Raw genomic sequence first — 922,746 nt, 5'->3', positions numbered from 1 at the left:
TCGCGGTGATGAGCGCCAACATCTTCCAGTACGGCGTCGGCGTCGCCGAGGACCGCGACCAGCCGTGGAACCCGTACACCCGGACCCTGCCGGCCGGGCCGGGACCCCGACTGGCCGGACGGATCCTGGCCGGGCTGGTGCTGACGTACCTGTCGATGCTGCCCGTCGTGGTCATCGCGGCGGTCGCCACGGCCGCCCGGATCACCCCGGTCGGGCTGCTGCTCGGCGCGGCCACCGTGGCCGTGGTGTCGGTGCCGTTCACCCTGCTGGGGCTCGCCATCGGCTACTCGCTGCCGAGCAAGGCGGCGATCGTCGTCGCGCAGGTCATCTTCTTTCCGCTCGCCTTCGGTGGCGGCCTGCTCTCCGCGCCCGGCGACGCGCCCGGCTTCATCCAGGTGGTCGCTCCCTTCCTGCCCACCCGGGGCGCGGTCGAACTGATGTGGGCGGCGGTCGGCGACTGGCGGCCGGACCCGCTCGCCCTGGCCATGCTCGGGGTCTGGATCGTGCTGCTCGCCACGGTCTCCCGCTGGGCGTACCGGCGGGACGAGGGTCGCCGGTTCAGTTGACCTATACGCCGGTTCGGCCCGGTGGCCGCCGCCCGGTGCCACCATGCCGGCAGGGCGTCCACCCGTACGCCCCCAGCCGAGAGGGGCCGACGTGCGCACTGTCGCCGCAGGTACGCCCTGCTGGACCGACCTGGCGACCCCCGATCTGGACGCCGCCCGACGGTTCTATCCGGAGCTGTTCGGCTGGACCGGCCGGATCGCGCCCGAACCCGAGACGACCGGCTACACCACCTTCCGCAAGGACGGCCGGGCGGTGGCGGGCGCCGGCCCACCGGCCGACCCGGAACAGACTCCGGTCTGGTCGACGTACGTGGCGACCGACGACGCCGACCTGGTCGCCACCCGGGTCGGGGCGGCCGGCGGTCAGGTGCTGGTCGCCCCGTTCGACGTCCTCGACGCCTGCAGGATGGCGGTCTTCGCCGACCCGGCCGGTGCGGTGTTCAGCGTCTGGCAACCGATGCGGACGCCCGGGGCGGAACTGCTCGACGCCCCCGGGGCGATGTGCTGGAACGAGCTGGTCAGCCCCGACCCGGAGGGCGCGAAGGTCTTCTACGAACTGGTCTTCGGCTGGCACCCGGAGGAGCAGCCCGCAGGCGGACCCGGCTACACCGGCTGGCGGTGCGGGGCGCGGATCGTGGCCGGGATGCGCCCGACGCCCGACGCCGCGCGGCAGGCGTACTGGTCGGTGTTCTTCGCGGTTGCCGACGTCGATGCCGCCGCCGCCCGCGCCACCACCCTCGGCGGCACCATCCTCACCCCGCCCCGGGACACCCTGCTCGGCCGCCGGAGCACCCTGCGCGACCCCGGGGGTGCCCGGTTCTCCCTGCTCCGCCCCACCACCGACCCCACCTGACGACGGTGACGCCGCGGGTCAGGAACGCGGCGGGCCGGGGCGGCTGGGTACCACCAGCGGGCCGTGGTCGCCGGGGACGACCCGGACCCGGGCCCGGTAGTGCCGGGACAGCAACTCCTCGGTGAGCACCTGGTCGGGCGGGCCCGCCGCGACGACCCGGCCGTCGGCGAGCAGCACCATCCGGTCGGCGTACTCGCCGGCGACGGAGAGGTCGTGCATGGTGGCGAGCACGGTGAGGCCGTGCGTGCGGCGGAGCTGGTCGATAAGCTCCAGCACCTCCTGCTGGTGGCCGATGTCCAGCGCGCTGGTCGGCTCGTCGAGCAACAGCAGGGTGGCGCCCTGGGCGAGGGCACGGGCCAGGAACACCCGCTGCCGCTCCCCGCCGGAGAGGGTGGCCAGTTCCCGCCCGTGGAAACCGGTCAGGTCCAGCCGGTCGAGGACGTCGTGCACGGCGGCCAGGTCGGTCGCCGACTCCCGGCCCAGCGGCGCGATGTACGGGGTCCGCCCCAGCAGGACGTAGTCGAACACCGACATGCCCGCCGGCACCACCGGGGACTGCGCCACCGTCGCCACCACCCGGGCCCGCTCCCGGCGACGCAGCGCGCCGGACGGCGTACCGAAGAGGGAGACCGCGCCCGGGGCGGGCAGCAGGCCGCCGACGGCGCGCAGCAGGGTCGACTTGCCGGCGCCGTTCGGCCCGATCACGGTGACCCACTCACCGCTGGCGACCGTCAGGTCGACGCCGGCCAGGATCACCGCCCCACCGAGCCGCACGTGCAGCCCCCGCACCTCCACCGCCGGCACACTCACGGGGCTGCCTCTGTTCGCGACTGCGGGGCTCGCAAAACCGGCTCACTCCTCACGCTCACGGGGCTGCCTCTGTTCGCGACTGCGGGGCTCGCAAAACCGGCTCACTCCTCACGCTCACGGGGCTGCCTCTGTTCGCGACTGCGGGGCTCGCAAAACCGGCTCACTCCTCACGCTCACGGGAACACCCGGCGGGCGGTGCGTAGGACCAGGACGAAGAACGGGCCGCCGAGCAGGGCGGTGACCACGCCGATCGGGATCTCGGCGGGGGCGGCGGCGGTCCGGGCGACCACGTCGGTCAGCGCCAGGAACGCCGCGCCGAAGAGCAGCGACAGCGGCAGGATGATCCGGTGGCTCGACCCGGCCAGCAGCCGTACGGTGTGCGGCACGATGATCCCGACGAAGCCGATCAGCCCCGAGGCGGAGACGGCGGCGGCGGTGCCCAGCGAGGCGGCGGCGATCAGCAGGTAGCGGGAGCGTTGCGGGTGCAGGCCGAGGCTGCCCGCCTCGTCGTCGCCGACCGAGAGCACGTCGAGTTCCCGCCGGTGCAGCAGCACCACCACGGTGGTCAGCACGAAGTACGGCAGGATCAGCCGCACGTCACCCCAGCCGGCGGTGCCCAGCCGGCCGAGCAGCCAGGAGTAGACCTGCTGGATACTGTCGGAGTGCCGTTGCAGCAGGTACGTCTGCCCGGCGGCGAGGAACGCGGACACCGCGACCCCGGCCAGGATCAGGGTGGCCGGGGAGCGGTCCCGCCCGCCGGCCGCCCCGAGCAGGTACGTCAGGGCGACCGCACCGAGTGAGCCGACGAACGCGGCGAGCGGGATGGTGACCGGCATCCCGGTCAGCGCGCCACCCGCCCCGATGCCGCCCAGCGTGATCACCGCGGTCACCGCGAACCCGGCGCCGGCCGCCACCCCCAGCAGGTACGGGTCGGCCAACGGGTTGCGGAACACCCCCTGGTAGCAGCCCCCGGCCAGGGCGAGCAGGCCGCCGACGAGCAGACCGAGCACCACCCGGGGCAGCCGCAGTTCGGTGACGATGGCGATCTCGCGTTCGGTGAGCCCGCTGTCGAGGCGTACCCCGGGCAGCAGGTTGAGCAGTTCGGCGGCGACGCTGCCGGGCGGCAGGCTGACCGGCCCGAGGGACACCCCGGCGACCAGGGCCACCAGCACGGCGAGCACCCCGGCGGCGAGCCAGCGCTTGCGCAGGCCGGCCGGCCGGGGCGTACCGGTGACGCGGGCCGGCCGGGACGCGTCACGCGTCCCGGCCGGTGCGGGTGTGGACCGCACGGTCACCTGACCGTCACGCCGGCACCTTGGCGGTGGCGTCGACGATCGACCGGAGCAGGTCGACCACGCGCGGCCCCCAGCGCGAGGCGACGTCGTCGTCGAGCGCGACGACCTGGTTGTTCTTGACGGCGGTGACGCCGGCCCAGCCGCTGCGGGCCTTGACCGTGTCGGCGCTCTGCTGGCAGCACTTGACGTCGGCGAGGAAGACGAAGTCGGGGTTCGCCTTGACGATGACCTCCTGGGAGAGCTGCGGGTATCCGCCGTTCTTGCCGTCGGCGTCGGAGGCGTCGGCGATGTTCTCCAGGCCGGCCAGCGCGTAGATCGAGCCGATGAAGGTCTTGCTGGTCGCGCTGTACAGCTCCGGCCCCAACTCGTGGTAGTAGGTCAGCTTCGTCGGCCGCTGCGGCAGGTCCTTGGTGAGCTTGCCGATCTCGTCCTTCATCCGGGCGGTGACGTCGGCCGCCTCGGTCGGGTGGCCGGTGAGCGTGCCCAGGTCGGCGAGCTGCCGGTAGGTGTCGTCGAGGGTGGTCGCGGCCGGGGTGAGCAGCACCGGGACCTTCAGCGCGGTGAGCTGGGCGATGATCTTGTTGGTGTCGTTGGCGAGGACCACCAGGTCGGGGTTCTTGCCGGCGATCGCCTCGGCGTTGGGCTGGAAGCCGGACAGCTCGCTCTTGGGCGCGTCGGCCGGGTAGTTCGACTGGTCGTCGACGGCGGTGACCTGCGGACCCGCGCCGATGGCGAAGAGCATCTCGGTCGCCGTGGGCGACAACGAGACGATCTTCTCGGGCCGCTTGTCCACGGTGAGGTTGCCCACCGTGGCCGGGAAGGCCGCCGCACCGGAGCTGCTGCCGCCGGCGGCGGGGGCGTCGGAGGAGGTCTTCTCGGCGCACGCGCCGAGGGCGAGGGCGACCACCGCGAGGGTCGCGGCGAACAACCGTGGGGTACGTCGGGACATCTGGCCTCCTGTCGGTCGAGGAGCGTGGTGCTTCGCCGACAGGGAGCGCGGTGCGTGCCCGTCCGCGAGGCGCCCTTCCTCGAGAGCGCGTGTCGCGACCGACCGCAGGCGACCTGGCTCGTCCCCACACGCGACGACGCCGGCCACGTCGGGCCGGGCGTCGCGGCGGCTCCGGCGCGGGGCGGGGAGCCTCGGTGGGTCATCACAGTTGCGGGACAGCGCCGGTTTCGCACCGGCTTCGCTGCGGTCGATCGGGTGCCACGGTAGCGCACGACCAGCGAAGATCGTCCGGACGGGAGGGGTGGGTGGGGCCCCGTCGGGGGCTTACGGGACCCCACCCGGGAATCACGTCCGGCAACTCAGCAGTACGTGCTCTGCTTGTTGATCACCCGGTAGGGGCAGTCGGCGAACTCGGACAGGAGCAGCACCGCCTCCTTGTTGCGGGAGGTCTGCGCGGGGATCACCTCGTCGGGCGGGTAGAAGCCGCCGCCGGCCCCGGACGACCCGGGGTACATCTCGAAGGTGTACGCCCAGATCTTGTGGGTCGCCCACATCCAGTCGAGGCTGTCGCCGTCGGTGATGTAGAGGTCGCTGGACTGCTCGGGGGTGTACCCGTTGGTGGCCGCCATCCGCTGCCCGAGGGTCGCGAAGGTGTTGTACTGGTCGGCGGTCATCCCGCTGGGGGTGTTCGCCGTGGTGTAGCCGAACGGCCAGAGCACCAGTTGCGAGTAGGTGTGCCAGTCGATGTTGGCCTTGATCTGCTGCACCCCGCCGACGACCCGGCTGTTGACGAAGTCCCGCAGCGCCTTGGTCTCCGGCGCGGAGAAGGCGGACGGCCCCCGGTAGGTGCTCGACGACGGCGTGCCGGACGAGCCTCCGCAGCAGCCCCAGTTGTAGCCCCAGTTGCGGTTCAGGTCGGTGCCGACCGCCGCCGCGCCGCTGTTGGGCTGCCGGTTCTTGCGCCAGGACCGGTAGGAGCCGGTGGCGATGTCGTACTCGCTGCCGTCCGGGTTGACCGTGGGGACGATCCAGATCTCCCGGGAGTTGACGATGTTGGTGATCCGCGAGTCGGTGCCGTAGCTGTCGGTGAACAGGTTGAGCAGGTAGATCGCCATCTCGACGGTCAGGTGCTCGCGGGCGTGCTGCTGGGAGTTGAACAGGATCTCCGGTTCGGCCTCGTCGGTGCCGACGTTGTCCGAGATCTTCACCGCCATCAGGTCGCGGCCCTCGTACGACCGGCCGATGCTGATCTTGCGGGCGATCGCCGGGTGGTCGGCGACCACCTGGTTGACCACGGTGGTCAGCTCGGCGTAGTCGTGGTAATTCGAGTCGGCCGGCGGGAAGGCGTAGGCGCGGGCACCCTCGGCGGGGGCCGGCTCGACCTCCAGTTCCAGCCGGAAGCCGAGCCGGGTGATGGCGGCGGCCTCGGACCGGTTGGCCGAGACGTACAGCACGCCGTGCTCGGCGGAGTCGATGGCCGCACCGGTGCGGGCGACCGCGTTGCGGTCGGCGAGGGTACGCGGACCGAGCACGCGGTAGCTGACGGCGGCGGGCTCGGGCTCCGGGGCCGGGCGGGCGGAGACCGGCCCGGTGGCGACGGCGGTGAGGCCGAGGCCGGCGACGACGGCCAGCGCCAGGCGACGCCGGAAGGGGGAGGTGCGGAAGGCCATGGACGTCCTCCTCGGGGTACGGGGTATCCCGTTGTGCGCCCACTCCACCAGCAGTCACATGGTCATATCAATATCCGTGACTATCTCCCACCATCCCGACCGGATCGTCATGTCGGCAATGGTTTTCCTGACGGAACCCCCTGGCGAAACTTCCTGCCAGGCGGGACAGTGAACGGCAACGATTCCCCACCCTGCGGAGTTGCCATGTCCAGCAGAGCCCTGCGCACGGTCGCCCTGGTCGGCGTCGCCACCCTCACCCTGCTCGCCAGCACCGCACCCGTCCGGGCCGGCGGCCCGTCATCCACCGGGGCGCACCCACCCGCCGGGGACCGTCCGCCCGCCGGTGGACACGACGAGCAGATCACCTTCCAGGAGTGGTCCCGGTACCCCGACTGGCGGGCCGGCACCCACCGGGGCACGTACGCCGTACCCGGCCACCGCGCCGGCCTCACCATCGGCCGACCCGCCGGCACCACCGAGTTCACCGACGAACACACCGGCGCCACCCGCACCTGGGAATACGCCACCTGGACCTCGCCGCCCACCCCGATCGGCTTCGACGCCACCGAACTGGTCGCCTCCTGGAACGCCGACACCCCCGCCGGCACCTGGCTCCAGATCGAACTCCAGGGCACCTACTCCACAGGCGACCACACCCCGTGGTACGTCATGGCCCGCTGGGCCTCCGGCGACCGGGACATCGCCCGGGCCACCCTGGACGGTCAGGGCGACGCCTGGTCCAGCGTGTGGACCGACACGTTCGCCATCGACGACGCCGACGCCGGGGTGCTGCTGCGGTCGTACCAACTCCGGTTGACCCTCTACCAGGCACCCGGCCAGGCCGCCGCGCCCCGGGTCCGGATGCTCGGCGCGATGAGTTCCCACGTGCCGGACCGGTTCACCGTCGCGCCGAGCCGGGGCCGCATCGCCTGGGGCACCGAACTGCCGGTGCCGGCCCGTTCCCAGATGATCCACCGGGGCAGCTACCCCGAATGGGGCGGCGGCGGCCAGGTCTGGTGCAGCCCGACGTCCACCACGATGGTGCTGGAGTACTACGGCAGGCTCCCGTCGGCGGCCGACCTGTCCTGGATCGACCCCGGCCACCCCGACCCGCAGGTCGTCCAGGCCGCCCGGATGACCTGGGACAACGAGTACGAGGGCACGGGCAACTGGCCGTTCAACACCGCGTACGCCGCCAGCTTCCCCGGCATCGAGGCCCGGGTGACCCGGTTGCACTCCCTCGACGAGGCGGAACGCTTCGTCCGCGCCGGCATCCCCGTGGTCACCTCGCAGTCCTTCCTCGACACCGAGCTGGACGGGTCGAACTACGGCACCTCCGGCCACCTGTTCGTGATCGTCGGCTTCACCGCCGACGGCGACGTGATCGTCAACGACCCGGCGTCCGCGTCCAACGCCGAGGTACGCAACGTCTACCGACGCGACCAGTTCGAGCAGATCTGGCTGCGGACCAAGCGGCACCGGGCCGACGGCACCGTGGCCGGTGGGTCGGGCGGCATCGCCTACCTGATCAAGCCGACCGACCGCCCCTGGCCGGTCGTCCCCGGCTCCACCAACTGGTGACCCCCATCCACCCCGGCCGAGATCCCCTCGGCCGGGGTGGGCACGGCCGGCCGATCGACTCCCGTGGCCGAGAGATCCACTCAGGTGAGCCGAAACAGCGGTATCACCGGGCGGTGATACCGCTACTTCGCTGCTCTGGAGTGGATCTCAGGTCGACCGGCGGGGGTCAGGGGCGGGGGTCACCCTCGGCGGGATGGTCGTCGCCGGCCAGGGCGGAGCGCAGCCGCTCCTTCTCCGCCCGGCGTCGCTCGGCGGCGGCGGCCACCTCCTCGGCCATCTCGTCCCGCCAGCCCCGCAGCAGGAAGAACGACGCGGCGGCCGAGAAGATCAACGCCACCATCAGCTTGAGGAACAGGTTCATCCCCACCGGCCACAGTGCCACCACGACCAGCAGGAACAGCCCGATCCGGGCCAGCGTGTACTTGACCGCCGCGCTCACCGGCCCACCTCGGCCCGCGACTGCGGGGCTCGCACAACCCGCTCACTCCTCGCGCTCACCAGACCACCCCAGCTCGCGACTGCGGGGCTCGCACAAACCACTCACTCCTCGCGCTCACCAGACCACCCCAGCTCGCGACTGCGGGGCTCGCACAACCCGCTCACTCCTCGCGCTCACGTCTTTCCCCACTCCCTGCCTCTGCGTCGGGGTTCCGACACCGGTGGCTCAACCCGTGCGTCGGGCCAGCCAGTGCACGCCCTGGAACCAGAGCACCGCGTACCCGGCGGTGAACGCGAGCGCGGCCAGCCCGCCGGTGAACAGTGGCGCGAGCCCCGAGGCCAGGCCCGCCACCAGCAGCCCGGCAAGCACCGCGACCACTGCGGCGGACAACGCCGCGACCATCCGGGCCGCGCCGAAGTCCCAGGCCCGGAAGTCGTCCCAGAACAGCCAGGCCGGCAGGATCACCGCGAGCCAGCCGCTGGTACGGCCGAAGTCACCCGCGCCGGCCACGGCGAACGCCCAGTCGAAGAGCACCAGCGCCAGCACGCCGATCACCCAACCGGCCAGGCTCACCCCGAGCAGGTCGCCCAGGGTCAGGATGCGTCCTTCGGCGTCCCGGCGGGGAAACCCGCTGTGCTGTTGCGCGGTCGGCTGCTGTCCGGTCATGGTGTGACGAGCATACGGCCGGGTCAGGCCCAGACCTGCTGCGGCTCGGCACGCCGCTGCGCCAGCGACGGCGCCCGGTCGTACTCGCGGACCACGTTGTAGCGGGTGTCCCGCTCCACCGGCTGGAAACCGGCGTCCCAGATCAGGTGCAGCAGGTCGTCGCGGTGCATGGTGTTCGGGGTGCCGTACGAGTCGGCGTCGTGAGTGATCTTGTATTCGACGACGGAGCCGTCCAGGTCGTCCACGCCGAAGTTGAGCGAGAGCTGGGCCACCGACAGGCCGTGCATCACCCAGAAGTTCTTCAGGTGCGGGACGTTGTCGAACAGCAGCCGGGAGACCGCGAACGTCTTGAGCGACTCGGCCGGCGACGCCATCGTGGTCCGCGCCTGGATCCGGTTGCGGATCTTGCCGTCCGCCGAGTCGACGAAGTCGTGCTGGTAGCGCAGCGGGATGAAGACCGCGAACCCGCCGGTCTGGTCCTGCAACTCGCGCAGCCGCAGCACGTGGTCGACCCGGTGCCGGGGCTCCTCGATGTGGCCGTAGAGCATCGTCGCCGGGGTCTTCATGCCCTTGGCGTGGGCCAGCGCGTGGATCCGCGACCAGTCCTCCCAGTGACAGTTGTGGTCGACGATGTGCTGGCGGACCTCCCAGTCGAAGATCTCCGCACCGCCACCGGTCAACGACTCCAGGCCGGCGTCCATCAGCTCGTCGAGGATCTCGTCGGCGGACAGGCCGCTGATCTTCTCGAACCACTGCACCTCGGTCGCGGTGAAGCACTTGAGCTTGACGTTGGGCAGCGCCGCCTTCAGCTCGCGCAGCACCTTGGGGTAGTAGCGCCAGGGCAGGGTGGGGTGCAGGCCGTTGACGATGTGCAACTCGGTGAGCTGCTCGTCCTCCATCTCCTTGGCCTTGCGGACCGCCTCCTCGATACGCATCGTGTAGGCGTCCTTCTCGCCCGGCTTGCGCTGGAACGAGCAGTACGCACACGAGGCGGAACAGACGTTCGTCAGGTTGAGGTGCCGGTTGACGTTGAACATCACCCGTTCGCCGTTCAACTCCGTACGCCGGTGGTGGGCCAGCCGGCCCAGCCAGGTCAGGTCGTCGCTCTCATAGAGGGCGATCCCGTCCGAGCGGGTCAGTCGCTCCCCCGCGTACACCTTCTCTTCGAGCTCACGCTTGAGTCCGGCGTCCATCGAAAGCCACGTCCCTTCCACCTGCGGTCCCGATCGAGCCTACGTCGGACAACCGACAGGTCGGCAGGACGGGCACCGCCAGCGACCCACCTCGACCGTACTCCCAGGGTTCTCCAAGCTGCCACCGCATCGACATCGTTGTCCCGGTGCGGTAAGACAGGATGGGACGCGGCGCACACCTGCGGCGTTCCGGGTCGCCGCGCCCCACCTCACGCGGTGACACCATCACGCGGCATCAGGGAGCGGAATGGTCGACAGCGGGCACAGGCGACGGCAGCGACGACGCGTTCCGGTGATCTCCCCGGTGCTGCGTCCGGCGCTCTGGTCGGCCCTGCTCGGCGCGGTCGCCGCGATGGCCCTGGCCACCCCGGTCTACGCCGACCCGGCACTGCCCAACACCGTCCCGGACACCGGTTCCCGGCCGGTGGCGGCCGGCGGGCTGCGGCTGCCCGGCGCGGCGGCCCCCGGCTACCCGACCGCCGGCCAGCCGGGCAGCCCGACCGCGCTGCCCGTCGGCGGCCTGCCGACCAACCCGCTGCTGTCCCAGATCGACACCCTGACCGCGCAGAACGGCCAGCTCGCCGACCAGCTCCTCCAGCTCGAAAAGCAGCGCGACGACGCCCGCGTCCAGCTCACCGGCGTGCAGGGCGAGCTGACCCGGGCCCGGGGCGCGCTGACCGTGGCCGAGCAGCGGGCCAACGCCGTCGCCGCGAACGCCTTCAAGGCCGCCGCCGCCCTGCCGCCCGGCGAGTTCGCCCGCGACCTGCACGGGCTGAGCGTCCTGCAACGGGTCTCCCGGGGCGAGCAGGCCGACGGCGAGACCACGGCGGCGGCCGGTGAACTCTCCCGGGCCCGTACGGCCGAGCAGGTCGCCGCCCAGGCGGTCACCGCCGCCACCGACCGGGTCCGGCGGGCCGAGGAACAGTTCGCCGCGGTGCAGAAGGCGCTGCGCGACAACGACGCCAAGATCGCCAAGCTGCGGGCCGACAACCAGGCCCAGCTCATCGCCCTGGAGAAGCAGCAGGAGGCCGCCGAGCAGAAGCTCGGGTCGGCGTACGTCGAGGGGCAGAGCAGCAGCGGGCTGAACGCCAGCCCGCAGGCGCTCGCCGCCGTGCGGTACGCGCTGGCGCAGCTCGGCGACCCGTACCTCTGGGCGGCCGAGGGCCCGGACCGTTTCGACTGCTCCGGTCTGATGTGGGCGGCCTACCGGTCGGCCGGGTACTACGACCTGCCCCGGGTCGCCCGCGACCAGTACTACGCCACCCGCGGCCGGACGGTCTCGCAGAGCGCCCTGCTCCCCGGCGACCTGCTCTTCTTCGCCTCGGGCAGCAGCTGGACGACCATCCACCACGTCGCGATGTACATCGGCAACGGGCGGATGGTGCAGGCGCCGCGCAGCGGGGACGTGGTCAAGATCTCCCAGGTGCGGTGGTCCGGCCTCTACGCCTCCACCCGCGTCGTCGGTGCGGTGACCAGCCCCGGTGCCCCGGTCACCCAGCCTCCGCCGACCCCGAAGCCCACCACGGCCTCGCCGAAGCCCACCACCCCCACCCCGAAGCCCACCACGGCGTCGCCGAAGCCCACCACGCCCACGCCCCGGCCGACCGGAGGGTCGACCACCGCGCCGACGAAGCCGCCGTCCACCCCGCGGCCGTCGGCCACCTCCGCGACGCCGACCCCCACGCCGACCAGGACCGCCGACCCGACGCCGAGCCTCACCGGTTCCGGCACCCCGAGCCCGCAGGACAGCGGCGCCGTGGAGAGCAGCCGGTCGGCGTCCGCCCCGGCGTCGGCGGGTGCCTCGGCGAGCACCGGGAACTGACCGGCCGGCACCGTCCCGTCGGCACTCCGGCTGTGCCGACGGGACGAGATGTGGCACGGTGACACGAGGCACATCCGGTCACCGTTCGCGGGACGCGGGTGCGAGGGTGCGCGGAGGGCGATCATGGGCGAGCAAGAGGTTCCGGTGGGGCACGTCGACCAGGGACCGGTGCCCGACCCGGCCGGACCCGCTGCTCGCGCCGACGACGCCGGGCGGGCCACCCCGGAACCCGGCGACGTCCCGCCCCGCCCCGCCCGGGTCACCAGCACCCCCGTCCGGCCCGGCCCGCCCGTCGACGGCACGGCCCGCGCCACGGCCAGCGTACGTACCGTGACCGCCCCGCCCGAGGGTGGCGACCTGCCGGCGGGGCCGGTGGCCGCGACCACCTACCGGGCCGGCGCCCCGGCCGCTGCCGACCCGGCCTCCCGAACACCCGAGCCGGACGGCTCCGCCGCCGGCGGCCCGACCCCGGGCGGCCCGGTCACCGTCCCGACCTCCCGGGCTTCCGACCCGGACGACCCCGCCGGCGGCAGCCCGGCTGCCCCGGCGACCGTTCCCGGGCAGCGCGACGGCTCGGACGCCGGCCCGGCACGGGCCAGCGTCTCCGTCCCCGGGCTCAGCCGGGTCTCCGCCGCCGAGGCGGTGGGCGCGGCGGCCGACGCGGGCACCCGGCCCGGGGACGCGGCTCCCGGGGTGTACCGGTCGATGCCTGTCAACCCGGAGCCACCCGAGCCCGCGCAGCCCCCGGAGCCGGCCCAGCCTCCCACCCCGCCGACGCCGGAGCCCGCTCCCGAACCGTCGCCGGCCCCCACGCCCGAGCCGGCCCCGGGCCCGACGCCTGGCACTCCCGAGCCGCCGGCCCCCGGCCCGTTCCCCGCACCGGTCCCGCCGCTGCCCGGTCCACCGCCGGGTCCCGGCCCGGTTCCCCCCGGCCCGGTTCCCCCCGTGCCGGGGCCGCCGCTGCCGCCCCCGGGTCCGGCGGTGCCCCCGCCCCCACCGCCGCCCGGACCGATGCCGGCACCCCCGTTCCCCCCGCCGCCGGCCATGTCGGGCACCCCGACGACCTTCCGGGCCAGCGCCTCCGTCACCGCGCCCGCGACCGGCGGCACCGTCGCCCCGCCCACCTCGGCACCCCCGGTCGGCAGCCTCCCGACCACGGCACCTCCGGCTTCCGCACCCCCGGCCCCCACCTCCCCCGTCTTCAGGCCATCCGCCTCCGCGCCTCCGGCACCGACGCCCTCCGCCTTCACCCCACCCACCTCCGCACCCCCGGCACCCTCCGCCCTCACCCCGTCGACCTCCGCGCCTCCCGCCCCGGCGGGTACCGGCGGCACGGATGCCGTCGGCGCAGGCGCAGGCAGCGCGGCAGCCGGCAGTGCGCGAGCAGCCGGTACGGCCGTGCCGACGTTCCGGGCCCCGGTCGTGCCCGACCCGGCGGGTGACGGCGCGACCGCGGCGTTGCCGTCCCCGGCGCTGCCCGCCTGGCCGGCGTCCGGGTCCGCGCCGCGCCGCACGGCCGCAGACGCCAACCGCCCCGCCTCCGGTACGCCCTACCGGGGCGGCCCGGACCTGGCCAGCGTCGGCTACGGCGGCACCGACGGCCCGGGGCACGCCACGGTCGCCTTCCCGGCCGCGAACCCGGTGGAGAACTCCGGCTCGCTGACCGGGCACATCCTGGCCCAGGGCTGGTCCGACACGCCGGCACCACGGTCCAGGACCACCCGGGTGGTGATCGTGCTCGCCGCCTCGCTGGGGTTGCTGGTGGCGATCAGCGTGCTGGTCGTCCTGCTCGCCAACGACGTGATGGACGGGCTGGTCGGCGGCATGCTGTCCCAGTGAGGCCGGCCTCACGGCGATGCCCGTGGGGGGTGACCGCCGGGCGGGTGGGGGATGCCCGGAACGGGTGAGTCCGCCCACTACCGGCTCGGGGCCCACTGGCGACGTCACCGGATCGCCGTACACTTGTCGGGATCACTGACCCGGCACGCGTGGCGTGCCCCTGGGCGATCTTGCGGGCGATTCGGCGGCGTACCCATGCTGCGGCGGGCCATCGCGAAGATGCGCCCCGCTCGAAAGGCATTTCTTGACCACCTCCGTTGACCCCGGCACCAGTCCGTCCGCCCACGACCTCCCGACCGACGACGTCGCCCCGGCCGCCCCCGTCGGCTTCGCCGACCTGGGCCTGCCCCGGCAGCTCGTCGACGCTCTCGCCCGGCAGGGCATCACCACCCCGTTCGAGATCCAGCGGGCCACCCTGCCCGACGCCCTCGCCGGCCGGGACGTCCTCGGCCGGGGCCAGACCGGCTCCGGCAAGACCCTCGCCTTCGGCCTGCCGATCGTCGCCCGGCTGGCCGAGCTCAACCGGGCCCGGCCGCTGCACCCGCGCGCCCTGGTCCTCGTCCCCACCCGCGAGCTGGCGATGCAGGTCAACGACGCGCTGCTGCCGCTGGGCAAGGCCGTCGGGATCTTCCTCAAGACCGCCGTCGGCGGCGTGCCGTACGACAGGCAGATCGACGCGCTGCGGCGGGGCGTCGAGATCGTCGTGGCCACCCCGGGCCGGCTCGGCGACCTGATCAGCCGGGGCGTCTGCGTCCTGGACGACGTCGAGGTGACAGTCCTCGACGAGGCCGACCAGATGGCCGACATGGGGTTCCTCCCCGAGGTCACCGAGTTGCTCGCCAAGACCCCGGCGGGTGCCCAGCGGCTGCTGTTCTCGGCCACCCTGGACGGTGACGTCGACGCACTTGTCAAGCGGTTCATGACCGACCCGGTGACGCACTCGACCGCACCGTCGACCGCCTCGGTGTCCACGATGGACCACCACCTGCTGCTGATCCCGCCGCACGACAAGTTCGCCGTGGCGGCGTCGATCGCGGCCCGGTCCGGCCGGACGATGCTCTTCGCCCGTACCCAGCTCGGTGTCGACCGGCTGGTGGAACAGCTCGGCGCGGTGGGCGTACGGGCCGGTGGGCTGCACGGCGGCAAGACCCAGCGGATGCGTACCAAGACCCTCGCCGAGTTCCGTGAGGGACGGATGGACGTGCTGGTCGCCACCGACGTGGCGGCCCGGGGCATCCACGTCGACGGGGTGTCCCTGGTGCTGCACATCGACCCGCCGAAGGACCCGAAGGACTACCTGCACCGGGCGGGCCGTACCGCGCGGGCCGGCGAGTCGGGCGCGGTGGCCACGTTGGTGCTGCCCAAGCAGCGGCGGACCACGCTGGCGATGCTGGAGAAGGCGGGCGTGGAGCCGGCCGAGACCCGGGTACGCGCCGGCGACGCGGTGCTCGCCGAGCTGACCGGTGCCCGCGAGCCCAGCGGTGTGCCGGTGCGCGAGGAGCCCGAGCCGCGTCGGCACGGCGACCGCCCGCGCCGCTTCGGCGACCGGGACGCCCGGGGCTACGGCGACCGGGGTCACGGCGGCGGCCGGGACGGCCGCAGCGGCTACGGCGGGGAACGACCGCGCAGCGGCTACGGCGCGGAGCGACCGGCCCGGGAGCGGAGCTACGGCGACCAGGGCGGCGACCGGCCGACCGGGGACCGCCGCTACGGCGACCGCCCGTTCGGCGACCGCGCCGCCCGGGACGACCGTCCCACCGGCGACCGGGGCTACGCCGACCGGACCGGGGGCGGCGACCGGGGCTACCGCGACCGCCCCACCGCCGGCTACGGCGACCGGACCACCGGCGGCCACGGCGAGCGGACCGGCGGCGGGCAGGGCTTCGGCGACCGGACCGGCGGGGGTCACCGCGACCGGCCGAGCGGCGAGCGCGGCTACGGCGACCGCCCCCGGGCCGACCGGAGCTACGGCGACCGGCGCTTCGGCGACCGCGGCGAGCCGCGCTTCGGCGACCGGGACGCCCGGGGCGAGCAGCGGTCCGGTGAGCGCCGGTTCGGCGGCGGCGACCCGCGTGGCACCGACCGCCGGGGCGGGTTCCGCACCGAGGGGCGGGTCCGTGACGACCGGCCGCGTGACGACCGGCGGGGCTTCGGCGGCCGGCCGCCGGCACGTACCCACTGATCGGCTTTTCCGACGCCGCCCCGGAGCACCGCTCCGGGGCGGCGTTCACGCATGCGCTGCCGTCGACGCCCTGCTGGCGTAACGTCCGGACCATGCCGAGGTCACTTTTCTGGAGCCGGACCGACACCGCCGGGGCCGAGCACGCCGTCCTCGACGACAGGGCCGGATTCGCCGCGCACGGCACCCAACTGGCCGTCGATCCGATCCCCTACACCTGCCGCTACCGGCTGGTGACCGGCGCGGACGGGGCCACCGCCTCGCTCGCTGTGGAGGTGGAGGGGGCCGGCTGGTCGCGGAGCGTACGGCTGGAACGTGGCGCGGACGGGTGGCAGGTCCGGACGGGTGAGCAGGGTGACCTGGACGCGGCGCTGCGAGTGGCCGGACAGCCACCGGCCGGGCTGCCCGGCATCGAGGAGACCGACCGGCTGCACGCGGCGCTCGACGTCGACCTGGGCGGCTCGGCCCTGTTCAACAGCCTGCCGATCCGTCGGCTGGGGCTGGCGGGGGCCGCGTCCAGCACCGAGCACCGGATCACCGTGGCGTGGGTGCTGGTGCCCAGCCTGGAGGTGGTGGCCGGCGAGCAGGTCTACACCGCGCTCGGTCCGGGTCGGGTGGGTTTCACCAGCGACACCTTCCGCACCGAGCTGGAGGTGGACGGTGAGGGGCTGGTCCGGCACTACCCCGGGCTGGCCGACCGGGCCGACCTGGGCTGACGGTGGAGCGGGACGGGCACGGCGCGCCGGGTGTCAGCCCGGCCAGCTCCCGGTGCTGAGGAACCGGTCGATGGTGGCCAGGTGCGGGGCGAGGTCGAGGCCCTGCGCGGCCACCCAGTCGTCGTCGTAGTAGGTGTCGGCGTACCGGTCCCCGGCGTCGCAGATCAGCGTCACCACCGAGCCGGGCCGCCCCTGGGCGAGCAGTTCCGCGATCAGCCCGAACGCGCCCCACAGGTTGGTGCCGGTGGAGCCGCCGACCCGCCGGCCGAGCACCGCCGAGCCGGCCCGCATGGCGGCCAGCGACGCGGCGTCGGGCACCTGGGTCATCCGGTCGACCACCGAGGGGAGGAAGGACGCCTCGACGGTGGGTCGGCCGATCCCCTCGATCCGGGAGCCCCGGCCGGTGCGTACCGACCAGTCGGCGGCCTGCCACGCCGGGTAGAACGCCGAGTTCTCCGGGTCGACCACGCAGAGTTTGGTGGGCAGCCGCTGGTAGCGGGCGTACCGGCCGATGGTGGCGCTGGTGCCGCCGGTGCCGGCGCCGACCACGATCCAGGCCGGTACGGGGTGCCGTTCCAGGGAGAGCTGGGCGTAGATCGACTCGGCGATGTTGTTGTTGCCCCGCCAGTCGGTGGCCCGTTCGGCGTAGGTGAACTGGTCCATGAAGTGTCCGCCGCTGTCCTCGGCGAGCCAGCGCGCCTCGACCACGACCTTGGCCGGGTCGTCGACCAGGTGGCAGCGCCCGCCGTGGAACTCGATCTGGGCGATCTTCTCGGGTGAGGTGGAGGCGGGCATCACGGCGACGAACGGCAGCCCGAGCATCCGGGCGAAGTACGCCTCGGAGACCGCGGTCGAGCCGGAGGACGCCTCGATCACCGTGGTCGCCGGCCCGATCCAGCCGTTGCAGAGCCCGTAGAGGAACAGCGAGCGGGCCAGCCGGTGCTTGAGCGAGCCGGTGGGGTGCACCGACTCGTCCTTGAGGTAGAGGTCGATCCCCCACTGCCGGGGCAGCGGGAACGGCAGCAGGTGGGTGTCGGCGGACCGGTTGGCGTCGGCCTCCACGGCGGCGATCGCCTCGGTCACCCACACCCGGCTGGCCTCGTCGCACCGGTCGAGATGAGTCACGTCGGCAACGGTACAAGCGAGGTCGGCTCGGGTTCGGGCCGACCCGGCGTCGTTGCCGACGCCGCCCGCACCAGCCCTCCCCGGTCGGCCGGTCAGGAGGCCGACGGCTCGATCGGCTGGGGCCGGTTCTCCCACTTGGTCGACAGGGCGATGCCGGTACGGGTGGAGGCCACCCCGGGGGTACGGCTCAGCCGCACGATCAGCTGTTCCAGCTCGGCGATGGTGCCCACCCGCGCCTTGAGCAGGAAGGATTCGACTCCGGCCATGAAGTAGCAGGATTCGATCTCGGGCATCTGCCGGAACGTCTCCAGCACGTCGTCGGTGTCCCCGCCGGAGTCCTCGACGATGCCGATGAGCGCGGTCACGCCGAGGCCGATCGCCTCCGGCTCGACCTCGGCCCGGTAGGCCCGGATGACGCCGCTGGACTCCAGCTTGCCGACCCGTTCGTGCACGGCCGGCGCGGAGAGGCCGACCTGCCGGGCCAGCTCGGCGTACGACAGGCGGGCGTTACCCCGCAGTAGTTCGACGAGGCTCCGGTCGATCGCGTCCACGGAGGGTGAGCCTATCCGTTGGGGCGTAACGTCCGGCGACCGGCATCCGTTGGATCTGACAGCAGGTGACAGTTCGCAGACCGACGGTCAAGGGAGTCCCGCGCCGGTACCATTTACTAACTTCCCACTCCGTGCGTTTTTCGCGTTTGGCGGACAGGCCAGTTCGCTGGTGCTGTAATTGCCATACGTCCCTCATGACGGCTCTGGGCTCGCACCGGCCGGGGGCAGTGTGTTCAGCCGAGGGCTTCGTCGACGCGAGGAGGGGGCTGTGGACACTGGAGATCGCCTGCTGACACCGGGTGAGGTCGCCGCACTGTTTCGGGTGGACCCGAAGACCGTGACGCGGTGGGCGGCGGCCGGCCGGATAGGCAGCATCCGGACTCCAGGCGGGCATCGCCGGTTTCGGGAATCCGAGGTGCGGGCCCTGCTGGAAGGGGAGGGCATGTTGGACGAGGCGGACGACATGGGCAAGCCACGCAACGTGGGCCCAGCCGCCTCGACCGGGCCGGGTCCGGCCAATGCCGGGATGTACTGAATGGTGCGAGACGGACGCGCGGGCCGGCCGACGAGGCCGGCCCGTCGCCCATTGGACGGCCTTCGGCGGCGCGACCTGTCCGCCGCCCGGGTCCTGCGCCAGGGCCGGTCGGCAGCGACCCGGGTGGGCTGACCATCGACCCGACCGCCGGTCGGCTGTCGTCGGGGCGGGTCAGCGGTCGGCGGCCAGCTCGCCCGACCAGCGGCGGAACAGAGTGTGCGGCACGCCCAGGGCGTCCAGCACCTTGCCGGCGACGAAGTCGACCAACTGCTGGGCGGTGGCCGACGCCCCCGCGCCGTAGAAGCCGGGGCTGGCCGGCAGCACCACCGCGCCGGCGTCGTGCAGCGCGATCAGGTGTTCCAGGTGGCTGCGGGTCACCGGGGTCTCCCGGGGCACCAGCACCACCGGGCGTCGTTCCTTGAGGTTGACCTCGGCGGCGCGTTGCAGCAGGTCCTTCGACAGGCCGATGGCGATGCCGGCGCAGGCCGCCGTGCTGGCCGGCACGACCGCCATGCCGCGTACCCGGTAGGAGCCGCTGCTCGGGCCGGCGGCGATGTCGCCGGCCGGCCAGTGCCGCACGTCGTCGCCGGTGAGGTCCCGGCCCAGCCAGCCGCCGAGGTCCTCGGCCCAGTGGCCGTCCCGGAACGGCCTGCCGGTCTCGTCCAGGACGGTCAGCCGCGCGGCCCGGGACACGATCAGGTCCACCGGCTGCCCGGCGTCGAGCAGGCCCCGGACGACGGCCGCCGCGTAGGGGGTGCCGGACGCCCCGGAAACCCCCACCACCCATGGTTCGCGCATACGCCCAGCCTGCCTGGTGTACGCCGACCGCCGACGCCCACCCCCGCAATCGCCCCCGTCGGCACGGTGCGGGACCGGCCGGTCGACCCACCGTCGCCGTACCGGTGGTCCGGGCCTCCGGCGGCAGGCCCGGACGGCACGTCGACGCCGGACCTGCGATGCTGCGCACGGATGATCCACACGGCACGGGGGAGACATCGGTGATGGTCGACGAGATCCTCTGGTCGTTACGGGCGGCGTGCCCGATCCCGCCCCGGCTCTCCCCGTACGCCGACGGGGTGCAGGAGTGGCTGCTGGAGCTGCTGCCCCGGCTGGGTCTGCCGTTGGGCGCCGAGGCGCTGCACCGGCTCGACCGGGCCGGCTTCGCCAGGTACGCGGGCCGCCTCTACCCGGACGCCAGCGAGCCGGACCTGCGTACCGTGTCGGCCCTGTTCACCTGGTTCTTCCTGGTCGACGACGCCTGCGACGGGCCGGACCGGCTGCCCTCGGAGCAGATCCGGGCGCTGCGCCGTGGGACGCTGACCCTGCTGCACGACGGGCCCCGACGGCGGCACCCGGGATTCGGGGGGCCGCTGCGCCGGCTGCTGGTCGAGGCGTGGCGGGTGCCCCGCCGCCGGATGCCGGCGCGCTGGCGGCTGCGGTTCGCCGACGCCGTCGCCGACCATCTGGACGGCAACTGGCGGGAGGCGGTGGCGAAGGAGAGCGGCCGGACGCCCGGCGTGGCCGAGTACGTGGCGCTGCGCCGGGCCACCTCGGCGGCGTACGTGTCGTACCCGCTGATCGAGTTCGTCGGGGGCCGGGCGCTGCCGGACGCGGTCTACCACCATCCGCTGCTGCGCCGGATCGGTGAACTCGGCAACGACCTGCTCTCCTGGTACAACGATCTCGCCTCGATGGAACGGGACCGGACCACCTCGGGCGGGCACAACCTGGTGCTGGCGCTCGCCGACGAGCGGGACGTGCCGGTGGAACGGGCCGCCGAGCTGGTCGCCGACCGCTGGCGGGACACGATGACCCGGTTCCAGGTGCAGTGCGCGGCCGTCCCGTCGTTCGGCCCGGCGCTGGACGACTCCGTCACCGCCCACCTCGACGGCATCGCGAACGCCGTCCGGGGCACCATCGACTGGACCCTGGAAAGCGCCCGCTACCCCGTCCACCCCCACCCCTGACCCCCACACCCTCCCCTCGCCCCGGGCCGTCCCGCCTCGGTGGGCGGCGGCGAGGCAGGAGCGGCACGGGCAGCCCGGATCAGGCGCGGAGGTCGAGGCGGATCACCAGGTCGAGCAGGGCGAAGACGAACAGGGCGATGCCGACGAAACCGTTGGCGGTGAAGAACGCCCGGTTGACCCGACTCAGGTCGGTCGGGGTGACCACCACGTGCTGGTAGCCGAACGCGACCGCGGTGAGGGCCAGCCCGATCCACCAGGGCCAGCCGAAGCCGACCAGCGCACCGAACCAGATGAACAGCGCAAACGTCACCACGTGCGCCACGGTGGAGGCGTGCAGGGCGAAGCGCCTGCCGTGGCGGGCGGGGACGCTGCGTACCCCGATCCGCCGGTCGACCTCGTCGTCCTGGCAGGCGTAGATCAGGTCGAAGCCGCCGATCCACAGGCCGACGGCCGCGCCGAGCAGCCAGGCCGGCCCCGAGCCGGCGAAGGTGCCGGTGACGGCGAGCCAGGCGCCGACGGGGCCGACGGCCTGGGCGATCGCCAGGATGGCGTGCGGCCAGTCGGTGAACCGCTTGCCGTAGGGGTAGACGACCAGCGGGATGACGGCGAGCGGGGCGAGCACCAGGCAGAGCGGGTTGAGCAGGGCGGCGGCGGCGAGGAAGACCACCAGGGCGACGGCCGCGCCGGTCCAGGCCGTCCGCACGCTCACCGCCCCGGTGACCAGTTCCCGCCCGGCGGTACGCGGGTTCCGGGCGTCGATCCGCCGGTCGAGGATGCGGTTGGCGGCCATGGCGAACGTCCGCGCGCCGACCATCGCCACGGTGATCAGCAGCAGGTCGAGCCAGCGCACCCGGCCGCCGTTGACCTGCATCGCGGTCAGCGCCGACAGGTACGCGAACGGCAGCGCGAAGACGGAGTGCTCGATCGCGACGAGCTTGAGGAAGGACGTGACCCGGCCGGGGCGGGCGGCGGGGGCGACGGCGGTGGCCATCAGAGCCCGTACTCCTTCCAGCGCTTGTCGACCAGCGAGGTGACCTCCGGCGACATGGTCATCTCCTCCGGCCAGCCCCGGGTGTAGCCCTCGGCGGGCAGCTTGCGGGTGGCGTCGACGCCGGCCTTGCCGCCCCAGAACTGCTGGTAGGACGAGTGGTCGAGGTGGTCCACGGGGCCTTCGGTGAGCAGCAGGTCGCGGGCGTAGTCGACGTTGCCGAAGGCCCGGAACGCGACCTCGTTGTAGTCGTGCACGTCGCAGTCGGAGTCGACGATCACGATCAGCTTGGTCAGCGACATCAGGTGCGCGCCCCAGATGGCGTTCATGACCTTCTGCGCGTGCTTCGGGTAGCGCTTGCGGATCGAAACGATCGCGCAGTTGTGGAACACCCCGGCGGCCGGCAGGTCGTAGTCGACGATGTCCGGGATCAGCAGCTTGAGCAGCGGCTGGAAGATCCGCTCGGTGGCCTTGCCGAGGCCGTGGTCCTCCTGTGGCGGCTTGGAAGTGACGATCGAGTGGTAGACCGGGTTGCGCTGCATGGTCATGGTCTCGATGTGCAGCACCGGGAACGGTTCGACCGGGGTGTAGAAGCCGGTGTGGTCGCCGAACGGCCCCTCGGGCAGCCGCTCGCCGGGTTCCAGGTAGCCCTCCAGCACGATCTGCGCGTGCGCCGGGACCTGCAACGGGACGGTGAGGCAGTCGACCATCTCGACCCGTTCACCGCGCAGGAACCCGGCGAACAGGTATTCGTCGATGTCGCCGGGGAGCGGCGCGGAGGCGGCGTAGCTGACCACCGGGTCGCAGCCGATGGCGATGGCGACCGGCAGCCGCTGGCCGAGCCGTTCGGCGACCGCGTGGTGGGCGGTGGAGTCCTTGTGGATCTGCCAGTGCATGCCGAGCGTGTTGCGGGAGTGCTGCTGGAGCCGGTAGAGCCCGAGGTTGCGCTTGCCCGTCTCCGGGTGCTTGGTGTGGGTCAGCCCGTAGTTGTGGAAGATCCCACCGTCGCCGGGCCAGACCTGGAGGCCGGGCAACCGGTCGAGGTCCACGTCGTCGCCGGAGTAGACCACCTCCTGGCAGGGGGCGGTCTTCACCTTGCGCGGCGGCACCGACTTGAGCTGCATGACCTTGCCCAGGCCCTCGCGGATGCCGGACCAGCCGACCGGCAGCTCCGGCTTGACCAGCGCGCCGATCCGGTCGCCGATCTCGTCAAGCGATTCGACGCCGAGCGCCATCGCCATCCGCTTCTCGGTGCCGAACAGGTTGATCGCCACCGGCATCTCACCCCTGGTGGGCCGCTCGAACAGCAGTGCCGGCCCGCCGGCCCGGACCGTCCGGGTGACCACCTCGCTGATCTCCAGCGTGGGGTCCACCGGGACGGTCACCCGCCGCAGCTCGCCCGCGCGCTCCAGCGCCGCGAGGAAGTCCTTGAGATCGGTGTACGGGAAGCCACGAGCCGCCATACGGCCAGTCTCCCGCACCACCGGCGGCACCGCCCACGCCGGGTGGGGCCGGGCGGTGTGCGCCTGCCCACCCGGGCCGGCACGCCTCCCCGCGCGGGCGGGCGCGTCTCCCCGGCCGGCGGCTGCTCGTTGGACGGGTGACGGCCGGTCGGGCCGCGACCTCGGGGCGGGAAGAACTGTAGTTTCTGGTCAGGCGATGCCGCAGAACCAGAGTTCTGGTCCACCTTCGTGCCGCTGGAAGGCTGTCCGTCCTCGTCGGCTGCCGGCAGGTCAGGCCACCGGCTCCCAGGCGTACGCGGCGAGGGGCGGGTCGAGCGGGGCGCGGGTGAGCCGGTTGGCGAGGGTCGAGATGGTGTACGTCCCGACCCCGAGCACCACGTCCAGGGCGTGCCGGGGCCGGTAGCCGGCGTCGAGGAAGGCGGTCAGCTCGTCGTCCGGCACGTCACCGGTGTGGTCGAGGACGGCGAGGGTGAACCGGCGCAGCGCCGCCAGCCGGGGTTCGGGCAGCTCGGTGCCGTCGCGCAGCGTGGCGGTCAGGTCAGCAGCGGCACCCAGCCGGTGCAGGGTGGCGGTGTGCATCGCCACGCAGAGGTGGCACCGGTTGCGGGCGGCGACGGTCAGCACCACCACCTCCCGTTCGACAGGCGCGAGGTCGGTGGCCTCGAAGGTCGCGGAGGCGGTCAGGAACCCCTTGAGCAGTTCGGGGGATTCGGCCATCAGCCCGACCGCGCCGGGCAGGTGGCCGAGCTTCCGCCGTACGCCGGCCATGGCCGGCCGGGCGGCGTCGGGCGCGGTGTCGAGGGTGTGCGTGGTGAAGCCGGATCGGGACATGGCGGTACCCCTCACGTACGATAGTCAACGTGGTTGTCCAAACAGTAAACCAGGTTGTCGAACATGTCGACGGGTGACCCCGAGCGCCCCGGTTTCGTGCTGCCCCTGCTGCTGCTCGCCGGCTTCCGCAGCCTGGTCGACGAGCTGCACGCCGAGTTGGCCCGACAGGGGCACCCCGAGCTGCGGCCGGCACACGGCTTCGTGCTCCAGGCGGTAGGCGTCGCCGGCACCACCGCGTCCGACCTGGGTCAACGCCTCGGCGTCTCGAAGCAGGCCGCCGGCAAGACCGTCGACCGGCTGGTGACCCTCGGCTACCTGGAACGCGCCGACGACCCGGCCGACGCCCGCCGCAAGCTGATCCGGATGACGGCGAAGGGCGTCGACGGGCTGCGCCGCTCGGCGACGGTCTTCGACGCGCTACGGGAGCAGTGGGTGGCCCGGCTCGGCGCGGAGCGGGTGGCCGCCCTGGAGGACGACCTCCGCACGGTGACCCCGCCGGATTCCTTCCGCCTCGACGTCCCCGGCTGGTTCGGTAGCTGAAACGCCCTTCGGGCACACCTGCCCGGCGACCGACGCGGACGTCAGGAACGCGCCCGGAGTCACCGGTGGGCCGGCCTGTGCGACGGGAGTACCCGCCGGTCGGCGGACGGTCAGTGGCGGCGGGTCTGCGCGACGAAGGCCCGCCAGGCGGCCGGGGCGAAGGTCAGCACCCCGCCGTCGCGGTCCTTGGAGTCCCGGACGTGCACCCGACCGGGCAGGTTGTCGGCGACCTCGACGCACGAGCCGGAGTCGTTGCCACTGCGGGTGGACTTGCGCCACCGGGCGTCGGTCAGATCCATGGCCTCACGATCTCCTCAAGTAGGTCGATCGACTGCTGCCGGGGCAGCGCCTCGCTGCGCAGAGTTTCCCATTTGCCCAGCAGGGTCGCCACCCCGTCGATGTCGTCCACCACCGTGCCGCCGGTCTGCGTGTCGAGAAAGCCCACCCAGTCGCCGTCGGCCGAGCGGCCCAGGATGAACGGGCCGGCAACACCGGGATGCAGGCCGACGGTGGCCGGCATGACGTGCACGTTGACGTGCGGCCGGCGGGCGCACTCGATCAGGTGCCGGAGCTGACCGGCCATCACCTCGGCGCAGCCCTCGGCGAACCGGCGGAGCGCGGTCTCGTCGATCACGGCGGTGAGCTGCGGCGGATGCTCCCGGTCGAGGATCTCCTGCCGGGCGAGTCGGGCCGCCACCAACTCCTCGACCCGCTCCGCGGTGTGTCCGAGGTCCAGCCGGAACACCGCCCGGGCGTAGTCGGCGGTCTGCAACAGGCCCGGCACCACCGACACCGCGAAGCAGCGCAACTGGGTCGCCGTCCGCTCGGCCTCCAGCCACGGGCGGAACCACACCGGCTCACCGTCGCGCCGCCCCAGCTCGCGCAGCGCGACGAAGAGGCCGCCGCTGTCGAGGACGTCGTCGGCGCGCTTCAGGTAGGCGTGGTTCGGCACGACCTGCCCCAACTCCACCGCCGACACGGTCGACGGGGAGTAGTGCACCCGGCGGCCGAACTCCTCCTGGGTCAGGCCGGCGGTCGCCCGCGACCGGCGCAACTGGGCCCGGATCAGCTCCGCCGTCGACACCTGCTCGCTCATCCGGCACTCCTATCGGGACGGCGACCGTCCACCCGGCAGCGGACGGAATCACCGTGTCGCAGAGTAGTCATCAGGAAGCGCCCTGTCAGACCCCGCCGCTCCACAGTCCCGCCGATGTTCCCCCGCTCCGCTCCAGCACCGCTCCCGGATCCACGGCATCCAGGGGAGGTCCGGCGACGCCCCCTCACCAATTCCGGGCTCTGCAATTCGTATAACTACACTTCCAAGAACTGTAGTTATACGTTCCGCAGGCCGTGGGGCGTCGACACAGCCCGCTTCTCCGGCGGAGGATGGGCGCAGGGACGACGCGTACACGGTGGGTGATCCCGACGGCCTCTCGCCGCTCCAGCGGGAGATTCGCGACGCGGTGGCCCGGGAGCTGCACGCCCAGCTCGCCCTGCGGGCCGAGCGCCTCGACCTGGCCGACGTGCCGAAGGTCGCCTACCAGGTGACCCTGGGCGTCGACCGGGTGCTCACCGGCCGGCTCACTCCACCCCGGCGTACGAGTGTAGGCCGGTGAAGAAGAAGTTCACGCCGAACAGGTTCATCAGCACGGTCAGGAAGCCGAGCACAGCGATCCAGGTCGCCACGTTGCGCCGGACGCTGGGCGTGGCGCGGGCGTGCAGGTAGCCGGCGTAGACCACCCAGGAGATGAACGCCCAGGTCTCCTTCGGGTCCCAACCCCAGGCCCGGCCCCAGGCCGCCTCGGCCCAGATCGCGCCCGCGATCACCGCGAACGTGAAGATCGGGAACGAGAAGGCGTGCAGCGCGAAGGTCAGCCGCTCCAGGTCGGCCGCCCCGGGCAGCCGCCGGGCCAGCGTGTACGGGAAGCTGCGCCGCCCCTGCTCGTAGCCGTTGCGCAGCAGGAACGACACCGCCGGCACCACGCCCAGCAGGAAGATGCCGGAGGAGAAGACGATCGTCGACACGTGGATGATGAACCAGTACGACTGGAGCGCCGGCATCAGCGGCACCACCGGGACGTACAGCTTCAGCTCGGCGAAGGCCAGCAGCAGCACCATGACCAGGGTGAGGAACAGCCCGAGCCGGCGCAGTGACGGACGCTTCCAGAGCACCGCGAGCCAGGCGGCGGTCCCGATCCAGGTGACCGTCAGCACGAACTCGTACATGTTGCCCCAGGGCATCCGGTCGGCGGCGATGCCCCGGGTGACCAGCGCGCCGAGGTGCAGCGCGGCGGCGAGCACGGTCAGCCCGGCGGCGATCCGCCCGGCCAGCCTGGCCCGCCCCGCCGACCGGCTCGGTCGGCTCGACGGCGACGTGCCTGCGGGGAGCGTGGTCGCGGCGTCGGCCACCGGCCCGTCGACCTTGTCGACACCCGCGCCACCGACGCCCGCGCCGACCAGTTCCCGCGCCGGGGTGACCCGGGCGGCGACGGCGCGGACGTTGCCCAGGGCGTACTCGACGGCGTGGCTGATCATCGCGACCAGGTACACCAGGATCGCGAACGTCACCAACTGGTCGGAGACTGCGGACATCACTCGACTCCCTCTCGCGCCCGCCGGTCGGGCCGCCCGTCGTCGCGTACCGCAGCGACGAGAGACGCGAACTCCTCGGCGAACCCTGGATGCTCGGTGCGCGGCAGCCCACCGGCCGACACCAAACTACTACCGCCCGTCGGAGATCCACTGTCGGGGGGCGTCACCCGGAACCAGACCCGCCGACGGCGGCCGAACAGCGAACCCATCAGCCCGACCAGCAGCACCACGCAGGCGCCCAACATCAGCTCCTCGCCCGGGTCGTGCCGGACGGAGAGGGTGACGTACCGCTTGGTGCCGAGGAACTCCAGCTTGCTGCCGTCGTCCAGGGTCCACGTCTCGCCCGGGGCCAGCTTCCTGTCGCCTACCTGCTTGAGCTTGCCGTTGGTCACCTGCCGCTGGTCGAGTTGGTAGACCGAGCCGGGGATGCCGGCGTCCAACCCCAGGTTGCCCCGGTAGGCGGCCAGCACCACGGCCGGGTTGCGTTCCTCGGGGAACCGCGACGACACGAACGGCGCGGTGTCCGGGGCGGTCGGCAGGTAGAGCCCCTCGAAGGCGACCTGCTGGTCGGCGTCCCGGCGGCCGGTCGCCGGGTCGACGTTGGCGTCGGGGAAGGCGGCCACCCCCTCGCTGGTGAGGTTGGCGTCACCGCTGGTCAGGAACGGCACCGTGCTGGTCTGGCTGCGGCCGTACCGGTCGGTGTACCTCAGGATCGGGGCGTAGCCGTGGCCCAGCAGGTAGACGTTCGCCGAGCCGAGCCGCAGCGGCGAGTTGACCGAGAAGGTGGCGGTCCGCCGGTCCGAGCCGTCCGGCCGGTCGACTGTCACCGTGGCGCGGTAGCTCTCCGGCTGCCCGGACGGCAGGAACCGGGCGTCGAAGTTGTCCAGGGTGAGGCAGAACGGCGGCAGGTCGGCGCTGTCGACGCGCGGGCCCAGCTTCGCCTCGGCGTACTGCTGGCGGGTGTTGCAGAAGGCCTCGTCGGCGACGAGCAGGCGGTTGCCGTGCCAGCCGTACCACGAGCCGAGCGCGACGCCGATCAGCACGGCGACCAGCGAGGTGTGGAACAGCAGGTTGCCCGTCTCCTTGAGGTAGCCCTTCTCGGCGGAGACCTCGTTGCCGCGTACCTGCACCCGCCACCGGCGGCGACGCAGCACGGCGGCGATGGCCTGCGGGTCGGCGGCCCCCGGCGTCTCCAGCACGGTGTGCTGCGGCAGCCGGTCCATCCGCTTGGGCGCGGCCGGCGGCCGGGCCCGCAACGCGCGCACGTGGTCGCGCATCCGGGGCAGGATGCAGCCCACCAGCGAGGTGAACAGCAGCAGGTAGATGGCGGAGAACCAGACCGAGCCGAACACCTCGAACGCGCCGATCCGGTCGAGCTGCGGGGCCAGCTCGGGGTGCTCGACGAAGTACCTGTCGACGTTCTCCGGGTTGACCCCGCGCTGCGGCAGCACCGAACCGGGGATGGCCGCGACCGCGAGCAGGAACAGCAGGATCAACGCGGTACGCATGCTGGTGAGTTGCCGCCACGAGTTGCGCAGCAGGGCCAGCAGCGGGTTCGGCCGGCGGCGGGGTGCCTCGGTGGGCGGGCTGGCCGGCCGGTCCTCGACGGTCGTCATCAGATGCTCACCTCGCCGGGGCCCACGGTCGTCTGCAACCAGATCACGAAGTTCTGCCAGCCGCCGGTGACCAGCGCCAGGCCGATCAGGATCAGCAGCACCCCGCCGATCCGGGTCACCCACCTGCTGTTGCGCCGGACCGCGCGGAACACCCCGAGCAGCCGGTGGAAGCCCAACCCGAAGACCACGAACGGCAACCCCAGCCCCAGGCAGTACGCCACCGCCAGCACCACCGCCCGGTCGGTCTGCCCACCGGTGGCGGCCATCCCCAGCACCGCACCCAGCGTCGGGCCGGTGCACGGCATCCAGCTCAGCGCGAACACCGCGCCGAGCACCGGCGCACCGAGCAGCCCGGCGGCGGGCAGCCGCCGGATGCGCAGCTCCCGCTGCATGCCGGGGAGGACCCCCAGGTAGCTCAGCCCGAGCAGGACGATCAGCGCGCCGATGACGACCTGGAAGGTGCGCTCGTAGTCGAAGAAGATCCGGCCGAACCCGGCGAAGAGGATCGCGGTGGCGGTGAAGACGACGGTGAACCCGGCGATGAACAGCAGCGTCCCGGCCAGCACCCGGCCCTTGACCGCCGCCACCGGCCGGGCCTCCGCCCGGGTCGCCACCGCCACCGTTCCGTCGGAGCTGCCGGGTGCCGACCCGGCGTCGCCCGCCCCGGGGTCCGCGCCGGCCGGGGTGGTCGGTCGGGCGCGGCCCTCCAGGTCGGTGCCGGCCAGCCCGGTCACGTACGACAGGTAGCCGGGCATCAGCGGCAGCACGCACGGGGACAGGAAGCTGACCAGCCCGGCGAGCGCCGCCGCGCCGATGGCCAGCAGCAGCGGGCCGGACTGGGCGAGTTCGCGGAACGTCTCGCCCATCAGCGGGAACCGGTCGACGCCGGCTCTTCGGCGGCGATCCGCTCGACGATCGGGCGCAGCCCGTCGGTGGTGACGGCGGCCCGGATCACGGTGGCGATCCGGCCCTGCCGGTCCAGCACGACGGTGGCCGGGATGGTGTTCGGCGGGATGTCCAGGGCCAGCGCCAGCCGGCTGGCCGGGTCGAACAGGCTCGGGTACGTGACCCGGCCCTCCTCGAAGGCGATCGCCTTGTCCCGGCTGTCCTGCACGTTGATGCCGAGGAAGGTCACCCCGGATGCCCTGGTTGCCTGGTAGGTGGCCTCCAGGTCGTCGGCCTCGGCGCGGCAGGGCGCGCACCAGGAACCCCAGAAGTTGACCACCACCACCTGGCCGCGGGCCTGGGAGACGTCGTACCGGCCGCCGGTGAGCAGGTCACCGGCGATCGTCGGGGCGGCGGAGCGTTGGTCGGGGGCGCACTCGACGATGCCGCCGTTGTTGGCGCAGCGGCTCTCCTCGGTGCCGGAGGAGCAGCCGACCAGCGCCGCCCCGGCGGTGACGGCGGCGAGCAGGACGGCCAGCGGCCTCCGGAAACGCATCTCAGGCCCCCTTGGCCGTCCGGGCTGTCGCAGACATGGCGATCAGGTGGGCGGCCGGCTCGGAGTACCCGATCCCGACCACCTTCGCCCCGTCGAAGTGGAAGGAGGTGAGGCTGGCCAGCCCGCACTGCCGGCGGCGCGGGTCGTGCCAGAGCCGCTTACGTTCGACGTAGCGGCGCAGCGTCCAGATGGGGAGCTGGTGGGAGACGATGACCGCCTCCCGCCCCTCGGCGGCCACCCGGGCAGCGTGCAGCCCGGCGAACATCCGCTCGGCGATGGCCCGGTACGCCTCACCCCAGCTCGGGGTCACCGGGTCGCGCAGCACCCACCAGTTGCGCGGGTCGCGGAACGAGCCGTCGCCGGGCGAGACCTTCTTGCCCTCGAACCAGTTGGCGCTCTCGATCAGCCGCTCGTCCACCCCGACCGGGAGCCCGAACTGGCCGGCGATCGGTTCGGCGGTCTGCTGGGCGCGTTCCAGCGGGCTGGCCACCACGTGCACGATCTCCCGCTCGGCGACCGCCTGGGCGGCGGCCTTGGCCATCTGCACGCCCAGTTCCGACAGCCGGAAGCCGGGCAGCCGGCCGTAGAGGATCTGGTCCGGGTTGTGCACCTCGCCGTGCCGCAGCACGTGGACGACGGTCCTGCTCACTGCATCCCCCTCGTTCGCGACTGCGGGGCTCGCAAACCCGGCTCACTCCTCGCGCTCACTGGTTCTACCCCCCGCTGCCCGCCGCTGCCGCTGCCGTCGCCGCGCCGGGCAGGGCGGCGGCGATGTGCTCCAGGGCGGCGTCGTCGAGCGCCGCCGACACGAACCACGACTCGAACGCGCTCGGCGGCAGGTAGACGCCGGCGGCGAGCATCGCGTGGAAGAACGCCTTGAACGCGGGTACCTGCTGGGTGCGGGCGCTGTCGTAGTCGACCACGTCGGCGTCGGTGAAGAAGATCGAGAACATGCTGCCCGCGTACGACAGGCGGTGCGGGACCCCGGCGGCGGCCAGCGCGTCGGCGGCGAGCTTGCCCACGACGGCGGCCGTGTCGTCGAGCCGGCGGTAGAGGGCGTCGTCGGCGAGCCGCAGGGTGGCCAGGCCGGCGGCGCAGGCCAGCGGGTTACCGGAGAGGGTGCCGGCCTGGTAGACCGGACCGGCCGGGGCGAGCCGGGCCATGATCTCCGCGCGCCCGCCGAAGGCCGCGGCCGGCAGCCCGCCCCCCATCACCTTCCCGTACGTCCACAGGTCGGCGTCGGACGGGTCGAGGCCGTGCCAGCCGGAGCGGGAGACCCGGAACCCGGTCATCACCTCGTCGACGATGAGCAGCGCGCCGTGCGCGTGGGCGATCGCGGCGAGCCGGGAGTTGAAGCCGTCGCGGGGGGCGACCACGCCCATGTTGCCGGCGGCAGCCTCGGTGATGACCGCCGCGATGTGCGGCCCCTGCGCCGCGAACGCCGCCTCGACGGCGGCGAGGTCGTTGTAGGGCAGCACGATGGTGTCGCCGGCCGCCGCGCCGGTGACCCCGGGAGAGTCGGGCAGGCCGAGGGTGGCGACGCCGGAGCCGGCGGCGGCGAGCAGCCCGTCGGAGTGGCCGTGGTAGCAGCCGGCGAACTTGATGATCTTGGAGCGGCCGGTGAAGCCCCGGGCCAGCCGGATCGCCGACATGGTCGCCTCGGTGCCCGAGTTGACCAGCCGGACCTGCTCGACCGGGGTGCGGTCGACGATCTCGGCGGCCAGCTCCACCTCGCCCGGGGTGGGGGTGCCGAAGCTGGTGCCGAGGGTGGCGGCCTCCCGCACCGCCTCGACCACCTCGGGGTGGGCGTGGCCCAGGATCAACGGCCCCCAGGAGCAGACCAGGTCGACGTAGCGTCGCCCGTCGGCGTCGTACAGCCAGGGACCCTCCCCCCGGACCATGAAGCGCGGGGTGCCGCCGACGGCACGGAACGCGCGCACGGGGGAGTTGACCCCGCCCGGCACGATGGCGCGGGCGCGGTCGAACAGGGCCTCGGAGGCCGGCGCGTCGGCGGGGTAACGGCCGGTGCCGGCGGAAAAGGTATCGGTCACGATGCGGCCCATTGTGTCAGCGCCGGCCGGGGAATCCGCAGCCACCCCGGGGCCGGGTTACCCGGCTCACCTCAGCCGACGGAGTGGGCGGAGCTGCCGCCCGCGCGGTGGTCGGCACGGCGGAACGTCTCACCGGGCCGGGTTGGCGGGATCGCGATAGGCTGACGGCGTGGATCGTGCCGAGCTGTCCATCACGGTACACCGGACGGGCGACGAAGTGGTGCTGCGCCTGGCCGGTGAGATCGACATGCTCACCGCCGCCCAGCTGTCGACCGTCGTGAACGAGGTGCTCGCCGATCCTCCGCCGCGCATCGTGCTCGACCTGGCCGGGGTGACCTTCTGCGACTCGCAGGGGCTGGGCACGCTGGTGGTGCTCAGTCGCAAGGCCAGCCACTCCCAGTGCCTGCTGATGCTGAGCAACGTGGGCGACTTCCTGCTCCGCGTCCTCGACATCACCGGCCTCCGCTCCGCCCTGATGATCCGTAACGAGACCCCCTCCGGCTGACCGGTCAGCCGACCGGGGTGTCGCGGCGGCGGAAGGCGGCGACGCCGGCCGCGCAGAACACCCCGGCCAGCGCGGTCAGGGCCAGCAGCGGGGTGACGCTCCAGCCCGCCCGCAACACCTGCGGCGTGTGCGTGAACGGCGACAGGTCCAGCAGCCACTGGCTCAGCTCCAGCACCGCGCCGAGCTGACCGAGCAGCACCGCCAGCGCGAGCACCGCCCAGGCCGTCGCGGCGAACCGGGGCAGCAGCCCGTACAGCAGCGCCGCCAGGCCGGCCAGCACCCAGGCCGCCGGCACCTGCGCCAGACCGGCACCGAGCATCCGGGGCAGCTCACCCGGCACGTCACCCACGCTGAGCCCGTAGGTCAGGCCGGCCGCCAGGCCGGTCAGCGCCAGCGCCAGCACCGGCCCGAGCAGGGCGAACACCAGGTGCGAGGCGAGCCAGGCCGACCGGTGCACCCCGGCGGCCAGCACCGGCTCGACCCGCCCGGCGGCCTCCTCCGACCGCATCCGCAACGCCGCCTGGACGCCGTAGCCGGCGCCGGCCAGCCCGGCCACCCCCAGCGACGCCCCCAGGTACGCCTCGGCCAGCCCCGACGCGCCACCCAGCCGGGCCATCACCTGCTCCAGCGCGGCGTTGCCGGCGACCGACCGGCCGGCCGACTCGGCGGCACCGCCGACGACCAGCCCGAGCAGGCCGAAGCCCACCGACCAGCCCAGCAGTTGCCCCCGGTGCAGCCGCCAGGCCAGCCCGAACGGCCCGGACAGCGCCCGCCCGGCCCGCGCCGGGCCCGGCCGCGACGGCAGCACGCCGGCACCGAGATCCCGCCGCACCGACACCGGGTACGTCACCACGGCCAGCAGCACGGTCAGCGCGACCGGCAGCCCCGGCACCCACCAGCGCTCCCCCGCGTAGGCGCGGATGCGCGGGGCCCAGCCCAGCGGGGAGAGCCAGCTCGGCCACCCGTGGCCGGAGGTGTCCCCGAGCAGCCGCAGCGCGAACGCCACCCCGAGCACCCCGACGGCGATCCCACGTGCCCCGGCGGCGGTCTGGGTGAGCTGGGCGGCCAATGCGCCCACCGTGGCGAAGACCACCCCCACCAGCGCCGCCGACAGCCCGTACGCCAGCGAGCCGGCCACCGGCAGCCCGGTGGCGGCCAGCCCGGCGGCGGTGAGCAGGCCGAGCAGCAGGCTGGCCGCGTACGTCACCAGCAGCGCGGCGGTGAGCCCGGCGTGCCGGCCGAGGACTGTCGCGCCGAGTAGTTCCCGCCGGCCGGCCTCCTCCTCGGTGCGGGTGTGTCTGATGACGGTGAGCAGGGCGGCCAGTCCGACGATCACCTGGAGGAAGCCGCCCCGCTGGGCGGTCAACGCGCCGACGCTGTCGCCGTAGACCGGGCCGAGCAGGGCCACCACCGACGGGCTGCGGGCGGTGCCGTCGGCGTACGCGGCCCGCTCGGCGGTGGTGGGGAACAGCGCGAGGAAGCTGCCCGCGTACGACGCCGGCAGGACGGCCAGCAGCAGCACCCAGAGCGGCAGGACGATCCGGTCCCGGCGCAGGATCAGCCGGGCCAGGTGACCGGTGCCGGTGAGGGTGCTCATCGCCGTACCCCCGTCTGCTGGTCGGCGGCCGGTGCGGCGGCGGGGGGCGTCTCGTAGTGGCGCAGGAACAGCTCCTCCAGCGTCGGCGGCTGACTGACCAGGCTGCGCACGCCGATCTCGGTGAGCCGGCGCAGTGCGGTGTCCAGCGCGACGGTGTCGACGGCGAACCGGACCCGCCCGCCGTCGACCCGCAGGTCGTGCACGCCGGGCAGGTCGGCCAGGCCGTCGACCGGGCCGGCCAGTTCGGCGTCGATCGCCGTGCGGTGCAGGTGGCGCAGCTCGGCCAGGGTGACGGTCTCGACGTCACGGCCGTTGCGGATGATCGTCACCCGGTCGCAGAGCGCCTCCACCTCGGCGAGGATGTGGCTGGACAGCAGCACGGTACGACCGTCACGCCGGGCCCTGTCGATCCAGTGCTGGAACACCTCCTCCATCAGCGGGTCCAGCCCGGAGGTGGGCTCGTCGAGGATGAGCAGTTCGACGTCGGAGGCGAGCGCGGCGACCAGGCCGACCTTCTGCCGGTTGCCCTTGGAGTAGGTGCGCCCCTTCTTACGGGGGTCCAGCTCGAACGACTCCAGCAGCTCGGCGCGGCGCTTCGGGTCGAGCCCGCCGCGCATCCGCCCGAGCAGGTCGATCACCTCGCCGCCGGAGAGCTGCGGCCAGAGGGTGACGTCACCGGGCACGTACGCCAGGCGGCGGTGCAGCGTGACGGCGTCGCGCCACGGGTCGCCGTCGAGCAGTCGGACAGCCCCCGCGTCCGCCCGCAGCAGCCCGAGCAGCACCCGGATGGCTGTCGACTTGCCGGCGCCGTTCGGGCCGAGGAAGCCGTGCACCTCGCCGGAGCGCACGGTCAGGTCGAGCCCGTCGAGGGCCCGGGTGCGGCCGAAGGTCTTCACCAGGCCGGTCACCGCTATCGGGGTTTCCACAATTCGGAAGCTACACTCGTTTCACGAAGTTGTGAAGCATGTGTCCGGTACGGCACCATCGCCTACACCGCCCCGACCCGAGGAGCACCGAGCCGATGCCTGACGACCGTCGACCCGGCCACGACGACGAGGTCCACCTCTTCGTCGAACGGATGGCGATGGCCTTCGCGGACGTCGGCTTCCCCCGGATGGCCGCCCGGGTCCTGTTCTCCGTGATGAGCGCCGACGGGCCGCTGACCGCCGCCGAGATCGGCGAGCGGCTGGGGGTCAGCGCGGCGGCCGTCTCGGGCGCGGTGCGCTACCTGACCCAGTTCGGGATGCTGGTCCGCGAGCCGGTCCCGCGCTCCCGCCGGGACCACTACCGGCTGCCGGACAACCCCTGGTACGAGGGGACCATCACCAAGACCGGCCTCTACAAGAACTTCATCGACATCGCCGACGCGGGCGTCGACGCGCTGGGCGGCACCGCCACCCCGGGCGGCGAGCGGGTCAGCGAGATGCGGGACTTCTTCTGCTTCGTCCAGGAGGAACTCGACTCGCTCGGCGAACGCTGGCGGGCCCGCCGGGTCGCCACCGGCCACGCCGAGCCCCCCGCCGCCTGACCGTCAGGGGGTGTTGCTGCCCCAGCGGGCCTGCTCCAGGACGTCCAGGGCGCACTGCCGGGCCTCCGGGTCGTCCTCGACCCGCAACAGGGCGCTCGCCTCGTCGACCGCGTCGGTGAGCACCCGCCACTGGGCGTCGCGCTCACGCACCACGTCGGACTGCGCCGCCAACTGCCGGGTCTTCACCCACAGCTCCACGAAGACCGACACCTTGGCCCGCAGCACCCACGGGTCGAACGGCTTGGTGAGGTAGTCCACCGCCCCGACCGCGTAGCCGCGCAACGCCAACTGGGCGTCCCGGTCGGCGGCGGTGAGGAAGATGATCGGCACGTGCCGGGTCCGCTCCCGGCGCTTGATGTGACTGGCCGTCTCGAAACCGTCCATGTCAGGCATCTGGGCGTCCAGCAGGATGACCGCGAAGTCGTCCACCAGCAGTTGCTTCAGCGCCGCCTCACCGCTCTCCACGGCCACCGACTGGACCGGGAGCCCCTGGAGGATCGCCTCCAGGGCCATCAGGTTCTCCCGACGGTCGTCGACCAGCAGCGCCTTGGCCGTCTGCGTCACGAATTCTCCCTATCTCGGCGGCCACTGATCCAGGACGCCATCCGCTCGATCAGCCCGTCCAGGTCCACCGGCTTGGTGATGTAGTCACTACCCCCGGCCGCCAGCGCCGACTCCCGGTCACCGGGCATCGCCTTCGCGGTGAGGAAGACGATAGGCAGGTCGGCGAAGCGGTGGTTGCGGCGGATCTGCCGGGTCGTTTCGTAACCGTCCTGGTCGGGCATCATGGCGTCCATCAGTACGATGTCCACCTCCGGATGCTCGGCCAGCACGCGGACACCGTCCGCGCCGTTGTCCGAGTACAGCACGGTCATCCCGTGCAGTTCCAACGCGCTGGTCAACGCGAACACGTTGCGTACGTCGTCGTCGACGATGAGCACGGTCGCGCCGTCCAACTGCCGGGTGGCCGGGGCCTCGGGCGTGGCCAGCAGCTCCATCGGCGGCATCAGCAGCGACGACGGCAGGCCCGCCCGCTCCGGCGACGGCGACTGCGGGGCCACCACCGCGTCCGGCGCCAGCACGTCCGGTACGAAGAGGGTGAACGTCGAACCCTGCCCCGGGGCGGAGGTCACCGTGATCGTGCCGCCGATCAGCCGCGCCAGGTCCCGGCTGATCGACAGGCCCAGCCCGGTGCCGCCGTACCGCCGGCTGGTGGTGCCGTCGGCCTGCTGGAACGCCTCGAAGATGATGCTCAGCTTGTCGTCGGAGATGCCGATGCCGGTGTCGATCACGGTGAAGGCGATCACCTGCCGGGCGTTGGTCAGCGCCGGCACGTCGAAGACCGCGTTCTCCGCCGCCGGGGCGATCCGCAGGGTGACCGCGCCGTTGTCGGTGAACTTCACCGCGTTGGAGAGCATGTTGCGCAGGATCTGCTGCAACCGTTGGGCGTCGGTCACCAGGGCCGGCGGTAGTTCCTTGGCCACCCGCACCTGGAAATCGAGGTTCTTCTCCTCCGCCTGCGGGGCGAACGCCTGCTCCACGTAGTTGCGGATCTCGGCGAACCGGATCTCCGTCGGCTCGACGTCCATCCGACCGGCCTCGATCTTGGACAGGTCCAGGATGTCGTCGATCAGGCGCAGCAGGTCCGAGCCGGAGCCGTGGATCGTCCGGGCGAACTCGATCTGCTTCGGGGTGAGGTTGCGCTCCGAGTTCTCCACCAGCAGCCGGGCCAGCAGCAGCAGCGAGTTCAGCGGCGTCCGCAGTTCGTGGCTCATGTTCGCCAGGAACTCCGACTTGTACGCCGACGCCCGGGTGAGCTGCTGGGCCTTCTCCTCCAGCCCAAGCCGGGCCAGCTCGATCTCCCGGTTCTTGGTCTCGATGTTGCCCTTCTGCTCGCTCAGCAGCTTCGCCTTGTCCTCCAGCTCGGCGTTGGTGCGCTGCAACTCCGCCGACTGGTCCTGCAACTCCAGCGCCAGCCGCTGCGACTGGGCCAGCAGTTCCTCCGTACGCCGGTTGGCCTGGATGGTGTTGACCGCGATGCCGATGGTGAGCACCAGCCGCTCCAGGAACGCCAGGTGCAGCTCCGAGAAGCGGGCCACGCTGGCGAACTCGATCACCCCGAGCAGTTCGCCCTCGAACAGGATCGGCAGCACCACCAGGTCGGACGGGAGCGTGTCGGCCAGCCCGGAACGCAGGGTGATCCGGCCGTCGGGCAGCGCGTTGAGCCGGATCGTCCGGCGGGAGAGCGCGGCCTGACCGACGAGCCCCTCACCGGGCCCGAAGGTCACGTCGTGCCCCCGCGCCACATAGCCGTACGACGAGGTCAGCCGCAGCCGCATCACCCCATCGGAGGTGTCCGCCAGGAAGAACGCGCCGAGCTGCGCGTCGACCAGCGGGGTCACCTCCATCATGATCATGCGGCAGACCTCGCCCAGGTCCCGCTGACCCTGGAGCAGGCCACCGATGCGGGCCAGGTTGGAGTCCAACCAGCCCTGCTCGGCGTTCTTCTTGGTCGTCTCCCGCAGGGTGACGATCATCTGGTTGATGTTGTCCTTCAGTTCGGCGACCTCGCCCTGCGCCTTGACCGCGATCCGCTGGGTCAGGTCGCCCCGGGTCACCGACGTGGAGACCTGGGAGATCGCGCGGAGCTGGGTGGTCAGGGTCGAGGCGAGCTGGTTGACGTTCTCGGTGAGGTCCCGCCAGGTGCCCGAGACACCCTTCACCTGCGCCTGACCACCGAGCTTGCCCTCGATGCCGACCTCGCGGCCCACCCGGGTCACCTCGTCGGCAAACGAGCTGAGCTGGTCCACCATCGTGTTCACGGTGTTCTTCAGCTCCAGGATCTCGCCCTGCGCGTCGACCGTGATCTTCTGGCCGAGGTCGCCCTTGGCCACCGCCGTGGTCACCGAGGCGATGTTGCGCACCTGGGAGGTCAGGTTCGACGCCATCGAGTTCACGTTGTCGGTCAGGTCCCGCCAGGTGCCGGAGACGCCCTTCACCTGCGCCTGACCGCCCAGCTTGCCCTCCGTGCCCACCTCACGGGCCACCCGGGTCACCTCGTCCGCGAACGAACTGAGCTGGTCCACCATCGTGTTGACCGTGTTCTTCAGCTCCAGGATCTCGCCCTGCGCGTCCACGGTGATCTTCTGCGACAGGTCACCCTTCGCCACCGCCGTGGAGACCTGCGCGATGTTGCGGACCTGGCTGGTCAGGTTCGACGCCATCGAGTTCACGTTGTCGGTCAGGTCGCGCCAGGTGCCGGCGACCCCGCGTACCTGGGCCTGCCCGCCGAGCTTGCCCTCCGTGCCCACCTCGCGCGCCACCCGGGTCACCTCGTCGGCGAACGACGAGAGCTGGTCCACCATCGTGTTGACCGTGGACTTCAGCTCCAGGATCTCGCCCCGGGCGTCGACGGTGATCTTCTGGCTGAGATCGCCCTTCGCCACCGCCGTGGTCACCGAGGCGATGTTGCGGACCTGGGAGGTCAGATTCGACGCCATCGAGTTCACGTTGTCGGTGAGATCCCGCCAGGTGCCGGAGACACCTTTGACCTGCGCCTGACCGCCGAGCTTGCCCTCCGTGCCCACCTCACGGGCCACCCGGGTCACCTCGTCGGCGAACGAACTGAGCTGGTCGACCATCGTGTTCACGGTGTTCTTCAGCTCCAGGATCTCGCCCTGCGCGTCGACCGTGATCTTCTGCGACAGGTCACCCTTCGCCACCGCCGTGGAGACCTGGGAGATGTTGCGGACCTGGCTGGTCAGGTTGCCGGCGAGCTGGTTGACGTTCTCCGTCAGGTCCCGCCAGGTGCCCGAGACGCCGCGTACCTGGGCCTGGCCGCCGAGCTTGCCCTCGATGCCGACCTCGCGGGCCACCCGGGTCACCTCGTCGGCGAACGACGAGAGCTGGTCCACCATCGTGTTCACGGTGTCCTTCAGCTCCAGGATCTCACCCTGCGCCGCCACGGTGATCTTCTGGCTCAGGTCACCCCGGGCCACCGCCGTCGAGACCTGCGCGATGTTACGCACCTGACTGGTCAGGTTCGACGCCATCGAGTTGACGCTGTCGGTGAGGTCCTTCCAGGTGCCCGCGACGTTCGGCACGTCGGCCTGCCCACCGAGCTTTCCCTCGGTGCCCACCTCGCGCGCCACCCGGGTCACCTGCTCGGCGAACAGGCGCAACGTGTCGGTCAGCGAGTTCATCGTGTCGGCCAGCTCGGCGACCTCGCCCCGCGCCCCGACCGTGATCTTCTGCGACAGGTCGCCCCGGGCCACCGCCGTCGCCACCTGCGAGATCGACCGCACCTGGCCGGTCAGGTTCGACGCCATGGTGTTCACCGAGTCGGTGAGGTCCTTCCAGGTGCCGGCGACGCCCCGCACGTCCGCCTGACCACCCAACTTGCCCTCGGTGCCCACCTCACGGGCCACCCGGGTCACCTCGTTGGAGAACGACGAGAGCTGCCCGACCATCGTGTTGACCGTCCGGCCGATCCGCAGGTACTCACCGCGCAGCGGGCGACCGTCGATCTCCAACGCCATGTGCTGGGAGAGGTCGCCGTCGGCCACCGCCATGATCACCCGGGCGATCTCGGTGGTCGGCCGGCCCAGGTCGTCGATGAGCGAGTTGACCGCCCGCTGCCCCTCCGCCCAGGAGCCGTCCAGGCCCTCCTCGTCCAGGCGTTCGGTCAGCCTGCCGTCCCGGCCCACCACCCGGCTGATCCGGCGCAGGTCCAGGTGCTGCCGCTCCTGGAGCGACACCACCTCGTTGAAGGCGTCCGCCACCTCACCGGCCGCGCCCGCACGCCGGGGCAGCCGCACCTTGAGGTCGCCCCGGCCGACCCGCCGCAGCGCCTCCGCCAGCTCACCGAGGAGCGCGTCATGCTCGGAAGCGGACCCGTCCGCCGTCACCGACTGTTTCGCGGTCATCATTCCTCGCTCGACTCGGAGGGCTCCCGGCGTGCCGACACGCCGACTTCCCCTCATTGTGCCCGGGTCGCCGCCGGACCCCCGGATACGACGTGCCCAGCGACGACGCGGGCCGCCGCCCCGCCGCGCACGATGCGGTCCCTGACGCCGCCCGCCGACCCCGCCCCGCACCGCCACCTGACGGGTCCCGCCGACCCGCTGGCGGAGGGTGACCGCCACCGACGGATCGGTGCGGCGGGTGTGACGGTACGTGGTACGGCTTGGCACCCGGCCGGTGGCGGTAGAGGATACGGGGGTGTCAGCGGAGCCGGGGGCCGGGACAGACGCGGGACGGGACGAGCACGTCCGGCGCGTCCGGCTGCCCGCCGACAACCGCACCCCGGCCGCCGCCCGCGCCGTGGTCCGCTCCGTGCTCGCCGAAGCCGACCTCGACGAACTGCTCAACGAGGCGCTGCTGCTGACCACCGAACTCTCCACCAACGCCGTCGAACACGCCCGCACCGAACTGGACATCGAGGTCGTCGCCGACCAGATCGGCCTCACCGTCACCGTCTCCGACTTCGCCGCCGGGCCGGTCGACGAGCTGGTCGTCGGCATCCGCAACGACACCGACCAGATCGGCGAGGTCTCCGCGCGGGGGCGGGGACTGCTCCTGGTCGACCACTTCGCCAGCCGCTGGGGCACCACCTACCTGCCCACGGGCAAGGGGGTGTGGTTCCGGCTCGACCGGCACGGCGACCACGGCGACGCGCCGCGCTCCCCGTACCCGCCACCCGGGCAGGCCGACAGCGAACCGGCGACCACCGCGCCGAGCGCCGCCGCGATGAGCGAACTCACCCAGACCAGCCCCGACCCGTACGCCGACGAACCGCTCACCGAGTTCGCCACCGACCTGCTCACCCGGGTCGCCGAGATGGTGGGCGCGGCCGGCGGGGTGATCAGGCTGGACCGGGGCGAGGGGGAGGGCCCGCAGGTACTGGCCCGGTACGGCCGGCAGCCCCGCCCCGGCAACGAACTGTTGCAGGTGCCGCTGGCCGTGCACCGGCCGTACGTCGGGGAACTGGAGCTGGACGCGGCACCGTCGGCGTACGCCAGGCCGTTGGCCGTCCTCGCCGCCGAACGGCTCGCCCTGCACCTGGAGAACGACAGGCTGCGCCGGGCCGACGTCCGCCGCTCGGCCTGGCTGACCTTCCTCGCCGAGGCCAGCGAGCTGCTCGCCCAGTCGCTCGACGTCGACCTGACCATGGCGCTGATCCCGCAGCTGGTGGTGCCCCGGCTCGGCCAGTGGTGCGCGGTGCACACCACCGACGAGTGGGGTCGGCTCAGGCTGGCCGCGTCCAGCCACGCCGACGAGTCCGTCCTGCCCCAACTGCACAAGGTGCTGGAGGAGTCCGGGCCGGACTCGGTCCAGGCCCGGCTGCGGGAGGCGTCGCGGACCGGGTCGCAGGTGCCGCTCGGCGGGCCGATGGAGGGCTTCGCCGTGCCGCTGGTCGCCCGCAGCCAGCGCCTCGGCACCCTGGCCGTGGGGCGGCACCAACGGCACCGGCACGACCCGGACGAGGTCGCGGTGTTGGAGGACGTCGCTCGGCGGGCCGGCCTCGCCATCGAGAACGCCCGCATCCACGCCGAACGGCGTCGGGTGGCGCAGACCCTCCAGCAGTCGTTGCTGCCACCCGTGCTCCCGGTCGTCGAGCGCATCGGTTTCGCCGCCGAGTACGTCCCGACCGGCGACGAGGCCGAGGTCGGCGGCGACTTCTACGACGTGGTGCCGCTGCCGGACGGGCGCTGGCTGGTGGTGGTCGGCGACGTGTCCGGCAAGGGCGTACAGGCGGCGGCGGTGACCGGACTGGTCCGGGACGTGATCCGGGTGCTGGTCGGGGACGGCAAGCCGCTGCCCGAGGCGTTGGCCCGGCTCAACGACACGCTTGTCGAGCGGGGTGGCGGGCGGTACTGCACGCTGGCCCTGGCGGCGGTCGGGCCGGGTGACGGCGACCGGCTCGACGTCTCGCTGCACCTGGCCGGGCACGACCGGCCGGTGCTGCTGCACGGGGCCGGTGGGGCCAACTTCGTCGGCATCGGGGGCACGGCGCTCGGTCTGCTCGACTCGATCACCTCCCCGGCGGCGGAGATCGTGCTCGCGCCGGGCGACGCGCTGATCTTCTATACCGACGGGGTGACCGAGCGGCGGCGCGGCCGGGAACTCTTCGGCACCGAGCGGCTCCGGGAGGCCGCCGCCCCGCTGGCCGGCTACTCCGCCGACGTGGTCGCGGCCCGGTTGCGGTCCACCGCGATCAACTTCTCGGTCGAGTCGCCCCGCGACGACATCGCCATCCTGGTGCTGCGCAACGACGCCCTCTGAGCGCCGGGCGCGCCGCTGGCGGTCAGAGGCCACCGGGGAGGCGGCCGGGGGCGAGCCGGCGGTGCGGGTCGAGGTGTTCCTTCGCCTCGCGCAGCCGGGGGATCACCGCCGCCTCACCCCACACGTCGACCTCACGACGCACCGCCGGGGGCGCGGCGACCACCACGCACCGGCCCCGGCGGGTGAGGAGCACCCCACGGACGGCGGCGAGGATGCCGGCCACCCGGTCGACCGGGAGCGACCCGGGCAGCGCGGCGTGCACCACGCCCAGCCCGGCGGAACCGCGCACCGACAGCGGGGTGCCGGCGGCGTCGCGCAGCGCGTAGACGGCGGCGTGCAGATCGGCGGCCGGGGCCTCGACCCGGAGTGCGGTGTCGCCCGGTGCGAACGGGTAACGCCGCCACCAGGCCGGGGCGTCCGGGGCGAGGCTGGCCGTGGCACCGAGCAGGGCCAGCAGGCGGTCGGCCCGCTCGGCCACCTCGGACCGGCCGCCCTCCAGCAGGACGGCCAGCTCACCGGCGCTGCCCCGGGGAGGCGGCGGGGTGGCCCGGCGGCCGGCCATCGCGGGATGGTTGGCGCGGGCCGACGCCTCGGCGGCCGACATCGGGCGACCGCCCGGCCCCGACGGCGCCCCCGACGTCGGGGCGGCGGCCGGACGTGGCGGCGACCCGGCGGCCGGCAGGTCCAGCTCGACGGCCGCCGGATCGAGGCCGGCCGCGAGCACCGCCCGGACCAGGTCGTGCACCTCCAACGGGCTCCACACCGGCCGGGTCACCCAGACCCGGCCCGGCGGCAGGGCGTAGGCGCGCAGCGTCGCCGAGACGAGCACGCCCAGCCCGCCCTGCGAGCCGCAGAGCAGCCGGCCCAGGTCGAGGCCGACCGGTGGGGCCGCGCCGGACAGCTCGGCCGCGCTGCGCCCGGCGCTGACCAGCTCACCGTCGGCGTCCAGCCAGCGCAGGCCGACGAGCTGCTCGCCGGCGGTGCCGTGCCGGTGCCGCAGCGGGCCGGACTCGTCGGCGGCGAGCACCCCGCCGAGGGTGGCCCCGGGTGACGGCGGGTCGAGGGCCAGCCGGCGGCCGGAGCGTTCCAGGGTGGCCTGCACGGCCCGCAGCGGGGTGCCGGCACCGACCTCGACGACCGGGGAGGCCGCCGGCCGGTGGCCGACCCCGGCGAGCCGGCCGGTGTCGAGCATGATGTCGACCCGGGCCGGCGCCGCACCCCAGTCGATCTTCGTGCCGGCGCCCCGGGGGACCACCGACAGATCGTGCCGGGCGGCGAGCCGCAGCACCTCGGCCGCTGCCCGGGGCCCGCCGGGGACGGCCACCCACCGGGCGATCCGGCCGGCGACCTCGTCGGCCGCGCCCGCGAACCGGGCGAAGGAGGGACCGCAGATCCCGGCCAGCCGCCGGGTGATCTCCGTTGCACCGATCGAACCCGCTGGCGTCGACATGGCAGTCATCGTACACATGTTCTAAAGCGGCGCGTGGTGGTTCGACCGCGCGGCGGAGCGCGACGGGCCGGTAACGTGACGCCGTGACCACCGAGACCACCCCGCCCGTCGCCCGACAGGTCCACGCGGAGCGCACCCACCACGGCGACACCGTCGTCGACGAGTACGCCTGGCTGGCCGCCAAGGACGACCCGGCGACCATCGCCCACCTCACCGCCGAGAACACCTACACGGAGCAGCGCACCGCGCACCTGGAAGCGTTGCGCGGCACGCTGTTCGCCGAGACCCGGCAGCGCACCCAGGAGACCGACCTGTCGGTGCCCACCCGCAAGGGCGGCCACTGGTACTACACCCGCACCGTCGAGGGCCAGCAGTACGGCGTGCACTGCCGCCGCCCCGTCCGCGACGGCGAGACCGACCCGCCGGTCAGCGCGGACGGCGCCCCGCTCGACGGCGAGGAGGTGCTGCTCGACGGCAACCAGCTCGCCGAAGGGCACGACTTCTTCTCCCTCGGCGCGTTCGACGTCAGCCCCGACGGGCGCTGGCTGGCCTACTCGACCGACCATTCCGGCGACGAGCGCTTCACCCTGCGGATCAAGGACCTGAGTACCGGCGAGCTGCTCGGCGACGAGGTACCCGACACCTTCTACGGCACCGCCTGGTCGGCCGACGCCAGCGTGCTGTTCTACATCACCGTCGACGAGGCGTGGCGGCCCAACCGGGTGTGGCGGCACACCGTCGGCACCCCGTCGGGTGAGGACGTGGTGGTGCACGTCGAGGAGGACGAGCGGTTCTGGGTGGGCGTCGAGCTGACCCGCTCCGAGCGGTTCGTGCTGATCGACAGCACCAGCAAGGTCACCAGCGAGGTACGGGTGATCCCGGCCGACAACCCGACAGGTGAGCCGGCGGTGATCGCCCCCCGCCGGCAGGGCGTCGAATACAGCGTCGAGCACCACGGGCACCGCTTCCTGATCCTGCACAACGACGGCGCGGAGGACTTCGCGCTGGCGTACACCTCGGCGGACGCGCCAGGCGACTGGGTGCCGCTGATCCCACACAGCCCCGGCACCCGGCTGGAGTCGGTCGACGCGTTCGCCGACCACCTGGTCGTCTCGCTGCGCAGCAACGGCCTGACCGGGCTGCGGGTGCTCCCCGTCGGCGGCGGCGACGCCCACGACATCGAGTTCCCCGAGCCGATCCACAGTGTCGGCCTGGACGCCAACCCGGAATACCGCACCCGGCAGCTCCGCTTCCGCTACACCTCGCTGGTCACCCCCGACTCGGTCTACGACTACGACCTGGTCACCCGGAAGCTGACGCTGCGCCGCCGCAAGCCGGTGCTCCCCGGGCCGGACGGCCGCGCGTACGACCCGGACGACTACGAGCAGCACCGCGAGTGGGCGCTCGCCGACGACGGCACCCGGGTGCCGATCTCGCTGGTCTGTCGCCGGGACACCCCGCGCGACGGCTCCGCCCCCGCCGTGATCTACGGGTACGGCTCGTACGAGGCCAGCATGGACCCGTGGTTCTCGATCGCCCGGCTCAGCCTGCTCGACCGGGGTGTGGTGTTCGCCGTGGCGCACATCCGGGGCGGCGGTGAACTGGGCCGCCGCTGGTACGACGAGGGCAAGCTGCTGGCCAAGAAAAACACCTTCACCGACTTCGTCGCCTGCGCCCGGCACCTGGTGAAGTCCGGGTGGACGGCGGCCGACCGGCTGGTCGCCCGGGGCGCCTCGGCCGGTGGCCTGCTGATGGGCGCGGTGGCCAACCTCGCCCCCGACGCGTTCACCGGGATCGTCGCGCAGGTGCCCTTCGTTGACGCGCTCACCTCGATCCTCGACCCGTCGCTGCCGTTGACGGTCACCGAGTGGGAGGAGTGGGGCAACCCGCTCGCTGACCCGGAGGTGTACGCCTACATGAAGTCGTACACCCCGTACGAGAACGTCGCGCCCGTCGACTATCCCGCGATCCTGGCGGTGACCAGCCTCAACGACACCCGGGTGCTCTACCACGAGCCGGCCAAGTGGATCGCCCGGCTGCGGGCGGTGGCCCCGCAGGGCGACTACCTGCTCAAGACCGAGATGGGTGCCGGCCACGGCGGCCCCAGTGGCCGGTACGACGCCTGGCGCGAGGAGGCGTTCATCAACGCCTGGATCCTCGACCGGCTGAGCCGGGCCTGACCACCGTCGTCGCGCACCGGCTGGCCACGGTCAGCCGGTGCGGATCTCCTCGCCGCCCCGTGCCGGCGAGGAGCAGGGGCAGGGCGGCGCTCTCCCCCTCGGCGACGTCGCGGCTGACGCCACCCAGGGCCGGAGCCGGACCGGCGGTGGGGTCAGCACGCCCAGGCCGGGTCCCGGCCGGTACGACCGAGCAACCGGTCCAGCTCCGTCCCGTCCGCGTCGACCGGCACCTCCGGCCCGAACGCCCCCATCTGCCGGCCCGTCGGCCCCATCTCGTCCATGAACCGGTGCAGCGCCCCGACGATCTCCGGCGTCGGCTCGTACGGCTGGCCGGTGGCCCGCGCCAGGTCCCATCCGTGCACCACCAGGTCCACCACCCCCATCAGGCCGATCGTCGACCGGGGCAGCCCCATCGCCGGCGCGACGCCCGCCTCGCTGGCCGGGTCCTCCCAGGCGGCGACGAGCCGGTCGGCCTCGACGGCGAACCGGTCCCGCCAGCCCGGCCCGGCCACGTGGTCGGTCCTGACCGACCAGTCCGTCTCCTGCCCGGCGGCGAGGCGCTGGAAGTTCACCGCCACGTCGTACACGTGGTTGATCAGGCCCCCGACGGTGTAGTCCGCGCACGGGGTGGGCAGGTCGAGCTGGTCGTCGCCGGTCGCCCGGACCAACGCCACGGTCCGCGGGACGGCGACGCCCAGCAGCTCACTAGTCTTCGTTGCCATACGGCCAGCGTATGAAGGTGGTCTTGAACGAATGCGACAGCCACGCGGGGATCACCGGGGCATCCTCGATCCGGCCCGGCTCCGCCGGGAGCTGCGGTTCCGGCGGCACCTGCCGGACCCCGCGCTGCGCCCCTGGGTGGAGCACTACTGGCTGGTCGACTGGGCGCTGACCACGCCGTTCACGCAGCGGGTGGTGCCGCACCCGGCGGTCAACGTGGTGTTCCGCCGCGACACCGCCGGTCCGGAGACCGCCGAGGTGGCCGGGGTCGGCCGGACCCTGTTCACCGTCACCCTGGCCGGCACCGGGACGGTCAGCGGCATCCAGTTCCGCCCCGGCGGCTTCCGCCCCTTCTGGCGTCGCCCGGTCGCCGGCCTCACCGACCGGCACGTCCCGCTCGGCACCGACCCGGCCGCCGCCGGGTCCGCCCCGGCGTCACCCCGCTGCGACGGTACGGACGACGAGCGTCGTCGCGCGCTGGACGCGTTCCTGCTCGGCTTCGCGCCGCAGCCCGACCCGGCAACGACCGAGGCGATCGCTCTGGCCGAGGCGATCCGCACCGACCGCAGCGTGCTGCGGGTCGACGACCTCGCCCGCCGGTACGGCCTGTCCGTGCGACGGTTGCAGCGGCTCTTCCTGGACCACGTCGGTGTCGGGCCCAAGTGGGTGATCCGCCGGTACCGCCTCCTGGAGGCGATCGAACAGGCCGCCGCCGGGGTGCCCGACTGGGCCACCCTGGCCGCCGACCTCGGCTACAGCGACCAGGCCCATCTGGCCCGCGACTTCGCCGCCGTCACCGGCCGCACCCCCACCGGCTACGCCCGCTCCCTGCGCTGACTCCCGCCCACCCCTGGCACCCGGACGGCGGCCCGAGGAGTGCGGAGGGTCGGCGGTGCCAGTCGAAGGCAGTTGGCAGAGATCCGGGGGTGACCTTGGTGCACGAGGACACCCTCAGCGGCGGCGGACCGCCACCACCGCGACGTCGTCGTGGATCTCCGGCGGGGCCAGCTCGACCAGCAGCCGCTGGCAGAAGCCGTCCAGGTCGTCGTCGACCACCGTCGCGCAGGCCGCCAGCGCGGCCAGGCCGTCGTCGATGGTGGTGTCCCGCCGCTCGATCAGCCCGTCGGTGTAGAGCACCAGGGTCGCCCCGGCCGGCAGGGTGAACTCCAGGTCCTCGGGGCGCTCCGCGCGTACCCCGAGCAGCGGGGCCGACTGCTGGACGAACTCCACCCGGCCGTCGGCCGTCACCAACGCCGGCAGGTGCCCGGCGCTGGCCAGCCTGATCCGGCCCGTCGACGGGTGCAGCAGCAGGATGCACAGGGTCGCCAGCTCGTTGCGCAGCAGCGTGCGCATCAGCACGTTGAGCCGGTCCACGATCACCCCCGGCTGGTGCCCCTCCACCGCGTACGCCCGCATCGCGTGCCGCAGCTCGGCCATCACCGTCGCCGCGTGCAGCGAGTGGCCCGCGACGTCGCCGATCGCCACCAGCAGGTGCCCGTCGAGCATCACCAGCTCGTAGAAGTCCCCGCCCACCTCGGTCTGCGCGCTGGCCGGCTCGTACCGCACCGCCAGGTCGAGGCCGGCCACCTCGGGCAGCCGCCGGGGCAGCAGGCTCCGCTGGAGGGTGACCGCGATCCGGTGCTCCTCGTCGTAGGAGCGCTGCGCCTCCACCGCCGAGGCGACCGCTTGGGCGAGCTGCACCAGCACCGGCGTCCGCGCGGTCTGGGTGGCGGTGGGTACCACCACGTACACCGGGGCACGGTCCTCCCGCAGCTTGGCGGCGGCCACGGTCACCGTGTCGTCGGCCGGCCACCGCACCAGCCCCCATCCGTCGGGGACGTCCACCCGGACGGTCGCGCCGGTCGGCACCCCGGTGTCGTCGACCACCCACGGCACGATCTCCGCCACCGCACCCGGACCGGCGGCGACCCCGGCCAGGCAGTCCCCGTCGAAGGTCTCCGCGACCACCGCCGCCGGACTGCGGAAGATCTGCGCCGCACCCGCCGCCGCCTCCTGCAACAGGCGGGCGAAGGTCGACGCGGCGTGCACCGCCACGGTGGTGTCGGCCAGCCCGGTGAGCCGCTCGGCGAGCAGTTCCGCCCGCTGACGCGCCTGGTAGTAGCGCAGCACCGCGTGCGCGGTGGCGACCAGTTCCTCCGGCTCGATCGGCTCGGCCAGGTACGCGTCCGCGCCCCGGGTCAACCCCTGGGCGCGGTCCACCACGTCGACCGCGTGCGCGGACACGTGGATCACCGGGATCGCCGGATGGTCCGCCTTGATCCGCTCGCAGACCTCGAAACCGCTCAGATCCGGCAGCCGGACGTCGAGGACCACCAGGTCGATCGGGTCCACCCCGACCCGGGCCAGCGCCTCGGTGCCGTTCTCCGCCTCCCGCACGGTGAAACCCGCCCGGGTCAGCCAGCTCACCAGCAGGTAGCGCTTGGTGGGACTGTCGTCGACCACCAGGATCGTCGCCGGGGCGCTGGCCACCTCACACTCCCGCCACGGGCAGGTCCACCGTGAAGCTGCTGCCCCGGCCCGGCTCGCTGGCCAGCTCCAGGGCGCCACCGAGCAGCGTCACCAACCGCCGCGCGTACGGCAGGCCGAGGCCGGTGCCGCTGCGCCGGCTGGTCCCGGGCATCTGGTAGAACTCCTCGAAGACCCGTTCGTGCAGCTCGGCGGGGATGCCCGGCCCGGTGTCCGAGACGCAGACGCGGACCCGGTCGCCGATACGTTCGGCGCGCATCCGCACCTCGCCCCGGTCGGTGAACTTCACCGCGTTGTGCAGCAGGTTGCGCAGCACCTGGGCCAGCAGCACCTCGTCCGAACGGAGTTCGGTGCCCGGGGGCGGCTCCTCCACCACCAACTCCACCTCGGAACGCAGGGTGAGTGCACGCATGGTCCCGCGCAGCTGCCCGAAGACCGCCCGCAGGTCGACCTGCGCCCACTCCGGCTCGATCCGGCCCGCCTCCGCCTTGGCCAGGTCGAGCAGGTCGTTGACCAGGGAGAGCAGGTCGGCGGCCGAGGACCGGATCAGCTCGACCTGCTGGGCCTGCTCGACGGTGAGCGGGTCCGACGCCGAGTCGGTCAGCAACCGCCCCAGCCCGATGATCGCGGTCACCGGGGCCCGCAGCTCGTGGCTGACGTTGGCCAGGAACCGGCTCTTCGACTCGCTCGCCGCACGCAGCTGGGCCGACTTCTCGTCCAGCTCGGCGTAGAGCGCCACCACACCCCGGTTGGTCTCCTCCAGCTCCTCGGAGAGCTGGGTGTAGAGCGCCATCACGCCCCGGTTGGTCTCCTCCAGCTCGGCGTTCAGCACGGCCAGCTCGTCGCGCTGGTGGCGTACCTCGTCGAGGGCGGCGATGAGCTGCCCGTTCTGGGTGGCCAACTCGTCCAGGGCGCTGGCCGGCGCGCTGGCACCCAGTTCGGCGCGCAGCTCCGCCAGGCGCTGCGGAGTCAGCGCCGCAGCGCCTGGCGGGACACGTCGGGACATCCTCACGACGGTATCTCCCTGAACGTCCGCCAGCCCCAGGGTCTCCACCAACCGTGCCACCGCGCCGGACTGCGGCTCGTACCGGTTGCCGGGCAACGGGCGCAGCGGGGCGAGGTCGACGCTGAGCAGCCGCCGGCCGTCCGGCTCCGGCAGGTAGGAGAACGTGACGTCCGCGCCGTCCACCGCACGCAGCAGGTCCCGGGCCACCTCGCTGAGGGCGGTGGCGAACCGGACCTGGTCCTGGTGCTCCAGCCCGATCGCGGCGGCGACCTCCCGGCCCCGCTGGCGTACGCCGAAGATGTCCTGTTCCACCCGGAGCGCCATCCGTAGCAGGGGTTCGCGGGCGGTCACGACGGCGTTCTCGCGACCAACACGCAGGCGTCGTCCCGGCGCACCCCGGCGTCACGCAGCAGGGTCGCCGCGACGACGACCGGCGCCCGCCCGACCAGCCCCGGATAGTCCTCGGCGCGCCACCTGTCCACCACGCCGTCGCTCTGCATCACCAGCGTCGCGCCGGGCGGGAACGGGTAGTCGTACTCGCGTACCGTCGGGCGCTGGTGACCGGCGATGCCGGGCAGCGAGACCAGCCCCCGCCGGGTGCCGTCGGGGGCCAGCACCGTCCCGGTGATGTTGCCCAGGCCGGCGTAGCGCAGCAGACCCGCCGCCGGGTCCAGCTCCGCCACCGCCAACGCGGCCCCCCGGGTGTGCGACATCGCCCGGTGCAGGTGCGTCACCACGACGGCGGGCGGACCGTCCGGCGCGGCCCGGAAGGCGGCCACGGCCGCCTCGGCGGCGACGTTGGCCAGCGGCCCGTGCCCCAGGCCGTCGCAGACGAGCACCTGGTGCCGACCGTCCCCGGTACGCACCGCGTGGCTGTCGCCGCTGACCTGCTCGCCGGTGATCGGCCGGGTCAGCCCCGCCGCCCAGGCCGGGGTGACCCGGACCTCCCTCGCCCACACCTGCACCGCGAACACGGTGCCACGGCCCGGCCGGGACCAGGCGTCGTACCAGCTGGCCTGCCGGGTGATGGCACCCAGTCCGATGCCCAGGGTGCCGGTGGTGGAGTGGCCGTCGCGGGAGGAGACGGTCAGGTCGGCCATGCCGGGGCCGGAGTCGACCGCGACCAGTTCCACGCCGGCGGCGTCGGCGGTGCGCACCGGCCGCAGCAGCAGGACGCCCTCCTGGGCGTGCTTGACCAGGTTGCTGGTCAGCTCGGCGGCGACGATGGCCAGTTCGGCGAGCCGGTTGTCGCCGAGGCCGAGCTGCCCGCCGAGGCGTTCCGCCGCGCGGCGCACCGTGCTGGCGGCGCCGCCGCTCTCCACCCGGTACCAGTGGCCCGCGTCCGGGACCACCTCGTGGTTCATCGGGACCACTTGGTCACGGTGATCCGGGTGCCCGAGCCGGGGGCGGTCTGGATGTCGAAGTCGTCGACCAGCCGGCGGGAGCCGCTCAGACCGAGACCGAGACCGCCGCCGGTGGTGTAACCGTCGGTGAGGGCGAGGTCCAGGTCGGCGATGCCCGGCCCGGAGTCGGCGAAGACGATCCGCACCCCGCGCCGCCGGCCGTCCTCGACGACGCTCACCTCGGCGGTGCCGCCACCACCGTAGATGAGGGTGTTGCGGGCCAGCTCACTCGCGGCGGTGACCAGTTTCGTCTGGTCGACGAGGGAGAGCTTCGCCGCCACCGCCACGGTACGCACCAGCTGGCGGACCCGGACGACGTCCTCGTCGCTGCCGATCGCCTGGGTCTTCGGGCCCAGGTCGACTCCAGCGGTCATGGCGATGTCGCCGCCGTTCCGGACTCGACGTCCTCGGGGTCGTCGTACCCGGGGTCGTCGTCACGGGTCGCCGCGATCAGCTCCATGCCCCGTTCCACGTTCAGCGCGGTACGGATGCCGTTGAGCGACAGGCCCAGCTCGACGAGGGTGATGGCGACCGCGGGACGCATCCCGACGACCACCGTCTCGGCGTCGAGCACCCTGGAGATCGAGGCGATGGTGGAGAGCATCCGGCCGACGAACGAGTCGACGATGTCCAGCGCGGTGATGTCGATGATGACGCCGTGGCAGCCGGTCGCCACGATCCGCTCGGCCAGGTCCTCCTGGAGGGTGACCGCCGTCTGGTCGGACATGTCGATCTGGATGGAGACCAGCAGGATGTCGCCGATCTTCAGGATCGGCACCCGTTCCATCACACCTCCCGGCGTGGGTGCCGGCGGGACGTCTCGACGCCGGTGAGCCGCAGCACGTGCCGCAGGGCGTCGGCCAGGCTCGCCTTGGTGGCGATGTCGCCGAACTCGATGCCGAGGGCGACGATGGTCTGTGCGATCTGCGGGCGGATACCGGAGATGATGCAGTCGGCGCCCATCAGCCGGGCGGCCACCACCGTCTTGAGGATGTGCTGGGCGACCTGGGTGTCGACCGCCGGCACGCCGGTGATGTCGATGATCGCGTACGGCGAGCCGGTGTCGACCAGGGTCTGGAGCAGCCGTTCCATCACCACCTGGGCGCGCGCCGAGTCGAGGGTGCCGACCAGCGGCACGGCGACCACGCCGTCCCAGATCTTCACCACCGGGGTGGAGAGTTCGAGCAACTGCTCGGCCTGGTCGGCGATCAGCCCCTCGCGGGTCTGCACGTAGGTCTCGAAGGTGAGCAGTCCCATCCGGTCGACCAGCCCGGTGAAGTCCAGGACGTCCCGCAGCGACAGCTCGACGCCGTCGGTCTCGGCCAGCTCGACCAGGACGTCCTTGAGGGCGTAGATGCTGATCGCGGTCTCGGTGGCGGTGAAGCTCTGCCGGGCCCGGCTACGGGACAGGTCGGCGAGCACCGCCCGCAGCTCGCCCGCCGCGGGCGTCTGGAGGTCGGCCAGGCCCGCGCCACCCGCGTTGATCATGCTAGCGTGCAGTTCCTGCACCTGTAGGCGCAGCTCGGCCTGGCTCAGCCGACCGCGCAGCGAGGCGGCGACGAGTTCGGTCCACCGTTGCACGACCCGCTCACCGTGCCCACTCAGCAGCCCGACGAGCCGGTCGCCCCCGTCTGCGGTCAACGCCATGGTTACCTCCTGTGAGCTGGGCCGGCCGGACTCTATCACCGGTGGCAGACCCGGTAGTTGCCGCGCGGCAAAGGAATGATCGCTCCCACCGGAACCGCTCCCGTTCTGCGTGTCCCCCCGTTCGTGGGATACCGTTCCACCGATAACAGGAGGTCTGAATGTCCCTGACGGTGCACACGGAACAGCGCGGCGACGTGGTCGTCGTGTCGGTCGCGGGCGAACTCGACATGGCGACCGCACCGCAGCTGCAGGACCAGATCACCGACCTGCTCGACAAGGGTCGCAGCCGGCTGGTGTTCGACCTGGCCGAGGTGTCGTTCTGCGACTCGACCGGGTTGTCGGTCTTCGTCCGGGCCAAGAACAGCTGCGACGAGGCCGGCGGCGTGGTCCGGCTGGCCGCCCCGCAGCGCGGCGTGCTGCGCATCCTTGAGGTCAGTGGCCTCGTCGAGGTGCTGCACACCTATCCGACGGTCGAGCAGGCCGTCGCGGGTGACCCCACCCCCGCGTCGTCCTGACCTGTCTGCTCAGCGCTCGTCCTCGATGAACCGGGGACGGGCGATCACCATGCCCGCGGCCGTCTGCACCGCCAGCGCGGCGAGCAGGAAGCCCATCGGCGCGGCCCATCCGCCAGTCGCCTCGTAGAGCACCCCGACGAGCAGCGGGCCGAGCGCGGCGATCACGTATCCGGTGCTCTGTGCGAAGGCGGACAGCGCCACCGTGCCGTCGGCCGTCCGGGCCCGCAGGCCGATGGTGGTCAGGATCAGCGGGAACGCGCCCTGACCGAAGGCGAGCAGCAGCACCCAGAGCAGCGCCCCGCCCCGTGGCGCGAACGCCAGCCCCAGGTAGGCCGCCGCGGAGAACGCGGTCAGCCCGAACACCAACGGGCGCAGCGTGCGGAGCCGCCCGGCCAGCGTCGGCATCAGCAGGGCCACCGGCACCCCGAGCGCGGTGACCCCGGCGAGCAGCAGTCCGGCGTTCTCCGGCCGGAAGCCGGCGTCCCGGAAGAGCTGGGCCAGCCAGCCCATCACGGCGTACCCGCTAAGCGACTGCGCGCCGAAGTAGACCGCCATCGCCCAGCCGAGCCGGGTGCGGGCCGGCCGGACCCGGGTGCGGGCGGCCGGGACCGCCGTCGGGGTCGCGGCGCGTCGGGCGGCGCGGGCCCGCAGCGCCAGCGGCACCCACGGGAGTACGGCCACCGCCGCCAACAGCGCCCACACCCCGAGCCCGGCCCGCCAGGAGCCGAAGGCGTGCGCCACCGGCACGGCGGAGGCGGCGGCCACCGTCGTCCCCGTGGTCAGCGCCATCGTGTACGCCCCGGTGACCAGCCCGGTACGGTGCGGGAAGTGCTGCTTGACCAGCATCGGCAGCAGGATGTTCGCCACCGCGATGCCGGCCAGGGCGAGCGCGCTGGTGAGCACGAAGACCGTCGCCGAGCCGGTGACCACCCGGAGCACCTGACCGACGGTGAGCGCGAGCATCGCCACCACCAGCACCCGGGCGGCCGGCCAGCGCCGGATCAGCCACGGGGTGAGCGCGCCGAGGCCGGCGAAGGCGATGGTGGGCAGGGTGGTGACGAACCCGGCCATCGCGCCGGAGAGACCGAGTCCGGTGCGTACCTCGTCGAGCAGCGCACCGAGGCTGGTCACCGCGGCCCGCAGGTTGAGCGCGACCAGCAGCATCCCGGCCAGCACCAGCGCGCCACCGGTGACCGGCGACGGGGCGCGGTGGGCCGGCCGGTGGACGCTCGGTTCGGGTGACGCCTCGACGGCGGGAGCGGTTGGCGGGGTCATGACCTCGAACCTACAATCATGGGATGAATTTTGGCAGCTGGTGTAACGGGTGACACCGTCAGTCGATTCCCCGCCCGTGCCCCCGCGCGGTCAGCGGGTGCAGCAGACCATCGAGCAGCTCCGGGGGCGGATCCTCGGCGGCGAGTGGCCGGTGGGCGGGCGCATCCCCACCGAGCCGCAGCTGGTGACGGCGCTCGGGGTGGGGCGCAACACCGTCCGGGAGGCCGTCCGGGCGCTCGTGCACGCCGGGGTGCTGGAGTGCCGGCAGGGCTCCGGGACGTACGTGGTCTCGACCGACGAGCTGGCCCCGGTGGTGGCCCGCCGGCTCACCGACGACCGGATGGCCGAGGTGGTCGAGGTCCGCCGGGCGTTCGAGGTCGAGGCGGCCCGGTTGGCCGCGCTGCGGCGTACCCCGGAGGACCTGGTGGCGCTCGACGGCGCGCTCGCCGCCCGGGAGGCCGCCTGGCGGTCGGGTGGGGTCGCCGCGTTCGTAGAGGCGGACGTCGCGCTGCACACGGCGGTGGTCGCCGCCGCGCACAACGCCATGCTGGCCGAGCTGTACGCCTCGGTCGGCGCGGCGCTGCGCAGCACCGTCGCGCACGCCACCGGTGACACCCTGCAACCGCAGCGGTACGTCGACCACAGCCGGCTGGTGACGGCGATCCGGGACGGCGATCCCGGGCGGGCGGCGATCGAGGCCGGCGCTTTCCTGGAGTCCCCGTCCGGGGCATAGGTTGTCCCCGACGGAGAATCGGACGGCACAGGAGTACGGATGCTCAAGGGCTTCAAAGACTTCATCATGCGCGGCAACGTCGTCGACCTGGCGGTCGGTGTCGTCATCGGCGCCGCGTTCACGGGCGTGGTCACCCAGCTGACCAAGTCGTTCCTCGAACCACTGGTCCGGGTCGTCATCGTGCTGATCACCGGCAGCAAGAACGGCATCAGCGGCTCGACCCCCACATTCCGGGACATCCCGTTCGACTGGATCGCCTTCGTCAACGCGGCGATCACCTTCGCGCTGACGGCGGCGGCGCTGTACTTCCTCGTCGTCTACCCGATGAACCGGCTCGCTGAGCGGCGCAAGCGGGGCGAGGAGCCGCCGCCCGCCGCGCCGAGCGAGGAGGTCAAGCTGCTCACCGAGATCCGGGACGCGCTGCTCGCCGGCGGGCACGCCACCCCGGGGCAGCGTGGCGCGCTGGACGACGTGCTCGGCCGGCGTCCGGAGCCGCCCGCCCCGCGCTGACCCGACCGGCGCACACCGGCCCCTGCGGAGTTCCCGCAGGGGCCGCATCCTGTCGTACACATGTTCGATAGAGTCCCGCCATGGAACAGCGTAGGCACTGGTGGAACGGCAAATGGGGACGACTGGCGCGGCGGGACGTCTTCCTCCGCGTCGACGCCGACCGGTGGCATGTCGAGCAGCGGGCCGGCGGCGCGGAGGGCGTCTCCCAGTTCTACGAGCACGGCAGCGCCGACGAGGCCGAGGAGACCGTCCGGGCCCTGCTGGAGGGGACGGACGCCTGGCGCGAGCTGTCCCCGCGCCCACCCAGCGCCTGGGGCCCGGCGGTTTAGCGGTGGGTGGGGCAGGGAACCGCCCGGGGATGGAGCAGCAGGGCATGGCAGAGCAGGCGGTCATCTCCCGGATCACCACCGGCATGCGGGTGGTCGACACGGCCGGGGTCGAGATCGGCACCGTCGACCTCGTCCAGCGGGGCGATCCCAACGCGGTGACCGTGCAGGCGGCGACCGCCGACCCGGGCGGCAGCCTGGACGAGCTGATCGAGTCGGTGGCCGTCGAGGAACCGGACGTCCCGGCCGACCTCGCCGCCCGCCTGCTGCGCACCGGCTACCTCAAGGTCTCCACCGAACTGGCCCGCACCGGCGCGGTGTACGTGCTGGCCGACCAGATCGCCACGGTCACCGACGACCGGGTACGCCTGCACGTCCCCGTGGGTGACCTGCCCCCGGAGGAGTGACCCACCCACACCTCCCACCCGCCGGCAGCGCGGAACAGCCGGCGGCACCGGACCGCCGCCCGGTCGCGCCGCGTCCCGCCATCCCGGTGGCGGGAGCAGCCGTGGGGCGGGCGTGGGGCGGTCGGACCGGTCGACCAGTCCGTCAGCCGGCAGGGACGGGCCTGCGGCGACGGAAGAGCAGCAGCATCAGCCAGCCGGCGAGCAGTCCCCAGAACGCCCCGCCCACGCCGAGCAGGCTCACCCCCGACGCGGTGACCACGAAGGTGACCACGGCGGCCTCCCGGCTCCGGGGGTCGGGAACGACCGACGGCGCGGTGGCGGCGGACGCCGGTGCCGGCAGGACGGCGGTCGCGGGAACCGGCGGGGCGGGGACCGGCGGGGCCGGGGCCGCGGGGTCCGGGACGACACCCCTGGAGACAGGAGCAGGGGCCGGGAGGGCGGCGGTCGCGCCTGCGGTCGGTGCGGAGGGTGTGGCGGGGGCGGATGTGGTCAGGGCTGCGGAGAGGGCGCCGGCCAACACGCCGAGCAGCGCGAGCCCGGCGACCGCTTCGATGAGCACCGGCGGGGAGAGCAGCACCAGCGTGGTCGCCGCCCCCGCGCCGAGCCCGAGCAGCGCCAGGCCGATGCCGGCGGTCACCGAGGCGATCCAGCGCCGCTCCGGGTCGGGGTGGGCGTCGGGGCCGGCGGCGAGGGCGGCGGTGATCGCGGCGAGGTTGACCGCGTGGCCGCCGGTGGTGGCACCGAGCGCAGTGGCCAGCCCGGTGGCGCGCAGCGCCGGGGCCAGTGGCGGCCGGTAGCCGAAGCCGCGCAGCACCGCCGCGCCGGGCACGTTCTGCGCGGCCATGGTGACCAGGAACAGGGGCAGCGCCAGGCCGACCACGGCGGGCAGGGTGAACGCCGGCACGGTGGGCGACACCACCGGCCGCAGGTCGCCGGGGGTGATCCCCACGCCGGTCGTGGTCAGGGCGATCGTCACCACCGCCACCACCAGCGCGGCCGGGACCGCCCACCGGGGGGCGAACCGGTGCAGCACCAGCCAGGTCACGATCACCGGGGCGGCCAGGGCCGGCACCTCGACCAGCGCGCGTACCGGGGCGGTGCACAGCGGCAGCAGCACCCCGGCCAGCATCGCGGCCGCCACCGGGGCGGGGATCGCGGCCACCGCCCGGCCCAGGGCGGGGAAGAGGCCGGCGGTGACGATGAGCAGCCCGCACAGCGCGAACGCGCCCACGGCGGCGGGCCACCCGCCGGGGACCGGCCCGGTGGCGACAAGCAACGCCGCGCCCGGCGTGGACCAGGCGATCGAGATCGGCATCCGGTGCCGCAGGCCGAGCCAGGTCGCGCAGATCCCGGCGGCGACGCTCACCGTGAGCAGCCCCGAGGCGGCCTGCGCCTCGCTGGCGCCGACCGCCCGCAGCCCGGCGAGCACGACGGTGAACGAGCTGGCGAAGCCGACCACGGCGGTCACCACGCCGGCCAGCACCGGTTGCGCCCGATCCCCCACCACACTCCCCCTCACGCCCGGCCGCCCATCGTTCCGTTTACGGAACGGCGACGTGTAGCACCATAGCCGGATGACCCCGCCACGCCCAGGCCGCCGGCCCGCGCTCGACGCCGACGCCGGGGCGGTCGGCCACCGGCTGCGCGCGCTACGGATCGAACGCGGGGTCTCCCTCTCCACGCTGGCCCGCACCGCAGGGGTCGGGAAGGCCACCCTCTCGGCGCTGGAGAACGGCACCCGCAACCCCACCCTGGAGACCCTCTACGCGATCACCGCCCAGCTCGGCGTACCGCTGGCGGCCGTGCTCGCCGGGCCCGCCGCCACCCCGACCGTGCGGGGCGCCACGGTCGTCGCCACCCTGCTGGAGTCGTTCACCGACACCGACGCCAGTTACGAGCTGTACCGGCTGCGGGTCCGCCCCGGCGGGGAACAGGTCTCCCCCGCCCACCAGCCCGGGGTCACCGAACACGTCACGGTCTTCGCCGGGGTGCTCCGCGCCGGCCCGGTCGACGCCCCGCTGACCGCCGCCGCCGGTGGCCACCTGCGCTGGACCTCCGACGTGCCGCACGGCTACGCCGCCCTCGGCGACGAGGAGGTCGCCGCCAGCCTGCTGCTGCGCTACCCCCGCCCCTGACCCGCGCCGGACACCCGGTGCTGCACCGCCCAGAGCGCCGCCTCGGTACGCGACGCCGAGCCGGTCTTACGCAGCAGGTTCGACACGTGCACGGTCACCGTCCGCACCGAGATGCCCAGGGCCCGCGCGGCCTGCTTGTTGGACATCCCGGCGACCAGGCAGCCCAGCACCTCGACCTCCCGGCCGGTCAGCTCGGCCTCGGGCGGGGCGGCGGCCCGGGGCGCCGGCGTCCGCAGGTGCTCCGGCAACGGTTCCCGGACCAGCGCGTCCGGTCCCCGGCCCGCGTGCACCGCCAGCAGTTCGGTGAGCGCGTACGGGTTGCCGCCGGTGCGCTGCCAGACGGTGGCGCAGACCCGCGCCGGGGGCGGGCTGTCGGCGTACACCTGGGTGAGGATCTCGGCCACCTCGGCGACGCCGAGCGGACCGAGGTGCTGGCGCACCGCGCCGCGTACCCCGCAGAGGCGGGCCAGGACGCGGCGGGTGAGGTCCGGTGCGACCGCGTCGGCCGGCGGCCGGCTCGCCACCACCAGCAGCGCCGGCAACTGCGGCGCGGTCGCCAGCTCGACGACCAGGTTGAGGCTGGCCGGGTCGAGATCGTGCAGGTCCTCCACCACCAGCACGGCCGGGCCGGCACCCACCAGCGACCGGACGGTGCGCACGGCGAGCCGGAGCAGCGTGCCGGGGGCGTACCGCTCGCGCGGCGCGGCCGGATGCTGGGCCAGCCAGGCGAGCGCGTCGGACGGCAGGTCGAGCGCGCCGACGTCACGGACGCTGAGCACCGCCGCCAGCCAGTCGTAGGGGGCCGGATCGTGCACCCGCGCCGCCCCGGCGAGGATCGCCGCCGGACGGGGGGAGAGACCCTCGACGGCCGCCGCGACCAGCCGGCTCTTGCCCACCCCGGCGGCTCCGGTGATGACCGTGACGGCGGGTGCCGACCGGCCCGTCCCGGCCACGGTGGACCACGCCCGGTCGAGCTCGGCGAGCTCTCCGACGCGACCCACCATGGACACCGGGATCATTTCTCCCACCCTACGTACTAGTGCGTAGAGACGGAGGGAGGGTGTATCCGGCAAGCTTGTCCCATGACGCTGATCCTCCGCTCGGCTATCCTCAACGACGTCGGCCTGGTCCGCACCAACAACGAGGACTCAGCCCTCGCCGGTGAACGCCTGGTCGCGGTGGCGGACGGCATGGGTGGGCTCCCCGCCGGCGAGGTGGCCAGCGAGATCGTCATCCGCATCCTGGACGAGCTGGTCCCGCCCACCGGCACCGACGAGGCCGCCGAGGCGTTGCGGGCCGTGGTCTCCACCGCCAACCGGCGCATCCGGGCGGCGATCTCCGCCGATCCGGCCCGCGAGGGCATGGGGACGACGCTGACCGCCGCCCTGCTCGCCGGGGACACCCTGGTCCTCGCGCAGGTCGGCGACTCCCGGTGCTACCTGCTGCGCGACGGGGAACTGACCCAGCTCACCCGGGACGACACCTTCGTCCAGGCGCTGGTCGACCAGGGGGCGCTCTCCCCCGACCAGGCCCGCCACCACCCGCAGCGGTCCCTGGTCACCCGGGCGGTGCAGGGGGCGGACGCGCCCCCGGCGATCGGAGTGCTGACCGTGTTCGCCGGGGACCGGGTGCTGCTGTGCAGCGACGGGCTCTCCGACTACGTGGCCGACGAGGCGATCCACGGGGCGCTCGTCACCTACCAGGACCGCCGGCACTGCGGTGAGCAGCTGGTGAAGCTGGCCCACCAGGCCGGCGCGCCGGACAACGTCACAGTGGTGGTCTCCGACGTGACCGAGGGCTGAACCCGGGTCAACCGGGTTGCGGCCGGCCGTCGGCCGGGTTGGGATGGACGGATGCTCATCCGTCGCCTGGCCGCCGAGGAACGACTGACCACCAGCTTCCCGCTCCAGGCGTACGCCTTCGAGGCGACCCCGCTGAGCCGGGAGCGGGTCGACGCGTTCCACCGCTACCTGCCGTACAACAAGGGCAACCGGACGCTTGTCGTCGAGGAGGGCGGCGAGGCGCGGGCCACCGCCAGCGCGGTGCCGATGCGGCAGAACCTGCGCGGCGCGGTGCTCCCGATGGCCGGGGTCGCCGGGGTCGCCACCCACCCGCTGGCCCGCCGGCAGGGGTACGTCCGCGCCCTGCTCTGCCAGCTCCTCGACGAGATGCGCGACGGCGGGCACCCGGTGACCGCGCTGTACCCGTTCCGGGCCGGCTTCTACGAGCGGTTCGGCTACGTGGGGCTGCCCCGGTCGCGTACCGTCCGGTTCTCCCCGGCCGACCTGGCCCCGCTGCTGCGTGCAGCCCTGCCCGGCACGGTGGGCTGGGAACGGATCGGCGTCGGTTATCCGCGCTACCGCTCGTTCACCGAGCGGTGCCTGCGGGAACGGCACGGTTTCGCGATCTTCCCCGACTTCCGGGACGTGGGGCTGCGGGACCGGGACGACAGGTGGCTGATCACCGCGACCATCGACGGCAGCGTGGTCGGTGCGCTCACCTACCGGATCGACGACCACGGTGGCGAACTGGTCGGCGACGACCTGCTCGCCACCGACCCGTACGCCCGCGCCCTGCTGTTGCAGTTCCTCGCCCGGCACGTCGACCAGGTGGAGCGGATCAGCCTCCGGGTCCCCGCCGACGACCTGCCCGAGCTGTGGCTGACCGACCTGGCCGTGCACGTCGAGGCCCGGGTGTCCCGGCCCGGCTCGCCGGCGCCGATGGCCCGCCTGCTCAGCGTGGACGCCCTCGCCGGGCTGCCCGCCGGGCGGGGTCGGGTGCGGGTGGACCTGGTCGACGACCGGTGGCTCGCCGGCACCCACCTGCTCGACGGCGTCGACGGCCGGTTGGCGTTGGCCCCCGGCGGCCGGTCGGCGGTGACCGCCGGCGGCCCGGTGCCGACGGCGACGCTCACCGCCGCCGGGTTGTCCGCGCTGGCGTACGGGGTGCTCGACCCGGCCGAGGTGCACATCCGGGGGCTGGGTGAGGTCGGCCCGGAGGCGGCGGACGAGTTGCGTCGGCTCTTTCCCCGCGCACTGCCCTACCTGTTCGCCGACTTCTGACCGGCCGGCCCCCGGCGGGGCTGCCGGGTCTGGTTGACGCGGTGCGGGGGCGGGTACGGTCCCCGGAATGCCGCAGTGGTTGCAAGCCGGGGCGTGGGGCCTGTTGGCCGGTTCCGCTCTCCTGGTCGGGGCGGCCGTCGGGTTCTTCCTGCCGGTGCCCCGCAAGGTCGTCGCGTCGATCATGGCGTTCGGTGCGGGGGTCCTGCTCTCCGCCGTCTCGTTCGAGTTGATCGCCGAGGCGCACGAGCAGGGTGGACTGCTGCCGACCGCGATCGGGGCGGCGGGCGGGGCGTTGGCGTACACGGGGGCCAACCTGCTCCTCGCCCGACGGGGTGCCCGGCACCGGAAACGCTCCGGCGAGGAACAACCCTCCGAGCGGGAGCAGCCCGGTTCGGGCTCGGCGATCGCGGTGGGCGCGCTGCTCGACGGCGTACCCGAGTCGGTGGTGATCGGCGCGAGCCTGCTGGCCGGCGGCCCGGTCAGCCTCGTCACCGTGGTCGCGGTCTTCCTCAGCAACGTGCCGGAGGGCCTGTCGAGCGCCGCCGGCATGCGCCGGGCCGGCCGTTCCCGCCGGTACGTCTTCGGACTCTGGACGGCGATCGCCCTGGTCAGCGGGGTCGCCGCGCTGCTCGGCAACACCCTGCTGGGTGGTGCGCCGCCGGAGTTGCTGGCGACCATCACCGCGCTGGCCGCCGGGGCGATCCTCGCGATGATCACCGACACCATGGTCCCGGAGGCGTTCGAGGACGCCCACCTGCTGGTCGGCCTGATCACCGTCCTGGGCTTCCTGACCGCCTTCGCCCTCTCCCACGCCTGACGACCGGCCGCCGGTGGCGGAGAAGGTCAGTAGGGGTCGCCCTGGCCGGGGACGCGGCCCCGGAGCAGGCCGGCGGGCCGGCCGGGCAGGTCGGCGACGCCGGACAGGGGCGGGCCGGCGGTGTGCGCGCCGTCGGCCATCCCGGCGAAGAGTTCCCTCAGCGCGGTGACCGCGTCGACCCGTGGCCGCCAGCCGAGTTCGGTCTCGGCGCGGGCGCTGGACATCAGCGGCGCGGCGAGCCCCAGCTCGACCCAGCCCGCGTCCACCGGTTGCAGCCGGCACCGCCAGGTCAGCGCGGCGGCGGCGCGCAGCACCGGGGCGGCAACCGGCACCGTCCAGCCCTTGAAGTGCCGGGCCACCAGCTCCGGGGTCAGCACCGGGTCCGCGGCGACGTTGAACGCGCCGCGCGCCTCACCGAGGACCGCCCGGGCGTACGCGTCGGCGACGTCGTCGGCGTGCACCGCCTGCATCCGCAGCCGCCGGTTGGCCGGTACGAGCGGAATCCGCCCGTGCCGCAGCAGTCGTACCGGGGCCAGTGGCCCGAGGAAGTACCTGGTGATCTCGGTGCCGGCGTCCCGCTGGAAGATCAGTCCGGGGCGCAGCCGGACCACCCGCAGCCGCGGATGGGCGGCCTCGACGGTGTCCAGCATGGCTTCCACCTCGGCCTTGTCCCGGCTGTACGAGGAGCCGGGCACCCCGGTCGCCGGCCACCGTTCGCTGACCGGGTGGTCCTTCGGGCCGGGCGCGTAGGTGCCGACCGACGAGGCGTACACCAGGGCGGGCACCCCGGCCCGCACGGTGGCCCCGGTCACCGCGCGGCTGCCGCCGACGTTGGTCCGGTACAGGGTGCGCCGGTCGTGGCTGGGCTGGATCTGCCAGGCCAGGTGCACCACGGCGTCGGCCCCCGCGAAGACCGTGGTGAGCTGGTCGACCGCGTCCGGCGCGCCGATGTCGCAGGAGTGCCACCGCACCCCGGCGTAGGGCGCGCCGGCGTCGGGGTCGGGCAGCCGGCGGGCGACGCCGACCAGGTCGAGTCCCGGTTCCCGACCCAGCCGGCGCAGCACCGCCGTGCCCACGTTGCCGGTGGCCCCCACGATCACGATCCGCATGCCGGGTGCGGTACCCGCTGGGCCGTCCGCCAACCCCGCGCGGGGGCGGATCGTGGGTCAGCCGCCGGCCGGGGTACGGGCCGGGCCGTTGTCGACCAGCCGGAACGTGCTGCGCAGCGGCGCGTCGCCCAACTCTTCGAGGATCAGGCCCCGGCTGGGCGAGAACTGGAGGAACGCCGAGTCGTTGCTGATCGCGTACGCGCCCCCGCCCTTGCCGACGATGCTGAACAGCTGCGTCGGCTTGCGCGGGTCGCAGGCCGTCCCCTCGACGGTGAGCGGTTTGCCGTCGCCGGGGTTGAGCACCTGCCAGCAGGCCGGGTCGTCGTTGGCGGGGTGACCGTCGCGCCGGCCGTACGCCTTGATCAGGTACTTGCCGTCGCCGGCCGGTGTCGGTACGAACAGTTGGCGTCCGCTGTCGTCGTCGACCTCGACGAGCGCGCCGCCGTCCAGGGCCACCCCGGATTCGGTCGCCTGCACCCGGACGATGGTGACCTCCCGCCTGCCGGACAGCACCCCGCCGGCACCGGCCGTGGCCGACGGCTTCCCGGCGGTCCGGGACGGGCTCGCCGGGGGCGTGGTCGGGTCGGGTGCCGTCGTGGCGGTGGGCGTCACCGGGCCCGACGGCGTGGCCGTGGCCGACCCGGCGTCGGTGGGCGTCCCGTCACCGTCCCCGCACGCCATCAGCGCTCCGGAGCACGCCAGCACCGCGACCCCGGTGCCCCACCTCAACTTCGACATCCCCTGCTCCTCCACCGCCGACCCCGCACGCGTGTACGGAGTGTCCGCTGCGCTCCACCCGGACGGTGGACGCGCCACAGCATCGAACTGGACGCCGGTGACCCCCCGGCGGTTTCCCCGTACCCCGGGGAAACCGGAGTCAATCCGCGCCGCCGGGCGTCGGGGCCGGCGGCGGTCGGGCCGTGTCGGGAGCGGCCCGGTCGGCCGCGTCCACAGTGACCCGCATCACGTCAATGTCGTGATTTCCATCGACCGTGGCCCCTGCCGAATGGCTGACCAGTGCGAATAGCGCGACCGTCCACTGTCGTCGAATCGTGGTCGGGTGCGGGTCCGGATAGACGGTAGGGTTGGCACACATCGGCGTCGACCAGTGGCGTAGGACCGCTGCTGTCTATGGCTTGACCAGGATTGGATACGACGACTTTGGCGCACAAACAGGCCGACCGCGAAGAACCGCGCCGCGCCTCAGACGATCAGGCCGCACCGACGACACCGGGTCGCCGCGCCGGTCGACCGCAGTCGATCAAACGACGCGTGATCAGGCTGGTGCTCATTCCCAGCGTCGTCGCCCTGGTGGTCTGGCTCGTCGCCTCCGGCTATCTCATCTTCCAGGGTTTCTACAACCGCCAGGTAGCGAACAGCGTCCGGCAGGTGTCGATCCCGGCGGTGTCCGCGTTGTCGTCGATCCAGCAGGAACGGCGGCTGAGCGTCAGCTACCTCACCCAGCCGTCGCGGGATCTGAGCCGGCTCATCGAGCAGCGGCAACAGACCGACCAGCGGGTGGCCGCCCTGCGTCCCGCCGCCAGCTCCGCGCTGGCCGGCGCCCCGGACTCGATCGTGACCCGGTGGGGGACGCTGGCCGGCCTGCTCGACGAATTGCCGAGCGTGCGGAGCACCATCGATTCCCGGTCGGCCAACGGGACGGGTGTCTACGATTTCTACAACCGCCTGCTCGACGCCGCGACCGACCTCTTCGACACCCAGGCGAGAATCGTCCCCGACGTCACCGCAGCCCAGGGCGGCATCGCGGCGACCGAGGCTTTCCGCGCCAGTGACCTGATGTCCCGGGCCGGTTCCACCATTGACGGCGCTTTCGGTGCCCGCACCCTCGGCCCGCAGGACCATCTCGACTTCACCAACCTGGTCGGGGCCTATCACGCCGGCCTCACCAACGTGGCCCCGCACCTCGAACCGGAGGCCCGGGAACGCTTTGCCGCAATCACCGCGAGCGACTCCTGGAAAGAACTCGTCGCGGCGGAAAACGCCCTGGTCAGCAATGGACCGTGGCGTTCCGGCACACCGCGTGCCCTGTCGTTCAACCGGGCCCGGTGGGAGGTCCTCACCCGGCAGGTGTCCGACGACCTGATCAACCTGACGGTGGTGCAGGCCGACACGGTCTCGGCGCGCACCCTGCGCACCGGCAACACCCAGCTGCTCACCGCCTCGCTGGGCAGTCTGGTCGCCCTGCTCGTCGTCATCGCCGCGATCATCTGGGCGATCCGGCAGTCGCAGATCCTGGTGGACCGGGCGCTGTCGGTCCGCCTCGCCCAGCTCGGCCGGGACGCCGAGGCGGTGGTTGACCAGCAGTTGCCGGCGATGATGGACAGGCTGCGCCGGCGGGAGCGGGTCGACCTCGCCACCGAGCTGCCCCTCCCGGACTACGGCAGCGACGAGATCGGCCGGGTGGCCGAGGTGATCAACCGGTCGTTGCAGGCGGCGGCGGGTGCCGCGGTCGACGAGGCGAAGACCCGGGCGGCGGGTATCGCGATGCTGATGGGTGTGGCACGCCGCCCGCAACGCCCCCTGCAACGCGGCCTGAAGGTCATCGAGGACCTCCAGAACCGGATCGGCGACGAGAAGCTGCTGGCGGAACTGTTCGACATCAACCACCAGCTCACCCAGACCCGCCGCTTCCTGGAGAACCTCGTCATCCTGGCCGGCGGCCAGATCGGCCGCCGCTTCCAGAACCCGGTGCCGGTACGCCGGGTGCTGCTGGCGGCCTTCGCGGAGGCCCAGCAGTACCAGCGCATCACCCTGCGCAGCGCGCCGGACGTGGCGATCGCCGGCCCGGCGGTGGCCGGCACCGTCCACCTGATCGCCGAGTTGCTGGACAACGCGCTGGCGTTCTCGCCGCCCGAGACCACGGTCTGGGTGACCTGCATCGAGGTCAAGCGCGGCATCGCGGTGGAGATCGAGGACGCCGGCGTGGGGATGCGGGCGGACGCGTTGGAGCGGGCGAACGAACTGCTCGCCACCGCGCCCACCCCGGACGTGACGGCACTGAAGGACGGCGCGCAGGTCGGCCTGCACGTGGTTGCGGAGCTGGCCAAGCGGGACGGCGTCCAGGTGAGCCTGCGTGCGTCGGCGTACGGCGGGCTGCTGGCGATCGTGCTGCTGCCCGACCGGGTGATCGTCACCGAGCCGTACGCCGCCGAACTGGACCGTACCGACCCCGGTGTCCTTCCGCTCGGCACCGTCGCCACGGCGATGTCGCGCCCCGGCGTCGGCGCGGTGCTGCCTGTCGGTGGCGGGCGGCGAGAGCTGCACCCCGCCGCCGGGGCCCGGCCCACCGCCGTGGCGACCACGGCAGCGGGCGGTGCCGTGCAGGCGCCGGCCGATTCCACCGGGGAGCGACGCTCCGACCGCATCGGGGGCATCATGACCGAGGTTCCGGCGCAGCGTGGCGCGGTCCGCGGCGGTTCGTCCGGCCCGCAGGTCGCCGACCGGCCGCCCCTGCCGCACCGGCGTCCGCAGCAGCACCTCGCTCCCGAGTTGCGCGACGACGGTCTGCCCGGGCAGAAGCCCGAGGCGACGCCGGCTCCCGCCCGGTCACCCGAGGAGGCCCGGGACCGGTTCAGCAGGTACCAGAAGGCCTGGGCCGCCGGCCGGGCGGCGAAAAACGGGGACTCCGCCAGCAGAGACGACCAAGGCAGGAACGTATGACCCACTCGGCATCGCAGAACGATCTGACCTGGATCCTCGACGATCTGGTGGAGGTCCCTGACGTGGTCTATGCGGTTGTCCTGTCCACCGACGGGCTGATCGTGCAGAAATCCACGTCGCTCCCGCAGGACGCCGGGGAGCTGTTGGCCGCCGGCGCGTCGTCCCTGCACAGCATCGCCGCGGGCATGGGTCGCCGGTTCGACAGCGGCCCGGTCCAACAGGTCATCATCGAGTACGAGGGACGGACGCTGTTCGTCGCCGCCGCCGGCCAGAACGCGCGGCTGGCGGTGCTCTGCGAACAGTCCGTCGACATGGGCACCGTCGCGTACGAGATGAGCCGCCTGGTGACCCGCATCGGCGACTACCTCGGCTCCGAGGCCCGTCTCGACGGAGCGTTGCTCGCCGACCGGCCCGGGTCGAAACCATGAGCCACGACGTGTGGGACGGCGACGACGAGGCGGAGGCCGGCCGGCTGGTGCCGTTGTACATCCTCGTCAACGGGCGGACGAGCCCCCGCAACACCAGCCTCGACCTGGCCACCCAGGTCATCGCCCTGCCGGCCGACCAGACCCGGCTGGAGCTGGAGTACCGGGAGATCCTCCACCAGTGCACGGGGTGGATCTCCATCGCCGAGATCGGCGCCTACCTGCACCGGCCGCTCGCCATCACCAAGGTGATGGTCGACATGCTCCACGAGCAGGGGTTTCTGGACATCGGCTCGCCGGCGCAGGAGAAGATCGCCGACCGGTGGCTGCTGGAAACGGTTCTCGCCGGCCTCCAGCGGATATAGAAGAGGGACTGATAGACGTGGATCGGAAATCGGTGAAGGTCGTCGTGGCGGGCGGCTTCGGCACCGGCAAGACCACCCTGGTCGGGTCGGTCAGCGAGATTCCGCCACTGGTCACCGAGGAGGTCCTCACCCAGGCCAGCATCGGGGTGGACGACATCACCGGCGTGGAGGACAAGTCCAGCACGACCGTCGCCCTGGACTTCGGGCGGATCACCATCAGCAACGACGTCGTGCTCTACCTGTTCGGCACCCCGGGACAGGACCGGTTCTGGTTCATCTGGGACGAGTTGGCCCAGGGCGCGGTGGGGGCGATCGTGCTGGTCGACACCCGCCGGCTCGGCACCAGTTTCCCGGCCGTCGACTACTTTGAGCGTCGGGGCATCCCGTTCGTCGCCGCCGTCAACCGCTTCTTCGGTGAGTGCCCCTACACCGAGGAGGAGATCCGCGCCGCGCTGGAACTGGACGAGACAGTGCCGCTGCTGTGGTGCGACGCCCGGGACCGGGCCTCCAGCAAGCAGGCGCTGATCGAGCTGGTGCGGCACGCCCTGTCCCGGCTGCCCGCCACCGCCTGAGCGACGCGGCGGGTCCCGCCCCGCCGGGTGCCGGCCGGCTCCGGCCGTAGCTGACCGGAGCCGGGCGTACCCGGTTCAGTAGGTGCCGCCGCCCGGCGTCGGGAGCTGCGCCAACCGCACCTTGAAGTGACGGAGCAGGGGCGGCGACGAGACCACCCGGTAGCCGGGGACCCGTCCGGGTTCCTTGGCGATGTCGGCGAGCACGGCGGCCACGTACTCGAAGTGGGTGTCGGTGTAGACGCGGCGCGGGATGGCCAGGCGCACCAGTTCGAAGGGGGCCGGCGTGACCAGCCGGTGCCGGTCGTCCATCCCGCCGAGATAGAGCGAACCCAGCTCGGCGCAGCGGATGCCCCCGTCGAGGTAGAGCTGACAGCCGAGGGCGTGCCCGGGGAACTCCGCCGGGGACAGGTGGGGCAGCAGCCGGCCGGCGTTGAGGTAGAGGGCGTGGATGCCGGCGGGCTGCACGGTGTCCACCCCGGCCTCGTTGACCAGCCGGGCCAGTCGGGCGGTGGAGGCGGCCCGCGCCCGCAGGTAGGCGGGGTCGACCACCTCGCGCAGCCCCTGGGCGAGCCGTTCGAGGTCGTGGCCGGCCAGCCCGCCGTAGGTGGAGAACCCTTCGGTGGCGATCAGGTTGTCCTCGCACCTGGCGAACAGGTCGTCGTCGCGCAACCCGATGAGCCCGCCGATGGCCGACAGGCCGTCCTTCTTGAGGCTCACCACGCAGCCGTCGGCGAGCCCGAAGGCGTGGGTGGCGATCTGCCGGGGCGTCCAGTCCCGGTAGCCGGGCTCGCGCTGCCCGACCAGCCAGGCGTTCTCGGCGAACCGCGCCGCGTCCAGGAAGAACGGCACCCCGTGCGCGCGGCACAGGTCGCGGACGGCGGTCAGGTTGGCCATCGACACCGGTTGCCCGCCGAGGCCGTTGTTGGTGATCGTGATGAGGACCAGCCCGACCCGGTCCCGTTCCGGCCCGGTGAGCGTGGCGGCCAACGCGTCGAGGTCGATGTCGCCCTTGAACGGGTCCGCGCTGTCGAGGTCGAACGCGGCCGGGCAGGGCAGGTCCCGGGCCTCCGCACCGGCCAGCGTGACGTTGGCGCGGGTGGTGTCGAAGTGGGTGTTGCTGAGGCAGAGCTGGCCGGGTGCGAGCAGGCTGGTGAACAGCACCCGCTCGCCGGCCCGCCCCTGGTGCACGGGGAGCAGGTGCGGGTAGCCGGTGAGGTCGCGTACCTCGTCGCGGAACCGGAACCAGGAGCGCGCCCCGGCGTAGGACTCGTCGCCGAGCGCGGCGGCGGCCTCCTGCGCGGCCGAGGTGGCCCCGGTGCCGGAGTCCGACAGCAGGTCGATGGTGATCTGGTCGGCGCGCAGCTCGAACGGGTTGTATCCGGCGTCCGCGAGGGCCTCCCGCCGCTCCTGCGGGTCGAGGAAGGGGATCGGTTCGACCACCTTGATCCGGTACGGGGGCAACATCTCGTAGGCGTCGACGGCCACTACTCGCTCCTCGATGGACGGTCAGGGGTGTCCCGCGCCGGCCCGGCCGGTCGGGGTCGCCAGGGCCGTGCGGTCGACGGTCACCGGGCGGCGTGCCGGCGGGGTCACCTGGTATGCCTCGGCGGACAGGTAGACGGTGACCCCCGGTCGGGGGGCGCCCAGCCGCAACGACAGGTGCGGGATCAGCCCGACGCCGTCGCGCAGCGGCCGCCGGGCCACCGCGGCGAGCGCCAGGTCCAGCACCGTGTGGCCGAAGCCGTAGCGGTCCAGCACCGCCACCGCCCGGTCGTACGCTTCCTGGTCGTCGTCGACGTAGCCCCGGATCGGCACGTAGAGGCTGTAGCCGACAGGTCGGTCCGCCCCCTCGACGAGGGTGTAGCTGCCCACCAGCGGGAGACCGGTGAACCGGGTCCGGCCGCCACCGGCCAGCGTGGCGAACTCGGCGAGCCGGGTGGCGTCCACGCCGTCGGCCACCCCGGCCGCCCGGACGACGTCGGGCACCCCGGCGTCGTGGTGGGTCAGGTAGATCTTGACCCGGGCCTGGGCGTCGTCGTGCAGGTCGAGGGCGAAGAACGTCAGCCGGTCCCGGTGGCCCAGTTCCCCCGGCCGGATGCCGTGGTCGAGCATCGCCCGGAAGGACCGGCCCAGGCCGAGCCGGTGCAGCGCCTCGGAGATCAGGCCCGGTGCCAGGTCGACCCCCCGCAGCTCCGGGTTGAGGTAGACCTTGAACTCGGGTCGCCGGCCGCTGCGGAACACCAGTGAGCACCAGAGCGCGAAGGCACCCTGCGGGTCGTCGGTGGTGAACAGGTCGCGTACCGAATCCAGCCGGGACGTGGACAGGCCGGCACGGTGCGCCTGGGTGTCGAGGAACCGCTGGGTGGCGGCCATGTTGGTCGACCGGCCCGGTGGCGCACCCAGGGTCTCGCCGAGAATCCGTACGGTCGGCGGTTCGGTGGCGCTGAAGGCGATGGAGAACTCCACCGGAGTGTGGTCGTCCGCGACATTGGACGGCCAGCGCGGCGGGGCCGACAACGGCTGTGCGCCGGCTGGCCCGAGCAGGCTTTCCAGCAGTTCCGACGGCTCTGCCGCACCGATTCCGCCGACCTCGCACAAACGTCGTAGCTGGTCGCCCAGACGATCGGAAAGGGACACCTCGTCCATCGATTCTCTCTCCCGATCAGGCTGACGACCAAAAGAGACCTTAGGAAGCATTTCACGACAAGGTCAAGATTGATCACAACTTGCAATGACACAATGGGGCGATACCGGCAAATCACCTCGGACAATTACCCAGAGTCGCGTACAGGATACGTCACATGGAGTTCACGATGCCCGGGGGTGCCCGGGCGGTCGACTGCGCGGCGAGCCACCGGGCGCAGTTCCGGGATCTCATCCCGCCGCGCCGGGAACCAGCCGACGCGCTCCGGCAGGCCCGCCGACGGCGCGGCGCGCCGACGTCACGGGCCCGCCGGGGCCGGTCACTCGTGGATGACCTCCTGCTGCAGCACGCCGAGGTAGCCGTGGGCGGCGATCCGCTGGGCGCGGTCGGTGTAGAAGTCGGGGTCGTCCGGCAGCACGGTGGCCAACCCGTCGACGTAGCGGTTGAACATGCAGAACGCGGCCGCGATCAGGACGGTGTCGTGGATCTCCACGTCGGTGGCGCCCTCGGCCCGGGCAGCGGCCACCAGGTCCCCGGTGACCTCGCGGCCACCGCGCTGCACCGCGCCGGCCACGTCCAACAGCGCCCGTATCTTGGCCGACACCGGCGCGCTGTCGACGTCGTCGTGCACCTGCTCGACCAGGGGCATTCCCTCGGGGAGTTGCGCCGCCGCGTACGCCGCGTGGGCGGCGTAGCAGTACCGGCACTCGTTGAGACCCGACACATAGGCAGCGATGAGTTCCCTTTCGCCCCGGGTCAACGTGCCCGGGCCACACAGCAGTGCCTCGACCAGCCCGTTCAGTGGCAACGCCGTCTCCGGCCGGAAGCGGAACAGGCCGCGGATTCCGGGTTCACTCGTATTGAGCGTGATGTGTGGCATACGAACTCCTTCGCCGACGCGTGGAAAGCCCGGACCTCCGGGGACCCGGGCCGGCGTCAGATTGGGCCACCACCGTGGTCACCGTCAATGTTCCGCGCATTCTTCCTGGTCGGACGGCCGATTCCGGGAGCGCCGCGACCGGGGGTGACGGATGCGCCGGGGAGTTCGTCGCCGGCCCCGGCGGGTTCCACCGTTGCGACGGGTGTCACGCGGGGGTCACCGGACGCCGGCCGGGTGGGCCCGGGTCACTGCGGGGTCCGGGTGGTGAGCTGCCCGGACGGGGCACGCTAACCTCTGCCGACATGTCAGCATTCGGCAACTCGCCAAACGTCCTGTTCGCGACGACCGTGACGGCGACCCGGCAGCTGTCGCCCGGGTTCGTCCGGGTGACGCTGGGCGACGAGCGGCTGCGGGAGATGGCCCCGTACCAGCTCGACCAGCGCATCAAGATCATGCTGCCGGTCGACGGCGGCTACCCGGCCGAGTTGCGGGCGGGGCTGCCCGAGCAGACGTGGCGACGCGAGTGGCGGTCCATTCCCCCCGGTGAGCGTCCGAGGCTGCGCAGCTACACCGCGTACCGGACCCGGCCGGCCGCGGGTGAACTCGACCTGGACTTCTACCTGCACCAGCCGCACGGCCCGGCGAGCGGGTGGGCGGCGGCGGCCCGGCCGGGTGACCGGCTGCTCCTGTCGGGCCCGCACGTGGGGGCCGGCCAGCCCGGGTACGGCGTGCAGTGGGAGCCGGGGCCGGCGACGCGGGTGCTGATCGCGGCGGACGAGACGGCGTACCCGGCGGTGCGCGGCATCCTGTCCGGCCTCGGTCCGGGGGTGCGGGCGACGGTCCTGCTGGAGGCCGGCGTCGCGGCGGACGCCGGCACCCTCGACGACGTGACCGCCGGTCACCGGGTCGAGGTGCGGCTGCGGGGCGACGCCCGGGGCGGGACGACGCTGACCGCTCTGGTGGCCGACTGGCTGGGCGGCAACGGCCGGGCGGCGGCCACGGCGGGGACGGACTTCTACACCTGGGCAGCTACGGAGAGTAGCAAAATTGCCCTGTTGCGCCGTCTCTTCACCGAGGCGAACATCGATCCGCAGCAGGTGCACACCCAGGGCTACTGGCACGACCGGCCAGCCCGCGAAGAGATCGATGATTAGGTAATGCTAACCTAAACATCGCCGTGAGTCATCACTGTCAGTAGCCAGACGGGAACCTGCACCATGCGCACGCCGACCCCTCGAACAATCCGCCGACGTCTCCTCGCCCTCACCGTCGCCTCGGCGGCGGTGCTCGCGGTGGCCGCCTGCGGCTCCGACGACTCCGACCCGGCGGGCAGCGTCGGCGACACCAGAACCGTCGAGCACGCACGTGGCAAGACCGCCGTGCCGAACAAGCCGACCCGGGTCGTCGTCCTCGAACCGGTCCAGCTCGACACCGCCATCGCCCTGGAGGTCACCCCGGTCGGCGCGGCCGTGCTCAACGAGGCCGCCGGCGTGCCCAAGTACCTCGGCGACAAGGCCGCCGGCATCACCACCGTCGGCACCGTCCAGGAACCCAACGTGCAGAAGATCGCGGCCCTCAAGCCCGACCTGATCATCGGCACCGAGTCCCGCCACTCCGCCCTCTACGACCAGCTCACCGACGTCGCCCCGACCGTGTTCATGGCGTCCCAGGCCGACCCGTGGCAGGACAACGTCAGGTTCACCGCGACCACGCTCGGCGGCGCGGACTCCGCCGACAAGCTCCTCGCCGGCTTCCAGCAGCGGTGCGCGGACATCGCCAAGAAGTTCGGCACCGCCGGAAAGACCGCGCAGCTCATCCGCCCCCGCGACGGCGTCCTCACCCTCTACGGACCCACCTCGTTCGCCGGCAGCGCCCTGGAGTGCGTCGGCTTCAAGACCCCCGAGCGCGACTGGGAGAACTCGATCTCGGTCGACGTCTCCCCCGAACGGGTGCTGGAGGCCAAGGCCGACCACGTCTTCGTCACCACCGTCGACGTCAACGACCGCAGCACCATCCCCGCCTCGGTCACCGCCAACGCCGCCGCCTTCCCCCGCCTGCACCTCGTCGACCAGTCGTTCTGGATCACCGGCGTCGGCACGGTCGGCGGGCAGGCCGTCCTCGACGACATCGAACGCATCCTCACCGCGTCGAGTTGACCGCCACCACACCCGCCCGCGCGGTACGGCCGACCACCGGCCGTACCGCGCGTCGCCGTACCACCCGACGGTGGCTGGTCGGCGCGGTCGTCGTACTCCTGGGGTCGCTGGTGTTGTCGGTCTTCGTGGGCGCGAACCCGGTGCCCCCGGCGGACGTCTGGGCGGCGCTGCGGGGCGCGGGCAGCGACACCGCGCAGTACGTCGTCTGGGGGCAACGCCTGCCCCGCACCCTCGCCGGGTTGCTGGTCGGAGCCGGCCTCGGCGTCGCGGGCGCGCTGATGCAGGCGTTCACCCGCAACGCGCTCGCCGAACCGGGCATCCTCGGCGTCAACGCCGGCGCCGCCGCGTTCGTCGCCGCCGGCATCGCCTTCTTCGGGATCACCTCGCCGGCCGGCTACATGTGGCTCGCCCTGCTCGGCGCGCTCCTGGTCGCCGTCGCCGTGTACGCCGTCGGCGGTGCCGCCGACCTGCGGGCCACCCCGACCCGACTGCTGGTGACCGGGGTGGCGACCGGTGCCGTGCTCGCCGGCGTGACCACCGGGATCACCCTCACCCACCCCGACACCTTCGACCGGATGCGCGGCTGGAACGCCGGCAGCCTGCTCGAACGCGACACCGCAGTGGTGCTGCCGGTGCTGCCGCTGATCGTGGCCGGGCTGCTCGCCGCGCTGGTCGCGGCCCGCAGCCTCAACGCGCTCGCGCTCGGCCCCGACCTGGCCGCCGCCCAGGGCGTCAGCCTGGCCCGGACCCGGCTGCTCGTGCTCGGCGCGGTGACCCTGCTCGCCGGTGGGGCGAGCGCCATCGCCGGCCCCATCTCGTTCGTCGGGCTCGTGGTGCCGCACCTGGTGCGCTGGGGAGTCGGCACCGACCAGCGCCGCATCCTCGCCGGGTCGCTGCTGGCCGGCGGGATGCTGGTGCTGCTGGCCGACGTGCTCGGCCGGATCGCCGTCCTGCCGAGCGAGATGCCCGTCGGCATCGTCACCGCGTTCGTCGGCGCGCCCGTGCTGATCGCGCTGGCCCGACGGCGACGGGCGACCGCGCTGTGAACCGGCCGGTCCGCCGCACCGCCGGAGGTCGCCGGCTGCTGCTCGGCACCGACCACCGGCACGTGGCCGTCGGCGTACGCGAAGCCGCCGTCTGCGCCGCCGCCGCGCTCGTCGTCGCGGTGCTGGCGGTCGTCGGCCTCTGGCTGGGTGACTTCCCGCTCCGCCTCGACGAGGTGCTCGGCGTGCTCGGCGGCCGGATCGACGGGCTGACCCGCACCGTCGTGCTGGAGTGGCGGCTGCCCCGCATCGCCGCCGCCGTCGCCTTCGGCGCGGCCCTCGGCGTCGCCGGGGCGATCTTCCAGACCATCACCCGCAACCCGCTGGCCAGCCCGGACATCATCGGCCTGGCGAACGGCTCGTTCACCGGCATGCTGATCGCCCTGCTGCTGCTCGGCGGCGGCTGGCACCTGCTGATGCTCGGCTCGCTCGCCGGTGGCCTGCTCGCCGCGCTGGCGATCTACCTGCTCGCCTACCGGGACGGGCTCTCCGGGTTCCGGTTCATCGTCGTCGGGGTCGGCGTCTCCTCGATGCTCGCCGCCACCAACACCTGGCTGCTGCTCCGCGCCGACCTGGAGACGGCCCTGTTCGCCGCCGCCTGGGGGGCCGGCTCGCTCAACGCGGCCACCGCCGAGGTGGTCTGGCCGGCCGTCGCGATCATCCTGGTGCTGCTGGCGGTCACCCCGCTGTGGGCGGCGGCCCTGGCCCAGCTCGAACTGGGCGACGACGTCGCCGCCGCCAGCGGAGTCGCGGTCGACCGGAGCCGCGCCATCCTCGTGGTCATCGCGGTCGCCCTGGTCAGCGCGGTCACCACCGTCGCCGGCCCGATCTCCTTCGTCGCCCTGGCCGCCCCGCAGATCGCCCGCCGGCTCGTCCGGGCACCCGGCGTGCCGCTCGCCGCCACCGCCGGGGTGGGGGCGCTGCTGCTGCTCGGCGCCGACCTGATCGCCCAGCACGTGATCCCGCTGACCGTGCCGGTGGGGGTGGTCACTGTCACCCTCGGCGGCGCGTACCTGCTCTGGCTGCTCGTCCACGAGATCAGGAGGACCCGATGGTCGACCAGCTGACCGCGCGGCTGCGGGCCGAGCACGTCACCCTCCGGTACGACCAGCGGACCGTCAGCGCCGACCTGTCGTTCGCCGTGCCCGACGGCTCGTTCACCGTGCTCATCGGGCCCAACGCGTGCGGCAAGTCGACGCTCCTGCGGGCCCTCGCCGGGCTGCTCCGCCCCGCCGAGGGCCGGGTCACGCTCGACGGATCGGACCTGGTCACCCTGCCGGCCAAGGAACGCGCCCGGCGGATCGCGCTCCTGCCGCAGACCATGACCGCGCCCGAGGGGATCACCGTCCGCGAACTGGTCGGCCGGGGCCGCTACGCCCACCAGCGGGTGCTACGCCGCTTCTCCCACGCCGACGAGGAGGCCGTCGAGTCGGCGCTCGACTCCACCGGCACCGCCGACCTGGCCGACCGGCGGGTCGACGAACTCTCCGGCGGGCAACGCCAGCGGGCCTGGATCGCCATGGTGCTCGCCCAGGAGACGCCCCTCGTCCTGCTCGACGAGCCCACCACCTACCTGGACGTGGCACACCAGATCGACGTGCTCAACGTGCTGCACCGCCTGGTCACCCGGGGACGCACCGTGGTGGCCGTACTGCACGACCTCAACCACGCCGCCCGGTACGCCACCCACCTGGTGGCGATGCGCGACGGCCGGATCGTGGCCGAGGGGCACCCGGCGTCGACCGTCGGTGCCGGGCTCGTCGCCGAGGTGTTCGGGATGCCGAACCAGGTCGTCCCCGACCCGGTCACCGGAGCACCCATGGTCGTACCGGCCGACACCCGGGAACCGGCCGCCGGGTGAGGTGGGCGACCGCAGCCCGGGCGGGGCAATGATGGCGTGAGATTAGCGCATTGAACATCAATCAAATAATCACTCGCGGCATCGGCCTCACGCTCCTGCGGCATGAGTACCAGAAAGGACAGGTCCGCAGCGTGGGCACCCTCGGCGACACGGCGCATGCGGGCTTGGCCGATGCCCTTGCGCCGACGTCTGATTCCGCGGCCACCCAACACGGCGGGCCCTCAGGGTCACAGCCGGGCTGTTCAGCTTCCAGGATGTCTTCCAGCGCGGCCAGGTCGCCGAAGGTCGGCTGTCGCACCTCGATCACCCGGCCACCGTGACGAACCTCCGCAACGTGGTCACTCACCCGGATCAGCTCGCGAGGAATGCCGTCCGGACGACGCGTGATGCGATGCGGGAGCGGCGGTGTCCGGGCTACGTGCGCTTGCGGATCTCCTCGGCGGCCTGCGGTACGACCTTGAACAGGTCGCCCACCACGCCGTAGTCGGCCAGCTCGAAGATCGGTGCCTCGCCGTCCTTGTTCACGGCGACGATCGTCTTCGAGGTCTGCATGCCGGCCCGGTGCTGGATCGCCCCGGAGATGCCCAACGCCACGTAGAGCTGCGGGGAGACGGTCTTGCCGGTCTGCCCGACCTGGAACTGGTGCGGGTAGTAGCCGGAGTCGACCGCCGCCCGGGACGCCCCGACGGCACCGCCGAGCAGGTCGGCCAGCTCCTCGACCAACTTGAAGTTGTCGGCGTTGCCGACCCCGCGCCCGCCGGAGACGACGATGCCGGCCTCGGTCAGCTCCGGGCGGGAGCCCTTCTGCTCGGCGACCCGCTCGACGACCTTCGCCAGCCTGTCGGTGTCGGTGACCGACACGGTGAGCTGCTCGACGGTCGGGGTGGCCGCCGCCGGGGCCGGGGTGACCGAGTTCGGCCGGACGGTGACCAGCGGCAGCCCCTTGGTGACCTTGGACTTGACGATGGTGGAGCCGGCGAAGGCGACCTGGGTGGCGGTGCCGTCGGCGTCGAGACCGACCACGTCGGTCAGGATGCCGTTGTCCAGCTTGACGGCCAGCCGGGCGGCGATCTCCTTGCCCTCCTGGGCCGAGGCGAGCAGGACGGCGGCCGGCTGCACCCGGTTGACCAGTTCGGCGAGCACGGTCGCCTTGGGGGCCACCAGGTAGCCGTCGATCTCCTCGCTCTCGGCGGCGTAGATCTTCTCCGCGCCGTACTCGCCGAGCTTGGCGGCGAGCGCCTCGGCGGCACCGGGGCCGCCGAGCACCACGGCGCTCGGGGTGCCCAGCTCACGGGCGAGGGTGAGCATTTCCAGGGTGACCTTCTTGACGCCGAATTCCCTGGTGGCTTCGACGACGACGAGTACCTCAGCCATGTTCGGACCCCTCACACGAACTTCTCGGTGGCGAGGAACTCGACCAGCTGGACGCCGCCGGAGCCCTCATCGGTGATCTTGGCGCCGCCGGAGCGCGGGGGACGCCTGGTGTGCTCGACGACGGCGCTGGTGGCGCCCTCGAAGCCCACCTCGGTGGGTGCGACGCCCAGGTCGGCCAGGGACAGCGTCTTCACCGGCTTCTTCTTGGCGGCCATGATGCCCTTGAAGGAGGGGTAGCGCGGCTCGTTGATGGTGTCCCAGACGGAGACCACGGCCGGCGTCGCGGCGGTGACCACCTCGTAGCCCTCCTCGGTCTGCCGCTCCACGGTCAGCGTGCCGCCGTCGACGGTGAGCTTGCGCGCGCCGGTCAGCGCGGCGACCCCCAACCGCTCGGCGAGCATGTGCGGCATGACCTGGACCCGGCCGTCGGTCGACTCGGCGCCGCAGAGCACCAGGTCGGCATTGAGCTGCCCGAGGGCGGCGGCGAGCACCTTCGAGGTGGCCACGGCGCAGGATCCGTGCAGGGCGTCGTCGAGGACGTGCACGGCGGCGTCCGGGCCCATCGACAGCGCCTTGCGGATCGACTCGGTGGCCCGGTCCGGTCCCATGGTCAGGACGGTGACCTCGCCGCCGTGCGCCTCCTTGATCTTCAGCGCCTCCTCGATGGCGTACTCGTCCATCTCGTTGATCACGTTGTTCGCCGAACCGCGGTCGACGGTGTTGTCGTCAGCACGCAGGTTGCGGTCCGCGCCCGAATCAGGCACCTGCTTGACGAGTACGACGATGTTCATCGCGATTCGAACCTCCGCTTGGACGACGAGTGAATGCCGTTTCCGGTCTGTCCCTGCCTGGCGGTGACCGGGACGGTGCTGATGCCGTCTTCGGCGGGCGCCGGTGCGGCGCCGGTGGGCAGGGCGCGGGCGGGGACCTGCGTGCCGCGTGCGGCAAGCGCCGGTGAGGTCGCCGCACCTCGGCCGAAGGCACCTCCGGTCACGAGGGCGGCAGTGTTGTCGGTGTGCATCGTTCTCCTCGGTGGATGGAGTGCCTGCCGGCCTCGCCTCCGGTCAGGAACGGCCGAGGAACCCGGTGATGAGGTCGACGGCCCCGCTTCCGGCGACGAGGCGGGCGATCGTGTCGGCTTCGTCCCGAGAGACGCGCTCGGGCGGCTCGCCCCAGCCGGCACGCAGCAGCCGTTTGGTCTCGCCGTAGGCGATGGTCGGGCCGGCGGCGAGCTTTTCGGCGATCGCTGCCGCTCGCGGCGTCGCCGCTTCGTCGTCGGCGACTTCGGCGATCAGTCCCCAGTCACGTGCCTGCTCGGCACCGAGCGGACGTGGAGTGAGCGCCAACTGCAGTGCGCGCTGTTGCCCGATCGCCCGGGGCAGCAGGACGGACACGCCGCAGTCCGGGGTCAGCCCCACCCTCGGATAGGCGAAGACGAACTTCGTCGAACGGGCGGCCACCACGAGGTCCGCGCTGAGGACGACGCCGAGGCCCGCGCCAGCCACCGCCCCGTGCACGGCGGCGACGACCGGCCTGGGGAGCGTGGACAGGTGTCGCAGGGCCCGGTCGAGCACCAGCGCCAACTCCCGCACGTACGCGGCCGGTTCCTCGGCGGCTGCCATCGCCGCGAGGTCGCCGCCCGCACAGAAGCGTTGGCCGGCCCCGGTGAGCAGGACGGCCCGCACGTCGTCGTCGGTACCGGCGCTGGTCACCGCCGCTTCCAGTGCGTACGCGGTCGGCAGGTCGACGGCGTTGGACACGTCCGGACGGTTGAGGGTGATGCGGGCGAGGCCGCCCGCGACGGCGTATCGGACGCTGTCGGTCACGGATTCTTCCTTCCTCAGCGGTGGTGGAGGAGGGGCGGCCGGCCTCCCCGCCCGGGCGCAGTCAGGGGTGCCTGCTCAGGGTCCCGTGGGCGGTCTCCCGGCCGGTGCGGTCACGGACCCGGGTGGTGACCGTGCCGCCTGCCGCGAACGCGCGGGCGATCAGGCCCTGGTCGTCGAAGAGCGGAGCGACGAGCCGGTAGTCGAAGGTCAGCACCGGCGCGTCGGCCAGGCCGGCGGCTCGGGCCGCCTCGGCCATCGCGAGCGCCTGGAGCGGCCCATGGGTGACCAGGCCCGGGTAGCCCTCGACCAGGGTGGCGTACTCCCGGTCGTAGTGGATCCGGTGGCCGTTGTAGGTGAGGGCGGAGTAGCGGAACAGCAGCACCGGCGTGACGTCGATCGTCCGCTCGTCGGCACCTGCGGGCACGACGACCGGTTCCGGCTCCGCCGACGCGGTGGGTGCCGGTGACAGGTCGCGGTAGACGATGTCCTGCCGCTCGTCGACGGTCAGCCGGCCGGCCTGCGTGACCCGGTGCCGCACCGTGACGAAGGTGAGGCGGCCGGTGCGGCCGTCCTTGTCGGTGATGGACTCCACGACGCTCTCGCGGACGGCCTCCTCCCCCACCCTCAGGGGCGCGAGCCGGGTCACCGAGCCGCCGGCCCACATTCGGCGTCGGCCGGACCCGGGCGGTGCCGGAATCGTGCCGCGCACCGGGTGCCCGTCCGCGCCGAGGTCGGCGGTGGCCGGCCGGTCCAGCAGATAGAGCCAGTGCCAGAGCAGCGGGATGCCCTCCCCGGCAAGATCCGGCACGGTGACGCCGAGCAGCGCCCCGAGGGCCTCGGCCGGGCCGGGCTGGATCACCTCGCGGCGGCGGACGACTGCGGTGGTGGTCATGCGCTCGCCTCCTCGCGTGCGGTGGGCGGGCCGAACTCCGCCCGGATCGCCTGGTTGTGCTCTCCCAGCGCGGGCACCGCGCCCATGCGGGGTTCGTGTCCCTCGGCGGTGACGGGAGGCAGGAGCGCGCGGACGTCGCCGGCCGGTGTCGGCACGACGCGCCAACGGTTCCTGGCGGCGAGTTGCGGGTGGGTGAAGAACTCGGCGGGTGTGCGCATCCGGGCGCAGGCGATGCCCGCGCCGTCCAGGATGTCGACGAGTTCGTCGGCCGGGTGCGCCGCGAACGCGGCTTCGAGGATGGCGGTGATCGCGTCGTCGTTGGCCACCCGCTCGGGGTTGTGCGCGAAGCGCGGGTCAGTCGCCAGCCCGGGAGCGCCGAGGACGCGGACGCACAGCGCCCCCCACTCGCGGTCGCTCTGCACGCTGAGGTAGACGAGGGCACCGTCACCGGCACGGTAGGGGCCATAGGGTGCGATCGACGCGTGCCGGGCGCCAGTGCGTCGGGGTTCGTGGCCTCCGTACACCGAGTAGTACACCGGCTGGGTCATCCACTCCCCCAAAGCGTCGATCATGGCGACGGTCAGGGTGGCGCCGATCCGGGTCCGCTGCCGCTCGTAGAGGGCGGTCAGGATGCCGCTGTAGGCGTACATGCCGGTGGCGATGTCGGCGACCGAGATGCCGACCTTGGCCGGCTCGTCCTGGGTGCCGGTCGTGCCCAGCAGGCCTGCCTCGCACTGCATCAGCAGGTCGTACGCCTTCTTGCCGGCGTAGGGGCCGGCCTGCCCGTATCCGGAGATGGAGCAGTGGATCAGGTCGGGGCGGCCGGCGCGCAGCGTGGCGGCGTCGAGGCCCAGACGCTCGACCGCGCCGGGAGCGAGGTTCTGGATGACGACGTCGGCCTGCTCGACGATGCCACCCAGCACGGCCCGGTCGCCGCTGTCCTTGATGTCGAGTTCGACGGACTCCTTGCCCCGGTTGAGCCACACGAAGTAGCTGGCCTGGCCGTGGACCGTTCGGTCGTAGTCGCGGGCGAAGTCGCCCACCCGTGGGCGTTCGACCTTGATGACGCGGGCGCCGAGATCGGCGAGCTGGCGGGTGGCGAAGGGCGCGGCCACGGCCTGCTCGAGGGCGACCACGGTGATGCCGTCCAGCGGGTTCACGCGATCCCTCCCAGGGGCCGCTCGGTCTGGGCGAGGAGGCGGCGCGCGCGGAGCAGCACGGGCCGGTCGACCATGCGTCCGTCCACCCGGAACGCCCCGGCCCGCTCCGGTGGGAGCGCGTCGGCGCTGGCGACGACCCGGGTCGCCCATGCCACCTCGTCGGCGGTGGGCGCGAAGCCGTGATGGACGGCCGCGATCTGGGCCGGATGGATGCAGAGCTTGCCCCCGAACCCGAGGGCCCGGGCCCGGGCGGCGTCGCGGGTGACGGCGTCGGTGTCGGTCACGGCTGCGGAGACGCCGTCGATCAGCAGGGCCGCACCACCCGCTCGGGTGGCGAGGACCAGGGTGTGCCGGGCAAAGTCGAGCGCCGTGTCGTCGGTGACGCCGACGTCGAGGGCGTAGTCGAGCGCACCGAACGCCAGCGCCGCCACCGCGGGGTGCGCCGCGATCCCGGACGCGTCCCGCAGGCCGCCGGCGGTCTCCACGAGCGCGACGAGGGGCAGCGATCCGTGCGTCCGGTCGGCGGCGACGGCCACCGCGCGGGTGTCGGCCTTCGGCAGCACGAGGCCGAGCAGCCCGGGGCCTGCGTCTTTGAGGGCGGCGACGTCGCAGTCCCACCATCGGGTGGCGACGCCGTTCGTCCGGACCCAGGCGTGCCCGCCGCGCCGTAGCCACTCGACCACGTCGTCTCTGGCGCGGTCCTTGACACCCGCGTCGACGGCGTCCTCCAGGTCGAGGATGACCTGGTCGGCACCGCTGGCGGTCGCCTTGGCGAAGCGCTCGGCGCGGCTTCCGGGGACGAACAGCCAACTGCGGGCCCGGGCGCTGTCGGCATCCACCGTCACGTCGTCACCCGGTGCCGCTTGACCAACTCGCGGGCGATCACGTTACGCTGGATCTCGTTGGTTCCCTCTCCGACGATCATGAGTGGCGCGTCGCGGAAGTAGCGCTCCATGTCGAACTCGGTGGAGTAGCCGTATCCGCCGTGGATCCGGATCCCGTCGAGGGCGATCTTCATCGCCGTCTCCGAGGCGAAGAGCTTCGCCATCCCGGCCTCCATGTCGGCGCGCTGCCCGGCGTCGTAACGACGGGCGGCGTACCGGACGAGCTGACGGGCGGCGGTGAGCTGGGTGGCCATGTCGGCGAGGTAGTTGCCGATGGACTGGTGTTCCCAGATCTCCCTTCCGAAGCTCGTGCGCTCCTGCGCATAGCGCAGGGAGTCCTCCAGGGCGGCCCGGCCGACGCCGAGAGCGCGGGCGGCCACCTGGATGCGGCCGATCTCGAGGCCCCGCATCATCTGGGCGAAGCCTCGGCCCTCGTCCTTGCCGAGCAGCGCCGTCTGCGGCGCGCGGAAGTCTGAGAAGGAGAGTTCGCAGCTCTCCACGCCCTTGTAGCCGAGCTTGGGCAGATCACGGGAGACCTCGAAGCCCGGTCCCTTCTCGACCAGGAGGATGCTGATGCCGCGGTGCGCCGGCCGGGCATCCGGGTCGGTGCGGCACAGGAGCGCCACCAGCTGGGACCGTCGGGCGTTGGTGATCCAGGTCTTGGTCCCGTTGACGACGTAGTCGTCGCCGTCCCTGCGGGCGGTGGTCCGCAGGGCCTGGAGGTCGGAGCCACCCCCTGGCTCGGTGAGTGCCATGGTTGCCCGGATCTCGCCGGTCGCCATCATCGGCAGGTAGCGGTCCTTCTGCTCCTGGGTGCCGTGGTGGAGCAGAAGCTTGGCGACGACCGTGTGGCCGCCCATGGCGCCCGCGAGGCTCATCCAGCCGCGGGCGAGTTCCTCGGTCACCGCGGCGTAGCAGGAGGCCGAGACGGCGGCGTCGCCCCACGGTTCCGGGATGACGAGGCCGTAGATTCCCATCCGCTTCATCTGGTCGATCAGGTCGGCCGGGTACGTGTTGCTGTGGTCGAGTTCCCGGGCGACCGGCCTGACCTCGGCGTCGACCCAGTCCCGAACCAGTTCGACGATGGCCGCCTCGTCAGCGCTCAGCTCGTCGAGGATGTCGTTCACGACGCTGGCTTCCTTTCGACGTGGTCTTCTCGCCGGCACCGGCGGGGAAGTCGCCGTCGGACGGCCCGGTCGGTGGGGTACGGCGGGCGGGCATGTGGGTGCTGCCGGCACCCGCAACCCATCATGTATCGCTATCTGGAGTGTTGGCGAATAGCATCTTGTGATGGGTCGATCGGCGGCCGGCATGGGAGGCCACAACGGCATGGACATCAAGCAGCTGACGTCGCTGGTGACGGTGAGCGAGGTCGGGAGCGTCACGAAGGCCGCCCGGCTGCTGCACCTCGTGCAGCCGGCCGTCACCCGGCACATCCGCAGCCTGGAGGAGGAGCTGGGAGTGCCGCTGTTCGAACGCACCCGCAACGGGATGGTGCCGACGGCTGAGGGCACGATCCTCGTGGAGCGGGCTCGACGGGCGTTGCACGAGCTGGAACGAGCCCGGGCGGAGGTCACCCCGGCGTCGGGTCAGGTCACCGGCGTGGTGCGGGTCGGCATCCTGGAGAGCGTCGTCGACGTGCTCGCCACCCCCCTCGTCGCGGCCGTCGCCGAGCGACATCCCGGCATCGAGCTGCGGCTGCTGACGGCGTACTCGGGTCACCTGCAGCAGTGGCTCGACGCGGGCGACGTGGACCTCTCCCTGCTCTACAACCTCGCCCCGACGCCGGCCCTCGCCGTCCTGCCTCTCGTCGAGGAGACGTTGTGGGCGGCTGCCCCACCCGGGGCGGGCCTCTCTCCCGACGAGCCGCTGCGGTGGGCGGAGCTCTGGCAACGGCCACTGGCGCTTCCGGTGCCCGGCCACGGCCTGCGCGCCATCATCGACCGGGCGCGGGCCGAGAGCGCCGCAGAGCCGGAGATCACGGTCGAGGTGAACTCCATGCGGATGCAGAAGCTGATGGTGCTCTCCGGGCAGGGCTGGACGGTACTGCCCGCCGCGGGCGTCGCCGACGACGTGGCCGACGGCACCTTGAGCGGCGCCCCGCTCACCGACCCGACCATCACCCGGTCAATCGTCCTCGGGCTGCCCCGCACGGCGCAGGTCCCCCGTCCCGTCAACGCCGTCGCCGCCCAGGTCGTCAGGGTGGTACGCCGGCAGGTGCGGTCGGGTCGATGGCCTGCTGCCCAACTGGCGGGCGACGACACCGCGACGGAGTGGGCAGGCACCCCCGGCACGCCCGCCGTCAGGCCGTGACCGCGCCGCGACCCCACCGGTCGGGGTGCGGCTGTTGCAACGACGCCTCGACGACGACGGACCCGAAGTCCTCGGCCGTCCACGTTCCGCAGGGCCGGCCACCCGACGCCGCCCGCTGCGGATGGCTCCAGATGCCCAGTTCCTCGCCATCGAAGGAGATCACCTGGCCGCGGACGTGCTCGGCGGCCTCGGAGGCCAGCCAGGGCAGGATGGGGGCGACGTGGTTCGGGTCCGGAAACTCCAGGGCGTACGACGGGCCGTCCCCGGCGAGGACGGAGGTCATGTCGGTGCGGGCCACGGGGCACAGCACGTTGCAGCGGATGCCGTAGCGCGTGAGTTCCAGGTCGAGGACCCGGTTCAGCCCCACGATGCCGGCCTTGGCCGCCGCGTAGTTGGCCTGGCCGAACATCCCGAACAGTCCGGAGCCGGAGCCGATCGACACGATCGAGCCGCCGCCGCCCGTCCGCATCTCACGCGCCACGCGCGTCGAGCAACCCCACGTTCCCCGCAGGTGCACCGCCACGACCGCGTCGAAATCCTCGGGTGCCATCTTCAGCACCGACCGGTCACGGAGGATGCCCGCATTGTTGACCAGCAGGTCGACCGAGCCCAGCGAGCGGCACGCGTCGACGAGTGCGTCCCACGTGGGCTCCTCGGCCACCGAGCCCAGCACGGCCGTGGCGGTTCCGCCGTCCCGGGTGATCGCGGTGACGACCTCGTCGACCGCGGCCGGGTCGGTGCCGTTGACGACGACGGCCATGCCCTGCCGGGCCAGGTGACAGGCGAAGGCCCTACCCAGTCCCCGCGACGAGCCGGTCACGATGCCGCACCGACCGTCGAGGCGGGAGGTGGCGCTCACGCGGGGGCACCGTTCGGCTGCACGACGAGCCGGCCCCGCACCGAGCCCGCCCGCAGGCGGGCGAAGCCCTCGCCGATGTCGTCGAAGTCGATGATCTCCGTGGTTGGCGCGAAGTCGCCGGCCGCGAGGTGCCGTACGACGCTCTCGAAGTCCTCGGTGTGGTCCGAGCCCAGCGCGCCGATCAGCCGCTTACGGCCGAGGATGAGCGAGAACGCGTCGATCGTCAGGTCGCGGCTCTCCAGGCCGATGACGACGACCCGCCCGCCGGGCTGCACGACGTCGAGCGCGGTGCGGGTGGTCTTCCCACCGACGAAGTCGACCACGAGGGACGGGCGGACATCGGCGAGGTCCTCGACCGAGCCGAAGCAGGACACCGCCCCGTTGCCCACACCCGCGTCACGCCGGTCGGCGTCGAGGTCGACGCCGTGCGCCTCGGCGCCCGCCAGGACCGCGGCACGCAGACCACTCATGCCCAGCGCGCCCAGACCGACGATGCCGACGACCTCGCCGGAGCGGACCTCGCCAGCCCGGGTCACCGCCACATAGGCGGACAGGATGGAGTCGGTCGCGACCGCGGCGGCGGCGAACGAGACGTGGTCAGGGATCGCGACCAGCTCGGTGGCGGGTACCGAGCAGAACTGGGCGAAGCCGCCGTCGATGTGGAGGCCGGGCGAGGTGCCGGGCTCACGTCGCCCGCCCACCGCCACCCGGTCGCCGACGGCGACGGAGGTGACACCCGCGCCGACCCGCACCACGGTGCCGGCGATCTCGTGGCCGAGCACCCGCGGACGGCGGATCGTGTAGTCCTTGCCGAACCGCGTCGTGAACTGGACACCGTCCATCAGGTGGAGGTCCGTGTGGCACAGTCCGGCGGCACCCACCTCGACCATGGCCCACCCCGCCGGGACCGCCGGGTCGGGAACCTCCTCGATCACCAGGTCCGATCGGCCCTCGACCAGTCGTGCCGCTCTCATCCCCGACCCCGCCCTCTCGCTCCGGTTGCCACGCCCGACGGCACCGTTGTACTTTGTTCAACAGGTCGTTGTACTTAGTTCAATGATGATCGTAGCCCATGGGCCGGCCCCTGCGGCAGCACGAAGAAAGGGGCCTGTCCATGGGTGTCGTCGTCGATCGCTCCCGGTGCAACGGACTCGGCGTCTGCGAGGCGTTCGCCCCCGACGTCTTCGAGGTCGACGGGGCCGGCGAAGTCGTGCTCCTGACCGAGAAGCTCACCGACGACCAGGCCGACCGCGTGGACCAGGCGATCGCCGCCTGCCCGACCGAGGCGCTCTCACGTGTCTGAGCACCGCCGGCAGGGCGGTCGGCCACGCGGGGGCGGCCCGCTCCTGGGGCTGCGGGTGGTGGAGATCGCCGCGATGGGCCCGGTGCCCTTCTCGGCGATGGTGCTGGCGGATCTTGGCGCCGACGTCCTTCGGGTCGACCGCGTCACGCCGGCCAGCACCACCCTCGATCGCGACCCCCGGCACGACCTCCTCAACCGCAGCCGCTCCAGTGTCGCGCTCGACCTGAAGCATCCCGAGGCCGTCGCGACGCTGCTCGACCTGGTCGAGACGGCCGACGTCGTGCTGGAGGGATTCCGTCCCGGCGTTGCCGAACGCCTCGGCTTCGGGCCGGACGTCTGTCTCGGCCGCAACCCACGCCTCGTCTACGGCCGGATGACCGGTTGGGGTCAGGAGGGACCGCTCGCCGCGGAGGCGGGACACGACATCAACTACCTGGCCGTGTCCGGGCTGCTCTCCGTCCTCGGCCGCGCGGGAACGCCCGCGACTCCGCCGGCCAACCTGCTCGGCGACTTCGGCGGCGGCGGCATGCTGCTCCTCGTCGGCGTGCTCAGCGCCGTGTTGTCCGCGCGCTCCACGGGCCACGGGCAGGTCGTCGACGCCGCCATGGTCGACGGCGCCGCCCTGCTCGGCACCTTCGTGCGCGGGTTCATGGCGGACGGCTCCTGGACCGAGGCGCGCGGCACCAACGTGTTGGACACCGGAGCGCCCTTCTACGACGTGTTTGTCGCGGCCGACGGTGGCGAGGTCGCCATCGGCGCGCTGGAGGGGCCGTTCTACGCCTCGCTGCTCGAGGTCCTCGGGATCGATCCCGCCCCGCTGCCGCCGCAGCGGGACCGCGCCGGCTGGACGCACCTGCGCAAGCTGATCGCCGAGCGGATCGCCACGGCACCCCGGGACCACTGGGTCGAGCGGGCCGCCGGCCGGGACGCCTGCCTGTCGCCGGTGCTCGGGATGCGTGAGGCTCCGGAGCACCCGCACCACCTGGCCCGCGGCACGTTCGTCGACGTCAACGGCGTCACACACCCCGCGCCCGCCCCACGCTTCTCGGGGACACCGACGTCCGCGCCCACCGGGCCGACCCCGCCGGGCAGCCACACGTACGCCGGACTGACCCGGTGGGGCGTGCCCGACGAGCGCGTACGCGAGCTCATCGACCTCGGCGCGGCGAGGGACGTCGCGACGACCCGCACGAAGGAATGACGATGGACTTCGACCTCAGCCCCGACCAACTCGACCTGCATGCCCGTGCCACCGAGGCGGGCGCCGAGTTCCGCGAGCACGCCCGAAGGTGGGATGCGGACAACGTCGCGCCCTACCGCGAGATCACGCAGCGCATGGGCGAGCTCGGCTTCTTCGGCCTGACCATGCCCAAGCAGTATGGCGGCCAGGGCGGCACCGCCCTGGACTACCTGATCGCGACGGCAGCGATCTTCCGTGCCGCGCAGACCTGGCAGCCGTGTGAGCCGCTGTTCTGCACCACGGGCCCCGGTCCCGCGATGATCCTCCTCGCCGACAGCGAGGACCTGAAGAACAAGTACGTGCCCGCGATCGTCCAGGGCGAGCTGGGCTGCGCCATAGCGCTGACGGAGCCCAGGCACGGATCCGACCTGAACCACCTCGAGACGACGGCCGTGATCGACGGCGACGAGATCATCCTCAACGGGGACAAGAGCTTCGTCACCGGGGCCGTGGACAACGAGCTCTACGCGGTCTTCGCACGCTTCGAGGGCACTCCTGGCCACCGCGGCATCGGGGCCGTGGTCGTCGAGGGCGACGCCGAGGGAGTCACCCTGGAGCGGGGCCCCTCGTTCGTCGGCCTGCGCGGCCTGGCGCACGGCAACGTGACCCTGCGCAATGCGCGCGTGCCCCTCGTCAACCTCATCCAGGGCCCCGGCTCCTTCGCGCGCCTGATGACGGCGTTCAACCTTGAGCGGCTGCACAACGCCAGCTTCACCCTCGGTATGGCCGAGGCCGCGTTCGACGAGGTCACCGCCTACGTCAGGAAGCGAGAGGTGTTCGGCCGCCCCGTCATGGAGTTCCAGTCGACGTACCACACCCTCGCGGAGATGTGGACGATCATCGAGGCGCACCGCCTGCTGTGCTACCGCGCCGCCGCGACCGCCGTCGACGGCACGTTCCCACAGGCCCTGCCCGTCACGATCGCCAAGCTGTTCGGCGGGACCCGCCTGCCAGACCTCACGCTCAAGGCCCTGGAACTGCACGGTGGCAACGGCGTCGACCTCGACTACCCGATCCAGCGCATCCACCGCGACGCGATCAGCGCGATCGTGGCCGGCGGCGCCCCGGCGGTGCTGCGCAACAGCATCGCCAGCCAACTGTTCCCCGACATGCGGTTCCGTCAGGAGCGCGGCGCGTAGTCGCGTCGTTCACCGTCCATGGAAGACGACCTCCGTCTTGTCCTGGAACGCGCGGACGGCTTCCTTGACGTCCTGGGTGCCGACCGCGACCGTCTGGGCGTTGGCCTCGGCGGCGAGCGCCTGGGCATAGGACGAGTCGAAGGACGCGTTCAGCAGCGCCTTCGACAGGCCGAGCGCGATGGTGGGGCCGGCCGCCAGGCGCTCGCTGAGTTCGAGCGCCCGCTCCTCGGCGGCGCCCTCCCCGCTCACCTCGCCGACGAGGCCCAGCCGAAGTGCCTCGTCGGCGGAGACGAAGTCGCCCAGCATGACGAGCCGCTTGGCGTGCGCCAGGCCCACCAGCCGGGGCAGCAGCCACGAGCCGCCGCCGTCGACGACGAGCCCGCGGCGCGAGAAGATCTCGCAGAACCGGGCGCGGGGGTCGGCGACCACCAGGTCGCAGCCCAACGCGAGGTTCATCCCGATGCCGACGCACACTCCCGAGACGGCCGCGACGGTCGGTTTGGGCAGGTGGTGCCACTGGGCCACCACACTGTTCCAGTAGCGCATCCTCGTCGTGTGGTGGGCGTCGCCGCTGTCGCGCAGGTCGGCGCCGGACGAGAAGTCACCGCCGGCCCCGCACAGCAGCACGGCACGCACGGAGTCGTCCGAGGCGAGCTGCTCCGCGGCCTCCTTCAGCCCGGCCCACATCGCCTGGTCTATCGCGTTCTTGGTCGCTGGTCGGTTGAGCCGGACACGGGCCACCGCGCCGAGCCTGGCCACGTCTACACGAGTCATGGCAGCCACCCTAGGCACGCGATCCCCCGCGTGTAAACTAAGTTCAACGAAGGGATGCGCACATGGGCGACGCATACATCCTCGACGGGGTCCGCACCCCTCGCGGCCGGGGCAAGGCGACCGGATCGCTGCACGGCATCCATCCGCAGCACCTCCTCGCGCAGGTCCTCGACACCCTCGTCGAGCGCGGCCTGGACCCGCACGTCGTCGACGAGGTCGTCGTCGGCAACAGCAGCAACCAGGGTGACCACGGCCACAGCATCGGCCGCCTCGCGGTCCTGGCGGCCAACTGGCCCTACACGACCCCCGGCTACACGCTCAACCGCTACTGCGGCTCCGCCCTGCAGGCGGTGGCCGTCGCCTCGATGGGTGTGCGCTCCGGCGAGCAGGATCTGGTGGTGGCGGGCGGCGTCGAGTCGATGTCGCGGTGGCCGGCGCCAGCGGGCTCGGGCGCGATCGACGGCGCCAACCCGGCGCTGCACGACAAGTACCCACTGGTGCCGCAGGGCATCTCCGCCGACCTGATCGCGACGCAGCGCGGCTACACCCGCGAGCAGCTGGACGGGTGGGCCGTGATGAGCCAGCAGCGTGCCGCCACCGCCCTGCGCGAGGACCGCTTCGCCCGCTCCATCGTGCCGGTCCGCGACGACAGCGGGGCAATCGTCCTGAGGGCCGACGAGTTCGTCCGCGAGGGCACCACGCGGGAGGGCCTGGCCGCCCTCCGCCCCTCGTTCGAAGCGCTGGGTGCGCGCGTGCCACCCGGGCGTACGACCTCCTTCGACGAGGCCGCCCTGTCGGCCTACCCCGAGGTCGGGGCGGTCCGGCACCTGCACCACGCCGGCAACTCCTCAGGGGTGGTCGACGGCGCTGCGGCACTGGTCGTCGCCGGCGAGGACCACGTCCGCGACAACGGCCTGACGCCACGCGCCCGCATCGTGTCGTCCGCGACAGTCGGCTGCGACCCGGTCATCATGCTGTCGGCCCCCGCCCCCGCCGCGCGGAAGGCGCTCCGCAAGGCCGGCATGTCCATCAAGGACATCGACCTGTGGGAGATCAACGAGGCGTTCGCCGCCGTGGCCCTGGAGACCAGCGAACTGCTCGGCCTCGACCCCGGTGTGGTGAACGTAAACGGCGGGGCGATCGCCCTGGGCCACCCGATCGGCGCGACGGGTGTCATGCTGGTTCAGACCGTATTGGACGAGCTCGAGCGGACCGACCGCACCACCGGCCTCGTGACGATGTGCACGGGTGGCGGAATGGCGGTCGCGACCGTGATCGAGCGGGTCTGACGCCGCTTCACCGAGGACAGACGATGATGCTCGACGACCTGCAGGACCTCGACGAGGCGAAGCCGCCGCTGGCTCCCGGCCCGATGTCCCGCGAGCGGGTCATCCGCGCCGCGCTGGCGATCGTCGATCGCGACGGCCTGGGAGCACTCAACATCCGGCACCTGGCATCGACTCTCCAGGTCACCGGGGGCCTGCTCTACCACTATGTCGACAGCAAGGCCGACATCCTGGAGGCGGTCGCGATGCTGGTCCTCCAGGAGGTACGGGTGCCTCCGCCGAACGGCGACTGGCGCGCCTGGGCGATCGAACTGACCCGATCGTTCCGCGGGGCCTTCGTCCGGCACCCCAACGTGCTGCCCCTGATGATGGACGGCCTGCCCCGGCGGCTGAGCATCGGTCTGTACGCCCAGTCGGCCCAGGTGTTGGCCGACGGCGGGGTTCCCCGCGAGCTGATCTCGACCGTCATGGAGGGGCTCGAGGCGATCGCCATCGGCCACGCCATGTACAGCACCGCCAGCCTGCGCGGCGCGATCCCCAACTTCGGCGACGCCGAGGAGAACTACAGCGCCCTACACTCGGCGCTGTCGGCGGTCACGATGAGCGCCGAGGAACGGTTCCACGCCTGCATCATCGCGCTGCTCGACGGCTTCGTACCGCCTGACCGCAACCCGTCCGGAGACGAAGATCGATGACCGCCACCCTCCTGCTCGATCCCACCACCATCGGCCCGGCCCTGACCGCCGGCTCGTGCCTGTGGCAACGGGTGGAGGTCGGCGGCGGCACGCCGGAACGCCCCGGCGAGGTCGTGTTGGCCGTCGACGACCGGGAGCCCGGCACATACGAGGTCCACGTTGAGGCGAGCCTCGCCCCCGATCCTGCCGACCAGCCGACGTGGCTCACACTGATGGCCTCGTCGGCGCTCGCCGAGGCCGTCCGCGGCGACACCGGCGTGGCGGTGTGGTCGGTCTGGCCCGACCGCCTGATCGCCCCCGACGGCCAGTGCATCGCGACCGTCTCGGCTACCGCCACCCCGACGCTGACCCGGGTGGCCTTCGACATCGTGCTCGCCTCCGACGGGCGACCCTTCACCGGCGCGCCCGCCTCGCTGGAGCAGTACGCGGCGCAGCGCCCCGCTGCCGCGTCTCTCGTGATCGAAACGCTTCGCGGCTTCGAGCGGCTCTACCGGCGCTGGTCGGACTTCGCACGCCGCCCCGGCCCCAGCGGGCTCGTGGCGGACTACGGTTCGGTCTGCGGGTCGATCAGGGTCGACGTCGAGGCCGAGCTGCACGACGGCACGATGCTGCTCGGCACGGCCGAGGGCGTCGACCTGGACGGGCGGCTCGTGGTGCGCCACGAGGGCAGCCTGACGGCGCTCGACCCGGGCGACGTCGTCGGCGTACGCCCCCTCGCCGTCCTGCCGTCATGACACCGCGCCGCACCTGACACCGCACGGCACGCCCCCCGGTCGCCACCGCCACGCGACCGGGGCCGACTCGGCACATCAGCGAAGCGCGGCGGTCCGCTTCTCCCGCCGGTCGGCGGCGAGTCGCAGGACGTCGTCCCACCCGGCCCCGGCAGCGACGAGCGTCCGGTACTTCATCGTCTCCGCGGGCATGCCGACCGACAGCAGGCCCACCAGCGCGTCGCCGCGACGGTACCCGGCGACCCAGCGCCCGTCCTCGACGCAGCCGTCGACCACCTCGGCATCCGCGCCGACGGAGGTGCCGAGCATCTGGATGCGGGTCGTGTGCCAGTCGGACCAGAAGTAGGCGACGGGCCGGTACGTTTCCGGAGGGCCACCGGCGGCGCGGCGCCCGGCCAGCTGACCCTGCTCGGCTGCGGCGGTCCAGTTCTCCAGCCGCAGCGAGTGGCCCGACGCCGCGTCCTGCCAGCGCGCCACGTCGCCGGCCACGAACACGCCCGAGACGCTGGATTCCAGCGAGGCGTCGCACACGATGCCGTTGTCGACGGCGATCCCCGAGCCCTCGAGCCACCCGGTCGTCGGGGCAGCGCCGACGCCGACGACCACCCTGTCGACGCGCAGGGTGTCCCCCGACGACAACTCCACGAGCAGCCCGCCGTCGCCCGGGCCGACCGAGACGACCGCGACCCCCAGCCGCACGTCCACACCCGCCCGGGTGTGCAGGTCGACGCAGGCGATCCCCATCTCCGCGCCGAACGCCCGCTCCAGCGGGCTGCTCGCCACCTCGACCATCACCACTTCGCATCCACGCTTGACGGCGGCCGAGGCGACCTCGGAGCCGATGAAGCCGGCCCCGACGACGAGGATGCGTCGCGCGGTGCGCAACGCCTCCTTGAGGGCGACCGCGTCGTCCCAGGTGCGCAGGTGGTGCACGCCTGGACCGTCCCCGACGGTGGGCAACCGCCGCACGTGGGCGCCAGTCGACAGGACCGCCCGCGTGAACGGCAACTCTCGGCCGTCGGCCAGCGCGATCGACCGGGCCGCCCCATCGACGCCCACGGCCCGCACGCCCAGCAGCAGCTCGACCCCGAGTTCGGTGACCAGATGCGCGCGGCTGCGGAATGGCACGGGCTGGCCGCCCGGTGCGTCGTCGGCGAGAAACGCCTTCGACAACGGCGGCCGGTCGTAGGGCAGGTGCTCCTCGGCGCCGACCAGTGTGATCGCGCCGCCGAACCCGGCCCTGCGGGCGCTCTCGATCGCCCGCAGGCCCGCCAGCGACGCCCCGACGACGACCAGCCGTTCAGGCATGCGACGGACCTCCCGTGCCCCGGGACCGGATCGGGCCGGACGCGAAGGCACGCGTCGCCACGACACCGGTGCTGGAGTCGACCACCTCGATGATCAGCACCGCCCGTCGTCCGGAGACGATGCGATCGACGACCGTCGCCTCGGCCGGCCCCTGTGTCACGCTTCGCATGAATCGCATGTTCAGGTCCTCCACCAGGTCGAGCTCGCGCCCCGCGAGTTCCTCGACCAGCACGCCGGTCATCGCTCCGTGCAGGAATCCGTAGAAGTTGGCGGTCTCCGGCGTGAGCGTGATCTGGACGGCTACCCGGCCGTCCGCCCGCTCCACATGGCACAGCCCGAAGGCATCGCTCGGGGTCGACGCGGTGGTCGGCGTCGCCGCGAAATCGACGCCGTGCCCGATCTCCAGCGAGCGGTAGACCGGCTCGACGGACGGCGCCAGGTGGACGTGGTTGACGCTCCCCGCAGCGACGAAGCCCTGGGTCGGGTCAAGATCGGACGGGTTTCCCCGCCGCCCGCCCGACGCCGGCCCGCCCGACGCCGTCGCGTGGACCCGTGCCAGCAGCAGGCGCCGGCCGTGCATGGCGACCTCCCCGACGACTGCGGCACCGTCCCGGCAGGCGACGTCGGCCCGGTGCAGGTCGATGTCGGCCGTGAGCGTCCAGCGCGGCGCGGCCGCGTATCCGGTCGACACTCCGGCCGCGACGTCGGCGGCCGCCACCAGCGCGGACAGCCGCAGGCGGCCCCGGTCGTCGACCGTCAGGCCCGTGCCCGGCACGTCGACCCGCACCGCGAGCGCCTCGGTACGGGTCAGCCGAAGGCCGTACCGCCCGGCGACCGGGTCCGCGACCGTCGTCATGCGCGTGGCTCCAGCGCCGCGACGAGACCGGGCAACCGCTCGTCCAACGTCTCCACAGAGATGGGTGCGTCCACTGCGGCGATGCCTTCGGTGCGGAAGAACGTCTGAACGGGGCGCACGGCCCGGCCGGAGGCGAACACGACGCTGCCGTTGAGCGGGCAGGTCGCCGACGCGAGCCAGGCGACGTAGGTCGACACATGGGCGGGGTGCCAGGGGTCGAAGTCCGCCGGGTCTTCGGGTGCCCTCATCAGCACTCTGAGCGCCGGGACGCTCTCGGTCATCGCCGTCCGCGCCGCCGGAACCAGCACGTTGGCCCGCACGCCGTAGCGTTCGAGTTCGAGCGCGGTCGTCAGGGTCAGACCGATGATGCCGGCCTTCGCCGCCGCGTAGTTCGCCTGGCCGACGTTGCCGAACAGGCCGGACGTCGACGACGTGTTGACCACCGACGCGGCGACCTCGTCGCCGCGCTTGGAGCGCTCACGCCAGTGCACGCCGGCATGGTGCGAGAGTGCCGCATGCCCCTTCAGGTGCACCCGCATCACGTCGTCCCACTCCGCCTCGTCCATCGCGACGAGCAGTGCGTCGCGCAGGACACCCGCGTTGTTCACCACCACGTCGACGCGGCCGAACGACTGCAACGTCGACTCGATCAGCCCTCCGGCCGCCTGCCAGTCCGACACGTCCGCGTGGACGGCGACCGCAGTGCCGCCGGCTGCGGCGATCTCGTCCGCCACCGCGGCGGCGAGGTCTGGCCGGCCATCGCCCGGGGCAAGGTCGTTGACCACGACCCGCGCGCCCTCGGCGGCGAGCCGGAGGGCGTGCTCACGGCCGAGACCGGCACCGGCCCCGGTGATGATCGCGACGCGGCCGTCGAGTCGTCCGGTCACCGGCGCGGTCGGGGTGGTCATGAGGCTCCTTCGGCGGCAGGCCGCCGGGCGGCGGTCGAGATCTGCGAGTAGGACAGGGATCGTTCGAGTGCGACGGTGCGGGGCAGGTCGAGGCTCTCCCACACGGCGCGGACGGCACCCTGCACAGCCGTGGGATCACGCTCGGCGAGCACGCGGGCGAGTTCTGCGGCGCGGGCGTCGAGCCGGCCGCCGTCGACCACCTCGTTGACCAGCCCCAACTGGTAGGCACGCTGCGCGTCGAGGCGGCGGTCGTTGCCGAGGAGGGTCAGCTCGAGCACGGCGCCCACGCCGATGCGCCGGCTCAGCCCGATGGGGCCCGGGGCGGCGGTCATGCCGTAGGTCACGTGGGGGTCGAAGAACGTCGCCTCCGGTGCGGCGAGCACCAGGTCGGCCTCGTTCAGCCAGTAGAACGCGCCCCCTGCGGCCATGCCCCGCACAGCGCAGATCAACGGCTTCCAGACGCGTTGACCCCACTTGGGGCTCAGGGTCCGGCCCGGGTCTTCGTGCGACCACACGTCGTCTGGCCAACTCCACTGGGCCCGCACGTCCATGCCCGTGCAGAAGGCACGGTCGCCGGCCGCGCGCAGCACGACGACCCGCACCCGGGGGTCGGTGCGCACCCAGGCCCAGATGTCCGCGAACTCGGCGACCATCGTGGGGTCGAACGCGTTCATCCGCTCTGGGCGGTTGAGCGTCAGGGTCGCGACTGCGCCGTCGAGGTCGACGGCGACGGTCGTGGTTGTCGGGACGGGGCTCATCGGCTCGCCCCCAGGCCGAGCGAGCGGCTGATGATGACCTTCATGACCTCGCTGGAGCCGCCGTAGATGCGCGTCACCCGGGCGTCGGCATACATGGCGGCGATGTCGTACTCGGTCATGTAGCCGTAGCCGCCGTGCACCTGGAGGCACTTGTCGACGGTGCGGGCCTGCACCTCGGTGGCGACAAGCTTGATCTTGGCGGCGTCCTCCGGGCTCAGTGTGCCCTCGTCGAGTTCGACGACCGCGTTGTCGAGCGCCTGCTGCGCGGTCTCGATCTCGGCCGCCACCTCGGCGAGCACGAACCGGGTGTTCTGCAGGCTGGCGAGGGACGTCCCGAACAGTTGTCGGTCACGCGCGTACTCGATCGTCCGTCGCAGGGCGGCCTGGCTCATCGCGATCGCGCCGACCGCGATGCTGATGCGCTCCTGCGGCAGGTTCGACGTCAGGTACTCGAAGCCACGGCCCTCCTCCCCGAGGAGGTTGCCCCCAGGCACCACGACGTCGTCGAACGACAGTTCCGCGGTGTCGGAGTACTTCAGGCCGAGCTTGCCGACCGGATTGCCGCGGGTGAATCCCGGCATGCCGTCCTCGACGACCAGCAGGGACAGTCCGGCGCGCCGGTCGCCCCCGCTGCCGGTGCGGGCCACGACCACGACCAGGTCGGCGTTCGTGCCGTTGGTGATGAAGGTCTTGGCACCCGAGAGCACGAAGTCACCGTCGGCGTTGCGGGCCGCCCTGGTGGCGATGCCGGCGAGATCCGAACCGGTGTCGGCCTCCGACATCGCGATCGCGCCGACCGTCGTGCCGGCCACCATCGCCGGGACCCACCGCGCCCGCTGCTCCGGGGTGCCGTACTTGAGCAGGTACGGCAACACCACCTCGGCGTGCACGCGCAGGCCGACGAGTGAGACGTTCGCCGCGGCGGCGGCCTCACTCAACACCACGTTGAAGGTGTACGTGCCGGCGTCGCTCCCGCCGTACTCCTCCGGTACGCGCAGGCCCAGCAGCCCGAGCTCGCCGGCCCGTTCGAAGAATCCACGGTCGACCCGGCCCTCGCTGGTCCACGTGTCCAGGTTCTCGCGTTCACGCCGGAAGAACGCGTCCGCCGTGCCGCGGAAATCCTCGTGGTCCCGGCCAAAGATGCGACGTCGCATGGGGAGAACTCCGCTCAGTTGATGGACCGCTCGCGGTCACGCCAGTACGGCGCCCTCAGCAGGTGCTTCTGGAACTTGCCGCTCGGGTTGCGTTCGAGGAAGGAGCGCAGCTCGACCGCGGTGGGGCACTTGAAGTGCGCGATGCGTTCGCGGCAGTACGCGATCAGCTCGTCGGGGGTCGGCTCGGTGCCGGCCTCGGGGACGACCAGGGCGAGCGGCGTCTCCCCCCACCGCTCGGAGGGCACACCGATGACGGCCACCTCGCGCACGGCCGGATGGGTCGCGAGCACGCGCTCGACCTCGGCCGGATACACGTTCTCACCGCCGGAAATGATCATGTCTTTGACACGGTCGCGCAGGTAGACGTAGCCCTCCGCGTCGCGGTACCCGGCGTCGCCGGTGCGGAACCAGCCGTCCCCGGCGAACGCCTCACCCGAGCCGGGGCGAGGGCGCCAGTAGCCGACCGTGACGTTGCTCGACCGCACCCAGATCTCGCCGACGGCATCGCCGACGAGGTCCTCACCTGTCGCCGGGTCGACGATGCGCAGCTCGACGCCCAGGGCGGGACGCCCCGCCGACCTCAGCAGGTCCGCACGCCCCGACCGGTGATCGTCGTCGCTGAGCAACGCGAAGGTCCCGGTTGTCTCCGTCATGCCGTAGCCCTGCCACACCTCGCACGACGTCGTGGCGATCAGCTGGTGGAGCACCGGCTCCGGCATGGGAGCCGAGCCGTACAGGACGAGCTCGACGCTCGACAGGTCCGTCGAGGCGTAGCGAGGACGACGCATCAGCTCGGCGATCGACACCGGGGTCAGCAGGATGTGGGTGACCCGGCGGACCTCGATCAGGTCCAGCACCTCGTCAAGGTCGACGTCGGGCATCACGACCAGCGTCGCGCCGACGCTCAGGCCCGCCATCGACCAGCCCATCCCGCCGATGTGGAACAGCGGCATCGCGACGAGGATCACCGCGTCCGGGTGGAACGCGTAGTACCGGTGGGCTATCTCGACGTATCCCCAGTTGTTGCGGTTTGACAGCAGGACGCCCTTGGGCAGCCCCGTGCTGCCGGAGGTGTAGAAGTGGAAGGCGATGTCCTGTTCGGTTCCCTCGAACCCGGGGTCGGCTGCCGGGTGCCGGTCGCGCCACTGGGAGTAGGGCTCGGCGTCCGCCTGCGACGCGTCGCCGCCGGTGCATACCACCTTCCGCCCCGCCAACAGCGACGGCGCGCGAGCGACGACGGCGTCGATCACGAACGCGTCGGCGGCCACGAAGGTCGCCGTGGCGTCGTCGACGATCTCCTCGAGCTCGGCCGGCGACAGGCGCCAGCTCAGGTCGATGCAGATCGCGCCGAGCTTGAGGGCACCGAGCAGCAGCTCGAAGTGCTCGATGCTGTTCTTGCCGATCACCACCGCGCGGTCGCGCGCGCCCAGACCGGCGGCCTTGAGGCCCGCCGCGACCCGGCTCGACCGCTCGTCGAGCTCGGCGTAGGTGAGCTCGACGCCCTGGCACACGAGGGCCGCGTGGTCGGGTCGCGCCTTCGCCTGCTGGCGGACCATCTGCGCCGGGCAGAGCACGTCCGCCGGCGCGGCCAGCCGTCTTCTCGTCATCGGATCACCTCGTGTCGTGTCTCGTTCGGGTGCGGCGCCGGGAGGTCGGCCAGGTCGGCCACGAGGTCGAGATGGGCCTCGGCGGAACCGAATGCCTGCATGTTCGCCCGCGCACGCTTGAGAAACAGGTGTGCCGGGTGCTCCCAGCTGAAGCCCAGCCCACCGTGCGCTTGGACGCAGGTCTCGGCGGCGAGCACCGCGGCGTCGTCGGTGACGATCGAGGCGACCGCCAGGGCGAGTGCGACGTCGTCGTCGCGGGCGACGGCGTCCACGGCGTTGCGGGCTGCGGCCCGGGCCTGAGTCACGGCCACCCACGCGTCCGCGAGGCGGTGCTTGACCGCCTGGAAGCTGCCGACCGCGCGGCCGAACTGCATGCGGGCCCGGGCGTGCTCGACCGCGAGTTCGAGCGCGCGCTCGGCGATTCCGACCTGCTCGCAGGCCAGGGCAGCGGTGGCCAGGTGGGTGCCCGCCGTCAGGGCGACGCGGGCGGCGTCACCCCGGGCGACCACCTCCCCCGGCACGCCGTCGAGGTCGATACGGCTGAGGTCACGCGTCAGGTCGAACCCGGCCACGCGGGCACGCGCCGCCGCAGCCGCGTCGCAGAGGACCAGCACCGGCCCGTCGTCGGAGACGGCGGGCAGGAGCAGGGTCGTGGCGTGGGTGGCGTCGAGCACGAGGTCCACCGCGCCGTCGAGGTGCTCGCCCGACCAGCGGACCTGCTCCGGGAACGGGTCGAACCAGGCCCGGTGCACGGGCACTGCGACGGCCGTCGGGGTCGACCGGGTGAACCGCTCGACGAGCGCGGGCGAGCCAAGCCGCGCGACGACGCCCGCGGCCAGGGCGGCATGCCCGAGGAACGGCACCGGCGCGAGGTGGTGGCCGATCTCCTCCATCACGACGCCCAGCTCGTGCGCGCCAGCGCCAGCGCCGCCGATCTCTTCCGGCAGCACCAGCAGTGACAGGCCCATCTCCTCGTCGAGCGCCTTCCAGGTGGATCCGTCGTGTGGCACCTCGTGTTCCATGGCGACGAGCTGCGCCGGTAGGTCCTCGCGGTCGGCGAGCAGGCGGCGCACGGCCGAGCGGAGCTCCGCCTCGACGTCGGTGTAGGTCAGCCGCACGTCGCTCATCGGGGCAGGTCCTCGAACGCCACCTCGCGGTCCACGGCGGGTTCCCTCGGCAGCCCGAGGATCCGTTCACCGATCACGTTCTTCAACACCTCGGAGGTACCTCCCTCGATCGAGTTGGCCCGAGAGCGCAGGTAGTTCCAGCGGGGATCCTTGCCGTGGAACGCGAATTCGGACGGCTGCGTCATGGTGTAGTCGGGGAAGCGCAGGGCGTCGGGGCCGAGGATGTCGAGCGCCAGGCCGCTGAGCGACTGGTTGACCACGGCGAACGCCAGCTTGCTCGCCGACCCTTCCGGGCCCGGTGCCCCGACCGCCATGAGCTGTCCCAGCCGCTCGCTGGCGAGCCGCGCCGCCTCGGCCGCGACCCAACCGTGCAGCAGGCGTCGGTGGAGCCCGGGGGTACGGCGGTGGGCCTGGTCGCGCCACAGCTGGGCGACCAGGCCGATCATGCCGCCCTCGCGCGGCTGGGGTCGGGCGCCGATGGCGACGCGCTCGTTGCCCAGGCTGGTCTGCGCGACGCGCCAGCCGTCGTCGACCGGACCGATCCGCAGGCTGTCATGCAGGAACACGCCGTCGAGGAACACCTCGTTGAACTCCGCCTCGCCGGTGATCTGGCGCAGCGGCTCGACCGTGACGCCGTCGGCGTGCATGTCGCACACGAAGAAGGTCATCCCGCGGTGCTTGGGCAGGTGGGGTGACGTACGGGCAAGCAGGATGGCCCAGCGGGCGCGGTGCGCGAGCGACGTCCAGACCTTGTGCCCGGTCACCCGCCAGCCGTCGCCGTCACGCACCGCCCTGGTGCGCACCGCCGCGAGGTCGGAGCCGGCGTCGGGTTCGCTGAAGAGTTGGCACCAGACCTCCTCGCCGGTCCACAACGGTCGAAGGTAGCGGTCGTGCTGCGCGTCGTCGCCGCGGGCCATGATCGTCGCGGCGGCCATCCCGTGCCCGATCGGGTTGCGGGCGTACCCGTCGGGCGCGCCGGCCTGCTCGAGCAGGCGGTTGACCTCCGCCTGCGCGGCGCGGTCCCACCCTCGACCGCCGCGCCCCTGCGGGAAGTGCACCCATGCCAGGCCCTGGTCGAACTGCGCTCCGAGGAACTCCACGGGGTCGTACGGGCCGGATCCGCACTCGCGCAACAGGTCCGCGACGGCGGCGCGGACGACGCCGAGATCGATCATGCCGTCCCCCTCGGGGCGTGCACGGCCTCCATCGCCGCGCGGATCGCGGCGGGGTCGGGCGGCCCGTGGTAAACGGCCCGCCCGAGCTCGAGCACGGTCGCGGAGGTCACGATGTCCGCCACAAGCTCCACGTCCTGTTCGATCAGCAGCACCGCCAGTCCCTCCTCACGGCCCAGCCGGGTGACGACCCCGAGCACCTCGGCGACGATCGAGGGCGCGAGCCCGGCCGTCGGCTCGTCGAGCAGGATCGCGCTCGGTCCACTCATCAGGGCCTGGGCGATCGCCAGCATCTGCTGCTGCCCGCCGCTGAGGCCACCGGCGTGCTCGTGCCTGCGGTCGGCCAGCACGGGAAAGCGTTCGTACATGGTCTTCACCCGGCCGGCCAGTGCCTTACGGCCCAGGCGGGTGGAGAAGCCGCCGAGGAGCAGATTCTCCTCGATCGACCGCTGCCGGAAGATCCGCTTGCCCTCCTGGACGACCGCCAGGCCCCGGGCCGCCCGCTTGAACGGGGGCAGTGCGGTGATGTCGTCCCCGCGCCACGTCACGGTGCCGGCCTGGACCGTCGCCAGGCCCGCGAGCGCACGGAAGATCGTCGACTTACCCGCGCCGTTGCGGCCGAGCAGGCCCGTCACTTCTCCCCTGCGGATCTCGATGTTGGCGTCCCAGATTGCGAGGATGTCGCCGTAGCCGGCGCGGAGACCCTCGGCGGCGAGCACCACCTCCCGGTCGCTCATGACGCTGCCCCTTCGACGGCCACCCGGTCCTGGTCCGCATGGCGCGAACCCGCCAGGTAGGTGTGCTGGACGAACGGATGCGAGGCGACCTCCTCGGCCGCGCCGTCGACCACGACCTGTCCCTGTGCCAGGACCACGACGTGGTCGGCGACGCGTCGCACGAGCGCGAAGTTGTGCTCCACCAGCACCACCGTCGCGCCGGCCGCCGCCAGCCGGGCCAGCAGGTGTTCGAGTGCGATCAGCTCGTGCTCGTCGAGCCCCGAGGCCACCTCGTCGAGCAGGATCACCTTCGGGTTGCTGGCCAGGGCTCGCGCCAGTTCGAGGAGGCGTCTCGTCCCGAGCGGGATGTCGGCCGCCTGCCGGGTCGCGATGCCGGTCAGCCCGAGCGCATCGAGGGCCGCGCGGGCCGTCTCCACCTCGTGCCGTCGGGAGGCGTGGTGCCGGGGCAGCCGCAGCATCGTCTCCGGCATCGTGAGCGGGCGCTGGGCGAACACCGCGGTCTGGACCGCCTGCTCGACCGTGAGGCCCTCGGGCACCAGCGGAGTCTGGAAGGTCCGCGCCACGCCCTGCCGTGCGACACCGTGCGGCGGAAGGCCCAGGATCTGCTCGCCGCCGAGCCGCACCGATCCCGAGTCGGCCGGGACGAAGCCGCTGATCACGTTGAACAGTGTCGTCTTGCCTGAGCCGTTCGCCCCGATCAGCGCCGTGATCTCGCCCGGTCGCGCCACGAACCCGGCGTCGACCAGCGCCTGGTTGCCCCCGAACGCCTTGGCGACGTTCTCGACCTCCAACAGCGCACCGCGGACGGCCGGCGTCGGCGCGTCGCCGGGCGCCACCAGGTGGCCCGCCAGCACACCGGGCTCTGCCTGGAATCGCGAGCGTAGCGTCCGCAGCGCGCCGACGATGCCGTTTGAGAACAGCAGGCCACCGACGATCAAGAACACGCCGAAGGCGATGTAGGCGTAGTCGGCGAACCAGGTCAGCTGGTTCGGACCGATCTGGATCAGCGCGGCGCCGAGCACTGCGCCGACGACCGTCCTGGGGCCGCCCAGGATCGAGGCGGCGAGCACCGTGATGGTCAGGTGCAGGCTGAATGCGGTGGGGGCGACGAAGCCGTCGAGGAAGGCGAACAGCGTGCCGGCGACGCCCGCAGGGATCGCGGCCACCAGCAACGCGCGGAACTTCAGCGAGTACGGCGACATGCCGAGCGACGAGGCGAGGATCTTGCTCTTTCGCAGGACGAGGAACGACGCGCCGAACCGCGACGACACCAGGTGCCCGACCAGGACGAGCCAGGCGACGGTGACCATCACGGCCACGAGATAGAACTGCTCGGGGGTCAGCTCGACCCCGGCCAGGGTCGGCAGCGGGATCGCCACCAGGCCCTCGAACCCGCCGAGCTGCTCCTTGAAGAGCCCGGCGATGTCGGGCACGAGCAGGACGAGGAAGAACATCGACACCGCCAGCGCCCAGCCACCGAGGCGCACGGTCACGGCCGACGCGACGACCGCGACGAGCATGGAGGCGACGGACGCGAGCGGCAACGCGATCAGCAACTCGGGGGTCACGTTGAGGGCCAGCCACCCCGAGACGTACGCGCCGACGGCGTAGTAGGCGACCTGACCGAGCGCCAGCTCACCGCTGTACCCGAAGCTCAGGTTCAGGCTCGAGACGAGCAGGGCGAGGATCCCGATCAGGATGATCTCGCGTGACCACGCCGCGTCGATCAGACCGATCGACGGTCCGGCAAGCAGGAGCGCGACGCCGACGGCCCAGGGTGCGACGGCACGCAGCCGGATCAGCGCGTTCGACATCAGACGACCCTTCCTGCTCGCTGGCCGAACAGGCCCTGCGGGCGCACGGCGAGCACCACCAGGAACAGCACGAACACGGTCAGCGTCTGGATCTCCGAGGACCACAGGTACGAGGACAGCGCCTCGATGACCCCGACGGTCAGACCGGCGATGGCGGCACCGAGATAGCTGCCGACTCCGCCGAGGGCGAGCACCGCGAAGCCCTTGACGGCGAGCAGCGCGCCGAACTCGGGGGCGGCGAACGTCTTGGGGCCCATGACGAACCCGAGGACGATGGCCAGCGCCCCGGCGACCGCGAACGACAGCAGCGACAGCTTGCGCACGTCGATGCCCAGCAGCATCGCCGCCTCCCGGTCCTCGGACTGGGCGAGGCTCGCAAGGCCGATCCGCGAGCGGCGACTCCATGTGCCGAACGCGCCCGCGAGGCCGATCGCGGTGACAAGCAGGAGCAACTCGGCGCCGGTGATCGAGGTCGACCCGATCGGGATCTCTCCTGCGACCATGGCCGGCACCTTGCGCACGTCGGCTCCCCAGATCAGCAGGATCGCGCCCGTCACGACGGTGGCGAACCCGACCGTCGTGATGAGCTCCGTGTGGGACCCCCCGTGCTTGATCGGGCGAATGGCCAACCGCTCCTCCAGCAGGCCCAGTGCCGCGCCGCCCACGACTCCCGCGAGCAGCAGAACGATCAGCGGCAGGCCGGACTCACTGCCGGCCCAGGCGAGGAACGAGCCTAGGACGAGCATGTAGCCGAACGCGAAGTTCAGCACCCCGCCGGACAGGTAGGTGATGTTGTAACCGACAGCTACCAGCAGGTAGACGGCCCCGACCACGAGGCCGGAGATGAGCGTGATCAGCACGGGAGATCTCCTCCGGACGTCTCGGTCAGGACTTGAACTGGCCGTCGACGGTCTCGGACACCGGAATCACCGCGAAGTCGTCCACCGTCATCTTGGCGTTGAAGTGGTCTTCGGCGGAGAAGCCGCAGTCCTTGAAGGTCACCCACTGCGGATCGGCCGGCGTCTCGAGGTTCTCGAACGCCTCGGCGAGCTTCTCGGTGTCGGTCGACCCGGCCTGCTTCGCCGCGAGCGCGGTCAGGATCACCTGGTCGTACGTGAGGCCGTACACGGTGATGGTCTGATCGACCGCGCCCACCTTCTTGACCGCGTCGATGAACGTCCTGCGCGCCGGGGTCTGCTCCGACTCCGGCTTGTACTCCTGGAGGTCGTAGGCGAGCAGCTCGGCGTTGTCGAGGGCCTTGGCGTCGGCCAGGATGGTGACGTCGGAGGCGCTGATCGAGTAGCCCATGATAGTCGGCACCGAGGTCGCACCCGTCTTGATCCGCGCGGCGAGTGCCTGCGGCACCGCCGAGCCCGACGCGTCGAGGTAGATCAGGTCGGCGCCGGTGTTCTTCGCCTTGAGCATCGGAGCGGTCAGGTCCACGTCGGTCGGCTTGAACCGGACCTCCTGGTAGTCGATGCCGGCCTCTTTGAGCGCCGCCGCCAGGAACGGCGACTGGCCGTCACCGAACGCGTCCCCGGGCAGGACCGCCGTGACCTTCTTGGCGCCCTTCGCCTTGATCGAGCTGACGGCCTGCTGGAGCACGATCGCCGGCTTGGCCACGGTCGAGAAGACGTACGGGTACTCCTTCGGCTTGTTCAGGCCCGGGTTGGAGCCGATCGTCATCATCAGCACCTTGTTGCGCGTACTCAGCGGCGCCGCGGGAAGTGCCTCGTTGCTGGAGACACCTATCGAGAGCATGTCCACGTCGCCCTTGGTGATCTCGCTCTGCACCAGGCTGGCGACCTTGGCGCCGTCGCTCTGGTTGTCGACGATCTTGATCTCGACCTGACGGCCGTTGATGCCACCGTTGGCGTTCACAACGTCCGCGCCCGCTTCGAGGCCGGCGATGCCGGCCTTCGCCGTGTTCTGCAGCAGGCCGGTCTTGCCGACCACGTAGACGATGGTGAACGGGTCGTCGGAGCCCTTCGCCGCACCAGGGTCGTTCCCGCCACACGCAGCGACGAGGCTGACCACGGCGGCCAGTGCGATGCCCGCGCGCAAGCACGAGAGTCCAGCAGTCATTACCACTCCAAGTTGCTGTAGGTGATGGTGAACCGGTGGGGGCGGCACGCCAGGTGCGCGCCACCGAGCGAGGACCAGTGCTGCCCTACCGTCCGGCCGAAATCCGGACAGGCTTGGGGTCGCGGGCGGCGAAGCGCTCCTCCTCCCCCGCGAGCAGGGCTTCGACGACCTCGTGGTGGTGGATGAGGGCGGGCTCGTTACGCCCGAACCGGAACACGGGCGGGTTGCCCGCGTCGACCGCGAACTGGGCCTGGTCGGCCATCGCCATGTCCTCGGTCTCGATGGTGTTGATCAGGGTCTCGGCCTGCCGGGCCCAGTGGCGCTCGGCCCTCTCGGTCGTCGGCAGCTCCGGTGCGTACAGCGACAGCTCCGCGCGGCACCGCGTCGGGCCCTCTGGCAGGATCCGATACATCTCGACGTGGTCGATCATGTGGATGAGGACCGTGTTCGGCGCGATGTGGTAGTTCAACGCCGCGTGCCTCATCAGCTCCCACTCCTCGCGGGGCTGGGCTTTGAGCTCGTCGATCGTGGCGCGCACGCCGGTCATCAGGCCGTGCAGACCGAGGTCGTCGAAGGTGGAGCAGTCCGAGCGGAACAGGTGCGCGATGGTCTTCGCATGCAGGAACTGCACGTGGTACATCTCGCAGAAGCTGTCGAACATGATCTTCCAGTTCACGTCACGCGTGGTCGAGCGGGTCGTGATCAACTGGTAGTTCTCGTAGCCGAACGACTCGAAGTCGTCGACGAGGGAGCCGCCGAGCCAGGCTCGGGCGTCGAACTCGGGCTGCTCGCGGCCGGCGAACGACACGAAGACCAGGCCGGCGGCCTCGTCGCACGGCACTGCCGGCAGACCCACCTCGTCGATGTCGAGGCCCCTGAAGCCGTCGAGGTGCGTCGGACGGATCAGCGAACCGTCGAGGCGGTAGGACCAGGCGTGGTAGGGGCACGAGAAGGCGCGCTTGCCCTTGCCCCTACCCTGTGCGACGCATGCGCCACGGTGCTGGCAGGTGTTGCGGAACGCCCGGACCTTCCCGTCCTCACCCCGTGCGACGAGCAGCGGGACGCCCATCATGTCGAGCGTGACGAAGTCACCCGGTTCGGCGACGTCGCCCGAGAGGCACACGAGCAGCGGCGTGCGCCGGAAGATCCGGTCGAGCTCCTCCTGGTAGCGTTCGGGCGATTTATAGGCGTCGGTCGGACTGAAGTACATGTCCGGGTACATATCGGTGGTATTGCCGCCGACCCGGTGGCCCACGATGCGGTCCAGAATCTCCAGCTGACGTTCGCGGCGCATGGCGCTTCTCCTCAGGTTCCGGACGCGTGGCGAGCAGGTCAACCTGCCGTTAAACGTTGTTCACCGGTGTGTTGACAGTCACGTTACATAGCGACTAAACATTGTTCAACAGCCTTTTCGACCTGGGTGCAGCCCCGCAAGGTGGCAAGTTCCACCTCCAGGGCCACCGGCACGCCGACGCCGGCACACCCCGGTCGAACACCAACCTGCCGAGGGGACCAGCCATGCCACCGACCACCACGCCTGTACGCCCCCAAGCGCTGATCGCTGGCGGCTCCGGCGGACTCGGCGGCGCCATCGGACGCTGCCTGGCGCGCGACGGATGGCGGGTCGTCCTCGGGTACCGCAGCGGCGCCGGCCGCGCCCAGAAGGTGGCGGACGAACTGGTCGACGCCGGGCACGAAGCCTCGACGGTGCATCTGGACCTGTCGCAGGAGGCATCCGTCCGGGCCGCCGTCGCGGGCCTGGACGGCACGCTCGACGGCGTCGTGTACGCCGCCGGCCCGTCGATCCCGCTCGGCCACATCTCCCGGCAGAGCGTCGAGCGGTTCGGCTCCACGGTGACGGCCGACGTCGTCGGGTGCTACACCCTCGTCCACCACGCGATCCCTCGCCTGCGCGAGGCGCGGGGCCGGATCGTCGCGGTCAGCACCCTGGCCGTACGTCGGTACGTCAACAGGGACATCCTGTCCGCGGCGCCGAAGGCGGCCGTCGAGACCGTGATCCGGGGCGTCGCGTCCGAGGAGGGCCGCTTCGGCATCCGCGCGAACTGTGTCGCCGCCGGCCTCATCGAGGGCGAGGGGATGTGGAAGGAGTTGATCGAGCGTGGCGACTACAACGAGGCCATGCTCGAGGCGGCCCGCAACGAGCTGCCGATGCGGCGCTTCGGCACGCCCGACGACATCGGCAACGCGGCGGCCTTCCTGATGTCCGACGCCGCCGGCTGGATCACGGCACAGACCCTCGTCGTGGACGGCGGGTACACCGCATGAACGCCACCACGCCCCTACTGGTCGAGGACACCGACGGCGTCCGCCGCCTGATGTTCAACCGTCCCGAGGTCCACAACGCGCAGGACGTCGCGATGCTCGAGATGCTCGACGAGGAGCTGAACCGCATCCCGCGCGACCGTTCGGTACGCGCCGTGGTCCTCGCCGGGGCGGGCCGCAGTTTCTGCGCCGGGCACGACCTGACCCAGATGCACGTCGACGAGGAGTACGGCCGTAACGCCTCGACGGTCGAGGGCCGCTTCGAGCAAGAGATGCGCCTCTTCGTCGAGCCGGTCCGCAAGTTCCGCGAGCTGCCGGTGCCCACCGTGTGCCGCGTTCAGGGCCACTGCCTCGCAGCCGGCCTGATGTTCGCCGGCTCAGCCGACTTCGTGCTCGCCGACCGCACGGCGCGCTTCGGGTCGCCGATCGTGACCGCGATCGCCGTCAACGACGCAGAGGTCGCGAGCTTTGCGCTGCGCGTGGGCGAGAGCTGGGCCAAGCGGGTGTTCTGGCTCGACGAGCGGCTCGACGCCGAGCAGGCGCACGACGCCGGACTGGTGACCTGGGTACTCGACGACGCCGCGGACCTGGACCGTGCGGTCGCCGACCTCACGCGCAAGCTCGTCGCCGCTCCCCGGGAAACGCTCGCGCTGTCGAAGCAGACGCTGCGGTTCATGGCCGACCTGCGCGGTGAGCGCGACGTCAACCGCTTCCACTTCATGGCCCACCAACTCAGCCACTGGACCAAGGAGTCGCAGGACGTCCTCGCCGCGCGGATGGAGCGCCTGGCCGCCGGCCGGTCCGCGATCCCGGACAGCCAGCGTCGGGGCGATTGACCCTCCGCACCGACCGCCGACCGGGCCCGGAGCGGCCGGCACGCCCGCCCGGGCGCTGGTCATCCTCGACTCTCGAAGATCCTGCTGATCGTCCTGGCCACGCAGGCGGGCTTGTCCGAGCCCTCCACCTCGACTACCGCGTTCCACGAGATCTGCGCGCCGTCGTCGGCGATCCACGCGAACGACGCGAGCGAGGCGCGGACCCGGACGCGCGAGTCGACACGCACCGGGGCGGGGAAGCGCACCTTGTCGAGCCCGTAGTTCACCCCCATGCGGGTGGTCTCCACCCGGTACACGTCGCGCAGCAGCACCGACAGCAACGACAGCGTGAGGAAGCCGTGCGCGATCGTCGTGCCGTACGGCCCGTCCTTGGCTCGCCCGGGATCGACGTGGATCCACTGGACGTCGCCCGTGGCGCCGGCGAACTCGTCGATCATCGACTGGGTAACCACCCGCCACTGACCGGGTTCCAGGTCGACGTCGACGGCCTCGGAGAGCTCGGCGAGATCAGCGAACACGCGCACGGCGGCACCTTCCACCAGGATTGGACTTTGTTCAACACATGCTAGTGTGCTGCGCCAGAAATTCGCCTGCAATTTCCGGCGCAGGACACTAGCCCACCTGGCTCCGGTTTCCGGCCGCGGTCACCGTCCCTCCCAGACCGGCGGACGCTTCTCGGCGAAGGCAGTCGCCCCCTCGGCCGCGTCCCGACTGGCCACGACGATGTCGGTGGCCCCGTCGTTGACCACCCACACCTCGCGCCGGGACCAGTCCGGGTCCCAGTCCGAGCCACCAGCGGCCACCTGGTGCATCACCCGCTTGGTGTGCTGCACCGACAGTGGCGCGTTCGCGGCGATGCGCTCGGCCAGCGCCATCGCCTCCCCGAGCGCCGCACCGGACCCAGCAACCACGTTGACCAGGCCCCAATCGGCCGCCTCGCGGGCGTCGACGGGATCGCCGGTCAGCGCCATCTGCAGGGCGCGCTTGAACGGAACCTGCCGCTGGAGCCGCACCACGCCGCCCGCACCGGCAATCAGACCCCGCTTCACCTCGGGCAGGCCGAGCCGGGCGTCCACGGCGGCGACCACCAGGTCACAGGCCAGGACGATCTCGGTGCCGCCGCCCATGGCGAACCCGTTGACGGCCGCGATCAGTGGCTTGTCTATCCAGTGCCGCACGAGCCCGGCGAAACCCCACTCCGGGTGCTCCGGCGCGGCGATCGAACGCCCGGCCGCCAACTCCTTCAGGTCGGCCCCGGCGCAGAAGGCCCGGCCGCTGCCGGTCACCACCACCGCCCGCACCCCGGAGTCGGCCGCCGCCACCTCCAGCGCCTCCCCGACGGCGGCAGACAGCGCCGCGTTGACGGCGTTCAGGACCTGCGGCCGGTTCAGGCGGATGACGGCGACGTGACCGGTTCGTTCGTACAGGGCAGCCGGCTCGACACCGCCGGGCGTCGTCTCGATCGTGGTCGTCAACGGGTCTCCAGCAGGTCGCAGGCGATGATCTGCCTCAGGTTCGGGACGACGACCGGGCCTGCCGACACGACGAGTCAGGCGTTCGCATAACGGCGCACCCCGTCGATGTCAGCCCGGATCAAGCGCCCCTGCGCCATCAGCAACTCCAGGTGTGCCGCAGTCTCGCGGACGGCAAGCATCCCGTTGAACGGGTCGAGATCCCCCAGCTCGCGCTCGCGCCTGGTCCACCGCAGCAGCGATGCGACCTCGTACGCCGACTGCGCGCCCCGCGCGACGGCGGCCTCCGCCTCGTCCAGCCGTCCGCCGTGGTGTGCGACGAGCTCGTCGACGCGCGCGTGCACACTCGGGGTCACCGGGCCGTGCGCCGGAAGCAACCACGCGTCCGGCCGCTGTCTCACCAGCGCCAGTGACCCGAGGAAGTCGCCGAGCGGGTTCGCGGAGAGCACGGGCTCGAAGCCGATCGACGGGGTGATGGTGGGCAGCACGTGGTCGCCGGCGAACAGCAGGCGCGACGCGGTGTCGTGGAAGACGACATGGCCGCGTGTGTGGCCCGGCGTTTCGACGACGTGCAGGGTGCGCCCACCGCTTGTGACCTCGCTTCCGCCATGCAACCAGTCGTCGGGCAGCTCCCAGTCCGCGCTCGGTACGCGGTCCCCGGCGACCCTCGCCAGGGCATCGGCGAGGGCCTCCGCGCCGAGTAGCCGCAGCTGGTCGAGCTGCTCGGCCAGCGGGTCGCGATCCGCGGCCTTGATGGTTTCGAGGTTCCGACGCTCGCCAGCGCCGAGGCTCACCCGCATGCCGAACTCGCGGCGCAGGTGCACGGCCTGCGTGTAGTGGTCCCGGTGAACATGCGTCACGAGAAACCGGCGAACATCCCCGACCGAGAGGTCCAACGACTCCAGGGCATCGGCGAGGGCGACACGCGCCTCGGCGATCGCCCACCCCGAGTCGACGAGGGTCGCGCCACCATCGTGGCGGAGGACGTACACGTTGACCGCTCGCAGCCCGTCGTCGGGCAGCGGCAGCGGCACGCGCTGGACCCCGGGGGCAACCTCGAAGGCACCAGGCGCCGTCCAGTCGTCGAGACCGCCGTCATCCGAGGTCATGGCCTACGACCATAGTCCCGGCGCACGCCAGTTCGGACAGCGGCGACCGGTGGCCTCCGTCACGAGGCTCCGGCGCGGTGCGTCGTACGACGCGCCGACGTCAGGCAACGGCCCGGTGACGGGGCAAGAATCCATACCTGACGCAGCACCTCGACAGCAGCGAGTCGAACCACCCGTTGGAGTGTCCGGCTCGTAGCGGCCCGCAGCAGGGCGATGCCGTCAGCGCCGACCTGTTCCTGACCGCTTGGACGAGCCGGGCGCAAGGGGATCCCTAGGCCTACTGCCACTCCTGGCTGGGGTGCTCGGCGGGTGCTCGTATACTCCGGCCCCAAATCCGACAATACCCCCGTAAGGGTCGTGGACAAGAAGTGACGTTTGGCTATTTTCCCAGTTCAGATGGTGGGCCGCCTGGGACTCGAACCCAGACCCTAAGGATTAAAAATAGCCAGAAGCAGGTGAACTCATCTGGTCTCGCCAAAGGGCCAAGTTTGTGTCTTGTGGTCCAGATTCCTGCTGTGCTGTCCGGCCGTGGTCGCGCCGTTCCGCGCCAAGTGCACGCGGCAATCCGTGGTGAAAGACGGGTGGTCAAGGTCGAAGTCCAGGATTCGCGCCGTGAATCCGTCCGCGTCGGGAACATGCGAGCACCCGTGGAGCACCCCCCGGTCCACCGGTGGGAGTTCTGATGGTCGCGCGGCGCCCGACGCGCCTACAACCGGCTGCTACGTGGCATGCGTTGCCGAGAGAACGCGGCTTTGCCATCCTCATCGGACGCTGGAGGCGCGGCGCCACACGACCGTCAGCCCACGACGAATCGGCGACATCATCGCCGCCGCGCTACACCTGACCCACTTTGAGTACAGATAACTACGCAAATTTGCTGAGATCACTTCACTTCATGGAGAGGTGAGTGAGGGCGATGAGGTAGTCGGGGTGAACCGGTTGATGCCGGTGTGGCGGGTGTCGGTGCTGCCGCAGAGGTCGAAGCCGCTGCCGGTGCTGAAGGTGCCGGTACCGAAGGGGCGACCGAAGTGCCGGTGATCGGCCGCCTTTGGCCCTCTCTGCGCCGAACGAGGTCACCCGGGGCCGGCTCGACCAATCCGCTCCAGGACGGCAACGTCGGTCTTCGCACATCTCGCGCTACTGAGGTTGAGAAGTGAATCGCCACTACTGGCACGAGCACGAAAAGCGTCCGGTAATGCGGTGGAGCAATCTGATGGCGTGGTATCGGGGTGGCCGACCGGGTGGCCGCCACCCCGATACCGTCATAGGTCATTAGGCTGTCAAGTACGGCTCAAAGTAACGCGCCTTCCCCCTGCGGGCGAAGATGGACATGCCTTGGCGGGTGTGCACCTTTACAATTCGATCGGGCAGTTCCACGCGGGCCACCGCCCGCACTGGCGACGCACCTCTCAGGTAGACGGTCTCTGAAACTCTGCCGGCGATGATGGCATCTACCACCTCTCGACAGGAAGAGATCATCTCGTCGCAGTCATCGTCGACAATATCGAGGACAGACATTTCGCCGAAAGCGATTGTCATCTCGTCCTCGTCTTGAAAGAACGCGGCGAAACTGCAAGCTTGTTTATTGCTTGGAGCGACCTCAACCCTCCTTCCAATGCCGCTTCCCGTGGTCGTCACGCGAGTCTCGTCATCGACTCGAGTTCGGACATGATCGGCCAACTCGTCTAGATACTTTAAAAAGTTCATCCAATTCAACCTCAGAATAGATCCCAGTGGAAGCGTGGCGGTATGCGGTGCCACCATTTTTTCGGCTTGTTGTAACCGCCATGAATGGAGAACATGTTGCGTTGTTTTTTGTTATTCCAGCTCCACCCCACGCGGATTATCTTTGACCTGTTGAAGATCCCCTGATAGCCGTGTACGGACTTTCTGCCGAATAGGTACTTGTTGGCTCGATAAAGGGTTCGTGTGCCTAGACCCAGTTGCCATCTGGTGAACTTCGAGTGGAGGCGCTTGGCACCATCGATTGCGCGTTGCAGCCATCTCTTTACCGGCCTTTTCCAGCCGTAGTCGCTGCTACAGCCGCATTCTGCCCGCTTTCCGTCAAGGTCGGAGCAGTTGACCGGGTCTGCTCCGCAGTATTCGTAGGGGTTGGCGCTCCCACCGTAGACAGGGTCGACCTGCAGGAAGCGGCCGGTGGCGGTGTTGTAGAGGCGGACGCCCATCAGGAGCATGCCTGACGGAGTGTCGGCGGCACGTTGCTTGGCACCGAGCCAGCCGTACCGCTGCTTGCCGATGTCGTCGCTGTTGCGTGGAGTACCGTACTCGGTGGTTTCACTGGTACGGGATAGGCCTTCGTCGCCGGCGTGGAGGGCGGCGACCAAGTCGCCGTGCAGGCTTGTAATCTGCCAATCCACCTGGCCGCTGTCGCTGTCATAGATGCCCGCTGTGGCCGATAGCCCTGACAACGGTCGGGTGAACCGGCCCGGCGTCCCTTGTGTCCACGACGGGCTGTCATCGTCGCCGTCGTAGTGGTGTACGGACTCGACCATCGTGCCGCTGGCGTTGTCGGTCCAGGATCGGACCCGCTCACCGGCGACGTCGAGGGTGTAGTCGGTCGTGCGGCTGGCCTGGGTGATGGTGTCGACCAGGTCGGTGGAGTGGTAGGTGACCGTGACGTTGCCGTCGGTCGGGTTGGCTGTGTCGACTGCCGGTACGGTCTTCGTCCGGCCCAAGGTGTCGTAGACGTACCCGGCCGTGTTCACTCGATCGGCTGTGTCGTAGGTTCAGGTGCGCGACGATGCCGTCGTGGTGGTCTGGCAGGAGCCGTCTCCGGCTGGTGCGTATTCGGCCAGGCTTGTCCGGTTGGATGAGGTGCTGAACCCGTACGACCTGGTCGTGCACTGACTGCCGACGATGTCGTTGATCGATGTGAGTCGACCCGTTTGGTCGTAGGTGTAGCTCTGCTCCGACAGACTCGACGTCCGCTGCCGCCATTGGCCATGCGCCGACTCGGTCACCGACTCGGTGTAGAGGGTGCAGTCCGCCGCCGCGCAGCCCGGCTTGACGTAGGTCAGGCCAACCTGCGTACCGGTCTCGTCGGTTTCCGTCGCGACCTGTACCCCGTTCGGCCACGACTCCGAAGCCAGGTCGCCGTCGGCGTCGTAGCTGCCGGAGAACGTCCCGCCCTGCGAGTCGGCGACCGAGGTCAGCAGGCCACGCCGAACCAACCCTGGCACCCCGAAGCCGTCACCTGGCGATTCGAATGCCTCGTCCGCGACGCCGCACTACCCCCGATCCGACTGCACGACCTGCGACACTGCGCCGCCACCTTCCTCAAAGCCGCCGGCGCCGACCCCAAGGACGTCCAAGAATTGCTCGGCCACTCCTCCATCACCATCACCGGCGACACCTACACCACCGTCATCGCCGAACCCGACGTCGAACGCGCCAAAGCCGAAGCCGCCGCCCAACTCGTACCCCGCCGACGCCGACCAGCCGCGTAACCACCAACACCCAGCGGGGACGTCACCACCAGGCTGACGTCCCCGTCCGAGGCCGCTCCCGTCACCGATTCCCGCGAGATCCGGCGCGGTCTCCTGTTAGCCACTTCCTGAGTCGGCCACCCGCAGCGCCGCTGAGGCGCCTTCCGCTTCGGGCACGCCAACCACGGTCCCCAGTCCCGGAGCTGGGATGAGATACAGGTCAGGATCGCCAGCGGGGCGTGTTCGGAGTCCCCACCGTGAGGGACCGAACATCCGCCTCTGGCGGTCGGGTGCCATCTCCGGCCGGTGCGGACCATCCAGTCGTGGACTGGATGGTCCGCACCGCACTCGTCAGGAGGGCACCGAGCCAGCGAACCCTGCCGTGACGATGGGCTGCGTGCTCGTCGCCCTGCCATTCCCGGGGCGGGTGCTCGGCAGATGCTCGCGGGAAAAGCCTCAAATCCGACAATATTCGCACGGAAGAGCGATCGAATGAAACGATGGAGGTCTATTTTCCCAGTTCAGATGGTGGGCCGCCAGGGACTCGAACCCTGAACCTAAGGATTAAAAGTCCTCAGCTCTGCCATTGAGCTAACGGCCCGCTGCGCCACAGATTACCCGAACTCCTCCGTCGAGTCGGGTTCGCCTGAGGCTCGCCCTTCGAGGCGGTGTGGCTGACCGTGCTGGTGACCGCAGATCGTCCGGCCCACATGGTGCGGCTACCAACACCGGCTGCTCGTGCTCGGCCGGGCGGGACATGCCCGAGTTCGCCGAGCAAGCGGCGGCTGTTGTGCCAGTCGATGTACTCGACGGTGGCCGTCTCCGGGTCGTCGAGCCCGCGCCATGGACCTCGGTTGCGGACGAGTTGGGCCCTGTACAGGGAGTTGAACAACTCGGCCATAGCCTGTCGCACGAGTCATCCCTGGGCCCGACCGAGGTGACAGTGACTGTCTGGGCGATTCGTTGCCCGGGCAGGGGTACGACGCCCCGGCTCGGAAGCTACGGGGCCGGATATAGGTGAGGCTGACCGCTGCACGTTCGGTAGCCTGCTATCCGTGGCCAGTTCCGATCTCCGCGTCCGCTTCGCACCCTCCCCGACGGGCATGTTCCACGTGGGCAATGCCCGGTCCGTCCTGTTCAACTGGGTGCTGGCTCGACAGTCGGGCGGGACGATGGTGCTGCGGATCGAGGACACAGACGCGGCGCGGAACCGCCCGGAGTGGGTCCAGGGCATCCTCGACGCGATGGAGTGGCTCGGCATCGGCCCGAGTGAGTACGAGGGTCCGCTGTTCCAGTCCGACTACGCCCCGCAGCACCGCGAGGCCATCGACCGGCTCCTCACCGCTGGGCTTGCCTACTACTGCGACTGCGCCCGGGATCAGGTCATTGCGCGGACGGGCAGCGAGCACAAGGGCTACGACGGCTTCTGCCGGGACCGTGGCCTGGCCGCCGGGAACGGTCGCGCTTTGCGCTTCCGTACGCCGGACGACGGCTCGACCGTGATCGTCGACCTGGTACGCGGCAAGCCGACCTTCGACAACAAGTTGATCGAGGACTTCGTAATCGCCCGTGGCGACGGGTCGCCGGTGTTCCTGCTGGCGAACGTGGTCGACGACATGGTCATGGGCATCACCCACGTGATTCGGGCGGAGGAACACCTGCCGAATGCGCCGAAGCAGCAACTGCTGTGGGAGGCGCTGGGCGCTGAGCCCCCGGTGTGGGTGCACGCGCCGATTCTGGTCAACGAGAAGCGGCAGAAGTTGTCCAAGCGTCGGGACCGGGTGGCCCTGGAGGACTTCCGCGCCGAGGGGTACCTCGCCGGGGCGATGCGGAACTACCTGATGCTGCTCGGGTGGGCGCCGTCCGGTGACCGCGAGATCCTGCCCTGGGACGACATCGTGGCGGAGTTCCGGCTGGAGGATGTCAACCCTTCTCCGGCGTTCTTCGACGTGAAGAAGCTCCGGGCCTTCAATGGGGACTACATCCGGGCACTGTCGGTGGAGGCGTTCATCGAGGCGTGTCAGCCCTGGTTGAGCGCCGAGGCCACGCCGTGGCGGCCGGAGGCGTACGACGCGAAGGCGTTCGCTGCGGTCGCCGAACTGGCGCAGACCCGGATCGGGGTGCTCTCCGAGATCGTGCCGATGGTCGACTTCCTGTTCCTCGACGAGCCGGTCACCGACGAGGCTGCGTGGGCTAAGGCCATGAAGGCCGAGGCCCCGGCTCTGCTAGCCGCCGTGGTCGAGGCGTACGAGACGTGCGAGTGGCAGGCCGAGGTGCTGAAGTCGACGCTGGAGGCGATCGGCGCCGAGCGAGGGCTCAAGCTTGGTAAGGCGCAGGCACCGGTACGGGTTGCGGTGACCGGCCGCACCGTCGGGCTGCCGCTGTTCGAGTCGATCGAGATCCTCGGACGTGAGCGAACTCTGGCTCGCCTGCGAGCCGCCCTCGACCGCCTGAGCTGACCCCTTCGTGACCGGCGGATCGATCCGCCGGTCAACCTCGTCGTCGATCGATCCGCTCCCCCGGGCACTGCCCCCGGCAGATCTGTCTCCCGCATGAGGCGGATCGGAGCGAGATTGACGTGCCTCCATGGGCCTTGAAAAGCTGTTGGCCGACCGGCTGGCGCAAGCGTTCTCGGCCGTGGCCGGCGGGCCGGTCGTGCGGCGGTCGCAGCGCGCCGACTACCAGTCCGACGCCGCCCTGGCCCTGGCGCGTCGGCTTGGCCGCCCGCCCCGGGACATCGCCACCGAGGTCCTCAGCCGGGTGGAGCTGGCGGACCTCTGCGCGGCCTTGGAGAGGTCCGGCCCGGGGTTCGCCTCGGCGTGACCCGGCTGCTCTGCCTGGTGGGCCTTCCGCATCATCAGCACGTCGAGATGGTGTATGCGGTAGCCCGGCAGGCCGGCTGAACCCGCCCGCGCGGGCCGAGCACATCGGCTTCGGCTCAATCCTCGGCTCGGACGGCAGGATGCTACGCAGCCGGGCAGGTGGCTCGATCAAGCTCGTCGGACTGCTCGACGAGGCCGTGGCCAGGGCCGCCGAACTGGCCCGGCAGAAGAACCCCGGCCTGTCCGAGACGGCCGTCGCCGAGGTCGCCCGCGCGGTCGGCATCGGTGCCATCAAGTTCGCCGACCTGTCCACCGACCGGATCAAGGACTACGTCTCCGACTGGCAGCGGATGCTCTCCCTCGACGGCAACACGGCCCCGTACCTCCAGTACGCCCACGCCCGGCTCCGGTCCATCTTCCGCCGCGCCGGCATCGAGCAGCTCACTGCGGCATCGATCTCGATCACGCATCCCGTCGAGCACGCCCTCGCCCTCGAACTGGTCAACTTCGGCACCGTCGTCACCAGTGTGGAGCAGACCCTGGAGTTCCACCGACTTGCCGGATACCTCTGCACACCTCGCCGCCACCTTCAGCGGCTTCTACGAGCACTGCCCGGTCCTGCGCGCCGCCGACGAGGTACGCGACAGCCGGCTGGCTCTGTGCGACCTCACCGCCCGGGTCCTGCACCGAGGCCTGTACCTGCTGGGCATCGCCACCCCGGACCGCATGTAGCCGATCGCCCCCTCGGCCACGTGTGCTCGCCGGACGGCAGGTCTACTTCCGGGCCAACTCCGCACCGAGTGGGACTGTAAAACGAACGGTGTAACTCCTGATCAAGGAGCAGCACCTGATGATGGATGTCGTGATCACCGAGGTCGATACTGGCCAGGTGGGGAAGCGTGGGCCGGCGGGGCCGGTGGGAGACGGGGTCGACGATCAGTTCGTCGCTCAGGTGGTGGAGCAGGCCCGGGCGGCGGGTCTGCAGCTCACCGGCGAGGGCGGGCTGCTGCAGCAGCTGACCAAGCGGGTCCTGGAGGCCGCTCTGGACGGTGAGATCACTGACCACCTGGGCTACGAGAAGGGCGACCCGGCCGGGAACAACGGTCAGAATTCCCGCAACGGGGTGCGGGGCAAGACGGTGCTGACCGAGGTCGGCCCGGTGTAGATCGCGGTGCCCCGTGACCGCGACGGCAGCTTCGAGCCGCCGATCGTGCGCAAGCGTCAACGCCGGCTCTCTGGGGTCGAGGACATGGTGATCTCGTTGTCGGCCAAGGGATTGACCACCGGGGAGATTCAGGCCCACCTGTCCGAGGTGTATGGCGCGGACGTGTCCCGGCAGACGATCTCCACGATCACCGACAGGGTCGTCGACGGGATGACCGAGTGGCAGAACCGGCCCCTGGACTCGGTCTACCCGGTGATCTTCCTCGACGCGGTGCACGTGAAGATCCGCGACGGGAAGGTCGCGAACAGGCCGATCTATGTGGCCCTGGCCGTCACGGTCGACGGCAACCGGGACATCCTCGGGCTGTGGGCCGGTGACGGCGGTGAGGGCGCGAAGTTCTGGCTCGGCGTGCTGACCGAGCTGAAGAACCGGGGTGTCGCGGACGCGTGCATGGTGGTCTGCGACGGACTCAAGGGCTTGCCGGACGCGATCGGGCAGACCTGGCCCGAAGCGGTCGTGCAGACCTGCGTCATCCACCTGCTGCGGGCGTCGTTCCGCTACGCCGGCCGGCAGCACTGGGACGCCATCGCCAAGGCGTTGAAGCCTGTCTACACGGCGTCGACCGAGGCCGCCGCCCGAGAACGCTTCGCCGAGTTCACGCAGGCGTGGGGCACGAAGTATCCGGCCATCATCCGACTGTGGGAACAGGCGTGGGCCGAGTTCGTCCCGTTCCTGGCCTTCGACGCCGAGATCCGCACCGTCATCTGCTCCACCAACGCCATCGAGTCCGTCAACGCCCGGATCCGCCGAGCCGTCCGAGCCCGCGGCCACTTCCCGAACGAGGGCGCCGCACTCAAGTGCGTCTACCTCGCGGTGATGAGCCTGGACCCGACTGGGCAGGGCCGCCGACGATGGACCATGCGCTGGAAACCCGCCCTGAACGCCTTCGAGATGGCCTTCGAAGGACGCCTGACCGCAAACCGCAAGTAACCCTCAACAACCCGAGTTACACCGTTCGTTTGACAGACCCCCACCGGACCGTCCCCACGCACCCACTGCCGCTGCGCCTGCACATCAGCCAACCCAGCGTCAGCACGGGCTAGAACGGCACGAACATCCCCCGGCGATCCACCCAGCTCGCCCCTCAACCCCCGAAACCAGGTAATCGCTTCGTCGGTGCGCTGCACCGCCCGCTCGAAATCCGCCGACACCACCTCGGACCCCGGCAACAGCACACCCACCGCCGCCGCCCGCTCCGCCTGCAACCGCTGCGTCACCTCGGCAGCCGATGCCCCCACCGCGAACATGTCCCCGGCACGTTCAGCAGCCGTCGCCGCCCCCACCGACGACCACAAGCCGAACCCCGCCGACACCACCGCGGCCAACACCGTCGGCAGCACAATCAACGCGGCCTTCCACCGCACCGACAGATCCGCCAACCGACGCCCAAGCCTCAACCGCGAGACCTTCACCGCATCGCCATCGGGCGCCCTCACATCGTCCCCCGCTCGCGGATTAACGCCTCAGGGTGGCGGAGCGATATCGGCCCTACTGCCGTTCCCAGTACTCGCTTGTAGCTGGGCCTACTGGCCCGATCTTGCTGGCCGGTCAATACAAGACCAGGTGTGAAGACCATGGGCGCCACAAGCAGGACCAGCAGCAGTGACGCAAGCCCTCGGGCAACAGACACAACAGCCCTCTCTACCTTTCGATCGAAAACCGGCGGCAGTGGTTCTGGGCGCAGGTGGCTGACCTCGAACGCGCCGGGCGCGATTCTGGTCGTCACGTGGCTTGACCTTCTCCTAAATCGACGATCGCTCTGTCCACGCAGTGTGTCCAGCCCCACCGTGATGGGTCACCGTGAACCCCTCGGTGACAGGATCGAGACGCGATAGGGCGAGACATCCATCCGGACGCATTCGTTGGGAAACGGATTTCAGTGCTCGTATGCAAGCCCCATCAGGCCACGCGGAATGCTTAGTCCTTCTGCTACCCGTTCGAGCACCTCGTAAGAAGTCACGCGCTGTCGGCCTCGGATCACTGCACGGACCTGGTTCTCGGTCGTGCCGGTGGCCGCGGCAATCGCCGACTGACTCCAGCCACGCGATTTGAGAAAGCGGAACACCGCACCGATATCGCGTTGACGCAGCAACTCTGTGAGCAACAGCCCCTCGAACTGATCGTTGAGCCACCAGGACGGGTCAGCGTGAGTAGGTGCCCGCCAACCTGCGCATCTCACGGGCATCGCCTTGATTGCAGCGATGCTGCCCGACAATGCGTTCGTGGTCATCCTGGTCCCCCAAACGTAAGGCGGTACCGGCGGGCGCGGCGACGCCCTGCGCGACCCCCGATCAACGAGGTGCGGAGCCCGGCACCGGACTGCCTCGTATCTGATCGCTCTTCGTGGGGATGTGGATACCGCCCGCCAGGGACTTTCGCGGACGTCTTGGTGGTGATATAAAGGCCCCCATGCGTCCCTCCGCCATGGCTGAAGCCTGATGCCCAACGAGCGGCTCCGAGGTGCTCTGACTGCTAAAGGGCTGACCACACAGCGATGCGCAGAAGTCATCGGAGTAGACCCGAAGACGGTGGAGCGTTGGATCACGCGGGACCGCGTCCCACACCGCGCTCACCGCATCGCAACCGCCGACCTACTCGGCGTTGATGAGACTTATCTGTGGCCCTCGGTTGCGGACGACCTCAGAGTCGTATCTGCGGGCCGGGCCGAGATGGTCGAGTTCTACCCGTCCCGCTCCGCAGTTCCGCTCGAGCTATGGCGTTCGTTGATTCAGCAGGCACGTGAGTCAGTTGACATACTTGTTTACGCCGGCTTGTTCCTTCCGGAACTCCACGACATCACCCGACTCGGTGATCGAGCACGCCAGGGCTGCCGCATACGAGCGCTTCTTGCCGACCCAAACGGTGCCGGAGTACGTCGCCGGGGAGAAGAAGAGGGATTTGGAATCGGGCTCGCCCATCGCGTGCTGCTTAGCCTGCGCTACTACGAGCCGATCCTGGCCATTCCAGGCGTAGAACTACGCCTGCACGATACGACCTTATACGCATCCATCTTCCGGGCTGATGAGACGATGCTGGTCAACACACACGTGTATGGCTCGACTGCCGCTCACAACCCAGTTATCTACCTACGGCGCGTTCCAGGTGGCCGCGTTGTTGACCACTACATCACCAGCTTCGACCGAGTCTGGAACCAGGCGAAACCCACAACAAACATTGATGCGGTAATAGCCGCCTTCGACGGGAGATAGAAAAATGCCGCGTCGTGATTACTTCAACGACCCCACTGCCCCAAAGGCGAACAGCGTCGTGCCCTCGGTCGTCGCAGCGGTACGGAACCAACGCGGCGAGCTCTTGATGATCCACCGCACCGACAACAACTTGTGGGCCCTTCCGGGAGGTGGGCACGATGTCGGTGAGTCAATCTCTGACACTGTGGTGCGCGAGGTCCGGGAGGAGACCGGCATCGAGGTAGAATTGTCGAGCCTCGTCGGCATCTACACCAACCCGCGCCACGTTATGGCCTACGACGATGGCGAGGTACGCCAGCAGTTCTCGATCTGCTTCACGGCCAGGCCGGTCGGCGGGCAACTGACCACCTCGACCGAATCACGTGACGTCCGATGGGTAGATCCGGCCGATCTCGACCAACTCGACATCCACCCGTCGATGCGCCTTCGCATCGACCACGCTCTCCTTGAGCAGGCTAATCCATACATCGGCTGAAATCGGAGGACACTTCACCACCGCAAGACGCCCCGATAGACCCCGGCGAGCGGGTGGGAGTAACACAGCTGAGCGGCTACCGTTTGGGGAGTGTCTCACCTCATCGCCCGCGCTCAACAGCTCGCCGCTAATCTGCTCGACTCTCCAACACTTGCTCAGCGCTGGGCCCATGTACGGGGCGTGGGGCAACGGGCAGTCGAGCTGACGGCCACGGTTGAGCCAGCCCAACGCGATCTGTTAGTGGCCGCGTCGTGGCTGCACGATATCGGCTACGCCGCCAGCCTGGCGGACACCGGCCTCCACTCCCTGGACGGCGCGCGATACCTGCAGCAACACGGTTTCCCTCCCGAGCTTGTGGGGCTGGTCGCCCATCACACCTGCGCCCGCTTCGAAGCGGCCGAGCGCGGCTTGTCAGATGATCTTGCCACCTTCCCGCTCGACGACGGGCCGCTGATGGACGCGCTTGTCACCGCCGACCTCACGGTCGGACCACAGGGACAGCGGCTCAACGCCGACGAGCGCGTCGCGGAGATCCTGCGCCGCTACCCTCCCCAGAGCCCGGTCCATCGGGCGATCAGTTGTGCTGCGCCCCTTCTCCTCGCGCACGTGCACCGGACTCTGGACAGACTCGACCACGCCGCCCTTGAGGGTGGTTGAGCGCCTGAACGGTGAATCGGCTTGGATGGAGATGCCTCCCGTGCTCTCTTGAGGAGCGACGGGAACGCTTTGCCAGCCAGGAGCACTCCGTTGTGATCCGACAACCAGTCAGAGGATCTGCCACTGACGGGGCTCTTGGCCCTCGTGGCGAAGTCCGCCGATCCTGCGGTGCACCTCGGCTGCGGCTTCGGTGCCAGCCCGGGCCTTTCGGGCGTCGGTTGCGATCATCTGTAGTTCGCGTAGCTCGCACAAGTCGTCGAAGCCCCGCCAGGAGGTGGGTCCCAGCCGTACGCTGCGGCGAAGCTGGCAAGAGCCGCAGAGCCCTGAAAGTTGAAGCGGCGGCAGTGAACGGCGACGGTGGCTAGATCCTCTCCCGTGGCCCAAGGGCGACTCCGTCCCAGTCGGCAAGCACCGGAGTTCTGTCGAAGCGGCGAAGGGCGTTACGGGTCTGGGGGTCGGATTGAATCAGGCTCGCGCCGAGGGGGAACTCCATCACAGACCATCGCTTCGTCAGCGACCCAAGGCGCTTCAGCAGCAGCTCCCGGTCCTCAGTACTGAGGATCGCCGACTTGATCACCGATGCGTGGACGTTGTCGATCGGCTGGAGCCTCGGCAGGATGACCGGCGGGGCTGGAAGGGCGTGTAGTTCCCGGAGGAGGGTGCGGAGCTCAATGGCTGTGACCGGTTCATCCTGCACTGGATCCAGTCGCTCCCAAACTGTGACGGCGTGCCCGTTCACCAGTAGTGGCTGTGGCAGACGAGGGCTGAGGAACACGGTGGGGAACTGACGCGCAGACAACCATTGGACCACGGCCACCACGACGCGCGTACAATCCAGACCGAACTCCTCTGGAGCGGTCTTGACCACCAAGTTGTCAACGGCGCACACAGCGTTCGTGTGATGACGCAGCAGGCAGGCGTCTGCCCCGGAGATCCTCAAGCGACGACACACCTCGGCGAGAACCGGACGAGTTAGCGCTTCGACGAATATGCGGCTCCCTAGTGCCGTGGCCACGAATGTTCGCGGTGTTGGGTGACACGCCGTCTGGCCTGTCGGCTGGGCGGGGTCGTGGCGGTCAGGCTGTGGCGGTGGCAGAACCCGTTCGCGTTCGGCGGCTCAGTGACCAGGAGGGTCAGCAGCTGCTGAGGATCACTCGTAGAGGTACCGGCTCGCCGATCCGCCTTCGGCGGGCGATGGTCGTGCTCGCCTCGGCCGGCGGGAACACGGTGCAGGCGATCGCCCGTCTCGTGCAGGCCGACGAGGACACGATCCGGCAGGTCATCCACCGGTTCAACGAGATGGGGATGGCCAGCCTGGACCCTCAGTGGGCGGGTGGCCGTCCCCGCCAGATCAGTCCCGATGACGAGGCGTTCATCGTCGAGACGGCCAACACCCGCCCCGAGAAGCTGGGGCGGCCCTTCACCCGGTGGAGTGTCCGCAAACTCGCCGAGCACCTGGGCTCGCATGCCGTTCGGCGGGTCCGGGTGGGGCGGGAGAGGTTGCGGCAGATCCTGCACCGGCATCGGATCACGTTCCAGCGGACGAAGACGTGGAAGGAGTCCACCGACCCCGACCGGGACGTCAAGCTCGCCCGGATCGAGCAGGTGAGCAGCCACTTCCCGCAGCGGGTGTTTGCCTTCGACGAGTTCGGGCCCCTGGTCATCCGCCCGCAGGCCGGCACCGGCTGGGCGCCCGCGGGCCATCCGCACCGGCTACCGGCGAACTACCACAAGCTGCACGGCGTGCGGCAGTTCCACGGCTGCTACTCCGTCGGTGACGACCAACTCTGGGGCGTCGTGCGGCGTCGCAAGAGCGCCGCGAACAGCCTCGCCGCCTTGAAGTCGATCCGCGCCGCCCGCCCGGACGGGGCACCGATCTACGTGATCCTGGACAACCTGTCCGCGCACAAAGGCCGCAAGATCCGCAGATGGGCGGCCCGGAACAAGGTCGAGCTCTGCTTCACCCCGACCTACGCCTCCTGGGCCAACCCGATCGAGGCCCAGTTCGGACCGCTACGCACCTTCGTCATCGCCGGCTCGAACCACCCGAACCACCCGACGCTGACCCGGAAACTGCACGCCTACCTGCGCTGGCGCAACGCCAACGCCCGCCACCCCGACGTCCTGGCCGCCCAACGCCGCGAACGCGCCCGCGTCCGCAGCGAACGCCAACGACGCTGGGGCCAACCCACCACCCGCGCAGCCTGACCCCAACACCGTCAACGTTCGTGGTCACGGCACTAGGGGTCGAGCGCAGGGGTCTCGCCAGCCAGCGCACGGTCCCCCTCCCTGCAGGACCGAACATAGTCGGTCAGCACGACTGCCTCGCTGCCGCGATGCCTCGCCGGGATGGCCGAGACAACCTCGCAGGCCCTGGTCAGAACGATCTCCGTACGGTGCGTCTCTGGCAGGCTCGTGACGGCCTCAAGGGCCGAGACCACCGCCTCTACCGCTCGCCGGTCGTGGACCATACACATCGATCGATCCAACGCGATGAGTGCCGGATCAATGGACACCGGCGATGATGACCCGTACAGCCGAAAGGCCTTTTCCTGGACCCGATATGCCTCCTTCGTGTCTCCCAGCCACGTGCTCGCCCCGGAGAGGTAGAACAGCATTCGCTTCGCCAGAAATCGGAAAGCAACATCAGTATCGCGGTCGCCTACCTGGTCGAAGATCTCTCTTGCCCGGCCGATGGCAGCACGCGACCCCTCGGTCGCACCAAGGCGTGCCAGGGCACGTGCGCGTCCAGCTGCGGCAAGCGCGCTCGACGATGTCGGCGTCTCGGCCAACGCCAACGCTGCCTCCGCCAGAGAGACGGTCTGCTGTGGGTCGCCGAAGTAGTAGGGCAGCATTGCCGATTGCGCCCGGACCAGCACCCGCGGCTGAGGCTCCGCACTGTCATCTGCGGCGCATGCGGCCGTCCGACACCACCGGTGAGCCTCCCCGGCCTCCCCGAGTCGCATAAGCGCGTCGGCACACATGGTTGCCAACAGAGCTGCAGTTCCAGAGAGCCTCGCCTGAATACCCACAGGTTTTCTGCGTCGCGACAGAATTTGAATCTCGGTGCATTCGGTCACTAGTTGCGCCAGCATTTCACTCGGGGAAGCCGAGGGGTAGATCCGCATACACCTACTAGTGGACTCCTCGATCATTTCTAGTTGTCGCGGTGCCACACCCGACGACGCCAGCGCTTCTCCAACTCGTCGCGGATACGCGCGGTAAAGCCGGCGTCGATGCCACTTTCTTCACCGGCTGCTGGAAAGCCGAGCCAACGACTCGGCTTTCCAGCGGTCCTGCCGACGGCCGAGTACATCTGCTCTGCACCGATGCCTGGCTCGTCCCGCTGACCTGCGTCAACATCCTGCTGTTGCCCCAGTCCCAGAAGGATGCGAGGAGTCCACAGGCCTACCGCGATCCGTTCGAGCACCTCGTAGGCCGCCACTTTGCGCACACCCTTAGCGATTTCGGCTGCCCTGTTCGGGGAAACTCCGACAAGCGCGGCTATGCCGCCGTAGGGGATTCCGCAGGCATGAAGGAAACGGAAGATTACGGCAACGTCGCGGCGCTGAAGGTACTCGCGGATCGATCGCCCCTCCCAGACTCCAGAGGTCCACCACGAGGGATCTACCGGGGCACTCGCGGGCACCTACTTCCGCCTAGACGAGAGACATCAACCAGGATCCCTGACATTGACGCCATGACGATTGGCCCATAGCTGGACACCTTTGCCGACGCCATCGAGGAAATGATCCGCGCCGGATTGCCTGGCTTCAACCCCACCGCGCCCCCCACCATGACCCCCCACCGCGGCGTCGACAAACGTTCACGCCTGCCTGCAGGCTGGAGCAGTCCCAAGCCCCGTAACTCCGGTTTTCGTAGCCCAGTTCGTCGACCACTTCGGATTCCGAAACGCCCGGTGACAAGTCCTAGACTCAAGGCCGCTTGCCAGGCGACCAGATGTCCGATCGCCATGGGGGCGCGCGCGACCATGTGTCGCAGTGCCGGCGCTGCTAGGCGCGTCCGGTTCCCACGACTGATGAGGGGTGTTACCGGTGCCTGAGAAGGTCACTAAAGAGAAGGTCCTGTGCTACATCGTTCGTGACGGGAAGTTGCTGGTCTTCCGGCACACCGACTACAGCTACGAGGAAGTCGGCATCCAGGTCCCGGCTGGCAGCATCCGCGCAGGCGAGACGCCGGAAGCGGCCGCGCTGCGCGAGGCTCGGGAGGAGACCGGCCTTAGGGACTTCAAGCTCGTGCGGAAGCTCGGCGAGACCGAGTACGACATCAGCCCATACCGGTTCGAACTCCAGCGCCGTCACGTCTTTCACCTGGAGCTAACCGAGTCGGCACCGGAGCGATGGATGAGCCAGGAGGACCACGACGGGGAGCAGGAGCCCACGCACTTCGAGTGCTTCTGGATTCCGCTCGAGGCCGCCCACATCCTCCAGTCCGGCCAGGGTGCCCTGTTGGGACGCCTGTACGACTGATCCCCGTCCGGTCACGGCCACCCCGGGAGGCAGCCGATGCGCCACACCACTGAACAGCACGACCCGATGGTCCGCCTGTACCGCGGCCTTGATGCCGAGGACACCGGCAGCGCCGTTTCGGTGATCTTGAAGTTACGGGGTGAGACTTGCGATATCGACTGCCTGTACTGCTACGAGAAACGTAAGGAGGCCCCGGGAGGAGCTCGGATCGACGCCAGCCAGGTACGTCGGCTCACCGAGCTCTTCTCGGGGCGTCCGCTCGCCGTCGAGCTGCATGGCGGCGAGCCACTGACCGCCGGGCGCGACCACGTCGCCGAGGTGCTGCGTGAACTGGCCGCCCAGCCCAGTGTGGTGCGGGTCTCGATGCAGACCAACGGCGTACTCCTCGATGAGCAGTGGCTGGACCTGATTGACGCCTTGTACCCGAACCTCCAGATCGGCATCTCCCTTGATGGGGACGCGACAGGCAATACCTGGCGGGTCGGTTACGACGGTCAGCCGGTTTACCCGCGCGTGGCCACCGCCCTGCGGCTGCTAGCCGTTCGCAGCCGGACGGTGGGCGTGATCGCTGCGGTCACCCCGGCCGTTCTCAATCGCGCCGAGGCCGTCCTGGACCACCTCGCCGGCTTCGAGGCAGTCAACGCCATCAGCTTCGTGCCCTGCTTCGATGCATCCGTTCAAGACCCCACCGCCGCCCCTGGGCGGCGGCTTCCCGAGAGCCGACTCCTTCAGCTCGCGGCCGTGCGCGGCCCGAAAGGACCCGCGTGGGCGACCACCCCGGACCAGTACGCCGAGTTCGTGCTCGCCGCCGCCGCTCGCTGGATCGGTGCCGGATACTTCGCCCGCCTGAAACTAGAACCGGCTGTATCCACCATCCGGCGGCTACGCGGGCTAGACACCGGCTTCTGCCACTTCTCCAGTCTCAAGTGCGACCACGTCTTCACGCTCTACCCAGACGGACGACTCGGCAGCTGTGACGAGCTGCCCTGGCCGCAGGCCAAGCTAACCCTCTTGAACCAGGTTCCCGGGCAGAACGCGGTCGTCGCAGCCCAGCGGCGGTTGCCGCTGCTGAATCAGGGCAAGGCCCTGATGGAGCGGTGCACCACCTGCGCATACCAGTCCGCCTGCGGCGGCGGCTGTGTCGCAACCCGCTGGCGCCAGGACCAGGCAGGGGAGCAGGACGCCTACTGCGACTACCGGATACGGATGATTGACGGCATTGCGGCACTCCTCGCCCAGCCCGCCCATCCGGCGGGCGCCTGGTGCCGCAGGGTGAGCTGGTGCCCTCGCACGCCGAACAGTATGCCCGACATCGCCGCCTTCCTGGCACGCTGGGACCGCCCCAATGCGCCCCGTCGACCTGCGCGGCTACACACCAGCGCGCACGGCAACATCAACACGGTCGGCCTGCCCGGGGTGCACGAGGCCGACGACCTGGACCCGGCCGACCCCCAGTGGCGGGAGGCAATCGAGCCCGGGGTCCGCGCCCTTGTCGATGCCGTCACTCGGGACTGGCACCTGGTCACTTACGACAGCTGTCAGGGACACCCCTACCCCGGTCTCGATCTGCCACCCGCCGAGCGCCGGGTTGGCATCCTCCCCCGCAACCGGACCGAATACGCGCACGCTGCTGCCGCCCTGTGCCGCGCGATCACTGCGGCGGAGACCGACCTGCCCGCCCCAGTCCAGGTGACCGTCGGGCGAGCAGAGTTGACCTGCGAGGCCACCGGACGCAGGAGCCCTGTGCTCGACCTAGCCCTGCGGCCGGCCGATGGGCACGGCTGGCCGGCGTACTTCGACGCCGTAGACGCGGCCACCCGCGCCGTCGTCGACATGCTGCGCGGCGAGCGACCCACCGAAGCCGGCTGCTGCTGCCCGACACCACAGGCCACACCTCCGACGAGCGAGGATGTGTGGGCGTGAATCGGGTCACGCACGTGCTGACGATCAACCAGCTTCTGGGGCGGATCGTCTACTTCCACGCCATGTTCATCGAGCCCGCGCTCGAGCCCAGCACGGCGCGCGGACCGGATCGAGTGTGCTGCAACCATGGCCCAGCCTCGGACCGCAGCACCGTGGGCGAGTTGTTGCCAGACTCCCCCTGGCTGGCCCTCGTCGAGGTCGCCGCCACCCTCCCGGCCCATCATCAGCCGTGCCTGCAGGCCGATAGCGCGTGCTGTGCCACCTGCCGTGTTACGGCCACAGCCGCTGCAATCGCGGCTGGATGGGCGCAGACCGAGTGTCGCAGCTACCAGCGGACTGAGCCCGACGAAACGCTCCTGCACTCCTGCAGACTCGCGGCGGCAGCCCGGCTGGGACGGGCCTTCGCCACCCAGCACGCTGCTTCGTGCCCGGTACTGGACCGGCTGACCGTGCCTGAGCCGCTGCCCGGCAAAGAGGAACTGCCGCTGACCAGCGAGTTGCTGACCCTCTGGGCCAACCCGACCGCCAACACCCACCACCCAGTGGCCAGCTGGCTCAATCACTGCACGGGCTTGGACGACGTCCGCCAAGTGCTCGAGACGAGGAGGACCGACTCGTGATCCACATCGCCGAGACCGTCGCGGTCGGCAGCATCGAAAAGTTCCTCCACGCTGAGGAGCGGGACCGGCTTGCCGCCATCATGAACGGCTTCCTCACTGATGAAGCACGGATCCGCTTCGGCGCGCAGCGGGCCACCTCCATCCATGAGATCCCCGGCCACTCCAACGAGCAGGCTATGGCCATCTACGAACCAGCCGGACGGATCGAGGTCCCAAGGATCCCAGACCAAGCCGAGAACCTGCTTCAACGGGCCTTCGACCGCGCCCGCCCCGCGCTGTCCCGCGTCATGCCGTCGATCACCGCCTGCCGGCCGTGGACCTATGTCGAGTACGGCTGCGGCCAGCACATCACCGGCCACCTCGACGGTATCGCCCCTGACCCGCTCGCCTGGCCGCGGCAGATCGCCGGCATCAGCGTGGTGATCTCCGAGGCGGAGGCCGGCGGGGCGTTCTACGTCGAAAGCACCTCCAGCGACCGCCTGTGGAATGACCGCCTACAGCACGACGCCCAGGAGCATGGCTACGCGAATGGCATGTGGCTGGCCAACGACGGAGCGGACCACTCCGCTGACTGGTATACAGCCATGCCCCGCACCCGGTGGAGCGTGACGCCCGCCCCGGGCACTGCCCTGCTCTACGGCTCCCAACTCACCCACGGCACCGATCCGGTCACCCGTGGTCACGTCGCAAAGTTCATCAGCTGGCTGATCGCCGAGAGGGATTAGGGGCGAGGCATGCTGCTGGCCTTGGAGGGAATCGCCGGAGCCGGAAAGAGCACGCTGCGCGACCGGCTCCTGGCGACCGCCGCCTGCGAGGACATCCGCCTCGGGCACATCGGCCAGTTCGCCTGGCTGTCGTTGGAGGCCACCCGAACCATCATCGGCCTACGGGCCGGGCACCCAGCCGCCAGCGGTAAGCGGGCGGTGGCCGCAGTCCGCCGCGACCTCGAACTCCATTCCCGCCACAATCTCCTCCCCGCCCTATCCCTGGGCCCTGTCGTCGCTGACCGGCTTACATTGTCGACCGCCTGCCTACTCGCCTTGCTGCACGACCGTCCTGTCGCCCAATACGTCCAGCAGCTCGCCGAGGTAACGGTCGCGCGCGCGGACCTGACCGTCCTACTCACCACCGATCCTGAGCTGTGCCGTGCCCGGCTAGCAAGGCGGCCCACGACGCGCCGCTTCGGGGAGGACCCGTCGACCGCTGCCCGGCTCGCCGACCTTCACGAGCAGGCCGCCACCGCGTGGATCGAGACGACCGGCCTGCCCCTGTTGCGCTACCCGTGCGCCACTGATCTCGACCTCGACCTGCTAGTCGCCGCCTGCCTGGACCGGCTGCGTGAAACGGCCCCGGATCCGGCACGAACATGAGGGACCGGCCCATGTACCTGCACCCGATGCACCCCGCCGCCTGGGTCCTTGACAAGCTCCGTGACTCCGGCTGGAACCTCCACGACCTCCTCTGCTTCACCCGCGCCAGCACCTTGGTACTCGTCAGCCGCAACGGGACGCCCCCGGTTGTTCTCAAGGCTGGCTTCGGCAGCAACCACGTCCTAGCCGAACTCGACGAGGCAACCCGCAGAGCCGCCTACGGCTTCTACTGGTATGCAGAGATGAGCGAGGCCGAACGTGCCCTGACTCGCGAGGACTTCCGCCACGAGATCACCGTCACTCGCGCCGCTCGAGGCGCCGAGCACGTCGTGCCGCTGCTGGAAGAGGGCAGCACCGACCGATTCGACTGGTACACCATGCCCCACTGCAACGGCGGCAACTTTAGGCCCCACCTCACCACCGCCCTCCACCGACACCAGGTGACAGTCGGACTGAGGATCCTGGCTGACGTTGCCGAGGGCCTGCACACCCTGCACGAGCGTGGGATCGTGCACCGCGATGTCTACCAGGAGAACATCCTCATCCACGACGGCCACGGACTAATCACCGACCTCGGGGCCGCGCGCCGCACCGACACCCCGCGTGGCCCCATCGCCCGGAGCCCGGAGGTGCACTGGCCCCCGGAGTACGCCACCTCCTACGACCGCGCCACCCCAGCTGCTGACACCTTCAGCCTCGCGGTCCTGGCCTACCGCTACCTGTGCGTTGACATCCCCCGCCACGGTCCTTCCCGGCTGGACACCGCACCCGCCAGTCTTCGCCCAATCATCACAGCAGCGCTCGCCCCGGTGCCTGAAGACCGGCCCTTCATGAGAGAGCTGCGCGAAGCCCTGCACCAGGCGGCGGACTCCGCCGCCATGCCAGCTCAGCGCAGCAGCTAACCCATCATCGGCCGGAAGGAGACCCGGTGCCCACCGCCCGCTCGCCGCCGCACCACCAATCTCCAGAAGATGCACGGTCCACCACTCAGCCTCGGAAGGACGAAGACACACATGGACAACGACCGGATCAGCGACTTCCTCACCGCCGTGGACGACCTGCGCGGCGACGACGAGACCGTACGCAGCACCCGCCACACCTCCAGCGTCTCCGCCGAAGGCTGGCCGACCACCGAGGTTCCGGCGGACACCACGGCACCCGCAAGCACCGACGCCTGAACGACGCTTGCCTCACTGACGGCAGGCCGTAGGTGAGCACCTCCTGGGGCTGGCCCGTTACGGGCCAGCCCCAGGCCCGGCCCAGCCTCGTCGAAAGGAAAGGACTCCACTTTCATGGACGCGCCGGCCATCGTCTTCTCGTTCGCCCCCATCCAGGACTACCAACGCGACCGCATCCGCCGGATCCGCGCCGTCCCCAATCCCACTGCCCCGCACACGGTCAGCACCTCCGACTCCCTGGGAACGGATGCCACCGACTACTGCATAGCCCACCACTTTCTCGAAGGTGCTGAGGCCGCTGCCCGTGCCCGCGAGATAGACACCTTCAACTGGTACGACACCAACCCGAATGTGAATGCCTCGGCACTGTCGACACCCACTGCCGTCGGTCCCCGATTAATCCTGGCACCTGACCCAGACCGTCTGCCCCGCTCGACGATCTCCGAGACCCCCTACTACGTGCTAGGGCCGGACACCATCGCTGCCCCGCCGGAGCTGCGGGAACTTGCCACCGCCGCATACGTCACCGGCGTGCAGAACGGCTTCGCCAGTCTTCTCGCCGACCACGCAGTCGTTGTCTGCCTGCTGCGCCACAAGCAGCTCGGCGACACCCTCGACAGCTGGACCATCACCCGACTACCTGGCACCGTCTACTGCGACCACGTCAGGGAACCCGTCGTGCTGGCCCGCGACCTGATCCACGAAGCGGGCCACAACTGGCTCAACGACGCCTTGAACGCCACCGCCTGCACAATCAGCGACGATGTGACGTTCTACTCACCCTGGAAGAAGACGAACCGACCCGCCTTCGGCTTCCTGCACGCCTGCTTCGCCTTCCCTCTCACCATGATTTACACCGCCCGCGTTCTACCCGAGACCAGCGGCGAGCTACACAGGTTCCTGGCTACCTACCTAGACCAGCAGCGAGAACTACTCGCCCCTACCGCCGCTGACCACGCCCGCGCGCTCGCCCTGATCACCGCACCCGAACTGCGGGATCGCATGCACGTCATCCACCGCGAGGCCCTCAGCCTGTGAACCCCACCAACATCCCGACCGGATCCGACACGGCGGGCCTCGCAGACCGGCTAGGTGAGCCCGGCGTCACCCTGTATGTCCGCCACGTCGACGGCCCGCCGGTGCAAGCAGAGACCGGAGCGGCCAACCTCGAACTCGCCACGCCCGTCGGGAAAGACACCACCTTCAACGTCGGCTCCGTCGCCAAACAGATCACCGCATACCTATGCATCCGCGCCGCCCGCGACCGCCTCCTAACCCTGGACCGGCCGGTTGGCGACATCCTGCCCCGCTTCCACATCCCCGACGTCACCGTCGGAGACCTCATCCAGCACAGGGGAGGCATCCGAGACGCTGAATCGCTTCTCTCCCTGGCCGGCTTCCGCGAACTCGACCACTACACCGCCAGCGACCTGCTCCAACTCGCCTACCGTCAGCAGCGACGGGCCGTCGAGCCGGGCCGCTTCCTATACAGCAACACCGGCTACCTCCTCCTCGCAGAAGTCCTCACACACGCATACAGTGCCGGACTCCGCCAGATCGCCGACCAGCAGGTCTTCGCCCCGCTCGGCATGACCTCGGCCCGGTTCAAGAACGACCCACGCGAGGTGATCCCCGGTGCCGCCGCCAGCTACCAGGCCGTCGCCGATGGATGGCAGCACCAACAACGCCCAGCCACCCTGCCCGGCCCCGGCTCCCTGTGGTGCACGGCCGCAGACCTGGACCGCTGGCTCGCCCATCTTCGGCACGAGTGGCACTCCTCGGCCAACGATGCGCTTCCGTTCGAGCGGGACCTCGGCTACTGGCCCAGCGACCAACCGCCGTTCACGTACGGCGCCGGGCTGTACGCCGATCCTCGCCCAAGCCGTACCGCTGTCTTCCACTACGGCCATGAACAGGGATTCTCCGCCGCTACCTACCTCACCGTCTCTGGACTCCGCGTCATCTGTCTGTCCAACCACGCGGGAATAGCCGCAGACCATGTGGCAGCCACGGCCCTCGCCAACATCACCGACGGCATCAACACCGAACCTGGTGAACTCCTCTCACATGCCATAACTTGGAGGCCCTCGTTCAACAGCACCTCGCTCAGCAGAGTCGACACCGACGCGCCCCACACCGAGCTCGGCATCTATGTCTGCGATGAGGTGCCCGGTGCCGTACGCCTGACCCGCGGCGCGGACTCGCTGTGCCTGTGGCGTCGGGGGACCCTCGACCGTCTCACCCGTATCGACTCCGCCACCTACGCCGCGAACGGCTACACGCTCACACTTCCCACCGCTTCGACGGATGTCAGGGCTCCCACGCCCGACGGCTTCATCCTCGACCTCGATCGTGCACCACGGCTGCAGTACCGACGACGGCCTGACTGATCGGCTCCTCTGCCCGCGACGCCGACCCAACGCCAGCAAGCCCGTGACGCCGCGCCACCGTCCCCACGACGGTTCGAGGCACGTCGACATCCTGCGCAGCCGAAGATACCCGCGCCGAGGCCACGGGCCCGGGCTCGAATCGGAAGCGCTTCTGCCCACTGCCAGGCCAGCTTCCAGTAACAGCCCCGCCCAAACCCGCCTGGACCCAACAACACGCACCACGCCACCACCGACAGTTCCGACACGCGCCGACACCAACCCCCGCCGAAACAGACGAGCACCAACGGAGCACCACGGTCCCATCAGGCGGGAGAAGTGGGCGCGAAAATGGGAAAGAAGAAGGCCGTGACCCCTGTTTCCGCTGGTCACGGCCTTGATCGTGAAGTGCGCCCGAAGGGACTCGAACCCCTAACCTTCTGATCCGTAGGAGGAAGGGGTGTCGACCTTCTGCGCCAGATACAAAGTCTCATAACGCGTGCTGTTTTGCAAGCCCCCGTCCAGACGGAGGGCTTTTTGTTTCGGCTGGTCCGCGCGCTGCAGGCGACGGGCAGGGTGGTGGGCTCGCCGCGGCTGGGCTCACCGTGCTGATTTCGACCCGCCCGTGCTCGACCGGTGCCGAACATCCGAGCACCATCGGAGCACCATGCGGGCCGCGATATCCCTCGGATCCGAGCGCCGAGGGTTCTGGCGATGTCGATAGTTAGGTAGCACGCACGCTCCCCCATGTCGGACCGAGGCGGGACCGCTGGTGCCACCCACAGACCTTGGCGCGGCGATCCGCGCTTCGACGACAGCGGGAGCGGGCGGCCGAGTGCGGCGATGTTAGTCGTCCTCAAGGTCGGCGAACCGTTGCTCGGCCGCTGCCTCCGCCATGGCGGCGTCGTCGAAGTCCGGTAGCGCCCGTTCCGGCATGTGCAGGTCGGCGTCCGGGTCGATGCCCTCTGAGCTGCCGATCAGGTCCAGGAGGAATTCCTCGGCGCCGCGCAAGAGCACGGGGTCCTCCGTCCAGAAGCCGAACTCGAGGCTGCGTCGTGACGACGCCGTGAAGTTCGCTGACCCGATCCAGAGTCGCTTCGGGGTGAAGGCGGTGACGTCGGCCGGTCCGAAGTCGTCCTCGTCGTGTTCCCACAGGCGGCCGAGTAGCGCCAGCTTGGCGTGCAGGATCGGTGGCATGGGCCCGTTGGCGCCCACGCCCTTGCGGAAGCCGATCGTCCGCACGGTCGGGATCATCTCGTCGCCGGGCGGCAGCGACCACCCGGGTCCGATCACGGGAGGCTCACCGTCGACCAGGGAGGTCAGTTGCTGCAGCGGGGGGAGATAGCACACAGGGAGACCGGGCGTACGGGCGTTGAGGTCGGCCAGGCGGCGAAGCTTGTGGGGCAGATCCGGCGGCTGCACCTTCTTGTCCCGGTCCTGCTTGCTGACCACCACGCAGGCAGCCTGCAGCGTGGCGAGTTCGTCGAGGAGTTCCGGATCGTCCATCCACATCGCGCAGCCGAGCAACGTCGCCCCAGGGCCATGGTGTTGGTCCCACCGCTGCTGCCGGTGCTCTCGGAAGTCGCGGATTCCCTGTATCAGGCCAGCCAGCACGTCCCGACCGAAGAATGCCTGATTTCCGGCCGGGCCGACGTCGAGCGCACGGTCGTACCACTGCTTGAATTCCGGCTGCGCTTCCTCGTCCCCCATGACGGCAGGCTAGAACCTTCGCGCCTGCGGCTCGACCGCCGGGTCAGGAGGCGTTGGCGGCGGTCTTCCGTGGCGTCGGTCAGCGGATCTTCTTCATCGCTCGCTTGCGAGGCGGGGTCAGCAGGTCGGCGATCGTGGCGATGGCGGACGGCACGAGGCGGTAGTAGGCCCAGACGCCGCGCTTGTCACGCTCGAGCAGGCCGGCCTCGGTGAGGATCCGCAGGTGGTGGCTGACGGTCGGCTGGGAGAGTCCGAGGGGCGCGGTGAGGTCACTGACCGACGCCTCTCCCTGCGGGGCCGACTGGATCAGGCTGAGCAGTCGCAGCCGGGCCGGGTCGGCGAACGCCTTGAGCACGCCCGCGAGCCGCTCGGCATCGGCACGCTCGATCGGCTCGCCGGCGAGGGGCGAGATGGCGGGCGTCTCGGTCTTCACAGTTCCCACGCCTTGCATCGTTGCAGCAAGAACCGTCGATCCGCTGGTGAACGAGGGCAGGATCACCGTAAGTTCGCGTGGGAGGCCAGCGCTCCGCTCTGTCTCGGCGTGATGATCTACGGATCAGCGAGCCGATCGGCGGTGCCCGATCCGCGACACGCGCATCACGTGTCCGCGCGACAGCGGGTCGTGGCACGAGAATTCCTCTATGACCGTCGAGCCGACCGAGTTGCCGACCCGCGCTGACACTCACCAAGTTGAGCGTGAGGGCGTGCTTGAGGTCGATGTTATGGTCACAAAACGCTTAAGGTGGATTTTTCGGGAGCAGTCGATCGCGGATTACGGTATCGATGGGCACCTGGAAGTCGTGTCCGACGACGACCATGTGACCGGCAAGCTCATCGGTGCCCAAATCAAGAGCGGTCCGTCATGGTTCTCCAAGAAGGCGCCGGGCGGGTGGACGTTCAACGAGAGCAACCTCAAGCACTACAACTACTGGCTCGGTCACAGCCTGCCCGTCATCGTGGTCCTACACGATCCTGCAACCGAGAAGCTGTACTGGCAGGTCGTTGACCACTCCACCGCGAGAGTCACCCGTGACGGGTCCGGTAAAGGGTTCAACATCATCGTGCCGGCGGCCAACGTGCTGGACGTTACTGCGAAGCCGGTGCTCGAGGACGTCGCCCGCAGGTTGGGGCCAGCGGCGCTAGCCGTGTACGACCAGTCGCTGCAGGTGTTGCCTTGGTCGACGGCGCGGGTGTTGCAGGCGGTGGAGGCCGACGATCGGACGGGGGCCGCCCGGCTCGCGCAGGTTCTGGCGGAGGGACGCGCGCAGCCGCGCTTCACTGCTCGGCAGGTGCTGGCGGCGACACCGAGTTGGCTGGTCGGTAGCAAGGTGAGTGCCGAGTTGTGGGCGGCGACCGCCGCGTACGCCAACGCGCACGGCGAGCACGACGTCGCCGTCGAGGCGTTCGGCATGGCGGTGAGCGCTGGTGGCCCCCAGGCGCCCCGACGGCGCGCGCTCGGAGGGCTTGCGTTGATCAGTGCCGGGCGGCGGGATGAGGCGCGGGTGTGGTTGGAAGAGGCAAAGGCGGATGGAGCCATCCTGCTCGCCGACGTTGGCCTAGCCGCTCTCACCATTCCCGCTGACGAGGCGCAGCAGGTCGAGCTTCCCCCATCGCTTCTCGAGGCGTCAGAGGCCGAGATCGATGCCGAGCCCACCGTGCTGAACGCGCTGGCGGAACAGCGGCTTCGCGCCGGTGACGTCGACGGCGCCGTCGACTTCGTTCGACGCGCCGTTGACAGACCCGACGGGTGTGATCCAGCAATGCGGCTGCGGCTGGCGGAGATGCTGCGACGCCGTATTCAGGAGCACTCGGGCTTCGGTGGTCCCGACAGCAGGGAGGCACGCCAGCACGCCCGGATGGCGTTGGATCAGTTCCGCCGATGGGCTGGCCCGAGCGAGAGCGCGCTCGGGGAACTCCTCGACCTGGAGCTTCTGGATGGCGATGTCGCCATGGTGGTTGAGCTGGCTCTACCGCCCACTGCGGGGGGAGCTGCATCCGACCGCGAGGCTGTAGCGCCCGAAGTCGCACGCCGTGGCGCAACAGCTGCTCTGATATCCGGTAAGGCGGATGCGCTGGCGGTGTTTCGGCAGACCCTGCAGGGTGACCCGTATTTGGCGCAGCTGGATGCGCAGAGCCTCGAGGTCCAGGGTGGCGATCTAGCGCAGAGGCGGCAGGCATGGACGAATGCGCTACGTGCCGCCGATAACGACCGAAGTCGCGCCTCGTGTGTGATGCGCCTGGCTGACCTTGGCGTCTGGCCAATCGCGGAGGCCGACGACCTCCGTGCCCGCTCGATAACCCCTGAGTGGACGTACCACCTGAACGAAGCCGTGGCCCTTGCCGCGACAGGAGACCTTGCCCGGGCGTTGCCAGTTGTGCGGGCCATGGCGCAGGACCGCGTTGCCGCCGCGGTTCGGCTGGTCATGCTGCTCCAGTCGCATCAAGGCGGGACCGTAGCCGCGCAGGAGTGGCGACAGCAGTACGACCGCTGGCAGGACATCGCCCTCGTCGAGGTCCTGCCCGAGGCCGCGTGGGACACGGCCGATGACGGCACACCATCCCTGGTTACCGACCTTCTTGCCGACCCCCGACTTTCAGGCGAGGCCCGTGCCCGGCTCCGTCGCCGCCTTGTCCACCATCTCCGCGAGTGCCGCAGCTGGGACCGGGTGATTCGCGTATGCCGAGCTGGACTGCAGGAACGCCACGACGACTACCTCGCCTGGAGCCTGGTTCAGGCACTGCAGACCACGCGCGACGTTCCGGCCGCGCGAGCCGCGCTCACCCAATACTGCCCGGGTCCAGCCACCGAGCAACAGGCGCGGCTCTGGGCGCAATTGCACCTTGGCGTCGACCTCACCGACCAAGAGGCCAACACTGCAACAGATCTCGCCGAGCGGTTCCTCGACGTACCGGCTCTAGCCGAGGGCCTCACCGCACTGCTGCTGCGCGAGCAGGGCCGCCGCCGCCGAGAGGGCGCCCCCGAGTGGCCGCAGCCCTTGCAACAGCGCATCGAAAACGTGTCCGCAACCGTGCATGCCGGCGCGGATCCCGAGGTGGTCGCAGAGAATGTCGTGGCCGAGCGACTCGGACAGATCGGCTACGAGCGGCTAGAAGTCCTCCGCCGCCAGGTCCAGCAGGGCCATGAACCCCTCGCCACTTTGGCGTCGCTGGCGCGTAACCCGTACGGCAAGATGCTGCTGTTGCGCACCGCCGGCATGACAGTCGCCACCGACCCCGAACCGGCCATCGTCGCTGCCGGTGTAGCAGCGGCCCGTGAAGCCCTGACGAAGGGCGAGATCGTGATAGACCAGTCGGCGTTGTACGTGCAGCAAGTCCTCGGACGCGAAGGCGAGCTGTTGAGGACTCGCTTCGCACGGCTGCACACGCCGGGCAGCGCCGCCGACGATGCCATCCGCACCCGCGACAGCGTCTGGGCCACCACCGCCACCGACCTCACCTTCGGAATCCACAACGGACAACTACGCCGCGAAGCGATCCCCGATGACCGCCGAGCGACCCTGCGCGCCTACGCCGTGGATCTTGAACAGATCACTACCCGCCTGACGCTCCATGACGTCGAACCCAGCCGCGGGCCAGCCCTTGATTCCGTCGACCTCGCCCATCAGCTCGGTATCGCCCTGTACGCCGACGACGTCGCCCTGCGCCAAACCGCGCGCGCCCAAAGCGTTCCCACCTTCGGCACCACCGACCTGATAACCGCAGCTGGAATATCGACGGACCAGGCGATCCAGATGATCCGTCAACTCGGGGCCGAAAACGTTGTCGATCTTCCGTTAGACGCTCACGACCTAGCGCTGCTGGAACCTGACGGGGCGTGGCGCGGCGCGGGGCTGCTCAACATCAGCCGCAGCCAGTGGTGGAAACGCCTCAACACTCAGCGTATCCACGTGTGGCGTTCCGTGGTACTGGCGGCCATCCAGGTATCCGGGGAAAACCTAATCCTCGTCACCAAATACGCACTACAAGGCGCCCTTCAGGACTGCCCGGACGGGCAACGCACGCAGCGATACCAGCAGGTCGTCGTTGCCGCACTGGACGCTCTTCACGAGAGCAACATTCCCGCACCTCACGACTACCTCGGTCATCTCAAAGCAGCAACAATCGACGGAGTCGCCCCCGCACCACGCGTCACCTTCCACGCCCTCATGGAGGCCCTACGCGAACGCGGAGTCGACAACCCGCCCGCCGAGGCCGCTGCTATGCTTCCGAAAATCGCCAACGACGCGACAACCTGGATGTAGCTCATCGGCCCGTCGATGCCGGGCCCACAAAGTGGCCGGTTGATGTTCTCCCCACCCACGCGGGGGTGATCCGCCGGATCGGTCGCAGGACACCGGGGGGCACGAACACTCCCACGTGCGTGGGGAGGACTCACCGGCCTCCCAGAACCCGGACCCGGACCCGGTGAGCGGAACACCCCCACGTGCGTGGGGAGGACGCCTTCAGGGTCTGCCGCAGCGCCGGGGTCATCGGAACACCCCCACGTGCGTGGGGAGGGCTCCGCGATGCGATCTCGGAGACGGGCCGCCGCCGGAACACCCCCACGTGCGTGGGGAGGACCGGAGATCACTGGTCTTGACGTTGCGGTACACCGGAACACCCCCACGTGCGTGGGGAGGACACCCTCGGCACCGTGGCCACCCAGGGCGTCGGCGGAACACCCCCACGTGCGTGGGGAGGACGCTTCGCGACCTGCGGTTTTACCAGCCTTCTGGCCAGATTCTGTCGGGGGTTGTGGTGTCGGGCTGTTGGGGTTCGAGGGGGCTCATGGCTACGAGGGTGAGGCCGTCGAAGTCGATGGGTCGTCGTCGGCGTTGTCCTGCGGTGCGCAGGGTGAAGCCTTGTTCGGTGTTGTCGGGGTGGATGAGGACGGCGGCGCCGTCGCCGACGACGGCGCTTGCGGCGTTCCAGAGTTCGTCGCGGACTTTGGCTGAGAGGGTGCCGACGAACGTGCCGGGGGTGACTTCGATCATCCAGCGGCTGAGTGCGCCTCGTAGGTGGTCGGGTACGGCGGTGGTGGTGAGGACGACCATTGAGGCCATGGTTCAGTCCCAGGTGTCTGAGCTGTAGTTGACGCCGGAGGGCATGGTGCCGGTGTCGGGGTCCCAGAGGGAGGTGATCTCGGCTGCGGGTTGGCGTTGCCGGGGTGCGCTGTCGGGGTCGAGTAGGTGTTGGATGTCGGTGACGATGGTGGGCATGAGTTTCAGTAGGCGGAACTCTTCGCGGAGTTTGCGTCGGACGTCGCGTTCGGGTTGTGCGGAGGTGCTCATGGAGAAGGCGAGTGGCGCGGTGACTTTCGCTTTGTAGAGGTCGGCGACGTCGTAGACGAAGGCGTGTTGGGTGCCGGTGTGGACGAAGCCGAGCGCTGGTGAGCAGCCGAGGGCCAGGATCACGGCGTGGACCACTCCGTAGAGGCAGGCGCTGGCTGATGATAGTGCCAGGTTGACGGGGTCTTGGGTGTCCCAGGCGTCGGGGTCGTAGTTGCGGCGGAATTTGCCGGTTCGGTATTTCTGCGCGAGGAGTCGGTAGAGGGTTTTCATCCGCTGGCCTTCCATGCCGCGGAGTTGCGCGAGGGTGGTGCCGTCGGGGACGGGTTCTCCGAAGCGGCGTTCGTACATGTGGGTGGCGACTTGGAGGCGTTTGTCGTCGTCGGCCCAGCAGCGGACCTGTTTTTCCAGCCAGGTGGTGGTGAGGGAGGTGGGGGTGATGCCGGCGTAGCAGCGTACGGCGCCGGAGCCGACGCAGACGATGGTGGTGCCGTGTCGGGCGAGGGTGGACATGGCGCGGTGGGTGATGGAGGTGCCGGGGCCGAGGAGGAGGCAGCTGATGGCGGCGGCGGGGAGGTAGACGCGTTCGGTGCCTTTGGGGGTGTCGACGTGGGCGAGGACTCCGGTGTCGTCTTGGACGATGCGGACGATGTCGGCGTAGAGGAAGCTGAGCGAGTCCGCCACGCGGGGGAGCATGGCCAGGGTGGGGGCGGCGAGTCGCCGTCGCGCGGTGGAGGTCATCGGGTGGGGGCGAGGCTGAGTAGGCCGCAGCCGAAGGATCGTCCGCGGCCGATCCCGGAGAGGATGGCGGTGCGTGCCTGGTCCGGGTCGGTGATCACCGCTTGGCCGTCGAAGCGGGTGATGGCGTGGCGCACGGGGGTGGCCCGTCCGACTGCGGCGGGTTGTGGCTCGGCGTGCAGGTTGTGGAGGTGCAGGCCGCTGGCTTCGGCTTTGCGTTGCCACCATTGTTCGGCCTGCGGGCCGGAGAGTGCGACGACTTTGCCGGCGTTGTCGCCTTTCCAGGCGCGTTTGGAGGCGTTGGCGGCGATGCGGTAGTGCACGGTCATCCCGCTGGTCAGTGCGGTGAGGAGGGGGGTGATGTCGCGGGTCTGGACGGTGCCGTAGCCGTCGGGTAGCCGGCTGGGGTCGGGGGGCATGGTGGTTTGGATCAGCAGTGCCGGGCCGGTGGTGGTGTGGTCGAGTCGGAACAGCGCGCCTGCCTGGTGGCGTGGTTGTTCGCCCAGGTCGTCGGGGAGCAGTGACATCACCCGGCGGTGCACGGCGGTGATGTCGCGTAGGTCGTGTCGTGCCGCGGGGTGTCGGAGGTCGGGTGCGATCCGGGTCAGCCAGGCGGTCACGTTCCGGCTCCTTGCAGGTACTTGTCGAGGGCGTCCAGGTAGGGGATTCCGGTGCCGGCGCACAGGTCGGCCGGCAGGGTGCGGGTGGTGACGTGGATCTGGCGGGTGAGGTAGCGCCGCCGGTTCGGGTGCAGGTCCACGGGTACGTCGTTGAGGGTCATCCGCTGTGCGGCACCGTCCTCGCCGGGTGCCTCGGTCACGAAGTCGACCGTGACTGTGGCGTGGTCGCCGGCGGGGCGACGCCGGTGCAGCGGGAGATGGTCCAGGTGATCGACCGCGTCGTTGGTCGGACCGGTCAGCACGAAGGGGTGCTCGACGGGGCAGGATCGGCGTCCGAGGTAGGGGGCCCAGACGGGTGTCGTCAGTGCCTCGTGTGCTCGTTCGATGAGGTCGTCGGGTCCGGTGATGGCCACGGTGAACACCGCGTCCGCCAGGTAGAACCGGCGCGAGACGATCGTCGCGGCGCCGGATGGGCGTCGTTTGCCCTCGGCGGTCGGCACGGTCCGGTCGGCGGGGAGGCCACCTCCGACGGTGTGGAAGTCGGACATGAGCGTGCCGGGCCGGTCGACGCGGACCGTCAAGCCCATCGCGGCGAGGTCGTGGAGGGACTCGCCGCGGCGTCGTCCCAGGGCCGCGGCGATAAGGCCGATCATCGCCGATCGGGTCGGAACCGTGGCGGTGTCCCGGACGCTGAAGGTGCTGTGGTCCCCCCAGGACTGCATCGGCCCGGCCAGCCGCAGCAACAGACCGGTCACCGCGTCCTCACGTGGTCGACGGCTGCGGCGATCAGGCTGTCGAAGCTCTGGCACGCGTCACCAAGTTGCTCCAGGCCCTTGTCGTCGATCGTGGCATGCCCGTGAAAGATGAGTCCCCGGTCGCCGATGAGCCGGTGGATCCGGCCGGCGTAGTCGGCAAGCCGCTGCCGCGAGGGTTCGGCGTAGCCGCTGTCCAAGGGTGCGCGGACCGGGGTTTCGAAGGCGCTGGCCAGGGAGACCGGCCGGTCGGCGCGGACCGTGACGTAGGCCAGGTCGGGGACGGTGAAGGGTGCGGTGGAGTTCTTCTTGGCCTGCGGCATGGCGGTGATGAACGCCGACAGGAACGCGGTGGTGAGCTCGACCGCGGTGGCGGGGTCGCCAAGGTTGTTGCTCAGGTCGTCGAGGTTGACGCTGGCGTACCGGTAGAACGTACCGGTGCTGAACTCGGCGCTGTTCATGTGTCCGCTGCCGGTCTGGTCGGCGTCGGCCTTGAGGTCGTCGACGGCGGTGAAGAAGTCGACCTGCGGGTCGGTGGCGTGGGTGGTGAAGGCGTGGGCGACCTGGACCGCGCCGTCGACGTTGGTGCCGGGCAACTCGGCCAGCATCCGCCCGAACAGGTTGATCACGTCGTTGCGTCGCCCCATCACCTCGCGTACGCCGTCGGCCGGCAGCGGCGCCTCGCCCTTCTTCAGCTTGACGGTCCCCGACTGCAGACCGACGAGCCGTTCACGCTGCTGCACGCAGAGGTCGGCCAACTCGTCGAAGGCCCGCTCGGGAAGGTAGAACAGCACCTGCGCCTCGCCGGTTGCCTTGTCGACCTTGAAACCGTCGGCTTTGACCGCGATCGTGGCGAGGGTGGCCATGACCTGCGCCGCCGCGTAGGTCGCCAGCTCGGGTTCCCATCCCCGGTAGGTCAGGCGGCCCTGGATGGCCTGGGGAAGCCGTCGGGTGCGCTTGGCCGTGTCGCCGGTAGAGGTTTCGACCTCCTGCCGTACGGCGCGTTTCCAGCACTGGCTGGACACCCGGGTACGGTCGGCGTAACCGAAACGTACCGACTTGGGTGAGCCCAGGTCGTCGCGGTTGAGGTTGGCGTACGGGATCGTCTGCAGCAGGTGGATCTCGACGTAACGGGCGGTCATGCGGATTCCTCCAGGTTCTGGTGGTGCTTCTCGGCACGGCGGTCGGCGTCGTGCAGGATGCGGTAGTACGACTGGAGCCACTGTTTGGCGACCCGGTCACGGCGGTACCGCCACTGGCAGAGATCGTCGAGGAGTTGTCCCCAGCTCACCGGAACCTCGACGGCGCCCAGATGCCGCACGACCCCGGCAAGCTGCTGGTACACGCCCGGGTAGCCCTGCCGGACCAGCAGGTGGAGCCGCTTCTCGGCGGTGGCCCGGTTCATCGCCCGGCGGCCCTTGCCCGGCCGGCACACCGCCCAAGCCAGCGACGCCCCCAGGTTGGGCCGGCTGGCCGCCTCACCGTCGACGCCCGGCCCGGCCGCTTGCTCAACCGCCGCTTCCTCAGGCGCCTCGTCGCTCGTGTCAGTCTCGGGCCGGTCACGGGTCGCCGCCGCGATCATCGCCGCCACGGCGTAGTAGGCGTACTCGCGATCCCTGGACACCTCTGCCGGGATCAGTGGCGCCACGACGGCATGCATCGTGTGCGCCTGCTCAGGAGAACGCCGCAGGCCGCGACGCAGAGCCGCCCGCCGGCCGCGATCACGCCGACACTGCTCGGCGACCCGCCCGACGAACCAGTCGGAATGTCTCTGGGCGATGTCCGCAGACGTCACGGGGTAGATCCTTTCTTCGCCAGGGTGGGAGCGGACAGCAACCGGTGCGCCGTCTGCACGGCCCGCACCATCCGAGGCGGGCTGGCCTCCCCGTCCGCGGCGTAGTCGATAGCCTCATGCCCGAGCCGAGCGAAGGCCCGGACACCCTCGGTAAACCGGCCCTCACGGACGCACTCCCAGAACACCGCCTCCGCCCGCGCCCAGTAGTACGCCTCACCCACCCGCGCCCACGGACCGTCCCGGTCCTTGACGTTGGCCACGTCCCGCCACGCCTGCCGCAACGCCGTACCCATCCGCCGACCGGTCTTCTCGGCCGACCGGGTCAGCAGGGCCACCCCGTCCGCCGTCACCGGATCGCGTTCCCGCAGCCAGCCCAGCACCGGTGGGGTCACCGCGGTGAACCACTGCCGGTCCTTGGCCTGCCTGTCCTGGTCGAACCCGTACGCCCGCACCCGACCCCCCAACTCAAGGTCGACCGCAGCGATCATGATGTCCGGACGGTGGGTCGTGACCTCCGTGTTACCGCCCAACAGGGCGTCGACGTCGCGCCACAGCGCGCGGGAACCGTCGGCCGGAAGCTGGTACCAGCCGCCCTCCTTGTTCTGCCGGCGCACCACGTACGGGTCGACCTGCTCCGGGCTGGGAAGCCGCCACGCCCACGTGACGTAGGCGTCGGTCACGGCCTCACCCGTCGCGTCGGGAACCAGCAACACCGCATGCCGGGACCGGCCGGTCAAAGCACCACACGGCCACGACGCCGACCACGGCACACCCAGCGGATCCGGCAGCTCATCCCGCTCCCAGGGACACAGATCAGGTCCCTCGTCCTGCCCCGACATCCGCGGCGGAACGCCCACGACCAGCGACTCGAACAGGTTCTCCCCCAGCGGGTGGTACGACATGGCACCCCGCAACGGGCCGGCATTGCTGTTGGCGAACTTCTGCCCGCCCACCTCACGGCTGATACACCGACCCGACGCCCCGTAATACAACTGCGCAATCAGGTACCAGGCCGCTTCACCAGCCGCCACAGCCACCGCACCAGCATCCGTGTGATGACCGAACCACACCTGCGTGTTACCGGCCGGCCGGTCGAACACCAGCTTGTTCACCCCCGACGACTTGGGACACTCCCCCGCCAACCGAGGATCCTGCATCCACGGACGGACAGGATCAAACAAGTCGAACCGCCCCCGGCACCTGGCGAAATAAGCGTCCACATCAGACGCGACGAACGCCCCACGATCCAGCACCTGCTCCTGACGCTGCCGCCACCGTGCCCCGCCCACAGCATCCAGCCCAGTCACCCGGGCAGTAATCGCATACAAGATCCGCCACAACCCCGACGCCGCCGGCGGCACCGGCAGAACCACATCATCGAACTCCGCCGCCCGCACGAACAACTCCCGGAGCCCAACCAGTCCAGGCTCGCCGCCCGCTACTACTGGTATCCATGGTCGATCAACAAGATCGAACGACTTGGTCATCACGTGTTATCGCTTTCAGCTCGCAGGCCAACTGAGGTTGCCGAACTCACGTTCTGATGCGAAGCCCTCTGTCGGTTGCATGACATACAGTCGCTATGGGTCTCACCGTGGGGGTGCTCCCGTCGTCGGCCGAGCCTTGGTCTCATGACGATCAACCTCCTCACTCCTGTGAGGTGGGGTTGCTGGCGGCCGTGACCGCCAGCAACCCCGCTCGTCCATTACTGGACGCCGCCGAGCCAGGCCAGAACCACGTGGACCACGATCACCACGATCGCCAACACGGACGCCGCCGGTAGCCGCACAGAGATGTCGAGTCCTGCTCCACAGTCATTCATGAACTCTCCAAAGGTCGTAGGTCGAGCCTTCAAGCTTGCAGGGGAGCGTACATGTGGATTCCGGAGCACAATGGAGGCAGCAGCAGCGGCGCTTCCTAGGCGGCGTAGCTGAGGTGCCGAAACACCGATGATCTGTGATGCACTCCATAGGCGATCTGATCCAGGCGGGAGACAGATCCACTAACCAGCGCCAGTCATGTTCCAGTTGAGACGATCAGGCCGACCTCGCGGTCGAGACGGGCCGTCTTACGGCCCCAGGCCGCAGATCCTGGGCCGGTCGCCTCTATCGGCAGGCACAGCAGCCTTAGTTCCTTGAGCCAACTATTGTCGCCCCAGCTCACCGGCAAGGGCCTTGGCGGGTGGTATCCCGCCAACAGATCCGCGCGTACCGGAATCGTCTCTTGCAGGATCGCCCGCACCTCGCTCTGCCGGAACCGGCCGCCGGGCCCAGAGCCATGCTGCGGCAGCGGCGTGATCTGGTGCGGGTCCAACCACTGCTGGCCGTCGGCGTCGAGGTAACAGCACAGGACACGGTCGGAGTCCGCTCCTAAGCGCGTGGTCGCCTGCCACTCCGGGGTGTCGTTGTGGCTCAACACCGCCAGGTCGGCAACCTCCGCCGGGTCAGGGATGACGCCAAGCTCGGCCGCTCCCCGCACCGCCATCCCTTCAGCGCGATACTCGTCGTATTCCGCACTCAGGACCGGGTCGTCACTGATCAAACCCGGCACGTACACCGCCTCCACGTGCTCCTGCACAGACTCCGGCACGGCGATGCTGTCGATACCCGCCAAGCGAAGGTGCGTTGCCCGCAGCAGATAGCGGGCGTACACGTCCCCCCACGTTGACGGGCGCACGTGCTCGTCTCCGGATGGGCCGCCTCTCGGGTCGAGGACCACCACCCGCGGCCGCTCAGCCCACGACGGCCTCGTCCGGCGGTGCCGCTGGCACCGGCCCGCGCGCTGCAACAGCTGCGCCATCGGCGCAAGGTCCGTCACCAGCAGGTCCACATCAAGATCCAGTGACTGCTCGATGACTTGGGTTGCGACCACGATCAGCGGAACCGACCGGTCACCGTCCCTGCCCAGCCGGTCAGTGATCGCGGCGGTGATCTCCTCCCGTCGACGCGCCGGGAACCGGGAATGCAGTAACAGCACGTCCACCCCGGCCGGCGCCCAACCACGCACGAGGCGATAGGTCTGTTGGGCGTCCTTGACCGTATTGCACACCACCGCGGCGCAGCCACCACCGCGCACCAGCGGCACCAACACCTGCCGCACAACGGCCCGACGATCGATCGGGTCGACTTCCGGTCCCGACAGGTGACGGACCGGACGCACGTCGAGCTGAAACCGCATCCTCCTGCCCGCCACGACCCGCTCGCGCGCCGCCGGTGAGATCGTGACCGCACCCATGTCCGTGGCCGGCACGAACATCCAGCCCGGATACGGCACCGACACCCGGGTCGGCTCCGTCCCAGCACCCTCCTGATAGGCCCGCACGAGAGCCGACGCCTGCGACGACGGCAGCGTCGCCGACAGCAGCACCACCGGACATCCGTACCGGCCCAGCCAGCTCATCAGCCGGCTCAACAGAGCGGTCATGTACTCGTCGTAGGCGTGTGCCTCATCGACGATGAACACCTTCCCGGACAGGCCGAGCAACCGCAACGCGTTGTGCCTCGTGGTCAAGGCCGCCAGCAGCGCCTGGTCGACCGTGCCCACCGCCATCGGCGCCAACAGCCCGCGCTTTCGGCCCCGCAACCAATCCGGCGCCACCACATCCCGGGCATGGGTATCCGACAACACGCCGATCTGCTCACTGACCCCGGCCACCGCCCGCGCTTCATACTCGGCGTTCAGCCACGACATGCTGTGCAACAACGTCACCGGAGCCGGCCCGTCGGCGAGCTTGACAGCGAATTTCCGGACCCGGCGATACATCTCGTCGGAAGTCGCCATCGTCGGCAAAGCGAAGAAAAACCCACTCGCCCCACACACCTCGGCCAACCTTCGAGCCGTCACCAGCCCCGCTTCGGTCTTCCCATCCCCCGTCGCCGCCGTCACCACCAACAACCCCGGACCATCCATCACCGGCAACAATTCGTCGATAAGCGACCGTTGCAGTGCGTTCGGAGAATGCGGAAACAGATCCTCGAAACCCGCCGCCCGGTATGACGGCGCCACCAACCCCGCCTCGTCGACCAGAGCCGTAGCCGGTTCCGCCAAAGCCGACAGGTGCACCGCGGCAGACTCCACCGTCATCGACCGCGGCACACGCCCCACCCGTCCACGCAGGAAGTGCTCCTGGCTGGCCAACCAGTCCGCCAAGATCACCAACCCCGTGATCAGGACACACGCCGCAGCATCCACCACCGCAGGTGGCCGTGGTGAGCCCACCGCGCCATAGACCACCCTCACCAGGGCTTCGCGCTGCCTGGCCCATGCTTCCCCGCCCAATTGCAGACGACCGCCGTGAGTGCCGCTGCTCTGCTGGAACCGTCCATGGTGGCCACCGGCGACCTGCGCCACCCGATACGCCACACGGCTACTGGCCCGCCGACCCAACTGCGGGTACCCGAGAGCGCCGAGAAGCTCCGGCAGTGCCAACTGGCCAGCGATGTCATGCCTCAACGAGCAGTCGTCAGACACATCCTCATACCAGCCATCACCGCGAAGCGCGGCGAACGCGCGGTCGTCCTGCTTCTGGAAACTGGGACTCGCCTTACCGACGTCATGCAAACCGGCCCAGAACATGATCAACGACCGGGCATTCCCCTCATCGACGGCCAGCCCCTCCGTGATGATCCTGCGCTGGTTCGGAGCCAGGTACCGACTCCACAACACACCAGCAACCGCAGCCGCATCAACCAAGTGCCACAACAGCGGATACGGCACCGGAAGACCCCTAGACTTCCCCCAAAGCCGCGCATCGACCCGCACCCGATCGACACTCACCTCGATGCCCCCAACCCACCCACGATCACAACGGCAACCGCATGCAACCACAGCCATACGACACAACCCGCCAACCCACCAAAAACTGCAACCGGTCTCCATAAACCCGCAGGTCGCGAAGGGTCCTCCCCACGCACGTGGGGGTGTTCCGTCCTGTGGGGCAACAACACCGCCGGCTCCGCCGTCCTCCCCACGCACGTGGGGGTGTTCCGCTGAACGAGGCGCTGGACAAGCTGTCGCCGTCGTCCTCCCCACGCACGTGGGGGTGTTCCGACTGAGGCGGAGCTGGACAAGCAGCGGGATCTGTCCTCCCCACGCACGTGGGGGTGTTCCGGGCACGCCGACCGCTCCCGACCTGGGCACGCCGTCCTCCCCACGCACGTGGGGGTGTTCCGCCGGCCGGCCGGTGCTGGTTGTACGACTGGCGGTCCTCCCCACGCACGTGGGGGTGTTCCGTCGACGACGGGCCAGGTGCGGCCGGCGAACTGGTCCTCCCCACGCACGTGGGGGTGTTCCGCTCCAGCGGCGTGCGCCGGTGCGGCCGACGAGGTCCTCCCCACGCACGTGGGGGTGTTCCGGTGTCCCTCCGCCGGCTCGCCGCCCTCCACCCGTCCTCCCCACGCACGTGGGGGTGTTCCGCCGATACCGACACGCGACGAGAAGATGATCGAGTCCTCCCTACGCACGTGGGGGTGTTCCGGACAAGGACGGCAACGTCCTGACCGCGTGGGAGTCCTCCCCACGCACGTGGGGGTGTTCCGCAGGTGGTGGCCGCGCGGAAGGCCGCCGAGGCGTCCTCCCCACGCACGTGGGGGTGTTCCGCTGGTCAACGCCATCGAGGCCAGCCCCGACCTGTCCTCCCCACGCACGTGGGGGTGTTCCGTGCTCGGCGGGGGTCACTGGCCCTCACCAGCCGTCCTCCCCACGCACGTGGGGGTGTTCCCCGGTGCAGCTGTCGCGCTTGCGGCAGGTGGCCGTCCTCCCCACGCACGTGGGGGTGTTCCGCGGGAGCGGTGCCGGGGCTGCGACTCGGCGGAGTCCTCCCCACGCACGTGGGGGTGTTCCGCCGGCCCTCATCAACTGGGCCGCCGAGGCCACGTCCTCCCCACGCACGTGGGGGTGTTCCGTACGCCCAGGACCCGGCCGCCGAGCAGGCGGAGTCCTCCCCACGCACGTGGGGGTGTTCCGCCGCAGCCGAAGCTGCGTGACGTGCGGCGGCCGTCCTCCCCACGCACGTGGGGGTGTTCCGCGTCGCCAGATGTCGGGGCCGGTGGTGATGGGGTCCTCCCCACGCACGTGGGGGTGTTCGGCGAAGGGCCTCAACGCCCGGCAGGGCCTGATGTCCTCCCCACGCACGTGGGGGTGTTCCGGGCGACGACTCGGTGGGCTCGACCCCGGCGAAGTCCTCCCCACGCACGTGGGGGTGTTCCGCTGATCGAGAACCGCGCCTCCGGAACTACCTAGTCCTCCCCACGCACGTGGGGGTGTTCCGCAGCCAATGATCAGTGTCGGCCACCGGGACCGGTCCTCCCCACGCACGTGGGGGTGTTCCGGCCGCTGTCGATGTGTACGAGCGTCGCAGGGGGTCCTCCCCACGCACGTGGGGGTGTTCCGATCAGGGTGATCCCGTTCGGCGCGAAGACCGGGTCCTCCCCACGCACGTGGGGGTGTTCCGTCGATGTAGTGGAGAACCGTGTCGGAGGTGCCGTCCTCCCCACGCACGTGGGGGTGTTCCGGTATGCGTTCAGGGCCGCCACGACCACCTCGGGTCCTCCCCACGCACGTGGGGGTGTTCCCCGTATTCGGCCACGCGGGGACTCTCGTACCGCGTCCTCCCCACGCACGTGGGGGTGTTCCGTTGTACGACGACGGCGGGTGGCTGCTCGTGGGTCCTCCCCACGCACGTGGGAGTGTCCCGGCCTACCGCTGGCCTGAATGGTGACTGTCGGACAGCGCGCCGACAGCCCATTGTTCATCCCGGTGCAAGCCAAGATTCGCCTCACCCAAACTGCTGGCTGGTCGATCACGGACTTGCTCGGACACGGTGCTGTTATCGGCCACCTCGGCAGAGGCGGCTCGTTAGTTCTGCAGGTCTGGCGGCGCGGGGTCGCTTGTGCTATCCCGGGCGGCCTTCTCGACTTGTAGGAACTCGTGGATGACTCGTGCGAGGCTTTTCCTCGTCCTAGGGGTGAGTTCGTCGAAGGATCTGGCCATGACTCGCGCCTGCCGGCTGGTCGTTTCGTGTTCGTCGTCGCCGAGGAGGTAGCCGGCGGGCACGTTGAAGAACTCGGCGAGGGCGCGCAGGGTCGTGGCTTTGGGGTTGATGCGGGCGGATCGCAGGAGGTTACGAATGCCTTCTGTGGTGATCTTGTGCCCTCGGGCGGTCAGCGCGCGGGAGACTTCGGCTTCGGTGTAGGGCGGTCGGTCTTCGTCGCGGGCTTCGAACAGCTCGCGGAGACGCGTTTGGATCAGTCGTGAGGTGATCTCTTCTGACGTCTCAGCAGGCGTTTCACTCACCAGACCCCCCAACCATGCTTCACGCTTGACGAACTGTGGTTGACGATGGCGAAGGTCCGTGCTTAGCTCTCCACATCGCTTCATCAACTGCGGTTCGTCTTCATCGAACTTAAGTTGGAGGCAGCGTAGCGGATCGGGACGCCAGACGCGACAGACGCCCCGATGCGTGGGCGACGACTGTCAGAGGGGGACACGTCGTCGCCGTGGACGCCCCGTGTCCTCCACCCGCCAGGCTGGGCGGGAACCCCGTCTGAGCTGGCTGGTGTCACGAGACGCCGCCGCTGCTTCGCCTCCCACGAAGGAGGCGAAGGGTGGGGACCGGAGGGCCGGAGCGCCAGCTCGCCATGCCGTCCTTCCTCCCCGTGAGGGCGCGCTTGGTGGGCGCGACCCGGCAGGCGAGGTGGGGGCCTCCCTGCCGGGTCCCCTCTCGGGGAACACGTCGTGGCGTTCCGAGTTCGGTCGACGACGGCAGTGCCCTGTCTGGTCGAACGCCGCGTCCCGGCCGGCCAGAGGGCGTAGACGAGGAGCCGACACAGATGAAGCGACGTTGGGCGGACCGGATCGGCGATGGCCAGGGGGCGCTCGGTGTGTCAACGCCAGGCTCGCGTCCCGCCGGCAGCGGATGCGCCGCAACCCATCACTGCGAGGAGTGGGGTCACATGTATGCAGATCAGTCTCGTCGGGTCCGCGGGACGGCACCGGGACAGCCGATTCCCTCCGACCGGTGTGGTGAGCGTGGCCAGGATCGTGATCGGCAGACCGTGCGCCGCCCTCGTCGGGGCAGGTGGTCGCGGTGAGCGCGACGACACGCCGCAGAGCGAGGCAGGTGTACCGAGTGCCGGTGCGGGGCCGGGTCGCCCGGCCGGCGGGGCTCGATCCGGTAACGGAGCTGTGTCGTACCGCCGACGCCGTGCGCGCACACCTGGAGCGTGTGGTGCTGCGCCAGGCGGGGATGACCTGGACGACGTATGACGTGCTGCTGCTCGTGTGTGCCCGTCGTGTGATCGAGCCTCCGCACATCGCGTCGTTGGCGGGAGTCGCGCGGTCCACGTTGACCAGCGTTCTCGCCGCGTTGACCGATCAGGGTCTGGTGTTGCGGGAGTTGCACGAGCATGACCAGCGGCGGGTGGTGGTGCGCCCAACGGCGGCGGGGGCCGTGCTCGCGGACAGGATGCGGCGGCAGATCGAGGCTCGGCTGGCGCAGATGTTCACCGCCGCGGGGATGCCCCGGCACGACGACTTCGCCGCCGCCCTTGCCGCCCTGGCCAGCCTGGCTAACGCCAGAGACGGTGTGGGCGTGGAGGCGATGCGGTGAGCGGCGGGATCGGCACCGCGCGGGGCGTGGTCCTGAGCGTCGGCGCCGTCCTCGGCCCGGGGGTCCTGGTGTTGCCGGCGATCGCGGTGCGTGTCGCGGGGCCCGCGTCGTTGGTGGCGTGGGCGGCGCTGCTGTGCGTGTCCGCGCTGATCGCGACGTCCTTCGCGGCCCTCGGCGCCCGCTACCCCGACGCCGGTGGCGTGGCCGCGTTCACCCGGCGTGCTTTCGGTGCCCGGGCCGCCGCCGTGGTCGGTTGCTGGCTGTATACCGCGGTGCCGGCAGGGGTGGTCGCCGGCAGCATCGCGGGTGCCCGCTACACGACCGCCGCGCTCGGTGCGCCTTCGGCGGTGACGGGCGTGACTGCTGCGGTGCTGCTCGGTGTCGTGTACGCGGCGAACCTCGTGGGGCTGCGCCTGTCGGCGCGGCTGCAACTCGGGCTGACCGGTGTGCTGATCGCGATACTGGTCGCGGTGCTGACCGTGGCCGGCCCGCACGTGGACCCGCACCGGATCACCCCCTTCGCGCCGCACGGCGTCGCCGGCGTCGGCAGCGCCGTCGCGGTGCTGTTCGTGGCGATCTGCGGCTGGGAGGCCACCGCGAACCTGTCCGCCGAGTTCACCCACCCCACCCAGGTACGGCGGGCCGCGATCGCGAGCCTGACCATCGTCGCCGTGCTCTACACCGGGCTGGCCGTGTGCACGGTCGGGGTCCTGGGCGACGACGCGGGCGACACCACGGTGCCCCTGATGCGTCTGCTCGCCCCCGCCGACCACACGTGGGCGGCGACGATCATCGCCGCGGCGGCGGTGCTGTTCACCGTGGCGGCCAGCATCACCTTCGTCGCCGCCAGCGCCCGCGCCGGCATGTCACTGGCCCACCACCACATCCTCCCCACCATCCTCGCCGTGACCGGCCACGACGCAGAGCCCCGACGCCACGTCCTGGTCCAGGCCACCGCCGCCACGGCCATCGCCGGGGCCGCCGCTGCCGCGCCGCACACCATCACGGTCGAGACACTCATGCGGGTCTTCGCCGCGATGCTCGCCTGCGTCACCCTGGCCGGACTCGCCGCAGCGGCACGCCTTCTCCCCCGACCCCGTCAGCGCGCCGGCGCCGCGGTGGCAGCACTCGCCGTCACCGTCGTCGCCACCCTCAGCACAGCGTTTCTCCTAGCCCCCGCCGTGGTTGCCGTCGTTGTGCTCGCTCGACGCCGCCCTGCCCCGCCGACCACGGACCCACCTTCTTCGGCAGGGAACGGCGCACGGCCCGACATCCGCGACGGCACGCACGTCGACCCGGTGACAGCGCTAGGCGGGATCCGATGACCGGCCGTCCGCCAACCGTGACCACGACCCGCCCCGCCCCGGTGGCCGCCCCCGGCTGGCGGCTAGGTGCCCTGTACGGGCCGGCCGTCTACGGGATCAGCGCCGCCGCCGTGGCGCTGCCCGACGCCACCCGGCACCTACACGCCAGCACGGCAGCCCTGGCCTGGACCCTGACCGCCTACGCCACAGGTGTAGGCGTCGGCGCGGTCACCGCCGGCCGCCTCATCGACAGGACAGGCAGCCGCCCGGTCCTTGTCATCGCCGCGATCTTCCTGACCTGCGGCGCCGCTACGTGCGCCGCCGCCCCCACCCTCGCCACCATGGTAACCGGCCGCATCCTGCTGGCCGTCGGCTCGGGGGCAATCATCGCCACCGCCCTCACCCACACCACGCAACTACCCGCCACCAGCCGTCCCACCGCAATGGCAGCCTTCGGCGCCTGCCTCGCCGGTTTCTCCGCCACCGCCCCGCTCGCCGGCGCGGTGGCGGCACACTGGTCATGGCGCGCCCCACTGACCCTCCCCGCGCTGTCGCTGGCCGCGATCCCCCTCTGCTGGCCCCTCACCACCCACACGCCACGACGGGCACCGGTCGACTGGCCCACCACCGGCCTACTCGCCACCGCCGCCACAGGACTGCTCCTGACCATGCAGACCACCACCCGCCAGACAGACCCACGAACAATCATGATCACCGTGGGCGCGACGGGAGCCGCTATCGCGGTCCTGGCACTGCGCCAACGCACACACCCCGGCGCGCTGCTGCCCCGCACAATCCTGTCCGCGCGATGGTTCTGGCGTGCCGCGATCACCAGCGCCGGCATGTACGCGGGCCTGTTCGCCGCCGTCTACGCCGCACCCCACCTACTCAGCCGCCACGGCCACACCACCATGGACATCGGGCTGCTCCTCCTACCAGCCGCCGCCACCGGCGCCACCCTGGCCTGGACAGCCGCCCGCGCCACCCGACACCGACCGCCCAACGGTGTGCTGACAACGGCGGGCCTGCTCCTGGCCGCGGCGCTCTGCTACGCCGCATGGGACGCGGGGACCTGGCCGGTCATCGCCACCAGCACGATCGCCTTCACCGCAGCGGCCGTGACCCAGACCCTGCTCACCGCCCAGACAGCGGCGCACACCCCGGCCGAGAACCGCAGCGGCGCGATCGGCATGCTCACCCTGGCCATGTTCCTCGGCGGAGGTTGTGGCACTGCCCTGTGCGCCGCGCTGTGGCAGACCACCACACCGAGCACAGCCATGGCAGCTGTCGCCGCGTTCCCGATGGCCGGCGCCGCCGCGGCCTGGTCGCGCAGACGACACCACGGGCAGCTTCAATGATCACCTTCTCCGTGGCCGAGGTGAGCCACGTTCAGGATGATGGCACCCGCCTATAAGGGGAGATCGTTGGGGGCAAGGGGCGAGCCCCTCACGGATGGCAAGGACACCAGATGTCTGAGCGGCGGCCGGGCGCATAGGCATCCCCACCTGCGGTTGGGCTTCACGCAGCGCACGCCGCACCAGATCCACGCTCGTGTCGACTTCCGTGATCAGGCCCGCAGCCTGATCGAGGCTGTTAGACGGTGGCCCGCATCACTCACAACCTTCACGGGAGCCACGAAACGTGCGCTCGGCGCGTTACCCGCGACTGCGGTTGCCGGTCGGGCAGCCTGCTCACGCGCGGCGAAGCGTGCGAAGGCACAGCTTTCCCGGTGGTGGTCAGTGATGGACAGGCCGGCGGTGTTGAAGCTGTGCAGTACCGCCGCGTGCAGGGTGAGTAGGGCTCTGTCGGCGCGGAGCTGGTCGTGGTCGGGTAGACCGAGGCCGTCGATGACGGCCGGTAGTTGGTGGTAGCGGTCGTGGTCGGCGAGGTCGCGGGCGATCTCGCCGACCATCGAGGTGCCATTGAAGGGTGCGGGGAACCGTAGGCCGCCGAGGTGCAGGCTCATGTTGCTGATGGCCGGCACGGCGGGCCAGCGCAGTGCGAGGTCCGCCAGCCACGGGTGACGGGGATGGTGGATCGGCACCTGGCGGATGCGTCGGTGGTCGGGGTGCAGCAGGTGGAGTCGTCGGTCGGCGGTGGCGACGATCCAGGGCAGGAGGTCGAAGGCGCCGCGGTGCGGGGGACCGTCCCAGCCGAGGCGGCGGGCCAGCGCGGTCAGGGTCAGGTTCGCGGGGTCGCCGATGACGCCGCCGTCCGTGTGCCAGGCCGCGTAGCGGGCCAATTGCGGGCTGATGATGCGCAGCGGAGCCGCAGCGATGGCGGTGGCGGGAGCCAGGACGGTGAGCACCGATCGGACGCGTCCGTTGTTGGTGGCCTCGTCGAGGTGGGCCGTGAGTTCTTGTAGCAGTGTGGGCAGGGTGGTGGTGTGGCGGCGGTCGCGGACGATGAGGCTCGACCAGCGTGCCCGGCCGAGGCAGCGGCCGGCGTTGCGCCAGGCGACCCGCGCGCCGTAGGTCAGCTCGTCGGAGGTGGGTTGCCAGGTTCCGGTGGCGGCGATCTCGGCGCTGAGGTGTCGCCATCGTGCGGTAAACCCGGGTGTGCCTGACTCGTCGTGCCACTGGCGTAGAAACTGGCGCGCGTGTAGGTGCATCTCCTCACGGGCGTCGGTGTTGTGGGACGCGTGTGCTGTGGTCATCGGAGGTCGGCCGTGGCGTAGTGAGGGTCGTGGTCGCCGAAGATGGTGGTGTCGCGGCTGCGCAGCAGGTACGGGGTGCCGGGCGTGCCACCGGTTCCGGCGCGTTCGGTGCCGAGCATCCGTACCGCGAGGCGGTAGTGGGTGCGTCGCCACTGGAGCATCGCTGTGGTGAATGCGCGCATGCCGTCGCGCAGGGCGGGGTGCTCGGTGAGGGTGTTCCGGCCGGCGCGGATGGCGGTCAATGCGTCGTCGAGGCTGATCTGCCCGTCGCGGATGCGGGCTTGCACATCAGGCACGGACAGGTATGCCGCCGAGTGCAGGCGTGGTGGGTCGGGTGTGCGGCACAGCGACTCGACCAGTTTGAAGGCATGGGACTGGATGGCGCTGGCGCCGTCGGTGTAGACCCGGAAGCGGTGGAATGCCTGTGGCTGCATGGTGGCCAGCATCGACCACAGGGGCGTGGTCTCCTGCAGCAATGACGCGGCGGCGGTGAGCTGGAGGCCGGCCAGGGGTAGGCGGTTCTCGCCGACGGCGGTGACGGCGCGGGTGAGGTCGACGGCGAGTAGGCCGAGGGTCACCTCGAACGCTTGCAGGGTGCGCAGGAACAGCCATTCGTCGTGGATGGTCGACACCGGCAGCAGGGTGATGCGCAGCGTCAGCCGCTCTGCCGGGGTGCGGTCGATGCCGGTCATGGTGACCAGCCGGCGGGCCAGCGCCAGCGGGTCGTCGACGTCGCGCAGGGGGAAGCTGAGTCGGTGCAGGGCGGGACTCGCGGCGCGCATCGCGTGCCGCAGGCGTTTGCCCACCACCGGTGGGGTCGGGCGTAGGTGACTCATCGGTGTGCTGGCGCTGTCGAGGGCCCGTAGTTCGAAGGCCGCCAGATCGGCCAGCAGCAGCACGTGGAGGCGGTCACGGCGGGCCAGGAGCCGCTGTGCGGTGTCGGTGCCGGTGTCGGGGTCCGGGATCGGCAGTAGGCACAGGCCCAGATAGGTGCGGTAGTCGAAGCGGTGGTCGACCTTGTCGAGCGCAACGGTCAGGAAGTCGGTCAGCTGCTGCTGGGGACCGCGCACGTTCGGCAGCCGCTCCCGAGCGTGTTGCAGCAGCGTCATCCAGTCCCGCGGCAAGAGTTGCTTGCCGTACTGCTGGTAGGCGTCGACGACCCGGTCGTAGGGGAAGCGGCGAGCGGCGGGCGTGCGATGGCCCAACCAGTCCTGCAACGGCGCGGGGTTCATCAGATCCCTCCTGGGGTGGGTTGGTGGCGCCGATAGGCGGCGATGGCCTCGCACACGGCGTCGATGTCCTCGTCGGTGCTATAGACGTGCACGGCCAGGCGCAACACGCCGGCGCGGGGCGCGGTGATGACACCGCGGTCGCCAAGCCAGGACGCCAGTGCCTCGGCCTGGGGATCGACCAGCGCGAGGTGCGCGCCTTGCGCCTCGGGTGGGGTCGCGATCCGCACGACCTCACCGAGCTCGTTCAGGCGCCGGGCGGCGGTGGCGATCAGCCGCTGAGTGTGGCGGCGCACCTGTTCCAGGTCGAGGTCGCCGACCAGGGACAGTCCGGCGACTGCGGCGTACACGGCGGCGGCGCACGGGGTGCCTGTCTCGTAGCGGCGGGCGTGTGACGGCGAGTCCAGAACGGTGGCGTTCAGGGCGTGCGGGTTGGCGCGGCCGAGCCAGCCGGTGAGGGCCGGCATCGGCCCATCCGGGTGCCTGACGTAGAGGAACGCTAACCCCGGCAGCCCCAGCAGGTACTTGCCGGTACCGGCGACGAGGTAGTCGCAGCGCAGTGTGTCGACGTTCAGCGGCATCACGCCCGCAGCCTGATAGGCGTCGACGAACACCTGCGCGCCGACGTCGTGGGCGGCCCTGGCGATGCGCGGCACGTCGAGACAGATCGCGTCGCGGTAGGTCACGGCCGGCACCGACACCAGTCCCGTGCGTGCGGTGATGTGTGGCAGGTAGTCGCTGGTGCGGACAACGCCGCCCGGCGGGCTGGTCCACCGCATCCGCACCGCAGGCTGGTTCAACCAGGTGTGCGCGATGCCCGGGAACTCCGCGGGCGTGGCCACCACGTCTCGGCGTCGCCGCCATCGCCGCCTCGACACCGCCTGGTGTGCGGCGATGCTGGCGTTGGGCAGGACCGCGACCTGGTCGACGTGGGCGCCGATGAGCCGCGCGAACATCCCGCGGGCCCGCTGCACCTGCTGTTCGCACGCCTGCCAGAAGCCGGGCCGGGACAGGTCCTCCATCATCCAGGACAGTGCCTGCTCCACATCCGAGCTGCGGGGAGCGATGCTGCAGACCGCGAGGTGCGTCTGCGCCACCGACGTGACCAGTCGCTGCCGCACCGCAGGCAGGCACGGCACGGGATCGTGCAGGACCGACGCGCTCATCGCCGCCCCTCACTGGGGCATATACCGGAGGAGCCCGTCCGTGTCGCCGCCGTCCGCGCCTCCCACAGAGTCGGGAACCTGCGGTGGCTGATCAACGTCGGCAGGCTGTCGACCGGGGTGCCCCCCGTGCCCCGGACCCCGTGACCGATGACGCGGGTGGCGACGCTGTAGTGCTCGACGCGCCACAACGCGATCCGCTCGTCAAGCTCGATTAACGCCTCGGCGAGCCGGTACAGCGGATCCGACGGCTGACCACGGTAAACGTCGACGACTGTGATCCGGAGGGAGGACAGCAGCCGGCTGTAGGCGATATCCAACTCCGTGGTCGCCGCACGTAGTAGCCGCCAGCCAGGTGACTCGAATCCCGACCCGTTGCCCAACGTCCTGCGGATGACCGCGAAGTGCGCCGGTGGCAACGACCGCAGGATGCGTAGATGCTCGGTGATCAGCCGCAGCGCCTCCGCGGCTCGGTCGATCAGCAACTCTGCCTCTGCGGGCTGCCCCGCCTCCAGGTGCGCCAGCGCGCGGGACAGGTGTGAACGGGTCAGCTTCAGCCATAACTCCGTGCTCTGGTGTGCGATCTGGAAGAGCAACTCGTCTGGGTGGACCCACTGCGCCGGCTCCTTCTGCAGACGCAACAGTTCATCAGTGCGCATGTACCGGGCGTAGTCGGTGGCACCGGAGCCCGGTAGCACCGCGGGGAGTGCGGACGGGACCATGACGAACCTCCAGGCAGGGATAGATTCGGAAAAAGGGGGGCGCCAGGCGCGTGGGTAGGTCGGGTGCTCGGCCCGTTGGTCTGCTGCGGCTGGCGGTGCCTGTCGTACCTGACTCGGCCTGTCCCAGGACTCTCGCTGTCGGCAAGGATGGTCATCAGCGCCGCGTCGGTGCCTGCCGGCCGTTGCCACGGTGGCAGAGCAGCGGATGGGCCGTCCAGGGGCCCTGCGTGGGAGGGCTTGCCCGGCCGGCACGTGTCCTGACGCCGACAGGCCATCAAGCCCGGCAGCGGCAAGGGTGCCGGCGCTCGGACGCCACGAAAGGCCCACATCAATCATCGGACGCACCTACTTAGCCGCGGTCGTCAGCCCGCCAGCGGGATATGCGGCAGGCCTAGTTCGGTCGAGTCGACTCATGGCAACGTGGCCAGGTTCGACGTCCCAATTCAGCACGGCCGGGTCCCGCGTGTCGATGAATGTTGCCGGCGCCGGCAACATTCCCCCAGGTGGTTATCCCCGGCCAGGTGCCGCGACGTGCGCTCTGGGCAGGCACTATTCCTGTCAGCCGGACGGACTCGGCCGCTCATGGCCGCATGGACACGAACGTCGGCGCGCGATACCCCTTAGACAGGCTCGCCGGTCAATCAGCAGGGTCCAGTTGCTCGATGAACGGACGATGGCTATTGCCGTCAGTGGATGGGTGTGTCCGCCGGGTTGAAGTGACCCCTATTGGCCGGACACCTCGATGTGTGTCAGGGACTCTCGGTGGATCTTCTCGTAGGTGTCGGGGCTGACGTTACCCAGACGGCTGTGTCGGCGGCGAGGGTTGTAGAAGCCTTAATGGCAACCGAGGACGCCCGTACCAGCCGATGGCCGTCGAGTCGGGGAATCGAGAGCGGCGCCTCGTTGAGGATCGTGGCCGCTGCTGACGCCTGTAGAAGTGGCGGGGCGTTGACCCTGGGTATCGAGAGGGGCGCGTGGCGGTCACGGCGATCGACGGGGATGATCGTTTCGTGGTTCGCCGGCGGGCTGAGCCTTGGTCAGTCGCAGGCCTGGAGCCTTGCGCGAGTTCGGGCGCCGCCGGTGGCGAGGCGAACGGCTCGTGAGATGTCGTGCGGCAAGCACTGTCCATTAGGGCGTCGCGCCTCGCTGTGGTCCATGACAGGGAGGAGCAACGGTGGTAGCGGTGGCGTGTGGCATCGACTGGGCCCAGGATCACCATGATGTAGCTGTCGTCGGCGAGACGGGCGTCGTGGTGGCATCGGTCAGGATCAACGACGATGCTGCCGGCCTCAGTCAGGTCCTTGCGCTGCTGGCCGAGCATGATCCGACCGGCGGGAAACTGCCTGTAGCGATCGAGACGAGTCAGGGACTGCTGGTGGCTGGTCTCCGGGCCGCGGGTCGACAGGTGTTCGCGATCAATCCTTTGGCGGTGTCGCGGTATCGGGACCGGTATCGGGCCTCGCGCGGCAAGTCGGACGCGTTCGACGCGATGGTGCTGGCGAACATCCTGCGCACCGATGCGACCGCGCATCGGCCACTGCCCGCCGACAGTGAGTTGCTGCAGTCGCTGCGGGTTCTGACCCGGGCGCAGCAGGACGCCGCCTGGGACCAGGTCACGCTCACCAACCGGATCCGGACGCTGCTGCGGATGTTCTTCCCCGCCGCCCTGGCGGCGTTCGAGCGCGGCGGACGGCACCGGCTCGACTCGCCGGCCGCCCGGGTGATCCTCGCCGCAGCGCCGACGCCCGCGGCCGCGGCGGCGCTGGCTTCCACCGAGCTCGCGGCGTTGCTGCGCTGCGCTGGCCGCCAACGCGGCATCGCCGCCGAGGCGGACAAGCTGCACGGCATCCTCCGCGGCGAGCAGATGCGTCAACCAGCAGCCGTCGAGCAGGCCATGGGCCTGCATCTTCAAGGACTGGTGCGGCAACTCGACGCGGTCTGCCAGACGTTGCAGCAGCTGGAGCAGCGCATCGACGAGGTGTTCACCGCCCACCCCGACGCGAAGATCGTCACCAGCATCCCCGGTCTCGGCGTGCAGCTCGGCGCTCGGCTGTTGGCCGAGATCGGCGACGACCGCGGCCGCTTCGCCGACGCCCGCGCGTTACGTGCTTTCGCCGGTGCCGCGCCGGTGACCCGTTCCTCGGGCAAGAGCAGTTTCGTGCACGCTCGCCGCGCCAAGAATGACCGAATCGCCGCTACCGGATACGTGTGGGCGCTGGCCGCGGTCCGGCATGACTCCCAGTGGAACACCCGCTACCGATCCCGCCGTGCCGCCGGCGACAGGCACGTCGCCGCCCTGCGTCGGCTGTTCCACCTCATGCTCGGCAAGCTGCACCACTGCCTACGACACAACACCCTCTACGACTCCGGCAAGGCTTTCGCCGAACCCGCAACCTCAACTGCTTGACAGCCACCGTTGGTGAGATGTCTCGATGTAGGAGAAGACCTCCATCTCCAGTTCGTGACGGCTGGGCCAGGCGCGGGTGTAGACCAGTTCGGTTTTGAGGGTGGCGAAGAACGTCTCGGCCATGGCGTTGTCGTAGCAGTCGGCGACCGAGCCCATCGAGGCCAGGACGCCGCAGGAACGCAGGGTCCGGCCGAACTCGAACGACGTGTACTGGGTCCCGCGGTCTGAGTGGTGGATGACCTGGTCACGGGCAGGTCGGCGGTGTTGGATGGCCATGCCGACGGCGTCGAGGATCAACTCGGTGCGTAAGTGGTCGGCCATAGCCCAGCCGACGACGCGGCGGGAGTAGGCGTCGACCACGACGGCGAGGTAGAGGAAGCCTTCCCAGGTGCGCAGGTAGGAGATGTCGGCGACCCACAACCGGTTCGGGGCGGTGGCGGTGAACTGCCGCTGGACAAGGTCCGGTGCGGTCGCGGTCGACGCCGCTTTCCGGCGGGGCTTGCCGCGCCTCCGACGGTGGGCGCCTTCGATCCCGGCCAGGCGCATCAGCCTGGCCACCGCCTTGCGGTTCCACCGGTGCCCGCGCTCGTTCAGCTCGGCGGTGAGCCGGCGGGCGCCATAGACGCCGCGGTGTTCTGACCACGCCTGCCGGGTGACCTCGACACGTGCCAGGTCGTGGCGTTCCCGCTCAGCGGCGCGTTGCCGGCCGGCGCGCAGCCAGTCGTAGAAGGCGCTGTGGCCGACGCCAAGGAGCCGGCAGAGCAGACGGACCGGGTAGGTGGTCTTCTCCGCGTCGATGAACCGGTACACGTCGGTCCGGTTCACCGCTCCGTCTCGCGTGCGAAGAAGACCGCGGCTTTTTTCAAGATTTCCTTCTCCAACTCCAGCTGCGCGACCTGCCGCCGCAACCGGATCAGTTCGGCCCGCTCGTCAGCGGCCAGGTCGCTGGGCCGACCGCCGTCGCGTTCCTGCCGCATCCGGTCGACCCAGTTCCGCAGCGTCTCGTGGTTGACGCCCAACTCCCGGCCCACGTCCCGGATCGTGCGACCGGAGTCGAGCACCAAGGCCGCGGCCTGGCGTCGGAACTCCTCGGGGTACTTGCTCTGTCGAACCACAGCGGTTTCCTCCTCCTCGGCAGGATGCCAAGTCAAGAGGTGTCCAGCCTCAAGGGGTCACTTCAGGTCGACACGCGCGCATGTCCCAGGAACCCGTGACGCTCGGCTGCCCGTTCGAGCTGGCGGCAGCCGTGTTGCGCGAGTGGTGGGCTGTGATGGTCAGCGGCGGAACGCCACAGCGCCGCGCATCGGTGAGGGGATCGACGCGGCGACGTAAGGATCGGGTTCGCTGAGTTCGGGTCGCCAACGGTCGAGCGGCACGAGGCCAGGCTCGATCATTTCGAAGTCGCTGAACAGAGCGGTGATCTGCTCGTCGGTGCGGAACCGTATGTCCGTGGCGGCTTGCGTGCGGTAGACGTCGGCTGCCTGTTGCACGGTGGACTCGCCCCAGCGGTCGGGCACGTCGACGCCCACGTGGCTGATGACCATGGCGCTGCCCGGCACCAGCACATCCCGGATGGGCGCGATCACGGCGTCGATCTGCTCGTCGGGGATCAGTTGCAGCACGGAGCAGTAGAGAACCACGACCGGCTCGTCGAGATCGATGATCGACGCGAGGTCGCTGTCGGCGAGGACGCCGAGGATGGCGTCCGGGCGGGTGAAGTCGCCTTCGATCGCCCGGCAGCGCAGGTTGCCGTGGAGGATCTGGTTCGACGCCACCACCGCGACGGGGTCGATGTCGACGTAGAGGACGCGGATCTCGGGATTGACGGCTTGGGCGATTTCGTGGACGTTGCCCTGGGTGGGGATGCCGGAGCCGAGGTCGAGGAACTGTCGCATGCCTGCCTGGGCGAGCGTGTGGACGGCGCGGCGCAGGAACAGCCGGTTGGACAGGGCGATGTTGGCCGCGTCGGGCACCTTGCTCAGAACGTCTCGCGCCGCGCGCCGGTCGGCCTCGAAGTTCTGCTTGCCGCCGAGGAGGTAGTCGTACATGCGCGCGACGGTGGCTCGGGGACGTGGGGCATCGGGCGTGTTCGCCCGCTGGTTGGTCACCGCTTCTCCCACCCGGCCGTTGACGATCGTCTTTGTCAGCAGCCTAACCGACTGCCGTCAACGGTGGCGGCCCCGCACAGTACACAGGCGTGTACACAGCGATAGATGCGGCTACACTCTGACCTTCGAATCAGCGCTGATCACGATGCCGGGAGGTCAGGATGCTGCTGGCTCGAGCGCGCCTTCGGCGACGCTTGGCGAGAGCGGGCCTGCCTTCTCCGTGCGCGCCCTATACCGTCGACGCCTGGTGCACCGCGATTGGTGTGGCCCGGGGCCGGGACCTCGTGGTCGGCGATGTCGATCTGGAACCTGGCCACCCCTCCGGCCTGCTCATCACGGACCGACCGCAGCGTGACTTCATCCTGGTCGATCGCTCGCTGCCTGCGGTGACCCGGACCCAGACCGTGCTGCACGAGGTCGCGCACCTCGTCCTCGACCACCCCGGCGACATCCAGCATGATCATGTCGATCGGGCCGTCGAGGCTGAGGCGGAACTTGCTGCGGACCTCCTTTATCAGCGGCTCACCAAGGCCGCGGCGCATGGTGATGCGGACGACGACACACGGAACGAGCGCCCGCGGTGGCTGTCCGGCGAGAGGACGAGTTGGTGGGCCGATCGGCGCTCAGACTGGCACCTGCTGCACCTGTGGATGGCGCTGCGCGACGGCATGCCGGATCTCGTCATCGTCACCACCAGTACCGCCACCCCTGTCCCCACCGAGATCCGCGGTAGTCGGCAGCGGCACCGCACCGTCGTCGAGATACATGAGGCATTGCGCGCGTTGCGCCCTTGGTGCAGCCCGCAGGTCCACGCCAGTGCGACGTCGCGCGCACGCCGTCACCGTCTCGACGCCGCTGCGACGGCCGCGGTGGCCGAGGCAGCCACGGTCGCCGTGGCCCTGCGGCACCGACAGGCCGCCATCGCGCCGCCCGCCATCAGCCCGCAGCTGCCGCCGCCACCTCACGACCGTCATGATGTGGGCGCTGAGGCGCGGCACCTCGCCCGCGTGGAACGGGCGATGCGCGACTCGCCCCTCGTCGCCGCGGAAATCGCCAGGTGGGCGCCGGTGGGCCCGGCTGCCCTGGTCAGGCCCCGCGCGACCTCCATGATCGGTGACATCCCCGTGGTGCCGCTTGCGGTGGACCTGCCGCCTGCTCGATCAGCCCGACCGGTGTAACCGCCGCTGATCAGGTATCACTGCGACGGGGTGCGGAACCAACCGCTCGGCGTACGCGCGGATCTGGCTGGGGAACATCTCGCCCCCGAACAACTCGCCGCTTCCGTAGGCGCATCCCAGAGCGGCCAGTTCGTGGCGCTGGTCCTGGGTTCTGATGCCCGCGGCGACGGCGACGAGATCGAGGTCCGCCGCGAGGTCTACCGCCGCGCGGATGACCGTCCCCGCCGGACGCCACCGGTCGTCGAGCGAGAAGGCCGGGTGCAGGCGCAGGAAGCTCCAGTCGGCGGCGTTGAGGGCCGCGAGATCGGTGTGCCTGCTGCCGTAGTTGTCCAGGAGAAGGCGCACACCCATCCTGGTCACATGCGCAGCGGCGCTCTGGTCTCCCTCATCGCCGACGCCGCCGTTGAAGGAGTCGTGGCCTGCTTCCGTCGGTGGCCGGGTGAGCGCCAGTACCAGGCGCGATCCCGGCAGCCTGTGGGCGTCTAACAGTTCTCGCACCGTCGCGGCGAGCTGCGTCGTCACGGCAGCAGCGGGCACCGGCACGACCAGTGCCGCCTCGGGCAGCACGTCGCGCCAGGAGGTCGCCGCCGCCATGGAACGCGTCAGCACCTGTGACGCCAACTCCCCGAGGCTGTGGACATCGTCGATGTGCTGGTAGACGTAATCGTCCGCGGCGAGCAGATCGTTGCGCGAGTACAGCCAGCGTGGCACCGTTTGCACCATCGTGATCGTTCCGTTGGTCAGGTGCACCACAGGTTCGTAGGAGATCGACATCCGCGCCTGCGTCAGCTCGCGGGCCAACGACCACTGCCCTACCGTGCCTGACTCGTAGGACACGAGCCTGTCCTCGCTTCGACGCAACGCCCGCCACAGCACCCGCTCGGCCGCATCCAGCATCTCCGGTCCCGGTGCACCCGACGCCATACCGGCACTGGCACGCAGCTCGACACGGCGGCCACCGACGTCAAGGCCGTGGCGGAGCATCGCCACGGCCCTGCAGGCCCGCTGATACGCCAGTTCACTGGTCACCTCGCGCAGCACAAGGGCGAAGGTGGCGTCACCGACGCGGGCCGCGACAGCCGAGGGGTCCGCCGACAGGTGACGCAGTCGGTCCGCTATCTGCGCGAGAACCACCCTCGTCCAGTCCTGCCCCATCGTGTCGGCCAGGAAGTGCAGATTCTCCACATTTATCGCCAGGACGTGGCACGGTTCGTCGGGTAGCGCGGCGCACCACTGCGACAGCCCGAGCCGATTCGGCAGGCCCGTGTCCTTGTCATGGGTAGCCTCACGTGCGAGCAGACCATAGGCGTGCGCAAGGTCCACACTCGATGACAGCGTCGCGACGAACGCCCGCAGCGTCGCGCGTTCACGCACCGACGCCGTCTGGTCAGAGCCAGCCAGCCGCAGACGGACTTCGCCGCGCACACCTGTCATGTGGTCGCCGAAACCCTGCGTCAGCACCACCGGCGATTCAGCGCCAGCAGGGGCGTTGTCCACGGATCCGTCATACGCCACCAGCGCCACGTCTCCCCGCAGCACCGCACGGACCAGGCGCCGATCATGGGAGATCTCGATATCGGCGGACTGCGCGCCGAACAACTCCACCGCACCAGCAGCGGCGGTGTGCAGCACCTCATCGAGGTTCCTGGCGGACAGGGCGTCACTCAATGCGGTCAAGCGCTCCCAGACGCGTCGCTCCTCGCGGATCCGGAGCCGATGGCTTACCGCGAAGTACAGCGCCATCATCGTCGAGGGCAGCGCGATGAGGACGCGAGGCTCGATCAAGAGCGCGACGGCGATGGCCACCGCGGCAAGCACTTCACCGACGGCGACAACCAGTCGTGTCCGCCAGAGGAAACGCAGCGTCATCGCGATCGGCTGCCCGGTCGACCACGTCACCGCCGCGACCGTCACCAACTCTTCGAACAGCAGAGCCACGACCGCTGTGGCGAGGAACGCGACGATCACCCACGCAGGCTCAAGTTCCCTCCCGCCCGAGCCGGCGAGCGCTGGGCGGAAGCCGGCCCCGTACATCATCATCGCCGCCACTGAGGCGGTGACGACATCCACACTCGTGTTATGGACGAGCTTGTGCCGGCTCATCCTGAGCGCCGGCTGTCGAGCGGCACGGCCGAGCGAGACTCCAATGGCGGTGCAGATCACCACCCAATGCGCCGGCAGCACCGCGACGCACACGATGCACGCCGTCGGGATGAGGGTGATCCTGATCGGCATCCGGGACGGCAGGGGCATGGGCAACACCGCGCCCACCGCCATCAACGCCGCGCCCACCACCGCGTAGACCCAGGGCGCGGCCGGCGCCGGCGTGCCCATCTGAGCCACCGCCCAGACCAGACATGCCAGCGCCGTAACCGCTATGGCCCCTGTCAGCAGACCCAGCGCCTGCCTTCCGCGCCGGATCGACATCGATCATGCCTCCGTGGGCTCACATCGCAAGGTCAACGATGTTCCACGTTAGCCGGTTGGGCCAGTTCTCAGTTCCACTCGACGCCTTTGCGCATGGCCTAACCTCCTTTGATGTGACGACATTTCGAAGCTATTACTGCGCATCATCCGTAATCAACATCAAAGAGTCTTTTTGGTCATCCACAGTGGAACACGGCAACTGGTTGTAACAGTCTGTTCGCCACCTGCCCTGCGACTTCACCCTCAGTATTGATGTGGCTCGTCATAAAAGCAGCACCCGCCGGACGGGCACTGACGGCGGCCTGCACGGTCGAGCATCCCTGATGCGTTGACATCCACTGGTCGCGTCGCAGTGGCGCCGCGATCACGACGATCCCGCGGCGAGCGGCCGGTGTGCAGCACGCCGACGTATGGCCGGCCGCTCGCCTTGGCGAGGTGTGCCACCGCCGTGCGCAGGGGTCGTCTGCTCCGGGCGCACCATGTCGTCTGCTGCCATCGCCCGGGCTGTCATGCCTGCGCCGGGGGTAGGGACATCTCCCGGTTTCGCCGGGTTGATCGGGCAGGTCTTGTGGTTCTGCCACAGATGGTCGAGGTGCTCGACCATGCGGTTGGTGGCGGGATGGCCGGGGTGCGCGCGACGGTGGTGGGTGATGGTGTCGGCCAGAAGCGTGCGGGCGGCGTCGTGGTGGCCGAGGTCGTCCAGGACGAGGGCGGTGGTGGCTTGCACGGCAAGGGTGGGATGGGCGTCGGGGCCGGCGGTGGCAGCCAGGTGGTCGCCGAGTTGCCGGTATAGGCGGTACGCGCGTTGGCGGTGGCCTGCTCTGTGGTGGGCGGTGGCAAGGGTGTGTGCGGCGGCCAGGGTGGTCGGGGCGGTGGGGCCGTGGAGGTGGGTGAGGCTGCGGTGGGCGAAGTCGGCCCAGCGGATCGCCGCCGCGCTGTGGAGGAGAGTGGCGAGCAGGTGGGCGGCTTCGGCATGGAGCGTGCTGGTGGACGTGGTGGCGGGATCGACGGCGGCGAGGATGCTCTGCACGATGTGGCGGGCGCGGGTGGGGTCGGCGTCGGCGAGCTGATGGGCGAGGTGGAGAACCTCGGCCAGGGCGTGTCGGGGTCCGTTGGCCGTGATACGCCAGGTGACGTGTAGGTCGGTGGGGCGGGCGCCGACGGCGATCCGGGCGATGAACCGGTGGGCATGAGCGGCGGCGGTGCTTGCGCGCTTGGGGTGGGTGGGGGTGGGCACGAGGTGCGCGGCGTGTCGGAGCACCACTTGGCCGACGCTGTGCGCGACAGCCGTCGCGCTCAGCGGAGTCCGGGGGCACGGTGGTGGGCAGTCGTAGATGAGCCCGGCGTGGGTGAAGACCGGGGTCATGGGCAGCTGGCAGAACCGGCAGTGGAGCAGACCGTCGGGCAACACGACCGCGTCATTCGCGACGCCCATGTGCGTGCTCGGCGCGGTGGGTGCTGCTGCGGTCGCATGGGCGCGGGTTTTGGTCACCCAGTTTTGGAGTAGTCGACGGTCGAGGTGGAGTTCTCGGGCGACGGTGCTGATCGGGCCGCGTCGTCCCGCCGCGCGGGCAGCCTCGACCTGGCGTACTGCGTCGGCGATGACGTCGGAGGTGTATTTGCGGGGCTTGGCCACGGAAGGTTGGTCCTCGACAGGCTGGGGATCGGGGGCGATGAGATGTTGGCCCGCCAGAGCAATCGTCGGGGCGGTCGGAGGGGTTCCGGAGCCTCAGATGTCGATCTCGGCGGTGACGGGGTCACGGTCCGAGGTGTGCGGCGGCCCGTCGGGGATGCGAGGAGTCGCCGGCGGCTGAGGATCGGCGTGGCGCCTGTTACCTCTCACCGCGGGGAGGTGTTGCTCTGCGTCGGCCGGAGGGTGGGCTGTTGGCAGCCAACTGTCGGTGTGTGGGTGTTCGGGGTGCGGCGGCTGTCGACGTAGAGCCGGTAGGTGGCTGCCTCGGCGACGATCAGCGTCGGGTAGTCGGGTCCCAGGCGCGGGTCCTGGGGCGGGATGGGGCCGGTGATGACGCTGCGGGCGGCGAGCAGGACGCCGCTGTGTGCGTCGATGGTGAGGATGTCGCGTCGCGGCACACCGGAGCGGTCGGTGTAGGGGAGGATGAGGTCGGTGCCGGGCCGCTGGATGCGGTCGGTGACGCCGGCTTGCGCCAGGAGGCCGGGCTGCTGCGCGAGGAGCTGCAGGACCGCGGCCCGGACCGGACGGGTGAGCGCGTGGCGTTCGTAGAGCATGGCGACGCCGCCGACGATGTCCTGCGGACGGTTTTCCCCAGGGCCGCCCGCGATGAGCAGGTGGGTGCGCAGGGCGTCGGGTTGTCTCGGTGGGGGTTGGTCGAACCGGTTCCCGGTCCGGCCAGCCCAGCTGCCGCTTTCGTCGTCGTCGGGGGTGCAGCCGTGGGTTTCGAGGTGCACGCTGACCAGCCGGCCCTTGGCGGCATCGTCGGTGCGCCACAGGTGGTCGACGCGGATCCGTTCGGGCCACCCGGTGGGGCCGGGCGGACCGATGAGGTCCCGGTGCCAGGTGCGGCGCTCGACGTACTGGTAACCGCCACGGGTGGTGTCGGCGGGTGCGTCGGTGAGGGTGGCGGCCAGGCGGGTCAGGACCGGTCCGGCTGGCACCGGCGGCGCGCTACTCGCAGACGCCGTCGGCGGCGGTGGGCCGGGGTTCTCGTCGGCGGACGGTCCGGCGCAGGCTGCGAGGAGAAGCGACGTGGCGAGCAGCGTCGCGCCGGTGCGGGTTCGGATCATCGTCGCCGGCGGTGAGCTGGGGCAGTTGGTGTCGCGGGTGAGGAACCGGACCGCAGTAGCGGTGGGGATGAGGGGCATGGGTTGTCCAAGGGTCGTGGCACGTGTGGGCGGGAAGGAGGGATGAGGTGGTCGTGGAGCAGCGTCAGGGGGAGGCCTGACCTTCGTTTGGTGTCGTGGTGGCAGGCAGCAGCCACTGGGTCGATCAGGTGGGGAGGCTCAGGATGGTGGGGTGGGTTCGGGTTTCTGGGCGTGCACGGTGGTGAACTGGTAGCTGGAGACGACGACGTAGGGGTCGGCCATCAGTTCGGTGAACCGGGCGAGGTCTTCGACGGTGAGGCCGGTGTCGGTGAGGTGGTCGTGGAGTTGGTGGGTGTTGTTGGCGTAGAGGGCGCAGCCCGGTCCGCCGCCGGTCCAGGTTTCGGTGTGGCTGCGGGCGTGGACGTGGTTCATGCCGGCGGCGAGCAGTAGCGCGGGGGTGGTTTCGCCCCAGTGCAGGTCGACGCCGTGGTCGGCGAGGGTGTCGAGGACGCCGTGTATGACGCGGGTGATGAGGCTTGCGTCGGGTTCGGTGGGGGCACGGTGGACGATGATGCGGGAGTAGATGATCTCTCCGAGGACGAGCCATCCGCCGGGGCGCAGCAGGTCGATCGCCTGTCGGAGCAGGTCCATCCGGTTCGGCAGGTGTTCGAGTAGGCAGCGGGCGTGGATGACGTGATAGCCGTCGGGGGTGGTGGGGATGGGCTGGGTGCGTAGGTCGCGCTGGTAGACGTCGATGCTGCTGGTGGGGTTGAGGAGTTGGGTGTCGAGGTCGACGGCGGTGACGTTGCCGTCGGGTCCGACGAGGCCGGCGAGGTGGCGGGTGATGGAGCCGGCGCCGGCGCCGATGTCGAGGGCCCGCATACCGGCTTTCACCCCGACCCGGGCGAGTTCTCGGATGGTGTGGGGGTCGAGGACGTCCTGGAGGGGGTGGAGCTGGTGGGGGCTGTTGCGGAACTGGTAGTGCTGGCCGGTGGTGGTCATCGTGGGCTCGCTTTCACAAGTGGGCAGGGTTGTGGGGTGGGGGCGGTCCACCGGTTGCGGGGGCGTGGTGTCTGCGCGGCTGGGCTGGCCGGTGGCTCAGTCGTGGTGGTGGGTGCCTCCCACCAGCGGCGGTCGGTGCGGGTGCGGGTGGCTACTTCGGGTGGGCGGGGGTGAGGGTGAGGGTGGTCGTCCACCAGCAGGTCGACCTGCCGGCGGGTCACCGAGCTGTCCGGCGTTCAGCGTGTGGACGCGGTCGGTGACGGCGGTCGCGGGGTGGGCTTGTGGGAGTGCGACGAGCACGGTGACGCCCCGGTCGGGTAGGTCCCGGAGTACGGCGGTGACCTGGCCGGCGGTGTGGGGGAGAGTCCTTCGGTGGGTTCGTCGGCCAGCAGCAGCCGTGGGTTGGTGCGGAGGGCGCGGGCGATGGTGAGCATCTGTTGTTCGCCACCGGAGAGTTGGTGGCCGTGGTGCCGCCGTCGGGCTGCCAGTGGTGGGAACAGGTCGAGCAGCTCCTCCACCCCGAAGCCGGCACTGTTGACCGGGCGGGTGATGGTGAGGTGGTCGAGGACGGTCAGTGACGGCCATAGCCGTCGGCCCTGTGGGGCGAGCGCGATGCCGGCGCGGGCCATGTGGTGGGGGCGGATGCCGGTGATGTCCCGCCCGTGGAGGACGACCCGGCCGCTGGTCGGGCGGAGGTGGCCGGCGAGGGTGTGCAGCAGGGTGGTTTTCCCTGCGCCGTTGGGGCCGACGATCGTGTAGACGCCGGGGGTGGGCAGGTGGAACGACACCGATCGGACGACCGGGGTGTCCGGGTGGTGGCCGGCGGTCAGGTCACGGACGTGCAGCATGGCCGGCCTGCGCGCTGTCGAGGTGGAGGGCGCGCAGGGTGGGGTCGGCGCGGATGTGGTGGGCGGGTCCGTCGAGGTGTCGGCGGCCGTGGTGCAGCACGGTGATCCAGTTGGCGAGGGCGGCGACGAGGTCCATGTGGTGTTCGACGAGGATCACCGCCATCCATCCGGGCAGGGTGCCGAGGATGTCGAGGAGTCGGGTGAGGTCGGTGTCGGTGAGTCCGGCGGCGGGCTCGTCGAGCAGAAGCACCCGGGGTTGTCCGGCCAGGGTGACCGCGAGGTCGAGCATCCGGCGGTGCCCGTGCGACAGGGTGGTGGCCGGATCGTCGGCCCGGCTGGCGAGGCCGACCAGTTCGAGGAGTTCCAGAGGAGTCCGTTCCGGGTGGTGGCGGTGGTGCCAGCCGCCCATGCGTACGCAGTCGTGGGCGGTCAGGTCGGGGTAGACGGTGGGGTGTTGGAAGGTGCGGCCGATGCCGGCGCGGGCTCGCCAGGCGCTGCCTCGGCGGGTGATGGTGTGCCCCTGGTAGGTGATGGTGCCGGTCTGTGCCCGGGTGCTGCCGGCGAGGAGGTTGAGCAGGGTGGATTTGCCGGCGCCGTTGGGGCCGATGACCGCGTGCCGGTCGCCTGGTGCGATGGCGAAGGAGTCGAGGTCGAGGACGGTCAGCTGTTGGTGGGCGTGGCGCAGGCCGGTGGCGACCAGGCCTGCACCGTGGGCGCGGTCGATGTCGGCGGGGTCCCGCAGGGAGGGAAGGTGGTCGACGGCGTCGACGTGTTGAGTGGTCACGGGGACCTCCGGGAAGCAGATGGCAGCGGTGCGGGTCTCTCGGCCTCCTGGACCCGCCGCACCCCCTTGTGAAGACGGGCGGGGACGGCGGTCAGGCCACCGGGGAGCAGGTAGACCGCGGCGACGAACAGGGCGCCGAGGAGGAGCGGGGCGTGGCCGGGCCAGTCGGCGGCGGCCACGTCTCGCACGCCGAGGACGAGCACTGCGGCGATGGCGGCTCCGGGTGGGGAGTGTGTGCCGCCGATGACGGCGGCGAGCAGGGCCAGGGCGGCGGTGTCGAAGCCGATGTCGGCGGGGGTGATCCACTGGTGGGTGTGGATGAGCAGTGCCCCGGCGGTTCCGGCGATGGCTCCCGCGCCGGTGTGCACGAGCCACAGGTAGGTGGTGACGGGGTGGCCGCTGGCGGCGGCGCGGGTTTCGTTGCCGCGTACGGCGGTGAGGAGCAGGTGGTGTCGGTGCAGTAGCAGCATCGTGGCGGCGGTAGTGGCGACGGTGACGGCGGTGGCGTAGAGCAGCACGGGTCGGTCGGCGGTCAATGCTGGTGTGCTGGGTAGCAGGTGTGGGGCGGGGATGCCGGCGAGGCCGTCGGTGCCGCCGCTGAGTGTGCGCCACTGGGTGGCGGTGATTGTGGTCAGTTCCGCCACGGCGAGGCTGAGCATCAACACCACGGTGCCCCGGTGCCGGACCAGCAGCATGCCGAGTAGTCCGGCGGTGGCCGCGCCGGCCAGTGCGGCGGCGGTGAGGTGCACGGGGGCGAGGGTGTGGCCGGCCAGGGCGAGGCGGGCGGTGGTGTAGGCGCCGGCGGCGTAGGGGGCGACCTGCCCGAGGGTGGGCAGCCCGGCCGCGCCGGTGACGGTGGCGACGCTGACCGCGAGCAGTGCCAGGGGCAGCATCCGGGCGACGGTGGCAGGCCAGTAGCCGTCCGACGCCGCCGCCAGCACGGTGAGGGGGAGCAGCCAGGGCACCCATCGCCGTAGGTCGTCCCAGCTGTGGGGGAGCGGGAGGCGGGCGGTCATCCGGGCATCCCGGGCAGGGTCCGGCGGCGGGTGAGCAGGAGCAGGGCCATCGCGCCGAGCAGCAGGTACGGGGCGAGGGCGGGGATGGTGATCACGCCGATGGTCTGGACCAGGCCGACGCCGATCGCGGCGACCACCGCGCCGGGCACCGATCCGAGGCCACCGCAGACGACGATGACCAACGACAGCAGCAGCGTTGTCGGCGCGGTCCCGGGTCCGACCCCGAGGATCGGCGTGCACAGCGCCCCGGCGAGGCCGGCGAGCGCCCCGGATGCGACCAGGACCACGACATTGACGACGCGGGGGTCGACACCGATACCGGCCACCATGTGGCGGTCGTCGACGGTGGCGCGGATGAGCCGCCCGGCGCGGGTGCGGTGCAGCACTCCGTACCCGATGGCGGCGATAGCCACGGCGGCGGTGAGGGCCGCGAGCCGGTCGGCAGGGTAGGGGTGGCCGGCGATGGTCAGGGTGGTGTCCAGGGCGGCGGGTAGCCGGGGGCGTCGGATGTCCGCGCCGAAGACGGTGGTGAGCAGGTCTGCGCCGATGAGGGCGATACCGAAGGTGAGCAGCGCCTGGTCGAGGTGGCCTCGTCCGGCGAGGGCTGCGGTCAGAGCGGCGAGCACACCACCGCCGACGGCGCCGACTACCGATGCCGCCAGGATCGCCCAGATCAGACTCGGCCAGCTGCCCGTGCTGGTGGTGGCGGCGACGTAGCCGCCGGCGGCGATGAGGGTGCCGTGGGCGAGGTTGAGTACGCCGCCTGCGCCGAAGGCGAGGGTCAGTCCGGCGGCGGCGATGGCCAGGAGCAGCCCGTAGGCGATGCCGTCGAGGCCGGGGATCAGGTAGGTGCCCATGCGAACCACTCCCCTCAGGTGGCGGGCAGAGTGGTGAGGTCCTGTACGAGCACGTTGGACAGCACCGGGCCGTCGGCGCGGACCTCGCGCAGGTACCAGCGCTGCACCGGTCGGTGTTCGGTTGGTTCGAACTGCCAGTCCCCGCGCGGGCTGGTGACCCGCCCGACCTTCCCGATCGCCTCGTTGAGTTTCGGGCCGGTCACGTTCCCGGCGACTGCGGCGAGGGCGCGGTCGAGGACGGCGGCGGCGTCGTAGGAGGCCATCGCGAAGGTGGTCGGTGGGCTGGAGTTCCCGGCGGCGGACCAGGCGGCGATGAACGCCTGGTTGGCGGCGTTGGACAGGGTGGGGCTGTAGTTGAGGACGTTGCGGATGCCGGTGGCGGCCGGGCCCTGGGCGGTGAGGACTGATCCTTCGGTGAGGAACCCGGCGGCGTAGAGCGGCACGTCCTTGAGGTCGGACTGGGCGTACTGCTTGACGAAGGCCACCGCCGCCGCCCCGGCGTAGAAGGTGTAGACGGCTTCCGGGTTCGTTGCGGCGGCCTTGTTGAGGTAGGGCAGGAAGTTCTCCGTGGCCGGGAACGGCGTGAACAGCGCCTTCCCGTCGGGGTTCGCGAGCTTCCCACCGAGGCGGGTGAACGTGTCGGTGAAACCGCGCAGCTCGTCCCAGCCCCCCTGGTAATCGGGGCCGATCGCATACACCGCACCGTCACCGACCTGGGATCTGACGTGCTCGGCGATGGCGATGCCCGGCTCGTCGGAGTTGTAGGAGGTGTGCCACGTGTAGGTCAGATCCCGGGGCTTGCCGCCCTCCGAGGTGAACGCCGGGCGGGCGTTCGCGCCGAGCAGGGGGATCTTCCGGGCGGTGGTGAGAACCTGCACCTTGTCGACGGTCGCCCCGCCGACGAGGCCGGTCAGGGCGACCACCCGATCGCGTTCGAGGAGTTTCTGCGCGGCCGGGACGGCGGTGGCCGGGCCGTCACCCTCGTCACCCACCACCAGGTCGACCTTCCGGCCACCGAGCCGACCACCGTGGGAGTCGAGGTAGAGGCGGAAACCGGCCTGCATGTCCTGCCCGACGGTGGCGTACGTGCCGGACAGCGACACCAGCAGTCCGATGCGCACGGCGTCCGGGTCGGCAGGGGTGCTGGCACAGGCGGCGGCGGTCAGCAGAGCGGCGGTGGCGGTCGCCGAGGCGAGTCCGCGTCGCAGCCGGCTACGGAGACGGGTCATCGTGGTGCTCCTTCAAGGGGCTGGGCGGGCCGGGTGCGGGTGAGGACGTGTTCGATGAGGGTGATGAGCAGCCGGCGGACGCTGTCGCGGTCCCGGGCGTCGATGTCGACGATCGGCACGTCCGGCCCGAGGGTCAGCGCCTCGCGGATGGCCGAGAGCGGGTAGGTGTCGGCGTCGGTGAAGTCGTTGACGGCCACCACGAACGGCAGCCGGGCATGTTCGACGTAGTCGAGGTGCCGGAAAGAGTCGGCCAGCCGCCGGGTGTCGACCAGCACCACCGACCCGGCCGCACCCCGGACGATGGCGTCCCACATGAACCAGAACCGTTCCTGGCCCGGGGTGCCGTAGACGTAGACGGTCACCCCGTTGACGTCGAGGCGGCCGAAGTCCATCGCCACCGTCGTGGTGGTCTTGCCCGGGGTGTGGGAGACGTCCTCGGCGGCGGCTGCCGACATGCGAACCTCGGTGGTGACCGGGACGATGTCGGACACCGCGCCGACCAGCGTCGTCTTACCCACCCCGAACGGCCCGGTCAACACGATCTTCACCCCCGCCAGCCTCGACACCGGTGTGGGCGGGCGTGTGACGGTCGGTGTGAGCGTCATCTGCGTCCCGCCCCGACCAGGGCCGCGCTGAACCCCGGCGTCAGGTGGTCACCAACCTGATCGGCGAACCGGTGCAACTCCTCGGTCACAAACGCCAGGTCCGCCTCGCCGGACACCAGAGTCAGCAACGACGCCCCGCCGCTGAGCGCGGTCAACAGCAGGTAACCACCATCCAGGTCGACGATCGTGCCCTGCACCCCGCCCGCCCCGAAGTCCCGCGCCGCCCCGTTGAGCAGGCTGCGCAACCCCGCCGCCACCGCCGCGAGCCGCTCGGCGGCAGCACGGTTGAGACCATCGGTACGGGCCAGCAACAACCCGTCGACGGACACCGCCACCGCCTGACTGACCCCCGACACCCGGGAAAGATTGTTCGACAGCAAATAGTTCAGATCACTCATCACTGACCTTCCTTCGACTGGGAAACTCGGCGGCCCAGGCCGCGCTGATACGCCCGCGCCGTGCCCACCAACCCACCAGGACCACGTCCCGGCGGCCCGACAGACACCGGCGGCGGGGCGAACGCGACGCTCGGCCGCCGCTTCGGCAGACCGTTCACGGTCATCGCGACACCACCGGTAGGCACAGGCCCGGCGGGAGGAAGATGAACGGTGGCGCCCTCGACAAACCACGGCGACACAGGCGACTGCCGGACCGCCCCCTCACAGACCAGAGTCGACTGCCCCTCCAGCGGCAGGCGAGGCGCCGGAATCAACGGCAACGCCTGCGTCGGAACGTCCACGCCATGACCACCCGGACGGCGGACCCGCAACACCGGCACCCCGACATGCCCCACCGGCGACACCGCCTCAGGCGCATGCAGCGCCGACTCCGGGGCACCGCCCGCCGCACCACGACCCCCGAACAGCCCCGCCGACACCACCGGCGGCGGTGGTGCGGCGATCAAAACCGCGCTGACAGGGATCTCCACCACCGCGACCGTTCCCTGCGGTTGACCCGCCACCAGCCGCACCCGCAGCCCGTGTACGGCGGCCAGCATCGCCACCGTCGCCACACCCTGCCGGCGGATGTGCTCCACGGCGATCATCGGAGCCGGCGCGGCCAGCTCCGCGTTCAACCGCACCATCAGATCGGGCGTGATGCCCGCACCAGTGTCGATGACCTGCACGACCACCTGGTCACCGAGCAGATGCCCACTGATGACCGTCTCGCCGGGGCTGTAACGGGTGGCATTGTCCAGCAGCGACGCCAACAGGTGCACCAGATCGTCGATCAACGCCGGCGGCACCCACACCCGCCCGTCAACCGACCCCACCACCACCCGCCGGTACTCCCGAATCCGGCTCAACGCCGCCTGCGCCACCGTCACCAACGCCACCGGCTCCGCACGCACCGAGCCGAGGGCACGACCCGACAACACCAGCAGACTCTGCGTCGCGTGCAGCAACTGCGCCGCCAAGTTGTCCACCGCGAACAACGTCGCCAACGTCCCCTCGTCGACCTCGTCGCGTTCCGCCCGGTCCAACTCCCGCATCAACAGGTGCGCCATCCCCTGACACCGCCGCCCCACCGCCTCCACCGCACCCGCCGCCACCAACCGCTGCCGCGCCAGATCAGCAGCCGTCTCGTACACGGTCAGGGCCAGGGCGTCGAACGCGGCGGTGACCTCGTCAATCTCGTCACGGCTACGACCGGTCGGAGCGAGCGCGGGCGGAGCCGCCGGCATCGCCGACCGGTCACCCGGATCGGTGGCGGAGACCCGCCGCACCAGGTCGGGCAGATCCCGCGACGCCACCCGGGTCACCGCGTCACGGACCCGCCGCAACCGCCGCGCCAACGCCCGCCCCTGCCACACCGTCAACACCCCCGCCACGACCACCAACGCCAGCGCCGCACCGGTCAGCACCGCCGTCGTCGCCCACTGCGCGGCCCGCCGCCGGGCCACCCCGGCGGCGATGTCGGCATCCACCCGGGTCTGCACACCGTGCAACCGATCGCGCCGCTCCCCGGTGGCCCGCACCCAGTCGGCAGCGTCGACCCGCAACCGCGACCCCACCCGCGCCCGGGAAACCTCGTCATCGAACCGCTGGGCGGCGAGTACCCCCGACCCGGTCAACGCCTGGTCCAACCACGACCGCCACCGACCCGACGATCCGTCGGCCACCGTCAGCAACGATTCCTCATAGCCGGCACGGGCGGCGGCAAGCTCCCGCTGCGCCGCCTGCGTCACCACCACGCCATTGCCGGCCAGGACCGTGGTCTGCTGGACACCCGCGTACCCCGAAGCCCGCGACAACGCCGCCGCCACCCGCAACTGCTCGGCGATCTCCGCGTCCGCGCCACCGACCTGCCCCACGGCCTCCCGTACGGCCAACCCCTGCGAGACCGCCACCCGGTAACGCACCAGCATCGTCGTCAACGACACCGACCGGCCCCGCACCTGATCCCGCAACGCCGGCAACTGCCCGAGCTGCCCATCGAAGGCCGCGAACAACCGCCCCGCCTCAACATCCCCGGCACCGAACCGGCCACGCCGCAGCCGGTAGCCGGCGACCACCCGATCCGTACGGGCCACCTGCGCCAACAGCGGGTCGACGCTGGCGGACGAACCCGTCAGGAACTGCGCCGCAACCAGGCGCTCCCGGCTCAACTCGTCGACCACCTCACCCGAAACGGCCGACACCGCCACCAGCGCCTGAAGCCGATCAGCACCACGGGCCTGCTGACCAGTCGACACCACTCCCCACGCTGCGAACAGCACGGTCGCGGTCAGCGGAAGTGCCAGCAGAAACGTGAGCCTTCGAGCAACGGGCACAGCAGACCTCTACACGTATTGGAGTTCGTTTGAGATGTTCGGGCTTGGCAACGCCGGACCCAGCCCCTCCTGACCGACGTACGCACTGCGAGCGCTCTTCCCGGCTGCGACGCCAACCGAAAATTGATCAGTGCGATCGAGCTTGGAATCACCTCGACGATGGCAAACCGAGCCGGTGGCAGGAACCCGTGTGGCGGGTCAGTTCGGCACGGGTAGCTCCGGTAGCCAGGAGTGACTAGCGCGACTAGTCAGCTTGCCTACCGGCTCACCAAGAGTCGCCGGATTTCAGCTATGGTGATTCCAATGTCTTGTCGCTGATGGGGTTGGTGTGAACGTAGATCGCCTTTCGCAGACGGTGCGGCCCGATCCAACGTGGTGGAACGAGCCGGCGATGCGCGATGCGCTCGCGCATCGAAACATTGGGCAGATCTTCACGCTCTTGAACCGGCGTCACGGCATGACGCAGCGACGTATTGCGGAGCTGGCTGGATTCGCCGCGTCGGAGGTCTACGAAATCACGCACGGCCGTCAAGTCATGGCCTATGACGTCCTTACGCGTATCGCGGAAGGACTCGGTATTCCTCGCGGGTTGATGGGCCTAGGGTACGAGCCAGCCGGGCATCGGGATCATCCTCCCGAGCCGGAGCCGCTCTGGGAGCCCGTGCAGCGTCAGCAGTTCATCGCCGCCTTGGCCGGCTTCGCTGTAGGCGGCACGCCTGATGTGCAGGGATGGCTGCCTCAGCCTGGGGAGTGGCTGGGTGCTGTGCCTGCCACGGTGAACCCGGAGACCATAGCCACCGTTCGTGAGATAACTCAGCGCCATCGACAGCTGGATGCCATGTACGGCGGCGGTTCATGCCGCGACTCCGCCTTAGGCTACCTGGTTTGGGCGCGCTGCCTGATCCGTGATGGGTGCTGCCCGGAGGAACTCTCGGCTGCCATTCATGCGGAGCTGGCGAGCCTGCATAACCTGGTCGGATGGATGTCTCACGATTTAGGTGAGCATATGGAAGCGCGTCGTCACCTTGCTCAGGGTCTTGTTTACGCGCAGAAAGCCGGCAGTATGACCTTGATGGCGGATTCCTACTACCGGCTCGGTCGCGTTAGCATCCATCAAAGAAATCCCGCCGAGGCTTTGCATCTATTTCAGCTGGGGCAGATCGTGGCGGTGAACTCGAATTCACTGGCTTCAGTCGCTATTCTGCATGCGAATATCGCGTGGGCTCATGCATTGATGGGGAATGCGGCAGCGATGCGCGACTCGCTTGCGCGGGCCCGAGACGAAATCGACAGATCGGACGACATGCAGGTGCCTCAGTGGGCGAGGTTCTTTTTCCAGCCAGCTGATCTGGATGGCATGTCGGGAGTCGTTCACTCCGCGTTGGCTCGCCACTCGAAGTATCGGAGGGAACATGCCGTCCTCGCCGTGAGCCACGCTGGTCGCGCACTAGAGCGGCGGACCGAGTCTTCGCGCAGCGGAGCGTTCGACCACGTCACGATGGCGCTGGGATACGCGCTTCTCGGTGAGGGGGCCAAGGTGGCACTGCATACCGAGGCGGTCCTGAGCGCAGCCCAACACGTACGTTCCCGTCGCTTACTGGACCGGCTACGCGACGTCGCGGACATCATCGAGCCACAGCGGAACAAAGAGTTGGCGGCGGTGGTGGCAGCCATTCGGGAGCTCGTAGCAACTTGACCTAACCTGGCAGGTATGTCGACCGACCTGACTGCTGAGGCCGCAGAGGAGATCCGACGAGGGCTCGGTGCGATCCGCCGGCAAACCGGGCTGAACTCGGGCGAGGCCCAGCTCATGCGATACACGATCAACGCGGTCTACAAGCTCGACAACCGGGTGCTCCGGCTCTCCCGAGGGGGCGCTGCTCAGGAACGAGCCGAGAAAGTAGTCCGTGGTGTGGCGTTACTCAGGCAGCATGAGGTACCAGTGGTCGACCTGGACGAGACGTTCGACCAGCCGGTGATCGCCGACCAGTGGGTGGCCACGATCTGGCACTACCTCCCCCACGCGGAAGGCCGCCCAGAGCCGGTTGAACTGGCCGCACCGCTCGCACGTCTGCACGCCATCGCCGACAGTCCGTCGTACCTGCCACAGTGGGCAACCATCACGACGGCTCGTCGCCGACTAGGCGGTCTCAGCGCGCTTCCAGCCGACGATCTGCTGTTCACCGAGCGGTGGGTGTCCCGTGAAGTGGGGATGTCTCTCGATAGCCTCGTGGCGCTTCTCCTAGACCAGTGCGACGACTTGGAGGGGCAAATCGCGGCTGCTACGTGGCAGCTGCCTACGGGCCTCATACACGGGGACGCCCACGTGGGGAACCTGCTGGCCGGCCGACTTTGCGACTTCGACTCCCTCGCCGTCGGCCCCCGAGAGTGGGATTTGGTGCCGCTGGTTCACAGTTTCGTTCGTTTCGGCGAATCCAACGAGCCGTACAAGCAGTTCGCGGCAGCCTACGGTTTCGATCTGACAAGTTCGTCCTCCTGGCCACTCCTTCGAGAGGTACGCGAGCTGCAACTTGTGACGAGCGTGTTGGACAAGCTCCCAGGTAGGCCCGAGGTGGCACACACGTTGGGACATCGACTGCGCACCTATCTAGCTGGCGATCGATCGGCAATCTGGCAACGCTATCGATGACACATGAGGAAGGCATATCGGTGCTTCGACCGGCATGGAGATGGTCGCGCCGTACCGCCGGTCAAGTGGGGAAGCGCATCACGATATCCGGCCGGACATAGATCAACTGCACCGTAATGTTGACCCTGGCTGACAGTCGGTTCATGCGGTCGGTCATGCTTCGCTGGCGGAGGCCGCAGCTTGTGCACAGAGGATGATAGCCAAGTCGGCAGGCCGAGCCGTTGAGTAGTGGGCGCTGTGTCAGGCCCGGCGGCTCTGCTGTTCGATGTTGCGTAGTTCGTCGGTGATGAACTGGTAGAGACTCCCGGGGGCTCTGCAGACGAGGACTGGGATGGAGGGCATTCGGTTTCGGCTGTGGCTGTACATCCCAAGGACAGCGGTCTCGTCGAGTCGGTAGAAGGAGTACAACCGGTCGCCTGGTCGGTAGAGGATCTCGAGTTCGGCTCCGGCTGGTTGGCGCAGGAGCTCGTAGTCGTGACGCGTGGCCTCGATTCGTCTCCTCAGCTCACCGACGGTGATGGCGAACCGGTCAGCGAGCATGGCGATGGCTACGTCATCGTCTGGATCAGGTAGGAACACTCGGATTCGGCTGCCGGGGCGGGATGCGAGGTCGTGAAGGTGGCGGGCGTGGAGGTTTCGCCAGGTCTGCCCGTAGGCCACGAAGATGTCGAGTTGGCGGACTCCGGCGAAGAGCTCTTCCCATTCGAGCTCGTTGAGGTAATTGCTGCCGACTCGCACCAGCCCTGCATCTCGGATGTCGGCTGCGAGCGTGGCGTGGATGTCATGCCGAGAGTGGGACTCGCGTTCGGCCTCGGCTCGCAGGTGGGCGATGTCCTCCCTGGCGGCTGCCCGTAGCGCTGCGGCGTCGCGCTCGGCGGCGTTGCGGATTGCGAGTGCTTCGTCGAGGACTCGCTGTGTGGCTTCTGTCATCGGGTGCGACTGCGGTGGGGTCGCTTGTCGGGGTGCGGTTCTCTGTTCAGCGAGTCGGTACCAGGCGGCTAGCCACCGTCGGTCCTTCTGTGGGTCGACGCCGCAGGCGCGCAAGTACGTGAGGAGAACTTGTTTGCGCGGTAGCCGTCGGCCGGCGAAGACGTCGGCCATCGTGCTACGCGGCAGCGGTGTGCCATGGCGGCTTCCCCACTGCTCAAGATCACGGTAGGAGATCTCTGCCTGAGCACGCAGCCGGTTGAGACAGAGGGCGAGTTCAGCAAGCGAACCGACGATGGTCGGATCGATATCCGAGTCGCCGTTCGCAGGCGAGGGTTGGGGGCGTCCGGTGATGTCCGGAAGTGTACCGCTGAGTGGCAACGTCGCATGATTGTCAGCATGGGCCTGAGCAGCGATTCTATGAGGGCGCGTCGTCGGAAGTGTCCGACGGGCTTGCCGGACAGCGGCTCGGTCGTTTCCCATGTGACTCAGTGGCGTGCGGCATCTCCAGCCCCGGGATCTGGGCCAACATTGGTCGGACGGCATCGTCGTCTCAAGGCGTAACAGGCGAGCATGTTCGGGGATAGATGAGGGTCGACCAACACACGGCCTATGTAGTCGGTACGGCAGTCGGGAGGCACGATGAACAGGATGCCGGGTGAGCCGCTGCCGCAGCGCACGCTCGGACGCACGGGCATCAAGGTGTCCGCGTTGGGCGCGGGCTGTTGGCCGTTGGGCGGTCCGGACGAGAACCTGGGCATGCCGATGGGCTGGTCTGAGATCGACGACAGCACTGCCCTCGCTGCTCTTGAGCGGGCCTTCCAGCGCGGGGTGACATTGTTCGACACGGCTGACGTGTACGGTCACGGCCGTTCGGAACGACGCCTCGCTGGCCTGGTCGCACAGGTTCCTCGCGGTGACGTCGTTCTGACGTCGAAAGTCGGTTACTTCGCCGGCACAGCGGCACACGGGTACGACCCGCGCCACATGCGTCGTCAATTGGAACAAAGCCTGCAAAACCTCGGCGTGGACTTCCTGGACATCTATTTCCTACATCACCAGGACTTCGGGCCGGACGATCGCTATCTGGAAGGTGCGGTCCTGGCCATGCGTGGCTTCCAAGCCGAAGGCTTGGTGCGGGCGATCGGTATGCGCGGGCCGCATCGCTTCGCCTTGGATCGGCTTACGACGACGCCACGTCTGCGCGGTGACAAGATCGCGCGGTTCCGCGGATTGTTCGACGTCGTGAACCCGGAGGTGCTCGCGGTACGGGACAACCTGCTGACCCCGGCCGACCGCTCCGCCGGAATCTTCGCCCTCGCCGATGCTCATGACTGCGGAGTCCTGGTCAACAAACCGTTAGGTCAGGGCCTGCTGACAGGCAACTACCGGCCCGGCAACGAGCGTCTCTTCGGCTGGGGTGATCATCGCAGCCGCAAACGCTGGTTCGGGCCGGAAGCGGCGGCGGTCATATCCGCAGGAGTAGATGAGCTTCGCGAGGTGGCGGGCGCCACCACGGCGGATCTGATCCGGATCGCGTTGTGGTCTTGCCTGAGCCGCTCCACCCACGCCGCGGTCCTTGTCGGTTTTACCAGCGCCGACCAGGCCGACATGAACTTCGGGTGTCTTGGTGAACCGCCAGACGCCGTTACCATCACGGCCGCACGAGCGATCATGTCGCGGGTCCAGACCATGCTTGACGCCCGTGGCGAGGTCTTCGCCGACGAGCTCCCACAAACGGAGACGGCACGATGATCGTCCGTGAGATCCCGCCAGAGACGTCACCTGACGCCGCCCTGGCCATGAAACGGGCTGCGCTACGGGTGCTGACCTGGAACGTCCAGCACGCCAGCGCGGCCCGAGGTCTGCGGCAGGCCGCCTGGCTTGCCGCGCAGCCCGACGCAGACGTCATCGCCTTGACCGAGGTGGCGGGCGGCGCATCGGGGGACAGCTTGGCGCAATCGCTCGCAGCCCACGGCTATCGCGTGCATCTCCCCGTGTCCGGGGGGCGCGACTACCGGGTGCTGCTCGCCACTCGCGTCGGCGAGCTCCAGGTGATGCCCCTGAATGTGACGCACCTGCCGCATCGCGCTGCGGGCGCGGTCATCAGCCATCCGGCGGGGTGGCGGTTGGGTCTGGTGGGGCTGTATGTCCCGTCGCGGGGGCCACGTGCACGTCGCAACCTTGACAAGCGGGCCTTTCAGGACGCCACCTCCGCACTACTGTCCCGCCTGCCGACCGTCTTCTCGGACGACCTCCCCGTGGTCGTCGCTGGTGACCTCAACGTGGTGGAACCCGGGCACCAACCGCATCATTCGGTTTTCGGCAAGTGGGAGTACGACTTCTACCGCAGCTTCGCCACGGCGGGCTATACGGACCTGTACCGCATGCACCACCCCGAGCGCGCCGAGCACTCCTGGTTCGGACGCTCCGGAGCGGGCTACCGCTTCGACCACCTCTTCTGCACGACAGACCAACCCTTGACCGCCTCCGGCTGCCGCTACATACACCACGCGCGCAGTGACGGCCTGTCCGACCACTCTGCTCTCTCCGCTGACCTCATCTGGGTGGCACCGACCACCTGACAGCGCGCACGGAACCCGGAGGTACCGCCACGTCGGTCCCGCCGCGTCTCCGCATGCCCTGCGATCTCCACAAAGAGAGATAGCAAGGCAACTCGATGTGATATTCGCTCTTCACCGAGGGGGTGACCGCGATGCTCACCAGCGCCAACATGACCGCCCACCGCAGACTTCAACAGACGATCGCCCACACGACCGGCCTCGACCTGGCCGCCGAAGCCCTCACTCAGCTGAACCACCTGCCCATGACGGACGTGACCGCCGTGACCACGGCGCTCATGCCGCTGCTGCCGGGCAGGTTCGCAGTGACCGGCACTCTCGAACGCCGCCTACTGATCGCCGAGCACTCGACCGGCGGCGGCTGGACCGTCGCGGATCTGTCCGGAGAGCCACACGCCACCCGTCGCTGGCCAGCGTGGACGGACGACCGCATCACCATCCATCACCCGCAGCAGTGGCTGTCGTCCGCCACCTTGACCGACGATGCCATCATCCGGCTGCTTCGGCCGCGGATGCTGCTGGTCGCGTTGTATCACCCCGAGTGGTTTCCGCTGCCCCGGTTTCCGCTGGCAATCTCCGACCTCGCCCGTGCTGCCCGCGCCACCCTGCTGGGGCAGATCCGTCTGATGGACATGCAGCTCGGCGTCACCCTGCCCGATGTCCGAGCCACCGTCGATCTCTGGCAGCCCGACATCGTCGGCGTCTCCGCAACGTTCGGTCAACACGACCTGATGGTCAACCTGATCGACCACCTGAGCGCCCTGCCCACGCCACCACTGGTCGTGGCCGGCGGAAGCTTGACCGCCCGCAATGAGGGATTGCTGCTCGACCGCTACCCGAATCTGCTCGTGGCCCGCGGCGCCGGGGAACCGACCATCGCCGATGTCCTTTCCCACTATCACGGCGACCTGCGCCTGCCGGAGATTCGCGGCATCGGCTATCGCGGCGCCCCCCGCGGCGGTGGCTTGGCGATCGCACGGCAACGGACCATGGGAGTTACCAACCGGGCGCAGACGGACTTCCTGCCCGAACTGGACCTCCTCGACGCAACCTTGGACCACCGTGGCGTCGCCCAACTGGAGGCATCCCGCGGTTGCACCAACTTCTGCTCGTTTTGTCCTCGCGGGCACAAAGGAACATGGGCGGGTGGCAACACGGATCGACTCGACTGGATCATAAAGGAAATGGGTGAGGTGTTCGACCGCCACCCCGAGGTCTCCCGCACTTTGTACCTGGTCGACGAGGAGGCTATCGGCGCCGGCCCGGATGCTGCCGGCCGCGTGAAAACCCTTGCCGAGACCATCCACGCGGCCGGGTTTCACTGGGAGTCCTCCTGCCGAGTCGACCAGGTCGTCGATCCCACCCGCGACCGGACCTGGCATGTCGAACGGGCCGACATGTGGCGACACCTGGTCGCCCACGGCCTACGCCGAATGCTGTTCGGCGTCGAATCGGGGGTGACCTCGATCCTGGAGCGGTTCAACAAGGAAACCACCGGTGAGCAGAACGCCCTGGCCATCCGCACACTGTCGGCGCTGGGCGTGCCCACCCGGTTCACGTACATCACCTTCGACCAACTGATGAACGCCAGCGAACTCACCGAGACGCACCGGTTCCAGGCCCGCACGGATCTGCTGCTACAGCCGTTGCCACAGCTGAGCGTCGCCGACATCATCGACGGGGTACGCGACGATGCCTTCGTCGCCGAGCACAGCACGGGCCGACCCTTCTATACCGCGATCTCATATATGCTGGTATCGATGGAGTGCCTGACCGGTGCCGCCTACACCCGCAGGGTGCAGACGGTCGGCCTGGCCGGTGCGGCTCGGCCCTCGCTCGGGCGCATCGACGCCCGGTTCGCCGACTGGCGCATCGGGGTCTGCTCCCGTAACGCGCAGCTATGGATCGACCGGCACTTCGCGCTCGACTACACCCTCAAGAGTCTCGAGAAGATCCTCGACGGCGGCCCACGCCACCACGTGCGGCACGCCCGCGTCATCATGAAGGACGCTGCCTTCACCCTGCTGACAGCCATGCTCACCCTCATCGACACCACCAGCGTCAACGGCGTCGCCGAGGACTTCGAACATCGGCTGCGCAACGTCATGGACGAGCAACTAGCTGCCCTTGACACCCCTATGTCCAGCACGGTCGAAGCTCTGATTCCGCAGCTACCAGCCGACTCCGCCGCCGTCCTACAACACGAGCTGCACCGCTGGCAGCACACCGAAGGCTGGCGGCTGATCAATGCGGCCGAAGCGTGCGGCGCATGAGCAAGCGAGCCGAAGCCGACCGGAATGTGGAGGGGCGCATGCAGGGACGGTTCATCGCACTGGAGGGCCCGGACGGGGTCGGCAAGTCAACCCTGGCCGCGCGGCTCGGCCACCTCACCTACCCCGCAGCAGTTGCCCGCCTCGGTGCTGATGGGGCCGAACGGGAGTTGGTGTTCGTCAGTCGGCGACAGATCTCGGCTACCTCTACGTACGCCGCCGACCTCATGAGGCAACTGTCGACCGTGCTCTGGCACAGCGGAGACGCCCCCGACCTGCCCGACGCGTTCTGGGTCGGCGTACAGGCAGCCTGGTTCACCGCCCACGCCACCACCGTCGTGCAGCCGCTGCTCACGGCCGGCTACGACGTCATCGTCGACGGGTGGACCTACAAGTTCTTCTCCAAGCTTCTGCTGCAGGGCTACACCGACACCGACCTGCAGACCATCTTCCGCCGCGTCCGCATGCCCGATGCGGTGGTGCTGCTGACCGCCGACATCGGCGCGCTCTACGACCGCCGGCAGGCTCGCTTCCGACCCGCCGAGCTCGGTATGCACGCCGGTTACACCGCTCTCAGCCGCGACACCTTCATCGACTACCAGCAGCAGGGTCTCGACAACCTGCTCACCTACGCCGCCCGCCACGGCTGGTGCACCGTCGCACTCGATCCGGGATCGAGCATCGAAGCCTGCGTCAGCACCCTCGCTCCAGTTATCAGCGAGATTCGCGCTGCAACGCGTGGATCAGCGACACGCCGACCCTGACCCGCAGGAGGCCCACACCATGTCTATGCTCGCCGCCCACGGCGGACACCCTACGATCGACCTGCCCGGCCCGCACTACCGGTGGCCCACCATCGACGCCGACCTTGAGCACGCCATCATCGAGCAGACCCGACGCTCGTTGTCCGAGCGCGACGGCCGCGGTGTGATCGGTGACTTCGAGCAGGCGTTCGCCGCGTTCGTCGGGGCACCGCATGCGGTGTCGTTCGCCAGTGGCACCGCCGCGATCCACGCCATGAGCCGCGTCGCCGGTTTGTGCCCCGGCGACGCCGTCATCGCACCCGCATACACCTTCCTCGCGACCGCTACACCGTTCGCATTCGAAGGCGTCGAGGTGCGTTTCGCCGACGCCGACGAATACGGCAACGTCACCGCTGACTCCCTCGCCGTGCAACTGCGACCAAACGTCCGCGCCGTCATCGTCACCCACATATGGGGCAACCCCTGCGACATGACCGCGATCGCTGCGTTCTGCCGTGACCATGACTTGTTGCTGCTGGAGGACTGCTCCCACGCCCACTTCGGGTCCTGGGCCGGGCTCCACGTCGGCAGCCTCGCCGACATGGCTGTCTACTCGACCAACCAGAAGGCCATCACCACCGGTGAGGGCGGCATGCTCACCATGCGCGATCGCCGGTACCGCGACCTCGCCCTGTTGTTCGGCCACTACAACAAGCGCTGCCAATCCGAGATCGGCCCGAAGGCCGACTACTACCCGTTCGCGTACACCGGCATGGGCCTCAAACACCGCATGCATCCCCTCGCCGCCGCTATCGGAGTTCATCAGCTCAAGCGCGCCGACGACATCGAACAGCGCCGCCGGGAGATCCTCGATCGCGTCACCGCCAGTCTCGCCGCCAACCCCGTCATCACCACGGCCCTGGTGCCCCACCAGCTCGGCCGACATGGCCTATACGTGATCGGCCTACGGTTCAGTCCGGACAACGCCACGGTGACCCGCGACAAGTTCGTCAAGCTCTGCCTCGCCGAAGGAGCAACAGAGGTGGACGTGCCCGGCTCTACCCGCGACATCAGCGCCGAGCCCCTGTTCGGCCGACCCGACCCGCACGCGCCCTATCAACACGTCACAGTGACTCCGCCGAATCTGCCCGGTGTGCGGCAGTTCCAGGACACCTTCATCAAGATCCCCATCTGGGGGTACCCCGGTGACAACGAGTTCGTCGACGGCTATATCGCAGCGCTGAACAAGGTCAGCGCGGCGGTCGCGGCATGACGCCATGACCGCCTTCCCGCCAGCCGCGAGCCGGTCAGACCGCTTCCCGGTGCGACGCGACCTCGATGGCGACTTCGCCCTCACCGATCTCTGCCGCCTCGACGCCGCCGTTGCGTCACCCACAAAGCCGCACCGGTGGCTTGCCACCGCCGCTTACGAGCATCAGATATGGCGCCTCGACCTGCCCACCGACGACCGCCTGCTCAGCTGGGCGAAACCGGTGGCTGACCCGGCCGCCGACAGCGAGCCGGGCGAATCCGATCTGGCGCTACTGCACGCCTTCGAAATATGCGGACTCTGGCATCCACCCGTCTCGGACAACCTCACCGGCCTGAGCGCACCGCGGGCATGCGCGTGGCTCGCGATCGCCAACCGGTGGATCCTCCTGTCGCACACCTCCGGAGACCTGCGACTGCTCAACACCGCCTGCAAACTCATCGGCGCAGTCTGGACCCGGTGGCCTACACCAGCGGATGACGCATGGCCGTCCATCGCCGGCCCACTCGCCCACACCGCGCGCCTGCTCAACGACGCCACGCACTCCCTCACCGAACGACTGAGAAGGTACCAACCGCTAACGTCCGCAGCAGTGTCCGCGTCCTCGTTCCGGCCGGCATCAACAGCGTCGGAAAGACCTGCCATCCTGGTCCTCGCCGGTGCCGGATCCGCCGGAGCACAGCAGTTTCTCGCTGACCTGCCACAGCCGTCACCGGTCACCGCAGTCTGCTGGTACGCCGCCCCTGACAGCGCCATCCCCGAGGGCTCCGCCTACGCCAGCGCCTGGTACCCACCCGAGGCACCGACCGCCGCGCCGGCAAGACGATCCCAGCCCCACCTGCCCGAGTCACGGCAGCACCTGGCACGGAACTGGGACGACGTCACCGGCATCGTCAACCATCACCGCGCAGACCTGCTTGTGCTGATCGGCATGCCGATCGTGCCCAAGCAGGTCCTACGCCAGGCCCGTCTCGGTGTGATCAACGCGCACAACGGAGCTCTCCCGCAGTACCGCGGCATGGACGCCGTCGGCTGGGCCGTGCTCAACAACGACCCCATCGTCTGCACTGTTCACAAAGCTGTAGCCGCCGTCGACCAAGGCAACATCCTCGCCACCACGACCGTCACGTACCGGCCTCCCGCGGGTCTTCGCAGCCGCGTCAAAGCTGCTCAAATGGACCTGCTGCGGGCCGTGACGCTGCACACGGCCGCGACCGGGCGACTTCCGGAGGGACGTCCGCAAGGACCGGGCCGCCAATACTACCGGCTCCACCCACACCTCAAGCGTGTCCTCGACACCCGAGCCGACAATCTCCTCACAAGGACGTGACCCATGACCGCTGCCATGCTCCCGCACCCCACCTTCCACACCATGACCACGATCGACTGGGGCGACACCGGCTCCATCCTTCACACTGCGGGGAAGATCTTCGACGCGATCACCGACGAGCCCGGCCTACTCGCCGCTCTGCTCGACAACCTCAGCACCGATGCCCACCTCAGACCCATGTGTGAGGGCTACGACTTCATGGACAAACTCGTCCTCTACGACAGCCCAGACCACCAGGTCCGCCTTCGGCTGCACTTGTACCGCCACGGCTACTTCGACCGGCCCCACAACCACCGGTGGCCGTTCGCCAGCCGGATTCTGCGGGGCAGTTACCTGCACCGCCTCTACGGCCGCGACGACCAGTTCACCGAAGACACTGACCCCGCGGAGCTGACACCCATCCTGGAACGCGTCGAACACCCCGGCTCGACCTACGCCCTGCAACACACCAGCGTCCACACCGTCCAGGCCGAAGCCGACAGCATCTCCCTGCTGCTTCGCGGCCCAGCCGCCAAGGAACGCTTCCTCATCCTCGACAAGGCAGCAGGACCGTTCTGGGTGTACGGAGCCGCCCAGGAGACCACGGCAACCCGGAACAGCAAGATCATGAGACCGGACCAACTCAATCAGACGATCGTGCGAGTCCGGGAGCTTGCCACCACCAACACCGCCCCTACGGAGGGAAGATGAGCGATGACATCATGCAGGGCCTGCTATTCGCCGGCTTCGGGGACCAACCCACCGTCGACGACCGTGTAGCCGACACCGAGCTGCGCCTGTGCACCCTGAACATCAACAGCCCAAGCCCGGCCCGAGCCCAACGCCTCGTCGATTGGCTCACCGCCACCAGAAGTAACGTCCTCGTACTCACCGAGGTCCAACCCGGACCGGCCTGCAACCTGATCCGCACCACCCTCGACGCCCACGGCTATCTCCTCCACACCACACCCGGCTGGCGCGACCAGCGCTTCCACACCGTCGTCGCAGCCAAGGGCTTCCGACTCGACGCCCTCCAGCCGCCCGGATTCGACCCACGGATCGCCGCCGTCGACCTCACCTCGGCCGGCGGAACCATCCGACTGGTCGGCGTATACGCCCCCACCAATGGCATGACCCCGGACAGCAGCCAACGTCGCCACGCCTTTCAACAGCAATTCACCGCATACGTGGCGGACATACTCCACCCAAGACTGTGCATCACGGGAGATCTCAACGTCGTCGAGCCAGGCCACCGGCCACACCTACCCAGCTTCGAAGACCATGACTACGCCTTCTACCGGGGCTTGCTCGACCTTGGCCTATCGGACGCCTACCGCAGATGTCATCCCGACGGTGCGGATCACAGCTGGGTCAGCCCACGATTCGGCTCTCAGCGACTCGACCACGCCCTCATCTCAGATAGCAGCATCCTGTCCTCGTGCGCCTACGATCACGCACCGCGCCTGCAGGAACTCACCGACCATTCCTCCCTGCAGTTGACCGCAGCCCTCGCCAGCTAGTCACGCGCCCCGCCATCGCTCCGCGCCGGCCACCGCGTGTGCGGCCACCGGAGCCGTCGTCCAATCGGAATGAAGTCGGCACACCCCAACCGTTAGGCACACCTGTCAACCACGGGTGCCTCTGGATCGCCTCCGTTCTGACTATCCACCGCCATCGGGTCAACGCAAGCTTGCCGGTGACGGCATCAGCACGCCGAGGTACTCGTCACCAGCGCCGCGCTCAACTTAGCCACAAAACGTGCCATATGCGGATCAAAATGGGAGGCCGACCAGTCAACGGGCTCGTCAAGACCAAACCACCCCGTCCCACGGAACTCGCCAGGGTCTGGCGTCATCACCTCAGCCCGATCACCATGCACCACAAACCAGAGAGTCACATCCGTGTGACTGTGCATCCCCCGCGTCTGCGTCATCGAAAGAAAGAAGGGAGACTCACCCAGCCGTTCGTGAAACCGGACGTCGATGCCCAGTTCCTCCTGCGCCTCACGCACGACAGTCGTCCGCGGGTCCTCGCCGTCATCGACATGCCCACCTGGCAGCAACCAGCAACCAGCCTTAAGATGATCAACCAACATGAGAGCCCTGCTCGCCTCATCCAACAAGGCGAAATACACCGCCAGGTGCTGCGGAGGCGTCATAGGTGGCACAGTGCGAAACAACGGCGAACCAGACCGTATCCAACGCAGGATTTCTGCTTGATCCTGGCGCTCGCGCGCATCGAACGGCGACACCCGCGACGTGAGATCCTCGATAACCAGTCGTGGCCCATCGGTGAGCGACATCGAACCTCCAAACACAAAGGCAGACAATCGACGGCCCCAGCCACCGACGACACCCGTCGATCAAACTGAGACCGTGGCGACGCTACAGTGCCCGCAGCCACTGGGCGAGCGCCCCCGCCAACGTGTCACCCAGACATGCAGAACGCCACGATGGTGCGGGCTGCGCCCAGGGACGGCGCAGTTCGGCGGTCAGGGCGCAGTTACACACAGCTGGACCTCGGTCGACGAAGTCGCGGGCTCCGCCTCAGCTACGACCACGTAGCGGTCAAGCGGTGGCTCACCGGCGGCTCCTGCCAGCAGCCCCACCTCGTCGCACAAGTTCTCAGCCACACCTGGGGTGTGCCCATCCCGGTCACGGTGATCTGGCCTCAGCTCCGAGAAGGCCGTCCACCCCTACCGCCACACTTCGCGCCGTGCGTCGCGCCTCGTACGCTGGACGAACTGGTCGCCTACATCGGGAGCGACATGCTGACCAGGCGCACACTCCTCAACGACGCCATCGACGTCGCCGTCGGCACCGCACTGACCGGACCGCCGCTGCGCTGGCTCAACGCACCCGGCACCGGCCTCACCGCCCGCACCACACCGGCCACGAACCGTCTCACCATGGCCACGGTCACCGGCATCGAAACCGCCACCGCCCACTTCGGTGCCCAAGACGCGGCCATCGGCGGAGGACTCAGCCGAGAAGCCGCCGTCGGCCAACTCAAATACGCCGTGGACCTACTCCGCGACGCCTCCTACACCGACGCCGTCGGCAACCGCATGCTCGCCGCCGTCGCTGAACTCGCCGGCATGGTTGGCTGGATGAGCCACGACGTCAACATGAACGGCCCCGCTCAAAGGTACTTCACCCTCGGCCTCCAAGCCGCCCGCGAATCCACCCACCCTCGCGCTCTACTGCTCCAAGTCAATTTGCTCGCCGACATGGCCCGCCAGATGCACACCCTTCGACACCCCGACACCGGTCTACGCCTGGTCGACGCCGCCCTCGACCTCCTCCCCCGCGGCCACCATCCGACCGCGACCGCCATGCTCTGGAACCTCAAAGCCCGCATGCTCGCCCCACTCGGCACCACCGCTGTTCCCGAGATCCAGCACGCCACCGCGTTGGCCGTCGACCTCCTCGCCCACGCCGACGACGCCCCACTGGCCTACATCGACGCCGCAGAACTAGCCGGCAACGCCGCCCTCGCCTGGCAGGACGCCGCAATACACACCCCAGCCCTAGCCCGACACGCCGAGAAGCAAGCCCTGTTCGCCCTCGCGCACCGCACCGGTGGATACAGCCGATCCACCGTGTTCCACCAGGTAAGTCTCACCGCCGCTCGCTTCACCCTCGCCGAAGCAGACCAAGCCGCCACCGACGGACACACCGCCCTCGACCTCGCTGCGGAGGTGCCCACCTCCACCCGCGTCCTCGACCGGCTCCACACACTCCTCGACCACTCCGCCCCCTACGCCAACCGGCCAGCCGTAGCCACCTTCCGCGACCGGCTCACCCTCACCCTGCGCGCGACAGGAAGCTGAGCCACCTTCAGCCCACTCCGAACCACCGGGCCCGCGCATCGCCACACCGCAGCGACGCCAGCCGCCTTCCCGCCTCCACCGCATGGGGCGGCGACACCGGCGCCCGCCGAATATGCGCAGCCACCGACCGTAACTCGTACATGTCCCGCAACACCTGCCAACCACTACCCCCGGTCGGATCACTGCCATACGCGGACAGCAACTCGGCCAACAACTCCACGGATCCACCGAAACGTTGCTCTACCGCCATCGGCACGAGATCCCACTCACGCGGAGCGACGGCCACCCCATCCCAATCCGCCAGCACAGGCCCCACCCCTGCAACCCGCAGAACATTCGTTAACTGCGCGTCACCATGCACCAGGCCAGCAGGACCCAACCCGAACTCCGCCCCCGCCACCGCCTCCTCCAACTCGGACGCCCGACCAGACAACCACCGCCGGTCAGACTCCCTGAGCCACGAACTGGCCTCCACCGCCCCCATCAACCGGTCAAGCGGACGAAACGCCGGCAACTCCACCGGCGGCCTCGGCAAGTCGTGTAGCCGACGAAGAAGCCACCCCAACTCGGAAGGACTAATCGGCGGAGCGGGCTCGACGGCAGCCTCCCACCAGAACGTCACCGCGTACCGAAATCCCTCCGCATCATTGACCACCACCGGCTGCCCTAAACCGGCCACAGGGACCACAGCCGGATACCCAGAGGCAAGAAGCCACCCGCCGATCGACACCGCACGCGACGCGCGGCCTACCGCATCGGCACCCGAACCTACCCGCACGATCATCCGGTGCTGGGGTAACCGGAAGACGGCGTTGCTATGCAACCGCACCGGCTCCAAACCGTCACCGGAGAGACCTACCCGAAGGCACGCCTCTCGGGCCAGCAACCGGCTCGCCTGCCACACTTCCCCATCGCCTCCCTCACCATCAGCAGGCTACGGTGCGGTCACCGTCTGCCCGTTGAAAGCCAGTGCCTACAAGTACTTCCGGCCAGGCTCACGCCGCGACTCGAATATGGACAACACTGGACCCCAGGCCAGGGGACTGCGGGTCGCGATCGAATGCGGCGGCTGCCGTGGTGGTGGTCCTGTGGTCCGCACGCTTGGGAGGCACCCGGCAGGAGGGGCAGACAAAGCCCAGTTCACCGACGCGTAGCAGGATACTCCACCATCAGGAGTGGCAGGAGCGCTTCGCGCGGCGCAGCACATCTGGCTTGATCCGGGCGTTTTCCACAGCCTGCCAAGTTTTCCACAGGGAAGCTGTGAGTCGTTGCGGTGCCGGTCGGCGCCAGGCAGTCTCGACCTGTCGGCGCGACCGCCCCGGGCTGCTGGCCACGGCCGCGAGCAGGTGGAGCGAGCACGGTCCGCAGGTCACTGACAACCGAACGGCCCCGACCATCAGGATCGGGGCCGTTAGGTGTATTGGCAGTCATCCGCCCGCCGTTTTCCTCCATTCCGGCGCCGGCACTGGTGGAACCGGCATCGCCCCGCCGCCTCGCCGGGAGTGGGCCGATCTCGGCGTTGTCTCACATTCGACACACTCCCGCCTGCGCTGGGCAACCTCTCTTAGAGCTCCTAACTCTTTGAGCGTTGGAGTCTGCGCCAGCAGATGATGGCGCAGACAAGGGTGAGGAACGCTTCGTGGATGTCGTCGCGGATCTCCCAGCGGATGCGGAGGCGGCGGAACCAGTGCAGCAGGGCGATGGTCTGCTCGACGACCCACCGTCGGGCGCCGAGTCCGGAGCCGTGGCCGATGCCGCGTCGGGCGATGACCGGGGTAATCCCCCTGGCCCGCAGGTCCCGGCGGTAGCAGTCGTAGTCGTAGCCCCGGTCGGCGTAGAGCCGCTGTGGTCGTTGCCGTGGTCTGCCTCGGGTGCCCTTGATCCGGGGGACCTTGTCGACCAGGGGCAGCAGTTGGGTGACGTCATGGCGGTTGCCGCCGGTCAGCGCCGTGGCGAGGGGGATGCCGCCCGCGTCGGTGATGACGTGGTGTTTCGAGCCTGGCTTGCGGCGGTCGACCGGGCTCGGACCGGTTTTGGGCCGCCCTTGAGCGCCCGGATGTGGGAGCCGTCGATCACCGCCCGCGACATGTCCAACTGCCCGGCGGCCCGCAGCTTGCCCAGCAGCACCTCATGCAGTCGTTGCCAGACGCCAGCGTCGTTCCAGTCCCGCAGCCTGCGCCAGCAGGTCATTCCTGACCCGAAGCCGAGCTCTTGGGGCAGGCACTCCCAGGGGATCGCGGTGTAGAGCACGAACAGGATCCCGCACAACACCTTGCGGTCATCCAGCGGCTTACGGCCCGGGAACCGCTGCCGGCGTGGTGGTCGGGGTGGCAGCAACGGTGCGATCTCGGCCCAGAGTTCGTCCGAGACGATCCACGGCGGCTGCTCACCCCTCCTCACGTTCAGGCAGAACGATCCTTACGTCCCGAGGACACGCCCAACATCATTTCGTTAGGAGCTCTTAGGCGGCGTTGCGGGGGATGAGGTCGGCGGCGGCGTCGGCGTTGCCGCGTTCGAGGTCGAGAATGATGCTGGTGTAGGTGTCGGAGGTGAGTCCGAGGGTGGAGTGTCCCAGGGTTTCCTGGACTTCTTTCATGTCGGCGCCGCCGTGGCGGAGGTAGCTGGCGGCGCAGTGGCGGAGGTCGTGGAGGCGTACGGGTGGTAGTCCGGATGTGGCGATGAGGTGGTCGAAGCGGTCACTGATGGTTTGGGGGTGCCATGGTTGGCCGTCGGGTCGGACGAAGAACAGGCCGGTGTCGGGCCATTGGTCGCCGTTGACGGTCTGCCACCGTCGGCGCATCTTGATGTAGTCGCGCAGGGCGGAGGTGGTTTTCGGGCCGAGGGGGATGGTGCGGTCACCGGCGTCGCTCTTGACGGGGCGGGTGATGGGTGTATAGCCGACGGTGGTGATCTGTTCGACGATGGTGAGGTGGCGGGAGTCGAGGTCGACGTCGTGGTCGCGTAGTCCGCATGCCTCTCCGCGTCGCAGGCCGCGGTGCAGGATGAGTAGGTACATGGCGTAGAGGACGATGTCGTGGCGTTGGGTGTGGTCGAGGAACCGACCGGCTTGCGTGGGCGTCCAGACCATGACGGGGCTGGGGCGCTTGCCGGTGGCCTGCCAGTGCTCGACCGCCTTGGCGGTCCACACTCGTGCCTTGGGTCGCTTCGCGGTGGGTAGCTCGACTCCGAGGGCGGGGTTGGCGGGGATGAGCTTGGCGCGGACGACGGCGTCGTTGAGGGCCTTGCGGAGGGTGGCGTAGAGCCGTTGGGTGCTGGACGCCTCCATGGGCCGGACGCCCTTGACAGTGGCACGTACGGCGGGGTCGGTGCTGGCGCGGGCGGCGCGGATGGCGTCCTGCTGATTGCCGATGGCCGTGAACATGGCCTCGATGTGGCCGGTACGCAGGCTCTGGAGGGGAATCTTCCCGAGGTGGGGGATCAGGTAGAGGCGAATGTGGTCGGAGTAGCCGCGGATGGTCTTTTCCGCGAGTCCTCGTCGTCCTTGCAGCCAGGTGGTGAGGTAGTCGCCGGTGGTGGTGGGGACCGCGGCGGGCACACCGGCGCGGATGCGGGCGGCGAGGGTGTCGCGGTCGGGTAGTGGCGTGCCGGGCCGGCAGGCGTGCAGTAGGTCCGCGACTTCGACGGCGAGGTCCTGGTCGCCGTCGGCGAGGTCGAGCAGCGTACGGGCGTGACGCAGTTCGGCGCTGGCGGTGTCACGGTTGTCGAAGCCGGAGCGGCGAAGTTGGCGGCGTGCCTGCGTGGGCCGTGCGGGCAGTTCGAGTTGGTAGCCCCACATGCCGTGGGTGGGGTGCCAGCCGCCGCCGGGCCGCCGTAGTTTCGGGCACCGGCTGCCGAGTCGTTTGCCGCTGTCGGGGTCGGTGCAGGTGCAGCGTTTGGTGAGTGCCCCTTCGGGGTTGCGAACGCGGGTCACGATTCCTTCTTCCTGGTGTCGCCGTTGTGCGGCGGTTCGATGCTGCTGATCCCGTCCTGGTGATCGACGCTTCGCATGCCGCCCGGGGTCAAGTCGCCGGGTGTGCCCTGCAGGCCGAGGGTGGTGAGGATTCCGGCGACGGGCACCTTGTAACGGGCACCGACGCGGAGGACGGGCGCGGGGAAGGCGTCGGTGCGGGCGAGTTCGTAGGACAGGGCGCGCCCCAGGCCGAAGATGCGGCCGGCGGTGGGGAGGTCGGTGATCGCGCCGAGTGCGCGGATGCGCTGTTCGCTCCATACCTCGCCCTGGCCATCAACAGTGCGTGGGGTGTCGCTGTTGGTGGCGTCGGTGCTGGTCACGAGAGAGCTCCTTGACGTCGAGCGGAACAGATGATCGGGGTACGTGGATGTGGATCGGTGGGAGATCGCGTGTGGCTGTGCCTGTGGAGGCGCGGGGTTCCGCAGGGGCTTCAGGTCAGCAGGCACCGTGGCCAGGCCACAGGTGTGGTGCCGCGCTCTGCGCCGGAGCTGGCGGGACGGTTGGCCCGCGCGGCGGGCGAGGTGCTGGGGTGGGGTGGGGTGCGGTTGCTGTCGCCAGGACGTGGTTGATCATCTCGGTCCAGCCGACGCCGAGTGGACTGGGGTCGTCGTCGAAACGGAAGACGACGTACGGCACGTCGGGTGCCGGGCCGAGTACGGTGATGAACACGCAGCTGGCCGCTGGTCGTCGCGTTGCGGTGGGAGGGGCTTCTATGACGAGGCTCCACCGGTCGCCGTGGAGCACGACCGCGACGGGTTCGCCGCGCAGGTTCCGGCCGACACGCACTGCGGCAGGTGGCGGTGCGTCGACGATTTGTGTCGCCTCGTTGGCGATTGTCGTTGATGCGGGAACCTCGTCCATCGGCGCGTCCAGGATCAGTTCTTTGATGAGGCAGGGGCGGCCTGTCCGAGCGGCGTCGGTCAGCTCGGCCGCGAGCTGGTCTGCTGCCCGCCGTCGATGTCGTTGGGCAGCCGTGGTGGACGGAAGGTCGATCATGGCCGGCCGCACGATGACCACCGGGAAGGTCGGGTTGTTCTGCCGGCGCGGTCGGGGGGATGCACGCCGCGCCGATGCTCCGGTGGCCGCCGACGTGTGGTCTGGGTGGTGGGTGGACATCACTTCTCCTTGAACATGCGGTGTGGAATGTCGGGCCGCGGGGCGCGGGCACCGACGCAGGCCGCCGCCGGTGTGCGTAGGCGGTCGCGAACGCGGACCGGTGGGCGCGGTCGTCCCGTTGGGGTAGCCATCGCCGCTCGGGGGTGTCGCCCGAGATAGCGGCCAGGGCGGAAGCAGCCGTTGTCGGCGCACCGCGAGAGCGCGGTGGTGTACTGGCCGAGGGTGGGTGCCCGCCGCAGGTCGCAGGACACCCACCCTCGAACCGCACGGGGTGTCGAACGGGTCAGTGCGGTGGCTGCCAGCGGAGCCGGGCGATGTGGTCGACGCCATGGTCGGCGCGGGGTCGGGTGGCTCGGGACCAGCCGGGCGTGGGCGGCCGGGAAGCGACGATGCGCCATCCGGCCGCGCGCAGGCTGGCACCGGACTCACCGTGCTGGGTGTAGGTGATCAGCCGTCGGTATCCGAGCGCTTTCGCGGCCCTCCAAGCAGCGGCATAGAGCATGCTGCAGCTGTTCGGGACCGAGTCAGCGACGGCGACCCGGGTGACTTCGAGGGTGTGGCCGTCATCGAGCATCCGCGCGACTGGTCTACCGACCACCGCCACCCCGACCAACTCTTGTTCCCGGGCGATGCCGAGGGAGAACTTGTGACCCTGGGGTGGGCGGTGGTGGCGGTGCCAGTCGGCGATGAACTGGCCCGCCTGGGCGAAGGTGACCGGCACGAGGCGAAGGCTCACGTCGTCTCCCGCGGCAGGTGTGGACGCAGCCGGGCGATGGCCTCCTGATGGAACCGGTCGGCGATGTCGATGCCGAGGAAGCGCCTGCCGAGTTGCACCGCGGCCAGGCCGGTGGTGCCGGCGCCGGAGAACGGATCGAGGACCACGCCACCGGGTGGGCAGCCGGCGGCAATAGCCCGCAAAGGCAGATCGATGGGAAACGGAGCCACGTGAGAGCCGCGGTAGGGGCGGGTGGCGATGCGCCACACATCTCCAGGGTTGCGGCCTCGGGGGTGCGCGGCGGTGTGGGCGTGCCCGAGCGGCTTGAGGTTGCCGGCCGCAGGGCGCGGCTCGGTCACGTTGACGGCGGTGTACTTGTGTCCGTAGGCAGTGGCACCCCGGCGGCGTGCGGTCGCGCCGATGCCGCCCGTGGAGCCCTTGTGGGCGCCACCGATGACCCGGCTGCCGTCGGCGGCGTCGGGGTGGGCCAGAGGAACCCGGATCGGGTCCAGGTCGAAGTAGTAGGCGCGTGACGCCGTGAGAAGGAACAGCAGTTCGTAGGTGGTGGACAGGCGGTCACGGACGGACTCGGGCATCGGGTTGGTCTTCGACCAGACGATCGCGTTGCGCAGCCACCAGCCCGCGGCCTGCAGAGCGAACGCGACCCGCCAGGGCACACCCAAGAGGTTCTTCGGCGCGAAGGTGTCCTGCACGCGGGGGCGGACCGGCCGCAGCCCTCCGGGTTGTGGCCGGCCACCCTGGGGCGCACCGCCGGAGGCGCTGCTGTAGCTGTCACCGAGATTGAGCCAACAGGTGCCTCTGGGGGTGAGCACCCGCCGCACTTGCGCGAACACGTCGACCAGCCGATTGATGTACTCGTCCAGGGTGGGTTCGAGTCCGTACTGCGGATCGGACCACTGGGCCGGGCATCTCCGGCAGGTTGTGGCGTCGACTCGATGGCGCACGGTGTGGACGCAGTCCGGGTCGCCGCCGCTCCAGCGGCCGGTGCCGTAGTCCCGCAGGCCCCAGAATGGGGGTGAGGTGACGACGCAGTCAACGGATGCCTCGGGCATGGCCGTCAGCACTCGTTGGACGTCGCCGAGGTACAGGGTGACGGGCCCTTCCTGGTGGTACTGGTAGTCGGTCAGGCCCACGTCTCGGTCGTCTGCGGTCATGACGTCACCTGCCAGCGGTGCGGGCACAGCAGCAGCCGCAACGCGGTGGCTGCCTGTTGCGGGACGACGCCGTTGCCGAGGACCCGCAGCGCGGCGGTGCGCGGCAGTGCGAGGGTCGGGTCGGTGACCCAGTGCTGGTCGAGTCCCATGAGCCATTCCACGAACGGCGGCGCCAGGACCGGTTTCCGATGCTGCCCGGGTTGGGTCGGCTCCGGCGCGGGTCGGCCGAGTAGCAGTTCCCAGCGTGCTACCGCTTCGGCGTAGACGCCCCACCGGTCGGCGTCGGGCTGACCGAGTCCGGCGACGGTGGTGCGCAGGTCCGGACCGCCGTCGCCGTGCCGGCCAGGTCCCCGCGCGTCGGAGGCGCGCGGAGTGGGCAAGGTCCGGGCCGGCACCCGCACCGCCGCCGACGGCAGGGTGAGGTCCCCGTGTGAGCCGCGTTGTCCTGGGCAGCCCTTGGTGCCGTCGGTTGCCTTCGGGGTGGGCAGCAGCACCTGCGACAGCGGTGGCCCCCACCCGGTGCCGGCGCGCCGGCCGGGGGTGCCGGTGTCGCTGGCGCGTGGGGTGGGCAGCAGCGGCGGAGTCGTCGGTATCCCGCCCCGCTGCGGCCGGTAGCCGCGGACCGCCGATTCCAGGGTCGGTCGCCAGGTATCACGGTTGGTACCGCTCATGTAGCCGGTGCCGCCTCCCGCGGTGGGTGTGGGCAGCAACTGCCCGGCGATACCGGCGAGGCTGGGCCGGCGGGCCGCCCCGGCCGTGAGGGACTTGTTCGACCCGTATGTCACCGCGGTCGGTGTCGGCAGCAGGTGGTGGCGGGTGCCGGTCGGCTCGACCAGGTCCGGCAGCCCGTACTGGTGGCCGGGGCCTTTGCCGTCACGGGCGCACGGTGTCGGCAACGTCCGCACCCCCTGCCAGTCCATCGGTGGGAGTGGCCAGCAGGAACAGTCGGTCGCGGCGGTGAGCGGCACCGACATCGGATGCGCGTAGGCACGTCCAGCTCGTGTCGTACCCGATCGCGGCCAGGTCGGCTTCGACGACGTCGAATCCTCGGCGCAGGAGCGCGGCAACGTTCTCCACGAAGACCAGCGGCGGTCGAAGCGCGCGAACGGCGTCGGCGACGGCGCTCCACAGGCTGGAGTGCTCTCCGGTGATGCCGACGCGTTTGCCGGCGTTGCTGATGTCCTGGCAGGGGAATCCGGCGGTGAGGATGTCGATGGGCGTGACCTGGGTCCAGTCGACGGTGCGGATGTCGCCGAGGTTCGGGATGCCGGGCCAATGGTGGGCGAGGACGGTGTTGGCGTGGCGGTCGGTTTCGGCGTACCAGGCGAGCCGGCCGCCGAGCACCAGCTCGACGGCCAGGTCGAGGCCTCCGTAGCCGGTGCACAGGGATCCGATCCGGGGTGGAAGGTGCTGCTCAATGGCGGGCCTCCCGTCCCGGCGTCGCTGCCGCGTCGCCGGCTTCACCGGCGGGTGGGTCGGTGTGCGGGCAGGTCCACGGCCCGCAGCCGGGCGCGTCCGTTCCCGCCTCGGCTCTCGGGCGGAGCGTGACCTGCTCGAGTGGGACGCGTTGGCGGTGGAGGAAGAACTGGCCCCGTAGCGGTTGGCCGGCGGCGTTGGCCCGCGCCGAGCCGTGCCGGATCGCCGCGTCGAACGCGACGGCGTCTTCCCATCCGGCGGGGTCGTCGCGGCGCAGCCGCGCCCATTCGGCGTCGGTGCGGTACGGGCACCCGACACAGGCGCTGCGCGGGGTGTCCGCGAGGCCGTGGTCGGAGAGGTAGCTCAGGCACTCCTCGCGCCTCCATCCGAGGTCGAGCAGCGGATAGATGTTGCGCATATAGGCGACGTCGGCGTCGCGGGCACGCCCGATCTCGTCGAGGCTGATGCCGATGGCCATCTGCGCCACCAGGCCAGCGGGAACCCGGGCCGGGTACGGGCACCCGAGCCGGCGCCGCACCTCCGCCTTGATGGGTTTGATCTTGTATTCGCCCGTGCACTGGCGGCGGGCCATCCCGCGTTCCCCGTGAGGGCCGAGGGTGAACAGCGGCATGCTGGCGAAGCGGTGCGCGGGGTCAAGGGCGTCGCGGCGGATATCGCCTGCCGCGACCCGCGTGATCGGGATCCCCGCCGCGCCGGCTATCCGCTCCAGCCGTTGAAGGTGGGCGTAGACGGGGCCGGGTTCCCACCCGGTGTCGGCGAAGATCGCCGCCGTGAAGGTGGGGATCTCACCGCACGCGGCAAGCAGCAGGACAGTGGAGCTCTGCACACCGACGCCGAGGCTCAAGTAGCGATGGACGGAGGGGTTCACGCGACCACCCCGCCCTCGGGTGGGCTTCGGAACGCCGAACCCAGGTGGTCGCCGAGTACGACATCGCTTGAGTTGGTCGGCGTGTGTCTGGTGGTGGAGGTCCTTGAGCTGGTGGGTCTCGCGATGCGGATCAATGGTTGTGTTCTGAGCCCTTCTCGGGAATCTTGAAGTTGCTTCGGATCGTCTGGAGTGGCTTCGGCGTGCTTGAACGTGAGGTTCTTGAGTTGGGGTTGGCGGTCGTCCGGGATCTGCGTGACCGGCGTGCGCCGGCGTCGGCCGAGGAGATCGAGCGGTTCGAGGTGGATGTCCTGGCCGGGTTCGTGCTGGCGCGGGCCTCGGCCGGGTTGACCGACGGCACGGTGCGCGGCGATGTCAGCCAGCTGGAGCAGATTCGGGATTGGTTCGGCCGGCCGCTGTGGGAGATGGAACCGGCGGACGCGGACGCCTACTTCGGTCGCGTGCTGCGGGGTGCGCCGTCGGGGACGAGGCTGGCCCGTTCGCAAGCGCTGCGCACCTACTTCGCGTTCCTTGAGTTGCGCTTCCAGGCGGAGCTGCACGCGCTGACCGGCCGGGTCGTGGCGTGTCCGATCGACGAGATGAACCGGCCGCGCGGGCGGAAGGACGCCAAGCTCCGGATCCCGCCCAGCGTCGAGGAAATCGACACGTTGTTCACGGGCTGGGCGGCAGAGTTGACGACATGCCGCAAGTTCGCGCCGACGGCCCGCAACTACACGGCGGCGAGGTTGATGGCCGACGTCGGGCTGCGGGTCAACGAGGCCCGCAGCCTGGACCTGGACGACATCAAGTGGGACCTCGGCCCGTTCGGCAAGCTCCACGTCCGCCACGGCAAAGGCGCCAAGGGCTCCGGTCCCCGCGAACGCATGGTGCCGCTGATCAACCACGCCGGCCGCACCCTCGCCTGGTTCGTCGAGGACGTGTGGGCGCACTTCGGCGGCGACTACCGGACGCCCGGCACACCTCTGTTCTGCTCGGAACGCCTCGGCGCCGGTCGGGTCAGTTACGACGTTCTGCGCGCCGGGCTCGCCGCGGCGGTCGCCGCGCACCTGCCGGCCTGGACGGACAAGCTCACCCCGCACGTGCTGCGGCACTACTGCGCGTCGCAGATGTATCTCAACGGGGTGGACCTGATCGCGATCCAGGAGATGCTCGGGCACTCCTGGGTCGCCACGACGATGAAGTACGTCCACGTGCACCGCACCCGCATCGAGCAGGCATGGCTCGATGGGCAGCGACGCGCCGCCCGACGACTGGAAGGACTGGGCTGAATGCGGTGGAACATGCGCCTGGTCGCGGCTCAACGCGGCATCTGGAAGGCCTCCGAGCTGCAGCAGCTGTTCGCCGAGCACGGCCTGGTCATCTCCGCCGGGAAGATGTCCGGGCTGTGGTCCGGCCAGCCCGTGACGGTCAAACTGGCTGACCTCGACGTGATCTGCGTGGCGCTGGACTGCCAGGTCGGTGACCTGCTGATCGCCGAGCCCGACACCGTGTCCCGGGCCACCCCGGAGGCTGCGAAGCCCGCCGCCGATGCCACGGCACCCGTTCCGATCAGCCGGGTGGTTCCCCGCCGCCGCGACGGCCGGTCGCTGCCGCCGCGCTGACCGGTGGCTGCCCGCGACCATGACGGCACAGTCGTGCCGCGCACCGTCACCAGCTGCGCGGACTGCTTCGCCTGGGGCCTGACCTACGCCCAGGGCATCTGCCTGCCCTGCTACAACTTCGCCGCCCCGCACAAGGGCTACCCGACCGGCGAGTGCGGGGCCTGCGCCCGGCTGCAGCGACTGAAGCAGGGCTACTGCCGCCTGTGCTGGTGCCAGGCCCGCGACGAGCGGGCGCGGCTGGCCAGCGACGCCCGCTCCGCCGTCATGCTCTCCCCCTACCTTGCAGGCATCCGCTGGCAGCAACTGTTCTTGAGCCTCAGCGACCGCCGGCAGCCACCACCACGCACGGCACCACGCCGCTACGGCGCCAAAGGCCGGCCGCCCAAGCAGCCACCACCACACGCGGGCCGCCCCCGCAGCGCCTGGTTGCAGGAGCCGCTGCTGCCGCCCGGACCACGCCACTACCGTGCTGCGGTGGACCTGCGCGCCGGGCCGCCACCGGACAACCCCTGGCTGGCCTGGGGCCTGCATCTGGCCCACACCACGGCCGAGGCACGCGGATGGGAACCCACCGCGCAGCGCGCGATGCAGCGGGTCTTGGTGCTGCTGCTCACCGGGCACCGCGAACCTGACCGCATCCGCGTCAGCGACTTCGCGCCCGTCGCCGCCCGGCAATACATCAACCTCGACCACGTCATCGAGATCCTCACGGCCATGGACATCGTCGACGATGACCGGCCTGCCAGCCTGGAGGGCTGGATGGCCGCCAGACTCGCCGGACTGCCCGGACCGTGGCGTCGAGACCTGAGCAGTTGGGCGCGCACGCTGCGCGACGGCAGCCCACGAAGCCGGCCCCGCAACTACGGCACCGTCCGCGCCTACACCGCTGCCGTGATCGACGCTGCCGCCGGCTGGCCGCAGCGCGAGCACCTGCGCGAGGTCACCCGCGAGGACGTCCAGACCTACCTCGCCACGCTGCACGGCCGCCGCCGGGAAACAGCGACGACCGCCCTGCGTGGCCTGTTCCGATGGGCCAAGACGAACAAGCTGGTCTTCCGCAACCCCACCCGCGGCCTGCGAGGCCCGACCGTGCCGGACCCGATCTGGCCGCTGCTGGCACCGGATGACATCAGCGCCAGCGTCACCGCCGCCACGACCCCGCAGGCGCGGCTCTGCGTCGTGCTGGCCGCCGTCCACGCCGCCAGACCAGGGAAGATCCGCGCTCTGCACCTCAACGACGTCGACCTCGCTGGCCGGCGGATCACCATCGCCGGCAACACCCGACCACTGGACAACCTCACCGCCCAGGCGCTGCTCGACTGGCTGACCTACCGACGCGAACGCTGGCCCCACACCGCCAACCCGCACCTGCTCGTCAGCACCGCCAGCGCCCTGGGCCTCGCCCCGGTCAGCGCCACCTGGATCCTGAACCTGCGCGGCCTGCCCGGCACCCTCGAACGACTGCGCATCGACCGGCAACTCGAGGAAGCCGTCACCACCGGCGCCGACCCGCTGCACCTCGCCGCCGTCTTCGGGCTCAGCGAAGGCACCGCCATCCGCTGGGCCACCAACGCCCGAGACCTCATCGGCGACCCTCACTCGGACCGCCTCCCCGAGTTGCCCTGAACCCCGGTGTCCGCATGACATGATGTCCCCTCCGGACACCCGGATTCGCCCTGCGAACACTTGGGTTCAGCCGAACTCGCGGACTTTGGCGGGCGGCGGAAGATCAGCACGTCTTCGTGCGTGATCAGGTGCAGCGGGGTGCCGACCGCGCGGGCTCTACGCACAGCCTGGAGCTGGAAGAACGACGGGCGGGCGACGAGATGCCCGTCACGCACCGCCGCGAGCAGCGCGACGCACCGCTCGGTGGGCGTCAGGCCGGCGCGAACGCCGGCGGCGATGACCGCCGAGGGCAGGTCGACCAGTTGCCCGTGCTTGCGCCACGGCCGGGCGGTGACCACGACCGTGCCGCCGGGTCGCAGCAGCACGGCGCATCCGGCCAGGATCTGCGCGAACCCGTCGGCGAGGCCGGTGAGGTCGCGGTAGGCGAGGTTGCCCCGGTCGTATCCGTCGTTGTAGGCGTTGTCGAACTTCGCCACCCGGTGCTCGCCCGGCCGCACCAGGCCGTGCACGGTCGGTCCGTACGGCGGTGAGGTGACCACCAACGCGACCTGCCCGGCAAGGGCGGCAGGCAGAAGCGCGGACAGGCGGGTGGCGTCGCCACGGACGACCGACGCACGGCCGGTGGCGCCCTGGTGGTGGGCGTGGGTGATGTTGGCGTCGGCGATGTTGGACCAGCGCGGCTCGTACTCCACACCGATCGCGTCGCGTCCGGCGTGAATGGCCTCGACGAGGGTGGTGCCGATCCCGCACATCGGGTCCAGGACGAGATCCCCGGGCCGGGTGTAGGCGTGTACCGCGTGCGCGGCGATCGCCGGGAGCATCCGGGCCGGGTGCTTGACCGACTCCGGCACGTACCGGCCTCGCCGCTGCACCGGACCGGTGCGCTGCGCGGTCGCCCACACCGACAAGCCCTCCGGCGGCGCGGCGTGACGCTGACCGTCGTGCTCCGCCACGGCGTCACCGTTCGGCTGGTGCGGGTCGCGGGGGTGATCAGCCACGGCGCTCACCGCCGTCGCGGCGCCGCTCGCCCTGCGCGGGTGAGAACACGAGCAGGTCCGCATGAACCCGCAGGTGCGCCACCCACCGCGGGTGGGTGAGGGTGAGCAGTTCCTCGTCGGAGGCGTAGTAGGCGAACCGGTCCTCGTCGGTGTCGGCGGCGACGGCGACGATGTGCTGCAGGTAGCCCAGCCCGGCCTGCGCGGCAGCGGTGGCGACGGGGCTGAAGTCCTCCGGGCTGCCAGCCGTCTCGGGGACGGTGACGACGAGGACGAGGCAGCCGCCGGGGCGCAGCAGCCGCGCGCAGACGGTCAGCAGCCACGCCAGACGGATCCGGTTGACAGTGTCGTCGGGATCCAGCGGCCAGCTGGCCACGACCAGGCTCGTCGCCTCCCCGAGAGAGGTCCGGCCCGGCTCGGTGGGATCGGCGGGTGGGGCGTCGGTGAGGTCGTCGCCGAACCACGCGCCGATGTCGGGCACCGGATCGCCGTCCTCGGCGAGGGCGGCGGGGTCGGGGCGTGTGCGCGGGGTGGCCGGTCCCACGATCAGGCTGGACGCCTCGGTGAACCAGCCCGGGTGGTGGCGGCGTCCGCCGGCCGCGCAGACGTCGGTGAGAGCGTGGTCGGTGGTGAGGTCGACGACGGCCTCGCCAGGGTGGGTGTAGGCGGCCACGAGCCGGTAGGCCAGACGGGAGCCGATGCTTCGGCCGGCATCACGCGGATCGTGGGCGGTGCGCCACACGGTGACCGGCACCGGTGGGTCACCGGCGACCAGATCGATCAGGGTCGGGTCGACCACGGGCGGGCCGAGCGGGTGGGCAGGGACGTTGTGGTGCTGCGGCGTGTCGCTCATTGGGTGTCGGCTCCGCGCCGCGCATGCAGTGCGCTGACACTCTTAAATCCGCGTTTGTGTGCTCTGGCGAACGCCTGCCTGACTCACAGAGCCTCACAGCCGCTCACAGCGCCCGTCCGACTGGGCGACCCTGTCGCCATTGACAGGACAAGGAGCGCAGAACCCTGGCCCGGAACACCGGACACGCGGCACCCCAGGGCAGGATGAACGGATCTGCCACCGCCTTCTTGGCGGACTGGTCCGCGCTGCTCCAAGACCGCCGGCAGCGGCAGCGCGACCGCCATGAACACCGGCCACGCGGCCACCGGATTGCCCTCGTGTCATCCGCGAACGTCGGTAGCTTCGGTCGTCGTGTCCATGCCGCGTACGCGCCGATGTCATGACACAGCCCGTGACCGCCACCGACCGACCGCAGCGCGCAGCGACCGCGGACAGCGTGGCCGCACGACGTTGACGCCACCACCTGCGGCCCGTGACCGCGCTCGACGCTGTCACCGCCGCGTGGACGCCATGCAGTGCGGCCACAGCGGTCACCGATATCGAACCCCGCTGCCCAACGGCCCACCCGGGACAGAATGTCAACGAGGGCGGCCCATGCCACCGCGTCACGGCACGGCTGGTGCCATGTCATGAGCGCCCCCGGACCAGGCGCTGCGGTGACACGATCATCGCGACCAGCAGGAACGCCGGCAGGCCCGAATGCATCGATATGGATCGTTGACATGGTCATCGTGGCACGATGACGCCCGGTTGCGGTGACACCGTCCGTCGATGGCATGGCTGCCGTGACCGCCGGCCATGCCGTCATGTCCGCGAGCATCGGCGGGCATCGTTGACATGGTCACCATGTCAACGGTGTCCGCCGGTCTCAGTGACAAATCCTTCGATGCCGCCTCGGCATCACAGCCGGGCGGCTGCCCCGTCGTCACCGGTGTCTCCCTTGCGGGCCGGCGAGCGATGCTGCTCCGGCCCCGCGCCGCCGGCCGGGCGTCCGGCAACCTGCCGACGAGGGCTGTTACGCCGCCGTAGGATCTCGCCAGTTGCCCGCTGTGAGCGACGGTGAGTCGTGGCTGCCAGCGGATGCGAGTTCCTGTGAGTCGTGGTGAGCGGCCCGATGAACTGCCGGCACCGACCGCGCGGCTGCCGTCCGTAGGCCGTCCGTGACGGGTGGATCACTAGTGCCGTGACCACGAACGTTGACGGTGTTGGGGTCAGGCTGCGCGGGTGGTGGGTTGGCCCCAGCGTCGTTGGCGTTCGCTGCGGACGCGGGCGCGTTCGCGGCGTTGGGCGGCCAGGACGTCGGGGTGGCGGGCGTTGGCGTTGCGCCAGCGCAGGTAGGCGTGCAGTTTCCGGGTCAGCGTCGGGTGGTTCGGGTGGTTCGAGCCGGCGATGACGAAGGTGCGTAGCGGTCCGAACTGGGCCTCGATCGGGTTGGCCCAGGAGGCGTAGGTCGGGGTGAAGCAGAGCTCGACCTTGTTCCGGGCCGCCCATCTGCGGATCTTGCGGCCTTTGTGCGCGGACAGGTTGTCCAGGATCACGTAGATCGGTGCCCCGTCCGGGCGGGCGGCGCGGATCGACTTCAAGGCGGCGAGGCTGTTCGCGGCGCTCTTGCGACGCCGCACGACGCCCCAGAGTTGGTCGTCACCGACGGAGTAGCAGCCGTGGAACTGCCGCACGCCGTGCAGCTTGTGGTAGTTCGCCGGTAGCCGGTGCGGATGGCCCGCGGGCGCCCAGCCGGTGCCGGCCTGCGGGCGGATGACCAGGGGCCCGAACTCGTCGAAGGCAAACACCCGCTGCGGGAAGTGGCTGCTCACCTGCTCGATCCGGGCGAGCTTGACGTCCCGGTCGGGGTCGGTGGACTCCTTCCACGTCTTCGTCCGCTGGAACGTGATCCGATGCCGGTGCAGGATCTGCCGCAACCTCTCCCGCCCCACCCGGACCCGCCGAACGGCATGCGAGCCCAGGTGCTCGGCGAGTTTGCGGACACTCCACCGGGTGAAGGGCCGCCCCAGCTTCTCGGGGCGGGTGTTGGCCGTCTCGACGATGAACGCCTCGTCATCGGGACTGATCTGGCGGGGACGGCCACCCGCCCACTGAGGGTCCAGGCTGGCCATCCCCATCTCGTTGAACCGGTGGATGACCTGCCGGATCGTGTCCTCGTCGGCCTGCACGAGACGGGCGATCGCCTGCACCGTGTTCCCGCCGGCCGAGGCGAGCACGACCATCGCCCGCCGAAGGCGGATCGGCGAGCCGGTACCTCTACGAGTGATCCTCAGCAGCTGCTGACCCTCCTGGTCACTGAGCCGCCGAACGCGAACGGGTTCTGCCACCGCCACAGCCTGACCGCCACGACCCCGCCCAGCCGACAGGCCAGACGGCGTGTCACCCAACACCGCGAACATTCGTGGCCACGGCACTAGCCGCTCGCCACTCACAGTCCTGCTCAGCGGCCCCGTGGCGACGGTCCGACAGACAGGGATCGGGTGCGACCACGCCGGCCGCCCTGTCGGGCCGGTGGCGGCGCAGTTTCCGGCCTGACCTGCGCGGTGAGCGGTGGTGAGCGGGCCATGGCGTAATCGGTGCCCCGCTGTCAGCAGACGCGACAGCGACTACCGAAGGAGTGGCAGTCATGAACGCGACCCCCACCCAGTGGCCGGACTCGCCGTTGGATGCCGCGGAGCTGGCCTTCACGGCGCTGACCAGCGGCCCCGATCCCCTGTCGATCGACTGCGACGTGCTCGGCCCCGACCTCGACCTCCCGAAGGGTGCGCTGCCGCTGACGGCGGCGCGGGACTGGCTGCTGGAGCACCCACGCGCCTTCGCGGCACGCGACGCGGTGTGGGCGGAGTTGGTCCGCCGTGCCCGCCTGGACGGCCCACAGTGGGTCATCGCCGCGGTCGGCATGGCCCTGCCGGCGCTGCGCCGCTACACCCGTCAGCTGACCACCTGCTACGGCGGTGATCCCGACGACCTTGAGGCGGAGATCCTGACGGGTTTTCTCGTCGCGTTGCGCGACCATGTGGACCTCGCCCGACCCGCCCCGTACGCGGCGTTATGCCGCGCCGGATGGCGCGCCGGGTTCAAGCTGCGCCAGCAGGCGTCGGAGTTCACCACGGTCGACGACGTCGAGCACGTCGCCGGTCCCCGCACACCGCGCATGCCCTACGGGCATCCGGACGTGCTGGTCCACCGCGCCGTGCAGCTCGGGATCCTCGACGCCGAGGACGAACACCCCTTCATCGAGGTGCGGCTCGGCCGCAAGTCAGTCGAAGGGGTCGCCGCTGGCATGGGCATCACGGCCGCCGCGCTGCGGATGCGGCTGGGCCGCATCGACACCCGCATCGCCGAAGCCCTCGCCACCGGTCTACTCACCGGGGTGGCGTCCCCGCAGGCAGCGCAGGCCCTCGCCGCGCAGGCCGGCCGTCGTGGCAGCCTCCGCGCCGCCAGCCTCCACCGCACCCAACAGAGCGACATGCGGGCAGCCGCCTGACATCACCCGTGGCACCACCATCGCGGCGCCCGCACCGGCCTTGCCGGTGCGGGCGCCGCAGCCGTGCCGCACGCCTCGCCTGCCGGCCCTGACCGGGCCGGCACTGCGGCGAAACCTCACCGGGCGGCAGCGCCGCAGGCCGGTCCAAGGGACCGGGAGGTCGCTGCGTCGGTCACCGTGGCGACCGGATCACGTCGATAGGAGAGACCACCCGCCGGGATCACTTACCGGTCAGAGGCCAGATGGGCCGAACGCTGTGAGCTTCTGTGAGGCGCTGTGAGTGGGGCAGGCGTTCGCCAGAGCACACAAACGCGGGTTTAAGAGTGCGAGACCTCCACGCCCGCCGCCCGGCGGGGGTGAGCGGTTCCGCCCGCCGCCGGAGGGCTGGGCCCTGATCGGGCCGCCTGACGCATCGGACGTCTCCGGGTGCCGCGCAGTTTGGTGCGCTGACACCTCATCGAACACACCGCTACCCGACAAGGGAGGACGTGCTCCTCCCGGGGACGGCGGTGCGTCGTGGCGCCGTGCGTGCCCGCCCTCCGGCGGCGGTCCACCCACCCGGACCACCGACAACCGCCCCGCCACCCGGGGCCGGAGGTGAACCTCTCATGTTCCGTATCCCGGCACGTGCCCGTGCCCTCACCCGCTCTCGAACCACCCGCCAGGTCGGCCGCCTCGCCGCAGTGACCGGCCAGGTGCTGCTCCTGTCCGTGCCCGCCGCCGCGTACGCCGACGCCGGAACACCCGCGCTGGCGGTGAACTCCCTGCCGGTCGTCATCGCCAACCTGCGGCTCTGGCTGATCGGCATCCTCGCCGCAGTCGCCACCCTGTTCCTCGTTCTGGCAGGCGTGTACTGGGCCACCGCCGGCGGCAACCCGGCGCAGGTCGACAGGGCCAAGGGCGCGCTACGCAACGCGCTGATCGGTTACGGCCTGGCCGTCCTCGCCCCGGTGCTGCTGGAAATCGTCCAGGGCATTGTCGGAGGCTGATCATGAGCTACGTGCTCGGCCAGATCCTCGACTGGCTCACCATCGCGATCCTGGCGACCCTGGACGCGCTGATCGGGGTGATCAGCAGCGCCCTGCTGATCACCCCGGACGTGACCGCCCTGCCGCAGGTGCAGGCGCTGACCGGCCGTTCGGTGTTCGTCGTGGACACCGTGTTCGTCCTGGCGTTCGTCGCCGTCGGCGTGCTCACCATGACCTCCGGCGGCGACGAACGCTCCCGGTACACCGTCAAGGATCTGCTCCCGCGCCTGATCGTGGCCATCGTCGCCGCGCATTTCTCCCAACTGTGGTGTGGCATGCTCATCGATCTCGCGAACGCTCTCACCACGGCGCTCACCACCGGCGACGGTGACCACGCCGGGGCGCTGCGCGCGATCAAGACCCACATCCTCGCGGGGCAGGACAAGATCGCCGCCCTGCTGTTCGTGATCTGCGTGGCGATCATCGCGGTGCTCCTGGCCGGAACCGCATTCAGCGTGATCGTCCGTTTCGCCGTCGTGCTGGTCCTGACCGCCGCCGCGCCGCTGGCCCTGGCCTGTCACGCGCTGCCGCAGACCGACCCGGTCGCACGCCTGTGGTGGCGCTCGTACGCCGGCGTCCTGGCGGTGCCGGTGGTGCAGGGCTTCACCCTCTACGCCGGGCAGTGGATGCTCACCGACCCGGCGCATCTGCTGCCCGTGTTCGGCCTGCCGGTCGATCCCGGCGGGGTGCTGAACCTGTTCGTCGTCATGGTCATGCTCTGGACCACCCTGCGGGTGCCGCACCTGATGCGCCGCTACGTCAGCGCCGGTGGCAGCGGCGGCGGGTCCACCATGCTCGGCGCGGCCGTGCGGGTGATCGTCGTGCAGCAGGCCACCCGCGCGATACCCGGCCTCGACAGCGCCATGAGGGTGGTGCGCCGATGAGCCTCCCCACCGACCGCGAGACGCATCGGGCACGGATGCCGGCCGACGTCGACGCCCCCGACAAGGTCGCCTACGGGCTGACCTTCCGTCAGCTCGCGATCCTGGCCGTCGTGGCTCTGGCCTTCTACGGCGCCTGGCGGGGCCTGCACACGGTGGTGCCGGGGCCGGTGCTCGTCGGCGCCGCCGTCATCGTCGGCGGCCTCAGCTTCGGTATCGCCGTCGGGCGCCGCGACGGCCTCCCGCTGGACGTGTGGCTGCTCGCCGCCATCCGGCACTCGCGTGCGCCCCGGGCGTTGTCGACCACCGACACGGCCTCGGCGACACCGGACTGGGTGCGTGCGCCGAAGAACAGGGTGATGGTGCCGGCGCCGCTGGCCCTGCCCGCTGACGCGATCGACGACGGCGGGGAGATCCGCCTCGGCGCAACGCGGGCGGCGATGGTCGCCGCGACCAGCGTCAACCTGGCGCTGCGCACCGCCGACGAGCAGGCAGCCCTGGTCGACACCTTCGGCCGCTGGCTGAACAGCCTGTCCACGCCGACGCAGATCGTCGTGTCGGCGCAGCCGGTCGACCTGCGCTCCGCCGCCCGCTCCCTGTCGCAGGCCGTGGACGGCCTCGCGCACCCGGCTCTCGCTGACGCGGCGGGCGACCATGCCCGGTTCCTCGACGACCTCGCCACCCGCCGGGATCCGCTGCGCCGGCAGGTCCTCATCGTCACCCGCACCAACAACGGTGAGCGTGGTGACCACGCGGCGCGGCGCCGCGCCGACGACACCGTGCGGACGCTGTCCGGCCTAGGGGTCACCACTCGCGCCCTGAACGGGGCGGCGGTCACCGCGGCGATCGCCGCCGCCGCCGACCCCTACCGGCCCTCGCGTCCCGGCGGCCTCGCCGCCCCCGACGCCGTCATCACCGGCCCAGACAGCCCACCCCGACAGGAGAAGGGACCCCGATGAGAATCCGTACCCGAACCCGCGCCGACAGCAGCGCCCGCCAGCGGTCGTCGCTGACGGGCGCCGTCGCTCCCGCCTCGGTGGAGGTGACCCCGAGGATGCTGCGCGTCGGCGACGGCTACGCCGCGACCCTCGTGGTCACCGGTTACCCCGCCGAGGTCGGTCACGCCTGGCTGGAACCCCTGCTGTCCTGGCCAGGTCGCCTCGACCTGGCCCTGCACATCGACCCGCTGCCCGCCCCGGTCGCCGCGTCGCGGCTGCGCAACCAGCGTGCCCGTTTCGAGTCCAGCCGCCGCGCCGACGCCACCGCCGGCAAGCTCGCCGACCCGTACGTCGAAGCGGCGGCCGACGACGCCGCTGACCTCGCCCAGCGCCTCGCCCGTGGGCAGGCAAAACTGTTCCGCGTCGGCCTGTACCTGACCGTGCACGCCCGCACCGAGGACGAACTGTTGCAGGCGTGCGCGCAGGTGAAGGCCGCCGCCGCGTCCACCCTGATCGAGGTGCAACCCGCCACCTGGCGCCATCTCGCCGGCTGGACCACCACCCTGCCCTTGTGCGTCGACAGCCTGCAGATGCGCCGCACCATGGACACCCAGGCCCTCGCCGCCGCGTTCCCCCTCGCCTCGGCCGACCTGCCCGCCCCGCTGCCCGGCGACCCGCCCGCCGAAGGCGGCGTGCTCTACGGCGTCAACCCGGACTCCCAGGGCATCGTGTGGTGGGACCGCTGGGCGCAGGAGAACCACAACAGCGTGGTGCTGGCCCGCTCCGGCGCCGGCAAGTCCTACTTCGTCAAGCTGGAGATCCTGCGCAACCTCTATCAGCAGGTGCAGGTCGCCGTCATTGACCCCGAAGACGAGTACCTGCGCCTCGCCGACGCCGTCGGCGGCACCGTCGTGCGTCTCGGCGCGCCCGGCGTGAAGGTCAACCCCTTGGACCTGCCCACCGGAGACCGCCGTCCCGATGTGCTGACCCGCCGGGGGCTGTTCCTGCACACCCTCATCGCCGTGCTGCTCGGTGAGCAGCCCCCACCGGCCGAACGCGCCGCCCTGGACCGGGCGATCCTGACCGTCTACCGCCAGGCCGGGATCTCCGCCGACCCGGCAACCCATCACCGGCCCGCGCCGCTGCTGCGCGACCTCGCCTCCTGCCTGGACAGCGACAGCGACCCCGCGGCGGGGCAACTCGCCGCCCGCCTCGCCCCCTGGGTGCACGGCTCGTTCTCCCAACTGTTCGACGGCCCGTCCACCACCCGCCTCGACGGGCACCTGGTCGTATGGTCGCTGCGGCAACTCCCCGACGAGCTACGCACCGTCGGCACCCTCCTGGCCCTCGACGCGATCTGGCGCCGAGTCGACGCCCCCGGCGCGGCAGCGACCCGGCGGCTGGTCGTGGTGGACGAGGCGTGGCTGCTCATGCGCGACGGCGAAGGCGCCCGTTTCCTGTTCCGCATGTCCAAGGCCGCCCGCAAACGCCACGCCGGCCTAGCCGTGATCACCCAGGACGTCTCCGATGTCCTGGGCACCGACCTCGGGCAGGCCGTGGTCGCCAACGCCGCCACCCAGGTGCTGCTCAAGCAGGCCCCGCAAGCCATCGACGCCGTCGGCGACTCCTTCGGCCTCACCGCCGGCGAACGGCGGCTCCTGCTTGCCGCCCGCGTCGGCACCGGCCTACTCATCGCCGGCGCCAACCGGACGAGTTTCGAGGCGATCGCCTCCGACGCCGAGCATCACCTCGCCACCACCCGTCCGCAGGACCTGGCCGCGCTCGACAGCGAGGAGGACCTGTGAACCCGGGGACCGCCATCCTGCCCACCGCGGTGGCGCACGGCGGCGCGCCCACGCCAGCACCGAGCATCCCCGGCATCCCACCGCCTGACGGCGGGACACGGTGGGTGCTCGACGCCGCCGGATGGGCGGCAGCACGGCCGTGGCTGCTCGCCGTCGCCGCGGCCGCGCTGATCACCTACGTCGCCGGCCGGAACCTCCTCGCCGGATGGCGGCACCGCCGCCACGCCGACGGCGCCCGCCTGATCACCGTCGCACCGCCACCGGAGGTGGACCCGGCCAGCAGCGCCGCGCTGTGGGCCAACCTCGCCGGCACCCTCACCCCCTCCCGGCGCCGGCGGCTGCTCTACGGCAGCCCGCACGTCGCCTGGCAATACACCTGGACCGGACGACGGCTGCTCATCTCCGTATGGGTGCCCGGCACTGTCCCACCCGGCGCCGTCGAAGCCGCCGTGCGGGCCGCGTGGCCCGGCGCCGCCTGCACCACCGACGACAACCCCGGCCCGCCCATCCCCGCCCACACCACAGCGGTGGGAGGCCACCTGCTGCCCGTGGCCGCCGAGTGGCTGCCGCTGCACACCGACCACGACACCGACCCACTGCGCGCCCTGATGTCGGCCGGATCGGGCCTGCGTGCCGACGAGCACGCCTGCGTGCAGATCCTCGCCCGCCCCGCCACCACCCGCCGCGCCTCCCGCGCCCGCCGCGCCGCCCGACGGCTCCGCGACGGCAAAACCGCCCTGCCGGTCATCAACCCGGCCGCACCGCTGCTGTGGCTCGTCGAGGCGTTCCTCCCCCGCCGCCCCACCAGCACCGCCCGGGCGGCGCCGGCCGCACGCCGTGACCCCAGCGTCGAACGCGACGTGCGGGCCATCCTCGACAAGACCTCCCACCCGCTGTGGGAGACCGCCGTGCGCTACGCCGTGGCCAAGAACACCGGCCGTACCACCACCGACCAGCGTCCCCGGCTGCGCGGCGTCGCCGACACCATCGCCTCAGCGTTCGCCGTCTACTCCGCGCGCAACCGGCTCACCCACCGCGCCCGCATGCCGCATCCCACCGCAGTGTTGGCCCAGCGGCGTCTCGGCGCCGGGTTCCTCACCTCCCTCCCCGAGTTGGCCGGGCTCGCCGCGCTACCGCAGGACCTGGCGGTGCCCGGCCTGGACCGGGCCCGCGCCAAGTCCATGCCCGCCCCGGTCGCCGTCACCGGCGGCGGACGCGGCGAGAAAGTCCTCGGCGACGCGCAGATCGGCGGGCACACCGTCGCCCTGTCCGTGCCCGACGCGAGGTATCACATGCACGTGATCGGATCCACCGGCTCGGGAAAGACGACCATGTTGGTGAGCATGGCCGTCGACGACATCATCGCCGGCCGGGGCACCGTCGTCATCGACCCGCACGGCGACCTGGTCCTGGACATCCTCGACCGGCTGCCCACCAGCGTGGCCGACCGGGTCGTGCTGTTCGACCCCGACCAACCCAACCCGCCCACGATCAACCCCCTCGAAGGCGACGACCACGACCTCGTCGTCGACAACCTCGTGTCGATCTTCGGCAACATCTTCGCCAAAGCGTGGGGGCCCCGCATGGACGACGTCATGCGCGTGGCGTGCCTGACCCTGCTGCGCCACGCCAACGTCACCCTGCAGCACATCCCACCGCTGCTCAACTCCGCCCAGTTCAGAAGCGCGATGACCGTCGACCTCGACGACCCGGCCGGACTGCACGGCTTCTGGCAGTGGTACGACGAACTCAACCCGGGCCTACGCTCCCAGGTCATCGGACCGGTCCTGGCCCGCCTGCGCTCATTCCTGCTACGCGACTTCGTCAAACGGACCATGCAGTACCCCAAGTCGAGCTTCGACATGGGTGAGGTCCTCGACGGTGGGGCCCTGCTCGTACGGATCCCCAAGGGGCAACTCGGGGAGGACACCAGCAAACTGCTCGGCTCGCTGATCCTGGCGCAGGTCTGGCAGGCCGCCACCGCCCGCGCCCGCCTCGCCCCCGACAAACGCCGCGACGCCACCCTGATCATCGACGAGGCCCAGAACTTCCTCACCCTCGCCAACAGCCTCGACACAATGCTCGCCGAAGCCCGCAAGTACCGGCTGTCCCTGGTCTTGTCCCACCAGGACCTCGCCCAGTTCCCGAAAGACCTCCTCGCCGCGGCGTCGGCGAACGCCCGCAACAAGGTGTACTTCTCCTGCGCCCCCGAAGACGCCCGGGTCCTCGCCCGGCACACCCTTCCCGAACTCGACGAACACGACCTTACCCACCTCGACGCCTACACCACCGCGACCCGCCTGGTCGCCGACGGACGACAGACACCCGCGTTCACCATGCGCACCCGAGCACCGAAACCCGTAATCGGGGAAGCCACCGCCATCCGGCAGAACGCCATGAAGGCCGAGCCCCAGGACAAGAGCGCCATCGATGCCCTCGTCGAGAAGTACTCCCAACCGAAGAAGAAGGAGGGCAACACCAAGACCGAGGCAGGCACCGACAGCAACAACGACCGCCGCTTGGATCGGGCACGCCGCCCCGCTCCTGAGTCTCCGACGAGGTGACGGGCGGGAACGGCCTGCGGCACGTCACCTCATCGGTCCCTCGACCCGCCACCGCCCTCGACCCTCCCGACACCGGCCGACAGCGGCCCGGTAAGGGGTGTCGGCGTATAAGTCCGGGCGCAACCGTAGGTACGGCGGCACGTGACACCGCGACCGTCTCGATCTACACACGGCGACCATTCTTCGACGCGGCGGCGATCCGAGTCGGTGACATCGCGTGACGGATAGTGCTGAGCCCATCATCCCTCGACGTGCGGATCTGCCGAGTTGAGTGCGCCTCGCCGGCACTTGGCGCAGGTTCCGAACTTGAACCCTCTGATCGGTACCGATTCCCAGGTGCTCCATCTCGGTCGCTGCAACGTCACGTCCCTGGGGTTTCCGTCACCGCTTTCCGGCCGCGCCAGTTTCCATGACCAGGGCCCGTTCCTCGTGTGGGGCATCGCAGGCAGTCAAGTTGAAGATGCTGTTCCCGCTGGCCACAAAGATTCGGCCGTCGAGCGTGGTGACGGCGTTGACCACGTCGACAACGTCGACCACGAACGGCTCGCCATCTGAAACGGCGGTTACCTGCACTGTGGCATCCCTTCCGCCGGTCACGACGACGAGGCCATCGTCCTCGTACGTTGTGGCCACGGTGGTCACGTCATCGCGGTGATCCGGCAGCTCGTCTAGAACGATTCCGGTGATCGGGTCAATGAGGGATACCGAGCCGTTGCATCCGGCGGTCGCGACGACGGGGCGTCCCTTGAGGGTGGCGGTGGCGGTTGCCCACAGCGGTCCCGTGATGTCTGTGAGGTCGCTAATTTTTTCGCCCGTGATGGGGTCGAAAACGCGGCATGCGTTGTCGTTGCTCACTACAACCACGAAGTCGGGGCACTCGGCGCGCCCTAGGGCGAGATGTCTCACTGAGACAGGGATCTTCGTGATTTGTTGGCCGCTGCGTGCGTCGAGTACTCGTACGCTGTCGTCGTTGGCACCGACGGCGAGGATGACACGGCCGCCGGCCGTGCCGATGCCGAGAGCTGTCACGCACCGCCATGTGGCATCGCTCCAGTCGTGCAGTAGTTCGTGCGTGGCCGCGTCGAAGACCTGAAGGTTGCCGCCGTAGCCCCCACAGACGAGGATGTCTCGGTCGGCGACCTGGCCGAGCGTGATGTTCCTGTGCGATTTGATATTCGTGAGCGCTGGGCCGGTCGGTTCGCCTGTCTCCGCGTCATAGATCCGCACGCCGCTTTGGTCGTTGGACACCACCACGGACCGGCCCTGGATAAGGCCAGCCACTACTTCCTCCACCTTGCCGCCGTGGCTCGTCAGATCGTTTGCGGCGGTGAGGGCCTCGGCGCTGATGTCGTGTACGCGCACCATCGCATCGAGGCTGCCAGAGACGACGACGTTCCGGCCTCCCACGACGCCTACGGCAAGGCTTGTGACCATGTCTGTGTGCCCTAGAAGCGCACCGGCGAATTCGCCGGTGCGAGCGTCCAGCATCGCTATGTCTCCGTCGGTGTCCGCAGCCAGGATGATGACCTGGCTGTCGAGAGCGGCGACGGCTGTGGTCATCGAAGATACGGGAAGCTGGTGCACCAGTTCACCAGTAGCCGCGTCAGACACCACGGCCGCGCCCATCCCGCTGGCAAGAATGAAATCGCGGCCGTCGATATGAAAGAACGAGATCGCATCTAGGCCCTCCTCCGTCGGCCCAGGAAGTTGCCGGATAAGGGTGCCGCTGCGCAGATCGAGCAGCGCGACGCCGTCGCCGCCGATGCAGGCGATCATTCGGCCTCCCGCGACTCGACCGACGGCAACACCTTGGACGCGCAGGCCGGCCTCCGTAGCGTGATACACACGCTGTCCCGAGCGGGCGTCGTGCAGGAACAGGCCGTCGTTCGCGGCGATGACGACAACCTCCCGGTTGTCGGTGCGTGTAAGCCCGACCGCGTTCACACAACTGCCGATGTCGATAACGGTCGAGCCTCCCGTCAGCGACCGGTGGATGCGGACGAGGCCATCCGCACCGCCAGTGGCGATGACGCCATCCACCGTCTGCGGGGCTACCGCGATGCCGTGCACCCCGCCCGGATGGCTGGGCAGTTGCGCCAAAAGGGTGGCGCTGGCCGCGTCATGGACCTGAATGATGCCGTCGCCGTCGCCGCTCACGACCACCACGCGACCGTCGAAATGGCCGACGGCGACCCGTACGGCCTCCCCGGTATGGCCAACCAAGACCTGATGCGGCGTGCCGAGGCAGTGCGCCCAGCCGATGCGGTACACGTCGAGGTTGTTCACGGACGCGAGACCCGCTTGGAGATCCGAGAAGCCGAGATGAGCTGCACTAAGCGCGAGCAGACGCGCGCGGCGTTTCGGTTCACAGGACGCCGCGTCGGTGGCCTGACGTAGAACGGTGACGGCGGACGTTACCGCTGCGGCTGGGTTGGGCGGGAGCAGCGGGAGAAGGCGGGTGAGGTCGGCGGCGGCCAAGAAGTAGGGGTCGTTCAGGAGGAGATCCAGTTGGCCGGCGGCCCAAGCGTGTTCTGCGGCGTGGGCACGGCTGTAGGCATCGGCACTCAGCCAACCGTCAGTGGGACTAGGTATCAGAGTGGCGAGTAGGGCTCGCTCGTCCTCGCGCCGGTCCCCGAGTTGCGGCAGGAGTTCGTCGGCAAGTGCCTGGTGGAACACGCGTGTCGTGAGTCGGCCGTCTCCCTCGGGCCGACTCTGGAGGAGGTAAGCCGAGCCCGGTGACCTGCGAAGGGAATCGATTTCGGTCCGACTGATGCCGGTATACCCGAGCACGTCGGCAAACCGTACCCAGCGGTGATCGTCCACACCGGTACCGCGAGCATAAGCCAGGGCGCGTAGCAGTACCTCGGTCAGCACTTGTCGATCTTCCGGCAAGGTGTCCAGGTACTTCGTTAAGGCCTCACCGATCGTGGAGGGAATCGTGCGGGGATCAAACTCTCGATGCGCGGGGTCGACCGTCGTGGCGCGGTCGCCGAGTGCAGCCGCGGCGAGCGCCGCGACGAGGTAGTTGCGTGCCGCGCGGGCCGCGATGGCGGCCGCGAGGCGTTCAGTCAGCGCCGGGTCAGCGCGGTACACCGCCCTCACACCTCCAGGGAGATCCGTAGTGAGGACACTCGCGGCGAAGGCCCTCAACCCGGCGAGGTCGAAGTAAGCGTCCGTGTCAAGATCGATCAGATTGCCACAATCCGGCGCGTCGACGCCGAGGCAGCGCAACAGCGAACCGACTCCGAACCGATCGTCGCGGGCCAGCGCGCGCGTCGCGACCATAACGCGAATGCGCTGTATCCGTGCCAGGGTAACCAGCAGTGCCGCGATGCTCCGCCGCTCAGCGCTACTGGCCGCCTCGTCGAGGGCGTCGACCGCAATGATCAACAGTGGCCCGTCGGTACCGGCCAGTGCACGTAGCAGCTGCCCTTCGTCATGCACCGCCGGAAGTCCGGCGAGCGAGCCGATGGCAGTAAGCACCTCGGTTCGGGTGATGCCGTGGCCGTGTATCGCAACGCCGCTGCTCGCATGCTCGGCCTCCAGGTCGAGGACGACGCGGGCAAGCAAGGCGGATTTGCCGGCACCTGGATCTCCGGTGACGACCAGTGGCTTTCCCTGTGACTGCGCGGCGGTCAGGAATCCGCGGGCGTGCCTGACGGCTAGACCGCGGCCGTGGAACAGGTCAGCGATGGCGATACCGCTGTGTTGTCCTCGTGACCGGCGGAGAAAGTGGTCACGAGCCTCCACACCAGCCATGATCCAACCGGCCGGTCTGTGGCGGGCGATTCCCTGCACCCCCGCTGAGCGATGCAGTTCCTCGTGCTTCTCCAACCACGGGCCATGATGCTCCGGCGGCAAGCCACATCCGATGAGAAAACCGATCAAAGACCTCCGCATAGGCGTCCGCTCGCCTTTCAGCAGGTTCCGCACGGTATTAGGGGCGATGCCTTCGCGGGCGGATCGGGTGGCTCGGCGGCTTCGTTTGGCAACCTCGAGCTGAGAATAGCCACAGGACTCCATCAGCTCGCGAAGACAATCGCCAAACTCCTGCGGCGTTCCCGCCCGTTCGGGGCCCTGCGGAGGCAAGACCCCCTCATCGCGACTCCCACTCACATTCACACCCTCCGGTCACCCGATTTCCGCGATTTGCTGCGTACAGGATATAGACCAGGGCGATCTTCCCGCCTCAAGGCATCAGCCCAGCACGCCGCGCAGTGTGCGCAATGCCCTTCCAGTTGCGCCGTTGCGCGGGCAGCGTTGCAGATGCCGGCGGAAAGCACCGCCAGGCAATGACCCGCAGACATTGGGAGCCATCGCATGGACACGCCTTCGGTTCGTGGTCTCTGGATCGCATACGTGCTTCTGCTGAGTATGATCATCGGTCTCGTCGGCGGAGCGCTCGCATACCTTGGCGGCGACAACCCCGCCAAGGCGATCATCGCCGGAGGTGCATCCTTCGCCGCGACCGTAGGGTTGGCCATTCTCACGTTGACCTTCCTCGCCGGGACGCGAGGTTCGGTGCCGGTTCGGTCTCCTCAGGTCAACGCTGCCAAATCCGGAAAGCGCGCTCGCCCCGCTCGGTGAGCATACGGCCGCATAGGCCATCAGCCCGGAACGGCTACAGTATGAGGTGCTACGACGCCGCATCCTCATCTGCCGCGATCCGCATGCTTACCGGGATCATCGTGCGTCGAGCCTGCCCGGGCGTACGGAGCCGGACAGGAGGACGAAGTTCAGCCGATGATGGCGGCGAGAGTGGGGTTCGCAGCTCGCGTCGTGGTCGACGGCTGCGGCGAGCAGTCTGGCGGTTACTGAAGAAGCTGGACTGCAGTTTCACCTGCCAAGTCGTCGGGAGCCGGGTCGCCGACCCCTACCCGCAGACCCAGAACTGCGGCGTCGGGTCGGCTGATCAGCCGGTCCGTCGACGGCACCAGGGCTGGAGAACAACACCAAAGGCGCTGCAGGACGGGAAGACTCCGGTGGCGGCCATTGCGACGCCGCGATCTGGGCCCCGGTGACCGGCAGGGTGGGCGAGACCTGGTCGAGCAAGCGCTGCGCCACGGTGGCGTCGATCTCGACGTCCGCGCTGATGCGCACATCGGCCGCGATCGCCAGATCCACGACGTCGTCGCTGGTGAACGCATCAGCTCCAAGAGTACTCAGCCGTCGCGCGAACTCCTGGACATTGATCATCTGCAGCCTCATCGTCGGATGGTTAATCATCCACCGTAACCCCCGCTCCGGTCGGCGGATCCTGCGCCCGCCGTGCGGGCTACTGGGGCCGACAGTCGGCTCCGACAACTGGCAACCGCTGCGCGGAAGTCCGCGACTGTTCGTTGAGCTGATCGCGCGCCTGCAGGGCCGCCACGCTCAATGTTACCCATGCTGTCCCCCGACGCCCCGAGATGCTGCGATCCGGGCGCCGGCCCGACTCTCCTGGTAACTCGGCATAAGCAGCGGTACGAAGGTCACTACGGCCGTAGCCCACCCGGCAGACAATCCGTCCTACGTACGTCTGGCGTACCTGGCTCTGCACTGGAACCCGTACGCCGACAAGGGGCTTCGTTACCACCTTCGCCCGGGTCTTCGCCGCGCCTTCACACCTCGTCGCGCCGTCGGTGGCCATCTCGCCGACCAGACGCTCCATTCATGCAGCACACCGCCGGTGACCAGCCCTGGTCACCGGCGGTGACAGTTCCAGACTCCCTCCTTCCAGGGGGGAGTCTTCCTTCCTGCTCCCCTGAGGAGATCCCCGTGTCCAGCGACCCCGACCCTCGTCCTTCCGAACCCCGACCCCGCCGACTCACCAAGGAAGAACGACTGGCGCGCCTGCGGCTGCTGACCCTCCGCGACCACACGCTGCTCACCTGGCTCGCCGAGCACTACCTGCTCTCCGCCCACCAGATCGCCGCCGCGCTCTTCCCCTCCAAACGCTCCGCGCTGCTGCGTCTGGCCACGCTGCACCGCTACGAGGCGGTGCACCGCTTCGGTGACACGCGAACCGGCACCGGCCAGTACCTCTACACCCTCGGCCCTCTCGGCCTCGACCTGCACCCCCGGGCCTACAGCGACCCTTTGCGACCCGACGCCCCCACGCCCCGCACCAGTGTCGAGCGCGCCCAACGCATCATCGGCAGCACGCGACTGAACCACCTGCTCGGCACCAATCAGCTCTTCATCGACCTGCACGCCTACACCCACGTCGATCCCGGCGCGTATCTGATCCGCTGGTGGTCCGAGCAGCACGCCACCGCCGCCTACGCCCTCGCCGGGATCCGGCCTGACGGCCACGGCATCTGGCGCGCCGCCGGCCGCACCACAGGGTTCTTCCTCGAACACGACAACGGCACCGAACCCCTGCGCACCGTGCTGGGCAAGCTCCGCGCCTACGAACGCCTCGCCGAGTTCGGGCCCCGCTACCCCGTCCTGCTGCGCCTACCCAACCGACGCCGCGAGACCAACCTCCTCGACGCCCTCGCCGGCGTACCCACCGCCATGCCCGTGGCCACCGGCCTGCACCACGAGCACCCCGCCGGACCTGCCTGGACCCTCACCTCCGACCCCGGCTCGCGCCGCTGGCTGCACGAGCTGCCCAGCGACCACGGTCCCGACACCGCCACCAACCCGAACCGCTACCGCGACCCCGACGACGACTAACCGCCCGCCGGCTCGCTCACAGCCACTCACACCGCAGGTCAACCACCATCCGGCAGCCGGCCACGCGGGAGCGGCACGGCCGTCGACCGAGCGGGTGTGAGCGGGCCCGCCACTCACAGCAACCCACAACCATCCCCCAGCGGACCCGCCCGCAGCCGGCGATGATCTCTCACACCGCAGGTCAACCCGCCTACACCGTAGCTGCGGCGATCCGCTGGCGCTGTGAGTTCCCAGGGCTACCGTTTCGGCACTACCCCAACCCACATATCGCTCCACCCCGGTTCGGTCCCGCCTCAGGGATCCTCGCCGCACCCACTCGGTGCGCCCCGCCCACCCGCTCACGCCGGTCGGCAGCACACCGCGCGGCGACCCCTGCCAGGTCGCACCAACCACCGCACCACGCACCGACCTGACCCACGCACCCGACGGGTCCGGCCAACCCCGCGCGTCCCGCGCACCCGCCCTGTCGATCACCCGACCCACGCACCCGGTGGGCCGGACCGCCGTCGTGCCCGCGCACACGGCCCCAACCCCCTCAGGAGGATCCATGTCCAACAATGGCACCCCGCTGACCCGTCACGGCAGCCGCCTGCGCCACCGCATCGCTCAAACCGAGCCGCCGAAGAAGGCCAGCCCGCGTCCCGTGGTCGTACCTCAGGCAGTCATCCGCCAGATGATCGTCTGCGTCTCCGACGAACTGGCCTCGGTCGTTCACCGCACCCGCAGCCTGGACCGCCACCTCGGCGTCTCCGGCACCGCCTGCCGCCGGATCTGGGCATCGCCGTCCCTGCGGCCGTGGCAGCGCCGTCAGCTCATCGACTGGCACAAGGCCAAGACCGGCCCGCAGAGCTGCGCTGGCGGACCCGTGCGTCTGCTCGACCTCACCGGTATGGAAAACGCCGCCCACATGGGCGCCGTCCTGCGCCACCAGCAGTGGTCCCACGTCGTCGCCGGCACCCGCCCGGCCACCCCATGGGCGGTGTTCCTGCAGCGGCACCTCAACGACCCGTCGGACTACCCGATGGGCGCCGCGACCGTCGAGTTCCACCGGCAGCCGCGCGTGCAGGCCATGCGCATGCACAACACCGCCGCGCACGGCGCGGGCCACCTCGACCCGATGGACCTGGAGGTCTTCCAGGCCGGCGCCAGCGCCTACGCCAACTACCACGCCCTGTGGGCGTCGTGCACCGATGCCCTGCTCACCGAGGGCGGCCACCGGCTGCACCCGGCCAGCGCGTTCTTCGCCGACCGGATCACCTACCTGCAGCAGGCGCATCACCACCTGCAGTCGCTCGACCAGCACCAACGGCTGTTCGCCATCGACCTGCGAACGCCATAGCCGCCCGCGACACAGCAGCCACAAGCCCTGCACGACCAAGAGGCCAACCAGTCACCTGCCCGACCGCACGACAGGACCGGACGGGTCAGTGCACCCCGCCACGCACCCCGAGGCACGTGTGCTGCCCGTTCGGGACCACCCACGCCCTCACCATCCTCACCGGAAGGAGCATCATGTCCCGCTTCCTGCACTTCGACCTCGGTGCCGTCGCCGCCCACGCGCGACACGCCGTCCTCGCCGACCGGAACCTGCCCACCCTGCAGGGTGCCAGCGGTCACCGGTCCGCCGAACCGGCGCTGCAGCTGTTCCGCCACGGCGGATTCGTCTGGCTCGGCAGCAACGGGGTCGACCGCCACCAGAACCCGGCACCCCAGCTGGCACGAGCGCACCACACCCTGACCTTCCCCGCCGTTCGACTGCCCTGCCTGAGCGACCCGCAAAGTCTGCCGCTGCTCGACAGCGAGGGACCCCAGCTGATGGACCTCATCACGCAAGGACTCCTTGACGGCGCACACCTGGTCATGGTCGACCCGAGCACGCTCACCGTCGGCGTCGGCCGCCTGCGCCAGCGCCGCGACTGCCGCTGAACCACCAGCCGACCGGACGGCGCGCCTGACCCCTGACACCGAGGGACACCAGGCGCGCCGCCCGGCGACCCCCGCGCCCTCGAAACGCGGACCACTCATCCCCTACCTGACCACGCTGGGAGGACACCCATGAAGCCCGACCGTCGCGCCGTCCTCGTCCGTGCCGCGCTGAACGCCATCGAAGCCGCCGCCGAAGCACGAGGATGGGACGCCTATCCCGCCCTTCTCGGCCTGTTCGACAGCACCACCCACACCGAAACGGTGGGCAGCCTCGACGTCGAGGAACTGCCCATCGACAGGGAGGTGTGGCGACTACACACGAGCCCCGGCGTCGGCGTGACACTGCCGTACCGGATCGGCCTGCAGGCCATCACCGACACCCTGACCACCGTCAAGGCTCCACAACTACAGGCCTGGGTCCGCGCCCAGATCGGCCCTGTGGTCGCCGTGGCGTTCCTCGGGGAGGGACTCGACACCAGTGACGCCGGCCGCCAAGCCGTCACCCACGGCCTGCCCCGCGATGGTGTTCCCGTCCGGGCGCTGACCGCCTACGACATCGACGGCCGCTTCTACCAGATGCTGCGCGTGCGCGGCGCGGACACCACCACGACCACCATCCTGGACGACCCGAGCGCCAGGATTCAGGCCACTGCCATCGCGGCGAGCCTGCGACGCCTCCTCGCCGCAGCCCGCGTCTGACGACAGCCCCGCCAGGCGACACCACGGGCTGAGCCAGTCGCGTTGCCGCCCTGCCTGCCCCACCCGCCAACCAACGACAACCCGAGACAGGCGCGTCGCCCCACGTGCGGTTCTACCACGGACACTTCTCGACATCCGGCCCGGAATCGGCTCACCACCACCGCGTCGACGCAGGACATATCGCCTCCCGCCCGGCCACACCACGCCTGGTGGCTCGCGTGAACTGCCTGACGCAAGTTGTCGCTGCGGCCGGGCGCCCCGGGCTCGGGGCGCTCGCCGCCACCCGGCCTGAGACAGGCCGCCCTGTTCCTCTTCCACGACCAGCACGGCATCGACGCCGACGAACGCCCGTCACCCGCCGTTTGGTCAGTCCCACCCAAGCCATCGGCGACCAATCCAGGGTCGCCGACATCACCCTGCCCGAAGGGACGCACACACCATGATCCAACTCCCGATCTGCCCTGTCTGCCGCGGACTGGTGGTAGACCAACCCGCCGAGAACTGGACCAGCGCCTACCGCAGCGGCGGCGCCTCCTGGTGGCACCTCGCGAACAACCGGCCCATCTGCCCAGACGCGAACGGCAACCCCTCCCCGGTGGTCTTCGTCGAGGACCGGCTGCCGATCGACGCCGCAACCAGCGCCTGGATCGACACGATGACCGCCCTGTTCGCGATCGACGGCCCCTCCACCCCCGCCCGGCTGGGCAGCGCCATCGCCGCCGCCGAATACCTCCACCAGTGGCTGCGCACAGCCAGCGGACCCTTCAGCGCGCTGCTGACCCTGCACACCACCGCCGACGTCGCCGCCCTGCTCGGATACCTGCACCGCACCAACCGGCTCCTCGCCCGCGTGCACGCACAGACAGGTTCCTACCTGCTCGACCAGGCCCGACGAACCCAGTTCACCGGCCCCGACGACGACAGCGACGAAGGCATCGACGCCGCCGACGATATCCACGTGTGGCTGCGCCACGCCGCCGACTCGTCCGCCCGGTCGGCGCAGGCGACCGGCATCGCCTGGTCCCACATCCGCACACTCGCCACCCTGACCGGAGCAACGGCCGCCACACGAATCAGCGAGCAACCAACCGGTGGGAACAGCGCGACCGGCGGAAGCGGGACCGTCCCGTTCCTGCGCGGCGTCGTCCGACGGCTCCGGCGGTGGACATCACCCGCCCCGACCACAGACCGCGGGCCGACAGGCCCGGCCGTTGCGCAGGAGCCACACCAACTGTCTCCCGATCATCTGGGTGAGCTGGTCGGATCGGCGTTCGGCGACGAGGCCGGCTTCAGCCCGGAGCTGACCCGCACCGCCGCGCGGATCCTCGGAACCACCGCCAGCTACCTGGCCGACTGCCTCGGCCCGGCCCGATCCGCCGCCATCCCCACCCCGCACGACCTCGCCGATCTCACCACCTCCCTGACCTACCTCACCCACACCCTCATGGGCGGGCTGCGGCACCTCGCCGACAGCCCACGCGGCAGCGAGAGCGACGGCCTCGACGACGCTGACGCCACCGCGATCCGGGCATCACTCACCGACGCCGTCGTTGCCCTGCGCTTCGCCGCGAGCCACCTCACCACCGTCTCCCACACCGCCACCGTCCCCGAACAGCAGGACGAGGAGCAGCAGTGACCAGCGCCAGCACCCCCACCAGCGATGGCGACACGACCCCACAGAACCTGACGGTCGTGGACCGAAGCTTCGGCGAACGCGGCGGAGGCTACGACCTCACCGAGATCCGCCGCACCGGCGGCGGCCACCGACTGCGGGTCCGGATCCACCGCGACCCCTACCCGCGGCAGAGCCACGCCCTCGTCGAGGTCCTCACCCCCGCCATGACCTGGACCGTACTCGCGGACGAACCTATCTCGGCCTGGTACCCCGCCACGCCGTACCACAGCACCACCCCGACACCGCTGGAGAAACTCGCCGAGCGGCTCTTCCGACGGGCCGCCGCGATCCTCCACGCCGAGTAGGGCAACCCCTCAACGGGAGCACCAGCTTCAGCAGCGGCGCTCCCGCAGTGACCAGGGGCGCGAAGCGCGCACCTTGGTCAGTTCTCGACATCCCACAGCACGTCAGCTCCGACCGATGCCTGGCCGAACACGCGCACATCGCGCCCCGGCACGGCCGTATGGCCGTGCCCGGGGCCTTGTCTGAAAGGCCCGCCGTGGCTCCCCATCCCCTTCACCCGAGGAGGTTCCCTCACCATGTCCAGCCGCTTGTGGTTCCGTGTTGAAGACGTCCTGCCCCTGGCCGAACACGCCCTCGCCTGTCCCACCCACCGCCTCACCCGCGCGCAACTCATGGCCGGTGAGCACAACACCCCCGCCCTGGCCCTGCGCCGCCTCGGGGCGGACGGTCAGCTACGGTCCAACGGCCAACCAGTCTGGTTCACCCACGACGGCGACGAACAGGTCGCCCACGGCCGGTCGTGGCGATGCCTCGACGCGACCACCGCACCGGCAGAGGACCTGTACCTGCCGCTGCGGCACGCCGGCCCGGACGGGCAGCGGCTCATCGACGTCCTCCGCGCCGCCCGTACCGTGGAACGCCACTGGCTGGCCATCACCACCGACATCTGGCCCGGCTGCACGATCGACACCAGTCACATCGAGGTGTCCGACCACCGCGCGGACATCAACCCGCCCGACGCGCGGTGGCGCCCGAGCATGGTCACCGCCCCGCGCCTCCGCGGCCGGTACTACCCCGCGCTGGTCTCCGACAGCCACGTCATCGGTGAGGACGGCCACCTGATCTGCCGGCTGCACCCACGCACGATGCGACACCTGGCCGCAGATCTCAGCGGGCCCTGGCGGGCGGGAACCATGCCGGGCGAGCACCCGTTGGTGCGCTTCGACGGCGTCACCGCCGTGCTGCTCGAGGAAACCGACACCGGCGACGGAGTCCGCCTCGACGTCGACCACCGCTGCGACCCCGACCGTGACGGCTACTACAGCATCGGCGTCGACCGGTGGCTCTGGCACACCTCAGACACCATCGCCGTGCCCCTACCCGACCGGCTCCGACTGCGCCTACTCAGCCTCCTGAACCTCCACCGTCGGCGATCGTCCGCCTCGCCGCACCAGGTCCGCTGAGTCGGGTCCGCCTCGGATGGCATGCGACGACGAATCCGACCGGCCTTGGCAGGGCGGCCCGCAACGCGGGCAGGCCGACGCCGCAGGCACTCCCGTCTACAGCAACACGCTCGCGCAACGAGAGCACGCAGGTACGTGGACCGCCAGCTCGATGGATACCACCCACCTACCGCTGGTGACCGCCAGCTATCGCTGCCGGTCACACGCCCAGGCCGGGCTCTGATCCCGGAGTCCGGCCATCGCACTTGATCGACGCCGCGATCGAAGCGTGGATCAGTGCTGACCTCACACCACGGAAGGGAATCGCCCATGACCGACGCACCGGAGCCCGTAGTGGCCCACGCGATGTTCAAGGTCCTCGCCGCGCTCGCGGAACTCGGCGAGGACACCGCCGCCGCCGTGGCGGACAAGGCCGGGCTCGGCTACTCCACCGCCACCGCGAAGTTACGCGCCTGGGAGAAGACCGGGCAGACCGAACGCCTCCACACCGACAGCAAACGCGCCGTCTGGCGGCTGACCGACGCCGGCCACGCCACCGTCGGCACCACCGCCCGAGAGCCGACGCCGGCGGGCGCTCCCGACACGCCGCCCGCCCAACCAGCAGAGCCCTCCGACCGCGACGGTGACCTCCCCGAGGTCGCTGACGCCACCGCGGTACCGGAGCCGGAGCCCGCACCTCAAGGTGACACGTCCGCCGACGACGGTGCCCGTGCCGAGGTCGCTCACACCGTGCCCGCACCGAAGGCACAGGCGACACCGCAGGGCGAAGCGTCCGACGCCGACACATGCGATGAGGCGACTGCCGAACCCGAACCACCCGCGTCCACCGGCGGCCCCACGCCCGACACCGACGCCGATCCGTCCACCGCGCGCCCTCGACGGGCGAAGGGGTCACTACGCGGGGCGCTGCTCGACGTCCTCGAAGCCCATCCCGACCAGGCATTCAAGACCAGCGAGCTGTGCAAGCTCATCGACGCGGCAAACGCCGGCACCGGTGCGAAGAAGGCCAGTGCCGGCGCGGTCGCCAACGCCGCCGACACGCTCGTCATCGCCGGCAAGGCCATCCGGACCAACGACAAGCACGCCACCTTCCAACTCGCCCCCGCCACCCCGTAACCACACAACGGCCCGAGGTAGCCCGAGGGCGGGCGTGAAAGTTGACCGCTGACCGCCCGCCCCCGGTGCTCCTTGCTGCAGAAGGAGCGTCTTCCATGATGCAACATCTCGCCACCGCCCTCGGCGGTGTGCTCGCCGGTTTCGCCCTCGCCGTACCCCTGCTGTGGCAGCAGCAGCGAACCCTCACCAAGGTCCGCTGGGCGGCGACCCACGACGACATCACCGGCCTGCCGAACCGGCGGCTGTTCCTCGACCGGCTACGCGCCGCGCTCGCCGGGAACACTCCAGTGGGGGTCGTGCTGCTGGACCTCAACCACTTCAAGACCGTCAACGACACCGTCGGCCACGAGGCCGGCAACGACCTGCTCGATCTGGTCGGCCGCCGCCTAACCGACCTGCCCGGACCGGTACTCGCGGCCCGGCTCTCCGGCGACGAGTTCGCACTGCTCGTCACCGGAGATCGCGACACCACCGCTGGTGCGGCCGACGCTGCGTGGCGGGTGATCGCCACCCACCCGTTCCGCGTCGTCAACGGTGAGCTGCACGTGACGGCCTCCGTCGGCTACACCCACACCCACACCCACCGCCCCAGCATCGGCACCCGCCAGTTGCTCAGCCAGGCCGACAGCGCCATGTACGAGGCCAAGGTCACCACAGGTCACGTCCGCGAGTACCTGCCCCACCGCACCGCGACCGTACGCAGCCGCGACCGGCAGCGCCCCTGACCGCCTCCCGTCCGAGCCTCGACCGACGAAGGGACCCCGCCGCCGCCATGGCCGCGGGGTCCCTTCGCGCGTGTCCACCCGAGATGGGAGACCGCCGTGTTGTCCACCAACGCTGTCAACACCCTCGCCGCCTGCCTCATCGAGGCCGACGCCGACGCCGAGCAGTTTGGCTGGGGCCAAACCCCGACCGTGCTGCTCGTCCACGACTGGCCCCTCAACCCAGCGGCCCCACGGCAGCGCAGAATGCGCAGCCTGGAGTTTCCCCTGCACCCCGAGGACCTCCTCCGCGACCCCGCCGGCCTGCCCGCGCTGCTGCACCACCTCGCCGACAGCCTGCGCCTCCCGGCCACACCCGCGCCCTACCAGAAGATCCTCCAGACGATGCTCGCCCGGGCGCGCATGACGGCCGCAGACGTACGGCTGCTGGCCTGGGCCGTCTGCTACGACGACATCCACGTCCGCGACGGTCAACCCCAACGAGTCCGCCGGGTCGACGCCGTCGACATCGACGCACGCGTCTACCAACTCACCCACGTACTCGGCGAGGACCACCCCTTCGTCGTCATCGACGAGACCCCCGATCCGGTCGACACCCCCGCCACCCAGCCCGGACTGGCGGCGCTGCTCACCGCCACCGTCGGCCCCGCCTGGACCGGCGACGGCGGCACGTCCTGACCCGCGCGACCAGTGCAAGCCGGTGCTCAGCAGCGGCCCGGCCGATGAGATCACCGTCTCCGAGCCGTGCCCAAAGCCGGCAACGAGCACACCTATGCCTGCGGCTCAACCGCCGAAACAGCGGCCAGGCGGCCGACACGTCACAGCAGCCGCCTCGCCGCGTCCGGTCGAGCGCCACGCCAATTCTTCGTTGAAGGAGTACTGCCTCGTGAGCACCCACTGCTACATCGGCGCTATCACCCCCGAGAACCCGCAACGCGTACAGGCCAGGGTCGTGCTCAACGACGGCCGCCCGGCCGCCGTCCTGCCAGCCCTCGCCACGATCTGGGCCAGGCACGCCCACCGCAACACGCAGGCGCTGATCACCACGATCCTCGCCCACGACTGGGAGCAACTCGACCCGGACGTCACCGTCTCCCCACTGGCCAGGCAACAGCGGATGCCCGGCGTGGGGATCCTCAACAGCACCACCGCGCCGGAGCCGGTGACCGTGTTCCCGCTGTGCCACGCCCAGCACCTCGACGCCCCGTGGATCTACCTCATGCACCCTGACATCGACACCGTCACCGTGCACACCACCGACGGCACCCGCGTCGCCACCTACCCCCTGCGCTGGTGTCTGCCCGCCACCGGCACGCCGGACAACCAGTCGCGGCCTGCGCCCCTGCGGAGTGCCCGATGAGCGGCAGGGCGCTCGGCGGCGTCGCCGCCGCCGTGACCGCGCTGCTGGTGCTATGCGCCGGCGGCCTCGGCGCGCTGCTCACTACAGGCGGCGGCGCAACGGCCGCCGGCTGCTACACCGCGCTCGGCCCGGACGGGCAGCCGCTGCTGCCCACCCCCACCATCTCCCCACCCGCAGCCGCCGGTCCCGGTGGGTGGACCCGGGAGCAGACCACGAACGCCGCCGTGATCGTCGCCGTCGGCGCCGAACGCGACGTGCCGCCCCGCGGGTGGGTCATCGCCCTCGCCACCGCCATGCAGGAATCCACCCTGCGTAACCTGCCCGGCGGCGACCGCGACTCCGTCGGCCTGTTCCAACAGCGCCCCTCCCAAGGCTGGGGCACACCCGCCCAACTGCAGGACCCCCGGTACGCGGCCGGGAGGTTCTACACCGCCCTGCTGGCGGTGGACGGGTGGCAGGCGATGACGTTGACCGATGCCGCGCAGGCGGTGCAACGCTCCGCCTTCCCCGGCGCCTACGCCAAATGGGAAGACGACGCAATCGCCCTAGTCCGCGTCCTGACCGGCGGCACCCCCGCCGGCCCCATCGACGTCAACCTGGAACAGGCCATGAGCAACCCGCTGTGCCTGTTCGACGGCGGCGACGGCCGACCCGGCGCCGACCAGGTTCCCCTCCCCGCCGGATACACCCTGCCCCCGGGCACCCCACCGCAGGTCGCCGCCGCTATCGGGTGGGCCCTGCAACAGCTCGGCACCCCCTACACCTTCGGCGGGGACTGCACCGCACCCCACTCCGGCGACCCCCACCGCCAATGCGACTGCTCCTCGCTGATGCAACAGGCCTACCAGGCCGCCGGCATCAGCATCCCCCGCACCACCAGCGACCAGGTCCACGCCGGCACCGCGGTCACCAACCCGCAGGACCTACGCCCGGGGGACCTGCTGTTCATACCCGGCAGCCGCGGCAGTGCAAGCCGTCCCGGCCACGTCGGCATGTACCTCGGCCAAGGACTCCTCGTCCAAGCCCCACACACCGGCGACGTCGTCAAGATCAGCCGACTCGCCGCGTGGCTACCCGACCTCGCCGCCGCCCGCCGCATCATCCCCACCCCCATCTGACCCGACGCGACCTCATGGCCGCCCGACGGGTGGCCCACCTGAACGGACCCATCGATGCGCTTCACAGCCCCCAACGCCGAGCAACTCGTCGACCTCCTGAAGGAGATCATCCGTCGTCACGGCGACAACCCGGCCGTGCGCGACCGGGTACTGATCGACATCGGCGGTGAACGTGTCCCCATCGACTTCGTCGAGTTGTGGGACCTCACCGAGGAGTGCGAGCGCCGTGACTGCCGCTGCGCCTACGGCCAGGAGAACCCGCCCAAGGACGCCCCCGAGCAAGGCGTCCACTTCGCCGTCGTCATCGGCGGCGACTTCCCCTGATCGAGGTCAAGGCGCCCCGGCCAGACCTCACCGCCGCTACGAGGACCATCAAGCGACGCTGATCGATCGGCCTACCCACCGCTGCCCTCGACGGTCGTCCCCGCGTACGACGACCGCCGTCAACCGATGCACAGGATTCTGAGGAGGAGAAGGCACATGAGTACACCCACGTTGATCGGTGTCGCCGCGTTACGCGGCAGGTACACCGCCCGTCGTCTCCAGTTCGGAGAGGCTCCGGAGACCCTGGTGCCGGTGCTGCGCCGGATCTGGACCGACACGTTCGGCCGTGACACCGACGCCATGGGCGTCGCGCTACTGGCCCACGACTGGTGGGCCCTCGCCGTCAACCCCAAGCGTCGGCGGTGGGACCGGCTGCCGCCCGTACCGGGACTGGGCTACCCGACCGAGTACGGCGCGGTCCGGCAGGGCTCGCTCCGCGAGGACCTCGACGGGGTCGTCGAGTGGATGTACCTGCTGCACCTCGACCAGCGGCGGCTGGTGGTGTACGAGGCGACGGTCCACGGCCGCTGGCTGCGGCACAGCGCCCACCACCTCGACCCTGTCGAGGAACTGTTCGTCACCGAACCCACCGACGACGGCGGCCCGGGGATGACGGTGTGCACCGTCTGCGGCGCGGTCGACGAGATCGACCACGTCGAGGTGCCGTCCATGGCCGGCTACGGCTACGACACCGTCACCAGCTGCACCCGCTGCGGCTCCTCGGTCGCCACCGACCCGATGTTCGGCGAACACCTCGTCCGCAAGCCCTGGCCGCCCCGGCCCCCGACGGGTGGCACGACAGGCGGCACCCCCTGAGCCCGCCGGCCTCGCCACCGTCCGCGCCCACCCGCCGCACCGCCAACAGCAGAAAGGGAAGGCTCATGATCACACGGACGCAGGAGGAGATCCTGCATCGCATCAACCAGTACGCCGGTGCCGATAAGGACCTGTTCGGCTTCCGCCGCGACCTGCTCACCGAAGCCCTCGACGTCGACCACGCCCGCCCGTTCCTCCAGCCTGACATCACTGGGGAGCAGTGGAACCGCCACCGGTGGGACGGGCACGCCGACCCCGAGGCATACGGCCGCCAATACCTGTTGCTCGCCGTGAACAAGATCCTCCACCACCGCAGTGGATCTGCGGGACGCGCGGTCGGCAAGCTCACCGAACTGGCCTGGCTGCTCGGCCATGACGACGTGGTGACCGCCATGAACAGCGCCCCCTACCCGATGTACGGGGCGCCGAAGATCGCCGTCTTCGCCGAAAGGCTTGGCTGGCCTCTACACAGCCAGGCTGAGGACCCGGACTGGCGCGACGCCTTCACCCGCATGGCCGCAGGCCAACCCTGCAACGCCGACGGCTGCTGGTGGGGATGCGAGGACTGATCCCGCCACGACCACCCAAGCCCTGGTTCCCCACCGGCCGCGACCCCAATCCGGGTCGCGGCCGGCTCACGTTCCCCTTTCTCGCGGAAGGACCACCCCGCATGACGTGTCAGCCCCCGTCGAACGAGCCCGAGCCCGCCGCCTACCTCCTGCGACTACCGCCGCGCCCGCCTGCTCCGCCCGTGAACCTGGATGCCTACGTCCACAACCCGGGCAGCCCGGTCCTCGACCGGGCCGCGGCCCGGACCCACCTGGCCGGCCAGGGCTATGTCGGCAGCGCCATCGCCGTCGGCGACCTCGTCCAAACAGCCGACGGCACGACCCGGCAGCGGGTCACCGCCGTCGACCACCACACCGGCCGGATCACCATCACCGGCGACGGGCCCCGCACGCTGGCAGGGGTCGACGTCGAGGTCGTCAGCCATGCTGAGCATCCGCCGGTGCCCGACGACCTCCTCGAAGGCATGACCTTGGAGCAGGCGCGGAAGCGCATCACCGAGATCGCCTCCGACTACGGCAGGTATCCCCAGTACACGGAGTCCTACTTCGCCGGGTGGGTGTTCGGCCGCGTCGTGGCCGACATCCACTGGCATGACGATCCTGCGGCGCCGGTGGACTTCCCCGCCGGGCAGCGGGTGCTGGTGCGTCCCGACAACCGTTCCGTGTACGGCGCTGCCTCCCCGCACACCCTGACCGCCTTCTGCACCCGCGGTACCCGGCCCGGCATAGCCACCGCGGTGCTGCCACACCAGATCCGCCTCGAACGCTGACGCGGGTGGCATGAGGCCGACCGCACGCCTCAACGACGTCGCAGGCGCGCAACGACATCCGTACGCCTGACCCTGACGACGCCAGCGCCATCGACCCCACTTCTCACCCTCGACGGAACTACTGCGGAGGACAATCACGATGACGAGCTTCACCAGCAACCACCCCGAAGACGGCGACCGCCCGATCCCGGACCCCGCCTGGCAGCGGGTCCTGGCCGCTCTGCGCGGCGCGGGCGGCGCGGCCGGCCGCGCCGCCGCCGAGTGGTGGACGCAGGACACCATCGGTGGTCGGGCCCACGGCGACGTTGCGCAGACCGCCCGAGCTGTCTTGGCGGCCATCGAGGCCGCCGACGGGCGGGACATCGACGGGCTGCCGTTCGCCGACCGCGACGACGTCGCCGGTCGAACCCGATACGCCGAACACGCCCCACCCGACGCCCCCGCCTACACCGACCTGACCGGCCGACAATGCGATCAGGCGCGTCAGGCATGGTGCGACGGCTTCGACCAGGCCGTCGAGGTCGAAGCCGCCCGACAGTGCCGGATGGTCCTGCACCCCGACGGCGACGACCGGAACCTGAGCCACGTCTACCCCGACGCGGTGCGCCTGGGAGGCCCGGGTGTCTTCGCCGGGGACTGGGCGTACACACCCAACGCCGCCGGGCAGATGCGGATCCCGGTCGGCTTCGTCGGCACCCTGATCGACCGGTGGAACGGGTGGGCGGTGTTCCGCTGCACCCGACAGGTTGCCGAGGCGATCGTCGCCGACCAGCAGGCCCACCGCGACCAACTCCGCCAGAACCTTCTCGACGACGGCGTCACCGCCACCGACGCCGACCGGCAGGTCGACGGGTCCCTGGGCCGGATGCGCTTCGACGGCGACGTCATCGTCGTCAACGACAGCCGCGTCCAAGACGACCCCGACGCGATCGACCACATCAGCCCCGACGCCGACGGCCAGTACGTGGTGATGGGCTGGAACTGGACCTGGCTGCCCGTGCATCCCTACGACTGCGACCGCCTCGCCGGCACCATCGCCGACCCGCCTCAGACCACCGGCTCCGCCACCACCCCGCAAGGAGGATCACCCGATGTCTGACGGCCACGACGAGCGAGCGGTCCAGCCGGAAGGGATCGTCCCGGGCCCCACCGCCACGCCGACCCGACGCGCACCGGGCCCGCCCGACTGGTCGGCTTACCGGCGGCGCTATTCCGGGCAGCCGTGGCGAGCGGCAGACCGGCTGACCCCAAACGACTGGGCGGTGGCGGTGGTCGATGCCCACGCCTGAGTACCTGCCACCACGGGGTGGCACGGCCGTGTTCTCCGGACCGTGGCTGCGCTACCAGTCCGCTGCAGGCGTCGAGCGCTACCTCCAGGGCTACGTCGGGGTGGTGCTGGGCTGGTGGAACGGCGCCGTCGAGTTCAGCGTTGACGCCGCGGCCCTCCGCGCCCTCACCGCCTCGTTCGATGGGATGGCCGAGTACGTGGGCGGGGACTGGCGCAGCGTCGACTACGAGCACGGCGTACTGACCGTCGCCCGTCCGCTGTCCCTCGGCGGCGGCGTGCACCGGGCCGAGGCCGTCGACGGCCGCTACCGGATCGGTTGGGGCCTGCCCTGGCTGGCCGTCGACCCGCGCCGCTGCGACAGCGTCGCCGGCAGCACCTGAACCCGACCTCCGAGCCTCGCGGGGGCTCACCTCGTCCGCGCCTGGCCCGTCACCATCGGAGTCACCCACGGCGTGACTCGTCGCATCCCTGCCCGCACCTGGAAGGAGGAAGCATGCTCAACCCTGATACCCGAAGGCGCGCTAACCCGCGCGCTCGTGAACGTCGAGGCGCTGCACGAGCGTCATGGGTGGGACCGCCCGCCGACGCTGATCGGCGTGTTCGATCGGCCGCTGTCATCCCAGCCGCATGACGTCCACGTCGACGCCGGTCCATTCGATCCGGACGTCTGGTACGCCCCGGCCCTCGCCCGTGGCGACCAGAGCCTGGCACCAGGCGTGATCCTGAACAGCCAGGCTGACCTCGCCGGCACCGCGCCCGGGCAGGAGACGCTGCGCTCGTGGCTACACCGCGACGGGCGACGCTGTATCGGCCTTGCCCTGGTCTTCGAAGCATGGGCCCCCGCGGTCCGGCCGGGATACCGCCACGGCGACCTCGCCAAGGCACCATCCCCGGCGCGGATCGAGACGCGCGTGGTCGCCGCCGTTGACCTCGACGGTCAGCTCCACCGGATCACACGGGTCCGCGGCACCCGGCATGCCGCCGTCGACCAGCCGTCGCCGCCACCAGCGAGCAGGGCCGGCAGCCGCATCACGGCCGGCCTCGATCGGCTGATGGATCTCGCCCGCACCCTCTGACAACCCCCACCACCTGCTGATCCCACCACGGGATGGCAGATGGCCTGCCTTCCACCGGGATCGGCGCGGCTCACGGCCCGCCGGTCCTGACCTGAATGCCCGTCTCCCCAGCGCGCGGACAGTCATCACCCGCGCACCCGGCAGACGGGTGCGCGGGCTCCAACCGTTTCGAACGGAGGAACCCGTATGGATCCCACTACCGGAGCTGCCTCTTCGGCCTCGCCGGCCGGTAACCGGCGACCGGGCTACCTGTATCACAAGGTCGCCGCGTATCTGGCCGCTCACCCCGACCAGGTCATCGGCGTCGGCGAGCTCACCAAGGCCCTGGACGCCCCCTCCACCGGGGCGGTGTTCGGAGCGCTGAAGAAGATGGCCGCCGCCGGTTACGCCACCCACCTGACCGGACCGCACCGGTACCAGATAACCCAGGCCGGCATCGACGCCGCCGGGACGATGCCGGCGCCCGCCCCGCGCACACCCCGTCAAGGGTCGCGCGGGATGGGTCGACGGCAGCCGATCAGCCGGCCCAACGGCGAGTTGTACTTCCCGCGCAAGCTGGCGGGAGCCAGCGACGTGGACGTGCTGCAACGGCTGCGGGACAAGCGCATCCCGGTGCTGCTCTACGGCCCGCCCGGAACCGGCAAGACGGCCCTGATCGAGGCCGCCTACCCCGACCTGCTCACCGTCGCGGGCACCGGCGACACCGTGGTCGAGGACTTCCTCGGCAACTTCATCCCGCTGCCCGACGGCGGGTTCGAGTTCGTCTACGGCCCCCTCGTGACCGCGATGCGGCAGGGGCGGGCGCTGCTCGTCGACGACGCCACCCTCATCCCACCGAAGGTCCTCGCTGTGCTCTACCCGGCAATGGACGGCCGGCGCGTGATCACCATCCCCGGCTACCGCAACGAACGCGTCGACGCCGCCGACGGGTTCTACGTCATCGCCGGACACAACCCCGGCGTGCACGGCGCGATCCTCACCGAAGCCCTCGCCTCCCGCTTCGACGTGCACATCGAGGTCACCACCGACTGGGACCTCGCCCGCCACCTCGGCGTGCCCCTACCCGCCGTCGAGACCGCGATCCTTCTCAACAGTGATCTCGCCGCCGGGCGGATCAGCTGGGCGCCGCAGTTACGCGAATTGCTCGGCTTCACCCGCGTCAGCAAAACCCTCGGGCCCGCCGCCGCGGTGGCGAACCTCGCCGGCCGCGCTCCCGCGGAGGACCGCGAGCACGTCCTCGCCGCCCTGCGGCAGCGGTTCGGGGCGGACATCACCCCGCTGACCCTCGGCAAGCAGCGCTGACCCCATCACCATGCAGAAAGGCCAACCCCTCATGCCTCATCCCTCCACCCACCGCGGCACAGCGGCGGGCACCGCACCGATCAGCGACCCGGACTGGGTGACATGGAGCGACGCCTGGACCCGGCATCTGCCCATCCTGACCGGCCGCCACGACCTGACCGTCCATGTCGCCCCCGGCGCGGGCGGCGGAGCCCCGGCATGCTTCCTCCCGATGGCCCGCCGGGTCGAGGTGGACGCCACCCACATCGGCACGCCCGACGTCGCCGACCCGCACAAGGCCGGCCACAAGAAGCTCGTGCCCACCGCCTACGGGCTGCTGGTCCACGAAGCCGCCCATGCCACCCACAGCCTGTGGGACACCCCGCCGGGCACCCCGCCGGTCGTCGCCGACGTCGCCGCCGTGCTCGAGGAATCCCGCGCCGAGAACCGCCAACGCGGCAGACGCCGCGGCGACCGCCGGTGGCTGCGTCACACCGTCACCACCCTGCTGCACCCCGGCGACGCCCCCGTCGATGACGCCTGGCACGCCGCCCACCTCGCCGGCCTCCTCCTGGCCCGCGTCGACGCCCGCATCATCACCGCCAAGGACATCAGAGGCGTCCGGGCCGCCATCACCGCCGTCCTCGGCCGCGCCACCCTGCGACGGCTGCGCGACATCTGGCGGCAAGCACACACCGTCGACGACACCGACGCCGCCGCGATGATCGACCTGGCGTGGCAGTGGTGCCGCATCCTCGGCATCGACCCCCACCGCCAGCCGGAACCCCCACGGCCGGACCCCGGCCAGTTCGCCGGCATGCTCGCCCAAGCCCTCGCCGACTACCTCGCCCACGACCTCGGACTCACCCCCACCGAGTACGCCGACCAGCAGATCCAGTCCCGGCACGGCGCGCCGACGTCCTGGACCCGCCGCGACCCCACCAACGCCGAACGCGCCGCCGCCCACCTTCTCGCCGCCCGCCTGCGGCGGGCCCGTACCCGCGTACCCGAACCCGACACCCGCCCCAGCCCTACACCACCCGGACGGCTGCGCACCCGCCACGCCATCACCGCGAAGGCGCAGATCGCCGCCGGTAGCCTGCCCACCGCCACACCCTGGCAACGCCGCGCCCAGACACCGCCGCCCAAGCCGCACCTACACCTGGCCGTGCTCGTCGACACGTCCGGCTCGATGCGCTCCTACGCGGCGCCGATGTCCTCCACCGGATGGATCCTCGCCCACGCCGCCCGCACCAACCAGGCCACCACCACCATGATCGGCTTCGGTAGCCGCGCCACCATCCTCGTGCCACCCCGCCAACAACCGACCAAGGTCCTGGAGATGTCGGCGCTCGGCGGCACCACCGCGTTCGGCGACGCGGTCAAAGCCGCCGACCAACTGCAGCGCCTGCGTCAACCCGGCAAGGTGCGGATGCTCGCCGTCGTCTCCGACGGCGACCTACCCGACATCGAAGCGGCGCAGCGGCTGATCACCACCCTGCACCGGTCCGGATGCGCCGTGCTGTGGCTGCGTCCCGCCGGCCTGGCCGGGCATACCTTCACCGACACCGCCACGCTGCTGGTCGATGACCCGATCCAGGCGGTCGACGCCATCGCCGACGCCGCCGTCACCGCGCTCGAACAGGCGTAACCCCCGCGCCTCACGCCTGCGGGTGGCCACCAGGGATCCACACCGCGCTGCCCGACCTGACAGGCGGATCCACCCGCTGCCACCGCATCACGCATCTCGGTCACGGCCTGTGCACCTCGACAGCACCGCAGGCCGTGCCCGAAGACCTTCCTGCCTGTTACGGACGCTGCCGATGACCACATCACCAGACGGTGCGGCGGCACTGCGCGGGCCTCGACAGGCCGCCCGGTGTCGCGGCCCGCCCCGGCGTCTCGCGCACCTTGAGCGCCTGGGGAGTCCCCGGTTCCACCTCGACCATGATCGGAGAAACATGCTCACCCCTATGCAACAAGCCATCGTGCAATGCCTGCACGGCATGGACCAGCACGCCCACCGCACCTACCCGTGGCCCGGTCCGACGCTGCTGGCTGTGCTGCGGGAGGCCCCTGTCCCGGGGCACCCCGACCCGAGCGCCCGCTACGTCAGCGTGGTGCCCGCGCCGACACCGGCCGGGGCGCACCCCGACGACGGCGTCGAGGTGCTACGCCACGCCAGCGCCGAGCTGCACGACCCGGTCGTGCAGGCCAGGATCGTCACGGCCACCGGCCCGGTCCGCATCCTGGCCTGGGTGTTCATGCACGCCGCCGACACCTACGCCGTGGACCCGCCCCAAGTGGTCCGCTACATCGACGCCGTGGACGCCGACGGCACCGCCTACGTCCTGACCCGATTCCAGGACCAGCCCGGTGTCGTCGCCGTCGACCCGGCGCCGGAGCCCACCACGAGCGACGTGCTCGACCTGCTGCGGTCGCTGGCGCAGCTGCTGCGACCAGGCACCTGACCTGCCCGGCAGCCGCGACGCCAGCCGCAATCCGCGCAGGCCCCCGGTGAGCCTGTCCACCACATCTGTCCCCGTCACGCCTGCCACCGCACGCGCTGACCAGCGCCCACCGCAGACGTGACCTGACCTCCATCGCACCACCACGGCCGTTGCCCGGCCACACGCGCGACCCAGCGCACCCGCCCGGGCACGGCCGTACGGCCGTGCCCGGGCTTCCGTCGATCGGAAGGAAACCCCTGATGACACAGCCGCACCACCCCCCGGCCAGCACGCTGCGAGCCGTTCCCGCCTCCTCGGCCGCGACGCTGCCACGACCACGCATCGCGGTGGTCGGTGGCTCCCTCACCGGCGCCGTCACCGCGCTGCTCCTGCTGCGCGCCGGCTTCGACCAGGTCACCGTCTACGAAGCCGCACCCGCGGCGGCGCCGCGTGGCGGTGGCTTGATCGGCCTGGAACACCCCGCCCTCGACATCCTCGACCGCCTCGACATCGGCCAGGACGAGTTCGTGGCGTACCCCTCCGAGACCATCCTGGAGGTCACCGTCCGCGACCGGCAACCTATCCACACCGCCCGGCGGCGGTATCCGGGACGCAACACCACCTGGTCCCTGCTGCACCACACGCTCACCCGCCGGCTGCCCGACGGCGTCCTTCAGGCCGGGCGGCGCGTCACCGGCCTCGCCGAGCGTGGCGGGCGCCCGCAGCTGGTGTTCGCCGACGACTCCCGCACGCCAGCGGACCTGGTGGTGTTCGCCGACGGCCGAGCCTCCACCGGCCGCCGCCTGCTCGACCCCGGGCGGCGGCTGCGCTACGCCGGCTACGTCGCCCACCGCGGACACACCCCCACCGGCCACAACCCGCTGCGGGACTTCCTGCGCCTGGAACCCGGCCCCGGATGCCAGTACAACGCCGCGCCGGTCCCCGACGGACTGGACTGGACCCTGTACCTCACCTGCAGCCCCACCGACTACACCCACCGCTTCGGCGCCCCACCGCAGCGACGCACGTTCGCCCTGCCACACCACGTCAGCCCGGCCGCACGCGCGCACGTCGACACCCAGGCCGCCCTTCTCCTACCCACCCCGCACGCCGCGACCGTGCACGCCACCACCACCCGGATGGCGGCGCCGGTGATGGACATCGACCCACCCACACGCATGGCCTGGCCCGTCGGCGGCGGATGGGCGGTGCTGCTCGGCGACGCCCTGGCCCCCGTCCGGCCCCACACCGCCAGAGGCGCCAACAACGGCATCGAACAGGCCGCCGCCCTCACCACCGCCCTCACCCAACACCACCGGTGGGGCGCCGACCTCCCCACCGCCCTGCACGGCTGGCAACGCCGCCAGCTACCCGACGCCGTCGCCGCCGTGCGGCAAGGACCGCGCCTCGGCGCCCACCTCGGCAACCCCCGGCCCTGACCACCCGAACCGACACCGACAGGAGAACCCTCCGATGGCACTGCGCCTGCACTTCCACCTCGCCACGACACTGCGGCTGGCCGAACACGCCGTCGCCGCCGACGAACACGTCGCGAGCTTCACCGAACACCAGAACCACACCCACTGCCCAGGGGCATTGGAGTGGGTCCACGACGACGGCGTCTACCTGATGTCCAACGGCCTACCCCGCCTGCGGACCCAGTCCGGCGCGAACCTGACCGTCCACGCCGAAGGCTGGAACCCCCGCGTCGACGGCCACCGCAGCGACCCCGACCTGGGCGGCGACGACTTCGTCGAACACCTGCACCTCACCGAGCAACCCCACCCGCTCATCAACGTCCTCCGCGCCGCCCACGCCGCCGGTCTCGGCTGGCTGGAACTGACCGTCAGCAAGGACACCTTCGAGGTGCGGGTAACCCACACCCGCCGCACCTGATCTCTCCCCTCCGTGTGCCCCTGCCGACGACGGCCGGCAGGGGCACACGGCTATGCACCGACTCGACCGGCCCATCGGTCGGTCCCCCTATCTCGACATCGCTGATCCGCGGCCGATCCCGGTCGCGGATCTCGCCATTTCCGGAGGAACAACGTGTCCGACCTCAACAACGCCGCCGGTGCCGCCGCAGACCCGTCCACGAGCGGAACCGCAGCGGATACCGACAGCTTGGCCTACCCCATCTCGCCGGAGTACGTGAAGTCGTGGACGCCCGTGCGGGCGATCTCCGAGCTGATCGCCAACGCCCTCGACGAAGACCCCCACGCGACGGTCAGCTGGGCCGACGGCGTCCTGACCATCGCCGACGACGGTCCCGGCATCCCCGAGGAGGGCCTCATCCTCGGCGTCTCCACCAAGACCGAGAAGCAGATCGGCCAGTTCGGCGAGGGCAAGAAACTCGCCTGCCTCGTACTGGCCCGCAGCCCCCAGATCGGCAGGGTGCGGTGCGAGACCGTCGGCTACGGCTTCACCCCCACCGTCGAGCGCCGCACGCTGCTCGGCGGCCTGATCCCCTCCCGCTCCCCGCAGGGAAGCGAGGTCCTCGTCTACCAACTCCACCCCAACACCCGCACCGGCGGCACCGTGTTCACCATCGAATGCCCCCACGACATGGCGCAGGAGGCCATCGGACGCTTCCGTGCCCTGGCCGAGCCCGGCTACCAGCCGCCCGCAGCACCCGGAGTGTGCGTACGCGACGGCGAGCCGGGACGGGTGTGGATCGGCGGGGTGCTGGTCACCCGCATGCCGGGCTTCCTCGCCTCCTACGACCTGTCCCTGGGCCACAAGGCGCTACAGAACCGGGACCGCACCGTCGTGGAGGCCAGCGCCCTACGCACCGCGGTCCGCTACATCCTCGCCGGCAGCGACGACCCGCAGATCATCACCTTGTTCGCCCGGCACGTGCTCGGCGGCGGAAAGCTGAGAGAACAGGAACAGTTCTTCACCGAGGTACGGCTGCCCCGCCCCCGCGCCGCGTGGCGTTCCTGGGGCCGCGCCCACCTACCCGAGCAGGCGTACTACACGGCACCCGGCGGTGAAGAGGCGGCCCTGGATCTGAAGGACAACGGCCACATTGAGCTGGCCACCACCGGCCTGGCAGGTCACCAGCAGGCTGCCGTGATGGGTTTACTCGGTGTGGAGATGGCCAGGGCCCGCCAGCAGCGCCACTACGCCCGTAACCGCAACCGCACCAGTTGGGTCACGTCGAAGGCGTTGACCGAAGCCGAACGCGAGGTGCTGCGCCAGGGCTGCGAGCTGGTGCGCCGCGCGATCGGCCCGTTCGCCCTGGACCGCGTGAAGGTGTACGACCACAGCGACGAGTCACCGTGCGCCGAAGGCTTCTACCAGCCGCTGACCGGAGACGTGGCCATCCACCGCGACGCGCTCACCGACGCGCACCGCACCCGTTTAGTGCTGCTCCACGAGGCCGCGCACCGCATCGGGCACCGCGGCGGCGGCCACTGGACACCCGTCGCCGACTACCACGACCGCAGCCGCGGCTTCGAACACATCCTCAGCGACTTCGCCGCCCGCCTGCTCGGCCAGCTCGCCGACGGCAACGGCCTACCACACCTCGACACCGAACCCGTCGCCATGGACGGCCAACGCCACACCTCGAAGGCCAACGCATCAGGCAGGCGGGGCCCCCACTGGCGGGCAGACGACCCGAGCGTGCCCGCCGTCCGCCGCGAACTGGCCCACCTGCTCCTCGACCAACTCCCACACGCCCTCACCGCCGGCGGCTTCCGCGACGCGAAAGACCTCGTCGCCTCCACCGCGGTCTACCCCGGCTACTGGCGTTTGCTCACCAACCCCCGCCCCGTCGGCTACCGGCCCGTGCGAGGCGACCAGGCCGGCGACTACGACAATGTCGCCCTGCTCGCCGAGGCCGCCGGCCTGCGTGCCCCCGTGGTCTGGCTGGGCTACCACCTCTGCGAAGGTCCCATCCGCGGGCGCCGACGCGGAACCTGGGGCCGTCCCGGACCGTGGACCGCCAAGACCCGCGCCGCCATCGAACGCGCCTGCGCTGACCTGACCGCACTCGGCGGCCCCTATGCCGAGCAGGTACCCGCGCTCAAGGCCCTCGCTGACGGCATCACCGCCGCCCCGCTCGACAACGACACCTGGCACCAGCCCGCCCGGACCCTCTTGGCCGCGGAACGCCGCCGCCTCAACCTCACCTAACCCGACCCCGAACCGGACACGCGCCCTCCGGTCACACCCTCGAAAAGGGTCGCCACCGCCCGCATGGCGGGCGGTGGCACCTCGGTCGGCGACACACCAGACACGGCGTCACCGTGCCGCCTGCCCGCACCAATGCGCCGACGCGGGCAGGCGGCACCCGCCACGGAGGCGACGACTTGATCAAAGCCGAAAGTCGAGCGTCACTGCACCTGGCCCGCCACCAACCGCGGCAAACCCGACCGCGTCCACCCGGGCGCCGGCCACGGACGGTGGCGGCCACCCCACCACTCCTCAACACCGAAAGAGAGGCCCCTGATGGCCCGTCACCGCCACGCGATCCCCCACACGGTCACCGACGTCCTGCTCTGGCTCCTCGCCACCGACGTCGCCGCCGCCCACCAACCCCACCCCCACAACCCCGACCGATGCACCAACCTGCGCTGCACCAACCAGGCATACCCCTGCCTTCCCGCACGTGACGCCCACCGCGCCCAACAGGCCGCCACCGCCACCCGCCCCCGCGCCCGCGTCACCTCCGCCCTCACCGGCTGGTTCCGGCCCTCCCGCGCCCTGCCCAACGCCGCCTGACCCGTCCCCACCCGAAGCGACACCGACGAGAGGAGCGGCCGTGAGCTTCCACTACGAGTCCACCGTCGCCGGCTACGCCCGCGCGGCAGTCGACCTGCGCACCCGCATGATCGAATACACCCGCACCCCCCTCGCGAGAACCTTCGTGGAGTCATTCCTGGACGACCGCGACAGCGGCGGCCCCGAGTTGAGTGCGGCTGTCACCAACGTCTTCACCCGCGTCGTCCATCAGCCGTGGCAGGACGGCGAATCCTACGTCCTCGCCCCCGCGATGACCGCGATCATCGCCGCCGCCGCACAAGCCCTCGACCTGTCCGGCGACATCATCGGCAACGACGTCGCACCCAGCGACGCCGGCGTGCTGTTCCTGCCCGAGCCCATCTACGAACGGCGCACAGACGGACGTGTCACATCCCTCGGCGCGATCGCCTGGGCGAAGTTCCACAACACCGAAAGCGGTCGCACCGGATGGTGGATCACTGGATGGGCCGACCTGAACGACCCTCTCGACCCCTCCGCCGTCCAGCGCCGCCGACTCCTCGCCCAGCGGCCCGACCTCGCCGCCGAAATCGGGCCGTACATGCTGCATACGTTCTCCGAGATACCCATCGGAATCCCTGTCTCGGAAATCCACGAAATGCCACAGGTGGAAGATCGAGACTGGGAGACGGCCCCGGACGGCCGCTACTGCCTTGATCAGCCGTCGATGCGGATGAAGGCCGCCACGGCGGTGCTGTACGCCTTCTGGCGCATCCAAGAGCAGCCCCTGGCCATTGTCGCGCGACCACCACTCGACCGGCCCGCCCGTCGCCGCGCGCAGCGGTCCGGCCTCCGCCACGACACCCGTGTCGTCATGCTCCGCCGCACCAAACCCGTCTCCGAGCCGATCAGCGAGGCGAAGTGGCGCTACCGGGTGCGGTTCGTCGTGCGCGGCCACTGGCGGCGCCTCACCAACGCCAACGGACAGCCCTACCGCATCTGGATCCACGCCCACATCAAAGGCCCTGACGGAGCACCGATGCTCCTCGGCGAAACCGTCTCCGTCCTTGCCCGATAAGGAGGTGCCATGGCCCTTCACGAGCCAGCCCTCACCGGCTCCGCCCACGAAGCCGGCGAGGTGCGCGTCCCCATGACCGCGTCACACGATCCAGGCACCGCTGACCCCACCGACTGGCAGAGACCGCCCCTCACGCGAGCCGCTGCCGGGCTGCCCGACCCAGCGGGGTGGCAACGCGCGGCGATTTCCTCCGCCGTCGCCGCCCTACACGCCGGTGGCCGCGGTCAGATCCACGCCGCCTGCGGCACCGGCAAGACCATCGCCGCCGCGCACATCGCCACCGCGCTGTGCTCGCCCGGCGGTCTCGTGGTCGTAGCGTGCCCATCGGTCACGCTGGTCAGTCAAACCCTGGCCGTGCTCGCACCGGTGGCCTCGACCGTCCTGACGGTCTGCAGCGACGACAGTGCCGCCGACGCCGCCGTGCACACCGCAGACCTGCCAGCCACCGTCACCACCGACCCCAGCGCGATCGCCAGCTGGCTACGAACCAGCGGCAACGGGGGAATGCGGCTGGTGGTCACGACGCACCGCTCCGCCAGCCTGCTCGGCGACGCCCTCACCACCGCCAGGGTCCTCGCCGAGGTTCTGGTCGTCGACGAAGCCCACCACAGCGCCGGCCGAGACGACAAGCACATCGCCTGCCTACACGACGACACGAGCTTCCCCGCCCGCCGGCGGCTCTACCTCACCGCCACCCCACGCGGCAACGACATCGACGACCAGCACACGCTGTCGATGACCGACCCGGCCGTGTTCGGCCCAGTCCTACACCGCTACACCTTCGCCCAGGCCATCGCCGACGGATGGCTCGACGACTACCGGATCGCCGTTATCGGGGTGACCCGCGCCGAGATCCTCCCCCTCGTGCGCCACCTGACCGGGACCCGCAGCGGCGGCGCTGAGGACGGGCCGCTACGCACCGCGATGCTCATCGCCGCCTGCGCCCGCGCCGCCGTAGCATTCGACCTGCGCCGCACCATCGTCTACGCCCCCCGCATCGTCGACTCCCGCGCGCTGACCTCCGCCTTCGGCGGGACACTCGCCGCGCTGCCCGAGCATGCACGGCCCGACACACCGGTGACATGCCACCACGTCGACGGCCAGCACACCGCCACTCAGCGCGCCGCGATCCTCACCGACCTCGCCCACCCACCGCACGACGGATGGACCGTGATCTCGAACGTCCGCTGCCTCGGTGAGGGCATCGACGTACCCGCGGTCGACTCGGTCGTGTTCACCCACCCCAAGGGGTCCACAACCGAGATCATCCAAGCCGTTGGTCGGGCACTGCGCCGCAACCCGACCGGCTCCGGAATCGCCACGATCCTGGTGCCCGTCCTCGTCAGCGCCGACACCAGCGCCAACGCCCAAGCCGTCACCGACGGCTACCACACCATCTGGCAGGTTGTCCGCGCCTTACGCGCCCACGACGAAACCCTCGCCGCAACCCTCGACGAACAACGCCAGTACCCGTCGGCAGCGCGGGTCCTGCCCCAGCAGATCGTGGTGCGCCTACCCGACGACTACGACGTTGAGCAGTACCTGCGGCACCTCACCGTCCGGCTCGTCACCGCCACTACCTCACCCTGGTGGGAGGGCTACGGCGCCGCCGTGCGCTATCACGGCGCCCACAAGCACCTCCACGTCCCGATCGACCACATCACCGACGACGGCTACCCCCTCGGCCAGTGGATCCATCTCCAACGCAAGACCTGCCGCGCCGGACACCTCGATCCGCAGCGGATGCAGGCCCTCGACACCCTCGGCATGCTCTGGGATCCCAGGGCAACCCGCTGGGAGAAGGGCGCTATCCACGCCGGCACCTACCGCGCCCGCCACGGACACCTCCGCGTCCCCGTCGAGTTTCACACCGACGACGGCTACCCCCTCGGCGCGTGGATCCGCATGCAACGCCGCGCCCACCACGCCGGCACCCTCGACGCCGCACGCGAGGAAGCCCTACAACGCCTCGGCATCGAGTGGGACCCCTACCAGGCGATGTGGGACCGCGGCATCAGCCACGCCGCCGCATACCATGCCCAACACGGCCACCTGCGCGTTCCCGCCGATCACACCTGCCCCGACGGATACCGCCTCGGCCAATTCGTCATCGCGCAACGCATGCTCCGCAAACGCGGCACCCTCAGCGCAGAGCGGATCGCCCACCTCGACACCCTCGACATGATGTGGGACAGACGCGAACAGGCCTTCGCCGACGGGCTGGCACACGCCCGCGCTTACCACCACGCCCACGGCAGCTTGCGCGTCACGACCTCAACCCGCAGCCCCGACGGCTACCGCCTCGGCGCCTGGCTGAAAGTGCAACGCGCCAAACTGCGCAACCGAACAATGCCGGCCGACAACCTCCAGGCACTCGACGCCATCACCACCACCTGGCGCTGACGACACCCCGCACCCGACACCGCCAGCAGCACACCAAAAGCACCACCCCGGACGGGGCCGCTGGCCGATCACCGGCTCAACCTCAACGCGGCCGAACCGACACCACCCAGCACAGCCCTGCGCCGCCGCGCTCGTCACGCACATACCGCCTCAAGACTCGCGCGGCGCCCGCGTAGGCACACCCAGACTCGAGGGAGAACCAGTGCACGACAATGGATACCCCTTCGACATCAACAATCGCGCCTACCAGCGCTTTCCCATCCTCGCCAGCGAACACTTCGAGACCATCAACTGGCACGACGCCGACACCGGACTACCCACCATGATCACCTTGGTCGACATCGGCAGCCGCGACGCGTTCAGCCTCGCACTGCTCGACACCGCCGAGGACCATCGACACCACGCCCTGCTCGCCGTCACCACCACCGACGCCCTGGCCCTGCATGGGCCGATCCCCGGCCGGGCCGCCGCCGCCGACTACGCACCCCACCTGGCCATGCACGACGTCGACATCGCCGCCACCACACCAATCTCTCTCCACAACCCCGACGACCCGCACATCGGCGACGACGAGTGGATTTCCGTACCAAGCATCACCCACGCCGCCCGCACCACCATGCTCGACAGCGGCAGCGTCGCGCTAGCTTTCTTGGACCGTGACCGCGCCACCATCGCCGTCGTCGGGCCCTTTCCCACCATCGACGCCGCCGACGCCTGGCGGCCTGCCGCCGCCGGGCGACCGTCGGCCGACCGGCTCCTGCTCGCTGTCCACGCGCCGGTCATGAGGCATTGAACGCACTTCTTTCTGGAAGCGGTCAAGTTCGCCACCAACTCCTCGACCTGCGCCACGGCCGCACCCTGTGGATGCTCGCCGTCGTCTCCGACGGTCACCTCGACGACATCACCGCCGGACAACAGCTCGTCACCACCCTGCACCGCGCCGACTGCGCCGTGGCTGCGGGAGTTGGCCGACCACGCCCAGCCGGTGTGGTGTGCACCAGCTGGAACCACTTCCAGCCGAGTGGATCGCGCCCCAGCCGGGCCTCCCGCCCACCTGGCCCCATGTCCCCGTCCTCGCGGGGCGGGTTCGGCTTCGGCCACCAGCGCAAACCTCGTCCCGTCAACGCCTGGGCCGCACGGCGGCCCCTGGCCGTCCTCGACGACAAGTTCGGCGGCAAGACCCCACCACCGCCGAGCAGCGCACCGCCGACGGCACGCCCACCCTGCTCCGCCCGGTCGACCCGCGCCACGGGCTGCGCCGCGCCGACATCGACACGGTCCTGACTTGGCTAAGCCAGCTCCGAAACAAGCCGCCTCAGCACCGGAAACGCCCGTCCACCCACCCCGTGGGCCACATCCACGGACGCGGGCACACGCCGCATATCGACAGGGAGTCAACGATGGACAGTCCGACCTGCCCCCCAGACGAACCAGAGGCCGACCAGTCGGCGGCCCTCACCGTTGGTGACCCGCACCTACACAGGACCCGCCTGCTCGCCCGCGAATGTGCCACCTGCATCTTCAAACCCGGCAATCCGATGCACCTCGAGCCGGGCCGGCTGAAGGAGATGGTGACCGAGGCCTGCGGTCACGCCGGCTACATCGTCTGCCACTCCACCCTGCCGAACGCCGGCAGCCCGATCCCACCCGCGGTCTGCCGCGGCTTCGCCGACCGCTACCGCACCTGGCAACTGCAGGTCATGCAACAACTCTGGGGCTTCGTCGAAATCGAACCACCCGAGCCCGACTCCACCCGTACCCACGAATGATCCGGAGAAGACACATGCCGAGCATCGACGACTTCCTCCGACGCCAGGGACCCATGGCTGGCCGTCACGCACGTTCTGCCCACCGAGGACAACCTCGACACGTACACCGTCGGGCTCACCGCCCACAACCATCGAGAACAGAGTCCACTGGGTCTGCGACGTCGCCGACGATGAGGATCACCCGTGGCCCGGTTGACGGTAGTGCAAGGGGTGTGTCTTTCTGGTGGGCGCGGCCTGTTGGCCGTTCGAGCGGATTCCCGTCCCGGCTGGTCGCAGGCCGGGCTGGCTCACCGCGCCCGTGCTTCGAATCTCCATCGAGGCCGATTCGGCAACGCTATTTGGCAGTCGGCCCCGGTCCGTCGTATCTCACCCCACCGAGGGTCGTTCCATCGAAGCTCGCGGTACCGCTGAACGTCGCCCTGTCGAACTTGGCGTCGCCGCTGAACGCCGCCCCGACGAAACTGGCGTCGCCGCTGAACGTCGCCTCGGCGAACCAGGCGTCGCCCCTGAACGTCGCCTCGCCGAACCCGGCGAAGCCGCTGAACGTCGCCTCGCCGAACCCGGCGTCGCCGCTGAACGTCGCCGTGTGGAACCAGGCTGGGCCGCTGAAGGTCATTCTGACGAACCCGGCGTAGCCGTCGAACGTCGCCCTGTCGAACACGGCGAGGCCGTCGAACGTGGCCCTGTCGAACCCGGCGTAGCCGTTGAACGTCGCCGTGTCGAACTCGGCGCGGCCGTTGAACGCCGCGTCGATGAACTGGGCGTAGCCGTTGAACGTCGCCGTGTGGAACCCGGCGGCGCCGTCGAACGTCACCATGTCGAACATGGCATGGCCGCTGAACGTTACCCCGCTGAACGTGGCGTCGCCGCTGAATCTCGCCCCCAAGAACCAGGCGTCGCCACTGAATCTCGCCCCGGCGAACTCGGCGTCGCCGTCGAACGTCGCCAGGGCAAATCGGGTGTCGCCGGTGAAGTGCGTTTTGGTGAAGGTGGTGTTGTGGAGGTAGCAGCGGTTGAGGTCAAGGTCGATGAGGACAGCTTCGGTGAGGTCGAGCGTCACCTTCGGCCCCCAGTACAAGGGGTGGGGGTCTCCTTCTGGGGTTGTAGGCCGTAGATGGCGGGCGAGGATGCGTTGGGCGGCGAGGCGGACCTGCCGTTCTTCTCGAAGTTCCACGGCCGGCTTGTCGCTGTCACCGGTGATGGCCGTCGGTGCGGTTGGATCGGGGTCGCCTGCGGGTGGTGGGGTGGTGGGCGTGGGGATGGGTAGGTCGTCGGGTGGGGTGTAGGGCATGCGTAGGTAGGCGCAGATCACCTCCACGATGCTCTGCCGGTGGATCGGGTTGTCCTGGGCGAGGCGTTCCAGGGCGTACAGGCCGGCGAGGCGGACCGGGGCCTTGTCGGAGCCGAGTTGGTCGGCGGCCTTGACGTACAGCTCGGTGACGCGTTTCTCGCCGGCGTCGTACTCGGTGGCCTGCTGGGTGCGCTCGGCCAGCTGCTGCCGGCGGAAGGCCAGCAGCAGCGCGAACGCGGCGGTCACCGCCGCGCCGATGGTCAAGGCGGCGCGGATGGACTCGATCCGTACCTTCGCCCGCTCCACCTGATCGCCCACGGTCGGCACCGAACCCTGCAACCAGGTGACCGCGGCCCAGGTGACCACTCCGACCAGGACCACCCCAACCGGGATCACCCACGACCGCAGAGGCCGCACCTGCCGATCCGGCGGCGTCGGCGCGGCAGACACCTCATGCTTCGCCCCGTCCCGCTGCCACAGCAGCACCCCCGCGACCAGCGCCACCAGGCCCACCGCGACCGGCACCAGCACCGGCCCACCGGACGCCATGACAGCCCACCACGGCCGGGGAACCAACACCACCGCGACCGACAGCAGAACCAACCCGCCGACCGATATCAAGGCGACACTCAATCGTCTCGTCGTCACACTGAGGAATCGTGCCCGCACACGACAACCCCGTGTCGTGCCCGTCGACGGGCGCCGAGCGCGGCTGGTGTGGCGCACACGCGGAGCGACCGGCCGCGCGCTCTGTCGAACTGGCACGAGCGGCCCCGGCACACTGCCGGGGGTCGCTTCGGAACACGTACAGAGACTCTGGACCAACTCGCCCTGGCGCATTCCGCAGTAAACAGGGTCTTTTGCCGTTGGTGGGTGAGCGGCTGCGCTTGGACTGTTATTGCAGTGATCGCCAGGCCGTAGCCGGGGTCAGCGTCGGCGCTGGCGGACGGGGCGGCCATTGACGCGGGTGGTGTGGGTTGGTGTTCTTGGCTGCCAGTGGCGTCGCACGGTCCGTTCTGACCTGCCGATCCGTACCGCGATCTCGGCTGGTTGCAGTTGGGGATCGTGACGTCGCCAGTAGGCCACTGCGGCGGCGGTGTCGGTGGCGGCGACGGGTGCTTCGAGGTCCGCTTCGGTGTGCGGGCGCCGATGGTTTTCTGTTTCCGTGGCGGGTCGTGTGGTTTCGTTCACCGCGTCGGTCGAGTGGGTGGCGGCAGAGCCGCTTGGATCCTGCCGGTGTGCCACCGGCGGCCGAATCCCGTCTTCGTCTGTTCCCTGGTCGACGCTCAACGACCAGGGCGAGCCGGTGGCGTGCGCCACTGCAACGGGGCCAGCGCTTGCTGGGGATAGCGCGGTCCCGGGCCCGGCGGTGATCGGGAGTGGGTGTGAGGAGGCGTCGCTCACCGGTTCCTCTGCCGTGATGGCAGGCGGCACGGCGGCTTGGGCGGCTGCTGCCGGTGTTGAGGGCTCGGGCGCCTCCGTGGCGCGGATGTGGGCGCTGATCTCGACGAGGCTGACGCTGGCGACGATGACGAGACCGTCGACGGAGAGGGGTAGGAGGTAGGCGGCGCCGAAGCCGTTTTCGCCGTAGCGGGCGGCGACGCCGGCGAGGTGCCAGTAGGACACCCAGGCGGCGATGCCGGCGATGAGGGTGGCGGCGGTGACGCGGATGGCGCCGAGGTGCCAGCGGTAGTGGGGGACGCGGGAGATCAGTTCGACGGTGAGGAGCAGCGCCAGGGGTGGCCAGGCGGCGATGATCTGGCTGATCGGGTTCGGTCGGGCGTGGAGGACGTTCGCGGCGACCGAAGCGGCGACGCCGAGGGTGAGGGTGGCGCGTACCGCCCATCGCAGTGTGCGTAGCCGCCTGTCCTCGCGGTCGGCGTCGGGTGCTGCGGTGGGGTCGCTGGCCGGTGGGGCGGTGTGGTTCATGCCGGTCGGCCGTCGGAGGGACGACGGCGATGCCCGGGCTGGATGCCGTCGATGAGGCAGTGGACGAGGTCGAGGGTGTCGTCGGAGGGTTCTGCGTCGATCTCGCTGAGACGGTGGGTGAGTGTGCTGCGCAGCGCACGAATGGCGTCGGGGTCCCCGAGCGCGGCGTGGGCGCGCATGGCCTGCTGATACAGCTGCTCGTTGTAGGGGTGGTGAGGCAGGGCCGTGGCGCAGATGGTGGCCTGTTCTGCGGGGTTTCCTTCGTGTGCCTCGATGAGCGCGGTGGCGGCGTCGAGGGCTTGGCGTTGCGCGGCGTGCCGGTAGGCGTCGAGCCATTCGTAGTCGCACCCCTCGGCCAGGGGCCGGTAGTTGTCCACGGCGTGGCGTAGAGCCTGGAGGCGGTCGGGGTGGGTGCCGCCGGTGGTGCGCAGGGCGGCGCGTAGCCGCCACAGGTCGATGTCGAAGCGGTCGGGGTTGAGGCGGTAGCGGCGGTGCGGGTTGGTGAGGTAGCTACCGGGCCCGGTGTGGTGGCGCAGCACCGCGCGTAGGTCGGAGACGTAGGTGTGCAGGCGGTGCAGGGCCTTGCTGCTGGGCGCTTCGGGCAGCAGATCCTCGAGGATCGCCTCGATCGAGGCATCGCCGTCGTTGGCGGCGAGGTAGACGAGCAACTCCAGCGACTTGGCGCGCAGTGTGCGTGGGTGGCTGGCGTTGACGATGGCCGGCGGGCCGAGCACCGTCACCTCGACCCGGTCAGGTCGTGGGCCTGCGGCTCGGCTGTCATCAGCGGCCGTACCCTCGGTCGTCTGGCGGGGCGACCGAAGCGGGCTGTCGGAGAGGGCCGCTGGGCTGCTGCCGGCGGAGCCGGCGACGCTGAGCGACGTGTCGTCGGTCTCGGGTGGGAGCGGCGGCGGGATGCGCGCGGAGGCTGCGGGTTGCGCCTGCGAATCGCGATCATCGTCGGCTGATCCCGGCTCGGATCCGCTGGTCTGACTCTTATCGATACGTTTGGGTTCGGGGAACGATGGTGGGTCGCCGGGCGAATCGGGTTGGGGTGGTGGTGCTGGCTCGACCGGCGCGGGCACGGGGGGTTGACCGGTGTGGGACTCGGCGAGGGTGGCGAGCAGGTCGACGGTTTCGGTGGGGTCGAGGACGGCGAGACGACCGATGTCGGCGGGGTGGGGTCCGTGGCGGGCGTCGCTGGCGGCACGGGTGACGGTGCCGTCGGCGGCGACGGAGGCGGTGTCGCCGTCGGGCCAGACGCCGAGGAGCACGCCGTGGATGTCCAGGCGTTGCCCTTGGGCGAGGAGCGCGGCGACGCGGGCGCGTTCGTGGCGGCCGGTGGCATCGGCGAGCAGCATGATCGGTGCGAGGGGTTGTTCGTGGGGGTCAGCGGCGCGGAGGGCGGCGACGGTGTCGACCTCGTGTTCGTAGACCAGTCGGCTGCGGCGCAGGGTTTGTTGTTCGAGGGTTGCCAGGGCGTCGTCGAAATCGGCGGTGACGGTCAGGCGCGGGGTGCGGGGGAGGTTGACGGCGGCGGCGCCGAGCAGGGTCGCAGCGGTGCTGGCCGGGATGACCACGTGGGGGCGGGCGTCGGGGTGTTCCTCGCCGCTGGTGGCGAGGGCGGCGGTGAGGAAGCCGCGGGCGGCGGCGTCCGCGCCGGGCCCGGTCAGGCCCAGACCCGCCGGCGGCCATACCGCCGACAGTGGGTGGGCCAGAGCTGGCGCCACCGGCGCGGCGTCGTGCGTTGCTGCCTCGACGGCGCCGCTGGCCGGTGAGGTGCGGGGCAGGGCGGAAACGTCGTGCTCACGGCGCGGCGGAGGCTCGTTGCCGCCGCCTTGGCCCTCACGGGTGTCGGCGTCGGAGTGGAGGGGGTGAATCGCAGCGGCGTCGGGGCGCAAGCCGCGTCGGATCCGCCGCACCACGGCGGGCATCGGCGCCGCGGCCGGGTCGTCGGTGGGATGAGGTTGCAGGGGTGTGCGGGGGCGGTAGCGGCGTTGCCGGTGCGCCCAGATCATGGCGACTGCGGCGATGATCGCTGCGGCCAGTCCGGCATCGACCCAACTGCCGCTGGGTAGGGACACTCCGTGGCCCGTTCGAGCGGGGCGGCTGTCATGGGTGGCGGCAGGGTTGGCCTCCGGCTTCTGGCGGGAAGCTGGTGAACTGGTGGCGGGAGCGGGGTCGGTGGTCGTCGTCGGTGCGGGGGGCGGCAGGTCGGCGGGTGTCGGTGCTGGCGCGGGTGGGCGCGTCGATGGTGGTGGGGTCGTTCGGTGGGGACGCTGGCCGGCGGGTGGGGTGGCGTCGGCGGGCAGGTCGAGCGTCCAGCCGGGGTGGATCATGTTCGGGTCACGCAGGGTGCCGCCGACCTTCGGGAAGTGGGTGCCGCGGTTGAGGGCGAAGATCTCGGGCCAGCGGTCGGCGTCGCCGAGCCACTGCTCGGCGATCTTCGACAGGGTGTCGCCGCGGGCGACGGTGTGCCTGTACTGGCGGCCGTCGGCGACCAGCGTCACCGTGGTGTTTGCGAGTGGATGTGCTACGGCGACGGCCACCGGCGCCGTTCGCGTCCTGTCTGCCGCTGTGCCGGCCTCCTGCTGGTGGGCGACGACGGAGGGCACGGCGGTGGCTGTGCCAGCCGGGTACGCCTGGACGGCGGGAGTTGCGGTGGCGGCTTGCCCGGCGGTCGCCAGCACCCCGCCGGTGATCATGGTGACGAGAAGTGTTGCCAGACCACGGGCGGGGGTCAGCGCGCGGGGTTGGGGCAGGCGCCGACCGGTGAGGGCTGCGGCGGCTTCGGCGAGCACTGACCACACGAACGAGACCCACGCAGCCCAGAGCAGAGCGGCGAGGCCCGCGATGATCATGTCGTCGGTCAGAGGGCTGGTCAGCGTGGTGAGCACGGTGTCCCAGGTGGGCGGCCGGTCGGGCAGCGGCGATGCGGTGAAGCGCAGCAGCGCGTAGGGCGGGCCGGCAAGCAACACCGCTGAGACGATGGCGGCGGCGGCCCGGCGGGCGGCGGTGGTCAGCGTCGCGATCACGATGACGCCTCCTGCGTTCGATGGGGCGGGCGCGCCTACTCGGGAGCGGTGACGCCGGTTGCGGGTGTGGCCGTCGCGGTGGCGGTCACGGGAATGGCGGTGACGCCGATCAGGTGCAGTAGCTGCGTGCGGTGCGTGGTGGTGACCGTGACGGTGACCTGGTCGGTGGTGGCGGACACGGTGCCGAGCTGCCCGGCGTGGGCGAGGAAGGCCCGGGCGGCGGCGCTGGCGGCGGCCGGGTCGAGTCGCGCCGCGCCGGTCACGCGGTGCGCGGCCAGGTCGATCCGTCCGGCTCCGGCGCGGGCGGCGGCCTGCGCGGTGTCATAGGCGGACACCTTGGCGGCCATGGCGGTGCCCAGATCGAACACCAGACCGGCGAGAACGAGCACGATCAGCGTTGCGACCACGGTCCACGGGGTGATCTGCCCCCAGTCCTCACGTCTCGCGTCCCCGCGTGTCCAGCTGGCGCGACGGGCGGTCACGGCCGTGCCCCGTACAGGTCGAGGGGCTGGTGGGAGGTCGCGGAGACGGTCACCGCGCCGGGCAGCCCGAGCCCGGAGAGGTCTTCCAGTCGGATGCCGCAGGCCACGGTGGCGCTGACCTGGCCGCCGGGGGTGAACGTGCCAGGGTCGATGGTGACGGTGGAGGGCTGACAGGTGATCCCGCGGCCGGCGAGCGCGGCCGAGGCCGCCTCGACGCCAGCGTGCCGGGCTTCGGTGGACGTGTCGGCCAGGGACGCTTGTCGGGCTGCCGCGGCAGAGGCGGAGTGGACGTCGACCGAGGCCGAGACCAGACGCAGACAGGCCACGATGGCGAGCACGGCCAGCACCATCAGCGGGAGGTAGCCGAGGGTCATCTCCACGCTCACCGAGCCATGGTCGGCCCTCCGGCCGGCACGGTGCCGCGCTCTCGCGCGGGCTCTGCTGGGCAGTGGTTGGCGCATGGTCGGGCAGCTCCTTGTCCGTGGGAAGAGTGCGGGCTAGTCGGTGTCTGGTCGGAACCTCTCGACGGGAGCGCTGACCCGGGTGTCGACCGGCAGTCGCAGGCCGGGGATGACGGCGGGGGCGCGGCCGGCGACTGCGACCGTGGCGGTGTCGGCGCTGCGGTCCACGGACACCCGGGAGTCGGTGACGACGCGGTCGGCGACCTGGTCGAGCACGGCGGTGGCATCGGCGTGTCCGGCGGCGGCGGTGCCGCCGTTGATGCGGGTGGTCTGCAGGGCGTGGTTGGCGGCGTGTTGCACGCCGAGCTGCGCGAGGGCCCACAACGCCAGTTGCACGCCCAGCAGGACGAGCAGGAACAGCAGCGGCGCGTAGAGCACCACCTCGGTGGTCACCGAGCCGCGGTCCGTGCTCTGCCGACGTCTGCCGCTGCGCTTTGCGGGGTCCAGGTTCACAGGCTGATGCCATCGATCTTGGAGAGGATCTTGGAGCGGAAGATGCCGTAGACGGCGAGGACGAGGGTGACCAGCAGGGCGATCCACATGACCTTCTCGGTGGTCTCGCTGCCCCGGTCGCCGGAGTCGCGCAGCCGGCGGATCCGGTCGGTCACGGTCAGGTGTATCAGGGTCAGCAGGGCGAGCAGTCTGCTCAGCCACATGGCCGGGCCTCCTTAGAACGTGTCGACGGTGCTGACGGCGGGGTAGAGCAGGAACAGCAGGTAGGCGGCGGCGAGCAGCATGACCGGCATGGACATGCGTTCGGTGGCGGCGTTCGCGCGGGCTTCCAGGGCGGCGGCCTGGTGGGCGCGTAGGGTGGCTGCGCGGATGGTCAGGGAGTCACGGATGCGGGCTCCCTCGGTGCCGGCGAGGCTCATCGTGGCGGCCAGCTCCTGCAGCTCGACCACGCCGGTGTCCTCGCCGAGCTGGTCGAGGGCCTGCCAGGGCGGCATCCGCAGCAGCCGGGCGGTGTCCACCGCGCGGCGCAGCCGTTGGGCTGCCCAGCCGTGGCTGTCGGTGCAGGCGTCGTCGAGGGCTTGTTCGAGACCGGCGCCGCCGGCGAGGGAGATCACGACGAGGTCGAGGACGGCGGACAGGGTGTAGCGCAGCTCGTCGCGGCGCCGGCCGGCCTCGGCGCGCACGGTGGACTCGGCCAGCCACCACCCGCCGGCGGCGCCGGCTAGGGACGTCCAGACGGGCGTGCCGGTGGCGAAGGTGACCCCGCCGGCGGCGAGGGCTGCCATCGCGGCCGGCGGCAGGATCAGCCCCGCGAGCACGGCGAGCGTCTGGTCGGCCAGGTGCAGCGCGACCGGCCGCTCGAGCACGGCCAGGTCGGCGCGCATCCGTCGTCGGGGCAGGCCCAGTGCGCGCAGCGGCGCGGCCATCAGCCGGACCCGCGTCGCCGTCGGCTGCTCGGGTGCCGCGGGCGCACGGCGCAACGCGTCGAGGGCCTGGCCGAGACCAGGGCGCGCCGGCACGAGACCGGAGGCGGTCAGGAGCAGGCCAAGCCCGGTGAGGAGTCCGCACGCGAGCACGATCATCCCGCCCGCCCCTCACCTACTGCCAGCCCGCCGGGGTTGGCGAGGACTCGGGGTGGTTCGGGCAGGCGGGAGGCGCGGACCAGCCACCAGAATCCCGCGGCGAACACCGCGCCCACGACGAGGAGCACCATCTGCCCGGTGACACTCTGGTAGGGGGTGAGGAACCCGGAATTGAGCAGGATCAGCCCCGCGACCATCGCCACCGCGGTGCCGGTGATCACCCGTGCGGCGGTGCGCGTCGCGGCCCGCTTCGTCGCCACCCGCATCCTGATCACGGCCAACTCCCGTGCGGTGACGGCGAGGCTGGTCAGGCATTGCGACAGCTGCCCGCCGTGGTAGCCGGCGGCCTGCGTCAACGCCCGCACCACGAGGTCGGCGGTCGGATCGGCGAGGTCGACGGCGAACACCCGCAGCGCGGCAGGCAGGCGGGCGCCGCCGCGCACCGCGGTGTCCAATGCCTGCACCTGGGCGCGGATCGGGTGTGGGGTGACCGGGGCGGTGGCGGTGATGGCCTGCTCCAGCCCGGCGGCCGAGGACAGGGTGTCACGCAGCAGCTCGGCCCAGGTGGCGATCGCTTCGATACGGGCCACGGCCCGGGTGTGCTCGCGGTCGGGACCGAGGACGCGGGGCAGCGCCCAGACAGCGGCGGCGGCCAACAGGACTGCCACGGGCCAGCGGGTCACCGCTCCGGCGGCGACGCCCGCCGCGACCGTGGCCAGCATCCGGTGGCGGTCGACGCTCCTCCGCCGGCCTGTCCGTCGGCTGCTTCGACTGCCCGGCGGGCGTGGGCGTAGCCCGTCGGCGATCAGGGTGAGGCCGGCTGCGCAGGCCAGGCCGAGCAGGATCGGCAGCGGATTCATGTCACCACCGGTCCTGGTCGAGGAGGTCAGGTGGGAGGCCGGCGGCGATGAGGTCGTCGAGGGTGTCGGCGCGCAGCGGCGCGGCCGGCACGGCGCGGCGGTCGGGGCCGGGACGGTATATCTCGTTGGAGGGCACCTGTGTGCCGTCGGTCTCCAGGACCTGCCGGACCGAGGACAGGACGCGGGTGCCGTCGGTGGCGACGTCGAGGTGCAGCACGAAGTCGACGGCCTGACCGATGAGCACGTTCGCCGCGTCGAACGTCAACCTCTCGGGGGCCTGCATGACATACATCGCCAGCCGGGTCAGGGCCTGTTTGCTGGAGGAGGCGTGCACGGTGCACATGGAACCGTCGTTGCCCTGCGACATCGCCAGGAGCATCGGCACGGCTTCGGCGCCGCGGGATTCCCCGACGATGACCCGGTCCGGGCGCATCCGCAGCCCCCACGTGACCATCGTGGCCATGTCGATGCCGCCGACGCCCTCAAGGTTCGGCTCGCGTTGCTGCAGCGCCGTGGTGTTCGGGTGCGCGTCGATGTTCTCGTCCAGGCCGAGTTCGAAGGCGTCCTCGACGGTGACGATCCGCTCGGACGGGCTGATCGCGGCGGCGGCGGCGCGGAGCAGGGTGGTCTTCCCTGCCCCGGTTCCGCCGCAGATCACCAGGTTCTTACGGGCCCGCACCATCGCCGCGACCAGCTCCCGCAACCCGGGCGTCAGCTCACCACGGTCGACGAGGTCATCGAGGGTGACCTGGTGCAGCACGTTACGGCGGATCGACACGCTGGGCCGCTTGGACACGGCCATCACCGCGAACAGTCGCTGCCCATCGGGCAGGCGCAGCGACAGGCCCGGCGACCCGCGGTCGAAACGCCGCTCCTCCTGGCCGCTGCGCGCCGCGGCCGTGCGCACCAAGTCAACCAGTTCCTCGTCGGTGGTCGCGACCGGCGGGACCCGCCGGCTGCGCCCGTCGGTGGTGCGGACCCACACGTTGTCGCAGCCGTTGACGAAGATGTCCTCCACCTGCGGGTCGTCGAGCAGCGGCTGCAGGCCACCCAGGCCGAGGAAGCTGTCGCGCAACGCCCGCGCCAGCGCCGCCTCGGTCTGCCGCGACAAGGGAGTGCGGCCCGCCGTGATGATCTCCCCGGCGTAGGTGAGCAACTCCTCGGCGATGTACTCGGCGATGACCGCACGGCGTCGCGTGTCAGAAAGCTGGGCGCCGTGCGCGGCGAGGCGGTCACTGACACGGCCACGCAGCAGCGCCATCAGCTCCGGCGCCACCACCACGGCGGCAGGCGCGGTCACCGGACGACCTCCAACGCCGCGCGTGACGCGGTCGACGGCGAGGAGAGCGGCGCGAGAGTGGCGGCGAGGCCGCGCAGGGCCTGCGCCAGACGGGTGCGCGTCCACGCCGGTCCGGTCAGCCGGCCGGTCAACACGGCCGCGCCCCACCGGTCCACGGGTAGGTGTGCCCACACCGGGACACCGAGCCGACCGCTGACCTCCCGCGGCTCGTAGTCGCACTTCCCCGACACCGCCACCCCGAGGTGCGGGGTGCTGATGGTCCCGCGTAGGGCCGCCAGCCGGGTGTCGACGTGGTCGAGATGCTCGGTGTCCCCGGCGGTCACGACCACCAGCGCGTCCGCCCGCCGCGCCAGGCCGTGGGCGGGGCTGCCGGGGTAGAGGCGACCGGCGTCGAGGATCACCACCGGCGCCAGCCCGGGCACCACCTCCGGCCGCGCGGCCAGGACGGACACCGCCTGCGCGCAGGTCTCGGCCGCGCCGGGCCCCAAGACCGCGTGCACGCCCAGCGGCAACGGCTGCACGAACCGCGCCGGCTCACCCGACGGTTGGCCGTGGCGCGCCGCAGCGGCCAACGCCGCCAGCCCGGGCTCCTGAGGCAGGCCGAAGCGTGCCCCCAACACCCCGCCGCACGGGTCGGCCTCCACCACCAAACCCGGCCTGTGCGGCCAGAGCGCGGCCACTCCCAACGCGGCGGTCGATACGCCCGGAGCACCGGACACCGACGCGAGCATCACCAACATGTCCGTCAACCTCCCTCTATTGGCGTGGCCCGAGCTGCACCAGCGCCACGTCCCCGGGCGTCGAGGCGACCGCCTGCGCCTGCAGTTCGTCCAGCAGCAACGTCACGATCTGACCGCCCTGCTCCGCATCGCTCGTCGCGACGACGCTGGCCTCCGCCCGACGTGCCTCCACTGTCTGGGCCGTGGGTGGGCTTGTGGCCGCCTGGCCGGTGTCCGGGGTGCGCGCGACGAGGATCACCACCCGCGCCCCGGCGGCGAGTCCGGCGGGGGCACGGCCGGCCTTGACCACGACCGCGATCACCGCCTGCCCCGCTGGAGGCCACGCCGGTGGTCCCACCTGCGCCGACACCAGCAAGCTCCCGACGCCCAGGGGCACCGCCGCCGCGCGCCCCACGACCTCGTCGCGTCGGTCCGCGGCGAGCAGGTCCAGGCCCGACGGGTTCGCCACCCGCACCACCCGCACATCCGTGTCGGCGATGACCACCCCGGCGGGCACCGGCCGCGCCACGGCCAGGAACTGCTCCCCGGCATGCCGACGAAGATCAACCTGCCAGAACGTCAGCACCGTCGCGACAACCAGCAGCAGCCCGGCGGCCACCCGCCGCCCACTGCGCCGCCCCACCCACGACGGCGCCGCGGTCGTCGCCGGCTGGGGGCGGGCGGCCGTGACGCTCACCGGGCATCCCCGACGATCGCCTGGGACTGCGCGACCCGCACCATCCTGGTCGCCGTCGTCGTCAACGGCGCCAACGTGCCCCCGCCATCCGGCCCCGACCAGGCCACCGACCACGTCACGGTCGCCCGCAGGGCGAACGCGGCACCGGGCGCGGCGGCAGACGACCTGGTGAAGGTGTGCCCACACGTCGATACCGCCCGCGGATCCGTGCCGGGCGTCCACGGCCTGCCGGGACCCACGCAGATCACGTCCGAGGTGCCGTCAGAGAACGACCACCGCACACTCACCGGCGTCGCCGTCGCGGTCACCACGACACCCGGCACCGACGCCGACGCCGACCGGGTGCCCCAGGTCACCGGGTCCACCCACAACCACACCGGCACCCGCACCAACACGAACGGCATCCCCGCAGGGTTCGTGCGGATCCCGGGGGCAGGCAGTCGCAATCGCGACCGCGCGGCCAACGCCAACGCGCCCACATCCACCCCGGGCGGCTGATCCAGCCACTGCGGCGTGCCCTGCGAGCCGATGCCGTCGCTGCTGCAGGTCCGCGCGTACCAGCCACCCGGTGGCCCCTTACCCGCAGGCGGCGGCCGGTCGCCACCCACAGGGGCCCAGTAGCAACTGCTGGCCCCGGGCGCGCCCTCGCCGCCCGAACCGGCCTCGCCGGACCCACCAGACGCGCCTCCCACGCTGCCCGGAACCTCAACGGCGAGGTCACAGCCCGGCGTCGACGGCTTCTGGGCGCAGTCGACGTGGCCGATCCCGTCATCGGCGCGGGCGACGCTCGCCATCGCCGTGGCGGCGACGGCGATGAGCAGCACCAGCAGGCCGCGCAGCGTGTGCCTCAGCATGTGCCCACCGCCTGAGCGGCGACGGTGGAGACCTTCCAGACGTCGCCGACGCGGATGACCGTCGCCCGCACGGCGCGGTTGCCGCCGGGGGTGTCGTCGGTCAGTGCCCCGGACGACGCTTTGTACGTGAGGAAGTCGGTGGTGTTCAGGCAGTCCAGGACAAAGATCGTTCCCGGGGCTGGCGAGGGCCCGGCGGTGACCCGCGGCGACGACTGGTACTGGCCCTTGATGACCTCACCGTCCTCACGCAGCTTCGCAAGGCCCGACGTCAACAGCGACAACGCCGCGCCGGTGGCGAAACGCGCCAGGTCAGGCTCCTGCGGATTCGCCGTGAGACCGGCCTTCGCATACGCCTGCCACATCCCCCGGTACGCGGTGACGGCCGCTTCCTCACGGCCAACAGTCGAGGTCCCGTTGGATTGCGGTGGTACCGCAGGCGTCGCCGGCGACGACTTCCTGTCGTCCCCGCTGCTGCTGCAGGCACCGATCAACACCGTGAGGCATAGACCGATCGGGATCGCGGTAAGGCGCAGCCGATGGGTCGGTCGACCGACACGGTGGTGCTTTCCGATGCTGCGTGTCGTCATGGTGATCCCGTCTCTCTCGCGACGGCGGAACGGAGGTCTCGCCGTCGTCAATGTCGTCTCGCTGGCGAACCGCCTACCTCGGGCTCGCTCACCCGATCCGACGGCCTGCCCCGTGGTGCGGGCCGGGGGTGCCCACTCGCCTCTGGATCGGCGGCGAGCCGCCACAACCATGGCTGAACTACGGATGGCGGATCATCAACCACAGTTGAAACGCTCATGGGCGAGCTAAGCACAAAGCTCCAGAGTGCGTCAACCCCAGTTCGGATCTGACGAACTATGGTTGCCTCATGGATGGGTTACACCAAGCCCCCACCTCCCACCCGGCGCCGCTGCGCAACACGTTCGACGGCCGGCGCGCCACCACAGCACGACGACGGCCACGGCAGGCCAAACAGACCTCGCCGCCACGAGCGCCCGCCAGGGCAGGCAACCCCACGCGACGGCCCGGCACGCAGGTCCGGCGATGACCTCGCTCATGTGGTGCAGCGCGCTATGCGGAGCGCTGGCCGGAGCAGCGATGCCATACGCCAGCGCCAGGGCCGTGGCCAAGCTGCGCCCTCAGCCCCGCGCCAGCCGAACACCTCCCCCGACCAGCGGGACGCGGGCGCGGCGGTGGTGGCAGTGGGTGGCGCCGGCCTGCGGCGGGGGCACCGTCGCGTCAGTCGGTGTCGCACTCCTGGTGGGCGACCACCCCGGTGGGTCGCTGCTGGTCGCCGGGTGGCTCGTGGTGCTGTACACGGGCGCACTGCTGTCCATCGTCGACGTCGTCACGCGCAGGCTGCCGACACCTGCTATCGGCATGGCCGCGTTCGCGCTGGGAACGACCCTCGTCGGACACGCGATCGCCACCGGCCAGGGACAGACGTTGACCCGGGCCGGGTTGGCAGCCGGCGCGGCGGGAGGCGCCTACCTGCTTATCGCCGTGACCGGCTGCAGCATGATGGGTCTCGGCGACATCCGGATGATGGCACTACTCGGCGGAGCGCTGGGCGCCCTCGGCTGGCCGGCGGTGCTCTACGGGATCCTGCTGCCCTATCTACTGGCCGCACCCGAAGCTGTCATCCGCCTCGCGCTGCGGCGAAAGCCCAACCTCGCCTTCGGACCGTACCTCCTGGCCGGAGCCCTCCTGTCGGTAGCCCTTGTCAACCATTGATTGAAGCCCGACCCCGGAGGGCACCACGCGCCAGTCGCAGCTCGCGCGGCATCCGCGGCCTGCTTGCCTCGCAGCAGCGCGGGTAACCGACCACTGACGTGCTGGAGAAGCAACCCGAACAGACCTGTCACAGCCACGGCGCAAAGCAAGCAGAGGGCACGGGAGTGTGTCGATTTTCGTGTTTGGGCCTGTGGTGTGATCGAGGTTGTTAGATGACGATCCGGTCGCCGTAGGCGAGGATCAGGGCGTTGAGGGCCTTGGCCCAACCGTAGACCCGGCCGGTGATACTCCCGCCGCCCTTACGTTTCTGCTGGACGACGAGGTAGAGGACCTTCATCGCGGCCTGCTCGGTCGGGAAGTGCCCCCGCCTGCGGGCGGCTTGGCGGAACCGGGCGTTCAGGCTCTCGATGATGTTGGTGGTGTAGAGGACCTTGCGGACCTCGTGGTCGTAGTCGAGGAACGGCACGAACTGCGGCCACGAGGTCCGCCACAACCGGATCACCGCCGGGTACTGGTCACCGAACTCGGCGGCGAAGGCCTCGAACCGGGCCTCCGCAGCCGCGACGGTCGGAGCCGTGTAGATCTCCCGCAACGCGGGAGTGATCTTCTGCCAGTCCTTGCGGTTCGTGTAACGCAGACTGGCCCGCACGAGGTGCACGACGCACTGCTGGTGCACCGCGAGGGGCCAGACCTGCTCGATCGCGTCGGTCATGCCCTTGAGGCCGTCAGAGCAGACCATGAACACGTCCTCGACACCGCGGTTGCGCAGCTCGGTGAGGTAGCCGGCCCACTGCTTGGCGCCCTCACCGCCGGTCCCGGCCCACATGCCGAGCACGTCGCGTTCCCCGTCGAGGCTGATCCCGACCACGACGTAGACGGGCCGGTTCGCGACCTGCCCCTGGCGGATCTTCATCACCAGGGCGTCGATGAACACCACCGGATAGATCCGATCGAGGGGCCGTTGCCGCCAGGCTTCCATTTCCTCCACGACGCTGTCGGTGACCCGGCTGATCAACTCCCGGGACACGTCGGCGTCATACACGTCCGCCAGATGCGCGGAGATCTCCCCGGTCGTCAGGCCCTTGGCATACAGCGACAGGATCGCCTCGTTGAACCCATCAAGGCGGCGGGCATGCTTGGGCACGATCCGGGGCGTGAACGACCCGGCCCGATCCCGCGGGACGTGGATCCGCACCGGCCCGACCTCGGCCTGCACCGTCTTCGCCCCATGCCCGTTACGCACATTGGCCCGCCGACCCGACTCCTCGTCGACACCGGCCTCCTCTAGATGGGCATCCAGTTCGGCGTCGAGTGCTGACTCCAGGACGGTGCGGGTGATCCCCGCGAGAAGCCCACCCGGCCCGACCAACGACACTCCGTCGGCCTTGGCCCGCTCTACCAGCTGCTGCGCGAACTCCACCTCCGCCGCCGTCGGCTGCGGAAGCTGAACCGCCTTCTTCTTGTCTGCCATGACGCGGTCCTTCCCGGACAGGATCAACGTCCTGTCCAACGGACCACACCCAGGTCAAACACGGAAATCTACGCAGTCCCGAGGGCACCCGGTCCTCAGGCCAGGGGCTGTAAGTCGGGGCGGTGCCGCGTCGAGGCATGGCGGGCGCGAACGTAAACGACGGCGGGTTTACCGTCGGCGGGTAGTCGGCGGTCCACGTCGAAGAGGGTAGTGGCTTCGACGAGGTCGGTGAGTTTGGTGTACCCGTAGGTACGGGAGTCGAAGTCGGGGCGGCGTTTGGTGAGGAGGTGCCCGACGCTGGCCAGGTGTGCCCAGCCGTCGTCGCCGGAGGAGGCTTCGATCGTGTCCCGGAGCAGCCTCACGAGGGCCGTGTCGTTACTGGGATCGGTGATGGGTGTGCGCGGCTTGACGGCGACCGCTTGATGCGATGTGGGAGGGTCGAGCTTGAGGTTCTCGGTGTAGATGAACTTGTCGCAGGCGGCGACGAACGATTGGGGCGTCTTGTGCTCGCCGAAGCCGTAGACGGTAAGCCCGGATTCGCGGATCCGTGAGGCCAGGCGTGTGAAGTCGCTGTCGCTGGAGACGATGCAGAATCCGTCGAAGCGCCCGGTGTAGAGGAGGTCCATCGCGTCGATGATGAGGGCGGCGTCGGTGGCGTTCTTGCCAGAGGTGTAGGCGAACTGCTGGATTGGTTGGATGGACTGCGCGAGAAGGTGTTCCTTCCATCCGCGAAGGCTGGTGCCGGTCCAGTCCCCGTAGGCGCGTTTGGCATGGGCCGTTCCGTACTTCGCGATCTCGGCCAGCAGCGGGGTGACGGCTGCGGGCTGAGCGTTGTCGGCATCAATGAGAACCGCTAAGCGGGCGATTCTCTGTTCGGTATTGTCCATGCTTTCACCTGCTGGTCGAGGTTGAGGTCGCGGCAGATTGGTCCGGCGCGTGGGTGGCGCCGATCGGCAGGAGGAAGGTCGCGGTAGTCAGTGCCGAGGCGCCGAACCGGAAGTACGCAAAGAGGACCGCGTGCAGCCAGGCGGCTGGTCCGTTCAGGCGTAGCGGCTCGGTGTCGGCGAAGAGGAGCACCACCCCGACGGGGTCGAGGTGGCATTCCATGACGGCGGTGTGGTCGATCGACAGTCAGCGTTCGAAGGAGTAGCACCAGGTTCGGGGGGAGTGAGCACAACCCGGTTGAGCTCGTGGTCGCGCCACTGTGGGCTGCGAGGCGTGCGGCCCGGGATCGGGCGTTGCTGTTGCCGACGGAGTTGGCGAGCAAGGCAAAGGTGATGAAGGCCGGGGATCGAGAAGTTAACGCGCAGGTCGGCTGGTAGGTGACCGTCGTGTCGTAGTGCAGCCGGGCGTCCGGGTAAACCGGTTCGTCGGTAAGAAACCCCGGGCAGGCACGGCACCCGGCTGTCCGCCCTGAGCGAAGAAGTAGAGGGTACGACGCGCGGCGTCACGACCGTCCGTCCACGAGGTGTCGGCGGCCGGGGATCGTAGTAGCCGACCGAGGCCAGCCGGTGGTGCAGGTGCCCGGGGACCATGGGGCAGCGACGCCGACGACGGTCATCGTGCACCAGCGACGGTGGCCGAAGCCGCGTCGGCGGCGCGCCCCCGAACCAGTGCCCGCATCAATACGTTGACGAGGTTAACGGCGGTGTTTACCCCGTCGCACGCACGCAGCGTGCTACCACTCGGGTGCGGCTGGTGCGACCACACCCTTGAACGGACGGGCTGGGCCTGTGTTGGCGGGGCCGGTAGTGGTGGGCTCATTCGTCGTCTTGGTCGATGTCGGGGTCGAACTGGGTGAGCCATTCCACGTCGCCGTTCGCCTCGGTGGCGACCAGCCCGGCGACGAGCCAGATCAGGGCGGGAAGGAACGCGTCGCCGAGCCGGTCGAGGGCCTCGTTGACGGTCAGGTTTGGGGCCAGTGGGCTGCCGAGAAGGCCCGCGAGTTGGAATGCCTGATCGGCGGGTTCGTCATCAAGGTTCTGGCGGATCCACCCCAGCGCGGGGCCGGCGAGGTCAGTGGTCGCGGTTGCCTTCGCGCTGGTCAACCAGGTCATCAGAACAGCGGTCAGGGTGGTCGCGGCGAGACCGGCGGCGTCGGGGTCGTCTGCGTGGTCGAGGGCTTCCCCGAGCCGCCAGGCGGGTTCCTCCATACCGCTGGTGATCGTCTCGTCGATCAGGTCCCGCAGCCCGTCAGCGGAGAGCTCGACCGTCGACGCAAGGTCGATATCCTCGATGTCGCCCCGGTGGCGGGTCACGGCGTCGGCGTAGGCCTGCACCTCGGCGGCGCTGAACAGGTGCTGGTTCTCCTCCGTGACGAGGTAGCCGACCTCCCGCCAGGCATGGATCGGCGCCGGGTCCACGCCCGAGTCCTCGGCGGCCTTCAGCATGTGCTCCACGGCGTCATCGAAGTTCCGCTGATTCAACGGGGTCGGCTCGTCAGCGTCCGGGTCGAAGAACACCGGATCCTTCGGCCCCGGCTCGCGGCCGAACTTCTCCCGGAACGCCGCGAACTGCGCCTGGAACCCCTCACGCAACTCCGTACCCGCCTCGGACCCCGCGTCCCACGTCAACGTGGCAACGCCGTCCGCGCCGACGGTGCGCTGCACGAACCGGGGGTCCCCCATCCGGTCCAGGACCAGTCGGGCGTGCTCTTCGTGGAACTCTTCCTGCCGAGCCACGTCTTGCCGCTGCTGCAGGCGTGCCCGCTGCTGAGCGGCGCGACGCTGACGAGGTGTGCGCTTCTTCGGCATAACCCGCTCCTCCCGCCACCCCTTCGACAGGCGACCCGGGCATTATCCCTATGAGACAGGCCGCCCCGACTCCGCGACACAAGCCCATGCGGACACGCCTGCCTCAACCTGGGCTCGGCAAACAGATCCGGCCCGGAACCGCTTTCCGGCTTGCCCCTGCACCGCCGGCTATCGTGCGGATGGAGGGCCACCACAGGAGGACGCGTGCGTCGGATGACCAAGTTCAAGGAAGCGGTCGGGCGGCTGCGCGAGGAAGGCCGCCATCGCGGCCTGGACATCTCGGCGGTCACCGCGCAGGACATCCTCGCCGACCTCGTCACCACCACCGCCGCGACCCTCGGCATCCGCGAGGAGACCTACGTACGGTCCCACCTTCCAAACGTCGACCTCGCCGACCTCGTGACCCACCTCAACAGGCGGACGACGCGCAGAAACGCGAAGTGGCCGCCGCCTCCCCCGCGGTCATCAAGCTGGAGGACACCGGCCGGCTCATCGCGTCGCTCGCCCAAGCGGTGCGATGCGTCAGCCTCAACCACGACCGGCTAACAACAGGACGCCGCGACAAGTGGGAGGCCGTCGGCGTCCTCGACGACGCCAGCAACTGCCTGACCCTGCTCGGCGAAGCCGTGACCAACAGCCACACCACCGCACAGAGCACCGCCGTGCTCTGGAGCGACGAAAGCGTCGTGTACGCACGACGCGCTCTCACCCAGACCATCACCAACCTCCGCGACGGTGGCTGGACCTTCGCCCACGGCCCGCAACTCGACGCCGACGTCGCCACCCGCATGAACGCCGACCTCAAGCTCCTCCCGCCGGAGTGAACACGCCGCACAGCCCGCCGGCTTCGAGCGATGCGGCGACCGAGATCTCTCGCGCCGCGTGCGGCGATACCCGGTCTCCGCACCCAACCATCCGGTCCACCAGGCGCTTGCCCGCATGCCTAGTGCCGACGAGCCGTTTGCTTGGTGACGGCGCTGGACGGCCAGTTCAGGGGAACACCCGACGGGGTTGATCCGGATCGCACAGGCACCAGCGTCGGGCCGCCCAGGGGTTGTCCTGCATTGATGACCAGGTCTACCGTGACGGCATCGTGGGGCAGGGCCGCTCCCCCCCGTGGCCGCCCTGCCCCACGTGAACCACCCGGGGAGCGCCAGGCACCAGCAACGTCTCGAAGACGCACATGCAGGCCGCACCCCACTCACCCGTTTAGCACATTCGTTCGAAGTTCGCGGTATCGTCCTGGGGTGACCGCTTCTGACGTGCCACCCGATCCGGTGTCGTTGACTGACCGGCAGCGGCAGATCCTCGACGTGATCCGTGGCTGGGTTCAGCGGCATGGCTACCCGCCGACGGTGCGGGAGATCGGGGCGGCCGTCGGGCTCGGCTCCCCCTCGTCGGTGGCGCACCACCTGAAGACCCTCACCCGCCACGGCCTGATCCGACGGGCTCCAGGCTGGCCGCGAGCGGTCGACGCCCGGCCCCTGCCCGGCGACGATGACCCGCCGGTGAAGTCGGAAGCCCCGCGCGGAGCCGCCGCGCCTCTACTGGGAGCCATCGCCGCAGGAACCCCGATCCTCGCCGAGGAACACGTCGAGGAGGTGCTGTCCCTGCCCGCCGAGCTGGTCGGCCGGGGCACGCTGTTCGCGCTGCGGGTACGAGGCGACTCCATGACCGAAGCCGCCATCGGCGACGGCGACATCATCGTGGTGCGCCAACAGGCAGTCGCCGACAACGGCGACATCGTCGCCGCCCTGCTCGACGGGGAAGCCACCGTCAAGCAGTACCGCACCCGCGACGGACACATCGAACTCGTCCCTCACAACCCCCACTACCCGGTACTACCCGGCGACCACGCGACAATCCTCGGCAAGGTCGTCTGCGTCCTACACCGCCCATGATCTCCACGATCACTGCCACGTTCGTCACCCGGCAGGACCATTCCTGCCCTAGCGGCTACCGCAGTGCGATGACCGGTTCCACGCGTTTCACGAGCGCCTCACGGCGCACCAGGGCGTTGATGTGCACCCGGCTACGTCCGGATGGGGAGGACGCCGCCGCCAGGTTCTATCTCGTCAACGGCAGGTGGTTCTTCGATTCGGAGTCGTTCAGGTCAGGCGATGGATTGACCTGAATGATCGACTCCGATGCCGCTGTTCATCCCCCAGGTAGTCGTCGAGCGGTGCGGCGACGAACAGAGAAGATGAAATCGCCTCTGGCTTTATAGGGTCACCTGCGGGGTGCCGCCCTCTCGTCGGCGTGTCCCGCATGGAAGTTCCATATTCGGTGCGAGCGGTGTATATGCTGTGCAACATTGGGTCTGCCATGTGCATGGTGCGACTGTCGGCATCTCGTCAGGAACATGATCGCCACCCATGCCTGCCGTCGACACTCTGGCAGATCAGGCAAGGGTTGCTTACACTCTATACGTGCGAATCAGGGTCGATGTTTGGTCAAGGGTTTCCAGCGGCGCAGCCGACTCTCCGACGGAAATCACAGGATCACCGTTTGCCGGAACATGTTCGGAGGTGGAGTCGTGTCGGAACTCATCTGGAAGAAGAGTAGCCGGAGCATGGCCGGTGACAACAATTGTGTCGAGGTGTCACCCAGCACAGAGTGCACCGCCGTCCGAGACTCGAAGAATCCAGCAGCGGGGCACTTGAGATTCACCGGGTCAGCCTGGGGCTCTTTTGTGTCGGCCATCAAAAGCGGCGTCTTCGACGGCCGCGACTAACGACGGCCCCCGGCGTCACACGGGCCCAAGGACGGTGGTGTTTGTGACGATCTAGGGGGTCCGTGGGTGGAGTGCCCTCACGGCGGCGACAGCCGCTCAAGGTCAGCGTCGATCCTGTCGATCAGTCGCCCCGTCTCATCCTCCGACGCCGCGATGGCCTCCAGGTAGGTGAAGTCCTTCCGGTACCTGCTTATCGCTTCCGTGTCGTCCTTAGTGACCAGGCTGGTCTGGCTACTTTCCAGAAGGAGCATGTCGTCGTCTTCGGCATCGGGGAATTCCAGATGGACGAATGACCCTCGCAGTCCGGGATGGGTGCCGCTGTCAAGAAGGACAGCTCTGATGTGCACGTGGTCGAGCGCCGAGATCTTCTTCAGACGGCGAAGCTGCCGCCGCATCGCGTCAGCACCTCCAGCTGGCCGCCTCAACGCGGACTCGTCGATGATGAAGAACATCTCGGGCGAGTTCGGCCGGTCAAAAATCTCCTGACGTTTCATGCGAACCTCGACCTGACGATCTACCGTCTGTGCCGGCAGATCCCCTCCCCCGACACCCTCAATAACGGCGCGTGCGTATTCTCTGGTCTGCAGCAATCCGGGAAGGACCTGAGGTTCGGCCTGGCGAATCACCGCTGCAGAGCCTTCGAACCCCAAATAGGTGAGGAAATCGGGATTCAACACGTCCCGATACGGCCCCCACTGTTGCCGGCGCCCCTCCTTCGCCATCTTCACCAAGGAGTTTATCGTCTCAGGATCGGAGACGTCGTACTCGCCGAGAAGCGCCTTGAGATCGGTCGCGGAAAGCCCGACCTGCCCGGTCTCGATACGTATCAGCTTGGACGGCGACCACCCGACACGCTCCGCCACCTCCTTCTGTGTCAGCCGCTTGAGCGTGCGGAGTCGACGTAGCTCAGCCCGTAGCCGTCGCCGCTGCACCGCCGGATCAATACCAGCCGCCATTGTCAGGAACCTCCCAAATGTCGGTTTCAGGAACGATCAGTGGAGTGGTGACAGCCACAAAGTTTCGATGTCGTGTTCGGCGGCGAGCAACTGGGCTCTGGCGTGCTCTGGTACGACCAGAACCAGCTCACCGAGGAGACACCCTGGCACCCCGACCGGTACGAGGACGATCCCCGTCCCGGCCACCGGGCCCCGGACGGCTACGTCGACCCGTGGGGCGACACGCTCTACGACCGGATCGGCAACGCCTTCGGACTGTTGGTGTTCGGCGGTGGCCGGGAGGTGGAGCGGGCGTTCGTGGCGGAGGCCGGCGGCCGAGGACTGCCGTTCACCGTCGTGCACCTGACCGACGAGCCGGCCCGCCGCCTCTACGGCGCCGATCACGTTCTCGTCCGGCCCGACCAGCACGTGGCCTGGCGAGGCGGGCAGCTTCCCCCGGCCGGTGCCGGCGCGGTCCTCGACCGCGTCCTCGGCCACGCCGCACCGACCACTACCGTCGCAACGAAGGGCGTCCCTCATGTCCACGCAGTACGCTGACCATTCCGCCCCGAGTGGGCTACGCACCCGGGGCACGGTTGTCGTGGTACCCGGCCGGGGCGAGGTGCCGGCGAGCTACGGCCGGTTCGGTGCACGACTGGCCGCCGACGCGTACCGGGTACGCGTTCTGCCGCCACCCGAGATCGACCGCGACGACGTGTCAGGCGCCCTCGACCGGCTCGCCGGGTCGTTGACCGAGGCGGTAGCCGGGATCGCGGACATGGTCCGGCCGCTGGTGCTGGTGGGTGCCGACATCGGGGCCGCCGCGCTCGGTGCGCTGGTGGCCCGGCCGGACCCGACGAAGGCCGCCTGGTGGCCACAGGCAGTCGTACTCGCCGCACCACCCGGCTACGAGGCGCGGCAGCTCGGCGGCTGGGACGACGAGTTGGACGCCCGCACCCACTGCCCGGTGCATCGGGGGGTGCTCACCGACGATCCGACGGTCCAGCCCGGCTCGCTGGCCGCGAGCGTGCCCGCCGAACTGCTGGACGCGGCGTACGGCAACACGAGTGACCTGCCGCACCTGCTGTTGGTCGGTGACACTGACCCGCTGGCCGGTCAGGCCGAACTGGCCCGCCTGGCCAAGTCCCTGCCGTCGGCACGGCTGTCGATCGTTCGCGGCGCCCACCACGACGTCCTCAACGACCTCCAGCATCGGGCCGTGGCGGCGGAGATCGTGTCGTTTCTGGAGGCGGTCCGGGGGGCGCCGCCCCTGGTGCCGGTCGTCGCGGTGGAGGCGAGCAGCTGGTGACCATGACCATGCCGTTGAACCCGGAGACCTTCCGTGCCCTGCTCCGCCAGCAGGCCGCCACCGTCGCGGTGGTGACCGCACCCGGCGCGCCTCCGGTCGGGTTCACCGCGACGTCGTTCACGTCGGTGTCGCTGCGGCCGTTACTGGTCTCGTTCTGCCTGAACCGCAGCTCGTCCAGTTGGCCGACCATGGCGCAGGCGGAACACGTCGGGGTGCATCTGCTGGGCGAGGGTCAGCACGAGGCCGCCCGTACCTTCGCCACCAGCGGCATCGACCGGTTCGCGGCGCACGCCGACTGGCGGCCCGGACCATACGAGGTGCCGCTGCTGAATTCACCGATCGCCTCGCTGGTCGGGCGGGTGGCCGAGCGGATCCCGGCCGGCGACCACGTGATCGTGCTCGTCGAGGCGCTGCGGGGGCAGCACACCGGCGACAGTGCGCCCCTGCTCTACCACAAGGGTCAGTACGCGGCAGTACGCCCGTCGCCATAACCGGGGCACCGCAGCAGCAGCGCAGGCACCCCCTCGTCCGGGCGTCACCGGCGGGCGTTGCGGCTTCCGCCGATCAGACCATCAGACTGCTCGCTCAACAACTCGCCACACCCGAAGAGGCGGCACTCCCCAAGCAGCAGCCGGCACGCAACCCGGCGCCGAGTTCGACAAGAAGATCGCCAGCTACAAGAAAGCCCTCGACGAAGGGGCCAGCCCAGCCGTCGTGACCGCATGGATCGCCGAGGCCGAACAGCAGCGGCACCAAGCGCTCGCAGCGCACCCACCAGCGGCCAGAACCCAGGCCGTCGAGGCGATGACCGTTGACGACATCGCCTCGCTGGTCGCCGAATTGGGCGACATCGCCGGAGCCCTCGCCGAGGCTGAGCCTGAGCACAAGCCCGACCTGTACCGGCTCCTCCGGCTCAAGCTGACCTACAACCACCAAACACCAACGGTGCGCGCCATAGCGGATCTTGGCGCACACCGTTGGAATTTGGTTCGTGTCCGAGGGGGATCGATACCGTGAGGTTCCCCCGGTCCGCTGGAGGGTCTGGCTCAGACTATTGGCAATATGGCATGGTATGTCTGATTAGTGGCTATATTACACCCTGTGCGGCTGCTTCACCTCGTTCCGGTACGCCTGAGCGGCGGCCCGCCGCAGGAGAGCAGTCCGGGTCAGACCACCACTGCGCCGTGTCGCCGACACAGCGAGTTAGCGTCGTACAGGAGGACAAGTTGGGGGAAGAAGCAGGGAGCATCAGCGGCGAGTCGGCCAGCCGAACGAACCGCCGCAAGCTCAAAGCGATCCTCGCCGGAGGGCTCGCCCTCGGCGTCGGAGCAACGATCACTCTCGCCGCGTGGAACGACTCGGAGTACGCCACGGGCACCTTCAGCGCAGGCAGTTTCGGCATCGAGGGGAGCACCGACGGCACCACCTACGGGGAGCATTCCACGACAGGCTCGGCGGCGGCCCTGGCCTTCAGCACCGGCTTCGATGACATCAGCCCCGGTGATGTTGTGGCGGCGCCGTTCGCCGTTCGACTGACTGCAGCCACTACGTACGACGCCACGGTCACGGTGGCGTCGGCCACCCCCGCACCGCCAGCCTTCGTCGGTCTCACCTACGGAATCGCGACCGTTCCCACATTCGCCGACTGCGATGCGACACCCACGACCCCGACGTGGATCGTGAACCAAGGTACCCCGCTCGACTCGGTCGCCGGCGCAGCGTCGTTCAACCTGGCTGAGGGCACACCACCCACAGCACCCGGCGCGCCTGCCTTCCTGTGTTTCGTCGTCACGGCGGGACCGTCTCTGGTGCAGGGCACGTCCGTCGTGCAGACGTGGCAGCTGTTGGCGGAGTCCGTCTAGGGCGATGTCCGTGGTCACCCACCGGACTGCGGCCGGTTCGCCGCGGCTGCGAAGGGTCCGTGCCGTACTCGCCGGCGCGCTCGTCCTCGGCTTCGGGACGACGTCCACACTCGCGTCGTGGACCGACGGCGAGTACGGCACAGGGTCGTTCGCCGCCAGCGTTTTCGGCACAGAATCGCAGACCTCGTCGAGCAGTTGGGCCAGTCACACTCCGGCTGCGAACGCCGCGATGTTGGTCTTCAACGCCACGGCGATGCCCCCCGCAGTCTCGTACTACACATGGATCGACATCCGGACGACATCGACGTCGACCACCGGTGGGACCGTCGCCTTGAGCAATTCGTCGAACAACTCGGGCCTGCTCCTGTCAGTCTTGGAGTATCGCGTGGTGCGGACCGCTACCACCGGCACCACCTGCGCCGCCGCTGCCTTCAGTGGATCCCCGATCTGGATCGTCGGCCCCAGCTACACGAGTATCACCTCGGTGCCCTCGCCTGCGGTCTCCTCTCCCATAACGGCTCCGGGCGGTGCGACACCGCAGTTGCGCTTCTGCTTCGAGACGCGGATCCAGTCCGGCGCCAGCAACACCTACCAGGGCACGACCGGCTCCGTCACCTGGCGGTTCACTTCCACGTCTACGTAAGGATCCCCGCAGATGGTGGGACGATTCCCTCAGCAGCACAGCGTCCTTGTCCGGGTCGCCGATCTGGCGCTGACCCTGCTCGCCCTCGGCGGGGCGGTGTGCGTCGTTCTTGTTTCGCTGGCTCTGGTCTTCGACATCTCCCTTGTCCTGTTCAAGACCGGATCGATGGAGCCGACCATTCCTACCGGATCGCTGGCGGTGGTACGGGAGATTCCTGCCTCTGAGGTCGCCGTGGGAGATGTCGTAACTGTCGATCGTACCCCGTTGCCCCCACTCACCCACCGCGTGGTTGGCATTGCCGACGGTGGAGGATCTGTCCGTCTGCTCACCCTGCGTGGGGACGCGAACGAGTCCAACGATCCTGTACCGCACGCGGTGACACACGTGCGGCTTGTCGAGTGGTCGGTGCCCAAACTCGGGTACGCGGTGCGCACCATGTCGAACATCTACGTGACAAGCATGATCGCGATTGGCGTCGCCCTGATCGTCACCTGGGCGTTCTGGCCACGGGACACCGCCCCGCGAACGCTGCGCAAGCGCCCCTGGCTTCGACGTAGGCCATCGGCGGCGACCGGGCCAGATCCTGGGCGCCGCCCCCCGTCGAACGGCGCGTCATCGGACATCGGCTCACGTGCAAGACGTTCACTCATCGCTGTAGCGGTGCTCTCGGGCCTCACCGCCGCAGTACTGGTGCCCCCCGACCAGGCGCGCGCAGAACCGACCGAGAAGGTCATCCGTAGCAGGATTCTCACCCTGATCTCTATCGGCGACCAGGACCGCATGACCCACATGGTGCCGAACGATCCGGTGCCCTGGCAGGTCGGCGTCGTGGCGCAGGCACGGCAGCCCGGCACGGTGACAATCTCCCTGGCAGCATTGGGCGCACTCGCCCTCAATCCCAACGGACTCCAGATCATGGTCGCGGTGTGCGCCGTGCGTTGGGTAAGAAAGGCCTGCCCCACCGGCCAGCAGGAGCAGGTTCTTCCCCGGGAATCCGCCGCCGCGCTGACCGCACACCCCGTAACCATCAGTTCGATGCGTGCCAATCAGCAACGCTGGGTGCTCATCACCGCGAGTCTACTCACCAACACTGTGGTCGCGGGGACGGCCGACCTCGTCGTCACGGCCATCGGCTTCGGCGACCAGGCATCGGCAGGCGGTAGCGTCGGCCCTCTTCCCCGCACCGGTACCGAGCTGCGGACACCGATTATCGCCGGCGCCGGTGCGTTCATCGCCGGTCTGCTGATCATGCGTTCCACCCGCAGACGTCGACTTCGGGTGCGACAGCCGTGAAGCCGCGACTGTTGTCCGCCCGACGATTGGTGGGGGCAACCCGACTCATGTTGCGTCGCTGGACCATCAGCACAGTGGCCATCATGCTCGCCGGGACGGGCAGTGTGGTCGCACCACCACAGGCGGCGATGGCATCCTGGACCGGCACCGAGTACGGCACTGATACCTTCCGGGCCGGGACAGTCAATCCCCCGATCAACCTGCGATGCACCGCCGGCCTATTGTCGCCGCCGACCTTCACCTGGGACCTACCCGTCGGCGGCCTGACTCGCAGCGCCTTCACATGGTCCCTCTCGGGTGCCTTTTCCGGAGGCGGAACTCTCGCCGCCAACGCCACCACGGTCACTATCCCCGGTCCGTTGCTCGCCATCGGCACAGGCACTCTCCACCTGTCTGCTACCGGCCCCGGTGGCTGGACATCCTCCCAAGTCACCGGCTCGGTCGGCATGCTCACCGCAGTGCTCTACTTCTGCAGCGTCCCTTAGGGGCGCGCCGGAGCCGCGCACTTTGCATAGATTCAAAGAGCCCAGGGGTTCGCCACAGGTCGGGGTGAGGCATTTGGTGAGTTTGTCGATTACGGTAAGGATCGGGCCTTCTTGGCTGGTTCCACGAGGGACCAATGCTCTTGGGTTCGGGCTGGTGATCCACGGTGAGCTCAATTGCGATCTGGCCGCGTTGACGTGCCGTTCATTGGGTCTGTCCTTGCTAGTCGTCGACACCGACCGGGCGACCCTATCTGCTGGTCTGGTCAGGATCCTGTCCGTGACGCCGTCATGGCGCGCCGCGTGATTCACCCCAGAGGTGGTGCCGGGTGAACACGTCTCGGACCCGCCGCTGTCCCCAGGTCGGCCGTACGACGGAGAACGTCTGCCGCCGACCCGCAGGAACGTCCTGCAGAAGGCGTTGACGCGGTCATCGGTGCAAGCGCCCACACCACCGCTGCGGTCTTCACCGTCAGGTCGGTCATGCTTGCTCCTACCACGGGGGGTCGATATGTTCGCGCCAGTCAGGATGTCGGTTGGGCTGGGGTTGCGGGCGTCGGTTGGGTCCCGCACCGCTCTGGGGCGTGCGGGTGAGGCCCAGACCAACCGGCCGGCTGAATTGGCGCCGATACCGGGACCGTCGTGGCATTTGCGTGCGGGTGGCTCGCAGGTTGGCACCTCGACGGACGGTTCGTGGAGTTCGTGATGTCTGTTCGTTCGAATGGCCTGCTGCGTGCTGCCGACACACCACGCCGCGCCACGCTCCTCGAACTCTTCTTCGACGTCGTCTTCGTTGTCGCGCTTGCCCTGCTATCCGATAGCCTCGTGGCCGATCTGTCATGGAAGGGGGTCATCGAGACGGTCATCGTACTCATGGCCGTCTGGTGGGTGTGGGTCATCACTGCCCTCGTTACGGACCTTTACAACCCAAACAGTTGGGTCATTCAGGTGGTAACCGCAGGCGTCATGTTCGGTGCACTCATGATGGCCGCTGCGCTGCCGGCCGCATTCGCCGACAGGGCGCCCATATTCGCCGGGGCCTACGTGGCTAGCCACCTGGGTCGCGGGCTATTGTTCTACCTTACCCTCCACGACTCGAAGGCTCGCCGTCGTGCCCTACGAATTTGGATGTGGTTTTGGATCTCTGCCGTCGTCTGGGTTCTTGGCGCCTTCGTCAGCGCCGAACAGCGTCTGCCCCTCTGGGGGGTGGCGGTGGCTATCGACTATATCGCTTTTGCGTTCGGCTACCCGATCCCGCGTCGACCGCGTATCGGGGTGAGCCATTTCAGCCCTGTCGCCGAACACATGGCTGAGCGATACCATCAATTCTTTATCATCACCCTCGGTGACATCATCTTGGTCGCCGGCATGACCTACAGCGAACGCGCAGTCACCGCCGAGCGAACCATAGCAATCGCCGTGGCGTTCGCCAGTGCTGTCGTCATGTTTCGCATTTACGTGCATCGGGCCGCCGTACAACTGACCGAAGCTATCGAGAAAGCCGAAGAGCCTGGCCTTTTCGCACGATCCGCACCATACACTCACTTGCTTATGATTGGCGGGGTTGTCGCCGCCGCTGCCAGCGCGAGAATAATCATCGCGGAGCCGGCCGGCGCGGTCGACCCAGCCTGGCTCGTTGTCATACTCGGCGGCCCTGCCACCTTTCTTCTCGGTCGAACCCGATTCGAGTACGAGGTGTTCGGTCGAGTCGGTTGGCCCCTACTCGCCGGCATATCGATCCTCGGCGCACTTTCCCCCCTGGCGCTCATGCTCACCCCACTGCTCGCTGCGGTTAGCTCGAATCTGGTGCTCGTGGCCATCATTGCCTTCGACGCAATGCTGCGAGGAAGGCGCAATCCCGTTCCAGCGCAACCGCCACTCTGAAGGCTTCCCAGCCGCCGCGACGCCTGATGGATGCCCTCAGCGCTCCCAGCTGTGCCTTTGCCGGCTGTCTGCCCAACAGGCGACTGCATCGTGTCCGTAGCGGCCTCTCCCCCTTCCCGGGATGATGTCGCCGTATCCGCCCCACGGTGCTACGTGATGCGCAAGCCTGATTAGCAGGGGGTCGATGGTGGGGGGCGTGGTGCTGGCGGCGGACCGCAGACTGGTCGGGCTGCTGCTGTTCACTGCGGTGTCCCCGACGATCGAGGCCGTTGTCCTAGTGGCGTCAGGTTTCGTCGCGGCACGGGGGCTGGCGCCCCAGACGACGGCGGTGTGGCCGTACGACACCTACCATGACCTGCGGTGGCTGTACGTCTACCACGATTCCTGGCCGTCGTTCCTGTGCTGGCTCAGCCTGCTGGTGGTCGCTCGAGGCCTGTTCCATACGGTGCTGGTGATGCTGGCGTGGCCGGGTGAGGTGCCGCGCCCGCAGGTGCGGTGGTTGCTGCGACGCAACCTCGGACTCGCCGCGCTGGTCGCGATCTTCGTGGCGCCGTGGGCGTTGATCTCGGTGGCGGCGTCGGTGGTGGCGCTGTCCTGGGTGTTGCTGGCCTCGCTGGTGCCGGTGTTCCTGCTGGCGCCGTTCCTGGGACGCGCCGCCGTAGTGGCCCCGTGGTGGAGGGGGCTGCCGTCGATGTCGCTGGTCAGCTGGTCGCTGCTCAACTTCGTGGTGCTGACCATCTCCGGGGCCCTCTGTTGGAGCCTCCGGCATTGGTGGCCAGTGCCGGTGGCCGCGATGGCGGGAGCGATCAACGGCCTGCTGTGGAACCGGGCGATCCGCTCGGCCCTGATCGATCCGTCCACACGGTGGGCGAGAGTGCCGGCGACGCCCGTTGCGGCGCTTCTCGCCCTCGCGGTGCCGCTGCTCCTCCCGCCATTGGCGGACGCTGTACCGGGCAAGAACCTGCGGACCGAGGCTGTGGTGCTCAATCGCCCGCTACCTCCCCACGTGCGGCAGGCGGTAATCGTCCTCGCAGGTTACGCCTCCTCGTACCGGGGTGAGCAGCCTCCCGATGAGCGGGTCGAACGATTCTCCTACCGAGGGCTGGGACCCGACGGTATTCCCCTGCCCTATCGGCCGCGTGACACCACGATCTCGGTGGCGGACAGCGTGCGGCTGCTGGACGAACAGGTGCGCAGGCTGCACCGGCGCACCGGTCGATCGGTCGCCCTGATCGGGGAGAGCGAGGGGGCCATGGTTGCCCGCACCTACCTCGAGCAGGGCGCGCACCCGTCCGTCGACACATTGGCGATGTTCAGCCCACTGATCAACGCGGGGCGCGCCTACTATCCACCGCCGAACCAGGATCGGGGATGGGGCGTGGTCACTGGCTGGCAGCTACGGTTCGTTTTCAACGCGATGCGCCTGATCGGCGGCCCGAGCACCGGTCCCGACGAGCCGTTCATCCGTTCCCTGGTCGACGACGCGCCGTTCTACCGCAACCAGCTCATGTGTCCGGTGCCGGGCATCCGGATGCTGGCCTTCATTCCCACCACCACGGCTGCTGAGGCGCCGCCCGGCGAGTACAGCCGCATCCCCGTCTTCGAGATGCCCGGCGTGCACGGGGGCCTACTCGACCGCGATCTGGTACAGAGCCGACTGGTGGCCTTCCTATCCGGGGAACCGATCCACCAGCGACGCGAGGAGTACCCGTTCCTGCAACGCCTCGGCGCTGCCTGGCAGGCCCCGCCGCTGGCCATCGCCGCCAACCCGGCCTGGTCCGACTCCCGGCAGCCAGACCCCGCGTTTACCGGGAAAGTCTGTCAACCCAGAGACCCGTAGAGATGATCTTGAGGATCACCTTTCGTTGGGGTCCTGACCAACTGACTGTCGTTTGCAGCACCAACCGCTGGCATCTGCCAGCGAAACCGAGTTCGGTCTTGTGTAGAGAGTTGGATGCCTCGGCTATCGCGTCGTACGAGCCGCCCTTGGACCCGACTGACTCGACGTTTCCTTCACCTTCGCGCCAGTGTGAACGATTGGCGCCCCGGCCCTGGCAGGGCAGCATATCCCACTCAAGCCAGCGTAGCCCCATCCCACCCGGCTCAACCCTGACCGGAAACACCTTATTTTTCACACCCCGGGATGGTGTCTGGTTCGCATTAAGCTATACATCGACGGACATGACTTCCGTCGACTCGGTGTCACGCCACCGAACGCCTACTGCATGACCGAATGGCGCCCATACCCGTCCGACCTGTCCGACGCCCGATGGGCCCTGATCGCGCCCCACCTGACCGCGTGGAGACAGGCCCGCACCGACGCCGGCGTCAGCGGCCCGCACCCCCACCCACGACCTCCGCGACATCGTCAACGCCAGCCTCTATGTCAACCGCACCGGCATCGCCTGGCGCTACCTACCCCACGACTTCCCACCCCACCCGACGGTCTACGGCCACCTCGCCGCCTGGAGCAAAGAAGGCATCCTCACCGAGCTGAACTATCAATTCACCGGCATCGTCCGCGACCACCACGGCCGCACGATCACACCAGCCGCATCCATCATGGATAGCCAGAGCGTGAGGACCTCCACCGACGTCGCACTGTCCACCCAGGGCGCCGACGCGGGAAACAAGGTCGTCGGCCGCAAGCGCGGCATCATCACCGACACCCTCGGCCTGCTCCTCGCCGTCATCGTCACCGCCGCCAGCGCCAACACCATCGGCATCAACCTGCTCGACCAGGCCACCGCCATCTACCCCACCCTGGCCAAGACCTGGGCCGACGCCGGCTCCAAAAGCCGCGCCATCGAACACGGCGCCCACCTCGGCGTCGACGTCGAGATCGTCACAAGGACCCACAGGTCAAAGGCTTCAGCGTGGTCAAGCGCAGATGGGTCGTCGAACGCACCATCGGCTGGCTCATGCACCACCGCCGCCTCGTCCTCGACCACGAAACCCGACCCGACAACTCCGCCAGCATGATCACCGTCGCCATGATCGACAACCTCGCCAAACGTCTCACCACCGAAACCACTCCAACATGGAGAGAACCCCTAGAACCACAACATGCATAAATCACGTGAATCAGACGTTCTCTCAGGCAACAGCATCCGTCTCGGCAATCGGACTGCCCGGGGTAAAGGTTCAACGGCTTCCCCCGGCAGATCTGCCTCCCGCACGAGGCGGATCGGAGCGAGATTGGCGCGCCTCCATGGATCTTGAAGACATGTTGGCCGACCGACTGGCGTGAGCGTCCTCGGCCGTGGCCGGCGGGCCGGTCGACCCGATCGTGCGGCGGTCGCATCACGCCGACCACCAGTCCGACGCCGCCCTGGCCCTGGCGCGTCGGCTTGCCCGCCCCGGGACATCGCCACCGAGGTCCTCACCCTGGTGGAGCTGGCGGACCTCTGCGCCGGCCGTGAAGAGGTCTGGCCCGGGGTTCACCTCGGCGCGACCCGGCTGCTCTACGTGGTGGGCCTGCGAGCGACCACGTGCTCTCCGGACGGCCGGTTTACTCCCGAGCCAACTCCAACTCCGCGCTGAATCGTCCTTCCGGTAGACAGGTGCGGGACCGGGTGCCGAGTGGCGGTGCGAGGCGGCCGAAGTTGGTGCCGACGATCTCGTCGCTGAGCCGGAAGACCTCGGGTGCCCATGGTCCGACCCGGCCACCGCCTGGGAGTCGGGCGGTGGCGAGGGTCGTGGTCAGCAGCCAATCTCGTGGGGACGGGGTGATGACGAGGCTTCCGTCTGCGTCGTTGCTTGCGGCGGGTACCAGTCGGTCGCCAACCCAGCGAACGCACGCCTTCCGAGGACCCGTCTCGTCTGCAGACGTGGCCGTACTCGAGCCGCATCAGGCGGGCACCTTCAAGCTGTCTACGACGTTGCGGCTCGTCGATGAGGTTCCCCGGCAGAGCCGTTACCCCGCCTGCCCGCCGCGCCCCATCCAGCCGGGACCGGTCGACCACCAGCGACCCGATCCGAATTATCCTAGTATTAGGCGTTTTGCACCCTTTCGTCCTCTGACACACGTATGTTTGATCGGGGGAGGAGGGACTGTTACTGCCGAAAGGATGCGACATGTACGGGGTTCCGACGAAGGGGCCTTCCGTCAGTGGTGGCCTGGCCACGACGGGTGCGGCGCTTCACTCCTGGATCCTGGTTGGGATCGGCCTGGTGGTCCTCGGCGTGTCACTGTGGCTGGCCTCCTATGCAGGCCGGGCCCGATGAGCCGCGCCGCCTTGCTGGGATGGGCGCGGGCGCTACTCGGAGCGGTCTGCGGGGTCGCCCTCGGTCTCGTCCTGTTCCGTCGCTGGCACGACGTGGCCGTGGTCGAGGCCTGGCTCAACGCGCACCTCGTCTCAGCCGTCGGACTGGCGGACACCACCTCGGTCGGCGCAGCCGTCACCTTCCCGCTCCACAGGCAGTGGGTCGGCTTCCTGGTCTCCACCGGCTGCTCAGTGTCGATGCTGCTCATCCCGCCGTGTTTCCTAGCGAGTCTTCTCGTCGGATTCCGGCGGCTCACCCTGTCCCGAGCCGCGATCACCGTCGGATTGGCGGTGACCATGTTGACCGCCGTCAACCAAATCCGACTCGCCGCTGTCGTGGCCGCCATGCGGATGTGGGGGTTCGAGGTGGGCTACCAACGCGCTCACGTGCTGATCGGTTCCGCCATCAGCACCCTCGGGCTGATCGCGGTGGCGATCATCTTTCTACTCTTCGTCGGCCGTAGCCGCCGACCGGGAAGGCGGGGTCGTGTTCGCTGAGATCCCGTCACTGGCAATCCTGAACACCGTCGCATTCCTATTGTGCGTCTACTTCTGCGCCTACGTCCTGAGCATCCTCGTGCTGCACCTGCGCGCGGTGCGGGCCGGCGGCGGCGATTACCGTCAGCTTTCCTGGCACATCATCGTGCCCTGCCGTAACGAGGCGACCGTCATTGCCGCGACCCTGCGTCGGCTCCTACACGACATGCCGGACGTCACCGTCTGGTGCGTCGATGACGACTCCGACGACGGCACCGGCAAGGTTCTGCGCTCCTTTGCCGCCGACTCCAGGGTACGGGTGGTCACGCGACGGCGGCCCGAAGCTGTACAGGGCAAGGGCGCGGCCCTCAACGCCGCGTGGCGGGCCATTAGAGATCACCTGCCTGCCGACGCTGACGCTGAGCGGACCATCGTCGGGGTCCTCGACGCCGACAGTCAGCTGGATCCGCGCTGCCGCTCCGCCCTTGCCGGCCCCCGCTACTTCGGTTCGCCATCTGTCGCCGCCGTTCAGATCGAGGTCCGGATGGTCCAGTGCAGCCGACCGACGCCGGAACTCAATCGGTGGGGGCGTCTGCTCATCCGGCTGCAGGACATGGAGTTCCGCGCCCCGATCGCCGCAATGCAAGCCCTGCGCCGGCACACCCGCAGCGTCGCCATGGGCGGCAACGGACAGTTCACCAGACTCTCGTTGCTCAACGCCCTCGGCACCGAGCACGGCACCCCCTGGCACGGTGCGTTGCTGGAGGACTTCGAACTCGGCCTGCATATCCTGCTGCACGGCGGCGGAACCGAGTACTGCGCCGAAAGCTGGGTGACCCAGGAGGCCCTCACCAAGGTCAGGCCATTGATCCGACAGCGCACCCGATGGGCGCAGGGGTCAATGCAATGCGTCCGGTACCTGAACTCGGTGCTGAACTCCCGACAGATCGGCAATCCGGCCATCATGGAAATCACCCACTTCCTCGCCGCACCCTGGTGCCAACTCGTCGGAACCCCCATCTATCTCGGCTGCGCCGGCGTGCTCGGCTGGTACATCAGCCGCACCGAGGGAGGCATCGCCGCCTGGTGGACCTCAGGGGGCTGGGGCCTGATCCCGTTGGTGGTGCTGTTCGGCGTCAGCCCATTTGCCGTCTGGGGGCTGGTCTACCGCAACCGTTGCGAACCGCACCTATCACTCTCGGCCGCCCTCGGCCTCGGCATCGCCCACTGGGTCTACAGCTACCTGCAGTCGATAGCCGTCTGGATCGCGTTCGGCCGGATGCTCACCGCCCGCTCCGACTGGCACAAGACCGCCCGAGCAGCCGATCCACCACCCACACCCGTCCGACCCGACCCGACCTCCGTGGCAACCGGCCCACACCACCCACGCCCGCAACGGCTCACCCCCACTGGCGTGCCAGCGATCCGCACCAGCATAGGCGGCGCCCAACCACCCCTTCAGGACACCCCGAGGACCATCCCTCATCTTATCAACAGCAACAGAGAGTGAGCAGTCTCATGCGCAAACTAGGACCGGGGTTTACCCGGACCGCCACCGTACTGACGGGCGGGCTGGCGATGGTCGTCCTGGCAGCCTCACCGGCGTTGGCCGACACCTCACAAGCGACGGCCAGCGCCCTCCAGATCAGCCTCCTCGGCGGTGGACTCGCCAGTTCCGGGACGGCGACCGCCACCAACGACGGAACGACCGAGTCCATCTCCGGAAATACCAACCCACCGCTGTCGGTGCTGGGCAGTCAGACGGTCATCACCGCCGGCGTGCTGGGCCAGGACGTCCGAGCGCTCAACGACGGCACCTCAGCGGCCTGCGCGGGTGTGCTCGGCAGCGGCGGCAGCATCAACGTCGGCAGCGGCGGGTCCTGCACCGCGACACCCGGCGCAGGGGCCACCCTGACCCTGGGGGTCAACGGCCTGGCCACCATTACCCTGGTCGCCGATGCGCTCTACGCCCAGTGCTCGGCGACGAGCAGCCCATCGGCAACCGGCAGCGCCAGTCTGGCCAACGCCCGCATCGTATCGACGACGCTCGGTGTTCCGACGACCCTGCTCACTCTGCCGGCCAACCCGGCACCCAACACCGGGCTGAGCATCCCGGGCCTGCTGAGCCTCGTCCTCAACAGCCAGACCAGCTCCACCACCGGACAGCTGTCCGTCACCGCACTGGATCTCAGCGCCCTCGGCGGCACTCTCGCCGGCGTCACCATCGGCTCGGCGAGCTGCGGCCCGAACGCGATCGCCCCGCCCGTCCCGGTCATCCCCCTCGCCGGCACGCCGATCGCCGTTGGCCTTGGCGCGGTGGCCGCCGGTGCCGGCGGCATTCTGATGCACCGGCGTCGCCGCGCCGTCACGCGGAGCTGAAGGATGGGTCGTGGCAGGGTGGACGTTCCCGAGATCATGGTCCTGGCGGGCACCCGCCCCGAGGGCATCAAGATCGCTCCTTTGGTCCGCCTGCTCTGCCACGACCCCCGCGTCGCCGCCCGGGTCGTCGACACCGGGCAGCAGCCTGGCCGGGTCGCCGAGGCACTGGCACCGTTCGGGCTACGACCCGACGACATCCTGACGGTACGGCGGCGGACCGGCCGACTCGCCGAACTCGCTGCCGAGCTGACTGCCGCCGTCGACGGTGCCCTCGACCGTCACCGACCAAACGCGGTGCTGGTGCACGGCGACACCACCACCGCCCTCATCGGCGCGCAGGTGGCGTTCTGGAGTCGAATTCCCGTCGTGCACCTGGAGGCTGGCCTACGCAGCCACGACCCCGGCCACCCGTTCCCCGAGGAGGTCAACCGGGTCACGGTGGCCCGGTGCGCCGACCTGCATCTAGCGCCAACGCCGACCGCACGCCGCAACCTGCTCGCCGAGGGCATACCCGAACACCAGGTGGTGGTCACTGGCAACACCGTTGTGGACGCCCTGCACACCTTGCTGCGCCAGGGCATCGCCCGAGCACCATCCTGGGTGGACCCTCAGCGCCAGCTGGCAGTGGCAACCGTGCATCGCCGGGAGAACTGGGGCCGCGGCGTCGCCGACATCCTCAATGCTCTCGCACGGGTCGCCACCACTCACCCTGACCTCGACCTCGCCCTGGTGAACCACCCGAACCCGCAGCTGGCGCAGCAGGTTCAAGCAGGGCTCGGCGACGTCCGGAACGCCCGCCTGATACCGCCTCTGCCGTATCCGGAGATGATCGGCCTGCTGCACGCCGCCGATCTGGTCATCACCGACTCCGGAGGCTTGCAGGAGGAAGCCGCCAGCCTCGGTGTGCCGGTGGTGGTGACCCGAGAGACCACCGAACGACCAGAGATCCTGCACCACGGACTCGGTGAGCTCGTCGGCACCTGCCCCGACCGGATCGTCGAAGCCGCCACCAGAAACCTGACCGGATCGACAGGCAGGCCAGCGGACTCGCCCTTCGGCGACGGCCGGGCAGCTGAGCGCTGTTTGCAGGCCATTGTGCGGCTCCTGGGCCTACCGGGCGGCGATACCGCCGCCGCTACCCTCACTCACCCCAGCCTGAGTGGCGACCGACCCCGCAACTTGAGATACCCCGCTTTCATGGAGCCTCTTGACGACAGCGGATGCTTCTATAGATTTCCCACACAGATGACCTTCCGCGAGTAGCTATCGACGGTCAGGGCCTCGCAATTCGGGCTACACCCGTCGGTGACCCACCCCACCCCGATCATCCCCGCACGGTAGGTTCACCTTGTGCTTCCGATGACCTTGCAGGAGATCGCGGCCGTTGTCGGCGGAGCCGTCCACGACGCCCCGCATCGATGACGGTGACGGCCCGGAGGTGTTCGACAGCCGGCGCGTGGAGCCCGGCGGGATGTACGTGGCATTGCCCGGTGAACGCGTCGACGGGCACGACTACGCCCCCCAGGCGATCGAGCCTGGTGCGGCGGGAGTGCTGGCGTCACGGCCGGTCGGGGTACCGGCGGTGGTCGTCGAGGACGTTCCGGCCGCGTACGGGCGGCTGGCCCGCGCCGTGGTGGACCGGTTGCCGCAGACCACGGTGATCGGGGTGACCGGATCGGTGGGCAAGACCTCGACCAAGGACATCCTTGCCCAGATCCTCCCCACCTGGGGCGAGACGGTGGCCAACCGGGCGTCGAACAACAACGAGCTGGGATTGCCGTACATGCTCACCCGCGCCACCTCCGACAGCCGTTATCCCGTGTTGGAGATGGGAGCGCGCGGCATCGGGCACGTGGCCTGACCCGTATCGCCCCACCCACGGTCAGCGTCGTGACCGCATCGGGCACGCGCACCTTGGCGACTTCGGGTCCGTAGAGAACATCGCCCAGGCCAAGGGCGAGATCGTGGAAGCCCTGCCCGACGCCCACGACGGCGGGTTGGCGGTGCTCAACGCCGACGACGCGTTGGTGGCCGCCATGGCGAGCCGCACCAGTGCCCGCGTGCTGACCTACGGCATCGACAACCCGGCCGACGTGCGTGCCGAGAACCTGACCACGGACGAACTGGGCCGGGTCGGCTTCCGGCTGACCTATGACGGCCAGGCCGCCGAGGTGCGGTTGCGTCTCTACGGGCTGCACCAGGCATCCAACGCCCTGGCCGCCGCCACCGTCGCGCTCGGGCTCGGCCACCCCATCGAGGCGGTAGCCGACGCGGTATCGCACGCCGAGGCGGTGTCGCCGGGCCGGATGCAGGTCACCACCCGGGACGACGGCGTGACGATCATCAACATTGCCTCCAATAAGCCCTCTTCATCCTGCGTAGTGGTTGGCTTCGACGTGGTGCAGAACGAGGATGGCCTGCACGATCGTGGTCGCTCGTCGTGGGCAGCAGCGCAGCCTGTTGAGGATCGTCCAGGTCTTGAGGGTGGCGATCGCGCGTTCGCCGCGGGCGCGGATTGTCGCGTGGGCGCGGTTGACGGTCTTCTGCCGGCGTGACAGCTTCGGCCGGAAGCGGCGTCGCTTGAACGCGTGCGCACGCCGCCGCGAGCACCCTGGTAGCCCTTATCGGCGAAGGTCATCACGTTCGCGCTGCTCAGCGCGTCGATTATACCGTGGGTTCGGGCTGCGGTCACGTCATGGACCGAACCGGGCCGCGCCGGCGAAGCCCAGACGAGGCGGCCAGCGGCATCGGCGATGACCTGCACGTCCACGCCATGGTGCTTGTGTTTCCCGGAGTAGTACGGCTTCTGGTCGGCGACCCGGTCGATCGGGATCAGGGTGCCGTCCAGGATCGCGTACGCCAGTCGGCGGATCCGGTGCATGGCGGTGGCCAGGTTATCGGCGGCCGTCGCGAGCAGGGCTATCGCTTCCTGGACATACCGCCGTGCGGTGCTCACGCCGACGGCGAACCCGGCAGCGAGGCGGGTGTAGATGTCACCGTTGCGCAGGTGAGCCAGGGCGAGCAGTGCCTGCCGCCCCGCGTCGAGGCGCCACCTGGATCGGCGCTGGTGGCGGAGGCTTCGGATGCGATCGGCCAGGTGGTTCAAGGTCCGGCTGGACAACGAGATCGTGGACGGGTAAGACAGCACAGGCGAGGCTCCCGGTCGGGGCATCGGGTTTTGGTCGATTTGCTGTCTTACCTGGAGCCTCGCCCTCATCGATCGGCGGCCCAGAGCTACCAGCCTGACCTGCAAGATCAGGTTGGAAAGGGCTCAATCTAGTCTGCTGCGTGGAGTACCTCCGTAAGAGTTGCGGCGATGGCGGACCGGTATGCCGCCATCGCCTGCCGGCACTGGGGCAGATCCGGCATGATGCAGTTCAGGCTTACTCCGGACGAGTTTCGATAAAACCACATATTTCCAGTGTTGGTGTGTGAGGCGTTCGGGATTGTCGACGGCCGCCAGATGTGATACTGCTCGGAACTCGGCATTCTTCGATAGTCGATGAATGAAAAAAAGTTGACAGGGTATGGCCAAGTTCTCAAGTGGTAATGCTGCGGTGCCAGCAATTCCCAGGCTTTGACGAATGGCACGTCCACACTCTTGATTAAGGATCTGAAGCTCTCTTGTGCGGCGTGGAGGACTTCCGGAAATGAAAGGTCGCTCGACACTGAAAATGCAATGGGCAGGGTGTTGACAAACCACCCGAATGATTCATGCCACTGCGGATCTCTCCGCTCGCTGACGGGGATGAATCCGTAGTACGAAGTTGCTCCGGAGACTTTCCGCAGCGCGACCCCCACTGCGGCCAGCAGGCCCAGGAATAGCTTTCCATTGTGGCGGAAGCACAGGTTTTCGAACGCCTTTGAATCCTCATCGTCGAGGAGTTGGACTGTCGCACTGTAAGCCGGATACATACGACCACTCTCAATGCCGAGGTCGAGTGGGATCTGTGGAAACAGGCTTCCGGATTCTGCAACAAAAGATCGCCAGTACTCTAGTTCCGGACCATCCGATGCGATCCCGGAGTACTTTACCCGTTGAGCTTGAGCGAAGTCGAGGTAGCTGCCCACGACCTTGAAGGGAAGTTGACGCCCGGCCGTGGCGTCTGCATACGCGCTCTGTATTTGATTGACGGCAACCGCCAGGGATACTCCGTCGCAAACAATGTGGTCAAACGCCAGGAAGACTGTTGAGTGATCGGCGCTGACCACCGCGCCCATGCGGAACAGCGGCCACGACAGTGTGCTGATTTCTTGGTCGAAAACTGCCTTCAAATGGTTAAGGGCGGCATCGCTCGTTGGCATCTCTCCGCTGTCTACATAGTGAAGATTGACGTCGCCAGGGGGCATAACATCACACCGCAGCGCGCCGGCGAGGTGTTCAAAACCACACCTCAAGACTTCATGTTGCTCCACGAAGTGTCGAAGAGCGCTCTCGAGCGCATGCAGATCGACGCGACCAGGGATCTTAAAGGTGATCGCGATCCAGTAATCCTCAGAAGCGTGCTCCCGCCGCGCGGAAAGCGCCGCCGAAAAGTGCTTTTCCTGGTTGAACGAGGCGGCTTTCTCGCCAAGGTGGGCCGGGTCCAGATTCTCGGGAGCGCAAAGCTGCCACTCGTAAATGTGGCCGGGTGCTACCTCGAGGTCCGAAAACGGGATCTGTTGCATATGAGTCCGTCCCTCCTGAACGTTAGGCTTACGGTCGCAGCCGAAATGCCATGCGGTTCGCAACCCAGGGGTGCATTTTCGTGTGCAACCACAAGGGATTATATTCTCTCGGTGGCCATGTCCTGGGTGGCTGAGCGAAACGTCCAGCTTGGCGGAATTTGCAGGCGAAGCGCGGGATTCCCTCTGATGGATATGACCATGAGTGCCGCCTCACTGTTCGGCACTGGCACGTGTAGAACTGAAGGAGGATCATTGTCGATATCTAGCGGGAAGGTGCGTGTAAATGATATTGCTCCTGGCGGCATTCGGATCACGTGGCGATGTTGATCCTTTCGTTGCACTCGGCTGCGCGTTGGTCAATGCGGGCCACCAAGTGCGGCTGTCGACCCAGCGCGAGTTCTGCGACCTTGGCCGTGACGCGGGTCTGGACATGAGGCCGATCGACATGGACTCCAGCCGTCACCTACTCGATCTACCGGCGGCTCGCGCAGCCCTGCGTCGAAACTACGATCCTGTGGCGATTGCGCGACTGATGTCAGCGATGACGCCCCAGTTTGAGCGCATCTATCGGGGCATGCTCTCCGCTGCACGGGGTGCGGAGGCAATACTCTGTCACCCGATGGTGTTCCCCGCACTCGACGTCGCCGGTTGCCTGGGGATACCCGTTGTGGAGGTGCATCACGTGCCCGCAGTCCGAACGCGCGTGTTCCCCTCCGCTGCGGGGCACCGGATCGGTCATACGCTGGGACCTTTAGGCAACCGGCTTTCATATGCTGCTGACGAGTGGGTTGCCTGGAGGTTGACCGGGCGCATCATGAACCGGCTCGGGACAAGAATTCTTGATCGTCCACCGCTGTCCACCCGGCAGGCGCTGAACCTGCGACACCGACGGGTCGGAGTGATTGTCGGGGTGAGTCCGAAGGTGCTGCCTCGGCCGGACGACTGGCCGGCGGAGGTGATCATGACGGGCTATCTGCAAGGTCCTGTTCGAACCCGCGTCACGCTTGATCACGGCACGTCTAGCTTCCTCGCTGCCGGTCCTCCGCCGATACTTGTCACGCTTGGCTCGACGCCGGCTCTTGAACCGCACCGGGTCAGTCAACTTCTGGTTGCCGCCGCGCGTCGTGCCGGGCTACGGATCGTCCTGCAACGGGGCGTCGCCGGACTCACTCATAACTTCGACCCACGGTGGGTGCATCTGGTTGAAGACCTCGATTATCACGAGATCCTCGGGCGGGTCGTAGCGGTGGTGCATCACGGTGGGGCTGGAACCCTCGCGCAGGTCCTGGCCCATGGTAAACCCTCGGTCGTTCTGCCAAGCTTCGCCGATCAGTTCTTCTGGGCGCACCGCGTGCCGGCCCTTGGGGTCGGGCCCCGGCCGCTGCCTCTAAAACGGCTCACTGAGTCCGGCCTGGCTCAACGGCTCGTTGAGGTCACCACCAATCCTGAGTACGACAGCCGCGCCAAGATCATCGCGGCGGGCATGGACGCAGAGGATGGTCCAAACACTGCGGCCACTGCGGTCAACGATCTTCTCACCTAAGCTGCGGTCCGCCGACCGGCAGGTGTCGCGGTCGACCCGTTGCGGTGTCGCGTTATCGAGACCCGTTACCGGTCCTCGCGGGGTAAGTCCGACGCGTGGGACGCGATGGTGCTGGCCAACATCCTGCGTACCAACGTCGAGGCGCACCGGCCGTTGCCGCAGGACAGCGAGTTGCTGAAGTCGCTGCGGGTACTGACCCGGGCGCAGCAGGACGCAGCGTGGGACCAAATCACGATTTCCAACCGGATCCGGACGGTGGCTACAGGTCTTCTTTGCTGCCGCGCCTTGAGGCGTTCGAGCGCGGTAGGCGGCATATCGGCTGGACTCGCCTACCGCCCGGATCGTCCTGGCCGCTGCGCCGACACCTGCCGCCGCAGCGGCGCTGACCGCAGACGATCTGGCGTCGATGCTGCGCGCGGCTGGCCGGCAGCGTGGCATCACCGCTGAGGCCGACAAGCTGCACCACCTGCTCGGCAGCGAGCAGATGCGCCAGCCCGCAGCCGTAGAGGACGCGATGGGCCTGCAACTGCAGGGCTTGGTCTGGCAGCTCGACGGGGTCTGCCAGGCGCTGGCACAGCTGGAACACCGCATCGACAACGTGTTCACCGCGCACTCCGACGCGAAGATCATGACGAGTGAGCCCGGCCTCGGAGTGCACTGGGTGCCCGCCTGCTGGCCGAGATCGGCGACGACTGGAACAGATTCGCCGACGCCCGCGCACTACGGGCCTTCGCGGGCCCTGCGCCGGTGACCCGGGCAGCAGGCAAAAGCACCCGCAACGGCAGCCGGACCAAGACCGTGCTCACCGACGTCGGCCCGGTCGAGGTCCGGGTTCCACGCGACGCCGCCGGGGGGGTGAGCCGCAGATCGTGCGCAAGCGCCAGCAGTGTCTGACCGGGGTCGACGACATGGTGCTGTCGCTGTCGGCCAAGGGCTGCACCCATGGGGAGATCGCCGCGCACCTAGCCGAGGTGTCGAAGCAGACCATCTCCACCATCACCGACAAGGTCATGGACGGAGTGGCGGAGTGGCGGAGTGGCCCCCTCGACAGGGGAATCCCATTGTATTCATCGACGCCATCAACGTCAAGATCCGCGATGGTCAGGTCGCGAACCGGCCGATCTACGTCGTCATGGCGGTCACGGTCGACAGGCATTGCGACATCCTCGGGATCTGGGCTGGGGACGGCGGTGAGGGCGCGAAGCACTGGCTACAGGATCGTCTCTGCCGCTGTCGTGCCTGGGACGGTGACGGTCTGCTCGTCGAGGGCGGTCATGATCTGCTCGACGAGCCGGTCGCCCATGCGGGGTGCGTGGACGGTGGCGATCGAGGTCAGTTTGCGGCGGCCGGCCTTGCGTGGCCCGGCCGGGCCGCCGCAGCGCGACAGCAACTGCAGGACCGCCTTGTGGTGGACTTTCGGGCCGAGGACGCGTTCCAGGGTGGGGTGGATCTGGGTGAGCAGGCCCCGGATGCGGTTGGAGATGCGGGTGGCTTCGCCGGCGAGGTCGTCGTCGAAGCCGACGAGGACTTCCAGCTCGGCCAGAGCCTCGTCGCTGACGTCGACCCGGCGCAGCGTGTGCGGCAGGGTGCGGGCCGCGTCAGCGATGACGTAGGCATCCCGGGCGTCGGTCTTCGCCGAACCGGGGTGCAGGTCAGCGATGCGACGCATCGCCAGTCCGGGCAGGTAGGCCACTTGATGACCACATGCGCGAGCCACCGCGACCGGCAGGGCACCGATCGAGGCGGGCTGGTCGACCACGACCAAGACCGTGCCATGGCGGGCCAGCTTGTCGAACAGTTGCCGCAGCCGGGCTTCGGTGTTCGGCAACGGCGCGTCGTGCAGCCGCTTGCCGTCCGGCGCCAACCCAACCGCGTGGTGACCTTCCTTACCGACGTCCAAGCCGAGGTAGACGCCGTATCCGTCGTGCACCGCACCCGCCTCCACGCATCGCTTCGTGGCCTCGGCCGCAGTCATGGCGTCGGACTGCCGGCAGCCACGTTACGAAGAGACCTACCCCGAACACGGGGTGGCCGTGTCCCTATCAGCGGTCCGCCGACGCCACCCGACCCGGCGACAACACCCCTCGGATCATGCGTTCGACAGGGGCAGGAAGTCATATCGGGCCGGGCGACCGAGGGTCCCCGGCTGGGGACGATCAAAAAGGTAACGGGGTAAGAGAAATGGAAATGTTTCAGCGCTTGTTGCGAGCGAGATTTTCGTTTGGCTCCATACTTGCAACTCAGCAGTACCCAGTGCCTGTTGAGTTAATCTGGCATCGATCGGCTCAGGAGCGGAAAGGGGGTGACATGGGTACGGGGCTATTTCGCTGCTCGGTGGCGACCGTTAAGGATCCCACTGCAAAGGGGGGCGGCGGACACTTAGCGTCAGTGATGTTACGTCGGCCAGCTCCGGACGACGTGCCCACCAAGGCACCCGACGTCATGCACGTGATGGGCGGGGTCCGCGTGCCTCCCGACCTGCCAGGTCCCGCACGTCGTCGGTGCCACCTGCCGGTGTTCGGTGACCTCGCCGAGATGATTGGGGAGGAGAGGATCTGATGGGATGGTCAATGGACGTCAATATTGGAGCCATGGTGCTCTGGCAACGGATAGCGCTACCGCTGCTCGGTATCTGCGCTGGTCTAGCTGCTGCACAGGCGGTGACCTCGACCCTGCCCACCCGCTACGAGGCACAGTCGTCCATTCTGCTGATGGCAACACCGTCGAAAGACGACCGTTCCGCAGAGCGGAGTCTCGAACTGGCACAAGACCTCGCTCCGACAGTGGCGAAGCTGGTCAGCTCCCGGGCGGTGGCCGCCGAAGCAGCCACGGCAATGTCGATGCCGGAGCAATCGGTCGCCCGAAACGTTTGGGGCGTCTACGAACCGGGTTCGCAGATCATTACGATCCGAGCCAGCGCTCCTTCCGCCCAGCGGGCAGCCGAGTTGGCCGACGCGGCCAGCCAAGCGGTGAGTAAGCAACTCACTCGTCTCAAACTGGGCAGGGACACCCCGGTGACCAGCCGAGTGGTCGACCCCGCCAGCCCAGCCACGGCGGCCTCGTTTCCGAACCCGCTGCTCAACAGTGCGCTGGGGGCGACGATCGGTCTGCTCGCCGGCTGGTGTGCATTGATGCTGCGGGGTCGCTTCGACGACCGCGTACGTGAAGTCGGGCAGTTGGAATCGCGGCTGATGCTGCCGGTCGTTGGAGTCCTGCCACCGCTGCCGCAACGGTTCGCCCGTCACCATGCCCCTGCCCTGTTCGCCCGCCGAGAGGTCGCCGAGCAGACCCAAGCCACCGTCGCGGCATTGAGCATCCTGACCGCGTCGATAGGGCGTCAGCGGCTGCTGGTCGCTGGCGTGCGTAACGACGACAACGCGGCGTTGCTGACCGCGCTGCTCGGGCTAGGGGTGGCTGCCGAACGTCGAAGGATCACCGTGATTGATGGCACGGTCCGTGATCCGGTGCTCTCTGGGCACTTTCCGGCCGCGTCGTTTACCTGGCAACAGGTCGCCGACGAGCAGCTTACCCCGTCGGTGCTGACCGGGCACCCGACGCTGACCGTACTGCCAACGGAGCCGCAGGACTGCCTGACCCCGCAGCGGATCCGGGAACTCGGCGACCTGCTGAACGCACTCGACGAGACCGAGGAAGCGGTGCTTGTGCATGCGCCGCCTGTATCGGCCAGCAGCGACACCGCAGTGCTAGCCCGGCACGTTGACGGGGTGTTGCTGGTGGTCGTGGCCGGCCGCACCCGGTTGACCGAGGCAGTCCGCGCCGCACGGTTGCTGCGTCGGTTGAATCTACCGTTGGTGGGGGTAATCGCGGTCGGTGCCGCCGACCATACCGGTCACCGGGCGGCGCGGGCAACGACGGGCATCGGCGCATTGCCGCCCGCCACCCGCGCCGAGACAGGGCCTTTGCCCGGCACCCTCACCACCGCTGTTGGTGAGGGGCATCGGCCGGCCGCCAGCCGCTATACCGCGCTACGCGTCAAGCGCAGCACCGAGCCAGCCCTTGAGCAGACGACCGAGGACGCAGCGGTCGCTGGCCGAATGCCCATGGTTGAGTGCATAGTTCCCGAACAAGTGGCCATAGACGAGCCGACCCCGGACCGCGTGGGAGTCGAGACCAGCCCTGAGCCGTCGGCCCTGCCGAACCGACGTAGTTCGGCGGGCATAGAGGATCTGTGGGGCGACACACGCTAAAGGAGGGACTGTAAAACGAACGGTGTAACTCCTGATCAAGGAGCAGCACCTGATGATGGATGTCGTGATCACCGAGGTCGATACTGGCCAGGTGGGGAAGCGTGGGCCGGCGGGGCCGGTGGGAGACGGGGTCGACGATCAGTTCGTCGCTCAGGTGGTGGAGCAGGCCCGGGCGGCGGGTCTGCAGCTCACCGGCGAGGGCGGGCTGCTGCAGCAGCTGACCAAGCGGGTCCTGGAGGCCGCTCTGGACGGTGAGATCACTGACCACCTGGGCTACGAGAAGGGCGACCCGGCCGGGAACAACGGTCAGAATTCCCGCAACGGGGTGCGGGGCAAGACGGTGCTGACCGAGGTCGGCCCGGTGTAGATCGCGGTGCCCCGTGACCGCGACGGCAGCTTCGAGCCGCAGATCGTGCGCAAGCGTCAACGCCGGCTCTCTGGGGTCGAGGACATGGTGATCTCGTTGTCGGCCAAGGGATTGACCACCGGGGAGATTCAGGCCCACCTGTCCGAGGTGTATGGCGCGGACGTGTCCCGGCAGACGATCTCCACGATCACCGACAGGGTCGTCGACGGGATGACCGAGTGGCAGAACCGGCCCCTGGACTCGGTCTACCCGGTGATCTTCCTCGACGCGGTGCACGTGAAGATCCGCGACGGGAAGGTCGCGAACAGGCCGATCTATGTGGCCCTGGCCGTCACGGTCGACGGCAACCGGGACATCCTCGGGCTGTGGGCCGGCGGGCGGCGGTGAGGGCGCGAAGTTCTGGCTCGGCGTGCTGACCGAGCTGAAGAACCGGGGTGTCGCGGACGCGTGCATGGTGGTCTGCGACGGACGCAAGGGCTTGCCGGACGCGATCGGGCAGACCTGGCCCGAAGCGGTCGTGCAGACCTGCGTCATCCACCTGCTGCGGGCGTCGTTCCGCTACGCCGGCCGGCAGCACTGGGACGCCATCGCCAAGGCGTTGAAGCCTGTCTACACGGCGTCGACCGAGGCCGCCGCCCGAGAACGCTTCGCCGAGTTCACGCAGGCGTGGGGCACGAAGTATCCGGCCATCATCCGACTGTGGGAACAGGCGTGGGCCGAGTTCGTCCCGTTCCTGGCCTTCGACGCCGAGATCCGCACCGTCATCTGCTCCACCAACGCCATCGAGTCCGTCAACGCCCGGATCCGCCGAGCCGTCCGAGCCCGCGGCCACTTCCCGAACGAGGGCGCCGCACTCAAGTGCGTCTACCTCGCGGTGATGAGCCTGGACCCGACTGGGCAGGGCCGCCGACGATGGACCATGCGCTGGAAACCCGCCCTGAACGCCTTCGAGATGGCCTTCGAAGGACGCCTGACCGCAAACCGCAAGTAACCCTCAACAACCCGAGTTACACCGTTCGTTTGACAGACCCTCGAGGTCGGCGGGGATCAGTTCCATCGGAAGGTGCCACCGATCATCGTGCGCAGCACCGGGATGTCCGCGATCTGGTCGGGGGCGACGGTGGTGAGGTCGTCGCCGAGGACGGTCAGGTCGGCGAGTTTGCCGATGGTGAGGGAGCCGGTGCGGTGGTCCTGACGGGATGCGTACGCGGAGCCGAGGGTGTAGGCGCGCAGCGCCTGCCGGACTGTGATCTCCTCCTCGGGTGTGAAGGATGCTCCCGATGCGGTGCGGCGGGTGACCATCGACTGGATGCCGAGCAGCGGTGCGCCGGTGACCACGGGACGGTCGGAACTGCCGGGCAGGACCATGCCCGCGTCGAGTAGCGACCGCAGCCGGTAGGCCCAGGGCACCCGGTCGGTGCCGAGCGCGGTGCGCATTCCGTCGCCAATCTCGGTCACGAACCGCGCCTGCGGTACCGGTACCATGCCGAGCGCGGTAGCGCGGTGGACCTGGTCTGGTCGGACCACTCCGAAGTGTTCGATCCGGTGGCGTGTGTCCGGGCGGGGAGCCGGCGTTGCGCCTCGCTGTAGATGTCCAGGGCAAGGTCGATGGCCGCGTCGCCGATGGCGTGGGCGGCGACCTGCCAGCCGCTGGTGTGTGCGGCCGGGATTGTCGCGCGCAGTCGAGCCGGGTCCTGCTGCAGGTATCCGGCCTGGCCGGGTCGGTCGGCGTAGGGTCGGGTCAGGGCTGCGGTGCGTCCGATCAGGGAGCCGTCGAGGAAGATCTTCATCGGGCCCAGGCGGAGAAAGCCGTCTCCGAAGCCGGTGCGGATGCCGAGGTCCAGGCCGAAAGTGATGTCGTCGTGCGGGTGGCCGGCGAGTGGGTGAAGCGCGTCGGCGGTGACCATGAGCTCGGTCCGTACGTGTAGTCGGTTCTGCTCTCGGGCGTTCAGGTAGGCGGCCAACTCGATGGGGCTCTTGCCGATCCAGCCGCCGCCGATACCGGCCTCGACCATGCTGGTGATGCCCTCGCGCAGGTACTGCCGGCCGGCCCGGTCGATGGCGGCGGTCAACGCCTCGACCGGGTAGGGCAGGACCAGTTCGTGGGCCAGGTTCTGCGCCTGTTTCCTGAAGCAGGCCGGTGGGGCGGCCGGCATGGTCGGTGACGACGCTTCCGCCGGGCACGTCTCGTGGTCGCTCGTGCAGGTCGAGGTGGTGCAGTACCCGGGAGTTGACCACGCACATGTGTCCGGACACGTGCTTGAGGAGCACGTGATGATCGGGGGCCACGGCGTCCAGGTCGTCGCGGTGTGGATGCCGGCCGAGGATGTTCTCGTCGTAGCCGCTGCCGATCAGCCAGCTGCCGACGGGTGCCTGAGCGGCTCGTTCGGCGATGGTGGCGAGCAGTGCCGGCAGGCTGGATACGCGCAGGTCGATTTCGTCGAGAGCAAGTCCGTACCAGGCCATGTGGTTGTGTGCGTCGTGAAAGCCGGGCACTACGGTGGCCCCGTCGAGGTCGATCACCTGCCGGGCGGGAATCACGTCGAGGGCGACAATCCGGTCGCCACTGATCGCCACCGCGCGAGCGCCGACGCCGTCGACGGTGATGACGCGGGCGTTGGTCAGCAGAAGATCCGCGGTGCTCATCGCGGCACGTCGCGGTCGAGCTGGTCTTTCGCGACCCGCTCGGAGGGGGTGCGGGGCAGGTCGTCACGGAACGTCCAGTAGCGCGGCACCTTGAACGCCGCCAACCGCTGCGCGCACCAGTCGTGGAGTTCCTCGGCTGTCGTGGCACCCACGACGTAGGCCCTGACCTCCTCGCCGCGCAGGTCGTCGGGCACACCCACCACTGCGGCGAGGCGCACCCGAGGATGCTCCATCAGCACGTGCTCCACCTCGGCGGCGGCGATGTTCTCACCACTACGGCGGATCATGTCCTTGATCCGGCCGACGTGGTATACCCGGCCCTCAGCGTCGAGGCGGGCCAGGTCACCGGTGGGCAGCCAGCCGTCCCGCCAGGGCGGTGGGTGGCCGAGGTAGCCGTCGAACATGCCGGGACCGCGCAGCAGCAACTCCCCGTCGGCGGAGATCATGACCTTCCGGTAGGCTGCCGGCCGCCCCAGGCAGCCCGTTCCGCGTAGCTCGTCGTGCTCCTGCGGACCCACGCGGATGTCGGCGCCGGTCTCGGTCATGCCGAATGCCTCGCACCACTTCACGCCCCAGCGCTGTTCCAACTCCGCATGCCGGTGGGCGGGGATGGCCGAGCACTGCACCACGCGTACCCGGTGGTCGTGGTCGTGCGGGTCCGGGGGCATGGCCAGCAGCAGTGCGGGCATCGTGCCCAGGCAGTAGAAGTAGGTCGCCCGGTAGCGACGGACGTCCGACCAGAAGCGGCTCGGGTGGAAGCCGCTGAGGACCACCAGCTCGGCGCCGGCCAACAGCGCGGTCACCACGTTCCATTGGGGGTCGACGGGACCGCTACGAGCGGTTATGGCAGGCCGCCATCACCGATGGTGTGACCGACGGCGTCTTCCAACTCCGGGCGCCGGACGTGGCGCGGCGGGCGCTGCTGGAGATGTGTAGTGGCGTCGCGCGGTGGTATCGCCCGGACGGGCCGTTGTCGGTGGAGCAGATGGCCGCCCGCTACACCGAGTTGGCGCTCAACCTGCTCGGTGTGTCCGGGCCGGTGCCCGACCTCGACCCCGCCATCGCCCGCGACGCGCACCGCATGGTCGCCGAGTTGTGGCCGGAGCGCACCGGGTAGCGGACCACCGGCGCGCGCAGACGGCGGCAACCCGCTATCTGCGGTCCACCGCGTAGGGGATGACGGTGCGTCGGTTCTCGTCGATGAGTAGTCCGCCGGCGGCGGGCGGACGCGCGCGTTGGGCGCAGTCGCGGCGTTCGCAGATGCGGCAGCCGAGGCCGATGGGGGTGGCGGTGCGGGGGTCGTCGAGGGCGATGCCGTCGCTGTAGACGAGCCGGTGGGCGTGGCGTAGTTCGCAGCCGAGAGCGACGGCGAAGGTGCTGCGCGGGCTGTGGTGTCCGCGCCCGCCGTGGGTGACGGTGCGGGCGATCCAGAAGTAGCGTTTACCGTCGGGCATCTCGGCGACCTGGGTGAGGATCCGTCCGGGGGCGGCGAACGCCTCGTAGATGATCCACAGGGGGCAGGTGCCGCCGAAGCGGGAGAAGTGGAAGTCGGTCGCGGACTGTCGTTTCGAGATGTTCCCGGCGCGGTCGACGCGCAGGAAGGCGAACGGCACTCCGCGACAGGTCGGTCGTTGCAGGGTGCTGAGCCGGTGGCAGACGGTTTCGAAGCTGACGCCGTACTGGCCGGCGAGCAGCTCGACGTCGTAGCGCAACTGTTCGGCCTGGCGGTGGAAGTCGGTGTAGGGCATCAGCAGCGCGCCCGCGTAGTAGTTGCCGAGGCCGATGCGGGCCAGCGCGGTCGCCGGCGGCGAGGTGAGGCCGGCCGCCAGCTCGCTGATCCGGTCGCCGTGTTCGAGGAATGCCAGCTGCGTGGCCATCTGGAAGGCGCATTGGCCGTCGGTGTGGTTGGCGGCCAGGTGGAGCACGCGACTGTCGGGGTCGTACCGGCGTGACTCGGCGGTGGGAGCCGTGACGACCACCCCGACGCCGTGGTGGTCGCGCAGGTGTCGGCTGAGCGCCTCGGTTGCCCGGGCGGGCGTCAGCCGTAGTCGGCCGGCGAGTTGCTCGGCGGCGGTGTCCAGCGGGTCGAAGTGGTTGTAGTGCTCGTAGAAGAAGTCGCGTACGGCGTCGTGCGGCTCACCGAGCATCGGCGGGTTGCCGGTGGGTCCGGCGAGGGCGGCGACCCGTCCGGCGGCGTCCTGGTAGCGCTGGTGCAGGGCGACCAGGGCGCGGGCGGCGGCCGGGTAGTCGCGGACGAGTTCGACGACCTCGACCGGGTCGACGCTCACGCCGCTCGCCTCGTCGGCAAGGGCGGTGCGCACGTCGGCGCCGAGTCGCTCCGCGTCGGTGTCGGCGAAGTGTTCCGGATCGACGCTGAGCACCTTGGCCAGGCGCAACAGGATGGGCGCGGTGAGCGTGCGTTGGCTATTCTCGATCTGGTTCAGGTAGCTGGTGGAGATGTCCAGACGGCGGGCGAGTTCGGCCTGGGTGAGGCCACGCTCGCGGCGGAGCCGGCGCAGTTTGGCGTGCGCGTAGAGCTTCTTGTCCGCCGTCACTCGTCGCCTCCTCGCGGCGCCCCCGAGCTGCGAATATAACACTTGCAAAATTCGCAAACGTTGCCGTTTTGCTGCTGCCCTGGTGGAAAGTACGCATCTTCCGGGCCTCGACGCAGGACCTGTCGGCCGGTGAGCCTGACAGGGTGACCATCGAGCCTGAGGAGACCCTGTTGATCGAGCATGTCGTACGCGTATCGCCCAGTGCGGAACGGCTGCCCCGCGACCGGCAACTGGCCTGGGCGCTGGCCGAGGTGGCCACCGCGCGCGCTCCGCTGGACGCCGACGCGGCGGCGATGGTCGCCAACCGGGTGATCGACAACGCCGCGGTGGCGATGGCCTCTCTGTCCCGGCGCCCGGTCGCGGTGGCCCGGGCACAGTCCCGACCACACCTGACGACCCCGGGGGCATCGGTCTACGGCGCCGACCCGACGCTGCGGGTGTCGCCCGAGTGGGCGGCCTGGGCCAACGGCACCGCCGTGCGGGAGTTGGACTTCCACGACACCTACCTGGCGGCGGACTACTCCCACCCGGGGGACAACATCCCGCCGTTGCTCGCCGTCGCCCAGCACGTCGGTGCCGGCGGCGCGGACCTGCTGCGCGGCCTGCTGGTCGCCTACGAGGTGCACGTGGCCCTAGTAACCGGGATCTGTCTGCACAAGCACAAGATCGACCATGTGGCGCATCTGAGCGCGGCGACGGCCTGCGGGCTGGGCGCGCTGCTGCGTCTGCCCACCGAGGTGGTCTACCAGGCCATCGGTCAGGCGGTACACACCACCACCGCCACCCGCCAGTCCCGCAAGGGCGAAATCTCCTCGTGGAAGGCGTACGCCCCCGCGTTCGCCGGCAAGGCCGCGATCGAGGCGGTCGACCGCGCGATGCGCGGCGAGGACGCCCCGGCACCCATCTACGAGGGTGAGGACGGATTCATCGCCTGGCTGCTCGACGGCCCGGACGCCACCTACACCATGCCTCTACCGGCACCCGGGGATCCGCTGCGCGGCATCCTGCGCACCTACACCAAGGAACACTCCGCCGAGTACCAGGCCCAGGCGCTCATCGACCTCGCCCGCGCGATGCGCGACAAGCTGCCCGGCATCGACACCGCCGCCGGGGTGGACCGGATCGAATCGATCGTCCTACACACCAGCCACCACACCCACCACGTGATCGGCTCGGGAGCCAACGACCCGCAGAAGTACGACCCGACCGCGAGCCGGGAGACCCTCGACCACTCCATTCCCTACATCTTGGCCGTGGCGCTGCAGGACGGGGCCTGGCACCACGTCGACTCGTACGACCCGCAGCGGGCCGGCCGCCCCGACACCGTCGCCCTCTGGAACAAGATCACCACCGTCGAGGAGCCGGAGTGGACCCGCCGCTACCACAGCCCGGACCCGACGCAGAAGGCCTTCGGCGGACGCCTGGAGATCACCCTCACCGACGGCACCATGCTGGCGGACTCCCTCGCCCTGGCCGACGCCCACCCCGACGGCGCACGTCCCTTCGACCGCCCGGCGTATGTCCGCAAGTTCACCACCCTCGCCGAGGGCGTGGTCCCCGCCGACGCCCAGCGGGAGTTCCTCGACGCCGCCGCCCGGCTCGCCGACCTCACCGGTGCAGAACTGCCGGCGTTGTTCCCCACGGTCGACCACGCGGCGATCGCGCACGCCGACGCCGCCCTACCGGGAGGAATCTTCCGATGAGCTACCTGTACGCGCGCACCAGCGCCACCGCCAAACGCGCGGCGCTGCGCGCCGGCCTGGCCAGCGGCGAGCTGCTGCGGCTGCCGGGCGCCTTCAACCCGTTGACCGCCCGGATCGTGCAGCAGACCGGATTCGAGGGGGTGTACGTCTCCGGCGGGGCGTTGTCGGCCGCCGCCGGTCTGCCCGACATCGGCCTGACCACACTGACCGAGGTCGCCGGCTGGGCCGGGGACATCGCCGCCAGCACCGACCTGCCGGCGCTTGTCGACGCCGACACCGGCTTCGGCGAGCCGCTGAACGCAGCCCGCACCGTGCAACGGTTGGAGGACGCAGGACTGGCCGGTTGCCACCTGGAAGACCAGGTCAACCCGAAACGCTGCGGACACCTGGACGGCAAGACACTGATCGCGCCACCGGACATGGTGCGTCGCCTGCGGGCAGCCGTGGCCGCGCGCCGCGACCCCGATTTCCTGATCATGGCCCGCACCGACGCGCGTGCGGTCGAGGGCCTGGACGGTGCGATCGCCCGAGCGAAGGCGTACGTCGACGCCGGAGCGGACGCGATCTTCCCGGAGGCACTGGCCGACGAGGCGGAGTTCGCCGCCTTCCGGGCCGCCGTCGACGTGCCGCTGCTGGCCAACATGACCGAGTTCGGCAAGGGCCCGAGCCTCACCGTCGACCAACTCCGCGACCTCGGCTACAACCTCGTCATCTATCCGGTCACCACGCTGCGACTGGCGATGGGAGCGGTCGAGTCCGGTCTGCGTCGACTCGCCGCCGACGGCACCGCCACCGGGCTGCTCGACACGATGATGACCCGTTCCCGGCTCTACGAGGTCATCGACTACGACCAGTACAGCCGCTTCGACGCCGATGTCGCCGGTTTCACCCTGCCACCCGACGCCTGACCACCACGCGGGCGCGGCGCGTCCCGACATCCTGGAGGAACGACACTGATGAGCACCGACATCCGCCGTGGCCTGACCGGCGTGGTGGTCGACACCACCGCCATCTCCACCGTGATCAGCGAGACCAACTCGCTGACCTACGGCGGCTACGCCGTGCAGGACCTCGCCGCCTCACGAAGTTGGGAGGAGGTCGTCCACCTGCTGTGGCACGGCGACCTGCCCCACGCGACCCAACTCGCCGACTTCCGTGCCGCCGAAGCCGCCCAGCGGTCCCTGGACCGCACCGGGCAGGAACTGCTACGCAAGCTTCCCGAGACCTGCCATCCGATGGATGTGCTGCGTACCGCGGTGTCCTACCTCGGTGCCCAGGACCCGACTGAGGACCTCGCCGACCGCGTGGCCAACCAGGCCAAGGCGCTGTCACTGTTCGCGAAGCTGCCCACCGTCGTCGCCCTGGACCTGCGTCGTCGTCGGGGCCGGGACCCGATCCCACCGGACCCGACGCTCGGCTACGCCGAGAACTTCTTCCACATGTGCTTCGGCGAGGTACCGTCCGCCGACGTGGTCCGCGCCTTCGAGACCACGATGATCCTGTACGCCGAGCACAGCTTCAATGCCTCCACCTTCGCCGCCCGGGTGATCACCTCGACGCTGTCGGACCTGTACAGCGCCGTCACCGGGGCGATCGGCGCGCTCAAGGGCCCGCTGCACGGCGGCGCCAATGAAGCGGTCATGCACATGCTCGTCGCGATCGACGACCCGGACCGGGTGGAGTCCTGGCTGGACGACGCCCTCGCCACCAAACAGAAGATCATGGGATTCGGGCACCGGGTCTACAAGAACGGCGACTCCCGAGTACCGATCATGCAGAACGCTCTGGACAACCTGATCGCCACCCACGCCGACGACCACATCCGCCGGCTCGCCGAGGTGTACACCAGGCTCCAGCGGTCCATGTTCCAGCGCAAGGCGATCCACCCCAACCTCGACTACCCCTCCGCGCTGGCGTACCACGTGATGGGTTTCGACACCCCGACCTTCACACCGATCTTCGTAATGAGCCGCATCACCGGCTGGACCGCGCACATCGTCGAACAGCTCACCGCCAACGTGCTCATCCGCCCGCTGAGCGCCTACACCGGCCCACAACAGCGCCCCGTACCGGCCTGACCTGCACCACAACCACCCAAAAACCCCGACGCCCGCCGTCCCGCCAGGACCAGACCGCCCGTTTTCCACCAGGAGACGCCATGGAACAGCTCACCCACTTCATCGCCGGCGGCCGCGTCGCCGGCAGCACCGGCCGATTCTGCGATGTCTACGACCCTAGCACCGGACAGGTCACCCGGCAGGTGCCGATGGCCTCGGCAGAAGGGGGCCACGCGGCAATCGCCGACGCGGCGGCCGCACAACCGGGCTGGGCCGCCACGAACCCGCAGCGCCGCGCCCGAATCCTGATTCGATGGCTGGCCGGCCCTCATCCACCGGCAGGCCGGTGAACTCGCCACGCTGCTCTCCGCCGAACACGGCAAGACCGTCGCCGACGCACACGGCGACATCCAGCGAGGCACGGAGGTAGTCCCTCGATCCTGGACACGGGGTTTAGGCGGCCAGGGTCAGCGTAGCTGGCCCTGGCCGGGTGTTCTTTTCGTAGGCTTTTCGCCTCGGACCTCGACCCGACCCGGCGACGGTCGTGACGCTCGTCGACGAGCTGAAAGATCGTTTCGGGGGCGGGCCCGTCCTCCGGGTCATCGGCGTCGCCGTGGGGGTGTGGGTGCTCAGGCTGAACGCTAGTCGGCTCGTCGTGCTGTGCCTGGTGGGTGTGCCAGGCGGTTTCGTACTCGTCTGGGGATCGCTAGTACGGCAGCCGCCGTTCGAGATCATGGCTGAAGTTCGAGGTTGAGGCGCCGGGTGTAGTGGGCTCGGCGGGCTCGGGCTTGATGGTGGCGCCGCCACTGTGACCAGCGCAGACGGTGGGCGAGGTTGCTGAGCGGGCGGATGACGCAGGCGTTGATCAGTCGTCGGATCTCGTTGACGGTGAGCTTGATCAGTCCGGTGTCGGCCGGGTCGTGGTCGGCGGCGTCGGCGGCGCAGATGGCCAGGACGGCGAGGGCGGCCAGGGCGAGGGTGGTGAATCGGTGCCAGGAGTCCCAGCGGCGGACCTGGTGCTGGTCGAGGCCGATCTGGCCCTTGGCGGCCTGGAAGCTCTCCTCGATCGTCCAGCGGATGCCGGCGACTCGCACGAGTTGGGCCAGGGTGGCTGGTTGTGGGGTCCAGCAGCGGTAGAAGGCCAGTTCGTCGGTGGTGGTGTTGCGGCGGATCAGGAGGCTGTGGTGGCCGCTGTCGTCGGGGTCGGCGTCGGTGCAGACGTCGTCGAGCCACGCCCATGCGTAGAAGCGTGGCCCTTTGGACCCGGCTCCCGCGCTGCGGCGCTGCCACGCCGAGGCCGGTAGCTCGGCGGCGACCCGGTCAGCCCGAACCCGGGTCTTGCCGCTGTCGAGGGGGATCAGGTGGCTGCGGGACACGGCCAGGACATAGCCCAGGCGGTGTCCGCGCAGGTGGGCGCGGAAGACGCTGCTGTTGCCGTAGGCCTCGTCCGCAGCCGCCCACCCGGCAGGGACGCCGGCGTCGAGGGCCGCGGTGATCATCTCCGCGGCCAGTCAGGCTTGGTGGCGAACTCGATCGTGTCGGGGACTCCGGCGGCCTGGCAGCGGACCCGGTCATCAGTCCAGGACACCGGCAGGTAGACCTTGCGGTCGATCAGCGTGTGCCCGCGCCGGCTGGCATAGCCGCAGAACACTCCGACCTGTGCGTTCTCGATCCTGCCGGCGGTGCCGGTGTACTGGCGTTGCACCCCGACCGTGTGCGTGCCCTTCTTCAGGTCGCCGGTCTCGTCGACGACCAGGACCGCGTCCGGGTCACCCAAACGAACCACGACCACCGCCCGCACGTCGTCGCGGACCGCGTCGGCGTCCCACACCGCCCGATACAACAACCGCTGCATCGCATCAGGCCGGGCATGCCCGGCCTGCTCCGCCAACTGCCAACACGTCTTGACCTCGACATCCGAGAGCAGCCCCGACACGAACGCCACCGCCGCCCGACGCGGCTCGACCCGCCCGAACCGCCCCGCGAACGCATCACACACCCCGGTCAGGACCTCCCGCCACCGGGCAGGGTCTACGCTGTGGCACGCGGCCACCGCCAGATCTGAAGTTATGTCCACAGCAGACAGACGATCACGCGGTGGCCGCACCTCGTCCACCCGGCCCCACCAACGACATCTCAAACGGCGGCTGCCGTACTAGCCGAGGTCTTCTTGGATGCGGCGGGTGTTGCACCGGCCGACGTCAAAGGTGAAGATCGCGTTTCCCGCTTCGTCGGGGGTTTCGCCAGGAGTTGCGGTAGACAAGTTCGATCTTCGACGTCGACCAGAGGTTCTCCATCAGGGCGTTGTCGTATCAGCCGTCGGAGAGGCGCTGGTTGAAACGCGCCGCGGCACGGTGGGCGGCCTGGGCGAAGTCGGAACCGGACGAAGCGTAGAGAATGGCACGGGACGAGTTCGCGATGAGCCCGAACGAGTCCTGCGCCTTGCCCACCCGTAGGCACTCGTCGACATCCCCGCCCTGCGCGCCCAGACCCAGCAGCAGAATGGGCAGGTCGCCGACGGCATGCCTGATCCGGGCGAGCTTGGCCGGCTCGGTGGCACCAGCGGTCACCGCGCAGTTGCCGAGACGGTTCCAGTTGCCTGCCACCCGACGGCACACGTACTCGTACAGCGGGATACCTTCGGAGCCGACGGGCAGGTCCTGGAACTCCCCGACCCCGACGCAGGAGTTCGCCCCCATCACAATGACCCCTTTGTTCCGGCGCCGCAGGAACGGCTCCAAGGACTCACGGCCCATGTACGGATGCACGGTCACCACGTCGGCACCCCAGGTGTCGAAGACAGCCTCGGCGTAGTAGACATTCGTGTTGTCGATGTCCCCCCGCTTGGCGTCGACGATGACGACGCGGTCCGGGTGTGCCTGCTTGATGTAGGTGATCGTGCACTCCAGCGCCTGGATCCCGGGTACACCCATCCGCTCGAAGAACGCGCTGTTGAGCTTGAACGCCGCGGCGAACTCCGCCGTCGCGTCGGCGATCTCGCGGCAAAAGACCGTTACCCGTTCCGCGTCATCACTGGCCAAGCCCGCCGGCAACCTCGACAGATCCGGGTCCAAGCCGACACACACCAGCCGCCCCTGCGACCACTGGCGCCGCATCAGCTCATAGATTCCACCGTCGGTAGCCACGCGTCGCACTCTAACGACCTTGTGCTGACGGGATCGGCGTGGCGGTGACGTGCCGGGTATTGAACATCGCTCGTCAGCCCTACTACCGGTGGCGTGCCCGCCGTGTCACCGACGCCGAGCTGGTGGCGGCGTATCGGGCGGACGCGTTGTTCGACGCCCATCGCGACGATCCAGAGTTCGGCTACCGGTTCCGGTTGGCCGCACCGCCAAGAACGAGTCGATCTCGACGCGGTTCGGTAAGCCGCCCTGAGCACCGATCGCGCGAGTCGACAGTGCGGCAGCGGTCACGGCGACATTCGTCGCATCGATCAGGTCGGCCCCCTCGATCAGCGCCGAGGTCAGCGCCGCACAGAAGCAGTCACCGGCCCCGGTCGTGTCGACCACCGGCACCACCGGAGCCGGCACCAGCTCATACCGCTGCCCGTCCCGGACTAACGCCCCGGCGGCGCCGAGAGTCACCACCACCCGTGGCACCGGCAGGGCAGCCAGGGCCGCCCGTACTCCGACGAGGTCGTCCAACTCGTCGTCCCGAGCGCCGGTGAGCTGGGCCAACTCGACCCGGTTCGGCACCAGCACGTCCACCAGTTCGAGCAGCCCGACGTCGACCACACCGGCGGGAGCCGGGTTGAGCACCCTCAACTGACCGGAGTCGGCGGTGGAGAGCGCCGCCCGGATCGCGTCGACCGGCACCTCGCACTGCACGAGCACCGCCGCCGTTTCCGGGTCGATCGGCCCCACATCCGCTGCCGTCAGTCGACGGTTGGCGCCCTCGATGACGACGATCGAGTTCTCGCCCTTTCGGTCCAGCAGGATCAACGCCTCGCCGGTGCCGACGCCCTCGCCGAGGCGGCGCACCCCTGACGTTTCCACCCCGAGCCGGCGCAGGTTGTCGATCAGTAAGCTGCCGGCGGCATCGGAGCCGACGGCGGCGCGCAGAGACACCCGGCGTCCCAGCACGGCCAGTGCCACGGCCTGATTGGCGCCCTTGCCACCGGCGCCGATCCGAGGATCGGCGGCGAGCACCGTCTCCCCGGGGCGGGGCAGCCGGTCGAGCCGGACCACCCGATCGACATTGGCGCTGCCGACCACCACCACCTCGGCAGGTTTCGCCTCTTCCGACTCGGTCGTCACTGAACCGGCCGTCGCCGCGACCACGGAGCCGCCCAGCGCCGAGCCTGCTGGAGCCGATCGCGGAGAAGCCGAGTCAGTCACGGGCAGCCAGCCACGAGATGAGTCGGACCCACAACTGCGGGTAATCCGACCAGGCCAGGAAGGGCGGTGGCGCCCAGTGCGGTGCCAGGTCGGAGGTGAAGACGCCGGTCCGCCCCGCACCCACCTGCCGGACAGCGATCAGCGGGTCGGCGCCGACCTCGACCAGGACCTTCCCTTCCGGACGTTGCCGGGTGCGGTTGTAGCCGAGTAGACCGGGCCACTGCTGCTGCCCGTCCGGCAGCGCGGGATGAACGCCGAGGACCCGGGGCGGGATCCCCTCGGGTGCCTCCACCCGGTCGTCGGTGGTCAGCAGTTCCACCGGAAGGATGTCGGCCAGCGGGCTCTGCCCGTACCTTGCCTTGCCCTCGATGCCGGCGAAGGAGAGGTATCCGCCGACCATCAGCAGGGCGCCACCCGTCTCGACGTAATCGCGGAGGGCCGTGAGGCGGTTGGGTTCACTGGCCGAGTTACTGAACACGTTCGGCGTCAGCAGGAAGGTGTTCGCCCCCACGTCGCTGATCACGACACAGTCGTACTGCCGAAGGCCGTCGGCGGTGGTCGGCATCCTCTCGGCGATACGGTGCGCCGGAACGTGGTCGACCTCCCAGCCCTGAGCCAGCAGCGCCGCCTTGAACTCGTGGCCGCCCTCCTGGTACTCGCTGTTGGTGAAGCTGTCGAAACCCTTCTGGTGGATCAGGTGGATGAACCACGACTCGCCGAGTAGCAAAATCTTCACGGACCAGACTCCTATTCGATTGTCCCGCTCGGGAAATGCTCGCGGAACTGCCAGTCATGTTCGGGGATGATGAGATCAGCCTCGTGCCGGAGGCGGGCATAGCCGCGCATGAGTTCCGGTAGGTTCCAGAACGAGCCCATCGGCCAGTTCAGCTCAAGATTGCGGTAGTTGTACATGACGTCGCTGGTCAGGCAGACGGTGCCGCGGGCGGTCTCGACCATGACCACCATGCAGCCGGGGGTGTGTCCACCGATCTTGACGAGCCGGACCCCGTCGGCGATGTCGACGTCACCGTCGATCACCTCCAGACGGTCGCGAATATCAGTGATCTTGTATGAGTAATCGGGGTAGTAGAACATGCAGAACGAGGGTGGTGCGACGGCCTGCGGCAGTTCGTCGCGTTGCACGATGAACTTCGCCCTCGGGAAGAGCTCGTTGTTGCCGACGTGGTCGAAGTGCAGGTGGGTCAGCACCACCACGTCCACGTCGGCCGGGCGGACTCCGTGCCGGGCAAGCCCGGCGACCAGGTCCTGGTCCTCGCTCCGGGAAGCAACGAAGTCCACCCCGTAGCGGCTCTGCATCGCCGAGACCTCATCGATGGCGCCCAGTCCGGTGTCGATCAGGATGGTCTGGCCAGCCCCCTCGATCAGCCAGGCCGGCACCGGCACCATCACCCCCTCGGTGAGCTCACCGTTGCGCCGCCGGATGTCGTTGCGGAAGCCGAACGGCAGGACCTTCGACCGGTCCAGGTCCGGATGGGCGCCGCTGTTGAGCAGGCTGACCGAGAGTGAACTCTCCAGTTCACCGGTGACGATCTGGTGGATTCGCATCATCGTCGTACCCTCTCCTCACCGCCATCGGGACTAGAAGCCGGTCTCGTCCGCGCCGTACTTCTCGACGTACTTGTTCCAGGTCTGTTCCACCAGGAAGTGCTTGCCGGCGTCGACCGGCGCCGGGATGGATTTGTTGGCGGTCAGGTAGCTGTTGTCGCCGTCCCAGGTCTTCTTCCAGTAGGAGATCCCGCTCGGGTCGAGAATCAGTTGCTTCGTCGCCTGGGCGTTGGGCGCGTACAGCTCGAACTTCTGCCAGAAGTCCTGGAAGCCCTGCACGGTCAGGTTGGCGCCGGTGTCCCGGTTGAGCCGTTCGGTGATGGTCTTGCCGCAGTCGGCGGTGTTGGCGTCGCAGTACCGCACAATCCGGTGGAACACCTTGACCAGCTTGAGCAACGCCTCCTCGTTCTCTCCGGCGAACTCGGTGGTGGTGACCAGTCCGTTGATCGGCGGTGGGGCCAGATCGGGGCCGGAGGCGAGCACCGGCATTCCCTCCGCGGTGGCTCGGACCCGCTGCGGAATGCCGCCGAGGTACGCGTCACCGGTGCCGCTGAGGAAGGCGGCGAGACCTTGGTCCGGGTCGAGGTCGACCAGCTTGACGTCGGACTGCTTCAACCCAACCGACTCCAGTGCGGCGACCACCTGCTTGCCCATGTCGGTGGACATGGTGGTGACGATGGTCCGCCCCTTGAGCTGTTTGAAGGTCTCGGCCCGGGCGGCCTCCTCGGGGAGGCCAGTGGCGACGAACTCCTCGAGGGTCTTCAGCCCGGAGCCCTTCTTGCCCATCAGCGCGGAGCCCTCGGTGAACGGGTTCCAGGCATACCAGTAGACGACGTTGTCGGCCTTGTTGGCGACCGAGACCACGCCGGTGGTGTTGTTGATGGCCGCGTCGATGCCGTTGGAGGCGACCGCCGGCATGATGGCGTCCCAGGCGAGCGACTTCAGCTCGACGTTGAGCCCTTCGGCCTTGAACCACCCCTTCTCCTCGGCGATGATCGGAAGCATGGTGTCCTGGAACGGCGAGATGCCGAGCCGGATGGTCGTCGTACCGTCGGCGGCCTTACCGGATTCGGTCTCGGCGTTGCAGGCGGTCAGGGCGAGTGCGGTGACGACAAGGCCGACGGCGAGCTTTCTGGTTGACATGGTCGTGCTCCTTAGCTACCTCAGGAAGAGCTTTCGGACCAGCGTGTGATGCGTGAGCTGACGAATTTGATGAGCCGGTCGACGGCCACCGCCTCGATGGCGATGACGATGGTGCCGATCAGCACCACGGGGGTGTTCAGCGTCCGACTGGCCTGCATGATCAGCCGGCCGATGCCCTGTTCGGCACCGAGGAACTCTGCCGCCACCACCACCGCGAAGGCGAGCGCGCTGCCGATCCGCAACCCGGAGACGATTTCGGGAACGATGGCGGGCAGAATCACGGTCCGGTAGACCTGCCCCTCGCGGGCACCCAACGAGCGGGCCGCGCGACCGTAGACCGGGCTGACGTTGTTTGCCGACACGATCGTGTTGACCACCATGACCATGAAGCAGGCCAGGGAGCCCAGGAAGAGCTTGCCGCTGTCCCCGATACCGAACCAGAGGATGACGAACGGGATCAGGGCCACCGGTGGAACCGGTCGCAGTGCCTCGATCACCGGGGTGAGGGTGTGAAAGAGAATCCGGGAACGGACCATCAACAGACCGATCAGAATCCCCGCAGCCGAGCCGATTGACCAGGAGAAGAGCACCCGGAGCAGGGTGGCCCCGGCGTCCGGCAGCATGCTCCGCCAGACCTGTCGCAGGGCGCTGAGCACCTCGGTCGGGGCCGGGAAGTAGAGCGGCCTGATCGTGCCGGTCAGGTCGGTGAGCAGCCACCAGACGGTGAGCAGCCCCACGACGACACCACCGCCGAGCCCGAGCCCGATCACCCGAGACCGGTCCCCTGCCACGCGGGGGCGGACGAGCTGTCCCTCAGTCGCGGTCACCGGACACCTCCCGCAGGCTCCGCGAGATCTGGATCCGCATGTCCTGGAATTCCTTGCTGCCCCGTAGATCGAGGTCACCGCGCCGTTCGAAGGGCACCGTGATGTCCTGGTGCACCCGCGCCGGACGCGGTGTCATGACGATCACCCGGTCGCCCACGAAGAGCGCCTCCTCGATGTCGTGGGTGACGAAGACGATGGTCTTCGGCTCCGCCAGGTTGACGTGGTGCAACGCGAGCCACATCGCCTCGCGGGTGAAGATGTCCAGTGCGCCGAACGGCTCGTCCAGCAGCAGCACCTCGGGGCCGGAGGCGTAGGCGCGGGCGATGTCGACCCGCTTGCGCATGCCGCCAGAGAGTTCCTTCGGGTATGCATCCGCGAAGTCGGCGAGGCCGACCAGGTCGAGATAACGGTCGACCCGCTCCTTCCGAGCGGTCCGGTCGACACCGCGCAGCCGCAGCCCGTACTCGACGTTGCGGCGCACGGTCAGCCATGGAAAGACCGCGTCTGACTGGAAGACCACCGCTCGCGAGCTGTCCGGCCTGGTGACCGGACTGCCGTCAACCAGCACTCGACCGGCACTCGGCTGCAGGAACCCGGCGATGAGGTTGAGCAGGGTGGTCTTGCCGCAGCCGCTCGGCCCGACGACGCAGACGACCTGGTTGCCCTCGATCCGCAGGGTGGTCCTGGACAGCGCCAGCACGTCGGCCCGCCGGGCCTGGAACTCTTTGCTGACATCCTCGACGTCAATGACCGCCATCGTTGTCGCCTCCATCCACGGGTGTCGGGTGCAGCAGCGGCCCGGTGGTGCCCCGCAGAGTCAGGGACACCGGCAGGATGTGCCGGCTGGATCGGGTTTCGCCGTTTGTCGGAGCGAGCACCCCTAGCAGAGCCGAGGCAGCCAGCGCACCCATGCCGACCGCGTCCTGGCGAACCGTGGTCAAGCCGGGGGTAACGTGGCGTGCCGCGTAGATGTCGTCGAAGCCGACCACGGAACAGGCCGTCGGTATCTGCAGGCCCGCCTCCCGTAGCGCCCGTAGTGCACCGAGGGCGACCATGTCGTTGAGAGCGAAAACGGCGGTCACCTCACCGATCCGGATCCGGGGTACGAGGTGGCTGGCTGCCAGGTAGCCGGCCTCCTCCTCGAACGGGCCCTCAATCACCTCCGGCGTGCGACCGACCAGCTCGCCCCAGGTATGGACGAAGCCGTCCACCCGGTGCTTGCTGCTGGCCAGTTGGAGGTTGGCACCGACCACGACGGCCCGCTGGTGCCCCAGTCCGGCCAGGTGTCGCGCGGCGAGCGCTCCGCCGGCCCGGTTGTCGGAGACGACGGTGGTCAGGGCCAGCCCGTCCAGTTCCTCGTCGACCGCGACGACCGGTACGCCGGCAAACAGCTCGGCGAGCCGGGAGGTGGGTGCGGGCGCACCGGCGGCGTAGACCACCCCGTCGATGGCCCGCGACTTCAGCGTCTCCAGGTAGAAGATCTCCCGCTCGGAGGTCCAGCCGGTGTTGCCGAGCAAAACATTAAAGCCGCGCTCGATCGAGGCCTGCTCGACACCCTTGGCCAGGTCAGCGAAGAAACTGTTGCCGATGTCGGGCACCAGCAGCCCGATAGTGCGGGTAGTGCCCCGCGCCAGGTTCTGGGCGGTACGACTCGGCACGTAGCCCAGATCCTGCATGGCCTCCCGGACCAGGGACTGGACGCGCTGACTGACCGGCCGGTTGCCGCTCAGAACGTGGGACACGGTCGCTCGGCTGACTCCGGCCCGAGCGGCCACGTCACTGATGGAGACAGACATTCTCACCTCCGCGCAAACCGGTTTGACAAACCGGTTTGCGTCACGCTAATCATGAGAGACGCGCACGTCAAGGGCATGTTGTGAAAATTCTCGGCCGCTGCCGGGGGGTTCGCGGGACTGCGGGGTTTTCGGCTCTGGCGCACTTTCGGTGGTAGCAGAGAGTAGCGATCTCAACGGCTGGGTGGCGGCGCTGTTTAAAGTGGTGTAACCAGGGCAAACACGTCAGCGTGTCGGGGTCGCGCGCTCCGGCGAAGACCCCGAGACATGAGCGTCATCGGTCCGCGCGTGCATCTGCGGGGCCGCTACAGAATGTCACCACCGAAAGTGAGCCAGAGCCTCACATTATGGTGGTGACGGTGCGTGCCGGTTAGAGCTCCTAACGAAATGATGTTGGGCGTGTCCTCGGGACGTGAGGATCGTTCTGCCTGAACGTGAGGAGGGGTGAGCAGCCGCCGTGGATCGTCTCGGACGAACTCTGGGCCGAGATCGCACCGTTGCTGCCACCCCGACAGGGCTTCGGCGAATGTCAGGGCTCGGACGCCTGACTCCATCTCGACCTCGACCGTGCAAACGGCTGCAGTCCCAACGACGGCCTGACTGATCGACTCCCTGCCAGCTACGTCGACCCAACGCCAGCAAGCCCGTGACGCCGTGCCACCGTCCCCACGACTGCACAAGGCACGTCGACATCCTGTGCAGCCGAAATACCCTGCCAGGCCACGGGCCGGGCTCGAATCGGAAGCGCGTCTGCCCACTACCAGGCGAGCTTCCAGTAACAGCCCCGCGCCCGCCTGGACCCACCAACACGCACCACGCCGCCGCCGACAGTTCCGACACGCGCCGGCACCAACCCCCGCCGAAACAGACGAGCACCAACGGAGCACCGCGGTCCCATCAGGCGGGAAAGGTAGGCGCGAAAATGGGAAAGAAGAAGGCCGTGACCTCTGTTTTCGCAGGTCACGGCCTTGATCTTTTGTGCGCCCGAAGGGACTCGAACCCCTAACCTTCTGATCCGTAGTCAGATGCTCTATCCATTGAGCTACGGGCGCCCGGTGCTCGACCAGTCTACACAACCGGTTTTGCGCGGAGACTCCGGGATTCGAACCCGGGAGGGGCTTTAAGACCCCAACCGCATTAGCAGTGCGGCGCCATAGACCAGACTAGGCGAAGTCTCCTCGGTGACCCTGCGGACCACCGCGGACGAGGATACAGGTCCGCCCCCACCCGGGGCAAAGCGACTATCCCGACGGGCGCCAACCCCTGGTGGGGGCCGCGCCGGGGCACCGCCGCACCACTCGGCGCGGCGTATTCCCACGTGTGCGAGGTCACGTTCGCGGCTACGCTCCTTTTCCATGCAGGAGCAGCCGCCGAGCGACCCGCCCCGCCGCCCCGCCAGCGACCGGGCGCGTCGCCGCTCGCCGGAGGCGACCTTCACGCCGCCGCCCGCGCCGCCCCGGCAGCAGCAGCCCTCCGATGACGACGCGACGCCTAGGCCGAAGCGGGCCCGCCCGACGAAGGCGGCACCGGCCGTGCTGTTCCAACCTCCTGCCGCCGAGTCGCCCGTACCACCGCCGGCGGCTCCCGCCCGACCGCGCCGCGCGGGCGGGGGCCGACCGGCGGCGGAGCCGACCGGAACGGCGGACGACCCGCCGACCGCACCGACGCCGCCCGGCACACCCGACGCACCGACAGCCGTTGCGACCCCCGCGACGCCCGTCGCAGAAGCGCCCGACGCCGCCCCCGCGACGCCAGCCGCCACCAGCGCACCGGCACGCTCCACAGCCTCTCGGACGCCGGCCGCGCGACGCACCCCCCGCAAACGGGCGGCGGGCGTGGCCGCCGGCAGCCCCACCGACCCACCCCACGGACCACCACCTTCGGACCAGGCAGCCGGCCCCGCCAGCCCCACCGCGAACACACCACCCGAAACAGCCCCACCGTCGGCAACAGCCACTCCACCGGAAACGACCACACCGCCGACAGCAGTCCCACCGGCGGAGCCGGGCGCAGCAACGACGCAGTCGGACACAGCAACAGAACCGGGCCCACCGCCACGGAAGCGGGCCACGCGAAAGACGACGACGGCGGACCCAGCCCCGACCACCGGCCGGCCCGCGCCCCGCACGAGGGCGACCCCACCGAAGAAAGCTCCACCGGTACCCACCCCCGAACCGACCACCGTTGCGGAGCCCACCCCGACCGCGCGGCGGCGACCGACCACCAGGCAGCGTCCACCCGCCGGGCCGGACCCCGTCGGCACCCCGACCACGGCCACCAGCGCACCCGCCGTAACGGTGACGGCGAACCCGGACGGCGCGGCAGCGGGACGGCTGGAGCTGGCGGTGATCCGGACCCGGCTGCTGGCCCATCCGGGGTTCGCGCCGGAGTTGCTGGCCCTGGCGGCCGTCGAGGGGATCGGACCGCAGGCCCGGGAGTGGGCGCGCGGGCTGCGCGAGGCGTACCCGGATGCCGGTCCGGACGGGCTGGCCCGGCTGGCCACCCGGCGGTTCGTCAGGTGGGCCGGGGTGGGTGGGGCCACGGCGGCGGTGGCCGGGCTGTTCGCGCCGCTGGCCGAGCTGGTGGCGGTGCTCTGGACGCAGTCGGCGCTGGTGCTGCACGTGGCGGCGGCGTACGGCCGGGACCCGGCCGACCCGGAGCGGGCGGTGGAGTTGCTGGTGCTGACCCGGGTGCACCCGGACGCGGAGAGTGCCCGTGCCGCGCTGGACGCGGCGCGGGCGGCGGACGGGCCCGGCGACGGGCCGTGGCCGCGTGCGGCGGAGGCCGCGTGGCGGCTGGCGTCGCCGTTGGCCGCGCAGGCCGGCGGCTGGGCCGCGCTCCGGCTGGCGGCCCGGCTGCTGCCGGGGGCCGCGGTGCTGGCGACGGCGGCGGGTGACGCGGCGGCGACCGATCTGCTGGCCGCCCGGGCGGTGGCCAGCTACCGGCCCGCCCGGACCGGCGGCTAGGCCGCCCGAAGAGTGGCGGCGGCCGGCGACGCGGCGGGGACGGCGGTGGTCAGAGCCAGTCGAACCAGTCCCTGGGCAGCAGCGAGTACCCGACGAAGGCGACCACGTCGAGCAGGGTGTGCGCCACGATCAGCGGCATCACCCGCCTGGTGCGCAGGTAGAACAGGCTGAACACGACGCCCATCACGGCGTTGCCGACGAACGCGCCGAAGCCCTGGTAGAGGTGGTAGGAGCCGCGCAGCAGCGCGCTGGTCGCGATGACCGCGCCGAGCCGCCACTGGAGCTGGCGCAGTCGGGTGACCAGGTAGCCGACCACGATCACCTCCTCCAGCACGGCGTTCTGCACGGCGGCGAGGACCAGCACCGGCACCGCCCACCACAGCGGCGGCAGGCCGGCGGGGACCAGGGTGGCGTTGACGCCGAGCTGCGCCGCCGCCCAGAACAGGGCCAGGCCCGGCAGGCCGATCAGCGCGGCCAGCCCGGCGCCCCGGGCCAGGTCGGACCCGGGCCGTCGCAGGTCCACCCCGAGGGTCCGCGCCGGGTCGCCGGGGTCGCGCGCCAGCAGGTGTACGGCGAGCAGCACCGGCAGCAGCGCGAAGGCGATGCCGAGCAGCTGGTACGTCAGGTCGAGCCAGGGGCGGGCGGACCGTGAGGTGTTGAGCGCGGCGGTCTGTTGGGACAGCGGCCCGTCGGCGGTCAGTTTCGCGGCCAGCGACACCACGGCGTAGACGGCCGACTGCCCGAGTGACAGGCCGAGGACCAGCAGGGTCTCGGTGCCGAGGACCCGCCGGGACTCCGGGCGGGTGTGCTGCTCAACGGTCACCGCACCACTCTGCCCGACGGGGTGGCCCGATCGCACCGGCCGGTGGGCCCAGATGAGCCGGTCGCACATTCTGTGCGACCGGTGCATACGCTCCGTGGACATTCTATCGGGGCCCGATCCGCCGTCAGGAGGAGGACCGCCCCCGTGGACAACTTCGCTCGGCTGCTGAAGGAGAGTTGGACCCTGGTCGAGGAGGACCGGGACCGGCTGAGCGGTCGCTTCTACGCCCGGCTGTTCCTGCTCGATCCGGAGCTGCGTCGGCTGTTCCCGGCGGAGATGACCGGCCAGGGCGACCGGATCCTGGACGCGATCGTCACCGCCACCCAGGTGATGGACGATCCGGAGAGCTTCGACGAGTACCTGCGCTCGCTGGGGCGGGACCACCGCAAGTACCACGTCGACGCCGCGCACTACGCGACGATGGGGGTGGCGCTGCTCGACGCGCTGCGTACCACCGCCGGTGACGGCTGGAACCTGGAGTACGACCAGGCGTGGCGGGACGCGTACGCGGCGATCACGGCGACGATGCTGGCCGGGGCGGAGTCGGACGAGAACCCGCCGTACTGGCACGCGGAGGTGCTCACCCACGAGCGGTACGGCAGCGACACCGCCGTGCTGACCGTCCGCGCCCTGCAGCACCCGCTGGTCTGGAAGGCCGGCCAGTACGTCAGCGTCGAGGTGCCCAGGCACCTGCCCCGGGTGTGGCGCACGTACTCGGTGGCGAACGCCCCGAACGACGACAACGTGCTGGAGTTCCACGTCCGTACGCCGGTCGGCGCGGGCTGGGTCTCGGGGGCGCTGGTGCGCCGGACCAAACCGGGTGACCTGCTGCGGGTGGCCGCGCCGATGGGGTCGATGACGGTGGACCGGGACTCCGGGCGGGACATCCTCTGCGTGGCCGGCGGGGTGGGCCTGGCGCCGGTGAAGGCGATGGTGGAGGAGTTGGCGGGCTGGAACCGGGCCCGCTGGGTGCACGTCTTCTACGGGGCCCGGCACGCCGACGAGCTGTACGGCCTGGCCGGGCTGGAGGAGCTGGTCGCCGCCCATCCCTGGTTGTCGGTGACCCCGTCGTGCAGCGACGACCCGGATTTCGCCGGCGAGCGTGGGGACGTCCCCGACGTGGTGGCCCGGTACGGCCCGTGGACGTCGCACGACTGTTACGTCTCCGGTTCCGCCGCGATGGTGCGGGCGACGTTGCGGGCGCTCGCCGAGGACGACGTCCCGCCGCAGCACATCAGGTACGACACGTTCGGCAACCTGTAGAGCTTTACTCCCCCCGAACCGGGGCGCGTGCCCCCGCCCCCTGGGGCACGCGCCCCGGTCCCCTCCGTGCCCACCCGGACCGGCGTCCGGGGCGGGGGTTCAGACGTTGCTCTCGCGGTACTCCTCGACGGGGACCAGCGGCACGCCGGGGGCCATCCGGTCGGTCCAGGCCCGGCCGTCGAGATGGTCGATCTCGTGGGCCACCAAGCGGGCCATCCCGTACGCGAACGAGGTGATCATCCGGCTGCCGTCGGCGCGGGCGTGTTCGACCTCGATGCGCAGCGGCCGGGCCACCAGGCCACGGTGCTCGGCGGCGGCGAGGCAGCCTTCGTACTGTTCGACGGTTTCCGGGCTCTCCCCGACGATCCGGGGGTTGACCAGGACGACCGGCGGGGCGGACCGGTCGGCGGGGCGGACCACGGCGACGGCGACGTCCAGGCCGAGCTGCGGCGCGGCGAGACCCGTGCCGGCGCTGAACGGGTGCATCTCCTCGGCCCGGGTCAGCAGGTCGGTGAGCCGGTCGGCCACCTCGCGGGCGGCGGCGGCCTCCCGGGGCAGGTGCAGGGGGCGGGCGGGTCGGCCGGGCGGGGTGGCGTCGGGTGGCAGCACGCCGAGGGCGCGCATCCGGTCGGCCGGGCGCGTCGGCTCGGGGGGCGTCTCGACGGCTTCCTGCCGGAACCGCCACTGGAGGCGGAAGCGGGTGTTGAGCGGCGGGTCGTCGGTGGACCAGTCGAAGACCACCCGGTCACCCCGGTCGTGGCGGCGTACGGGGGTGCGCAGCGGCCCCTCGTCGGCGGAGAGGGAGGTCTCCACCCCCCACACCCGGGGGTCGAGGGCCGCCGGGAGGTCCAGTCGTACGGCGAGGTGCCGGGTGGGCAGGCGGACGGCCCGCTGGAACCAGGGGCCCCACTTGACCCGGCCGACCCGGTAGGCGTACTCGACCTCGGCGCGTTCGCCTGGGTGCAGCGGGAACCGCCCCTCGGCGTTCTCGAAGAGCAGCCAGATCTCCTTGTACGCGTCCCGGTCGTGGCGGACCCGCCAGTGCATCGGTTCGCGGGCGCCGTCGTCGTGGTGGACGGCCCGGAAGCACAGCTCGGCGAAGGTGAGCGGGTGTTCGCGGTGGTGCCGGTTGGAGCGTCCGGGGTCGTCGGGCCACCTGTCGACGGCGACCCGGACGAGGTACCGGGTGACCGGTTCGGTGCCGGCGTTGTGCAGCCGACGGCGGATCACGCACCGGTAGGTGCCGTCGACCAGGGTGAGGGTGGCGGTCTCCCGTTCGACGACGAGTCCGGTGCCCGGGGGGAGCCACCGGCCCGGGGGTGCGGGCTCGCGGGGGCCGGGGGTGGCCCGGGTCTGGCGGAGCTGGTCGTACTCGCGGAACCGCTGCCAGATGACGCCGCCGGCGTCGAGGACGGCCTCGGCACGGCGGGCGAAGTCCTCGGTGGGCCGGTGTCGCCGCCCCTCGACGTGGCTCACGTACGACGGGTCGAAGCCCATCATCGTGGCGAGCTGTTTCTTGGTCAGCCCTCGCCCCGTCCGGTGCCGGGCGAGTTCCGCCGCGAACGAATCGGCGGCCCGCTCCAGGGGAGAGGTCGTCATCAGCTTCCTCACGCAGCGCAGCCGGGATGACAAGTCTTCACGTTCTTTCCGCCACCCTGTACCGAACTGGCACGTTGTCGACATATGCCTTGACATCGCCCGCGTTTCCCCCGCGTTCGGCCGGGTAGGAGCCGAACCGGGCCGATCCGCACCGACGGGACGGACATGGTGACCCCGGCCTCCCGATCCGCCTCCGGAGAGACTTCCCCCGGAGCCCCAGGCATGGTTAGGCTAGCCTTAGCTTCGCGGACGAAGTTTCACGGACGACCCCTCCGGCACCGGAGTGGCCGAGGAGACCGCCACCAGCCGTGGCGGGCCGAGCGGGACGGGAGGGGGTCCGGATGACGGCGGTGCTGCCCGGTCAGGATCTCGCCGGCCGACTCGCCCCGGTCACCGCCACCCTGCGCGCCATGTTCGGCACCGACGCGCTGCCCGGCCTCGCGCCCGGCCTGGTGGTCACCGACGACATCGGCTGGAGCCCGGCCACCACCCTCGTCGACGGCACCCGGATGCCCGATTTCCTGCGCGCCGCCGCCCGCCGCTGGGGCGGCACCCCGCACGCCTGCGCCGCGCTGGCCTGGAAGTCCTACAGCTACTGGACGGCGCTGCCGGTGGTGCTCGGCTGGGCCTCGGCCCGCCGGGTGCCGCTGCTCGACCCGGCCGACGTGCTGATCCACTTCGAGGACCACCGGCAACTGCTCACCATGGGCCTGCGCCGCTCGACGAGCGTCGCGGTGCTGCCCGGTGACCCGCTCGCCCTCACCGGCCAGCCCGGCGTCCGGGTCGCCGCCGACGAGGCCGAGCTGCTCGGTCTCCTGCGCGCCTCGCTGCTCGACGCCCACCTCGCCCCGATGGTCACCGCGATCCAGGCGGAGGTACGGGTGGGTGCGCGTACCCTGCTCGGCTCGGTGGCCTCGGGGATCGCGCACGGTGTCCTGCGCGCGGCGGACGCCCTGCCCGGCCCGTCGGTGACCACCATCGACACCCTGCTCGGCACCCTCGGCCTGGCCGACCTGGTCGAGCTGGTGCCCGGCCGGGGCGGCGAGCCGTCCGTGCAGCGGCGCACCTGCTGCCTGGCGTTCACCCTGCCCAGCCCGAAGGTCTGCCAGGGCTGCTGCGTCCGCACGGCCTGACCCGGCGGCCCGGTGGGCTCACCCGGTGAGCGGCCGGACGTCCCACCGCCACACCCCGCCGGTCCGGACGGGGGTGATGCCGGTCAGCGCGGTCATCGCCTGACGCAACGCGTCGGCGTGCCGGTGCGGGCCGAGGATCACCACACCGGCCCGCCAGTAGCGCAGGTCGGTCACGGCGGCCCGCCGGTCGGCGGCGGTGATCGCCGGGATGGTGCCGGTGCGCGCGATCCCGCCGAAGAAGTTGCTGGTCCGGCGGTAGGGGGCGGTGAACAGGGCGGCGTCCGGTTCGGGCGACCACGGCCGGGTGTCGGGGGCCAGGAAGTAGCCTCGGGCCAGCGGCATCTCCAGCCCGGTCCGGGCCGACCAGCGCAGCGGGTCGGCGTAGGTGTTGTCGGGCAACGGCAGGGTCACCACGCTGCGCCCTCCCGCCACGTACGGCCGCCAGCCGCCGGCGGTGACGAACTGCGGCACCGGGTCGAGCCGGGTCGCCGGCAGCGGGGTCGGCAGCAGCGGCACCAGGGCCATCAGCAGGACGGTCACCGTGGCGAAACGGATCTGCCGGCGGGCGGCCGGATGCCGGCGGACGAGGTCGCGGGCCCGCTGGGTGCCGAGAGCCAGCAGCACCCCGACGATCGGGGTGATCGCCAGCGACCAGCGGGTGGGCACCACGGAGTGCAGCAGCGGCAGTTCCTCCAGCAGCGCCCAGGGGGCGGGGACGCCGGTGTTGCGCCCGTTGAGCTGCACCTCCCGACCCAGGGACAGGACGGCGAAGAGCAGACCGAGGACGGCCAGGCCGACCACCAGGGCGCTGCGCCGCAGCCACCAGACCAGGGCGACCGTGAGCACCGCCAGCGGCCAACCGAAGAAGGCGTTCTCCTCGGTGGGGTTGCGGGCCAGCGGGTCGGCGGAGCGGGCGTCCCCGGCCAGCGACTCCCGCGACCAGCCGACGAACGCGCCGAGGTCGGTGCGGTAGCCCCGGATCAGCCGGGACAGCCCGTGGTAGGAGCCCGGCCCGAACAGCTGCACGTACAGCGGGTAGGCGAGCAGCACGACGGACAGCAGCGCGGCCACGCCGAGCCCGGCGAGGAACGGTCGGGTCGCCGCGCGCAGCGGCGGTCGGCCGATGGCGAGGGCGCCGGTCACCACGGCCAGGCCGATCGCCGTCATCAGCAGGATCTCCAGGTTGAGGAAGGCCTGCCAGACGATCAGCAGACCGAGCAGGAGTCCGTTGCGCAGCCACCGGCCCGGCTCGGCCAGCCGCAGGGTGCGCCAGATGATCAGCGGGACGACGAACTGGGAGACGATGTTCGGGTGGGCGTTGGCGTGCGACACCATCGCGGGGGCGTACGCGCAGAAGGCCGCGCCGAGCCAGGCCGGCCCCCGGGAGCGGGTGACCACCCGGGAGAGGAAGAAGTACCAGGCGGTGCCGGTGGCCGCCATTCCCAGGGTGAGAAAGACAAGAAATGACCAGTGCGGCCCGAAGAGGACAGTGACCGGGGTCATCGGGATTGAGACGGATAATACCGAGGTATTCGCCATCAGGTTGACGCCGTCGGGCACGTTCATCCGGTCCGAAGCGAACGGATAGCTCCATTCCGTGACCACGCGTGCGCCGTGCGCCATCATCCATTCGAACTGCGCCTGGTCCGACCGGTTGTCGCGCACCCCGGCCGCCGGGTCACGCCAGAACCGGGCGGTCACCCAGAACGCCAGCAGGAGGTAGCCGACCACGGCCAGCGCGTCCCACCGCCACCCGGCGGCTGACGGACCGGCCGGCGCCGACGGCCCGGCACGCGGTGAACGGCCTGCCGGGAGCACCCGCCGCAAGCGCCGCCGGAGGACCCGTCGGGCCGGCGTCGAGCGGGCGTCCCCGACGTCGGATCGACCGGTCCCGCGCTCCGATTCGGGAGTAGTCATAACGATTCAGAGCGTAGTTGGCCTATGGCGGTCACGTGACATGTTTCGGGTACTGCCGTACTATGTGCCGGGTTCGCCGACCGCCGATCACGTGCCCTCCCCCGACCACATTTCGGCCCTCACAGTGCCCTGTTTCCTCCGCCCCTGACGCGGATGATTCACTCTGTCGGTCCAGGCGCGGGTCAGTCATATCGTGAGGAATCGACGCATGGCAGAAATCCTTGGGGACCAGCGCGTCCAGGCAGAGGTGCTGGAGGGCCTGGCCACCGCGGTCAACCACCGTCGGTGGTTCGTCGAACTGGCGGTGCCCCACCTCGGTGACGACCCGATCGAGATCGGCAGCGGCCTGGGCGACTACGCCCTGGAGTGGGCCCGGCACGTGCCCCGGTTCACCGCCACCGAGGCCGACCCGGACCGGCTGATCCTGCTCAAGGAGCGGCTGGTCGACGAGCCGACCATCGAGGTCCGCGAGATGCTGCTGCCACACCCGGGCGGCGGCGACTACAGCGCGGCCGTCTCGTACAACGTGCTGGAACACATCGAGGACCACGTGGGCGCGCTGCGCAGCATGCGCGACCTCGTCCGGCCCGGCGGCGCGGTGATCATCATCGTGCCGGCGTTCCAGTTCGCGATGGGCCCCGCCGACATCGCCACCGGCCACGTGCGCCGCTACACCAAGAAGACCCTCGGCGACGCGATGACCGCGGCCGGGCTGCGGGTCGAGACGATGCACTACGCCAACGCCCTCGGCCTGCTCGGCTACTTCATGGCCACCAAGGTCTTCCGACTGATGCCGAAGGAGGGCCCGATGGTCAAGGTGTACGACACCCTCGTCCTGCCCGCCACCAAGGCCGCCGAGCAGCTCGTCCGGCCGCCGTTCGGCCAGTCCGTCTTCGCCGTCGCCCGGGTGCCCGGCTGATCGGACCGCGCGCCCGCCGGTCCCGCGTGCACGGGACCGGCGGGCCACCTGTCACTCCTTGATCTGGTACGTCGGCCGGATGACCGCCCGCGCCAGGGTGTGGAACGCCAGGTTGAAACCGACGTACGCGGGGCTGGCGTCCGGCCCGACGCCGAGCGTGTCGACGTCGACCGCGTGCACCGCGAAGACGTACCGGTGCGGGCGGTCACCAGGCGGCGGGGCCGCGCCACCGTAGCCGGTGTCGCCGTAGTCGTTGCGGACGCTGAACGCGCCGCCCAGGTCCGCCTCCCGTACGCCGGTCGGCAGGCTGGTCGTCGAGGCGGGCACGTCGACCAGCACCCAGTGCCAGAAGCCGCTGCCGGTCGGGGCGTCCGGGTCGAAGCAGGTCACCACGAAACTCTTCGTCCCGGCCGGGAAGCCCGACCAGGACAGGTGCGGGGAGACGTTCTCGCCACCGGTGCTGCCGTGCGCGTACCGGGCGTCCATCGGCTCGCCGTTGTGCACGTCGTCGCTGGTCAGGTCGAACGACGAGACGGTAGGCAGCAGTTCGTACGGGTCCGGGGCGATCGGTCGTTCCAGGGTCATCGGGAAGGTCCTTCCGGTGTACGCGATGTTCTCCGCCCTTCTTACCCCGCCGGACCCGGACGACGAACCGGAAGCACCGCGCACCGTCGGGCCGCCAGAATGAGGGGACACGGCGGACGACCGGGAGGGCACATGCAGGACACCGAACGTGAGGCGGAACTGTTGGAGGCGGAGCGCCGCCTCCAGGCCGCCCAGCGGGCCGGCGACGTGGCCGCGCTCGACGCCCTGCTCGACGACCGTCTGATCGCCGTCGGGCCGGACGGTCGTACCTTCGGCAAGTCCGACGACCTGGCCGCCCACCGCAGCGGCACCTCGGTGCTCGACGAGCTGGTGGAGGAGGAACTGGAGCTGGTCGTGGCCGGTACGACCGGGGTGACGTTCTTCCGGGGGCGGGTCAGCGGCACCCTCGCGGGCGAGCCGTTCGCGGCGCGGTTGCGCTACACCCGGACCTGGGCCTACGACGACGGGTACGGCTGGCGCATCCTCGCCGCCCACCTCAGCCCCGCCCCCTGACCAGTTTTCCGGGCTGCCTGCCGGACGCCACAGGGTAGCTCGCCTGCCTGATCATCAAGCGCATCGAGTCGGGAGCGCTGCGGCCGCTCAAGCCGCTACCGGGCGAGCTTCGGCTACAGCAGGAAACATGGGTGGCGCGCGGCACGGTCCGCGCGGCGATCACCCTGCTATGGGAGCGCGGGCTTCATGGCCATCCCCCACGCGGCCCTGAGTCGCCGAGCACCGTACGAAGGCACAGGCACCGGCCAGAGCCGAACACGCCAAATGTAACCCGACAAGCTTGAAATGTAACTCACCCGCAGTTACATTTCGCGCCAAGACCGAGGACCTGGCCGACCTGGTGAAGACGCTGCGCGCATCGGGCGGAGACACGACCAATGTCGAGGTGAAGGCCGCCGCAGGCGGACTTCCTGCATCGCTGACCTCCTCGTTGAGCGCCTTGGCCAACCTTCCCGGTGGTGGGACGATCATCCTGGGCCTGGACGAACGTACCGGCTTCCGCCCGGTGCCACTCGCTGATCCACAGATCCTCAAGCAGGGCCTCGCCACGAAGGCACGCGCGCACACGCCCCCGGTGCGCCTGTCCGTCGATGATGGCGTCGTCGACGGGAAACCGGTGATCGTCGCCCGGGTCCACGAATGTGACCCCTCGGCTAAACCGTGTCGAGTCACCGCCACGGGTACCGCCTATCTTCGCGGCTACGACGGCGACTTTCCGCTGTCCGACCTGGAGACGCAAGGCTTCCTCACCGCTCGGCGACCACCACTGTTCGATCGCCAGCCCGTTGACGGTGCCAGCTTCGATGACCTCGATCCGGACCTGGTCGCCTCCTACCTGGCGACGGTACGAGAGCGGGACGCCACCGGGCTGGGACGCTTCACCGACGACGCCGAGTTGTTGCGTCGGGCTGGAGTCACCGTGAGCGGAGGTCGCCCCACCACGGCCGGCCTGCTCGCCCTCGGTGTCCATCCGCAGCAGTTCTTTCCCCGCTACGTCATTCAGGCTTCCGCCGAACCCCTGCCCCATGACCCACCCGGAGCGCGGGCCCGCAACCAGATCACGATCACCGGGCCCATTCCCCGCATGCTCGACACCGCCCTGGACTGGGCCCGCCGGACGTTCGACACGGTCATCGTCGCCAGCCCCGATGGCAGTGTCACTGATCGACCCACCTACCCCCTGGTCGCGTTTCGCGAGATCATCGCCAACGCTCTCATCCACCGCGACCTCGACCACTGGTCACAGGCCTTCGCCATCGAGGTACGGCTACGCCGCGACCGTCTCGTCATCACCAACCCGGGTGGCCTGTACGGCATCACTGTCGATCGCCTCGGCCACGACGCCGTCACATCCGCCCGCAACGGGCTCCTCGTGGCCATCTGCCAACACGTCCGGTCGGCCGCCACCGGCGGCCGGGTCATCGAGGCCCTCGCCAGCGGCATCCCCACGATTGCTCACGAGCTGTCAGACCATGCCCTGCCACCGGCGAAGTACATCGACTCCAATATCAGATTCAGCGTGCTGCTCCGTGGCCCCGCAGTCAACTCCACGAGCCCGGCCCTCAACGCCACCGAGCTACGCGTCTATGACGCGCTCGGACCCGCACCGAGGACCGTTGCCCAACTGGAGGCAATCCTCGACCTGACCGGGCCCAACATTCGCAAGGCCCTCCGAAGCCTGCGCAACCGTGGTCTCGTGCACCAGGACGGCGGCAGAGGCCGTACCACCACGTATCGGCACAGTCTCACTCCACGCGGCTGATACCCATGCCACCGTGGCTGCGGTTGCTTGCAGGCAACGCCCCTGCCGGCGTCCGCACTGGTCAGGGGGCGTCGCTGCGGCTCTGGAAGCGGAGGGTGTGGGATTCGAACCCACGAAGACATCGCTGCCTTACCGGTTTTCAAGACCAGCGCCATCGGCCACTAGGCGAACCCTCCCGAACCGCCACCCGGGGGTACGCGGCCCGTGCCTAGTCTGCCACGAACCGCGTCCGGACGAGCCGCCCCATCGCCGTCGGGCGCGGTTCGGCGTACCGGAAAGGGGTCCTTGATCCCTGGCATGACCAGCGTGACCTCACCCGGACGGTCCACTGTGGCCGAAATTCCGGCCGTCGTGGGCGAGCGGTGGACCGCCCGGGGCGACGGCCGGTGGATATTGCCGGCCGGACCTGCCCGCATGGCGCTTGTCGTCGGGTGGGCGTGGTTCGCGGCCCGGATCGGGTAAGACTGGGCCATGCACGCGATCACGATCCCGGAACCCGGTGGACCCGACGCGCTCGTCTGGGCGGAGGTGCCCGACCCGGAGCCCGGTGCGGGTGAGGTGGTCGTCGAGGTGACCGCCAGCGCGGTGAACCGGGCCGACCTGCTCCAGCGGCAGGGGCAGTATCCGCCGCCGCCGGGCGTGCCGGCGTACCCCGGGCTGGAGTGTTCGGGGGTGGTCGGCGCGCTCGGCGCGGGGGTGACCGGGTGGGCGGTGGGTCAGCCGGTGTGCGCGCTGCTGGCCGGCGGCGGGTACGCCGAGCGGGTGGCCGTGCCGGCCGGGCAGTTGCTGCCGGTGCCGGCCGGTGTCGACCCGGTCGACGCCGCCGCGCTGCCCGAGGTGGCCTGTACGGTCTGGTCGAACCTGGTCCGGGTGGCCTACCTGGGCCGGGGGGAGACGCTGCTGGTGCACGGCGGTGGCAGCGGGATCGGCACGTTCGCGGTGCAGTTCGGCGCGGCGCTGGGCGCGACTGTGGTGGCGACCGCCCGGTCGGCCAAGCACGACAGGTTGCGGGAGCTGGGTGCCACGCACACCGTCGACTACCGCGAGCAGGATTTCGTGGCGGAGGTCCGGCGGGTCACCGACGGGCGGGGTGCGGACGTGATCCTCGACATCATGGGCGCGTCCTACCTGGGCCGGAACGTGGCGGCGCTGGCCGACGGCGGCCGGCTGGTGGTGATCGGCATGCAGGGCGGCCGGAAGGCCGAGCTGGACCTGGGGGCGCTGCTGGCGAAGCGGGCCTCGGTGGCGGCGACCGCGCTGCGGTCGCGCCCGCTGGCCGACAAGGCGGACATCGTCCGGGGCGTGCGGGAGCAGGTGTGGCCGCTGGTGGAGGCGGGCGACATCCGGCCGATCGTGGACCGGCGGCTGCCGATGCGTGACGCGGCGCAGGCGCACCGGCTGGTCGAGTCGAGCGACCACGTGGGCAAGGTGCTGCTCACCACCGGGTGACGATCGGCCGGGCCACACCGGGCGCGGGCACTCAGGGCGGCGGCGGGCCGTCCCGGCGGGGCAGCACCAGGCGGGCGCCGGGGCCCTCGCCGGCCAGCGTGTCGCCCGGGTTGTAGAGGGTGCAGCGCTGCAACGACAGGCAGCCGCAGCCGATGCAGCCGTCGAGGTCGTCGCGGAGCTTGCCGAGCAGCTTGATCCGCTCGTCGAGCCGTTCCCGCCAGGTGCGGGAGAGGGCGGCCCAGTCGTCGGGGCTGGGGGCACGGGACGAGGGCAGCGAGTCCAGCGCGGCACGGATCTCGTCCAGCGAGATGCCTACCTGCTGGGAGATCCGGATGAACGCCACCCGGCGCAGTTCGGTGCGGGCGTAGCGGCGCTGGTTGCCGCCGGTGCGTTCGGCGTGGATCAGCCCGAGGCGTTCGTAGTAGCGCAGCGCCGACTGGGCCACCCCGCTGCGCGCGGAGAGCTGGCCGATGGTGAGTGACTCGTGCATCACTGCCCTTGAGTTGAAGTTAACTTCAAGTAGCACGCTAGGCACATGACCACACCGACCGCAACCCGCCCGGCGGGCCGCGTCCTGCCCGCCCCCGTCGTCGGGCCGCTGGAACGTATCCGCGCCGGCGGCACCTACGACGCCAACGTGTACTCCACCGTCGACGTGCACTGGGTGCTCTACGACCGGGTCCTGCGGGTCACCCCGGCCACCGTCGACGACCCGGACCGGGACCGTTTCCTGCTCTCCAAGGGGCACGCCGTGGCGGGCTACTACGCCGTACTCGCCGCCAAGGGGTTCATCCCCGTCGACTGGCTCGACGACGCGGGCGGGCCGGACAGCCGCCTCGGCGGCCACCCCGACCGCACCCTCGTCCCCGGGGTCGAGATCGGCTCCGGCTCGCTCGGCCACGGACTCGGGCTGGGCGTCGGCACCGCGCTCGGCCTGCGCGCCCAGGGCCGCACCACCCCCCGGGTGTACGTCCTGCTCGGCGACGCCGAACTCGACGAGGGCTCCAACCACGAGGCGATCGCCTACGCCGGCGCGACCGGCCTGGCCGGGCTCACCGCGATCGTCGTCGACAACGCGTCGGCCAGTCACGGCTGGCCCGGCGGGGTGGCCAGCCGGTTCACCGTCAACGGCTGGACCGCCGCCACCGTCGACGGGCACGACCACGACGCCCTGCACGCCGCCCTCACCGGCCACGACGGCCACCGCCCCCACGTCGTCGTCGCGGTCGACACCCCGCCCGGCGACGCGACGACCCCGGGGAGCCGGTCATGACCATGCGGGACGCCTTCGTCGCCAGCGCCACCGGGTTCCTCGACGACCCCCGGACCACGATCGTGCTGGCCGACATCTCCGCCGACGCCTTCACCGAGGCGGGCCGCCGGTATCCGGACCGGGTGGTCAACGTGGGCATCCGGGAACAGTTGATGATCGGGGTGGCCGGTGGGCTCGCCCTGACCGGGCAGCGCCCGATCGTGCACAGCTACGCCCCGTTCCTCGTCGAGCGGGCGTACGAGCAGATCAAGCTGGACCTCGACCACCAGGGGGTCGGCGCGGTGCTGGTCAGCATCGGCGCGTCGTACGACCGGGCGAAGGCCGGACGGACCCACCTCGCCCCGGCCGACGTCGCCCTGATCGACACCCTCGACGGCTGGACCGTGCACGTGCCCGGCCACCCCGACGAGGTGCCCGACCTGCTCCGCGACGCGGTCTGCGGGCAGCACTCGACCTACCTGCGGCTGTCGCTGCGCAGCAACACGCGGGCGTACCCGAAGGCGGGTGGGTTGCAGGTGGTACGCGACGCCGGGCCGGACGCGGCGCTGCTGGTGGCGGTCGGTCCGGTGCTCGACGCCGCGCTCGCGGCGGTGGCCGGCCTGCCGGTGACGGTGGCCTACACGCACCGACCCCGGCCGTTCGACGTGACCGGGCTGCGGGCGCTTGCCGGAACCGAGGTGGTCGTGGTGGAGCCCTACCTGGCCGGCACCTCGACGCGGGTGGTGACCGAGGCGCTGGCCGACCGGCCGCACCGGGTGCTCGGCCTCGGCGTGGGTCGGGCGGAACTACGGCGCTACGGCACCGCCAAGGACCACGACCGGTGGCACGGCCTCGACCCGGCCGGGCTGCGCCGGGCGGTCGGCGGTTTCCTGACCCCGACGGGGTGACCGCGGGCGAACCGGGAGGGGCGGGTCAGCGGGGCGTGCGGTCGGGACGGCGACGGGTCCGCTCCCGGCCGAGGATGAAGATCGCCTCGACCCCGTCCCTCCAGGTGATCTTCTTGCCCTCCTCGCGCCCACGCGCCCGGTAGCTGATCGGCACCTCGTACGGGCGGATGCGCCGGCGCAGCAGCTTGCCGGTCACCTCCGCCTCCATCCCAAAACCCCGGGACCGGATGCCCAACGACCGGTACAGCTCGACAGGCATCAGCTTGAAACAGGTCTCCAGGTCGCCGATGTAGGAGTTGAACAGCACGTTCGCCGCCATCGTGACGCCCTTGTTGCCCATCACGTACCAGAAGCTGTAGGCGCTGTGGCTGCCGAAGGTGCGGTTGCCGTAGACCACCGTGGCCCGTCCGTCGAGCACCGGGGCGAGCAGCCGGGGGATGTCCTGCGGGTCGTACTCCAGGTCGGCGTCGAGGATGACCATGTACTCACCCTCGGCGCTGTCCACAGCCGTCTTGATCGCCGCGCCCTTGCCCGCGTTGCGGGGGTGGGTGATCACCCGCAGCCGCGAGTCGTCCGCCCGGCCGAGGATCTCCCCGGTGCCGTCCCGGCTGCCGTCGTCCACCACGACCAGCTCGATCTCGCAGGGATAATCGACAGCCAATGCCTGCTTGAGGGCATCCGCGATGCGTTCTTCCTCGTTGTAGACCGGCATGAGGATCGAGAGCTTCACGGGAATCTCCACGGTGGCGACAGTGAGTCGGGCATAGCCTAGCCTGGCAGGTCAGCCGCGCGAGGGTCGCCACCGCGGCGGCGGACGCCCGTCATCGGCGGCCACCGGACCGGCCGGTACCCGGTCATTGCGGGGAATGGTGTTTACTTCCGCCCATGTCGGCAGCCGGCTGGATGCTCGTGGCGGCCCCCGTCGCCGCGCTCGTGCTACTCACCGCCCTCCTGCGTCCCCGGGCCGCCGGGGTGGTCGCCCCGCACCGCCTCGGCGTGGTCCGGGCCGCCCTGCTGACAGGCGTCTTCGCCGTGCTGACCGTGGAGGTGCTGGGTGCCCTCGACGCGCTCACCCTGCCCGCCTTCGCCCTGGCCTGGCTGCTCTTCGTCGCCGGGGTCGCGGTGGCGGCCGGGCGGCGACGCGACACCGCCGAGCCCCGGGCCGCCACCGCGGGCAACCGGCGGGCGGTGCTGGTCGGCGCGACCGTGGGCGGCCCGACCGTCGGCGCGGCGTCCGGCCCGCAGCCGCCGGCCGACGCCCCGGCACCCCCGGCCACCGTCCGGGGCGGCGTCGCGGCGCTGCTGACCGGCTGGGCGGACCGGCTGACCCACGCCCGGCGTACGGCGACCCGGGGCGAACGGCTGCTCGCCGGCACGGTGCTCGCCGTGGTGCTGATCGAGCTGGTGGTGGCGCTGCTGGCCGAGCCGAACAACTTCGACTCGCAGACCTACCACCTGCCGAAGGTGGAGCACTGGGTGGCCCAGGGCAGCCTGGAGTTCTGGCCCACCGCCATCCACCGGCAGGTGACCATCCCGCCCGGGGCCGAATACCTGCTGCTGCACCTGCGCCTGTTCACCGGCGGGGACGCCCTGCACAACCTGGTGCAGTGGGCCGCCGGGATCGGTTGCCTGCTCGCGGCCACCCGGATCACCGCCCAGCTCGGCGGGGGCCGGCGGGCCCAGCTCGTCACCGCGTTCCTGCTCGCCACCACGCCGATGGTGGCCCTCCAGGCGACCAGCACCCAGACCGACCTGGTCGCCGCCGCCTGGGCCGCCTGCGCGGCCACCCTGGTGCTGGACGGGCTGCGCCGCCGGGCCGGCCTGACCGACGCGCTGGCGCTCGGCGCGGCCACCGGCCTGACCGCGCTGACCAAGACCAGCGGGCTGATCGCCGTCGGGCCGCTGCTGCTGCTCTGGGGCCTGGCGCAGCTCCGCCTGGCCCGCCGCCCCGCCGCGGGCGTCCCCGACCGGGCCGCACCGACCGGGGCCCGGCAGGTGGCCCGGACGGTGGGCGGCTCACTGCTGGTGCTGCTGGTCGCGGCGACGGTGGTGGGGCCGTTCCTGACCCGGGAGACCGCCGAGTTCGGTCACCCGCTGGGGCCGCCCCGGCTGCGGGAGTCCATCCCGATGGAACGGCACGACCCGGCCGCCGTGCTGGTCAACGCGCTGCGGATCGGACACACGGCGTTCGACACCCCGCTCGCACCGCTGCGCGCCGGCACCGCCTCGGCCATCATGGACGGCTCCCAGGCGGTCGGCGTCGACCCGCAGGACCGGGCCATCACGTTCGGCCGTGAGGTCTTCCCGGTGCCCGCCTGGTATCCCGACGAGGACCGGGTGGCCTTCCCGTTGGCCGGGGCGCTGGCGCTGGTCGGGGCGGTCGTCGCGCTGGCCCGGCCCCGCCGGGTCGTCCCCGTCCGGTCGGGGGCGCTGCGGGCGTACGCGGGGGTGGTGGTGGGCGCGGTGGTCCTGCACACCGCGATGATCAAGTGGCAGCCGTGGGGGAACCGGCTGCTGCTGTACGCGCTGGTGCTGGCCGTACCCCTGGCGGGGCTCTGGGTCGACGCGGTGCTGCGGCGGCGGGCCGGGGCGGGCCGCCGGTCGGTGGCCGCCGGGCTGGTGGTGACCGTGCTGGCCACCTCCGCGCTGGCCGGCGTGCTGGCCCTGTCCTATGGCTTCCCCCGCCGGCTGGTCGGCGCGGGTTCGGTCTTCACCACCGGCGAGTGGGACACCCGGTTCCTGCGCCGGCCGCAGTGGGCCGACGAGTTCCGCTGGGCCGCCTCGGCGGTACGCGCCAGCGACGCCCGGCGGATCGGCCTGGTGCAGCAGAACGACAACTGGGAGTACCCCTGGTGGTTGCTGCTGCGCGACGACGACGGCCGGCCGCCCGAGCTGGTGGCGTTGCAGTCGGTGCTGCCGGACCGGCCGCCGGCCGACCCCACCTCGGTCGACGCGATCGTCTGCACCGGCCCCCGTACGGAGTGCGCCCGGCTCGTCCCGGCGGGCTGGACGATCGAGTACCGCGACCACGTCGGCTACGCGCTGCCACCCAGCCGCTGAGCCACGGGGAACACCCGTCGGGGGCCGGCGTGGTCCACGCCGGCCCCGACCGGTCCCCCACGGGTCACTTCTGCTTGATCGGCACCACGATCAGCCGGGCGACACTGGCGTCCCCGTCCTTGGCCCCGGCCACGTTGACCTTGCTGCCCACCGTGACGTCGCTGGCCTTGACGGTGGTCCGCCGCTCGACCACCCGGAGCTGGTCGCCCAGCTTCCAGGTCAGGGTGAAGCCGTCGGTGGACTTCACCGTCGCCGAGTCCCCGTCGATCGCGGTCACCTCGCCGCGCTGCACGACGACGGTCTTCGTGCCGTCCTTGGTCTGCACCACCGCCTCGCCGTGCAGGCCGTTGCGGCCCAGCAGCACCCGGGCCTGCCGGCGCTGCCGCAGTTCCTTCGCCCGCTCGCCACGCTTGCCCTTGGCCCCGGCCTGCGGGGACGGGGTGGTCGACGCGGCGGGCGCGGCGAGCAGGTCCAACTCGACCGGGTCGAGGCCCAGCGCGGCCAGCGCCTGCCCCTCGACGCCCAGCGCGGCGGCCACGTCGACGGCGGCGGCCTTCGTGCCGTCCTGCGCGACCTGGGCCGTACCGCAGCCGGCGACGCCGAACGTGAGCGCCGCGAGCAGCGAGGTGGCGGCGACGGCGATTCCCCGATGTGCCATGACTGTCCTCTCGTCCGTGATGCCACCAGCCTCACGGAACGGGATGGGCGCGGGGTCAGACCGAGGTTCGGGTCAGGTAAGGACGGGCGGGCAGCCGGACGGTGAACGCCGCGCCCCCCTCGGCGGCGTGCCCGGCGACGATCTCCCCGCCGAGCCGGCGGACCAGCCCGGCGGCCAACGCCAGCCCCAACCCGCTGCCCACCTTGCGGACCCCCCGGTACCGCTGGTGCAGCGCCCCCCGCTCGAAGGCCACCGCCAGGTCGTCGTCGGTGAAGCCGGGTCCGCCGTCGCGGACCTCGACCAGCCCACCGGCGGTCGGCCCGGCACCGGCCGGTCGGACCGCAAGCACCACAGGCGCCCCCGGCGGTACGACCCGCAGCGCGTTCTCCAGCAGCCCGTCCACCACCTGCCTGATCCGCCCCGGATCGGTGTACGCGGGCACCGCCGTGCCCGGCGTCTCCAGCCGAAACGGCACCCCGACCGCCGCACACCGCTCCGACCAGGTGCGTTCGGCGTCGGCGGCCAGCCGGGTGAGGTCCACCGGCACCGGTTCCAGCGGGAAGTCCACCGCCTCCAGCCGGGCCAGCGCCAACAGGTCGGCGACCAGCCGATCGAGGTGCTGCGCCTCGGCGAGCATGGTCCGGCCCGTCGCGGTGGCCTCGTCCGCGCCGATCACCCCGTCGGCGAGCGCCTCCGCCCACCCCCGGATCGCGGTCAACGGGGTCCGCAGCTCGTGCGAGACGGAGAGCAGGAACTCCCGTTGCCGGCCCTCGCTGGTGGCCAGCGCGGCGGCCAACCCGTTCAACGCGTACGCCAGATCGGCGACCTCGTCGGGCGGCTCGACGGGCACCCGGACGGCCCGGTCACCGGCGCGCAGCCGGGCGGCGGCGGTGGCGGCCTGCCGGATCGGCCGGGCCAGCCGACGGGCGAGCAGCAGCCCGGCCGCCGCACCGGCGGTGAGCCCGGCCAGCAGCGGCAGCCACAGCGCGCGCAGCACCTGCCGCCACGGTCCCTGCGGGGTGCCCCGGGTCAGCACCACCCCCTCCCCGCCGGGCAGCGCCCGCCCCTCGACGAGGGTCCGTTGGCCGTTGACGAACCGGCGACCGGAGACGTCCCGGCCGGCGGAGATCCGGTTCACCACCTGCCGGGGCAGGCCGGGGCGGTCGGCCAGCCCACCCTGGACGACGTACACCTCGATCTGCTGGTCCTTGAGCTGTCGGATCAGCCGGTCGCCTGCCGCGTCGCGCTGGCGGCTGGGCCGGACCCGGAGCACGTCGGCGGCGAGCCGGGCCTGCGCGGCCAGCGCCTCCTGGTCGCGGCGTTCCACCCCGCGTACCGCCAGGGGGACCGCGACCAGGGCGGTGACCAGCACCGACACCAACGCCACCGCGCAGGTGACCAGCACCGCGCGGGACGTCAGCGTGTGCAGGGACCGGCGGCGCGGGGCGGTGCCCCGCCGGGGAGCGGTCGACGGGGCGGGGGGTTCAGTCATCGGCGGCGTACCCGACGCCCCGGTGGGTGCGGATCACGCTGGCCGCGCCGAGCTTCGCCCGGACCTGGGCGACGTGCACGTCGACGGTACGGGTGCCGGCGTGTGCCGCGTACCCCCAGACCCCGGCCAGCAGTTCCTCCCGGGTGAAGACCCGGCCGGGGCGGGCCATCAGGTGGGCGAGCAGGTCGAACTCGGTCGAGGTGAGCTGGACGGGGGTGCCGGCGGCGAGCACCGTCCGCCGGGCCGGGTCGAGGGTGACCGGGCCGACGGTGCGGGGCCGGTCCGCGCCGTCGGGGGCGCCGACGGTCCGCCGCAGCACCGCCCGGACCCGGGCCACCAGTTCGCGGGGGCTGAACGGTTTGGTCACGTAGTCGTCGGCGCCCAACTCCAGGCCGACGATCCGGTCGACCTCGTCGTCGCGGGCGGTGAGGAAGATGACCGGGGTCCAGTCGCCGGACTCGCGCAGCCGCCGGCAGATCTCGGTGCCGGCCAGGCCCGGCAGGGTGATGTCGAGGACGCAGGCCACCGGGCGCAGCCGGCGAGCGGCGGCCAGCCCGGCCGTGCCGTCCCGTTCCAGGTGTACGCCGAACCCGTCCCGGCCCAGGTAGAGGCGGACCAGGTCGGCGATGGCCGGCTCGTCCTCCACGACGAGGACGAGCCCACGTGGTGCGGTGGCGTCGACGGTCACCGGCCCATGATGACCGTCCCGGGGTCGGACGGAACGGACGGCCGTGTTCGGGTCGGGTAAGAACCCGGTCAGCGGGTCGGCAGCGGGCGCAGCAGCGGGGTCGGCGCGACGGGCGGGGCGTCACCGATGGTGGCGACGACCCGTTCCTCGGGCCTGCGCAGCCGGGTCCGGAACGCGTGGTGCAGCAGCGTGTCGAGCTGCCACACCTGCTTCGGGTGCTGGGTACGGATGACGAACCGCTCCCGTACCCCGTCGATCGCGGTGGCGGCCAGCTCCACGGCCTGCGCGCGCGGGTCGGGGCTCCAGGTGACGTTGCTCAGCTCCCGCAGCTCGGTGTTCAGGTGCAGGCGCAGCCGGTGCAGCACCCGGGTCTGCCGGGTCACCACCAGCCGGCGGTGGGTGAGCAGGAGGAGGTAGTCACCGTCGACCGGGCGGTCGGGGCGGGCGCACCGGGCGACCAGGATGGTGGCGTCCCCCGACCCGACGCACTGGCGGAAGACCGGCATGTGCCGGCTCACCGTCTGGACCGCCAGCCCGGTCTCGGCGGCGGCCGGGAGGAAGGTGCGCGAGAAGACGTCCATACCTGGCCAACGAGCCGCGACCAGGGGTGATGTGGCTCACTGTCGACTTTTGGAACTTCCACTCCTCCGGGTCGCACCAGCGGTGCGTCTTTTCCGCACCGGCTGCTTCTCCCGGGGCGCGGGACGTCAGACGGGCATCGGCGCGAACAGTTCGCCGAGCCAGCCCGGCACCGCGTCGGCGTACTCGGTGCGACCCGGGTCGGTGGTGGCCAGCGCCCGCCGCCAGGACAGCGCCCGGCTCACCGTGGTCACCCGTACGGCGAGCCCGGCGGCCTCCCGCAGGGCCGTCCGGTCGTGCCGGTCGGTCCACGCCTCCAGGTAGGCGTCCCGCAGGCGCAGCAGCACCGGGTCGCCCTCGGGCAGCGAATAGGTGTGCGCCACCGAGCGCAGGGTCACCAGCAGGGTGCCGAACGGGTGCGCCACGGACGCGTCGCCCCAGTCGAAGAAGCGGTAGCCGTCGGCGGCGAACACGTTCCCGTCGTGCAGGTCGTCGTGCTGCACGCTGGCCGGGATGCCGGTGTCGGCGAGCCGCCCGCAGTCCTCGGCGAAGCGCGGCTGGTACGCCCGCAGCCGCTCGTAGGTCGCCGCGTCCAGCCCACCGTCGTCGCTCCCGCCGCCGTCGGCCCCGGCGGCCGGGTGGGTATCGCCGTCGCCGTCGACAGCCGGGCGGACATCGGTGCCGCCGTCGGCCCCGGCGGCCGGGTGGGTGTCGGGGCCGTCGCGGCGAGGGTCGAGGAGCAGGGCGGCGCGGTCGTCGAGCAGGTCGGCGAGCAGGGCCGGCAGGGCCGCCGGCCGCTGGTCGGGCACGCCCAGCGCGACGAGGTCGTCGGCCCGGGGCGTCACCGTCCGTTGGAGATCGGCGTAGGCGACCAGCACGTCGGCCCACCGGCCCGGGTCGGGTTCGGCCAGGTCACGCAGGGACGGGCCACCGTGGGGCAGCAACGACCAGCCCCGCCCGGTGTCCACGGCCACCGGGTCGAGCACCAGGCCGGGGGCAGCTCGGGGCAACTCGGCCAGCAGCACCGCCTCGTACGCCGTGCCGGGGTTGTTCGCCTTGAACCAGTACGGCCCGGCGTCGGTGGGCACCTGCCAGACCAGCGACCAGGGGCGCTGCCGGGCCTCGACCGGGCCGGTGACCCGCCGGCCGTGCCGGTCGAGGTGCCCGGTGACCCAGTCCAGCGCGGTGGCCCGCCACTGCGGGTCGGCCCAGCCGGGGGCCAAGGAGACGATCGTCACGCCGCGCAGATTAGGCCACCTGCCCGCCCCGACACCCACCATTTTCCGGCCGGGCGGGATCGCAATGGGGCCGATGTGGCGGCATCAAGACCACCCGGACACCGCATCATCGGCCCCGTTGCGGGGATCTCGGGCGGGGCTCGCGGACGGGCGGCGTCAGAGGAGTTCGAGGATGGTGGCGTTGGCCATGCCGCCGCCCTCGCACATGGTCTGCAGGCCGTACCGGAGGTCGTTGTCCCGCATGTGCTGGAGCATCGTCGTCATGATCCGGGCACCGGACGCGCCGAGCGGGTGCCCCAGCGCGATCGCCCCGCCGCGCGGGTTCAACCGCTCCGGGTCGGCCTCGGTCTCGGCGAGCCAGGCCAGCGGCACCGGGGCGAACGCCTCGTTCACCTCGTACACGCCGATCTCCTCGATGCCCAGGCCGGCGCGGCGCAGCGCCTTCGCGGTGGCCGGGATGGGGGCGGTGAGCATGGCGACCGGGTCGTCGGCGGCGACCACCGCGGTGTGCACCCGGGCCAGCGGTCGCAGGCCGTGCCGGCTGGCCCACTCGCTGGTGGTGACGGCGAGCGCGGCGGCTCCGTCGGAGATCTGCGACGCGGACCCGGCGGTCACCACCCCGTCGGCGCGGAACGGGGTCTTCAGCTCGCCGAGCGCGGCGAGGGAGGTGTCCCGGCGGATGCCCTCGTCGGCGGTGAACGAGCGGCCGTCGCTGCGCGGCACCGGGGCCAGCTCGGGGTCGAACGCCCCGGCGGCCTGCGCGACGGCGGCCTTCTCGTGGCTGGCCAGCGCGAACTCGTCGAGCTGAGCGCGGGAGAAGCGCCAGCGGGCGGCGATCAGCTCGGCACCGACCCCCTGGTTGAACGGGAGCGGCTGGTCGTCGGCGAAGCCCTCGACGCCCCGGTAGCGGGCCCGGATGCGGTCGCTGAACGGCATGCCGTCGCCGACGCTGGACCCCATCGGCACCCGGGTCATCGACTCGACGCCACCGGCCACCACCAGGTCGGCCTGACCGGAGACGACCGTCGCGGCGGCGAAGTGCAGGGCCTGCTGGCTGGAACCGCACTGCCGGTCGAGGGTGGTGCCGGGCACCGACTCGGGCCAGCCGGCGGCGAGCACGGCGTTGCGGGCGACGTTCCAGGACTGCTCGCCGACCTGGGACACGCAGCCCCAGACCACGTCGTCGACCTGGCCGGGATCGATGCCGGTGCGGTCGGCGAGGGCGCGCAGCACGTGCGCCGACAGGTCGACCGGGTGCACCTCGGCCAGGCCGCCCTTGCGTCGCCCGACCGGGGTACGCACCGCACCGACGATGACTGCGTCACTCATGACTACTCCCCGGTAACTTAGGCTGTGTCGATACTACGTCGCCGACCGCCGGTCCGCCCCCCGCGTCGCCGGGGTCGGCCCGCCGCGGCTGGCATGCTGGGACGGTGCATCCACCAACGTCTCCGGCCCGTCAGTGGCGGGTCCCACCGGTGGTCCCGGCGGTGAAGCTGGCCGGCGCGGTCGGGCTGGTCGCCCTCGGACTGCTGCTCGCCGACGGCGACCCGGTCCGGCTGACGCTGGCCGTCGCCGCCGCCGCAGGTCTGGCCACCTGGGCGGTACGCGACCTGCTCGCCCCGGTCCGCCTCGCGGTCGACGCCGTCGGGATCACCGTCGTCCGGGGGTACGCCGGGCGGCGGCACCTGCCATGGGAGGCGGTGGAGGCGGTCACCGTGGACCGGCGGACCCGGTTCGGGCTGACCGGCGAGACCCTGGAGATCGACGCGGGCGAGACCCTGCACCTGCTCGGCCGCTCCGACCTGGGCGCACCCCCGGCGGAGGTGGCCGAGGCGGTCCGGGCCGCCCGCCCCTGAGGCACCGCCGACGTGCTCGACCCCGACGGGGCCGGGACAGCGGTATCCGGCAGGACCCGCTCAGCCGAGCAGCATCACCGTACGGACGATCACCAGGCCGAGCAGCGCGAGCAGGATGACCCCCGCACCGGCGGCCTGGAACACCGAGCGCCGCATCCGGGGGGCGTACGCCAGCACGAGCGCCATCAGCGCCCCGACGATCAGCCCGCCGACGTGGCCCGGGATGGAGATGCCCGGCACGGTGAACGTGAAGATCAGGTTGATCACCAGGATCGGCAGGATCGCCGAGGTGTCCCGGCCGAGCCGGCGCATCAGCACGAAGACCGCCGCGAACAGCCCGAAGACCGCCGTCGAGGCACCTGCCGACGCGGTGTTGGGGCTGCTGAACAGGTAGGCCGCGACGTTGCCGCCGAGCCCGGCCATCAGGTAGAGGCCGAGGAAGCGCAGCGGTCCGAGCAGCGCCTCCAACTCCCGCCCCAGCACCCAGAGCGCCCACATGTTGAGCAGCAGGTGCACCACGCCGTAGTGCAGGAACATCGCGGTGACCAGCCGGTACCACTCGCCGGAGGCGACCCCGTGCGCCTCGCCGAACGGCACGTACGAGGCGTAGCTGAGCACCGAGCCCCACTGGGTCAGTGGGGTGCCGCCGCCGAGCAGGCCGCCGAAGCCTGAGCCGCCGATCAGCGAGTCGCCGCCCCGGTCGCTGAGCACCGAGACGATCATCACCAGCACGTTCAGCGCGATCAGGGTGCGGGTGACCAGACCGCGACGGCCGGCGGCACCGCCACCGAAGGCGGTACGCGCCGGCCGTACGCTGCGGCGTCCCTCGTTCACGCACTCCGGGCACTGGTGGCCGACGGGAGCGTCCCGCATGCAGTCCGGACAGATCGGCCGGTCGCAGCGGGAGCACCTGAGGTACGTCTCCCGGTCGGAGTGGCGGTAGCAGACCGGTGTGGTCGGCACCGACCCACCGGTGGCGTCGCCGACCGGCCCGGAGCGTTCAGTCATGCGTGCAAAGGTACCTCGCAGCCGCGGTCAGGCCCCGGTGCGCTCGATCTCGACCCGCTCGATCACCACGTCCTGCAACGGCCTGTCGCTCGGGCCGGTGGGGGTGTTGGCGATCGAGTCCACCACCTTCGCCGACTGCTCGTCGGCCACCTGGCCGAAGATGGTGTGCCGGTTGTTCAGGTGCGGGGTCGCCCCGACGGTGATGAAGAACTGCGAGCCGTTGGTGCCCGGCCCGGCGTTCGCCATCGCCAGCAGGTACGGTCGGTCGAAGCGCAGCTCCGGGTGGAACTCGTCGGCGAACGTGTAACCCGGGCCACCCCGACCGGTGCCGGTCGGGTCACCCATCTGGATCATGAAGCCGCTGATCACCCGGTGCGAGATGGTGCCGTCGTAGTACGGCCCGTTGCCCGGCTGACCGGTGCGGGGGTCGGTGTATTCCTTGTTGCCCTCGGCCAGGTCGACGAAGTTACGAACCGTCTTCGGAGCGTGATTGCCGAAGAGTTCCAGCCGGATCGGGCCAGCGTTGGTGTGCAAGGTGGCGTAGACAGCCTCGGCCACGGGTACTCCTCACTCGTTGGTCAGTTCCATGCGGATCCTCCCATGTGCCCCATCTGGCAGTGCGGAGGCATCCGTTGGTGGAGGATGACGAAGGACAACTCCCAGGAGGTGGGACCGTGTTTGGAATCGGGCGGCGCAAGACCCAGGGGCAGCTGGCAAAGGTGGAGCTGCACCAGGGCATCGGTCACCTGAGGCAGGCCGCCACGCACGCGGCGAAGGGTGCCGGCGCCACCGTCGGCCCGCGGGTCCGGTCGGCCCGCAGTGCCGTCGCACCGACCGCGGTCGCGGTGCGGGACCGGGCTTCCAGCGGCCTGGCGACGACGGCCGCGGCGCTCGCCCCGGTGGCCCTGGCGGTGCGCCACGCCCAGGCCGAGGCCGCCGGCAAGGCGGTGGCCGGCAAGAAGGCCGCCGCCGCCAAGCAGGCCAAGGTGACCAAGAAGATCAAGGCGAAGAGCCCGAAGGCCCGGAAGCGGAAGCGGACCTCGCGCGGCATGATGGCCGGCCTGCTGGTCGCCGGCACGGTCGCCGGGGTGGCCGGCGCGATGGCCCTGCGTCGCCGCCGCGAGCAGCAGGAGTGGGCCGAGTACGACCCGACCCGCAGCATCGGCACCGCCCCCGTCCCGCAGCCCGCCGGGGCCTCCACCGCTTCGGCCGCCGCCGGCCGCGACGACGTCGACATCCTGGTGGTGGAGACCCCGTCGGCGGACGGCACCACGGCCACCGGTTCGGCCACCCCGCCCACCGGCGTCGGCAGTTCCGCCGTGGCGGCCGGCAGCCCGGCCGGCAAGCCGGTGATCCACCCGAACGACAAGGTCCCCTCGGTCGCCGAGGGCGCCACCGACGTCTCCGGCCGACCGGCCGACGACCTCGGCAAGGCGCTCGACGCCGGGAAGACCGCGTCCAGCACCCGGCGCTGATCCCCCGCACATCGACGGCGGCGCGGCGACGACCCCACAGGTCGTCCCGCGCCGCAGCCGGCTTCCGGCCCCGGGCGGGTTCCGGCCCGCCCGGCATGCCGGTGGCGTGCCCGCCCCGGGCTGCGACCCCCACGACAACGTAAGGATTTTTCAGGGTTCTCCCCGACCGTTACGGGCCCACCCGGCGGGCGTCCGGCTCCTACAGTGCTCGTATGCCGCCGACCACCGACCCGGAGCGCTCGGCTCCGGAGCCGAGCGGCGCTCCCTCGACGGGGCGCCGGGACCAGTCCGCCGAGCGCCCGGCCGGGCGTGACCGGGCGCTGTCCCGGCGGCGGGTGCTCTCCGGCACCGCCGCCGCCCTGGCCGGCGCCGGGGCGGTACTGACCGGCGAGTTCGGGTACGCGGAGGCGACCGCCGACAGCAAGCTGCCCGTCTACGGCGGGTACGCCGCCACCGTGCACGCCGACCGGCGCACCCCGCCCCGGTCGCCCCGGGTCGACGTGGTGTGGAGCGTGGACACCACCCGCCGGCTGATCGCGCTCACCTTCGACGACGGGCCCGCGCCGAACTGGACCCCCCGGGTGCTGTCGATCCTCGCGCAGACCGACACCCCGGCCACGTTCTTCATGGTCGGCCGCCGCGCCCGCGAGTACGGCCGGCTGGTGGCGCACCGGCTCGACGGTCACGAGATCGGCAACCACACGTGGGCCCACCAGGACCTCGCGAAGATGACGTACGAGCAGGCGTGCACCGCGATCAGTCGGGCGCACAACGAGCTGACCCGGCTCTGCGGCCGGGAGCCCACCCTGCTCCGCCCGCCGTACGGGCACCTCGCCGGCAGCACCCTGCTCGCCGCCAACGACCTCGGCTACCAGGTGGTCCTGTGGAACCGGCAGATGCTCGAATCCCGGTTCACCCAGAATCCGGACGGCCTGGTCGACTACGTCGTCGACTCCTGTGAGCCGGGCACCATCCTGCTCGCCCACGACACCGGGCCGGCGGACCGGCTGGTCGCGATCCGGGGGCTGGCCGCGATGATCACCGGGCTGCGGCGGCGGGGCTTCGAGTTCTGCACCGTCTCCGAGCTGATGGCGGCGGCCACCCCGGCCACCGCCCCGGCCCACTGACCTGGCGTCGGTCAGAGCCAGCCGTTGCGGCGGAACCACCTGTAAAGCGCCAGCGAGATGGCGAGCATCAACGCGAGCACCCCCGGGTAGCCGTACGTCCACTTCAGCTCGGGCATGTTCTCGAAGTTCATGCCGTAGACGCCGGCGAACGCGGTCCACACCGCCGCGATGGCCGCCCACGCGGCGATCTTGCGCATGTCGTTGTTCTGGTCGACGGTGACCTGCGCCAGCCGGGCCTGGAGGATCGAGTTGAGCAGGTCGTCGTAGGAGTTGACCTGCTCGACGGTGCGGCTGAGGTGGTCCTGCACGTCGCGGAAGTAACGCCGTACCTCCTGCGGCACCTCGCGGTTGACCTGCGCGGTAAGCGTCAGCAGCGGCCGTTGCAGCGGGATCACCGCCCGCTTGAACTCCACCAGTTCCCGCTTCATCTGGTAGATCCGCTGGATGCGGCCGCTGCTCTGCCTGTCGAAGACGTCGGCCTCCAGCACGTCGAGGTCGTCCTCCAACTGGTCGGCCACCTCCAGGTAGAGGTCCACCACCCGGTCGGTGATCGCGTACGCCACCGCCCACGGCCCGTGGCGTAGCAGGTCCCGCTTGGCCTCCAGGTCGGCCCGGACGGGCGACAGCCGGCAGGCGTCCCCGTGCCGGACGCTGATCAGGAAGTTCGGCCCGATGAACAGCATCACCTGGCCGGTCTCCACCACCTCGGAGGTCTCGGTCAGCTCGGTGTGCTCGCAGTAGCGGGCGGTCCGCAGCACGAGGAAGCTGACCTCGCCGAAGCGCTCCAGCTTGGGCCGCTGCTGGGCCTTCACCGCGTCCTCGACGGCCAGTTCGTGCAGGCCGTACGTCTCGGCGATGGCGGTCATCTCGGCCAGTTCCGGTTCGTGCAGCCCGAGCCAGACGAACCCGTCGCGCTCGTCGCGGGCGGCGGCCAGTGCCTCGGCGTACTGCCACTGGCCGGGGCGGCGTTCGCCGTCGACGTAGAGGCCGCAGTCGACCACCCCGCTGCGTCCCGGGCCGGTGGGCGCGGGGGTACGGGGGGAGCCGTCGGCGTTGAGGATGCGGGACATCGCGCGCACCGGGGACACCCAGGCGCGGGGGTTCAGCACCCGACCGCCGTGGAGTGTCGCCGACCGCTCCCGTGCCGCCCGGTCCGTCATGGCGTTCCCCCTCCCGGGTGTCCTGCTGCGGCTTGCAGGCTACGCCGCCGCCGGGATTACGGCTGTGGGCGCCGGGCGGGTCGGGCCGCTTTCAGGGGGGTGAGGGGGCGACCCGACCCACCCGGCACCGCTGGGGGCGGGGGTAATGCTGCCGCGTCGCCCACCCGTCCGGCGGGAACGACCGGGTCACCGGCCGAACGTGAGTGACGCTCGCAGCATTGTGGTTCGCCGGGCCGGCCGAGGGGAGCCCTCGACCGGCCGACGTCGTACTTTTGTCGGAAACCCGACAGATATTTCAGCTGCGGACGGCCGCCACCGCGTCCGCGAGCCGGCGCACACCCTCGTCGATCCGGTCCGCGGTCACCGCGGAGAAGGCCAGCCGCAACGCGTGCCGCCCACCGTCGACCATGAAGTCGCTGCCCTTGACCACTGCGACACCCCGCTCGGCGGCGGCCGGCGCCAACCGGTCCACGTCCACGTCGTCGGGGAACTCCACCCAGAGGAAGTAGCCGCCGTCCGGCTCGACGAAGGTCACCTCGGGCAGGTGCCGGCGCAGCGACTCGGCCAGCACCCCGGCCCGCTCGCCCAGTGCCGAGGACACCGTGGCGATCGACCGCTGGATGTCACCCGAGACGCAGAACTGGTGCACGATCGCCTGCGACACCATGCCCGGCGAGATGTAGAGGCTGGTCGCCGTCTTGGCGATGTCCGCGATCAGGCTCGCCGGCCCGACCAGGTAACCGACCCGGACCCCGGGGCAGACGGTCTTGGTGAAGCTCGACGCGTGCACCACCACACCCCGGGTGTCCATCGACAGCATCGACGGCAGCGGCTCGCCCCGGAACCGGATGTCGGCGTACGGGTCGTCCTCGAAGATGGTGAAGCCGTACTCGGCGGCGAGGTCGAGCAGCTCACGGCGCTTGTCCAGGGAGAGGGTCACCCCGGCCGGGTTCTGGTAGTTCGGGATCACGTGGGCCAGCCGGGGGCGTACCCCGGACTCCAGCAGCTTGCGCAGCTCGGCGGTGTCCAGGCCGTCCGGCTCGATGCCCACGCCGTGGATCTCGCCGCCCATCCGCTGGAGGTTGAGCAGCGTCCGGTCGTACGTCGGACGCTCCACCACCACGGCGTCCCCGCGCCGGACCAGGTGGTCGAAGAGGAACGCGTCGGCCTGGAGCGAGCCGTTGGTGACCAGCACCTGATCCGCCTCGACGCCGTGCTTCTCGGCGATCCACTTCCGCAGGGGGGGGTAACCCACGGAGGTGCCGTAGGCGGTGACCCCGGCGGGGTCGGCGTCGAAGGCACGGACGGCGGCGGCCTTGAGCCCCTCGACATCCACGATGTCCAGCGAGGGCGCGCCACGGGCGAACGAGATCAGCTGCTCGGCGGTCATGCGCACGAGCCTAGGGCCTGGCCGGGCCGCTCCGGCCGGCATACACGCCAAGTTCAACATGCGGGCACGCCGCACGGGGCGGTAAGGGTCGAACCGGTCGACTCCGGTGCAGGTCGGGCCGGGACCGGGCATCGGCGCGGCCGGCCCGCGCTCGCTACTGTCGAAGCGTGCCCACCGAGCCCCTCCGCAGCGCCGGCGCGTTGATCACGGATGATGGCGTCGAGCTGGCACCGCACCGCTTCGCCGGGCTGGTCGCCCCGGCGGTCGAGCGGGCGTTCGTGGCCGGGATGCTCGCCGGCCGCGACGGCGGCGGCGCCGAACTGAGCCAACGGTACGGCGGGCCCGCCGCCACCGGCTTCCTGGTGGAGTTCCGCACCCGGCTCGCCGCGCCGGGCGGCACCGTCGACCGGGCCGGCTTCGCCGCCGTCAACCGCTACCGCGACCCGGCAACCTGCCAACGGGCGCTGGACAAGCAGGTCGCCCACGGCACGATCGCCCGCCGGCCGGACGGCGGCATCACCGCCACCGAACGCGGCGTCGACTTCCTCACCGAGCTGTACCAGGTGCACGCCGAGGTGACCGAGGAACTGTGGGCCGGGCACGACGACCGGGTGCGCCGGCTCGTCGAGGCGTACGGGCGGGTGGTGGCGTACGCGGTGCTGCTGGCCGGCGAGCCGGACGCCGGGCCGGGGCCCGCGTTCGCGGCGGTGGCCCCGCCGTACGAGCCGGACGGCACCCCGCCGGGCGTGCTGCTGCTCAACCGGATCGGCGCGCTGCGGTACCACCGGGCCGACGCGTACGCGCAGGCGTGGACCGCCGCCGGGCACACCGCCGGCAGCGTCGGCGAGCTGCCGGACGGGCCGGAACGGCGGGCCATCGAGCTGGAGACCGACCGTCGGGCGGCCGGCCCGTACGCCACGCTGACCGCCGACGAGCGGCTGTGCGTGCTCGCCGACCTGGCCGCCCTGCCCGGCTGAACCCCCGGTCGGCCCGGGTGAACTCCCGGTTGACGGCGGCCGGCCGGTCACCCGGGGCTATCCTCCACGGTGACCTGGAGTCGTACGAGGGAGGCCCCGCATGATCGGGATGGTGCTCGCGGCCGGTGCGGGACGCCGGCTGCGCCCGTACACCGACACCCTGCCCAAGGCGTTGGTGCCGGTGGACGGTGAGACCACCATCCTGGACATCGCGCTGCGCAATCTGGCCCAGGTGGGGCTCACCGAGATCGTGATCGTGGTCGGCTACGCCGCCGACGCGGTCGTGCAGCGGCAGGCGGCCCTTCAGGAGAGGTACGGCGTCACCCTCACCCTGGTGCACAACGACAGGGCCGAGGAGTGGAACAACGCCTACTCGCTGTGGCTGGCCCGGGAGCACTTCGCCCGGGGCGTGCTGCTGGTCAACGGCGACACCGTGCACCCGGTGAGCGTGGAGAAGACCCTGCTCGCCGAGCGCGGGCCGGGCATCCTGCTCGCCGTCGACACCCTCAAGACGCTGGCCGAGGAGGAGATGAAGACCACCTTCGACGCCGCCGGCCAGCTCACCCGGATCACCAAACTGATGGACCCGGGCGAGGCGTACGGCGAGTACATCGGCGCGACGCTCATCGAACCGCAGGTGGCCGGGGCGCTCGCCGACGCGCTGGAGGCGACCTGGCGGCGGGACCCGAACCTCTACTACGAGGACGGCTACCAGGAGTTCGCCGACCGGGGTGGCGAGGTGCGGGCCGCGCCGATCGGGGACGTCTCCTGGGTCGAGGTCGACAACCACGACGACCTGACCCGGGCGCGGGAGATCGCGTGCCGCTACTAGCCCGTACCATCCTGACCCCGCTGCACATCGACGTGCGGCGCGGTGCGGTCGCCGACCTCGCCACGATCCTCGCCGACGGGCGGATCTCCGCCGGGGGCGACGTGGCGGTGGTGGTCGGCCCCGGTCAGGGCGGGCAGATCGCCGACCTGCTGCGGCCGTCGCTGCGCTCGGCGGACGTGTTCACCGTGGCCGGCGGCACCCTCGACGCCGCCGACGAGCTGGGCGGCAAGCTCCGCGAACGTTCGTACGACGCGGTGGTCGGCATCGGCGGCGGCAAGACCATCGACGTGGCGAAGTACGCCGCCACCCGGCGCGGCCTGCCGATGGTGACCATGGCGACCAGCCTCGCCAACGACGGCATCGCCTCCCCGGTCGCCAGCCTGATCACCGGCGGCCTCAAGGGCTCCTACGGGGTGCACATCCCGATCGCGGTGATCGTCGACCTCGACTTCGTGGCCGCCGGCCCGGACCAGCACAACCGGGCCGGCATCGGCGACGTGGTCAGCAACATCAGCGCCCTGGCCGACTGGGAACTGGCCCGCCAGGTACGCGGCGAGCCCGTCGACGGGCTCGCCGCGTCGCTGGCCCGGATGGGCGCGGAGGCGGTGCTCGCGCACACCGGCGACATGACCGACGACGCGTTCGTCACGGTGCTGGCCGAGGCGCTGATCTCCAGCGGCCTGGCGATGGCGGTCTGCGGCAGCAGCCGACCCGCCAGCGGCGGCTGCCACGAGATCATGCACGCCGTCGACGCCCTCTTCCCCGGCACCTCGTCGCACGGCGAACTGGCCGGCCTCGGCGCGCTGTTCTGCACGTTCCTGCGCGGCGACGAGCGGCGCTTCGCCGAGATGGCGGCCTGCCTGGGCCGGCACCGGCTGCCCCGGCACCCGGCCGACGTGGGCCTCACCGACGACCAGTTCGTCGAGGCGGTGCAGTTCGCCCCGGCCACCCGGCCCGACCGGTACACCATCCTGGAGCACCTGGCCATGTCGGTTACCGAGACGCGGGAGCGGCTGGCAGACTACGCCGGTGCACTCCGCGACCACTGTGGCTGAACCCCGTCCCACCGTTGCCGACTTCCACCGGGTCAACCGGGGCGGCGGCCTGTTCAGCGAGTCGGTCAGCCAGTGGCTGGGTGCCGTCTTCGCCCTGGTCGCGCAGCGCCTCGGGCTGCGCCCGACCGCGCTGACCATCACCAACCTGGTGCTCGGCCTGGCCGCCTCGGTGACCGTGGTGGCGCTCGCCGAGCGGGTCGCCGCCGGCACCGTCCCGGCCTGGCTGGTCGGGCTGGTCGCGCTGGTCGGCTGGCAGGTGGCGTACGCCCTGGACTGCGCCGACGGGCAGCTCGCCCGGGTGACCGGTCAGGGCAGCGCGGCCGGTGCCCGGGTCGACGTGCTCTGCGACGTGGCCGCCCAGATCGCCCTGGTCGCCGCCCTGTCCGCCACCGCCGTGGCGCAGCGCCCCTCCACGCCGACCTGGCTGGTGGCGACCTTCGCCGGCACCTGGATGGTCAACCTGGTGACCTCGGTGATGCAGTCCGGCCCGAACGCCGCCAGCATGGTCACCTCGACGTCCCTGCCGGTACGCCTGGTCAAGCTGGTCCGCGACTACGGGGCGGTGATCTTCGTGGCGGGGTTGGTGCTGATGCTCGTGCCGGCGCTGGTGTTCTGGGTGATCGTGGCGTTCACGGTGGTCAACGGCGGGTTCCTGCTGGCCAGCATCGCCTTCTCGGCCCGCGCCTCGCTCTAGCGGCCGGCACTCGCGCGGGCCGCGTTCGGCCCGACCCAGGTTGATCGACTCCCTTGGGGCGAAGTTGGGGTATCAAGCGCGCCCGACACCGCTACATCGCCCCCACGGAGTCAGGCTGGTTCCAAGCAGCCGCTGTAGGTGACTGAGCATCAGAGTCTCGGCGTCCCAGAGCGGAAACCACCGGTGAGGCGTGCCCGCGCACGTTCCTGAGTGGGTGTGCGCGGGCCACCGCCGTCGACGGTACGACGCCGATCGTCATGGGGACCAAGCCGACACGGCGCGCGACAGCACGCCCCTGTCGGCTTGTGATCCACGCATCGCCGAAAAGGGCGAACGCGTTGGCCCTTTGCTGCATAGACAGGGCGGCCACGAAACGCAGGAGGCAGATTTGAAGCAGGTGATCAATACGGAAGGCCACGTCCATGACACCCCGGCTACAGCGGAGCGTACCGACTCCGAGGTCATCAAGGAGTCGATGCTGGACCCCAACCACTTCGGTGTGCTATACGAGCGACATGCCAGGGTGTTGCACGGCTATGCCTATCGAAGGCTCGGACGGGAGGCCGCGGAGGATGTCGTCGCGGAGACCTTCCTGAAGGCGTTCCGCGCCAGACAGACGTACGACCTCAGACACAGCGATACTCGGCCGTGGTTCTTTGCCATAGCGATCAACGAGATCGCCCGCCACCACCGCGTGGAGAAGGCCAGGTATCGCACTCTCCTCCGCTCGATCCATCAGGATCAGGAGTATACGGAGAGTATTGCCAATCAGGTGGCTGATGCGGTATCAGCTCGGACGCTACGGAAGCCGCTGATCGAGGCGCTCACGAAGCTTTCTCGCCGTGACCGGGACGTCCTACTCATGATCGCGTGGGCCGGTCTGACATACGAGGAAGTGGCCAGGGCGCTTCAGGTACCGCCCGGCACAGTTCGATCGCGGCTGCATCGCGCCCGTCAGAAGATCCGCAAGTATCTGCCCGACGACATCGCCCTGGAGTTGACGTGAAGGATCTAGACCTGATCAAGCAGTTGGGAGAGGACCTCGCCCCAGGCCAGGGTGAGCCACTTGCTCCATTTTCCCCAGCCACCCTCTGCGCCCCACCTCGTCGGCGACCGCTGAAGATATGGCACGTCGGAGTCGCAGCGCTTGCGGTAGCAGGAGTTACTGCGGCGATGGCAAGCGTATGGCCGAGTCCGCCAGGAACATCGCCTGGCCAGACGGCAGCCGACGGGGCCGCTACCATCCTCGACAAGGCCGCCGCCGTCAGCAGCCAATCCACTCTTCTTCCCCTCCAGGACAGCGAGTACATCTTTACCGAGACGGTCAGCAGTTACCCAAGCCAAGTTGAGCAGCCTGACGGCTCCTTCATGGTCGTCAGAAATAGCCCGGTCGTGACCCAGATCTGGCTCCCGGTGAACCCAGCGAAGAGCGGCCAGCAACGACAGCGCCCCGAAGAAGTCGACAGCGAGTGGGGCCTTGGCTTCCGGTCGCCCCATGTCCGGAGGCGCAAAAGCCGGCCGTACCAGGAGGTGCATCAGCGCCCTGCACAAGGGGCGTCTTACCAGTCGATTTCCCTACTGACCCCGCTGCGGTGCTGGCATGGCTCACGGGGGACCGCCGAGCTGGTTCACCTAGTCCGGAGCCCTCGATTCCCAACCCGATCAGCGGGCATGACGGCTTGGCGTTCGAAACGGCAAGGTCGCTTCTCATGACAGGGACCTACCTACAGCCAGAACAGCGCAGTGCAATCTTCAAGGCGCTGGCAAAGCTTCCGGGAGTCGGCACGATAAACGACGTCCAGGATGGTTCAGGTCGGCGAGGAATCGGTATCTCTGCAGGTGGTTTCGAAGCGCTGGTATTCGACTCCACCCCACAGAGGCCGGCAAAGTCCCAGCCTGAACGGCCATCGCCGAGGCGGGCCGCGCACTCCGATGCCGAACGGCGCCCACCTTGATCGACTCCGTTGGGACGGAGTTGGGGTATCGACCTCGCCGGGATACCGCCACTTCAGCGCACGGGTTCTAGGCTTCCCCGATCCCGGGCGGCGGAGGTTCGGTGCCCAGCAGTCGATCGACAACCCTCACCGAGGCGGAAAGCAGCGCGCCTCCGGCCTCCGAGACGGAGCCGGGGCGTGTCACTGCCGCCGTCGGTACGAGAGGCGGCGTCAGTTGCTCCTGAGGGAGTCGACGAAGGTGCGCCAGCCCTGGGTGTCGAAGGCCAGGGTGGGGCCTGACTTGTCCTTGCTGTCCCGGACGGCCACCCCGTTGCCGAGGTCGGCCACCTCGACGCACGCGCCGCCGTTGCCGTCGCTGCGGGTGGACTTGCGCCATACCGCGCCGGTGAGGTCCGGGTCCGACATGTCAGCCTCTACTTCATCTCGCCAGCGATCCGCAGGATCAGCTTGCGGGACTCCGTTGGCCCAAGGCCGCAGCCCGGAGTCGGTCCCACAGCCGCTTGTAGGCCCGGAGCGCCTCGGGGCTGTCGAGGTGATCTGCGTCCGTGAACGTCTCCAGGTAGACGACGTGACCTGACCATGACCGCGCCGCACCTGTCGCTGGCGCCCACCGCCCACAACCGGCCGGGCACCGTCGCCCACCACGCTCAGCCCCGGGTCGTCCTCGCGGGCGGACAGCAGGGGCACACACGGCCCACGGAGCTGGTTCGGCCAGAGTCGTCATACCCGGCAGGCATAAATATGACTGCTGGGCATATCACTTCGCGCAGACATGTCGGCCGCCCCGCGACACTCCCGGCCACCAAGAGATCTTGGGGGGAAAGGGCCTCCAGAGGGGCCACTTTCCGCCAAGATCTCGCGGAGGTCCGCCGTTGACGCACAGCGGCGGGGTCAGTGGGCGCGGGTGAGGGAGGTGTAGATGGCGAGGTGGCGCTTGAGGACCACATCCGGGTGGAAGGTCTGCTCGTACCGCAGCCGGGCCGGGGCGGACAGCAGCGCGGCACCGGCCCGCGCGACCGGGAGCGCGGCGGCCAGCACGGCCGGGTCCGGTGGGACCACCCAGCCGGCGGTGCCGCCGAGCAGGCCGGCCGGGACCGCCGGCGGACCGGCCGGCGGCGGGGCGTGGCCGGCGACCGCCGAGGCGACGGCGGCCGGGCCGGTGCCGGCGGGCTCGTGCGGGACGTCCGCACCGACCAGGTACGGGATGCCACCGAGCGCGGTGCCGAGCACCGGCCGCCCACTGGCCAACGCCTCGATGATCACCGTGGGCAGCACGTCGTGCCACATCGAGGCGGCGATCACCACGGCGCTGGCCTCGACGGCGGCGCGTACCCCGGCCCGGTCGAGTTGGCCCAGGTAGACGACGTCGGCGCGCTCGGCGGCGGCGGCCTCGACCAGCGGACGCAGCTCGCCGTCACCGGCCACCCGCAGCGTGCCGAGGCTGCCCACCGGGTGCCGCCGCCAGGCGTCCAACAGCAGGTCGAGGCCCTTCTCCGGGGTGAGCCGGGCCAGATAGAGGAAGCCGTCGCCGAGCGGGGTGGGGGCACCCGGGTCGGGCACCGCGTTCGGCTTGACCACGATCCGCTCGGCCGGGATGCCGTAGTCGGTCAGATGGTCGGCGATGGCCGAGGTGAGCGCGATGAACCGGTCCACCGAACGCCAGGTGCCCCGGTGCACGGCCAGGGTGGCCGCCATCAGTGCGCTCTGCGCCCGCGAGTCCCGGTAGCAGCGGTGCACGATCGACGGCACCGCCAGCGCCCGACCCCTGCAGTCCTGGCAGATGACGCCGTCGCGGAAGTAGATCCCCGACGAGCAGACCTGCCGGTAGTTGTGCACCGTCTGCACCACCGGCACACCGTGCTTGTGCGCGGTCCGCACCACCCAGGGCGAGAGCAGGGGGTACGGGTTGTGCAGGTGCAGCACGTCCGGCCGGTGCTCGGTGAGCAGCCGGGACAGGTCCTGCTGGGCGCGCGGAGCGTAGATCGGTGAGATCGGCAACAGCGCCTTGGCCGACTTCGGCATCGACGGGATCTCGTCCGAGCTTCGGATGAACGGCAGCACCTCGACCCCGGCGGCGGTGAGCTGCCCGATCTCCGAGTCGACCATGGTGTTCTCACCCGACGGCTGGGCTTCCCGGTACCGGTTGTGCGCCACCACGATTCTCACAGAGCTTGCCTTTCGATCGCGACTGTGCCGGTTTCTGCTCGCGACTGCGGGGCTCGCAAGCTCACTCCTCGCACTCACGGCAGGGACTCGCAAGCTCATTCCTCGCGCTCACGGGAACGAAGGCTACCGTGAGAGGGTGCCCGAACTACCGGAGGTGGAAGCGCTCGCGGGCTACCTACGTGAGCGTGCCGTGGGGCGTCACGTCGACCGGGTCGAGGTCGCCGCGATCAGCGCCCTGAAGACGTACGACCCGGCGCCCACGGCGGTGTCGGGCCGGGCGGTGGCCGACGCCCGGCGGCACGGCAAGTTCCTCGACGTGATCTTCGACGGTGACCTGCACCTGGTGGTGCACCTGGCCCGCGCCGGCTGGCTGCACTACCGGGAGGCGTTCCCGTCGACCACCCCGCTGCGCCCCGGCAAGGGCCCGATCGCCCTGCGGGTACGCCTCGACGACGGCTCCGGGTTCGACCTCACCGAGGCGGGCACCCAGAAGAAGCTCGCCGCCTACCTGGTGACCGACCCGGCGCAGGTCCCCGGGGTCGCCAAGCTCGGGCCGGACGCGCTCGACGCCGACCTGGCCACCTTCACCGAGCGGCTGCGCAGCCGACGGGGGCAGGTCAAGGGGGTGCTGACCGATCAGGCGGTGCTCGCCGGGGTCGGCAACGCATACTCCGACGAGATCCTGCACGCGGCGAAGCTCTCCCCGTTCGCGATCACCGACCGGCTCACCGACGACCAGCTCGCCACCCTGCACGCCGCCACCCGGACGGTGCTGGGCGACGCGGTACGCCGCTCGGCCGGGCACCGGGCCGCGGAGCTGAAGGGCGAGAAGCGTTCCGGCCTGAAGGTGCACGCCCGCACCGGGTTGCCCTGCCCGGTCTGTGGCGACACCGTCCGCGAGGTCTCGTTCGCCGACTCCAGCCTCCAGTACTGCCCGACCTGCCAGACCGGGGGCAAACCGCTCGCTGACCGTCGGTTGTCCCGCCTCGTACGGTGAGTCACACCGCGCCATTGTTACGGAGAGGTATCGTCCCTGGCGCGTGGAACGTCCCCGTCCGCGCTCTACCCCCGCGGCCGTCCATCGGTATAGTGGCTCGGTCCCCGGCTTCGAAAACTGACGTGAAGTCGGCCGGTTCTCCATCGGCAACGCCAGACGCAAAGCCCCTCGGCTCCGCGTTTGACCCGCTGCCGGCGTGGGAGACTGGAACGGTGGGCGACCCGGGCCCCTCACGGCGAGTGAGCGGCGCGTGTCATGCGGGAGGACATGGGTTGAGGTGACGACAAGCCTCCAGCGCCCGGTAACCAACACAGGCCGGAGCAAACTCGTGCGGCACGTCGACAGCTTCGAGATCCAGCCGCCGACACCGCCGTCACACAACGGGGTGCCCCGGTCGGCATGGGCCCGCGCCCGACGCCGCGTGTCCCGCTGGCACCGTCCGTACACAGCGGCGCTCCTGCTGCTCGACTTTGCCGCCGTGGTGCTGGCCGACTGGATCGCCCAGGAGGCGTTCGGCCAGGCACGGGCGGGCTTCTACAACGCACAGGCGGACCCGACCTGGTTCTACACCGTGGTCTTCCTGCTGGTTCCGCTCGGCTGGGTGGTGGCTCTCTGGGGCAACCGCGCCTACGACCGGCGATACCTCGGTCTCGGCCCGGAGGAGTACAAGCGGGTCATCCGGGGTGGCGTCGCGGTCGCCGCGACCGTCTCCTTCGTCGCCTTCGCCACCAAGACGGACCTGTCCCGTTACACGGTGGGTTTCGCCCTGCTCGGGGCGTTGGTCCTGGTCCTGCTGGGCCGGATCAGCGCCCGGTTCGTGCTGCACCGGGTGCGGAGTCGCGCCGGGCACGCCGGGCACCGGATGGTGCTGGTGGGCACGCTGCCGGAGTGCCTGGAGGTCTACGTCGCGGTCACCCGCAACCCGGCCGCCGGCCTGGTGCCGGTGGCCATCCACATCACCGACGGGTACGCCGCCGCCCGGGGCATCCAGACCCCCGTCCCGGTGTACGCCGGCCGGGACGTGCTGGCCCTGGTCCGGGAGGTCGGCGGGGACACCATCGCGGTCTGCGGCTCGGCCAGCGCCGAGCCGGGTGAGCTGCGCCGGCTGGCCTGGCAACTGGAGGGCTCCGGCGTCGACCTGGTGGTCGCCCCGCAGCTCACCGACATCGCCGGCCCCCGGGTGCACATCCGCCCGATCGAGGGCCTGCCGCTGCTGCACGTGGAGGAGCCGACCCTGTCCGGGCCGGCGCTGCTGGCCAAGAACCTGATGGACCGGGTCGCCGCCGGGCTGGGCCTGCTGCTGCTCGTCCCGGTCTTCCTCGCCGTCGGGCTGGCCATCCGGCTCTCCGACCCCGGGCCGGTCTTCTTCCGCCAGCCCCGGGTGGGCCACGAGGGGCGGACCTTCCGGGTGTGGAAGTTCCGCACCATGTACGTCAACGCCGAGGAGCGGCTGGCCGGCCTGGTCGACCAGAACGAGACCGACGGCATGCTGTTCAAGATGAAGCAGGACCCCCGGGTGTTCCCGGTGGGCCGCTTCCTGCGCGCCTCCTCGCTGGACGAGCTGCCCCAGTTGATCAACGTGCTCTGGGGGGAGATGTCGCTGGTGGGGCCGCGTCCGCTGCCCGCCGACGACGGCGACTTCCTCGGTGACGTACGCCGGCGGCTGCTGGTCCGTCCGGGGATGACCGGCCTGTGGCAGGTGTCCGGCCGCTCCGACCTGTCCTGGGACGAGGCGGTCCGGCTCGACCTCTACTACGTCGACAACTGGTCGCTGGCGTACGACCTGAGCATCCTGTGGCGCACGGTCGGTGTGGTGCTGGCCCGCAAGGGCGCGTACTGAACCCCTTGGCGTGGCGGGCCGGACAGGCCAGGATCGCGGGGTGGGTGGCAACCTCTCCGCCGTGGCCGGCGTCGTCTCGCTGGTGACCGCGCTCGCCGCCGCGCTCTGGGCGGCGCTGCGGCTGCGCGGTCGACGGGGCATCGCCACCGCCACCCAACGGGCCACCTACGAGGTGCTGCACACCGCCGGGCTGGCCGCCGAGCCGCTGCGCACCGGCCTGCACCCGGCGGGCGCGGCGAAGGCCGTACGCCATCTGCGGGCCCTCGTGGGGGCGGCCGGGCTGGCGTTGACGGACGCCGACACGCTGCTCGCCCTCGACGGGCGCGGCGGGCACCACGGCGGGCAACTGCTCGCGGCGGCCCGGCGGGTGGCCGAAACCGGCCGGTCGACGGTGCTGGGCGAGTCGGAGTTGCACTGCGACCGGGTGGACTGCCTGGTCCGGGGGGCGGTGGTGGCGCCCCTGTCGGCCGACGGCCGGGTGGTCGGGGCGCTGGTCGCGGTGGCCGACGGGCCACCCGCACCCGGTCTGGTGCAGGCCACCCTGGAGACCGCGCACTGGGCCGGCAACCAGCTCTCGCTGGCCGAGCTGGACTCGTCCCGGGAGCGGCTGGCCCGCGCCGAGATCCGGGCGTTGCGGGCGCAGATCAGCCCGCACTTCATCTACAACGCGCTGACCGCGATCGGGTCGTTCGTGCGCACCGACCCGGAGCGGGCCCGGGAGCTGATCCTGGAGTTCGCCGAGTTCACCAGGTACTCGTTCCGGGCGCACGGGGAGTTCACCACCCTCGCCGAGGAGTTGCGTTCCATCGATCGCTACCTGACCATCGAACGGGCCCGGTTCGGTGACCGGTTGCAGGTGCGGTTGCAGATCGCCCCGGAGGTGCTGCCGGTGACCCTGCCGTTCCTGTGCCTGCAACCGTTGGTGGAGAACGCGGTGCGACACGGGTTGTCGCGCAAGCCCGGTACCGGCATGGTGAGCATCGAGGCCCGGGACGCGGGTGCCGAGTGTCACATCACTGTGGAGGACGACGGAGTGGGGATGGACCCGGCCACGCTGACCGCGGGGATCGCCGAACTGACCCGGGCCGGCAGCGACCCGACCGACGACCCGGGCCAGCACGTCGGCCTCTCCAACGTCGACGAGCGGCTCCGCTCGGTCTTCGGCGACGGGTTCGGCCTGGTCGTCGAGACGGGCCCCGGCTCGGGCACGAAGGTGAGCCTGCGGATTCCGAAGTTCCACCCGGGCGTACGGGCCGGCGCGTGAGCGAGCGGGCCGGCGCGGTGAACGCCTCCGGATTCCTGCGCGTGCTGGCCGTCGACGACGAGCCACCGGCGCTCGACGAGTTGGCGTACCACCTGCGCGCCGATCCCCGGGTGGCCCGGCTGCACACAGCGGGTGACGCCACCGAGGCGCTGCGGGTGCTGCGGGACACCGACGTAGACGTGGTCTTCCTGGACATCCGGATGCCCGGCCTGGACGGGATGGAACTGGCCCGGGTGCTGCGCCGGTTCGCCCGGCCCCCCGCGATCGTCTTCGTCACCGCGTACGACGACGGCGCGGTCGACGCGTTCGACCTGGGGGCCACCGACTACGTCCGCAAGCCGGTACGCGCCGAACGGCTGGCCGAGTCCCTGCGCCGGGTGATGGGCTCCCGGGTGGTGCCGTCGCACCCGGCGGCGCTGGCCCGTGCCGAGGAGGACCCGACGATCCCGGTGGAGTTGGCCGGGACGACCCGGATGCTGCCCCGCTCGGCGGTGCGCTGGGTGGAGGCGCAGGGCGACTACGCCCGGCTGCACACCGCCGACGGATCGCACCTGGTCCGGGTGTCGCTGGCCACCCTCGCCGAACGTTGGGCGGACGCGGGTTTCGTCCGCATCCACCGGTCGTACCTGGTGCAGTTGCGGCTGATCGCGGAGCTGCGCCTGGTCAACTCGGGGTACGTGGTGCTGATCGACGCCGCCGAGTTGCCGGTGAGCCGCCGGCACACCCGGGAGCTGAAGGACAAACTGGTCCGCGCCGCCAAACAGGACTGGAACCGCTGAGCCGGGTGCGGCCATGTCCGCCGCCGTGCCGCCCGCCGGCGGCTGATCGTCGCAATGTCGGCGACGTTGCGGTGACGGAGTGCCCGGATGCCACAACATCGGCCCCCTGGCGCGGGAACGACGGAAGGGCGCCCCGGCCTCGGCCGGGGCGCCCTTCCGTCGTGACGGGTCAGCGCGGGGAAGGGGCGCCCACACCGGAGTCGATCACCTTGAGCCTGCTGCCGGGAGACGTGGCCCGGCCCGTGGGCAGGGCGGCCGTGCCCGGGTAGACCCAGAGCGTGCCGACCACGTCGGCGACCACGTGGGTGTTACCCGAGTGGTTGTAGACGTTGAAGCCCTGGGTCGGGCCGAGGATGCCCAGCACCGCGTTGGAGACGGTCTGCCCGGCGGCCGGGTTGAGGTTGCTCGCCGTGGGCCGGGTCATCGCCGAGTCGGCCGGCCACACCGTGAGCACGGTGTTGCTGGTCGGGGTGACCGCGGTGACGTTCATCGCGAGCACCTGCGTGCTGGGGGTCAGCATGCCCGCCGGTGCGGTGACCTTGCCGACCGAGGCCGGCCCGAGGACGCTCGGCAGGCCCTGGCCGATCCGGCTGTCCGCGATCCGGGTCGGCGACATCGGGGTGAACCGCAGGCCGTCCGGGACGGTGCCGTCGTCGATCACGCCCACCACGTCCACCACCAGGTGGGTGGTCTGTGAGGTGTAGATCGCGAACTGCGGTGCCCGCCGGCCGCCGCACTCGGTGCACTCGACGGTCTCCACGATGGCGAGGTTCGGCACCACCTTGCCCGCCGGGTAGTTGACCGTGGACGCGGTGGGCACGTCCCCCTGCCCGGTCCACGCCGTCAGGTAGCCGGCCTTGCGGGGCGAGACGGCGGTGATGTTGACGACCAGCGCCTTGACGTGGGTGTTGAGGTCGCCGAAGCTGAGCCAACTCCGCATGTAGTAGGTGGCGGGCAGGGGAGCGCCGTCCTCCCGGGTGTCGTAGAGGCGGTACGGCTTGATCCACTGGTACTGGCCGCCCTGCCCCCGGCTGGAGAGCGAGTTGTTCCCGGCCCAGACGCCCGCCACGTCGACCACGACGTCCGTCGACCCGGCGTGGTTGTAGACCGACACCTTGCCGCCGGAGCCCACCTTGACGGTGACGCTGTTCGAGCCGAGCCACGACTTCGCAAAGTTGATCGAGGACGCGGTCGGCCGGCTCTCACCGGCGGGGTAGAGGGTCAGGAAGCTGCCCGCCGTCGGGCCGACGACCGTCACATTCAGCACGACGGAGCCGACACCGCTGCTCGGCACCCCACCTCGGCCGGTGACCTGGAGGTCGACCTTCTTACCCGGCCCGATCTTGGCCTTGGGCGCGCCCAACCCGGAACGGGTGTCCATCAGCCGCTTCGGTGCCAACGGGTAGTAGCTGCCGGTGACGCCCCGGAAACCCTCCACGGCCAACTGCACCCGGCGGGTACCGGAGGCGCTGTCGTCGGCGAGCAGCAGGCTCGCCTGCTGCACCCCCTCCTTGGTCGGGTTGGCCGCGACCGAGACCGTGCAGGTCTGCCCCGGGGTCAGCGTCCGGCCGGTGCAGTCCGAGCCGAGCAGCGCGAACGCCTCAGGCGTCGGGCCGCCGAGGCTGGCCGTTCCGAAGGTGACCGAGGCGCTGCCGACGGACCGGAAGGTCACCGTCTTGGCCGCGCTGGGCACCGCGATCTCCTGGTAGTCGAAGCTGACCGGGTTGGGCTCGCCGTGCGCGACCGCGTAGTCCACTGACGAGTTCCAGCGCAGCTCGCCGCTGACCGTACCGGTGTAGTAGGTGCTGTCCCGGCAGCTGTACTCGTAGGCGGCGGCGAAGGCGTCGACCCGGCCGGTGTCGCTGTCCCGGTCGGCCTGCCGGACCTTGATCCAGCCGGTGACGTGGCCGCAGCCGCGCCCGTCGGAGGCCAGGTCCATGGCGGCGGTGCCGCCGTCGCCCTGCCAGGTCGCCTGGTAGGTCTGGCCGGCAGTCCACTGCTCGCCGGCCGGCGGCTGGATGTTGAGCCGCACGTAGGAGCCGGCCCGGTTGGTTTCGACCGCCAGCCGGTCGTTGCTCTGCGCGACGACGGAGACGGTGGAGTTGTCGCGGTCGAAGACGTCGGACCGGTAGATCGGATAGCCGCCGGTCTGGTCGCCGACGTCGACGGTGAGGACCGTGTACGGCGCGGTGGGCGCGGCCAGCGCCATCCCCGGCAGTACGGCCAGCGCACAGGCCCCGGCAATGCTCATGCCGAGTAGAGCGCGAAAAATGCGCATGCATTACCCCGTGAAGAAGGAAGAGTGATTGTGGACCACACACTATGGGTGGTGATCACGAGCGGCAAGGCCATATCGATGGAATGCCAAGAAAGGGCATTGCACCCTTACCGGATCGACGACCGGCACGTGAGCCGGTTCATCCACGGCGGCACGGGCCCGGCGCTCACGGAAAGGCGAGAGCGCCCCGACCGCATGGTCGGGGCGCTCTGCGGTGACGACTGGCGGTCAGCCGTCGTGGCGGCTGTCGGTCAGCGCCGGCTCGCGGCCGGAACCGCGCTCGGCTTGGCCTTGCCGCCCTTCAGCGAGGTGGCCGACTTGGTCGTGGACGCCGGCGGGTAGTAGAACGTGCCCACCACGTCGGCGACCAGGTGCGTGCTGCCGGACAGGTTGTTGACGTTGAACGCGTAGTTCGGGCCGATGACACCCAGCACGCCGTTGGAGACGACCTGGCCCGCGTACGGGTTCAGGTTGCTGGTGGCGGGCTTGCCGACGCTGTCGAAGTCCGCCGGCCAGGTGGTGATGACCGTGTTGTTGGTCGGGGTGACGGCGGTGACGTTCATCGCCAGCACCTCGGTGTCGGGCGTGACCAGCTCGGCCGGGGTGGTGACCTTGCGGGTGCCGTTGGCCGGGATGGCCCCGGAGATGCCCAGGTTGGAGCGGCTGTCGACGATCCGGGTCGGGCTCAGCGGGGAGAACCGCATGCCGTACGGAGACTCGCCGTCGTCCACCACGCCGACCAGGTCGACCAGGACGTGCGCCGCCTGCGAGGTGTAGATGCTGAACTTCGGCGCACCCACGGTGCACCACCCGTTCAGCTCGGTGCCGGTGCAGGGGGTGGTCTGCACGAAGGTCAGGTTCGGCACGTTCTTGCCGGCGAGGTAGTTCACCGTCGACGCGGCCGGCCGGGCGCCCTTGCCGGACCACGCGGTGAGGAAGCCGGACTTGGCCGGCGACACCGCGGTGACGTTGAAGACGAACGACTTGACGTGCGGGTTGTAGTCGGCGCCGAAGTTGAGCGAGTATTCCAGCACCTGGCCGGCCGGGGGCTTGCCCTCCGGGTCCTCGCGGCTGTCCCACATGCGCTCCGGCAGGTACCACTCGTACTGGCCGCCGGCGCGGTTGGTGAGGCTGTTGTCGCCCGCGTAGAAGCCGACCACGTCGACGATCACGTCGGTCGAGCCGCTGTTGTTGTAGACCGAGACCTTGCCACCGGAGCCGAGCTTCACGGTGACGTTGTTGGAGCCCAGCCAGCCCTTGGCGAAGTTCACCGAGGAGGCGGTGGGGCGGGACTCGCCAGTCGGGTAGGCGGTGAGGAAGCTGGCGGCGCTGGGACCGGTGACGGTCACGTTCAGCACGACCGCGCCGACGCCGCTGGCCGGTACGCCACCACGGCCGGCGACCTGGAGGTCGACCTTCTTGCCGGCGCCGATCTTGCCGACCGGGGCGCCGGTGCCGTTGCGGGTGTCCAGCAGGCGGGCCGGGGAGACCGGGTAGTAGGCGCCGGTCACGTCGTCGAGGGCCGCCGACTTCTGCAGCGGCGCGGAGGCGGGAGCCGCGGAGGCCGTACCCGGCACCACGGCGAGTGCACATGCTCCGGCGAGACCGACGCCGAGGAGAGTGCGAATTTTGCGCATAGAAACCCCGTGTTCGAAGAGAAAGGGATTGGCTGCCCCAGCGTAGGGGCCTGGGTCAATGCCGGCAAGGCCGGTACAGATGATCTCCGGGTGACGTTCCGGTGAGGACGAATCAGACGTAACGCCATGGTGGTCATCAGGTCCCCCACCGTCGTCCACAGGCCGGCCGCCTTGTCCACAGGTTGTCCACACCCCCGGTGGACGACACTTGACATTCGGGTGGGGCGGACGAGACTGCCCGGGTGACCGCCGACCACGACCCCGAACCGCCACCGGTGGACCCGGGGCCGCCGGCCGTCCGGTCGACCGGGCGGGTACGGATCGTGCTTGCCGGCGTCTCCCGCCGGGACACCCGGGCCGCCCACACCCGCACCGAGCTGACCCAGCAGACCCGGGTCGGTGAGGCGCTGGTCCGGGGCCTGGTCCGGGCGCAGCTCACCCTCGCCCTGCGGCTGAGCCTGCTGGTGCTCATCGGGTTGGGCGGGCTGCCCTGGCTGTTCGCCGTCGCGCCCCCGGTCGGCCGGGTCACCGTGCTCGGCGTCAACCTGCCCTGGCTGCTGCTCGGGGTGGTCTCGTTCCCCTTCCTCATCGCCGTCGGCTGGGCGTACGTGTGGCTCGCCGAACGCAACGAACAGGACTTCGTCGACCTCGTCCAGCGACCGGAACGCTGAGATGGGCAACGGGTACGTCGTACCGGCGATCGTCGTGGTCACCCTGATCACCGTCGGCATCGGTTTCTACGGCCTGCGCCTGGCCCGGACCACCTCCGACTTCCTGGTGGCGTCCCGGACGGTCAGTCCGAGCTGGAACGCCGCCGCCATCGGCGGGGAGTACCTGTCGGCGGCGAGCTTCCTCGGCATCGCCGGGCTGATCCTCAAGTACGGCGTCGACGTGCTCTGGTACCCGGTCGGTTTCGCCGCGGGCTACCTGGCTCTGCTGCTCTTCGTCGCCGCGCCGCTGCGCCGCTCCGGGGCGTTCACCCTGCCCGACTTCTGCGAACTGCGGCTCGGCTCCCGCCGGCTGCGCACCCTGGCCACCGTCTTCGTCATCTTCATCGGCTGGCTCTACCTGGTGCCGCAGTTGCAGGGCGCCGGGCTGACCCTGGCCACGGTGGCCGGCTCGCCCTACCCGGTGGGGGCGTTGCTGGTCGCCGTGGTGGTCACCGCCAACGTGGCGTTGGGCGGCATGCGGGCGATCACCTTCGTGCAGGCGTTCCAGTACTGGCTGAAGTTGACGGCGCTCGCCGTACCCGCGATCTTCCTGGCCCTCCAGTGGCAGGCCGACGCCCGCCCGGCGGTGACCCCGCCCGACGGACCGGCGTTCCGCACCGCCACCACCGTCGTGGTCGAGCACCGCGCGGCCCTCACCTTCCCCGACGGCACCATCCGTGAGGTACGCCCCGGCGACGAGCTGAGCTTCGCCGCCGGTGACCCGGTGCCCGAGGTGTCCGGGGTCGCCACCGGGGCCGCCGACTGGCTGCTGCCCAGCGCCGCCGGGGACGACGACCGGGGCCTGTTCGCCACCTACTCGCTGATCCTGGCGACCTTCCTCGGCACCATGGGACTGCCGCACGTACTGGTGCGCTTCTACACCAACCCCGACGGCGCGGCGGCCCGACGGACCACCCTGGTGGTGCTGGCCATGGTCGGCGTCTTCTATCTGCTGCCCACGCTGTACGGCGTACTCGGCCGGATCTACACCCCGCAACTGCTGGTCAGCGGGCAGACCGACGCGGTGGTGGTGCTGCTGCCCGAGGCGGTGCTCGGCGACGGCGTCACCGGGCGGCTGCTCTCCGCCCTGGTCGCCGCCGGGGCGTTCGCCGCCTTCCTGTCCACCTCGTCCGGGCTGCTCACCAGCGTCGCCGGGGTGATCTCCACCGACGTGCTGGGGCACGGCTCGGTACGCGGCTTCCGGCTGGCCACGGTGATCGCCGGCGGGGTGCCGGCGGTGCTCGCCCTGAACGTCTCCGGGCTGGACGTCTCCCAGGTGGTCGGGCTGGCCTTCGCGGTCGCCGCGTCCAGCTTCTGCCCGCTGCTGGTGCTCGGCATCTGGTGGCGCGGCCTGACCGATCTCGGCGCGGCGGCGGGGGTGCTGGTCGGCGGCGGCGCGGCGATCGGCGCGGTGCTGGTCACCGTGCTCGGGCCGCCACTGACCGGCTGGCCGGCGACCCTCACCACGCAGCCCGCCGCCTGGACGGTGCCGCTCGCCTTCACCGTGATGATCGCCGTGTCGGTGGCGACCCGCCGCCGCACCCCGGTCGACGTCGGGGCCACCATGCTCCGCCTGCACGCCCCCGAGTCGCTCCGTTCCTGACGGTTCGTCCCGATCGGCAGCGTCGCGCTCCACGTCCTCCCCGAACCACCCGGCACGGCCGTCCACCTGCGGGATGATCCGGGATCGTCCCCTGGCGGGAGCGGCCTCTCGCCCGGTCCGGATACGGTCGAGGCATGACTGGTGAACACCCTGCGCTGGCACTCCGTGGCCTGGCCAAGCAGTTCGACGGCAAGGTGGCGGTCGCCGGGGTGGACCTGGCCGTCCCCGCCGGCTCGTTCTACGGCCTGCTCGGCCCCAACGGCGCCGGCAAGACCACCACCCTGTCGATGGCCGTCGGCCTGCTGCGACCCGACCACGGCAACGCGTGGGTGCTCGGGCACGACGTCTGGGGCGACCCGGTCGAGGCGAAACGGCTGCTCGGCGTCATGCCCGACGGCGTGCGGCTGTTCGACAGGCTCAGCGGCGCGGAACTGCTGGCGTACCACGGCCTGCTGCGCGGCATGGACCCGACGGTCGTCGACCAGCGGGCGGCGGAGCTGCTCGACGTGCTGGCCCTCACCGACGCCGGCCGGACCCTGGTGGTCGACTACTCCGCCGGCATGAAGAAGAAGATCGGCCTGGCCTGTGCGCTGCTGCACGGCCCCCGGCTGCTGGTGCTCGACGAGCCGTTCGAGGCGGTCGACCCGGTGTCGGCGGCGCTGATCCGCGACATCCTGCACCGGTACGTGGTCGGCGGCGGGACCGTCGTCTTCTCCAGCCACGTGATGGAGGTCGTCGAGCGGCTCTGCTCGCACGTGGCGATCCTCGCCGAGGGCACCATCAAGCGGGTCGGCACCCTCGCCGAGGTACGCGGCGACCGGTCCCTGGAGGACGTCTTCGTCGAGGTCGTCGGCGGCCGGACGGCGACGGGTGAGGAGCTGGCGTGGCTGTCCCGGTGACCGTGGCCGTGCCCGCTGCGCGGGTCCGCGCGGTCTCCCCGCGCCACTTCGTCCGGCTCAAACTGCGGGTGATGGGCAACAACTTCCGGGGCCAGAGCTGGCGGGTCGCGCTGTTCGTGGTGGGGGTGCTGGTCGGCCTCTGGTTCGCGGCCGGCGGTTTCCTGATGTTCGCCGCCCCCGGCTTCGCCGACGAACCCCGCTACGCGGTGATGGCGGCGGCCTTCGGCGGCGGGGTGCTGGTGCTCGGCTGGCTGCTGCTGCCGCTCGTCTTCTTCGGCGTCGACGAGACCCTCGACCCGGCCCGGTTCGCCCTGCTGCCGCTGTCCCGCCGCACCCTGGTCACCGGGCTGTTCGCGGCGGCTCTGGTCAGCGTCCCGGTGTTCGCGGTGCTGGTCGCGGTCACCGGGCTGGTGGTCAGCGCCGCGCTGCTCGGCGGTGCGGTCGCCGGTGTCGTCGCCGCCGTCGGCGTGGTCGCCGGGGTACTGCTCTGCGTCGCCGCCAGCCGCGCGGTGACCAGCGCGTTCGCCACCATGCTGCGGTCCCGCCGGGTGCGCGACCTGGCCGCCGTGCTGCTCGCCGTCGTCGCCGCGCTGCTCGGCCCGTTGCAGCTCGTGGTGCTGGCCGCGGTCCGCACCGCCGACTGGGACCGGCTGGTCGGGGTGGCCCGGATCGTCGGCTGGACCCCGTTCGGCGCACCCTGGACGATCGGCCTCGACGTGGCCGAGGGTCGGGCCTGGGCCGTGCCGGTCAAGCTGCTGATCACCGCCGTCACCATCGGGGCGCTGCTGCTCTGGTGGTCCCGGTCGCTGGAGTCGGCGATGGTCGGCGCGGCGAGCGCCGCCCCGGCCAAGGCCCGCCAGGCACCGACCGGCGGCGCGGTCGCCCAGCTCTTTCCCCGGGCGGTCGGCTGGGCCCGTCGGGACCGGTTCGGCGCGCTGGTGGCCCGCGAGTGCCGCTACTGGTGGCGGGACGCCCGACGGCGAGCCAACCTGATCACCATCGCGGTGGTCGGGATCTTCGTACCGGTGATGGTCAACCTCGGTGGCGCGGGGTTCGCCGTCGGCGAGGAGGGCTTCGAGGCCACCGGAGACCCGTCGCCGGTGCTGCTCAGCATCTCGATGCTCTTCGTCGGCGTGCTCGCCTCGGTGACCCTGGCCAACCAGTTCGGCTTCGACGGCAGCGCCTACGCGGCCAACGTCGTGGCCGGGGTGCCGGGTCGGCTGGAGCTGCGCGCCCGAATGACCGCCTTCTCCGTGTACGTGGTGCCGATGCTCGGGGTCGTCTCCCTGATCATCAGCGGGGTGCTCGGCCGGCCGGAGTGGTTCGGGGTGGCGGCGGGCGCGCTGCTCGCCTCGTACGGGGTGGGGTTGGCGATCAACGGGTTCATCTCGGTGCTCGGGGCGTACTCGCTGCCCGAGACGAGCAACCCGTTCGCGATGAACACCGGTTCGGGGATCGCCAAGAGCATGCTCACCCTGCTGTCCATGGTCGGCTCGGCGGCTGCCGCCGTACCGATGGTGGTGGCCGCCGGGCTGCTCGGCGACGTGTGGCTCTGGCTGGCCCTGCCGGTCGGCGCGGCGTACGGGGTGGGGGCGGCGCTGCTCGGGGCGTACCTGGCCGGGGACGTGCTGGACCGCCGGATGCCGGAGCTGCTGTCGACCGTGACCCCCCGCCGCTGATGCCCGTCGTCGAGGCGGTGACCACCGTCGCGGTCCCGCCGGAGGTGGCGTTCGCGGTGTCGCAGACCGTCGCGCCGGTGCGCTACCGGTGGGACCCGTTCGTCCGCGAGCAGCACTTCGTCGACGGGGCCACCCGCCCCGGCAAGGGGGTGCGTACCTTCACCCGGTCCCGGCACGGCCTGGTGATGATCAGCGAGTACGTCTCCTTCGCCCCGCCGACGAACGTCGGGATGAAGATGGTGCGCGGCCCGTGGTTCTTCGAGATGTTCGCCGGTGGCTGGCGGTTCGCCCCCGCACCCGAGCCGGGCCACACGGTCGCCACCTGGCGGTACAGCTTCCGCTGCCGGCCGGCGTTCCTGCGGCCGGTCGCCGACCGGGTCGGCGTCTGGCTGCTCACCCGCGACATCCGTCGCCGGATCGCCGGTTACGCGGCCGGCTGCGCCGACCCGGAGGTGCTGGCCGCCGCCCGCGCCACCCTGTCCGGCGGCCCTACCGCCACGGGTACGACCTGACGTCGCGCCGCCGTCACGGGCCGCAGCGGTCCTTGCCGTCGTAGACGATCAGGGAAGCTCGGTCGGTTCCCGTCCCGACCGGGCAACGCGGGACGGGACGGGGGCCACAATGTTTCACGTGAATCCAAACCCCGGTGCCGAGATCCACCACACCGACCCGTTCGCGGTGCCGACCGGGCAACGCTCGCCGGCCCGTCGGCTGCGGGGGCGGCTCGCCGCGCCGGTGACGCTCTGGACCGCTCCCGGCCCGGCCGGGCTGACCGTGTCGTCCACCCTGGTCGCCGAGGGGGAGCCGGACCGGCTGCTCGGCCTGATCGACCCCGAGGCCGACCTGTGGACGGCGATCGAGGACGCCGGCCGGTTCGCGGTGGCCCCCCTCGGGCCGTCCCACCGGCAGCTCGCCGACCGGTTCGCCGGGCTTTTCCCCTCGCCGGGCGGCCTGTTCGCCACGGGCACGTGGACCGACACGCCCTACGGGCCGGTGCCCGCCGACGCCGGGAGCTGGGCCGGCTGCCGCCTGGACACCGCCCGGGAGTACGGCTGGGCCCTCCTCGTCGAGGCGACCATCGAGACGGTCGAGATCGCCACCGACACCCCGCCCCTCCTGCACCACCGGGGCCGCTACCACCAGCTTCCCTGACCGGAGCCGCCCGAGCGGACCGGGATGGGTGTCGCCAAGTCGCCGATACAGCGGTGTCGTGGGCAGACGGATACCGCAATTCGGGCCACAAGTGCCGATCATCGGCGGGGGCCGGCCCGGTGAGCGGGTGACGTGGGTCACTGGGCGCAGGTGGGGGACCGTTCGGCGCAGGGGACTGCCGGGATCGATCTGCACCTTTTCTCGCAGGCAGACCGCTCTCTACGGTGCGCGAAACTCCCGATGCCTGTGAAGGTGGTGATCCACAGATGTCCACGGACACACCCACGCCCGCCCCGGCCGACTCGGCGGCGGAGCGTTATCTGGCCGTACAACGGTCGGACGAGTTCGTCGGGTTGCGCCGCGCGCTGCGCAGCTTCGTCTTCCCGATGACCGTCGCTTTCTTCCTGTGGTACGCGCTCTACGTGATCCTCTCCGCCTACGCGCGGGACTTCATGGGCACGAAGCTCTTCGGCAGCAACATCAACGTGGCGCTGATCTTCGGTCTGCTCCAGTTCGTCTCCACGTTCCTCATCGCCTGGCTCTACTCCCGGTACGCCGACCGGAAGCTCGACCCGACCGCCGACCGCATCCGCGCCGAGATCGGGGAGGTGAACCGTGAACACGGTCCTCGCGGTTGAGGCGGGCGGCGGCACCGCCCGCAACCTGACCATCACCCTGTTCCTGGTCTTCGTGGCGGTGACGCTGGCGATCACGATCTGGGCCAGCCGGCAGACCAAGACGGCCACCGACTTCTACGCCGGCGGCCGGTCCTTCTCGGGGTTCCAGAACGGCATGGCGATCGGCGGCGACTACATGTCGGCCGCGTCGTTCCTCGGCATCGCCGGCATCATCGCGCTGTACGGCTACGACGGCTTCCTCTACTCCATCGGCTTCCTGGTCGCCTGGCTGGTGGCGCTGCTGCTGGTGGCGGAACTGCTGCGCAACTCGGGCCGCTACACGATGGCCGACGTGCTGGCGTTCCGGATGCGTCAGCGGCCGGTGCGTACCGCGGCGGCGGTCTCCACCATCACCGTGTCGATCTTCTACCTGCTGGCCCAGATGGTCGGCGCGGGCGCCCTGGTCGCGCTGCTGCTGGGGATCAAGCCGGGCACGACGTTCCTGGGCATGGACGCCGACACCGCCAAGGTGGCCACCATCATCATGGTCGGCGCCCTGATGATCATCTACGTGACCGTGGGTGGCATGAAGGGCACCACGTACGTCCAGATCGTCAAGGCGTTCCTGCTGATGACCGGCGCGCTGGTGATGACCGTGCTGGTGCTGGCGAAGTACAACTTCAACCTGTCGGCGCTGCTCGGTGACGCCGCCGCCACGTCGGGCAAGGGCAACGCGTTCCTCGAACCCGGGCTCCGGTACGGCGTCGAGGTGGCAGGCAACTCGACCCAGACCTTCTACAACAAGATGGACCTGCTGTCGCTGGGCATCGCCCTGGTGCTCGGCACCGCCGGCCTGCCGCACATCCTGATCCGCTTCTACACGGTGCCGACCGCCAAGGCGGCCCGCAAGAGCGTGCTCTGGGCGATCGGCATCATCGGCACCTTCTACCTGTTGACGCTCGCCCTGGGCTTCGGTGCGGCGGCGCTGGTCGGCGGCAAGGAGATCGTCGCTCAGGACAAGGCCGGCAACACCGCCGCGCCGCAGCTCGCCGAGGAACTGGGCAGGTCCTTCCTCGGCGGCGACCTGGGCGGGGCGACCCTGTTGGCGATCATCGCGGCGGTCGCGTTCGCCACCATCCTGGCGGTGGTCGCCGGCCTGACCCTGGCCTCGTCGTCCAGCCTGGCGCACGACTTCTACGCCAACGTCATCAAGAAGGGGCAGACCTCAGAACGCCAGGAGGTCCGGGTGGCCCGGATCTCGGCCCTGGTCATCGGCGCGGTCTCGATCGCCCTGTCGATCTACGCGCAGAGCCTCAACGTGGCCTTCCTGGTGGCGTTGGCGTTCGCGGTGGCCGCCTCGGGCAACCTGCCGGCGATCCTCTACAGCCTGTTCTGGAAGCGGTTCAACACCTCGGGCGCGGTCTGGGCGATCTACGGCGGCCTGGTCTCGGCCGTGTTCCTGGTGTTCTTCTCGCCTGTCGTCTCCGGCGCACCCACCTCGATGTTCCCGGACCACGACTGGCAGTGGTTCCCGCTGTCCAACCCGGGCCTGCTGTCCATCCCGTTCGGGTTCCTCTGCGGCTGGATCGGCACGGTGATCTCCAAGGAGCACGACGAGGACAAGTACGCCGAGTTGGAGGTGCGTGCCCTCACCGGCGCGGGCGCGCACTGAGCGACCGGCACCACGGGCCCCCGACGCGACCGCTCGCGTCGGGGGCCCACCTCGTCGTCACCCCCGGCGAAACGCCCACCGGGGCGGGGACGGGCAGGGTACGGGGCACCCCGGGGCCTCGGGTCGACCGGACCCCGGGCAGCGGGGAGAAGTAGGCTGGCCGCCATGAAGGTTGCCCAGCGGTTCGGAAACGGTCACCGCGTCCTGGTCACCGGCGGCGCCGGGTTCGTGCCGTCGCACCTGGCGGACGCCCTGATCGAGCGCGGGTGCACTGTGGTCGCGCTGGACAACTTCGTCACCGGTTCCAAGGACAACGTCGCGCACCTGGCCGAGCACCCCCGGTTCACCCTGGTCGAGGCGGACATCTCCGACGGCCTGCCCACCCACCACCCGGCCCTGGCGCAGCGGTTCGACGCGATCATGCACATGGCGTCGCCGGCCAGCCCGACCGACTTCGAGAAGCTGCCGGTGGAGATCCTCCGGGTCGGTTCGGTGGGCACCCTGCACCTGCTCGACCGTGCGGTCGCCGACGACGCCCGGTTCCTGATGGCCTCCACCTCCGAGGCGTACGGGGACCCGAAGGAACACCCGCAGCGGGAGACGTACTGGGGCAACGTCAACCCGATCGGGGTGCGCAGCGTCTACGACGAGGCGAAGCGCTTCTCCGAGGCGGCCACCATGGGCTACCACCGCAGCCGGGGGCTGGACGCGGCGATCGTCCGGATCTTCAACACGTACGGCCCACGGATGCGCCCGGACGACGGCCGGGCGATCCCCACCTTCATCTCCCAGGCGTTGCGCGGCGAGCCGATCACCGTGCACGGCACGGGTGACCAGACCCGGTCGATCTGTTACGTCGACGACCTGGTGCGCGGCATCCTGCTACTGCTCGACTCGACGCAGACCGGCCCGATCAACTGCGGCACCGAACACGAGATGTCGATGCGGCAACTCGCCGAGACGATCGTGTCACTCTCCGGCAGCACGTCACAGGTGACCTACGTCACCCGCAGCGCGGACGACCCGGAGATGCGCCGTCCCGACCTGACCCTCGCCCGGGACCTGCTGGGATACCAGCCGGAGGTCTCGCCCGAGGAGGGCCTGCGACGCACCATCGACCATTTCCGCGACCGGCTAGGGTAGCTCCCCCGCGCCACGCGGGACGGCCGGCGGGCTTCACAGTCAGCGAACGCTCGACCCACCTACGTACGCTGAAACGCATGTCAGCGACCTCGTCAGCCGGCGCCTCGCTCCCTTACCTGCACCGCAGCGCGGGCCGGGCCTCGGTGCCCGGCGCCGACCGGGACGCCACCGGGCGCTCCGGGCAGTCCGACGCGCAGTGGTACCCGTCGTACCAGGAGAGCCAGCCCCGGTCGGGCGGACCGGGCGGCCCCGGCACACCCTCGGGGCCGGGCGGGCCGGGGAACCACGGCCGGCGCGGGCCGCGCCCGCGCTGGGGGCGGATCGCCCTGGTGGCCGGCGTGTCGGTGCTGGTCCTGGCGCTGCTCGGCGGGGTCGGGGCGTGGTTCTACACCCGCAACCTCAACGACGACCTGGCCCGCACCGACCCGTTCTCGGAGATCACCGGCGGCCGTCCGGCGAAGGCGGTCGACGGGGCACTCAACATCCTGCTGGTCGGCTCGGACTCGCGGGACCCGGACGCGCCCGTCGACAAGCAGGGCGAGTGGCGGGCGGACACGCTGATCGTCATGCACATCCCGGCCGACCACAAGTCGGCCTACCTGGTCTCCATCCCGCGTGACCTGTACGTGCCGATCCCGGAGGTCGGCGGCGCGGAGTGCACCTCCGAACGGCGCGCAAAGATCAACGCGGCGTTCGCCTTCGGTGGCCTGCCGCTGGCGGTACGCACCGTGGAGTGCTTCACCGACGTCCGGATCGACCACGTGATGGCGATCGACTTCGGCGGCTTCAAGGAGGTCACCGACGCGGTCGGCGGGGTCGACCTGAAGGTGGACCAGAGCATCACCTCGATCCACAAGCCGTACCGGAAGTTCACCAAGGGCACCATGCACATGGACGGGGCCACCGCGCTGGACTGGATCCGGCAGCGCAAGCAGTTCCCCCAGGGTGACTTCGCCCGGATGCGCCACCAGCAGGAGTTCCTGCGGGCGCTGATGGACAAGGCGGCCAGCACGGGCACGCTGACCAACCCCAAGAAGCTCAACGACTTCCTCCGCTCGGTGACCGCGGCGGTGACCGTGGACCAGGAGTTCTCCCTCGGCGACATGGCCATCCAGTTCCGCAACCTGCGCGGGGAGAACCTCACGTTCCTGACCAGCCCGAACCTCGGCAGCGACACGATCAACGGCGAGTCGGTGGTGGTGTCCGACCGGGAGAAGGCGCTCGCGATGTACAAGGCGATGTCGGCCGACACGATGGCGGACTGGGTGGCGGCCGACAAGAAGGCGGCCGCCGGCAACGGCAACTGAGGCGTCGCCCGGGGCGGGGGCGGGCCGGCGCGGTCCGCCCCCGTGTGTCGGGCAGATTTCGACGGACGTCATCAGAGGTCGTTTCCGGAACGCTTGATCATCGGACGCCAACAGCCGTCCGGTCGCATCGATTCGCCCGAACGGATGAATCATGGGGCTAAAGGTCAGGTTGTCTGGGATTTGTGCGTGTGACGACCTCGCCTTGCCGGGAAGCGGTACGTAAAGTGGTCCCGCCCCCCGATCACGCGAGCTGGAGCACGCATGCCGGTTCAGACCAGCCCCCGCCCATCGTCGCTGAGCGCCGACCCCTACCGGGCGTCGGCCGCCGTCCCGTCACCGGGCGGTCGCGGCGGTCGGCCCTCCGCCACGGCCCGCAAGCGCGCCCGGCGCAAGGACCCGCTCTGGGCGCGGCTGACCGTGGTCTTCGGCGCGGTGCTGATGCTGACCAGCGGTGTGGCGATCGTCGGCAGCAAGGCGCTGATCAGTCAGGCCACCGGCAACATCGCCCAGCGCAACCTGCTCGGCGGGGCGGGCAAGACCGAGGCCGAGGGCGGCGCCAACCTCGACGGCCCGATCGACATGCTGCTGCTCGGCGTGGACGCCCGGGAGCGCTGGGCCGCCGACGACGTCCGCTCGGACAGCATCATCGTGCTGCACATCCCGGCCAGCCACGACCAGGCGTACCTGATCTCGATCCCCCGGGACACCGAGGCGCAGATCCCCCCGTTCAAGAAGAGCGGGTTCAAGGGCGGCACCGACAAGATCAACGCGGCGTTCCAGGCCGGCGCGCGCAACGGCGGCGGCTGGGAGGGCGGCGCCCAGCTGATGGCCCAGACCATCAAGAACATGACCGGGGTCAGCTTCGACGGAGCCGCGATCATCAACTTCGGTGGCTTCAAGAACGTCATCGACACCCTCGGCACGGTGCGCATCTGCGTCAGTCACGAGGTGAAGTCGCACCACATGATGATGGTCGACGGCAAGCAGATGTGGAACGCGGACGCCAAGAAGACCGGCCGGCCGATGACCCCGGTGGTCTACAAGAAGGGCTGCCGGGAGATGAACGGCCTCCAGGCGCTCGACTACTCGCGGCAGCGCTACGGCCTGCCGAACAGCGACTACGACCGGCAGCAGAACCAGCAGCAACTGATCAAGGCGATGGCCCGTAAGGCCACCGACAAGGGCATGCTGACCAACCCGGTCAAGGTCAACCAGCTGATCAAGGCGGCCGGCAAGGCGTTCATCCTGGACACCGGGGGCGTGCCGGTGGCCGACCTGGTCTTCACCATGCGCGGGGTGACCGCCAACGAGTTGACCATGCTGCGGACCAACGGCGGCACGTTCAACGGCAACGCCAACAACCGTGAGGCGCTCAGCCAGCAGACGCTGGACATGTTCCAGGCGATCAAGGAAGACCGGCTGGGCGAGTTCGTGTACGCCAACCCGAGCGTGCTGTCCACCCGTAAGTGACCGGCCGGTAGTCGCGGCGAACCGGCCCGGAAGCCGGTCGACCCGCCGTAGCCTGACGTGAGAGATATTCACGTTGCGGCCACGGGGAGGGCGTCACGGCCAGGTCAGCGCGATCCGACCGGGGGCGGGGCACACCGCCTCCCGGCCGGCGCGGGGCACGCTGGCCACGGGCCCTGCTCGGCGTCGGCCTCGCCCTGGTGCTGCTCGCCGGGCTCGCCGTGGTCGGGGTACGGCTGCTCGCCCACCGCTACGACCGCACGGTCAGCAAGGAACAACTGCTCGCCCCCGACGCCCGGCAGGCCCGCACCGAACTGGACACCGGGCTGAACTACCTGATCGTCGGCTCCGACCGACGCCCCGGCGCAGCCGGGCCGGACCAGCGGTCGGACACCATCCTGATCGTGCACGTACCGCCCGGCCTGCGGCAGGCGTACCTGATTTCCGTCCCCCGGGACCTGCTGGTCGCCATCCCCCCCGACGGCGTCGGCTACGGCGGGGGCCAGGACAAGATCAACGCGGCGTACGAGCACGGCGGCGGTGGCGAGGGCGGCACCCGTTTGCTCTCGGCAACCCTGACCCGGCTCACCGGCATCCGCTTCGACGGGGCGGCCCTCATCGACTTCGCCGGCTTCCGACGCGTCATCGACCTGCTCGGCGGCATCCGGATGTGCGTCGACACCGAGGTCCGCTCGATCCACACCGGCGTCGTCTTCCCCGTCGGCTGCCAGCAGATGGACGGCGCACGGGCGCTGGACTACGCCCGGCAGCGCTACGACCTGCCCAACGGCGACTACGACCGGCAGCGGCACCAGCAGCAGATGCTGCGGGCGATGATGGACCGCGCCGGCGAGACGCACCTGCGTACCGACCCGGTGCAACTCGACCGGGTGCTGCGGGCCGTCGGCAGCGCGCTCACCGTCGACACCAACGGCGTACCCCTGGACGAACTGCTGTTCGCCCTGCGGTCGCTGCCCGCCGACGCGCTGCACGGGGTGCAGCTCCCGTCCTACCCGCAGACCATCGACGGCGTCTCGTACGTGGTGCTCGACAACGGCGGCGGCGGACTCTTCGACGCCGTCCGCACCGACCGGCTGCCCGACTGGTCCCGGGCCAACCCGCGCTGGGTCAACCGGCTCTGACCGTTCCCACCGCGCCCACCCGCCGACAGGTCGCCACGCCGAGCGCCGACGTGCCGCCGACGGCACCGAGGATCTAGGCTTTCGACCGTGTTCGGATCCCAGGTTCCCAGTGTCCCCGTGACCGCGATCGACGACGACACCTACCTGCTCGACGTCCGCGAGGACGACGAGTGGACGGCGGGCCACGCGCCCGGCGCGCACCACGTACCGATGATGGAGTTGCCGGCCCGGCTCGCCGAGGTGCCCACCGACCGCGACGTCGCGGTGATCTGCCGCTCCGGCGGACGCTCCGCCCAGGTCGTCGGCTACCTGCTCGGCAACGGCTGGGAGCAGGTACGCAACGCCGACGGCGGGATGCGGCAGTGGGCGGCCGTGGGCAGGCCGGTCGTCACCGGGGACGGGCAGCCCGGCCAGGTCATCTGAGCAGCTGAGGATGGCTGAGCCACTGGTCTTCGCGCACCGGGGCGCGTCGGCCGACCTGCCCGAGCACACCCTGGCGGCCTACCTGCGGGCCCTCGACGAGGGCGCCGACGGGTTGGAGTGCGACGTCCGGCTGACCCGCGACGGGCACCTGGTCTGCGTACACGACAGGCGGTTGAACCGGACCAGCAACGGTCACGGCCTGGTCAGCGCCCGTACCCTGGCCGAGTTGGAGACCCTGGACTTCGGCTCCTGGCATCCCGGCTGCGCGCCGGCCGACGGCGACGCGACGCCTGACGACACCCGTACCCGGCTGCTCACCCTGGACCGGCTGCTGACCGCCGTCCGCGACGCCGGCCGGCCGGTCCGGCTGCTGGTGGAGACCAAACACCCGTCCCGCTACCGGGGGGACGTCGAGCGCCGGCTGGTGACCCTGCTGCGTCGGCACGGGCTGGCCGAACCGGGCCCGGACGACCCGGTCCAGGTCACCGTGATGTCGTTCTCCCCGCTGGCGGTACGCCGGGTCCGCGAACTGGCCCCGACGCTGCCGACCGTGCTGCTGCTGGAGGTGCTGCCGCGCTGGCTGCGGCTCGGCCGGCTGCCGTTCGGGGCGCGGATCGCCGGGCCGGGCATCGGCCTGGTCCGGGCCCGCCCGGAGCTGGTGCCCGCGCTGCGCGCCGCCGGCCACCCGGTGTACGTCTGGACGGTCAACGAGCCAACCGACCTGGAGCTGGTCCTCGACGCGGGGGTGGACGGGGTGATCACCGACCGGCCCGCGCACACCCTGGCCCGGCTGGGCCGGTGACACCCGGCTCACACCGGTCCCCGGCCGACGCGGGGTGGTCGGGTCGGCACCGGCTGCCGGAGCCGGGTGACCTGCGGGGGGTGCCCGAACCGCCTCGTACGGGGCAGACTCGGGGCATGCCGGAGCGCCCCGATCTCGCCACCCTCATCACCGACCACGGCGCGGTGATCGAAATGATCAACTCAGGTGAGGCCGGCCTGCCGGTGCTCACCTCGCTGCTCCGGGCGGCCCGCCCCACGCTCGGCGCGGACTGCGTGGCCTTCGTCGAGTTCGCCCCGACCGGCGGCCGGGTGATCGCCGCCAGCGGCTGCGCCGAGTGGACCATCGGCCGCCCGCTGCCCGCCTCCGACCCGGCCACCGTCTGCCTGCTCACCGGGCCCCGGGTCCGGCAGGCCCGGCTGGACCGGCTGGACGGTCCGCTCGCCGCGGAACTGGTCGACGACGGCCTGCGCCGCATGATCGTCGCCCGCGCCGAACTCAACGGGCTCACCGTCGGCACCCTGCACGCCCTCTACACCGACGACGACGAGACCGAGGACCGCGTGCAGCACGCCACCCTCGGTTACCTCGCCTCCTGCGTCGCCCACATGTACGGCGACCAGAGCGGGCTGCCGGTGCACGGCGACGGCCCGGTCGTCGCGGCCCTCGCCGACGGCCTGGCCGTGGTCGACCGGGACGGTCGGGTCCGGCTGTGGAACCCGGCCGCCACCGAGGTCACCGGGCGCAGCGCCGGTGACGCGATGAACCGGCCACTGCCGTTCCCGCTCCCCCCGGCCGGCCAGGTGCTCGACCACCAACTCCCGGACGGGCGGTGGCTGCGGATCACCACGGGCGAGCTGGTCGGGCCGGGCACGCTACGGGTGATCACCTTCCGCGACATCACCGACCAGCGACGCCGGGAGTCCGACCGCGACCTCTTCGTCGCGGTCACCAGCCACGAGCTGCGCACCCCGGTCACCGTCATCAAGGGGTACGCAGACACCCTCACCGACCACTGGGAGTCGCTGACCGACCACGACCGGCGGCAGGCCGCCCGGGTGATCGGGCAACGGGCCAACGAACTGGCCCGGCTGGTCGACCGGCTGCTCACCTCGGCCACCGACGGACGCTCCGACGGCGAGCCGGCCGTCCCGTTCGACCTCGGTGAGGCGCTGCGGGCGGCGGTCCTGGACCTCCCCGGCGACCTGCGCCGTCGCCTGTTCCTGCACGCGCCGGCCGACCTGCCCAAGGCCCTCGGGGACCGGCACAGCATGACCACCGTGCTGACCGAACTGTGCACCAACGCGGGCAAGTGGGCACCTGCGGACTCCCCGATCGAGGTGTTCGCGTCGGCCGACGGGCAGACCGTGTCGTTCCGGGTGACCGACCGGGGGGTGGGCATCCGGCCGGAACACGTCGAACGCGCCTTCGACCGGTTCTGGCAGGGCGAGTCCGGCGACCGGCGGGCCTATCCGGGCGCCGGACTCGGCCTCTATCTCGTCCGCCGGATCGTTGAACAGCAGAATGGGTGGGTATCCCTACGTCCACGCGACGGTGGCGGTACCGTCGCAGAGGTGCGGCTCCCCCGCGGGTGAGCCGTCCTCGGTGGGCCGGACGAGCCACCGCACCAGCGGGCCACGGGCCAAGAGGGAGCCGGAGTGTCGACGGGACGAGTCGAGCGTTCGTGGTGTGTGGTGGTCCCCCACCACGCCACCGGCGCGCGGCTGGCCCGGCACCGGCTCGCCGACGAACTGGCCGACCTGGTGCCCCCGCCGCTCCTCGCCGACCTGGTGGCCGTCCTGGCCGAACTGGTCGGCAACGCGATCCGGCACGCCGACCCGCTGCCCGGCGGGGTGGTCCGGGTCGCCTGGCGGCTGCGCCCGACCCGGACCGGGCCAGGCGTCTCCGTCCGGGTGACCGACGGCGGCGCCGGGGCCGGCCCCCGGATGCGGGCCGCCGGCACGGACGCCGTCGACGGCCGGGGCCTGCACATCGTCGCCGGGCTGGCCAGCCGCTGGGGGGTCGACCGGGACGGCCTGGGGCAGAGCGTCTGGGCCGAGTTCGACCCCGCCGGCTGCCGGCCGGACCTGGTCGCCGCCGGCTGACCGAGGCGGGTCCTTCCCCCACCGCCGCCCGTCGGGCTCTAGGCTGTCTCGCCGTGAGCAAGCGTCGAAAGAACCAGCGCGCCGAGGCCGCTCCCCGCCGGGAGAAGATCAGGGACGTCTTCGTCCCCCGTCCGTTCGAGGGGCTGGCGGACGAGCCGGAGTGGATCGCCCTGCGCGAACTCGTACCGGCCGCCTCGGCACCGCTGCGGCTCACCCCGGACCTGGTCGAGGAGCACGGCGACCGCCCGGTCACCCTGGCGACCGTGCTGCCGATGGCCGCCCCGGCGATGACCAAGCCGGACGGTCGGGTGTTCATCGGTCTCCAACGGCACCAGCAGTCCGGCGACGTCTCCCGGGACCTGGCCGAGGCGTTGCTGTGCGCGCTGCGTACCGAGCCGGGCGGGGCGGTGACGGTGCCGCCGCTGCCGGGCCCCGGCCCCCGCCTCCAGGACGTCCTGGTCGACGGCCCGCTGGAGATCACGATGCACGACGGCTTCGAGTTCTGGCTCGACCCGGGCGCGGCCGACGACCCGACCGTGCAGGCGTCCCTGGAGCGGGCGAACGCGGCGATCTACCCGACCGTGAAGCTGGCCGCCGCACGGGCCGCCTACTGGTGCCAGGTGCCGGAGAAGGCGCACGTGCGCTGGGTGCTCGGCGACGACGAGGACGCCGCGCTGGACGCCCTCTCCCGGCTCTCCGCCGCCGGTGCGCTCACCCTCGGCGAGGGCACGAAGTTCGCCGGCATGTTCCGGGCGCACGGCCGGCTGGCACCCGTGTGGGACCTGCCGGAGGACGTCCCGGCCGCCGCGTGGGAGGAGCCGGTGGCCGCGTTCACCAAGCGGTACGCCGACGCGCTGGCCGAGAAGGAGCCGTTGGACGCCGCCGGCCGCCGGGCCCGTCAGGGCCTGCTCGGCCGCCAGCTCACCCTCCGTTAGGCGGCCGGCCGGCTCGGCCCGGGTGGGGCGGTTCAGCCGGCCTGCCGGCGCAGCGGCTCGCGGACCAGCGGGCAGGACATGCAGCGGGGGCCGCCCCGGCCGGAGCCCAGCTCCGAACCGGCGATCGGGATGACCTCGATGCCGGCGCGCTCCAGCTGGGCGTTGGTCTCCACGTTGCGTTCGTAGCCGACGCAGAGCCGGGGGGCCAGGGCGAGGGTGTTGTTGCCGTCGTCCCACTGCTCGCGTTCGGCGGTCACCGGGTCCAGGCCGGTGTCGATGACCCGGAGCTGGTCGAGGTCCATCGCGTCGGCCGCCGCGCGCAGGAACGGCGCGGGGCCGTCCACCCGGGGCTCGCCGTCCGGCCCGGCGATCACCGTGTACGCGGACAGCGTGCTGGCCACGTTGGGATACATCAGCACCGCGTCGACGTCGACCATGGTGCACACGGTGTCGAGGTGCATGGTGGCCCGTTCCTGGGCGATCGGCACCACCAGCATGGTGTGCGCCAGGCCGGCGGCGAAGACCTGTCGGGCCAGCCGTTCGGCGCCGGCCGGGGTGGTCCGCTCGCCCACCCCGACGGCGAGCACGCCGGGGGCGAGCAGCAGCACGTCACCGCCTTCGAGGTGTTCCAGGCCGGGGTGGTAGACGGTCCTGGTGCCGACGAAGCGGGGGTGGTGCCGGTAGATCGCGTCGGTCAGCGTGGTCTCCCGGCGGCGGGCCGGCATGGCGAGGCTGGTGACCCCGACCCGGTCGCCGATCCACAGTGACGAGTCCCGGGTGAAGAGCAGGTTGGGCAGCGGGTCGATGACGAACTCGTGCCGGTCCATCATCGTCCAGACCAGACCGCCGGGGCGTTCGGCGCTGATCCGTACCTCCTCGTGGGCGAGGCCGGCGATGAGCACGTCGGCGAGCGCGGCGGGGTCGAGGTAGGCGAGGTGGTCGGCGACCCGGCGGCGCAGGGTGTCGCCCAGCCGGGGCGACGCGAGCACCTGCTCGGTGAGTTCGGCGCGGGCCTCGGTGACGGCGAGCGTCTCGGCGAGCAGGGTGGCGAGGTAGAGCACCTCCACGCCCCGTCCGCGCAGCTCGGCGGCGAAGGCGTCGTGCTCCTCCTGGGCCCGGCCGACCCATGGGATAGCGTCGAAGAGCAACGAGTCGTTGTTGCGGGGGGTGAGGCGGGCCAGTTCCGGACCCGGTCGGTGCAACAGCACCGTGCCGAGTCGACCGACCTCGCTGTCCACGTAGTGGGTCACCCCCGCAGCGTAGGGCAGTGATGAACGATCTTCAGCGGAAGAACTGCGGATGAATATGGCATTCATCCGCACTCATTCCGGCGTTCCAACTTGCCGTACCCCCACAGTGGCGACGTAGGGTAGTGAGAACATAACTTTCGAGGGACCTTTTGCCGGAGGTCGCGATGACTGTCTTTCCCGCTCGTCGAGCCGTACCCACCCGGGCACTGCCGCCCGTGACGGCGCCGCACCCCCGTTCCGACGGGTCCGCGGCTCTCGACCCGGCCCGTCCGACCCCACTGGAGTGGGCACGTCGACGCCGGGCCGAGCGGGGCGCCCGCCGGCTGGAGGCCGCCGGTGCGCGGGCGCTCGGTCAGCTCGACCACCTCGGCCCCGCCTGGCACGTCATCGAGTGGCCCCGCACCGACGTCTCCGACGTCCTGCGCGACCACGGTCAGGACGAACGCGCCGGGTTCCTCGCCATCGGCCCCAGCGGTCTCTTCGCGGTCAGCATCGCCGACCACGGCCGGGCCCGGGTGCTGGTCGCCGGGGACGTGGTGCAGATCAACGGCAAGCGCCCGCCGTACGTGGCCGAGGCCCGGCGGGACGCCAAGCGGGCCAGCAAGGCGCTCACCCAGGCGGTCGGGCTGCCGATCCCGGTGACGCCGGTGCTGACCTTCGTCGGCTCCGGCGTCATCAGCGTCTACGGCCTGCCGAAGGACTGCATGATGGCGACCCACCGGGAGCTCGACCGGCTCCTCGTCGCCGGAGGCAACCGGATCAGCCCGGCCACCGCCGAGAAGCTGTCCCGCGTCGCCCAGGCCCCGCAGACCTGGCACAACGGCACGTACCGTCCCACCGGCGACTACCGGTGGTACGACGAGGGCCGAACGGCCGCTGACAAGCCGGCGGGTCGCCGGTAACGTCACCGGCGACGCCCCGCGGTACCGGTCCCCCCGACATGCCGGTCCGCGCCGTCGCCGGCCGCCCACCAGGGCACTTGATCCCTCCACCGGCGGCCGGTGGCTCCCGCGCGGTCGGCGACCGTCACGAAGACCGGCTAGCGTGGACAGACCGTCGGTGTACCTAGGAGGCGCGGTGGCCCACGTCGAACTCTCGCTCCCGGACGTGTTCGTGCCGGCGGCGCGGACGCCGACAGGGCCGGGGTGCGACAACGTCGGGAAGTGGTCGGCGAGCGTCTCGCACGCCGAGGAGCCCTGCCTGCTGATCGACGCCGGCACCCTCGTGGTGGCCATCTCCGCCGCCGGCTGCGAACTGCTCTGCCTCGGCGCCCCCGAGGACGTGGTCGGCCTGCCGCTGCTCGAAGGGGGCCTGCGGCTGCTCGACTTCACCGCCGCCCGGCACGAGCTGCCCGAGCAGGAGACCGACAAGATCCCCCCGCTGCTCGCCCTGCACTCCGGTCGACTCGCCCGGGGCCTGCTGCGGGTGCAGCCGGCCGGCGACGCCAGCACCTACGCCACCGTCGACGCCGTCTCCACCCCGATGCTCACCGGCGGCTCGGTCGCCGGTTCACTCACCTTCTTCTCCCCGATCTGACCGGCACCGACCCGCGCCGACGCCGCCCGACGTCGGGCGGCATCGGCCTTCACCGGGCGGGCGGTTTTTCCTACGATGGGCTCACCCACCGGCCACACGACCGGCCCCCCACGGTCCGTGACGGCCGGCCCCCGTCGCGACGCCCCCGCGCCCGAATCCCCCGAGGACCGGCCCGTGCCGCCTGACCCCGCCCACCGCCCCCCGAACCGGCGGCCGGTCGCCGCCCGGCTCGCCGTGGCCCTGCTCGCCGTGTCGCCGTTCACCGGCTGCGCCGCCCCGCCCGACCGCGAGCTGCCGGCCCCGGTCGAGCCGCCCACACCGGCGGTGACCCTGCCGCCGTCGACGTCGCCCCCCGTCCTGCCGCTGACCCCCACCCTGCCGCCGACGTCGACGCTGCCGACCCCCACCGTCGCGGCGGTCGCGACGGCCTGCGCCGGCCGCCCCTCGGCCGACCGGGTGATCGGGTTGCTCCGCGGGGACGTGCTGCCCCGCGACGTGCCGGTGCGGGCCGTCGACGGGCCGCTGTGCGCCGACGGCTGGCAGTACACCGTCCTGTCGGTCAGCGGGCACGAGGAGCTCCAGGCGGTCAGCCGGGGCGAGCCGGACGCGCTGCGGCTGGTCACCGCCGGTACGGACGTCTGCTCGATCGAGGTGAAGGCCGTCGCGCCGCCCGCCATCCGGACGTTGGCCTGCGACACCGGGACCGGGCTGCCACCGGGTGCGTAGGCTGGGCGGCATGCCCGGAACACCGCCGACCCGCTACGTCTACCTGGGCCCCGAGGGCACCTTCGCCGAGCAGGCGTTGCGTACCGTCCCGGCCGCCGAGCACGGCAGTCGTACACCCGCCCGCAGCGTCGGCGAGGCGCTGGAGAGCGTACGGGCCGGTGAGGCGGACGCGGCGCTGGTGCCGATGGAGAACTCGATAGGCGGCGCGGTCGGGGTGACCCTGGACGAGTTGGCCGAGGGGGACCCGCTGGTGATCACCCGGGAGGTGATCCTGCCTGTGGAGTTCGTGCTCGGCGCGCGCCCCGGCACCGACCTCGCCGGGGTACGCAGCGTGGCCGCCCACCCGCAGGCGTCCACCCAGTGCCGCAACTGGCTGCGCGCGCACCTGCCCGACGCCACGGTGATCGACGTGCTGTCCAACGGCGCGGCGGCGGCCGGCGCGGCCACCGGCGAGTACGACGCGGCGATCTGCGCCCCGATCGGGGCCACCCGGCACCGGCTGACCCTGCTCGCCGACAAGATCGCCGACCATCCGGACGCGGTGACCCGGTTCGCACTGCTCTCCCGCCCCGGCCCGCCCCCACCGCCCACCGGCGACGATGTCACCTCGCTGGCCGTCTACATCGCCCACGACCGGGTGGGCGCGCTGCTGTCGGTGCTGATGGAGCTGGCCGTGCGGGGGGTCAACCTGACCCGGATCGAGTCCCGCCCCACCGGCGAGGCGCTGGGCCGGTACGTCTTCTTCCTCGACTGCACCGGTCACGTCGCCGACGCCCGACTCGGGGAGGCGTTGCAGGGGCTGCGGCGGGTCTGCGCCAAGGTGCGTTTCCTCGGGTCGTACCCCCGGCACCGGTGGGCCGACGCGGCAGGTGACCGGCCGGTCCCCGCGCCGGCCGGGCTCTCGGACACCGACTACACCGACGCGGCGGCCTGGCTGGCCCGGCTGCGTTCCGGCGAGTTGAGCTGAGCCCACGCACCCGTAGCACCGGTCGGCAGGAGTCCCCCGACGGCAACAGGCACGAACGGGGGCGGTCCCGGCCGGGACCGCCCCCGCGTCGCTGAGTCAGCTGAGCAGACCGCCGAGCAGGCCCTGTTGCTGCTGCTGGCCGCCGCTGCCCTGGACCGGCGGCTCCTCCGACGGCTGGACCACGACGAAGCCCTGGCCGGCGAAGCTCATGGTGAACGCCTCACCGGTGGTGCGGCCGAGCAGGGTGCCCAGGCCGAGCTGTTCGGCCCGGTGGTAGCCGGTCTGGAGGTTGGCCGACCAGCACACCGCCGCCTGCGGGTCGACGTAGGTGGGCGCGTCGACGTTGAGCACGACCGGGGTGCCCTTGGTGGTGATGGCGATCCGGCCGTAGCCGCTGAACACGCAGTTGAACAGGCCCGACGAGGCCATCCCCGCGCCGCCGACCATCTTGATGTCGTACGACAGGGTGGAGTCGAAGGCCAGCACGCTGGACCCGTTGATCGACAGCGCGTCGCCCGGCTCCAGGTCGATGATGTGCACGTCCTTGGACAGCTCGGCCAGGAAGACGTCGCCGTGGCCGGAGAGCTTCATCAGCGGCACGCCCTCGCCGGTGAGCCGCTGCTTGATGAACTTGCCGATGCCGCCCGAGCCCAACGCCTGGAACTGCACCTGCCCCTGGTAGGCGACCATCGACCCGACCCGGGCCATCGCCTCACCGTTGAGTTCGATCTTCAACATCTTGGAGTTCTGCAGCCGCATGCCGGGCTGGGCGGACTCCTTCTCCAGGTTCTCCGCGGAGAACAGCGCGCTGCGCATTGGGTCTTCCTCCTGATTAGGGGTGTGCTCGACCCACGGTAGGCAGCCCCCGCAACCCGCCGCATCGGCCGAGCGGCGCGCCGGCCCGGCTCCGCGCACGGAACCGGTCAGGTGTACGCAGACGACCGGCCGCACGAGGCGGGTGGCGGGCTCAGCCCCAGCCCAACGCGTGCAGCCGCTCGTCGTCGATGCCGAAGTGGTGGGCGATCTCGTGCACCACGGTCACCGCCACCTCGTCGACCACGTCGTCCTCGGTGGCGCAGATCCGCAGGATCGGCCGGCGGTAGATGAAGATCCGGTCGGGCAGCACACCCGAGTAGTTCCAGCCGCGTTCGGTCAGCGCATGCCCCTCGTAGAGGCCGAGCAGGTCCTCCCCGGGCGGTGGGTCGTCCTCGACCAGGATGACCACGTTGCTCATCAGCCGGAGCAACTCCTCGGGCACCTCGTCGAGGGCCTCGCCGACCAGCTCCTCGAAGCGTTCACGGCTCATCTCCACGGGCACCTCACCCATTGTGCCCGACCGGCCGGCCGGCCACCGGTCCCGCCGGAGCGCCGCCCGTACCCCGTCCGTCGTCCGACCCGCCCGGGCCGGACGACGGACGGGACGGATCAGGCGAGGCGTGCGGTGAGGCTGATCTGCGCGCCGGGGGAGAGCAGCCGGGAGATCGGGCAGCCCTCCTTGGCGGCCTCGGCCAGCTTGGTGAACTGGGCCTCGTCCAGGCCCGGGGCCTGACCGACGGTCTCCAGGTCGATCCGGGTGACGGTCATCCCCGCGTCGGTCTTGTCGAAGTGCACCTTCGCGGTGGTCTCCACGGAGGTGCCGGACAACCCGGCGTCGGCGAGCTGCTTGGAGAGCGCCATCGAGAAGCAGCCCGCGTGGGCGGCACCGATCAGCTCCTCCGGATTGGTCCCCTCGCCCTCCTCGAAACGCGACTTGAAGGAGTAGTTCCCCTCCAGGCCACCCTTGCCGGTGCGGACGGTCCCGGCGCCCTCGGTGAGGTTGCCCTGCCAACGTGCGGATGCGGTACGGATAGGCATACCTGAACGCTAGTCGAAAGCCCCGCCCGCGGCGACCGACCCGGCGAGGCCGCCGGCAGGGGCCGGCGTACGCCGCTTCGGGGCCCCGGCGCTGCCGGCCCACGGCGGGTCGGCGTGGGATGATGCGGGTCAGGCCCGCGACGCGGAAGGTGGCCGATGTCCCAGGATCTCCCCATCCCGAGACAGGACGACCGCTCGGACGACACCTCGGTGCTGGAGTGGGGTGCCCCCGAACGACCGGCGGGCGGCCGGTTGGGGCACTGGCCCGCCGCGCTGCGCCGGGACCGACGGCTGCCCCCGGTGCTGGCCCTGCTCGGCGCGGTCGCCGCCACGGCGTCGATGGCCGGGGAGTGGTTGGTGATGACGGTGCCCAACGGTGGCCCGGAGGGCAGCGGCACCATCCGGGTGCCCGGCGGCGTGGCCGAGGTGGGCGGCTTCGGGATCGCGTACCTGGTGGGGCTCCTGCTGCTCAGCGTCGCGGTGGCGCTGAGCCTGCGCGGGCGGCCGGCGATCCGGCACGACGCCCGGGTGGCCGGGCTGGCCGTGGCGGGCGCCCTGGTGATCCTGCTCACCGTCACCGCCTTCTCGTTGGACGACTCGGGCCAGCGGGCGCTGTTCTACTCCCCGGAGGACGGGTTCCGGGTCGACTACGGCCGCGGCCTGGTGATGGGCTTCGTCGCCGTCGCGCTGGTCGGGGCGGCGCTGCTCAGCACCGTCGCGCAGCCGGACGGCCCGCCGGTCGACGCCGCCGGGCCGCAGGTCGACCCGGGCGGGGACGGCGACCGGCCGGCCGCGCCCGTCGGCCTGACCGTCACCCCGACGGTCCCGTTCGCCCGCCGCGAACCCCACCCCTGAGCCCCGCCGGGGCGGACGCCGGACCGCCGCGCGGCGGTCACCGGGCGTTGCCTGCTGATTCGCCCGGAAGCCGTGGTTGCGACCCGGACGGCGAGGTACGGTTGCTGCCCGCCGTCACACCGGGTCGGACGACCGGTACGGACGGCGGCGGGCAAGGAGGAACGATGACCCGCCCGGGACTGCCCAAACTCATCGCCACCGACCTCGACGGCACCCTCGTGCGCAGCGACGACACCGTGTCGGCGTACACCCACGGGGTGCTCGACCGGGTGCGGGCCGCCGGTATCCCGGTGGTCGGCGCCACCGGCCGTGGCCCCCGGTTGAAGGAACTCACCCGCAACGACATCCGGGCCGCCGACTTCCTGGTGATGGCCGGCGGTGGCTGCGTGGTCGACCAGAGCGACCCGACCGGCCCGGTGGTGCTGCGCGACGAGCGCCTCTCCGCCGAGGTGCTTGCCGGCCTGCTGACCGACCTGGAGGCCGCCGTCGGCCCGCTGACCGTCATGGTCGAGGGCTCCGACGAGCACGACGCGCCGCTCTGGGGCGACTACCACCCGTCGTGGCCCTACCCCGAGCTGTTCGAGGCGCGCACCCGGGCGGAATGTCTCGCCCTCGACGTGATCAAGGCGTTCGTCCGGACCGCCGACCACGACGTGGACGAGTTGCTGGCCACCGCCCGCCGGATCGTCCCGCCGCAGGTCGCCACCCTCACCCAGGCCGGTCTCGGTTTCGTCGAGATCACCCCGGCCGGGGTGGACAAGGCCAGCGGCCTGACCGTGGTCGCCGAGCGGCTCGGCGTCGACCCGGCCGACGTGCTGGTCTTCGGGGACATGCCCAACGACCTGCCGATGTTCGCCTGGGCCGGCTGGTCCCGGGTGGCGGTGTCCAACGCGCACCCGCTGGTGCGGGCCGCCGCCGACGAGGTGACCCTGCGCAACGACGACGACGGGGTCGCGGTCTACCTGGACCGGCTACTCTCCCGGTGATGGCAGAGACACCACGGCTGGTCGCCACCGACATCGACGGCACCCTGCTCGGCGACGAGCGCCGGCTCAGCGCCCGTACCGCGGCGGTGCTGGAGCGGATCGCCGCGGCGGGCACCCCCGTCGTGCTGGTCACCGGCCGCCCGATCCGCTGGCTCCAACTGGTGTACGACCAGCTCGCAGCCCCGCTGCCGGCGGTCTGCGCGAACGGCGCGGTGGTGTACGACCCGGACACCGACCAGGTACTGCGGGCCGACCCGCTGGCCCCGGAACTGCTCGCCGAGGTGGCCCGCCGGCTGCGGGCGGCGGTGCCGGAGGTCAGTTTCGCGGTGGAGATCGTGGACAGCCGGGAGATGCGGCACGAGGCGCACTACCCGCTGCGCTGGGACGCCGACCACGAGGCCATCCGGGCGGTCGAGTCGCCTGAGGAGTTGGCCTCGGTGCCGGCGGTGAAGCTGCTGGCCCGCGCCGGCACCCAGGACCCGGACGCCTTCGTGCAGGTGGTGGCGGGGGCCCTGGCGGGGCTGGCCGAGGCGACACACTCGTCGTACAGCGGGCTGGTGGAGATCTCCGCCGCCGGGGTGACCAAGGCCGCCGGGCTGGCCTGGTACGCGGCCCGGGTCGGGGTGACGCAGGCCGACGTGCTCGCCTTCGGTGACATGCCCAACGACGTGCCGATGCTCACCTGGGCGGGGCGGGCGGTGGCGGTGGCCAACGCACACCCCGCCGTGCTGGAGATCGCCGACGAGGTGACCGGGGCGAACACCGCCGACGGGGTGGCGGCGTACCTGGAGAAGGTCTTCGGGGTGGGCTGAGGTCAGAGGTACTGGCCGGTGTTGTGGCCCTCGCCACCGGGCTGGCCCATGCCGGGCATGCCGGGGATCATCCCGCCGGGGCCGCTGGGCAGGGCGGGGCGGCCACCGGAGCGCATCTGCTCCAGCTGCATCCGGGCAGCCATCTGCTGAGCCACCAGGGTGGCCTGGATGCCGTGGAAGAGCCCTTCCAGCCAGCCGACGAGCTGGGCGTGGGCGATCCGCAGCTCGCCCTCGCTGGGCGCCTGGTCCTCGGCGAACGGCAGCGAGAGCCGTTCCAGCTCCTCGCGCAGCTCGGGGGCGAGGCCCTCCTTCAGCTCGACGATCGACCGCTGGTGGATCTCCCGCATCCGGTGCCGGCTGGCGTCGTCGAGCGGGGCGGCCTTGACCTCCTCCAGCAGCTGCTTGATCATGCTGCCGATCCGCATCACCTTGGCCGGCTGCTCGACCAGGCGGGTCGGGTCCTCGCCGGTCTCGTCGGTCTGCACGGTGCCGACCGGGCGTCCGTCCGGGCCGACCACGACCACGGTGCCCGACTGCCCGTCGGGGCGGCCCGGCTCGTCAGCTTGTCCAGTGGGGTGCGTTTCGGTCATGGCCCCATCTTTACCCACCCGCTCCCGTCGCACCCACCCGGACCTCCACCAGCCGCGCTACCGTCGCCGGCATGTCCCACGACCCCCGGGCGGTGCTCAGCCGGCCCGCCCCGCCGCCGGACCTGACCGTCGCCTACGGCGACCAGCCGGAGCAGCTGGTCGACCTGCGCCGGCCGGCCGGTGGTGGTCCGGTCCGGCCGCTGGTGGCGGTGGTGCACGGGGGCTTCTGGCGGGCCGGGTACGACCGCACCCACACCGGCCCGCTCGCCGCCGCCCTGGCTAAGGCGGGCTGGCCGGTGGCGCAGCTGGAGTACCGGCGTACCGGCCAGCCGGGCGGCGGCTGGCCGAACACGCTCGCCGACGTCCGGGCCGGGGTGGCGGCGCTGCCCGGGGTGGCGGCCCGCGCCCTGCCGGGGCTGGTCGCGCCGGGGCCACCGCTGCTGCTGGGGCACTCGGCGGGCGGGCAGCTCGCGCTGCACGTGGCGGCGCACGCCCCGCAGGACGTGGCAGGGGTGCTGGCGCTGGCGCCGGTCGCCGACCTCGCGGAGGCGTACCGGCTGGGGTTGGATTCGGGGGCGGTGGCCGCGCTGCTCGGCGGCGGCCCGGCCGAACACCCGCAGCGGTACGCGGTGGCCGACCCCTGCCGGTCGGTGCCACGGCGGACACGGACGGTCATTCTGCACGGGGGCAGGGACCGCCAGGTGCCGGCCGCTCTGAGCAGGTCATATGCTGCCACCGCACGGGCCGCCGGCGCCCCGGTCACCCTCATTGAGCTGCCGGAATGCGAGCACTTCGGGTTGATCGACCCGCTCTCGGCGGCCTGGCCGCAGGTAAGGGCTGCGTTGCAGTCGCTGCTTGAAGATCAAGATCCATTGACGCAGGGTCTCCCACCAGGTAGAACGCCGGAGGGGCGGTGACGCCCGGCAATGCTCCCGGAAGGATTTCGGTGTCGCAGATGAACCGCAGGCGGGCCCTTCAACTGCTGGCCGCGCTCGGCACGACCGGACTCGCCGCCGCCTGCGGCACGGACGACACCGAGACACCGGCCCCGGGCAAGCCGATCAAGATCGGGCTGATCCGGCCGGAGAACGGCGACGGCAAGGCGATCGGCATCGACATCGAGAACGGCTTCCAGCTCTTCCTGGCGATGAACGGGCAGCAGCTCGGCGGCCACCCGGTGACGGTGGTGACGGTCGACGAGGGCGACAACGCCAAGAGCGGCCAGGCCGCCGTCGACAACCTGCTCACCCAGAACGTGCTCGCCATGAGCGGCGTGGTCAACTCGACAGTGATGTCCGGCATCCGGGACGCGGTGGAGAAGGCCCGGGTGCCGCTGATCGGATCCAACGCCTCCCCGCCCAGCCTCCAGAGCGTCGTCTACATCTGGCGGACGTCGTACGTGCTGGACGAGCCCGGCCGGGCACTGGGGTCGTACCTGCGGCGAACACTGCCCACCGGAAGCCGGCTCGCCATCGTCGCCCCCGAGGGCACCGCCAGCCAGGACGTGATCAACGGCTTCCGGGACGGCTTCGGCACCGACGATCCCCGGATCATCGGCGACCCGATCCTCACCACCGCCAACCCCACCCCGGGCGAGAGCGAGTTCGGCGCGCAGATCAGCGAGGCGCTCAGCCGCCAGCCGGACGGGATCTTCTGCTTCTACTCCGGCACCGCAGGTGAGCAGTTCATCAGGCAACTGCGCCGCAGCCGCTGGTTCGGTGACATCTACGCGCCAGGCTTCCTGACCGAGGGCAGCATCCTCACCGACCTGCGTTCGACCCTGGTCAACGCGGACGAGAGCCTCAAGGCCGGCACCATCCAGACCGCGCTGAACTACTCGGCCGACCTGAACAACAACGCCAACCGGATCTTCGCCTCGGCCTACCGGAAGACCTACAACGTCTCGCCCACCACCTACGCGATGGCCTCGTACGACGCCGCGCAGGTGCTCGACAAGGCGATCCGGCTGGCCGGTGCCGAGCCGACCGCGCAGCAGGTCAACCTGGCGCTGGGCAAGATCGGTCAGATCGACAGCCCGCGCGGCCCGTGGCAGTTCAACCAGCCGCGCACCCCGCAGCAGAAGTGGTACCTGCGCAAGGTGCAGTTCGACGGCCGGCTGCTCTCCAACGTCCTGATCAACGAGATCGCCACCCTCGGCTGAGCCGTACGGCACCCGGCCGGCCCCGGCGGGGCCGGCCCTTCGTGGTGCCGACGGTCAGGGGCGCAGCTCGGCGATGCAGCACTTGACGCTGCCGCCGCCCTTCTTCAGCTCGGCCAGGTCCACCGGCACCGGGGTGTAGCCGGCGGCCTTGAGCTTGCCGGCCAGCCGGGTCGCGTCGCTGTTGAGCACCACGTTCGCCCCGTCGCTGACCAGGTTCAGGCCGAAGGCCAGCGCGTCCTCGTCGTCGGCGAGCACCGCGTCGGGGAAGAGTTGGGCGAGCACCCGCTGGCTGGCCGCCGAGAACGCCCCCGGGAAGTACGCGACGTTGCCGTCGTCGATCGAGGCGAGCGCCACGTCCAGGTGGTAGAAACGCGGGTCGACCAGGCGCAGCGACACCACCGGCCGCCCCAGCGCCTCCTGCGCCTCGGCGTGCGCCGGCAGCTCGGTGCGGAACCCGTGCCCGGCGAGGATCAGCCCACCGTGCGCCTCGGGCAGGTAGGCGAAGTCGCCCTCACCCTCGTTGGTCTCGCTCGGCGCGATGAAGTGCCAGCCGTGCTTCTGGTAGAACTCCCGGTGCGCGGCGGCCTCGGCGGCCCGCTGCTCGTGCTTGAACTGCGCGCCGTAGACCGTCCCGTCCACCACGAAGGCGCCGTTGGCCGCGAAGACCATGTCCGGCAGCCCCGGCTGCGGGGTGAGCACGTGCACGTCGTGACCGAGGCCCACCAGCGCGTCCCGCAGCCGGTCCCACTGATCGACCGCCAGTGCCACGTCGACGCCGGCGGTGAGGTCCATCCACGGGTTGATGGCGTACTCGACCGCGAAGTGCTCCGGGGCACACATGAGATATGTCCGCTTTCGCGGCACGCGCTGCTGGTTCACGGTCACCAAGGGTAGGTAGCGTAGAACTTTGGTAACAGCCAGAACCGTTGCTTCCCCGAGGCGGAACGTTGCAGATAGACGCGGTCGACCAGCGAATCATTGCGTTGCTCGTGGCGGACGCCCGAACGTCGTACGCGGACATCGGCACCCGGGTGTCACTCTCCGCTCCGGCGGTCAAGCGACGGGTGGACCGGCTGCGGGCCAGCGGGGTGATCCGGGGCTTCACCGCCGTGGTCGACCCGGCCGCCGTCGGCTGGACCACCGAGGCGTTCGTCGAGCTGTTCTGCGCCGGCCGGACCACACCCACCCAGCTCGGGGTGGCCGCCCGCCGGCACCCCGAGGTGGTCGGCGCGTACACCGTGTCCGGCGAGGCCGACGCGCTCGTGCACCTGCGCGCCGCCGACATCTCCCACCTGGAGGAGGCGCTCGAACGCCTGCGGGCGGAGTCGTTCGTCACCTCCACCCGGAGCACCATCGTGCTGTCCCGGCTGGTCGAGTCGCCAGGCGTCGGCCCGTCCACCCCCTGACACCCGGTCGGGGGCGGCGGGCCGGTGCTCCCGGCGCGGCGGGCTGTCAGAGGTACATGCCGGTGCGGTGCCCGCTGTCGCCCCGGCTCGGCTTGTCGCCCTCACCGAAGAACCGCTTGCCGCCGAACTCGCCGTGCAACCGGTCGTCGAGTTCGTCGGCGAGCCCGGTCATCACCTGCACGGCCAGCATCAGGTGGGTGGCCTGGAAGTTGCGCCCGAAGACCGGGATGGACGCCCACACCGTGTCGTCGGCGCAGTACAACCGGCCGATCGGCATCCGGTTGGTCAGCTCGGAGAGCTTCACGTACAACCGTTCCGTCGGCTCGACCTCGGTCAGCACCGGCGAGAAGACGTCGACCAGGGGTGGATTGTCCCGCACCCGGACGAAGACCATCGCCGACCCGGCCCGGATGTTGATGTCCCCGTCGGAGTCGATCTGGAGATGCTCGGACGTCGACTTGAGCATCGTCGACACCACCGTCCGGACCCGTTCGGGCAGGTCCAGCACCTCCTGTTCGCCGCTCTGGGCGTTCGCCGCGGCGGCCAGCGCCTCGTCCAGGTCGGCCTCGACGTCCCGGTCGGGGCCGAACTCGCTGCGCGCGGTGCCGAGCGCCTCGATCGGCAACGGCTCCCCCTCGGCGTCCTGGCTGAGATAGACCAGGAAGGCCGGGTGCGGTGCGCCGTACACGTCGCGCAGGGTGCGGGAGAGCAGCCCGGCCAGCTTGCTGGCGTCCCCGGTCGACCCGTCCAGGCCGAAGTGCTCGCCGGAGCCCGCCACCACGCCGGGCGGCGACCAGCCGAGCGCGATCATGTCGGCCACCGCGGCGCGGTCCAGCCGGAAGCCCTGCGGCAGGGTGGCGTTGCCGACCGCCCGCGCGGAGAGCCGGCCCTGCTCACCCACGGCCACGCTGGTCGAGTAGACGGCGTCACCGGTGCCGGAGGCGGTCGGGTCCAGGGTCACTTCGAGCTGCGCCCCGGCGGGCAGCTCACGCAGCCGTTCGGCGAGCGCCCGGGCGAACTCCCGCCACGCCTCGGTGACCTTGGCCCGCAGGTCGGCCGTGCTCGGCTCGTCCAGCAGGACCGACTCGTGGTGGTCGTGGTGCGCCGGCGAGGTGCCGGGCTGGTCACCGGTCGGCTTCGAGGGGTGGTCCGCCGTCATGATCGCCTCCGTCCGTCAAGGTCACCCTACCCAGGCGGGCCGGAGAACGAATCCACCGCGACCGGCATCGGACAGCCCCGCCCGTCGCCGTCGCCCTTCCCCCGCCCGGGCACGGCGTACCGGATCGTGCGCCGGTGTCCGCCCTCAGGAGGCGGGGCGCTCGCCGCCCAGTTCCACGGGCCACTGGGCGGCCAGCCCGGTGAGCCGGGCCGCCGCCAATGCCGGGTCCGCGCCACGGCCGACCGCCACCCCCAGCAGGTACGCGGTGACCGGCGCACCCGGCCGCAGCACCTGGTGCGCGACGTCCCTGGCCAGGTCCAGCACGGTCGGCACCGACACCTCGGCCGGGTCGAGACCCAGCTCGGCACAGGCCGCCGTCACCCAGTCGTCCAGCACGGTCATCGCGTCCACTCCTCCGCCCGGCGTACGTCGGAGTCAGTGTCGCAGTCGAACCACGGTGGCGGGCCGGCAGCGGACCAGGCCAGCTCGCGTACCGTCAGCTCGCCCAGCAGTTCCCGCATCGACGCACCGGCCAACGCACCGGCCTGGGCTCGGCGGGTGGCCAGGCGGTCCAGAGCCGCGCGCAACGCCGGCACCCGCCACACCCCGCACAGCGGCTGGCGTCGCCCCCGGTCGTCGACGAGGCAGACGCCGTCAGACGCCGCCGGGCCGGATTCGGCGGCGAGCGCGTCGAGCAGCACGCCGACGGCCGGGCGGGTGAGCAACGGCAGGTCGGCGGCGAGCAGGGCGACGACCGCCGCACCGGGACCGAGCAGGGCCAGCCCGGCGGACGTGGCGGCCACCGGCCCCCCGCCGGCCGGGTCCTCCCGAGTCACCAGGACATCGGCCGGCAGCGCCCCACCCGGGCCGACCAGCACCCGGGGTACGGCGTCGACGACGGCGGCGAGCACCAGGTCCCGCATCGGCCGGCCGTGCACCGGCACCGCCGGCTTGTCCCGCCCACCCATCCGGCGGGCCGCCCCACCGGCCAGCACCACCGCCGCGTACGCCGTCACCCGGTCACGGTAGCCGCCGGGCCCGGCCCTCGTGCTCCGGTCGCGCGGCCTCCCGGTTCCGTCCCGTCCCCGGCTGCCGGGCCGACGCCCGCTGCCGGCGGCCGGGGACTGCCGGGCGGTGCCGGCCGGCCGGGGGCTGTCGGGTGGGCGCGGTGGGGCCGCAGCCAGGGTGGTCACCGTGCGGGGGGCCGGGCGGGCGGGGCAGGATGGCGGGATGGGACGGGCCACTGACCGGCGGAGCGTGCTCCGGATCGACCTCGACGCGGCGGACGACGCCCGGGTGGCGCTGCGCCGGCCGGACACGCTGACCGTGGAGGAACCGCTGGAGATCCGGGTCGGCCCCGGCGGGCCGGGTCGACGCCGCCCGCTGGCGGTGACCATGCGCACCCCCGGTGACGACCTCGACCTGGCCGTCGGCTTCCTGCTGACCGAGGGGCTGATCCGCAGCGACGCCGACGTGCACACCGCCCAGCTCTGCTCCGGGGCGGAGACACCCAACACGTACAACGTGGTCGACGTGGTGCTCTCCCCCGGCGTGCCGGCACCGGCGACGGACCCGGCGCGCAACTTCTACACCACCAGTTCCTGCGGGGTGTGCGGGAAGGCCAGCATCGACGCGGTGCGTACCCGGTCCCGGTTCACCGTCGCCGACGACCCGCTCACCGTGCCGGCGAAGCTGCTCGCGGAGCTGCCCGACCGGCTGCGCGCGGCGCAACGCGCCTTCGACCGCACCGGCGGCCTGCACGCGGCGGGCCTGTTCACCTCCGACGGCGAACTGGTGGTGCTGCGCGAGGACGTCGGCCGGCACAACGCGGTGGACAAGGTGGTCGGCTGGGCGGTCCGGCAGCGGCGGCTGCCGCTCGCCGGGCACCTGCTGATGGTGTCCGGCCGGGCGAGCTTCGAGCTGACCCAGAAGGCGTGGATGGCCGGGCTGCCGCTGCTGGCGGCGGTCTCCGCGCCGAGCACCCTCGCCGCCGACCTGGCCGACGAGGCGGGGCTGACCCTGGTCGGCTTCCTCCGTGGCCGGACCATGAACGTCTACACCGGCACCCACCGTGTCACGCCCTGACCCGCCTGCGGTCGGCGCACGGCCGGGCAGCGGCCCGGTCACCGCGTCCAACCGGTCTGAGCCGCCGTCCCCGCCCACCCTGCGGCAGTGACGCCCCTGCCGGCAGGTCCGGCTGCGGGAGCCGGCGCGCGCCGGCCGGCATCAGGAACAGGGTCCGCCGCCAAGGACCCGGATGGGCCGGCGCTGACGTTCGCCCCGACCTCGTGGCGTGCGTTCGTCGCCGGGCTGGCCGATCGCGACTGACCGACCTGCCCGGTGAAACGCCTGCCCCGGGGCCCGGGACAGACATTTCGACCACCTCGAACTACCGACCCGGCCCGTGGAGATCCATGGGCGGCTGTCGTCCCGGTCAGGTGTCGACCGTGTCCGCCCCAACAACATGCCGCTGACAGCCGTATTCCTGTCGGGCATAAATATGACTGCCAGGAATACTCCTGTCCGAGACACCTAGCCGCAACCATCCTCACCGACAGTGACCCTGCTGCCGGGCCGGGCCAGCGCGGCCGGCGAGGGCTCCGAGGTCAGCGGGCCGGCGGGATGAGCAGGGGCCAACGGGGTCAGCAGAGCCCGCCGGGTCAGGGGCCGCCGAGCCACCGGGCCACAGGGCCACCGGGTCAGCGGGGGCGGCGGGGCCGGCGACGGCGGCGGCGCAGCACCTCCGGCTCGGTCACGGCCGGCCACCCGTCCAGGTCGGACGGCGGAACTCCGCGCCTCAGCAAATCGTCGAGGAGCCGGGCGAGGGTGTAGTCGGGGCGGATGGCCAGCGCCCGCTCCAGGGCCACGGCGGCGAGCGCGCCCTGGCCGGCCCGCCAGGCGGCGAAGGCGAGCAGGCAGGCGGGGGCGGGCACCAACTCCTCCTCGCTGCGGCGCAGCACCTCGCTCCACAGGGCGATGTCCTCCTCCCGGCCGTCGGTGCGTTCCCACGCGTGGTCGCGTACCGGTAGGTGGGTCAGGAGCAGGGTCAGCCAGGCCACCTCGTCGTCGGTGAGCCGGTCGCCGCGCCGGTGCCGGCGTTGCGCCTGGCGTACCGCCGCGGTGCCGGCCCTGCGGATGGTCCGCTCGCCGAACTCGTCGCTGTCGGGGGCCGCCTCAAGCAGGCCCAGCAGGCGGCGTTCGGCCCGGTCACCGGCCCGGCGCAGGGCGGCCCGGTCGGTGCCTCCGGCGGGGGCGACCTGCCCGGCGAGTGCCGCCCGGTCGGGGAGCGCCACCTGACCGGCGTAGACCGCGGCGGCGGCGACCTGGCTGGCGTCCGGGTCGTACGGGGTGCCGTCGGGTGGGCAGCAGTCCGGCGCTTCGCAGAGGTACGACCAGTAGCGGCGACCGGTCACCCGCAGCGCGTCGAGCACGGGCAGGCCGAGGTCGGCCAGCGCCGACCGGACGGCGTCGACCGCCGGGGTGACCCGTTCGGGCGGGCCGAACCCGATGACGGTGGTGGATTCGGCGTCCTGCCGGCCGATCACGTCGCCGAGATGTCGCGCCGGCAGGGCCGGGTCGGTGTCCGGACCGGGCAGGTCGGCGCGGGCGGAGAAGACGATCTGGCGACCCCGCATCGCCACCACCACGATGCTGTCGACGGGGTGGAAGCCGATCAGGTACGGCACGGCGGTGATCAGGTCGGCGGGCGAGCGGACGGTGAGCCGGGGGCGGTCGGTCGCGTTCATGTCCGGCAGCGTGCGGCGGGCGGCCCCAGCGCCGACAGTCCCTGTGGACGACACGCGGGTTATCCACAGATACGGAGAGTGTTCGTGCAGGTCGCCACGATTCGGGAGGCGACGCGGGCCACCGGGGTCGGTCCGAGCGGCTACCTTGCGCTCATGGACCTGGCGTACCTGCGGGCGCACCCGGAGCACCTGCCCACCTTCCTGACCCACCAACGCATCCGGGAGACCCCGGTCGCGGGCGGGGACAGCTGCGTGGCCTCCCGGTTGACCCTGGACGACGGCCACTCGGTCTTCACCAAGACCTGGCCGGAGCGGGCCGGTCGACCCGTACCGGCGGGCTTCTTCGACACCGAGGCCGCCGGGCTGCGCTGGCTGCGGGAAGCCGGCGCGGTGGCCGTACCGGAGGTGGTGGTGGCGCTGCCGGAGCTGTTGGCGCTCGACTGGGTCGACCCCGGCGAGCCGACGCCCGACGCGGCCGAGCGGTTCGGCCGGGAGTTGGCCGGCACGCACCGGGCCGGCACCGACCGGTTCGGGGCGGCATGGCCCGGGTTCATCGGCACCCTCGCGCAGGACAACACCCCCGACGAGGGGCCATGGCCGGACTGGTTCGCCAGGCGACGGCTCCTGCCGTACCTGCGGATGTCGGTCGACGGCGGTGCCCTCGACGGCCCGGACGCCGCGCTTGTCGAGCAGGTGGTGGCGCGGATCGGCGAGTTCGGCGGCGACGAACCGCCGGCCCGGCTGCACGGCGACCTGTGGCCGGGCAACCTGCTCTGGGGTGCGGACGAACGGGTGTGGCTGGTCGACCCGGCGGCGCACGGCGGGCACCGGGAGACGGACCTGGCCCAGTTGACGCTCTTCGGCGGCCCGCCGCACCACGACCGGATCATGGCCGGCTACCGGGAGTCGTGGCCGCTCGCCGACGGGTGGCGGGAACGGGTGCCACTGCACCAGCTGCACCTGTTGCTCGTGCACACCGCCCTGTTCGGAGGGGCGTACCGCGATGCGGTCGTCGGGGCCGCCCGAGCGGCGCTGCGGGGTGTCGGCCGCGCTACGGTCGACAGGTGACCGCCGTCCCGACGACCGCCGGCGTCCTCGTCGACCGGTACGGCCGGATCGCGCGGGACCTGCGCGTGTCGCTGACCGACAAGTGCAACCTGCGCTGCACCTACTGCATGCCGGCCGAGGGGTTGCCCTGGCTGGCCGGGCCGCAACTGCTCACCGACGAGGAGATCGTCCGCCTGGTCCGGGTCGCAGTGCAGCGGCTCGGGGTGACCGAGGTGCGGTTCACCGGGGGAGAGCCGCTGATCCGGCCGGGGCTGGTCGGCATCGTCGCCGCCGTGGCCGCGCTCACCCCCCGGCCCCGGATCTCGTTGACCACCAACGGTCTCGGCCTGGACCGGCTCGCCCCGGCGCTGCGCGACGCCGGGCTGGACCGGGTGAACGTGTCGTTGGACACCCTGGAGGCGGCCCGGTTCGCCGCGTTGACCCGGCGGGACCGGCTCGGCGACGTGCTCGCCGGGCTCGCCGGGGCCGCCGCCGCCGGGCTGACCCCGGTGAAGGTCAACGCGGTGCTGATGCGCGGGGTCAACGACGACGAGGCACCGGCGTTGCTGCGGTTCGCCCTCGACAACGGCTACGAGCTGCGGTTCATCGAACAGATGCCGTTGGACGCCCAGCACGGCTGGGACCGGGCCACGATGGTCACCGCCGAGGAGATCCTCGCGTCGCTGTCCGCCGCGTTCGCCCTCACCCCCGACCCGGCGCACCGGGGTGCCGCCCCGGCCGAAACCTGGCTGGTCGGCGGCGGGCCGGCCCGGGTCGGGGTGATCGGCACGGTGACCAGGCCCTTCTGCGGCGACTGTGACCGGACCCGGCTCACGGCCGACGGCCAGGTGCGCAACTGCCTGTTCGCCACCGAGGAGTCCGACCTGCGCGGCGCGCTGCGGGCCGGCGCGGACGACGCCGACATCGCCCGCCGCTGGCAGGCCGCCACGGTGGTCAAACGGGCCGGGCACGGCATCGACGACCCGACGTTCCTGCAACCCGTCCGGCCCATGTCGGCGATCGGAGGCTGAGGTGGACCTCACCGTCAGGTACTTCGCCGGGGCGCGGGCCGCCGCCGGCCGCAGCGAGGAGACCGCATCCGCCGGCCGCCCGCTGGACGAACTGCTCGGTGAACTCGCGCACCGGCACGGCCCCCGGCTGGCCGCGGTGCTCCAGGTGGCGAGTTTCCTGGTCGACGGGGTGGCCTGCCATGATCGTCAGACACCGTTGCCGGCCGGGGCCACGATCGACGTGCTGCCTCCCTTCGCGGGCGGCTGAGGAAGGGCTGCCGTGTTGGCGATTCTGGGGTTCGTGGGCACGCTCGCCCTGATCACCGGCCTGATCCACTTCTACCTGTGGAGGCGGCTGGTCAAGGACACCACCGGGCCGGGCCGGCTACGCCGGATCGGCACGGTCGTCGCGCTGGTGCTGGCGCTGCTCGTCCCCGCGACGATGGCGGGCACCCAGATCGCCGGGGCGTTCTGGCTGGCCTGGCCCGGCTACCTCTGGCTCGCGGTGATGTTCTACCTGCTGATCGTGCTGCTGGTGCTGGAGGTGCCGATGGCGGTGGCCCGGCTGGTGCTGCGTCGCCGCAGCGCCGCCGCCGAGGCGACCACTACCGCCCCGGAACCGGCGCTGGTCGGCGCGGCCGGCAGCGCCGACCCGCCGGCCGCCGAGGCGGTGGACCGCCCCGACCACGACGAGTCCCGCCGGCTGCTGCTCGCCCGGGGGGCCGCGATCTTCGCCGGGCTCACCGCCGCCGGCATCACCGGGTACGGGGTCCGCACCGCGCTGGGCCCGCCGCAGCTCGACCGGGTACGCATCCCGCTGGCGAAGCTCCCCCGCAGCATGGACGGCCTGCGCATCGCCACCGTGTCCGACATCCACCTCGGCCCGTTGCGCGGCCGGGCGCACACCGAGCGGATCGTCGCGATGATCAACCAACTGGACGCCGACCTGGTTGCGGTCGTCGGTGACCTGGTCGACGGGTCGGTCGCCGAGTTGGGCGAGGCGGCCGAGCCGCTGCGCGACCTGCGTTCCCGCTACGGCAGCTTCTTCGTCACCGGCAACCACGAGTACTACTCCGGGGTCGAGGAGTGGGTGGCCGAGGTCGACCGGCTCGGCCTGCGGGTGCTCCAGAACGAGCGGCAGGAGATCCGGGCCCGGGGCGGGGTGCTCGACCTGGCCGGGATCAACGACGTCACCGCCGACGGCACCGGCGTGGCCGGCCCCGCCGACTTCACCGCCGCGCTCGGCGGCCGGGACGTCAGCCGCCCCGTGGTGCTGCTCGCCCACCAGCCGGTCGCCGCGCACGAGGCGGCGAAGTTCGGCGTCGACCTGCAACTCTCCGGGCACACCCACGGCGGGCAGCTCGCACCGTTCAACCTGGCCGTCAAGCTTCAGCAGCCGGTGGTCTCCGGTCTCGGCGAGGTCGACGGCACCAAGGTCTACGTCACCAACGGGGCCGGTTTCTGGGGTCCACCGGTCCGCGTCGGCGCACCGCCACAGGTCACCCTGGTCGAGCTACGCGCCCCGTGACCTGCCCGGGTGGACGGCGGCCCGCCTCATACCTCGTCCGGGCTGTGGAGTCCAGCACCGGATTGCTCTCCTCACGCGTACGCGTGGCGGCAGGCGGGTAGTGGACCAGCCGTGACAGGATGCGGCGTGCCTCCGTTCAACGCCGCTCCCCCTGGTGGCGTCCCGCCGTTCGTCGCGGACCTGCACATCCACTCGAAGTACTCCCGCGCGTGCAGCCGCGATCTCACCCTGCCCAACCTCGGTTGGTGGGCCCGACGCAAGGGCATCGGGGTGCTCGGCACCGGGGACTTCACCCATCCCGCCTGGTACGACCACCTGCGGGAAACCCTGCAACCGGCCGAGCCCGGCCTGTACCGGCTCGGCCCGGAGGCCGAGGCGGACATCGCCAGGCGACTGCCGCCCCGGCTGGCCGACGCGGCGGAGGCCGACCCGGTCCGGTTCATGCTGAGCGTGGAGATCTCCACCATCTACAAGCGGGACGACCGAACCCGCAAGGTGCACCACCTGATCTACCTGCCCGACCTGGACGCGGTGGCCCGGTTCAACACCGCGCTGGGCCGGATCGGCAACCTCGGCTCGGACGGCCGGCCGATCCTCGGCCTGGACTCCCGGGACCTGCTGGAGATAACCCTCGACGCCAGCGAGGACGGCTACCTGGTGCCGGCGCACATCTGGACGCCGTGGTTCTCCGCGCTCGGCTCGAAGTCCGGCTTCGACGCGATCGCCGACTGCTACGCCGACCTCGCCGAGCACGTCTTCGCGGTGGAGACCGGGCTCTCCTCCGACCCGGCGATGAACTGGCGGGTCGGCAGTCTGGACCGCTACCGGCTGGTCTCCAACTCCGACGCGCACTCCCCGCCGGCCCTGGCCCGGGAGGCCACCGTCTTCTCGTCCGCCCGTGACTACTTCGCCATCCGGGACGCGCTGCGGACCGGTGACGGGCTGGCCGGGACGATCGAGTTCTTCCCCGAGGAGGGCAAGTACCACGCCGACGGGCACCGGCTCTGCGGCGTCAACTGGGCGCCGGAGCGGACCCGGGCGGCCGGTGGACGCTGCCCGGAGTGCGGCAAGCCGTTGACTGTGGGGGTGCTCAGCCGGGTCGAGGAGCTGGCCGACCGGCCCGAGGGTCACCGCCCGGACCACGCCCGCGAGGTGACCCACCTGGTGCCGCTGGCCGAGATCCTCGGCGAGATCAACAAGGTGGGGCCCCGGTCCAAGAAGGTCGAGGGGAAACTCAACGAGCTGGTCGCCGCGCTCGGCCCGGAGCTGGAGATCCTCACCCGTACCCCGGTCGACGAGATCGGCCGGGTCGGCGGGGAACTGCTCGCCGAGGGCATCGGCCGGTTGCGCCGGGGCGACGTGCGCCGGGTCCCCGGCTACGACGGCGAGTACGGCGTGATCACCCTCTTCGACCCCGCCGAACTGGGCGGGGCCGCCGGATCGGGGCAGGAGACGCTGTTCGACGTACCGGTGCCGGCACAGCGCAGGCCGACGGAGCCGGCGGCGAAACCGAAGGCCAAGCGGCCGGCGGCGAAGGCCGAGCCGAAGTCGAAGCCCGCGCCGGCCCCGCCACCACCGATCGCCCCGGCCCCCTCGCCGCACGAGCCGTTCGAGCCGATGCTCGCCGGGATGGAGGAGGTCGGCACCGGCCTGCTCGACCGGTTGGACGCCATGCAGCGGGTGGCCGCCTCCGCGCCCGGCGGCCCACTGCTGATCGTGGCCGGGCCGGGCACCGGCAAGACCCGCACCCTGACCCACCGGATCGCCTACCTCTGCGCCGAGCTGAACGTCTTCCCCGAGCAGTGCCTGGCGATCACCTTCACCAGGCGGGCCGCCGAGGAACTGCGGCACCGGCTCGACGGGCTGCTCGGGCCGGTCGCCGAGGACGTCACCGTCGGCACCTTCCACTCGCTCGGGCTGACCATCCTGCGGGAGAACGCCGCAGCGGCCGGCCTGGCTGAGGGTTTCCGGATCGCCGACGACGCCGAGCGCTCGGCCGCGCGGACGGAGGCCGGCGACGATCCCGCCCGCTACACGGCGCTGCTGCGCAAGCAGGACCTGGTCGACCTGGACGAGCTGCTGACCCTGCCGGTCGCGCTGCTCAAGGGTGACCGGAAGCTGGTCCGGGACTACCGGGAACGCTGGCGGTGGATCTTCGTCGACGAGTACCAGGACGTCGACGCCGTGCAGTACGACCTGCTGCGGCTGCTCAGCCCCGCCGACGGCAACCTCTGCGCGATCGGCGACCCGGACCAGGCGATCTACTCGTTCCGGGGCGCCGACGTCGGCTACTTCCTGCGCTTCTCCGAGGACTTCACCGACGCCCGGCTGGTCCGGCTCAACCGCAACTACCGCTCGTCCGCGCCGATCCTGGCCGCCGCCGTCCAGGCCATCGCACCGTCGTCGCTGGTCCGGGGCCGCCGGCTCGACCCGGCCCGACTCGACCCGGAGGCCCCGCTGGTCGGCCGCTACCCGGCGGCGTCCGTCGCCGACGAGGCCGACTTCGTGGTACGCACCGTCGACGACCTGGTCGGCGGCCTCTCCCACAGGTCGTTGGACTCCGGACGCATCGACGGCCGGTCCACCAGCCTGTCGTTCTCCGACATCGCGGTGCTCTACCGCACCGACGCGCAGGCCGCCCCGATCGTGGACGCGCTGGCCAGGGCCAACATCCCGGTGCAGAAGCGGTCGCACGACCGGCTCCGGGACCGGCCCGGCGTCCTGGCGGTCGCCCGGGAACTGCGGCACGCCGACGGGTCCACCGGTGGGCTGCCCGCCCGGGTCCGGGCCGCCGGTCAGGTGCTCGCCGAGCGGTTCGCCGCCCCCACCCTGGACGCCGCCGGCACCGTACGCCCCGAGGACGTGCGGACCGCCGTCGACCTGCTCACCCCGCTGGCCCGGCGCTGCGGCGACGACCTGGAACTCTTCCTCTCCCAGCTCGCCACCGGGGCCGAGGTGGACGCGTTGGACCCGCGCGCCGAGGCGGTCACCCTGCTCACCCTGCACGCCGCGAAGGGGCTGGAGTTTCCGGTCGTCTTCCTGGTCGGCGTCGAGGACGGCCTGCTGCCGCTGCGCTGGCCCGGCTCGACACCGGACGACGACGCGATCGCCGAGGAACGGCGGCTGTTCTTCGTCGGGTTGACCCGCGCCCAGGACCGCCTCTACGTCAGTCACGCGGCCCGCCGGGTCCGGCACGGAACGGAATGTGACTGCCGGCCGTCGCCGTTCCTGGACGTCGTCGACCCGGGCCTGTTCGAACGGTTCGGCGAGGCCGAGCCGCGCCGCCCCAAGGACCGTCAGCTCCGCCTGATCTGACTGTCCGTCGATCGACCTACGGGGTCGACGTAGCGGTATCCGCCCGCGCTGATACCGCTTGATGCGTGACATTGCTGCCCACCCACCGCCGGGGCGCGGGTCAGGCGAGGAGGGCCGCGAGCCAGGTGCCGGCGAGCAGGGCCGGGCCGAACGGCAGGGCGGTGTCCCGGCGTACCCGGCCGACGGCCAGCAGCGCCAGCACCAGCACCCCGTTGAGCAGGTGCGGCAGCAGCAGGCCGAGCCAGAGGGTGGGCCAGCCCAGCCAGCCCAACGGCAGGCCGAGCACCGCCGCCAGCTTCACGTCACCGAAGCCGAGCCGGGACCGGGGCAGCAACGCCAGCACCACGTACAGGAGGAAGGAGAGCGCGGCACCGGCCAGCGCGAGCGCCAGACCGCCGGGAGTGCCGGCGACGACGGCGGCCACGGCCAGTGCGGCACCACCACCGAGCGCGGCCACACCGACCAGCGGGTCGGGCAGGCGGAGGCTGGTCAGATCCACCACCGCCAGCACCACCCCCACGGCCGCCACCAGTAGGAACGCCGGCAGGGCCGGTTCCGGGCCACGCGCGGCGGCCAACCCGCCGCAGACCACCGCCCCCACCACGACCGGAGGCGTGCCGTGCCCGGATCCCCTGGCCGGTGGGGCGGCGGCGTGCCCGGCCCACGACGGGCGCGGGGGCGCGGACGGTGGGAAGGCGCGGGCGGTGCGGGGTGCGGCGAGGCCGGCCAGGACACCGAGCGTCGCCGCTGCGGTCACCAGGCCGGCCGACGCCCCGGTCATCGTGACTCCGGGCGGCGTGCGCCCGCGTGGGCACCACGGTCGGCCGTGCGCTTCCGTGCGGGCGGCGGGCCGGGAAGGGTCGACGGGCCGAGAGGCACGGCCGTCGACGTTACCGGCGGGACGGCTCCGGGACAGCCCCGTCGACGGCCGGCCGGCGGGGCCGTTCGGTGGTCACCACCAGCGCCACCCCCGCCACGATCACCGCGCCGCCGAGCAGCACCTGGCCGGTCACCGGCTCGGCGACCAGCAGCGCGCCGAGCGCCACCGCCACCACCGGATTGACGTACGCGTACGTGGCCGCCAGCGAGATGGGGGCGTTCGCCAGCAACCAGACGTACGCGGTGAAGGCCACCAGCGACCCGGCCACCAGCAGGTACCCCAGCGCGAGCCAGGACCGGACGGTCACCTGGGCCGGCGAGAACCCGCGCAGCTCGCCCCGCGCCAGCGACAGCACGACCAGGGCCACCGCCCCGGCGACCATCTCGTAGACGGTGGCGACGAACGGATCGGCGGGCATCCGCAGCCGGTTGGACAGGAACGACCCCACCGACCAGCAGACCGCCCCCGCGACCACGGTCAACGCCCCGACCAGCGGCACGGCACCGGACCCGCCCCGGGGAAGCACCAGCAGCACCAGCCCGAGGAAGCCCAGCGTCACCCCGGCGAACGTCCACCCCGGCGGGCGGTCCCCGGTGACCGTCCGGAGCAGCACCACCAGCAGCGGGACGGTGGCGACCAGCAGCGCGGCGATCCCCGACGGCACCGCCACCCCGGACGGGCCGGACTCGGCGAGCACCACCAGACCGTTGCCCCCGGCCAGGAGCAGCACCCCGACCAGCGCGGCGGAACCCAACTGCCGACGGTCGACCCGTAGCGCGCCCCTGCCCCGCCGCAGCCGCAGCACGACCGCCAGCACCAGTGCGGCACCACCGAAGCGGGCGGCGGCCGACCCGAGCGGCGGCATCGACTCCACCACGACCCGGATACCGAGGTACGTGGAACCCCACAGCACGTAGACGAGAATCAGTGCCGTCCAGATCAGAGCTGGTCGGGCGGGTGTCGCGGCCGAGGAAGATGAGGTCATCGCAGGACCACGCTACGGTGACCACGTCGGTGGCGTCCTTCGGACGGCCGGCATCTCGGCACGCGGGAGGACGGGCATGGCGAACTACGGACCACCGGGGGGTTCCCCGGAACCGTGGGGTGGGCGACGCCCGGACGACCGCTGGGGCCAGCCCGCCCCGGAGCAGCCCTCGACCGTGCCGTCCCAGCCGTCCGGCTACCCGCCGTACCGGCATCCGGAGGCGTCGACGCTGCCGGAGGTGTACGGGGCGGCGGAGCCGTACGCGGTCAGCGGGCCCGCGGCGTACCCGGGTGCTCCGACGCCGGGGCGCGGCCGTGGTCCCCTGGTCGCGGTGCTGGTCGTGCTCGCGGTGCTGGTCGTCGGCGGTGGCACCCTGTGGTACCTGCTGGGCGACGACGACGGATCACCGTCCACGACCGAGGCCGTCCTGCCGACGACACCTGTCGAGCCGGACGGGGCGACCTCCGGTCCGACAGCCACCACGCCCGCCCCCGCCTCGTCGGCCGACCCCCGGTTCGTCAAGGCGGGTCAGTGCGTCCGCAACGAGGGCCCGGCCGGCGGCAAGCCCAAGCTGCTGATCACCGCGTGCGCCCCGAAGACGTACGAGGTCCTGCGCCGTTTCGACGGGGCGACCAGTGGTGAAAGGGACGCCGAGGCGAAGTGCGGCGTGGTGGAGGGCTACACCAACTGGTACTTCTTCGACAGCGAGCTGGACACCCTCGACTTCGTCCTCTGCCTGAAGCAGCGCTGAGCCCACCCCTGGGGAGAGAGATTGTCAACCTTCGGCCCACCCGACTCCGGCCGTCCCGACAAGGAACACCGGCCCACGGCCTCCGAGTCCGAGCCACCCACCGAGCCCCTCGGCTCCGAGCCGCCCACCGCGCCGATCTCCCCGGAACCCGCGACAGAACCGATCGTCCGGTCCGAGCCGGAGCCGCCGACCGCCCCGGTCCCGTCGACCGCCGACGAGACGCCGACCGCACCGATCTCGTCGCCTCTCCCGCACCCAGCCGACGAACCGCCGACCGCACCCCTCGCGGCCGGCCCCGACGACCAGCCGACCGCGACTCTGTCCGCCGGGCCGGCCGGGCAGGTCCCGACGGGCCAGGACGACGAGCCCACCGCCGTGTCGACCGGACCGGCGGGCGAGCCCGACACCGCCCCGGTCGAGGCGGCGACCGAACCGATCCGGACGCAGGACCCGGAGCCACCGACCGTAGCCATGTCGCGGGAGGCGGACGAGCCGGCCACGGCACCCGTCCCTGCGGTGGAGGAACCTCCGACCTCCCCGCTGGCCGCGTCCCCGCCGGAACCACCTACCACAGCGATCTCCCCCGCCCCGCCGGAACCGCCGACCGCACCCTTCTCCGCCGCTACGCCGGAACCGGCAACCGCGCCGATGTCGGCGACCCCGCCGGAACCGCCGACCGCACCCTTCTCCGCCGCTACGCCGGAACCGGCAACCGCGCCGATGTCGGCGACTCCGCCGGAACCGCCGACCGCACCGATCTGGGCCGGTACGGACGACGCACCGACCACGGCGCTGCGCAACGAGCCGCCGACCTCTCCCGTGACCGGCGATGCGGCGACCGCCCCGATCGCCACGTCACCGGAACCGCCGACCACCCGACTGCCGGTGTCGGGAGCCGGGCAGCCGGCCACGCCCCCACCGGCCGGCGGGTACTCCCCGACCACGCAGATGCCGGCCTCGGAGGCTCCCCAGCCCCCACCCACGTCGGGAGCGGGGTACCCGCCACCGCCCACGTCAGGGGCGAGCTACCCGCCGCCGACCTCAGGGGCCGGTTACCCGCCGCCGCCGACCTCGGGGGCGGGTTATCCGCCGCCGGACACCTACCTGCCGCCGACCGGTCAGCCGGCGGCGTCCTCGGAGGCCGGTTACCCGCCGCCGGGTCCGTTCCCGCCCGCCGGGCCGACGGCCGCGCCCGCGGCGGGCGCGTTCAGCCCACCGCCGTCGCCCTCACCGACCGGTTACTCCGGCCAGGCCGCGCCACCACCACCGTCCTCCGGGTTTCCCGGGGCCGCCGCACCCACGTCCGGCTACCCGGGCCAGTCCGCACCACCACCGTCCTCCGGATTCCCCGGGGCCGCCGCACCGGCGTCCGGTTATCCCGGTCAGGCCGCGCCCGGCTTTCCGGGACAGCAGCCGCCGCCGGGCTTCCCGGGGTATCCGACCCCGCCACCGGCGAAGGGGCGGGGCGGCCGGATCGCGCTGATCCTCGGGCTGGTGGTGGTGCTGCTGCTCTGCTCGTGCCTCGGGGTGGGCGGCTGGTTCGTCCTGGCCTCGGATGACGGCGACGACCCGGCGCCCTCGACGAGCATCTCCGCCGCCCCCACCGAGAACGGGCCGACGGAGGGCTCCCCGACGGACGCGCCGGAGCCGACGGTGGAACCGACGACCGCCGAGCCGACCCCCACGCCGACCAGGGCGGAAGAGATCGTCCGGGGCGACTGCGTGGTCAACGACGGCACGGCCAGCGATGCCGAACTGCGCAAGGTGCCGTGCGGCCCGAACACGTACGAGGTGCTGTTGCGCATTCCGGCGTCCACGAACGGGGAGCGGTGCCGGTCGTTGGCGCCGGAGTCGAACGCCAACTACGTGCACGACAACTCGGTGGACATCTTCGACTACGTGCTCTGCCTGCGCAAACGGAGCTGAACAGGAAAGTATGGGGCTGTCTAGCGTGGATGCTAGACAGCCCCATACTCGTGTCGAGAGCCACGGCCGGGGCGGGTAGGCGACACGCCGGTAGCGCTGTCTACGCATCTCTAGTCCGCAGGCTAGATCGCCCGATACTGTGCGATCCGTGGATCCGGTCCGCAACCCGTACGCCCCGGGCGCCGGTCAGCGCCCGCCCGAACTCGCCGGGCGGGGGCGGGAACTGGACGTCTTCGACGTGGTGCTGGAACGGATCGCCCGGGGCCGCCCCGAACGCAGCCTGATGCTCACCGGCCTGCGGGGGGTCGGCAAGACGGTCCTGCTCAACACCCTGCGCTCGCAGGCGATCAACCAGCTCTGGGGCACCGGCAAGATCGAGGCCCGGCCGGACCAGTCGCTGCGTCGGCCGATCGCCGCCGCCCTGCACATGGCGGTCCGGGAACTGGCCCCCCGGCACCGCGCACCGGAGCGGATCGACGCCTTCCTCGGCGTACTCAAGGCGTTCGCGCAGCGCAGCGCACCGACCACCGGGCGGGCCGGTGCGGCCCCCCGGTTGCGCGACAGGTGGCAGCCCGGCATCGACGTGCCGGCCAGCAGCGGCCGGGCCGACTCCGGCGACATCGAGATCGACCTGGTGGAGTTGCTCACCGACGCGGCGGCGGTCGCGGGGGACGTGGGCACCGGCATCGCCGTCTTCATCGACGAGATGCAGGATCTCGGGGCGGAGGACATCTCGGCGCTCTGCGCCGCCTGCCACGAGTTGTCCCAGCTCGGTGCGCCGCTGATCGTGGTGGGCGCGGGTCTGCCGCACCTGCCGGCGGTGCTCAGCGCCGCCAAGTCGTACTCGGAGCGGCTCTTCCGCTACCTGCGGATCGACCGGCTGGACCGGATCGCCGCCGACCGGGCACTGTGCGCGCCGGCCGAGCGCGAGCAGGTGGAGTACGAGCAGAAGGCCCTCGACCTGCTGTACGAGTCGTCAGGCGGGTACCCGTACTTCGTGCAGGCGTACGGGAAGGCGGCCTGGGACCACGCGCCCCGGTCACCGATCACCGACGCGGACGTGCGGGTCGCCGCCCCGGAGGCGGAGGCGGAGCTGGCGGTGGGGTTCTTCGGTTCCCGGTTCGAGCGGGCCACACCTGCCGAACGCGAGTACATGCGGGCGATGGCCACCCTGTCCCAGGTGGCGGTCGAGGCCGACGGCGGCGGCCGGGACGACATGGACGCCGCCGTGCCGACCGCCGAGATCGCCCGCGCGTTGGGCCGCAAGCCGGCGAGCCTCTCCCCGGCCCGGGACGCGCTGATCAAGAAGGGGCTGATCTACTCCGGGGAACGCGGCACGGTCGCCTTCACCGTCCCGCACTTCGGCCGCTACCTGCGCACCCAGCCGGCCTGATCGCACCGGCCCCCGTGGCCGGGCCCGCCGGCCGGCCGGAACCGGCCACGGGGCCGGGAGGCCGCCGGGGTCAGACCCGGGACCAGGGGGCCGGGAAGACCACTTCGCCGCGCGGTGGCGGCGGCGCGTCGCTGACCTCCGGCGGCAGCACGAGCGCCTGCCACGGCTCCCCCAGCCCCGACCAGGGGCTGACAAGTCCCATCCGGTCGGCGCGGGTGAAGCCGAACCGCCTGTAGTACGCCGGGTCGCCGAGCACCATCACCAGCTGTTCACCCAACTCGGTGGCGGCTTCCAACGCGGCCTGCACCACCGCCGTGCCGTGCCCGACCCGTTGCCGGTGCGGGGCCACCGCCACCGGCCCGAGCACCAGCGCCGGGACGCGGACCCGGTCGGCCTCGACCTGTACCCGGGTGAGCAGCGCGTACCCGACCACCTCGCCGCCGTACTCGGCGACCATCGCCAGTTCCGGCAGCCACGCCGCGCTGCCGCGCAGCTCGTCCACGAGCGCGACCTCACCGGGGGTGGTGCGGTCGGGGCGGGCGAAGGCGGCGGCCAGCACCCGGCGGACCGGGCCGGCGTCGGCCGGGCCCTCGGGACGCAGCCGAAGGGTCGTCACCCGCGCGACGTTACCCGTCGGAGCCCGTCCATCAGCGACGGTCGCTCCGTTCGGCGTGGCGCACCGCCTCCGCCCGCCGGTAGGGACGACCGCCGGCCCGCGGCGGGGGTTCGACGCACCGATGCGGACCGTGGACACGCGGACCGCTGCGGATCGGCCATTGCCCGGATAGTGGGGCGTCAAACGGGGTATGACTGAGCCATGAAACCCGTGCGCTCCCTCGCCCGTGTCATGTTGAGCGGCATTTTCGTGGTCAGCGGCGCCCGCAACTTTCAGCACCCCCAGCGGCTCGTCCCGACGGCCAAGCCGGTCACCGACCGGGTCACGCCGCTGATCCAACAGGTCGCGCCGCAGCTTCCCACCGACACCGAGACGTTGATCCGGGCCAACGCCGCCGTGCAGTTCACCGCCGGCCTGATGCTGGCCACCGGGAAGTTCACCCGCCCGGCCGCGCTGGTCCTGGCCGGTACGCTGGTGCCCACCACCGCCGCCGGTCACCCGTTCTGGAGCAACGACGATCCGGCGACCCGGAACAACAACCAGGTGCACTTCCTGAAGAACCTCGGCCTCTTCGGTGGTCTACTGCTCGCCGCCGCCGACACCGAGGGCAGGCCGGGTCTGCGCTGGCGGGCCGGTCACCGCATCGGCCACTCCCGACGTTCGGTGGGTCGCGCGGTGCGTACGGCCAGGCGGGAGGCCCGGATCGCCGTCCGGTCGGCCGCCGCCGCCCGTCGACTCCCCGGCTGACCTGCATCGATTCGGCCATCACCCCCCGCAAGGCCGCGAATTACCTGAACCACCCGACAGCCGTTAACGCGGTGGAAATGTCAAAAACTGGTGTGGGATCGGACACGGTCGGATAACGCGGGAGGCAGCAACGTGAGGCGCCGTTCTAGGCTCCCTACCGGACCTGGACGGGTAGGACGACCTTGGTACGGGGGTGGCCACGCCATGCCGACAACCGTCGGTAGACGTGCGGACCGCCTCGCCCCAGTCCGTCGCGCAACGCGTGGGATCGATCGTAGGACAGTCGTACGGACCGGCATCGTGGCCGCCGTCGCCTATGCCGCATGGCTCGCCATCGGTGCTTTCGGGCGGCCGTACAACTTCTTCGACATGAAGATCTACCACGGCGCGGTGGTGTGGTGGGCGAGCGGGCACGAGTTGTACGAGTTCATCGCGCCCACCACCACGCTGGGTTTCACCTACCCGCCCTTCGCCGCGCTGGCCATGCTGCCGATGGCGGGGCTGCCGATCGAGTTGGCCGGGTGGATCAACGCGGCCGGCAGCATCGCCGCCCTGGCGGTGGTCCTCGCCGCGCTGCTGCGTCCGATCGTCGACCGGCTCGGCTGGCCGCTCTGGTTCACCGTGGCCATCGCCACGCCGATGGCCACGGCCATCGAACCGGTCCGGGAGACCCTGGGGTACGGCCAGGTCAACCTGCTCCTGTTCGCGTTGATCATGGCGGACCTGGTGGGCCTGCGCTGGCGTTCCCGGCGGGGCACCCACGGGCGCGACACCGACGGCCCGTTCCTGCGGCTGCTCTACGGCGGCTCCTGGGCCGGGGTCGGCATCGGCCTGGCCACCGCCGTCAAGCTGACCCCGGCGCTGTTCATCGCCTACCTGCTGATCACCAGGCAGTGGCGGGTCGCCGCCACCGCCGTCGCCACCACCATCGGCGTCACCCTGGGCAGCTTCGCGCTCGTCGGCACCGAGTCCCGGGCCTACTTCGGCGGGGTGCTGTGGCAGACCGAACGGGTCGGGGCCGCCGACATGACGCCCAACCAGTCGCTGGCCGGCCTGCTGGCCCGGCTCTACGACTCGATCGAGACGCCCGGCCTGCTCTGGCTGGCGTTCTCGGTGCTGATCCTGGCCGTCGGGCTGTCCCGGGCCGCCAACGCCCGCGCCGACGGCGACGAGTTGACCGCCTTCACCCTGGTCGGGCTGACCGCCAACGTGATCAGCCCGATCTCCTGGTCGCACCACCTGGTCTGGGTCATCCCGGCGATCGTCGTGCTCGCCGACGCCGCCGTCCGCCGCCGCGAGGCGAGCCGGGGGGTGTCGCTGCGTAGCGGCCAGCAGGCGTACGGCGGGCCACCCGGGGTGAGCGGGCTGCGCCCGCCGATCTGGTACCCGACGCTGACCGGGCTACGGCACGGGGTGGCGGCGCTCGGGTTGTACCTGCTCTTCCTGATCTCACCGATCTGGCCGTACGAGCACAAGCTCCCCGAGGTGTCGCACTACCAGGACGGCCTGTTCGGCGCGCTGATGGAAAACTCGCTCGCGCTGGCGCTGATCGTGCTGGTCGCCGCCCTGCCGTGGCGGCCCGGTGCCGAACCCGCCTTCTACGCCGACCGGCCGGCCCGCGCCGCCGCCACCGCCGGCCGCCGCTGACCTGCCCGGCCCGCGCCACCGCAGTCAGCCGACCCCGGTCGGGCGGCTCCCGGCGGGCCGCGCCACCGGGGTCAGGGGCAGTTGACCCACTCCTCGGTGCCGTCGGCGAAGACCTGCCGCTTCCAGATCGGCAGTCGCGCCTTCACCTCGTCGACCAGCCGGGCGCAGGCCGCGAAGGCCGCCGCCCGGTGTGCCGTGCTCACCGCCGCCACCAGCGCCACGTCACCGATGTCGAGCCGGCCGATCCGGTGCGACACGGCTACCGCGTAGACGTCGGGGTCGGCGGCGATCTCGGCGGCCACCGCGCGCAGCGTCTCGACGGCGCTCGGGTGGCCCTCGTACTCCAGCAGGGTCACCGGTCGACCGTGGTCGTGGTCGCGGACCACGCCCTGGAAGGAGACCACCGCGCCGGCCCGGCGATCGGCCACCGCCGCCTCGTGCGCGGCCAGGTCCAGCGGCCGGTCGGTGACCGCGAGCAGGGCCGTCGTCGGGCCGGTCGTCACCACGTACGCTCCCCGGGCAGCAACGGCAGCGGTACGACCGGCACCCGGGCCCCGACCTCGCCGGAGGTGCCCGGCCGGATCACCGCGAACCCGTCCGCGCCGGCCAGGCCGCGCAGCATCGCCGACCCGACGTGGCGGACCGGGTGGGCGGTGCCGGCGGCCCGGTCGAGCCGAACCAGCGCCAAATGGGTGTGGTCCCCCCGGCCGGGCACCGGCCCGGCGAGGGTGGCCTGTGGCAGCGCCGGCAACGCCCGACCCTGGAGCCCGGCGAGCAGCGGCGCGACCAGCGACACCAAGGCGACGATCGCGGACTGCGGGTTGCCCGGCAGCCCGGCCACGAAACGCACCCGCCCGTCGGCGTCGACCAGCCGGGCCAGCAGCATCGGGAAGCCGGGCCGCACGGCGACCGTGTTCACCACGTGGTCGGCGCCGAGCGCCTCCAGCGCGGGGTGCAGGTGGTCGACCGGGCCGTGCATGGTGCCACCGGTGGTGCAGACCAGGTCGGCCCCGGCGAGCGCCCCACGCAGGGCGGCCACGTGGGCGGGGAGGGTGTCCGCCACCGGGCCGACCACGTCGGAGGGCCGCACCTGGCAGCCGTAGCGCCGCAACCAGGACGGCACCGCCGGGCCGAGCGCGTCCCGGACCCGGCCCGACCCGGGCGGCCCGGCGGTGAGCAGCTCGTCGCCGAAGACCAGCAGCGCGGCGCGCGGTTGGCGGCGCACCGTGAGCTGGTCGTGCCCGCAGGAGGCGGCCAGCCCGATCAGCGCCGGGTCGACCGGGGTGCCCGCCGGCAGCAACTCCTCGCCGGCCACCGCCTCCTCGCCCGGCTCCCGCCACTCCGGATGCGGACGCGGCGTACCGGTCACCCGCCCGTCCGGGGTACGCCCCGAGTCCTCGATCCGCACGATGGCGGTCGTCCCGGTGGGGACCATCGCGCCGGTGGCGATCTCGACGGTGGTGCCGTCGGCGGTCAGCCCGGCCGGAGTCTGCCCGGCGAGCACCCGTCCCACGACGTCCCACGGGCCGGCCCCGCGCACCGCCCAGCCGTCGACGCTGGAGGTGGGGAAGGCGGGCAGGTCGGTCCGGGTGGTCAACGGCTCGGCCAGGGTGTAGCCGTCGGCGTCGGCCAGCGACCGGTTGACCGGGGGCAGGGCGGCGGCGAGGCCGACCGCGTACACCCGCGAGCGGGCCTCCTCCCATCCGGCCGGCGGCGGCGCGGCGACCTGGGCCGCGGCGGCGGCGGTTTCCGTGCTCACCGGTGGCCTCCGTTCGGACGGGACGCGGCGCTCCGCGTACACCCCCGCGAGCCTATCGCCGCCGCGCCGGGCGTGCGGTCAGTGGTCGCCGCCGCGCAACTGGTCGACCGCGTGGCCGAGGATCGGCCCGAGCACGGCCAGCCCGTCCTTCGCGCCGCCCCGCGAGCCGGGCAGGTTGACCACGAGCATCCGGCCCAGCACCCCGGCGACCCCCCGGGACAGGGCCGAGGTGGGCACCCGGTCCCGGCTGTACGCGCGGATCGCCTCGGCGATGCCGGGGATCTCGTGGTCGAGCAGCGCCCGGGTCACCTCCGGGGTCCGGTCGGTGGGGTTGATGCCGGTGCCGCCGCTGGTCAGCACCACGTCGATCCCGTCGGCACGGGCGGCGCGCAGGGCCTCGCCGACCGGTTCGCCGTCGGGCACCACCACCGGCTCGTCGACCTGGCAGCCCAGCTCGCGCAGGCCGACGACGAGCAGCGGCCCGCTGGTGTCGGCGTACACCCCGGCGGCGGCCCGGTTGGACGCCACGACGACCCGGGCCCGGATCACGGCCGGTCCTGCGGGCGGACCCACTCGCCGGTCTTGCCGCCGGACTTGCGCAGCACCCGGACGGCGTCGACGGCGGCGGCCGGGTCGACCGCCTTGACCATGTCGATCAGGGCCAGCCCGGCGACGGCGACGGCGGTCAGCGCCTCCATCTCCACCCCGGTCCGGTCGGCGGTGCGGGCGGTGGCGGTGATCTCGACGGTGTCGTCGGTGACTTCGAGGTCGACGGTGACGCCGTGCAGGGCGATCGGGTGGCACAGCGGGATCAGGTCGGGGGTGCGCTTGGCGCCCATGATGCCGGCGATCCGGCCGACGGCCAGCGCGTCGCCCTTGGGCAGCCCGTCACGGCGCAGCAGCCCCACCACCTCGGCGGTGGTGCGCAGCCGCCCGGCGGCCACGGCGACCCGGCCGGACACCGGCTTGGCGGAGACGTCGACCATGCGGGCCGCGCCCGCGGCGTCGACGTGGCTGAGCTGCGCGGGATCGGTCACGTCCGCGAGCCTAGCGGTGCGCGCCGACCGGCGGGTACGTCCGGTGCGTGACGGCGACCGGGAACAGGAGCGCCGAGCGCGTGGGGACGATTCGTGATCGGTAGTTCATCGTCGATTTCATCGGCCGCCACTAATAGGTTCTCAACTCGACGGGAGAGCGGGAAACACCATCACGCGCGAGATCGTCACACCTGAGAAACCCTCCGTCGCGTCGTGACCGCGAATCGCCACCGGGCCACTTCGACGACGTTGGCACCACCGCGCCGACCCGACTACGCTGCGTTCCGCAATCGGGTGATCTGTCGCACTCGCACAGCCGGTCACCTCGACGTAACCGCAGACGGCACCTCTCGTCCGATGTCGCGGAGCCGCCGTCTGCACCATTATCTAGCGTTAACGAGAACCGTCGGGAGCGCTCAGCACTCCGTTTCCCCACGGAAACGGAAAGTCACCAAGGTGCACTCAATTCTCATCTATCGCTCATAGTTACATTTATACCTCCAAAATCGGCCTAACCGCACTTAGGCTGTCCCCTGTCAGATCCCGACCGCAAGGTCGGCGACAACGATCAGGGGAGGGCGAACGCGATGTCCGCACACGAGTGGCTCTGAACGATTGTGGTGGCGGCGTGACCCCACGTAGCCTTGGCCTCTGCTCAGCGACACGGAGTGGTTGTCGAGGACACGGTGGCGCGACCGGACGAAGGCAAGACGGAGGCCGAGCGGCAGCTGACGCTGCACGTCGGCCTCGTCTGCGTGGTGGCCACCGCAGCGGCGGTCGTCGCCCTCTACCAACTGGTCCGCCTCGACCTCACCGGCGGCGACCTCACCCGGTCCGTCGCACTGGCCTTCATGGCCGCGCTCGGCGTCCGGATCAACTGGCAGATCCGCATCCGGGCCACCGTCCACGCGGTCTCCTGGAGCGAGACGGCGATCGTCCTCGGGCTGGCCGTCGCACCGGCACCCCTGGTCGTCCTGACCACCGGCACCGGCGTCGCGATCGCCCTGCTGTCCATGAAACGCGCACCGTTGAAGACCGCCTTCGGCATCGCCAAGAGCATGCTGCTGGCGGCCGGTGGCGGTATCGCCCTGCACACCCTCGGCTGGTCGCCGCAGGACACCGACCTGCCGACCGCCATCGGCATGATCGGGCTCGCCTACGTCGTAGCCGTGGTCCTCGACGAACTGCTCACCCTGCCGGTCATCGCGATGGCCACCGGCACCCCGCTGCCCCGGCTCTTCTCCGACGACCTCGGCCTGCGCCTGACCAGCGCGCTGGCCCGGTTCGTCCTGATCGCCGTCACCCTGGCCATCCTCCAGGCCGACCCCCGGCTCCTGCTCGCCGTGCCACCGCTGGTGCTCAGCCTGCACCTGCTCTACTCCAACCAGGTCAAGTCCCGCACCGAGCAGCAGGCCTGGCAGCGGCTGGCCCGCACCACCGACGCGCTCAACGTGGTCGACCTGGACAAGGTCCTCACCACCGCCGTCACCCAGGCCACCGAACTCTTCTCCGCCGACGAGGTCGAGATCGAGTTGCGCGACGCCGGCCGCACCGTCCGGGGCGCGAGCGGCACGATCACCTACGACGGCCCCTCCGGCACCCCCAGTGAGATCGAGGGCACCGTCCTGCCCGCCCGCCTCGAAGGACACGACCGCACCGTCGACGTCGGGATGCTACGACTGCGGTTCCGTGGGCCGGTCCGGCTCAACGAACGCGAGCAGTACACCCTGCGTACCTTCGCCTCCGCGTTGTGCACGGCCGTCCGCAACGCCCAGGCGTACGCCGAACTCGCCCGGGTCGCCGACGAACACGCCCACGCCGCCAGCCACGACGCGCTCACCGGCCTGGCCAACCGCCGGCAACTGCTCGACCGGGGCACCGAACAGCTCGGCACCCGGCACGCCGAGGGGGTGACCGCCCTCGTCCTGATCGACCTCAACCACTTCAAGGAGGTCAACGACACCCTCGGCCACGCCGCCGGTGACCAGGTGCTGATGCAGGTCGCCGACCGGCTGCGCGCCGCCGCCCGCGACGAGGACCTGGTCGCCCGCCTCGGCGGCGACGAGTTCGCCGTGCTGATGCGCAACCTGCCCGCCCCCGCCATCGCCGCCCACCGGGCCGAAACCCTGCTCGGCGCCCTGCACGAACCGATCGACGTGGACGGCATGCGGATCAGCGTGGAGGCCAGCGGCGGCATCGCGGCGGCCCCCGCCACCGGCGGCATGCCCGAACTACTGCGCCGCGCCGACGTCGCCATGTACCAGGCAAAGCGGGCCGGCCAGCGGATCGCCACGTACGCCCCCACCCGGGACACCGCCGACCTGCGCCGGCTCACCCTCGGCGGCGAACTACCCCGCGCGGTGGCCGACCACGAGTTCACCGTCAACTTCCAGCCCATCGTCGACCTCGGCACCGGCGAGGTCACCGGGGCCGAAGCGCTGGCCCGCTGGCACCACCCCCGGCACGGGGTGATCGACCCGTTGCGCTTCATCGAGGCGGTGGAACGCTCCGGCATGCTCCCCGCGTTCGCCGAGGCCATCCTCGACCAGGCGCTCATCGCCGCCGTCGGCTGGCGGACCGCCGGCTTCGACCTGCCGGTCTCGGTCAACGTCTCGCCCCGCAGCCTGCTCGACGCCCGCTTCCCCGGCGCGGTGCTGGCCCGCCTCCAGGCCCACGACTTCCCCCCGGACCGGCTCGTCCTGGAGCTGACCGAGACGCTCACCCTCAGCCAGCTCGACGTGGTCGACCGGGTGCTCAACCGGCTGCGCGACTCCGGCATCCGGCTCGCCCTGGACGACTTCGGCACCGGCTACTCGTCGCTCTCCCTGCTCTCCCGCATCCCCGTCCACGAGCTGAAGATCGACCGCAGCTTCGTCACCGCGATGGAGAGTTCCGCCGAGGCCGCAGCCGTCATCCGCTCCACCCTCGACCTCGGCCGCAGCCTCGACCTGGCCGTCGTCGCCGAGGGCGTGGAGAGCGAACCGCAGCGCCGCGCCCTGTGGTCGCTCGGCTGCGCCGCCGGCCAGGGACACCTGTTCGCCCGCCCACTGCCGGCCGGCGCGCTCCTCGCCGCGCTGCAACGGGGCTCCGGTGGCCGCCCCGGCAGTCTCGCCACCCCGCTGCACGACACCGGCGCGGTCATCCGACTCAGCACCCCCGGCCGCCGCCAGCCCGCCCGGAACCGTCCGACGGGTCTGCCACACTTGCCGGCGTGACCGCCGCCGACCGTGCCGCCCGCCGCTTCCGCGCCGTCGACACCGCCGCCTGTGGACTCGCCCTCGACCTCGGCCTCTACCTGGTCTCCGCGACCTTCGCCGCCGTCACCGCCACCACCTCCACCCTCCCGCCGCACCGGGCCTGGGGTGGCGTCGCCGCCGTCGGCTACCTCGCCGCCACGGTCCTGGTCGCCGCCCAGTTCCTCCTCCGCCGTCACCGTCCCCGGCTGGCCGGCACCACCGCCCGCGCGGTGGTCACCGGCCTCGCCTGGGCCGGCACCACCCTGCTCCCGCTGACCGTGCAGGCCGGGCAGCGGGCCGCCGGGCGCACCGACCGGGCCCAGGAGGAGGTGGTGGTGGTCGAGCAGGCCGGCATCCGGCTCGCCGAGCACGGCACCCCCTACCTCGGGCCGGACGCCATCGCCGCGCTGCCCGCCGACGAACGGCTGCTCGGCTACACCCCGTACCAGCCGGGGATGGCGTTTTTCGGGCTGCCCCGGGCCGCCGCCGACGCCTGGTGGACCGACTCCCGCGTCTGGTTCGCGCTGGTCACCGCCGCAGCCCTGGCATGGGCCGTGGTCGCGCTGCGCCGCCCCGCCCCGACCACCGGCGGACGGGCCGGGGCACCGGCGGTGCTGCGTGGCGTGCAGGCGGCGACCGTCCTGCCGATCTGCGCGCTCACCCTCGCCACCGGCGGCGACGACCTACCCGTACTCGCGCTCTGCCTGCTGGCGCTGGCGTTCGCCGCCACCGGGCGACCAGGCGGGGCCGGGCTGGCGGTCGGGCTGGCCGGCGCCTTGAAGCTGTTCGCCTGGCCGGTCGCGCTGGTCCTGATCTTCTGGGGGGCGACCCGACGGGCCGGGCTGCGGGTGGCGGCCGGTGCGCTCGGCCTGCCCGCCGTCGCCCTGCTCCCCGCCCTGCTGGTCGACCGGGACGCGCTGGTGGAGAACGTGCTCCGCTTCCCGCTCGGCCACGGCCAGGTCACCAGCCCCGCCCAGTCCCCGTTCCCCGGCCACCTGATCGCCACCGCCCTGCCCGGCGGCCGGGTCGTCGCCGCCACGCTGCTCGTCGCCGTCGGTGCCGCGATCGCCGTCCGGCTCGTCCGCCGCCCGCCCCGCACCGCCGCCGCCACCGCACTGGTCTGCGGGTACGGCCTGCTCGCCGCGATCCTGCTCATGCCCACCACCCGCTTCGGCTACCTGCTCTACCCAATCGCCCTGCTGGTCTGGGCCAGCGCCCTCGCCACCCGGCCGGCACCGGTTCCGCCGAGTTCCCGGCACACCCCGCCCGCGGGGCGTAGACCTGAGGACATGAGCAGCTACCGCGACCGCGCCGACGCCGGCCGGCGACTCGCCGAACGGCTCACCGCCCTGGCCGGTCAGCCCGACGTCGTCGTGCTGGGCCTGGTACGCGGCGGGGTGCCGGTGGCCCGGGTCGTCGCCGACCGGCTCGGCGTACCGCTCGACGTGCTGGTGGTCCGCAAGCTCGGTCTGCCCGGGGCACCCGAGGTGGCCTTCGGCGCGCTCGGCCCCGGTGGGGTCCTGGTCCTCAACGACCAGGTCGCCGCCCCGCTCGACCCGGCCGACCGCGCCGAGGTGCAACGCCGTGAACAGGCCGAACTCGACCGCCGGGAGGCCCGTTACCGGCACGGTCGACCCCCGCTCGACCTGACCGGACGGACCGCCCTGATCGTCGACGACGGGCTGGCCACCGGGGCGACCGCCCGCGCCGCCGTGCAGGTCGCCCGGCGGCTCGGCGCCCGACGGGTCGTGGTCGCGGTGCCCGTCGGCGCGCAGCAGGCGTACGAGATGCTCGCCGCCGAGGCCGACGAGGTGGTCTGCCCGCAGCACCCGGTCGACTTCACCGCAGTCAGCGCCTACTACGACGACTTCCACGAGGTCGACGACGACGAGGTGACCTCGGCGCTGATCACCACCGCCTGAATGCTGCGCCGACCGGGTACCGTCGAGCGATGCAGCTCACCTGTCCCAAGTGTCGCGGAGATATGCGCCAGTACGAGCGCAGCGGAGTCGTCATCGACCAGTGCGGCGAGTGCCGGGGGATCTTCCTGGACCGCGGCGAACTCGAAAAGCTGTTCGAGGCCGAGGCGAACTGGAACCGGCAGCGCAGTGCGGGCGCGCCCGGTCAGCCCGGAGCCGTCCCCGGTCAGCAGCACGTCCAGGCGCCTGGCGGATACCCGCCGCCTCCGCCGCCGCCCGCCCCGAGCCACCAGCCGGGCTACGGTGCCGTGCCGCCGCCCCCGCCCCCGCCGGGTTACCCGCCGCAGCCCGCGTACGGCGGCCACGGTGGCTACGGCCACCCGCAGCACCACGGCTACCACGGCCACTACAAGCGCAAGAAGCACAAGGGTTTCCTCGACGAGATGTTCGGCTGACCGGTTCCGTCGACGGCCGGGCCGGGCCCTTCCGCGCCCGGCCCGGTCCCGTCGCCGCCGTCGGCCGCACGGGGCTCCGCCGGCGGGTTCCGGGTCCGGGTGCCGGACCGCCCCGGGCGTGCGACGCTGCACGACATGACGTTCGTCCGGCAGCACACCGCGTTGGCGCAGGCCTACGACGGCATCACCCGGGTGGTCGCCGACCTCGACGACGACACCCTGCAACGCACCACCCGGTGTCGCGGCTGGGTCGTCGCCGACCTGCTCTTCCACCTGCTCGGCGACGCCCAACGGGCGCTGGTCACGCTGGCCAGCCCCGCCGACGGGCCGGCCGACACCGACGACGTCAGCTACTGGCGGTCGTTCCGGGCGGGCGACGATCCCGACGCCGCAGCCCGGCACGCGTGGTGGGCCCGCCGCTCGGCCGCCGCCTTCGACCGGCCCACCGGCGTGGTCCGGATCTGGGCTGACACCGCCCCGGCCGCCGTACGCGCGGCGGGTGCCACCGACCCGCAGGGCCACGTCGCCACCCAGGGGCACGTGCTGCGGGTGCCCGACTTCCTGGCCACGTTGACCACCGAGGCCGTCGTGCACCACCTCGACCTGGTGCCCGACCTGCCCGACGCGCCGCTGCCCGGTCCGCTGGCCGTCGCCGTCGCGGTCGCCACGATGGACGGCCTGCTCAGCGACGACACCGTCCGGCCCGCCGACTGGGACGACCTGACGTACCTGGGCAAAGCCACCGGCCGGGAGCCGCTGACCGACCGGGACCGGGTGGCGCTGGGCGAGGCCGCCGGCTGGTTCCCGCTACTCGGCTGATTTCGGCGCGCTCGGAACTGATCGCTATCGCTGACGGGCGATCATCTGTGCGGCAATCTCCGCCTTCCGCGCCAGCGCCGGTTCGGCATCAAGGTAGAGAAGGGAGGCCATCCTCTCAGCCGGTCCGCAGGTGGTTCCAACAGTGCAGATGCTCTTGTGTGGACGCACCGACAGACCACTGATGCCGCTACTTTCGAGGAGAGCAACGAATGCGGTCATGACATGTCGCCTTCCGACCACTCTGAACTGAGCAAATGTTCGACCACTCGGGGCCGCCCTCTTGTAGATCCCCAGCGAGCCGTCACCATCGACGACACCGCGCCAGAAGTCGCGCGAGACAACCAACCGCTCGTCAATGGAATCACCGTATCTGCCCAATTCGATGAGCCGGTCCGCCAAGCTCCGCGATCACACGGAGAACTGACACGAGCCTTGGATCGGTTTGTTCGAGAGATACTGTTTCCGCAGCCCAGGTAATCCCGCAGCGCGACCAACTGGTCTCGGTCTCGCTCAGCCAGCCCTAGCGATATCTGCGGCAGGTGACCTGGTCGGTAGCTGACACATCCGTCAGCGAACAGAAACCCGATCCAGTAGCAGGCATCAGGCGTCAGCCTGTCGAAGGCATCGTGCCGCAAGCCCTGTGAGACTGAGGGGATATTGATTCCTCGGCGGGAGATCAGGCCGCGAACAGCCGGAACCGTTACGCTGAACTCTCCGCGCGTGCAACCACGTCTCGTCGTCGCTCGGCGGCAAGTTGCGTCCCGGTCTCGGTCACCCGATGGCCATATCGACGAATCGAGAGAGATGAAGCTGGGCCGCGACCGTTATACTGTCGGTCGGACCATTTCTGTGCTTGGCGATTATGAAATCCGCCTCCCCTGCGCGCGGCGACTCCTTGTCGTAGTAGTCGTCGCGATGCAACAGGATGACGACGTCAGCATCTTGTTCGATCGAGCCAGATTCACGCAAATCGGACAATTGTGGCCGCTTGTCGGTGCGTTGCTCGGGACCACGGTTGAGCTGGCTGACCGCGATCACCGGGCACTCGACCTCCTTGGCCAGCAGCTTCAGGCCACGGGACAGGTCCGCGACCTCCTGCTGACGGCTCTCGGTGCGCTTCGGTGAGGTCATCAGCTGGAGGTAGTCGACGACGATCATCTTGAGGTCGTGCTTCTGCTTGAGCCGCCGCGCCTTCGCCCGGATCTCCATCAGGTTCATGCTCGGGGTGTCGTCCACGAACAGCGGTGCCTCGCTGATCTCACCCATGCAGCGGGCCAGCTTGGTCCAGTCGTCGTCGGAGAGCTGCCCGCTGCGCAGTACGTGCAGCGGGACCCGCGCCTCGGCCGAGAGGAGCCGCATGACGATCTCGACCTTGCTCATTTCCAGCGAGAAGATGGCGGCGGCCTGGTTGGCCCGGATCGCCGCGTTGCGGGCGAAGTCCATGCTGGCCGTGCTGTTGTGAGTGGGGATCATCGACCGGCCGGCCAGGTAGAGGTGGTCCGGGTTGTCGACGGTCACGCACCGCACCGGCACGCTGGCCACCGGCCGGACGTCCACCACGTACCGGACACCCGGGTCGGTGCGCAGGCGGACGGCCTCGGCGGACGCCCGGGGCTCCCGGCGGAAGACGGCGTCCGGGGTGGCGAAGGCGACCGTGTACGTCGTCCCGGTCCGGCCGGGTGCCGGCCGCTCGGTGAGCGTGCACCGGTAGCCGAGACCCACCACGAGTTCCCGCACGTCGCCGGCCAGCCGCCGCGAGGTCGAGGTGTACCGGTGCTCGCCGGTCGGGGTGAGGGTGCCGGCGGTGTCCATCAGCCCGGCGAGCAGCGCCCGACGTTGCGCCTCGGAGCCGCGCAGGTAGTCGCGGGGGATGTGCTTGTCCGTGAGGACACCGATCTCCCGCAGCGTCTTCAGGAAGGATGCGGCCAGGTGACCCGGGTCGGCCCGGCCGTCGCCGAGCCAGCCGCCGAGGCCGTACGGGGGGATGGGCACCGCCCGCTCGGGCAGTTGCAGGGGGGCGCAGGTGGCGACGGCGTGCCGGGGGTGTCCCTGGGGCCCGGTACGCAGCGTCGCCGCGATCTGCGCCGTGGTGACCACGCCGTCGCCGGCCTCGGCAGCGCCCTGAGCTGCGCCTACCGGTGCGAGGGTCCGCGTCGAGGTGGTCTGCCACAGGTGCCCGGCGTCGGCGACGATCACGCTGCCGTCGGAGAACTCGACCTCGTAGCAGGGTCGCCCGTGCATCACGGCGAAGGCGGCGGTGACCGTGGTCGGTGTGCCGTCCGCGGCGAGCAGCCGGTCGCCGACCTCGACCTCACCCATGGTGGTCCAGCCGTCGGGGGTAGGCAGCGGCGTGTCGAGCGCCAGCGCCTTACCGAGACCGGGGCGGCCGGCCACGATGATGAGCTGCCCCGGGTGCAGGCCGTTGAGCAGCCGGTCCAGGTCGGTGAAGCCGGTCGGCACCCCGGTCATCACGCCGCCCTGCGCGCCGACCGCCTCGATCTCGTCGAGGGTGGGCTGGAGCATGTCGGCGAGCACCGCGAAGTCCTCGCTGACCCGCCGTTCGGTGATCTCGTAGACCGCCTGCTGGGCCAGGTCGACGACGTCGTCGACGTCCCGGCTGCCACCGGCGGCGGTGCCGTAGCCGAGCTGCACGATCCGGGTGCCCGCCTCGACGAGGCGGCGCAGCACGGCACGTTCGCCGACGATCCGGGCGTAGTAGGAGGCGTTCGCGGCCGTCGGCACGGCCGCCATGCAGGTGTGCAGGTAGGGGGCACCGCCTACCCGGGCGAGGTCGCCGGAGTCGGCCAGGGCTGCCGCGACCGTGATGCCGTCGGCGGGCTCACCGCGACCGTAGATGTCGAGGATCGCGTCGAAGATGGTGGCGTGGACGGGCCGGTAGAAGTCGGTGGACTTGAGGATCTCAACGACGTCGGCGATCGCGTCCTTGGAGAGCAGCATGCCGCCGAGGACGCACTGCTCGGCGGCGACGTCCTGCGGTGGGGTCTTGTCGAACTGGCCGTCGCGGGGCGGCGGGGCGGACGACTGCCCCGCGACCCGGGGCTCCGCCCGCATGTCGTCGGTGATCGACACGGTTCCCCCTCCACAGCGTCGCGGTTGCCCCGGCGGTACGCCGGCGGTGACACCGTCCGGTCAGGTCGATCGGGGGGCCATCGCGCGACCGGTCGGTGCCCCACGATACGGACCCCGAGGTCAGACCCTCAACCGGCGCGGTGGACGAGCCTCGGGACAACCTGTGGACGCGCGTGGACAACCATGTGCGCAGCGTGTGCACAGCCTGTGGAAAACTGTGGGGGGATTCTGAGCGCCAGCGCTGTGAGCTGCGAGTTCACTATCCACACCCTGTGGACGAATATTTTCCGGTAAGGCTGTTGGGTCGGTCTTCCCGTACTATCTCTGCGAAACGGCTACACCTGGACAGCGGATTGCACTTTCGGTTGAGAAGGGTCACGCTCCGGCCGTGAGTTACCGGGACTGGGAGCGCGGGGAAGGCAGCCCGCGCGCGCGTCAGCCGATCGCCCCGTGGGACGACCTCGGCGACCCGGTTCCGTCGGATCCATACTCCTCGACGGACCGCGACCGCACACCGAGTCGCCGTCGGGCGGTCGAGCGCGGCCAGCGGGAACCTGTCGACGCCTACCTGCCGCGCTGGGCGGTCGAGTCGGGCATCGCGCACGCCGACGGCCGGGGCCGGCACGCCGCCCCGGACGACGAGGACGACACCCGCCGGGCCGCCGGGGTGGGCCGGCGGGCGGCCAGGCGGCGGCGGGAGAGCGAACGCCGGGAGGCGCGGGCGATCGGGGCGGGCCCCGGGTCCGACGACCACACCCGGGAGTGGACCTTCGACCGTCCCCAGCAGGAGCAGGGGTACGTCGGGAGCCGGCGGGCGGACGCCGACGAGGGTGAGCCGGTTTCCGGGGCGGCGCCGACGGCCCGCCCACGCCGGGCGTCGTCGCGTCGTCCGGAGGTGATCTGGTCCGGCGGTGACGATTCCGACCTGCCCGTGGAGGCCGTTCCCGAGCAGCCGCCCCGCCGTCGGCGACGCAACACCGACGAGTCGTGGGCCCGGCCCCTGACCGACCCGGCGAGCCGCCCGGCGGCCGACCCGTGGAGCCGGTCGGTCGAGCCGGAGCCGGAGTACCGCCCGGCGGTGGACCCGTGGGACGCCTCCGGTGTGCACGGTTGGCAGAGTCCTCCCACCGACGACCGGTGGGACCGGCTCGGCGGCTCGTCGCGGTGGGGGCAGAGCGACAGCACCGGCCAGTGGGACCGGTTCACCGACACCGCCCAGTGGGACCGGACGGACGTCGGCCGGTGGGGCCCGGTGAGCACGGACCGTGACGGGTGGGACGGCCGGGACCCGGAACGGGTCGACCGCCCGGACCGCGCCGACGTCGGCCAGTGGGACCGGGGTGGGGTCGACCGGCGGGACGCGGTCGAGGTGGACCGGTGGGAGCGGTCGGTGCCGCCCCGGTCGTCGCAGCCGGTCACCGGTGAGGGTTGGCCGTGGGGTGAGCAGCCGGAGGGTTTCTGGTCGGGTACCCGCCTGGCGGGCGACGATCCCCGCTGGATGGACCCGCCGACGTCGGCGCCCCGGTCGCCGGTGGTGGGTTACACCGCGCCGCGTCCCCGGGCGGCCCCACGGCGTCGGGCCGAGCCGGTGTCCGGGCGGGCGACGCCGTCCTCGCTGCGGGGGCGGATCGGCTCGGTGGGTGCCGGCTCGTGGAACCGTCGCCTGGAGGACGACCTGCTCGACCCGGACCCGGGTGGTCCGCTGCGTCCGTTGGTCTACACCGCCGCCTGTTACCTGGTGCCGGCGGTGCTGGTGTTCCTGTGGCTGTTGACCCTGGACGGTCAGCCGCCGGCCGGTTGTGTCACGGACATCAGCGGTGGCGGGTGCGAGCCGCCCCGGGCCCACGCGCTGGGTTCGCTGGTGGCGGGTGGTCCCCGGTTCGGCCTGTCGTTGCTGAGCAGTCTGGTGGTGGCGGTGCTGTTGCGCCGGGTCGGGACGACCTGGCGGCCGGCGACGGTGGCGCTGGCGGCGGCGGTGGTCGGTGGCGGCCTGTCCACCGTGATGATCAGCGCGATCACCGGTCAGCCGATCGGCTGACCGCGCGCACACCGGTGCGACGTCGTCGTGGGAAGTGCGTGGTGGCCCGCACCTGAGTCCGGTGCGGGCCACCACGGGTGGTGCCTGGTGCGTTGGGTCAGCCCTGGACGACGTTGAGGTCGAACGTGGCGGACACCTCAGGGTGCAGCTTGATCTTCACCGGGTAGGAGCCGGTCGACTTGATGTGACCGGGCATCTCCAGCCGACGACGGTCGAGCACCGGGCCACCGGCCGCCTTGACGGCGTCGATGACCTCGGCCGGGGTGACCGAGCCGAAGAGCCGACCGCCGTCACCGGCGCGGACCTTCAGGCTGACCTTCAGACCTTCGAGCTGGCCCTTGACCTCGTTGGCGTGGCCCAGGTCGCGGATCTCCCGGGCCGAACGGGCCCGCTTGATGACCGTGACCTGCTTCTCCGCGCCCTTGGTCCAGCTGATCGCGAAGCCCTGCGGCAGCAGGTAGTTACGGCCGTAGCCGTTCTTGACCTCGACGATGTCGCCGGGGGCACCGAGACCGGAAACTTCCTGGGTCAGGATGATCTTCATGTCGGTGCCTCCTCTCAGCGGGCCGTGGCGGTGTACGGCAGGAGCGCCATCTCGCGGGCGTTCTTGACCGCACGGGCGATCTGCCGCTGCTGCTGGGAGGTGACCCCGGTCACCCGCCGAGCGCGGATCTTGCCGCGGTCGGAGATGAACTTGCGCAGCAGCGCGGTGTCCTTGTAATCGATATAGGTAATCCCGTCCTTGTCGAGCGGGTTCACCTTCTTCTTCGGCTTGCGAAGTGCCGCAGCCTTGGCCATTGCACGTGCTCCTGGTTTGCGATCGCGGGCGCTCGGCGCCATTAGAACGGAGGCTCCTCGTCGAAGTTGCCGCCCGAACCACCGCGGGAGGAGGGGGCCGGAGCAGCAGACGCCCAGGGGTCGTCGAAGTTGCCTCCGCCGCCGCCCTGGTTGCCACCGCCACCGGAGCCGAAGCCACCACCGCCGCCACCGGAGCGCGACATCTTCTGCACCTTCGCCGTGGCGTAGCGCAGCGACGGGCCGATCTCGTCGACCTCAAGCTCGATGACGGTGCGCTTCTCGCCCTCGCGGGTCTCATACGACCGCTGGCGCAGCCGTCCCGAGACGATCACGCGGGCGCCGCGCTGGAGCGACTCGGCGACGTGCTCCGCCGCCTGCCGCCACACGGTGCAGGCCAGGAAGAGCGGCTCGCCGTCCTTCCATTCGTTGGTGGCCCTGTCCATGAACCGGGGCGTCGAAGCGACCCGGAACTTGGCGACCGCCGCACCGGACGGGGTGAACCGCAACTCGGGGTCATCGGTCAGATTGCCGATGACCGTGATGGTGGTGTCTCCTGCCATGACCATCTCCTCGCGCACTCATCGTTGCGTCGTACAGGTTCTCAGAACCGTCCGACATCTCCGACGAGGCTGATCCGGGCGAACCGGGTTGAATGCTTAGCGCATCTCCGGCCGGATGACCTTGGTGCGCAGCACGGACTCGTTCAGCCGCAGCTGGCGGTCGAGTTCGGCCACCGCCTCCGGCGTCGCCTGAAGGTCGACGACGGCGTAGATGCCCTCGGCCTTCTTGTTGATCTCGTACGCGAGGCGCCGGCGGCCCCACACGTCGGTCTTCTCCACCGAGCCACCCGCGGTCCGGATCACGTTCAGGTACGTGTCGAGCGACGGGGCGACGGTGCGCTCCTCGAGACTGGGATCGAGGATCACCATGACTTCGTAGTGACGCAAGACGTGCTCACCTCCTGTGGGCTAGGCGGCCACGGTCCTTCCGTGGCAGGAGGTCGTGCGTCGTGCCCGCCCCGCGCCGGGGGAACCCGACCGGACGCGGACAACCGGACCAGGATACCCGGTCCCGACGATCACCCCCGGGCAGGTCGACCCGGCCGGTCGAGGGTGGGGGACGACGACGGCGACAGGGGTCCGCCGCGACACCCGAAGGCCGACGGCGGACCCCTGTCCACGGGGCCGCGGGGCGTCCCGTCCGCATTCCTTGGGTGGGACCTGGGGAGGAACGACCACACCGATGAGGTTGGATCGAGGACACCCCGCGGAGCTTCATCCTGTTGTTATCTGATGATACAACGGCGATCGTCACGTGATAGCCGAATTGAAACTATTCGTCCGGCTGTCCCACTCCCCTCAACGATCGCCGGCCCCGACCGGTGACGCCGCACGGGAGCGGACGGCGCGACTTGCCCACGAGCGTCACCCCTCCCACGTCGGGGTCGGGACGTAGGCTCGCCTGCATGCGTATCGGAGCCCACGTCGACCAGGCCGACCCGTTGGCGGAGGCGGCCACCCGCGCCGCCGAGGCGGTGCAGTTCTTCCTCTCCGACCCGCAGGGCTGGCAGGCCCCGAAACCCCGGGAGGACGCCGACCGGCTGCGCGCCGCCGAGGTGGACGTCTACGTCCACGCCCCGTACGTCATCAACGTGGCCACCCGCAACAACCGCATCCGTATCCCCAGCCGCAAGCTCCTGCTGGGCCACGCCACCGCGGCGGCGCAGCTCGACGCCCGGGGGCTGATCGTGCACGGCGGCCACGTCAACGCCGGTGACGACCTCGCGGTCGGCTTCGACAACTGGCGCAAGACCTTCGCGTACGCGGCCGACTCCGGCGGGTTCCCCGTCCCGGTCCTGATCGAGAACACCGCGGGCGGCGACAACGCCTGCGCCCGGCGGCTCGACGCGCTGGCCCGGCTCTGGGACGCCCTCGGTGACTACGAGGTGGGCTTCTGCCTCGACACCTGCCACGCCCACGCCGGTGGCGAGGAACTGCTCGACCTGGTCGACCGGGTCAAGGCGATCACCGGCCGGATCGACCTGGTGCACGCGAACAACTCCAAGGGCGGGTTCAACTCCGGGCAGGACCGGCACGACAACCTCGACGGCGGCACCATCGACCCGGACCTGCTGGTGGCGGTGATCCGGGCGGCCGACGCCCCGGTCATCGTGGAGACCCCCGGCGGGGCGACCGGTCAGGGCGCGGACATCGCCTTCCTCCGCGAGCAGCTCGGCACGGGGAACTGAACGCCGATGACCACCAACGCGACGAGCGGCAGTCCGCCCCCACAGCAGCCCGGCGGCACGGACCCGACCCCCGGGGGCGGGACGGGGTCACCGCAGGACCGGCCGGCACCCGACGCGCGTGACAGCTCGGATCCGGGCAGGACCGACCCGCCCCCGGCCGTCGGAACCGACCCGAAACCCACCGGGGCCGGCACGGAGCCAACCGAGGGCCGGGCCGGGGGCGGAAAGGCTGAACCCGGGTCGGCCGGGGCGGAAGCTGCCGGGGCGACGAGTGCGGCAGCGGCCGACCGGACCGGCCCGACGCCCGACCGGACCGGCAAGCGCACCACCTGGAGGGACAGGTTCCGCAGAGGCGGGGCCGGGAGGGACGAGGCCGGTAAGGGCCGGAGTGACGGGCCGGCCGGAGGGGAGCAGCAGGGACCGGCCGCCGAGGCCGATCCGTGGACCTCGTTCGCGCCCGCACCGGAGCCGGTGCCCGGCCGCCCCGGACGGGCCGCCCGCGCCACCGGCCGGTTCCTGGTGCACGAGTGGACGCTCGCCACCCTCGCCTCGCTCGCCCTCGCCGTGGGGCTGACCTGGCCGACCCTGCGCTACCCGCGCTACACGCTCCCCCAGGACTACTGGGACCCGAGCCTGCAGGCGTGGCAGATGGCCTGGTCCGGGCACGCCCTGCGGACCAACCCGGGGCAGTTGTTCCAGTCCAACACGTTCTTCCCGGAACCGTGGAGCTTCGCCTTCTCCGACATGCTGCTCGGCTACGCCCCGGCCGGCCTGCTCGGCACCGGCCCGGACGACGCGGTGCTCCGCTACAACATCATGTTCGTGCTGGCCCACGCGATGGCCACCTTCGGGGCGTACGTGCTGGCCCGGCAGTTGGGCGCGGGCCGGATCGGATCGGCGGTCGCCGGGGTCAGCTACACGTACGCGCCGTGGCTGCTCGCCCAGGCGGGGCACCTGCACATCGTCTCCAACGGCGGTATCCCGCTGGCGCTGGCCATGCTGGCCCGGGGCCACGGCTGGTCACTGCGGCACGGTTACCGCCCCGAACGCCGCCGCGTCGGCTGGGCGTACGCCGGGTGGGTGGTGGCCGCCTGGCAGCTCAGCCTGGGTTTCGGCATCGGCCTGGTCTTCGCGTACGTCCTCGCGCTGATCCTGCTGGTCTCGGCGGTCGTGTGGTTCTGGCGGCGGCGACGGGTGCGGCGGCCCTTCGGTCGCCGGCTGTTCGTCGCCGACCTGGTCGGCGGGCTGCTCTTCGCCGCCGTCGGCGCGCTGCTGGCGGTGCCGTACTTCAAGGTCGCCGAGCTGCATCCGAACGCGGAACGCACGCTCGGCGACATCGGCGTCTACTCGCCACCGGCCAGCGGTTTCTTCACCGCGCCTGCCGAGTCGTGGATCTGGGGCGGGCTGCACGAGGGGGCGCGCGCCGCGTTGCCCTGGCACCCGGAGATGACGCTCCTGCCGGGCTTCGTGCTGTACGCGCTGGCGGCCGGTGGGCTCTTCTTCTCGGTGTGGCGGCTGCGGCACCGGCTGCTGATGCTCGCCGGGGTGATCGTCACCATGGTGCTCGCGATGGGGACCCGGTTCTTCGGCGGCACCTTCACCTACGCCCCGCTGTTCGAGCACCTGCCCGGATTCAACGGGCTGCGTACGCCGGGACGGATGATGCTCTGGACGACGCTGCTCCTCGGCCTGCTCGCGGCCGGTGCGGTGAGCGCCTTCGCCCGGCGGGTACGTGAGATCAGCGCCGACCGGGTGCCCGCCCGGCCGGCACCGTGGCTGCGGGCGGTCACCCTGCTGCCGCTGCTGCTGGTGCTGGTGGAGGGGCTGAACGACACACCGCACCCGGTGGTGCCGGAGCAGCCGGTGGCGATGCGCACGGTGGACGGTCCGCTGCTGGTGCTGCCCAGCGGCCAGAACCAGGACCAGCCGGTGATGCTCTGGTCGACCACCCGCTTCCAGCAGGTGGTCAACGGGGGCAGCGGCTTCACTCCGAAGCAGCTCGACGACGTGCGCCGGGTGTCGGCGGCCTTCCCCGACCAGACCAGCGTCGACTACCTGCGCACCCTCGGCGTGCGCAACGTGGTGGTGCTGCGGGACCAGATCGTCGGTACACCCTGGGAGGTGACCGTGGACGCGCCGGTCGAGCAGTTGGGCATCACCCGCCAACAGGTCGGCAACGCCGTGGTGTTCCGGCTCTGAGGTGGGTTGCGGTCGGGGTTTGCGGGGAGCCCGGCCGGCTCCGGGCGGTCAGGCTTGATCCCTGCGCCGGCTGGGCTCCCCGCAAACCTGACGGGCGCACGCCGTCTCGGACTTGCGCGTTGGTTGGGGGTTTCAGGCGGGGGCTGGTTCCGGTTCGGGGGTGGGGGTCCTACGGCGGAGTTTCGACAGCCAGGGGGCGTCGGGGGCACCGTCGAGCACGCCGCCGTCCGGGTCGTCGAGGTAGGTCTGGCGGACCGCGTCGCGCTCCGGGTGCAGGATGTCCTTGACGATCAGGACGCAGAGCACCACCACCGTGCCGAGCCGCAGCGACGAGGCCAGCACGAAGACCCCCTCGGGGAAGACCGGGCGACTGGTGGCCGAGCCGAGGAGTTCGCCGTAGAAGGCGACGAAGTAGCACACCTCGGCGAACTGCCAGGCGAGGAAAGCCCCCCAGCGGGGACGGGCGAGCACCGCAAGCGGCAGCAGCCAGAGCACGAACTGCTGCGACCAGACCTTGCTGAAGATCAGGAAGGCGGCCACCACCAGGAACGCGAGCTGGGCCAGCCGGGGCCGTCGGGGTGCCCGCAGGGCCAGTACGGCCACGCCGATGCAGGCCAGCCCGAACAGGGCGTACGACAGGTTGTTCAGGGTCGGGATGTTGGCGTTCAGCCACTGGAACGGGCCCTGGTCGCCGGGGTTGCCGGTGTTCACCTTGCCGTCGAGGTACCGCCCGATGTACCACAGCGTGCCCCAGTCGATGGGCCGGGTGGTGTTCAGCTCGAAGAACCGTCCCCAGTTGTCGGGGTAGCGGATCGCCGTCGGCAGGTTCACCGCGACCAGCGCGACCAGGCCGGTGGCGACGGCGGTGAGCGCGGCCCGTAGCCGACCGGCGCGCAGGCCGAGGATCAGGATCGGGCCGAGCAGGAACAGCGGCCACATCTTCGCCGCGCCGCCCAGGCCGAGCAGGACGCCGGCCAGGGCGGGTTGTCGTTTCGCCCAGGCGGCCAGCCCGAAGGCGGCGAGCCCGATGGCGAGGAAGTCCCAGTTGACGGTGGCGGTGAGGAACAACGCCGGGGCCAGGGCGAACAGGGCCCCGTCCCAGGGTCGTCGGCGGCGCAGGGCGAGGATCACCCCGACGGTGGCGACGGCGAGCGCGCCGAGGGTCAACGCGTTGGCGTTGTAGAACCAGCGCCCCTGGTTGATCGTCGGGTCGTCGACGCCGAGCGAGTGCACCGGCAGGCCGAGCGCGCCCATCATGTAGCCGGTGAGCACCGGATACTCGACCGGGTGGTCCCGGTAGGGGACCTTGCCCTCGTGCAGGCCCTCGGCGTAGTAGAGGGCCAGCACGTCGGTGTAGCACATCCGGGTGTACTGGATGTTGTTCTGCCAGGCACCGTTCTGGCAGGGCGCCTTCTGCACCCAGTGCAGGGCCAGGGTCAGGCAGGCCAGGGCCAGCACGATCCGGGCGGCCGTCCAGAACCGGCTCTCCCGGCCGGCGGGCCGGTCGAGGGCGACGGCGTGGTCGCCGAGCGGTCCGCCGATCGCCTCGGAGACGCCTCGGACGAAGCCGTCCGATCGGGACGGGTGGTCGCTGCTCCCGGCGTCGTCGATGCCGGCCGTCGGCTGGGTGCTCATGAGAATGCATCCTGCCCTATGAATGGCTCCCGGACGAGCAGCATGTCGCGGTGCGGAATTCGTTCGCCCGACGCGGCCCGCCCGATCCGTGACATGCCGCTGCCGGCGACCGCAGGTCTGCGGGTCGCCGGCAGCGGAATAGATGCTCGTCAGTGCAGGGTCGGATCAGTCCCGGGTGCGTGGGGTCGGCAGCAGGCCGGCGCCGTTCCCGCCGTTCTGGCCGGGGAGGTTCTGGTTGGGCGGGTTCGGCGGATCGCCCCCCTGGTTACCGCCCTGGTTCCCACCGGGGTTGTTGCCCCCCTGGTTACCGCCCTGGTTGCCACCCGGGTTGTTGCCCCCCTGGTTACCGCCCCCGAGGAGGCACTGCAGGTCGGTCGGGGCGCAGTTCTGGCCGTTCGGGTTCGGCGGCGGCGGTGGGGGCGGCGGCGGGGTGCCGTTGCCGGACTCCGGGTCGCCGACGTTCGCCGCCGGCGGGAAGTCCAGCTTGTCCTCGCCCTTGAGCGCGCCGTTCATGACCCGTTCCCAGATCTCGCCGGGCATGGTGGCACCGCTGATGTTGTCGCCGTTGTTCAGCCTGATCGCTTCCCGCTTGCCCTTGTTGCCCACCCAGACGGCGGTGGCGAGCTGCGGGGTGTACCCGATGGTCCAGGCGTCACCGTTCTGGGTGGTGCCCTCCTTGAGCTCCCAGGTGCCGGTCTTGGCGGTCGCCTTCCGGCCGTCCGCCAGGGTGTGGTTGATCCGGCCCGGGTAGTCCTTCAGCACGTCGGTCACGTCGGCGACCACGTCCGGGTTGATCCGCTTCTGCGGCTTGAGTTGCTCGCCGCCGAGCTTCTCCCACTTGCCGGTCTCCTTGTTCTGCTTCTCGGCGGAGATCAGGAAGTGGGCCTTGTTGTAGATGCCCTTGTTGGCGAAGGTGGCGATGCCGTTGGCGTGGTCGAGCACGGTGATCGGGTACTGGCCGTAGGCGACCACGTGGTAGAAGGGGTCGGGTGCCAGGTCGGCGGCCTTCTCCTTGGTCAGGTCGTGCCCCTTCGGCGGGTTCACGTTGGTCTGCCACATCATGCTGACACCGGCCTTGGCCGCCATGTCGACGATCTTGTCAGGCCCGATGTCCAGGCTGACGTGGTAGAACGGCACGTTCAACGACTTGAGCGTGGACTCCCGCAGCGTGCAGGAGTCACCACAGCTGGGGTTGTCGGTGCCGGCGTTGCTGACCCGGAACTTCACGCCCTCCGGGGTGAACGCCCGGCCCTTCCACCGCGACTCGACGGACTTGCCGGCCTCCAGCGCCGCCGCCAGCGTGTAGATCTTGAAGCTGGAGCCGGGCGAGTGCCCACCGGTGACGTTGCCGTTGGTGTCGGTGTTGGTGCCGGCGTAGTCGGTACCGGTGCCGTCGTCCCCGCCGTAGTAGCCGAGCACCCGGCCGTTGCGCGGGTCGATGGAGACCACGGCGGCCATCAGGTTCTTGCGGGCGCCGTCCAGCTCCGAGCCCTTGGTGCTGCGCTGGGCGGCACCGGTGACGGCCTTCTGCACCTTGTTGTCGATCGTGGTCCTGATCCGGTAACCACCCTCGCGGAGCATCGCCGAACAGCGCGGCTTACGCTCGGTCACTTCCGCGTCGTTGTCGGTGCAGAGCTTCTTCTCCCGCATCTCCGCCGACACGTAGTTGATGACGTTGCCGATCGGGGTGTTGACCCCGAACTTGACGCCCGACCGGGATTCCTTGGGGGTCTGCAACGTCTTCGTCGGGTACTCCGTCGGATGCGCCGGCCGGCCGGGGGCGTCGACCCAGCGCATCTCGATCATGTTCTTGATGACGTAGTCCCAGCGGCTCTTGGCGTCGGTGGGGTTGATCGACGGGTCGAAGCCCTTGTGCGTGCTGCTCGGCTCCGGCTGCTTGATCAACGCGGCGAGCACGGCGGCCTCGGCCACGTCGACCTTCGAGACCGACTTGCCGAAGTACGCCCACGCCGCCGCCTCGATGCCGTACGCGTTGCGACCGAAGTAGATGGTGTTGAGGTAGTGCTCCATGATCTGTTCCTTGGTGAACTGATCGTTGAGCTTGGAGGCGACGATCGCCTCCTTCACCTTCCGCGCGTACGAGTCGTCCTGGAGGTTCTCGTAGGCGTTGCGGGCGTACTGCTGGGTGATCGTCGAGGCGCCTTGCTTGTCACCGTTGGAGAGGTTGTTCCAGGCGGCGCGGGCGATGCCCTTGTAGTCGACACCGGCGTGCTCGTAGAAGTTCTTGTCCTCCGCCGCCGCCACCGCGTCCCGCATGTGCTGCGGGATCTGGTTGATCGAGACGAAGGTGCGGTTCTGCTCGCCGACCTTGGCGATGACCGTCTTGTTGTCGCTCGCGTAGATGGTCGTGGCGAGCGGCAGCTTGATCTGGTTCGGCAGCACCACGGTGGTGGAGTAGTAGGTGAACCCCACCACACCGAGGCCGGCGAGCATGATGAACACCGCGAAGCTGGCGATCAACAGGTTGATCCGCTTGCGTCGCTTCGCCCGCGCCATCGCGTCCGGGTCACCCGGACCGCGCCCACGGCCACCACCCGCGCCGCCGTAGCCACGTCCCGGACCGTTCGGCCCGTTCGGGCCACCCGGCCCGCCGCCGACCTGCGCGACGCCGGCCCGGGCCACGGAGGCCCGCCCGGCGGAGCCGACCGAGGCCGCGCCGACGCTGGCCCGGCCCGCTGAGGCCGTACCGACCGAGGCCCGGCCGGCCGGTCCGCCCGCCGGGGAGACCGGCACCGACGCCCGACCGGGGCCACCCCATCCGGGCGAGGCCGGGGAGACCGGTACGGAGGCCCGCCCCGGAGCGGCCGGCGAGACCGGCACCGAGGCCCGGCCCGGGACGGCCCGGCCGACGGAGGCCGATCCGGCGGCGCCGCCTGTCGCGCGCGGCGGCGGGACCGCAGCCGAGGCCCGCCCGGTGGGCCCGGCACCGCCGACCGAGGCCCGGCCCGCCGGGGCCGAGCCCCGGGCGTCACCGCCCCGTCGGGGGTACCCGTCGTCCGCCCCCGGTCCGGGGCCGCCGTTCGAACCCGGTACCTGGGCCCGCGCACGCGGGGAACTGGGATCGCCGTACGAGTTCATTCCTCACACCCTGCCGGTCGCGGTGGGACGCGGGGGCGTCACCACCGGGTTGCCGTGAGTTGACACACGCGTCGAGAGGCCGGCGCGGAGCCGGGGACGCGCTGCAAATTCCACATCTTTCGGGCCATTCGGGCCGAGGGGCCGCCGGTCGCAGTGACTGTGTCGTACGCCACCCGAGTCGACCGGATCAGCCAGGTTCACCGTTGCGCCTCTCGCCTTCGCCCCTGCGTGGCAGCGGTGGGGGCGTCCGCCGCACCCTGCTCCGGGCCGCCCTCGGCCAGCCCGTCCCGGCCGAGCAGGAACTGCTCGACGAGATGGTTCCAGTCACAGCCGAGGCACACCTCCACCACGAAGACCTGGAACTCACGCAGCGTCATCGCCAGCACGGGCAATTCGGCCAGGGAACGCGCCTGGCCGGCCGACTGCCTGAGTTCGTCCCCGTAAATGTAGTGGACGTGGATCAGGTTCTCGCTCCGGCAGATCGGACACCGCTGCTCGGTCGGTTCGCCGTGGAAGCGGGCCGCGTTCTTCAGGTACGGCGACGCGTCGCAGACGTCGTACGTGCCGACCCGCCCGGCGTGGAGGTCACGCAGCACTGCCCGCTTCTGGAGCGAGTAGTCGACCACCTGGCGAGACGTACGCATGCGGCAAAGGGTACGCGCTCCGGTCGGGTGGGGCGACCACCGTCACGATCCGTGAAGAGGTCGGCGCGCAACGGGGGTTTGCCCGGACGCCGATGGAGGTACTAACGTGCGATGTATCGGTCCGATACATCGAGGCGGTTGACCTGTCGCCCCGACGGCAGGGGAAGGGTGGCCCGTGCTGGAACTCGCCATCCTCGGCCTCCTCCAGGAGTCCCCGATGCACGGCTACGAACTCCGCAAGGAGCTCGCCGCCAAGCTCGGCGCCATCCGGGCGGCGATCAGCTACGGCTCGCTGTATCCGACCCTGCGCCGGTTGCAGGCGGCGGGTTGGATCACCGAGGCGGCCGGGACACCCGCCACCGCCGAGGAGGTTCCCGCGCTGACCAGCCGGCGCGGCCGGGTGGTCTACAAGATCACCGCGGAGGGCAAGGAACGGTTCGCCCAGCTGATCGCCCAGGCCGGGCCGGAGACGTACGACGACACGGGTTTCGGCGTGCACTTCGCGTTCTTCGCCCGCACCGACCAGGCGACCCGGCTGCGCATCCTGGAGGGCCGCCGGCGCACGATCGAGGAACGTCGCGAAGGACTTCGGGACGTGCTGGGCCGGGCGGCCGAGCGGCTCGACGCGTACACCCTGGAACTGCAACGCCACGGCCTCGACGCCTGCGAGCGTGAGGTCCGCTGGCTGGAGGAGCTCATCGCCAACGAGCGCTCCGGCCGTGCCCCGACCGCCCCGCGATCCGGGGTGGCCGACGGTCCACGAGACAACAACAGCCCGCCTCCGCCTGGAGAGTCCAGGAAAGAGCGGCCGTGATGAAGAAGAAGGAGGCAGACGCTATGGGCTCCGTCCGCGTCGCCATCGTCGGTGTGGGTAACTGCGCCTCGTCCCTCGTGCAGGGCGTGGAGTACTACCGCAACGCCGACCCGAACGACCGCGTCCCGGGTCTCATGCACGTCACCTTCGGCGACTACCACGTCTCGGACGTGGACTTTGTCGCGGCGTTCGACGTGGACGCCAAGAAGGTCGGCATGGACCTCGCCGAGGCGATCGTGGCCAGCGAGAACAACACCATCAAGCTCTGCGACGTGCCGCCCACCGGCGTCACCGTGCAGCGCGGCCCGACCTTCGACGGCCTGGGCCAGTACTACCGCGAGATCATCGAGGAGTCGGACGCCGAGGCGGTCGACGTCGTCAAGGCGCTGCGCGACGCCCGCGCCGAGGTGGTCGTCTGCTACCTGCCTGTCGGTTCCGAGCAGGCGGCCAAGTTCTACGCCCAGGCCGCGATCGACGCCGGCTGCGCCTTCGTCAACGCGCTGCCGGTCTTCATCGCCTCCGACCCGCAGTGGGCGCAGAAGTTCACCGACGCCGGCCTGCCGATCGTCGGTGACGACATCAAGAGCCAGGTCGGCGCCACCATCGTGCACCGCGCGCTGGCGAAGCTGTTCGAGGACCGTGGGGTCGAGCTGCTGCGCACCTACCAGCTCAACTTCGGCGGCAACATGGACTTCATGAACATGTTGGAGCGCAACCGGCTGGTCTCGAAGAAGATCTCGAAGACCCAGTCGGTCACGTCCCAGATCCCGCACGAGATGGTCAAGAGCGACGTGCACATCGGCCCGTCGGACCACGTGCCGTGGCTGGACGACCGCAAGTGGGCGTACATCCGCCTGGAGGGTCGTTCCTTCGGTGACACCCCGCTCAACGCCGAGCTGAAGCTGGAGGTGTGGGACTCGCCGAACTCGGCGGGTGTCATCATCGACGCCGTCCGGGCCGCGAAGATCGCGCTGGACCGCAAGATCGGTGGCCCGATCCTGTCGGCCTCCTCGTACTTTATGAAGTCCCCGCCGGTCCAGTACGCCGACCACGACGCGCACGCCGCCGTCGAGGGCTTCATCACCGGCGACGTCGAGCGCTGACGCGCCGACACACCGCACCGGCGAGGGCCGGGTCCGCACGGACCCGGCCCTCGCCGTCGCACCCCGGACGCTCCTCCGGGTACGACGCCAGCCGCCGGCAGAGGTCCGCCGCCGGAAGGTCACGCTGATTCCAGGATGTAGCGGCCTCCCGGCGACCACCAGCCACTACATCCTGGTTCGAGCGCGGTCTCGCCCCGGGGCCGCCCGAGCCGCCCCGGGCACCGGGGCCACACGGACGGTATCGGCGGTCGGTCCGAGGGGCTGATGCGCGTTCAACAGGCCCGGTAGACCTTGTCCGCCCTGTTCTGCTTCGGATAGACATCGCTTATGGATCTCTTCGAGGCGCTCACCGTGAAAAGCGGAGTGCCGTTGCTCTCGTAGAACGTCACCGAACCGCTTTTCAGGTTGTAGTAGACCGCTTCGGTGCGATTCTGCCAGCCCCAGGTGGCCAGGTTCTGCCAGCCGCAGTCGGAGAGCTTCCCGTAGGGGGTGCCGAATCGCACGTCGTCGTAGAAGCAGAACCACCCTTCCGGGCAACTGGGGGCGGCGAGAACACCTGGCGAGGTCCCCGATGCCGCAGCCGCAGGGGTCGCAGCCGAGAAGCTGCCGAATATGATCAGGAAATTGATCATCACGCCGGCCAACAGGCGGCGAACGGCACGGATCATGGTGGCTTCCCTCCCTCGGTCAGGCGACAGCAGGGCAGGCCAGGAGCACCTGAGTGAACACTCCGAGATCGAGCGGCGACGCTCCGTGACGCCCGTTGGTTCAGGGTAGGGTCGTGCCACGAATGATCGCCAGGCCAGAAGGGGATCCTGATCGACTACAGGACTCGTCGATCATCGATGTTCGCTAAACTATTTGCCGCCTCGGACCGGGCGGCCCAGACCCGTCCCCGGCGATCAAGGGCAGGACCATGCCGGACCGGCCCGTCGGCAACCGGTCACCGGCACCATCCGTGCCGGAAACCGCCGCCGTCGACGTCATTCTTCACATGGCGCATCGCTCGTTCGCCTTTTCCGGGCCGCGTTTCTGACACCTCGGCGCGACGGTACTGCCGCCCGGGGCGGGTTCCGCAGCAGACCCACCCGCCCCGGGCGGGTACTCAGTCGCGCCTTTTCCTGATTTCGCAGTTCAAGAAGGTGGTTCCGGATTCGACCACCGGCACCGGCGACTCGGGACGTACGGTCTGCTCGTGGAACAGAAGTGCACCGTGATCAGGGTCGATGACGAGCGTGTCCCGGGTGCCCACAGCCTTCTCCCTGGCTTCGCCGTCGATGCTGAACGCCAGTCCCTGTCGACCCGTCGCGTCCATCGACCAGTCACGAAAGACCAGACCGGGCAGGCCGGCAAGCACCCGCAGGACCGCCGCTCGTTGTGCGGAGCCGAGACAGTGCTCCTTGTTGAGGTTGGCTATCCCGCGGACCGTGGCCAGCGACCCGGCCCTTGAACCCGGCGCGGCTCCCTGATCGACCAGGAGTTGCCGGCTCAGCTCCTGGGAGTCCGTCGACGGGTTCGGAACCCGCAGCCGGGTCCGCGTGGAAGCAGTGCACTGTGTCGGCTCAGGCTCCCTCCGGTCGTCCGGGTGGATCAGCGTGCTGGACTCGCAGTCCTGCCCGTCGATGACGGTCCTTCGGAACTCCCGTTTCTCGTAGGCGTCCACCTGGGACGAGGTGGTCGTCCGGGAGACGACCAGCCGGGTGATCACCGCATCCTCCCGGGCCAACGCCGGCTGCGGCGTGACCACTATCCGCTGGCCCAGCACGAAGATCTCGTACTGACCGTCCGTCGCGTCCTCCACCACCGGGCCACCGGCCCGCCCGTTGTTCGGCGAGACCCGGTCGCGCCTGCGGTCGGCCGTCGTCATGCTCAGAAGGACCAGGGAAACAGCGGTCAGTGCCATCGCCGTCAGCCTCTGCCACCGCCACCGGGGTAGTCGTGCGACCGAGGGTTCCCGAGTCCCCTCGATCGCCTCACCCGAGGCGATCACCCCGTCGGCCGCCGGGGCCGGCACGACGGGCGGATCCGGCAACAGGTCGCACGGTTCCGTCTGCTGTTTGCCGAGGCGATCGGCCAGCGCACACCAGGCACGGACCTGACTCTCGTGTGCACCCAGGCAGAGGACGAGGTAACCCAGCGCATCCGGATCGAGGTCGACCTCGCCGGCCAGGATCGCGTCAACCTGCGCTCTTCTCGGCACCGAACCCGACAACGCGCCCTTCAGTCGCTCCCCACTCACCGCGTCGAGTCGCCGTTCGAGTTCCTCGTCGGTCAGCCGCTGCTCCGCCCTGAGCCGACGCAGCGCGACGAGCAGGCCTGACGACGAGACGATGCCGCCGTCCGGTTCGAACCGCTCGGCAGCCTCAACCACCTCCTCGCGAAGTCGTCGCCAGTCGCGCGCGGCCTCGTCGGTGACGCCGATGCCGATGAGGAAGGCGTTCAACGCACGCAACGTAGGGATCTTCCGACCGCCGAGGTTCTCCGACAGCGTGCTCCTGCTCACGTCGCCCTTGCGCGCCACGCGTTTCATGGGCGGCTCACCAGCGGCCAGGTACGCGTCACGCAGCTTCTGTGCGAGTTGGGCGGCCGGGCCGAAGCCCACCACCGGATTCGGCGGCCGGCCCGTCCTCCTGGTTGTCCCGTGTTCGGTTGGCGGTGCCGCCGGGCTCTGCACTCTCGTTCCGACCTTCCTGCGCGCGTAGGACGACCGTCACCGGCCTTCGGGAGTCTGTCCGTCGGATCGACCCGCCAGTCCTGCGACGTCCTGGCCTCCGGGTCCGGTCTCCGCGCCCAGGATGGCGAACAGCCGGCGCAGCGTCCGCCGATGGCTGCGGCCCCAGGTCGGCGACGTCCAGCGGGCCATCTGGACCGCGACGATCCCCAGGATCGCCGGCATGACGACCGCCACCCGCCAGGATCCGCCGTCGCGCATCACCAGCGCCGAGTAGATCATCAGCATGGCCAGCAGAACGGCCACCAGGGCACCGCCGTCGGTCCCACGCCGCCGCGGACGGCCGCCATCCAGCTGGTGTTGAGAAGACATGTCGGAACTCCTTGCCGGCACGACGGTGTCACGTCGCGCGTTGGTTCGTTGGAAGATTCGGAGCAGGGAGTCGGATCCGACGGAACACCGTCGTCGAGCTCCCGCCCGCACCTCCGATCTTGCTCCCCTCACTCGACGAATCTCAACGCCGGACTGAGTCATCACGCAGCTCAGATAATTGCTTGCGGGAACAACATGATGATTGTTCGGAAGGCCGCGGAGGTGGGTTCCTGCTCTTCGGTCACGCCCCCCGAAAAACTCGCCAGATATCTGTGAGCTGGGAATTCATCAACGACCGAGGGGCATGTGCCCGGTTGGCCGACCACCATCCGAGCCAGGGCCCAGGGTTGTCCGGCGGAGATTGCCCAGGCGTCCCACGCCCGGCACGCACTCGCGGCCCTGCAACTCGTCCCGCTGCCGCTGCCCACCCAGGAAAACCGAAAAACACCGGCGTCCACGCCCACCCGGCCCTGCCGCACTGGTCGGCGACCTGATCGTCACGACCAGGCGCGGCGCAGCGCGACCCCGGCCTCCAGTTCCAGCAGGGTCACCTTGCGGGGCAGCCCGCCGCCGAAGCCGACCAGCTTGCTGCCCGCGCCGACGATCCGGTGGCAGGGCATGATCACCGGGACCGGGTTGCGGTTGCAGGCCACCCCGACCGCCCGTGCCGCGCCCGGGTCGCCGACCCGCCGGGCCACCTCGCCGTAGGTGAGCGTCTCCCCGTACGGGATGCGGGTCATCTCCCGCCAGACGGCGCGCTCGAACTCGGACCCGCGCGGCACCGTCACTGGCACGGTGAACCCGGTCAGCTCACCGGCGAAGTACGCCCGCAGTTCCGCGACCGCCCGGCCGGCCAGCCCGTCGGCGGGCTCGTCGTCGGCCGACGCGACCCGGCCGAAGTGCGTGCCACAGACCGCCGTCCCGTCGGTGGCGACGGAGAATTCCCCGATCGGGGAGTCGAGCACGGTCCAGCGCATGCCGACCATTCTTCCCGGCCCGACCGACACCGGGAGCGGGGGCCGGGCCCGGAGCGGGCGCGGGATCGGCCCGCCACGTCGGACCAGCCGGACGTGCCGTCCGTCGTCGCCGGCCACCCCACGGAGCCGACGGCGACGAAACACCAGTGGACGGGGCAAGGTTTTCCCGCCGCCGAGCGTCTTCGGTACGGAGGTGAGCGGTGACCGAAGGCACCGACGGGGAGTTCACCGCGTTCGTCAACGAACGGGGGGACGCGCTGCTGCGCGTCGCGTACGCGCTGGCGGGCAGCCAGCACGCCGCCGAGGACCTGCTACAGAACGCGCTGGCCAAGGCGTACGCCCGGTGGCCCCGGATCCGGGGTGACGCCGAGCCGTACGTGCGCCGGATCCTCTACCACGACCAGGTCTCCGGCTGGCGGCGGCTGGCCCGCCGGCGTGAGGTTCCGGTGGCGGTGCTGCCGGAACGGCCCGGCGAGCGCAACAGCAGCCACGACAGCGAGCTACGGATGCTGCTGCGCGACGCGCTCCGGGCGCTGCCGCCCCGGCAACGGGCGGTGTTGACGCTGCGCTACCTGGAGGACCTCAGCGTCGAGCAGACCGCCGCGGTCCTCGGCTGCCGGGCCGGCACGGTGGCCAGCCAGGCGTCCCGCGCGCTGGCCCGGCTGCGGGAGCTGGTGCCCTCCTTCGACGATCTCGTCAACAGCCCGGAGGTGAAGCGATGAGCCGACGGGCGGAGGAAGCGCTGCGGGCCGCCGTACACGATCTCGCCGACGAGGCGCGGCCGTCGCCCCGGCTGGCCCTGGCGGCGCTGGCCCGGGGCCGACGGCTGCGCATCCGACGCCGGGTCACGGTGGTCGGCGCGGCGGCGGTGGTGGCGGTGGCGGTAGTGGTGCCGTTCGTGCTGCTCCGGCCGGAGCGCCCGGTCCAGCCGGCGCGGCCCACGCCGAGCCCCACCCCCGGCACGACGCTGCTGCCCACCCCCGACGCCGACTGGCCGGCCCGGCCGTTGGCGCTGCCCGGTGGCTGGGTGGTCACCGGCGGCGTGACAGGCGGCAGCGGATACGTGCTGGACCGCACCCGGTCCCGCTACGTCCGTGCCAGCGGGTACGCCGAGGTGTGGCCGGCCCCCGCCGGCACGATCACCGCCGTGCGGGACGAGCAGCGCCCCGGGCAGCTCGGTCTCGCCGACGCGGCCACCGGGAAGCTGCGCTGGCAGCGGGTCCGCGGTGCGGTGGACGTCCAGTGGTCGCCGGACGGACGCCGGTTGGCGGTGACCGTCCTGCGGGGCGGGGTGCACCACCTCGGCGTACTGGAGGTCGGCGGGCGGTACCGGGAGTACCGGATCGACCCGGTCAGGTACCGCTGCACCGACCACTGCGCCTTCACCTGGACCCGGGACGGCCGGGAGGTGACGTTGCCGCTGACCGACAGCTTCGCGTCCCGCTCCGAGCAGCTCCGCCATCCGCGCTGGGGAGTGCAGTTCTTCTCCGCCGACGACGGGCGGCCGACCCGGTTCGTGAAGATTCCCGGCGATCCGGCCGGCCCGTGGTCCTGGTCGCCCGACGGAAATCGGGCGGTGGTCCAGGGGCAGCGGGAGCCGTTGCTGGTCGACGCGGTCGCCGGCACGGTGCTCGGCACACTGCCGGTGGCCGAGGTCGCCTGGGTCGGCGACGACCGGCTGCTCTACCGGCGACCGGGCGGCCGGCGGGACGTCGTGCTCGCCGACCCCGCCGGACACGAGCTGCAACGGCTGCCGCTGCCGAGGGAGTTGACCGAACGGACGGTGTCCGTCGCCCCCAAATGATCACGCGGAATGTTGCGTCGGCTCGCTACCGTGCAGGTCGTGGCCACGGGGACGCTCATCTTTCTGATCATCGGTGGGGCGGGCGTCGGCGTGCTGGCGCTCGCCCTGCTCGGCGGTGAAATCCTCCATTTCGGTCATCCCGACGTCGACGGTCCGGTCTCCGTCGAGGCGGTCGCCGGTTTCCTCGGCGCGTTCGGCTTCGGCGCGGCCATCGTCAACGAACTGCTCGGCGGGGGTACCCCCGGGATGATCGCGGCGGCGGTGGGTGGCGGCACGCTCGCCGCGGTGCCCACCGCGTGGCTGGCGGGGCGGCTGAGCCGGGCGGCGCGCGACATGCGCACCGACGCCACCCCCACCCGCGACGACCTGGTCGGCGCGCTCGGCCTGGTCGTCACCCCGATCCCGGCCGGCGGCTACGGCGAGGTACGGGTACGCGTCGCCGGCCAACCCGTGAAACTCAACGCCCGCGCCGACCGGCCCATCCCGCTCGGCGCGCAGATCTTCGTGGTGCAGACGCTGAGCGAGACCAGCGTGCACGTCGAGACCTACTGACCCCTCTTCTCGCAGAGACGGAACCACCATGCCTCTCCTCATCGCCATCGTCGGCGCGGTCGTCCTCGCCCTCGTCCTCGTGTTGTTCGTGCTCTCCCGGATCAAGGTGGCCGGCCCGAACGAGGCGTTCATCGTCACCGGCCGCAAGGGTCGGACCACGCAGACCGCCGACGGCGGCCGGTCCACCGACAACTCCGGCCAGAAGGTCGTCCTCGGCGCGTCGGTCTTCGTCCTGCCGGTGGTGCAGAAGCTCCAGTCGCTCGACCTGTCCAGCCGCCGCATCGACGTCGGCATCCGGGGCGCGGTCAGCAAGCAGGGCATCCGGGCCGACCTGCACGGTGTCGCCATCGTCAAGGTCGGCGGCACCGAGGACGCGATCCGCGCCGCCGCCCAGCGGTTCCTGCACCAGCAGGACGAGATCGACAACTTCACCCGGGAGGTGCTGGCCGGCGCGCTGCGCTCGATCGTCGGCCGGCTCACCGTCGAGGAGGTCATCCGGGACCGGGCGGCGTTCGCCAACGCGGTCGCCGAGGAGGCCGAGCACTCGATGACCAACCAGGGGCTGGTGCTGGACACCTTCCAGCTCCAGGACATCCTGGCCGAGGGGTCGTACCTGCAGGATCTCGGGCGGCCGGAGGCGGCCCGGGTGCTCAAGGACGCGGCCATCGCCGAGGCGCGCGCCCGGCAGCAGGCCGAGCAGGAGCGGCTGCTGGCCGAGGAGGCGATCGCCGAGGCGAACCGGAACCTGTCGCTGAAGCAGGCCGCGATCCAGGCCGAGATCGACGCCGCGAAGGCCAAGTCGGCGGCGGCCGGCCCGCTCGCCCAGGCCGAGCGGGACCAGGCGATCCTCTCCGAGCAGCAGAAGGTGGCCGAGCGTAACGCCGAACTCAAGCAGCGGCAGCTCGACACCGAGGTCCGCAAGCCGGCCGACGCGGCGCGGTACAAGGTGGAGCAGGAGGCGGAGGCGGCCCGCAACGCGGCGGTGCTGAACGCCGACGCGCAGCGGCAGGCCACCATCGCCGCCGCCCAGGCCGCCGCCGAGCAGTCCCGGCTCACCGGTGAGGGTGAGCGGGCCCGCCGGGCGGCGCTGGCCGAGGCGAACGCGATCGAGGGTGCCAAGGAGGGTGAGGCCGAGCAGCGGCGGCGGTCCGCGATCGCCGAGGCGGTCGAGCGGGAGGGGCAGGCCGAGGCCACGGCCATCCTGGCCCGGGGTCAGGCCGAGGCCGACGCGATGGCCCGCAAGGCCGAGGCGTTCGCCGCGTACGGCGAGGCGGCCGTGCTCGACCTGCTGGTCAAGGTGCTGCCGCAGGTGGTCGAGGCGGCCAGCGCCCCGATCGGCGCGATCGACAAGATGACGGTGATCTCGACCGACGGGGCGTCGTCGCTGACCAAGTCGGTGGCCGGCAACGTGGCCCAGGGCCTCCAGCTCGGCTCCGACCTCACCGGCATCGACCTGGCCGGTCTGCTCGCCAAGCTGGGCGCGGCGTCGGCCGGGTCCCCGGCCAACGGCAAGCCGCCGGTCGAGGGCAGCGCGGTCGAGACCCGCTGACCGTATCCGCGACGAGGGGCCGTCCGGCGTGTGCCGGGCGGCCCCTCGTGTCGTTCAGGTCAGCTCAGACCCTGCTCGGCGGCCCAGCGCCGCAGTTCCGCCTCGGCCTCGTCGCGGTCGAGCGGGCCGCGTTCCAGGCGCAGTTCCTTGAGGTGCTGCCAGGCCCGGCCGACCACCGGCCCCGGCGGCACGCCGAGCAGTTCCATGATGGCGTTGCCGTCCAGGTCGGGCCGGACCCGGGCCAGGTCCTCCTCGGCGGCGATCCGGGTGATCCGCTCCTCCAGGGCGTCGTAGTCGGCGGCGAGCTGGGCGGCCTTGCGCCGGTTGCGGGTGGTGCAGTCGGAGCGGGTCAGCTTGTGCAGCCGGTCCACCAGGTCACCGGCGTCGGTGACGTACCGGCGGACGGCCGAGTCGGTCCACTCGCCCCGGCCGTAGCCGTAGAACCGCAGGTGCAGGCCGACCAGCTTGGTGACCTGGGCGGTGACGTCCTTCGGGTAGCGCAGGGCCTTCATCCGGTTCTTGGTCAGCCGGGCGCCGACCACCTCGTGGTGGTGGAAGCTGACCCGGCCGTCCGGCCCGACCGCCTTGGTGGCCGGCTTGCCGACGTCGTGCATGAGCGCGGCCATCCGCAGCACGAAGTCGCAGCCGTCCGTCTCGTACGACACCGCGTTGCTCACCACGGTCAGGGTGTGCTCGTAGACGTCCTTGTGCTGGGCGTGCTCGTCGATGGTGAGCTTGAGGCCGGTCAGCTCGGGCAGGAACCGGTCGGCCAGCCCGGTGTCGACCAGCAGCCGCAGCCCGGTGATCGGGTCGGCGCCGCACAGCAGCTTGGTGAACTCGTCGCGGACCCGCTCGGCGGTGATCCGGTCCAGGTCGGCGGCCATCGCCACCATCGCCGCCCGCACGTCGGGGTGGACGGCGAAGCAGAGTTGGGCGGCGAACCGGGCGGCCCGCAGCATCCGCAGCGGGTCGTCGCCGAACGACTCGGCGGGCGTGCCCGGGGTACGGATGATCTTTGCGGCCAGGTCGTCCAGCCCGCCGTACGGGTCGGTGAAGCGGTGGTCGGGGAGGCTGACCGCCATCGCGTTGACGGTGAAGTCCCGCCGCTTCAGGTCGTCGGTGAGGTTCGTGCCGTACTCGACGACGGGGTTGCGGCTGACCTGGTCGTACGCCTCAGCGCGGAAGGTGGTGACCTCCAACCGGAGGCCGTCGCGCTGGCAGCCGATGGTGCCGAACTCCCGACCGGTCTCCCAGATCGACTCGGCCCAGCCCCTGACGATCCGTAACGTCTGCTCGGGGTGGGCGTCGGTGCAGAAGTCCAGGTCGTCGCCGAGCCGACCGAGCAGGGCGTCGCGGACGGAACCACCCACCAGGTGCAGTTCGTGGCCGGCACGGGCGAACCGGCGGCCCAGTTCGTCGGCGACCGGGGAGACGCGGAGCAGTTCGGCGACGGCGTTGCGCTGCACGGTGGTCAGTTCGCGGCGTGCGGCGGCGTGGGGTGTGGAGGCTTCGGACATGGGATCGCCAGCCTATCGGGCGGGGACGGGAAGCGATCCGCCGGGCGCGGGTGTCGGGTGCGGGTTGACTATGGTCATGGACGTGCGGACCGGTGCCGGCTCCGACGTACCCCGGGGAGGCTGGAGATGAGCGGCGGGCTCTACCGCAGCGCGAACGCCGCGCAGGGGGGCGACGGGCCCCGGCCGTACGACGGGGCGACCTTCATCTCCGCCGAACCGTTGAACCAGCCGGGGGTGGAGGCGACCGCGCCGCCGCAGGAGGTGGTCGCCGAGACCAGCGCGGCGGCGAACAGCGCGGTGATGGCGGTCGGCAGTCTGGTCAGCCGGGGCACCGGCTTCGTCCGGAACCTGATGATCGGTGCCGCGCTGGGCAGCGCCGTCGGCGACGCGTTCACCACCGCCCAGTTCCTGCCCAACCAGGTGTACGAGTTCCTGCTCGGCGGCGTGCTGACCAGCGTGCTGATCCCGGTGCTGGTACGTCGCCGCAAGGCCGACCCGGACCGGGGCGAGGCGTACGCCCAGCGGCTGCTGACCCTCGCGGTGCTGGCCCTCGCGGTCACCGTGGTGCTGGCCCTGCTGCTGGCCTCGACCCTGACCACGCTCTACGCCGGCGGCAAGAACGAGGCCTACACGGGCCTGGTCACCAACCTGTCGTACCTGATGCTGCCGATGCTGTTCTTCACCGGCGTCAGCGCGTTGATCGCGGCGGTGCTCAACACCCGGGGGCACTTCGCCGCGCCGATGTGGGCGCCGATCCTGAACAACCTGGTCGTCATCGGCACGTTCGGCCTCTACATCGCGGTGTACGGCGCGCAGGCGCTGGGCCCGGAGGACATCGGCTGGGACCGCATCCTGCTGGTCGGCGGGGGCACCCTGCTCGGCGTGGCGGTGCAGGCGGCCGGGCTGCTGCCGGCGCTGCGCAAGGTCGGTTTCCGGTGGAAGCTGCGGTTCGACTTCCGCGAGCTGGGGTTGCGCGAGCTGGCCCGGCTCGGTGGCTGGATGTTCTGCTACGTCGCGGTCAACCAGCTCGGCCTGTTCGTGGTGGTCAACCTGCTCACCCGGGCCGCCGGGGGCGACGAGAACAACGCCGGCCTGCTGATCTACAACAACGTTTTCCTGCTGCTGATGATGGCGCACGGCATCATCGCCGTCTCGATCATCACGGCGCTGATGCCCCGGATGAGCGCAGCCGCCGCCGAGGGCCGGTTCACCGACGTCACCGCCGACCTGTCCCGGGGCACCCGAATGGTGACGGCGGTGTTGGCCCCGATCGCGGTCTGCTACGCGGTGCTGGCCGGCCCGGTCTCCGTGGTGGTCTTCCGGTACGGCGCGTTCACCGGTGACAACGCGCTGGCCACCTCGCTGGTGCTGCTGGTCGCGGCGCTGGGCCTGGTGCCGTTCGCGATCAGCCAGCTGTTCACCTTCGCCTTCTACGCGCTGCCGGACACCCGTACCCCGGCGCTGGTCAACATCCCGGTGGTGATCCTGCGGGTGGCCGTGCAGATCGGGGTCTTCGTCGCCTTCTCGGCCACCTTCGCGGCGGCCGGCATGATGCTCGGCAACGCCATCTCGTACGTCGCGGCGGCGGTGCTCTCGGCGATGCTGCTGCGGCCCCGGGTGGGCCGGATCGGGCTGGGCCGGATCATGCGGACCATGGGCAAGGTGCTGGTGGCGGCGCTCGGCGCGGCGCTGGTCGGCCTGCTGGTGGTCAACCTGCTGCCCGGTGATCCGGGCAACCTGAGCTGGACGGCGGCGGCGGTGCGGCTGGTCCTCGGCGGGGTGGTGATCGGCGGGACGTACCTGGGCCTGGCGATGGTTCTGCGGATCGGCGAGATCACCGAGGTGGTCGCGATGGTGCGGCGGCGGCTCGGCCGCTGACCCGCAGGCCAGCCGGGGCCGGGCAGGGGACACGCAGGGTGAACGAGGATCACCAGCCTGGGGACACGGCTGTGGATAACCTGATGATTGCCCGCTCAGTCACCGTAAAGGGCTGTGGATAACCAACCGTAAGGCTGAGCATGTACGGCCGTTCGGCGGGAACCAGACCTGCCGACACCCGATCGTTCCCGGCGGGTCGGCCCCGAGGTCGACGGTTTGCGACGGGCGTCTAGATTGGCCAGTACATGTGTCAGCAACGTGGGAGAGAGTGGCGTTAAACGGACTTATCGCCCCATACACGACAGGCCGTCGAGCGCGGCGGGAAGATGACATGTCGGTATGACGGGCGGTCCGGGTAAGGTCGCTGTCGACGGACACGGCAGGTGGCCGACGCCCGAGTCGACGCCGCCGGTCGGTTCCATCGACGGCGGAGCGGGAAGCCACATGCCCAGCAGCGCGGGTCCATCGATCGACACGATCACCGAGGGAGGACGGGTGACCCAGGTCGGCGAGGGTCAGGAGGCGGAGGAAACTGCTCCTCCGGTCATGACCTTCGGTGCTCCCACGGCCGGTGAGATCCTCGCCGAGCGGTACGAACTGGTCGAGCACATCAACAACGACAGCGCCGGGCGCCTGGTCTGGCGGGGGGTCGACGTCATCCTGCGCCGGCCCGTGGCGGTGGTGCTCCGCTACCCCGGCGGCGACTCGGCCACCGAGATGCTCCAGGCCGCCGTGGCGGCCAGCCGGGTCATCCATCCCAACCTGGTCGGCGTCTACGACGCGATCGACGAGGAGGTCCGGGCCTACGTCGTCCGGGAGTGGGTCGACGGCCGGTCCCTGCGTGACCTGGTCGCCGAGGGGCCACTGGACCCGGCCCGGGCCACCGCCGTCGGCAACGCGGTCGCCAGCGCCATCGCCGCCGTGCACGCGACCGGGATGGTCCACGGCAACGTGCACCCCGGCACCGTGATGATCAGCGACGACGGCCGGGTGGTCCTGGCCGACGCCCGCACCGACGGCGACGACAGCCAGGAAGCCGACATCCGCGCGGTGGGGGGCGTCCTCTACTTCGCCCTCACCGGGCACTGGCCGCACGCCGAGGCCCCGCTGCGCGGCGCGACCGCCGGCCACGGCCGGGCCGCCATCCCGGACGCCGTCCGCGACGCCAGCGGCGCCATCGCCGCCCCCCGGCAGGTCCGGGCCGGCGTGCCGGCGTACCTCGACGACCTGACGATGGACCTGCTCGACGCCGAGATCGCCCCGCCGTCGTCGGATGTGCTCTCCGCCGAGCTGGGTCGGCTCGACATCCCCGCCGAGGACCACTTCCTCGACCAGACCGGCACCATCCGGTTCACCGCCGACGGCGTCGAGGACCGGTCACCGCTGGCCGCCGCGGGCGGGCGGAAGGTCGCGATCGGCATCGCCGGGCTGCTGGCGGTCGCCCTCGTCGGCCTGCTCATCGGCATCACCACCCTGGGCGGCGGCGACAGCCCGGAGACCGAGCCGGTGGCCCGCCCCTCCAGCAGCGCGCCGGTCGGCGACGCCACCCCGGCCTCCGTGGTGCGCAAGCTCGCCATCCAGGACATTCGGATCATCGACCCGGACAGCCGGGAGCGTGACGAGCTGGGCGACGCCGAGAAGATGATGGACGGCGACGAGGACAAGGGTTGGGAGACCGACACCTACTACTCGGCCAACTTCAGCAACTACAAGAAGGGCATGGGGGTCTGGATCGACCTCGGTGCCCCGCACACGGTCAAGTCGCTCACCGCCACCCTGTCGGACTCCGGCGTCTCCGCCGCGCTGTTCACCGGCAGCGGCGACTTCCCGTCCACCTCGCAGGGCGACAAGGACCTGGTCAAGGGCTTCAAGACCCGGATCGGCCAGCCGTTCGAGCAGCACGACGGCACCAAGATGGCCTTCGACGGTTTCGACCCCGAGCAGAAATACCAGTACCTGCTCTTCTGGATCACCGAGCTGCCCTCCACCGAGCGGGGCTTCAAGCTGGGCGTCCAGGAGATCTCGGTCCAGGGATCGTGATCCGCCGGCCGCGACCCCGTCACCGCCTCCGCCGGGCGTGGTGATGGTCGGTCGCGGCGGGCAGTCACCCGACCCGGCGACCGGTGGGCCGGCGTCGGTCACGGTGTCGCACCCCGAGACCACCGACCTGGACCTGCTCCGCGCCCACGTCGCCGGTGACCGGGACGCCTTCACCGAACTCTTCCACAGGCACCGCGACCGGCTCTGGGCGGTGGCCCTGCGGACCACGGGCGACCGGGAGGAGGCGGCCGACGCCCTCCAGGACGCGCTGCTCTCCGCCCACCGCGCCGCCGGCCGGTTCCGGGGCGACTCCGCCGTCACCACCTGGCTGCACCGGATCGTGGTCAACGCCTGCCTGGACCGGCTCCGCCGTCGGCAGGCGCACCCCACCGTGCCGCTGGCCGACGGCAACCGCACCGACGACGCCCGGGGGACCGGTGGCGTCGAACCGGCCGCCCCGGCCACCGACCACGACACCGCCCTGGTGGTACGCCAGGCGCTGGCCGGGTTGCCGGTCGAGCAGCGGGCCGCGCTGATCCTGGTGGACGTGCAGGGCTACCCGGTCGCCGAGGTCGCCCGGATACTCGGCGTGGCCGAGGGCACGGTGAAGAGCCGGTGCGCCCGGGGCCGGGCCCGGCTGGCCGGCGTACTGGGGCACCTGCGTACCGGCGGGGAGCAGCAGTCGAGCCGACCGACCGGGGTGGACGGGGCCCGCCGGACGGGTCGGGACGTTCCCGACGTCACACCCGGGAACCGGCAGCCGGCCACCGGCGTCCGATCGGGGTCGGGGCGGGCCCGGCGGGACGCCATCCAGGAGGAGACGTGACGGGCCGGGAGTTCAGGGAGGTCGACCACGACCTGCTCGCCGACTACGTGGGCGGGGCACTGGACGGCACCCCGGAGCACACCGTCGTCGCTCGCCTGGTGGCCGAGGACCCGGCCTGGGCCGACGCGTACGCCGTCCTGTCGCCCGCCGCGGCCCGGGTGCACGACGCGTTGGCCGGTTGGGGCGCCGCCGCACCGGAGATGCCCCTGGCCGTGGTGGAACGGCTCACCGCCGTGCTCGCCGGTGCCGGTCCGGCCGTCGACCCGCCAGCCGAGGACGACGCCACGCCCCGCCGGGCCGCGCGACCGGCCGCACCGGGCGACGTCCGGCCGGTCGGGGCGGGTGGCCCGGTGCCGACGCAGCCGGGCGGCCGGCGTACCCCCGGCGGTCGTCCCGGTGAGGGGCGTGCCGATCCGTCGGGCCCCGGCCGGCGGCGACGCTGGGCGCGGCTCGCCGGGCCGGTGACCCTCGCCGCGGCGTCGCTGGCCGCGGTGGGCTTCGGCGTCGCCCACCTGGTCGACGGCACGACCGACCGGGACGCGCCGACCTCGATGGCCGGCCCGGTGCAGGAGAACGCCGAGCGCGGGTTCCGGTTCAGCGGCGAGACCCGGCGCAGCGGCGTCGACTGGTCCCCGTCGACGCTGCGGGGCACCACGGACGCCCCGTTGGCCCAACCCGTCACCCCGCCGGGCCTCCAGCCCGGTGACGAAACGGGGATCACCACCCAGACCAGCCCCGGCGCGCCGGAGAGCAAACGGCTCGCCGCCCCCGCCGGACTGGACCGGCTGACCGGGCGGACGGCGCTCGACGCCTGCCTCGCCGACATCGCGTCCGCGCACCAGCGTGGGCCGGTCACCGTCGAGGTCGTCGACTACGCCACGTTCAACGGCGAGCCGGCGCTGGTGGTCCACTTCGCCGATTCCACGGGCGCGCGGTGGGCGTGGGTGAGCGGCGCGGAGTGCGGTGTGCCGGGGTCCGGCGCGGACACCCGCTACCAGTCGCGGGTAGGGTGAGGGCCCGGTCCACCACTCGTCCCGCATCGCGTGACGTGACCCACCGGACGACCGGTCCGGGAATCCCCGGTTCGTACGATGACGTTCTGCAAGTCAGCCGCCGACGTCGTTGAACCGTCGGCGCTCGGATCGACGTCGGTGCGCCGCCGATGTCGTACACACACATCGGGAGACGGCAGTGGACGAGGTCCGCAACCTGATCATCATCGGCTCCGGGCCGGCCGGGTACACGGCGGCGGTCTACGCCGCGCGCGCCAACCTCAAGCCACTCGTGATCGAGGGTGTGCAGTCCGGCGGGGCGTTGATGACCACGACCGAGGTGGAGAACTTCCCCGGTTTCGCCGACGGCATCCTCGGCCCCGAACTGATGGACAACATGCGCAAGCAGGCCGAGCGGTTCGGTGCGGAGTTCCTGACCGACGACGTCACCCGGGTCGAGCTGAAGGACACCGGCGACACCGGCTCCGACGCGGTCAGCACCGTGTGGGTCGGGCAGACCGCCTACCGGGCCAGGGCCGTCATCCTCTCCACCGGCTCGGCCTGGCGTCCGCTGGGCGTGCCGGGTGAGCAGGAGTACCTGGGCCACGGCGTGTCGTCCTGCGCCACCTGTGACGGGTTCTTCTTCCGCAACCAGCACATCGTGGTGGTCGGCGGCGGCGACTCCGCGATGGAGGAGGCCAGCTTCCTCACCCGGTTCGCCGAGTCGGTCACCATCATCCACCGGCGCGACTCGTTCCGGGCCAGCAAGATCATGGCCGACCGCGCCCTGAGCAACGGCAAGATCCGGGTGGAGTGGAACAGCACCGTCGAGGAGGTGCTCGGCGACGACGGCAAGGTGACCGGCGTCCGGGTCCGCAACGTGCACACCGGCGAGGTCAAGGTGCTCGACGTGACTGGCGTCTTCGTGGCGATCGGCCACGACCCGCGCAGCGAACTCTTCCGCGGCCAGGTCGAGCTGGACGACGAGGGTTACGTGAAGGTGCAGTCGCCGAGCACCCGCACCAGCGTGCCGGGTGTCTTCGCCGCCGGTGACGTGGTCGACCACACCTACCGGCAGGCGATCACCGCCGCCGGCACCGGCTGCGCCGCCGCGCTCGACGCCGAGCGGTTCATCGCCACCCTGAGCTGAACGACTGCAACGCCACAACTGAGAAGGAGGGTCAATAGTGGGAGCGACCAAGGTCGTCACCGACGCCAGCTTCACCGCTGACGTACTCAAGTCCGACAAGCCGGTCCTGGTGGACTTCTGGGCCGAGTGGTGCGGGCCGTGCCGTAAGGTCTCGCCGCTGCTGGAGGAGATCGCCGGCGAGATGGCCGGCCAGGTCACCATCGTCAAGCTCAACATCGACGAGAACCCGGAGACCGCCCGCGCCTACCGGGTGATGTCCGTGCCGACCCTCACCATCTTCAAGAACGGCGAGCCGGTGCAGTCGATCGCCGGTGCCAAGCCGAAGGGCGAACTGGTCCGGCTGATCGAGTCGGCGCTGTAACCCCCGACCCACCACCGGAACCCCGCACCCCACCGGGTGCGGGGTTCCGGCTGTTCCGGGCCCTGACCTGCACGAACCACCGGCCTGCGGCAACCGGCCACGGTACGCTCCGTAAGCGCTGGTCCTACCGGACGCGCAAGCGTGGCCGTCAGCGAAGGTGCCCGGCAGCCAACCTCTGAGGGGGTCCTGCGTGCGTCCGATCCGACCCGGTGACCGCGGACCGGCAGTGACCGAGATCCGTGCCGTCCTGACCGGCCTGGACCTCCTCGCCGCGCCCGGCGACGAGTTCGACGCCGCCACCGAACGGGCCGTCCGGGCCTTCCAGCAGTCCCGTGGGCTCAGCGCGGACGGGCGGGTCGGTGCCGAGACGTGGCGGGCCCTGGACGCCGCCCGCTGGCGGCTCGGTGCCCGCACCCTCTACCACGCGGTGCCCGACCCGCTGATCGGCGAGGACGTCCGGTCCCTGCAGGAACGCCTGCTGGAGATGGGGTACGACGTCGGCGGCGCCGACGCCGTCTACGGCGTACGCACCTCCCGGGCGGTGGCGCAGTTCCAGCGGGAGGTGGGGCTGAAACCGGACGGCTCCTGCGGGCCGTACACGATGGGCGCGCTGCGCCGGCTCGGCCGCAAGGTGGTCGGCGGACGACCCCAGTGGCTACGCGAATCCGACGCGATCCGGCAGTCCGGACCCACCCTGGTCGGGCGCACCGTGGTCATCGACCCCGGCCACGGCGGCACCGATCCGGGGGTGGTGGTGCCCGACGGGACGCTGCGCTGGACCGAGGCGGACCTGGCGCACGACCTGGCCAGCCGGCTGGAGGGGCGGCTCGCCGCAGCCGGCGTCCGGGTGCAGCTGACCCGGGGGCCCGCACCCCGGACCTGCCTGCCGGACATCGACCGGGCGGAACTGGCCAACTCCCTCGGGGCCGACGTGTTCATCTCGCTGCACACCGACGGCCACGCCAACCCGGCCGCCGACGGGGTCGCCACCTACCACTACGGCACCGACAACGGCGTCACCTCGGCCACCGGGGAACGGCTCGCCGGGCTGGTGCAGCGGGAGATCGTGGCGCGGACCGGGCTGCGCGACTGCCGTACCCACGCCAAGGCGTGGGACCTGCTGCGGCTGACCAGGATGCCCGCCGTGCGGGTCGAGGTGGGCTACCTGACCTCGCCGCAGGATCGGGCCCGGCTGGTCGACCCCCGGTTCCGGGACCGGATCGTCGAGGCGCTCGTCGCGGCCGTACAGCGGATGTTCTTCCCGGTCGAACGGGACGTGCCGACCGGCTCGATCGACGTCAGCGCGCTCCGCGCGGTGGTGGCGGCCGGCGCGGTCCGCGACTGAGCCGGGCGCGGCCCGGGTCGGCGCGGCCCGCTCAGCCGGCGCTGGAGCGGGTGGCCGGGGCGGGGCGCACCGGCCGCAGCAGACTCTCCGGGCTCATCGAGCCGAGCAGCTTCTCCAGCGCGTACTCGACGTCGGACTTCCAGCTCAGCGCCGTGCGCAACTCCAGGCGCAGGCGCGGGTAGCGGGGGTGCGGGCGGACCGTCTTGAAACCGACCGACAGGAAGAAGTCGGTCGGGGCGACGCAGGCCCGGGTGTCGTCCGGCTCGTCACCGAACTTCGCGTCGCCGAACGCCTCGATCGCCTTGATGCCCCGCTTCGTCAGGTCCCGGGCGACACCCTGCACCAGCATCCGGCCCAACCCGCCCCCGGCGAAGGCCGGCACCACGTTGGCGGTCATCAGCAGCGCGGCGTCCGCCGAGACCGGCGAGGTCGGAAACGCCATCGACCGGGGTACGTAGGCCGGCGGCGCGTACATCACGAACCCGGCCGGCATCCCGTCGACGTACGCCAGCTTGCCGCAGGAACCCCACTCCAGCAGCGTCTGGGAGACCCACGCCTCCTTCTCCAGCCCCGGGTCGCCGTTCGCGCAGGCCCGCTCGGCGGAGACCGGGTCCAGCTCCCAGTAGACGCACTGCCGGCACGGGCGAGGCAGGTCTTCCAGGGTGTCGAGGGTCAGACTGACCAGACGTCGCGACATCAGCGCATCCCCACACTCAGGCTCGGAGGCGAGACCAGCCCGCGGCGGCAGCATCGCCCGCTGCGTCCCCGACGAGCGATCGTACGCCGCCTGCCGACCGTACGGGAGGGGACGCGCGAATGGCCACCCGGGACGGGGACGGGACGTCCGGGATGTGGACCCGACCCGGATCGTGACCGGCGACCCGCTGGGCGGGGACTACGATCGGTCGACCGGCGTCCCGCGCCGCCATGGTCACCGGCACCGCGCGGGTACCCCAGCGGGCGGGAGCCCGACCGACACCCGATCGAGGTGATGTCATGACCGGAACGACGCTCGACGACTACACCGACCGGTACGCCCGGCGGGTCCGGGGCATGACCGCCTCGGAGATCCGGGCGCTCTTCGCGGTCGCCAGCCGGCCGGAGGTCGTCTCGCTCGCCGGTGGCGCACCCTACATCGCCGCGCTGCCGCTCGACGCGGTCGGCGAGATGCTCGGCAGGCTCGGCTCCGAACTCGGTTCCACCACCCTCCAGTACGGCATCGGCCAGGGCAGCCTGGAGCTGCGCGAACGGATCTGCGAGGTGATGGCGCTCTCCGGCATCGACGCCTCCTGCGGCGCCTCCCCCGACGACGTGGTGGTCACCGTCGGCGGGCAGCAGGCGCTCGACCTGGTGGCCCGGCTCTTCCTCGACCCGGGTGACGTGGTGCTCGCCGAGGGCCCGACGTACGTCGGCGCACTCGGGGTGTTCCAGGCCGCCCAGGCCCAGGTCGTGCACGTGCCGATGGACGACGACGGGCTGATCCCGGAGGCCCTGGAGGTGGCCATCGCCGACCAGGCCCGCGCCGGCCGGCGGGTGAAGTTCCTCTACACCATCCCCACCTACCAGAACCCGGCCGGCGTGACGCTCAGCGACGAACGGCGGGAACGGGTGCTGGACATCTGCGAGCGGGCCGGCCTGCTGGTGGTCGAGGACGACCCGTACGGCCAGCTGGGTTTCGAGGGCGACGCGCCCACGCCGCTGCGCGCCCGCCGCCGCGACGGGGTGTTCTACCTGAGCACCTTCTCCAAGACCTTCGCACCCGGGCTGCGGGTGGGCTGGATCCTCGCCCCGCACGCCGTCCGCGACAAGCTGGTCATCGCCAGCGAGGCGCAGATCCTCTGCCCGAGCGCCTTCGCGCAGGCCGCCGTCTCGACGTACCTGTCGACGATGCCCTGGCGCGAACAGCTCAAGGTCTACCGGGAGATCTACCGGGAGCGGCGGGACGCGCTGCTCGGCGCGCTGCACGACCAGATGCCCGAGGGCACCACCTGGACCAGGCCCACCGGCGGGCTGTTCGTCTGGGCCAGCCTGCCCGACGGGCTGGACGCCAAGGCGATGGTGCCGCGTTCCATCGCCGCCCGGGTCGCCTACGTGCCGGGCACCGGCTTCTACGCCGACGGCACCGGCACCGGCAACATGCGGCTCAACTTCTCCTTCCCCACTCCGGAACGGATCCGCGAGGGGGTGCGCCGGCTGGCCCGGGTGATGGAGCAGGAGCTGACCATGCGGCAGGTCTTCGGGGCGGTCACCCCGACCGGGAGCCGGCGGGGTGGTCCCGACGTCCCCGGCCCCGACTTGGCATGATTCCGGCATGGCTGCCACCCCCGTCGAGCGTTCCCTCGTGACCGGTTCCACCGCCGCCGACCTGCACGTGCTCGTGCTCGCCGGCGGCCTGTCGTACGAGCGGGACGTCTCCCTACGGTCCGGCCGGCGGGTCCTCGACGCGTTGCGCAGCGCCGGGGTGGAGGCGGAGCTGCGGGACGCCGACGTGGCGTTGCTGCCCGCGCTGGCCGCCGACCCGCCCGACGCGGTGGTGATCGCCCTGCACGGTGCGACAGGCGAGGACGGTTCGCTGCGCGGCGTGCTCGACCTCTGCGACGCGCCCTACGTCGGTTGTGACGCGCGGGCCGCCCGGCTGGCCTGGGACAAGCCGTCGGCCAAGGCGGTGCTGCGGGAGAACGGCATTCCCACCCCCGACTGGGTGGCCCTGCCGCACGACCGTTTCTCCGAGCTGGGCGCGGTGGCGGTGCTCGACCGGATCGTGGACCGGCTCGGACTGCCGCTGATGGTCAAGCCGACGCAGGGCGGCTCGGGCCTCGGCGCCGCCGTGGTCAAGGACGCCGCAGCCCTCCCGGCCGCGATGGTCGGCTGCTTCGCGTACGACTCGACGGCGCTGGTCGAGCGGTACGTGGCCGGCATGGACGTCGCGGTGTCCGTGCTCGACCTGGGCGACGGCCCGCAGGCGCTGCCGCCGGTGGAGATCGTCCCCCGCAACGGCGTGTACGACTACGCGGCCCGCTACACCGCCGGCCGCACCACCTGGCACGCGCCGGCCCGGCTCGATCCGGCCGTGGCCGGTGCGGTGGCCGAGGTGGCGTTGGCCGCGCACACCGCGCTCGGGCTGCGTGACCTGTCCCGCGTCGACCTGATCGTCGACGGGGACGGCCAGCCGCACGTGCTGGAGGTCAACGTCTCGCCCGGCATGACGGAGACGTCGCTGCTGCCGTTGGCGGTCCAGGCGGCCGGGCTGGACCTCGGCCGGGTCCTCGGCACGCTCGTCGGTCGGGCCGCCGCGCGCCGCTCCTGACCCACCGCTGTTCACCGGCTCGCGGCCGGGGCTCCGTCAGCGTCGGGCGGTGCCCGGGGTGACGGTGTCGCCGCTGCCCTGCCCGGTTCCGGCCGGGTCGTCGGTCCCGGTGGTCCCGGCGTCGTCGGGGCCGCTCGTGGCCGGACCGGTGCCGGGGTTTCCTGCCGGGCTTTCCGGGTGGGCTGCGGCCCCGGCGGGCTGACCGGCGGCGTCCCGGTCGGTCTCCGGGTCGAGGCCCTCGCCCAGGGTGATGTCGCCGCCCGGCGTGCGGTTGCCCGGCGTCTCCGCCGTAGCCTTCCCCGTCGCGGTGTCCTCCTCGGCGGCGTCGGTCGAAACTCCGAGCGGTGTGGGCAGGTGCGGGCCGGCCTCGTTCTCCGTGACGGGGAGCGGCGTCTCCTCCTCCGACTCGATCACCGACACGGCTTCCTCGGCGGCTGCCGCTGCTGCCTCGGCCGACGACTGCGCGGCGATGCTGGAGGGCGTCTGCCACTGGATGCGCGGCGGCTCGGCGAGCGGGCGTCCACCGAACTCGGCCAGCCAGGCCGCGACATGCGCGAGGTTTTCCCGCCACTGGGATTCCGAGATGGGGGGCAGGATCGAGTCCCAGAGCGACAGGAACGTGCCACGCAGTTGGAGCCGACCGTACGGCCGGGCCAGGAACCACATGTGCAGATGGGCGGACCCGTCACCCCACCGGTTCACGTGCACCCGGGCGACACCGTCGAGCGAGCGGATGGCGCGCTCCAGTCGAACGGTCATCACCCCGAGTTCGGCGGCGAGCAGGTTGGGCAGGTCACCCAGGTCGAGGTGGGACCGCGACTCCAGGATGAGCACCATCGGCAGGCCGGTGGGACGGTCCATCGCCCGTACCCGCCAGCGCTCACCCACCCAGATGTACGCGTCGTCCGGCGCGTTACAGGCGATGCATTCCCGGAGTCCTTCGCCCTTGCGGGGAGGCTCGACCGCTACCGGCTCGTCGAGCTGCTTGACCCGGAGGTCACCTTCGAAGGGAAACGAGGGCCACTGGGTGAAGTCCGGGACCGAGGGGGGAGGGGTGTCGTGCACGACGCTGACCCTAACCGAGACGAGGACCGCTGTCCCTACCCCGAACGCCGCTGATCATGAGGGGATTTCAGTCAACGGGAGGCGTCGACAGGTGCGGCCGGAGCGGCGTCACGACGGTTGTCCACAGGCTGATGAGATCACCACCACACCCCGTCATCCACAGGCTGGGGAGGGTTCTGACGCGCTGTTTCACGTGAAACGGATGCGGCCTGTGGAAAACTTCTGTGGATAACTCCGGTGCTTCATCCACAGCACTGTTCACAGGAACCAGGGGTCCGTCTTCCTCAACGATCGAGGGGTTCGCCGGGCTGCTCGGTTGCCGCCGATTCTCTGACGGGCACCGGCTCACGGGTCCATTGCCTCGTTGATCTTTCGCCCCTGCACACGAGGGCGGACGGCTGGGAGGCGATCCCGGCGGGGACATCTGTCACCACGTCGACCGCTTCATTCTCGTCGACCGGCTGATGCTGAGGCGGCGGTGAGCCGGTCGGTGCGTTTCACGTGAAACAGCACCGGCTGAGCGGCGGGGGTGTGGAGCCTGAGGTGCCCCCTGGTGGCGTGGTCGAACACCGGGCACCACTTGCCCCTGGGCGGCCTCAAGTCACACGTGCTCGCTTGCCGGTGCCGTGGCCCTTCCACACCGACATCGGCAGCGGCTTCGTAACCAAGCGTCGGGGTCAAAACTGAAGACCGTCGGAACACCTGGGAGGGCAGCGGGGAACGCCTCCGGATGGTCGACACGTCGGCGGCCTGACTGGCCGGATGGGTGAGCGGTACGCGGGTGTTGACGGAAGCCCGTGTGGAGGCCCCGCGGGCTGACTCCTACCGGCGGGCGGCGGGCGGCGGGCGGCGGGCACCCGTAGGGGCCCTCTGTTCCACGTGAAACGTTGCGGCGTCGGACACTTCTGCTCGTGCTCTCGACGCCCGTCGGATGTGGCCATTGGCCGACCCCCCTCAGATCAACCGTGCCGGCCTCTGCGCCTCCCAGACGGACCCAGTTGCGGATCGCGGCGTTCACTACGCTCCAGGCGATCTGAGCGGTCAGTACGGTGCCCCTGACCGATGGCCCAGGCTTCGACTCGGCGGCACCGACTGGCGAACCCGAGATATCGTCGGCCGCGAGCAGAGCCACGGGAGTCGTCGTGTCGGCCAGGAGGTCTACTCCGACCTCTCGAACCTACTGGCCGGCCCACTCGCGCCCAGCAGTCGCAGGACTCCTGGTTCACGACGGATCGCGCCGCCGCCGCTCCCGGCACTGGGCCGCCGCCATCACGTTCAGCATCGCGCCGAGTCCGGCCCGGCCCTCGCAAGGCACATCAACCAGGACAGTGGGTGGAGCGAGACGCCGGTTGTGCGGACCGGGCAGTTGTAGACCGCGCCGGCCCTGCCCGCATCGTCTCGCCGCTCCGGTACCAGTACAACCCCCGTCACCGATAGCACCGAGTTGGCCGACCTTCCCGACCTCTGGGCCCCCGCCTCTGGGCCCGACCCTCAGCTCTCCCAACGCTCGCGCCCGACGATTCTGATCGTCGGCGATGGCTCCGGTGCCGGAGCACGACTACATGCGGCGGCGAGCCGAGCGCCGGCATAACGTTCCGGTTTCACGTGAAACCGCTCCCCCTCAGCGTGCAGCTCGTGGTCCTCGCCGCCACGGCCCCGCGACCCCGACAGCAGCCGAGGCCATCGCCGCGCCGGGCATGGACTCCACCGAGAGTGCACCTGGCCTCACCGAGCAGGCGCCCACGCCAATGTCCCGTCCGACTGGCGTCCCGTCGGCGGGCTGACCCACCGACGCATCATCGACGACGTGGAAGGGCCGACACTCCCGGCCGCTGCACACCGATTCTCGTGTTCTCCGTAGACAGTCCAGCCGCCCGGCGGAACTATCGAACTTCACGGGGCAGGCAACCGGCCGCGTACCCACTCGGGTACGCGGCCGGAAACGACGACTACCGCAGAAACTGGCGGGCGGGCCGTGCAGGACAGCGACGCTCGGTGTGCGTGACGCGTCAGTCCTCGGATTCGGCCTGCTCTTCCTCGCCGACGCCGATGATGCCGACGATCCGCTCCAGATCGTCCACCGTGGCGAACTCGATCGTGATCTTCCCCTTGCTCCGACCGATGTCCACCTTCACCCGGGTGTCGAACCGGTCGGACAGCCGGTCGGCCAGGTCGGTCAGCGCGGGTGCGTGCGGCTTGGCCCGACGCTTGGCAGCCGGCGTCTTCGTGGGGCCGTCGCTCAGCGCCAAGGCCACGATCTCCTCGGTGGCCCGTACGGAGAGCCCTTCGGCGACGATGCGCAGGGCGAGCTGCTCCTGTGCCTCCGACTCGTCGAGGCTGAGCAGCGCACGGGCATGGCCGGCCGACAACACACCGGCGGCCACCCGACGCTGGACCTGCGGAGGCAGGTTCAGCAGTCGGATCGTGTTCGAGATCTGTGGCCGGCTGCGTCCGATCCGGCGGGCCAGTTCCTCGTGGGTGGCACCGAACTCCTCCAGCAGTTGCTGGTACGCGGCGGCCTCTTCCAGCGGGTTGAGGTTGGCCCGGTGGATGTTCTCCAGGAGCGCGTCCCGGAGCATCGCATCGTCCTTGGTTTCCCGGACGATCGCCGGGATGCTCTCCCGGCCGACCGCCTGGGCGGCACGCCAACGCCGCTCGCCCATGACGAGTTCGTACTTCTCGCCGTCGAGCTGACGCACGACGATCGGCTGGAGGAAGCCGACCTCCTGGATGGAGGTCTTCAGCTCCTCCAACGCCTCCTCGTCGAAGACGTGCCGGGGCTGTTTGGGGTTCGGCACGATCGCGTCGACGGAGATCTCCGCGAAGCGCGCACCGGGCACCGGGCTGAGTTGGAGTTCTTCCTCGGGCTGCGGCAGCGCGCTGACCGTCGGGGTGGGCATCGACGGGGTCGGGCTCACGGGATCGGCGGACGTTTCGATCACCGGACGCGCCGGGTCGACCTCCACGGGCATGGTCGCCGTGGCCGTGCTGCTCTCCTGCACCGGCCCGGTCGGGATCAGCGCACCGAGCCCTCTACCCAGACCGCCCCGGGGACGGTTCTTCATACGACGCCTCCCAGCGACTTGTCCGCACTACGCATTCCGGTTCACCGGCTCCTTGGCACCGCGCTCGGCGATCTCCTGGGCGGCCTCGAAGTAACTTGTGGCCCCCCGCGATCCGGGATCGTAGGTCATCACGGACTGCCCGTAGCTCGGGGCCTCCGACACGCGGACGTTGCGGGGGATGACGGCTTGGAGGACCTTGTCACCGAAGTGGTTGCGGACGTCCTGTTCCACCGCGTCGGCCAGCCGGGTACGGCGGTCGTACATGGTGAGCAGGATCGTGGAGACCGCCAGCTTCGGGTTCAGGTGCTGGCGTACCAGATTGATGTTGTTTATCAACTGGTTCAGCCCCTCCAGCGCGTAGTACTCGCACTGGATCGGGATCAGCACCTCCTGGGCGGCCACCAGAGCGTTGACCGTCAGCAGGCCGAGGGAGGGCGGGCAGTCGATGAACACGTAGTCGAAGTGCCCCGGGTACGCCTCGATGGCGCGGTTCAGCCGGGACTCCCGGGCGACCACCGAGACCAGTTCGATCTCGGCACCGGCCAGGTCGATGGTCGCCGGCACACACCACAGGTTGGGGATGCCCTCCACCTCCTGGGCGACCTCGGCCAGCGGCACGCTGTCGATCAGGCAGTCGTAGACATCCGGCACACCCGTGTGGTGCGGGACGTTCAACCCGGTGGAAGCGTTGCCCTGCGGGTCGAGGTCGACCACCAGCACCCGGTTCCCGTGCAGGGCCAGGGCCACCGCCAGGTTCACCGTGGTCGTGGTCTTGCCCACGCCGCCCTTCTGATTGGCAACGCACATCACCCGGGTCCGCTCGGGACGGGGCATGGTCACCTCGCCACTCGGATTAAGGATCTGCACGGCGCGCATCGCCTCCATAGCCAACGGTGGATCATCCTCTTCGCGCGTCGGGGTTTCACGTGAAACGTACGCGGCGTCCGCCGCATCGACGGCCCCGGGACCGGGAGCGCCGACCATGGTCACGGCATCGGGCACCGCGCCGGGATGGGGCTGTGCGGGCACCGGCGGCGGGTTGCCGTGCACCGGTGCCTCGAAGCGCGAGGATGCCCCCGCGTTCCGTCGTACCGAGGTGGCCGCCCGGCCGTCCGGGGCGTTGACCGGTCGACCGTCGGGGCCGGACGGCACAGCGGGCGGCGGCACGTACGACTCCGGCACCGGGCGCGCGGCACCCACCGCAGGCGGATCCCGGCGCATCCCGGGATCGTGCTCCGGCGGACGGATCGTGGGCTGCCCGCCGGTCGTCCAGCCCTGCTGATGGTCGGTTTCACGTGAAACAGGGGCCACGCCTGAGCCCGGCCCCTCGGGCCGGTTCACCCGTGGGTCGTCGTACCTGCCGTCGTCATGCACCTGTCATCCCTACCCGCTCCGGATGGTCGGTCCGCACCCCGTCTCGCTTGCCGTACACGCTCACACCGCGGGGCGTACGGCCCGGCGGGGGCGATCGGTACCCGGTGCACCCGAACATCCGCCCGCCCCACACTATCGACGCGCGGTCAGCCTACGGGGGACGGGCGCGGCGGGTCCATCTCCGTTATCGGACGGTCGGGTGGTCCTCCGCCGTCGGGCAGCCCCTGACACCGGGTGGTGCTCCACACCGACAGGTCAGGAGTCAGCGGACGCGCTTGCGGCCTCCACGGGACCGCTTCGGTGCCTTCTTCGCACCAGGGGCACGGACCACCCGCTCCCGGACGATCTCCACCACGGTGGTGGGCGGGTCGAGGAGGTCGACGCCGCAGAGCCGTACCGTCGGCTCGCCTCCACCCAGCGCGGCGACCGCCCCGGCATGCTCGACGATCTCGTCCGCTGCGGAGGCCCCCTTGACGGCGATCAGCCGTCCACCGGGGACGATCAACGGCAGGCTCCAGGTGGCGAGCCGGTCCAGCGGCGCCACCGCGCGGGCGGTGACCACGTCGGCGGTGAACGGGCCGACACCGTTCACTCCGGTAGCCGCCTCGTCGGCCCGCCCCCGGAACACCCGGACGGTCCTGGCCAGTCCGAGCCGCTCCACCGCCTCGACGAGGAACGAGGTCCGCCGGGCCAACGGCTCGACCAGTACGACGTTCAGGTCCGGACGGGCGATCGCCAGCACCACCCCGGGCAGGCCGGCACCGGAGCCGACGTCGATCACGCTGGCGTCCTCAGGAATCAGCTCGGCGACGGCCGCGCAGTTGAGCAGGTGTCGGTCCCAGATCCGGGGTGCCTCCCGGGGGCCGATCAGGCCGCGTAGCACCCCGTCGGTGGCGAGCAGTTCGGCGTACCGGACGGCCAGGTCGAGCCGGTCACCGAAGAGCGTCCGCGCGGCGGCGGCCAGCTCGGTCGGGAGCGCGGCGTCCTGCGGCGAGGGTACGGGCCGCTCGGGCGACGGCCCGGGTGGAACGCCACCCGGGCCGGCAACGGTATCGGTCGTGACGTCGTCGGTGGGCACCAGTTCAGTCCGCCGGCCGGACGACGATGCGTCGGGTCGGCTCGACACCCTCGGACTCGCTCTCCACACCGCTCATCGCGTTGACCACGTCGTGCACGCACTTGCGCTCGAAGGCCGACATCGGCTCCAGCCGGACCGGCTCGCCGTGCTCCTTGACCTTCTCCACCGCGTTCTTGGCGACGGCGGCGAGTTCCTTACGCCGGGTGGCGCGGTAGCCGCCCACGTCGAGCAGGAGTCGGCTCGGGGACCCGGTCTGCCGGAACACGGCCAGCCGGGCCAGCTCCTGGAGCGCCTCCAGGGTGGCACCCCGCTGGCCGACCAGGTTCTGCAACCGGCCACCGACCACCTCGACGACCGGACGTCCACCGGAGACCAGCTCGTCGATGTCGCCGTCATAGTCGAGGATGTCGAGCAGGCCCTCGATGTAGTCGGCGGCGATCTCGCTCTGGGCGAACAGCTCGCCCTCGCCGGCGGACTTCTTCTCCTTGCCGCTGTCGGCAGGCTCACCCTCACCGGTCGCGGCGGTCGGAACGGTCTCCTCGTCGAGCGAGGCGTCCGCGCTGGGGATGCTGGTGTCGGTCACGGTGTCATCTCCGTACTAGCTCGGCCGGACCGTCGGGTCCGTTGGTCTCCCGGGCGGCCGGCGGAAGGGGGGCCGGCTCGACACGGGCACGTCTGGTAGGGGCAGTCCCGGGCGCAGCGGGTCCGGCCCGGCGCCGGCCGTCACGGCGGCTGCGCGGTACCGGAGGCTGCCGCCGGTCGTGCCGACGGCAGCCCGACGGCTCAGCCCTGGCGCTTGGCCGGGCCCTTCTTCGGGTTGACCGGCTTGGCACCGGGCTTCGGCCCGGCGACCTTCGGCGCGGCCGGCTTGGCCGGCACCTGCGCGACGGGCTTGTTCCGGTTGAGGAAACCACCGGACTTGGCCGGCTGCACCGGGCTCCGGCCACCCGGGGTCGTCGCCTTGCTGCCGGCGACCCCCTTGTTGGTCACCAGCGGCGGGAACTTGCGGAGCACCCACTGCTGCTGGCCGAGGGTGAACAGGTTGTTGGTGACCCAGTAGATGATCACACCGATCGGAAAGATCGAACCGGAGACCAGCAGGGAGAGCGGGATGCCGTAGAGCATCAGCCGCTGCACCATCCGCTGCTGCGGGTCCTCGGCCCAGCCGGTCTTGAGGATCATCTGGCGGCTGGTGAGGTAGGTGGTGCCCATCATGACCAGGACCAGGATGCCGGCGATCACCTTCACGGTGGTGCCGTTCGCGCCGAGCCGAGCCAGTTCCTCGGCGGTGGAGCCGAACTTGCCGGCGATCGGGGCGGTGAAGATCTTGGCACTGGAGGCGCTGTCGAACTGGGCCGCCGTCCAGCCGTACAGGCTCTTGGCCTCCTTGGCCGGGTCGAGCCGGCGCAGCACGTGGAACAGGCCCAGGAAGACCGGGATCTGGAGGAACATCGGAAGGCAGCCCATCAGCGGGTTGGCCTTTTCCTTCCGGTAGAGCTCCATCATCTCCTTCTGGAGCGTCTCCCGGTCACCCTTGTGCTTCTCCTGGAGCTCTTTGACCTTCGGCTGGAGCGCCTGCATCGCCCGCTGGGACTTGATCTGCTTGACGAAGACCGGGAAGAGGATCACCCGGACGGTGACCACCAGAAAGACGATGGCGAGAATCCACGACCAGTTGGTGCCGAGGACCGCGTCGGCAGGCACCCCGATGGCGTCCCACGCCGAGTGCCAGGTCAGCAGGATCCACGAGATCGCGTAGTAGATCCAGTCGAGACTCAATTCTCAGACTCCAGTCACGTCGGCGCGTCGGCGGCGGCCCGGCTCCGGCACCGGGTCGTGTCCACCAGGGTGGAAAGGGTGGCAGCGCGACAGCCGCCGGACCGTCAGGCCGGCTCCCCGCAGCGCACCGTGACGAGTCACCGCCTCCAGGGCGTAGGCACTGCACGACGGGTAGAACCGGCAGCGGGCCGGCAACGCCGGACTTATCCAACGACGGTACGCGATGATAGGGCCACTGAGCATCCGGGCACCCATGCTCCGGCGCGGCGGCGCGATCGGGCTGCTGCTCACCGCGACCTCCGGCCCCGGGGTTGCCGGGCGGCGGCGATGGCCGCGTCCAGGTCGCCCGCCAGCCGGGGGTACGGCGTCCCGGCCGCGGTGGGCAGGGCGCGTACCACCAGGGTGCTGCCGGCAGGCAGGGCGGCCAGCCGCTCGCGGACCAGGTGCCGCAGCCGACGGCGGACCTTGTTGCGGACCACGGCGGGGCCGACGGCCTTGGACACGACGAAGCCGGCGCGGCTCGACTCGGAGATCAACTCCGGGTCGGTGGTCCGCGCCGGCTCCGGCGAGGTTGTCCCGAGGGGTGTGGTCGCGGCGGGTGTGGAGGTCGCCGGCAGCGTCAGGTGGACGACGACGGCACCACGACCGACGCGTCGACCACCCCGGACCGCTGCGGCGAAGTCGGTGCTACGCCGCAGTCGCTGTGCGGCCGTCAGCACGACTGTCCACGTCCCCGGACCGGTCGGCCTCAGGCCGACAGGCGGGCGCGGCCCTTGGCGCGGCGGGTCGACAGGATGGCGCGGCCGGCTCGGGTGCGCATGCGCAGCCGGAAGCCGTGGGTCTTCGCGCGCCGGCGGTTGTTCGGCTGGTAGGTGCGCTTGCTCACGTCAGGCTCTCCGTTTTCGTACGTCCCCGGTGCGGGTTCGCCCGGGGTCGTTTGGTGGACCAGACCACCTCGGCGGTGGCCTCCGATCGGCGCTGCCCGGCGGTACGGAACCTCGGCGGGGCGAGGCGGCGACCACGGACAGCAAGCACCCATCACCCTAGCAGAGGGCGACAGAGCAGCCGCTCCAGCCTACGCAGGGGGCAATCACCGTCAAACCACCCTGGGCTGCTGCTCCGGGGGGTCGGCACCGCCGCCGATCCGGCGTCGCGTCCCGATCCCGACGGGGGCGTCGGGGCGGTGTCGGTTGATGGCGGCCCGTCGTCGCTGTTACCGTGCGCGTTTGCGGTCAGCTTCAGTTCCGGGTTGTCGTTCGGAGCGCAAGACCGGACCCGGCAGTGAATCGTTCGGCACGGTGAACCCGCTTCAACGCCCTCCCCGACAAGGGGGGCAGGTCCGACCCGCGTCCGGCGGGCGGCCACAATCGGTCGGTACACACAGGCTGTGGATAACTTGTGGATGCCGGCCGGTCAGCCGTCCGGTGGGTGAGAGGTACCACCCGCTCGAACGCGGTGGCGGGCCCGGCACGATCCGCTGGACCACAGCGGCGGCCGGGAGCAGAGGCGAGGGGGTGGCACGACGGTGGCCGGAACGATCGACCTTGCCGCGGTGTGGACCGCGGCGACGGACGAACTCGCCGACGAGATCATCTCCGCCCAGCAGCGCGCCTACCTCCGGCTGACCCGGCTGCGGGCGATCGTCGAGGACACCGCCCTGCTGTCGGTGCCGGACGCCTTCACCCGGGACGTCATCGAGTCCCGGCTGCGGCCGGCCATCACCGAGGCGCTCACCCGTCGGCTGGGTCGACCGATCCAGGTCGCGGTCACCGTGCGGATCGCCGAGGACACCGCCGGCCGGCCGGCCGGCACCGTCTACCGCAGCGGACCGGAGGCCGCCCCGGTGGTGACCGGACCGTCCGTCGACGATCATCCCGGCTTCCGGCCGCCGGCCTACGACGAACCCGAGCCGCCGTACCAGCGTCAGGCCGGGCCGCCGGAGCAGTCCGGGGAGGAGCTGCCGCCGGCCGGGCCGCCGGAGCGCGACGGGCACCGCCCGCCCCGGATCCCGGCGAGCCGGGACGGCGGCCAGGACACCCTCTTCGGCGTCGCCTTCGCCGAGCCGTCTCAGCCGCACCACCCCGCCCCCGAACGGCACGGTGTCGAGGAACGCCACCACCCCCCCGGGCCGGACGCCGACCTGCGCGGCTACGAGCCCGCGTACCGGGACCAGGGGCGCGCGCCACGTGACCCGCAGGGCCCGCGCGGCCTGGCCCGCGACGGTGCCACCGACAGCGGGCCCGGCCGGGCCGGCGTCGACCACCGCCCCGGTGCCGCTGACCGACGCCCCGGCGGTACGGAGTCCAGCGGCAACCGACTCAACCCGAAGTACATGTTCGAGACGTTCGTCATCGGCTCGTCCAACCGGTTCGCCCACGCGGCGAGCGTCGCGGTGGCCGAGTCACCGGCCAAGGCGTACAACCCGCTGTTCATCTACGGCAGCTCGGGGCTGGGCAAGACCCACCTGCTGCACGCGATCGGGCACTACGCCCAGACGCTCGGCAACGCCCGCTCGGTCCGGTACGTCTCGACCGAGGAGTTCACCAACGACTTCATCAACTCGCTGCGGGACGACAAGACCAGCGCGTTCCAGCGCCGCTACCGCGACGTCGACATCCTGCTGATCGACGACATCCAGTTCCTGGAGAACCGCGAGCGGACCCAGGAGGAGTTCTTCCACACCTTCAACACGTTGCACAACGCCAACAAGCAGATCGTGATCACGTCCGACCGGTCGCCGAAGCAGCTGGCGACGCTGGAGGACCGGCTGCGGACCCGGTTCGAGTGGGGGCTGCTGGCCGACATCCAGCCGCCCGACCTGGAGACCCGGATCGCGATCCTGCAGAAGAAGGCCGCCCAGGAACGGCTGTACGCCCCACCGGACGTGCTGGAGTTCATCGCCTCGCGGGTGTCGAACTCGATCCGGGAACTGGAGGGGGCGCTGATCCGGGTCACCGCGTTCGCCAGCCTGACCCGCTCCAACGTCGAGCTGTCGCTGGCCGAGGAGGTGCTGCGGGACTTCATCCCCGACGGCACCGGGCCGGAGATCACCGCCGACCAGATCATGATTTCCACCTCGGAGTACTTCGGGGTGAGCCTGGAGGACCTGCGCGGGCACTCCCGCTCCCGGGTGCTGGTGAACGCCCGCCAGGTGGCGATGTACCTGTGCCGGGAGCTGACCGACCTGTCGCTGCCCCGGATCGGGCAGGCGTTCGGCGGTCGGGACCACACCACCGTGATGCACGCCGACCGGAAGATCCGTCAGCAGATGGCGGAGCGGCGCTCGCTCTACAACCAGATCGCCGAGCTGACCAACCGGATCAAGCAGAACACCTGAGACGTACGCCACTCCCGCCGCACCACCGACGCCCGGCCGGTTCCTCCGGCCGGGCGTCTTTCGTGCCGGTGGGGCTCGGCGAGGTTGACCCTCGACCCGGTCGAGGGACCACGATCGGCGCATGTCGCCGTCTCCGTCGTCCACAGGATCACTCGGTTGTCCACACCCCCTGTTCCACAACCGGTGGATAACAACGCTCCGTCCGGAGCCGGTTACCCACAGACTGTGGACAAACCCTGGGGACAGTGCTGTGGACGGCTGGGGACAACCTCGGCGTTGTCCACCGACGACGGTGGGCCTGTGGGCAACCTGTTGAAGGTTCTGGGGACAACGACGGTCCGGGCCCGACCGGTTGTCCACAGCGCTGGGGGTAAACCCGGTGGATTACCGGTGGACAACCGGTGGACAACGGTGGACAACTCCGGGGACACCGGGTGCCTGTGGAGGGCGACCCGGGTTTACCCCCCGGTTCTCCACAGCCAACCCACCGGTGGATAACGTGTCTGAGCTGCGACGACGCGAGTTACCCACAGTTTGCACAGGTGCGATGAAGACGATGAGTTATCTCTTCTGAAGAATCAAAAACCAATCATCACCGTTGGACTTCCTGTGGATCGGGCCGCAGCGCTGCCGTCGGCAGTCACCCCGGCACCGGAAGCACGGGGTCGGGCGCACAGCCGATGCCCGCGCGCCCTAAGGTGCGATGGGTACCCGCACGGTCGGGCGGGACGGTGGGCAGCGGTCGGCATGAGAGAGTTGTCGCTGACGTCGACGCGGAGGCATTGATGAAGTTCCGAGTGGAGCGCGACGCGCTCGCCGAAGCGGTGGCGTGGACCGCGAAGAGCCTGCCCAGCCGGCCGTCCGTACCGGTGCTCGCCGGGGTGATGCTGCGGGTCACCGACGGCAACCTCCAGGTCTCCGGCTTCGACTACGAGGTCTCCAGCCAGGTGACCGTCGAGGTGCAGGGCGACGCCGACGGGGCCGCCCTGGTCTCCGGCCGGCTGCTCGCCGAGATCACCAAGGCGTTGCCGGCCAAGCCGGTGGACATCGCCGCGGTCGGTGCCCACCTGGAGCTGGTCTGCGGCAGCGCCCGGTTCACCCTGCCCACCATGCCGGTGGAGGACTACCCGGCCCTGCCGGAGATGCCGGAGAGCGCCGGCACCGTCGAGGCCGCCGCCTTCGCCGCCGCCGTCGGCCAGGTGGCCATCGCCGCCGGCCGGGACGAGACACTGCCGATGATGACCGGCGTCCGGCTGGAACTCTCCGGTGGCACCCTGGCGATGCTCGCCACCGACCGCTACCGGCTCGCCCTGCGCGAGATGGAGTGGAACCCGGACGACCCGGAGATCAGCATCAACGCCCTGGTCCCCGCGCGCACCCTGAACGACACCGCCAAGGCGCTCGGCCCGCTCGGCGGCCAGGTGACCATGGCGCTGTCCCAGGGCGGCGCCGGCGAAGGCATGATCGGTTTCTCCGGTGGCACCCGCCGCACCACCAGCCGGCTGCTCGACGGGGCCAACTACCCGCCGGTCCGCTCGCTCTTCCCGGCCACCAGCAACGCCGAGGCCCGGGTGCCGGTGAGCACCCTGATCGAGGTGGTCAAGCGGGTCGCCCTGGTCGCCGAGCGGACCACCCCGGTGCTGCTCAGCTTCAGCTCCGACGGCCTGGTCGTCGAGGCCGGCGGCACCGAGGAGGCGCGGGCCAGCGAGGCGATGGAGGCCACCTTCACCGGCGAGCCGCTGACCATCGGGTTCAACCCGCAGTACCTGATCGACGGCCTGGCCAACCTGGGGGCCCAGTACGCCCTGCTGCGCTTCGTGGACGCCTTCAAGCCGGCGGTGATTTCTCCCGCCGGCGAGGATGGCGAGGTCGTCCCTGGGTACCGGTACCTCATCATGCCGATCCGCGTGTCCCGCTGATCGGCACCGGCAGCACCCGGACGCACGGAGGTAGGAGCAGATGCAGCTCGGCCTGGTAGGACTCGGCCGGATGGGCGGCAACATGCGCGAGCGGTTGCGCGCCGCCGGGCAGGAGGTCGTCGGCTACGACCGCAACGCCGACCGCAGCGACGTCGCGAGCCTCGCCGAGCTGGCCGACAAGCTGAAGTCGCCCCGGGCGGTCTGGGTGATGGTCCCCGCCGCCGTCACCGACGCGACGATCGACGCGCTCGCCGAGGTGCTGGGCGAGGGCGACATCATCATCGACGGCGGCAACTCGCGGTTCAGCGACGACGAGCCCCGGGCCGCCCGGCTGGCCGGGCGCGGCATCGGGTACGTCGACGTCGGCGTCTCCGGCGGTGTCTGGGGCAACGTGAACGGCTACGCCCTGATGGTGGGCGGCTCGCAGGAGCACGTCGACCACCTGATGCCGATCTTCGAGGCGTTGAAGCCGGCCGGCGACCACGGTTTCGTGCACGCCGGCCCGGTCGGTGCCGGCCACTACGCCAAGATGGTGCACAACGGCATCGAGTACGGCCTGATGCACGCCTACGCCGAGGGTTTCGAGCTGCTCTCCGCCGCCGAGATGGTGACGAATGTGCCGGGGATCATCAAGTCCTGGCGGGAGGGCACGGTCGTCCAGTCCTGGCTGCTCGACCTGCTCGACCGGGCGTTGGACGAGGACCCGGAGCTGGCCACGCTGACCGGGTACACCGACGACACCGGTGAGGGGCGCTGGACGGTCGACGAGGCGATCCGGCTGGCCGTCCCGCTCAACGTCATCACCGCCGCCCTGTTCGCCAGGTTCTCCTCCCGGCAGGACGACTCGCCCGCGATGAAGGCGGTCGCCGCGCTGCGCCAGCAGTTCGGCGGGCACGCCGTGCACAAGCGCTGAGCGGCATCCACAGGCTGTGTACGTCCGCCGGCTCGAACTGGTCGACTTCCGCTCGTACGAGCGGGTCGGCGTCGATCTGGAGCCGGGGCCGAACGTCCTGACCGGCGCGAACGGCGTCGGCAAGACCAACCTTGTCGAGGCGTTGGGCTACGTGGCGACCCTGGACTCGCACCGGGTCGCCACCGACGCCCCCCTGGTCCGGCTGGGCGCGACCGCCGCGGTGATCCGCTGCGCGGTGGTGCACGACGGCCGGGAACTGCTGATCGAGCTGGAGATCGTCCCCGGAAAGGCCAACCGGGCCCGGCTCGGGCGCTCCCCGGCCCGGCGGGCCCGGGACGTGATCGGCGCGCTGCGACTGGTGCTGTTCGCCCCGGAGGATCTGGAACTCGTCCGGGGCGACCCGGCGGAACGCCGCCGCTACCTCGACGACCTGCTGGTGCTCCGGCAACCCCGGTACGCCGGGGTACGCGCCGACTACGACCGGGTGGTCAAGCAGCGCAACGCCCTGCTGCGTACGGCGTACCTGGCCCGCAAGACGGGCGGGTCGCGCGGCGGTGACCTGTCGACCCTGGCGGTCTGGGACGCCCACCTGGCGCGGCACGGGGCCGAGCTGCTCGCCGGCCGGCTGGAACTGGTCGCCGCGCTCACCCCGCACGTGGCGAAGGCGTACGACGCGGTCGCGGCGGGGGCCGGGGCGGCGGGGATCGCCTACCGGCCGTCGGTGGAGCTGACCGGGGTGGGCACCGACCGGGAGGTGCTGGCCGAGGCGTTGACCGCCGCGCTTGCCGAGTCCCGGTCGGCCGAGATCGAGCGGGGCACCACGCTGGTCGGGCCGCACCGCGACGACCTCGTGCTCACCCTCGGCCCGCTGCCCGCCAAGGGGTACGCCAGCCATGGCGAGTCCTGGTCGTACGCGCTGGCGCTGCGGCTGGCCGGGTACGACCTGCTGCGCGCCGACGGCATCGAACCGGTGCTGGTGCTCGACGACGTCTTCGCCGAGCTGGACGCGGGTCGCCGGGAGCGGCTGGCCGAACTGGTCGGCGGGGCCGGTCAGCTCCTGGTGACCTGTGCGGTGGACGACGACGTCCCGGTGGCCCTGCGCGGCACCCGGTACGCCGTCGGCGAGGGGACGGTCAGTCGTGTCGACTGAACCGGAGCAGCCCGCCGGGCCGACGGGCCGCCCGGGGCGCACCGCCCCGGGCGGGGCACGCGGTGCGCGTACCCCGGGAGGAGCCGGCGGGGGCGCGGAGGGCACGCGGGGCCGACCGACGGGCGGCGATGCGGACGCCGCGCCCGGCGGGGTGCCGGGGGCTGGCGACGTGCCGGCGGGGGCGAGCGGGCCGGAGCTGGCGCGGGCGGTGCTGGACGCGGCGCGGGCCCGGCGGGAGTCGGCGGCCCGCACCCGGCGGCCGGGGGTGACCGGCGCGGCCGACGGCGGTGGGCGGCGGCTGCGGGGCTACTCCGGGCCGGGGCCGGACCCGCGGGACCCGCAGCCGTTGGGCGTGGTGCTGGAGCGGCTGATGAAGGCGCGGGGCTGGCAGCAGCCGGCGGCCGAGGCGACCGTCTTCGGCGCCTGGGAGAAGGTCGTCGGGCCGGAGATCGCCCAGCACAGCCGCCCGGTCAAGCTGGAGGACGGCGAGCTGACCGTCGAGGCGCGGTCGACCGCGTGGGCCACCCAGCTGCGGTTGCTGGCCGGGTCGCTGTTGAAGCGGATCGCCGGGGAGGTCGGCCACAACGTGGTGCGCAAGCTGCACATCCACGGGCCGGCGGCACCGTCCTGGTCGCGGGGGCCGCGCCGGGTGCGTGGTCGGGGCCCGCGCGACACCTACGGCTGAGGCTCACCGTTCGGCGCGGCGGGCCTCCCGCTCGGCGCGCTTGCGTTCCCGTTGCTCACGGCTCCACTGCTTGCGGCGTTCCAGGTCCTCTTTCCAGGCGTCGCGGGCCTGCCGGGAGCCGCCCTGCACCGCGCCGGCCACCTCCGGCGGGCCGGCCAGGTTCTTGAAGGCCCAGGCCAGGAGTCGGCCACCCTCGCCCGGGGCCTTCGCCGCCGGCTTGTCCTCGCTCATCGGCAACCGACCCTTCCTCGACGATTGGTGTACAAACCATTGGTACACCAAGCATTGGTACCATCGCAACGGCGACGAGGAGGTGCACACGTGGACGGACAGCCCGACGGGGACCCGCTGGCCCTGGAGGAGCAGGTCTGCTTCGCGCTCTCGGTCGCCGCCCGGGGCGTCGTCGCGGTCTACCGGCCGCTGCTGGAGCCGATGGGGCTGACCCACCCGCAGTACCTGGTCATGCTGGCGCTCTGGCAGTACGCGCCACTGTCGGTCCGGGAGCTGAGCCGGCTGCTGCAACTCGACCCGGGCACCCTGTCCCCCCTGCTCAAGCGCCTTGAGGCGGCCGGCTACCTGCGCCGCGAGCGGGACCCGGCCGACGAACGCAGCCTGGCCGTGTCGCTCACCGAGAGCGGCCGGGAGCTGCGCGGGCGCGCCGAGCAGATCCCCCCGGCGGTCGTCGCCCGGCTCGGGCTGCCGCTGGCCGAGCTACGTGACCTGCACGCGGCCCTGACCCGGGTGATCGCCGCCGCCAACGGCGCGGTGACAGCCGCACCGACGCCCGACAGCTAGCCCCCGCAGCCGGGCGACTGCGGGGGACCCGGGCCCTGTCAGGGCTGCGGACCGGGACGGCGGCCGGGCTCGGCGTCGGCGTAGATCGCGAAACCCCGGTCGGCGCAGCGCCGGTAGAAGGCGGCCAGCACCCCCAGCTCGGCGCAGGTGAAGTCCCACTGCGGCGGGTCGCCGCTCTCGTCGCGCAGTCGGTCCAGCCGGCTGCCCAGCCAGCGCAACTGCTGTTCGGCCAGGCGCCCGTCACCGAGCAGCGCGCGGAGCACCTCGCTGACCGACTCGAAGGTCACCACCTCGCCGTGCGGCCGGTGCTGGGCGACGAACTTCTCCACCCCGCCGGCGATCCAGCCGCAGCCGTCCGGGTCGATCACCGGGTCCTCGTCCTCGGCGGCGGCATCGGTGGCGTAGAGCACATTTTCCAGGCCGAGGATCAGGTCGACCAGCTCGGTGTAGGCGGTCGCCCGGACCGTGCCGGTCTTGGCGATGTGCTCGGCGAGCGCGGCGGTCGGCGCGGAGACGCGGGGAACGTCGACGATCTCGCCGAAGTCGACGAACTCGGCCGGCGCGACCGGATCGTAGAAGCGGCCGGTCCGCGGCCAGTGCACCGCGACATTGTCCAGCCCCATCTGGTGTCACCTTTCGAGAGCACGTGTCGGATCGATCGGGTCCATCGTCCCGGTTACGGGCGGAAAAGATCAAGACGAGCGACTTCGCCGCGCGCCGCAAAGCTACGGTACGACCACCGCCCGACGCGACCCCGTGCCACCCGGCGAGCCGGACTATCCGGTGGCGGCGGGCACGGAAACCGGACCGGGGCGTGTAGGGGGAGTCGCGGACAGCGAGATTCGGCCGGCTACGAGGGTCTGAGCCGCCTTCAAGGGGTGCCGAGTGGCGGTTATGTCGTGTGCGCACAGTAAGATTGACGCTGAGACGACGACCTGACGCGGTGCGACGGACGGGGGCCCTCACCGGCCCTTGATCAACGTCCCGGGTCGGGTCTGGCCGATCGCGATCCGCGGGCAACCGCGGCGACCGGCGCGCACGATCCGCGACCGCCCTGCGGGGCCGCCGCCCGTGCACGCCGACGTCGCGTCCTGTCCGCCGAACCCGCGCCCCCGCGCCCCGGCGCGGATGGTGCGAGAAAGTGGCCGAGGGTGGCAGCGCAGGACAAGCAGGATTACGGCGCAGAGTCGATCACCGTCCTCGAAGGGCTGGAGGCGGTCCGCAAGCGACCCGGCATGTACATCGGGTCGACCGGCGAGCGTGGCCTGCACCACCTGGTGTGGGAGGTCGTGGACAACGCGGTGGACGAGGCCCTCGCCGGCTACTGCGACACCATCGACGTGGTGCTGCTCGCCGACGGCGGGGTCCGGGTCACCGACAACGGCCGTGGCTTCCCGGTCGACCTGCACCCGAAGCTCAAGAAGCCGGGCGTCGAGGTCGCGCTGACCGTGCTGCACGCGGGCGGCAAGTTCGACGGCAAGGCGTACGCCGTCTCCGGCGGTCTGCACGGTGTCGGCGTCTCCGTGGTGAACGCCCTGTCCACCCGGATGGCCGTCGAGATCCACAAGTCCGGCCACGTGTGGCGCCAGAAGTACCACAACTCCAAGCCGGAGCCGCTGGACAAGGGCGAGACCACCGACCGCACCGGCTCGGCCGTCTCCTTCTGGCCCGACCCCGACGTCTTCGAGACGGTCGACTTCGACTTCCAGACCATCTACCGCCGCCTGCAGGAGATGGCCTTCCTCAACCGGGCCCTGTCCATCCACCTGCTCGACGAGCGGGTCGCCGAGGGTGAGGAGGGCAAGCCCCGCGAGGTCACCTTCTTCTACGAGGGCGGCATCGCCGACTTCGTCCGGCATCTCAACGCCTCGAAGAACCCGATGCACAAGACCGTCGTCGAGTTCGCCGCCGAGGAAGAGGGAATGTCGGTCGAGATCGCCATGCAGTGGAACGAGTCGTACGGCGAGTCGGTCTACACCTTCGCCAACACGATCAACACGCACGAGGGCGGCACCCACGAGGAGGGCTTCCGGGCGGCGCTGACCAGCGTGGTCAACCGCTACGGCACCGAGCGCAAGCTGCTCAAGGGCGACGAGAAGCTCTCCGGCGAGGACATCCGCGAGGGCCTGGCCGCGATCATCTCGGTCAAGCTGGCCAACCCGCAGTTCGAGGGCCAGACCAAGACCAAGCTGGGCAACACCCCGGTCAAGAGCTTCGTGCAGCGGGTCTGCAACGACCGGCTGGTCGACTGGTTCGACCGCAACCCCGCCGAGGCCAAGACGATCATCCAGAAGGCGTCCCAGGCGGCCCGGGCCCGGATCGCCGCCCAGCAGGCGCGCAAGCTGGCCCGCCGCAAGTCGCTGCTGGAGTCCGGCTCGATGCCCGGCAAGCTGGCCGACTGCCAGTCCACCGACCCGCGCGAGTCCGAGGTCTTCATCGTCGAGGGCGACTCGGCCGGCGGCTCGGCCAAGCAGGGCCGCGACCCGCGCACCCAGGCGATCCTGCCGATCCGCGGCAAGATCCTCAATGTGGAGAAGGCCCGGATCGACCGGGTGCTCAAGAACAACGAGGTCCAGGCGCTGATCACCGCCCTGGGCACCGGCATCCACGACGACTTCGACATGGAGAAGCTGCGGTACCACAAGGTGGTGCTGATGGCCGACGCCGACGTCGACGGCCAGCACATCCAGACGCTCCTGCTCACCCTGCTGTTCCGCTTCATGCGTCCGCTGGTCGAGCTGGGCCACGTCTACCTGGCCGCCCCGCCGCTCTACAAGATCAAGTGGAACAGGAAGGGTGACGACGCCCAGTACGCGTACTCCGACCGGGAACGCGACGGGCTGATCGCGCTGCGCCAGCAGAAGAAGCCCAACGCCAAGCCGGACGACATCCAGCGGTTCAAGGGTCTCGGCGAGATGAACTATCCCGAGCTGTGGGAGACCACGATGAACCCGGCCACCCGGACGCTGCGTCAGGTCACCCTCGACGACGCCGCGACCGCCGACGAACTGTTCAGCGTGCTGATGGGTGAGGACGTCGAGGCCCGCCGCTCGTTCATCCAGCGCAACGCCAAGGACGTGCGGTTCCTCGACATCTGACGGCACGGTCTGCCGGTGCTCCCCGGCCGACCGTCGTCCACCGGGTTATCCACAGCCTGGCCGGTATCCACAGCGTTATCCACAGCACGAACACGACTCTGAGTCTGATAAGGGTTAACAGTGACCGATACTCCCGAGTCCACCCCGAACGAGCCGGAGACCCCCGAGACACTGGCGGCGGTCGTCCAGCACGACCGGATCGAGCCGGTCGGGCTCGAGGTCGAGATGCAGCGTTCGTACCTCGACTACGCGATGAGCGTGATCGTCGGGCGGGCGCTGCCGGACGTCCGGGACGGGCTCAAGCCGGTCCACCGCAAGATCCTCTACGCCATGTACGACTCGGGCTACCGGCCGGACCGGGGTTACGTGAAGTGCTCCCGGGTCGTCGGGGACGTGATGGGGCAGTTCCACCCGCACGGCGACTCGGCCATCTACGACGCCCTGGTCCGGATGGCCCAGCCCTGGGCGCTGCGCTACCCCCTGGTCGACGGCAACGGCAACTTCGGCTCGCCTGGAAACGATCCGGCTGCCGCGATGCGCTACACCGAATGCAAGCTGGACCCGCTGGCGATGGAGATGCTGCGGGACATCGACGAGGACACCGTCGATCTCCAGGACAACTACGACGGCCGGGCCAAGGAGCCCACCATCCTGCCGTCGCGTATTCCCAACCTGCTGGTCAACGGCTCCGAGGGCATCGCGGTCGGGATGGCCACCAAGATCCCGCCGCACAACCTGCGCGAGATCGGCGCGGCGGTGCAGTGGTGCCTGGAGAATCCGGAGGCCGACGAGGCGACCACCCTCGAAGCGCTGCTGGAGATCGTCAAGGGTCCCGACTTCCCGACCCACGGGCTGATCGTCGGTCAGTCGGCCATCCAGGACGCGTACCGGACCGGTCGCGGGTCGATCCGGATGCGCGCCGTGGTGGAGGTCGAGGAGGACAAGCGGGGCCGGCCAGCGCTGGTGGTCAGCGAGCTGCCCTACCAGGTCAACCCGGACAACCTGGCCGAGCGGATCGCCGAGCTGATCAAGGAGGGCAAGCTCGGCGGCATCGCCGACATCCGGGACGAGTCCTCCGGGCGTACCGGCATGCGGATCGTGCTGGTGCTCAAGCGCGACGCGGTCGCCAAGGTGGTGCTGAACAACCTCTACAAGCACACCCAGCTCCAGGAGACCTTCGGCGCCAACATGCTGGCCCTGGTCGACGGGGTGCCGCGCACGCTCAACCTGGCCCAGTTCATCAGGTACTACGTCGAGCACCAGATCGAGGTGATCCGGCGGCGGACCGCGTTCCGGCTGCGCAAGGCCGAGGAGCGGGCGCACATCCTGCGCGGTCTGGCCAAGGCGCTGGACGCGCTGGACGAGGTGATCGCCCTGATCCGGCGTTCGCCCACCGTCGACGACGCCCGGCAGGGCCTGATCCGGCTGCTGGAGATCGACGAGATCCAGGCGACCGCGATCCTGGACATGCAGCTGCGCCGGCTGGCCGCCCTGGAGCGGCAGCGCATCCTGGACGACCTGGCCAAACTCGAACTGGAGATCGCCGACCTCAAGGACATCCTCGCCAAGCCGGAGCGGCAGCGGAAGATTGTCTCCGAGGAGCTCAGCGAGATCGTCGCGAAGTGGGGCGACGAGCGGCGTACGAAGATCATCCCGTTCGACGGCGAGGTCTCGATGGAGGACCTCATCGCCCGCGAGGACGTGGTGGTCACCATCACCCGCACCGGGTACGCCAAGCGTACCAAGGTCGACCTCTACCGCTCGCAGCGGCGCGGCGGCAAGGGAGTGAGCGGCGCGACGCTGCGGCAGGACGACATTGTCAGCCACTTCTTCGTATGCTCCACGCACGACTGGATTCTGTTCTTCACCAACAAGGGCCGCGTGTACCGGGCCAAGGCGTACGAGTTGCCGGAGGCCAGTAGGGTGGCCAAGGGCCAGCACGTGGCCAACCTGCTCGCCTTCCAGCCGGACGAGCAGATCGCGCAGATCATCGAAATCCCGAACTACCAGGTGGCTCCCTACCTGGTACTGGCCACGAGAAACGGCCTGGTGAAGAAGACCCGACTCGAGGAGTTCGACTCCAACCGGTCCGGCGGCGTCATCGCGATCAACCTGCGCGATGAGGACGAGCTGGTCGGTGCCGTACTCGCGGCGCCGGAGGAGGACCTGCTGCTCGTCTCCAAGAAGGCCCAGGCGATCCGGTTCAACGCCTCCGACGAGGCGCTGCGCCCGATGGGCCGGGCCACCTCGGGTGTGATCGGCATGCGCTTCACCGACGACGACGTCCTGCTGGCCATGGAGGTTGTCCGGGAGGGCCTGGACGTGCTGGTGGCCACGAACGGGGGATATGCGAAACGCACCCCCATCGAGGAATACCCGGTCCAGGGCCGGGGAGGTAAGGGCGTGTTGACTGCGAAGATCACCGAGCGCCGCGGTGGTCTGGTCGGCGCGGTCGTGATCGACCCGGACGACGAGCTGTTCGCGATCACCAGCAACGGCGGCGTCATCCGGACTCCGGTGAAGCCTGTACGCCGTACCCGTGACCGGAACACAATGGGGGTCAAGCTGATGGACCTCCCGGACGGCGTGACTATCGTGGCGATTGCTCGCAATGCCGACGAGCCTGACGAACAGGACTAGTTGAATGACGGAGACACAGGCGAAGTCGGGGAACAAGGGGACCTCGGCCACCCCGGTCGACGAGGAGGCCGCCAAGAGCGGTACAACCCCCGCCGGCCGCGCCGCCGTGGGTCGGGCCACCGTCCCCGCCGACGCGCCTGCCCCGAAGTTCACCCGGGCACCCGGCATGGCACCGCCGCCGGACAAGCCCGGTGAGGACTCGGGGGCGACCGAGAAGCCCCAGCCGACGGGCACCGACGCGCCCTCCTCGGCCACCCAGCCGATGGCGGCGGCCCGGTCGAGCAACACGACACAGCCGATCGCGGTGGGAGCCGCCACATCCCCGTCCACGACCGGCACCCAGCCGAAGGTCGGCGGTTTCCGGCCGACCCCGGACAACACCCGTCCCACCGCGGGGGCGGGTAACGCCCGACCCGCCAACGGTGGCGGCCTGCCTCCGGGCATCGGTGGCGCGGCCGCCGTCGGTGCCGCGCGGGTGGGTGACGCGGTACGCGCCGCGCGTACCTCGGTCAGTTCGGCGGCCTCCCGGGGGCCGCGCCGGGCCCGGCTGAACCTCAAGCGGATCGACCCGTGGTCCGTGATGAAGTTCGCCTTCGCCGTCTCCGTGGTGCTGTTCATCGTGGTGGTCGTGGCGACCTCGGTGCTCTACCTCGCGCTGGACGCGATGGGCGTGTTCCAGAGCGTCAACGACAGCCTCACCGACCTGGTCAGCGCCAGCGGCGGGCAGGGCACCAACAGCGGCTTCCAGATCACCGCGAAGGGCGTCATCCTGACGTCCGCCCTCGTCGGGCTGGTCAACGTGGTGCTGTTCACCGCGCTCGCCACCCTGGGGGCGTTCGTCTACAACGTCTGCGCCGACCTGGTCGGCGGGATCGAGCTGACGCTCGCCGAGCGCGACTGATCCGACCCGACGCCGGGGCACCGCGAACAGCGGTCGCCCCGGCGTCGTGCTTCCCCACCCCGGTGGCCGTGTCCGAGCGGGCCTTGGGTCGATCCAGCGGTGTCCGGGGTGTCCCGATGCCGCTGTTACCCGTCACGGGAGTGGATCTCCGGCCCCCGGGCCGGGAGAAAGGGCTCGCCCTGTTGCGGGCCGACCGGTACGGTCGGGAAGGCACGGGAGCGTCGGCCACCCCGATTTGGGAGCGGACGACGCGATGGGTTAATCTTGCTCGTCGCCACGCGGGGCTATAGCTCAGTCGGTTAGAGCGCAGAGCTGATAACTCTGAGGTCGCTGGTTCGATTCCAGCTAGCCCCACCGCACACCGTTCCGACGGGCAGTCGAGTCGAGCGCGAGGGGTCGCCCCATGTTCAAGAAGCTTCTGTTCCTGGTCGGCATCATCGGCGTCGCCGCTGTGGTGGCCAAGAAGGTCAAGGAATCCAACGACGAGCGCGCCCTGTGGCACGAGGCGACCACCTCGCCCGACCTGCGCTGACCAGCCAGCACCCGGCGGCTCGACCCGCCCTCGGGGCCCTAGCTCAACTGGCAGAGCACTGCCTTTGCAAGGCAGGGGTTAGGGGTTCGAGTCCCCTGGGCTCCACCAGCACTTTCCTTGGTTGATCTCGACCCCGAGTACAGCCATTCGTACAGCCAAGGCGTTCACGCCGTCCCTTCCTCGCCGAGCACGCGATCGATTGCCGAGGCAGCCTGACGAGCCCGCGCCGGCAGGACGTGCCCGTACGTGTCGGCCGTCATTCGGATCGTGGAGTGCCCGAGCAGCTCCATGACGGTTCGCAGCTCCTCGCCCTGGTCGAGGAGGAACGTGGCGAAGGCGTGCCGCAGGTCGTGCAGGTGGAGCCAATCCAGACCGGCCGCCGAGCGGAGCTGTTCGAAGCGCCGGTTGACGTTTCGCGGCTCCATCGGAGTTCCGATCGTGCTGGCGAAGACCAAGCCGTGATCCGACCACACCTCACCGGCGGCAAGCCGCTCTTTGGCCTGACGTACCCGCTGCGACTCCAACGCCCGCACCGCCAGGCCTGACAGCGGTAGCGGACGACTCGATCGGTGCGTTTTCGGCGGAACGAACTCAAGACCACGGTCGGTTCGCTGGAGGGTTTGACGCACGAACAACGCCTCCCCCGGCAGATCGACATCGGACCAGCGCAGGCCCAGCAGAAGCCGGGTAGGACCGGGGGCGCGGGGACAGCGTTCACGGGCGGCAGACCGGTTCGGGCTGAACAAGTCGACGTTCTACGGCAGCTCGTGCCGGACGCATGGACGCGAACGCAGGTCGGGTTGCGCAGTCGTTGCGGGTGGGAGACGCCGGGTGGTTGGTGTCGTCGTACCCGTCCAGGTTGGCTCGGAGCTTGCGGTGATCTGTTGCCGAATTGGCCTGTAGTAGATCAAGCGCGCTCCGCGCGGCGCGGGCCGGGCGCGGTAACCGGCTCCTGCGGAGCCGCCGCCCCGCTCGCCTTCGGCGGCGGGGCGGAAAGTCAGCCGGCCCGAAGCCCACGCCCGCCCCGCGCGTCACCCCCTGGTTCCGTGAAGGGAACCGGTGACGAGTCCCGGAGACGACCGGGACCAGGACGACAACCCCGATCACCCGGACCGTCTTCCACCCCGTGACGCCTCACCGGCGACCGGTCGACGGCTGGTCGGACGGAGTTGCCGAACGGAATCCGTCGGGCCGCTCACGGGTCCGAGGTGGGAAAGGGGTGGAGGTGGGAAAGGGGCGGCGGGTGGTGGGGTTGGGGTTAGGGCTGTGCCTCCGGCGGGGGCCAGACGACTCCAGGATGGAGTTGCCGAACGTTGCGGTAGGTGGGTGGTTGGGGTGGGATGCCATCCCGCCAGCCACCGACCCAGGCAGAGCCGAGCAGATCAGGGCCAGGGCGACAAGGTCGTTCGTCCGGTAGGGCGCTCCACCTTGTCACCCTGGCCCTGATCCGCTCCACGGTGTGTGGGTCGGCGGCAGACGGGATGGCGCGGAGGCGGCTGGGGTCAAGAACGACGGGTGAGTCGCTCTTGCCCGAGGTCCACCATCGCGAAGGCTACGCAGCCTCGCCCGGCTGACCGTGCAACTCGTCACGCATGTCCTGCGGTGGCCTCACCTTCGAGGCGGAGGTCTTCTTGCGAGCGTCGATGATGACGGCGCGAACCTCGACTCCATGCCGCTGGGACGCGATGCGGGCGGCCTTGTGAACCTTGTCGATATGGCTACTGGTCATCTCGTCGTCGGTGTAGGCGATGGCGACGAAGAAGGCCACGTGGACCTCCTCGGAAATGGCGTACTGCGGGGTCTGGGCGAGGATGCCGTCCCAGAACTTCGAGTTCGACATCAGCTTCATCTCGACCACGGTGCGAGCCTTCCAGCCCTTGGCGAACTGGAAGTCGACCGGCCCTCGGCCGGCGTTCGCCTCACCGGCGATGCTGACGTCGTTGGCCCTGCAGTAGTGCTGCGCGCAGCTACGGAACAGCGACTGCACCTTCTTTTCCGGGAGGGAGACGCCCTGGTGCCAGAAGTTCTGCCAGTCGTCCTGGTGCTCGACGCCGTGTCGGAAGGACTGGATGATCGCGTTCACGAAGTCGGGGAACTCGCTGCGATCCTCGGGGAGGTGGTCCAAGGGCAAGCGGTCCGCCATCACCCCACCGAGCTCCCACCATTGGGTCCGCAGCTTCGGATCCTTGTCGATGGGGTAGGGCTCGTGCTCCTTGTGCTCCAGGTCCTTGAGGTACGAGGCGACGACTTCGGGGTTCTGACGCGCGAGCTTGGCCTTCACACGCCGGTCGACGTTGCGGGCGATGTCGTAGTTGAAGCTCCCGCGCAGTTCTTCCCCGTGGTTGCCCCACGCGTAGCGCCAGAAGCCGTTCACCGTGACCACCGGGATGTCCCTGAGGAACCGCTTCGGCACGAGGAGCACCGGTCGGCGCTTCTTGGCGAAGGGGTTGAGCGGCAGCTCGACCTCCTTCGTGTGCCAGCAGCCGTGCTCCTCGCTCCAGCTGGCGTTGTCCACCCGGAATGCCTCCATCGGCACGCCATGGCGTCGGGCGATGTCCTGGGTGTACCGGATGAAGTAGCTCTTGAGGATGTCGCACACCGCGTCGCTGATGCGGTCGAGTCCCATGCCACCCTGGAACAGGGCCAGCATCTCAAGGTGCGGCACGTTGTTGAACCCGAGGCCGAGCGCGGTCTTGATCCCCTCAAGCATGCCCTCCTGGAGGACTCGGCCACTTCCGGCACCGTCCGAGCTGCCCTCGGCGAGACCCAGGCAGAACTCCTTCGGCTCCGGGAAGAGGAGGAAGGACTTAGCCTGCTTCCACGCCGCGGACTGCTCGTTGCCCTGAGACTCGCGCACGAGCCGGAAGGCCGTAGCGAAGAAGTCCAGGGTGTGGTTGTGCGCCTCGAACCACCGTGCGTCGGTGTCGGGCCAGATGAGGAACGGATCGACACAGAAGTTCGTGTCGCTGGGCAGGTACGTGTCGAACCAGTCGTCCTGCGCGTTCGGCTCGATGCCGAAGTACTCGCTGAAACGGGCCATGCGGCCTACCCCTCTCATGGGCTGCGGGTGACGGTCACCCGCGGGCACGCTGACGCACGCCGCCAATGAGAAAAGCCACTTCCCCTACCGAGGAAGCAACGTCTCCTATAGTGTTCCGACTTGAGACAGCCAATCTCTGCGGAAACCCCGGCGGCGCGTCGACCCTGACGCATCCAGCGCCGGGGTTTTCTGCGTTGCTGGACAGCACAGTAGCAGACTGTCACGTCACTGCGCGTGTGTCCGAATCAAAATCGCATGGCTGTGACGGCGCTCACGGACAATTCGGACCACTACATGTGGCTTTCCACTTAGGAAAATCATCAACATGATGTGTTGGGAGGTCTTGTCGGACCCGCACAGTACAATCCGCAGTTCTCTTCGTGATCGATACGGAGAGTGACGATTTGTGTAATCTAAATTATATAAATGTAACTTAAAGTAGTGCTGGCTCCGGAGCTGCTTCACCTCTCGCGACAGCGGCCGTCAGTTCCTCGCCCGGACAGCTTCGGCTGCTCGATCCCTGCCCCGACGCGGCCTGGGTTAGTGCGGTGAGATACAGCCATCCGTACAGCCAAGCCGACCGACGCACGTGGTCCGAGGCCGACGATGGGCGGCACGGCGAGCAGGTAAGAGACGGTCACCGACGCTGACCGACAAGAGTCTTGATCTTTGCAAGGCAGGGGTTAGGGGTTCGAGTCCCCTGGGCTCCACTCGGAACTGATGTCGCCACGGCCGGGCCGGTCGGCGCACCTCGTTTTCTCTCCGGACCGCGTCCCCGCAGCTCAATTATGCTCGCGGTACCTGTGGCGGCCCGACCATGGTTGGCGACGAGCCGGCCGGTCTGCCACGCTGAGCCGTGCTGATCTACAAGATCCTGCTGCCCGCCGAGTGGTCGGAGTTCGAGGCCGACGGCGCTTTCGGCGGTTCCCCGTTCGACCGGAGCAGCGGTTTCGTCCACTGTTCGTCACGGGCACAGGTGGCCGCGACGGCGGTACGGTTCTTCGCGGCGGAGCCGGCGCTGGTGGTCGTAGCGCTCGACACCCGGCGGCTCGGCGCGGCCGTACGGTGGGAGGACTCCCCCGACGGCGGGTCGTTTCCGCACGTCTACTCGGCTCTGCCGCTCGACGCGGTGGTAGGTGTCCATCCGGTCGCCGGGGCGTCGGCGGTGGACGCCGCGCTCCCACCGGATCAGCGGTAGGCGGCATTCCGAACGCCCGCCGAACCGGGGAAAGCCGCCGGTCGGGATCGTTGCGACTCAGCCGGTGGCCCGCCGGAGCAGGGCGAGCAGACCGTGGCCGTCCTCGACCCGGGCGTCGGGGACGACGGCGGGGTGGGGCGGCTCCCGGTCGGTGCGGGGCGAGCGCATCAGGATCGCCGCGCCCGCACCGGCGCGGCGGGCGCACTCGACGTCGCGGCCCAGCGTGTCGCCGACGAACCAGCAGTGCGCGATCGGAACGTCGACCGCCGCCGCGGCCAGCAGCGCCAGTCGCGGGTTCGGCTTGCGGGGGCCCGCCTCGTCGCTGTAGAGCTGCGCGGCGAACAGGTCCGCCAGCCCGGCGTCGGCGAGGAAGTCCCGGTGCGCGGCACCGCAGAGGGTGTTGCTCACCACGGCCAGCGGCAGGCCCGCCCTGGCCGCCGCCCGGAGCACCTCCGGGACGCCGGGCCGCACCGCCCAGTCCGACCGGCGGGTCCAGGCGTACGACAGGGGGGTCGCTTCCCGGGCGACGGCGTCGCGGGCCGGCCCGGGCCACGACGGGGTGACGAACTCCGCCCAGACCCGGGCGTGCGGCAACTCCGTCGGGGCGGCCTCCCGGCCGGCCCCGTCCCGCCAGGCCGAGTACCTGCGTGCGCCCCCGGTCAGGTCGGCGGCGATCCGCTGCGGTGACACCGCGCCGTCGACGAGGTCGAACAGCCGCCGGACGAGTTCCGGTGGGGCCGGCGACTGGCCGGGCGCGTCGGCTAGCACGCCACCGAAATCCAACAGGAGGGCCTGCGGTACGCGGAGCATGCCGGTAATCCTCCCCCGCCCGGTCCACCAGGGGGCAGCGCCGGGGGGTGGGCGTCCTCTAACCTCTCGGCAATGGGAGTGGTCAAGCCGTGGCACCTGGTCGTCCTGATGCTCTGCTGCCCCGCGCTGGCCGTCGGCGGGGGCGTCTGGGCGCTGCGTCGCTCCCGTCGTCGTGGCTGACCCGGTGACACCGCCACCGGATGTCCGGGTCGTCGAGCTGCACTGCCGGGTCACCGTCGCGGTGGTCGACCCGTCCGCGTTGACCGCACACGCGGTCGCCGGGCTGCGCGCCGCCGGGATCGACTGGGCGCAGGAGGAGGACGATCTGCCCACCGCGATCGCGGAACTGCGCGTCGACCTCACCACGGCGCTTGCCTCCGTGACCGACATCTCCCGGCTCACCGACGGCGTGCCGGGGGTGGAGTTCCGGGGCGGGGCCTGCTGGGCGGAGGCCGCCGCGCCGCCTGCGGACGACGGGCACCCGCACCGGTCCGGGCGCTGACGGCAGGCTAGCGTCGGGGGGTGACCACTGGCTCTCCCCGCGTCCTGCCCGCCGCACACGACGGCATCGCCCAGGCCGCCGACGTGCTCCGGGCCGGCGGGCTGGTGGCCTTCCCCACCGAGACGGTCTACGGGCTCGGCGCGAACGCGTTGGACGCCAGGGCCGCGGCGCGGATCTTCGCGGCGAAGGCGCGGCCCAGCTTCGATCCGCTGATCACCCACCTGGCGGACGCCGACGACCTGCCGGCTCTCGTCGGCGCGTTGCCCCCGACCGTCGCGGCGCTGGCCGAGCGGTTCTGGCCGGGGCCGCTCACCCTGATCGTGGACCGGCCGGCCGTGATCCCGCCGATCGTCACCTCAGGCCTCGACACGATGGCCGTTCGGGTGCCCGACGAGGCGTCCGCCCGTGCGTTGATCCGGGCCGCCGGGGTGCCGGTGGCCGCACCGAGCGCCAACCGGTTCGGGCAGCTCAGCCCCACCCGCGCCGAGCACGTCGTCGGAGGGCTCGGCGCGGCCGTCGACGTGGTGCTCGACGGCGGCCCGACCCGCTGCGGCATCGAGTCGACCATCGTGGACGCACGCGGCCCGCAGGCGGTGGTGCTGCGCCTCGGGGCGCTCGCCGTGGAGGAACTCGTCGCGGCGGTCGGCCCGGTGACCGTCCGGCCGGGCAGCTCCGGGCAGCCGGTCGCCCCGGGGACGTTGGCCGCGCACTACGCGCCGCGTACCCCGCTGCGGGTGGTGCAGGGCGCGGTGCCGGCGTCGGCCGACGGGGTCCGGCGGGGCTACCTCGCCTTCCGGGCGGCCCCGGTGGCGGATTACGCGGCGGTGGAGGTGCTGTCGCCCGCCGGCGACGTGACCGAGGCCGCCGCCCGTCTCTTCGACGCGCTGCACCGGCTGGACGCGGCCGGGGTGACCGAGATCCTCGCCGAACCGGCCCCGGACGAGGGGGTCGGCCGGGCGGTCAACGACAGGTTGGGCCGCGCCGCCGCCACCTGGTCGCCGCCCCCGGCCCGACCCGCCGCCGCCTGGTCCCCGCCCGCGGTCTGACCGGCCGCAGGTCTAGCCTGCCGACGCCGGGTCGGCGGGCCCGCCCCGGGCCGGCAGGTGCTCCACCAGCCGGGTCAGCGCGCCGTTGGCGAAGGTCGCGCCGAGCGCCGACCCGGCGGCGATGCTCCACCCCAGCGGGCCGAGCGGGGTGCAGCCGAAGAACTGGCTCACCCCGGGGGTCTGCACCACGGCGGCGAGCACCCCGACCGACGCGGCCGTCGACGCGAGCACCGTCGGGCTGGTGCCCCCGGCCAGGACGGTCTGCCCCAGCTGGGTGCCGACCAGCGACACCAGGGCCACCGTGCCGGCGCGCCGTTCCCGGCCGGTCCACCGGGCCACCGTCCAGCCGGCGGTCGCCCCGAGGGTGGTGGCGGCGGCCCGCAGCCCGATCTCCCGGGTCATGGTGCCGCCGAGGGAGGCGTCCGGGCCCTCGCGGAGCAGCCCGTCGGCGTGGTCGGCGTCGGGGGGCCGTACGGCGATGGCCAGCGCCGGTGCCAGGTCGGTGAGCAGGTTCACCAGGAGCAGCTGCCGACCGTTGAGCGCAGACCGGCCGGTGACGGCGGCGCTGAGCACGCTGAACGCGATCTCGCCGAGGTTGCCGCCGACCAGGATGCTCAGCGCGTGGCGTACCGACGACCACATCGCCCGGCCCTCGACCAGGGTGGCGATGATGGTCTCCAGCCGGTCGTCGGTGACCACCAGGTCGGCGGCGGCGCGGGCGGCCGGGGTGCCCCGCTGGCCGAGGGCGATGCCCACGTCGGCCAGCCGGATCGCCGGGGCGTCGTTGGCGCCGTCCCCGGTCATCGCCACGGTCCGCCCGCACTTCTGCAACGCCTGGATGATCCGTACCTTGTGCGCCGGGGTGCACCGGGCCACCACGTCGGTCCGGCCCAGCCGCTCACCGAGCTCCGCGTCGTCCCACTGGTCCAGGTCGGTGGCGGTGACCACCCGTTGCCCGTCGGAATCCGGGCTGATCGCCGACGCGATCGCCTCGGCGGTGGCCGGATGGTCCCCGGTGATCATGATGGTGTGCACGCCGGCCTGCCTGATCCGGCGGACCGCCGGGGCGGCGCTGTCGCGTATCCCGTCGGCGAGGGCGAGGAAGCCGACGAAGACCAGCCCGCGTACCTGGTCGTCGGTGACCGCCTCGGCACCGACCCGGCACTCCGCCACGGCGAGGATGCGGTGCCCCGCCCCGGCCCGGTCGGCGAGCACGGTGTGCAGCCGCTCCCGGCGTTCGTCGTCAAGCGGCTCGTCCCGGCCGCCCGGCAGCCGCCACGCGCCGCACCGGGGCAGCACCGTCTCCGGGGCGCCCTTCACGCTGAGCAGCAAACCGTCTGCGGCCCGTCCGACTGTCGCGTGGTAGCCCCGGGACGGCTCGAACGGCAGCCCACCCACCGCCGTCCACCCGGCCGCACCGGTCTGCTCGGTCGCCTCCGCCTGCCGTGCGCCGTACCGGACCGCCCGGTCGGTGTGCTGCGGCAGCTCCTGTGGGTCGGCTGCGTAGGGGGTGGCGCGGAGCCCGGCGGCGAGGACCCGGCGCAGTTCGTCGTCGAGCCGGTCGACGGGTGCGAACCGGTCGCCGTCGCCGACCCCGGCGAGCAGCAGCCTGCCCTCGGTGAGGGTGCCCGTCTTGTCGAAGCAGAGCACGTCCACCCGGCCCAGCGCCTCGATGGTGCGCGGGTTGCGGACCAGCGCACCGTGCTCGGCCAGCCGTCGGGCCGCGGCCAGTTGGGCCGCGCTGACCAGGAACGGCAACCCCTCCGGCACCGACGCCACGGCCAGGTTCGCGGCGGTCGCCGCCGTCTGCCCCAGCGGTACGCCCCGCAGCAGTCCCGCCCCGGCCACCGCGACCGCCGACGCGACGGCCAGCGGGATCGCCGAGCGGGTGAGCCGGCCGAGCCGGGCCTCCACCCCGCTCTCCGGTGGGGCCTGTCGGGCCAGCGCGAGACTCCGCCCCGACTCGGTCGCCGCACCGGTGGCGACCACCACGGCGGTGCCGCGACCGGTGGCGACGGTGGTGCCCTCGTACAGCATGGAGGAGCGGTCGGCGAGGGCGGCGGCGACCACCGGGGCTGCCCCCTTGGGCACCGGCAGCGACTCACCGGTCAGCGACGACTCGTCGGCCTCCAGACCGTCGGCGGTGAGCACCCGGCAGTCGGCGGGCACCGCGTCCCCCGGGCCGAGGAGCACCACGTCGCCGGGGACGAGGTCCTCGGCGGCGGTCACCCGTTCCGCGCCGTCGCGCAGCACCGTGGCGGTGACCGCCGAGCGGGACAGCAGCTCGGCCAGCGCCCGGTCGGTGTTGCGCTGGTGCACCGCCCCGACCAGCGCCGATCCGCCGACCACGCCGCCGACCAGGGCCGCGTCGACGAGCGAACCGAACGCCGCCGACAGGACCGCACCGGCGGCCAGCACCGGCGTGAGCGGGTTGGCCAGCTCGTCGACGAACGCCCGGAACAGGCCGACCGGCCCGCCCGACGGGTCCGGGTCCGCGCGGTGCCGGCGTTGCGCCTCGGCGTCGGTCAGCCCCTCCGGGCCGGTGTCGAGGTGACGCAGCACGGTCGGGACCGGCATCAGGTGCCAGGCGGTGGCGGCCGCCGCCGGAGAGCCGTCCGGGCAGGGTAGCCGGCGGGCCCGCCACACCCCGTTGGCGAAGGCCAGCGCCGCCGCGCCGTTGACGGCGAGGAGGCTGCGGTCGGGCAGCTGCGGCGGCGCGGCGGTGAACGCGCCCAACGCGCCGAGGCCGGTGCCGGCCATGGCGAGCCGGATGTTCTGCCCGGTCATCCGCCGGGCCACCCCGGCCGCCTCGATGAGCAGCGCGGCGATCCGCAGGTCGGTGCCGACGAGCAGGTGGGCGCCCCACGGGGGCAGGTCGTCGGGGCCGGCCATACCGAGCCCGCAGTCGGACGCCGCCAACGCCGCCCGGTCGCCCGAGACCAGCATCACCACCGCGCCCTCGCGTTGCAGGGCCCGGACGGAGCCGGCGAGCCGGTCCCCGCCGGGCAGCACCGCGTCGGCGAAGCCGTACCGCTGCGGGTCGGGGCCGGCGACCACCAGGCGCAGGCCGGCGTGCCGGGCGGCGGCGGGCAGCGCGTCGACGCCGGGTGCCGGCTCGGGGGCGACCCGGACGACGGCGGTGAGGGTGCCACCGTGCACGAGACCGAGCAGCGGGCCGTCCGTCGCGCGCAGCCGCCGGCTCTGCGGGGTGTCCCCCGGGTCGGCGGCGTCGAGGCCGGCGAGCGGTCCGAGCCGCCAGCCGTCGGCCTCGTGGACGTCGTCCGGCCGGTCGGGGTCGAAGAGGGCGAACGCCCGGCCGGCCACCTCACCGGTGTCCGTGCCGGCCAGTGGGGCCAGATCGGCGAGGACACCCCGGGCCGAGCCGAGCACGGCCGCGTCCAGCACCACCGTGTCGATCCGGTCGAGTTCGCGCAGCACACTGCGGTCCATGGCGATCACGCCGCGCCGGGCCAGCACCCGGCCGAGTTGCGCGGCGTACCCCTCGCGCCCACTGCCGGGGGCCTTGGGCAGCGCGGCGAGCCCGAGCGCGGCGGCCCGTTTCGGCCCGACGACCGGCCACGCGGCGGCCCCGGCGGCGGCACCGGTGGCGAGCATCGTCGAGACGTACCGCTCGACGGGGCCGTCGGGCCGGGGGCAGGGCCGCCCGGGGCCGGGTGAGCGGGCGACGGCGCGTTCCGGGTCACCTGTCAGCCCCGGCTCGGCCCGGGTCCACGTGGTGAGCTGGGCGCGCGCCTCACCCCACTGCACGATCCGCTGCGCCCCGTCGAGGACGATGCCGGCCCAGCCGCCGGTGAGGCCCTGCACGACCGCCTCGGCGAGCGGGAACAGCACCTCGGTGCGCCGGTCGGCGCGCCAGCCCCGGCCGGCCAGGTCGTGCAGCTTCGGGTGCAGGTCGACGGCGGTGAGCAGGCCGGCCACCTCGCCCGGGACCGGCGTGAACGGCAGGATGCGGGTGGCGGCGGAGATGGTCAGGCCCAGCGCGTCGGAGGCGAGCGCGCCGAGGGTCCGGGGGGTACGCGGCCCGTCCTCCGGCGGGTGCGGCGGCGGGATCTCCGGGTCCGGCTCGTGCGGGCAGATCCGCTCCACCCGGGCCACCGTGTCGATCAGGTCGCGCAGTTTCGGCTTCGGCTCCTCGACGGCCACCACCACCCGGCCGGAGGGGGCGTTCACCCGGGCCCACGCCACCCCGGGCATCCGTTCCAACGCCGCCTCGACCTGACGGGCAAGCCGGTCGCCGCCGTCCTGGCAGACGCCGTGCACCTCGATGTGGTGCCGGCCGTTGCGGGACCACACCCGACGGCGGGCCAACCCGGCGACGCGGGCCAGCCGGCCGGCGGCCGAACCGACGGTACGGGACGCCCCGTCGAGCAGCGGTGGCACCGGCACCGACGGGAGGACCCGGCCGGCGAACCGGCCCAGCGTGGTCATCGAGGGGTACGGCCGGATCGGTCCCGCCCACTGCCGCCGTACGCCATCTCGCCTCCCGCGTTCGTCAGGCGGCCTGGCTTCCCGGCCGGGCGTCCGTTATGCCCCCCGACCGGGGGAAGTTTCCGCCGGTGACGGGGCATGGACGGCGGTGCCTGTGGAATCCCGCTGACGACCCGACGAGCGGCAGGGAGGCCGAAATGACCACGATCACGCGTCATCTCAGCGGCGGTCACGAGATGCTCCGGGCGTACACCCGACGGGTGGAGGTGCCGATGCTGGGCGAGGTGGCGGTGCCGCCACCGGACAAGATCGCCTATTACGCCGGGCTGGGGGTGCTCGCCGCCCTCCAGGTCATCGAGTGGCCGCTCGCCCTGGTGATCACCGCCGGTCACCTGCTCGCCGACCAGCACCTGTCGGGGCTGGCCAAGGGTCTCGGGGAGGCGCTGGAGTCGGCCTGACGAGACCGGGCTCACCCTTGACCTGAACCCGGGTGCAGGTCGCAGGCTGGGCGCATGTCTGACGTACCGCCCGGCGTCACCAGGTGACCGCCACCCTGACGCCTGCCACCCGCCTCTACGACCCGCGCCTGCGGACGATGACGGTGGGCAGTGTCGCCCTGGTGTCGCTGCTCGCCTTCGAGGCGTTGGCGGTGGGCACCGCCATGCCCACGGTGGCCCGCGCGCTGGACGGTCTGGGGCTCTACGCGCTCGCCTTCGGCGGCTCGTTCGCCGCCGGTGTGCTGGCCATGGTGCTCTCCGGGATCTGGTGCGACGCCCGGGGGCCACGGGGGCCGATGTGGGCCGGGGTCGGCCTGTTCGTCGTCGGTCTGTTCGTCGCCGGGAGCGCCGACGCGATGGGCACCCTGGTGGTCGGTCGGGCGGTGCAGGGTTTCGGCTCCGGGTTGCTCTCCGTCGCGTTGTACGTGGTGGTCGGGCAGGCGTACCCGGAGGAACTGCGGCGTCGGGTGTTCGCCGCGTTCGCGGCGGCGTGGGTCGTACCGTCGCTGGTCGGGCCGGCGCTGGCCGGGCTGATCGTGGAGTACCTGGGCTGGCGGTGGGTCTTCCTCGCCGTACCGGTGGTGGCGCTGCCGGCGGTGCTGCTCGTCGAGTCGGGCCTGCGGACGCTGCACCGACCGCCGCCGGCCGGGCCACCGGCGGGCGCGGCGGCCCGGATCGGGTGGGCGGCCGGGGCGGGGGTGAGCGCCGCGCTGCTGCACCACGGGGGGCAGCAGCGCGGTGTGCTCGCGGTGACCCTGGTGGCGGCGGCCCTGGCCGGCCTGGTGGTCTGTGCGCCCCGGCTGCTGCCGGCGGGGTTTCTGCGGGCGGCCCGGGGCCTGCCCACGGTGGTGGGTCTGCGCGGGTTGGCGGCGGCGGCGTTCGCGGGCGCGGAGGTGGTCATCCCGCTGATGCTGTCTCGGGAACGCGGCTTCTCGCCGACCGCCGCCGGCCTGGTGCTGACCGTCGGGGCGCTGTCCTGGTCGGTGGGTTCCTGGGCGCAGGGTCGGCTGCCGCCGCCACGGTCCTCGGCGACCCTGCCCCGGCTCGGGCTGGCCTGCGTGGCGGCGGGCACGGCCACTGTCACCCTCGCCGTCTGGCCGGCGGTGCCGGTGGCGGTCGGGGTGGCCGGTTGGGCGGTGGCCGGGCTGGGGATGGGTCTGGCGTTCCCGGCGCTGTCGGTGTTGACGCTGGCCCTGTCGGCCCCCGACGAGCAGGGGCGCAACAGTTCCTCGCTGCAACTGGCCGACTCGTTGTTCACCGCCACCGTGCTGGCGTTGACCGGCACGGTGCTCGCCGCCGGGACGACGCCCGGCCCGGCCGGGTACGCGGGGACGCTCGCCGTGGCGGTGGCGTGTGCGCTGCTCGGCGCGCTGCTCGCCGGCCGGGTGGTGCCGGCCCGGGGACGCCCCGCCTGATCCAGGCGATTCCCGCCCCGGTACGACCCTCGCCCGGTGCGGTCGCCGGACCTGGCCGACACGTACGGGGGAACCGACCGAAGATGAGTCGGCTACGGGTTACGGTTCTGCCTACCGTGACCCCATGGTGGTCTTCGTCGTCACGGTGCTGCTCTACGTCTTCGGTCTGGTCTTCCTCTACGGGGTGATCCGTCTCGCCGTGCGGCACGGCATGGAGGATCTGGAGGCCCGCCGGCCCCAGGTGCTGCGGGGTGCGCAGTCGGCGTCGGCCGACGACCGGGCGTTCCTGCGGGAGAACTCCTTCCTCGGCGGCAACTGACCTGCCGGGCCCGTGGCGGCGCCGGGGGTGACCTGGGGGTGGCCCGACGGGCGGCCTGCGGTCCAGGGGTGCGAGGATCGCTGCCGTGATGGGAACGTTGCAGACCGAGCCCGCCCGGACCCGCCCCGACCTGCTGGCGGCACCGGTGGCCGCCGCGCTGACGTCGTGGCCGGCGCAGGCGCCCGTCGACGTCGACGCCGTCCTGGTAGCTCCGATCGACGCCACCCTGGCCGACACGGCCGCCTTCTGCGCGGCGTACGGGGTGGGGCTGGACGTGTCGGCCAACTGCGTGGTGATCGCCGGCAAGCGGGAGGGTGAGATCCGGTACGCCGCCTGCGTGGTGCTCGCCACCACCCGCGCGGACGTCAACGGGGTGGTTCGCCGGACGCTGGACGTGCGCAAGGCGAGCTTCGCCCCGATGGCCGAGGCGGTTGAGTCGACCGGGATGGAGTACGGCGGGATCACCCCGATCGGGCTCCCCGAGTCCTGGCCGATCCTGGTCGACGCCCGGGTGGTCGCCACCCCGCACGTGATCATCGGATCCGGCGTACGGCACAGCAAGATCGCCCTGCCCGGGCCGGCGCTCGGCGCGCTGCCCGGGGCGCGGGTGGTGGAGGGCCTGGCCCGGCCCGCCTAGCCATTCCTTTCCATCGATGTTGTTGCACGTGAAACATCGCGCCTGTCGATGTCGCCCCGGCGCGCGGGCGTCAGGCGGTCGACTCCCGCTGGGTGACCTCGGTCAGGGCGGCGAGCAGCGTCTCGGGCTCCTGCGCGCCGGTGACGCCGTACTTGCCGGCGAGGACGAAGGTCGGCACGCTTGTCACCCCGAGTTGGTGGGCGGTGGTCAGGTCGGCGGCCAGTTCGCGGCGGCCCGCGTTCGAGGCCAGGTACTCGCGCGCCTCGGCCTCGTCCAGCCCGACCGAGGCGGCCAACGCCACCAGCGCCTCCGGCGAACCGACGTCGACCCCGTCGGTGAAGTGCGCCCGGTAGAGCGCCTCGACCAGCTCGCCCGCCCGCCCGTGACCGTCGGCGAACCGGACCAGCCGGTGCGCGTCGAAGGTGTTGGCGTTCACCGCCCGGTCGAAGTTCAACGTCAGCCCCACCCCGGCGGCGACCTGGGTGACCTGGCCGGCCATCGACTCGGCCCGCTCCCGGCCGCCGAACTTCGTGGCCAGCGCGTCGAGCAGCGGCCGGGGCATGGTCACCGGCGACGGGTCGAGCTGGAACGGCCGGTACCTGACGGTCACCTCGCCGTCGTACGACGCCAGGGCCTGTTCGAGGCGGCGCTTGCCGATGTAGCACCAGGGGCAGACCACGTCGGCGTAGATCTCGATCTCCATGATCGGAGACAACCCGCAGCTCAGCCCGCTTGTTCCCGTACCTGTCGCTTGAGCCGGGCCAGGATGGCGGTGCCGCCGCGCACCCGCAGCGGGCTGATCGCCTGCGCCAGGCCCATCCGCTGGTAGAGGTCGTCCGGCACGTCAAGCACCTGCGCGGCGCTCGCCCCGGCCAGCCCCTCGGCGAGGATGCCGGCGAAGGCCCGGGTGGTCGGCGCCTCCGGCGGGCAGTCGAACACGGTGGTCACCGTGCCGTCGGGGGCGACCTCGGCGCGCAGGAAGAACGCCGTCTGGCACTCGGGGACCTGCTCCAGGTCGTCGCGGTCCACCCCGGCCGGCAGCGGCGGGACCACGTCGGCGTACTCCAGCAGCATCTCTAGCACCACGTCGCGGGGCGCGTCGGCGAACTCGTCGACGATCTCGGCCAGCTTCGTCGGCATCTCGGGCATCCCGCCAGGCTACCGCCGCCCCCTACCTTCCTCGCTCGACGGTCGGCCCGGACCTCGACCTGAGCAGTCGGTCCGGCCGGAGGCGGCTCCACCTGCCCCCGGCCGCGTCACCGTGCGCTCCGACCGTCGTTCCCGCCCGCCCCGGTTGCCGACCGTCGTTCCCGGCTCAGTTGTTCGGGGCGCCCTCGCTGATGTCGGCAAGCGCCGAGCTGGGGTCGAGCTGCATCGCCAGGTCGCCCAGGGAGACGATGCCGACGAGCTTGCGTTCGTTGTCGCAGACCAGGATGCGCCTGATGTTGCGCTCGCGCATCAACGCCGCCGCCTCCCCGGCCGTGGAGTGCTGCTCGATCATCACCACCTCCCGCGTGATGATCGAGCCGATCGTGGTGCTGGTCGGGTCGCTGCACTCGGCCACCGCCCGGACCACGATGTCCCGGTCGGTCAGCAGACCCGCCAGCGTGGAGCCGTCGGTGACCACCACGTCCCCGATGTCGGCCTCCTTCATCACCCTGGCCGCCTCGTCCAGGGTGGTCTCCGCCGGCAGGTACACCACCTGCTTCGTCATCACGTCACTGACCCGGTACATGAGAGCCTCCGAACAACACCCGTGGTCGATCCGACTTCGGTACCCCATGGCACGTCCGCTACACCCCGTTGCCGCGAACCCGACTCAGCAGTTGGTCGGCCAGGCCGTCCCACGGCACCTCGTCGCGTCCACCGGTCGCCCGGTCGCGCACCTCGACGTACCCGTCGGCGAGGTGGCGACCGACCACGACGACACACGGGATGCCGATCAGCTCGGGCTTGGTGCGGCGGGGGTAATTCGATGGACGTGGTTTTCTGGGGCGGTGAGCATCGGGGGTATGCCCCGCCCCCACCGGCCGGCGGGGTGGGGCGGGCGGTGGCATGGGGCCGACATAGCGGTGTCCGGAGGTGCGGGATACCGCTATGTCGGCCCCGAGGAGTCGATCAACCCGACCCAGGCGAGTCGATCAACGCCGATCCGGAAGAGTCGATCAACGCTGGTCCAGGTGAGTGGATCAAGGGTGCGGAGTGACTGTCGATGACCTGCGCCACGTTGGGGCGGTGGGCGGCGACAGGCGACGGCCGGCCGGTGACACACTGGTCGCCGCGGTCGACGAGGGCATGAGGGGGCGGCGTGCGCTGGCGGAGCTTCGTGGCGGTCGGGGACAGTTTCACCGAGGGCATGGACGACGCGTACCCGGACGGCACCTACCGGGGCTGGGCGGACCTGGTGGCGACCCGGCTGGCCGCCGAGGCCGGCCCGGACTTCGGCTACGCGAACCTGGCCATCCGGGGACGCCTCTTCCCGAGCGTCGTCGCCGAGCAGGTGCCCGCCGCGCTCGCCATGAAACCCGACCTGATCAGCTTCGCGGCCGGCGGCAACGACGTGCTGCGGCGCACCTTCGACCCGGACGCGTTGGCCACCAGGTTCGACGCCGTGGTGGCCCGGCTGCGCGCCAACGGCGCCGACGTGATCCTCTTCCGGTTCGCCGACGTGCTGGCCCGGCTGCCCGGCCAGCGTCTCGTCTCCCCCCGGATCGAGCTGGTCAACCGGGTCGTCGGCGAGACCGCCGAGCGGCATGGCGCGATCCTGGTCGACCTGTTCGCCGACGACACGTACCGGCTCAACCCGATGCTCTGGAGCCCCGACCGGCTGCACCTGTCCGCCGCCGGGCACCGGCGGGTCGCCGCCCAGGTGCTGACCGCGCTCGGGGTGGGCTGCGACGAGGAGTGGCTGCTGGTGCCGGAGCACCCGGCCGCCACCCCGTGGCTCGCCGCCCGCGCCTCCGACCTGCGCTGGGTCGGCCGGCACCTGGCCCCGTGGATCACCCGCCGGCTCACCGGCCGATCCTCCGGTGACACGGTCACCGCGAAGCGCCCGATCCTCGGCCCGGTCGCCGACTGACGTGCGCACCCTGCACACCGCCCCGCTGCTGCGCCTCACCCGGGGCGACGAGCCGCCACCCGGCCGGACGGCACCGGGCGACGAGCCGCCGTCGGTCCGGGTGACGCCAGACGACGAGCCGCCGTCGGTCCGGGTGACGCCAGACGACGAGCCATCGCCGGGCCGGGCGGTGCCGGCCGACGACGAGCCGCTGTCGGGCCGGGCGGCTCCGGTCTCCGGTTGCTCGCTGTCGGACCGGTCGGCGCTGGGCGACGGTGGGTCGCTGTCGGACCGGTCGGCCCTGGGTGACGATGGGTTGCTGTCGGGCTGGGCGGTGCTGGTCGACGGGGACCGGATCGAGGCGGTCGGCCCGGCCGGGGAGCTGACGCGGGCGTACCCGATGGTGCGGGTGCGGCGGTGGCCCGGCACACTCGGGCCGGCGCTGGTGCACGACGGGCCGCTGCCCCCGGCGGCCAGCCCGCGCGAACGGGTGCACGCGCTGCTGCGGGTCGGGGTCGGCGCGGTGCTCGCCGCGCACCTGGCCGACCCGGCGCTACGGGCGGCGGTGGCCCGCAACGACGTCGCCGTCCTCGACACGGCACGAACCCCGGCCCTCACCGTCGGCAGTCGCGCCGACCTGGCCGTCTTCGCCGACGACGGACGCTGCCTCGCCACCGTCGTCGCCGGCCGCCTGGTGCACCGCCGCGCCTGACCCGACCGACGTCCTTCCGGGAGCAACGGGCGGTCGGCACCCCGGATTCCGGCGTAACTTGGGGCTCATGTCTGTGCCGAGTGATCCGCATCCCCGCCTCCAGTCGTACGCCGACCCGCAGCGGCTGGTCACCACCGAGTGGCTGGCCGAGCACCTCGGCGACGAGGGTCTCGTCGTTGTCGAATCCGACGAGGACGTACTGCTCTACGACACCGGTCACCTCCCGGGGGCCGTCAAGGTCGACTGGCACACCGAGTTGAACGACCAGGTGACCCGGGATTACCTGGACGCGGAGAGCTTCGCCGAGCTGTGCGCGGCCAAGGGCATCGGCCGCGACGACACGGTGGTCTTCTACGGCGACAACTTCAACTGGTGGGCCGCGTACGCGCTGTGGGTGTTCACCCTGTTCGGCCACCCCGACGTGCGGCTGCTCGACGGCGGCCGGCAGAAGTGGATCGCCGAGGGGCGCGAGCTGACCCGGGAGAAGACGGTCCGGCCGCGCGCCGACTACCCGGTGCCGCAGCGCAACGACGCGCCGGTCCGGGCGTACCGGGAGCAGGTGATGGCGCACGTGGCGGCGGGCCGGCCGCTGGTCGACGTCCGCTCGCCGGGTGAGTACACGGGCGAGATGCTGCACATGCCCGACTATCCGCAGGAGGGCGCGCTGCGCGGCGGGCACATCCCGGGCGCGGTGAGCAAGCCGTGGAAGTCCGCCGCGAACGACGACGGCACCTTCAGGTCGGCCGACGAGCTGCGGGCCATCTACACCGACCAGCTCGGGTTGAGCCCGGCCGACGACGTGGTGGCGTACTGCCGGATCGGCGAGCGGTCCAGCCACACCTGGTTCGTGCTGCACCACCTGCTGGGCTTCCCGCAGGTGCGCAACTACGACGGTTCGTGGACCGAGTGGGGCAACCTGGTCCGGGCCCCCGTGGTGCGGGGCGACCAGCCCGGCGGCCTGGCCGGCTGACCAGCCCTCCGCCGGGCCTGGGGTCGCGCCCGACTGGGTCGCGCTTGGGCGGATGTTGCGGTATCCCAGCCTCGGGACACCGCAACGTCCGCCAATTGCGTCGCGTCGACCCGGCGGCCGGCCCGTGGGACGGGGGTCAGGTGGGGGTGCGGAGGTAGCGGTGGACGGTGGGAGCCAGCCAGGTGACCAGGTCGGCTGGCGGGGTGTCGACCACCGGGGGCAGGCGTAGCACGTACCGGGTCAGCGCCAGGCCGAGCATCTGGCTGGCGACCAGCCCGGCCCGCCGGGGCGCCTGCGCCGGATCGGGTACGACGGCGGCCACCGCCGCGCCGAGCTGGTCGGTGAAGACCGCCCGCATCCGGTCGGCCGCACCCTGGTTGGTGGCGGCGGTACGCAGGAGCGCGACCAGCGTCCCGTCGCCCTCCCACCGGTCGAGGAAGTGCCTGACCAGCACCTCACCGAGCTGGTCGGTGGGCTGGTCGGCGAGGTCCGGCAGCCGCAGGTCGAACTCGGCGGCCGCCGCGAACAACCCCTCCTTGCTGCCGTAGTAACGCATCACCATGGACGGGTCGATCCTGGCGTCGGCGGCGATGGCCCGGATGGTGGCGCGCTCGTACCCGTCGGCGGCGAAACGCTGCCGGGCTGCGGTCAGGATCGCGGCCCGGGTGGCGTCCGATCGGCGGGCAGTCATGTCCCCGACTCTATGCCAACAGGCGTTGACCTCCGGTGTCCACCCGGCCTACCGTTGCCAACAACTGTTGGCAAACGCTCGTTGGCAACGGAGGTGGGAGATGCTGCCCGCGCAGACCGACGTCCTGGTGGTGGGAGCCGGCCCGACCGGACTGACCGTCGCGGCCACCCTCGCCCGACAGGGCGTCGAGGTGACGGTGGTCGACCGGGCGTCCGTGCCGCCGGTCACCTCCCGGGCCGCCGTCGTGCACGCGTACACACTTGAGGTGCTGGATCGGATCGGCGTCACCGCGCCGCTGGTGGCCCGGGGACTGCGGGCGTCGCGCTTCACCGTGCGGGACCGCGACCGGGTGCTGCTCACCCTCGGCTTCGGGGACCTGCCGTCGACGTACCCGTACGCGCTGCTGGTCTCCCAGTCGGTGACCGAGGCGGTGCTCACCGAACGGCTGGCCGCCCTCGGCGGGCAGGTGCACCGGCCGTACCAGCTCACCGGCCTGGACCACGACGGCGACGGGGCGGTCGCCGGCTTCGCCGACGGGACGAGCGTGCGGGCCCGCTGGGTGGTCGGCGCGGACGGCATGCACAGCACCGTCCGTGACCTGGCCGGCATCGACTTCGGTGGCCCGGCCGACGTGGGCGAGTCGTTCCTGCTCGCCGACGTCCGGGTGAACAGCGTGCTCCCCCGCGACGAGGTCGCGCTCTTCCTCGCCCGGCCGGGTCCGCTGGTGTGGGCCCCCCTGCCGGACGGCGTGGTCCGGCTGGTCGCCGCCGTCGCCGACGCGCCCCGCGACCCGGACGCCGCCCGGCTCCAGGCGCTGCTCGACGAGCGCGGACCGACCCGGCGGCCGGACCGGGTGACCGACGTGCTCTGGAGTTCCCGGTTCCGCGTCCACCACCGGATCGCCGACCGCTACCGGCGTGGCCGGGTGCTGCTCGCCGGGGACGCCGCGCACGTGCACAGCCCGGCCGGTGGGCAGGGGATGAACCTCGGCATCTGCGACGCGGTGGCCCTCGGTGCCGCTCTCGGCGACGTCCTCGCCGGCCACCCCGACACCCTGCTGGACGACTACGCCGCCAGCCGTCGACCACTCGCCGAGGAGGTCGTCGGCTTCGCCGCGAGGCTGACCCGGCTGGCCACCCTGCCGCCCGCCGGCCGGCCGCTGCGGGACGTGGCGCTGCGCGCGGTGTCGGGGATGCCGCCGGTACGCCGCCGGATCGCGCTGCGACTCGCCGGCCTCCAGCAGCGCGCGACGACCCTCCGTCGGGGGGAGGAGCGGCAAGCCGGTCGGCGGTAGTTCGGCGGTAGACCCGACACGCGGTCGTCGGGCAGGGGAACCTGCTGGGGGAGCCCCGGCGGCCACCGGCGGCACCCGGCCCGGCGGCACGCGAGCCGGCACCCGCGCGGCGGCCACTGTCCGCCTGGTGAACCCGCGGGTAACCGAGGGCCCCGGTGTCCGGCCCGAGGTCTACGCTTGCCAGGTGACTGTGGGGCAGCAGGCTAGGGGCAACGCGGGCCGGCGCCGGTCGAGGCGCGACGAGATCCTGGAGATCGCTGTCGGGCTCTTCGCCGCCCGCGGCTACCACGGGGTCTCCATGGACGACATCGGTGCGGCCGCCGGGGTGACCGGCCCCGCCCTCTACCACCACTTCGCCGGCAAGGAGGCGATGCTCGCCGCCGCGCTGATCCCGGTCAGCGAGGGGCTGCTCGACGGTGGCCGGGACCGGGCGGCCAGCCGTCCGGGCGACCCGCGTGGCGCGCTGGAGTCCCTGATCGACTTCCACGTCGACTTCGCGCTGGCGAACCCGGCCGTGATCGCCCTGCACCTGCACGAGCTGGACCGCCTGCCGGACGAGCCGCGTCGCCGCATCCGCAAACTCCAACGGTTGTACGTCGAGGAGTGGGTGACCGTGCTGACCGCGCTGCACCCGGGGCTGCCCGACGGCGAGGCGCGGGTGCTGGCGCACGCCGCGTTCGGCCTGATGAACTCGACCCCGTTCCTCGGCGGCGAGGTCGACAGGCGGCGTCGGGCGGCGCTGCTGCGGGCCGCCGCGCTGGCCGCCCTGCTCGCCGAGACCGACTCCTGACCCTCCCGCCCGACTCGTGGCCGACAGCCCGACCGTGGTTTCCTGGCATCCGTCCCCACCCTGGACGTTGAGCATCCGTCCCCACCCTGGACGCTGGAGGAAACATGATCGAGTCGCTGCTGGTCGCCAACCGGGGCGAGATCGCCCGTCGGATCATCCGTACCGCGAAGCGGCTCGGTGTGCGGGCGGTCGCGGTGCACTCGGAGGCCGACGCCGACCTGCCGTTCGTGGTCGAGGCCGACGAGGCGGTGTGCGTGGGGCCGGCGAACCCGGCCCAGAGCTACCGCAACGCGGAGGCGATCCTGGCCGCCGCCGAGTCCACCGGCGCGCAGGCGATCCACCCCGGTTACGGCTTCCTGTCGGAGAACGCCGACTTCGCCCGTACCGTGCAGGCCCGTGGGCTGGTCTGGGTCGGGCCCGGCGCGGACGCGATCACCGCGATGGGCGACAAGATCAACGCGCGGAACCTGATGGCGGCGGCCGGGGTGCCGGTCGCGCCCGGCACCACCGAACCGGCCACCGACCTCGACGCGGCGGTCGCCGCCGCCACGGAGATCGGCTACCCGGTGATGGTCAAGGCCGCAGCCGGTGGCGGCGGGATGGGCATGGCGGTGGCCGCCGACGAGGCCGCGCTGCGCACCGAGTACGACAAGGTCCGCGCGTTCGCCGAGCGGATGTTCGGCGACGGCTCGGTGCTCATCGAGCGCTACTTCCCCCGGGTACGCCACGTCGAGGTGCAGATCCTCGGCCTGGCCGACGGACGGGTGCTGGCGCTCGGCGAGCGTGAGTGTTCGGTGCAGCGGCGCAACCAGAAGCTGGTCGAGGAGTCCCCCTCCCCGGCGGTCTCGCCGGAGCTGCGGGCGCGGTTCCTGGCCGCCGCCGTGCGGGCCGGCGAGGCGGTCGGCTACCGCAACGCGGGCACCGTCGAATGCCTGCTCGACCCGGCCACGCAGGAGTTCTTCTTCCTGGAGATGAACACCCGGCTCCAGGTGGAGCACCCGGTGACCGAGCTGGTCTACGGCGTCGACCTGGTCGAGGAGCAGCTGCGGGTGGCGGCCGGCCTGGCACCGACCTTCGACCCGGACGCGCTGACGCCGCGCGGGCACGCGATCGAGCTGCGGATCAACGCGGAGGACCCGAAGCGTTTCCTGCCCGGCCCCGGCGTCATCGGCACCTGGGTGGAGCCGACCGGCGAGGGGGTACGCGTCGACTCCGGGTACGTCGCCGGCAACACGGTGACCCCGTTCTACGACAGCCTGCTGGCCAAGCTCGTCGTCACCGGGGCGGACCGGGCCGAGGCGATCGAGCGGGCCCGGACGGCGGTGGCCGACTTCGCGGTGGCCGGCCCGAAGAACAACCTGCCCTTCTTCGCCGAGCTGCTGACCAACGGGGAGTTCCTCTCCGGCGACTACGACACCGGCATCGTCGGCCGGATGCGCTGACCCCGGCCGGCCCGGCGTGGCGGCGGCGGTCGGTCGGGTGGTTCCCTGGAGGGACCACCGGTCGTCCGGCGTCGCCGGTCGTCGTCCCCACGAGGGGCGGCGACGCGGGACGGTCCCCGGCGACCCGACGTCACAGCGAGGTGACCATGAGTCAGATGCCAGCGGCGGTGTCGATCCGCGAGGTCGGGCCGCGCGACGGGCTCCAGAACGAGGAGCCGATCCCCACCGGGGCCAAGGTGCGGCTGCTCGACGCCCTCTCCGGCACCGGCGTGCGCCGGATCGAGGCGGTGTCGTTCGTGCACCCGAAGGCGATCCCGCAGATGGCCGACGCCGACGAGGTGTGGCGGCGGGCCGGGAAGGTCGAGGGGGTCCGCTACTCGGCGCTGGTGCCCAACACCCGGGGTGCCGAGCGGGCCCTGGCCGCCGGCTTCACCGAGATCGAGGTGGTGGTCTCGGCCAGCGACACGCACAACCGGCGCAACGTCAACCGCTCCACCGACGAGTCGCTCGACGACATCGCCGAGCTGATCGACCTGCTGCACGGCGCGGGCGCGCGGGTCGAGGTGATCGTGGCGACCAGCTTCGGCTGCCCGTACGAGGGGGACGTCGACCCGGGGCGGGTCGCCGGGATCGTCGAGCGGGTGGTCCGCGACGGTGCCGACCGGGTCGCGTTCGGCGACACCACGGGCATGGGTACGCCCCGACGGGTCCGGGAGCTGGTCACCGCCGTCCGCGACCGGGAGCCCGACGTGCCGGTGCTGCTGCACTTCCACAACACCCGGGGCACCGCGTTGGCGAACCTGCTGACCGCCCTGGAGTTGGGGGTCACCGAGTTCGACGCCAGCGTCGGCGGCCTGGGCGGCTGCCCGTACGCGCCGGGGGCGAGCGGGAACCTGGCCACCGAGGAGGCGGTGCACATGCTGTACGACATGGGCATCGACACCGGCATCGACCTGGACGCCCTGATCGGGGTCGCCGAGTTGGCCGAGGAACTGCTCGGCAAGCGGCTGCCGTCGGGGGTGCTGCGGGCCGGCCCGCGCTCCCGGCTGACCGCCCGGCCCTGACCGGGCCCGTCGGGGGCGGACCGGCCCGACGACGCGGGGAGGGGCCGGCGCGGTGCCGGCCCCTCCGTCGGGTCGCGTCGCGGGTCAGCCGACGCTGAGCAGGCCCGGCCAGCTGTCCTTGAAGACCTGTCCGCCGGTGCTGCTGCGCCGGTCGTTGGCGCTGAGGGTGCCGGCGAACAGGCTGCTGACCCGGTTCGCCTCGGTGGTGCTCGGGTACGGGTTGGTGCAGCCCGTTCCGGCGCTGCCGCCCGACATCAGGATCGCGCAGTTGCCGTTGTAGTTGTCGGGCAGGCCGAGGATGTGCCCGATCTCGTGGGTCATGATCCGCAGCGGGCTGTACTGGGCGGCCTGCTGGGTGTCGATGTAGACCCGGCCGTTGCCGAGGCTGGTGCGCTGGGCGTACGAGCCACCGCCGGTGATCTGGTAGATCCGCAGGTTGGTGCCGCAGTTCGCGGCGAGCGTCAGGTTGCTGGTGGCGTTGTTCCAGATCGAGGCGGCCTGGTTGGCGACGCTCGCGTAGCTGGGCGCCTGGCTGGTGTTGTAGCAGATGGTCATCGCGGCGGAGGCGGGCGCGGGGTTGGCGACCGTGAGGCCGAGGGTCGCGGTCGCCGTCGCCAGGGCGGCGACGGCGAGGCGCTTGATGCGTGAGTTCATGGCTCACTCCAATCCGGAGGGGGTGTCTGGAGCGTAGCCATATCGATAGTTGACTATCAATATCCGGAGCGGAAGTCGGTCGGGTGGTCGGGCGGGGCCCGGATGCGCTAGCCTAACGATCGTTCAGGCTGGTCGGCGCGTCCACCACGACGCCCACGGCGGCATGGCGGTCGGGCGCGCCCACGAGGCGCGGGGCGAGGGGGTCGGCGTGACGCTCGACGGTGAGGCACTGGAGCAGCTACGCAAGCGGGCCCGCTCCGGCGGCGCCGACAAGTACCACGCGGCCAACGCCGGCAAGGGCAAGCTGTTCGCCCGGGAACGGGTCGCGCTCCTGGTCGACGAGGGCTCCTTCGTCGAGGACGGGCTCTACGCCAACGCCCTGGCCGAGGGACTGCCCGCCGACGGCGTGGTCACCGGCACCGCCACCATCGACGGCCGGCCGGTCTGCCTGATGGCCAACGACTCCACGGTCAAGGCCGGCAGTTGGGGCGCGCGTACCGTCGAGAAGATCATCCGGATCATCGAGCGGGCCTACTCGACGGGCGTGCCGATGGTCTACCTGGTCGACTCGGCCGGTGCCCGGATCACCGACCAGGTCGACCTCTTCCCCGGCCCCCGGGGCGCCGGCAAGATCTTCTGGAACCAGGTCCGTGCCTCCGGGGCGATCCCGCAGGTCTGCGCGCTGTTCGGGCCGAGCGCCGCCGGCGGGGCGTACATCCCGGCGTTCTGCGACGTGGTGGCCATGGTCGAGGGCAACGCCAGCATGTACCTCGGCTCGGACCGGATGGTCGAGATGGTCACCGGGGAGAAGACCACCCTGGAGGCGATGGGCGGGGCCCGGGTGCACTGCGCCGAGTCCGGCGTGGGGCACTTCCTGTGCGGGACCGAGGCCGATGCGCTCGACGTGGTGAAGACCTACCTGTCGTACCTGCCCTCCAACTGGCAGCAGCAACCGCCGGCCGCGCCGGCCGTCGCCGCGCCGGAGAAGGCCGATCTCGCCGCGCTGGTGCCGGCCAGTGAGCGGCAGGCGTTCGACATGCGCCGGTACGTCAGGGGCCTGCTCGACGAGGGTTCGTTCTTCGAGATCCAGGCGCTCTGGGCCAGGGAGCTGACCATCGGCTTCGGTCGGCTGGACGGCGAGGTCGTCGGCGTGGTCGGCAACAACTCGATGTTCAAGGGCGGGGTGCTCTTCGTCGACTCGGCCGACAAGGCGAGCCGGTTCGTGCAGCTCTGCGACGCGTTCAACGTGCCGCTGCTGTTCCTGAGCGACGTGCCCGGGTTCATGGTCGGCAGCGCGGTGGAGAAGCAGGGCATCATCCGGCACGGGGCCAAGATGATCACCGCGATCTCCGAGGCGACCGTACCCAAGATCTGTGTGGTGGTCCGCAAGGCGTACGGTGCGGGCCTGTACGCGATGGCCGGCCCCGGCTTCGCGCCGGACGCGACGATCGCCCTGCCCACCGCGAAGATCGCGGTGATGGGGGCCGAGGCGGCGGTCAACGCCGTCTACGCCAACAAGATCGCGGCGATCGCCGACGAGGCCGAACGGGCCTCCTTCGTCGCCGCCAGGCGGGCCGAGTACGAGCGGGACATCGACGTGGTGCGGCTCGCCAGCGAGCTGGTCATCGACGCGATCGTCGAACCGCACGAGCTGCGTGCCGAACTGGTCCGCCGGTTCGCCGCCGCCCGGAGCAAGGACCGGCACTTCTCCCGCCGACGGCACGGGGTCACCCCGGTCTGACCGGCCGGTGACCCGCCGCCGTCCCCGACCGGGTCCGACCGGTCGTCCAACCGATCCGTCGTCGCCGGCGTCACGAGCGTCCGGGGCGGCACCCGTACAGGAGGAACCGATGGACTTCCGGCTCAGCGAGGAACACGAGGCGCTGCGGGAGAGCGTACGGGACTTCGCCCACGAGGCGGTCGCCCCGGTGATCGCCGAGCACTACGAGCGGCACACCTTTCCGTACGAGATCGTCCGGCAGATGGGCAAGATGGGGCTTTTCGGCCTGCCCTTCCCCGAGGAGCACGGCGGCATGGGCGGCGACTACTTCGCGCTCTGCCTGGCGCTGGAGGAGCTGGCCCGGGTCGACTCCAGCGTGGCGATCACCCTGGAGGCGGCGGTCTCCCTCGGCGTGATGCCGATCTACCGGTTCGGCACCGACGAGCAGCAGGCCCGGTGGCTGCCGAAGCTGCTCAGCGGTGAGGCCCTCGCGGGGTTCGGGCTGACCGAGCCGGGCACCGGCTCGGACGCGGGCGGCACCCGGACCCGGGCCGTCCTGGACGGCGACGAGTGGGTGATCAACGGGTCGAAGGCGTTCATCACCAACTCGGGCACCGACATCACCGCCCTGGTCACCGTCACCGCGGTCACCGGCACCAACCCGGACGGCTCGAAGGAGCTGTCCACCATCATCGTGCCGTCGGGGACGCCCGGGTTCACCGTCGCGCCCGCGTACTCGAAGGTGGGGTGGAACGCCTCGGACACCCACGAGCTGACCTTCGACGACTGCCGGGTGCCGGCCGGGAACCTGCTCGGCGAGCGGGGCCGGGGCTTCGCCCAGTTCCTGCGCATCCTCGACGAGGGGCGGATCGCCATCGCCGCGCTGGCCGTCGGCCTCGCCCAGGGCTGCGTCGACGAGTCGCTGACGTACGCCAAGGAGCGTCAGGCGTTCGGCCGGCCGATCGGCAACTACCAGGCGATCCAGTTCAAGATCGCCGACATGGAGCTGAAGGCGCACACCGCCCGGCTGGCCTACTACGACGCCGCCGCGCGGATGCTCGCCGGTGAGCCGTTCAAGCGGCAGGCGGCGATCGCCAAGCTGCACGCCAGCACCGTCGCCGTGGACAATGCCCGGGAGGCCACCCAGATCCACGGCGGCTACGGCTTCATGAACGAGTATCCGGTGGCCCGGTTCTGGCGGGACTCCAAGATCCTGGAGATCGGCGAGGGCACCTCCGAGGTGCAGCGCATGATCATCGCCCGCGACCTGGGTCTGTGACCGTACCCCCGCGACGGCTCCGCCGCCGGGTGGGAACGGCCCTCTGTCGGGTATCCGCAGCCCTTCGTCGGTAGGCCGACGAAGGGCTGCCCGGCGTCGTATCCCGTCCGTACCCTTCCTGCCCATGACCCCGGATCATGATCACTCACCCACGGGTGGTCGTACCCCGATCGGGGAGCTGGTGCGGGCACACCGCCTGGCCGCCGGTCTCACCCAGACCGACCTGGCACAGCGGGCCGGGGTCGGCGTGCGGACGGTCCGCGACCTGGAACGCGGCAGGTCCCACCGGCCGCAACGCACCACCACCGAGCTGATCGCCGGGGCGCTCGGCCTGACCGGCGCGGCGCGTGCCGCCTTCCTCGCCAGCGCCCGGGGCCGGGCCGCGACCGCCCCGCGCGTCGCCGGGATGCCGCACCGCGCGCCCGGCGGCGGCACCGTCCCCCGCGACCCCGACCTCCCGGGTACGCCGATGGCGCTGCCCCCGCCGGTCGAGCTGATCGGCCGGGAACGGGAACTCGACGAGCTGACCGGCCTGCTGACCGGCGACGGCTGGCCGCCGGTGCTGAGCCTGGTCGGCCTGGCCGGGGTGGGCAAGACCGCGCTCGCCCTGGCCGTGGCGCACGCGGTGGCCGACGCCCACCCGGGCGGGGTGGCCGGGGTGCTGGTCGGCACCGGTTCCGACGCCAACGACGTGCTCGCCGCAGCCTGCGCGGTGCTCGGCGCGGCTCGGCTCGCCGAACTGGCCGCCCGGCTGCGGGGCCGCCCGGCGCTGCTGCTGGTCGACGCGGTCGAACGGGCCCCGGACCCGGTGGCCGAGGTGGTGCACCTGCTCGTCGCGGCGGTGCCCACCCTGCGGGTGGTGGCGACCGGCCGGCACCCGGTCGGCATCCCCGGCGAACTCGTCCGCCCGGTGGCCCCGCTGGAGGTGCCCCCCGCCGGGGTGGTCGACCCGGCCGAGCTGGTCCGGTGGCCGGCGGCGGCCCTGTTCACCGCCCGGCTGACCCGGGTCCGCCCGGAACCACCCGGCCCGGACGAGCTGCCCGCCCTCACCGCGCTGGTCCGCCGGCTCGACGGCCTGCCGCTGGCGATCGAGCTGATGGCGGCCCGGGGCCGCATCCTCGACCTGCCCGAACTGCTCGACCGGTACGGCGACCGGGTGCTCGACCTGGCCGGCCCGGATCTCGGCGGGCGCGGCTGGGAGGCCGCGCCGCCGGGGCGTACCGACGAAGCGGCCCGCTCCACGGTGGCGGTGACCCTGCGCGAGGCGGTCGCCACCAGCTACCGGCTGCTCGACGGGTGGGAGCAGGCGGCGCTGCGCCGGCTCTCGGTGTTCGCCAACCGGTGGTCGGTGGAGCTGGCCGAGGAGTTGCTCGCCGACGAGGCCGACCCGGACCCGTCGGTGGTGGTCGACCCGGTGCCGCTGCTCGACCGGCTGGTGGAATTGGGCCTGCTCAGCGTCCGGGGTGCCGGGCCGCTGCGGTTCCGCCTGCTCGACGCGGTCCGCGAGTACGCAGTCGAGCAGGCCGCCGGGCGGGGCGAGCTGACCGCCGTCCGTCGCCGGCACGCGGTGGTGATCACCCGGTTGGTGACCCGTACCGCACCGGACCTGGTCGGGGCGCGACAGCCGGCGGCCGTCCGCCAGCTCGACGAGGCGACCGGGGACATCGGCGCGGCGCTGGCACATGCCGCCGGGGACGACCCGGTCACCGCGCTGCGGCTGGCCGCCGAGCTGACCCGCTGGTGGCGGATGCGGGGGCGGGACGTCAGCGGCCGGCAGTGGCTGTGCCGGCTGCTCGCCGATCCCCGTACCGCCGACGCCGATCCGGCGCTGCGGGCCTGGGCGCTGCTCGGGGTGGCCCGGTTGGCCGCCGAGCACGGCGCGGCGGCGCAGGAACTGCCCGCCGCCCGTGCCGCGCTCGCGGTGCTCGCCGGGCGGGCCGACGTGGCCGGGGAGCTGGCGGCGCGGACCGTCCTCGGCACCCTGCTGGTCGCGACAGGTGGCTACGACGAGGCGGCCGAGCAGGCGCACGCGGTGCTGACCCTGGCCACCCGGCACGGCCGGACCCGGGACATGGCGGTCGCCCAGCACCACCTGGCCTGGCACGAGATCCGCCTGGCCGACCTGTCGGCGGCCCGCCGGCGGCTGGCCGCGGTGGACCGGCTGGCCGCCCAGTGCGGGGAGCCCCGGCTGCGCCTGCTGGCCCGCGCCGACCTGGCCGAGGTGGCCCGGTTGGAGGGTCGCCACGGTGACGCGGTGGACCAGGGCCGGCGGGTGGTCGCCGCGCTGGCCGGGGTGGGTGATCCGGGGCACCGGCGGCGGGTGCTCGGCACGGTGGGGCTGGCGTTGGCCCGGTCGGGCCGGCTGGACGAGGCCGCCGAGATCCTGGCCGAGCTGCGCTGCGACGGTCGTCCGACGCCGCCCGGTTCCCGCTCGGAGGCGGGCGCGGCCGGGGGGCGTCCGGGCGGTGGCGGGCCGGTCCGGGCGGAGGAGTCGGTCTGCGCGCTGATCGAGGGCACCATGGCCCAGCACCGGGGGGACCGGGATCTGGCGGCGGAGTGGTTCGCGGTGGCGGAGGCTGCCGGTGCGGCCGGTCAGGACCGGCGGGACGTGGTCGAGGCCCTGGTCGGGCTGGCCGTGAGCACCGGCTCCGCCGAGGTCCGGGAGCGGCTGGCGCAGGCGTGCCGGCGCGGCGGCATCCGGCTGCTGCCGAACGAGGAACGCCTGCTGGGCTAGGCGCGGGGGTGGCGCGAGCGAACGAGCCCCCTGGTCAAACCCCTCGCTCAATCGCTCGCGCCCGCACCCCCCGGTGCTCCCCCGCGCGATGAAGGCTAGCCAGCCGGACCGTCCGTTTTGCGGTGATCGGCGGCTCTGCGACCGGTGGGTCCGACGGGTTCTGCCGCTTTTTCTGCCGGTCCGCCCGGCACCCTGTTGGCGGGCGGTCAGCAGGGCGACGGCGGCTCGTCGGTAGGTGCCTGGTCGGTGCTGCCGGCGGTCGCTCCCGGGTGGACGGCGTCGCGTACCCGGCGCAGGCCGTCAAGCATGGCGGCGAGGGTGCGGGGTTCGAGTTGACCGGTGAACCACTGCTCGATGATCTGGAGGTGGCCCGGCAGGGTCTCGTCCAGCCGCCGCATGCCGGCCGGGGTGACCACCGCGTACGAGCTGCGCCGGTCGGACGGGCAGGCGCGGCGGCGGAGCAGCCCGTCGCGCTCCATCCGGTCCACCACCCGGGTGACGCCGCTGGTGGACAGGGAGGTCTGTGCGGCCAGGTCGGTCATCCGCAGTTGGTTGCCGGGAGAGCGGGCCAGGCGCATCAGCACCTCGAACTCGACCGCGGAGACGCCGTGCTCCTCGTACTGCGCGGTGAACCGGGCGGTCAGCCCGGCGTGCGCCTCGACCAGGAGGCCGACGGCGGTGATCCGGGGGTCGTCGAACACAGTCTCGTCCACCTGGCCATCCTAACAGTGCTTGACACGAGGAATATTGCTGCGGCTATAGTTGCTCAGGCAGTCGTTGGGCTACTAAACAATCTTCCCCGGAGGGCAGTTACATGACCAGCGCCGAGTCGGTTACCCGCGACTGGGACGGCCTCACCATCCCCGCCGCCGGCACCTACCTGCTGGACGCCGCGCACAAGCGGGTGGGCTTCGTCGCCCGGCACATGATGGTCAGCAAGGTACGCGGCGAGTTCGCCGAGGCCACCGCCACCATCACCGTCGCCGAGGACCCGCTGCAGTCCTCGGTCACCGCCACCATCCAGGCGGCCAGCATCAACACCGCCCAGGCCGACCGGGACGGCCACCTGCGCAGCCCCGAGTTCCTCGACGTCGAGCAGTTCCCGACGCTGGAATACCGCAGCACCGCCGTGAAGTCCCACGACGGCAACGAGTTCGTCCTGCTCGGTGACCTCACCATCAAGGGCGTCACCCGCCAGGTCGAGCTGGAGGTCGAGTTCGAGGGCGTCGGCCGCACCCCGTTCGGCACCGACGTGTTCGGCTTCACCGCCAGCACCGAGATCGACCGCGAGGACTTCGGCCTGACCTGGAACGTCGCCCTGGAGACCGGCGGCGTGCTGGTCGGCAAGAAGATCAAGATCGAGATCGAGGGCGAGGCCATCCGGCAGGCCTGAGCCCGGCACGCCGGGGCCCCCGCTCACCGCGAGCGGGGGCCCCGGCGTTTGCGCGTGCGGATTGTCACTGTCCGGCGACGGCGACATCCGGTGCTGGTGGACGGCCGCTGGGTAGAGAAGCGGGACAGCGCATACCCGGTGGGCACTGGCCCCGGCGCGTGGGCGCTCTTATGGTGGTTCACACTGCGCGCCGGGACGGTCACCGTCCCGCGCGTCTCACGCCTGGAGGAAACATGGGTAGGGACGTCGAGCAGGGCGCGTTCTCCCGGGAGGACCGGGTCCGCTACCGGCAGAAGGTGCGGCGCTGCCTGGACGTCTTCGCGTTGATGCTCGACGACTTCGGCTTCGACGCCGACCGGCCGATGACCGGTCTGGAGATCGAACTCAACCTGGTGGACCCGGACGCCGAACCGGCAATGCGCAACGACGAGATCCTCGCCGCCATCGCCGACCCGCTCTTCCAGACCGAACTGGGACAGTTCAACCTGGAACTGAACGCGGCACCCCGGCTGATCGAGGGGGCCGGCTTCGCCGACTACGAGACCGACCTGCGCAGCAGCCTCAACCGGGCCGACGAGCGGGCGGCCAAGTCGGACGCCCGGATCGTCATGGTCGGCATCCTGCCCACCCTGACCGAACGGCACCTGGTGGCCGACAACCTCTCCACCAACGAGCGGTACCGGGTGCTCAACGACCAGATCGTCGGCGCCCGGGGCGAGGACATCGAGCTGGACATCCGGGGGGTCGAGCGGCTGCGGACGCACACCGACTCGATCGTCCCCGAGGCCGCCTGCACCAGCCTCCAGTTCCACCTCCAGGTCGCGCCGGACAGCTTCGCCGACTACTGGAACGCCTCCCAGGCCATCGCCGGCGTCCAGGTCGCCGTGGGCGCGAACTCGCCGTTCCTCTACGGCCGGCAGCTCTGGGCCGAAACCCGGGTGGCCCTGTTCCAGCAGGCCACCGATACCCGCCCGGACGAGCTGAAGGCCCAGGGGGTACGCCCCCGGGTGTGGTTCGGTGAACGCTGGATCACCTCGATCTTCGACCTGTTCGAGGAGAACGTCAGGTACTTCCCGCCGCTGCTGCCGATCTGCGCCGACGAGGACCCGGTCGAGGTGCTGCACGCCGGTGGCGTCCCGCAACTGTCCGAGCTGCGGCTGCACAACGGCACCGTCTACCGCTGGAACCGCCCGGTGTACGACATCATGAACGGCCGCCCGCACCTGCGGGTGGAGAACCGGGTGCTGCCGGCCGGCCCGACCGTGGTCGACATGCTGGCCAACGCCGCCTTCTACTTCGGGCTGGCGCGCGGGCTGGCCGAGTCCGACAGGCCGATCTGGAGCCAGCTCACCTTCAGCTCAGCCGAGGAGAACTTCCACGCCGCCGCCCGCCGGGGCATGGACGCCGTGCTGCACTGGCCCCGGCTCGGCGAGGTGCCGGTCACCAAGCTGGTCCTCGACACCCTCCTGCCGAAGGCGGCCACCGGGCTGGACCGGTTCGGTGTCGCCCCCGCCGAGCGGGACCGGTTGCTCGGCATCATCGAGCAGCGCTGCCGTACCGGCCGCAACGGGGCGGTCTGGCAGACCGAGACGGTGTGGGCGGCGCAGCGCCACCGCAACCTCGACCGGGACGCGGCGCTGCGCCACATGGCCAACCGGTACGCCGAGCTCCAGCGCAGCAACGAACCGGTGCACACCTGGCCGGTGGACTGAGCCACCCGGTGGGCGGGACCGGCACGCCGGGGACCGCCCCCGACCGGGGAACTGTCAGGGGGTGCGGCGTCCGGAGCGGGGCTTGGGCACCGGTCCCGGGTCCGTCGGCGGCTGCTCGACCCCCTGGCCGACACCCTGCTGTCCGCCGTCCGCCGACCCGGGGCGCTGGTCGGTGACCGGACCGGCCGGCGTGCCACCGACGGGGGCGTCAGCGGGCTGGGTGTCACCGGCTGGCGGAGCCGGCTGGGTGTTTCGACCCCGGCGGACCGGCCGAGCCCGGCCCACGGCCGGGGGTGGGGAATCGCCACCTGGTGCCGTCACCGGTGCCGGGGAATCCTCACCCGGGCCGGTCGGGCTGTCCGCCGGGCCGGGGGCGGCGGGCGGTGCGGGTCGCCCGGGAGCGACGTCCGAGGTGGCGGGTGCGGGGTCCGGGTGGTCGGTCTCCCGACCGGGGGCGTCCGGTTCGGAGGGTGCGGTCGGGTCGACGCCGGCCGGCAGGCCGTCCGGTCCCCCGGTACGGGGACGGGGCACCGGCGGCGTCGACCGGGCGGTGGCCCGTCGTTCGGCCCGCTGGGCGAGCGAGGCCACCAGCACCGACCCGGCTGCACCGACGATGACCGCGTACGGCGCGACGAGATGGGCCGAGACCTGGGCCGGGGAGATCGTGGCCAGCCGGGGCACCGCGAGGAAGTAGGCGACCGCGACGAGCAGCGGCCCGGCGGCCCCGGAGACCACCGCACCGAGCCGCAGCTCGGGCGTCCGGGCGGCCCGTCGGGCGGCCGACGCCCCGATCAGCAGGGCCGAGCCCAGGGCGAGCAGCGCTCCCGGCCAGTAGAGGTGGTCCCGCCACCAGAACCGGGGGCTGTCCTGGGCGATCTGCCAGATGCCGAGCTGGGCGCTGGTCAGCCCCCGACCGGCGAGCACCCCGTCGACGACGGAGACCACGGCCAGCAGCCAGAGCCAGCCGACGGTGGCGATCACGTTCGTCGCGGCGGCCCGCGAGTGCAGCGCCCAGACCGCGACCACCAGCCCCACCAGCACGCCCACCCCGGCGTACCCGGCCGCGACGGTCTGCGGCGAGAAGGTCTCCGGTACGGAGGCGGCCCGGGACGGCACCGCGACCAGCAGCACGGTGATCAGCGCGCCGACCGCGCCCGCCACCGCGAGGGTGACCCGGTGCAGGGTGCCACCGGCGGCGGCGTCCCCGCCCCGCTCGTGCAGCCGCTGGGCGCAGACGGCCCCGGCGACTGTGGAGACGGCGGCGATCCAGGTCGCCCAGGCGAGGCTGGCGAACCAGGACGGCTCGGTGGCACCGGCGTCGGCCGGCGTCCAGTTGATGATGCCCAGACCGTAGCCGAAGCCCAGCTGCGCGGCGCCCACACCGGCGGCGACGCCCAGCGCGGTGAGCACCGATCCTCCCCAGCCCCGTCCCGCCATGCCGGGACTGTAGCGTTCCCTGGTCGAGGCGGCGAGTCGGACGAGCGCCGGAGCACGGCCGGTGACCGCTGGGCAGCGGCCGGTACCGTTTCGGGGACGAGGCGGGGGAGCGGCATGGACGACGACGAGTACACCGGACAGGACACTGCGGCCCGGGGCCGGCCGGGCCGGGGCACGCTGGTGCTCGGCGGCGCCCTGGCGACGGTCCTGCTGGCTGCCGTGGGGGGCACCGTCGGGTGGGTGCTGGCCGATCCCGGCGACCCGGAGACCGGTGCCACCCCGGCAGCGGCGGCCAGCGGACCGTCCACCCCTGTCGACGCGCCTACCACCGCCCGACCGACCACCGCGCGGGCCACCACGCCCCCGCCACCTGCCGCCACCGGTGGCGGGCTGACCGTGCCCCGGCTGGTGGGGCTCGACTTCGAGAAGGCGCGGGACACGCTGCACGACCGGAAGCTCGGCTGGCGGCTGGTGTTCGGCACCGGTTCGGGCCGGACGGTGACCCGCACCGTGCCCGCCCAGGACACGTCGGTCAAGCCGGGCACCACCGTGCGGGTCGAGGTCAGCGGTCCGGCACCCGAGGTCGAGGTGCCGGACCTGATCGGTGAGGACTGCGACGACGCCGCCGACGAACTGGGCGAGGTGGGCCTGTTCCCCCGGTACCCCACCGGCAACCGTGGCGAGGTCACCGCCCAGGTGCCGGCGGCCGACGCGACCGCGCACTGGAACGACCAGGTCGCCATCTCCTGCGGTGACAACTCGACGCCGACCGCCGGGCCGACGCCGACGGGTTGACCGGCGGATCGCCGCGCCGGTACCGGTGGATGCCGGCTCCGGCCGTTACCGTGGTGGGGCCGAGGGCCACGACCGCCTGGCCGGCCTCGGGCCGCGCCCGGTGGGTCGAGCGCCCGCCGTCCGCCAGGTGGCGAGAGGACGTGCGATGAGCGACGACCGCCAGGACCCGCCCGACCGGACCGCGCCGCTGCCGGCGGACCGGCCCCCGGCGGGTGGACCGCCCCCGGTCGACGCCACCGCCCGGCAGGAGCCGGTGGACGCGACCCGCCCGCTGCCGCCGGCCGACGGGACGACCCGGCCCGAGCCGGCCGGCACGCCGGTCTGGTCCGGCCGGGCCGGGGTGCCACCGCCCCGGGCGGCCGACCCCCGGGAGCCGGCCGAGTGGTACGCCGAGGAGCAGCGCGGCCGACGCTGGTGGACGCCGATCCTGCTGGGGGTGCTCGGGCTCCTCCTGCTCGGGCTCGCCGGGGTGGGGATCTGGCTGGCCCTGCAGGCGGTGGACACCCCGTCGGACGGGACACCGACCCCACCGCCGACGGCCGTGCCGACGACGGGTGCCGCCCCGACCACCGCACCACCGACCACCGCGCCGACCACCCGGCCGCCGACGACCCCACCGACCACCGCGCCGTCGACCCAGCCGGCGACGATCGCAGTGCCGCCGCTGGTCGGTCTCTCCCAGGAGACGGCGGAGGCCCTGCTGGGGCGGCTCGGGTTGTCCTCCCGGGTGCAGACGCGGGAGTCGGACCGGCCGCCCGGCACCGTCCTGTCCACCGATCCGGAGGCCGGTCAGCCGGTGCTGCCGGGCGACGAGGTGACCCTGGTGGTGGCCGCCGAGCCGTCGGCGTCGCCGTCCGGCACGGCCACCCCGACCGGGTGACGGAGTCGGGGCGCTGCACCGGCGCGGCTCACCACATCCGGCGTCTGGTCCCCACCAGGCCCAGGCCGGCCAGGGAGATGGCCAGTCCGAGCAGGCCGGAGTAGAAGAGGGAGCGGGCGACGGTCTGTCGGTCGTCCGACGGGTGCCGGGGCTCGGCGAGCGCGGACGCACCGCCACCGCCGACCCCGGACTGCGCGGCCCCCGGAGCGGCTCCGGCGTCCCCACCCGGCCCGGTCGTCGGGTCGTTCCCGCTCGCCGGGTCGCCGCCGGTCGAGGCGTCGTCCTCGGCCCGCAGGTCGCCCTCGGCCCGCAGACCGTCCCCGGGCGGGTTCTCGGCCCAGACCGGGGTGCGCCTGTCGGCGGGCGGTGCCGGGTCGGGCTGCGGGCCGGCGGCGTCGCCGGTCGGGGCGTCGGCGGGCTCGGCCACGGTGATCTCCGGGGCCGGCACCGGCTCGGCGAGCCGGGTGGCCGACTCGGCCGGGTAGCGGGTCACCACCACGAGGGTGAGGACCGCGCCGATCAGGACCAGCAGCCCGAAGGCGTGTCCGAGGCGGGACCTGTGGTGCCGCCGCGCGGCGGGCAGGTAGACCATGGCCATCCCAGGTTCAGGGGCCGGATACGCGCGGGGTGGATACGTTCGCCGGGGTGGGCGTACCGAGTCTATGGCGGCGGCACGCCCTCCGGTCGGGTAATCGGGGGAGTCAGCCCACCGCGATCGGCGCGCGGTTGACCGGCCGGCGCGACCGCGCGGTGTGCTGACGCGGTACGGCCGCGGCCCGCAGCTGGGTCAGCCCGACCCGCTGGACGAAGATCGAGCGGCGGCTGACCGCGTCGCCCGCGGCGTTCAGCTGGTAGCCGTCGAGCCAGAGCCAGCCGTCGTACGTCGGCCAGTCGAGCACCCGGATCACCCGGAAGGTGATCGGGCGGAGGAACTGCACACTGGCGGCGCGGGTCACGTGCAGAACGTCACCGGAGCGGGGAAGCACATGGGCTCCTGGGAGGGTATGGCCGGGGTCGCGTGGCCGGCCGGTACGGAACGGGGACGGATGCGTTTCCGGCGACGGGGTTGTGCCCCGCGGGCCGGTGCTCGACGTGGTGGTGGCCGGGGGCGTACCCGCTGGTGGTGGATCGCGCCACCCGGCCATCACCCGGCTGCTCTCGGGTGTTACCGCTCCCGCCGCCGCAGCCTCCGGGCGTGCAGCGGCGGGGCCATCAACCCGGGGCAGGTCTCGTGGACTCCTGCGGCCCGGGGCACCCACCCGGCCGGGCGAGCCCGAGGTGTTGATCACACCAGGAAATCGACCGGAAACGGTGAGTGACTCGAACCATACGGACAGAGTGCATCAGTGTGATGCGGGATGCAAGTTGCACGTCGACTTTTGCCGATACGTGAGGGCGACACGTGAACCGGGCGCTTGATCACGCCGACTCCGGAGCGGCACACTGAACGCGGTCCGCCCGACGCGGCCGGCCGACGACCGGTACCACCCCTTGCCGCGAACGATCGCCCGCCGCCCGTCGGTCGCGCCCCCGGCGGGTGTGGACGCGGGCGCGATCGACCGGAGGTAACCGGGTGAGCGCGAGGCACCAGCTTCCCCCGTCATCGGCACCTGGGGCGATGCGATGAGCGAACGGCGGAGCCCCACCATCCGGCGTCGTCGGCTCGGGGCAGAGCTTCGCCGCCTGCGCGACGGTGCCGGCATCACCATCGAGGCCGTCGCCGAGCAGTTGGAGTGCTCCGCCTCGAAGGTTTCGCGGATCGAGACCGGACACACCTCCGCGACACCCCGCGACGTGCGGGACATGCTCCGCATCTACGGGGTGGTGGGCGCGGAGAGCGAGGAACTGGTGCAGATCGCCCGCGAGGCGCGGCAGAAGGGGTGGTGGCACCCCTACAGCACCGTGCTCGTCGGGGCGTACGTCGGCCTGGAGGCGGCGGCCGGCTCCATCCGCGCGTACGAACAGCAGGTCGTGCCCGGTCTGCTGGAGACCGAGGAGTACGCCAGCGCGATGATCAAGGCGGCCCGCCCGGACTTCACCGCCGACCAGGTGCAACAACGGGTGCGTGTCCGACTGGGCCGTCAGTCGTTGTTGACCCAGGACGATCCGGTCGATCTGTGGGTGGTGCTCGATGAAGCGGTGTTGAGTCGGCCGGTGGGCGGCGACGCGGTGATGCGTAACCAGCTCAGGCGGCTGGTGGAGGTGGCCGAACTGCCGAACGTGACGTTGCAGGTCCTGCCCTTCGAGGTGGGAGCGCACGCCGGTATGGACGGGACCTTCACCATTCTCAGCTTCCCCGAATCGGTTGATCCGGATGTCGTGTACGCGGAGAACGCCACGGGTGGGCTCTTCCTGGAGAAGAGCGACGAGCTACAGAAGTACAGCTTCATCTTCGATCACATTCGAGCAGCAGCCAGGCGACCCGAGGAGTCCGTAGCACACATCGCAGAACTGGCAGAGGAGCCGTTGTGGAAATGGCGACCAAGAGGTTCCCCGAGGACCTGACGCAGGCGACCTGGTTCAAGAGCTCAAGAAGCGGGCCGAACTGTGACAACTGCGTCGAGGTGGCTTACGTGATCGGGGCGGTCGGGGTACGGGACTCGAAGGACAAGACAGGTCCCGCCCTCGTATTCGCCCCCGGGGAATGGAACGCCTTCGTCGCCGACGCTCGGAACGGCGCGTTCGGCCAACACTGACCAACGCAGCGTGGCGTTGACCGCGGGCCGGTCGGGGACACTCCCCGGCCGGCCCGTCGCCACTCGCGCCCCGGGTCGTTGAACCCCTCGGTACGGCGCTGGTCGACGACCCGCCGCAGGTGGCGGCAACCGAGCGAGGCAGGCGAGACGCACATGACGACGATCGGTTCAGAGAACCTCACCAACGGCCCGGGCAGGACCGAACGCTTCGGCGGCAAATACCGCAGCGCACGGCGCGACACGATGCTTACCGAGGTGGGTGCCGGTGACAGCGACGGTTATGCCGTGTCCGAGCAGGGCGGGCCCCTGTCGCTGCCCTCGTCCGACCCGGGCCCGTTCGCCGAGCCGGCGTTCCAGCCGGCCGGCTGGAACGTGGAGCCCACCGAGTCGATGATCGAGCACCCGCTGCTGCGCGGCCTGCTGCTGGAACTGCCGCCCAAGGGGAGCATCCCGCCGCCCGGCTGGCTGGACCGGTGGTTCGAGGCGACCCGGGCGATCCTGGAACTGCTATACGTGCAGGGAGCCGGCCGCAGCCGATGAGGCGGGCAGCCCGGCCAGCGCGGGGCGGGTGTCCGGCAGGGTCCGCTCGGCGAGCCGGTTGTGCCGCAGCCCGTGGCGTACCCCGATGGCGAGGACGGCCAACCCGCCGACGGTGAGCGCCACCCCGGTCACCCCGTCGCCGGCGCTGAGGTCGAGCCCGCCGGCCTGCAACAGGCCCGGCAGGGTGGCCAGCGCGGTCACCTGCACGGGCAGCCCGATCAGCGGGTGCCCGGCGGCGGCCCGCAGGCCGTACGGCGCGGGGGTCTCCGGCGCGGCGGTGAACGCGCCCGCCCCGGCCCGCAGCCGACGGACCCGGCGCACCGTGCAGGCCGCCACCGCGAGCGCCGGCACGGCCACCAGTGGAAGCTGCCCGGCGGCCCGGTCGACCGGGGTGTCCCCGCCGCTGACCGTGCCGGCGCCCAGCACCGTCGCGGTCAGGGCGAGCCCGGCGACGGAGAGGGCGAGCAGCCATCCGGCACGCCGTCGCAGGGCGCGGGCCCGGTCCAGCCGGGGGAGTCCGTCCGCCACGACACCGGCGGCGAGCCAGACGGCGGCGATCGACAGCAGCACGGTGAGATGCCCATCCATGGACACAGCCTTGCCCACAACGGCGGGCGGCGAATCCGGGACGAGCCCCTGTTCCCACCCCGGAGCATCCCGTAGGGGTGGCCGTTTTCCGGCCGGTCGGCCCGGCGGCACGGGACCGGCCGGGTCGTCGTCCCGGCCGGTCGTCCGCAGTGGACGGATCAGACCGCGAAGGTCGCCGGCCGTTCGGTGGCCGGGGCCGGCGGCCGGGCCTTCCACAGGCCGGTCTTCTGGCCGGCGAGGCGGGTCAGGTAGGCCGGGTTGAGGATGACGTACCGCCGCCAGAGCCGCTTCGGCTCCAGCCCGAGCCGCCAGAACCACTCCAGGCCGGCCCGCTGCATCCACGGCGGCGGCTGCCTGAGCAGGCCGGCGTGGTAGTCGAAGGCCGCGCCGACGGCCATCAGCGGCATGTCCAGCAGGGGCCGCATCGCGTACGTGAAGACCTCCTGGCGGGGGCAGCCCAGGCCGACCAGGACGAGCCGGGCCCCGCTGGCCCGGATCCGGTCGGCGATCTCGACGTCCTCGCCCGGCTGCACGGCACGGAACTTCGACGGCTCCACCCCGGCGACCTTCAGGGCCGGGAACATCCGCTCCAGCTCCGGGATGAGCTTCGCCAGCGTCTCCTCGGTCGAGCCGTACAGGTAGACCGGAAGGCCCTCGTCGGCGAAACGGCGCAGCACGTGCAGGGTCAGAGTCGGGCCGTAGACCCGGTCGGCCAGGCCGGCGTGGTGCAGCAGGTTGAGCGCCCAACGCACCGGCTGGCCGTCCGGGGTGACCACGTCGAAGGAGTTGAGCCGGGCGTTGTGCGCCGGGTCGAGCACCCCGGTCATCACCCCGTGCACGGCCAGCGCGGTCAGCGCCAGCGGCCGGCGGTCCCGGGCCGCCGCGACCACCTGCTCGGTCGCCGAGGCGTAGTCGGTGGCGTCGACCAGGACGCCGAGGACGTTCCGCTTGCCCTGCCCGGTCATGCTCCCGGCACCCACTTGTCGACGTTGGCCTGGTAGATCTCCCGCATGATCATGGGTACGTCGTAGACCTGCTTCCAGCCCGGGTAGTCGGCCTGGAACGCCTCGTTCGAGCCGATCCACCACTTGTGGTCGCCGATCCGGTTCGCGTCGACGTACTCGGTGATCATCTCCTGGCCGGTGATCTCCTCGGCCAGGGCGAACGCCTCCCGGTTGGAGGTGTTGGAGTGCCGGCCGCCGCCCAGGTTGTAGACAGCCGCCGAGCGTGGCTCCCGGAAGAACGCCTCGAACGCCGACACCACGTCCGAGCTGTGGATCGCGTCCCGCACCTGCTTGCCCTGGTAGCCGAAGATCTTGTAGGTACGGCGTTCCATGTTGGCCCGCATCACGTATCCGAGGAAGCCGTGCAGCTCGGTCGCCGAGTGGGCCGGGCCGGTCAGCGTGCCGCCCCGGAAACAGGCCGTCCGCATGTCGAAGTAGCGGCCGTACTCCTGCACCATCACGTCGGCGGCGACCTTGGAGGCCCCGAAGACCGAGTGCAGGCAGGCGTCGATCGACATGTCCTCCCGGATGCCCTGCTCGTACGGGTGCCCCGGCTCGATCTCCCACCGGGTCTCCTGCTCCACCAGCGGCAGGCTGTTGGGCCGGTCGCCGTAGACCTTGTTGGTGGAGCAGTGGATCAGCGGTGCCCCGATGCAGTGCTCCCGCACGTTCTGCAGGATGTTGAGGGTGCCGACGGCGTTGACGTCGAAGTCGGTGAACGGGTCCCGCACGGCCCAGTCGTGCGACGGCTGGGCCGCGGTGTGGATCACCACGGCGATGTCCCGGCCGTACCGGGCGAAGAGCTTGCCGAGGGTGTCCCGGTCGCGGATGTCGATGCTGTGGTGCGCGTACGCCGACCCCAGCTCGTCGGTCAGCCGCCGGACGTTCCACGCGGTCGAGGCCTCGGCGCCGAAGAACTCCTGCCGCATGTCGTTGTCGATGCCGACCACGTCCAGGCCGAGCCCGGCGAAGTGCCGGACCGCCTCGGAACCGATCAGACCGCCCGACCCGGTCACCAACGCGACACTCACACGACACTCCTGGTCAAGGTAGGAGGCTGGAAAAAACCATCGGAGCATAGCCTGACGTCCGGTACGCCCCGATACGAAGTGAGGGCCCCGCGACTGCGGAGCCCTCGTCTGGTGGTGGGGATGGGGGGAGTTGAACCCCCACGTCCTTTCGGACACACGGACCTGAACCGTGCGCGTCTGCCATTCCGCCACATCCCCGTGGCACGACCCTCGAACGCGGTAGAACGCGTCGACCCCGCCGTCTCCGGCGAGCCCGGAACATCCTACCCGGTCCTGCGGTCTCGCCTCGACCGGTTACCGTTCCTACGAGCGGTCACCCTTCGTGGCGGACGAAAGAGTAGCACGGTCCGGACGGCCGCTCCGAACGGGCCGCCGCGCGGTGGCCGAGCGGCGCGCGAGCTGCATGCGCGCCGTCCAGATACCATCATGTCCTCGGGACCCGAGGAGGAGCCGGTGAGCGTGCTGCAACGCTTCGAGAAGCGTCTGGAAGGCCTGGTAGAAGGGGCCTTCGCCAAGGTCTTCAAAGGGGTGGTCCACCCCGTGGAGATCCTCAACGCCATGCAGCGGGAGGCCGAGGCGCACAAGGCCATCCTCGCTGGTGGCCGCACCCTGGTGCCGAACCGCTACGTGATCGATCTCTCCCCGTACGACCACAGCCGGTTGGCGCCGTACGCCGCCGCCCTGGCCCAGGAGCTCGCCCAGTCGCAGGCGGAGTTCATCGGCGAGCAGGCGTGGACGGTCTACGGCGACGTGATCGTCGAGGTCGAGCGCGGTGAGGGGCTGGACACCGGCATGTTCCGGGTCACCGCCGAGGTCTACACCGGCGGCGAGGTCGCTCCGGTCTCCTCCCCGGGCGGCTACGACCCCGGCCCGCCGGCCTACCCGTCGTACGACCAGGGGGGCGGCTACGGCCCGCCGCCCGGCCACGGCGGCGGCGCACGCAACGTCCGGCTGGTCTCCGGCGACGGCCGCACGTACCCGTTGCAGATGGGCTCGACCGTGATCGGCCGGGGCGACCAGGCCAACCTGCGCCTGCCCGACGTCGGGATCTCCCGGCGGCACGCCCGGCTGGACTTCGACGGCGGCCAGGTGGTGCTGACCGACCTCGGGTCGACCAACGGCACCATGGTCAACGGCCAGCGGGTCTCGGCCGTCGCCCTCAACCCGGGCGACATGATCCAGCTCGGCACCACGACGCTGACCTTCCGCGTGGACGGCTGACCCGCCTTGCCGGAACTCGTCATCACCGTCGCCCGGTTCGGGTTCCTCATCCTGCTGTGGATCTTCGTGTTCACGGTGGTCGGTGTCATCCGTCGGGATCTCTTCGCGGGCGCGCGGTCCGGGCGGCTGGTGGCCGCGCCGCGCGCGGTCGGGGCCTCCACCCAGCAGCAGGCGGCGAAGCCGGCGAAGGTGAAGCGGGGTCGGGCGGCCCACCAACTGGTGGTCACCGCCGGCCAGCTCGCCGGCACCCGGATCACCCTCGGCGAAGCGCAGATCACCATCGGCCGGGCCGAGGACTCCACCCTCGTCATCACCGATGACTACGCCTCCGCCCGGCACGCCCGGTTGGTGCCCCGGGACGGGCAGTGGTTCGTCGAGGATCTCGGTTCGACTAACGGCACGTACCTCGATCGCGCTAAGGTCACCGGACCAACCCCCGTCCCCCTCGGCGTGCCGATCCGTATCGGCCGCACCTCTCTCGAATTACGGCCATGACTCTGACCCTGCGCTATGCGGCCCACAGCGACCGCGGTCTGATCCGAGACGGAAACCAGGACTCCGTCTACGCCGGGCCGCGGCTCCTCGCCGTCGCCGACGGCATGGGCGGCATGGCCGCCGGTGACGTCGCCAGCAACATCGTCATCGGTGCCATGGCACCGCTCGACGAGGACGTCCCGGGGGACGCGCTCGTCGACGCGCTGCGATCGGCCGTGGGCACCGCCAACCAGCAGCTCCGCGACACGGTGGACGCCAACCCGCAGCTGGAGGGGATGGGCACCACGCTCACCGCGACCCTCTTCTCCGGCAGCAAGCTCGGCATGGTCCACATCGGCGACTCGCGGGCCTACCTCCTGCGCAACGGTGAGTTCTCCCAGATCACCAAGGACGACACCTACGTCCAGATGCTCGTCGACGAGGGGCGGATCAGCGCGGAGGAGGCGAGCAGCCACCCCCAGCGCTCGCTGCTCACCCGCGCCCTCGACGGCCGGGACATCGACCCGGAATACAGCGTCCGGCAGGTGCTGCCCGGGGACCGCTACCTGATCTGCAGCGACGGCCTCTCCGGCGTGGTCAGCGCGGAGACCATCGGTGACAGCCTCCGCGAGTACACCGACCCGCAGCAGTGCGTCGAGCGGCTGGTGCAGCTCGCCCTGCGCGGCGGTGGCCCGGACAACATCACCGTGATCATCGCGGACGCCACCGACCAGGACATCGTCGAGGCGAGCCCGATCGTCGGCGGGGCCGCGGCCCGGGACCGGGGCATGGCCACCGCCGCCGACGACTCGACCCCGGCCGCCCGCGCCTCGGCGCTGTCCGCGCCGCGCCCGCCCGCACCGGAGGAACCGGCGACCAACCGGGACGACGACCCGGAACGCCCGCGCCGGCCGCTGCGTACCGCGGCGATGCTGGTGGCCCTGCTGGTCATCCTCGGTGGCGGCCTCTTCGCCGGGTGGAGCTACACCCAGCGGCAGTACTACGTCGGGGCGACCGACAGCGGGCAGCTCGCGGTCTTCCGCGGGGTCCCCGGCCAGGTGGCCGGACTCGACCTGTCCAGCGTCCACTCGACCAGCCAGGCCAAGCTCGACGACCTCACCCTGGCCGCTCAGGAGCAGGTCAAGCAGGGCATCCAGGCCAAGAGCCGACCGGACGCACTGCGCCGGCTGGCCGAGTTGACCAGTGACGACCCGACCAACCCGAATCTGAAGCCGGTCTGCCCGCCGGTGCCGCCGCTGATCACCGGCTCACCCGTGCCGGCGAACTCGTCGACGCCGGCCGTCCCGGGCTCACCCAGCCCCGACGTGACCAGGGTCCCGGGTGCCAACGGCACTCCCACGCCGACCACCACACCCGACGCCTCGGCCTCCGACGCGGTTCCGCCGGCCGGAGACCCGGCGGGCTGCCGGTCGCCCGAGTGACCGTCGGCTGAGATCCGAGGGACACCTCCTTGACCGCAGCGGCCCACCCGGTAGTCTCGCCCGTCACGACGGGCGAGCGGCCCGGCGTACGTCTGGCGCGGTCCCGGCGCAACGCCGAACTGTCCCTGCTGGTGCTGGCGATGGTGCTGGTGGCCGCGTACGGGGCGATCGTCGAGGCGAACCTGCTCGACACCGTCACCCGCGACTTCTGGATGCCGGCCGCCGCGCTCGGGCTGGTCTTCTTCGGCATGCACCTGGTGATCCGGTGGCTGGCGCCGTTCGCCGATCCGGCCCTGCTGCCGGCGGTCGCCCTGCTCAACGGCATCGGGGTGGGCTTCCTGCGCCGGCTCGACCTCGGCAAGGCCGCCCCGGCCGACCGGGAGACGCTTGCCATCTTCGCCGGCACCGGCGGGCGGCAGCTCGCCTGGACGCTGGCCGCGGTGGTCCTCGCCGCCGGCCTGCTGGTGCTGATGCGCGACCACCGGGCGGTCTCCCGGTACGCGTACACGCTGGGGCTGGCCGGCATCGTGCTGGTGATGATCCCGGCGGTGCTGCCCGGCCGATTCTCCGAGATCAACGGCGCGAAGCTGTGGATCAGGGTGGGCGGGTTCAGCATCCAGCCCGGTGAGTTCGCCAAGCTGGCGCTGCTGGTCTTCTTCGCCTACTACCTGGTCCGCAAGCGTGAGGTGCTGTCGCTGGCCAGCCGCCGCATCCTCGGCATCGACTTCCCGCGCGGCCGGGATCTCGGCCCGGTGCTCGGGGTGTGGATGATCAGTCTGCTGGTCCTGGTCTTCGAGAAGGACCTCGGCACCTCGCTGCTCTACTTCGGCATGTTCGTGGTGACCCTCTACATCGCCACCGAACGGGTCAGTTGGCTGCTGATCGGTCTGGTTCTCTTCTTCGGCGGCGCCTACCTCGCGTACGTGCTCGGGGGCACGGTGGGTGGGCCGTTCGCCAACTTCTACACCCGCGCCGAGATCTGGCTCGACCCGTTCGCCGAGCCGTACGACCGGGGCTACCAGCTGGTGCAGGGCCTGCTCGGCCTGGGCAGCGGTGGCCTGTTCGGCTCCGGCCCGGGTGCCGGGGAGCCGCTGGAGATCCCCGAGGTGCAGAACGACTTCATCTTCGCCGGCATCGGCGAGGAGATCGGCCTGTTCGGGCTGACCGCGCTGCTGGTGGTCTACCTGCTCATCGTCGAGCGCGGGCTGCGGGCCGGGCTGGCGGTGCGGGACTCGTTCGGCAAGCTGGTCGCCGGTGGTCTCGCCTTCACCCTGGGCCTACAGGTCTTCGTGATCGTCGGCGGGATCAGCAAGCTCATCCCGCTGACCGGTCAGACCACCCCGTTCCTGTCCGCCGGTGGTTCGTCGTTGATGGCGAACTGGCTGCTCATCGCGGTGCTGCTGCGGATCTCCGACGCCGCCCGGCGGCCGGTGGCCCAGGGCGGCGGCCCGGCCGGCCGACCCGGTGGCGGGCCGCCGGAACAGCTGCACGGTGCTCCCACGGAGGTGATCCGCCCGTGAACGCGCCCCTGCGCCGCGTCGGCGTCGTCGTCATGGTCCTGTTCGGGCTGCTCTTCGCCAACCTCAACTGGATCCAGGCCTACAAGGCGGACGAGTACCGCAACAGCGACTACAACGGCCGGGTCCAGGTGGCCGAGTACGAGCGTCGGCGGGGCAACATCGAGGCCGGCGGCACCGCCGTGGCCACCAGCAAGGAGACCGGCGGCAAGCTGAGGTTCCAGCGCAGCTACCCGGCGGGGACGAAGTACGCGCACGTGCTGGGCTACAAGCCTGTCAACCTGGCCGACACCGGCATCGAACGGCTGGAGAACGACTTCCTCGCCGGCACCAGCGACGCCCTGCTCGGCAACCGGATCAAGGACATGTTCACCGGCGACGAGAGTGGCGGCGGCAACGTACTGCTGAGCATCTCCAAGCGCGCCCAGGACACCGCCTACGAGCAGTTGCGTAACAACCGCAACGGGGTGAAGAAGGGCGCGGCGATCGCCATCGATCCGCGTACCGGTGCGGTGCAGGCGCTGGTCTCGATGCCCAGCTTCGACCCGAACCCGCTTGTCGACCACGACACCAACGTGGCCTCGGCCGCCTACAACAAGTACGAGCAGGACCCGGACGGCCCGCTGAAGAACCGGGCGCTGTCGGAGGTCCTGCCGCCCGGCTCCACCTTCAAGATCGTGATCGCCGCCGCCGCGCTGGAGAACGGGGTCGGCAAGGACACCGAGATCCCGGCCGGGCCGAGCTGGACCCCGCCGACCTCGGGCACGCCGATCCGCAACGCCGCCCCGTCGATCTGCCCGGAGGCGCAGGTCACCCTGATCGACGCGGTCACCGAGTCGTGCAACACCGGCTTCGCCCAGCTCGGCGTCCGACTCGGCGCGGACACGGTGAAGGAGAAGGCCCGGCAGTTCGGCTTCGAGCAGGACGACCTCACCGTCGGTCAGCTCGGCGAGGGGGGCCTGCCGGTGGCGGCCAGCCGGACCGGCGACATGCAGAACCCCGACGGCGGCACCGACCCGGCCGCGCTGGCCCAGTCCTCCATCGGCCAGAACAACGTCCGGATGACCCCACTCCAGGGCGCGCTGATCGCCGGCTCGGTCGCCAACAAGGGCCGGCAGATGCGCCCCTACCTGGTCAAGCAGCTCCTCGGGCCGGACCGCACCACCAGCTACTACAACGCCCAGCCCCGGGAGCTGCGTCAGCCGGTCAGCGGCCAGGTCGCCGACGACCTGCGGGACATGATGGTCAGCGTGGTGAAGAACGGCACCGGCAGCTCCGCCGCCATCGACGGCTACACCGTCGGCGGCAAGACCGGCACCGCCCAGTCCGCGCCGGACCGCCCCGACCACGGCTGGTTCATCGGCTTCGCCCTGGACAAGAACGGCAACGCCGTCTCCGCGGTCTGCGTGGAGCTGGAACAGGCCGGCAGCGGCGGCAGCGCCGAGGCGGCCCGGATCGGTGGCAGGATCATGCAGGCGGCCATCGCCGATGCGGGGGGCCGCTGACATGCTCAGCCCCGGGGTGCAGCTCGGCAACCGCTACCGTCTCGACGAGCGGATCGCCAGCGGCGGCATGGGCGACGTGTGGCGCGGCACCGACCAGGTGCTGGGCCGTACGGTGGCGGTGAAGAGCCTGCTCCCGGCGCTGCTCGACGAGCCCGGCTTCGCCGAACGCTTCCGGGGCGAGGCGCGCACCATGGCCACCATCAACCATCCCGGCGTGGTCGACGTCTACGACTTCGGCAGCGACCAGCAGATCGCCTTCCTGGTGATGGAGTACGTCGAGGGCGACGCCCTGTCGGCGACGCTCAGCCGGGTCGGCCGGCTCACCCCGGCCCGGACGATGGCCCTGCTCGCCCAGGCCGCCGACGCCCTGCACGCGGCCCACGAAAAGGGCATCGTGCACCGCGACGTCAAGCCGGGCAACCTGCTCGTCCGGCCGAACGGCACGCTGGTGCTCACCGACTTCGGCATCGCCCGGTCCGAGCTGGTCGGCCAGCTCACCGCCGCCGGGTCGGTGCTCGGCACCGCCTCGTACATCTCCCCCGAGCAGGCCACCGGCGCGGTCGCCACACCCGCCTCCGACGTCTACGCGCTCGGCGTGGTGGCCTACCAGTGCCTCGCCGGCCGGCGGCCCTTCGAGGGCGACAACCCGCTCGAAATCGCGATGAGGCACGTGCGGGACACTCCCCGACCGCTGCCCGGGGACATTCCGCCCCAGGTCAAGGCGATCGTGGAGCGGGCGATGGCCAAGGAGCCCGGCCACCGCTGGCCCAGTGCCGCCGCCCTGGCCTCCGTCGCCCGGCAGGCCAAGCAGGCCCTCTCCCAGCAGGCCCGCGCCGGTGGCGGACATCCCGGCCCGGTCTCCGGTGGCCCGGTCTCCGGGGCACCGGCGTCCCCGGCCGGCCCGATGGCCCGCGCGCAGGTGCCCGCCGTACCCCGGCAGCAGCCCGGCGTGCCGGCCCACCCGCACCGACCGGCGGCGAGCGGGCAGGCGCGGCCCCCGATGGGTGGACAGGCCCGCCCGCCGGTGGGTGGGCAGCAGGCCCGGCCGCCGGTCGCGGCCCGGCACCCGCAGCCGCCGGTGACCCCGCAGCGTCCGCCGGTCCAGGCCACCCCGATGACCCGGCCCTACCCGCAGCAGCCCCGGGGTGCGGCCCCCGTGCCGCCCGCCCAGCTGCGTGCCGACCGGCCCGTGTACGCCCGGCAGCCCCTCCCGCCCCCCGCCCCACCTGCCCGTTCGCGGTCCGGCATGGTGACCCTGGCGATCCTGCTGGCACTGCTGGTGCTGGTCTGCTCGGGTGTGCTCGCGTACGCGAGCCGGCAGGGCAACCTGGCCACCGATCCCGGTGCGTCGGGTACGACGTCCGGCGCGCTGAGTGCCCTCGGACGCGACGATCCGGCCGGGACGTCGTACCGTCGGGTGGTACGGCTCGGACCGGGTGCCGGCGAGACGACGACGAGCGAAGGACGACGAACGCGATGACAGCCCAGGCCCGCCTGCTCGGTGGCAGGTACCAGGTCGGCGAGCTGCTCGGTTACGGCGGCATGGCCGAGGTGCACCGCGGTCGGGACCTCCGGCTCGGTCGGGACGTCGCGATCAAGATGCTCCGGACGGACCTGGCCCGGGACGCCACCTTCCAGATGCGGTTCCGCCGGGAGGCGCAGAACGCCGCCTCGCTGAACCACCCGGCGATCGTCGCCGTCTACGACACCGGTGAGGAGACCGCCCCGACCGGGGAGACCCTCCCGTTCATCGTGATGGAGTTCGTGAACGGGCGGACCCTCAAGGAGGTCCTCGGCGTCGAGGGGCGGCTCCAGCCGCGCCGGGCGCTGGAGATCTGCGCCGACATGTGCGCGGCCCTGGAGTTCAGCCACCGGCACGGGATCATCCACCGGGACATCAAGCCCGGCAACGTGATGCTGACCCAGACCGGCCAGGTCAAGGTGATGGACTTCGGCATCGCCCGCGCGCTGGCCAGCGGCGCCACCACGATGACGCAGACCAGCGCGGTGATCGGCACGGCCCAGTACCTCTCCCCCGAGCAGGCGCGCGGCGAGGCCGTCGACGCCCGCTCCGACGTGTACGCCGCCGGCTGCGTGCTGTTCGAGCTGGTCTGCGGCCATCCGCCGTTCGTCGGCGACAGCCCGGTCAGCGTGGCGTACCAGCACGTGCGGGAGGCCCCGCCGACGCCGAGCGACATCAACCCGGACGTCACCCCGGCGATCGACGCGATCGTGCTCAAGGCGCTGTCGAAGAACCCGCTCAACCGCTACCAGAGCGCCGGTGAGATGCGGGCCGACCTGCTCCGCGCCGCCGCCGGTCGACCGGTGATGGCCACCCCCGTCCTGAGCCAGGACGAGACGACCCCGATGGCCGCGGCGGCGAGCGGCTACCCGACCCAGGTGGTCGGCCAGCAGACCCGGCAGATCCCGGCCCGGGTCGGCGACCCGCAGCGGCGCAAGAGTTCGGCCTGGGTGATCGCGGCGTTCGCGGCGGTCGGCGTCCTGGCGGTGATCGCCCTGGTCGCCGCGCTGCTGATGAACGGTCAGGAGCCGAAGAAGAGCCCGGTGCCCAACCTGGCGGGCAAGACGCAGGACGTCGCGTTCGCCGAGATCCGCAACTCCGGCCTGGTGCCGGCGACCGGCGACCAGGTCTTCGACAGCACCTGCAAGGTGGGCACGGTGGTCAGGCAGGACCCGCCGGCCGGCACCTCGCTGGAGGAGAACGGCCAGGTGACGGTGAGCCTCTGCGGCGGCAAGCCCGAGGTCAGCATCCCCAACGGCCTCAAGGGCAGCAAGGTCGAGAGCGCCCAGACCCGGCTCAAGGACGAGAAGTTCACCGTCAAGGTGGTGACGAAGGACAGCGAGGAGAGCGAGGACATCGTCCTCGACGTGTCCCCGCCCGAGGGCGAGAAGGTGCCGGAGGGCACCGAGGTGACCCTCACCGTCTCCCGGGGCAACGTCCGGGAGGTGCCTGACGTCAAGGACCTCAGCCAGGCGGAGGCCACCCGGACCCTGCAGAACGCCGGGTTCAAGGTCAACCCGGAACTCGGCTCGGAGGTGCCGGCGGACGAGGCCGGCAAGGTGCAGAGCCAGAATCCGAAGGCCGGCACCAAGAAGGCCAGGGGGAGCACCGTCACCATCGTGGTGAGCGTGCCGGAGGTGACCGAGTCACCGACGCCGCCGACGCCGACCACGCCGGTGCCGACCACCACGCCGCCCGGCGACGGCACGGGGGGCGGGTTCCCGCTGCCCACCCCGCCGTTCCGCAGCGAGGACGACTGACCCGCACCCCCGACGTGCCGGGCCCGGTCCGTGCGGACCGGGCCCGCGCCGGTCGGGGACCGGGGCGGGCGCGGATCGGCACACCTGACCGGCGTCCGGGTGGACCGGGCGGTGCGGCGGCCCGTCAGACGGTGGCGAAGGCGGCCCGACGGCGGGCGTCGACCTCGGCGGCCAGCTCCGGGGCGCGTTCCAGGGCCTCCGGGTGGCCGCAGGCGGCGACCCAGTTGGCCAGCATCAGGTGGCCGCCCTCGGTGAGCACCGACTCCGGGTGGAACTGCACCCCCTCGATCGGCAGCGTCCGGTGCCGCATCGCCATCACCACGCCGGAGGCCGTCCAGCCGGTGACCTCCAGCTCGTCGGGCAGCGTCTCGGGCAGCACCGCCAGCGAGTGGTAGCGGGTGGCGGTGAACGGGTCGGGCAGGCCGGCCAACACCCCGACGGAGTGGTGCCGCACCTCGGAGGTCTTGCCGTGCAGCAGCTCCGGGGCCCGGGTGACGGTGCCGCCGAACGCCTCCCCGATCGCCTGGTGGCCCAGGCAGACTCCGAAGATCGGCAGCTCGCCGGCGTACCGGTGGATCACGTCGAGGCAGATGCCTGCCCGGTCCGGGCTGCCCGGCCCCGGCGAGAGCAGGATGCCGGCCGCGCCGACCCGGCCGACCTCGGCGACGTCGATCTCGTCGTTGCGACGGACCTCGCACTCCACCCCGAGCTGCCCCAGGTACTGCACGAGGTTGAAGACGAAGGAGTCGTAGTTGTCGATCACGAGGACGCGCATGGGCTCACCGGCTTGGAGAGGGGGCGGGTGGGGTGTTGTTCCGGTCGGTGTCGTACGGCAGGTCGTGCCCGTCGCCGGCCGGCGCGTCCGGGTCGACGGCGGAGTCGCCGCCCGGGTTGCCGGAGTCCTGGGTGACCTGCACGTCGTCGAAGGGCAGCAGCGGCTCGGCCCAGGGGAACACCACGTACCAGAGCAGCGCCACCGCCGCGGTGGCGAGCAGCACCGAGCCGATCAGCTTGCCGGGCAGCCCGAAGGGCAGCTTGCGCCAGATCCAGGAGTACATCGTCAGCCCCTCAGCTCCGGCGGCGGGCCCTGCGACTTGGGCTGCGTACGGTCGAGCTCGGCGTGGACGATCAGCCGCTGGTAGTTGTCGAACTTCGGATTGCAGGTGGTGAGGGTGAGCAGTTTGCGGGTGGGTTTTGCTTTCGGCTCGCCGGGCACCGGGGCGACCACCTCGACCTGGTCGGGGCGGACGATCCGGGACTGGTACACCTTGTAGACGTACCAGTCCTGCTTGCTCTCCAGAAGGACCGCGTCGCCGGGCTTCAGCTCGTCGAGACGCCAGAAGGTGGCCCGGTTGCGGTGCCCGGCGACGGAGAAGTTGCCCACCTCGCCGGGGAGCGCGCTCTTCGGGTAGTGGCCCGGGGCGTACCGGATGTCCTCCTGGGTGACGCCCTCGACGACCACCCAGTTCTTGTCGAGGCTGGGGATGTAGAGCCCGGCGATCGGCTGGCCCTCGGCCGGGGCGACCGCCTTGGTCGGGCCGGGGCTGACGGTGGGGTCGCCGGTCGGGCCCCACGCCTGGGCGAGTTGCCGGTTGAGCTTGCTCTGGTGGGCGTCGACCAGGGCGGACTTGCCCCAGATCTCGTACCCGGCGAAGAGGAGCACCACCAGCCCGAAGGTGATCAGCAGCTCGCCGCTGACCCGGACGCCGGTGCGCAGCCGGGAGGCGAAGGTGGGCCGGGTCAGCTCCGAGTACACGCTCTTGTAGCCCTCCCCGGTCTGTTCCGGGCGTAGCTGCACCACCCGTTCACCGCGGCGGGGCGGTGGCGGGGGCGGGACGGGGTCGCCGGACCCGTCGGGTTCGGGGGCGGGTGGCACCGCGCCCATCAGCGCGGTGGAGTCGAGCGCCGGGCCGGTAGGCCGGGCCGGCAGCACCGGGAGCAGCGCCGTCGCCGCCGGGTCGGCCGTGCGGTGCGGCCCGGCTGCCGGCTGCTGTCGGCTGCTCGGCCCCGGCCCGGTCGGTCGCCCCGGACCGCCTGTCGGTCGCTGCCGGCCGTCGGGCGTCGGCCCGGTGGGGCGGCCCGGCCAGGCGGGCGGCGGCTGGCGGGTGGGCAGCACCGGTGCGGGCCAGGGGCCGGCGGGTCGCGCTCCGGCGGCCTGCGGGCGCGCGGTGGCGGGCGGCGTGGACCGGTCGACCGGCGGGAGGAAGGCGGTCGGCCCGTCGTGCTGGTCGGGGCGCGGGTCCCCGCCCGGCCGGGTCATCGCGGCACCGTCGCCGATCGCAGCGCCGTCGAGTCCTCGAACGCGGGCACGGTGACGGAGCCGACGTGCTCGGAGTAACCGAGCTGGTAGTGGTCGACCGCCTGCTTGAACAACCCGACTCCCTGAGAGCCGGCGAGGGCCTGCTGGAGGGCAGCGGGATCGCCGATTGCTACGATCTTGAATGGTGGCGAGTACACCCGGCCGTGCAGCAGCAGGGTGTTACCGACGCAGCGTACCGCGCTGGTGGAGAGCACGCGGACGTTCATGATGGACATGGCCTCCGCACCTCCGGCCCAGAGCGCGTTGACCACCGCCTGCACGTCACCCTGGTGGACGACCAGGTCGTCGTTGGTGGCGCCCTTGGGTAGGGTGCCGTCGCCGCGCCGGGGGGCGTCGTTCAGCTCGACGGTCACCCCGGGCCCGGCGAGCGCGGTGAAACCGGCCGCCTGCTGGAGCGCCTGGGCGCGGTCGCGCTGCTCCTTGATCGGTTGGTCGGTGTCGGCCAGGGCGGCGGTCTCGCCCTCCACGTCGGCGCGCAGCCGGGCGGCCCGCAGCTCGCTGGCGGCCACCTGTTCCCGGCGGTCCTCGATGAGCTGGGTGAGCTGGGGCCGGCGGTCCTCGCGCAGGGCGGTGCCGCCGGCGGTGGTCGCCGTGGTGGTGAAGAGCAGCCCGGCTGCGGCGGCGATCAGCGGCACGCCGAGCGACCAGACCGGCCGGCGCTGCCGGGGGCGGCGTGGCAGGAAGGCGGCGACCGCCCGGCGCATGGCCTTCTGCCAGGACGCCGCACCGGATGTGTACTCCACCGAGCGTTCCTCTCCCGTCGTGTGGTGACGCCCGTCACGACCCGGGACGGTCACCGGCGTCGCGTCGACCCGCCCGATCCGGTCACCGCGTGCACCGGATCGACCCCATTCATGGCCTGGAGCGGCCTTCGGGACTACGCTAGCTGTCGAACATTATTGGCCATGGACCGTCGCCCCCGCGCCCGGTTGTCAGGCCGGACGAGGTCGTCACCCCTCTGGAGAGCGTCGTGCCCAAGTCTCAGGTCCGTAAGAAGAAGGTGTACACCCCGCCGACGGACGTTCGTCCGACGACGACGGCGGCGACGCGCAAGCCTAGCCCGGTGTGGCTGCCGGCGACCGCTGTCGCGCTGATCGTCGGCGGCATCGGCTGGCTGGTGGTCTACTACCTCTCCGAGCAGGAGTACCCGGTCGCCTCGTGGGGCTACTGGAACCTCGCGGTCGGGTTCGGCGCGATGGTGGGTTCGCTGATCCTGCTCTCCCGCTGGCGTTGAGCGCGGCGCTCCGGCGCGCTCCGCGACACGTCCCAGGTCACCCCGGACGGCCCCAGCCCGGCGCTTCGGCGTCGGGAGCCCTATGGTGTCCGCAGGGCGGCGTGGCCTGGTGCGAGAAGATTCACGTTACCGTTGGGTAACCTTCGCGTAGGCTGCACTGCATGACCGAGCGGAGCGAGGTCATCGACCGGTCCGGTCGGGGGTGCGGTGGCGTCACGCCGGCCACCCCTGAGCCGGCCCCCGGTCGCCGAGCCGCTCGACAGGCAGCAGACCGGGAGGCCAACTCGATGGGCAGCGTCCAGATCGTCACCACGGTCCTCGCCGCCGCCATCACCGCCGTGGCGGTGTGGCTCGCGGTGCGCGCGGTGCTGAAGATGGTGGCCGTCATCCGGCTGGGACAACCCGCGCCGGAACGGTTCGCCGACAAGGGCACCCGGGCGAAGACGATGCTGGTCGAGACGGCCGGCCACACCCGGATGCTCCGGTGGGGCGTGGTGGGGGCCGCGCACTGGTTCGTGATGGTCGGCTTCATCGTGCTGTCCCTGCTCGTGCTGGAGGCGTACTTCGAGGTCGTCTCACCGACCGGCGGCCTGCCGCTGATCGGCGGCCTCGCCGTCTACGGCCTGGTCACCGAGGTGATCGCGGTGCTCGGCACGGTCGGCATCGGAGTGCTGATCGCGATCCGGGTCCGCAACCGGCCGACCCGTCCGGGCGGACGCTCCCGGTTCACCGGCTCCACCATGTGGCAGGGCTACTTCGTCGAGGCGGTCGTCCTCGCCGTGCTGATCATGGGGTTCGTGATCCGCGGCTTCAAGGTCGCCACCGACCACTTCGAGTACCCGACCTGGGCCACCCCGGTCAGCCACGCCGTCGGCGCGCTGCTGCCGGCCTGGCCGGCCGGTGTCAGCGTCGCCGCCCTCGTCAAGATCGCCATCTCGATGACCTGGCTGATCGTCATCGCGCTGAACGTGACGATGGGCGTCGCCTGGCACCGCTTCCTGGCGTTCTTCAACATCTTCTTCAAGCGGGAGCCGGCCCGGCCCGCCGGCTCCGGCCTCGGCCCGCTGCGCCCGATGACGAGCAACGGCAAGCCGCTCGACTTCGAGGAGGCCGACCCGGAGAAGGACCAGTTCGGCGTCGCCCAGGTCGAGCAGTTCACCTGGAAGGGCCTGCTCGACTTCAGCACCTGCACCGAGTGCGGGCGCTGCCAGTCGCAGTGCCCGGCCTGGAACACCGGCAAGCCGCTGTCGCCCAAGCTGCTCGTGCTCAGCCTCCGCGACCACGCGTACGCCAAGGCGCCCTACCTGCTGGCCGGCGGCGGCAAGGACCTCACCGGCGAGGAGAAGGCCACCGCGGCGCAGCTCGCCCACCTCGACGTGCTCACTCTCGCCGAGGCCGACAAGCCGCTGATCGGCGACGCCGAGGCCGGCGGCGTCATCGACCCGGACGTGCTGTGGTCCTGCACCACCTGCGGGGCCTGCGTCGAGCAGTGCCCGGTCGACATCGAGCACGTCGACCACATCGTCGACATGCGCCGCTACCAGGTGCTGATCGAGTCGAGCTTCCCGTCCGAGGCCGGCGTCATGCTGCGCAACCTGGAGAACAAGGGCAACCCGTGGGGCGCCCCGCAGAACACCCGCGAGGACTGGACCAAGGGGCTGGGCTTCGAGGTGCCTCGGGTCGGTGAGGTCGACGACTTCGAGTACCTGTTCTGGGTGGGCTGCGCCGGGGCGTTCGAGGACCGGGCCAAGAAGACCACCCGGGCGGTCGCCACCCTGCTCAACGAGGCGGGCGTCTCCTTCGCCATCCTCGGTGAGGGCGAGACCTGCTCCGGTGACCCGGCCCGCCGGATCGGCAACGAGTTCGTCTTCCAGATGCTCGCCCAGCAGAACGTCGAGACCCTCAACGAGGCGTTCGAGGGCCGGGAGCAGGCCAAGCGCAAGATCGTCGCCACCTGCCCGCACTGCTTCAACACCCTCGGCAACGAGTACGGCCAGCTCGGCGGCGACTTCGAGGTGGTACACCACACCCAGCTCCTGGCCCACCTGGTCAGCACCGGGCGGCTCACCCCGGTGCAGCCGGTCGACGGCGGGGTCACCTACCACGACCCCTGCTACCTGGGCCGGCACAACCGGGTCTTCGCGGCACCCCGGGAGGTGCTCGGCAGCGCCGTCAACGGCGGCGGCAGGGCCGACACCGACCTGATCGAGATGCCGCGCAACAGCGAGCGCTCCTTCTGCTGCGGCGCCGGCGGCGCCCGGATGTGGATGGAGGAGAAGATCGGCAAGCGGATCAACGTGGACCGGGTCGAGGAGGCCATGTCCACCGGGGCGCGGACGGTCGCCGTCGGCTGCCCGTTCTGCTCGACGATGCTCAACGACGGGGTCAACGGCAAGGGGGCCGGCGAGCAGGTCGAGGTGGTCGACGTGGCCAGCGTGCTGCTGCGCTCGGTCAAGCCGGACACCGCGCCCGGCGCGAAGGAGACCGCGCCTACCGCCGGCTGAGGCCGTACCGTCGCCCTAAGCGGGACGCACGACGGCGGCGGCACCCCCCGGTGCCGCCGCCGCGGTGGTGGTCAGGATGCCGTGATGGTCAGGACGACGTGCTTGTGACGATGGCGGCAGTGGTGGTGACCGTGGTCGCCATCATGATCGCGGCCTGGGTCTCCTCGATCGCCTTCTTCGTCGCCGCGGACGCCCAGTCCCCGGCGGCGATCTCCGTGGCGCGGGCCTTCAGCCGCTCCTTCGGCAACTCCCGGAAGAGCTTGCGGTCCAGCCCCACCGCGCGGGTCAGACCGAGCAGCGCGGCCGTCCGGGCCTCCACCGGGCCGTCGGCGAGCAGCGCGTCAACCATCCGCTGCCGGGCCGCCGTCTCGGCCACCGGCTCCGCGCCGGTCGGCGACGGGTAGCGGGTACGCGGGAAGACCAGCAGCACCCGGTCGGAGTCGCGGCGCAGCACCCCCGCGTCGACCAGGCCCGACAGCACCCGGTCGGGCAACCCCTTGGCCAGCCGGCTGATCCAGTCCTTGGGCCGGCGACGCTTGCCGTCGGCGACCACCCGGGCGAGGGCGTCGTCGAGCACCGGGCGGCCGACCGGCGTCGGGTCGGTCACCACCAGCCGATCGTCGGCCACCTCTACCCGGCCCGCGAGCGCCAGTTCGAGCAGCACCGCACCGGACAGCCCGTAGTCGAGGTGCGGCCGGCCGAGCCGGTTCACGCCGGCGTCGTCGTAGGCGAGCAGGACCAGTTCGTCAGCGAGGGTGAGCGGTGCCATGCCGTCCACGCTAACCCCGTGGCACGAACCCTGCCCGGCGGCGAGGCCGGTGACCGTGTGCCACGCACCGGTGACCGGCGGGGGCGGATCTGAAACAATCACGTCCATCGACTCACTGCTGCTCGGCACGCTGCTGCCCCTGGCCGGCTTCGTGCTCCTGACCGCCGGCAACGCGTTCTTCGTCGCGGCCGAGTTCGCCCTGGTCACCGTCGACCGGGCGGAGATCGACAGGCGGGCCGAGACCGGCGACGCCACCGCCGCCACGGTACGCCGGGCGCTGCGCGAACTGTCCTTCCAGCTTTCCGGGGCGCAGCTCGGCATCACCCTCACCGCGTTGCTCACCGGCTACCTGGCCGAGCCCGCCCTGTCCCGGCTGTTCGCCCCGCTGCTGGCCCCGCTGGGCGGTGCGGACCGGTTCGGCCCGCTGCTCGCCCTGGCGCTGGCCACCCTGCTGTCGATGCTCTTCGGTGAGCTGGTGCCGAAAAACCTGGCGCTGGCCCGGCCGATGCCGGCGGCACTGGCCACCGCCGGCCCGATGCGGGCCTTCTCCCGGGCTTTCGGCTGGCTGATCAGAGGGCTGAACAACTCGGCGAACCGACTGGTCCGCCAGCTCGGCGTGGAGCCGCAGGAGGAACTGGCCAGCGCCCGCTCCCCGGAGGAACTCGGGCTGCTCGCGGCCATCTCGGCCCGTGCGGGCGCGCTGCCGCCGGACACCGCGATGCTGCTGCGCCGGACCATCCGCTTCGGCGACAAGCGGGCCGCCGAGGCGATGACCCCCCGGGTGGACGTGATCGCGTTGCGGGCCACCGCCACCGTCGCCGAGCTGCTGGACCTGTCCCGGCGGACCGGTCGTACCCGGTTCCCCGTCTTCGAGGAGACCCTCGACCTGGTCACCGGGGTCGCGGCCGTGCCGGACGCGCTCGGTGTGCCGCTGGCCGCGCGGGCCCGCACCACCGTCGCCTCGGTCGCCCGCGAGCCGGTGTACGTCCCGGAGAGCCTGGACCTCGACGGCGTGCTGGCGGCGCTGAAGACCGCCGGGGCCGACCTGGCCATCGTCGTCGACGAGTACGGCGGCACCGACGGGGTGGTGACCGTCGAGGACCTGGTCGAGGAACTGGTCGGGGAGATCGCCGACGAGTTCGACCCGGCCACCGTGGACGACGCCCACGCCACCGGGCTGACCGTGCCGGGCGGGGAACGGACCGTCCTGGTCGACGGGGTGCTGCGCGGGGACGAACTGTTCGAGCAGACCGGCTTCCGGCTCCCCGAGGGCCCGTACGAGACGCTTGCCGGCTTTCTGATGGCCCGGCTGGGGCACATCCCGTTGCCGGGCGAGACGACCCGCGCGGACGGCTACGCGTTCACCGTCGTCGAGGTGGAGCGGCACCGGATCGAACAGGTCCGGGTGGTCCGTCCCGAGGAGCCGCACGCCGATGACTGAGCTGCTGGTCGCGGTGGTGCTGCTGCTCGGCAACGCGTTCTTCGTGGGCAGCGAGTTCGCCCTGATCGCGTCGCGTCGTACGGTGGTGGAGCCGTTGGCCGCCACCTCGCAGCGGGCCCGGTGGGCGCTGTCGGCGATGAACCAGATCCCGCTGATGATCGCCGGGGCGCAGCTCGGCATCACCGTCTGTTCGCTCGGGTTGGGCGCGATCGCCGAGCCGGCCCTGGCCCACCTGCTGGAGCCGGTGTTCCATGCGGTGCTGCTGCCGGCGGGCGCGGTGCACCCGGTCTCCTTCCTGATCGCCCTGGGCGTGGTGGTGTTCCTGCACACCGTGGTGGGCGAGATGGTGCCCAAGAACATCACCCTGGCCGGGCCGGAGCCGTCGGCGCTCTGGCTGGGGCCGGCGATGCTGGCGTTCTGCCTGGCCACCAAGCCGTTGCTGCTGGCGATGAAGTGGGCGGCGCGGCAGGTGCTGCGGCTGTGGGCGGTGGAGGCGACCGACGCGGTCAAGACGGTCTTCACCGCCGAGGAACTCGCCGGGCTGGTCGCCCAGGCCCGCACCGAGGGGCTGCTCGACGCCGAGGAGCACGCCCGGATCACCGGGGCGCTGGCGTTGCACGACCGGACCGCGGCCGACGCGTTGCAGCCCTGGTCCACGGTGACCACGGTGGCCGAGGACGTCTCACCTGCCTCGCTGGAGGTGCTGGCGACCGGCACCGGCCGATCCCGCTTCCCGGTGGTGCAGCGTTCCACCCGGCGGGTGCTGGGGTTCGTGCACGTCAAGGACGTCCTCGGGTACGCCGGGGTGGCCCGTCGCGCGCCGGTGCCGGCCGAGGTCTACCGGCCGCTGGCGGTGGTCCCGCCGGACCGTACGCTGGCCGATCTGCTGCTGGCGATGCGGCGCGAGCGGCGGCACATGGTGCTGGTGAGCGACGGTCGCCGCCCGCTGGGTGTGGTCACGCTCGACGATGTATTGACTGCCATCGTTGGAAATTGAGTCAACACCCTTTGTGTGCAAGCGATTGCACTGATGTGATGGAGTGCCCACCCGCCTTGATTCCCCACCGCGACTGCCCCTAATGTTGCACCGGCCGCTGTGGGATGTCTGTCTCCTTCTTCCCCTTAGCGAGACGCCCGGCGGTCGGTTGCAAAGGAGTCGACGCCGGTGGCAACCATGCCCCCTCAACGTCACGCCCAGGGCCAGCCGCCCGCCCGGCCGGCAGCCCTCCGGCGGGTCGCCCGCCGCCTGCTCACCCTGGTCGCGGCGGTCGCCGTCGGTGCCGGGATGCTCGCCGTGCCGGCCCACGCCGCGCCGTCGCCCGAGGAGATCGAAGCGGCCCTCGACAAGCAGTGGGAGCAGCTCGAACCGACCATCGAGAACTACAACAAGGTCCGGGCCCAGCTCAAGGTCAACCGCAAGAAGTCGGCCGAACTCCAGAAGAAGATCGAGCCGCTGGCCCTGCAGAGCGAACTCGCCCTGGGCCGGGTCGGTGACCTCGCCTCCCGCTACTACAAGTCCGGCCCCTCGCAGGAGCTGAGCGCGCTGCTCACCACCACCAAGCCGGGCACCCTCGCCGCGCAGCTGACCATTCTGGACCGGCTCGCCGCCGAGCAGCGCCGGGAGGTCGAGGCCGTGCTCGTGGTCCGCCGCAAGTACGACGCCGAGAAGCAGAAGCTCGACACCCTGATCGCCGCCGAGGTACAGCAGGAGAAGGACCTCGCGGCCAAGAAGACCCAGATCAACGCCGAGATCAAGCGGTTGCAGGCGGCCATGCCGAAGACCACGGTGAAGGTGAACGGCTGCCCCACGATCAACGGGGTGGTCAGCTCCGCCGCCCGGACCGCGATCCGGACCGCCTGCGCGCAGGTCGGTGACCCGTACGTCTGGGGCGCCACCGGGCCGAACTCGTTCGACTGCTCCGGGCTCACCCAGTTCGCGTACAAGGCGGCCGGGATCTCGCTGACCCACTTCACCGGTGCGCAGTGGAACGAGGGCAAGGCCATCCCGCGTTCCGAGGCCCGCCCCGGCGACCTGGTCTTCTTCTTCAGCGACCTGCACCACGTCGGGCTCTACCTGGGCAACGACATGATGGTGCACGCCCCCCGGACCGGTAAGCCGGTCCAGGTGACCAGCATCAACTACATGCCGGTGGCCGGCTTCCGCCGCCCCTGACCAGCGCATACGCGCAACCCCCGGCCCATCGGGCCGGGGGTTGCGCGTATTTCGGTCACGGAGTGTGCCGGCCCGGCGGGTTGCGGATCGATAACGACCGTCTCTACTCTGGTCAATCGTCGGTCGGCACCAGGTTCGCCCCGCCCGGGGTGGCGTCGGTCGACACCGCCGAGTCGCCTCCGGGCGAGCCGGGGACCCAGGTACGCCGGGGTGAATCCGCGACCACCGCGGTAGGGCGCTCCCTTCCCGCCCGAACCCGTCAGCTAACCCGGTAGGCGGTCGAGGAAGAAGGAGCCCGGAGCCCGGTGGCACACCATGCCCCGCGGCCACCGTCGCACCGGACGACCCAGGTCGCCCGGAACACGACGGTGCCGCGCCCACGCTGGTCCCGCTTCACCACCACCCTCGCCACCCTGGCCGCCGCCGCGGTCGTGCTGACCGGTGGCCCCACGGCGGCGCACGCCGACCCCTCGGTCGCCGAGATCGAACGGCAGATCGACCAGGACTGGAACAAGCTCGAACCAGTCATCGAACAGCACAACGCCACCCGCATCGACCTCGCCGCCAAGCGCCGGCAGGCCGACGCGCTCGGCAAGCGGATCGCCCCCCTGCAACGCCGCGTCGACCAGGCGATGAACCAGGTCAGCGGCCTCGCCGTACAGGCGTACAAGGGCGAGAACGTGTCCACCGTCAACGCCCTGCTGGGCAGCCGCAGCCCGAGCCAGGTGGTCCAGCAACTGGGGCTGCTGGACCGGTTCGCCAGCCGTCAGCAGCGCGAGGTGCGGGAGGTCGCCCGACTACGCGACGAACTCGCCGCGACCAAGGCGCCGTTGGACGAGATGGTCGCCCAGCTCACCCGTACCGAAGCGCAGCTCGCGGCCCGCAAGAAGCAGATCAACACCGAGATCGACAGGTTGCAGAAGCTGCGGCTCACGGTCTACGGCAACGGCGGTGGTGGCAAGCTGCGCCCGGCCCCGTGCCCCGCCGGCTACCCCGGTGGTCCGGCGGGTACGGCGGTCAAGTTCGCCTGCGCCCAGATCGGCAAGCTGTACGTGTGGGGCGCGGCCGGCCCGAACAACTACGACTGTTCCGGGCTGACCATGGCGGCCTGGGCGAAGGCCGGGGTGTCGTTGCCGCACAACGCCCGGCAGCAGCGCCAGGTCACCGACCGGGTGAGCCGGGCCGACCTGCGCCCCGGCGACCTGGTCTTCTACTACGCCGACCTGCACCACGTCGGGATGTACGTCGGGGACGGCTGGGTCGTGCACGCCTCCCAGGCCGGCAAGCCGGTCACGATGAAGCGGGTCGACGACGGACCGGTCAACAGCTACGGCCGACCCGGCTGAGCCACCGCGGCCGGGCCCCTGCCCTGGGGCCCGGCCGCCGCGCACCGCGTCAGCGGGTGGGCCAGGTACGCCAGTTCTGCCAGGAGCGGCTGGGGGTCGGCCCCCGCTGGCCCTGGTAGCGCGACCCGTACACGGCGGAGCCGTAGGGGTGCTCGGCCGGCGAGGAGAGCCGGAAGATGCAGAGCTGGCCGATTTTCATGCCCGGCCAGAGGGTGATCGGCAGGTTGGCCACGTTCGACAGCTCCAGCGTGACATGGCCGGAGAAGCCCGGGTCGATGAAGCCGGCGGTCGAGTGGGTGAGCAGCCCCAGCCGGCCCAGGCTCGACTTGCCCTCCAACCGGCCGGCGAGCTGGTCGCCGAGCGAGATGACCTCAAGCGTGGAGGCGAGCACGAACTCGCCCGGGTGCAGCACGAACGGCTCGCCCGCCGGCACCTCGACCATCGACGTCAGGTCGTCCTGCTGCACCGACGGGTCGATGTGGGTGTAGAGATGGTTGTTGAACACCCGGAACAGCTTGTCGAGGCGCACGTCGATGCTGGACGGCTGCACCAGACTCGGCTCGAACGGCTCCAGCGCCAGCGCGCCCGCCTTGATCTCGGAGACGAGGTCCCGGTCGGAGAGCAGCATCGGGACACCATATCCAGCGCCCCGGCCGGACCCGCCCACCGGGCCGCCCCACCGGCCGGGGTCGTCGCCTGCTCCGAGGCGTACGTCGGGCCGTTCGACCTGCGTGTCGGACTGATTTTCGAACGCCTGTTCGATAGGATCACCACATGGCATCCTGGTCTGCATTCGCCGCCGACGAGCCCCGACTCGCCGACGGGATCCGCCTTCTCCTCCAGCAGTACGGGCCGGGTTTCGGCTACCTGGCCACCGTCCGCGCCGACGGCGGTCCCCGGGTGCACCCGGTCTGCCCGCTGGTCACCGACGGCGGGCTGTTCTGCTTCGTGGTCGACTCGCCCAAGCGGCGTGACCTCGAACGCGACGGCCGCTACGCGCTCCACTCGTTCCCGCCGGAGGAGAGCGACGACGAGGCGTACGTCGCCGGTCGCGCCGAGCCGGTGACCGATCCGGCCCGGGTGGCGCTGGTGGCCGAGATCGGCCGGGCCGCGCCGCAGGTCGACTGGCGGCTCTTCGAGTTCAGTGTCGACGTCGCCATGCTCACCCGCCGCGACCACGGCGGCGTGCTCGGCGGCGACGCCGGGCGTCCCGCCGTGCAGGTCTGGCTCGACCCGGTCCCCGGTCGGCACGGTGTCGCCGGCCTGCCCGACCAGCGACCGTCCCGGCGCGGGCGGCACGGGTTCGACACCCGCCGCACCGCCGCCTGACCCCGGAAACGACGGTGCCGGCCCCGTCCCCGAAGGGACGGAGCCGGCACCCGACGCTGTGCCGTGCCGCCGGTCAGGCCGCGCGGTACGCGTTCCAGGCGTTCACCATGCGGCTCGCCTGACCAGGGGTGAACTGGTACATGCACGAGTCGTAGGTGTAGTCCATGAAGTTGGTGATCGGGTCCTTGCCGGTCGCGGTGCAGGTGTCCCGGCCGGTCGGGCACTGGTAGGCCGGCTCACGCTCGGCCGGGGTGTCCGAGACGCCGTCGCCCGAGCCCGAGCAGCCGCCCTGGAAGGTGTGGTAGAGGTTCAGCCAGTGGCCGACCTCGTGGGTGCCCGTGTCGCCCAGGTTGTAGTTGGTGGCGGTGCCGTTCGGCAGCGACTCGCCGAGCACCACGACGCCGTCCATCACGTCCAGGGTGCGCTTCGGGAAGGTCGCCCAGCCGAGCAGGTCGTCGCTCAGCTCACCCAGGTACATGTTGAGGGTGTTCTTGCCGCCGGTGCGTAGCGAGGTCTTCATCTCCCGCTCGGCCGAGGAACCCTGCACGATCGGGTACCACGACGCTTTGGTGACCCGGTTGATGCTCTGGAGCTGGAAGGTGAAGCCGGTGGCGGCCCCGCCGGTGGCACCGCTGTACGCCTGGTTGAGCACGTTGATCTGTGAGGTGATCATCGAGTCGGGGATGTTGCCCCCGGCCCGGGTGCTGTCCCGCTGGATCACGTGCACGACGACCGGGATGCTGATCGGGGCCAGCGCCACGGTCCTGCCCTCGGTCGAACCGGTGCGGATGCTGGACTTCGACCGCAGGGCGCTGTTGCGCAGGGCGACGGCGAAGTCCGCCTCCCGCTCCTGGACCTGCTTGGCGGTCAGCTCGTTCGGGTCGTGCCGCTTGTGGGCGGCCTTGCTGCCGCCACGGACCCGGGCGTCGGAGTGGACGTCCGCGTGGGCGTCGGCCGGCTCCGCGCAGGAGGCGTTGTCGGGGGCCGCGGAGTAGGCGGAAGCAGCGGGTACGACGCCCACCGCAGCGGTGCTCAACAGCAGCGCGAAGGTCGTCGACGCGACACCGGCGGCACGCCGGGTCAGCAGGTTGGGACGCAGTCCCATGGGCCCACCTCTTTCTGGCGGCACGACAGGGGGTATGTCGCGCCGAGGTCGTGAACGTGGGGGTGACGTTACAACTGATCGACACGTTTGAGAACGTCCCCAAGCTGCTTCTGTGAAACATCTGACCGTTTTGTTTTCACCCTAGGTGTACGCATAAGCACGATTGGTTGTCGGCGGCGCGCGGGGGTGCCCGGGTGCGCGGGCATGGTCACCTCAGGTACAGTGGTCCCGCTTGCGGGTGTAGTTCAATGGCAGAACATCAGCTTCCCAAGCTGACAGTGCGGGTTCGATTCCCGTCACCCGCTCCACTACGAAGGCCCTGACCAGGATGCGAATCCGAGTCAGGGCCTTCGATGTTCCAAGGTCAACGATCATGCGCCGTGCCATTGGCGTGCCATTAAGCCCGCCTGCCGCCGGCCTCGTCCCGGTCGGTCGGCCGCTTCCCGCCCTTCTTCCCGCCGGCCTTCTTCCCGCTCTTGTCGTTGCCGCCGGTCGCCCTCTTGGCCTTCTTCCGGTCCGCCCGCACCGCCTCGTGCAGCGCCTGGGCGATGGCCCGGTCGGCTTCCGCCGTGGCGTGCTGGTAGATCAGCGCCGCCTGCGGCGAGTCGTGGCCCATCCGGGCCATCAGGTCCCTGGTGCTGGCCCCGGTCTGGGCGGCGAGGGTGTTGCCGGTGTGCCGCAGGTCGTGGAAGTGCAGGTTGGGCTGCCCGATCCGGGAGACGTTCGCCTTCCAGTCGATGAGCTTGTTCAGGTTGCCCCGCCAGATCGGGCGCCCACTCTCGGTGGTGAACACGAGAGCTTCCGGGTTGTCGTCGACTTCGGCGGCCAGGTGGTCACGGACGACCGCGACGACCGCCGGGGGCAGGGTGATCGTGCGCCGGCCCGCCCGAGACTTCGGCGGACCGAGCACCAGGCCGACCCCGCGCTGTTCGGTGTACGCCTGCCGTACCCGGATGGTGCCGGCCACCGCGTCGACGTCCTGCCGTTGCAGCGCGGCGACCTCACCCCAGCGCAGGCAACCGAAGGTGGTGACGAGGACCAGGGCGCGGTACCGGGGCGGCACGATGTCGGCCAGCTTGAAGACCTGGGCGAGGGTGAGCACCGGCCGTTCCGCCGGCTTTTCCTGGTCGGCACCTGGGATGCGGCACGGGTTCCGGGGCAGGATCATGTCTTCCTTCACCGCCGTCATCAGCACCGCCCGCAGCAGCCGGTACGCCTTGGCCGCCATGCTCACCGAGACGCCGTTGCCGAGCAGATCCGCCCGCCAGTCGCGGACCATCGGGGTGTCCAGCCGACCCAGCTCCACCCCACCGAGGTACGGCACGATGTGCTTGTCGAGCAGCCACCCATACAGGTGCACGGTCCGGGGTCGCAGGTTCGGCCGCTGGTCGATCCAACGCCGCGCGTAGTCGGCAAGCTTGATCTTGGCCCGGGTCGGGTCGGTCCACTCGTGCCGGGCAATCTGCGCCTCGACCAGCGTGAGGTACCGGTCCGCGTCGGACTTCCGGGCGAACGTCTCCGGCGCGTTGCGCATCTGCCCATCCGGGCCGGGGTACCGGGCCTGATAGCGCCCCGATGGCAGCTTGCGGACGCTGCCGAACCGGCGGTGACCTTCCTTGTTCGCCATCACGCCACCCGCTGAAGGTCGCGCCACACACCCGAGGCGGTCAGCGGCTCCACCCGCCCGGACTCGACGTGCGCGGCCAGGTCGACGGCCTTGATCCGGACGCTACGGCCGAGCTTGTGGAACGGGATGCGCCGTTCGGCGACCAGCCGGCGGACGTACCGCTCACTCATGTTGATCCGGGCCGCGGCCTGCTCGATGGTCAAAACCTCGTCCACTGTCGCCTTCCTCCCCGTCGTGCCGTGCGTTGTGCTGAGTTGCCGAAAGGTCTGCCGGCCCCTGGGCGGCCCGGTCCTTTGCGGCGAGTAGTTCGGACCGCCAGCGGGCGCGTTCGCTGATCGAGCGCATGAGCCGGTGGGACAGCGGCCCCACGTCCGGGTCGTCGGGTCGGGCGAGTTCCCAGGCGTGTCGGACCCGTTCGACGGTGTCGCCCTGGTCGTCGACGAGCTGCCGGGTGTTGTCGGCCGCGCCGTTGTCGGTGGTGGTACCGAGCAATGCCCGCACCCAGGCCCGGACGTCGTGCTTGTGGTCGCTGAGCGTCTTGCCGGACCAGTCGCGGGAGATGAGGATGCGTCGGCCGCCGATGCCGAGGGTGTCCCGCTGGTGGACCTTGCCCTTGCAGCGGCCCGGCTTGAGCTTGGCGTTCGCCTTCTTTGGTTGGACGCCGTAGAGCAGCCAGTTCGCGCACCGGTCGGTGCAGGGAGTGACGCGCAGCTCCCGCCAGAGCCGGTCGAGGTGTTTGCGTTGCCGGTCGGTGGTTGCCTTGTGGACGTCGCCGGTGTGTTTGGTGATGTACTTCGTGACGTACCGGATGGTCCGTTCGGCGTCGGTGGTGCCGGGCATGACGCCCCGTGCGTCGACCTGGGTACCGAAGCGGACGACGTGCACCGGTTCTGCTTCCGGGTCGTCGTCGATGGCGTCGAGTGCTTCCGTCCAGGTGGTCAGCGGGTGGCGGGTGTCCGGGTCGACCCACGCCGCCGCCTGCTCGTCCCACACTGGGGGTCGGTCGGCGGTGTAGTGCTGGACGTCGACCGCCGGCCACCACACCTGGTGATAGGTCGCGGCGGCGACGGTGCGCAGGGTGTCCCGGGGGATGGTGCCCCGGATGGCGAAGTGCGCGTGCGGAGCGAGACGGCGTTGTGGCTCGACGCAGCCGGCGTACTGGACGTTCCAGCCCTCACAGCGGCGCAGGTTTTGCCAGAACCGGTCCAGTAGGCGGGGGAAGTGGACGGCGTCCCAGGCGGCGCGGCGGTAGTCGTAGCGGTCGGGGTTGATCGGAGTGCCGTCGGGGCGGACCGGGCCGTAGGAGTCGAGGGTGAGGGTCAGCCACATCGACGGCCGGTAGGTGGTGCCGTCCGCAGCGATGTACGTCCTGCCAACCGTGCGCCGCTCGACCTTGCGCCGGGGCAGCTCCGGGGCGTCCTGCCGCCGCCGGGTGGAACGCTTGCGTCGCCGGCTGGTGTCGTCGTCGGAGTCCTCGTTGACGCCCGCGTGGGGTGGCCCGACCCGCCCGCGCAGGCCCTCCGCCGTGATGGCCTCCTCGACCTCGCGGATGCCCTCGTCGAGTTCTTCGACCTGCCCCCACTCGGCGGCGCGGATGGCCTCGTCGCGGGAGAACTCCAGGTGCGCGCGGAACAGGATGAGCGCCTTCTGTTCCTCGGTCGCCGGTTCCGGTGGCGGCAACGGCTCGTCGTCGCGGTGCCAGCCCTCCCGGATCTGGGCCTGCCGCAGTCGGCGGTTCTTCTTGGCGCACGGGGCGCACTTGTCTTCCCGGGTGGCCCCACAGGGCAGGTCGATGACCTCGGTCAGGCCGGTGTCGAGATCGGTACGGCGCATCGCCAGGGGGCGCACGCAGACGCCGTACTCGGCGGCGATCTCCTTGAGGACGTCGACCGAGCGGGGTAGCGCCATGCGGGCCGCCCGCGACCCCGGCCGAGGGGGCGCAGCCGGGGTCGGGGCGGCGGGTTCGAGGCCGGGCAGGGTGGGGGCGGTCATCGGATGATCCCGACGACGTGCGGCCGGTTCGAGGGGACGACACGCGGAGGCAGCACGGCTGCCGGGGCAGAGATGGCGGCCGGTGCCGGGACAGCCGGCGGCACGGGGTCAGCCGGGCGTTCGGGTTCGGTGGTGGCCTGCTCGGGCACTTCGTACCAGTCGCCCGGGGGTTGGTCCGGTTCGGGAGCCGGCGGCACGGCGGGGGCGTTGGACAGGACGACCTTGACCAGGGCGAGGAACGCCAGCGACGGCACGGCCGCCACGGTCCAGCCCCACACCGAGGGTTCGGCTTCGGCGACCTGGGCCGCGAGGGACAGCAGGGCGAACGCGACCAGGAGTGAGCCGACCAGGCCGACGGGCCGACCGGTGCGACGGCGGGCACGCAGTTCCAGGCCGAGGTAGATCGCCATCAGCTCGACGGCTACGGCGTTGGCCCAGCCGATCCAATCGGGTTGACCGTGGGCGACGGACAGGTCGTGGACGTGGGTAAAGGCGGCAGCGCCGGCCATGGTGCCGATGGCGAGCAGGATCACCAGGCGTACGGCGGATTCGGTGCGTGCGGTCATCGCCACTCCTGCATCGGCTTGTTGCGGATGGTGAGGTCGATGCGGATGCGTCGGTCGGCCATGTCGGGGCGGCGGTTGACCATGTGCGCGAGGCCGTGCAGGGCGGCGGCGGTCTGGTCGGCAGGGCCGACGAGCCGGATGCGCAGTGGACGCCGGAGCCGGTTGATGACGCGGGCGAGGGTGGTCATGGCGGTTACCTCCGGGCCGGTCGGATGTCGGTGCGGATGTAGTCGGGTGGGGTGCCGAGGGTGGCGACGGCTTCGGAGAGGCAGCGCCACAGCGCCCATGCCTCATTGGGGGTCAGGGACATTCGCCGCCGGCCGGCACCGACCGCGAGATGGACGGGGTACGGGTCGGGTCGGTCGGGGTCGACGCGGACGGATACGGCGGTGACCGGTTCGGGGGTACGCAGCCGGTAGAAGCGCCGGCCGTCGGTCGGGCCGGTCATCGGGGTTCACCCTGGTCGGCGTCGAGGATGGTGCGCAGCGCGTCGGGCAGCAGTGGCCCGCGTCGGGGCCGGGGCAGCGCCGGCCGGGCCGGTTCCGGGGTGGACTCGCGGCCGACCTGGGCGAGGATGTCCGCCGCGTCGGCCGGAGCCGGATACCGCTGGGCCAGGTCGCGGATGTCGTCGTCGCTGACGTAGGAGAACCGGACCCGCATCGGTTCCGGGGTGCCGTCCAGGATCACGTACCCGACGCCTTTGGCCCAGCGGGGCATCTGGTCGGCGAGGGCACCCCGGTTGCGGGCACCGTCACCCAACACGAGATCAACCTGAGCGGCTTCGGTGAGGCCGAGGGCGATGCGGGTCGGGAACAGGTCCCGGAACGGCAGCACCTCCTTGCGCGGGTCCTGCAACGCGGCCACCACCAGCACCCCGACCCCGGCACCCTGGGACAGCAGCAGCCCCAGCGATGACGCGATGCGCTTGCGCAGGTCGACGTCTTGCAGGTACGCGGTCAGTGCGGCCATCTCGTCGATGACGACCACGACCAGGGGGTCGGCCTCGGTCGGCGTGTGCACCCGCACGGTGCCGGCGAGTCGGGTTTGACGTTCCCGCATGACGGTTACGGCCTCGTCGAGGAGATCGGCCATGGCCTCGAACGACTTGCAGGCGAACCGGGCGAACAGCGGCCGGCCCATGGCGAACTCCATCCCGCCCTTGGGGTCGATCACCCACAGCCGCACCAGGCCCGACGTGATGCCACCGGCCAGCGACCGCACGAGCGACCACAGCACCGAGCCCTTCCCGGACCGGGTGGCCCCACCGATTAGCACATGGGTGGCGAGCAGGTGCAGCGACCAGGTCCCCAGGTCCTCCCGCCGCGCCAACGGCAACGCCGTGAAGTCGGGGACGGCCGGGGTGTCGAACGGCGGCACCACTGGCCGCAGCGCGTCGGTACGGACGAGGACCAGGTACACCAGCGTGGGTCGGTCCCGGAACCGCAGCCGGTCCACCCAGCCGAGCGGCAGCGCCCAGTAGCCGGTACGGGTGGGCGGGGTGTCGGGGCGCTCGGAGTAGACCCGGGCGTGCCGCCGGCCGAAGGCGTACGCAAGGTTCGCGGTGACCTGTTGGAAGTCGGCCGGGGTCTGCCCCCGGACCATGCGCACGGTGAGCACGTCCAGGGCCTGATCCGAGCGCACCCGCAGCAAGTGCGGCAGGACCGGCAGGTGGTCGTAGGTTGCGGCCAGGTCGCACAGGGTCATCGCCTCGGGCCAGGCCCGCCGGTAGACGACGACCTGAGACGGAACCGGCCGAGCAACGGCCCGGCGCACCACCGCCACCAGGACGTCTCATCGCGCCACCGCCACAGCGCCGACACCGCCGACGCCAGCACCAGCGGCACCACCAGGCCCGGCCAGCCGTGCTCGGCGTAGAGGACGACGGCGGTCACGGCCAGGCCCACGGTGATCGGGTGACGCAGGCACCACCAGCAGAACCGGGCAGCCCAGCGCAGCACCAGGCCGAGCACGACCAGCCACATCGGCAGGACGAACCGCTTCGGCCGGACCACCATCAGATCCCCGGCGGTCACCATCACCACCCCGCCACGAGGCCGGCGCATCATCGCCCACCCCGCAGGGACACGAACCGGCCCGACGCGTCCCGGACCGGAGGAAACGGAAGAACGAGCTGCCCGACACAGCCGGCACACCGACCGTCGGCACCGGTGGCCGGGTCGAACCGGGACTGACACACCTCGCACCGAGGCGAAGCCGGGGCAGCCGAACGCCTACGCTTGGACACGTCACTACCTCTCTCGACAGAGCAGGGGAAAGAGACACCAAGGGGGCGGGGCTGCCGTCCGCCAAGACCAGACAGCCCCGCCCCCAACCTTCAGCGGCTACGCCGCCGCCTTCTTCGCCACACCCGCCGGAGCACGCATCCCGGTCGCCCGCAGCGAGTACGCCATCCGGTTGTTGTTGGTCACGTACGGCGTGACCGTCATGCCCTCGAACTCCACCGCCTCGAACGGCGCACCCGTCGGCGGCACCGGCTGGTAGTCGGCGGAAATCTTGACCGTCGTCTCCCGGGAACGCTTGCCCAGCTCCGGGTCCAGGTCCATCACCCGCACCTGCCACACCCGCTGGCCGGTCAGCTTGTCCTTCGCCGGGCTACGCCGCCCGGTCTTCTCGTCGTAGTCCTCGACCTCACCCAAGGACTCGGGGACCAGGGCGCACCCCGCCGGGAAGACGTCCTCACAACGCACGGCGAACCTCGTACCGCCACGCAGAGCCATCGCTCAACCTCCAAGTTGTTGGCATGTCTGCCAAGTAGAGACTCCAAGGTAGACCCAACTTGGCAGACAAGTCAACAAGTGGGCCGTGAGAGTCGGCGAGGCCCTAGACGGCCTGGCTCTGCTGATGAGCAGGACTGGCCTGACCGAGCTTGATGGAGGCGACCCTGACTGACCTCTGTCTACTGTTGCCCCTCAGGCCCGCCCGCGCCTCGACTGCCTGCCACCCGGCTGGGCGAGTCACACATGACGGCGAGCTGCACACCTACACCTCATACGTGAGCGATTAATAACTGCCAGAACGGCGCGTATGGCAGTCCATCCACTATGGCGGTGTGTAACTTGGAGCAAGAGCCGAAGGTAAGGTTAGGAACGTTAGGTGCGCTCAACGTTTAGCGAGCGGCCATCACCAGCCCTGCAAGGCATCAACCGGACTGCCGTCCGAGCTCGGTCGGCATGGAGGAAGCCCCCGCCCACCCGTGGTCGCGAGAGGCGAGGGCTACCCCGCTGGGTGAGCCCGTCTTATTAGGCGGGCTCATCTTGCTTAAGGACTGCACCTAGCCCGACCGCGAGCGGCACCAGCAGCCTGAAGACGAGAGCCATGAGCTCTAGTAGGCTGCCAAGACACACCCTGTCGGACTTCCGGTGCCTGCCAACACTGCGACAACCGCAGACCTGGCAATCCCTCTTTGGCATTCCACCGACCTTTCTTTCTCCGGGGGACGACTTTCGCCTCCTGAGGGGCGTGAAGACGACTTCCGCCCAGGGTCGGTCGATGAAATGCCAGGATGATCGTACCGAGGAGTTGGCGATGGCCCGCAAGACGCGCGGACGACGAGAATGATTGTGGCTGCGGCGGACTACGCCGCGAGAGGCAAGGACGGGTGTTAGGCGAATTCAATTCGCATTGAAAGCGTGAATCGCCGAGACATCTATGCGAGGGAGCTGGAGGAGGCTGATGCCTAGGGACGCCCGGGGCACGAGGGCTAAGCCTCAGCTTCGCCGTCGAAGCCGTTGGGGATCATCGAGGTCAGGGCGTTGGCTCTGGCCTCGATGATCCTCATGCGGGCTTGGTATTCGGCGGGTTCGCGGTGTGCGGCTTGGCTGGTGACCTGGCCAGGCCACTTCCGGTACAGCAGGCCGTATTCGCGGGTGAAGTAGCCGGCGGTGACGGCGTTGGCTGCGAGCAGCAGGCCCGTGTCCTCGGAGGCGGGGAGGGCCATCCAGCCGCCGAGGGCGAAGACGAGATCCCGGCGTAGGCACAGGGTCGCGGGGTGGACGGATGCCCGGTAGTCGTTGGCCTGCCAGAAGGCCAGGACCGCGCCCCGGTCGATGACCCCGCCCGCCGGGTCTTTGTCCCACCCGGCGGTCGACCCGTCGGGCAGCAGGTCGAGCACCCGCGAGGTGGTCCACCCGATCTGTGGGTGCGCGTCGAACGCGGCGATGTCCCGCCCGAGCGCACCGGGGGTCAACTGGTCGTCAGCATCCAGAACCTTGATGAGTTCCCCGTCAACACGGGACAACGCAAGGGTTCGGGCAACACCAGGCCCCCCAGGTCGGCCGGTGCCGAGGCTGATCCGGGGGTCGTCGGGCAGCACGTCGGCCAGGGCTCCGGTCTGTCCGTCTTCCTGGACGAGCCATTGCCAGTCCCACCCCGGCGGCATCTCCTGCTTGGCCAGCGACGCGTACGCGCCAGCCAGGTACTCGATGCTGGGCGCGTGGACCGGGGTAATGACCGAGACGAGCTGCGTCACGTTTTCCACCGCTGGAGTTTGTGGGAGTAGACAAGCTCGGTCCGGTCCCCCGGCATCACCACGTCAGCCACCTCGACCACCCGGCCGGTGGTGTCCACGGAGGTCTTGCGCACGGTGAGCACGGAGACGCCCGGGTCGATGTCCAACAGTTCGGCCTCATCCGGCGACGGGGGCCGGGCGCGGATCTCGTCGTCGATGCGGTCCAGCTCGATGCCGAGGGTGTAGAGCTGGTGTTGCGTGCCGCCGGGCCAGGGTTCCTTGCTCGCGTCGAGCAGGTCCGGGTTCGCGGCGACCAGGTCGTAGGGCAGGTAGGAGTACGACACGGTCAGCGGCGCGTTCTCGTGCCGCGACGACGTCCAGTAGACCCGCCGCAGCAGCGGCGCACCCGGCTCGACCTGCAAGGCCGCCGCCATCTCCTCATCGGCGTCCACGCGGGTGTACTCGGCGTGGAACTTGAGATCATCGACGGTCAGGCCGGTGTCGTGCTCGGTCGCGCCGGTCTTCAACCGTTCGTCTTCGTCGAGCAGGACCCGGTCCTTCTCCCACTGGTACCGCTCGGTGTTGCGGCGGCGTACCCGCTGGCGGGGGGCCCGCACGTAGGTGCCGCGCCCCTGCTCCGCCCGGACCAGACCCCATTCCCGGAGCTGCCGGATGGCATTACGGACGCTCGTGCGGGACAGCCCGGACGACTCGGCCAGCTCGGTTTCGCTGGGCATCAGCGTGCCGGGGGCAAGCTCCCCGCTCATGATCTTCGCCCGCAACTCTTCCGCGAGTTGCAGGTAGCGAGGGCGCCAGTCCCGGCCATGCACACCGGTCACCGTACCCCCTAGACGTTCCAACGTCTGCCAGGTGGTCCCCCCAGCCGGCCGCTCCGGCACCGCCGGCACCACCACCGCCCCTGCTCGCGGGGGCTGCCCACGACGCCCACCAGGACCACGCGCCCCAGCACCCCGCCGGCCGTTGGTGTTCACCGCATCTCTCCCGTCCGCCCGTTTCGCCCGGCTTGTGCCTGCATGGCGTGTCGGGCGTGGGTCAGTTCCTCGATGAGCCGGTCGACGTGGTTGAGCGTCAGGAGCACGGTTTGCGTGGTGCCGAAGTGGGTCGCGTCGAGCTTGATCGCCGGGTCGCGGCGGGTGAACCGGTCGATGAGCAGTTGCAGACTCACCCACCCGGTCCCCTCCCGCCCGATCGTGGCCAGGTACCCCCGGTGCATCGGATCGTTCGGCCCACAACCCCGACACCACGGCGGACACACCACCGGCCGAGGCGACGCCGGCAGCCGCCGGTTCATCATCGGAAAGCCGTCACTCATCGCCGACCCCCTGCCCGCCGGCCTGCGCCAGCAACCCACGCAACTGCTCCACCAGCTCGGCCGCCTCCGACAGCGACAACTCCGCCCAGGCGTTCCCCGCCCGACACGACGCGTGCACGCACACCAGCGGAGCACCCGCAGTCTCCGCACTGATCAGGTACGTGACGACGAGCCCACTCGCCCGCTTCTCACCAACCCGCAGCATGTGGCCGCGATGACGACGGGCCATATGCGCCATCACCGGCGGCACCAGGTAACCGCAGCGCTCCGGCGTACACCAGTCCGGGTGACTCGTGACCGGGGCCGGCTTGCTCGGGCGGGTCATCGTGTCCACCGCCCGCCGTGCCCTCGGTGCGCCTGAGCCACCGTCATCAACGGCGCATACCGCAGCACGGGAAGTTCCCGCGTCACGCCGGCCGACCACCAGGGCGCAGGGCCAGCCGATCCGCCGGACGACGCCGACGGCGTGTTGCCGCTGGTGGTCGGGTTCGGTGTACGTCGGCGGGGCCACCAGGACGACAACCAACCGCGTCGACGATGAGAGCCGGACATCGCACCTCCACAAGTAGACGAGGAACCGGCGGCCGACCTTGGTTGTGGCCGACCGCCGGCCCGGATGAAGGCACGGCGCACCGTCCGACGCCGGACGGGTCGGGTATCGCCGAGCCAACTTGTCTACGCGGCTACCGCAACCGGTCCCACAGGACGCCGCGCATAGGTGCGACCAGGGCCGACACCGCGACCACCCCTGACACGAGCCGTCACCCCAGCCGCACACCAGGAAACGTATCTACAAGTGGACGAGTTGTCTAGATGTCGAAACACGTCGCTTGCTTGGCACTTGGTACAACAAGTGCCAAGTACCGTGAACAGGTGCCCACCCCGCGCTACGGCCAACCCCGCTACCGCACCATCGCCGACGAACTCAGAAGGCAAATTGAAGACGGCCTAATTTCTATCGGAACGCTCCTACCGACCGAGGGTGACCTCATGGTCGAGTTCAAGGCAAGCCGGGGCACGGTCCGTCAAGCACTCGCAGTGCTGAGAAAAGACGGAATAGTGGCTACAGCACCCGGAAGAGGAACGTTCGCCAGAACGGCCGAAAGCGTCGAGCGTGAGGCGAGTGATATGCATCGGCAAATCCGCGCGGATGCTTCGCTCGCGGCCGCTTTCTCCGTTGAGATCGGTACCGCGTTGATTGAATGCGAGCGCATCAAACGGCGAGCCGGCCAAACGGAGGAAGTTATCCGATCCTATCGACTTGCGATGCCTGAGTAGATATCAAAGGGCATCATGGAGTCATAGGATTTAGGCAAGACCCACAAGCTATCAACCGCCGAACAGTAAGCTCAGTGACACCTAGGAGCCCTGCGACCTGCAGGACTCCTGCCCTTACGATACCCACGCACCTTCTCGATTTGAGGACACGACCAAGTCTTCTACCTTTAGGTTCTCGCTAAACAGCATGAACTCCCGACCAACTTTTTGGGTTTGGGCGGTGTGTGAGATGCTATAGCGAAGGCACCTGTGCATGGGATAAAGATTGCGTACCCGCTCGTCCACGTCGTACGTCAAGATCCAGGGGTGTCGAATTCGTGCAAGCGCTACTGCCAGCTTTTCATGATCCTCCCATGAGTGAGCACTCATATAAAGCTCCTCACCCTTGACGAGGTAGGGCGGATCGACGTATAGCAGCGCTGGCCGAGTGCGGCGAGAGACAGTCGAGATAAAGTCGAGCGCCGACTTCTGTGTAACGGTTATTTTTTTGGCTAATTTTTGTATATGGCGAACTCGCGAAACCAGACCGTTCCGATTAAACCGCGCGTCTATCTTCCAATTCCCGGCCTGAGATAGGCCGCCAATAGGTCGAGCTGTAAGAATCCCCGACCTATTGCAGCGATTCAAGAAAAAGGTCGAGAATCCGAGCTCCAAATCATCCCTTCCGATCGGGTCCAAATAAGTAGCCCGATGTAGATGCCAGGAGTCGAGGCTCACCTCTTCATTCATAATCCGGTGGACAAACTCGTCTGTCCGCCCAAGGACCGCACGCCAGAACGCCGCTATCCCTGGATTCAGGTCATTTATAAGAAGCCGGTCGATGTAGCCCTCAGACAAAAGGAAGAGGCCGGCACCGGCACCACCGGCATATGGCTCAGCGTAGGTCGTGGGAGATTCCTGCTGACTCGCAAGAACTCTCGCAAAGAAGGGCCCTAGCTTAGCTTTCCCACCCGGATACCTGAGCGGAGAGATAAAGGCGGTTTTCACAAGGCACCGTCCACGCGCTCTAGAAATGGACGGAAAGCCGCGCTGAATCGGCGCGCCAGGTGAGGATCTGGGTTTACATCCGGATTATGTACAAACCCGTTCAGATACTCCATCCCAAGGCTGGACACATCTAGATAGGCCTGCTCTAGCGACTTATCCCTTCTGAAGGAATCCTCGATCCGGGGATCCAAGAAGCGAAGCATCGCCATGATCTTCTTCTTGAGACTGTCGCGTTCCTGTGCCCCCGACAATGCGAGAGCACCAGAGCTGGACACCGAAAGCTCCACAAGTATTCGCATCATGACACATGCAACGCCCGGAACTTCCTCGACATCGAGCGTTCGACACTCCCTTAGCAACTTCTGCAGCCGGTAGGGATGATTGGGTAGCTTCAGTCCCTGAAGTAGATACTTCTCAGGCTTGGCCTCACTCTTTCCCCTTGGCCGCCCACCCGACTGACTAGGGTCAGTGCTGGGTGAGTTGACGCTTTGGTGCCCGCCACTCTCGCTTCCCCCGCTGGACGCGCCATCACCATTGGATGCGCCCCCACCTAGACCACTGTGACTTGCGGCACCGTCGCCCGCGCCACCCATACCCTCTTCGGTTTCCGAGGAAGAAGGTCCAAGTGATGAACCTCGGTCCTCACCTTCGGGTAGTACACCAGCAAGCCGGAAGGGATGAGGTGACGCGTCAGAATCACGTGGTAAAAGATCACCGACAGACCTAAGAACGGCTGCGCGTATGTCTTTATTCTTATAAGAATCGACCGACTTGTCAAGGATGAAGGAAAAAGCCCACCAAAGAAAAGGGCGCAAGGCGTCGCGGCTATGATGCACTAGAAGCCTCCGACCATGCGAGCCTTCGCCGCCATCCGCCTGAATCGAAAAGTGAAGCCGATCTAGCACATCGGGCGAAAAGAACCGACCGATGTTGGTCAGCTTATCGCGGCTGGCTTGACCGATCATTTCGATCATTTCAGTATCCGTTGCGTACGCCTCCCGCAACTCGTCCACGATAGCCATCGCACGAGCCGTCCCAGAGTCGACCGACTTGTTGTTCCGCCTGCGATGGGTCGCAGACTGGCCAGCACTCCAGCGCTTCACACCTCGGCCATTATTCTCGCCGGTGTGCCTTAGTACAATCCAGTAGTCCGCTTCCTCGCGACTGGAAGCAACTAGAGTGAAAACGCTTTTGGGGGGGCTGCCCAACGCCACCGCACGCCGAAACGATTTCTGATGTGCTTCGTCATCAGCCAAATCGGGATCGGACATTAGCTTAAGCGCGGCGAAACGCCGATTCCCTTCCAAAACCAAATACTTCGAACCACTCTTAATTGCAATTGGGAGTTCGGCAGGATTTGTTTGCCCGGACCGAGCCATGTCTCGCGCCAAGGCGACCAGATCTTCTGCGTCGTCTTCGAGGAGGAGGTTGATCGCCTCCCGATCGCTGCTTGTGCCGTCCGGCAGCCTGGGGTTCTCCCGGTCAAGAATGACCTGCGATGGACGCAAATACTGATACTTGTGGGCCACCGGTCGCTCCTCGTCAACGTTTCGCCGATAGTATCGGCAGACATTGACTCTTGCGCAATGGACAGTCGGCGGCCGGTCAGCGAGGATCTCTGGTAGCCGACGGGCGACGATACCAATGAGAAGGATGGTTCGCCAAGACCTATTGCCAGAACCCGACAACCAGGCCGAGCTAGCATCACTTGAGCGTGACCGACTGCACCTGCAAGGGCGGTGGACTCATCCGCCACCAGCGACACCGATCTCCACAACAATAGGGCATTATGCAGGCATTATGCGAAACGCGCGATGCCGCTGAGCCGCGACGCCTAGCGGTTAGCACTGCCGATTTCCTCTGTTCTGGATCAAGGCACCGCGCTGCCGCGCGGTGCGGGCGCGGTGGCCCCGTCCGGCGGCAAGCCGCCCCGGTCGTCTGCGACGCCGGGGCGGGAAGCCGCCGACAGCCGACGGGCTGCCGCGCCCGCAGCATGTGGAACCCGTACGACGATCGGGACTAAGGCCGTGACGATCGCCAGAGTGACTGGCCACCGTCGAGCTTCTGGCGATCGACTGCCGCACCGGCTTCGCCGGCTTGCCCTCGGCCCTCCCAGGTCACCCCGCGCCGCGCCGAATCCGACCACACCGGGTCCGCCTACGCTGTCGCCGTGGACGTGGGCAGGGCGTGGCGGCTGAACCACCGGGGCGAGTTGGTCGGCGAGATCGATGAGCAGAGTCACGACTTCCCCTGACGTACGGCCGGTTCCGCGCGCTGCCGGGGTTCGAGCTGCTACGCCCGCTCTTCGTTGCCCGGAGCGCCGCCCTCGACGCGGACGACGACGAGGCCATGATGCGGATCGACGACGAGATCTGGGCTGCCCTCACCGTGACCCAGCCGGACGGCCGCTTGGTGGCCGAGTTCCTGCTGAGCATCGAGGACGACGAGGCCGGCTTCCGGTGGCATGACGAGCCGTTCGAGGACGGGTAGCCCGTGCCATTAGCGTGCCATTAGGGCAGGACAGCCGGGGTCAACCCAGGCCACCAGGGACCACCGCGACCAGGCCGCCGGCCCCACGACCTGCTGCCCATCGTCGATTCCCAAGCTGACAGTGCGGGTTCGATTCCCGTCACCCGCTCCACGCACGGAAGCCCTGGTCAGGACAGACGTCCCGCCAGGGCTTCCGTGGTTCTGGGTCATGCCGAAACAGAGACGGGCCATTGGCAGGCCACCCGCCTGCCACCAGTCGCCCGCCTGCCACCCGCCCTCTGATTCGTTGACGACATCAGCTCGAAAGGACGCGCCAGCACTACCCGACCCCGGGCTGACGTGCGCTGGCCTTGAGTTCCCCCCGCTTTGATGGAGCGGTGGTTACCTGCTGCCGGCTGGTGCAGGGGTGGCGATAGGTGGTTCGACTGGTTCGGTCTGTCGGCTGTGCCAGGCGGTCTCGTACTCGTTCGGGCTGAGGTAGCCCAGTTCCTTCTGGATGCGGCGAGTGTTGTACCAGCCGTAATGGCAACCGAGGACGCCCGTACCAGCCGATGGCCGTCGAGTCGGGGAATCGAGAGCGGCGCCTCGTTGAGGATCGTGGCCGCTGCTGACGCCTGTAGAAGTGGCGGGGCGTTGACCCTGGGTATCGAGAGGGGCGCGTGGCGGTCACGGCGATCGACGGGGATGATCGTTTCGTGGTTCGCCGGCGGGCTGAGCCTTGGTCAGTCGCAGGCCTGGAGCCTTGCGCGAGTTCGGGCGCCGCCGGTGGCGAGGCGAACGGCTCGTGAGATGTCGTGCGGCAAGCACTGTCCATTAGGGCGTCGCGCCTCGCTGTGGTCCATGACAGGGAGGAGCAACGGTGGTAGCGGTGGCGTGTGGCATCGACTGGGCCCAGGATCACCATGATGTAGCTGTCGTCGGCGAGACGGGCGTCGTGGTGGCATCGGTCAGGATCAACGACGATGCTGCCGGCCTCAGTCAGGTCCTTGCGCTGCTGGCCGAGCATGATCCGACCGGCGGGAAACTGCCTGTAGCGATCGAGACGAGTCAGGGACTGCTGGTGGCTGGTCTCCGGGCCGCGGGTCGACAGGTGTTCGCGATCAATCCTTTGGCGGTGTCGCGGTATCGGGACCGGTATCGGGCCTCGCGCGGCAAGTCGGACGCGTTCGACGCGATGGTGCTGGCGAACATCCTGCGCACCGATGCGACCGCGCATCGGCCACTGCCCGCCGACAGTGAGTTGCTGCAGTCGCTGCGGGTTCTGACCCGGGCGCAGCAGGACGCCGCCTGGGACCAGGTCACGCTCACCAACCGGATCCGGACGCTGCTGCGGATGTTCTTCCCCGCCGCCCTGGCGGCGTTCGAGCGCGGCGGACGGCACCGGCTCGACTCGCCGGCCGCCCGGGTGATCCTCGCCGCAGCGCCGACGCCCGCGGCCGCGGCGGCGCTGGCTTCCACCGAGCTCGCGGCGTTGCTGCGCTGCGCTGGCCGCCAACGCGGCATCGCCGCCGAGGCGGACAAGCTGCACGGCATCCTCCGCGGCGAGCAGATGCGTCAACCAGCAGCCGTCGAGCAGGCCATGGGCCTGCATCTTCAAGGACTGGTGCGGCAACTCGACGCGGTCTGCCAGACGTTGCAGCAGCTGGAGCAGCGCATCGACGAGGTGTTCACCGCCCACCCCGACGCGAAGATCGTCACCAGCATCCCCGGTCTCGGCGTGCAGCTCGGCGCTCGGCTGTTGGCCGAGATCGGCGACGACCGCGGCCGCTTCGCCGACGCCCGCGCGTTACGTGCTTTCGCCGGTGCCGCGCCGGTGACCCGTTCCTCGGGCAAGAGCAGTTTCGTGCACGCTCGCCGCGCCAAGAATGACCGAATCGCCGCTACCGGATACGTGTGGGCGCTGGCCGCGGTCCGGCATGACTCCCAGTGGAACACCCGCTACCGATCCCGCCGTGCCGCCGGCGACAGGCACGTCGCCGCCCTGCGTCGGCTGTTCCACCTCATGCTCGGCAAGCTGCACCACTGCCTACGACACAACACCCTCTACGACTCCGGCAAGGCTTTCGCCGAACCCGCAACCTCAACTGCTTGACAGCCACCGTTGGTGAGATGTCTCGATGTAGGCGAAGATCGCGTTCTCGGCCTCGTCGCGGGTCCGCCAGGACGTGCGGTAGACGAGTTCGATCTTTAACGTCGACCAGAAGTTCTCCATCAGTGCGTTGTCGAACGAGTCGCCGACGGAGCCCATTGAGGGCAGGATCCCGTTGTCCTGTAAGCGTTCCGCGAAGCGGAAGGATGTGTAGTTCGACCCCCTGTCCGAGTGGTGGATCAACTGGCCGTCGCGGACATCCCGGGACCAGATGCCGTATTCGAGGGCGGCGAGGATCAGGTCGGTGTCGCAGCGGTCGGAGGTCTTCCACCCGACGATCCGGCGGGAGAACGCGTCGCGGACCGCAGCCAACCAGAACACACCCTCGCCGCAGGGAATGCGGGTGGCATCGGCGACCCAGAGCCGGTCCGGCCCGTCGGCGGTGAACTGCCGGTTGACCAGATCCGGCGCCGGCGTGTGCCGTGGATCCTGACGGGTGGAGCCGCCGCGCCAGCCTCGACGCAGGAACGCACCCTGCCAGCCCTGCTGCGCCATTAGCCGCTCGACCCGTTTGCGGCCCACACTTATCCCGTCACGGCGTAACTGCCGGTGGACCCGGTCCGCGCCGTAGGTGCGCCCCGATGTCTCCCAGATCTCGTGGATGTTGGAGATCAGCCCCAGGTCGACCACGTCGCGGTCGCAGGGCTGCTCGGCCTGCTTGACCCACGCGTAGTAGGTCGAGGCGCCGATGTTGAGGACCCGTAGCAGGAGCGCGACCGCGAACTGGTCACGGTGTTCACCGATGAACCTCATGACCGTCGCCGGGTCGGGTCGAGCTCCGCCGCGAAATACGCGCTCGCCGCCTTCAGGATCTCGTTCGCCCGCCGCAGCTCGGCGACTTCCTTGCGCAACTGGCGATTCTCCTCGGCCATCTCGCTGGTGGGCCGATCGGTGCGCTCACCCGCGTCGGCCTCAGCCTGACGGATCCAGTTGCGCAACGCCTCGTGATGCACACCGAGCTGCTCGGCCAGGCGCCGGATCACGGGCTTCGGATCCGACTCGCGGTACAAGCGCACAGCGCGCTGACGTAGCTCGTCGGGGTACTTCTTCGGTGCTGCCACGGACGACTTCCTCCCCACGGCCATCAGACCATGATCAAGAAGCTCCATGAAAGCGGGGGTAGCTCACCTACCGGCCGATCGCGATGCGGGCCAGCCCGTGGCCGGAGACCGAGGGGCAGGTCCGGCCCGACTGACCCGCGTGCGCGTGCGCAGCCGGCGCGGGAACGGCGGGGCCGGGGGCGGGACGTACGCTGGTGATCATGCGGATTGGCATCGTGATCCTTCCCGACCAGCGCTGGCCGGAGGCGCGTCGGCGCTGGCAGCAGGTGGACGAGTGGGGCTTCGACCACGCCTGGACGTACGACCACCTGGGTTGGCGGGATCTGGTCGACGGTCCCTGGTTCGACTCGATGTCGACGCTGACCGCCGCCGCCCTGGTCACCGAACGGGTCCGGCTGGGCACCCTGGTCGCCTCACCCAACTTCCGGCATCCGGCGGCGTTCGCCCGGCAGGTCACCACCCTCGACGACATCTGCGGCGGCCGGCTGCTGCTGGGCCTCGGCGCGGGCGGCATCGGCTTCGACTCGGCGGTGCTGGGCGGCGAGACGCTACCGCCCCGGCCACGGGTGGACCGGTTCGGCGAGTTCACCGAACTGCTGGACCTGATCCTGCGGGAGGACGGCACCACCTGGCGGGGCGACTGGTTCAGTACGGTGGACGCCCGCAACAACCCGGGCTGCGTGCAGCAGCCCCGGGTGCCGTTCGTGATGGCCGCCAACGGGCCCCGGTCGATGCGGTTGGCCGTCCGGTTCGGTCAGGGCTGGGTCACCACCGGCACCGGCGAGGAGGAGCTGACGGCCTGGTGGGACGGGGTGGCGACGCTCTGCGCCCGGATGGACCGTACCCTCGACGAGGCCGGCCGGGACCCGGCGGGACTGCCCCGCTACCTCTCCCTGGACTCGGCGCCGGTCTTCTCGCTGCGCAGCGCCGACTTCTTCGCCGAGCAGGTCGCGCGGGCGGCGGCGCTCGGCTTCACCGACGTGATCACCCACTGGCCCCGGGCCAGCAGTTGGTACGCGGGCGACGAGGCGGTCCTGGTCGACGTCGCCACCCGGCTGCTGCCGGAGCTACGAACGGCCTGACCGGGGGCGGTTCAGGTGCCGAGGTCGCCGGTGGGTATTCCGCCGTCGCCGGCCGAGAGCAGCCGGAACCGGATGCAGACGATCTCGGTGTCGTCGGTGACCGGGGTGCCGACCCGCGCCCAGTAGCCGGCGTGCCCCGCCCGCCAGTCCTCGATGGACCGGTCCCCCTCCCCCTCGGAGCGGGCGAAGTCCCAGGAGACCCCCGCGAAGGGAACGACCTCGATCCCGGTCACCTCGACCACCCCGACGAGGGCGTCCAGGTCGTCGACCAGGGCCAGCCGTTCGCCGACGTGCTCCAACTCCTCGGTCTCGTCGGCGTACTCGGTGAGCAGGCCGGCGGTGGCCGTCTTCACCCCGGCCAGCACCAGCGTGTTGAGTCTGGTGCGCAGTTCGCCCGGGGTGCCGAGGGCGAGCGTGCGGAGTCCGCCGATCCGAGGCCACATGCGGCCGAGGCTACCGCCGCGCCGACCTCCCGTCGTCCGGTTTCGACGCCCCCTGCACGGCGGTCGAGGAGTTCGTGCGGCTCGCCGTGGCGGCGTGACCAGTCGGCGGGGCCGTGGTCAGGGCAGGTCGGCGGGGGTGAGCAGGCCGCGTACGCCCAGTTCGGCGGCGACCGGGTCGGGCAGGTCGACGACCACGGCGGCGACGCCGACCCAGTGCGCGCCCCGGGCCCGGCACAGGTCCCGTACGGCCCGCACCTGGGCGCCGGTGGCGACCCAGTCGTCGACCATGAGCACCCGGTCGTCCGCGTCGAGCCGGTCGTCGCGTACCGCGAGGTCGACCTGCCGGCCCCGGAAGTCGGGTGGGCTCTGGGCCCAGGTCAGCGGGCCGGCGGGGAGGCGTCCGTCGCCGGGCTTGTGGGCCGGGACGAAGCCGACGCCCAGGGCGGTCGCGGCGAGCGGCCCGAGCATCAGCCCGGTCACCGCGGGGGCGACGACGACGGTGGGCCGGTCGGTGTGGAACGGCGCGACCAGGGCCGGACCGAGTCGGGCCAGCACCTGCGGGTCCCGCCACCAGCGGGACACGTCGCTGACCAGGTGGCTGCTGCCCGGCCCCGGATCGACCCAGGCGAACAGCTCGGCCAGGCGGGCACGCAGCGCGGCGGTCATGCCCACATCCTCGGTGGTGAATGCCACCGGTGGCATTCTGGCCCGTGCGGCCCAGTGGTCCTCGGCTGATCGGTCACACGTATCACTGTAATTCCGGGCATACCACCATGATCACGTTGACTTCGGAAGTGCTTCTCTCGTTACGGTCCGACCCGGTCATGCAGTCATCCGAAAGGACCGAGCCGGTGGTTGGCAGGCACTCCCGTACCCGGATCTTCTCCTCGCCCGCCGGCATCGCCGCCACCGCCGCGGTCGGCGTCGCGCTCGCCGTCGGCGGCACCGTCGGCGCGGTGCAGCTCACCGCCGACGACGCGCCGGCCACCGTGGTCGTCGACCCGGTCGCCCCCGGCACCGCCGCCACCGCCGACGCGCCGACCCCCAGCCCGTCCCCGAGCGTCACCGCCTCTCCGAGCGCCAGCCCGTCGCCCACGGTCACCGCCAGCCCGAAGGCCACCCGGACCCAGGCCGCCTCCCGGAGCAAGCCGCGCACGGCCGCGCCGAAGCCGTCCGCCACCACGAAGAAGGCGACGCCGAAGAGGACCGTGGTCGACAGCGGCTCCTGCGGCGCGTCCTTCTACGACGAGGGCCAGTTGACCGCCAACGGGGAGAACTTCGACCCGGGCGCGATGACCGCCGCCCACAAGACCCTGCCGTTCGACACGAAGGTCCGGGTGACCAACCCGGCCAACGGCAAGTCCGTCACTGTACGGATCAACGACCGTGGCCCCTTCATCGACGGACGTTGCATCGACCTGTCCCGGGCCGCCTTCGCCGCGATCGCCTCGGTCGACCTGGGTGAGCTGACCGTCAGGTACGAGGTGCTGGGCTGACGGCGAACGGGCGGCACCAGCGGGACAGCCGGGCAGAACACCCTCAATCGTGGGGCTAGGTTCATTCTCCGGCCCGGTTCCATCAGGCATGCTGTCCCACGTACGTAAACATGCCTTCCAGTTGGGCCGAGGCCCACTGAGTCCCGGGTCCCGCGCCGGCGTCGGCGCGGCCGTCGGGCTGCTCGCGCTCGTCTCGGCGGTCGAGTCGGCCGACGGCCGTGCGGTGCACTACGTCGCGCTGATGGCGGTGGCGCCGATCCTGGCCGCCGGCTTCGCCTCGTGGCGCGCGGTGGCCGGGGTGGGTTTCCTCGCGTTGCTGGTCGGGGCCGGTTTCGCGGTGGCCGATCCGGCGATGAAGCTGACCACGGCGGTGTCCCTGGTCGGGATCGCCTTCGCCACGGTGGTGGCGGCGAGCGTGGCGGCGGTCCGGCAGGGGCAGGTGGAGCGGATCGGCGAGTTGTCCAAGTTGGCCTCGGTGGCCCAGCAGGCCGTGCTGCGTCCGCTCGGCCCGCAGGTGGGCACCCTGGCGGTGGCGGCCCGGTACATCTCCCCCACGGCCACGGCCGAGATCGGCGGCGACCTGTACGAGGCGATCGACACCCCGTTCGGCGTCCGCATGATCATCGGGGACGTGCGGGGCAAGGGACTGGACGCGGTCCGGCTCGCCAGCATCGTGCTCGGTTCCTACCGGCACGTCGCGTACGAGCGGCCCGACCTGCGGGCGGTGGTGGCCGACCTGGACCGGGCGGTGGCCCGCAACGTGGGGGACGAGGACTTCGTCACCGCCGCCGTGGTCGAGGAGCGCGGTGGGACGCTGACCATCGTCAACTGCGGCCACCCGGCGCCGCTGCTGCTGCGTCGGGGCGCGGTGATCCCGCTGGAGCCCCCCGCCCCCGCCCCGCCGCTGGGGTTCATGCCGGTGGTCCGGCCCCGGGTCGAGCGGCTGGAGCCGGGGGACCGGCTGCTGCTGTTCACCGACGGCCTCGGTGAGGCGCGGCGGGACGGCGAGTTCTTCCCGACCGCCGACCGGGCCTGGCGGCTGCTCGGCCACGGCACGGTCGGCGACGGCCTGGCCTCGCTGGAGACCGCGCTTGTCGAGTGGGTGCACGGCCGGCTCGACGACGACATCGCCCTGGTCCTGATGGAGTACACCGGCCCGCGCAGCGGGGCGACCGTGGCGGTGCCCTCGTGGGAGGTCGGCGCGGCCGAGAGCTGAACCGCCGGGTATGTAATCGCCGTCACTTCCGCGCCCGGGTTGTCGCTGCCTACCCGTGAGTAATACAGTGGGGGTTACTGATCGGTAACACCTGTCCGGAAGCGGGGCCAGCGAACATGACCCACTACAAGAGCAACCTTCGGGACCTTGAGTTCAACCTGTTCGAGGTCTTCGGGGCGGACCAGACATTCGGCCAGGCGCCGTACACGGACCTCGACGTCGACACCGCCCGCAGCTTCCTCTCCGAGGTCGACCGCCTGGCCCGCGAGGACCTCGCGGCCAGCTACCAGGACAGCGACCGCAACCCGCCGGTCTTCGACCCCGCCACGCACGCCGCGCCGCTGCCGGAGTCGTTCAAGAAGTCGTACCAGGCGTTCATGGACTCCGAGTTCTGGCGGCTGGACCTCCCCGAGTCCCTGGGCGGCAGCAGCGCCCCGCGCGCCCTCTGGTGGTCGCTCGCCGAACTCGTGCTCGGTGCCAACGCCCCGGTCTGGATGTACGCCTCCGGCCCGTCCTTCGCACACGTGCTGCACGTCGAAGGCACCGAGGAGCAGCAGAAGTGGGCCAAGCTCTTCATCGACAAGCAGTGGGGCTCCACGATGGTGCTGACCGAGCCGGACGCCGGCTCGGACGTCGGGGCCGGGCGCACCCGCGCCGTCCAGCAGCCCGACGGCTCCTGGCACATCGAGGGTGTGAAGCGGTTCATCACCTCCGGTGAGCACGACCTGAGCGACAACATCGTGCACTACGTGCTGGCCCGCCCGGTCGGTGTGGAGGGCGTCGGCGGCCCGGGCACCAAGGGGCTGTCGCTGTTCGTCGTCCCGAAGTTCCACTTCGACGCCGAGACCGGTGAGCTGGGCGAGCGCAACGGTGTGTTCGCCACCAACGTCGAGCACAAGATGGGCATCAAAGTCTCCAACACCTGCGAGGTGACCTTCGGCGAGCACGGCGTACCGGCCAAGGGCTGGCTGCTGGGCGACAAGCACGACGGCATCCGGCAGATGTTCATGATCATCGAGTACGCCCGGATGATGGTCGGCACCAAGGCGATCGCCACCCTGTCCACCGGCTACCTCAACGCCCTGGAGTACGCGAAGAACCGGGTACAGGGCGCCGACCTGATCCAGCAGGCCGACAAGGCCGCGCCCCGGGTCACCATCACCCACCACCCGGACGTCCGTCGTTCGCTGCTGATGCAGAAGTCGTACGCCGAGGGCCTGCGGGCGCTGGTCTGCTACACCGCCACCTGGCAGGACAGGGTCGCGCTCGCCGAGGCGGCCGGCGACGAGAAGGCGACCACGCTGGCCAAGCGGGTCAACGACCTGCTCCTGCCGCTGGTCAAGGGTGTCGGCTCGGAGCGGGCGTACGAGCTGCTCGGCCACGAGGCGCTCCAGACCTACGGCGGCTCGGGCTTCCTCCAGGACTACCCCCTGGAGCAGTACGTCCGGGACGCCAAGATCGACACCCTGTACGAGGGCACGACCGCGATCCAGAGCCTCGACCTGATCTTCCGGAAGATCGTCCGGGACAACGGCCGGGCGCTCACCGCCGTCGCCGGGGAGATCCAGGAGTTCATCACCACCGAGGCCGGAAACGGGCAGCTCAAGGAGGAACGGCTGGCGCTCGGCCGGGCGCTCGCCGAGATCCAGAACATCCTCGGCGTGTTGACCGGCTGGCTCGGCGAGGCCCAGGGCGGCGACGCGCGCAGCCTCTACAAGGTGGGCCTGAGCAGCCGCCGCTTCCTGCTCGCCCTCGGCGACCTGGTGGTCGGCTGGCTGCTCCAGAAGCAGGCCGACGTGGCGCTCAAGGCGCTCGCCGGCGAGGTCTCCGCCACCGACCGGGCGTTCTACACCGGTAAGGTCGCCGCCGCCCGGTTCTTCGCCCGCGAGGTGTTGCCCCGCATCGGCGCGGACCGGCGGATCATCGAGGGCGCCGACCTGGACATCATGGACCTCCCGGAGGAGGCGTTCTGATCCCGGCCGGTCGATAGTTCGCAACGGGGCCGATGTCGCGGTGTCCGAACGCCCGGATACCGCGACGTCGGCCCCGTCGTGTCGACCACACCCCGGATTGCCCGGCCCGATCCCGGTAGGCGGGGGGCTGGGCGGGTAAGCCGCGCGGACCACGTCGTCAGGGCACGCCCAACGGCCACCGCACGGGGGAGTGCAGCGCACATGGGTATTGGTAGCGCCATCTTTCTCATCGCGCTCGGCGCGATCATGACGTTCGCGATCCGGGCCAACGTCTGGTGGATCGACCTACGCGCGGTCGGCTGGGTGTTCATCCTGGCCGGGCTGGCCATACTGCTCACCACGCTGTGGTTCTGGCAGGACCGGCGCAAGCGGGCCCGCACGCTCATCGTGGAGGAGAACCGGCTCTCCCACCCGACCGCGATGATGCCGCCGCCGCCCGACCCGCCGCCGCCCACCGCGCCCCCGTCCTGACCGCGCGGCCGGTCCGCTGCCGCTGCCCGTGACCGGTGCGGGCGGCCCGAAGGGGTCAGCCGCGGGCGGTGTGCCGGTCGACGATCGGGGCGCCGCCGGGGGTCAGCCCCGCCCACGGCACCGCTGCCCGGTGCACCACCAGGTCGCTGGTCCGCAGCCCCTCCCGGTCGGCCCGTTCCGGGTCGAGCAGTGCCGAGAGCAGCGAGATGCCCGGATTGTGGGCGACGAGCAGCACCGTGCCGGCCTCCGGTTCGACCGTCCGCACCAGGTCGAGCAGGTCGTCCGGGTGCGCCTCGTACGCGGCGGCGGCGTACCGCACCACCGGAGCCGTCCCCGCCGGGCCACCCTCCGGCAGGGACCCGGTCATGCCCAGCGCCACGTCGTGCCAGGTCTGCCTGGTGCGGCGGGCCGCCGAACAGATCACCACGTCGGGGAGCAGACCCTGTCGGGCCAGCCACGCACCGGCGGCGGCGGCGTCCGCGTGCCCGCGTGCGGTCAGCCTCCGCTCCACGTCGGGGCCGGTCGTGGGCTGTTCGGCCTTGGCGTGCCGGAGCAGCACCAGTGTCCGTGTGTCGGCCTCGCCGTCCGTCATTGCACCAGCTTGCCTGATTGACGCGGGTGTCGCCTGGGTAAGTCGATGGATGCCACTCGCTCATCGATGCCCTCGATGGCCGTGGCGGGTGGGTAACGCCAGCTGACAGCCAAGGAGGCGACGTCATGGGCATCGGTGCCAGCATCTTCCTCATCGCGGTGGGCGCGATCTTCGCGTTCGCCGTCGACGCCAACCTGGGATGGCTCAACCTCGACGTGGTCGGCTGGGTGCTGATGCTCGCCGGCGTCGTCGGGCTGCTGACCACCCTCTACTTCTGGAACAGCCGTCGCCGGGCCGTCGTCACCACGGCGGTGCGGCAGGACCAGGTCGTCGCCGACCGGGTCGTGCCGGTGCAGGGCGGCCAGGTGGTGCGCGAGGAGTACCGCGAGACGCGCGGCTCGGGTTACCCGGTCTGACCGTCCCGCACCCCACGATCGCGAGGGCCCCGCAACGGCGCGGGGCCCTCGAACTGTCTGCGGTTCTCTCCCGGGTCAGGCGAACAGGGCGAAGTAGATGGCGATGTGGTGACAGAGGGCGGCGATCAGGGTGCAGGCGTGGAAGAACTCGTGGTGGCCGAAGACGGTGGGCCACGGGTTCGGTCGGCGTAGCGCGTAGCAGACGGCACCGATGCTGTAGACCGCACCACCGGCGGCGAGCAGCACCAGCACGGTGACCCCGCCCTGGCGCAGGATCTGCGGGAGGATCGCCACCGACACCCAGCCGAGGGCCAGGTAGAGCGGCGCGGAGACCCAGCGCGGGGCGTGCGGCCAGATCAGCTTGACGGCGACACCGGCCAACGCCCCGCCCCAGACCAGGCCGAGCATCAGGACGGCCGTCGGCCGGTCGAGCAGCAGGACGCAGAGCGGGGTGTACGTGCCGGCGATGAACACGAAGATCATCGAGTGGTCCATCCGGCGCATGATCTGGTAGCCGCGCTCCGACCACACCCGGCGGTGGTAGAGGGCGCTGGTGCCGAACAGACCGCAGACTGTCACGCTGTAGATCAGGCAGCTGACCAGGGGTGTCCAGCCGGGCCTGGTGGCCGCGACCGCACTGAGCACGGTGCCGCAGACGAGCGCGACGAAGAACGCGTAGGTGTGCAGCCAGCCGCGCATCCGGGGCTTACCGATGTCGACAGGCTTGAGTCGAAGCGGTGCGGAGGTGGTCACGCGAACAGGTTACGGCACCGTAGGTTACTTCTAGGTAGTGCGACAGGTCACGACCTCGGTCGGGTCCACCTACCCTGGACGGCGTATCGATCGGAGAGTATGGCGGAATGCGGATCCGACCCGTGGGCCGGCACGCCCTCCTGCTCGACTGCGACGACCCCGCCCAGGTGGAGCAGTGGCGGGCCGAGCTGTGGCGACGCCGGGAGGCCGGTGAGCTGAGCGCCGCCGAGATCGTCCCGGCCGCCGGCACCGTCCTGCTCGACGGGGTGCCCGACCCCGAGTCGACGGCCGCCCGGATCGCCCGCTGGACCCCCGGTCCGGCCGTCGGCACCGTCGACGCCACCACCGTCGAGGTGCCCACCGTGTACGACGGGGCGGACCTGCCCCGGGTCGCCGAGCACTGGCGGTCGACCGTGCCCGAGGTGGTGCGCCGCCTGGAGAACACCGAGTTCCGGGTGGCGTTCTGCGGGTTCGCCCCCGGCTTCGCCTACCTGACCGGGCTGCCCCCGCAGTACGCGGTGCCCCGACTGGCCACCCCGCGCCCCCGGGTGCCGGCCGGCTCGGTGGCCCTGGCGGGGCCGTACGCGGGGATCTATCCGAGCGCGTCGCCTGGTGGCTGGCTACTGGTGGGGCGGACCACGCTGACCCTGTTCGACGTGTCCGCCGAGCCACCCGCCACCCTCACCCCCGGCACCCGGGTCCGGCTGGTGACCGGATGACCGGGCGGCCGGCGGAGCGGGGAACCGTAGGGGCGATCGAGGTACGGCGGGCGGGTCCGCGTACCACCGTGCAGGATCTGGGGCGGCCCGGGTGGGCGCACCTCGGCGTACCCCGGTCGGGGGCGCTCGATCCGGCGGCGCTGGCGCTGGCGAACCGGCTCGTCGGCAACCCGGCGGACGCCGCCGGTCTGGAGCTGACCCTCGGCGGGTGCGAACTGCGGCTGACCCGGGCCGGCACGGTGGCGGTGACCGGGGCCGACGTCGACGTCCGGGTCGACCGGCGGCCCGGTGACGTGGGCCGGCCGCTGGCGGTGCCGGCGGGCGCGGTGCTCCAGATCGGCACCCCCCGGCACGGGCTGCGCAACTGGCTCGCGGTCGACGGCGGGATCGCCGTCGCGCCGGTGCTCGGCAGCCGGTCTACCGACACCCTCGCCGGCCTCGGCCCGCCCCCGGTCCGCGACGGCGACCTGCTCCCGCTCGGCCGACCGGCCGGGCCACCCGCCCCGGTGGACTTCACCGTCGGCCCTCCGGTGCCTAAGGAGCTGTGGCTGACCCTGCGCCCCGGCCCGCGCGCCGACTGGTTCACCGCCGGGGCGATGGCGCTGCTGCTCGGCACGGCGTACACGGTGAGCCCGGTCAGTGACCGGGTCGGCGCGCGACTGCGCGGCGCGGCGCTGCCCCGCGCGGTGCCCGGGGAACTGCCCAGCGAGGGCGTGGTGCTCGGAGCGGTGCAGGTGCCTGCCGACGGCCAACCGTTGATCTTCCTGGCCGACCATCCGACCACCGGCGGCTACCCGGTGATCGGGGTGGTGGACGACGTGGCGGGCCTCGCGCAGGCCCGGCCGGGGACTACGGTGAGGTTCCATGGACCTCAACGCTGACCTCGGCGAGGGATTCGGCATCTGGCGGCTCGGCGACGACGAGGCGCTGCTCGACCTGGTCACCTCCGCCAACGTGGCGTGCGGCTTCCACGGCGGCGACCCGTCGACCATGCGCCGGGTCTGCGCCGCCGCCGCCGAACGCGGCGTCGCGGTCGGCGCGCAGGTCGGCTACCGGGACCTGGCCGGTTTCGGTCGCCGGCACATCGCGTACGGCTTCGACGAGCTGCGCGACGACGTCACCTACCAGCTCGGGGCGCTCGACGCGTTCTGCCGGCCGTACCGGACCCGGGTCCGCTACCTCAAGCCGCACGGCGCGCTCTACCACGCGGCGGCCACCGACGAGGTGCAGGCCGCCGCCGTGGTCGCCGCCGTCACCGGATACGACCACGAGCTGCCGATCCTGTGCGCGCCCGGCTCCACCCTCGCCCAGCTCGCCGTCGGCGCGGGCCTGCGGGTGGTCGCCGAGGGCTTCGCCGACCGGGGTTACCTGCCCACCGGGGCGTTGGTGCCGCGTACCGCCCCGGGCGCGCTGGTCACCGACCCGGAGGAGGTGGCCGTCCGGGCGGTCCGGATGGCCACCGAGCACACGGTGGTGGCGGTCGGCGGGACCGTGGTGCCGTGCCTGGTCGCCTCGATCTGCCTGCACGGGGACAGCCCCGGCGCGGTCGCCTCGGCCGCCCTGGTGCGGGCCGCGCTGATCGACGCCGGGGTCACCCCGACCCCGTTCGCCTGACGGCTCGCGCTCAGGCGTCCAGGCCGCGCAGCACCAGCGGCACCCGGGTCGCGCCGTCGTCGACCACCCGCACCGGGACGCCCCAGTCCTGCCGGGTCAGGTGGCAGGCGGCGTGCTCGACGTCGGCGTCGCAGGTGGCGGCCTGGGCGGTCACCTGGAGCACCCCCTGCGGCACGGCCGGGTCGACCACCAGCCGGCGGGACAGCTCGGTGCCGGTGCCCGCCCCCTCGACCAGCAACTCCGGCGGCGAGGCCGAGACGACCAGCCGGGTCGACGGCCCGTACGTCTCGTCCAGCTTCTGCCCCGGCGCCGGGGTGAAGATCACCTCCAGGGTCACCTCGCCGGCCGCGACGTCGGTGGGTTTGCGTTCCAGCCGGTGCCGGGGACCGTCCACGGTGTCCGCCCCGGCGGCGGTCAACGCGCCCGGGGCGAGCCGGGTCAACCGGTGCGCGGCCGACTCCACCACCAGCACCCCGCCGTCGGCGGTGAGCACTAGGTCGCTCGGCTCGGCCAGCCCGTCGGCCACCGTGGCGACTAGGCCGGTCGCCGGGTCGAAGCGGCGTACCGCGCCGTTGTAGGTGTCGGCGATCAGCACCGAGGAGTCGGGCAGCGCGCACACCCCCAGCGGATGCTGGAGCAACGCCCGGTCGGCCGGCCCGTCCACGTGCCCGAAGTCGAACAGTCCCTGCCCGACGGCGGTGCCGAGCACGCCGTCCTGCACGTAGCGGACGGCGCTGGTCTCGCTGTCGGCCACCCAGAGCCGCGCGCCGTCGGCGGAGACGGACAGGCCGGACGGCTGGGCCAGCCACGCCTCGGTCAGCGGCCCGTCGCGCAGCGCCTCGACGGTGGTGCCCGCCCACATGCCTGCGGTCCGCTTGACCGGGTCGAACCACCAGAGCTGGTGGATGCCGGCCATCGCCACGATGACCTTGTCGTCGTACCAGGCCAGGTCCCACGGGGAGGAGAGGTCGACGGAGAGCGCGTCGTGGGCGTGGTCGTCGACCGTGGAGCGCCACTGCCGGCCGGTGCCGGCGACCGTGGTCACCTCGCCGGTGTCCAGGCGTACGCCGCGCAACAGGTGGTTGACGGTGTCGGCGACCAGCAGGTCGTAGCCGGCGACCTCGGCGACGTGCGCGGGCAGCAGGCAGAGCCCCTGCGGCTCGGCGAAGCCCGCCGAGGAGGCCGGCCCGTCGACCCGGCCCCGCTCACCGGAGCCGATCCGCCGGATCGGCGTCTCGCCGTCCGGGGCCAGCTCGACCAGGCTGTGCCGGGCCGAGTCGGAGACCAGCAGGTTCCCGCCGTCGAGCAGCACGGCCTTGCCGGGAAAGCGCAGCGTCGTCTCGGGTGGCGTCGGCGGCACGTACGGCCCGTCGCCCCGGTGCAGGGTGCCCTTGGCCTCGTGGGTGGCGATCAGGTCGTCGACCAGTCGGATCAGCCCCTCGGCGTGTCCCTCGCCGGCCATCGTGGCGACCACGTACCCCTCCGGGTCGACCACCGCCAGGGTGGGCCACGCCTTCGCCGCGTACTGCTGCCACATGTCCAGCTCAGGGTCGTCGAGCACCGGGTGGTGCACGCCGTACCGCTCGACGGCGGCGGCCAACGCGGCCGGGTCCTTCTCGTGCTCGAACTTCGGCGAGTGCACCCCGACGACGACCAGCACGTCGGCGTACTTCTCCTCCAGCGGGCGCAACTCGTCGAGCACGTGCAGGCAGTTGATGCAGCAGAAGGTCCAGAAGTCGAGCAGAGTGATCTTTCCCCGCAGGTCGGCGAGCCTCAGCTCCCGCCCACCGGTGTTGAGCCACTGCCGGCCCCGCAGTTCGGGGGCACGTACGCGCGGTGTCGTTGCCATGCCTGTCAGCCTGCCACGTCGTCCCCGGCCGGACCGGGCATCGTGACCCTGACGACGGTCGCCGTCGTCAGCGGGCCAAATCGACGGTGACGGTGACCCGGCCCCGGTCGTCCCGGCGGGCCACCGCGTGCCCGGCCCGGTCGACCCCGTCGAGGTTCAGCGAGATCGGGCCGCCCGCGCCCAGGAAGTTCCGCCACCACTGCTTGGCGTCGGGCATCGCGACCTGGATGACCACCGCGTCGCCGGTCTGTCGGTACGCGACAGGCGTGCTGAACGTCCGCCCGGAACGGCGACCGGTGTAGGTGACCACGGCCAGGTGCCGCCGGAGGAACCGCCCCCAGCGTGGCGACGACCGCAGCGCCATGATCCGGGTGTTGAACGACCGCGCCAGTCCCGAGGGGAACGATCCTCGTTGACCCATCCGGGCCTCCGTCGTCGATGTGAAAGCTTCACGCCGACCGTAACACCGACGGGCCCCCGGGAACGTGGGTGAGGGCCGCGACCGCCGGCCGCCAAGGGGTCGGTGGGAGTGATACCGGCGTACACCGGTATGCCTGTCAGTCATATTTATGCCTGACAGGCATACCGCTCTCCAGGCAACGCATGGGTCGCCGTCGCCGCGCCCGGAGGGGCGGCTGGTCAGGGTGGAGCCGCGCGGGAGGGTCCGACCCCGCCCGCGCGGCCCCGGACGGGACGGTCAGCAGCGGCCGACCATCGTCTTCACGTCGTAGGTGGTGTTGACCCAGGTGTCGGCCACGTAGCCGGTCACGCCCGTCGCCGGGTTGGTGATCCGATCCCAGGTGGACGACGACCAGTAGCCACCGCTGACGTACTCGCCGAAGGTGTAGCAGGCGATCCGGACGGTGGTGCCGTAGGCGACGGAGCCGGCGATGCCGTAGGTGGTGCCCGGCCCGGTGCGGATGTTGAGCGACGGGTTGGCCAGGATCGTGCCGGTCACGGCCGGCGGGTCGCCGGTGCCACCCAGGCGGGCCACGGCCGCCTGCGCCGCGGACAGGTAACCGGCGTACGCCCCGTTGTTGTACGTCGACCAGGGCTGCCAGTTGCCGCCGCCGCTGGAGATGCTGTAGGCGGCGTTGGCGTTGCACTGGGCGTTGTAGGCGCAGGTGTCGTTGACGGTGGGGTGGTAGCAGTTGTTGATCTGCCACAGCCCCCGGTCCAGCGAACCGTTGGGGCAGCCGGCGGTGGGGCCGTTGCTGCCGACCGCCGACGGGTTGCAGGAGGACTCGGCCATCGCCACGGCCACGGCGGTGACCAGCGGGTCGTTCCGGAAGCCGGCGGCGTAAGCCACCTGGGCGCACAGGTCGATACCGACCGCGTTGACGCCCACCCGGTCCGCCTTCGCGCCGGTGGCGGGGCCATCGACACTGGCCGGCCCGGCCTGGTCGGCCGGGCGGGGGGCCGGGGCGGAGTGTGCGGCACCGGTGGGTGCGGCGGTGGCGGGGGTGGGCATGACGCCGACGGCGGCGACCAGCGTCAGGCCGAGGGTCAAACGCAGGGCGCCCCGGGCCGCGCGGGTGGGAAGGGGGAGACGCATCATGATCCTTTCAGCGGACGACCGGGAGGGGAACCGGGTGCGGTGGGGGCGTCAGCGCCCGGTCCACTCCGGGTCGGCGTAGGACCAGCCGAGGTACGGCGCACCGGGCCAGGTCTGCGAGACGCGGCGGACGGTGGCCGCCGAGGTGATGTAGTTGCCGTTGCCCTCGGAGAGCATCACGTGGCCGTAGTACCCGTTGATCGACGCGGCGGCGTAGAAGACCAGCGCGCCCGCCGGCGGGGTGCCCGTGGTGCGGATCAGGCCGCGCGAGTACAGCGAGTTGTAGTGCACGATCGCCGAGGCGTAGCCGCTGGCCGCCCGACCGTAGGCGTGCCCGACGAAGTTGTCGCACCAGCCGTCCCACTGGTGGTTGGAGTCACCCAGGTCCCCGTTCGTGTACGCCTGGCCGATGACCGACCGGGCCCAGGCCAGCGCCCGGTCCTCGCGGGTGCCGGTGGGCGGCGGGGTGGTGGAGCACTCCGGCTCACCGGGCAGGTACTGGTTGAACCCCGGCGTGTTGGTGTAGTAGTCGCTGATCCAGCCGCTGGCCGGGGCGCTGATCCGGTGCCAGACCGAGTTGCCGGAGATGTTGCGTCCGCGTACGGCGCACTCGGCCGTGAACCCGGTGCCGTCGCCGAGGACGGCCACCGTGCCGGCGCTCGCGTCGTACGGGCTGGTGCGCACCATCAGGCCGGCACCGCCCGTACCGGCGACGCTGTAGCCGGTGATCCCGGCGAACGACGGTGCGGCCGTGCCCGCCAGGACCATCACCGTGACGCCGCAGGCGGCGAGGACCCGTACGGCGAGCCTCGGCAGTGCTCGGCGGGATGTGCGGCCCGGGGGGTTCGAGCCGTTCGGCTGGTACACGCGGTTCTCCTGTCGAGAGGTCGGCGCCGCACCGGAAGTGGTGCGGCGTACCCGTCGGACGGTGGTCCGTGCGGTCCGGTATCCCCGGGGCGAACGTCGATTTCGAGCCGAACGGATGCGTGTCAGGCCCGACACTCGCCGTGAGATCATATTTACCGGCACCTATCCGGCGGGTGGCTGCTCCGGGGTCGATCCTGTCGTGACGCCCGCCTGTAAAGCACTGGCTTGACGTGCGTTGACACCAGGGTTTACACGCAGGGGAGGGTCCATGACGGGTCGAAGCGGACGAGACGGCGAGCAGGTTGCCGGCGATGCCCGGCACCACGAATTCATCGCTGATCTCGCCCGGCTCCGGCGCGATGCCGGGCAGCCGTCACTACGCAGGATGTCGGCGACCGCCCACTACTCGCACACCGCGTTGGCGGGGGTGCTGTCCGGTGCCCGCCTGCCGTCGCTGGAGCTGACCCTGGCCTTCGTCCGGGCCTGCGGCGGCGACGAGGCGGCCTGGCGGGACCGGTGGCACCGGGAGGCCGCACTGGACCAGCCCGCCGGGCCGACCCCCGATGGGTCGGCAGGTGAACCGCCGGAACGGTCCACACCGGAGACTCCGCAGTCACCGCCCCGGCGTACCCCGGTGCCCCGGTGGGCACTGGTCGCGGCGGCCGGGGTCACCGTGCTCGTCGCCGGCTCGGTCGTACCGACACTCGCCGACCGGGAGCCCCGGACGAACCGGCCCCCGCAGCGGGCGGTCGACGCGTCCGGCCCGGCATCCACCGACGCGGCAGCCAGCGCCGGCACGGCGGTCGCCGACGGGGCCGACCCGCAGGAGGAACGCTGCCAGGTGGACGCGGTCAGCGCGGAGACCGTCCCGGTGCCCGACCCCGACCCGACGCAGCCCCGCTACGGCAGCCTGACCCTGCGCTACTCCCCGCGGTGCCGGGCGGCCTGGCCGCTGTTCGTCTCCACCGAGCGGGTGCCGACCGGGGCGACCATCCGCCTGGTGGCCACCCGCCCCGTCGACGGCGCGGCCAGCCGGTTCGACTACCCGTTCATGATCAGGAGCCAGGTGTACAGCGTGTTCGGCAACGTGCTGCGGACCACCCGGGGCTGCGTGTCGGTCACCGTCGACATCACCGCGGCGGACAACAGCAGCGTCCTGGCCAGCGCGCGCACCCCGTGCGTGCAGCTCGGTGCCCGGACATGACACTGCCCTCCGCGCCGGTGCGGAGGGCAGTGGTGGGCCGGTCGGTCAGACGTGCTGGGTCTCGGTCGTCGACGGGTGCAGCTCGGCGGTGGTCTCCGTGACGAACCGGCCGGTGCTCGCGCTGCGGTGGACCTCCTGGTCCCCGCCGTTGCCGACCTGCTCGGTGGTCGTGTGCCGGGGGTCCCGGTCGGTGGTGCCCTCCGTGACGAAGCGTCCGCTGCGAGCGCTGCGGTTGACCTCGTTCTCGTTGCCTGCCATGGGGTGACCTCCTCGGGCTACGTCAATGTCCCCATAGACTGCCCAGTCCGCACGGCCCGAAACACCGACGGCGGGGACCCGGTCCACCCGGGTCCCCGCCGTCGGTACGCCGTTACTGGCCGGCCGGCTTCAGGCAGAGCACCCGGTCGACCCCGCCGCCCTGCAACACCACGTGCGGCTGGGCCGGGTCGGCGCACTTCTCCTTGGCGTCCACCTTGGAGACGACAGTGAAGGCACCCTGCTCGTCGCAGCTCGCCGCGCTCGCGCCGGTGCCTGACTGCTTGACGCAGGAACCGACGGCCGGGTTGAACGGGGCCGGCTTGTCGTCGTCCGAGCCGATCTTGCCGAGCAGCATCAGCAGGCCCAGCGGGACGGCCAGGATCAGCACCGCCACGATCAGCACCAGGGCGAGCACCCGCCCATTGCGTACCTTCGGTGTGGGCTGCTCGGCCTTCTGCTCCGGCTCCGGTTCCGCCTCCGGCTTGAACGCGTCGAAACGCCCCTGCTCCTGCTCCGGCTCACCCGGCCAACCGGTGGAGCCGGACGGCTGGCCGCCCGACCCGAACTGCTGGCCGCCCGGCCCGAACTGCTGCCCGGCGGGCGGGAACGGTGAGGCGTACCCGCCGTGGGCCGGGTCGTGTGCCGGGTGGCCGTACCCCGGCACGGGTGCGGTGCCGGCCGGTGCGCCGCTGGTCGGGCCGGCCCCGAACGGCTCGGCCGGCCGGTCCGCCGGACCGTGCGGACGGGTGCCGTTCATCGGCCGGTTGCTGCCCGCCGGGTCGGCGAAGGCGGGGATGCCACCGCCGAACGCGGGCGGGGCGGCGGGCGGCGCGGACGACTGCGGGTCACCGCCGAAGCCGTGCTGCCGCTCCTGCTCGTCGAAGCGGGGACCGTCGAACCGGGTCCGGTCCTGGTCGGCGAACCGGGCATCGTGCTGCTCGGGCCGGCGGGGGTCGGGCTCCTCCGCCTCCTCCGGCGGCTCCGGACGGGCCGGTCGGCCGTACACCCGGGGTTGCGGGACGACCGGGCCACCCGGATGTGCCCCCTGGTCGCTCGGGGGTGCGACCCGGCTGGCCGTCGGCACCGAGGCGCTGGCCGAGGCGCGGCCGACCGCGCCGGGCTCACCGGCGTCGGCCGTCGGCACCGAGGCACGGCCGGCACCCTCGGACTCGGGCGAGAGCCGCTGGGCGGGCAGTGCCGGGCCGGCCGGCAACTGCGGCTGCTCCGGCGTACCCCAACCGGCCGCCTCGCGGCCGTGCGCCTGCTGCTCGCCGGGGCCACCGAACGAAGCCGGCGGCACGTAGTCGGCAGGCGGCGCGGCGGCCAGGCTGGCCCCCGGAACGCGCTGCTCCTGCGGCGGGAGCGGCACCATGTTGGCCGGCGAGATGCCGGGAGCGGGCCCCGGCTGGTAGATCGGCTGGTCGTCGCCACGCCGGGGCTCCCAGCCACCCTCGGCCGGCTGGCCGGCGGGCTCGGCGCGACCCCACGCCTGCTCGGGCGCCCACGGCTCGCCCTCCGGCACGACCGGGCGCTCGGCACCTGGCCACGGCGGCTGCTGGTGGTCGTTGCCGGCCCAGGCGGGCGGACCGTCCGGCGCGGCGGCCGAGGCGGACGAGCGCGCGGGCTGCTCCGGTGCCGCCCAGCCGGCCCCGGACTCCGGGCGCTCCGACGACGGTACGGCGGCCGCCCCCCGCTGCGCGGCCGGTGCCGGCCACTCCTGACCCGACGCCGGGTCGTCCTGACGCGGCTGGTCGGCGCGGGCGGGCGCGTCGGTCGGCCAGCCGTCCGGGGTGGCCTGCTCGCGCTGACCCTCCCACCGGGCCGTGGCGGGCTCGTCCGGGGCCCCCCACTGTGGCTGCCGGTCGCCCTGTGGCTGCCGGTCGCCCTGTGCGCCGTTCGGCCAGTCGCCGGAACGGCCGGAGTCGTCCGGGCCGGGGCGGTTGGCGGCCCAGCCACCCGAGCGGGCCGGATCGTCCTCGGTGGACCAACCCTCGGCACCCGGGGTGGGGCCCGGTGACACGGGTGCGCCGGGGCCGCCGGCCTCCGGCTGCGGCCACGCCGCCGTCTGGTTCACGGGCTCCGCCGGGGCCGGGACGGGCACCGAGGCCCGGCCGGCGGGGCGGTGCGGCTCGTCGGTGCGGGGCTGCCCGGCCGCCCATCCGCCGGAGGTGCCCGGCGCGTCCTGGGGGTGGGCCGGCCAGCCACCCCGCGCCGGGTCTGCCCCCGCCCGGTCGTCGGCCGGCCAGCCGGCGGGGCGGGTCGGCTCGTCCTGCTGCTGCGGGGCGGGGGCGGTGCCCCAGCCGTTGGCACCCGGGGCGGCCTCCCGGGGCGGGGCGTCCTGACCGGACCAGCCGGCGGGGGAGGTCGGGGCGGGGTCGGCCGGCGGGGACCAGCCGCCGCCGGCGGGGTTGTCGGGTTGCGGCACCCGGGCGGCACCCCGGGCACCGGCCTCGGGCTGCGCCCAGGCGGGTGCGGGCTGCTCGGCCCGCGGCCAGCCGGGCTCGCGCGACGGCGCCCAGCCGGGTTGCGGCGAGGGGTCGGGCTTTCCGGCGGCCGGCGCGGTGGCCCAGGCCGGCTGCTCGGGCTGCCCGGCCCAGGCGGGCTGGGGTGGGCCGGCCGGCGGGGTCCACGCCTCGGTGGACGGTGTCGCGCCGGGCGGCGGGGTCCACGCCTCGGTCGGCTCGGACTGCTGCGGAACCTGCGCGCCGCCCCAGCCGGCCGGCTGGTCGGGTGCCGACCAGGACGGACCGGGCGGGTTGGCCCGGCCGGTGGGGGGTGGTGGGGCCCAGCCGAGGTCGGGGGTGGCGGGGACGCCGTACCCCGGGTCCTGCTGGGGCTGTCGGTCGCCGTACGGCGCCGGTCCACCGGAGCCCGGCGGCGCCTCGCCCGGCTCCTGGCCGGGACGGTGCTGGCCCTCGGACGTCATGGGTGCGCCTCCTCCATCACATGTCGGCCGCCGATGCCGTCCGTCCGGTCGGCCGTGTCGCCGGTGCCCGGCGGTTCGGCCGTGCGGTCTCCCCGCACGGTATCCGGTACGCGCGCGTGGCCCCCATGCAGCACCGGCCGTCACTCCGCGTCGCCGGACGGTGTCGATCGGCTTCCATCCGTCGCGATCGGTGTCCGGGTCGGCGGGTGGCGACCGGAACCACCGTACCGGGCGTCGTGGCGGGGTGGAATCCCGGTCTCAGCGGGTTCGGAACGCCGATGACCCGCCCGGGGCCCGGGCGGGTCATCGATCTGGAGGAGGGAGAGGAAAGTCGGTGCCGGGTCAGCTCATGTGACGCTGGGCGATCGCGAGAATCTCTTCGCGGACCGCCGGCGAGTTGGCGGAGCGCAGCGCGTGCTCGATGGCACGGGCCCGACGGTTGGCGTCACGACGGGTGCGGATTCGCTCGATCATGCTCATGGTGGTCTCTCCTCCGGCTATTCGGTTGTCAGCCCCTGATGAGTCCATTGAACACCCATCAGGCGGCGATCGCCATCGATTACTAGGTGAGCTGCAACACGGGCTTACGGATCGTAGGTCAACAAGCGATCTGGACCACTATTTCTTCCCCCAACGGCAACGGCCGGTGTGCCGGGCGTTCACCCTGGGCACACCGGCCGTCGCCGGACGTCACCGGTCAGGTCCAGGCGAGCAACGCCGCCTCCGGGTCGGCGAGGAAGTCCCCGATGTCCCGCAGGAACTTCGAACCCAACTCGCCGTCGATGATCCGGTGGTCGAAGGAGAGCCCCAGGGTGGTCACCTGGCGCGGCTTGACCTTGCCCTTGTGGACCCACGGCAGCTCACGGACCGCACCGAAGGCCAGGATCGCCGACTCGCCAGGCGGCAGGATCGGGGTGCCGGTGTCCACTCCGAAGACCCCGACGTTGGTGATCGTCAGGGTGCCGCCGGACATGTCCGCCGGGGAGGTCCTCCCCGCCTTGGCCGTCTGCACCAGACCCGTGAGCGCATCGGCCAGCTCACGCAGCGTGAGCCGGCCGGCGTCCTTGATGTTCGGCACGATCAGGCCGCGCTCGGTGGCCGCCGCGATGCCCAGGTTGACGTACTCCTTGACCACGATCTCGTCGCCGGCCCACGTCGAGTTGACCATCGGATGCCGCCGGACCGCCAGCAGCACCGCCTTGGCGACCAGCAGCAACGGCGAGACCCGCACGTCGCGCCAGTCCCGCCGTTCGCGCAGCCGGTCCAGCGCCTTCATCGTCCGCGTCACGTCCACGGTCAGGAACTCCGTGACGTGCGGGGCGGTGAACGCCGAGCGGGACATGTTCTCGGCGGTCAGCCGGCGTACCCCCTTGACCGGGATGCGCTGCTCGCGGTCCGCGCCGAAGCTCGCGCCCGAGGTGGCCGGCGGTGTCGCCGTCACCGGCTCGGCCACCGCCGCGCTCCCCGCCACCGCCCGCTGGACGTCCTCCCGCGTGATCGACCCCAGCGGCCCCGACCCGACCAGCGTGGCGAGGTCGACCCCGAGGTCCTTGGCGAGCTTGCGCACCGGCGGCTTCGCCAGCACCGGCCCACCCACCCTCGGTCGATCATGGACTGGTGGTGCCGGTTCTGCGGCTACAGGGGAGGTTTTGTCCCCCACCACAACTCCATGATCGGCGGGGGCGGGGGCGGGGATGGGGGTGGGGGGTTTGCGGGGGCGGCGTTTGGCGGGGGTGGTGCGGGGGCCGTAGCCGACCAGGACGGCCGTTCGGCCACCCGGGGCTACGCCGCCGATCAGGCCGGGCTCGACCATGCCCTCGGCCGGGGCGACCTGGACCGCGGCCAGGGAGGCGGCCGAGGGGGTGGGCAGGTCGGACGCGGCGGCGGAGGTCGTCGACTCCGGCACCGGCCCGGCTCCCGGGTCGGTGTCGATCGCGATGATCGGGGTGCCGACCTCGACCGTGCTCCCCTCCGGGTGGAAGATCGAGCGCACCTCGCCTGCCCACTTCGCCGGGATCTCGACGGCCGCCTTGGCCGTCTCCACCTCGACGATCGGCTGGTTCAGTTCGATGACGTCGCCGACCTTGACCAGCCAGGCGAGGATCTCGCCCTCGGTCAGCCCCTCGCCCAGGTCGGGCAGGTTGAACTCCTTGATCCGGGACATCGCGCTCACCAGCCGAAGGTGCGGTCGACGGCGTCGAGCACCCGGTCGAGGTCGGGCAGGTACTCCTCCTCCACCCGGCTGGCCGGGTAGGGGGTGTCGAAGCCGGTGACCCGCAGCACCGGGGACTCCAGGGAGTAGAAGCACTCCTCGGTGATCCGGGCCGCGATCTCCGAGCCCAACCCCAGGTTGCCCGGGGCCTCGTGGACGACCACGCACCGGCCGGTGCGCCGCACCGACTCGTACGCGGCGGTCAGGTCCAGCGGGGAGAGCGTACGCAGGTCGACGACCTCCAGTTCCCGGCCGTCCTCGGCGGCGGCGGTCGCCGCGTCCAGCGCGGTACGCACCATCGGGCCGTACGCCAGCACGGTCGCGTCGGTGCCCGGCCGCACCACCCGGGCGGCGTGCAGCGGGTACGCCCCGGACAGCGGGGTGTCCAGGTCGACCGGACCCTTCTCCCAGTAGCGGCGCTTGGGCTCCAGGAAGACGATCGGGTCGTCCGAGGCGATCGCCTGCTGGATCATCACGTACGCGTCCTGCGGGTTGGCGCAGGTCACCACCTTCAGCCCGGCGGTGTGCGCGAAGTACGCCTCCGGCGACTCGGAGTGGTGCTCGACCGCGCCGATGCCGCCGCCGTAGGGAATCCGGATCACCATCGGGATGGTGACCTTGCCCTGCGAGCGGTAGTGCATCTTGGCCACCTGCGACACGATCTGGTCGTACGCCGGGTAGACGAAGCCGTCGAACTGGATCTCGCAGATCGGCCGGAAGCCCCGGATGGCCAGGCCGACGGCGGTGCCGATGATGCCGGACTCGGCCAGCGGGGTGTCGATCACCCGCTGGTCGCCGAAGTCCTTCTGGAGGCCGTCGGTGATCCGGAAGACGCCGCCGAGCTTGCCGACGTCCTCGCCCATGATGACGACCTTCGGGTCGTTCTCCAGCGCCCGGCGCAGGCCGGTGTTGAGGGCCTTGCCCAGGGTGAGCGTCTCCGTGGCCATCAGTGCGCGCTCCCCTCGAACGACTCCAGGTACCTGCTGAACTGGGCCCGCTGGGCGTCCAACTCGGGGGAACCGTGCGGGTAGACGTGGTCGAACATGCTGACCGGCTGCGGGTCGGGCAGGTTCAGCACCCGTTCGCGCAGGTGCACCGCCTCGGCGCGGGCCTGCTCGTCGACCTCGGCGAAGAAGTCGGCGTCGGCGAGTTGCTGTTTGTCGAGGAACGCCTTCATCCGGGCGATCGGGTCCTTGGCCTGCCAGGCCTCGACCTCGCTGGCGATCCGGTAGCGGGTCGGGTCGTCGGAGGTGGTGTGCGCGCCCATCCGGTAGGTGTACGCCTCGATCAGGCTGGGGCCCTGGCCGAGCCGGGCGTTGTCCAGCGCGTGCCGGGTCACCGCGTACGACGCGAGGACGTCGTTGCCGTCCACCCGGACGCCGGGGAAGCCGAAGCCGCCGGCCCGCCGGTAGAGCGGGACCCGGGTCTGGCGCTCCAGCGGCTCGGAGATGGCGTACTGGTTGTTCTGGCAGAAGAACACCAGCGGGGCGTTGAAGACGCTGGCCCAGACGAACGCCTCGTTGACGTCGCCCTGGCTGGTGGCGCCGTCGCCGAAGTAGGCGATCACCGCCTCGCCGTCCTCGGTGCCGGTCCTGCCGTCCATGTGGACGCCCATCGCGTACCCGGTCGCGTGCAGGGTCTGCGCCCCGATGACGATCGTGTACATGTTGAACTTGAACTCGTTCGGGTCCCAGCCGCCCTGGTCGACGCCGCGGAACAGGCCGAGCGGCATGATCGGGTCGATGCCCCGGCAGTAGAGGACGCCGTGCTCCCGGTAGGTCGGGAAGGCCATGTCCTGGCTGCGCAACGCCCGCCCGGAGCCGACCTGGGCCGCCTCCTGGCCGAGCAGCGAGGCCCACAGGCCCAGCTCGCCCTGGCGCTGCAACGCGGTCGCCTCGGCGTCGAGCTTGCGGACCAGCACCAGGTCGCGGTAGAGGCCGCGGTACTCCTCGTCGGTGAAGTCGACGCGGTACTCGGTGCCGTCCGGGCCGGTCGCGCTCGCGATCCGCTCGCCGGCCGGGGTGAGCAGCTGTACGAGTTCCGGCTCGCCGGTCGTGGCCCGCCGGGACCGGGGTGCGGCTCGCCGGCCGCGGCTGCTGGAGACCGCAGGGTCGCCCTTTGCCATCCGTCTCTCCCTGTCGTGTCTGTGCCCGAGCCGGGGGGTCACCCGTCCGCGCACAACGTGCGCCGGCCCGGCTGTTGCCGGACTGGTTCCTGGCGGTCGTGCCTGGCCCCGGTGGGGGTTGCCGCACGACCTGAGCCGGATCCTTGGGTCGAACCCGGTTCGGGAGCGTCGGCCACCAGCCATGCCTGCCACGGGGTACGCGGAGGGGCGGCTGCGTTGCCGTCGTGCCTGAATGATTGCAGAGGAGGTGAGCGGCCCCACAGTACGGCCCTCCCGCTGGTGGCGACATGTCCGCTTGGTGGCCCGTGGACTTTTTTGTCACCGTGCTGCCGGCAGCACGGGCAGCACGGTGACGGACTTTTTGTGTGTCGACACGCTGTGGTGCCTGGTGAACTGGGCGTCACTGGGTCAAGCTGACCGGTATTGGTGGGCGTTTGGCGAATAATGTCCGTTCTGGCCCGTGCTGCCCACCGACGAACACGTCCAGGTCGACGAGGGAGTGTGCGGTGTCCGAGCCAGGTGACGGTCCTCCGGTCCCCCTCCTCGGGCGGCACCGGGCCGGCGGCGGCAGCTACCGGCGGATGATCGGCGTCCACCGGGCCCCTGGTCTGGGCGGGCCGCACCGGGGCTACCTGTTCACCGTCGCCCTGCTCGCCGGGGCAGCCTCCATGCCGGTCCTCGCCGCGATCAGCGCCGGCTCCGCCACCGTGGGCAGCACCGCGTTGCCGGACGGTGGCACGCCCTTCCTGCCCACCCCGTCGGTCGGGCCGGTCGTCGTCCCGGTGCCCGCCACCGGCCAACCGGCCCTGCCGCCGACCGCCCCGACCAACGTGCCCCCGCCGCCCGCGCCGGCCCCTGCCCCGGGCACCGACGGCACCGGCTCCACCCACCGTCCCGCACCACCCCCGGCGGGCCCCGCCGTCACCCCCCGCCCCGTCCGGCGGACGCATGCGCCGGCCGCCCCGGTCCGCCCCACCCCCACCGGCTCGCCGAGCCCGAGTACGGAGCCGAGCCCGAGCGCGGAACCGAGCGTCGAACCGACGGCCACTCTCTCCGAACCGCCACCGGGCCCGTCGCCGACCTCGGCCCCCTCCGACACCCCCGAGCCGGCACCCACGCCCGAGCCGACCCCCGACCCGACATCGACCCTGGAACCCGGCCCGACGCCGGGGCCCACGGCCGGACCGTGCCCCACCGTCACGGTCACCGTGGTCCCCACCCCGCGTCCCCGACCCACCGTGACGGCCATCCCGACCCGCGCCCCCCGTCCCGTCCGGCTGCGGGACGACACCCGCCCCGTGCCGCGCGTCGGACCGGCCCCCGCCCGGGTGCCGGCCCCGACCGCCCGCCCGTCGGCCACCCCGGCCCCCGCGCCGCAGACGCCCGCGGTACCCGCGCCGACCAGCCACGACGGCACCGGCCCGGACGGTACGGTGACGAACGACGCCGGCTGAGCCGCCCACGGTGCGGCCACCGGCGGCCGGCCACCCCGGCGCGACCGACCGGCCGGCACGACAAGCGGGGGCGGAACGCTGAGTACGCGCGACGAGGGCGGTCACCGGCCGGCGGACGACCCCGGACCCTCCCCGACCCGCGACGCCCCGTCCTCCCCCGACCCGGTCCGTGTCGGGCGGGCGGGGGCGACGACCCGGGTGGCCCGGTGGGTGACCGAGGTGAGCGCGCCGGCCGTCCTGGTCACCGGGCTGACCGTGGTGATCGGCTGGCACGGCGCGGGTGGCGTACGGGGGCTGGCCTGGGGGCTGCTCGCCACGGTGTTCGCCGCCGGCATCCCGTTCGCGTACATCCTGGGCGGGGTACGCCGGGGCCGGCTCACCGACCATCACATCGGGCGGCGTGAGCAGCGCCGGGTGCCGCTGCTGTTCGGGCTGGTCTCGGCCGCCGCCGGGCTGGCCCTGCTCGCGGCGCTCGGTGCGCCGCGTCCGGTGCTGGCCCTGGTCGCCACCGGGGTGGTCGGTCTGGTGGTGGCGGTGTCGGTCAGTCACTGGTGGAAGATGTCGATCCACTCGGCGGTCGCCGCCGGCACGCTGGTGGTGCTGGTGCTCACCTTCGGTCCCCGGCTGCTGCCGGCCGTTCCGCTGCTCGGCCTGGTCGGCTGGTCCCGGGTCCGGCTGCGCGACCACACCGTCGCACAGGTCGTGGCCGGCGGACTGGTGGGTGCCCTGGTGGCCGGGCTGGTCTTCGCGGCGCTGTCCTGAGCCCTCCGCCGCCCTGGACGGCGGCCGTCGGCAGGGCCGTCAGGGCTCGGGGCGGAGCATGGGCGGGTGGAGCCGGGTCGCCGGGCCCCGGCGGAACAGTTGGGCGGGCCGCCCCCGGTCGCCCTCGGTGGCGCGGCCGACGGGGCTGACGAAGCCGGGGGTGCCGGTGACCTTACGGTGGAAGTTGCGCGGGTCCAGCCGGGTCCCCCAGACCGTCTCGTAGACCGTCCGCAGCTGGGCCACCGTGAACTCGGGTGGGCAGAAGGCACTGGCCAGCGGGGTGTACTCCAGCTTCGCGCGGGCCCGTTCCAGGCCGTCGGCCACGATCAGGTCGTGGTCGAAGGCGAGCTGGCCGGGGGTGAGCCGGGTGACCGGCACCCACTCGGCCGAGGCGGCGTCCGAGCCGGCGACGGCCTGGAGACCGACCGGTTGACGCTGCGCTGGGGCCAGCGCATCCGTCTCGACGTCACCCCCGGCCGGCTGGCCCTGGTCGAGCCCTGACCGGTGGCCGGCCGGTCAGGGGGTGTCGTCGCCCAGGCGCTGCCGGTTGGCCTCGATCCAGGCGTCCAGCGCGACCGGGTCGTCCGGGTCGACGCCGTCGGCCATCAACTGGGCCACCGCCGCCGTCGCCGGGCTGCGCCGCTCACCAGTCGAGTAGAGCCTGGCGAACTCCGGTACCAGTTCCTCGATCGCCTCGTCGGTCTGGGTGACGGCCCGCTCGGGCAGCCCGCGTCGCCGCGCCGCGAACGCCGTCCAGGCGCGCAGCACCCGGGGCAGCAGCGCCGCGTCGTCCATGTCCAGCACCGCCCGCCGATGCACCCAGTCGAGCAGGAACAACCCGGCCACCGCAGGACTCCAGCGCAGCGGATCGGCGTCCGGGAAGCTCGCCGAGTGGTCGAAGAGCAGGCCGAGGCAGAAGTGCAGCGAAGCCAGTTCGGCATCGCCGTCGAGGGTGTTCAGCCCGTACCGGGCCGCCTCGGGGGCGGCCAGGAAGGCCCGGACCAGCGCGGTGCGCTCGTCGCTGGAGAGCGGTTCGGCGGGCCAGCCGGCAGTGTCGGCGCTCGCCTGCGGCAGCACCGCGAGCCGCGCCCCGACCAGCGCCCGGTCGGTGGCGAGCGAACCCTCGGCGGGCAGGTCGCCGAGGTCGTCGGTGATCTCCAGGTGGCGGCCCACCTCGCCGTGCATCCGGGCCGGGTCCTCCTCCCGGAACCAGGTCAGGTCGTCGTCGGCGCACATCTGCCGGACCTGCGCGAGGATACGTTCGGCCGGACCGCCGACGAAGACGTCCTTGGTGATGCCGATGTTGTGGTCGACCAGCGCGACCAGGGCGTGCTCCGGGCCACCCGACTCGTCGTCGTAGGCGAAGGTGGCCAGGTAGGAGGTCTGGTCGCCGTACACGTCGCCGTAGGACCAGGTGCCGGTGAGGTGGACCCGGCCGAGCTGATCGGCCCAGGCCGGCGCCTGCGCGCCGGGGCGGACCTTCGCCGCGCCCTCGGCGGTCGGGACCAGCGCGGCGAAGACCTGCCGGATGGTGGTGGCGGCGGCCGTGCGGCGGCGGGAGGTGGCGGCGAGGAAACCGGAGACGAATTCCCGGACCGCCGCTTCCCGGTCGGTCTCGGCGATCGCGTAGACGCTGCCCAGCAGCGCCGTGCCGAGCATCTCGGCGTCGAGCGCGCAGTCCAGCCTGGTCACGTCGCGGGCGGCGGACAGCACCGCGTCGTAGGGGGTCTGTGGCGTGGCCATGGCACGACCCTACGCCGCCGCGCCGCCCCGGACACCCGTGCCGACGCCCGCGTTCACCGGCCGGTGTCCGGGCGTCCGTCGATGGCTGCCGGGCGTTGCCCGCCGGAGTTCAGCCGGCGGCGTCCTGCCAGGCGCGGCGGGCGAGGGCGTACCTGTCGACGAGGTCCCGCACGGGGGTGAGGACGTACTCCGCGCCGACCCGGGCGACCTCCTCGGTGAGCCGCCCCTCGGCCCGCTGGCGGGCCCGCCGGGCCGCCCACCGGATCACCGGCCCGGTCACCGCCGCCACCAGCAGGCCGGCGAGCAACCCGCCGAGCAGCAGCACGGTGGGCAGCGGTGTCGCACCCACCCGGGGGTACTCCAGCGCCGGCAGCCCGAGCGCGCGCAGCGCGTAGCCGAGCACCAGCCAGCCCAGCCCGACCACGGCGGCGAGGGTGACCAGCCACTGGACGCCGCCCACCAGCCGCCACCACAGCGGCCGGCGCTCCATGCCCAGGTCGGTGCCGGCGACCGCCGCGTCCAGCGCGTCCGGCAGGTCGGCCAGGCGGGACCGGGCGGCGGCGGTCACCGCGGCCGGCCAGGGGGCGGGCAGGTCTTCGCCGGAGCGGTCGCCGACCGCGCGGATGGCCAACCCGAGGGCGGACTGCTGGGCGGCCGTCGGACCGGGCACCGACGTCGCCGCGAGCGGGGGCTGCGCCGGCTGCTGCGGGTCGGTCGCCGGGCCGGGCAGGTGCAGTCGGCGCAGCGGGTCGGGGCGCAGCCGCCGCCACCCGCGTACCGGCGGCCAGCCGGTCGCGGCACCGGCCCGCTGCCGGTACGCCCCCTCGACCGCTCCCGCCACCGTCGGCACCCCGGCCGCGTCGGCCAGCGCCCGGTCCAGGGTGCGGATCGTCTCCGCGTCCGGGGTGTGCCCGGGGGCCTCGACGGCGACCAGTTCCCCCAGCGCGGCCGTCACCGTGTCGGCGTCGCCCCAGAGCCGGCGCAGCGCGGCCTGCCGGTCCGACACCGCCCGTTCCAGCGCCTCCCGCAGCCCGGTCATCCCGTCCGGCTCGACAGCCGTGGTGGCCAGCAGCGGCACCCCGTCGAGCCCGTCGACGTCGAGCAGCCGACGCAGGTCGGCCAGCACCCGGGGCAGTTCGGCCGGGGGCAGCCGGTCGGCCTGGTTGAGCACCACCACCGTCACGTCCCGGTGCCTGTGGAACTCGCGCAGGTAGCTCGTGTGGATCACCCGGTCGGCGTACTTCTGCGGGTCGACCACCCAGACCACCAGGTCGACCAGGCCGAGCAGCCGGTCCACCTCCAGCCGGTGGGACCGCTGTACCGAGTCGAAGTCGGGCAGGTCCAGCAGGATCAACCCGTGCAGGGCGGACTCGTCGTCGCCGTCCAGCGCGCTCTCCCGGACGAACCGGTGCCGGGGCAGCACGCCGACCCAGTCGAGCAGCCGGTTGCCGCCGTCCAGCGGCCCCCACACGCAGGCGTGCGCGACGCCGGTGGTGGGCCGGCGCACCCCGACCGGGGAGAGTTCCAGCTGGGCCAGGGCGTTGAACAGGCTGGACTTGCCGCTGCCGGTGGCCCCGGCCAGCGCCACCACGGTGTGGTCCCGGGACAGCGACAACCGGGTGCCGGCCCGCTCGACCAGGGTGTGCGCGCCGACCAGCCGGGTGTCGGGCACCTCGCCGTCGACCGCGTCGAGGAACCGGCGCACCGCGTCGAGCCGGGCCACCAGGGCGTCGGCGTCGACCCGCTGGTCACCCCGGAGCGCCTCGCGCATCCGGCCGACGATGTTGGTCACCGGATGCCGTCCTCGGTGGTCGGGGTCGGTAGCGCCGGGCCGGCCTGGTCGGCGAGGCCGCTGCGGTGCCGGGCCAGCTCGACCCGGGCGGCAGCCCGGCGCAGGCCGGCGGCGGCCTCCGGACCGGGCCGGGCGGCGTCGGTGCGGGTCAGGTAGCGGGCCGCCTCCTCGTCGAGCAGCGCGCGGACCCGCTCCAGCAGGTCGTCCCGGGCCTTCGCGGCGAGGGTACGCACCGCCTGGTCGCCGAAGATCGCCTGGAGCACGGCCTGCGCGGCGACGGTGGTGCCCGCTCCGGTGGCCACCTCCAGACCGGTGGGGATGAACGCGGTGGAGGCGAAGACGGCGATCATCACGGCCAGCCCGGTGGCGTTGACCGCGTACGCGGCCGTACGGGCCACGAACCGCCGGTCGCCGCCCTCGTCGCGGACCAGCTCCAACACGGCACGCTGCCAGTCCCGGACCAGCCGTTCGGCCCGTTCGGGCAGGTCGGCCGAGGCGTGCGCCAGCGGCGGTTCGAGCAGTGCGGCCCCGGCCGGGTGTGCCTTCCAGGCGGTGTACGTGTGCTCCGCCGCCTCGGCGGCGACCCCGCGCAGCAGGGTGACCAGTTGTGACTCGATGGCGTTGCGCAGCTCGGTGGCGGGGGTGGCGGGCCGGCCGGTGACCGCGGCGACGAGCCGGTCGCGCAGCCTGCCGATCCGGGCCTCCAGCGTCCGGAAGAACTCGCCGGTGCCGACGAACTCCTGCCAGCGGGCGAGCACCTCGCCGCGTAGCAGCCGGCCGTCCTTCAGCCCTTCGGTCACGGTGCGGTGCGCGGCCTGGTAGGCGGCCCGGACCCGGTCGTCGAGCGCGTCGGCGGCGGCCACCTGCTCGTCGGCGGCGTCGGCGAGCGCCTCGACCGTGGGGTGCAGCGAGGCGAGCGCACCGTCCAGGGTCTGCCGGACCACGGCGGCGCGGGCCTCGGCGTCGGCGGCGAGCCGGGCGAACCAGCCGCCCAGCGGCGCGGTCACCCGGTCGGGCAGCAGACCCTGGCCGTCGACCCAGGTCTCGGGCAGGACGAACAGCGGCGCCGCGCCCAGCTCCTGGGCGGCGAGCATCTCGGACAGGTGGGCGGCGATCTCGTCGGCGGCCTCGGGGGGCACCCGGTCGAGCACCATGGCGATCGAGGCCCCCCGGGAGCGGGCGGTGCGCAGCAGTTCCCAGGGGACGGCGTCGGCGTACCGGGCGGCGGTGGTGACGAAGAGCCAGAGGTCGGCGGCGGCGAGCAGTTGGCCGGCGAGGGCACGGTTGGCGTCGACCACCGAGTCGATGTCGGGGGCGTCGAGGAAGGCCAGCCCCGGTGCGAGCGCGGGGGCGGTGACCAGGTGCAGGGTGCCCGGGTCCTCGCTGGGCTCGTTGGTGCGGGTCAGGCCGGGCAGCAGCTCGCCCTGGCGGAACCAGGCGGCGTCGGCGGGGTTGCAGACCAGCACCGGGGAGCGGGTGGTGGGGCGCAGCACCCCGGCGGCGCTGACCCGGGCCTGGACCAGGCTGTTGACCAGGGTGGACTTGCCCGCGCCGGTGGAGCCGCCGACGACCACGAGCAGCGGGGCGTCGAGTCGGGCCAGCCGGGGCAGCAGGTAGTCGTCGAGCTGGTCGGTCAGCGCCCGGCCGGTGTGCCGCGCCGGCTCGGCCGAGGGCAGCGCCAGCGGGAACCGGGCCGCACCGATCGCGGCCCGCAGGCCGGTGAGGGCGGCGGGCAGGCCGTCTCCGGTGGGGCCGGGCGGCGTCTCGTCGGTCTCCGACGACCCGGTGCGGGCGGCGACGGGGGGCGCGCCGGACCGGGTGGCGGGATCGCCGTGCGTCGTCACCGCTAAAGCGTGCCCGACCGATGCAACAGAGACAACCGGAGGGTAGTAACGGTCAGGTTGCGTCGGGTCGGCTCAACTCGACTTGCGCTTTGGCGATCGCGTGGCACTATTGAGTCAAGTTCACTCAACTTGTGGTGCGGTCGCTCCGGGCGGCCCGCCGGGCAGGCCCTCTGACCTGCCCATCCGTTACGAAGCGAGGAAGCGAAGATGGCACGTGCGGTCGGTATCGACCTCGGCACGACGAACTCCTGCGTCAGCGTTCTCGAGGGCGGTGAGCCCACCGTCATCGCCAACGCTGAGGGCTCGCGGACGACCCCGTCGATCGTCGCGTTCGCCCGCAACGGGGAGGTGCTCGTCGGTGAGGTCGCCAAGCGCCAGGCGGTGACCAACCCGGACCGGACCATCCGCTCGGTCAAGCGGGAGATCGGCACCAACTGGACCGTCGACATCGACGGCAAGAAGTACACCCCGCAGGAGATCTCGGCGCGCACGCTGATGAAGCTCAAGCGGGACGCCGAGGCCTACCTGGGTGAGCAGATCACCGACGCGGTGATCACCGTGCCCGCCTACTTCAACGACGGCCAGCGCCAGGCCACCAAGGAGGCCGGCGAGATCGCCGGCTTCAACGTGCTGCGGATCGTCAACGAGCCGACCGCCGCGGCCCTGGCGTACGGGCTGGACAAGGGCTCCAAGGAGCAGACCGTCCTGGTCTTCGACCTCGGTGGCGGCACCTTCGACGTGTCCCTGCTGGAGCTGGCCGAGGGCGTCGTCGAGGTCAAGTCGACAAGCGGTGACAACCAGCTCGGCGGCGACGACTGGGACCAGCGCATCATCGACCACCTGGTGAAGACGTTCCGGGGCGAGCACGGCATCGACCTGGGCCAGGACAAGATGGCGCTCCAGCGGCTCCGCGAGGCGGCCGAGAAGGCCAAGATCGAGCTGTCGGCGGCCACCACCACCAACATCAACCTGCCGTACATCACCGCCGGCTCGGCCGGCCCGCTGCACCTGGACGTGACGCTCAGCCGCGCCGAGTTCCAGCGGATGACGCAGGACCTGCTGGACCGCTGCAAGGGCCCGTTCGAGCAGGCCGTGAAGGACGCCGGCATCAAGATCGCCGACGTCGACCACGTGATCCTGGTCGGCGGCTCCACCCGGATGCCGGCCGTGACCGACCTGGTCAAGCAGCTCACCGGCCGCGACCCGAACAAGGGCGTCAACCCGGACGAGGTCGTCGCCGTCGGCGCGGCCCTGCAGGCGGGCGTGCTCAAGGGTGAGGTCAAGGACGTCCTGCTGCTCGACGTGACCCCGCTGAGCCTGGGCATCGAGACCAAGGGCGGCATCTTCACCAAGCTCATCGAGCGCAACACCACCATCCCGACCAAGCGCTCCGAGGTCTTCACCACGGCCGACGACAACCAGCCGTCGGTGCTGATCCAGGTGTTCCAGGGCGAGCGGGAGATCGCGGCGTACAACAAGAAGCTCGGCACCTTCGAGCTGACCGGCCTCCCGCCGGCGCCGCGCGGCGTGCCGCAGATCGAGGTCACCTTCGACATCGACGCCAACGGCATCGTCAACGTGCACGCCAAGGACCTGGGCACCGGCAAGGAACAGAAGATGACGATCACCGGCGGCTCGTCGCTGCCGAAGGACGACATCGAGCGGATGCGCCGGGACGCCGAGGAGCACGCCGACGACGACAAGCGTCGCCGGGAGGAGGCCGAGACCCGCAACGTGGCCGAGGCGCTCCAGTGGCAGACCGAGAAGTTCCTCGCCGAGAGCGGCGACAAGCTGCCCACGGAGAACCGGGAGCAGCTCAACGAGGCCCTCGGTGAGCTGCGCGGCGCGCTCGGCGGCCAGGACATCGAGAAGATCAAGGCGGCCCACGAGCGGCTCGCCCAGGTCTCCCAGCAGGCCGGTTCGCTGCTCTACTCGCAGCAGACCGAGCAGGGGGAGCAGCCGGGCGCGGCCGGTGCGGGCGCGGGTGCCGGAGCCGGTGCCGCCGGTGCCGCCGGGGCCCCGAAGGCGGGCGGCCCGGACGACGTGGTCGACGCGGAGATCGTGGACGAGGACAAGAAGTGACGGTCCGCGCCACCGCACAGGGAACGAGGTAGTCGTATGACGGAGAAGCCACGAGCCGCCGACCCGGGCACCTCCGGGTCGACGCCGGGTGGCTCCGCGCCCACCGACGACGGGCCGCGGGTCGTCATCCGGGACAACCGCAAGCTCGGCAAGACCGAGGAGACGCCCGCCGCCGCCGACGCCGGGGCCGACGTCCCGGCCGAGGGGCTGGTCGAGGAGTCCGAGGTGGTGGTCGACGAGATCGAGACCGAGGCCACCGCCCTCGACGATCCGGCGCCGACCGGTCCGCCGGTGGTGGACGCCCCCGCGCAGCCGGTCGACGGCAGCGCCACGGGCTCCCCGCTCGGGGCCGAGCTGGAAGCCCTCCGGGCCGAGCTGGACGAGCGGACCCGGGACCTGCAACGGGTGTCGGCGGAGTACGCCAACTACCGCAAGCGGGTGGACCGGGACCGGGGTGTGGTCCAGGAGCAGGCGACCGGTTCGGTGCTCGCCGCGCTGCTGCCCATCCTGGACGACCTGGACCGGGCCCGGGAACACGGCGACCTGGTCGGGCCGTTCGGCACGGTGGCCGAGCAGCTCACCACGGCACTGGGCAAGTTCGGCCTGACGCCCTTCGGCGAGCAGGGCGACCCGTTCGACCCGACCCGGCACGAGGCGGTCGCGCACCAGACCTCACCGGACGTCGACGAGCCCACCTGCGTGCAGGTGATGCGTCGGGGTTACCTGCTCGGCGAGCGGCTGCTGCGGCCGGCCATGGTCGCGGTCGCCGACCCGGAATAGTGCACGGCCATCCGGTCGCCCCGCCCGCCCGCAACGGTGGGCGGGGCGACCGGGCCACATCTCACGGAAGGGGGTGGACCGGTGAGTTCCAAGGACTGGATCGAGAAGGACTTCTACGCCACGTTGGGCGTGGAGAAGTCCGCCTCCTCGGACGAGATCAAGAAGTCGTACCGGAAGCTGGCCCGGGAGTCGCACCCGGACCACAACCCCGGTGACCCGAAGGCCGAGGAGCGGTTTAAGGCCGTCTCCGAGGCGTACGCGGTGCTCGGCGACGACGCCAAACGCCGCGAGTACGACGAGATGCGCTCGCTGTTCGGCTCGGGCGCGTTCCGTCGGGGCGCGCGCGGCGCGGGTCAGCCCGGCGGGACCCCGTTCGACGTCTCCGACCTGTTCGGCGGCGGTGGCGGGGACAGCCGGTTCGGTGGCGGCGGCTTCACCGACCTGTTCAGTTCGATCTTCTCCGGTGGCGGTGGCGGTGGCGGTGCCGCCGGCCCGACCCGGGCGCGTGGCCCGGCCCGGGGCCGGGACGTGGAGGCCGAGGTCGCCCTCGACTTCGGCGACGCCGTCCGGGGTGTCACCCTGCCGTTGACGTTGCGCGCGCCAGGGGTCTGCGACACCTGCCACGGCAACGGCGCGAAGCCGGGCACCCAGCCGACCGCCTGCCCGGTCTGCCACGGTGCCGGGGTGACCACCCGGGACCAGGGGTCGTTCAGCTTCTCCGAGCCGTGCCGCAACTGCCAGGGCGTCGGGACGGTCGTCGAGGAGAAGTGCCCCGAGTGCCAGGGCACCGGCGGGGTCACCAAGACCCGCACGCTCACCGTCCGGTTCCCCGCCGGGGTGGCCGACGGCCAGCGGATCAGGCTGGCCGGGCGGGGCGAGCCGGGGCAGCGCGGGGGGCCGGCGGGCGACCTGTTCGTGCAGGTGAAGGTCCGGCCGGACGACCTGTTCGGGCGTACCGGTGACGACCTGACGCTGGCCGTGCCGATCACCTTCGCCGAGGCGGTACTCGGCACCGACCTGCGGGTGCCGACGCTGGACGGCGCGGTGACCCTGCGCGTCCCGCCGGGCACCCCGTCCGGGCGGGTGCTGCGGGCCCGGGGCAAGGGTGTCGTACGACGGGACGGGCGGGCCGGCGACCTGCTGGTCACGCTGGACGTGGTGGTGCCGGCGACGGTGTCGGACGAGGCGCGGGCGGCGCTGGAGTCGTTCGCCGACGCGACGCCGCCGGCGGCCCGGGAGCATCTCGACGCGCGGGTGCGTCGGGTCGGTTGACCGGTGGACGGGTGCGGAGGTGAGTGGGATGTCGGACGGGTTCGTGGGTTCGGGTGACCCTGCCTACGAGGCCAAGGTGCTGATGATCTCGGTTGCGGCACGGATGGCGGGAATGCACCCGCAGACGCTGCGCCAGTACGACCGGCTCGGCCTGGTGCAGGCCGGCCGGGCGGCCGGTGGCGGCCGACGCTACAGCGTGCGGGACGTCGTCCTGCTGCGCGAGGTGCAGCGGCTCAGCCAGGACGAGGGCGTCAATCTGGCCGGGGTGAAGCGGATCATCGGGCTGGAACGCCTGGTGGAGCAGGCCCAGCAGCGGGTGGCCCGGCTGGAGGCGGAGTTGGCCGCCGCGTACCGGCGGATCGCCGAGCTGGAGACGCTGGCCAGCGGGTTCTCCCGGGGCGACCTGGTGCCGACGAACCGGACCTCGACGGCGTTGGTGGTGTGGCGTCCCCGCCGCGCCCCCGGCCGCTGATCCTCCGCTGCTCCGCCGCGCCGTCCGGGGCCGGCCCGGCATGATCGACACTTCTGGCTGCGAATAGCGGTGTCCCCTCGACGGGATGCCGCTATTCGGCGTATCTGGAGTGGATCTCCCGAGGCGGGGACTCCAGCCGGCGGGGATTACGCATTCCCCCGCCACGGGCAGGGGTGTCCCGTTAACCTGTGAATCAGGCGTAAGCGGACTAATCCGGACTCTGAGGGTGGGGGGAACCGTGGCGGAATCGGCGAAGAACCTGGCCCGGCAGGCGGAGGAACGGCTCAACCGGGTGGCCGAGAACGTCCGGGAGAAGTTCGACCGGGTCACCGAGGGCAAGTTCTCCGACACGGTGAAGGACGGCAGGTTCGCCGACCGGAACGCTCCCGGGAAGGACCGGAAGCAGACCGAGGCGAAACGCCGTGAGCAGGGCGGATCGTGACGCTGACGATCCGCCGACGTGCGGGCCGGGACCCACGGGGGGCCCCGGCCCGTTCGCCGTCCGGGCGCGGTGCGGACGGGCCCGGCCCGACCGCGACGTCAGCCGAGGCGGCGGTTGTCCCGGACCAGGCCACCCTCGCACCAGTCGTGGTAGGTGAACAGTTCCTGCCGGGCCAGCAGCATCCGGCTGTTGTGCGCCCAGTTGCGCACCAGTTCGTCGCCGTCGCGCTCGGCCTGCTCCACCAGCTTGCGGAACCGACGCCGGGGATGGGCGCGGAACTTCGTCCGGATGCCGTCGGCGGCGTAGATGTAGAGGCAGTGCAGGGCGAAACGGCGCGCCGGGCAGGCCGGGTCCCGCGCCAGCTCGAAGAGGGTGAGCACCAGGTGATCACCCGCCACCAGCAGGTCCCAGTCCTGGGGTAGCGAGGTCAACGGCACCGAGTCGGGTTGGTACGCCCAGGCCCGCAACTCCGCCGGTGACGGGTCGACGGGGTTGGCGAAGCCGCGGAACGTCGGACCGTGCGCGCTCACCGGCAACCTTCCCGCTCACGCCCGCGGGATGCCTCCGTCCGCCCGCGAGCCCCTGGTCTGCTGGGGCGCAACGCTAGCCGCCGCCACCCGGCCGGCGGAAGACCTGCCGGGAAGCAATTCGACAACGGATGCCCTGGCCAGGCCGACCCGTGTGGTCGACCTGGCCAGGCGAAACTCACTCCGTGGCGGGCACCGGTCGGGGCTGGCGGGCGGCGATCCTCCGCCGGAGCCGCTGCTTGAACCAGGGCATGTCGGGCAGTCGGGCGAGCATCGGGCCGGTGACCACGGTGATCAGCACGTACGCCGTGGCGAGCGCCGCCAGCCGGGGCTCGACGGTGCCGGCGGCGACCGCGAGACCGGCGATGACGATGGAGAACTCACCACGGGGCATCAGGGCGAAGCCGGCCCGCCAACGGCCGGGCTCGGCGATCCCGGCCCGCCGGGCCGCCAGGTAACCGGTGACCAGCTTCGTCCCCATGGTGACCACGGCCAGCAGCAACGCGGGCAGCAGCACCGGCGGCATGTCCCGGGGGTCGGTGACCAGGCCGAAGAAGACGAAGAAGACGGCGGCGAACAGGTCCCGCAGCGGGGAGAGCAGCTCGGTGGCGTGGTGCGCCACCGGCCCGGATAGGGCGATGCCGACCAGGAACGCCCCGACGGCGGCGGAGACCTGGAGCCGGGCGGCGATCCCGGCCACCAGCAGGGTCAGGCCGAGCACCCCGAGCAGCAGCGCCTCCGGGTCCTTCGCCGACAGGGCGGCGGAGATCAGGTGGCCGAAGCGGATGGCGACGACCAGCACGACCACCACGGTGAGCACCGCGATGCCCAGCGCCATGCCGCCCTTGACCAGGCCCACACCGGCCAGCAGCGCGGTCACCAGCGGCAGGTAGAGCGCCATCGCCAGGTCCTCGATGACCAGCACGGAGAGGATGACCGGGGTTTCCCGGTTACCGACCCGGCCGAGGTCGCCGAGCACTTTGGCGATCACCCCGGAGGACGAGATCCAGGTGATGCCGCCGAGCACCACGGCTGCCACCCAGCCCCAACCGAGCAGCAGCGCGAAACCGAACCCGGGCAGGGCGTTGAGGACCGCGTCGATCAGGCCGGCCGGGGCCGCCGAGCGTAGATTGCCGACCAGTTCGTTGGCGCTGTACTCCAGGCCGAGCATGACCAGCAGCAGGATGACGCCGATCTCGGCGCCGACGGCGAAGAACTCCTCGCTCGCGGCCAGCGGCAGCAGACCGCCGTGGCCGAACGCGAGGCCGGCGAGCAGGTAGAGCGGGATGGGGGAGACGCCGAACCGGCGGCTGAGCCGACCGAGCAGCCCGAGCAGCAGGAGGAGAGCGCCGACTTCGACAAGTAGAGTTGTGGTTTCGTGCATCCGCCTCAGCCGTCCGGGTCACTGTCGGCGAGGATGGCGGTCACCCCGTCGAGACCCTGCCGGGTGCCGACCACCACCACCACGTCACCGGCCGCGAAGCGGAAGGTGGGATCGGGCGAGACGTTGACCTCGCCCTGTCGGAGCACCGCCACGATCGAGGCGCTGGTCCGGGTGCGTGCCTTGGTGTCGCCGAGCCGCTTGTTGACGTACTTCGACCCCGCCGGGATGGCGATCTGTTCGGTGAGCAGCCCGGCCGCCTGCTCGCGCAGACCGGAGAGCTGACCCAGCATCAGCGACGCGCCGAGGATGTCGGCAAGGGCCTCCGCCTCGTCGTCGGTCAGCGGGATGTCGTGCTGACAGGAGTCGGGATCGTCCGGGTCGTAGAGGACCAGGTCGCGGCGGCCATTGCGGTGGGAGACCACCCCGAGCCGGCGACCGGACTCCGTCATCAGGTCATGACGGACGCCGATTCCCGGTAGGGCGGTCTGTTCGACACGTACTCGCACGGACGAGAGGCTATACCCTGCCCTCCACCTCGGCCCGCCGGACGTCTGCCCTGCTGGCGAGCGTGCCACCCCGCCACCGCCCGTGACCGTCCACGCCACGAAGATCCACTCATCGGGGCCGTGCTGCGGCGTCCCGCCCCGCTCGACACCGCAACGGGGCCGACGTCGCTCAGGTGGTGTGACCCACGCCACGTTGGCAGAGTTGAGCGGAATAGGCTCAACTCTGGTGGTGTCTCTTACTAGTGGACACGCCGATCCCGGGGGAGCCCATGAACACGGAACGACTCACCACCAAGAGCCGCGAAACCATCACCGGTGCGGTCGCGCTGGCCAACCAGCGTGGTCACGCCACCGTGGAACCCTGGCACCTGCTGCTGGCCCTGCTCGACACCGACGGTTCCACCGCCGCCGGCCTGCTGCGCGCCGTGGGTGCCGACCCCGCCGAGCTGCGCCGGGTCGCGCAGCGCTCGGTCGACGCGCTGCCCGCCGCCCGTGGGTCCAGCATCGCCGAGCCGACCCTCGCCCGCGAATTCGTCAACGCCATCGGCGCCGCCGAGCAGATCGCCCGGCCGCTCGGCGACGAGTACACCTCCACCGAGCACCTGCTCGCCGGCCTGGCCCGGGTGGGCGGCGCGGTGTCCAACGCGCTGAAGGCCGCCGGGGCCACCGAGGAGAACCTGGTCGCCGCGTTCCCGACCGTGCGCGGCGGAGACCGGCGGGTCACCACCGCCGACCCGGAGCAGACCTACCAGGCACTGGCCAAGTACGGCGTCGACCTCACCGCCAGCGCCCGGGACGGCAAGATCGACCCGGTGATCGGCCGGGATTCGGAGATCCGTCGGGTGATCCAGGTGCTCTCCCGGCGTACCAAGAACAACCCGGTGCTGATCGGCGAGCCGGGCGTCGGCAAGACCGCGATCGTCGAGGGCCTGGCCCAGCGGATCGTGGCCGGCGACGTGCCCGAGTCGCTGCGGGACAAGAAGCTGGTCTCGCTCGACCTCGGCGCGATGGTCGCCGGTGCGCAGTACCGGGGGCAGTTCGAGGAACGGCTCAAGTCCGTCCTGGAGGAGATCAAGAACTCGAACGGGCAGGTCATCACCTTCCTCGACGAGCTGCACACGGTGGTCGGCGCGGGCAAGGGCGAGGGCTCGATGGACGCCGGCAACATGCTCAAGCCGATGCTCGCCCGGGGTGAGCTGCGGATGGTCGGCGCGACCACCCTCGACGAGTACCGCGAGCACATCGAGAAAGACCCGGCCCTGGAGCGCCGGTTCCAGCCGGTGCTGGTCGGCGAGCCGACCATCGAGGACACCATCGGCATCCTGCGCGGCCTCAAGGAACGCTACGAGGTGCACCACGGCGTCCGGATCACCGACGCCGCACTGGTCGCCGCCGCGTCGCTGTCCGACCGGTACATCACCGACCGGTTCCTGCCGGACAAGGCGATCGACCTGGTCGACGAGTCCGCGTCCCGGCTCCGGATGGAGATCGACTCCCGGCCGGTGGAGGTGGACGAGATCGAGCGGGCGGTACGCCGGCTGGAGATCGAGGAGATGGCGCTGGCCAAGGAGCCCGACGCCGCCTCCGCCGAGCGGCTGGACCGGCTGCGCAAGGAGTTGGCCGACAAGCGTGAGCAGCTCACCGCGCTGTCCGAGCGCTGGCAGACCGAGAAGAGCCACATCACCAAGCTCTCCACCGCCAAGGAGGAGTTGGAACGCCTCGGCGGCGAGGCCGAGCGGGCCGAACGCGACGGCGAGCTGGAACGCGCCGCCGAGCTGCGTTACGGCCGGATTCCGGCGCTCAAGGCCGACCTGGCGACGGCCGAGCAGGAGCTGGCCCGGCTCCAGGCCGACGGCGCGATGCTCAAGGAGGAGGTCGGCGCGGACGACATCGCCGCCGTCGTCGCCTCCTGGACGGGCATCCCGGCCGGTCGGCTCCTGGAGGGCGAGACCGCCAAGCTGCTGCGGATGGAGGAGTCGCTGGGCAGCCGCGTAGTCGGCCAGGCCGAGGCCGTGGGCGCCGTCTCCGACGCGGTACGCCGGGCGCGGGCCGGCGTCGCCGATCCGGACCGCCCCACCGGCAGCTTCCTGTTCCTCGGCCCCACCGGCGTCGGCAAGACCGAGCTGGCCAAGGCGCTCGCCGAGTTCCTCTTCGACGACGAACGGGCCATGGTCCGCATCGACATGAGCGAGTACGGCGAGAAGCACTCCGTCGCCCGTCTGGTCGGTGCCCCGCCCGGCTACGTCGGCTACGAGGAGGGCGGGCAGCTCACCGAGGCGGTGCGTCGCCGGCCGTATTCGGTGGTCCTGCTGGACGAGGTGGAGAAGGCCCACCCGGACGTCTTCGACCTCCTGCTCCAGGTGCTCGACGACGGTCGGCTCACCGACGGTCAGGGTCGTACGGTCGACTTCCGCAACGCGATCCTGATCCTGACCTCCAACCTGGGGTCGTCGGTGATCAGCGATCTGACGCTCGCCGACGAGCAGCGCCGCGAAGGGGTGCTCGCGGTGGTCCGCTCGCACTTCAAGCCGGAGTTCCTCAACCGGCTCGACGACATCGTGGTCTTCGCCGCGCTGCGCGGGGACGACCTGCGGTCGATCGTCGACATCCAGCTCGACCGGCTGCGCCGCCGGCTCGCCGACCGCCGGTTGGCGCTGGACGTCAGCGAACCCGCCCGCACCTGGCTCGCCGAGCACGGGTACGACCCGATCTACGGCGCCCGGCCGCTGCGCCGCCTGGTCCAGTCGGCCATCGGCGACCAGCTCGCCAAGGCCCTGCTGGGTGGCGTGGTCCGGGACGGCGACACGGTGCGGGTCGACCTGTCCGACGACAAGGACGGCCTGACCGTCACCGCCGCCTGACCCCCCACACCCGGCCGACCCCGCCAGTCCGGCGGGGTCGGCCCGTCCACCGCTGCCCCTCATCCCCTCCCCGCCCCGCCGACCGCGGTTGGGCGGGGGCTGAGTGCGGGGCGCGGAGGGGGTTGGGCGGGGGCGGGGTGGGTGGTCGGTGGTGGGGCGGGGAAAGGAAGGGGGCATGTTCGGGATGCGGAAGAAGAGCGGCGATCCGGAGCTGGACGCCGCAGTGCGGGAACTCGCCGGGGCGGACACCGTCGCCTTCGGCGGGGTGGGGTTCGCCGGCACGCTGCTGCCGGCGACCGAGGCGTACCGGCGGGTCGAGGAGGCGTTCGCGCAGCACCCCCGGCAGGCCCGCGAGCAGGTCGACTGGCTGCTGCGGCACGGGTCGCCGGCCGGGCGGGCGTACGCGGCGACGCTGCTGGAGCGGGTCGACCCGGCGGCGGCCCGGGCGGCCTGGGTGGCGCTGGGCGACGACGACGCCGAGTTCACCACGTTCGCCGGCTGCACGATGGGCACCACCACCCTGCGCGGGTACGCGGCGGACCGGCTGGCCGGGCTGCACCCCGACGGGAACGCTGGGTAACTGATAGCTCACTCAGAATCCGCTGTGTTTCCCCAGGTGCGCGGGGTGCGCGGGGTTGTTACCGTCTCCGCCGACGCACTTGGGGAGGTGGTCGGGGTGAACGGTCCGGTCGCGTACGTCGTGGCGACGTTGGGATGCCTGATCGGGGTCGCCGGGATCGTGGTGGCGGCGGTGGCGCTCAGCCGGAGTCGGAAGCCGAACCGCCCGACACCGGCGAAGGACCCGTTCCGCGACACCGACTCCGACGCGCTGCGCGGGGACCCCCGCAAGCTCAAGCCCGGCGACATCGTCGAGATCCGTGGCGTGTCCTACGCGGTCCGGGGGTCGGTGCACCTGGTCGAGGGCGGCTGGAGCTGGGCCGAGCACCTGCTGGACACCGTCGAGGGCGACAAGCGCTGGCTTTCCGTCGAGGAGGACCCGGACCTGGAACTGGTGCTCTGGACGGCCGAGCCGGCCGCGACGGTCACCCCGGGCGCACCCACCCTCGACTTCGCCGGCCGCCGCTACTCCTGGGAGGAGTCCGGCCAGGCCCGCTACTCGGCCACCGGCAGCACCGGCCTCGACCCGTACGGCACCGTCCGCTACCAGGACTACCGGGGCCAGGGCGGCGAGCGGCTCTCCTTCGAGGCGTACGGGGAGGCCGGCTGGGAGGTGGGTCGGGGCGAGCGGCTGCACCGCACGGACGTGATGGTGTACCCGCAGTCCGGCCCGATGGGGTCCTGATCGTGCTGGTCAGCCTGGACACCCCGTACGTCGACACCTGCGCCGCCGACCTGAGCCTGGCGCTCGGTGGACCGGAACGCCCCGCCCTGCACGTCCGTGACCTGACCCTGCCCGGCGACGTCCGGCTGCGGTTGCGCCTGCTCGGCGCGTCCCACCAGGTCGTCCTCACGGTCCCGGCCGGTGCCGACGCGACCGCCCCCGACCGGCCGGGCGGGGCGGACGGGCTGGTCGAGACCGTCGCCTGCCTGCCCGGAAGGCCCCCGCACCTGCCCGGTGACCTGCACGACGAGGCGGGCGGCTACCGGTTCACCGCCACCGTGCTGCGTCCCGCCGAGGGGGAGTTGCACACCCGGATCGCCGCGCTCCGCGCCGACCTGGCCGACGACCCGTACGCCCTGGTCGGGGTGTTTCCCGGGGACCCGGACGCGGTCACCGCGCTGGCTGTGGGCCCCGACGCGCCGGACGGGACGGTGGGCTGGCGCACCTGGCACGCGTACCCCCAGACCAACGAACTGGTCCTGACCGAGACGGTGGTGACGCTCCCGCGCACCCCACAGCCGGTTCTGCGAGCCCCGCAGTCGCGAACGATGGAGGCGGCCGTGAGCGCGAGGAGTGAGCCGGTTCTGCGAGCCCCGCAGTCGCGAACGAAGGAGGCACCGTGACGTACCGACGCTGGTTCGTGGTGGGGGTGGCCTTCGCGGTCGTCGGCGCGCTGGTCGCCGCCTTCGCGATCTTCTACGGCAACTTCTCGCCCCGGGGCTATATCGAGGACCGCTACACCCGGGCGGCGAGCCGGGACATCGGGCGGGACGCCATCGCGTACACCTCGAACCGGACCCCGAGCCAGGTGGCCAAGGACGTCACCGACGCCTGGAAGCCGGCCGACCAGTACGTCGACGGCAGCGGCGTCTACCTGCGCTACGACGACGACTCGCTGGTGATCCTGCCGATCGCCGCCGGCTCGCTGATCCTGCTGGAACGGATGCGCACCGCCTACCCGCGGTACCACTCGACGGTGGGCAACCACTGGGGTTGGGGACGGGGCAGCACGGTGCGCGGTGGCGGCCCCGGCTCCGGCAAGTGACGCGTACCGACCCCGACCGAACGAACCTCTGGAGCACGCTGTGCAGAACCTGGTCACCGACCTGCTGGTCACCCTCGCCTACGGAGTGGTCGGCGTCGTCCTGATGGCCGTCGGATACGTGCTTGTCGACGTGGCCACCCCGGGCAAGCTCCACGAGCTGATCTGGACCGAACGCAACCGCAACGCCGCGCTGCTGCTCACCTCGAACCTGGCCGGCGTCGGCACCATCGTGGTGGCCGCGATCGCCGCCAGCGAGGACGACTTCCTGCTCGGCCTGGTCGGTGCCGCCGCGTACGGGATCGTCGGTCTGGTCATCATGGCCCTGGCGTTCGTGCTGCTCGACGCGTTGACCCCGGGCAAGCTGGGCACGCTGCTGGTCGACCCGCAGCCGCACCCGGCGGTCTGGGTGTCGGCGGTGGTGCACCTCGCCACCGGCGCGATCATCGCCGCCGCCATCAGCTGATGACCACGGCGAAGCAGCCGGCGAAGGCGAAGCAGAACGCGGGCGCCTGGGTCGTCTGGCTCGTCCTCGGCGCGACGGCGCTGGTCTGTGTGGGTAGCAGCATCCTCAACCGGGACTCGGACGGCACCACCGTGCCCGGCCCGGCGGCCGACGAACGCGCCGACACCGTGCCGCTGCTCGTGCAGGCGGCCGACAGCCAGGGCATCTGCTACGGCTGGCGGCTGGAGCGGTCGTCCGGCGCGGAGGTCAGCGTCGGCTCCAACCTCGGCGACGGGGTGCCGGTGACCGGGGACGCCCGCTGCCCCCGGTGGGTGGAGGTCCGGGCCCGGATCATGTACACCTCGTCCAGCAGCGAGAGCAACGACTGGGCGACCGTCACCGTCTCCGGCTCCGACGACCTCGACCGGGCCGACCTGTGGGCGGTCGACGCCGGGCTGGACCGGTTCGGGCTGGACACCGACACGTTCGTCGACGATCCCGGCTGGGCGATCTGCCGGGCCGCGGTGACCCTGCCGCTGCTGGTCGCCGAGGCCGGTGTCGCCCCGCCCGCCGCCACCCCGACCGCCGACCCGGCCACGCCGGCCGGCGCGCTGCCGGACGCCGGGAGCGACTTCTGGCGGGACGGCTGGGGTTGGCTGCTCGCCACCGCCGGCCTGCTGCTGGTCGCCGCGCTGCTGATCACCGTCGGGTTCGTCCAGCGCGGCCGGCAGCGGGCGGCGACACCGGCCGGGCGTACCCGGGGGGCGCGGTGACCACGGTCGACGACACCCCGGCGGTCCGGCCACGCTGGCGGCTGGCCCGCGCGGCCGTGCTGGTCGCCGTCTTCGTCTGCGCCGCCTGCGGCCTGGTGTACGAGTTGGCCCTGGTCGCGCTCGGCAGCTACCTGATCGGCGACACGGTCGGGCAGGCGTCGATCGTGCTCGGCGTGATGGTCTTCGCGATGGGGATCGGCGCGCTGGTCGCCAAGCCGCTGCAACCCCGGGCCGCCGCCGCGTTCGCGGTGATCGAGCTGACCCTGGCCCTGCTCGGCGGCCTGTCGGTGCTCGGCCTCTACGCCGCGTTCGCCTGGCTCGACCTGTACGGCCCGGCGCTGGTCGGCACCGCGTTCGTGCTGGGTCTGCTGATCGGCGCGGAGATCCCGCTGCTGATGGTGATGCTGCAACGCATCCGCGAGCAGGCCGCCGGCAGCGCGGTCGCCGACCTGTTCGCCGCCGACTACGTCGGCGCGCTGCTCGGCGGGCTCGCCTTCCCGTTCCTGCTGATCCCCGCCTTCGGCCAGCTCAAGGGTGCGCTGGTGGTCGGCGCGGTGAACGCGGTGGCCGGGCTGGCCCTGGTCTGCACGGTGTTCCGCGCCGAGCTGAGCCGCCGGGCCCGGCTCGTGCTGGGCGTCGGCTCCGTCGTGGTCGCCCTCTGCCTGGGGTACGCCTGGGTCACCGCCGCCGACTTCGAGGTGACCAGCCGCCAGCAGCTCTACCGGGACCCGGTGGTGCACGCCGAACGCTCCCGCTACCAGGAGATCGTGCTGACCAGGTCGGTGCGCGAGATCGGCCATTCCGACACCGACCTGCGGCTGTTCCTCAACGGCGACCTCCAGTTCAGCTCGATCGACGAGTACCGCTACCACGAGGCGCTGGTGCATCCGGCGATGCGCGGCCCGCGCGGTGAGGTGCTGGTCCTCGGTGCCGGCGACGGTCTCGCCGTCCGCGAGATCCTGCGTTACCCGGACGTGCGCCGGGTGACCGTGGTCGACCTCGACCCGGCGGTGGTGGCGCTGGCCCGCTCCGAGCCGCAGCTACGCGCGCTCAACGGCGGCTCCCTCGACGACCCCCGGGTCCGGGTGATCAACACCGACGCCTTCGGCTGGCTGCGTACCGCCGCCGAACGCTTCGACGTGGTCGTCGCCGACCTGCCCGACCCGGACGAGACGGCCACCGCCAAGCTCTACACCGTCGAGTTCTACGCGTTGATCCGTTCGGTGCTCGCCGAGGGTGCCCGCCTGGTGGTGCAGTCCGGGTCGCCGTACTTCGCGCCCCGGTCGTACTGGTCGATCGAGGCGTCGATCCGCGAGGCCGGCTTCGCCACCGTGCCGTACCACGTCGACGTGCCGTCGTTCGGTGACTGGGGGTTCGTGCTCGCTGCGCCGGGCGGCACCCCGCCCCCGCTGGAACTGCCGGCCGACGCGCCCCGGCTGCGCTTCCTCGACCCGGCGGTGTTGCGGGCGGCGGCGGCCTTCCCCGCCGACCGGGGTCGCCTCGACGTGCCCGCCTCCACCCTGTTGCGGCCCAGGGTGCTCGACTACGCCCGCAGCGAGTGGCGCGGCTACTAGCCTCGGACTGATGTCTCCGTCGTCCCGCCGCCGGCTGCCACCGCGTGCGGTGGACGCTGCGGCGTACCTCCAGGCGTTCGTGCTGTCCGGGGTGGCGACGGTGCTGGTCACCCGGGCGTTCCTGCGGGCGACCGGCTACCCGCAGCTCGGCGGCGGCGGCCTGCACATCGCGCACGTGCTCTGGGGCGGCCTGCTGATGACCGTCGGCCTGGGCGTGGCGCTGGTCTTCCTCGGTGGGGCCGCCCGGATGACCGGCGCGGTGCTCGCCGGGATCGGATTCGGGCTGTTCATCGACGAGGTCGGCAAGTTCGTCACCGCCGGCACCGACTACTTCTACCGGCCGGCCGCCGGGATCATCTACGCCGTCTTCGCCCTGCTGGTGGTGATCGTCCAGGCGCTGCGCGAACGGATGCGCCTGACCCCCGGCGAACGGGTGGCGAACGCGTTGGACGTGATCGTCGGCGGGGTGGGCCGGGGGCTCACCGACCGGCGACGGGTGGCCACCCTGCGGCTGGTCCGGGGGGCCGGCCCGGAGGTCGAGTCGGCGGTGTCCGCGCTGCTGGACGTGGTGCCGCGCCGGGAACCACCGCCGCGGCGGTTCTGGCAGCCCTGGGTGGCCCGGCTACGTGACGCGTTGATCCGGTTGACCGCCCAGCGCTGGGTGGTCCTGCTGGTGGTGGTCTACCTGGTCGTCGAGCCGGTGGCGACGGTGGTGGCGGTGGCCACCGAGGGGGTGACCGGCGAGCTGGACCAGGCCGGTGAGTGGGGCGCGGTGCTGGGGGTGTCCGCCTCGGCGGTGGTCGCCGGGGTGTTGAGCATCCGCGCCGCGTTCCTGCTCCGCAACGACAGGCGGGCCGCGTTCCGGCTGTTCAAGCTGGCACTTCTGGTCGACCTGCTGTTCGGGCAGATCTTCAACTTCACGGTCAACCAGTTCGACGCGGTGACCGGGCTCGCGGTGGACCTGCTCCTGCTCGCCGTGGTGACCGCCGAACACCGCCGGTTGGTCCGCCAGTCGTGATCGCGGGCGGTGATTCGGCAGTCCGACCAGCGGGTACGGCTCCGTCGTACCCGGTGCGACGGGACTGCGGACGTTACCGTGGTGCGGTGATCTAGGAAGGAGAATCATGGTCGATTCCCACAGCACGCCCGCCCGGACCCGTCCGGGTCTGGTGACGCTCTCCAGCTACCTGCTGATGTTCTTCGCGGCGCTCCAACTGATCGGGCTGATCCTGACCCTCGCGATCAGCGGGAAGCTGCGCCAGGCGTTCGAGGACGCCTTCGAGGGGACCGCGAGCGAGGTCGAGGGCCTCGGCACCGCCGTCGTGGTCTTCGCCGTCGGCGCGTCCGCCGTCCTGCTGCTGATCGCGCTCGCCCTCGTCGTCCTGGCGATCTTCAACAACCGGGGCAGGAACGGCAGCCGGATCGCCACCTGGGTGGTCGGCGGCATCATGGTCTGCTGCGTCGGCGGTGGGCTGGTCAACGGTGCCGCGGGCTTCAGCGGGTCCACCGGCTCCACCTCCGGGGACGCGCCGAGCGCCGAGGAACTGGAACGCAGCATGAACGCCGTGCTGCCGTCCTGGTACAACCCGGTCAGCACCCTGCTCGGGGTGGTCAGTCTGCTCGCCCTGCTGGCGGCGCTGATCCTGCTCGCCCTGCCGCAGTCCAACGAGTTCTTCCGTAAGCCCAAGGCGGGCTGGGAGCCGCCGGTCCCGGGTGCCACCTACCCGGCCACGCCCGGCTACCCGCCCGCCCCCGGCTACCCGGCGACCCCGGACTACCTCCAGCCCGGTGCGCCTGGTCAGCCCGGCGCCCCCGGCCCGTCGTCGGCTCCGGGCCAGCCCGGCCCGTCGTCGGCCAGTTCCGGCATGCCGGGCCAGCCGCAGTCGTCCGACGGCCCGTCCTGGTCGCCGCCGTCGGGTGGGGAACCCGACCGGCCCTTCGGAGGCAGCGGCCCGGACGACCCGCAGCGCCCCGCCGGCAGTTGACGGGCGCGTAACAGCGACACCGACGATTCCCTCCGAGTAGGTTGCACACCGACGCCTACCGGAGGGAATCGTCGTGTCGTACCCGGATCAGGTACCGGACCGTCGCCCACCGGTCGTCACCGTGGCGGCGGCGCTGCTCGGGCTGATGGCGCTCGCCGCCGGGGTCTACGCCGTCACCAGCCTGCTCGCCCTGGGTGGCACGATCGACCGGTTCCGGGACGCCGCCGCCGGCACCGCCGCCGACCCGGGCGACGTCGACGGGGTGGTCCGGCTGCTGCGGCTCGGCACGGTCGGTGCGGCGGTGTTGACGGTGCTGGTGGCGCTGCTGCTGGTCGGCCTCGCCGGTGGGCTGCTCGCCCGGCGTCGGGCGGCCCGGGTCGGCGTCTGGGTGGTCTGCGGGCTGGGCCTGCTCGCCGGAGGGTGCGCCCTGGCCGTGCTGGTCGGCCAGCGGGTCAGGCCGCTGCGGCTGGGCAGTGGTGACCAGGGGGTGGCCGACCTCTTCACCACCCTCGACGACGCCTACCCCTCGTGGTGGGTGCCGGTGAACGCGGGCGTCTCGGTGGCCCAGGCCCTCGGCTACCTCGCGGTGGCCGTGCTGCTGGCCCTGCGGCCGGCGAACACCTGGTTCACCGGGCGGCGGCCGGCGCGGCCCGGGTACGGGTCCCCCTCGTTCGCCGCCGCGCCCTACCCGTCGCCGGTGCCGGCGCTGCCGCCGGAGCCCGGCCCCGCCGCCGTTGCGCCGGTGCCGTTCGGGCCCGGGTCGGCGTTCGGGCCCGGAACTGCCCAGGATGCCGGGCCGACGGCGTCGCGACCTGAGCACGGTGCCGGGCCGACCGGGTCCGGGCCCGGTGCCGGGCCGACGGCGTCCGGGTCCGACACCGGTGTCGTCCGCCGTCCCGCCGAGGAGCAACCGTGACCGTCGATCGACCGATGCCCGGCCGGTGCGCGTTGATCACCGGTGCGACCGCCGGTATCGGCGCGGCGTTCGCCAGGCAACTCGCCGCCGAGGGCTGGGACCTGGTCCTGGTGGCCCGGGACACCGAGCGGCTCGACGCCACCGCCGCCGAGCTGACCGGCAGGTACGGCAACCGGACGGAGGTCGTCTCCGCCGATCTGTCCACCGACGACGGTTGCGCGCGGGTGGAACGGCGGCTGGCCACCGGCGACCCGGTTGACCTGCTGGTCAACAATGCCGGACTGAGCCTGAACCAGCCGTTTCTGCGGTCCACCGTCGCCGACGAGACGCGGCTGCTGCGGTTGAACGTGCACGCGGTGCTGCGGCTGACCCATGCGGCGCTCGGACCCATGACGAGGCGCGGTAAGGGGACAGTGATAAATGTCTCTTCGGTCGCCGGCTTCGGCCCGGTGATGCCGGGCTCCACCTATCCGGCCAGCAAGGCGTGGGTCACCAGTTTCAGCGAATCGATCGGGCAGTCGGCCAGCGCGGCGGGGGTGCATGTGATGGCGCTCTGTCCTGGCTACACCCGCACCGGCTACCACGAACGCACCGGCATCGACATGTCCGGCATGCCACGGTGGATCTGGCTGGAAGCCGATGACGTGGTCGCCGAAGCCCTGCGTGACCTGCGGAAAGGCAGAACCGTAAGCGTCCCGGACTGGAAGTACAAGCTGGCCGTGGCGAGCCTGCGCCACGTGCCGCGCCGACTGCTGCGCGGTGCGTTCCGGGACCGGCGCGGTCAGGTCGACCCGGCCGGGCAGTGAGCGGCAGGCGGTGCAGGTCGATGCGCCGGTGGCCCGGTGTGGCAGCGCAACTCTGCCGGTGCGGTCGCGCAGCGTAGCCGTCCATCGCCAGTCATCGAGCGCCCGCGTGGTCGGTCCGGGTGGGCCGCACACACGACCCACAGACTTGCGCAGTACCCTCTATCGCCATGGGGGACCACGACGACCTGCGTAAATTCATCACTGACCTGGCTGTGGTCCATGGCCGGGTCGTGCTCTCCTCGGGGCGGGAGGCGGAGTGGTACGTCGATCTGCGTCGCGTGACTCTCCATCACCGGGCCGCTCCCCTGGTCGGTCGGGTGATGCGGGAGCTGACCGCCGACTGGAATTACGACGCGGTCGGTGGGTTGACCCTGGGTGCCGATCCGATCGGCATCTCGATGTTGCACGCCGCCGCAGAGACCGGTCGACCCCTGGACGCCTTCGTCGTCCGCAAGGCCGGCAAGGCGCACGGTCTCCAACGGCGGATCGAGGGTCCTGAGGTGGCCGGCCGGCGCGTACTGGCGGTGGAGGACACCTCGACGACGGGCGGCAGCGTGTTGACGGCCGTCGAAGCTCTACGCGAGGCCGGGGCGGAGGTCGTGGGCGTGGCGGTGATCGTCGACCGTGGCGCCAGCGACGTGGTACGCGCCGCCGGACTGCCGTATCGGGCGGCCTATACGTTGGCTGACCTCGGCCTTGTGGCGTAAAAATTTGCCGATTCGGATCTGCTGATATGCAGGCGGATCGATGCTGCTGGTGGAAGGATGGAATACGTGGGAACTGCGTTGGCTGAAATGACCATGCCTCAGATCTCGCCGCTTGCCGGCGAGCCGATCGAACGCGCCGACGCCGAGCGGCTGGCGGGGGTCCTCAAGGCCCTCGCCGACCCCGCCCGGCTGCGGCTGCTCAGCCTGATCCAGTCGGCGCCCGAGGGCGAAGCGTGCGTGTGTGACCTCACCGCGCCGCTCGGCCTCTCGCAGCCGACGGTCAGCCACCACCTCCGCATCCTCACCGAGGCCGGCTTGCTGGAGCGGGAGAAGCGTGGTGTGTGGGCCTACTACCGGCTGGTGCCGTCGGCGATCGCCACGATCGCCGACCTCCTCACGCCGCCGCGCAAGCGGGCCACCAAGAAGGCCCGCTGACTGAACCCGTTCGTCCCGTCCAGGGGCGACGTCCGATGGCGGACCAGGGGTGGCGTCATCGGGTGGTGACGGCTGCCCGTCACCGGTCAGTTCGCTGATCCACCACCGTGCCCGCGGTGGCGTACGCGTACGCAACGGCCGGCCCTCTCCCCGAGGGCCGGCCGTTGGTCGTTGTCCGCCGGTCAGTGGCCCTGCCCGTGCTCCGGGTACCGCCCACCGTCGTGCGGCGGGCGCTGCCCGTACGTCTGTGGCGGGAACCGCTGGTCGTGGCCGGGCTGCTGGCCGTACGCCTGACCGCCGCCGGAGGGCTGCCCGGGGTGCGGCTGCCGGGGCTGGTCGTGACGGTGGTGCTCGACGGCGTCCCGGACGGCCTCCATGGTGCCGACCGCGGTCGCCGCGGTGATCACGGCGACCGTCTCGCCGCGCCGCCGCGCCTTGCGGTCGCGGAGGAACTCGAAGAAGATCGGCAGCACCGAGATCAGGATGATCAGCGCGACGACCGGCAGGATGTACCTGTCGATCTTGTCGCCGACGGCGTTGTAGATCTGGTCGGCGAGCAGATAGCCGATCAGCAGGATGCCGTCCACCCAAAGGATCGCGCCGACGACGTTCCAGAGGAAGAACTGCTTCGCCGGCATGCCGAGCACCCCGGCCACGGGGTTGAGGAACGTCCGCACGATCGGAATGAACCGGGCCAGCACGACGGCCTTGGCCGGGCCGAACTTCTGGAAGTAGAACTCCGCCTTCTCCACGTACTCCTTCTTGAAGAGACGGGAGTTCGGGCGGTCGAACATCCGCCGGCCGTACCGGGCACCGAGCCAGTGCCCGAGCTGGGCCCCGACGATCGCGCAGATCGGCCCGCCGATCAGCAGCCCGGCCAGCGAGAGGCGGGTGCCGTCGCCGAAGATCGCGTCGGCCACCGGCGAGGCGGCTACCCCGGCCAGGAAGAGCAGTGAGTCACCGGGGAAGAAGAAACCCACGAGCAGGCCGGTCTCGGCGAAGAGGATCACCCACACGCCGATCAGCCCGAAGGTCTGGAGCAGATCCTTGGGGTCGAGCGGGTTCAGCGCGACCGTCTCGGCGACCACCCGCGTCTTCTCACCTGTGTCCACGGCCACACACCATACCGAGCCCACGAACCGCCGGTCGCGGCACGCGCCCCTTCGACCGGGATATCCCCACGACCTTCCTGGTCAGGCCACGAAGCGCGCCCGGCGATGCCGCGCCACCAGGTAGCTGCCGACCCCGGCCAGCAGCAGCAACCCGCCGACGGAGGCCAGCAGGCCGGTCGGGGAACCGGTGATCGGCAGCGTGCCGTCGGCACCGCCCTGCCCACCCGAGCCGGCGTTCACCAGGATCTTCGCGGTGTCGTTGCGCGGGTCGAGATCCGCCAGGCCGGTCGACCCGTGGTACAGCTCGACCCGGCCGGTCAGGGTGCCCGCCCGGTCGATCCGGAACGAGAACGGCAGCGCGACCCGCCCACCCCGGGGGATCACGTCGTACTGGTAGCACTCGTACGCGCGGGCGCCGGGCTGGCCGTACTCCTCGTGCGGCCCGTCGGCGTCGGTGCAGTTGGCGGGCGCCCTGACGGCGGTGACCCCGGTCGGCACGGTCATCCGGACGATCGTGAAGAAGCTCTGGCCGCCGTTCGAGGACGACGCCGGCCCCCGGTTGGTGTAGCCGACGGTGACCGGCACGGTCGCACCCACCCTGGCGGTGACGCGTACCTCGTCGGCTGCCAGGTCGGCCCGTTGGTCGCCGGTGACGGCCAACCCGATGGTCGTGGTGTTGTCGGCCGGGTCGACGTCGGTCTGCGGCGTCCGGGACGCGCCCGTCGGCAGCGCGGCCGGCTCCAACCGCAGCACCCCGCCGGTGCCCTGCCGGTCGAGCGGGTACCGGTGCCGCACGTCCGCCCAGTCCTGCGGGGTGAACCAGGTGGCGGTGCCGTTCTGCGTGTTCGGTGCCCAAGCGTCGCGGGGCACGGTGACCCCGAAGCCGGCGCCGACCCGCAGTGCCCGCCCCGGCGCGATCGGGTCGTCGAAGGTGCAGGCGAACAGGTTCGGCAGGAAGTGTTCCGGCCCGCCCACGCTGCTGTACCGGCAGTTCCGGTAGCGCTGCGACGGGGTGAGCCCGTAGGCAGCCGAGACCAGGAGCACCGCACCCTGCACGGTCTGCTGCCCCCGGTTGCCGACCGACAACACCATCGGCAGGGTGCTGCCGGGGCGACCGCTCAACGCGACCCGGGGGCCGGCCACCAGGTCGACGCCCTCGCCGACGCGCACTGCCGACTCGGCAGTGCCCGTGCCACCCCGCGGGGTGGTCACGGTGAACCGGATGCCGCCGTGCCGGCCCACCTCGGCGTCCCGGCGGGCCAGCACCGGGAGCGCGAGCAGGTCGGGCGCGTCCTCGTCGAAGGCCGTGCAGGTCAACACCGTGCCCGCCCGGGTGCAGTCGGTGGCTGCCGGATCGCGCACCTCGACGAAGGCATCGACCGCGCCGAAGTCGACGGTGATCGTGTACTCACCCGGGGACACCTCGCCCAGCGCCCGCAGGGTCACCGTCCTGCCGGTCCCGCCGGGGGCCACCGTGACGTCGTTGGCGGACGTCTCGACTCCGGACTGGGTGACCGCCTCACCCACCGCCGGCGGGCCGCCCGGTGCGGCCGGTGCCGGTGCGGCCGGGGCGACGACGAACGTCCCCAGCACACCGAGCCCGGTCAGCCAACGTCGCGTCGCGTACCTGCGCATCTGCGGTCCTGTCCTGAGAAGTACGGCTCCTGAGAAGTACGGCGTCGGGGGCAGCGTACGAAACCGGTGGGGAACGGGCCGCCCCGCAGCCGCAGCGGCGGCCGAACAGGCCCGAACGGCCGGCGGGTCCACCGCAACGGCCCAGCCCCGTCATCCGGCCGGCGGGCGTTCCCGTGCCACCGGCCCGCTCAGTCGCGGCCGGCGTCCGGGCGGGTCGGCGGGTCGAACAGGGGGCGGCTCGGGGCGTACCACTCCCGCAGCGCGTCGACCGAGACCAGCTCGCGCTCGGGATAGCGCAGCGCGGTCAGCCGTCCGCCGAAGACGCAGCCGGTGTCGACGCAGATCGTGTTGTTCACCCACTCGGGCGTGGCGGTCGGGGTGTGCCCGTACACGACAGTGGCCGCGCCCCGGTAGTCCCGCGCCCACGGGTAGCGGACCGGCAGGCCGTACTCGTCGGTTCCGCCGGTGGTGTCCCCCCAGAGGGCGAACGCCCGCACCCGGCCGGAGGCCCGGCCGTGGTACTCCTCCTTCAGGCCGGCGTGCGCCACCACCAGCCCCCCGTCGTCGAGCACGAGGTGGCTGGCCAGGCCGTCGATGAAGGCGGTCAGCTCCGCGGTGAACCCGGCCGGCTCCGCGGCGAGCTGGGCCATGGTCTCGGCCAGGCCGTGGGTGAGCCGCACCTCCCGGCCGCCCAGCTTGCGTCGTAGCTTCTCCTCGTGGTTGCCGGGCACGCAGAGCGCGTGCCCGGCCGCCACCATGCCCATCACCAGGCGCAGCACGCCGGGGGAGTCCGGGCCCCGGTCCACCAGGTCACCCACGAAGACTGCGGTACGACCGGCCGGGTGCGCCGCGTCCACCGGCCGGCCCGCGTCGTCGTGGCCGGGCACGTAGCCCAACCGGGTCAGCAGCGTCTCCAGCTCGGCCCGGCAGCCGTGCACGTCACCGATGATGTCGAACGGCCCGGTCAGGTCCCGCCGGTCACTGTGGAGCGCCTCGGCGGGGTCGGTCGTCGGTTCCGGATCGGCGGCGGTGAAGTTGTGCGACACGGGTTCATGCTGCCAGCAGATCCCCTCCGGTGCCGCCCGGCCGCCCCGTGCCCGGCACCGGACGGCGCCGGTGCGGTACGTCAGCGGTAGTCGTCCTCGTCGGCGGTGACCACCCGGGCCTGCTCCATGGCGTCCCAGTCGTCGACCTCCAGGCCCCGGTGCGGCTCGGCGTCGGTCTCGTCCGGGCCGATCACGGCGGCCTGCTCGACCGCGTCGGCCGGCTCGGCCTCCAGGTCACGTTCCTGCGGGTCGAGGTGGTCGCTCGGGGTGAATTCCTCGTCGGGCTGACCCATCGTCCCTCCCTGGTTGCGGCGGCCTGTCCACCCCACCGTACGGGCTGGGGGCGGAGGTCGCCCGGTGGGCGCGGGAACGCGGGAACGTACCACCGGGGACGCCGGACGGTGTCAGGATGGGTCGGTGGGCTTCCTGATCCGGTTGGTGATCACGGCGATCGCGCTGTGGGTCACCACGCTGATCGTGCCGGGGGTCGACGTCTCCGGGCGCAACGGCGCGAACACCGCGTTCACCCTGCTCGTGGTGGCGCTGATCTTCGGCGTGGTCAACGCCGTGCTCAAACCGGTGATCAAGGTGGTCGGTTGCGTGTTCTACCTGCTCACCCTCGGGCTGTTCGCGCTGGTGGTGAACGCGCTGCTGTTCCTGCTGACCGACCGGATCGCACGCGCGGTCGACCTGTCGTTCCGGGTGGACGGTTTCTGGGCGGCCTTCTGGGGGGCCATCGTGATGGCCGTGGTGACCTGGCTGATCAGCGTCGCCGTACCGGACGGCCGGGAGGGCCGGTGAGGCCGACCGGTGGACGGTCACCGGGGCGGTTGTGTCCGCCGACGCCTCCTACGGGATACTGCCGACGGTGGACAGCGCGGTCCGGCGCACCCATGGAAGACAGCGGCCAGCGTGGCCGAGAGCGGTAAGTAAGGAGCGTTCCCCATGCCCATCGCTTCCCCCGAGGCTTACGCGGAGATGCTGGACCGGGCCAAGGCCGGCCGGTACGCCTACCCCGCGATCAACGTGACCTCGTCGCAGACCCTGAACGCGGCGCTGAAGGGCTTCGCCGACGCGGAGAGCGACGGCATCATCCAGGTGTCCACCGGTGGTGCGGAGTACCTGTCCGGCCCGTCGGTCAAGGACATGGTGACCGGCGCGGTGGCGTTCGCCGCGTACGCGCACGAGGTGGCCAAGAAGTACCCGGTCAACATCGCGCTGCACACCGACCACTGCCCGAAGGACAAGCTGGACGGGTTCGTCCGGCCGCTGATGGCCATCTCGCAGGAGCGGGTGAAGGGCGGCCAGGAGCCGCTGTTCCAGTCGCACATGTGGGACGGCTCGGCCGTGCCGGTGGCGGAGAACCTGGAGATCGCCGCCCAGCTCCTCGACGAGGCCGCCAAGGGCAAGATCGTCCTGGAGATCGAGGTCGGCGTCGTCGGTGGCGAGGAGGACGGCGTCGAGAACGCCATCAACGACAAGCTCTACACCACGGTCGAGGACGGCCTGGCCATGGTCGAGGCGCTCGGCCTGGGCGAGAAGGGCCGCTACATGGCGGCGCTGACCTTCGGCAACGTGCACGGCGTCTACAAGCCGGGCAACGTCAAGCTCCGGCCGGAGATCCTCAACCAGATCCAGGAGGCGGTCGGCGCCAAGTACGGCAAGGACAAGCCGCTCAGCCTGGTCTTCCACGGCGGCTCCGGCTCGCTGCTGGAGGAGATCCGGGAGGCGCTCGACTACGGCGTGGTGAAGATGAACATCGACACCGACACCCAGTACGCCTTCACCCGGCCCGTCGCGGACCACATGTTCCGCAACTACGACGGCGTCCTCAAGATCGACGGCGAGGTCGGCAACAAGAAGCAGTACGACCCGCGCACCTGGGGCAAGCTGGCCGAGGCCGGTCTCGCCGCCCGGGTCGTCGAGGCGTGCGAGCACCTGCGCTCCACCGGCACCCGGATGAAGTGACCCTGACGTACCCCGTCGACGGCCGGCTCCCCACCCGGGGTGCCGGCCGTCGCCGTCCGCGCCCGACCAGCCGGGCCGGACGTCAGGTGGTCGCGGTGAGCACCCGGACGGCCTCCCGGACGTCGTCGGTGAGGTGGATGCTGCCGGACAGGTCACCGAAGGGCGACCCGGCGAACAACGGCCGCAGCAACGACTCGATCGGCAGCTCCCGCGTCCAGTACGCCCGGTCGAGGAAGACGTACGCGCCGCTCGCCCCGTCCGTGCCGTAGTACGTCTTCGTGGCCGCCTGGAACACCTCCTGCACGGTGCCGGCCCGACCGGGCGCGAAGACGATCCCGCCCCGGGCCAGCCGCAGGATGGTGTCCTCCCGGATGGCGTTGGAGAAGTACTTGGCGATCCGCCCGGCGAACAGGTTCGCCGGTTCGTGCCCGTACAGCCAGGTGGGGATGGCCAGCCCGCCGGAACAGGCCCAGTCCAGCCCGGGGCCGCGCTGCTGCGGCACGGTCGCCGCGTAGCGGTCCCGCACGGCCAGCGCGGCGGCCGTGTACCGGTCGTGGTCGGTGAAGTCGGGAGCGACCGCCAGCAGGTCGATCGCCGTGTTCAGCTCCTGCGCCGGCCAGGCCGACAGGAACGCGCCCAGGTTGGCCGCCTCCATCACCCCGGGGCCGCCGCCGGTCACCACCAGCCGGTCGGCCCGCGCCAGCTCCCAGCCCAGCACCGCCGCCATCCGGTACGGCACACTGCCGCGCGGCACCGCGTGCCCGCCCATCACCCCCACCACCGACTGCGGCCCGTGGGTGCCGAGCCAGGTCCGGGTCGCGTCGGCCAGGGCGTTGTCCACACCGTGGTCGTGCAGCCGCTGGCCGAGCGCCTCCTTCACGTCGGGCAGCGCGCCGCCGTGGGCGCGGAAGTGCTCGTAGACCCGGGTGTCGTACATCCCGGCGAACCCGGCGGTGGCGAACCCCTCGGCCAGGTCGGTAGGGGTGTAGAGGTGGGCCGGCTGGGTCGGGTACGGCAGGCCGGAGAAGGGCGGCACCACGTTCGCGCCGCGTCGGACCAGGTCCGCGCCGACCTCCCGGCCGGCGAAGCGGCAGCCGACGAAGAGGGTGCCGGCCACGTCGGTGGCGGTGAGGTCGGGGACCGGGTCGAGGTCGAGACGGAGCCCCTGCACGGTCAGCCCGGCGAGGCTGTCGGCGGCCAGGTGCCTGTCGAACTCGGCCCGGGTCTCGATCTCGTCATGACTGGTGTCGTGCGGCGCGATGACGTCCGCGGGAGGTGGGGTGGGCACCCCGCCATCCTGCCCCCACCCCGCCACCGCGCACCGGGGCAGGGGTACCGACGACAGGAGCCCGGCGACCGAGGCCGCCGGGCTCCTGCGTAACCGGGTCCTGGGGAGGCTCCGGACCAATAGTTGTAGTGGAAAATATCTTCGGGTGGCATGGGCCGCAGGGCCGGTACGGTCCGCCGAGGGTTCACCCGCCGGGGTCCCGACGTGACGTAGACCTCCACCGTTCAGCCAGCGTACCCACCCGACCCCCTCGCGCCCCCCGGTGCGAAGCGGGTTGAATGGGGCGATGCAGAACCTGTTGCCTGAGCCTCCGGCCACCCTCCTGCCCGCGCACGACGATGCGGACGCCGCGCTGGCCGCCGCCGCAGAGCAGGGCACCGACGAGGCGTACGCCGAGGTCGCGGCCCGCTTCCCGACCCACAGTGCGGCCTGGGCGGCGCTGGCCACCCGGGCCCTCGACGGTGGCCAGGTGGTCACCGCGTACGCGTACGCCCGCACCGGCTACCACCGTGGCCTGGACCAGCTGCGGCGCAGCGGCTGGAAGGGGCACGGCCCGGTCCCCTGGTCGCACACCCCGAACCGGGGCTTCCTGCGTTGCCTCTACGTCCTGTCCCGGGCGGCCGGGGAGATCGGCGAGGCGGACGAGGCGGCCCGCTGCGCCCAGTTCCTCCGCGACTGCGACCCGGCCGCCGGGGACGCCCTCGCCAGCGCCTGACCTGCCGGTCGGCCCGTCTCCGGTCCGCCCCGACGTCTGCCGGGGCGGACCGGACGACCAGGGTCAGAGCCCCTCGGCGACCGCCGCCGCGATCTTCAGCCAGGCGTCCCGGGTGGCCGAGGAGAGCCCGCCGTACCGGATCGGCTCGCCGGTGTCGATCAGCCGCTCGTACGGCGCGAGCAGCACCGCCCTCGTCCGGGCGGCGAAGTGCTCCTGGATGGCAGGCAGGTCGATCTCCTTGCGTGACGGGGGCATCGACACCACCGTCACCGCCTGCCGGACCAGCCGGTGCCGGCCGCTCTGCTCCAGGTGGTCGAGCATCCGGGCGGCCGTCTCCGCCGAGTCGTTACGGGCCGACATGGTGACCACCAACTGGTCGGTGGCGTCCATCGCGGCCTGCCAGTTCTGCGCCCGGACGTTGTTCCCGGTGTCCACGAAGATCAGCTTGTAGAACCGGCTCACCACCTCGCGGATCTCGGCGAACGCCGCCGCCGTCAGCATCTCGCCCCCGGTGGCCGACTCGTCCGAGGCGAGCACGTCGAACATCCCCTCCCCCTGCGAGCGGACGTACTGCGACAGGTCGCCGATCCGGCCGTGCGGCCCCTGGAACTGCCCGAGGTCCCGCAGCATGTCGCGCACCGTACGGGAGTGGAAGTCCTGCTGCGCCCGCATCCCCAGGGTGCCCTGGGTCTCGTTGTTGTCCCAGGCCAGCACGTAACCCCCGCGCTTCTGCCCGAAGGTCATCGCGAGCAGCAGGATGGCCACCGTCTTGCCGGCCCCACCCTTGGGATTGACCACTGTCACCTGGCGTAGCCCGCCGAAGTTGCGGCGCACCATCTCGATGTCCCGCTTCACCTCCTGCTCGTGCTGCCCCGGGGGGAGCTTCACCAGGCCGATCTTGTTCACCATGGCCCGGACGCCCATCGTGGCGATCGGCTCGGCCGGCCGGATCTGCCGGCGGCGGGCGAAGTCCTCGGCGGTCGGCGCGATCCCGCTCTCCGGCGACCAGCCCATCTCGGGGTAGCCGGCCGGGGAGAGCGGATCGGGATAGCCCGGCGCGGGCGTCGGCGTCGGGGGCGTCCCGCCGGAGGTCGACGGCTCCGGCCAGGACGGCCGGTACCACCCGCCGGTCACCTGCTGCCCCGGCGCGGGTCGTTCCGCTGCCGGTTGCGGCCCCGGAACCGCCTGGTCGGCGACCTGGTGCGGTCCGGCCTGTTGCCCAGGTGCCGGCTGCGGTCCGGGCACCGGCTGGCCGGGTCCGGGTTGCTGTCCCGGTGCCTGGTATCCGGGGACCGGCTGCTCGGGCAGCGACAGGCCGGGTTCCCACGGCTCGGGCAGCGGCAGGTCGGGTGCCGGCGGCTCGGGCCGGGAGGGCCCAGGCTCCGGCCGTTCCGGCAGTGGCAGGCCGGCTTCCGGCGGCTCGGGCCGGGAGGGCCCGGGTGCCGACTGTTCAGGCAGTGGGAGGGCGAGTGCCGGCGGCTCGGGCAGCGGCAGGTCGGGTGCCGGCTGGGTGGGCAGCCCGGGGCGGTCGGGGTCCGTCGGCTCCGGTCGGTCCGGGCCGGGGTCCCCGGGTCGGAACCCTCCGGGGACGCCGGGGTCGGCGGTGGCCGGAGGGGGCGGTGGCGGTCCGCCGGGTCCCACGTGCGCCCCGCCGGGTCCAGGGGCCGCTGCCTGCGGATGGCCGACCCCGGGTACCGGACCGGTGGCCCGGTCGGGGTCGTCGACTCCGGTGGAGAGCCGTTGGGGCGGCAACGCCCAGGGTGACTCGCCCCGCCCCGTGGACTGTGCCGGCACCGCCGCCACCACTGCCGGGTCGGCCTCCTGGATCTTGGCGGATTTCGGCCCCGCCGGGGGCCCGAACTTTCCAAGATTCAACTCGGTCGGGTCATCTCCGTGGGCCACGACGCTCCCGTTGCGCGGAGGGAATGGTGGGGCGGGGTGGGGCGGGTCCAGCGTGAAGGGCAGGTCGAGATCCACCCGCCCGCTCCGGCCCGGCCCCGTTCCACCGGCAGGTGCAGTCGCCCGGCCCGCACCGCCACGATCCGCCGGGGCGGCGTACCCGGGAGGGTCGTAGCCGGGTGGGGGGTCGTAGCCGGGGGAGCCGTCGTACCTCGGGGAGTCGTCGTACCGAGGGGGAAGGTGGGTCGGGGGGGTCGGCTCGGGCAGGTCAGGCACCCAGCCGTCACCGGGCGGGCCCCAGCCGCCGTCGGGCGGGTGGGGCGCGACCTCCGCCGCGAGCGACGGGTACGCCGTCGGCGGGTAGACCGGCACGGGTTCGGCGGCCCAGTGCGGCACCGGCTCGACGGGCTCGGGCGGCCGGAGTGGTTCGATGTCCCGCTCCGGCCCCGGCTGCTGGCCGGGCTGCCCGGCCCGGTCGGCGTTGTCGTCCACCACGGCTCCTCCCCACTCCTCCCGCCGAGGATAGGCCGTCCCGTTCCCGTTACGCCGGGTGACGGACGCGGGGAGCGGTCAGCCGGTGAAGACCGCCCAGGCCCCGGGCTCGGTCCACCAGGACCGCTTGCGGCTCAGCTCACCCTCTACCCCGTCGTCGAGGAAGGGCACCCGCTCGTCCCGGGGGATCACCGCCACCGCCCGGCCCCGGGCCCGCCGGACCTCGTACCGGATCTTCTTCTTCCTCCCCAACGTCGGGCGGGTCGGCACGGGAACGGCCACCGCGACCTCCACCCGACCGTCCGCCGGGTCGGGGGCGGTGAGCAGCGGCAGCGAGTCGAGGGTGGCGTAGCCGCCGGCGTTGCCGATCGCGCAGGCCAGGATCGGGTCCGCGCCGTCAGAGAGCACCGCGTCGTCCACCTCGACCCGGCCACGCCAGTGCAGCGGCCGGCCCGCCTCGTCGGCGGCGCCGAGCAGCGCCCCGTCCAGGGTCACCGAGCCACCGTCGTTGCGCAGCAGGTCGAGCCGGCGTACCCCGCCGTCGAGCACGGCCGCCGCCACCGCCACCGGGTCCCGGGGCAGGCCGAGCTGCGCGGCCAGGTCCCGGTGCGGGCCACCCCGGGCCGGATCGAGCGGGAGTACGCCGATCGGCGGCAGGTCGGGCACCGTACGGTTACCGGCCAACTCGGCGGGACGGCGGCTGGGCGGTGGGGCGTACCGGCGGACGAGCCGCCGCACGACGGCGCGCAACTGGGCGTCGCTGGCGACGGCGACGACCAGCCGGACCTTGCTGTCCGGGTCGGGCCAGGCGAGACCGTCGGGGCGGGCCGGGGCGTCCAGCCGGGCCAGCACCTCGTCGACCTCGGCGTCGGAGCGGGCGACGACGGTCTCCACCCGGGCACCCCGCGCGGTCAGCGCGTCCGCGCAGGTCAGCACCGGTACTCGCGGCGTCTCGCAGCGTTCCCCGTCCTGCGGCCCGGCCGGTCTCCCGGTGGCCTCGGAAGCACCGCCGCAGCAGGCGTCGCCGCTGCCGCAGCCCCCACCGGGAGCGTCCCGCTCGGAGCCGAGGGTGAGCAGCACCACGTCGTACACACCGGGCCTCCTGCCTCGCGACGTGAACCCCTGCCGGCCACGCCGTTTCTACTTGTTAGCCTGACACCCCGGGCTCGCCAACCGGTCGCCACCTGGCACCCGAGCCTTCTGGAGGCGGACAAGATGCCAGCGATCGTGCTCATCGGCGCTCAGTGGGGCGACGAGGGCAAGGGCAAGGTTACCGACCTGCTGGGTGAGCGGGTCGACTACGTCGTGCGCTACTCCGGCGGCAACAACGCCGGCCACACGGTGATCACGCCGGACGGGCAGAAGTACGCGCTGCACCTGATGCCGTCAGGCGCGCTCTCCCCGAGCGCGATGATCGTCATCGGCAACGGGGTGGTGGTCGACCCGAAGGTGCTGCTCGCCGAGATCGACGGGCTCGCCGAGCGGGGGGTGGACGTGTCCCGGCTGCGGATCTCCGGCGACGCGCACCTGATCATGCCGCACCACCGGGCGCTGGACCGGGTGGTGGAGCGCTACCTGGGCTCGGCCCGGATCGGCACCACCGGTCGCGGCATCGGCCCGGCGTACGGCGACAAGGTCGCCCGGATGGGCATCCGGCTCCAGGACCTGCTCGACCCGGGCATCCTGCGCAAGAAGCTGGAACTCGCGCTGCGTGAGAAGAACCAGCTGCTGTTCAAGGTCTACAACCGCAAGGCGATCGACGTCGACGAGACCGTCGAGGAGTACCTGCGGTACGCCGAGCGGCTGCGGCCGTACATCGCCGAGACCCGGGTGATGCTCTGGGACGCCCTGGACCGGGGCGAGACGGTGCTGCTGGAGGGTGCCCAGGCCACCATGCTCGACATGGACCACGGCACGTACCCCTTCGTGACCTCGTCGAACCCGACGGCCGGCGGGGCGTGCGTGGGGGCCGGCATCCCGCCGACCGCGATCACCAGGGTGATCGCGGTGAGCAAGGCGTACACCACGCGGGTGGGGTCGGGCCCGTTCCCGACCGAGCTGTTCGACGACAACGGCCAGCACCTGCGCAAGGTCGGCCACGAGTACGGCACCACCACCGGCCGGGAACGCCGCTGCGGCTGGTTCGACGCCGTCGTGGCCCGGTACGCGTGCCGCCTCAACGGCGTCACCGACCTGGTCGTCACCAAGCTCGACGTGCTCACCGGCCTGCCCAAGGTCCCGCTCTGCGTCGGGTACGAGATCAACGGCGAGCGGTTCGACGACATGCCGATGACGCAGACCGACTTCCACCACGCCACCCCGATCTACGAAGAGCACGACGGTTGGTGGGAGGACATCAGCAAGGCCCGCACCGAGGACGAGCTGCCGGACAACGCCCGCCGCTACATCGCCCGCATCGAGGAGATCACCGGCACCCGGGTCAGCGTGGTGGGCGTGGGCCCCGGCCGCGAGGAGAACGTCGTCCGCCACCCCCTCCTCCCCTGACCGGCCCCCTCCGCTCTCCCCCTCTTCCCCGTCCCGCTCTGCCCCCGGTGATCAAGAGGTTTGCGTCACGGATTCACCTTCCGGTGACGCGAACCTCTTGATCACCTGTGGATACCCGGAGGTTGTCCACAGAGTTATCCACAGGGGTGGAAGTGTGGGTGGGTGGGGCGTGAGGGTGGCGGGGTGATGCCGCTCGAAATTCTCCGTCGGGTCGCCCTCGGGCAGGACGGCATGGTCACCACGTCGCAGGCCCTCGCGGCCGGGCTGACCCGGAACCACGTCCGGCAGCTCTGCCGCTCCGGGCGGTGGACGCGACTGTCCCGTGGCTGCTACGCCCCCGCCGGGCAGCCACCGGACGCGGTCGCCCGGCGGGCCCGCATCCGGGCGGCGGTGACGAGCCTCGGCCCCGGAGCCTTCGCCGTCCTCGACAGCGCCCTCACGCTGCACGACATCGCCGGGCCGCGCCGATCCGCCGTCCACGTCTCGGTGCCGGTGGACCGACCCCGACCGCAACGGCACACCGACCCCACGCTCGTCGTCCACCAGTTCACCGTGACCCCGGGTGACGTCGTGGACGTGGCCGGCATTCCGGCGACCTCGCCGTTGCGCACGGTGACGGACATGATTCTCCGGCTCGACCGGTACCCGGCGGTGTCCGTGCTCGACTCGGCCCTGAACCGGGGGCTCGTCACCCCGGCGGACCTGGCGACCGCGCCGATGCTCGTTCGGGGTCGCCGGGGTGCCCCGGCCGCCCGCAGTCACCTCGCCGAGGTGGACGGTCGGGCCCAGTCACCGCTGGAAACGTGGTCGCGGCTGCGCTGCGTCGACGGCGGAGTCCCGCCCGACGTGCTGCAACAGGAGGTCCGGGACGGGGATGGTCACCTGCTCGGCATCGGTGACCTCGGGTGGCGGGCGGCGCGGTTGATCGCCGAGGCCGACGGGGCGGGCCCACACGGCACCCCGGAAGCCCTGTTCGCCGACCGCCGCCGGCAGAACCGCCTGGTCAACGCGGGTTGGCGGGTGCTCCGGTTCACCTGGTCCGACGCGCTCCGCCCGGACTACATCCCGCACACCGTCCGCCAGGCCATGGCGCTCACCCGCTCCCGCCCCTAGTTCCTCGACGCCGCGCCCCGCCCCGCACCACACTTCCCCTCCCACCTCCCCTCGACCGGTGATCAAGAGGTTTGCGTCAGTTGATCAAGAGGTTTGCGTCAAAGTCGATCTTCAACGTGACGCAAACCTCTTGATCACCGGGGAAAGCCGGGGCGGGGGCGGGGTGGGTGAGGGCGGGGGAGAGGTGGGGCGGAGGGTGGTGGGTAGGATTCGTCGCCGTGCGCGTACTTCTTCTGGGTGGTGGCGGGCGGGAGCATGCGCTCGCGCTGGGGTTGGTCGAGGATCCGGCTGTCGAGGTCCTGTTGGCGGCACCCGGTAACCCGGGAATCGCGCAGGTGGCGGAGTTGCGGCAGGTCGACCCGGTCGATCCCGCCGCGGTGGCCGGCTTGGCGGTGGAGGTCGGTGCCGACCTGGTGGTGATCGGGCCGGAGGCCCCGCTGGTCGCGGGCGTCGCCGACGCGGTACGCGCCAAGGGCGTCCCCGTCTTCGGTCCGTCGGCCGCGGCGGCCCGGCTGGAGGGCTCCAAGACCTTCGCCAAGGAGGTCATGACGGCGGCCGGGGTGCCGACCGCCCGCGCGTACACCTGCACGGACGCGGAGAGCGTCGGGCGGGCGCTGGACGAGTTCGGCACGCCGTACGTGGTGAAGAACGACGGGCTGGCCGCAGGTAAGGGCGTGGTGGTCACCGACGACCGGGCTGCCGCGCTGCGGCACGCGCAGGAGTGCGGCCGGGTGGTGATCGAGGAGTACCTTTCCGGCCCCGAGGTGTCCCTGTTCGTGGTGACCGACGGTGAGGCTGCCGTACCGCTGCTGCCCGCGCAGGACTTCAAGCGGGCCGGCGACGGCGACAGCGGCCCGAACACCGGCGGCATGGGGGCGTACGCGCCGCTGCCGTGGGCACCGCCGGGACTGGTCGACGAGGTGATGGCCGACGTGGTCCACCCGACCCTCGCCGAGATGCGCCGTCGGGGCACCCCGTTCGCCGGGCTGCTCTACGTCGGGCTGGCGCTCACCGCCGCCGGCCCCCGGGTGATCGAGTTCAACGCCCGCTTCGGCGACCCGGAGACCCAGGTCGTGCTGGCGCTGCTGGAGACACCGCTCGGCGGGCTGCTGCACGCCGCCGCTACGGGCACGTTGGCCGCGCACCCGCCGCTGCGGTGGCGCGACGGTGCGGCCGTCACCGTGGTGGTGGCTGCCGAGGGCTACCCGGCGACCCCGCGTACCGGCGACGTGATCACCGGTGCCGACCACCCGGGCGTCATCCACGCCGGCACCGCCCGCCGGGCCGCCGACGGCGCGTTGCTCTCCGCCGGCGGCCGGGTCCTCTGCGGTACGGCCACCGGGCCGGACCTGACCGCCGCCCGCGACGCCGCCTACGCCCTGGTACGTGGCATCGAACTGGCCGGCTCGCACCACCGCAACGACATCGCCGCCACCGCGATCGACGGCCGGATCACCGTCCCCGACTGACGCCCCCGGCCGGCCCGACCGGGTCCCGTCCGCCGGGCCGCACCGGCAGAGCAGGAACGGCGCGGCGGCGGTCACCCGTTGGGCGGTGGCACCGAGTTCCTCGGGCGTGGCGGGCGGGTCAGCCGTAGTAGCGCCGGAGTTCCCGGGTGAGCACCTTGCCGGTGGCGTTGCGGGGCAGGTACCTCACGAAGACCACGTCCCGGGGTACGGAGAACCGGGCCAGGTAGCGCCGGACGTACTCGCGTACCGCCTCGGGGTCGAGGGTCTCGCCGGGGTGCAGGGCGAGGAACGCGGCCAGCCGTTGCCCGTACTGCGGGTCCGGCACGCCGAGCACGGCGGCCTCGCGGACCTGCGGCAGCTGGGCGAGCAGGTCCTCCAGCTCGGACGGGAACACGTTCTCCCCGCCCGAGACGATCATGTCGTCGGCGCGGCCGTCGACGAAGAGCAGCCCGTCGGCGTCGATCCGGCCGAGGTCACCGGTGTCGAGCAGCCCGTCGTGGGTCTCCCGGTGGGCCCCCGAGGTGTAGCCCTCGAACAGCATCTCGTTGCCGACGAGGATCCGGCCGACCCGCCCGGCCGGCACCGGCTTCCCGTCGTCGTCGACGATCTCCAGGCGGGTGCCGTGCGGGGGGCGACCGGCGGTGGTGGGGGCCTGACGCAGCTCGGCGGGGCCGGCGATGGCGGCCCAGGAGACCTCCGTCGAGCCGTACAGGTTGTAGAGGACGTCGCCGTAGGTGTCCATGAACCGGGTGGTGAGGCCCCCGGGCAGCGCCGAGCCGCTGACCGCGACCACCGTCAGCGCCGGTCGGGGCTCCGGCGGCGGCACGTCGAGCAGGCGCTGCACCATCACCGGTACGGCGAACAGCGCCTGGCAGCGGTGGGTCACGAGCGCGGCCAGCGTGGCAGCCGGGTCGAACCGGCGGTGCAGCACGATGGTGGCGCGCAGCGCGAAGGCGACCTGGAGTGCCGCGTACCCCCAGGTGTGGAAGATCGGGGCGGCGATCAGCACGGTGTCGTGGGTGTGCAGCGGGATGCGGTCGATGATGGACACCAGCGGGCCGAAGCCGGTCGGGACGGGCCGGCGGGCACCCTTGGGTGTGCCGGTGGTGCCGGAGGTCAGCACGATGGTCCGGCCGTCCCGGGCGGGCGGGGTGAGCCGGTCGCCGGGGAGCGCGGCGGCGACCAGGGCGTCGAGGCCGGGTTCGTCGACCCGGTGCACCTCGGCGGGGACGCCGAGGACCCGTTCGGCGAACTCGGTGTCGTGCACCAGCATCCGCAGCCGTTGCTCCTCGGCGACGGTGGCGAGCTGCGCGGCGGACAGGCCGGTGTTGACAAGCACCGCGTCGGCGCCGAGCAGGGTGGCGGCGACGATGCCCTCGATCAGCCCGTGGTGGTTGCGGCACAGCAGCCCGATCCGGTCCCCGGCCTGCACGCCGAGCACGCTGCGCATCGACCGGGCGAGCCGTTCGGCCCGGTCGAGCAGTTCCCGGTAGGTGAGTTCGTGGCCGTGTTCGTCGACGACGGCGACCCGGCCGGGGTCCCGGGCGGCGGCCTGCCGCAGCTCGCCGGCCATGCCCCAGCCCCACCGGCGCAGCGCGGTGAGTTGCGAGGCGACCCGGACGGGGTGTCCGGGGGTGAGCAGTCCCCGCCTGGTCAGTGTGGCCACGATGAACGGCAGGTCCATCCGGCGACCTCCTTCGGGGTACGACGTGAGGCCCGACAGGGGCCCTCACCAGGGATTCCTTTCCGATCATGCGTCGTCGCCGGCCGACCGCCCAGTCGGTGTCGCCCATGCTGGACGGGTGATGACCGGGCGGTCGACCGGTGGCGACGGTCAGCGGATCTGGACGCCGGAGATGGCCCGGGAGACGACCAGCCGTTGGATCTCGGAGGTGCCCTCGAAGATGGTGTAGATCTTGGCGTCCCGGTACCAGCGTTCGACCGGGTGGTCGCGCAGGAAGCCGGCCCCGCCGAGGAGCTGCACGGCCCGGTCGGTCACCGCGACGGCCACCTCGCCCGCCTTGAGCTTGGACATCGAGCCCTCGCCGGCGGTGAACGGCCGGTTGTTGCGGCCCATCCAGGAGGCCCGCCAGACCAGCAGCCGGGCGGCGTCGATCTCCATCTTCATGTCGGCCAGGGCGAACGCGACGGCCTGGTTGGCGATGATCGGTCTGCCGAACTGGACCCGGTCCTTCGCGTAGTCGAGGGCGTACTCGTAGGCGGCGCGGGCGACGCCGAGCGCCTGTGCGCCGACGGTCGGCCGGGACAGCTCGAAGGTGCGCATCGCGGCCTGGCCGCTGGCCCGCTGGCCGGACCGGGCGCGGGCCAGCCGCTCGTCCAGCGCCTCCTTCCCGCCGAGCAGGCAGCGCCCGGGCACCCGGACGTCGTCGAGGAAGACGTCGGCGGTGTGCGAGGCGCGCAGTCCCAGTTTCTTCAGCTTCCGGGTCGCGTGCAGCCCGGCCGTCCCCGGCGGTACGACGAACGCGGCCTGCCCGCGCGAGCCCAGCTCGGGCACGACGGAGGCGGTGACCACGTGCACCCCGGCGATCCCGCCGTTGGTGGCGTACGCCTTCTGCCCGCTCAGCACCCACTCGTCGGTGGCCTGGTCGTAGACGGCGCGGGTACGCATGGCCGCGACGTCGGAGCCGGCCTCCGGTTCGGTGGTGCAGAACGCGGCGACGGCGGGCTCGTCGACGGTGCCGAAGCACTGCGGGACCCATTCGACGAGCTGGTCGGGGGTGCCGGCACCGTAGATGGCGGCGACGGCGAGCGAGCTGCCGAAGATGCTCAGCCCGATGCCGGCGTCGCCCCAGAAGAGTTCCTCACTGGCGATCGGCAGGGAGAGCCCGGTGGGGTCGGCCCAGCAGGTGGCGAGGAACTCGAAGCCGTACAGGCCGGTCTTCGCCGCTTCCTGGATGACCGGCCAGGGGGTCTCCTCCCGGGCGTCCCACTCGGCGGCGGCCGGGCGCACGACCTCGGCGGCGAAGCCGTGCACCCAGTCCCGCAGGTCCCGCTGTTCCTCGTTCAGGTCGAGCGAGAACTCGGCCATCGTCAGGCCTTGGGGATGTCGAACAGGTTGGCGATGTTGGCGGCCAGGCCCAGGTCACCCTTGGCCTTGAGCTTGCCGGTCATGAACATCATCACCGGGTTGGCCCCGCCGGAGACGATCCTCAGGAACTCGACCGGGCCCATGCTGAGGGTGAGCTTCGGGTCGCGGGTGGGGGTCTCCGAGACGGCGCAGGTGCCGTTCTCGATGACGATCTCGTAGGTGTCGCTGCCACCGTCGGGTCGGCCGGTGATGTTCCAGTGGATGACCGCGCTGGTGGCGCCGGCGCGGTCGGCGCGGAAGATCTGCGGCATCCGGCCGAAGACCTCGCTGAGCACCTTGCCGCGCAGGTCGCCGGACATCACCTCGGCGATCTTGTCGTCCGGGGTGGACTTGACCAGCTGGGCGAACTCCTTCGGGCCGTAGTGGGCGAAGTTGGCCGGGTCGAAGTCAGTCATGGAAATTGCACCTCTCGGGGCGGACGGTTCTGGTTACTCTGGCGTAACCTTACGCACGAGTAGGTATGCTCGCAAGGGTGTCCAGCACGCCGAGCTTCAAGCGCCTCCCCCGGGCCGTACGCGAGCAGCAGATGCTCGACGCGGCGGTCAAGGTCTTCTCCAGGCGCGGCTTCCACGCCGCCAGCATGGACGAGATCGCCGAGGACGCGGGCATCTCCAAGCCGATGGTCTACGCCTACCTCGGCACCAAGGAGGAACTCTTCATCGCCTGCCTGCACCGGGAGACCGCCCGGATGGTGCTGGCGATCGCCGGGGCCGCCGCCCCCGACCTCCCGCCCGACCAGCGGCTCTGGCGCGGCCTGCGGGCCTTCTTCGGCTTCGTCGGGGCGCACCGCGACGGCTGGGCCGTGCTCTACCGGCAGGCCCGGGGTTCCCAACCGTTCGCCGCCGAGCTGGCCGCGATGCGCGCCCGGCTGGTCGACGTGGTCGCCGGCATGCTCGACCACGCGCTGCGCGCCCGGGGCCGGGAGGTCGCCGCGACCGAACTGGAGGTCGTCGCGTACGCCCTGGTCGGTGCGAGCGAGTCGCTGGCCGACTGGCTCGCCGACCACCCGGAGGCCGAGCCGGAGAAGACCGCCACCCGGATGATGAACGTCGCCTGGCTCGGCGCGGCCCAACTCCTCGACGGCGTCACCTGGCGGCCCCCGGCGGACTGACCACCCCCGCCCGCCGGTCCCGGCTCCGCGGGGTCAACGGTGGGCGGCGCGGCGACGGGCCCGCAGGCGCAGCCAACGGACCAGCTCCAGCAACCCGGTGACGGCCAGCGAGAGCCCGACGCCGACGAGCAACCCCCGGACCGGATCGCGCTCGAAGGCCAGCCCACCGAAGTAGCCGAGCAGCCCGCAGTACAGGCTCCAGACGGCGGCGGCGACGGCGTCGAACACCAGGAAGCGCAGGAGCGGATACCGGACGGCACCCATGGTCAGGGTGACGGCGGTCCGGCCGCCGGGCACGAAGCGGGAGGTGGTGAGGATCGAGCCGCCCCGCCGGTCGACCGCCCGCCGGGCCCAGTCCGAGCCGCTGCGGCGGCGGCTGCCGTCGGGCAGCCGGGCCAGCCGCTCCGCGCCGCCGCCCCGGCCGATGCCGTACGACACGTGGTCGCCGACGAGCGCGCCGAGGGCCGCCACCGCGATCACGGCCACCAGGTTCGGGTGGCCGCTTGCCGCGAACACCCCGGCGGTGATCAGGACGGTCTCGCCGGGCACCGCCGGGAAGAACGCGTCGACCGCGGTCACCACGAAGATCACCAGGTACACCCAGGGCGAGGTGACGGTGTGGTGGAGCAGGTCGAGCACCGACTGCATGCCCTCATGCTCGACGCTGGGCCGCCGGCCGGGGGCCCAGTCGCCGGATCAGGCCGCCGCCCCGGGCCCGGTCGCCGGCTCAGCCCACCCGCTGGGGAGCCGGCAGCGGATCGGCGGACGACCTGCCATGCTCCCGCTTGTCGGCGGCGGTGGGGCCGTGCGAGGTGAGCACCACCGGGGCGGCCAGCGCCTCGGACACCGCCGCCGGCCAGTCGGTCGGCGGGGCGTCGTACACCGGGCGGGCGGTCAGCAGGCGGGCGGTGAGGGCCGCCTGCCGCTCCAGGTCACCGGGCGGGCCCGGGCGCAACCGGTCGGTCCCGTCGTAGTGGCGGCACAGCTTCAGCGCCGGGCGGGCCGGGTCGGGGCGGGTCAGGTCGAGGTGGGTCAGGGCTAGGCCGTCGACCCCACCGGCCACGTCCAGGGCGTACCGGTGGGCGACGGCGTCGAAGTGACCGAACCGGAACCGGCCCTGCCACGGATTGGTTGGGTTGCGCGGGTCGGTCAGCGGCAGCGCCCGGTCCTCGGTGACCAGCGGACCGGGCCCGTGCCGGGTGGTCACCGTCCGCATCACCCCCAGCCGGTACGCCGACCCGGCCGCCCCCGCCTCGGCGAGCAGCGCCTCGGCGTTGGCGAAGGTGGTGGTGCTCCACGTGGTGTACGGGTGGAAGCCGTGCCACTCGTCCAGCAGCACCCCCTGCGCCCCCTCGAACACCACGGTCCCCTCCCGCAGCACCCCGGCCAGGTACGACCGGTCGACGACCGTCACCCGGTCGGCGAAGGCGGTGAACGCCGGCAGGCAGTCCGCCACCGGCGGGGCGTCCAGCGGGCCGAGTTCGGCGGTCAACCGGTCCCGCAGCGCGGTGAGCCGGCGGCGCAGCAGCTCCGGGTCCCGGCAGTCGGCCACCCGGGGCGCCTCGTCGGGGTGGGCGAGCCCGTACCGGACGGACTCGCCCACCCCCAACCCGCAGGAACCGTGCCGGGCGGCCCCCCGGGCGATCTCCCGGAGCCGGTTGGCGGCCCGGTGGTACGGCGTGGCCAGCAGCGCCTCCCCGTCGACGGTGAGCCGGTCGAGGGCGTCGGGCACCCCGACCGAGGCGAGGTGGTCGGCCTCGGCGGCCAGCGCCAGCGGGTCCACCACCTGCTGCCGGGCCAGGTGGGTACGCACCCCCGGGCGGAACGTCCCCGCCCCGAACTGGGCGAACGTATGGTGCCTGCCGTCGGGCAGCACCACGTTGTGGGCGGCCTGCGCACCCCCGTTGAACCGCACCACGGTGTGCACGTGGCGGGTCGCGCAGAGCCAGTCCACGACGGTGCCCTTGCCGGCGTCGCCGTACCCGAGGTCGACCACGATCACGTGCCGGCCGGGTTGTCCGGGGTCGGGGAGGGCGGTCACAGCCGGGTCACCCCACCGGCCCGGCGCGACGGGGTCGGCAGCGTGGAGACCTCGGCGCTCCGCCCCCCGCCCAGCGGGGCCAGCGCCCTGGACACGGTACGGCCGGCGGTGGAGCCGGCCCGGTCCAGGTCGCGCAGCCCCTCGTCGAGGTCGATGGCCTGCTCGCCGAGGCCGACGGTGAGCGCGATGGTCTCGCAGACCGCGTCCAGGTCGTCGAGGACGACGGCACGCTGCCCGAGCAGGTCCCGCCAGAAGTCGAGCACCTTGGCGTTGCCGGCGTAGTGGCTGCCGGCGGGGAGCAGGTAGTAGGTGTCCCAGCGGCGGGTCACCTCGTCGACGATCTGCCGCAACGGCACGTCCTCGCCGAGGTCGTCGCCGATCAGCCGGCTCACCTCCCGCCGGCTCACCCGGGGGTACGCCAGCTCGTCGCCGATGATGAACAGGTAGCCGCGCCGGCCCCGCTTCTCCCAGCTGTCGGTGACCGTGTGCCGGGCCATGAAGTACATCGCCAGCTCGTACGACTCGGTCATCTGACCGCCGCCGCCGCCCTCCAGCACGATCCGGCCGAGGTCCTCGTCCATCCGGTTGTCCGACTCGAACTGCCCCATCTGCAACGGCACCCGGTCGCAGGTGGCGTCGCCGATCGCGCCGAACAGCACCTGCGGGTCGCGGGCGTAGCCCTGGCGCAGCAGCAGCCCGAGCAGTTGCGGCAGCTTGGCCTGGAGGGTGCGGGGCACGTGCCCCATCGAGCCGGTCACGTCGAACAGCACCGCGATGGGTGTCGACTGCGGGTGCTCGGCCGAGTCCCGGCTCTCCCGCACCGCGCCGCGCGGGTCGAGCGCCGGGTGCACGGTCCGGGCCCCGCCGTCGCTGTAGGAGAAGGCGCTCTTGCCCTTCTTCTTCCGGTAGCGGTCGGCGGCGTCGTACACGTCGGTGGACCAGATTCCGCTGCCCATGGCAGCCTCCCTAGGGGTTGAGGGTGAACGGTCGGAAGGTGCGCGGCCCGTAGAGCCGGTCGAGCACCTCGTCGAGTTCGCCGAGCAGTCGCCAGGCGTCGTCGGGTCGGGCGGTCAGCGCCGGGCGGCGGCAGCCGTCGGCGAAGGCGCGCAGTTCACGGGGGGCGCGGTCGCCCATCAGCCAGCTCATGCACGTCGCGGCCATCGCCAGGTCGGTGCCGGGGCCGGCGGGTCGCCGCGCGGTGACCTCCGGCGGGTACCAGTCCTCGTGGCCGGGGACCAGCGCCGGGACGGTGCCGCCGTCGACGGCGGAGAAGCACCAGTCGACGAGCACCACGCCGTGTGCGTCCGGCTCGATCAGCACGTGTCGGGGGAGCACCGCGCCGTGCACCACGCCGGCGCGGTGGGCCAGGCCGAGGGCGACCAGCAGCCGTCGCCACATCCAGGCCGCGTCGCGGGCGTCCAGCCCGTCGGGGTACGCCCGGCGTACCGCGTCGAGGTCGTGCAGCCCGGGTACGGCGGCGAGCACGCTGATCCGGCGTTCCGCCCCGCTGGCGGCGTCGCGGTGCCGGAAGCTGTCCACGAGCCGGGGCACGTACGGCAGGTGGCGCGGGTCGCCACGGTCCTCGATCTGCCGCAGCGCGTACGCCTCGCGGGCCATCAGGTCGTTGTCGGCCGGGTCGCGGGGCAGCTTGAGCAGCCGGTCCGCCCCGACGTCGTAGAGGTCGGCGAGGTCACCGGCGTGGGCGAGCGCGCCGAGCGGGTATCCCCCGAGCACGACCGTCGCCGCGCCGGGTGTGGCCGGGCCGGGTGTGCCGGTCGCCCGCCAGCGGGTGGTGACCTGGACGAAGGCGTCGGTGGCCGCGGCGCGTACCCGGGCGTCGAGCGCGCCCAGCCGGTCGGGGTGCAGGGCCGCGACCAGCTCGCGGTAGCGCCGGGCCGGGGTGTCGACGCCGAACAGGTCGGCGTCGGTGCGGGCCGCCGCGACCAGCCGGATCGCCTCGTCGGTCCTCACCTGACGGTCTCCTCCCGGGCGGGGCGCAGCAGCGCCGGGTGCAGCAGCCGGGCGTCGCCGGCCCGGTAGAGCCGGGCCCGGGGGCCGCCCCGGGTGCCGCCGCGTTCGGTGTTGCCGCCGGTGCTCTCCACGAAGCCGGGGACGGAGAGCACCTTGCGGTGGAAGTTGCCGGCGTGCAGCGGGTGTCCCCAGACCGTCTCGTAGACGCCGCGCAGCTCGGCGATGGTGAACTCGGGGCCGAGGAAGCGGGTGGCCAGCGGGGTGTACTCCAGCTTGGAGCGGGCCCGTTCCAAGCCGTCGTCGACGATCCGGGCGTGGTCGAAGGCGAGCTGCCGGCTGGGCAGGGCGGTGACCGGCAGCCACCCGGCTTCGTCGGCGTCGCTGTCGGCGACCGGGTCGGGCAGGTCGGGGGCGAAGGCGAGGTGGGCCACCGAGACGATCCGCATCCGGGGGTCCCGGTCCGGCGCGCCGTAGCTGGCGAGCTGTTCCAGGTGGACGCGGCGCAGCCGGTCGCCGCCGAGGCCGGTCTCCTCGGCGAGTTCGCGGCGGGCCCCGGTGGCGAGGTCCTCGTCGGGCTGGACGAACCCGCCGGGCAGCGCCCAGTGCCCCTGGTACGGAGGCTGGCCACGCCGGATCAGCAGCAGGTGCAGCGCGCCCTCGCGGATGGTCAGCGCCACCACGTCCACGGTGATCGCGGTCGCGGGGTAGGCGCTGGGGTCGTACCCGGCGAGGAAGTCCTGCTCGTTCACGGCGTCCCTCTCAGGTTGAGAATTACTCGATATGAGAACAACCTAGCTCACGAAGAAGTGCTCCGCAAGCGGTGCAGCCGGCGCGGCAGCCGAACGGCCGTGTGCGTCCCGTCACGTGGCCGCCCGGCCCCGTCCCGGGCCGGGCGGCGTCCGGCCTCAGCGGACGGTGCCCACCAGGTGCGGCCGGCCGGTCCGGGTGTCGTGCAGGGCGAAGTCCCAACCCGGGACGGCGCTGAACGCCACCGTCGAGGGCAGCGGCACCGGCAGCTTGAACCCCACCTCCACCGTGTACGCCTCCGGCAGCCGGCTCTCCAGCGCGGCCAGGCAGCGGGCCTTGCTCCACATGCCGTGCGCGATCGGCCGGGGGAAGCCGAACAGCCGCGCCCCCAGCCGGGAGGTGTGGATCGGATTGTGGTCCCCGGAGACCCGGGCGTAGTCCGTACCCACCCGGGGGGTGAGCCGCCAGTGCGCGGTGGCGACCGGCGGCGCGGCCCGCTCACCGGGGTCGCGCCCGGCACCCCCGCCGGCCCCGCGTTCCCGGCCCAGGTACGTCGACACCCCGCGCCACACCTCCTCGCCGTCGACCGAGCCGACCAGGACGACGTCGACCTGCCGCCCCCGGGTGTGCGGCCGGAGATTCCCGGCGTGCGCGACGAAGTCCCACGGCACGTCGGCCGGGACCGGCCGGTGGACCGTGATCCGGTTGCCCACGTGCACCACCCCGGCCAGCGGGAACGGGAACTCCGGCAGGGTCATCAACCGCAGCGCCAGCGGGAACCCCAGCACGTGCGGGTAGGTCGCCGGCAGCGCGTCGGCCAGCCGGAAACCACACACCCGGTCGTACTCGGCGAGGTGGGCCCGGTCCACGGTGACCCCGGCGACGGCCAGCTCGACCGGGGGCGCGGCGTCCGACCGGCGGGAACGGCCGATCCCGGGCAACGCGTCGCGCAGCGCCCGCCGGTGGAGCGCGCCCGGTCGGGGCAGCGCCGGCAGCACCACCCGGGCCTGCGCCGGCGGCTCGCCGTGGTGGCCGCCCGACCGGCCCGTAAGGTCCTCGGTGACGGCCGCCGGGGGTGTCGGGTCGCGGGTGGCGTACGCCGACAGGTCGTGGGTCTCGTCGACGCCCGTGTGCGGTGCCGGGCCGGCGGCGCGGGCGGCCGCCAGCGCGGCCGGTGAGATGACCTCGGTCGGCCCCTCGATCAGGTCGTTGACCGACAGTTCGCCGTCGTCGGAGTCCCCGGGTCGGTTCCTGCGCCGCGCCATCACGCCCCCAGCAGACTCTGACCGCAGACGCGGACCACGTTACCGCTGACCGCCGCCGAGGCCGGCCAGGCCAACCAGCCGATCGTCTCGGCGACGTCCACCGGCAGGCCGCCCTGCGCCAGGCTGTTCATCCGGCGGCCCGCCTCCCGGATCACCAGCGGAATGCGGGCGGTCAGCCGGGTCTCGATGAACCCGGGCGCGACCGCGTTGACGCTGATCCCCCGCCCGGCCAGCGCCGGGGCGAGCGCGTCGACCAGACCGATCACCCCGGCCTTGCTGGTCGCGTAGTTGGTCTGCCCCCGGTTGCCGGCGATCCCGGCGATCGACGAGACGGCGACCAGCCGGCCCCCCTGGGGGATCAACCCCCGCTCCAGCAGCACGTCGTTGATCCGTTCCTGGCTGGAGAGGTTGACGTCGAGCACCGCGTCCCACCGGTCGGCGTCCATCCGACCCAGCGTCCGGTCCCGGGTGATGCCGGCGTTGTGCACCACCACGTCGACCCGGCCGTGCCGGTCGGCCAGATGGTCGGCGAGCCGGGTGGGGGCGTCCGCCGTGGTCAGATCGAGCTGTACGGCGGTGCCGCCGATCGCGTTGACGACCGCCGCGAGGGCGTCGCCGGCCGCCGGGACGTCCAGCGCGACGACCTGCGCGCCGTCGCGGGCCAGTACCCGGGCCACCGCCGCGCCGATGCCCCGGGCCGCGCCGGTGACCAGCACGACCTGCCCGGCCAGCGGCCGGTCCCAGTCCGCCGGGGCGGCGGCCGGGCCGGTGCCGACCCGGACCACCTGCCCCGAGACGTACGCCGACCGGCCGGAGAGCAGGAACCGTAGGGTCGCCTCCAGGCTGGTCGCGGTGCCGGCGTCCCCGTCCGGGGTGACGTACACCAGTTGGGCGGTGACACCGCGACCGAACTCCTTGCCGATGCTGCGGGTCAGCCCCTCCAGGGCCCGCTGGGCGGTGGCCTCTCGGGGGGAGCCGCACCCGGCGGGCGGGGTGCCCAGCACGATCACCCGACCGCTGGGCAGCACCGAGCGGGCCTGCGGGTGGAAGAAGTCGTAGAGCTGGCGCAGGCCTGTGGAGTCGGTGATGCCCGTGGCGTCGTAGACCAGGGCGCCGAACCGGGCGGGCGTTCCGCTCCCGGCCGGTGCGCCGCCGTTCCCGGCCCGCTCGTCCCCACCGGCCGGGCCGGCGGGTCCGTCCGCCACGGAGACGTCGTGCCCGGCGGCGGGTGGGGTGGCGCCGGTTCCGGTGCGCACGTCGACCCCGGCGGCGGTGAGGAGGGCGGTGACCGGCCCGGCGAGCCGGCCGCCGGTGGCCGCGCCGAGCAGGACCGGGCCGGGCAGCAGCGGGTCGCCGGGGGTGTGCCGGCGCAGTCGCGGTGGGTCGGGCAGCCCGAGGCGCTTGACCAGCGCGCGGCCGGCCCCCGATTGGACGAAGCTCGCGTACCTGTCGGTCATAGGCGTAGCCTACTGGCCAGTAGGTTGTGGGCAAGTCCAGAAACGGAGGCGGGATCGTGCAGAGCATCCGGCGGGTCGCGGTCATCGGCGGCAACCGCATCCCCTTCGCCCGGTCCAACTCCAGGTACGCCAGCGCGTCCAACGCCGACCTGCTCGGTGCGGCGCTGGACGGGCTGGTCGCCCGGTTCGGGCTGGCCGGGCAGCGGGTCGGCGAGGTGGTGGCCGGGGCGGTGCTCAAGCATTCGAAGGACTTCAACCTGACCCGGGAGGTGGTGCTCGGCTCGAAGCTCGACCCGCACACCCCCGCGTACGACATCCAGCAGGCGTGCGGCACCGGCCTGGAGGCGACGATCCTGGTCGCCAACAAGATCGCCCTCGGGCAGCTCGACGTGGGCATCGCCGGTGGCGTCGACACCACCTCCGACGCGCCGCTGGCGATCAACGAGGACATGCGCCGCACCCTGCTGAAGCTCAACAGCGCCCGGACCCTCGGCGAGCGGCTGAGGATCGCCGCGAAGCTCCGCCCGCACCAGCCGTTCCGCCCCGAGCTGCCGCGCAACGCCGAGCCCCGCACCGGACTGTCGATGGGCGAGCACGCCGCCCGGACGGCGCTGCGCTGGCAGATCGACAGGCAGTCCCAGGACGAACTGGCGCTGCGCTCGCACCAGCGCCTCGCCGCCGCGTACGAGCGGGGGTTCTTCGACGACCTGATGACGCCGTACCTGGGACTGACCCGGGACCAGAACCTCCGGCCCGACACCAGCCTGGACAAGCTCGGCGCGCTCCGGCCGGTCTTCGGCACCCGGGGCCCGGACGCCGAGCAGGCCACCATGACCGCCGGCAACTCGTCCCCGCTGACCGACGGAGCGTCCACCGTGCTGCTCGCCTCCGAACAGTGGGCGCGCGAGCACCAGTTGCCCGTGCTGGCCTGGTTCTCCTGGTCGGAAACGGCGGCGGTGGACTTCGTGCACGGCGACGAGGGGCTGCTGATGGCCCCCGCCTACGCGGTGCCCCGGATGCTGGACCGGGCCGGGTTGTCCCTCCAGGACTTCGACCTCTACGAGATCCACGAGGCGTTCGCGTCGCAGGTGCTGGCCACCCTGGCCGCCTGGGAGTCGCCGGAGTTCGGCAAGGACCGGTTGGGGCGGGACGCCCCGCTGGGCGCGATCGACCGGGACCGGCTCAACGTCACCGGCTCGTCGTTGGCCGCCGGGCACCCGTTCGCCGCCACCGGTGGCCGGATCGTGGCCACGCTGGCGAAGCTGCTCGCCGAGAAGGGCAGCGGTCGGGGACTGATCTCGATCTGCGCGGCCGGCGGGCAGGGCGTCACCGCCATCCTGGAGCGCTGACCCGCTTCGTCACGGCTGCTTGCCACTGTGGTGGCACATTCGGCGTTCGCACAGCTCAGGGCGGTGTTGCCGGGGCTTCCTACGGTGGTGTCAGCCCGCCCGGACGTCCTGGCGGCGGTGCCCCGTAGAGGAGTGTCATGCCTGGTCGTGCCCTGCTGCGTACCGCTGCCGTCGCCCTTGCCGCCGCGCTCGCGGCAGGCGGTTGCACCGCCACCGCGAAGCGCGCCGAAGGACCCCGGACGGGGGTGGCCGGTGGCCCGGCGGGGCTGGGTGACGCGACGACCGGCCGCGGAGACACCGGCACGGCCATCGACAGCGGGACCTCGGCCGGTGGGGTCAGCGAACCCGAATCCACCGGCAGCCCCACGGCCGGCGGTGGCGGGGACAACGGCGGGGACAAATCCGGTGCGAAAACGAATGGCCCCACCATCAGCTCCTTCCGGGTCACCCGCAAGCCGCGCTGCCCGGCCGGCACCACCGTCAACCCGATCCCCGGCAGCGGGGTGCTGATGGAGTGGCAGGTCGGCAACGCGACCTCGGTGGCCCTGTCGGTCGACGGCCCCGGCGTCTACCGCGACGACTACCCGTCGACCGGTAGTGAGGAGCTCACCTTCCCGTGCTCGGGTCGCGACGGTGACCTCCAGCGGCACACGTACACGTTGACGGCGCGCAACGCGCATGGCAAGCAGACGAAGACCATCGTGGTCACCGCCCCGGTGCATGACGTCCCGAAGGTCTGACGTCGGACTCCGTGGCCCGCGTGGTCCGGCTGATCCCCCCGCCGGCCCGGGCCGACCGCCGCCGCAGGGCGGGCCCGCCCCGCCCCTGGTCGGCCCGCCCGGGTCGATGGTCGTCGGGTAGGCGAGAATGAGGTACGTGACGACGATCCCGAACGTGCTCGCCCACCGGTACGCCTCACCCGAACTGGTCGCCCTCTGGTCCCCGGAGGAGAAGGTCCGGATGGAGCGGCGGCTCTGGCTCGCCGTGCTCCGCGCCCAGCGGGACCTCGGCGTGGCGGTGCCCGACGGTGTGGTCGAGGCGTACGAGCGGGTGGTCGACCAGGTCGACCTGGCCTCGATCGCCGAGCGGGAGCGGGTCACCCGGCACGACGTGAAGGCCCGGATCGAGGAGTTCAGCGCGCTCGCCGGGCACGAGCACGTGCACAAGGGGATGACCTCCCGCGACCTCACCGAGAACGTCGAGCAGCTCCAGGTGCGCGCCTCGCTGGAGCTGATCCGCGACCGGGTGGTGGCGGCGCTGGCCCGGCTGGCCTGGCTCGCCCACGAGCACTCCGGCCTGGTGCTGACCGGCCGTTCGCACAACGTCGCCGCGCAGGCCACCACGCTGGGCAAGCGCTTCGCCTCGGCGGCGGAGGAACTGCTCATCGCGTACGAGCGGCTGGAAGACCTGATCAACTGGTACCCGCTGCGTGGGATCAAGGGGCCGGTGGGTACCGCCGCCGACCAGCTCGACCTCTTCGACGGCGACGCCGCGAAGGTCGCCGAGCTGGAGCGTCGGGTGGCCGAGCATCTGGGCTTCTCCCGGGTGCTGGACAGCGTCGGGCAGGTCTACCCGCGTTCGATCGACCTGGCGGTGGTCGCCGCCCTGGCGCAGGTGGCCGCCGCGCCGTCGTCGCTGGCGACCACGATCCGGCTGATGGTCGGCCAGGAGTTGGCGACCGAGGGCTTCAAGCCGGGTCAGGTCGGCTCCAGCGCGATGCCGCACAAGATGAACACCCGTTCGTCGGAGCGGGTGAACGGCTTCGCGGTGATCATCCGGGGTTACCTGTCGATGGTCGGCGAGTTGGCCGGCGACCAGTGGAACGAGGGGGACGTCTCCTGCTCGGTGGTCCGCCGGGTCGCCCTGCCGGACGCCTTCTTCGCCGCCGACGGGTTGTTCCAGACCTTCCTCACCGTGCTCGACGAGTTCGGGGCGTACCCGGCGGTGATCAGCCGGGAGCTGGAGCGCTTCCTGCCCTTCCTGGCCACCACCAAGATCCTGGTCGCGGCGGTGCGCCGGGGCGTCGGCCGGGAGGTCGCCCACGAGGTGATCAAGGAGCACGCGGTCGCCGTGGCGCTCGCGATGCGGGAGAAGGGCGCCCCCGACAACGACCTGTTCGACCGGCTTGCCGCCGACTCCCGCCTCGGCCTCACCCGCGGCGAGATCGACACCCTGGTCGCCGACCCGACGACCTTCACCGGCGCCGCCCAGGCCCAGGTGGACGCGATCACCCGCCGCATCACCACGGTGGTCACCGCCCACCCCGAAGCCGCCACCTACTCCCCACCCCCCATCCTCTAATCCCCACCCCCGCCCCTCGCCGGCTGGGCGTCGGCTCTCCCCGGTGATCAAGAGGTTCGCGTCAGCCGCAGAGATCAACTTGTTCCAAACCTCTTGATCACGCTCTCCAGCCCCGGCCGGGCGTCGGCCAAGGGGGCGGGCGGAAGTCGGGTGGGTGGGTCAGGAGTCGCGGGTGGGGGTTTCGGCGGCGGAGGAGAGGTTGGGGGCGCTCGCCGGCTCGGCGATGCCGCCGGGGGCCTCGGCGAACCCGGGGTCGTGGGCGGTCTCGGCGGCGACCAGGGGCTGGTCGTGCGGCATGACGTCGGGGACCTTGGGCACCACGATCACCGCCGTGCCGTAGGCGCAGATCTCCATCCACATCTCGCCACAGTCCCGGCTGTCGAAGCGCATCCCCACCACGGCGTTGGCACCGATACGCAGGGCCTCCTCGCCGAGCCGGGCCACCGAGTCGGTGCGCCAGCGGGTGAGGTTGTCCGGGGCCATCGGGTCGTACGCGCCGCCGCGCAGGTTCTTGACCCCCTCGCGGTACGGGTTCCGGGTCCGCGCCATCGACGACACCACTTCGCCGAGGATCTGGCGGATCTCGTAGCCGGGCAGTTGATCCGTCGTCACGACCAGCACGGTTCCGATGCTGTCAGCAGCGGTACGACGTCGAAGCGTGCCGTACGCACCCGGTCGGATGCTGCAAAACCAGGCGGCGCGGACGGCCGGCACGCGACAGGCCATCCGTACCGCCCACGGTGGTAACCGTCAGACACCGGCCGTCGAGGTGATCCAGGCCCGGTTGTACGCGACGCTGCTGACGCGGAGCCGGGCGGAGGGCACGGGGGTGTCCCTTCGCGGACGCCCACCATACATCGACGGTTGACGATTTAGGCTAGGGGGGCGGTGAGCGGCTTCACAAGACCGCCATCGAGATCAACCAATGTGACAGAAGTGACCCGGATGTGCTCGTCCCTGTTTGTCGGATACCGGTCGCAAATCTGGCGTTGAGCCGCGTATTACCTGCTCAGGCAGGGTGTGTCGGGGCGACGCGGCGACGATCGGCAACAAATCCGTATCAGAGCGGCAACGAACGGATCTCGACCGCACCTCCCGGCGACCGGTAATGTCGATCACTGCCTGAACTGCGCCCGGCCGGTGCGTCCGGACCGGAATCTGCCAGGTACGCTGGCTGCGCTCGCCCGTAGTGGGCCGGCACCCAACTGCGTACACAGTCAGGAGTGCCCAGTGCCTCGCGTCGTCGTCGACGTCATGCTCAAGCCCGAGATCCTCGATCCTCAGGGCCAGGCCGTCGCAAACGCGCTGCCGCGGCTCGGCGTCGGTGACGTCGCCTCCGTCCGCATCGGCAGGCGGATCGAGATCGAGTTCACCGGCGACCCGGACCTGGACCGGGCCCGGGAGATCGCCGACAAGCTGCTCGCCAACCCCGTCATCGAGGACTTCACGGTCCGGGTCGAGGCCGACGAGACCGCGGACGCGAACTCGTGACCGCCCGCGTCGGAGTGGTGACCTTCCCCGGCTCGCTGGACGACGGGGACGCCGCCCGCGCCGTGCGGATCGCCGGCGCGGAGCCGGTCCGGCTCTGGCACGGTGACCCGCAGCTGCACGGGGTGGACGCCGTCGTCCTCCCCGGCGGCTTCTCCTACGGCGACTACCTGCGCTGCGGGGCCATCGCCCGGTTCGCCCCGGTGATGGAGACCCTGGTCGACGCCGCCCGGGGCGGCCTGCCGGTGCTCGGCATCTGCAACGGCTTCCAGATCCTCTGCGAGGCCCACCTGCTGCCCGGCGCGCTCACCCGCAACCAGCACCTGCACTTCCGCAACCGCGACCAGGTCCTGCGCATCGAGTCGGTCGGCACCGCCTGGACGAACACCTTCCAGCCCGGCCAGGAGATCCTCATCCCGGTCAAGAACGGCGAGGGCTGCTACGTGGCGGACACCGCCACCCTCGACGCGCTGGAGGCCGAGGGGCGGATCGTCGCCCGCTACGTCGGCGGCAACCCGAACGGCTCGCAGCGGGACATCGCCGCGATCACCAACGCCGCCGGCAACGTGGTCGGCATCATGCCCCACCCCGAGCACGCGGTCGAGGCGCTCACCGGCCCCTCCCTGGACGGCCTCGGCTTCTTCACCTCGGTGCTCAAGCACCTGGTGGGGACGCCGGCGTGACGGTGCGCGGCGGCAACATCGGTCGGCTCCACCGCCCCACCGGCGGGTACGAGCGCAGCGAGGAGAGGTCATGACCACCCACCAGGACCCGGCCGTTCGGGCAGCCGCGGGCGTCGCCCCGGCGGAACCGCACGCGGCCGTCGCGCCGCCGGCGGTCGCCGCCCGGCCCGACGGTCCGACGCCGGTCACCGACTGGGCCGACGGCGTGGACACCGTGCAGCGGGCCGCCGGCACCGGCGACGAACTCCAGCCGTACGCCGAGCTGGGCCTGCGCGACGACGAGTACGACCGGATCCGGCACATCCTCGGCCGCCGCCCCACCCAGGCCGAGCTGGCCATGTACTCGATCATGTGGAGCGAGCACTGCTCCTACAAGTCGAGCAAGGTGCACCTGCGCCAGTTCGGCGAGAAGGCCCCGCCGAGCGACCGGCTGCTCGCCGGCATCGGGGAGAACGCAGGCGTCGTCCGGGTCTCCGACACGCTCGCCGTCACCTTCAAGGTCGAGTCGCACAACCACCCGAGCTTCGTCGAGCCCTACCAGGGCGCGGCGACAGGTGTCGGTGGCATCGTCCGCGACATCCTGGCGATGGGCGCCCGCCCGGTCGCGGTGATGGACCCGCTGCGGTTCGGTGCGGCCGACCACCCGGACACCGCCCGGGTGCTGCCCGGCGTGGTGGCCGGCGTCGGCGGCTACGGCAACTGCCTCGGCCTGCCCAACATCGGTGGCGAGCTGGTCTTCGACCCCTGCTACCAGGGCAACCCGCTGCTCAACGCGCTCTGCCTCGGCGTGCTGCCTGTCGACCGGTTGCAGAAGAAGGACGCCGCCGGCCCGGGCAACGTCGTGGTGCTGCTCGGCGCGAAGACCGGCCGGGACGGCATCGGTGGCGTGTCGGTGCTGGCCAGCGCCACCTTCGACGAGGGCAGCGAGCAACGCCGCCCGTCGGTGCAGGTCGGTGACCCGTTCATCGAGAAGCTGCTGATCGAGGCGTGCCTGGAGCTGTACGACGCCGAGTTGGTCGTCGGCATCCAGGATCTCGGCGGCGCGGGCCTGACCTGCGCGCTCACCGAGACCGCCGCGTCCGCCGGCACCGGGATGCGGGTCTGGCTGGAGCGGGTCCCGCTGCGCGAGCCGTCGATGGAGCCGCACGAGATCCTGGCCAGCGAGTCCCAGGAGCGGATGCTGCTGGTGGTCACCCCGGACAAGCTGGAGGCGGTGCTCAAGACCGCCGAGAAGTGGGGCGTGCTCGCCACCGCGATCGGTGAGGTCACCCCGCCCGCGCCCGACGGCCGGCCGGGCCGGCTGCTGGTCACCTGGAACGACCACGTGGTCGTCGACGTGCCGCCGGGCTCGCTGGTCGACGACGGCCCGGTCTACGCCCGCCCGATGCGGGAGCCGGCCGACCTGATCCTGCTCCAGGCCGACCGGGCCGAGACGTTGCCCCGGCCGAGCAACCCGGAGGCGCTGCGGGAGACCCTGCTGCGCATGATCGCCTCGCCGAACCTGGCCGACAAGACGTGGGTCACCGAGCAGTACGACAGGTACGTGTTGGGCAACACCGTGCTGGCCCAGCCGGAGGACTCCGGCGTGATCCGGATCGACGAGCGGACCGGCCTCGGCGTCGCCCTCTCCGTCGACGGCAACGGCCGGTACGCCCGCCTCGACCCGTACCAGGGGACGAAGCTGGCGCTCGCCGAGGCGTACCGGAACGTTGCGGTGACCGGCGCGAAGCCGATCGCGGTGACCAACTGCCTCAACTTCGGCTCGCCTGAGGACCCGGGCGTGATGTGGCAGTTCGCCGAGGCCGTCCGTGGCCTGGCGGACGGCTGTCTGGAGTTGGGCATCCCGGTGACCGGCGGCAACGTCAGCTTCTACAACCAGACCGGTGCCGCCGCCATCCACCCGACCCCGGTGGTCGGCGTGCTGGGCGTGCTGGACAACGTGGCCGACCGGGTGCCGATGGGCTTCGTGCCCCGGGCCAACGGCGACCACGACCAGGTCTACCTGCTCGGCGACACCCACGTGGAGCTGTCCGGCTCGGAGTGGGCGTGGGTGACGCACGAGCACCTCGGTGGTATGCCGCCCCAGGTCGACCTGGGCCGGGAGCGTCAGCTCGCCGAGCTGATGGCCGAGGCGGCCCGGGTGGGTCACCTCAGCTCCGCGCACGACCTGTCCGACGGTGGTCTGGCCCAGAGCCTGGTCGAGTCGAGCCTGCGCCGGGGCGTCGGGGTCCGGATCGGGGTGCCGGAGCGGTTCGCCGACGGTTCGCTGCCGTTCGTCTTCCTGTTCAGCGAGTCGGCCGGTCGGGCGTTGGTGACCGTGCCCCGGGGGCACGAGAAGGCGTTCACCGCGCTCTGCGCCGAGCGGGGTGTGCCGTGGGAGCAGATCGGCGTGACCGACCCGGCGAGCGGCGCCCTGGAGGTGCACGGCCAGTTCCGGATCGGCCTGGACGAGCTGCGCGCCGCGCACACCGCGACCCTGCCCCGGCTCTTCGGCGGCCCGGAGGCGGCCCAGGTGCAGGTCGAGGCGGTCCGGACGGGCACCACCACGATCGCCCCGGCCACCGCCACGCAGCCGGTGGACGTGCCGCAACGGCAGCAGCCGGCGGACGCGGACGACCCGGCCGCCGAGGTGGTGGCCGCTGCGACCGGCACCGCCCCGGTGTCGGGCGACCCGGAGACCGGCGCTGCCGCGTCGGCACCGGGCACCGCGCCCACGTCGGACGCTGACGCCGCGCCGGTGGCCGGTGGGCACGATGCCGACGTACCGGCGACCGGGTCCGCCCCGCAGGCCGGCGCGACGGCCTCCGACACTGGCGACGGTGACGGGCAGCGCCCGACGCCCGATCAGCGCTGAGGCGGTGGCCTCGGCCGTCCACGTCCAGCCCGGATCGGGTGCCCGCTTCGACTGGGGGCTGACCGGGGCGGCGGAACTCGGCCGGGTCTGTGCCGTACTGGTGGTGGTGGACGTCCTGTCGTTCACCACCGCCGTCGAGGTCGCGGTCGCCCGGGGGGTGCGGGTCCACCCGTTCCCCTGGGGCGAGCAGGCGGCCGACTACGCGCTGCGGGTCGGCGCGGTGGCGGCGGTGGGCCGTCGGCAGACGACGGCCGCGCACCCGTGGTCACTGTCCCCGGCGGCCCTGGGCAGCGCGCCCGTCGTCGCCGACCTGGTGCTGCCGTCGCCTAACGGCTCCGCGATCAGCGCCGCCGCCAGCGCCACCGGCCGGCCGGTGGTCGCGGCCTGCCTGCGCAACGCCCGCGCCGTCGGGCGGTGGCTGCACCACCAGGGGTACGGCACGACGGACGCCCCGGTCGGGGTGATCGCCGCCGGTGAACGCTGGCCGGACGGCACCCTGCGCCCCTCGGTGGAGGACCTGCTGGGCGCGGCCAGCGTGCTGGACGCCGTCTCCGGGGTGCCCGGTGGGCTGTCGGTGGAGGCGGCGATGACGCTCGCCGCCCTGGCCAGCACCCCCGACGTGCCGGCGGCGGTACGTGGCTGCGTCTCCGGCCGTGAGCTGATCGAGAGCGGCTTCGCCGGGGACGTCGAGGCGGCCGTCCGGCGGGACGTCTCGGCCGTGGTTCCGGTGCTCCGCCAGGGTGTCTTCTCGGCCGGCTAGACCCGGCCCGAACGACCGTGCTGACCCGGGCCCGCGACGACAGTGCCGACCCGGGCGGCAAGACCCGTGCCGACCTGAACCCGCGACGACAGTGGGCCGCCCGGATACGCATCCGGGCGGCCCACTGTCGTCGCTGTGGCCGGTGGGTCAGTCGTCCAGCCAGTCGAGGCGGCGTCCGCTACGCTCCGGGGGCGGGCCGTCCGGCCGGCTCCGACCGGACGGGGGCTGGTCGCGACCGGGCTGCCCCTGCTCGCCGTAGTAGCCACCCTGCTGCTGGTCGTAGCCCTGCTGGTCGTAGCCGCCGCCGCGCTGCTGCGGGGGTTCCTGGCCGTAGCCGCCCTGCTGCTGCTCGGCTCCGTAGCCACCGGCCTGGCCGTAGCCGCCCTGCGGGGAGCCGTAGCCGGGCTGCTGGTCGTACCCGCCGCGCTGGTCGTAGCCGCCCGGCTGGTCGTACCCGCCCTGGTGGGCGCCACCCCGTTGGTCGTACCCGCCGCCGCGCTGGTCGTAGCCGCCCTGGTAGGCACCCGTCGGCTGGTCGTACCCGGCCTGCTGGTCGTAGCCACCGTGCTGGCCGCCCTGGTGCGCGCCGGTCGGCTGGTCGTAGCCGCCACGCTGTCCGCCGCCGTAACCCTGGGCCGGGCCGGCGTCGTACCCGGCCTGCTGGCCGTAGCCGCCGCCGGAGTAACCGCCGGCCGGCTCGGCACCCCGGCCGTAGCCGCCCTGCTCGGACTGGCCGTAGCCGCCCGCGCCCGGCTGACCGTACGCGTCCGGCTCCGGCTGGTAGGTGCTCGTCGGGTACGGGTCGGCAGCCGGCGCGTACGAGGTGCCGTCGCCGGTGTACCGGCCGGTGGGCTCGTCGTAGCGCTGGTCGCCGCCGTAGCCGCCGGCCTGCTCCTGCGCCGGGTAGCCGGCACCGGCCGTCGCCCCGTAGTCCCGACCGCCGTACCCGCCACCGGAGGCGGGAGCGTTGCCGTAGCCGCCGCCCGACGCGGGGGCGTTGCCGTAGCCAGCCCCGGAGGCGGGCGCGTTGTCGTAGCCGCCGCCCGACGCGGGTGCGGCACCGTAGCCGCCCCCGGAGGACGGCGCGTTGCCGTAGCCACCACCGGCCGGGTTGGCCGCGCCGTACGCGCCTGCGGCGGCACCCGCCGCTCCGGCCGCGCCGTAGCCGCCGCCGGAGGCGGGTGCGGCACCGTAGCCGCCCGGCTGGCCGCCGTAGCCACCCTGGCCGCCGGGCTCGTCGCCGTAACCGCCGGCACCGGCCCAGTTGTCCTGCGGTGCGCCGTAGGGCTGCGGCGGTGCGCCGTACGGGTCCGGCGGGACGTCGTCGACGACCGGTCGTTGCAACATCGTCGGCGCGTCGCTCAGCGCGGAGCTGCCGACCATCGTCGGGTCGGGGCCGGCACCGACCCGGTTGACCACCCGGGTCTGGTCGTCGGTGCCGCGTGGGCTCCGGGGGCCGGGGACGTCACCGGCCGCAGCGGCGCCGGCCGGCCCGTTCCCGTCGTCGTCGGCGTTCTTGCGGCGGATCCAGAGCAGCACGATGGTGCCGACGCCGGCCGCCACGAGCAGACCGCCGAGCAGGATGATCAGGAAGGAGCCGAACCCGCTGTCGTCGTCCTGCGACGCGGCCTGCTGCTGCCCGCCTGTCGGTTCGGCGGTCTCCTCGGTGGTCTCCGCAGGCGTCTCCTCCGAGGGGGTCGGCTCGACGGAGGTCGACGGGGTGGCGCTCGGGCTCACCTCGACCTTCAACGCCAGGCTGATCCGCTGGTTGCTCAGGCTCTGCCCGGCCCCCGCGCTGATCGGCTTGGTGGCGACGACGCCGTCCTTGCTGGCCCCGAGCACCATCGAGCCGGGCGCGATCGGGTTGGAACTCGACCCGGTGATCCGGAAGTTGCCGCTGCCGTCGCTTGTGGTGTTGAACTGCTTGCCGGTCGAGTCCTCAAGCCCCACCACCGCGTTGGGTACCGCGTCGCCGGTGGCCGCCACGACCACCTTGCCGGAGATCGACTTGACCGTCGGCTTGTCCTGCGGCGCGGTGGTCTGCGGCGCGGCCCGGCCCTTGACGCTGAGCTGGAAGGTGGCGGTCGCCGGGTCGGTCTGGTCGGGGCGGACCTGGACGGTGACCGTGGTGCTGGCGTCGCCGGCGTTGTCGTTGGCGCGCAGGGTCAGCAGCTGGGACTTCGGCTGGCCGCCGTTGAAGTTGAGCTGGCCGCAGCCGGAGCAGCTCACACCGGAGGGCAGACCGGTCAGACTGATCTGTGCGTTCTTGTCACCCTCACCCGGAGTGACCTGAACGGTCACCGTGGTGTCGCTGCCGGCGTTGACGGTCACCGACCCGGGCTGGACGGAGGCGCTGGCTGCCAGGGCGGGTGTGGCGGGGACGGTGAGCAGGGCGCCGGCCACCAGCGCTACGACCACACCGGCCCGCTGCGTCCAGGCACGTCGGTGTGTTGACACGTCCACCGCCTTCCGGTCTGACCTCCCCGGCGGGGGCCGGGGATCATCACGGTACGAATACGCCGTCGGCAACTATGCCTTGTCTGACCGGATCGGCGCGACCCAGGGGCCAGCGTGGCGCTCGGTGGCCCCGGGTCGTATCGTCCCGTCGTGTCCTCTCCGCACTCTAAGTCCGCCGTGGTACTGGCGGCGCTGACGGCGCTCGATGAGGGGCGTACGCCCGAACGGCAGGTGTACCGCGAGGCGGTCCGTACCCTTCTGACCGCCCTCGCGGAGCGGGCCCCCGGCCGATCGGTGGAGGTGCGTGTCCCACCTTACGGTGCAGTTCAGTGCGTTCCGGGGCCCCGACACACCCGGGGCACCCCGCCGAACGTGGTGGAGATGGCGCCGGACACCTGGTTGGCGCTGGCCACCGGACGGCTGTCGTGGGCGCGGGCGGTCACGGACGGTCGCGTACAGGTGAGCGGAAACCGGGCGGATCTCGCTGACCATCTGCCGCTCTAGCTGCACCGTTGCGCCGGACGGGGTGACGGGGTGGAGGCAGATCGTGACTTTCTGTATTGACTCGTGTTCGCGTACACTGTCAGGCGACGACAGTGGTCCAGGGCCGAAAGGCGCGGAGCAGCCCCCGGCTCCGCCAGGCCAGTCCAGACCAGCATGAGGGAGCGGCAGTGCCCCGAGGCGATGGCCGGCTGAGCCACGACCTTGACCCCCAGCGACCCGGCCCCCAGGACGCCTGTGGCGTCTTCGGCGTCTGGGCCCCGGGTGAAGAGGTCGCCAACCTCACCTATTTCGGACTCTACGCACTCCAGCACCGGGGCCAGGAGGCCGCCGGCATCGCCGTGAGCGACGGCTCGGGAGTGGTGGTCTACAAGGATCTGGGCCTGGTGGCCCAGGTGTTCGACGAGCCGACGCTGAAGAGCCTGCGCGGCCACCTGGCGATCGGGCACGCGCGTTACTCCACCACCGGCGGCTCGACCTGGGAGAATGCCCAGCCGACCATCCGGTCGACGACCTCCGGCACCACGATCGCCCTGGCGCACAACGGCAACCTGGTCAACACCGCCGAGTTGCAGAAGGAGGTCGCCGAGCGCGGCCTGCTCGACGACGGGGCCACCAACGACACCTCCCTGGTGACCATGCTGCTGGCCAGCCGCCCCGACCTGTCGGTGGAGGCCGCCGCGCTGGAGGTGCTGCCGCAGCTACGCGGCGCGTTCAGCTTCGTCTTCATGGACGAGTCGACCCTCTACGCCGCCCGCGACCCGCACGGCGTCCGCCCGCTGGTGCTCGGTCGGCTGGAACGCGGCTGGGTGGTGGCCAGCGAGACCGCCGCGTTGGACATCGTCGGCGCGAGCGTGGTCCGGGAGGTCGAGCCGGGCGAGCTGATCGCGATCGACGAGGAGGGCCTGCGGTCCAGCCGGTTCGCCGCGCCGGAGCCCAAGGGCTGCCTCTTCGAGTACGTCTACATCGCCCGCCCGGACGCCACCATCGCCGGCCGCAACGTGCACGCCGCGCGGGTGCAGATCGGCAGGCAACTCGCCAAGGAGCACCCGGTCGAGGCCGACCTGGTGATCCCGGTGCCCGAGTCGGGCACGCCGGCCGCCATCGGGTACGCCGAGGCGTCCGGCATCACCTACGGCGCCGGCCTGATGAAGAACCCGTACGTCGGGCGTACCTTCATCCAGCCGTCGCAGACCCTCCGCCAGCTCGGCGTACGACTCAAGCTCAACCCGCTGCGGGAGAACGTGCGGGGCAAGCGGCTGGTCGTGGTCGACGACTCGATCGTGCGTGGCAACACCCAGCGGGCGATCGTCCGGATGCTCCGCGAGGCGGGCGCGCTGGAGGTCCACGTCCGGATCTCCTCCCCGCCGGTGAACTGGCCGTGCTTCTACGGCATCGACTTCGCCACCCGGGCCGAACTGCTGGCCAACGGGTTGGACAACGAGGGCATCCGGCGGTCGATCGGCGCCGACACCCTCGGTTACGTCTCGCTTCCCGGTCTCATCGCCGCGACCGAACAGCCCAGGAGCAGGCTCTGTCGGGCCTGTTTCGACGGGGAGTACCCGATCGACCTGCCGGCCGGGAACCTGATCGGCAAGCACATGCTGGAGGGGGTGGGCCGGCGGGTCGCCGACGCCCCGGACACCTCCGAGCACCACACACCGCTCGTCGCCACTCCGGGCGGCGCGACCGCCCACCGCCCGTAGCACACCGGGGCCGTCCGGCCACCGTCGGCGCGGCACCGAGAACCACAAAGGGGAGAACCGTGACCTACGTGTCCGAGCGCAGCGGCGCAGGAAGCAGCCCGAGCGGTGCCGGTGGCGACCGCCAGCCGTGGACGGCGGGGACCGGCCGCACCACCCGCAAACGCTCGGTCTCGTACGCCGACGCCGGGGTGTCGATCGAGGCGGGCGACCGCGCGGTCGAGCTGCTCAAGTCGAAGGTGAAGGAGACCCGGCGGCCGGAGGTCATGGGCGACCTGGGTGGCTTCGCGGGCCTGTTCCGGCTGGACACCAAGAAGTACAAGAACCCGATCCTGGCGTCCTCCACCGACGGGGTGGGCACCAAGCTGGTCATCGCCCAGCAGCTCGACATCCACGACACGATCGGCATCGACCTGGTCGCGATGGTCGTCGACGACCTGGTGGCGTGCGGGGCCGAGCCGCTGTTCCTGCTCGACTACATCGCCACCGGCGAGGTCGTGCCGGACCGGGTCGCCGAGATCGGCGCGGGCATCGCCGACGGTTGCCGGTACGCCGGCTGTGCGCTGCTCGGTGGCGAGACCGCCGAGCACCCGGGCGTGCTGCGTCCCGACGAGTACGACGTCTCCGCCACCGGGGTGGGCGTGGTCGAGGAGAGCGAGATCCTCAGCCCGGACCGGGTCGAGGTGGGCGACGTGGTGATTGCGATGCGCTCGTCCGGCCTGCACTCCAACGGTTACTCGCTGGTCCGGCACGTGCTGCTCGGCGCCGGCCGGATGCGGCTGGACGTGGTGATCGACGACTTCGGCCGGCAGCGCACCCTCGGCGAGGAGCTGCTCACCCCGACCAAGATCTACGCGCAGGACTGCCTGAAGCTGATCACCGAGGCGGAGGTGCGCTCGATCGCCCACGTCACCGGCGGCGGCATCCCCGGCAACCTGGTCCGGGTGCTGCCCGAGCACGTCGACGCGGTGGTCAACCGGGCCACCTGGAAGCCGCAGCCGATCTTCGACCTGATCCAGTCCAAGGGCCGGATCGAGGACCCGGAGATGGAGTCGACGTTCAACATGGGCGTCGGCATGTTCGCCATCGTCTCCGCCGAGGACGCCGACCGCGCGCTGGCCACCCTCGCCGGCCGGGGCGTGGACGCCTGGCAGGCCGGCGAGATCATCGAGGGCACCGGCAACGTCCAGATGATCGGCCAGCACACCCGGGGTTGATCGGCGGGGCCGCTCGGCCGGACGCCTGGTCGGGGGTTCACCCGAGCGGCCGTCGCCGCCTAGCCTGAAGGACACTTCGGGCACGGGGAGGAGGGTCGATGGCTGCTCGGTGCCGGTCCGTGACGGGCATGCGGGGGATCGCGGCGGTCCCGTCGTACGTGGTGATGCAGCCGACGACGCTGTGCAACCTGGACTGCGCGTACTGCTATCTGCCGCACCGGGCGGTCGACCGGCGGATGCCGGTGGCGGTGGCCGAGGCGGTCGCCGCCGCGGTGACCCCGTGGGCGGCGCAGGGGCGTTTCTCGGTGGTCTGGCACGGTGGTGAGCCGCTCGCCGCCGGCCGGGAGCACCTGGCGGCGTTGATCGCCGCGTTCCCCGCCGGGGTGGAACACCACGTGCAGACCAACGCCACCCTGATCGACGACGCCTGGTGCGCGTTCTTCGCCGCGCACGGGGTGCGGGTGAGCGTGAGCGTGGACGGCCCGGCCGCCCGCAACGGCGACCGGGTGAGCCGGGCCGGCCGGCCGGCGTACGACCGGATCGTCCGGGGGGTGGCGGCGCTGCGCCGGCACGGCCTGCCGTTCTCGGCGCTGGCGGTGGTGAGCCGGCCGACGCCGGGGCTCGCCACCGAGCTGTACGACTACTTCCTCGACCTGGGTTGTGACGTGCTCGGGCTGAACATCGAGGAGACCGAGGGGGTCAACACCCGCAGCAACGCGCACGACGCGGCGACGGTGACCGCGTTCTGGGCGGAGCTGGTGGCGGCCTGGCGGCGGGCGCCCCGGGTGCACCTGCGGGAGATCGAGTGGTCGCTGCGGTACGCGGCGGCGGTGCTGGCCGGCGCGGAGGGCGACCTGCTGCCCCGGCAGCTCGACCCGATCCCGACGATCGGGTACGACGGCTCGGTGACGGTGCTCTCCCCCGAGCTGGCCGGTTTCACCGACGCCCGCTACGGCGATTTCAGCAGCGGTAACGTGCTGGCCACCCCGCTGGCCGAGATCCTGGCCGGGGCGGCGGGCACGGGCTGGGTGGGTGAGTTCCTCACCGGTGTCGAGGCGTGCCGGTCGTCCTGCCCGTACTTCGGCTTCTGCGGCGGTGGCCACGCGGCCAACCGCTACTTCGAGCAGGGGCGGTTCGACGGTACGGAGACCGAGCACTGCCGCAACAGCAAGATCCGCCTATTGGAGGGAGTGTTGGAGCATGCCCGAGACCACGAGTCACCGGCCGGCTGAGCGGGTCGGGGCCGGCCCGGACCAGGTCGCCGACCGGGTGCGGGAGGCCGCTGGGGGACTCTCCGCCCTGCTCCACGAGGCCGAGGTCGCCCGTCGTCACCGCGCGGAGGTGTCGGGCGCGGAGGGTGCCGGCGCGGTCTGCGCCTGGAACCACTTCGAGAACATCCCGACCTTCTACAACTGGAACAACCGGCCGCGCTGAGCGGGGGTGACCGGCCCCGCCGTACGGTGACGGGCCACTGCCACCCCGATCAGGGACCGCGCCGACCGGCCGGAGTGTGCTCCGGGAGGGCGGGGTCCCTGATCGTCGGTGGTGACGCTGCTCCGGCCGGGCACATGCGTGAGCACGCGGAGAGTTGCCGCGTGCTCAGTGTGACCGGAGGTCAGCGGGTCGGAGGAGCCCAGGGGTCCGGGTCGTCGTCCGCATGATCCTCATCGTCGTCGTCGACATACTCTTTGTAGTCGTCGTCGAAGTGCTGCTCAGACTTCCCACCAGCACCCGCCAGTTCGCGCTGCAAGGCGGTGAGGTCGGTGTTCGGGGAGTGGTACTTCAACTCCCGCGCCACCTTCGTCTGCTTGGCCTTAGCACGGCCGCGCCCCATGGCTCGACCCCCTCGCACAGAATGCGGGGCAGCCCGAAGGCGGGCCCCGATGACGTCAGGCATCTCTCGTGGCTCTTACGGTACATGGGGATGCCACCGTTCGGCACCTCGGGTTACCGTCTGCCGGCCCTGCGCGTCGCAGTCACCCGGACGTCACCGAGTGTACCCGGTAAGGGGTGGGCCTCGGACTGCCCGTGACACCGGTCAAACCGCCTGAAAAGCCGCGAAAATCCATGCTATCGCGCGGTCCGCCCGCCGGGGGCCGTCAGCCGGACGGAACCGGCCCGGCACGCCCGGTGACGCCCCGGGCGCGGACCGTCGCCACGCCCGGGACGTGCGCTCAGCCCAGGTGGATGGCGCGCAGCCGACCCACGTCGGCCATCCGGCGCTCGGCCATCCGGTCGGCGGCCACCGCCGGGAGCACCCCCTCCTCGTCGGCCAGCCGCAGGATCTGCCGGGTGGTGTCGAAGATCCGGCTGGCCCGCAGCTTGGCCCGGTCGAAGTTGAAGCCCTCGATCTCGTCCGCGACCTGGATGACCCCACCGGCGTTGACCACGTAGTCGGGGGCGTAGAGGATGCCCCGTTCGGCGAGGAGCTTCCCGATGCCGGGATGGGCGAGCTGGTTGTTGGCCGCGCCGGCGACCACCCGGGCCTGCAGGGCCGGCACGGAGTCGTCGTTCAGGGCGCCGCCCAGCGCGCACGGGGCGTACACGTCGATGTCGGCGGCGACCAGCGCGGCGGTGTCGGCGACCAGGGTGACCCAGGGGTGGTTGGTCCGCGCCCACTCCAGCGCCCGCGGGTCGACGTCGGTCGCCACCACCTCGGCCCCGTCGTCGACCAGGTGCCCGGTCAGGTGCCTGCCGACCTTGCCCAGCCCGGCCACCCCGACCCGACGCCCGCGCAGGCTCGGGCTGCCCCAGACGTGCTCGGCGGCGGCCCGCATCCCCTGGAAGACGCCCCAGGCGGTGAGGACCGAGGAGTCACCCGCCCCGCCGTGCTCCACGCTGCGGCCGGTGGCGTACCGGGTCTCGCGCGCGATCACGTCCATGTCGGCCACGTAGGTGCCCACGTCGCAGGCGGTGTAGTAGCGCCCGCCCAGGGACTGCACGAACCGCCCGTACGCGCGCAGCAGCGCCTCGCTCTTGACCTGGTCCGGATCGCCCCAGATGACCGCCTTGCCGCCGCCCATGTCCAGCCCCGCCAGCGCGTTCTTGTACGCCATGCTGCGCGACAGGTCCAGCACGTCGGCCAGCGCCGCCTCCTCGCTGGCGTACGGGTAGAACCGGGTGCCGCCCAGCGCGGGCCCCAGCGCGGTCGAGTAGATGCCGATGATCGCCTTGAGGCCGCTCTGCCGGTCCTGACAGAAGACGACCTGCTCGTGACCGGCCGGTCCGGGGTCGTCGGTGCTCACGAATACGCCCATGGCTCGCTCCTGGTGTCGGTGTGCGCCCTTGTGGGACGCGGACCTGGTCGGCCGGCGGGGATGCTGCCGGCGCTGGTCAGCCTAATATCGGTCGGGAACCTGCCGTCGTCGACGTCGCGCGCTGCCGGGCCGGCTGAGGCCGCCCGCCGGCGGCGTTCCGGTCGCGCACGACGGCAGCGGCAGCGGTACGGAGTTTCGTGGGAGGATCGCGCGGTGCCGTCGCTCTTCGCTTCTTACCTGCGCGTGTACGAGCCGCTGACCGCCTTCGACCGGGACCGTCAGTCGTACTGGCGGCGCTACGTGCGGGAGGGCCGGGCGGTGGCCCCGTTGGAGGGCCCGGGCCGGCAACGGACCTCGGTCATCGCGGCGCTCGGCGCGGGCTGGACGAGACTGCCCGACCTGCCCGACGAGGCGTACGTGCTGGAGGTCGACGACGCGCTGCTGGTCTGTCCGTGGAACCTGCGGGTCCGGGTGGCCGAGGCGGCCCTGAGCGCCCGGGAGGGGGTGCCGTCGGTGATCGCCGACGCGTTCGTCCCGCCGATCCTGGCCGGGCAGGCCAAGACCGTGGTGGAGGACTGGCGCAGCGGCGCCCGGGTGCTGGAGCACGGGGTGCCCCGGTTGCACGAGCAGATCGCCACCTGGGGGGTGCCGCTGCGGTGGTTCGTGCTTTTCGAGGCGGGCGAGCGGGAGCTGGTCACCCGGCCGCAGCGGCGGGCGCTGCGCTACCGCACGGAGATCTCCAAGGCCCGCCGGCGGGCCTCGCGGGCGCTGTCGGTGCTCAAGAAGTCGATAGGTGCCGCGCCGATCACCGAGGCGGTCGAGGAGGCCGCCCGCTGGCTGGAGGAGTTCCACCCCCGCTCGGTGGTCGAGTTGGACTACGGCGGTCTGGTGCAGTTGCTGTCCGACGAGACGCTGGCCGCGGACGACTCGCCGGAGCTGGTGGCGGGCGGTCTGGCCGGGCTCTCCCGGGGCGAGACGGACGAGGCGTCGGCGGCGTACGACCGGTTGGTGGCGCGGTGGCGCGCGATCCAGTTGCTGGAACGGCGCAATTGACCAGATATCGCCTATCAGTGCTGTCATTTATGAGTCACACTCGTAGTTAGCGCATCACGAACCGTGATCATGAGTCCGAATAAGGTACTTTCTGCCGTGTAAAAGTTAGATAAATCGGGCATGGTTCATCCGTCCGTCTAGGGACCTTCGGCCGTTCGGCCCATGTCGGACATCGGGGACTAGCCGGACCATGGGAGACGCGTCGGCCGGCGGGACCCCGGCCGATGTCTATCCATGTGGAGGAGTGACCGATGGCATCGCGAACGCACGAACCAGAGCCGCTACTCACGCCGGCCGAGGTGGCGTCGATGTTCCGTGTCGACCCGAAGACGGTGACCCGGTGGGCCAAGGCGGGGAAGCTCAGCGCGATCCGAACCCTGGGCGGACACCGTCGGTACCGTGAGTCGGAGGTGCGGGCGTTGCTACAGGGCCAGATCCCCCAGCAGCGCCAGGGGGACTGACCCGGTCAGAACGTTACGGACCTCAGGGGCGGGCGGACGTCGCAACAGCGACGCACCACCGCCCCTGAGTCGTCTCCACCCCCGGGCCGCTCCGGCAGGCCCGCCGGTCGGACCCGGTCACCCCGACGGGTCGGTCAGGCTGATCCGGATGCCGACGGTGCCCGCCTCGCCCCGGCGCAGCCGGCTGCCGAGCAGGGTCAACCGGCCCAGCAGCCGGTACTTGCGCTTGAGCAGGTCGCGTACCCGGCTGCTCTCCTGCGGCCCGCAGAGCACCGCGTGACCCGGCACCGCCTCACCCAGCGGACGACCGCGCACGTCGCACGGGGCCACCGTCACCGTGCCGTCCCGCCTGATCCGCTTGACCTTGCCCGAGTCGGCGACCGTCCAGACCGCCAACGTGTCGTCGTCGCGGACCGCCCAGACCGGGGTGGACACCGCACGGCCGTCCTTGCGGAACGTCGTCAGCAGGACGTACTTCTCCGCCGCCAGGCGGTCCAGGTCGGTCACGCCGCCCAGGATACGGCGGACGGACCCGGATACCGTGCAGGTCGTGACCGGAGAACCTCGACTCGGCGACGTGTTCGGAGAACTGCTGCGCGACGCGTACGCGGTGCACACCGGGATCGGCCCCCGGCCGCTGGTCGGCGGGCGGCTGCCCCGACCGGTCATCGAGATCATCGAACGGGACGACGGGCTGGTCAACGGGGCCCCCGCCGCGCACTACCTGGACGGGCCGGAACACTGGCAGCCGTACGACCACCGGGCCGTGGACCGGACCCGGGGTGCCACCCTGGACGTCGGCGTCGGGGGCGGACGGATCGCGCTGGTGCTCCAGGAACGCGGCGTCCCCGTCACCGGCCTCGACACCTCGCCGGGGGCGCTGCGGGTCAGCCGGCACCGGGGCGTCCGGGACCTCGTCCTCGGCACCGTCGACGAGCACGTCGCCGACGGCCGGCGATACGACACGTTCCTGCTGCTCGGCAACAACCTGGGGCTGTTCGAGGGGCGGGAGCGGGCGCCGGCGTTCCTCGCCGCGCTGGCCGCCCTGGCCCGGCCGGGCGCGCAGGTCATCGCGCACGGCACCGACCCGTACGGCACCACCGACCCGGTGCACACCGGTTACCACGAGCACAACCGGCGGCGGGGTCGGCTCGGCGGGCAACTGCGGCTGCGGCTGCGCTACCGCGAACTCGGCACGCAGTGGTTCGACTACCTGGTCTGCTCCGCCGAGGAGTTGGCCGAGCTGGTCCGGGGCACCCCGTGGCGGCTGGCCGACGTGGACGACCGCGACGCCCCGTACTATCTGGCCACCCTGCGGTTGGCCGCCGGGCGGTGAGCGGGGGCCCGACCGGGCCCCCGCGCCCGCGTCAGACCTGGACGGTCGGCGGGAGCTGCTCCGGGGGGAGGCCGCCGTCGCCGTCGACCACCTCGTCCGGGGTGCCGTCCTCGTCGATGTCGACCATGGTGATGTCGACCTTGCCGTCGCCGTCGGTGTCGAACTGGAACAGGTCCGCCCGGCCGTCGCCGTCGGTGTCCACCACCCACACGTCGGTCTTGCCGTCGTTGTTGGTGTCGGCGCGGAGCAGGTCGACGCGCTCGTCGCCGCGCGTCTCCACGACCGCCGTGCCGTCGGTGGTGCCGCTGTCCACGGTCTCCGGTGCCTGGCTCATGTCGACTGGTTCCTTCCCTTGACGTTGGGGCCGTCAGTACCCGGTGCGGCGGTCCCCCACGCATGCCGCCGGGAACGCTGCTGCATAGGGTCGCACCCAAGAGCCAGCGGAGCGAGCGGCAGGGCGTGTCGGAGAACCCGCACGCCGCCGTACGCAGTGAGGGAGCGTCCATGAGTCGTCTTGTCGTCGTCGGGGCCGGCACGATGGGGCTCGGCATCGCCTACGTGGCGGCCGGCGCGGGCTACCCGGTCGAACTGGTCGAGGTGGACCCGGGGCGGGCCGGGGCCGCCGCCACCCGCCTCGACGAGCTGTGCGCACGGGCGGTGCAGCGCGGGAAGCTCGACGCCGGGGCCGCCGCCGCGCAGCGGGCCCGGATCACCCTGCGCGGGGCGCTCGCCGAGGTCGCCCCCGCCCCGGAGGTCATCGTCGAGGCGGTGCCCGAGCGGCCTGACCTGAAGCGGTCGGTGCTCGCCGAGGCCGAACGGCTGCGCCCGGCGCTGCTGGGCAGCAACACCTCCAGCATCCCCATCGGGGAACTGGCCGAGGGGCTGACCCGGCCGGAGTCCTTCCTCGGGCTGCACTTCTTCAACCCGGTCTGGGCGATGACCCTGCTGGAGGTGGTGGTCGGCGCGGCCACCGCGCCGGAGACCACCGCGGCGGCCGTCGCGCTCGCCGGCCGGCTGGGCAAGGACCCCGTCGTCGTACGCGACCTGCCCGGCTTCGCCACCTCCCGGCTCGGGGTGACCCTCGGCCTGGAGGCGATCCGGATGGTGGCCGACGGGGTGGCCGCACCGGCCGACGTGGACAAGGCGATGGTGCTCGGCTACCGGCATCCGGTCGGCCCGCTGGAGCTGACCGACCTCGTCGGCCTGGACGTGCGGCTGGACATCGCCCGTACCCTCCAGGCCGCCTACGGTGACCGTTTCGCCCCGCCGCCGCTGCTGGTCGAGATGGTCGCCGCCGGGAAGCTCGGCAAGAAGTCCGGCCAGGGCTTCTACACGTGGAAGGACGGTCGCCGGCAGTGAGCGGGCTACGGGTGGAGGAGCTGCCCGACCGGGTGGTGGTGACGCTGGACCGGCCGGAGAAACGCAACGCCATCGACGCCGACCTGATCGGCGCGCTGCACGACGTCTGCGCCGCGCTGGAGGCCCGGCCCCGGCTGCTGCTGCTCACCGGCGGCTCCGACGGGCTCTTCGCCGGTGGGGCCGACATCGGCCAACTCCGCGAGCGGGGCCGGCTGGACGCGCTCGCCGCGATCAACTCGGCCGCCTTCGCCAGGCTCCGGGCCCTGCCGATGCCGAGCGTTGCGGCTGTGGACGGTCCCGCGCTGGGCGGCGGCGCGGAGCTGGCGTACGCCTGCGACCTGCGGGTGTGCACGGCACGGGCGGTCTTCGGCCAGCCGGAGGTGCGGTTGGGTATCCTGGCCGGCGCGGGAGCCACCCACCGGTTGCCGGCCCTGGTCGGTGAGGGCCGGGCCAAGGAACTGCTCTTCACCGGCCGCCGGGTCGACGCCGACGAGGCGCTGCGGATCGGTCTGGTCAACCGGGTGGTGGCCGAGCCGGCCGAGCTGCTGCCGACGGCACACGGGCTGCTCGACGAGATGGCGAAGGGTTCCGCGCTGGCGTTGCGGCTGACCAAGCTCGCGGTGGACGCCCCGCCCGGTGCCCACCCGCAGCTCGACCTGGTCAGCCAGGCGGTGCTCTTCGAGGACGAGGAGAAGCACCGCCGGATGACCGACTTCCTGGAACGTCGCCGGCCCCGGTGAGCCGGGAGGGGGCGGCACCGGGCCGGTGCCGCCCCCTCCGGTGTCAGCGGCGGATCGGCACGCCCGCGTCGGCCAGTGCCTTGATCAGCCCGGCGGACTCACCGAAGCCGATGACCAGCACCGCCTCCGGCTTGTAGTTCTTGATCTCGCCGGCCAGGCTGCCGAAGTCGACGGCCGGGGCCTTGGCGTCGGCCGGCGGCTCGTAGGTGAGCAGCTTCACCCGGTCGCTGCCGAAGCCGGCCCGCTCCAGTTCGGCGCGGACGGTCTCCTGGAGGCCCTCGCCGTAGGAGTCCTTGCGGGCCACCACCACGATCTTGTGCGGGCCGTCCCGGAGGATCACGTCGGCCAGCGCCCGGCCCTGGAGGCTGTCCGGCGGGGCGGTCCGGAAGTAGAGGCCCTTGTCGTCGGCCTGGCTCAACCCCGCGTCGGTGTTGGACGGCGAGAACAGGATCTTGCCGGCCGCCACCACGTCCGGCAGCACGGCGGCGGAGATCCCGGACGCGGCGGCCCCGATGATCACCTGGACCTTGTTCCTGACGTGCGAGGCCACGGTGGCCTTGGCGACGGCCGGGTTGGTGCCGTCGTCACCGTCGAACCAGGTCACCGGGTCGCCGAGCACCCCGCCCGCGGCGTTGATCTCCTTGATCGCCAGCGCCACGCCGGCGGCCAGCGGCGGGTAGGCCAGGGCCAGGTCGCCGGTCTTGGGCAGCAGGCCACCGAGGATCAGCGGCGAGCCGTCGCTGTCGTCATTACGCCCGCCCCGCTGCTTCTTCGGCTTCGGCGCGGCCCTGGTGCTCACCCCGGACTCGTCCCCGGCACCGACGAACTCGGTCTTCGCGTCGTTGATCTTCTGGTTGTCGAAGTGCAGGGTGGCGTAGCTGGCGGTGGCCGGCTCGCCGAGATCGGTGAAGCCGGCCCGGTTCAGCGACGGGCCGCGGTACTCGATGTCCTGACCGTCCCGGGCCAGGGCCAGGCAGCTCGCCGCGTCCGTGCAGCGCTGGCCGTTGGTGGTCACCCCGACGATCTGCTTGGCGATGTCGGCCGGATCGGTGCTGCCGGCGAGCTGGGCGGCCAGCGCGCTGATCATGACGGCGTCGTACGACTCCGCCGCGTAGAGGTAGTCGGTCAGCTTCGGGTTGACGGTGCGTAGCCGCTGCTTGAAGTCGTCGCTGAGCGGCGTGAGCGGGGTGGTGCCCTTCATGCCGTCGACGAGGTCGGCCCGGTCCTTCAACTCCGCGGCGAAGGAGTTCTGCATGTTGCCGTCGGTGCCGTACAGACGCACCTGCGGGGTGGCCGCCTCCTCGGGCTTGTCGGTCGTCCCGCACGCGCTGACGGCGAGCAGCAACGACGCACAGGCCGCCAGGATGGCCGCGCGCGGGCCGCGGGTTACGAGCATGGTGGTCCTTCCTCCGGCGCAGGTCCGGTGCGCACCATAGCGTGCCGGCGGGGACCGTGGGACCAGGGAGGCGGCCCTCGTCGCCGGCCCGACAGTGCAACACACGCTCCGTCATGCCGCCCCGGCAGGTGGTGACCGTTTCCGCTGCCCGCCCGCTTGACCTGGCGTCCTACTGTGCCGCAGGTGACCGACGTACCGGATCAGACGCTCGCCGACGCTACCGCCGTACTCCATTCGGCGCTGACCGGGGACGGCGCCGCCGTGGTCGGCACGTTCGACGCCGTGGTGGACCGGTCGGGGCTCGCCGGGGCGTACACGGTCGCCTGGACCCTGGCCGCGACGATGGTCGGTGACCCGCCGCCGTCCGGCACGTGCGCGCTGGACTTCCCCGGCATCGACGAGGCACGGTACGACACCCGCTGGGTGGCCCGCTTCGTCAGCGCGTACGCCAACCACGACGCCGACACCGGCGAGGCGCTGTTCGGGGCGGCGGTCGCCGACGGGCGGCTGCCGGACTGCCTGCTCACCCTCGCCGGCTCGACGGTGGCGACCCTGCGCAGCCGGGCCGGCTGACCCGCCCGGCTGACCCGCCCGGCCCCACCGCCCGTGCCCCGGCGGCAGGGCCGGCGGGGCTCAGTACGCGTGGTACGCCACCAGCGGCTCGTACTCGTAGCGCAGGTTGGTGAAGCGGACCTTGAAGTTCGCGCCGTCGCGCACGTTGGTGGCGACGGTGATCCAGTCCGACTTCGCCGGCAGGTAGGTGAGGTAGTTGCACTTGTTGGTCTTGTCGATGAAGACCACGCACGCCTCGGTGCCGAACTCGCTGCTGTTCTTGACGTTGACGTCCTTGCACCGGGCGCTCGCCTGGTACGGCCCGGCGTCCCCGCCCCAGCCACCGACCTGGAAGTACGACCGGACCGCCCCGCCGTAGCAGGTGGCGGCCGACGCGGAGAGGTTCGTCTCCGCGGCGGCCTGCGCGGGTGTGCCGAACCACAGCAGGGGCAGGGCGGCGGCGAGCGCGGTCAGGCGGGCGGGCCGGGATGCCATGGTGCCTCCAGGGGAAGAGGGGGACCCTGAGTCGCGGACAGGGCGCGGTGAGTGGCGATGATATCTGTCTATCTCTGATCCCGCTGTGACCGACAGGTGAACCTGCTGTGGTACCAGTGACGCATGTCCGAGGCGATGCTCAGCAAGGTGCGCAAGCTCCTGGCCCAGGCCGAGGACCCGGCCTGCACCCCCGCCGAGTCGGCGGCGTTCACCGCCAAGGCCACCGAGTTGATCGCCCGGTACGGCGTCGACCGGGCCCTGCTGGCCGCCCGCGACCCCGCCACCGACCCGGTCGGCGACCGGGTGATCGACATCGTCGCCCCGTACGCCCGGGACAAGGCCGGGCTGCTCGCCGCGGTGGCCGACCCGCTGCGCTGCCGCTGCGTACGCCGAGCGGACGGCAGCGGGTTCGCGCTGCACCTGTTCGGCTTCGCCAGCGACCTGGAACGGGTCGACCTGCTCTTCACCTCGTTGCTCGTGCAGGCCGCGCACGGCCTCGCCGGCACCGCCGTGCCGTCCGGTGAACAGCCGGCCGCCTTCCGCCGCTCCTGGCTGGCCGGCTTCGCCCGGGTGGTCGCCGAGCGGCTCCGGGCAGCCGAGGCGGGTGCGGTGGCCGAACGCGGCACCCCGTCGGTGGCGCTGGTGCTGGCCGACCGCTCGGACCGGGTGGCCCGCCGGGTCGCCGAGGTCTATCCCCGGCTGCGTACCGCGCCTACCCGCCGGCTCGCCGGATCCGGCTTCGGCGCGGGCGCGGCGGCCGGCCACCGGGCCGACCTCGGCGGCCCCGCCCCGGTCGGCCGACCGCCCGGCCGGACCCCGCTCGGCGGCTCGCCCCGCTGACCGGCCCGGTTCTCCCGGGGCGCTGGCGGACCTCGGCCGCGCGGCGTCGCTCAGTTCGGGTCGGAGGCGGTCCGGGTGAGGGTGTCCAGGTAGCGGCCGAGCAGTTCGTGCCAGCCGGCGGTCAACGCCGCACGGTAGCCCTCGGCGGCCTCACCGTGCCTGTCGAAGTGGCGGTGCTCCAACTCGATGCGGGTCTGCCCGGACTCGTCCGGCAGGAACAGCACCTCCACCTCGCTGGCCCGCGCCGGATCGGGCACCGGCACCCGGTCGGGGCCGAGTTGCCAGGTGAACACGAGCCGCCGTGGTGGGTCCCAGGTGAGCACCCGTCCCCAGTCACCCCGGAAGCCGTACGGGCCGATCTCGTAGAGCATGCCGCCGGCCCGGGGTTCCATCCCCAGCTCGGCCAGCGCGGCCGGCCCGGACCAGGTGTACTCGCGTACCCACCAGTCGGCCAGCGAGCCGGTGAAGACCGCGAACGCCTGGTCCGCCGGGGCGGGGACGAGGAGGGTGCAGCGCAGCGAGTACCGGTCGACGTCCTGATGGACGCCCTCCGGATCTGCCTTGTCCTGTCCCATAGGCCCGGACCATACCGGCTGGGGGTGCGCTGCGCAGCGCCCCGTACCGGCACTTTCCGGTCAGTGGGCCCTCGCGACCCAGCGAGGCTCCTGGATGTTCCGGGGTGTGCCGTCCACGGTGGCGGTCGATGCCGGACAGGGCCGGATACACGAAAACGGTGACCGCGTTTCCGCAGGTCACCGCTCTCTGTAGCCCGGCGAAAGGCTATGTGGCCAGGGGCGGGGTCGAACCGCCGACCTTCCGATTTTCAGTCGGACGCTCGTACCAACTGAGCTACCTGGCCTGGTGCTTCGGGACATGGTACCCGGAGGGCGGGGTCTCCGCCGACAGGGTGCCGCGTCCCGATACGCAGAACGCCGCGCATTGGTGCACGCGGCGTCGGCGCTGGCGGTCCTGACGGGACTTGAACCCGCGACCTCCGCCTTGACAGGGCGGCGAGCACTCCAACTGCTCCACAGGACCTTGCTCTGTTGCCTCCGGCTGGGCCGGACCGTGCCCCCAACGGGATTCGAACCCGTGCTACCGCCTTGAAAGGGCGGCGTCCTGGGCCGCTAGACGATGAGGGCGGCCCCGCCATCATTGCACACTCGCAACTTCAAGCGGACTTGCTCCCATCCGGCCCCGCCGGAGGCATGAGAAGCATATGCCATGCCCCGGCCGTCGGCCAAACCGGTATGCCCGCCGGGGCATGGCCCGGCAAAGTGGCAGGTCAGCGAGGTGGCGCGATGCCGAAACGGCGCTTGAGGTCGCCGATGACGTGCGGCACGGCGCTCAGCGTGCGGCTCCGGTCGCCCCCGCCGTCGTGCATCAGCACCACCGCGCCGGGGCGGGCGGCGCCCTTGATCCGCCCCGAGATGACCCCGGCGGCCGGCTTCGCCCAGTCCTGGGGGTCGACGGTCCAGTGCAGCGACCGCATGCCGAGTTCCTTAGCGACCTGCACCACCTCCGGCGTCCACCGGCCACCGGGCTGACGGTAGAACGGCACCTTCGCGCCCGGGACCGCCTTGGTGATGGCCTGGTTGGTGCGTACCAGGTCGGCCCGGATGTCGGCGACCGGCCGGCGACCCAGGTCGACGTCGTGCCGCCAACTGTGGTTGCAGAGCTGGTGCCCCTCCCGGACGATCCGGGCCACCAGCTCCGGGTGCTTGCGCACCTGGGTGCCGACCACGCAGAACGTCGCCTTCACCTGGTTCGCCCGGAGCTGGTTGAGCACCCGGGGCGTCCAGGTCGGGTCGGGGCCGTCGTCGAAGGTCAACGCCACCGCGCGTACCCCGGTCGCCTTGCGCAGCCCGGCGGGGAGCGCCTTGGGCTTCGGCCGGAGCCGGGGCTTCGGCTTGGTGGTGGGTGTCGGCTTCGGGGACGGGCTGTGGGCCGGCTGCGGTGCGGTGGTGGTCGGGGCGGGCGCCGCTGCCGGCCGGACGTTCCGGTGCTGGTCGCCGCAGCCGGCGACCAGCAGGAGCAGGCCGAGGGCCACCGCCAGAACGGGGCGTGAACGCATCGTCACTCCGGGGGATGGGGTACGCGGACGGCCCCGACGGTAGTTCACGAAAGCGAAATATGTCAGGCCCGGTCGGCCCCCGTCGACTGGTCCAGCGAGTCCCGTACGGCCAGCGCGAGCGAGACCGCCTCGGCCAGGTCGACCGGGCGGACCACCCCGGCGGGCAGCGTGTCGGCCCGCCAGCCCGGCCCGGCGGCGAGCACCAGCAGCGGCCGGCGGGGCACCGCGAGCAGTGCGGACAGCTGCGTCGGGTCGGCGGTCGGCCGGGTGTGCGACCAGACCACCACGGCCGCCGGCCCGGTCCGGTTGACCGCCTCGACGAGCGCCGCCGCCGGCACCCGGGCGCCGAGCATGCGATAGGTCACCCCCGCCTCGGCCAGCGCCGCGGCGAGCGCCTCCAGCGGCAGGGTGTGCTGCTCCTCGTCGGCGCAGGAGAGCAGGATGCGGGCCGGCCCGGTCGCCCGGCCGGACCGGGCGACCGCCGCGAACGCCTCGGAGACGCACCGGGACAGCAGGTGTTCCACGTCGATCAGGCCGGCGGTGGCGACGTGCCGTTCCCCGATGCCGGCCAGCACCGGCCGGAGCAGCCCCTCCCAGGTGGCGACGACCCCGTCGGTGGCCAGGGCGTGCGAGATCGTGTCGCCGATCACCTCCGCGTCCAGCCGCATGGCGGCGCGGGCCAGTCCCCGGGCCGCCGGGCCGGCCCGGCCGACCGGGATGGTCTGCCCGCCGCCGTCGCGGCCGTTGCCGGCCCGCAGCCGGGACGTGATCCCGGGGCCGGGTGCGGGGCCCTGTTTCGCCCAGCGGGCCGCCTCCGCCGGGGTGACCCCCTCGGCGGTGAGCTTGCGCATGATCTCCAGGCGGGCCAGGTCGGCAGGCGTGTAGCGCCGGTGGTGGCCCGGGACGTGCTGGCTGGGGCCGAGGCCGTAGCGCTGGTGCCAGGTGCGCAGCGTGGTGACCGCCACACCCAGCCGGCGTGCCACGGCCCCCGCGCTCAGCGGCTCATCGACCACCCGACCGCTCCGACGCGTCGTCCACCCGGTGGCCGGACGGGGTGGCGGAGGCGGTACGGGGACCGCCGGTGGGGGCGTCGGGGCCGGTCGGGGTCGGGTGGAGCAGTCGGCTCACCACCCCGCCGAGCCAGGGTGCGTACGTGCGCGGGTCGGCGTCGATCTCGGTCATCAACCGGGTCGGGTCGGCCCAGCGCAGTTCGGCCACCTCGTCCGGGTCGGGCCCGAGGGGGAGGTCGGCCGGCACGTCGGCCCGGAGCACGTGGTCGTACTCGAACTCGACCCGACCGGTGACCGGGTCCTCGGCGTAGTAGAGGTAGACGCCGACCTCGGTCAACGTCACCGGCCCGGCGCCCAGTTCCTCGGCGAGCCGGCGGTTGGCCGCCTCGGCCAGGGACTCGCCCGGCAGCGGGTGCCCGCAGCAGGAGTTGGCCCAGCGCAGCGGGAACCGGGTCTTGACCGGGGCCCGTTGTTGCAGGAGCACCCGGCCGGCCGGGTCGACCAGCAGCACCGAGAAGGCCCGGTGCAGCCGGCCGGGCGCCTGGTGGGCGGCGGCGACGGTGGCCTCACCGAGCACCTGTCCGGTGTCGTCGACCAGCTCGACGAGGTGACCCTCCCGGGATTTCACGCGGTCACCTACCCGCGCCGGTGATGCGGTTGGCGGCGAGCTTGCCGGAGATCAGCACCATCGGCACGCCCACGCCGGGCTGGGTGCCGGAGCCGGTGAAGACGACGTTGGGCAGGCTGCGGTGCAGGTTGGACGGGCGGAACGGCCCGGTCTGGAAGAGGCTGTGCGCGGCGGCGAACGGCGTACCGGCGGCCATTCCCTGCTCCTCCCACTCGGCGGGGGTGATCGTACGCAACACCTCGATGCCGGCGCCGAACCCGACGTACCCGCGTTCCTCCAGCGTGGTGACGAGCTGGTCGGCGTAGCGCCGGCTCAGGTCACCCCGCCAGTCGAACGGGGCCCGGTCGAGGTTGGGCACCGGGGCCAGCACGTAGTAGGTGTGCCGGCCGACCGGAGCGACCGACGGGTCGGTCCGGCTCGGGTTGGTGACCAGCAGCGACGGGTCGGTCATCAGCTCGCCGCGCCCGATCACCTCGTCGAAGGTGCCCTTCCAGGACCGTCCGAAATGGATGTTGTGATGAGCGATCTTCCCATACCCCTGCGTCGATCCGACGTGCAGGACGACGCAGGACGGCGAGTAGGTCAGCTTCCGTCGCCGGCCCTCGGGCAGCAGGTCGCGGTAGGCGACCGGGAGGTCCGGGTTGAGCACCACCACGTCGGCCGGGACCAACTCGCCGTCGGCGGTGACCACGCCGGTGGCCCGGCCGTTGGCGGTCTCCACCCGGCTGACCGTGGTGTCGTACCGGATCTGGACGCCGTGCTTCTCGGCCGCGCCGGCCATCCCCCGGGAGACGGCGTGGATGCCGCCGCGCGGGAAGTAGACCCCGGCCACCGAGTCGAGGTACGCGATGACGCTGTAGATGGCCAGCGCGTCGTGCGGGGCGAGCCCGGCGTACATCGCCTGGAAGGAGAAGATCCGCTGGGTGCGGGGGTCGGAGAAGAACTGGTTGATCTTGGTCTGGAGGCGGCGGAACGCCCCGTTGGTCAGCAGCTTCAGCAGGTTGCCGGTGAGCAGGTCGGTCGGGGCGTCCAGGTTGCGGTCGATGAAATCGGCCCGCTCCCAGTTCCACAGGTTGCGGGCGTAGTCGACGAACCGCAGGTAGCCGTCGGCCTCGCGGGGGCCGCAGACCCGGGAGATCTCGGCCGCCATCCGGGTGGTGTCGGTGATCACGTCCAGGGTGGAGCCGTCCGGGTAGTAGGCCCGGTAGGCGGGGTCCAGCGGGGTCAGGTCGAGCCAGTCGTGCAGCTCCTCACCGACCGCGCCGAGCGCCTCGGCGATCAGGTCGGGCATGGTGAGCACGGTGGGGCCGGTGTCGAACTCGTACCCGTCGACGCCGAGCCGCCCGGCCCGGCCGCCCGGCACCGGTTCGCGTTCCAGCACGGTCACCTGCCGGCCGCTGCCGGCCAGGTGCAGCGCGCACGCCAGCCCGCCCAGGCCCGCGCCCACGACCACCACCCGGTCCGTACGTCCCGTCACGGTCCGCACGCGACCACCTCCTTCACGAAGTTGCCCATCATGCCCGCCGCGTGGTGGCGGCGGTGGCGAGACCGGTCAGCGCGGTGCGCGCCGTCTCGTCGATCGACGCGGTCTCCAGCGCGGCGAGCGCGTCGGCGACCCGGTCGGAGATCATGCCTTCCACCCGGGCGACCGCCCCGGTGGAGGCGACGAGGTCGGCCAGCCGGGCCAGCTCCCGACCGCCGGTGGCGCTGCCGGCCCGCTCCAGCGCCCGCCGTTGGCTGCCGGTGGCGAGCTGCCGGGCGAGCATCAGCAGCGCGGTCGGCTTGCCGGTACGCAGGTCGTCGCCGGCCGGCTTGCCGGTGGTGGCCGGGTCGCCGTAGACGCCGAGCAGGTCGTCGCGGAGCTGGAACGCCTCGCCGACCGCCAGCCCGTACCGGGTGTACGCGGCGATCAGCGGCGCGTCGGCGTCGGTGCCGGCCAGGCAGGCACCGAAGAGCAGGGGACGCTGCACGGTGTAGCTGGCCGTCTTGTAGCGGGCCACCCGCAGCGCCCGGTCGACCGACCAGTTCGCCGCGTCGTTCTCGCCGAGCACGTCGAGGTACTGCCCGGCGATGGTCTCGACGCGCATCTGGTCGTAGCAGCGCCGCACCTCCATGAGCCGGGACGGCGGCACGGTGGCGTGGGCGAGCAGCCGGTCGGCCCAGACCAGGCAGAGGTCGCCGATGAGGACAGCGACCGACTCACCGAACCGGTGCGGGTCGCCGGTGTGGCCGGCGGTGACGTGCCGCTCGGCGGCGGCGCGGTGCGCGGTGGGCAGGCCGCGTCGGGTGTCGGAGGCGTCCATCACGTCGTCGTGCACCAGGGCGAAGGTGTGCAGCAGTTCCAGGGCGGCGAGCGCGGGCAGCACGGTGGGCAGCGGCTCGTCGCCGCCCACCACCCCCCGCCAGCCCCAGTGGGCGAAGGTCGGGCGCACCCGCTTGCCGCCGGCCAGCACGCAGTCGCGTGCCGTCGCGGCGAAACCGCCCATCGCTGCGTCGATCTCGGTCAGCGCGTCGACCTCGCGGGCGAGGAACGCCGACAGGGTGTCGTCGACGCCGTTGACCAGGTCACGGGCGTAAGCGGCCAGTACGCCGCGGACCGGATCGTCCGTCGCTCCCGGCTGTGCCGGCGCGACGCGGAGCGCATTACCCGCAACTGCGTCGTTGGCCATGTGGGCGAGCGTACCCTAGGGTTACGAGTTGCGTCGATTGCTGCGTCGAATCCGAGGAGGCCCGGTGGACACCGATCTCACCGCTGCCTATGCCCGCTCCCAGGAGCTGCACAGACACCACGGCCGCACCTACTATCTCGCCACCCGGCTGCTGCCCGCTTGGAAACGGCGGCACGTGCACGCCCTGTACGGATTCACCCGCTACGCCGACGAGATCGTCGACCGCACCGAGGACCTGTCGCCCGCCGAACGCGCCGCCCTCCTGGACGCCTGGGGTTCCCGCTTCGTCGCCGGCCTGCACGGCGAACCGGTCGACGACCCGCTGCTGCCGGCGGTGCTGCACACCATCGCCGTGTTCGACCTGGACCGCGCCGACTTCGCGTCGTTCCTGCGGAGCATGGCGATGGACCTGACCGTCACGGCGTACCCGACCTACGACGACCTGCTCGACTACATGGAGGGGTCGGCGGCGGTCATCGGCACCATGATGCTGCCCATCCTGGGCAGCTCCGACCCGGCCGCCGCCCGGGAACCGGCCCGGCAGCTCGGGTTCGCCTTCCAGCTCACCAACTTCATCCGGGACGTCGCCGAGGACCTCGACCGGGGCCGCACCTACCTGCCCGACGAGGACCTCGCCAAGTTCAACGTCACCCGCGAGGAGCTGCTCGCCGCGCGGGCCGCCGGCCGCAGCACCGACCACATCCGCGACCTCGTCGAGTACGAGGTGACCCGCGCCCAGGCCCACTACGCCGCCGCCGCGCCCGGCATCACCCTGCTCGCCCCCGCCTCCCAGGCGTGCATGCGCACCGCCTACGCCCTCTACGGCGGCATCCTCGACGAGGTCGCCGCCCAGGACTACGACGTGTTCGCCAGGCGGGCCGTGGTGCCCCGGCGGCGACGGCTCGCGGTGGCGGCGAAGGCGCTGCTCACCCGTACCGGCACCCCGGTCGTGGTGCCCGGCCCGGCGGTGTCGTGAGCGGCCGTACGGCGGTCGTGCTGTTCACCCGTGACCTGCGGGTGCACGACCACCCGGCACTGGCGACGGCCTGCGCCGCGTTCGACCGGGTGGTGCCGCTGTACGTCCTCGACCCGGCGCTGGCCGGCCACTCTTTCAACCGCAACCGTTTCCTGCACCAGTGCCTCGCCGAACTGCGGGACACCCTGCGCACGCTCGGCGGTGACCTGGTGATCCGCCGGGGCGACCCGGTGGCCGAGACGATCCGGCTCGCCCGCGAGGTCGACGCCGAGGGGATCGGCCTCTCCGCCGACGTCAGCCGCTACGCCCACCGCCGGGAACGGCTGCTGCGCGCCGAGTGCGACAGGCACCGGATGTTCCTGCGGCTGTTCCCCGGCGTGACGGTCGTCGAACCGGGGGAACTGCGGCCCGGCGGCGGCGACCACTACCGGGTGTTCACCCCGTACCACCGGGTCTGGTCGGGGGCGCGGTGGCGGGAGGAGCTGGCCGCGCCCCGGCGGGTCACGCTGCCCGACGGGATCGCCGTCGGTCGGCTGCCGGCGGCCCCGAAGGGCGAGTCGCCGGACGCCGCGGTCGGCGGCGAGTCCGTCGGGCGACGCCGGCTCACCAGGTGGTTACCGACCCTCCCCCGGTACGACGACATCCACGACGACCTGGCCGCCGACGAGACCTCCCGGCTCAGCCCGTACCTGCGGTTCGGCTGCCTGTCCCCGCTGACGGTGGCGAACCGGGCCGACGACCGGGGGCACCCGTTCGTCAGGCAGCTCTGCTGGCGGGACTTCTACCACCAGGTCACCGCCGCCTTCCCGGAGATCGCGGCGAAGGCGTACCGGCGCGGGGCCACCGAGGACTGGCGGTACGACGCGGCGGCGCTGGACGCCTGGGCCGACGGCCGCACCGGCATGCCGATCGTGGACGCCGGGATGCGTCAACTGCACGCCGAGGGCTGGATGCACAACCGGGCCCGGCTGATCACCGCCGGCTACCTGACCAAGGTGCTCGGCCTCGACTGGCGGCCCGGCCTCGCGGTCTTCTCCCGCTGGCTGCTCGACGGCGACGTGCCCGACAACTCCGGCAACTGGCAGTGGGTGGCCGGCACCGGCAACGACAGCCGCCCCTACCGGGGGCTCAACCCCGTCCGCCAGGCCGAACGCTACGACCCCGACGGCGGGTACGTGCGCCGCTGGGTGCCCGAGCTGGCGACGGTCGCCGGCGGGGCCGTGCACCAACCGTGGCGGCTGCCCACCGGGGTACGCCGCACCCTCGACTACCCGCCGCCGCTGGAGGTGCCCGGCGCCGACCCGGTCTGGCTCCGCTGACCCGGTCCGTTGCGCTGGCCCGCTCTGCTGGGCTGGCCTGCTTCGGGTGTGCGGGCCCGGGTCGCCCCGCGCACCGGGGCGGGAATTCCGGGGTGGAGCGGTGGCCGGGGCCCGGACCGTGCGGAATGCTGACGGGATGGCAGAGCCGGAACTGGTGGACGTGGTCGTGGTCGGGCTCGGCGTGGGCGGCGAGGAGGTGGCCGGGCGACTCGCCGAGGCCGGCCTGAGCGTCGTCGGCGTCGAACGGGACCTGGTCGGCGGGGAGTGCCCGTACTGGGGCTGTATCCCGAGCAAGATGATGATCCGGGCGGCGAACGCCCTGGCCGAGGCGCGTCGGGTCGACGGGCTGGCCGGGTCGGCGCAGGTCCGGCCGGACTGGGCGGCGGTGGCGAAACGCATCCGGGAGGAGGCCACCGACACCTGGAACGACCAGGCTGCCGTGGACCGGTTCACCGGCAAGGGCGGCCGGTTCCTGCGCGGCAGCGGCCGGCTGGACGGCCCCGGCCGGGTCCGGGTCGGCGACCAGGTGTTCCAGGCCCGGCACGGCATCGTCCTCGGAACCGGCACCCGCCCGTCGATCGCGCCGATCGACGGGTTGGCCGACACCCCGTACTGGACGAACCACCAGGCGATCGAGGTGGCGGAGCTGCCGGCGAGCCTGCTGGTCCTCGGCGGTGGGGCGATCGGGGTCGAGCTGGCGCAGGTCTTCGCCCGGTTCGGGGTCCGGGTGACCGTGCTGGAGGCGTCCGGGCGGGTGCTCGCCCTGGAGGAACCGGAGTCCTCCGAGGTGGCCGCCGCCGCGCTGCGCGCCGACGGGGTGGAGATCGCCACCGACGTCAGGGCCGAGCGGATCGACCACGACGGCGACACGTTCACGGTGCACGCCGGTGACCGGTCGTTCGCCGCCGACCAGCTCCTGGTGGTCACCGGCCGCCGGGCCCACCTGGACGAGCTGGGGCTGGACACCGTCGGGATCGACGCCGGGCAGCGCTACCTGCCGGTGGACGACCGGATGCACGTCACCGACGGGATCTGGGCGGTCGGCGACGTCACCGGCGAGGGCGCGTTCACCCACATCGCCATGTACCAGGCGTCGATCGTGGTCGCCGACGTGCTCGACCGGGCCCGCCGGGCCGAGGGTGGCCCCGACGCCAGCGGCACCGCGAGCGTGGTCGGTGGCGCGATGGGCGCGGCCAGCGCGGTCGGGGGGTCGATGGGCGCGGCCGGCCCCAGCGGTGCCGCCGGCACCGTGCCCCGCGCCGACTACCGGGCGCTGCCCCGGGTCACCTTCACCGACCCCGAGGTGGGCGCGGTCGGGCTCACCGAACGGCAGGCCCGCGAGCGGGGCATCAACGTGCAGGTCGGGTTCACCGAGCTGTCGTCGTCCACCCGGGGCTGGATCCACAAGAGCGAACCGGGCGGCTTCATCAAGGTGATCGCCGACGCCGACCAGGGGGTGCTGATCGGGGCGACCTCGGTCGGCCCGGCCGGCGGTGAGGTGCTCTCGGCGCTGGTGGTGGCGGTGCACGCGGCCGTACCGGTCAGCCAGCTCAGGCACATGATCTACGCGTATCCGACGTTCCACCGGGCCATCCAGAGCGCCCTGGACGACCTGGGCTGAGCCACCGCGCCGCCCGGTTCCGGCCGGGCGGCGCGTGCCGCCTGTCGGGTCGGTTCACTCGCCGTGGCGGCCGGCACCGGCGGCGAACCGGGCCGCGCCGGCCGGCGCGTCGGCCGCGAGCGACTCCATCCCGTAGGCGAGTTCGGTGGCGAGCGCCTCCGGCTCGGGGCGGTCGGCCCCGGCCAGCACCGACGCCCGGTCGTTGCGCAGACAGGTCTGCGGATGGCTGGCGATCTCGGCGGCCAGCCGCTCGGCCGCCGCCCGTGCCTCACCCGGCGCGACCACCCGGTTCACCAGCCCCATCGCGTACGCCTCGTCGGCGGGCACCGGACGGCCGGTGAGGATCAGGTCCATCGCCCGGCTCTGGCCGATCAGCCGGGGCAGCCGTACGGTGCCACCGTCGATCAGCGGCACCCCCCAGCGTCGGCAGAACACCCCGAGCACCGCGTCCGACTCGGCGACCCGCAGATCGCACCAGAGCGCCAGCTCCAGGCCACCGGCCACCGCGTACCCGGAGATCGCCGCGATGACCGGCTTGGACAGTGACATCCGGGTCGGACCCATCGGGCCGTCGCCGTCGGGCTCGACCCGGTTGCCGCTCGGCGTGCCGATGGCCTTGAGGTCGGCGCCCGAGCAGAACGTGCCGCCCGCGCCCCAGAGCACCGCGACCCGGGCGTCCGGGTCGGCCTCGAACGCGCGGAACGCGTCGGCGAGCGCCCGCGCGGTCGGGCCGTCGACGGCGTTGCGGGACGCCGCCCGGTCGAGGATCACCGTGGTCACCGCCCCGTCCCGAACGACATGCACCGCCATCCCCCCAGCATCCCGCATACGCCGCGCTCGTGGGGCGTGGCGCTGGTGGGGCGATGGTGCGGTGTCCGGGTGGCGTCGATACCACTACCTGGCCGCCGTTGAGTCGATCAGGACGGGGAACCCCGATTGATGCCGGTCGCCCGGTTTGCGACCCGGTCAGCCGGGAAGTCGGACAGGGTGCGAGCGTTGATGACGAAACTCGAACAGGCCACCGCGCTGGACCGCACCGGCGACCGGTTGCAGCGTGCCGTCCAGGCGACCCTGCGCCCGCAGCGGGTACGCGACCTGCTGCACGGCGTCTTCCTGGGCCATCCGCTGCACCCGGCGATGGTGCAGGTGCCGGTGGGTGCCTGGATCAGCGCCGCAGTGGTCGACCTGCTCCCCGGCCAGCGTCGGGCGGCCACCACGCTGGTCGCGCTGGGCACCGTGAGCGCGGTTCCGGCAGCCGTGGCCGGGCTCAACGACTGGGCCGAACTCTCCCGGGACCAGCGTCGGGTCGGACTCGTCCACGCCGCCGCCAACACCGTCGGCCTGACCCTGTACGCCGGCTCCCTCGCGGCCCGGTTGACAGGCCGGCACGGCGTCGGGCGGGCCCTGGCCTACCTGGGGCTGGGCGCGGCGAGCGCCGGAGCGTACCTCGGTGGGCACCTGGCGTACAAGCAGGGGGCGCAGGTCAGCCAGAGCGTCTCCGAACTGCACCGGATGGGCGACGGGTGGCGGCCGGTGGCCGACCTGGCCGGGCTGCCGCAGCGCAAGCTGGTGACCCGCGCGGTGGACGACGTCTCGGTGATCCTCTACCGGCACGGCGACGAGGTCACCGTCATGTTGGAGCGCTGCCCGCACCAGAGCGGCCCGCTGGGCGAGGGTGAGGTGCAGGAGATCGACGGGCACGCCTGCGTGGTCTGCCCCTGGCACGGCTCGGCGTTCCGGCTCAACGGCGGCGAGGTCGTCCACGGCCCGTCCGCCACCGACCAGCAGATCCTCCCCACCCGCGTGGTCGACGGCACCCTCCAGACCCGCCTCCCCTGACCCGCACCCCACCTCGTCGTCGCCCACCCCACCCCACCCCACCCCACCGCACCCACCCGCGGCGTTGATCAAGAGGTTTGCGTCAAAGTTGATCTCCAACTTGACGCAAACCTCTTGATCGCCGGGGCGAGCTAGCCGGGTCGGCCCGGGGTGGGGCGAAGGGAATCGGGTCAGTCGCGGCGGTGGCGGCCGGTCACCAGGTCCCGGGCGGCGGAGGCGCGGCTGCCCATCGAGCGGCCCGGGGTGCGGCCGGTGGTGCGGTTGGTGGACATCCGGGCGGCGGCGATCCGGGCGGCCGAGGTGCGGCCGGCGGTCACCCGGACGGGGCGGCGACGCAGGCCGAGCACCGCACCGATCTGCGCGCCGACGATGCTCGCCACGGCCAGTACCGCCGACACGGCCAGCGGCCTGTTGATCGTGTCGTCCGGGGTGGCCCGGGACGCCCCGGCGGCCATCGCCGGTGGCACCCCGACCGGTCGTTCAGCGGGCGGTTGGGCGGTCTGCGGGGTGGCCGTCTGCGGGGTGGCCGGCCCGATCTTCCCCGGCTTCGGGGTGGCCGGACCGGTCGGCTTCGAGGCGGCGGGCCCCGTCGGCTTGCCCGGAGTGGCAGGTGCGCCGGGGACACCCTGGTGCTGCGGGTCGGCCTGGCCGTCGGGGGTGGTGGCGGGCGGGTGCGGGGACGGCTTGCGGGGCGTACCCGAGACGAGACGGCCGCTGGCGTGCCGCCGGGCACCGGTGTCGTCGGCCTCGGCGGGGAGCCTGATGAGCTGTCCCGGCCTGATCCGGTCGGCGTCACGCAGGTCGTTGAGCCGGGCCACCTCGGGGTAGCGGTCGAAGTCGTCCAGGTAGCGTTCGGCCACCTCGCCCAGGTAGTCGCCCCGGGCCACCCGGTAGACCGGCTTCGCGCCCGGTTTCTCGGCACCGGGACCGAGACCGGTACCGGGGACGGCACCCCCGATGCCGGCGCTGGGGGCGGCACCCAGGCCGGTACGGGAGGTGTCCAGCGTCGTCGCCACCCCGGTGCCGGCGGCGGCCGGCATCGGCTGGGTCAGGGTCACCGCCGCGCTCGCCGCCGGACTCGCCGCGATGATCAGCGCGACCGAGCCCAGCAGGGCCGCCGCCGCCCGCTGCTGCCGGCGCATACCGGGTAGCCGGGGTGTCTGCCTGCGGGTCACCTGGGCACCGATCTCCACCAGCACCGAGAACGCGAACGTCGCCCAGCCGAACCAGCCGACCAGCGCGAGCGCCCGGATGAAGAGCTGACCGTCGTCCCGGCTGGTCAGTACGGTGCCGATCTCGGTGAGGGTGGGCAGGTGGTCGGGCAGCGGGTTGCCGGCGAAGGCGAGCAGCGCCACCGGTGCGCCGACCAGCAACGCCACCAGGACCACCAGCGACCCGAAGCCGGTGAGCAACTGGCCGGTTCGTCGGGCGGTGGAACCACGCGGTGTGGTCATGCTGCCCTCCTTCCTACGGTCTGCCGGTGCGGGGGCACCGGGTGCGTGGGCCGACGGGTCCGCCGGGCCAGCGGGTTCATGGTCGGTCGGTGAGGGTGCGGGCGGTCGCCTCGCCGGCCACGGTGACGGTTCGGTCCATGCCGATGAGGCCGAGCAGGTGCCGGCGGTAGACGACGGTGACGCGTACCCTGATCTGCTTCTCGCCGGCGACCACCGGGAAGCTGACCTGCTGCCCGGTCACGTCGGAGTTGCCCCGCAGGTACTGCGCGACCGCCGCGCGGGCGCCCGGCTCGTCGATCACCTTGGGCCGGCCCTCGATCGCGGCGGCCCGGTCGATCACCTGGCCGCCGCTGCGGGCCGCCTCGGCGGCCAGGTCGTCGGCGCGTTGCAGGGTACGCAGCTGACCCGCGCCGTCGTAGGCAACGCCGATCACCGCCAGCACGCCGATCATGGCGACGGCCAGGAACAGACTGATCCGGCCCTCGTCACCGGTCGGACGGGCGGTCACTGCCGGCTCCGGTAGCGGTCCAGTGGCGAGCCGAACGTGGCCTCGACCCGCCTGTCGCCCATCGGCAGGCCGGGGAAGCGCATCCCGGCGAAGGAGACCGTGCAGCTGACCCGGACCCAGATGCTCACCGGTTCGCCGAGTTCACTGCGGAACGCCGTGCCCAGCGACGTGTGGTCGGCGTTGCGGGTGGAACCCCAGACCGTGACCTGGGGTGCGCTCGTGCAGTTGAGGCCCCGCCAGTCGAGCTGCCGGCGCGCGGCCGACCGGGCGGCGCTCTCCGCCGTGCCGGCGTCGCGGGCGATCGAGGCGGCCCGCGCGGCGTCGTGGGCCGCCGCCTCCACCGCCTCGTCGGCGACCGCGACCCGACCGGCCACCCCGGCCAGCATCAGCAGCGCGAGGAACGCCGGGGCCAGCACCGCCACCTCCACCGACACCGATCCCCGGGTACGCCCCGCAGCACGGTCCACCGGCACATCGCCCGGGGTGCGCCCGGCGGCGTGCACGACCGTCTCGGCGGGGCAGCCGGACCGCGGGGCGTGGGCCACGGCCCGCTCCCCCCGGGCGGGCCGGGTCAGCAGGTCACGCCAGGTTCGCTCGGTGCGCGGGGGCGGGTGGCCGGTCACGGGTTCGTCCACCGTTCGACGGTGCCGTGGGCGGTCTGCCGGACGTCGAACCGGACGGCCGGGATGACGCTCAGGGATTTGCCGGTGACCGTGCAGGTCACCTCGGTCGCGGTGGTGACGCAGGTGGTCTTCGCGCCGACCAGCCAGTCCCCGGCGGCACCCAGGAAGTGCCTGGCGCGGGCCTCACCCGCCCCGGCCGGCGCCTCCAGAACCCGCTGCGCGTTCACCCCGCTCTGGGCGGCGTGCATCGCCGTCGACCGGGCCACGAACCAGGCGGCGATCTGGATGGAGCCGAAGAGCAGCACCAGCACCGCCGGCATCACCACGGCAAGTTCCACGGGGTTGGCCCCCCGGTCCGTACCCCCGTCGGTGAGCCGGCGACGGGCGGCCCGGCCGGCGGCACGGAGCCCGGCCGGCACGGCACGCCCGGCGTCGGGTACGCGCCGGGGTGCGTGCCGGGACCGGGCGGTGGGGGCCGTCCGGTCCCGGCACGGGTGGGCCGGGAGGATGCCTGTCACTTGGTCGGGATGCCGTTCATCCATGCCTCGGCCTTGGTCGTCACCAGCGCGGTGACGGCGATCCCGGCGGCGACCAGGCCGGCGATGATCACAGCGGTCGGTACGGGGCTGTCGCCCCGCTCCGCCTCGCGGCGTAGCTCGGCCAGGCGGGCCACGGTGGCCACGTAGAGGAAGGTGACGAGGTGCATGGCAGTACTCCTTGGGGAGGTGGGTTCGTTCAGAGGCGGGCGACGAACGGATAGAGGACGAACGCCAGCAGCACGAAGACCAGCAGCGAGCCGGGAATGTCCAGCCGGCTGGTGACGCCCTCGGCGCGGGCCAGGTTGTCGGTGCGGATCTGGTCCCGGAGCGACTCGGCGCGGCTGCGTAGCGTCTCGTGTACCTGGGCGCCCTCGCTGCCGGAGGACCGCATGATCGCCCCGACGTCACCCAGCTCCGGGATGCCGATCTTCTCGGCCAGGTCCTGAAGCTCGTCCCAGGGCGAGTGCATCTGCATCTGGGCGATCCGCAGCGACTCCCTGATGCGGGCGAAGACCCAGCCGTCGCAGACCGCCGCCGCGCGTTCCAGCGACTGCACCGGGCCGTGCGCCGCCGACAACTGCAACGCCACCAGGTCCAGGTAGGTGCAGACCGCCGCGCGGAACTCCTCCCGGGCGGTGTCCGCCTTGGTCAGCACCGTGCGGTGCGCGAGCAGCGCGCAGACCAGCGCCAACCCCAGACTGCCCAGCACCGGTACGACCACCGGCATGCTCACCCCGGCCAGGAAGAGCAGCGCCCCCGCCACCGTCGGGGTGGCCAACCCGACCAGGGCGGAGAGCAGGATCGACATGGTGTACTGCTCGGGGGTCTGGTCGAGCAGGGCGAGCTGGCGGTGCGGCGGGCGCAGCCAGCGGGCGAAGCCCCCCAACCAGTCCGGCCCGCGTCCGGCGGCCACGGCGGTGCCCGGGGGCTGGTGCAGCCGGCGCAGCGCCGGGCCGAGCGCCGGGGAAGCCGGCAACGCCTCCCGGACCAGCAGGAACAGGCCGAGCCCGATGGCCGCCCCGCCGAGCACCGCGATGGTGAGCTGCCAGCTGAGCGTCACGCGACCACCTCCGCCGGGTCGGGCCTCGGCAGGAACCGGGGCGGTGGCGGGGGCTGGCTCATCGCGCGTACCCAGGCCAGCAGGGCGATGAACGCCGTGGCGAGCACCGCCATCAGCAGCTGACCGAAGAACGTCCCGTACGGCCTGACGTACTCGGTGTTGACCAGCCCGTACGCCAGCACGGCCAGGGTCATCCCGGTGAGGAAGCGGACCGCGAACCGGGGCTGGGTGCGCTTGGCCTCCACCTCGCGTCGGGTGGCCACCTCGGCGGAGGCGGCCGACGCGATGGAGCCGAGCACGTCGCCGAGGCGCTCGCCCCGGTCGGTCAGGTGCAGGATCAGCGCGGCGACCACCTGGTCGCAGACCGGGTCACCGATCTCGTCGGCGAACGCCAGCAGGGCGGACCGGGCCGTCCAGCCGGCCTGGAGGCGGGCGGCGAGCAGCCGTACCTCCTCCTGGATCTCCTCCGGGACGGTGGCGATGGTGGTGACGATCGCCTGCTGGAGGCCCTGCCCGGTGTTGGAGACGTCCTTGAGCCGGCGGGTCCACTCGCCGACCGCCTCGATCCGGGTGATCGCCCGCTCCTCGGCCCGGCCCACCGCGAACAGCCAGGGCACCCCCGGCACCGCCACCGCCACGATCAGCCCCACCACCGGCAGCCCGGTCAGCAGGAACGCCAGCGCCCCCGCCACCGCCGCCGCGGCCAACGTCATCTGGTGCGCCCGCTGGTCCCGCCGGTTGGTGCCGGAGCCCAGCCAGAGCCGGCGCAGCCCGGTGGTCGAACTCCGCGCCGGACGGGTCGGTCTGGTGGTGCCGAACAGTGCCACCACGGCCAGCACCATCCCGCCGACGCAGGCCGTGCCGGAGACCACCGCGAGCAGTTCGATGGTGCTCATCGGCGCACCGCCGGGGCGAGACGGCTGTGCCGGGGACGACGCCACGCGCCCGCGCCGGCCTCGATGAAGCGGGACAGCAGCCGGGCGTCGTAGCCGACCCGCAGCAGTTGACCACGGACCCGTTCCGGCAGGTGGCGGGGGATGGCCCGACCGTCGGGGCCGGGCCCGAAGACGGTGGTGGTGGTGATCCGGTTGGCGTCGCCGACCCCGATCACCTCCTCCACGTGGGAGACGAACCGGTGCTTGCGTCCGCCGATCGCGGTCTCGTCCTCGACGGTGACGTAGACGATCAGGTCGAGGGCGTTGCCGGCCATCCGGCGGGCCTGGTCGACGGTCATCTCCCGGCCGTGCGCCAGGGCCAGCTCGATGATCCGCTCGCTCACCCCGGCCGGGGTACGGGCGTGGATGGTGCACATCGACCCACGGCTGGTGGTCATCGCCTGGAGCATCGGCACGATCTCCCGGGACCGGACCTCACCGACGATGATCCGCAGCACGCCCATCCGCAGCGACACCGGGATCAGGTCGGCGATGCTCACCTCACCGGCGGGCCGACCGTCCAGGCCGCGTTCCCCGTGCCCCTCCCGGGCCTCGAAGCTCATCACCGCCCGGTGCTTGTCGCCGCGCCGGGCCGGCAGCAGCTCCCGGCTCTCCTCCAGCAGCACGTACGGCTCGTCGGGCGGGATCTCGTCCATCAACGCCCGGATGACCGTGGTTTTGCCGGCCCCGGCCAGCCCGGCGACCATGATGTTCAACCCGGCCCGCATGGACGCCCGGAGGAAGTCGCGCAGCAGCGGGTCGATCATCTCGTCCAGGTCGGGGCGGCTGCCGGCCAGGTCGTCGAGGCTGACGTCGAGCGTGTTGTGCTTACGGATCACCGCGTAGGGGCGGTGGCTGACCAGGAACACCGCCGCCAACCGACTGCCGTCGGGTAGTTGCAGGTCCAGCGTCGGCTTCGAGGTGGACAGCGACCGCTCGGTGGCCCCGGCCCGCCGGGCCGCCGCCTGGAGGATCTCCACCAGCTCGTCGTCGCTGTCGGCGATCGGCTCACCCCAGTCGACGCCACCACCGTGCCGGGTGATGCGCACCTGGTCGCAGCCGAGGATGTGCACCTCCTCGATGGTGTCGTCGACCAGCAGGGTCTGTAGCCGGCCCAACCCGACCAGCTCGGCGGTCACCTGGTCGAGCAGGGTCCGTTCCTCGTCGGCGCTGAGCGGGGTGCCGGCCCGGCGTACCGCGTCGGCGTAGCCGGAGACCACGGCGACGGCGAGCCGGGCCCGCTCGACCTCCTCGGCGTCGGCGTCGAACTCCCGGCCGCGCTGCCACTGGGTGAGCCGTTCGCTCAGCTCCCGGCGCAGCTCGCGGACCACGGCGAAGTCCACCTTCGGCCGGGGCGGCGCGGTCGGCGCGGGCGGCGGCGGGGCGGTGGCCGGCGGCGACGACGGGGCGGGGGCGTAGGGCCTGCCGTTCACCGGGGCCAGCGGCGGCATCGTGGAGGTGACCCCCGGCGGCGGGGTGCGCGGGTCGTGGGAGACCGGTTCAAACCGCATCCGGCACCCCCTGCGCCGGGGCCGGCCAGGCCAACCGGGCCCGCCGCTGCTCCAGCAGCTCCCGCACCGGGGCCTCCAACGCGGTCGCCGCGCGCATCAGCGGCCGTCCGGCGCGGACCGTGCCGCCGAAGCTGAGCGCCTGCGCGGTACGCGGGTCCTCCGGCAACCGGGCGATCACCGGCACCCCCAGGGCCTTGCCGATCTCGGCCTTGCCGTGCCCGTCGCCGACCACCACCAGCCGCAGCGTGCCCGGGGGCACCCGGTGGTCGGTGAAGTCCCGTTCGATGGCCCGGATCATCGACCGGGTGCCGGAGAGGCCGGGAAGCTGCGCCCGGGTCACCAGCAGCACCACGTCGGCGGCGCGCAGCAGCGGCCAGGGCGGCCCGAAGACCTGGAGGCGTCCACAGTCGACTATCACGTCGTAGCCGGGGCGGCCCTTCTCCAGGGTGCGGAAGAAGTCGGCGAACCGCTGCCACAGCGGGGCGACGCTGCCGACCTGCGCCGGGTCCACCACGCCGGGCAGCAGCAGCCGCTCCCGCCTCGGCGCGTCCAGGTCGACCAGTTGCGACCAGAAGGTCGACTCCAGGCTGCCGTCGCGCAGCTCACGCACGGCCAGTTCGCCGATGCCGCGCGGCCCGTCGAGCTGGCCGCCCAGGTAGCCGGCGAGCACCGAGCCGCCGGCCGGGTCGCACTCGGCGAGCACCAGCCGCCGGTGCCAGCTCAGGGTGCAGGCCAGCGCCGCGGTGGTGACGCCGGGCGACCCCTTCGCCGAGACCAGCGCGATGATGGCCATGGTCAGGCCGCCTCGGTCAGCACGAGGGCGATCCGCTCCTGGGCGGCCAGCACCACCACCGCCGGGACGTCCCGGACCGCGAGCGCCAGGTAGATCACCACGTCGTCGTTCTCCGGGGTGAGGGTGTCGATCACCGTGGCGGTGAACCGGGTCGACGACGGCGTGTTGTCGGAGTCCTCGTCGGGGGTGCTGACCAGCAGCACCTTGTCACCGGGATGCAGCTTGCGGGCCGGTACCCTGCTCGGCTCCAGGCCCAGCGCGATCTGCTGCTGCCCCTGGCCGAGCAGCGGGGCGTCGGTGAGCTGCGCCATGGTGAGCAGCGACCCGGGGACCAGCGACACGGCGGCCCGCTTGCCGACCACCTCGTCGCGCTTCTTCGCCGGCACCGGGGACAGCCCGGCACCCCCGGACACCTGCACGCTGACCAGGTCGTCGGCGGTCAGGACGCGGCCCACCTCGACCGGGCGGGCGATGGCCAGGTAGCTGCCGGTGGCCCGCACCGAGGTGACCGCGAAGGCCGCGCCGAGGCCACCCAACGCGATCAGCAGCACGGCGAGCCCGAGCAGGCCGGGCCGGGTACGGCGCTGCCGGACCACCTTGGGCGGGGCGATCGGCGCATCCACCGGAACTCCATCGCGGGTGGCCAGACTCACTGGGCGATCTCCGTTCGCGACTGCGGGGCTCGCAAGACCTGCTCACTTCCGACGCTCATCGGGTCACCACCTGGAGTTCCTTGATCTGGATGTCGACGACGCCGCTGGTCCGGGTCTGCGCGATGTCGCCGCTGCGGCCACCGCCGACCCAGTGCACGTTCCAGAACGTGGTGGCGCTGACCCGGTAGTTGCCCACCCTGGGGTAGCCGTCGTAGCCGCAGGTAGGCGACTTCTTGCCGGCGTTCGGGCCGGTCGCCTTGTACGGCGTGCCGGGGCCGTGGCAGGTGATCTTCCTGCCGTTACCCAGGTCCCACACGATCCGCTGGACCTGCGCGGTGATCCGTACGGTCAGGCCCCTGTCGCTCGCCGACGCGCGGAGCGGGCCGAAGTAGTTCCGGCCGCTGCTGGCCCACATCCAGACCGGCAGGCCGACCAGGCCGGGGCCGAGGCTGCGCCGGGGGGCGACCGACGCCCGGGGCGGCAGCAGGCTGATCGAGGCGAGCGCCCGGCGGGCCAGTTCCTCCGGGTCGGGCGGGGTGCCGAACCCGGGCGGCGGCCCGTCGAGCAGCACCGTCGACTGCGCGCCCAGGTCACCGCCGTTGCAGGTCCGGACGTACCACACCTTGCCCTCGGGGGCTTCCTCCTGCGGCTCGGCGACCTTGTAGTAGCAGCCGCTGGCGTTGTCGAACCAGCCGAGTTGCGGGTTGTAGCAGGGCAGCGGCTTGCCGTTCCACTGGCACTTCGGGGCGGCACCGGGGCTGTTCGGGCTGCCCGGCCCGGTCCCGCCGCCCGGGTCACCGGGGGTGCCCGGGTCGTCGTCCCAGATGCTGCAGTCGTTCTGGCCCGGTGGGCACTGCACCCCCGGGCCGGCCGCCTGCACCGGGGCCGGTGGCGCGGCCACGGCCACCAGCACGGCCAGCAGCAGGCCGGCGAGCACCCGGCGGGGCAGGCCGCCGACGGGTCGGAGCAGACGGCGGGCCGCGGGCTCGGGACCGGCCTGGGGGAGGGTGGCGGAATGGGTCGGCACGGGCGTTCCTTCCCGGGTCAACATGGCTGGTCCTCGTGGGCGGCACCGGAGTTGATCAGCCAGCGGCCGTCCGGGTAGCGGGTCGCGGTGGCGGTCGCCAGGTGCCGGGTGCCGGCCGAGCCGGGCACCACCCGTTTGTCCTTGCGGTAGACCAGCCGGTAGCCGGTGGCGTCCAGGCAGTCCTGGATCTCCACGGTCGCCGGGCGGCCGTCGAGGCTGACGGAGGTGACGGAGGGCTCCGACTTCAACGTCCCGGTGCGGATGGCGCCGTGCCGGCGGGCGTCGTCGATCGCCACCCGGACCCGGGTGAGCAGCGGGTCGCCCAGGAACCGGGTCAGCTTCGGATAGAAGGGGTCGCTGTCCCGGCTCGCCTCCCGGGAGGCCTCCAGATATCCGGCGTACGCGGCCAGCGCGGCCCGTTCGGCCGCCTGCTCCGCCTCGGTGGGTGGGCGGTCGTCGCTGGCCGGTCGGGGGGCGGGGGCGGAGGTCGGCTCCGGCGGGTCGGCGCAGCCGGCGAGGGCGGCCACCACGGCGACGACGAGGCAGCTGGTCCAGTGGCGGAATCGCCCTGTACGCATTGCCCTGCCCTCCTCGGTGGCGCCCGGTGGCGACGGTCGTGGCGGCCTCCGGGCATGCGGCGGTACTCCGGGGTGATGTCGATCGGACAGTTCCGGGTGCTGCGGCATTTACCTGTGCGGATCTGTGCGGATGGGTGGTTTCTGGCGTCCGACGCGGCTGCTCGGGGTTGCGTCGTACCCAAGGGGCGAGCATAGGCTGACGTGCGCCGATGCAACAGAGGCAATTCATCCGAGCACTCACCGTGATGGGCAGGAGTGACCGAAGGTGGGCGATGTCCAGGGTGTCCGGCCGGTGTCACCGGTGCCCGTCGATCGTGGGCCGGTGCCGGCCGATCGGGTCGGCCCGGTAGGCGAACCGCCTGCGTCGCCGGAGGATACGGGACGGGTCGAGCGGGCCGGCCCGATCCGTTCCCCGAAGGTCACGATCGATGCCCCGGAAGCGCCAGGCGGGGCGGGGGACGCTCAGGTCTCCACTGCGGAGACCGACCTGATATCGGACCGTTACGTCGACCCCGTCCGGACGTCACGCTCCGTGTCTGTCCTCCGTCGACTGGCCGGGATGCTGACGGTCGCACCGGTGCTGCGGCTCGCGGTCGCCCGGTACGCCGTACCCCCGGGGGTGGCCGACCGGGCCGGGTGCGACGGCTGCGGTGCCGCGGTCGGGCTGGACCGGCCGCTGCCGGCGCTCGGGCCGACGGCCCGCTGCCCGGCCTGTGCGGGCCGGGTCGGTGCCGCGCCCTTCGCGGTCGAGGCGCTGCTGGTGGTGGCCGTGGCGGTGCTGGTGCTGGTCGACGGGCCGCTGGCCGAGCGGGCCGCGCTGGCCTGGTGGCTCGGCTGCGCGGTCCCGCTCGTACTCGTGGACCTGGCGGTGCACCGGCTGCCGGACCGGCTCACCTGGCCCGCCGCCGTCGGCACCTGGGCGTTGCTCGGGGTGGCCGCGGCGACCGGGGCGGAGGCTGGGGCGTGGCTGCGGGCGGTGACCGCCGGGGTGGCGCTCGGCCTGGCCTTCGCCACCACCACACTGCTGCTCGGCCGGCGGGGTTTCGGCCTCGGCGACGCCAAGCTCGCGCTCGGGGTGGGGGCGCTGCTCGGCTGGCAGGGGTGGGGGGCGGTGGTGACCGGGCTGGTGCTGACCTTTCTGCTGTCGGCGCTGGTCGGGGTGGCGCTGCTGGCCAGCCGCCGGGTCGGGTGGTCGAGCCACCTGCCGTTCGGGCCGTTCCTGGTGGCCGGCACCTGTGCCGCGCTCCTGCTGGTCGGCTGACCCGGCTCAGCCGACCCGCTGACCCCGGTCGACCTCCCGGGTGGCCGGGTCGGAGTGCCGGCGCAGCATCTCGGCGAGGGGCCGGGCCGCCGGGAGGGTGACCAGCAGGGTCACCGCCAGACCGAGCAGCAGGCCGGCGAGGACGTCGTGCGGGTAGTGCACGCCCACGAAGACCCGGGAGAACGCGGCGAGCAGGGCCAGCGGGGCGGCCAGCAGACCCCATCGCGGGGACAGCAGCAGGACGGCGGTGGCCAGCGCCCCGGCGATCGTGGCGTGGTTGCTCGGGAAGGACCAGTCACCGGTCGGCGGGCACGGTGCGGCCAGGATGGTGACCGCCCCCCGACAGGGCCGCTCCTGGTCGACCAGCGACTTGAGCAGTTCGCTGCACCCGTACGCCAGGACGACGGTGGCCGGCGCGACCAGGGCGAGGGCCCGGCCCCACGGGTCGGGCCGGCGCAGCCGGGGCACGGCGACGGCCACCAGCATCAGGCCGAGCAGCAGGATCACCCCCTCGGTGAAGTGCACCGCGAACCACTGCACCGGGGCCGGGGCGGTATCGGCAACGTCGACGACGTCGCGGTACCACTCCTCGCTGATATCGGGAATGTCTGTGGTAATCGTCTGTTTCATCACTCACCTCACCGAAGTGTCATACCTCTTTTAGACCTATCGAGGCGTAGGAACCGGGTGGAGCGGTCACATGGTGCGCGATGCCGGGGCTGATCCCCGCTTCCGTCACAGCGAGTTCACAGCGGTCCCCGCGATTGGCCGCCCACCGCCGCCGGGTACCTCCCCGCCGTGCAGACGGACGAGACCTGGCAGATCCGGCGGACCGCCACCGACCTGGACCGGCTCGGCGAGACCGAGTCGGTCTTCGCCCTGTCCAACGGCTGGGTGGGCTGGCGGGGCACCCTCGACGAGGGCCAGCCCTACGGCATGCCGGGCAGCTACCTCAACGGGTTCCACGAGCGGCGGCGACAGCGCTACCCCGAGGACGGGTACGCCTTCCCGCAGGAGAGCGACACCGTGATCAGCGCACCCAACGCCGCCCTGATCCGGCTCTGGGTGGCCGGCGAACCCCTCGACCTGCGCACCGGGACCGTCCGCGCCCACGAGCGCACCCTCGACCTGCGGGCCGGCGTGGTGCGCCGGTGCACCGACTGGATCTCACCGGCCGGGCACGGGGTGCGGGTCCGCAGCACCCGGCTGGTCTCGCTGCCCCGGCACGCCGTCGCCGCCGTCAGGTACGAGGTCGAGCCGCTGGACGACCGACCGGTCGAGATCCGGGTCTGCTCGGACGTGCTGGCCAACGAGCGGGTGCCCGAACGCGCCGACGACCCCCGGGCCGCCTCGGTCGTGCACGACCCGCTCCACGCCGAACTGCACCGCCCCGACGGCCACCGGGGCGTGCTGGTGCACCGCACCGACAGCAGCGCCCAACGGGTCGCCGTCGCGGTCACCCACGAGACGGACGCGCCGGCGGGATTCACCGACGGCGACGACCACACCCCGGACCGGCTGCGCACGACCGTCGAAGGGCGACTCGCCCCGGGCGACCGGCTGCGGCTGACCAAGTACGCCGCGTACGAGTGCGCCCCGGTCGACGGCGGCACCCCGGACGAGCTGGCCGACCTGGTCACCGCCGAGGCCGACGCCGCCCGCCGGCACGGGTTCGACGCGCTCCTGGCCGACCAGCGGGCCGTGCTCGACGAGCGGTGGCGCACCGCCGACGTGGAGATCGACGGCGACCCCGAACTCCAGCAGGCCGTCAGGTTCTCCGTGTTCCACCTGCTCCAGGCCGGCCGGGCCGACGGCGACCGGACCATCGCGGCGAAGGGACTCACCGGCAACGGCTACGACGGGCACGTGCTGTGGGACACCGAGAGCTACGTGCTGCCGGTGCTGACGTACCTGCTGCCCGGGGTGGCCCGGGGCGCGCTGCGCTGGCGGCACGCCCACCTGCCGCAGGCCCGGGAGCGGGCCGCCGAGCTGCGGCTCACCGGAGCCACCTTCCCCTGGCGCACCATCGGCGGCCGGGAGTGCTCCGGCTACTGGCCGGCCGGCACCGCCGCCCTGCACGTCAACGCCGACATCGCCGACGCGGTGCTGCGCTACGTCACGGTCACCGGCGACGAGGAGTTCCTCGCCGACACCGGGCTGGAACTGCTGGTGGAGACGGCCCGGCTGTGGGCCGGCTACGGCCACTGGTCCGACGACGGCGCGTTCCACGTCACCGGCGTCACCGGCCCCGACGAGTACGCCGCCCTGGTCGACGACAACGTCTTCACCAACCTGATGGTCCGGCGCAACCTGCGGGGTGCCGCCGACGCCGCCGGACGGCACCCGCAGCGGGCCGCCGCGCTCGGCGTCGACCCGGCGGAGATCGCCGGCTGGCGGGCCGCCGCCGACGCCGTGCACCTGCCCTACGACCGCAAGCGCGGGGTGCACCAGCAGGCGGCGGGCTTCACCGAGCAACCCGAGTGGGACTTCGCGGCGATGACCGACGACGACTACCCGCTGCTGCTGCACTACCCCTACCTGGAGCTGTACCGGCGGCAGGTGGTCAAGCAGGCCGACCTGGTGCTCGCCATGCAACGCTGCCCGGGGGAGTTCACCGCCGAGGCCAAGGCCCGCAACTTCGCCTACTACCAGGCCCGTACCGTCCGCGACTCGTCGCTGTCCGCCGGCTCCCAGGCGGTGCTCGCCGCCGAACTGGGCCACCTCGACCTGGCGTACGACCTGCTCGCCGAGGCGGCCCTGCACGACCTCGCCGACCTCGGCGACAAGACCGGCGACGGGCTGCACCTGGCGGCCCTGGCCGGGGCGTGGACGGCGGTGGTGGAGGGCTTCGGCGGGCTGCGCGACGACACCGGCGAGCTGTCGTTCGACCCCCGCCTGCCGGCCCGGATCGACCGGCTCGCCTTCCACCTGCGCTGGCACGGGCAGCGGCTACGGGTCACGCTGACCCGCGACGGGGCCCGCTACGAGCTGCCCGACGCCGGCCCGGAGACGACCGTCGCGCTGCGGCACGCCGGGGAGGCGGTCACGGTCAGCGGCGCGGCGGCGGTCACCCGGCCCCTGCCGCAGCTGCCCGACCCGGGGCCGGAACCGCCGTCACCGCCCGGCCGACGGCCCGCCCGCCGGGCCTGACCCGCCCCGCATCCGCTCCCGCACCACCGCCAGCTCCTCGAAGGCGTACGCCCAGTTGTGGCACTTGAAGCTGCGCAGGCCGGTGACCGGGGTGTGACAGTCGAGGCAGTGCACCCCGGCGATCCCGTCCGGGATCTCGGTGTTGACGTAGCGACGGTCACCGAGGATCACCGTGGCGATCATCAGCGGGTCATGCACCCCCTTGAGGGCCGAGGCGACGATGTCCAGCCAGGTGGTCCGGCGTCCACACTTGGGGCAGTCCGGCTGGTCGCCGCTGACCCACAGTGGTGCGCCGATGCTCTGCGCCGGCATGCCGAGCAGCTTCTCCAGCCGGCGTACGTCGTGCTCCGGGGTGGTCCAGCGGTGCCGCCCCGGCAGTGAGGCGGGTGAGTCGTACACGGCCCGGAACAGGGCCGGGTCCACCTCCACGGTCTCCCGGGCAGTGTTCATCGGATGCCTCCTCGCCGACAGTCGGTGTCACCGTCATACCGGCAGGTGACGGTCGTGGGCTGCCGGCTCGCCGACACGGGGGGTCAACATGTCGTCGCCCCGGGTGCTAGACATCAGGGCGCAGGACGCCCACCGCCCGGCGGTGGGTCGTCCCGCAGCGACGACGCGAGTGGAGGGAGAGGGCCGGTGACCGCGCCGACCGACGCCGAGCAGGGGCCGAACGTGGCCCGGATGTACGACTACTACCTCGGCGGGTGCCACAACTTCGCCGCCGACCGGGCCGCCGCCGAGCAGATCCTGCGGATCTTCCCGGACACCGGGATCGCCGCCCAGGCCAACCGGCACTTCCTGCGCCGGGCCGTCCGGCACGCCGCCGAGCTGGGCGTACGCCAGTTCCTCGACATCGGCGCCGGGCTGCCCACCCAGGGCAACGTGCACGAGATCGTCCGTCAGGTCGCCCCCGACTCGACGGTGGTCTACGTCGACTACGACGAGGTCGCCGTCACGCACGCCCGGCGGCTGTTGCCGGCCGACGGGCGGACCACCATCGTCCGGGGTGACCTGCGCCGACCGGACGAGCTGCTGGCCCACCCCGACGTCCGGGCGGCGATCGACTTCGACCGTCAGGTGGCCGTGCTGCTGGTGGCGGTGCTGCACTTCGTCACCGACGCCGAGCAGCCGTGGGACGCCGTCGCCCGGCTACGGGACGCGACAGTCCCCGGTAGCCCGCTGGTCGTCTCCCATCTCACCACCGACGGGGCCCCGCCGCTGCCCACCCGCCAGGGGCAGGCGGTCTACCAGCGCAGCAGCGCCCCACTGGTGCCCCGTCCGCACGCCGACGTGCTGCGCTTCCTCGACGGCTACGACCTGGTCGATCCGGGGCTGGTCCGGGTGGCCGAGTGGCGACCCGACGGGGAACCCCGGGAGCGGATCTCCCACGGCTACGCCGGGATGGGCCTGCGCCGCTGACCGCCGGGCCGGCTGCTCCGGCGGCGGTCAGGGTGGGGTGGGCAGCAGGAGGGTGCGTACCCCGTGCAGGCCGTCCTCGGCGCGGCGGTGCGCCTCGGCGGCGGCGGCCAGCGGGAGCGTCTCGACTTTCCGGGTCCGCAGCCGGCCGTCGGCCAGCAGCGCGTTGATGGCCCGCGCCGCGTCGGCCAGCTCGGCGACGGTGGCGTGGGAGATCACGAAGCCCAGCACCGCGCCGTCGCGCAGGTACAGCTCACCGGCGGGCAGCGTCGGGGTGGTGCCCAGGCCGGCCAGCACCAGCACCCGGCCCCGGGGGGCGAGCAGGCCGACGGTGCTGGTCAGGTCGTTGACCCCGGCCGCGTCGAGCACCACGTCCACCCCGGACGGGCAGGCCCGGCGGACCTGGGCGGCCCAGTCGGCGTCCCGGTAGTCGACCACCGGCTCCGCGCCGAGGCCGGCGCAGTGGTCGGCGTCGCGGGGGTGCGCGGTGGCCACCACCCGGGCCCCGGCGGCACGGGCCAGGGTGACGGCGGCGCTGCCCACGTTGCCGCCCGCGCCGATCACCAGCACCACCTCGCCGGGGCGGACCCGGGCGTGGGTGACCAGGGCGAGGTAGGCGGTGGCCGCCGGGTGTGCCACCGCCACCGCGGTCAACGGGTCCACCCCGGCGGGCACCGGGTAGAGCCGGTCGGCGGGCACCGCAACCCGGCCGGCGGCGGCACCGGGCCGGCCGGCGTGACCCATGCTGTTGCACCACACCCGGTCGCCCGGGGCGAAACCGGTGACGGCCTCGCCGACCCGCAGCACCGTGCCGGCCAGGTCCCGCCCGATGACGAACGGGAAGGTCAGCGGGGTACGGAACGCGCCGGACCGGACGAAGGTGTCCACCCGGTTCACCGGGCTGGCCTCGACCCCGACGAGCACCTCCGTCGGCGTCGGTTCGGGTGCGGGCAGCGGGCCGACCCGGATCGTCCCGGCGGGCCCGGTACGGTCCACGTACGCGGCGGTCGTGGTGTCCGTCGCGCCGGTCACGACGCCACCGCCGGGGTACGCCTGGTGATCCACCGTCCGAGCTGGAGCACCAGCAGGGCCAGCACCGCCCCGGCCGCGCCGAGGGCGTACATGGCGGGCACGCCGGAGACGAGGGCCGCCCCGCCGGCGGTGGTGCCGAGGCCGATGCCGAGGTAGATGGCCGACGAGTTCAGCGACACCACCAGCGGGGCCTGCTGCGGCGCGGCGGCGATCAACCGGTGCTGCTGCGCCGGGGTCTGACACCAGCTCGCCGCACCCCACGCGCCGACCAGCAGCCCGACCAGTGGCATCGGCGCGGACCCGGCGGTGCTGAGCGCGCCGAGCACGCCCAGCGCGACGGCCATCACGGCGTACCCGACCACCAGCACCGGCACCGCGCCCCACCGGTCGGTGGCGTAGCCGGAGGCGACGTTGCCGGCGACCGCGCCCGACCCGTAGAGCAGCAGCATCAGGTTGACCTGGTACGCGCCGACGCCGAGCGCGCCGAGGGTGGGCACCGCGAAGGCGTACACCGTGTAGCAGGCGGCCATGCCGATCACGGTGAGCGGCAGCACGGCGAGCACGGCCGGCCGGCGCAGCGCGGTCAACCGGGCGCGTAACGGCACCGCCGCCGCCCCGGGCAGCGCGGGCATCGCCAGCCGGACGGCCACCGCCACGGCGAGCGCCAGCAGGGCCACCGCGACGAGCGCGGCCCGCCAGCCGAGCCACCGGCCGGTCAGCCCGCCCAGCGGCACGCCCAGCGCGGTGGCGACGGTGAGCCCGCCGATCACCACGGCCAGGGCCCGCCCGCGCAGCGCCGGTGAGACCAGGGAGGCGCCTGCCGCTCCCGCGTTCGGGGTGTACGCGGCGGCACCGGCGGCGGCGACGATCCGCCCGACGATCAGCACCGGCAGCGTGTCGGCGGCGGCCGAGAGCAGGTTGCCGGCGGCGAGCACCAGCAACGCGGCGACGAGCAGGGTGCGGCGCGGCAGCCGGGCGGTCAGGGTGGACAGCACCGGGGCGAGGACGGCGTACGAGATGGCGAAGACCGTCACCGACTGTCCGGCGGCGGCGGTGGAGACCCGCAGCGCGGCGGCCATGTCGGGCAGCAGCCCGGCGACCACGAACGCGTCGGTGCCGACGGCGAAGGTGCCGGCCGCGAGGATCAGCGTGAAGCGCAGGCCCCGGCCGGGCCCGGCGGTGGTGTCCGGCCCCGGGCCGGTGCGGGTGTGCAGGTGGGACATGAGGTCTCCGGATGCGGGACGGCATGCGGCGGCGCGGCGGAGCGCGCCGGCACGGGATTCGGGTGTGGACGACCATCCGGTGCGGGCGGTGGGGGAACCGCCCGCACCCGGCGGCCGGGACCGCGGGGCGATGGTGCGGTCGCGGGTGGACCGGTGGCCGGCGGGTACGCGGGCCGACGGTCGGTCGGCGGTCGCGTGGGTGGCGGCCGGGGCGTCAGCCGCGCAGCAGCGCGTAGCGGCGACGGGTGCGTTCGGCCGCCTCCGCCGGTGCCGAGGCGAGCAGGTCGGCGAGGGTGTGGCCGGCCAGCTCGCGTCGCCAGGCCAGGTCGGCGCGGTGCATGACGGTGCTGATGGCGCACGGGGTGCGGAACTCCGGCGCGGAGGGGTCGACCCCCGCGCCGCGCTGGCGGATCTCGGTGCACCGGAACGGGTTGTCGGCCCCCTCGATCGCCGCCGTCACGTCCATCACGGTCACGTCCGCCGGTTGGCGGGCGAGCCGGAACCCGCCGCGCGCGCCGGGCACCGACTGGAGGATGCCGGCCCTGGTCAGGGCCTGGAGGCACTTGGTGAGGTAGGCCGGGGGCAGCTCGAACCACTCGGCGAGCCGGACGGCGGGCATCGGGTGTTCGCCGCCGATCCAGGCGAGGGTCAGGCAGCAGTGCAGCCCCCACTCGACCTGCTCGCTCATCCGCACAACCTGGATAGTACACGTCCTGGTTAGCGTCGGAAGTCGACGCCGACTGCCGAACAGGCGCGTCCCGCCCCCGGCTGCGGCAGGACCCGCAGCAGTTCCCGCAGGATGCCCACCCCGTCCTCGGTCAGGATCGACTCCGGATGGAACTGCACCGACGCGAACCCGGCCGCCCGCAGCGCGTACACCTCACCGGTCGCCGGGTCCCGGCTCACCTGCACCGTCTCGGCGTGCCGTCCCTGCGGCAGCAGCGAGGTGGGGCAGCGCCCGGTGAAGGTGTTGTAGAAGGCGACCCGGTGCGGCACGCCGAACAGCCGGATCTCCTTCTGCACCCCCTGGTTGGGCACCGGCAGCCGGTGCAGCGGGATGCCCAACAGGTCGCACAGCACCTGGTGGCTCAGGCACACGGCGAGGAACGGGCGGCGACCGGCCAGCAACGCGCCGATCGTGTCCCGCAGCAGCCGCACCCTCGGGTCGCCGCCGTCGCGCGGGTCACCCGGACCGGGCCCCAGCACCACCAGGTCGTACGCGTCGACGGTGAACGGCTCGTCGTGCCGGCGTACCGTCACGTCCAGCCCCAGCGAGCGCAGTTGCTGGCCGAGCATGACGGCGAAGGTGTCCTCGGCGTCGACCACCAGCACCCGCCTGCCGTCGAGCACCGGATCGGCGTCGCCGGGCCGGTACGGGTCCCCGGCGTCGGTCTGGTCGGACGCCAACCAGAACCGGCCGACCCGCTCGTTGCGTTGCCGCAGCGCCCGGCGTACCCCCGGATGGCCGGCCAGTCCACCGACCGGCTGGGCGTGCAGGGCGGTCAGCAGGCCGGCGGCCTTCGCCCGGGTCTCCGCCGCCTCCGCCACCGGGTCCGAGTCACGCACCAGCGTCGCGCCGACCGACAGGCGCAGCCGGCCACCGGAGTCGATGTCGGCGGTGCGGATCACGATCGTCGAGTCCAACGTCCGGCGGCCGGCCCGGTCGTGGCCGATCAGGGCCAACGCGCCGCTGTAGTAGGCGCGGCCGGTCGGCTCGTACCGGCCGATCACCCGGGTCGCGTTCTGCAACGGGCTGCCGACCACGGTCGGGGCGAACATCGTCTCCCGCAGCACGTCCCGCACGTCCGCGTCGGTGGCCCCCTCGACCAGGTACTCGGTGTGCGCGAGCCGGGCCATCTCCCGCAGGTACGGGCCCCGGACCCGGGCGCCGTCCGGGCAGATCCGGGCCATCATCTTCAGTTCCTCGTCGACGACCATGAACAGCTCGGCCGTCTCCTTGGAGGTGGCGAGGAAGTCGAGCACGCCGGGCAGGGTCGGCCCGGACTCCGGGTACCGGTAGGTGCCGCTGATCGGGTTCATCACGGCCCGCCCGCCGGTCAGGCTGACGTGCCGTTCCGGGCTCGCCCCGACCAGCGTCCGGTCGCCGGTGTGCACCAGGAACGTCCAGTACGCGCCGTTCTCCGCCGCGAGCAGTCGACGGAACAACCGCAGCGCGGCGGTCAGCGGGTCCCCGCCCAGGTCGGCGATCCAGGTGCGCTTGAGGACGAAGTTGGCCCCCTGGCCGCTGCCGATCTCGGCGTCGAGCACCGCGTGGACCAGCCCGGCGTACGCGGCGTCGGACAGGTCGTAGTCGCCGGGGCCGACCGGGATCTCGCCGTCGGGGATGCGCCGCAGCACCTCGGCCAACGGCAGCACCTCCTGCTGCTCGACCCGCATCGCCAGTAGCGGGGTGCCGTCGTCGGGGGCGTCGAACCCCCGCTCGGCGAGCTGCCGGTAGGGGATCAGGACCAGCAGGTCCTGGCCTTCGGCCGGGTCGGCCGGCTCGGGCAGGGGCAGCTCGGCCAACCGGTCGACCGGGGCGACAGGTCCGGCGAGCACGTCGACCCAGCCGTACTCGTGCGCGTACGGCCGGTGCAGCAGGGCGAACGGTCCGTGGCACCCGGCGCGGTCGGCGGGTGGCAGCGCGACCGGTCCGGACGGCGCTGGTCGGTGCTCCGCGGACATCGGCCGCCTCCTCTCGTGGTGGGTGGCCGACCGGCCGGTGCAGGGGCCGGCCGGTCGGGGGGTGGGACGGTGCGTGCCGGCCGGCCCGTGCTCAGGCGTGGGCGGCGGTGGTGACGGGCAGCGCGGCGAGCAGGGTGTCGGTGTCGGCGACCACGGCGCACCGGTTCGCCGCGTAGGTCAGGGCCATCCGGTGGTCGTCGGCGGTGAAGTCGGCCACCGCGTCGGCGGCCACGAACGTCTCGATGTCGTGCGAGAACGCGTCGCAGGCGGTGGCCAGCACGCCGACGTGCGCGTACACGCCGCAGACGACGAGCTGGTCGCGGCCGGCGGCGCGGATGCGGTCCAGCAGGTCGGTGCGGTGGAAGGCGCTGTACCGCCACTTGGTGAACACCCAGTCCCCGACGGCGGGGGCCAGCGCCGGGTCGACCCGGCGCTGCTGCGGCTCGGCGGTCATCCCCGGCCCCCAGAAGTCGGCGAGTAGGCCCCGCTGGAGGGGGGTCATCGACCCCGGCTGCGCGGTGTACGCCACCGGCACCCCCAGTTCGGCGCAGCGGGCGCGCAACCGGGCCGCGTTGTGCCGCAGGGCCCGGCCCGGCTGCGCGTCGGGCGGGAACGGGCGCAGGAAGTAGCCCTGCATGTCGTGGACGAGTAGCACCACACGGGCCGGGTCGGGGGTCCAGCCGACGGTGTTGCCTGGCAGTTCGGGCAGGTCGTACCGGATGGTGTCCGGGATGCCCACGGTTGCCTCCTCGGTCGGGCTCAGACGCCGAGCGTGGCGCCGCCGTCGACGGTCAGGTGCTGCATGGTGATGTGCCGGGCGTCGTCGGAGATGAGGAACAGCACGGCGGCGGCGATGTCGGCCGGATCGGCGATCCGGCCGAGCGGAATGCCCACCCGGTACGCCTCCGGCACCCCGCCGATGGTGGAGCGCCGGGCGGCGTCGTCGGGTAGCAGCGCGGCCAGCATCGGGGTGTCGGTGGAGCCGGGGGCCACCACGTTGCACCGGATGCCGTACCTGGCGAGTTCCAGCCCGAGGGCCTTGGTGAACGCGGTGGCCGCCGCCTTGGACGCGCCGTACGCCGACATGCCGGCGCGGGCGGTGCCGGCGGCGTTGGAGGCGACGGTGACGATGGTGCCGCGCCGTCGGGGCACCATCCGGTCGGCCACCGCCCGGCAGGTGTGGAACACCCCTGTCGCGTTGACCGCGAAGGTGAGCTGCCAGTCCTCCTCGGTCAGCGTGCGGGCCTCGCCCGGGCGCAGCACCCCGGCGGCGTTGACCAGCGCGTCGATCGGCCCGAGCGTCCGTTCGACGGTGTCCACCAGGTCGCGTACCGCCGCGCCCGAGCGGACGTCGGCCGGGTACGCGGTCAGCGGCAGCCCGGCGGACCGGGCCTCGTCCACGGTGGCCCGTAGCCGGTCGGCGTCGCTGTCGACGGCGGCGACCGGGGTGCCGCGCCGGGCCAGCGCCCGCGCCACCTCGGCGCCGATCCCGCCGGCCGCGCCGGTGACCAGGGCCGTGCCGACGGTGCTCACCGACCGATACCTTCGGCGACGAGCGCCCGGGCCAGCTCCAGCCGCTTGATCTTGGTGGTGGCGGTGTGCGGCAGGTCGGCCAGCCGGCGGTGCACCGGGTCGGCCATCGGCGGCAACCCCTGGGCCGCCGCCTGCCAGGCGTCGAGGTCGAGGGGCTTGTCGTCGCGGGTGCAGACCACCGGCACCGGCCGGCCCTCGGTGCCCACGATGATCACTTCGGTCAGGTCGCTCATCCGGGCCAGCAGGTGGTCCTCGGCGACCAGCGTGCTGCCGAAGCCGGGCACCACGTCGACCTCACGGTCGAGCAGGTGCAGGCAGCCCCACCGGCTGCGGTAGCCGACGTCGCCCATCTTCCACCAGCCGCCGTCTACCTGGGCCGCGTAGCGTTCCGGCTCACCGAGGAAGGTGATCGCCCGCCCGTCGCTGCGGGCCTCGATCCGGCCCGGCGACTCCCGGGTCGGGGGCCGGCCGTCGACCGACACCACCCGGATGTCGGTCATGCCGGGGAACGGCACGCCGACGCAGCGTCCGTCGTGCTCCGGCTCCCACCGCCGGCTGTACGTCCGGCCGACCACCGGGCCGGTCTCGCTCTGCCCGTACAGCTGGGCGAACTTCGGGTTGCGGTGGGCGGAGGCGGCCAGCATCCGGCGGATGGTGCGCGGGTGGATCGCGTCGAACGTGCTGCTGAAGTAGCGGACGCTGGCCAGCGGCCGGCGCGGGTCGTCGGCCAGTTCCTCCCAGCGCAGGAACGAGTTGGGGTGTGCCTCGATCACGCCGGGCCGGAACCGGGTGAGCAGTTCGGCGGCGCGCGCCGGGTCGTCGTCGGCCAGCACGATCAGCGGTACGCCGCGCGACAACGTCAGCGTCATCGCGCTGATCGCCCGGGAGTGCACGAACGACACGTGCAGCAGCAGCGGTTCCCGACGGCGGACCAGCGCGGCGATGGTGGCCTGTGGCCGGTACCGGGCCTGGAGCGACCAGCCGGTGTGCACCGCCATCTTGGGGATGCCTGTGGTGCCTGAGGTGTGGGTGACCAGCGACGGGTGGTCGGCGGGCATGGTCACCGGCGCGACCCGGGGTACGCCGGCCAGCTCGGCCAGCGCGGTGCCCGCCGGGTGGGTGCCAGCGGCGAGCAGCACCCCGTCGGCCAGCTCACCGACGCCCTCGGGCAGGCTGCCGGTCAGCTTCGCCTCGTCGGTGAGCAGGTACGCCGGGGCGGCCCGGCGCAGCAACTCGGCGACCGTCGTGCCGTCCAGCTTGGGCGAGAGCAGCACCGGTACCGCGCCGATGCGGGCGACGGCGACGGCGAGCAGCGGGATGTCGAACCCGTCCGACTTGTGGACGACCACCCGGTCGCCGGGGCGGATGCGCGCCGCCCACAGCCGGGAGGCGAGGTCGTCGACGAGGTCCGCGAGTTCGGCCATGGCGATCCGGCGGCCGAGTTCCGGGGCGACGTCCAGGTCGTGGTCGAGGATGAGCAGGTTGGCGGGGTGCCGGGCGAGTGCCCTGTCGAACACCGTGCCGAGTCGGATTCCCTGGTTGGCGACGCGTTGCAGCAGCATGGCTACCGTCCTCCGGAGGAGTGTTCGATGAAGGTCTTCAGCCGTGCGAGCGTCAGTTCGATGTCGCCGCGCAGCTTCTCGGTCCACTGGGTGAAGAACCGCTCGGTCGCCTCGGCGTCGAGGTCGGCGGTGATGCCCCGGATGCCCTCGGTCGCCTCGCCCATCCGGAAGCGGTGGATGAGCAGGCTGCCGCCCGGGGCGGCGTTGATCTCGTACGACCAGACGCTCTCCTGCCGTTCGCCGGCGCTGTTGCGCATCGCCCAGGCGAACATCCGGCCGGGCGCGGCGCGTACCACCTCGGCGGTGGTCTGCCACTCGCCCCGGACCACCGGCGCCCAGGGCACCACGTCGTCGCTGCGGACGTTGTCGCCCCGGAACACCGCACCGACCGCGCCGGGGGTGCCGGAGATCCATTCCCCGCCCCGGCACTCCGGGCTCCACCGGCCGCTGGCCGGTAGGTCGCTGACCACCTCGTAGATGTGCTGACCGGTGGCGTTCACCTCGATTTCGCCGTGCACCGAGAACAATTCGCGACGGCCTTTCGCACCCAACACGGAAACCTCCTCCCGGGGGCGTGCCGAGCCGCCGCACAATGGCGGCGACGGCACGGGGACGGTCGACGACGACCGGGACGTCCGGCGGCTGCGCGCGGTGCGGGGAATCCCCGTGACGCGGTGACGCCGGTGACTATGAGTGCCGCAATGACCACTGTCGATCAGGCGTGCGGGTAGACCATAGGTCGGTCGCGGGGGCCGTGCAACGCATCTCGGTATGCCGGGTCATCTCGTCACCGTGTGCAGCGGTCCATCGTGCCTTATCTATCCCCTGGCCACCGGCGTGGCGCGGACCGGCGTCATCCGTGACCCCCAGTCATCAATTGACCTGTTCAAGTGTCCCAGGATTCGGGAAGCGTGATCGGCGACGACGGGTGCCCGGCCCGGTTCGGTGCCACCTGTCGGGCCGAACGCGTGTCGGATCGGCGACCGGGCTCCCCCGGGTGAGCGGCGGGGGAGCGGGCGGCGACGGGAATGGCCTGGATCACCCCAGCGGGGGTGGGCGACGGGTGCGGTGGATGCCGCCGCCGACCGCTTCTCAGGATGCGGAAGGCGGGAGGAGATTGTTCCGGTCACCCTGTGCCACGGCGGGTGGCGACCTGCCTGTCGGGCGGTGCTGGTGGGGAGCGGCCGGCGGGCGGCGCGGGCGGTCCGTGCCCGGAATGCCGGTGGTGATTTGGCTACCGTCCGTGTCCGCAGATGGCGACCCGTCGGAAGTCAACCGGGACATTGCTTGTCAGGGTTCTGGTCGCGCCCTAGACTCGGCGACCGACAGATGTGTGAGACACCCACTTACGGGGAGTTGCGGTGTTCAATGCAATGGCGGGCCTGCGCTAGCCAGATCATCTTTCTCTGACCATGGAACGGCACTTTACGCCGAGCTTCCGTCCGGGGGCTACGGCGACCCAGCCGTGCCCATTTTCCGTGACGATTTTCCGCTAGCGATGTGTCCTGGAGTTCGGCATGCGCCTCTCAACGGCCAACGCACCGGTCGCTGTCCTGTCCACCATTCCCTCCGACTCGCACACCTGGAACCTGGTCTACCTCCACCTGCTGCTGGAGGAGCACGGCTTCCGGGTGGTCAACCTCGGCGCCTGCACGCCGATCGACGAACTCGTCGCCGCCCACCTGCGGCACACGCCCGACCTGGTCGTGGTCAGCACCGTCAACGGGCACGGCGCGGTCGAGGGCGGGCAACTGATCCGCCGGCTGCGCCGGCACGACCGCACCACCCCCGTCGTGATCGGCGGCAACCTCGGCGTGGCCGGGTCCGCCGACGGACGGCACGTGCCCGCCCTGCTCGCCGCCGGGTACACCGGCGTCTTCGTCGGCGACCGGGCCGTCGACGACTTCCGCACCCACCTGCACGCCCTGCACGCCCGTCCCCACCTGGCCGCGAGCCCGGTGTGATCCGGGGACGGTTCGCGTCGTACGTGGCCGACAACCAGGCCGCCGGTCGGTTGGTGGTGCAGCCCCGGATGGGCTTCGCCACCACCGAACAGATGCGCAGCGGCCTGCTCGCCGTCCGCGCCGCCCGGGCCACCACCGCCGGCACCCTCACCCTCGACAGCTTCACCCGGGTCGGCGACCACGCCAGCGCCGCCCGCGCCCTCGTGCACGCGCACGACCTCAACGGCTATCCGCTGGTCGCGCACGGGGCGGTGATGACCCGGGCGATGCTGGAGGACATCGCCGCCGACGACTTCCCGGTCCAGGTACGACACGGCTCGGCACTGCCGCTGGGCATCTTCCACGCGCTGCTCGACGCCGGCCTCGACGCCACCGAGGGCGGGCCCGTCTCGTACTGCCTGCCCTACAGCCGGGTGCCGCTGCGGGCGGCGATCGACGAGTGGGCGGCCTGCTGCGAACTGCTCGCCACCGTGGGCGACGGGCGGGGCGCCCACCTGGAGAGCTTCGCCGGCTGCATGCTCGGCCAGCTCTGCCCGCCGTCGCTGCTCGTCGCGCTGGGCATCCTGGAGGGCCTGTTCTTCCGGCGGCACGGGGTACGCAGCCTGTCGCTCAGCTTCGCCCAGCAGACCAACCCCGGGCAGGACCTGGACGCGCTGCTGGCCCTGCGGCACCTGGCCGCCGAGTTCCTGCCGGACTGCGACGTGCACCTGGTGGTCTACACGTTCATGGGCCTGTTCCCCCGTACGCCGGCCGGCGCCGCCGCGATCCTGGCGGAGAGCGTCCGGCTCGCCGTGGCCGGCGGGGCCGCCCGGCTGATCGTCAAGACCTCGGCCGAGGCGTTCCGCATCCCCACCGTCGCGGAGAACGTCGCCGCACTGGAGTTCGCCGCCACCCAGGCCGCCGGCTGCGCCGCACCGGGCCGGCAGTCCTTCGACCCGGCCGGCTCCCCGGCGTACGCGGAGGCGCGGCTGCTCGTCGAGGCCGTGCTCGACCTGCACCCGGACCCCGGCACCGCCCTCGCCGAGGCGTTCGGCACCGGCCTGCTCGACGTCCCGTTCTGCCTGCACCCGGAGAACGCGAACCTGGCCCGCAGCCGGGTCGAACCCGACGGGACGCTGCGCTGGACCCGGACCGGCCGGATGCCGCTGCGGCCCGCCACCGGCCACGCCGCCGACCTCGGCTCGGCCGAACTGATCGACATGCTCGCCTTCAACCAGCGCCGCTTCGACACCCCGACCACCGAGCCGACCACGCCGGCCCTGAGCCCGGCCCGTTGACAGGGAGACCCGATGACCTCGGTCCTGACCAGCACGACCGCCCGCCTCGACCGGGTCCGCCGCCACGGCGCGGTGCGCGCCGGGGTGAGCACCGGCATCCGTGGCCTGTCCGCCCCCGACACCGACGGCCGGTGGCAGGGCCTGGACGTGGACACCGCCCGCGCGGTGGCCGCCGCCGTGCTCGGTGACGCCAACGCGGTCGAGTTCGTGCCGCTCACCCCGGACCAGCGGATGCCCGCCCTCGCCGGGGACGACATCGACCTGCTCACCTGCAACGCCACCTGGACGGTGACCCGGGAGGCCGGCTTCGGGGCCACCTTCGTCGCCACCACCTGCTACGACGGCGGGGCGTTCCTGGTGCCCCGGGCGGCCGGCGTCACCGCCGCCGCGCAGCTCGCCGGACGCCGGATCGGCGTGCTCGGCGGCACCAGCAGCGCCGCCAGCCTCGCCCGCTACTACGCGCCGCTGGGCGCCGAGGTCGAGGTGGTGCCGTACCCGGACGCGGCGGACGCCCTCGCCGGCTACCGCGACGGCGCGGTCGACGCGTACGTCTGCGACGGGGTGGTGCTGGCGGCCGAGAAGACCCGGCTGCCGGAACCCGACGCGCACGTCGTCCTGCCCGAGCTGATCTCCCGCGAGCCGATGGGCCCGGCGGTCGCCGACGGTGACTCGCACTGGCTCAAGACGGTCCGCTGGATCATCTTCGCGCTGATCGCCGCCGAGGAGGAGGGCCTGACCTCGGCCACCGTCGGTCAGGGCGCGGCGTCGGCGCTGCTGGACGCGCAGGCCCGCCTCGGCGACACGCTCGGCCTGCCGCAGACCTGGATCGGCGACGCCGTCGGTCAGGTCGGCAACTACGGCGAGGTGTACGACCGCAGCTTCGGCGCGGCCAGCGGGCTCGACGTGCCCCGTGGCCTCAACGACCTGTGGACGCGCGGCGGCCTGATGTACGCCCCGCCGTTCGCCTGAGCACGGCCGCAGCCGAGGGGGCGGCGACCGCAACCGGAAGGGACAGCATGGAGAACCACCGCAGCAGCAGGACACCGATGGTCCAGATCATCGTCGCGATGGCGGGCTGGGGCACGATCGGGGTGTTCGTCCTCGAATCCGGGCAGCCGGCGTTCAACGTGGTCTTCGCCCGGTGCGTGCTGGGCGCGGTCGCCCTCGCCGTGGCCTGCCTGGTCGGCGGCTACTTCCGCAACACCGGGCTGACCCGGCGCAACCTGCTGCTCGCCGCCGGTGGCGGGGTCTGCCTGGTGTTCAACTGGGTGTTCCTGTTCTCCTCGTTCGAGCAGACGTCGATCACCATCACCACCGTCGTCTACCACACCCAACCGTTCTACGTGCTGTTCCTCGGCGCGCTGCTGTTCAAGGAACGACTCACCCGGGCCAACGTCGGCTGGGTGGTGCTGGCCTTCGTCGGGCTGGTGCTGACGACCGAGCTGTGGACGGCGCTGCGCGGCGAAGGACTCGACTCCCGGCAGCTCCTGGGCATCCTCAACGCGCTGGCCGCCGCCGTCCTCTACGCCCTGGCCACCATCGCCGCGAAGCAGCTCAAGGGGGTACGACCGCAGATCACCGCACTGATCCAGGTGCTGATCGGCATCCCGCTGCTGCTGCCGTTCGTGCACTTCGCGGCGCTGCCGGCACCGGGCGCGAGCAGCTGGATCTGGCTGGCGGTGCTCGGGGTGTTCCACACCGGCGTGCTCTACCACCTGCTCTACTCCGCCGTTCCGCACCTGCCCAGCTCGACCATCGCGGTGGTCGCGTTCGTCAACCCGGCGGTGGCGATCGTCTGCGACGTCGTCGTCTACGCGCACCGGCCCACCCTGGCCGAGATCGTCGGCATCGTGCTGATCGTGCTGTCCAGCCTCGGGGTGACGCTGCGCTGGCAACCGCTGGCCGCCCGCCGGCCGAACCCCGCGCCCGGCGACGCGTCCACCGGGCCCGAGGTGCCCGCACCGGCCGAGGTGCCGGTGGCGACCGGGGCACCCACTCCCCTGGTGACCGTCGACGAGGCCGGGTCACCCCACTCCGTCCTCCGAAAGCAGGGCTGACGTGACATCCTCCACCGACACCCCCGCTCTCCTCCAAACCGACCTGCGGGCCGTCACCGGCACCGCGTTGCCGATCGCCGTCGTCGGGGCCACCGGCGCGGTGGGTCGTACCCTGATCGACCTGCTCGTCCAGCGGGGCTTCCCGGTCGGCGAGTGCGTGCCGGTGGCGTCGGCGCGTTCCGCCGGGCAGCGCATCGACGTACCGGGCGGCACCGCCACCGTCCACGACCTCGACCGGTACGACTTCTCCGGCGTACGGCTGGCGTTCTTCTCCGCCGGCACCGGGGTCAGCGAACGGCACGCCCGTCGCGCCGCCGCCCAGGGCGCACTGGTCATCGACAACACCAACGCGTTCCGGATGGCGGTGGACGTGCCGCTGGTGGTGCCGCAGGTCAACCCGGACGTGCTCGACCAGCGGCCGGACAGCGGCATCATCGCCAACCCGAACTGCTCGACCATTCCCCTGGTGCGCCTGCTCGCCCCGCTGCGTCAGCGGTACGGCCTGCGCCGGGTCACCGTCAGCACCTACCAGGCGGCCTCCGGCCGGGGCAACCGGGGGATGGCGGAACTGCGCGCCCAGGCCGCCGCCGCGACCGACGACCCCACCCGGACCGGCCCGGTCGAGGCGTTCGGGATACCGCTGGCGTACAACGTGATCCCGCTGATCGACACCCTGCTCGGCGACGGGTTCACGCTGGAGGAGCAGAAGATGCGGCAGGAGAGCCGCAAGATCCTCCGCGACCCGACGCTGGACGTGACGGCCACCTGCGTACGGGTGCCGGTGCTCAACGGGCACAGCGAGACCGTGGTGGTGGACTGCGACGCGCCTGTCGACGACGGTGAGCTGGCCGCGCTGCTGGCCGGCGAGCCCGAGGTCCGGGTGTGGGCCGACAGGCCGCCGACCCCGCGTACCCTCGACGACCCCGACCTGGTGCACGTCGGGCGGGTCCGGGTCGACCCGGAGCACCCGAACCGGGTGGCGTTCTGGCTGGTGGCGGACAACCTGCGGATCGGTGCCGCGCTGAACGCGGTGCAGATCGCCGAGGTGCTGGTGGCGAGGGGGGTCCGGTGAGCCGGGTACGGGTGGTCAAGTTCGGCGGTTCCAGCTTCGCCGGTCCGGAGCACTTCCACACCGTCGCCGCCCACCTCGCCGGGCGGGTCCGCGACGGCGAGAAGCTGGTGGTCGTCACCAGCGGGATGCCCGGGGCCACCGAGGAACTGCGTCGGCTCGCCACCGAACTGCACCCCGAGGTCAGCAGCCCGGCCCTGCTCGGCCTGCTGCCGTTGGCCGACACGGTCGGCGCGGCCCTGCTACGGATCGCGCTGGAACGCGCCGGTCTGCGCGCCGAGCTGCTGCCGCCGCACCACATCGGCCTGGCCAGCAGCCCGGCGGGTGGGCAGGCCGCCGCGCTCACCGGTGTCGACCCGGTCTACCTGCACGGGCACCTGGCCGCCGCCGACGCGCTGGTGCTGCCCGGTGGTCAGGCGGCCGACGCCCACCAGCGCCCCACCTGGCTGGGCAAGAACAGCTCCGACCTGTCCGCGGTCGCGGTCGCCGCCGCGCTGCGGCTGCCGGGCTGCGACATCCACTCCGACGTGGAAGGCGTGTACGACGCCGACCCCCGGCAGGTCCCGGCCGCGCGACTGCTGCCGACCCTGGCGTACGCCGACGTGGTGACCATGGCGCGGGCCGGCGCGAAGGTGCTGCACTCCGGTGCCGTCGAGCTGGCCGCCCGGCACGGCGTGACGGTCACCTGCCGGCTGAACACCGGCGACTTCCGGGTCGGTTCGGTGATCGGCCCGACCGGCGACCCGGCGTACGCGGTGGTGGCCGACGCCCGTTCGGTGGTGCTCACCGGCGACGACCCGGACGCCGTCGAGGCGACCCTCGTCGCCGAGGGCCTGTCCACCCTCCGGGTCGCCGACGCGGTGGTCGTGACCGGCTCGTTCGCGGACGTGCCGGCGCTGCTCGCGGCGCAGGGCAGGGCCTGCACCGTGACCGGGCAGAAGCTGCTCACCGTGCTGCGCGCCGGAGCGCCCGAGTACGAGCTGGTGCCGGCCACCGAGCTGGCGGCGGTCGCCCGGTCGCGGCATGCGGCCCTCACCCCGGTCGCGGCCGTGGCCTGACCCGACCCCCCGGCGGCCGTCGACCCCGGGCCCGCCACGGGCCGTGGGGTGCCCGTATCCGCAGCGCATAATGGGTACGGCCTCCGCCTGGACCGGCGGAGGCGAGGAGCAGCGACGGCCGCCGGGTGGGGGCCGGGGCGACGAGCGGAGACGGCGGTACGGTGACCCAGGCGATGCCGAACGTGACCCGGAACACCCGTCAGCGCGGCGAGGTGCTGGCGCTGCTGCGCGAGGTCGACGGTTTCCACACCGCTCAGCAGCTGCACCAGATGCTGCTGGCCCGTAAGGCCCGGGTCGGGTTGACCACGGTCTACCGCACCCTGCAACTGCTCGTCGACGCCCAGGAGATCGACTCCACCCGGCTGCCCGGCGGCGAGCAGTTGTTCCGCCGGTGCAGCCAGAGCAGGCACCACCACCACCTGGTCTGCCGCCGGTGCGGCAGTACCGTCGAGGTGGCCGGGCCGGCGGTCGAGCGGTGGGCCGACCAGGTCGCCGCCCAGCACGGCTTCACCGAGGTCGGGCACACCTTCGAGATCTTCGGCACCTGTGCGGAGTGCGCCCGCTGACGACCCGGGCACGTCCCCGTACCACCCGGTCCGGACGGCGGATCAGCCGCGCCTGAGCTCACACTTCGGCGGTGGGGGCTGCCGTGTCCACCGCAGCTCGGCGCAGTACCGCAGTGAGCGTGCGGGCGACACCCGCCACTCGTAGCGGGCGGCCTGGAAGCCCATGTGGGTGACCCGTCCACAGCACCGGAAGGGCACGTCGCCGTTGCGCAGCCGGTGCTCCTCGACCACCCCGTCGATCTCCATCCGTACCCGGAGCTGGTAGTCGACAGTGCCGTGCGGGAACACCTCGCCGCTGTCGTACGGGGGGTCCAGCGGGACCGGCAGCTCGATCGTCTGCCCGGCGACGAGGACGCGTGGCCGGTCGGGGTCCCCGTCCCGCGTCCCCGCCGGCAGTCCCCCGGCAGACGGGGTGGCGGTGGGGGCCGGGGCGGCGTCCCGGCAGGCCACCTCGACCCAGGGGCCGTCCCCGCGCGACAGCTCGACCTCGGTGACCGACACCGCCGCCACGGACACACCACCGACGTCGAGGGTGCGTCGGGCGTGCACCGACAGGGTGTGGACCGGTGCGAATCCCACCGGGATGCCGCCGTCACGCTGCGCCCACCCGGCGAACTGCCGACAGTCCGTGACCGTGGCCGGCGGTCCCGCCTCGGCCTTGGTCCGGGTGGTCAGGAACGTCAGCCCGGTGCCGTCCTCGGTGCCGGTGATCCGGGCGGTCAGGTCGAGGACCGGGCCGATCCCGACCGCGTCGGACGGCGTGGCCGGGCCCGACGGTGGGGGCGGTGCGGCCCGGTGTTCCGTCCCGTCCCCCGCCCCGAGCAACCGGACCACCCCGAAGGCCAGCAGCGCGGGCAGGACCAGGGCGACCACGAGCAGGGCGGTCTGCCGCCGGCCGGTGTTCACCGCTTCCACACCGGCGGTCCGGCGCCGTCCGCAGTCCAGCCGTTGAGCAGGTGCGCGTAGTACCGGTCCTGGTAGCGGGGAGCCAGGCCGGTGCTGCGGAACGGCCGACCGTGGTCGTCGACCACCTGGACGCGCTTCTCGCCGCCGAGGTCGAGTTCCAGTTCGATGACCCATTCGCAGTACGACCGGTCGGTGTACGCCTGGACGTCGACGGTCACCGGCTCACCCGGGCCGAGGGTCAGCGCCCGGCGGTCCACGTATGCCGCGCCGAGCGTCTCGTCCCGCGGACTGATCACCCGGGCGACGCTCTCCGGCTCGTCCAGGTCGAAACCGATGCTCAGCGGCTCCCCGTCGCCCTGGCTCCCCCGGAAGATCAGGGTGCCGGACAGCGGTGCGGAGCGCTTGAGCACCCGGGCACGGATCTGCCTGACGAACACCGGGCCGGTCCACTGGCCGACCGCGGAGACGCGGACCCGGGTGAGGACGCGGGTCAGCCGCTCGTCGGCGAAGCGCACCACCCCGTGCACGACGCCCGGGAAGGTGTCCGCGACCTCGCCCTCGGCCGGCAGCGACCGGGAGAGGAGCCGCTGCCGCTGGTCGCCGGTCAGCGGCGTGGCCAGGGCCCACACCACCGCCTCGTCGGAACGGTCGTAGTAGTAGGCGTTGGTCGCGATCGGCGGCTTCCGTCGGGCGTCGGCCCGTTTGGCCTGCTCGACCGCGCGGTCGTCGCGTACCGCCTGCTCCGACGAGGTGATCCGGTTGGCGACCGTGCCGATCACCGTGCCGATCACCGCGCTGGCCGCCGCCCCACCCGCCGCCAGCAGCAGCTTGCGCCGGGTGGGACGGTCGGCGGCGGCAGCCGGCTGCCCGTCCGACGGCGGAACGGCCGACACCAGCTGCGCGGCCGCATCCGGCGGCGTGGCCGTCTCCGGGGGTGTGGCTGCGTCAGGCGGCGTGGCTGCCTCCCGGGGCGTGGCTGCCTCCCGGGGCGTGGCTGCTTCCTGCGGGGTGACCGTCGCCTGCTCTACCGGCTGCGGCGGCTCCGGCCTGCGCTGGCCCTTCGCCCGTCTGGGTCTGCGTGGTGGCACGCCTCTCACCTCCGCACGGCGACCGGATCGACACGTTACGCCATTGTGGACGGGGCCGCAGGGGTGACGCGCCCGTCAGCGGGGCGCGCTGCCGAACGCGCTGGAGAGGTAGGCCCGCGAGTCGGCGAGCGCCCCCTCGATGATCCGGGCCGCCTCGCGTGCCTCCTCGGGCCGGTGCCCGGCCTGCACCTGGAGCCGGAACCGCGACGAACCGGTCGGGGTCACCGGGAACTCGACCATGAACGCCAGCACCCCCCGGTCGAAGAGCAGCCGGTTCGCCGTCCGCGCCAGCTTCTCGTTGCCGATCAGCAGGGGCACGATCGGGGACGGCTCACCCATGCAGGTCAGGCCCCGCCCGGTCAGCTCGTCGCGCAACGCGTGGATCGCCGTGAAGAGCCGCGCCCGCAGCGCGTCCCCCTCGGCCGACCTGATGATCCGGGCGGCCTCCCGTACCACCGCCGTCTGCACCGGGGAGAGCGCGTTGGAGAAGAAGTGCGAGCCGCCGAACATCTTCACGTACTGCTTCAGGGCCGGCGACCGGGACGCCACGAAGCCGCCGTTGGAGCAGAACGTCTTGGAGAACGCCCCCATCACGATGTCGACCTCACCGAGCAGGCCCTGCATCCCCAGCACGCCCGTGCCGCCCGGCCCCATCGAACCCAGGTCGTGCGCCACGTCGACCAGCAGCGTGGCGTCGTGCTCCCGACAGACCTGTTGCAGGGTGACCAGGTCCGGCCAGTCCGCGTCCACCGAGAAGAGGCCGTCGGTGACCACCAGGATGCCGTTGCGGCTGTCGGAGGCCCGGATACCGGCCAGGTGCCGGCGTACCGCCTCGACGTTGAGATGCTCGTAGCGGACCACGTTGCGGGTCGCCGCCCGCGCCCCCTGCTGGAGGCAGGAGTGGGCCAGCCGGTCGATCAGAATGTGGTCGGACTGCCGGACCAGCCCGACGACCGCCCCGAAACCGGCCGCCCAGCCGGTCGGGAAGAGCGTCACGTGGTCGAGTCCGACCAGCTCGCCGAGGGCGGCCTCCAGGTCGTCGGAGATGCGGGTGTTGCCGAGCACCATGGGCGAGCCGGCGCTGTGCGGCCCGTAGTCGTGCATCGCCTTCGCCGCCGCCTCCCGGATCCCCGGGTGGGTGTTGAACGACAGGTAGTCCTGCGAGTTGAAGTTGATGCCCCGGGCCCGCCGTCCCAGGTCGTTGGTGATCTGGGCGACGCTGTCCGGCGCCGCCTCCAGCACCCGGGAGTACTGCCACGTCTCGGTACGGCGGCGGGCCTGCACCCAGTCGTAGAAGTCCTCGGTACGGGTCAGCAGGTTGCGCCCGGCGGGCCGGTAGAAGTCGTACGCGTTCTTGTCCAGCGCGTACTCCTCGTCGGGGTCGACGGGGTTGCGCAGGTGTGCCGGCTCCCACATCTCCGTCAGGTCCTCGACGACCCGGGCCAGTTCGTCGTCGGCACCGTCGAGGGCGGCGAAGTCGTCCCACGGGACGTGAGTGGCCCAGTTGCGGGTCATCTCGGAGACCTCCGACGCGGTACGCGCCATGGTCGCGACGTCCCCGCGCCGGGCCGCCGCGAGGATGATCCCGATCAGTTCGCCGTCGTCCCGCTGGTCCAGCTCGATGGTCACGGTGCCCTCTCCCGGGTGCGTCATCAGGCGAACAGGTTCTGCTGGTACGAGCGGGACGTCGCGGCGAAGTCGGCGAACACCGCATGGTCGGCCGACGACTCCTTCGCGGCGTCGTTGAGCAGGAAGAGATTCGACGCCTGGAAGAACTCCGACACCGGGGCGACGTCGGCGTGCGTGGCGATGAACCTGTCGGTCTCCTGCTGGTTGCCCCGCAACGCGACGAACAACTGCAACTCGTCGTGCCGGTACGGCCGCATCTCGGCCAGCGTGCAGACGTAGTCGTGGTAGGCGGCGGCGTTCTGGCTGCGGCGACGGCCCTCGTAGGTGGACATCGCCTCGTCGATCGACACGGCACCGCGCAGCCACCGGTCCAACGCGGCGCTGACCAGTTCCGCGTCGCGGAAGGCGTGGGTCATGCCGATCGCGGTGCACTGGTCCTTGGCCGACTCGGCGTCACCGACGAGCACCCAGCCCGGCCCGTGCAGTGGTCGCAGGAAGGCCGACTGGTCCAGGGTGCCGTAGATGCGCTCCTCGCGGGTCCCCTTGGCCCGTACCATCTCGCCCAGCTCCGGGCTGACGAAGTCCAACGCCCGCTGGTAGTTGCCCGGCACGTCGGCGCGGAACTCCCGCGACCACTCGCTCGGCCCCCAGACCAGCACCATGTTCTGGCCGAAGTTCGTCGGCACCACCGCGCAGGCCAGCCGGCCGCGCCGGTGCAGCTGCGCCGGGCCGAGGTCGAAACCGGACCAGTAGCTCCAGTACGCGAAGGTGCAGCGGGGCCGCTCGTCGAACTTCGGCAACCCGAGGGTACGGGCCACGAACGAGTTCCGGCCGTCGGCGCCGACCACGATCCGGGCCCGCTCCTCCACCTGCTCCCCGTCGGCTCCACGTCCCCGCACGCCGACCACCTGCCCGTCCTCCACGACCAGTTCGCGGACGGTGAACCCGGTGCGCACCTCGGCGCCGGCCCGGGCCGCCGCGTCGACGAGGATCTGGTCGAGCACGCGACGCCGCACCGAGGCGTAGCTCTGCACCACGCCCGAGTCGTCGCCGTGCAGGTCCCGGAAGTACTCCCGGAGCAGCTCGACCGGCACCGAGCCGGTGAGCGAGATGCCGTCGTTGACCACCTCGACCGTGGTGTGCGCCGGCGTGACCGCGAGAACCTCGTCGAGCAGCCCCCACCGGTTCAGATAGGACATCCCGTGCGGCCAGAGAAAGTGTGTCGAGATGACGTCGCTGGGGAACGAGGCGCGGTCCACCACCAGCACCCGGTGGCCCTGCCTGGCGAGCAGCAGCGCGGTGGACGCGCCCGAACAGCGGGCACCGATCACGATGGCGTCGTACATCTGCCTCGGTCCTTCCGGGGGTTGCAGCGGGGGAGACCCACCCGCCGTGGTACGGAGTCGCCGCAGGTCAACCGGGTCTGTCAGGGGCCTCGACGGTTGCCTCCGGTGCCCGCACCGCCCGGCCAGCCCGAGCGGAGAGCATAGCGTAAGTCCACAGTAGACATTTGGAGTCGACGCGTCGGCACGGTCGACGATCACGCCTGCGGTGTTCCCGGGTCTGCCGGACCCGCATATCCGACAGTCATCGACGACTCAGCAGCGGGACCCTCTGTTCTTGCGCGCACTGCGGGCCCGGCATCCGCGACCCGCGGATCGGCCTCGGCGTCCGGTTCGGCGGGCGCACACCCGGCCCGGTCCATCGGGCAGGTGGCTGCCCGGAAGGCTCACGTCGGTGACCACCCGCAGAGGGATCGGCAGAGCACACCGCCCTCGGCAAGAATCTTCGGTGGGCCGCCAGGGACTCGAACCCTGAACCTAAGGATTAAAAGTAGCCAGAAGCCGATGAAACTCCTCTGACTTCGCCAAGTGGTCCAGCCCGTGTCTTTAGTCCAGATCTCTGCTGTGCTGTCCGGCCGTGTTCGCGCTGTTCCGCGCAAGTGTGCATAGCGAGCCGTCAACCGAACGGATGGTAGAGGTCGAATTCCAGGATTCCCGCCGTGGATCCATCCACGGCGGGAACATGCGAGCACCCGTGGAGCACCCAGCCGTCCAGCGGTGGGAGTGGTCGCGGAGGCGCCCCTCGGGCACTCTCGGAGCCGCAGCCTCTGGGCTTATGTGGTTCACATGCGTTCGTGCTCGCCTTGACCGACAGGAGCAGGGTCCGCGTCGGTTGTCACCACAGCCGCCCCCCGCTTATCAGAGAATGCTCGGGGACCAGGGCCCCTCGGCGTAGACCAAAACCGGGGCAGCGGACACTGCCCCGCTACCCCGGTTTCTTCCCGCAGTTCTTCCGCTGGCGGCTTGCGCCATCAGTCAACCCAGCTTTCGCGGCGGCACCTCACCCCAATTCAGACTGCCATCCCCACTGTCGCATTATCGAGCCATCGGGTTTCATGAGAAAGTCACGAACAAGAGGCTTGAGGGAGGAAAATCCGCCATTGTCGACGGCCACAGAAACGCGCAAAACTCCATTTGGCTCCATGATTCCAAAAGTGACGACACTATAGACGATCCCGCGCGAGCCGCGAATCGCGCTTCTCTCGCTATCTCCGCAAAGGTTCGTCAGTTCCCCATAGGGCATGCTTCGCAAATCAGATATAACACCTTCCGCAATTTTCGCCGCCTCGGCCGAGTCGAACGGGAAGATTCTCTTAAAGATAGCCATCACAGCTCCATAACTACCAAAAACTGGGACCCGCCACGCCCTGTGACTCCCCTTCGCGCCCGGATGCCACCGGTCGATCTGGAAGTGCTTTCTATTGCCAAGCCTGCCGAATGGATGCGGCTTGCGGTCATAGCCAACTCGCCACCCTGTCCGCTTTCGGTTGTACTGCAGCCTCTTGGAGCGTGTTTGAGATGGGGTTTGTCAGACCCGGGTGAAGGTGCGGCGGGCTTGGCGTCGTGCCGGTCGGCCGCGGGTGATGCGGCGGGTCATGCCAGCGATGGCGGCCCAGCGGATGAGGGCTTCGGAGACAGTTGGGTGGCGTTCGTAGTCGCGGGCCAGCCGGCGGCAGGCGGTGAGCCACGCCAGGGTGCGTTCCACGACCCAGCGGCGAGGATGCACAGCGAAGCCGCGCTGGTCGGCGGGCTTACGGACGATCTCCAGGGTGGTGCGCAGGATGTCGCGGGCCCAGTCGACCAGCCGTCCGGTGAAGCCCTGGTCGGCGAAGACGTGCCGAATCGGGGTGAGCATGTAGGCGCCGAGCAGGGCACTCTTGGCGCCGTCGCGGTCCTGCCAGCTCGCGGCGAGTACGGTCACGGTGACCAGTAGCCCCAGGGTGTCGGTGATGATGAATCGCTTCCGGCCGTTGATCTTCTTCCCGGCGTCGTAGCCTCGGCTGTCGCACCCGACGGGTGTCAGCGCCCTTCACGCTCTGCGAGTCGATGATCCCCGCCGACGGTTGCGGCTCACGGCCCTGTTGCACCCGTGTCCTGATCCGCAGCGTGGCCAGGAGTTTCTCGGTGACGCCGGCTTCTTCCCACCGGGTGAAGTACCAGTACACCGTCTGCCAGGGCGGCAGGTCAGCTGGCAGGTACCGCCACGGGCACCCGGACCGCACCACGTACAAGATCGCGTTAACGATCTCCCGCCGCGGATGCTTCTCCCGACGGCCGTCTGTGTTCGGCTCCGGAAGCAGCGGCTCGATCAGCGCCCACTGGGCATCGGACAGGTCGGAGGGGTAGCCACGGCGTGCAGACACCGCGCCACCCTGCCCGTCCCGCCGGTGAAAGTCATGCCGCCACGTGGTCCACAACAGACCTTCTCGAACACGCACTTACAGATCTTGAATGGTCAGGTTCGTCCGATGTGGTCTGCGTGATGGCCTCGGGCTGGGGTAGATCGATGGGATGAGGTATCCCGATGGAGGTGGGTTGTCCGCGCGGGGGCGGGCGAAGCGTGAGGCGGTACGACGGCAGGCGGCGGGGTGGTTCGCCCAGGACGTGTCGGTGCCGGAGATCGCGCGCAGGTTGCGGGTGTCGCAGACCGCGGTGTACGGCTGGCGCAAGCGGTGGCAAGCCGGTGGTGAGCAGGCTCTGGCATCGAAAGGGCCTGGTGGGTCTCGGTGCCGGCTGGATGAGGGGCGGCTGCGGCGGCTGGCCGATGCCCTGGATGAGGGTCCGGCGGCGCACGGTTTCGGTAGTGATCAGCGGTGGACCCTGGCCCGGGTGTCGGACCTGATCGCCTGCATGTTCCGCACCCGGTACACACTGCGCGGGACGGCGAACATCATGTGCCGGCTGGGCTGGTCGGTGCGGGTCCCCACACACGGCGCGGTCGAGCGTGACGAGGCCGCGATCATCACGTGGCGGCGGGAGACGTGGCCGGCGGGAAAACGATAGTGGCGCAGCGGCAGGCGTGGCTGGTCTTCGAAGACGAGGCCGGCCAGACGCTGCGCCCACCAAAGGCACGCACCTGGGGACGACGCGGACACACCCCCGTGGTCCCGGTCTCCGGCAAGGGCTCCGGTCGCGTCTCGATCGCCGGGTTGACCTGTTACCGGCCCGGCCAGCGGTCGCGGTTCATCTATCGCACGATCACCCATCGCGGCCGTAAGAACGAGCGCCGCAGCTTCAGCGAACGCGACTACATCGCCCTGCTGGATGCCGCCCACCAACAACTCGACGGCCCGATCGTGCTGGTGTGGGACAACCTGAACACCCACGTCTCCGCCGCCATGCGGCAGATGATCGACGCCCGGGACTGGCTGACCGTCATCCGGCTACCGGCCTACGCCCCAGACCTCAACCCCACCGAGGCAGTGTGGTCCCACCTCAAACGCAGCATCGGCAACCTCGCCGTCACAGGCGTCGACCACCTCCAAGCGATCATCAAACACCGACTCAAGAGCATCCAGTACCGCACCGACCTACTCGACGGGTTCCTCGCTCACACCAGCCTGACACTCGAACCCGAGACAACCTGACCATTCAAGATCTGTAGCTGCTACCCTTGAATTTCTTAAAGACGCGACCAGCGAAGTTGGCAAGCCGGCCCAGTTGCCATCTGGTGAACTTCGAGTAGGTGCGTCTGCTGCCATCAATTGCGCGTTGCAGCCATCTCTTTACCGGCCTTTTCCAGCCATAGTCGCTGCTGCAGCCGATTCTGGGGTCTGTCAAACGAACGGTGTAACTCGGGTTGTTGAGGGTTACTTGCGGTTTGCGGTCAGGCGTCCTTCGAAGGCCATCTCGAAGGCGTTCAGGGCGGGTTTCCAGCGCATGGTCCATCGTCGGCGGCCCTGCCCAGTCGGGTCCAGGCTCATCACCGCGAGGTAGACGCACTTGAGTGCGGCGCCCTCGTTCGGGAAGTGGCCGCGGGCTCGGACGGCTCGGCGGATCCGGGCGTTGACGGACTCGATGGCGTTGGTGGAGCAGATGACGGTGCGGATCTCGGCGTCGAAGGCCAGGAACGGGACGAACTCGGCCCACGCCTGTTCCCACAGTCGGATGATGGCCGGATACTTCGTGCCCCACGCCTGCGTGAACTCGGCGAAGCGTTCTCGGGCGGCGGCCTCGGTCGACGCCGTGTAGACAGGCTTCAACGCCTTGGCGATGGCGTCCCAGTGCTGCCGGCCGGCGTAGCGGAACGACGCCCGCAGCAGGTGGATGACGCAGGTCTGCACGACCGCTTCGGGCCAGGTCTGCCCGATCGCGTCCGGCAAGCCCTTGAGTCCGTCGCAGACCACCATGCACGCGTCCGCGACACCCCGGTTCTTCAGCTCGGTCAGCACGCCGAGCCAGAACTTCGCGCCCTCACCGCCGCCCGCCGGCCCACAGCCCGAGGATGTCCCGGTTGCCGTCGACCGTGACGGCCAGGGCCACATAGATCGGCCTGTTCGCGACCTTCCCGTCGCGGATCTTCACGTGCACCGCGTCGAGGAAGATCACCGGGTAGACCGAGTCCAGGGGCCGGTTCTGCCACTCGGTCATCCCGTCGACGACCCTGTCGGTGATCGTGGAGATCGTCTGCCGGGACACGTCCGCGCCATACACCTCGGACAGGTGGGCCTGAATCTCCCCGGTGGTCAATCCCTTGGCCGACAACGAGATCACCATGTCCTCGACCCCAGAGAGCCGGCGTTGACGCTTGCGCACGATCTGCGGCTCGAAGCTGCCGTCGCGGTCACGGGGCACCGCGATCTACACCGGGCCGACCTCGGTCAGCACCGTCTTGCCCCGCACCCCGTTGCGGGAATTCTGACCGTTGTTCCCGGCCGGGTCGCCCTTCTCGTAGCCCAGGTGGTCAGTGATCTCACCGTCCAGAGCGGCCTCCAGGACCCGCTTGGTCAGCTGCTGCAGCAGCCCGCCCTCGCCGGTGAGCTGCAGACCCGCCGCCCGGGCCTGCTCCACCACCTGAGCGACGAACTGATCGTCGACCCCGTCTCCCACCGGCCCCGCCGGCCCACGCTTCCCCACCTGGCCAGTATCGACCTCGGTGATCACGACATCCATCATCAGGTGCTGCTCCTTGATCAGGAGTTACACCGTTCGTTTTACAGTCCCGGCCGGCCCTGTGCTCCGGAGATCAATACACGATACTCGAGGTACGGAGAAGCCTGCCCGCTACAGATCTTGAATGGTCAGGTTGTGTCGGGTTCGAGTGTCAGGCCGGTGTGACCGAGGAACCCGTCGAGTAGGTCGGTGCGGTACTGGATGCTCTTGAGTCGGTGTTTGATGATCGCTTGGAGGTGGTCGACGCCTGTGACGGCGAGGTTGCCGATGCTGCGTTTGAGGTGGGACCACACTGCCTCGGTGGGGTTGAGGTCTGGGGCGTAGGCCGGTAGCCGGATGACGGTCAGCCAGTCCCGGGCGTCGATCATCTGCCGCATGGCGGTGGAGACGTGGGTGTTCAGGTTGTCCCACACCAGCACGATCGGGCCGTCGAGTTGTTGGTGGGCGGCATCCAGAGCACCCGGGCCACGGTGGCGAGCATGTTCGGAATCCCCTTGTCGCCCATGTCGTCTGCGCGCATGCGGAACCCGACGTTGACATAGGTGCCTGGTTCCCACTCCCAGCGGGAGCCGTCGTCGGCCTCGGCATCGTAGTAGCCGTGGCTGCCCCCGGTGATACTGACCGCGTACCCGCACTGCTCGTAGAGGTCGGCACTGAACAGTTGTGAGTAACCAGGAGGCACCGGCTTCTCGGTAGCCTCAGGAGCGGCGATCTCGGCCACCTGGTCCAGTGGGATGTCGCCGGCCAGCGTCAGTCGGAACTCGATTGCCACTTCCCCTGCCTCCTTCAGTCCCGGCGGACGATCTGCACAATTCCACGGTTCGGCGTCACCGCCACCAGTTCCTTCAGCCCCGGTATGGGCCAGTCGTCGAACTGCTTGCGCAGGGCCACGAGGTCTCCGCGCCAGTCCTCAAGGTTCAGCGCCACCCGCTGCGTCTGCTGCTCACCGATCTTCTGGGAGACCTCGCTCCAGATGCGCCGCACCGGTGGACGGGGACTGTAAAACGAACGGTGTAACTCCTGATCAAGGAGCAGCACCTGATGATGGATGTCGTGATCACCGAGGTCGATACTGGCCAGGTGGGGAAGCGTGGGCCGGCGGGGCCGGTGGGAGACGGGGTCGACGATCAGTTCGTCGCTCAGGTGGTGGAGCAGGCCCGGGCGGCGGGTCTGCAGCTCACCGGCGAGGGCGGGCTGCTGCAGCAGCTGACCAAGCGGGTCCTGGAGGCCGCTCTGGACGGTGAGATCACTGACCACCTGGGCTACGAGAAGGGCGACCCGGCCGGGAACAACGGTCAGAATTCCCGCAACGGGGTGCGGGGCAAGACGGTGCTGACCGAGGTCGGCCCGGTGTAGATCGCGGTGCCCCGTGACCGCGACGGCAGCTTCGAGCCGCCGATCGTGCGCAAGCGTCAACGCCGGCTCTCTGGGGTCGAGGACATGGTGATCTCGTTGTCGGCCAAGGGATTGACCACCGGGGAGATTCAGGCCCACCTGTCCGAGGTGTATGGCGCGGACGTGTCCCGGCAGACGATCTCCACGATCACCGACAGGGTCGTCGACGGGATGACCGAGTGGCAGAACCGGCCCCTGGACTCGGTCTACCCGGTGATCTTCCTCGACGCGGTGCACGTGAAGATCCGCGACGGGAAGGTCGCGAACAGGCCGATCTATGTGGCCCTGGCCGTCACGGTCGACGGCAACCGGGACATCCTCGGGCTGTGGGCCGGTGACGGCGGTGAGGGCGCGAAGTTCTGGCTCGGCGTGCTGACCGAGCTGAAGAACCGGGGTGTCGCGGACGCGTGCATGGTGGTCTGCGACGGACTCAAGGGCTTGCCGGACGCGATCGGGCAGACCTGGCCCGAAGCGGTCGTGCAGACCTGCGTCATCCACCTGCTGCGGGCGTCGTTCCGCTACGCCGGCCGGCAGCACTGGGACGCCATCGCCAAGGCGTTGAAGCCTGTCTACACGGCGTCGACCGAGGCCGCCGCCCGAGAACGCTTCGCCGAGTTCACGCAGGCGTGGGGCACGAAGTATCCGGCCATCATCCGACTGTGGGAACAGGCGTGGGCCGAGTTCGTCCCGTTCCTGGCCTTCGACGCCGAGATCCGCACCGTCATCTGCTCCACCAACGCCATCGAGTCCGTCAACGCCCGGATCCGCCGAGCCGTCCGAGCCCGCGGCCACTTCCCGAACGAGGGCGCCGCACTCAAGTGCGTCTACCTCGCGGTGATGAGCCTGGACCCGACTGGGCAGGGCCGCCGACGATGGACCATGCGCTGGAAACCCGCCCTGAACGCCTTCGAGATGGCCTTCGAAGGACGCCTGACCGCAAACCGCAAGTAACCCTCAACAACCCGAGTTACACCGTTCGTTTGACAGACCCCCACCGGACCGCTGAGGGTTGTCGTGAACAAGGACACCAGAGAGATGTACTACACGTGGACACATTACGGGGACAGTGGATCCCCACCGTTCGTACAGATTAGGTGAAGAGTGTGGAATTTAATCCAGGCGTGCTGGTCGTGGCGGCTCCGCAAATTGAGGCCGCAGCGGCGGCCGCTAGCCTTCAGGGCATCCCAGTATTTACCCTGGTGACCGGTGTTGGTGGCGACCACGGTGCATTCTTCGATGCCGTCCGTACGACACTTCCGCTTGATCCGCCCTTGATTGGCAAGTGCAGTTGGGATGCATTGTCAGATTCGCTTTTCGGTGGACTATACGCACTTGGTGCCAAACGGGTCCTGCTGATATGGATGGATGCGCCGGAGATGGCTGCTGTAGATCAAAGTGGTATCAATATTGCGTTGGAGGTGCTGGCTGATGTAGTTGCCATGCTGGCTGATCCGCGGTATGCGCAGGATCGGCTGTGCTCGGTAACTGTACTGCTCTCCGGATCAGAAGGTTAGGGGTCCGAGTCCCTTCGGGCGCACAAGATCATAAGGGGTTCGACCCGCCGATACGGCGGTCAGGCCCTTGTTGCTGTCCGCCCTGTGTGGACGGTGGGTTCCACGTGGGTGCGATGTGGGTGCCACACCCGAAGGTGATTTCTTCTCGCGCTTTGCGGTCGTGGCCTGCGGCTTCGACGCCCGTCCCTGAAGCGTTGGGGATCGGAGCACGTGTTTTCGGTCGGCGGGTGGGTCGGTTCTTCCGAGCCTTTTTCCTGATCTTTTTCCGGGTGCGGCGGGCTGCGGCCAGGTCGTAACCACGCGCGGTAACATGGCGGGGTGGTACAGGACGAGCGGGTGGTGGGGCGGTATCCGTATCCGGGAATCACGCCGCGTGAGTTCGAGGAGTTCGTCGCCGGGGAACTGTTGGGGGCCGCAATGTCCCAGGTTGACGGGCTGGTGGTGAGTACGCACGAGAAGGTCGCCGGGGTGGACGGGATCTACGAGTTCGACGCGACCGCGCGGTACCGGTTCGCCGGCATGGAGTTCGTGGTGGTGGTCGAGGCGAAGTTGCACCGGAACCCGATCAAGCGGGAGTTGGTGCAGGTGTTGCGGCAGAAGGTGCTGAGCGTGGGTGCGCACAAGGGGGTGTTGGTGGCAACCTCGGCGTTCCAGGCGGGGGCTGTCGAGTTCGCCAGGACTCACGGAATCGCGCTCGTCACCGTTGCCGAGGGGCGGTTCGTCTTCACCACTCGGGACACGGGCAAGGCCGCCCGGCCCGCCCTCGTGGCCTGCTACCACGGTGGAGTGGGTGCTCGGGGGATGGTGTTGGCCGCCGACGATGAGGACCACCCGGAGTGTGTCGCGGAGTTCCTGTTGGGCGCCCCAGGGTCTGACTCACGGGCCGACGTGGACGTGGGACGCCCACACCAGCGGGTCGTCGGGGTGGCGGTCGCGTAGGGTGCGGGTAGCGGTGTGCACGGCTGTCGCGATGTCTCCGCCCGCTGCGATCGCCGGGTAGACCAGTTCCGCGAAGTCCACGGCGGGCTGGTCGCCGATCGGCCACAGGGTGCCGATCACGTGCCGGTACCCCGCCAGCTGGAACGCCGATGCCAGGTGGATCACCTCGTCCGCGAGCCGCCCGCCGGGGCGGGCTGTCGAGCACGCGGACAGGAACGCCAGATCGGCGTCTAGGCGCAGGTGTGCAAGGTCCAGCGCGGTGAGTGGGTTGTTGTGGTGGTCGGCCAGCAGAAACAGGCTCTCCGAGGGGTTGGTCAGATCGCTGTTGCCGTGGCAGGCGAAGTGCGCAATCTGCGCCTTTGGCAGGGCCGCGAGGACAGTGTCGCGGGTCGCCGCGGTCCCGCTGACCACGTCAACCGCGCCGGGCAGGTGGGTGCGCACCACCGCCGCCTCCCGCTCTGCGCCGGGCAGCGGCACGTCGTGGCCTGGCGTGCGCGACATCGCCACGACTAGTGCGCGGTCGGCGCGTGGCCTGGCGGGGTCGGCCCCACGCCGTGAGTGCGCCAGCGCCCGGAGGGTCGGCGTGGTCGAGCACACCACCCGGTCCACCACGGTGAGTGACCCCGTGCCGTGGTAACCCGCTGCGTGCAGCGGCAGCAGCGAGAGCATGCCGGACGGGCACCACCACAACCGTTCGGCGGCATCCAGGTGGTCGAGGACCGGGCTGGCTACCGCGTCCCAGATCCACTCCAGCGTGCGTATCACCCGGTCGCGCCCGGCGGCCCTGGTCCGGGCCTTCCCGGACCGGGTGTCCTCGACCGCTTGGAGAAAGTCCAGCACCTCCTCCATGACGACCCGGGGCGTGAGCGCGGGCAGCGGAACGGGCGTCACCTCGGCTGCAGCGGACAGGATCAGCGCGTACGACCCGAGGTCGGACACCACGACGACCACGGCGTGCCCCTCGGCAGGCGCGAGGTCGCGCACGGTCGGCGGGCGCAGAAACGCGTCGAAACCGGGCAGCGTCCGGATACTCGCGAGCAGCCGGTCGTACCGCGCGGCCAGCCCGCGCCGCGTCTCGACGTCCGTGTCGGGGTCCTCGAACACCGCGCACAGCTCGGTGAACATCGTCGCGAACGCGGGTTGGCGCTCGGCGAGCGCGGTGAGGTCCGTCCGGCTGTCCAACGCGTGCCCGAGCAGCAGCCCGCGCCCTTGCTCGAACAGCTCAACCGCCCGCGTCGGCAACCCCGCGCGCACACAGCACGCGGCGGCGTCCGCACCGAGCCCCGCCATGCCGTCGATCAACGCCTCGCGGTCGCGCCAGGTAAGGGATCGGGACACGGTCCGCCCCACCAGGTCGACCGCCGTTCCGTACGCCTCGGCGGCCTCCGCCCACCGCCCGTCGGACGCCGCCAACCCGGCCCACTCCGCGGCCGCCGCGGCGCGGACGCGCGGTACACCCACATCGGTCGACGCCGCCTCCCGGACCGCCGCGAGCACGGCCTCCAGGTCCGTACCGGTCACGGCGTTGCGTCGGCGCAACACCCGGCCGAGGGAGAGCAGGTGGAGCGGCCGGTCGGGGTGGTCGACGGGGAGTTCTGCCAAGGACTTGCGGGTGCCGTCGACCGCCTCGTCGAGGGTTTCCTGTCGTCCGGTCCGGTCGTGCAGGTCCAGCAACGCCTGCGTGAGGTTCAGCAACGCGGGCGCGCGTCGCGGATCGCCGGGAGCCAGCGCCTTCACGGCAGCCCGGCACGCCTCCAGCGCTTCGTCGAGATCGGCGGGGGCATCGCCGACGCTGAACCGGGTTAGGAGGATCGCCCCGAGGTTCGACAGACGCAGCGCGCGACTGGTGTGGTCCGGCGAGGTCGCCTTGACGGCCTGCCGACCGGTGTCGATCGCCTCGTCCAGGTCGGCGCGGTTCTGCCGGCAGTCGAACCGGGTGTAGAGCGCGGACGAGAGGTTGGCCAGCACCATCCCGCGTTCGTAGCTCACGGCGGACATGGCCGACACGGACCGGCGCAGCGCGTCGATCGCCTCGTCCAGGTCGACCTGACCGCTCGTGCGGCGGAACCGGGCCAACAGCGCGCCGCCGAGGTTGCCCAGGTAGACGCCAAGGAGCGGGGTGCCCTTGAGCGCGGTCCCGACGGCGGCCCGCCCGGCCTCGACCGCCTCGTCGACGTGCTCGATGCGGTCGGTACGCTCGAACAGCAGGCGGAGGGACATGCAGAGGTTCGACAGGTCGGTGGGCGAGGGCTCGGTGTCCGACGCCAGCGCGTCGCGGGTGTACCGGATGGACTCGTCCAAGTCTTCGGGCGTGCCACCGTTCTGGTACCGCTGGGAGAGGGCGATCGCCAGCGTGGACCTGCGCCCGGCGAGTTCCGGGTCACCGGGTGGCGTCGCCTCGATCGCGGCCCGCCCCGCTGCAATGGACGCGGTCAGATCCTCAGACCGTCCGAGATGGACGAACCGGTCCCGGAGGAGGTCGCACAGGCCCTCCAGGTGCTCGGCCGGTGAGTCGCCCGCGTCGAGGGCGTCCTGCCGCACTCGCACGGCCCGGTCGAGGTCCGTCAGGTCACCGGTGCGGATGAATCGGTTCCACAGCAAGTCGGACAGTTCACCCGGATCGGACGCCGCATCGATCCGGGCGCTCAACCCGGCCTCGTGATCGAGGAAGTTCGCCAGGGTGCGTCGCGTGGTGTCGAGGTTGGTTTTCAACGCCTCGATGTCGGGATGGTCTGGCCACCCGTCGACCGCCGCCTGGCAGGCCGCGACGGCGTTCTCCAGGTCCTGCCCACTGCCCAGCCGCTCAGCGCGGGTCAGCAGGGTGATTCCCAGGTTGGACAGGCACGTCGCCTGGATCGGAGCGTCCGGCGGGGCATCCTCGACGGCGGCCTGGCACTCCTCGACCGCCTCGTCCAGGTCGTCCGGGTCGCCGTCGCGATCGAACTTCGTCATCAGTGCGGTACCGAGGTTCGTGCGCAGGTGCGGGAGTTCGGCGTGCCCGTTCTCGGCGTGGTCGATCGCCCGGCGGAACAGGCGGACAGCCCGGTCCAGGGCGCCCGGATCGGTGTCGGCGTCGCGGTACTGGACGCGGCCGAGCTTGCCGAGCGTCGCGGCGCTGTCCGGTGCGGCGGGCGGGTACTTGTCGAACTGCTCGGCGATCAACGTCGGGACGTGTGCCCGACCCCCCATCCGGTACAACGGCGCGAGCAGGTCGAGCGCGACCATCATCAGTTCCGTGGCGCCCTCGGGCGTGCCATGCGCCTCGACCCTCGACAACAGCAGCAAACCGGCCGTCTGCGTGACCTCCACGTCGTCGAGCGGGTCCGGCACCGCGCACAGCAGGTCGACCAGCTCGTCGAGCGCTTCGGGGACGAGCACCTCGTCGGCATCGCGGGTACCACCGAACGCGGTCAGACGCTCGCGCAGGGCGGTGATCAGGTTTGATCGCTCGGTCGCGGAGAACCCGGACCCCATCAGACCGTCGCGGGCCGTCACGAACTCCCGCGCGAGTTCGAGCGCCACAGCGTGCGCGACCTCACCGATGCCGCCCGTGAGTCGCACGAGTTCGGCGCGGTCTATGCCGCGCACCCTCGGTGCGGCCCAGCTCACGGTCCGCTCCAGAATCCACAGCTCCATCACGCGGTCGTCCTCGACCACCGCGGCGACCGCTTCCTCGCGGTCGCCGAGGACCTGCTCGACGATGCCCGGTGTGGTCAGCGCCATCGCCCGGATCAGGGCGGTTCGGGCTTCGGCCAGCAGGGCATGCTCGCGGGTCACCTCGAACGCGCGGCACAGCACGAACCCCAGGTGCGTCATGCGCCGGGCCAGGTCGAGGTCGTCATCGGCGTCGACCCCGACCGCCTCCCAAGCAGTGTCGAGGGCCTCACGCAGCACGTGCGGGTCCTTGTTATGCCCCGTCAGCTGGTGCAGCGCAACAGACAGCGAATACAGGAGATCGCCGCGCAACGGCTCGTCGTCGGCCAATGCGGCAAGGACCATCCGGCAGGTCGCGATCCCCTCGCGAAGAATGCCCTCGTCCCCGGTCCGGTCGGCCAGGTCCACGAGCGCGTCGGCGAGCACCGCGACCTCGCCGAGCCCGGCCTCCGTGACGGCCTCGTCCGCCATCACCTCGACGGCGTCCTGCACGAGGGAGGGGTCTTCGGTCCACCGGTAGAGCACGCGCAGGGTGTTCGCGGCGTTCATGAGCCGGGAGTGCAGGGAAGCGTGGGTGTCCGGCGTCGCGCCCAGGACCCGCGCGTGCGCTGCCAACGACTCGTCCAGCAGCGCGGCTTCCTTGGTGCGCAGGAACAGTTCCCTGAGGAAGACGGCCTGGTTGGCGACAGTCGGGAGCAGATCGGGGTCGGCTGCGATCGCGGCCCGGCCGACGTCGACCGACTCGCGCAACGCCTCGCCGTCGTTCAGGTACTCGTACCGGGCTTCCAGAGACGCAGCCAGGTTCGTCAACGCGAGCCCACGCTCCTCGTCGTTCTCGGCGGCGTCGACGGCGGCTCGCGCGGTCGCGATCGAATCGTTGATCACCGCCTCGTCCCCGGTGCGCGTGAACTCGACCCGGAGCGTGCCGCTGAGGTTCGCGAGGCGGGCCGCCCCGCCCTCGGTAGGAGATGCCACGCCGGTGCCCGACTCGGCGAGGGTCCGCGCCACGTCGGCCGCCTCGCGCGCCGCCTCCAGGTCGCCGGTCGCGCTGGCGAGTTCGACAAGGGCCGCGTGCAGACTCCGCAGGCACCGGGCGCTCCTCGCCCGGTCGGCGACACCGACGGCCGCGCGGTAGACCCGGACGGCCGCCTCCAGCGCCTCCACGTCGCCGTGCTCCTCGTACCACTCGTACAGCGCACCGCCCTGCTCGGTGTAGGCGTCCGGGTCGTGGCTGTACCCGAACACAGAGTCGTCCGACTCGGTGATCTCCGGCGTGTGGTCGAACAACTGGCGCACCTGGTCCGGCAACGAGTCGGGTGCGACCCGGTGCACCTCGCCCAAGAACAGCAGGGCGTCCTCCAGGTCCTCCGCTGCCTGCCGCGCGCGGAACCGGAGCAAGTGGAGCCGCCCGATCACCGTCAGCGCGACTACGTCGACAGGCAGGTCGGGCGTCGACGCAGGTCCGGACACCCGCAGCTGGAGCAGGTTCGCCTCCTCCAGCGCGTCCTCGCTCAGGACTGCGGCGTAGTCACCCGTCCGGCGCGCCTCCTCGAACCTCGCCAGGATCGCCTCGACCAACTGTTCCCGCACCCGGACCTCCCGTTCACCACCGCTTCCGCGGCACCTTACCGAGGGTCGGTGCCCCGTTGTCGAAACGGTAGATTCCTGTAGGGTGCCAGAACCAGATTCCGGTCGCTGGCCTGCGATTTTGTGGATCCGTTAAGCGGCCCGGTGGTACTCGTTCAACCCCAGACGAACAAGCGGCAGCGCACATGCGGTGTTGTGTCAACGCCAGACAATCGGCCGATCCTGGTTCGGGGCTTGTAGTGAACGCGGCCGGCACGGCACGGCTGCAGTCCTTGATGACTTCCTACTTCATCCGTGGCGCCACATTCGGCGCAGTTGTGACCGGGGGCAGGCTTGTTCCCGCATCCGGCACGCGGCTGCCGACGCAGCGGCGAACTCGATCACCGCAGCCTCCTTCACTGCGGCTTCGATCGCCGACACAACAACATTGTCGCTCAAGACCTCACCCCAGTGGCCGAAGGTTCTTGCGGGCGCTGGCTCTGATCCCTCTAAGGGTGTAACGGGGCGGCCCTCGCCAGTGCGCAGCCTCAGGCAGGCCCGTGGACATGGTCGCTCGTGTGGCGGGTGCGACTGTTCGAGAGATGCCGGATGAGAGTCGGTCGGTGGTGGGCACTCTTGCTGGGTCCAGTTCCGCGCGTTGTTGTCCTGACCTGCAGCTTCGACACCGTGCCCGGGTGCTGGGGCTCGGAGTACCTGCCTTCGGCCGGTGGGTGGGTCGGTTCTTTCGGCCTTGTTCTTGAGCTTCTTCCGGGGGTACGGCGGGCTGCGACCAGGACGAGGTGGGCGGTGGCTTCGCCGCAGTGTCGCTGGACCTCGGGCAGGACGCTGGTGGGTGGCATCCTCGGGGTGACCCGGCGCATGACTTTCCCGTGCCGGGTGGGCCCGGAAGACATGTGGCCATGCTCCTTGACCCAACGAGACTGAGCCCGTGTCTGCCTCTCCCCAGAGGCGGAGTTTGCTGTTGGACGAGAGAGAGGGGTGATCCCGGTGTCTGCGCAAGCGCTGTTCGGCAGGCTCGTCAAGGAGGTCGCCGATCAACTCGCAGGGTACGGTTTCGAGCGCGACAAGATGTTCTTCCGTCGGTCTTCTCCCGAGGGTGATGTGTTGATCATCGAGTTCCAGACGTCCGACTGCTCGAGCAGGGCCGAGAAGGTGTTCTACGTCAACGTGGCGTTGGTGCTGGCACCCAAGTGGGAGCGGGATCGGCTGCTCTACAGACTCCCCGAGTCGGCGAGGCCTCGGGGAATGGACGGTCTTTGGCGGCACCGGATCGGTTTCTCCGGCTTTTCCGGCGGTGATCAGTGGCGGGTTACGGATGAGGCGAGCGCGGCTGAGGTGTCGGCCCTGATCCGGAGGCGGCTGGACGAGACCCTGCCGGTGCTGCTGCCGGCGCTCGACCGGGAGGTCCTGCTGGAGGATCCTCCCGACTTCCTCTCGTACGCTGGATGGATGGCACGTGGGTGGGTGCTGGCGGAGCGGGGGCCGTCGGAAGAACTGGAGAAGTTGCTCTTCTCAAAGCCCACGACCGGTGAGTTCAGTTCAGTGGCGAGGAAGGCAATCTGGGAGTGGGCGACAAGTCGCCGCAGCCGGGATTGGGAGAGGCAATGGTGACCGACCCGTTCGTACCGCGCGTCTGGAAGGTGTCACCGTTCGGGCGGACCGGGTGTTCCGGCATCGTTGTGATGAAGCGCTGCGTGCCGGTGGTGTGTTGCTTGCGGCTACGACGAGTACCGGCGACTCAAGCAGCGTCATGACGAGGAGAAGGCCGAGGCTGGGCCACGTGCCCGATGGGGTGAGGTCGCCCATGTGCAGGTGCCAGGGTCCGGTGGGAGTTCGACCGCGCAGACCACGGGGCACGTGCTGACGCCCGGGCGGCGTCGCCTGGTGTAGGAGATGCCCCGGTCGGTGTTGGTCCGGTGTTGGCCCTGCACTGGACCGAGATGCTCCGGCTCCTGTCTGTCTCCCACAACATGTTCGGGCCTCGGCAGATCTACGAGATCGTCCGTCGGGAGTCGACTGTCATCCGCCGGTACCGGCAAGACGCCACCGCAGACGTCAAGCCTCGCCTTGTGGCGGTGGAGGCCAGGTGTGCGGAGTTCGGTTCATGGGCCGCTGACAACCTCGGGAACGTCACGGCCGCGCGACGCACTGGCTCGATCGAGCTTTGGGACTGGCGCACAGGGCCCACGGACAAGCGGATGGCCGCTTACGTGTTGATGAGGCAGGCGTAGCAGGCTGCGGATCGTCTCGACGGAGATCAAGCCGCAGCGCTCGCCGCCACCGCCGAGTCCCTCGTGCCGCTCACCGAGCGCGACCGGGCTCTGTGTCTGATCCGCCAAGCCCAGGGACACGCACTTCAAGGCGGTCAGACCTGCTCACTGGCGGCGATCAACACCGCACACCGGCTCGTCGACCGTGCGGCAGACGTCGGCGAGGACGACCCGGACACCATCGGCCGCCACTGCACCCCCGCCCACCTTCGAGCCTACGAGGATTACTGTCTGCTCCGCCTCGGCCTGGTCGGTCCGGCGACGCGGACGCTGAGGAACATTTTGGAGGGGGCCCGCCGAGACGGTGACCTCGCCGAAGTCGGCGGTGTCGACGTGCGTGGGACTGTCTCGCAGCGCGTCGGGCAGCTCAATCAGCAAACTCAGGCTCTGCTGCAGTCAGCGCGGGTGTGATCGATGACGGCCTCGATCCGTGGGGAACAGCGACCCGGCGGTGAGCGCGCCTACGGGTCTCCGTATTCCGCGACGGCGGGCAGGCGGCGGACCCTGGGTGCATGGTGATGTCGGACGGGGCCACGGGCAACGGTACGGACCCGTGCCCTCCCGGCCCGGCGGAACCGGTCGACGCCTGGTTCCTGGGCACCGCAGCCGCCCGGATCGAGGCTCTGGTCGACTCCGGCTCGTTCAGCGAGTTGCGTCCTCGGGCAGCGCACCGGGCCGTCGACTTCGGCATGCAGGATCGCGATCTGCCCGGCGACGGGGTGATCACCGGAACCGCGCGGGTCGACGGTCGGCTGGTCTGCGTCTTCGCCCAGGACCGCAGCGTACTCGGTGGCTCGGTCGGTGAGGTACACGCCGCCAAGATCACCAGCCTGATGGAGTTGGCTTCCCGAGCGCGCTGCCCCGTTGTCGCGCTGCTCGACTCGGCTGGCGCCCGCCTTCAGGAGGGGATCGCGGCGGTCGACGGGTACGGCCAGATCATGCGGCACAACGCCCGGATGTCAGGGCGGGTACCGCAGATCAGCGTGATCTTCGGTGCCTGTGCGGGCGGCGCCTCCTACTCGTCGGGGTTGATGGACCTCGTGGTGATGGAGTCGACGGCGGCCATGTTCCTGACCGGGCCCAGGGCGGTCCGGGCCGTGACCGCCGAGGACGTCTCCGTCGCCGATCTCGGTGGTGCCACGGTCCACGGGCGAGTGTCCGGGGTGGCACACCTGGTCGTGACCACCGAGCGGGGAGCCCTTTCCACGGCCCGAGCTCTGCTCTCCTACCTGCCATCGTCGTGCTGGCACAGTCCACCTGTCGCGCCCCCCGCCGTTCCGCGGCACACGCCGACGGTGCCGGCGAACCACCGGGAGCCCTACGACGTGCGCGGCGTGGTGGAGGGCGTCGTGGACGCGACGAGCTTTCTCGAACTGCAGACCCGGTTCGCCCGCAACGTGGTCGTCGGTCTTGCCCGGTTGGAGGGTCGTCCGATCGGCGTGGTGGCGAGTCAGCCGATGGCACTGGCCGGGGCGCTGACCATCGACGCGGCCGAGAAGGCCGCCCGGTTCGTTCGCTTCTGCGACGCCTTCGGCATCCCGCTGCTGACCTTGGTGGACACGCCGGGCTTCGTGCCCGGCACGCAGCAGGAACACGCCGGGATCATCCGCCGGGGCGCGAAGCTGCCGTACGCCTACGCGGAGGCCACCGTGCCGAGGGTGACCGTGATCCTGCGCAAGGCTTTCGGCGGCGGCTACCTGGCGATGGGCTGCCGGGCGCTCGGTGCCGACATGATTTTCGCCCTGCCGGGCGCCACCATCGCCGCGCTCGGTGCGGAGGGTGCGGTGGACGTGGTCTGCCGACGGGAGGTCGCCGCCGACCCAACGCGCCGGCCGGCCCTGCTCGACCGCTACCGCCGCGAGGTGATGCCGCTGCGGGTGGCCGAGGAGCGGATGTTGGTCGACGCGGTGGTCGATCCGTCGGACCTGCGCGCCGTGGTCGCTGCGGCGTTCGAGGTCCTCGGCGAGGCGGTCCAGCCCGGATTCCGGCACGACAACATGCCGCAGTAGTCGGTGGGAGTCATATCGATGAGTGAGCACGCGGATCAGGTTCTGATAACCGGGATCGGCGCGATCGCCGCAGGGGCGTCGGGCGTCGACACCTTCTGGTCGCACCTGCGTGACGGTGTGTCCCAGATCAGCACGGTGGACCGCTTCGTCGCGGAGGACCTGCCGGCCTGGATCGGCGGTGAGATCACCGGATTCGATCCGTTCGCGGCGCTACCCGAGCGCGCCCACCGGTTCGCGACCCGTCAGGGCCGCGAGACGCTCATCGCGATGGCCTCGACCAGCCAGGCTCTGGCCGACGCGGGGCTGGCGGTCGGTGCGGTCGCACCCGACCGGATCTCGATGATCGGTGCCTGCTCCCGCGGCCCGCTCGGCTGGTGGTCCGACACCTTCGCGGGAGCCGACCGGTCGGGCTCCCGGAGCCCGATCCTGCAGAGCCTGCCCGGCGCGCCGGTCTCGCTGGCCGCGATCGTGCAGAACATCCAGGGCCTGGTCACCACGATCAGCAACGGCTGCGTCAGTGGACACCAGGCGATCGGCCTCGGATGGGACGCGTTGCAGTGGGGGCAGGCAGACCTGGTGATCGTCACAGGATACGAGTTTCCCCTGGTGCCCGCGCTGATCCGGGCGTTCGGGCTGATGGGGGAGGGCGCACTGTGCCGCCAGCGGGACGCCAGCGGCGCGATGAAGCCGTACGACCGTGCCCGCGACGGTTTCGTCCTGGGGGAGGCGGCCATCGCGCTCTGTCTGGAACGGGCCTCCTCGGTGCGCCGCCGCGGCGGGCGCGGCTACGCCGAGATCCTCGGCCACCGGTCGCGCAACGAGGCGGCCCACCCGATGACCATGGACCTCACCGGCCAGCACGGCAGCCTCCTGATCGAGGACACCCTCAAAGGCTGCGGCAGGACCGCCGACGACATCGGTTACATCTGCGGGCACGGCTCCGCCACCCGGTACAACGACCTCGCGGAGGGACGCATCCTCCAGGCGCTCTACCCGGATCGGCCACCGCACCAGCGGCCGCCACTGGGATCGGTCAAGCCGATCTACGGGCACACCCTCGGCGCCTGCGGCACCCTGAACGTCGCCGCCGTCGCGCTGATGCTCCACCACCAGCGTCTCGCCCCGACGATCAACTGCGTCGATCCCGACCCCGAGTGCGGTAGCGACCATGTGCTCGACGGGCCCCGCAGTGTGGCGTTCGAGGTGGGGATCTCGCTGGCCATGGGGTTGGGTAGCCAATCGTCGGTCGTTGCGCTCGGTCCGGTCCGGTGACCGTCGTGCCCCACTCGCCGCTGCTCGCCCCGGACCCGGACACGCTCGTCGCGACGCTGCTCCGCCCCGGCATGCACGTGCACTGCGCCATCACCCCGGCCCGGCCGAACGCGCTGATCTATGCGCTCGCCCGGGTCTTCGCCGGTCAGGGCACGCTCACCGTCAGCATCGCGTCGGTGCACTCCAGCGCACACGCCCTCGCGCTCTCCGGGGCGGTCCGACGGATCATCACCAGCTTTCTCGGCGAGATCTACCCCGCGCCACGCCCGAGCCCCCTGTATGCGGACCTCTCCGGTGGGCGACCGTTTGAGGTGGAACTCTGGTCCCTGTTCAGCCTCGTGCAGCGGTCGCTCGCCGCCGCGCAGGGTCTGCCGTACGCGTTGACCCGTTCCCTCTCCGGGAGTGACCTGGGCGCGGACGGCGACCTGCACGTCGTGCCCGATCCGGTGCACCCTGACCAGAACCTCACCCTGCTGCCGGCGCTGCGGCCCGACGTCACGCTGGTGCACGGGGTGTGCGCGGACCGTCGCGGCAACATCGTTCTGGTGCCGCCGCTCGGTGAGGGACCGTGGAGTGCCCTCGCCGCCCGTACCGGTGTGGTGGCGACGGTGGAGCGCATCGTGCCCGACGCCGTGCTGGCCCGCTACGCCGACCGGGTGGTCATCCCCGGCCAGCGGGTACTCGGGCTCTGCGAGGCGCGACAGGGCGCCCACCCGCAGGCGCTGCGGACCGGTGCGGTCGCCGGGGTGCCCGGTTACCTGGACGACGACGACTTCCTCCGAGAGGCAGGCGCACGATGCCGCGACGCGGCATCCGCCGCCGGCTGGTTCGCCGACTGGGTGGACCTTCCCGGCGGCCACGACGAGTACCTGCGCCGGCTTGCCGCGCGACCGGTGCCCGCCCTCCGGTCGCCCCCCACGATCGGCGCCGACCAGCCGGCCAGCGACCCGGAGCGGCTGATCGTCCTCACCGCCCGCGCGATCGTCGACCGGGTTCGGAACGACGGGTACGACACCCTGTTCGCGGGTATCGGCGCCGCCCATCTGGCCGCCTGGCTCGCCTCCGACGTGCTGGCGGCGCTCGGGCATCAGGTGCGGGTGTGCGCCGAGATCGGGCTCTACGGCATGCATCCGGAGCCCGGAGACCCGTTCCTGTTCAGCCAGGCCCACGTCGCCCGCTGTGAGGGGCTGACCGGGATCGTCGAGTCGCTCGGCGGCATGGTGGCGGCGAACACCGGCCGATGCCTCGGGGTCCTCTCGGCCGCCGAGGTGGACCAGCAGGGCGCTGTCAACACCACCCGGCTCGCCGACGGGCGCTGGCTCACCGGCTCGGGTGGGGCGAACGACATCGCCTCCACGGTCGACTGCGTGGTGGCCGCGGTGGCGACGCCGCAGCGCTTCGTGTCCCGGGTGGCGCACGTGACCACGCCGGGAGGGCGGGTCCGCGAGGTCGTCAGCCACGTCGGCCGGTTCCGGCGCGGTGGCGACGGCCGGTTCCGGCTGGCGACGTGGTTGCCGCCGGTGGAGGGCGCCAGTGCCTCGGCAACCGTTGCCGCCCTGACCGCCTGGCCGGCTTCGCCGAACCCGCCGCAGACCGAACCGGAGATCGACCCGGGCGAGCTGGCCCGGTTGCGCGAATTCGATCCTGACGGGCACTTTCGATGAGCATGGGAGGCCGGGATGCGGGGAGTATGGGCTGGCGCCGGGATCCGGCTGCTGGGCTTCGGACACTACTACCCGGCCACGGTGCAGCCGAACCCGCCGGAGGTCGCCGCGGAGGTGGGTGTGCGCAGCAGATACGTCGCCAGCGCCGCCGAAACCGTCACCGCCATGGCGGTCCGGGCCACCGAGGCGGCGCTGCGCGCCGCCGGCACCAGCGCCGACGAGCTGGACCTGCTCGTGCTCGCCAACTGCACCACCCGCCGCTACTTCCCAGAGACCGCACCGCAGGTCGCGACCGAACTGGGGTCGGCTCGGGCCCTGGCCTTCGATGTCTGCGGCGGCTGCGCCGGTTGGGTACACGGGGTGCAACTCGCCGCAGCTCTCCTGCGCACCACCCCCGGAGCGCGCCGGGCGGTGGTCGTCGCCTCGGAACAGTTCTCCCGCCGGGGGCGTCCGGGCAGTCGCAGCGCGCTGGTCGTCGGTGACGCCGCAGGCGCCGTCGCCCTGGGCCGGGAGGCCGGCGCGGAGGACGGACTGCTCGACTCCGTGCTGCACACGAGCGGGGGCGACGCCGACGCCTGCGTGATCGAGGAGGAGAACGGGTTGCTGCGCAGTCGCCGGGCCATGGTGGAGCTGGCCCGGAAGACCCAGCTCGGCGCGGTGGACGAACTGCTGGGCCGCAACGGCGTGACCCTGCACGACATCGACTGGGTCGTGCCGCACCCGGGAACCCACGCCGTCCACACGGCGTTCACAGCCGAGCTGGATCTTGCTGACGATCGGGTGGTGACGAACTTCGCGACCGCCGGCAACACCGCCAGCGCGACGATCCCGACGACGTTGTCGGAGAACGTGGCGATCGGCCGCTTCCGGCCGGGTCAGCTTCTGCTCACCCCCACCGCGGGCGCTGGATGGTACAGCGGCGGCCTGCTGTTCCGCCTCTAGCCGTGACGGCACCACCGGCGACAGGAGGTAGGCCGGTCACGATGGTGGGTCTGGGCGTCGTGGTCGCCGGTGCGAGCACCGCCGGCGAACTGTGGCAGGTGCTGCACCGCGCCTGGCTGGTCGACACGGTCGGTGGCGATCAGGCGCGCTCGGCCGTCTCGGCCGTCGAGGCTGAGGTTCCCACCGTGGTCGACCGCGCCATCCCAGCTACACGGCGCCGCCGCTCTCTCACCGGACACCCCGCTGGCTCAGTTGGCCGCGCTGACCAGGGTGCTCCGGATCGCCGACGGGCCGGACGAGGTGCACCGGCGGCTCGTGGCCCGTGCCGAGCTACGCCGGCACGGCTCGGCACGGTGGTGACCTCCCCAGCTCCACTCAGGAGAGCAGGCGGGTGAGGGCGGCGGCGAGCTGCGCCCGTCGGGCGATGCCCAGCTTGCGGTAGATGGTGGTCAGGTGGAACTCCACGGCACGGGGGCTCACCCGGAGCTGCCCGGCTATCTGCCGGTTGGTGTTTCCGGCGATCACCAGTCCGGCGATGCGGTGCTGGTGGGGGGTCAGCAGCGCCGGGTCAGCCGGTGCGGGCCGGCGTGCCGGGCTGGCCGGCGTCCGAGGGTGCCTGACGCCGCTCTGGCCCCGGCCGTGCCGGGCGGCGGGCACGTGGTACCGGTCGGGGTCGGCGACACCGTGACTCAACGCATACCGGACCACCGGCTGGGTGAGTGTGAGCCCCGTGCTGGCGGTCATCCCGACCACCCCCATGTCGATCAGAGCGCGCACCAGGTGGTCGACCCGTTGCGGCGTCAGCCCCAGCACCGCCGCTACCGTCGTGATCTCGGCGGTGGTCAGCACGGCGAGAGCCCGACAGACCGCGACGAGCTCTGCTCCCGCTGCCTCGACACGAGCGGTGACCGGGCGGCCGATGGCGGCGGCGTGCGTCCCCGCGACGTGAGCGACCGCCGGCGCGGTCAGCGGCGACCGCGTGACGATCATGATCGTCAGGAGTTGGGTGAGCAGCTTGGGGTTGCCGCCGACCTCCCGCTGCGCCGCCGCGCCGACCTCCCACGGAACCGGCACCCCGAGCTGCCAGCTCAGGAAGGCATGCGTTTCCCACACGTCCAGGTGGTCCAGGACCCAGCGGTGGCCACCCGGGGTCGACCCGGCGAGTCGCTCGACGTCCCCGACCCATGCGCCGGAACAGCCGGTCAGGATCAGGGCCAGCGGAAGCGCGGGCGTGTGCCACCGCAGTCCGGCGAGCCAGGACATCGAGGCGCGATCCATCCAGTGCGCGTCGTCGATGGCGATGAGCGCGCCCGATCGACCCGCCTCGGCGGCGACCGCGAGCCGCAGTCCCTCCGTGCCGTCGGTCCGCCCGCCGGCCACGAGCTGACCCACGACGTATCCGTCGCTGTCGCGCTGGTCGCACCGGGCGCGGACGGTGCGCACCGACACGCCCATGGTCCGGGCGGTCTCGACCACGCCCCGCAGCAGCTGGCTCTTGCCCATGCCGACGCCGCCCTCCAGGAACAGCAGACCACCCGGGTCGGCTCCGCCGGACCCGGACGCTCCCGCACAGACCCTTCGAATCAGCTCGATGGCGGGCGGACATCTGCCGAACTGTCGAGTGCCAGGCAGCGTCGCTGGGGAGGCGGTCCCGCGCGTCAGGTCGGGGTCACGTCGTGGCGGAATCGACATGCGTGCATCGTGGCAGTCCCTCGTGGGTGGTGACCCACCCCGCTGGGCGGCCGGCCGGCCACGAATGTCGTACCCCACTGCATCGGGGCCGACCTGCGGGGACGCACCGCCGCGAGCTGCGGCGCGAGGCTGCGAACAGCCGCTTGTCAAGCGAGGCTGGGGCTACTGGGTAGGCCGGACGCAGGTTGCTGGTCCCGCGTGACGGATGACCTGGCCCATGGGTCGTGGGGCGGCATGGTGGCGCTGCCGTGGCTGTCGAGGCGCTGCGACCCGGGACGATCGGGTCACGGTCGCGGCGGTGATGGCGACGTAGCCGGTACCGGTGGTGGCGACCAGCGGATTGTCGGCGGCGAGCGTCACCCAGAAGTTTTTGTGGCCCAGAACTGCGCGGGCGCCATCCCCAACGGAGATGGTGCCGTTCGTCCGAGGTGAGCCGAGGATGGCCTACGAAACTGCTCTCGGAGGTGCGCCCACCGGGGAGATGACGTTGGCCGGGGCGGTCATCTGCGGGCACGCGCCGGTGCGAGCCCCGCTGGGGGTCGGCTGATGTCCTTCGAACTGTCGGGTGCGGTCAGGAGGTGGCGGGTCAGACGTCGGGCGCCAGGGCGGGGCGGTCAGGTCGGCTTCGACGCGCCCTCGGCTGATGTGGCGGTAGAACATGTCGAGGCTGCCGGTGTGGCCCGGTTCGGGACGGTGGCGTATCGCTGACGACGGCGCGGCGCGACGTCGATTCCGAGCGCGACGCACCACCGACGCGATCGGGGAGATCGACCGGGTTGTGCGGCGCAGGGACGCTCCAGGACCCCCGGAAGCTGTTCGCGGAACGTCCGGCGGCCGTCCAGGGGGCATGCAGGTGGCGCACGCGTACCCGGACCACCGCCGGCCTGGCTTCGACCGGCAGATCTGCGAGGTCCGCTGGTGGTACCCGTGCGCCCGGTCAGGAGTGCGCGCCCGCACCAGGGTCCGCCCGCCCCGTCCGTGACGTCATCGACACCGGTCACCTCGAAAGGTGGATCGATCATGGCAGCTCAACAGTCTCGTCGCGACGGCGCAGTGATAGACAAGATCCAGGGGCGGGGGTTCGACGCGTGGATCGGCAGCCTCCGTCGCGACACGGACGACTATGCCTATGGTGGGCTGCGTCTGGTCGGGCCGGGCGTCGGGGAGGCGGACGCTCGGATTCTCCTGGGTGACCTGCTGTGGGGTGAGAGTCTGCTGAAGAATCTGATGATCACCCATGCGTTGCAACAGGGGGCACTCGATCGATTCGCTCACACCACACCGGGAGGTTTCCGGCACAGCCGCGTCGGCAGCGCGCGGTGCATCGTGCGGATCCGTGACGAGGCGACCTTCACGCTGCTCAGAAACCCGAGCCATCCCCGCTTCGAGGCCACGCTGACGCCGATTCTGGCGAGCATCGGCGACTACCTCAACGGGCAACGCGGTCGAATCACGCTCACTCCGGATTTCGGACCCTATGCGTCGACCGCCGATCTGCTGCACCGATCGACGCCCCACGTCCTCGGGATACGCCAAGAGTTGGGAGGCTGTGGCGCGAAGGCCGCCTATGCCGCTGTCGGACTGGTGGCGTCCTTCGACCGGCTCCACGTGCCACCCGAAACGCCGATCGCCGTGATCGGCGCCGCCGGGGCGATGGGCACCCGCCTGCTCAGTCACCTGGTGTATCAGGGCTACCGGGACCTGACGGTCTGCGACATCGCCTACCAGGACGGACGTGGCCGCACCGATGTTCCTGCCAACACGAGACGCGTGCCCGCTCAGCCCGGCCGCTTCCCGGCTGAGTGCCTCGACCGCGGCGGCGTCGTCGTGGCTACCACCTGGGGGCGCGAGCTGGTGAACTCCGATCTTGCGGCGATACGACCGGGCACCTACCTTCTGCTGGCCCACAACCTCTCCGTCCCCCGAGGAGCGACGGGCACCGCGATGCTCCGCACGCTGGCGGCGAACCATGTCGTCGTGCTTCCCGGTCAGCTCCTGACCCTCGCCGGGGCACTGGCTGCCCGGCTGGAGTGGTACGGGCGGCGTTGTCGACCAGGCGAGCCGTTCGACAGTGAGTTCGCCCGGGAGCTCAGCCGCGTCCTGGCTGCCTACTGGACCGACCTCGTGCTGTCCCGCTCGCGCCGAGACGGCACCACTCCCTACGAGACCCTGCTCAGCCTGACGGATTTCACCGACCCCTGACTTCCCCTCGGGCGCGCCAGATCGTGAGGGTTCCGACCTGCCGAAATGGCGGTCAGGCCGGGTTGTCGCGGCGTATCCCGACGTCGCCGTCCCTCGAAACCGCTCGGCAAGCGGTACTTACGCCGCTCGCCGGATACCGTGGTGTCTTGTGAACACCGGCATCGTCCTGTTGCGCAGACGCAACGACCGCAGCGTGTTCGGGCCGGAGCGGGAACTGGTGTTCTTCGACGAACCGATCCTCCCCGAGCGATTGGCTCAGATCCGCACGGTGCAACTGTGGGCACCGCACGATGACCGACTTGAGCGCCTGCCGGAGATCATCGGCGAGATGGAGAACCTCACCTCTCTCACGATCAGCGGCAACAGCTCGGAGCCCTCGCTGGTGATAGGGATCCACCCGGGTGACCTTCCCGAGTCGTTGGAGGAACTACGCATTCTCGATGAGCACGGGCGCGTGCTCACGTGGCCGGGCGTGGTGCTGCCCCGCCTGACGACCCTCTTCGTCAGCGATGTCTTTCGATTCGATGTCTCGGCGTTTCCCCTGCTTCGAACCGTTTCGTTGAAGCCGGACCGAGCGCAGGCGAATCTGCGGGAGGCGCTGCGGCTGCCACTTCATGAGCTGAACGTGCTGAACGTCCCGCCGGGCGAGAGGATCTTCGAAACCGTCTCCAGCCGTCCATTACGACGGCTCGGCCTGCTCTCGGGAACGAAGCTCGCCTCGCTCGACGGCATCCAGGCGCTGCCGAGTCTCGAATCGCTGCGGTTGAAGAACCTCCGTGCCCTGTCCGATATCTCCGCGCTGCGGGAACTTCCCGAGCTGACCCGGCTCGACATCCAGTACTGCCGCAAGATTCGAGGCATCGAGGTGCTGGCTGAGCTGACTTCGCTGAAGCGTCTCGCACTCGTCGGGTGCGGCGATCTCGGTCTTACCAAGGTGCGAGACGTCATCGACCGTATTCCCCTGACCACGATCGGTGCGACGAGCTGACTTCCGGACGGGAGACCGCAGCTCGGGCAAGTCATTCCCCGCAGAGCTACGGGTTGGTAGGCGGCGGGATCCGAACCGACCGGTATCCGTTGCCGGAGCGTGCTCCGCCCGACGCGGCCGGCAGACCGTCGTAGGTCACGAACTCGGGGCGCGTCACACCGATTCTCCATCGCGCAGCGAAGCGAGACGCGCCCGCTCGGTGCCCGCATCGAACTCGACGTCGCGGGCGGCGACCCGTGCCACGAGTTTCTCGAGCGCGTCGAGCAGCCCGCTGCGCAACAGGGCTGCGGGCTGCTCGGCCCGCAACACCTCCTCGCTGTTGTACCGGAGTTCACCGCTCACGGTCCGTGCGGCGAGGTGCACCCGGGGACGTCGCAGCCCCGTGGGCTCGGACACGACGCTGAGGTCGCCGCCCACCGTCACGAACAGGTCGTAGTCGTAACCCCACTCCCGACCGCGAAGCTCTCTCTGGAGACGTTTGAGCTCGGTGATCACCTCACCGGGAATCCCCGGTCCGCCGAAGACCGTGCGGAACGAGAGTCGTCCCACGGTCGGCGTGCTCACGCGGTCACTCCGTCCGGGGTGCTGATCCGCCAGAATACTCCCGGTGGCCCCTGCGGGACGACCGGCGAGATCCACTCGGTGACCACCGCGAGCACGGCCCGTTCGAGGTCGTCGCGCGTCCAACCGCGCGGACGCCCCGGCACGTCGGGCTCCCAGCCCTCCTCGCCCCACTCGACCCCGAAAAGGTGGCGCTCCCCGTCGAACCGCTGATTCAGCGTGAACGCGGCGTCACCACAGAAGCGCGCCCACACGTCGAAAGGCCCCTCGCCATCCTGGTCGACGAACACGTCGACCAGGATGCCTTCGACGCCGCCTCCGGCCTCCTCCGCCGCCGAGCGGAACCGCGCCAGCCTGCTCGCCACCTCCGCCGTGCAGGTGGCGAGGATCGGCCCGAGCTCGTCTGCGTAACCCCGCGCCTCCATTTCCGCAGGGTATCTGCGCCACCATCAGTGTGAAATCGCGCGTTCGAGGCTCGTCGTCTTCGAACTTCTTGCCATGACCCTGTGCGATCTTGAGTGCCTCGACGACGAGCGTTGAGGATCGGCCCTCAATCCCTGATTCTGCGCCGACGGCGAGCCGCGTGTGTCCGCCGGACGCGCGGCCGGGCCGGCGCTGGAGCGATCGCGCCCCCGGCCTCCTAACGCCCCGTCGAACACACCCCGCCAGCCCGAGACTGGGGCCGGGAACCAGGGAAACCCCCGGTCCCTGGCGGTTCCCAGCGGCACACACTGGTGTTCGTCCGGCCGAGCAGCCGGACGCTCCCTCAGGGTGAACAGGGGTACGACATGATGCGCAAGACCGTACGGATCGATACGATTCCGGCTGACGGCGTGGAACTGGCCGACGAGCAGCTCGCCCGGATGCTGGGTGGCCTGCCGAGGCGGGACGTCGGGGGTTCGTCGAAGACCATCGACGACATCCCCAGCGGGGGCCGGAACGACACCGACAGCGACTTCTGACCAGCCGCCGGCCGGCCTCCCGGGCCGGCCGGCGTCGACCGTCCCGCCCGGAACGCCGATGGTTCCGACAGCCCCGAACGTGATGGAGGGGGACGGAGCCCGATCGCGGGTGGACAGGGCGCGGGGCCGACGTGGTGCCGATCTCGCTCAGTAGCCGACCGCTGCCGCCACCGCCTCCCCCAGGACGCCGAGACCCTCGGACAGCTCCTCGTCCGTCGATGTCAGGGACGGCATCAGCTTCACCACCCCGTCGCCGGGGCCGGCTGTCTCCACCAGCAGCCCACGGGAGAACGCCTCCCGGGCGACCCGGCCGGCCGTGTGCGGCTCCCGGAAGGCCAGACCCCACACCAGGCCCCGGCCACGGGACGCCGCCATCTGCGCCGGGTACCGCCCGGCGAGCTCCGTCAGGTGCTCGTCGAACAGGATGTCCCGTTCCGCTGTCTGCTTCTCCAGCCTGCTGTCGGTCCAGAACTCCTTCAGTGCGGCGGTCGCGGTGACGAACGCGGGGTTGTTGCCGCGGAAGGTCCCGTTGTGTTCGCCGGGTTGCCACACGTCGAGTTCGGTGCGGAAGAGCGTGAGGGACATCGGCAGGCCGTATCCGCTGATGGACTTGGAGAGGCAGACGATGTCGGGGGTGACGCCGGCGTGTTCGAAGCTGAAGAACGGGCCGGTGCGGCCGCAGCCCATCTGGATGTCATCGACTATCAGCAGGATCTCGCGACGGGCGCACAGTTCGGCGAGGTCGGCGAGCCAGGTGGCGCGGGCCGGGTTGACGCCGCCCTCACCCTGCACGGTTTCCACGATGACAGCGGCCGGTAGTTCCATTCCGCTGCTGCTGTCGGCGAGCATGCTGTCGAGCAGGGTGAGCCCGGACACCTGGCCGTCGGCGAAGCCGTCGTACGGGATGCGCCAGGTGTGTCCGAGCGGAATCCCGGCGCCGGCGCGTACGGCGGTGTTTCCGGTGACGGCCAGGGCGCCGAGCGACATGCCGTGGAAGGCGCGGGTGAAGGCGACGACGGTGTGGCGTCCGGTCACCTTGCGGGCGAGTTTGAGCGCGGCCTCGACGCTGTTGGCTCCGGTGGGCCCGGGGAACTGCACCCGGTAGTCCAACCGGCGCGGGCCGAGTATCCGCGAGCCGAACTCGGTGAGGAAGTCCTGCTTGGCGGCGGTCAGCATGTCGAGACTGTGGGTGACCCCGTCCTGCTCGAGGTAGTCCAGCAGGGCCCGCTTGAGCACCAGGTGGTTGTGGCCGTAGTTGAGGGCGCCGGCACCGGTGAAGAAGTCGAGGTAGCCGCGGCCGTCGTGGGTGAACAGCCGGCTGCCCCGCCCGTGGTCGAACACGACAGGCCAGTTCCGGCAGTAGCTACGGACCTCGGACTCGATTGTCGGGGCGGTCATGATGTCTCCTCGGAGTTGGCGCTGCCCGTCCACCACGGTCTCCGCAGTCCCTCAGGCCTGCGCCATCTGCTCACGCAGGCTCCGCGGCCGCATGTCCGACCACACCACCGCGATGTGGTCCAGGCACTCCTGCTTCGACCCGGACGTCCCTTCGGCGGTCCAGCCGGGCGGCAGCTCCCGGTCCGCCCACCAGATCGAGTACTGCTCCTCGTCGTTGCGTACGACGCGGTAGACACCGTCGTCAGTCATGGCCCCTCCGGCTGGTCGGGTGATCCGAGTAGGTGGGCCCGATCCTGCCCGGCCGACCCGCACCCGCCACAGAGACGAACGCGCAGACGCGTCGTGCGGTCCCGTCCCTGTTCGGCGGTCCCCTGCCTCGCGCAGGCTCTGGTCACGGCGACCGCCAACCGGAAGGGGGCTCGACATGGCCGAGCGACGCCACCTGATCTCCATCGACGACCTCCGGGACGACGAACTGCGCTGGATCGTCGAGCGCGGCGTCGAGTACTCACGGGGTACCGCAGGTGCCGGCCAGCCGCTGTCCGGGGCGGTCGTCGGTGTGCTGTTCCGTAAGACGTCCACCCGTACCCGGACCGCGTTCTCCGCCGGTGCGCTGCGGCTGGGCGCGGGACTCGTCACCTACGGCCCCGCCGACCTGCAACTGGCCACCGGCGAGTCCGTCGAGGACACCGGTGCGGTGCTGTCCGGCATGCTGGACGTGCTGGTCGCCCGTACCGCCGGGCCGGAGGCCGAACTCCGGGCGTACGCCGGCCAGAAGCAGATGTCGGTGATCAACGCGATGAGCGCCGTCGAACACCCGACGCAGGCCCTCGCCGACCTCACCACGATCGTCAGGCACTTCGCCCGGGTGGAGGGCGTACGGGTGCTGTACGTGGGGGAAGGCAACAACACCGCCTCCGCGCTGACGCTCGCCCTGTCCCGGTACCCCGGCACCGAGCTGCACCTGCGTACCCCAGCCGGGTACGGCGTCGAACAGCGGTACCTCGACCAGGCGGCGGCGTCCGCCCGGCGCACCGGCGCGCGCGTCAAACAGCGGCACGACCTGTCCGACCTGCCGCCGGTCGACATCGTCTACACCACCCGTTGGCAGACCACGGGCTCGACGAAGCCGAACCCCCACTGGCGTTCCGAGTTCGCCCCGTTCCAGGTCGACGAGGCGTTGATGGCGGCCGTCCCGGACGCGGCGTTCATGCACGACCTGCCGGCGCACCGGGGCGAGGAGGTGACCGCCGCGGTGCTCGACGGGCCCAGGAGCATCGCCTTCATGCAGGCCGAGAACAAGTACCACAGCGCCCGCGCGGTCCTGGAGTGGTGTGTCGCCGGCCCGCCGAGCGGCGGAGCGGGACGGTGACCACCTTTCTCGACGACATCTCCACCCACGCCGCCACCCGGCCCGCCGCGCCGGCGATCGTCACCCCGGACACCGTCGTGTGCTACGGGGACTTCGCCGCCCGGACCGATCGGCTGGCCCGCGCGCTGGTCGCCCGGGGCGTCGGGCCGGAGCAGGTGTGTGCGGTCCTGGTCGACCGGGGCCCGGAGGCCGTCATCGCGATGGCGGCCGTGCTCCGGGCCGGCGGTGCCTTCCTCACCCTCAACACCGAGCTGCCCGATCAGCGGCTGGCGGCCATGGTCCGCACGGCGCAGGCCAGGATCCTGGTCACCACGCCGTCCCGGGCCGGACGACCCGGCCTCCCCGTCGACGGCCCGACCGTCTTCGTCGACGCGCCCGACGTGCCGGCCACCCTGCGACCGTTGGCGCCCCGTTCGCTCGCCTACGTGAGTCACACCTCCGGCTCCTCCGGACCGCCGAACGCGGTGCTGCTGGAGCACCGCGGCGTCACCAACTACCTGCGGTTCATCGTCGACGACTACGGACTCGGTCCGGACACCGTGGTGCTGCAACTCGCCCCGTTCGGGTACGACGCCTCGATCCGCGACATGTTCGCCCCGCTCGTCGCCGGCGGGCAGGTGGTCCTGGTGCCGCGCTCCACCCTGCTGCGGGCCGGTGAGTTCGTCGCGGCCGTCCGGAGGTGGGGGGTGAACACGATCCTCTCGGCCACCCCGACGTTCCTGACGTCACTGCGACACAGCGACCTGCCCGACCTGCGATTGACCGTGTCCAGCGGCGAGTCGCTGCGGCCGTTCCTCATTGCCGGCGGCCGGGACGGCGTGCGCGGACGGCTGATCAACCAGTACGGTCCGACCGAGGCCACGATGACCTCGACCCGCTTCGACGTGCCACCGGTCCCCGACACCACTGTCGACCTGATCGGGACACCTGTCGACGGCGTCAGCGTGCGCCTGCTCGACGACGGCCTGCACACCGTGCCCGACGGTGACGTCGGCGAGGTGTGCATAGGCGGCTGTGGTGTCGGACGCGGGTACGGCGGCCGGCCGGCGTTGACCGCGTCCCGGTTCGTGCCGGACCCCCACGGCGCGCCGGGCGCGCGCATGTACCGCACCGGTGACCTGGCGCGCAGAACCCCCGACGGCGACCTCGTGTACCTCGGACGAATCGACAGGCAGATCAAGGTCCGTGGATACCGGGTCGACCCGGCCGAGGTCGAGGGCGCGCTGCTGGCACACCCCGCCGTTGCCGGTGCGCAGGTCACCGCGGGGACCGACGTCGACGGCAGGGTCTTCCTGATCGCCCACGTCGCCGGCGCGGCGGCGCAGGTGACGGACTCGGCACTGCGGGCGCATCTCGCGGAGACGCTGCCCCGCCACATGATCCCGCGACGGTTCGCCCGGATCGACCGGGTACCCACCACCGTCAGTGGCAAGACCGACCGCCGGGCGATCACCACGGACGGGCCATGAGGACGACGGGTGTCGGACCCACGCTCGCCGACGTACGGACGGCTGCCGCGCGGATCACGGGCCTGGTGGACCGTACCCCGCTGCTGGCCCTCGATTCGCGGGTGCTGCTCAAGGCCGAGCACCGCCAGCGCGGGGGGTCGTTCAAGGTCCGGGGCGCGGCGAACGCGATGCTCGCGCGGTACGCGGGCGAGGTGGTCGCTGGTTCGTCAGGTAACCACGGCATCGCCGTCGCCATGCTCGGCGCCGCGCTGGGCATCAGGGTGACCATCGTGATGGCCGCCGGCGCCAGCGACGGCAAGGCCCGGGTGATCCGCTCGCTCGGTGCCGTCGTGGAGCAGGTGGCCGGCGGGGTGGTCGAGCGTGACCGCCGGGCCGAGGACATCGCCGCGGCGACCGGAGCGGTCCTCGTGCCGTCCTCCGACCACGAACTGGTGGTGGCCGGGGCCGGCACCGTCGGGCTTGAGGTGTTCGAGGAGGTGCCGGCCGTGTCGACGATCTTCGTACCGGCCGGCGGCGGGGGCCTGCTGGCCGGTGTGTGCGTGGCCGCGTCGGCGCTGTCCCGGCCGGTGCGGGTCGTCGGGGTGGAACCGATGTCCGCCCGCCGGTACGCCGTGTCGGTCGCCCGGGGCACGCCGACGGAACTGCCACCGTCCATGACGATCGCCGACGGCCTCCGGGCGCAACGGCCCGGTGCGGTTCCCTGGCCGATCATCAGGCACCGGGTCGACGACCTGATCGGCGTGACCGACGACGCGATCACCCACGCCCTGGGCGTCCTCCGCCGCGCCGGTGTCAGCGCGGAGCCGAGCGGTGCGGTGGCGCTGGCCGGCGCGCTACGACGCCGATCCGCCGGCCGCGCGGTGGTGATCGTGTCCGGTGGGAACGGCGTGGCGGGCGACGGCAGCACCAGCACGACAGAAGAACCTCCGGCAGAACTGCTGCCGGCGTCAACCGGTGAGTCTGCATGTTCTTCCCTGCACCGTCTCGGCCGTGCGGAGGAGTCTCGTGGTAGGCGCATCGCGGAGCGGATGCAATTCGAGGAGCGGCTCTATGACCGAACAGACATCCCCCGGGTCAGGAGTGCTGGCGACAGTCGGGGCGACACCGATCGTCGAGCTGGTGAAGCTCGACCCACATAGTCCGTTCAGGATGTTCGCCAAGTTGGAGTCGCACAACCCGGGCGGCAGCATCAAGGACCGCTCGGCGTTGGAGATGCTGCGCGAGCGCATCCGCGACGGGCGGCTCGTACCCGGACGGTCGGTGGTGGTCGAGTCCAGTTCCGGCAATCTCGGGATCGGGCTCGCACAGGTCTGCGGATACTACGGAATCCGCTTCATCTGTGTGGTCGACCCGCGGACCAACCGGCACAACATCGCCGTCATGCGCGCCCTCGGCGCGGAGGTGGAGGTGGTCACCGACGTCGATCCGGCCACCGGTGAGTACCTGCCCGTGCGTATCCGGCGGGTCCGGGAACTGGTCGCGACGATCGACCACGCGTACTGCCCGGACCAGTACTCGAACCCGCTCAACCCGCAGGCACACCACGCGACCGTGCAGGAGATCGTGCGCGCCCTGCCCGAGGTCGACTACCTGTTCTGTGCCACGAGTTCCTGCGGGACCCTGCGGGGGTGCGCCGAGTACGTCCGGACGCACCAACTGCCGGTGACCATCGTGGCGGTGGACGCGCTGGGCAGTGCGATCTTCGGCCCGGCGGTCGGCTGGCGGATGCTCCCCGGCCACGGCGCATCGGTGCGCCCGGAGCTGTACGGCAGCGACCTGGCCGACGTCGTGGTCCGCGTCGACGACGTGGACGCGATCGCGGCCTGCCGTCGGCTGGCCGCCCGCGAGGCGATCCTCGTCGGTGGCTCGTCGGGTGCCGTCGTGGCGGGCCTGGAGCAGATCCGCGACCAGATCCGTCCCGGGGCCACCTGCGCGATGGTCTTCCCCGACCGCGGCGAGCGCTACCTGGACACCATCTACGACGACGACTGGGTCATGACGTACTTCGGTGACGTGTCGCATCTGTGGAACAAGCCCGACGTGCAGGTGGCGCCGTGTTGATCATCGGGGCGGGTGAGGTCCGGGCCGTCCTCGACGGGGCCGAGCGCGAGGTGGTGTCCGCGGTGGACGCGGCGTACCGGTCGCACGCGGAGGGCCGGACGCGGGTACCGCAGTCGGTCTTCCTCCGCTTCCCGGACGGGGAGCGCGAGCGGATCATCGCGCTGCCGGCCTATCTGGGTGGCGCCACACCCACCTGCGGCGTGAAGTGGGTGTCGTCCTTCCCCGGCAACCTGAGCCGGGGGATGCACCGCGCGTCGGCCGTGATGATCCTGAACTCGGTGCACACCGGTGTGCCGGAGGCGGTCCTCGAAGCATCGGCGATCTCGGCGGGTCGTACGGCCGCCAGCGCCGCCCTGGCGGCGGCCACGCTCTCCTCGTCCCGCCCGGAGAACGCGGTGACGCTGGTCGGCTGCGGTCCGATCGCCTTCGAGGTGCTGAGGTACCTGCGGGCCGTGCTGCCGACGGTGGAGACCGTGACGCTGTACGACCTGAGCGTGGACCGGGCGCGGTCCTTCGCCGCCGAGGCGCGGTCGGTCTGGCCGACGTTGCAGGTCGACGTGGCCGCGAGCGCGGCCGACGCCCTGGCCCGCCACCGACTCGTCTGCCTGGCGACGACGGCGGGCACCCCGCACCTGGGCACCGAACACTGCCGCCCGGGAACGCTGGTGCTGCACCTGTCGTTGCGTGACCTCACCCCCGACTCGATCCGGTCCAGCGTCAACGTCGTCGACGACGCGGACCACGTCTGCCGAGCCGCGACGTCGTTGGATCTGGCCCAGCAGGAGGCCGGCAACCGGGACTTCATCTCCTCCTCGCTGGGCGAGATCCTGGTGGCCGGCGAGCGGTACGTCAGGAGCGACGACGCCGTGACGGTGTTCTCTCCGTTCGGCCTCGGCTGCCTGGACCTGGCGGTGGCCGACCTGGTCCGGCGTGCGGCGTCGGCCCGCGGCCTGGGCACCACCCTGGAGAACTTCCTACCGACGGAGCAGCAGGTGCGCGCATGACCGACATCCTCGAAACCGGCAACCAGTTCCGACTGTCGTTCGAGCAGGAGCAGCTGTGGTTCCTCGACCAGGTCCGGTCCGGTGCCCAGGAGTACCTGCTGCACTGGGGTTTCCGGCTGCGCGGACCGCTGGACCGGGCGGCCCTGGCCGCCGCCTTCACGGCGCTCGTCAGCCGGCACGAGATCCTGCGTACCCGCTATGCGACCGTCGACGGACAGCCGGTGCAGATCGTCGAGGAACCGGCCCCGGCCGACATCACGGTGGTGGACCTCAGCGAATACCCGCCGGACGAGCAGGACCGACGGGTACGGGAGATCGGCGAGGTCGCGGTGACCACACCCATCGACCTGCGCACGGCCACCCCCTGGCGGCTGACCACCGTCCAACTCTCCCCGAACGACACGATCCTGATGATCGTCGTGCATCACATCGCCTTCGACGGCCCGTCGCTGGGCATCCTCGCCAGGGAACTGGGCGTGCTCTACGCGGCCCACGCCCCGGGCGCGGAACCACCGCCGGAGCCGTTGACGCCGCTGGAGGTCCAGTACGCCGACTTCGCCGACTGGCAGCGGAACCGGTGGCGCGCGGACGATGTGGCGCTCCTGCGGCAACTGGACTACTGGCGGGGGCGGCTGGCCGGCATGACCCCACTGGAGCTGCCCACGGACCGGCAGCGCCCCGCCGTCTGGGCGCCGGCCGGCGACGTGGTCGCGTTCGCTGTGCCGGCGTCGCTGTCGGCCCGGATAACCGCCGTGGGACGCGCAGCCCGGGCGACCCCGTTCATGGTGTTCCTGGCCGTCTACCAGCTCCTGATCAGCCGTTACGCGGACCAGCTCGACTTCGGTGTCGGGGTGTCGACAAGTGGACGGAACCGGATCGAGCTGGAGCCGGTGATCGGCTCGCTCGCCCAGACGGTGGTGCTGCGCACCGACCTGGCCGGCGATCCCACCTTCGTCGAACTGCTCGCCCGCGTCCGCGAGACGGCACTGGACGCCTTCGCACACAGGGACGTACCCCTGCAACGGCTGGCCGCCGAGCTGGCACCGGACCGCGGCCTGTCCCGTAACCCCCTCTTCCAGGTCGGGTTCGCGGTCCTCAACGGCCAGGGGGAGCCGTTGAGCCTGCCCGGCATCGAGGTCGACTGGGTGCCGACCCCGGTGCTCAGCGCCACCTTCGACATGTCGCTGCAGATGGTCGAGGAGCCGGACGGGTCGTGGGTCGGCCGGCTGACCTATCCCACCGCGCTCTTCGACCGGGACCGGGTCCAGCGGATGGCCGACAACTACCTGGCGCTCCTGGAGAACCTCGCGGCGACGCCGGAGCTGCCGCTGCGTGCCGTGCCGACCGTGACGGCCGTGGAACGGCAGCGGCTGCTCGGCGGCAACCCCGGGCCGGGCGAGGCGCCCGACGCGTTGCTGCCGGAGCTGTTCCGGGCCCAGGCCGAGGCCACGCCGGACGCGGTCGCCGTGGTCTGCGGTGACGTCCAGCTGACCTACGCCGAGCTGATGTCCAGGGCGGACGGGGTGGCCGGCTTCCTGCACGCCCGCGGAGTCGGCGTCGAGACGGCCGTCGGTGTCGCCATGCACCGCGGCACCGATGTCGTGGCCGCCCTGCTCGGGACGTTCATCGCCGGCGCGGTCTACGTCCCGCTGGCACCCGACCTGCCGACCGACCGGCTGAACTTCATGATCGACAACGCCGGCATCGAGCTGGTGCTCACCGAGACGGCGCTGCGACAGCGAATCCCCCGGCGCGTACCGGCGGTGGCGCTCGACGAGCAGTGGGCCGACGTCACCCGCGCCACGCCACCGTCCCCGGTGGCGCTCGACGCCACGAACGCCGCCTACGTCATGTACACGTCCGGCTCCACCGGTCGGCCCAAGGGTGTCGTGATCACCCACGGCGGAATCCGCAACCGGGTGCTGTGGGCGGTGAGCCAGCACCGGCTCACCAGCACCGACCGCGTGCTGCAAAAGACGACGATCGGGTTCGACGCCTCGGTGTGGGAGTTCCTGGCGCCGCTGGTGTCCGGCGGATGCGTGGTGATGGCGCCGCAGGACGCGCACCGCGACACCGCCGTGCTGGTCGGTGCGCTCGCGGCGCACCGGATCACCGTGGTGCAACTCGTCCCGTCAGTGCTGCGGACCGTGGTGGACGAGCCGGAACTGGCCGCGTGCACGGCACTGCGGCTGGTGTGCTCCGCCGGCGAGCCGCTGCCGACCGAACTGTGCGAGCGACTGCTCGGGGTGATCGAGGTGGAGCTGTACAACACGTACGGCCCGACCGAGTGTTCGATCGACGCGACCGCGTGGCGTTACGAGCGCGGCGGGACGGACGGCACGGTCCCGATCGGTGCCGCACTGCCCGGCGTCGACCTGTACGTGGTGGACTCCGCCGACCGGATCACGCCTATCGGCGTACCCGGCGAGTTGTGCATCGGCGGCGTCGGCCTCGCCCGTGGCTACGCCGGGCGCGGCGACCTCACCGCCGAACGGTTCACCCCGAACCCCTTCGCCAGCCGGCCGGGCCAGCGGTGGTACCGCACCGGTGATCTCGTCAGGTGGCGTGTCGACGGGACGCTGGAGTTCGTCGGCCGCCTCGACTCACAGGTGAAGGTGCGGGGGGTGCGCGTCGAGCCCGGTGAGGTGGAGGCTGCGCTCCGGGCGCATCCGGCGGTCGCGGCGGCCGTGGTCACCGCCTACCGCTCCGGTGCCGGTGACCTGGAACTCGCGGCGTACGTGGTGCCGGCCGCCGGGGCGACGGTGAAGCCCGACGAACTGTCCGGATTCCTCGCCACCCGGCTGCCCGCCGCGATGGTTCCCGCCTGCGTCATCCCGCTGGCCGAGCTCCCGTCGCTGCCCAACGGCAAGGTCGACAGGTCGGCGCTGCCGGCCCCCGACAGCCGGCCCCGCGACGACGACCCCGGTCACGTCGCGCCACGAACGCCCACCGAGCGGGCCGTCGCCACCGTGATGGGCGAGCTGACCGGGGTCGAGCGGGTCGGCGTGGCGGACGACTTTTTCGCGATGGGCGGGCACTCGCTGCTGGCGATCCGGCTCGCGCACCGGTTGCGCCGCAGGTTCGGGCTGGAGCTGACGGTGGCCACCCTGTTCGACGGACGGACCGTGGAGCGGGTCGCCGCCGCGATCGACGCGGGCACGGCACCCGACAGCGGACCGCAGATCGTGCCCGTACCCCGCACCGGCGCCCTGCCGACCTCGTACGGTCAGCAACGGCTGTGGTTCCTGGACCAGCTCGAACCGGGCAGCGCGGAATACCTGGTCCCGATGGTGTACCACCTCACCGGAACGCTCGACACCGCGACCCTGCGCCGCGCGGTGGAGCAGGTCAGCGCCCGGCACGAGGTGCTGCGCACCCGCTACGTCGCCGACGGCGGCATCCCGATGCAGGTCGTGGATCCCCCCGGCCCGGTGGCCTTCGACGTGGTGGACCTGGCCGGCGCCCCGGACGCCGCGCCACGTGCCAGGGCGATCGTCGCGGCGGCGAGCGCCCGACCGTTCGACCTCACCGTCGAGCGCCCGCTACGGGTCACGGTCGTGCACACGGCGGCCGACGAACACCTGGTCGCGATCACCCTGCACCACATCGCGTTCGACAACTGGTCGCTGGGCATCTTCCTGCGCGAGCTGAACGAGGCGTATGCGGCGGGTCCCGCCGGTGCGTCGACGCAGCCGCCTGCGGTGCAGTACGCCGACGTCGCCGCCTGGCAGCGCGACCGGCAGGCCGACGGCACCATCGACGGCCAGATCGAGTACTGGCGGGCCCAACTCGCCGGGCTGGTGCCGGTCGAGCTCACCCCCGACCGGCCCCGCCAGCCCGGGCGTGACCTCCGCGGCGACCTGCTGATCGTCGACGTTCCGCAGGACGCCGCGGTGGCGGCACGCGAGCTGGGCAACCGGACCGGCGCCACCCTCTTCATGGTGCTGCTGGCCGCGTTCGACGTGTTGCTGGGCCGCCACACCGGCCGCACCGACATCGCGATCGGCACCCCGGTCGCCGGACGGACGCGGCCGGAGAGCGAGGACCTGATCGGCTTCTTCGTCAACAACCTCGTGCTCCGGGCCGACCTGGACGGCGATCCGAGCTCCCTCGACCTGATCGACCGGGTCCGCCGGACCACCCTGAAGGCGTTCGCCAACCAGGAGGTGCCGTTCGAGCACCTCGTCGACGCCCTGCAACCGGACCGCGACCTGTCCCGCAACCCGCTGTTCCAGATCATGTTCGAGGTACAGCACAGCACCGACGCCTCGGCGGCCACCCTCGCCGGGTGCACCGCGGTCGGCCTGGGCAGCGGCGTGACGGTGGCGAAGTTCGACCTCACCCTGTCCGTCATGGAGCAGCCGGACGGGCGGCTGGAGTGCTGGTTCGAGTACGCCACCGCACTGTTCGACCGCGCGACGGTCGAACGCCTCGCCCGCCAGTACCTACGCCTGCTCAGCGGCATGGTCGCCGACCCGCACGCCCGGATCAGCGAACTCGATCTGCTGTCCGCCGACGAACGCCACACGATCGTGCACCGGTGGCCGGACCCCGACGCGCACCGGCTGGACCTGCTCGACCCGCCCGACGAACGGCACCTCTCGGTACCGGAGCTGTTCGCCAGGTGGGCGGCCCGGACCCCGGACGCGACGGCCGTGGTGTTCGGGGAGGAGCAGCTCGGGTTCGCCGAGCTGAACGCGCGGGTCGACGCGCTCGCGCACCGCCTCCGGGCGATGGGCGTCGGCCCGGAGGTCGTCGTCGGCTCCTGCCTTGAGCGCGGGTTCGCGCCGGTCGTGGTGCTGCTGGCGGTGCTCAGGGCCGGCGGGGTGTACGCGCCGTTCGACCCGGAACATCCGCCGGAGCGCCTGCGCTACATGCTCGCCGACGCCGGTGCGCACCTGGTGGTGACCACGGGCAGGTTCGCCGAGCGGTTCGCCGGAGACGAGCGCCCGGTGCTCGTCGTCGACGACGGGGACGGGGCAGGTGGCCCACCGTCGGACGACCCGGCACCGGTGACCGTTGCGGACAACCTCGCGTACATCATCTACACGTCCGGGTCGACCGGCCGCCCGAAGGGCGTGATGATCTCGCACCGGTCGTACGCGCACCACTGCCGGGTGATCGCCGACTACTACGGCGTGCGTCCCGGCGAGCGGGTCGTCCTGCTCTCGGCGCTCACCTTCGACGTCGCCATGGATCAGATCGGCGCCACCCTGGCCGCCGGCGCCACGCTCGTGGTGAGTGACCCGGTCTTCTGGACGCCGAGCGAGCTGCCGCCCAAGCTGGAGCGGTACGGCGTGACGATCATGGAGATCACCCCGGCGTACTACCGGGAGATGCTGGAGTCCGGCGTCGACCGGCTCGCCGGCCTGAAACTCATGAACGTCGGCTCGGACGTGGTGACCGTCGCCGACGCCCAACGGTGGGCGGCGACCGGTCTGGCCGGCCGGTTCCTCTGCAACTACGGGCCGACCGAGGCGAGCGTCACCTGCATGCTCAACCCGGTGTCGGGTGACCTCGCCGACGAGCGCAGCACGGCCACCCTGCACATCGGCCGCGCGGTCGCCGGCACCCGGGTGTACGTGCTCGACGCGGGCCTGCGTCCGCTTCCGGTGGGGGTTCCCGGCGAACTCTGCATCGGCGGCGTGCGCCTGGCCCGTGGCTATCACGACCGGCCCGAGCTGACCGCGGAGCGGTTCGTGCCCGACCCGTTCGGGACCGAACCGGGAGGACGTCTCTACCGCAGCGGCGACCTGGTCCGGCACCGGCCGGACGGCACCGTCGAGTTCCTCGGCCGCCTCGACACCCAGGTGAAGATCCGTGGCTTCCGGATCGAACTCGCCGAGATCGAAGCCGCGTTGGCCAAGCACCCCGCGGTGTCCGCAGCCGCCGTCGTCGCCAAGGACGTCGGGCCCGGCGACAAGCGGCTCGTCGCCTACCTTGAGTGGCCCCACGACACCGGGCCCGACCTCGACGGGATACGGGCGTACCTGCGGGAGTCGCTGCCCTCGTACATGATCCCGTCGGCCTGGGTCACCGTCGCGGCCCTGCCGCTGACACCGAGCAAGAAGGTCGACCGGGCGGCGCTGCCCGATCCGACCCCGCCCCAGCTCGACGGTGCCCGCGGGTACGTGGCACCGCGCAATCCGGCGGAGGAGACCATCGCCGCGATCTGGTCCGACATCCTCGGCGTCGACCGGATCGGCGTCGACGACGACTTCTTCGCACTCGGCGGGCACTCGCTGCTGGCCACCCGGGTCCTGGCCCGGCTGCGGGCGGCCCTCGCCGTCGAGATGCCGCTGCGCTGCCTGTTCGACGCGACCACCGTGGCGGAGCTGGCGGTGGTGGTGACCGACCTGATCACGGCGGAACTCGACGAGCTGACCGACGCCCAGCTGAGTGAACTGCTTTCCCGGGATGGTGCCCAGTGACTGAGACGATCGATCGAGCAGGTCTACGCGCGGAGTTGCTTCGGCGCAGGCTGGCAGGTGCCGTGGCCGCCGCGCCGGACGAAGGGATCGCCCGGGTGCCGCGCGGGACGCCGTCGGCGTTGTCGTTCGCGCAGCGCCGGCTGTGGATTCTCGACCAGGTCCGGCCGGGCGGCACGGAGTACCTGGTCAGCGCCGGCCTCCGGCTGTTCGGGCCGCTGCAGCCCGACGCACTGCGGGCGGCGCTGGACGGCATCGTGGCGAGGCACGAGATACTGCGCACCCGCTACGTGGTGGTCGACGGCGACCCGCGCCAGGTGATCGACCCCCCGGCACCGGCGACCCTGCACGAGGTGGACCTGCGTGACCTCGACGCCGCCGCGCAGGACGCGCGGATCGCCGGCTGGCTGACCCACGACCGGGTGCCCGTCGACCTCGCGGCCGGGCCGGTGCTGACCGGAACCCTCGCCCGGCTGGCCGACGAGGAGCACGCGCTGGTCGTGACCCTGCACCACATCGCCTTCGACGGCTGGTCCGAGCAGGTGCTGTGGCGTGAACTCGACAGGTTGTACACCGCCGCCCTGACCGGCGGACCGTCCCCGCTGGCACCACTGCCGGTGCAGTACGCCGACTTCGCCGCCTGGCAGCGCGGTGCGGTGTCCGGTGCCGTGCTGGACCGCCAGCTCGACTACTGGCGGCAGGCGCTGGCCGGTGCCACCCCGGTGGAGCTGCCGCTCGACCGGCCGCGCCCGCAGGTCCGGGACAGCGGCTGCGACCTGGTCCCGTTCGCGGTGCCCACGTCGGACGCCCGAGCCCTGCGCGAACTCGCCCGTCAGGCGGGCGCGACGCCGTTCATGGTGCTGCTGGCCGCGTACGCGATCCTGCTCGGCCGATTCGGCCGCAGCGACGACGTCACCGTCGGCACCCCGGTGGCCAGCCGCGACCGGCCCGAGGTGCAGGACCTGATCGGGCTGTTCCTCAACACGCTGGTGCTGCGCACCGACCTGTCCGGCGACCCGTCCTTCCACGAGGTGCTCCGGCGGGTGAAGGAGATGGCGCTCGGCGCCTACGCCCACCAGGAACTGCCGTTCGAACGGCTGGTGGACGAGTTGTCCCCCGTGCGCGACGCGTCCCGGACGCCACTGTTCTCGACCATGTTCCTGTGGGCCGGCGGGGACTCCGGGACCCACCGCGTCGGCGGGCTGCGCGCCGAGGAACTGCCGGTCGGCGAGAGCGACGCCAAGTTCGACCTGACCCTGGTGGTCGTCGACCAGCCCGACGGCACCCTCACCGGGTTCCTGAACTACGCCACCGCGCTGTTCGACAGGGACACCGTCGAGCGGTTCGCGGCCCACTTCACCACCCTCGTCGGCGCCGTCGCGCGTACGCCGGACGCACCGATCGGCCGGCTGGCCGAGTCCCCACCGGCGGAGCGACGGCTGGTGGTGCGGACGTGGAACGAGACCGACGTGGCGTACCCGACCGGCACGCTGCCGCAGCTGTTCGCGCAGCAGGTGGCCCGGACCCCGGACGCCGTCGCCGTCCGCTTCGAGGGCGAGGACGTCACCTACGCCGAGCTGGACCGGCGGGTCGACCGGCTGGCGCGGTACCTGGTCGACGCGGGCGTCGGGCCGGAGTCGATAGTCGGTGTGCGCCGCCGGCGCGGCGTCGGGCTGGTGGTGGCGCTGCTGGCGATCCAGCAGGCAGGCGGCGCCTACCTGCCGCTGGACCCGGATCACCCGGCCGAGCGCCGCGACTACATGTGCGCCGACGCCGGTGCCACCATCGTGCTCACCGACACCGAACCGGTCGTCGCCGACACCGGGCCGGTGCCGGCGGTGCCGGTGCCGGCGGGGCCGGACCACCCGGCGTACGTGATCTACACGTCCGGCTCGACCGGCCAGCCCAAGGGGGTCGTGGTCACGCACCGCGCGATCGTCAACCGGCTGCGGTGGATGCAGGACACGTACCGGCTGGACGCCACCGACCGGGTGTTGCAGAAGACCCCGTACAGCTTCGACGTGTCGGTGTGGGAGTTCTTCTGGCCGCTGGTCACCGGGGCCACCCTGGTGGTCGCCCGGCCCGACGGCCACCGCGACCCGCACTACCTGGCCGAACTGGTCGCCACCGAGCGGGTCACCACCCTGCACTTCGTGCCGTCCATGCTCCGGGCGTTCCTGGCCGAGTCGTCCGGGCCGCTGCCCTCGGTGCGCCTGATGATCTGCAGCGGCGAGGCGCTCCCGGCCGACCTGGCCGACGCCGTCCACGAGCGGATCGACGGCCGGCTGTACAACCTCTACGGGCCGACCGAGGCGGCCGTCGACGTCACCGCGACCCGGTGCGAGCCCGGGACGCCTGTCACGATCGGCAGGCCGATCGCCAACACCCGCACCTACATCGTCGACGGGAGCCTGCGACCGGTCCCGGTCGGCGTGCCGGGTGAGCTGCTGCTGGGCGGCGTGCAACTGGCCCGCGGCTACCTCAACCGTCCGGAGCTCACCGCGCAGCGGTTCGTTCCCGACCCGTTCGGGGAGCCCGGCGGTGGACGGCTCTACCGCACCGGTGACCTCGCCAGGTACCTGCCCGACGGTCGCATCGACTACCTCGGCCGGCTCGACGACCAGGTGAAGATCCGTGGGCACCGCATCGAGCTCGGCGAGATCGAGGCGGTGGCGGCCGGGTACCCGGGCGTGTCCGCAGTCGCCGTCACGGTGCACGACGGCCAGCTCGTCGGCTACCTCGTCGCCCGGGACCCGGGCACCGACGTCGACGTGAGCGACGTGGCGTCGTTCCTGCGCCGTCGGCTGCCCGAGGCGATGGTCCCGAGCCACTGGCAGCTGCTCTCCGCGCTGCCGCTGACCACCAGCGGGAAGACGGACCGCCGCGCGCTGCCGGCCCCGACGCCCGGTCGCGCCTGGGCGAGCGGAGAGTACGTCGCCCCCCGTACCGCGGCCGAACGCGTCGTCGCCGACGCCCTCGGCGCGGCGCTGGGCGTCGACCGGGTCGGTGTGCACGACCGGTTCTTCGACATCGGGGGTGACTCCATCCGCGCCATCCGCGCGATCGGGGCCCTGCGCCGCGCGGGGCTGGGCCTGTCGGTGCAGGACATCTTCACCCACCAGACCGCGGCGCAGCTGGCGACGCTCGCCGACCGGCCGGCGGCCGACGCGGACGATCCGCTGGTCGGCCCGTTCGAGCAGCTCGGTCCGGGCGACCGCGAGCGGCTCCCGGACGGTCTCGTCGACGCCTACCCGATGGGCCAGGTGCAGGCCGGCATGGTGTACGAGATGCTCGTCGACAACTCGCACCCGGCGTACCAGAACGTCACCAGCTTCGACATCGCCGACGACGGCCCGTTCTCCCTCACCGCGCTGCGGGCCGCCGCGCAGTGGCTGGTCGACCGGCACGAGATCCTGCGCACCACGTTCGACGTGTCCGGCTACTCCGAGCCCATGCAACTCGTCCACGCCACGGCACAGGTCGAGGTGGGCTTCGACGACCTGCGCGGGCTGCCGGAGACCGAGCAGCAGGAGGTCCTGGCGCGGTACCGGCAGACGATGCACTCCACCAGGCTGCCCATCGACCATGCCCCGCAACTACGCTGGCACGTGCACCGCACCGGGGAACGGACGTGGGTGCTGACCCACACGGAGTGCCACGCCATCCTGGACGGCTGGAGCCACCACTCCCTCATCGGTGAGCTGCGGGACACCTACCGCGCGATCCGCGACTCGGACAGCGATGCGCTGAAGCCCCCGCCCCCGGGACGCTACGCCGACTTCGTCAGGTGGGAACGGCGGTCGCTGTCGTCCGGGGCGGACGAACGGTTCTGGCGGGACCGCGTCGGCGGCCACGACCGGGTCGCCCTGCCCGCGGACACCGCCCCGGCCGGCCACGGCGCGGTACCGGAGCTGCGGATGTCGTGGCGGCACCTCGAACCGCAGCTGCGTCGACTGGCCGCGCGGACGCAGACCTCACTCAAGGCCGTGCTGCACACCGCGCACCTCGCGATGCTCGGCGTCATCACCGGCCAGCGGCGGTTCTTCAGCGGACTGGTCGTCAACGGCCGGCCCGAGCTGCTGCGCGGCGACGAGGTGATGGGGATGTACCTCAACACGGTGCCGTTCACCGTGGACCTGCGTACGCCCCGCTGGCGTGACCTCGTCCGCGCCGTGTTCGCCGAGGAACTCGCCGTCTGGCCGCACCGGCGCTACCCGATCCCCGCGATGCAACGGGCCTGGGGCGACGGGACGCCGTTGATCAGCGCCATCTTCTCCTACCTCGACTTCCACGTCCTCGACGCGCAGCAGGACGTGTTCGGCGCGGTCGTCGACGACAGCCCCAACGAGTTCACCCTGGTCACGTTGACCTTCCCGGGCGAGCTGCGGCTGGAGTGCCGGGCCGGCTGGGCGACGCAGGAACGGCTGACCGCCCTGGGGGAGACTTTCCTCGCACTGCTCACCGCGATGGTCGCCGACGACGGCGCCAACCCGGTGACCCTCGACGCGACGCCGGCGCACCGGTTCACCGCGCCGCAGCAGGACTGGCCCGCGCTGCCCGAGGTGTGCGTCACCGACCTGTTCGCCGCCCAGGTCCGTGCCCGGCCGGACGCCGTCGCGCTCGAGTACGGCGAGTCGCGCCTGACCTACGGTGAGCTCGACGTCCGGGCCAACCAACTGGCGTGGGCGCTCCGTGAGCACGGTGCCGGCCCGGAGACGCCCGTGGCGGTCTGCATGGACCGGGGGATCGACGCGGTGGTGGCGCTGCTGGGCATCCTCAAGGCCGGCGCCTGTTACCTGCCGCTCGACCCGAAGTACCCGGACGGCCGCATCGGATACCTCCTCGACGACTCCGGCGCCCGGCTCCTGCTGGGCGGGCCGGGCCAGGCCCACCGGTTCGCGGCGCGTCCCGGGCTGACCACGCTGAGCGTGGACCCCGGCTGGTGGTCGGACAGCAGCAGGCCGACCACCGTGCCACAGGTGACGCTGTCACCGGAGAACCTCGCCTACGTCACGTACACGTCGGGGTCCACCGGACGTCCGAAGGGCGTGCAGGTCCCGCACCGCGGCGTCGTACGGCTCGTGCACGGTCAGGACTACGCCCGGCTGGACGCCGACCAGGTCCTCCTGCAGGCCGGCACGCTCGCCTTCGACGCGTCAACGTTCGAGGTGTGGGGCGCGCTGTGCAACGGGGCACGGCTGGTCGTCGCCCCGGAGTCGCCGACCGCAGCGGAGCTGGAGGAGATCCTGCACCGGCACGGGGTGACCGTGCTGTGCCTGCCCACCGGCCTTTTCACCACGATCCTCGACGTCCGGCCGCAGGCGCTGGCCGGGGTACGCGAGGTGGTGGTCGGTGGTGAGGTGCTGTCGCCGCTGCACGTGCGTACGGCGAGGGCGCACGGCGTGCAGGTCAGCAACGGGTACGGCCCGACCGAGAGCACCACGTTCGCCACCGTCCACCCACGGATCACGCTGCCCGCGCTCACCGATGCCATCCCGATCGGGAAGCCGATCCACCACACCCACGTGCGGGTCGTCGACGGGAACCTCGACCCGGTCCCGTTCGGTGTGCCGGGTGAGCTGCTGCTGGGCGGTCCCGGTGTGGCCCGGGGATACCACGGCCGCCCGGACCTGACCGCCGAACGCTTCGTACCGGACCCGTCCGGGGACGCGCCGGGGGCCCGGCTCTACCGCACCGGGGACATCGTCCGCCAGGACCCGGACGGCACGGTCCACTTCGTCGGGCGGCGCGACCACCAGGTGAAGATCCGCGGGCACCGCGTCGAACTGGGCGAGGTGGAGGTCGCCATCGCGGAGCTGCCCTCGGTGCGGGCCGCCGCGGCGGCGGCGTACCAGGGCGTCGACGGGATCAAGCAGCTCGTCGGCTACGTCGTTCTCGACGCGGACGGCCCGGCCGACCCCGCCCGGCTCGGCGACCTGATGCGGAGCCGGGTGCCCGGCTTCCTGGTCCCGACGGCCTGGGTGCGCCTGGACCGGCTTCCGTTGAACAACAACGGCAAGCTCGACCGCAGCGCGCTGCCCCGGCCGGTGGCGGGAACGTCGGCACGGGAGTACAGCGCGCCGCGCACGCCTGCGGAACTGGCCGTGGCCGAGGTCTGGACGGAGCTGTTCCACCTGCCCCGGGTCGGCCGGGACGACGACTTCTTCGACCTCGGTGGGCACTCACTGCTGACGTTGCGGGCGATCGCGATGCTGCGGGACCGGCACGGCATCGAAACCACCGTGCGGTCCTTCGTCGAGCACCGCACGCTCGCGGCGCTCGCCGGGTCGATCGACCGCCGACGGCAACCGGCCACGGCGTTGCTCTGGCTGCGTCGTAGCGGTGACAAGCCTCCGCTGGTGTGCGTGCATCCCGGGGGTGGCAGCGCGCACTGGTACCGGCGGCTGGCCGAGCACCTCGACCCGGACCTGCCGGTGGTCGCGTTCGAATGGCCGGGCCGTGACCCGTCGACCGGCGCGGTCCCGTCGACCGAGGAGATGGCGGCCCGCTACGTCGCGGAGCTGCGGGCGGCCGTTCCGCACGGGCCGTACCGGATCTTCAGCTGGTGCGGCGGCGGCGGGGTGAGCAGCGAGATGGCCACCCGACTGGGGAACGACGGGGAGGAGGTCACCTTCATCCTGCTCGACCCGGGGCAGGACGCCTGGCAGAAGGAGCACCTCTGGGCCGAGTACGCCCTGATCAAGCAGTGTGTGACGAACCTGGAGGGGCTCGATGCGGCGTCGCCGGACGAGGACACCTCGGCACTTCGGCAGGAGACCCTGACGCTGCTCGAACACATCGTGGACGACATCGTCGGCAACGACGGGATCACGCTGCCCGAGCGTGGCGCGGGAACGATGTGGCTGCCCGCCGCGCGGATGTGGGAGGAGGTCATGGAGATGGTGCTGTCCTACCGTGACCGCCCGTACGCCGGTCACCTGGATCTGATCGTCAGTGACGAGCTGGCGCTCGGCGCGCACGAGGTCGTCAGTTCCGGACAGGGTTTCGACGACTACCTGCACCGGTGGCGGGAACGGACCGCCGGGGTCGCGGTCCACCGGGTGCGGGGCGAACACTTCTCGGTCATGAAGGAGTACGTGGCGGACCTCGCCCGCATCGTGACGGCGCTGGTCGACGAGCCGGCCGGGCGACGGTGAGCGGGGTGCGCACCGCGCCACCGCCCGGGCCCGCGCCCGCCCGACGGGCACTCGCGGCGGTGTACGTCGCCGGCAGCGGCTCCGCCTTCGGCAGCCAGATGACGATGCTCGCCCTGCCGTGGCTGGTCTTGGAGAGCACCGACTCGGCGCCGCGGGCGGGTCTGGTCTTCGCCGTGTCGGTGCTGCCCATGGCGTTGCTCGGATTCGTGGGCGGCGAGGTGATCCAACGTTTCGGCGCCCGCCGGACCATGGTGGTCGCCGACGTCGCACAGGCCGTGGCCATCGCGGTGATACCGGTGCTGGCCGCGCTGGACCGGCTCAGCTTCCCCCTGCTCCTCGCGGTGGTGGCGGTGATCGGCGTGCTCGGGGTGCCCTATTTCGCCGCACAACGCGACCTGGCCACCGAGCTCGTCGGTCCCGACCCGAAGGCGCTGATGCGGGCGAACAGCGTGCTGGAAGGGTGCTCCAACGTCGCCGCGCTCGCCGGTCCGGCCGTGGCGGGTGTGCTGATCGCGACGCTGGGTGCGGAGCAGGTGCTGTGGTTCGACGCCGCGACCTACGCGTTGTCCGGCCTGCTGCTGTGGTGGTTCGTCCCGCGTACGCCGCGGGTGGCAGCGCCACCACCACGACCGGAGCAGCGGACCGTGACCCACACGGGAGTCCTGGCCGGGGTGCGCGCGGTGCTCGGGGACGACTTCCTCCGACGGGTGATGGTCTCGACCGTCAGCTTCGGTTTCCTCATGCGGGTCCTGATGCTCGCGTTGCCGCTGCTGGCGTTCGACCGGTTCGGCGGCGACGCCAAGGTCGGTGGGCTGCTGCTCTCGGGCTTCGGTGCCGGCGCCATCGCCGGGGCGGCGGTCAGCTACCTGATCGGCAGCCGGTTGTCCCCGATGCTGGTCTTCGGCCTGGCCGCCTTCCAACTCGTCCTTCCCTGGTGGGTGCTGCTGTTCGACGTGCCGGTGCCGGTCCTGGTCGGCGCGCTCGCGGTGTCGGGTGCGGCGCTGCCGTTGTCCAACGCCCCGTTCTTCAGCATCCTGGCCACCCGGTTCGCGGCCGACATCCGGGCGAAGGTGATCCAGGCGGTCATGACCATCAGCAACATCGCCGGCCCGCTGGGCTTCGTCGCCGGCGGAATGGCGATCGGCCGCTTCGGGGTGACGGCGACCCTGCTCGTCCTCGCGGTCCTGTCCACCCTCGCGGCGGTCAACCTCGTGGTGGCACTGCGGCGGTTCGGTCCGGCGACGCTGACCAGCGCACAGCCGGCGGCGACAGCGGCACGGTAGCCCGCTTCGGGCCCGGTGACCGGGCCGCGACGATGCGATCCGGTGCGGGCCGTCCAACTGGACGGCCCGCACCGAGCCGTGCGGTCACCTGGAGGTCGCGACCGCGGTGCGTCACGGTCAGCCACGACGGCACGGGCACGGTCGCGAACCTGCGACCGTGCCCGTGCGATGGTGCCGTGTGGGGGCCGGACCGACCGGCACCGCCGCCTATGCCGGCGTCGACGGCGTCTCCGTCTCGATCGCCGCGACCGCCAGCAGCCGACCGGTGGTGGACTCGCGGAGTTCCAGGTCGGCGATCTCGGACAGCGGGTCGGCGAGGTTCTGCCACCTCCGCGCGGTGACGGTGAAGAGCGAGCCCAGGTCGGCATTGCCGAAGAAGCCCACCTTCTGGTCGATCACCCGCCGCTGGAGGAACTGCCGTTCGCTGCGGCCGAGCCCGCGCCACAGCCGCAACAGCGCCGTGTCGAAGATCGAGAAGTACGAGGCGAAGTAGACCAGCCCGGCGCCGTTGATGTCCCGCACGGCGTCCAGCGCGTACGTGAAGGACCGTTCCTCCCCGGCGACCGTGAATCCGGGCGGCCCCGGAGCGCAGAAGCTGCCCGCATGACGGGCGCGGCCGACGAGCGTACGCGGTGAGAACCGGTTGGGAAGGCGCGGCAGGTCGGCGTACGTGAAGTCGTGGGGGACCGTTTCGGTGAGGACCCGGTTGCTGTCCGGACGGCCACGGGCGATCCACCGGTTGAGCGTCTCCGCGTACATGCACTCCGGGTCCGGCGTCTCGTAGACCTCCGCCGGATCGAGGACCGCGGTGCCGAGGCCGGAACCGGCGGGCGCGAGTCGGTGCAACGTGAGAACCGAGCCGCCGCCGAACTGGAAGACCCTCGACGTCACGTCGAGTTCGTCGCCGAACGTCAGGCCGTGCGGGTGGACGACCTTCCCGCCCCGCACCCGGTAGTAGTAGAACGAGAGGTAGGTCGGCTGGCCCTCGGCGGTACGGGCGGCGTGCACGTTGGTGCCGCAGGCCTCGGCCACCGACTCCCACGTCCAGTCACCTATCCGCCCGAAGATCAGTGAGCCGCCGCTGCACATCCCCGGCGCGACGACCACCTTCCGGGAAGGGGCTGTGTTCTCCGGCATCATCCCACCGCTCCAGTCGTGAGCAATTGCGGTGCCCCGTGGACACGCCACCGGCGTGCCGCCGCGAGGAACGCGTCGTTGTCCGAGGGCGAACCGATCGACACCCGTACGCCGTCACCCGCCACCCGGTCGGGCTCCACACCGTGCCGGTGCGCGAGCGCCAGGATCAGGTCGGTACACGCCGGGTCGGGATAGCGGTTGACGTCCCGGCCGCTCGCCGCGACCGTGGCGAGGATCCCGGGCGACGGATCGTGTGGTGACTCGTTGCGCGACAGGGCCCGCGTGACGGCGTGCGCCGGTCCCGCGCCCTCAGGCACGACAGCGCTGCGCGACCAGATCGGCGATGTCGCCGACGGTCGCGAGCTCCAACAGTTCGTAGTCGGAGACCTGGATGTCCAGCCGCTGGCTGAGCAGGGCCGACAACTCGACCACGGTGAGGGAGTCGAGGCCCACCTCGGCGCGGTCGGCCGTGGCGACGACGTCCTCGGTCCGCATCTGCAGATCCTCGACCAGAATGGCCTTGAGTTGGTCAAACATGGCTCGCCGTCCGTTCGTCCCGTCCCGTGGACCCGGCCCGCAACGTGAGCGTCACGTCCTCGATCAGGTCCTCCTGCCCGGCCACCGCCTGCAGGCGGCCCAGTTCGAAGAAGACGTCGCGTGGATCGACTCCCTCGCGGGCGGCGACGTCCAGCACCCGGTTCCTGAATCCGGAGAACACCCCGGCGAGACCACTCACCACGCCGATCGAGTCGATGGTCGGCGGCGCGGGCATCAGTTCCCGCTCGGCGATGTCCGCCGCGTCGAGCAGCCGGTAGAAGTCGATGCCGGTGTCGTAGCCGAGTCGTTCGAGCACGGGCACGAGGACTTCCAGCTGCGTGTTGCCGGCCCCCGCGCCGAACCCCCGGGCGCACGCGTCCAGGATGGTGGCGCCCGCTTCGGCGGCGGCCACCGAGTTCGCCACCGCCATCCCGAGGTTGTTGTGCCCGTGGAACATCACCGGCACGTCGACGGCGGACCTGATGGCCGCGATGCGTGCGGTCACGTCCGCCGGCAGGTAGTGGCCGGAGGAGTCGAGGATGCCCACGCCGGTCGCGCCGAATCCGACGAGCTGCGCGCACTCCTCGGCCAGCCGCTCGGGAGTCGCCATGTGGCTCATCAGCAGCACACCGTGGGCGTCGACGCCCGCGTCGCGCAACAGCCCCAGGTGCCGCTCGGCCAGGTTGCCCTCGGTGCAGTGGGTGCCGATCCGGACGAGGTCGACGTCGTGTGCGACGGCCTGCCGGATGTTCTCGGTCGTACCCCACCCCGGCAGCATGAACACACCGAGCCTGCTGCTGGACAACGCGTCCCGGACCACCGAGAGCATCGCCGCGTCGCTGAGGAGGGCGCGGCCGGCCTGCAGGGACGAGGCCCCCAGACCGTTGCCGTGCCCCACCTCGACGACTGGTACCCCGGCCGCGTCGGCGGCCTCGGCGTACGCCCGGAGCTGCTCGCGCCCGAGTTGGTGGCGGACGGCGTGGTGCCCGTCGCGCAACGTCGGGTCGTGGATCAGGATCGGTCGTGCCGGCGTACCCGCCGTGGTCTGCTGGCTCATGATGCCACCTCCATGACCTCGCTCGGTCGGCGTTGCACCGCACAGCGTTCGGCGACCCGGATCGCCGCGGAGTTGATGATGTCGAGGTTGCCCGCGTAGGCGGGTATCTGGTCACCGACGGAGGTCACCTCCACGGCGACGAACGCCCTGCTGTCGTCCTCCACGACGCAACCCGTCACGGTGTAACCGGTGGCGAAGGCACGGACGTCGGCGGCGGCCTCCGCCACGAGGGGGCGTACCGAATCGGCTGTCAGCCCCCGACCGATCAGGGAGATGGCCACCCTGAAGGTCGCCGGAGGACGGGCCGGGCTGATGTTGAGGATGGCCTTGACGTCCCCGACGCCGGTGAACTCGCGGAGCGCGTCCTGGGTGGTCTCCACGTACTCGTCGAGGTTCAGCCTGGTCCCGTGGCCGACGCTGAGCGTGGCGGCGGTCGCGACCACCTCCACGTAGTCGATGTGGTGGGCCCGTGCGACCGCCCGCACGATCGGCACCGACGCCTGTCCGCCGCAGCTCACCATGTTGAGGTCGCGGTGGCCGGTGACGTCCGCGCCGTTCACGGTGGGGACGACCATGCGCCCGATCCGGCTCGGCGTCAGGTCGACGAGCAGCGTGCCGAGCGGCGTCAGCGCCTCGGCGTGTTCGGCGTGCGAGCCGGCGTCGGTGGCGTCGAAGACCACGTCGAGCGGTTCGTCGAGATCGGCGAGGGCGGACAGGCCCCGGCTCGTGACCGGCAGGCCCAGCCGGGCGGCCCGCTTGAGCCCCGGGCTCTCGGCCGTCCGGCCGGCGACGAGGTGGAGGGCCAGCGCGGCGGACCGCTCGACCTTCATCGCCAGGTCGACGCCGATGAGCCCGGCGCCGAGCACCCCAACTGACAGCCGTCGTTCTGGTTTCATCGAGGGATCGCCTTCCTGGCCGGGTCGTGACTACTCGTGCGCCACGTGCAGAGTGACCGCACCCAGCTGATCGAATTCGGCGGTGTAGGTGTCGCCTGGACGCAGCGGCACCGCGGCGTGCAGGGCACCGGTCATGATCAGTTGCCCGGCTTCCAGCGTGACGCCGTTCTCGCCGAGCAGGTTCGCCAGCAACGCCACCACCGCCACCGGGTCGCCCAGGGCGTCGGCGCCCCGGCCGGACGCGACCAGTTCCCCGTTACGGCGGAAGGCCATCCGCACGAGCCGGTAGTCCAGGTCCGGGCGGGCCCGGACCGGGCGTCCCAGCACGGCGGCGCCGTTCGAGGCGAGGTCGGCGATCGTGTCGCCCAGCCGGATACGCCAGTCGGTGATCCGGGAGTCGACCACCTCGAGACCGGCGACGACCTCTCCGATCGCCGCGCGGGCCTGTTCCACGGTGACGCCGGGGCCGGCCAACGGGCTCGCCAGCCGAAAGACGATCTCGGCCTCCACCTTCGGTGAGATGAAGTCGTCACGGGCGACGCGGGTACCGTCCGGACGGACGGTCGAGGCGAACACCGGGCCGTAGTCCGGGGCGTCGACCCCGAACATCTCCTGCATCGGTGCGGAGGTGAGCCCCGCCTTGTAACCGATCACCCGCTCGCCGTCGGAGACCAGCAGGTCGGTCAGCCGACGCTGGACGGCGTATCCGCCCGCCGCGTCGAGCGTGGGACAGGCATCGGTGAACGGTGCGATCGGGACGCGTTCCCGCCGCGCCTGGTACAGGGCCATGGCCATCCGCTCGGTGTCGTGCTCCGCCAGGGCGGGTGACCCCCCGGTCCCGCTCATCGGGTGGCCACGAAGAGGCGGCTGCCGGGCATCGGCAGTGGGGTGCTCGTCACGTCGGAGAAGCCGGCCTGCCGGAACAGCTCGCACCACTGCTCCTCGCCCGGTAGCCGCACACCCATCGAACTCTCGTGCAGGTAGCTGAACAGGGCGCTGAAGGCACGCTCGCCCGGAGCGTCCACGTACGGCACCGCGTCGGTGACCACCAGGCAACCGCCGTCGGAGAGCTGCTCCCGGCAGGCCCGCAGGACACCCGCGAAGACCTCCGGAGTCTGGGCGACGTCGTGCATGACGAAGCCGGCGTGGACGATGTCCGCGCCGTCGAGCGGACCGGGGTCGTCGACGAGCGTCTCGACGGACCGGTTGACCACCGTGAGCCGGTCGTCCACCTGGGCGCGGCGACCGGCGCGCTCGGCCTCCGCGCACGCCCCCGCGCTGAGGTCCAGGGCCACGCCGGTGCTGCCGGGCAGCTCGGTCAGGAGCCGGATCAGCAGCGCGCCCGCGCCGGCGCCGAGATCGACGATGCGCCGGGGCTTGCGGTGGACGATCTCGGACAGGATCCCGGGATAGAAGCCGCGCGAGCCGATCCAGCGGGACGAGACAGCCACCCGTCGGCCGTCGCGCTGGTGTTGCCGGCCGGCCGCTTCCGGCTCGCGCAGGAACCGCTCGGCGTGATCGATGTACGGCCGGTTCGCACTCAGCGACCAGGAGAGGTAGCCCGCCTCGTACCTGCGGGCCGCGAGCTCGGCGCAGGGCGCGAACAGCCCGGTCCCGGCGTCGTGGTCGAGCAGACCGGCGGAAACCGTGGCGCGTAGGAAGGGCAGGATACGCGCTTCGGCGACGTCGGCCGCGGTGGTCGCCTCGGCCAGCGTGAACGGTGTCCCGCGGTCGAGAAGCGGGGAGAGCCCCAGATTCTCGGCGATCTCCAGAAGAGTGGCGTTTGCGGCGAGATCCGCGGCGATCCCACTGACGTCAGAACTGATCACTTGTGCACCCCACGTCCCGCCGGTTCGGCGATAGTCCGGTATCGGCCCTTGCTGTTCACGCTCCGCGTCCGTCCACACAGGAGGCCGGGTCCTGCGGGTGGGGTCGAGCCGCGGAGCTTCGGCCCGCCCCCTCGTTTCCCGAGGCGACCGGCGGGCGGGACGCGGTCAGGCAGGAGGGCTCGGACACGCTGTCAGAGTGGATGCGAGCTCTGCCGCGCCGTCCATCAACCGCTCCTTCGGTCACGGCGGCGATCCGCCTTCCCGGCACGGATCTGCAACGGTTGTCAATGTTCCACGGGAACCCGGTCGACTGCAGAGAAGAATCGGCAGACCTGCGGGAGGCGTCGGCCGTCGCTACTTCCTGCCGCCTGCCCGTTCGTCGGTCCGGGCAGGACGACCGGCGCGACCCGACGATAGCGAGTCGATGGTCCACTATCGGCGGCCACCGCCCGCCGACAGCGCGTCGACAGCGACCGGTTAGCTCGTCGCGGAACCGTACGCCCAGGAGATTCCGGACGCCACGCCACGCCACGGCGTGGCGACGAAGGAGGCGTGATGGGCGAACCGATGTTGGTCAACGTCGTGGCGACCGACCCCGTACTGGAGGCGGGCGTGACGAGCGCGCTGCTCGGGTGTCCGGACATCGCCGTGGTGACGACGCGGGAGAGGGCCGTGGTCACGGTCCTGGTCGTCGACCATCTGGGCCGGGACGCGCTGGACGCGGTGCGGTCCGTCCGTGCCGGGGCGGACCGGCCGGAGGTGGTGCTCGTCGTGCCCGAGGTGGAGCCGGCCGAGGCGCTGTGGGCCATCGCGGCCGGTGCGCGCGGCCTGCTCCGGCGTCGCGAGGCGACCGCGGACCGACTCACCCGTACCGTGCTGGCCGCCGGTGAGGGGGACTGCACGGTCTCGCCGGACATGCTCGACCGGTTGCTCGCCGCGCCGACCGTTCCCGCCGGCACCCTCGCGTCGAACATCAGCGACCGTGAGCGCGCGGTGCTGCGGCTGCTCGCCGACGGGCGGGAGACAGGCGAGATCGCGCGGGAGCTGTGCTACTCGACCCGTACCGTGACGAGTGTCGTGCACGACATCACGCGGCGGTTCCGGCTGCGCAACCGGGCCCACGCGGTGGCCTTCGCACTTCGGGCCGGCATGTTGTGAACGGCGAACAGGAATGGCGTACGGCGTCCCCGACCGCACACCTGGTAGCCCCGGACGCGGCCATCCGGGCCGAGGTGCTTGCCGTACTGCGGCAGGCCGGCGTCACGTCGGTGGCCGAGCCGTACGGGTCACCGGACACCGTCGTCGTCACCGCGGTCGCCGCGGTGAGTGAGGCTCTCGTGGCGTGCCCGCCGCAGCCACGGTCCGGGCCGAGGAGGACGCTGGTCATCGCGGACCGTTTCTCGCCGACGGACGTGGCACGTGTCCTACGGTCGGGGGTCCTGGTGATGCTCCGGTTCACCGACGCCACACCGGGCCGACTGGCCGCCGCGTTGCAGGCGGCCCGGGACGGCGAGGTGCGGTTGCCGCACGAGGTGCTGGTAGGGGTGCTCGGTGGCGCCGGTACGCCGGACCCGGCCGGGACGTCCCGGGTGGCCGGCCGGTCACCGCTGACGCCCCGGCAGACGAGGGTGCTCGCGTTGATGGCCGAGGGCCAGGACAACGCGACGATCGCCCGGTCGCTGCTGTGTTCCAACCACACGGTGAAGAACGTCATCTACGACATGATGGGACGGTTGCAGGTACGCAACCGCGCCCACGCCGTGGCCTGCGGGGTGGCGGCCGGGCTGATCTGAGCCGGCCGTGCGCGGCGGGCGACCGGTGGGGCGCGACGACCGGGTCGGGGAGGGTCGACGGTGCCCGTCGCCCGAATCGGTCCGGTCGGCCGCCGTCACCCCTCGGCCGACCGCCGGCGGTCGTCGGCGGTCGCCCGGTCACTGATGACCCGCAGCAGGTCGGCCGGCTCGGTCGCATAGCTCAACCTGGTTCCGGGCAACTGCACCAGTTCGGTGTCCCCGTACGCCGCCCAGCCGGCCAGTGCTTCCGGTGCGATGTCCTGGTCCAGCCACCGAATCGCGGTCAGCGGGCAGCGCAGCGGCGTCCGGCGGGGTGTCCGGTAGGCCCGCAACATGGCCAGTTCGGCCCGGAGCGCACGCACGCCGGTCGCGACGACCCACGGCATCGGGTTGCCGCCCATGGCCACCGTGGTCGCCAGCACGCGTTCGGTCAGCTCGTCGTCGGTCGGTTCGGTGTGCGCGTCGCCGGTGTGTCGCCTGAGATGGTGGGGTGCGGGACAGCCTGACACGAACAGGCGCAGGGGCGCCGGCGCGCCCCGCCGGTTCAACTCGACCGCGACCTGGTAGCCGAGCAGCGCGGCGCTCTCGTGGCCGAACAACGCGAACCTCTCGATCCCCCGGCGCATCAGGTAGGTCACGAGTTCCGCGGCCCGCTCCGGCAGCCCCGTCGGCGTCGCCGAGTCCGTCCCCACCGCTTCGCCGCCCGGGTCGCCCACCGTCGGCGTGCGGACGACACACCACGGGCCGACGGCGTCGGGCCACCTGTCGAACTGGAGGTCGCCGTTGCCTGCGCTGGGCATGCAGATCAGCGTCGTGGTGTCGGCGTGTGGCGCGTCGGTCCGGTGGTCCCACCGTGAGGCCATGAGGAAGGTCGCCTTCGTTGACGGAGAGTAGGCATTTCCTGCTGATCGTCGTTCCAGGCACCTCCATGTCACTATCACCGGCAGGGCGTGTCCGGGCCGGCGGGTAAAGCGTCATGATGGGGAGCCGAAAACGGCCGGCAATAGCTTCGTTCTGTCGGCGGCAGTCGGCACGAGAGTCGAAGCAGAAATGGGGTACCGAGTTGCGAGTATCAATGGTTTCCGGTTCGCGCCCGAGCACCGCACCGTCGACCGCGGTGGTCGCTGTTCCCGGAGATACCCCGTGGGGCTGACGAGTCGCTTCCCGGGTAGGTCGCGGAGGTGCACCCCGGAGGTGACCCTCCGCGACCTACCCGGTGCTACGACCCCGGCAACGGCTCGGCCATCGCCACGGCGATCTTGCGAGATCCGGTGAACGGCTCACGGCCGTGAGCGGACAGCATATTGTCGACGATCAGTACGTCGTCCCGCTGCCAGTCGAATCGTCGCCTGGCGGCGCGGTAACAATCGCGCAGGTGCGCCACGATCTCGTCGGGCACCGGCGCGCCGTCCCCGTAGTACGTGTTGGTGGGCAGGTCCGCCTCGTCGAACATCTCCCGCAGGCCCTCGCAGTCCTCTTCGGGAAGCGTGGTCACGTGGAAGAACGTGAGGTGGTTGAACCAGACGGTCTCGCCGGTCACCGGGTGCCGATGCACCGCCCGCCGGCGGGCCGTCGTGCGCAGGCCGGTGCGCCCGACCCAGGTGACCTCCACACCGCTACGCGCACAGTAGCGTTCGACCTCGGCCCGGTCGGTGGTGCCGAACGCCTGCTGCCACGGCACGCCGAAACCCTCGGTGAAATTGCGGACCACGGTCCAGCCGCGCCTGGTGAATTCCTCCCGTACGCCCGGGTCGATCGACCGTAGAACCCGACGGGTGTCGGCGAGCGGAGTGGCCCCCAGCGTGTCGGGCGGGGTGATGCAGTAGAAGAACAACGTCAACGGCCAGGTCGCCTGGTACGAGTTCTCGTTGTGCAGGAAGATCTCCTCGGTCGGCGGGTAATCCGTCGACGTGTAGACCTGGCCCGCGATGGTGCTGCGCGGTGACGACCGCTCAGCGTAGGACAGCGGTGCACCGGACACCGCCCGGACAACCCGTTCGAAGCCGCTGACGTCGCCGATGTCGAAGCCGCGCAGCAGGACCGCGCCGTGGGTGTGCAGCTGCCGACGGACCGCATCCCGGACCCCGGCGAGATGGCTCGCGGCCGGCTCGCCGTCGGTGGGCGCGGTCAGCACGGCGGGCAGCGCCGACTCGTCGGCTGTCGGGGTGGGAACGAGGCGTGCGGATGTGAGCTTGCTGGTGGTCAACTGTCGACTCCCTCTCGGCCGGATCCCTGGCAATACACGTCGGTCCACGCGGCGGGGTCGTCGGGGTCATCCGGGATGCGCTCGCAGATGACGTAGTGCTGTGGTGCCATCGCCGTCGGATACGCCCTCAGCGCCGCCATGCAGGCGGCATGGGCCTGTCCGGGTGTGCGTACGGTCCCGGTCCGGGCCAGCCGAGCGGTCAACGGCACGCCGCGCACGGCGGTGAAGACCCTGGCGCCGGTGGACGCCAGCGCGTCGTCGAGCAACCGTTGCACCTCGGTCACCTCGACCCAGCAGCCGTCCACGAACAGCCAGCCGGGGCCCCGCTCCACCGGGTCGAGCGGGATCGAGCCGCGGACCCCCCCGGCGTCGAGGTCACCGGATGCCGCCGCGATCAGCAGGTTCTCGACCGCCAGGAGCAGCGATTCGGCCTCGTCGTCGCAGATGCGGTGGGTGTCGCTGCTCCAACAGCCCAGACGCAGCACCCCGTCGGTCCCATAGAGATCGAACCGGATCAGCGTGGTCCCGACCGGCATCGGTTGCCGCCGGATCTGCGTCGCGCCCCGCGCGGCCTCCAGTTCACCACGCGTGGGAAGCGGTGCCGTGGCCCTGCCGGTCGCCGGACCCGACTCGATGACGAGGTTGTTGAACAGCGGTTCGCAGTCGAACACGATGCCCCGCTCGTGTTCGACCCGGGCCGCGACGGCACGCTGCCTGTCCACGTCGTAGCGGCCGTGCCTGCTCGCCGCGACCACCGCCGCCCACGCCTGCCGGACCAGCCGGTCGAAGGTGGTGTCACCGATGGTGAGTGTGATCAACGCGAGCTGCGCGAGGCTGCCGACGTGGTGCTTGAGGTGCGGCTCGAAGCGGTTGGCGGACAGGGTGGGGAGTACGAGGTCCCGGGCACCGGTCCGGTGCGAGAGCACCGCGCCGATCGCCGCCAGCACGACGCTGGCGCGGCTCGTCCTGGTGCGCGCCGTCACCGCCCGCAACGCCATCCCCGCCGCGGTGGAGGTCAGCTCGACGGCCACCGATCCGGAGCCGGTCGCGCCCCGCCGGGCCGGCCCGTCGCCTGCGGTGCGCCGTGGGACCGGGTACAGGCACTGCGGCATGCGGGACAACCGGTCGCCCCAGTAGCCCAGCACCGACTCCTCGTGCCGCAGTGCCTTCGGTGTGCGTTCGAGGGCGACCAGGTCCAACGGCTGGATCGGAGGCCCGCCCGTCGGGGGTGCGGTGCGGCCACGGATCAGGTCCGCGAACTCCCGCTTGACGATCTCCATCGCCTGGTAGTCGACGGCGAGGTGAGAGCAACCGAGCACCGCGGCCTGCACCACCGGGGCGGAGCCGGTGGACGCGTCACCCGGCAGCACCGCGAGGGCGGCCCGGACCGGCAGCTCACCGACGCGGTAGGCGCCTGCGGCACGCAGCCGCCGGGTGAGGTCCCGGGACAGGCTGGCCCGGTCGACGCGTTGCGGGTCTGCGGCCTCGATCGCGTAGACCTCCACGACGAGGTCACCGGTGGCGTGCACGAACTGCCGTGGTGCGTCGCCGTCCACGTACGTCGTTCGGAGTCCCTCGTGTCGTCCGATCAGGACCGCGAGTGCCCCGGCGACATCCTCGACCACGGCTGCGGCCGGAACGTCGAGTTCCCCCGCGACGGCCGCGAAGAACTGCTCCGACTCGCCGCGCAGCCACTGCAGGATGTTGTACTGGCCGATGTTGAGCGGCCCCTCGGCCGATCGCGTCCCGCTGAACCGCACGGTCACCGATGGCCGTGGGACCAGGCCCACCGACCGCCCCCGGCGCAGACGACCACGGGTACGGGTCGCCTGGCGGGTCGGCGTCGTTCGACTGTCCGACGCGGCACTGTCGACGTGCCCTGGTAAGACCATGTACGCCAGATTATTGAGCGGTCCTCGCCGCGCAGTAGGGAAGGACCGGCAGCGACTCACGGGTCGGATCGTGTGCGTTGTTCTGCCTGTTGTTCCCTGCGGCTGCCGGGCACCACCGGACATCATCGTCAGGCGTCCATCAGGTGTGCGGCGCGAGGTCCGCCGTGTGGACCCGCGTTCCGGCCGGCACGCCGGTCCGGCCGGTCACCGACCGCCGGGTGGATGACGACGCACTCGATCGTGGGAGGCCCGAATGAGCGTATCGATCCGCCAGCGGATCACCGATATCGCGGCGACGTCCAGCGACCGGCCCGCGATCGTCGGTTTCGACGAGAACTCCGTCGAGCAGGTACTGACGTGGCGGGAACTGGCCGAGCGCAGCGGCCGGCGGGCGGACGCACTCGTGGCCGCCGCCGCCCGGCGGACCGGCCCGGGAGTGGTCGCGGTGGAGGCGAACAACACGATCCAGACGGTGGTCGACATCGTGGCCGTCCTCTCTGCGGAGCTGCCGCTGCTGCCGCTGAACCCGGCCTCGCCCGGACCCGAGCGGGACAAGCTCCTCACCTTCATCCACCGGACGTACGGCCGGGCTCGGCTCATCGACGCCGACGCCGACGCCGACGCCGACGCCGACGCCGACGCGGATCGGCCGGGGTGGTCGCCGGCGTCGCCGGCCAGCCGGATCGGCTATCTGCTGCCCACCGGCGGCAGTTCCGGCCACCCGAAGATCGCGATCCGCCCCGGGCCGCTCACCTACGATCCGCACCAGGTGCCGTTGCCGTTGCGCCGCCGCGCCGGCTGGCGGTCCGGTCAGCGGCAACTGATCCTCGGCCCCCTGCACCATGCGGCCCCGTTCACCACGCTGCTGGACGGGCTCCTCGACGGCAACACCACGGTTCTGCCGCCGTACTTCCTGCCGGCCTGGACGGTGGAGCTGGTCGAGCGCCACGCGGTGGAGTGGATCCAGCTCACCCCGGCGCACATGCGCACCATCCTGCTGCTCCTTGAGCCCGACCCGGCGTCCTTCGCCAGCGTACGCACGGTGATGCACACCGCCGCGTCGTGCGACTCGTTCACCAAGCAGCGGTGGATCGAGCTGGTGGGGCCACAGCATGTGTACGAGGTGTACAGCTCGACCGAGAACATCGGCGGCACCCTGGTGCGCGGAGACGAGTGGCTACAGCGGCCCGGGACGGTGGGTCGCGGCTTCTTCACGAAGATCAGCATCAGGGACGACGTCGGGAACCGGCTCGGCCCGGGACAGACCGGCAAGGTGTTCATGCGCGCCGGCCGGGTCTCCAGAGGAGACGCCTACCTGGGCAGCCAGCTGCTGGAGACGACGACCGACGGTTTCGCCAGCGTCGGCGACTTCGGTTGGCTCGACGAGGACGGCTACCTGTTCCTCGCCCCCCGGCGGCACGACGTGATCAACGTGGGCGGCGAGAAGGTCTATCCCAACGAGGTCGAGGCCCAGTTGCTGGAGCACCCCGCAGTGCTGGACGCCGTGGTGGTGGCGGCCGAGGAGCAGGTGCTCGGTTCCACCGTCGGCGCCTACGTCGTCCGCAGGCCGGGAACCTCGGTCAGTAGCGGTGAACTCATGGCGCACTGCCGGGCCGGTCTGGTCAACTACAAGGTGCCGACCCGGGTGACGTTCGTCGACCAGGTACCACGCTCGTCCGCCGGGAAGCTCGAACGTTGGCGGCTCGCCGGCCAACGCGGCTGAGCCCGCGGGCCCGGTTCTCACCTCCCCGCGGTCGGCTCGTTGCCACCCCGCGCAGGTAGCCTGCCGGCAGCCTGCCGCAACGCGCCCAGCTCCTCGATGGAACGCGAGTGCCACGGGGCGTTCTCCTGCATGGCGAACGCGTTCGCGGCCTGCACGAAGAACTGTTCCGCGGTGTCGAACTCACCCCGGCCCAGGTACACCCGGCCGAGCCCGAACAGGGCGTGCGCGTGCACGTTCCGCTCGTGCGTCACCCGGCAGAGTTCGATCGTCTCACTGAAATGGATCTCGGCCGCGGTGAACTCGTTCTGCTCCAACATGGCCGTGCCGAGGCCGTTGAGGGCGTAGGACTGGCCGACACGGTCGTCCTGCGCCCGGGCCAGATCCAGCGCCGACTGGAACACGGCCTTGGCAGTCGAGGACTGGCCGGAGTCGGCGAAGACCTCACCGAGCCGGTACAGCGCCTGTGCCTGAAGGCGTCGGTTACCGAGCTGTTCGCCCAGGGCGAGTGACTCCTTCGCCAGCGTCTCGGCCCGTGCCGGGGAACCGAGATCCAGGTGGCAGCGCGCCAGCCCGCTCAGGACGTGGGCCTGTGCGCCGAGGTCGTCCACCTTCCGGAACTTCTCCAGGGCCTGCTCGTAACGCAGCACCGCCATGGCGGGCCGCCCCTGGATCCGGTCGAGGTGGGCAAGGTTGCGCAGCGTCAGGGCCGAGCCGGCCTCGTCGCCCGCCGCCTCGAACAGCTCCATGGCGTGCAGCAGGTTCTCGCCGTCGTCCTCGGCGTGCTGGGCGACGCCCAGCGAACCGAGCGACGCCAGCAGGGCGGCTTCGCCCCGGCGGTTACCGGCCCTGCCGGTGGCCTCCAGCGCGACGGTGTGCGTCGTACGCCACTCGGCGAACAGGCCGCGTCTCTCGTACATGGTGACCGACACGATGGCCAACTCCCAGCACAGCTCGTCCAACTCCAGCTCCGCCGCCTGGCGGATCGCCACCTCCAGCGTGATGCGCTCCTCGTCGAACCAGGCCGTCGGATCGCCCAGGAACCTGTCGAACTCGGCACGTGCGCCCGCCCATCGGGGCGCCGCCCCGCGCAGCATCGCGAAGCGTCCCCCGCTGATCCGTTGATGAGCCTCCTCGGCCAGGGCGAGCAGGGCGCCCATCGACCGCGTGACCGCCTCCGTGCACGCCTTCGGGTCGCCCTGCGTCAGCCGGTGCTCGGTCGCGAACACCCGTACCAGCTCGTGGAACCGGTAGCGGGGTTGACCGGTGAGCGCGGAGAGGTGGGCCTCCAGCAGCCGGACGTCCGCCAGCTCGTCGAGCAGTGCCGTCGCCCGTCTCGTTTCGCAGTCCAGCAGGGCCGCCGCGGTCCACGCGCTGAACTCGTGTATCTCCAGGGCGCTGAGGAGCCAGAACAGCGTCTGCGCCGGAGCGGTGAGTGACTCGTGCACGTCAGCGAGCAGCGACCGGACCGCGACATCGCCGTGCGAGAGCTCGTCCAGCCGGAACCGCTCGTCGCGTAGCCGGTCCACCAGCGTGCCCACCGCCCAGTGCGGGTGCGCGGCCAGTCGCACCGCGGCGATCCGTACGGCCAGGGGCAGGCCGCCGCACATCCGGGTCAGCTCCGCTGCGGCGTCGGGTGCCGCGGCGACCCGCTGCTCCCCGCAGATCCGACCGAGCAGGGTCAGGCTCTCGTCGGCCGACATCATGTCGACATCGACGGCGCGGGCACCCGGGATGCCGGCGAGCCTGCGGCGACTGGTGATCAACACTGCCGGGCCGGGCACGCCGGGGAGCAGGTCGGCGATCTGCTCCTCGCTGCCGACATCGTCAAGCACGATCAGCAGCCGTCGGGCCGCCAGCTGGCTGCGGAGCAGGTTGATCCGCTGCCCGAGCGCGACCGGGATCGCCGCCGGAGCGACGCCGAGTCCGTGCAGGAGGTCGCTGAGCACCGCGTCGGTCGACCGTGGCTGGGCGGTGCTGCCGTACAGGCAGGCGTAGAGGCTGCCGTCGACGAACCTGGCGCGCAACAGGTGGGCGACGTGCAGGGCCAGCGAGGTCTTGCCGCAGCCCGGTGCGCCGGTGGTGACCGCGATCGGCACCTGTGTGGTGTCCTCGCTGGTCAGGGTGGCGGTCAGCGCGTCGATCAGCGCGGCATGGCCGACGAAGTCCGGCAGGTCGGCGGGCAACTCCTGCGGCCGGTGCACGCTCGTGGCGCTCCCCGCGCCGCCGTCGTCCACCTCGCCGCTGATGCTGCTGTCCTGGCTGAGGATCGCGCGTTCCAGGGTGCGCAGGTACTGGCTCGGTTCGATGCCCAGTTCGCCCACGAGGTTGGTGCGGGCCGTGCGGTACGTCGCCAGCGCTTCGGCCTGTCGTCCCGAACGGTAGAGGGCGAGCATCCGGAACCCCCACAGGCGTTCCCGCAGAGGGTGCTCCGTGGTCAACGCGACCAGTTCCTCGACCAGCTCGCGGTGACCGCCCAGGCGCAGACGGATCTCGGCGCGGTCCTCCAGCGCCATGATCCGTCGCTCCTCCAGCCGGTGGGAGGCGGCCTCCGCGGCCCGGCCGGGCACTCCGCCCAACGCCGGGCCGGACCAGATGTCGATCGCACGGTCCAGGTGTGCCAGGGCCTCGTCCAACTGTCCCTTGGCCGCGGCGGACCGACCCCGGGCGAGGGCGTCGTCGAACACGAGGTGGTCGAGCTGCTGGCGGGCCACCCGGATGGAGTACCCGAGCGGGTTGGTGTCGATGATCTCCGGGCTGCCGAGAGCCCGGCGCAGCGCGGAGATGCAGATCTGGATCTGACCACGCGCGCTGGGCGGCGGGGAAGCGTCCCACACGGCACCGATCAGCTTCTCGACGGTCACGACATGGTTGGCGGCCATCAGCAAATTGGCCAGCACTATACGCTGTCGCGGTGAGGTTATCGGCACGGAGGAACCATCGACCACGGCTTCCAATGTTCCAAGAACCCGGAACTCGATTCGTACCATGTTGGTAGCATACGGGATCTTTTGAACGATGAACGTCAATCCCATTTTGCTTGGCCGTCGTTCGGGTGGCAAGCGCGTGGACCTGAGTGGGGCATCGGGCCCGCGTGTCGGGCCATGGTCCTGGTTCGTCAGGTAATGGCGCGTCCACACATAAATACCATTATTGCTGTGGCATGCGGGCAAAAGCTCGTCATTCTACATCGAATGCTTTGCTGTCAATCGATGTCGTGAGGTTCCGGCATGATCGTTTTGTCCGCCTGGGTGCGGATCGGGGGAGATCGCGTCGGCGATCGTGGGGTTCCCTACGCGTCACGACGCCCCGAGGACCCCGCCCGCCGATCACCGCGCCGTCCGCCGCCGGCACACATCACACCACCTGCGGTCACGAGAGCGGGTGCGCGGGGCTGATGCGGGCCCCTCGGCGGTCCCGACACCCGCGATCCGGGTGGCACGCGGCATCCGCTGCCGGGTCTGCTCGCGGTCTGCGGTCCTGGCCGGGCGTCGTCGCTCGCCGCGATCACCGACTGGCGGCACGATCTGGACGAGCCGGCCCGCGACCGACTCGGGTAGGCGTGCCGTTCGAGGCGTGGGACAGCCCTCCGTCGACCCCGACGCCCCACCCGGCCGGCCGCTCACCTGCGCGTGATGCGGCTGTCCCGGTCGGAGACGGGATAGTCGGGCAGCGCCGAGGCCAGGGTCGCGACGGTCGGCCAGTCGAACAGCGCCCGTTCCGGCAGTTGCCGGCCCAGAGCGACGCACAACCTGGCCACGGCCTGCGTCGCCAGCACCGAATGACCTCCGAGGTCGAAGAAGTTGTCGTGCCGTCCGACCTCGTCGAGGTTCAGTACCTCGGTCCACACCTCGGCGATGGTCCGCTCCGTTGCGGTGCTCGGCACGTCCTCCTCGACGAGCGATGACTGTGCGTGGCTGATCTCGTTCATCGTGCACAACCCCCTGGGCCGACGACAATGTGACGTCGAATAGCGATCGGCCACCGATTCGCCACCCGTCGGCGTGAATTGTGGTCACGTTCGGGAGGGGTCGGCAAGAGCGGGCGGGAAGTAGCAACGGCGGTCGGCCCCTTCCGGAATTTCTGCCGATCCGTCTCTACGGCCACCCCGGCTTCCGTGACACATTGGCGACTGTTATCGATCCGTGCCGACGGCTCGGACTGCCGCCGTTACTGAAGGAGCGGTTGATGGTTGGCTTGGCAGAGCTCGCATCCACCCTGCGGGGGCATTCGGCCGTGCGTGACGCTCGGGTGACGGCGATACGCCACGACGATCGGGACGTCACGATCGGCGTGGTCAGGTTCTCCCAGTACGTGAGCGGGCCGGAGCTTCGCAGCTACGTGTGGGACCAGCTCGGCGCGGACTGCGGACTGGACGGTGTGTTGCTTGTCGACGCCATGCCGCTCGCCGGTGACGCGCTCGACGTCGAGAGCGTCCGGTCCGCCGTGATCGCGGGTACGTGCACCCTGTTCGAAGGACCGGTCGACCATATCGAGGAGCGACTCCTGTCGATCTGGGGTGGTGCCATGAACCTGAGGTGGGCCGGCGTGCACGACGACTTCCTGGACCTCGGCGGCGACTCGATGGTGGCGGTCGAGATCCTCTCGAAAATCGAGGACGAGTTCGGCGAAGCGCTCGACGTCTACGACTTCATGAGCACCTACAGCATCCGTGGCGTCGCCGGCCTGTTGCGTGGCCCACGGGTACTGCAACAGCAGTGAACAGCTGAGAAGCATTCGGGATCGGCGGTCGGCTGTTTCCCGCAGCGCCATGGGCTGATCGTGCACGGGCGCGTACCGGCCCGGCTGGGTGCAGACGCGCGACCGGGTACCACGACGCGCGCCGTGGCACCCGGATGCGGCCGGTGGTCAGGGTTTGAGGACGACCTTCTCGCAGTTGTCCTGCTTGTTCTTGAAGATCTCGAAGCCGTGTTCCGCCTCGTCGAGCGACAGGGTGTGGGTGATGACCCGGGTCGGATCGATCTCGCCACGCTCGATGCGCTGCAACAGCGGCTTCATGTAGCGCTGCACGTGGCATTGACCGGTACGCAGGGTCAGCGCCCGATTCATCCAGGCGCCGGCGGGGAACTTGTCGAGGAAGCCGCCGTACACGCCGATCACCGACACGATGCCACCGCTGCGGCACGACATGATCGCCTGCCGCAGCGCGTGCGGACGCTCGGTCTCCGAACGGACCGCCTGCTTGACCCGGTCGTAGGCGTGGACGTGCGCGGCACCGTGGCTGGCCTCCATGCCGACCGCGTCGATGCACTTGTCCGGTCCCCGCCCACCGGTCAGTTCCAGCAGCCGGGACCGCACGTCCACGTCCTCGAAGTTCACCGTCGTGTGGCCCGCCCGTTCGGCCATCTGCAGCCGGTACGGCTCCTTGTCGATGGCGATGACCTTCGCGGCGCCGAGCATCCGGGCGCTGTCCATGGCGAACTGGCCGACCGGGCCGGCGCCCCACACGGCCACCACGTCGGTGGGCTGGATGTCACACATCTCGGCGCCCATGTAGCCGGTGGGCAGGATGTCCGAGAGGAACAGCACCTGCTCGTCGCTCAGCTCGGACTCGATCTTCAGCGGACCGACGTCGGCGAACGGCACCCGCGCGTACTGTGCCTGACCGCCGGCAAAGCCACCGGTCAGATGCGAGTAGCCGAAGATCCCGGCGACCGGGTGGCCGAACATCTTCTCCGCGATCCCGGCATTGGGGTTGGAGTTCTCGCAGCAGGAGTACAGCTCGGCGGCGCAGGCGCCGCACGCGCCGCAGGCAATCGGGAACGGAACGACGACGCGGTCCCCGACGCGCAGCCGGGCGGCGTCGACGCCCCGGCCGACCTCGACCACCTCACCCATGAACTCGTGACCCATGACGTCGCCGTCCTGCATCGTGGGCACATAACCGTCAACCAGATGCAGGTCCGAGCCGCAGATCGCGGTGGAAGTGATCCGTACGATGGCATCGCGCTCGTTCAGGAGCCTGGGGTCCGGTACGTCGCGGACCTTGACCTTGTTGCGGCCCGCCCAGGTGTTCGCCCTCACGCGTCCGCCCCCTTCGCCAGCTCGGAATCCGACGGCGGCTGCGCCGGACGCTGCGGGAACTCCTTGCGGGCCCGCTTGCCCCACGGGGCGCCCTCGGACCGGACCACCTGGCCGGTCTCCAGCACCTGCTTGAGTCGGCGCAGGTCGTCGTCGAGCTGCTGGTGCGGCTCCTCGCCGAAGTACCTGGCCACCGCCTTACCGACCGCACCACCAGGGATGTCGTACGACACGACGACGTGTACCTCGCTGCTGAGACCGTCGGGGGCGGGCACGAACCGGACGGTGCCAGAGTTCGGCACGTCGGCGTCGCCGGTCGACCGCCAGGCGATCCGCTCGCCGGCCACCTCGTCGACGATCTCCGCGTCCCACTCGACGTTCTTGCCGAACGGAGCGCTGGCGGTCCAGTGGCTCGTCCGGTCACCGGTGGCGCGGACCTCCTCCAGGTGGGCCATGAACGTCGGGAGGTTGTCGAGGTTTCGCCAGAACGCGTAGACCTCCCGTGGGGGTTTGCGGATGGTCGTCGTGGCTGTCAGCTCCATGGATCCTCCTTGGCGCGAGCCCTGTGCCGCCCGCGCTGAGCCGGTTTTCTTCGAGCGGGTTGCCTGCGCGGCCGTCAGCAGGTCGACCACCGTGATGCCGACGATGACGCCCGTGACACCGACGAGACGTCGTCGGCGTCGCCCGTCGCGGTGGGCGATGGCAATTCCGAGCGCGGCCAGGTCCATCGCATCGCCCACGACCCGGGTCCACGCCCAGATTCCCTTTCGCCGGCTCGTCAGGAGCCCGGCCGCGTGTACCAGTTCACGCGTCCCGACCAGCTGCACCACCGCCCGGGATCTCGGGGAGTCGTCCACGCCGCTGATCCGGCGCACGGTGTCCGATGCCGCCAGCTGTGTCACACCCAGGCCCAGACTCATCCAACCGAGCCCGCGTCCCCGCCGCTGCACCTCGTACTGCCTGGCCTTCTCTGCCTCTCGGACCGCCAGTCGGGTCACGGGTAGCCTCCGCATCCGGTCACACCCCGGAACGATCATTCCGGTTCACGACGTTCGGGGCGCGACCCGTAGGAGCCGGGAATACCCCTTCGAAACCACCTCAACCCGCTCATCGACGCATTTCTGCACGGTGGTCCCCTGTCGCGCGACAGCCCGCCGCCGCAGGGCCCAGGCCCAGCTGGCCCGGTCCACCCGACAGCGGTTGGCCGGGGCCGTCCCGGTGCCGCCACCTGCGAACAGACCAGCGAACGTCACCCGGGGGCGGCAGCGCGGCGTGCGGGCCTGCGCCGGATTCGGTCCGCGACCAGGTGTGTTGCCGCTCGCAGCGGGTAACGCAGGCAACCCACTGGTACCCAGCGCCCGGAAAGGTCACGACATGACCCCCGCTGCCGACGCGATCGAGCTACCGTCCGGGCAGACCATGCCCGTCCTCGGCCAGGGAACCTGGTACCTGGGTGAACGCCCCGCGAGGCGGCAGGACGAGATCGCCGCCCTACGCGCCGGGCTCGACCTGGGCATGACCATGATCGACACTGCCGAGATGTACGGTGACGGTGCCGCCGAGGAACTCGTCGGCGAGGCAATCGTCGGACGACGCTCCGACGTCTTTCTGGTCGACAAGGTGCTCCCGTCCAACGCCAGCCGACGGGGCACCCTGCAAGCCTGCCGCCGCAGCCTGCAGCGACTCGGCGTCGACCACATCGACCTCTACCTGCTGCACTGGCGTGGCACGAATCCACTCGCGGAGACGATCGGGGCGTTCGCCGAACTCGTCGACGCAGGCGACATCGGGCAGTGGGGCGTGAGCAACTTCGATGTTTCCGACATGGCGGATCTGGTCGAGGCGGGCGGCGGCGACTGCGCGACCAACCAGATCCTGTACAACCTCACCCGACGCGGTCCCGAGTACGACCTGCTGCCGTGGCAACTCGCGCACCGCATCCCGGTGATGGCGTACTCGCCGATCGAGCAGGGCCGGCTGCTCGGCCATCCCCAGGTCGCCGAGACCGCCGCCCGGCACGGGGCCACGCCCGCGCAGGTGGCACTGGCCTGGCTGTTGCGGCAGGAGAGCGTCGCGGCCATCCCCCGGTCGTCCAGGCCCGAACACACCCGGGAGAACGCCGAAGCGCGTGACCTGCAACTGAGCGAGGAGGACGTGGCGGCACTCGACACGGCATTCCCGCCGCCGGCCGCCCCGCAACCGCTGGAGATGCTGTAGCGCCGTGCGAGCAGGAGTCAGGCCGTACCCTGGCGGTTGACCCGCCCCTCCTGGGCCGCCTTCGACCGGCCGTGGTCGCGCTCGGTTCCGGCCGCTCCGGTTGCGGTACGCGCGTGCCGCTGGTCCGGCGAGTGCTCCACGGTGGCCCCCTGCCGGCCCCGCGCCCCGCTGCCCGGGTGCCGACGGCCCCGTGCCGACTCGCCGCCGCTGTCATGCTTGTTGTGCTTCTGGCTACCCATGCCCGGTGGGTACCCGGTGCCCGGGAGCCCATGCTTTCGTGGTCGACACGGCTCCGTCCGCGGACCCGTCGGCCGACCCCGTTCGGCAGCTCACCTGGTGCTACGGACCGGTGTGGATCAGCGCCGCCCACACCTCCGGGCGGTCCGGGTGCGCACGTCGTACCCGGTCGATGGCCCGGTCCAGCGCGACGGCCGCACCGTCGGCGTCCAGGCGTCCCCCCGTCCGCAGGCCGGCGTAGACGTCGTCGGCGACCTGGGCCGCCACCCGGTCGGCGACCGCCCACTGGCTGCCGATGACGTGCCGGAAGCCGGCCATCTGCAACGCCGCGGTGAGATGGATGCCCTCGTCGGGCAGGTCCCGGCCACCGGCTGCCGTACGGCACGCGGACAGGTAGGCCAGGTCGCACCCGCCTGCCGACCGGCTGCGGGTGGCGAGGCGGCCGGCCAGGTCCAGGACGCTGAGCCTGCCGTCGACCAGGCGGAGGGCGGCGGCGCTGGGCCGCTTGAAGTCCTGGTCGCCGTGGCAGGCGAAGTGCGCCCAGCTGTGCCGTTCGAGCGCGGTCAGCACGCCCTCGACGGTGGCGCTGCGGCCGGAGAGCACCCGTAGGCCGGGCACGTGCGAGCTGACCGCGCGCAGCTCGTCGCTGACCGCGGGCAGCGGCGTCTGGCCGGGCAGGGTGCCCAACCCCACCGCGAACGCCTGCGGCGCTCCGTCCGGCGTGGGGGTGGCGCGGGCGCGCAGCAGCGCCGACAGGCTCGGGGTGTACGACGACACGCATCGGGCGGCGACCGAGATCCGGCGTCTCGCGGCGAGCGGGGCGCTCGCGCCGAACCTGCCGGCGGCGTGCAGCGGCAGCATCGTCAACGGCCCGGTCGGGCACCACCACACCCGGTGCCGCCGGTCCGGCCCGGCACCGAGGATGTCGTCGAGGGCCGCGCAGACGGACTCCCCGACGGTGTCCCAGAGCCACCGTTGCAGGGACACCAGCGTCTGGTGCAGCGCGGCCCGTTCGACCGGCCCGCCGCCCTCCTCCACCGCCCGCTGCACCTCCAGGAACGCCACGGCCCGACGCTGCGCCGTGTCGTGGGACAGCCACGGCAGCGGCACGGCGCGTACCCCGTCGGTGGTGACGATGATCGCGTCGCTGCGCCAGCGCGACGTGTTGACCAGCACCGCCGCCCCGCCCGTGGTGGCCGGTTGGAGGGCGGCGAACGACGGCGGGTGCAGGAAGTTCTCGAAGCCCGGCCGGCGGCGGGCCTCGGCCGCGAGCTGCTCCCAGCGTTCCGCCAACCGGCGGCGGTGACCGGCGTCCTCGGTCTCGGCACGGTGCGGTCCGCCCAGCGCGGTGGTCAGCAGGTCGCGGCCCATCTCCCAGCCGGGACGGGTCGGCAGCTCGACGACCGGGGACGCCCCGGTGCCGTCCAGCTCCCGGCGTGTCCGGTCGAGTTCGTCGGCGAGCGCGGGTGCGACCGCGGCCAGCGCGGACAGGTCGCTGCGGGTCTGCAGGGCCTGCGACCAGAGCACCTGACGGCCCTGCTCCAGCAGCTCCACCGCGCGGTGCGGCTGCCCGGCGGCGAGGGCCCAGGCCGCCGCGTCACCGGCCAGCCCGGACACCGTGGCCAGCCGCTTCTCCTGCACCGGACGGTCCAGGCCCCGCCACGCGAGCAGCGGCAGCAGACCCACGGCGGTGCCGTACGCCTCCAGGGCCAACTCCGCGTCACCGGCCTCGGCGGCGGTCTGCGCCCAGGTGCGGGCCGCGGTCATCCGGATCTCGACGGCACCCGCCCGGGACGCCGACGACGACCGCCACATGCCGACCGCGGCGTCGAGGTCGGCCGGATCGTGATCGATCAGGTAGCGGATCCGCAGGGCCGTGCCGAGCACGTTGAGGGCCCGCGCCCGGTCCGGATGGCCCGGCGAGAATCCGGCCAGGGCGGCCATGCCGGTGTCGACGGCGTCGCTGACCCCGGCCGGATCGCTGCTCATCCGGGCCCGGATGAGCAGCGAGTGGGCCAGACTGACCAGGTGGCCGGCCCGTTGGGTGCCGGCCGTCGGCGCGTCGACGGCCTCCCGGGAACTGCGGATCGCCTCGTCCAGGTGCGCCGGCGAGTTGCTGCTGAGGCCCTGCATGACCAGCAGGGCGCCGTGGGTGGCCAGCAGTTGCGCGCGGACCGTGCCGATGCTCGGCAGGTCGGCGACGACCTGCCGGCTGACCCGGACCGCCTCGTGCAGGTCGGCGTCGTCGTCGCCGTCCAGACTCACCCAGCGTTGCACCAGCGCGATCACCAGCACGCCGTTGAGGGCGGCCCGGTCGACGTGCCGCGCGGGCATGGTGGCCAGACCGCTGCGGCAGTGCTCGATCGCCTCGTCGATGTCACCCGGGCTGCCGGTCCGGGCGAACCGCATGACCAGGCAGAGCGCCAGCAACTGGTGGGCGGTGAGCACGTGGTCGGGATCGGTCGAGCGGTGGACCTCCCGGCTGAGGCGCACGGCCGTGTCGATGTCCGCGAGCTGGCCGAACCGCTCGAAACTGAGCCGGTACACGTTCACGCAGCGGATCAGCACGTCGATCCGGACGGGATCGTTCCCGTCGACGGCGGCCACCGCGACGTCCGCGTGCCGCTTCGCCGTGGACAGGTCCGCCACCTCGCGCCGCTGTTCGAACCGGAAGCCGACGACCAGGGCGAGCTGGGCGTTGACGTACGGCCACCACGGATCGTCGGGCGGGGTCAGCGCCGTCGCCCTCCCGGCGGCGGCCACGGCCGCGTCGAGCTGCTTCGGGTCCGAGGTGCGGCCCCGCAACATCAGGACGGTGGAGAGCGCGGCGAGCACGTCCACCCGGGACGGGTCCGCCGCGAGCACCTCCCGCGCCACGCTCTCGGCCCGGACCAGCAGCGACTCGTCGCCACTGTCGTTGTAGGCGACGATGAGCGGGTCCACCGCATCGATGGACCGCTCCGGCGATGGCACCGATTCAGTAGATTCGACGGCAGCTCGGGCGTCAACCGACGGGAGTGTCGTACATGGAGCAACGCCGTCTGCTGGCCGCGTTGTGCGCCGCCGTGCCGACCCTGCGGAAACGTGCGGAGGCGGGGGCGTGGAGCGACCTGCTCGACGAACTCCTCGACGAACTGGCCGCCGGCAGGCCGGTTGAGGAGGTCTGCCGGCAGCTCGGCTGGACGACCGGGGCCGAGACCGAGCGCAGCGTCGGCGTCGGCCCGGCGGACCACGCCGGGGGCGCCCGGCTGGAGGGTCTCGCGCCGGTGGTGCTCGACGGCGACTACCGCTGCCCGGCGCACCGCTGCTCGCGCCGGGCCCACCGCGACGACCGGGGCCGGGTGCCGCACTGCGCGCTCGCCGACACGGCGATGACGTACCGGTCCGAGCCGTGATCGAGGCGCTGCTGGGCGAGGTCGGGCGGCGGATCAACGACCGCTGGCTGACCCGGGCGCTCGGCCCGGCCCTGCTGTGGCTCGCGGTGGCCGCCTTCGCCGTGCTGCCGGGGCGCGGTGCCGTCTTCGACGTGCCCGGGGCGGCGCTCGCCGCAGCCGACGCGGTCGACCACCTGCGGGACCGGGTCGGCCTGGCCCTGGTGGTCGGGGCACTCGTCGTCGCGGCCGCCGCGGCGGCCGCCGCCTGCGCCCAGGCGGCCGGCCGGGCCGTCCGCCACGTCTGGCTGGGTTCCTGGGCCGGCCCGGCCGGCCGGCTGTCGACCGTGCTGACCGCCCGTCGGCGTGCCGCCGCCGTACGCCGGCTCACCGCGCGGGGGCGGGTGGTTCCGGCGGTGTACCTGCCGGCCCGACCGACCTGGATCGGCGACCGGATCCGGCTCGCCGACGACCGGGTGGCCGCGCAGTACGGGCTCCGGCTGGGTCTGATCTGGCCGCGCCTGTGGCTGCTGCTCACCCCCGAGGGGCGCACCGACGTGATGCAGGCGCGCGACCGGCTCGACCGGGCTGTCGCCTCGGCCGGCTGGGCGGTGCTCCACCTCGCGCTGACCCCGTGGTGGTGGCCGGCGGCGGTGCTCGGCGTGACCCTGGGTGCCGTCTCCTGGTGGCGGGGCCGGTCGGCGGCCGGCCTGTTCGCCGACATCGTGGAGGCGACCGTCGACCTGCGGCACCGTGGCCTGGTCGCCGAGCTGGGTTTCCCGGTCGAGCCGGGGCGTCCGCTGCCGCCGTCGACAGTTGCCGCCGTCAACGACCTGCTGCACAAGGGCGCCAGCGGTCACGGGCAGTACGACCGGGCCGGTGCGGAGATCGAGCCGACGTGGTACCCGTCGTCGTCGGTGACGAGCGACAGCCGGGAGCGCCAGCAGCCTGCCGACGAGCCGGCACCGTCCGGGTCGAACACCACGTTGACCTGAGGGCTGCCGTCGGTCGCGGTGCGGATGCCGATGATCGTCGCCACGGGGAACGGGCCGTTCTTCGTGAGGGTGGCCGCCCGGGCGAGTTGGGTCCTGCTCCGGTCGTCCAGGCGTGGTGCGTCGCTGTTGATCCCGCACAGGAAGCCGCGCACGGCCACGACCGAGGACTTCGTCCGGGCGGACGTCCGGTTCAGGCCACGCCCCACCTGGACGTCGCTGAAAAGACAGGGCCTGGCCAGCGGAAGGAGCTTCTCCAGGTCGAGCCGGGTCGGCAGGGGCAGGCCGGGATATCCGCTCACCCCGGCCGGGCCGCCGGTGGGCCGGGTCAGACCCGGGATCCCCGTCGGCAACGGGGGATAGGACGGCTGCCGGACCAGTCCCGTCGGCAGGCCGGACCCGGCCCGGTAGGGCGTGCCCGGGGAGTCGTCGTTGGCGCTGATCAGGCCGGCCAGCACCGCGATCGCGGCCAGCGCCGCGGCGAGCAGGCCCCAACCCCGGCCGGTCCGTCGGGACCCGGCCACCGCAGGGGCGGGGACGACGAGGCGTACCGGGTCCGGACGGACGGCGTCCGGGCGGGTCGGCTCCGGGCCGGTCGGGGGAGCCGCCCGGCGCGGCGGTGGCGTCGGCGGGGTACGGCGGATGCTCCGCTCCAGGGCGTCCGACCACTGCTGCGGGGCGGGCCGGAGGTGCGGAGCGGGGTCCAGGCTCCGGCCGGCGAGGGTGACCAGGTGCCGGTCGAGCCGCCGGCGGGCCGCGTCCGGGTCACGGGTCTGCTGGTCACCGGCGAACAGGCGGACCGCGAGCAGCCCGAACTTGTACGCGTCGGTGGCGGGCGTGGCCAGTTCCTCGGCGTCCGCGTCCGGTACGTGCCATTCGGGGGTCTCGGTCTGCGCCAGCACCGAGTCGCCGTCCAGTCGCATCGCGTCGCAGTCGATGAAGTAGCACCGGGGCCGGGAGTCGAGGCTGAACAGCAGGTTGTTCGGTGACAGGTCGCCGACGCAGACGCCGAGCCGGTGCAGCAGGGTCAACGCCTCGCCGGTGTCCCGCAGCAGTTCCAGACGCATCCGGTCGTCGATGTGCAGCCCACGGTCGAGCAGGTAGTCGTCGCTGTTCAACAGGTACTGCACCTGGGCCAGGACGGTGTCCGGCCCGCGTGGCAGTTGGATGCGGACCCGGAACCGGTCGGGTACCCGTGGCATCAGGAACCCCCGGACCACGCCCTCCTTGCGGACGATCGCGGTGGGCCAGGCGGCGAGACCGAGCAGCGTCTCCGCATCCGGTCCGGCCCCGGCGGCGAGCCGGACGAAGCGGTTCAACGTGGTGACGTCGACGTCGTCGACGAACCGGGTCGCGTACTCCTTGTAGACCCACCGGGGGTCCTCGGTGAGGGCGTAGACGGTGCCCTGGCCGCCGGTGCCGATCCGGGTACGCGGGCCGAGGGCGGACAGGCTCACCTCGGGCGGCAGCGGACCGGTCATGACGGCTCGGGCGGCACCGGCCAGACGGCCAGCACGGTGCGGTCGTCGTCCCACGAGCCGCCGGTGAAGTCGAGCATCCAGGCGAGCCGGGTCATCGCGGGAGGCGTGGTCAGCGCGTCGCCGAACAGCCGCCCGAGGTCCCCGGTGCCGTGGCCGAGCGGCTCGGCGAAGCCGTCGGTGGCCAGCACCAGCACGTCGTCCCCGACGAGCGTCACCGCCACCGGGTCGACCTCGGTGGGCACCCGGGGCAGGGCGGCGACGCCGTCCGGGAGCAGTTCGCCCCGTGGATCGGCCGGGTCGGTGAACAGCGGCTCCCAGGTGCCGTCGCGCAGCCGCCAGGCGGTCGAGTCGCCGACCCGGACCAGGTGGGCGACCGCCCGTCCGGGGCCGTCCGGCCGGACCAGGGCGACCACCACCGTGCTGGCCAGCAGCGTCTCGGCCCGCTGCGGATCGGTCTCGCCCAGTTGCCGCCCGGCGTACTCGACGAGCGCCCAGCCCGCGCAGCGCAGCAGGTCGTGCCAGTCGACGGTGTCGTCGGCGCGCAGCAGGTAGTCGACGACCGTCCGGCACACCAGGGTCGCGCCGAGGTGGGACAGCGGGGCGTTGGAGACCCCGTCGGCCACCACCGCGATCACCGAACCGGCCGCCGTGGCCAGCGCGAAGTCGTCCTGCCGGGGTACGCCGGACGCCCGGTGGCCGGGTCCGCGCACCGAGGCGGCCCGTACCTCGAAACCGGTCGACGCCCAGCCGTCGGCCACGGTGTCCGGCCGGTACGGCTGCGTCTGCGGGGCGCGGGCCGGCGACTGCGGGCCCGGTACCCCGACCAGCGGCGGCGTCCAGTCGAAGCTCACACCACGTCCACGGCCATCCGGAAGCTGTCCGGCCGCTCCACGACCAGCTCTGCGGTGTCACCCCCGACGGCCTGCCCCGACCTGATGACGCTGCGGGTCAGGGCGGTGCAGAACTCGGCGATCGCGAACCCCACCTCCACCCCCGGCGTGGCCACGAACGCGAACTCCGGCCGGGTCGCCACGTGCAGGATCGTCTCGGCCCGTGCCTCACCGATGCCGCACGCGATGATATTCGGCGCGGTCGGGGTGCGCTCCCGGTCGGTCAACTCGGCGTAGACCGGCTCCCACTGGCCCGGGTCGGTCGGCTGCCCGTCGCTGAGGAAGAACACCGCCGGTCGGTGCACGGCGAAGCCCTCCCGCTTGAGCGCCCGCACGTCGGCCGGGATCCGGTCGACCAGCAGACTGAACGCGACGCCGTAGGCGGTCCCGGCGCGTACCGACAGCTGCGGCAGTGCCGTCTCGTTGCGCAGGTCGGACAGGGCCGAGTGGACGATCACGTCCTCGGAGAAGCCGATGATCGAAAACCTGACCTTGGCCGCCGCGAGGGGCTCGCGCAGCAGGGCGTCGTGCAGCGACTGGAGCCCGGCGTTCAGCTCGCCCACCACCGGAGTCATGGAGACGGACTCGTCCGCCACCAGGTAGACCGGCAGCACCCGCCCGGCAGTCTCCGCCATGCGCACCCCCAACCGTCGTCAGTGGACGGCCTCAAGGTAACACCGTCCGTCTATCCGGCGGTGGCGGTCCGCGACGCCCGTCGCGGGGGGTGACCCGGCCGGAACCGTGCACCGGATGGTGCCAGTCGTTGACAGGCATCGATGTCTTGCCGCGCGGCCGCGACGCCGCCGCCGACCACGGCACCCACCACCCCGCCGGGCACCCCGGACACCTCACCCTTCCCGCCGGGCGTGCCCACGAACGTCACCGCCGGCCAGGTCCGTACGGGTTCCGTCACCCTCACCTGGACGGCCGCGACCCCCGGCTGCTGCGCCATCGCCGGCTACGACATCACCTACCACAGCCCCTTCGACGACGTCGTCATGTCGGCAAGCGTCGGCAACGTCACCACCACCACCACGATCAGCAACTACATCAGCGTTGGCCGGCAGTACTCGTTCCGGGTCTCCGCCCGGGACGTCGTCGGGCACCGCTCCCTGGCGTCGGAGCCGGCGACCGTGGTCACCCCGGTCACCGACACCGGCCCGGACACCACCCCGCCGAGCGCGCCGCAGAAGCTGACCCTCGGCGACGGGACCGACTCGACCGCCACGCTCTCCTGGTCGCCGTCGACCGACGACGTCGGAGTGAGCGGCTACGACGTCTACCGCTTCGACGGCTGGTACAGCTCGTTCCTGGTCGCCACCGTGCCCACGACGACGTACACGATCGCGCTCCCACCGCCACCGCCGCCGTCGACGCCGCTGCGTCACCAGTTCTACGTGCGGGCCCGGGACGCGGCCGGCAACGTCTCGATCGCCTCCAACACGGTCTTCGCGCCGACGACGCCCACCCCGTCAACGACGCCGATGCCGCCACCGCCCACCTGCCGGGTGACCTACCAGAACCAGTCCGAGTGGCAGGGCGGGTTCGTCACCGTGGTGACGGTCCGGAACACCGCGACCACGCCGGTGGAGGGCTGGACGCTCACCTTCAGCTTCCGGGGGGACCAGCGGATCACCTCCGCGTGGAACGCGACGACCAGCCAGAGCGGGGCCACGGTGACGGCCCGCGACGTCGACTGGAACCGCGTCCTCGCGGCGAACGGCTCGGTGAGCTTCGGCATCCAGGGCAGCTGGAACGCCAGCAACGCGCCGCCGACCAGCTTCGGGCTGAACGGCGGCCCCTGCACGCTCGGCTGAGCCCCGCACCGGCGGACCGGCGGCCCCGGATCACGTCCGGGCGGGCCGGCGGGTCCGTGGGTCACCTGCCTGCACCGCCTCGACGACGGCGAAGACGACGCCGAGGACGGTCAGCAGCACCAGTGATACGACGGACGGCAGCGCGACGGTCACCGGTGCCAGGACGGTGACCATGCCCGCGCCGACGAGCCGGTGGGGGCTGACGGTCCGGAAGATCCGCAGCCAGAACATCTGGTTGCTGAACAGGTACAACGCCACGCCGAGGAACAGCGTGTAGTGACCCAGCAGGGCACTGTCACGGTCCTGGGACGCGGCCAGGGTCTGGTGCAGGCCGTAGGCGACCAGGACGATTCCGGCCACCATCGGCAGGTGTAGATAGGTGTACGCGTCCCGCGCGGCGCGGACCCTGCGGTCTCCCTCGTAGGCCGCGAGCGCGATCCGGGCCGCGTCGATGCCGGTGAAGTAACTCCACCAGATGGTGCCGAGGGCGACCACTGACGCGACGACGACGACCAACGTGGGCGCGGCGATCGGTTCGTCGTCGATCGCGACACCGACGGAGAGGACCGCCTCACCGAAGGCGATCAGGATGACCAGGGCGTGCCGGTCGGCCCAGTGCCGGACCAGCCTGATCCGCCACAGCCGCCCACCGGCCCAGTAACCGGTGACGTACTGCACGACCAGCGCGGCCACCCAGAGCAGCGTCATGGCGGGGTGCCGGGTCACCGGTTCGGGAGCGGTCAGCTCGACGACGGCGATCGCCAGCAGGATGGCGATGGTCGCCCCGGTGGCGAGGAACCGGTTGCGGGCGCCGTGCAGGTCGGAGTTCTCCCGGACGACCTGCCGGAAGATCAACGCCTGCATGAGCTGGATGGCGATGTAACACCCGATGACCAGCAGCGGGCCGGGCAGGCTGTCGGGCAGGGGTACGAAGGCCTGCGGGATCGCCAGCCCGATCAGCAGCACCGCCGTCATGATGCCCGCCGTGCTCAGCCGTACCACCGTGCTGTCGTGCCGGACGGCGTTGGCGAGCCAGGTGTACGACGTCCAGGCCCACCAGAGCAGCGCCAGCAGGATCAGACCCTGGGCCAGGCCGAGCAGGGTCGGGAAGCGGTTCATCACTGCGGTGACCTCGATGAAGGCGTACACGAAGACGAGGTCGACGAAGAGTTCCCGGGGATCGACCGTCCCGACGTGGATGCTCTCCGCCTCGACCGACTCGTGGAGCTGCCGGTGTCGTCGCCGGAAGAGGGTGTTGTCCAGCGCCACCATCGTGCAGACGGCGAGGACCAGCACCACCAGCGCCTGCACCTCGGAGATCCGACCGACCACCGTCAGCAGCACCGCCAGCAGTGCCACCCCCACCAGCGGACCCCGGCCCAGCAGCCGGACCGACCGCCACTCCACCGCGACGAGCGCCCCCAGGTAGAGCAGCACGCCGCCGTACAGGACGGCGATGCCGGCCGACGGCCACGGATGGGTGCTCCTCGGGGTGGCGTGCGTGTTGAGGTACTTGAGCCCCAGCGCGAAGAAGATCAGCCCACCGATCATGGGCAGGTGCAGCCCGCTGTAGACGTCGCGTCCGCCCCTGGTGCGGTCCTTCCCGAAGCTGGCCCGCAGCGCCCGTTCGATGATCACCTTGGCCAGGTCGAAGTAGCTCCACCACAGCGCGAAGACCACGGTGATGCCCAACACGGCCCCGACTGCCAGTTGGGCGCTCACCGGGCGGTCCACCCCGAGCCCTTCGCTGGCCCCGATCGAGATGATCGTCTCGCCGAGGGCGATCAGCACGATCAGGGCGTGCCGTTCGGCCAGGTGCCACGGCGAGACGACCCGCCAGCCGCCCCTGCCGACCACCACGATCATCAGAGAGTCGATCATGAGGGCGCCCGCGAACAGCGCCACCTGGACCAGTGCGGCGTCGACGGTCGCCGGCAGCAGAGGCGGTACCAGGGCGGAGGCGAGCAGCACCAGCCCGCCGGCGGCGAAGATCAACCACGCGGCGACCGCAATACGCCGGTCGGCGCCGCCCTCCCTGCGGCGGACGATCGTGAGGACGATCATGGCCACCGCGCGGATCAGCAGATAGCCGCAGACCAGCACCAGGGGACCGGGCAGCCCACCCTGCCGGTCGGTGAACGCCTCGGGGATCGCGACGCCGATCACCAGCAGGGCGGTGGCGATGACGAGCATGACCGGCGGCATCACCCCCCGGTCGAGGTGCACCATGTTGCCGAGCCAGACGCACGGGGTCCAGCAGTGCCAGATGAGCAGGATCACGAGCACGCCCTGGACCAGCCCGAGGACGGAGAAGTGCTCGGCCATCAGCGTGGTGACGGCCAGGAACGCGAACACGAAGAGCAGATCGACGAAGAGTTCGACCCAGCTCACATCGCCGATGGCCCCAGGGTCACGGGCCACCAGACGCCGACCCCCGGCCGTCGGGTGTGGCGCGGGATCATCCCTCCGCACCCAATAAGCCTCGCAAACCGGACACGGATTGTCCCGGCAACCAGGATCAGCAGAGCGAACGGCCGAATCCGAGCAGAAACCGCCAACGGGACGTACGCCGACCGGGGCGTGCCGGTGCCTCCCCCCGTACGGGAGACACCGGCACGGTGATCGGTCACCCGGCCGGGGCCGGTCGGACCGTCAGGTCAGCGGCGTCAGGGTGAACCGCTGGTTGGTCTGACCGTGACAGTCGTAGAGCTGGACCTGCGCCCCGTTGGCGGTGCTCCAGACGTCCAGGCACCGCCCGGACTGCGCGCTGCTGATGGTGCCGTTGGCGTTGACGTTCCACTGCTGGTTGCTCTGGCTGTGGCAGCCGTAGATCTGGACCGCCGCGCCGTTGCCGGAGCCGGCCGCGTCCAGGCACATGTCGCCGTACACCCGGAGTTGCTTGTTCGAGGTGTACGTCCACGACTGGTTGGCCTGCCGGTTGCAGTCCCAGAGCTGCACCCGGGTGCCGTTGGCGCGGGAGGCGTTGGGCACGTCGAGGCACCTGTTGGACTGCGCGCCGACGATCAGGCTGGCGGCGCCGGGCGGGTTGCCGGTGGGCGAGCCGGTCGGCGTCTGGGACGGGGTCGGGGGCGGGGTGTCCGACGGCGTCGGCGGCGGGGTGGTCGGCGTCGACGGCAGCAGCGGGCAGGTGCTGCGGTAGCTGACCACGCCGTTGTTGTCCGCCAGCGGGCAGAGGAACTGGCTGTACCGGGCGTCGTTGTCGACGAACATCTTGAGGAACGGCAGCATGGTCCGGATCAGCACCGGGTTCGACCGGCCGACCATGAACCCGTGGTCGGCCCCCGCGACCTCCAGGTAGGCGCTCTCCGTCGTGGTCGGGAGGCTGTTGTAGAGGCCGGTGGCGTAGGACGGGGTGACCACCGTGTCCGCCTGCCCGGCGAAGACCATCGTGGGCACCCGGTCGTTGGCGAGGTTCGACGACGGCGAGTACGGCGCGATGCCGACCGCCGCCTTCAACGCCGGGCGGCGCAGTGCCGCGCTCAGCGCCCCGCCGCCACCCATCGAGTGACCGGAGACGGCCAGCCGGTTGGGGTCGATCCGGTCCCGCACCGGGCTCTGCTGGACCAGGTAGTCCAGCGCGGCGAGCAACTGGGTGCCCCGGGCGGTGTCGAAGTCGTTGCGGCTGTTGGTCTCGATGCCGATCACGACGAAGCCGTGCGAGGCCAGCCACGGCCCCATCCAGGCCAGCTCGACGGAGAACAGCGCGGTGTAGCCGGGTGAGATGGCGATCGCGCCGAAGGTGCCCTGGCTGGTGTCAGTCGGGTAGTAGATCCGGCCGCCGTTGAAGCCGTACCCGGTCGGGACGGCGACCGAGGTGTTGGCGAACGGGCCGTTGACGGATGCGACGCTGCTCCGGGTGGGGTCAGGACCCCGCTGGTACGGGTTGTCGGCGGCCGACGCCGTCCCGGTCGCCACCGTCATGGTGAACAGGCCGACGACGGCTGCGGCGATCCCGGCTGCGGCGAGCGTGACCAGCCTTCCCCGCCGGCGGGGGGAGACCCGGGCGGGGTGGGGCTGCTCCGGTGGCGGGGAGTGCGGTGCGTGTCCTCGCACTGTCGGTACCTCCTGGTGGTGGGTGGTCCGTAGCACGCTGTTAACGTTCACGGTCATCGATGGAATTCAGGTTGGCAGGTAATCCCGGGGTTTTCAACCGGTAGTTTCGGGCAGGGGGCCCGATAGTTTCGGAGCCCGACTCGACGCGTGGTGACGCGGCGGCTCTCCCCGGACGCCACGGAGGCGTCCGGGGAGAGCCGATGGTCGGGGTGGACCGAGGGGCCGGGCGGCCCCGGTGACCCGCCAGCCGCCCGTCGGTCAGCCCGTGGTGCAGGAACGGATCTGCGGCCTGGCGCTGCTGTTGCCGTTCATCATCGTGGTGAAGCCGAAGGTGTTGCCGCTGCCGTTGGACCGCACCGTCATCACGTAACCGGAACTGTCCCAGCTGGGGGTGCCGTTCCAGGTGGTGTTGACCCGCTGCGGCGCGGTCAGCGCCACCACCACCGTCCAGTTGCCGCCGCCCTGGACCGTCACCGAGGTGTTGTACCTGTCGCCCCACACGTTGGGGTACGTCGCCGTCGCGGTGCACCCGCCGCCGGCCGGCGGAGTGGTCGGGGTGCCGGTGGGCGGGGTGGTCGGGGTGCCGGTCGGCGGGGTGCCGTCCGGGGCCACCGCCCGGCCGGTGCTCGGCGAGATCATGCCCGGGCAGAGGCCACGGCTGTTCAGGTTGGCCACGATCTGCGGGATCGCGTCGCGGGTGTTCTGGATGCCGTCGTGCATCAGGATCACCTGGCCGTCCTGGAGGCGGCCGGCGTTGGAGACGATCTGGCTGACGCTGGCACCGTTCCAGTCCTGGGAGTCGACGTCCCAGATCACCTGGCGCATGCCGAGTGACGAGGCGACCGACTGGAGGGTCGAGTTGGTCTCGCCGTAGGGCGGCCGGAACAGTTGCGGCCGTACGCCGGTCGCCGACTGGATCGCCGAGTTGGTCTGGGAGAGGTCGGACTGCATCTGGCTCTGACCCATCGAGGTCATGTGCGCGTGGTTCCAGCTGTGGTTGCCGATCCACATGCCGGCGTCGACCTGGGCCCGGGCGGCGGACGGGTTGCCCTGGACGTTCTGCCCGACGTTGAACATGGTCGCCCGGACGTTGTTGGCGCGCAGCACGTTCAGCAGCGCGCCGGTGCTGCCGGTCGGACCGTCGTCGAAGGTGAGACCGACGTAGCCGGTGCAGGCGGCGGCGCTGGACGGGGTGGCGGAGACCGCGACGCCGACGGCGCCCAGCGCCACGGTGGTGGCGAGCACCGCCAACCGGACGGTCAGCCGGGCGGCTCGGGAGCGGGACGGGCGGCCGGTGCCGCCGGTGCTGGAGATCATGCGCAGGTCCTCCTGGGGACGGTGCTACCTGGGGGCGCGGGATTCAATCGAGAAGCGTTGATGTCGCTGTGAATCGGAGTATTGCAGCGGCATTTCGAACGCGTCAACGACTTTCGGAAACTTTCGGAAACTGGGATCGCCCAGGGCACCGGCCGTCGACAGAGACGTCGACCGCCCGGTCACCCTGGGGCGACCGGGCGGTCAGGCGGCGGTGAGGGTCAGATCCGCAGCGTGTCGAGCATCCGATAGACCAACTCGGTGCCGGTCCGCAGCGCGTCGACCCGGAGGCGTTCGTCGTTGCCGTGCATCCGGGTGACGGTGTCACCGTCGACCACGTACGGGTACAGGCCGTAGACGGGGATGCCGCGATCCCGCCACGGACCGGCGCTCGTACTCGCCTCGAACTGCGACGGCACGGTACGCACCCCCGGGTACACCTCGCGCGCCGCGGCCTCCCACATCCGGAAGACATCCGTGTCGGTACGGGACTCCGGACGACCCAGATCACGGCGTACCCGGTCGAGCAACTCCTCCTCGGTCTGTCCGGCGGCGGTCACCAACCGCAGCTGCACTTCCTGCCGGCCCAGCAGGCGGCGCAGGTCGGCCACGACCGTACCCGGATCGTCCCCGTCGGGCACGAAACCGATCCGCACGTCGGCGACGGCGGTGGACGGGATGATGCTGGAGTAGTAGCCCGCGCTCTGCCCGACGAAGGAGAGCGTGGTCCGCAGCAGCGAGTTGTGGATCCACGGGTGACTGCTCAGCCGGACGACCTCGGCCCCGAAGCGGTCGCGCTCCCGCTGACCGGAAGCACCGACCAGGCGTCGGATGGCAGTGGCGAACTGGGGATCGTGCGTGGCGTCGGCGAGCACGCCGAAGTAGTCGCGCACCAGCCGGGGCAACCGTACGGGAGCGCGGTAACGCGACAGCACGCCCAGGGCGTGCCCCAACCGGGAGATCGCCGACTCCTCGTCGGGATGGGACGAGTGGGTGGCGGTGCCCGACGCGACCACCTGGGCCAGCAGGGACGTCCGGTCGCGGACGGACAACGACGCCAGCATCGGGCTCACCCCGTCCCGCTGGGCGAGCAGCCAGCCACCCTCACTGATCGCCACCCCGGCGGCCACCTTGTCGTAGTGGTTGTCCACCAGCCACCGCGCCCCGTACGGCCCGCCCTCCTCGTCGCAGTCGGCGAGGTAGATGACGTCCCGGTCGAACCGGGCACCCTCGCGGACGTGCCGGAGCAGCGCCGCCATGAACGCCGAGCCGGTGCCCTTCATGTCCACCGAGCCCCGCCCGTAGAGCCAGTCGCCGACGATCTCACCGCCGTACGGATCCCGACTCCAGTGCTCCCGTTCCACGGTGACCACGTCGGAGTGCGACATCAGCAGCAGCGGCGGGTGTGCGCCGCTGCCGCCCACCCGGGCGATGAAGTGGACGTTGTCGGCCTTCGGGGTGGGAATGAACTCGGTCGGCACCCCGACGGCCTGCCACTTCGCGGCCAGCATCTGGGCGAAGGGCAGGGTCGTCCCGCCGGCGCCGGTGTGCGAGGTGTCGTGGCGGAGCATCTCCTGGGCCAGCACGACGGGATCGGTGCCGTCCCCGGTGGTCGCCGTGCGGGGCGCCGCGGCGGCGGCACCGCTCACCGGAGCACGGGTGCCGGCGGACGCCGTCGCGACGGGACCGAGCAGACCGCCGCCCGCGCCGGCCATGCCTGCGCGGAGCAGTCCGCGCCTCGACAGTGGGGTCATCGTGTCTCCTCCAGCATGCGGCTCAACAACCAGGGGCCGTGGACGTGGTGCAGAAAGTGCCCGCCGTCGACCGTGTCGAGCGTGCACCGGTCGGTGGTGGCCGCGCGCCACCCCCGTACGACCTCCGGCGGGGCGATCGGATCGGCCGTTCCGGCGACCGCCAGCACCGGTGTTCCGACCGGCGTGGCGTGCCGGCCGTCGTAGCCGTCACCGAGTTGCAGATCGGTGATGACCGGTGGGAGCACCAGCTCGGCGAACTCGGGGTGCGTCAGTAGTTCGGGATCGGTGAGCCCCCACTCGACGACGAGCGCGCCGACCGCCTCGGGCGAGCGGTCCGCCGGGGTGCCCGGGTAACAGGCGGGAGGCACGGCCGCGATGACCGTCAGCAGACCCACAGGCGTGTCGGCGGCCTCCAGTGCGCGGCAGGTCTCGAACGCGAGCAGACCGCCGAGACTGACCCCGGCGAGGAGGAGACGCCGTGGCCGACGCTGCCGGATCGCCTCGACCACCGCGTCGACGAACTCCGCGACGGTGCCGACGGGCGGTTCGCCGAGCCGCGTTCCCCGCCCCGGCGGGCAGACCGCGAGGGCGGTCACGGCGGGCGGCAGCACCTCGCGCCAGGGGTGGAACGACATGCTGCCGCCGCCGCCCGGTGGGAAGCAGACCAGCACCGTGCCGGTGTCCGTAGCGGCCCCGACGGGCCGTAACCAGAGGCTCACGGCTCGTCCCCTGGGGTGAGGATGCCGGCGACACCGGCGACCGTCGGGTCCTCCAGCAACGCGCGCAGCGACACCGGCGTGCCGGAGACCGCCTGGAGGCGGGCGGCGAGCCGGACCGCCAGCAGGGAATGGCCGCCGGCGTCGAAGAAGTTCTGCTTGGCGTCCTCCGGAGGCGCCCCGAGCACCTCGTGCCAGCATCGGACGGCGATCTCCTCCGCCCGGGAGGCCGGCCGGTAGGTGCGCGCCGGGCCGGTGGCGGCGGTGGCCCGGACGATCAGGTCGGCCAGTGCCCGCCGGTCCAGCTTGCCGTTGCGGCCCCGGGGGAGGGCGGGGACCGGCACCAGCCGGGCGGGTACCAGATAGTCCGGCAACTGGTCCCGCAGTTGGACACGAACGGCGGCGACGTCCAGGTCGTCCTCGGCGGTGAGTCCCGCACTCAGGACCGGCTCCCCGTCCTGCGTGACCACACACGCCCCGGCGGCGGTGACCGGCGCGATCCGGGCCAACGCGAGTTCCACCTCCTCCAGTTCGACCCGGTAACCCCGGATCTTCACCTGGTTGTCGGTCCGTCCGGTGATCTCCAGTAGCCCGCCGGGCTGCCAGCGGCCCTGGTCCCCGGTACGGAACAGCACCGGGCCGTCGGGCGGCCGCACGAAACGCGCCGCAGTCGTCTCGTCGTCGTCGAGGTAACCGAGGGCGAGCGGTGGACCGGAGACGCAGACCTCTCCGGTCACCCCGGGCGGCACCGGCCGCAGCGCCCGGTCCCGGACGGTGATCGTCGCGTTCGCGACGGGTCTGCCCACGGGCACCCGGGTGGCCGTCGCGGGAAGGAGCGCGGTGTCGTATGCGGCCGTGTTGGAGGCGGTCTCCGTCATGCCGTAGAGGTTCAGCAGCCGTACGCCGGGCAACGTGGCGTGGAACCGACGTACCAGTTCCGGGCTCAGGGTGTCGGCACCGCTGGTGACCAGCCGCATCCGGTGGGCGAGGCCACCGGCGCGTTCCGCCTGGTCGAGCAGCCCGGCGATCAGGTGCGGGGTGAGGTAGAGATGGGTGATGCCCTCGGCCGTGATGGCCTCGGCGAACAGGGCCGGGTCGAGCACCTCCTCGCGGGCGAGCACGACCGACCGGACGCCCTGCAACAGCCCGCCGAGCATCTCCCAGGGAGCGGCGACGAGCGACGGCGACTTCTGCACCGCGACGGTGGCGTCCGGGGGGAAGGGGTGGTCCCGCCACATCCACTCCAGCCGGTTGAGCACCGACCGGTAGCCGATCCGGACGAGCCGGGGAGCACCGGTCGTGCCCGACGTGGGTGCGACCTGGAAGACCGCCGGATCGTCCCCGCCCGACGTCGAGGTCCACCGGGGCACGGGACCGGTCGGCGGTTCGCCGACCAGCACCCGGGGCACGTCGAGGGTCGGCAGCCGGTCGAGGTGCGGCCTGGCCAGCAGGCAGACCGGGCGGGCGAGCCGGGTCATGGTCCGTTGCCGGCGTACCGGGGTGTCCTGGTCGAGAGAGAGGTAGCCGGCACCGACCCGGATCACGGCGAGCACCGCGGCGACCATCGCCGGCGACCGGTCGACGGCCAGGGCCACCAGGTCCCCGGCACGGATGCCGGCGGCATCGAGTTGGTGTGCCAGCTGGCCGCTCCACCGGTCCAGCTCCTCGAAGGTGACGTCCCTGCCCTGGTGGCGCAGGGCGACCTCGTCGGGTCGGAGCGTGACCTGGGTGTCGAAGAGCGCCGTCAACCTCGCGGCGGTCGGGTCAGGTGCCATGGCTGAATTCCTCCAGGAGCGCACGGTCGGCGAGGGGCAGCAGGTCGATCTCCGCGACCGGGGTCTGCGGCGTGCGTACCAGGGCGTCAAGGGCGAGCAGGGTGCTCTCCAACAGCCGCCGGGCGGTGTCCGCGGCGACGACGTCGACGTGGTGCGCGAGCTGGACCAGCAAGGTGTCGGCCGGGTGGGCCTGCACGTAGAGGGAGCAGTCGTACTTCGTGAACCCGGTGTCCAGCTCGGTGAAGGCGAACGTGACGCCGGCCGCCTGCGCCGGCCGGACCGGATAGGTGAGCTGGTTGAGCATCGTCTGGAAGACCGGCGTGTGTGCGGTGCTGCGGTCGACGGTGGTCAGGTCACGCAGCATCCACCCGAACGGGTACGCCGCCGCAGCGTACCCGGCGACCACCCGGTCCCGAACGGCGAGCAGGTACTCCCGGGCCGTGTACGTGGGGTCCAGCGTGATTCGCAGCGGCAGCATGTTGATCAGGAACGCGACCACCTCGGTCTGCTCGGCATGCTCCCGGTTGGCGATGGGTGCTCCGACCACGATCTCGTCGGAACCGGCGTAGTAGCCCAGCGCCAGGGCGTACGCGCCAAGCATGATCATGAACGGGGTGCCGCCGATCCGCCCGGCGAGATCACGCATCCGGGCATGGGTGGCGGCATCGACCACCGCCTCCACGATCTCCCCCCGGTACGAGGGGTGGGCCGGACGTCGGTCGGGGTTCGGCAGTTCCAGGACCGGGAGCGGCCCGGCCAACTGGTCACGCCAGTACCGCCGGGCCCGGTCGAGTCCACCGTCGGCCAACGCGCGTTCCTGCCAGTCGAGGTAGCGGTCGTAGCGCAGCGCGTCCCCCGGCGTCGTCGGGCTGTCGTACAGCTCGGCGAGCCGTCCGAACAGGATGGTCGCCCCCCATCCGTCCAGCAGGATCTCGTGCATGGTGACGAGCAGCCGGTGTTCCCCGGGTGCCAGCCGGAACAGGTGGACCCGCAGGGCCGGCGCGGCGCGCAGGTCGAACGGTTCCGCCGCGACGGCGAACGCGGCGTCACGGAAGCGCTCGTCGCGTTCGTGCGCGGGCAGGGTGGTCAGGTCGGTGAGCCCGTCCAGAGGCACCGCCCAGTGCGGGAACTCGTGCACCGGGCCGGCATCGTCGTCGACGAAACGGGCGAGCAGGATCGGGTTCTCGTGCAGCAGCGTCTGCCACGCCGTCGACAGCCGGCCCACGTCGAGCGGGCCGACGAGCCGCAGCGAGCCCTGGTAGCTGTAGTACGGATTGTCGGGCGCGAGCCGCCAGTGGAAGTAGACGCCGCTCTGCTGCGGGGTGAGTGGACGCCGACGCACCTCGGGCACGGACGGCGCGACCGTCGGCCGGGGCACCTCCCCGACCGCGTCGAGGCGCTCGGCCAACCCCCGCGGAGTCCCGCCGAGCAGGACGTCCCGCAGGGACGCCAGGTAACCGTCGTCGCGCAGCCGGGCGATCAGTCGGACGGCGAGCAGCGAGTCACCACCGAGGACCACGAACGAATCGTCCCGGCCGACCCGCTCGGCACCCAGCAGTTCCGCCATCGCGGCGGCGACCAGTTCCTCCCGCTCGCCCTGTGGGGTCACGAAGGTGGTGCCGGGGACCGGCGTACCGGTGGCGAGCAGGGCGTAGTCGACCTTGCCGTTGGGGGTCAGTGGCAGGGCGGGCAGGACGACGAAGCGCTGCGGCACCATCGGCAGCGGCAGCCGTTGGGCGAGGTGGTCGCGCACGTCGAACTCGTCGAGGTCGTCGCCGTGGGGGCAGAGGTACGCGATCAACCGGTGCCCGGTGGCGCCGTCGAGCTTGGTCTCCCGGGCGACCAGGGAGCCCTCTGCGTCGGTCTGGAGCACCGCCACCGCACAGGCCGCGACGGCGGGATGGGTGCCGAGCACCGCCTCGATCTCCGACAGTTCCATCCGGAACCCGGCGATCTTGACCTGGCGGTCGACCCGCCCCCGGTACTCCAGGAGCCCGTCGTCGGTGACGACGACGGCGTCTCCCGTGCGGTAGAGCCGGCCGGTGGCCGTGTCGGCGAACGGGTCCTGGAAGAACGCCTCCCGGGTCCGCTCCGGGTCACCGAGGTAACCCCGGCCCACACCGACACCACCGACGAAGAGTTCCCCCACCTCGCCCTGTCCACAGGACGACCACCGGGCCCCGTCGTACCGCAGCACGTAGAGGGCGGTGTTGGCGATCGGCAGGCCGATGGGCAGGTGCGCCACGTCCGGTCCGGGTGAGCCGACCTCGCAGTGGGTGACGTCGTCGGAACACTCGGTCGGCCCGTACGCGTTGAGCAGCCGCACCCCGGGCCAGCTTCGCGCGCAGCGACGTGCGGTGGCGGGTGGCAGCTCCTCGCCGGTGGCGAGCAGCCACCGCAACGACGGTGGTGCGGCCCCGTTGCGATCCACCTCGTCCAGCAGCAGCCGCAGGATCGTGGGAACGACCTCCAGGACGGTGATCCGCTCCCGGACGACCGTGTCCAGCAGCCGTTCGGCGTCGTGGGCCTGATCGTCGGGGAGCACGTGGACCTCGGCCCCGACCAGCAGCGGGGCCAGCATCTGCCACAGGGAGATGTCGAACACCAGCGGCGCGGTCTGCGCGACCCGGTCGGCCCCGGTGAGTGCCAGGTCGTCCACCTTGGCGTGGAGGTGGTTCATCATCCCCTGGTGCTCGACCACGGCACCCTTCGGCAGGCCCGTCGAGCCGGAGGTGAACAGCACGTACCGGGGCTGGTCCGGCGTCGGCCGGGAGGGGTGGGGCAGCGGTGGCCGACGCGCCGCCTCGACGAGGGACAGCGTCTCGACGTCGGACCCGGCCGGGGGCCTGGCACCGGAGTGGAGCAGGAGTGCCGCGCCGGCCCGGTGCAGCACGTCCCGCAGGCGCAGCGGCGGCCAGGTGTGGTCGACCGGCAGGTAGACCGCGCCGATCAGCTCGGTGGCGAGCAGGGCCGCGACGATCTGCACGCCGCGTGGCCCGCCCACCGCGACGACCGTGCCACCGCCCACGCCGTGTTCCACCAGGGCCGCGGCGATGCGCCTGGTGAGCAGGGCCAGTTCCCGGTAGGAGGTGGTCGTGTCCGGGTCACGGACCGCGACGGCGTCGGGCCGATCGGCCCCGTCGACCCGGGCGAACACGCCACCAGCCAGGTCGTACGCCGCCTCCCGGGTCAGGGCGCGGGCCACGGCGAGTCGCCGCTGCTTCTCGTCGATCGGCAGGGACGGCAGCTCCCCGGTCGTCAGCAGGGTCCCGATCACGACTGCTCCGTCCGGCGGCCGACGACCTCCAGGTACTCCACGGCGAACCCGCGGCCCCGGTCGTCGTCGACGAGGAAGTCCTCGCTGATCTCGACCAGCTCGGCACGGAGCTGCGCCCATCGGCTCGGCGGCGAGATCGACCGGCGGGCCGCGATGAACGGCCCGAAGCAGGACTCGAAGAAGGCGATCAGGGCCTCGGCGTCGGGGTACGGGTACCACAGGGTGCGACGCTGCGTGGTGAGCTCGAAGTACCGTCCGAGCAACCCGGTGACGTACCGCTCGTCGCCCCAGAGCATCGGCTGGCCGGTCTCCTCAGGTGGCGCCGGAAAGTACGAGGAGAGCGCCTCCTGGAAGTGGGCGGTCCAGCTGCGGGGCGTCCAGTTGCACATGCCGAGCTGCCCGCCGGGCCGGCACACCCGGGCCAGTTCGGCGGCGACGACGCCGTGCCGGGGGGCGAACTGGATGCCGTAGGTGGAGGTGACGAGATCGAAGTCGCCGTCGGGAAACGGCAGGTCCTCACCGTCGCCGGCCAGCAACGTCAGCTCGACACCGGCCTCGGCCGCCCGGCGACGACAGTCGTCGAAGAACTCGTCGGTCAGGTCGAGCCCGGTGACCAGCGCACCACGGGCGGCGGTCAGCAGGGCGACGTTGCCGTTGCCCGTCGCCACGTCGAGGTGTCGTTGCCCGGGGTGCACGTCGAGCCGGTCGACGAGCCGCACGGCGCCGGGATCGAGCAGCCGGGCGACCCGGGCGTAGTCGCCGTACGACCACATGGTCCGATTGACCTGCTTGAGGTCCTCGTCAAGCACTGGTGGGTCCTTCCTGTTCTCGGCGGTCACACCGGCAGTCGCCGGCCGAGGCCCACGGCCAGCGCCCGGTCCTGGACCCGGGCTGCCACGGCGACGTCGAGCACGGCCATGCCGAAGGGGTTGCTGAGCACGATGTCGGTGTCGCGGGTGCGACCCGGCACGTCGCCGACGATCACGTCGCCGAGTGACCCGTCCACCCGGCGTGCCTGCGCCCGGGGGACGCAGCCGGGGTGGTGTCCGCCGTCCGGGGCGAGCAGGGTCCCCTCCCGGTACATCCGACCGAGCAGTCGACGGTGGTCATGGCTGACCAGGCTCCAGTCGTCGACGAGCACGAGGTCCGCCTGTGCCACCACGTCGGGCAGCACGTCGTCGAGGGAGACGTGGGCGACGAGCGCCCCCGGGCGTAGCCAGTCGAAGGGGAGGTATCCCTCGGTGACCGTGGTGGTGGTGACCACGAGATCGGCCTCCCGGACGCACTCCCGCGCGTCGGCGGCCACCCGGATCTCCAGGTGCGCCGTGTTCGGCTCGCCGCGGGCGGCCTTCGCCAGCAGTTCCGCCCGTTGCGGATCGGTGTCGAAGACGGTGAGCGCCGCAAGGTCGGGGCAGGCGTCCGGCAGGAGGGCAAGGTGTGCCTTGGCCAGCGTCCCGCAGCCGATCAGCGCCATACTGGTGACCCTGGCGCGACCCAGGTGACGGGCGCTCACCGCAGTGACGGCGGCCGTCCGCAGGGCGCTGACGTACGCGGCTTCCATCAGCACCGTCGGCCGGGCCGTGTCCGGGTCGAACAGCAGGGTGAAGCCCTGCGACCGGGGGATGCCCCGACCGACGTTGCCGAGGCTCCCGTTGATCGTCTTGAGTCCCACCACCCAGCCGCCGTCCCGGCGAAGCCCACCGGGCATGGCCAGGCAGCGGGCGGAGTTGCCGGCCGAGTCGGGCCAGCCGAGGTACGCCTCGTCGGGCAGCAGCGTCTCGCCCCGGGTGTGCGCGACCAGTGCCTCCTGCACCGCGCCGACGACGTCGACCTGCGCGCAGCACGCGGCGACGTCCGCCCGGGTCAGGTAGAGGAAGTCGGCCCCCTGGTGCTCGTCCGACAGCCAGCTCACGTGTCCCCCCTTTCGAAGAGGATTCCGTCGGCCCGTAGGCCGTCCATCCGTGCCTGGACCGCGTCGAGGATGTGGTGGTGCTCCAGCCACGAGTCGTCGTAGAAGGTGCCGAGATACCGCTGCCCGCCGTCGGGGCACAGACACACCGGTCGGCGGGGCGGGAGGGGCCCGCGCAGGTCACGCAGGCAGGCATGCAGGGCGCTCCCGCTCGACCCGCCCACCAGCAGCCCGGTGTCGACCCGCAGCAGCCGGCAGAGCGCGAAGGAGTCGGCGTCACTGATCCGCATCGCCTCGTCGTACGTGCCGGGGGTGAGGAAGCTGGACCGGCGGCTGGCGCCGATCCCGGAGAGCAGCCGCTTCCCGGACCGGTCGCCGGTGACCAGCGATCCCTCGGCGTCGACAGCGACGATGCGGACCCCGGGCGACGCGGCGCGCAGGTAACGGGAGATCCCCGCCAGAGTCCCCCCGGTGGAGACCGGGACGTAGACGGTGTCGAGGTCCGGGGTCTGGTGGAGCAGTTCGGGGCCGGTCTGTTGGAAGTGGGCCGCCGGGTTCGCCGGGTTCTCGTACTGGTTGCCCCACCGGTACCCGGGGTGACGCGCGCAGAGTTCACCGACCGTACGGAGCCGGTTGAGCAGGTACCCGCCGTGGCCGTCCGGCTCGTTCACCACCACCAGCTCGGCCCCGGCGGCGGCGAGTGAGCGGCGGATGTCCAGCGGGGTGTTGAGGTCCACCACCGCGACGAACCGGCATCCCCGCAACGCCAGCAGCCGGCACAGGGCCAGCCCCAGATTGCCCGACGTGGACTCGACGACCACGTCGCCGGGGCGGAGCGGTTCCTTCTCTTCCATTGCTGACAGGAGCGCCGCGGCGGTGCGGTCCTTGGTGGAGCCGGTCGGATTGAACGATTCGAGCTTGAGGCGGATCGGGACGGTGGTTCCGGGCAGATGCACGAGCAGATCGACCGTCGGCGTGACGCCGACGGTCCCGGCGGATAGCACTGGCGGCTCCCCGTGACGATTAGGTGGTGGAGGGGGGCCTTCGGTGAACAGTTCGCCAGATCGGGGGACGGACCTACTGACGATCACTTTCCATGATGGTATGGTCACTCACCGAAGTCGATCGGACTCTTCCACAACGAATCGATCCACGTCAAGACGGTACAACCGGACAGATATAGCGATCTCTTCCTTCAAATGCTGAAAAGAAGAGGTCTGGAGCTGATCGCCGACCGGGAGGAATGACGCTGTGACGACCCGGTACGAGCGGCTCGTCGAGTGGTGGCACGGCACCGGGCAGGGCTACCTCCCCCGCCTGCTCGGCGCGGCACTGACCGAGTGGGTGGGCACAGGTCTCTTCGTGGCCGCGTCGGCGATCTACCTCGTCCGGATCGCCGGCATCTCCGAACGCGCGGTCGGCCTGGGCATGACCCTGGCCGGTCTGGGCGCGATGCTCACCGTCGTGCCGATCGGCATGCTGGCCGACCGGTACGGGATCCAGCGGTCGCTGATCGCGGTCTGCCTGTGGCGTGCCGCCGCCACCGCCGGCTACGCCTTCGTCGACGGCTGGTTGTCGTTCGTCCTCGTGACCACGGCCGTGGTGGTCGGTGAACAGGCGGCCCACCCGCTCACCCAGGCGCTCATCGGCGAACGCACCGCGGACTCCCGACGCACCCGGGTGATGGCGGCCCACCGGACGGTCCTGAACATCGGCATCAGCGTCGGCGGCCTGCTCGCGGTGGTGCCGCTCACCCTCGGCACCCCGGCAGCCTTCCGCTGGTCGTTCGTCGGCACCGCCCTACTCTTCGTGGTGGCAGCCGGCCTCGTCGCCCTGCTGCCCGGCACCCCACGATCCCGGTACGCCGCCCCGGCGGGCCGACTCGCCGCGCTCCGTGACCGCCGGCTGCTCGCGTTGACCGCGTACGACAGCGTCGCCACACTCTGGCTGCCGATTCTCAACGTCGCCCTTCCCCTCTGGGTCGTCGGGCACACCGACGTTCCACCCGCCCTGGTCGGCATCCTCTACGCGGTCAACACCGTCACCGTCACCGTCCTCCAGATCCCGATGAGCCGGTTCGTCGACGGCACCCGGGCCGCCCAGCGCTCGTACTCGGTCAGCGCTGCGCTGTTGGCGCTGACCTGCGGGACCTTCGCTCTCGCTCCGGGGCTGCCCTCGGCCGCCACCCCGGTCGCCCTCGTCGTCGCCATCCTGGTGCTCAGTCTCGGCGAGCTGTGCCAGGTGAACGCGGCCTGGACACTGTCGTACGCGGTCGCCCCGACCGCCCGTCGCGCCGAGTACCTCGCCGCCTTCGGGCTGGGGCGCAACAGCAGCAGCCGCCTGTACGGGCCACTGCTCATGACCGGAGTCGTGCTGGCCTGGGGAACCGCCGGATGGCTGATGCTCGGCGTGCTGTTCGTCGTCGCCGCGTTGGTTCCGTTCCTGCTCATCCGGACGATCCGGCCGCAGGAGCCCGCCGGCACCCACGCTGCCGAGACCCCCGCCGGCCACGTCGACGCGAACGCCTGACCGGCGGGACAGTGGAGCCGTGGACACCGTCGCGGAGCTGACCATCGTCCGGCACGGGCAGAGCGTCGCCAACGTCGCGTTCGCCGAGGCCCACGCGCGGGGCGTCGCCACACACGGGCTCACCGGGCGCGACGCCGACGTCCCGCTGTCCCCGACGCGATCCTCGCCACCACCCCGGTCGCCAACACCTCGCTCACCCGCTACGTGCCCGCCCACGGCCGCCTCGACCTCGCCGAGTTCGCCGCCGTCCCGCACGCGCGGTGACCGGCTCAGCGGACCGGGTCGGGCCACGACCTGACGGCAGCGGGCACCCCGGCCAGCCGGGCGAACGGGCCCCCGGCGGCCAACAGCACCCCCGGCGGTCCGCTCTCCACCAACCGCCCCCGGTCGAGCACCAGCACCAGGTCGGCGTCCGCGACCGTCGACAGCCGGTGCGCGATCACCAGCCGGGTCACCGGCAGCGTCCGCAGGCTCGCCTCGACGGCCGCCTCGGTCACCGTGTCCAGCGCGCTGGTCGCCTCGTCGAGGATGAGCAGGGCCGGGTCGGCCAGCAACGCGCGGGCGAGCGCGACCCGCTGGCGTTGCCCGCCGGACAGGCCGACGCCGCCGTCGCCGAGGTGGGTGTGCAGCCCCATCGGCAGGGCCGCCACGTCGTCGTGCAGCGCGGCGAGCCGGACCGCCCGGTCGACGGCCGCGTCGGAGGCGTCCGGGCGGGACAGCGTCAACGCCTCGCGCAGGGTGCCCGCGCCGAGGTAGGTCTCCTGGAGGACCACCCCGATCTGCCGGCGCACCGAGGACAGGTCCAGCGTGGCGAGGTCGTGGCCGTCGACGTGGATGCGCCCCTCGGTCGGGGAGTACAGGCCGGTCAGCAGGCCGACCAGGGTGCTCTTGCCGCTGCCCGAGCCGCCCACCACCGCCACCTTGCTGCCGGGCCGGATCACGGCGGTGACGTCGCGTAGCGCCCAGGGTGACCGCCGGTCGTACCGGAAACCCACCCCGGTGAGGGTGACCAGCCCGGTGAGCCTGGGCGCGGGCGCACCCGGGGTGGGCTGCTCGACAGGTGCGTCCACGATGTCGGCCAGCCGGTCCATGGTGGGGGCGAGCAGGGTGAACGACGGCAGCCGCTGGGCCAGCGCGACCGCCGGGGTGATCGCGGCGACCGCGAGCGCGGACAGGCCGGCGGCCCGGCCCGGGGAGTCGGCCTGCCGGACCGCGACGAGCAGCATGAGCACCGGGCACGCCATCGACCAGGCGGCCAGCAACGCGTCCGAGACCGCCGCCAGCCGGGCCAGCCGGTGCGCCGCCGACACACCCCGGTCGAACGACTCCTGCCAGCGCCCCCGCACCCGCTGCTGGGCCCCGGCGACCCGGATCGCCGCCATCCCCTGCACCGCCTCGGCGAGCCGGGCCGCCTCCTCGCCGGAGGCGAGCAGTTCCTCCCGTTGCAGCGCGCCGGAGCGGCGGCCGACCCACAGCGCCGTGCCCGCCTGGACCGCGATCACGGCGGCGGCCACCAGCCCCAGCACCGGGGCCAGCACGGTCACCACGGTCAGGTAGCCGACCACCAGCAGCCCGTCCAGGGCCGTGGCCACCAGCGCCGACGCCAGCAGGTCCCGGACGCCGGCCACCGCCCGGACCCGGTCGACCAGGTCGCCGGCCGAGCGGCGGTGGAAGTACCGGTAGACCACCTCGAACAGCCGGTGCACCGTCTCGGTGCCGAGCCGGCTGCCGATGCGCCGTTGCAGGCTGGTCACGGTCAGCCCCCGGGCCAGGGACAACGCCCCGGTGAGCAGGGCCAGCGCGGCGACGGCGGCGAGCCAGGAGGCCGCCGGGGGCGCCGCGGCGTCGATGAGCGCGGCGGTCGCCCACGGCACGGCCAGGCCGGTCGCGGTGAGCAGCACCGAGGTCGCCGCCAGCAGCGCGAGCAGCCCGGTGTGCCGGCGCAGCACCGGCACCAGCAGGTCACGTACCGGTGACGGTGCCGGGGGTGCCGGCGGGGCGGGACCGTCGGGCGTGGCCAGCAGCACCACCCCGGTGGTGCCGGCGGAGAACTGGGCCGGGGAGAGCCGTCGGCGGCCCACGGCCGGGTCGACGACGTCGACGCCCCGACGGCCGATCCGCTCCACCACCAGGTAGTGGTCGCCGTTCCAGTGGGCCAGCAGCGGCATCGGCAGCTCCCGCAACCGGGTGGCGTCCCGGCGCAGCGCCGGCAGGGCGATCGCCCGGCAGCGCAGCCCGTACTGCTGCGCCTCGTCGCGCAGGTCACGCAGGCTCAGACCGTCCCGGCCGACGTCGAGCCGGGCCCGCAGGTACGACACGGGGACCGCCCGGCCGCAGGCGGCGAGCAGCATGGCGAGCGCGCTGGGTCCACAGTCGGTGGCGGCGACCTGGAGCACCACCGGCACCCGTCGCCGGCCGGTCACCGGACCCGGGTCGTCCGGTCCCGGGGCAGCCAGAACCACTCGATGTCGGTGCCGGCCCGCCGCTGCGCCAGCCACTCGTCGAACATGGCCCGCTCGACCAGCGCCCGGGTGTCGTCGTCGAGGACGGCCGGCTCGCGGTCGACCACGACGGCCGTCACCGCCGCCCCGGCGATGGTCGTGGGCACCGGTCCGGCGGCGTCGCGCAGTTCCGGCGGGGCCGCGACCGCGACCGTCCGCAGGGTGCCGGCGCTCCGGCCGGCGCGGACGGCGGCGGCCACCGCCGCGAGCGCCGCCGCGCGGTCGGTGGGGGGTGCCCCCTCGGCGGTCCAGGCGATCAGGAGCCGGTCGAAGCTGGACCGGTGGGCGGCGAACCACTCAGGCAGCCGGTCACCCACCACCCGGGCGCGCAGCCGGGCGACCGCCACGGTGTGGGCGATCAGGTCGGCGAAGTCCTCGGCGGTGAGCCCCCGGTCGGCGAGCCACCGTGCGGTCGACTCGGCGTCGAGCAGCCCCTTGGCCCGGCGGTACGCGTCGGCCGCCACCTGGAGTCCGTCGTCGTCGACCTCGACCGGGTGCCGCTCCAGTTCCTCGGCGACCAGGCCCGTGTCGACCAGCCGGGCGAGCACGTCGTGGTCGTACCAGAGGAAGTCGAGGGCGGTGAGCGCCTCGCCCACCCGCAGCGTCCGGGTGCCGACCCGGGCGAGGTGGTGGTCGGAGTGCCGGACCGCCCCGCGCAGCGGCCACGGCAGTGCCGGCGTCGGGCTGTACGCCACGGAGACCGTGCCGGCGGGTTCGCGCAGCAGCAGGTCGAAGGAGACGGACCCGTCGGCCGCCTCCTCGTCGCGCACGATCGCCGGATCGGCCCCGGGCCAGCGTTCCCGCAGCGGGGTGAGGCGTCGTCGGGCCTCGGGCAGGCCGGCACGGTCGGTGGTCAGCTCCCGTGCCAGGGTGACGGCGGCGTCGAGCAGGGCCGGGTCCAGCGTGGTCATGTGGTGCCTCCGGGGGTGCAGGCGGCTGCGGTGAGCAGGTCGACCACGGCGGCGGTGATGGGCAGCCCGGTCTCCTCCTCGATCCACAGGTACTGGCCGCTGGGGTTGATCTCGATGTAGACGTACCGGTCGTCGGGGGTGACGATCAGGTCGAGGGCGCTGTAGCGCAGGCCGAGCGCACGGGTCAGCGCCACGCACCGGGCGGCGACGTCGGCGGGCAGGTCGTAGCGGCTCAGCGGGGTGTTCCGGTCGTCCTGGCGACGCCAGTCGTGCCGGGCGTGGTTCGACCGCTGGGAGTCGATGGCGGCGGTGAACACCCGGTCCCCGACGACGGTGACCCGCAGCTCGACCCGCTTGGGGACCCGCGCCTGCGCGATGAGGGGGCAGTGGCGTACCCCCTCGACGTGGCCGATGTCGCGGTGGGTGACCGGTTCGGTGTACCGCATCAGCTCGTCGCCGAGGGTGGTCAGCCCCACCTGCTTGGTGATCAACCGGCCGCCGGTGTGGCCGAACAGGTCGAGCACACCGGCGGGGTCGTTGCCGACGACGGTGGCCGGCACGTCGAAGCCGAGGCGCAGGGCGAGCTGAAGCTGGCGGACCTTCTGCTGGGCCCGCAGCACCACCGGCCGGGGGGCGGGCAGCGCCGGCACGTCAAGGGTCTCCCAGACGTCGCCGACGAACTGCCGGCTCTCCTCGACCACGAAACCGGCGTGGGGTTCGCCCAGGTGGGGCGGGGCGACCGGGACACCGGGGCGGCGGAACCAGACGGCGGTCACCGCGTCGAGGTCGACGGTCCCGCCCGGGTCGTCGTGCCGGGTGAGGGTACGGGTCAGCCGGCCGTCCCGGATGGTCACCGACAGGGACGCGCGGGACGGCACGTCGGCCGGGTCGAAACGGACCCAGGCGGCGTCGCGCCGGCCCAGCTCCACCTCCGCCGCGTCGGCGTGCACGTCGTCGGGGGCGGTCAGGATGAGGATCATGGGTGCTCCGGGCGGGGTCCCGCCGACGGTCCGGCCATCGAAGGTGGACCGGATCGCCGACGGTGACGGATCAGAAGTCGGTGTCGGTGTCCGGTCGACCCCCGCCGGGGATGTCGTTGATGGTCTTCGACGAGCCCGCCCCGTTGCGGGGCAGCCCGCCGAGCATCCGGGCGAGCTGGTCGTCGGCCAGCTCCACCCCGTCGGCGGGAATGGTGTCGATCTGTACGGTCCTGCGCTTCATGGTGCTACCCCTATCCGTTCGCGAACGCCCACCAGCCGGGAGGGCCGGCAGGTGCATGCAGTCTCGATGGACCGGGGTGGCCTGGGCACCGGGGAAATCCCCAGGGTTGGCCCCGGGTTCTACGCTCAGCCGGTGTCCACCGAGATCACGGCCGAGCGCCTGCTGTCGGCGGCCGACCGTGCCAACCCGGACGAGGCCGCGCGGCTGCTGTTCCGGGCCTTCCTCACGCTGTCCCGGACCACCGACAGCGACCAGTTGCTCCCGCTGCTGACCCGGGTGCGGCAGGCCCACGAGGCGAGCGGCTCGGCGCGTACCGCACTGATCTACCGCACCCTGGCGGGGACGACGGCCACCCGGGCCGGCCTCGCCGAGGGCCCGGAACACCTCGACGCCGCCGTACGGATCTTCGACGAGCACGCCTTCGGCGACGACCCGGTGCTGGTGGAGTGCGCGTTGACCGCCGTGATGACGTTGATGCGTCCGCACGAGGCGCGCCGGTTCGCACCGCTGCTCGCCGCCCTGGACCTGCCGCCGGCCGACCGGGCCCGGCTGCTCGCCCTGGTCGGGGTCGGTGACTGCTGGGCCGGCAATCTGGTCCGGGGCCAGGCCGAGTTGCGGGAGGCGGCCCGGCTGGCCGCGGAGTGCGGCACCCCCGACGTGCAGGCCGAGGCGACCTCCTGGCTGGCCAAGTGCGACGCGCTGCGCGGTGACCTGGACGATGCCGCCGTCCACCTGGACCAGGCCCGCGAGCTGGCCGCGCAGGTCGGTTCGGCCTGGGTGGCCCGCCACCTGCCCGAGTGCACGGCAGCGCTGGCGTTCGCCCGGGGTGACCGGGAGACCTGGGCCGGGCTGCTCGAACTCGTGGTGGCCAGGGACGTCGGGGTGACCGCCGGCCTCCAGTACGAGCACCGCTGGGAGTTGGCCACCCACCACGCCCTCGCCGGCCGGTCCCGGCTGGCCGGCGACCTGCTCGCCGGGGTCGACGACCCGCCCGCCTCCTGGCCGGGCGGACCGGTGCTGCCGGCGTGGCGGGCCTGGATCCTCGACCCGGGTACGGCCACCACGGCGGCCCTCACTGCGGCGGTGGATCTGCTGACCCGCCCGGTCGAGCATTTGCTCGCCGCCCGGGTGGCCTGGCTGCTCGGCGTGCACCACGGGCGGGTCGGCCGGCGGGGCGAGGCGGCCCGGCTGCTGGAGCAGGCGTGCGCGGGGTACGCCCGGACCGGCGCCGCCGGGATGCTCACGCTGGTGATGCGGGATCTCCGGTCCCTCGGTACGACCCCGCCGGTCACCGTGCTCCCGCCGGTCGCCGACCCGCCGTTCCCGGTGCCGGCCGGGGGGCCGACGTTGACCGAGGCCGAGGCCCGGGTCGCCACCGCGATCGCCAACGGGCTCAGCAACCGGGAGGCGGCCCAGCGGCTCTTCGTCTCGGTGAAGACGATCGAGTTCCACCTGGGCAACATCTTCCGCAAGCTCGGCGTCCGTAACCGTACGGAGTTGGCGGCCCGGCGGGCCCGTACCCGCTGAGCGTGCCGCCGGTCCGTGGTCGGGCCGTCGCGCAGGGTCCACGACCCCCGGACCGGGCCCGACACCTGTCGCAGATCGAATCCATTCGATATAGCATCACGGCAGGGCAGCGTCACCCCGCACGGGCGTAGGACGCGGAGTGTTCGCCATCCACCGGGCGGACCGGGCAGCCGGCCGGTGGTCACCGATGAGGCGCGGCTGGGCGACCCCGGCCGGCCTTCCTGTGACGTGCTGGTCCCGCCGCAGGCGCGTGTCCCGGTCGTCGTCGATCCCACGAGGGGTCGACCGGTCGCGTGCGGCGTCCCGGCGGTGACCGGACGGAACACCGAGGAGGATCCGCACAAATGAACGACGTACCCGCTCGACCGCGACGCCGCACCAGGAGGGCCACCAGGCTGCTGCTGGGCGGCGCCTGCGCCCTGGCGATCACCGTGTCCTCGATGGCCGTGGCGACCCTGGCCCACGCCGACCTCAGCGGACCGCCCGGGACCACGCTGAAGGCCGCCGCCGAGCGCAGCGGCCGGTACTTCGGGGCCGCCATGGGGGCGGACCGGCTCAACGACTCCGGCTTCCTGACCATCGCCAGCCGCGAGTTCGACATGATGACGGCCGTCAACGAGATGAAGCCGGACGCGACCGAGCCCAACCCCGGCCAGTTCGACTTCCGCAACGGTGACGCGATCTACAACTGGGCCACCCAGCGCGGCATGCGGTTCCGGGGGCACACCCTGGCCTGGCACGCCCAGCAGCCGAGGTTCTGGAGCAGCCTCAGCGGCAGCGCCCTGCGGTCCGCGATGATCAGCCACATCAACGGCGTGATGGCCCACTACAAGGGCAAGTTCGCCTACTGGGACGTGGTGAACGAGGCGTACGCCGAGAACGGCACCCGACGGACGTCGAACCTCCAGGCCACCGGCAACGACTGGATCGAGGTGGCGTTCCGCACCGCGCGGGCCGCCGACCCGTCGGTGAAGCTCTGCTACAACGACTACAACATCGAGAACTGGACGTACGCCAAGACCCAGGGCGTCTACAACCTGATCAAGGACTTCAAGGCCCGGGGCGTACCGGTCGACTGCGTCGGCCTGCAGACCCACTTCACCGGCGGCAGCTCGCTGCCGGGCAACTTCCAGCAGACGCTGTCGAGCTTCGCCGCCCTCGGGGTGGACGTGGCGCTGACCGAGGCGGACGTCACCAACGCCTCGACCAGCCAGTACCAGGGCCTGACCCAGGCGTGCATGAACGTCCCGCGCTGCGTCGGCATCACCACCTGGGGCATCCGGGACAGCGACTCCTGGCGGGGCAACGAGAACCCGCTGCTGTTCGACCGCAACAGCAACCCGAAGCCGGCGTACACCGCCGTCCTCAACGCGCTCAACGCGGCCTCCACCACGGTGCCGGGGACGTCGACCCCGCCGCCCACCACCCCGCCGACGACGCCACCGAGCACTCCGCCCACCACGCCACCGACCACCCCGCCGACCAGCGCTCCGCCGACCACGCCGCCGCCCACCGGGGAACCTGGCGGCTGCACCGCGACGTACCGCACGGTCAGCAGCTGGAACGGCGGCTTCCAGGGTGAGGTCACCGTGGCCAACACCGGCTCCACCGCCATCACCGGCTGGACCGTGCAGCTGACGCTGGCCGGTGGGCAGACCATCGCCAACGTCTGGAACGGCAGCAACACCGGCACCAGCGGCACGGTCAGCATCCGCAACGCCTCCTACAACGGCTCCGTCGGCCCGAACGCCTCGACCACCTTCGGGTTCCTGGTCAACGGCAGCAGCAGCACCGCGCCCGGCAACGTCTCCTGCACCGGCTCCTGACGGCGGGACACACCGCCCGTCCCGACGCCGGCCGGGCCCGCAGCCACAGGCTCCGGGCCACGGCCAGCGTCGGGACGGGACCGGCTGTCGATTCTTGCCGATGCTTCTGCCTGTTCCCGGGGCGGCGGAATCACTTGACTCATGGTCATGACGCAAACCTGGAACGCGACCCGCCGCTCGGTGGTCGCCGGCGTGCTGCTCGGCGCCACGGTGGTGGTCGGTCCGCTGACGGCACCCTCGAACGCCGCCCCCAGCCAGCCGTTCGGCGCCTCGGCGACGGCCGGGAACGACCGCTCCCTCCTCGACCTGATCCCGGCGCAGGCCCGGGACCGGATGATCGCCCAGGCCCCGCTGGTCGACGCGGCCAACGTCGTGCGCACCGCCGTCGAGGCCGGCACGCCGCGTGGCTACGCCGGCATCGGCCTGGTGGACGATCACGTCACCCTCTGGTGGAAGGGCACCCTGCCCCGTGACGTCGCGGCGGCGGTGGCGACCGCACGTCGTACCGCCCCGGTCGAGGTCGTCGGGGCCACCTACACCCGCGCCGAGTTGAAGCAGGCGGCGGCGAAGCTCACCCCCGTCGTCGATGCCGACCCGAACGACGCGGCCCACGCCGTCCGGCTGCGTACCGACGGCTCCGGGATCGAGGTCGCCGTCGACCCGAAGCTCGGCGCGAAGCAGCCGAAGCTGCCGGCGACCGGGGTCGCCACCCGCACCGTCGTCCGGGAGCGGATGGTCGAGCGGTCCCGGTACAACGACGCCGCACCCTACGACGGCGGCATCGGCATCGGGCTGACCACCTACGGCTGCACCGCCGGATTCGGCGTCCGCAACCACACCACCAACGCGGGCTACCTGCTCACCGCGGAACACTGCGGCCCGATCGGGCAGCCCTGGCACGTCGCCTGGAACACGAGCACCAACACCGGGACGCTGGTCGGCTACTCGGTCGCCAGCAACGACGACCACGACACCATGCTGGTCTCCACCTCCTCGCCGGGCAGCCACATCTACGTCGGCGGGCAGAACGACGAGGTACGCGCCGAGGTGACCGGCTGGACCGAGGTCTTCCCCGGGCAGCTGCTCTGCCAGTCGGGGTACACCTCGGCCGGTGAGCTCGGCGGGCCGGTCTGCAACCTGCGGGTCGAGTTCCACTACGACGACATCGAGGATCTGGTCGAGGCCACCCAGCTCGACGGCGACGAGTCGGCCCGGGGCGGCGACAGCGGCGGACCTGTCTACTTCGTCAACCCCAACGGCACCGTCCTCGCGGCGGGCACCACCACCCGGTCGGCCGGTCCCGGCTTCGGCTTCCAGGACTTCGCCACCGCCCGGGACGACTACGGCGACATCCGACCGGCGACGGCCCTCGCGAGCACCTGCCGCGTGTCGTACGTGGTGACCAGCTCCTGGGGCACCGGCTTCAACGCCAGCGTCACCGTCTACAACGACGGCCCGGCGGTCAACGGCTGGTCGCTCGGCTGGACCTTCCCCGGCACCCAGCTGATCCAGGGTCACTGGAACGGTGTCTTCCAGCAGACCGGCGCGGCGGTCACGGTGGGCAACGAGAGCCACAACGCCAACATCCCGACCAACGGCGCGGTCAGCTTCGGCTTCACCGCCGACGGTTCCCCGGCCGTCCCGGTGCCCTTCACGCTCAACGGCACCACCTGCAACTGACCGGCCCGGCTGCGGTGGGACGCCGCAGCGGGTGAGCACCCGAGGGCCCCGCCGGGCTGACCGGCGGGGCCCTCGCCCGTGCCGTCGGTCAGCCCGGCCGGCCGCCTCGCTGGGGTGAGCTGTGCTGATGACTGTCGATATTGCTAGGGCGGGACCGGCGTGCTGGAATGGCTCACAGCACCGCAGCACGGGGGCAACCGCGCTGGGAACCGGTGTACGCGGGAGCAGCGCGGTGCCGGCAGCACGCCGCCTCGGCCGGCGCGTGCCGTACGCCGGGCCATCGCCACGACGACGGGCAGTCGACCCGCCGGCCGGCAGTTCCACCGGCCCGCCCACCCGGCAGCGATCACCCCCCTCACGGAGGACGACCATGCGCAGTTCCCTCGCGGTTCTCACCGCGGCCCTGATCCTCGGCGTCACCGCCGGCAGCGTCCCGGCCGATGTCTCGGACGCCGCCCCGCGCTCGTGTCACCGCGACCTGTTGTTCTGCGAGGACTTCGAGCGTCTGCCTCCCGGCGGCCCCAGCACGCTGAAGTGGGGCGTCGACACCCGCCACGGCACGCTCACCGTCGAGCGCGCCAGGCACGGCAACCAGGTGCTGCACATCCGGACGGTCGACAACGGCCGGGCCTTCCTGCGCGTCGACGACTTCGCCGCGCCGGGCAACCGCTTCTACGGGCGGCTGCGGCTGCGCGTGGACGCCTTCCCGACCGCCCCGGACTGGGCGCACTTCACGCTGGTGGAGGCGACCGGCAGCGGCAGTTCCGAGGTCGTCCGCCCGATCGGCGGCCAGTACACGCCCACCGTCCCCGGCACCTTCTGGGGGGTGGGCGCGGACGGCGGCCCGACCGGCGACTGGACCAACTGGCGGGAGTCGGCCCCGGTCGCCGAGGACACCTGGCAGTGCTTCGAGTGGAAGCTCGACCCGACGGACAACCGGGTCGCGGTGTGGATCGACGGGGTGGCGAACCCGGAGCTGACCGCCTCCACCACCGACCACGGCGGCAACGACGTCCCGTTCGTCCTGCCGGCGGTCGACACCGTGAAGATCGGCTGGCAGCTCTACCAGGGTGGCACGACGCCTGGTGAGTTCAACCTCTGGATCGACGACATCGCGCTGTCCACCAGGCGGCTCGGCTGCTGACACCCGGTCGCGGCGACCGCCGACAACGGAGGGGACGGACGGTGCCGGCCGGGCGCCGTCCGATCCGGAGGGTCGGCGCTCCGGGTCCTTGGCGGGCGCGGGTTTCCCGACCGGGGTGGTGGGGGTAGGGACGGCACCGTCCGTCAGCCCACCGTCGAGGAGAGTGTCATGTCGGTACAGGCGTTCCTCTATGTCGTCGCGGTCATCCTGCTCGTGCTCGCCGCGCTGCCCATCCCCAGCCGTGGCGTCTCGCTCGCCCTGCTCGGGGCGGCGTGCGCCCTGCTGGCCTACGCCTGGCCGGTGATCACCGGCTGACCGGCGGCGGGTGGTGGTGCGGGTGCGGGCCCAGGTGACTGCGCTCACCCTCGTGGTCGAGGATGCAGAGGATCTCGGCCGGGCCGTCGTGCGCGCCGAACGCGTGCGGGACCAGGGTGGAGAACTCGGCGGCCTCGTTGGTGCCGACGAGGATCGTCCGCTCGCCGAGGCGCAGGACGATCGTGCCGGACAGCACGGTGAACCAGTCCCGCCCCGGGTGCACCCGCAGGTCGGTCGGGACCTCCCGGGTGATCCGCAGCTTGGCGACCGTCTGGTTGCTGTCCCGGGACAGCAACCAGGTGGTGACGCCCCGGTTCTCGTCGCAGTGCGGGCGGATCACCACGTCGTCGTCGGCGTCGGACTCGACCAGCCGGTCGAGCGTGATGCCGAGCACCCGGGCGATGGTGGCGACCTGGTCCAGGGCGATCCGGCGGTGCCCGGTCTCGATCCGGCTGAGCGTGGAGGGGCTGATCAGGCAGCGTCGGGCCAACTCCTCCAGCGACCAGCCACGGGCCAGCCGCAGGCTGCGTACGCGTTGACGGACCAGGTCCTCCAGATCCCTGTCTTGCCTCATACGCAAGATGCTATGCCGTACGGGCATGGTGCGGCTACCGTCGCCGCATGGCACACGACCACCTGATCGAACTGCTCGACCTGGACGCCGAGGTCCTGCACGACTACTTCCGCGACGTGATCGGCTGGGTCGGCCGGGAGGCCGTCGGGCAACCCCACGTCGTCGACCTGGGGGCCGGCAGCGGCACGGCCTCCCTCGCCCTCGCCCGGGAGCTGCCCGACGCCACGGTCACCGCGGTCGACCTCTCCCCGGAGATGCTGGCCCACCTGCGCTCCCGGGCCGACGCCGCCGGGCTGGGCGACCGCATCCGGACCGTGCAGGCCGACCTCGACCAGCCCTGGCCCGACCTCGGACCGACCGGGGTGATCTGGGCCGCCGCGTCCCTGCACCACCTGGCCGATCCGGCGACCGCGCTCGCCTCGGCGTTCGCCGCGCTGCGGCCGGACGGGCTGCTGGTGGTCGCCGAGGTGGACGCGTTCCCCCGGTTCCTCACCGGCACGCCGGGCGAGCAGGCGGAGCGGCGGGTGCACGACGAGGCGGCGAAGCGCCGGCACGAGGCGGGCCTGCACATGCACGAGAACTGGGGGGAGCGGATGACGCAGGCCGGCTTCCGCTCGGTGACCGAGCGGCGTTTCGACATCGACCTGCGCCCCCCCGTTGCCCGCCGCCGCCGTCCGCTACGCGCAGGTCTCGCTGGGTCGGATGCGGCACGGCCTGGCCGACCGGCTCACCCCGGCCGACCTCGCCGTCCTCGACGAGGCCGTGGCGGGCCTGCCGGGCCGCGACGACCTCAGCGTCCGTACCGAGCGGACGGTCTGGCTGGCCCGCCGCTGAGCACCGGCCCGTGCCGCCGGGCCCGCGCCGGTCCGACCATGGACCGGCGCGGACCCGTGGCGGCCGGGCGGGTCAGGCGCAGCCGCGGTACTGCAACGCGGCGTCCTTCATGTACGCCCAGAGCGGCAGGCCGTTCCAGTAGTCGTAGGTGAGCGTCCAGCCGTTGGCGGTGTTGCCTGTCGGGCCGGTGACGACCTGTCCGTAGCGGCGGGTGCCGTACAGGGTCGACTCGTTGGGCGCGGTGTACATGCCCGCGTAGTCCCAGACGACGGTGAAGCTGCTCGTCGTGCAGGCCGCCTGCGCCGTCCCGGCCGGTGCCAGGGCCGTCAGGGTCGTCGCCGCCACGCAGGCCGCGAGCGTACGCAGCAGATGTCGTCGAATGGTCATCGGTTCCTCCACCGGATCGTCGGGGATGGATCTGTCACGGGAAGGCTAGGCCATCGGGCCGGGGCCGGGGAGCCGGTCACGGCCACCCTCTCGTCCGCCGGCTGTTGGTCACGGGCAGGCGCGAGATATATGCGACCGGAATTGCGCTGCCGCCGGACGCGCTGATGGACCGGCAACCGGCGGACAGCGCCACCGGCCGTGTAATCATGGCGTCGAGACCGACCCTTCAGGAGATTCTGTGAGCACCGCCGTACCCCAGACCGAAGACGCCGGTGCCGCTGCCTCGGCCGGGCCGACCGATGCGCTCGGGACGTCCGCCGCGCAGGCCCGCAGCGCCGTGCTGGAGGAGCTGATCCGCAAGGAGCCGGGGCGGTTCCGGGTGCTCACCGGTGACCGCCCCACGGGCCGCCTGCACCTCGGTCACTTCTTCGGCACGCTGCACAACCGGGTCCGGCTCCAGGAACTCGGGGTGGAGCTGTTCGTGGTCATCGCGGACTACCAGGTTCTCACCGACCGCGACGTGGCGGACAATCTGCTCCGGCACGTCGAGGAACTGGTGCTGGACTACCTGGCCATCGGGGTGGACCCGGCCCGCAGCACGATCTTCACGCACGGGGCGGTGCCGGCACTCAACCAGTTGATGCTGCCGTTTCTCAGCCTCGTCTCGGTCTCCGAACTCAACCGCAATCCCACAGTCAAGGACGAGATTTCGCACTCGCGGCAGTCCGCCGTCAGTGGGTTGATGTTCACCTATCCGGTCCACCAGGCCGCCGACATCCTGTTCTGTAAGGCGAATCTGGTTCCGGTCGGCCAGGACCAGCTTCCGCACCTCGAACTCACCCGGACGATCGCCCGTCGTTTCAACGACCGCTACGGTGCCGGTTCGGCCGTGTTCCCCCAGCCCGACGCCTTGTTGTCGAGCGCCCCGCTGCTGCTCGGCACGGACGGCACCAAGATGAGCAAGAGCCGGAACAACGCCATCACGCTCGCCGCCACCGTCGACGAGACCGCCCGGTTGGTGAAGGGGGCGAAGACGGACTCGGAGCGGCACATCAGCTACGACCCGGCCACCCGCCCGGAGGTGTCGTCGCTGCTGTTGCTGGCCGCCCTGTGCCAGGGGCGCAGTCCGGAGCAGGTGGCCGCCGACATCGGTTCGGCGGGGGCCGCGGCGCTCAAGCAGGTCGTCACCGAGTCGGTCAACGAGTACCTGGCCCCGATCCGGGCCCGCCGGGCCGAGTACGGTCAGGACCGGGCCCACCTGCGGGCCATCCTCAGCGAGGGCAACGAGCGGGCGCGGGCGGTAGCCGACGCCACCCTGGCCGAGGTGCGGGCGGCGATGAACACCTGCTACTGACGCCGGCCGTGACCGGTGGCGGGCCCGGGAGCCGCCGCCGGCCGGGCCGGCCCCCGGGTGGGGACCGGTCACGTCGCCGACGGCAGCGCCCGTGCTCAGGCCTTGCGGGCCACCCCACCGACGATGGTGTGGTAGGTGGCGGTCTGTTTGGTGTCCTCCTCGCCGTCCGGGTGCCACTCGGCCAGCGGGACCAGACCGGGCGGGATCAGCTCCAGGTCGCCGAAGAAGCCGAGGATCTCCTCCCGGGTACGCCACCGGCCGGTGCCCAGCGTCTCGTTGAAGACCTTCTCCACCGCCCGCGCCTTCGCCGACACCTCCGGCTGGGCCGCACCCGGGTCGTAGAAGTGGGAGATGGCCAGGTAGCTGCCGGCGGGGAGGGCGTCGATCAGCCGGCGGGCCACCCCGGCGGGATCGTCGTCGTCGTGCAGGTGGTGCAGGATCGCCAGGAGCAGCAGCCCGACCGGCTGGTCGAAGTCGATCAGCTTGCGGTCGTGCAGCTCCGTCAGCAGTTCGTCCGGCTGCCGGACGTCGGCGCCGACCACGGTGGTGGTCCGGGCGTCCGCGAGCAGGGCCCGCCCGTGGGCGAGGGCCATCGGGTCGTTGTCCACGTACACCACCCGGGCGTCCGGGTCGACCTGGTGGGCGATCTCGTGCACGTTGCCCCGGGTGGGCAGGCCGGAGCCGAGGTCGAGGAACTGGCGGATGCCGGCTTCGGCGGCCAGGTAGCGGACCGACCGGCGCAGGAAGGCCCGGCAGGCCCGCCCGGCCTCCGGACCGTCCGGGGTGACCTGCATCGCCATCTGGGCGGCGTGCCGGTCGACCGCGAAGTTGTCCTTGCCGCCGAGGTAGTAGTCGTACACCCGGGCGATGCTGGGCCGGGTGGTGTCGACGCCCGGCGGCGCCGCCTTGTCGCTCGTCAACGCTTCGATCCCTCCGAACAGGGCCATGGTCGGTGAATACTGGCGGGGAGACCACGACACCCATGGCTGCCGAACCGGTGCCGGCCACACGACGTGGGCCGGATCTGCCCTGAGGGTAGATGAGCGCGCTCCCAACGTCGATTCCGCCTCTGTCGGTGACGCGGCAGGTGGGTGCGAATCGGGACCGTCGGTGCGTTCCGCGGCCCGTTCGTGCTCCACAGTCGACCTGTCCAGGATGGTCGGCGGCGCAGCGTCGGTCCGGCGGCGGGTCATCCGGGACCGGCCGGACGGACCGGGGGGCGTCCATCGACCAGCCCCGATCAGCATGTGGACCCCGTCGGCGGTCGGCGTCCGGGTGGCGTCCGGTAATCCAACTACATTGACCAGCATCTTAGTGAGAAATCCGGATCATTGCCGGGATCGGTGGATCGTCACCCATGCGGTGCGGTGGTTCCTAATTTATGCTGCCCCATGATGCATCGATACCGGTAGATCAGTTCCGGTGTCACCCCGCGACCGCCGACGACGGCGGGTCCGTTCGCCGATCGGAGTTCCCGATGGTCCTGCACCCGGCCACCACCGCGCTGGCCAGCCTCCTGCTCGCCCTGCCCGCCGCCGTCCCGGCGGGCCCCGACACCGCGCCCGCGCCGTCCCTGCGGGCCGCGCCGTCGGCCGGGCAGCCCGCCACCCTGGCCGGCCCGCCCGGTGCGCCACCCGGCGTCTGCCCGTCCGGCACCGGCTACGGCCCGCCACTGCCGTCGACCTCGGTTTCGGCCACGAAGATCCGTGGCGGATTCGCGTTCCTGGAGGGGCCCGTCTGGGTCGCCGACCGGGGCTACCTGCTCTTCTCCGACATGGCCGCGCCGACCGGGTCGGAGAACGTCCAACCGTCGACGATCCGGCGGTTCACCCCGCCGGCCACCTTCGACACGTTCCTCGGCAACGCCGGCAGCAACGGGCTCGCGCTCACCCCCGACGGTCAGCAACTCGTGGCCGCCACGCACGACCAGCGCAGCGTCTCGACGTACCGGCTCGACACCCTGGCCCGGGGGGTCGTCGCCGGCAACTACCAGGGCCGGGCGTTCAACTCGCCCAACGACGTGGCGGTCCGCTCCGACGGCGTCGTCTACTTCACCGACCCCAACTTCCAGCGGGGCAACCGCCCCGACCAGATGAGCGGGCGGACCAGCGTCTTCCGCGTCTCCAACGGCCAGGTCTCGCTGGTCGACGACACGCTGCGCCAGCCCAACGGCATCGCGCTCTCCCCGGACGGCGGCACCCTCTACGTCGGCGCCTACGGCGAGAACAAGATCTACAGGTACGTCGTCGAGCCCGACGGCAGCACCGGTGCCCGCAGCGTGTTCGTCAACTACGTCGGCGGCCCGGACGGCGGCACGATCGACTGCGCCGGCAACGTGTACTGGGCGTCGGGCGGCGACGGGCTGGTGCACGTCTACTCGCCCACGGGCAGCCAACTCGGCACGATCCGGTCCGGCGTCAGCGGCACCACCAACGTGGCGTTCGGCGGGCCCGACCGGCGCACCCTCTACGTCACCTCGGGCCGCACGAACGACTCCGGCCTGTACAGCGTGCAGCTCAACGTGCCCGGCTACCCGTACTGACCCACCAGGCTCCCAGGAAGGGACGTACCGCGTGCGATCCAGTCTCCGCCATCCCCGCCGCCTCGCCGGCCTCGCGCTGCTGACCAGCGCCTGCACCGTCCTGGCCGGTGCACCCGTCACCGCCGGCCCACCGGCCACGCCGGGCGGGACGGCCCCCGCCCGGGCCGCTGCCGACACCCGGCCGCCCACCCCGCCGACCAACCTGCGCAGCACCCGGCTGACCTGCCAGTCCGTCACGCTCGCCTGGTACGCCGCCCGGGACGACGTCGGCGTCGCGTACTACGACGTCTACCACGACGGCCAACTGGTCACCTCGGTCGCCGGCAGCACGCTCACCGCCACCCTCACCGTCGCGCAGGGCGTCACCTGGGGGTGGTACGTCAACGCCCGGGACGCCGCCGGCAACGTGTCGCAGGCCAGTGCCACGCTCACCGTGACGCCGCCGTTCTGCCAGTCGGACACCCAGCGGCCCACCACCCCGACCAACCTCGCCGCCACCGCCAACGGCACCGACGTGACCCTGACCTGGACGGCGTCCACCGACAACGTGGCGGTCACCAGGTACGACATCCTGCGGGGCGGGGTGACGGTCGGCTCGGTCACCGGTACGGGCGCGAACCCGCCGGCGACCTCGTTCACCGACACCGGGCTGGCCGCCAGCACCGAGTACCGGTACACGGTCGTCGCCCGCGACGCGCAGGGCAACGCCTCCACGGCGAGCAGCGCGGTGACCGTGCGCACCGGGTCGGCCTGCACCAGCGCGGTCTGCGGCACGACCGTGGTCACCACCGAGCGGGACCTGCCGTGGGGGCTGGTGCAACTGCCCGACGGCACGGTGCTCTACGGCCGGCGCGACCTGTTCGACGTCGTCGCGATGAACCCGGACGGCAGCAACAAGCGCAGCATCGGCACGGTGCCCAACGTGGCAGGCACCAACGGCGAGGGCGGGGTGCTCGGGCTGGCGGTGTCGTCGAGCTTCACCACCGACCGGTGGCTGTACATCTACCACACCACCACGACCGACAACCGGATCGTCCGCATCCGCTACGACGGCACGTTGCAGACGGGCACGGTGCAGGTGCTGGTCACCGGCATCCCGCGCAACAAGTACCACAACGGCGGGCGGCTGCGCTTCGGCCCCGACGGGATGCTCTACGCCGCCACCGGCGACGGGCAGAGCCCGGACCGCGCCCAGGACGTCAACGACCTGGGCGGCAAGGTGCTGCGCATCCGTCCCGACGGGACCGTGCCGTCGGACAACCCGTTCGGCAACGCGGTGTGGAGCTACGGGCACCGCAACCCGCAGGGGCTGGCGTTCGACTCCCAGGGCCGGCTCTTCGAGCAGGAGTTCGGCAACAACGTCATGGACGAAACCAACATCATCGTCCGGGGCGGCAACTACGGGTGGCCGGCCTGCGAGGGCACGGTGGGGGCCTGCTCCGACCCGAACTACCTCGCCCCCGTACGCACCTACCCGGTGGCCGAGGCGTCGTGTAGCGGTCTGGCCATCGTGCGGGACGTGCTCTACCTCGGCTGCCTGCGGGGCAACCGGATGTACCGGGCGGTGATCAGCGGGAACACCCTCACCGACGTGCAGCAGTTCTTCGTCGGCACGTACAGCCGGCTGCGGACCGTCGAGCCGACCCTCGACGGGAACCTGTGGCTGACCACGAGCACCGGCGGTGACAAGGACAGCGTCCCCAACAACAGCAACGAGCGGATCCTCAAGGTGACCCTGGGCCGGTAGTCCGGCCCCCCGGCTCCCGCCCCTCGGGCCTCCGGCCCGGCCGGGGGCGGGTGCCGGGTGTGGACCAGGTCGGCGACAAGAATTTACAATGGTCGTTGTTAACGCTCACAAACCGTCCCAGTGCCGAGGACGTGGTGGTGCCGATGCGGCGACCGGCGTCACCGGTGGGTCCGGGTGGCCGCAGGCCGCCGTACCCGCCGGCGGGCCCGCTCGGACGTGTCGCCAGACCACCATGGCGGCCGACCGGCCACGTCCCCGGCCAGCTCCACCGATCCAGGGGAGAAAGTCCATGCGAACGAGGGCACGATGGCTCGCGGCGCTCGCCGTACTCGGCGTCATGACCGCCGGGGTGGTGACACCGACCGGCCCCGCCCGCGCCGAATCCAACGGCGGGGTACGGGTGATGCCGCTCGGCGACTCCATCACCGAGGGCACCCAGGTGCCGGGCGGCTACCGGATCGGTCTCTGGCAGCGCCTGGCCGGCGGCCGGTACACGATCGACTTCACCGGCTCGCAGTTCAACGGGCCGGGCGGTCTCGGTGACCACGACCACGAGGGGCACCCCGGCTGGCGCATCGACCAGATCGACGCCAACATCGTCGGCTGGCTGAACACCCAACGGCCGCAGACCGTGCTGCTGCACATCGGCACCAACGACATCCTCCAGAACTACAACGTGGGCACCGCGCCGAACCGGCTCTCCACCCTGATCGACCGGATCACCGCCACCGTGCCCACCGCCGAGGTGTTCGTCGCGCAGCTCATCCCGCTGTCCAACAGCAACCAGGAAGCCGCCGTCCGGACCTTCAACGCGGCGATCCCCGGCATCGTGTCGAGCAAGGTGAACGCCGGCAAGCGGGTGCACCTGGTCGACATGCACAGCGCCCTCACCACCGCCGACCTGATCGACGGCATCCACCCCACCTCCGGCGGCTACGACAAGATGGCCGCCCGCTGGTACAGCGCGATGCAGTCGGTGCCGGGCAGCATCGGCAACCCGGGCAACAGCGGCGGACAGACCACCACCATCGTGGGCACCCCGTCGGGCCGGTGCGTCGACGTGCCCGGTTCCGCCGCCACCAACGGGCTCCAGGTGCAGCTCTGGGACTGCCACGGCGGCGCCAACCAGCAGTGGACGTACACCTCCGGCCGGGCGTTGACCGCGCTCGGCAGCAGGTGCCTGGACGCCGCCGGCTACGGCACCACCCCGGGCACCCAGGTCACCACGTACGACTGCCACGGCGGCACCAACCAGCAGTGGAACGTCAACGCCAACGGCACCATCACCGGCGTGCAGTCCGGCCTCTGCCTCGACGCCAACGGCGGGGCCACCGCCAACGGCACGAAGCTCGTCCTGTGGACCTGCAACGGCCAGGCCAACCAGCAGTGGATCCGGCGGTAGCCCGCAGCCCCGTGCGACGAAGGAGAGGCCCGAAGTGACGCTACCGACGGATCGACCCCCGACCCCGCCCCCGGTCGGACGCCGGACCTCCGTACCCCGGTCGGTGAGCTGGCTCTCGGCCGGCCTCGCGGTGGTCCTCGGCCTGGTGATGGCCGCGACCACGCCGCACGCCGCCGCGGCGGACAGCCCCTACCAGCGCGGCCCGGACCCGACCCCGGCCAGTGTGGCCGCCACCCGGGGGCCGTTCGCCACCACGCAGGCGACCGTGCCGGCGGGCAACGGCTTCAACGGCGGGTTCGTCTACTACCCGACCGACACCAGCCTGGGCACCTGGGGCGCGGTGGCGATCGTGCCCGGGTACTCGGCCCTGTTCGCCAACGAGGAGGCCTGGATGGGCCCCTGGCTGGCGTCCTTCGGGTTCGTGGTGCTCGGGATCGAGACCAACAGCCGCACCGACGGCGCCGACGCCCGGGCCACCCAACTGCTCGCGGCGCTGGACTACCTCACCCGGACCAGCCCGGTGCGCACCCGGGTGGACCCGAACCGGCTCAGCGTGATGGGCCACTCCGCGGGTGGGGCCGGCACCCTGCTGGCCGCGCTGCGGCGGCCGTCGCTGAAGACCGCGGTCGGCCTCGCCCCCGGTACGCCCGGCAACAACCTGAACATGTCCACCACCCAGGTCCCCACCCTGCTCCTGTCGGGTCAGAACGACGGCACCGTCACCCCGTCCTACGTGCAGGGCATCTACAACACCCTGCCCGCCGGGGTGGAGCACGCGTGGGCGGAGCTGGCCGGCAACGACCACCTGTCGTTCACCCGGTCGAACCCGACCGAGATGCGGCTGCTGATCCCCTGGCTCAAGATCTTCCTGGACAACGACACCCGCTACACGCAGTTCCTCTGCCCGCTGGCGGACAGCACCGGCGTCTCCCGCTACAGCTCCACCTGCCCCCTGGTGCCCCCGGGTGGCCCGACGACGCCACCCCCCACGACCCCGCCGCCCACGACTCCGCCCCCGACCACGCCACCGCCGACCACTCCGCCGCCCACCACCCCGCCGCCGACGACCCCGCCCGCCGGCACCGCCTGCACCGCGACGTACCGCACGGTCGGCTCGTGGTCCGGCGGCTTCCAGGGCGAGGTCACGGTGACCGCCGGCAGCACCGCCGTCAACGGCTGGACCGCCCGCTGGCAGCTGGGCGGTGGCCAGAGCATCAGCCAGGTCTGGAACGGCACGCTGAGCACCAGTGGCACGACCGCGACCGTGCGCAACGTCGACTACAACGGCACGCTCGCCCCCGGCACCTCGACGACCTTCGGCTTCCTCGGCACCGGCACGCCGACCAGCCCGTCGCCGACCTGCACCAGCCCCTGACCGCCACCGCCGCCCACCCGGCACCACGTCGGGTGGGCGGCCCGGCGGTCGGTGACCCCGCCGACGACCCGCGACGGCCCCGCCGCCGGCGAGGCGATCGTCGGCGGCAGGGATTCACAGCCGATCCACAGCCGACTGCGAGGCCACTGTCCATCATGTCCCGTACGAACGGTACGTGATCTCTCCGATGCCCCGGGTGCTCGTCGTGGACGACGATCCCTCGCTGCGCGTCCTGCTCTCGGCGACGTTGGGGATGCACGACTTCGAGGTCCGGGTGGCCGCCGGCGGCCGGGAGGCGCTTGTCGTGGCGGCGGACTTCGACCCGCACCTGGTGGTGCTCGACGTGATGCTGCCGGACGTGGACGGCATCCAGGTGGCGCGGAGCCTGCGCGCCGGTCCCGGCCCGGGGGTACCGGTGCTGTTCCTCACCGCCCGCGACGAGGTGGCCGACCGCATCGCCGGGCTGGCCGCCGGGGCCGACGACTACGTCACCAAGCCGTTCAGCCTGGAGGAACTGGTGCTCCGGGTACGGGCGGTCCTGCGGCGGTGCCGGGCCCACCAGGACGCGCGGGACGGCGGGCTGCTGCGCTTCGCCGACCTGGAACTGGACGAGGACGCGCACGAGGTGCGCCGGGGCGGGCACCCGGTGCCGTTGTCACCCACCGAGTTCAACCTGCTGCGGTTCCTGCTCGTCAACGCGGGCCGGGTGGTCAGCAAAGCGCAGATCCTCGACGGGGTGTGGCACTACCGCTTCGGCGGCGACGGCCGGATCGTCGAGTCGTACGTCCACTGTCTGCGCAGGAAGATCGACCGCTGGGACCCGCCCCTGATTCACACCGTCCGGGGCGTCGGATACGCGTTGCGGCTGCCACCGGGGTCGTCGGGGCCGGCGACGGGGTCCCCTCCGGCACCGACCGGGTGAGACGTCCCCTGCCCCGCCTCCCCGGGGCACACGGTGTGGAAGTGCCGGCGCAGGGTGCGCCGCCAGCGTCCGGCGGGCAGGTCGGGGTCGAGCGCGGCCAGCCCGGTCGCGTACTTGGAGATGGCCACGGGTCGGTGCCCCTGGCGCCAGAGCAGCCGGTCGACGTGGGAGGCGGTGGATCCGGTCTTGGTCTCGATGATGGCCAGTTCGGGCAGCGCCAGCCGACGGCCGCGATGGTCCTCCCAGCGCAGCGCGACGTCGATGGTCGCCCGGCTGGCGGTCGCCGGCAGGTAGAGCGTGCTACGCAGGTAGCTGGTGGTGAGGGTCGGCGAGAAGGTCAGGCCGGGGCCGGTGCTCAGCGCCGCGAGCACCCCGTCGACGAACGACCGGCCGGGGGTGAGGGTGCCGCTGTCGTCGGCGCGGTAGGGCAGCCGTTCCTTGACCGTGCCGCCCCGGGTGCCCTCCGTCTTCACCTCCAGCCAGCACAGGCCGGAGTCGAGGTAGGTCCGCGTCCTGATCTTGAAGCGGCGGCGGCGTCGGCGGGCGGTGAGCCGGAAGCTGACCAGGTCGGCGGTGTCGAAGTAGATCGACTCGTAGCGGAAGGCGCGCCTGCCGTCGATCTCCAGCACCTGGTAGGTGCGGTCGAGCCGGGAGAGCAGGTGCGGCAGCTCGGCGAGCGGCAGGAGGTACTTGCGGTCGAACCGGGTCTGTAGCGCGGCGCGCGCGGTCAGTTCCGCGAGCCCGATCGGTGTGAGCTGGGTCAGCGCCGTGACGGGCGGGTCGACGGCGGTCACCGTACGGCACCCGCGTCGACCGGCCGCCGCCCGCCGGTGGCGGCGACCCTGGGCCGCGAGTAGCGGACGTCCACGATCGTGGTGTCGTTGACCAGGTCGACCCGTTCGACGTTGACGTTGTGCACCCGTGCTCCGAGCAACTGCTCCAGGTGCGCGGTGAGGGCGACCGAGTCGGTGACCGCGCTGTCCAGCACGATGATGTGCCGCCGGTACCGGCGCAGCAGCCGGGGATGGTCCCCGACGAACATCACGGCGAGGATCAGCGCCGTCAGGGCGCCGACCGTCCAGACCGAGGTGCCGGAGAGCGGGCCGAGGATGCCGAGCGCGAGCGCCGAGAAGTAGTACGCCACCTCGTGCTGGTCGAGTTCCGTGGAGCGGAGCCGAATGATCGACAGCACTCCGAAGAGCCCCAGCCCGAGTCCGGCGCCGACGGTGCTGCTGCTCAGTGAGCTGGCCACGGCGAAGACGCCGACGTTGACGCCGAGGTAGGCCACCACCAGGTCCCGCCGTCGGTGGCGCGGGAAGTACAGCGCGAAGACGAGCAGGACCACGGCGACCAGGTCCATTCCGGCCAGGACCAAGCGCGACATATTTGCTCCTTGGGGTGTCCGCCGGCCGTTTGCCGTGTCCGGCGTCCGGCGGCGGGGCATCGGATCTGGCAGTGGTGCACCGGTGGGGCCGACGGTGTCCGCCGTCGGCCCCACCGGTGCGGTCCGGACCCGGTCGGGCCCGGACCGCGGGGCCCGGGGCTCAGAACCGCCCGTACCGGCCGGCGGTGACACCGGTCAGCACCCGGGTGGCCCCGGTGATGCTGCCGCCGGTGTAGAGACCGCCGACGTTGGTGCCGGTCACACTGCCGCCGGTGTAGATGTCGTACCGCTGGCCGTTGGTGATCCGGTTGGACGAGAAGACGACCTCCCGGGCGGTGGCCGAGGTCCGGTACGAACCCAGCACCGTGCTGCCGGACACCACGTGCACGATGGTGTTGGCGGCCAGGTTGGCGTTGAATCGGGGGGCCACCCAGCCCTGACCGGTGTTCGGCACCGCCTGGAACACGGCCAGCGAGGTCAGCGCGGCACCCACCACCGTGCCGCCGGTGAAGGCGATCGGGCCGTCGGCGTCGATCGCGCCCTCACCGCCGCCCCGGGTGCTGGAGCCCCGGGCCACCACGGTGCCACCGGCGAAGGTGAGCGACCCGTTGGAGTCGAAGCCGTCCGTGCCACCGGTGGCCACCACCGTGCCGCCGGTGACCTTGATGAACGCGATCGCGGACGGCTCCATGTGACCGAGGCCCTCCTCGGCGGCGTTGACCGCGTCGTCGCTGGCCACGACGGTGATGGTGCCGCCGCTGATGGTGGTCCGCAGCCCTTCCAGCGCCTCGTAGGACCGGGTGACGTTGATGGTGCCGCCGGAGATGTTCAGGTCGTTCTCACCCTTGATGGCGTCGTCGGCGACCGAGGCTGTGATCGTGCCGTTGGTGATGGTGAGCACGCCCTTGCCGGCCTCGGTGTCGTTGGACTTGAGCCCGTCGCCGCCGGACGAGGTCACGGCGATCGTGCCGCCGTTGACGGTGAGCGAGTCCTTGCCCCGGATCGCGTCGTCGACCGCGTTGACGGTGATGGTGCCGGACTGGATGACCAGGTCGTCCTTGCTGACGATGCCGTCGGCGTGGTTGGCGCGTACGGTCAGTGCGCCGGTGCCGCCGATGGTCAGGTCGGCGGCGCTGAACAGGGCGGCGTCCGGCTCGCCGGCGTTGGTGTACGTCGCCGCGTCGGTGAGGTTGTTGCTGGTGCCGGCGGCCAGCGTGAGGGTGACCGCGCTGGCGTTCGTCACGTACAGCGGCGAGGAGGTGGCGTTGGTGATCGAGGCGCCGGCGAGGATGAGTTCCACGGTGCCGGTGACGGCGGTGTCGACCTTGACGTAGCCGTTGTTCAGGGTGCCCCTGATCTCGTAGGAGCCGGGCGCGGTGATGGTGACGGCGCTGCCGGCGACGGTGACGTTGCTGCCGGTGACGCTCGCGCCGGAGCCGTTGAGGGTGATCGTGGCGGTCGCGGCGGCGACTGCGGCGACGGCGAGCGGGCCGGCCAGCAGGGTGGCGGTGAGGCCGGCCAGGACGGCGGTACGGCGTGCGGTGGCTGTCATGGGGGGTCCTGTTCCTCGGTGCGGACGGAGGGGGTGCGCGGGGCCCGGGCGCGGTGCGGACGCCTCGACGGCCGGCCGTCGGCAGGGTGAACGGCGGGTGAACGAGGCTTGGCATCGACGATGCTAAATGAGATACACCGCTTGTCGACAGTGCTGGAGCGGGAAATCGAAGCGCTTTCACCATTGCCAGCTGATTGACAGGTGACCCTGACGAAACTCTGAGCCGCGTGCACTTGACCGGGAAATCGGGGACCTGAACGGATCGGGTGCGGCGGCGGTCACAGGGTGACGACCACCTTCGCGCGGGCGTGTTCGCCTTCGAGATAGGCGATGGCGCGGGGCACCTCGGACAACGGATAGCTCCGGTCGATGGCCGGGGTGAGCTGGCCGGCCTCGGCGTACGCGCGGAGCGCGTCGAGGTGTTCCCGGCCGGGGGTCGCCGTCAGGACGACGATGCGCTGCCGGACGACGGGGGCGAGCAGCCGCCCCCGGGTGAGGAGTCCGACCGGTCCGAGCAGGCTGCCGCCCCGGTACACGCCGCCGCCGGAGAGCACCAGCGTCCCGGTCGGGGTCAGGGCCCGCCGCAGCGCGCTGAGCGAACGGTTGCCGACCAGGTCGAACACCACGTCGTGCCGGCTGCCCCGGGTGAAGTCGGCACGGGTGTAGTCGACGACGTGGTCGCAGCCGAGGGAGCGGACCAGCTCGACGTTGCGGGTGCTGCACACCCCGGTCACCGTCGCGCCGAGCGCCCGGGCGAGTTGGACGGCCAGGGTGCCGACACCGCCGGAGGCGCCGTTGACGAGCACCCGCTGGCCGGGGCCGACCCGGGCCGCGTCGCGCAGCCCCTGGAGCGCGGTGACCCCGGCCAGCGGCAGGGCCGCCGCCTGCGGCGCGGTCAGGTTCGCCGGCCTCGGCGCGACCAGGGCGGCGGGAGCGCACACGTACTCGGCGAACGCGCCGTTGGCGTCGCCGAGGTCGCCGAAGACGGCGTCGCCCGGACGCGGGTCCCGCACGTCGACGCCGACGGCCTCGACCCGGCCGGCGAAGTCGCGCCCCCGGATGCGGGCCCGGGGCCGCGTCGGGCCCAGGGTCAGCCGCGCCATCCGGGGATCGCCCCGCATCACATGCCAGTCGTACGCGTTGAGCGCGGCGGCCTCGACCCGGACGAGCACCTCGTCGGCGGCGGGCACCGGCACGTCGACGTCGGCGAGGGTCAACGTCTCCGGCGGCCCGTACCGGTCCTGCAGGATCGCCTTCATGCTTCCTCCTCCAAAAGTGTACGGCGTACACTGCCGTGTCTCCACGGTAGGTGTACGCCGTACGCCTGTCAATGCGGTTATGGTTTCCCTCGCCGACCGAGGACGGGAACCGAGATGGCCGAGCAGGCTGAGACGCTGCGCCGGACGCCGCTGAACAGGGACCGCATCCTGCGCGCCGCCGTCACGCTTGCCGACGGGGCCGGGATCGAGTCGCTCAGCATGCGCAACCTCGCCCAGGAGTTGGGCGTCGTGCCGATGGCCCTCTACAAGCACGTGGCCAACAAGGACGAACTGCTCAACGGCATGATCGACATGGTGGTCGGCGAGATCGAGCCGCTCGCGCCGGACGTCGGCTGGCAACCCGCGATCCGTCGACGGGTCCTCTCGGCGCGGCAGGTGCTGCGCCGGCACCCGTGGGCGTCGCTGGCCATCGAGTCGCGGAGCACGGCGACGCCTGCCGTCCTCGACTACCTCGACTCGATGATCGGGGCGCTGCGGGCCGGCGGGCTCTCCGCCGACCTCACCCACCACGTCATGCACGCCATGGGCAGCCGCATCCTGGGCTTCAGCCAGGAACTGTTCGACGCGTCCCGGCAGGCCGGCCGGACCGGACCGACCACCCCGACACCCCCCGCGCCCCTGCCGCCGGAGGTCGCGGCCCGGTTCCCGCACGTCGCGGAGATCGCCACCGCCGCCGCGCACGACACCGGCTCCGTCGTCGGGGCGGGCTGCGACGACCAGTTCGAGTTCGAGTTCGCGCTGGACCTGCTGCTGGACGGCATCGAACGGCTACGGGCGCAGGGCTGGACGTCGGCACACTGACCCACCGGGTCGCGCCGACGGTGTCACGCGCGCACGATGGCGAAGCCGGATCGCTTTTCCCGCCCCGTCGGGAATTCGGCGGTGAGCACACCTCCCGCCACTTTCAACATATAGCGGACGGGGGGACTTGCCGCAAGGCCACCGGGATACCGCAGAATCGTCAGCCGAGGTCGCCACCTGGGGAAATACACCCGATGGTGCGTGCCGGCGACCGAATTCACCAGCGGAAGGCGAAACGATGCCCACGTGCCCGACGACAGTTCCGGAACCGGTGGTCGACCCGGCCGGCAGCACGCACCGCGCGGCCGTCGCGGCGGCGTCCCGGTGACCGGGCGGTACGTCCAGCCGTTGCGCACGGTCGATCCGGCGCAGCGGGCGGTGGTCGGCGGCAAGGGTGCCCACCTCGCCGCCCTGACCCGGATCGACGGTGTCCACGTGCCGGAGGGCTTCTGCGTGACCACCGACGCCTTCCGGCGGGCCACCGCGCAGGCGTCCACCCTCGACGGCCAGCTCGACCGGCTGGCCCGCCTGCCTGCCGACGACCGGGAGGCGGTCGGCACCCTCAGCGCGCGCATCCGCCGGACCATCGAGGCGGTCCCCCTCCCCGCCGAGGTGGCGACGGCGGTCACCCGCGCCCTGGCCGCGACCGGCGAACATGCCGCCTACGCCGTCCGCTCCAGCGCGACGGCGGAGGACCTGCCCACGGCCTCCTTCGCCGGGCAACAGGACAGCTTCCTCAACGTGGTCGGCCCGGACGCGGTGCTGCGGCAGATCAGCCGGTGCTGGGCTTCCCTGTTCACCGAGCGGGCCGTCGTCTACCGCCAGCGGCACGGCCTCGACCACCGGCGCGTCCGGATGGCGGTGGTGGTCCAGCGGATGGTCCGCGCCGAGTCGGCGGGCGTGCTGTTCACCGCCGACCCGGTCACCGGGAACAGGCGGGTCGCCGTGGTGGAGGCCGGCTTCGGCCTCGGTGAGGCCCTCGTCGCCGGCCTGGTCGACGCCGACGTCTTCCGGGTACGCGACGACGCCGTCGTCGCCCGGACGATCGCCGCGAAGCCCCGCGCCGTGCACCCGTCGGCGGCCGGCGGGACGCAGGTGGTGGCGGTCGACCCGGGCCGGCGGGAACAACCCGCACTGACCGACGAGCAGGTCGTCCGGCTGGTCCGCCTGGGCCGGCGGATCGAGGCGCACGTCGGCCACCCGCAGGACATCGAGTGGTGCCTGGTCGACGACGACTTCGCCATCGTCCAGGCCCGGCCGGTCACCACGCTGTTCCCCGTCCCGGCCGCCGACGACACCGGGCGTCACGTGTACGTCTCCGTCGGCCACCAGCAGATGATGACCGACCCGATGAAGCCCCTCGGGTACTCGATGTTCCAGCTGATGGCGGCCCGACCCATGTACGAGGCCGCCGGGCGGCTCTTCGTCGACGTGGCCGGTGAACTGGCGTCGCCGACCCGCCGGGCCGGTCTGCTGGCGGCGCTGGGCCGCTCCGATCCGCTGATCGGTGACGCGTTGCGGACCGTCGTCGAGCGCGGCTTCGTCGAGGAACGGCCCGACGACGCCCCCGCCGGGCCACCCGGCCCCCCGGCGTCCCCGGTGCAGACCGATCCCGCCCTGGTCACCGAGCTGATCCGGCACATCGACGACGCCAATGCCGCGTTCCGCCGTGAGATCCGGGCGGCCACCGGGCCGGCCCTGCTCGACCTCATCCGGGAGGACCTGCCCCGGCTGACCCGGATGATGATCGACCCGAGGAGCCTCCCGGTGATCATGGCCGGGATGGAGGCGGTCTGGTGGCTCAACGAGCACCTCCAGGAGTGGCTGGGCGAGCGGAACGCCGCCGACCCGCTCACCCAGTCCGTCCCGCACAACGTCACCTCGGAGATGGGGCTGGCCCTGCTGGACGTCGCGGACGCGATCCGGCCGTACCCGGAGGTGGTGGCCTTCCTGCACCGGATCGCCGACGGCGACGACCCCGGCGACGACCTGCTGGCCGGGCTGGCACCCCTGGCCGGCGGTCCGCAGGCACGCGCGGCCGTCGGGTCCTGGCTCGACCGGTACGGCATGCGCGGGGTCGGCGAGATCGACATCACCCGGCCCCGGCGGCGCGAACGCCCGGCGATGCTGGTGCCGACGATCCTGGCCAACATCAGGAACTTCGCCCCGGGGGCCGGGGAGCGGCAGTTCGCCCAGGGGCTGCGGACGGCGCGGGAGAAGGAACAGGAGGTGCTGACCCGGCTGCGGGCCCTCCCCGACGGCGCGGAGAAGGCCGCGCAGACCAAACGGATGATCGACCGGGCCCGCACGTTCGCCGGCTACCGGGAGTATCCGAAGTACGGGATGATCAACCGCACCTTCGCCTACAAGCAGGCCCTGGTGGCCGAGGCGGACCGGCTGGTGGCGGCGGGGGTGCTGGGCGACCGGGAGGACATCTGGTACCTCACGTTCCCCGAACTCGACGACGTCGTGCGTACCGGGCGGGTCGACGACGGGCTCGTCCGGCGGCGGGCGGCGGAACACCTGTCGTACCGGGCGCTCGTCCCGCCCCGGGTGCTCACCTCGGAGGGCGAGATCATCACCGGGGCGTACCGCCGGGACGACGTGCCGGCCGGCGCGCTGGTCGGCCTGGCGGTTTCCGCCGGGACCGTCGAGGGCCGGGCCCGGGTCGTCCGGGACGTGGCGCGGGCCGATCTCGCACCGGGCGACATCCTCGTCACCACGTACACCGATCCCAGTTGGACGCCGCTGTTCGTCGCCGCCACCGCCCTCGTGACGGAGGTCGGCGGGCTGATGACGCACGGCGCGGTGATCGCCCGGGAGTACGGTCTGCCAGCCGTCGTCGGGGTCGTCGACGCCACCCGGCTCATCCGCGACGGACAGCGCATCCGCGTGCACGGCGCCGACGGGTACGTCGAACTCCTGCCCTGAGCACCGCGGCCCGGCGGGCGTCGGGACGGGGTGGCAACCCCGCCCGACGGCCGCCGGGGTCAGTCGATCCGGATCGCGCCGGCCGGGCAGAGGTCGGCGGCCCGCCGGACGCGGTCCCGCAGTGCGGCCCCCGGCGTGGGGTCGCGCAGCAGCACCAGCCCGTCGGTGTCGTCCTGGTCGAAGACCTCGGGGACGGTCAGCACGCAGTTGCCCGCCCCGCAGCAGCGGTCCCGGTCGACGGCCACCCGCGACGTCGCCTCCCCGGACGCCTGCCGGGGTCCCGGCGTCACCAGGTCACCGGGAGGGCGTCGAGGCCGAACACGACCGAGTTGTCCCGGGTGGTCAGCTCCCGCGGGTCGACGGCCACCCGCAGGTCGGGGAAGCGGCGGGCCAGCTCCACCAGCGCGATGCGCAGTTCGGCGCGGGCGAGGGGCTGCCCGATGCACTGGTGCATCCCGAACCCGAAGGCCAGGTGCTGGTGGGCCTGCCGGTACGGGTCGAACCCGTCGGGGTCGTCGTAGACCCCGGGGTCCCGGTTGGCCAGGGAGAGCAGGGCGATGGCGCCCTCACCGGCGCGGATCAGCCGGCCGCCGATCTCGACGTCCTCGGTGGCCACCCGGAACAGCCCGGTCCGGACGATGCTGAGGTAGCGCAGCAGCTCGTCGACCAGCCCCGGGGCGAGGTCGGGCCGGTCGCGCAGGATCGCCCACTGCCCCGGGTGGCGGGTCAGCAGCAGGACGCTCAACCCGAGCATGTTGGCGGTGGTCTCGTGACCGGCGATGAGCAGCAGCAGGGCCATCCCGCCGAGTTCGTCGACGCCGAGTTCGCCAGGCTCGACGCGTTCCCGGATCAACCGGCTGAGCAGGTCGTCCGCGTCGTCGGGGCGGGCCCGCTTGGCGTCGATCAGCGACCGGAGGAAGTCCCGCAGCTCCTGGGCGGCGTGCTGGACCTGGTCGACGGGCGCCTGACGGTTGAGCAGCAGCCGGCTGCGGGACTGGAAGAAGTCGTGGTCGGCGTAGGGGACGCCGAGCAGGTGACAGATCACCTTGGACGGCAGGGGCAGGGCGAACGTCGACACCAGGTCGGCCGGGGAGCCGGCGGCGGCCAGGTCGGCCAGGGCCTCGCCGACGGTCTGGTGGATCAGCGGTTCGATCCGGCGGACGTTCTTGATCATGAACTCGGCGGTGAGCATCCGGCGCAGCCGCAGGTGCGCCTCACCGTCCATCCGGATGAACGCCCCCTGGGAGTCCGACGTCATCTCGGGGGGCAGCGGGCGGAGCAGGGGAAAGCCGGGGCGGAGCAGATCGGAGCTGAACGCCTGGTGGCGCAGCAGTTGACGTACCTCGGTGTGCCGGGTGACCAGCCAGGCGGTGGCGCCGGTGGGGAGCTGCACCCGGGTCACCGCCCGGTCGGCGAGGGGCTGCCGTTCGGCGTCGTCGATCAGGGCGAACGGGCTGCGGGCCGGGTTGACCGGCGGCCAGTGGGGTAGTTCGGTTTCCGTGGTCTGTGGCATGTGCACACTCCTGCCATGACTGTGAGTAGTCATACCGATTCGTTACGTTACTCATTGACGGGGGTCGACACAACCCCGATCCGCCCTTCACCCCACCCGACGGCGAACGGCCCCGGGGCCCGCACCGACGGATCGGCACGGGCCCCGGGGTGGCCGTCACCCGACGGCCGACCGGTCAGTTCGCGCAGACGGCGTACGCGCGCACCTTCCAGGTGCCGCTGAAACCGTCCCCGTCCTCGGCGGCGCTGACGGTCACCGTGGTCGACGAGGTGGGCCGCATCCCGGTCAGGCGTACCTGCCCCTCGCCGCCGACGATTTCGCCGCCGACCCCGTGCACCCGCTTGCCCGCCGGGCAGGTCGCGGTGGCCGACCGGGTGGCCGTCGAACTGGCCACGCTGTCCACGATCACCCGCTGGTCACCGGCGAGCGGGTCGACGCAGACCACCGAGACGTCCACCGACCAGTTGCCGGCGAACGCGTTGCCGGCCTCGACGCCCGCCACCGTCACGCTGCTCTGGTTCACCCGCAGATCCTCCAGCAGCACGTCGCTCGCCCCCGAACCGAGGGCCAGCGCCGCGCCCCCACCGCCGATCGCCCGCTTCCCGGCCGGGCAGAACACCTCCAGGAACTTCGGGTTCACCGAGTTGATCACCGAGTGTCCGGTCACCACCTCCAGACCCGCGGGCGGCGTGGCGCACAGCGCGGCGGCGGTGACCGCCCAGTTCCCGGCCACACCGTCCGGGTCCTCGCGCCCGGTCACCGAGTACAGGCCGGCATCGGCCAGCGGCTGCACGATGTCCATGCCCACCTGGCCGAGGCCCGACCCGGTGATCGCCCCGCCACCGCCGATGACCCTGGTGCCGGCCGGGCAGACCGCGCTCTGCGACTTGGCGACGCTGTTGCTCGGTCCGACGGTCGTCAGGACCGACAGGCCGGGCACCGCCGCCACCGGCCCGCTGAGCGCGAGCTGACCGAGCACGACCGTGCTCAGCAGCGCGCCGCCCAGGGCGACCGTCCGACGGGTCCACGTCTGTCCACACATGATGTTCTCTCCTCGGGTGCGTACGGTCCGGGAACCGGCAGGTCCCCGGTCAGGGTCGGATCGCCGGGCGGGAGCCGGGTGGTGCCCGGCCCCCGCCCGGTACGGGTCGGTCAGCCGACGAGGTGCCGGATGCGGACCGGCACGGAGTCCGTGCCGACCAGTCCCGTCCCGTCGAAGACCTCAAGCCACACCGACCAGGTGGTGGTGCCGGTCCCGCTGCTCAGCTGGGCCAGTGCCGCGGTGAACGAGGCACAGTTCTTCGGCGTGCCCTTGTCGTCGACCGGCTCGCCGGTGGGCACCCCGCCGCCCTGGCACAGCACCTGCTTGACGCCACCGTCGCCGTACGCGGTCCACCGGAAGCGGGTCCCCGCGACCGTGCCGTCCTCGGCGTCGGTGCCGGTCCCGGCGAACGCAACGGACTTCGGCCCGGCCTCGACGGTGGTCAGGTCCAGCGTCGTGGCCGGCTTGGTGATCGTGGCGGTGGGCCGGGACTGCCCGGCCGGGGCCGACGTGACCGAGAAGGCGCGCTGCACGCTGGACCCGGCCGTCGCGAACGTCACGGTGTACGCCCCCGGCGTGACCGCGTTCGCCGGCAGCACCGCCTGGTGGCCGGTCTTCTCCAGGACGACGGTGTTGCCCCGGCGCACCGTCCAGGTCACCTCGGCGTCGGGGACCGGCCCGAACTCGTCCGGGTCGTTCGAGGTACCGAGCAGCCCGACCGACTGCCCCGCGGTGAGGGTCAGCCCCGGCGGCGGCGAGATGACGGCCACCTTCGTCGGGCTGTCCACCACCGTGACGGTCACCGACGCCGAGCCGGTACGCCCCAGACTGTCGGTGGCGCTGGCGGTGACGACGTGACTGCCGGCGGACAGCGACGGCACGAACGTCTGCGACCCCGTCGCCAGCTGACCGTCGATGCTGCTGGTCCAGGTGAGCGGAAGTTCCTTGCCCAGGAAGTCGGTCGCGGTGCCCCACAGGTCGACCGACTGGCCCACCGCGAACTTCTGCTTCGTCTGCGGGGTGCTGATGCTCACCGACGGCTTGCCGACGGTCACGTCCAACGCCTCGGCGACGGCGGCCAGCGCGTCGATCCGGCGCTGGCTGCCGGTCACCTTGCCGCCCAGCCCGCCGACGTGCGCGGTGTCGTTGAGGATCTTCCGGACCTGCTCCGAGGTCAGCGTCGGATCGGCGGCCATCACCAGGGCGGCCACCCCGCCCACGAACGGCGCGGCGACACTGGTGCCGCAGGTGGTCTTCGTGGTGTTGACCGCCGGCGTACCCGGGTCGGTCAGCCCCGGCACACACATCGGACCGTAGATCTCCACCGACGTGGTGAGGTCCTTGGTGCCCCAGTTCGACCCGCCGGACACGGTCGCGTCCGGGTTCATCCCGCCCACGCACATCACGTGGGTGCTCTCGCAGGGCACCCAGAGGGTGTCGCCGTCGACGTTCGTGCCGTTGTTACCGGCGGCGGCGACGATCAGCGCCCCGGTGTCCCGGACGTGCTTCATCCGCCTGTCGGTCCAGGTGCGCGCGTGGCTGACACCGAGGTCCACGTCCCGGGTGAAGCTGAGGTTGACCACGTCCGGGTGGGTCGCCTCGGCGGCCTTCTCCAGCCGCCGCAGGACCGTCCAGTAGTCGATGCCGTTGCGGACCGCGACCAACTCCTGCACCACCGGCCCGGCCGGTCCGGCGGTGCCGTAGTCGTTGTCGACCCGGCCCATCCCGGCCAGCACCACGTCGGTGGCGTGCCACGGGCAGGGCGCGCCGCCGGTGCAGTCGTTGGTGTTGGTCTCGCCCCACTCCGCCTTGTGCAGGGTCACCTTGCTCGGGAAGTCGGCGTTGAACTGGAACCCGCCGTCCTGCACCAGGTACTTCACCTGCTTGGTCAGCCGGCCCCTGCTGTCGAGCAGCTGCCAGGCCGGTGCGACCCCGACGTCCAGCGCGCCACCGGCCCGCATGAACGACCAGTCGAAGACGTTCTTGCCGATGTTCGGGGCCTCGAACACCTGGCCGTCGGCGATACCGGACGGCTCCACCAGCCAGTCGAGGACCACTTCGGTGCCCGTACGCCACTCGGCGGCGGCCAGCGCGAGCAGCCGCAACGCCCGCTCGTCGCCGACCCGGTAACCACCCGTCTGCCGTGGCTCGGCGGCGAGCAGGTCGTCGACCAGCCCCGCCGGGTCGGCCTTGCCGACGTCCACCCGGACCAGGTGGTCCTGCCCCTCGGCGTCCGGTGCGAACGAGTCGAGCACCTCGCCGCCCCAGCGGGCCAGGAAGGCGTCCAACTCGGCCTGGTCGGCGGTCCGCACCATCACCTCGTCGAGGACCAGGCCGGCGGGCGAGCCGTCCGGCCCGGCCACCACGCCCACCTCCCGGTCGGTGCCGGTCCGACCGACCGGGTCGAGCCGCACCCGGGTCGCGGCCAGGCCCGGGTCGACCCGGAAGGCCAGCGGCCCGGCGTCGGCGGCGGACCGCCCGGTCGGGCCACCCGGTGCGGGGGCGGCGTCGGCGTGCGTGGTCGCGACGAATCCGGCGGCGAGCGCCGCCACCACCACGGTGGTCAGGTACCGGCGGACGCGGGTCCGGTGGGTCGCGCAGCGTGTCGTTGTCATGGGTGTCTCCCGGTGTCGGCGGTGCGATGACACCGGTAGGAGCGCGCCGGGGTCGGCATGCCAACAGAAAGTTCCGGAGGAGTTTCTTCTTCGCTGTACTGGACCGGTCGACGAGCGGTGGGAGCACTGATGAACGTGATGGCGCAGGACGACCGGGCGCTCGTCGAGGCGCTGCGGCGGGGTGACCGGACCGGCCTGGAGGGCATCTACCGGCGCTACGCCGACCGGCTCTACACGTACGCCCGGACGATGCTGCACGAGCCGGAGGCCGCCGCGGACGCCGTCCACGACGCGTTCCTCACCGCCGGCCAGCGCATCGACCAGCTCCGCGACCCGGACCGGCTGCGTTCCTGGCTGTACGCGATCGTGCGCAACGAATGCCTGCGGCAGTTGCGGGAGCGGGCCCGGTCCGCGCCGCTTTCGGAGGCGGCCGAACCGGTGGCCGACACCGGTGACCCGGCCGCCGCCGTCAACGCCGACCAGGTACGCGCCCTGGTGCACCTGGCGGTCGACGCGCTCAACCCCGGCGACCGCGAGGTGGTGCACCTGGCGATCCGCCACGACCTCTCCTCCGCCGACATCGGTACGGCGCTGGGGGTGCCCGCGAACCACGCGCACGCCCGGCTGTCCCGGGCCCGGTCACAGCTCGAACGGGCGCTCGGCACGCTGCTCGTCGCCCGCAGCGGGGCGCGGGACTGCCCGACCCTGGCCGAGCTGCTCGGCGACTGGCAGGGCCGGCTCACCCCGGTCCTGCGCAAGCGGCTCGCCCGGCACATCGACGACTGCGCGCGGTGCGGGCTGCTCCGGCGCGAACAGTGCAATCCGGCGGCGCTGCTGACCGCGTACACCGCGCCGGGATTCCTGGTGGTGGCCGAGACGGTGTGGTCGCGTCTGGCCGAGGCGGGCCCCACCGCCGTGCGGGCCACCGCCGAGCTGCCGGCCGCCGCCGACCCGCCCGGGTCCACCGTCGGGGGTGACGCCCCCGACGTCACCGCAGCCCACAGCTCCGCCGGCCCGACCCGTCCGGCCGGTACCGAACCCACCGGCCCGACGTCGCCGGCTGGTCCGACGTTGCCTGCTGATCCGGTGCCGGCGGCCGGTCCGACGCCCCCGGTTCCGGGGTCGCCGCCTGAGTCCGGCGGCGTCGCGGGTCGGTCGGATGCCGCCGGGCGGGGCGGACCGGACCCGGCCCGAGATGCGGTGGCCCCGGCCGGCGCGGCGGCGACGCGCGCCGCGACCCGGACGGTGGATGTCGCGGCCCGGGACCGCGACCGGCGGCGTCGGCGGCGGGTGGCGGTGACCGCCGGTCTTCTGCTGCTCCTGGTGGTGGCCGGCACCTGGGCGGTGTCGGCGGCCCGACCGGACGCCGAGCAGGTGTCGGTGACGGCCGGCGTCCCCACCGGCGCGGCGGTCACGTCGTCCGCCGTCGCCACCGCAGCGCCGTCGGCCCGGACGACCCCGGGGCCCGACGCGAGCGGTGCCGGTGGCCCGGCCGTGCCCGGCGGTTCACCGGCCGACGCCGCGACGGACGTCGTCCCGGGTCCGACGCCGGCACCCTCCCGACCGCCGACCGCTCCCCGCCCGACGACGGGCACGCAGCTCGCCGCGCCCTTCACGGTGTCGGCGAACGCGCACGTCCGCTGCGGCGCGGACGCCTACAGCCTGGTCGTCCGGGCCACCGGCAGCGGTGCGCTGGTCAGCGCGCAGGTGCGGTACACCCCCGCCGGGGGCGTCCCGACGAGCCGGGCGATGACGGTGGACGGATCGTCCGCCCGGGTGACCGTGGGCCAGCTCCGGGCGTCCGCCGTGACCTGGACGGTACGGGTGACCGCCGTCGACGGCCGGACCGCGCAGAGCCCGTCGTCCACGGTGGCCGATCCGTGCGTCCGCCCGGGCTAGGCGGGCGGGGGTGACCCCTGTCCGGGGGCACGGACGCCGGCGAGCAGCACGGCCAGGTACAGCTCGACCCGGTCGTCGGGCGCGTCGGCGATCCGGGCGGCGAACGCGGTGCCGCAGACCAGGTGTTGCAGGTCGTCCAGGGTGAGGCCGGGGCGTAGCTGACCGGCCCGCGTCGCCCGCTCCAGCACGGTCGCGGCGAGTGCGCCCAGCTCCGCCCGGCGGGTAGTGGTCGGCGCGGTGGCGTCTTCGTCCGGGCTGGTCGAGAGCACTTCGGCGAGGGTCGGCTCGGTGAGCTGGCCGAGCAGGATGCTGCGCAGCAGCCGTTGCAGCCCGGCCCACGGATCGTCCTCGCGGCTCGCCGCCTGCGCCTGGTCGAGCAGGGTGGCGAAGGCGTCGGCGGCGAGCGCCTCCAACAGGGCACGTCGGGTCGGGAAGTGCCGGTAGACGGTGCCGACCCCGACCCCGGCCCGCCGGGCGATGTCGTTGAGCTGTAACGACAGGTCGCCCTCCGCCACCAGCGCGCGGGCGGTGGCGAGCACCCGGTCGCGGTTGCGCGCGGCGTCCGCGCGCAGTGTCGTCGTCACCGCGCCAGCGTAACGCAGCGGATTTCTCATCCGATCGGATTGACAATCCGGTTACTCCGGGCTTGAATCGGATAGGTAATCCATTTCTCTGTCGGAAGGTACGCCATGGACCGCGCACCCGGTTGGACCGCCACCGATCTCACCGACCAGTCCGACCGGACCTTCGTGGTCACCGGTGCCAGCAGCGGCCTCGGCGCGGCGATCACCCGCCACCTGGCCGCCCGGGGCGGTCGGGTGGTGATGGCCGTCCGGGACACCGCCAAGGGCGCGCGGGTCCGGGCCGAACTCCTCCACGCCCATCCCCGGGCGGATCTCGTCGTCCGCCGGCTGGACCTGCTCGACCTGGATTCCGTCCACGCCTTCGTCGAGGGCCTCGACCGCGACGTCGACACGGTGGACGCGCTGGTCAACAACGCCGGCATCGGCACCGTCCCCCGGCGGTTGAGCCCGCAGGGGGTGGAGAGCCAGTTCGCCACCAACCACCTCGGCCACTTCGCCCTCACCGGACGGCTGCTGCCCGCGTTGACCGTCGGCCGGAGCCCGGTCGTGGTCACCGTCTCCTCCGGCCTCTACCCGCTCGGGCGGCTCGACCTGACCGACCTGGCCGCCGAACGCCGCTACTCCGCCGCCGGCGCCTACGCCACCTCGAAGCTGGCCAACGTGCTGTTCGGGCTGGAACTCGACCGCCGGCTGCGGGCCGCCGGCTCGCCGGTACGCAGCCTGCTGACCCACCCCGGGATGACCAGGACCGACCTCTCCCGGGACCTGCCGCCACTCGCCCGCCGGATCGAGACCGTGCTCATGGGCCCGCTGCGCCGGCCCCTCGACGAGGCCGCCGCGCCCATGCTCTTCGCCGCCACCGTCCCGACCGCGCCCACCGGCCGGCACATCGGCCCCGGACGGCTCTTCCGCCGCGCCGAGCCCACCTTCGCGCCGTTGCGTGGCCCCGCCACCGACCGGCGGCTCGCCGCCGACCTGTGGGCCCGCTCGGAGGAGATCACCGGCGTACGCCTGACGCCCACCCCGCTGCGCTGACCGGGCGGAGGGCGTCCGGCTGGGAGTACCACCTGGACCTGCTGGTGGCCGCCGGACGAACGCCCCGAAGGCCGGAGCCCGCCGGGGCCGCGTCCGGTCGCCCCGGCGCGGCCCCGGCGTCGCGCTCACATCCGGTCGAGCGTCCGGATACCGAGCAGGTCCAGCCCCTGCCGCAGGGTCCGTCCCGTCAGGTCGGTCAGCAGCAGCCGGCTCGCCCGCAGTTCCCCCTCCGCCCGCAGCACCGGGCACCGCTCGTAGAACGTGCTGAACCGGGTGGCCAGCCGGTGCAGGTAGCCGGCGAGGTGGTGGAACTGCGCCGTCCCGGCCACCTCGTGCACGACGCCGGCGAACCCGAGCAGCTCGACCGCCAACGCCCGCTCCGCCGGGGTGCCGAGCACCACCCCGGACCCTGGCCCCGCACCGGCCCGCCGCAGCACCGACCGGGTCCGGGTGTACGCGTACTGGAGGTAGGGGGCGGTGTTGCCGTCCAGGGCGAGCATCCGCTCCCAGTCCAGCACGTAGTCGCGGGTCCGGTCGGTGGCCAGGTCGGCGTACTTGACCGCGCCGATGCCGACGGCCCGGCCGATCTCGGCCGCCTCCGCCTCGTCCAGTTCGGGGTTGCGGGCGCGGGCCAGCGCGGTCGCCCGGGTGACTGCCTCCGTCAGCAGGTCGACCAGCTTCACCGAGCCACCGGCCCGGCTGCGCAGCATCCGCCCGTCCGGGCCGAGGACGGAGCCGAAACCGAGGTGCTCGGCGCGGACCGGGGGACGCAGCCAACCCGCCTGCCCGGCCACCGCGAACACCATCGCGAAGTGCTGCCGCTGCGGCAGGCCCACCACGTAGAGCAGCCGGGTCGCGCCCAGCTCGTCGACGCGCGACCGCAGCGCCGCCAGGTCCGTCGCCGGATATCCGTACCCGCCGTCGCCCTTGCGCACGATCAACGGCAGCCCGACGCCGTCGCGTCCGACGAACCCGGGCGGGAAGACGCAGGTCGCCCCGGCGCTGTCGGTCAGCAACCCGAGCCGGTCGAGGTCGGTCACCACCGCACCGAGCCGGTCGTTGTACGCGCTCTCGCCCCGGAAGTCCTCCCCGGTCAGGGTGACGTCGAGCAGCTCGTACACGGTCAGGAAGTACCGTTGGGACTGGCCGACCAGCAACCGCCACAGCCGGCGGGTCTCCGGATCGCCGCCCTGCAACGCGACCACCCGCTGCCGGGCGCGTTCCCGGAACGCCGGGTCGGTGTCGAACTTCGACCGGGCCGCCCGGTAGAACCCGTCCAGGTCGCCGATGGACAGTTCCTGCGCCGCCTCCGACTCACCGAGGTCCACCAGGTGCGCGATCAGCATCCCGAACGGGGTGCCCCAGTCGCCCAGGTGGTTGACCCGCACGACGCGGTGCCCGAGCCAGCCCAGCACCCGGACGGCCGCGTCGCCGATGACCGTCGAGCGCAGGTGCCCGACGTGCATCTCCTTCGCCACGTTGGGCCCCGAGTAGTCGACCACCACGGTCTCGGGCTCGCTGGTCACCGGCACCCCGAGCCGCTCGTCGCCGGCGAGCGCGGCGACCATCCCGGCCAACGCCCCGTCGGCGAGGGTCAGGTTGACGAAGCCGGGGCCGGAGACCTCCGCCACCGCGACGTCGTCGAGGTCCGCACGGTCCAGCACCGCCTGGGCGATCTCGCGCGGCGGCCGGCCGAGCCGCCGGGCCAGCGCCAGCGCCGCATCGGACTGGAAATCCGCCCGCAGCGAGCGCCGCACGGTGGGCGCGACCGGTTCGCCGGCAACGGCGGCGAACGCGGGCGTCAGCCGGTCGGTGAGCAACCTTTCAAGATCCATTGGTACGCCGATCTGCTCGGATCCGTCAGCCAGGCGGATCCCCGGACGGGGGAGCCTGCGGACGGACCGAGGACAGCGGCGGCGACCGGCGGCTCGATCCGCCGGTCGCAGGGAATGGGTCAGCGCGGGCGGGCGACGGATCGCCGGCGTCGCTCCGCACCGACCACGACGTCGTACGACGTCCGGGCGTGCTGAAGGGTCGCGCTGGTCATGCCGGCAGCCTACCGGACCGGGGCGCAGCCGACCCCGCCCCGTTGGACGCGTCCGGTCCCGGCCTGGTCGCTCGTCCTGCCTGACGTGTTCGGTCCGTCCTGCCTGACGCGTCCGGTTCACCCTGCCTGACGCGTCCGGTTCGCCCTGCCGCCAGGTGGCCGGTCCCGGCCTACCGGGCGTCGGCGTCCCGGCCTCGTCGGTCCGTCCCGTGTCCCGTCGGGTCGGACCGGGGCGTGTGGCCGGTCAGCCCCGGTGGTAGCTCTGCGCGTAGTAGTCGCCGACCTGTTCGCGGTAGTCCGGCGGGACACCGTCCTCGGGATCGAACGCCGGGGAATCCTTGACCTGCTCCCGGCTCCGGTCGACGTGCACCACCCGGTCCCCGTGGTCGACCCGGGCGACCGTGCCGACCGGCAGCAGGACCTTCCGTCCGAAGATCCACGGTCCGGTGTCCACCACCAGCCAGCGGGCGCCGGCGTCCTCGCTCGCCTCGTCGATCGCACCGATCCGCCCGTCGATCGCCTCCACCCGGTATCCGGTCAGGTCGAGCGGGGTCCCCGGGCCGGGGGCGTCCGGCCCGTTGTGCGGCTCCCGGTCGGGCCGCTCGCCCGGCTCGGTCTGGTCGTATCCGCCGGCCAGCGCCGCCGGGTCGCGCCATGCCCACGGGTTGAACGGCTGCATCCGGGCCACCTCCACCTCGTCGTCGACACCTGACAGGTGCCCCGACCCCCACCAGCGGAAACACCGCGCCCGCCACCACCGCGTCCCGTGCGGTGGTGGCGGCGGCGATTTCCGATCCGGTCCGTCACCATCTTCTTGAGCGCTCCAGACCCCCCGCCCGGCGGCGGGACCGTCGGCCCGGTGGGGGTGGCCTCCTCCCTCTGGTCGGCCGGGACTCCCCTCCCCGCCCGGACCGGGCTCCGTCCCCGGTCGATCGGTTTTCCTGCCGGCCGGTCGTCGGATTCCCACCGGCCTGCCCGCCTGCTCGTCCCGCCTGAGCCCGTCCCGTCCCCGCTTCTGGTCCTGCTCCCGTCCGTCCTGCTCCGGTCGGCCCCGTCCCGGCCGGGTGCCGCCGGAGCGCGTTGATCAAGAAGTTTGCGTCACGAACGTCTCCGAGGATGACCACAACCTCTTGATCAACACGGTTCAGGGGCGGGGCGTCGCCGTCTCCGGGGACCGTGGCGGGAGTGGGGAGTCTCGGTAGGCGCGGGCGCTGGGATACTCGTCGACCATGGTCCTGTCGCGGGGTTGGTCGTTGTTCCTGGTCGGTGTCGGGGTGTGGACCTGGGTGATCTGGCCGAGGTTCGGGGTCGCCATCTGGAACGACACGCGGGCCTGGTCGGGCGGAGCGGTCGGCGTGGGCGCTCCGACCGGATTCCTCTGGATCCACGCGGTGCTCATCGCGGCCTCGTTGGCCATCGGATCCACGGCCGGTGTGCTCGGAATCCGGGGGTGGCGGGCGGCCCGTCGGCTGTCCCGTGGGCGTCAGCCGGCCGGCGCGGAGGCCGATGACCAGCGGATTTGACGATCAAACCGGAGGCCGCGTAACTTTCTCTCTGCCAGCGCGGAACGGGCAAACGGGGTGAAAGCCCCGGGTTTCGGATCCGATGTGTGGCACCGGGTCGTCCGGGGCACTATCTCCGGGACGACGCGGTCCGGGTGGGGCTAGCCGAACGCCGTAGGGCGGATTTGGCCGGGCGGAACCGACCGGGTAAGGTTGTCGATCGGCAGAGCACCGGGCGAGCATGCGGGAAACCGCGGCGGCCGGTTCTGCCAAATCCGATGATCAATCGCAGCGCTGGTCGCTGCATGCGCTCATCGGGCGATGCCGCACGAAGCGTGACACACCGGGACACACCGGTTGACACGGGGAAGACGGTGAGGTAACGTAGTAAAAGTGCCCGGCGCGAGAGCGCGGGGTGTGGTGAACGAAATGCCCCGGTCGGGTCACCGTTAGTGCGGTGGTTTGGTTGGTGTGTGGTTGTTCTTTGAGAACTCAACAGGGTGCTTGTAAAGCCAGTGCCAATTGTTTTATACCCTGTGCTGGGCAGGCTTGTGAGTATTGGTCTGTTCGGTTGGGATTCCTTTGGCAACATTTGTTTGTTGTCGGGATTGCTGTTCGACAAAAGGTTTTTGTTGGAGAGTTTGATCCTGGCTCAGGACGAACGCTGGCGGCGTGCTTAACACATGCAAGTCGAGCGGAAAGGCCCTTTGGGGTACTCGAGCGGCGAACGGGTGAGTAACACGTGAGTAACCTGCCCTAGGCTTTGGGATAACCCTCGGAAACGGGGGCTAATACCGGATATGACCTTGCCTCGCATGGGGTGGGGTGGAAAGTTTTTCGGCCTGGGATGGGCTCGCGGCCTATCAGCTTGTTGGTGGGGTGATGGCCTACCAAGGCGACGACGGGTAGCCGGCCTGAGAGGGCGACCGGCCACACTGGGACTGAGACACGGCCCAGACTCCTACGGGAGGCAGCAGTGGGGAATATTGCACAATGGGCGGAAGCCTGATGCAGCGACGCCGCGTGAGGGATGACGGCCTTCGGGTTGTAAACCTCTTTCAGCAGGGACGAAGCGTGAGTGACGGTACCTGCAGAAGAAGCGCCGGCCAACTACGTGCCAGCAGCCGCGGTAAGACGTAGGGCGCGAGCGTTGTCCGGATTTATTGGGCGTAAAGAGCTCGTAGGCGGCTTGTCGCGTCGACCGTGAAAACTTGGGGCTCAACTCCAAGCCTGCGGTCGATACGGGCAGGCTAGAGTTCGGTAGGGGAGACTGGAATTCCTGGTGTAGCGGTGAAATGCGCAGATATCAGGAGGAACACCGGTGGCGAAGGCGGGTCTCTGGGCCGATACTGACGCTGAGGAGCGAAAGCGTGGGGAGCGAACAGGATTAGATACCCTGGTAGTCCACGCTGTAAACGTTGGGCGCTAGGTGTGGGGGCCTCTCCGGTTCTCTGTGCCGCAGCTAACGCATTAAGCGCCCCGCCTGGGGAGTACGGCCGCAAGGCTAAAACTCAAAGGAATTGACGGGGGCCCGCACAAGCGGCGGAGCATGCGGATTAATTCGATGCAACGCGAAGAACCTTACCTGGGTTTGACATGGCCGCAAAACTTCCAGAGATGGGAGGTCCTTCGGGGGCGGTCACAGGTGGTGCATGGCTGTCGTCAGCTCGTGTCGTGAGATGTTGGGTTAAGTCCCGCAACGAGCGCAACCCTCGTTCGATGTTGCCAGCGCGTTATGGCGGGGACTCATCGAAGACTGCCGGGGTCAACTCGGAGGAAGGTGGGGATGACGTCAAGTCATCATGCCCCTTATGTCCAGGGCTTCACGCATGCTACAATGGCCGGTACAATGGGTTGCGATGCCGTGAGGTGGAGCGAATCCCAAAAAGCCGGTCTCAGTTCGGATCGGGGTCTGCAACTCGACCCCGTGAAGTCGGAGTCGCTAGTAATCGCAGATCAGCAACGCTGCGGTGAATACGTTCCCGGGCCTTGTACACACCGCCCGTCACGTCACGAAAGTCGGCAACACCCGAAGCCGGTGGCCCAACCCTTGTGGAGGGAGCCGTCGAAGGTGGGGCTGGCGATTGGGACGAAGTCGTAACAAGGTAGCCGTACCGGAAGGTGCGGCTGGATCACCTCCTTTCTAAGGAGCACCATCCGGTGAAAGCCGGTATGGAGCCCGCGGCCTGCGGATGTCGGGTCGGGGTGCTCGGATGGCGGAGACACTGGCAAGTTTTTCCCTGGCAACGGCTGGGACGCCTAGTACAGCCACTTTGGTGGTGGGAGCGGGGTTCTGGTGCGGCTGGTGGAGGGATGTGAGCACCCTGTTGGGTCCTGAAGGAACAACCGGTGGGTTGTTGTTTCAGTGCCTTGTGGTGGGCGGGAGCCTGCTGGAGGTTGCCAGGCATGGCCTGGTCTCGCATACCGGATTCTGTTCTGCCTGTGGGTGGGGTGGGGTTGCTGGTGTGGGGCTTTGGGGTTGTGGGTTGGTTGTTTGTTGAGAATTGCACAGTGGACGCGAGCATCTTTGTGGTCAAGTTGTCAAGGGCGAACGGTGGATGCCTTGGCACCAGGAGCCGATGAAGGACGTGGGAGGCCGCGATAGGCCTGGGGGAGCTGTCAACCGAGCTGTGATCCCAGGGTGTCCGAATGGGGAAACCTGGCACCAGTCATGTGGTGTCACCTGCACCTGAACACATAGGGTGTGTGGGGGGAACGCGGGGAAGTGAAACATCTCAGTACCCGTAGGAAGAGAAAACAATTTAGTGATTCCGTGAGTAGTGGCGAGCGAAAGCGGATTGAGGCTAAACCGGTTGCGTGTGATACCTGTCAGGGGTTGCGTGGTCGGGGTTGTGGGACCCTGCTGAACAGGCTGACACTTGTTCGAGGAGTTATAAAGTCAGTGGCTAGCCGAATGGTGTGGAAAAGCCAACCGTAGTCGGTGAGAGTCCGGTAGGTGAAAGTTGCTGATCTTCTGTGGGTGTTCCCGAGTAGCGGCGGACTCCTGTAATCTGCCGTGAATCTGCCAGGACCACCTGGTAAGCCTAAATACTTCCTGGTGACCGATAGCGGACGAGTACCGTGAGGGAATGGTGAAAAGTACCCCGGGAGGGGAGTGAAATAGTACCTGAAACCGTTCGCCTACAATCCGTCGGAGCCTTGCGGGGTGACGGCGTGCCTTTTGAAGAATGAGCCTGCGAGTTAGTGGCATGTGGCGAGGTTAACCCGTGTGGGGGAGCCGTAGCGAAAGCGAGTCTGAAGAGGGCGTTTGAGTCGCATGTTCTAGACCCGAAGCGGAGTGATCTAGCCATGGGCAGGCTGAAGCGTGGGTAAGACCGCGTGGAGGGCCGAACCCACCAACGTTGAAAAGTTGGGGGATGATCTGTGGTTAGGGGTGAAAGGCCAATCAAACTCCGTGATAGCTGGTTCTCCCCGAAATGCATTTAGGTGCAGCGTCGTGTGTTTCTTGCCGGAGGTAGAGCACTGGATGGTCTAGGGGGCCTACAAGCTTACCGAAATCAGCCAAACTCCGAATGCCGGTAAGTGAGAGCGCGGCAGTGAGACTGCGGGGATAAGCTTCGTAGTCGAGAGGGAAACAGCCCAGATCACCAGCTAAGGCCCCTAAGCGTGTGCTAAGTGGAAAAGGATGTGGGGTCGCATAGACAACCAGGAGGTTGGCTTAAAAGCAGCCATCCTTTAAAGAGTGCGTAATAGCTCACTGGTCAAGTGGTTCCGCGCCGACAATGTAGCGGGGCTCAAGCACACCGCCGAAGCTGTGGCATTCACATTTTAACTTCGCGTGCCCTTGATGGTGCGTGCAGGTGTGTGGATGGGTAGGGGAGCGTCGTGCCGGGGGTGAAGCAGCGGGGTGACCTAGTTGTGGACGCGGCACGAGTGAGAATGCAGGCATGAGTAGCGAAAGAAGGGTGAGAAACCCTTCCGCCGGATGACCAAGGGTTCCAGGGCCAGGCTAATCCGCCCTGGGTGAGTCGGGACCTAAGGCGAGGCCGAGAGGCGTAGTCGATGGACAACGGGTTGATATTCCCGTACCCGCGAAGGAGCGTCCCTGATGAACCTCGTTGTGCTAACCACCCGAGCTGCCAAGGACTTTCGGGTCTGCGGTGGGGAGCGTGGGAACCTGGCGGGTAGTAGTCAAGCGATGGGGTGACGCAGGAAGGTAGCTGAGCCCGGCCGGTGGTTGTGCCGGGGTAAGCGTGTAGGCCGTGCCGTAGGCAAATCCGCGGTACATGAGGCTGAGACGTGATGCCGAGCCGATTCAGGTGAAGTCAGTGATCCTATGCTGCCGAGAAAAGCCTCTAGCGAGTTTCGAGCGGCCCGTACCCCAAACCGACACAGGTGGTCAGGTAGAGAATACCGAGGCGATCGGGCGAACTGTGGTTAAGGAACTCGGCAAATTGCCCCCGTAACTTAGGGAGAAGGGGGGCCGGAGACGTGAAGCCCCGTGCGGGTGGAGCGTTGTATGGCCGCAGAGAGCAGGGGGAAGCGACTGTTTACTAAAAACACAGGTCCATGCGAAGAAGTAATTCGATGTATATGGACTGACGCCTGCCCGGTGCTGGAACGTTAAGGGGACCTGTTAGCTCTTTGGGGCGAAGCGGAGAACTTAAGCGCCAGTAAACGGCGGTGGTAACTATAACCATCCTAAGGTAGCGAAATTCCTTGTCGGGTAAGTTCCGACCTGCACGAATGGCGTAACGACTTCCCCACTGTCTCAACCACAGGCCCGGCGAAATTGCAGTACGAGTAAAGATGCTCGTTACGCGCGGCAGGACGGAAAGACCCCGGGACCTTTACTATAGCTTGACATTGGTATCTGAATGGGCTTGTGTAGGATAGGTGGGAGCCGGTGAAGCCTGTACGCCAGTATGGGTGGAGGCAATCTTGAAATACCACTCTGGTTGATTTGGGTATCTAACTTCGGGCCGTTATCCGGTTCAGGGACAGTGTCTGGTGGGTAGTTTAACTGGGGCGGTTGCCTCCTAAAGGGTAACGGAGGCGCCCAAAGGTTCCCTCAGCCTGGTTGGCAATCAGGTGTTGAGTGCAAGTGCACAAGGGGGCTTGACTGTGAGACTGACAGGTCGAGCAGGGACGAAAGTCGGGACTAGTGATCCGGCACTTGCGTGTGGAAGCGGTGTCGCTCAACGGATAAAAGGTACCCCGGGGATAACAGGCTGATCTTCCCCAAGAGTCCATATCGACGGGATGGTTTGGCACCTCGATGTCGGCTCGTCGCATCCTGGGGCTGTAGCAGGTCCCAAGGGTTGGGCTGTTCGCCCATTAAAGCGGTACGCGAGCTGGGTTTAGAACGTCGTGAGACAGTTCGGTCCCTATCCGCCGTGCGCGTAGGATACTTGAGAAGGGCTGTCCCTAGTACGAGAGGACCGGGACGGACGAACCTCTGGTGTGCCAGTTGTCCCGCCAGGGGCACGGCTGGTTAGCTACGTTCGGAAGGGATAACCGCTGAAAGCATCTAAGCGGGAAGCCTGCTTCGAGATGAGGTATCCCACCCCACATTGTGGGGGTAAGGCCCCCAGCTAGACGACTGGGTTGATAGGCCGGAAATGTAAGCTCGGTAACGGGTTCAGTTGACCGGTACTAATAGGCCGAGGACTTGATAACAAGGCTGCTACGCGTCCACTGTGCAACTCTGAACAAACACCAAACAACCCCCCACGGGTAGAGGGTTTCTGTGGGTGTGTGTGTTGTTTGATATGTTCATAGTGTTACGGCGGTCATGGCGGAGGGGAAACGCCCGGTTACATTCCGAACCCGGAAGCTAAGCCCTCCAGCGCCGATGGTACTGCACTCGGGAGGGTGTGGGAGAGTAGGACACCGCCGGACAACCATTCCAGATTGAGGCCGGCCCCGAACAGGGACCGGCCTCAACTGCTATATCCGTGTATTGATTCCCGGAACGGTTTCCCGTGACAGCCGCCGCACCGGGAATCGTCACCCCACCCCGGAGGTGAATGCGCGCCTCGGGCACGGTAGGCGGCGACGAAAGCCTGCCTCTGGCGGCCAGGAAACCCCGCTCGGGTGGCGACATAGCGGTGATCCCCGGCTCGAACGACACAACATCGCCGACACAGCACCCTCGACCGACCCTCGGGGCGGACGGTCGACGTTCGGTGAATCGGCCCGGACGACGCCCGTGACCTCGTACCGTCGATGCGGGGCCTGGCTCCCGGGGCCCGCGCCCGGGTCCGGGACGACGTGACGTGGTGCACGCGTCGTCCGCAATCGGAGCGGACCTGTCGGGGTACCTGCTGACCGTACGACCGGAACTGACCGTCGGGACCGGCGGAGGCAGGAGTGGTCATGAAGATCGGAATCATTGGTTCGGGGCACATCGGCGGCACCCTCACCCGCCGGCTGAGCGCCCTCGGGCACGACGTGACAGTCGCCAACTCGCGGGGCCCGGAGAGCCTCACCGAGCTGGCCCGGGAGAGCGGCGCGACCGTAGGCACCGTCGAGCAGGCCGTCCAGGACGCCGAGCTGGTCGTGATGGCGATCCCGCTGTTCGCGGTGCCCGGACTGCCGGCGCAGCCGTTCGACGGCAAGATCGTGGTCGATGCCAACAACTACTACCCGCAGCGCGACGGCGACATCGCCGAGCTGCTCGACCGCAGCCTCAGCTCCAGCCGGTGGACCGCCGACCACCTCAAGGGCGCCCGGGTGGTGAAGACCTTCAACAACATCCAGGCGGCGCACCTGATGGACCACGGGAAGCCGGCCGGTGCCGGTGACCGGATCGCGCTGCCGGTGGCCGGGGACGACGCCGACGCCAAGCGGCTCGTGATGCAGCTCGTCGACGCGCTGGGCTTCGACCCGGTCGACGCGGGCACCCTCGACGAGAGCTGGCGGCAGCAGCCCGACACCCCCGTGTACGGCACCGACCGGGACGCCGAGGGCGTCCGGCAGGGTCTGGCCGAAGCCCGCCCCTGATCCGCTCCTCAACGGTCGCGCCGGCCCGGGGTCGACATCTGGTCCGCGTACCGGAGAGGCACCGAGCCCCGCCGGCTGATCAGCCGGCGGGGCTCGGTCGTGTCCGGGGCGGGTGTCTCCGACCCGTGCGGGCTGGAGCGTGGGGTCAGGGTTTGGGGCCGCAGACGAAGTTGGGCTCGGGGTCGTAGGTCCAGCTGAACTTCTCCCGCTTGACGACCTTGCCGTCCTTCTTGATCACGCGGAAGGCGTCCTGGGTGAAGCCGATGCTGCCGGCGGCGGCGATGCACTTCGGGCCGGGCTCCAGGTGAACCGTCTTCGGCGAGGTGATGTTGCGGCGCGGGCCGTACTCGGTCTTCACGCTGTCGTAGATCTTGGTGCTCCACATCGACACGGTGATCGTGTTCGAGGTGTAGGCGGTGTCGATCAGGACCCCGTACGGCGTGTTGTTGCGGAACTTGAAGTCCAGGTCCGGCCAGAAGATCGTCGACTCGATCACCGCCGGGTAGCGGCTGAAGTAGAACGAGTGCGGCTTGTGCTCGACGTCCTCCAGGCCGGCGTAGTAGCTGGCGTTGAAGAGCGTGGTGGTGAACTGGGAGACGCCGCCACCCACCCCGGGCACCAGCTTGCCGCCGACGATTACCGGGGCGTCCTGGTAGCCCTGACCGTAGCCGCGCTCGCCGGTGTGCGCGTTGAGCGAGAACGTCTCCCCGGGCTTGACGATGGTGCCGTCCACGTCCTTCGCCGCCTGGATGATGTTCTGGCTGCGTGGCGAGGAGAGCCCACCTGGGAACTTCGTGGAGAAGGTGGAGACCCGCTCCTTGATGCCCAGCTCGGCCAGCTTCGCCTCGGTCAGCTCCGGCTCGGCCTCCGTGAGCTGCCCGGTGACCGTCCGGCCGTCCGGTTTCGGCAGCACCGCCAGCAGGTCCCGGCCCAGCGCCGCCGAGTCGAGCTGCTGGCCGGCCCGGCCCGGCACCACCTTCAGCTTGCCGCCCGAGACGGTCAGCCCGGCGTCCTTGGGCGGCGACTCGATCGCGGCCAGCTTGCTGCCCAGCGCCGACCGGAGCCGCTTCACGTCGACCTTCGGCGTCAGCTTCCCCTCGTCGTCGGCCGAGAAGCGCAACGCGCGGGCGATCGTCGAAGGCGGAACGCTCACCGACCCCTTGGTGGAGGTGATCGTGACCGGTGCGGCGACTGCCGGCTTCGCCAGCTCGGCGATCATCCGGTCCACCTCCTCCCGGGTGGTCACCGGGTTCTTCTCCACCACGGGCACCGTCACCGGCTGGCCGGCCAGCCAGCCCGCGCGGACCACCCGGGCGGACTGCTCCGGGTCCAGGGTCAGGCTCGGCTTCGGGTAGACCGGCTTCGGGGTGGTGCCGGTGAAGATGATCGCCGGCAGGGTCATGTCCCGGCCCTGCTTGCCGAGGATCTCCCGCAACGCCGCGTCCAGCTTGGCGGCGTCGACCGTCACCACCGGGTCGACCGACCGGGACCCGAACAGCCGGTCCACCGGGTGCGCCTGCGCGTCGGTGGCGGCGGCGACCGTGGCGTCCACGTCCACGGCCAGGCCGACGTCGGCGGGCTTGATCTCCGCCCGGTTCTCGCCCACCACCACGGTCAGCGGCGCGTCGAGCGTGGCGGCCCGTTTCTCCAACTCGGCCCGCAGTTCCCTGGCCGCGTCGGCCCGACTACGGCCACCCAGCTCGGTGCCGAGCACGCTGGTGCCGCGTGGGACGTCTCCGGCGTACGCCCAGGCGCCCGCGCCGACCACCCCGGCCAGCACCGCGGCGGTCATCCCGCCGGCGAGCAGCAGCCGGCCGCGCCGCCACCACGGCCCCGGCCCGCCGCCGGGACCTGCGGCCCCACCGGCCGGTGGGGGTTCGTCCTCGGACGGCCAGCTCACCGCGGTGACCTGCACCGTGGGGCGGTCGTCGGAGACCGGTTTGTCGCCGTACAGGGTCACAGCCACCTCGATCGGACGTACCACGTGGGGGGTTGCGGGCCCCCAGGGACACCTACGGTAGCCAACCGGACGGCCAGCCGACAGCGTGCGTCCGGCCATCCTCACCGCCGCGTGTCGGTGCCGGTCACCCGGTGTATGGCCGTTCGTGGCACGGCGTCCGGATGGACGAACCGGGCCCGGGGGACCGGGGCGCGGACTGGCCGTGCGGCGGGACGCGGTCCGCTGTCGCCCGGCGGGACGCGCCGACGGCGACCGGCCCGGCGGTCGACGCGTACCGCGTTGCGCCGGGATCGTCACCCACAGACAACCCTCAGGCCGGCGTTATCAAAACGTGATTCTTGTGAGCCTGTCTCTACTCAGGGTGGCGGAATCGACTTCGGTCGCTGCGTTCTGGGTGAATTGAGGGAACTTGCCGGCTCGCCGATGTTAACCGTCGGTAACATGCGGACATCTCCAAGATTCGTCCCCGTTACCGGCCGGTAGCAAGAGGTCTTGTGAGGTAGGTCGCTTCGCGGGAACATCCAATCCGCGTACTGCACGCGGCCACCGGCCCGGTGGCAACCGCAGCACCCTCCACCCTTCTCCCGAACCGCGACCGCGTTCGGTGCTGACCCCTCGTCAAGGAGAACCCCGTGAGTGAAACGGAAGGCCGCCAGTTCGGCGGCGGGACACGGTGGCGTCGCTTCGCCGCGATGATGGTGCCGGCCACCGCGGTGGCCGGGGCGATCGTCTTCGGTATGTCCAACGGCGCGATCGCCGCGTCGTTCGCCGTCTCCGGACAGACCTTCAAGGTCGGCGCCTCCAGGTTGGAGGGCACCGGCTTCAAGCAGTACGGCGGCTTCGTGAAGGAGAAGGACGGGACCGCGCACCCGGTGGCCGTCTCCGAGATCACCAACGCCAAGCTCTACGACCTCTGCCAGTCGGTGAAGGTACCGGACATGCCGATCGTGCTCACCATCAACGCCGGTGGCGACGGCAAGCCGGCGACGGCCGAGGGCCTGCTGATCGACATGGACTCGCTCGGCGGTGACGCGGAGTTCACCAACATCAAGATCGGTCGGGACGCCACCGACCTGAACGCCGGGGCCACGCCGAAGTCCTTCGGCCAGAGCGCCGACAAGGTCGTCATCAAGGACCTGGAGCAGGTGGCCCGCTCCACCAGTGCCGGTGTCTTCACCCTCAACGGCCTGAAGTTGAAGATCAACGTCGGTGCCGCCGCCAAGGAGTGCTTCTGAGCTGAGGACCGGGCCCGTGGCGGCCACCTGCGGCGGGCCCCGGCCCGTACCCACCCACGTCAGAATCGCCAGGAGGACACGTGACATCCGCCCAAGAGCGGCCCGCCCGACAGAGCCGGGTCGGTCACGCCTGGCGTGCCTTCCGACGGTGGCGGCGGGTACGGCCGTTCTGGGGCGGCCTCCTCACCGCGTCGGCCGGTCTGGAGATCTTCGCCACCACCCAGATGAGTCTCGGTGGCCTGACCTTCCAGATGGGGCCGACCGGCTTCCTGTCCTGGCTGATCCCGGTCATCCTGGTCACCTGCGGGATGCTGATGTGGTTCACCCCGCAGCAGCGCCTCTTCTACGCCGTCATCGCGGCGGTGACGGCGGTCTACTCGCTGATCGGGGTCAACCTCGGCGGGTTCTTCATCGGGCTGCTCCTGGGCATGGTGGGAAGCGCGCTGGGCTTCGCCTGGGTCCCGGCCCGCACCCCGGCGGAGGGAGGTGCGGCAGTCGAGGAGGGTACGGCAGCTCAGGAGGCGCCCCTCGTCGACGAGCTGATGCCGCCGTGGCAGGAGGAGCACACCACCGGACCGCTGACCGACACGTTGCCCCCACCGCGGAATCCGCTCCGGGACACGGTCCGGGGTGACCGCGAGGGGGCCGGGGCCGCCGACACCACGCAGATCCTGCCGACGGCCGAGCCGGGCGGTGGCCCCTACCGTCCGACCCATCGGGACCCACGGTTGTACGCGACCCTGCTGGTGCTGACCACCACCGCCATGGCCATGGTGCTCGCGGTCCGGGGAGCGCAGCCGGCGCTCGCGGAGCCGGCCTGCCCCGGGCCGACGAAGACCGCGTCCGCACCTTCCGCACCTCCGTCCGTCCCGGCCAGCCCCAGCCCCACGCCCGCCGGGACGCCCGACGGCAACCTGCTCACCGACATCCTCGACGGCATCACCGACCTGTTCACCGGCGGCGGAGCCGAGACGGCGGCGGCGTCCCCCACCCCGGAGCCCAGCACCAGCAGGCCGGCCGTCGGTTCTGGGGGCCGGCCGGGGTCGAGCGCGACCGTCCCGGCCACCGGGTCCACCCCACCGGCCCCGACGGCATCCGCCCGGCCCGGCCGGGGAACCTGCGGAAAGCCGGTGCCGCGCGCGTCGAAGCGGGTCGAGGTCGGCAAGCCACTGCCGAGGATCGCCCCCGAGCCGGGACAGCCGACGGTGGCCCGGCAGCCGTCCAAGCTGACCGGCACCAAGGTCACCATGACCGGGCTGCGGTTCGAGGGCATCGTCGACCTGCCCACCTCCGACGGGACGCTGAAGGCGTTGAAGTTCAGCATGAGCCGGGCCGTCACCGCCGACTTCAGCCTGGTCGCGGACGGCCCGGCGGGCCGCCACCAGCGGTACGTCACCGACGAGCTGACGGTGCAGGGCGACGTCGCGTTCTACGCCACCCGGTTCGTCGGCAAGCTGCTCGGCATCACCATCACGCTGACTCCCGACCTGCCGTTGCCCGACGGCATCCCGATCACCTCACCGATCCCGATCACCTTCACCGACCCGGCGATCGACCTGGCGTTCGTCGACTCCGACACGCTGACCGCCCGACCGGCGCTGGCGTTGAGCCTCTCCTGAACCTGCGCCCACCCCCACGGTGCGTCGGGGGCGGGTGACCGCCCGCCCCCGACCACCCGTCGCGTCCGCCCGCCGGCGGTGCGGTTCAGAGCCGGGCCAGGGCCCGGCGCAGCGGGTCGAGCCCGAGCGCACCCAGGTCGAGCGCCTGCCGGTGGAACTCCTTCAGGTCGAAGTCGGCGCCCTTGCGGGCCATCGCCTCCTCCCGGGCCTGGAGCCAGATCCGCTCGCCCACCTTGTACGACGGCGCCTGCCCCGGCCAGCCCAGGTAGCGGTTCAGCTCGAAGCGCAGGTTCTCGTCCGGCACCCGGCAGTGCGCCCGCATGAACTCCCAGCCCAACTCAGGCGTCCACCGCTCACCCGGGTGGAAGCCGAACGGGTTGTCCCGAGGGATCTCCAGCTCCAGGTGCATGCCGATGTCGACGATCACCCGGGCCGCCCGGAACGCCTGCCCGTCGAGCATGCCGAGCTTGTCGCCCGGGTCCTCCAGGTAGCCCAGCTCGTCCATCAGCCGCTCGGAGTAGAGCGCCCACCCCTCACCGTGGCCGGAGACCCAGCACAGCAGCCGCTGCCAGCGGTTGAGCAACTCCGCCCGGACGGCGGTCTGCGCGACCTGGAGGTGGTGGCCGGGGACCCCCTCGTGGTAGACCGTGGTCACCTCGCGCCAGGTGGAGAAGTCGGTGACCCCCTGCGGCACCGCCCACCACATCCGCCCGGGGCGGGAGAAGTCCTCGCTCGGCCCGGTGTAGTAGATGGCCCCGTCACTGGTCGGGGCGAGGCAGCACTCGATCCGTCGGACCTGCTCGGGGATGTCGAAGTGGGTGCCGTGCAGTTCGCTGATCGCCTTGTCGGCCAGCGCCTGCATCCAGTCCCGGAACGCCTCCTTGCCCTGGATGGTGCGGGCCGGGTCGGCGTCCAGCACGGCCACCGCCTCGTCGATGGTGGCACCCGGGCCGGCGATCCGGCCCGACACCATCCGCATCTCGGCCTCCAGCCGGGCCAGCTCCGCGAAACCCCAGGCGTACGTCTCGTCCAGGTCGATCTTCGCGCCGAGGAAGTACTGCGAGGCCAGCTCGTACCGTTCCCGGCCGGCGGCCTGCTTGTCCCGCCCCCGTGGGACCAGCTCGGTACGCAGGAACTGGCCGAACTCGGCGGTCGCCGCGGTCGCCGCCGCCGCACCCCGGCGCAGCTCGGCACCGAGCGTGCCGTCGGCGTCCAGCCGCTGCACCAGCCCGTGGAAGAAGTTGTCGCCCTGCGGGTCCGTCCAGATGTCGCACTGCTTGGCCACCTCGGTCAGCTGCACCTTGGAGCTGACCCGGCCGGCCGCGGCGGCCTCACGCAGCGTGGTCTTGTAGCCCTCCAGGGTGGCGGCGAACCGGTTGAGCCGGGCGGCGACGGCGGCCCGGCCCTGCTCGCCCTCGGTGGGCATCAGGTCGAAGACCATCCGGATCTCGTGCAGGCCGCTGGCGATGACGTTCACCTCGCTGGTGATCTCGCCCGCGTCGTGCCGGGCCAGCTCCAGCCCCAGGCGCTCCTGCATCGCCTCCTTGGCGGTCCGCTCCGCCTCGGACTCCGGCTCGGTCGCGTCCAGGTCGGTGAGGGCGCGCCGGGTCAGTTCGGCCCGTGCCTCGTAACCGGCGGGCGAGAGGTCGTCGAGCTGGTCGTCGTAGCCGGCGATGCCGACGTAGGTGGCGCCGGTCGGGCTCAGCTGCGCCCAGTCGGCCACATACCGGTTCGCGAGGTCATCGATTCGTCCCACGCTGCGACCCTACGTGACCGTCGGGGCCGGTTGTCGAGTGTGTTTGCCGAGCCGGGGCGGATCATCCGTGGGCGCGGGTCCAGTCGAGCAGGCGTTCCGCCGGCCAGGTGTTGACCACCCGGTCGGCGGGGACGCCGCACGACGCGGCCCGCACGCAGCCGAACCGCTGCCAGTCGAGCTGCCCGGGGGCGTGCGCGTCGGTGTCGATGGCGAACCGGCAGCCGGCCTCCAGGGCGCGGCGGATCAGCCGCTTCGGCGGGTCCTGCCGTTCCGGCCGGGAGTTGATCTCCACGGCGACGTCGTGGTCGGCGCAGGCGGCGAAGACCGCGTCCGCGTCGAACTCGCTCTCGGCGCGGGTCCGCGCCCGGTGCCCCCGGTCGCCCGGGCCGGTCACCCCCGCCGGCCGGGACGACACCATCCGCCCGGTGCAGTGGCCGAGGATGTCCAGGTGCGGATTGGCGATCGCGGTGAGCATCCGACGGGTCATCCGGGCCCGTTCGTCGCGCAGGCCGCTGTGCACCGAGCCGACCACCACGTCGAGCCGGGCCAGCAGTTCCTCGTCCTGGTCGAGGGTGCCGTCGGCGAGGATGTCCACCTCGATCCCGGTGAGGATGCGGAACCCCTCGGGCAGCGCCGCGTTCACCGCCGCCACGTGGTCGAGCTGCCGGCGCAGCCGGGCGGCGGTGAGGCCCCGGGCCACCGTCAACCGGGGCGAGTGGTCGGTCAGCACCACGTACTCGTGGCCGAGTTCGACCGCGGCGAGCGCCATCTCCTCGATCGGTGACCCGCCGTCGGACCAGTCCGAGTGGGTGTGGCAGTCGCCGCGCAGCGCGGCCCGCAGCGCGCCGGCCGCCGCGTCGAGGTCGACGCCCTCGGTGGCGACCAGCCGGCGCAGGTAGACCGGTTCCTCACCGGCCAGCGACTCGGTGACGCAGCGGGCGGTGACGTCGCCGACCCCGGCCAGTTCGGTGAGCGTCCCGTTCCGGGCCCGCTCGGCCAGCTCCGCCGCCGGCAGCGCGGCCAGGGCGGTCGCCGCCGAGCGGAACGCGCGTACCCGGTAGGTGGCCTCGTTGGCCCGCTCCAGCAGGAACGCGATCCGGCGCAGGTCGGCGACGGGGTCTCTGGCGCTCATGGATGGCAACCTACGCGCCCGCGCCGCCGGTCGGGGGACGACCGGCGGCGCGGGGTGTACGCAGGGGGCGGGATCAGGAGTACGGCAGCTTCACCACCGACTGGTTGCCGGTGCCGAGGGCGGACGGGTTGACGCCGATCGCCGACCAGACCTCCACCCTGACCGTGCCGCCGGAGAGGTTGCCCAGCGTGCCGGTGGCCGAGTGCAGGCCGGCGTTCTGCGTGTAGTGCTCGTAGCCGGGCACCGGGTCGGTGGCGAAGTACCTGTAGGTCTCCACCCGGTCGAAGGTGCCGTCCCCGGTCAGGTCGTAGGAGACCCGGGCCTGTACCCCGTTGCCGACCGACTGGCCGGCGTCGAGGAACAGGTCGAACCCGGTCTGGCCCCCGGTGTAGGCGAGGTTGAGCCGGGTCGCGGTGAAGACCACCGGGTTGCTGGGGGTGCCGTCGTGGTTCGCGCCCCCGGTGCCGGGGACGGTGGTCGTCGCCGCGCTGCCGGCGGAACCGAGCCCGCCACCGGGCAGCAGGAACCGGGTCGGCGAACCGGCCGGCGGGGTGGTCGGCGGGGTGGTCGGCGGCGGGGTCGGGCTGGTCGGGGTCGGCGACGGCCCGGTCGGGGTCGGCGACGGCCCGGTCGGGGTCGGCGTCGGCGACGTCGTCGGGGAGGTGGTCGGCGTCGGGCTCGGGTTGGTGCCGCCGGCCGCGTTGCCACCGCTCCAGGTGTACGCCCCGGTCGTGGCGGTCTTCCCGGCGGCCACGGTGAGACTGGTGCCGTCGGAGAACCGTACGGTCAGCGGCGCGGCGGTGATGTTGCTGGCCACGTAGGTGCGCGTGCCGTTGCGGTTGAACACGGCGGCCAGCGGGTGGCTGGCGGTGACGGTGGTGTCGACCTGGCCGAGCGCGGCGAGGTTGCGGACCCAGTGGAAGGTGTGCGCCCGGCTCTCGCCCTCCTCCGGGGTGTAGCCGGGGTTGGCCCGCAGCTTGGCCAGTGCCGCGTCCGGGTCACCGAGGGCGAGGAACTGCCAGTGGATGTCCTGCCACACGGTGGGTTCGCCGCCGTTGTTGCGGACCAGTTCGGCATAGTTCGCCCGGTTGTAGGCCGGCCGGTAGCCGAGGTAGAGGTGGCCGCCGGTGACGGGAAGCATGTTGATGCCCTGGATCATCTCCGGCTCGGCGCTGAACCACGTCGCGTACGCCCCACCGTCACCCCAGACCATGCCGACGGTGGAGTGCCCGAACGCCGCCGGGTAGTTCTCGTCGTCGACGTCGAACCAGTACTCCTGAATTGCGGCGGCCTGGGTGGTGTAGATGAACACGCCCGCGTCCCGGACGGCGGTGTTGCCGGTGGCCTGACCCCACTGGATCAGGGCGTTGGCGAAGTTCATCCCCTCCGACGAGGACTCCTGGTTGTTGCCGGCGTTGAACGAGCCGTGCCCGGCGGCCCAGTCGTGCCCGGCGTAGATGTCGAAGTCCCGCAGGTAGGGGAAGCGGGTGTCGGAGCGCTGGTAGTTGTTGGCGTCCCGGATGAGCAGGTCGACCATGCCGCCGTACTGGCTCTGCGCGGCCCACGCCGGGTCGAACTTGGCGAGCGTCGCCGCCGCCGCGATGAAGTACCCGTAGTGGAAGTGGTGGTCGTTGAGTTCCTGGTCGGACCCGTACGACGCCGGGTAGCCGATGAGGGTGCCCCAGTTGCGGTCGTAGTAGAAGACCTTGGCGGTCTTGCCCGGGGCGGCGGTGAACCAGTCGGTCAGGGTGGCACGGATGGCGGCCAGCGCCGCGTTGCGGGTCTCGGTGTCACCGACCTGGTCGGCGATCTCGGCGATCCGGGCGGCCCGGCCGAGGCCCTTGCCGGTCCAGTAGGTGTCGCCGCCGCGCTGGTCCATCGGGTTGCCCCGGACGGCGGCGAGCTGCTCCCTGAGCTGGGCCAGGTCGGAGCCGGAGCCGGTGGCCACGGCGGGCACCTCGGGCAGCACCCCGTGGAACTTCATCGCGGTGCGGAAGGAGGCCACCCCGGTCAGCACCTTCATCAGGCCGCGCGCCGACGGGTAGGTCTGGGTGAGCGGGGTGCTGCCGGCGAGCGACTTCCACTGGTGCGGGTAGAGACTCACCACGGTCTGCGTGGCGGTGCCCTCCCGGGCGGTGGTGGTGAACGAGTACGTGGTGGTCACGGTGCTGGTCGCCGGGTCGTAGGTGTAGCCGACCCGGGTGCCGGTGACGTGCGCGTGGGCGTACCGGCCGTAGCTCGTGGCGAGCGAGGCGCGGGCGGTGGCGTCGGCGGTGGGCGGCAGCAGGGCGATCGAGAAGTAGCCCTTGCCGGCCAGGCTGGAGGTGATCCGTCCGTTGCTGACGGCCCAGGTCGCGCCGGTCGGGGCGTACCCGACGTAGTCGTGGCCCCGGACGGTGAAGCCGATGGTGCCGCCGCTGTTGGACCAGACGGTGGCCGCGCCGCCGGTCGGGTTGATCTGGGCGTCGCCGCCGGTGGCCTGGAAGTAGGCGAACGGCAGCCCGTGGCCGATGGTGGCGCGCAGGGTCCGCGCCCCGTCACTCCAGTACGGGCTGACCGTCCAGTCCGTCCAGTCGTCGACCTTGACCACCGGTGCGGCGAGCGCGGCAACGCCGACCCGGATGTCCTCGGTGTAGGTGTACTTGAACTCGCCCACCCCGGTCGCGGTGCCGCTGACGGTGGCGGTCGACGGCGCCGAGAAGCCGAGCCCGTCGCCGAACGGCTGGTAGGACAGCGGGTGGGCGTGCAGCGGCTCGCTGTAGGAGCAGTTCGTCTTCTTCCACAGCAGGGACGACCACCAGTCGTTGGTGGGGACCGGCCCGGCGGGGGCGTTCGCGGTGGCGTACTGGCGGGGGTTGGTGGACAGGTCGCCGCAGCCGCTGGGCAGCGGGCCGACCGGGTCGGTGGTGTAGCTGCCGGCACCGACGGTGGCCGCCTCGGCGGGGGTGCCGGCGGTGGTGAGGGCGAGGCCGCCGGCGAGGACGGTCAGGGCGGTGGTGGCGGCCAGCACCCAGGGGGCGCGGCGGCGGGGGACGGGAGGTGTCATCGTGCCTCCTCCGCGCGGGGCGGGTGGGCCAACTGCGCGCGGTTCGTCGGAATTCGAGGGTTTCATGGGTCGAGAGAGCGCTCTCTCTGCCCGGGACGTTAACCGACGGGTAATACCTACGTCAATGCGTATGGCTGATGACGCCGCCACCGACCCCCGGTCAGCCTGCGCCGGAGGAGCCGCGCGGCGCGCGCGGACAGCTGTGCTCACGCTCCCAGGCGGTCACCGCCGCCACCGGCGACCGGTTGCCCTTCTTCCGCCACGAGTCCAGGTACTTCGCCGGCCACACCACACCCCGCCGGATCCACCAGTCGTCGTGCCCGGTGCACTTCGGCGACACCCCGAAGTGCAGGTGACAGACGTTGTTCGCGTTCCCCGTCCGGCCCACCTCGCCGAGCCGCTGCCCGGAGCGCACCCGGACCCCGGCCTCGACCCCCGGGTCGACCACGCTCAGGTGCGACCCGTAGTACCGCACCCCGTCGTCGCCCAGCAACGACACCGACAGGCCACCGTTGTACGGCCCCAACGGCCCGTTCTTGCGGAACCGGTCCACCCGGCTCACCTCCAGGACCGTCCCGTCGGTGACCGCCACCACCGGCTCGCCGCAGTCGGCGAAGATGTCGGTGCCCGGGTATCCCGAGTGCGTCGGATGATAGGCGACGTTGCCGGCCCGCACCGGGAAGACCCGGCGTAGGGCCGCCGCGTCAGGCGTAGCCGACGGCGACGCGGTCGGGGTCGGGCCGGCGGTGCCCGAGGGGGTGCCGGCCGGGGCCGTCGAGGTCGCCGGCTGGTCGCCCGTCGCCACCGTCGACGGGCCGTCCCAGACCGGGCCCGCGACCGGCTCGTCCGTCCCGCACCCCGCCAGCACCGCCGCCACGAGCAGCAGGACGGGGTACGCCGGACGGGTACGCCGTGGGCCGGGCCGCAGCAGGGACATTCGGACATCCTGACAGACGGCTACCGTGGAGGTCGCACCGACAGCGGCACCCGGCCGACGACGGGCTCCCGGAACGACCCGCCGACCCGATCCCGGCCGGCGGCGGTGCGACGGGTTCCGTCCGGCCGGAGGGGAGCAGTGACCATGACCGACCACCAGCCCGGACGCGTCCCGTACGCCGCCTCGGGGCTCTTCCCCGCCGGCCCACCCCGCCGGCCGACGTGGCGGGAACCACACCCCGTCACCGGGGCGGCGGTGGCTTCCGGCGGCACCCTCGCCGCCGCCTGGCTGGTGCTCTTCGGCCTGCTCGGCCACGACGTCGGAAGCTACGCCTGGTGGACGGTGGTCGCCGGCATGCTCGCCTGGCTCGCCGCGTTCGCCCTGGTCCGCTACGGCGACCGGGGAGCCGGCACGGGCGTGGCCATCGTCACCGCCGGTGGCTGGAGCATCGCGTTCGCGGTCGTCGTGGTGCGGTGGGCGGTCAGCGCGGACTGGCCGATGTGGTGACCCTGCGTCGTCGCGCGGCTTCGTTTGCCGCACCATCTTGACGTACCCGCTGTGACTGGGGACGCTCTTCGGTATGGCCTGGAACACCCCGCGGCTCGACTCCGAGCGGAGCCGCCGCCGCCTCCAGATTCTCGCCGAGCTGGCGGGAGCCCGCGCGGTACGCCAGCGGGAACGGCCGCAGCGGGAACGCACCGAGCGGTTGCGCCAGCTCATCGCGACCCGCCGTCGCGTCGCCGGCTGACGAACTTTCCCCGGATTGCCGGCCCTTCGGGGCGTTGACCGGTCGGCTGCCGACCCGACCGGTTAACGTGCACGCGTAACGAGTCGGCTGTGCCGAGGTATTTGGGGGAACCATGTCGTACTTCGCTGCCGCCCTGGTGCGCGACGAGGGCGGCTGGAACGCCGCCGAGGTGAACCTGCGCGGGGCCACCGACATCGACGAGGTCGCCGACCGGCTGCGCGACGTCGAACCCGACGCCGACGTGTCGCTGCTCTTCGTCGAGGCCGACGACGCCTATCTGGTGGTGCTGCGCCTCGACGAGGGGGAGGATCTGCGGGTCTTCGGCTCCGACTCGGCGTACGCCGAGGAGTCCCGGCTGGGCGCGCTGCTCGTCGGTGACCTCAAGACGTCGGTCACCGGCCTCGACGACGTCGACGAACCGCCGTCGGCCACCGCCGGTGGCGGCGACGAGGACAGCGAACAGCCTGTCGTCGACCCGGAAGCCGACCCGGTGGGTGACGCCGACATCCTCGCCGACCTGGGCATCTCCGCCCAACGCCTACTCAAGCTCTGTGCCCACGAGGGCATGCTCCCCGCCGACGTGACCGCCGAGGTGTGCCAGGTGCTCGGCTGCGCCGACGAGGTCGAGGAACTGCGTGAGGTCTGACCCTCCACCCCCCGACGACGCCACGGCAGGGTCGTCAGGGGTCGGGGGTGGTCCGGCGTTGCCCGGTGCCGCCGGGCCGCTCGACGCCACCGACCCAGCCCTGGGCACCGTACGGCCGGGTCAGCCGACACCCGGTGCGGCCGGACGGGTCGGCCCGGGGGCCCACGAGGGACTGGCCGGGCCGGATTCCGTCGGTCGCCGGCAGCGGCACGAACGGTGGATGCGCCGCGCGTTGGAGATCGCCGTGACCGGCCCGGACCTGCCCGTCGCCGACGCTTCCGCCGAGGTGGTGGGGGACGTGCCGGTGGGGGCGGTGGTCTACGGCCCGGACGGCACCGAACTCGCCGTCGGCCGCAACGAACGGGAACTGACCGGGGACCCGACCGCGCACGCCGAGGTGCTGGCGCTGCGCCGGGCCGCCGCGCGGTCGGGCCGGTGGCGGCTGGACGACTGCACGCTGGTGGTCACCCTGGAGCCGTGCACGATGTGCGCGGGCGCGCTGGTGCTGGCCCGGATCTCGACGGTCGTCTTCGGTGCCTGGGAACCCAAGACCGGCGCCGCCGGATCGCTGTGGGACGTCCTGCGCGACCGCCGGCTCAACCACCGACCCGAGGTCTACCCGGGCGTCCTGGAGACCGAGAACGCCGCCGTCCTGCGGGCCTTCTTCCGCTGATCCCGGCGTCGGGTTAGGCCGACGGGGCCGATGTTGCGGTGTCCACGCCCGGCGACACCGCAACATCGGCCCCACTGCGAGCCGTCGGTGCAGGGTCAGGAAACGGCGACGGTGTCCAAGGCGATCTCGACCATCTGGCCGAAGGTCTGCTCGCGTTCCTGCGCGGTGGTCTTCGCGCCGGTCTTGATGTGGTCGCTGACCGTCAGCAGGGTCAGGGCGCGGGCCTTGAACCGGGCGGCGATCGTGTAGAGCGCGGCGGACTCCATCTCCACCGCCAGCACGCCGTAGTCGGCCAGGGTGTCGTACAGGTCGGGGCGGTCGGTGTAGAAGGCGTCGGCGGCGAGGATCGGGCCGACGTGCACGGTGATGCCGCGCCGCTCGGCCACCTCGACCGAGGTACGCAGCAGCCCGAAGTCGGCCACCGGGGCGTAGTCGATCAACCCGTCGAAGCGCATCCGGTTCATGTTCGAGTCGGTCGACGACCCGATCGCCGCGATCACGTCCCGGAGCTGGAGATCCTCGGTGAGCGCGCCGCAGGAGCCGACCCGGACCAGCGTCTTCACGCCGTACTCGTTGATCAGCTCGTGCGCGTAGATGGACGCGGACGGCATGCCCATGCCGGAGCCCTGGACGGAGACGTCCACGCCGTTCCACCGCCCGGTGAAGCCCAGCATGCCCCGCACCGTCGAGTAGCAGGTGGCGTCCTCGAGGTAGGTCTCCGCGATCCACTTGGCCCGCAGCGGGTCGCCCGGCATCAGGACCCGCTCGGCGATCTCGCCCGGCTTCGCGCCGATGTGCGTACTCATGGCGAAGATCCTGCCAGGCCGGCCCGGGGCATACCGGTGCGGCATCCGAACCGGTGTTCCTGTACCCTCGTCGGCGGTGGCGTGTCCGAGTGGCCTAAGGAGCACGCCTCGAAAGCGTGTGAGGGTTTACGCCCTCCGCGGGTTCAAATCCCGCCGCCACCGCTCGTGAACAGCGAGAACGCCCGGTCGATCCGCGAGGATCGCACCGGGCGTTCCGCGTTTGCCGGACCGGGCCGGCCCCCGGTCGGAGCCGGCCCGCGACCGGGTCAGGAGGTGCCGGCGTTCCGGTGGCTCAGCCGGTAGGTGGCGGCGTTGCCGTCGGTGTCCAGCAGCACGGTGACCGGGCCGGGAGGCAGCGCGCAGGTGACAGTGCCCTGGGCGGCGCGGTCCGTTCCGCACGTCGACCGACCCGTCCCGTCGAAGACGGTCAGCCGGGCCCGGCCGGTGCCGGCGGTGCGCGCCCAGGTGAGGGCCTGCCGGGCGGCGTGCTGGTCGGGCGGGACGGTGAAGCAGGCCGCGAGGCGGTCCGGGCCGGTGGTCACGGTGGTGTCGGTGGTGTCCCGGGGCAGCGTCGGGCAGGCCGGCGCGTCGGTCCGGGCGAAGCCCACCGTGTACGCCAGCTGCGTGACCCAGCTCTGCCCGGTGAGCAGCGCCGAGTGCGGTGCCGGGCCGTCCAGTTCGCAGCCGTGCCAGGTGTACCACCAGAGGCTGCACTCCGACTCGCCGTCCGCGTCCACGATGTCGACGTTCAGCGCGGCGTCGACAGGCAGCAGCGCGGCGATCGACGCCCCGGACGGGGTGGCCAGGGTCAGGCAGTTGACCTGGCCGGAGGTGTCGATCCGGCCCCGGTGCGGCGCGTCGGCCCAGCCGGCGTCGGAGACGGGTGTGCACCCGGTCGGCCGCAGCGGCAGCAGGGACACCGCGAACTCGGTGGTGCTGGTGGCGTCCACGCTGGCCAGCAGGGTGTGCCGGCCGGCGGGCAGCGGGCAGCGGACCTGGGCGCAGACCGTCCGGCCGGCGGTGTCGAGGACCCGGGCGAACGTGGTCACGTTGTCGCCGTGCAGGGCGGTCACCCGGTAGACCCCGGCGGCCGGGACGTCCAGGATCCGGCACGCGACCGGGGCCGGGGCGCCGACGGGCGCGGTGCCGTAGCTGCCGGGCCGCACCGTGGGGCAGCCCACCGGGTCGGAAATCCGCCGGATACCCAACGGGTACGTCTCGGCGGTGTTCCCGCTCCACTCCCGGTACGAGATCACCCGGTAGTCGCCGTCGGCCGGGAGCACGCAGCCGACCTGGTCGGACGACTCGGTGCAGATCCGGTTGCCACCCGCGTCCTGGGTCCAGCGTGCACCGGACACGATGACCCGTTCACCGGCCCGGCCGGTGAAGGGCTGGCAGTTGGTCTGCACCCGGGCGATCTGGCTCACCTGGAGGACCGGTTGGTCCCAGGGGGCGTAGCCGGTGGTGGGCGCGCACCCGTCCGTCCGGTCGAGCGGGTTCAGTGCCACCTCGTACCGGTGGGTCCGGTCGGCGTAGCGGGGGCTGCTGACCAGCAGGGTGTACCGGCCGGCGGCCGGCACGGCACAGACCGGGACGCCCTCCCGGACGCAGACCTGAGCGCCCGTGGCGTCCAGCACCTGCCAGTCGAAGCTGGTGGCGTCGAGGCTGACGGCGCGGACCAGCAGCGGCCGGGCCGCGTCGGTGCTGAAGGTGTGGCAGGTCGTCTCGCCGGCCGGGGTCGCACCGCTGTTCACGGCGCTGCCCGGGTCGCCGTACGGGGCGAGCGGCAGGCTCTGGCAGCCCGCCGGGTCGGACAGCCGCCGCGCCTTGACGAGGTGGGTGCCCTCCTTGCCGTACTGTTCCCAGCTCAGCAGCCGGTAGGGACCCGGCCGGTCGAGCCGGCAGTCACCGCCGCCGTAGCTCAACTCGCAGAGCGTCAGCTGCTGCCCGTCGAGGATCAGCCCCCGGATGTCGTGCGGACCGCCCGGGTCGGCGAACCGCAGCAGCGCGCCGTGCGGCTGGTCGAACAGGTGACACCGGGCGGCCGCCCCGGCCGGCAGCGTCACGGTGCTCCCCGGTGACCCGAAGTCGAACAGGTCCACCGGCAACTGCCCGCAGCTCGACGGGGCACGCGTCGACTCGGCCGCGATCGTGTAGTCGCCCCGCCCGGTGGGGTACGGCAGTTGCAGGGTGATCCGGTACGCCCCGGCGGCACCGACCCGACAGCGGTTCGCGTCCACGCCGAGCCGGCAGAGCTCCCGGCCGGTGGCATCGGTGACCCGGCCACCGACGGAGTCCCGCCCGGTGCCCCGACCGAGCTGGATCAGCAGCAGGTCGTCGGCGGCGGTGGTGGTGACGGTCCAGACGTCCTGCGCCTGGTCGGCGATCGCGGTGCAGGTGGCGACCGTGCCGAGGGCCAGACCGCCGCCGCAGCGGGAGCGGGGTGGCTTGGGCTGCCGGATGATGGTGGTGGACCGGGCACGTGGCTGTTCGGTGCTCAGCCCGGCGGCCTGCGTACCGGGGGCTCCGGGGGCTGGGGTCGCCAGCGGGGTCTGCTCCGCTGCGGGGACCGGCAGGTCCCGGTCCGGTGTCTTGCGGCCGTATGCGGCGGCCGGCGTCTCCCGGGCCGTGGCGGGCGGCGACGCCGGGTCCGATGTGGCGGGTGCCGGCGGATGGGTCGCCGCGCTGTCGGACGAGCCGACCGCCGCAGCCGGGGTCGGCGCTCCGTCACCCGTGGCGATCGGGCCGACGGCCAGGGTCGAGACGAGCAGGGTGACAAGCGCGAGGCGCGGCAGTGACGTCCCGGCCCGGATTACCGGGCAGGACATGACGGTGCGTGACATCTATCCCCCGTGACCTGCCACGCCGACTGCGTGGCCAGGAGATGCTCTCATCGGGACCGGTCACGGACAATCCACGTCGTGGTCGAAGTTCAGCAGGGGCCGTAGCCTTCGTCGAAGAGGCGGCGGGCCCAGTCGGCGTACCCGGCGATGATCTCCCGGACGGCGGTGCCGTCGTGCAGGAAGAGGTAGCCCCGGTCGCCGTCGCGGGCCAGCAGCCCGTCGAACCGGTACGTCCGTTGTGGAGCGTGCAGCCGGATTGCCGACGGGTACCGGCTCAGCACCTCCTCGACGGGGGTGCCGACGGTGATCCCCTCCGGGGTGCTCATCGGATCGTCGAGCCATAGCAGCACCAGCCGGTCGTCGACGAAGATCGGGCTGGCTGTCCCGTGCCCGGCCAGCGTCATGCCGCAGGTGTCGGCGTCGGAGCGCAGCACCCCGCGCCGGGTCAGCTCCGTTTCGCTGGCACCGAACTCGGCCCCGGCCAGGCCGTGCAGCCCGACCACCTGGCTGACGCCGATCGGCCGCGCCGGGATGTCGGGCCCCGACGGACGGGTGCCGCTACCCGACGCCGAGGCAGCCACCAGTAACGCCGCAAGCACGGCAAATTGTCGCAATTTCATGGAATCCCCCAGTCCCCAACGGGACCGGGGCGTTCAGGTTGCTGGTCGGCCGGGAATTGCTGCTCTTCCCATTCCTCGGCCAGTTCGTCCCAGTAGTCGGCGGTCAGCCCGCGCCGGCCGTGGGTCAGCCAGCCGTCCGTGTTCCGCTCCAGGTGCAGGCCCAGCTCGGCGAACGGGTCCAGCCACCGGCCGGGCTCCACGCCGAGCCGGGCCAGCGCCGCGTTGATCGGCCACTCCCCGCGCGGCAACGTGAAGGCCGAGTCGAAACGGGGACCCCAGCTCAACCTGCCGCCTAGCCAGACCGCCGACGCCTGGTGGCCGATCCCGCCGGCGAACTCCGCCTCCAGGTACGCCACCGGACCCCGCCGCGACCAGCGGTCCAGCAACCCGGCCAGGGCCGGCGAGAAGACCAGCTCGAACGGCTGCTCGGCGGTCGGCTCCTCGGGGTGGTAGTCAGGCAGCGCGCCGGTCAGCTCCTCGATCAGCTGCGGGGTGACCGGCAGTAGCGCGAAATCCTGCCGCAGCGCCGCCAGCACCGCGTGATCCAGGTCGGCGGTCTGCTCGCGGAGCAGCTCGACGCCCGCGACGACCGCGCTGAGCTGGTAACTCATCCGACCCCCCGCCGTCCACACCCTGTGGATAGCACATGTGTACGACGGAACTGGAGGCCGCCGTGACTGCCCGCACCGTACCGATCCGGTACGAGAATCCCGAGCCCGGCGCATACCGCGTCACTCGTGTCCAACGGCGATCTCCCGCAGCAGCCCGGCGAGCAGCTCCGGGTGGGAGAGCATCGGATGGTGCCCGGTGGCCAGCTCCACCGTCCGTCCCGCCCATGCCGCCTGGGCGCGCTGCACCTCCGGCGGGGTGGCCCGGTCCCCGGCACAGACCACCCCCGTCGCCGGGGTCGACCGCCAGCCGGCGTACCGGACCGGGGTGGTGAGCACGGCGGCGTCCTGTCGGACCAGCCGGGCCAGCGCACCCTCCACCGCCGCCGGGTCACAGTCGTGCAGGAACAGCGGCGGAACCAACTCGGGCCGGGCCGCGAACGTGCCGTCGGGGAAGAACTCCAGGTGGGGCGCGGGTCCGGCGGGTCCGAGATCGGCCAGCGACTCACCCACGTCGGGCAGGAACGAGCTGACGTAGACGAGATGCCGGACGTCCCCGGCGTCGGCCGCCGCAGTGGCGACCACTCCGCCGTAGGAATGGGCGACGAGGATCGTCGGGCCGCCGTCGCGCAGGACCCGACGGGTCTCCTCGACGTCGTCGTCCAGCCCTGCCGGCTGGCGGGCATCCGGCAGCTCACCGCAGCTCGGTAGCCGTACCGCGACGCTCGCCGTCCCGCTGGCCGCGAGCAGCGCGTCGACCCGGGACCACCACCACGCCCCGTCGCGTACGCACGCCCCGTGCACGAATACGATCCGCATCGCTGCCTCCCTCGACCGGGCCGCTGTCGCGGAAGACCCTAGGGGGCCGGCGCGGGGGCCTGAGTGCCCGTTCTGCCGTGGGCATAGCGCGGCGCGATCTCGGCCGGGTGCCGGTGGAGACGACGGAGGGTCGGCTCCCGAACGGGGCCGACCCTCGACGTTGGTGCTGCTCAGGCGAGCGGAGGATACGAGATTCGAACTCGTGAGGGTTTTATCCCAACACGCTTTCCAAGCGTGCGCCCTAGGCCTCTAGGCGAATCCTCCGCGAGCCAGGATACAGGTCCCCGGCGGCCGGGCTACCCCACCACCCCCCGAAGATCCATCCGGGGTCGGGTAGGGTGGACGGTACCTCCCGTGCGGCGGTATCTCGTGAACCTCCCCAGGGCCGGAAGGCAGCAAGGATAAGCGAGCTCTGCCGGGTGCACGGGAGGCCTTTTTGTCTCCACCCACCGGTACCGTACCTGCGGGTCGGGTCCCGGGGTGGTGGGTGGTCACCCGCGCCCGACCGGCGCAGAATGGCTCGGTCGAGAGGAGGCGGGGCGAGTGACGCTGGCGCTCTACCGCAAGTACCGGCCGCGTACCTTCGCCGAGGTCATCGGCCAGGAGCACGTCACCGAGCCGTTGTCGCAGGCGCTGCGCAGCGGTCGGCTCAACCACGCCTACCTGTTCTCCGGCCCCCGGGGCTGCGGCAAGACCTCCAGCGCCCGGATCCTGGCCCGCTCGCTCAACTGCGAGCAGGGCCCCACCCCGGAGCCGTGCGGGCAGTGCGACTCCTGCCGGTCGCTGGCCGTCGACGGCTCCGGCTCGATCGACGTCATCGAGATCGACGCGGCCAGCCACGGCGGCGTCGACGACGCCCGTGAGCTGCGCGAGAAGGCGTTCTTCGCGCCGGCCCGCAGCCGCTTCAAGATCTACGTCATCGACGAGGCGCACATGGTCTCGTCGGCCGGCTTCAACGCCCTGCTCAAGCTGGTCGAGGAGCCCCCGGAATACGTCAAGTTCATCTTCGCCACCACCGAGCCGGAGAAGGTCCTCGGCACGATCAAGTCGCGGACCCACCACTACCCGTTCCGGCTGATCCCGCCGAAGGTGCTCCGGCCGTACCTGGAGCAGCTCACCCAGGCCGAGGGGGTGACCGTCGATCCGGCGGTCTTCCCGCTGGTGGTGCGCGCCGGTGGCGGCAGCGCCCGGGACAGCCTCTCCGTCCTCGACCAGCTCATCGCGGGGGCCGGCCCGGAGGGGGTCAGCTATCCCCGGGCCGCCGCGCTGCTCGGCGTCACCGACTCCGCGCTGATCGACGAGATGTGCGACGCGCTGGCCGCCGGGGACGGCGCGGCGGCGTACGCGACCGTCGACCGGGTGGCCGAGGCCGGCCACGACCCGCGCCGTTTCGCCTCCGACCTGCTGGAACGGCTACGCGACCTGATCGTGCTCCAGCAGGTCCCGGATGCCGCAGGCAAGGGCCTGATCGACGGTCCGGCCGACCAGATCGAGCGGATGGCCGCCCAGGCCCAGCGGCTCGGCCCGGCGACCCTGTCCCGCTGCGCCGACATCGTGCACAACGGCCTGGTCGACATGCGCGGCACCACCGCTCCCCGGCTGCTGCTGGAGCTGATCTGCGCCCGGATGCTGCTCCCCGGCGTCGACGACTCCACAGGTGGCCTGCTCCAGCGCCTGGAACGGATGGAGCGCCGGCTCACCCTGGGTGCCGTCGACCTGCCGCCGGCCGCCGCCGGCTCCGCGCCTCCCCCCGCCCCCACCGAGGTACGCCCCCAGCCCGCCCCGGCCGTCGCCGACAACCCGGCGGAGCCCGGCACCCCCACCGGGGTGGCTGCCGCGCGGGCCGCCGCTGCCCGCCCCGGATCGCCTTCGGCGGCACCCGCCGCGCCGACGTCGGGTGGCACACCTGTCGCCGACGCTGCTCCCGTACGCCGTCCGGTGCCGCCGTCGGCGGTGCTGCCCGATCCGGCGACGCCCGAGCCGCCCCGTCCGGGCAGCGACCCGGTGGGCGCGCTCGACGCGGTGGCCGTCCGGCGGGCGTGGCCGGAGGTGGTCGGCAAGGTCAACCGGACGAACAAACGGATCGCCGCCCTGATGCGGGACGCCGTGGTCCGGGACCTCGACGGGGACACGCTGGTGGTGACCGTGAAGTCGGTGGTGCTGGCCAAGATGATGGCCGACCACGCCCGGGTGCTCACCGACGCGCTCTACGAGGAGTTGGGCGGTCGCTGGCAGATCCGCTGCGAGGTGGCCGGCGAGCGGGGTGGGGCAACCCTCGGTGGTCCGTCCCGTCCGGCCCGCCCGTCCGCGCCTCCCGCCGACTCCCCGCCCGGCCCGTCCGACGGTGGCGTCACCCCCCACCCGGTCCGTCCGTCCGCCGGCCCGGACGCCGGTCCCGGCCCGTCCGGCGGCCCGGCGGCCCGGCCCGACGCTTCCCCGCCCGCTGACGCGACCGGCACGCACGGCGCGACCGGCACGCACGGCAGGATTGGCGGGCCAGACGTGAACGGCGGGACCGGCGCGAACGGCGCGGCGGGCGGGGTCGGCCCCGGTGGCCCGCACGGGGTGCCGGGTGTTGCCGGCTCCGGCCGCGCGAACGGTGCCGGTGCGGTGGACGGTTCCGGCGGGGCCACCGCCGTCGCGGTGCGGGGCGGCGAACCGCAGGCGCCGGGTGGCAGCGGGACCGGTCCGGCCGACGACGACTGGCCCGAGCCGGCCCGTCCCGGTGGCGAGGACGGGTGGCCGGAGGCTGCCCGCCCCGGCGGGGCCGGCAGCGCGGGCGATCCCGGCGACTGGCCCGAGGCGGCCCGTCCGGGCGGTGCGGTGGCCACGGCGACGACGGCCGGCGGTACGGCGCAGTCCGGGTCGGCGGGCGGATCTCCTGCCGCGCAGACCGGACCGGGCACGGCCGGGGCGTCGGCAGCACGGGCGGTGGCACCGGCGGCCGGGGCGGCGACCGCGCGTGCCGGCGGGGCGGCGACTGCCGTACCCAGGCCGGCGGGGCAGGCGACGGCCCCGGCGCAGCCCGGTGCGACCGTGCCCGGTGCGGCCCCGGTGAGCAGCGCGATCGCGGCGGCGCGGGCGGCTGCTGCGGCGGCTGCCGCCGGCACCGCCAAGGGGCCACGGACCGCCCAGCCGGCACGCCGGACGGCGGACGCCGACTGGGCCGGTGAGCCACCGTACGACCCGGACTACGACGGGCCGGGGCGGGCCGGCGGACGCTCGCAGCCAGCGGCGGCCCCTGCTTACGAGGGGTTCGACCCGGGTGACGAACCGCTGGACGAGGTGATCGACGAGCGGACCGCCAGGCAGTCGAGCGAGGAGCAGGCGGTGCAGTTGCTCCGGGAGGCGTTCGGGGCCGAGAAGATCGACGAGGTGGACGCGCGCTGACCCGCCGTCGCCCGGACCGGAGACCACCGGTCGTGCCCGACTAGGCTGGGCGCGGCCGAGCAGACAAGTGCGAGAAGGAGCCATCCGTGCGCCCAGGTGGACAGCCGAACATGCAGCAGATGCTGAAGCAGGCGCAGAAGATGCAGCAGCAGATCGCCAAGGCGCAGGCCGAGTTGGCCGAGGCCGAGCTGACCGGCACCGCCGGCGGTGGCCTGGTCACCGCGACCGTGTCCGGCTCGGGTGAGGTCAAGAGCATCAGGATCGACCCGAAAGCGGTCGACCCGGAGGACGTCGAGACCCTGGAGGACCTGGTCGTTGCGGCCCTGCACAACGCCGCCGAGGCGGCCAAGGAGCTGACCGACCAGAAGATGGGCCCGGTGGCCGGCGGCATGGGCGGCCTCGGCCTGCCCGGATTCTGACCCGCAGATGTACGAGGGTGCCATCCAGGACCTGATCGACGAGTTGGGACGGCTGCCGGGCGTCGGCCCGAAGAGCGCCCAACGCATCGCGTTCCACGTCCTGTCGGCGGACCCGGCCGACGTCACCCGGCTCGCCGGTGCGCTGCGCAAGGTCAAGGACCTGGTCCGGTTCTGCACCACCTGCTTCAACGTCGCCGAGTCGGAACAGTGCCGGATCTGCCGCGATCCGCGCCGCACCGACGAGGTGATCTGCGTGGTCGAGGAACCGAAGGACGTAGTGGCGATCGAGCGGACCGGTGAGTTCCGGGGCCGCTACCACGTGCTCGGTGGGGCGATCAATCCGCTGGAGGGGATCGGCCCGGACAACCTGCGCATCCGTGAGCTGATGAGCCGGCTCAGCGGGGGGACGATCCGCGAGCTGATCCTCGCCACCGACCCGAACACCGAGGGTGAGGCGACCGCGACGTACCTGGCGCTGATGGTCAAGCCGATGGGTATATCGGTCACCCGCCTGGCCAGCGGCCTGCCGGTCGGCGGCGACCTGGAGTATGCCGACGAGATCACCCTGGGCCGGGCCTTCGAGGGCCGCCGCGCGGTCTGACCGGCCCCGCCGGTCGGACACGCGTCGATGGCCGGCGCCCCGGGTGGGGTGCCGGCCATCGTGTCGTACGGGTCAGCTGTTCCAGTGGTGGGCGACGAGGTCGGCGGCCTGCTGTTCCCACTGTGCGTAGTGGTCGGGGTAGGCCGACACCTGCACCGTCTGGGCGGCCTTGGTCAGGGGCATGTCCTGCCAGCCGTCGACCTGCTTGAGGCCCTTGAGGAACGCCAGGGTGGCGTACTCGGGGTCGGTGATCTGTTCCACCGTGCCCCAACCGGAGGACGGACGCTGCTGGAACAGGCCCTGCGAGTCGTGGTCGTTGCGGTCACCCAGGTGACCCAGGTTCTCCAGCTTCGACTCCTGGAGGCTCGTGGCGATGGACACCACGGCGGCCCGTTCGTCCATGCCGGCCTTCTTCGTCGCCGCGATGATCGCCTTGACGTTGCTGGTCTGCTCGTCGTCGAGGTCGATCCGGGACTGCTTGCCCTGCACACCGTGCGGGATCAGCCTGTCCTTGTCCACGGCCGGCTTGTCGGCCTGCACGGCGGCGACGGGTCGGGTGTCGACGGTGGGGGTGTCGGTGAGGTGCAGGGGGCCGGCGGCGATGCCTCCGGCGACGGCGAGGCCGGCGATACCGAGGACGCTCTTACGCAGAATGGTGGTCATGGTGGTTGCTCCTTCGGGGGTAGACGCCCTGCCTGTCCCGGGGGAGGGGTGGCGGGGCGTGGGCACCACGTCGGGGCGCACATAAGACAGGTCGGAAAGACGGGGTTCCCGGTCGGGGCTTGCCGTGGTGCGGTAGCCGCTCGGGCCGGGGTCGGGTGTAACGACCGGGGTCCCGGGGTCATTCCCGGCCGGCGGGCCGGGTGGGTGCGGTCGTCTGTGCCCGGGGGTGTAACGACGGGCGCGGGCCGGCCATTCCGGCCGGGGCCGCCGGGGCCGCGGGGGTGCCGCTGCGGTCGTACGGAGGGTGTAACGCCGGGGGCGGGGCCGGGATTCCGGCCCGGGGGTGCCGCCGGTCACGGGACGTCGACCCCACGGAGCGTACGACCCGGCGAGCCGGAACCGGGGCGTACCCCGGAACCGGACACCGGCGCGGACGCCGCTCGGCACGGTGCCCGCTGGCCGGGACGTGTGGGGGGCGGTGAGCCGGAGCGTGACGGCGGGTGACGATGGTGACGACAGGTTCGGATAACCGGGTGATTTGCGGACACAACCCCGAGGTGTCGCTGTGACAGTCCCGTTTGTCGGGAGATCCGGCGGTGTCAGACGGAGTGCTTGGTGTCGGCTTGGTAGCGATTGCCTAACGGCCGTTCCGCTTCGGTGTGTCGTGTCATAGCCTCCCGCTCACGGACCGAGCCATGGACCGGCGTTGTTCAGGCGGATGACAGAGGTGAGAGATGCAGGCGAGAAGGCTAAGGACGGCCGTGAGCCTCGTGGCCGTTGCAGCCCTGGCGGTCGGCGCGGCCGGCTGTGCGGAGAGTGACCGCGGCGATGACAACAGTGGCGAGGCCAAGACGGGCGGCACCTTCATCTTCGCCGGTGCCGGTGACCCGAAGAACTTCGACCCGATCTTCAACGACGACGGTGAGTCGTTCCGGCCGGTCCGGCAGATGTACGACACGCTGGTCCAGCACAAGCCGGGCACGGCCGACCTGGTGGGTGGCCTCGCCGAGAGCTGGGAGCACGACCCCGAGGGCAAGGTCTGGACCTTCAAGCTGCGCCAGGGCGTGAAGTTCCACGACGGCACCCCCTTCAACGCCGCCGCGGTCTGCTTCAACTTCGACCGCTGGTACAACATGAAGGGCGCCGCCGCCCAGTCGCAGATGATCTACTACCAGGACGTCTTCGGCGGGTTCGCCAAGAACGAGGCCGAGGGTGCCGGCGAGGCGCTCTACAACAAGTGTGAGGCCAAGGACGACGGCACCGCCGTCGTCACCCTCAACAAGTACAAGGGCGCGTTCCCGGGCGCGTTCGCGCTGACCGCGCTCTCGATCGCCAGCCCGGAGGCCCTCAAGAAGGGTGACGCCGACACGGTCAAGCAGAACGGCGACTCCTTCGAGTACAGCTCGTTCGCGACCACCACCCCGGTCGGCACCGGCCCGTTCACCTTCGGTGGCTGGGACAAGGCCAAGAACGAGATCACCCTGAACCGCAACCCCGACTACTGGGGCGCGAAGGCCAAGGTCGACAAGGTCATCATCAAGGTGATCAAGGACGAGAACACCCGTAAGCAGGAGCTGCGGGCCGGCACCGTCCAGGGCATCGACTTCCCGGCTCCGGCCGACCGCAAGGCGCTGTCCGGTGAGGGCTTCCAGGTCCTCGACCGACCGGCGTTCAACATCCTCTACCTGGGCATCAACCAGAAGAACCCCAAGCTGAAGGACCTGCGGGTACGCCAGGCGATCGCCTACGCCCTCAATCGTCAGCAGCTCGTCCAGACCAAGGGCCCGGGTGGCACCAAGGTCGCCGACGAGTTCATGCCGGACACCGTGCTCGGCTACGCCCCGGACGTGCAGAAGTACGAGTACAACCCGGACAAGGCCAAGCAGCTGCTCAAGGAGGCCGGCGCCGAGGGGCTGACCCTCAACTTCTACTACCCGCCGGACGTCTCCCGGCCGTACATGCCGAACCCGCAGGAGATCTTCACCGTCCTGGCCAACGACCTCCAGGCCGTCGGCATCAAGGTCAACGGCACGCCGCGTCCGTGGAACGGTGGCTTCAAGGACGACGTGCAGCAGTTCGGCAAGCAGGACCTGCACATCCTCGGCTGGACCGGTGACTACAACGACCCGGGCAACTTCGTCGGCACCTTCTTCGGTCGGGGCAAGGCCGAGTTCGGCGACCAGGCCATGACCGAGATGTTCGACGCGATCGCCAAGGCCGACGGCACCGTCGACGAGGCGGGCAAGAAGGCGGCCTGGGAGCAGGTCAACCGCGACATCGCCGCCAAGTGGCTGCCGGCCGTGCCGGTCTGGCACGCCCCGCCGGCCATCGTCGTCACCAAGGACGTGCAGGGGCTGGTCGCCAGCCCGCTGACCGACGAGCGGTTCAACACGGTCAGCGTCAGCAAGTGACGTCCGTCGGCTGACGCCGTAGGCGTACATCGGCCCGGGTCGGGAGCAAGTGCCGGCCCGGGCCGATGCCGCCAACATCGAGAGTCTGGTGTGTGAGAGATGTTGCGAGTCATAGTCCGCCGCCTGCTCCAGCTGGTGGTGACGCTGATAGCGCTGTCCGCGCTGATCTTCGTCTGGTTGCGGAACCTGCCCGGCGGCCCGGTCGAGGCGCTGCTCGGCGAGCGGGCCACCCCGGAACGACGGGCGCTGCTGATCAAGGCGCTCGGCTACGACCAGCCGATCCTCGTGCAGTACGGCAAGTTCATGCAGCGGGTCCTCACCGGGGACCTGGGCAACTCGATCCGTTCCGGTGACCCGGTCACCGACGTCATCGCCCGCGCCTTCCCGGCCACCATCGAGCTGGCCATCGCCGCCATGATCATCGCGGTGGGGCTGGGAGTGCCGCTGGGCTATCTCGCCGCCCGCTACCGGGGCCGACTCCTCGACAACCTGACGATCGCCGGCACCCTGCTCGGCATCTCGATCCCCATCTTCTTCCTGGGCTACCTGCTCAAGGACGTGCTCACCCAGGACATCCACTGGTTCCCGCCGTCCGGGCGGATCAGCACCGGGATGGACAACACCTCGGTGACCGGGTTCTACGTCCTGGACGGCCTGCTCACCCGGGAGTTCGACGCCAGCGCCGACGCGCTCTGGCACCTGATCCTGCCGGCGATCACGTTGGCCACGATCCCGCTGGCGGTGATCGTCCGGATCACCCGGGCCAGCGTGCTCGACGTGCTCAACGAGGACTACGTACGGACCGCCGAGGCCAAGGGTCTGCGGCACCGCACCATCCGGGGCCGGCACATCCTGCGCAACGCCCTGCTGCCGGTGGTCACCACCATCGGCCTGCAGACGGGCGCGCTGCTCTCCGGCGCGGTGCTCACCGAGAAGGTCTACAACTGGGGCGGGCTCGGCACCCTGATCACCGACTCGATCAGCGGCGGCCGGGACTACCCGGTGCTCCAGGCGATCATCCTGCTCGCCGCGCTGGTCTTCGTGCTGGTCAACCTGCTGGTTGACCTCTCCTACGCCTTCATCGACCCGAGGGTGCGTGTGCGATGACCGACCCGACCACCCACCCCGGCGTGGGCAGGCCCCGTACCGGCGACAGCCCCACCGACCAGCCCGCCGGGAACCCGGCCGAGGACAGCCCCGCCGGGAACCCGGCCGAGGACAGCCCCGCCGGGCAGGCCGGCGAGACCCCGGCGCAGCGGCGGGAGCGCAGCATCGGTCGGCTCGGCGACCGCAAGCGGGCGCGGCTCGACGAGTTGGCGCGGGCCACGGCCGACCCGGGCGGGGTCAGCCTCTACCGGGACGCGCTGCGCCGGCTGCGCCGTAACCCGGTGGCCATCGTCGGCGCCGTCATCGTCGGGCTGTTCGTGCTGGTGGCGATCTTCGCCCCGTTGATCGCCCCGCACGACCCCGTGCAACGCTTCGACGAGCTGACCCGAGACCTGACCGTGGACAGCATCCCCGGCGCCACCGCCGGGCACCCGTTCGGCTCGGACCCGCTCGGCCGGGACTTTCTCTCCCGCATGATCCACGGCAGCCGGCAGACCCTCTTCGTGGGCGTGCTGGCCACCCTGATCGGGCTCACCCTGGGCGTGCTGCTCGGCGCGGTCGCCGGGGCCTTCGGCGGCTGGGTCGACGTGGTGCTGATGCGCCTCACCGACGTGATGCTGGCGCTGCCCAGCCTGCTGCTGGCGATCACCCTGGTCGCGATGGCCAGCCGGTCGAGCCAGTGGACGGTGATCTTCGCGGTGGCGATCGTCAGCGTGCCGATCTTCGCCCGGCTGCTGCGCGGCTCGATGCTGGCCCAGCGGGAGAGCGACCACGTCCTCGCCGCGCGGGCGTTGGGCGTCAAGGAACGCAACATCGTCCTGCGGCACATGCTGCCCAACTCGCTGACCGCGGTGATCGTGCAGGCCACCCTGACCTTCGCGGTGGCCATCCTGGACGCGGCGGCACTGTCCTTCCTCGGCCTCGGCGACCCGGACATCAACCGGGCCGAGTGGGGGCTGATGCTCGGCGTCGACGGCCAGCGCTACTTCGAGGTCCGCCCCGAGCTGGCCTACTATCCGGCGCTCGCGATCATCGTGGTCGCGCTCGGCTTCACCCTGCTCGGTGAGGCGATGCGCGAGGCGATCGACCCGAAGAACCGGCGGTGACGGCGGTGCGGCCGGCCGGCGCGACCGGCACCGGGCCGGGCGGGAGCCGGGCGGACCGGCGACCGCAGCCGGGAGCGAACGACCAGCACAGTGAGGATGTGACCCGATGAGCCTGCTCGACGTACGCGATCTGAGCGTGGTGTTCCAGCGCCGGGGCGAGCGGCCGTTCACGGCGGTCGACCAGGTCAGCTTCACCGTGGAGCCGGGGCAGACGGTCGGCCTGGTCGGCGAGTCCGGCTGCGGCAAGAGCGTGACCAGCCTGGCGGTCATGGGTCTGCTGCCGAAGCGGGGCAACCGGGTCACCGGCGAGGTGCTGTTCGAGGGCACCGACCTGCTCAGGCTCCGCCCGGACGACCTGCGGGACCGCCGGGGCCGGGACATCGGCATGATCTTCCAGGACCCGCTGTCGTCGCTGAACCCGGTCATCCCGATCGGGGTGCAGGTCGCCGAGGTGCTGGAGCGGCACCGGGGGATGGACCGCCGCAAGGCCCTGCGGGAGGCGCGGGAACTGCTCGACGCGGTCGGCATCCCCGACCCGGACCGCCGGTTGACGGAGTTCCCGCACCAGATCTCCGGCGGCATGCGCCAGCGCGCCCTGATCGCCATCGCGCTGGCCTGCAAGCCCCGGTTGCTGATCGCGGACGAGCCGACCACCGCGCTGGACGTCACCATCCAGGCGCAGATCCTCACCCTGCTCAAGCAGTTGGTCGACGAGACCGGCACCGCGCTGATCATGATTACCCACGATCTCGGGGTGGTGGCGGGGCTCTGCGACACCGTCAACGTGCTCTACGGCGGCAAGGTGGTGGAGCGGGCCGCCCGGCACGAGCTGTTCGCCAGGCCCCGGCACCCGTACACGCACGGGTTGCTCAACTCGGTGCCCCGGCTCGACTCGGTGCGGGGCGAGCGGCTGCACGCGATCCGTGGCTCGGTGGCCGACAACATCCCGTGGGTCGAGGGCTGCGCCTTCGCTCCCCGCTGCGACAACGTGGTGGACGCCTGCCTGGACGGCCCGCCTCCGTTGGAGCCCACCGCCACCGGCGGCGACCTGCGGTGCAACAACCCCGTTTCGGAGGAGGTGGCGGTGCCGTGACCGAACGGACCGGAAACACGGATGGTGCCGCGACCGGACAGGCCGGGGCGGGGGACACGGCGGAGCGGGCGCGGCCCCTGATCGAACTGCGCGACGTCAAGGTGCACTTCCCGATCAAGAGTGGACTGCTCTTCGACCGTACCGTCGGCTACGTCTACGCCGTCGACGGCGTCTCCCTGTCGATCAACGCGGGTGAGACGTACGGGCTGGTGGGCGAGTCGGGGTGCGGCAAGTCGACGCTCGGCCGGGGCCTGCTGCGGCTGGTCGAACCGACCGACGGTGAGATCGTCTTCGACGGCACGGACGTGCGCGCGCTCAAGGGTGAGTCGATGCGTAAGGCCCGTCGCCGGATGCAGATGATCTTCCAGGACCCGTTGTCCAGCCTGGACCCCCGGCAGTCGGTGGAGTCGCTGCTGGTGGAGGGGCTCAAGGCGCACGGGCTGGCCGACGACCGGGAGGCGACGAACCGGCGGCTGCGGGAGACCCTGCAGGCGGTCGGCCTGCCCGCCTCGGCGTTGGGCAGGTATCCGCACGAGTTCTCCGGCGGCCAGCGGCAGCGCATCGGCATCGCCCGCGCGCTGGTGCTCGACCCGGACCTGATCGTCGCCGACGAGCCGGTCTCCGCCCTCGACGTGTCGATCCAGGCCCAGGTGCTCAACCTGCTGGAGGACCTCCAGAACGAGCGCGGGCTGACGTACCTGATCATCGCGCACGACCTGGCGGTGGTCCGGCACATCGCCGACACCGTCGGGGTGATGTACCTCGGCGGCCTGGTCGAGGAGGCGTCCAGCGACGACCTCTACCGGGAGCCGATGCACCCGTACACGAAGGCGTTGATGTCGGCGGTGCCGGTGCCGGACCCGCTGGTCGAGGACCGGCGGGAGCGCATCCTGCTCGCCGGCGACCTGCCGTCGCCCACCAACCCGCCGGCCGGCTGCCGGTTCCACACCCGGTGCCCGTGGGCACAGCCGACCCGCTGCGCCGACGAGCGGCCGGCGCTGCGCGAGGTCGTCGGCGGCCACCGGGTCGCCTGCCACTTCGCCGAGGACATCGCCGCCGGGCAGCTGCGCCCGCACGAGGTGGAACCCGAACTGGTCCGGCCGGACGAGGGCGGGACGCCGGGCGACCCCGGTGAGCTGATCCCCACCCCGTGAGCAGACGGACAGGGCCCCCTCCCGGTGAACGGGAAGGGGCCCTGTCCGTGGGGGCGGCGGCGGGCGGGTCAGCCCTCGGGACGGTGCAGCAGGGCGAGCGCGACGGTGTGCACGGCGTCGAGATCGGCCGGGTCGGCGAGCTTGGCCGTCCCGCCGGTCACCGCGTACCACTCGTCGGCGTCCTTGTACTGCACGGCGAGGGTGACCTGGCCGTCGGCGTACCGGGACTTCAGGGTCAGCTCGCCTGTCACCACGCCGACCTCGTCGGTCATCACCCCGCCGGGGCCGGCGACCAGGTCGGCGGTCAGCTCGCGGGGCCCGCCGGTGCCGCCCGCGTCGGCGGTCATCCCCGCACCCGGCACCCCGGCCGGGGCGGCGGGCTGCCCGTCGGCGGTCATCCCGGCGGTGGCCGCCGCCGTACCCTCCGGCGCTCCGTCGGCTGCCGTCGCCGGTGTCCCGGTGGTCCCGGCGTCGGCACCGGCCGGTGTCAGCGCTTGCTCGCCCATGTGCAGCCCCCCAACATGTCGGTGATGGCGGCCTTCTCGGCGCTGGTCACCGTCAACTTCCAGTGGTGCTTGACCTCTACCCAGTGTTCCGCGTATGTGCACCAGTAGGCGCGGTTCGGCGGTTTCCACTGCGACGGGTCCTGGTCACCCTTGGACCGGTTGGAGCTGGCGGAGACCGCGAAGAGCTGCGGTCGGGTCAGGTCGTTGGCGAAGTCGCCGCGCTTGGCGTCGTCCCACTCGTCGGCACCGGACCGCCACGCGTTGGCCAGCGGCACCATGTGGTCGATGTCCACGTCGGAGGGATCGGTGAAGGTCCGCCCGTCGTAGACGCTCTCCCACCGCCCGCCGACCACGTTGCAGCCGGAGAGGCGGATGTCCTTGCCGTCGCGCTGGAGCACGCTGTCCCGCACGTCGCAGTTCTTGCCGGTGTCCCGCCAGTGCGGGAACCGGTTGCGGCTGTATCCCTTCATCGAGCCGGCCTCGGCGACGGTCAGCTCCGAGAGCTGCTCACCGACGTTGCCGGAGCTGCCGGGTGGCGCCTCCGGCTCCTCCACCGAGACGTCACAACCACCCGCGCCGAGGGCGAGCAGCGCGGCAAGGGCCGCCGCCACCGCCGCGCGGCCTCCTGATCTGGTACGCACAGACGACACCTCTCCAGCTTGCGGGCTTACGGCGATCCCGCACAGTACCCAAGGCACGGTTTCCGCGTTTCGTGGCGTCTCCGGTCGAGGGCGTGCAGATTGGTACCCATGACGGCACCCGCTCACGCGCTCCGTATCCGTACCACGGCCGGGCGGGGGACGCTGCTCGCCGCGATCCTCGCCTCGGGCATGGTGTTCCTGGACAGCACCGTGGTCAACGTGGCACTTCCCCGGCTGGGCGCCGACCTCGACGCGACCGTCGCCGGTCTGCAATGGACGGTCAACGGGTACGCGCTGATGCTGGCCGCGTTCGTCCTGCTCGGTGGGTCGCTGGGGGACCGGTTCGGCAGGCGGCGGATCTTCCTCATCGGGGTGGTCTGGTTCGCGGTCGCCTCCGCCCTGTGCGGCCTCGCCCAGGACACCAACCAGCTGATCGCCGCCCGGTTCCTCCAGGGCGCGGGCGGCGCGCTGCTCACCCCCGGTTCGCTGTCGGTGCTCCAGGCGAGCTTCCACCCGGACGACCGGGGCCGTGCCATCGGCACCTGGTCCGGGCTGTCCGGGGTGTCCACCGCGCTCGGCCCGTTCGTCGGCGGATGGCTGATCGACGCGCTCTCCTGGCGGTGGATCTTCTTCATCAACCTGCCGCTCGCGGCCGGGGTGCTGCTGGCGGCGGCGCGCTGGGTCCCGGAGAGCCGGGACGAGAACGCCTCCCGCAGCGCCGGCCGACGGTTCGACATCGCGGGGGCGCTGCTCGGCGCACTGGCGCTGGGCGGGCTCACCTACGCCCTGATCGACGCCCCGGTACGCGGGGCCGGCTCGTGGTCGGTGCTGGCCGCCGCCGGTGCCGGCGTCCTCGCCGCGGTCTGCTTCGTGCTGCTCGAACGGCACCGGGGTGAGGGGGCGATGCTGCCCACCACGCTGTTCGGCAGCCGGCTCTTCTCGGTGCTGAACGTGTTCACCGTGCTGGTCTACGCCGCGCTGAGCGGGTTCACCTTCTTCCTCTCCGTCTACCTCCAGAACGCCGTCGGCTGGTCGGCGCTGCGGACCGGCCTGGCCACCGTGCCGATGACCGTGCTGTTGCTGCTCGGCTCGGCACGGGCCGGGGCGCTGTCGGCGCGGATCGGCCCCCGGCCGCTGCTGACCGTCGGCCCGGTCGCCGCCGCCGCCGGCCTGCTGCTGCTGCGCCGGGTCGGGCCGGGGGCGTCGTACTGGTTCGACGTGCTGCCCGGGGTGCTGCTGTTCGGGATCGGGCTGACCCTGGTGGTGGCGCCGTTGACCGCGTCGGTGCTGGCCGCCGTCGCGGACCGGTTCGCCGGGGTGGCCAGCGGCTTCAACAACGCCGCGTCGCGTACCGGCGGCCTGCTCGCGGTGGCCGCGCTGCCGCTGCTGGTGGGCCTCTCCGACACCGGCTACGAGCAGACCGCCGCCCTGACCGACGCGTTCCGGGGTGCGATGACCTGGTGCGCCGGCCTCCTGCTCGGCGGCGCGCTGCTGGCCGCCCTGCTGGTGCACCGCCCGGCGTCTGCGGACCGCGCGGCGGGTCGGGCCGCGCCGTCGACCAGGGGCGGGTAGCGGGCCGAGCGTGGCGGGTGGCCGGCCGGTGGCGCGGGGTGGGTGCGGCCGGCCGTGCCGCCCTGGACGGGCGAGCCGGCCCGGGGCCGGTGGTCGTGCTCCGGGATCGCCAGGCGACGACCACCAGCCCCGGACGGCGGATCAGGACCGGGTGCGGTTGGCGGCGCTGGTGACGGCCTTGATGGAGGCGGTGACGATGTTGGGGTCGGTGCCGACGCCCCACACGGTCTGGCCGTTGATGTCGCACTCCACGTAGGCGGCGGCCTGGGCGTCGCCACCCGAGGAGAGGGCGTGCTCGTGGTAGTCCAGCACGCGTACGGCCACCCCCACCGACTGGAGCGCGTTGACGTACGCGTCGATGGGGCCGTTGCCGACGGCGGTCAGGGTCCGTGCCGCGCCGTCGACGACCACCTGGGCCTCGATCTCGACCTTGCCGTCGACGGTGCCGATCGTGTAGCCGGTCAGGTTGACGGCCGGGTCGACCTGGTGGTCGAGCAGGTAGTTGCGGGCGAAGATCTGCCACATGGTGCCCGGCTCGACCTCGCCACCGTCGTGGTCGGTGACCTGCTGCACGACGCCCGAGAACTCGATCTGGAGCCGGCGCGGCAGGTCCAGCTGGTGCTCGGTCTTCATGATGTACGCGACGCCGCCCTTGCCGGACTGCGAGTTGACCCGGATGACCGCCTCGTAGGTGCGGCCCAGGTCCTTCGGGTCGATCGGCAGGTAGGGCACCGCCCAGGTGAACTCGTCGATCGGCATCCCGGCCGCCTCGGCGTCGCGGGTCAGCGCGTCGAAGCCCTTCTTGATGGCGTCCTGGTGGGAGCCGGAGAAGGCGGTGTAGACCAGGTCGCCGGCGTACGGGTGCCGCTCGTGCACGGGCAGCTGGTTGCAGTACTCGACGGCCCGCTTGACCTCGTCGATGTTGGAGAAGTCGATCATCGGGTCGATGCCCTGCGAGAACAGGTTCAGCCCCAGCGTCACCAGGTCGACGTTGCCGGTGCGCTCGCCGTTGCCGAACAGGCAGCCCTCGATCCGGTCCGCGCCGGCCAGCAGGCCCAGCTCGGCGGCGGCGACCCCGGTGCCCCGGTCGTTGTGCGGGTGCAGGCTGAGCACCAGGCTGTCCCGGCGGGGCAGGTGCCGGTGCATCCACTCGATCGAGTCGGCGTACACGTTGGGGGTGGCCATCTCGACGGTGGCCGGCAGGTTGATGATCAGCTTGCGGTCCGGGGTGGGGTCGATCACCTCGATGACCTTGCCGCACACCTCCACCGCGTACTCCAGCTCCGTGCCGGTGTACGACTCGGGCGAGTACTCGTAGTAGATGTCGGTGTCCGGGGTGTGGATCTCGGCGTACTTGCGGCAGAGCCGCGCACCCTGGGTGGCGATGTCGGTGATGCCGTCGCGGTCCAGGCCGAAGACCACCCGACGCTGGAGCGTGGAGGTGGAGTTGTAGAAGTGCACGATGGCCCGGTGCGCGCCGCGCAGCGACTCGAAGGTCCGCTCGATCAGGTGCTCCCGGCACTGGGTGAGCACCTGGATGGTGACGTCTTCGGGGATCAGGTCCTGCTCGATGAGCTGCCTGACGAAGTCGTAGTCGGTCTGGCTGGCCGACGGGAAGCCGACCTCGATCTCCTTGTAGCCCATCTGCACCAGCAGCTGGAACATCCGCCGCTTGCGCTCCGGTGACATCGGGTCGATCAGGGCCTGGTTGCCGTCGCGCAGGTCGACCGCACACCAGCGGGGGGCGGCCTCGACGTGCCGGGTCGGCCAGGTGCGGTCCGGCAGGTCGATCCGGAACTGCTGGTGGTACGGCTGGTAGCGCTGGTACGGCATCCGGCTGGGACGTTGCCGGGCGATCTGATCGGCCTCGGCGTCGGTGGTGACAGGTTGAGCCATGACGGAGTGCTCCCGTGGGTCAGGTGGCG

813 protein-coding genes, 14 tRNA genes, 3 rRNA genes, 1 other RNA gene, 24 pseudogenes, 2 CRISPR repeat arrays and 1 riboswitch (1 of these 858 cut by a window edge) are annotated in these 922,746 nt (G+C 71.5%); of the genes and pseudogenes, 431 read left to right on the top strand and 424 right to left on the bottom strand.

What is annotated here, in order from left to right; genetic code table 11:
* Window positions 1-566, top strand: the 3' portion of a protein-coding gene (locus tag Q2K16_RS22675; RefSeq protein WP_302739973.1) for an ABC transporter permease. It extends 172 nt beyond the left edge of the window; only the last 566 of its 738 coding nucleotides appear in the window; its start codon lies beyond the left edge, outside the window; it ends in the stop codon at window positions 564-566.
* A 91-nt stretch (window positions 567-657) separates the two neighbouring features.
* On the top strand, window positions 658-1,419 hold the full coding sequence (locus Q2K16_RS22670; protein WP_302739972.1) for a VOC family protein: 762 nt from the start codon (window positions 658-660) through the stop codon (window positions 1,417-1,419).
* A gap of 18 nt (window positions 1,420-1,437) precedes the next feature.
* Here Q2K16_RS22670 and Q2K16_RS22665 read toward each other — a convergent pair whose 3' ends face one another.
* From Q2K16_RS22665 to Q2K16_RS22650, 4 genes and pseudogenes are all read right to left on the bottom strand, one after another.
* Window positions 1,438-2,229: an ABC transporter ATP-binding protein gene (locus tag Q2K16_RS22665; RefSeq protein ID WP_302739970.1), complete on the bottom strand. Its 792-nt coding sequence runs from the start codon at window positions 2,227-2,229 to the stop codon at window positions 1,438-1,440.
* 173 nt (window positions 2,230-2,402) lie between these two features.
* Window positions 2,403-3,437, bottom strand: a complete 1,035-nt coding sequence (locus tag Q2K16_RS22660; protein WP_302746582.1) for a FecCD family ABC transporter permease — start codon at window positions 3,435-3,437, stop codon at window positions 2,403-2,405.
* Window positions 3,438-3,531: 94 nt separating this feature from the next.
* On the bottom strand, window positions 3,532-4,473 hold the full coding sequence (locus tag Q2K16_RS22655; RefSeq protein ID WP_302739969.1) for an ABC transporter substrate-binding protein: 942 nt from the start codon (window positions 4,471-4,473) through the stop codon (window positions 3,532-3,534).
* 362 nt (window positions 4,474-4,835) lie between these two features.
* Window positions 4,836-6,143, bottom strand: a pseudogene (locus Q2K16_RS22650) (M14 family metallopeptidase); the annotation flags it as partial.
* Window positions 6,144-6,347: 204 nt separating this feature from the next.
* Between Q2K16_RS22650 and Q2K16_RS22645 the strand changes: the two are divergent.
* Window positions 6,348-7,724: a C39 family peptidase gene (locus Q2K16_RS22645; RefSeq protein ID WP_302739967.1), complete on the top strand. Its 1,377-nt coding sequence runs from the start codon at window positions 6,348-6,350 to the stop codon at window positions 7,722-7,724.
* A 166-nt stretch (window positions 7,725-7,890) separates the two neighbouring features.
* Here Q2K16_RS22645 and Q2K16_RS22640 read toward each other — a convergent pair whose 3' ends face one another.
* The 3 genes from Q2K16_RS22640 to mqnE all read right to left on the bottom strand — a co-directional run bounded on the left by Q2K16_RS22640 (window position 7,891) and on the right by mqnE (window position 10,022).
* Complete coding sequence (locus Q2K16_RS22640) at window positions 7,891-8,163, bottom strand: DUF4229 domain-containing protein (RefSeq protein WP_088642075.1); 273 nt, start codon at window positions 8,161-8,163, stop codon at window positions 7,891-7,893.
* A gap of 225 nt (window positions 8,164-8,388) precedes the next feature.
* Entirely contained in the window at window positions 8,389-8,829 is a 441-nt protein-coding gene (locus tag Q2K16_RS22635; RefSeq protein ID WP_302739966.1) for a hypothetical protein, read from the bottom strand.
* A gap of 23 nt (window positions 8,830-8,852) precedes the next feature.
* Window positions 8,853-10,022 (bottom strand): aminofutalosine synthase MqnE, encoded by a 1,170-nt coding sequence (gene mqnE, locus Q2K16_RS22630; RefSeq protein WP_302739965.1) that lies wholly within the window; start codon window positions 10,020-10,022, stop codon window positions 8,853-8,855.
* Between the two features lie 247 nt (window positions 10,023-10,269).
* Here mqnE and Q2K16_RS22625 point away from each other — a divergent pair, with 247 nt between their 5' ends.
* From Q2K16_RS22625 to Q2K16_RS22610, 4 genes are all read left to right on the top strand, one after another.
* Window positions 10,270-11,844, top strand: coding sequence for a C40 family peptidase (locus Q2K16_RS22625; protein WP_302739964.1), 1,575 nt, complete (start codon window positions 10,270-10,272; stop codon window positions 11,842-11,844).
* A gap of 123 nt (window positions 11,845-11,967) precedes the next feature.
* Window positions 11,968-13,683 (top strand): hypothetical protein, encoded by a 1,716-nt coding sequence (locus Q2K16_RS22620; RefSeq protein ID WP_302739962.1) that lies wholly within the window; start codon window positions 11,968-11,970, stop codon window positions 13,681-13,683.
* 244 nt (window positions 13,684-13,927) lie between these two features.
* Window positions 13,928-15,865 carry a DEAD/DEAH box helicase gene (locus tag Q2K16_RS22615; protein ID WP_489671804.1) on the top strand — a complete coding sequence of 646 codons (1,938 nt, stop codon included), beginning with the start codon at window positions 13,928-13,930 and terminating at the stop codon, window positions 15,863-15,865.
* A 92-nt stretch (window positions 15,866-15,957) separates the two neighbouring features.
* On the top strand, window positions 15,958-16,578 hold the full coding sequence (locus Q2K16_RS22610) for a putative glycolipid-binding domain-containing protein (protein WP_302739961.1): 621 nt from the start codon (window positions 15,958-15,960) through the stop codon (window positions 16,576-16,578).
* 33 nt (window positions 16,579-16,611) lie between these two features.
* Here the strand turns inward: Q2K16_RS22610 and cds1 are convergent, their stop codons facing one another.
* Together cds1 and Q2K16_RS22600 are read right to left on the bottom strand one after the other, a co-directional pair.
* Window positions 16,612-17,703 carry an L-cysteine desulfhydrase Cds1 gene (gene cds1, locus Q2K16_RS22605; RefSeq protein ID WP_302739960.1) on the bottom strand — a complete coding sequence of 364 codons (1,092 nt, stop codon included), beginning with the start codon at window positions 17,701-17,703 and terminating at the stop codon, window positions 16,612-16,614.
* Window positions 17,704-17,795: 92 nt separating this feature from the next.
* Window positions 17,796-18,254, bottom strand: coding sequence for an Lrp/AsnC family transcriptional regulator (locus Q2K16_RS22600; protein WP_302739959.1), 459 nt, complete (start codon window positions 18,252-18,254; stop codon window positions 17,796-17,798).
* A gap of 268 nt (window positions 18,255-18,522) precedes the next feature.
* Here Q2K16_RS22600 and Q2K16_RS22595 point away from each other — a divergent pair, with 268 nt between their 5' ends.
* Window positions 18,523-18,789 carry a BldC family transcriptional regulator gene (locus Q2K16_RS22595; protein WP_084261470.1) on the top strand — a complete coding sequence of 89 codons (267 nt, stop codon included), beginning with the start codon at window positions 18,523-18,525 and terminating at the stop codon, window positions 18,787-18,789.
* A gap of 171 nt (window positions 18,790-18,960) precedes the next feature.
* Here the strand turns inward: Q2K16_RS22595 and Q2K16_RS22590 are convergent, their stop codons facing one another.
* On the bottom strand, window positions 18,961-19,587 hold the full coding sequence (locus Q2K16_RS22590) for a UbiX family flavin prenyltransferase (RefSeq protein ID WP_302739957.1): 627 nt from the start codon (window positions 19,585-19,587) through the stop codon (window positions 18,961-18,963).
* A gap of 203 nt (window positions 19,588-19,790) precedes the next feature.
* On the opposite strand from Q2K16_RS22590, the gene Q2K16_RS22585 reads away from it, so the two are divergent.
* Window positions 19,791-20,756: a terpene synthase family protein gene (locus tag Q2K16_RS22585; protein WP_302746580.1), complete on the top strand. Its 966-nt coding sequence runs from the start codon at window positions 19,791-19,793 to the stop codon at window positions 20,754-20,756.
* Between the two features lie 79 nt (window positions 20,757-20,835).
* Here the strand turns inward: Q2K16_RS22585 and mqnP are convergent, their stop codons facing one another.
* From mqnP to Q2K16_RS22570, 3 genes are all read right to left on the bottom strand, one after another.
* Window positions 20,836-21,747, bottom strand: a complete 912-nt coding sequence (gene mqnP, locus Q2K16_RS22580) for a menaquinone biosynthesis prenyltransferase MqnP (RefSeq protein ID WP_302739956.1) — start codon at window positions 21,745-21,747, stop codon at window positions 20,836-20,838.
* Entirely contained in the window at window positions 21,747-23,207 is a 1,461-nt protein-coding gene (locus tag Q2K16_RS22575; protein WP_302739955.1) for a menaquinone biosynthesis decarboxylase, read from the bottom strand. Before Q2K16_RS22575 ends, mqnP begins: the two co-directional genes overlap by 1 nt.
* A 270-nt stretch (window positions 23,208-23,477) precedes the next feature.
* Window positions 23,478-24,038 carry a carboxymuconolactone decarboxylase family protein gene (locus tag Q2K16_RS22570; RefSeq protein ID WP_302739954.1) on the bottom strand — a complete coding sequence of 187 codons (561 nt, stop codon included), beginning with the start codon at window positions 24,036-24,038 and terminating at the stop codon, window positions 23,478-23,480.
* Between the two features lie 63 nt (window positions 24,039-24,101).
* Here Q2K16_RS22570 and Q2K16_RS22565 point away from each other — a divergent pair, with 63 nt between their 5' ends.
* The gene (locus tag Q2K16_RS22565) at window positions 24,102-24,578 is read left to right on the top strand and encodes a MarR family winged helix-turn-helix transcriptional regulator (RefSeq protein WP_302739953.1); all 477 of its coding nucleotides are present in this window, start codon (window positions 24,102-24,104) and stop codon (window positions 24,576-24,578) included.
* A 110-nt stretch (window positions 24,579-24,688) separates the two neighbouring features.
* Here Q2K16_RS22565 and Q2K16_RS22560 read toward each other — a convergent pair whose 3' ends face one another.
* Entirely contained in the window at window positions 24,689-24,877 is a 189-nt protein-coding gene (locus Q2K16_RS22560; RefSeq protein WP_302739952.1) for a DUF397 domain-containing protein, read from the bottom strand.
* Complete coding sequence (locus tag Q2K16_RS22555; RefSeq protein ID WP_302739951.1) at window positions 24,868-25,674, bottom strand: helix-turn-helix domain-containing protein; 807 nt, start codon at window positions 25,672-25,674, stop codon at window positions 24,868-24,870. Before Q2K16_RS22555 ends, Q2K16_RS22560 begins: the two co-directional genes overlap by 10 nt.
* 316 nt (window positions 25,675-25,990) lie before the next feature.
* Here Q2K16_RS22555 and Q2K16_RS22550 point away from each other — a divergent pair, with 316 nt between their 5' ends.
* Window positions 25,991-26,194: a hypothetical protein gene (locus Q2K16_RS22550; RefSeq protein WP_302739950.1), complete on the top strand. Its 204-nt coding sequence runs from the start codon at window positions 25,991-25,993 to the stop codon at window positions 26,192-26,194.
* On the opposite strand, the gene ccsB is transcribed toward Q2K16_RS22550, so the two are convergent.
* The 6 genes from ccsB to hemL form a co-directional block, all read right to left on the bottom strand.
* Window positions 26,160-27,170 carry a c-type cytochrome biogenesis protein CcsB gene (ccsB, locus tag Q2K16_RS22545; RefSeq protein ID WP_302739949.1) on the bottom strand — a complete coding sequence of 337 codons (1,011 nt, stop codon included), beginning with the start codon at window positions 27,168-27,170 and terminating at the stop codon, window positions 26,160-26,162. The genes Q2K16_RS22550 and ccsB overlap by 35 nt on opposite strands.
* Window positions 27,170-28,786: a cytochrome c biogenesis protein ResB gene (gene resB / locus Q2K16_RS22540; RefSeq protein WP_302739948.1), complete on the bottom strand. Its 1,617-nt coding sequence runs from the start codon at window positions 28,784-28,786 to the stop codon at window positions 27,170-27,172. The genes ccsB and resB overlap by 1 nt, the downstream gene beginning before the upstream one ends.
* The gene (locus Q2K16_RS22535) at window positions 28,786-29,652 is read right to left on the bottom strand and encodes a cytochrome c biogenesis CcdA family protein (RefSeq protein ID WP_302739947.1); all 867 of its coding nucleotides are present in this window, start codon (window positions 29,650-29,652) and stop codon (window positions 28,786-28,788) included. The genes resB and Q2K16_RS22535 overlap by 1 nt, the downstream gene beginning before the upstream one ends.
* A complete protein-coding gene (locus Q2K16_RS22530; RefSeq protein WP_302739946.1) occupies window positions 29,652-30,227 on the bottom strand; it encodes a TlpA family protein disulfide reductase in 576 nt (191 codons plus the stop codon). The genes Q2K16_RS22535 and Q2K16_RS22530 overlap by 1 nt, the downstream gene beginning before the upstream one ends.
* Before the next feature lies 1 nt (window position 30,228).
* Complete coding sequence (locus Q2K16_RS22525) at window positions 30,229-30,876, bottom strand: histidine phosphatase family protein (protein WP_302739945.1); 648 nt, start codon at window positions 30,874-30,876, stop codon at window positions 30,229-30,231.
* Window positions 30,877-30,940: 64 nt separating this feature from the next.
* Entirely contained in the window at window positions 30,941-32,278 is a 1,338-nt protein-coding gene (gene hemL / locus Q2K16_RS22520; RefSeq protein WP_302739944.1) for a glutamate-1-semialdehyde 2,1-aminomutase, read from the bottom strand.
* Between the two features lie 169 nt (window positions 32,279-32,447).
* Between hemL and Q2K16_RS22515 the strand changes: the two genes are divergently transcribed.
* Window positions 32,448-32,783, top strand: coding sequence for an STAS domain-containing protein (locus tag Q2K16_RS22515; protein ID WP_088642049.1), 336 nt, complete (start codon window positions 32,448-32,450; stop codon window positions 32,781-32,783).
* A 4-nt stretch (window positions 32,784-32,787) separates the two neighbouring features.
* On the opposite strand, the gene Q2K16_RS22510 is transcribed toward Q2K16_RS22515, so the two are convergent.
* Together Q2K16_RS22510 and Q2K16_RS22505 are read right to left on the bottom strand one after the other, a co-directional pair.
* Window positions 32,788-34,380, bottom strand: coding sequence for an ABC transporter permease (locus Q2K16_RS22510; protein WP_302739943.1), 1,593 nt, complete (start codon window positions 34,378-34,380; stop codon window positions 32,788-32,790).
* Window positions 34,377-35,306, bottom strand: a complete 930-nt coding sequence (locus tag Q2K16_RS22505; protein ID WP_302739942.1) for an ABC transporter ATP-binding protein — start codon at window positions 35,304-35,306, stop codon at window positions 34,377-34,379. Before Q2K16_RS22505 ends, Q2K16_RS22510 begins: the two co-directional genes overlap by 4 nt.
* A 95-nt stretch (window positions 35,307-35,401) precedes the next feature.
* Here Q2K16_RS22505 and Q2K16_RS22500 point away from each other — a divergent pair, with 95 nt between their 5' ends.
* Entirely contained in the window at window positions 35,402-35,908 is a 507-nt protein-coding gene (locus Q2K16_RS22500) for a GbsR/MarR family transcriptional regulator (RefSeq protein ID WP_302739941.1), read from the top strand.
* Window positions 35,909-35,911: 3 nt separating this feature from the next.
* On the opposite strand, the gene Q2K16_RS22495 is transcribed toward Q2K16_RS22500, so the two are convergent.
* Both Q2K16_RS22495 and Q2K16_RS22490 read right to left on the bottom strand, forming a co-directional pair.
* Window positions 35,912-36,472, bottom strand: a complete 561-nt coding sequence (locus Q2K16_RS22495) for a response regulator (protein WP_302739939.1) — start codon at window positions 36,470-36,472, stop codon at window positions 35,912-35,914.
* Window positions 36,469-40,836, bottom strand: coding sequence for a HAMP domain-containing protein (locus Q2K16_RS22490; protein WP_302739938.1), 4,368 nt, complete (start codon window positions 40,834-40,836; stop codon window positions 36,469-36,471). The genes Q2K16_RS22495 and Q2K16_RS22490 overlap by 4 nt, the downstream gene beginning before the upstream one ends.
* Before the next feature lie 292 nt (window positions 40,837-41,128).
* Between Q2K16_RS22490 and Q2K16_RS22485 the strand changes: the two genes are divergently transcribed.
* Window positions 41,129-43,192: a SpoIIE family protein phosphatase gene (locus Q2K16_RS22485; RefSeq protein WP_302739937.1), complete on the top strand. Its 2,064-nt coding sequence runs from the start codon at window positions 41,129-41,131 to the stop codon at window positions 43,190-43,192.
* A gap of 22 nt (window positions 43,193-43,214) precedes the next feature.
* Here the strand turns inward: Q2K16_RS22485 and Q2K16_RS22480 are convergent, their stop codons facing one another.
* Entirely contained in the window at window positions 43,215-44,651 is a 1,437-nt protein-coding gene (locus Q2K16_RS22480; protein ID WP_302739936.1) for an FAD-binding oxidoreductase, read from the bottom strand.
* 74 nt (window positions 44,652-44,725) lie between these two features.
* Between Q2K16_RS22480 and Q2K16_RS22475 the strand changes: the two genes are divergently transcribed.
* Window positions 44,726-46,822, top strand: coding sequence for a S9 family peptidase (locus Q2K16_RS22475; RefSeq protein WP_302739935.1), 2,097 nt, complete (start codon window positions 44,726-44,728; stop codon window positions 46,820-46,822).
* A gap of 152 nt (window positions 46,823-46,974) precedes the next feature.
* Here the strand turns inward: Q2K16_RS22475 and Q2K16_RS22470 are convergent, their stop codons facing one another.
* Window positions 46,975-47,544 (bottom strand): TIGR03086 family metal-binding protein, encoded by a 570-nt coding sequence (locus Q2K16_RS22470; RefSeq protein WP_302739934.1) that lies wholly within the window; start codon window positions 47,542-47,544, stop codon window positions 46,975-46,977.
* Between the two features lie 31 nt (window positions 47,545-47,575).
* Here Q2K16_RS22470 and Q2K16_RS22465 point away from each other — a divergent pair, with 31 nt between their 5' ends.
* Entirely contained in the window at window positions 47,576-48,379 is an 804-nt protein-coding gene (locus Q2K16_RS22465; protein WP_302739933.1) for a helix-turn-helix domain-containing protein, read from the top strand.
* A 114-nt stretch (window positions 48,380-48,493) separates the two neighbouring features.
* Here Q2K16_RS22465 and Q2K16_RS22460 read toward each other — a convergent pair whose 3' ends face one another.
* From Q2K16_RS22460 to Q2K16_RS22435, 6 genes are read right to left on the bottom strand one after another with little or no spacing between them, the layout of a single operon-like run.
* The gene (locus Q2K16_RS22460) at window positions 48,494-50,032 is read right to left on the bottom strand and encodes a SpoIIE family protein phosphatase (protein WP_302739931.1); all 1,539 of its coding nucleotides are present in this window, start codon (window positions 50,030-50,032) and stop codon (window positions 48,494-48,496) included.
* 1 nt (window position 50,033) lies between these two features.
* Window positions 50,034-51,359, bottom strand: coding sequence for an ATP-binding protein (locus tag Q2K16_RS22455; RefSeq protein ID WP_302746579.1), 1,326 nt, complete (start codon window positions 51,357-51,359; stop codon window positions 50,034-50,036).
* 23 nt (window positions 51,360-51,382) lie between these two features.
* The gene (locus Q2K16_RS22450; protein ID WP_302739930.1) at window positions 51,383-52,399 is read right to left on the bottom strand and encodes a SpoIIE family protein phosphatase; all 1,017 of its coding nucleotides are present in this window, start codon (window positions 52,397-52,399) and stop codon (window positions 51,383-51,385) included.
* Entirely contained in the window at window positions 52,396-52,812 is a 417-nt protein-coding gene (locus tag Q2K16_RS22445; protein ID WP_302739928.1) for an anti-sigma regulatory factor, read from the bottom strand. Before Q2K16_RS22445 ends, Q2K16_RS22450 begins: the two co-directional genes overlap by 4 nt.
* On the bottom strand, window positions 52,809-53,225 hold the full coding sequence (locus Q2K16_RS22440) for an STAS domain-containing protein (RefSeq protein WP_302739927.1): 417 nt from the start codon (window positions 53,223-53,225) through the stop codon (window positions 52,809-52,811). Before Q2K16_RS22440 ends, Q2K16_RS22445 begins: the two co-directional genes overlap by 4 nt.
* Window positions 53,225-54,085 carry an STAS domain-containing protein gene (locus Q2K16_RS22435; RefSeq protein ID WP_302739926.1) on the bottom strand — a complete coding sequence of 287 codons (861 nt, stop codon included), beginning with the start codon at window positions 54,083-54,085 and terminating at the stop codon, window positions 53,225-53,227. Before Q2K16_RS22435 ends, Q2K16_RS22440 begins: the two co-directional genes overlap by 1 nt.
* A 158-nt stretch (window positions 54,086-54,243) precedes the next feature.
* On the opposite strand from Q2K16_RS22435, the gene Q2K16_RS22430 reads away from it, so the two are divergent.
* Window positions 54,244-54,600, top strand: coding sequence for an STAS domain-containing protein (locus Q2K16_RS22430; RefSeq protein ID WP_088642031.1), 357 nt, complete (start codon window positions 54,244-54,246; stop codon window positions 54,598-54,600).
* A 9-nt stretch (window positions 54,601-54,609) separates the two neighbouring features.
* Here the strand turns inward: Q2K16_RS22430 and Q2K16_RS22425 are convergent, their stop codons facing one another.
* Window positions 54,610-55,764, bottom strand: coding sequence for an MFS transporter (locus tag Q2K16_RS22425; RefSeq protein ID WP_302746578.1), 1,155 nt, complete (start codon window positions 55,762-55,764; stop codon window positions 54,610-54,612).
* A gap of 160 nt (window positions 55,765-55,924) precedes the next feature.
* Between Q2K16_RS22425 and Q2K16_RS22420 the strand changes: the two genes are divergently transcribed.
* The 4 genes from Q2K16_RS22420 to Q2K16_RS22405 all read left to right on the top strand — a co-directional run bounded on the left by Q2K16_RS22420 (window position 55,925) and on the right by Q2K16_RS22405 (window position 57,851).
* The gene (locus Q2K16_RS22420; protein ID WP_302739924.1) at window positions 55,925-56,608 is read left to right on the top strand and encodes a FadR/GntR family transcriptional regulator; all 684 of its coding nucleotides are present in this window, start codon (window positions 55,925-55,927) and stop codon (window positions 56,606-56,608) included.
* Between the two features lie 39 nt (window positions 56,609-56,647).
* Window positions 56,648-57,118, top strand: coding sequence for a large conductance mechanosensitive channel protein MscL (gene mscL / locus Q2K16_RS22415; protein WP_302739922.1), 471 nt, complete (start codon window positions 56,648-56,650; stop codon window positions 57,116-57,118).
* 80 nt (window positions 57,119-57,198) lie between these two features.
* Window positions 57,199-57,447, top strand: a complete 249-nt coding sequence (locus Q2K16_RS22410; RefSeq protein WP_302739921.1) for a hypothetical protein — start codon at window positions 57,199-57,201, stop codon at window positions 57,445-57,447.
* Window positions 57,448-57,491: 44 nt separating this feature from the next.
* A complete protein-coding gene (locus tag Q2K16_RS22405) occupies window positions 57,492-57,851 on the top strand; it encodes a hypothetical protein (RefSeq protein ID WP_302739920.1) in 360 nt (119 codons plus the stop codon).
* A 142-nt stretch (window positions 57,852-57,993) separates the two neighbouring features.
* Here Q2K16_RS22405 and Q2K16_RS22400 read toward each other — a convergent pair whose 3' ends face one another.
* Window positions 57,994-59,355, bottom strand: a complete 1,362-nt coding sequence (locus Q2K16_RS22400; protein ID WP_302739918.1) for a benzoate/H(+) symporter BenE family transporter — start codon at window positions 59,353-59,355, stop codon at window positions 57,994-57,996.
* A 70-nt stretch (window positions 59,356-59,425) separates the two neighbouring features.
* On the opposite strand from Q2K16_RS22400, the gene Q2K16_RS22395 reads away from it, so the two are divergent.
* A complete protein-coding gene (locus tag Q2K16_RS22395; protein ID WP_302739916.1) occupies window positions 59,426-59,986 on the top strand; it encodes a helix-turn-helix domain-containing protein in 561 nt (186 codons plus the stop codon).
* Here Q2K16_RS22395 and Q2K16_RS22390 read toward each other — a convergent pair.
* A complete protein-coding gene (locus tag Q2K16_RS22390) occupies window positions 59,971-61,005 on the bottom strand; it encodes a helix-turn-helix domain-containing protein (RefSeq protein WP_302739915.1) in 1,035 nt (344 codons plus the stop codon). The two genes, Q2K16_RS22395 and Q2K16_RS22390, sit on opposite strands and share 16 nt — an antisense overlap.
* A gap of 63 nt (window positions 61,006-61,068) precedes the next feature.
* On the opposite strand from Q2K16_RS22390, the gene Q2K16_RS22385 reads away from it, so the two are divergent.
* The 3 genes from Q2K16_RS22385 (at window position 61,069) to Q2K16_RS22375 (ending at window position 63,865) form a co-directional block, all read left to right on the top strand.
* Window positions 61,069-61,788, top strand: coding sequence for a PP2C family protein-serine/threonine phosphatase (locus tag Q2K16_RS22385; protein ID WP_088642022.1), 720 nt, complete (start codon window positions 61,069-61,071; stop codon window positions 61,786-61,788).
* A 51-nt stretch (window positions 61,789-61,839) separates the two neighbouring features.
* Window positions 61,840-63,048 carry a GNAT family N-acetyltransferase gene (locus tag Q2K16_RS22380; protein ID WP_302739913.1) on the top strand — a complete coding sequence of 403 codons (1,209 nt, stop codon included), beginning with the start codon at window positions 61,840-61,842 and terminating at the stop codon, window positions 63,046-63,048.
* A 67-nt stretch (window positions 63,049-63,115) separates the two neighbouring features.
* Window positions 63,116-63,865, top strand: a complete 750-nt coding sequence (locus tag Q2K16_RS22375) for a ZIP family metal transporter (RefSeq protein ID WP_302739911.1) — start codon at window positions 63,116-63,118, stop codon at window positions 63,863-63,865.
* Between the two features lie 26 nt (window positions 63,866-63,891).
* Here Q2K16_RS22375 and Q2K16_RS22370 read toward each other — a convergent pair whose 3' ends face one another.
* Together Q2K16_RS22370 and Q2K16_RS22365 are read right to left on the bottom strand one after the other, a co-directional pair.
* Complete coding sequence (locus Q2K16_RS22370; RefSeq protein ID WP_302739910.1) at window positions 63,892-64,974, bottom strand: NAD-dependent epimerase/dehydratase family protein; 1,083 nt, start codon at window positions 64,972-64,974, stop codon at window positions 63,892-63,894.
* 57 nt (window positions 64,975-65,031) lie between these two features.
* The gene (locus tag Q2K16_RS22365; protein ID WP_302739909.1) at window positions 65,032-65,712 is read right to left on the bottom strand and encodes a hypothetical protein; all 681 of its coding nucleotides are present in this window, start codon (window positions 65,710-65,712) and stop codon (window positions 65,032-65,034) included.
* Window positions 65,713-66,246: 534 nt separating this feature from the next.
* On the opposite strand from Q2K16_RS22365, the gene Q2K16_RS22360 reads away from it, so the two are divergent.
* From Q2K16_RS22360 to Q2K16_RS22345, 4 genes are read left to right on the top strand one after another with little or no spacing between them, the layout of a single operon-like run.
* On the top strand, window positions 66,247-68,655 hold the full coding sequence (locus Q2K16_RS22360) for a sensor histidine kinase (protein WP_302739908.1): 2,409 nt from the start codon (window positions 66,247-66,249) through the stop codon (window positions 68,653-68,655).
* Window positions 68,652-69,083: a roadblock/LC7 domain-containing protein gene (locus Q2K16_RS22355; RefSeq protein ID WP_145917383.1), complete on the top strand. Its 432-nt coding sequence runs from the start codon at window positions 68,652-68,654 to the stop codon at window positions 69,081-69,083. Before Q2K16_RS22360 ends, Q2K16_RS22355 begins: the two co-directional genes overlap by 4 nt.
* Entirely contained in the window at window positions 69,080-69,445 is a 366-nt protein-coding gene (locus Q2K16_RS22350; RefSeq protein WP_302739906.1) for a DUF742 domain-containing protein, read from the top strand. The genes Q2K16_RS22355 and Q2K16_RS22350 overlap by 4 nt, the downstream gene beginning before the upstream one ends.
* Window positions 69,446-69,462: 17 nt before the next feature.
* A complete protein-coding gene (locus Q2K16_RS22345; RefSeq protein WP_302739904.1) occupies window positions 69,463-70,017 on the top strand; it encodes a GTP-binding protein in 555 nt (184 codons plus the stop codon).
* Window positions 70,018-70,092: 75 nt separating this feature from the next.
* On the opposite strand, the gene Q2K16_RS22340 is transcribed toward Q2K16_RS22345, so the two are convergent.
* The 3 genes from Q2K16_RS22340 to Q2K16_RS22330 all read right to left on the bottom strand — a co-directional run bounded on the left by Q2K16_RS22340 (window position 70,093) and on the right by Q2K16_RS22330 (window position 73,541).
* On the bottom strand, window positions 70,093-71,502 hold the full coding sequence (locus tag Q2K16_RS22340; RefSeq protein ID WP_302739902.1) for a tryptophanase: 1,410 nt from the start codon (window positions 71,500-71,502) through the stop codon (window positions 70,093-70,095).
* Between the two features lie 21 nt (window positions 71,503-71,523).
* Window positions 71,524-72,663: a tryptophan dimethylallyltransferase family protein gene (locus tag Q2K16_RS22335; RefSeq protein WP_302739901.1), complete on the bottom strand. Its 1,140-nt coding sequence runs from the start codon at window positions 72,661-72,663 to the stop codon at window positions 71,524-71,526.
* Between the two features lie 317 nt (window positions 72,664-72,980).
* The gene (locus Q2K16_RS22330) at window positions 72,981-73,541 is read right to left on the bottom strand and encodes a carboxymuconolactone decarboxylase family protein (RefSeq protein ID WP_302739899.1); all 561 of its coding nucleotides are present in this window, start codon (window positions 73,539-73,541) and stop codon (window positions 72,981-72,983) included.
* 302 nt (window positions 73,542-73,843) lie between these two features.
* Here Q2K16_RS22330 and Q2K16_RS22325 point away from each other — a divergent pair, with 302 nt between their 5' ends.
* The 5 genes from Q2K16_RS22325 (at window position 73,844) to Q2K16_RS22305 (ending at window position 78,601) form a co-directional block, all read left to right on the top strand.
* Window positions 73,844-74,695 carry a siderophore-interacting protein gene (locus Q2K16_RS22325; protein ID WP_302739897.1) on the top strand — a complete coding sequence of 284 codons (852 nt, stop codon included), beginning with the start codon at window positions 73,844-73,846 and terminating at the stop codon, window positions 74,693-74,695.
* Window positions 74,696-74,758: 63 nt separating this feature from the next.
* Complete coding sequence (locus Q2K16_RS22320; RefSeq protein ID WP_302739896.1) at window positions 74,759-75,697, top strand: ABC transporter substrate-binding protein; 939 nt, start codon at window positions 74,759-74,761, stop codon at window positions 75,695-75,697.
* Window positions 75,694-76,743 carry a FecCD family ABC transporter permease gene (locus Q2K16_RS22315; RefSeq protein ID WP_302739894.1) on the top strand — a complete coding sequence of 350 codons (1,050 nt, stop codon included), beginning with the start codon at window positions 75,694-75,696 and terminating at the stop codon, window positions 76,741-76,743. The genes Q2K16_RS22320 and Q2K16_RS22315 overlap by 4 nt, the downstream gene beginning before the upstream one ends.
* Window positions 76,740-77,807, top strand: coding sequence for a FecCD family ABC transporter permease (locus Q2K16_RS22310; RefSeq protein ID WP_302739892.1), 1,068 nt, complete (start codon window positions 76,740-76,742; stop codon window positions 77,805-77,807). Before Q2K16_RS22315 ends, Q2K16_RS22310 begins: the two co-directional genes overlap by 4 nt.
* A complete protein-coding gene (locus Q2K16_RS22305) occupies window positions 77,804-78,601 on the top strand; it encodes an ABC transporter ATP-binding protein (RefSeq protein WP_302746577.1) in 798 nt (265 codons plus the stop codon). Before Q2K16_RS22310 ends, Q2K16_RS22305 begins: the two co-directional genes overlap by 4 nt.
* A 414-nt stretch (window positions 78,602-79,015) precedes the next feature.
* Here the strand turns inward: Q2K16_RS22305 and Q2K16_RS22300 are convergent, their stop codons facing one another.
* The 8 genes from Q2K16_RS22300 to Q2K16_RS22265 form a co-directional block, all read right to left on the bottom strand.
* Complete coding sequence (locus Q2K16_RS22300) at window positions 79,016-79,975, bottom strand: electron transfer flavoprotein subunit alpha/FixB family protein (protein WP_302739890.1); 960 nt, start codon at window positions 79,973-79,975, stop codon at window positions 79,016-79,018.
* Window positions 79,976-79,986: 11 nt separating this feature from the next.
* Window positions 79,987-80,766: an electron transfer flavoprotein subunit beta/FixA family protein gene (locus Q2K16_RS22295; RefSeq protein ID WP_302739888.1), complete on the bottom strand. Its 780-nt coding sequence runs from the start codon at window positions 80,764-80,766 to the stop codon at window positions 79,987-79,989.
* Entirely contained in the window at window positions 80,763-80,996 is a 234-nt protein-coding gene (locus Q2K16_RS22290) for a hypothetical protein (RefSeq protein ID WP_302739887.1), read from the bottom strand. The genes Q2K16_RS22295 and Q2K16_RS22290 overlap by 4 nt, the downstream gene beginning before the upstream one ends.
* 43 nt (window positions 80,997-81,039) lie before the next feature.
* Complete coding sequence (locus Q2K16_RS22285; RefSeq protein ID WP_302739885.1) at window positions 81,040-81,801, bottom strand: enoyl-CoA hydratase/isomerase family protein; 762 nt, start codon at window positions 81,799-81,801, stop codon at window positions 81,040-81,042.
* 61 nt (window positions 81,802-81,862) lie between these two features.
* Window positions 81,863-82,693, bottom strand: coding sequence for an HTD2 family dehydratase (locus Q2K16_RS22280; RefSeq protein WP_302739883.1), 831 nt, complete (start codon window positions 82,691-82,693; stop codon window positions 81,863-81,865).
* Window positions 82,690-83,853, bottom strand: a complete 1,164-nt coding sequence (locus Q2K16_RS22275; protein WP_302739882.1) for a CaiB/BaiF CoA transferase family protein — start codon at window positions 83,851-83,853, stop codon at window positions 82,690-82,692. The genes Q2K16_RS22280 and Q2K16_RS22275 overlap by 4 nt, the downstream gene beginning before the upstream one ends.
* A complete protein-coding gene (locus Q2K16_RS22270) occupies window positions 83,850-84,698 on the bottom strand; it encodes an HpcH/HpaI aldolase/citrate lyase family protein (protein ID WP_302739881.1) in 849 nt (282 codons plus the stop codon). Before Q2K16_RS22270 ends, Q2K16_RS22275 begins: the two co-directional genes overlap by 4 nt.
* Window positions 84,695-85,864 carry an acyl-CoA dehydrogenase family protein gene (locus tag Q2K16_RS22265; protein ID WP_302739880.1) on the bottom strand — a complete coding sequence of 390 codons (1,170 nt, stop codon included), beginning with the start codon at window positions 85,862-85,864 and terminating at the stop codon, window positions 84,695-84,697. The genes Q2K16_RS22270 and Q2K16_RS22265 overlap by 4 nt, the downstream gene beginning before the upstream one ends.
* A gap of 163 nt (window positions 85,865-86,027) precedes the next feature.
* Here Q2K16_RS22265 and Q2K16_RS22260 point away from each other — a divergent pair, with 163 nt between their 5' ends.
* Window positions 86,028-87,050, top strand: a complete 1,023-nt coding sequence (locus tag Q2K16_RS22260; protein ID WP_302739879.1) for a LysR family transcriptional regulator — start codon at window positions 86,028-86,030, stop codon at window positions 87,048-87,050.
* On the opposite strand, the gene Q2K16_RS22255 is transcribed toward Q2K16_RS22260, so the two are convergent.
* Together Q2K16_RS22255 and Q2K16_RS22250 are read right to left on the bottom strand one after the other, a co-directional pair.
* Window positions 87,040-87,909, bottom strand: a complete 870-nt coding sequence (locus Q2K16_RS22255) for an SDR family NAD(P)-dependent oxidoreductase (protein WP_302739877.1) — start codon at window positions 87,907-87,909, stop codon at window positions 87,040-87,042. The genes Q2K16_RS22260 and Q2K16_RS22255 overlap by 11 nt on opposite strands.
* Window positions 87,906-88,883 (bottom strand): zinc-binding dehydrogenase, encoded by a 978-nt coding sequence (locus tag Q2K16_RS22250; RefSeq protein WP_302739876.1) that lies wholly within the window; start codon window positions 88,881-88,883, stop codon window positions 87,906-87,908. The genes Q2K16_RS22255 and Q2K16_RS22250 overlap by 4 nt, the downstream gene beginning before the upstream one ends.
* A gap of 140 nt (window positions 88,884-89,023) precedes the next feature.
* Here Q2K16_RS22250 and Q2K16_RS22245 point away from each other — a divergent pair, with 140 nt between their 5' ends.
* Genes Q2K16_RS22245 through Q2K16_RS22235 form a run of 3 tightly spaced genes read left to right on the top strand, consistent with a single transcriptional unit; the run spans window position 89,024 to window position 91,591 of the window.
* Window positions 89,024-89,212, top strand: a complete 189-nt coding sequence (locus Q2K16_RS22245; protein ID WP_302739875.1) for a ferredoxin — start codon at window positions 89,024-89,026, stop codon at window positions 89,210-89,212.
* Entirely contained in the window at window positions 89,205-90,413 is a 1,209-nt protein-coding gene (locus Q2K16_RS22240) for a CaiB/BaiF CoA transferase family protein (protein ID WP_302739873.1), read from the top strand. Before Q2K16_RS22245 ends, Q2K16_RS22240 begins: the two co-directional genes overlap by 8 nt.
* A gap of 2 nt (window positions 90,414-90,415) precedes the next feature.
* Entirely contained in the window at window positions 90,416-91,591 is a 1,176-nt protein-coding gene (locus tag Q2K16_RS22235; protein WP_302739871.1) for an acyl-CoA dehydrogenase family protein, read from the top strand.
* A 9-nt stretch (window positions 91,592-91,600) separates the two neighbouring features.
* On the opposite strand, the gene Q2K16_RS22230 is transcribed toward Q2K16_RS22235, so the two are convergent.
* Window positions 91,601-92,365 (bottom strand): enoyl-CoA hydratase/isomerase family protein, encoded by a 765-nt coding sequence (locus Q2K16_RS22230; RefSeq protein ID WP_302739869.1) that lies wholly within the window; start codon window positions 92,363-92,365, stop codon window positions 91,601-91,603.
* A gap of 62 nt (window positions 92,366-92,427) precedes the next feature.
* Here Q2K16_RS22230 and Q2K16_RS22225 point away from each other — a divergent pair, with 62 nt between their 5' ends.
* From Q2K16_RS22225 to Q2K16_RS22215, 3 genes are read left to right on the top strand one after another with little or no spacing between them, the layout of a single operon-like run.
* A complete protein-coding gene (locus Q2K16_RS22225) occupies window positions 92,428-93,654 on the top strand; it encodes an acetyl-CoA C-acetyltransferase (protein ID WP_302739867.1) in 1,227 nt (408 codons plus the stop codon).
* Between the two features lie 23 nt (window positions 93,655-93,677).
* Window positions 93,678-94,346, top strand: coding sequence for a TetR/AcrR family transcriptional regulator (locus Q2K16_RS22220; protein ID WP_302739865.1), 669 nt, complete (start codon window positions 93,678-93,680; stop codon window positions 94,344-94,346).
* Window positions 94,343-95,080 (top strand): hypothetical protein, encoded by a 738-nt coding sequence (locus Q2K16_RS22215; RefSeq protein WP_302739864.1) that lies wholly within the window; start codon window positions 94,343-94,345, stop codon window positions 95,078-95,080. Before Q2K16_RS22220 ends, Q2K16_RS22215 begins: the two co-directional genes overlap by 4 nt.
* 75 nt (window positions 95,081-95,155) lie before the next feature.
* Here the strand turns inward: Q2K16_RS22215 and Q2K16_RS22210 are convergent, their stop codons facing one another.
* From Q2K16_RS22210 to Q2K16_RS22150, 13 genes are all read right to left on the bottom strand, one after another.
* Complete coding sequence (locus tag Q2K16_RS22210) at window positions 95,156-96,385, bottom strand: NAD(P)/FAD-dependent oxidoreductase (RefSeq protein ID WP_302739862.1); 1,230 nt, start codon at window positions 96,383-96,385, stop codon at window positions 95,156-95,158.
* On the bottom strand, window positions 96,378-97,241 hold the full coding sequence (locus Q2K16_RS22205) for a PaaI family thioesterase (protein WP_302739860.1): 864 nt from the start codon (window positions 97,239-97,241) through the stop codon (window positions 96,378-96,380). Before Q2K16_RS22205 ends, Q2K16_RS22210 begins: the two co-directional genes overlap by 8 nt.
* A complete protein-coding gene (locus Q2K16_RS22200; protein WP_302739858.1) occupies window positions 97,238-98,149 on the bottom strand; it encodes an SDR family NAD(P)-dependent oxidoreductase in 912 nt (303 codons plus the stop codon). The genes Q2K16_RS22205 and Q2K16_RS22200 overlap by 4 nt, the downstream gene beginning before the upstream one ends.
* Window positions 98,146-98,907 carry an enoyl-CoA hydratase/isomerase family protein gene (locus Q2K16_RS22195; protein WP_302739856.1) on the bottom strand — a complete coding sequence of 254 codons (762 nt, stop codon included), beginning with the start codon at window positions 98,905-98,907 and terminating at the stop codon, window positions 98,146-98,148. The genes Q2K16_RS22200 and Q2K16_RS22195 overlap by 4 nt, the downstream gene beginning before the upstream one ends.
* Window positions 98,904-100,061: an acyl-CoA dehydrogenase family protein gene (locus tag Q2K16_RS22190; RefSeq protein ID WP_302739855.1), complete on the bottom strand. Its 1,158-nt coding sequence runs from the start codon at window positions 100,059-100,061 to the stop codon at window positions 98,904-98,906. Before Q2K16_RS22190 ends, Q2K16_RS22195 begins: the two co-directional genes overlap by 4 nt.
* A gap of 14 nt (window positions 100,062-100,075) precedes the next feature.
* Window positions 100,076-101,668: a long-chain-fatty-acid--CoA ligase gene (locus tag Q2K16_RS22185; RefSeq protein WP_302739853.1), complete on the bottom strand. Its 1,593-nt coding sequence runs from the start codon at window positions 101,666-101,668 to the stop codon at window positions 100,076-100,078.
* Window positions 101,665-102,795 (bottom strand): acyl-CoA dehydrogenase family protein, encoded by a 1,131-nt coding sequence (locus tag Q2K16_RS22180; RefSeq protein ID WP_302739851.1) that lies wholly within the window; start codon window positions 102,793-102,795, stop codon window positions 101,665-101,667. The genes Q2K16_RS22185 and Q2K16_RS22180 overlap by 4 nt, the downstream gene beginning before the upstream one ends.
* Window positions 102,792-103,970: an acyl-CoA dehydrogenase family protein gene (locus Q2K16_RS22175; RefSeq protein WP_302739849.1), complete on the bottom strand. Its 1,179-nt coding sequence runs from the start codon at window positions 103,968-103,970 to the stop codon at window positions 102,792-102,794. The genes Q2K16_RS22180 and Q2K16_RS22175 overlap by 4 nt, the downstream gene beginning before the upstream one ends.
* On the bottom strand, window positions 103,967-104,704 hold the full coding sequence (locus Q2K16_RS22170; protein WP_302739847.1) for an ABC transporter ATP-binding protein: 738 nt from the start codon (window positions 104,702-104,704) through the stop codon (window positions 103,967-103,969). The genes Q2K16_RS22175 and Q2K16_RS22170 overlap by 4 nt, the downstream gene beginning before the upstream one ends.
* Entirely contained in the window at window positions 104,701-106,518 is a 1,818-nt protein-coding gene (locus tag Q2K16_RS22165; protein ID WP_302739845.1) for a branched-chain amino acid ABC transporter ATP-binding protein/permease, read from the bottom strand. The genes Q2K16_RS22170 and Q2K16_RS22165 overlap by 4 nt, the downstream gene beginning before the upstream one ends.
* The gene (locus tag Q2K16_RS22160) at window positions 106,518-107,378 is read right to left on the bottom strand and encodes a branched-chain amino acid ABC transporter permease (protein WP_302739843.1); all 861 of its coding nucleotides are present in this window, start codon (window positions 107,376-107,378) and stop codon (window positions 106,518-106,520) included. Before Q2K16_RS22160 ends, Q2K16_RS22165 begins: the two co-directional genes overlap by 1 nt.
* Window positions 107,379-107,403: 25 nt before the next feature.
* Window positions 107,404-108,582: an ABC transporter substrate-binding protein gene (locus tag Q2K16_RS22155; protein WP_302739841.1), complete on the bottom strand. Its 1,179-nt coding sequence runs from the start codon at window positions 108,580-108,582 to the stop codon at window positions 107,404-107,406.
* A gap of 106 nt (window positions 108,583-108,688) precedes the next feature.
* Window positions 108,689-109,897 carry an aromatic ring-hydroxylating oxygenase subunit alpha gene (locus Q2K16_RS22150; protein WP_302739839.1) on the bottom strand — a complete coding sequence of 403 codons (1,209 nt, stop codon included), beginning with the start codon at window positions 109,895-109,897 and terminating at the stop codon, window positions 108,689-108,691.
* A gap of 224 nt (window positions 109,898-110,121) precedes the next feature.
* On the opposite strand from Q2K16_RS22150, the gene Q2K16_RS22145 reads away from it, so the two are divergent.
* Both Q2K16_RS22145 and Q2K16_RS22140 read left to right on the top strand, forming a co-directional pair.
* Window positions 110,122-110,889 carry an SDR family NAD(P)-dependent oxidoreductase gene (locus Q2K16_RS22145; protein ID WP_302739837.1) on the top strand — a complete coding sequence of 256 codons (768 nt, stop codon included), beginning with the start codon at window positions 110,122-110,124 and terminating at the stop codon, window positions 110,887-110,889.
* Window positions 110,886-111,722: an enoyl-CoA hydratase/isomerase family protein gene (locus tag Q2K16_RS22140; protein WP_302739835.1), complete on the top strand. Its 837-nt coding sequence runs from the start codon at window positions 110,886-110,888 to the stop codon at window positions 111,720-111,722. The genes Q2K16_RS22145 and Q2K16_RS22140 overlap by 4 nt, the downstream gene beginning before the upstream one ends.
* 59 nt (window positions 111,723-111,781) lie before the next feature.
* On the opposite strand, the gene Q2K16_RS22135 is transcribed toward Q2K16_RS22140, so the two are convergent.
* The 6 genes from Q2K16_RS22135 to Q2K16_RS22110 form a co-directional block, all read right to left on the bottom strand.
* Window positions 111,782-112,246 carry a MaoC family dehydratase gene (locus tag Q2K16_RS22135; RefSeq protein ID WP_302739833.1) on the bottom strand — a complete coding sequence of 155 codons (465 nt, stop codon included), beginning with the start codon at window positions 112,244-112,246 and terminating at the stop codon, window positions 111,782-111,784.
* 120 nt (window positions 112,247-112,366) lie between these two features.
* On the bottom strand, window positions 112,367-113,197 hold the full coding sequence (locus Q2K16_RS22130; protein WP_302739831.1) for a crotonase/enoyl-CoA hydratase family protein: 831 nt from the start codon (window positions 113,195-113,197) through the stop codon (window positions 112,367-112,369).
* A 74-nt stretch (window positions 113,198-113,271) separates the two neighbouring features.
* Entirely contained in the window at window positions 113,272-114,303 is a 1,032-nt protein-coding gene (locus Q2K16_RS22125) for an MBL fold metallo-hydrolase (protein WP_302739829.1), read from the bottom strand.
* 1,272 nt (window positions 114,304-115,575) lie between these two features.
* Complete coding sequence (locus Q2K16_RS22120; RefSeq protein ID WP_302739827.1) at window positions 115,576-115,941, bottom strand: hypothetical protein; 366 nt, start codon at window positions 115,939-115,941, stop codon at window positions 115,576-115,578.
* An 80-nt stretch (window positions 115,942-116,021) separates the two neighbouring features.
* On the bottom strand, window positions 116,022-117,029 hold the full coding sequence (locus Q2K16_RS22115) for an RHS repeat-associated core domain-containing protein (protein WP_302739826.1): 1,008 nt from the start codon (window positions 117,027-117,029) through the stop codon (window positions 116,022-116,024).
* Window positions 117,030-117,050: 21 nt separating this feature from the next.
* Complete coding sequence (locus Q2K16_RS22110; RefSeq protein WP_302746700.1) at window positions 117,051-117,494, bottom strand: hypothetical protein; 444 nt, start codon at window positions 117,492-117,494, stop codon at window positions 117,051-117,053.
* On the opposite strand from Q2K16_RS22110, the pseudogene Q2K16_RS22105 reads away from it, so the two are divergent.
* Together Q2K16_RS22105 and Q2K16_RS22100 are read left to right on the top strand one after the other, a co-directional pair.
* Window positions 117,381-117,629, top strand: a pseudogene (locus Q2K16_RS22105) (hypothetical protein); the annotation flags it as partial. The gene Q2K16_RS22110 and the pseudogene Q2K16_RS22105 overlap by 114 nt on opposite strands.
* 9 nt (window positions 117,630-117,638) lie before the next feature.
* Entirely contained in the window at window positions 117,639-117,770 is a 132-nt protein-coding gene (locus tag Q2K16_RS22100; RefSeq protein ID WP_302746699.1) for a hypothetical protein, read from the top strand.
* 505 nt (window positions 117,771-118,275) lie between these two features.
* Here the strand turns inward: Q2K16_RS22100 and Q2K16_RS22095 are convergent.
* Window positions 118,276-118,350 (bottom strand) — tRNA-Lys (locus Q2K16_RS22095).
* A gap of 454 nt (window positions 118,351-118,804) precedes the next feature.
* On the opposite strand from Q2K16_RS22095, the gene gltX reads away from it, so the two are divergent.
* The 4 genes and pseudogenes from gltX to Q2K16_RS22080 all read left to right on the top strand — a co-directional run bounded on the left by gltX (window position 118,805) and on the right by Q2K16_RS22080 (window position 122,726).
* The gene (gene gltX / locus Q2K16_RS22090) at window positions 118,805-120,208 is read left to right on the top strand and encodes a glutamate--tRNA ligase (RefSeq protein WP_302739824.1); all 1,404 of its coding nucleotides are present in this window, start codon (window positions 118,805-118,807) and stop codon (window positions 120,206-120,208) included.
* A 127-nt stretch (window positions 120,209-120,335) separates the two neighbouring features.
* Window positions 120,336-120,500, top strand: a pseudogene (locus Q2K16_RS33285) (arginine--tRNA ligase); the annotation flags it as partial.
* Window positions 120,425-121,303 (top strand): annotated as a pseudogene (argS, locus tag Q2K16_RS22085) (arginine--tRNA ligase domain-containing protein); the annotation flags it as partial. The pseudogenes Q2K16_RS33285 and argS (Q2K16_RS22085), both read left to right, overlap by 76 nt.
* Before the next feature lie 118 nt (window positions 121,304-121,421).
* A pseudogene (locus Q2K16_RS22080) lies at window positions 121,422-122,726 on the top strand (IS256 family transposase).
* A gap of 35 nt (window positions 122,727-122,761) precedes the next feature.
* Here Q2K16_RS22080 and Q2K16_RS33090 read toward each other — a convergent pair.
* From Q2K16_RS33090 to Q2K16_RS22065, 3 genes and pseudogenes are all read right to left on the bottom strand, one after another.
* Window positions 122,762-123,208 (bottom strand): annotated as a pseudogene (locus tag Q2K16_RS33090) (nitrate- and nitrite sensing domain-containing protein); the annotation flags it as partial.
* Between the two features lie 464 nt (window positions 123,209-123,672).
* Window positions 123,673-124,026 (bottom strand): helix-turn-helix domain-containing protein, encoded by a 354-nt coding sequence (locus tag Q2K16_RS22070; RefSeq protein WP_302739822.1) that lies wholly within the window; start codon window positions 124,024-124,026, stop codon window positions 123,673-123,675.
* A 514-nt stretch (window positions 124,027-124,540) separates the two neighbouring features.
* Entirely contained in the window at window positions 124,541-124,714 is a 174-nt protein-coding gene (locus Q2K16_RS22065; RefSeq protein WP_302739821.1) for a hypothetical protein, read from the bottom strand.
* A gap of 295 nt (window positions 124,715-125,009) precedes the next feature.
* Here Q2K16_RS22065 and Q2K16_RS22060 point away from each other — a divergent pair, with 295 nt between their 5' ends.
* Both Q2K16_RS22060 and Q2K16_RS22055 read left to right on the top strand, forming a co-directional pair.
* Window positions 125,010-125,480: an NUDIX hydrolase gene (locus Q2K16_RS22060; RefSeq protein ID WP_302739819.1), complete on the top strand. Its 471-nt coding sequence runs from the start codon at window positions 125,010-125,012 to the stop codon at window positions 125,478-125,480.
* A 90-nt stretch (window positions 125,481-125,570) separates the two neighbouring features.
* Complete coding sequence (locus Q2K16_RS22055) at window positions 125,571-126,137, top strand: HD domain-containing protein (protein WP_302739817.1); 567 nt, start codon at window positions 125,571-125,573, stop codon at window positions 126,135-126,137.
* 361 nt (window positions 126,138-126,498) lie between these two features.
* On the opposite strand, the gene Q2K16_RS22050 is transcribed toward Q2K16_RS22055, so the two are convergent.
* Window positions 126,499-127,077, bottom strand: a complete 579-nt coding sequence (locus tag Q2K16_RS22050; protein ID WP_302739815.1) for an aminoglycoside phosphotransferase/kinase family protein — start codon at window positions 127,075-127,077, stop codon at window positions 126,499-126,501.
* Window positions 127,078-127,226: 149 nt separating this feature from the next.
* Here Q2K16_RS22050 and Q2K16_RS22045 point away from each other — a divergent pair, with 149 nt between their 5' ends.
* Complete coding sequence (locus tag Q2K16_RS22045) at window positions 127,227-128,345, top strand: IS630 family transposase (RefSeq protein WP_302739705.1); 1,119 nt, start codon at window positions 127,227-127,229, stop codon at window positions 128,343-128,345.
* A 32-nt stretch (window positions 128,346-128,377) separates the two neighbouring features.
* Here the strand turns inward: Q2K16_RS22045 and Q2K16_RS33280 are convergent, their stop codons facing one another.
* Window positions 128,378-128,992, bottom strand: a complete 615-nt coding sequence (locus Q2K16_RS33280) for a hypothetical protein (RefSeq protein ID WP_489671803.1) — start codon at window positions 128,990-128,992, stop codon at window positions 128,378-128,380.
* A 302-nt stretch (window positions 128,993-129,294) separates the two neighbouring features.
* Window positions 129,295-129,582 (bottom strand): hypothetical protein, encoded by a 288-nt coding sequence (locus Q2K16_RS33275; RefSeq protein WP_489671802.1) that lies wholly within the window; start codon window positions 129,580-129,582, stop codon window positions 129,295-129,297.
* A 610-nt stretch (window positions 129,583-130,192) separates the two neighbouring features.
* Between Q2K16_RS33275 and Q2K16_RS22035 the strand changes: the two genes are divergently transcribed.
* From Q2K16_RS22035 to Q2K16_RS21995, 9 genes are all read left to right on the top strand, one after another.
* Window positions 130,193-130,627 (top strand): NUDIX hydrolase, encoded by a 435-nt coding sequence (locus Q2K16_RS22035; protein WP_302739814.1) that lies wholly within the window; start codon window positions 130,193-130,195, stop codon window positions 130,625-130,627.
* A gap of 36 nt (window positions 130,628-130,663) precedes the next feature.
* The gene (locus tag Q2K16_RS22030) at window positions 130,664-132,550 is read left to right on the top strand and encodes a radical SAM/SPASM domain-containing protein (protein ID WP_302739812.1); all 1,887 of its coding nucleotides are present in this window, start codon (window positions 130,664-130,666) and stop codon (window positions 132,548-132,550) included.
* A complete protein-coding gene (locus tag Q2K16_RS22025) occupies window positions 132,547-133,170 on the top strand; it encodes a hypothetical protein (RefSeq protein ID WP_302739810.1) in 624 nt (207 codons plus the stop codon). The genes Q2K16_RS22030 and Q2K16_RS22025 overlap by 4 nt, the downstream gene beginning before the upstream one ends.
* Window positions 133,167-133,895 carry a hypothetical protein gene (locus Q2K16_RS22020; RefSeq protein WP_302739808.1) on the top strand — a complete coding sequence of 243 codons (729 nt, stop codon included), beginning with the start codon at window positions 133,167-133,169 and terminating at the stop codon, window positions 133,893-133,895. Before Q2K16_RS22025 ends, Q2K16_RS22020 begins: the two co-directional genes overlap by 4 nt.
* Before the next feature lie 9 nt (window positions 133,896-133,904).
* Window positions 133,905-134,540 carry a hypothetical protein gene (locus tag Q2K16_RS22015; protein WP_302739806.1) on the top strand — a complete coding sequence of 212 codons (636 nt, stop codon included), beginning with the start codon at window positions 133,905-133,907 and terminating at the stop codon, window positions 134,538-134,540.
* Between the two features lie 11 nt (window positions 134,541-134,551).
* Window positions 134,552-135,442 (top strand): protein kinase domain-containing protein, encoded by an 891-nt coding sequence (locus tag Q2K16_RS22010; RefSeq protein WP_302739804.1) that lies wholly within the window; start codon window positions 134,552-134,554, stop codon window positions 135,440-135,442.
* A gap of 111 nt (window positions 135,443-135,553) precedes the next feature.
* A complete protein-coding gene (locus tag Q2K16_RS22005) occupies window positions 135,554-135,718 on the top strand; it encodes a hypothetical protein (RefSeq protein ID WP_302739802.1) in 165 nt (54 codons plus the stop codon).
* Between the two features lie 114 nt (window positions 135,719-135,832).
* Entirely contained in the window at window positions 135,833-136,756 is a 924-nt protein-coding gene (locus tag Q2K16_RS22000; protein ID WP_302739800.1) for an aKG-HExxH-type peptide beta-hydroxylase, read from the top strand.
* The gene (locus tag Q2K16_RS21995; protein WP_302739798.1) at window positions 136,753-138,108 is read left to right on the top strand and encodes a serine hydrolase domain-containing protein; all 1,356 of its coding nucleotides are present in this window, start codon (window positions 136,753-136,755) and stop codon (window positions 138,106-138,108) included. The genes Q2K16_RS22000 and Q2K16_RS21995 overlap by 4 nt, the downstream gene beginning before the upstream one ends.
* Window positions 138,109-138,930: 822 nt before the next feature.
* Here Q2K16_RS21995 and Q2K16_RS21990 read toward each other — a convergent pair.
* Both Q2K16_RS21990 and Q2K16_RS21985 read right to left on the bottom strand, forming a co-directional pair.
* Entirely contained in the window at window positions 138,931-139,794 is an 864-nt protein-coding gene (locus tag Q2K16_RS21990; protein ID WP_302739796.1) for a hypothetical protein, read from the bottom strand.
* A gap of 79 nt (window positions 139,795-139,873) precedes the next feature.
* Window positions 139,874-140,245, bottom strand: a complete 372-nt coding sequence (locus tag Q2K16_RS21985) for an ArsR/SmtB family transcription factor (RefSeq protein ID WP_302746575.1) — start codon at window positions 140,243-140,245, stop codon at window positions 139,874-139,876.
* Window positions 140,246-140,435: 190 nt separating this feature from the next.
* Between Q2K16_RS21985 and Q2K16_RS21980 the strand changes: the two genes are divergently transcribed.
* The gene (locus Q2K16_RS21980) at window positions 140,436-144,056 is read left to right on the top strand and encodes a DUF4365 domain-containing protein (RefSeq protein ID WP_302739795.1); all 3,621 of its coding nucleotides are present in this window, start codon (window positions 140,436-140,438) and stop codon (window positions 144,054-144,056) included.
* Window positions 144,057-144,157: 101 nt separating this feature from the next.
* A CRISPR array of direct repeats spans window positions 144,158-144,497; the repeat unit is 29 nt; unit sequence CGGAACACCCCCACGTGCGTGGGGAGGAC.
* Window positions 144,498-144,515: 18 nt separating this feature from the next.
* On the opposite strand, the gene cas2e is transcribed toward Q2K16_RS21980, so the two are convergent.
* The 9 genes from cas2e to Q2K16_RS21935 form a co-directional block, all read right to left on the bottom strand.
* Window positions 144,516-144,848 carry a type I-E CRISPR-associated endoribonuclease Cas2e gene (cas2e, locus tag Q2K16_RS21975; RefSeq protein WP_302739793.1) on the bottom strand — a complete coding sequence of 111 codons (333 nt, stop codon included), beginning with the start codon at window positions 144,846-144,848 and terminating at the stop codon, window positions 144,516-144,518.
* A 12-nt stretch (window positions 144,849-144,860) separates the two neighbouring features.
* Window positions 144,861-145,823: a type I-E CRISPR-associated endonuclease Cas1e gene (gene cas1e, locus Q2K16_RS21970; RefSeq protein WP_302739791.1), complete on the bottom strand. Its 963-nt coding sequence runs from the start codon at window positions 145,821-145,823 to the stop codon at window positions 144,861-144,863.
* A complete protein-coding gene (gene cas6e, locus Q2K16_RS21965) occupies window positions 145,820-146,440 on the bottom strand; it encodes a type I-E CRISPR-associated protein Cas6/Cse3/CasE (protein ID WP_302739790.1) in 621 nt (206 codons plus the stop codon). Before cas6e ends, cas1e begins: the two co-directional genes overlap by 4 nt.
* Window positions 146,437-147,195 (bottom strand): type I-E CRISPR-associated protein Cas5/CasD, encoded by a 759-nt coding sequence (gene cas5e, locus Q2K16_RS21960; protein ID WP_302739788.1) that lies wholly within the window; start codon window positions 147,193-147,195, stop codon window positions 146,437-146,439. Before cas5e ends, cas6e begins: the two co-directional genes overlap by 4 nt.
* The gene (cas7e, locus tag Q2K16_RS21955; RefSeq protein ID WP_302739786.1) at window positions 147,192-148,334 is read right to left on the bottom strand and encodes a type I-E CRISPR-associated protein Cas7/Cse4/CasC; all 1,143 of its coding nucleotides are present in this window, start codon (window positions 148,332-148,334) and stop codon (window positions 147,192-147,194) included. The genes cas5e and cas7e overlap by 4 nt, the downstream gene beginning before the upstream one ends.
* Window positions 148,331-148,987, bottom strand: coding sequence for a type I-E CRISPR-associated protein Cse2/CasB (gene casB, locus Q2K16_RS21950; RefSeq protein ID WP_302739784.1), 657 nt, complete (start codon window positions 148,985-148,987; stop codon window positions 148,331-148,333). The genes cas7e and casB overlap by 4 nt, the downstream gene beginning before the upstream one ends.
* Entirely contained in the window at window positions 148,984-150,474 is a 1,491-nt protein-coding gene (gene casA / locus Q2K16_RS21945; protein WP_302739782.1) for a type I-E CRISPR-associated protein Cse1/CasA, read from the bottom strand. Before casA ends, casB begins: the two co-directional genes overlap by 4 nt.
* 529 nt (window positions 150,475-151,003) lie before the next feature.
* Complete coding sequence (gene cas3 / locus Q2K16_RS21940; RefSeq protein ID WP_489671801.1) at window positions 151,004-153,820, bottom strand: CRISPR-associated helicase Cas3'; 2,817 nt, start codon at window positions 153,818-153,820, stop codon at window positions 151,004-151,006.
* A gap of 65 nt (window positions 153,821-153,885) precedes the next feature.
* Window positions 153,886-155,681: a CRISPR direct-repeat array (repeat unit 29 nt; unit sequence GTCCTCCCCACGCACGTGGGGGTGTTCCG).
* A 161-nt stretch (window positions 155,682-155,842) separates the two neighbouring features.
* On the bottom strand, window positions 155,843-156,280 hold the full coding sequence (locus tag Q2K16_RS21935; RefSeq protein ID WP_302739779.1) for a hypothetical protein: 438 nt from the start codon (window positions 156,278-156,280) through the stop codon (window positions 155,843-155,845).
* A 793-nt stretch (window positions 156,281-157,073) separates the two neighbouring features.
* On the opposite strand from Q2K16_RS21935, the gene Q2K16_RS21930 reads away from it, so the two are divergent.
* The 3 genes from Q2K16_RS21930 to Q2K16_RS21920 are packed head-to-tail and all read left to right on the top strand — an operon-like array spanning window position 157,074 to window position 160,257.
* Complete coding sequence (locus tag Q2K16_RS21930) at window positions 157,074-157,595, top strand: MarR family winged helix-turn-helix transcriptional regulator (RefSeq protein ID WP_302739777.1); 522 nt, start codon at window positions 157,074-157,076, stop codon at window positions 157,593-157,595.
* Complete coding sequence (locus Q2K16_RS21925) at window positions 157,592-158,920, top strand: APC family permease (RefSeq protein ID WP_302739775.1); 1,329 nt, start codon at window positions 157,592-157,594, stop codon at window positions 158,918-158,920. Before Q2K16_RS21930 ends, Q2K16_RS21925 begins: the two co-directional genes overlap by 4 nt.
* Window positions 158,921-158,937: 17 nt before the next feature.
* Window positions 158,938-160,257, top strand: coding sequence for an MFS transporter (locus tag Q2K16_RS21920; protein WP_302739774.1), 1,320 nt, complete (start codon window positions 158,938-158,940; stop codon window positions 160,255-160,257).
* Between the two features lie 209 nt (window positions 160,258-160,466).
* Here Q2K16_RS21920 and Q2K16_RS21915 read toward each other — a convergent pair whose 3' ends face one another.
* From Q2K16_RS21915 to Q2K16_RS21900, 4 genes are read right to left on the bottom strand one after another with little or no spacing between them, the layout of a single operon-like run.
* Entirely contained in the window at window positions 160,467-161,555 is a 1,089-nt protein-coding gene (locus tag Q2K16_RS21915; protein WP_302739773.1) for a nitric oxide synthase oxygenase, read from the bottom strand.
* On the bottom strand, window positions 161,552-162,787 hold the full coding sequence (locus tag Q2K16_RS21910) for a tryptophan 2,3-dioxygenase family protein (RefSeq protein ID WP_302739771.1): 1,236 nt from the start codon (window positions 162,785-162,787) through the stop codon (window positions 161,552-161,554). The genes Q2K16_RS21915 and Q2K16_RS21910 overlap by 4 nt, the downstream gene beginning before the upstream one ends.
* Window positions 162,787-163,950, bottom strand: a complete 1,164-nt coding sequence (locus Q2K16_RS21905; RefSeq protein WP_302739770.1) for an aminotransferase class V-fold PLP-dependent enzyme — start codon at window positions 163,948-163,950, stop codon at window positions 162,787-162,789. The genes Q2K16_RS21910 and Q2K16_RS21905 overlap by 1 nt, the downstream gene beginning before the upstream one ends.
* Window positions 163,947-164,669 carry a tryptophan 2,3-dioxygenase family protein gene (locus Q2K16_RS21900; RefSeq protein ID WP_302739769.1) on the bottom strand — a complete coding sequence of 241 codons (723 nt, stop codon included), beginning with the start codon at window positions 164,667-164,669 and terminating at the stop codon, window positions 163,947-163,949. The genes Q2K16_RS21905 and Q2K16_RS21900 overlap by 4 nt, the downstream gene beginning before the upstream one ends.
* Window positions 164,670-165,843: 1,174 nt before the next feature.
* On the opposite strand from Q2K16_RS21900, the gene Q2K16_RS21895 reads away from it, so the two are divergent.
* Complete coding sequence (locus Q2K16_RS21895) at window positions 165,844-167,076, top strand: IS110 family RNA-guided transposase (protein ID WP_368052491.1); 1,233 nt, start codon at window positions 165,844-165,846, stop codon at window positions 167,074-167,076.
* Here Q2K16_RS21895 and Q2K16_RS21890 read toward each other — a convergent pair.
* The 3 genes from Q2K16_RS21890 to Q2K16_RS21880 all read right to left on the bottom strand — a co-directional run bounded on the left by Q2K16_RS21890 (window position 167,065) and on the right by Q2K16_RS21880 (window position 169,184).
* Window positions 167,065-167,901: an IS3 family transposase gene (locus Q2K16_RS21890; RefSeq protein WP_302739767.1), complete on the bottom strand. Its 837-nt coding sequence runs from the start codon at window positions 167,899-167,901 to the stop codon at window positions 167,065-167,067. The two genes, Q2K16_RS21895 and Q2K16_RS21890, sit on opposite strands and share 12 nt — an antisense overlap.
* Complete coding sequence (locus Q2K16_RS21885) at window positions 167,898-168,191, bottom strand: transposase (protein ID WP_302739765.1); 294 nt, start codon at window positions 168,189-168,191, stop codon at window positions 167,898-167,900. The genes Q2K16_RS21890 and Q2K16_RS21885 overlap by 4 nt, the downstream gene beginning before the upstream one ends.
* Window positions 168,192-168,350: 159 nt before the next feature.
* Window positions 168,351-169,184 (bottom strand): SAM-dependent methyltransferase, encoded by an 834-nt coding sequence (locus tag Q2K16_RS21880; RefSeq protein ID WP_302739764.1) that lies wholly within the window; start codon window positions 169,182-169,184, stop codon window positions 168,351-168,353.
* A gap of 161 nt (window positions 169,185-169,345) precedes the next feature.
* Here Q2K16_RS21880 and Q2K16_RS21875 point away from each other — a divergent pair, with 161 nt between their 5' ends.
* The gene (locus Q2K16_RS21875; RefSeq protein ID WP_302739763.1) at window positions 169,346-170,362 is read left to right on the top strand and encodes a DUF6545 domain-containing protein; all 1,017 of its coding nucleotides are present in this window, start codon (window positions 169,346-169,348) and stop codon (window positions 170,360-170,362) included.
* Here the strand turns inward: Q2K16_RS21875 and Q2K16_RS21870 are convergent.
* From Q2K16_RS21870 to Q2K16_RS21815, 12 genes are all read right to left on the bottom strand, one after another.
* The gene (locus Q2K16_RS21870) at window positions 170,345-172,789 is read right to left on the bottom strand and encodes an EAL domain-containing protein (RefSeq protein WP_302739762.1); all 2,445 of its coding nucleotides are present in this window, start codon (window positions 172,787-172,789) and stop codon (window positions 170,345-170,347) included. The genes Q2K16_RS21875 and Q2K16_RS21870 overlap by 18 nt on opposite strands.
* A 364-nt stretch (window positions 172,790-173,153) precedes the next feature.
* A complete protein-coding gene (locus tag Q2K16_RS21865; protein WP_302739760.1) occupies window positions 173,154-174,425 on the bottom strand; it encodes a helix-turn-helix domain-containing protein in 1,272 nt (423 codons plus the stop codon).
* Window positions 174,426-174,628: 203 nt separating this feature from the next.
* Window positions 174,629-175,630, bottom strand: coding sequence for a hypothetical protein (locus tag Q2K16_RS21860; RefSeq protein ID WP_302739759.1), 1,002 nt, complete (start codon window positions 175,628-175,630; stop codon window positions 174,629-174,631).
* A 138-nt stretch (window positions 175,631-175,768) separates the two neighbouring features.
* On the bottom strand, window positions 175,769-176,572 hold the full coding sequence (locus Q2K16_RS21855) for a class I SAM-dependent methyltransferase (protein WP_302739758.1): 804 nt from the start codon (window positions 176,570-176,572) through the stop codon (window positions 175,769-175,771).
* Between the two features lie 236 nt (window positions 176,573-176,808).
* Window positions 176,809-177,420: an ABC transporter ATP-binding protein gene (locus Q2K16_RS21850; RefSeq protein WP_302739757.1), complete on the bottom strand. Its 612-nt coding sequence runs from the start codon at window positions 177,418-177,420 to the stop codon at window positions 176,809-176,811.
* The gene (locus Q2K16_RS21845; RefSeq protein WP_302739755.1) at window positions 177,404-178,204 is read right to left on the bottom strand and encodes an ABC transporter ATP-binding protein; all 801 of its coding nucleotides are present in this window, start codon (window positions 178,202-178,204) and stop codon (window positions 177,404-177,406) included. The genes Q2K16_RS21850 and Q2K16_RS21845 overlap by 17 nt, the downstream gene beginning before the upstream one ends.
* Window positions 178,201-179,220, bottom strand: a complete 1,020-nt coding sequence (locus Q2K16_RS21840; RefSeq protein WP_302739754.1) for a branched-chain amino acid ABC transporter permease — start codon at window positions 179,218-179,220, stop codon at window positions 178,201-178,203. The genes Q2K16_RS21845 and Q2K16_RS21840 overlap by 4 nt, the downstream gene beginning before the upstream one ends.
* Window positions 179,217-180,077: a branched-chain amino acid ABC transporter permease gene (locus Q2K16_RS21835; protein ID WP_302739752.1), complete on the bottom strand. Its 861-nt coding sequence runs from the start codon at window positions 180,075-180,077 to the stop codon at window positions 179,217-179,219. The genes Q2K16_RS21840 and Q2K16_RS21835 overlap by 4 nt, the downstream gene beginning before the upstream one ends.
* 14 nt (window positions 180,078-180,091) lie before the next feature.
* The gene (locus tag Q2K16_RS21830; protein WP_302739750.1) at window positions 180,092-181,306 is read right to left on the bottom strand and encodes an ABC transporter substrate-binding protein; all 1,215 of its coding nucleotides are present in this window, start codon (window positions 181,304-181,306) and stop codon (window positions 180,092-180,094) included.
* On the bottom strand, window positions 181,303-181,911 hold the full coding sequence (locus tag Q2K16_RS21825; RefSeq protein ID WP_302739748.1) for a GTP-binding protein: 609 nt from the start codon (window positions 181,909-181,911) through the stop codon (window positions 181,303-181,305). Before Q2K16_RS21825 ends, Q2K16_RS21830 begins: the two co-directional genes overlap by 4 nt.
* On the bottom strand, window positions 181,908-182,309 hold the full coding sequence (locus Q2K16_RS21820; RefSeq protein ID WP_302739746.1) for a roadblock/LC7 domain-containing protein: 402 nt from the start codon (window positions 182,307-182,309) through the stop codon (window positions 181,908-181,910). Before Q2K16_RS21820 ends, Q2K16_RS21825 begins: the two co-directional genes overlap by 4 nt.
* Window positions 182,309-184,552: a sensor histidine kinase gene (locus Q2K16_RS21815; protein ID WP_302739745.1), complete on the bottom strand. Its 2,244-nt coding sequence runs from the start codon at window positions 184,550-184,552 to the stop codon at window positions 182,309-182,311. Before Q2K16_RS21815 ends, Q2K16_RS21820 begins: the two co-directional genes overlap by 1 nt.
* A gap of 523 nt (window positions 184,553-185,075) precedes the next feature.
* On the opposite strand from Q2K16_RS21815, the gene Q2K16_RS21810 reads away from it, so the two are divergent.
* Together Q2K16_RS21810 and Q2K16_RS21805 are read left to right on the top strand one after the other, a co-directional pair.
* Window positions 185,076-186,380 (top strand): helix-turn-helix domain-containing protein, encoded by a 1,305-nt coding sequence (locus Q2K16_RS21810; protein WP_302739743.1) that lies wholly within the window; start codon window positions 185,076-185,078, stop codon window positions 186,378-186,380.
* Window positions 186,381-186,395: 15 nt separating this feature from the next.
* The gene (locus Q2K16_RS21805) at window positions 186,396-187,334 is read left to right on the top strand and encodes a phosphotransferase (protein ID WP_302739741.1); all 939 of its coding nucleotides are present in this window, start codon (window positions 186,396-186,398) and stop codon (window positions 187,332-187,334) included.
* A 240-nt stretch (window positions 187,335-187,574) separates the two neighbouring features.
* Here Q2K16_RS21805 and Q2K16_RS21800 read toward each other — a convergent pair whose 3' ends face one another.
* Window positions 187,575-188,264 carry a restriction endonuclease subunit S domain-containing protein gene (locus Q2K16_RS21800; RefSeq protein WP_302739740.1) on the bottom strand — a complete coding sequence of 230 codons (690 nt, stop codon included), beginning with the start codon at window positions 188,262-188,264 and terminating at the stop codon, window positions 187,575-187,577.
* 639 nt (window positions 188,265-188,903) lie between these two features.
* Here Q2K16_RS21800 and Q2K16_RS21795 point away from each other — a divergent pair.
* The 8 genes from Q2K16_RS21795 (at window position 188,904) to Q2K16_RS21760 (ending at window position 197,955) form a co-directional block, all read left to right on the top strand.
* Entirely contained in the window at window positions 188,904-190,016 is a 1,113-nt protein-coding gene (locus Q2K16_RS21795) for an aldo/keto reductase (protein WP_302739738.1), read from the top strand.
* The gene (locus Q2K16_RS21790) at window positions 190,013-190,846 is read left to right on the top strand and encodes an endonuclease/exonuclease/phosphatase family protein (RefSeq protein ID WP_302739737.1); all 834 of its coding nucleotides are present in this window, start codon (window positions 190,013-190,015) and stop codon (window positions 190,844-190,846) included. Before Q2K16_RS21795 ends, Q2K16_RS21790 begins: the two co-directional genes overlap by 4 nt.
* Window positions 190,847-190,977: 131 nt before the next feature.
* Window positions 190,978-193,116, top strand: coding sequence for a B12-binding domain-containing radical SAM protein (locus Q2K16_RS21785; protein WP_489671800.1), 2,139 nt, complete (start codon window positions 190,978-190,980; stop codon window positions 193,114-193,116).
* A complete protein-coding gene (locus Q2K16_RS21780) occupies window positions 193,113-193,877 on the top strand; it encodes a dTMP kinase (RefSeq protein ID WP_302739736.1) in 765 nt (254 codons plus the stop codon). The genes Q2K16_RS21785 and Q2K16_RS21780 overlap by 4 nt, the downstream gene beginning before the upstream one ends.
* Window positions 193,878-193,896: 19 nt before the next feature.
* Complete coding sequence (locus tag Q2K16_RS21775) at window positions 193,897-195,129, top strand: DegT/DnrJ/EryC1/StrS family aminotransferase (protein WP_302739734.1); 1,233 nt, start codon at window positions 193,897-193,899, stop codon at window positions 195,127-195,129.
* 4 nt (window positions 195,130-195,133) lie between these two features.
* The gene (locus tag Q2K16_RS21770; RefSeq protein WP_302739733.1) at window positions 195,134-196,456 is read left to right on the top strand and encodes a formyltransferase family protein; all 1,323 of its coding nucleotides are present in this window, start codon (window positions 195,134-195,136) and stop codon (window positions 196,454-196,456) included.
* A 42-nt stretch (window positions 196,457-196,498) separates the two neighbouring features.
* Window positions 196,499-197,146 carry a hypothetical protein gene (locus tag Q2K16_RS21765; RefSeq protein ID WP_302739732.1) on the top strand — a complete coding sequence of 216 codons (648 nt, stop codon included), beginning with the start codon at window positions 196,499-196,501 and terminating at the stop codon, window positions 197,144-197,146.
* The gene (locus Q2K16_RS21760; RefSeq protein WP_302739731.1) at window positions 197,143-197,955 is read left to right on the top strand and encodes an endonuclease/exonuclease/phosphatase family protein; all 813 of its coding nucleotides are present in this window, start codon (window positions 197,143-197,145) and stop codon (window positions 197,953-197,955) included. Before Q2K16_RS21765 ends, Q2K16_RS21760 begins: the two co-directional genes overlap by 4 nt.
* Before the next feature lie 185 nt (window positions 197,956-198,140).
* Here Q2K16_RS21760 and Q2K16_RS21755 read toward each other — a convergent pair whose 3' ends face one another.
* Entirely contained in the window at window positions 198,141-198,737 is a 597-nt protein-coding gene (locus Q2K16_RS21755) for an NUDIX hydrolase (protein WP_302739730.1), read from the bottom strand.
* A 135-nt stretch (window positions 198,738-198,872) separates the two neighbouring features.
* Here Q2K16_RS21755 and Q2K16_RS21750 point away from each other — a divergent pair, with 135 nt between their 5' ends.
* The gene (locus Q2K16_RS21750) at window positions 198,873-200,267 is read left to right on the top strand and encodes an NsdA family TPR-like regulatory protein (RefSeq protein ID WP_489671799.1); all 1,395 of its coding nucleotides are present in this window, start codon (window positions 198,873-198,875) and stop codon (window positions 200,265-200,267) included.
* A 7-nt stretch (window positions 200,268-200,274) separates the two neighbouring features.
* On the opposite strand, the gene Q2K16_RS21745 is transcribed toward Q2K16_RS21750, so the two are convergent.
* The 10 genes from Q2K16_RS21745 to Q2K16_RS21700 form a co-directional block, all read right to left on the bottom strand.
* The gene (locus Q2K16_RS21745) at window positions 200,275-201,096 is read right to left on the bottom strand and encodes a phosphotransferase family protein (RefSeq protein WP_368052575.1); all 822 of its coding nucleotides are present in this window, start codon (window positions 201,094-201,096) and stop codon (window positions 200,275-200,277) included.
* A 744-nt stretch (window positions 201,097-201,840) separates the two neighbouring features.
* Window positions 201,841-202,640 (bottom strand): IS5 family transposase gene (locus Q2K16_RS21740; protein ID WP_302746573.1). Its coding sequence is split into 2 segments (ribosomal slippage): window positions 201,841-202,304 and window positions 202,304-202,640, totalling 801 coding nucleotides; the frame shifts between segments, so codons are not numbered across the junction.
* An 88-nt stretch (window positions 202,641-202,728) separates the two neighbouring features.
* Window positions 202,729-204,198: a tyrosine-type recombinase/integrase gene (locus Q2K16_RS21735; RefSeq protein ID WP_302739725.1), complete on the bottom strand. Its 1,470-nt coding sequence runs from the start codon at window positions 204,196-204,198 to the stop codon at window positions 202,729-202,731.
* Window positions 204,195-204,557 (bottom strand): hypothetical protein, encoded by a 363-nt coding sequence (locus Q2K16_RS21730; protein WP_302739723.1) that lies wholly within the window; start codon window positions 204,555-204,557, stop codon window positions 204,195-204,197. The genes Q2K16_RS21735 and Q2K16_RS21730 overlap by 4 nt, the downstream gene beginning before the upstream one ends.
* Window positions 204,558-204,672: 115 nt before the next feature.
* Window positions 204,673-205,353: a hypothetical protein gene (locus Q2K16_RS21725; RefSeq protein WP_302739721.1), complete on the bottom strand. Its 681-nt coding sequence runs from the start codon at window positions 205,351-205,353 to the stop codon at window positions 204,673-204,675.
* A gap of 283 nt (window positions 205,354-205,636) precedes the next feature.
* Window positions 205,637-206,089, bottom strand: a complete 453-nt coding sequence (locus Q2K16_RS21720) for an XF1762 family protein (protein WP_302739720.1) — start codon at window positions 206,087-206,089, stop codon at window positions 205,637-205,639.
* On the bottom strand, window positions 206,086-207,243 hold the full coding sequence (locus tag Q2K16_RS21715; RefSeq protein ID WP_302739719.1) for a DNA-methyltransferase: 1,158 nt from the start codon (window positions 207,241-207,243) through the stop codon (window positions 206,086-206,088). Before Q2K16_RS21715 ends, Q2K16_RS21720 begins: the two co-directional genes overlap by 4 nt.
* Window positions 207,240-208,163 carry a hypothetical protein gene (locus Q2K16_RS21710; RefSeq protein WP_302739717.1) on the bottom strand — a complete coding sequence of 308 codons (924 nt, stop codon included), beginning with the start codon at window positions 208,161-208,163 and terminating at the stop codon, window positions 207,240-207,242. Before Q2K16_RS21710 ends, Q2K16_RS21715 begins: the two co-directional genes overlap by 4 nt.
* Window positions 208,117-208,707 (bottom strand): DNA cytosine methyltransferase, encoded by a 591-nt coding sequence (locus Q2K16_RS21705; protein WP_302739715.1) that lies wholly within the window; start codon window positions 208,705-208,707, stop codon window positions 208,117-208,119. The genes Q2K16_RS21710 and Q2K16_RS21705 overlap by 47 nt, the downstream gene beginning before the upstream one ends.
* A complete protein-coding gene (locus Q2K16_RS21700) occupies window positions 208,658-209,548 on the bottom strand; it encodes an adenine nucleotide alpha hydrolase family protein (RefSeq protein WP_302739713.1) in 891 nt (296 codons plus the stop codon). The genes Q2K16_RS21705 and Q2K16_RS21700 overlap by 50 nt, the downstream gene beginning before the upstream one ends.
* A gap of 200 nt (window positions 209,549-209,748) precedes the next feature.
* Here Q2K16_RS21700 and Q2K16_RS21695 point away from each other — a divergent pair, with 200 nt between their 5' ends.
* From Q2K16_RS21695 to Q2K16_RS21685, 3 genes are read left to right on the top strand one after another with little or no spacing between them, the layout of a single operon-like run.
* Window positions 209,749-210,834: a tyrosine-type recombinase/integrase gene (locus Q2K16_RS21695; protein WP_302739712.1), complete on the top strand. Its 1,086-nt coding sequence runs from the start codon at window positions 209,749-209,751 to the stop codon at window positions 210,832-210,834.
* A complete protein-coding gene (locus Q2K16_RS21690; RefSeq protein ID WP_194820917.1) occupies window positions 210,835-211,167 on the top strand; it encodes a helix-turn-helix domain-containing protein in 333 nt (110 codons plus the stop codon).
* 33 nt (window positions 211,168-211,200) lie between these two features.
* Window positions 211,201-212,793, top strand: a complete 1,593-nt coding sequence (locus tag Q2K16_RS21685; RefSeq protein ID WP_302739709.1) for an integrase — start codon at window positions 211,201-211,203, stop codon at window positions 212,791-212,793.
* Here the strand turns inward: Q2K16_RS21685 and Q2K16_RS21680 are convergent.
* From Q2K16_RS21680 to Q2K16_RS21670, 3 genes are all read right to left on the bottom strand, one after another.
* Window positions 212,763-213,800 carry a TRM11 family SAM-dependent methyltransferase gene (locus Q2K16_RS21680; RefSeq protein ID WP_302739707.1) on the bottom strand — a complete coding sequence of 346 codons (1,038 nt, stop codon included), beginning with the start codon at window positions 213,798-213,800 and terminating at the stop codon, window positions 212,763-212,765. The two genes, Q2K16_RS21685 and Q2K16_RS21680, sit on opposite strands and share 31 nt — an antisense overlap.
* Entirely contained in the window at window positions 213,784-214,641 is an 858-nt protein-coding gene (locus tag Q2K16_RS21675; protein ID WP_302739706.1) for a hypothetical protein, read from the bottom strand. Before Q2K16_RS21675 ends, Q2K16_RS21680 begins: the two co-directional genes overlap by 17 nt.
* Before the next feature lie 1,211 nt (window positions 214,642-215,852).
* Complete coding sequence (locus Q2K16_RS21670) at window positions 215,853-216,971, bottom strand: IS630 family transposase (RefSeq protein WP_302739705.1); 1,119 nt, start codon at window positions 216,969-216,971, stop codon at window positions 215,853-215,855.
* A 299-nt stretch (window positions 216,972-217,270) separates the two neighbouring features.
* On the opposite strand from Q2K16_RS21670, the gene Q2K16_RS21665 reads away from it, so the two are divergent.
* From Q2K16_RS21665 to Q2K16_RS21640, 6 genes are all read left to right on the top strand, one after another.
* Entirely contained in the window at window positions 217,271-218,131 is an 861-nt protein-coding gene (locus tag Q2K16_RS21665; protein WP_302739702.1) for a hypothetical protein, read from the top strand.
* Between the two features lie 608 nt (window positions 218,132-218,739).
* On the top strand, window positions 218,740-219,120 hold the full coding sequence (locus tag Q2K16_RS21660) for a pilin (protein ID WP_302739701.1): 381 nt from the start codon (window positions 218,740-218,742) through the stop codon (window positions 219,118-219,120).
* 2 nt (window positions 219,121-219,122) lie between these two features.
* The gene (locus Q2K16_RS21655) at window positions 219,123-220,043 is read left to right on the top strand and encodes a TrbL/VirB6 family protein (RefSeq protein ID WP_302739700.1); all 921 of its coding nucleotides are present in this window, start codon (window positions 219,123-219,125) and stop codon (window positions 220,041-220,043) included.
* The gene (locus Q2K16_RS21650) at window positions 220,040-220,999 is read left to right on the top strand and encodes a PrgI family protein (RefSeq protein WP_302739699.1); all 960 of its coding nucleotides are present in this window, start codon (window positions 220,040-220,042) and stop codon (window positions 220,997-220,999) included. The genes Q2K16_RS21655 and Q2K16_RS21650 overlap by 4 nt, the downstream gene beginning before the upstream one ends.
* Complete coding sequence (locus tag Q2K16_RS21645) at window positions 220,996-222,783, top strand: VirB4 family type IV secretion system protein (protein WP_302739697.1); 1,788 nt, start codon at window positions 220,996-220,998, stop codon at window positions 222,781-222,783. The genes Q2K16_RS21650 and Q2K16_RS21645 overlap by 4 nt, the downstream gene beginning before the upstream one ends.
* The gene (locus Q2K16_RS21640; RefSeq protein ID WP_489671798.1) at window positions 222,780-225,347 is read left to right on the top strand and encodes a helicase HerA domain-containing protein; all 2,568 of its coding nucleotides are present in this window, start codon (window positions 222,780-222,782) and stop codon (window positions 225,345-225,347) included. The genes Q2K16_RS21645 and Q2K16_RS21640 overlap by 4 nt, the downstream gene beginning before the upstream one ends.
* 381 nt (window positions 225,348-225,728) lie before the next feature.
* Here Q2K16_RS21640 and Q2K16_RS21635 read toward each other — a convergent pair whose 3' ends face one another.
* Entirely contained in the window at window positions 225,729-229,181 is a 3,453-nt protein-coding gene (locus tag Q2K16_RS21635) for a WD40 repeat domain-containing protein (protein WP_302739696.1), read from the bottom strand.
* Window positions 229,182-229,667: 486 nt separating this feature from the next.
* On the opposite strand from Q2K16_RS21635, the gene Q2K16_RS21630 reads away from it, so the two are divergent.
* Entirely contained in the window at window positions 229,668-229,934 is a 267-nt protein-coding gene (locus tag Q2K16_RS21630) for a hypothetical protein (RefSeq protein WP_302739694.1), read from the top strand.
* Between the two features lie 249 nt (window positions 229,935-230,183).
* Here Q2K16_RS21630 and Q2K16_RS21625 read toward each other — a convergent pair whose 3' ends face one another.
* The gene (locus Q2K16_RS21625) at window positions 230,184-230,555 is read right to left on the bottom strand and encodes a hypothetical protein (protein ID WP_302739692.1); all 372 of its coding nucleotides are present in this window, start codon (window positions 230,553-230,555) and stop codon (window positions 230,184-230,186) included.
* 549 nt (window positions 230,556-231,104) lie between these two features.
* On the opposite strand from Q2K16_RS21625, the gene Q2K16_RS21620 reads away from it, so the two are divergent.
* From Q2K16_RS21620 to Q2K16_RS21475, 30 genes are all read left to right on the top strand, one after another.
* Window positions 231,105-232,007 (top strand): replication-relaxation family protein, encoded by a 903-nt coding sequence (locus Q2K16_RS21620; protein ID WP_489671797.1) that lies wholly within the window; start codon window positions 231,105-231,107, stop codon window positions 232,005-232,007.
* 547 nt (window positions 232,008-232,554) lie between these two features.
* Window positions 232,555-233,346 carry a hypothetical protein gene (locus Q2K16_RS21615; protein WP_302739690.1) on the top strand — a complete coding sequence of 264 codons (792 nt, stop codon included), beginning with the start codon at window positions 232,555-232,557 and terminating at the stop codon, window positions 233,344-233,346.
* 173 nt (window positions 233,347-233,519) lie between these two features.
* Window positions 233,520-233,933: a hypothetical protein gene (locus tag Q2K16_RS21610; protein ID WP_302739688.1), complete on the top strand. Its 414-nt coding sequence runs from the start codon at window positions 233,520-233,522 to the stop codon at window positions 233,931-233,933.
* Window positions 233,934-234,062: 129 nt separating this feature from the next.
* Complete coding sequence (locus Q2K16_RS21605) at window positions 234,063-234,632, top strand: hypothetical protein (RefSeq protein WP_302739686.1); 570 nt, start codon at window positions 234,063-234,065, stop codon at window positions 234,630-234,632.
* 478 nt (window positions 234,633-235,110) lie between these two features.
* Window positions 235,111-236,268 carry a hypothetical protein gene (locus Q2K16_RS21600; RefSeq protein WP_302739684.1) on the top strand — a complete coding sequence of 386 codons (1,158 nt, stop codon included), beginning with the start codon at window positions 235,111-235,113 and terminating at the stop codon, window positions 236,266-236,268.
* Window positions 236,265-236,612 carry a hypothetical protein gene (locus Q2K16_RS21595; protein WP_302739682.1) on the top strand — a complete coding sequence of 116 codons (348 nt, stop codon included), beginning with the start codon at window positions 236,265-236,267 and terminating at the stop codon, window positions 236,610-236,612. Before Q2K16_RS21600 ends, Q2K16_RS21595 begins: the two co-directional genes overlap by 4 nt.
* A gap of 234 nt (window positions 236,613-236,846) precedes the next feature.
* Window positions 236,847-237,734, top strand: a complete 888-nt coding sequence (locus tag Q2K16_RS21590; RefSeq protein WP_302739680.1) for a hypothetical protein — start codon at window positions 236,847-236,849, stop codon at window positions 237,732-237,734.
* 309 nt (window positions 237,735-238,043) lie between these two features.
* Window positions 238,044-238,850 carry a MarR family transcriptional regulator gene (locus Q2K16_RS21585; RefSeq protein ID WP_302739678.1) on the top strand — a complete coding sequence of 269 codons (807 nt, stop codon included), beginning with the start codon at window positions 238,044-238,046 and terminating at the stop codon, window positions 238,848-238,850.
* Window positions 238,851-238,945: 95 nt separating this feature from the next.
* Window positions 238,946-239,575: a GGDEF domain-containing protein gene (locus Q2K16_RS21580; protein WP_302739677.1), complete on the top strand. Its 630-nt coding sequence runs from the start codon at window positions 238,946-238,948 to the stop codon at window positions 239,573-239,575.
* A gap of 96 nt (window positions 239,576-239,671) precedes the next feature.
* The gene (locus tag Q2K16_RS21575; protein ID WP_302739676.1) at window positions 239,672-240,250 is read left to right on the top strand and encodes a hypothetical protein; all 579 of its coding nucleotides are present in this window, start codon (window positions 239,672-239,674) and stop codon (window positions 240,248-240,250) included.
* A gap of 208 nt (window positions 240,251-240,458) precedes the next feature.
* The gene (locus tag Q2K16_RS21570) at window positions 240,459-240,932 is read left to right on the top strand and encodes a hypothetical protein (RefSeq protein WP_302739674.1); all 474 of its coding nucleotides are present in this window, start codon (window positions 240,459-240,461) and stop codon (window positions 240,930-240,932) included.
* Window positions 240,929-242,050, top strand: a complete 1,122-nt coding sequence (locus Q2K16_RS21565; protein ID WP_302739673.1) for a C40 family peptidase — start codon at window positions 240,929-240,931, stop codon at window positions 242,048-242,050. Before Q2K16_RS21570 ends, Q2K16_RS21565 begins: the two co-directional genes overlap by 4 nt.
* A 54-nt stretch (window positions 242,051-242,104) precedes the next feature.
* The gene (locus Q2K16_RS21560) at window positions 242,105-242,374 is read left to right on the top strand and encodes a hypothetical protein (RefSeq protein ID WP_302739672.1); all 270 of its coding nucleotides are present in this window, start codon (window positions 242,105-242,107) and stop codon (window positions 242,372-242,374) included.
* Window positions 242,375-242,530: 156 nt separating this feature from the next.
* The gene (locus Q2K16_RS21555) at window positions 242,531-243,190 is read left to right on the top strand and encodes a hypothetical protein (RefSeq protein WP_302739670.1); all 660 of its coding nucleotides are present in this window, start codon (window positions 242,531-242,533) and stop codon (window positions 243,188-243,190) included.
* Between the two features lie 65 nt (window positions 243,191-243,255).
* Window positions 243,256-243,759, top strand: a complete 504-nt coding sequence (locus Q2K16_RS21550; protein WP_302739669.1) for a hypothetical protein — start codon at window positions 243,256-243,258, stop codon at window positions 243,757-243,759.
* 101 nt (window positions 243,760-243,860) lie between these two features.
* The gene (locus Q2K16_RS21545; protein WP_302739668.1) at window positions 243,861-244,529 is read left to right on the top strand and encodes a hypothetical protein; all 669 of its coding nucleotides are present in this window, start codon (window positions 243,861-243,863) and stop codon (window positions 244,527-244,529) included.
* 139 nt (window positions 244,530-244,668) lie between these two features.
* Window positions 244,669-245,628: a DUF4314 domain-containing protein gene (locus Q2K16_RS21540; RefSeq protein ID WP_302739667.1), complete on the top strand. Its 960-nt coding sequence runs from the start codon at window positions 244,669-244,671 to the stop codon at window positions 245,626-245,628.
* 176 nt (window positions 245,629-245,804) lie between these two features.
* The gene (locus Q2K16_RS21535; RefSeq protein WP_302739665.1) at window positions 245,805-246,197 is read left to right on the top strand and encodes a hypothetical protein; all 393 of its coding nucleotides are present in this window, start codon (window positions 245,805-245,807) and stop codon (window positions 246,195-246,197) included.
* Window positions 246,198-246,353: 156 nt separating this feature from the next.
* Window positions 246,354-246,893 (top strand): hypothetical protein, encoded by a 540-nt coding sequence (locus Q2K16_RS21530; protein WP_302739664.1) that lies wholly within the window; start codon window positions 246,354-246,356, stop codon window positions 246,891-246,893.
* A 186-nt stretch (window positions 246,894-247,079) separates the two neighbouring features.
* On the top strand, window positions 247,080-248,195 hold the full coding sequence (locus Q2K16_RS21525; protein WP_302739663.1) for an AAA family ATPase: 1,116 nt from the start codon (window positions 247,080-247,082) through the stop codon (window positions 248,193-248,195).
* Window positions 248,196-248,292: 97 nt separating this feature from the next.
* Window positions 248,293-249,825, top strand: coding sequence for a VWA domain-containing protein (locus tag Q2K16_RS21520; protein WP_302739661.1), 1,533 nt, complete (start codon window positions 248,293-248,295; stop codon window positions 249,823-249,825).
* A gap of 322 nt (window positions 249,826-250,147) precedes the next feature.
* Entirely contained in the window at window positions 250,148-250,645 is a 498-nt protein-coding gene (locus tag Q2K16_RS21515; protein WP_302739659.1) for a hypothetical protein, read from the top strand.
* A gap of 239 nt (window positions 250,646-250,884) precedes the next feature.
* Window positions 250,885-252,063 carry a Rossmann-fold NAD(P)-binding domain-containing protein gene (locus Q2K16_RS21510; RefSeq protein WP_302739658.1) on the top strand — a complete coding sequence of 393 codons (1,179 nt, stop codon included), beginning with the start codon at window positions 250,885-250,887 and terminating at the stop codon, window positions 252,061-252,063.
* Window positions 252,064-252,097: 34 nt separating this feature from the next.
* Entirely contained in the window at window positions 252,098-252,520 is a 423-nt protein-coding gene (locus Q2K16_RS21505; protein WP_302739656.1) for a DUF3085 domain-containing protein, read from the top strand.
* A gap of 228 nt (window positions 252,521-252,748) precedes the next feature.
* Entirely contained in the window at window positions 252,749-254,764 is a 2,016-nt protein-coding gene (locus Q2K16_RS21500) for an ATP-binding protein (protein ID WP_302739655.1), read from the top strand.
* 315 nt (window positions 254,765-255,079) lie between these two features.
* Window positions 255,080-255,352 carry a hypothetical protein gene (locus Q2K16_RS21495; RefSeq protein ID WP_302739653.1) on the top strand — a complete coding sequence of 91 codons (273 nt, stop codon included), beginning with the start codon at window positions 255,080-255,082 and terminating at the stop codon, window positions 255,350-255,352.
* 40 nt (window positions 255,353-255,392) lie between these two features.
* Window positions 255,393-256,409 (top strand): hypothetical protein, encoded by a 1,017-nt coding sequence (locus Q2K16_RS21490; protein ID WP_302739651.1) that lies wholly within the window; start codon window positions 255,393-255,395, stop codon window positions 256,407-256,409.
* A gap of 9 nt (window positions 256,410-256,418) precedes the next feature.
* On the top strand, window positions 256,419-258,812 hold the full coding sequence (locus Q2K16_RS21485) for a DEAD/DEAH box helicase (protein ID WP_302739649.1): 2,394 nt from the start codon (window positions 256,419-256,421) through the stop codon (window positions 258,810-258,812).
* 202 nt (window positions 258,813-259,014) lie between these two features.
* Window positions 259,015-259,605, top strand: coding sequence for a hypothetical protein (locus Q2K16_RS21480; protein ID WP_302739647.1), 591 nt, complete (start codon window positions 259,015-259,017; stop codon window positions 259,603-259,605).
* A gap of 607 nt (window positions 259,606-260,212) precedes the next feature.
* Complete coding sequence (locus Q2K16_RS21475; RefSeq protein WP_302739646.1) at window positions 260,213-260,581, top strand: hypothetical protein; 369 nt, start codon at window positions 260,213-260,215, stop codon at window positions 260,579-260,581.
* Between the two features lie 334 nt (window positions 260,582-260,915).
* Here the strand turns inward: Q2K16_RS21475 and Q2K16_RS21470 are convergent, their stop codons facing one another.
* The 14 genes from Q2K16_RS21470 to Q2K16_RS21405 all read right to left on the bottom strand — a co-directional run bounded on the left by Q2K16_RS21470 (window position 260,916) and on the right by Q2K16_RS21405 (window position 274,328).
* Window positions 260,916-262,421 carry a pentapeptide repeat-containing protein gene (locus Q2K16_RS21470; protein ID WP_302739644.1) on the bottom strand — a complete coding sequence of 502 codons (1,506 nt, stop codon included), beginning with the start codon at window positions 262,419-262,421 and terminating at the stop codon, window positions 260,916-260,918.
* A 378-nt stretch (window positions 262,422-262,799) separates the two neighbouring features.
* Complete coding sequence (locus tag Q2K16_RS21465; protein WP_302739642.1) at window positions 262,800-263,801, bottom strand: DUF2637 domain-containing protein; 1,002 nt, start codon at window positions 263,799-263,801, stop codon at window positions 262,800-262,802.
* Complete coding sequence (locus Q2K16_RS21460; protein ID WP_302739640.1) at window positions 263,798-266,833, bottom strand: BTAD domain-containing putative transcriptional regulator; 3,036 nt, start codon at window positions 266,831-266,833, stop codon at window positions 263,798-263,800. The genes Q2K16_RS21465 and Q2K16_RS21460 overlap by 4 nt, the downstream gene beginning before the upstream one ends.
* Window positions 266,834-266,868: 35 nt before the next feature.
* Entirely contained in the window at window positions 266,869-267,315 is a 447-nt protein-coding gene (locus Q2K16_RS21455) for a pilus assembly protein TadG-related protein (RefSeq protein WP_302739638.1), read from the bottom strand.
* On the bottom strand, window positions 267,312-267,776 hold the full coding sequence (locus Q2K16_RS21450; RefSeq protein ID WP_489671796.1) for a TadE/TadG family type IV pilus assembly protein: 465 nt from the start codon (window positions 267,774-267,776) through the stop codon (window positions 267,312-267,314). The genes Q2K16_RS21455 and Q2K16_RS21450 overlap by 4 nt, the downstream gene beginning before the upstream one ends.
* A 36-nt stretch (window positions 267,777-267,812) precedes the next feature.
* Window positions 267,813-268,169 carry a TadE/TadG family type IV pilus assembly protein gene (locus Q2K16_RS21445; RefSeq protein ID WP_302739635.1) on the bottom strand — a complete coding sequence of 119 codons (357 nt, stop codon included), beginning with the start codon at window positions 268,167-268,169 and terminating at the stop codon, window positions 267,813-267,815.
* A gap of 56 nt (window positions 268,170-268,225) precedes the next feature.
* Window positions 268,226-268,432 (bottom strand): hypothetical protein, encoded by a 207-nt coding sequence (locus Q2K16_RS21440; RefSeq protein WP_302739633.1) that lies wholly within the window; start codon window positions 268,430-268,432, stop codon window positions 268,226-268,228.
* 12 nt (window positions 268,433-268,444) lie between these two features.
* A complete protein-coding gene (locus tag Q2K16_RS21435) occupies window positions 268,445-269,311 on the bottom strand; it encodes a type II secretion system F family protein (protein ID WP_302739630.1) in 867 nt (288 codons plus the stop codon).
* Window positions 269,308-270,171 (bottom strand): type II secretion system F family protein, encoded by an 864-nt coding sequence (locus tag Q2K16_RS21430; protein WP_302739629.1) that lies wholly within the window; start codon window positions 270,169-270,171, stop codon window positions 269,308-269,310. Before Q2K16_RS21430 ends, Q2K16_RS21435 begins: the two co-directional genes overlap by 4 nt.
* Window position 270,172: 1 nt before the next feature.
* On the bottom strand, window positions 270,173-271,432 hold the full coding sequence (locus Q2K16_RS21425) for a TadA family conjugal transfer-associated ATPase (protein WP_489671930.1): 1,260 nt from the start codon (window positions 271,430-271,432) through the stop codon (window positions 270,173-270,175).
* Window positions 271,433-271,467: 35 nt separating this feature from the next.
* Window positions 271,468-272,211, bottom strand: coding sequence for a hypothetical protein (locus Q2K16_RS21420; RefSeq protein ID WP_302739626.1), 744 nt, complete (start codon window positions 272,209-272,211; stop codon window positions 271,468-271,470).
* 16 nt (window positions 272,212-272,227) lie between these two features.
* Complete coding sequence (locus Q2K16_RS21415; protein WP_302739625.1) at window positions 272,228-272,887, bottom strand: CpaB family protein; 660 nt, start codon at window positions 272,885-272,887, stop codon at window positions 272,228-272,230.
* Window positions 272,884-273,741 (bottom strand): hypothetical protein, encoded by an 858-nt coding sequence (locus Q2K16_RS21410; protein ID WP_302739623.1) that lies wholly within the window; start codon window positions 273,739-273,741, stop codon window positions 272,884-272,886. Before Q2K16_RS21410 ends, Q2K16_RS21415 begins: the two co-directional genes overlap by 4 nt.
* Window positions 273,735-274,328, bottom strand: coding sequence for a hypothetical protein (locus tag Q2K16_RS21405; protein ID WP_302739622.1), 594 nt, complete (start codon window positions 274,326-274,328; stop codon window positions 273,735-273,737). Before Q2K16_RS21405 ends, Q2K16_RS21410 begins: the two co-directional genes overlap by 7 nt.
* Before the next feature lie 679 nt (window positions 274,329-275,007).
* Between Q2K16_RS21405 and Q2K16_RS21400 the strand changes: the two genes are divergently transcribed.
* A complete protein-coding gene (locus Q2K16_RS21400) occupies window positions 275,008-275,481 on the top strand; it encodes a prepilin peptidase (RefSeq protein ID WP_302739620.1) in 474 nt (157 codons plus the stop codon).
* A gap of 208 nt (window positions 275,482-275,689) precedes the next feature.
* On the opposite strand, the gene Q2K16_RS21395 is transcribed toward Q2K16_RS21400, so the two are convergent.
* The 4 genes from Q2K16_RS21395 to Q2K16_RS21380 form a co-directional block, all read right to left on the bottom strand.
* Window positions 275,690-276,952, bottom strand: coding sequence for an IS256 family transposase (locus Q2K16_RS21395; protein WP_302739619.1), 1,263 nt, complete (start codon window positions 276,950-276,952; stop codon window positions 275,690-275,692).
* Between the two features lie 95 nt (window positions 276,953-277,047).
* Window positions 277,048-277,839: an NYN domain-containing protein gene (locus Q2K16_RS21390; protein WP_302739618.1), complete on the bottom strand. Its 792-nt coding sequence runs from the start codon at window positions 277,837-277,839 to the stop codon at window positions 277,048-277,050.
* Window positions 277,840-277,843: 4 nt separating this feature from the next.
* Entirely contained in the window at window positions 277,844-278,059 is a 216-nt protein-coding gene (locus Q2K16_RS21385) for a hypothetical protein (RefSeq protein ID WP_302739617.1), read from the bottom strand.
* 653 nt (window positions 278,060-278,712) lie between these two features.
* Window positions 278,713-279,705, bottom strand: coding sequence for a hypothetical protein (locus Q2K16_RS21380; RefSeq protein WP_302739616.1), 993 nt, complete (start codon window positions 279,703-279,705; stop codon window positions 278,713-278,715).
* A gap of 440 nt (window positions 279,706-280,145) precedes the next feature.
* On the opposite strand from Q2K16_RS21380, the gene Q2K16_RS21375 reads away from it, so the two are divergent.
* From Q2K16_RS21375 to Q2K16_RS33085, 3 genes are all read left to right on the top strand, one after another.
* Complete coding sequence (locus tag Q2K16_RS21375; RefSeq protein WP_302739615.1) at window positions 280,146-280,529, top strand: hypothetical protein; 384 nt, start codon at window positions 280,146-280,148, stop codon at window positions 280,527-280,529.
* Between the two features lie 243 nt (window positions 280,530-280,772).
* Entirely contained in the window at window positions 280,773-281,606 is an 834-nt protein-coding gene (lexA, locus tag Q2K16_RS21370; protein ID WP_489671795.1) for a transcriptional repressor LexA, read from the top strand.
* Between the two features lie 461 nt (window positions 281,607-282,067).
* On the top strand, window positions 282,068-282,439 hold the full coding sequence (locus tag Q2K16_RS33085; RefSeq protein ID WP_368052497.1) for a DUF397 domain-containing protein: 372 nt from the start codon (window positions 282,068-282,070) through the stop codon (window positions 282,437-282,439).
* A 77-nt stretch (window positions 282,440-282,516) separates the two neighbouring features.
* Here Q2K16_RS33085 and Q2K16_RS21360 read toward each other — a convergent pair whose 3' ends face one another.
* Entirely contained in the window at window positions 282,517-283,395 is an 879-nt protein-coding gene (locus Q2K16_RS21360) for a helix-turn-helix domain-containing protein (protein WP_302739609.1), read from the bottom strand.
* A 72-nt stretch (window positions 283,396-283,467) separates the two neighbouring features.
* Between Q2K16_RS21360 and Q2K16_RS21355 the strand changes: the two genes are divergently transcribed.
* The 17 genes and pseudogenes from Q2K16_RS21355 to Q2K16_RS21270 form a co-directional block, all read left to right on the top strand.
* The gene (locus tag Q2K16_RS21355; protein WP_302739607.1) at window positions 283,468-283,932 is read left to right on the top strand and encodes an aromatic-ring hydroxylase C-terminal domain-containing protein; all 465 of its coding nucleotides are present in this window, start codon (window positions 283,468-283,470) and stop codon (window positions 283,930-283,932) included.
* Complete coding sequence (locus Q2K16_RS21350; protein ID WP_302739605.1) at window positions 283,913-284,683, top strand: alpha/beta fold hydrolase; 771 nt, start codon at window positions 283,913-283,915, stop codon at window positions 284,681-284,683. Before Q2K16_RS21355 ends, Q2K16_RS21350 begins: the two co-directional genes overlap by 20 nt.
* Before the next feature lie 2 nt (window positions 284,684-284,685).
* Window positions 284,686-285,174, top strand: coding sequence for a flavin reductase family protein (locus tag Q2K16_RS21345; protein ID WP_302739604.1), 489 nt, complete (start codon window positions 284,686-284,688; stop codon window positions 285,172-285,174).
* A 223-nt stretch (window positions 285,175-285,397) separates the two neighbouring features.
* Window positions 285,398-285,700, top strand: a complete 303-nt coding sequence (locus Q2K16_RS21340; protein WP_302739603.1) for a hypothetical protein — start codon at window positions 285,398-285,400, stop codon at window positions 285,698-285,700.
* A 167-nt stretch (window positions 285,701-285,867) separates the two neighbouring features.
* Window positions 285,868-286,545: a SipW-dependent-type signal peptide-containing protein gene (locus Q2K16_RS21335; RefSeq protein ID WP_302739602.1), complete on the top strand. Its 678-nt coding sequence runs from the start codon at window positions 285,868-285,870 to the stop codon at window positions 286,543-286,545.
* A gap of 4 nt (window positions 286,546-286,549) precedes the next feature.
* On the top strand, window positions 286,550-287,188 hold the full coding sequence (locus tag Q2K16_RS21330) for a hypothetical protein (RefSeq protein WP_302739600.1): 639 nt from the start codon (window positions 286,550-286,552) through the stop codon (window positions 287,186-287,188).
* Window positions 287,189-287,200: 12 nt separating this feature from the next.
* Window positions 287,201-288,481, top strand: a complete 1,281-nt coding sequence (locus Q2K16_RS21325) for a signal peptidase I (protein ID WP_302739599.1) — start codon at window positions 287,201-287,203, stop codon at window positions 288,479-288,481.
* A gap of 74 nt (window positions 288,482-288,555) precedes the next feature.
* Window positions 288,556-288,966: a hypothetical protein gene (locus Q2K16_RS21320; protein ID WP_302739597.1), complete on the top strand. Its 411-nt coding sequence runs from the start codon at window positions 288,556-288,558 to the stop codon at window positions 288,964-288,966.
* 690 nt (window positions 288,967-289,656) lie between these two features.
* On the top strand, window positions 289,657-290,847 hold the full coding sequence (locus Q2K16_RS21315; protein WP_302739596.1) for a low temperature requirement protein A: 1,191 nt from the start codon (window positions 289,657-289,659) through the stop codon (window positions 290,845-290,847).
* Window positions 290,848-291,043: 196 nt separating this feature from the next.
* Window positions 291,044-292,687: a lipase family protein gene (locus Q2K16_RS21310; protein WP_302739594.1), complete on the top strand. Its 1,644-nt coding sequence runs from the start codon at window positions 291,044-291,046 to the stop codon at window positions 292,685-292,687.
* Between the two features lie 385 nt (window positions 292,688-293,072).
* A pseudogene (locus Q2K16_RS33080) lies at window positions 293,073-293,921 on the top strand (IS5 family transposase).
* 1,149 nt (window positions 293,922-295,070) lie between these two features.
* A complete protein-coding gene (locus tag Q2K16_RS21295) occupies window positions 295,071-295,610 on the top strand; it encodes a hypothetical protein (RefSeq protein ID WP_302739593.1) in 540 nt (179 codons plus the stop codon).
* Window positions 295,600-297,099, top strand: coding sequence for a glycosyltransferase (locus Q2K16_RS21290; RefSeq protein ID WP_302739591.1), 1,500 nt, complete (start codon window positions 295,600-295,602; stop codon window positions 297,097-297,099). Before Q2K16_RS21295 ends, Q2K16_RS21290 begins: the two co-directional genes overlap by 11 nt.
* Window positions 297,100-297,107: 8 nt before the next feature.
* On the top strand, window positions 297,108-297,968 hold the full coding sequence (locus Q2K16_RS21285) for a choice-of-anchor P family protein (protein ID WP_302739589.1): 861 nt from the start codon (window positions 297,108-297,110) through the stop codon (window positions 297,966-297,968).
* A gap of 18 nt (window positions 297,969-297,986) precedes the next feature.
* Complete coding sequence (wecB, locus tag Q2K16_RS21280) at window positions 297,987-299,231, top strand: non-hydrolyzing UDP-N-acetylglucosamine 2-epimerase (RefSeq protein WP_302739588.1); 1,245 nt, start codon at window positions 297,987-297,989, stop codon at window positions 299,229-299,231.
* 208 nt (window positions 299,232-299,439) lie between these two features.
* The gene (locus Q2K16_RS21275) at window positions 299,440-299,829 is read left to right on the top strand and encodes a Mur ligase family protein (RefSeq protein ID WP_302746569.1); all 390 of its coding nucleotides are present in this window, start codon (window positions 299,440-299,442) and stop codon (window positions 299,827-299,829) included.
* A pseudogene (locus Q2K16_RS21270) lies at window positions 299,783-300,142 on the top strand (Mur ligase family protein); the annotation flags it as partial. The gene Q2K16_RS21275 and the pseudogene Q2K16_RS21270, both read left to right, overlap by 47 nt.
* A gap of 195 nt (window positions 300,143-300,337) precedes the next feature.
* On the opposite strand, the pseudogene Q2K16_RS21265 reads toward Q2K16_RS21270, so the two are convergent.
* Both Q2K16_RS21265 and Q2K16_RS21260 read right to left on the bottom strand, forming a co-directional pair.
* Window positions 300,338-301,116 (bottom strand): annotated as a pseudogene (locus Q2K16_RS21265) (transposase family protein).
* A gap of 128 nt (window positions 301,117-301,244) precedes the next feature.
* Window positions 301,245-302,636 (bottom strand): condensation domain-containing protein, encoded by a 1,392-nt coding sequence (locus Q2K16_RS21260; RefSeq protein WP_302739586.1) that lies wholly within the window; start codon window positions 302,634-302,636, stop codon window positions 301,245-301,247.
* A gap of 283 nt (window positions 302,637-302,919) precedes the next feature.
* On the opposite strand from Q2K16_RS21260, the gene Q2K16_RS21255 reads away from it, so the two are divergent.
* The 4 genes and pseudogenes from Q2K16_RS21255 to Q2K16_RS21245 form a co-directional block, all read left to right on the top strand.
* Window positions 302,920-304,179, top strand: coding sequence for a glycosyltransferase (locus Q2K16_RS21255; RefSeq protein WP_302739585.1), 1,260 nt, complete (start codon window positions 302,920-302,922; stop codon window positions 304,177-304,179).
* 39 nt (window positions 304,180-304,218) lie between these two features.
* Complete coding sequence (locus tag Q2K16_RS33075; RefSeq protein ID WP_368052496.1) at window positions 304,219-304,626, top strand: IS110 family transposase; 408 nt, start codon at window positions 304,219-304,221, stop codon at window positions 304,624-304,626.
* A 210-nt stretch (window positions 304,627-304,836) separates the two neighbouring features.
* Window positions 304,837-304,914, top strand: a pseudogene (locus tag Q2K16_RS33070) (hypothetical protein); the annotation flags it as partial.
* Between the two features lie 21 nt (window positions 304,915-304,935).
* Window positions 304,936-305,392: pseudogene (locus tag Q2K16_RS21245) on the top strand (transposase); the annotation flags it as partial.
* Here the strand turns inward: Q2K16_RS21245 and Q2K16_RS21240 are convergent.
* Window positions 305,393-306,154, bottom strand: a pseudogene (locus Q2K16_RS21240) (IS110 family transposase); the annotation flags it as partial.
* Between the two features lie 616 nt (window positions 306,155-306,770).
* Between Q2K16_RS21240 and Q2K16_RS21235 the strand changes: the two are divergent.
* Both Q2K16_RS21235 and Q2K16_RS21230 read left to right on the top strand, forming a co-directional pair.
* Window positions 306,771-308,387: a hypothetical protein gene (locus Q2K16_RS21235; RefSeq protein WP_302739581.1), complete on the top strand. Its 1,617-nt coding sequence runs from the start codon at window positions 306,771-306,773 to the stop codon at window positions 308,385-308,387.
* 52 nt (window positions 308,388-308,439) lie between these two features.
* Window positions 308,440-309,745, top strand: a pseudogene (locus Q2K16_RS21230) (IS256 family transposase).
* 56 nt (window positions 309,746-309,801) lie between these two features.
* Here Q2K16_RS21230 and Q2K16_RS21225 read toward each other — a convergent pair.
* Together Q2K16_RS21225 and Q2K16_RS21220 are read right to left on the bottom strand one after the other, a co-directional pair.
* Window positions 309,802-311,220, bottom strand: a pseudogene (locus Q2K16_RS21225) (amidohydrolase).
* A 176-nt stretch (window positions 311,221-311,396) separates the two neighbouring features.
* Window positions 311,397-312,203: an AMP-binding enzyme gene (locus tag Q2K16_RS21220; RefSeq protein ID WP_302739580.1), complete on the bottom strand. Its 807-nt coding sequence runs from the start codon at window positions 312,201-312,203 to the stop codon at window positions 311,397-311,399.
* Window positions 312,204-312,211: 8 nt separating this feature from the next.
* Between Q2K16_RS21220 and Q2K16_RS21215 the strand changes: the two genes are divergently transcribed.
* A complete protein-coding gene (locus tag Q2K16_RS21215; RefSeq protein ID WP_489671929.1) occupies window positions 312,212-312,517 on the top strand; it encodes a TetR-type transcription factor C-terminal domain-containing protein in 306 nt (101 codons plus the stop codon).
* A 34-nt stretch (window positions 312,518-312,551) separates the two neighbouring features.
* Here the strand turns inward: Q2K16_RS21215 and Q2K16_RS21210 are convergent, their stop codons facing one another.
* Window positions 312,552-313,955 (bottom strand): short-chain fatty acyl-CoA regulator family protein, encoded by a 1,404-nt coding sequence (locus Q2K16_RS21210; protein ID WP_302739576.1) that lies wholly within the window; start codon window positions 313,953-313,955, stop codon window positions 312,552-312,554.
* Between the two features lie 143 nt (window positions 313,956-314,098).
* Between Q2K16_RS21210 and Q2K16_RS21205 the strand changes: the two genes are divergently transcribed.
* From Q2K16_RS21205 to Q2K16_RS21185, 5 genes are all read left to right on the top strand, one after another.
* Window positions 314,099-315,658 (top strand): MmgE/PrpD family protein, encoded by a 1,560-nt coding sequence (locus tag Q2K16_RS21205; RefSeq protein WP_302739574.1) that lies wholly within the window; start codon window positions 314,099-314,101, stop codon window positions 315,656-315,658.
* Window positions 315,655-316,566, top strand: coding sequence for a methylisocitrate lyase (prpB, locus tag Q2K16_RS21200; protein WP_302739573.1), 912 nt, complete (start codon window positions 315,655-315,657; stop codon window positions 316,564-316,566). The genes Q2K16_RS21205 and prpB overlap by 4 nt, the downstream gene beginning before the upstream one ends.
* 48 nt (window positions 316,567-316,614) lie before the next feature.
* Window positions 316,615-317,736, top strand: a complete 1,122-nt coding sequence (locus tag Q2K16_RS21195) for a bifunctional 2-methylcitrate synthase/citrate synthase (protein WP_302739571.1) — start codon at window positions 316,615-316,617, stop codon at window positions 317,734-317,736.
* Window positions 317,737-317,816: 80 nt separating this feature from the next.
* A complete protein-coding gene (locus Q2K16_RS21190; protein ID WP_302739570.1) occupies window positions 317,817-318,065 on the top strand; it encodes an aldehyde dehydrogenase family protein in 249 nt (82 codons plus the stop codon).
* 194 nt (window positions 318,066-318,259) lie between these two features.
* A complete protein-coding gene (locus Q2K16_RS21185) occupies window positions 318,260-318,469 on the top strand; it encodes a hypothetical protein (protein WP_302739568.1) in 210 nt (69 codons plus the stop codon).
* Window positions 318,470-318,662: 193 nt separating this feature from the next.
* Here the strand turns inward: Q2K16_RS21185 and Q2K16_RS21180 are convergent.
* The 11 genes and pseudogenes from Q2K16_RS21180 to Q2K16_RS21130 all read right to left on the bottom strand — a co-directional run.
* Window positions 318,663-319,768: pseudogene (locus Q2K16_RS21180) on the bottom strand (IS701 family transposase); the annotation flags it as partial.
* A gap of 259 nt (window positions 319,769-320,027) precedes the next feature.
* Complete coding sequence (gene pyrF / locus Q2K16_RS21175; RefSeq protein ID WP_302739566.1) at window positions 320,028-320,861, bottom strand: orotidine-5'-phosphate decarboxylase; 834 nt, start codon at window positions 320,859-320,861, stop codon at window positions 320,028-320,030.
* A gap of 105 nt (window positions 320,862-320,966) precedes the next feature.
* Window positions 320,967-321,992, bottom strand: a complete 1,026-nt coding sequence (locus tag Q2K16_RS21170; protein ID WP_302739565.1) for a ribokinase — start codon at window positions 321,990-321,992, stop codon at window positions 320,967-320,969.
* Window positions 321,993-322,065: 73 nt separating this feature from the next.
* Entirely contained in the window at window positions 322,066-322,809 is a 744-nt protein-coding gene (locus Q2K16_RS21165) for a glutamine amidotransferase (protein WP_302739563.1), read from the bottom strand.
* Between the two features lie 11 nt (window positions 322,810-322,820).
* Window positions 322,821-323,642 carry an N-acyl homoserine lactonase family protein gene (locus Q2K16_RS21160; protein ID WP_302739562.1) on the bottom strand — a complete coding sequence of 274 codons (822 nt, stop codon included), beginning with the start codon at window positions 323,640-323,642 and terminating at the stop codon, window positions 322,821-322,823.
* Window positions 323,643-323,672: 30 nt separating this feature from the next.
* On the bottom strand, window positions 323,673-324,782 hold the full coding sequence (locus tag Q2K16_RS21155; RefSeq protein WP_302739560.1) for an ABC transporter substrate-binding protein: 1,110 nt from the start codon (window positions 324,780-324,782) through the stop codon (window positions 323,673-323,675).
* A gap of 20 nt (window positions 324,783-324,802) precedes the next feature.
* Entirely contained in the window at window positions 324,803-325,609 is an 807-nt protein-coding gene (locus Q2K16_RS21150; protein WP_302739559.1) for an ABC transporter permease, read from the bottom strand.
* On the bottom strand, window positions 325,596-326,366 hold the full coding sequence (locus Q2K16_RS21145; protein WP_302739557.1) for an ABC transporter ATP-binding protein: 771 nt from the start codon (window positions 326,364-326,366) through the stop codon (window positions 325,596-325,598). The genes Q2K16_RS21150 and Q2K16_RS21145 overlap by 14 nt, the downstream gene beginning before the upstream one ends.
* Window positions 326,353-327,405 (bottom strand): LacI family DNA-binding transcriptional regulator, encoded by a 1,053-nt coding sequence (locus Q2K16_RS21140; protein ID WP_302739555.1) that lies wholly within the window; start codon window positions 327,403-327,405, stop codon window positions 326,353-326,355. Before Q2K16_RS21140 ends, Q2K16_RS21145 begins: the two co-directional genes overlap by 14 nt.
* A 976-nt stretch (window positions 327,406-328,381) precedes the next feature.
* Window positions 328,382-328,454: transfer RNA gene (locus Q2K16_RS21135), tRNA-Arg, on the bottom strand.
* A gap of 35 nt (window positions 328,455-328,489) precedes the next feature.
* Window positions 328,490-328,580, bottom strand: a tRNA-Ser gene (locus tag Q2K16_RS21130).
* Between the two features lie 1,119 nt (window positions 328,581-329,699).
* On the opposite strand from Q2K16_RS21130, the gene Q2K16_RS21125 reads away from it, so the two are divergent.
* Entirely contained in the window at window positions 329,700-330,368 is a 669-nt protein-coding gene (locus Q2K16_RS21125; protein ID WP_302739554.1) for a hypothetical protein, read from the top strand.
* 49 nt (window positions 330,369-330,417) lie between these two features.
* On the opposite strand, the gene Q2K16_RS21120 is transcribed toward Q2K16_RS21125, so the two are convergent.
* Entirely contained in the window at window positions 330,418-331,191 is a 774-nt protein-coding gene (locus Q2K16_RS21120) for a CPBP family intramembrane glutamic endopeptidase (RefSeq protein ID WP_302739553.1), read from the bottom strand.
* A 144-nt stretch (window positions 331,192-331,335) separates the two neighbouring features.
* On the opposite strand from Q2K16_RS21120, the gene Q2K16_RS21115 reads away from it, so the two are divergent.
* Window positions 331,336-332,454, top strand: a complete 1,119-nt coding sequence (locus Q2K16_RS21115; RefSeq protein ID WP_302739551.1) for a globin domain-containing protein — start codon at window positions 331,336-331,338, stop codon at window positions 332,452-332,454.
* Window positions 332,455-332,553: 99 nt separating this feature from the next.
* On the opposite strand, the gene Q2K16_RS21110 is transcribed toward Q2K16_RS21115, so the two are convergent.
* Complete coding sequence (locus tag Q2K16_RS21110) at window positions 332,554-334,053, bottom strand: peptide deformylase (RefSeq protein ID WP_302739550.1); 1,500 nt, start codon at window positions 334,051-334,053, stop codon at window positions 332,554-332,556.
* Between the two features lie 341 nt (window positions 334,054-334,394).
* On the opposite strand from Q2K16_RS21110, the gene Q2K16_RS21105 reads away from it, so the two are divergent.
* Window positions 334,395-335,186: a hypothetical protein gene (locus Q2K16_RS21105; RefSeq protein ID WP_489671794.1), complete on the top strand. Its 792-nt coding sequence runs from the start codon at window positions 334,395-334,397 to the stop codon at window positions 335,184-335,186.
* Between the two features lie 18 nt (window positions 335,187-335,204).
* Here the strand turns inward: Q2K16_RS21105 and Q2K16_RS21100 are convergent, their stop codons facing one another.
* Window positions 335,205-336,923 (bottom strand): DUF6311 domain-containing protein, encoded by a 1,719-nt coding sequence (locus tag Q2K16_RS21100; RefSeq protein ID WP_302746567.1) that lies wholly within the window; start codon window positions 336,921-336,923, stop codon window positions 335,205-335,207.
* Window positions 336,924-337,311: 388 nt separating this feature from the next.
* On the opposite strand from Q2K16_RS21100, the gene Q2K16_RS21095 reads away from it, so the two are divergent.
* On the top strand, window positions 337,312-338,022 hold the full coding sequence (locus Q2K16_RS21095; RefSeq protein WP_302739549.1) for a class I SAM-dependent methyltransferase: 711 nt from the start codon (window positions 337,312-337,314) through the stop codon (window positions 338,020-338,022).
* Window positions 338,023-338,073: 51 nt separating this feature from the next.
* On the opposite strand, the gene Q2K16_RS21090 is transcribed toward Q2K16_RS21095, so the two are convergent.
* On the bottom strand, window positions 338,074-338,607 hold the full coding sequence (locus Q2K16_RS21090; RefSeq protein WP_302739547.1) for a YbhB/YbcL family Raf kinase inhibitor-like protein: 534 nt from the start codon (window positions 338,605-338,607) through the stop codon (window positions 338,074-338,076).
* A gap of 132 nt (window positions 338,608-338,739) precedes the next feature.
* Between Q2K16_RS21090 and Q2K16_RS21085 the strand changes: the two genes are divergently transcribed.
* Genes Q2K16_RS21085 through Q2K16_RS21075 form a run of 3 tightly spaced genes read left to right on the top strand, consistent with a single transcriptional unit; the run spans window position 338,740 to window position 340,882 of the window.
* A complete protein-coding gene (locus Q2K16_RS21085) occupies window positions 338,740-339,120 on the top strand; it encodes a nuclear transport factor 2 family protein (RefSeq protein ID WP_302739546.1) in 381 nt (126 codons plus the stop codon).
* Window positions 339,121-339,167: 47 nt separating this feature from the next.
* The gene (locus tag Q2K16_RS21080; protein ID WP_368052574.1) at window positions 339,168-339,404 is read left to right on the top strand and encodes a GntR family transcriptional regulator; all 237 of its coding nucleotides are present in this window, start codon (window positions 339,168-339,170) and stop codon (window positions 339,402-339,404) included.
* Between the two features lie 56 nt (window positions 339,405-339,460).
* Entirely contained in the window at window positions 339,461-340,882 is a 1,422-nt protein-coding gene (locus Q2K16_RS21075; RefSeq protein ID WP_302739544.1) for an ATP-binding protein, read from the top strand.
* Window positions 340,883-340,971: 89 nt separating this feature from the next.
* On the opposite strand, the gene Q2K16_RS21070 is transcribed toward Q2K16_RS21075, so the two are convergent.
* Window positions 340,972-341,058: transfer RNA gene (locus tag Q2K16_RS21070), tRNA-Ser, on the bottom strand.
* A 295-nt stretch (window positions 341,059-341,353) separates the two neighbouring features.
* Here Q2K16_RS21070 and Q2K16_RS21065 point away from each other — a divergent pair.
* The gene (locus Q2K16_RS21065) at window positions 341,354-342,331 is read left to right on the top strand and encodes an NAD(P)H-quinone oxidoreductase (RefSeq protein WP_302739543.1); all 978 of its coding nucleotides are present in this window, start codon (window positions 341,354-341,356) and stop codon (window positions 342,329-342,331) included.
* A 31-nt stretch (window positions 342,332-342,362) separates the two neighbouring features.
* On the opposite strand, the gene soxR is transcribed toward Q2K16_RS21065, so the two are convergent.
* Window positions 342,363-342,821 (bottom strand): redox-sensitive transcriptional activator SoxR, encoded by a 459-nt coding sequence (gene soxR, locus Q2K16_RS21060; protein ID WP_302746565.1) that lies wholly within the window; start codon window positions 342,819-342,821, stop codon window positions 342,363-342,365.
* Window positions 342,822-342,866: 45 nt separating this feature from the next.
* Here soxR and Q2K16_RS21055 point away from each other — a divergent pair, with 45 nt between their 5' ends.
* A complete protein-coding gene (locus Q2K16_RS21055) occupies window positions 342,867-343,604 on the top strand; it encodes a transketolase (protein WP_302739542.1) in 738 nt (245 codons plus the stop codon).
* 2 nt (window positions 343,605-343,606) lie between these two features.
* A complete protein-coding gene (locus Q2K16_RS21050) occupies window positions 343,607-344,491 on the top strand; it encodes a transketolase family protein (RefSeq protein WP_302746564.1) in 885 nt (294 codons plus the stop codon).
* A 25-nt stretch (window positions 344,492-344,516) separates the two neighbouring features.
* Here the strand turns inward: Q2K16_RS21050 and Q2K16_RS21045 are convergent, their stop codons facing one another.
* Window positions 344,517-345,221, bottom strand: a complete 705-nt coding sequence (locus tag Q2K16_RS21045) for a glycosyltransferase family 2 protein (RefSeq protein ID WP_302739541.1) — start codon at window positions 345,219-345,221, stop codon at window positions 344,517-344,519.
* A gap of 155 nt (window positions 345,222-345,376) precedes the next feature.
* Between Q2K16_RS21045 and Q2K16_RS21040 the strand changes: the two genes are divergently transcribed.
* Window positions 345,377-347,551: a hypothetical protein gene (locus Q2K16_RS21040; RefSeq protein WP_302739540.1), complete on the top strand. Its 2,175-nt coding sequence runs from the start codon at window positions 345,377-345,379 to the stop codon at window positions 347,549-347,551.
* A 64-nt stretch (window positions 347,552-347,615) separates the two neighbouring features.
* Here the strand turns inward: Q2K16_RS21040 and Q2K16_RS21035 are convergent, their stop codons facing one another.
* The 6 genes from Q2K16_RS21035 to Q2K16_RS21010 form a co-directional block, all read right to left on the bottom strand.
* Complete coding sequence (locus tag Q2K16_RS21035) at window positions 347,616-348,209, bottom strand: hypothetical protein (protein ID WP_302739539.1); 594 nt, start codon at window positions 348,207-348,209, stop codon at window positions 347,616-347,618.
* A 55-nt stretch (window positions 348,210-348,264) separates the two neighbouring features.
* Window positions 348,265-349,701, bottom strand: a complete 1,437-nt coding sequence (locus tag Q2K16_RS21030; protein WP_302739538.1) for a sensor histidine kinase — start codon at window positions 349,699-349,701, stop codon at window positions 348,265-348,267.
* Entirely contained in the window at window positions 349,694-350,389 is a 696-nt protein-coding gene (locus Q2K16_RS21025; protein WP_302739536.1) for a response regulator transcription factor, read from the bottom strand. The genes Q2K16_RS21030 and Q2K16_RS21025 overlap by 8 nt, the downstream gene beginning before the upstream one ends.
* A 68-nt stretch (window positions 350,390-350,457) precedes the next feature.
* The gene (locus Q2K16_RS21020) at window positions 350,458-350,970 is read right to left on the bottom strand and encodes a hypothetical protein (RefSeq protein ID WP_302739535.1); all 513 of its coding nucleotides are present in this window, start codon (window positions 350,968-350,970) and stop codon (window positions 350,458-350,460) included.
* A 126-nt stretch (window positions 350,971-351,096) separates the two neighbouring features.
* On the bottom strand, window positions 351,097-352,206 hold the full coding sequence (locus Q2K16_RS21015) for a phosphotransferase (protein WP_302739533.1): 1,110 nt from the start codon (window positions 352,204-352,206) through the stop codon (window positions 351,097-351,099).
* A 156-nt stretch (window positions 352,207-352,362) separates the two neighbouring features.
* Complete coding sequence (locus Q2K16_RS21010; protein ID WP_302739532.1) at window positions 352,363-353,535, bottom strand: thiolase family protein; 1,173 nt, start codon at window positions 353,533-353,535, stop codon at window positions 352,363-352,365.
* Window positions 353,536-353,639: 104 nt separating this feature from the next.
* On the opposite strand from Q2K16_RS21010, the gene Q2K16_RS21005 reads away from it, so the two are divergent.
* Complete coding sequence (locus Q2K16_RS21005; RefSeq protein ID WP_302739530.1) at window positions 353,640-354,065, top strand: PH domain-containing protein; 426 nt, start codon at window positions 353,640-353,642, stop codon at window positions 354,063-354,065.
* A gap of 60 nt (window positions 354,066-354,125) precedes the next feature.
* Here the strand turns inward: Q2K16_RS21005 and Q2K16_RS21000 are convergent, their stop codons facing one another.
* Window positions 354,126-355,073 carry a rhomboid family intramembrane serine protease gene (locus Q2K16_RS21000; RefSeq protein WP_302739528.1) on the bottom strand — a complete coding sequence of 316 codons (948 nt, stop codon included), beginning with the start codon at window positions 355,071-355,073 and terminating at the stop codon, window positions 354,126-354,128.
* A 27-nt stretch (window positions 355,074-355,100) separates the two neighbouring features.
* A complete protein-coding gene (locus Q2K16_RS20995; protein WP_088642360.1) occupies window positions 355,101-355,631 on the bottom strand; it encodes a peptidylprolyl isomerase in 531 nt (176 codons plus the stop codon).
* A gap of 116 nt (window positions 355,632-355,747) precedes the next feature.
* Here Q2K16_RS20995 and Q2K16_RS20990 point away from each other — a divergent pair, with 116 nt between their 5' ends.
* Both Q2K16_RS20990 and Q2K16_RS20985 read left to right on the top strand, forming a co-directional pair.
* Window positions 355,748-356,548, top strand: a complete 801-nt coding sequence (locus Q2K16_RS20990) for a hypothetical protein (protein WP_302739525.1) — start codon at window positions 355,748-355,750, stop codon at window positions 356,546-356,548.
* 212 nt (window positions 356,549-356,760) lie between these two features.
* Complete coding sequence (locus tag Q2K16_RS20985; protein WP_302739523.1) at window positions 356,761-357,675, top strand: polysaccharide deacetylase family protein; 915 nt, start codon at window positions 356,761-356,763, stop codon at window positions 357,673-357,675.
* An 11-nt stretch (window positions 357,676-357,686) separates the two neighbouring features.
* Here Q2K16_RS20985 and corA read toward each other — a convergent pair whose 3' ends face one another.
* Together corA and Q2K16_RS20975 are read right to left on the bottom strand one after the other, a co-directional pair.
* Window positions 357,687-358,835 (bottom strand): magnesium/cobalt transporter CorA, encoded by a 1,149-nt coding sequence (corA, locus tag Q2K16_RS20980; RefSeq protein ID WP_302739521.1) that lies wholly within the window; start codon window positions 358,833-358,835, stop codon window positions 357,687-357,689.
* Window positions 358,836-359,130: 295 nt separating this feature from the next.
* Entirely contained in the window at window positions 359,131-360,225 is a 1,095-nt protein-coding gene (locus Q2K16_RS20975) for an aminotransferase-like domain-containing protein (RefSeq protein ID WP_302739520.1), read from the bottom strand.
* Between the two features lie 167 nt (window positions 360,226-360,392).
* On the opposite strand from Q2K16_RS20975, the gene Q2K16_RS20970 reads away from it, so the two are divergent.
* The 5 genes from Q2K16_RS20970 to Q2K16_RS20950 all read left to right on the top strand — a co-directional run bounded on the left by Q2K16_RS20970 (window position 360,393) and on the right by Q2K16_RS20950 (window position 364,789).
* Window positions 360,393-361,202, top strand: coding sequence for a helix-turn-helix domain-containing protein (locus Q2K16_RS20970; protein WP_302739518.1), 810 nt, complete (start codon window positions 360,393-360,395; stop codon window positions 361,200-361,202).
* Between the two features lie 100 nt (window positions 361,203-361,302).
* Window positions 361,303-362,034, top strand: a complete 732-nt coding sequence (locus Q2K16_RS20965; RefSeq protein WP_302739516.1) for a phosphocholine cytidylyltransferase family protein — start codon at window positions 361,303-361,305, stop codon at window positions 362,032-362,034.
* Entirely contained in the window at window positions 362,022-363,089 is a 1,068-nt protein-coding gene (locus Q2K16_RS20960; protein WP_302739515.1) for an iron-containing alcohol dehydrogenase family protein, read from the top strand. The genes Q2K16_RS20965 and Q2K16_RS20960 overlap by 13 nt, the downstream gene beginning before the upstream one ends.
* On the top strand, window positions 363,064-363,783 hold the full coding sequence (locus Q2K16_RS20955) for a CDP-alcohol phosphatidyltransferase family protein (protein WP_302739513.1): 720 nt from the start codon (window positions 363,064-363,066) through the stop codon (window positions 363,781-363,783). Before Q2K16_RS20960 ends, Q2K16_RS20955 begins: the two co-directional genes overlap by 26 nt.
* Before the next feature lie 190 nt (window positions 363,784-363,973).
* Window positions 363,974-364,789, top strand: a complete 816-nt coding sequence (locus tag Q2K16_RS20950) for an RNA polymerase sigma factor (protein ID WP_302739512.1) — start codon at window positions 363,974-363,976, stop codon at window positions 364,787-364,789.
* 1,159 nt (window positions 364,790-365,948) lie between these two features.
* Here the strand turns inward: Q2K16_RS20950 and Q2K16_RS20945 are convergent.
* Together Q2K16_RS20945 and Q2K16_RS20935 are read right to left on the bottom strand one after the other, a co-directional pair.
* On the bottom strand, window positions 365,949-366,143 hold the full coding sequence (locus tag Q2K16_RS20945; protein ID WP_302739511.1) for a DUF397 domain-containing protein: 195 nt from the start codon (window positions 366,141-366,143) through the stop codon (window positions 365,949-365,951).
* 486 nt (window positions 366,144-366,629) lie between these two features.
* Window positions 366,630-367,904 carry a glycosyltransferase gene (locus tag Q2K16_RS20935; RefSeq protein ID WP_302739508.1) on the bottom strand — a complete coding sequence of 425 codons (1,275 nt, stop codon included), beginning with the start codon at window positions 367,902-367,904 and terminating at the stop codon, window positions 366,630-366,632.
* Between the two features lie 136 nt (window positions 367,905-368,040).
* Between Q2K16_RS20935 and Q2K16_RS20930 the strand changes: the two genes are divergently transcribed.
* The 4 genes from Q2K16_RS20930 to Q2K16_RS20915 all read left to right on the top strand — a co-directional run bounded on the left by Q2K16_RS20930 (window position 368,041) and on the right by Q2K16_RS20915 (window position 372,784).
* Window positions 368,041-368,901 (top strand): Fpg/Nei family DNA glycosylase, encoded by an 861-nt coding sequence (locus Q2K16_RS20930; RefSeq protein ID WP_302739507.1) that lies wholly within the window; start codon window positions 368,041-368,043, stop codon window positions 368,899-368,901.
* A gap of 328 nt (window positions 368,902-369,229) precedes the next feature.
* Entirely contained in the window at window positions 369,230-370,741 is a 1,512-nt protein-coding gene (locus Q2K16_RS20925; protein WP_302739505.1) for a sugar transferase, read from the top strand.
* A gap of 40 nt (window positions 370,742-370,781) precedes the next feature.
* Window positions 370,782-372,005 carry a sensor histidine kinase gene (locus Q2K16_RS20920; RefSeq protein WP_145922397.1) on the top strand — a complete coding sequence of 408 codons (1,224 nt, stop codon included), beginning with the start codon at window positions 370,782-370,784 and terminating at the stop codon, window positions 372,003-372,005.
* A gap of 17 nt (window positions 372,006-372,022) precedes the next feature.
* Window positions 372,023-372,784, top strand: a complete 762-nt coding sequence (locus tag Q2K16_RS20915; protein ID WP_088643667.1) for a LytR/AlgR family response regulator transcription factor — start codon at window positions 372,023-372,025, stop codon at window positions 372,782-372,784.
* 169 nt (window positions 372,785-372,953) lie between these two features.
* Here the strand turns inward: Q2K16_RS20915 and Q2K16_RS20910 are convergent, their stop codons facing one another.
* Window positions 372,954-375,035 carry a choice-of-anchor D domain-containing protein gene (locus Q2K16_RS20910; RefSeq protein ID WP_302739503.1) on the bottom strand — a complete coding sequence of 694 codons (2,082 nt, stop codon included), beginning with the start codon at window positions 375,033-375,035 and terminating at the stop codon, window positions 372,954-372,956.
* Between the two features lie 278 nt (window positions 375,036-375,313).
* A complete protein-coding gene (locus Q2K16_RS20905; RefSeq protein ID WP_302739501.1) occupies window positions 375,314-376,639 on the bottom strand; it encodes a hypothetical protein in 1,326 nt (441 codons plus the stop codon).
* A gap of 335 nt (window positions 376,640-376,974) precedes the next feature.
* Between Q2K16_RS20905 and Q2K16_RS20900 the strand changes: the two genes are divergently transcribed.
* From Q2K16_RS20900 to Q2K16_RS20820, 17 genes are all read left to right on the top strand, one after another.
* Complete coding sequence (locus Q2K16_RS20900) at window positions 376,975-377,370, top strand: hypothetical protein (protein WP_302746563.1); 396 nt, start codon at window positions 376,975-376,977, stop codon at window positions 377,368-377,370.
* Between the two features lies 1 nt (window position 377,371).
* On the top strand, window positions 377,372-379,012 hold the full coding sequence (locus tag Q2K16_RS20895) for a sodium/solute symporter (RefSeq protein WP_302739499.1): 1,641 nt from the start codon (window positions 377,372-377,374) through the stop codon (window positions 379,010-379,012).
* 134 nt (window positions 379,013-379,146) lie between these two features.
* Window positions 379,147-379,911 (top strand): ABC transporter ATP-binding protein, encoded by a 765-nt coding sequence (locus tag Q2K16_RS20890; RefSeq protein WP_302739497.1) that lies wholly within the window; start codon window positions 379,147-379,149, stop codon window positions 379,909-379,911.
* Window positions 379,908-381,590, top strand: a complete 1,683-nt coding sequence (locus tag Q2K16_RS20885; RefSeq protein ID WP_489671928.1) for an ABC transporter permease — start codon at window positions 379,908-379,910, stop codon at window positions 381,588-381,590. Before Q2K16_RS20890 ends, Q2K16_RS20885 begins: the two co-directional genes overlap by 4 nt.
* A complete protein-coding gene (locus Q2K16_RS20880; RefSeq protein WP_302739494.1) occupies window positions 381,590-382,102 on the top strand; it encodes an SRPBCC family protein in 513 nt (170 codons plus the stop codon). Before Q2K16_RS20885 ends, Q2K16_RS20880 begins: the two co-directional genes overlap by 1 nt.
* 109 nt (window positions 382,103-382,211) lie before the next feature.
* Window positions 382,212-382,742 (top strand): flavin reductase family protein, encoded by a 531-nt coding sequence (locus Q2K16_RS20875; protein ID WP_302739493.1) that lies wholly within the window; start codon window positions 382,212-382,214, stop codon window positions 382,740-382,742.
* A 266-nt stretch (window positions 382,743-383,008) separates the two neighbouring features.
* On the top strand, window positions 383,009-383,380 hold the full coding sequence (locus Q2K16_RS20870) for a DUF485 domain-containing protein (protein WP_088643583.1): 372 nt from the start codon (window positions 383,009-383,011) through the stop codon (window positions 383,378-383,380).
* Window positions 383,358-385,031 carry a solute symporter family protein gene (locus Q2K16_RS20865; protein WP_302739492.1) on the top strand — a complete coding sequence of 558 codons (1,674 nt, stop codon included), beginning with the start codon at window positions 383,358-383,360 and terminating at the stop codon, window positions 385,029-385,031. The genes Q2K16_RS20870 and Q2K16_RS20865 overlap by 23 nt, the downstream gene beginning before the upstream one ends.
* Window positions 385,032-385,196: 165 nt before the next feature.
* Window positions 385,197-386,174, top strand: coding sequence for a GDP-mannose 4,6-dehydratase (locus Q2K16_RS20860; RefSeq protein ID WP_302739490.1), 978 nt, complete (start codon window positions 385,197-385,199; stop codon window positions 386,172-386,174).
* Between the two features lie 77 nt (window positions 386,175-386,251).
* Entirely contained in the window at window positions 386,252-387,481 is a 1,230-nt protein-coding gene (locus Q2K16_RS20855; RefSeq protein ID WP_302739488.1) for an LCP family protein, read from the top strand.
* 261 nt (window positions 387,482-387,742) lie between these two features.
* The gene (locus Q2K16_RS20850; protein ID WP_302739487.1) at window positions 387,743-388,951 is read left to right on the top strand and encodes an LCP family protein; all 1,209 of its coding nucleotides are present in this window, start codon (window positions 387,743-387,745) and stop codon (window positions 388,949-388,951) included.
* Window positions 388,952-389,148: 197 nt separating this feature from the next.
* Entirely contained in the window at window positions 389,149-390,090 is a 942-nt protein-coding gene (locus Q2K16_RS20845) for an LCP family protein (RefSeq protein WP_302739485.1), read from the top strand.
* 87 nt (window positions 390,091-390,177) lie between these two features.
* Window positions 390,178-390,513, top strand: a complete 336-nt coding sequence (locus Q2K16_RS20840; RefSeq protein ID WP_302739483.1) for a rhodanese-like domain-containing protein — start codon at window positions 390,178-390,180, stop codon at window positions 390,511-390,513.
* A gap of 10 nt (window positions 390,514-390,523) precedes the next feature.
* The gene (locus Q2K16_RS20835; RefSeq protein WP_302739481.1) at window positions 390,524-391,315 is read left to right on the top strand and encodes a glycerophosphodiester phosphodiesterase; all 792 of its coding nucleotides are present in this window, start codon (window positions 390,524-390,526) and stop codon (window positions 391,313-391,315) included.
* A 116-nt stretch (window positions 391,316-391,431) separates the two neighbouring features.
* Window positions 391,432-392,889, top strand: a complete 1,458-nt coding sequence (locus Q2K16_RS20830; protein ID WP_302739480.1) for a sensor histidine kinase — start codon at window positions 391,432-391,434, stop codon at window positions 392,887-392,889.
* 96 nt (window positions 392,890-392,985) lie between these two features.
* Window positions 392,986-393,399 carry an ATP-binding protein gene (locus Q2K16_RS20825; RefSeq protein WP_302746562.1) on the top strand — a complete coding sequence of 138 codons (414 nt, stop codon included), beginning with the start codon at window positions 392,986-392,988 and terminating at the stop codon, window positions 393,397-393,399.
* A gap of 53 nt (window positions 393,400-393,452) precedes the next feature.
* On the top strand, window positions 393,453-394,334 hold the full coding sequence (locus Q2K16_RS20820) for a DUF5926 family protein (RefSeq protein WP_302739478.1): 882 nt from the start codon (window positions 393,453-393,455) through the stop codon (window positions 394,332-394,334).
* A 32-nt stretch (window positions 394,335-394,366) separates the two neighbouring features.
* Here Q2K16_RS20820 and Q2K16_RS20815 read toward each other — a convergent pair whose 3' ends face one another.
* Window positions 394,367-395,584: an arginine deiminase gene (locus Q2K16_RS20815; protein ID WP_302739476.1), complete on the bottom strand. Its 1,218-nt coding sequence runs from the start codon at window positions 395,582-395,584 to the stop codon at window positions 394,367-394,369.
* A 164-nt stretch (window positions 395,585-395,748) separates the two neighbouring features.
* On the opposite strand from Q2K16_RS20815, the gene Q2K16_RS20810 reads away from it, so the two are divergent.
* From Q2K16_RS20810 to pheA, 4 genes are all read left to right on the top strand, one after another.
* Window positions 395,749-396,486: a hypothetical protein gene (locus Q2K16_RS20810; RefSeq protein ID WP_302739474.1), complete on the top strand. Its 738-nt coding sequence runs from the start codon at window positions 395,749-395,751 to the stop codon at window positions 396,484-396,486.
* Window positions 396,487-396,661: 175 nt separating this feature from the next.
* On the top strand, window positions 396,662-397,120 hold the full coding sequence (locus Q2K16_RS20805; protein ID WP_302739472.1) for a hypothetical protein: 459 nt from the start codon (window positions 396,662-396,664) through the stop codon (window positions 397,118-397,120).
* Between the two features lie 174 nt (window positions 397,121-397,294).
* On the top strand, window positions 397,295-397,846 hold the full coding sequence (locus Q2K16_RS20800; protein ID WP_302739470.1) for a hypothetical protein: 552 nt from the start codon (window positions 397,295-397,297) through the stop codon (window positions 397,844-397,846).
* Between the two features lie 10 nt (window positions 397,847-397,856).
* Window positions 397,857-398,813: a prephenate dehydratase gene (pheA, locus tag Q2K16_RS20795; protein WP_302739468.1), complete on the top strand. Its 957-nt coding sequence runs from the start codon at window positions 397,857-397,859 to the stop codon at window positions 398,811-398,813.
* A gap of 96 nt (window positions 398,814-398,909) precedes the next feature.
* On the opposite strand, the gene Q2K16_RS20790 is transcribed toward pheA, so the two are convergent.
* From Q2K16_RS20790 to Q2K16_RS20780, 3 genes are all read right to left on the bottom strand, one after another.
* Complete coding sequence (locus tag Q2K16_RS20790; protein ID WP_302739466.1) at window positions 398,910-399,629, bottom strand: AIM24 family protein; 720 nt, start codon at window positions 399,627-399,629, stop codon at window positions 398,910-398,912.
* Between the two features lie 151 nt (window positions 399,630-399,780).
* Complete coding sequence (locus tag Q2K16_RS20785; RefSeq protein ID WP_204925639.1) at window positions 399,781-400,125, bottom strand: metallopeptidase family protein; 345 nt, start codon at window positions 400,123-400,125, stop codon at window positions 399,781-399,783.
* Between the two features lie 113 nt (window positions 400,126-400,238).
* Window positions 400,239-400,667, bottom strand: a complete 429-nt coding sequence (locus Q2K16_RS20780) for an OsmC family protein (RefSeq protein WP_302739464.1) — start codon at window positions 400,665-400,667, stop codon at window positions 400,239-400,241.
* Between the two features lie 156 nt (window positions 400,668-400,823).
* On the opposite strand from Q2K16_RS20780, the gene Q2K16_RS20775 reads away from it, so the two are divergent.
* From Q2K16_RS20775 to Q2K16_RS20765, 3 genes are all read left to right on the top strand, one after another.
* On the top strand, window positions 400,824-401,522 hold the full coding sequence (locus tag Q2K16_RS20775; protein WP_302739462.1) for a hypothetical protein: 699 nt from the start codon (window positions 400,824-400,826) through the stop codon (window positions 401,520-401,522).
* 164 nt (window positions 401,523-401,686) lie between these two features.
* Window positions 401,687-402,508: an HAD family hydrolase gene (locus Q2K16_RS20770; protein ID WP_302739460.1), complete on the top strand. Its 822-nt coding sequence runs from the start codon at window positions 401,687-401,689 to the stop codon at window positions 402,506-402,508.
* Complete coding sequence (locus Q2K16_RS20765) at window positions 402,508-403,320, top strand: HAD family hydrolase (RefSeq protein WP_302739458.1); 813 nt, start codon at window positions 402,508-402,510, stop codon at window positions 403,318-403,320. The genes Q2K16_RS20770 and Q2K16_RS20765 overlap by 1 nt, the downstream gene beginning before the upstream one ends.
* A 2-nt stretch (window positions 403,321-403,322) precedes the next feature.
* Here the strand turns inward: Q2K16_RS20765 and Q2K16_RS20760 are convergent, their stop codons facing one another.
* A complete protein-coding gene (locus Q2K16_RS20760) occupies window positions 403,323-403,910 on the bottom strand; it encodes a bacterial proteasome activator family protein (RefSeq protein ID WP_302739457.1) in 588 nt (195 codons plus the stop codon).
* Window positions 403,911-403,981: 71 nt separating this feature from the next.
* Between Q2K16_RS20760 and Q2K16_RS20755 the strand changes: the two genes are divergently transcribed.
* On the top strand, window positions 403,982-404,827 hold the full coding sequence (locus Q2K16_RS20755; protein ID WP_302739456.1) for an alpha/beta hydrolase family protein: 846 nt from the start codon (window positions 403,982-403,984) through the stop codon (window positions 404,825-404,827).
* 29 nt (window positions 404,828-404,856) lie between these two features.
* On the top strand, window positions 404,857-406,071 hold the full coding sequence (locus Q2K16_RS20750) for an ABC transporter substrate-binding protein (protein ID WP_302739455.1): 1,215 nt from the start codon (window positions 404,857-404,859) through the stop codon (window positions 406,069-406,071).
* Window positions 406,072-406,125: 54 nt separating this feature from the next.
* On the opposite strand, the gene ddaH is transcribed toward Q2K16_RS20750, so the two are convergent.
* Window positions 406,126-406,959: a dimethylargininase gene (ddaH, locus tag Q2K16_RS20745; RefSeq protein ID WP_368052495.1), complete on the bottom strand. Its 834-nt coding sequence runs from the start codon at window positions 406,957-406,959 to the stop codon at window positions 406,126-406,128.
* Between the two features lie 59 nt (window positions 406,960-407,018).
* Here ddaH and Q2K16_RS20740 point away from each other — a divergent pair, with 59 nt between their 5' ends.
* The gene (locus Q2K16_RS20740; RefSeq protein WP_302739454.1) at window positions 407,019-407,477 is read left to right on the top strand and encodes an Lrp/AsnC family transcriptional regulator; all 459 of its coding nucleotides are present in this window, start codon (window positions 407,019-407,021) and stop codon (window positions 407,475-407,477) included.
* Between the two features lie 46 nt (window positions 407,478-407,523).
* On the opposite strand, the gene Q2K16_RS20735 is transcribed toward Q2K16_RS20740, so the two are convergent.
* The 3 genes from Q2K16_RS20735 to mobA form a co-directional block, all read right to left on the bottom strand.
* Window positions 407,524-408,636, bottom strand: a complete 1,113-nt coding sequence (locus Q2K16_RS20735; protein ID WP_302739453.1) for a T3SS (YopN, CesT) and YbjN peptide-binding chaperone 1 — start codon at window positions 408,634-408,636, stop codon at window positions 407,524-407,526.
* A gap of 144 nt (window positions 408,637-408,780) precedes the next feature.
* Complete coding sequence (locus Q2K16_RS20730; RefSeq protein ID WP_302739451.1) at window positions 408,781-409,038, bottom strand: DUF6457 domain-containing protein; 258 nt, start codon at window positions 409,036-409,038, stop codon at window positions 408,781-408,783.
* Window positions 409,035-409,820: a molybdenum cofactor guanylyltransferase gene (gene mobA / locus Q2K16_RS20725; protein WP_489671927.1), complete on the bottom strand. Its 786-nt coding sequence runs from the start codon at window positions 409,818-409,820 to the stop codon at window positions 409,035-409,037. The genes Q2K16_RS20730 and mobA overlap by 4 nt, the downstream gene beginning before the upstream one ends.
* Before the next feature lie 46 nt (window positions 409,821-409,866).
* Between mobA and fdhD the strand changes: the two genes are divergently transcribed.
* Complete coding sequence (gene fdhD, locus Q2K16_RS20720) at window positions 409,867-410,721, top strand: formate dehydrogenase accessory sulfurtransferase FdhD (RefSeq protein WP_302739448.1); 855 nt, start codon at window positions 409,867-409,869, stop codon at window positions 410,719-410,721.
* 87 nt (window positions 410,722-410,808) lie between these two features.
* Window positions 410,809-410,964 carry a DUF397 domain-containing protein gene (locus Q2K16_RS33065; RefSeq protein ID WP_368052494.1) on the top strand — a complete coding sequence of 52 codons (156 nt, stop codon included), beginning with the start codon at window positions 410,809-410,811 and terminating at the stop codon, window positions 410,962-410,964.
* Window positions 410,965-411,335: 371 nt separating this feature from the next.
* Here the strand turns inward: Q2K16_RS33065 and Q2K16_RS20715 are convergent, their stop codons facing one another.
* Window positions 411,336-412,382 carry a DUF4192 domain-containing protein gene (locus Q2K16_RS20715; protein WP_302739447.1) on the bottom strand — a complete coding sequence of 349 codons (1,047 nt, stop codon included), beginning with the start codon at window positions 412,380-412,382 and terminating at the stop codon, window positions 411,336-411,338.
* Between the two features lie 153 nt (window positions 412,383-412,535).
* Between Q2K16_RS20715 and Q2K16_RS20710 the strand changes: the two genes are divergently transcribed.
* The 5 genes from Q2K16_RS20710 (at window position 412,536) to Q2K16_RS20690 (ending at window position 419,282) form a co-directional block, all read left to right on the top strand.
* Window positions 412,536-413,450: a fructosamine kinase family protein gene (locus tag Q2K16_RS20710; RefSeq protein ID WP_302739445.1), complete on the top strand. Its 915-nt coding sequence runs from the start codon at window positions 412,536-412,538 to the stop codon at window positions 413,448-413,450.
* A complete protein-coding gene (gene moaA, locus Q2K16_RS20705; RefSeq protein ID WP_302739444.1) occupies window positions 413,447-414,460 on the top strand; it encodes a GTP 3',8-cyclase MoaA in 1,014 nt (337 codons plus the stop codon). Before Q2K16_RS20710 ends, moaA begins: the two co-directional genes overlap by 4 nt.
* A 1-nt stretch (window position 414,461) precedes the next feature.
* Window positions 414,462-414,707 carry a MoaD/ThiS family protein gene (locus Q2K16_RS20700; protein WP_088643614.1) on the top strand — a complete coding sequence of 82 codons (246 nt, stop codon included), beginning with the start codon at window positions 414,462-414,464 and terminating at the stop codon, window positions 414,705-414,707.
* Window positions 414,708-414,719: 12 nt separating this feature from the next.
* Window positions 414,720-415,967 (top strand): metallophosphoesterase, encoded by a 1,248-nt coding sequence (locus tag Q2K16_RS20695; protein ID WP_302739443.1) that lies wholly within the window; start codon window positions 414,720-414,722, stop codon window positions 415,965-415,967.
* 126 nt (window positions 415,968-416,093) lie between these two features.
* Window positions 416,094-419,282, top strand: a complete 3,189-nt coding sequence (locus Q2K16_RS20690; RefSeq protein WP_302739442.1) for a UvrD-helicase domain-containing protein — start codon at window positions 416,094-416,096, stop codon at window positions 419,280-419,282.
* 100 nt (window positions 419,283-419,382) lie between these two features.
* On the opposite strand, the gene Q2K16_RS20685 is transcribed toward Q2K16_RS20690, so the two are convergent.
* On the bottom strand, window positions 419,383-420,063 hold the full coding sequence (locus Q2K16_RS20685) for a prepilin peptidase (protein ID WP_302739440.1): 681 nt from the start codon (window positions 420,061-420,063) through the stop codon (window positions 419,383-419,385).
* Window positions 420,064-420,172: 109 nt separating this feature from the next.
* Window positions 420,173-421,147, bottom strand: coding sequence for an EamA family transporter (locus tag Q2K16_RS20680; protein WP_302739438.1), 975 nt, complete (start codon window positions 421,145-421,147; stop codon window positions 420,173-420,175).
* 76 nt (window positions 421,148-421,223) lie between these two features.
* Here Q2K16_RS20680 and Q2K16_RS20675 point away from each other — a divergent pair, with 76 nt between their 5' ends.
* From Q2K16_RS20675 to Q2K16_RS20665, 3 genes are all read left to right on the top strand, one after another.
* Entirely contained in the window at window positions 421,224-421,898 is a 675-nt protein-coding gene (locus Q2K16_RS20675) for an LppU/SCO3897 family protein (protein ID WP_489671793.1), read from the top strand.
* 1,479 nt (window positions 421,899-423,377) lie between these two features.
* Window positions 423,378-423,824, top strand: a complete 447-nt coding sequence (locus tag Q2K16_RS33270; protein WP_489671926.1) for an LppU/SCO3897 family protein — start codon at window positions 423,378-423,380, stop codon at window positions 423,822-423,824.
* Between the two features lie 148 nt (window positions 423,825-423,972).
* Window positions 423,973-425,217 (top strand): ATP-binding protein, encoded by a 1,245-nt coding sequence (locus Q2K16_RS20665; RefSeq protein ID WP_302739435.1) that lies wholly within the window; start codon window positions 423,973-423,975, stop codon window positions 425,215-425,217.
* Between the two features lie 70 nt (window positions 425,218-425,287).
* Here Q2K16_RS20665 and Q2K16_RS20660 read toward each other — a convergent pair whose 3' ends face one another.
* Window positions 425,288-425,833 carry a GNAT family N-acetyltransferase gene (locus tag Q2K16_RS20660; protein WP_302739434.1) on the bottom strand — a complete coding sequence of 182 codons (546 nt, stop codon included), beginning with the start codon at window positions 425,831-425,833 and terminating at the stop codon, window positions 425,288-425,290.
* Between the two features lie 201 nt (window positions 425,834-426,034).
* Between Q2K16_RS20660 and Q2K16_RS20655 the strand changes: the two genes are divergently transcribed.
* The gene (locus Q2K16_RS20655; protein ID WP_302739433.1) at window positions 426,035-426,580 is read left to right on the top strand and encodes a DoxX family protein; all 546 of its coding nucleotides are present in this window, start codon (window positions 426,035-426,037) and stop codon (window positions 426,578-426,580) included.
* A gap of 204 nt (window positions 426,581-426,784) precedes the next feature.
* Window positions 426,785-428,227, top strand: a complete 1,443-nt coding sequence (locus Q2K16_RS20650) for a glycosyltransferase 87 family protein (RefSeq protein WP_302739432.1) — start codon at window positions 426,785-426,787, stop codon at window positions 428,225-428,227.
* A gap of 71 nt (window positions 428,228-428,298) precedes the next feature.
* Here Q2K16_RS20650 and Q2K16_RS20645 read toward each other — a convergent pair whose 3' ends face one another.
* From Q2K16_RS20645 to moaC, 4 genes are all read right to left on the bottom strand, one after another.
* Window positions 428,299-428,730, bottom strand: coding sequence for a molybdenum cofactor biosynthesis protein MoaE (locus Q2K16_RS20645; protein WP_302746559.1), 432 nt, complete (start codon window positions 428,728-428,730; stop codon window positions 428,299-428,301).
* Window positions 428,727-429,986 carry a molybdopterin molybdotransferase MoeA gene (locus Q2K16_RS20640; protein ID WP_302739431.1) on the bottom strand — a complete coding sequence of 420 codons (1,260 nt, stop codon included), beginning with the start codon at window positions 429,984-429,986 and terminating at the stop codon, window positions 428,727-428,729. Before Q2K16_RS20640 ends, Q2K16_RS20645 begins: the two co-directional genes overlap by 4 nt.
* Window positions 429,987-430,064: 78 nt before the next feature.
* Window positions 430,065-430,535 carry a MogA/MoaB family molybdenum cofactor biosynthesis protein gene (locus tag Q2K16_RS20635; RefSeq protein WP_302739430.1) on the bottom strand — a complete coding sequence of 157 codons (471 nt, stop codon included), beginning with the start codon at window positions 430,533-430,535 and terminating at the stop codon, window positions 430,065-430,067.
* Window positions 430,532-431,023, bottom strand: a complete 492-nt coding sequence (gene moaC, locus Q2K16_RS20630) for a cyclic pyranopterin monophosphate synthase MoaC (protein WP_302739428.1) — start codon at window positions 431,021-431,023, stop codon at window positions 430,532-430,534. The genes Q2K16_RS20635 and moaC overlap by 4 nt, the downstream gene beginning before the upstream one ends.
* 686 nt (window positions 431,024-431,709) lie before the next feature.
* On the opposite strand from moaC, the gene Q2K16_RS20625 reads away from it, so the two are divergent.
* The 5 genes and pseudogenes from Q2K16_RS20625 (at window position 431,710) to Q2K16_RS20605 (ending at window position 437,452) form a co-directional block, all read left to right on the top strand.
* Window positions 431,710-434,238: a putative bifunctional diguanylate cyclase/phosphodiesterase gene (locus Q2K16_RS20625; protein WP_302739427.1), complete on the top strand. Its 2,529-nt coding sequence runs from the start codon at window positions 431,710-431,712 to the stop codon at window positions 434,236-434,238.
* Window positions 434,235-435,524: pseudogene (locus tag Q2K16_RS20620) on the top strand (glycosyltransferase family 87 protein); the annotation flags it as partial. The gene Q2K16_RS20625 and the pseudogene Q2K16_RS20620, both read left to right, overlap by 4 nt.
* Before the next feature lie 24 nt (window positions 435,525-435,548).
* Window positions 435,549-436,181, top strand: coding sequence for a phosphoribosyltransferase (locus Q2K16_RS20615; protein ID WP_302746558.1), 633 nt, complete (start codon window positions 435,549-435,551; stop codon window positions 436,179-436,181).
* A 29-nt stretch (window positions 436,182-436,210) separates the two neighbouring features.
* Complete coding sequence (locus tag Q2K16_RS20610; RefSeq protein ID WP_302739426.1) at window positions 436,211-436,633, top strand: TFIIB-type zinc ribbon-containing protein; 423 nt, start codon at window positions 436,211-436,213, stop codon at window positions 436,631-436,633.
* A 135-nt stretch (window positions 436,634-436,768) separates the two neighbouring features.
* The gene (locus tag Q2K16_RS20605; RefSeq protein ID WP_302739425.1) at window positions 436,769-437,452 is read left to right on the top strand and encodes a maleylpyruvate isomerase N-terminal domain-containing protein; all 684 of its coding nucleotides are present in this window, start codon (window positions 436,769-436,771) and stop codon (window positions 437,450-437,452) included.
* A gap of 24 nt (window positions 437,453-437,476) precedes the next feature.
* Here the strand turns inward: Q2K16_RS20605 and Q2K16_RS20600 are convergent, their stop codons facing one another.
* Together Q2K16_RS20600 and dnaB are read right to left on the bottom strand one after the other, a co-directional pair.
* On the bottom strand, window positions 437,477-437,851 hold the full coding sequence (locus Q2K16_RS20600) for a hypothetical protein (protein WP_302739423.1): 375 nt from the start codon (window positions 437,849-437,851) through the stop codon (window positions 437,477-437,479).
* Window positions 437,852-438,223: 372 nt separating this feature from the next.
* Window positions 438,224-440,542, bottom strand: a complete 2,319-nt coding sequence (gene dnaB / locus Q2K16_RS20595; RefSeq protein WP_302739421.1) for a replicative DNA helicase — start codon at window positions 440,540-440,542, stop codon at window positions 438,224-438,226.
* Between the two features lie 388 nt (window positions 440,543-440,930).
* Here dnaB and Q2K16_RS20590 point away from each other — a divergent pair, with 388 nt between their 5' ends.
* A complete protein-coding gene (locus Q2K16_RS20590; RefSeq protein ID WP_302739419.1) occupies window positions 440,931-442,580 on the top strand; it encodes a hypothetical protein in 1,650 nt (549 codons plus the stop codon).
* A gap of 97 nt (window positions 442,581-442,677) precedes the next feature.
* On the opposite strand, the gene rplI is transcribed toward Q2K16_RS20590, so the two are convergent.
* The 4 genes from rplI to rpsF all read right to left on the bottom strand — a co-directional run bounded on the left by rplI (window position 442,678) and on the right by rpsF (window position 444,325).
* Window positions 442,678-443,124, bottom strand: coding sequence for a 50S ribosomal protein L9 (gene rplI / locus Q2K16_RS20585; RefSeq protein WP_088643629.1), 447 nt, complete (start codon window positions 443,122-443,124; stop codon window positions 442,678-442,680).
* A gap of 14 nt (window positions 443,125-443,138) precedes the next feature.
* Window positions 443,139-443,378 carry a 30S ribosomal protein S18 gene (gene rpsR / locus Q2K16_RS20580; protein ID WP_007073789.1) on the bottom strand — a complete coding sequence of 80 codons (240 nt, stop codon included), beginning with the start codon at window positions 443,376-443,378 and terminating at the stop codon, window positions 443,139-443,141.
* Between the two features lie 41 nt (window positions 443,379-443,419).
* The gene (locus Q2K16_RS20575; protein ID WP_302739389.1) at window positions 443,420-443,956 is read right to left on the bottom strand and encodes a single-stranded DNA-binding protein; all 537 of its coding nucleotides are present in this window, start codon (window positions 443,954-443,956) and stop codon (window positions 443,420-443,422) included.
* Window positions 443,957-444,034: 78 nt separating this feature from the next.
* The gene (gene rpsF, locus Q2K16_RS20570) at window positions 444,035-444,325 is read right to left on the bottom strand and encodes a 30S ribosomal protein S6 (protein WP_088643630.1); all 291 of its coding nucleotides are present in this window, start codon (window positions 444,323-444,325) and stop codon (window positions 444,035-444,037) included.
* Between the two features lie 518 nt (window positions 444,326-444,843).
* On the opposite strand from rpsF, the gene Q2K16_RS20565 reads away from it, so the two are divergent.
* Both Q2K16_RS20565 and Q2K16_RS20560 read left to right on the top strand, forming a co-directional pair.
* Window positions 444,844-445,626: a deoxyribonuclease IV gene (locus Q2K16_RS20565; protein WP_302739387.1), complete on the top strand. Its 783-nt coding sequence runs from the start codon at window positions 444,844-444,846 to the stop codon at window positions 445,624-445,626.
* A 6-nt stretch (window positions 445,627-445,632) separates the two neighbouring features.
* Window positions 445,633-447,825, top strand: a complete 2,193-nt coding sequence (locus tag Q2K16_RS20560) for a hypothetical protein (protein ID WP_302739386.1) — start codon at window positions 445,633-445,635, stop codon at window positions 447,823-447,825.
* A 132-nt stretch (window positions 447,826-447,957) separates the two neighbouring features.
* On the opposite strand, the gene Q2K16_RS20555 is transcribed toward Q2K16_RS20560, so the two are convergent.
* The 3 genes from Q2K16_RS20555 to Q2K16_RS20545 all read right to left on the bottom strand — a co-directional run bounded on the left by Q2K16_RS20555 (window position 447,958) and on the right by Q2K16_RS20545 (window position 453,203).
* A complete protein-coding gene (locus tag Q2K16_RS20555; RefSeq protein ID WP_302739385.1) occupies window positions 447,958-449,460 on the bottom strand; it encodes a glycosyltransferase family 87 protein in 1,503 nt (500 codons plus the stop codon).
* Window positions 449,461-449,625: 165 nt separating this feature from the next.
* Window positions 449,626-452,559, bottom strand: a complete 2,934-nt coding sequence (locus tag Q2K16_RS20550; protein ID WP_302739384.1) for a transglycosylase domain-containing protein — start codon at window positions 452,557-452,559, stop codon at window positions 449,626-449,628.
* Window positions 452,560-452,756: 197 nt separating this feature from the next.
* Entirely contained in the window at window positions 452,757-453,203 is a 447-nt protein-coding gene (locus Q2K16_RS20545; RefSeq protein WP_302739383.1) for a DUF5318 domain-containing protein, read from the bottom strand.
* Window positions 453,204-453,378: 175 nt separating this feature from the next.
* Between Q2K16_RS20545 and Q2K16_RS20540 the strand changes: the two genes are divergently transcribed.
* Together Q2K16_RS20540 and Q2K16_RS20535 are read left to right on the top strand one after the other, a co-directional pair.
* Window positions 453,379-454,017: a PadR family transcriptional regulator gene (locus Q2K16_RS20540; protein WP_302739381.1), complete on the top strand. Its 639-nt coding sequence runs from the start codon at window positions 453,379-453,381 to the stop codon at window positions 454,015-454,017.
* A 23-nt stretch (window positions 454,018-454,040) separates the two neighbouring features.
* Window positions 454,041-455,120: an inositol-3-phosphate synthase gene (locus Q2K16_RS20535; RefSeq protein ID WP_302739380.1), complete on the top strand. Its 1,080-nt coding sequence runs from the start codon at window positions 454,041-454,043 to the stop codon at window positions 455,118-455,120.
* A 272-nt stretch (window positions 455,121-455,392) separates the two neighbouring features.
* Here Q2K16_RS20535 and Q2K16_RS20530 read toward each other — a convergent pair whose 3' ends face one another.
* The 4 genes from Q2K16_RS20530 to Q2K16_RS20515 all read right to left on the bottom strand — a co-directional run bounded on the left by Q2K16_RS20530 (window position 455,393) and on the right by Q2K16_RS20515 (window position 459,140).
* On the bottom strand, window positions 455,393-455,788 hold the full coding sequence (locus Q2K16_RS20530) for a peptidase inhibitor family I36 protein (protein ID WP_302739378.1): 396 nt from the start codon (window positions 455,786-455,788) through the stop codon (window positions 455,393-455,395).
* Between the two features lie 437 nt (window positions 455,789-456,225).
* Window positions 456,226-457,722 (bottom strand): hypothetical protein, encoded by a 1,497-nt coding sequence (locus Q2K16_RS20525; RefSeq protein ID WP_302739376.1) that lies wholly within the window; start codon window positions 457,720-457,722, stop codon window positions 456,226-456,228.
* Between the two features lie 108 nt (window positions 457,723-457,830).
* Window positions 457,831-458,097 (bottom strand): hypothetical protein, encoded by a 267-nt coding sequence (locus Q2K16_RS20520; protein WP_302739375.1) that lies wholly within the window; start codon window positions 458,095-458,097, stop codon window positions 457,831-457,833.
* Between the two features lie 563 nt (window positions 458,098-458,660).
* Window positions 458,661-459,140, bottom strand: a complete 480-nt coding sequence (locus tag Q2K16_RS20515; RefSeq protein WP_302739373.1) for a methylated-DNA--[protein]-cysteine S-methyltransferase — start codon at window positions 459,138-459,140, stop codon at window positions 458,661-458,663.
* 200 nt (window positions 459,141-459,340) lie between these two features.
* Between Q2K16_RS20515 and Q2K16_RS20510 the strand changes: the two genes are divergently transcribed.
* From Q2K16_RS20510 to Q2K16_RS20495, 4 genes are read left to right on the top strand one after another with little or no spacing between them, the layout of a single operon-like run.
* Window positions 459,341-459,862, top strand: coding sequence for a SigE family RNA polymerase sigma factor (locus tag Q2K16_RS20510; RefSeq protein ID WP_302739372.1), 522 nt, complete (start codon window positions 459,341-459,343; stop codon window positions 459,860-459,862).
* Window positions 459,859-460,944, top strand: coding sequence for a TolB-like translocation protein (locus tag Q2K16_RS20505; RefSeq protein WP_302739370.1), 1,086 nt, complete (start codon window positions 459,859-459,861; stop codon window positions 460,942-460,944). The genes Q2K16_RS20510 and Q2K16_RS20505 overlap by 4 nt, the downstream gene beginning before the upstream one ends.
* A 9-nt stretch (window positions 460,945-460,953) precedes the next feature.
* Window positions 460,954-461,496: a hypothetical protein gene (locus tag Q2K16_RS20500; protein ID WP_302739369.1), complete on the top strand. Its 543-nt coding sequence runs from the start codon at window positions 460,954-460,956 to the stop codon at window positions 461,494-461,496.
* A gap of 28 nt (window positions 461,497-461,524) precedes the next feature.
* The gene (locus tag Q2K16_RS20495; RefSeq protein ID WP_302739367.1) at window positions 461,525-463,045 is read left to right on the top strand and encodes a flotillin family protein; all 1,521 of its coding nucleotides are present in this window, start codon (window positions 461,525-461,527) and stop codon (window positions 463,043-463,045) included.
* A 59-nt stretch (window positions 463,046-463,104) separates the two neighbouring features.
* Here the strand turns inward: Q2K16_RS20495 and Q2K16_RS20490 are convergent, their stop codons facing one another.
* Window positions 463,105-464,562: a CCA tRNA nucleotidyltransferase gene (locus Q2K16_RS20490; protein WP_088643645.1), complete on the bottom strand. Its 1,458-nt coding sequence runs from the start codon at window positions 464,560-464,562 to the stop codon at window positions 463,105-463,107.
* Between the two features lie 126 nt (window positions 464,563-464,688).
* On the opposite strand from Q2K16_RS20490, the gene murJ reads away from it, so the two are divergent.
* The 7 genes from murJ (at window position 464,689) to Q2K16_RS20455 (ending at window position 473,154) form a co-directional block, all read left to right on the top strand.
* A complete protein-coding gene (gene murJ, locus Q2K16_RS20485) occupies window positions 464,689-466,440 on the top strand; it encodes a murein biosynthesis integral membrane protein MurJ (protein ID WP_302739366.1) in 1,752 nt (583 codons plus the stop codon).
* A 444-nt stretch (window positions 466,441-466,884) separates the two neighbouring features.
* A complete protein-coding gene (locus Q2K16_RS20480) occupies window positions 466,885-468,480 on the top strand; it encodes a protein kinase family protein (protein ID WP_302739365.1) in 1,596 nt (531 codons plus the stop codon).
* A gap of 43 nt (window positions 468,481-468,523) precedes the next feature.
* Window positions 468,524-469,306 carry an RNA polymerase sigma factor SigM gene (gene sigM / locus Q2K16_RS20475; protein ID WP_489671792.1) on the top strand — a complete coding sequence of 261 codons (783 nt, stop codon included), beginning with the start codon at window positions 468,524-468,526 and terminating at the stop codon, window positions 469,304-469,306.
* Window positions 469,303-470,319, top strand: a complete 1,017-nt coding sequence (locus Q2K16_RS20470) for a hypothetical protein (protein ID WP_302739361.1) — start codon at window positions 469,303-469,305, stop codon at window positions 470,317-470,319. The genes sigM and Q2K16_RS20470 overlap by 4 nt, the downstream gene beginning before the upstream one ends.
* Before the next feature lie 178 nt (window positions 470,320-470,497).
* Entirely contained in the window at window positions 470,498-471,448 is a 951-nt protein-coding gene (trxB, locus tag Q2K16_RS20465) for a thioredoxin-disulfide reductase (protein WP_302739360.1), read from the top strand.
* 37 nt (window positions 471,449-471,485) lie between these two features.
* Window positions 471,486-471,809, top strand: coding sequence for a thioredoxin (gene trxA / locus Q2K16_RS20460; RefSeq protein WP_088643651.1), 324 nt, complete (start codon window positions 471,486-471,488; stop codon window positions 471,807-471,809).
* Between the two features lie 190 nt (window positions 471,810-471,999).
* Complete coding sequence (locus tag Q2K16_RS20455) at window positions 472,000-473,154, top strand: N-acetylmuramoyl-L-alanine amidase (protein WP_302739359.1); 1,155 nt, start codon at window positions 472,000-472,002, stop codon at window positions 473,152-473,154.
* A gap of 31 nt (window positions 473,155-473,185) precedes the next feature.
* Here the strand turns inward: Q2K16_RS20455 and Q2K16_RS20450 are convergent, their stop codons facing one another.
* Window positions 473,186-473,851, bottom strand: a complete 666-nt coding sequence (locus tag Q2K16_RS20450) for a GNAT family protein (protein WP_088643653.1) — start codon at window positions 473,849-473,851, stop codon at window positions 473,186-473,188.
* Between the two features lie 299 nt (window positions 473,852-474,150).
* Between Q2K16_RS20450 and Q2K16_RS20445 the strand changes: the two genes are divergently transcribed.
* Together Q2K16_RS20445 and Q2K16_RS20440 are read left to right on the top strand one after the other, a co-directional pair.
* Window positions 474,151-475,458 carry an aminotransferase-like domain-containing protein gene (locus tag Q2K16_RS20445; RefSeq protein WP_302739356.1) on the top strand — a complete coding sequence of 436 codons (1,308 nt, stop codon included), beginning with the start codon at window positions 474,151-474,153 and terminating at the stop codon, window positions 475,456-475,458.
* A gap of 7 nt (window positions 475,459-475,465) precedes the next feature.
* On the top strand, window positions 475,466-476,461 hold the full coding sequence (locus Q2K16_RS20440; protein ID WP_145922473.1) for a D-alanine--D-alanine ligase family protein: 996 nt from the start codon (window positions 475,466-475,468) through the stop codon (window positions 476,459-476,461).
* Window positions 476,462-476,497: 36 nt separating this feature from the next.
* Here Q2K16_RS20440 and Q2K16_RS20435 read toward each other — a convergent pair whose 3' ends face one another.
* The 9 genes from Q2K16_RS20435 to rpmH form a co-directional block, all read right to left on the bottom strand.
* A complete protein-coding gene (locus Q2K16_RS20435) occupies window positions 476,498-477,526 on the bottom strand; it encodes a hypothetical protein (RefSeq protein WP_302739354.1) in 1,029 nt (342 codons plus the stop codon).
* 2,009 nt (window positions 477,527-479,535) lie between these two features.
* Window positions 479,536-480,591 (bottom strand): ParB/RepB/Spo0J family partition protein, encoded by a 1,056-nt coding sequence (locus tag Q2K16_RS20430; protein WP_302739353.1) that lies wholly within the window; start codon window positions 480,589-480,591, stop codon window positions 479,536-479,538.
* Window positions 480,592-480,618: 27 nt separating this feature from the next.
* Window positions 480,619-481,965, bottom strand: coding sequence for a ParA family protein (locus tag Q2K16_RS20425; protein ID WP_302739352.1), 1,347 nt, complete (start codon window positions 481,963-481,965; stop codon window positions 480,619-480,621).
* Window positions 481,966-482,227: 262 nt separating this feature from the next.
* A complete protein-coding gene (rsmG, locus tag Q2K16_RS20420) occupies window positions 482,228-482,929 on the bottom strand; it encodes a 16S rRNA (guanine(527)-N(7))-methyltransferase RsmG (RefSeq protein WP_302746557.1) in 702 nt (233 codons plus the stop codon).
* Between the two features lie 118 nt (window positions 482,930-483,047).
* Window positions 483,048-483,626, bottom strand: a complete 579-nt coding sequence (locus tag Q2K16_RS20415; RefSeq protein WP_302739351.1) for a Jag family protein — start codon at window positions 483,624-483,626, stop codon at window positions 483,048-483,050.
* Window positions 483,627-483,826: 200 nt separating this feature from the next.
* Window positions 483,827-484,822 (bottom strand): membrane protein insertase YidC, encoded by a 996-nt coding sequence (gene yidC, locus Q2K16_RS20410; protein WP_302739350.1) that lies wholly within the window; start codon window positions 484,820-484,822, stop codon window positions 483,827-483,829.
* Window positions 484,823-484,825: 3 nt separating this feature from the next.
* A complete protein-coding gene (yidD, locus tag Q2K16_RS20405) occupies window positions 484,826-485,065 on the bottom strand; it encodes a membrane protein insertion efficiency factor YidD (protein WP_204925644.1) in 240 nt (79 codons plus the stop codon).
* A 44-nt stretch (window positions 485,066-485,109) separates the two neighbouring features.
* Entirely contained in the window at window positions 485,110-485,541 is a 432-nt protein-coding gene (gene rnpA / locus Q2K16_RS20400; protein WP_088643662.1) for a ribonuclease P protein component, read from the bottom strand.
* Between the two features lie 29 nt (window positions 485,542-485,570).
* On the bottom strand, window positions 485,571-485,708 hold the full coding sequence (gene rpmH / locus Q2K16_RS20395) for a 50S ribosomal protein L34 (RefSeq protein ID WP_007073824.1): 138 nt from the start codon (window positions 485,706-485,708) through the stop codon (window positions 485,571-485,573).
* A 639-nt stretch (window positions 485,709-486,347) separates the two neighbouring features.
* On the opposite strand from rpmH, the gene dnaA reads away from it, so the two are divergent.
* The 5 genes from dnaA to Q2K16_RS20370 all read left to right on the top strand — a co-directional run bounded on the left by dnaA (window position 486,348) and on the right by Q2K16_RS20370 (window position 492,826).
* Window positions 486,348-488,159, top strand: a complete 1,812-nt coding sequence (gene dnaA / locus Q2K16_RS20390; protein WP_302739349.1) for a chromosomal replication initiator protein DnaA — start codon at window positions 486,348-486,350, stop codon at window positions 488,157-488,159.
* A gap of 785 nt (window positions 488,160-488,944) precedes the next feature.
* The gene (gene dnaN / locus Q2K16_RS20385) at window positions 488,945-490,078 is read left to right on the top strand and encodes a DNA polymerase III subunit beta (protein ID WP_302739348.1); all 1,134 of its coding nucleotides are present in this window, start codon (window positions 488,945-488,947) and stop codon (window positions 490,076-490,078) included.
* Between the two features lie 40 nt (window positions 490,079-490,118).
* Window positions 490,119-490,991: a phosphogluconate dehydrogenase (NAD(+)-dependent, decarboxylating) gene (gene gnd, locus Q2K16_RS20380; RefSeq protein WP_302739347.1), complete on the top strand. Its 873-nt coding sequence runs from the start codon at window positions 490,119-490,121 to the stop codon at window positions 490,989-490,991.
* Between the two features lie 16 nt (window positions 490,992-491,007).
* A complete protein-coding gene (gene recF / locus Q2K16_RS20375) occupies window positions 491,008-492,141 on the top strand; it encodes a DNA replication/repair protein RecF (protein ID WP_302739346.1) in 1,134 nt (377 codons plus the stop codon).
* 151 nt (window positions 492,142-492,292) lie between these two features.
* Window positions 492,293-492,826 carry a DciA family protein gene (locus Q2K16_RS20370; RefSeq protein WP_302746556.1) on the top strand — a complete coding sequence of 178 codons (534 nt, stop codon included), beginning with the start codon at window positions 492,293-492,295 and terminating at the stop codon, window positions 492,824-492,826.
* A gap of 3 nt (window positions 492,827-492,829) precedes the next feature.
* Here the strand turns inward: Q2K16_RS20370 and Q2K16_RS20365 are convergent, their stop codons facing one another.
* Entirely contained in the window at window positions 492,830-493,057 is a 228-nt protein-coding gene (locus Q2K16_RS20365; protein ID WP_145917177.1) for a hypothetical protein, read from the bottom strand.
* A gap of 90 nt (window positions 493,058-493,147) precedes the next feature.
* On the opposite strand from Q2K16_RS20365, the gene Q2K16_RS20360 reads away from it, so the two are divergent.
* Window positions 493,148-493,621 carry a MarR family winged helix-turn-helix transcriptional regulator gene (locus Q2K16_RS20360; RefSeq protein ID WP_302739345.1) on the top strand — a complete coding sequence of 158 codons (474 nt, stop codon included), beginning with the start codon at window positions 493,148-493,150 and terminating at the stop codon, window positions 493,619-493,621.
* Window positions 493,622-493,659: 38 nt separating this feature from the next.
* On the opposite strand, the gene Q2K16_RS20355 is transcribed toward Q2K16_RS20360, so the two are convergent.
* Window positions 493,660-494,244 carry a hypothetical protein gene (locus Q2K16_RS20355; protein WP_302739344.1) on the bottom strand — a complete coding sequence of 195 codons (585 nt, stop codon included), beginning with the start codon at window positions 494,242-494,244 and terminating at the stop codon, window positions 493,660-493,662.
* Between the two features lie 528 nt (window positions 494,245-494,772).
* Between Q2K16_RS20355 and gyrB the strand changes: the two genes are divergently transcribed.
* From gyrB to Q2K16_RS20325, 6 genes are all read left to right on the top strand, one after another.
* Window positions 494,773-496,719, top strand: a complete 1,947-nt coding sequence (gene gyrB, locus Q2K16_RS20350) for a DNA topoisomerase (ATP-hydrolyzing) subunit B (protein ID WP_302739343.1) — start codon at window positions 494,773-494,775, stop codon at window positions 496,717-496,719.
* A 120-nt stretch (window positions 496,720-496,839) separates the two neighbouring features.
* Window positions 496,840-499,359, top strand: coding sequence for a DNA gyrase subunit A (gyrA, locus tag Q2K16_RS20345; RefSeq protein WP_302739342.1), 2,520 nt, complete (start codon window positions 496,840-496,842; stop codon window positions 499,357-499,359).
* A 4-nt stretch (window positions 499,360-499,363) separates the two neighbouring features.
* Window positions 499,364-500,260 carry a DUF3566 domain-containing protein gene (locus Q2K16_RS20340; RefSeq protein WP_302739341.1) on the top strand — a complete coding sequence of 299 codons (897 nt, stop codon included), beginning with the start codon at window positions 499,364-499,366 and terminating at the stop codon, window positions 500,258-500,260.
* A 280-nt stretch (window positions 500,261-500,540) separates the two neighbouring features.
* Window positions 500,541-500,614 (top strand) — tRNA-Ile (locus Q2K16_RS20335).
* Between the two features lie 49 nt (window positions 500,615-500,663).
* The gene (locus Q2K16_RS20330) at window positions 500,664-500,792 is read left to right on the top strand and encodes a DLW-39 family protein (RefSeq protein WP_211291697.1); all 129 of its coding nucleotides are present in this window, start codon (window positions 500,664-500,666) and stop codon (window positions 500,790-500,792) included.
* 32 nt (window positions 500,793-500,824) lie between these two features.
* Window positions 500,825-500,900: transfer RNA gene (locus Q2K16_RS20325), tRNA-Ala, on the top strand.
* Window positions 500,901-500,956: 56 nt separating this feature from the next.
* On the opposite strand, the gene Q2K16_RS20320 is transcribed toward Q2K16_RS20325, so the two are convergent.
* A complete protein-coding gene (locus Q2K16_RS20320) occupies window positions 500,957-501,538 on the bottom strand; it encodes a tyrosine-type recombinase/integrase (RefSeq protein ID WP_302739340.1) in 582 nt (193 codons plus the stop codon).
* A gap of 806 nt (window positions 501,539-502,344) precedes the next feature.
* Window positions 502,345-503,832 (bottom strand): hypothetical protein, encoded by a 1,488-nt coding sequence (locus Q2K16_RS20315; protein ID WP_302739339.1) that lies wholly within the window; start codon window positions 503,830-503,832, stop codon window positions 502,345-502,347.
* A gap of 856 nt (window positions 503,833-504,688) precedes the next feature.
* Here Q2K16_RS20315 and Q2K16_RS20310 point away from each other — a divergent pair.
* Complete coding sequence (locus Q2K16_RS20310) at window positions 504,689-505,030, top strand: DUF952 domain-containing protein (RefSeq protein ID WP_302739338.1); 342 nt, start codon at window positions 504,689-504,691, stop codon at window positions 505,028-505,030.
* A gap of 57 nt (window positions 505,031-505,087) precedes the next feature.
* On the opposite strand, the gene Q2K16_RS20305 is transcribed toward Q2K16_RS20310, so the two are convergent.
* Complete coding sequence (locus tag Q2K16_RS20305; protein ID WP_302739337.1) at window positions 505,088-505,840, bottom strand: HAD family hydrolase; 753 nt, start codon at window positions 505,838-505,840, stop codon at window positions 505,088-505,090.
* A 172-nt stretch (window positions 505,841-506,012) separates the two neighbouring features.
* Here Q2K16_RS20305 and Q2K16_RS20300 point away from each other — a divergent pair, with 172 nt between their 5' ends.
* A complete protein-coding gene (locus Q2K16_RS20300) occupies window positions 506,013-506,342 on the top strand; it encodes a hypothetical protein (RefSeq protein ID WP_302739336.1) in 330 nt (109 codons plus the stop codon).
* A 20-nt stretch (window positions 506,343-506,362) separates the two neighbouring features.
* Window positions 506,363-507,388 carry an L-threonylcarbamoyladenylate synthase gene (locus Q2K16_RS20295; protein WP_489671791.1) on the top strand — a complete coding sequence of 342 codons (1,026 nt, stop codon included), beginning with the start codon at window positions 506,363-506,365 and terminating at the stop codon, window positions 507,386-507,388.
* Between the two features lie 12 nt (window positions 507,389-507,400).
* On the opposite strand, the gene Q2K16_RS20290 is transcribed toward Q2K16_RS20295, so the two are convergent.
* A complete protein-coding gene (locus tag Q2K16_RS20290; RefSeq protein WP_302739335.1) occupies window positions 507,401-511,837 on the bottom strand; it encodes a cation-translocating P-type ATPase in 4,437 nt (1,478 codons plus the stop codon).
* 197 nt (window positions 511,838-512,034) lie between these two features.
* On the opposite strand from Q2K16_RS20290, the gene Q2K16_RS20285 reads away from it, so the two are divergent.
* From Q2K16_RS20285 to Q2K16_RS20270, 4 genes are all read left to right on the top strand, one after another.
* Window positions 512,035-512,295: a hypothetical protein gene (locus tag Q2K16_RS20285; RefSeq protein ID WP_302739334.1), complete on the top strand. Its 261-nt coding sequence runs from the start codon at window positions 512,035-512,037 to the stop codon at window positions 512,293-512,295.
* Window positions 512,296-512,378: 83 nt separating this feature from the next.
* Complete coding sequence (locus tag Q2K16_RS20280) at window positions 512,379-513,749, top strand: MFS transporter (protein WP_302739332.1); 1,371 nt, start codon at window positions 512,379-512,381, stop codon at window positions 513,747-513,749.
* A gap of 124 nt (window positions 513,750-513,873) precedes the next feature.
* Window positions 513,874-514,068, top strand: coding sequence for a hypothetical protein (locus Q2K16_RS20275; protein ID WP_088647200.1), 195 nt, complete (start codon window positions 513,874-513,876; stop codon window positions 514,066-514,068).
* A gap of 88 nt (window positions 514,069-514,156) precedes the next feature.
* Entirely contained in the window at window positions 514,157-514,705 is a 549-nt protein-coding gene (locus Q2K16_RS20270) for a YbaK/EbsC family protein (protein ID WP_302746554.1), read from the top strand.
* A gap of 70 nt (window positions 514,706-514,775) precedes the next feature.
* Here Q2K16_RS20270 and Q2K16_RS20265 read toward each other — a convergent pair whose 3' ends face one another.
* From Q2K16_RS20265 to Q2K16_RS20250, 4 genes are all read right to left on the bottom strand, one after another.
* Entirely contained in the window at window positions 514,776-515,408 is a 633-nt protein-coding gene (locus Q2K16_RS20265) for a DsbA family oxidoreductase (protein WP_302739329.1), read from the bottom strand.
* A gap of 20 nt (window positions 515,409-515,428) precedes the next feature.
* Window positions 515,429-515,854 (bottom strand): SufE family protein, encoded by a 426-nt coding sequence (locus Q2K16_RS20260; protein ID WP_302739327.1) that lies wholly within the window; start codon window positions 515,852-515,854, stop codon window positions 515,429-515,431.
* A gap of 166 nt (window positions 515,855-516,020) precedes the next feature.
* The gene (locus Q2K16_RS20255) at window positions 516,021-516,440 is read right to left on the bottom strand and encodes a CBS domain-containing protein (protein WP_145917201.1); all 420 of its coding nucleotides are present in this window, start codon (window positions 516,438-516,440) and stop codon (window positions 516,021-516,023) included.
* A 58-nt stretch (window positions 516,441-516,498) separates the two neighbouring features.
* On the bottom strand, window positions 516,499-516,762 hold the full coding sequence (locus tag Q2K16_RS20250; protein WP_302739325.1) for a His/Gly/Thr/Pro-type tRNA ligase C-terminal domain-containing protein: 264 nt from the start codon (window positions 516,760-516,762) through the stop codon (window positions 516,499-516,501).
* Between the two features lie 251 nt (window positions 516,763-517,013).
* Between Q2K16_RS20250 and Q2K16_RS20245 the strand changes: the two genes are divergently transcribed.
* The 3 genes from Q2K16_RS20245 to Q2K16_RS20235 all read left to right on the top strand — a co-directional run bounded on the left by Q2K16_RS20245 (window position 517,014) and on the right by Q2K16_RS20235 (window position 519,445).
* Complete coding sequence (locus Q2K16_RS20245) at window positions 517,014-517,784, top strand: SGNH/GDSL hydrolase family protein (protein ID WP_302739324.1); 771 nt, start codon at window positions 517,014-517,016, stop codon at window positions 517,782-517,784.
* Window position 517,785: 1 nt separating this feature from the next.
* Window positions 517,786-518,475, top strand: a complete 690-nt coding sequence (locus Q2K16_RS20240; protein WP_302739322.1) for an imidazolonepropionase-like domain-containing protein — start codon at window positions 517,786-517,788, stop codon at window positions 518,473-518,475.
* Window positions 518,476-518,542: 67 nt separating this feature from the next.
* Entirely contained in the window at window positions 518,543-519,445 is a 903-nt protein-coding gene (locus tag Q2K16_RS20235) for a sulfurtransferase (protein WP_302739320.1), read from the top strand.
* 136 nt (window positions 519,446-519,581) lie between these two features.
* Here Q2K16_RS20235 and Q2K16_RS20230 read toward each other — a convergent pair whose 3' ends face one another.
* Window positions 519,582-520,136, bottom strand: coding sequence for a TetR/AcrR family transcriptional regulator (locus Q2K16_RS20230; RefSeq protein ID WP_302739318.1), 555 nt, complete (start codon window positions 520,134-520,136; stop codon window positions 519,582-519,584).
* Window positions 520,137-520,236: 100 nt separating this feature from the next.
* Here Q2K16_RS20230 and Q2K16_RS20225 point away from each other — a divergent pair, with 100 nt between their 5' ends.
* The 4 genes from Q2K16_RS20225 to Q2K16_RS20210 all read left to right on the top strand — a co-directional run bounded on the left by Q2K16_RS20225 (window position 520,237) and on the right by Q2K16_RS20210 (window position 524,726).
* A complete protein-coding gene (locus Q2K16_RS20225) occupies window positions 520,237-521,430 on the top strand; it encodes an FAD-dependent oxidoreductase (RefSeq protein ID WP_302739317.1) in 1,194 nt (397 codons plus the stop codon).
* 184 nt (window positions 521,431-521,614) lie between these two features.
* Complete coding sequence (locus Q2K16_RS20220; protein WP_302739316.1) at window positions 521,615-522,220, top strand: TetR/AcrR family transcriptional regulator; 606 nt, start codon at window positions 521,615-521,617, stop codon at window positions 522,218-522,220.
* Between the two features lie 104 nt (window positions 522,221-522,324).
* On the top strand, window positions 522,325-523,662 hold the full coding sequence (locus Q2K16_RS20215) for an acetyl-CoA carboxylase biotin carboxylase subunit (RefSeq protein ID WP_302739315.1): 1,338 nt from the start codon (window positions 522,325-522,327) through the stop codon (window positions 523,660-523,662).
* Window positions 523,663-523,808: 146 nt separating this feature from the next.
* Window positions 523,809-524,726 carry a hydroxymethylglutaryl-CoA lyase gene (locus tag Q2K16_RS20210; RefSeq protein WP_489671790.1) on the top strand — a complete coding sequence of 306 codons (918 nt, stop codon included), beginning with the start codon at window positions 523,809-523,811 and terminating at the stop codon, window positions 524,724-524,726.
* 84 nt (window positions 524,727-524,810) lie between these two features.
* On the opposite strand, the gene Q2K16_RS20205 is transcribed toward Q2K16_RS20210, so the two are convergent.
* The gene (locus Q2K16_RS20205) at window positions 524,811-525,380 is read right to left on the bottom strand and encodes a snapalysin family zinc-dependent metalloprotease (RefSeq protein ID WP_302739314.1); all 570 of its coding nucleotides are present in this window, start codon (window positions 525,378-525,380) and stop codon (window positions 524,811-524,813) included.
* Between the two features lie 208 nt (window positions 525,381-525,588).
* On the opposite strand from Q2K16_RS20205, the gene Q2K16_RS20200 reads away from it, so the two are divergent.
* The 3 genes from Q2K16_RS20200 to Q2K16_RS20190 all read left to right on the top strand — a co-directional run bounded on the left by Q2K16_RS20200 (window position 525,589) and on the right by Q2K16_RS20190 (window position 531,113).
* Window positions 525,589-527,121 carry an acyl-CoA carboxylase subunit beta gene (locus Q2K16_RS20200; protein WP_302739313.1) on the top strand — a complete coding sequence of 511 codons (1,533 nt, stop codon included), beginning with the start codon at window positions 525,589-525,591 and terminating at the stop codon, window positions 527,119-527,121.
* A 109-nt stretch (window positions 527,122-527,230) separates the two neighbouring features.
* Complete coding sequence (locus Q2K16_RS20195; protein WP_302739312.1) at window positions 527,231-528,379, top strand: acyl-CoA dehydrogenase family protein; 1,149 nt, start codon at window positions 527,231-527,233, stop codon at window positions 528,377-528,379.
* A 124-nt stretch (window positions 528,380-528,503) separates the two neighbouring features.
* Complete coding sequence (locus tag Q2K16_RS20190; RefSeq protein WP_302739311.1) at window positions 528,504-531,113, top strand: ATP-binding protein; 2,610 nt, start codon at window positions 528,504-528,506, stop codon at window positions 531,111-531,113.
* A 206-nt stretch (window positions 531,114-531,319) separates the two neighbouring features.
* Here Q2K16_RS20190 and Q2K16_RS20185 read toward each other — a convergent pair whose 3' ends face one another.
* Complete coding sequence (locus Q2K16_RS20185; protein WP_302739309.1) at window positions 531,320-531,826, bottom strand: MarR family winged helix-turn-helix transcriptional regulator; 507 nt, start codon at window positions 531,824-531,826, stop codon at window positions 531,320-531,322.
* A gap of 101 nt (window positions 531,827-531,927) precedes the next feature.
* Between Q2K16_RS20185 and Q2K16_RS20180 the strand changes: the two genes are divergently transcribed.
* On the top strand, window positions 531,928-532,506 hold the full coding sequence (locus Q2K16_RS20180) for a YceI family protein (protein ID WP_302739308.1): 579 nt from the start codon (window positions 531,928-531,930) through the stop codon (window positions 532,504-532,506).
* Window positions 532,507-532,739: 233 nt separating this feature from the next.
* Complete coding sequence (locus Q2K16_RS20175) at window positions 532,740-534,218, top strand: glutamate-cysteine ligase family protein (RefSeq protein WP_302739307.1); 1,479 nt, start codon at window positions 532,740-532,742, stop codon at window positions 534,216-534,218.
* A gap of 54 nt (window positions 534,219-534,272) precedes the next feature.
* Here Q2K16_RS20175 and Q2K16_RS20170 read toward each other — a convergent pair whose 3' ends face one another.
* Window positions 534,273-535,655 (bottom strand): hypothetical protein, encoded by a 1,383-nt coding sequence (locus tag Q2K16_RS20170; RefSeq protein WP_302739306.1) that lies wholly within the window; start codon window positions 535,653-535,655, stop codon window positions 534,273-534,275.
* 114 nt (window positions 535,656-535,769) lie between these two features.
* Here Q2K16_RS20170 and Q2K16_RS20165 point away from each other — a divergent pair, with 114 nt between their 5' ends.
* Window positions 535,770-536,450, top strand: coding sequence for a PASTA domain-containing protein (locus Q2K16_RS20165; RefSeq protein WP_302739305.1), 681 nt, complete (start codon window positions 535,770-535,772; stop codon window positions 536,448-536,450).
* 145 nt (window positions 536,451-536,595) lie between these two features.
* Window positions 536,596-537,330, top strand: a complete 735-nt coding sequence (locus Q2K16_RS20160; RefSeq protein WP_302739303.1) for a PASTA domain-containing protein — start codon at window positions 536,596-536,598, stop codon at window positions 537,328-537,330.
* 28 nt (window positions 537,331-537,358) lie between these two features.
* Here Q2K16_RS20160 and Q2K16_RS20155 read toward each other — a convergent pair whose 3' ends face one another.
* Together Q2K16_RS20155 and Q2K16_RS20150 are read right to left on the bottom strand one after the other, a co-directional pair.
* A complete protein-coding gene (locus Q2K16_RS20155; RefSeq protein ID WP_302746552.1) occupies window positions 537,359-537,922 on the bottom strand; it encodes a hypothetical protein in 564 nt (187 codons plus the stop codon).
* Window positions 537,923-538,031: 109 nt separating this feature from the next.
* Complete coding sequence (locus Q2K16_RS20150) at window positions 538,032-538,316, bottom strand: hypothetical protein (RefSeq protein ID WP_302739301.1); 285 nt, start codon at window positions 538,314-538,316, stop codon at window positions 538,032-538,034.
* 637 nt (window positions 538,317-538,953) lie between these two features.
* Here Q2K16_RS20150 and Q2K16_RS20145 point away from each other — a divergent pair.
* From Q2K16_RS20145 to Q2K16_RS20135, 3 genes are all read left to right on the top strand, one after another.
* Window positions 538,954-539,835, top strand: a complete 882-nt coding sequence (locus Q2K16_RS20145) for a helix-turn-helix domain-containing protein (protein WP_302739299.1) — start codon at window positions 538,954-538,956, stop codon at window positions 539,833-539,835.
* Entirely contained in the window at window positions 539,805-540,026 is a 222-nt protein-coding gene (locus Q2K16_RS20140; RefSeq protein WP_088645735.1) for a DUF397 domain-containing protein, read from the top strand. Before Q2K16_RS20145 ends, Q2K16_RS20140 begins: the two co-directional genes overlap by 31 nt.
* 153 nt (window positions 540,027-540,179) lie before the next feature.
* The gene (locus Q2K16_RS20135; RefSeq protein ID WP_302739297.1) at window positions 540,180-540,566 is read left to right on the top strand and encodes a hypothetical protein; all 387 of its coding nucleotides are present in this window, start codon (window positions 540,180-540,182) and stop codon (window positions 540,564-540,566) included.
* Here Q2K16_RS20135 and Q2K16_RS20130 read toward each other — a convergent pair.
* The 4 genes from Q2K16_RS20130 to Q2K16_RS20115 form a co-directional block, all read right to left on the bottom strand.
* Window positions 540,534-541,154: a hypothetical protein gene (locus Q2K16_RS20130; RefSeq protein ID WP_302739296.1), complete on the bottom strand. Its 621-nt coding sequence runs from the start codon at window positions 541,152-541,154 to the stop codon at window positions 540,534-540,536. The two genes, Q2K16_RS20135 and Q2K16_RS20130, sit on opposite strands and share 33 nt — an antisense overlap.
* Before the next feature lie 158 nt (window positions 541,155-541,312).
* Window positions 541,313-542,119: a WecB/TagA/CpsF family glycosyltransferase gene (locus Q2K16_RS20125; protein ID WP_302739294.1), complete on the bottom strand. Its 807-nt coding sequence runs from the start codon at window positions 542,117-542,119 to the stop codon at window positions 541,313-541,315.
* On the bottom strand, window positions 542,116-543,237 hold the full coding sequence (locus Q2K16_RS20120; protein WP_211291600.1) for an NAD-dependent epimerase/dehydratase family protein: 1,122 nt from the start codon (window positions 543,235-543,237) through the stop codon (window positions 542,116-542,118). The genes Q2K16_RS20125 and Q2K16_RS20120 overlap by 4 nt, the downstream gene beginning before the upstream one ends.
* Before the next feature lie 64 nt (window positions 543,238-543,301).
* Window positions 543,302-543,387: transfer RNA gene (locus Q2K16_RS20115), tRNA-Leu, on the bottom strand.
* Between the two features lie 228 nt (window positions 543,388-543,615).
* Here Q2K16_RS20115 and Q2K16_RS20110 point away from each other — a divergent pair.
* From Q2K16_RS20110 to pknB, 7 genes are read left to right on the top strand one after another with little or no spacing between them, the layout of a single operon-like run.
* Window positions 543,616-544,410 carry an FHA domain-containing protein gene (locus tag Q2K16_RS20110; protein WP_088645731.1) on the top strand — a complete coding sequence of 265 codons (795 nt, stop codon included), beginning with the start codon at window positions 543,616-543,618 and terminating at the stop codon, window positions 544,408-544,410.
* A gap of 6 nt (window positions 544,411-544,416) precedes the next feature.
* Window positions 544,417-544,905 carry an FHA domain-containing protein FhaB/FipA gene (locus tag Q2K16_RS20105; RefSeq protein WP_088645730.1) on the top strand — a complete coding sequence of 163 codons (489 nt, stop codon included), beginning with the start codon at window positions 544,417-544,419 and terminating at the stop codon, window positions 544,903-544,905.
* Window positions 544,902-546,326: a PP2C family protein-serine/threonine phosphatase gene (locus Q2K16_RS20100; protein ID WP_302739290.1), complete on the top strand. Its 1,425-nt coding sequence runs from the start codon at window positions 544,902-544,904 to the stop codon at window positions 546,324-546,326. The genes Q2K16_RS20105 and Q2K16_RS20100 overlap by 4 nt, the downstream gene beginning before the upstream one ends.
* Before the next feature lie 29 nt (window positions 546,327-546,355).
* Window positions 546,356-547,846 (top strand): FtsW/RodA/SpoVE family cell cycle protein, encoded by a 1,491-nt coding sequence (locus tag Q2K16_RS20095; protein ID WP_489671789.1) that lies wholly within the window; start codon window positions 546,356-546,358, stop codon window positions 547,844-547,846.
* A complete protein-coding gene (locus Q2K16_RS20090) occupies window positions 547,843-549,348 on the top strand; it encodes a peptidoglycan D,D-transpeptidase FtsI family protein (RefSeq protein ID WP_302739288.1) in 1,506 nt (501 codons plus the stop codon). Before Q2K16_RS20095 ends, Q2K16_RS20090 begins: the two co-directional genes overlap by 4 nt.
* 1 nt (window position 549,349) lies before the next feature.
* Window positions 549,350-550,828 carry a serine/threonine-protein kinase gene (locus Q2K16_RS20085; RefSeq protein ID WP_302746550.1) on the top strand — a complete coding sequence of 493 codons (1,479 nt, stop codon included), beginning with the start codon at window positions 549,350-549,352 and terminating at the stop codon, window positions 550,826-550,828.
* The gene (gene pknB, locus Q2K16_RS20080; protein WP_302739286.1) at window positions 550,825-552,630 is read left to right on the top strand and encodes a Stk1 family PASTA domain-containing Ser/Thr kinase; all 1,806 of its coding nucleotides are present in this window, start codon (window positions 550,825-550,827) and stop codon (window positions 552,628-552,630) included. The genes Q2K16_RS20085 and pknB overlap by 4 nt, the downstream gene beginning before the upstream one ends.
* A 124-nt stretch (window positions 552,631-552,754) precedes the next feature.
* On the opposite strand, the gene Q2K16_RS20075 is transcribed toward pknB, so the two are convergent.
* The 4 genes from Q2K16_RS20075 to Q2K16_RS20060 are packed head-to-tail and all read right to left on the bottom strand — an operon-like array spanning window position 552,755 to window position 555,693.
* On the bottom strand, window positions 552,755-553,405 hold the full coding sequence (locus Q2K16_RS20075) for an aminodeoxychorismate/anthranilate synthase component II (RefSeq protein WP_302739285.1): 651 nt from the start codon (window positions 553,403-553,405) through the stop codon (window positions 552,755-552,757).
* A gap of 4 nt (window positions 553,406-553,409) precedes the next feature.
* On the bottom strand, window positions 553,410-553,688 hold the full coding sequence (locus tag Q2K16_RS20070) for a hypothetical protein (protein ID WP_302739283.1): 279 nt from the start codon (window positions 553,686-553,688) through the stop codon (window positions 553,410-553,412).
* Window positions 553,689-553,690: 2 nt separating this feature from the next.
* Window positions 553,691-554,890, bottom strand: coding sequence for a class E sortase (locus Q2K16_RS20065; RefSeq protein ID WP_489671788.1), 1,200 nt, complete (start codon window positions 554,888-554,890; stop codon window positions 553,691-553,693).
* Complete coding sequence (locus tag Q2K16_RS20060; protein ID WP_302739281.1) at window positions 554,887-555,693, bottom strand: DUF881 domain-containing protein; 807 nt, start codon at window positions 555,691-555,693, stop codon at window positions 554,887-554,889. The genes Q2K16_RS20065 and Q2K16_RS20060 overlap by 4 nt, the downstream gene beginning before the upstream one ends.
* 227 nt (window positions 555,694-555,920) lie before the next feature.
* Here Q2K16_RS20060 and Q2K16_RS20055 point away from each other — a divergent pair, with 227 nt between their 5' ends.
* Together Q2K16_RS20055 and Q2K16_RS20050 are read left to right on the top strand one after the other, a co-directional pair.
* Window positions 555,921-556,184 carry a cell division protein CrgA gene (locus Q2K16_RS20055; protein ID WP_145917233.1) on the top strand — a complete coding sequence of 88 codons (264 nt, stop codon included), beginning with the start codon at window positions 555,921-555,923 and terminating at the stop codon, window positions 556,182-556,184.
* A 287-nt stretch (window positions 556,185-556,471) separates the two neighbouring features.
* Window positions 556,472-558,688, top strand: coding sequence for a (Fe-S)-binding protein (locus Q2K16_RS20050; protein ID WP_302746549.1), 2,217 nt, complete (start codon window positions 556,472-556,474; stop codon window positions 558,686-558,688).
* Window positions 558,689-558,776: 88 nt separating this feature from the next.
* On the opposite strand, the gene Q2K16_RS20045 is transcribed toward Q2K16_RS20050, so the two are convergent.
* Window positions 558,777-559,457, bottom strand: a complete 681-nt coding sequence (locus Q2K16_RS20045) for a GOLPH3/VPS74 family protein (protein ID WP_302739279.1) — start codon at window positions 559,455-559,457, stop codon at window positions 558,777-558,779.
* Window positions 559,458-559,590: 133 nt separating this feature from the next.
* On the opposite strand from Q2K16_RS20045, the gene Q2K16_RS20040 reads away from it, so the two are divergent.
* The 4 genes from Q2K16_RS20040 to Q2K16_RS20025 all read left to right on the top strand — a co-directional run bounded on the left by Q2K16_RS20040 (window position 559,591) and on the right by Q2K16_RS20025 (window position 564,417).
* On the top strand, window positions 559,591-560,898 hold the full coding sequence (locus Q2K16_RS20040) for a hemolysin family protein (RefSeq protein WP_302746548.1): 1,308 nt from the start codon (window positions 559,591-559,593) through the stop codon (window positions 560,896-560,898).
* Window positions 560,891-561,895 carry a hemolysin family protein gene (locus tag Q2K16_RS20035; protein WP_302739278.1) on the top strand — a complete coding sequence of 335 codons (1,005 nt, stop codon included), beginning with the start codon at window positions 560,891-560,893 and terminating at the stop codon, window positions 561,893-561,895. The genes Q2K16_RS20040 and Q2K16_RS20035 overlap by 8 nt, the downstream gene beginning before the upstream one ends.
* A 177-nt stretch (window positions 561,896-562,072) precedes the next feature.
* Window positions 562,073-563,071, top strand: a complete 999-nt coding sequence (locus Q2K16_RS20030) for a C40 family peptidase (RefSeq protein ID WP_302739277.1) — start codon at window positions 562,073-562,075, stop codon at window positions 563,069-563,071.
* A gap of 156 nt (window positions 563,072-563,227) precedes the next feature.
* A riboswitch (cyclic di-AMP (ydaO/yuaA leader) is annotated at window positions 563,228-563,364 on the top strand.
* A 75-nt stretch (window positions 563,365-563,439) separates the two neighbouring features.
* A complete protein-coding gene (locus Q2K16_RS20025) occupies window positions 563,440-564,417 on the top strand; it encodes a C40 family peptidase (protein WP_302739276.1) in 978 nt (325 codons plus the stop codon).
* Between the two features lie 49 nt (window positions 564,418-564,466).
* Here the strand turns inward: Q2K16_RS20025 and dcd are convergent, their stop codons facing one another.
* Complete coding sequence (gene dcd / locus Q2K16_RS20020) at window positions 564,467-565,045, bottom strand: dCTP deaminase (protein ID WP_302739274.1); 579 nt, start codon at window positions 565,043-565,045, stop codon at window positions 564,467-564,469.
* Between the two features lie 146 nt (window positions 565,046-565,191).
* Here dcd and Q2K16_RS20015 point away from each other — a divergent pair, with 146 nt between their 5' ends.
* Entirely contained in the window at window positions 565,192-565,746 is a 555-nt protein-coding gene (locus Q2K16_RS20015; protein ID WP_302739272.1) for a pyridoxamine 5'-phosphate oxidase family protein, read from the top strand.
* 73 nt (window positions 565,747-565,819) lie between these two features.
* Here the strand turns inward: Q2K16_RS20015 and Q2K16_RS20010 are convergent, their stop codons facing one another.
* A complete protein-coding gene (locus tag Q2K16_RS20010; protein ID WP_302739271.1) occupies window positions 565,820-566,851 on the bottom strand; it encodes a zinc metalloprotease in 1,032 nt (343 codons plus the stop codon).
* Window positions 566,852-567,085: 234 nt separating this feature from the next.
* Between Q2K16_RS20010 and Q2K16_RS20005 the strand changes: the two genes are divergently transcribed.
* A tRNA-Gly gene (locus tag Q2K16_RS20005) sits at window positions 567,086-567,159 on the top strand.
* An 89-nt stretch (window positions 567,160-567,248) separates the two neighbouring features.
* Here Q2K16_RS20005 and Q2K16_RS20000 read toward each other — a convergent pair.
* The 13 genes from Q2K16_RS20000 to Q2K16_RS19940 all read right to left on the bottom strand — a co-directional run bounded on the left by Q2K16_RS20000 (window position 567,249) and on the right by Q2K16_RS19940 (window position 577,042).
* A complete protein-coding gene (locus tag Q2K16_RS20000; protein WP_302739270.1) occupies window positions 567,249-568,478 on the bottom strand; it encodes a tyrosine-type recombinase/integrase in 1,230 nt (409 codons plus the stop codon).
* Complete coding sequence (locus Q2K16_RS19995; protein WP_241773897.1) at window positions 568,478-568,648, bottom strand: helix-turn-helix domain-containing protein; 171 nt, start codon at window positions 568,646-568,648, stop codon at window positions 568,478-568,480. The genes Q2K16_RS20000 and Q2K16_RS19995 overlap by 1 nt, the downstream gene beginning before the upstream one ends.
* Window positions 568,641-570,470, bottom strand: a complete 1,830-nt coding sequence (locus tag Q2K16_RS19990) for a replication initiator (protein WP_302739269.1) — start codon at window positions 570,468-570,470, stop codon at window positions 568,641-568,643. Before Q2K16_RS19990 ends, Q2K16_RS19995 begins: the two co-directional genes overlap by 8 nt.
* Window positions 570,467-571,036 (bottom strand): DUF2637 domain-containing protein, encoded by a 570-nt coding sequence (locus Q2K16_RS19985; RefSeq protein WP_302739268.1) that lies wholly within the window; start codon window positions 571,034-571,036, stop codon window positions 570,467-570,469. Before Q2K16_RS19985 ends, Q2K16_RS19990 begins: the two co-directional genes overlap by 4 nt.
* Window positions 571,033-571,224 carry a hypothetical protein gene (locus Q2K16_RS19980; RefSeq protein WP_302739267.1) on the bottom strand — a complete coding sequence of 64 codons (192 nt, stop codon included), beginning with the start codon at window positions 571,222-571,224 and terminating at the stop codon, window positions 571,033-571,035. The genes Q2K16_RS19985 and Q2K16_RS19980 overlap by 4 nt, the downstream gene beginning before the upstream one ends.
* Before the next feature lie 5 nt (window positions 571,225-571,229).
* The gene (locus Q2K16_RS19975; RefSeq protein ID WP_302739266.1) at window positions 571,230-571,484 is read right to left on the bottom strand and encodes a hypothetical protein; all 255 of its coding nucleotides are present in this window, start codon (window positions 571,482-571,484) and stop codon (window positions 571,230-571,232) included.
* Window positions 571,481-572,740 (bottom strand): FtsK/SpoIIIE domain-containing protein, encoded by a 1,260-nt coding sequence (locus Q2K16_RS19970; RefSeq protein ID WP_302739264.1) that lies wholly within the window; start codon window positions 572,738-572,740, stop codon window positions 571,481-571,483. Before Q2K16_RS19970 ends, Q2K16_RS19975 begins: the two co-directional genes overlap by 4 nt.
* Window positions 572,737-573,102, bottom strand: a complete 366-nt coding sequence (locus Q2K16_RS33265; protein WP_302739262.1) for a hypothetical protein — start codon at window positions 573,100-573,102, stop codon at window positions 572,737-572,739. The genes Q2K16_RS19970 and Q2K16_RS33265 overlap by 4 nt, the downstream gene beginning before the upstream one ends.
* 276 nt (window positions 573,103-573,378) lie before the next feature.
* On the bottom strand, window positions 573,379-573,774 hold the full coding sequence (locus tag Q2K16_RS19960; protein WP_104113758.1) for a transcriptional regulator: 396 nt from the start codon (window positions 573,772-573,774) through the stop codon (window positions 573,379-573,381).
* Between the two features lie 983 nt (window positions 573,775-574,757).
* On the bottom strand, window positions 574,758-575,534 hold the full coding sequence (locus Q2K16_RS19955) for a glycosyltransferase family 2 protein (RefSeq protein ID WP_302739261.1): 777 nt from the start codon (window positions 575,532-575,534) through the stop codon (window positions 574,758-574,760).
* Complete coding sequence (locus tag Q2K16_RS19950; RefSeq protein ID WP_281895306.1) at window positions 575,522-576,343, bottom strand: GntR family transcriptional regulator; 822 nt, start codon at window positions 576,341-576,343, stop codon at window positions 575,522-575,524. Before Q2K16_RS19950 ends, Q2K16_RS19955 begins: the two co-directional genes overlap by 13 nt.
* A gap of 149 nt (window positions 576,344-576,492) precedes the next feature.
* The gene (locus tag Q2K16_RS19945) at window positions 576,493-576,690 is read right to left on the bottom strand and encodes a precorrin-4 C11-methyltransferase (RefSeq protein ID WP_302739259.1); all 198 of its coding nucleotides are present in this window, start codon (window positions 576,688-576,690) and stop codon (window positions 576,493-576,495) included.
* Window positions 576,691-576,829: 139 nt separating this feature from the next.
* Complete coding sequence (locus tag Q2K16_RS19940) at window positions 576,830-577,042, bottom strand: hypothetical protein (RefSeq protein WP_302739258.1); 213 nt, start codon at window positions 577,040-577,042, stop codon at window positions 576,830-576,832.
* 668 nt (window positions 577,043-577,710) lie between these two features.
* On the opposite strand from Q2K16_RS19940, the gene Q2K16_RS19935 reads away from it, so the two are divergent.
* The gene (locus Q2K16_RS19935) at window positions 577,711-578,115 is read left to right on the top strand and encodes a GntR family transcriptional regulator (RefSeq protein ID WP_302739256.1); all 405 of its coding nucleotides are present in this window, start codon (window positions 577,711-577,713) and stop codon (window positions 578,113-578,115) included.
* 114 nt (window positions 578,116-578,229) lie between these two features.
* On the opposite strand, the gene Q2K16_RS33060 is transcribed toward Q2K16_RS19935, so the two are convergent.
* Window positions 578,230-579,102 carry a DNA adenine methylase gene (locus tag Q2K16_RS33060; protein ID WP_368052492.1) on the bottom strand — a complete coding sequence of 291 codons (873 nt, stop codon included), beginning with the start codon at window positions 579,100-579,102 and terminating at the stop codon, window positions 578,230-578,232.
* Entirely contained in the window at window positions 579,099-580,631 is a 1,533-nt protein-coding gene (locus Q2K16_RS19925; RefSeq protein ID WP_302739254.1) for a hypothetical protein, read from the bottom strand. The genes Q2K16_RS33060 and Q2K16_RS19925 overlap by 4 nt, the downstream gene beginning before the upstream one ends.
* 820 nt (window positions 580,632-581,451) lie before the next feature.
* Between Q2K16_RS19925 and Q2K16_RS19920 the strand changes: the two genes are divergently transcribed.
* Complete coding sequence (locus Q2K16_RS19920; RefSeq protein WP_302739253.1) at window positions 581,452-581,592, top strand: hypothetical protein; 141 nt, start codon at window positions 581,452-581,454, stop codon at window positions 581,590-581,592.
* A gap of 859 nt (window positions 581,593-582,451) precedes the next feature.
* The gene (locus Q2K16_RS19915) at window positions 582,452-583,684 is read left to right on the top strand and encodes an IS110 family RNA-guided transposase (RefSeq protein ID WP_368052491.1); all 1,233 of its coding nucleotides are present in this window, start codon (window positions 582,452-582,454) and stop codon (window positions 583,682-583,684) included.
* Here Q2K16_RS19915 and Q2K16_RS19910 read toward each other — a convergent pair.
* Both Q2K16_RS19910 and Q2K16_RS19905 read right to left on the bottom strand, forming a co-directional pair.
* Window positions 583,673-584,494 (bottom strand): IS3 family transposase, encoded by an 822-nt coding sequence (locus Q2K16_RS19910; protein WP_302739250.1) that lies wholly within the window; start codon window positions 584,492-584,494, stop codon window positions 583,673-583,675. The genes Q2K16_RS19915 and Q2K16_RS19910 overlap by 12 nt on opposite strands.
* Window positions 584,491-584,850, bottom strand: coding sequence for a transposase (locus Q2K16_RS19905; RefSeq protein WP_302739248.1), 360 nt, complete (start codon window positions 584,848-584,850; stop codon window positions 584,491-584,493). Before Q2K16_RS19905 ends, Q2K16_RS19910 begins: the two co-directional genes overlap by 4 nt.
* 152 nt (window positions 584,851-585,002) lie before the next feature.
* On the opposite strand from Q2K16_RS19905, the gene Q2K16_RS19900 reads away from it, so the two are divergent.
* A complete protein-coding gene (locus Q2K16_RS19900; protein ID WP_302739246.1) occupies window positions 585,003-585,884 on the top strand; it encodes an LLM class flavin-dependent oxidoreductase in 882 nt (293 codons plus the stop codon).
* Window positions 585,885-585,895: 11 nt separating this feature from the next.
* Here the strand turns inward: Q2K16_RS19900 and Q2K16_RS19895 are convergent, their stop codons facing one another.
* Window positions 585,896-586,327: an ASCH domain-containing protein gene (locus tag Q2K16_RS19895; RefSeq protein ID WP_302739244.1), complete on the bottom strand. Its 432-nt coding sequence runs from the start codon at window positions 586,325-586,327 to the stop codon at window positions 585,896-585,898.
* 117 nt (window positions 586,328-586,444) lie between these two features.
* Window positions 586,445-586,993, bottom strand: coding sequence for a phosphoribosyltransferase (locus Q2K16_RS19890; RefSeq protein ID WP_302746547.1), 549 nt, complete (start codon window positions 586,991-586,993; stop codon window positions 586,445-586,447).
* Between the two features lie 185 nt (window positions 586,994-587,178).
* Here Q2K16_RS19890 and Q2K16_RS19885 point away from each other — a divergent pair, with 185 nt between their 5' ends.
* The 4 genes from Q2K16_RS19885 to Q2K16_RS19870 all read left to right on the top strand — a co-directional run bounded on the left by Q2K16_RS19885 (window position 587,179) and on the right by Q2K16_RS19870 (window position 591,483).
* Window positions 587,179-587,823, top strand: coding sequence for a septal ring lytic transglycosylase RlpA family protein (locus Q2K16_RS19885; RefSeq protein WP_302739242.1), 645 nt, complete (start codon window positions 587,179-587,181; stop codon window positions 587,821-587,823).
* 88 nt (window positions 587,824-587,911) lie between these two features.
* Window positions 587,912-589,039, top strand: coding sequence for a PP2C family protein-serine/threonine phosphatase (locus Q2K16_RS19880; protein ID WP_302739241.1), 1,128 nt, complete (start codon window positions 587,912-587,914; stop codon window positions 589,037-589,039).
* A 116-nt stretch (window positions 589,040-589,155) separates the two neighbouring features.
* Window positions 589,156-591,012 carry an acyl-CoA dehydrogenase gene (locus Q2K16_RS19875; RefSeq protein ID WP_302739240.1) on the top strand — a complete coding sequence of 619 codons (1,857 nt, stop codon included), beginning with the start codon at window positions 589,156-589,158 and terminating at the stop codon, window positions 591,010-591,012.
* Between the two features lie 201 nt (window positions 591,013-591,213).
* Window positions 591,214-591,483, top strand: coding sequence for a DUF6458 family protein (locus Q2K16_RS19870; RefSeq protein ID WP_204958446.1), 270 nt, complete (start codon window positions 591,214-591,216; stop codon window positions 591,481-591,483).
* Between the two features lie 55 nt (window positions 591,484-591,538).
* Here Q2K16_RS19870 and Q2K16_RS19865 read toward each other — a convergent pair whose 3' ends face one another.
* On the bottom strand, window positions 591,539-592,075 hold the full coding sequence (locus Q2K16_RS19865; RefSeq protein WP_302739237.1) for a SixA phosphatase family protein: 537 nt from the start codon (window positions 592,073-592,075) through the stop codon (window positions 591,539-591,541).
* 125 nt (window positions 592,076-592,200) lie between these two features.
* Here Q2K16_RS19865 and Q2K16_RS19860 point away from each other — a divergent pair, with 125 nt between their 5' ends.
* Window positions 592,201-592,491, top strand: coding sequence for a DUF6458 family protein (locus Q2K16_RS19860; RefSeq protein ID WP_088645703.1), 291 nt, complete (start codon window positions 592,201-592,203; stop codon window positions 592,489-592,491).
* Between the two features lie 75 nt (window positions 592,492-592,566).
* Here Q2K16_RS19860 and trhA read toward each other — a convergent pair whose 3' ends face one another.
* On the bottom strand, window positions 592,567-593,244 hold the full coding sequence (gene trhA, locus Q2K16_RS19855) for a PAQR family membrane homeostasis protein TrhA (RefSeq protein ID WP_302739234.1): 678 nt from the start codon (window positions 593,242-593,244) through the stop codon (window positions 592,567-592,569).
* A 107-nt stretch (window positions 593,245-593,351) separates the two neighbouring features.
* On the opposite strand from trhA, the gene Q2K16_RS19850 reads away from it, so the two are divergent.
* From Q2K16_RS19850 to Q2K16_RS19840, 3 genes are read left to right on the top strand one after another with little or no spacing between them, the layout of a single operon-like run.
* On the top strand, window positions 593,352-593,963 hold the full coding sequence (locus Q2K16_RS19850) for a 5-oxoprolinase subunit B family protein (protein WP_302739233.1): 612 nt from the start codon (window positions 593,352-593,354) through the stop codon (window positions 593,961-593,963).
* Window positions 593,960-594,844 carry a 5-oxoprolinase subunit C family protein gene (locus Q2K16_RS19845; protein ID WP_302739232.1) on the top strand — a complete coding sequence of 295 codons (885 nt, stop codon included), beginning with the start codon at window positions 593,960-593,962 and terminating at the stop codon, window positions 594,842-594,844. The genes Q2K16_RS19850 and Q2K16_RS19845 overlap by 4 nt, the downstream gene beginning before the upstream one ends.
* Window positions 594,828-595,577 (top strand): LamB/YcsF family protein, encoded by a 750-nt coding sequence (locus Q2K16_RS19840; protein WP_302739230.1) that lies wholly within the window; start codon window positions 594,828-594,830, stop codon window positions 595,575-595,577. Before Q2K16_RS19845 ends, Q2K16_RS19840 begins: the two co-directional genes overlap by 17 nt.
* Before the next feature lie 10 nt (window positions 595,578-595,587).
* On the opposite strand, the gene Q2K16_RS19835 is transcribed toward Q2K16_RS19840, so the two are convergent.
* From Q2K16_RS19835 to Q2K16_RS19820, 4 genes are all read right to left on the bottom strand, one after another.
* Window positions 595,588-597,426 (bottom strand): NHL domain-containing thioredoxin family protein, encoded by a 1,839-nt coding sequence (locus Q2K16_RS19835; RefSeq protein ID WP_302739229.1) that lies wholly within the window; start codon window positions 597,424-597,426, stop codon window positions 595,588-595,590.
* A 67-nt stretch (window positions 597,427-597,493) separates the two neighbouring features.
* Window positions 597,494-597,847 carry a nitroreductase/quinone reductase family protein gene (locus Q2K16_RS19830; RefSeq protein ID WP_302739226.1) on the bottom strand — a complete coding sequence of 118 codons (354 nt, stop codon included), beginning with the start codon at window positions 597,845-597,847 and terminating at the stop codon, window positions 597,494-597,496.
* A 276-nt stretch (window positions 597,848-598,123) separates the two neighbouring features.
* Window positions 598,124-598,981: a transglycosylase SLT domain-containing protein gene (locus Q2K16_RS19825; protein ID WP_302739225.1), complete on the bottom strand. Its 858-nt coding sequence runs from the start codon at window positions 598,979-598,981 to the stop codon at window positions 598,124-598,126.
* 51 nt (window positions 598,982-599,032) lie between these two features.
* Window positions 599,033-599,848 carry a hypothetical protein gene (locus Q2K16_RS19820; RefSeq protein ID WP_302739224.1) on the bottom strand — a complete coding sequence of 272 codons (816 nt, stop codon included), beginning with the start codon at window positions 599,846-599,848 and terminating at the stop codon, window positions 599,033-599,035.
* A gap of 385 nt (window positions 599,849-600,233) precedes the next feature.
* Between Q2K16_RS19820 and Q2K16_RS19815 the strand changes: the two genes are divergently transcribed.
* Window positions 600,234-601,052 carry a DUF2690 domain-containing protein gene (locus Q2K16_RS19815; protein WP_302739222.1) on the top strand — a complete coding sequence of 273 codons (819 nt, stop codon included), beginning with the start codon at window positions 600,234-600,236 and terminating at the stop codon, window positions 601,050-601,052.
* Window positions 601,053-601,097: 45 nt separating this feature from the next.
* Here Q2K16_RS19815 and Q2K16_RS19810 read toward each other — a convergent pair whose 3' ends face one another.
* The 6 genes from Q2K16_RS19810 to pdhA form a co-directional block, all read right to left on the bottom strand.
* Window positions 601,098-601,310: a hypothetical protein gene (locus tag Q2K16_RS19810; protein WP_302739221.1), complete on the bottom strand. Its 213-nt coding sequence runs from the start codon at window positions 601,308-601,310 to the stop codon at window positions 601,098-601,100.
* Between the two features lie 112 nt (window positions 601,311-601,422).
* Entirely contained in the window at window positions 601,423-604,236 is a 2,814-nt protein-coding gene (locus Q2K16_RS19805; protein ID WP_302739220.1) for an LppU/SCO3897 family protein, read from the bottom strand.
* A 342-nt stretch (window positions 604,237-604,578) separates the two neighbouring features.
* Window positions 604,579-604,716 (bottom strand): hypothetical protein, encoded by a 138-nt coding sequence (locus tag Q2K16_RS19800; protein WP_168222356.1) that lies wholly within the window; start codon window positions 604,714-604,716, stop codon window positions 604,579-604,581.
* Between the two features lie 217 nt (window positions 604,717-604,933).
* Window positions 604,934-606,400: a dihydrolipoamide acetyltransferase family protein gene (locus Q2K16_RS19795; RefSeq protein ID WP_302746546.1), complete on the bottom strand. Its 1,467-nt coding sequence runs from the start codon at window positions 606,398-606,400 to the stop codon at window positions 604,934-604,936.
* Window positions 606,401-606,405: 5 nt separating this feature from the next.
* A complete protein-coding gene (locus Q2K16_RS19790; RefSeq protein ID WP_145917264.1) occupies window positions 606,406-607,395 on the bottom strand; it encodes an alpha-ketoacid dehydrogenase subunit beta in 990 nt (329 codons plus the stop codon).
* Window positions 607,395-608,573, bottom strand: a complete 1,179-nt coding sequence (pdhA, locus tag Q2K16_RS19785) for a pyruvate dehydrogenase (acetyl-transferring) E1 component subunit alpha (protein WP_302739219.1) — start codon at window positions 608,571-608,573, stop codon at window positions 607,395-607,397. The genes Q2K16_RS19790 and pdhA overlap by 1 nt, the downstream gene beginning before the upstream one ends.
* Before the next feature lie 506 nt (window positions 608,574-609,079).
* Here pdhA and Q2K16_RS19780 point away from each other — a divergent pair.
* The gene (locus Q2K16_RS19780; protein WP_302739218.1) at window positions 609,080-610,027 is read left to right on the top strand and encodes a hypothetical protein; all 948 of its coding nucleotides are present in this window, start codon (window positions 609,080-609,082) and stop codon (window positions 610,025-610,027) included.
* A gap of 219 nt (window positions 610,028-610,246) precedes the next feature.
* Window positions 610,247-610,789 carry a phosphatase PAP2 family protein gene (locus tag Q2K16_RS19775; protein WP_302739216.1) on the top strand — a complete coding sequence of 181 codons (543 nt, stop codon included), beginning with the start codon at window positions 610,247-610,249 and terminating at the stop codon, window positions 610,787-610,789.
* Between the two features lie 39 nt (window positions 610,790-610,828).
* Here the strand turns inward: Q2K16_RS19775 and Q2K16_RS19770 are convergent, their stop codons facing one another.
* Entirely contained in the window at window positions 610,829-611,113 is a 285-nt protein-coding gene (locus Q2K16_RS19770; RefSeq protein ID WP_368052490.1) for an NrtR DNA-binding winged helix domain-containing protein, read from the bottom strand.
* Between the two features lie 9 nt (window positions 611,114-611,122).
* On the opposite strand from Q2K16_RS19770, the gene Q2K16_RS19765 reads away from it, so the two are divergent.
* On the top strand, window positions 611,123-611,290 hold the full coding sequence (locus Q2K16_RS19765; protein ID WP_302739214.1) for a hypothetical protein: 168 nt from the start codon (window positions 611,123-611,125) through the stop codon (window positions 611,288-611,290).
* A 15-nt stretch (window positions 611,291-611,305) separates the two neighbouring features.
* On the opposite strand, the gene Q2K16_RS19760 is transcribed toward Q2K16_RS19765, so the two are convergent.
* The 3 genes from Q2K16_RS19760 to Q2K16_RS19750 all read right to left on the bottom strand — a co-directional run bounded on the left by Q2K16_RS19760 (window position 611,306) and on the right by Q2K16_RS19750 (window position 616,168).
* The gene (locus tag Q2K16_RS19760) at window positions 611,306-612,532 is read right to left on the bottom strand and encodes a hypothetical protein (RefSeq protein ID WP_302739213.1); all 1,227 of its coding nucleotides are present in this window, start codon (window positions 612,530-612,532) and stop codon (window positions 611,306-611,308) included.
* 109 nt (window positions 612,533-612,641) lie between these two features.
* Window positions 612,642-614,303: a GTPase gene (locus Q2K16_RS19755; protein ID WP_302746545.1), complete on the bottom strand. Its 1,662-nt coding sequence runs from the start codon at window positions 614,301-614,303 to the stop codon at window positions 612,642-612,644.
* A gap of 17 nt (window positions 614,304-614,320) precedes the next feature.
* Window positions 614,321-616,168, bottom strand: coding sequence for an ABC transporter (locus Q2K16_RS19750; RefSeq protein ID WP_302739212.1), 1,848 nt, complete (start codon window positions 616,166-616,168; stop codon window positions 614,321-614,323).
* Between the two features lie 207 nt (window positions 616,169-616,375).
* On the opposite strand from Q2K16_RS19750, the gene dnaK reads away from it, so the two are divergent.
* The 5 genes from dnaK (at window position 616,376) to Q2K16_RS19725 (ending at window position 621,216) form a co-directional block, all read left to right on the top strand.
* Window positions 616,376-618,250, top strand: coding sequence for a molecular chaperone DnaK (dnaK, locus tag Q2K16_RS19745; protein WP_302739211.1), 1,875 nt, complete (start codon window positions 616,376-616,378; stop codon window positions 618,248-618,250).
* Window positions 618,251-618,286: 36 nt separating this feature from the next.
* The gene (gene grpE, locus Q2K16_RS19740) at window positions 618,287-619,030 is read left to right on the top strand and encodes a nucleotide exchange factor GrpE (RefSeq protein ID WP_302739210.1); all 744 of its coding nucleotides are present in this window, start codon (window positions 618,287-618,289) and stop codon (window positions 619,028-619,030) included.
* A gap of 81 nt (window positions 619,031-619,111) precedes the next feature.
* Complete coding sequence (gene dnaJ / locus Q2K16_RS19735; RefSeq protein ID WP_302739209.1) at window positions 619,112-620,302, top strand: molecular chaperone DnaJ; 1,191 nt, start codon at window positions 619,112-619,114, stop codon at window positions 620,300-620,302.
* 28 nt (window positions 620,303-620,330) lie between these two features.
* The gene (locus tag Q2K16_RS19730; protein ID WP_302739207.1) at window positions 620,331-620,774 is read left to right on the top strand and encodes a heat shock protein transcriptional repressor HspR; all 444 of its coding nucleotides are present in this window, start codon (window positions 620,331-620,333) and stop codon (window positions 620,772-620,774) included.
* Between the two features lie 238 nt (window positions 620,775-621,012).
* Entirely contained in the window at window positions 621,013-621,216 is a 204-nt protein-coding gene (locus Q2K16_RS19725) for a hypothetical protein (protein ID WP_302739205.1), read from the top strand.
* A 98-nt stretch (window positions 621,217-621,314) separates the two neighbouring features.
* On the opposite strand, the gene Q2K16_RS19720 is transcribed toward Q2K16_RS19725, so the two are convergent.
* From Q2K16_RS19720 to Q2K16_RS19710, 3 genes are all read right to left on the bottom strand, one after another.
* On the bottom strand, window positions 621,315-621,746 hold the full coding sequence (locus Q2K16_RS19720; protein ID WP_145917277.1) for a hypothetical protein: 432 nt from the start codon (window positions 621,744-621,746) through the stop codon (window positions 621,315-621,317).
* Between the two features lie 175 nt (window positions 621,747-621,921).
* Window positions 621,922-623,127, bottom strand: coding sequence for a cation:proton antiporter (locus Q2K16_RS19715; RefSeq protein WP_302739200.1), 1,206 nt, complete (start codon window positions 623,125-623,127; stop codon window positions 621,922-621,924).
* A 5-nt stretch (window positions 623,128-623,132) separates the two neighbouring features.
* Entirely contained in the window at window positions 623,133-623,633 is a 501-nt protein-coding gene (locus Q2K16_RS19710; RefSeq protein ID WP_088641912.1) for a cation:proton antiporter regulatory subunit, read from the bottom strand.
* Between the two features lie 269 nt (window positions 623,634-623,902).
* Here Q2K16_RS19710 and clpB point away from each other — a divergent pair, with 269 nt between their 5' ends.
* The 14 genes and pseudogenes from clpB (at window position 623,903) to Q2K16_RS19640 (ending at window position 636,519) form a co-directional block, all read left to right on the top strand.
* Window positions 623,903-626,494: an ATP-dependent chaperone ClpB gene (gene clpB / locus Q2K16_RS19705; RefSeq protein WP_302739197.1), complete on the top strand. Its 2,592-nt coding sequence runs from the start codon at window positions 623,903-623,905 to the stop codon at window positions 626,492-626,494.
* Window positions 626,495-626,669: 175 nt separating this feature from the next.
* Window positions 626,670-627,074: a hypothetical protein gene (locus tag Q2K16_RS19700; protein ID WP_302739196.1), complete on the top strand. Its 405-nt coding sequence runs from the start codon at window positions 626,670-626,672 to the stop codon at window positions 627,072-627,074.
* Between the two features lie 96 nt (window positions 627,075-627,170).
* Complete coding sequence (locus Q2K16_RS19695; protein ID WP_302739195.1) at window positions 627,171-627,797, top strand: DUF4178 domain-containing protein; 627 nt, start codon at window positions 627,171-627,173, stop codon at window positions 627,795-627,797.
* Between the two features lie 2 nt (window positions 627,798-627,799).
* Window positions 627,800-628,336, top strand: a pseudogene (locus Q2K16_RS19690) (DUF2617 family protein); the annotation flags it as partial.
* 119 nt (window positions 628,337-628,455) lie between these two features.
* Entirely contained in the window at window positions 628,456-628,881 is a 426-nt protein-coding gene (locus tag Q2K16_RS19685; protein ID WP_088641916.1) for a DUF4247 domain-containing protein, read from the top strand.
* Between the two features lie 40 nt (window positions 628,882-628,921).
* Window positions 628,922-629,344, top strand: a complete 423-nt coding sequence (locus Q2K16_RS19680) for a DUF350 domain-containing protein (protein ID WP_302739193.1) — start codon at window positions 628,922-628,924, stop codon at window positions 629,342-629,344.
* Window positions 629,344-630,096 (top strand): hypothetical protein, encoded by a 753-nt coding sequence (locus tag Q2K16_RS19675; RefSeq protein WP_302739192.1) that lies wholly within the window; start codon window positions 629,344-629,346, stop codon window positions 630,094-630,096. The genes Q2K16_RS19680 and Q2K16_RS19675 overlap by 1 nt, the downstream gene beginning before the upstream one ends.
* Window positions 630,093-631,670, top strand: a complete 1,578-nt coding sequence (locus tag Q2K16_RS19670; protein ID WP_302739191.1) for a polyamine aminopropyltransferase — start codon at window positions 630,093-630,095, stop codon at window positions 631,668-631,670. The genes Q2K16_RS19675 and Q2K16_RS19670 overlap by 4 nt, the downstream gene beginning before the upstream one ends.
* A gap of 34 nt (window positions 631,671-631,704) precedes the next feature.
* Window positions 631,705-632,688, top strand: a complete 984-nt coding sequence (locus Q2K16_RS19665; RefSeq protein ID WP_302746544.1) for a hypothetical protein — start codon at window positions 631,705-631,707, stop codon at window positions 632,686-632,688.
* 106 nt (window positions 632,689-632,794) lie between these two features.
* Complete coding sequence (locus tag Q2K16_RS19660) at window positions 632,795-633,655, top strand: hypothetical protein (protein ID WP_302739190.1); 861 nt, start codon at window positions 632,795-632,797, stop codon at window positions 633,653-633,655.
* 73 nt (window positions 633,656-633,728) lie between these two features.
* A pseudogene (locus Q2K16_RS19655) lies at window positions 633,729-634,352 on the top strand (hypothetical protein); the annotation flags it as partial.
* A 233-nt stretch (window positions 634,353-634,585) separates the two neighbouring features.
* Window positions 634,586-635,377, top strand: coding sequence for an SDR family NAD(P)-dependent oxidoreductase (locus Q2K16_RS19650; RefSeq protein WP_302746543.1), 792 nt, complete (start codon window positions 634,586-634,588; stop codon window positions 635,375-635,377).
* A 167-nt stretch (window positions 635,378-635,544) separates the two neighbouring features.
* Window positions 635,545-636,084 carry an orotate phosphoribosyltransferase gene (pyrE, locus tag Q2K16_RS19645; RefSeq protein WP_302739188.1) on the top strand — a complete coding sequence of 180 codons (540 nt, stop codon included), beginning with the start codon at window positions 635,545-635,547 and terminating at the stop codon, window positions 636,082-636,084.
* A 57-nt stretch (window positions 636,085-636,141) separates the two neighbouring features.
* Complete coding sequence (locus Q2K16_RS19640; protein ID WP_007454255.1) at window positions 636,142-636,519, top strand: ArsR/SmtB family transcription factor; 378 nt, start codon at window positions 636,142-636,144, stop codon at window positions 636,517-636,519.
* 182 nt (window positions 636,520-636,701) lie between these two features.
* Here the strand turns inward: Q2K16_RS19640 and Q2K16_RS19635 are convergent, their stop codons facing one another.
* From Q2K16_RS19635 to Q2K16_RS19620, 4 genes and pseudogenes are all read right to left on the bottom strand, one after another.
* Window positions 636,702-637,637: a VTT domain-containing protein gene (locus Q2K16_RS19635; RefSeq protein ID WP_302739179.1), complete on the bottom strand. Its 936-nt coding sequence runs from the start codon at window positions 637,635-637,637 to the stop codon at window positions 636,702-636,704.
* A gap of 75 nt (window positions 637,638-637,712) precedes the next feature.
* Complete coding sequence (locus Q2K16_RS19630; protein ID WP_302739178.1) at window positions 637,713-639,266, bottom strand: cell wall anchor protein; 1,554 nt, start codon at window positions 639,264-639,266, stop codon at window positions 637,713-637,715.
* Window positions 639,267-639,457: 191 nt separating this feature from the next.
* A pseudogene (locus Q2K16_RS19625) lies at window positions 639,458-640,261 on the bottom strand (metallophosphoesterase); the annotation flags it as partial.
* 131 nt (window positions 640,262-640,392) lie between these two features.
* Window positions 640,393-640,605: a hypothetical protein gene (locus Q2K16_RS19620; RefSeq protein ID WP_194821035.1), complete on the bottom strand. Its 213-nt coding sequence runs from the start codon at window positions 640,603-640,605 to the stop codon at window positions 640,393-640,395.
* Window positions 640,606-640,729: 124 nt separating this feature from the next.
* Between Q2K16_RS19620 and Q2K16_RS19615 the strand changes: the two genes are divergently transcribed.
* Window positions 640,730-641,113 (top strand): phage holin family protein, encoded by a 384-nt coding sequence (locus Q2K16_RS19615; protein WP_302739176.1) that lies wholly within the window; start codon window positions 640,730-640,732, stop codon window positions 641,111-641,113.
* Between the two features lie 144 nt (window positions 641,114-641,257).
* Window positions 641,258-642,280: a class II fructose-bisphosphate aldolase gene (gene fbaA, locus Q2K16_RS19610; RefSeq protein ID WP_088641929.1), complete on the top strand. Its 1,023-nt coding sequence runs from the start codon at window positions 641,258-641,260 to the stop codon at window positions 642,278-642,280.
* A gap of 82 nt (window positions 642,281-642,362) precedes the next feature.
* Here the strand turns inward: fbaA and Q2K16_RS19605 are convergent, their stop codons facing one another.
* Window positions 642,363-643,568, bottom strand: coding sequence for an LOG family protein (locus Q2K16_RS19605; RefSeq protein WP_302739175.1), 1,206 nt, complete (start codon window positions 643,566-643,568; stop codon window positions 642,363-642,365).
* A 286-nt stretch (window positions 643,569-643,854) separates the two neighbouring features.
* Between Q2K16_RS19605 and Q2K16_RS19600 the strand changes: the two genes are divergently transcribed.
* A complete protein-coding gene (locus tag Q2K16_RS19600; protein ID WP_302739174.1) occupies window positions 643,855-644,283 on the top strand; it encodes a DUF3151 domain-containing protein in 429 nt (142 codons plus the stop codon).
* A gap of 63 nt (window positions 644,284-644,346) precedes the next feature.
* On the opposite strand, the gene Q2K16_RS19595 is transcribed toward Q2K16_RS19600, so the two are convergent.
* Both Q2K16_RS19595 and Q2K16_RS19590 read right to left on the bottom strand, forming a co-directional pair.
* A complete protein-coding gene (locus tag Q2K16_RS19595; protein WP_489671787.1) occupies window positions 644,347-646,674 on the bottom strand; it encodes a MinD/ParA family ATP-binding protein in 2,328 nt (775 codons plus the stop codon).
* 78 nt (window positions 646,675-646,752) lie between these two features.
* Window positions 646,753-647,766: a diacylglycerol kinase family protein gene (locus Q2K16_RS19590; RefSeq protein ID WP_302739173.1), complete on the bottom strand. Its 1,014-nt coding sequence runs from the start codon at window positions 647,764-647,766 to the stop codon at window positions 646,753-646,755.
* 123 nt (window positions 647,767-647,889) lie between these two features.
* Between Q2K16_RS19590 and Q2K16_RS19585 the strand changes: the two genes are divergently transcribed.
* The 3 genes from Q2K16_RS19585 to purD all read left to right on the top strand — a co-directional run bounded on the left by Q2K16_RS19585 (window position 647,890) and on the right by purD (window position 651,761).
* Entirely contained in the window at window positions 647,890-649,179 is a 1,290-nt protein-coding gene (locus Q2K16_RS19585) for an adenylosuccinate synthase (protein WP_302739172.1), read from the top strand.
* Between the two features lie 186 nt (window positions 649,180-649,365).
* Window positions 649,366-650,292 (top strand): type IV toxin-antitoxin system AbiEi family antitoxin domain-containing protein, encoded by a 927-nt coding sequence (locus tag Q2K16_RS19580; RefSeq protein WP_302739170.1) that lies wholly within the window; start codon window positions 649,366-649,368, stop codon window positions 650,290-650,292.
* Between the two features lie 218 nt (window positions 650,293-650,510).
* The gene (purD, locus tag Q2K16_RS19575; protein WP_302739169.1) at window positions 650,511-651,761 is read left to right on the top strand and encodes a phosphoribosylamine--glycine ligase; all 1,251 of its coding nucleotides are present in this window, start codon (window positions 650,511-650,513) and stop codon (window positions 651,759-651,761) included.
* A 118-nt stretch (window positions 651,762-651,879) separates the two neighbouring features.
* Here purD and Q2K16_RS19570 read toward each other — a convergent pair whose 3' ends face one another.
* From Q2K16_RS19570 to Q2K16_RS19560, 3 genes are all read right to left on the bottom strand, one after another.
* Window positions 651,880-653,445: an AMP-binding protein gene (locus tag Q2K16_RS19570; RefSeq protein WP_302739168.1), complete on the bottom strand. Its 1,566-nt coding sequence runs from the start codon at window positions 653,443-653,445 to the stop codon at window positions 651,880-651,882.
* Window positions 653,446-653,595: 150 nt separating this feature from the next.
* Window positions 653,596-654,810, bottom strand: a complete 1,215-nt coding sequence (locus tag Q2K16_RS19565) for an acyl-CoA dehydrogenase family protein (RefSeq protein ID WP_302739167.1) — start codon at window positions 654,808-654,810, stop codon at window positions 653,596-653,598.
* Between the two features lie 2 nt (window positions 654,811-654,812).
* On the bottom strand, window positions 654,813-655,265 hold the full coding sequence (locus Q2K16_RS19560) for an SCP2 sterol-binding domain-containing protein (RefSeq protein WP_302739166.1): 453 nt from the start codon (window positions 655,263-655,265) through the stop codon (window positions 654,813-654,815).
* Between the two features lie 77 nt (window positions 655,266-655,342).
* Here Q2K16_RS19560 and Q2K16_RS19555 point away from each other — a divergent pair, with 77 nt between their 5' ends.
* A complete protein-coding gene (locus tag Q2K16_RS19555; RefSeq protein ID WP_211291353.1) occupies window positions 655,343-655,981 on the top strand; it encodes a TetR/AcrR family transcriptional regulator in 639 nt (212 codons plus the stop codon).
* A gap of 33 nt (window positions 655,982-656,014) precedes the next feature.
* Here Q2K16_RS19555 and Q2K16_RS19550 read toward each other — a convergent pair whose 3' ends face one another.
* The 7 genes from Q2K16_RS19550 to Q2K16_RS19520 all read right to left on the bottom strand — a co-directional run bounded on the left by Q2K16_RS19550 (window position 656,015) and on the right by Q2K16_RS19520 (window position 663,462).
* Window positions 656,015-656,629: a DedA family protein gene (locus Q2K16_RS19550; RefSeq protein ID WP_302739164.1), complete on the bottom strand. Its 615-nt coding sequence runs from the start codon at window positions 656,627-656,629 to the stop codon at window positions 656,015-656,017.
* 79 nt (window positions 656,630-656,708) lie between these two features.
* On the bottom strand, window positions 656,709-658,022 hold the full coding sequence (locus Q2K16_RS19545; RefSeq protein WP_302739163.1) for an adenylosuccinate synthetase: 1,314 nt from the start codon (window positions 658,020-658,022) through the stop codon (window positions 656,709-656,711).
* The gene (locus Q2K16_RS19540; protein ID WP_302739161.1) at window positions 658,019-658,978 is read right to left on the bottom strand and encodes a hypothetical protein; all 960 of its coding nucleotides are present in this window, start codon (window positions 658,976-658,978) and stop codon (window positions 658,019-658,021) included. Before Q2K16_RS19540 ends, Q2K16_RS19545 begins: the two co-directional genes overlap by 4 nt.
* A gap of 10 nt (window positions 658,979-658,988) precedes the next feature.
* On the bottom strand, window positions 658,989-659,993 hold the full coding sequence (locus Q2K16_RS19535; protein WP_302739160.1) for a BUD32 family EKC/KEOPS complex subunit: 1,005 nt from the start codon (window positions 659,991-659,993) through the stop codon (window positions 658,989-658,991).
* Window positions 659,990-660,742, bottom strand: a complete 753-nt coding sequence (locus Q2K16_RS19530) for an NUDIX hydrolase (protein ID WP_302739159.1) — start codon at window positions 660,740-660,742, stop codon at window positions 659,990-659,992. Before Q2K16_RS19530 ends, Q2K16_RS19535 begins: the two co-directional genes overlap by 4 nt.
* Window positions 660,743-660,898: 156 nt before the next feature.
* Window positions 660,899-662,005 (bottom strand): MaoC/PaaZ C-terminal domain-containing protein, encoded by a 1,107-nt coding sequence (locus Q2K16_RS19525; RefSeq protein WP_302739157.1) that lies wholly within the window; start codon window positions 662,003-662,005, stop codon window positions 660,899-660,901.
* Entirely contained in the window at window positions 662,005-663,462 is a 1,458-nt protein-coding gene (locus Q2K16_RS19520) for a 3-oxoacyl-ACP reductase (RefSeq protein ID WP_302739156.1), read from the bottom strand. The genes Q2K16_RS19525 and Q2K16_RS19520 overlap by 1 nt, the downstream gene beginning before the upstream one ends.
* A 56-nt stretch (window positions 663,463-663,518) precedes the next feature.
* Between Q2K16_RS19520 and Q2K16_RS19515 the strand changes: the two genes are divergently transcribed.
* The 3 genes from Q2K16_RS19515 to purB all read left to right on the top strand — a co-directional run bounded on the left by Q2K16_RS19515 (window position 663,519) and on the right by purB (window position 667,112).
* Window positions 663,519-664,811, top strand: coding sequence for an acetyl-CoA C-acetyltransferase (locus Q2K16_RS19515; protein WP_302739155.1), 1,293 nt, complete (start codon window positions 663,519-663,521; stop codon window positions 664,809-664,811).
* A gap of 137 nt (window positions 664,812-664,948) precedes the next feature.
* Window positions 664,949-665,551 (top strand): hypothetical protein, encoded by a 603-nt coding sequence (locus Q2K16_RS19510; RefSeq protein WP_302739153.1) that lies wholly within the window; start codon window positions 664,949-664,951, stop codon window positions 665,549-665,551.
* Window positions 665,552-665,687: 136 nt separating this feature from the next.
* Complete coding sequence (gene purB / locus Q2K16_RS19505; protein ID WP_302739151.1) at window positions 665,688-667,112, top strand: adenylosuccinate lyase; 1,425 nt, start codon at window positions 665,688-665,690, stop codon at window positions 667,110-667,112.
* Window positions 667,113-667,271: 159 nt separating this feature from the next.
* On the opposite strand, the gene Q2K16_RS19500 is transcribed toward purB, so the two are convergent.
* Window positions 667,272-667,838 (bottom strand): YbjQ family protein, encoded by a 567-nt coding sequence (locus Q2K16_RS19500; RefSeq protein WP_302739149.1) that lies wholly within the window; start codon window positions 667,836-667,838, stop codon window positions 667,272-667,274.
* Between the two features lie 504 nt (window positions 667,839-668,342).
* Between Q2K16_RS19500 and purS the strand changes: the two genes are divergently transcribed.
* The 4 genes from purS (at window position 668,343) to Q2K16_RS19480 (ending at window position 672,897) form a co-directional block, all read left to right on the top strand.
* Complete coding sequence (purS, locus tag Q2K16_RS19495) at window positions 668,343-668,603, top strand: phosphoribosylformylglycinamidine synthase subunit PurS (protein ID WP_302739147.1); 261 nt, start codon at window positions 668,343-668,345, stop codon at window positions 668,601-668,603.
* Entirely contained in the window at window positions 668,600-669,283 is a 684-nt protein-coding gene (purQ, locus tag Q2K16_RS19490) for a phosphoribosylformylglycinamidine synthase subunit PurQ (protein ID WP_302739146.1), read from the top strand. Before purS ends, purQ begins: the two co-directional genes overlap by 4 nt.
* 70 nt (window positions 669,284-669,353) lie before the next feature.
* Window positions 669,354-672,137: a phosphoribosylformylglycinamidine synthase subunit PurL gene (gene purL, locus Q2K16_RS19485; protein WP_302739145.1), complete on the top strand. Its 2,784-nt coding sequence runs from the start codon at window positions 669,354-669,356 to the stop codon at window positions 672,135-672,137.
* Window positions 672,138-672,141: 4 nt separating this feature from the next.
* The gene (locus Q2K16_RS19480; protein ID WP_302746541.1) at window positions 672,142-672,897 is read left to right on the top strand and encodes a 2-phosphosulfolactate phosphatase; all 756 of its coding nucleotides are present in this window, start codon (window positions 672,142-672,144) and stop codon (window positions 672,895-672,897) included.
* A 147-nt stretch (window positions 672,898-673,044) separates the two neighbouring features.
* Here Q2K16_RS19480 and Q2K16_RS19475 read toward each other — a convergent pair whose 3' ends face one another.
* Window positions 673,045-675,354: a carboxypeptidase-like regulatory domain-containing protein gene (locus Q2K16_RS19475; RefSeq protein WP_302739144.1), complete on the bottom strand. Its 2,310-nt coding sequence runs from the start codon at window positions 675,352-675,354 to the stop codon at window positions 673,045-673,047.
* Window positions 675,355-675,504: 150 nt separating this feature from the next.
* Between Q2K16_RS19475 and Q2K16_RS19470 the strand changes: the two genes are divergently transcribed.
* The 5 genes from Q2K16_RS19470 to amcA all read left to right on the top strand — a co-directional run bounded on the left by Q2K16_RS19470 (window position 675,505) and on the right by amcA (window position 680,209).
* Window positions 675,505-675,858 (top strand): sterol carrier family protein, encoded by a 354-nt coding sequence (locus Q2K16_RS19470; RefSeq protein ID WP_302739143.1) that lies wholly within the window; start codon window positions 675,505-675,507, stop codon window positions 675,856-675,858.
* 167 nt (window positions 675,859-676,025) lie between these two features.
* Window positions 676,026-677,561: an amidophosphoribosyltransferase gene (purF, locus tag Q2K16_RS19465; protein WP_302739142.1), complete on the top strand. Its 1,536-nt coding sequence runs from the start codon at window positions 676,026-676,028 to the stop codon at window positions 677,559-677,561.
* A 59-nt stretch (window positions 677,562-677,620) separates the two neighbouring features.
* A complete protein-coding gene (purM, locus tag Q2K16_RS19460; protein WP_088641956.1) occupies window positions 677,621-678,775 on the top strand; it encodes a phosphoribosylformylglycinamidine cyclo-ligase in 1,155 nt (384 codons plus the stop codon).
* A 128-nt stretch (window positions 678,776-678,903) separates the two neighbouring features.
* Window positions 678,904-680,007 (top strand): cyclophane-forming radical SAM peptide maturase AmcB, encoded by a 1,104-nt coding sequence (amcB, locus tag Q2K16_RS19455; protein ID WP_302746540.1) that lies wholly within the window; start codon window positions 678,904-678,906, stop codon window positions 680,005-680,007.
* Window positions 679,976-680,209 carry a multiple cyclophane-containing RiPP AmcA gene (gene amcA, locus Q2K16_RS19450; RefSeq protein ID WP_302739140.1) on the top strand — a complete coding sequence of 78 codons (234 nt, stop codon included), beginning with the start codon at window positions 679,976-679,978 and terminating at the stop codon, window positions 680,207-680,209. Before amcB ends, amcA begins: the two co-directional genes overlap by 32 nt.
* A gap of 181 nt (window positions 680,210-680,390) precedes the next feature.
* On the opposite strand, the gene Q2K16_RS19445 is transcribed toward amcA, so the two are convergent.
* Together Q2K16_RS19445 and Q2K16_RS19440 are read right to left on the bottom strand one after the other, a co-directional pair.
* Entirely contained in the window at window positions 680,391-680,609 is a 219-nt protein-coding gene (locus Q2K16_RS19445) for a DUF3073 domain-containing protein (RefSeq protein ID WP_088641959.1), read from the bottom strand.
* Window positions 680,610-680,949: 340 nt separating this feature from the next.
* The gene (locus Q2K16_RS19440) at window positions 680,950-682,032 is read right to left on the bottom strand and encodes a Leu/Phe/Val dehydrogenase (RefSeq protein ID WP_302739138.1); all 1,083 of its coding nucleotides are present in this window, start codon (window positions 682,030-682,032) and stop codon (window positions 680,950-680,952) included.
* A gap of 213 nt (window positions 682,033-682,245) precedes the next feature.
* Here Q2K16_RS19440 and Q2K16_RS19435 point away from each other — a divergent pair, with 213 nt between their 5' ends.
* Both Q2K16_RS19435 and Q2K16_RS19430 read left to right on the top strand, forming a co-directional pair.
* The gene (locus Q2K16_RS19435) at window positions 682,246-683,085 is read left to right on the top strand and encodes a DUF8083 family protein (RefSeq protein WP_302739136.1); all 840 of its coding nucleotides are present in this window, start codon (window positions 682,246-682,248) and stop codon (window positions 683,083-683,085) included.
* Window positions 683,086-683,336: 251 nt separating this feature from the next.
* Complete coding sequence (locus tag Q2K16_RS19430) at window positions 683,337-683,546, top strand: BldC family transcriptional regulator (protein ID WP_007073996.1); 210 nt, start codon at window positions 683,337-683,339, stop codon at window positions 683,544-683,546.
* A 117-nt stretch (window positions 683,547-683,663) separates the two neighbouring features.
* Here Q2K16_RS19430 and Q2K16_RS19425 read toward each other — a convergent pair whose 3' ends face one another.
* Window positions 683,664-684,053, bottom strand: coding sequence for a PPOX class F420-dependent oxidoreductase (locus Q2K16_RS19425; protein WP_302739057.1), 390 nt, complete (start codon window positions 684,051-684,053; stop codon window positions 683,664-683,666).
* Between the two features lie 43 nt (window positions 684,054-684,096).
* Here Q2K16_RS19425 and Q2K16_RS19420 point away from each other — a divergent pair, with 43 nt between their 5' ends.
* Window positions 684,097-684,882 carry a class I SAM-dependent methyltransferase gene (locus Q2K16_RS19420; RefSeq protein ID WP_302739055.1) on the top strand — a complete coding sequence of 262 codons (786 nt, stop codon included), beginning with the start codon at window positions 684,097-684,099 and terminating at the stop codon, window positions 684,880-684,882.
* A gap of 31 nt (window positions 684,883-684,913) precedes the next feature.
* On the opposite strand, the gene Q2K16_RS19415 is transcribed toward Q2K16_RS19420, so the two are convergent.
* On the bottom strand, window positions 684,914-685,216 hold the full coding sequence (locus Q2K16_RS19415; protein WP_088641963.1) for a hypothetical protein: 303 nt from the start codon (window positions 685,214-685,216) through the stop codon (window positions 684,914-684,916).
* 170 nt (window positions 685,217-685,386) lie between these two features.
* Here Q2K16_RS19415 and Q2K16_RS19410 point away from each other — a divergent pair, with 170 nt between their 5' ends.
* Both Q2K16_RS19410 and Q2K16_RS19405 read left to right on the top strand, forming a co-directional pair.
* A complete protein-coding gene (locus tag Q2K16_RS19410) occupies window positions 685,387-686,241 on the top strand; it encodes a 3-hydroxyacyl-CoA dehydrogenase family protein (protein WP_302739052.1) in 855 nt (284 codons plus the stop codon).
* The gene (locus Q2K16_RS19405; RefSeq protein WP_302739050.1) at window positions 686,238-686,981 is read left to right on the top strand and encodes an enoyl-CoA hydratase/isomerase family protein; all 744 of its coding nucleotides are present in this window, start codon (window positions 686,238-686,240) and stop codon (window positions 686,979-686,981) included. Before Q2K16_RS19410 ends, Q2K16_RS19405 begins: the two co-directional genes overlap by 4 nt.
* Window positions 686,982-687,024: 43 nt before the next feature.
* On the opposite strand, the gene Q2K16_RS19400 is transcribed toward Q2K16_RS19405, so the two are convergent.
* Window positions 687,025-688,377 carry an ABC transporter substrate-binding protein gene (locus Q2K16_RS19400; protein ID WP_302739048.1) on the bottom strand — a complete coding sequence of 451 codons (1,353 nt, stop codon included), beginning with the start codon at window positions 688,375-688,377 and terminating at the stop codon, window positions 687,025-687,027.
* Window positions 688,378-688,560: 183 nt separating this feature from the next.
* On the opposite strand from Q2K16_RS19400, the gene Q2K16_RS19395 reads away from it, so the two are divergent.
* Complete coding sequence (locus tag Q2K16_RS19395) at window positions 688,561-688,950, top strand: hypothetical protein (RefSeq protein WP_302739046.1); 390 nt, start codon at window positions 688,561-688,563, stop codon at window positions 688,948-688,950.
* 60 nt (window positions 688,951-689,010) lie between these two features.
* Here Q2K16_RS19395 and Q2K16_RS19390 read toward each other — a convergent pair whose 3' ends face one another.
* The gene (locus tag Q2K16_RS19390) at window positions 689,011-689,424 is read right to left on the bottom strand and encodes a hypothetical protein (protein ID WP_302739044.1); all 414 of its coding nucleotides are present in this window, start codon (window positions 689,422-689,424) and stop codon (window positions 689,011-689,013) included.
* A gap of 123 nt (window positions 689,425-689,547) precedes the next feature.
* Here Q2K16_RS19390 and Q2K16_RS19385 point away from each other — a divergent pair, with 123 nt between their 5' ends.
* Window positions 689,548-690,264 carry a DUF2786 domain-containing protein gene (locus Q2K16_RS19385; RefSeq protein WP_302739042.1) on the top strand — a complete coding sequence of 239 codons (717 nt, stop codon included), beginning with the start codon at window positions 689,548-689,550 and terminating at the stop codon, window positions 690,262-690,264.
* A 50-nt stretch (window positions 690,265-690,314) separates the two neighbouring features.
* On the opposite strand, the gene Q2K16_RS19380 is transcribed toward Q2K16_RS19385, so the two are convergent.
* The 9 genes from Q2K16_RS19380 to Q2K16_RS19340 form a co-directional block, all read right to left on the bottom strand.
* The gene (locus Q2K16_RS19380) at window positions 690,315-690,839 is read right to left on the bottom strand and encodes an SRPBCC family protein (RefSeq protein WP_302739041.1); all 525 of its coding nucleotides are present in this window, start codon (window positions 690,837-690,839) and stop codon (window positions 690,315-690,317) included.
* Window positions 690,840-691,049: 210 nt separating this feature from the next.
* Window positions 691,050-691,123, bottom strand: a tRNA-Phe gene (locus Q2K16_RS19375).
* Window positions 691,124-691,225: 102 nt separating this feature from the next.
* Window positions 691,226-691,302, bottom strand: a tRNA-Asp gene (locus Q2K16_RS19370).
* Between the two features lie 31 nt (window positions 691,303-691,333).
* Window positions 691,334-691,406, bottom strand: a tRNA-Glu gene (locus Q2K16_RS19365).
* A gap of 143 nt (window positions 691,407-691,549) precedes the next feature.
* Complete coding sequence (locus Q2K16_RS19360) at window positions 691,550-692,338, bottom strand: polysaccharide deacetylase family protein (RefSeq protein WP_302739040.1); 789 nt, start codon at window positions 692,336-692,338, stop codon at window positions 691,550-691,552.
* Between the two features lie 62 nt (window positions 692,339-692,400).
* Complete coding sequence (locus tag Q2K16_RS19355) at window positions 692,401-693,351, bottom strand: MerR family transcriptional regulator (protein WP_302739038.1); 951 nt, start codon at window positions 693,349-693,351, stop codon at window positions 692,401-692,403.
* Window positions 693,341-693,976 (bottom strand): isopentenyl-diphosphate Delta-isomerase, encoded by a 636-nt coding sequence (gene idi / locus Q2K16_RS19350; protein WP_302739036.1) that lies wholly within the window; start codon window positions 693,974-693,976, stop codon window positions 693,341-693,343. The genes Q2K16_RS19355 and idi overlap by 11 nt, the downstream gene beginning before the upstream one ends.
* Window positions 693,977-693,980: 4 nt before the next feature.
* Window positions 693,981-695,462, bottom strand: a complete 1,482-nt coding sequence (crtI, locus tag Q2K16_RS19345) for a phytoene desaturase family protein (protein ID WP_302739035.1) — start codon at window positions 695,460-695,462, stop codon at window positions 693,981-693,983.
* Between the two features lie 28 nt (window positions 695,463-695,490).
* Entirely contained in the window at window positions 695,491-696,645 is a 1,155-nt protein-coding gene (locus Q2K16_RS19340; RefSeq protein WP_302739033.1) for a polyprenyl synthetase family protein, read from the bottom strand.
* Window positions 696,646-696,709: 64 nt separating this feature from the next.
* On the opposite strand from Q2K16_RS19340, the gene Q2K16_RS19335 reads away from it, so the two are divergent.
* From Q2K16_RS19335 to Q2K16_RS19325, 3 genes are all read left to right on the top strand, one after another.
* Window positions 696,710-697,621: a phytoene/squalene synthase family protein gene (locus tag Q2K16_RS19335; RefSeq protein ID WP_302739031.1), complete on the top strand. Its 912-nt coding sequence runs from the start codon at window positions 696,710-696,712 to the stop codon at window positions 697,619-697,621.
* The gene (locus Q2K16_RS19330; protein WP_302739029.1) at window positions 697,618-698,940 is read left to right on the top strand and encodes a cryptochrome/photolyase family protein; all 1,323 of its coding nucleotides are present in this window, start codon (window positions 697,618-697,620) and stop codon (window positions 698,938-698,940) included. The genes Q2K16_RS19335 and Q2K16_RS19330 overlap by 4 nt, the downstream gene beginning before the upstream one ends.
* 136 nt (window positions 698,941-699,076) lie before the next feature.
* Window positions 699,077-700,561: a dihydrolipoyl dehydrogenase family protein gene (locus Q2K16_RS19325; RefSeq protein WP_302739028.1), complete on the top strand. Its 1,485-nt coding sequence runs from the start codon at window positions 699,077-699,079 to the stop codon at window positions 700,559-700,561.
* A 54-nt stretch (window positions 700,562-700,615) separates the two neighbouring features.
* Here the strand turns inward: Q2K16_RS19325 and Q2K16_RS19320 are convergent, their stop codons facing one another.
* Window positions 700,616-701,371: a crotonase/enoyl-CoA hydratase family protein gene (locus Q2K16_RS19320; protein WP_302739027.1), complete on the bottom strand. Its 756-nt coding sequence runs from the start codon at window positions 701,369-701,371 to the stop codon at window positions 700,616-700,618.
* A gap of 189 nt (window positions 701,372-701,560) precedes the next feature.
* On the opposite strand from Q2K16_RS19320, the gene Q2K16_RS19315 reads away from it, so the two are divergent.
* Window positions 701,561-702,400, top strand: a complete 840-nt coding sequence (locus tag Q2K16_RS19315) for a Rieske (2Fe-2S) protein (protein ID WP_302739025.1) — start codon at window positions 701,561-701,563, stop codon at window positions 702,398-702,400.
* Between the two features lie 170 nt (window positions 702,401-702,570).
* Here the strand turns inward: Q2K16_RS19315 and Q2K16_RS19310 are convergent, their stop codons facing one another.
* The 12 genes from Q2K16_RS19310 to Q2K16_RS19255 form a co-directional block, all read right to left on the bottom strand.
* Window positions 702,571-703,854, bottom strand: a complete 1,284-nt coding sequence (locus Q2K16_RS19310) for a LysM peptidoglycan-binding domain-containing protein (RefSeq protein WP_302739024.1) — start codon at window positions 703,852-703,854, stop codon at window positions 702,571-702,573.
* A gap of 76 nt (window positions 703,855-703,930) precedes the next feature.
* On the bottom strand, window positions 703,931-704,305 hold the full coding sequence (locus Q2K16_RS19305; protein WP_145922502.1) for a hypothetical protein: 375 nt from the start codon (window positions 704,303-704,305) through the stop codon (window positions 703,931-703,933).
* A gap of 53 nt (window positions 704,306-704,358) precedes the next feature.
* The gene (locus Q2K16_RS19300) at window positions 704,359-704,829 is read right to left on the bottom strand and encodes a TadE/TadG family type IV pilus assembly protein (RefSeq protein ID WP_302746539.1); all 471 of its coding nucleotides are present in this window, start codon (window positions 704,827-704,829) and stop codon (window positions 704,359-704,361) included.
* A gap of 152 nt (window positions 704,830-704,981) precedes the next feature.
* Window positions 704,982-705,527, bottom strand: a complete 546-nt coding sequence (locus Q2K16_RS19295) for a TadE family protein (protein ID WP_489671786.1) — start codon at window positions 705,525-705,527, stop codon at window positions 704,982-704,984.
* Window positions 705,500-705,691 (bottom strand): hypothetical protein, encoded by a 192-nt coding sequence (locus Q2K16_RS19290; protein WP_302739023.1) that lies wholly within the window; start codon window positions 705,689-705,691, stop codon window positions 705,500-705,502. The genes Q2K16_RS19295 and Q2K16_RS19290 overlap by 28 nt, the downstream gene beginning before the upstream one ends.
* Window positions 705,692-705,720: 29 nt before the next feature.
* A complete protein-coding gene (locus tag Q2K16_RS19285; protein ID WP_302739022.1) occupies window positions 705,721-706,584 on the bottom strand; it encodes a type II secretion system F family protein in 864 nt (287 codons plus the stop codon).
* Window positions 706,581-707,480, bottom strand: a complete 900-nt coding sequence (locus tag Q2K16_RS19280; protein ID WP_302739021.1) for a type II secretion system F family protein — start codon at window positions 707,478-707,480, stop codon at window positions 706,581-706,583. Before Q2K16_RS19280 ends, Q2K16_RS19285 begins: the two co-directional genes overlap by 4 nt.
* On the bottom strand, window positions 707,477-709,030 hold the full coding sequence (locus Q2K16_RS19275; protein WP_302739020.1) for a TadA family conjugal transfer-associated ATPase: 1,554 nt from the start codon (window positions 709,028-709,030) through the stop codon (window positions 707,477-707,479). Before Q2K16_RS19275 ends, Q2K16_RS19280 begins: the two co-directional genes overlap by 4 nt.
* Complete coding sequence (locus tag Q2K16_RS19270) at window positions 709,020-709,823, bottom strand: CpaE/TadZ family protein (RefSeq protein ID WP_302739018.1); 804 nt, start codon at window positions 709,821-709,823, stop codon at window positions 709,020-709,022. The genes Q2K16_RS19275 and Q2K16_RS19270 overlap by 11 nt, the downstream gene beginning before the upstream one ends.
* Before the next feature lie 2 nt (window positions 709,824-709,825).
* The gene (locus tag Q2K16_RS19265; RefSeq protein ID WP_302739017.1) at window positions 709,826-710,476 is read right to left on the bottom strand and encodes an SAF domain-containing protein; all 651 of its coding nucleotides are present in this window, start codon (window positions 710,474-710,476) and stop codon (window positions 709,826-709,828) included.
* A 55-nt stretch (window positions 710,477-710,531) separates the two neighbouring features.
* A complete protein-coding gene (locus tag Q2K16_RS19260; protein WP_489671785.1) occupies window positions 710,532-711,503 on the bottom strand; it encodes a hypothetical protein in 972 nt (323 codons plus the stop codon).
* 17 nt (window positions 711,504-711,520) lie between these two features.
* Window positions 711,521-712,081 carry a hypothetical protein gene (locus tag Q2K16_RS19255; protein WP_302739015.1) on the bottom strand — a complete coding sequence of 187 codons (561 nt, stop codon included), beginning with the start codon at window positions 712,079-712,081 and terminating at the stop codon, window positions 711,521-711,523.
* Window positions 712,082-712,640: 559 nt separating this feature from the next.
* On the opposite strand from Q2K16_RS19255, the gene Q2K16_RS19250 reads away from it, so the two are divergent.
* Window positions 712,641-713,342, top strand: coding sequence for a prepilin peptidase (locus Q2K16_RS19250; RefSeq protein WP_302739014.1), 702 nt, complete (start codon window positions 712,641-712,643; stop codon window positions 713,340-713,342).
* Between the two features lie 6 nt (window positions 713,343-713,348).
* Here the strand turns inward: Q2K16_RS19250 and Q2K16_RS19245 are convergent, their stop codons facing one another.
* On the bottom strand, window positions 713,349-713,972 hold the full coding sequence (locus Q2K16_RS19245; RefSeq protein ID WP_302739013.1) for a phosphatase PAP2 family protein: 624 nt from the start codon (window positions 713,970-713,972) through the stop codon (window positions 713,349-713,351).
* Window positions 713,973-714,140: 168 nt separating this feature from the next.
* Here Q2K16_RS19245 and Q2K16_RS19240 point away from each other — a divergent pair, with 168 nt between their 5' ends.
* The gene (locus tag Q2K16_RS19240) at window positions 714,141-716,492 is read left to right on the top strand and encodes a glycoside hydrolase family 65 protein (RefSeq protein WP_302739012.1); all 2,352 of its coding nucleotides are present in this window, start codon (window positions 714,141-714,143) and stop codon (window positions 716,490-716,492) included.
* Here Q2K16_RS19240 and Q2K16_RS19235 read toward each other — a convergent pair.
* Entirely contained in the window at window positions 716,457-716,942 is a 486-nt protein-coding gene (locus tag Q2K16_RS19235) for a hypothetical protein (protein ID WP_302739011.1), read from the bottom strand. The genes Q2K16_RS19240 and Q2K16_RS19235 overlap by 36 nt on opposite strands.
* 186 nt (window positions 716,943-717,128) lie before the next feature.
* On the opposite strand from Q2K16_RS19235, the gene Q2K16_RS19230 reads away from it, so the two are divergent.
* Window positions 717,129-717,911 carry an SAM-dependent methyltransferase gene (locus Q2K16_RS19230; protein ID WP_302739010.1) on the top strand — a complete coding sequence of 261 codons (783 nt, stop codon included), beginning with the start codon at window positions 717,129-717,131 and terminating at the stop codon, window positions 717,909-717,911.
* A gap of 27 nt (window positions 717,912-717,938) precedes the next feature.
* On the opposite strand, the gene Q2K16_RS19225 is transcribed toward Q2K16_RS19230, so the two are convergent.
* From Q2K16_RS19225 to Q2K16_RS19190, 8 genes are all read right to left on the bottom strand, one after another.
* A complete protein-coding gene (locus tag Q2K16_RS19225) occupies window positions 717,939-718,940 on the bottom strand; it encodes an NADPH:quinone reductase (protein ID WP_302739009.1) in 1,002 nt (333 codons plus the stop codon).
* Window positions 718,937-720,163, bottom strand: coding sequence for an MFS transporter (locus Q2K16_RS19220; protein WP_302739007.1), 1,227 nt, complete (start codon window positions 720,161-720,163; stop codon window positions 718,937-718,939). The genes Q2K16_RS19225 and Q2K16_RS19220 overlap by 4 nt, the downstream gene beginning before the upstream one ends.
* A 214-nt stretch (window positions 720,164-720,377) precedes the next feature.
* Complete coding sequence (locus tag Q2K16_RS19215) at window positions 720,378-720,851, bottom strand: RrF2 family transcriptional regulator (RefSeq protein WP_302739005.1); 474 nt, start codon at window positions 720,849-720,851, stop codon at window positions 720,378-720,380.
* 29 nt (window positions 720,852-720,880) lie between these two features.
* Complete coding sequence (locus Q2K16_RS19210; RefSeq protein ID WP_302739004.1) at window positions 720,881-722,848, bottom strand: chorismate-binding protein; 1,968 nt, start codon at window positions 722,846-722,848, stop codon at window positions 720,881-720,883.
* Between the two features lie 91 nt (window positions 722,849-722,939).
* Window positions 722,940-723,587: an isochorismatase family protein gene (locus Q2K16_RS19205; protein WP_302739002.1), complete on the bottom strand. Its 648-nt coding sequence runs from the start codon at window positions 723,585-723,587 to the stop codon at window positions 722,940-722,942.
* Window positions 723,588-723,607: 20 nt separating this feature from the next.
* Window positions 723,608-724,381: a 2,3-dihydro-2,3-dihydroxybenzoate dehydrogenase gene (locus Q2K16_RS19200; protein ID WP_302739000.1), complete on the bottom strand. Its 774-nt coding sequence runs from the start codon at window positions 724,379-724,381 to the stop codon at window positions 723,608-723,610.
* Window positions 724,378-725,943 carry a class I adenylate-forming enzyme family protein gene (locus Q2K16_RS19195; protein ID WP_302738999.1) on the bottom strand — a complete coding sequence of 522 codons (1,566 nt, stop codon included), beginning with the start codon at window positions 725,941-725,943 and terminating at the stop codon, window positions 724,378-724,380. Before Q2K16_RS19195 ends, Q2K16_RS19200 begins: the two co-directional genes overlap by 4 nt.
* A gap of 2 nt (window positions 725,944-725,945) precedes the next feature.
* A complete protein-coding gene (locus Q2K16_RS19190) occupies window positions 725,946-726,497 on the bottom strand; it encodes an SRPBCC family protein (RefSeq protein ID WP_302738998.1) in 552 nt (183 codons plus the stop codon).
* Window positions 726,498-727,460: 963 nt separating this feature from the next.
* Here Q2K16_RS19190 and Q2K16_RS19185 point away from each other — a divergent pair.
* The 7 genes from Q2K16_RS19185 (at window position 727,461) to Q2K16_RS19155 (ending at window position 733,934) form a co-directional block, all read left to right on the top strand.
* Window positions 727,461-727,907, top strand: coding sequence for a cobalamin B12-binding domain-containing protein (locus Q2K16_RS19185; protein WP_302738997.1), 447 nt, complete (start codon window positions 727,461-727,463; stop codon window positions 727,905-727,907).
* Complete coding sequence (locus Q2K16_RS19180) at window positions 727,907-729,184, top strand: methylaspartate mutase (protein WP_489671925.1); 1,278 nt, start codon at window positions 727,907-727,909, stop codon at window positions 729,182-729,184. The genes Q2K16_RS19185 and Q2K16_RS19180 overlap by 1 nt, the downstream gene beginning before the upstream one ends.
* Before the next feature lie 12 nt (window positions 729,185-729,196).
* Window positions 729,197-730,153, top strand: a complete 957-nt coding sequence (locus Q2K16_RS19175) for an amino acid ABC transporter substrate-binding protein (RefSeq protein WP_302738994.1) — start codon at window positions 729,197-729,199, stop codon at window positions 730,151-730,153.
* Between the two features lie 47 nt (window positions 730,154-730,200).
* On the top strand, window positions 730,201-731,241 hold the full coding sequence (locus Q2K16_RS19170; RefSeq protein ID WP_302738993.1) for a DMT family transporter: 1,041 nt from the start codon (window positions 730,201-730,203) through the stop codon (window positions 731,239-731,241).
* 1 nt (window position 731,242) lies between these two features.
* Window positions 731,243-732,313, top strand: coding sequence for an aspartate-semialdehyde dehydrogenase (locus tag Q2K16_RS19165; protein ID WP_302738992.1), 1,071 nt, complete (start codon window positions 731,243-731,245; stop codon window positions 732,311-732,313).
* Complete coding sequence (locus Q2K16_RS19160) at window positions 732,310-733,368, top strand: amino acid kinase family protein (RefSeq protein ID WP_302738990.1); 1,059 nt, start codon at window positions 732,310-732,312, stop codon at window positions 733,366-733,368. Before Q2K16_RS19165 ends, Q2K16_RS19160 begins: the two co-directional genes overlap by 4 nt.
* A gap of 173 nt (window positions 733,369-733,541) precedes the next feature.
* A complete protein-coding gene (locus Q2K16_RS19155; RefSeq protein WP_145917370.1) occupies window positions 733,542-733,934 on the top strand; it encodes a Fur family transcriptional regulator in 393 nt (130 codons plus the stop codon).
* Between the two features lie 42 nt (window positions 733,935-733,976).
* On the opposite strand, the gene Q2K16_RS19150 is transcribed toward Q2K16_RS19155, so the two are convergent.
* From Q2K16_RS19150 to Q2K16_RS19120, 7 genes and pseudogenes are all read right to left on the bottom strand, one after another.
* The gene (locus tag Q2K16_RS19150; protein WP_302738975.1) at window positions 733,977-734,840 is read right to left on the bottom strand and encodes a hypothetical protein; all 864 of its coding nucleotides are present in this window, start codon (window positions 734,838-734,840) and stop codon (window positions 733,977-733,979) included.
* Complete coding sequence (locus Q2K16_RS19145) at window positions 734,837-735,928, bottom strand: hypothetical protein (protein WP_302738974.1); 1,092 nt, start codon at window positions 735,926-735,928, stop codon at window positions 734,837-734,839. The genes Q2K16_RS19150 and Q2K16_RS19145 overlap by 4 nt, the downstream gene beginning before the upstream one ends.
* A gap of 75 nt (window positions 735,929-736,003) precedes the next feature.
* Window positions 736,004-737,581, bottom strand: a complete 1,578-nt coding sequence (locus tag Q2K16_RS19140) for an aminotransferase class I/II-fold pyridoxal phosphate-dependent enzyme (RefSeq protein WP_302738973.1) — start codon at window positions 737,579-737,581, stop codon at window positions 736,004-736,006.
* Window positions 737,581-738,903, bottom strand: coding sequence for an NAD(P)/FAD-dependent oxidoreductase (locus Q2K16_RS19135; RefSeq protein WP_302738972.1), 1,323 nt, complete (start codon window positions 738,901-738,903; stop codon window positions 737,581-737,583). The genes Q2K16_RS19140 and Q2K16_RS19135 overlap by 1 nt, the downstream gene beginning before the upstream one ends.
* Before the next feature lie 446 nt (window positions 738,904-739,349).
* Window positions 739,350-739,440: transfer RNA gene (locus tag Q2K16_RS19130), tRNA-OTHER, on the bottom strand.
* 460 nt (window positions 739,441-739,900) lie between these two features.
* Entirely contained in the window at window positions 739,901-740,227 is a 327-nt protein-coding gene (locus Q2K16_RS19125; RefSeq protein ID WP_302738971.1) for a hypothetical protein, read from the bottom strand.
* Between the two features lie 201 nt (window positions 740,228-740,428).
* Window positions 740,429-741,263 (bottom strand): annotated as a pseudogene (locus tag Q2K16_RS19120) (IS5 family transposase).
* Window positions 741,264-741,411: 148 nt separating this feature from the next.
* Here Q2K16_RS19120 and Q2K16_RS19115 point away from each other — a divergent pair.
* Window positions 741,412-741,903: a helix-turn-helix domain-containing protein gene (locus Q2K16_RS19115; RefSeq protein WP_302738969.1), complete on the top strand. Its 492-nt coding sequence runs from the start codon at window positions 741,412-741,414 to the stop codon at window positions 741,901-741,903.
* Window positions 741,903-742,487 (top strand): IS630 family transposase, encoded by a 585-nt coding sequence (locus Q2K16_RS19110; RefSeq protein ID WP_302738968.1) that lies wholly within the window; start codon window positions 741,903-741,905, stop codon window positions 742,485-742,487. The genes Q2K16_RS19115 and Q2K16_RS19110 overlap by 1 nt, the downstream gene beginning before the upstream one ends.
* Before the next feature lie 222 nt (window positions 742,488-742,709).
* On the opposite strand, the pseudogene Q2K16_RS19105 reads toward Q2K16_RS19110, so the two are convergent.
* The 4 genes and pseudogenes from Q2K16_RS19105 to Q2K16_RS19090 all read right to left on the bottom strand — a co-directional run.
* Window positions 742,710-744,015: pseudogene (locus Q2K16_RS19105) on the bottom strand (IS256 family transposase).
* A 125-nt stretch (window positions 744,016-744,140) separates the two neighbouring features.
* A complete protein-coding gene (locus tag Q2K16_RS19100) occupies window positions 744,141-744,431 on the bottom strand; it encodes a transposase (protein ID WP_302738967.1) in 291 nt (96 codons plus the stop codon).
* Complete coding sequence (locus Q2K16_RS19095; protein ID WP_302738966.1) at window positions 744,410-744,784, bottom strand: SitI3 family protein; 375 nt, start codon at window positions 744,782-744,784, stop codon at window positions 744,410-744,412. Before Q2K16_RS19095 ends, Q2K16_RS19100 begins: the two co-directional genes overlap by 22 nt.
* Window positions 744,785-744,798: 14 nt before the next feature.
* Window positions 744,799-744,996 (bottom strand): annotated as a pseudogene (locus tag Q2K16_RS19090) (CdiA C-terminal domain-containing protein); the annotation flags it as partial.
* 57 nt (window positions 744,997-745,053) lie between these two features.
* On the opposite strand from Q2K16_RS19090, the pseudogene Q2K16_RS19085 reads away from it, so the two are divergent.
* The 3 genes and pseudogenes from Q2K16_RS19085 to Q2K16_RS19075 all read left to right on the top strand — a co-directional run bounded on the left by Q2K16_RS19085 (window position 745,054) and on the right by Q2K16_RS19075 (window position 747,860).
* Window positions 745,054-746,358, top strand: a pseudogene (locus tag Q2K16_RS19085) (IS256 family transposase).
* Between the two features lie 143 nt (window positions 746,359-746,501).
* Window positions 746,502-746,921, top strand: coding sequence for a barstar family protein (locus tag Q2K16_RS19080; RefSeq protein WP_302738965.1), 420 nt, complete (start codon window positions 746,502-746,504; stop codon window positions 746,919-746,921).
* A 318-nt stretch (window positions 746,922-747,239) separates the two neighbouring features.
* Complete coding sequence (locus Q2K16_RS19075) at window positions 747,240-747,860, top strand: restriction endonuclease (protein WP_302738964.1); 621 nt, start codon at window positions 747,240-747,242, stop codon at window positions 747,858-747,860.
* On the opposite strand, the gene Q2K16_RS19070 is transcribed toward Q2K16_RS19075, so the two are convergent.
* Window positions 747,798-752,522 (bottom strand): CHAT domain-containing tetratricopeptide repeat protein, encoded by a 4,725-nt coding sequence (locus tag Q2K16_RS19070; RefSeq protein WP_302738962.1) that lies wholly within the window; start codon window positions 752,520-752,522, stop codon window positions 747,798-747,800. The genes Q2K16_RS19075 and Q2K16_RS19070 overlap by 63 nt on opposite strands.
* Window positions 752,523-754,088: 1,566 nt before the next feature.
* Here Q2K16_RS19070 and Q2K16_RS19065 point away from each other — a divergent pair.
* The 7 genes from Q2K16_RS19065 to Q2K16_RS19035 all read left to right on the top strand — a co-directional run bounded on the left by Q2K16_RS19065 (window position 754,089) and on the right by Q2K16_RS19035 (window position 761,618).
* Window positions 754,089-754,712 carry a DUF4304 domain-containing protein gene (locus Q2K16_RS19065; protein ID WP_302738961.1) on the top strand — a complete coding sequence of 208 codons (624 nt, stop codon included), beginning with the start codon at window positions 754,089-754,091 and terminating at the stop codon, window positions 754,710-754,712.
* A 683-nt stretch (window positions 754,713-755,395) separates the two neighbouring features.
* Window positions 755,396-755,782 (top strand): hypothetical protein, encoded by a 387-nt coding sequence (locus tag Q2K16_RS19060; RefSeq protein WP_302738960.1) that lies wholly within the window; start codon window positions 755,396-755,398, stop codon window positions 755,780-755,782.
* A 101-nt stretch (window positions 755,783-755,883) separates the two neighbouring features.
* The gene (locus tag Q2K16_RS19055) at window positions 755,884-757,380 is read left to right on the top strand and encodes an acyl-CoA carboxylase subunit beta (protein WP_302738959.1); all 1,497 of its coding nucleotides are present in this window, start codon (window positions 755,884-755,886) and stop codon (window positions 757,378-757,380) included.
* Between the two features lie 18 nt (window positions 757,381-757,398).
* Window positions 757,399-758,652, top strand: coding sequence for a beta-ketoacyl-[acyl-carrier-protein] synthase family protein (locus Q2K16_RS19050; RefSeq protein ID WP_302738958.1), 1,254 nt, complete (start codon window positions 757,399-757,401; stop codon window positions 758,650-758,652).
* Entirely contained in the window at window positions 758,649-760,316 is a 1,668-nt protein-coding gene (locus Q2K16_RS19045) for a CoA-transferase (RefSeq protein ID WP_302738957.1), read from the top strand. Before Q2K16_RS19050 ends, Q2K16_RS19045 begins: the two co-directional genes overlap by 4 nt.
* 15 nt (window positions 760,317-760,331) lie before the next feature.
* Window positions 760,332-761,258, top strand: coding sequence for a ketoacyl-ACP synthase III (locus tag Q2K16_RS19040; RefSeq protein WP_302738955.1), 927 nt, complete (start codon window positions 760,332-760,334; stop codon window positions 761,256-761,258).
* Between the two features lie 69 nt (window positions 761,259-761,327).
* Complete coding sequence (locus tag Q2K16_RS19035) at window positions 761,328-761,618, top strand: acyl-CoA dehydrogenase family protein (protein WP_368052489.1); 291 nt, start codon at window positions 761,328-761,330, stop codon at window positions 761,616-761,618.
* Window positions 761,619-761,633: 15 nt separating this feature from the next.
* On the opposite strand, the gene Q2K16_RS19030 is transcribed toward Q2K16_RS19035, so the two are convergent.
* Complete coding sequence (locus Q2K16_RS19030; RefSeq protein ID WP_368052488.1) at window positions 761,634-762,950, bottom strand: LuxR C-terminal-related transcriptional regulator; 1,317 nt, start codon at window positions 762,948-762,950, stop codon at window positions 761,634-761,636.
* A 1,020-nt stretch (window positions 762,951-763,970) separates the two neighbouring features.
* Between Q2K16_RS19030 and Q2K16_RS19025 the strand changes: the two genes are divergently transcribed.
* Together Q2K16_RS19025 and Q2K16_RS19020 are read left to right on the top strand one after the other, a co-directional pair.
* A complete protein-coding gene (locus Q2K16_RS19025; RefSeq protein WP_302738951.1) occupies window positions 763,971-765,152 on the top strand; it encodes a Rossmann-fold NAD(P)-binding domain-containing protein in 1,182 nt (393 codons plus the stop codon).
* A gap of 148 nt (window positions 765,153-765,300) precedes the next feature.
* On the top strand, window positions 765,301-766,140 hold the full coding sequence (locus Q2K16_RS19020; protein WP_302738950.1) for a leucine-rich repeat domain-containing protein: 840 nt from the start codon (window positions 765,301-765,303) through the stop codon (window positions 766,138-766,140).
* Window positions 766,141-766,293: 153 nt separating this feature from the next.
* Here Q2K16_RS19020 and Q2K16_RS19015 read toward each other — a convergent pair whose 3' ends face one another.
* Window positions 766,294-766,704 (bottom strand): hypothetical protein, encoded by a 411-nt coding sequence (locus Q2K16_RS19015; protein WP_302738948.1) that lies wholly within the window; start codon window positions 766,702-766,704, stop codon window positions 766,294-766,296.
* Window positions 766,701-767,126 carry a DUF6389 family protein gene (locus tag Q2K16_RS19010; protein WP_302738946.1) on the bottom strand — a complete coding sequence of 142 codons (426 nt, stop codon included), beginning with the start codon at window positions 767,124-767,126 and terminating at the stop codon, window positions 766,701-766,703. The genes Q2K16_RS19015 and Q2K16_RS19010 overlap by 4 nt, the downstream gene beginning before the upstream one ends.
* A gap of 363 nt (window positions 767,127-767,489) precedes the next feature.
* Between Q2K16_RS19010 and Q2K16_RS19005 the strand changes: the two genes are divergently transcribed.
* On the top strand, window positions 767,490-767,663 hold the full coding sequence (locus tag Q2K16_RS19005; protein WP_302738944.1) for a putative ATP-grasp target RiPP: 174 nt from the start codon (window positions 767,490-767,492) through the stop codon (window positions 767,661-767,663).
* A 147-nt stretch (window positions 767,664-767,810) separates the two neighbouring features.
* Here the strand turns inward: Q2K16_RS19005 and ectB are convergent, their stop codons facing one another.
* Together ectB and Q2K16_RS18995 are read right to left on the bottom strand one after the other, a co-directional pair.
* Window positions 767,811-769,061 (bottom strand): diaminobutyrate--2-oxoglutarate transaminase, encoded by a 1,251-nt coding sequence (gene ectB / locus Q2K16_RS19000; protein ID WP_302738943.1) that lies wholly within the window; start codon window positions 769,059-769,061, stop codon window positions 767,811-767,813.
* Window positions 769,062-769,112: 51 nt separating this feature from the next.
* Complete coding sequence (locus Q2K16_RS18995) at window positions 769,113-769,310, bottom strand: MbtH family protein (protein WP_302738941.1); 198 nt, start codon at window positions 769,308-769,310, stop codon at window positions 769,113-769,115.
* A gap of 175 nt (window positions 769,311-769,485) precedes the next feature.
* Here Q2K16_RS18995 and Q2K16_RS18990 point away from each other — a divergent pair, with 175 nt between their 5' ends.
* From Q2K16_RS18990 to Q2K16_RS18955, 8 genes and pseudogenes are all read left to right on the top strand, one after another.
* The gene (locus Q2K16_RS18990) at window positions 769,486-770,433 is read left to right on the top strand and encodes an ornithine carbamoyltransferase (protein WP_302738939.1); all 948 of its coding nucleotides are present in this window, start codon (window positions 769,486-769,488) and stop codon (window positions 770,431-770,433) included.
* Window positions 770,430-771,902, top strand: a complete 1,473-nt coding sequence (locus Q2K16_RS18985) for an amino acid adenylation domain-containing protein (RefSeq protein WP_302738938.1) — start codon at window positions 770,430-770,432, stop codon at window positions 771,900-771,902. The genes Q2K16_RS18990 and Q2K16_RS18985 overlap by 4 nt, the downstream gene beginning before the upstream one ends.
* Window positions 771,899-772,837, top strand: a pseudogene (locus Q2K16_RS18980) (threonine ammonia-lyase); the annotation flags it as partial. The gene Q2K16_RS18985 and the pseudogene Q2K16_RS18980, both read left to right, overlap by 4 nt.
* A 115-nt stretch (window positions 772,838-772,952) precedes the next feature.
* On the top strand, window positions 772,953-773,963 hold the full coding sequence (sbnA, locus tag Q2K16_RS18975) for a 2,3-diaminopropionate biosynthesis protein SbnA (protein WP_302738936.1): 1,011 nt from the start codon (window positions 772,953-772,955) through the stop codon (window positions 773,961-773,963).
* Window positions 773,957-774,967 (top strand): 2,3-diaminopropionate biosynthesis protein SbnB, encoded by a 1,011-nt coding sequence (sbnB, locus tag Q2K16_RS18970; protein WP_302738934.1) that lies wholly within the window; start codon window positions 773,957-773,959, stop codon window positions 774,965-774,967. The genes sbnA and sbnB overlap by 7 nt, the downstream gene beginning before the upstream one ends.
* Window positions 774,964-781,398, top strand: a complete 6,435-nt coding sequence (locus Q2K16_RS18965; RefSeq protein ID WP_302738932.1) for a non-ribosomal peptide synthetase — start codon at window positions 774,964-774,966, stop codon at window positions 781,396-781,398. Before sbnB ends, Q2K16_RS18965 begins: the two co-directional genes overlap by 4 nt.
* 62 nt (window positions 781,399-781,460) lie before the next feature.
* On the top strand, window positions 781,461-788,552 hold the full coding sequence (locus Q2K16_RS18960; RefSeq protein ID WP_489671783.1) for an amino acid adenylation domain-containing protein: 7,092 nt from the start codon (window positions 781,461-781,463) through the stop codon (window positions 788,550-788,552).
* Between the two features lie 5 nt (window positions 788,553-788,557).
* Window positions 788,558-789,835, top strand: coding sequence for an MFS transporter (locus tag Q2K16_RS18955; RefSeq protein ID WP_302738930.1), 1,278 nt, complete (start codon window positions 788,558-788,560; stop codon window positions 789,833-789,835).
* Between the two features lie 207 nt (window positions 789,836-790,042).
* Here the strand turns inward: Q2K16_RS18955 and Q2K16_RS18950 are convergent, their stop codons facing one another.
* From Q2K16_RS18950 to Q2K16_RS18925, 6 genes are all read right to left on the bottom strand, one after another.
* Window positions 790,043-790,972 (bottom strand): LnmK family bifunctional acyltransferase/decarboxylase, encoded by a 930-nt coding sequence (locus tag Q2K16_RS18950; protein ID WP_302738928.1) that lies wholly within the window; start codon window positions 790,970-790,972, stop codon window positions 790,043-790,045.
* A gap of 309 nt (window positions 790,973-791,281) precedes the next feature.
* A complete protein-coding gene (locus Q2K16_RS18945; protein ID WP_302738926.1) occupies window positions 791,282-791,509 on the bottom strand; it encodes an acyl carrier protein in 228 nt (75 codons plus the stop codon).
* Window positions 791,502-792,566 carry a 4-hydroxy-2-oxovalerate aldolase gene (gene dmpG, locus Q2K16_RS18940; RefSeq protein ID WP_302738924.1) on the bottom strand — a complete coding sequence of 355 codons (1,065 nt, stop codon included), beginning with the start codon at window positions 792,564-792,566 and terminating at the stop codon, window positions 791,502-791,504. Before dmpG ends, Q2K16_RS18945 begins: the two co-directional genes overlap by 8 nt.
* Window positions 792,563-793,462, bottom strand: a complete 900-nt coding sequence (locus tag Q2K16_RS18935) for an acetaldehyde dehydrogenase (acetylating) (RefSeq protein ID WP_302738922.1) — start codon at window positions 793,460-793,462, stop codon at window positions 792,563-792,565. The genes dmpG and Q2K16_RS18935 overlap by 4 nt, the downstream gene beginning before the upstream one ends.
* Before the next feature lie 30 nt (window positions 793,463-793,492).
* Window positions 793,493-794,308 (bottom strand): 2-keto-4-pentenoate hydratase, encoded by an 816-nt coding sequence (locus tag Q2K16_RS18930; protein ID WP_302738921.1) that lies wholly within the window; start codon window positions 794,306-794,308, stop codon window positions 793,493-793,495.
* Complete coding sequence (locus tag Q2K16_RS18925) at window positions 794,305-795,291, bottom strand: class I SAM-dependent methyltransferase (protein ID WP_302738920.1); 987 nt, start codon at window positions 795,289-795,291, stop codon at window positions 794,305-794,307. The genes Q2K16_RS18930 and Q2K16_RS18925 overlap by 4 nt, the downstream gene beginning before the upstream one ends.
* A 555-nt stretch (window positions 795,292-795,846) precedes the next feature.
* Between Q2K16_RS18925 and Q2K16_RS18920 the strand changes: the two genes are divergently transcribed.
* Together Q2K16_RS18920 and Q2K16_RS18915 are read left to right on the top strand one after the other, a co-directional pair.
* Window positions 795,847-796,449, top strand: coding sequence for a response regulator transcription factor (locus tag Q2K16_RS18920; RefSeq protein WP_302738918.1), 603 nt, complete (start codon window positions 795,847-795,849; stop codon window positions 796,447-796,449).
* Complete coding sequence (locus tag Q2K16_RS18915) at window positions 796,446-797,084, top strand: helix-turn-helix transcriptional regulator (protein ID WP_302738917.1); 639 nt, start codon at window positions 796,446-796,448, stop codon at window positions 797,082-797,084. The genes Q2K16_RS18920 and Q2K16_RS18915 overlap by 4 nt, the downstream gene beginning before the upstream one ends.
* A gap of 95 nt (window positions 797,085-797,179) precedes the next feature.
* Here Q2K16_RS18915 and Q2K16_RS18910 read toward each other — a convergent pair whose 3' ends face one another.
* From Q2K16_RS18910 to Q2K16_RS18900, 3 genes are all read right to left on the bottom strand, one after another.
* Window positions 797,180-797,947 (bottom strand): thioesterase II family protein, encoded by a 768-nt coding sequence (locus Q2K16_RS18910; protein ID WP_302738916.1) that lies wholly within the window; start codon window positions 797,945-797,947, stop codon window positions 797,180-797,182.
* A 356-nt stretch (window positions 797,948-798,303) separates the two neighbouring features.
* Window positions 798,304-799,227, bottom strand: coding sequence for a TauD/TfdA family dioxygenase (locus Q2K16_RS18905; RefSeq protein ID WP_302746536.1), 924 nt, complete (start codon window positions 799,225-799,227; stop codon window positions 798,304-798,306).
* Between the two features lie 59 nt (window positions 799,228-799,286).
* Window positions 799,287-801,056, bottom strand: coding sequence for a condensation domain-containing protein (locus tag Q2K16_RS18900; RefSeq protein ID WP_302738915.1), 1,770 nt, complete (start codon window positions 801,054-801,056; stop codon window positions 799,287-799,289).
* 379 nt (window positions 801,057-801,435) lie between these two features.
* On the opposite strand from Q2K16_RS18900, the gene Q2K16_RS18895 reads away from it, so the two are divergent.
* On the top strand, window positions 801,436-802,905 hold the full coding sequence (locus tag Q2K16_RS18895) for an AMP-binding protein (RefSeq protein ID WP_302738914.1): 1,470 nt from the start codon (window positions 801,436-801,438) through the stop codon (window positions 802,903-802,905).
* A 17-nt stretch (window positions 802,906-802,922) separates the two neighbouring features.
* On the opposite strand, the gene Q2K16_RS18890 is transcribed toward Q2K16_RS18895, so the two are convergent.
* A complete protein-coding gene (locus Q2K16_RS18890) occupies window positions 802,923-805,784 on the bottom strand; it encodes an AfsR/SARP family transcriptional regulator (protein WP_302738912.1) in 2,862 nt (953 codons plus the stop codon).
* Window positions 805,785-806,524: 740 nt separating this feature from the next.
* Window positions 806,525-806,833, bottom strand: coding sequence for a phosphopantetheine-binding protein (locus Q2K16_RS18885; protein WP_302738910.1), 309 nt, complete (start codon window positions 806,831-806,833; stop codon window positions 806,525-806,527).
* Between the two features lie 257 nt (window positions 806,834-807,090).
* On the opposite strand from Q2K16_RS18885, the gene Q2K16_RS18880 reads away from it, so the two are divergent.
* A complete protein-coding gene (locus Q2K16_RS18880) occupies window positions 807,091-807,624 on the top strand; it encodes a phosphopantetheine-binding protein (RefSeq protein WP_302738909.1) in 534 nt (177 codons plus the stop codon).
* A 147-nt stretch (window positions 807,625-807,771) separates the two neighbouring features.
* Here Q2K16_RS18880 and Q2K16_RS18875 read toward each other — a convergent pair whose 3' ends face one another.
* Both Q2K16_RS18875 and Q2K16_RS18870 read right to left on the bottom strand, forming a co-directional pair.
* Window positions 807,772-808,947: a zinc-dependent alcohol dehydrogenase gene (locus Q2K16_RS18875; RefSeq protein WP_302738907.1), complete on the bottom strand. Its 1,176-nt coding sequence runs from the start codon at window positions 808,945-808,947 to the stop codon at window positions 807,772-807,774.
* Window positions 808,944-809,486, bottom strand: a complete 543-nt coding sequence (locus tag Q2K16_RS18870) for an SRPBCC family protein (protein WP_302738905.1) — start codon at window positions 809,484-809,486, stop codon at window positions 808,944-808,946. The genes Q2K16_RS18875 and Q2K16_RS18870 overlap by 4 nt, the downstream gene beginning before the upstream one ends.
* An 832-nt stretch (window positions 809,487-810,318) precedes the next feature.
* Here Q2K16_RS18870 and Q2K16_RS18865 point away from each other — a divergent pair.
* Window positions 810,319-811,161: an aldo/keto reductase gene (locus Q2K16_RS18865; protein ID WP_302738903.1), complete on the top strand. Its 843-nt coding sequence runs from the start codon at window positions 810,319-810,321 to the stop codon at window positions 811,159-811,161.
* Between the two features lie 17 nt (window positions 811,162-811,178).
* Here the strand turns inward: Q2K16_RS18865 and Q2K16_RS18860 are convergent, their stop codons facing one another.
* Both Q2K16_RS18860 and Q2K16_RS18855 read right to left on the bottom strand, forming a co-directional pair.
* The gene (locus tag Q2K16_RS18860; RefSeq protein ID WP_302738901.1) at window positions 811,179-811,400 is read right to left on the bottom strand and encodes a hypothetical protein; all 222 of its coding nucleotides are present in this window, start codon (window positions 811,398-811,400) and stop codon (window positions 811,179-811,181) included.
* A gap of 100 nt (window positions 811,401-811,500) precedes the next feature.
* Complete coding sequence (locus tag Q2K16_RS18855; protein WP_302738899.1) at window positions 811,501-814,371, bottom strand: CHAT domain-containing protein; 2,871 nt, start codon at window positions 814,369-814,371, stop codon at window positions 811,501-811,503.
* 53 nt (window positions 814,372-814,424) lie between these two features.
* Here Q2K16_RS18855 and Q2K16_RS18850 point away from each other — a divergent pair, with 53 nt between their 5' ends.
* A complete protein-coding gene (locus Q2K16_RS18850; RefSeq protein ID WP_302738897.1) occupies window positions 814,425-814,793 on the top strand; it encodes a hypothetical protein in 369 nt (122 codons plus the stop codon).
* Window positions 814,794-815,625: 832 nt separating this feature from the next.
* Here the strand turns inward: Q2K16_RS18850 and Q2K16_RS18845 are convergent.
* Genes Q2K16_RS18845 through Q2K16_RS18835 form a run of 3 tightly spaced genes read right to left on the bottom strand, consistent with a single transcriptional unit; the run spans window position 815,626 to window position 818,767 of the window.
* Window positions 815,626-817,242 carry a protein kinase family protein gene (locus Q2K16_RS18845; RefSeq protein ID WP_302738896.1) on the bottom strand — a complete coding sequence of 539 codons (1,617 nt, stop codon included), beginning with the start codon at window positions 817,240-817,242 and terminating at the stop codon, window positions 815,626-815,628.
* Window positions 817,239-818,093 carry a protein phosphatase 2C domain-containing protein gene (locus Q2K16_RS18840; RefSeq protein ID WP_302738895.1) on the bottom strand — a complete coding sequence of 285 codons (855 nt, stop codon included), beginning with the start codon at window positions 818,091-818,093 and terminating at the stop codon, window positions 817,239-817,241. Before Q2K16_RS18840 ends, Q2K16_RS18845 begins: the two co-directional genes overlap by 4 nt.
* Window positions 818,090-818,767, bottom strand: coding sequence for a vWA domain-containing protein (locus Q2K16_RS18835; protein WP_302738893.1), 678 nt, complete (start codon window positions 818,765-818,767; stop codon window positions 818,090-818,092). The genes Q2K16_RS18840 and Q2K16_RS18835 overlap by 4 nt, the downstream gene beginning before the upstream one ends.
* A 141-nt stretch (window positions 818,768-818,908) precedes the next feature.
* On the opposite strand from Q2K16_RS18835, the gene Q2K16_RS18830 reads away from it, so the two are divergent.
* Window positions 818,909-819,949 (top strand): cellulose binding domain-containing protein, encoded by a 1,041-nt coding sequence (locus tag Q2K16_RS18830; RefSeq protein WP_302738891.1) that lies wholly within the window; start codon window positions 818,909-818,911, stop codon window positions 819,947-819,949.
* A gap of 30 nt (window positions 819,950-819,979) precedes the next feature.
* Here Q2K16_RS18830 and Q2K16_RS18825 read toward each other — a convergent pair whose 3' ends face one another.
* The 10 genes from Q2K16_RS18825 to Q2K16_RS18780 all read right to left on the bottom strand — a co-directional run bounded on the left by Q2K16_RS18825 (window position 819,980) and on the right by Q2K16_RS18780 (window position 835,772).
* Entirely contained in the window at window positions 819,980-822,370 is a 2,391-nt protein-coding gene (locus Q2K16_RS18825) for a low temperature requirement protein A (RefSeq protein ID WP_302738889.1), read from the bottom strand.
* Window positions 822,371-822,601: 231 nt separating this feature from the next.
* A complete protein-coding gene (locus Q2K16_RS18820; protein WP_302738888.1) occupies window positions 822,602-824,080 on the bottom strand; it encodes a poly(ethylene terephthalate) hydrolase family protein in 1,479 nt (492 codons plus the stop codon).
* A 201-nt stretch (window positions 824,081-824,281) separates the two neighbouring features.
* The gene (locus tag Q2K16_RS18815; RefSeq protein ID WP_302738887.1) at window positions 824,282-825,340 is read right to left on the bottom strand and encodes a polysaccharide deacetylase family protein; all 1,059 of its coding nucleotides are present in this window, start codon (window positions 825,338-825,340) and stop codon (window positions 824,282-824,284) included.
* 218 nt (window positions 825,341-825,558) lie between these two features.
* Window positions 825,559-827,091, bottom strand: a complete 1,533-nt coding sequence (locus tag Q2K16_RS18810) for a M20/M25/M40 family metallo-hydrolase (protein WP_302738885.1) — start codon at window positions 827,089-827,091, stop codon at window positions 825,559-825,561.
* Window positions 827,088-827,810 (bottom strand): thioesterase II family protein, encoded by a 723-nt coding sequence (locus Q2K16_RS18805; protein WP_302738884.1) that lies wholly within the window; start codon window positions 827,808-827,810, stop codon window positions 827,088-827,090. The genes Q2K16_RS18810 and Q2K16_RS18805 overlap by 4 nt, the downstream gene beginning before the upstream one ends.
* Window positions 827,807-829,582, bottom strand: a complete 1,776-nt coding sequence (locus tag Q2K16_RS18800; protein WP_302738883.1) for a non-ribosomal peptide synthetase — start codon at window positions 829,580-829,582, stop codon at window positions 827,807-827,809. The genes Q2K16_RS18805 and Q2K16_RS18800 overlap by 4 nt, the downstream gene beginning before the upstream one ends.
* Window positions 829,572-832,859 (bottom strand): amino acid adenylation domain-containing protein, encoded by a 3,288-nt coding sequence (locus Q2K16_RS18795; RefSeq protein WP_302738881.1) that lies wholly within the window; start codon window positions 832,857-832,859, stop codon window positions 829,572-829,574. The genes Q2K16_RS18800 and Q2K16_RS18795 overlap by 11 nt, the downstream gene beginning before the upstream one ends.
* Window positions 832,856-833,668 (bottom strand): class I SAM-dependent methyltransferase, encoded by an 813-nt coding sequence (locus Q2K16_RS18790; protein WP_302738879.1) that lies wholly within the window; start codon window positions 833,666-833,668, stop codon window positions 832,856-832,858. Before Q2K16_RS18790 ends, Q2K16_RS18795 begins: the two co-directional genes overlap by 4 nt.
* A 26-nt stretch (window positions 833,669-833,694) precedes the next feature.
* Window positions 833,695-834,771: an ornithine cyclodeaminase family protein gene (locus tag Q2K16_RS18785; RefSeq protein ID WP_302738878.1), complete on the bottom strand. Its 1,077-nt coding sequence runs from the start codon at window positions 834,769-834,771 to the stop codon at window positions 833,695-833,697.
* Window positions 834,768-835,772: a pyridoxal-phosphate dependent enzyme gene (locus Q2K16_RS18780; protein WP_302738877.1), complete on the bottom strand. Its 1,005-nt coding sequence runs from the start codon at window positions 835,770-835,772 to the stop codon at window positions 834,768-834,770. The genes Q2K16_RS18785 and Q2K16_RS18780 overlap by 4 nt, the downstream gene beginning before the upstream one ends.
* 247 nt (window positions 835,773-836,019) lie before the next feature.
* On the opposite strand from Q2K16_RS18780, the gene Q2K16_RS18775 reads away from it, so the two are divergent.
* Window positions 836,020-837,297 (top strand): MFS transporter, encoded by a 1,278-nt coding sequence (locus Q2K16_RS18775; RefSeq protein WP_302738876.1) that lies wholly within the window; start codon window positions 836,020-836,022, stop codon window positions 837,295-837,297.
* 269 nt (window positions 837,298-837,566) lie between these two features.
* Here Q2K16_RS18775 and Q2K16_RS18770 read toward each other — a convergent pair whose 3' ends face one another.
* The 4 genes from Q2K16_RS18770 to Q2K16_RS18755 form a co-directional block, all read right to left on the bottom strand.
* On the bottom strand, window positions 837,567-839,720 hold the full coding sequence (locus Q2K16_RS18770) for a peptidase domain-containing ABC transporter (RefSeq protein WP_302738874.1): 2,154 nt from the start codon (window positions 839,718-839,720) through the stop codon (window positions 837,567-837,569).
* Window positions 839,717-840,709 carry a TIGR04500 family putative peptide maturation system protein gene (locus tag Q2K16_RS18765; protein ID WP_302738872.1) on the bottom strand — a complete coding sequence of 331 codons (993 nt, stop codon included), beginning with the start codon at window positions 840,707-840,709 and terminating at the stop codon, window positions 839,717-839,719. Before Q2K16_RS18765 ends, Q2K16_RS18770 begins: the two co-directional genes overlap by 4 nt.
* Entirely contained in the window at window positions 840,706-841,689 is a 984-nt protein-coding gene (locus Q2K16_RS18760) for an MvdC/MvdD family ATP grasp protein (protein ID WP_302738870.1), read from the bottom strand. The genes Q2K16_RS18765 and Q2K16_RS18760 overlap by 4 nt, the downstream gene beginning before the upstream one ends.
* Before the next feature lie 70 nt (window positions 841,690-841,759).
* Complete coding sequence (locus tag Q2K16_RS18755; protein WP_302738868.1) at window positions 841,760-841,930, bottom strand: putative ATP-grasp target RiPP; 171 nt, start codon at window positions 841,928-841,930, stop codon at window positions 841,760-841,762.
* Between the two features lie 132 nt (window positions 841,931-842,062).
* Between Q2K16_RS18755 and Q2K16_RS18750 the strand changes: the two genes are divergently transcribed.
* The 5 genes from Q2K16_RS18750 to Q2K16_RS18730 all read left to right on the top strand — a co-directional run bounded on the left by Q2K16_RS18750 (window position 842,063) and on the right by Q2K16_RS18730 (window position 848,422).
* Entirely contained in the window at window positions 842,063-843,457 is a 1,395-nt protein-coding gene (locus Q2K16_RS18750) for a helix-turn-helix transcriptional regulator (RefSeq protein WP_302738866.1), read from the top strand.
* Between the two features lie 344 nt (window positions 843,458-843,801).
* Window positions 843,802-845,283 (top strand): endo-1,4-beta-xylanase, encoded by a 1,482-nt coding sequence (locus Q2K16_RS18745; protein WP_302738864.1) that lies wholly within the window; start codon window positions 843,802-843,804, stop codon window positions 845,281-845,283.
* A 147-nt stretch (window positions 845,284-845,430) separates the two neighbouring features.
* Entirely contained in the window at window positions 845,431-846,963 is a 1,533-nt protein-coding gene (locus tag Q2K16_RS18740; protein WP_302738863.1) for a cellulose binding domain-containing protein, read from the top strand.
* A 370-nt stretch (window positions 846,964-847,333) separates the two neighbouring features.
* Window positions 847,334-848,107, top strand: a complete 774-nt coding sequence (locus tag Q2K16_RS18735; RefSeq protein ID WP_302738862.1) for a hypothetical protein — start codon at window positions 847,334-847,336, stop codon at window positions 848,105-848,107.
* 168 nt (window positions 848,108-848,275) lie between these two features.
* On the top strand, window positions 848,276-848,422 hold the full coding sequence (locus Q2K16_RS18730; protein WP_169733029.1) for a hypothetical protein: 147 nt from the start codon (window positions 848,276-848,278) through the stop codon (window positions 848,420-848,422).
* Here Q2K16_RS18730 and Q2K16_RS18725 read toward each other — a convergent pair.
* The gene (locus Q2K16_RS18725; RefSeq protein ID WP_302738861.1) at window positions 848,412-848,996 is read right to left on the bottom strand and encodes a helix-turn-helix transcriptional regulator; all 585 of its coding nucleotides are present in this window, start codon (window positions 848,994-848,996) and stop codon (window positions 848,412-848,414) included. The genes Q2K16_RS18730 and Q2K16_RS18725 overlap by 11 nt on opposite strands.
* A 47-nt stretch (window positions 848,997-849,043) precedes the next feature.
* Between Q2K16_RS18725 and Q2K16_RS18720 the strand changes: the two genes are divergently transcribed.
* Window positions 849,044-849,982: a class I SAM-dependent methyltransferase gene (locus Q2K16_RS18720; RefSeq protein ID WP_302738859.1), complete on the top strand. Its 939-nt coding sequence runs from the start codon at window positions 849,044-849,046 to the stop codon at window positions 849,980-849,982.
* Here Q2K16_RS18720 and Q2K16_RS18715 read toward each other — a convergent pair.
* Window positions 849,903-850,217 (bottom strand): hypothetical protein, encoded by a 315-nt coding sequence (locus Q2K16_RS18715; RefSeq protein ID WP_302738858.1) that lies wholly within the window; start codon window positions 850,215-850,217, stop codon window positions 849,903-849,905. The two genes, Q2K16_RS18720 and Q2K16_RS18715, sit on opposite strands and share 80 nt — an antisense overlap.
* A gap of 238 nt (window positions 850,218-850,455) precedes the next feature.
* Between Q2K16_RS18715 and trpS the strand changes: the two genes are divergently transcribed.
* Window positions 850,456-851,571: a tryptophan--tRNA ligase gene (gene trpS / locus Q2K16_RS18710; protein ID WP_302738857.1), complete on the top strand. Its 1,116-nt coding sequence runs from the start codon at window positions 850,456-850,458 to the stop codon at window positions 851,569-851,571.
* Window positions 851,572-851,666: 95 nt separating this feature from the next.
* Here the strand turns inward: trpS and Q2K16_RS18705 are convergent, their stop codons facing one another.
* Window positions 851,667-852,518 (bottom strand): SAM-dependent methyltransferase, encoded by an 852-nt coding sequence (locus Q2K16_RS18705; protein ID WP_302738855.1) that lies wholly within the window; start codon window positions 852,516-852,518, stop codon window positions 851,667-851,669.
* A gap of 530 nt (window positions 852,519-853,048) precedes the next feature.
* Here Q2K16_RS18705 and Q2K16_RS18700 point away from each other — a divergent pair.
* From Q2K16_RS18700 to Q2K16_RS18680, 5 genes are all read left to right on the top strand, one after another.
* Window positions 853,049-854,113, top strand: coding sequence for an SMP-30/gluconolactonase/LRE family protein (locus Q2K16_RS18700; RefSeq protein WP_302738854.1), 1,065 nt, complete (start codon window positions 853,049-853,051; stop codon window positions 854,111-854,113).
* A 31-nt stretch (window positions 854,114-854,144) separates the two neighbouring features.
* A complete protein-coding gene (locus Q2K16_RS18695; protein ID WP_302738853.1) occupies window positions 854,145-855,860 on the top strand; it encodes a PQQ-dependent sugar dehydrogenase in 1,716 nt (571 codons plus the stop codon).
* Window positions 855,861-856,149: 289 nt separating this feature from the next.
* Window positions 856,150-857,262, top strand: a complete 1,113-nt coding sequence (locus Q2K16_RS18690) for an RICIN domain-containing protein (RefSeq protein ID WP_302738852.1) — start codon at window positions 856,150-856,152, stop codon at window positions 857,260-857,262.
* Between the two features lie 148 nt (window positions 857,263-857,410).
* Window positions 857,411-858,637 (top strand): poly(ethylene terephthalate) hydrolase family protein, encoded by a 1,227-nt coding sequence (locus tag Q2K16_RS18685; RefSeq protein WP_302746535.1) that lies wholly within the window; start codon window positions 857,411-857,413, stop codon window positions 858,635-858,637.
* 187 nt (window positions 858,638-858,824) lie between these two features.
* Window positions 858,825-859,559, top strand: a complete 735-nt coding sequence (locus tag Q2K16_RS18680) for a response regulator transcription factor (protein ID WP_302746534.1) — start codon at window positions 858,825-858,827, stop codon at window positions 859,557-859,559.
* Here the strand turns inward: Q2K16_RS18680 and Q2K16_RS18675 are convergent.
* The 4 genes from Q2K16_RS18675 to Q2K16_RS18660 form a co-directional block, all read right to left on the bottom strand.
* Complete coding sequence (locus Q2K16_RS18675; protein ID WP_302738851.1) at window positions 859,469-860,353, bottom strand: polyphosphate polymerase domain-containing protein; 885 nt, start codon at window positions 860,351-860,353, stop codon at window positions 859,469-859,471. The genes Q2K16_RS18680 and Q2K16_RS18675 overlap by 91 nt on opposite strands.
* Complete coding sequence (locus Q2K16_RS18670) at window positions 860,350-860,943, bottom strand: DUF4956 domain-containing protein (RefSeq protein WP_302738850.1); 594 nt, start codon at window positions 860,941-860,943, stop codon at window positions 860,350-860,352. The genes Q2K16_RS18675 and Q2K16_RS18670 overlap by 4 nt, the downstream gene beginning before the upstream one ends.
* 160 nt (window positions 860,944-861,103) lie before the next feature.
* Window positions 861,104-862,495, bottom strand: a complete 1,392-nt coding sequence (locus Q2K16_RS18665) for a carbohydrate-binding domain-containing protein (RefSeq protein ID WP_302738849.1) — start codon at window positions 862,493-862,495, stop codon at window positions 861,104-861,106.
* 278 nt (window positions 862,496-862,773) lie between these two features.
* Entirely contained in the window at window positions 862,774-863,754 is a 981-nt protein-coding gene (locus Q2K16_RS18660; protein WP_302738848.1) for an NAD(P)-dependent alcohol dehydrogenase, read from the bottom strand.
* A 114-nt stretch (window positions 863,755-863,868) separates the two neighbouring features.
* Between Q2K16_RS18660 and Q2K16_RS18655 the strand changes: the two genes are divergently transcribed.
* Complete coding sequence (locus Q2K16_RS18655; protein ID WP_302738847.1) at window positions 863,869-864,576, top strand: TetR/AcrR family transcriptional regulator; 708 nt, start codon at window positions 863,869-863,871, stop codon at window positions 864,574-864,576.
* A 246-nt stretch (window positions 864,577-864,822) separates the two neighbouring features.
* Complete coding sequence (gene rph, locus Q2K16_RS18650) at window positions 864,823-867,507, top strand: rifamycin-inactivating phosphotransferase (protein ID WP_489671782.1); 2,685 nt, start codon at window positions 864,823-864,825, stop codon at window positions 867,505-867,507.
* A gap of 59 nt (window positions 867,508-867,566) precedes the next feature.
* Here rph and Q2K16_RS18645 read toward each other — a convergent pair whose 3' ends face one another.
* The 4 genes from Q2K16_RS18645 to Q2K16_RS18630 all read right to left on the bottom strand — a co-directional run bounded on the left by Q2K16_RS18645 (window position 867,567) and on the right by Q2K16_RS18630 (window position 872,677).
* Window positions 867,567-867,797, bottom strand: a complete 231-nt coding sequence (locus Q2K16_RS18645) for a ferredoxin (RefSeq protein ID WP_302738846.1) — start codon at window positions 867,795-867,797, stop codon at window positions 867,567-867,569.
* Window positions 867,794-869,020: a cytochrome P450 gene (locus tag Q2K16_RS18640; RefSeq protein ID WP_302738845.1), complete on the bottom strand. Its 1,227-nt coding sequence runs from the start codon at window positions 869,018-869,020 to the stop codon at window positions 867,794-867,796. Before Q2K16_RS18640 ends, Q2K16_RS18645 begins: the two co-directional genes overlap by 4 nt.
* 175 nt (window positions 869,021-869,195) lie before the next feature.
* Window positions 869,196-870,062 carry a hypothetical protein gene (locus tag Q2K16_RS18635; protein WP_302738844.1) on the bottom strand — a complete coding sequence of 289 codons (867 nt, stop codon included), beginning with the start codon at window positions 870,060-870,062 and terminating at the stop codon, window positions 869,196-869,198.
* Between the two features lie 110 nt (window positions 870,063-870,172).
* The gene (locus tag Q2K16_RS18630) at window positions 870,173-872,677 is read right to left on the bottom strand and encodes a S8/S53 family peptidase (RefSeq protein WP_302738843.1); all 2,505 of its coding nucleotides are present in this window, start codon (window positions 872,675-872,677) and stop codon (window positions 870,173-870,175) included.
* A gap of 129 nt (window positions 872,678-872,806) precedes the next feature.
* On the opposite strand from Q2K16_RS18630, the gene Q2K16_RS18625 reads away from it, so the two are divergent.
* Window positions 872,807-874,576, top strand: a complete 1,770-nt coding sequence (locus tag Q2K16_RS18625) for an RNA polymerase sigma factor (RefSeq protein ID WP_302738842.1) — start codon at window positions 872,807-872,809, stop codon at window positions 874,574-874,576.
* On the opposite strand, the gene Q2K16_RS18620 is transcribed toward Q2K16_RS18625, so the two are convergent.
* On the bottom strand, window positions 874,573-875,160 hold the full coding sequence (locus Q2K16_RS18620) for a TetR/AcrR family transcriptional regulator (protein ID WP_302738841.1): 588 nt from the start codon (window positions 875,158-875,160) through the stop codon (window positions 874,573-874,575). The genes Q2K16_RS18625 and Q2K16_RS18620 overlap by 4 nt on opposite strands.
* Before the next feature lie 105 nt (window positions 875,161-875,265).
* Between Q2K16_RS18620 and Q2K16_RS18615 the strand changes: the two genes are divergently transcribed.
* On the top strand, window positions 875,266-876,195 hold the full coding sequence (locus Q2K16_RS18615; RefSeq protein WP_302738840.1) for an SDR family NAD(P)-dependent oxidoreductase: 930 nt from the start codon (window positions 875,266-875,268) through the stop codon (window positions 876,193-876,195).
* 125 nt (window positions 876,196-876,320) lie between these two features.
* Here Q2K16_RS18615 and argS (Q2K16_RS18610) read toward each other — a convergent pair whose 3' ends face one another.
* The 3 genes from argS (Q2K16_RS18610) to Q2K16_RS18600 form a co-directional block, all read right to left on the bottom strand.
* Window positions 876,321-878,030 (bottom strand): arginine--tRNA ligase, encoded by a 1,710-nt coding sequence (gene argS, locus Q2K16_RS18610; protein WP_302738839.1) that lies wholly within the window; start codon window positions 878,028-878,030, stop codon window positions 876,321-876,323.
* A gap of 456 nt (window positions 878,031-878,486) precedes the next feature.
* On the bottom strand, window positions 878,487-878,921 hold the full coding sequence (locus Q2K16_RS18605; RefSeq protein WP_302738838.1) for a PRC-barrel domain-containing protein: 435 nt from the start codon (window positions 878,919-878,921) through the stop codon (window positions 878,487-878,489).
* Between the two features lie 465 nt (window positions 878,922-879,386).
* Window positions 879,387-879,641 carry a hypothetical protein gene (locus Q2K16_RS18600; protein ID WP_302738837.1) on the bottom strand — a complete coding sequence of 85 codons (255 nt, stop codon included), beginning with the start codon at window positions 879,639-879,641 and terminating at the stop codon, window positions 879,387-879,389.
* Here Q2K16_RS18600 and Q2K16_RS33050 point away from each other — a divergent pair.
* The 5 genes from Q2K16_RS33050 (at window position 879,529) to Q2K16_RS18580 (ending at window position 886,710) form a co-directional block, all read left to right on the top strand.
* Window positions 879,529-879,765, top strand: coding sequence for an SCO4848 family membrane protein (locus tag Q2K16_RS33050; protein WP_368052572.1), 237 nt, complete (start codon window positions 879,529-879,531; stop codon window positions 879,763-879,765). The two genes, Q2K16_RS18600 and Q2K16_RS33050, sit on opposite strands and share 113 nt — an antisense overlap.
* 608 nt (window positions 879,766-880,373) lie before the next feature.
* Window positions 880,374-881,887 (top strand): 16S ribosomal RNA (locus tag Q2K16_RS18595).
* A gap of 388 nt (window positions 881,888-882,275) precedes the next feature.
* A 23S ribosomal RNA gene (locus tag Q2K16_RS18590) occupies window positions 882,276-885,384 on the top strand.
* 105 nt (window positions 885,385-885,489) lie between these two features.
* Window positions 885,490-885,606 (top strand): 5S ribosomal RNA (rrf, locus tag Q2K16_RS18585).
* The 16S, 23S and 5S rRNA genes sit together here, the layout of an rRNA operon.
* A 477-nt stretch (window positions 885,607-886,083) precedes the next feature.
* Window positions 886,084-886,710, top strand: a complete 627-nt coding sequence (locus Q2K16_RS18580; protein ID WP_489671781.1) for an NADPH-dependent F420 reductase — start codon at window positions 886,084-886,086, stop codon at window positions 886,708-886,710.
* A gap of 145 nt (window positions 886,711-886,855) precedes the next feature.
* Here the strand turns inward: Q2K16_RS18580 and Q2K16_RS18575 are convergent, their stop codons facing one another.
* Window positions 886,856-888,676: a VanW family protein gene (locus Q2K16_RS18575; RefSeq protein WP_302738836.1), complete on the bottom strand. Its 1,821-nt coding sequence runs from the start codon at window positions 888,674-888,676 to the stop codon at window positions 886,856-886,858.
* Window positions 888,677-889,362: 686 nt separating this feature from the next.
* Between Q2K16_RS18575 and Q2K16_RS18570 the strand changes: the two genes are divergently transcribed.
* On the top strand, window positions 889,363-889,905 hold the full coding sequence (locus tag Q2K16_RS18570) for a DUF6230 family protein (RefSeq protein ID WP_302746532.1): 543 nt from the start codon (window positions 889,363-889,365) through the stop codon (window positions 889,903-889,905).
* A gap of 80 nt (window positions 889,906-889,985) precedes the next feature.
* Entirely contained in the window at window positions 889,986-891,524 is a 1,539-nt protein-coding gene (locus Q2K16_RS18565) for a DUF6114 domain-containing protein (RefSeq protein WP_302738835.1), read from the top strand.
* An 85-nt stretch (window positions 891,525-891,609) separates the two neighbouring features.
* On the opposite strand, the gene Q2K16_RS18560 is transcribed toward Q2K16_RS18565, so the two are convergent.
* From Q2K16_RS18560 to Q2K16_RS18545, 4 genes are all read right to left on the bottom strand, one after another.
* Complete coding sequence (locus Q2K16_RS18560; protein WP_302738834.1) at window positions 891,610-893,280, bottom strand: DUF885 domain-containing protein; 1,671 nt, start codon at window positions 893,278-893,280, stop codon at window positions 891,610-891,612.
* Window positions 893,281-893,341: 61 nt separating this feature from the next.
* Window positions 893,342-894,412, bottom strand: coding sequence for a PHP domain-containing protein (locus tag Q2K16_RS18555; protein ID WP_302738833.1), 1,071 nt, complete (start codon window positions 894,410-894,412; stop codon window positions 893,342-893,344).
* 73 nt (window positions 894,413-894,485) lie between these two features.
* On the bottom strand, window positions 894,486-897,458 hold the full coding sequence (locus Q2K16_RS18550; RefSeq protein ID WP_302738832.1) for a glycosyl hydrolase: 2,973 nt from the start codon (window positions 897,456-897,458) through the stop codon (window positions 894,486-894,488).
* Window positions 897,459-897,618: 160 nt separating this feature from the next.
* Complete coding sequence (locus tag Q2K16_RS18545; protein ID WP_302738831.1) at window positions 897,619-898,395, bottom strand: M23 family metallopeptidase; 777 nt, start codon at window positions 898,393-898,395, stop codon at window positions 897,619-897,621.
* A gap of 144 nt (window positions 898,396-898,539) precedes the next feature.
* On the opposite strand from Q2K16_RS18545, the gene Q2K16_RS18540 reads away from it, so the two are divergent.
* The 4 genes from Q2K16_RS18540 to Q2K16_RS18525 all read left to right on the top strand — a co-directional run bounded on the left by Q2K16_RS18540 (window position 898,540) and on the right by Q2K16_RS18525 (window position 900,462).
* Window positions 898,540-898,902, top strand: coding sequence for a hypothetical protein (locus Q2K16_RS18540; RefSeq protein WP_302738830.1), 363 nt, complete (start codon window positions 898,540-898,542; stop codon window positions 898,900-898,902).
* Window positions 898,903-898,975: 73 nt separating this feature from the next.
* Entirely contained in the window at window positions 898,976-899,143 is a 168-nt protein-coding gene (locus Q2K16_RS18535) for a hypothetical protein (protein WP_168222581.1), read from the top strand.
* A gap of 112 nt (window positions 899,144-899,255) precedes the next feature.
* Window positions 899,256-899,789: a tRNA adenosine deaminase-associated protein gene (locus Q2K16_RS18530; RefSeq protein WP_302738829.1), complete on the top strand. Its 534-nt coding sequence runs from the start codon at window positions 899,256-899,258 to the stop codon at window positions 899,787-899,789.
* Window positions 899,790-900,009: 220 nt separating this feature from the next.
* Window positions 900,010-900,462: a nucleoside deaminase gene (locus tag Q2K16_RS18525; protein ID WP_302746531.1), complete on the top strand. Its 453-nt coding sequence runs from the start codon at window positions 900,010-900,012 to the stop codon at window positions 900,460-900,462.
* 95 nt (window positions 900,463-900,557) lie between these two features.
* On the opposite strand, the gene deoD is transcribed toward Q2K16_RS18525, so the two are convergent.
* A complete protein-coding gene (gene deoD, locus Q2K16_RS18520; protein ID WP_302738828.1) occupies window positions 900,558-901,268 on the bottom strand; it encodes a purine-nucleoside phosphorylase in 711 nt (236 codons plus the stop codon).
* Between the two features lie 75 nt (window positions 901,269-901,343).
* Here deoD and Q2K16_RS18515 point away from each other — a divergent pair.
* Window positions 901,344-901,430 (top strand) — tRNA-Ser (locus Q2K16_RS18515).
* Window positions 901,431-901,534: 104 nt separating this feature from the next.
* Here Q2K16_RS18515 and Q2K16_RS18510 read toward each other — a convergent pair.
* The 5 genes from Q2K16_RS18510 to Q2K16_RS18490 form a co-directional block, all read right to left on the bottom strand.
* The gene (locus Q2K16_RS18510) at window positions 901,535-904,111 is read right to left on the bottom strand and encodes a hypothetical protein (RefSeq protein WP_302738827.1); all 2,577 of its coding nucleotides are present in this window, start codon (window positions 904,109-904,111) and stop codon (window positions 901,535-901,537) included.
* Between the two features lie 89 nt (window positions 904,112-904,200).
* On the bottom strand, window positions 904,201-904,695 hold the full coding sequence (locus tag Q2K16_RS18505; protein ID WP_489671924.1) for a hypothetical protein: 495 nt from the start codon (window positions 904,693-904,695) through the stop codon (window positions 904,201-904,203).
* Between the two features lie 32 nt (window positions 904,696-904,727).
* Window positions 904,728-905,342: a hypothetical protein gene (locus Q2K16_RS18500; protein ID WP_302738825.1), complete on the bottom strand. Its 615-nt coding sequence runs from the start codon at window positions 905,340-905,342 to the stop codon at window positions 904,728-904,730.
* Between the two features lie 120 nt (window positions 905,343-905,462).
* Window positions 905,463-906,158: an alpha/beta hydrolase gene (locus Q2K16_RS18495; RefSeq protein WP_302738824.1), complete on the bottom strand. Its 696-nt coding sequence runs from the start codon at window positions 906,156-906,158 to the stop codon at window positions 905,463-905,465.
* Window positions 906,159-906,337: 179 nt separating this feature from the next.
* Window positions 906,338-906,422 (bottom strand) — tRNA-Ser (locus tag Q2K16_RS18490).
* 82 nt (window positions 906,423-906,504) lie between these two features.
* Between Q2K16_RS18490 and ffs the strand changes: the two genes are divergently transcribed.
* The 4 genes from ffs (at window position 906,505) to recR (ending at window position 910,568) form a co-directional block, all read left to right on the top strand.
* Window positions 906,505-906,594: signal recognition particle sRNA small type (ffs, locus tag Q2K16_RS18485), an RNA gene on the top strand.
* Between the two features lie 107 nt (window positions 906,595-906,701).
* Entirely contained in the window at window positions 906,702-909,548 is a 2,847-nt protein-coding gene (locus tag Q2K16_RS18480; protein WP_302738823.1) for a DNA polymerase III subunit gamma and tau, read from the top strand.
* Between the two features lie 110 nt (window positions 909,549-909,658).
* Window positions 909,659-909,967, top strand: a complete 309-nt coding sequence (locus Q2K16_RS18475; protein ID WP_228544755.1) for a YbaB/EbfC family nucleoid-associated protein — start codon at window positions 909,659-909,661, stop codon at window positions 909,965-909,967.
* A gap of 7 nt (window positions 909,968-909,974) precedes the next feature.
* The gene (gene recR, locus Q2K16_RS18470) at window positions 909,975-910,568 is read left to right on the top strand and encodes a recombination mediator RecR (protein ID WP_302738822.1); all 594 of its coding nucleotides are present in this window, start codon (window positions 909,975-909,977) and stop codon (window positions 910,566-910,568) included.
* Between the two features lie 72 nt (window positions 910,569-910,640).
* Here the strand turns inward: recR and Q2K16_RS18465 are convergent, their stop codons facing one another.
* Window positions 910,641-911,231, bottom strand: a complete 591-nt coding sequence (locus Q2K16_RS18465; RefSeq protein WP_302738821.1) for a hypothetical protein — start codon at window positions 911,229-911,231, stop codon at window positions 910,641-910,643.
* 734 nt (window positions 911,232-911,965) lie between these two features.
* Here Q2K16_RS18465 and Q2K16_RS18460 point away from each other — a divergent pair.
* The 5 genes from Q2K16_RS18460 to Q2K16_RS18440 all read left to right on the top strand — a co-directional run bounded on the left by Q2K16_RS18460 (window position 911,966) and on the right by Q2K16_RS18440 (window position 918,102).
* Entirely contained in the window at window positions 911,966-913,642 is a 1,677-nt protein-coding gene (locus Q2K16_RS18460) for an ABC transporter substrate-binding protein (RefSeq protein WP_302738820.1), read from the top strand.
* A 99-nt stretch (window positions 913,643-913,741) separates the two neighbouring features.
* On the top strand, window positions 913,742-914,749 hold the full coding sequence (locus Q2K16_RS18455) for an ABC transporter permease (RefSeq protein ID WP_302738819.1): 1,008 nt from the start codon (window positions 913,742-913,744) through the stop codon (window positions 914,747-914,749).
* A complete protein-coding gene (locus tag Q2K16_RS18450; RefSeq protein WP_489671780.1) occupies window positions 914,746-915,855 on the top strand; it encodes an ABC transporter permease subunit in 1,110 nt (369 codons plus the stop codon). Before Q2K16_RS18455 ends, Q2K16_RS18450 begins: the two co-directional genes overlap by 4 nt.
* A 106-nt stretch (window positions 915,856-915,961) precedes the next feature.
* The gene (locus Q2K16_RS18445; protein WP_302738818.1) at window positions 915,962-916,948 is read left to right on the top strand and encodes an ABC transporter ATP-binding protein; all 987 of its coding nucleotides are present in this window, start codon (window positions 915,962-915,964) and stop codon (window positions 916,946-916,948) included.
* A 77-nt stretch (window positions 916,949-917,025) separates the two neighbouring features.
* Window positions 917,026-918,102 (top strand): ABC transporter ATP-binding protein, encoded by a 1,077-nt coding sequence (locus Q2K16_RS18440; protein ID WP_302746529.1) that lies wholly within the window; start codon window positions 917,026-917,028, stop codon window positions 918,100-918,102.
* Between the two features lie 68 nt (window positions 918,103-918,170).
* On the opposite strand, the gene Q2K16_RS18435 is transcribed toward Q2K16_RS18440, so the two are convergent.
* Together Q2K16_RS18435 and Q2K16_RS18430 are read right to left on the bottom strand one after the other, a co-directional pair.
* The gene (locus tag Q2K16_RS18435; protein WP_302738817.1) at window positions 918,171-918,608 is read right to left on the bottom strand and encodes a hypothetical protein; all 438 of its coding nucleotides are present in this window, start codon (window positions 918,606-918,608) and stop codon (window positions 918,171-918,173) included.
* Complete coding sequence (locus Q2K16_RS18430) at window positions 918,590-919,249, bottom strand: HNH endonuclease family protein (protein WP_088643797.1); 660 nt, start codon at window positions 919,247-919,249, stop codon at window positions 918,590-918,592. Before Q2K16_RS18430 ends, Q2K16_RS18435 begins: the two co-directional genes overlap by 19 nt.
* 108 nt (window positions 919,250-919,357) lie before the next feature.
* Between Q2K16_RS18430 and Q2K16_RS18425 the strand changes: the two genes are divergently transcribed.
* Window positions 919,358-920,821 carry an MFS transporter gene (locus Q2K16_RS18425; RefSeq protein WP_302738816.1) on the top strand — a complete coding sequence of 488 codons (1,464 nt, stop codon included), beginning with the start codon at window positions 919,358-919,360 and terminating at the stop codon, window positions 920,819-920,821.
* Window positions 920,822-920,962: 141 nt separating this feature from the next.
* Here the strand turns inward: Q2K16_RS18425 and leuA are convergent, their stop codons facing one another.
* Complete coding sequence (gene leuA, locus Q2K16_RS18420; protein WP_302738815.1) at window positions 920,963-922,717, bottom strand: 2-isopropylmalate synthase; 1,755 nt, start codon at window positions 922,715-922,717, stop codon at window positions 920,963-920,965.
* Window positions 922,718-922,746: the final 29 nt, after the last annotated feature.

The sequence above is a fragment of the Micromonospora cynarisoli genome (assembly GCF_030518815.1).
GTDB classification, from domain to species: domain Bacteria; phylum Actinomycetota; class Actinomycetes; order Mycobacteriales; family Micromonosporaceae; genus Micromonospora; species Micromonospora wenchangensis.
Note: the sequence above shows the minus strand (reverse complement) of the source record. Positions and strands in the feature narration are given on the sequence as shown.

Coding starts and splice junctions, on each gene's coding strand:
- Q2K16_RS21795 (WP_302739738.1), top strand. CDS start 188,904: ATGAACAGGATGCCGGGTGAGCCGCTGCCGCAGCGCACGCTCGGACGC.
- Q2K16_RS21760 (WP_302739731.1), top strand. CDS start 197,143: ATGAGCGATGACATCATGCAGGGCCTGCTATTCGCCGGCTTCGGGGAC.
- Q2K16_RS22165 (WP_302739845.1), bottom strand. CDS start 106,518: ATGTCGAACGCGCTGATCCGGCTGCGTGCCGTCGCACCCTGGGCCGTC.
- Q2K16_RS22190 (WP_302739855.1), bottom strand. CDS start 100,061: ATGCGACGTCGCATCTTTGGCCGGGACCACGAGGATTTCCGCGGCACG.
- Q2K16_RS20275 (WP_088647200.1), top strand. CDS start 513,874: ATGGTGGTCTTCGTCGTCACGGTGCTGCTCTACGTCTTCGGTCTGGTC.
- Q2K16_RS21105 (WP_489671794.1), top strand. CDS start 334,395: ATGACGGCGGTGCTGCCCGGTCAGGATCTCGCCGGCCGACTCGCCCCG.
- Q2K16_RS20765 (WP_302739458.1), top strand. CDS start 402,508: ATGGCAGAGACACCACGGCTGGTCGCCACCGACATCGACGGCACCCTG.
- Q2K16_RS21870 (WP_302739762.1), bottom strand. CDS start 172,789: ATGTCGATCCGGCGCGGAAGGCAGGCGCTGGGTCTGCTGACAGGGGCC.
- Q2K16_RS20205 (WP_302739314.1), bottom strand. CDS start 525,380: ATGAACTCACGCATCAAGCGCCTCGCCGTCGCCGCCCTGGCGACGGCG.
- Q2K16_RS21190 (WP_302739570.1), top strand. CDS start 317,817: ATGGAACAGCTCACCCACTTCATCGCCGGCGGCCGCGTCGCCGGCAGC.
- Q2K16_RS22455 (WP_302746579.1), bottom strand. CDS start 51,359: ATGGCGCTCCGGGTGGAACAGGACATCTTCGGCGTACGCCAGCGGGGC.
- Q2K16_RS20770 (WP_302739460.1), top strand. CDS start 401,687: ATGACCCGCCCGGGACTGCCCAAACTCATCGCCACCGACCTCGACGGC.
- lexA (WP_489671795.1), top strand. CDS start 280,773: ATGACCAGGTCTACCGTGACGGCATCGTGGGGCAGGGCCGCTCCCCCC.
- Q2K16_RS21360 (WP_302739609.1), bottom strand. CDS start 283,395: ATGGCGGCTGGTATTGATCCGGCGGTGCAGCGGCGACGGCTACGGGCT.
- Q2K16_RS19565 (WP_302739167.1), bottom strand. CDS start 654,810: ATGGCCGAGTTCTCGCTCGACCTGAACGAGGAACAGCGGGACCTGCGG.
- Q2K16_RS21830 (WP_302739750.1), bottom strand. CDS start 181,306: ATGACCCGTCTCCGTAGCCGGCTGCGACGCGGACTCGCCTCGGCGACC.
- Q2K16_RS21755 (WP_302739730.1), bottom strand. CDS start 198,737: ATGTCGCTCACCGATGGGCCACGACTGGTTATCGAGGATCTCACGTCG.
- Q2K16_RS21550 (WP_302739669.1), top strand. CDS start 243,256: ATGATCACACGGACGCAGGAGGAGATCCTGCATCGCATCAACCAGTAC.
- Q2K16_RS21790 (WP_302739737.1), top strand. CDS start 190,013: ATGATCGTCCGTGAGATCCCGCCAGAGACGTCACCTGACGCCGCCCTG.
- Q2K16_RS18690 (WP_302738852.1), top strand. CDS start 856,150: ATGCGAACGAGGGCACGATGGCTCGCGGCGCTCGCCGTACTCGGCGTC.
- fbaA (WP_088641929.1), top strand. CDS start 641,258: ATGCCCATCGCTTCCCCCGAGGCTTACGCGGAGATGCTGGACCGGGCC.
- Q2K16_RS21390 (WP_302739618.1), bottom strand. CDS start 277,839: ATGGACAATACCGAACAGAGAATCGCCCGCTTAGCGGTTCTCATTGAT.
- Q2K16_RS19960 (WP_104113758.1), bottom strand. CDS start 573,774: ATGGCTCTGCGTGGCGGTACGAGGTTCGCCGTGCGTTGTGAGGACGTC.
- Q2K16_RS22140 (WP_302739835.1), top strand. CDS start 110,886: ATGAACGCCACCACGCCCCTACTGGTCGAGGACACCGACGGCGTCCGC.
- Q2K16_RS20495 (WP_302739367.1), top strand. CDS start 461,525: ATGCCTCTCCTCATCGCCATCGTCGGCGCGGTCGTCCTCGCCCTCGTC.
- Q2K16_RS19800 (WP_168222356.1), bottom strand. CDS start 604,716: ATGAGCATGATCGAGCGAATCCGCACCCGTCGTGACGCCAACCGTCGG.
- Q2K16_RS19155 (WP_145917370.1), top strand. CDS start 733,542: ATGCCGAACGTGACCCGGAACACCCGTCAGCGCGGCGAGGTGCTGGCG.
- Q2K16_RS18665 (WP_302738849.1), bottom strand. CDS start 862,495: ATGACAGCCACCGCACGCCGTACCGCCGTCCTGGCCGGCCTCACCGCC.
- Q2K16_RS19250 (WP_302739014.1), top strand. CDS start 712,641: ATGCTGACGGTCGCACCGGTGCTGCGGCTCGCGGTCGCCCGGTACGCC.
- Q2K16_RS20855 (WP_302739488.1), top strand. CDS start 386,252: ATGTCAGCGACCTCGTCAGCCGGCGCCTCGCTCCCTTACCTGCACCGC.
- Q2K16_RS20760 (WP_302739457.1), bottom strand. CDS start 403,910: ATGACCGAAACGCACCCCACTGGACAAGCTGACGAGCCGGGCCGCCCC.
- Q2K16_RS19700 (WP_302739196.1), top strand. CDS start 626,670: ATGTTCGGGATGCGGAAGAAGAGCGGCGATCCGGAGCTGGACGCCGCA.
- Q2K16_RS20680 (WP_302739438.1), bottom strand. CDS start 421,147: ATGACCTCATCTTCCTCGGCCGCGACACCCGCCCGACCAGCTCTGATC.
- Q2K16_RS21715 (WP_302739719.1), bottom strand. CDS start 207,243: ATGACCGCAGACGACCGAGACGTGGGCCTGACCGACTACCAGTACCAC.
- Q2K16_RS19600 (WP_302739174.1), top strand. CDS start 643,855: ATGCAGAACCTGTTGCCTGAGCCTCCGGCCACCCTCCTGCCCGCGCAC.
- Q2K16_RS19865 (WP_302739237.1), bottom strand. CDS start 592,075: ATGACGGACGGCGAGGCCGACACACGGACACTGGTGCTGCTCCGGCAC.
- Q2K16_RS19640 (WP_007454255.1), top strand. CDS start 636,142: ATGGAATACGTGGGAACTGCGTTGGCTGAAATGACCATGCCTCAGATC.
- Q2K16_RS21435 (WP_302739630.1), bottom strand. CDS start 269,311: ATGATCGTGCTCGCGTGCGGACTCCTCACCGGGCTTGGCCTGCTCCTG.
- Q2K16_RS22430 (WP_088642031.1), top strand. CDS start 54,244: ATGTCCCTGACGGTGCACACGGAACAGCGCGGCGACGTGGTCGTCGTG.
- Q2K16_RS20125 (WP_302739294.1), bottom strand. CDS start 542,119: ATGACCGGGCAGGGCAAGCGGAACGTCCTCGGCGTCCTGGTCGACGCC.
- Q2K16_RS19805 (WP_302739220.1), bottom strand. CDS start 604,236: ATGACGTCCGAGGGCCAGCACCGTCCCGGCCAGGAGCCGGGCGAGGCG.
- Q2K16_RS19215 (WP_302739005.1), bottom strand. CDS start 720,851: ATGAGCGAGCAGGTCGAGTGGGGGCTGCACTGCTGCCTGACCCTCGCC.
- Q2K16_RS18745 (WP_302738864.1), top strand. CDS start 843,802: ATGAACGACGTACCCGCTCGACCGCGACGCCGCACCAGGAGGGCCACC.
- Q2K16_RS20890 (WP_302739497.1), top strand. CDS start 379,147: ATGACTGGTGAACACCCTGCGCTGGCACTCCGTGGCCTGGCCAAGCAG.
- cas3 (WP_489671801.1), bottom strand. CDS start 153,820: ATGGCTGTGGTTGCATGCGGTTGCCGTTGTGATCGTGGGTGGGTTGGG.
- Q2K16_RS19980 (WP_302739267.1), bottom strand. CDS start 571,224: ATGACCACCCTCGCCCGCGTCATCAACCGGCTCCGGCGTCCACTGCGC.
- Q2K16_RS21505 (WP_302739656.1), top strand. CDS start 252,098: ATGGCACTGCGCCTGCACTTCCACCTCGCCACGACACTGCGGCTGGCC.
- Q2K16_RS21840 (WP_302739754.1), bottom strand. CDS start 179,220: ATGACCGCCCGCCTCCCGCTCCCCCACAGCTGGGACGACCTACGGCGA.
- Q2K16_RS21010 (WP_302739532.1), bottom strand. CDS start 353,535: ATGAGTGACGCAGTCATCGTCGGTGCGGTGCGTACCCCGGTCGGGCGA.
- resB (WP_302739948.1), bottom strand. CDS start 28,786: ATGACGACCGTCGAGGACCGGCCGGCCAGCCCGCCCACCGAGGCACCC.
- Q2K16_RS20675 (WP_489671793.1), top strand. CDS start 421,224: ATGGCGAACTACGGACCACCGGGGGGTTCCCCGGAACCGTGGGGTGGG.
- Q2K16_RS18725 (WP_302738861.1), bottom strand. CDS start 848,996: ATGAGGCAAGACAGGGATCTGGAGGACCTGGTCCGTCAACGCGTACGC.
- Q2K16_RS22530 (WP_302739946.1), bottom strand. CDS start 30,227: ATGCGTTTCCGGAGGCCGCTGGCCGTCCTGCTCGCCGCCGTCACCGCC.
- Q2K16_RS21475 (WP_302739646.1), top strand. CDS start 260,213: ATGGACAGTCCGACCTGCCCCCCAGACGAACCAGAGGCCGACCAGTCG.
- Q2K16_RS19920 (WP_302739253.1), top strand. CDS start 581,452: ATGATGCGGATCGACGACGAGATCTGGGCTGCCCTCACCGTGACCCAG.
- Q2K16_RS20545 (WP_302739383.1), bottom strand. CDS start 453,203: ATGCGTACGTCTCGCCAGGTGGTCGACTACTCGCTCCAGAAGCGGGCA.
- sigM (WP_489671792.1), top strand. CDS start 468,524: ATGGTCGGTCGCGGCGGGCAGTCACCCGACCCGGCGACCGGTGGGCCG.
- Q2K16_RS22220 (WP_302739865.1), top strand. CDS start 93,678: ATGATGCTCGACGACCTGCAGGACCTCGACGAGGCGAAGCCGCCGCTG.
- Q2K16_RS22610 (WP_302739961.1), top strand. CDS start 15,958: ATGCCGAGGTCACTTTTCTGGAGCCGGACCGACACCGCCGGGGCCGAG.
- prpB (WP_302739573.1), top strand. CDS start 315,655: ATGAGCTACCTGTACGCGCGCACCAGCGCCACCGCCAAACGCGCGGCG.
- Q2K16_RS20530 (WP_302739378.1), bottom strand. CDS start 455,788: ATGATCCGTGCCGTTCGCCGCCTGTTGGCCGGCGTGATGATCAATTTC.
- Q2K16_RS21040 (WP_302739540.1), top strand. CDS start 345,377: ATGTCGGCAGCCGGCTGGATGCTCGTGGCGGCCCCCGTCGCCGCGCTC.
- Q2K16_RS20315 (WP_302739339.1), bottom strand. CDS start 503,832: ATGGCCCGTTTCAGCGAGTACTTCGGCATCGAGCCGAACGCGCAGGAC.
- Q2K16_RS18635 (WP_302738844.1), bottom strand. CDS start 870,062: ATGTGTGGACAGACGTGGACCCGTCGGACGGTCGCCCTGGGCGGCGCG.
- Q2K16_RS18510 (WP_302738827.1), bottom strand. CDS start 904,111: ATGTCACGCACCGTCATGTCCTGCCCGGTAATCCGGGCCGGGACGTCA.
- Q2K16_RS19255 (WP_302739015.1), bottom strand. CDS start 712,081: ATGCGTACAGGGCGATTCCGCCACTGGACCAGCTGCCTCGTCGTCGCC.
- Q2K16_RS21820 (WP_302739746.1), bottom strand. CDS start 182,309: ATGAGTGATCTGAACTATTTGCTGTCGAACAATCTTTCCCGGGTGTCG.
- Q2K16_RS19880 (WP_302739241.1), top strand. CDS start 587,912: ATGCTGTCCCACGTACGTAAACATGCCTTCCAGTTGGGCCGAGGCCCA.
- Q2K16_RS19630 (WP_302739178.1), bottom strand. CDS start 639,266: ATGCGCAGGTACGCGACGCGACGTTGGCTGACCGGGCTCGGTGTGCTG.
- Q2K16_RS20780 (WP_302739464.1), bottom strand. CDS start 400,667: ATGCCTATCCGTACCGCATCCGCACGTTGGCAGGGCAACCTCACCGAG.
- Q2K16_RS21800 (WP_302739740.1), bottom strand. CDS start 188,264: ATGACAGAAGCCACACAGCGAGTCCTCGACGAAGCACTCGCAATCCGC.
- Q2K16_RS19195 (WP_302738999.1), bottom strand. CDS start 725,943: ATGCTGCTGCAACGCGTCGCCAACCAGGGAATCCGACTCGGCACGGTG.
- Q2K16_RS21980 (WP_302739795.1), top strand. CDS start 140,436: ATGACCGTCGAGCCGACCGAGTTGCCGACCCGCGCTGACACTCACCAA.
- Q2K16_RS20340 (WP_302739341.1), top strand. CDS start 499,364: ATGACGGAGACACAGGCGAAGTCGGGGAACAAGGGGACCTCGGCCACC.
- Q2K16_RS22350 (WP_302739906.1), top strand. CDS start 69,080: ATGAGCCACGACGTGTGGGACGGCGACGACGAGGCGGAGGCCGGCCGG.
- Q2K16_RS21990 (WP_302739796.1), bottom strand. CDS start 139,794: ATGGGGGACGAGGAAGCGCAGCCGGAATTCAAGCAGTGGTACGACCGT.
- Q2K16_RS19340 (WP_302739033.1), bottom strand. CDS start 696,645: ATGGCCAACGACGCAGTTGCGGGTAATGCGCTCCGCGTCGCGCCGGCA.
- Q2K16_RS22195 (WP_302739856.1), bottom strand. CDS start 98,907: ATGAGCCCCGTCCCGACAACCACGACCGTCGCCGTCGACCTCGACGGC.
- Q2K16_RS18870 (WP_302738905.1), bottom strand. CDS start 809,486: ATGGAGCTGACAGCCACGACGACCATCCGCAAACCCCCACGGGAGGTC.
- Q2K16_RS21985 (WP_302746575.1), bottom strand. CDS start 140,245: ATGCAAGGCGTGGGAACTGTGAAGACCGAGACGCCCGCCATCTCGCCC.
- Q2K16_RS19985 (WP_302739268.1), bottom strand. CDS start 571,036: ATGACCGCACGCACCGAATCCGCCGTACGCCTGGTGATCCTGCTCGCC.
- Q2K16_RS20430 (WP_302739353.1), bottom strand. CDS start 480,591: ATGAAGAACCGTCCCCGGGGCGGTCTGGGTAGAGGGCTCGGTGCGCTG.
- Q2K16_RS22070 (WP_302739822.1), bottom strand. CDS start 124,026: ATGACCACGAACGCATTGTCGGGCAGCATCGCTGCAATCAAGGCGATG.
- Q2K16_RS21825 (WP_302739748.1), bottom strand. CDS start 181,911: ATGACGCTCACACCGACCGTCACACGCCCGCCCACACCGGTGTCGAGG.
- Q2K16_RS19305 (WP_145922502.1), bottom strand. CDS start 704,305: ATGATCGGCGTGCTGGCGGTGATCGGCGTTGCCTACGACGGCGCGGGT.
- Q2K16_RS21510 (WP_302739658.1), top strand. CDS start 250,885: ATGACACAGCCGCACCACCCCCCGGCCAGCACGCTGCGAGCCGTTCCC.
- Q2K16_RS21725 (WP_302739721.1), bottom strand. CDS start 205,353: ATGTCCACCCACCACCCAGACCACACGTCGGCGGCCACCGGAGCATCG.
- Q2K16_RS19790 (WP_145917264.1), bottom strand. CDS start 607,395: ATGGCCACGGAGACGCTCACCCTGGGCAAGGCCCTCAACACCGGCCTG.
- Q2K16_RS20035 (WP_302739278.1), top strand. CDS start 560,891: ATGACTGAGCTGCTGGTCGCGGTGGTGCTGCTGCTCGGCAACGCGTTC.
- Q2K16_RS21625 (WP_302739692.1), bottom strand. CDS start 230,555: ATGAGGCTGCAGATGATCAATGTCCAGGAGTTCGCGCGACGGCTGAGT.
- Q2K16_RS20110 (WP_088645731.1), top strand. CDS start 543,616: ATGTCCTCGGGACCCGAGGAGGAGCCGGTGAGCGTGCTGCAACGCTTC.
- Q2K16_RS18580 (WP_489671781.1), top strand. CDS start 886,084: ATGAAGATCGGAATCATTGGTTCGGGGCACATCGGCGGCACCCTCACC.
- Q2K16_RS20880 (WP_302739494.1), top strand. CDS start 381,590: ATGCCCGTCGTCGAGGCGGTGACCACCGTCGCGGTCCCGCCGGAGGTG.
- Q2K16_RS20065 (WP_489671788.1), bottom strand. CDS start 554,890: ATGACCCGGCCGGGCGGGGACCCGCGCCCCGACCAGCACGACGGGCCG.
- Q2K16_RS19840 (WP_302739230.1), top strand. CDS start 594,828: ATGGACCTCAACGCTGACCTCGGCGAGGGATTCGGCATCTGGCGGCTC.
- Q2K16_RS22440 (WP_302739927.1), bottom strand. CDS start 53,225: ATGGAACGGGTGCCGATCCTGAAGATCGGCGACATCCTGCTGGTCTCC.
- Q2K16_RS19970 (WP_302739264.1), bottom strand. CDS start 572,740: ATGACCCTGTGCGACCTGGCCGCAACCTACGACCACCTGCCGGTCCTG.
- Q2K16_RS19245 (WP_302739013.1), bottom strand. CDS start 713,972: ATGAAACAGACGATTACCACAGACATTCCCGATATCAGCGAGGAGTGG.
- Q2K16_RS21660 (WP_302739701.1), top strand. CDS start 218,740: ATGTTCCGTATCCCGGCACGTGCCCGTGCCCTCACCCGCTCTCGAACC.
- Q2K16_RS22445 (WP_302739928.1), bottom strand. CDS start 52,812: ATGACCGCTGGAGTCGACCTGGGCCCGAAGACCCAGGCGATCGGCAGC.
- Q2K16_RS22585 (WP_302746580.1), top strand. CDS start 19,791: ATGGTCGACGAGATCCTCTGGTCGTTACGGGCGGCGTGCCCGATCCCG.
- Q2K16_RS18605 (WP_302738838.1), bottom strand. CDS start 878,921: ATGCAGCCGTTCAACCCGTGGGCATGGCGCGACCCGGCGGCGCTGGCC.
- ccsB (WP_302739949.1), bottom strand. CDS start 27,170: ATGTCCGCAGTCTCCGACCAGTTGGTGACGTTCGCGATCCTGGTGTAC.
- Q2K16_RS22235 (WP_302739871.1), top strand. CDS start 90,416: ATGGACTTCGACCTCAGCCCCGACCAACTCGACCTGCATGCCCGTGCC.
- Q2K16_RS21675 (WP_302739706.1), bottom strand. CDS start 214,641: ATGAGCGACACGCCGCAGCACCACAACGTCCCTGCCCACCCGCTCGGC.
- Q2K16_RS22370 (WP_302739910.1), bottom strand. CDS start 64,974: ATGCGGATCGTGATCGTGGGGGCCACCGGCAACGTGGGCACGGCGGTG.
- Q2K16_RS21765 (WP_302739732.1), top strand. CDS start 196,499: ATGACCACGATCGACTGGGGCGACACCGGCTCCATCCTTCACACTGCG.
- Q2K16_RS21235 (WP_302739581.1), top strand. CDS start 306,771: ATGGTGCTCTGGCAACGGATAGCGCTACCGCTGCTCGGTATCTGCGCT.
- Q2K16_RS19870 (WP_204958446.1), top strand. CDS start 591,214: ATGGGTATTGGTAGCGCCATCTTTCTCATCGCGCTCGGCGCGATCATG.
- Q2K16_RS22245 (WP_302739875.1), top strand. CDS start 89,024: ATGGGTGTCGTCGTCGATCGCTCCCGGTGCAACGGACTCGGCGTCTGC.
- Q2K16_RS20610 (WP_302739426.1), top strand. CDS start 436,211: ATGCAGCTCACCTGTCCCAAGTGTCGCGGAGATATGCGCCAGTACGAG.
- Q2K16_RS19315 (WP_302739025.1), top strand. CDS start 701,561: ATGACGAAACTCGAACAGGCCACCGCGCTGGACCGCACCGGCGACCGG.
- Q2K16_RS20225 (WP_302739317.1), top strand. CDS start 520,237: ATGCTGCCCGCGCAGACCGACGTCCTGGTGGTGGGAGCCGGCCCGACC.
- Q2K16_RS20085 (WP_302746550.1), top strand. CDS start 549,350: ATGCTCAGCCCCGGGGTGCAGCTCGGCAACCGCTACCGTCTCGACGAG.
- Q2K16_RS21395 (WP_302739619.1), bottom strand. CDS start 276,952: ATGGCAGACAAGAAGAAGGCGGTTCAGCTTCCGCAGCCGACGGCGGCG.
- Q2K16_RS21155 (WP_302739560.1), bottom strand. CDS start 324,782: ATGTCAACCAGAAAGCTCGCCGTCGGCCTTGTCGTCACCGCACTCGCC.
- Q2K16_RS22570 (WP_302739954.1), bottom strand. CDS start 24,038: ATGTCCCGATCCGGCTTCACCACGCACACCCTCGACACCGCGCCCGAC.
- Q2K16_RS19360 (WP_302739040.1), bottom strand. CDS start 692,338: ATGCGTTCACGCCCCGTTCTGGCGGTGGCCCTCGGCCTGCTCCTGCTG.
- Q2K16_RS18465 (WP_302738821.1), bottom strand. CDS start 911,231: ATGACCACCATTCTGCGTAAGAGCGTCCTCGGTATCGCCGGCCTCGCC.
- Q2K16_RS22280 (WP_302739883.1), bottom strand. CDS start 82,693: ATGACCACCACCGCAGTCGTCCGCCGCCGCGAGGTGATCCAGCCCGGC.
- Q2K16_RS21905 (WP_302739770.1), bottom strand. CDS start 163,950: ATGAGCGCGTCGGTCCTGCACGATCCCGTGCCGTGCCTGCCTGCGGTG.
- Q2K16_RS19815 (WP_302739222.1), top strand. CDS start 600,234: ATGTCGGCGACCGCCCACTACTCGCACACCGCGTTGGCGGGGGTGCTG.
- Q2K16_RS18445 (WP_302738818.1), top strand. CDS start 915,962: ATGAGCCTGCTCGACGTACGCGATCTGAGCGTGGTGTTCCAGCGCCGG.
- Q2K16_RS21085 (WP_302739546.1), top strand. CDS start 338,740: ATGCAGGACACCGAACGTGAGGCGGAACTGTTGGAGGCGGAGCGCCGC.
- Q2K16_RS19295 (WP_489671786.1), bottom strand. CDS start 705,527: ATGGATGAACGGCATCCCGACCAAGTGACAGGCATCCTCCCGGCCCAC.
- Q2K16_RS22590 (WP_302739957.1), bottom strand. CDS start 19,587: ATGCGCGAACCATGGGTGGTGGGGGTTTCCGGGGCGTCCGGCACCCCC.
- Q2K16_RS21615 (WP_302739690.1), top strand. CDS start 232,555: ATGTCCAACAATGGCACCCCGCTGACCCGTCACGGCAGCCGCCTGCGC.
- cas2e (WP_302739793.1), bottom strand. CDS start 144,848: ATGGTCGTCCTCACCACCACCGCCGTACCCGACCACCTACGAGGCGCA.
- Q2K16_RS20715 (WP_302739447.1), bottom strand. CDS start 412,382: ATGAACGCGACCGACCGCCCCCGGCTCACCGTCCGCTCGCCCGCCGAC.
- Q2K16_RS20775 (WP_302739462.1), top strand. CDS start 400,824: ATGTCCCAGGATCTCCCCATCCCGAGACAGGACGACCGCTCGGACGAC.
- Q2K16_RS21910 (WP_302739771.1), bottom strand. CDS start 162,787: ATGAACCCCGCGCCGTTGCAGGACTGGTTGGGCCATCGCACGCCCGCC.
- Q2K16_RS20605 (WP_302739425.1), top strand. CDS start 436,769: ATGACGTTCGTCCGGCAGCACACCGCGTTGGCGCAGGCCTACGACGGC.
- Q2K16_RS19310 (WP_302739024.1), bottom strand. CDS start 703,854: ATGACCACACCGCGTGGTTCCACCGCCCGACGAACCGGCCAGTTGCTC.
- Q2K16_RS19185 (WP_302738997.1), top strand. CDS start 727,461: ATGCGCCTCTCAACGGCCAACGCACCGGTCGCTGTCCTGTCCACCATT.
- Q2K16_RS22385 (WP_088642022.1), top strand. CDS start 61,069: ATGACGCTGATCCTCCGCTCGGCTATCCTCAACGACGTCGGCCTGGTC.
- Q2K16_RS18475 (WP_228544755.1), top strand. CDS start 909,659: ATGCAGCAGATGCTGAAGCAGGCGCAGAAGATGCAGCAGCAGATCGCC.
- Q2K16_RS22375 (WP_302739911.1), top strand. CDS start 63,116: ATGCCGCAGTGGTTGCAAGCCGGGGCGTGGGGCCTGTTGGCCGGTTCC.
- Q2K16_RS19140 (WP_302738973.1), bottom strand. CDS start 737,581: ATGACGCACCCGGGAGAGGGCACCGTGACCATCGAGCTGGACCAGCGG.
- Q2K16_RS18990 (WP_302738939.1), top strand. CDS start 769,486: ATGGCCGAGCGACGCCACCTGATCTCCATCGACGACCTCCGGGACGAC.
- Q2K16_RS19660 (WP_302739190.1), top strand. CDS start 632,795: ATGGTCGATTCCCACAGCACGCCCGCCCGGACCCGTCCGGGTCTGGTG.
- Q2K16_RS20045 (WP_302739279.1), bottom strand. CDS start 559,457: ATGGCACCGCTCACCCTCGCTGACGAACTGGTCCTGCTCGCCTACGAC.
- Q2K16_RS21410 (WP_302739623.1), bottom strand. CDS start 273,741: ATGCTGAGGCACACGCTGCGCGGCCTGCTGGTGCTGCTCATCGCCGTC.
- Q2K16_RS18880 (WP_302738909.1), top strand. CDS start 807,091: ATGGTTGGCTTGGCAGAGCTCGCATCCACCCTGCGGGGGCATTCGGCC.
- Q2K16_RS21770 (WP_302739733.1), top strand. CDS start 195,134: ATGACCGCCTTCCCGCCAGCCGCGAGCCGGTCAGACCGCTTCCCGGTG.
- Q2K16_RS21555 (WP_302739670.1), top strand. CDS start 242,531: ATGAGTACACCCACGTTGATCGGTGTCGCCGCGTTACGCGGCAGGTAC.
- Q2K16_RS20810 (WP_302739474.1), top strand. CDS start 395,749: ATGACTGTCTTTCCCGCTCGTCGAGCCGTACCCACCCGGGCACTGCCG.
- Q2K16_RS22210 (WP_302739862.1), bottom strand. CDS start 96,385: ATGCCTGAACGGCTGGTCGTCGTCGGGGCGTCGCTGGCGGGCCTGCGG.
- Q2K16_RS20010 (WP_302739271.1), bottom strand. CDS start 566,851: ATGGGACTGCGTCCCAACCTGCTGACCCGGCGTGCCGCCGGTGTCGCG.
- Q2K16_RS20790 (WP_302739466.1), bottom strand. CDS start 399,629: ATGCGCAGCGCGCTGTTCTCCGCGGAGAACCTGGAGAAGGAGTCCGCC.
- Q2K16_RS18755 (WP_302738868.1), bottom strand. CDS start 841,930: ATGAAGCGCAGGACCGTACAGATCGACACCATTCCCGCCGACGGGGTG.
- Q2K16_RS33280 (WP_489671803.1), bottom strand. CDS start 128,992: ATGCTGCCCTACTACTTCGGCGACCCACAGCAGACCGTCTCTCTGGCG.
- Q2K16_RS18845 (WP_302738896.1), bottom strand. CDS start 817,242: ATGACCGGTCCGCTGCCGCCCGAGGTGAGCCTGTCCGCCCTCGGCCCG.
- Q2K16_RS19510 (WP_302739153.1), top strand. CDS start 664,949: ATGCCTGGTCGTGCCCTGCTGCGTACCGCTGCCGTCGCCCTTGCCGCC.
- Q2K16_RS22200 (WP_302739858.1), bottom strand. CDS start 98,149: ATGACCACCCCGACCGCGCCGGTGACCGGACGACTCGACGGCCGCGTC.
- Q2K16_RS21805 (WP_302739741.1), top strand. CDS start 186,396: ATGTCGACCGACCTGACTGCTGAGGCCGCAGAGGAGATCCGACGAGGG.
- Q2K16_RS20875 (WP_302739493.1), top strand. CDS start 382,212: ATGTTTCACGTGAATCCAAACCCCGGTGCCGAGATCCACCACACCGAC.
- Q2K16_RS19990 (WP_302739269.1), bottom strand. CDS start 570,470: ATGACCGCCCCCACCCTGCCCGGCCTCGAACCCGCCGCCCCGACCCCG.
- Q2K16_RS19025 (WP_302738951.1), top strand. CDS start 763,971: ATGGCAGCTCAACAGTCTCGTCGCGACGGCGCAGTGATAGACAAGATC.
- Q2K16_RS19760 (WP_302739213.1), bottom strand. CDS start 612,532: ATGGCCACGCCACAGACCCCCTACGACGCGGTGCTGTCCGCCGCCCGC.
- Q2K16_RS18705 (WP_302738855.1), bottom strand. CDS start 852,518: ATGGCCCTGTTCGGAGGGATCGAAGCGTTGACGAGCGACAAGGCGGCG.
- Q2K16_RS22300 (WP_302739890.1), bottom strand. CDS start 79,975: ATGGCTGAGGTACTCGTCGTCGTCGAAGCCACCAGGGAATTCGGCGTC.
- Q2K16_RS18820 (WP_302738888.1), bottom strand. CDS start 824,080: ATGACCGTGAACGTTAACAGCGTGCTACGGACCACCCACCACCAGGAG.
- fdhD (WP_302739448.1), top strand. CDS start 409,867: ATGGGACGGGCCACTGACCGGCGGAGCGTGCTCCGGATCGACCTCGAC.
- Q2K16_RS19940 (WP_302739258.1), bottom strand. CDS start 577,042: ATGCTGCGGGTTGGTGAGAAGCGGGCGAGTGGGCTCGTCGTCACGTAC.
- amcA (WP_302739140.1), top strand. CDS start 679,976: ATGCCCGAGACCACGAGTCACCGGCCGGCTGAGCGGGTCGGGGCCGGC.
- Q2K16_RS20490 (WP_088643645.1), bottom strand. CDS start 464,562: ATGTCCGAAGCCTCCACACCCCACGCCGCCGCACGCCGCGAACTGACC.
- Q2K16_RS21385 (WP_302739617.1), bottom strand. CDS start 278,059: ATGGAATGCCACCTCGACCCCGTCGGGGTGGTGCTCCTCTTCGCCGAC.
- Q2K16_RS20515 (WP_302739373.1), bottom strand. CDS start 459,140: ATGCGCTGGACCGTGCTCGACTCCCCGATCGGGGAATTCTCCGTCGCC.
- Q2K16_RS20870 (WP_088643583.1), top strand. CDS start 383,009: ATGTCCACGGACACACCCACGCCCGCCCCGGCCGACTCGGCGGCGGAG.
- Q2K16_RS21000 (WP_302739528.1), bottom strand. CDS start 355,073: ATGACTGAACGCTCCGGGCCGGTCGGCGACGCCACCGGTGGGTCGGTG.
- Q2K16_RS20355 (WP_302739344.1), bottom strand. CDS start 494,244: ATGGGGCTGGACAATGTCGCGGTGCACTGGCCGCGGACCGGCCGCTTC.
- pyrE (WP_302739188.1), top strand. CDS start 635,545: ATGGGGGACCACGACGACCTGCGTAAATTCATCACTGACCTGGCTGTG.
- Q2K16_RS18680 (WP_302746534.1), top strand. CDS start 858,825: ATGCCCCGGGTGCTCGTCGTGGACGACGATCCCTCGCTGCGCGTCCTG.
- grpE (WP_302739210.1), top strand. CDS start 618,287: ATGACGGAGAAGCCACGAGCCGCCGACCCGGGCACCTCCGGGTCGACG.
- cas1e (WP_302739791.1), bottom strand. CDS start 145,823: ATGACCTCCACCGCGCGACGGCGACTCGCCGCCCCCACCCTGGCCATG.
- yidD (WP_204925644.1), bottom strand. CDS start 485,065: ATGCTCAGTGGCCCTATCATCGCGTACCGTCGTTGGATAAGTCCGGCG.
- mqnP (WP_302739956.1), bottom strand. CDS start 21,747: ATGGCCACCGCCGTCGCCCCCGCCGCCCGCCCCGGCCGGGTCACGTCC.
- Q2K16_RS22320 (WP_302739896.1), top strand. CDS start 74,759: ATGCGCACGCCGACCCCTCGAACAATCCGCCGACGTCTCCTCGCCCTC.
- Q2K16_RS18810 (WP_302738885.1), bottom strand. CDS start 827,091: ATGACCCCACTGTCGAGGCGCGGACTGCTCCGCGCAGGCATGGCCGGC.
- Q2K16_RS20445 (WP_302739356.1), top strand. CDS start 474,151: ATGACCGGAACGACGCTCGACGACTACACCGACCGGTACGCCCGGCGG.
- Q2K16_RS21665 (WP_302739702.1), top strand. CDS start 217,271: ATGAACGCGACCCCCACCCAGTGGCCGGACTCGCCGTTGGATGCCGCG.
- Q2K16_RS21780 (WP_302739736.1), top strand. CDS start 193,113: ATGAGCAAGCGAGCCGAAGCCGACCGGAATGTGGAGGGGCGCATGCAG.
- Q2K16_RS19500 (WP_302739149.1), bottom strand. CDS start 667,838: ATGGCCTGTCGCGTGCCGGCCGTCCGCGCCGCCTGGTTTTGCAGCATC.
- Q2K16_RS22410 (WP_302739921.1), top strand. CDS start 57,199: ATGGAACAGCGTAGGCACTGGTGGAACGGCAAATGGGGACGACTGGCG.
- Q2K16_RS21785 (WP_489671800.1), top strand. CDS start 190,978: ATGCTCACCAGCGCCAACATGACCGCCCACCGCAGACTTCAACAGACG.
- ectB (WP_302738943.1), bottom strand. CDS start 769,061: ATGACCGCCCCGACAATCGAGTCCGAGGTCCGTAGCTACTGCCGGAAC.
- Q2K16_RS21450 (WP_489671796.1), bottom strand. CDS start 267,776: ATGCGCCAACCACTGCCCAGCAGAGCCCGCGCGAGAGCGCGGCACCGT.
- Q2K16_RS19910 (WP_302739250.1), bottom strand. CDS start 584,494: ATGAGGTTCATCGGTGAACACCGTGACCAGTTCGCGGTCGCGCTCCTG.
- Q2K16_RS21095 (WP_302739549.1), top strand. CDS start 337,312: ATGGCAGAAATCCTTGGGGACCAGCGCGTCCAGGCAGAGGTGCTGGAG.
- Q2K16_RS22205 (WP_302739860.1), bottom strand. CDS start 97,241: ATGACGACGGTCGCGGACCCGGTCGCCGGGCGGTACGGCCTTCGGCTG.
- Q2K16_RS22125 (WP_302739829.1), bottom strand. CDS start 114,303: ATGACCTCGGATGACGGCGGTCTCGACGACTGGACGGCGCCTGGTGCC.
- Q2K16_RS22620 (WP_302739962.1), top strand. CDS start 11,968: ATGGGCGAGCAAGAGGTTCCGGTGGGGCACGTCGACCAGGGACCGGTG.
- Q2K16_RS21440 (WP_302739633.1), bottom strand. CDS start 268,432: ATGTGGCTGAGCAGACTGCTCGCCCTGCTGACCCTGATACACCTGACC.
- Q2K16_RS22405 (WP_302739920.1), top strand. CDS start 57,492: ATGGCAGAGCAGGCGGTCATCTCCCGGATCACCACCGGCATGCGGGTG.
- Q2K16_RS18435 (WP_302738817.1), bottom strand. CDS start 918,608: ATGGGCGAGCAAGCGCTGACACCGGCCGGTGCCGACGCCGGGACCACC.
- Q2K16_RS22555 (WP_302739951.1), bottom strand. CDS start 25,674: ATGAGCGAGCAGGTGTCGACGGCGGAGCTGATCCGGGCCCAGTTGCGC.
- Q2K16_RS19410 (WP_302739052.1), top strand. CDS start 685,387: ATGAGTCGTCTTGTCGTCGTCGGGGCCGGCACGATGGGGCTCGGCATC.
- Q2K16_RS20850 (WP_302739487.1), top strand. CDS start 387,743: ATGCCGGTTCAGACCAGCCCCCGCCCATCGTCGCTGAGCGCCGACCCC.
- Q2K16_RS18450 (WP_489671780.1), top strand. CDS start 914,746: ATGACCGACCCGACCACCCACCCCGGCGTGGGCAGGCCCCGTACCGGC.
- Q2K16_RS21380 (WP_302739616.1), bottom strand. CDS start 279,705: ATGCCGAAGAAGCGCACACCTCGTCAGCGTCGCGCCGCTCAGCAGCGG.
- Q2K16_RS21420 (WP_302739626.1), bottom strand. CDS start 272,211: ATGTTGGTGATGCTCGCGTCGGTGTCCGGTGCTCCGGGCGTATCGACC.
- Q2K16_RS22330 (WP_302739899.1), bottom strand. CDS start 73,541: ATGCCACACATCACGCTCAATACGAGTGAACCCGGAATCCGCGGCCTG.
- Q2K16_RS18700 (WP_302738854.1), top strand. CDS start 853,049: ATGGTCCTGCACCCGGCCACCACCGCGCTGGCCAGCCTCCTGCTCGCC.
- Q2K16_RS20985 (WP_302739523.1), top strand. CDS start 356,761: ATGCCGCCGACCACCGACCCGGAGCGCTCGGCTCCGGAGCCGAGCGGC.
- Q2K16_RS20945 (WP_302739511.1), bottom strand. CDS start 366,143: ATGTCGGACCCGGACCTCACCGGCGCGGTATGGCGCAAGTCCACCCGC.
- Q2K16_RS18765 (WP_302738872.1), bottom strand. CDS start 840,709: ATGACCACGCTGGACCCGGCCCTGCTCGACGCCGCCGTCACCCTGGCA.
- Q2K16_RS21485 (WP_302739649.1), top strand. CDS start 256,419: ATGGCCCTTCACGAGCCAGCCCTCACCGGCTCCGCCCACGAAGCCGGC.
- gnd (WP_302739347.1), top strand. CDS start 490,119: ATGCAGCTCGGCCTGGTAGGACTCGGCCGGATGGGCGGCAACATGCGC.
- Q2K16_RS19890 (WP_302746547.1), bottom strand. CDS start 586,993: ATGACCGCCGCGCTGCGTGCCCGCCTGGCCGAGCTGTTCGCCTGGGTC.
- Q2K16_RS18660 (WP_302738848.1), bottom strand. CDS start 863,754: ATGAAGGCGATCCTGCAGGACCGGTACGGGCCGCCGGAGACGTTGACC.
- Q2K16_RS19415 (WP_088641963.1), bottom strand. CDS start 685,216: ATGAGCCAGGCACCGGAGACCGTGGACAGCGGCACCACCGACGGCACG.
- Q2K16_RS18495 (WP_302738824.1), bottom strand. CDS start 906,158: ATGCGGATCGTATTCGTGCACGGGGCGTGCGTACGCGACGGGGCGTGG.
- Q2K16_RS18965 (WP_302738932.1), top strand. CDS start 774,964: ATGACCGACATCCTCGAAACCGGCAACCAGTTCCGACTGTCGTTCGAG.
- Q2K16_RS19030 (WP_368052488.1), bottom strand. CDS start 762,950: ATGTCGATTCCGCCACGACGTGACCCCGACCTGACGCGCGGGACCGCC.
- Q2K16_RS21560 (WP_302739672.1), top strand. CDS start 242,105: ATGCGCTTCACAGCCCCCAACGCCGAGCAACTCGTCGACCTCCTGAAG.
- Q2K16_RS20615 (WP_302746558.1), top strand. CDS start 435,549: ATGAGCAGCTACCGCGACCGCGCCGACGCCGGCCGGCGACTCGCCGAA.
- Q2K16_RS18800 (WP_302738883.1), bottom strand. CDS start 829,582: ATGGCACCTGACCCGACCGCCGCGAGGTTGACGGCGCTCTTCGACACC.
- Q2K16_RS19275 (WP_302739020.1), bottom strand. CDS start 709,030: ATGCGGTTTGAACCGGTCTCCCACGACCCGCGCACCCCGCCGCCGGGG.
- Q2K16_RS22145 (WP_302739837.1), top strand. CDS start 110,122: ATGCCACCGACCACCACGCCTGTACGCCCCCAAGCGCTGATCGCTGGC.
- Q2K16_RS20735 (WP_302739453.1), bottom strand. CDS start 408,636: ATGACGGCGGACCACCCCTCGAAGCCGACCGGTGACCAGCCCGGCACC.
- Q2K16_RS18545 (WP_302738831.1), bottom strand. CDS start 898,395: ATGTCCCTGCTGCGGCCCGGCCCACGGCGTACCCGTCCGGCGTACCCC.
- Q2K16_RS19290 (WP_302739023.1), bottom strand. CDS start 705,691: ATGCACCTCGTCACCTTCCTCTACGTGGCCACCGTGGCCCGCCTGGCC.
- Q2K16_RS21405 (WP_302739622.1), bottom strand. CDS start 274,328: ATGACGACACGCAGCATCGGAAAGCACCACCGTGTCGGTCGACCGACC.
- Q2K16_RS22465 (WP_302739933.1), top strand. CDS start 47,576: ATGCGACAGCCACGCGGGGATCACCGGGGCATCCTCGATCCGGCCCGG.
- Q2K16_RS20255 (WP_145917201.1), bottom strand. CDS start 516,440: ATGTACCGGGTCAGTGACGTGATGACGAAGCAGGTGGTGTACCTGCCG.
- Q2K16_RS20710 (WP_302739445.1), top strand. CDS start 412,536: ATGGACCTGGCGTACCTGCGGGCGCACCCGGAGCACCTGCCCACCTTC.
- Q2K16_RS21325 (WP_302739599.1), top strand. CDS start 287,201: ATGGTGGGACGATTCCCTCAGCAGCACAGCGTCCTTGTCCGGGTCGCC.
- Q2K16_RS20285 (WP_302739334.1), top strand. CDS start 512,035: ATGACCACGATCACGCGTCATCTCAGCGGCGGTCACGAGATGCTCCGG.
- pheA (WP_302739468.1), top strand. CDS start 397,857: ATGCCCGGAACACCGCCGACCCGCTACGTCTACCTGGGCCCCGAGGGC.
- Q2K16_RS21900 (WP_302739769.1), bottom strand. CDS start 164,669: ATGGTCCCGTCCGCACTCCCCGCGGTGCTACCGGGCTCCGGTGCCACC.
- Q2K16_RS22185 (WP_302739853.1), bottom strand. CDS start 101,668: ATGACGAGAAGACGGCTGGCCGCGCCGGCGGACGTGCTCTGCCCGGCG.
- Q2K16_RS18600 (WP_302738837.1), bottom strand. CDS start 879,641: ATGAGCACCGCGTGGATCCAGAGGAATCCGGTCGGAGCGCCCACGCCG.
- Q2K16_RS21535 (WP_302739665.1), top strand. CDS start 245,805: ATGCCCACGCCTGAGTACCTGCCACCACGGGGTGGCACGGCCGTGTTC.
- Q2K16_RS20120 (WP_211291600.1), bottom strand. CDS start 543,237: ATGCTCCGATGGTTTTTTCCAGCCTCCTACCTTGACCAGGAGTGTCGT.
- Q2K16_RS22450 (WP_302739930.1), bottom strand. CDS start 52,399: ATGAACCACGAGGTGGTCCCGGACGCGGGCCACTGGTACCGGGTGGAG.
- Q2K16_RS20860 (WP_302739490.1), top strand. CDS start 385,197: ATGAAGGTTGCCCAGCGGTTCGGAAACGGTCACCGCGTCCTGGTCACC.
- Q2K16_RS22180 (WP_302739851.1), bottom strand. CDS start 102,795: ATGAGCGACGTGCGGCTGACCTACACCGACGTCGAGGCGGAGCTCCGC.
- Q2K16_RS20250 (WP_302739325.1), bottom strand. CDS start 516,762: ATGCCACCGCCCGCCCCACCCCGCCGGCCGGTGGGGGCGGGGCATACC.
- Q2K16_RS19570 (WP_302739168.1), bottom strand. CDS start 653,445: ATGGACCTGCCGTTCATCGTGGCCACACTGACCAGGCGGGGACTGCTC.
- Q2K16_RS22000 (WP_302739800.1), top strand. CDS start 135,833: ATGGACGCGCCGGCCATCGTCTTCTCGTTCGCCCCCATCCAGGACTAC.
- Q2K16_RS22510 (WP_302739943.1), bottom strand. CDS start 34,380: ATGAGCACCCTCACCGGCACCGGTCACCTGGCCCGGCTGATCCTGCGC.
- dnaN (WP_302739348.1), top strand. CDS start 488,945: ATGAAGTTCCGAGTGGAGCGCGACGCGCTCGCCGAAGCGGTGGCGTGG.
- Q2K16_RS20650 (WP_302739432.1), top strand. CDS start 426,785: ATGCCGACAACCGTCGGTAGACGTGCGGACCGCCTCGCCCCAGTCCGT.
- Q2K16_RS21540 (WP_302739667.1), top strand. CDS start 244,669: ATGACGAGCTTCACCAGCAACCACCCCGAAGACGGCGACCGCCCGATC.
- Q2K16_RS22425 (WP_302746578.1), bottom strand. CDS start 55,764: ATGCTGCTGGTCGCGCTCAACCTGCGGGCCGCGGTGACCAGCCTCGGT.
- Q2K16_RS20000 (WP_302739270.1), bottom strand. CDS start 568,478: ATGGCGAACAAGGAAGGTCACCGCCGGTTCGGCAGCGTCCGCAAGCTG.
- Q2K16_RS20830 (WP_302739480.1), top strand. CDS start 391,432: ATGCCGGAGCGCCCCGATCTCGCCACCCTCATCACCGACCACGGCGCG.
- Q2K16_RS18555 (WP_302738833.1), bottom strand. CDS start 894,412: ATGAGCGCCAGAGACCCCGTCGCCGACCTGCGCCGGATCGCGTTCCTG.
- recR (WP_302738822.1), top strand. CDS start 909,975: ATGTACGAGGGTGCCATCCAGGACCTGATCGACGAGTTGGGACGGCTG.
- Q2K16_RS19560 (WP_302739166.1), bottom strand. CDS start 655,265: ATGACTGACTTCGACCCGGCCAACTTCGCCCACTACGGCCCGAAGGAG.
- Q2K16_RS22010 (WP_302739804.1), top strand. CDS start 134,552: ATGTACCTGCACCCGATGCACCCCGCCGCCTGGGTCCTTGACAAGCTC.
- Q2K16_RS19860 (WP_088645703.1), top strand. CDS start 592,201: ATGGGCATCGGTGCCAGCATCTTCCTCATCGCGGTGGGCGCGATCTTC.
- Q2K16_RS18685 (WP_302746535.1), top strand. CDS start 857,411: ATGGCCGCGACCACGCCGCACGCCGCCGCGGCGGACAGCCCCTACCAG.
- Q2K16_RS18720 (WP_302738859.1), top strand. CDS start 849,044: ATGGCACACGACCACCTGATCGAACTGCTCGACCTGGACGCCGAGGTC.
- Q2K16_RS20215 (WP_302739315.1), top strand. CDS start 522,325: ATGATCGAGTCGCTGCTGGTCGCCAACCGGGGCGAGATCGCCCGTCGG.
- Q2K16_RS33085 (WP_368052497.1), top strand. CDS start 282,068: ATGATCGCCACCCATGCCTGCCGTCGACACTCTGGCAGATCAGGCAAG.
- Q2K16_RS22065 (WP_302739821.1), bottom strand. CDS start 124,714: ATGGGCGAGCCCGATTCCAAATCCCTCTTCTTCTCCCCGGCGACGTAC.
- Q2K16_RS18895 (WP_302738914.1), top strand. CDS start 801,436: ATGAGCGTATCGATCCGCCAGCGGATCACCGATATCGCGGCGACGTCC.
- Q2K16_RS19220 (WP_302739007.1), bottom strand. CDS start 720,163: ATGTCCCACCTGCACACCCGCACCGGCCCGGGGCCGGACACCACCGCC.
- clpB (WP_302739197.1), top strand. CDS start 623,903: ATGAACACGGAACGACTCACCACCAAGAGCCGCGAAACCATCACCGGT.
- Q2K16_RS19380 (WP_302739041.1), bottom strand. CDS start 690,839: ATGGGACAGGACAAGGCAGATCCGGAGGGCGTCCATCAGGACGTCGAC.
- Q2K16_RS20480 (WP_302739365.1), top strand. CDS start 466,885: ATGCCCAGCAGCGCGGGTCCATCGATCGACACGATCACCGAGGGAGGA.
- Q2K16_RS20070 (WP_302739283.1), bottom strand. CDS start 553,688: ATGTACTCCTGGATCTGGCGCAAGCTGCCCTTCGGGCTGCCCGGCAAG.
- Q2K16_RS21580 (WP_302739677.1), top strand. CDS start 238,946: ATGATGCAACATCTCGCCACCGCCCTCGGCGGTGTGCTCGCCGGTTTC.
- Q2K16_RS19835 (WP_302739229.1), bottom strand. CDS start 597,426: ATGGCAACGACACCGCGCGTACGTGCCCCCGAACTGCGGGGCCGGCAG.
- Q2K16_RS18740 (WP_302738863.1), top strand. CDS start 845,431: ATGACGCAAACCTGGAACGCGACCCGCCGCTCGGTGGTCGCCGGCGTG.
- Q2K16_RS19650 (WP_302746543.1), top strand. CDS start 634,586: ATGCCCGGCCGGTGCGCGTTGATCACCGGTGCGACCGCCGGTATCGGC.
- Q2K16_RS18885 (WP_302738910.1), bottom strand. CDS start 806,833: ATGAACGAGATCAGCCACGCACAGTCATCGCTCGTCGAGGAGGACGTG.
- Q2K16_RS19900 (WP_302739246.1), top strand. CDS start 585,003: ATGCGGATTGGCATCGTGATCCTTCCCGACCAGCGCTGGCCGGAGGCG.
- Q2K16_RS19540 (WP_302739161.1), bottom strand. CDS start 658,978: ATGGGCAGCGGAATCTGGTCCACCGACGTGTACGACGCCGCCGACCGC.
- Q2K16_RS20075 (WP_302739285.1), bottom strand. CDS start 553,405: ATGCGCGTCCTCGTGATCGACAACTACGACTCCTTCGTCTTCAACCTC.
- Q2K16_RS18920 (WP_302738918.1), top strand. CDS start 795,847: ATGGGCGAACCGATGTTGGTCAACGTCGTGGCGACCGACCCCGTACTG.
- Q2K16_RS19730 (WP_302739207.1), top strand. CDS start 620,331: ATGTCGGACGGGTTCGTGGGTTCGGGTGACCCTGCCTACGAGGCCAAG.
- Q2K16_RS19400 (WP_302739048.1), bottom strand. CDS start 688,377: ATGCTCGTAACCCGCGGCCCGCGCGCGGCCATCCTGGCGGCCTGTGCG.
- murJ (WP_302739366.1), top strand. CDS start 464,689: ATGAGCGGCGGGCTCTACCGCAGCGCGAACGCCGCGCAGGGGGGCGAC.
- Q2K16_RS22150 (WP_302739839.1), bottom strand. CDS start 109,897: ATGCGCCGCGAACGTCAGCTGGAGATTCTGGACCGCATCGTGGGCCAC.
- Q2K16_RS22030 (WP_302739812.1), top strand. CDS start 130,664: ATGCGCCACACCACTGAACAGCACGACCCGATGGTCCGCCTGTACCGC.
- Q2K16_RS22490 (WP_302739938.1), bottom strand. CDS start 40,836: ATGATGACCGCGAAACAGTCGGTGACGGCGGACGGGTCCGCTTCCGAG.
- Q2K16_RS20440 (WP_145922473.1), top strand. CDS start 475,466: ATGGCTGCCACCCCCGTCGAGCGTTCCCTCGTGACCGGTTCCACCGCC.
- Q2K16_RS33265 (WP_302739262.1), bottom strand. CDS start 573,102: ATGATGCGCCGGCCTCGTGGCGGGGTGGTGATGGTGACCGCCGGGGAT.
- Q2K16_RS21055 (WP_302739542.1), top strand. CDS start 342,867: ATGACCACACCGACCGCAACCCGCCCGGCGGGCCGCGTCCTGCCCGCC.
- Q2K16_RS20305 (WP_302739337.1), bottom strand. CDS start 505,840: ATGCTCCGCGTACCGCAGGCCCTCCTGTTGGATTTCGGTGGCGTGCTA.
- Q2K16_RS20965 (WP_302739516.1), top strand. CDS start 361,303: ATGATCGGGATGGTGCTCGCGGCCGGTGCGGGACGCCGGCTGCGCCCG.
- Q2K16_RS22015 (WP_302739806.1), top strand. CDS start 133,905: ATGCTGCTGGCCTTGGAGGGAATCGCCGGAGCCGGAAAGAGCACGCTG.
- Q2K16_RS18655 (WP_302738847.1), top strand. CDS start 863,869: ATGGCCGAGCAGGCTGAGACGCTGCGCCGGACGCCGCTGAACAGGGAC.
- Q2K16_RS18670 (WP_302738850.1), bottom strand. CDS start 860,943: ATGTCGCGCTTGGTCCTGGCCGGAATGGACCTGGTCGCCGTGGTCCTG.
- Q2K16_RS19995 (WP_241773897.1), bottom strand. CDS start 568,648: ATGAGTGAGCGGTACGTCCGCCGGCTGGTCGCCGAACGGCGCATCCCG.
- Q2K16_RS18850 (WP_302738897.1), top strand. CDS start 814,425: ATGGAGCAACGCCGTCTGCTGGCCGCGTTGTGCGCCGCCGTGCCGACC.
- Q2K16_RS19320 (WP_302739027.1), bottom strand. CDS start 701,371: ATGGCGGTGCATGTCGTTCGGGACGGGGCGGTGACCACGGTGATCCTC.
- Q2K16_RS22535 (WP_302739947.1), bottom strand. CDS start 29,652: ATGGGCGAGACGTTCCGCGAACTCGCCCAGTCCGGCCCGCTGCTGCTG.
- Q2K16_RS19845 (WP_302739232.1), top strand. CDS start 593,960: ATGACCGGGCGGCCGGCGGAGCGGGGAACCGTAGGGGCGATCGAGGTA.
- Q2K16_RS20365 (WP_145917177.1), bottom strand. CDS start 493,057: ATGAGCGAGGACAAGCCGGCGGCGAAGGCCCCGGGCGAGGGTGGCCGA.
- Q2K16_RS19210 (WP_302739004.1), bottom strand. CDS start 722,848: ATGTCCGCGGAGCACCGACCAGCGCCGTCCGGACCGGTCGCGCTGCCA.
- Q2K16_RS21470 (WP_302739644.1), bottom strand. CDS start 262,421: ATGGCGTCCGGTGGGCCGGTGCTGGTGCCGGTCGCGGTGGGCCTGGTG.
- Q2K16_RS19170 (WP_302738993.1), top strand. CDS start 730,201: ATGGAGAACCACCGCAGCAGCAGGACACCGATGGTCCAGATCATCGTC.
- Q2K16_RS20975 (WP_302739520.1), bottom strand. CDS start 360,225: ATGACCGCCGAGCAGCTGATCTCGTTCGCCCGTGGCGCGCCCTCGCTG.
- Q2K16_RS21465 (WP_302739642.1), bottom strand. CDS start 263,801: ATGAACCACACCGCCCCACCGGCCAGCGACCCCACCGCAGCACCCGAC.
- Q2K16_RS20190 (WP_302739311.1), top strand. CDS start 528,504: ATGACCCCGGATCATGATCACTCACCCACGGGTGGTCGTACCCCGATC.
- Q2K16_RS21585 (WP_302739678.1), top strand. CDS start 238,044: ATGACCGACGCACCGGAGCCCGTAGTGGCCCACGCGATGTTCAAGGTC.
- Q2K16_RS21020 (WP_302739535.1), bottom strand. CDS start 350,970: ATGGACGTCTTCTCGCGCACCTTCCTCCCGGCCGCCGCCGAGACCGGG.
- Q2K16_RS18530 (WP_302738829.1), top strand. CDS start 899,256: ATGTCGTACTTCGCTGCCGCCCTGGTGCGCGACGAGGGCGGCTGGAAC.
- Q2K16_RS20235 (WP_302739320.1), top strand. CDS start 518,543: ATGTCTGTGCCGAGTGATCCGCATCCCCGCCTCCAGTCGTACGCCGAC.
- Q2K16_RS21655 (WP_302739700.1), top strand. CDS start 219,123: ATGAGCTACGTGCTCGGCCAGATCCTCGACTGGCTCACCATCGCGATC.
- Q2K16_RS18935 (WP_302738922.1), bottom strand. CDS start 793,462: ATGAAACCAGAACGACGGCTGTCAGTTGGGGTGCTCGGCGCCGGGCTC.
- Q2K16_RS22625 (WP_302739964.1), top strand. CDS start 10,270: ATGGTCGACAGCGGGCACAGGCGACGGCAGCGACGACGCGTTCCGGTG.
- Q2K16_RS19795 (WP_302746546.1), bottom strand. CDS start 606,400: ATGTCCCGGATCAAGGAGTTCAACCTGCCCGACCTGGGCGAGGGGCTG.
- dnaK (WP_302739211.1), top strand. CDS start 616,376: ATGGCACGTGCGGTCGGTATCGACCTCGGCACGACGAACTCCTGCGTC.
- Q2K16_RS21645 (WP_302739697.1), top strand. CDS start 220,996: ATGAGAATCCGTACCCGAACCCGCGCCGACAGCAGCGCCCGCCAGCGG.
- Q2K16_RS22005 (WP_302739802.1), top strand. CDS start 135,554: ATGGACAACGACCGGATCAGCGACTTCCTCACCGCCGTGGACGACCTG.
- Q2K16_RS21875 (WP_302739763.1), top strand. CDS start 169,346: ATGCTGCTGGCTCGAGCGCGCCTTCGGCGACGCTTGGCGAGAGCGGGC.
- Q2K16_RS22500 (WP_302739941.1), top strand. CDS start 35,402: ATGCCTGACGACCGTCGACCCGGCCACGACGACGAGGTCCACCTCTTC.
- Q2K16_RS20230 (WP_302739318.1), bottom strand. CDS start 520,136: ATGACTGCCCGCCGATCGGACGCCACCCGGGCCGCGATCCTGACCGCA.
- Q2K16_RS22355 (WP_145917383.1), top strand. CDS start 68,652: ATGACCCACTCGGCATCGCAGAACGATCTGACCTGGATCCTCGACGAT.
- Q2K16_RS22655 (WP_302739969.1), bottom strand. CDS start 4,473: ATGTCCCGACGTACCCCACGGTTGTTCGCCGCGACCCTCGCGGTGGTC.
- Q2K16_RS18830 (WP_302738891.1), top strand. CDS start 818,909: ATGTCTTGCCGCGCGGCCGCGACGCCGCCGCCGACCACGGCACCCACC.
- amcB (WP_302746540.1), top strand. CDS start 678,904: ATGCGGGGGATCGCGGCGGTCCCGTCGTACGTGGTGATGCAGCCGACG.
- Q2K16_RS19975 (WP_302739266.1), bottom strand. CDS start 571,484: ATGACCGGCCCGACCGACGGCCGGCGCTTCTACCGGCTGCGTACCCCC.
- Q2K16_RS21050 (WP_302746564.1), top strand. CDS start 343,607: ATGCGGGACGCCTTCGTCGCCAGCGCCACCGGGTTCCTCGACGACCCC.
- Q2K16_RS20895 (WP_302739499.1), top strand. CDS start 377,372: ATGGGCAACGGGTACGTCGTACCGGCGATCGTCGTGGTCACCCTGATC.
- Q2K16_RS19520 (WP_302739156.1), bottom strand. CDS start 663,462: ATGACCGACAGGTACGCGAGCTTCGTCCAATCGGGGGCCGGCCGCGCG.
- Q2K16_RS21590 (WP_302739680.1), top strand. CDS start 236,847: ATGTCCAGCCGCTTGTGGTTCCGTGTTGAAGACGTCCTGCCCCTGGCC.
- Q2K16_RS21065 (WP_302739543.1), top strand. CDS start 341,354: ATGCACGCGATCACGATCCCGGAACCCGGTGGACCCGACGCGCTCGTC.
- Q2K16_RS18625 (WP_302738842.1), top strand. CDS start 872,807: ATGAACGTGATGGCGCAGGACGACCGGGCGCTCGTCGAGGCGCTGCGG.
- Q2K16_RS22295 (WP_302739888.1), bottom strand. CDS start 80,766: ATGAACATCGTCGTACTCGTCAAGCAGGTGCCTGATTCGGGCGCGGAC.
- Q2K16_RS20170 (WP_302739306.1), bottom strand. CDS start 535,655: ATGGCGGGACGGGGCTGGGGAGGATCGGTGCTCACCGCGCTGGGCGTC.
- Q2K16_RS19620 (WP_194821035.1), bottom strand. CDS start 640,605: ATGGGTCAGCCCGACGAGGAATTCACCCCGAGCGACCACCTCGACCCG.
- Q2K16_RS21855 (WP_302739758.1), bottom strand. CDS start 176,572: ATGACCACCACCGGCCAGCACTACCAGTTCCGCAACAGCCCCCACCAG.
- Q2K16_RS19050 (WP_302738958.1), top strand. CDS start 757,399: ATGAGTGAGCACGCGGATCAGGTTCTGATAACCGGGATCGGCGCGATC.
- pknB (WP_302739286.1), top strand. CDS start 550,825: ATGACAGCCCAGGCCCGCCTGCTCGGTGGCAGGTACCAGGTCGGCGAG.
- argS (WP_302738839.1), bottom strand. CDS start 878,030: ATGGATCTTGAAAGGTTGCTCACCGACCGGCTGACGCCCGCGTTCGCC.
- Q2K16_RS20100 (WP_302739290.1), top strand. CDS start 544,902: ATGACTCTGACCCTGCGCTATGCGGCCCACAGCGACCGCGGTCTGATC.
- Q2K16_RS21690 (WP_194820917.1), top strand. CDS start 210,835: ATGCGGTGGAACATGCGCCTGGTCGCGGCTCAACGCGGCATCTGGAAG.
- sbnA (WP_302738936.1), top strand. CDS start 772,953: ATGACCGAACAGACATCCCCCGGGTCAGGAGTGCTGGCGACAGTCGGG.
- soxR (WP_302746565.1), bottom strand. CDS start 342,821: ATGCACGAGTCACTCACCATCGGCCAGCTCTCCGCGCGCAGCGGGGTG.
- Q2K16_RS20685 (WP_302739440.1), bottom strand. CDS start 420,063: ATGACCGGGGCGTCGGCCGGCCTGGTGACCGCAGCGGCGACGCTCGGT.
- Q2K16_RS18525 (WP_302746531.1), top strand. CDS start 900,010: ATGCGCCGCGCGTTGGAGATCGCCGTGACCGGCCCGGACCTGCCCGTC.
- Q2K16_RS21650 (WP_302739699.1), top strand. CDS start 220,040: ATGAGCCTCCCCACCGACCGCGAGACGCATCGGGCACGGATGCCGGCC.
- Q2K16_RS21160 (WP_302739562.1), bottom strand. CDS start 323,642: ATGATGCGAATCCACCAGATCGTCACCGGTGAACTGGAGAGTTCACTC.
- Q2K16_RS22390 (WP_302739915.1), bottom strand. CDS start 61,005: ATGATCCCGGTGTCCATGGTGGGTCGCGTCGGAGAGCTCGCCGAGCTC.
- Q2K16_RS20270 (WP_302746554.1), top strand. CDS start 514,157: ATGGGAACGTTGCAGACCGAGCCCGCCCGGACCCGCCCCGACCTGCTG.
- Q2K16_RS22260 (WP_302739879.1), top strand. CDS start 86,028: ATGGGTCGATCGGCGGCCGGCATGGGAGGCCACAACGGCATGGACATC.
- Q2K16_RS19135 (WP_302738972.1), bottom strand. CDS start 738,903: ATGTACGACGCCATCGTGATCGGTGCCCGCTGTTCGGGCGCGTCCACC.
- Q2K16_RS21035 (WP_302739539.1), bottom strand. CDS start 348,209: ATGGCACATCGGGGAATCGCCGTCGCCGCCACCTCGCTGCTCGCGGCG.
- Q2K16_RS19445 (WP_088641959.1), bottom strand. CDS start 680,609: ATGGGGCGCGGCCGTGCTAAGGCCAAGCAGACGAAGGTGGCGCGGGAG.
- Q2K16_RS22250 (WP_302739876.1), bottom strand. CDS start 88,883: ATGAGAGCGGCACGACTGGTCGAGGGCCGATCGGACCTGGTGATCGAG.
- Q2K16_RS22565 (WP_302739953.1), top strand. CDS start 24,102: ATGTCGACGGGTGACCCCGAGCGCCCCGGTTTCGTGCTGCCCCTGCTG.
- Q2K16_RS21525 (WP_302739663.1), top strand. CDS start 247,080: ATGGATCCCACTACCGGAGCTGCCTCTTCGGCCTCGCCGGCCGGTAAC.
- Q2K16_RS18570 (WP_302746532.1), top strand. CDS start 889,363: ATGATGGTGCCGGCCACCGCGGTGGCCGGGGCGATCGTCTTCGGTATG.
- Q2K16_RS20265 (WP_302739329.1), bottom strand. CDS start 515,408: ATGGAGATCGAGATCTACGCCGACGTGGTCTGCCCCTGGTGCTACATC.
- Q2K16_RS19830 (WP_302739226.1), bottom strand. CDS start 597,847: ATGGGTCAACGAGGATCGTTCCCCTCGGGACTGGCGCGGTCGTTCAAC.
- Q2K16_RS22060 (WP_302739819.1), top strand. CDS start 125,010: ATGCCGCGTCGTGATTACTTCAACGACCCCACTGCCCCAAAGGCGAAC.
- Q2K16_RS21090 (WP_302739547.1), bottom strand. CDS start 338,607: ATGACCCTGGAACGACCGATCGCCCCGGACCCGTACGAACTGCTGCCT.
- Q2K16_RS20290 (WP_302739335.1), bottom strand. CDS start 511,837: ATGACCACGCTGGGCCGGTTCGCCGGCCGGGTCCTCCCGTCGGTGCCG.
- Q2K16_RS20165 (WP_302739305.1), top strand. CDS start 535,770: ATGGACGACGACGAGTACACCGGACAGGACACTGCGGCCCGGGGCCGG.
- Q2K16_RS22395 (WP_302739916.1), top strand. CDS start 59,426: ATGACCCCGCCACGCCCAGGCCGCCGGCCCGCGCTCGACGCCGACGCC.
- Q2K16_RS22335 (WP_302739901.1), bottom strand. CDS start 72,663: ATGGACGAGGTGTCCCTTTCCGATCGTCTGGGCGACCAGCTACGACGT.
- Q2K16_RS20565 (WP_302739387.1), top strand. CDS start 444,844: ATGCGTATCGGAGCCCACGTCGACCAGGCCGACCCGTTGGCGGAGGCG.
- Q2K16_RS22380 (WP_302739913.1), top strand. CDS start 61,840: ATGCTCATCCGTCGCCTGGCCGCCGAGGAACGACTGACCACCAGCTTC.
- corA (WP_302739521.1), bottom strand. CDS start 358,835: ATGACGGACCGGGCGGCACGGGAGCGGTCGGCGACACTCCACGGCGGT.
- Q2K16_RS21295 (WP_302739593.1), top strand. CDS start 295,071: ATGAGCCGCGCCGCCTTGCTGGGATGGGCGCGGGCGCTACTCGGAGCG.
- Q2K16_RS19040 (WP_302738955.1), top strand. CDS start 760,332: ATGCGGGGAGTATGGGCTGGCGCCGGGATCCGGCTGCTGGGCTTCGGA.
- Q2K16_RS19005 (WP_302738944.1), top strand. CDS start 767,490: ATGATGCGCAAGACCGTACGGATCGATACGATTCCGGCTGACGGCGTG.
- Q2K16_RS19810 (WP_302739221.1), bottom strand. CDS start 601,310: ATGGCAGGCAACGAGAACGAGGTCAACCGCAGCGCTCGCAGCGGACGC.
- Q2K16_RS18835 (WP_302738893.1), bottom strand. CDS start 818,767: ATGGCGGAGACTGCCGGGCGGGTGCTGCCGGTCTACCTGGTGGCGGAC.
- Q2K16_RS18540 (WP_302738830.1), top strand. CDS start 898,540: ATGACCGACCACCAGCCCGGACGCGTCCCGTACGCCGCCTCGGGGCTC.
- Q2K16_RS19875 (WP_302739240.1), top strand. CDS start 589,156: ATGACCCACTACAAGAGCAACCTTCGGGACCTTGAGTTCAACCTGTTC.
- rplI (WP_088643629.1), bottom strand. CDS start 443,124: ATGAAGATCATCCTGACCCAGGAAGTTTCCGGTCTCGGTGCCCCCGGC.
- Q2K16_RS20730 (WP_302739451.1), bottom strand. CDS start 409,038: ATGACCGTGCTGGACGACTGGGTGACGGCGGCCTGTGCCGAGCTGGGT.
- Q2K16_RS22645 (WP_302739967.1), top strand. CDS start 6,348: ATGTCCAGCAGAGCCCTGCGCACGGTCGCCCTGGTCGGCGTCGCCACC.
- Q2K16_RS19585 (WP_302739172.1), top strand. CDS start 647,890: ATGCCAGCGATCGTGCTCATCGGCGCTCAGTGGGGCGACGAGGGCAAG.
- Q2K16_RS21545 (WP_302739668.1), top strand. CDS start 243,861: ATGACGTGTCAGCCCCCGTCGAACGAGCCCGAGCCCGCCGCCTACCTC.
- Q2K16_RS20195 (WP_302739312.1), top strand. CDS start 527,231: ATGGACTTCCGGCTCAGCGAGGAACACGAGGCGCTGCGGGAGAGCGTA.
- Q2K16_RS19175 (WP_302738994.1), top strand. CDS start 729,197: ATGACCTCGGTCCTGACCAGCACGACCGCCCGCCTCGACCGGGTCCGC.
- Q2K16_RS22480 (WP_302739936.1), bottom strand. CDS start 44,651: ATGACTGCCATGTCGACGCCAGCGGGTTCGATCGGTGCAACGGAGATC.
- Q2K16_RS22435 (WP_302739926.1), bottom strand. CDS start 54,085: ATGGCGTTGACCGCAGACGGGGGCGACCGGCTCGTCGGGCTGCTGAGT.
- Q2K16_RS21860 (WP_302739759.1), bottom strand. CDS start 175,630: ATGCCCCTCATCCCCACCGCTACTGCGGTCCGGTTCCTCACCCGCGAC.
- Q2K16_RS19550 (WP_302739164.1), bottom strand. CDS start 656,629: ATGCAGTCGGTGCTCGACCTGCTCCACCACACCGTCACCTCGCCCTGG.
- Q2K16_RS21275 (WP_302746569.1), top strand. CDS start 299,440: ATGTACGTGGCATTGCCCGGTGAACGCGTCGACGGGCACGACTACGCC.
- Q2K16_RS21850 (WP_302739757.1), bottom strand. CDS start 177,420: ATGCTGCACGTCCGTGACCTGACCGCCGGCCACCACCCGGACACCCCG.
- Q2K16_RS18715 (WP_302738858.1), bottom strand. CDS start 850,217: ATGACCATTCGACGACATCTGCTGCGTACGCTCGCGGCCTGCGTGGCG.
- Q2K16_RS21515 (WP_302739659.1), top strand. CDS start 250,148: ATGCAACAAGCCATCGTGCAATGCCTGCACGGCATGGACCAGCACGCC.
- Q2K16_RS20015 (WP_302739272.1), top strand. CDS start 565,192: ATGGCATCCTGGTCTGCATTCGCCGCCGACGAGCCCCGACTCGCCGAC.
- Q2K16_RS18615 (WP_302738840.1), top strand. CDS start 875,266: ATGGACCGCGCACCCGGTTGGACCGCCACCGATCTCACCGACCAGTCC.
- Q2K16_RS20655 (WP_302739433.1), top strand. CDS start 426,035: ATGAAACCCGTGCGCTCCCTCGCCCGTGTCATGTTGAGCGGCATTTTC.
- Q2K16_RS22225 (WP_302739867.1), top strand. CDS start 92,428: ATGGGCGACGCATACATCCTCGACGGGGTCCGCACCCCTCGCGGCCGG.
- Q2K16_RS20505 (WP_302739370.1), top strand. CDS start 459,859: ATGAGCCGACGGGCGGAGGAAGCGCTGCGGGCCGCCGTACACGATCTC.
- Q2K16_RS22560 (WP_302739952.1), bottom strand. CDS start 24,877: ATGGATCTGACCGACGCCCGGTGGCGCAAGTCCACCCGCAGTGGCAAC.
- pdhA (WP_302739219.1), bottom strand. CDS start 608,573: ATGGCAAAGGGCGACCCTGCGGTCTCCAGCAGCCGCGGCCGGCGAGCC.
- Q2K16_RS22635 (WP_302739966.1), bottom strand. CDS start 8,829: ATGACCGGACAGCAGCCGACCGCGCAACAGCACAGCGGGTTTCCCCGC.
- Q2K16_RS22365 (WP_302739909.1), bottom strand. CDS start 65,712: ATGTCGAAGTTGAGGTGGGGCACCGGGGTCGCGGTGCTGGCGTGCTCC.
- Q2K16_RS19270 (WP_302739018.1), bottom strand. CDS start 709,823: ATGGCCATCATCGCGCTGGTCTCGGCGAAGGGGTCGCCCGGCGTCACC.
- Q2K16_RS18865 (WP_302738903.1), top strand. CDS start 810,319: ATGACCCCCGCTGCCGACGCGATCGAGCTACCGTCCGGGCAGACCATG.
- Q2K16_RS18425 (WP_302738816.1), top strand. CDS start 919,358: ATGACGGCACCCGCTCACGCGCTCCGTATCCGTACCACGGCCGGGCGG.
- Q2K16_RS18760 (WP_302738870.1), bottom strand. CDS start 841,689: ATGATCCTCATCCTGACCGCCCCCGACGACGTGCACGCCGACGCGGCG.
- Q2K16_RS19385 (WP_302739042.1), top strand. CDS start 689,548: ATGTCCGAGGCGATGCTCAGCAAGGTGCGCAAGCTCCTGGCCCAGGCC.
- Q2K16_RS19825 (WP_302739225.1), bottom strand. CDS start 598,981: ATGCGTCTCCCCCTTCCCACCCGCGCGGCCCGGGGCGCCCTGCGTTTG.
- Q2K16_RS20140 (WP_088645735.1), top strand. CDS start 539,805: ATGGCGACCAAGAGGTTCCCCGAGGACCTGACGCAGGCGACCTGGTTC.
- rpsR (WP_007073789.1), bottom strand. CDS start 443,378: ATGGCCAAGGCTGCGGCACTTCGCAAGCCGAAGAAGAAGGTGAACCCG.
- cas7e (WP_302739786.1), bottom strand. CDS start 148,334: ATGACCGCCCGTTACGTCGAGATCCACCTGCTGCAGACGATCCCGTAC.
- deoD (WP_302738828.1), bottom strand. CDS start 901,268: ATGAGTACGCACATCGGCGCGAAGCCGGGCGAGATCGCCGAGCGGGTC.
- Q2K16_RS20450 (WP_088643653.1), bottom strand. CDS start 473,851: ATGTCGCGACGTCTGGTCAGTCTGACCCTCGACACCCTGGAAGACCTG.
- Q2K16_RS20050 (WP_302746549.1), top strand. CDS start 556,472: ATGGGCAGCGTCCAGATCGTCACCACGGTCCTCGCCGCCGCCATCACC.
- Q2K16_RS19235 (WP_302739011.1), bottom strand. CDS start 716,942: ATGAACACTGCCCGGGAGACCGTGGAGGTGGACCCGGCCCTGTTCCGG.
- Q2K16_RS21630 (WP_302739694.1), top strand. CDS start 229,668: ATGGACACGCCTTCGGTTCGTGGTCTCTGGATCGCATACGTGCTTCTG.
- Q2K16_RS18995 (WP_302738941.1), bottom strand. CDS start 769,310: ATGACTGACGACGGTGTCTACCGCGTCGTACGCAACGACGAGGAGCAG.
- Q2K16_RS20555 (WP_302739385.1), bottom strand. CDS start 449,460: ATGAGCACCCAGCCGACGGCCGGCATCGACGACGCCGGGAGCAGCGAC.
- dcd (WP_302739274.1), bottom strand. CDS start 565,045: ATGCTGCTCTCCGACCGGGACCTCGTCTCCGAGATCAAGGCGGGCGCG.
- Q2K16_RS19755 (WP_302746545.1), bottom strand. CDS start 614,303: ATGCGCGAGGCGCTCCGGGGTGACCAGCGGGTCGACGCCGACGCCCTG.
- Q2K16_RS20260 (WP_302739327.1), bottom strand. CDS start 515,854: ATGCCCGAGATGCCGACGAAGCTGGCCGAGATCGTCGACGAGTTCGCC.
- Q2K16_RS20550 (WP_302739384.1), bottom strand. CDS start 452,559: ATGAACTCGTACGGCGATCCCAGTTCCCCGCGTGCGCGGGCCCAGGTA.
- Q2K16_RS21195 (WP_302739571.1), top strand. CDS start 316,615: ATGAGCACCGACATCCGCCGTGGCCTGACCGGCGTGGTGGTCGACACC.
- Q2K16_RS20135 (WP_302739297.1), top strand. CDS start 540,180: ATGACGACGATCGGTTCAGAGAACCTCACCAACGGCCCGGGCAGGACC.
- Q2K16_RS20160 (WP_302739303.1), top strand. CDS start 536,596: ATGAGCGACGACCGCCAGGACCCGCCCGACCGGACCGCGCCGCTGCCG.
- Q2K16_RS22575 (WP_302739955.1), bottom strand. CDS start 23,207: ATGGCGGCTCGTGGCTTCCCGTACACCGATCTCAAGGACTTCCTCGCG.
- Q2K16_RS18735 (WP_302738862.1), top strand. CDS start 847,334: ATGCGCAGTTCCCTCGCGGTTCTCACCGCGGCCCTGATCCTCGGCGTC.
- Q2K16_RS19125 (WP_302738971.1), bottom strand. CDS start 740,227: ATGGCTATCTTTAAGAGAATCTTCCCGTTCGACTCGGCCGAGGCGGCG.
- Q2K16_RS19055 (WP_302738959.1), top strand. CDS start 755,884: ATGGTGATGTCGGACGGGGCCACGGGCAACGGTACGGACCCGTGCCCT.
- Q2K16_RS19440 (WP_302739138.1), bottom strand. CDS start 682,032: ATGGGCGTATTCGTGAGCACCGACGACCCCGGACCGGCCGGTCACGAG.
- dmpG (WP_302738924.1), bottom strand. CDS start 792,566: ATGAGCCAGCAGACCACGGCGGGTACGCCGGCACGACCGATCCTGATC.
- Q2K16_RS21915 (WP_302739773.1), bottom strand. CDS start 161,555: ATGACCACAGCACACGCGTCCCACAACACCGACGCCCGTGAGGAGATG.
- Q2K16_RS21260 (WP_302739586.1), bottom strand. CDS start 302,636: ATGCAACAGATCCCGTTTTCGGACCTCGAGGTAGCACCCGGCCACATT.
- Q2K16_RS18910 (WP_302738916.1), bottom strand. CDS start 797,947: ATGGCCTCACGGTGGGACCACCGGACCGACGCGCCACACGCCGACACC.
- Q2K16_RS19115 (WP_302738969.1), top strand. CDS start 741,412: ATGAGGTATCCCGATGGAGGTGGGTTGTCCGCGCGGGGGCGGGCGAAG.
- Q2K16_RS20535 (WP_302739380.1), top strand. CDS start 454,041: ATGGGCTCCGTCCGCGTCGCCATCGTCGGTGTGGGTAACTGCGCCTCG.
- Q2K16_RS22470 (WP_302739934.1), bottom strand. CDS start 47,544: ATGGCAACGAAGACTAGTGAGCTGCTGGGCGTCGCCGTCCCGCGGACC.
- Q2K16_RS20030 (WP_302739277.1), top strand. CDS start 562,073: ATGCCCCCTCAACGTCACGCCCAGGGCCAGCCGCCCGCCCGGCCGGCA.
- Q2K16_RS18815 (WP_302738887.1), bottom strand. CDS start 825,340: ATGATCTCCAGCACCGGCGGCACCGGCCGCCCGTCCCGCTCCCGAGCC.
- Q2K16_RS19430 (WP_007073996.1), top strand. CDS start 683,337: ATGGCATCGCGAACGCACGAACCAGAGCCGCTACTCACGCCGGCCGAG.
- Q2K16_RS18730 (WP_169733029.1), top strand. CDS start 848,276: ATGTCGGTACAGGCGTTCCTCTATGTCGTCGCGGTCATCCTGCTCGTG.
- Q2K16_RS20180 (WP_302739308.1), top strand. CDS start 531,928: ATGACCAGCGCCGAGTCGGTTACCCGCGACTGGGACGGCCTCACCATC.
- Q2K16_RS19580 (WP_302739170.1), top strand. CDS start 649,366: ATGCCGCTCGAAATTCTCCGTCGGGTCGCCCTCGGGCAGGACGGCATG.
- Q2K16_RS21710 (WP_302739717.1), bottom strand. CDS start 208,163: ATGGACTGGCAGGGGGTGCGGACGTTGCCGACACCGTGCGCCCGTGAC.
- Q2K16_RS20175 (WP_302739307.1), top strand. CDS start 532,740: ATGGGTAGGGACGTCGAGCAGGGCGCGTTCTCCCGGGAGGACCGGGTC.
- Q2K16_RS20560 (WP_302739386.1), top strand. CDS start 445,633: ATGACCACCAACGCGACGAGCGGCAGTCCGCCCCCACAGCAGCCCGGC.
- Q2K16_RS21610 (WP_302739688.1), top strand. CDS start 233,520: ATGTCCCGCTTCCTGCACTTCGACCTCGGTGCCGTCGCCGCCCACGCG.
- Q2K16_RS18640 (WP_302738845.1), bottom strand. CDS start 869,020: ATGCCACAGACCACGGAAACCGAACTACCCCACTGGCCGCCGGTCAAC.
- Q2K16_RS18945 (WP_302738926.1), bottom strand. CDS start 791,509: ATGTTTGACCAACTCAAGGCCATTCTGGTCGAGGATCTGCAGATGCGG.
- Q2K16_RS21330 (WP_302739600.1), top strand. CDS start 286,550: ATGTCCGTGGTCACCCACCGGACTGCGGCCGGTTCGCCGCGGCTGCGA.
- Q2K16_RS21835 (WP_302739752.1), bottom strand. CDS start 180,077: ATGGGCACCTACCTGATCCCCGGCCTCGACGGCATCGCCTACGGGCTG.
- Q2K16_RS22290 (WP_302739887.1), bottom strand. CDS start 80,996: ATGCACACCGACAACACTGCCGCCCTCGTGACCGGAGGTGCCTTCGGC.
- Q2K16_RS20210 (WP_489671790.1), top strand. CDS start 523,809: ATGAGTCAGATGCCAGCGGCGGTGTCGATCCGCGAGGTCGGGCCGCGC.
- Q2K16_RS21750 (WP_489671799.1), top strand. CDS start 198,873: ATGCAGAACGCCACGATGGTGCGGGCTGCGCCCAGGGACGGCGCAGTT.
- Q2K16_RS19280 (WP_302739021.1), bottom strand. CDS start 707,480: ATGAGCACCATCGAACTGCTCGCGGTGGTCTCCGGCACGGCCTGCGTC.
- Q2K16_RS20155 (WP_302746552.1), bottom strand. CDS start 537,922: ATGGTCTACCTGCCCGCCGCGCGGCGGCACCACAGGTCCCGCCTCGGA.
- Q2K16_RS20755 (WP_302739456.1), top strand. CDS start 403,982: ATGTCCCACGACCCCCGGGCGGTGCTCAGCCGGCCCGCCCCGCCGCCG.
- Q2K16_RS20145 (WP_302739299.1), top strand. CDS start 538,954: ATGAGCGAACGGCGGAGCCCCACCATCCGGCGTCGTCGGCTCGGGGCA.
- Q2K16_RS21145 (WP_302739557.1), bottom strand. CDS start 326,366: ATGGCGGTCATTGACGTCGAGGATGTCAGCAAAGAGTTCCAGGCCCGG.
- Q2K16_RS21810 (WP_302739743.1), top strand. CDS start 185,076: ATGCGCGATGCGCTCGCGCATCGAAACATTGGGCAGATCTTCACGCTC.
- Q2K16_RS22175 (WP_302739849.1), bottom strand. CDS start 103,970: ATGATCGATCTCGGCGTCGTCCGCGCCGCCGTCGCGGACCTGTTGCGC.
- Q2K16_RS18890 (WP_302738912.1), bottom strand. CDS start 805,784: ATGGCCGCCAACCATGTCGTGACCGTCGAGAAGCTGATCGGTGCCGTG.
- Q2K16_RS18455 (WP_302738819.1), top strand. CDS start 913,742: ATGTTGCGAGTCATAGTCCGCCGCCTGCTCCAGCTGGTGGTGACGCTG.
- Q2K16_RS19325 (WP_302739028.1), top strand. CDS start 699,077: ATGGCAGAGCCGGAACTGGTGGACGTGGTCGTGGTCGGGCTCGGCGTG.
- Q2K16_RS19390 (WP_302739044.1), bottom strand. CDS start 689,424: ATGGCATCCCGGCCCGCCCGCCTGACCGCGCTCGCCGCCGCCCTGCCC.
- Q2K16_RS19715 (WP_302739200.1), bottom strand. CDS start 623,127: ATGCACGAAACCACAACTCTACTTGTCGAAGTCGGCGCTCTCCTCCTG.
- mscL (WP_302739922.1), top strand. CDS start 56,648: ATGCTCAAGGGCTTCAAAGACTTCATCATGCGCGGCAACGTCGTCGAC.
- Q2K16_RS22215 (WP_302739864.1), top strand. CDS start 94,343: ATGACCGCCACCCTCCTGCTCGATCCCACCACCATCGGCCCGGCCCTG.
- Q2K16_RS21140 (WP_302739555.1), bottom strand. CDS start 327,405: ATGTCTGTCTCCATCAGTGACGTGGCCGCTCGGGCCGGAGTCAGCCGA.
- Q2K16_RS19010 (WP_302738946.1), bottom strand. CDS start 767,126: ATGGAGGCGCGGGGTTACGCAGACGAGCTCGGGCCGATCCTCGCCACC.
- Q2K16_RS21110 (WP_302739550.1), bottom strand. CDS start 334,053: ATGACGACCTCTCCCCTGGAGCGGGCCGCCGATTCGTTCGCGGCGGAA.
- Q2K16_RS19525 (WP_302739157.1), bottom strand. CDS start 662,005: ATGGCGCGGCGCAGGAACCGACCCGGGGACTCCGACGACGGCGAACTG.
- Q2K16_RS22170 (WP_302739847.1), bottom strand. CDS start 104,704: ATGAGCGACCGGGAGGTGGTGCTCGCCGCCGAGGGTCTCCGCGCCGGC.
- Q2K16_RS20330 (WP_211291697.1), top strand. CDS start 500,664: ATGTTCAAGAAGCTTCTGTTCCTGGTCGGCATCATCGGCGTCGCCGCT.
- Q2K16_RS22325 (WP_302739897.1), top strand. CDS start 73,844: ATGTCAGCATTCGGCAACTCGCCAAACGTCCTGTTCGCGACGACCGTG.
- Q2K16_RS21605 (WP_302739686.1), top strand. CDS start 234,063: ATGAAGCCCGACCGTCGCGCCGTCCTCGTCCGTGCCGCGCTGAACGCC.
- Q2K16_RS21030 (WP_302739538.1), bottom strand. CDS start 349,701: ATGACTGAACCCCCCGCCCCGTCGACCGCTCCCCGGCGGGGCACCGCC.
- Q2K16_RS18500 (WP_302738825.1), bottom strand. CDS start 905,342: ATGAGTTACCAGCTCAGCGCGGTCGTCGCGGGCGTCGAGCTGCTCCGC.
- Q2K16_RS18550 (WP_302738832.1), bottom strand. CDS start 897,458: ATGACACCTCCCGTCCCCCGCCGCCGCGCCCCCTGGGTGCTGGCCGCC.
- Q2K16_RS21285 (WP_302739589.1), top strand. CDS start 297,108: ATGCGCAAACTAGGACCGGGGTTTACCCGGACCGCCACCGTACTGACG.
- Q2K16_RS21255 (WP_302739585.1), top strand. CDS start 302,920: ATGATATTGCTCCTGGCGGCATTCGGATCACGTGGCGATGTTGATCCT.
- Q2K16_RS21430 (WP_302739629.1), bottom strand. CDS start 270,171: ATGAATCCGCTGCCGATCCTGCTCGGCCTGGCCTGCGCAGCCGGCCTC.
- Q2K16_RS18860 (WP_302738901.1), bottom strand. CDS start 811,400: ATGGGTAGCCAGAAGCACAACAAGCATGACAGCGGCGGCGAGTCGGCA.
- casA (WP_302739782.1), bottom strand. CDS start 150,474: ATGACCAAGTCGTTCGATCTTGTTGATCGACCATGGATACCAGTAGTA.
- Q2K16_RS20130 (WP_302739296.1), bottom strand. CDS start 541,154: ATGGATGGGCATCTCACCGTGCTGCTGTCGATCGCCGCCGTCTGGCTC.
- Q2K16_RS22230 (WP_302739869.1), bottom strand. CDS start 92,365: ATGACTCGTGTAGACGTGGCCAGGCTCGGCGCGGTGGCCCGTGTCCGG.
- Q2K16_RS20500 (WP_302739369.1), top strand. CDS start 460,954: ATGTTGCGTCGGCTCGCTACCGTGCAGGTCGTGGCCACGGGGACGCTC.
- Q2K16_RS19905 (WP_302739248.1), bottom strand. CDS start 584,850: ATGGAGCTTCTTGATCATGGTCTGATGGCCGTGGGGAGGAAGTCGTCC.
- Q2K16_RS20910 (WP_302739503.1), bottom strand. CDS start 375,035: ATGAGCATTGCCGGGGCCTGTGCGCTGGCCGTACTGCCGGGGATGGCG.
- Q2K16_RS21345 (WP_302739604.1), top strand. CDS start 284,686: ATGACCATGCCGTTGAACCCGGAGACCTTCCGTGCCCTGCTCCGCCAG.
- Q2K16_RS18630 (WP_302738843.1), bottom strand. CDS start 872,677: ATGACAACGACACGCTGCGCGACCCACCGGACCCGCGTCCGCCGGTAC.
- Q2K16_RS18950 (WP_302738928.1), bottom strand. CDS start 790,972: ATGCCGGAGAACACAGCCCCTTCCCGGAAGGTGGTCGTCGCGCCGGGG.
- Q2K16_RS18460 (WP_302738820.1), top strand. CDS start 911,966: ATGCAGGCGAGAAGGCTAAGGACGGCCGTGAGCCTCGTGGCCGTTGCA.
- leuA (WP_302738815.1), bottom strand. CDS start 922,717: ATGGCTCAACCTGTCACCACCGACGCCGAGGCCGATCAGATCGCCCGG.
- Q2K16_RS21565 (WP_302739673.1), top strand. CDS start 240,929: ATGAGCGGCAGGGCGCTCGGCGGCGTCGCCGCCGCCGTGACCGCGCTG.
- Q2K16_RS19675 (WP_302739192.1), top strand. CDS start 629,344: ATGACCACGGCGAAGCAGCCGGCGAAGGCGAAGCAGAACGCGGGCGCC.
- Q2K16_RS19850 (WP_302739233.1), top strand. CDS start 593,352: ATGCGGATCCGACCCGTGGGCCGGCACGCCCTCCTGCTCGACTGCGAC.
- Q2K16_RS19895 (WP_302739244.1), bottom strand. CDS start 586,327: ATGTGGCCTCGGATCGGCGGACTCCGCACGCTCGCCCTCGGCACCCCG.
- Q2K16_RS21425 (WP_489671930.1), bottom strand. CDS start 271,432: ATGGCGCTGCTGCGTGGCCGTGTCAGTGACCGCCTCGCCGCGCACGGC.
- Q2K16_RS21495 (WP_302739653.1), top strand. CDS start 255,080: ATGGCCCGTCACCGCCACGCGATCCCCCACACGGTCACCGACGTCCTG.
- mqnE (WP_302739965.1), bottom strand. CDS start 10,022: ATGGACGCCGGACTCAAGCGTGAGCTCGAAGAGAAGGTGTACGCGGGG.
- purL (WP_302739145.1), top strand. CDS start 669,354: ATGACCACCCACCAGGACCCGGCCGTTCGGGCAGCCGCGGGCGTCGCC.
- Q2K16_RS18535 (WP_168222581.1), top strand. CDS start 898,976: ATGGCCTGGAACACCCCGCGGCTCGACTCCGAGCGGAGCCGCCGCCGC.
- Q2K16_RS21775 (WP_302739734.1), top strand. CDS start 193,897: ATGTCTATGCTCGCCGCCCACGGCGGACACCCTACGATCGACCTGCCC.
- Q2K16_RS18930 (WP_302738921.1), bottom strand. CDS start 794,308: ATGAGCGGGACCGGGGGGTCACCCGCCCTGGCGGAGCACGACACCGAG.
- Q2K16_RS21350 (WP_302739605.1), top strand. CDS start 283,913: ATGTCCACGCAGTACGCTGACCATTCCGCCCCGAGTGGGCTACGCACC.
- Q2K16_RS20835 (WP_302739481.1), top strand. CDS start 390,524: ATGGCTGAGCCACTGGTCTTCGCGCACCGGGGCGCGTCGGCCGACCTG.